The following is a 650,000-nucleotide window of genomic DNA, read 5'->3' as shown; positions in this document are numbered from 1 at the left end:
TAAGAACCAGTTTGGTTTTTAGCCGTCCAATCGGACGTCTTTTACATCGTTTAGAGAGAATACAATAAACAACACTGTTGGTGCCACAAGTGGGTGGTTGCCTCAGCGGTTCCTTCTTCGGAAGGCGGTTGATTTAGGTCCCTTTCCTCGGACCTTCTTCGATATCGCTGCTGAAACGACGGTGTTGTCCAAGTCAAGTACACTAACCAAGATCTGAGAGATCAGATCTTAATGTGCTTCAAGTAGAGCGGTGACCGACATCACTGCTCGGATTGCTTGAAGCGCGGGAAAGTATGCTTTTGGTCCAGTTTGCCCTTCGGGGTAAGACGGCAGATGAACAAAAGGTCTGTCTTCTTCTGGATCAAATCAAGCGCGAGAAGGGCGTTTGGTGAATGCCTTGGCAGTAAGAGGCGATGAAGGACGTGATACTCTGCGATAAGCTTTGGGAAGGTGAGAATAGCCGTTATACCCAGAGATCTCCGAATGGGGGAACCCACCTGACAGTTCATTATAATTACTTCGGTAATTTATAGTGTTCTGAAACAGGTACTTTTAACCTGAATACATAGGGTTTTAAGAGCAAACCCGGGGAACTGAAACATCTAAGTACCCGGAGGAAAGGAAATCAATTGATACTCCCCTAGTAGCGGCGAGCGAACGGGGACCAGCCGAGCCATGAGTGTGGATAGAATGCGTTGGGAAGCGCAACCATAGTGGGTGACAGTCCCGTATATGAAGCATGATTGGACGTATTAAGTAGGGCGGAACACGTGAAATTCTGTCTGAAGATCGGAGGACCACCTTCGAAGGCTAAGTACTCCTTACTGACCGATAGCGAACCAGTACCGTGAGGGAAAGGTGAAAAGCACCCCGACGAGGGGAGTGAAACAGTACCTGAAACCGAACGCCTACAATCAGTCGGAGGCCCCTTGAGGGCTGACGGCGTACCTTTTGTATAATGGGTCATCGACTTGGTCTATCTAGCAAGCTTAAGCCGTTAGGTGTAGGCGCAGCGAAAGCGAGTCTTAATAGGGCGAATGAGTTAGGTGGATCAGACCCGAAACCGAGTGATCTAGGCATGGCCAGGTTGAAGGTGCGGTAACACGCACTGGAGGACCGAACCCACATCTGTTGAAAAAGATCGGGATGAGCTGTGCCTAGGGGTGAAAGGCCAATCAAACTCGGAGATAGCTGGTTCTCTGCGAAATCTATTTAGGTAGAGCGTCATACGAATACTCCCGGGGGTAGAGCACTGAATGGGTAATGGGGGCCCACAGCCTTACTGATCCTAATCAAACTCCGAATACCGGGAAGTACTATATGGCAGACACACAGCGGATGCTAACGTCCGTTGTGGAGAGGGAAACAACCCTGACCTACAGCTAAGGCCCCTAATTCATGGCTAAGTGGGAAAGCAGGTGAGACGACCAAAACAACCAGGAGGTTGGCTTAGAAGCAGCCATCCTTTAAAGATAGCGTAACAGCTCACTGGTCTAAATAAGTTGTCTTGCGGCGAAGATGTACCGGGGCTCAAGCCATGAGCCGAAGCTTAGGGTGTGCATTTATGCACGCGGTAGCAGAGCGTAGTGTGACATAGTTCCATTCCTCATTAGCATCTTCGGATGCATTTGAGGATCGGAGCTTTCGATGAAGCGGGCCTGTGAGGGATCCCGTGGAGAGATCACTAGTGAGAATGATGACATGAGTAGCGACAAAGGGGGTGAGAGACCCCCTCGCCGAAAATCCAAGGGTTCCTGCTTAAAGCTAATCTGAGCAGGGTAAGCCGGCCCCTAAGCCGAGGCCGAAAGGCGTAGGCGATGGGAACCAGGTTAATATTCCTGGGCCGTGGAGTGGTGACGGATCTCGAAGGTAGTTCATCCTTATCGGATTGAATGGGCTGCTTAGAGGTTCCTGGAAATAGCCCTCCTATAAGACCGTACCCTAAACCGACACAGGTGGATAGGTAGAGTATACCAAGGCGCTTGAGAGAACGATGTTGAAGGAACTCGGCAAAATACCTCCGTAAGTTCGCGAGAAGGAGGCCCAGTTTCTACGCAAGTATTGACTGGGGGCACAAACTAGGGGGTGGCGACTGTTTACTAAAAACACAGGGCTCTGCGAAGTCGCAAGACGACGTATAGGGTCTGACGCCTGCCCGGTGCCTGAAGGTTAAAAGGAGGAGTGCAAGCTCCGAATTGAAGCCCAGGTAAACGGCGGCCGTAACTATAACGGTCCTAAGGTAGCGAAATTCCTTGTCGGGTAAGTTCCGACCTGCACGAATGGCGTAACGACTTCCCCGCTGTCTCCAACATCGACTCAGCGAAATTGAATTGCCTGTCAAGATGCAGGCTTCCCGCGGTTAGACGGAAAGACCCCGTGCACCTTTACTACAGCTTCACACTGGCATCAGACACAACATGTGCAGAATAGGTGGTAGGCTTTGAACCAGAGACGCCAGTTTCTGGGGAGCCTCCTTTGAGATACCACCCTTGTTCTGTTTGATGTCTAACCGCGGTCCGTTATCCGGATCCGGGACCCTGTGTGGCGGGTAGTTTGACTGGGGCGGTCGCCTCCTAAAGAGTAACGGAGGCGCGCGAAGGTTGGCTCAGAGCGGTCGGAAATCGCTCGTTGAGTGCAATGGCAGAAGCCAGCCTGACTGCGAGACTGACAAGTCGAGCAGAGTCGAAAGACGGCCATAGTGATCCGGTGGTCCCGAGTGGAAGGGCCATCGCTCAACGGATAAAAGGTACGCCGGGGATAACAGGCTGATACTGCCCAAGAGTCCATATCGACGGCAGTGTTTGGCACCTCGATGTCGGCTCATCTCATCCTGGGGCTGGAGCAGGTCCCAAGGGTACGGCTGTTCGCCGTTTAAAGAGGTACGTGAGCTGGGTTTAGAACGTCGTGAGACAGTTCGGTCCCTATCTGCCGTGGGTGTAGGATACTTGAGAGGAGTTGCCCCTAGTACGAGAGGACCGGGGTGAACGTTCCACTGGTGGACCAGTTATCGTGCCAACGGTAGTGCTGGGTAGCTATGAACGGACAGGATAACCGCTGAAGGCATCTAAGCGGGAAGCCCCCCTCAAAACAAGGTATCCCTGAGGACCGAGGAAGACTACCTCGTCGATAGGCCAGAGGTGTAAGCGTGGTAACACGTTCAGCTGACTGGTACTAATGGTCCGATAGGCTTGATTTGATCCAGTAGAAGACAGTTCTACGGATAATCAAAAGCATACATCACAGTATAACTTGACTTGGAATTGCTCTTTATTCGGTTTGGTGGTCACAGCGCCAGTGAAACACCCGATCCCTTCCCGAACTCGGCCGTTAAGCACGGTTGCGCCAATGGTACTGCATCTTAAGGTGTGGGAGAGTAGGTCACCGCCAAACCTAATAAAGAGCAATCAGTAAACTCTCATAAACGATAACTAATACAAAAACGCCGCTAACGGATCCCCGTTGGCGGCGTTTTTGCGTGCGGGGGGGGGAAGTGATGACAAAAGGCAAAAGAAGCTATGTTGGATTAGTCATATTTGGAGTGCCGATTGTTGGTATTCTTCTAGTCATTCTTATGTTCGTTTTTGCAGTTCACAATGGCGGCGCAAAGGCGAGTACGATTATCCTGTTGCCGGGAATACTATCCGAGGATCAGTCTTCCGAGTTCGACAATTACATGAGGTCACGATTGAGCGCGAAGTGCCGTAAAGAACCAACTGACGAGCCATGTACGCACTGGTTTTTTACTGATCCTGTTAATGCCCGCACAGATACATATGACGGTACAACTTGGATCATAATTAATTCGACTCCGCGCTATAAGTTCTTGTTTGGTTCCGCGACGTTCAGGGCTAGTCATGTTGAAGTCGAAGCAGGCATTATGTCCTACTTTGATGACGTAGCTTTCTCTGTAGAAAGACAAATGAGATAGCGCCTCATTGTGGAGGCCCATTAGCCGTCCCGCTCTTCTTCGCGACGACTTGATTACTGATCGGGGGACAAAGAGCAACGGTCAGGGTACTCTGAGCGGCATGTCACTTTTGATGCTGGGAACAACATGCGCCTCATTCTCTTTACCCTCCTCACCATGACCGCCTTCGCGGCGAACTCTCTGCTTAACCGGGCGGGGTTGGCCGAGGGCGCGATCGGGCCTGCTGGCTTCGCCGCAATCCGGGTGATCTCGGGCGCGGTGATGTTGTGGGTGTTGATGGTGTTAGGGCGGAAGGTTGCTCCTAAGCGACCAGTGCCCGATTGGATCTCAGCCGGGGCGTTGGCCACATACCTGTTGGGCTTCTCGTTCGCCTATGTCGCGCTAGATGCAGGACTGGGCGCGTTGGTGCTGTTTGCCATCGTGCAGGTCACGATGTTTGCGGGCGCGGTACGGGCGGGGGATCGGATCCCGGCGTTAAGGTGGGGAGGCATGGCCGTGTCGATGCTTGGCCTCGCTTATTTGGTCTGGCCGTCTGAAGGCGTGCAGCTACCCGCGCTCCCTTTAATCCTGATGACGGCAGCAGCGATTGGCTGGGGGATTTATTCCTTGATTGGGCGGCGCGCGGTTGAACCGCTTCAAGCGACCGGGTGGAATTTCATCTATGCCACGCCCATCGTGCTGATCGTCACGCTGCCGTTCTTCTGGGGCGAAGCGCTGTCGGCCCACGGCATCCTTCTGGCCGTCACCTCGGGCGCCATTACATCCGGTCTTGGCTATGCGCTGTGGTATCGCGTGCTTCCGCAACTGGGTGCTAGCACCGGCGCGCTGGTGCAACTCTCGGTCCCGGTGATCGCCATGGGGGCGGGGGTCATCCTGCTGGGCGAAACCATCGGACTGCGCGAGGTCACGGCCTCGGTCCTTGTGTTGGGCGGTATCGCCGTTGGGCTGATCGCGCGCAAATAGCGCCAAAGGCTTGCACCGCGCGGAAGGCTCGTCTATACGCCCCCGGTGGCCTTCGGTCACAGAATCAAAACCAAGAAAAGCCGTGTTTGGCCCCGTATCGCTTCTGGGGTCAGTTCCGGCAAAGGAGAAGCGATATGAAATTGCATGAACTGCGCGACAATCCTGGCGCAACCAAACCCCGCAAACGCGTTGGTCGTGGCCCCGGTTCGGGCACCGGTAAGACTGGTGGCCGTGGTATCAAAGGTCAAAAGTCGCGTTCGGGTGTAGCCATCAACGGCTACGAAGGCGGCCAAATGCCCCTCTACCAGCGTCTTCCCAAGCGTGGCTTCAACAAGCCGAACCGCAAGAAGTTCGCTGTGATTAACCTGGGCCTGATCCAGAAGTTCATCGACGAGAAGAAACTGGAAGCCGGTGACATCACCGAGGACACTCTGGTTGCTTCGGGTCTGGTCCGTCGCAAGCTGGATGGTATCCGCGTTCTGGCCAAAGGCGAACTGACTTCCAAAGCCAACATCACCGTGACCGGTGCGTCGAAGTCGGCTGTTGAAGCTGTCGAAAAAGCTGGCGGTAAGTTGACCGTCGCTGCTCCGGCTGCGGCTGAATAAGACCTTGTGAGGCGCGCCCCAGCGTCTTACATGTCTAATCACGTTTTCAAGCGCCGCCGGAGCCGGGAACGGTCCGGCGGCGTTTTACTTGATCCAAGGGGGCCTTATGGCATCTGCAGCAGAACAAATGGCGTCGAACATGAGCTGGAGCGCCTTCGGCAAGGCGACCGAGCTTCGCCAGCGCATCTTCTTCACGATCGGGCTTCTGATCATCTATCGTCTTGGCACGTATATTCCCGTTCCGGGGATTGATGCGAACGCCCTGCGCGAGTTCATGGACCAGGCACAATCCGGCATCGCCGGCGTGCTGGGTATGTTCACCGGTGGCGCGCTGAGCCGTATGGGTGTCTTTGCCCTTGGCATCATGCCGTATATCTCGGCCTCGATCATCGTGCAGCTTCTGTCTTCCATGTGGGAGCCGCTGAAACAGCTGAAGAAAGAGGGCGAGCAAGGCCGCAAGAAGATCAACCAGTACACCCGCTATGGCACCGTTCTGCTGGCCACGGGGCAGGCGTTCGCGCTGGCGAACTCGCTGCAAGCTGGTGATTTGGTCACCAACCCTGGTTCTTTCTTTATTGCAGCCTGTGTGATTACGCTGGTTGGCGGCACCATGTTCCTGATGTGGCTGGGCGAGCAGATCACTGCACGCGGCATCGGCAACGGAATCTCGCTGATCATCTTCGTGGGCATTGTCGCTGAAATCCCCGCCGCTCTGGCACAGTTCCTAGCCTCGGGCCGTTCGGGTGCGATCAGCCCCGCTGTGATCATCGGTGTGATTGTGATGATGGTCGCCGTGATTGCCTTTGTCGTGTTCATGGAACGCGCGCTGCGTAAGGTGCACATCCAGTACCCGCGCCGTCAGGTTGGCATGAAGATGTATGACGGTGGGTCATCGCACCTGCCGATCAAAGTGAACCCCGCGGGCGTTATCCCGGCGATCTTCGCCTCGGCACTGCTGCTGCTGCCGACCACGATCTCGACCTTCTCGTCTGGTCAGTCCGGCCCGATCATGTCGACGATCTTGGCCTACTTCGGCCCCGGTCAGCCCCTGTACCTGCTGTTCTTCACCGCGATGATCATGTTCTTCACCTTCTTCTACACCAAAGAAGTTGCGTTCAAGACGGACGAGGTTGCGGACAACCTGAAGAACCAGAACGGTTTCGTGCCCGGAATTCGCCCCGGCAAGAAAACCGCTGAATATCTGGACTATGTCGTCACCCGCCTGCTGACGCTCGGCTCGATCTATCTGGCCGCCGTGTGCTTGATGCCGGAAATCCTGCGCAGCCAGCTGGCCATTCCGTTCTACTTCGGCGGTACCTCGGTTCTGATCGTTGTGTCGGTGACCATGGACACGATCCAGCAGGTTCAATCCCACCTCCTTGCTCACCAGTATGAGGGTCTCATCGAGAAGTCTCAGCTGCGCGGCAAGAAACGCAAGAAGGCACCGTCGCGCCGATGAACATTATTCTACTTGGACCGCCGGGCGCCGGCAAAGGCACTCAAGCCGCCAAGCTGGTGGAAGAGCGTGGCATGATCCAGCTGTCGACTGGTGACATGCTGCGGGAAGCCAAAGCTTCGGGCACTGAGATGGGCAAGAAAGTTGCCGCCATCATGGACGCGGGCGAGCTGGTCACCGACGAGATCGTCATCGGCCTGATCGAGGAAAAGCTGGAAGGCGACACTGGCGGAGGCTTTATCTTCGACGGCTTCCCCCGCACGCTGCCGCAGGCGGATGCTCTGGGTGCGCTTCTTAAGAAGCACAATCAGACGCTCGACGCCGTTGTTGAAATGCGCGTGGATGACGAGGTGCTGGTTGGCCGTATCGTCGGCCGCGCCGAAGAAGCCCGCAAAGCAGGCCAGCCTGTGCGTGCCGACGACAACGAGGAAAGCCTGAAGATCCGTCTGATGGAATACTACAAGAAGACCTCGCCGCTGATTGGCTATTACTGGGCCAAAGGTGATCTGAAGTCGGTCAACGGTCTGGGCAGCATCGACGAAGTGCAAGGCGAGATCGCCGAGGTTTTGGGCGCCTGATCCAGACGCCATTGATGAATTGCCAAGCGCCGCGGCTCTGTCGCGGCGCTTTGGTTTTTCGGGGCCAAGCCGGGGTGTTCAAAAGGCTTGGTGCCAAGATGGGTTGACGAACTGTTCAAACCCGAGTAACTCACCCCATCCCTAACGGGAATCGGTGTGTCTGCAGGGTCGCTCCCGAACGCATACCAGACTAGAGAATTCAGCGCGGCCCGCTAGGAATGATCCGGCGGGCTTACGTTGTGAAAAAAGGTTCCGGAGCTACGGAACCGCAACGAAAAGGAAAGACTACGTGGCACGTATTGCTGGCGTAAACATCCCGACCCATAAACGGGTCCCGATCGCCCTGACTTATATTACCGGTATCGGCCATACTTCGGCTGCTGCTATCTGCGAAGCTGTGAACATCGACGTAACCCGTCGCGTGAACGAACTGTCGGACGCTGAAGTTCTGGCCATTCGTGAACACATTGACGCAACCTACACCGTTGAAGGTGACCTGCGCCGTGAAGTTCAGATGAACATCAAACGTCTGATGGATCTGGGCTGCTACCGTGGTCTGCGCCACCGTCGTAACCTCCCTGTTCGTGGTCAGCGTACCTCGACCAACGCACGTACTCGCAAAGGCCCTGCAAAGGCCATTGCCGGTAAGAAGAAATAAGGGAGGGTTTGACCAATGGCTCGTGATAAGACCCGCATGAAGCGTAAAGAACGTAAGAACATCGCATCCGGTGTTGCTCACGTTAACTCGTCGTTCAACAACACCAAGATCCTGATCTCGGACGTGCAAGGCAACGCCATCTCGTGGTCGTCGGCTGGCACCATGGGTTTCAAAGGCTCGCGCAAGTCGACCCCGTATGCTGCTCAGATGGCTGCGGAAGATGCTGGCAAGAAAGCTCAGGAACACGGCGTTAAGACGCTGGAAGTTGAAGTTCAGGGCCCCGGTTCGGGTCGTGAATCGGCTCTGCGTGCTCTGGCTGCTATCGGTTTCAACATCACCTCGATCCGTGATGTAACCCCGATCGCACACAACGGCTGCCGTCCGCCGAAGCGCCGCCGCGTATAAGAACATTTTACGGCCGGGCCCCGCACGAAGCGAGGCCCGGTTTCCGTCATTTTAACCTCGGGCGTCCTGCCCTTTGGACATGGGGACAGGACTAGTATGGAGGGACGCATGATCCACAAGAACTGGGCAGAATTGATCAAGCCGACACAGCTGGACGTAAAGCCGGGCAACGACCCCGCACGTCAGGCAACTGTTGTTGCTGAACCGCTGGAGCGTGGCTTTGGTCTGACCCTGGGCAACGCCCTGCGCCGCGTGCTGATGAGCTCGCTGCAAGGTGCCGCCATCACGTCGGTTCAAATCGACAACGTTCTGCACGAGTTCAGCTCGGTTGCCGGTGTGCGCGAAGACGTCACCGACATCGTTCTGAACCTCAAAGGTGTTGCGATCAACATGGAAGTCGAAGGCCCCAAGCGCCTGTCGATTTCGGCCAAAGGCCCGATGGTTGTGACCGCTGGTGCGATCTCGGAATCCGCTGGCATTGAAATCCTGAACAAAGATCACGTAATCTGTCACCTGGATGACGGCGCGGATCTGTTCATGGAACTGACCGTCAACACTGGCAAAGGCTATGTTGCTTCGGACAAGAACAAGCCGGAAGATGCGCCGATCGGCCTGATCCCGGTTGATGCGATCTATTCGCCGGTCAAGAAAGTTTCGTATGACGTTCAGCCGACCCGTGAAGGTCAGGTTCTGGACTATGACAAGCTGACCCTGAAGCTGGAAACCGACGGTTCGGTTACGCCGGATGATGCTGTTGCTTTCGCTGCCCGCATCCTGCAGGACCAGCTGTCGATCTTCGTAAACTTCGACGAGCCGGAAGCTGCTGGCCGTCAAGACGAAGACGATGGTCTCGAGTTCAACCCGCTTCTGCTGAAGAAAGTGGACGAGCTGGAACTGTCGGTTCGTTCGGCAAACTGCCTGAAGAACGACAACATCGTTTACATTGGCGATCTGATCCAGAAAACCGAAGCCGAGATGCTGCGCACCCCGAACTTCGGCCGCAAGTCGCTGAACGAGATCAAAGAAGTGCTTTCGGGCATGGGTCTGCACCTTGGCATGGACGTCGAGGAATGGCCGCCTGAGAACATCGAAGAGCTGGCGAAGAAATTCGAAGACCAGTTCTGATTTGACAAGTTTACGGGGGCGGCGTAGAGCGGCCCCCGAAATGCCCACATTGGTGGGGAACATCTGGGCAATCCTGCCCCAAGGAGAGGGACCGACACGCATCGGTTCTCAGACAAAGCACCGCTCGTTCAAGAGCACCAAAGAAGGATTAAGAAAATGCGTCACGCTCGTGGTTACCGCCGCCTGAACCGCACCCATGAACACCGTAAAGCCATGTTCGCAAACATGGCTGGCTCGCTGATCGAACACGAACAGATCAAAACCACCCTGCCCAAGGCCAAAGAACTGCGCCCGATCATCGAGAAAATGATCACGCTGGCCAAACGTGGTGACCTGCACGCACGTCGTCAGGCTTCGGCACGTCTGAAGCAGGAAGCTCTGGTTGCAAAACTGTTCGACGTTCTGGGCCCGCGCTATGCTGAACGTCAGGGTGGTTACGTCCGCGTTCTGAAAGCTGGCTTCCGCTATGGTGACATGGCTCCGATGGCGATCATCGAATTCGTGGACCGCGACACCGACGCCAAAGGCGCTGCTGACCGCGCCCGTCTGGAAGCTGAAGAAGCTGTTGCAGACGCCGAAGAATAAGATCGGCCTAAGCTGATTAGAAAAGCCCCGCCTTGTGCGGGGTTTTTTGTTTTTGTCTTTCTTTTTTATGTAGATAACGGTGCGTATTACCCAGCCGTCAAATTGCAAGTTCTGGTTGTTTGACTCTCTTCGACTATGTCTAAATAGATAGTTTTGATCATGATGATGATCTCCAAGAAGTACGCAGGGTACCAAGCCAAACATGCAACCGAAGACCGACCTAAGCGAAAGTTTGTCACGTTTGGATAAGCTCGCACCGTCCGGGTATGGGATTGGGCTGCATATTCGGAACGGCACGCCATATATGATGCTGCGCACCTACGCTCCAGAATGGTCTGTAAAATACGTCGATGAAGGCTATGTGATGGTCGATCCGCTGGTGTTTTGGGGCGTTCAAAACGAAGGTGCTATCCGTTGGAGCGAGATGGATTTCCCGGATCCGCACCATGTCCTTGATCAGGCGGCAACCTACGGAGCCAAATTCGGCGTCGCAATTTCGATAGGGCCTCTCACGTCGCGGAGCATCGGAGGTTTTTCGCGGTCTGACCGGGAATATACAGATGCTGAAGTTCAGCATCTACTGAACGTGGCGACCGAGCTTCATTACAACACGCAGCCACCGGAGAGTCTGACCCCTGCGCAGCGTGCTGCTTTGCAATTGGTGGCCAAAGGGTTTCGCCACGCAGAAGCGGCGGCGCAATTGGGGATCTCAGAAAGTGCGCTCAAAGCGCGGTTGCGAAGTGTCCGTGAACGCCTGTCGGCGCGTACCACGTCCGAGGCGCTTCAACGCGCGCAAGAAAACCGACTTATCTAGCGCAGGTCGTTTTCTTCTTTTCCCCGCACACACAGGCGCATAGTTTCAGCCCATGGCTGACCTATTCGACAGTTCCACCGACCGCCCGGATCGCGGTCATGATGCACCGCGCCCCTTGGCGGATCGGTTGCGCCCGCAGTCTTTGTCCGAAGTGATCGGGCAAGAGCAGGTGCTTGGCACCGAGGCGCCCTTGGGCACGATGCTAGCGGCGGGTAGTCTTGGGTCGCTGATCCTGTGGGGGCCGCCCGGTGTGGGCAAAACCACCATCGCGCGCCTTTTGGCGGATGAAACGGATCTGCATTTCGTGCAGATCAGCGCGATCTTCTCTGGCGTGCCCGAGCTGCGCAAAGTGTTCGAAGCCGCCAAGCATCGCCGTGCCAACGGGCAGGGGACTCTTCTGTTCGTGGACGAAATCCACCGCTTCAACAAAGCCCAGCAGGACGGGTTTCTGCCTTACATGGAAGACGGTACCATTCTGCTGGTTGGTGCCACGACCGAGAACCCCTCGTTCGAGCTGAACGCCGCTGTGCTGTCGCGGTCTCAGGTTTTGGTGCTGACGCGATTGTCGCTGTCCGATCTGGAGCGGCTTGTGCAGCGCGCCGAGCAAGAGCTGGGCAAGGCGTTGCCTTTGACTGGCGAAGCGCGCGAGGCACTTTTGGAAATGGCCGATGGCGACGGGCGGGCGCTGTTGAACTTGGTGGAGCAGGTCACGGCGTGGAAAATCGAAGGCAAGCTGGACGTTGAAGGCCTATCCTCGCGTCTGATGAAACGCGCAGCCGTCTACGACAAGTCCGGCGATGAGCATTACAACCTGATTTCCGCCTTGCACAAATCTATCCGGGGCTCGGACCCAGATGCCGCACTTTACTGGTTCGCCCGGATGCTGAACGGCGGCGAGGATCCCCGCTTTCTGGCCCGCCGCCTGACCCGCATGGCCGTGGAAGACATCGGGTTGGGCGATCCGCAGGCGCAGCGAGTCTGCTTGGACGCATGGGAGACCTATGAACGTCTGGGCAGCCCTGAAGGCGAACTGGCCCTGTCGCAGGCGGTGATCTATCTGGCGCTCGCGCCCAAATCCAATGCCAACTATGTAGCCTTCAAGGCAGCGATGCAGGCGGCGAAAAAGACCGGATCCGCGCCTCCGCCCAAACACATCCTGAACGCGCCGACGCAATTGATGGAGGACCAGGGGTATGGCGAAGGCTATGCCTATGACCACAATGCGCCTGACGGGTTCTCGGGGCAGAATTATTTCCCCGACGATATGAAGCGTGGCGTCTACTACGTGCCAGTCGAACGTGGCTTCGAGCGAGAGCTGAAAAAACGCACGGACTATTTCGCAAAACTGCGCGCGAAACGCCGAACCTGAACCGTTATTTCTTGCCCCAAATATCCTGGGGGAAGGCGTCTTGGAACAAGACGCATGGGGGCAAAGCCCCTCTCTCGCCAGAACGGATCAAACATGGCAATCTGGTTCTAACAAAAAGGAATGCAATGCCGATACAGGATCAACCGCCAATCGAAACGCGCCGCGTATGGGATCTGCCGCTGCGTCTGTTCCACTGGGCGCTAGTTGTTTGTGTTGTGACCGGCTGGATGCTGGGCAAGTTCGGGCCCAACATCATGACCCTGCATTTCTATGCAGGCTATGCGGTCATTGGCCTTCTGGCCTTCCGTATTCTCTGGGGTTTTATTGGCTCACGCGCCGCGCGGTTCAGCCATTTCCTGTTCGGCCCGAAGAAAACGCTGGCTTATGTGGTCACGTTGCCCAAACGCCGCCCGAGCTATTGGCCCGGTCATAATCCCGTTGGGGCTATTTCGGTCTTCGTGCTTCTGGGCGTTTTGATCCTGCAAGCCGGGACTGGGCTGTTCATTGACGCAGATGACTTCATCAACACCGGTCCGCTGGTGGACTGGGTCAGTTATGACACTGCGCGCGCGGCAGCGGGTCTACACTACCGCCTGTCGCTTCTGCTTCTGGCGCTGGTGGTGCTGCATCTGGGTGCAATCCTATTTTACCGCTTCTGGAAGCGCGAAAACCTTGTGAAACCGATGGTCACGGGATGGAAAGACGTGCGTAAAGACCACCCGGACGCTTGACAATAAAGGCGCTTGGCCTCAGTCAGACGCAATGATGACACCCCTTTTGCAAGTTGCCTTGGGCGGCGCGCTTGGCGCTTCGGCCCGCTATCTGACCGGTACCACGGTGACCCGCCTGCTGGGCCACGGCTTTCCCGCCGGGACCATGGTGGTGAATGTGGTTGGCTCGTTCCTGATGGGCGCATTGGTTGTCATTCTGGCCAAGAAAGGCGGGCAAGCGGCAGCGCCTTTCTTGATGACCGGAGTGCTGGGCGGGTTCACGACCTTCTCGGCCTTTTCCTTGGATGCAGTGACCCTGTTCGAGCGCGGCCAGAGCGCCGCGGCGATTGGCTATATCCTTGGATCCGTTCTGATTTCCATTGCCGCATTGGTGGCGGGTCTCTGGTTGACCCGAATGGTGCTGGCATGAGCGTTCAACGAATTACCCTTGGTCCCGACGAGGCCGAGCAGCGGCTGGACCGCTGGGTCAAGCGCACCTTCCCGCATGTCGGGCAGGGCCGGATCGAAAAGGGCTGCCGCAAGGGCGAGTTCCGCGTGAATGGAGCCAAGGCCAAGACCTCGACCCGCGTAGGGCCGGGGGATGAAGTGCGCATTCCCCCCCTACCCGTACCGGAAGGGGGGCGCCCCGCGCCCAAGCCCAAGTTGCGCGTGTCTGCCGCCGATGCCAAGATGATCCAGTCCTGCGTCATCTATCAAGATGATCACGTGATCGCCCTGAATAAGCCGGCGGGCCTGCCGACGCAGGGTGGCTCGAAACAGCTCAAGCATGTGGATGGTCTGGCCGAGGCGCTGAAATATGACCGCGAGGAAAAACCCCGACTTGTGCACCGGCTGGACAAAGACACGTCCGGCGTATTGCTGCTGGCGCGCACACAGGCTGTGGCCTCGGCCCTGACCGCCGCGATCCGTCACAAGGAAACCCGCAAGATATACTGGGCCGTGGTGGCCGGTGTGCCGACACCCTATCTGGGCGAGATCCGCTATGGGTTGTTTAAAGCCCCCGGTGGCGGGCGCGGTGCGGGTGAAAAGATGATTTGCGTGCATCCCCGCGCGATGCATGAGTTTCCCGACGCCAAACGTGCACACACGCTGTATGCCACGCTTTATCGCGTGGCGAGCCGCGCATCTTGGGTTGCGATGGAGCCGATCACCGGCCGCACCCACCAGCTGCGCGCTCACATGTCCGAGATCGGGCATCCGATCATAGGCGACGGCAAATATGGTGGCTCGTCTCAAGACAATATGGGCGACGGCTGGGGCGCGATGATCGGCGGAGAGATTTCGCGCAAACTGCACCTACACGCCCGCTCGATGACTTTCGAACATCCCGTGACGAAGAAGCCGATCACCGTCACCGCAGACCTGCCGCCCCACATGGCGGACACGTTCGAAACCTTCGGCTGGACGCCTGATCTGGCCGCCGATGACCCGTTCGAGGCGCTCTGAATGACCACCCTGAAGCTTGCCGTGTTTGATGTCGACGGGACTCTGATCGACAGTCAGGATTTCATCGTCGAGGCGATGAACCGTGCTTTCGGTGAAATGGGTGTGGCGCTGCCGACTCGCGCAGAAGTTCTGTCCATCGTTGGTCTATCCCTGCACGACGCCATCGCGCGTTTGGTACCCGATATGTCCGAGCGTGACGTCGATATCGCGGCCCAGCAGTACAAGGACATGTTCATCAAGCTGCGTGCCGAAAAAGGTGGCGAGGCCGCCGCACCGTTGTATCCCGGCGCCCGCGAAGCGTTGGAAGCCCTGCACCCGCGCGACGAGGTGTTGCTGGGCGTAGCCACCGGCAAGGCGCGGCGCGGGTTGGATCACGCCTATGACGCGCATGATCTACGTAAGTTTTTCGTAACGCACCAGACGGCGGACGATCATCCGTCCAAGCCGCATCCGTCGATGTTGCAACGCGCGCTGTCCGAAACCGGAGCCGAGGCGACCAACGCGGTGATGATCGGCGACACGAGCTTTGACATGGACATGGGCAAGGCCGCAGGATTTCGCACCATCGGCGTGACATGGGGTTATCACCCGCGCGAACGTCTGATCGCGGCCGGTGCAGACATTTTGATTGATGCGTTTGCGGATCTGCCCGCAGCGCTGGACGAACTTTGGGGGACAGTATGAGCGGTTGGGCAGCAAAACGGTTCTGGAAAGAAACCTCGGTCGGCGAGGCTGAAGGCGGCTTTCAGGTGCTTCTCGACGGGCGCGCCGTGAAGACGCCCGCCAAGTCGCCTCTGGTCGTTCCGTCGCGCGCCTTGGCAGATGCCATGGCTGCCGAATGGGACGCGCAAGAAGAGGCGGTGAATCCCAACACCATGCCAGTGACGCGCATGTCGAACTCGGCCATTGATAAGGTATCGGTGCAACATGCCGCAGTTGCGGATATGCTAGCCGCCTACGGGGACAGTGATCTTCTGTGCTACCGCGCCACCGAACCGCGCGAGCTTGTCGCCCGTCAGGCCGAGAAATGGGATCCGATTCTTGACTGGGCGGTCGATTCTCTGAATGTGCGCCTGAAACCGGTCGCTGGGGTGATGCACGAGGCGCAGGATGCGCATTCTGTTCAGATATTGACGGATTTGGTGCACGGTCTTTCTCCTTTCCGGTTGACCGCCTTTCACGATCTTGTGTCGATCTCTGGTTCGCTGGTCTTGGCTTTTGCCGTCATTCACGGGCGTTTGGATGCAGATGCAGCATGGCAATTGTCGCGTCTGGACGAGCTTTGGCAGGAGGAATTGTGGGGTAAGGACGACGAAGCGCAGGAAATGGTTGAAAAGAAGGGCAAGGATTTTGCCCTTGCAGCATGGTTCTTCGCTGCAATCGGTGGCGAAACTTAATGCAACCAAAGCGTTAGGTGTGCCTAATATTCTTACTTTCCCCTAGGTTAAGTATCGCGATTCGCGATGTTGCCCTTGACGAAATATGATCAATCCTTTCAAAATCTGACGCAGTTGAAGGGGAAACAACCTTCTGCATCACTCACTGCGGGCGCTAACGCTCGCAAATAAAGCCCTAAAAAATGGGCAAAATCAGGAAGAGGTAAATATGAAGAAATCCGCTTTTCTTGGCGCACTGACTGTTGCCAGCATCGCTGCAAGCGCTGCTGTTGCTCAGGACGCTTCGACAGTTGATCAGATCAAAGAGCGCGGCAAGCTGAACTGTGGCGTGACCACTGGTCTGGTTGGCTTTGCTGCTCCGGATGCAAACGGTCAGTGGAATGGCTTTGACGTGGGCGTATGCCGCGCTGTCGCAGCCGCCGTACTGGGCGATGCAAATGCTGTTGAATTCGTACCGACCACCGGCAAGACCCGCTTCACCGCGCTTGCTTCGGGTGAGATCGATATGCTGGCCCGTAACACCACTTGGACTTTCTCGCGCGATGTCGACCTGAAGTTCGAATTCGTTGGCGTGAACTACTATGACGGCCAAGGCTTCATGGTTGCCAAAGATCTTGGTGCAACCTCGGCGAAGGAACTGGACGGCGCGACCGTTTGTATCCAGACCGGCACCACCACCGAACTGAACTTGGCCGACTTCTTCCGTGCCAACGACATGAGCTATGAGCCGGTTCCGATCGAAACCAACGCAGAAGCTCAGCAGCAGTATCTTGCAGGTGCCTGTGACGTGTACACCACTGACGCTTCGGGTCTGGCCGCCACGCGCGCAACCTTCGAAGATCCGTCGGCGCACGTTCTGCTGCCCGAGATCATCTCGAAAGAGCCGCTGGGCCCGCTGGTCCGTCATGGCGACAACAACTGGGGTGACGTGGTTCGCTGGACTCTGAACGCTCTGGTCTCGGCTGAAGAGCTGGGCGTAACCTCGGCCAACATCGGCGAACTGTCGGCTTCGGCTGGCGACAACCCGGAAATCAACCGCCTGCTGGGTACCGAAGGTAGCCTGGGCGAGATGCTGGGTCTGGACGCCGGATGGGCTAAGCGCGCCATCATGGCGGGGGGCAACTATGGTGAACTGTTTGCCAAGAACATCGGTGAAGACACTCCGATCGCTCTGGCACGTGGCCTGAACGCACAATGGACCGACGGCGGCCTGCTGTACTCGCCGCCCTTCCGTTAAGACACTCATGAAAAGGGCGTGGTTTAACCACGCCCTTTTTCTTTCCATCTGAACGCACCTTGGCACCGCGGCCCAAGCCGCCTTATTCAATAACAAGCCAAGGGCAACGGGGATGTATCACATGACATCTATGACCGACCCTCATCAGGGCCAGTTCCGGCTATCCATGCTGTTGTATGACAGCCGGTATCGCTCGATGACCATTCAGATCATTGCCTTGATTGGCTTTTTGATCCTGGTCTTCTGGCTTATTTCGAACACTGCTCAGAACCTTGCTGACTTGGGCAAACAGCCCAGCTTTGGCTTCATGAGCGAACCCGCAGGCTATGACATCAACCAGCGCCTGTTGGACTATAACTCTCAGGATACGCACCTACGTGCGTCGCTGATGGGGCTTCTTAACACGTTGCTTGTGGCCGCTTTGGGCTGTATCGCGGCGACGATTATTGGGGTTGTCATGGGCGTTCTGCGCCTGTCGCCCAACTGGATCGTATCGCGCCTTGCGGCTGTCTATGTCGAGATGTTCCGCAACGTGCCGGTTCTTCTGTGGATCGTGTTCACAATGGCGATCTTGATCGAGACCCTGCCCGCCCCGAGTGCCTTTAGGAAAGGCGAGGCGGCCATGAAGCTTTGGGACACGGTTGCGGTCACCAATCGTGGGGTCTATATCCCCGAGCCGCTGTTCTCGAACAGCTTGGGAAATATCCACCTGTTTGGCCAATCCAGCCTGCGCTTTGATGTCAGTCTGGACCTTCTGGCCATTGCCTTTGTCTTCTTCGGCGGGCTTTTCATCTCGCGCATCATCAAGCGTCGCGCTGATGCCACGCAGGAAGCCACCGGTGATCGCCCGACCACATGGTACTGGCGTCTTGGCGTCGTGGTCATTCCGACTGCGGTCGTGCTGACCCTTCTGGGCCTGCACTGGGGCTATCCCGAGCTGAAGGGCTTCAACTTTAAGGGCGGGACGCATATGCGGAACTCGCTGATTGCCCTGTGGCTGGCGCTGTCTTTGTACACGGGCGCCTTCATTGCCGAGATCGTCCGCGCGGGCATCATGGCCGTGTCGAAAGGGCAAAGCGAAGCCGCTGGCGCGCTTGGCCTGCGCTCGAACCGGATCATGAGCCTTGTGATCCTGCCGCAAGCGCTGCGGGTCATCATTCCGCCGCTGATCTCGAACTATCTGAACCTGACCAAGAACAGCTCTCTGGCGATTGCCGTGGGCTATATGGACATCACAGGGACGTTGGGGGGCATCACCATGAACCAGACCGGGCGCGAGCTTGAGACGGTTCTGTTGCTGATGGCCGTCTATCTGGTGATCTCGCTGACCATTTCGGGCGTGATGAACTGGTACAACGAATCTGTGAAGCTGAAGGAGCGCTGATATGTCTGATATGTCTTATGTCCGCTCTGAAATGTTGCCCGAGCGCGCGCCACCCGCATCGTCGGTGGGTGTCGTCGGGTGGATGCGGCAAAACCTGTTTAGCGGGATCGTAAACTCGATCTTGACCATCGTGTCGCTGATCCTGATTTACATGGTCCTCGCTGCCATCCTGCCTTGGGTTTTCTCACCCACATGGAACGGCACCTCGCAAAACGATTGTCGTGAAATCGTTGGTAACGGGCATCATGCCGCCTGTTGGGGTGTGATCAACGACCGCTGGCAACAGCTTCTGTTTGGGTTCTACCCGAATGGTAGCGAAGGCGGTGCAGACCAGCGCTGGCGCCCGATTGTGGCCTTTGCGCTGCTGTTCGTGGCCGTGACGCCCGTTCTGTTCAACATGATCTCGCGCCGCATGAACTGGGTACTGCTGCTGGCCGTTCTGGGCCTGACTGGTCTGTACCTTGGTGGTGCCGTAGGCATGATCGTAGGTCTGGTCCTTCTGGGTGCTGCCGGTTTCGTCGGCTTCAAGGCTTTGTCCACTGACAAGGAAGCTCGCGCTGCGGAAATCGAGGCTGGCGCCAAGCGTCTGCCGAATCCGCTGATCTTCTCGGCCATCTATCCGTTCATCGCGCCTTGGCTTTTGTGGGGGGGAACCATCTGGTTGCCCATTGCAGCCGCCCTTGGCTTTGTGATCGGCTATTTCGCATTCGTCTTCGCTTCGAGGGCGTTGGGAAGTCTGATCGGAATCATTGTAGCTGTCGTTGCTGCGATCATCTGGTGGATGGTCCTGACATCGGTCTTTGCCAATGCGGTAGACAGCATCCTGCCGATCGGTCTTGAAGCCGTGGAAAGCCGTAAGTTCGGGGGCTTCATGCTGTCGATCACCATCGGTGTGGTTGCCATTGCCTGTTCGCTGCCCATCGGCATCGTTCTGGCGCTGGGCCGTCAGTCTGACCTGATGATCGTCAAGGCACTCTGCGTGGGCTTTATCGAGTTCATCCGCGGTGTGCCGCTGATCACGCTTCTGTTCGTGGCCTCGACGCTTCTGAACATCTTCATGCCGCCGGGCACGAACTTTGACATCATCCTTCGGGTGCTGATCATGGTGACGCTCTTCGCTTCTGCCTATATGGCCGAAGTGATCCGGGGTGGTCTGGCCGCACTTCCGCGTGGTCAGTATGAAGCCGCAGATGCGCTGGGTCTGGACTATTGGAAAGCGCAGCGTCTGATCATCATGCCGCAGGCTCTGAAGATCTCGATTCCGGGCATCGTGTCGACCTTCATCGGCGTGTTCAAGGACACGACGCTGGTGTCGATCATCGGCCTTCTTGACCCGCTGGGTCTGTCAAATGCCATCCGTGCTGACCAGGCATGGAACGGTCTGGTGTGGGAGCTTTACGGCTTCATCGCCCTTCTGTTCTTTGTCTTCTGTTTCTCGATGTCGCGCTATTCGATGTACTTGGAACGCCGTCTTCACACGGGTCACCGCTAAAGGAGAGACTAAATGTCTTCGATTACTCTCGATCACCAAATTGATCGCAGCAAGATGGCCGTCTCGGACGAGGTGGCTATTGAAATCCGCAACATGAACAAGTGGTACGGCTCGTTCCACGTGCTGCGCGACATTGATCTGACCGTCTATCAAGGCGAGCGGATCGTTATCGCGGGGCCGTCGGGCTCGGGTAAATCCACGCTCATCCGTTGTATCAACCGTCTGGAAGAGCACCAGGAAGGTCAGATCATCGTTGACGGGACCGAGCTGACCTCGGACCTGAAAAACGTCGACAAGGTGCGCTCGGAAGTGGGGATGGTGTTCCAGCACTTCAACCTCTTCCCGCATCTGACCATTCTGGAAAACTGCACGCTGGCGCCCATCTGGGTGCGTAAAGAGCCCCGCAAAGAGGCCGAAGAGCGCGCGATGCATTTCCTTGAGAAGGTGAAGATCCCTGAACAGGCCCACAAGTATCCGGGCATGTTGTCGGGTGGTCAGCAGCAGCGTGTGGCGATTGCCCGTTCGCTGTGCATGATGCCGCGCATCATGCTGTTCGACGAACCGACCTCGGCGCTTGACCCTGAGATGATCAAGGAAGTGCTGGAGACCATGGTGGAACTGGCCGAAGAAGGCATGACCATGCTGTGCGTAACCCACGAGATGGGCTTCGCGAAAGAGGTCGCCAACCGCGTGATCTTCATGGATGCAGGCCAGATTGTGGAACAGAACGAACCGGAAGAGTTCTTCAACAACCCGCAATCGGAACGCACCAAGCTGTTCCTCAGCCAGATCCTCTGATCTTTCTGACACGAAGTTCAAAAGCCCCGCCATCTGGTGGGGCTTTTTTGTTGCCAGTCTGCTAGAACTGGGCCAGAACCCGGCCAAACTGCGACAGATAGGGAACGCACCCATGACTGCCAACAAACGCATCGTCCTTTCCAGCGACCACGCCGCCATCGAGCTGCGCAAGATCATCGCCGACCACATTGCCGCCAAAGGCTATGAACCCGTCGACATCGGGCCGATGACCCCGGAAAGCACCCACTATCCCAAACATGGCGAGGCCGCGGCCCGCAAAGTGGCTTCGGGCGACTGCGCGCTGGGCATCATCCTGTGCGGCACTGGTCAGGGTATCATGATGTCCGCCAACCGCGTGGACGGCATTCGCTGCGGCGTCTGCTCGGAAGCGTTCTCGGCCCGCATGATCCGCGAGCATAACAACGCCAACATGCTGTCCATCGGTGCACGCGTCGCCGGTCAGGATCTGGCCTTGCACATTGTCGACGCCTTCCTTGACGCCGAATTCGAGGGTGGACGTCACGCGACCCGCGTGGACATGATGGAAGCCATCGAAGGCTAATCAGCAGAGGGCAGGGCGCCCATGACCGCAAAACCGATATTCGACATCCGCAAATCTGTTTCCAGACGTAATCTGGAACGGATCATTGTCGTGCCGGTTATCGCGGCCCTATTCCTTGCATTGGGGCTGTGGCTTGTCCCCGATGATGCGGTCTGGGCCCTGTCCTTCGACGCGCTTGATACGTGGGACCTGTGGGGGGTCCTCGGCCTCTTTCTGATCCTCACAGCGCTGTACCATCTGGCGAAACTGATCTTCTTTGCGCGCCGCGCTGCGGGCACGTCGGGGGAATGGCGGTTTCGGCTGACGCAGGAGGATCTGCTTTGGCAGGTGCCCGATCATGCCCATGGCTCTGAGCAGGGGTTTCATGTGCCGCTTACCGCCATCAAGCAGCTAGAACACATCACATACTACCGCTCAGAAGGCCCGAACGACGAGCAGTTTTGGGTGCATTTCCACGATCACCCGTCGATCCAACTGCGCGAGTATACGGGGTATTCGATCCGAGCCATGATGGACAAAATCCATCAGGCGGGCGTCCCGTTCGAGCGGACGTTGCATGGGGATTAACCCCCGGGTCAGGCTGTTCAGATCAGCTCGCGCGGGACGACGAAGTCAACCACACGGCCCGTGCCCCAAGTCACATCCGCCCAGCTTTCCGCATCAAACTCGATCACGGACGTAGCTGCAGTGGGATAGTGGTGGAACTTCTCGTGCGGGTGGGGCTCGGCTGCCAGACGCCGCGCCATATAGGCCGATCCCGGATTGTGGGCGACCATCATCACGGTGTCTGCCGACGTGCCACGCAGTTCAGCCAGCATGGTCTCGGGGTCCGCCAGATAAAGCGCAGATTGATAGCTTGCCTGTGGTACGCCCACCAACCTGTCCGCAATCAACGCCCAAGTCTCGCGCGTGCGCGCGGCGTCCGAACACAGAACTTCGTCCGGTGTACGCCCATGATCCGCCAGCCAACGCCCGATTGCCTTGGCCGAGGCACGCCCGCGCTTGTTTAGCGGGCGGGAATGGTCATCAAGGTTCGCGTCGCTCCAACTGGATTTTGCGTGACGGGTCAGGATCAGAGTCAGGGTCATGTGGGGTTAAACGCTTTCATGTGAAATGCTGATTGCTCGGGCAATCTACCATAGGTTTGACTGAGTGGACATACACGTCGCATCGCGCATCCCTGCGTCATGCAATCCGCCCGATCCACGGCATTCAGGTGGGATTTGCAGGCGGGAACGTCGTAGCCGTCGGCCCCAAGTGCATTCACCGGGCAGGCGGTCAGGCAAGGGGCATCACAGGTCAGGCAGGGTTTGTCGCCCGTATCCGGCAAGTCCAGCAAATACGGAAGACGAACCGCCCCGCGATAGCTGACCCACAGCCCTGCCGTGTCGTGCACCAGCATCCCGACAGGGCTGTCCCACGCCCGGCCAGACGCCCGCGCCCAAGCTTGAAACGGGGGATAGGGTGGCCCGTCAGATGGAAACACCGCCATGCCGCCCCAGCGCTGGGCAAGCGTTCCGATCACGCGCTTGGACCAGCGATCAATCGGATTCGCTGCGCCGTCGCGTGCCTCGGTTGTATCTGAGAAAGCGGGCCAAAATCCTGGCTCATGCGGCCCAAGAAGCAGGATGGTCTCGCCATCCTCGTGCAACATACCAAAGACGTCCAGATGGGCGGCGCGGGCTTCGGCCGTGTGGTTTATTTCCGCCGGAACGGCAGCATCAGGCTCCAACCCAGCTTCATCGGTTTTTCGTCCTGCCATTCCAGTCCTATCACCATGTCGTCATGCCCGTCCTGCGGTTGGGCGGTGTAGGTGCCGAACCACCGATCCCAGATCGACAGGCAAAACCCATAATTGCTGTCCGTCTCGTGGCGATGCACCGAATGATGCACACGATGCATGTCAGGTGTAACAAGAACAAGTCTAATGAAGCGATCCACGGCCAACGGGAGCCGCCAATTGGCGTGGTTGAACATAGCGGATCCGTTCAGCACGACCTCGAACAGGATCACGGCAATTGCTGGCGCACCGATCAGGTAGACCAGCCCGATTTTGATCAGCATAGAGGCGGCGATTTCGACCGGGTGAAACCGTAGCGCAGTCGAGACATCAAAGTCCCGGTCTGCATGGTGGACGCGATGCAGGCGCCACAACGCCGGGACTTTGTGAAACACCAGATGCTGCGTCCAGACTGCGAAGTCGAGGATCAGGAAGGCGGCCAGCACTTCCACCCATGTGGGCAGGGTGATGGCGTTGAACAGTCCCCAACCCTCTCGAGCTGCGTCAATTGCGGCGCCAACGGCCAGCAGCGGCAGAAGAAGGCTTATCAGCCGCAAGGTGACGCTGTCGATGACCACCAGAGACAGATTGGTAAACCAGCGGCCCGAGCGCGGTTGTACGCGTTTACGGCGCGGCGCAAACGTTTCGGCCATCGCAAAGAGAGCAAAGAGCACCAGAAAGCTGCCCAGACGGATCAGTAATTCATATTCCATGCTGGGAATGTAATTGATCTGGCTGAAACTTCAACTCTCGAACGGGTGCGCATTACGCGCGGATCAGCGACCCGGCACCGTGATCGGTGTAAAGCTCCAACAGGCAGGCGTTCGGCGCGCGACCGTCAAGAATAACCACAGCGCGCACACCACCTTCGATGGCGTTCAGCGCGGTTTCAGTCTTGGGGATCATCCCGCCCGCAATCACGCCTGATGCTGTCATGTCGCGAATCTGGTCCGGCGTCAGCTCGGTCAGAACCTCTCCGTCCGCGCCTTTTACGCCTTCCACATCAGTCAGCAGAAGTAGGCGGTCCGCCTTCAGGGCTGCTGCAATCGCGCCCGCCATCGTGTCGCCGTTGATGTTGAAGGTCTCGCCCTTGCGGCCCGCGCCGAGGGGCGCGATGACCGGAATGGCTTCGGCGGCAGCCAAATCGTGCAGCACGGAGACATCCACGTCCGACGGCGTACCAACAAAGCCCAGATCCGGGTTCGTCTGATCGCAGGTCACAAGTTTGGCATCCTTGCCCGACAGGCCCACGGCCTTGCCGCCCTCGGCATTGATGGCCTGCACGATCCGTTTGTTTACGCGGCCCGACAGTACCATCTCGACCACTTCCACGGTGGCCGCATCGGTGACGCGTTTGCCATTCACGAACTCGCTTTTGATCTCGAGCTTATCCAGCATTGCGTTGATCATCGGTCCGCCGCCATGCACGACCACAGGTTTCACGCCCACCTGACGCATCAAAACGATGTCACGTGCAAAGCTGGCCATCTCTTCGTCGTCTCCCATGGCGTTGCCGCCAAACTTGATGACGACAGTCGCGCCGGTATAGCGCTGAAGATAAGGCAGGGCTTGGGACAGGGTGCGGGCGGTGGCGATCCAATCGCGGTTCATGTTCTGGGTCTTCATCTCTGATCCTTCGTTCCAACCCTGTTACGCGCTCGGGCGCGGCCTGCCAAGGGGCATTGCAGCCGCAGCCCCGCCTGCTACTGTGCCGGTGACAAGAGGTGCCCCATGAGTGATGACCGCAAAACCCTGCTTCTGACCGGCGCAAGCCGCGGTATCGGACACGCCACCGTGCGCAAGTTTAACCGTGAAGGCTGGCGCGTGATCACCTGTTCCCGCCAACCGTTCCCCGACGAATGCCCGTGGGGTGGGGGCGCTGAGAACCACGTGCAGCTGGACTTGTCCGATCCCGCCGATACCATCAATGCGGTCGGCATCATTCAGGAACGTCTGAACGGGCGGTTGGATGCGTTGGTGAACAACGCTGGCATTTCACCCAAAGGACCAGAGGGCGAGCGTCTGAACACGCTCAACACCGATTTGATGGATTGGGGCAAGGTGTTCCATGTGAATTTCTTTGCGTCCGTGGTGTTGGCCCGTGGCCTGCGCGAGGAACTGGCTGCGGCGCAGGGCGCTGTGGTAAACGTGACCTCTATTGCAGGCTCTCGTGTCCACCCGTTCGCGGGCGCTGCTTATGCAACCTCGAAGGCAGCGCTTGCTGCACTCACCCGTGAAATGGCGCATGATTTCGGACCAATGGGCGTCCGCGTCAACGCTATCGCCCCGGGCGAGGTCGAGACCGCAATCCTGTCCCCCGGCACTGAGAAGATTGTCGAAAAGCTGCCCATGCAACGTCTTGGTCAGCCCGAGGAAGTCGCCTCGGCGATCTATTTCCTGTGTTCGGATGAAAGCTCGTATATCTCGGGTGCCGAGATCGAGGTGAACGGCGCGCAGCACGTGTGATTTTGGCGCGGCAGCTTCCCCCCGCGGGGCGTGCGACTACGGTCAGTCCAGCCCGGCGATGATTGCCCGCAGGGTCTCGATCCCGTCGCCTTTTTCAGACGAGGTCAGCACCAGTTCCGGATAGGCCGCCGGATGTTTGGACAGCGCTTTGCGCACCTGTGCCAGCACCTTCTCGCGGTCCTTTTCCTTGACCTTGTCAGCCTTGGTCATCACCACTTGGAAGGTCACGGCGGACTTGTCCAGAAGGGTCATGATCTCTTCATCGACCTTCTTCACGCCATGGCGCGAGTCGACCAGAACGAAGGCCCTGCGCAGGTTCTGACGACCCGACAGGTAGTTCTTCAGAAGGCGCTGCCATTTCTCAACGATCTTCAACGGAGCATTCGCATAACCATAGCCCGGCAGGTCGACCAGATACGGACCGCCGGTGGTTGTGAAGAAGTTGATTTCTTGTGTGCGGCCGGGTGTGTTCGACGCGCGGGCCAGCTTGACGCGCCCAGTTAGGGCGTTGATCAGGCTGGATTTCCCGACGTTCGAGCGCCCGGCGAAGCACACCTCAATCCGGTCCGGTGCAGGCAGGCCGTCCATCGCGACGACACCTTTCAGAAAGTCGGTCGCGCCCGCAAACAGCAAGCGGCCTTTTTCCTTCGACGCCTGATCCGGCTCTTCGGCCATTGGAAATGGAAGCATGGTCATTCGATCACCTCGACCTGTTCTTCGCGTACGATCACACCGGGCTTGGTCACCACGGCATAGACGCCGCAATCCTGGTGCCCCCAGTTCTGGTTCAGAACGCCCAACGTATCTGCGTCGCGTTCGCCTGTGCGTGTACTGGCGGTCGTTGCCATGCAGCGCGTGACGTGTTCGCGGACCTCAAATTCTGCCTCGCCGATGCGCAGGCGTTTGCCGATCCATGTGCGTTCCTCCCACGGGTCGAAGCCTTCCAGCAGGACATTTCCACGCCAGCGCGTTGGCGAGATTTCGCGACCTAACTTTTCTTCAACAGCACGGTGAGAGGCGAGGTTGATGAAGGACACGCTTTCATAATCCGTGTCAGTCATCCCGCGTCCTACAGTCACCAGTCGCTCTGGTAGGGCGCGGTTGGTCGGCGACAGCGGTTTGACCCAGTTTAGGAACCTCTCGTGGTCTTCCGCGCGATCTGGATTGATCGTGATGCCGGGCTGTGCGGGATGGGTCAGCGTGATGGTGTTCGTTAGCTCATCGGTGGCAGCCGAAATTGCCATCAGATTAGGAGCCTTGGACCCGCGCGAAAAATTCGTGCAGGGCACCCAGTTTTTCCCATCTTCTAGCTTGGCAGCCTCATGTGCGACGGCCCATTTGCGATCGAAGGGCAAGCAGCGCCCTTCGGTCACGGGAACACGCAGAAGCTCCTCGCGCCCATGTGACTTGATCGGGTGTCGCCAGATACCAGCGACAACCCCCGTCATTTCGCGTCTTTCGGACGTTTCTTGAAGCTTTTCAACACGTTACCCAGAACGTCAGGCTTGTGCCCGTGGCTGCGCATGATTGTGTATTGCTGAATGAACGTGATGGTGTTGTTCGCGATCCAGTAGATCACCAGACCCGAGGCAAACGTACCCAGCATGAACATGAATACCCATGGCATCCAGGCAAAGATCATCGCCTGCGTCGGATCGGTGGGTGCCGGGTTCAGCTTCTGCTGCAGCCACATCGAGATACCCAACAAGATCGGCAGTACACCCAACGAGATGATCGCCAGGAAGCTTTCTGGGCTGGGGGTTGCGTAGGGCAGCAGGCCGAACAGGTTCAGGATCGAGCTGGGATCCGGGGCTGAAAGGTCTTTGATCCAGCCAATCCACTGGGCGTGGCGCAGTTCCAGCGTGACGAAGATCACCTTGTAGAGCGAGAAGAAGATCGGGATTTGCAGAAGGATCGGCAAGCAGCCCGAGGCAGGGTTAACCTTTTCCTTCTTGTAAAGCTCCATCATCTCTTGCTGAACTTTCTGGCGGTCGTCGCCAGCGCGTTCCTTGATTTTCTCCATCTCGGGCTGAAGCTCTTTCATCTTCGCCATCGAGACGTAGGATTTATAGGCCAGCGGGAACAGGACTGCCTTGATGATGATGGTCAGGCCGATGATCGCCCAGCCCATGTTGCCGATCAGCGCATTCAGCCAGTGTAGGACGGCGAAAATCGGCTTGGTCAGGAAGAAGAACCAGCCCCAGTCGATCGAGTCGATGAACTTGTCGATGCCCATGTTCTTTTCGTAGGCGCGGATGGTTTCCCATTCCTTGGCGCCCGCAAAGAAATGCGTCGTTGCGCTGGCGGTTGCGCCAGGGGCTACGTCTTGTGCACGCAGTCGGAACTGAGCCTGATAAATGTCAGCTTTGTCGGCATAGCGTACGACCGAGGTGAAGGGCTGCCCGGGTTCCGGGATCAGCGTTGTCATCCAATAGTGGTCGGTGAAGCCAAGCCAGCCGTTTTCTTCAACCTGCTGAACGTCTGCCAAAGAGGCTTCGCGCTCGTCATAGCTCAGGTCTGCAATGTCTGAATAGTCGCTCTCTTCCAACTCGCCATCTACTTCGCGGATCAGGCCTTCGTGAAGAATGAAAAAGCCTTTCTGATCCTGCGGTTCGCCGTGGCGGGCGATCACCCCATATGGGGCCATTCGCTGTATGGCATCGCTCGTGTTTTCAACAGCCTGTTCGATCGAGAACATGAAGTTTTTATCAACCGAAAGGGTGCGGCGGAAAATCAGACCAGTCGGGCTGTCCCAACGAAGCGTGACGGGGGTCGACGGGGTCAGCTTGCTGCCATTTTCAACAGACCAGATGGTCGTCGGGCCAGGAACATCTTCCAACGCAGTGGTGCCGCCAGGTGTCCAGCCATAGAGGGTGTAGTAGGCCTCTTGTTCACCGGCGGGGCGCAGCAGGGTTACAGTGTCGCTCTCTTTCGACAGCTCGACATGGTATTCTTTCAGCTTCAGATCGTCGATGCGACCGCCCAGAAGCGAGATCGACCCGGCCAGTTCGGGGGTGTCGATGTCAACGCGACCAGCCTCGGCCTGCTGTGTTGCAATATCAGCAGGAGCAGCATCAGCGGGCGCCGTCGCTGCGGGCGCTGTAGCGGCAGCGGTGTCTTGTGCCGTTTGCGCGGCCGGCTCGGCAGGCAGTGGGGGCTCGGCGGGTGGAAACATGATCAACCAGCCGGTGATGACAATAAAGCTGAGAACCGTTGCGAAGATCAGGTTCTTATTCTGGTCGTCCATCGTGCCTACCACTCATAGTTTTCGGTCAGAGTGGTTCAACAGGGCAAGGGCCGAAAGGTCAAGCAGTTTATCCCGATGTGCCATGAATTGCGGGTTTGTAAACGCGTTAGGCGTGCTTTGGGATGTGGTGGATGCGCTCCGAGGTGGATCTTTGGTTCTTGATCCAAAGACAGCTCGCGTCCATCGGCATCGGTTTTGCCACCGCATAGCCCTGAACGTCAGTACAGCCTAGTTCACCCAGTTTGGCGTATTCACCGTGGGTTTCAACCCCTTCAGCCAGCACGCCGATTCCAAGCTGTCGTGCCATCGTCAGAATAGCTGCAACCATATTCTGTTGGTTTGTATCGGTGTCGACATGGGTGACGAAAGAGCGATCAATCTTGATACGGTTCAGGTTGAAACGCCGGATATGCGCGATCGAGGCATGGCCGGTGCCGAAATCATCCAGGTCAATGTTGCACCCCATGCGGGCCAAAGCGTTAATGTTGCGCGCGATCACGTCGTCTTCGCCCTGTGCAATCACGCTTTCCAGGATTTCCAGCGTCAAACGTTCTGGCGAGACGTCAAACCGGTCGAGGTCCCAGCGGATATTCTCGAAAAGTTTGGGGTTGGCCAGTTCTTCTGCAGTCATATTGAGTGACACGGTCGGAACCTCAAGCCCCAACTGATCCCACTTGCAGATACTTGTGAGGCATTCGAACAGCATGACCTCGCTGAGGCGTTCCAGAAGTCCCGCCTGGGTCAGGGCGGGCAGGAAGGCGGCTGGAGCAATCAGGCCCAACTCAGGATGGTTCCAGCGTACAAGAGCTTCCATCCCGGTCAGGCGCCCGGAGCGCAAACAGACCTGCGGTTGGAACCAGGGGATCATCTGACCGGCTTCCAGCGCCTCGGACAACTCGGCTTCGGAATGTTCGGAAGGTGCCGCCCTGGGTGCCATGCCGTTGGAGAAGGCACGGATCGATCCTGGGCCAGCGACCTGCGCGTTCTGCAGGGCGCTCTCGGCTGCTTGCAAGAGTGATTCCCCTGTTGCTTCAGGTGCACGCCGGGGGAGGGCGAAGCCCACGCTGGCTGTCAGGTGCAGACGCGTTTCATCCAGCTCGATCGGGGTCGTTATGGCCGACTGCAATCGCGCGGCGATCTGGAGCACAACCTCGAGATCTGCGCGGGCTGTTCGGTCAATCGCAATCCCGAGCCGTCCACGCCCCAGCGAGCAGATCAGGTCGGTCGCGCGGAGCATCGATCGCAGCGTTTCACCGATCTGAGCCTCGATCTTGTCCTGTGCATCCAATCCATAATGCTCGGCCAGACTCGAGAAGGCGTCAATCTCGATCACCAGGCAGCATTTTTCTTTCATGTCCGGGTCGTGAAAGCCGGCATCCAGCATTTTGGTAAGCCGCCCGCGCAGAGGTAATCCCGTTACCGGATCAGAGGGCCATCTGTCTTTCTGAGACGAACGGGTCAGCGTGCCGCCGAATGCAAAAAGTCCCGGAAATATGATCGCAGAGATCAACAGAGTGCTCTCGCCACCCAGCCAGTAGGCTAAAAGCAACGCCGCAGGTAAAATTGCCGTGAACTGAGGGCTGGTCAGAAAGTTCCGAAGAGCGCTTTTCACATGGGGTGGGCCAGATCTGACAGCCATGACGAATTCCTAGACTAATAACTCCGAACACGGACCGGATTTCCGGGGTGTTAGGGACAAAGTAGGAACATGTGGTCAATCAGGCGTTAACGCCCACAAAAAAACTACCATAAATTGACGGCGTGCTTTCATCCGCTCACGAAGGGTCGCGCAAGAGTCCCACAAAATCAAATAGTTGCGGGTCCAGAAGGTGGCTGGGACGCGTGTTCATCAGCGCCTTAAACATGATCTGACGACGCCCCGGAAAGTTCTTTTCCCACCCGTCGATGATCTTTTTCACCTGCTGACGCTGTAATCCATCCTGCGATCCGCACAGGTCGCAAGGGATGATCGGATAGTTCATCTGAGTCGCAAATTTCTCGCAATCGTCTTCGGCCACATGGGCCAGCGGGCGATAGACGAAAAGGTCGCCTTCCTCGTTCACCAGCTTGGGCGGCATTGTCGCCAGACGCCCGCCGTGGAAGAGGTTCATGAAGAAGGTCTCTAGGATATCGTCGCGATGGTGGCCCAGAACCACGGCCGAGCAGCCCTCTTCGCGGGCAATGCGATAGAGGTTGCCACGACGTAGGCGCGAGCAGAGCGAGCAGAAAGTGCGACCCTGCGGGATTTTATCCATCACGATCGAGTAAGTGTCTTCGTATTCGATGCGGTGCGGAACCTGCATCTCTTCAAGGAATTTCGGCAGGACGGTGGCCGGGAAGCCCGGCTGGCCTTGGTCCAGATTGCAGGCCAGGATCTCGACCGGCAACACGCCGCGCCATTGCAGCTCATAGAGCGCGGCCAGCATGGTGTAGCTATCCTTGCCGCCCGACAGGCAGACCAGCCACTTGGCGCCACGTTCAACCATGCCATACTGGTCCAAGGCTTCGCGTACATTGCGCATGATGCGCTTGCGTAGCTTCTTAAACTCGGTGGTCGAGGGTGCGCCGTGAAACAGCGGGTGAATGTCGTCGAGCTGATCTTTCATGGGCGCGGCATAGGCGAAAACGCCCTTGTGGGCAAGGGTGGGTCTGCGCTGCTCCCTCCGCTGATTACAGCAGGTGTTGGCGCTGCGAAGGGAGGATCACGTCCCGCGACGGCAGATCCAGATCCCGCAAAAGGGACGGGGGCAAATCGTCTAGACGCTCAGGCCTGCGCCGCTTGGCAAACAGGCTGGCGCGGATCACGTGCCAGCGGCCGTAAGCTTCGATCAGATTCAGCAGTTTTGCCTCGAAACGGCGGTTTCGGGCGCGGCGCGGCGGAAGGGTCAATGTGTAGGTCATAGTTGGTCTCCTCAATCGGGTGTGACTGTGTTGTCGGACCTCAAGCCGACTTTAGGTCAAGCACTTTCTGGCCCGCCCCAAAATGCGGGGGCGGACCGTGTGAAGGCGCCGATTACAGTCGCGGTTCGCGGAATGTTGGCGGAGGGTGGCCGGGTGGAAGCCCGGTATCCGGGCGGGTGGGGGCAGTTAGGCGCGCGACACGTCGGTCACGAGGCGTGGGTACCCCAATAGGCCGCAACACAGGTTTGGCGGAGAGCGTAGGTATTCGTCATGTAACGCCTCCTTCTGCTTGAGCTTTGCGGGTGGCGCTTGTTTGGCGCAAACAGATCATAACTCAAGTTTCAAGCGAAGGTTGTGGTGGTCAGTGGCCGCTTGGGCACGATTGTATCAATCGTGGGTGTTGCAATCGTGATCCTTGCCCGGCACCGGGTCATAGCCGCAGGATCCCCACGGATTGCACCGGGCGATCCGTTTGGCCGCAATCCAGCCACCCTTGACGGCACCGTGCTCTTGCAGGGCCTCCAACGCATAGGCGCTGCAGGTGGGCTGATAGCGGCAGTTGAACCCAACCCATGGGCTGAAGATCAGGCGATAGGCTCGGATCGGCAGAGACAGGATGAAGGCAGCGGGGCTCATGATTTCTTTCGCGGGGCGTGGATCTGTTCAATGGCGCGGACAAGGTCCGCTTTTAAATCCATATAGTCACGCGACACGGTTTTTTCAGCGCGACCGATGAGCACATAGTCCCAGCCGGGTTTGCCCAAACCGGGCAGAACCTCGCGCGCGATGGCGCGAAGGCGGCGTTTGGCGCGGTTGCGGACCACGGCATTGCCGACTTTCTTCGAGCAAGTGAACCCGATGCGGGTTTGGTGGGGCAAGGCATTCTCGCCCTCACGCCGTTTGCGGGCCTGTAACAAAAACGCAGGCGCTGGCGCACGGCGGGCGCGGGCGGCGGCCAGAAAATCGCGCCGCTCGGTCAATGTGATCAGCTTGGGATCATCCGCGCAAACGGAAACCGCCGCAGACCCATCGGCCTCGGCGGTCTTCGTTTTGTCAGCTTTGGGCGCAGACATGCCTGCGACCCGAGCGCTTATGCGCTCAGCGACTTCCGGCCACGTACGCGGCGGGCGTTCAGGATCTTGCGACCGGCTTTGGTAGCCATGCGCGAGCGAAAGCCGTGGCGGCGTTTGCGAACCAGGTTCGAAGGTTGGTAAGTGCGTTTCATCGCCCGTCTCCGTTTTTGCCCCCAATCCCGGTGGATTCGGAGCGTGTGTCATTCGAAGCCCGGTCTATAGGGGGCATTCCGTGCCAAGTCAAATGCCTGATGAAATATTTTCGCCCCTTTTGTTACATCCGTACGCGATTTCTTCACCCCTGTTCAAGCAAGCGTGAGGAGGGTGGGCAATCCAGACGATTGCGCTCATGTTGCTGACAACCACCGCGGCATCGTCGCGAACATGCTGCATTGACCGGAAAGATCCATGATGATGACCGAACCCGACTCGAATATGTCGAAGCCCGCGCCAAACGCGCTGCTGCGCCGTTTGCCCTTGATTGCGATCCTCGCCGTAGCCGTGATCGGCGCGGTTACCCTGCGCGACTACCTCAGCTTCGAGACATTGGCGCAGAATCGCGAGGCACTGTTGGCGTTTCGGGATGCCAATTACCTGTTGACCGTGGGCGTGTTCATCGCCGCCTATGTGGTGATTGTCGGCTTCTCGCTGCCCGGCGCGACCATTGCTACCCTGACGGGCGGCTTCCTGTTCGCGACCTTCCCCGGTGTGTTGTTCAACGTCACGGCGGCCACGATCGGCGCGACAGTGATCTTTCTGGCGGCCCGCTGGGGGCTGGGCGAGAAACTGGCCGCCAAGATGGAAGGCAGCGAGGGTGCTGTGAAGAACATCAAGGACGGGATCGACGAAAACCAGTGGTCTGTCCTGTTCCTGATCCGCTTGGTGCCTGCCGTGCCCTTCTTTGTGGCCAACCTGATTCCCGCGCTTGTCGGCGTACCTCTGCACCGCTTTGTCATCTCGACCTTCTTTGGCATTATCCCCGGCGGGCTGGTCTATACATCCGTCGGCGCTGGTTTGGGCGAAGTCTTTGCCCGTGGTGAGACCCCGGATCTGGGCGTCATATTCGAACCCCACATCCTTTTGCCCATGCTGGGTCTGGCCGCACTGGCCGCCCTTCCGATGGTGCTGAAACTTTTCAAGAAGGGCGCCTGACATGGCAGAGCGTATCAAGACGGATGTCTGCATCATCGGTGCAGGCTCGGGCGGGCTGTCGGTGGCGGCTGGGGCTGTGCAGATGGGCGCATCAGTTGTGCTTCTGGAAGGCCATAAGATGGGCGGAGACTGCCTGAACTATGGCTGTGTCCCCTCGAAAGCACTCTTGCACGCAGGCAAGAACGCGATGGGCTGGGATGAGGCGCATGACCACGTGCGCCAGACCATCGCGACCATCGAACCCCACGATTCGGTCGAGCGGTTCGAAGGCTTGGGCGCGCGGGTGATCACCGAATATGGGCAGTTCATTTCGCCGAAAGAGGTGCAGGCGGGCGATTACATCATCGAGGCGCGGCGCTTCGTGATTTCGACCGGCTCGTCGCCCTTCGTGCCGCCGATCCCTGGCATCGAAAACGTACCTTACGAGACGAACGAGACGATCTTTGAGCTGAAGGAGCGTCCAGATCATCTGCTGATCATCGGCGGAGGCCCTATTGGCATGGAAATGGCGCAGGCGCATCGCCGTTTGGGCTGTGAAGTCACGGTGATCGAAGGCATGAAAGCGCTGGGCCGGGACGATCCCGAAATGGCGGCGCATGTGTTGGACGCCTTGCGGACCGAGGGTATCGCCATTGAAGAAGATGCGATGGCCGCTGAGATCCGAGGAAAAGCGGGCGCAATTGAGGTCGAGGCCAAGGATGGCCGCGTCTTCAAAGGCACCCACCTGCTGATGGCCGTAGGGCGCAAACCCAATACCGACAAGCTGAACCTGTCTGCCGCCGGGATCGAACCCACCCGAACGGGCATTAAGGTCGACGCCAGCCTGCGCACCACCAACAAGAAGGTCTATGCCATCGGAGACGTCGCTGGCGGGCTGCAATTCACCCATGTGGCGGGCTACCACGCGGGCGTCATCATCCGCTCGATGCTGTTCGGCCTGCCGTCGAAACAACGCACCGATCACATTCCGTGGGCGACCTATACCGCGCCGGAACTCGCTCAGATCGGCCTGACGGAAGATGAGGCACGCAAGACCCATGGCGCCAAGCTGGAAGTCGCGCGGTTCGACTTTGCCGGAAATGATCGCGCCATCGCGACCCAGCAGGCCAAGGGACTGATCAAGCTGATGATCGTCAAAGGGCGCCCGGTGGGGGTGTCCATCGTCGGCCACGGCGCAGGTGAAATGATCACCCTCTGGGCGCTTGCTATCGCCAACCGTTTGAAAATGGGACAGATCGCAGCGATGGTCGCACCCTATCCCACCATGGCGGAAATCAGCAAGCGGGCGGCGGGGGCCTATTTCTCGCCTCGACTTTTTGATAACCCTACGGTCAAACGGGTGGTAGGTTTCGTGCAGAAATTCATCCCGTAACCCGAACTGACGAGGGCGCGCAGGTGTTCAATACTCTTTCCGGCCGTTTTCTGATCCTGACGACGCTGTTCGTCATGCTGGCCGAGATTTTGATCTTTGTGCCCTCGGTCGCGCGCTTTCGGGCGGACTATCTTCAGGACCGGCTAGAGCGGGCGCAGATCGCGTCCTTGGCGCTGCTCGCCGACGACATGATCGCGCCGGAACTGGAAGCCGAACTTCTGGAAAACGCCGAGGTCTATAACGTCGTTCTGCGCCGCGATGAAATGCGCGAGCTGATGCTGTCTTCAACCCCACCCGGCGCGGTTACCCACGACTATGACCTGCGCGACGCATCCGCGATGACCCTGATCGGGGACGCGATGACGCGTCTGTTCAATCCCGAACCTGAAGTGATCCGCGTCATCGGTGACCCCGTGCGAGAGGGTGGTCTGGTAATCGAGGTTACGATGTGGACGGCCAAATTGCGCGCTGCGATGATCGAATATGGTCTGAATATCCTTCTGCTGTCCGCCGTCATCTCGGTCATTACCGCGCTTTTGCTATTCCTTGCGGTGCAACGCCTGATCGTGCGTCCGATCAAAGGGGTCGTGGGCAACATGAAAGCCTATGCTGCTGACCCCGAGGACGCGCGTCGTATCATCTCGCCCGACACAAACGTGACCGAGTTGCGCGAAGCAGAGGTTACTCTTCGCAGTCTTCAAACCGACCTGACTGGCGCTTTGAAACAGAAAGAGCGCTTGGCGCAGCTGGGTGGTGCTGTCGCCCGGATTAGCCATGATTTGCGCAATGTTCTGACCACGGCACAGCTGTTTGCAGACCGGATGGAAAGCAGTGAAGATCCGATGGTGAAACGGGTGGTGCCGAAGCTTGTGAACTCGATCACCCGCGCAGTCAGTCTGTGTGAAAACACGCTGGCCTTCGGCAAGGCGGAAGAGCCTGCGCCGACCATGAACCGCTTCAATCTGGCCGAGCTGACCGCCGACATTATCGAAAGCGAACGTCTTTCGGCGGGCGAACATGATCTGTCCTTCGCCGAGGATATCCCTGCCGGTCTGACCCTACGCGCCGATCCCGAGCAGCTGTATCGCGTGCTCTCGAACCTCGTGCGCAACGCGCGTCAGGCCATCGTGGCCTCGGGCAAGCCGGGCGAAATTGCGTTGCAGGCAAGTGAGACGGACACGGATTGGCAGATCCGTGTGGTGGATACTGGGCCGGGCTTGCCCAAATCCTCGCGCGACCATCTATTCCAACCCTTTGCGGGCACAAACCGTAAGGGTGGGTCCGGGCTGGGCATGGCGATCTCGGCCGAGTTGGTGCGCGGGCATGGCGGCACGTTGGAACTTGAGCGCACCGATGATACCGGCACGGCCTTCCTGATCACGCTGCCGCGCGATATTGCGGGCTGATCCAGTCTGAGCCAGCGGGGTTAGAGGTCTAGAGCGATCTCTCCATCCGGGTCTTTCGCGCGGCTTTGGCACAGGATCATCGCGCCCTCGCGCTGGGCGTTGGACAGGACGAAATCGCGGTGTTCGACGTCGCCTGACAGCACCCCGCATTTGCACACGCCACAGATCCCGTCCGAGCATTTCACATCCACATGGAACCCAGCCTCGTTCAGCGCATCTGCTGCCGTTTGATCTTCCGAGACCGCGATCCTGCGGCCGTCTTTCAGGCGCAGCGTGAAGGGGTGGTTTTCGTAATCGGGCTGCTCGGGCACGCTGAAATATTCCAGATGCCGCGCGTCCTCGGGGATGCCTTGACGCTCGGCTGCCTGCATCACCGCATCCATGTAGCGATCCGCGCCGCAGGCATAGACATGGGTGCCATCTGGGGCGTCTGAGAACACGACATCGAAATCCGCGCGGGTGCCTTCGTCCGAGAAATGCAGGTGCACGCGGTCCGCCCATGGCATCGCGGCCAAGTCATCCAGATACCCTGCATCTTTCCGACTGCTGGCCGAGTAATGCAGCGCGAAATCCGCGCCGATGGCGTGCAGACGATGTGCGAAGGCGATCATCGGGGTAATGCCGATGCCGCCACCCATCAGGAAGGTCTTGGAGGCATCCTCGACCAGTTCAAAATGGTTGATGGGCTTTGACACAAACACCTTGCGCCCCTCGGTGAAGATCCGGTGCAACAAGGCCGATCCGCCACGCCCCTCGTCTTCGCGCAACACGCCGATCTGATAGGTGCTGCGGTCGGCGGGGTTGCCGGACATCGAATACTGACGCAGGAAATCGGGCGAGACGAGCACATCCAGATGCGCCCCAGCGGTCCATGCAGGCAGCTCGGACCCATCCAACGTGGACAGTTCGTATTTCGTGACGCCGGCGGTCATCTTTTCGACCTTCGACAGGGTCAGCTGAAGCACGGGACTGTCTTGTGGCACGAAATACGTGTGGATCATCGATAGATCCCCACGTGCTTTCCGGTCTCGATATTCCTTGGCCGAGATCATCGCGTCATAGGCCGCAATCCCGGCCTCGCGATCCATCGGGAACGGATAGGGATAGGGCGGCGGGGCCAGCGGCGCGGGATAGGTGGCGAGGGTCTGATCCTCGGGCTTCAGGTCAATCTCGCGCTGGAGGTCGCGGCGGTTCGTGGGCTGCTTGGGTGCGTGGTATCCGCCATCCGGCCCAAGCTCCAAATCCCACCACCATTTCTTGACTTCGTTCAGGCCACCATTGCCGACGGCATCATCGAGCTTCGCCAAGACCGGCGCCGCGCCGGGAAGGTTCGAGGCCGCCCAGCGGAATGGCGTCTGCGCGAACAGCCCCTCAAGGTTCCATGGGCAGGTTTTCATGCAGCGTCCACACATCGCGCCGCCCGGCTGGGTCACGCGATAGGTGGTGCATTTCTGGCTGTCTGATTTCCAGATCTCGTAGCCGTTGAACATCTTCTTCGGCCCGGCCGTAATCGCGCCCGATGGGCACTCCCGCGCGCATTTGTTGCAGCTTTCGCAAAAACGCTGCAAACCGAAATCAATCGGTTTGTCATGGGCCAGAGGCATATCCGTCGTCACCGCGCCAGACTTCAGGCGCGGGCCCAGAAGCGGGTGCAGGATGACTTCGCCAATCCGGCTGATTTCGCCCAATCCGGCGAGAAGCAGCAGCGGTGGCTGCAGCACCGTACCATCCATCACCGTATGGGCCTTGGCCGAGTAACCAAGGTTGCGAATCTGCTGCGCGATGACGCCGCCGATCAGGGAAAACCGCAGATAGGCGCGCATGGATTGGCTGACCGCGATCCAGTCGTCGCCGGACGCGCCCTCCATCGTTTCAAAGCCCTGATCCACGATCATAGAAATGGCGTTGTCGTGGGTCGGCACGATTTCGGCACCGGTGGCGTCGTGGCTATACCAGACCCAGTCCGGGCAGCGGCTGGTGCCAGCGGCGTCGATCCCAAGGAAATAGCTGGCGGCGCGCAGCGCAGCGGCGTTGTTTTCCGCGTCTGTCGGTCGCGCACCCTTCGCCACCGGGCCATCTTGCAACGGGGTGAATACCCCAAGCGCGCGGCGCTGGGCATAGCTGGGGGCGGCCTTGCGCACATACATCCCGCCCGAGGAACTCTCGTGCAGGTGTTTACCCATGTCGCCGAACTGCGCACGGGCGAACATGTCGGACCGTTTCGGCACACGAGCGACGTTTTCTTCGTCGATATAGGATGTGGGCTGGTCGACCCGTTTCAATCGCTCGAAGGGCAGCGGGCCTTGGGCATAGTCGCGACGTGCATAAGGGTCGAGGTTCAGGCCGGATTTGGCGCTGCCCATGCCCAGCTTCCACCGTAGCCCGGTCAGGTTCGGTTGCTCAGTCTCAGGGGCAAGAGGGCGGTCGGGTGTGATGTCGAGATCTGTGGTGACGACGGCGATGCCGAACTGGTTCCCAATCCAAGGCGCGCGCAGTCCATCCGGGGTTGCCCATGCCAGCCCAGCTTGCGTGGCAAGCCGCGACATCCAGACATCGCTGGCAGCCCCCGTATGGGCCTTTGCGTCATACCCCAAAAGTCGCAGATAGTTCGCGATCACGATGGCCGTTTCCGAGGACAACAGACAGGCGCGGTGGTCCTGCGCGTCCGTGATCCAGTCGGCGCCAGGCTCGTCCGCACGGGGCGTACGGTGGTGTTCATAGAGGAAAACAATCGCGTGGGTGTGGCCCGACACGGGGCGAATGCCAGAAGACAGGCTCTCTTTCAACTCGGCCATCAGCGTGTCGATCCCAGCAGCCAGTGTTCGCACCTCGCGCGTGCTAAGGGCGCTGACCAGATCTTGAATGCCCGGGTTTTCGGTTGGGGTGTCTCGCAGAGCGTCAGCGTCCAATCGGGTGATACCAACCATCGACGCATCCGAGAAATAGCCAAAGGCCTTCAGGTGCCGGGCGCGTTCGTCCGGATCATCCGGAATGGACGAGCGAGTTGGATTGACCTCTCCGTCCCGGATCGCGTCCAGCGCGGCCTGATAGGGGGCCATCGCGTTCACAAGGCTTTCCGGCCGATCTGGCCGGTCAAATGACAGATGCGGGTCCGGGGCAACCAGATCCAATCCTGCGGCCGTGTCGCAACGGCTCAGGCGTTCAAGCGGGTAGGGGCCCAGATCCACAGGCCGATTGCGGGTCGAAAACAAGCGCATGTCGGTCGTCCATTCTGCCGGGGAAACCAGAAGTTGCCTTCGGTCCGGTCAGGTCTTTCAGGTGTTAGACTACCCAAAGCATGTCTGGAAAACAGACGCTAGAGAAAAATTGGATTCAATATCCGTTCCGGGCGCGAAAACGCCGGATCTCGCTTTCTGACGGTGTTTGACCGGTGAAAAGCTCGACATAACGCGGCACGCGGTCGATCCGGCCCGTGGGCTCTTCTTTGATCTCCATCGCGATATACCCGACCTGCGTATAAAGGATGGCCATGGTTCGCACTTCGGCGTCGTCAGCGACATAGCCGTAGCGTTCGAACATGGATTTGATGGCCGTTTTACGCTGTGCGTCGGCGTCATCGACCCGGCGTTTCAGGTCGGCATCATGGTCGGCCCAGTTCCGGATCGCGCGGTCAAGCTGCGCGTCGAACAGGTCTTTCTGAAACCAGCAGTCTTGAAGGTTGAACATCGCCTCGCAGATGGTCTCGGCGTAAAGCGCACATTGGGCGACCAGATTACCCGTGTTCTTGTCCTCCCACCGTTTGATCATGGCATCCAGCAGCGCCTCGCGGTCGCGGAAGTGGTGATAGAACCCGGTGCGCGTCAGGCCAAGCTGGGTGGCCAGCGGCATGATCTTCACTCCGTCCACACCAGCCGTGATCAGCAGTTCAAGCGCAGCGTCAAGCCACATGGTTTCCGAGGCGCGCGGGCGCTGTATGTCGTTTTTGGTCATAGTCGTGCATCATAGGTGACTTGACACATGTGTCAAATCAGTCGTCACCTGTGTCAACTATGCGACTCATGACGGAGGAGGATGTGATGGGCGAGCTAAGCACAGGACGGCGGCGTAGCCGTGGAAAGCGGCAGGCACGAGACGGATCGCCCGGCCAGAACCCGCATCTAGAGCGCCCCTATATCAAGCGGGGCATTCCCACCTATGACATTCTTGGGGAAGAGGCGCTAAGCCAGATCGAGGCGACCGCCGACCGCATCATGGCCGAGATCGGCATCGAGTTTCGCGATGACCCCGAAACGGTCGAGATGTTCCGCAAGGCCGGTGGCGAGGTCACGCAGTTGGATGACACGCGCTGGAACATCAAGTTCGCGCCGGGCATGATCCGCGAGATCCTGCAGACAGCTCCGGCCGTATTCACTCAGCACGCCCGAAACCCGGCCAACACGGTTCAGATCGGCGGCGACAACGTGGTTTTCGCGCCGTCCTATGGCAGCCCGTTCGTGATGGATCTGGATAAGGGGCGCCGCTATGGCACGCTTGAGGACTTCGAGAACTTCGTGAAGCTGGGGCAGTCCAGCCCGTGGCTGCACCATTCCGGCGGGACAGTGTGCGAACCGACAGATATCCCCGTGAACAAGCGGCATCTGGATATGGTCTATGCCCATATGCGCTATTCTGATCGACCGTTCCTTGGCTCGGTCACTGCGCCCGAACGCGCGGCCGACAGCGTCGAGATGTGCCGCATTCTATTTGGTGCCGATTTTGTCGATCAGAACTGTGTGATCATGGGCAATTTCAACACCACCAGCCCGCTGGTGATTGACGGCATCACATCGCAGGGAATTCGCGAATATGCGAAGGCCGGGCAGGGATCCATTCACCTTCCTTTCTTGCTGGGTGGGGCCGTGTCGCCCCTGACCCTTGCTGGATCGGCGGCGCAATGTCTGGCCGAAAGCATGGTGTCTTGCGCGATTACGCAGTTGGAACGTCCGGGATCCCCGGCTATTTTGGCGAGCTTCCTCAGTTCGATGTCGCTACGATCAGGATCGCCCACCTTCGGGACGGCGGAGCCAGCGCTGGGCAGCCTTGTTTTTGGGCAGTTGGCGCGTCGCCTGAATATGCCGTTGCGTTGTGCTGGCAATTTCTCGACTTCGAAACTGCCGGACGCGCAAGCGATGCAGCAGGCGATGATGTCGATGATGTCGGCAGTGCAGTGCGGCGCAAACTATCTGCTGCACTCGGCGGGCTTTCTGGATGGGCTTCTGTCCATGTCCTATGAGAAGTTCATGCTTGATCTGGATCTCTGCGGAGCGCTGCATTCCTACTACGATGGCGTGCAAGTGAATGAGGACACGCTGGGCTTTGATGCCTTGGCCGAGCAAGGGCCGGGCGAGCACCTGTTTTCGACCGCGCATACGATGCGGCACTACAAGACGGCGTATTATGACAGTGCGCTGGACGATAACCAGCCGTGGGAAACATGGGACGAGCAGGGAGAGATCGACATGGCGACCCGTGCAAACCAGCGCTGGAAGGCGCAGCTTGCGGCCTATGAGGCACCCGCTCTGGATGTTGCCAAAGACGAGGCTTTGCAGGACTTTATCGCGCGCAAGAAAGCCTCGATGGAAGACGCTTGGTATTAAAGGGAAGGGGGCTTTGCCCCCGCGTCTACGACGCTCCCCCAGGATACTTGAGACAAGAAAATGCGGGCGAAATGCCCCAAGTCGAGAAGGATGGATGATGTCGAACGATCCACTTTTACAGCCCTATCAACTGGGGCATCTGACCCTGAGAAACCGGATCATGACGACGAGCCATGAACCGGCCTATCCCGAAGACGGGATGCCGAAAGCGCGCTATGCGGCCTATCACGCCGAGCGCGCCAAGGCGGGTGTGGCGATGACCATGACGGCGGGGTCTGCGGCCGTGTCGAAAGACAGCCCGCCGGTTTTTAACAACATCCTTGCCTACAAAGATGAAGTGGTGCCGTGGATCCGGCAGCTGACGGAAGCGGTGCACGAACATGGTGCGGCGTGCATGATCCAGCTGACCCATCTGGGGCGGCGCACCGGTTGGAACAAAGGCGACTGGTTGCCGCCTGTCTGTTCGACGCCACACCGTGAACCCGCCCACCGCGCCTTCCCCAAAATGGCCGAAGATTGGGACATCTCGCGGATTATCTCGGACTTCGCAGATGCGGTTGAGCGGATGAAAGAGGGCGGCATGGACGGGGTCGAGGTGATGACCCACGGGCATTTGCTGGACCAGTTCATTTCGCCCCTGACCAACCGGCTGGACGGTCCCTATGGTGGCGATCTGGCCGGGCGGATGAAGCTGACGCTGGACATTATCGAGGCCGTGCGCGCCCGTGTGGGCAGTGAGTTCATCGTGGGGGTGCGTTTTGCGCCGGACGAGGTCGAAACCGGCGGCATTGATCCCGAAATGGGATTGGAGATCGCCCGGATGCTGCGCGATTGCGGACATGTGGATTACCTGAACATCAACCGGGGTCGCATTCATACGGATCCGGCGATGACCGACATGATCCCCATTCAGGGTGCGCCGGCGTCTCCGCACTTGGATTTTGCGGGCCGGGTCCGCAAAGAGGTCGGGATGCCCACCTTCCATGCGGCCCGCATTCCAGATGTCGCGACCGCGCGCCATGCGGTGGCTTCGGGTCAGCTGGATATGGTTGGTATGACGCGCGCGCATATGGCCGATCCGCATATCGTGAAGAAAATCATCGAAGGGCGGGAAGAAGATATTCGTCCCTGTGTCGGTGCGACCTATTGTTTGGACCGGATCTATCAGGCCGGTGATGCGCTGTGTGTTCACAACGCGGCCACTGGGCGCGAGCTGACCATGCCGCACGAGATCGCCGCTGCCGACACCCCCCGCAAGGTGGTGATCGTGGGCGCTGGGCCTGCGGGGCTTGAGGCCGCACGGGTGGCTGCTGAGCGCGGCCATGACGTGACTGTCTTTGAAGCGCAGCCCGATCCCGGTGGGCAGGTGCGCCTGACCGCGCAAACTCCGCGTCGGCGCGAGATGATCGGCATCATCGACTGGCGCATGGCGCAATGCGCGGCGCGCGACGTGACCTTCAATTTCAACACATGGGCCGAGGCCTCAGACCTCACCGCATTGAACCCTGACGTGGTGATTGTCGCCACCGGCGGTCTGCCGAACCTCGAGCTGTTCGAGACCAAGGGCGAGCAGGATCTGGCCGTCAGTGCGTGGGACGTGATCGCAGGCGACGTGAAATGTGCGGGCGATGTGCTGATCTATGACGAAAGCGGCGACCATCCGGCGCTTCAAGCCGCCGAGATCGCAGCCGAAGCGGGTGCGAATGTCGAGGTGATGACCCCTGACCGTGTCTTTGCCCCTGACATCATGGCGATGAACCTTGTGCCCTATATGCGCTCGCTGCAGCCTAAGGGCGTGCGCTTTACGGTGACCGAGCGCCTGAAGGACATTCAGCGCGAGGGCAATCGCCTGATGGTCACGCTGGGCACGGACTATTCCGAGTTTACGCGTCAGGCGACCTATGATCAGGTGGTGGTGAACTACGGCACCATGCCGATGGATGATCTGTATTTCGATCTGAAAGAGCAATCATCGAACCGGGGCGAAGTGGATCACAACGCCCTGATCGAAGGCCGGCCGCAGACCATCAACACCAATCCCGATGGGCAGTTCCAACTGTTCCGTATTGGCGATGCGGTGACAGCACGCAATACGCATGCCGCCATTTATGACGCGCTTCGGTTGGTGAAAGACCTGTAAATTAGGCCTGCTGCGTGCGTTCGATATACGCGCGCAGCTCTTCCGCTTCGTGGCGGGCGTCGCGTAGACCATCCATCGCGGCGCGCAGCTCGGCCTCGGTTTGATAGAGCTGGTTGGCCATCTCGGCCTCGCGCGATTGCAGATAGGTGATCGCTTCGTCGCGGGTTTCTTCCGCGTCGTGCAAAGCCTGTGCCATCTTGTCCAGCTCGCTCATCTCGCTGCCCGGCACTTGCACGAAGCGATGGATCAGCCAATGGGCAAACCAGCCCAGCACGAAGGCCACGAAAAGAATAATGGCGGTGACGATGATAAACTCGGTTCTGTTCATCGGGGCTGTCCTTCCGTGTCAATCAGCGTTCCGGGCGCGGGGCCGGACGAGGGTCGTCTGCATCGGGGGCGAAGACTTCGGGGCCACTATAGGGTGGCGTGGTGGTGTCTTCACTTGATTCTGTGGTGGTCGCGTCCGGTGCGTCACCTTCTGCGGCGTCGGTCGCAGGGGCGGCGGTCTCGTCCACGGGCGCGCCGTCGGTCGGCACCTCTGCGGTTTCCGCTGTGGCCTCGGTGTCGGCGAGCGCGCCGTCAGCTTCCGCTTCTGCGTCAGCCTCGGCTGCACCTTCTTCCGACACACCTTCCAGCAGGCGGAATTCGATCCGGCGGTTCGCCTCGCGGCCTTCCTCGGTTCCATTGTCGGCGATCGGATTTTCCTCGCCATAGCCGACAGCAGACAGGTTCGAGGTCAGGATGCGGCGTGACAGAAGCGCTGACAGGACCGCCTGCGCACGGTTTTGCGACAGGGCAAGGTTCATTTCCTCGCGGCCCTGGCTGTCAGTGTAGCCCGCGATCTCCATCCGCACATCCGCACATTCGCGCATGATCTCGGCAATCTTATCGACGGTCTCGGCGGCTGATGCTTCGATATTGGCCGAACTGGGCGCGAAGGTAATTTTCGTTTCAGCCAGAACTGCGTTGATATCCGCTGCGCATTCTTCCGGGCTGGGCAAAAGCAGCGTCGGGTTCAGGCTTTCCTCGTAGGCGACATTGACCTGAAAGTTTTCCGAGGCCCCCAGCTTTTCCCCCAACAGGCGTGAAATCTCGGACGCGACTTCCGGATCTCCGGTGCGCCCACGAATGTCCACGATGTCAGGCTGTACGACGATCACACCGCTGTGGACCAGCGACAGTGCTTCAAGACCAGCCAGTACACGAGTGGGCCAATTGCTTGGCAGATCGGGGTCAAGGCGGGTGGCCGGATAGACCGCGTTAGAGCCGAACTTGGCGCGGGCAAAGCTTTCAGCAGCGCTGCGCAGGGCGTCGTCCGACAGACGGCCGCGGAGTTGTACCAGACCTTCCGGGCTAAGGGTCGCGACGAATTCGGGCGTCGCCTCGCCCTCGCCAGTGCCGTCGATCTTGACGGGTTCAGGCAGGACCGAGTGCAGCGAATACAGATCCGACAGGTTGCTTTCCAGTTCACCCACCACGCGGTCAAAATCGGCCTGGGGCGTGGTGTCCAATGCGATCAGAGTGACATCAGCGTCCGAGAAAGTGACCGATCCACCACCAAGGGCAGCCACCGCGTCGATTCCCATTTCGGCCGCATCGGCCCAATCGGGCGACGGCACGCCCAAGCCGATGATGCAGTTCGCCACGTCTTCGAGCCCCGCTTCGGTCGCGGCCGAGATGATCTTGGCGCGCCCGATGGCGTCATGAGCGGAACAGGCGTCGAACCGTGCACCCTCGTCGTCGATCAGGAAGCGCAGCGTGAAGGGCGTGATCACCGGGCGCGGGGCAGAAATGTCGAGCGATAGAAGGATCGACCGCGGGGCCTTGCGTTTCAGGCGGCTGGCCCAGTCCTGCTGTTCTTCCGTGCTGTCAGCCACGGCGGTGATCGACACCTTGTCGGCATCCATCGAGATCTTCGAACGTGGCAGCAGTTTCAGGGCATAGAGCGCGAACTCTAGCGTGGTGTCCCAGTTGACGGGGACGGGATAATCGGCGACTTCCAAAAGATCGGTGACCTCGGCTTTGCCAGCAATGCTGCCCACTTCGTCAACCAGATCTTCGCGGTCCGACTGCTTGGGGATCAGACCGATCATCGAGATGCCCGAGTTGTTGCGCAAAACCTCAATCGAGAAACGCGGCGGCGCCACGATCTCGGCCTCGGGAATGGTCATGTTGTCGATCACGCGTGTCGCGTCGACCTCGCCCCCGGCGATGGACAGAGCACGAAACCGCATCGCTTCACTGGGGGCATTGCCCGACAGAACGACCTGCAACCCATCAGATTGAACCTGCGCCCATTCGTGGCCGCGCAGGGTCAGCGCATCACGCACGGCTTCTTCTGAAAAGCTTTCGATGGCATTGACGGAAAGAATAGCCGCACACAGGGCCAGAAATGCACCGACTACAAGCGAGGCCGAGGCCATGAGAAGTTGCGAGGGGCGCATACGTATTCAGGTCCGTGATTTCTTTGGTTTTAAGTTTATTATGGGGTGTTGGGGCAGGGTGCAATCATACGATTTGGCTTACGGCAAGAAATAGCACAAGAATAAGGCCCGCATCGCGGTTGGATCTAAATAATTTCAGGCAATTTTCCGGGCTGTCTGTGTCGAGCGAGCGCAGCTGCCAGGCCAGATGCCACCCCATGAACCACGCGCCTCCAAGGGCGATGACCAACGATAGGACGTTTGTGTTGGGGGCCAGTGCCAGAATGATCGCAAGCGCCGTCAGCGCAACGGTGGCGAACAGGAATATCCGTAGCCATGTGCGGCTGTTGTCGCCAAACAGGCGCGCGGTGGATTTCACGCCGATCAGAGCGTCATCCTCGGTGTCCTGATAGGCATAGATCGTGTCGTAAAACAAAGTCCACACGATCCCGGCGACATAAAGCGCCGTCGGCGCTAGGCTGAGCGATCCGGTATGTGCAACCCAGCCCACCAGTGCGCCCCAGTTGAAGGCGATACCAAGGAAGACCTGCGGCCACCACGTAAAGCGTTTGGCAAAAGGATAGACCGCCACGGGCAGCAGGGCCGCGACGCCCAGAAAGATCGTGGTCCAGTTGAAGGTCAACAGAATGCCGAAGGAAATCAGCGCCTGCAGCCCCATCCAGATCAGCGCTTGTTTGACCGTGACCTGACCCGAGGGGATTGGGCGGCTTTTGGTGCGCTCGACCTTGCCGTCGAAATCGCGGTCGGTGATGTCATTCCACGTACAACCCGCCCCGCGCATCAGGAACGACCCGATGGCGCAGCCCAGCATGATCCACGCGTCATACCAACCAAAGCGGCCGGTGCTTGCGGTGGCCAAAAGCAGGCTCCACCAGCAAGGGATCAACAGCAGCCACGTGCCAATCGGGCGATCCGCGCGGCTGAGGCGCAGATAGGGCCGCGACCACGCTGGCGCACGGTGATCCACCCAATTGCCCGTATAGGCATCAGAAACCTGTCCATTCTGGTCTGGCAAATCGGTGTTCGGGGTCATAGATTTCCCTCATGAAACAGGCAAAAACTCGGCTCTATGTAGATCACCCCTTGGGTCAGGGGCAAACCGTTTCGCTGGATCGCGACCAAGCGCATTATCTTTTTGGGGTGATGCGGCTGGGCGAAGGCGATCATGTGGCGCTTTTCAACGGGCGTGACGGGGAATATCCGGCCCGTGTGATTGAGGCCGGCAAGCGCAAGGGCGTGTTGGAATGCCTTGAGCAATCCCGCCCACTGCACATGCCGCCCGATCTGTGGCTTTGCTTTGCTCCGATCAAGAAGGCGCGCACCGACTTTATTGTCGAGAAAGCCGCCGAGATGGGCGCTGCCCTGATCCAGCCTATGTCGACCGAGTTCACCAACTCCGAACGCATCCGCCGCGACCGCCTGCAGGCCCACGCTGTCGAGGCGGCCGAGCAATGCGGTGGAACCTATGTGCCCGAGGTCGTGGACCTGATGCGCATGGACAAGCTTTTGGACGCATGGCCCGACGACCGCCAAATCATGTTCTGTGACGAGGCACTGGTCGGCGCGGCCGAGACGCTCTCGGCGGCCAGCGGTCACCGCTGGGCGATCTTTATCGGCCCCGAAGGCGGCTTCTCCGACCGCGAACGCGCCCGTCTGCACGCGATGGAGAACGCCCACCCCGTCAGCCTCGGCCCCCGCATCCTGCGCGCCGACACTGCCGCAGTCGCTGCCATGACCATGTGGCAGCAAGTGCTGGGGGATTGGGGGTGATCCGTCCCGAGCTTCAGGCACAGCTTCTGCGGTATCGCGAGGCGCTTTTTGGCGCTGCCGTCGCGCTTCTCGGCCTCTGGTGGGCATGGGGGTCGCTGGGGCTGATCACGTGGATGGGGCTGGCTTTGGCCGTGTTTGGTGCGGTGATCCTTTGGTCTGGCTTGCGCCGTGCGCGGATCCGGTCGGCGCATGGAGGTGTCGGCGTGGTGCAGATCGACGAGCGGCAAGTGACCTATTTGGCACCTATTGGCGGCGGCTTTGCCTCGCTTGATGACGTGGTGCGGATCGAGATTGGGCGCGACTTGGCGGGCCTTTCTGTCTGGCGCTTCCAGCAGCTGGGTGCCGTCCTGACCATCCCCGCCCGCGCCGAGGGGGCCGAGGCGATCTTTGATGCGCTGACTGCCCTCTCAGGCGCCAATATTGACGCCGCGATCCGGGCGGTGAACACGCCCCCCAATGACACTGTCGTGATATGGACGCGCGGCGTCGCGAAGCTGCATTGACACTGGCAGCCGCTTGCCTCACGACTGGAGCCCCCAAAAGGGCGTTTTCAACAGGAGCCGAATATGTCCATTCCTCAGTCCGGTGGTGGTCCGATCACCCATCACGATCAGCTGGCGCAGTTTCTGGAAAGTGGCTGCAAACCGCGTGACACATGGAAAATCGGCACCGAGCACGAGAAGTTCGGCTATTGCAAGGACACGCTGAAGCCGCTGCCTTATGACGGCGACCGCTCGATCCTGAAAATGCTGGAAGGGTTGCGCGACCGCTATAACTGGACCGAGGTGCGCGAAGCAGGCAACCTGATCGGGTTGCAGCGCGATGGCGCGAATATCTCGCTGGAGCCGGGCGGGCAGTTCGAACTGTCGGGCGCGCCCTTGGACAACATCCACCAGACCTGTGACGAGGTGAACGAACACCTGCGCGAAGTGCACGAGATCGCGGACGAGATCGGCGCACGTTTCATCGGTCTGGGTGCAGCCCCCGAATGGACGCACGAGCAGATGCCTGTGATGCCCAAAGGGCGTTACAAGCTGATGACCGACTATATGGACAAGGTCGGCACCCACGGGAAACAGATGATGTACCGGACCTGCACCGTGCAGGTGAACCTCGACTTCGCTGACGAGGCCGATATGGTCCAGAAGTTCCGCGTGGCGCTGGCGCTGCAGCCGGTGGCGACCGCGCTGTTTGCGAACTCGCCCTTCTTCGAGGGCAAGCCAAACGGCCACAAGTCGTGGCGTTCGCGCATCTGGCGCGATCTGGACGGTGCGCGTACCGGCATGCTGCCTTTCGTTTTTGAGGACGGCATGGGGTTTGAACGTTACGTGGACTATGCGCTCGATGTGCCGATGTATTTCGTCTATCGCGATGGGCAGTATATCGACGCGCTGGGCCAGTCCTTCCGCGACTTCATGCAGGGCAAGCTGCCCGCGCTGCCGGGTGAAACCCCGACCCTGAGCGACTGGGCCGATCACCTGACCACGATCTTCCCCGAGGCGCGGATCAAACAATATATGGAGATGCGCGGCGCTGATGGCGGCCCGTGGCGTCGCCTCTGCGCACTGCCCGCCCTATGGGTCGGCCTGATGTATGACCAAGCCAGCCTCGATGCAGCGTGGGATCTGGCGAAAGGCTGGGACGAAGAAACCCGCGAAGCGCTGCGGGTGGCGGCATCCGTCGAGGGTTTGCAGGCCGAAGTAAACGGCATCCGCATGCTGGATCTGGCCCGTGACGTGGTGAAGATTGCCGAAGGTGGCCTGAAAGCCCGCGCCCGTGTCGGCAGCGGGGGCATGGTGCCCGACGAGACCCACTTCCTGAACGCGCTGCAAGAAAGCGTCGAAGAAGGCCGCTCGCCCGCCTGTGAACTGCTGGGCAAGTATCACGGCGAATGGGATGGGGATCTCAGCCGGATTTATGCGGAGTATAGTTACTGACAGCGGGATTGGGGCAGCATTGTGAACCTACGCTGCGCCTGTTGCAAACCAACTTCAAACCGCACATCAAAATGAGATCTGGCCGAGTACCTGCCGCAGATAGGACACCTCAAGTTCATCGTTGTCACATTGTTCCTGAAGGCAATAGCGCATCAGGAAGATCTGATAAAACACATGCGACTTGGCGAAATCCGGTGGGAAGACGAGATGGAGTTCCTGTCGCACGCGCGTAATGCCATTTCCCAAAGGCGGGTCGTACAGGTGAAAATGCGTCAGGAAATGAAAGGTGTGTTCACCGATCACCGTATCACCCATCTGGACATTACCAAGTGAGTAATCGACGCCTTCCACTTGCATATTGTGGATTTCCCACTCCCGGTATCGTGTTGCTAACTCTTCTATGACCCAATCGCCGAAGATTGGATTCATCATTGTGTCCTTTGCAACAATGATCGCGTCGGCTGTAAGCAACGCTCCAGCGCCATCAAATCGGCGCCCTCCAACAGCGCTCAAAGCATTTTCGCTAAGTTCATTGGACCACCCATCGCCCGTCGGCAGTCGCAGTTTCAGGTTCTCAAGTTGATAGTCTTGCCAGCCCACCAGATCGTCGGCTTTGTTTGGGAATGTGTAACTTGATAAGTAAGGAACCGCGGGTGGGTTCCCCGTCGTACGTCCCTTAGTCAGAGTATTTTGGATGTCAGCTGAAATCACATCTGCCAATACGCCAATTGGATCGCCAACATGGAACTTCTGCTCATAGGCGTGTTCGCCTAGTCGCCTCGTTTGCAGCTCACCCTCCACGATTGGAATGTCATGGGAAACACCATCGATAATGTGCTCGCCACGATCCAAGCCGCCGTCGAAATTTTCGTCGAAAAGCCATAGAACGTCAGACTTTGATCCTCTGCCGTCGCCATCAAAGTCCACATTGTTGACTGCGTAGGTGTCAAACCTGCCGTCGCGATTCCGGTCAACGAATTGGTAGTTGACCCAGTAGACAGTCAAATTTCCGGGATCTGAATTATCGAAAGCGGGCCCACTGTTGAAAACTAGCCAGTAGGGTGCGTTGCTTTCGGGGTCTGTAAAGAAGACCCCGAATTCCAGCGTGGTTTTCTGGCGCTGCTCATCATAATACGCGTAGAAATCAGCCTGTTCGTTGCCATCCTGATCGGTCAGGACCAACAATGGAAACCCCTCGAAGCTGTCTGTCATCAGGGTGGCAACCTCATTGCCAAAAGCAGTGCTATGTCGAAGCTTGTTTGACATGTCGGTGACGATTTCGAAAGCATCGAACCGAGCACTTTCTCGCCAGGGCCAGACTTTTTCCATGTGTCGACTTATATACATCGAAAGACCTGTCCGGCTTTCGGCGTGTGCCGGTGTTGTCATGGACAGTATTAGGCAGGCGGCGGCAATTGCTTTCAGAAATGACCTGATTGACATGATAATTCCCCCCATGCCGAGCGTAGTATGATGGCAGTGAATGAGGGAATGATCTGTATCAATCGAGGTGGAGCCGCCGCCCCTACCTCGGAAGCACCTTCCCCGGGTTCATGATCCCCTTCGGGTCCAGCGCCAGTTTGATCTGGCGCATGACCTCCAGCGCCACCGGATCCTTGCGGCGCTGCATCGAGGGCAGTTTGGACAGCCCGATGCCGTGTTCAGCCGAGAAGCTGCCGCCCATCTCGTGCACCACGTCTTCGACCTGTTCCATGATCGGGTCACACAGCGCAGGATCGCTCGGGAAAACCGCATAGTGAATATTGCCATCACCCAGATGCGCGACCTCCAGCACATCCGCGTTGGAGTCCAGTAGGGCGAGTTCATCCCCCATCTGGTCCAAGAACCCCTCTATCTTATCCAGAGGCAGGGCGATGTCGTTATTCACCAACGGGCTGCGGCCAAGACAGACTTCGGCGGCGGCTTCGCGGCGGGCCCAAAGCTGGCTGCGCTGGGTGTCGTTCTGGGCGATGATCGCATCTTGGATCTGCCCAGCTTCGATCGCGCCGGCCAGCAGCGCCTCGAACGTGCTGACCAGCGGCAAGCTGCCATCCGGGTCGGGCTGGGCATCTTTTGGCGCGGTCGAGGCAATCTCGGCCAGCACGGTTACCGGGTGGTCGGTGTCGAAAACCGGGGTCAGGTCTGGGACGTGGGAATGCACTGCGTTCAAGTAATGCGCGGGCATGTATTCAAACGCCTCGACCGCGCCGCCCGTGGCCTCTTGCAGGCGGTTCAGAACGGATAGTGCGTCGGTCAAATTGTCCAGCGCCAGCATTGCCGTGGCGCGGGCTGCGGGGGCCGGGGCCAGTTTCAGCACCGCGCCGGTGATCACGGCCAGCGTGCCTTCGGACCCAATCAGCAGATCGCGCAGGTCATAGCCGGAATTGTCCTTGTGCAGTTCGCTCATCAGATCGAGAACGCGGCCATCGGGCAAGACGGCCTCGATCCCGATGCACAGCGCGCGGGTGTTGCCGAATTTCAGCACATTGGACCCGCCCGCATTGGTCGCCAGCATTCCGGCAATCTGGCACGACCCCTGTGCGCCGAAGGTCATGGGAAAGCGCAGCCCGTGCTGGGCGACCGCGTTGTGTAGGTTTTCCAGCACCACGCCCCCGTCGACGAGGGCAAGGCGGGCATCAGGCTTGATCTCGCGGATATTGTTCAGCCGCGCCAGTGACAGCATCAGACTGCCTTCGGGCGCATGGGCGCCACCAGAAAGCCCGGTATGGCCAGAGACTGGCACGACAGGCGTTCGTGTCTCATTGGCCAGTTTCATCACCTGCGAGATTTCCTCGACCGATCCGGGGCGCACGACTGCCAAGGGTGTGTTTTGGTACTTTCCAACCCAGTCCGTTGCAAAGCCCGCCGTATCGGGCCCGGTCAAAACATGCTCAGGTCCGGTGATGCTGCGCAGGGCGTCAAGAATGTCCATTTCGGGTCCTTTGGGATATGCGTGACTTGGATTTGGCAAGGTGCTAGCGATAACTTCTAGAAAGATCTGCGCGCGATGCCAAGAAGGAGAGCCCCATGACCCATATCCTTGCCATTGATCAGGGCACAACCTCGTCCCGGGCCATCCTGTTTGATGGGGATATGCGGCCAAGTGCCGTTGCGCAAAAGGAATTCACGCAACATTTTCCTGCCTCGGGCTGGGTCGAACATGACCCGGAAGAGATTTGGAGCACCGTCTGCGCCACCTGTCTAGAAGCCGCTGAAGGGCAGGATGTCACGGCCATCGGTATCACCAACCAGCGCGAAACCACGCTTGTCTGGGACCGCGCAACGGGGGCGCCGATCTACAACGCGATTGTCTGGCAGGATCGCCGGACCGCCGAAACCTGCGCCGATCTGAAAGCCGCCGGGCACGAGGCAATGGTGACGGACCGGACAGGTCTGCTGTTGGATCCGTATTTCTCGGCCACGAAACTGGCGTGGATCTTGGACAACGTGGACGGCGCGCGGGCCAAGGCCGACGCCGGAGAGCTGGCCTTTGGCACTGTGGACTGCTTCCTGATCTGGCGGTTGACCGATGGGGCCGCACATGTGACCGATGCCACCAACGCCGCGCGCACGATGCTTTATGACATCAAGCGCGGGGCATGGGATGCGGATATCTGCGCGCTTTTGAACATCCCAATGTCCCTGCTGCCCGAAGTGCGCGATTGCGCGTCCCAGTTCGGCGTGACGGACCTTTTGGGCGCGCCGGTGCCCATTCTGGGCGTGGCGGGGGATCAGCAGGCGGCGACCATCGGGCAGGCTTGCTTCCAACCAGGGATGCTGAAATCCACCTATGGCACCGGATGTTTTGCGCTGCTGAACACGGGCGACGCGCCGGTTACGTCAGCTAACCGTCTGCTGACCACGATTGCCTATCAGCTAGACGGCAAACCGACCTATGCGCTGGAAGGCTCGATCTTCATCGCAGGTGCGGCCGTGCAATGGTTGCGCGATGGGTTAGGGATCATCGACAATGCCGCTGAAACCACGGCGCTGGCTGATGCGGCCGATACCGCACAAGAGGTGATCTTGGTGCCTGCTTTCACCGGAATGGGCGCGCCCTATTGGGATGCGGAGTGTCGGGGCGCGGTGTTCGGTCTGACCCGCGGGTCCGGCCCGAAGGAACTCGCGCGCGCCGCGCTCGAGGCCGTGGGCTTTCAAACCCGCGATCTGCTTGAGGCGATGCAGGCTGATATGGGCAATGCAGGCGAAACGGTGCTGCGCGTGGATGGCGGCATGGCGGCGTCCGACTGGGCGATGCAGTTCTTGGCAGACATCAACGGGGCCGCCGTGGATCGTCCGACGGTTCTGGAGACCACTGCGCTGGGAGCTGCGTGGCTTGCTGGTATGAAGGCTGGCATTTATCCCGATCAGGCCGGGTTTGCGGACACATGGGCGCTTGAGCGCAGCTTTGCGCCGCAGATGGATAGCAACACCCGCACGCGCCGCTATGCGGGGTGGAAAGACGCGGTGGCGCGAACGCTCAGCCGTGCTTAAGGGCGCGGGGACGGAGTTTTTTGAAAACTCCGTCTCGTTTTCTTTTAAAGAAAACGGATATCAGCCGCCTTTCGGGTGCGAGCGATAAATCCCCTCGGGCAGGTTCAGCGCGGCAGTCAGATCGCGCAGTTGCGCAGGCGACAGGGTGATTTTATGCACCTGATCGGTCCGCGGATCCCATTGTTCCAGCGTCACACACCCAGCAAAGGCGTTGATGATCACATCTTCGTTCAAGTGGGGGGTGTCGGTATCCTCGCCCTCGTCCACAAGCGTGACGACGGTCGAGTCAAATTCGTGTTCGATGGTAAACATGGTCCAAGTCTAGTCGCTTGGGCGGCAAAGGCCAGAGCGATCTGGCGAAGCAGCGGCTCGGCGGCTATACAAATGACATGGGCAAGACAGATATGCAGCAATTTAGCGGGTTTCTGACTGACCGGGGATCGAAATACGCGGTCTCGGGGGGGGCGGTTGAAAGCCGTGCAGATGTGAAAGCATTTCTGAAGACCCTCACCCGCGACAAACGTTACGCCAAGGCCACGCACAATACGTGGGCAGCCATCCTACCCAACGAGGGTGGTGTGAAGGGCGATGATGGCGAAGCGGGCGCGGGAATGGTCATTCTGCGGATGCTGGAACGCGAGGGCGTCAAAGGCCACATCATCGTGGTGACGCGCTGGTTTGGCGGCACCAAGCTGGGCGGAGACCGCTTCCGTCGGGTGCAGGACGCGGTGCAGCACTATCTTGAAAACGCAACGCTGAAGGGTGACGCATGTTGAGGGCTTTCCTGCGGCGGTTCTGGCAAAGATGCATCTGGTCCTGGGCCGGGTGGCGCGCCGCGTGGCGCACCGAGGCATCCTTGTGGCAATGGACCATCGTCTGCGTGATCTCGTGCGCTGCGGCGCTGTGGATGGATCTGACCCGCGGAGAGACTGCGTTGCTTCTGGCGCTGAGCGTGCTGGTTGTCGCGTCCGAACTGATCAACACTGCGATTGAACGCACCGTGGATCTGGTCACCCGCGAACAACACGACCTTGCCCGCGAGGCCAAAGACACGGCCAGCGCTTTTGTCGCGCTGACTGCGATTTCCGGAGGTGTCGCGTGGGTGGTGATCCTGTTCGGGTGATCAGGACGACGTAATCAGGCTTGGCCGTTCCCGGCCTCTTCTTCCAGATGCAGCTTCATGTCGATCAGCACATGCTGAAGCGCCAGCGTTTCACGCAGAAGGCGCTTGGCTTCGTTAATCGTGATGATCCCGTCTTCGATGGACTGCTGGTATTCCGCCATCAGCATTGCAAAGCGCTGCGACAGGGCAATCACGTCGCTGTTTATCCCGCCTTCGGGGGAGTTTTTGCGTTCAGCATCGTAAGAAATCGTGATCCCCTGAAGCTCGGCCAAGGCGCTGGTCACATGCGGATAGCGCGATGCCTCTTCCAGTGCGGCAACTGCGTCGATGGGCATGAAACGGTCGGCATGTTCTTCGCTATCGGAATAGTAACGTCCCAGAGTGGCCTTGGATTTGCCCGTAAGTGAACAGGCAGCTTCCAGCCCGACATCCTTTACCAGCGCCTCTGTATGTTTCTTCAGATAGCTTCCAACACCAGCCATACTCATATTCCCTTGTCGTCCCCTCAAATGTGTGGGGAATTCCATATCTCTTTTCCCATTATTTTAACGGTAATGGAATGGCTTATTTCTGAGGTGTACCGAGTTGTCTTTTGCTGTTTGCGAGTGAGAGAGTTTCGTGACAAGTGCCCGGCGCTACGTGCGTCGGCAAGAAAGGCCCTGCGGTCAGCGTGCTGTGGGGGTGCAGGCCAAACGCCTGTATGAGAAAGCCGGATGTGATTGTTTTCCCAGCGCAGCGGTCACTTCCATCCCCGGGCAATGCCCATCGACCGTATTTGCGTGCGCATCCGCTTTCTCCTTTTCGGCACGCCCTGTGATGGGTTGAACCGTTTGCACAGGCCGCGTAATTCAGGGGTATGGCAAAGCTCTATTTTCACTATTCGACCATGAATGCAGGGAAATCGACCCTGCTACTTCAGGCCAGCTATAACTACCATGAACGTGGGATGCAGACCTATCTGATCACCGCGCAGTTTGACAATCGCGCGGGCAAAGCGCGGATCGGCAGTCGGATCGGGATTGGTGCGGATGCGGATACATTTGCCAAGGGTGAGGACCTGTTCCAGAAGATTGAGGCGCGGCTGGCGGAAGGCCCATGCACCTGTGTGTTCATTGACGAGGCTCAGTTTCTAAGCCGCGAGCAGGTCTGGCAACTGGCGCGCGCCGTCGATGATCTACGTGTGCCGGTAATGTGCTACGGGTTGCGCGTGGACTTTCAGGGCAACCTGTTTCCGGGCTCGGCCGCGCTGTTGGCGCTGGCGGATGAGATGCGCGAAGTACGCACGATCTGTCACTGCGGAAAGAAGGCCACGATGGTGGTGCGGCAGGACGATCAGGGGCGCGTGTTGACCGACGGCGATCAAGTGCAGATCGGCGGAAACGAGACCTATGTGTCGCTCTGCCGCCGCCACTGGCGCGAGGCGACTGGGGGCTGAGATTCCCAAAGGAGCGCCTGCGGCGCGCTTGATGGCCTGTCGCTGTGCGACAGGCGGTGCCTCCGACGGGGGCTTGAGGCGGAAAAGGAAAGGTCCAGTGGACCTTTCCAGCCGAAAACGGGCGGAGCCCCGAGCAAGAAAATACGATCAGACGGGTGTCGGTAGGGGCGTTCCGTTGGCGAATGCCTCGATATTGTCCATCGCCAGCATGCCCATATCCGTCCGCACCTCGAGAGTGGCGGTGCCCAGATGGGGAAGCAGCGTCACATCCTCACGGTCGGTCAGTGCTTTGGGCACGTTGGGTTCGAATTCGTAGACGTCCAGACCGGCGCCAGCGATCTGGCCTTGTTCCAAAGCATCGATCAGGGCGGCTTCGCGGACGACCTCTCCGCGGGCGATGTTGATCAGGAAGGCATGGGGTTGCATGGCGTCGAAGGTATCTTTGTTGATCAAGTGCTGTGTCTCGGCCCCGCCCGGGACTGCGATGACTAAGATGTCCGCCGCGCGGGCGACGTCTTGGATGCTGGGCAATTGTTGCGCGGGCAGATCCGGGGTTTTGGGCGAGCGGTTGTAAAACACCACGTTCATGCCAAACCCGAAATGACAGCGCTTGGCGATCGCCTCGCCAATGCGGCCCATGCCGATGATGCCGACGGTTTTGCCTGATACGTGCATGCCCAGAAGCTGTGTTGGGTGCCAGCCTTCCCATGCGCCTTGGCGCAGCATTCGTTCGCCTTCTCCGGCCCGGCGGGCGGTCATCAGGATCAGGATCATGGCTGTATCGGCAGTGGCATCGGTGACGGCACCGGGGGTATTCGTCACAAGAAGCCCGTGCGCCTTGGCAGCGCTCACGTCGATGTGGTTGTAGCCTACACCGAAATTCGCCAGCAGGCGGGCGCGGATTTCTCCCGCTTCCGCAAAGATGTCAGCCGTATAGAGGTCGCCCAGCGTGGGCAGGACGATGTCGTAATCACGCAGGCTCGCGATCATCTCGTCCCGCGTCATCGGGGTTGTGATGTCGCGCACGGTGGTGTCGAAGGCGTCGCGGGCGCGGGTCAGGACAGCGTCGGGCAGGGGGCGTGAAATGAAGAGTTTCATCAGTACATCCGCGCACCGTTGGGGACGGATTTGTCGGGGGTCAGCAGCACGACCTCGCCCTCTGTATCGGGCAAGCCGAGGACCAGAACCTCGCTGCGCATCGGGCCGATCTGGCGGGCCGGGAAGTTCACCACGGCCATGACCTCTTTCCCGATCAGCACGTCTGGATTGTAGTGTGCTGTGATCTGGGCCGAGCTTTTCTTCTCGCCAATCTCGTCCCCAAAATCGACCCACAGCTTGATGGCGGGTTTGCGGGCTTCGGGGAAAGGTTCGGCGCGGACAATGGTGCCCTTGCGGATGTCGACTTTCAGGAAATCGTCGAAACTGATCTCAGCCATTGGCAAGCTCCTTGGAACGGTCGGCGGCGGCTTTCACCGCGCGGGTCAGAAGGTCGGGGAAGCCGGTATCCTCGTCCATCAGGACGGACAGCGCGGCTGCCGTGGTGCCACCGGGACTGGTGACATTCACCCGCAGCTGGGCAGGGTCATCAGCGGCTTCTTCCGCCAAGGCGCCTGCGCCGCCCACGGTGGCTTTGGCCAGTTGCATGGCAAGCTCGTCCGACAGGCCCTGTTTGACGCCAGCAGCCGCCAGCGTTTCGATCAAGTGGAACACATAGGCGGGGCCAGAGCCGGACACGGCGGTGACGGCGTCCATCTGGTGCTCTCCGTCCAGCCGGACGACCTGCCCGACAGCAGACAAGAGCGCTTGGGCCAGATCCATGTCGGCAACGCTGGCATGATCATTGCCACAAATCGCCGTGATCCCGCGCCCGATGGCGGCGGGGGTGTTGGGCATGGCGCGGATGATGGGGGTCTGGTCGCCCAGCATGGTTTCATAGGCCGAAATGGGCGTGCCCGCGGCGACCGATAGGAACAGGGTGGTGCCGTTACCGAGGGCTTTCAGCGACGGCAGCGCCTCGGCCATCATCTGGGGTTTCACCGCGATCAGCACGATGGCGGGATTTTCGGGAAGCTGCGTGTTCAGGTTCAGCCCATCCAGCGATTGCAGCCAGTCCGACGGGTAGGGGTCGTTCACCCAGACCGAGCCGGTCGGCAACCCATCCGATAGCCAGCCCTCCAGCATGGCCGATCCCATCTTGCCGCAGCCCAGCAGCACCAGACCGCGCGATTTTACCTGATCCATCATGATGACGCCCCATCCCGTTTCCAACTTGGGTGCGAGATTAGAGCGCGATGCGGGCGGCGCAAGCCGAAACCGCGCCCGAAGGCGCGGCTGACTTTCGTGAGTGGTGGGGTTAGGCGCGCCCGTAAGCCTCGGCGATGGCAACCTGCAGGGCGTCGCTAATGCTGCGGTCGGTCCATGCGACCAGCTGGAACGCGGGGTAGAAACGTTCCGATGCGGATACAGCCGAGGCAATCAGGCGGTCGATCTGCTCAGGGGCAGCAAACTGTCCGCCTGTCAGGGGCAGGCCATAGCGCCAGACCATCAGGCGCTGCTCTTCCCAATAGGTGAAGGCGCCGGTCCAGCACTGGTCGTTGATGCGGTTCAGGGCATCATAGATGCGCGGTAGGCTGTCTTCGGGCGGCTCCATTTCAAAGGTGCAGATCAGGCGCAGGGTTTCATCGTATGGCGACCAGGCCAAGGTGATCGAATAGGTGCGCCACTGGCCTTCAACCGCCATGGCAATCTGATCCTCGGCGACGCGGTCGAACTCCCACGCGTGGTGTTCCGCGATGGTTTCGACGATGTCTATTGGGTGAAGATCTTCGCTTTCGATGTACTGCTCGGTTGCGGCCATGATATGCCCCCCATTGGTTTCAACATTTGTGACGGGGTCGTGGCAGCGACCGTTAATGGCCACAAATGCTTGATGCCTGTACAAGGTTCGGCGTTCTTTGCGCCTTGCCTTACTAGATATGGTGTCACCCAGATTTCTCTCTGTAAAGTGAAACTTTGCGCGTTAAGCGAGTTGTCCACAGAAAACTTTTGTTTCTCCACAGGTTAACGGAATATGGGTGGGGTGGCGGTTTCAGGCCGCATTGGGGGCTGGTGCTTGACCTTGCCGCCCAGAACCCCCAGTTTGGCGCAAATCTTATCCCTTAGGAGCCCCAGTTGCCCAAGCGAACAGCCCCGTTTTCCCGTTTCGAATGGCAGATCGCGTGGCGGTATCTGCGCGCGCGACGTGCCGAAGGCGGCGTCAGCACCATGACGTGGATCAGCCTGATCGGCATCACCTTGGCGGTGGCCGCCCTGATCATCACGCTGGCGGTGCGCACCGGATTCAGGGACGAATTTGTCGACACCATTCTGGGCGCCAATGCCCATGTTGAGGTCTACGCCCACAGCCGAGTCACCGCGAATGGTGGGCTGGACCGCACGATCTCGAATTATGAGGACTGGGCCGACCGGATCATGACGGTTCCGGGTGTCGTTCGCGCGGCGCCCTTGGTCAAAGGGCAGGTCATGGCGAACCGGGGTCAATATAATGCCGGGGTCGAGGTCTTCGGGATCGCCTATGAAGACATCCTGACCATCCCGCGCATTGCCAAGCCTGAAAGCTCGGCTGGCGCGCTGTCGGATTTCGAAAGCGGTGTGGCCATCGGATCGGGCGTGGCGGCGGAGCTGAATGTCGGGATCGGGGACAAGATCAAGATCATCTCGCCCAACGGCGTGAAGACCGCATTCGGCACCAGCCCGCGGGTGAATGCCTACGAGGTCACCTATATTTTCACCGCAGGTCGTTGGGACATCGACCGCACTCGCGTCTATCTGCCCATTGCCGAAGCGCAGAGCTTCTTCAATCGCGAGGGGCTGGCGGATGAGATCGAGGTGATGGTCATGGACCCGGAAGGCATCGACAAGCTGCTGATGCCGATCATGGACGCCGTTGAAGACCCCAGTGGCGTCTGGACATGGCGGGACCGCTCCGGCGCGTTCCTGCGCGCATTGGATATGGAGGACAATGTGATGTTCATCATCTTGTCCGTGCTTGTGCTGATCGCCTCGATGAACATCACGTCCGGCCTGATCATGCTGGTGAAGAACAAAGGGCGCGACATCGGCATCCTGCGCACGATGGGCCTGACAGAAGGGTCTATTTTGCGCGTGTTCTTCCTGTGTGGATCGCTGACGGGGATTGTCGGCACGATCGCAGGCGTGATCCTTGGTTGTCTTTTTGCGCTGAACATCGACACCGTCTTTGCGGTGGTAAACTATATCTCAGGCGGCGGGGTCTGGGATCCGTCGATCCGCGGCATCTATCACCTGCCCGCAAAGCTGGAGTTCTGGGACGTGGCGTCCGCCGTCGGCCTGTCGCTAACCCTGTCTTTCGTTGTGACCCTATTTCCGGCGCGCAAGGCCGCGCGGATGAACCCGGTGGAGGCACTGCGCTATGAGTGACACGGTTCTGAGCCTCTCGGGCATCACCAAGACCTATAACGAAGGCACGCCGGGTGAAATCCGCGTGCTGCGCGGTGCAAACCTGTCGATTGGGAAGGGCGAAGTCGTGGCACTGGTCGCGCCATCCGGTTCTGGTAAGTCGACGCTGCTGCATATTGCCGGACTGTTGGATGCAGCCGATGCGGGCGAGGTGTCGATCAACGGTCAGAAGATGGACGCCCAGTCCGACCGACGCCGCACTGCGACCCGCCGGAACGAAGTGGGCTTTGTTTACCAATTCCACCATCTGCTGCCGGAATTCACCGCGCTGGAAAACATCGTGCTGCCGCAGCTGGCGAACGGGATCGGGGAGCGCGCTGCCCGCGATCATGCAATGGAGCTGATGGCCCGCGTGGGTGTTGATAGTCGCGCAACTCACCGCCCGGCCGAACTGTCTGGTGGCGAACAGCAACGTGTCGCATTCTGCCGGGCGCTGGCCAATCGGCCCGCACTGTTGCTGGCGGACGAACCCACGGGGAACCTGGACCCGGATACCTCGGACACGGTGTTTGCCGCCCTGATGGAACTGGTGCGCGACACCGGCCTGTCGGCACTGATCGCCACGCATAACCTAGAACTGGCCGCCCGCATGGATCGCACCCTGCGTCTTGAAGGTGGCGAGATCTTGTGAGGTGTCTGTCGCAGATTTCATGCCTTCGGCGAGGATATTTGTGACAAGAAAATGCGTAAGCGCTCCTCGCAATCTCTGACATTCGCGTGAGCCCTGATTGCGCGCCTGCTTAGGATCGGCAATCTGGCAGGCGTCAATCCTAGCGGAGCTTCCGATGCGTATCCTGACCGCGATCCTTGCCCTGACTCTGTCGGCCTCGATGGCCCTGGCGGGCCCGGTGAACTTCAATTCATGGCGCACGCATTGGTTCGCCTTCTTCTCGAAAGTCACCTTCGCCGCGACCGAGGGTGCGATCGGTGTGACGGCGGATGGTTCAGTGTCGATCACCTATGACCGACTGGCCCCCAATGACTGGGACGCGCGCAAGGCCAGTTGGCGCTGGGTGGTGGATAGCTCGGTTCCTGCAACGGATCTGCGTCAGAAGGGCGGGGATGACCGCAACCTCGCGCTCTATTTCGCCTTCCTGCCGAAGGCCGAGGCCGAACGTTTTCAAAACACCCGCAGCCTGCGCAAGCTGCTGAAGCATCCTGACGGTCGCGTGCTGGTCTATGTCTGGGGCGGAGATCACGCGCGGGGGGCGGTGCTGGGATCGCCCTATCTGGGGCCGCGCGGCAAGACCATTGTGCTGCGCCCCTCTGGAACTGGGTCGCATGCTGAAAGCGTTGATCTGGCAGCTGACTACCGCCGCGCGTTTGGGGTAGATCCCGAGGCTCTGGTCGCGCTGGCTCTGTCCGCGGACAGCGACGACACGGATGTGGTTATGCAGGGGCAGGTCAGCAACTTGCGTTTGCAGTGACCTAGGGTTGCACGCGGGCGCAGGCGTGATAGAATCGCGCCAAAGCAAGCCTTTGAAAGGCAACAGGGTTCCCATATGCGCCGCGCAGCACCTTTACTTCTGATCCTTCTCGCTGCCTGTCAGCCCGAAGACATCTTCCGCACCAATGCCAAGCCTAAGGTTCAGGACGTGTCCGACCTGACCGGGGCCGAGATCTATGCCGAGAACTGCGCCGCCTGCCACGGTGACGACGCCAAGGGCGGCGTCTATCCCAGCGCGCCGGGCCTAACCACGCTAACCGCCACACATGGCGGCACCTTCCCCACCCGTCACGTCATGTCGACCATCGACGGCTATGCCAAAGGCACCCAACGCGGCCCCATGCCCGAGTTCGGCGCGCTTCTGGACAGCGAAATGGAGGTCTGGGTGGACGAAAAAGGCGTGATGACCCCGACGCCTGCCGCGCTTGTTAGGCTGGCGGAGTATTTGGAGTCTGTGCAGGACTGATCTGTGCGTAGCCTCGCCCCAAACGCAGCCTTCCGCAGGTCATGCGCAACAGAGGGCCACGCCCGACCCTGGGTGGGCGTCTTGGTGCCCTAGTTACTTAGGCAGGCCGAGTAAGATTGCAGGAAACAATGTACTCGCTTCCATTCTCATCGTTTGGAGATATCGTATAGTGCTTTTCGAACGTTTCTTGATCGGCGTCAGTGTATTTGACAATTGCGGAGAGCGTTCCTTCAATGGTTCTTTGGAGTTTTTGATGAGCTACGATGCAGCTATCACCTTTCCTAAAATATCGTCGCTCTGTGTTTAGAAACAGCCCCCCATCAACATAGACATCTATCGAGAAGTGAGTTGCATCAGCGCCAGTGTTGAAGGCTGAGATTTTGTACCTTCTTAGTTCGTCCCCGGTTATCACATCTACGCCAAAAACTATTTGAAAGACAGGCTGGATGCTTATTTTGCGTGACTGCGCTTGAAGTTCGAGTACTTCCCGTTCATGCATCAAAGTCTCTCGAGTAACGTTGACCATCTCCTTTTGTTGTTCTGCCGAGTGAGCAAGCTCTCTTGCTTGGAGTTTCAAAGCGTCGACGCTGTTCTGAAGCTCCTTGCTTTGAAGGAAGAAGCCCAAGACTACCCAACCGAGAGCGAGAGGGCCGAAGGTTCCAGCTAGGAAGTCGCCCCACGCGTTTGGTTCAAGAGAAGAAAATTTGCTCCAATTGTGCCAGACAATCACTAGCAAAACAGCAATGTATAATATGGTGCCAATTAAGCCCCATTTACCAATTGCCCCTCTATTTCCCCTCAAACATCCAACTCCTCTACGAACTTCGCGTTTTCCTGAATATATTGGAAACGAAGTTCGGGTTTTTTACCCATCAGCTGCTCGACCAGAGACGCGGTTTCGCCGGGTTCGTCCTCGTCGATGGTCACGCGGATGAGCGTCCGGGAGGCCGGGTCCATCGTGGTTTCTTTCAGGTCTTTTGCGTCCATCTCGCCCAGACCTTTAAAGCGGCTGACGTCGATCTTGCCTTTGCCGCCCAGTCCTTTTTCCAGATGCACGTCGCGCTCGGCCTCGTCCACGCAATAGACGCGGCGGGCGCCTTGGGTCAGGCGAAACAGCGGCGGGCAGGCGAGGTACAGGTGGCCCGCGTCGATCATCGGGCGCATTTGGGTGAAGAAGAACGTCATCAGAAGTGACGCGATATGCGCCCCGTCCACGTCCGCATCGGTCATGATGATGATCTTGTCATAGCGCAGATCGTCGACGTTGAACTTGGTGCCCAGCCCGACGCCAAGGGCTTGGGTCAGGTCATTGATCTCGGCATTGGTGCCGATCTTTGAACTGGCCGCGCCCAGCACGTTCAGGATCTTGCCGCGCAGGGGCAGCAGGGCTTGTGTCTTGCGGTTGCGGGCCATCTTGGCGGATCCACCGGCCGAGTCGCCCTCGACGATGAACAGCTCGGTGCCTTCGCGGTTGGTGGCGGAACAATCCACCAGCTTGCCGGGCAGGCGCAGTTTCTTGGTGGCGGTCTTGCGGGCGGTCTCTTTTTCCTGACGACGGCGCAGGCGTTCCTCGGCCCGCAGGACAAGGAAGTCGAGGATCGCACCGGCGGATTTCGTATCCGCTGCCAGCCAGTTGTCGAAGTGATCGCGCACGGATTGCTCGACCATCTTATTGGCGGCTTCGGTCGACAGGCGGTCCTTGGTTTGGCCCACGAACGCCGGATCCGAGATGAAGCAAGACACCAGCGCGCAGCCGCCGGTCAGCAGGTCGTCGCGGGTGATGTTCGCGGCCTTCTTGTTGCCCACAAGCTCGCCATAGGCCTTGATGCCTTTCAGGATCGCGGCCCAGAACCCGGTAACATGGGTGCCGCCCTCGGGGGTGGGCACGGTGTTACAATAGGACTGAATGTAGCCGTCGCGGGACGGGGTCCAGTTGATCGCCCATTCCACGTATCCCGGTTCGCCAAAGCGTTCTTGGAAGGTGACTTTTCCGGCAAAGGGCTGTTCGGCATAGATCGATGCACTGCCTAGCGTTTCCTTTAGGTAGTCGGACAGACCGCCGGGGAAATGAAACGTGGCCTCGGTCGGGGTTTCGCCGTCTTCGATGGCGGATTTCCAGCGGATTTCAACGCCCGAGAACAGGTACGCCTTTGAGCGCACCATGGTGAACAGCCGCTTGGGCTTGAAGCGGTGCTTGCCGAAAATTTCTTCATCTACGTGGAAAGTGACTTCGGTTCCGCGTCGGTTCGGGGCCGCGCCAATTTTCTCGAGCTTTCCAAGTGGCCGCCCGCGCGAGAACTCAAGCGCAAACAGCTCTTTGTTTTTCGCAACTTTCACCAGCAACCGATCGGAAAGGGCGTTCACGACTGTCGAGCCAACCCCGTGCAAACCGCCCGATGTTTGATAGGCCTTGCCCGAGAACTTCCCACCCGCATGCAGTTCGGTGAAGATCACCTCAAGCGCGGATTTGTCTGGAAACTTTGGGTGTTTATCAATGGGAATGCCGCGACCATTGTCGACAACGGTCAGTGAATAATCTGCGTTCAGCGTAACCTCGATCCGGTTGGCAAAACCGGCAACCGCTTCGTCCATCGAGTTGTCGATAATCTCGGCAGCCATGTGATGTAGTGCACGCTCGTCGGTGCCGCCGATATACATACCGGGGCGTTTGCGCACGGCTTCCATCCCGTCGAGATGCTCAATGGAAGAGGCGTCATAATCGTCGTGGCCTTGGTCGGCCAGAAGGTCGTTGCTCATGTATTCGGTCGCCTTGAACGCTGCTCGTTTGTTTTGTTGGGGCATTATGTCAGAGCCGTCGGGAAGGGGAAAGAGCACGCTTTCCATTCGGATGGATTTGGATAGGGTGAAAGGCGACCAACCAAGGACCGCGCCATGACGACACCCCCACTAGGCCCCAACGATTGGGAAGGTTTGCGAAGCGATCTGCATCGGTTATTGGATCGCTGCGTGGACCAGATGCGCGATGCAAAGGATCATCCGTGGCAAGCTCCGCCTGCTGATTTGGCAGATCGTTATGCGATTGGGACAGGTGGGGATGTTGTCGGACGCGTGATGGACCAAGTGCTGCCCTATCACGGTGGCAACACGCATCCCAAGTTCTGGGGCTGGGTACAGGGGAGCGGGCTGGCGTCTGACTTCGTGGCGGGGATTGCGGCAGCTGCGATGAACACCAATGGCGGTGGTCGGAACCACGGCATCAATGAAGTGGAGCGCGCGGTCATCGATTGGACCCGCCGTAAGATGGGCTTTGGCACTGGGGCCAGTGGCGTACTGGTGGCGGGCACGTCTCAGGCGACGGTGATTGCGCTTCAGGCGGCAAGGGTGCGGGCGTGTCCGGATGTGCGGGCCGCTGGGGGTGATGCGAAGCTGACGGTTTATGCGGCCGAAGGTGTCCACAATGCAACCCGTAAGGCTGTCGAACTGCTGGGGTTGGGGCATGATCAGCTGCGCTTGGTTCAGACGAAAGATGGCGCAATGGATCTGGAGACTTTGCAGCAAGCAATTGATATGGACAGGGCGCATGGGCGTACACCTCTGACCATCGTCGGAACCTCCGGATCGGTCGATCTGGGTGGCTACGACGACTTGCACGCGCTGTCAGATCTGGCCAACCGCGAAGGGATCTGGCTGCATGTCGACGGAGCCTTCGGCGCATGGACCCGGTTGGCGGACGCCCCGTGGCGCGGGCTGACGGATGGGATCGACCGCGCCGACAGCATCGCCCTGGATTTCCACAAGTGGATGTATGTGGGTTACGATTGTGGCCTCGCCTTGATTGCAGATGAAGCAGCCCACCGCGCGGCCTTTGCCGCACGCCCGGCCTATCTGAAGGGTGCCGCCGAGGGGCTGGCGGGTGGGGACCCTTGGTTCTGCGACTATGGCATCGACCTGTCTCGCGGCAACCGCGCATTGAAGGTCTGGTGCGCGCTGGAAATGTTCGGAGAAGAGGCGTTTGCCGCCGCGATCACTCGCAACTGCGCGCAGGCTTCTTTCATGGCTGATCAGGTGCAGACCCACGGTATGACATTGGCCGCGCCAGTGGTGTCAAACATTTGCGTCTTCACCGCCGCGCCAGAGCTGCCCGCGGATCAGCAATCCGCCCTGAACGCAAAAATCGCGACCCATCTTCAGCTGAAAAATGCCACCGTGTTTTCGACCACAGATGTGAATGGCATCACTTGCCTACGCGCGGCGATCACCAACCACCGCACCCGCAACCACCACATTGCCGAGGCCATCGCAGATGTCGCCAAAACGGCTCAGCTGCTGAAGGGATCCGTGGGGTAGGAAACGCCCGCCAGATACAACCCCTCGGGCGGACAAACCGGACCGCAGGCGGCGCGGTCACGGGCCTCCAGCGCGTGGGTCACGTCGTCAGGTGTCATCGACCCCGCTCCGACACGTTCCAGCGTACCCACAAAGCTGCGCACTTGATTGTGCAGGAAAGACCGGGCGCGGACGTGGAAACGGTATTCTACTTCGTACTCGCGGCGATGCTCTTCGACCTGAAGCGCGTCCAGCGTCCGTACCGGGCTATCTGCCTGACAGATGGAAGACCGGAAGGTCGTGAAGTCATGCCGCCCGATCAGACGGTCCGCGCCTGCCTGCATCGCGTCTACATCCAGTTTTCGTTTCACATGCCATGCCAGCCCTCGATCATGTGTCATAGGCGCACGGCGCGCGATCAGGCGAAACAGATAGCGCCGTTCCAGCGCTGAAAAACGGGCATGAAAATCGTCATCCACCGCCGCGCAGTCCACGATCGCCACGCGCATCCCCTTCAGATGAAAATTCAACGCCTCAGACAGACGGAACGGGTCCCAATCCTTCACCAGATCGCAATGCGCCACCTGCGCCAGCCCATGCACACCTGCATCAGTACGCCCAGCGGCGGCAATCGTATGTTCACCCGGCTCAAGCTTCGCCAAGGCAGCCTCAATCGCGCCCTGAACGGACGGGTGTTCTTTCTGACGCTGCCATCCGGCAAAGCCAGCTCCGTGATAATCGACTTTCAAAGCATATCTGGGCATGCCCCCGCATAGCTTGCCGCGCGCGCACAAACAAGTTCCCATGCCCCGCATTTTCTTGTTCGAAATATCCTGGGGTGAGGCCGTAGGCCGAGGGGCAACGCCCCTTTCCACGGGGATAATCTGCACAAACCTCCCCTCTGGCGAAACCCGCCCTCCATACATATCTTTAAGTCGAGCAGTGAAGGAGACAGCCGTGGGGCTTGGCGATATTGCAGACAGTGTCACCCGCCAGATCGAAGCGATTGGCGACGCCACAAGCGAGGCACTATTCGAACCGGTGATCCGGCTGGGCGTGACGGGCCTGTCGCGGGCGGGCAAGACAGTGTTTATCACATCTTTGGTGGCCAACCTGATGGATCGCGCGCGGATGCCGGGTGTGGTCGCGGCCTCGGAAGGGCGTATCCAAAGCGCGTTTTTGCAGCCGCAGCCCGATGACACCGTGCCGCGGTTTGACTATGAAACGCACCTCTCCGCCATGACCGGCCCCGCTCCGCACTGGCCCGACAGCACCCGTGCCATTTCGGAACTGCGTCTGTCCTTCCGCGTCCAGCCCTCGGGCCTGCTGGGCGGGTTGCGATCCGCCCGGACGGTGCATTTGGATATCGTGGACTATCCCGGCGAGTGGCTTCTGGATTTGGGGCTTATGGATCTCAGCTATTCCGACTGGGCCGCGCAGGTGCTCGACCGCATCGATACCCGCGATCAAGCGCAGAATTTCCTGACAAAAGCCCGCGCCGTGGACCCGACCGAGAAACTGGACGAGGTGCAGGCCAAGGACCTTGCCGCGTCCTTCGCCGACTATCTGAAAGCCGCGCGCGAGGATGGGTATAGCGATTGCACCCCCGGCCGCTTCCTGCTGCCCGGCGACCTCGAAGGCAGTCCGGCCCTGACCTTCGCGCCCCTGCCCAAACCCGACACGATCCCCCGCCGCAGCCTGTGGCGCGAGATGGAGCGCCGGTTCGAAGCCTATAAATCCCGCGTGGTGAGACCCTTCTTCCGCGACCACTTTTCGCGCATCGACCGGCAGGTGGTGCTGGTGGATGTGCTGGGCGCGATTCACTCCGGCCCCGCCGCGCTGGAAGATCTGCGCCGCGCCATGGCTGAAATCCTGACCGCGTTCCGCCCCGGCACAAACGGGTTCCTCAGCACCCTTTTTCTGGGGCGTCGGATCGAACGTATTCTGTTTGCCGCGACCAAGGCTGACCACCTGCATCACAGCCAGCATCCTCGCCTGACGGCAATCACCGAGGCGCTTCTGCGCGACGCGCGTGACCGCGCTGATTTTGCCGGGGCGAAGACGGCGGCTATGTCTTTGGCGGCCCTGCGCACCACGACCGAAGAGCGGTTGGATCATGATGGCCAAAGCCTCGATTGTGTACGCGGGCAACTTCTGGACAGCGGCAAGACGGCCGCGTTCTATCCCGGCGATCTGCCCGAGGATCCCGCGCAGCTTTTGAAGCCCGCGCGGAATGGGGACGAGAAATGGCTAGATGCGGATTATCAGATCATGCGCTTCGCCCCGGCGGCGATTTCGCTGAAACCCGGCGAAGGCCCGCCGCATATCCGGTTGGACAAGGCCGCCGAATTCCTGATGGGGGACAAGCTGTGACCGATATCCTCAAGCCACCTGCACCGAATGGAGACGCGCGTGACACGTGACCACAAGCAAGGCCCCGTCTTGATCGAGCTTGATGACAGCCCTGCGACCTCTCCGGCTGATGCTCCGCCCGTGCCGGATGTAACCGGGCCCGAGACCTCTGGCGCCGCCATGCAAGGGGTGATTTCCATCGCCGCCCGTAGACCCTCGCGGTTGGCGCGCTGGTTCTGGTCGCTGCTTCTGTCGATCCTTGGTTTTGTGTTGTCCGTCGCGGCCTATGATTTCGTGACCGGGCTGATCACCCGCAATACCTATCTGGGGTACGCGGCGCTGGGCCTGACGGGCGCCTTCCTGTTCGTGCTTCTGATCATCGCCCTGCGTGAATGGATCGCCTTTGCACGGATGCGCCGGGTGGATGCGCTGCATCATGCTGCCGATCAGGCCCTCGCCCATGATGATCTGACCGAGGCGCGGGACGTCATGGCGCGCCTTAAACGTCTGTACCAAGGACGCGACGACATGCGCTGGGCGTTGGAGCGGTTCCGCGAACGCGAGGGAGAGGTCTTTGACACTGACACGCTGTTCACCTTGGCCGAGGCCGAGTTAATGGCGCCCTTGGACCAAGCCGCGTTGAAAGAGGTCGAGGCCGCCGCCCGTCAAGTTGCCACCGTCACCGCCATCGTGCCTTTGGCATTGGCCGATGTCGCGACCGCCCTGACCGCCAACATCCGCATGATCCGCCGCGTGGCCGAGATCTATGGCGGACGCTCTGGCGCTTTGGGCAGCTGGCGTTTGACCCGTGCCGTGATGACCCACCTTGTTGCCACCGGCGCGGTGGCTGTGGGGGATGACATGTTGGGGTCTCTGGCCGGGGGCGGGATGCTGTCCAAACTCTCGCGTCGCTTTGGCGAGGGCGTGGTCAACGGTGCACTTACCGCCCGTGTCGGCGTCGCCGCGCTGGAAGTCTGCCGCCCGCTTCCCTTTGGCGAGGGTAAACGGCCCGGTGTCACGGGCATTGTCAAACGCGCGCTGGCGGGACTGTTTGGGAAGTAGGCGCTAGCCCAAGCTGGGCACGGCGTTTTCGGGGCGTTGAATATCCTCGACCCCCATACGCAGACCGCGCCCGATCCGGTGGACAAGTGCGTTCCAAGCGCGGGCGGTGTCGGCGGGCAGGGCGTCTGTTGCGATCTCTTCAAACAGCGCAATCCACGGGTCGAAATGCTCGGGGCGCACGTTGCCCGCCTGCATGTGGGCGCGCATTGGATTGCCCTCATAACCCGGTTCGCGCAGGATCGCGCCGCGCCAGAAGCGGGTGATTAGGGCGATATGTCTGTCCCATTCCGCGTCCGTCGTTCCCACATGCCCGTTGAAGATCGGCCCAAGCTGCGGGTGGACCCGAATGCGGGCATAAAACCGCGCCAGAACCGTGTCGATCTGGTCGGGCGAGATGTCGAAAAGCTGCAGCGGATTGGGTGTATGGGACATGAGAACCTCTTTCCCGACTGAAATAGTCGGTACCGCCAGTGCCGCCAAGCCCCAACGCATGGACAATTCAGCGCAGCCCGCCCAGCCTTCATGGCTTTACGCCACGCCCCCGCAGGCCTATAACGCGCCCATGATGCACGCCAAAGCGATCATTATTCGAATTATATGCCCGGCGCTCTGATCCAGACGAGCCGCCGGGACAAGGCGCATGGACATACGCGCCGCCCTTTCTTCGACATTGACGACTTATCCTGAAAAGGACCGGACACATGTGTGCCGACACACCCGAATATAAAGACACGCTGACCCTTCCCGTAACCGATTTCCCGATGCGCGCTGGCCTGCCCAAGCGCGAGCCTGAATGGCTGGCCCGGTGGGAAAAGATCGGCGTCTATGACCGCCTGCGCGAGACCGCTGGCGACCGCGAACCCTTCATCCTGCACGATGGCCCCCCCTATGCGAACGGCCACCTGCATATCGGCCACGCGCTGAACAAGACCATCAAGGACATGATCGTGCGCTCGCACCAGATGATGGGCCATGATGCACGCTATGTTCCCGGCTGGGACTGCCACGGTCTGCCCATCGAATGGAAGATCGAAGAGCAGTATCGCAAGAAGGGCAAGAACAAAGACGACGTGGACGTTGTCGACTTCCGTCAGGAATGCCGCAAGTTCGCCGAGGGCTGGATCGACATTCAGCGTGACGAGTTCAAGCGTCTGGGCATCACCGGCAAGTGGGGCAACCCCTATCTGACGATGGATTTCCACGCCGAACGCGTGATCGCCGAGGAATTCATGAAATTCCTGATGAACGGCACGCTGTATCAGGGCTCGAAGCCCGTGATGTGGTCGCCGGTTGAAAAGACCGCGCTGGCCGAGGCCGAGATCGAGTATCACGACCACAAGTCACACACCATCTGGGTGCCGTTCAGCTTCGCGAATGCCGAGGGCGATCTGGCCGAGGCTCGCGTCGTGATCTGGACCACCACCCCGTGGACGATCCCGTCGAACAAGGCGGTCGCCTATAACAACAAGATTGCCTATGGCCTGTATCGCGTTGACGCGACCGAGGAAGAAAGCTGGACCGCAGCGGGGCAGACCTACATTTTCGCCGATGCTCTGGCCGAGGACGCGCTGGGCAAATCCCGCGTGACCGAATTCACCCGCGTACGCGACGTTGCTGCCGACGAGATGGCCGGGCTGATCTGTAAGCACCCGTTCAACGGCCTTGATGGCGCTGACGGCTTCTGGGACTACGACGTGCCGATGATCGACGGCGATCACGTGACGGATGACGCGGGTACGGGTTTCGTACACACCGCGCCCAGCCACGGTGCCGACGACTATGAAGCCTTTGTCGCCCGCAACTGGATCGACCGCATGACCCACAATGTGGGCGAGGAATCGGAATTCCTGCCGCACGTGCCGTTCTTTGCGGGCCTTCAGGTCTTTGACCGCAAGGGCAAGGAAGGCAAAGCCAACAACGCCGTGATCGCCAAACTGGTCGAGGCCGGCGGCATCATCGCGCGTGGCCGCGTGACGCACTCCTACCCGCATTCGTGGCGCTCGAAGGCGCCGATCGTGTTCCGCAACACGCCGCAGTGGTTTGCCTCGGTGGACCGTGAGGTTGGCGACGGGCAGGACGAGATGGGCAAGACCATCCGCGAACGGGCCCTGAACTCGATCGACCAACTGGTGCAGTGGTGGCCGCAAACCGGTCGTAACCGCCTCTATTCGATGATCGAGGCGCGCCCGGACTGGGTTCTGTCGCGTCAACGTGCATGGGGAGTGCCGTTGACCTGCTTCACCAAGAAAGGTCTTCTGCCGACGGACGAGGGCTTCCTGCTGCGTGACCCCGCCGTCAACGCTCGCATCGCCGAGGCATTCGAAGCTGAAGGCGCAGACGTGTGGTACGCCGAGGGCGCGAAAGAGCGCTTCCTTGGCAACGACCACAACGCCGACGAATGGGAGCAGGTATTCGACGTGCTTGACGTGTGGTTTGACTCGGGTTCGACACACTCCTTCGTGCTGCGCGACCGTGAAGACGGCACGCCGGACGGCATTGCGGATGTCTATATGGAAGGCACTGACCAACACCGCGGGTGGTTCCACTCGTCGCTGCTGCAGGCCTGTGGCACCAAGGGTCGTGCGCCCTATAAGAACGTCGTGACCCACGGCTTCACGCTGGATGAAAAGGGCATGAAAATGTCCAAGTCGCTGGGCAACACCATCGTGCCCGAGCAGGTCGTGAAACAATATGGCGCGGACATCCTGCGTCTGTGGGTCGCCCAGACGGATTACACGGTCGATCAGCGGATCGGGCCGGAAATCCTGAAAGGTGTGGCCGACAGCTATCGCCGTCTGCGCAACACGATGCGCTTCATGCTGGGCAACCTGCATGAGTTTGACGAGGCCGAGCGCGTCGACGTGGCAGACATGCCCGAGCTGGAGCGCTGGGTGCTGCACCGTCTGGCCGAACTGGATCACGTCGTCCGCGACGGCTATCGCAAGTTCGACTTCCAGGGCGTGTTCTCGGCCGTGTTCAACTTTGCGACCGTCGACCTGTCGAGCTTCTATTTCGACATCCGCAAGGACGCGCTTTACTGCGACGGGGCCGACAGCCTGAACCGCCGCGCGGCGCGCACCGTGCTGGACATCCTATTCCACCGCCTGACCACCTGGCTGGCCCCGGTACTGGTCTTCACGATGGAAGATGTCTGGCTTGAGCGCTTCCCGGGCGACGAAAGCTCGGTCCACTTGGTGGACTTCCCGGACACCCCCGCCGATTGGCTGGACGAGCCGCTGGCTGCGAAATGGGCGGGCATCCGTCAGGTGCGCCGTGTGGTTACCGCCGCGCTGGAAATCCAGCGTCGCGACAAGGTGATTGGGGCGTCTTTGGAAGCGGCTCCTGTCGTGCATGTGCGTGATGAAGACGTGCTGGGATCGCTGAAATCGGTGAACTTTGCGGATGTGTCGATCACCTCGCAGATCGTGCTGACGAACGACCCACTGCCTGCCGAAGCTTTCCGCGTGCCGGAAGTCGAAGGCGTGGGCGTGGTGTTCGAAAAAGCCTCGGGCGAGAAGTGCCAGCGTTGCTGGAAGATCCTGCCAGATGTGGGCAGCCACGATCACGCAGGCACCTGTGGCCGCTGTGATGACGCCCTGAACTGAGGGAGGGTGAGGGGCTTTGCCCCTCTGCGCTGCGCGCATTCACCCCAGGATATTTATGACAAGAAAAAGAGGGGCGCCGCGGTGCCCCTTTTCGCATGATGCGGATTGAGTGTGTGCGGGCTTCGGTGCAGGGTGGGGGATGCCAGTTGCAGTTATCGATAGCCCCATCGGGCGTTTGGGTGTTGTGGAAGAGGGCGGCCAGATCACGCGCCTTCGCTGGGATGCCGAGCCGTCTGGCGAGCTGACCCCCGTGCTGGCCGAGGCGCAAGGCCAGCTACGTGCCTATTTCGATGGCGCATTGACCAAGTTCGATCTTCCCACCTACGTCGCGGGCAGCGACTTTCAACGCGCTGTCTGTGACGCCATGTCTGCGATCCCGTTTGGCGAGACGATGACCTATGGCGAGATTGCCAAGCTGACAGGCAACTCGGCGCAGGCGGTGGGGAATGCGTGTGGCGCGAACCCTATCCCGATCATCATCCCGTGCCATCGCGTGATGGGCGCGGGAAACAAGCTCGTCGGGTTTTCTGGTGCGGGCGGAGTTGAGACGAAAGTTCAGTTGTTGCGTCTTGAAGGGGCCGCCGGGTTGCTTATCTGAAAAGTTCGGCCCAAAAGGGACGCCCGGACGATGGGCGCGGGGGCCAGACAAGGGGACAGCAATGGCGACAGTTTTGAACGTCAAAGGCGTGACCAAGACCTATGAGGGCGGTCACCAAGCGCTGAAAGGCGTGGATCTGGAGATCGAAGAGGGCGAGATTCTGGCCCTGCTTGGCCCGAATGGTGCGGGTAAGACGACTTTGATTTCAATCATTTGCGGGATCGCGACGGCAACCTCCGGGACCATCACCGTGGGCGGTTTCGACCATGCGCATGACTATCGTGAGGCCCGCAATCTGATCGGTCTGGTGCCTCAGGAAATCAATCTGGAACCGTTCGAGACGGTGATGAACTCGGTCCGGTTTTCGCGCGGGTTGTTCGGTAAGCCGCGCGATGATGCGCGGATCGATGAGATCCTGAAGCTGCTCAGCCTGCATGACAAGAAAGACAACCGGATCATGACCCTGTCGGGCGGGATGAAGCGACGGGTGCTGATCGCCAAGGCGCTGTGCCACGACCCACAGATCCTGTTCCTGGATGAACCTACGGCGGGCGTCGATGTCGAGCTGCGCAAAGATATGTGGGAGATTGTCGCGCGTCTGAAAGAGACCGGCGTGACCGTGATTCTGACCACCCATTATATCGAGGAAGCCGAGGCGATGGCGGATCGGATCGGGGTGATCTCGAAAGGAGAAATCCTGCTGGTCGAGGAAAAAGACGCGCTGATCAAGCGGCTTGGGCAGAAGGAATTGCTGATCGAGCTGGATGCGCCGATTGACGCGGTGCCTGAGGCGCTTTCGAATTACCCGCTAACCATCTCGGACGAGGGCGGCTTGATCTATTCCTATGACGCGCAGGCCGGACATACCGGGATCACCGGGCTTCTGTCGGACTTGCGTGAAGCGGGACTGCATCTGGTGGATCTGTCGACGCGCCAAAGCTCTTTGGAAGACATCTTCGTCGATCTGGTGAAAGAGGACGCGGCATGAACTGGAACGCCATTGCGGCCATCTATCGTTTTGAAATGGCGCGCACTTTCCGCACGTTGGTACAGTCGGTTATCTCACCCGTTCTGTCGACGTCGCTCTATTTCATCGTCTTCGGCGCGGCGATTGGATCGCGCATCGATCAGGTCGAAGGCGTCAGCTATGGCGCGTTCATCGTGCCCGGCCTGATCATGCTGACGGTACTGACGCAGAGCACGTCCAATGCGTCATTCGGGATCTATTTCCCGAAATTTATCGGTACGGTCTATGAGCTTCTTTCGGCCCCGATTTCGTTCTTCGAGATTGTCATCGGCTATGTCGGCGCGGCGGCGACGAAGGCGTTCATGATCGGGTTGATCATCTTGATCACGGCGCATTTCTTCGTCGATCTGACCATCGCGCACCCGGTCTGGATGCTGCTATTCCTTGTTCTCACCTGTATCAGCTTCGCCCTTCTGGGCTTCATCATCGGGATCTGGGCTGGCAATTTCGAGCAATTGCAACTGGTGCCCATGCTGGTGATCACGCCGCTCGTGTTCCTTGGTGGCTCGTTCTACTCGATCTCGATGCTGCCGCCCGTGTGGCAGACGATCACGCTGTTTAACCCGGTGGTTTATCTGATTTCGGGCTTCCGCTGGGCGTTTTTCGGGCAGGCGGATGTGGCATTGGGCTGGTCGGTCGCGGCAATTGTTGTCTTCATGGCGGCGTGTCTGTTCACCATTGGGTGGATCTTCCGCACCGGGTACAAGCTGCGCTCTTGACGTGCGGGTATGCCACATATGGGAAAAAGCGTGATCGGCTTACCCTTGTTAGACGCGGGTGGGCCATCTAAATGTCTGCCATGATCGAACGTCTTCCTTTTGTGAAAAAGTCCCCCACGGTTGCGGTGATCCGCCTGACAGGGATGATTGCCACGGGCACCCGTGGGCAACTGAATGATGCAGCGATGGCGCCTGCCATCGAGCGCGCCTTTCGCAAAGGCAAGCCGTCGGCGGTGGCTTTGGTGATCAACTCACCCGGCGGAAGCCCAGTGCAATCCAGCTTGATTGCTGCGCGCATTTGCCGGTTGGCGGCCGAAAAAGAGATCCCCGTTTATGCCTTTGTCGAGGACGTCGCGGCCTCGGGTGGCTACTGGCTGGCGACCGCTGCCGACGAAATCTATGCGGACGAAAGTTCGATCCTTGGGTCGATCGGCGTGATTTCTGCCGGATTTGGCCTGACTGGGTTGATGGAGAAAATCGGGGTCGAACGCCGTGTGCATACGGCAGGTAAGTCGAAATCCATGATGGACCCGTTCCAACCTGAAAAGCCCGATGATGTGAGGCGGTTGAAGGCCTTGCAAGAAGACATTCACACAGCATTCAAGACGCAGGTGGAATCGCGGCGCGCAGGCAAGCTGCCGGAAGGTGAGGATCTGTTTACCGGTGATATCTGGCTGGGTCGTACCGCTATCGAAAAAGGCTTGGCCGACGGGATCGGGCATCTGGTGCCTACCATGAAAGAGAAATACGGCGACAAGGTGCGCTTCCGCGTGTATGGCCCGCGTCGTGGGCTGCTGGGCCGGTTTGGGATGCGCATGATCTCGGACACATTGCTGACCATCGAGGAGCGCGCGGAATACGCCCGTTTTGGTCTTTAAATGGTTATCAAGATTGTCGTTCTTTTTCTGGTCGCGATGGCTGTACTGGCCATGTTTGGCAAGTTGCGCTATCCCGGCCAACAGCGTATCGAAGCGATGAAATGCCCCCGTTGCGGGCGCTATAAGCTGGGGAAATCCCCGTGTGACTGCAAGGGAAAGGGCTGAGCCTTGGATCTGATTTTTGCCTCGCTTGGCCTGGTGATCCTTTTGCTTGCGGGCGACAGCCTAGTCCGCGGTGCCGTAAACATGTCGCTGCGCCTTGGCGTGCCTGCGATGATCGTCTCATTGACCATTGTGGCCTTCGGCACTTCCGCGCCCGAGCTGCTGATCTCGATCCAGTCGATTGCGGAAGGTGTGCCTGGGCTGGCGATGGGTAACGTGGTGGGGTCGAACACCGCCAATATCCTATTGGTGCTAGGTGTGCCTGCGCTGATGGCAGGGCTATCAACCAAAACCTGTGACAGCCGCAAAAGTTACCTTCAGATGATGGGCGCGACCCTTCTGTTCATGGTGCTTGCTTTCGGGGGCGAAATTTCTTGGCCGCAGGGTGTGGCGTTGCTGGCGGCTTTGGCCCTAATCCTTGGATCCGCCTTCAAAGAGGCTATGCGCCACCGTTGCGCGGTTAAGGCCGGGCTGGAAGAGGAATGCGAAGATGACGAGGATGTCGAGGGTGCCGACCCAGACATGCCGTGGTGGAAAGTCATCATGTTCCTTTTGCTGGGGCTGATTGGCCTGCCGCTGGGCGCGGACCTTCTTGTGGATTCCTCGACCAACATTGCCCGCCACTATGGCATCTCTGAGACCGTGATTGGCTTGACACTGGTCGCGCTGGGCACCTCGCTGCCTGAACTGGCAACCACCGTCATGGCCGCGCTGCGCCGACAGGCGGATGTGGCCTTGGGCAACGTGATCGGCTCGAACATGTTCAACCTCTTGGCCATTATCGGCATCGCATCGTTGGTCGGCCCGATCCCGGTCGAGCCGGGCATCTTGCAGTTCGACCTGTGGGTCATGCTGGGTGCGTCGCTGATGCTGGCGCCCTTCGTCTTCTTGAAATGGCATATGGGCCGCGTCTGGGGCATCTTGTTGTCGGCGCTGTATATCGCCTACGTGTTGATGGTCCTGGGGAGCGCATGATGCAAGTGAAGCGCGCATTGGTGACCGGGGCAGGGGCGCGACTTGGACGTGCGATGGCCGTCGAACTTGCGCGTCATGGCTTTGACGTCGCTGTGCATTATAGCAGCTCGGCTGACGGTGCCGCACAGACCGTGGACGCGGTCGAGGCCCTGGGTCAGCGTGCTGTTGCCCTTCAAGCGGACTTTCTGAATTTGGACGAGGTTCAGGCGCTGGTGTCGCGTGCAGCGGACGCCTTGGGTGGTCCGCTGTCGGTGCTGGTGAACAACGCTTCTATTTTTGAGTATGACCGCATCGGCACGGTGTCGGCGGACAGTTGGGATCGCCATATGGCGTCGAACCTGCGCGCGCCCTTGTTCCTGATGCAGGAGTTCGCCGCGCAAGCGCCGCAAGCCACGAAGGATGAGAATGGCGAGCAACTGGCCCAAGCCCTTGTTATTAATATGTTGGATCAGCGGGTGCAGAAGCTGACGCCCGAGTTCATGACCTACTCTCTCGCCAAACACGGGCTGTGGACACTGACACAAACCGCGGCGCAGGCGCTGGCCCCGCAGGTGCGGGTCAACGGGATAGCGCCGGGATCCACGATGATCGGCGCGCGCCAGTCGCAAGACCACTTTGACGCGCAACGGGCGGGATCGATCCTGAAGCGTGGTCCGAACCCAGAAGACATCACGGCGGCCCTGTCGTATCTGCTTATGGCCCCCGCCGTGACCGGCCAGATGATCGCCGTGGATGGCGGTCAGCACCTTGGTTGGCAGACCCCGGATGTCATCGGAAAACCCAGCTAATACTGACCTTTCGGCGAGGCACACCGACCTGCCCTAGCGGAAGTTGTGCACCTGTGAAGTAGTTCCACGTCTAATACCTTGTTTTTCACAATGATTTCACGAGTTTACAGAATGGTCATATTTCTTTCCTTTAAAATCAACGGATTATATATGTGCTTAAAAAATAGGCACATCAACGAAAGCGGCTAAAAACAACGGAAAATCCAGCAAGCAGACAACATGTCCTCAGACTTATCCACAGAAACTGTGGGAATGTTTTCTCTTGTGTCCGAAACGATAAGATTGCAGCGGGAAATAGAATCAAGAAAGATGCCCCATGACGCGCGACAAGCAGGACACATCTGAGGTTGAGGTACCGGTTCCAACCGGTCATGAGGTGATCCAGTCTTACCTGAAAACCCTGGACAACTCGCCCGGCGTGTATCGCATGCTCGATGCCAAGGGGCGGGTTTTGTATGTGGGCAAGGCGCGCAGTCTGAAGAAGCGCGTGTCGAACTATGCCAAGCCAACGGGGCATAGCGCACGGATTGCGCGGATGATCAGCCAGACGGCCTCGATGATGTTTCTGACCACGCGCACGGAAACCGAGGCGCTGCTGCTTGAGCAAAACCTGATCAAGCAATTGAAGCCGCATTTCAACGTGTTGCTGCGGGACGATAAGAGCTTTCCTTATATCTGCGTGACGGATCACGAATTTCCTCGCATTAAAAAGCACCGCGGATCACGGAAGGGGAAAGGGCGATTTTATGGGCCGTTTGCCTCGTCTGCTGCGGTGAATCGGACGTTGCAACATCTGCAACGCGTCTTTTTGCTTCGCAATTGCTCGGACAGTGATTTTTCGGCCCGAACACGGCCTTGTTTGCAGTACCAGATCAAACGCTGTGCCGGGCCTTGCGTTGGCCGCATATCGCAAGAGGCCTATCAGGATCTGATCAAGGATGCAGATGCGTTTTTGGCCGGACGCAGCACCAATATTCAGGCCGGTTTGGCGAAAGAGATGCAACAGGCGTCGGACGCGATGGAGTTTGAACGCGCCGCTGCGTTGCGCGACCGGATTGCGGCTTTGACACAAGTGCAGCAGTCACAGGGCATCAATCCTCAGGGTGTGTCCGAGGCCGACGTGATCGCGCTGCATATGGAGGGCGGTCAGGCTTGTGTTCAGGTCTTCTTCATTCGTGCCAACCAGAACTGGGGCAACAGTGATTTCTACCCGCGCACCGGGGCAGGGGCCGGACCGGGCGAGGTACTGCAGGCCTTTGTCGGGCAGTTCTATGACCAGAAAGAGCCTCCGCGCCTGATCCTGCTGTCAGATCCGCTGGACGAACAAGACCTGATGGCCGAGGCGCTGACTGAAAAGCTGGGTCGCAAGGTCGAGTTGTCGGTCCCGCAACGCGGAGAAAAATCCGAGCTTGTCGCCAACGCTCAGAGAAACGCACGCGAAAGTCTGGGCCGCAAGATGGCCGAGACCGCAACGCAAGCGAAACTGCTGGACGGCATGGCCGAGGCGTTTGGTCTGGACGGCCCGCCCCACCGGATCGAGGTCTATGACAACTCGCATATTCAAGGGGCACATGCCGTCGGCGCGATGATCGTGGCGGGGCCGGAAGGCTATATGAAAAGCCAGTACCGCAAGTTCAACATCAAAGGCGATGATCTGACGCCGGGCGATGATTTTGGCATGATGAAGGAGGTCCTGACCCGCCGCTTCAAACGTCTGTTGAAGGAAGACCCCGACCGCGAGGGCGAAGGGTGGCCGGGTCTTTTGCTGATCGACGGCGGGGCCGGGCAGGTCAGCGCGGTGCACGAGATCATGGAGGAATTGGGCGTGACTGACATCCCGATGATCGGTGTGGCCAAGGGCGTGGACCGCGATCACGGCAAGGAAGAGTTCCACCGTCGCGGTGAGCGTCCCTTCGCGCTGAAGCGCAATGACCCCGTGCTCTATTTCATCCAGCGGCTACGCGACGAAGCGCACCGCTTTGCCATCGGCACACACCGCGCGAAACGCGCCAAAGCGATGGGTGCGACGCCGCTGGACGAGGTGCCGGGCGTCGGCGCCACCCGTAAACGCGCGCTTTTGCAGCATTTCGGGTCGGCAAAGGCGGTCAGCCGCGCGGGGCTTGAGGATTTAAAGGCGGTGGATGGTATTTCAGAAACACTTGCAGAAACCATCTATGGCTTCTTCCATGACCGGGCCTGACACGGTATTGAAAACCTTATGAAATGGACCTTGCCTAATATCCTGACATTGTCGCGGCTGATTGCAGCCCCGGCTGTGGCGATCATGTTCCTGTATTTCGCACGCCCTCTGGCGGATTGGCTGGCGCTGATCTTGTTCCTGTCGGCTGCGGCGACCGATTGGCTGGATGGCTATTTGGCGCGCAAGTGGAAGCAGGAAAGCAAATTGGGCGCGATGCTGGATCCCATTGCCGACAAGGCGATGGTTGTGATCGCGCTGATGGTGATCGTGGGCTATTCGGATGTCTATTGGACCCCGTGGCTGGTGCTGCCCGCCACGGTGATCCTGTTCCGCGAAGTCTTCGTTTCGGGCCTGCGCGAGTTTTTGGGCGACACGGCGGGTACGCTGAAGGTGACCAAGCTGGCCAAGTGGAAAACCACCGCGCAGATGGTTGCGATCGCGATTCTGTTCTCTCGTGGTATCTTCGAGCATCATCTGGTGATGGGCTCGTTTGGCATGGATCAGGCGATGTTCGATCAGATCATGCTGGGCGAGGTCGAGGACGTTAACGGTCTGCGCGGCTATTATCACGGGATGATCTGGTCGGGGCGTGTTGGGTTGTTCCTGCTGTGGCTGGCCGGTCTTCTGACCGTAATTACCGGCTGGGATTATTTCCGCAAAGCGCTACCCCATTTGAAAGAGGATGACGCATGATCGACGTGATGTATTTCGCTTGGGTCCGCGAACGGATCGGAGAGCCGCGCGAGCGGGTCGAGACCTCGGCCGCGACGGTGTCTGAACTGGTCGACGAGCTCCGCGCCCGCGAACCGCGCTATGCAGCGGCGTTTGAAGACCTTTCGGCGTTGCGTGTTGCGTTGGATCAGGAGCTCACAGACTTCGACGCGTCGTTAGAGGGCGTGCGCGAGGTCGCGTTCTTCCCACCCATGACAGGGGGTTGATATGACGGTTCGCGTTCAAACCGACAGTTTCGATCAAGGGGCAGAGCTTTCGGGATTTGCCCAAGGGCGCAGTGATCTGGGTGCGGTTGTCAGCTTCACCGGCATCGTTCGGGACGAGGCTGGCGCGCTCGACCGGATGGAGATCGAGCACTATCCCGGCATGACCGAGAAGGCGATTACATCCATCGTGGAGGAAGCCACGCGTCGTTGGTCCTTGGCTGATTGTCTGGTGATCCACCGCCACGGCCCGCTGCGGCCCGGGGATCAGATCATGATGGTGGTCACGGCCTCGGCCCACCGTGTGGCGGCGTTTGAAGCGGCAGAGTTCCTGATGGACTATCTGAAGTCCCGGGCGCCGTTCTGGAAGAAAGAGTTCACCAAGGATGGCAGCACCGACTGGGTGGATGCCAAGGTGAATGACGAGGAAGCGTTGAAACGCTGGGCAGAGTGAAGTCTGTTTCGCGCCCGGCAGGGTATTGATCGGACCTTAGCTTTTCTGAGGAATGATCTGCTGCGCGATCCCGGCGCCCAGCAGGTAGATCGACGTAACGACCAGCCCCCAATGCGCCCAGCTTTCCGGGTGGAAATCGACCCACGCGGCCCAGCCTGCAAATCCCGTCCACGCCAGGGCCATCGGTAGGCTGACCGGGCGCCAGCGCTCGGTGCGCACGGGGTGGATGAACTTCAGGGGCAGGAACATGGCGATCGCAATTGCGGTCACCAGCGCGGTCATGACCCAGAAATTCGGTTCGGTCGCGAACAGCACCAAGATGACCATGTTCCAGCAGCCGGGGAAGCCCGAGAAGCTGTTGTCCTTGGTCTTCATCCGCGTGTCCGCGAAGTAAACAACGCTGGCGAAAGTGATCACGATGATCGCGAACCAACCGGTCCAGCCGGGCATCAGACCCGATTTGAACAGTGCATAGGCCGGGATGAACACATAGGTCAGATAGTCGATGATCAGGTCCATCAGCACGCCGTCATATTGCGGCGCATTGACCTTGACCTCATAGCGGCGCGCCAGCGGTCCGTCGATGCCGTCGACGATGAAGGCGACCACCAGCCACAGGAACATCAGCCCCCATTGCTCGTCTACGGCAGCGAGCATCGCCAGCATGGCGAAAACGGCTCCGGTTGCGGTCAACAGATGGACGAGCAGGGCTTTGGTCTGAATGTTCATCCGCGCTTTGTGCCGGAAAACCGCTTTGGTGGAAAGCGAAAAGCTGTGAGGGGTCTGTGTGGTGTCAGGCGCGGGGATGGGCGGCGTTATAGACCTCCACCAGCTTCGAGGTATCCAGCGCCGTATAGCCTTGCGTGGTCGACAGGCTGGCGTGGCCCAGAAGCTCTTGAATGGCCCGCAGATCTCCGCCCGAGGCCAGAAGATGCGTGGCGAAGCTGTGGCGAAGCGCGTGGGGGGTGGCGGTGGCGGGCAGGCCCAATTGAAGCCGTACCTGTTGCATCATTTTTTGCACTTGTCGTGCCCCCAGCGCCCCGCCGCGCACGCCGCGAAACAGCGGCAGGTCCGGGGCTTCGGGATGGGGGCAAAGGGTGCGATAGGCTTCGACCGCGTCGCGGGCGGCGGGTAGGACGGGCACCAGACGTTCCTTGTTGCCTTTGCCGCGAATGCGCAGCACCTCGCCCAGCGGAGCATCTGCGGCGGTCAGGCCAAGCGCTTCAGAAATACGCAGACCGCAGCCGTATAGAAGGGTTACTACTGCTAGATCCCGCGCGCCGACCCAGTCATGGCGTGATTGAAGCGGAGCGATGTCCCGCACGGCCTGCGCTGCGTCTGGGGACAGCGGGCGGGGAAGTTTCTTTGCGAATTTCGGGCTGCGGGTGGACAGGACGGCGGTGGCGTCAAATCCGTCTTGTTGGCTGAGCCAGCTGTAGAAGCTTTTTACCGCCGACAGAGCCCGCGCTAAGCTGCGCGTGCCAATGCCGCGCGCACGCTCGGACGCCATCCATGCCCGCATATCGCTGATGGTTACACGGGCCAGCGCGCCGCGCCCGGCTTCGCCGCCCAGATGCGTGGCCATGAAGTCCAGAAATCCGCTGATGTCGGCCTGATAGGCTTTGATCGTGTTCTCGGACGCCGCATCCAGCGCGCGTTTGTGATCTAGGAATAGGGTCAGCGCGTCCCGCGTTCCGGGTGGGATATTCAGAGATCCCTCGCGGCTCATGACAGCCAGCGGCGCATTACGCGTTCAAAGACGCCCCCGAAGAATTCCAGCAGGTCCGTGCCCTGTCCGGGACGGAATTGGGACAGGTCCTCGGCACCCAGAACCAGCATGCCGGGCAGACGCCCTTCGCCAAGGTCCAGAACGATGCAGGCCTCGGACCGGATCCAGAAGCCGCAGTCGCCATAGATGTCGGGGTCTTTTTCGTGCATCTGTCGAAGGAAAACGGTGCGCCGGTCCGGGCCAGCGGCTTGCCCAAGGTACTCGTCGATGAACCCGGCGGGGAGTGTCGAGATCACAGACCCGAGGCGATCAAGCGATGCCTCCTTGGTGTCCTGTTCGGTTTCCAGCACAAGGCGGATGCAGTCGATCTTCAGGGTCTCGGTGACTTCGCCGTCCAGATCCTTCATGAAAGCCGCAAAATCGGTGGGGTCCAGCATGCGCAGCACGGCGCGGTGGATCAGCGCCACGCCCGAGACGTTTTCATACGCTGCGGCCACGACCGAGCGATGCGTGTCTTCCAACTTGTCCAGCCGGTTGCTCAGCCGGTCCATCGCCGCGCCGCGCAGATCGACGATATTCGTCCCCATCTGACGTTCATGCGCGGTGACCAAAGCATTCATGATGTCTTGGTCGTTCAAAATAATCTCGGGCTGCGCAATCAGATGCGCGCGTAGATCGTCATCCAGTGCCGGGGAACTGCTCATGGCCGCCTCGATGTTTTTTGTCGTTTTCGAGATGCTACACCAAGCAGGCGGGTAATGTCCAAAAAACGGACATGGGCCTGAAAATAGAAAAGGGGGCCGTGGCCCCCTCGTCACATGCTTCTAAGCAAGACCTGCTTACAGGATCTTGATGTCAGCAGCTTTGATGTCAGCCAAGAATGCGTCCAGACCATTGTCGGTCAGAACGTGCTTCGCCATTGCCTGAATGACCGAAGGCGGAGCCGTGGCAACGTCCGCGCCAACCAAAGCGGCGTCTTTCATGTGGTTCACGTTGCGGATCGAGGCGGCCAGGATCTGCGTGTCGAACATGTAGTTGTCATAGATGGTGCGGATATCTTCGATCAACTCCATGCCATCTAGGTTGATGTCGTCCAGACGACCGATGAAGGGCGAGATGAAGGTCGCGCCGGCTTTGGCAGCAAGCAGCGCCTGGTTGGCCGAGAAGCATAGGGTCACGTTGACCATGGTGCCTTCGTCAGTCAGGGTCTTACAGGCTTTCAGCCCGTCCCAGGTCAGCGGAACTTTTACGGCGATGTTGTCGGCGATCTTGGCCAGCTTGCGGCCTTCAGCGATCATCGTGTCGGCGTCGACGGCGGTGACTTCAGCCGAGACGGGGCCGTCTACGATGTCACAGATCTCTTTCGTGACTTCGATGATGTCGCGGCCCGATTTTTTGATGATCGAGGGGTTGGTGGTCACACCGTCCACCATGCCAAGGTCGTTCAGTTCCTTGATGGCGTCGATGTCGGCGGTGTCTGCAAAGAATTTCATGTGCGCGTATCCTGCGGAAGTTTGCGTTTGCGCTCTCTTACCCCATGGGCGCGCGGGCAGAAAGCCCCTATGGTGTGCCTGATGACGGGGAATCTGGCCTTATGAGTGACATCGAGCAGTTTCCGGCAGGCGCAAGGGTCGGCGTTTTGACGGCTCAGCCGTTGGACCGAATCCTGACATACCGCGCGCCTGAAGGCGGCTGCGTGCAGGGCGACTATGTCGAGGTCCCGCTTGGGCCGCGCAAGGTGCTTGGGGTTGTTTGGGGGCCGGGCGAGGGGGGCTTTGATGCGTCCAAACTGCGCGCGGTGATCCGGGTGCTGGACGTGGCGCCGATGCGATCCGAAATGGCCGAGTTCCTGACCCGCGTAGGTGACTACACCCTGACCCCGATGGCGCAAATGCTGCGTCTGGCGACCCGTGCGCCGGGGCTGTCTGACCCGCCCTCGATGCGCAAGGTTCTGAAGGCGTCTGGGTATCGCCCCAACCGTCTGACGGACGCGCGTGCCAAGGTGATGGATGTGTTGATGGACCAGCCCGGCGTGGGGTTCACCCAGAAAGAGCTGGCCGATCTGGCGGGGGTCAGCGGGTCCGTTGTGAAAGGTCTGGTAAAGCTCGGAGCCATCCGCGAGGAAGATACGCCGCGTGACCTGCCTTATCCGCGGCTTGATCCAAGCTTGCCCAGCAAGGAACTGACCGAAGACCAAGCCGCCGCCGCCAAGCAGTTGACCGACGGCGTGCGCTCTGGCCGCTATGGCACCACGCTTCTGCGTGGCGTCACTGGCGCGGGCAAGACCGAGGTCTATCTGGAAGCCGTCGCCGCCTGTCTACGCAAGGGACGGCAGGCGTTGGTGCTGCTGCCCGAAATTGCCTTGACCGCTGAATTCCTGAAACGGGTCGAAGAGCGCTTTGGCGCGCGCCCCGCCGAATGGCATTCCGGCGTCACCATGACCGAGCGCCGCCGTTGCTGGCGCATGGTCGGGCAGGGCGAGGCGCAGTTGGTTGTCGGAGCCCGATCAGCGCTTTACCTGCCGTTCCGCGATCTGGGCCTGATCATCGTGGATGAGGAGCACGACAGTTCCTACAAACAGGAAGATGGAGTGCTCTATTCCGCCCGCGACATGGCGGTGATGCGGGCATCCATTTGCGACGCGCAGGTTGTGCTGGCCTCGGCCACGCCGTCCTTGGAAACATGGGCCAATTGCGAGGCGGGGAAGTACAAGCGGATTGAACTCACCAGCCGCTATGGTCCCGCTGTCATGCCCGAAATGCGCGCCATCGACATGCGGCAAGAAGACCTGCCCGCGCAAAGCTGGATCTCGCCCACGTTGAAGGCCGCCGTGCGGTTGCGCATCGCGCGGGGCGAGCAATCGCTTCTGTTCATCAACCGCCGCGGCTATGCGCCCGTCACCATCTGCCGCGCCTGCGGGCACCAGATCGGCTGTGACCATTGCGACGCGCGGATGGTCGAGCACCGCTTCCAACGACGCCTTGTCTGCCATCAATGCGGCGAGACGAAACCGATGCCGGATGCCTGCCCGGAATGCGAGGTCGAGGGCAAATTGGCCCCGGTTGGTCCGGGCGTTGAACGACTGGCCGAGGAGGTGACCGCCGCCTTCCCCGACGCGCGGATCGCGGTTTTGTCATCCGACCTGTTCGGGTCGGCGCGTGCCTTGAAAGAACAGATCGAATTGATCGCCGAGGGCGGGGCGGACATCATCATCGGCACGCAGCTGGTCGCCAAGGGGCATAACTTCCCAAAGCTGACCTTGGTGGGTGTGATCGACGCGGATCTGGGCCTGCAAGGCTCGGACCTGCGCGCGGCGGAACGTACCTTCCAGCTGATCCGGCAAGTGGCTGGCCGGGCAGGGCGGGCGGAAACGCCGGGCGTGGCTCTGTTGCAAACCTTCCAGCCCGAACACCCGGTGATCCGCGCGATCTTGGCGGGCAAGGAAGAGCAATTCTGGAAAGCCGAAGCGGGCGAGCGCCAAGCTGCGGGCGTGCCGCCCTATGGGCGTCTGGCGGGGATCGTCCTGTCCTCTCCCGACATCCAAGCGGTGTTTGATCTGGGCGCGGAAATGGCCCGACGGCCCGAGCCGCTCACCCAAATCGGCGCACAACTTTTCGGCCCCGCCCCCGCCCCGATTGCTCGTGTGAGGGGCCGCCACCGCGTGCGCCTGCTGGTGAAGGCCGAGAAAACCGCCCCCATCCAAGCCGCCTTGAAACGCTGGCTTGCGCAGTTCCCTATCAAGGGGGATATGCGGGTGTCGGTGGATATCGATCCGCAGAGTTTTTATTGAGGGGTGGCGGGTATGTGGGACAAATCCGTCCACCCTGAAATATAATAAATGATCTCAAACGAGTGAGTTTGACCTTGTGGAGATATGCCCCCACTATTCGAATGGATCGACAGTAAACGAGCTGGAGCCATGAGAATTTCAACCAGACTTGCATCAGATGAAAGCGATTATGAACAAGCGCGCGACCTATGTCGTCAGTGGCTCGATTGGCATTGGAAGAACTATCCGACCGACTGGCCAACCGAAGGAAACCCGATGGACCCGGGGCGGTTCGCAGCAATACTTGATGATCTCCCTTCGCTTCACGCAAGGCCCAGTGGCGGTATTCTGCTCGCGTCGCTCGGGGATCAGCCCGTTGGATGCGTTATGTATAATGAAGCACGTGCTGGCGTCGCCAAATTCAACCGGATGTTTGTGTCCGAGAATGGCCGCGGGTACGGAGTTGGGCGCCGTCTCTTAGAGCATATGTTCGAGCAAATGATCCAAGATGGTTATCAAAAAGTGATCTTCTCATCCGCAAACTTCCTGACACATGCCAAAGCGATGTACGAGGCCACTGGATTCACTGACATCCCCCATCCTGAGCATTTCCCCGACCAATGGCGGCCCTATGTTTACTTCATGGAACGTACGCTCGTGGAATGAAAACAGCTCTTCGTTTAGCCTGTAGCCTTGATCAGATTGGGCTCTCAGCCGACCTGTGCTTTGATTGTTACTCCGCCGCCACCCCAACGGCCCCGCGCTGATCTACCAATGCATCTGTCACCATCGCGCCAATCCACATGCACAGAAGAGCGAGCCATGCGGTGCCGACGAAGATGGAGCCTCCGGTGACGCCCGCGCCAATGGCGCAGCCGCCAGCCAGCATGGCACCGAAGCCCATCAGGACGGCACCGGTCATGGAGCGGCGCATGTTGGCCTCGCCCTCGAACCCTTGGAACTTGAACTCGCCGGTTAGCCAGCTGGCCGCAAAGGCCCCGATGACAACGCCGGGGACAAGGCCCACGTCGAACTCCAGCACCGGGTTAGAGACAAGGAAGAACATTAGTGTGTTGGCGGACGGGCCCGAGAAGGTGGCCGAGGTCACGGACACAGGCTCGAACGCGGCGAGGGACAGTTGGTAGGTCAGCACCCAGCCAAGGGCCACGGCGAAGCCAACACCCGAGCCGAAGATCAGGCGACGCGGGCCAAGGCCTGCTTTGCGGGCGATCACGATGGCCAGAACTGCGGTCATCAGGCCTAGTGCAAGCCCCGACCAGTCGGGCAATCCCAGTACGTTCAGAAGGTTTACGTTCACGCCGCCTTCAGTCATCCACAGGCGGGCGAGGGTGTCGCGGGTGGGGGCAAGCCAGCCGTGCAGGCTCATCTGCGCAACAACAGCGAAGATCAGGCCCGAGACGACGGATCGCAAGTTGCCCGTCGCGGCCAAGACCAGAAGACGCCCGGAACAGCCACGCGCCAGCACCATGCCGACGCCAAACAGAAGCCCGCCGATGATCGCGCCGGACCAACTGCCGGTGACGGCCATCATTCGTGCGTCCTCGGTCCGCATCAGGCCCATAAGGTTCGCGCCCTGCACCCAGACCAGCGCGGTCGAGAAGGTCAGAAGCCACACGGCGACCGAGCTGTCCATCATGCGGCGGGCGAACTCGACTGCAGCGGCACGCAAGCAAAAACGCGAGCGCTGGGCTGACACGCCAAAGACGATGCCAGTGATCAGGCCGAACAGGGCGGCGGTCGGGTTCTCTCCGATACGGTCGATCAGGGGGACGATGTCCATTGGGGGCTCCTTCAAGTTGGCGCAGTTTTAGCGACATCACCGCGCGCCACCTTGACCTATGTCAGAAACGTATTTGCATTTGTGAATGCGATTAGCGCTCGCAAAACGCGGATTTCAGGCGTAAGGCAGGCGGATGAGACACCAGACCCTGACCCTTGATGATGCCCGCGCGCTGCCGTTCTGGCGGCGCCCCATCTTCCTGTTGATGCTGATGGCTGCGGGGATGCCGATTGCGTTCTTCACCTGGTCGGCACTTCTGAACAACTTCGTGATCGAGGCTGCGGACTTCACCGGGGTCGAGATCGGCTGGCTGCACACCGTGCGCGAGATCCCGGGCTTTTTGGCAATTGGCGTAATTGCTTTGCTGATGCTGTTTCGTGAACAGGTGCTGGGGATCGTGTCGTTGGGCCTGTTGGGTGCGGCCACCGCGATCACTGCGTGGTTTCCCAGCTTTGGCGGGATCTTGACGGTCACCATGCTCAGCTCGATCGGGTTTCACTATTTCGAAACGGTAAACCAATCGCTTCAGCTGCAGTGGATCGACAAGAAGAAGGCGCCGCAAATGCTGGGCTGGATCATGTCCATCGGGTCGGCGGCGGCGCTGGTCAGCTATGGCCTTCTGGTGCTGACATGGAAGACCTTCGACCTAAGCTATAACCTTGTTTACATGATCGCGGGCTGTACCACGCTGGCGATCGCAATCTTCGCCTATTTCGCCTATCCGCAGTTCGAAAGCCCCGAGCCGCAGCTAAAGCAGTTCGTGCTGCGTCGTCGATACTGGCTGTATTATGCGCTGCAATTCATGGCGGGCGCACGGCGTCAGATCTTCGTGGTGTTCGCAGCCTTCATGATGGTCGAACGCTTCGGCTTCGAGGTGCACGAGGTCACGGCGCTGTTCCTGATCAACTATGTCGCCAACATCTTTTTCGCTCCCTTGATGGGCAAAGCCGTGTCCGTCTGGGGCGAACGGCGCGCGCTGGCGTTTGAATATGTCGGCCTGATTGGCGTGTTCCTGGCCTATGGCGGGATCTACTATTTCGGCTGGGGCGTGGTTCTGGCTGCTGCGCTTTACGTGCTGGATCACCTGTTTTTCGCGCTGGCGTTTGCCCTGAAGACCTATTTTCAGAAGATCGCGGACCCACAAGACATTGCCCCTACGGCGGCGGTCGCCTTCACCATCAACCACATCGCGGCGGTCTTCCTGCCTGCGCTGCTTGGGTACCTCTGGGTGGTCTCGCCGGGGGGCGTGTTCGGTCTGGCCGCTGCTATGGCGTGCGTCTCGCTGGGCTTGGCCTTACTGATCCCACGCCACCCCGAAAAGGGCAATGAGACGATCCTGACCCATATGCGGGCGCGCGCCCACGGATAAGCGGGAAATCGCGTGTTCCTTAGAGGGTCGGAGTTTCCTTACTCGCTGGATCATATGCAATCTGACACACTGAGCGCGTTCGCTCTATTGTGGACGCGTGTTTTGTATTGTCTTATTCAAGAGATCCGATTTGAGTACCAATCTGGAGTTCTACTCGCGCTTTGACGCGATCGACATCGACTATGCCCTGCGTGCTCTTTCCGCCGAACGGCGGCGGCGCGCAGACGGGTGGGGCAGGCAGGTCAGAACTTCGATCTTGATCGCCGCTTTCGTGAGTATTTCAGCCATTGTCGCGTTCGCCAGTGATGCCAGCATGTGGACTTTTCTGTCCTTCATGTTGCTGATGGGGGCCGGGCTGTTGGTTATCTGGCAAAGCCGGAACTCCTATATCAAGACACTCAGCAGATCGCGGATGCGCGAAGGGGTGGCACGGATCGTGCTGTCTCCGCTGGGGATGCGAATCACGCATCCAGGGTACGAGGTGCTGATCTCATGGAGCCATATGGAAGGCGTGCTTGTGACCGACCAGGGATTGCTGTTGCTGATTGGTGCTTATGACTATTGCCCGATCGAGAGATCGGCTTTTAACAGCGACGCCCACATGAAAGAGGTCTCGGCCCAGATCGCAGCATGGCGTAGCGCGACAAGCGACGACGCGCCCCCGCCAGACGCTTGACCCGCCCAGAGCAGGGCGCTAGGGCACAGGGGCTTGTTTGAAAGGACACAACATGCCCACCTGGACCGCTTTGACCACCGTAAACGGACAAGATGACGCCGAAGCCCTTGGGGCGGCGATGGAAAACCTTGTGCCGGAACCCACGGGCGTCGGCGTGTTCGAGATCGAAGACGATAGCGGCATCTGGGAGGTCGGCGGCTATTTCGTCGAAGAACCTGATGCAGCAGGGCTTGCGTTGCTTGCGGCTATGCATGGCGCGAATGATTTCAGCGTGTCCGAACTGCCCGAGGTCGACTGGGTTGCCCATGTCAAACGCGAGCTGGCCCCCGTCGAGGCTGGTCGTTTCTTCGTCTACGGCAGTCATGATGCGGCAGCGCTTCCGGACGATAAGATCGGGCTGCTGATCGACGCTGCGATGGCATTCGGCACAGGGCATCACGGAACCACACTGGGGTGCCTGCGGGCGCTGGATCATCTGGCGCAAGACGGCTTTGTGGGTGAAAATGTGGCTGACATTGGCTGCGGTACGGCGGTTCTTGCCATGGCTGCCGCCAAGATCTGGCCCAATCCCGTGATCGCCAGCGACATTGACGAAGTTGCCGTGGACGTTGCCCGCGCCAACGTGGCGGCCAATGCACTTGAGGATCGTGTGGCATGTGTTGAAGCTGCCGGGTTCGGTGCCGACGAGATTGCGGCGAAGTCGCCGTTCGACCTTGTATTCGCCAATATCCTCAAAGGACCGCTGATCGGCTTAGCACCTGAAATGGGGCAAAATATTGGCAAAAATGGCTATGCGATCCTGTCGGGGATTCTCAATCCTCAGGCCGACGATGTGATTGAAAGCTATAAGCAAAATGGGTTCGATTTGCTCAAGCGCGATGAGATTGGGGATTGGACCACATTGATTTTACAGAGAAAATGATGAAATTGTGACGGGAAGTAAAAGGTTTTCTAGCTATTGCCACAAATTTGCTTTATTCTAGCAGAGGTTGCCACATTTTGACTGGCTTTTCAGCTAAGGGAAGTTGACCATGGCCGATGCACAAATAAGAGATTTTGAAAAACGCGTACGGCAGATTGATCGCCGTCATAACAAATTGGCTCGGGGCTATGTCCACTTGGTGGAACGTGACGGGCTTTTGGTTCCAGAGGAAGCAAGCTTCAAAAGCCGCGGTTTTCCGCTGCGTGCGATATTGTTCGTCCTGATTGGATTTATCCTGTTCAAGGGGATTATCGTCAGTCAGGTTGGCCTTTCCAGCTATTCGGCACGGCTTGAAAGCCTCGCTGAAGGCGGGGTGATCGAACAAGCTGGCGCGTGGCTGATGCAGATTGATCCGTTCACGCGTGTCGTGGCCGAATTCATCGCGAGCCTTTTCTGAACAGCACCTGTTGTTCCGTCTATTTTGACAGCAAACCCATCCGGATATCTTCGGGTGGGTTCGCTTTATGTGCGCCTCAACGTGCTTCGTGAAGTCCTTGCGACATTTTCGCCGCTTTTGGGCTCGAAATAGCGCCTTATCGTTGCTATCTGGTCTGTCGAACGAAATGACCGTCGTCCGTGTGGCCAAGGGGATGCCCCGCCAAGCTGCACGCGATACGCCAGATAACGGAGAGGCCACATGGCGAAGATTACCTATATCGAGCACAACGGAACCGAGCATGTCGTGGACGTTGCCCCCGGCCTGACCGTCATGGAAGGCGCGCGCGACAACAACGTCCCCGGGATCGAAGCAGATTGCGGCGGCGCCTGTGCCTGTTCGACCTGCCATGTCTATGTGGACAACGCTTGGATCGAAAAGATCCCCGCGAAGGATGCGATGGAAGAAGACATGCTGGACTTCGCATTCGAGCCCGACGCGGCCCGTTCGCGCCTGACCTGCCAGATCAAGGTCACAGATGATCTGGATGGCCTCGTCGTCCATATGCCCGAAAAACAGATCTGATGCGCGGCGTCAAAGCCGCAATCTTATCTCTCTGTCTGGCCGCCCCCGCGGCGGCCGACATCGCCTCGGCACACTACGCTGAACCGACGGATCGCTATGGGCACGGCGCTGTACCCGGCGGAGAATACGGCGCGCTTGAGGTCACGCTGAACGATGGCACCCGCCATCTGGTGCGCGTGACTGGGGGCGTCTTCGAAGACACCGCCCCACGCCTCCATGATTTCGACGGGGACGGCACGCCCGAGGTCGTCACGGTCTTCAGCGGCGATACGACCGGTGCAATGATCCGTATCTTCGGGCTGCAGGACGGCACGCTGACCGCGCTTGGCAACAACGCCCCCATTGGCAACCGCCACCGCTGGCTGGCCGTGGCCGGGATTGCCGATTTCAACGGCGACGGGCTGGACGAGATCGCCTATGTCGACCGCCCACACCTTGCCCGCCGTTTGCGGCTGGTGACGGTGGATGGATCAAAATCGCCATTCTCTTTCAAAGAAGTCGCATCGGTCGGCGGACTGACCAATCACAAATATGGCAGCCCCGACATCGAAGGCGGCGTGCGCATCTGTCCCGACCAACCGCCCGTGGTTGTGACGGCCAGCGCCAACTGGTCCCGCGTGATGGAAGCACGCTTGATCGACGGCGAATTCGAGATTGGCCCGATCGGCAAATACACCGACCCAAACAGCCTGACCGCAGCGCTACGCTGCGACTGACCTCATTTTCTTGCCATAAATATCCTGGGGGAATGCGTCCCCCATAGGGGGCGCATGGGGGCAAAGCCCCCTATAGGCTCACGCAGTGAGCTCCAGATGCTGAAAAGTTAGAGCGCGCGCCAGCCAATATCCGAGCGGTTGAAGCCCTCGGACCAGTCAATCCCCTCGATCATCGCATAAGCCCGGTCGCGGGCTTCTTGCAGGCTATCGCCGCGTGCGGTGACATTCAGAACCCGCCCGCCGGCCGCAGTGATCTTGCCGTCCACTTCGGTGGTGCCCGCGTGGAACACCATGTTCTTCGAATCTTCCGGCAGCGCGTCCAGTCCGTTGATGACCGAGCCCTTCTCGTACGATCCCGGATAGCCATTTGCCGCCATCACGACAGTAATCGCGTGGTCATCCGCCCAGTTAACTTGGGCTTCGTGCAGGCGTTCCTCGGCGCAGGCCAGCATCAGATCCAGTGCTTGAGCGCCAAGGCGCATCATCAGAACCTGACATTCCGGATCGCCAAAGCGCACGTTGTATTCCACCAGTCGCGCTTGTCCGTCCTTGATCATGAAGCCTGCATAAAGAACCCCCTGATAGGGCGTGCCGCGCTTGGCCATCTCGTCTACGGTGGGCTGCACAATCTCGCGCATGGCGCGGGCGGCGATCTCGTCCGTCAGGACCGGGGCGGGTGAATAGGCACCCATGCCGCCGGTGTTCAACCCAGTGTCGCCATCGCCCACGCGCTTGTGGTCCTGCGCGGTCCCGATGGGTAGCGCGGTCTTGCCGTCGCAAAGGATGAAATAGGACGCTTCTTCGCCTTCCATGAACTCTTCAATGACGACCTCGGCACCCGCGCCCCCAAAGGCACCCCCGAACATGTCGTCGATGGCGTCCAGAGCCGTCTCAACATCCATCGCAACGATCACACCCTTGCCTGCGGCCAAGCCGTCGGCCTTGACCACGATTGGCGCGCCTTGCTCGCGGATATAGGCTTTGGCGGCCTCGGCATCGGTGAAGTGGCCGTAAGCTGCGGTCGGCGCATTCGCCGCGTCGCAGATTTCCTTGGTGAAACTTTTCGAGGCTTCCAGCTTTGCCGCCTCGGCCGAAGGGCCAAACACCTTGATGCCAGCTTCGCGCAGGCGATCCGCTACGCCTTTTGCCAAAGGCGCCTCGGGGCCGATGATCACAAAGTCGATGGTGTTGTCTTGGGCGAAGGTTGCGACAGCGCCGCCGTCCTCGATATCTAGCTTTGCACATTCCGCAATCTGCGCCATACCCGCGTTGCCCGGCGCGACGATCAGCCGATCACATTTCGGGTTTTGCATCACCGCCCATGCCAGCGCATGCTCACGCCCGCCGCTGCCCAGAATAAGGATGTTCATGGATGCTCTCCCGCTTGGCCTTCCGTTACGGGCGTTCTAAGGTCGCAACACGCAATGCACAAGAACCGAGACCACATGTCCGACCTGATTGACGACCCATCCCCCGGCCAAAATGCCCCTGAATTTACAGTTTCGGAAATTTCCGGCGCGGTTAAGAAAACCATCGAGGGCGCTTTTGGCCGTGTGCGCGTGCGCGGCGAAGTCGGGCGCGTGATGTTGGCGCGCTCCGGGCATTTGTATTTCGACGTGAAAGATGACCGGTCGGTGATCGCGGCGGTCAGCTGGAAAGGGCAGGTCAGCCGCCTGTCGATTATGCCGGAAGAGGGGATGGAGGTCATTGTCTCGGGCAAGATCACCACCTTTGGCAGCCAGTCGAAATACCAGATCAACGTGGATGACGTTGTGGTCGCGGGCGAAGGCGCGCTGATGGCGATGTTGGAAAAGCGCAAGAAACAACTGGCGGCGGAAGGTCTTTTCGCGCCCGAACGCAAGAAAAAGATCCCTTTCCTGCCCGAGGTGATCGGGGTCGTGACCTCGCCTTCGGGCGCGGTGATCCGCGATATCCTGCACCGTCTCCGCGACCGCTTCCCGCGTAAGGTTCTGATCTGGCCCGTCGCAGTGCAGGGGGACGCCTGTGCACCGCAGGTGGCTGCGGCCATCGAAGGCTTCAACCGTTTGACGCCGGGCGGCGCACTGCCACGCCCTGATCTGCTGATCGTCGCCCGGGGTGGCGGCTCGATCGAGGATCTGTGGGGATTCAACGAAGAGATTGTCGCACGGGCTGCGGCGGGTTCGGAGATTCCACTGATTTCGGCGGTGGGACACGAGACCGATACAACGCTGATAGACTTCGTCTCGGACCTGCGCGCGCCCACTCCGACGGCAGCTGCCGAGCATGCCGTGCCGGTGCGGTTGGAACTGCTGGCGTGGACCGAGGAACAAGGCACCCGCCTGACCCGCGCGCTGGAGCAGGGCGTCAATCAACGCAGCCAACGCCTGCGCGACCTCTCGCGCGCATTGCCCCGTGCCGATGCGCTGCTGGACGGGCCACGCCAACGGCTGGATACGGCGTCCTTGAAACTGCCTGTCGCGCTGACCCAGATGACGCAAGCCCGGCGGGTGAAGTTGAGCGAGGCCTCGGCTGGCCTGCGCCCGCGCGCCCTGACCACGCGTCTCGCGCCGCTCCGGGATCGGCTGACCATGGCGAGCATGCGTCTTGGTCCGGGGCTGTCGCGTGGTACAGCTCAGCATCGACGCGACCTTGACCGTTTGGCCGCGCGGTTGGATGCAGGGCGTATTGCGCAGGCCAATCAGCAGCGAAATCAAGCGCTTCAGGATGCATCAGCCCGACTGGACAACGCTTATCTGTCTGCCGTGTCGCGTCAGAAAGACCGGCTGGCAGCACTTGAGCGAATGCGCCAGACGCTTGGCTATACTGAGACTCTGAAACGCGGCTATGCGGTGGTGCGTGGCGACGGTGATGTGGTGACGACACAGGAAGCTGCCAGCAAGGCCGAGGCATTGGAGATCGAGTTCGCAGATGGGCGTTTGACGCTGGATGGAACCGCGTCGGGCCCCGTCACAACGGCGCCGACACCCAAACCTGCCCGCAAAGCAAAGCCTAAGAAAGATGCCCCGGATCAGGGATCACTTTTCTAAGCTCCAAGCCTTATTTCTTACGTGATCCCGGTCGGCCTTGTGGTTTTCCGCCCGCGTTCCGGTCGCGTGATCCACTGCCACCAAAGCTTTTGCCTGTTGGACGCTGCCCGGGTTTCCCACCGGGCTTTCCACCAGAACGCCCCGTGCCTTTGAATGCGGGCTTGGCACCCGGCTTGCTACCATGTTTACCGCGTGGGATTTCAGCGCGCTTGCGAACTGGGGTTTTCTGCGGTGCTTCCATGCCCAACTGCTCGCGCACAACGCGCTGGCGGATCTCTTCGACTTCACCAGCTTTCAATTCGCCCAGTTGGAATGGGCCATAGCTGACGCGCAGTAGACGGTTCACGGACAGGCCGATCGCCTCCATCGCGCGGCGGATTTCGCGGTTCTTGCCTTCGCGAATGCTGATGGTCAGCCACGCATTCGCGCCCTGCTGCCGATCCAGCGAGATCGACATGGGCTGGAACCGCTCGCCATCGACGGTGATTCCCTTGCGCACGGGGGCCAGCATGTCGTCGGTCGGTTTGCCCTTTACCCGTACGCGATACTTGCGGGTCCACCCGGTCGAGGGCAGCTCTAGCTTGCGCTTTACGCCGCCGTCATTGGTCAGCAGCAGCAACCCTTCCGAGTTCAAATCCAAGCGCCCAACGCTCATCACGCGCGGCATGTCTTCGGGCAGTTTGTCGAAAACGGTCTCGCGACCCTTTTCGTCCTTGGCCGTGGTCACCAACCCGGTGGGCTTGTGGTAGAGCCAGATGCGCGGCGGCTCGGGCTCGGCCACCGGTTTGTCATCCACAAGGATCTTGTCCTGTGGGGTCACATTCAAAGCCGGGCTGTCGATCACCTTGCCGTTGATGCTGACGCGTCCGGCTTCGATCATGCGTTCGGCTTCGCGGCGGCTGGCAATGCCTGCGCGCGAGAGAACCTTGGCGATCCGGTCGCCAGCTGGGGTGGGTTTATCCGTCATACCCCCGCATACCCTGCGCTGCCGGAAAGGGGAAGCCTTGGCAATCGCGGGCAGGGCAGGCATGAAGGGGCATGACCCGTTTCAAAAGCCATATGGACGCCGCCATGGCCGAAGCCCGCGCTGCCGCAGATCGCGGCGAGGTGCCAGTGGGCGCCGTGTTGGTCGCGCCGGATGGCACGGTGGTCGCGCAAGCCGGAAACCGCACGCGAGAGCTGAATGACCCGACTGCCCATGCCGAGATCCTTGTGATCCGCGAGGGCTGTGCGCAAGCGGGGTCTGAACGGCTGCCGGGCTATGACCTGTATGTCACGCTCGAGCCTTGTCCAATGTGTGCCACGGCGCTGTCGGCGGCACGGATCCGGCGCATCTACTATGGCGCAGCGGATCCCAAATCGGGCGGTGTCGCCCAAGGCCCACGTATCTTTACCCATCCGCAATGCCACCATGTCCCCGAGGTCTATGATGGCATCGGTGCAGATGACGCGGAAGCGGTCTTGAAAGCGTTCTTTGCCGCGCGGCGGTGAGCTTTAGATTGCGATGGGCGAAAGCACCTCGGGCTCGATCACATTCACCTCGGGCAAGGCATCAATCAGCTCCTGTGCCGACTGTGCCAAGATCGGGAAGGTCTTGTAGTGGCAGGGGATCACGGTCTTGAAATTGAAATACCGCTGCGCCGCATAGGCCGCCCGCGCCATGTCCATCGTATAATGGCCCCCGGCGCACAGAATGCCGATATCGGGTTTGTGCAGATCGCCCATCCACTCCATATCCGCCATGATATCGGTGTCGCCGGACAGATAGATCACGTGGCCCTCGCCCGCGATCATGAAGCCGACCTCGGCCCCGGCACAAAGCGGACGATCCCCGCCGAGATAGTCGAAGCTGGCGGAATGCGAGGCGTTCACCATGGTGACTTTCGCGCCGCCAAGATCGACCGTGCCGCCCTTGCCGAAGCCCAGCGTTTCAACGCCGTCTTCCCCGCCCCAAAACGAGGCAAGCTCGTGGATGGCGGCAATCGGAATGCCGCGCTCTTTGGCAATCGCAAGGGTCGAGGATGCGTGATCCCCGTGTCCGTGCGTGATCAGGATGTGTGTTGCCCCCTCTAACGCCTCTGCACGCCGGTCTTCAGGGAACAACGGGTTTCCGTCCAGCCACGGGTCGATCAGCAGTACGGCGTCTTCGATCTCGATTCGGAAACCGGCATGTCCAAGCCAGATGATTTGCATGGGAGCCTCCTTTTTGGTCATTCAGGGCCAGAGTAGCAGTGATTTCGCCCAAGTCATCCGTGGGACAGCGTCGCACAACGTTCAGACGCCTTGCGGGTCGCGGTCCCGCGCGATAAATGACGATGCAACGCGCCCATGCGCCCACACATCCGGAGACACCTTCATGTCGATTGATATCGAAACCGCGCGCAAGGTTGCGCATCTGGCCCGCATCAAGGTCGAAGACGACCGCCTGCCGGAGCTGGCCGAGAATTTCAATGCGATCCTTGGGTTCATCGAACAGCTGAACGAAGTGGATGTGGAAGGTGTCGAGCCGATGACCTCGGTCACGCCGATGCGTCTGAAGCGCCGTGAAGATGTCGTGACGGATGGCGATATGCCTGAAAAAATCCTGTCCAACGCACCGGATGCGCGCGAAGGCTTCTTCGCCGTTCCGAAAGTTGTCGAATAAGGGGGCAGGGAAATGACCGAGCTGAACAAACTGACGATTGCCGATGCCCGTGACGCGCTGCGTAAGGGTGATGTGACCTCGACCGAAATCACCGAGGCCTGCCTGACCGAAATCGAAGGCGCGGGTGCGCTTGGCGCTTTCGTGCACAACACGCCCGATCTGGCCCGCGAACAGGCGAAAGCTGCTGACGCGCGTATTCAGGCCGGTGACGCCCCGGACATGTGCGGCATCCCGCTGGGCATCAAGGATCTGTTCTGCACCAAGGGCGTGCCCTCGCAGGCAGCGTCAAAAATCCTCGATGGGTTCAAGCCAGAATACGAATCGACCGTCAGCCAGAACCTTCTGGATGCGGGCACCGTTATGCTGGGCAAGCTGAACATGGACGAGTTCGCCATGGGCTCGTCGAACGAGACCTCGGTCTACGGCAACGCTGTGAACCCGTGGAAAGTGGACGACCGCGATCTGACGCCAGGTGGTTCGTCGGGTGGCTCGGCGTCGGCTGTGGCGGCTGACTTGTGTCTGGCGGCAACCGGCACCGACACCGGTGGCTCGATCCGCCAGCCTGCTGCATTCACCGGCATCACCGGCATCAAGCCGACCTACGGGCGCTGCTCGCGCTGGGGTGTCGTGGCCTTCGCGTCCTCGCTGGATCAGGCCGGTCCGATGACCAAGTCTGTGCGCGACGCGGCGATCATGCTGGAAGCCATGTGCGGCCATGACATGAAAGATTCGACCTCCGCCGACATTCCGGTGCCGAATTTCGAAGCCATGCTGACGGGCGATATTAAAGGCAAGAAAATCGGGATCCCGAAAGAATACCACATGGAAGGTATTCCGGCTGAGATCGAGAAGCTCTGGGCCGATGGTGCTGACATGCTGCGTGATGCGGGCGCCGAGATTGTGGACATCTCGCTGCCGCACACCAAATACGCGCTGCCCGCGTACTATGTGATTGCACCGGCGGAGGCCTCGTCGAACCTTGCCCGCTATGACGGCGTAAAATATGGCCACCGCGCCAAACTGGAAGCCGGTGACGGCATCGACGACATGTACGCGAAAACCCGCGCCGAAGGCTTCGGCGACGAGGTTCAGCGCCGTGTGATGGTCGGTACCTATGTGCTGTCGGCGGGTTTCTACGACGCCTATTATAACCGCGCCCGTCGCGTGCGTGCGCTGATCAAGAAAGACTTCGACGATGTCTTTGCTGCGGGTGTGGACGCGATCCTGACTCCGGCCACGCCGTCTTCGGCCTTTGGTCTGGGTGAAATGAAGGACGCCGATCCCGTTAAGATGTACCTGAACGACGTCTTCACCGTGACAGTGAACCTTGCCGGTCTGCCGGGTGTCTCGATTCCCGCCGGTCTGGATGCACAGGGTCTACCGCTGGGTCTGCAGTTGATTGGTCGCCCGTGGGAAGAAGGCGACCTGCTGAATATCGCCCACGAGGTTGAGGCTCGCGCAGGTTTTGTAGCTAAGCCCGCGAAATGGTGGTAAAACGCGCCTCATTGGCGTGACTGTACTGTAAGGAGCCCGCGATGCGCATCACCCTCGGACTTGCCTTTCTGGGCCTTATGGCCGGATGCGTGGCACCGCTGCCTGACAGCCGGGCTCCTGAAAACCTGTCGGGACAGCCCTTGTCCGCACTGGGCGAGGACAGCTCGGTCGATGCAGCCCCCACTGCCGCATCCGAAGCCGCGACGATTTCCGACGAACAGGATTTCGCCGCTGTCTCGTCGCGCGAAAGCATCGAAAGCGATGCGGCGCGTCTGGAAGGGTATCGCGCCAATTACCAACAGGTGCAGCCCGAGGCCGTGCCCAATCGGCCCTCGGGTTCGTCGGCCTCGATTGTGCAGTATGCGCTGTCGACCACCAATTCGGTCGGGCAAGCTTTGTATCAGCGCTCGTCCCTGTCGGGCGAGGCCCGCGCACGCCGCAATTGCGCCCGCTATACCTCGGCCGACTTTGCCCAGATCGCGTTTCTTGAAAGCGGTGGCCCGAAGCGGGATCTCTACGGCATTGACCCAGACGGCGACGGCTTTGCCTGCGCGTGGGATCCGGCCCCCTTCCGCGCCGCACGTGGTGTAGACGTGCCAGCCGCGACAACCGAAGCGGTAAGCTCGGAAGAGCTTGAGGGGATTGGCATCACAACCGAACCGACCACACCGGCCCCTGCGCAGCCGGTTCCCCTGCCTGGCGAGACGCTGAATATCTCGACCGAGTGATGCAGCCGATATCGCACCCCTCTCCGAATTTCGGCCCGCGCCGGGAGGGTTTGGTGCCGTCGCTGATCGTCCTACACTACACGGCCATGCCGGATCCGGACGAAGCGCTAGAGCGTCTGTGTAGCCCCAAATACGAGGTCTCCGCACACTATCTGATTCACCGCGACGGCCGCCTGTTCCAGTTGGTCGACGAAGAGATGCGCGCGTGGCATGCCGGTGCTGGGTCTTGGGCTGGGATGGACGACATCAATTCCTGGTCGATTGGGATCGAGATGGACAACGATGGCGCCTCGCCTTTTTCCGAACCGCAGATGGCAACGCTAGAGACCCTTCTGCCCGAGATCATGCAGCGTTGGAATATCGACCCCGCAGGCGTGATCGGCCATAGCGACATGGCCCCCGGACGCAAAACCGATCCCGGCCCGCGCTTTGATTGGGCGCGATTGGCACGGCAGGGGCTTGCCGTCCGCTCGGGCGCGTCTGATCCAACAGACAACTTTTCAGCCGAAACCTTCCGCGACTGTGCTACCAAGCTCGGCTACCCAACTGACATCGACCACACCACATTGCTTGCTTCGGTGCGCCTTCGTCACCGTCCTTGGGGCGAAGGTCCTTTGGCCGAAGACGATTTCGCCGCCCTTCCCGAATCTTTGTATTTTCTTGCCAAAAATATCCCGGGGTGAGCCTCGAAGAGGCGAGGGGCAGCGCCCCTTTCGCCCTCGCGCCTTGACGCCACGGCCCAGCATATCTAAGTCCAGTTTTGCGCGGATGGCTGGATGACCGCGGGTGACTGTCGAGGCTTGCTTCGGCGTGACGCGAGGAAAGTCCGGACTCCACAAGGCAACGGTGCCGGGTAACGCCCGGCCGGGGAAACCCGAGGGAAAGCGCCACAGAGAACAGACAGCCTGCGCATGCGCGGGTTATGGTGAAACGGTGGGGTAAGAGCCCACCGCGCTTCTGGCAACAGCGGCGGCACGGCAAGCCCCACCGGGAGCAATGCCTAATAGGGATCGCGCGGGAGTAACCCCAGGGGTGTCTTGCCCCGAGCAGATCCGGGTTGGCAGCTTGAACCTGTTGGTAACAGCAGGTCTAGAAGAATGGTCATCCATGGTGGCAACACCGGGACAGAATCCGGCTTACAGGCCGTCCGCGCGTATGATTCTCTAAGGTCTTGAAGATTTTAGGCCTCCGGCGGGGATATTTGTGACAAGAAAAAGCGGCGGGGCGGCCAAATCCCATGCTTTGCGGTTGACTCGGGGCGGAATGGCGCTAAAAGGCGGGTTCCAGAGATTTACGCCGGGCGGCTTGCGCCCGCCCGATAGGAGCTGTTGTTATGGCGAAGCCGACCACAATCAAAATCCGCCTGAACTCGACCGCGGATACCGGCCACTTCTATGTGACCAAGAAAAATGCACGCACCATGACCGAGAAAATGGTTATCAAAAAGTATGACCCGGTTGTGCGCAAGCACGTTGAATACAAAGAAGGTAAGATCAAGTAAGATCGCCATTCTTTGGGTAAAGAGCCGTCCCTTTGGGGCGGCTTTTTTCGTTTCCGGTTAGCGGTGCAGGATCTGCGACGCCACTTTGCGCCCCAGTAGGTAATAGGCGTTCGGGCCGGGGTGGAAGCCATCTTCGGCCATCATCTCGGGCGTCAGGGGCACGTCGAAGGGCATGTAGTCTACGCCCATCGAGGCAGCTTGTTCGGCAAGCGCGTGGTCAAATCGGCGCGCCTGTAATCCAAGAACCCAGCGCAGGGGATTGGGCAGCAGCGGGAAGCGATCGATTGGCGGGATGCCGGTGGCGATCACACGCTTCGCACCCCATTTATCGAACAGGAGGGAATACAGTTCCTCCCTGCAGGCCAGCAGGCGATAGAGCGGCATTTGGCTGGTCACGTCGTTCACCCCAAGCACCACCAGCACGATATCGGTTTGCTCGGGCGTTTGGGATTTCAGCAGGGGCAGGGTGGTTCGAGTTGTCGATCCGGTCCGGGCCAACAAGCGCCAGTTCACATGATACGAGGTGCCAAGCGCGCTGACGAGCTGCCCTGATAGTGCCTCGGTCTGATGGGGAGCCCCCACCCCCGAGGCAGAGCTGTCGCCCACGATCATCAGTGACAGGTTGGGGCCGGTGCCTTGTGCGCCGAAGCGATGCCCGGGCGGTTCGGGCAGTGTGGTTGCGATTTTCCGTACCTTCAGCGCCTGCGCCGTCAGCAACGGGCTGAGGATGAGCTTCGCGATGTTTTCGAACAACCGATTCATAGGTTTACTCTAGCGCAACAAAAAAGGGCCGGTCACTAGGACCGGCCCTGAAAGTACGTCAACGTGTCCAGATTACTCGCGGTTACCCAGGAACTGCAGCAGGAACATGAACAGGTTGATGAAGTCCAGATACAGGCTTAGCGCGCCCATGATCGCGGATTTCGCCAGCCATTCGCTGTCCATTGCGTGGGCGTGTGCGATGTAGTCGGTCTTGATCTTCTGGGTGTCATAGGCGGTCAGGCCGGCAAAGATCAGAACACCGATCACCGAGATGGCGAAGTGGATCATCGACGAGCCGATGAAGATGTTCACGATCGATGCGACGATGATGCCGATCAGACCCATGATCAGGAATGCACCCATCGGTCCAAGGTCGCGTTTGGTCGTGTAGCCATAGAGGCTAAGACCCGCGAAGGCGATCGCGGTGACCAGGAAGGTCTGTGCGATGGATACGCCGGTGAAGATCACGAAGATATAGGCCAGCGAGATGCCCATCACGGCCGAGAAGGTGTAGAAGAACAGCTGTGCGCCAGCGGCGGACAGGCGGCTGATCATTGCGCCAAAGGCAAAGACCATGATCAGCGGGGCAAACATCACGATGTAACGGGTAAAGCCGGTGAACAGCGTTTCCATCATCGCGGCGTTGTTGCCCACAGCCCAAGCGGCGGCGAAGGTCAAAAGCAGACCTACCGACATGGTGCCGTATACTTTGTTCATGTGGGCGCGTAGCCCTTCGTCGATCGCGGCGCGCGTGCCGGCACCTGCGCGAATCGTGTCAAACTCAGCCATTGAGACCTCCAAGCAAACTTATTGATGCGGTATCCCAAAAGAAAACCGCCCTTGGCCGTTATATTGGCAAGGGCGGCGCATTTTTCAAGAGCTTAACAGCGTGAACTGGTCAGTATTGCCAATGCGAAGGCACGTCCCAGATCGGGCGGTCGACTTCGCGCTGAGCTTGTTCCGGGGTCAGACCCAGATCGTTCAGGTGATGGGCGTCCAGTTGGGACAGGGCCACGCGCTCGCGGCGGGTTTCAACAGCGGTTGCAATCCAGGTCAGCAGCGAGAAGCTGCGTTTTGCGGCGGGGGCATTGGTGCAGGTTACGGCGGTCATCTCGTCTCTCCTTCGTGTTCTCGATGAATGATGCGTGTTGCATCAAATTTCGTGATCGTTATGCTTGAGCAAGTAAGATAAGTAAAATGAATGATTTTGTAATGAATCATCACGGAGTTTGATATGCCGCGTAACCTTGATCTGACCGCCCTGCGCAGTTTTGCCACCGTTGCCGATGCGGGCGGGGTCACGCGGGCTGCCGGACTTTTGCATCTGACGCAATCGGCTGTGTCCATGCAGTTGAAACGTCTTGAGGAAAGTCTAGGGCGGCCATTGCTGGACCGTACTGGGCGCGGGGTGTCTCTGACCGCAGATGGCGAGCAATTGCTGGGTTATGCCCGCCGCATTCTGCGCCTGAATGACGAGGTGTATTCGCGCCTAACTGACCAGGCTTTTGAGGGCGAGGTGGTGTTGGGCGTGCCTGCTGACGTCGTCTATCCGGCGATTCCCAAGGTGCTGCGCCAGTTCCATGCGGCCTATCCGCGGATGCGCGTTCAGCTGATCTCGTCCTATACCAGCCGGCTGAAGGCGATGTTCGCGCGCGGAGAGTGCGACGCTATTCTGACCACGGAGGAGGAGATGGACGCGGGCGGCGAAACACTGACCGCGTTGCCTTTGGTCTGGGTCGGTGCACCGGGCGGGCAAGCGTGGCGGCAACGCCCCTTGCGTTTGGCATTCGAGCACAACTGCATTTTCCGAAAAGAGGTGCAGCAGGCGTTGGACGAGGCAGGCATCCCGTGGGAAATGGGCGTCGAAAGCGATTCGACCCGCACGATTGAGGCATCCCTATCGGCAGACCTCGCCGTTCATGCGGTCATCGAAGGCACGGTACGCAGTGATCTGGATGTGGTGGATCATGGCGGTGCACTGCCGGACCTGGCCGTGACGCAAGTGAACATGTACGCCGCCAAAAGCGGCAATCAGGCGATGGACGACCTTCTGGACATGATCCGGCGCGCATTTGACGAGCTGTAAGGCCTGGGATGGGGCCTAGTCGTTCGGCCCCATCGTGACGACGACCTTGCCGGTGGACTTGCGGCTGCGCAGAAGCTCCAGCGCGTCCTCGGCTTGGTCCAATGGCAAGGTGTGGCTGACATGCGGTTGGATCTTGCCGTCGGCGTACCAGTCAAGAAGCTGGCGCAGGCTGTCGGTCAGAACCTCAGGCTTGAACTTCAGATAGCCCCCCCAGTACAGCCCAATGGCGGTAATGTTCTTCACCAGCATATGGTTGGGTTTCAGCTTGGGCATATCGCCCGAGGCAAAGCCGATATACAGGAACCGCCCGTCCGGGTTCGTGGCGCGGAACGCGGCCTCGCCCTGTTCGCCACCGACTGCGTCATAGACCACATCCGCCCCGCCAAGCGCTTTCACGGCATCACGGATGTCCTCAGAGGTGCTGTCGATCACATGATCCGCGCCAGCGCGTTTGCAGATCTCAAGCTTGTCGGCGCCGCGCGCACAGGCGATGACCCGCGCGCCCATCACCTTGCCAATCTCGACAGCCGTCAGGCCCACGCCGCCCGCTGCGCCAAGCACCAAAAGGGTCTCGCCGGGTTGAAGCTGGGCCTTGTAGTCCAGCGCGACGTGGCTGGTGCCGTAGGCAATCTGGAAGGCGGCCGCGTCTTCAAAGCTCATGTTGTCGGGCAGGGGAAGGCAGCGGTCAGCAGGAAACACGCCTTCGTCGGCCAACCCGTCTTTGCCAGAAAACACGACAACGCGCGTGCCCATGGCAGGGCCATCTGTATCTGGACCAAGCTCGGTCACGATGCCGGCGGGTTCCATCCCGAGGGAAAACGGGACGTCAGGCGTGTCCTGATAGCTTCCCTTAGTCATCAGAAGGTCGGCAAAATTCAAGCCACAAGCGCGGATGTCCACGCGTGCCTGATCTGGTTCGATGGGCAAGGGTTTTAGGTCCGTCAATGCAGGACGTTTGCCAAGCTCTGTAACGCGAAATGTTTTCATGGGGCCTCCTGCGGATGATGTAGCGCGGTGATAGGAAGAAATCGAGAGCTACTCAGCCTCAATTGCCGCTGTAGGTTGATTAACGGGTTAAATTGCAATGCTTTCTTGACTATGTTAGATAACCATTGCGTGCTGGCTGTGCGGGGCTTATCCCGCAATGGTAGTGAATGATTTCGTGCATTCGTTGATCCTTTAGGCCACATGAGTTTGATTGTGACTTTTCATGCGCTGGTAGAGCGCTTGATGCGTAAGAAGTAGGTAAGGCTGCCTGGCAGCTTGTTAACGAGGAGTTATTGGATGAAGCATCCTGTGGATATCCATGTAGGTAAACGTGTACGCCATCGGCGCTGGATGGTGGGCATGACCCAGCATCAATTGGCCGAGAAAGTCGGAATCAAGTTCCAGCAAATTCAGAAATACGAGACCGGCATGAACCGCGTCTCGGCGTCTCGGCTTTGGGACATGGCCTCAGCGTTGTCGGTGCCTGTCAGCTTCTTCTTCGAGGGCTTGGAAAGCCACGCGCATGAAATGAACTGTGACGCGGTGCCAAGCGATATCCTTGCAGACAAGGAAGCGCTGGAGCTGGTGCGTAGCTACTATTCGATCCCGGAAAATCAACGCCGCCGCTTATTCGAATTGGCGCGTGTGCTGTCGGACGTTGCCTGACGCTTGACGTGACTTGGGCATCGCTGATACCGCGCTAGTAATAGCATAGGGGATTGGCGATGCAGACCTTGAGCACAGATACACAAACTGACCTTATTCGCGTGGCCAATGCTTTGGCCGATGCTGCGCGCGACGCAGTTCTTCCCTTTTTTCGATCTTCGGATCTGACGGCCGACAACAAACTCTCTGAGGGGTTTGATCCGGTAACCGAAGGGGATCGGGCGGCGGAAAAGGCGATGCGTAGTCTGCTTGCCGAACTTCGGCCCGAGGATGGGATCTTCGGTGAAGAGTTCGGCGCGAAAGAGGGGAGCAGCGGCCTGACATGGGTGTTGGACCCGATTGACGGCACACGCGGCTTCATGTCCGGTACGCCCACGTGGGGCGTGTTGATTGCCGTTGGGCCCGAGACCGGTCCGGCCTTGGGCATTATCGACCAGCCCTACATCAAAGAGCGTTTCCTTGGCGGGTTTGGCGAGGCGTGGGTCGAAGGCCCGATGGGGCGGCGCGATCTGAAAACCCGTGCGACTTCGGATCTGTCGGACGCGATCCTGTTCACCACGTTTCCCGAAGTCGGAACCGCGGAAGAGGCCGCGGCGTTTCATGCCGTGGCACGACAGGCCAAGCTGACACGGTATGGCATGGATTGTTATGCCTATGGTCTGGTCGCTGCCGGGCAGGTCGACATGGTGATCGAAGCAGGTCTGCAATCTTATGATGTTCAGGCCCCGATCGCTGTGATCGAGGCCGCGGGCGGGATCATGACCGACTGGCAAGGTGGTCCCGTACATCAAGGCGGACGTGTTGTGGCCGCCGCCAACGCCGAGCTTCACGCTCAGGCGCTTGAAGTGCTGTCAAAGGTCTGATGGTTATTTGATCTTCCGGCCTCCGGCCCAGACGGCCGAGATTGCCCGATCATCCCCCATCATGATGGTGGGAAAGACCGCTTCCCAGATGGTCTCGGCCCGCGCCGCGCGCTGGGCGATGGCGGGGGTGGATGCCAGATCAACTGCGATGATGTCAGCCTCGTACCCCGGGGCCAGACGCCCGATCTTGTCGCCTAAGTGGATGGACGCAGCGGATCCTGCGGTCGCCAGCCACCACAGTTGTGCTGGATGCAGTGCTGTGCCGGACAATTGGCCAACCTCATAGGCGGCTGCCATCGTGCGCAGCATCGAAAAGCTGGATCCGCCTCCCGTGTCGGATGCCAAGCCGATCCGGTGGCCCTGTGTCATCAAGCCTTTCATGTCGAACAGGCCGGAGCCGATGAACATGTTAGACGTCGGGCAGTGAATGACGCTGGCGTCCAACTCGGCGATGCGGTCGCGCTCGCGTTCCGTCAGGTGGATCGCGTGGCCCAGAAGGGCACCTTTGCCCACCAGCCCGAAGTGTTCATACACATCCAAATAGTCGCGGGCATCGGGAAAGAGGTCCGCGACCCATGCGATCTCTTCGTGCTGTTCGCTGATATGAGTCTGCATCAGTAGGTCAGGGTGATCGGCCCAGAGCGCGCCCAAGGCTTCCAACTGTTCAGGGGTCGAAGTGGGCGCGAAGCGTGGTGTAATCACATAGGACAGCCGGTCCTGCCCGTGCCAGCGCTCAAGCAGGGCTTTGCTGTCGTCATAAGCGGATTGCGGGGTGTCGCGCAGAGTGTCGGGGGCATTGCGATCCATGCAGGTCTTGCCGCCAAGCGCCCGCAGCCCGCGCGTTTGCGCCGCCGTAAAATAGGCATCCGCGCTTTCCGGGTGAATGGTGCAATAGCTGACCGTCGTCGTGGTGCCCGCCGCCGTGACAAGGTCGAAATAGGTCTCGGCAATCTGGGTGGCGTGGCTTGCATCGCCAAACCGGCTTTCTTCAGGGAAAGTATAGCTATTTAGCCAGTCGATCAGCCGTTTGCCCCACGACGCGATGATCGCGGTCTGAGGGTAATGCACATGCGTGTCGACAAAGCCGGGCGACAACAGCGCATCGCCCATATCGGTCACACGGGCCTGGGGATGCTGGGCGCGCAGGGTGTCTGCTGCGCCCACATCTGCAATCAAACCGTCGTCTACCAAGACGGCTCCACGCCGGTTATGCGTGGCCGCGTCCTCGGGCCGCTCGTCAAACGGTGTGTCGTTGAATTGAATAACCTGTCCTAGAAGCAGTTCCATCGGTCGCTCCTTGTTTGCCGTTGTTCACGGTAGGCTGCGAAATTCACCTGTTCAATGTCTTTCTGCCGGTTCACTTGCGGGATGGCTTGGCCTATGGTCGGGCCAAACAGTGGACGGAGGGCGCGCGATGCTGGATGACCAACAAATCGACGACACGCCCGAAGAAGGTGACTACGAGCTAGATCGCGAAACCTTTGGTCCAGTCCGACAAGCGCTGGCCGCTGAAGATGGGCCCGCACTTCAGGCCCTTCTGGATCCGCTGCACGCCGCTGACATCGCCGACCTTGTCGAACAGCTGCCCGACGATGATCGCGACACGTTCGTTCGCCTGTATGGCACGGAGTTTGACGGCGAGGTTCTGTCTGAACTGGACGAAGGTCTGCGTGAAGACGTGGTTGGTGCGATGGAGCCCGCCGTCCTGGCCGAGGCCGTGCGCGATCTGGAAACGGACGACGTTGTTGACCTAATCGAAGACCTCGACGATCCGCAGACCGAGGCTGTTCTGGACGCGCTAGACGAAGACGATCGGGTCGTGGTCGAGCAGTCGCTGTCATACCCCGAGGAATCCGCCGGTCGTCTGATGCAGCGCGAGCTGGTCGTGGCGCCGGATCACTGGAACGTCGGGCAGACGATTGATTTCCTGCGGTCTCAGGATGATCTGCCCGAACAGTTCTATCACGTGATCTTGGTTGATCCGCGGATGCGCCCGACGGGCTATGTCACGTTGGGTCGTTTGATGGGCAGTGCACGCGAGGTGCCCATGACCTCGCTGACTGAAGACAGCTTTCGCACCATCCCCGTGATGCAGGACGAGGGCGAGGTCGCCTATGCGTTCAACCAGTATCACCTGATTTCGGCCCCCGTCGTGGACGCGGACGACCGTTTGGTCGGTGTGATCACCATCGACGACGCGATGGTCATTCTGGATGAAGAACACGAAGAAGACATCCTGCGTCTGGCCGGTGTGGGCGAGGAAAGCTCGCTCTCGGACAAGATCGTTGAAACCACCAAACGCCGCTTCCCGTGGCTGGCAGTGAACCTTGTGACCTCGATCCTGGCGTCGCTTGTGATTGCGCAGTTTGATGCGGTGATTGCCCAATTCGTGGCGCTGGCCGTGCTGATGCCGATTGTGGCGTCCATGGGGGGCAACGCAGGCACGCAATCGCTGACCGTGGCTGTGCGTGCGATTGCCACGAAAGACCTGACATCCGCCAACTTGTGGCGCGTGATCTGGCGTGAAGCGGCCGTGGGGTTGGTCAACGGGATTATCTTTGCAGTGGTTATGGGGATCGTTGGCGTGCTCTGGTTCGGCACACCGCTTCTTGGTGTCGTGATCGGTGTTGCGATGGTCGTGAACCTTGTGATCGCAGGGCTTGCAGGCGTTATTGTCCCGGTGGTGCTGGATCAGATGGATATCGACCCGGCACTGGCCTCGGGCGCGTTCGTGACCACGGTGACAGATGTCGTGGGCTTCTTCGCTTTCCTTGGCCTTGCCGCTGTAATGCTGATCTGACGACCCTGACTGGATTTCGACATGACCGACCTGACCGCCGTGAAAGCGGCCGCCCGTAAAGCTGCCTTTGCCCGCCGCAAAGAGGCGCATTCCGAAGCACGCTCGGCGCTGGGTGTGGCGCATCTGATTTCGGTTCTGAATGACCACAAGGGCAAAGCGATGGCGGGCTATATGCCCATCCGGACCGAGATCAATCCGCTGCCCGCGATGGCCGCGCTGGCGGCTTGGTCTACGATTGGCGTGCCGTATATCACGGGCGAAGGGCAACCCCTGAAGTTCGCCAGCTGGCGTCCCGACAGCGACATGGTGGACGGTCCCTTTGGTGCGCAGGTGCCGGCCAAGCTTGAGTTCATCACGCCCGAAGTTGTGGTCGTTCCGCTGGTGGCCTTTGACCGCAAGGGCGGACGTCTGGGTTATGGTGGCGGTTTCTATGACCGCACGCTGGAAGGGTTGCGGGCCGGACGTCCAACTTTGGCCATCGGCTATGCCTACAGCGCGCAAGAGGCTGATGGCCTGCCGTTGGAACCCACGGACCAGCCACTGGATGCGATTGTAACCGATGAGGGTGTCACCTGGTTCTGATACATCCCCCTGCGGGGTATTGTTCGCCAAACACTTGCCCTTGGGGTGAAAGCCGCCTAGGGCTAGTCCCATGAAAATACTCTTTCTTGGTGACATCATGGGGCGTGCCGGACGGCGCGCGGTAACCGAGCGGCTGAAGACGCTGCGCAATGACTGGAAGCTCGACTTCGTCGTGGCGAATGGCGAAAACGCCACCAGCGGGCATGGGCTGAATGCGGGGCACGCGAAGACACTGCTGGACGCGGGTGTGGACGTGATCACGCTTGGGGACCATGCCTTCGATCAGCGCGATATGCTAAGCTTCTGCGATCAGGAAAAACGCATCATCCGTCCGCTGAACTACGCCAAGGAATGCCCCGGCGTGGGCGCCCGCGTTTTTGCGGATGCCCGGGGCCGCAAGATTTTGGTCACGCAGGTGCTGGGTCAGGTGTTTATGAAGCGCGCCTATGACGACCCGTTCTCGGCCGTTGATCTGGTTCTGAAGCGGCATACGTTGGGCGGGGCTGTGCAGGCATCGCTGGTTGACATCCACTGTGAAGCCACATCCGAAAAGATGGCAATTGGACATTGGTGCGATGGACGCGCAAGCGTGGTCGTGGGGACGCATACCCATGTCCCGACAGGTGATGCGCAAATCCTGTCCAAAGGCACCGCGTTCATGGCAGATGCCGGGATGTGCGGTGATTACAACAGTGTAATCGGCATGCAGAAGGAAGAGCCCATGCGCCGCTTCGTGACTGGCATGGCAAAGGGGCGTTTCACCCCGGCCGAGGGCGAAGCCACGCTGTCGGGCCTGTATATCGAAACCGACGATCGCTCGGGTAAGGCCACGAAGGTTCAGATGGTACGGAACGGGGGGCGGCTGACGCAATCCTCGCCCTTGGATGCCGTCTGACGCGCTGCCTAATTCCACCCGACCGCAAAACCGTGCTTGCCCATGACCCATGTGCAGGGCAAAACTGGTCCAAGCGATTAAACGGGGACATTGCATGGGTTTATTCGAGTTCAGCGCCACCACGCAGGCGGTGATTGCCCTGATGACAGTGGGCGGGATGTTCGTCCTGTTCCTGCGCGAAAGCTTCCCGACTGAAGTCGTCGCCATTGGCGGTGTGTCGATCATGCTGGTCATGGGTATTCTGGACTATGACAGCGCGCTCGAGGTGCTGTCGAACCCGGCGCCTTGGACCATTGCTGCCATGTTTATCGTGATGGGGGCGCTGGTACGCACGGGCGCGTTGCAATGGTTTACCCAGATTGCTGAGAAGAAGGCAGAGCATAACCCGATGATGGCCTTGGCCGCGTTGATGGGGTTCGTCGTGATTTCGTCTGCGGTTGTGTCGAACACACCGGTGGTTGTTGTGATGATCCCGGTCTTTATCCAGCTGGCCAAGAAGATCGGTCGGTCAGCCTCGAAATTGCTGATCCCACTGAGCTATGGCGCCATTTTGGGCGGAACGCTGACGCTAATCGGCACCTCGACCAACTTGCTAGTCGACGGCGTTGCACGCGATGGTGGGCTTGAGCCGTTCACGATTTTCGAAGTCACCCCCTTGGGCATCGTTCTGGTCGCGTGGGGCATGCTTTACCTGCGCTTCATCGCGCCAAGGATCCTTCCTGACCGTGACAGCATGGCGACGCTTCTGTCCGACAGATCCCGCAAGAAATTCTTTACCGAGGCCGTGATCCCGCCGGAATCGAACCTGATCGGGCGCGAGGTGAACGGGGTGCAGTTGTTCAAGCGCGAAGGCGTGCGGCTGGTGGACGTTGTACGCGGCGATACCTCGCTGCGCCGTAACCTTGAAGGGGTAACGCTTCAGGTCGGCGATCGCGTGGTGCTACGGACTGCGATGACCGAGCTTTTAAGCCTTCAGCGTGACAAAAGCCTGAAACGCGTGGACCAGGTGTCGGCGGTGGAAACGACCACGGTCGAGGTGCTGATTTCGCCTGATTGTAAAATGGTGGGCAAGCAACTCGGGCGGATGCGCCTGCGCCGTCGCTATGGTGTCTATCCGCTGGCGGTGCACCGCAAGAACCAGAATATCGGTCGTCAGTTAGATGATCTTGTGGTCCGCGTGGGCGATACGCTTCTGCTGGAGGGCGCGCCTGAAGACATTCAGCGTCTGGCGCAGGATATGGACCTTGTCGATGTGTCCGCACCGTCGGATCGTGAGTACCGCCGCGGCCATGCGCCGATCGCCGTGGCCGCCCTGTTCGGTCTTGTGGCTTTGGCGGGCTTTGGCGTTGCACCGATTTTCATGTTGGCCGTCTTGGCCGTGGCCGTGGTGCTGCTGACCCGCTGCATTGACGCGGACGAGGCGTTCGGGGCCGTGGATGGCCGCCTTTTGGTGCTGATCTTTTCGATGCTTGGCATCGGCGCGGCGCTGGAAAGCTCGGGCGCGGTGGCGCTGATCGCGGAAGGCATCGCACCACTTCTGGGCAAGCTGCCACCTTTCCTGATCGTCTGGGCGATTTATCTGCTGACCTCAGTTTTGACCGAGCTTGTATCGAACAACGCCGTGGCCGTGGTGGTCACCCCGATCGCCATCGGGCTGGCGACTGCTCTGGGCTTGGACCCGCGCCCGCTGGTGGTGGCGGTCATGGTGGCAGCTTCTGCCAGTTTTGCGACGCCGATTGGCTATCAGACCAACACGCTGGTGTATGGTCCGGGGGGCTACAAGTTCTCGGACTTCCTGAAGGTGGGGATTCCGCTGAACCTGTCGGTTGGCATTCTGGCCTCGGCCCTGATCCCGTTCATTTGGCCGCTGTAAGTGGCGCTGCCCGTCTTTCCCGAACGCGCGACCTTGCTGTTGCTGGGGCGTTGGGCGTTGAACTTCGATGTGGATGGTCCGGCGCAGGCTTGGGCGGACGACGTCTTGTCATGGGCGGCGGGTATTGAGGCAGATGATCAGCATCAGGATGTCGCCACGCGCGCCATCGAAAGCGGTGCGCTTTACACACTCGCAGATCTGCCCAGCCCGGCCCATTGGGGCGAAATCTCGGACCTGATCCGGGACGCTGTGCGGGATGTGCACCTGTCCACACCTGATAGCCCAGACAGCGCAACGCGTTGGCTTGCGCGGGTGCATTTGATGGACATCCTTGCGGCCGAGGGTGATGGTTTCGACGCGCTGAAGAAGGTTTCGCGCCTGTGGTTTGATCACGGGACGCCTGATCTGCACCAGTTCTACCTGTTCAAACACGCGATCCGTGATGTGATGCGGGACGGGAAACAAACGCATATTCCGGGTCTGACCCGCGACAGTTGGCAGGGTGATCTGATCGCCGCCATCAATGAGTGGATGGAGCAGACCCAGGCGCCCCAACTGCTATAGCGGCCAGAACACCAGAATGGCCGGGATTGACACAGCAACGACCAAGATCTCAAGCGGTAGACCCATACGCCAGTAATCTCCGAACTTATAGCCGCCGGGGCCAAGGATCAGCGTGTTGTTCTTGTGCCCGATGGGGGTCAGGAACGCGCAAGAGGCCGCAATGGCTACGGCCATCAGGAAGGGGTCGGGGTTCTTGTCCAATGCATGTGCCATCTGGATCCCGACAGGGGCCGCGACGATGGTGGTGGCGGTATTGTTCAGCACATCCGACAGCGTCATGGTCACGATCATTAACACGGTCAGCACCGCCCAAGCGGGCAGGCCTTCGGTTATCCCGACCAGTGCGCCTGCGATCAGCTCGGTCCCGCCCGAGCTTTCCAGCGCCGCCCCCAAGGGGATCATGGAGCCGAGCAGTACCACAACCGGCCATTCAATATGGGTGTAGAGCTCGGGCAGGGGGATGATCTTGGCCAACACATAGCCCACGACGACAAGCCCAAGCGCGACGGGCAGGTAGATCAAACCAAAGCTGGCCGCGGCCACGGCGGCGGCAAACAAGCCAATGGCCAGCCAGACTTTTTCGTCCCGCGTAACAGTCAACCCGCGCTCGGCCAAAGGCAGGCAGCCCAGCCATTCGGTCACAATCGCTTCCCGCCCTTGCGGCACCAGAAGAAGCAGGATGTCACCCGGATGGACCTCGGTCTTGCGCATCTGCTTGGTGATCTTCTTGCCAGCGCGGGAAATTCCCATCAGGACCGAGCTTTGACGCCAGTTCAAGCCAATCGATTGCGCGGTCCGGCCGGCGATCCGGGCGTTCTCGGGCACAACGACTTCGATCTTCGACAGGCCCTCGCCCTCGGCTTTCAGCTTTTCTTCGCGGTGATCCTCGGCAAAGGCGAGCCCAAGGGCCGCGCGGAATTCATCCAGGGCCTCGGGGGTGGCTTCCAGAACCAGTGCGTCATGAGCTTTAAGCTGCGTGCCGCGCTGGGTGCCGTAGCGCCGGGTGCCCTCGCGCACCAGACCAAGGATCGCGACATCGTTTTTCTCGGCGTCTTCCAGTAGCTCTTTCAGGCGCTTGCCGATGTGTTTGGAGCCTTCGGGTACGGTCAGTTCGGCCACGTATTGGCTGAATTCATCCATCGGGTTGGACCCGTTTTTGCCAGCGTCCGGTTGCGGGATCAGGCGCCAGCCGATCAGCGCCACGAAGATCAGGCCTGCGATGGCCGTGACGCCACCCACAGGGGCGAAATCGAACATCTTGAAGGGTTCGCCCAACGCGTCCTCGCGAATCGAGGCGATGATGATGTTGGGGGGCGTGCCGATCAGCGTGACCATGCCGCCAAGGATGGTGGCGAAGGACAGGGGCATCAGGCTCAGGCCAACAGGGCGTGCGGCTTTGCGGGCAGTCTGGATGTCCACGGGCATGAGAAGGGCCAATGCGGCGACGTTGTTCATGAAGGCCGACAAGACACCGCCGATTGCGCCCATTAGCGCGATATGCGCCCCTAAGGAACGGGACGCGTCGACCAGCGTGCGGGTGATCAGAAAGACTGCCCCTGATCGCACCAGACCGGCAGAGACAACCAGTACCAGCGCCACCACCAGCGTAGCGGGGTGGCCGAAGCCCGAGAAGGCCTCTTTCGTGGGGATAACGCCAAGGACAACGCCTGCCATCAGGGCAGAAAAGGCTACGATATCATAGCGAAAGCGGCCCCAGAGCAGCAGAGCGAATACGGCACCGAAAAGCGAAAAAAGAATGATCTGATCTGTATTCATGCCCAAGGAGTACCGCGTGGGCGGTGCCGCGTCACCCGTAGATTACGGGGAAAAGCGTGGCAACAAGCAGCAGGGCCATGGTGATGTTGAAGGCGCGCAGGCGGGCGGGGTTGGTCAGGATCACGCGGATTTTCTGTCCCAGAACAGTCCATGTGGATACGGAAGGCAAGTTCACTGCACCAAAGATCACCGCCACCAGAAGGACCGCCCCCATGTCGCGCGTTGGCGCATAGGCGCTGATCGCGGTCAGTGCCATTGCCCAAGCCTTCGGGTTCACCCATTGAAAGGCCGAGGCCTGCAGGAACGTCATCGGCGTACCACCTGCCGTGCCGGTTCCGGGTTCCGAGGCGCGGGCGATTTTCCATGCGAGCCACAGCAGGTAAACTACGCTGCCCGCCTTCAGGATCGTGTAACTGACCGGGTAAAGGTCGAATAGCTGCATCAGCCCCGCGCCCACAAGTACCACCATCAGCGTGAAACCAAGCGCCACGCCCAGCATATGCGGGATCGTGCGGGCAAAACCAAAATTTGCACCTGATGCCATCAGCATCAGGTTGTTCGGCCCCGGCGTGATGGACGAGACGAAAGCAAAGGCGACAAGCGCAAAGAGGAGGTCGTAGGTCATACGGCGATTATTGTGCACAAGCAGCACTGAGAGATTGCAAAGTTGTACAATGATCCGATAAAACTGCAATTAATGGTGAAACTAGATCAAATAAACCAACGAATATTGCGTGAGTTGTCGAAAGACGGTCGCCTGCCCAACACCGAGCTTGCGGATCGTGTGGGGTTGTCGCCCTCGGCCTGCCTGCGGCGTGTGCAGGAGTTGGAGCGCAGCGGCGTGATCACCGGCTATCGGGCGGTGCTAGATCCGGTCGCGATGGGCGTGGGCTTTGTGGCCTATGTCACGGTTGGCCTGAACGATCACACCAAGGAAGCGCAGGAAGGGTTCGAACGGGCCGTCGCGCTGTATGATGAGGTGCGCGAGTGCCACAACATTACGGGCGCCGTCGAATATCTGCTGCGGGTCGAGGCCGAAGACCTGATCGCGTATAAACGCTTTCACACCGACAAGCTGGGCACGCTGCCACAGGTGCATCAATTGGTGACCCATGTGGTGATGGGCTCGCCCAAGGACGAACGGGCGTAAACGGGGTTGCTTGCTGGGGCCATCCCGTGCAAGAGGGTATATATTCCGAAACGCGAATACCTGACGGAGCCGCCATGACTCGCATTCTTGCCTTGATCCTGACCGCCGTGCTTGCCCTGACCACATCGCCCGCGCGCGCCAATGACGCGGCCATCGAAGGCATGCAGGAATACATGATGTTCTCTGAGTATGAATCCGGGATCATCCTGCCCGAGCAGATCGACGAGGACGTGTTTAACGCGGTCCTGTTCGTTGATGCCCGAGATGCCGAGCAGTTCGAGGCAGGCACCATTCCGGGTGCGGTGAATATCGAATGGCGCGAAGTTCTGGATCGGATCGACGAGATTCCAACCGATAAGAAGGTTGTGGTCTTCTGCAACACAGGCACGCTGTCGTCGCAGGCAAGCTTTGCCCTGCGCGTGGCCGGGCGCGACAATGTCGTGGTTTTGCAGACCGGGCGCAATGGTTGGATGGAAAACGCGGCCTACAAGCCCTAGGCCCCCCTTGCCCCTTGTCCGCCCCATGGGCTATTGAACCTCGAACGAAGAATTTAGTCGGAGGTCGCCATGGCTGGCCACTCAAAATGGGCAAACATCCAGCACCGTAAAGGTCGCCAGGACAAGCTGCGCTCGAAACTGTTTTCGAAACTCGCCAAAGAGATCACCGTGGCCGCCAAAATGGGCGACCCGGACCCGGACAAGAACCCGCGTCTGCGTCTGGCCGTGAAAGAGGCAAAGTCGCAATCCGTACCGAAAGACGTGATCGAACGCGCGATCAAGAAGTCGCAGGGCGGGGACGCCGAAAATTATGACGAGATCCGTTACGAGGGTTATGGCCCGAACGGTGTGGCCGTCATCGTCGAGACCATGACCGACAACAAAAACCGCACCGCCTCGACCGTGCGGTCGACCTTCACCAAGAACGGCGGCAATCTGGGCGAAACCGGTTCCGTGGGCTTCATGTTCGACCGTAAGGGCGAAGTGATCTATGGCGCCGAGGCGGGCGACGCGGACACCGTGATGGAAGCCGCGATCGAAGCGGGTGCCGAGGATTGCGAAAGCGACGAGAACGGCCACCGTATCGTCTGTGCCGACACCGACCTGAACGAGGTGTCGACCGCACTGGAAGCCGCGCTGGGCGAGTCGGAATCAACCAAGCTGATCTGGCAGCCGAACATCACGACCGAGCTGGACCTCGAGAACATGCAAAAGCTGATGAAGCTGGTGGATGCGCTTGAGGATGATGACGACGTGCAGCGCGTCACCACAAACTTCGAAGCCTCAGACGAGGTGATGGCGCAGCTGTAAGCGCGACCTCGGAAAGATTTCAGGCCCCGGCGCAGGTTCTCTGCGTCGGGGTCTCTTGTTTTTGGATCCAATCCGGTGTCTTGTCGCCCAATGAGCAGCGTACAGACATCACATCACCGTCCCGCACATGGGATCGCTTGGATGCTGTCCGCAGGCCTGTTCTTCGTGATGATGAACGCGCTGGTGAAATATGTGGGACAAGAACTGCCGTCCTCGCAGGCTGCGTTTTTGCGTTATGTTTTCGGGCTGATCTTTGTTCTGCCTGCGCTTGGGCAACTTGCCAAGGCGCGGTTCTCGGCACGGATTTGGCAGCTTTTTGTGGCGCGGGGCGTTGTGCATACGGGCGCGGTACTGTGCTGGTTCTACGCCATGACTCAGATCACAGTGGCCGAGGTTGTGGCGATGAACTACCTCACCCCGATCTATGTGATGCTGGGGGCCGCGGTTTTTCTGGGCGAAAGTTTCTCGACCCGTCGGATGCTGGCAGTTGCTGCGGCCTTTCTTGGGGTGCTGATCATTCTGCGTCCGGGGCTTCGCGAACTGGGCGCTGGGCATATCTCGATGGTGTTCACAGCAATCTTTCTGGGGATTTCGTATTTGATCGCCAAACGGTTGGCGCAAGACGCGTCAGCGGGTGTGGTGGTGGCAATGATGTCGATCACGGCAACCATCGGTTTGGTGCCCGCCGCGATCATGGTCTGGGTGCCGCCCAGCTTTGTGCAGATGGCATGGCTGGCCGTGGTCGCGTTCTTTGCGACAGCCGGCCACTATTCCATGTCCCGTGCCTTCGCGGAAGCACCCGTATCGGTCACCCAGCCGGTGACCTTCCTGCAAATCATCTGGGCCGCCGCAACCGGCGCAATCTTCTTTGCCGAACCGGTCGATTTTTGGGTGGTCGTTGGCGCAGGCGTGATCATGGCGGCGGTCACATACATCACGTGGCGCGAGACCGTTTTGAAACGCCGCGTGACCCCCAACCCGAACGAGCCGAAAACGTAAAAGGGCGCCCTCTGGGGACGCCCTTCGAAGTCGTTTTGGCGATGATCAGTCCGACCAGCTGACCCCTGTCAGATCATTCGCCTGCGTGGGTGCGTTTTCCCACAGCCCGTTGACTTTGGCATTGGCCACGCCGGTTTTCGCCAGCTGGAACAGATACCCATTCACATAGTCATCCGCGATGACTTGCTGAGCTTCTTTGTTCAGCTCGGCGCGCATGGCCGGGTCCGATGTGACCGAGAGTTTCTCGATCAGCGCTTGGAAACCCGCATTGTCATACTGGAAATAGTATTCCGGGCGGGCATAGATGTTGATGTCTGCTGGCTCGGTATGGCTGACGATGGTCAGGTCATAATCCTTGCCTTTGAACACCTGTTCGATCCACTGCGCCCATTCGAGGTTCGAGATCTCGGTGTTGATGCCGACGTTACGCAACTGGGCGGCGATGATCTCGCCCCCGCGGCGGGCATAGGCGGGGGGCGGTAGCATTAGGCGTAGGGTCAGGCCCTCGGCGCCAGCTTCCGCTAGAAGCGATTTCGACATCTCTGGATCAAATGCTGATTGACCGGTCAGATCCACATAATCCGGATTGTGCGGGGCGAAATGGGTGCCGATCGGCGTGCCATAGCCATGCATCGCGCCGTCGATAATGTCCTGACGGTTGATCGCATGGGCAATTGCCTTGCGCACACGGACATCGGCCAGCGGGCCGGACTTGTTGTTGGTGGACAGGATGGTCTCACCCTCGGTCGAGCCGACGATGACGGTGAAGCGCGGATCGGCCTCGAACTGGGCCAACGTTTCGGGCGCGGGGAAGTTCGGGAAGGCGTCAACATCACCGGCCATCATGGCCGCAAAGGCCGCATTCGGGTCCGAGATGAACTTGAACGTCGCTGTGGCCAGTGCAGGTGCGTCGCCCCAATAGGCGTCATTGCGCGCGATGGTCACGTGGTCACCCTTCGCCCATTCGACAAAGGTGAACGGGCCGGTGCCCACGGGGGCGGTCGCCGCATCACCGATGCTTTCAGGAGCGACGATCACCGCGTCGCCCCACGCCATGTTGAAGGCGAAATTTCCGTTGGGGGCTGACAGCTTCACCGCGACCGAGGTCGGGCTGACGGCTGTCACGCTTTCGATGTCTTTGAACAACGCTTTTTGCGCGTTGGTCGAATCTTCGGCACGCGCGCGATCCAGCGAGAAGACGACGTCATCGGCGTCCATCGTGGTGCCGTCATGGAAACTCACGCCCTCGCGCAGGGTGAACGTATAGGTCAGGCCGTCTTCGCTGACCTCCCACGCGCTGGCCAGTCCCGGCTGCACCGCGCCATCGGGGCCGAAACGGGTCAGGCCCTCGAAAATGTTGGCATAGACGACCTCGTCAATCGCGGCGGCGGCACCTGCGGTGGGGTCTAGATTTGGCGGCTCAAGCACCATGCCCAATGTGATCGCGTCAGTGCCCGCCAATGCGGTTGTCGCCATAAGCGCCCATGCGCCTGCTGTCAGTTTCAGGTTGGTCATCTTGATCCTCCTTACCCGTTCTGCGGGATATGCCCTATGAAACGCGGGATTTTGGGTCAAGGCAAGGGAAAGACGTCCCGTCATTCCCCTTTGAAATTCTGCGATGCAGCATTATAGTCCCTTCCACTGAAGACGATCAGGGAGGAGAAACCATGAGCGCCTCGGCCAAGATTAAAACACCGACTCCGTCGGATATTCGTGCCCGCAAAGGGGACACGCCTCTGGTTGTGCTGACCGCCTATGCGACCCCAACGGCCCAGATGATGGATACGCATTGCGACATCGTTCTGGTGGGGGACAGCGTGGGCATGGTGGTGCATGGGCTGCCCGACACGCTGGGCGTCACGATGGAGATGATGTGCCTGCATGGCGCCGCCGTGAAGCGTGGGCTTGAGCAGGCGATGATGGTCGTCGACATGCCGTTTGGGTCCTATGAAGAAAGCCCGGAACAAGCATTTCGCAACGCCGCACGCTTGATGCGCGAAACCGGCGCTGCAGCGGTGAAACTGGAAGGCGGCGTGTCGATGGAAGAAACCATCCGCTTCCTGACCAGCCGCTCGATCCCGGTCATGGCCCATGTGGGCCTGACCCCGCAGGCGATCAACACGCTGGGGGGCTATTCCGTTCAAGGCCGTGGCGAGGACCGCGATCGTGTCATGGCCGATGCCAAGGCGGTGGAAGATGCTGGCGCGTTTTCGGTCGTGCTGGAAAAAGTGCCGGAAAGTCTGGCCAACGAAATCACCGAAGCCGTGTCGATCCCGACCATCGGCATCGGCGCCTCGGCGCAATGTGACGGGCAGGTATTGGTTGTGGATGACATGCTGGGCCTGTTCACAGCGTTCAAGCCGAAATTTGCCAAACGCTATGCGGCTTTGGGCGTGGACGGCGAGAAAGCCATTGCCAAATATGCTCGAGAGGTGCGAGACCGCAGTTTCCCGGCGCCCGAGCACGTCTTTGCAGATGAGGTCAAAAAGAAATGAAGATCATTCGTTCCAAGGACGATCTGCGCACCTTGCGGCGCAGCTGGATTTTCAAAGGCGAGCGCGTGGCCGTGGTGCCCACGATGGGTGCACTGCATGCTGGACATCTGTCCTTGGTGGACGAGGCGAAGAAACACGCAGACCGCGTGATCGTCACGATCTTTGTGAACCCCAAGCAGTTCAACAATCCGGACGATCTGGACAAGTATCCCCGCACGGAAGAGGACGACGCCGCGAAGCTGGCGCCTTACGGGATTGATGCGCTTTACGTGCCAACCCCGGATCAGATCTATCCCGATGGCTTTGCCACCAATGTAAGCGTGTCGGGCCTGACCGAAGAGCTTGAGGGGGCACATCGCCCCGGCCATTTTGACGGCGTGGCGACGGTCGTGTCCAAATTGTTCCTGCAATCGCGCGCCGATGTGGCATGCTTCGGCCAGAAAGACTATCAGCAGATGCTTTTGGTCCGTCGCCTGTCGCGGGATCTGGACATCGAGACTGAAGTGATCGGTTGCCCCACAGTGCGCGAAGAGGATGGGTTGGCAATGTCGTCACGCAATGTGCGACTGACGGCTGAAGAACGCGCCATCGCGCCCGCCCTGAAAGCCGAGATGGACCGCGCCGCCGAAGCGATCCGCCGTGGCGCCGAGGTGCGCGTGGTGTTGGATAGCGCCAAGACGCAGATCGAACGCGCGGGTTATCAAAAGGTTGAGTATCTGGAACTGCGCGATGCCGAAAACTTGCAGCCTGTCAAAGACCTCTCTCGTCCGACGCGCCTGTTGGCGGCGGCGATGCTTGGGGATGTGCGGCTGATCGACAATATCGCGGTCTAAGACACGTCGACCTTCTTCAGGTTCCGAAAAGCAAAAAGGGCGGCCTGCGGGCCGCCCTTTTGTAATTTGTCTATGCCGCTTACAGCTGGCGCTCGACCATCATCTTCTTGATCGAGGCAATTGCCTTGGCCGGGTTCAGGCCTTTCGGGCAAGTCTTCGAGCAGTTCATGATTGTGTGGCAGCGGTACAGCTTGAAGGGGTCTTCCAGCTGGTCCAGACGCTCGCCAGTGGCTTCATCGCGCGAGTCGATGATCCAGCGGTAGGCATGCAGCAGCGCGGCTGGTCCGAGATAGCGGTCACCGTTCCACCAGTAGCTCGGGCACGAGGTCGAGCAGCTGGCGCACATAACGCATTCATACAGACCATCAAGCTTCTTGCGGTCCTCAATGGACTGCTTCCACTCTTTTGCTGGGCGGTTGGTCTTGGTTTCGAGCCACGGCATGATCGAGGCATGCTGGGCGTAGAAGTGCGTCAGGTCCGGGATCAGGTCTTTCACCACCGGCATGTGCGGTAGCGGATAGATCTTCACGTCGCCCTTGATCTCATCCATCCCGTAAATACAGGCCAGCGTGTTGATCCCGTCGATGTTCATCGCACAGGATCCACAGATGCCCTCACGGCACGAGCGGCGGAAGGTCAGGGTCGGATCAATCTCGTTCTTGATCTTGATCAGCGCGTCCAGAACCATCGGACCACATTTGTCCATGTCCAGGAAATAGGTGTCCACACGGGGGTTTTCGCCATCATCCGGGTTCCAGCGATAGATCTGGAACTTGCGGACATTGCTGGCACCCTCGGGCTTGGGCCATGTCTTACCGACGCGAACGGTCGAGTTCTTGGGGAGCTTGAATTGTACCATCTGGCGTCCTCCTTAGAACGTACGCGCTTTGGGCGCGATTTTCTTCAAAGCGATGCCGCCTTCGGCTTCGGTGGTCAGCGGATCAACGACGACCGGACGATAGGACAGGTCAACCTTGTTGCCATCCACGCGGCTGACTGTGTGAACACGCCACTTGTCGTCATTGCGTTCCGGGAAGTCCTCGTGCGCGTGGGCGCCGCGGCTTTCTTCGCGGGCTTCTGCGCCGTGGATCGTTGCCAGAGCGTTCGGCATCAGGTTGGCCAGTTCCAGCGTCTCCATCAGGTCCGAGTTCCAGATCAGCGAGCGATCGGTCACTGCCAGGTCGTCCATCTTGGCGGCCACAGCGGTCATCTTCTCGACGCCTTCCTTCATGGTTTTTGCGGTACGGAATACGGCAGCGTCAGCCTGCATCGTCTTTTGCATTTCCAGACGCAAGTCCGCGGTCGGAACCGCACCACTTGCGTTGCGCAGACCGTCGAAGCGATCAAATGCCGCGTCAACCGATGCCTGGTTCAGAACCGGGTTGGCGCTGTCTGCGTCTACAACCTTGCCTGCGCGGATCGCGGCGGCGCGGCCGAAGACCACAAGGTCGATCAGCGAGTTCGAGCCCAGACGGTTTGCACCGTGCACCGATGCGCAACCGGCTTCACCCACGGCCATCAGGCCGGGAACAACGCCAGTCGGATCATCCTTGGTCGGGTTCAGAACTTCCCCCCAATAATTGGTTGGGATGCCGCCCATGTTGTAGTGAACTGTCGGCAGAACCGGGATCGGCTCTTTGTTCACATCAACACCGGCGAAGATCTTGGCGCTTTCCGAAATGCCGGGCAGGCGTTCGGCCAGAGCCTCAGCAGGCAGGTGGTCAAGGTGCAGGAAGATGTGGTCACCTTCGGCGCCAACACCGCGGCCTTCGCGGATCTCCATCGTCATCGAGCGGGATACATAGTCGCGGGGCGCAAGGTCTTTATACTGGGGCGCATAACGCTCCATGAAACGCTCGCCTTCCGAGTTGACCAGATAGCCACCCTCGCCACGTGCACCTTCGGTGATCAGGCAGCCCGAACCGTAGATGCCGGTCGGGTGGAACTGAACGAATTCCATGTCCTGCAAGGCCAGACCCGCACGGGCCACCATGCCGCCACCGTCGCCGGTGCAGGTGTGGGCCGAAGTGGCCGAGAAATACGCACGGCCATAGCCGCCCGTGGCCAGCACAACCATCTTCGCGTTGAAGACGTGCATGGTGCCATCGTCCAGCTTCCAGCAAACGACGCCCTGACACTGACCGTCTTCCGACATGATCAGGTCGATGGCGAAGTATTCAACGTAGAATTCCGCGTTGTTCTTCAGCGACTGGCCGTAAAGCGTGTGCAGGATCGCGTGACCAGTACGGTCAGCGGCGGCACAGGTCCGCTGCACAGCGGGGCCTTCACCGAATTCGGTGGTGTGGCCACCGAATGGGCGCTGATAGATCTTGCCTTCTTCGGTCCGCGAAAACGGAACGCCATAGTGCTCCAGCTCGTACACCGCTTTGGGTGCCTCGCGGGCCAGGTATTCCATCGCATCCGTGTCGCCCAGCCAGTCCGAGCCTTTCACGGTGTCGTACATGTGCCACTGCCAGTTGTCCGGGCCCATGTTGGACAGGGACGCGGCGATGCCGCCCTGTGCTGCAACAGTATGCGAGCGGGTCGGGAAAACTTTGGTCACACAAGCGGTGCGCAGACCCTGTTCGGCCATGCCAAGCGTGGCCCGCAGACCAGCGCCACCGGCGCCGACCACGACCACGTCATATTCGTGTGTTTCGTATTCGTAAGCTGCCATTTTGGTTGCTCTCCGGTCTTAAAAGGCGATGCGGCCGAGGCCATAAAGGCCAATTGCCAGAACGGTGTAGGCCAGTGCGGTGCAAGCGACTACCAAGACCTTCTTGGTGACGCCGCGCGAGTAATCCTCGATCACGACCTGAATGCCGTGACGGAAGTGGACCATCGAGACGACGAAGGTCATGGCTGCGATGATCGCGGGGAAGGGGCGCTGGTAATAGGCAATGGCTTCTTCATAGGGCAGGCCAAGGGCGCAGCCGAATGTCAAAGCAAAGAGCGGCATCAGGATCAGAAGACCAACGGCCGAGATGGCCTGTCCCCAGAAGTGTTCTGTGCCAGAACCAGAAGAGCCCTTGCCCACGGCGCGTTTGCGGTCAGTCATATATTGCATAGCGGGCTCCTTACACGATCAGGGCGACGATGATCGCCAGAACGACGGACCCGACGATGACGCCAATGCCCATTTTCTCGGCAGTTTCGACGTTCAGGCCGATGCCGATGTCCCAGATCAGGTGACGCAGGCCGGACAATGCGTGATAGCAAAGTGCCCAAAGTGCCAGGAACATGACAACGTCCCCAACGAACGAGGTCATCAGACCGTTCACAACGTCATAATATCCTGCACCCAGAGATGCCGCGAAGAACCACCAAGCGACCAAGATCGCAGCACCCAGCAGGGCGACCCCAGTGATCCGGGCGAAGATCGAGGTGATGGAGGTCAGCTGCGGGCGGTATACTTGCAGATGCGGAGAAAGAGGACGGTTGCCTCTGTTCACGTCGGCCATGGCGGCCTCCTTCTGTCTGTTTCGACTTTGCGACAGGAATAACGCTTTTTGCGGCACTGAGTCACGCAAGAAGCGACCGGAAAGTCGGGAAATTTGCGCTAACGGGGGTGTTTTTGGGGGCTTGTGATCACAGTTTTCGGATATGTGATCACAGAATGGTATGCCATTGTATCCCGACATTAATGGTCGGGAAAGGCGCCCCGTCAGCAAGATTCCAACGGGAAATTGACGCGAGGGCACATACCGAGAGGCGGCGGAACGTCCGTGAAACGCCCCGCCACCGGATGTCTTACTTCGGCATCAGCGCCCAATAATCGAGGTCCAGCATAACCTCGGGCAGGTATTTGCCGTCGTCGCCTTTCAGCGCAAATTCCGGCGCGCCGTGTTTGACGGCGACCAGACGAAGGCGAACAGCACCGACACCGGGGGCATCCGTGTCGGCCTTGTCCAGAACCTCGGACCAAGCGCGGATCGTATCGCCCGAGAAGCAGGGGTTTGCGTGCGCCCCACCGTTCAGGCCTACGATCATCTGGGCGTTGGCCAGACCATTGAACGACAGCGCGCGCGCCATCGAGATCACGTGGCCGCCATAGATCAGGCGCTGACCATCGGGGCGGAACGTCGCGTCGAAATGCACCTTCGCGGTGTTCTGCCACAGGCGGGTCGCCATCATGTGTTCGGCTTCTTCGACGGTCACGCCGTCAACGTGGTCGATCTTTTCGCCGACCTCGTAATCGCCCCAGCGATGCGGTTCACCGGCGAGTGTGAAGTCGTAGTCCGCGAAGGACAGACCTTCGGGGATCGACAGGTCGCCCACCTCCAGCACACCTTTCAATTCAGGGATCACGGTTTCAGGGGCAGGGGCGTCCAGATCGCCTTTGCGCACCATGACCCAGCGGACATACTCCATCACCGGCTCGTCCATCTGGTTGAACCCGCGGGTCCGGACCCAAACAACGCCCGACTTCCCGTTCGAGTTCTGCTTCAGCCCGATCACCTCGGATTGCGAGCGCAGGGTATCGCCGGGATAGACGGGCTTCAGCCAGCGGCCTTCGGCATAACCAAGGTTGGCGACGGCGTTCAGCGAGATGTCGGGGACGGTTTTGCCGAACACCACGTGGAAGGCGATCAGGTCGTCGATAGGCGAGCCTTCCAGCCCGCACGCCCCCGCAAACTCGTCCGAGGAATAGAGCGCATGGCGGGCGGGATACAGCGCGTGATACAGCGCGCGTTCGCCTTCGGCCACGGTGCGCGGCACGGCGTGGTCGATCACGTCGCCCAGCTTGTAGTCTTCAAAGAAGCGTCCGGGATTGGTTTTGGCCATCAAAGCTCTCCAAGTGTCGAGGCGGGCGCAGGGGCGGCCCGCCGAATTTGTTTTAAGCGCGTAAGCCGGGCTACGCGCCGAACGGGGTCGGGCCGATCAGCCCGTGAATATAACCGATGATCGCCAGCAGGATGATCGAGGCCACGAAGAACATGGCGTCCTTGGCGATGGTGCCTTTCGGGTTTGGTTGCCAGTCGGGTTCCGCGCGGTTGATCACGAGGATCTCCAGCATGGCCCAAACTGTCAGCGCCCCGAACAGAATCATCGAGGCCAGATCAGGATTCACGATGATATGCGCCACGGCCCACAGGATGAAACCGGTCAGCATCGGGTGGCGCATTTTGTAAAACAGCGCGCCTTTCGACGGGCCGGGGCTGGTGAAATAGAGCGCGAACAGCACCATCAGGTTGTTCACGTGGCGCAGTGCGGGCGGATAGCTGTGCACGTCGAAACTTTCCGTCGCGCGATACCCGATTACCATGAGGACCACGCCGATCAGGATCACAAGAGCAGACACCCCCTTGGCCCGCGGCCCCATGTTGTCATGGGCACCGGGCAGGGCGCGTTTCCAGAAATGTCCGACATACCACAGGGCAAGTCCGGCGATCAGCAATGTCATGGCGAGGTTCCTTTAGAGGGGCCTTAGCTCTCCATCGCGGCGATGGCGTCGGCTTTGGCCAGAATGGATTTTGCCGTCACAACATGCAGGTTCTCGACGATTTTACCATCCACAACCGCAACACCTTGGCCGGATGCTTCGGCTTCCTCGAAGGCTGCGATTTGGCGCTGGGCCAGATCAATCTCGGCTTCGGACGGGGCGAAGGCGGCGTTGGCAATCTCAAGCTGCGCGGGGTGGATCAGCGTCTTGCCGTCCATACCCATGTCGCGGCCCTGGTCGCATTCAGCCTTCAAGCCTTCTTCGTCTTTGAACGCGTTATAGACGCCATCGACGATCACAACGTCATGGGCCTTGGCGGCGATCAGGCACATATGCAGGCCGCCCATCATCGGCAGACGGTCGGCACGGAAGCGGGTGTTGAGTTCCTTCGCCAGATCGTTGGTGCCCATGACAAAGCCCTTCAGGCGAGGGTGGGCGGCGATCTCGGCGGCGTTCAGCATGCCGATCGGGGTCTCCATCATCGCCCAGAGGTCAACATCGGGGATCAGCGCGGCCAGTTCGTCCAGCTGTGCGGCCGAGCCGACCTTGGGCATCAGGATCGCGTCGATGTCTGCACCCACAAAGGCCTCCACATCGTCTTTACCCCATTCCGTGTCGAACCCGTTGATGCGGACGATCTTGGCGCGGTTGCCATAGCCGCCCTTGTCCAGCTCGGCTTTCAGGATGGCGCGGGCCTCGACCTTGGCGTCGGGGGCGACGGCATCCTCGAGGTCGAAAATGATCGCGTCAGCGGCAAGGCCGCGGGCTTTCTCCAGCGCACGCTCTTTCGAGCCGGGGATGTAGAGGACGGAACGATAGGGGCGTGTGGTCATGATTCTGTGTCTCCGCAATATTGTTGCGCAAGGGACCACATTTGCGCACCAATTCGCAAGGTAAACTTTGCCGCAATGCAGAAATTTTACGTAGGGTTCATGGTTGCGCCGACCTATGCGCGGCGCGTTAACCAGTTCTTTGGCCCATGGGCGCAGGCTTTTCACAGAGATGCCGAATGACGGGAGGGCCCACGGTTGGCCACTGATGCAATGGGATGCAGATCGGCACCAGAGTGAACACGGCCCTGATGCCGCCGGTGCGCCGGTTGGCCCGGCAGAGCGGCCCAACTGAAAGGACAGATCCATGAAACAGGACATTCTGGCCCTTGGACTTGGTGTCGGCGCAATCCTTCTGTCAGCCGGACAATTGCAGGCACAGGGTGCCGCCAAATGCGCCGAGCGTGCCCAAGTGATGCAACGCCTGACCGAGAGCTATGGCGAAACCCGGCAATCCATCGGACTTGCTGGCGACCGGCAGGTGGTCGAGGTCTTCGCCTCGGACGAGACCGGCACGTGGACGATCACTGTGACGATGCCCAATGGTATGACCTGCCTGGTCGCCGCAGGGCAGGGATACGAGCAACTCGATGACGAGCTGACCCCGGCGCGGCTGGGCGATCCGGTTTAGGTCAGACCTTCCCAGATCAGTTTCGTTCCGGTCAGGATCAGAAACAGATAGGTGAAGCCGAAAAACAGGCGCTCGGACATTTTGTGGTGCAAATGCACCCCGATCCAGACGCCCAGCACGGCAAAGGGGATCAGCAGAAGATCAGCCTTTGCCGTTTGCCATGTGAAGATCCCCAAGGCGAAATAGGGGACGAACTTCAGAAGGTTGATCGCCCAGAAGACGATGACGGTCGTGGCTTGGAAGGTGGTTTTGTCCAGCTTGCGTGACAAAAGATAGACCGCAGCGGGCGGGCCACCCGCATGACTGATGAAGCTGGTGAAGCCCGCGATGACGCCCCAAAAGGCGCCCAACCTGCCGGACATCGGGCGCGGGGCTGGTGGGATCAACCCGTTCGCGCGTGCCAGTTGGAACGCCACGAACCCCACGGCGATCAGTCCGATCAGCAGGCGAAACACATCCGGGTTGGCAATCGAATAGAGCGCCGCACCCAGCGCCACGCCCGGTACCGCCCCCAACACCAAAGCCCAGGCCGAGGGCGTATCCCACTTGCGCCAATAGGGTTTCAGTGCGGTCACATCCATCAACATCAGAAGCGGCAACATCAAGCCAATTGCGGCCCCCGGTTCCAGAATCAGCGCCAAGAGCGGGGTCGCCGCAAATGCGGCCCCCGACCCGAAGCCACCCTTGGAAATCCCTGCAAAAATTACTGCTGGGATGGCAAAGGCAAAGAAAGTGAGGTCCAGAACCTCGGGCATGTGACATCCTTCAAAAGTCTGGAAAATTGGCGCTTTAGCGCTATCGCGTGTCGCATTCTGTTGCAAGTCATCCGTGACGCCGCAGCGCAGCGCTCTTGCGCGAAAGGCACTTTCCGACTACGCATGCGCCCGAAAACAACTGATCGGAGATCACACTCATGGCCAGACCCAAGATTGCGCTTATCGGTAGCGGCATGATCGGTGGCACCCTTGCTCACCTCGCTGCACTGAAAGAAATGGGCGACGTTGTCCTCTTTGATATCGCGGACGGCATCCCCCAGGGTAAAGCACTCGACATCGCAGAAAGCGGCCCCGTTGAAGGGTTCGACGCAGCGCTGTCGGGCACCACGTCCTACGAAGATATTGCTGGCGCAGACGTCTGCATCGTTACCGCCGGTGTTCCGCGCAAGCCGGGCATGAGCCGCGATGACCTGCTGGGCATCAACCTGAAAGTCATGAAATCGGTTGGCGAAGGCATCAAAGAGCACGCCCCGAACGCATTCGTGATCTGCATCACCAACCCGCTGGACGCCATGGTTTGGGCTCTGCGCGAGTTCTCGGGCCTGCCGCACGAGAAAGTGGTCGGCATGGCTGGCGTTCTGGACTCGGCACGCTTCCGTCACTTCCTGTCGGTCGAATTCGACGTGTCCATGCGCGACGTCACCGCCTTCGTACTGGGCGGCCACGGCGACACCATGGTTCCGCTGACCCGTTACTCGACCGTTGGCGGCATCCCGCTGCCGGATCTGGTGAAAATGGGCTGGACCAGCCAAGAGAAACTGGACGCCATCGTTCAGCGCACCCGTGACGGTGGCGCCGAGATCGTTGGCCTGCTGAAAACCGGTTCGGCTTACTATGCCCCGGCTGCTTCGGCGATCGAAATGGCTCAGGCTTACCTGAACGACCAGAAGCGTCTGCTGCCTTGCGCCGCTTACGTTGATGGTGCCTATGGCCTGGACGGCTTCTATGTTGGTGTTCCGACCATCATCGGCGCCAACGGCATCGAGAAAGTCATCGACATCGAACTGAACAAAGACGAGCAAGCGATGTTCGACAAGTCGGTTGATGCGGTGAAGGGTCTGGTTGAAGCCTGTAAGGGCATCGACAGCTCGCTGGCATAAGCCCAGTATCAATACTGCTGACTAAGACGTTGCGCCGCTCACCTTGAGCGGCGCAATTTTTTTGCGTCTATTTGCGGATCTTCTTGATGATCTCGTCCAGCGCGGGCGCAAGGGGGGCGTCAAACTGTTCTGCCGAGAAATCGACCGCCACTTCGGGTGCAAGGGACGCCACGGTTTGTTCAAGGTGAAGCGGGCAGGTCAGAAGCGCGTCATGCGCCCGAAGCAGCTCCTGCTGCGTATCAGACAGCTGAAAGATTTCGGCATGAAGCGCGCGCCCCGTTGTCAAAGGATCGTTCGCGTTTATGACCCGCTCGATGCCGATCCGACGCCGGGTGTGAAGCGAGTGAAGCAGCGCCTTGCCTTGCGCCGCATAGCGCAGGGATTTGAGCAGCCAGTGGCGGGCCGTCATCCCGTCAAAGTGCAATATCCGTGTCTGTGCGGTGGTTTTGCCCGGTGAAGCCTTGCCGTGGAACTTCTCTTTGACGGCATGGATGCCGATGAACTTTTGCTGAGACAACCGCGCCATCGTCTTGCCTGACGCATGCCCCGAAAGCCCGCTTTGTAGATAGGCCTCGGAGGCGCCATAGGCTTGTTCACGCACCCAACGCGGTAGACCCGGTGCGCGGAACACACCGTCGAAAATTGCGCTTTCTGGTGCAGTCCAGACACGTTCCAGATTGGGGATATGCAGCCAGGTGTCGGCGCGGGAAAGGTCGGCCTCGATGCCGTCGGGCGCCCACAGAAACTCGTCCGCATCGGCATGCAAAAGCCAGTCTGTCTGCTGCCTTTGAGCCACCAGATTGGCGTTCAACGTTTGGCGCCGTGTCTGCCATGCTGGGCGTTTGCCAAGCTCGAAAGCGTTCCAATGGGCTGCGTCGCACAAGGTGACCTCCACACCGGGGATCGCCGCCAAGATAGGGGCGGCCGGATCATCGGGGTCGTCGAAGAATAGATGCACGGTCTGTGCACCAAGGCTCAGGTGATGGCACGCAAAGGCCAGAACAAGCGGCAGTGGTTCGCGCACGGTTGAGACTACGGACCAGCTATGTTCGGGCATTCAAGATCACTCGGGCAAAGGGCTATTCCATTTGCCACTGAGGCAGAGTTGCCAGCAATTGTAAAGCGATCGGTTCCCCGTTTACGTCGCTATCCGAAAGTCGAAAAGCGCGCGCGGTCGATCTGGCGTCGCTTGCGGTGAAAGAAGATTCGCAATCAAGCTGATTTGCTGAAATTTAATGATTTGTGATCACACATTTTAAGGTGTGATCACAAAAAACACAACTTCACCGGAAATTCGCCCAAAATTGCAAAAAACGTTTCGGCCTGCTGCTTCACCTGTGCATCTTGTCCAAGACCCAATGGACCAACTGGATAGGATGATTTCATGAACATTCATGAATACCAGGCGAAGGCCCTTCTGAAATCCTACGGCGCCCCCGTTTCGGACGGCCGCGTAGTATTGAAAGCAGAAGATGCTAAAACCGCCGCAGGTGAACTCGACGGACCGCTTTGGGTGGTCAAAGCCCAAATTCACGCAGGTGGCCGCGGCAAAGGTTCCTTCAAGGAAGCTGACGCTGGCGAAAAAGGCGGTGTGCGTCTGACCAAATCGGTCGAGGAAGCCGCTGAAGAAGCCAAGAAAATGCTGGGCCGCACCCTTGTGACCCACCAGACCGGCCCGGCCGGCAAGCAGGTGAACCGTATCTACATCGAAGCCGGTTCCGGCATCGAGCGTGAGCTGTATCTGGCTCTGCTGGTGGATCGCCAGACCTCGCGCATTTCGTTCGTTTGCTCGACCGAAGGCGGCATGGACATCGAGGAAGTGGCAGCCGCCACCCCCGAAAAGATCCTGAGCTTCTCGGTTGATCCGGCCACCGGATACCAAGCCTACCACGGCCGCCGCATCGCATTCTCGCTGGGCCTGGAAGGCGCTCAGGTGAAACAGTGTGTGGCACTGATGAGCCAGCTCTATAAAGCTTTCGTTGAGAAAGACATGGAGATGCTGGAGATCAACCCGCTGATCGTGACCGACAAAGGCGACCTGAAAGTTCTGGACGCCAAAGTTGGCTTCGACGGCAACGCCGTTTACCGCCACCCGGACATCGCCGAGCTGCGCGACGTCACCGAAGAAGACCCGAAAGAGCTGGAAGCGTCGAAATACGACCTGAACTACATTGCTCTGGACGGCGAAATCGGCTGCATGGTGAACGGTGCTGGTCTGGCAATGGCCACCATGGACATCATCAAGCTGTACGGTGCGGAACCGGCCAACTTCCTGGACGTAGGTGGCGGCGCCACCAAAGAGAAAGTGACCGAAGCCTTCAAGATCATCACCTCGGACCCGAACGTAAAGGGCATCCTTGTGAACATCTTCGGCGGCATCATGCGCTGTGACGTTATCGCCGAGGGCGTGGTTGCGGCCGTGAAAGAAGTGGGCCTGCAGGTTCCGCTGGTCGTGCGTCTGGAAGGTACCAACGTGGAAGCCGGTAAAGACATCATCAACAACTCGGACGTTGATGTGATCGCAGCCGACAACCTGTCGGACGGTGCAGAGAAAATCGTGAAAGCGGTGAAAGGCTAAGACAATGGCAGTTCTTATTGACGAAAATACCAAGGTCATCTGTCAGGGTCTGACCGGCTCGCAGGGTACCTTTCACTCGGAACAGGCCATTGCATATGGCACCAAAATGGTCGGCGGTGTAACGCCGGGCAAAGGTGGCCAGACGCATCTGGACCTGCCGATCTTCAATTCGGTTCACGAAGCCAAGCACGTCACCGAAGCCAACGCTTCCGTGATCTACGTGCCGCCGCCCTTCGCGGCAGACTCGATCCTGGAAGCGATCGACGCAGAGATGGAACTGATCGTCTGCATCACCGAAGGCATTCCGGTGCTGGACATGATGAAGGTACAGCGTGCTCTGGAAGGTTCGGCTTCGCGTCTTGTGGGCCCGAACTGCCCCGGCGTGATCACCCCCGGCGCCTGTAAAATCGGCATCATGCCCGGCCACATCCACCAGCGCGGCAGCGTTGGCGTTGTGTCGCGCTCGGGTACGCTGACCTATGAGGCTGTGAAACAGACCACCGATATCGGTCTGGGCCAGTCGACGGCTGTTGGCATCGGTGGCGACCCCATCAAAGGCACCGAGCATATCGACGTGCTGGACATGTTCCTGGACGACGACGAGACCCAGTCGATCATCATGATCGGTGAGATCGGTGGTTCGGCAGAAGAAGAAGCTGCTGAATTCCTGGCCGAACAGAAGAAGAAAGGTCGCTGGAAGCCAGTCGCTGGCTTCATTGCTGGCCGTACGGCACCTCCGGGCCGCCGCATGGGCCACGCTGGCGCGATTGTTGCCGGTGGTAAAGGCGGTGCCGAAGACAAGATCGAAGCCATGCGTTCTGCTGGTATCGTTGTTGCAGACAGCCCCGCCACGCTGGGCGAGGCCGTTCTGAAGGCAATCGGCTAATACTCTCATCGCGCGCCCCGATCCCTTGGGGCGCGCGTTTTCAAATTCTCAGGTGACCCAATGAACGACCAGAGCCCCAACGACATCTTCCACGCATCAAGCTTCATGCAAGGCCACAATGCCGAGTATCTAGAGCAGCTTTACGCCCAGTATGTGAAAGACCCCAGCGCGGTAGACGCCGCATGGCACGCGTTTTTCGCAGAGCTTGGGGATGACGCCCGCGACGTGACCGCCGAGGCCGCTGGCCCCAGCTGGGCGCGCGGTGACTGGCCTCCGATGCCGGATGGCGATCGGGTACATGCGCTGGACGGTCAATGGCCGGAAGCCCCGGAAGTGGAAGGCAAGGCAGCCGCCAAGAAGATCGAAGCGAAAGCCGCCGAGAAGGGCGTGTCGCTGTCCGATGATCAGGTGAAGCGCGCCGTGCTTGACAGTATCCGCGCGCTGATGCTGATCCGTGCCTATCGTATTCGTGGTCACCTTGTTGCGGATCTGGACCCGCTGGGCATGCAGAAAGTCACCCCGCATCCCGAGCTGGACCCCGCCTCCTATGGCTTCACTGATGCCGATATGGATCGCCCGATCTTCATCGACAATGTTCTGGGGCTGGAAGTCGCCTCGATCCGCCAGATTCTCGATATCGTGAAGCGCACCTATTGCGGGACCTTTGCGCTGCAATACATGCACATCTCGAACCCGGAAGAGGCCGGTTGGCTGAAAGAACGGATCGAAGGGTTCGACAAGGAAATCCGCTTTACGCAGGAAGGCCGTAAGGCGATCCTGAACAAGCTGGTCGAGGCCGAGGGCTTTGAGAAATTCCTGCACGTGAAATACATGGGCACCAAGCGTTTCGGCCTTGATGGCGGCGAAGCGCTGATCCCGGCGATGGAACAGATCATCAAGCGCGGTGGTCAGCTGGGCCTGAAAGACATCGTCATCGGCATGCCCCACCGTGGTCGCCTGTCGGTTCTGGCCAACGTGATGCAGAAGCCGTACCGCGCGATCTTCAACGAATTTCAGGGCGGCAGCTTTAAGCCGGATGAAGTCGACGGTTCTGGCGACGTGAAATACCACCTTGGCGCCTCGTCGGACCGCGAGTTTGACGACAACAAGGTCCACCTGTCGCTGACCGCGAACCCCTCGCACCTAGAGGCGGTGAACCCGGTTGTTCTGGGCAAGGTTCGCGCCAAGCAAGAACAGATGCATGACGAGGATCGTGATCAGGTTCTGCCGATCCTGCTGCACGGTGACGCGGCTTTTGCAGGTCAGGGTGTCGTGGCCGAAGGCTTCGGCCTGTCGGGTCTGGTCGGTCACAAGACCGGCGGTACAATGCATATCGTGGTGAACAACCAGATCGGCTTCACCACCGCGCCGCATTTCAGCCGTTCGTCGCCCTATCCGACGGACATCGCCCTGATGGTTGAGGCTCCGATCTTCCACGTGAATGGTGACGATCCGGAAGCCGTGGTGCACGCTGCCCGCGTCGCGACCGAGTTCCGTCAGAAGTTCCACAAAGACGTGGTTCTGGACATCTTCTGCTATCGCCGGTTTGGTCACAACGAAGGCGACGAGCCGATGTTCACCAACCCGATGATGTACAAGAACATCAAGAAGCATAAGACCACGCTGCAGCTGTATACCGAACGTCTGGTCAAGGATGGCCTGATCCCGGAAGGCGAGATCGAAGACATGAAAGCGGCCTTCCAGGCCCACATGAACAACGAGTTCGAAGCCGGAAAAGAGTATAAGCCCAACAAGGCTGACTGGCTGGATGGACGCTGGTCGCACCTTGATCGCAACAGCGACGAATATCAGCGCGGCAAGACCGAGATATCGACCGAGACCTTCAACGAGGTTGGTAAAGCCCTGTCGACCGCACCGGACAACTTCCCGATGCACAAGACCGTTGGCCGTCTTCTGGACACCAAGGCGAAGATGTTTGAAAGCGGCACCGGCTTTGACTGGGCGACGGCCGAGGCTCTGGCCTTTGGCTCGCTGCTGACTGAAGGTTTCCCGGTCCGTCTGGCCGGCCAGGACTGTACGCGCGGCACGTTCTCGCAGCGCCACTCGGGTCTGATCAACCAGGAAAACGAAGAGCGTTACTATCCGCTGAACAACATCCGCGAGGGTCAGGCCCACTACGAGGTCATCGACTCGATGCTGTCGGAATACGCGGTTCTGGGCTTTGAATATGGCTATTCGCTGGCCGAACCCAACGCGCTGGTGATGTGGGAAGCCCAGTTTGGCGACTTCGCTAACGGCGCACAGATTATGTTCGACCAGTTCATCTCGTCCGGTGAATCGAAATGGCTGCGGATGTCCGGTCTGACCGTCCTTCTGCCGCACGGTTTCGAAGGGCAGGGACCGGAACACAGCTCGGCCCGTCTGGAGCGTTTCCTGCAGATGTGTGGTGGCGACAACTGGATCGTTGCGAACTGCTCGACCCCGGCGAACTATTTCCACATCCTGCGCCGTCAGCTGCACCGTGGCTATCGTAAACCGCTGATCCTGATGACGCCGAAATCGCTTCTGCGCCACAAGCTTTGCGTGTCGGATGCCAAGGACTTCACCGAAGGTTCCAGCTTCCACCGCGTGCTGTGGGATGATGGCGATCGTGACAACGGCACCGGTCGTTCCGAGGCCAAGCTGGTCAAGGACGACAAGATCAAGCGCGTCGTCATGTGTTCGGGCAAGGTCTACTATGACCTGCTGGAAGAGCGTGACAAACGTGGCATCAACGACGTTTACATCCTGCGTCTTGAGCAGTTCTATCCGTTCCCGGCCATGTCCTGCGTCAAGGAACTGGAGCGCTTCAAGCAGGCGGAAATCGTCTGGTGTCAGGAAGAGCCGAAGAACCAGGGGTCCTGGTCCTTTGTTGAACCGAATATTGAATGGGTGCTGACCCGCATCGGCGCGGAACACACGCGTCCGGTCTATGCCGGTCGTCCGGCGGCAGCCTCGCCCGCAACGGGTCTGGCATCGACCCACAAAGCACAACAAGAAGCGCTGGTTGATGCTGCGCTGACTATTGAAGGGAAATAAACCATGAGCATTGAAGTACGTGTCCCCACGCTGGGCGAAAGCGTGACCGAAGCCACGGTCGCAACATGGTTCAAGAAACCCGGCGACGCCGTTGCCGTAGACGAGATGCTGTGCGAGCTGGAAACCGACAAGGTAACCGTCGAAGTGCCGTCGCCTGCCGCTGGTACGCTGGGCGAGATCGTCGCTGCCGAAGGTGAAACCGTTGGCGTTGACGCGCTGCTGGCCATGATCGGTGAAGGCGAAGGGGCTGCTCCGGCTCCTGCCGCTGCTGAGGCGGCTCCGGCTGCTGCGCCTGCGGGTGACGCTGGCCAAGCTGTGGACGTGATGGTGCCCAGCTTGGGCGAAAGCGTGTCGGAAGCCACCGTTTCGACCTGGTTCAAGCAAGTTGGCGACGCTGTTCAGCAAGACGAGATGCTGTGCGAGCTGGAAACCGACAAGGTATCGGTTGAAGTCCCGGCCCCCGCCGCTGGCGTTCTGGCCGAGATCCTGGCCCCCGAAGGCACCACCGTTGACGCGTCGGCCAAACTGGCCGTCTTGTCTTCCGGCGGTGCGGTAGCCGCCGCTCCGGCTGCTGCTCCTGCTGCAGCTGCTGCACCTGCGGCGGCTGGCAAGGACGTCGAAGACGCGCCCTCGGCCAAGAAAGCTATGGCAGAAGCTGGGCTGAACCCGGCTGACGTACAGGGTACCGGTCGCGATGGCCGCGTGATGAAGCACGACGTTGCTGCCGCTCTGGCCGCACCGAAAGCTGCTCCGGCCCCTGCTGCCGCTGCACCGCGTGCTGCCTCGAATGACCCGCGCGAAGAACGCGTGAAGATGACGCGTCTGCGTCAGACCATCGCGCGCCGTCTGAAAGACAGCCAGAACACCGCCGCCATGCTGACCACCTATAACGAGGTGGACATGACGGAAACGATGGCCCTGCGTAAGGAATACAAGGACCTGTTCGAGAAGAAACACGGCGTCCGTCTGGGCTTCATGTCCTTCTTCACCAAGGCCTGCTGCCACGCACTGAAAGAAGTGCCGGAAGTGAATGCCGAAATCGACGGCACCGACATCGTTTACAAGAACTTCGTGAACATGGGTATCGCCGCAGGTACGCCCACCGGTCTGGTTGTTCCGGTCATCAACGATGCCGACAGCATGTCCTTCGCTGAAATCGAGAAAGCCATCGCCGAAAAAGGCCACCGCGCCCGTGACGGTAAGCTCAGCATGGAAGAAATGCAGGGCGGCACCTTCACCATCTCGAACGGTGGTGTTTATGGCTCGCTGATGTCGTCGCCGATCCTGAACCCGCCGCAGTCGGGCATCCTTGGCATGCACAAGATTCAAGACCGCCCGATGGCGATCAACGGTCAGGTGGTGATCCGCCCGATGATGTATCTGGCGCTGAGCTATGACCACCGCATCGTTGACGGCAAAGGCGCCGTAACCTTCCTGGTGCGTGTGAAAGAAGCCCTGGAAGATCCGCGCCGCCTGCTGATGGACCTGTAAGCCAGGACCAAGTGAATGTCTGAAGGCACGCAACATGACCAAGAGCTCGACAATCAAGAGGTTGTCGAGCGCATCAAAGAGGAAGCGGATGGCGAGATCGACTTGATCTCGCAGACGCTGCCCTCGTTGAAAGGGCAGCTGATCAAATGGGCGGTTCGCTCGATCTTTGCCTATGGTCTTGCGCGGTCCGTCACGACATGGAAAGGCGGGCCTGATTGGCTCATGCCGGTCACATATCTGTATATCGTGATCTCGTTGCTTCTTGCCTTGGTTATCTGGTGGGTTTCCCGGTCCATGATCGAAAAGTCACGCCGCACGATTGCGCAGAAAACGGAAGATCTGCGTGTCGCGCTTGATGCTGAAGAAGGTGACGTTCGCTAAAGGGTGATTGATGTTTCGCCCCTGAACTAAAGGAACGAGAAACATGGTATACCATGAAGTAATCGTAATCGGCGGTGGGCAGCACAGAGATGCATACGCCTGTTACCGCGCTCAGCGAGGATTGTAAAAATGGCAACCCATGTACTCTGGCAAGCCGACGTGGCGGATTTCGACGCGTGGTATACCGTCTTCAAACAAGACCGTTTCAACCGCAAGGCCGTTGGGATCAAGGCGCTGCACGTCTGGCGTGACCCCGATCAGGACAATCACGCGGTCGCGCTTTTTCAGGTTCTGGACCTGGACCGGGCACGTGCCTTCTTCGACTCCGAAGAACTGGCCATGCATATGGAGCGTGACGGCGTCATCAATGTGAGTGTGAAGCTGCTGACCCCCGTCTAACGGGCGAACCGCAGCAACTTTCAACATCGAACGAATAGGCAAGTGCGCAGAAACTGCATTCGGCAAGCGCATGACGAACAAAGAAGGATAGTGAGATATGGCAGACTATGACGTAATCGTGATCGGCGGTGGCCCGGGCGGCTATGTATGCGCCATCCGTTGTGCCCAGCTGGGCCTGAAAACCGCATGTGTCGAAGGTCGCGAGACCCTGGGCGGTACATGTCTGAACGTGGGCTGTATCCCGTCGAAAGCGCTGCTGCACGCGTCGCACAGCCTGCACGAAGCCGAGCATAACTTCGCCAAGATGGGCCTGAAGGGCAAAAGCCCCTCGGTCGATTGGAAAGAGATGCTGGCCTACAAGGACGACGTCATTGGTCAGAACACCAAGGGCATCGAGTTTCTGTTCAAGAAGAACAAGGTTGACTGGCTGAAAGGCTGGGGCTCGATCCCGGCTGCTGGTCAGGTCAAGGTTGGTGACGAGGTTCACAACGCCAAGCACATCGTGATCGCGTCCGGTTCCGAGCCGTCGAGCCTGCCGGGGGTTGAAGTAGACGAGAAAGTCGTCGTGACCTCGACCGGTGCGCTTGAGCTGCCGAAGATCCCCAAGAAGATGGTTGTCATCGGCGCGGGCGTTATCGGTCTGGAAATGGGCTCGGTTTATGCGCGTCTGGGGTCGGAAGTGACTGTTGTTGAATTCCTCGACGACATCACGCCGGGTATGGACAAAGATATCCAGAAGACCTTCCAGCGCACGCTGAAAAAGCAGGGTCTGAACTTCATCATGGGTGCCGCCGTTCAGAACGTGGACGCCAAGAAGACCAAGGCGACCGTGAACTACAAACTGCGCAAAGATGACAGCGAGCATGCGATCGACGCCGATGTGGTGCTGGTTGCCACCGGCCGCCGTCCGTTCGTGGATGGTCTGGGGCTGGAAGCCGCTGGCGTGAAGATGACCGAACGCGGTCAGATTGCCACCGACCACTGGAAGACCTCGGTTCCCGGTATCTGGGCGATTGGCGACGTGACCGAAGGTCCGATGCTGGCACACAAAGCTGAAGACGAAGGCATGGCGGCGGCTGAAAGCATTGCCGGTCAGGCTGGGCACGTGAACTATGACGTGATCCCGGGTGTGATCTACACCTCGCCTGAGGTCGCCTCGGTCGGTAAGACCGAACAAGAGCTGAAAGAAGCGGGCGTTGACTACAAGGTTGGCAAGTTCAGCTTCATGGGCAATGGGCGTGCGAAGGCCGTCTTCCAAGGGGACGGGTTCGTGAAGATCCTAGCCGACAAAGCCACCGACCGCGTTCTGGGCGTCCACATTATGGGCCCGACCGCAGGCGAGCTGATCCACGAGGCCTGCGTGCTGATGGAATACGGTGGATCGGCTGAAGATCTGGCCCGCACCTGCCACGCCCACCCGACTTTCTCGGAAGCGGTGCGTGAGGCGGCTTTGGCTTGCGGAGATGGCGCGATCCACGCGTGATTGTAGATCATGGGAAATTCAAAAGCACGCCTTCGGGCGTGCTTTTTTGTATTTGGGGGTGATCAGCCCACCAGCATCTTAAGGCCCTGTGTCACGTCTGTGCGGACGGCCAGTCGAAGGGCTGGTTCGTCCCCGGCGGCGAGGGCGGACAGGATCATCCGGTGGTGGCGTTGCAGGTCGGTGCGCTGACCACTTGCATAGAGCGCGCGCATGGTGGGGCCAAGCTGCAGCCAGACGGTCTCGGCCATCGCAAGGATCGCCGGGGCCTGCGCGCGCAGATAGATCGTGCGGTGAAACTCCAGATTAGTACGCAGATAGCCGATGGCGTCCTGATTGGCGACGCATTCCGAGACGCGGGCGTTGATGGCCCGCAGGCGGTCGATCAGGGTCATGTGGGCGCGGGGCAGAGCGCGGGCCGCCAGTTCGGGCTCTAGAAGGGCGCGCAGGGCGGTCAGCTCTTCGATCCGTTCAGCGGTCAGGTCCGGCGCCGTCACGCGGCCTGAGCTTGAAAGGGTCAGCGCGCCTTCAGCGGCCAGCCTGCGCACGGCCTCGCGCGCTGGGGTCATCGAAACGTCGTAGTCGGCTCCGATGCCACGGATGGTCAGGCTTTCGCCGGGATCCAGCTCGCCATGCATAATACGGGTGCGTAGGTGGCGATAGACGCGTTCATGTGCGCTGGTGTTGTCGGATGTTGGGCGGATCTGGCTTTGCATACGCGTAATTGTGATCACAAAAGCCGGGTGGGTCAATCGCGAAAGCGATATCGATGCAGATCTGTCCCGTTGTCCTTCAACCATTTCCGAGGGGCTTGGTAGTTTGGAAAGATGGCTTCGACTTGTGCCCAGAACGCCCGTGAGTGGTCCATATGCACCAAATGTGCAACCTCGTGGGCGGCGACATAGTCCAGCACTTCGGGTGGGGCCATGATCAGCCGCCAAGAATAGCTCAGGTTCCCGCGAGAGCTGCATGATCCCCAGCGCGAACGTGTGTCGCGTAGCGTGATGCGCCCGTAGTTCCGCCCAACCTTCGCCGCATAGGTGTCGCTGGCGGTCACGAGCGCCGCACGGGCGGCTTCCTTCAGGAAGGCCTCGGCCCGGATCGCGTCGCGGTCGGGGGATTGTGGCGGCAGAAACATGCGATCGCCCACAATCTCGACCACCCGCGTCTGACCGCGCGCCAGCGTCACGCTCTGCCCACGAAAGGGCAGGGAGGAGCCAACACCCGGAATCTCGCTGGGTGCAGTCTGCGCCAGATGACCCCGGATCCACTCCAGACGCTCGGTGGCGAACCCGATGGCTTCATCCCTGTTAGCACCGTAAGGCGCAGTCAGCGTCACGCGTCCATCCAGCCGGGACACACGCAAAGACAGCCTGCGCGCGCGTTTCGAAGCCCGCAGTTCGACCTCGACTGGATCTGATGCCCCCAAGGTCACAGTGGAGCTTTCCGTTAGCCGATTGCGTGAATTTCGAAACAACATGCCCCTCAATGCGGCTTGAATCCGTCCAACGTCAACCCTTCGCTGCAAAAGGCTTTGACACCCTTGCAGCATTGTGGCAGTTGCCTGAAATCTCAGATGAGTCAGTATGAACGGAAAGGGTTTCAAATGCCCAAAGCTGAATGGGGCGTCAAACGTGTATGCCCGACAACCGGAAAACGCTTTTACGACCTGAACGCCGATCCGGTAGTCAGCCCCTATACGGGTGAGGTCGTGAACGTGGAGACCGGCAAAGGGTCGCGCACGATGGTTGCCGACAAAGAAGACAAAGCAGTCATGAAGGACGATCTGGTCGAAGACGCAGATGCCGTTCTGGAAGATGACGACGCATCCGATGTTGATCTGGGCGATGATGTTCTGGACGACGACGATGATGAAGAAGTGTCGCTGGACGAAATCGCGGACATGCCAGCGGACGACGACGAATAAGCGTCAAAGATTTTTTGCAAAGGCGCGCTTTTTGGGTTGAACCCCCTCGCGCCTTTGCATAAATACCGCGCACAGGCAGCAACATGGCTGTCACGGATGGGGCCTTAGCTCAGTTGGTAGAGCGCTTGCATGGCATGCAAGAGGTCAGCGGTTCGACCCCGCTAGGCTCCACCAAATCTCATTCCCAGATTTGGCAATGGTTAGAACCGGTTAGATGGTATCCGTCTACCGTTCGCGCATTGTGTCACCAGTTTGCATGCAGTCCTGTGTCACCTCTGTGTCACTCGGTTTGGGTGGCTAATGTGAAGAGAAACTCAAAACAGGAGTTTGTTGCGTCAGAGCCGCCCTATACGGCGCTGAAGTGTGCGAGCAACAGGTATGCACCGAAGCAAAACAAGGCGACACCCGCGACGCGTGCAAGACGTTGCCCCTGCGCTGTCAGTTTTTCAAGGGCGACATAGATTGCCAAGCCGGTGATCCAATACAGGTTCATGACCCCGCCCACGAATAACAGCGCCATAAGCGCCCAACAGCATCCTAGGCAGTAGGAGCCATGGTGTACCCCCATCAACAATGCGCCGGTTTTGCCTGTCCGGCGGTGTTTGGTTAGAAACTGCGCCGGGGACTGGCAGCGGCGTAGACATGCTTGCTTGAGAGATGTGAATTGATAGAGCCCTGCGCCGATCAGAACTATCCCAGCGATCAGCTGCGAGTTCAGCGTCATCATCTGCGGCGATATCAATCCCAGTGACTGCAACTTTGATTGTAGGGCCACCGCAAACGCACTGAATGCCGCCCAGGAAAGCAGGTACCCGAACAGAAAGAAAAGCGTGTATTGCGGGGTCGATTCGGGCTCGGCGCTGACACGTTTCATTGCTGAATATAGAAGAAGTGTTGGCGTGGCGCTGGGGGTCATCATGGCGATCATCATGACCCACCACATCAGGAAGGTCAGGGCGATATAGCCGATCGTCCATGTCGGTCCGGTCCCCATGGCCATCGGATTTCCTATTGGGCGGGCCATGCGTGTCATATCGATGGCCGACATCTGCATTCCGATCCCTAAGACAGTGTAGACTGCTGAAAACAGGACGATCAGGGCAACGGCGCTTAGCACAATTGCCCTGTCTGCACCCAGCAAGCGCTCTATTGCCCCGGGCCCATTTGGGTGGTTAAGATTATCCATGTTCGTCGACCTAGTGCCCGATCACTCCGGATCCGGTCAGGTTTAGCTTGGCGAAATGCGCATGGCTGTCACTTGTGCGCTCCAAAGCGATGGCGCCGCCGGAAATCGTTGTGCTGCCACTTGCGGCTTCCGCCACATCATATTCGAACCCCATGGGCAGATTGATCCGCGCCCGATGCGGTGTGCCTAGCACGATGTGAGGAATGGGTTTGGCGTTGAGTTCAAAAACACCATCGACTTTTGCACTTCCCGTCCGCTCATCCATATCCATGTCGACATTGATTGGTGCGGTTAACGTCTCGTGTTTTGTCGGCGCCATTTTCGAGTAAACGAACCACATGGTCGCCATTTCCTCGGTGTCTTCACCCTTGATGATCGCTTCCATGGCGGCCCGCTGGTCCTCCGATGCGTTCTCATCAACGATGATTTGCATCTGGCCGTTACCTTCGTGAATGGCCCCAGGCCATTTATAGACCGCAGCCGCACGTACACCATCCAGACTTGTGTCGCCGTAATGGCCTTTCTTGATGTCATAAACGATTGCGGCTTCACAGTAACCATCGGTCGGTAAGACGCTGAACTGACACGGACAACCGAAGTTACAATTGCAGTTTACTAGTTCTCTTCCCTCTATGCTCCACTGAGTCACGACTTAGTCCTCCCTAGCATTTGCTATAAGTGCTCGACGTCGTACCTCGGACGGTCGGAAGGGCTATGAACTCGTGAAATGGATTAATGGAAAGACCTTCCACCTTCGATCAGTGTATCACATCCTCTTCACTGAACCAAACTTCGGTGCTGGCATCCGTGCGGCTGTTTGCGATGCGACATGTGCCTGACATCGATTGCCGGGTAAGAGGGGAAGGAAGAAACCTATAGCAGCCGGCGAGACATTGATGGTGTCTGATCAGACCATCTTAGTCAGTCTTGGAAGGCGCCTGCGTTGCTGAAACCCGTCAGAATGGTGTCTAGATCCTGCTCCCGCGCGTAGGGATAGGTTTCGCGGACATAGTTTGTATCGAAGTCAGGTTGTAATTGCTTTAGTCGGGCAAGCGCGTCTTGTGCTGGCTCTTGTTCTCCGAAAAATCCGAAGGTGGATACGCATCTTTGCAGGCCTCTCGCATAGTCTGCTGAAATTGCAAAAAGCTGCCGGGCTGCATCAAGGGAAGCTTCGCGGTTTCCAAGAAACATTTCGCAGGTCGTGATGTCGCCGAGCACCGCCGCTCGACCGACATATGATGGGTCAAGTCGGAAGATGAAATACAGATGCTCGAGAGCTTCCTCAGGCTTGCCAATCCATTCAAGACTGCAACCACAGGCTTGACGTGCGATCGTTGCTGATGGGTTCAACCTGATCGCTTCCGAGCCATGGTAGGCACCGAGTTCATAGTTGTGATAGCCGAAGATGTTGACCAGACCCGAGAACGCGTGCGCTTCCCAGTTTTCCGGATCAATTTCGAGCGCGCGTTTGCAGAGTTCAAGCGCATTGGCATAGGAAACGGCTCGGTCCTCGACCCAACTTAGCAATCCCTCACGAAAGTGAACGCGCGCCTTCCGAGCAAGGGCCGGTGCGAAATCGGGTTGAATTTCCAAGGCCTTGTCCATCAATTCGACCTGCTCTTGGTTGCTTTCAATGGTTCCGTAGGCCTCGCCGCGTTTCCTGTCGATGTCATCTGCTTGGGCGAGCAGTTGCCATGGTCCAATCGACTTCGGGCGGGTTCTTTCAATACGCGTTGCCTCTGCGTGCGACAGCTGAGGTTCGATCTGCGCGACGATGGCTCGGCTGACTTCTTCTTGAAAGTTGAAGATGTCTTCCAGCGTGCCTTCAAACTGCTGGGACCAGAGAAGCCGCCCATTTTCAGTCTCACTCAGATCAACCGTAATTTTCAGTTTTCCACCCAGGCACCGGGTCGTTCCGGTAATGGCATAAACCGCTTTGACGAGTTCGGCTGCGGAGCGCAGATCCAACTCCTTTGCTGTCTTCCAGCCGATTGCCTCTGGCCCTATCACTGGGAAACGGCGCCAATAGCTAAGGGTTGTCTTAAGATCGGCGGCAAGACCGGCCGCGATCATCTCGTCATCAGGCGCATTGGATAGCGCCTCGAACGAGTACAGCAACACAGCGGGGCGTGACGCGAAAACAGGGGTTCCGTGCTCGTCAGGGTCTGCGCTTGGATCAGGCGCATTGGCGGACCGCGCCTCTCGAAGCCAATCCTCAAACCCTTCCGACTTTAGATCGAAGCCTTCAAGCAGTTCACCTTTTCTATCATTCTGCACAGCAACCAGATCCTGATCGAGCCAGACTGATTGCCTGTCGGTCGACAGCACCCCCTCGGGCAGATTTTTCCGAAGTTGCGACAGCTCTTGCCGTAATGACGCACGAGCTTGCTCTTCCAAACGATCGCTCCAAAGTAAGTCAGCAAGGCGTGTTCGCTCCGCTCGCATTCCGGGCTGCAGGCATAGATATGCCAACATTCCCTGTCCGCGCCGCGATAACCCCGCAACGGTCTTGGCAAAGCCGTCCGAAACGGCGAGGGCTCCGTGTAATCTTATTGTCAGGGGCTTGGTGCGGCTTAAATGCTCCATACACAATCATTGCATTTTGGCAGAGTTCGTCAACATGTGCGTTTTGTGTGGGGAAGGGCGCGCGGCATGATCAGCCGATGAAACGCACATTCAGAGCGTCGTGCAAAAACTGACGCCAGTTAGATTCGGCTAACTGGCGTCTTCAATTGGTCTTGCGCGGTTGCGACCTTTTTGATGAGGCCGTCTCGGCGGTTGGTGTCCCGTACTTATCCGAATTTGTGGGCAACAAGTTTGTGCGAGGTGTTGCTGCGGGCTTTGCGAGGCTTGCGTTGATCAAGCTTCATTTCTGTCTGTTCGCGGGTAATCCCCATGTCCTCTAGCCGCTCGTCAGGCATGGACCGAAGCTTCTGTGCAGAACGATAAGCGGCGTCACGATCGGCCACCCAGTTCAGGGCGCGAAGCCAGAATGAGGTTTTGCTGCTCATGGAAGTGCGGGCTGTGTCGGTCTTGGTGGTCATTTTCTCGTCCCCGTTTGATGTTTTGTTCGATGAACCCAGATTGCCACTCCGTCGCAAAGCGTACGTAAAATCATAGAAGACAGGAGCCCGCCAAAGCGCAAAATGATCGTAAAATCGCCCGCGAAGATCGTAAAATGTGGTGGCAGCCACATCTTGCAGGTTGAGACGTTCTGTTCCTCAGAGAATTGCCCCACATGATGGCTTCTAGGTGACGCCGCACGGGCACTAGTGACCCTATGTCACCGCTTCGGCGCTATCCGTTTAGGGTGTCATCCACAGCGGTCTGCGCCAGAAGTTCTCCAAGGCATCAAGGATCGCGCCATCGCCAAATCCTGTTGCGCCCTCAGCAGCGACAAGCCAGTGCGCGGCGTCAGCCATCCGAACGGACGTAGGTGGCTCAACCTCGGCAAGGTGAGCAAGACCGTGAACGACACAGTCCAGAAGGAACCCAAGGAACTTCGGCTTAATCTGATCCAGCTCACGGGCAAGTTCGCGCTCAGTCCGTCGCCTGCCCGGGGGGATTACCGTCGAGTAAGCTGGTGCCGAAATCGCTGATCTTAACTATGATCGCGTCTGTTTTACGATTGGAGAGGACGAGGTCTACGGCAGCGTTTCAATAGCCTCAACGACATACGATTAGGGGGAGTGGTACAAGCCTGGTGGAAATGGTGCATCCTACACACCGCCAACAGCTCGAATGTGCTTCCATACATCTTCGACCCCACTGCGGTTCTTCAAGTTGGTGAACAGGTTTGGCAGGTTTGGACGCATCCTTGCCGCGTCGCGCTTCATCACTTCAAGACTTGCGCCGACGTGAGGGGCTAGGTCGGTCTTGTTGATCACCAGAATATCCGATCGGGTGATGGCTGGCCCGCCTTTCCGGGGGATTTCCTCGCCAGCGGCCACGTCGATCACATAGATGGTAAGATCGGCAAGTTCAGGACTGAAGGTGGCGGACAGGTTGTCGCCGCCACTTTCAATCAACACGATTTCCACATCTGGATGTCGATCGACCATTTCTGCCACGGCCGCAATGTTGATCGAGGCATCCTCGCGGATGGCCGTGTGTGGACAGCCACCGGTTTCGACCCCGATGATCCTGTCCGAGGGCAGGACCTGCATTCGCACCAGGGCCTCGGCGTCTTCCTGCGTGTAGATGTCATTGGTGACGACACCAATCGAATGGGTGTCGCGCAACAATTCGGACAGTGCAGCGGTCAGGGTGGTCTTCCCGGCGCCCACCGGGCCGCCGATACCGATGCGAAGGGGGCCGTTTGGGCTGGTCATGAGCGAAAGATCCTTGAGTATTGGGTTTCGTGTTTCATCGACGCGATGTCGGACAGGAAGGCGGTGGCGCCGAGGTGATCCAAGTCGCCATGCGCGGTCTCTTTGGCGAGGTCGGGCAAGGATTGGGACAAGCGCTGCAGCATAGCTTGGCCTGCGGTTTGACCGACCGGTAACAGCCGCTGACCCGCAGCGACCAGATTGGACAGAAAGGCCTGCAGATACATCGTTTGGGTCAGTCCTAACGGCAAGCCGTGGCAGGACGCAGCCACGCCAAGCGCAACCGGATAGGTCAATCCAGACAGATCACCTCCCCAGATGTCGCTTGTGACCAAGGCAAAGCTTGCACCTTGCTGGGTCGTCTCCAAAAGACGTTCCTTGGAGGCTGCAAAGGCGCGGGCGGTTGTATCGATCTGGGCGATCTCATGGGCGCATTCTGCCCGCCACGCAGCTGCCAGAAGAAGGGCGTCGGACCGTCCAGCACCGTGCCAGATCACGTCTTCCAACCACGCCTCAAGGCTGGGCGCGTCCGTAACCCAGCCTTGATTGGCGGCGGCTTCCAACCCGTGCGAATAGGCAAACGCCCCCACGGGATAAGCAGGTGACAGCCATTGGGTCAGGGTCAGGATCTGGGCGTCAGTGGGCGTGGCCATGGGTCCGTCCGTGGCCATAGGCGCCGCCTTCGGGCGTGAAAGGCTCGACGACATCGCGCAGGGTCGCGCCGAGCTGCTCCAGCATGTCGCGCAGGACGTGATCATGTTGGATCAGAAGCCGACCGTCTTCGATCTGGCAAGGGGTATGGCGATTGCCGATATGCCACGCCAACCGGGTCAGATCGCCCGTGACTTCCATCAGTGCTTCGCTGGCCGGGACAATCTCGATCAGGCGACCGTCATCCAGTTGGAACGCATCACCACGGTTCAAAGAGGCCGTCTGGTCCAGATCGACAAGAAACTGGATACCGCCATTGCTGGTCAGCACTTTGCGGCGCAGGAACCGGGCGTCATAGTCCAGTGTCACATGGTCGTCGCCATGATGGCTTTGGGTCACTTTGTGTGTGGTGGGAAGGTGCATCATTCGCTCCTCAGAACATGAAATAGCGCTGGGCCATGGGCAGTACGTCGGCGGGCTGGCAGGTTAGCAATTCACCATCTGCGCGCACCTCGTAGGTTTCGGGGTTCACCTCCATCACCGGGGTGGCGTCGTTCAGAAGCAAGTCCTGCTTGCCGATGTCGCGTGTGTTGGTGACGGCGACGGTCTGCTTGGCCAAACCCAGTTTGGATCGAATATCCGCGCTTTGTGCGGCTTCGCTGACGAAGGTTACAGCCGAATGCTCGACCGCGCGGCCAAAGGCGCCGAACATCGGGCGCGAATACACTGGTTGCGGCGTCGGGATCGAGGCATTCGGGTCACCCATCTGCGCCATCACAATCGTCCCTGCCATCAGAACCATTTCCGGTTTCACGCCAAAGAACGCGGGATCCCACAGCACCAGATCGGCGCGTTTGCCTTCGGTGATCGACCCGATTTCGTGGCTGATCCCGTGCGCGATGGCCGGGTTGATGGTGTATTTGGCGATATAGCGGCGGACACGGAAGTTATCATTCTCGCCGGTTTCCTCGGCCAGCCGCCCGCGTTGCTTTTTCATCTTGTCGGCGGTCTGCCAAGTGCGGATCAGAACCTCTCCCACACGGCCCATCGCTTGGCTGTCGCTCGCAATGATCGAAAAGGCGCCCATATCGTGCAGAATGTCCTCGGCGGCGATGGTCTCGCGCCGAATGCGGCTTTCGGCGAAGGCGACGTCCTCGGGGATAGATTTGTCCAGATGGTGACAGACCATCAGCATGTCCAAATGCTCTTCCAGCGTGTTCACCGTGAAGGGGCGGGTGGGGTTGGTCGAGCTGGGAAGCACGTGGTCTTCGCCGCAAATCTTGATGATGTCCGGCGCATGGCCACCGCCCGCGCCTTCGGTGTGGAACGCATGGATGGTGCGGCCTTTCATGGCCTTTACGGTGTGTTCGACAAACCCGCTTTCATTCAGCGTGTCGGTGTGGATCATCACCTGTACATCCATCGCATCGGCCACAGACAGGCAACAATCGATGGCGGCCGGCGTGGTGCCCCAGTCTTCGTGCAGCTTCAACGCGCAGGCGCCACCCAGCACCTGTTCTTCAAGTGCTGCGGGCAGGGAGGCATTGCCCTTGCCCGCGAAGGCCAAGTTCATGGGGAACGCATCGGCGGCCTGCAACATCCGCCCGATATGCCACGGGCCGGGCGTGCATGTGGTGGCCAGCGTGCCGTGGGCCGGGCCTGTCCCTCCGCCCAGCATCGTGGTCAGGCCCGAGTGCAGCGCGTCTTCGATCTGTTGCGGGCAGATATAGTGGATATGGCTGTCGAACCCACCGGCGGTCAGGATACGGCCTTCACCTGCGATGGCCTCGGTGCCCGGGCCGATGATGATGTCGACGCCGGGCTGCGTGTCCGGGTTGCCCGCCTTGCCAATCTTGTGGATGCGCCCGTCCTTCAATCCTACATCCGCCTTGTAGATGCCCGAATGGTCCACGATCAGTGCATTGGTGATGACGGTGTCCACGGCACCATCCGTCCGGGTGGTCTGAGACTGTCCCATCCCGTCGCGGATCACCTTGCCGCCACCGAATTTCACCTCTTCGCCATAGCTGGTCAGGTCGCGTTCGACCTCGATCACAAGGTCGGTGTCAGCCAGCCGAATCCGGTCACCCGTGGTGGGACCGAACATCGCGGCATAGTCTTGGCGGGAAATGGTGGCGGGCATGGTGGGTTAGTCCTTGGATTTGGCTTTCGAGGCGAATTCGGGCACCTTGGGTTTGGACGGCGCGCGCGAACGGCGGGACGCGGTTGGTTTGCCGTCGCCGGTGGCAGCTTTCGCGGCCGGTTTCCGTTTGGCAGGTGCCGCGCTGGACTTTGCCTTTGGCGGTACAGGTTTGGCTTGAGGAAAGGTTCCATTTGCTTCGGGCGCCAATAAACGGATCATCGGGTTGGCATTCAGCATTGTGTAGTAAGCGGCCTTCAACGCCTTTTCTTGGCGGGCCAGAACCGACTGCGTGAAATAGAGGGCCTCAAACGTGGCACCTACTGAAATTGCTGCGATATTCATTGTGGTCTCCGTTGATCAATTGGTGGTTACAGATCTCCCATGATCTGTTGGTTGAAGCCAAAGACGCGGCGGTCTCCGGCCATTGGAACAAGCTGGACTTCGCGCCGTTGACCCGGCTCGAAGCGAACTGCGGTGCCGGCCGCGATATCCAAGCGATGGCCGCGCGCCGCCTTTCGATCAAAGTCCAGCGCGGGGTTCGCCTCGGCGAAATGATAATGTGAGCCGACCTGCACCGGGCGGTCGCCTGTGTTGGCCACCATCAGGGTGATCGCCGATCGATTGGCATTCAGGGTCAATGCGCCCTCGGCGGGGAAAAGCTCGCCGGGGATCATGACAGTTTCCAGACGACTGTGATCAGCAGGACCGACAACGCCAGACCCAGCATGTCCGAGGCGTGGAAGTGAAGAAACTCATCGCCGTGGGCGAGGGCCGGCGTCGCAACGAGACTTAGAGGAAGACCATATTTCATCATGTGTTCCTTTCAGCGAATGGGGTTGTGGACGGTCACCAGCTTGGTGCCGTCGGGAAAGGTCGCCTCGACCTGAACGTCGTGGATCATCTCAGGGATGCCTTCCATGCATTGATCGCGGGTGACCACTTGGGCGCCTGCTTCCATCATGTCAGCGACCGAGCGGCCATCGCGGGCCCCTTCGACCACGGCGTCGGTAATCAGGGCGATTGCCTCGGGGTGGTTCAGCTTGACGCCGCGGGCCAATCGTTTGCGGGCGATCTCGGCCGCCAATGCGACCAAAAGCTTGTCTTTTTCTCGGGGGGTCAGGTTCATCTTAGATCATCCAGCATCTGGGCAGTTGGTGTTGTGTCAGGCGGTTCAAGATCGGGATCAGGCTTTGCCGCAGCGTGTGACTGTCGGCGGCAAGGATGCGCAAAACCAGAAGGTCGTCTCCGATCACGGTTGCGCCGGCTGTTTCAGGTAGGAGCGCGCGCAGATGGTCGATCTGCCCCTGAGCGTCGGGCGCGATATAAGCCAGGAAGGCCATCGCGCGTGCGCCATCTGCGATATGGGGGCGGTCCAGATGCGCGGCCATGTGACCATCAAATCGGGTGGCATCCAGAAACAGGGACTGGCCCTCGCGCCGGATCTTGATGCGATCGCGCAGGCGCAGGTCCACCAGTTCTTCGCCCATGGCTTGGCGACCGAATACAATAGGCTCGACGACCAGTGCCTTCGCGCTGTGGGCCAGATTTACGGTTAACCTGCGGTCCAGAGCGCTGCGGTCAAATAGGATGGTTTCCTGCGGCACCCAATTCAGACAGGCGCCGGGCGCGACCTGCAGATCCGTCCGCATTTGCCCAAATTCTGACGGCTGGGCGCGATAGGCCCGTTCCGAGGCTTGAGTGGTTAGCGTCAGGCTGCATCCCCGTGCCACGTTGGCCGAGACCTGGAAGCGGTCACCGCCGGTAATCCCGCCCGCCGTATTTACGAGGACCGCCTCTAGCCCATCGGATTTCGGGCGCGGGAATAGGCAGCGCAGCGACCCCGACTGGCGCAGGCTGTCCAGCACAGAGCCGCGCGGCCCCGGCTTGACCGACAGGGACACACGGCCAATTGCGCGCGGTTGAACCGGCTTGGCCGTCGGGGCGGATATTGGTGTGGACAGGGTTATAGCGGGCCTCATGTGGCTGGCGCCGGTATTGGCGCTTCCCCACTTTCTTCCGAAGGGTGCGCGCGCGATTCCACAAAAATCCGCTGACGCTGCACTGCAAAACTACAATTGCCCGGTTTTTAATGTTCTCTGCCGTGCTCAGCCAAAAAATTAAGCAGTCGCATGCAGGGCGGGCAAAAATCATGGCCTAGGGATTGCGTTTTGCGCCGCGCCGCAGAATCGCTGTTCATGCCCACCGGGAGAGATCTTGGGAAACGGGTGTGTGACGACCAGACGAATTGCAGCTCGGAAAGGTCGCCACACGGGTGCAACAGAAGTTGCGGGGACTGGGTACGGAAAGATGCGTTTCAACGCAAGCACCCCCGACCCCCTCCGCCTGGAGAAACACATGACTATTTTGAAAACTACACTGACGACCACTGCCGCAGTTGCCGCGATGACCGTTGCGGCCCAAGCCGCCGATTGCCCGGTCAAGGTCGGTGTTTTGCATTCGCTGTCGGGCACGATGGCGATTTCGGAAACGACGCTGAAAGACACAATGCTGATGCTGATCGAGCAGCAGAACGCCAAGGGTGGCGTGCTGGGCTGCGAGATCGAGCCGGTCGTCGTCGACCCTGCCTCGGACTGGCCTCTGTTCGCTGAAAAAGCGCGCGAGCTACTGACCGTGCATGATGTCGACGTGATCTTTGGCAACTGGACCTCGGTGTCGCGCAAATCCGTGCTGCCAGTGATCGAAGAACTGAACGGCCTGCTGTTTTATCCGGTTCAATACGAGGGCGAGGAAAGCTCGAAGAACGTTTTCTACACCGGTGCAGCCCCGAACCAGCAGGCTATTCCTGCCACCGACTATTTCCTGGAGGAACTGGGGGTCGAGAAATTCGCTCTGCTTGGCACAGACTATGTCTACCCCAGGACCACCAACAACATCCTGGAAAGCTATCTGCAGGATAAGGGCATTGCCGCTGACGATATCTTCGTCAACTACACCCCGTTTGGCCATTCGGACTGGTCCAAGATCGTGGCCGACGTGGTTGCATTGGGCGCGGACGGGAAGAAAGTCGGCGTAATCAGCACCATCAATGGCGACGCCAACATTGGCTTCTATAAAGAGCTGGCCGCCGCAGGCATTTCGGCGGATGACATCCCGGTCGTCGCGTTCTCGGTTGGCGAGGAAGAGCTGTCGGGTCTGGATACCTCGAACCTGATTGGCCATCTGGCTGCGTGGAACTATTTCCAATCCGCTGAAAGTGACGCCAACACCGAATGGGTCGCCGCATGGAAGGCCCGCATGGGGGAAGAGCGCGTGACCAACGACCCGATGGAAGCGCATTACATTGGCTTCAACATGTGGGTTAATGCTGCCGAAGCAGCGGGTTCCACCGATGTCGATGCGGTTCGCACCGCTATGTACGGGCAAGAGTTCCCGAACCTGACCGGTGGTACGGCTGTCATGCTGCCCAACCACCACTTGGCGAAACCGGTTCTGATTGGCGAAATTCTGGAAGATGGTCAGTTTGACATCATCAGCCAGACCGAAGAAGTGCCGGGCGATGCCTGGACCGACTTCCTGCCTGAATCGGCCGTGCTGAAGTCCGATTGGAAAGATCTGGGCTGCGGTATGTACAACACCGAGACCGCAAGCTGCGTTCAGATGAATTCGAACTATTGATCGCAACTGTCCCGGAGGGGTTCTCTCCTCCGGGGCCTTGAGGCATGAGCATTATGAAACGTCCCCTCCTCGCCGCGCTTTTGGTCCTGCTGACCACTCTGAGCGCCTGGGCACAGAGCACACCGATGCAGGATATCCTGCAAGAGCACAGCGATCTGATCGTGCAAAGCTCGCGCAAGACGATTGAACCCGCGATCCGTGGCGTTGCCGCCAGTGGCCTTCCGCAAGCACAAGAAGTGATGCGGGCCTGGCAGACAAAGAAGATGTGGATACGCACCTCTGACGGGCTGTTCTTTCGCGCAGATAAGCTGGATGCAAAGACATATCGTCTGTTCGATTTCGACACCGGAGCCGTGGTCGGAGACAGTCCAAAGTCGGATCTAAAGCAGATCAAACCCAATAGTGGGATCCGCGCCATGATCGCGACCGCGTTGGTTCAGTTTCAGCTGATGGACCCGGATCCCGTTCTGCGCACCGAGGCGTTGTTGGCCATCGAACGCGCGCCAGACGGAAAGCTTCTGGAGCCCTTGCGTGCCTCGATCGACCGCGAGAGAGATATGGTCTTGCAAGCCCGAAAGATCAGGATCGAAAGACTTCTGACGATTGCCTATGACCAAGATGAACCGACCCGGATTGCCGCCATCAACGAAGTGTCAGGCGACCTTGGCCTTGATGTGCGCGCGACCCTGAACCCGCTGGTCACTACAAAGCTGACCGCCTTTGCCGGGGATATCCCGGATACTGTGAACGTCGCGCGCGTATTAGAGCCCGGTCAGGATACCTTGTCGTCCGAAGCCGCCTATGGGGTGCTGGTCGCACAAGGCATGGCACCTGCGCAGGTTACGCGGGATGACATGCGCCTTGCGCTATTGGAACATAGTGATGGCACCAGCGTCGCAGGCGTGCCGGTCGCGCAGCTGGACGCCGATGCCGCCCGTTCCCGTGCCTATGCGGCTCTGGTGGATGCGGGCCTTGCTCAGCCCTTGGTCAGTGATGCGGACGTCGCGACAAGCCTTGCGGCACATCGTTTTGCCGAGATTTACAACGAACCCTCGGCCGCCATCACCACCGCGGCTCAGGACGCTCTGGATCGCATCACCACACGGGTCGCCGCAGGACAGACCATCGATTTGACGCTTGATGCGCTGTCGCTTGCGTCGATCTATTTCCTTGCTGCCATCGGCCTTGCGATCACCTTTGGTGTGATGGGAGTCATCAACATGGCCCATGGCGAGTTCATCATGATGGGCGCCTACACCGGCTACGTGGTGCAGCAAATGGTTCCGAACCACACCGTGTCGATCTTGCTGGCCGTGCCCTTGGCATTTGCCGTGACCTTTGTCGCTGGCGTCGCGATGGAGCGTCTGGTCATTCGCTGGCTTTACAACCGCCCGTTGGAAACGCTGCTGGCCACGTTCGGCATCTCGATCGCTCTGCAACAGCTGGCCAAGAACATCTTTGGCACGCAGGCCCGGCCCCTGACCGCGCCGGGGTGGCTGGATGGGGCATGGGTGCTGAACGACGTGGTATCGATCAGCTATATCCGCATCGCGATCTTCGTGCTGGCCCTGATCTTCCTTGGCGTCTTCCTGTTCATCATGCGCCGCACGCGCTTGGGCCTGGAAACCCGCGCCGTGACGCAGAACCGATCGATGGCCGCCTCGATGGGGATCAACCCGGAACGCGTGAACATGCTGACCTTCGGCCTTGGATCGGGTATCGCGGGCATCGCCGGTGTGGCCATCGGCCTGTTTGCCAAGGTCACATCAGAACTGGGCAGCGATTACATCGTGCAAAGCTTCATGACCGTTGTTGTCGGCGGGGTCGGCAACATCTGGGGCACGCTGGCCGGGGCCACGATGATCGGCTTCTTCCAGAAAGGGGTCGAGTGGTTGAACCCCTCGAATACGCTGGCCGCTCAGACCTACATGATCGTCTTTATCATCATCTTCATCCAGTTCCGCCCACGGGGCATCATCGCCCTCAAGGGCCGCGCGGCGGGGGACTAAACCATGCCGAATACCTTTCTGACACGCACCCCCTCAAACGTCATCTTTCTGATCGTGCTTGCCGTGTTCGCGCTGGGCGTGACCGTTCTGGCCGAGGGCTCGGGTATCGGATTCATCTCGACCAGTTTCGTGAAAACACTCGGCAAGACACTGTGCCTTGCGCTTGTCGCCGTGGCGATGGATCTGGTCTGGGGCTATACCGGCATCCTGTCTCTGGGGCACTTCGCCTTCTTCGGGCTGGGGGGCTATATGATCGGCATGTGGCTGATGTATGCTCGCACGCATGGGATCGTTGTCACCTCGATGGCAGAGGCACCGATCCCCCCGACCGAGAGCGAGATCGTCGACGCGATTGGAAACCAGATCTTTGGTGTGGTCGGCTCCAGCGAGTTTCCGTTGGTCTGGGCTTTTTCTGACAGTTTCGCGATCCAGCTTATTCTGGTGGTTGCCGTGCCGGGGCTATTGGCGCTTGTATTCGGGTGGCTGGCCTTCCGGTCGCGTGTGACAGGTGTCTATCTGTCGATCCTGACGCAAGCGATGACACTGGCGCTGGCGCTGTATCTGTTCCAGAACGACAGCGGGCTGCGGGGTAATAACGGCTTGTCCGGGCTGCAGAACCTGCCGGGGCTGGACCACGTCCCGCAGGCACAGATCTCGATCTGGTTCTTCTGGGCGTCGGCTGTGGCACTTGCACTGGGCTATCTATTCGCGGCGTGGCTGGTGTCGGGCAAGTTTGGATCGGTCATGCGCGGCATCCGGGACAACGAAGCGCGGGTGCGTTTCTTGGGCTACTCGGTCGAGGGCTATAAACTGTTCGTTTTCACGGCGACCGCGATGATCGCGGGTGTCGCTGGCGCGCTGTACTATCCGCAGGCTGGCATCATCAATCCCGCCGAAATCGCCCCCATCGCTTCCATCTATCTGGCCGTTTGGGTCGCCATTGGCGGGCGCGGGCGGCTTTATGGAGCCGCCATCGGCGCGGTGTTTGTCAGCCTTGTGTCCTCGTGGTTTACGGGCGGGCAGGCCCCCGATCTGAACCTTGGATTCTATACGCTGAAATGGGTTGATTGGTGGCTGATCGTGCTTGGCTTCAGCTTCGTGCTTGTGACGCTCTTTGCGCCAAAGGGCATCGGTGGGCTGGTCGATCTGTGGACGTATCGCAAAAGCCCCGACCGCCACGGGGCCGATCTGGGCCCCGATGCAGGCGCCCTTCGTGAACAGGAGGCCAGCCAATGAGCCGTCTTCTGGAAGTCTCGGGCGTGTCGGTCAGCTTTGATGGGTTCAAAGCGATCAACAACCTTAGCTTTGCCATCGGCGACGCGGAAATGCGCGCCATCATCGGGCCGAACGGTGCGGGCAAGACCACCTTCATGGACATCGTCACCGGCAAGACACGACCGGACGAAGGGCGTGTGACCTGGGGCGAGCGCAATATCTCGCTTCTGGGGATGTCCGAAGCCCGGATTGCCCGCGAAGGGGTGGGGCGCAAGTTTCAGAAACCGACAGTGTTCGAGGATCAGACTGTGAAGGAAAACCTGCTGATGGCGCTTCAGGCCAATCGCAGCCCTTTCGCCGTGATGTTCTATCGTGCCAGCGCTCAGGATCTGACTCGTGTCGATGAATTGGCCGAGGAGATCGGCCTTTCGGATGCGTTGAGCCGAAAATCGGGAGAGCTGAGCCACGGGCAAAAGCAATGGCTGGAAATCGGGATGTTGCTTGCGCAGGAACCGCGCTTGTTGCTGGTTGATGAGCCGGCAGCGGGCATGACGCCTGCAGAACGCGAGCACACGACGGAAATTCTGGTTGAAGCGGCCAAGACCCGCGCTGTTGTCGTGGTGGAGCATGACATGGAGTTCGTGCGCCGCCTGAATTGCCGCGTCACCGTGTTGCATGAAGGGTCGGTGCTGGCCGAAGGCAGTTTGGATCACGTGACCGCGAACCAACAGGTCATCGACGTATATCTAGGGCGCTAAACTATGTTGAATATCGAAGATTTCACGCTGCATTATGGCCACTCGCAAATCCTGCACGGCGTGTCCTTGGACGCGCAGGCTGGGGCTGTCACCTGCGTCATGGGCACCAACGGTGTGGGTAAAACCAGCCTTATCCGCGCGATTTGCGGGATGCATGCCCGGTCTGGCGGCCGCATGGTTCTGGATGGGGAAAACCTGCCGCCGATGCCCGCCCATGCGTTGGCCAAGAAAGGCGTCGCCGTGGTGCCTCAGGGGCGCGAGATCTTTCCGCTTCTGACAGTTCGCGAAAACCTGGAAACTGGGTTTTCGTGCCTGCCCGCCGCTGATCATCGCATCCCGGACGAGGTGTTCGACTTGTTCCCGATCCTCAAGGATTTTTTGGACCGGCGCGGCGGCGATCTGTCCGGCGGGCAACAGCAGCAACTGGCCATCGCGCGGGCAATCATCACCCGTCCGAAGCTTCTGTTGCTGGATGAACCGACCGAAGGCATCCAGCCCAATATCATCCAGCAGATCGGCGAGGTCATTCGCCTGTTGCGGGGCAAAGGGGACATGGCGATCGTGCTTGTCGAACAGTATTTCGACTTTGCCTACGACCTTGCTGACAGCATCGTTGTCTTACGTCGCGGAGAGGTCGTGTTCTCGGGCCGTAAATCCGACACAACGCGCGAGGAACTGTTGCCGCAAGTGTCCGTCTAAGCTCTGCTCAATCAACAGGCAAACCCGTTGCAAATGCGTCGTTTACAATGTTTTTTTACCAATCGGTCCAAAAACAATGGGGCGCGTCTGGACCCTGATCTTGGATGTCCAACAATGGGCAAAACCCTTTGTGAAATCACAGGAGATCAATGTGTTTCTAAGAACTGTTGCTGCCATCGGCGCAAGCTTAGTCTTAAGCGCCACTGCTCAAGCCGAGACGCCCCTTCCGTTTGCGTTGGATTGGAAATTCGAAGGCCCTGCTGCCCCCTATTTCGTCGCGATCGACAAAGGCTATTTCGCCGAGGTTGACCTGTCGGTGGAAATCTCTGCCGGATCCGGATCGCTGGATGCGATCCCAAAGGTGGCTACCGGTGCTTTTCCGGTCGGCTTTGCAGACATCAATAGCTTGATCAAGTTTCTGGATCAGAACCCCGGCGCGCCGGTGACCGCTGTGATGATGATCTATGACAAGCCGCCCTTTGCCGTGATTGGCCGGAAATCTCTGGGGGTTGAGGCGCCCGCTGACCTTGCGGGCAAAGTGCTTGGCGCACCGCCCCCCGATGGCGCTTGGGCGCAATTCCCGATCTTTGCGGCTGAAAACGGTCTGGACATGGCCTCGATCACGGTCGAGCCCGTGGGCTTTCCGACCCGCGAACCCATGCTGGCAGAAGGCAACGTGGCCGCGATCACCGGATTCAGTTTCTCGTCTTTCCTGAACCTTGTCCGTCTGGACGTGCCCGAGGACGACATCTCGACCATCCTGATGGCGGATTACGGCGTGGATCTTTATGGCAATGCGGTCATCGTGAACACAGAATACGCCGCCGCACATTCCGAGGAAATCAAAGGATTTCTGGGCGCGATTGCCAAAGGGTGGACGGACGCCATCGCGGATCCAGCTGGGGCGATCACCAGCCTGATGGAACGCAACCCCGCCGCCGATCCGGCGTTGGAACAACGCCGCCTGCAGCTGACGATCGATGCGAATGTTGTGACCGACTATACGGTGGCCAATGGCATGGGCGGCGTGGATAGCGCGCGGTTTGCAAGCGCGTTGGATCAGATCGCCACGACCTATGAATTCCAGTCTGCCCCCGACGCGGCAATGTATTACACCGATGCATACCTGCCAGAGGGTGGTTTTCCGCTGCAATGACTGGAGCGGACCGCGCGGGGACACCTCGCGCGGTCCACCATTGAAAGCATATCCATGTATCCGATGATTAAGATCGAAGGCGTGCGCCACGCCTATCAGACCCCGACGGGGCCATTGCCGGTGCTCGACGGGTTAGAGATGTCGCTGGAAGAAGGCGGCTTTGTTGCTGTCGTCGGCCCGTCCGGTTGCGGAAAGTCGACGTTGAGAGGCCCGGATGGCCTGTCGCCGGGCATATGCATTTGGATCACGGGTTTCTATTATCGACGAAGAGATCTTGTAGGCTGGGTTTATCAGAAGCCCCGCAACAATTTCTGGAGGAAACCCTTGGCGTACAAGTTCAATTGAGACTTTGAACACAACCTCGCTTCGAGATGGATATGCCGCGCCTTTGGTACCAATTGACCTTTCAAGTTCATCGCCATTGATAATCAATGAATATAGAGGATCATCAACCTGCAGGCCAACATCCTCCACGGTCGTTGGAGTGATTGGCTTGGACGGGCCTCCAGTATCCATTGGTTCCAGTACCGTCGGAATTCGAAACTTGGCGAAGTCTGCGGGCGGATACTTGCGTGAAAAATCAGAGAACATGGGCCAAAACAGGTTTGCGGCCGGCCCTCCGTTTCTTTGTATTCGGCCAATTAATGGAGCCGGGAACGCGCATAATGCGGTCAACGTTGTGGCAGTTGTCTCCACCAAGTCGTTCCGCGAGACCCTTGTTGATTTCTTCAGCTTTCTTGAGATCACTCATTGGCTCATCCAAGAGCCAGAAAGCTTGGTACCCGCCACCTGAAAAGACGATTACCGAAGGCCTCGGCGTGAAGTCTTTCAGTCTTGCCAATGCAAAGTCACTGGGAGCATCCACGTCGACGTGGAACATGGCAACTTTTGCGACATCTGCCTTTTTGGCCTTCCGGTCGCGGCACTCTGGTTTGAGTGTATTGACGCTGAAATCTCTGTGAGTGTTTCTGGGCGGTCGCTGACTTCAGGGGAGCTATCCGGAGCTTCATAGACGCCAAGCAAGAGCTCAACCTTCGGAAGGAATTAATGCGTTATCGTTTTCAGATTTCCATTCGGCGGCTATCTGGAAATCCCTTTTGGCCATGTGACACGAAATCCGAAAGTCACCTCCTCGGTTGCGCCGGGTTTCAGTGTTCTTGTCCACGAATAAACACCTAACCGTTCGTCCAGTTCATCCCGGTCTGGGCGCGTGGTTCCGGAGAGAAACTCCACGCGGATGCGTTCGTCATCCGTGACTGGTGTCTGGTCTTCGATAGTGATTGGTATGGGAAAGGGATGGCCGATATAATTCAATCCAGATCAACTTTGTAGTAGCCGTGTCGGATAGCAAGGCGGATTGGGGCCCTTGGGTTTCTCAGGAAACGCATCATCGATCAACGCAACTAAAGCATCCAGAGTGAACACTCCTCTAGTTCGGAACACTTCACGTTACTTGCTTGGTTCTCAGCAGCCGGTATCATTGAGGTGAACTGCCTGCCTATTGGTCTTATTCAGCCAGCTATTGGAGATTCAGATTGCACTTTTTTCATGATGGTCTCAAACCAACGCCCGCCGAGGTGCAACTTCTGCGCAACAAACTTGTCCATGGGATCATAAACGCGGCAGAGGCCGCAGTATTCTTACGTTTCAGTTCTTCCGCGACTGCCCCGCCGGGTACACTTACGGATCAAATTGAGGCATGGGATGCCTTGTGTCGCAGCGTTAGCATTCCCTGTGAACCATTACATCTTGCTGTCCCTGACTTTGTGGATGGGTTTGAACGTTTGATCATCGTTCCGGAACAGATCACCCTGCATCAAGTAATCACGCTTCTGAAACGCAATATGGATGTTTGGGTGCATCCGGAAATACGAGATGAACTGGATGGAATGGATCTGCAAAATCGACGTTTTGACCACGGGTCATATACAATATGGGTGCGTGAAGGCTGCGAAGCGGAAAGGGAACTCGAGCACAATCAAGTACCGACCATCACGCTGATGGAGCGGCTGCTTTTGGGTCTGCTGCGCTTCAAACAATCCGGCGAACAGCTTGATGTGATCGGTGGGACATTATGCTCGGGAACCCGTACGTCTTCCGGCAGGATCCCTTATGTGGAATGGAGTGATGAAGATACTCAGCTTGCCATTTCAACAAGGTCGGATACGGCCCCGGCATCCTTGGTACGCCCGCGACAGGTCATTATTTGAAGTAGACCACCTTGCCAGTCACCTGAATATGGCTCAGGGCTTCAGCGGCAAAGTTCCCATTCAACAACATAGCCGTTTTGGATAACGTATATCCCATTGTCAGATGTCATCAGCATCAGCCGGTGGGTGTCAGTAAAGCCTTCCCCGGAACAATGTGCGTCATATAAGGTTGCCTCCATGTCGCGGATCTGCGTCGGATTGTCCAGGTCGCAAGTGTTTTCAAGCCCATATAGAACGCTGTCAACGACGCCCAAAGCCCCAATATCGCCGCCAAGTTCTGCAATGTTGCAGCTCCAATCTTGCGCTCCGGCAGGGTAGTAAATTCCATCATATGGCGCTTCAGCCGATGCAGTTGCCGCAATCATCAAAGCCCAGAGTAATATCAATTTTGAAATATGTTTCACGCCATTTCCTTTTGCTATTCTATTGAAAGGGTTCGCAAATATTATCGCAAAACACCTTATCGTACAGGGCAGATCTCAAATTACAGCCTCATCCTTGTTCTGCTCCGTGCAGTTTAGATAGGCCAAGGCAAACGCTCCCAAAGATTCAATCACCCAAAAGGCAACAAGCCACGCGCCGGACAGGCCGGGAAATTCGGCGACCACATAAAAGACCTTCGTCAAAACTGCGGTGGTAAAGGTTAGAAGAACCAACTGCATGCGCAGACCATCGGCACCAACATAGGCTCTTATCACCTCAAATGTCTCAATCGGGTTTTCCCATGGAAAATAGAAGTTTTCCGTACCGATCAGTTCTTCGACGGCGGGATGTATCTGCAACATGAGACCGAACCACATCCACATCGAGATCAGAAATACTACCCCGGTGCCGAAGCCAAGCACACGAAAAGCCACAGGCCGCGTCGCCCCCATCCGATCCAGTATTTGACCGGAGAAATACCCTGAGACCGATGCCAGCACCCAGACAGCCAAGAGGCTGATATCAATCATGTAGGAACCGATGACGGCCTTGATTGCTCCTGCGAACCCTCCGATACCAACAGTTGCACAACATGACAGGGCAGCCAGGGCCATTCCCTGAACTAACTTTGTCCCGTTTATTGGCATATGTGGACTTCCTTTCGGCACAGCATATTCCTCATTCTGCCCTCACGACTTGAGCAAAGCTGAATCCTTTGTTGCAGATTAGAAGCTTGTTCCGCAGTTTCATCCCAACGCCTCTACCGGCGGGATTGGAGCATAATTATAAGATGCAATGATGACGATGAGTGGGAACACAGCTCCGAAGGCAAATGCCAGCGCCACATACACTCTTTTGGGTCCGCGCAGATTCCACAACAGCAATCCTCCCATCAATAAGTTAAAGGCGACCGCCAAGCCCGCCAGTACCAGTAAAGAGGCCCAAAACCAGATGTCATTCCAATTTCTATGGGGAATGATCAAACTCAGTACATAGGGAAGAAATGGCAGCCCGCAGGAGAACAGATACCAAGGCAAGAATTTTTCAAGACAATGCCGCGACATTATCCCTTGTCTTTGTTCTGGTAGGTGCGTTTCCGTTACCTTCAATGTCCTATTTATTCCTCGAGTTAACTGGTTGCATGAATATCACCACTTTGTCAGCGCTTCTGGTTTTTCACGCGGATCGGGTCTAGCCACTTTGCCATTCGCCGGACATCGGAGCTTCGAACCATATATGCAGACACGGGTGGGCTGTCAGAAAAGTGCAACGTGATCACCCCCACCCCAAACCCACTGAAACTGGTCGACACATCACTCAGTTCATCCCGTTCAAATGAGTGTTGAGTGAACTTGGCACGCCAAAGAGATATGGTCATTGTAAGGCACTGACCATCCTGTCGCAGAGTTATGGTGGTCAGAGACCAAGCTGCAATCAAGATGAACCCGATGCTTGCCGCCAAGATCAAACCGTCTTCGGTTGCCGGACTCGCCTCTGTTGCGCCATTGGTTAGGCGCCAGTTCATTGACAGAACCAATCCGAAAAAATAAATCGGCAATGTCCCCCAGATCCCGATGCTGCGCCGTGCTTTGATCCATGGGAGGTTCTCACTTTCCGTTTTGATTGATTGTTCTGCTGCCGCGTTGGTCTTGTCTTCAGGGACAACTTCTTGCGCGGGATCGTCCCACGAAGAGACCTTGCTGCGCGTTCCACCCAAATCCAGCACATCTTTTAGTTGGTTCCAGGCTCGTAGATCTGCATCCAGATTGCGCGAAAGTCGTCCAGGTTCCAAAAGGCAAACAGAGCGGCTGCTTTGGGCGCCATGTTGAAGGTCAACCCGCCAATCGGTCATCCCTTCTCCAATGGGATCTCGCTCGCGCCATTCAATGCCTGAATAGGCAGCAAGAGGTTCAAACCAAATTTCTTGTCCCCGGGTGGCCGCCACGCCGTCGCGGGTTATCGTGTACTCGCCCACAACGGTGTGCCGATTGATGAAATACCCGAGCAATTCGCAAGTGCCCGAAAACGCAACCACCCCAGCCAAAACAACAATTGCGGACATGTCCCCCCAATAGAGGGACCAAACACCCAACAGGGCTACGGGTGTGCCGATCAACAAATGCAGAACTCGAAAGCATCCGACCCGGTCAGAGGATGAAATCGTAATTGGCAACTTGCTGAAATCTGAGTGTTTCACCATCCCCTCCTAGGGCAGCATTCTGCGCCTTAATGCGTGTTCCGCATATCTATGTTTGCTTGTCTGCAACTGCCTAATGTGATGTTGGCCAAGATAGATAGGCGTTTTGTTTATCGATCTCTCGAAGCCGTGTCTGGCACGGTTGCAACAGCGGCTATCAGAAAATCCGATAGCCAAATGGCATTTTCATCGGAAAGAGGTCCAAGCCGCAACATGGTGGTCTCACCTTCAATTATGACACTCGCCCACGACAACAGCCCCGTCCCAATCAGGACATCTTCGATTTTGGCTAGTTCGATGGAACGCCTCCATAGTGGCAGCGGCCCGATACCCCAACCGACAGTTAGCCTTTCGGGCGTGACTCGTACCCAGAATGAGATCAACAGCCATAGAGAAAGGACGCCCACCAGAATGGACAATGCCAACACTGTGTTGATTGGGTTAGCCGGGACCATGACCCCAACAATGACTGCAGACAACAGGATCGGCGCAGCGATCACAACAATGGGAGCGCCTGCTTGTCGCAGGTGTGTGTACAGAACGTCATCGTCAAGCGTCCAGTGAGTCCCTGGAGGAGGCGATGCATCGGGATTAAAGTTTGTTTTCACCACACCTTGAAGGACGAGATCCCGGAGTGGTTTTCCCAGATCTTCGGGTTCGCGGCGCACAGTTCTTCCATCTCCCAGATCCCGAATGGCCGGCAGATTGCACGTTTTCGCCGCCTCCTGCCAGCGTCCGCGCATGCCCGTAACCTCTTGCGATGTATAGAGGTTTACGTTGCGGTTGCTGTCAGTTTCATGAACCAGTTCCAGTATCTGAAATACATCTTGTCGACGGCGCCGATGCGCAGACAACGCGCCGCGTTGGACGGTCTTTTCACACCATCGCACCGCAGAGAAACTGGCAAGAGGTGCTGTTAGGACTTCACCCTCTCTCTCAACGGTGACCATATCACCTTCGATGCGATATTCGTCGGAGTAGTCAGTGCCAATCGCCGCAAGCGGCACCAGAGGTTGACCACGGATCAGCCGAAATAATGCGGCGACGGCGATGATTGCAAGGGCGGCGTAAAGGATAAAAAAGCTGTCCATAACGAAGGAAATCCCAACAAAGACTGCAAGGAACAGCCCATTGGAAATCAACGTACCACTTGACACCTTCGGACCTGCAAGCCGATGGCTGGATCCATCACCCTTTCTCGCGTTTAAATTCCTTCTCATATCACTAAATTGCCTTTAACTTTTCGATATAGCATTGGCACTAATTGAAAAAACTATGTTGAAACTATCAATTAGCTTGATGCTTTTTGCAATGACGTTGATCGGCGGCAATCGTGCTTAGGGCAGGAGAGCTCTGGGCGGGGTGGGATCTCTTAAATGGTTGTCTGAGGATGAATGCTAGAGTCTGTTGATAGTGGGGCGAAGTTTGTCACATGAAGGTGCGAAGGTCCCTGCAAGCGTGATTTCGAATATCCCAAAATCCCTAATCAACAAATGCTCGACAAACATGTCGCGAGCGCAAATTTGAGCATCATTCCTAATAGCAACCATAAGCCGTTTTCTAGCAATGATGTATGGGTGAATCCCGCACTTTGTCACTCCACGGTCACCATCACCAAACTCGACGAAATCCCACGTAATTGTGCGAAATTGCACCTTTCCCCCTGACCGCTACGTCTTCTGGGGATCTACAATTTGGTTCATTCCAATTCACTTTACTTGAATTGCATTAACTAACCTGACAACCCAATCTCGCCCATGGCATGCAAGAGGTCAGCGGTTCGACCCCGCTAGGCTCCACCAAATCCTCTTCCTAGATTTGATAATGGTTTGAACCGGTTACGCGGTATCCGTCTACCGTTCGTGCATTGTGTCACCAGTTTGCATGCAGTCCTGTGTCACCTCTGTGTCACTCGTTTGGGTTACAGGCGAGCTGGTTTGAATCCAAAACTTTTAGATCTTTATGCGGGAAGAGCTCGTGGGCTGGCTGCTTCCGGCTCATACCCTAGGGGTGCTCGATTTGGGTGGCTGAGGGGGGAAACTTCACGGCAGGCATTTGGAGTGATCGTAGCTTGGTCCGTTTGAAATCCTCATTTCTTAGGGTGCTGCAGACTCTCGGTCTCACCTCTGAGCGACTACCCGATGTTCACGAGTGCATGACAATCGCCTGCGAAGCTGGGTTTAACGCTCGTTGGTTTCTATTTGGGTGCACGCATTAGGCGTGGACTGACGTCATTGCAATCGCATCGCCAGAGCGTTGCATCCCGCCCTTCGGTTGGCGCCGTCACGTCTTCCATGCTGAGGAGTAGATTGTGTTTGGGCAGGTCATGCAAGTTGACATGAAATATGAATCATGTTTCATGTTGAGGAGAAAATCTAGGGAGGACTTTCAATGTTACGCATTTTTGCGTTGGCCGCTGCAGGGGTTTTGACGACATCCGCAGCCAATGCCGAAATCCGCATTGCCCACGTTTATGGCAAAACGGGCCCGTTCGAGGCTTATGCGGCGCAATCACACAATGGTCTGAAGCTGGGGCTGGAATATGCCACCGGTGGAACTATGGAGATCAATGGCGAAAAGATCGTCCTGATCGAGAAAGACACTCAGCTTAAGCCAGACATCGGTCGAGCCCAGTTGGAAGAAGCCTATGGTGATGACGATGCACATATTGCCGTCGGTCCCGTAAGTTCGGGGGTGGCGCTGGCAATGCTGCCGGTCGCCGAGGAATATGAGCGTGTGCTGATCGTCGAACCTGCTGTGGCGGATTCGATCACCGGCGCCAACTGGAACCCCTATATCTTCCGCACTGGTCGCAACTCTTCGCAGGATGCAATCGCGAACGCAGTGGCCTTGGGTGGTGAAGGCGTGACCATTGCGACCTTGGCGCAGGATTATGCCTTTGGTCGCGACGGTGTGGCCGCATTCAAAGAGGCATTGGGGGCCACCGGTGCTTCTATTGCGCATGAAGAATACGTGCCGACGGATACCACCGATTTCACCGCCGCCGCCGAACGGATCTTCAACGCAATGGGTGACATTGAAGGCGACAAGAAGCTGTTCATCATCTGGGCCGGTGGTGGCAACCCCATGAGCAAGATCAATGCGATGGAGCCCGAGCGCTTTGGTGTTGAGATTGCCACCGGCGGCAACATTCTTGCTGCTTTGAAAGCCTACAAAGAGCTGCCCGGTATGGAAGGCGCAACTTATTACTATTATGAGATCCCACAGAACCCCGTGAACGAGTGGCTGGTCAAAACTCACTTCGAGCGTTTTGACAGCCCGCCTGATTTCTTCACTGCGGGCGGCATGGCTTCGGGTCTTGCGATCGTTGAGGCGATCAAAAAGGCTGGTGGCGCTGAAGACACCGAGGCCTTGATCAAGGCAATGGAAGGCATGTCATGGGAGACCCCCAAAGGCACGATGATGTTCCGCGCTGAAGACCATCAGGCAATGCAGGCCATGTATCACTTCCGCACCGAAATTCAGGATGGCAAGGACTATGGTGTGCCGGTTCTCGTGCGTGAGATCGGTATGGATGAAATGAAAATCCCGGTGCGCAACTAAGCCCGGAATTTTCTGAACCTGTCCTCGGGGTGACCTTTCGGGTCACCCCAATCTGGCAGGGAAAGAGCTTTATGACCCAGACACTTCTAGAAACAGATGCGCTGACTGTGCGTTTTGGTGGCCATGTGGCAGTTGATGCGGTTTCCTGCAGCTTTCATGCGGGCGAATTGACGGCAATCGTTGGTCCTAACGGGGCAGGCAAGACGACCTACTTCAACCTGATTTCGGGGCAGGTCCCGGTCAGCTCTGGCAAGGTAAAGCTGATGGGCGAGGACATCACGCGCCTGGGTGTGGCGGACCGTTGCCGCCGCGGGTTGGGTCGTGCGTTTCAGCTGACCAATCTGTTTCCCAGCCTTACCGTTCTGGAAAATGTGCGACTGGTGATCCAGTCCCGCCAACACAAAGGTTTTGGCTTCCTCTCAATGGCCGATAGCCACTCGGAGTTGACCGTAGCGGCAATGGCCATTCTGGAACGCGTGCGTCTGGACAATCAGAAATATCAAACCGTGTCAGAGCTTTCGCATGGGGACCAGCGAAAGCTGGAAGTCGCGCTTCTGATCGGTCTTGATCCGATGGTCTATATGTTCGACGAACCGACCGCTGGGATGAGCGTCGATGAAGCTCCGGTGATCCTTGACCTGATTGCTGAAATCAAAGCTGACCGTGAACGGACCGTTTTGCTGGTCGAACACAAGCTGGATGTTATCCGCAGCCTCGCAGACCGAATTATTGTTTTGCATAATGGTGCATTGGCTGCCGACGGGTTACCCGCCGAGGTGATGGCCTCGGCTGTGGTGCAAGAAGCCTATATGGGCAAGGAGCTGGATCATGTCTGACCCGATCCTGTCACTGAACGCGGTGCATACGGATATCGCGCAATACCACATTCTTCAGGGCGTCGATCTGGCGGTGCCGCGTGGTCAGGTGACCATGCTGCTGGGGCGCAATGGTGTAGGCAAGACCACAACCCTGAAAACCATCATGGGGCAATGGACCGCAAAGTCCGGCGAAATCTTGTTTGACGGGCAGGATATAACCCGGATGCCGGTGTCAGCACGCGCCCGGGCCGGGATTGGGTTCGTCCCCGAGGATATGGGTATCTTTCACGACTTGACCGTGGAAGAAAACATGATGCTCGGGTGCGCGTCAGGTCCGCTTGATCCCAATCGCAAAGCGTGGCTTCTGGGCGCGTTTCCAGCGCTGGGCACCTTTTGGCACAGCGAGGCGGGCAACCTGTCTGGTGGGCAGAAGCAAATGCTGTCCATTGCCCGTGCTATGGCAGAGGACCGGGAATTATATCTGATTGATGAACCCACTAAGGGGCTTGCCCCTGCTATCGTCTCGACCATGGCGCAGGCGCTGAGAGAGCTGAAGGCTCAGGGTGCATCGATCCTGCTTGTGGAACAGAATTTCTCGGTTGCCAAAGCTTTGGGGGACACTGCCGCAGTCATGGATGACGGGCGCGTGATCTGGAGCGGCGCCATGGCCGAATTGGCCGAAAATAATGACCTGCAGGAACGCCTGATGGGTCTCAGCATGGAGGCGCATTGACATGACCGCAGCCCCCGATCACAAACCCACCTTCGCCCAGATCAGCCTGATCGAGCAGTTGGACAAAGCGCTGCCAATACTCTTGGTGCCCATTCTGGTGGTGCTTGGATTTCTTGCTATTGGCGCGCCATCGTCTTGGTTGACTCTGACCGTTTCGGGATTGGCCATGGGGATGATGATCTTCATCATGGCGTCGGGTCTAACGTTGGTGTTTGGGCTGATGGATGTGATCAACTTTGGACACGGCGCCTTTGTTTCGGTTGGCGCCTTTGTGGGGATTTCTGTTCTGATCGCGTTGGGGGAATGGACCGGCACGGCGTCCCTCCTGTTGAATATCTCGGCCGTGTTCCTGGCGGTTGTTGCGGCAATGGCTGTGACCGGTGTGATGGGATGGGGTTTTGAACGGGTCATCGTCAAGCCGGTATATGGCGCGCATTTGAAGCAGATCCTTGTCACGGTTGGTGGCCTAATTGTTGTCGAGCAGCTGATTCATGTGGTCTGGGGACCTGATGAGATCTTCATCAGCCGTCCTGAAACCTTGAAAGGTGCAATCACCTTCGCCGGGGCGGCTGTCGAGAAATACCGCCTGCTGGCGGTGGGTGTCGGTCTGGTTCTATTCCTTGCCATGCGTATGGTTTTGCGCCGTACCAAAATTGGCTTGATTGTCCGCGCCGGTGTCGAGAACGGCCCGATGGTCGAGGCGCTGGGCTATCGTCTGCGTATGGTTTTCATCGGTGTCTTCGTGGCTGGCTCGGCACTTGCCGGACTTGGGGGTGTCATGTGGGGGCTCTATCAAGAGGTGATCACTGCTGGCATGGGTGAAAAGATGATGGTTTTGGTGTTCATCGTCGCCATTATCGGAGGGTTGGGCTCGGTCGAGGGGGCCTTCATCGGCGCGCTCTTGGTGGGGCTGATGCAGAACTATGTCGCGTTTCTTGAGCCAAAACTGGCATTGGTGTCCAACATTGCACTGATGACCGCAATCCTGATGTGGCGGCCTCAGGGCATGCTGCCTGTTGTGAAGGCGAAATAAGATGATCGTAAAGCTTCTCTCTGGGGATCAACCACGCTCGAAAGTGCTGACAACCCTGTTGCTATTGATCCTGATTTGTCTTGCCGGGGCACCGTTCATCTTTGACGGGGTGCGACCGTTGGATACCGCGGCGCGGATCTGCATCTTTATCGTTCTGGTGGCGAGCTATGATCTTCTGCTTGGGTATGGCGGTATTGTCAGTTTTGCTCATACGATGTTCTTCGGTCTCGGCGCCTATGGCGTTGCACTGGCCTCAACTCATATGGGGCGGGGCTTCGATGCCCTTCTGGTCGGCACCATTTCCGGTGCGATTGCCGCGGTTGTACTGGCCCTACTGATTGGGCTGTTCAGCTTGCGGGTCAGAGCCATTTTCTTTGCAATGATCACATTGGCAGTGGCATCTGCAGTGGCGGTCTTGGTGTCGCAATTTTCCGGAATTACCGGTGGTGAAGACGGGCTGACCTATAAGATCCCACGCGTGCTCACGTCGGCCAATCGGATGGGCGAGTTTTTGGGCACGCGGATCAGTGGCAAGATCCTGAATTACTATCTGGTGTTCACTGCTTCGTTGATCCTGTTCTTGCTGCTGCTTCGTATCGTGAATTCACCCTTCGGTCGCGTGTTGCAGGCCATCCGTGAAAACGACTTCCGAGCCGAAGCGATTGGTTATCGCGTTGTTTGGTATCGCACCGTGGCCACCTGTCTGTCGGCTGCCACCGCGGCTGTTGCCGGTAGCCTATTTGCAATCTGGTTGCGTTACGTCGGACCCGATACCACACTTAGCTTCGAGATCATGTTGGACATTCTTTTGATGGTTGTGATTGGCGGCATGGGGACGATGTATGGCGCAGTGATTGGCGCAACTCTGTTTGTTCTGGCGCAGACTTATCTGCAGAATTTTATGGGCAGCGCATCCGAAGCGACGGCGGCCCTGCCGCTGATCCCCGATCTTCTTGACCCTGATCGTTGGCTGATGTGGTTGGGCATTCTGTTCATTCTTAGCGTCTATTTCTTCCCAACCGGCATTGTTGGCCGTCTGCGGCAGGGGCGTAGCTCGTGACTATTCCCGTTCTTCTCTTACACGGTTGGACAATGCGGGGGGCCGTGTTTGACGATGTCGCGCAAAGGCTGGGGGCGGACTTCACCTGCCTCGCGCCAGATCTTCCAGGACATGGTGAACAGCGAGAGGGCGACCTGAGCCTTGACGCGTGCGCTGCACTTGTCGGACGCTGTGTGGACCGCTTGGATCAGCCCATATTGGTGGGGTGGTCGATGGGGGCCGGGGCTGCCTGGCGGTATATCTCGACCCATGGCACATCGGGCCTTCGAGGGTTGGTCACCATCGATATGAGCCCGCGCATGTTGCCAGATACTGACTGGGATCTGGGATTGGCAGGACAGAATGCCGAGGCCATCTTGGCGGCCTCAGGCAAAATCGAACCGTATTGGCCGCGTGTGTCTGAAAGCATCTCGCGTAACATGTTTGCGCAGGGCAGCGATCCGACCTTAAGCCGATCGGCGGTCCGTGGGTTCCTTTCGGCGCAGGATCCGGCGATTCTCCGGCCGCTCTGGGATGATCTGGTTGCAATGGACGAACGCGAGACGATTGCCAAAATCGACATTCCATATCTGGTGTGTTTCGGGGCGCAAAGTCAGCTGTATACACATCGCGTGGCCGACTGGATCGCAGCTCAGGCAGGGAATGCGCAGCTGCAGTGCTTTGAGCACTCGGGGCATTCGCCGCATTTGGAAGAGCCAGATTCGTTTTGCGATGCCATTCGGAGCTTTGTTGCGGCACAAGGGCTGGAAACTTCACGCTTTGAGCCCGAAAGGACCTGACGCCCATGCCAACCAACGCGAAACCCAAAACCAAACGTGGAATGGAACGCCGGGCTAAGATCTTGGCTGCGGCCGAGCAGGTGATTGGCGAGAAAGGCTTTACCGCAGCGTCGATTGCCGACATCACCCGCGCCGCGGATACCGCGCTTGGAACATTCTACATCTATTTCTCTGGTAAAGACGAAGTGTTCCGCGAACTGGTGCAGGATATGGGCCATGCGACCCGGTCTCAGGCAACGGCACATATTGCGGGCGCAACCAATCGGCTTGAGGCCGAACGGGCAGGCCTTAAGGCATATTTGACAGTCGTGAGAGAACGGCCAATGCAATACCGGATTGTGGAAGAGGCCCGCTTTGTCGATCCCGAAGCCTATCGCGAATACTACTCTGAATTTGGCAAGGCCTATGCAGATCAGTTGGATCAGGCTGCTAATAAGGGCGAGATTTCTGACGGGGACGCTGAAATCCGTGCATGGGCTTTGATGGGGATTGCTAAGACTTTGGGTGAGCGTTTCGTGCTATGGGAAGACGATGTTGATATCGACCGTGTCGTCGACGAGGCCCATGATTTCATCTGCAATGGGTTGGCGCCATGAGTGACCGGGTTTCGACAGATCAGGTTGATCTGGCCAGTGGCGGCAGCTGCTTCCGGATCGCCATGCAGGCACCGCGTGCCAATGCGCTTGAACCGGGCTTTCTTGCGGACCTCCATCGTTGTCTTGATGAGCTGGAAGCGTCAGGCGCGCAGAAAGCGCTTTTCACCGGAGGGCGGAACTTTTCGTCTGGTGGTGACGTCGGGAAGTTCTTTGAAGCCGCGAAAAGAAATAATGCCGAGGCCTATGCCGACCAGGTGGTTCCGGTGTTGCAAGATCTTGTGATGCGGATGATCGAGTTGCCCGTGGTGTTTGCTTCGGAGATACGCGGCGCGGTAACCGGTGGGTCAGCTGGTATCGTTTTCGCTTCTGATCTGGTGGTGGCAGCACCAGACGCCTTTGTCCAACCTTATTATGGTGTGATGGGGTATGCGCCGGATGGTGGCTGGACCGCAACATTGCCCGAGCTGATTGGCGTGGGACCCGTGCAGGGGTGGCTTTTGGCCAACCATCGACATGCTACAGACGCGCTCGCGCAGTTGGGCTTGGTTCATGCTGTAGACGCCGATCCAGAAGCGCGGGCTTTGGCGTTGCTGGATGAGGTCGAAACGGGCTTTGCCTTGGCCACGAAATCCATGCTCTGGAATGACACTCGGCGGAGCGCAGTTCGCGCAGCGCTTGATGCAGAGACTTCTGCTTTCCGCACTTTGATCGGGCGGCAAGAAGTTCTGTCGCGCATGACACAGTTTTTACAATCAACCGGATGAATGAGATGTTTGACATGATCCCGGATATGGCAGCAAAGCGGGCGGAAATGACGCCTGATGCTTTGGCGTTTCACGATACGGTCTCGGGTCGTGACTGGAGCTTTGCTCAGGTCAATGATGCTGCCAATGCGGTCGCTGCTGGGCTGCTGAGGACGCAGAATTTGGGTGAAGGCGACCGAGTTGCAATTATATGCGAGAACCGGGCTGAGTTTTTCATCACATTGTTTGCTTGCCAGAAAATCGGTGTAATTCTTTGCCCGCTAAACTGGCGTCAGCCGGCTTTGGAACTTGCCGAAACCGTCACGCAAGTTGGGATCGACCTAATGCTGAGCGATGCGGTGTTCGAGGTGACAGCGCGCGAGGTGGCCCGTGAAGCGGGAGTGCAAGTCGCGACAATCGAACAGGATCTGGCCGCGTGGATAGATGCGGGTGGACCCGTTCTGAGCGCACCTGTTCCTGCGGAACGGCCTTGGTATTTGCTGTTTACTTCTGGAACGACAGGGCTGCCCAAAGCTGTGGTGCAAACTGCGCGTATGGCTTGGGCTAACGCGGTGAGTATTGGGCAGGCGATTGATCTTGTTTCGACCGACCGGGCGGTTTGCTTCCTGCCGCTGTTTCACACCGCTGGCATCAATCTTTACACCCTGCCGGTGTTCTTGGCCGGGGGCAGCTCGACGATCTTGCCAAAGTTTGATCCAGACGTGGTGCATGGACTGCTTGCATCGCAGCAGATCAGTCAGTTCTTTGGCGTGCCTGCTGTCTATCAGGCGTTGTCCCTGATGCGTGAGGTCGGACAGATCAACTGGTCCAACATCCGTTGCGGTTGCGGCGGGGCGCCGTTGCCTGAACCTTTGATCCGGTTTTTCGCCGACAAAGGGGTCAATGTGCTTAACGGTATGGGAATGACCGAGACGGGGCCGACGGTTTTTTTGATGGATCCTGGCCATGCGGGCGAAAAGATTGGGTCGGTTGGAAAACCACAAAGCCTTGCCGAGGTGCGCCTTGCGGGCGTTGCGGATGGAGCCGAAGGGACAGGAGAGCTTCAATTGCGTGGCCCGGGGGTCACGCCAGGATACTTCGAAAATCCCGAAGCCACGGCCAAAACATTTACTGATGACGGGTGGTTGGCGTCCGGTGACGTCGCACGTCGTGACGCCGACGGCTACTACTATATCGTCGATCGTATCAAGGACATGTTCATTTCGGGAGGTGAGAACGTCTATCCCGCCGAGGTCGAACGTATTTTGAATAACCACCCTGCGATTTTGGAAAGCGCAGTGGTGGGTGTCTCCGATGCAAAATGGGGCGAGGTCGGTGCAGCTTTCGTCATGTTGAGGCCCGACGAGGCGCTGGCACCTGAGGATCTGCGTCCTTGGTGCCGTGACCGACTGGCCGGGTACAAAGTACCAGCTCACATTCGTTTCATTGATGATTTTCCTCGCACGGCCGCCGGGAAAATCCGCAAACCTGACCTGCTAGAGATGTTTGTAAATGCTTGACTTGAAAGAATACTGGACACCCACGCAGGCTGAGTTCGATGCCTTCGCTAAGGTCTCGGGTGATGACAACGCGATCCACGTTGACCCATCCTTTTGTGCAACATCTGCCTTTGGCCGCACGGTCAGCCACGGCATGCTGATTTACTCCAAGTTGTGGGGAATGCTGAAGCGCCACAACGCGATGATTACGCAGACTAGCCAAAGTATGATGTTCCCAAATCCAGCTTATACTGGTGAAGAGCTAAGCTTGCAGATTCTTGAAGATACGCCCGGTCACGTTCAGATGCGTGTTGTCCGGGTCGTGGATGGGGCAGAATGTTTGGTAGGGGAGGCAGAGATCACATGCTGAGCGTTGGGCAAACGGCGCAAATCACGCGCATTTACACATCAGAAGACCTGACAGCCTATCAAGCCCTGAGTGGAGCAGTGGGCGACAACGTTCCGGAGCCTCTGATCGCGGCGCTCTTTTCCTATTTGTTAGGGGTCGAATTGCCGGGGTCGGGAACCAATTACCTCAAGCAGGATCTGGCGTTCAAAGCCCCGCCGCCGATGAATACCGCGTTGGAAGCCAAAGTCGAAATCACCCGCCTGCGCCCGGACAAACATCTGGTGGATCTTTGGGCCAGCTGCACTGCGCCTGATGGCACCGTGATCTGCGAAGGGCGCAGTCTGGTAAAAGCCAAAGACGTTGTCGGAGCGTTTTCGAGCTAAGGCACTAAAAAGGGCGTTTTCCTAGATCGAGGCCGACCCTACGACGTGCGCCGTTTCACTACGACAGGCGATCGAACGGCTTAAGGACCGTGGACTCCACTTTTCCGATTTGCGCACGCGGACGAAGAAGGTGGCACCCTTCTTTCCATGCTTGGCACAGACCTCGTTGCCGAATAATCCGTATAAGGGGCGAACCCAGATATCGTGGTCCGCATCAATGGCAGCAATTTGCTCTCCGTCGGCCACTTGGGTGCCAAGATTGATGCCGATCCCGCAGTCAGCATACTTGGTCAACCATTCCGCCCGACGATCCTCGCTGGGGAGATTGGCTTGATAGGACACCCAATTCGTAATTGCCGGTTTCTTTTCTTGAGGTTTTTCGGGCAAGGCTGACAAACCGACCGCCCAGAATTTTGGCGCTTCAGCTGCGAAAGCTCCTTTAGCCATCTTGTTGCCCTCCAGATTTCTGGGCTTCAATGACGGCAGTGATTTCGGAAAGGCGCACGCGGACACGCTGGCACAACGGGCGATAGCTTGGCACGAGGCCGGTTTTCACCGCACGGTGCTGGGTTGTCGCAGGGATACCCAACAGGCCGGCGGCTTTGGGGATGGTGAGGAAGCCCTCACAAACAATAGAATGATCTTTCGTCATCTCGTTCTTTCGTATTCTGGGAAACGAGATGCCAGCCAGCGAGGGGTGTGCCTCTGGGACGTAACCAGTTACCGGAAACTGGCCGGCCTTTAGGTTCGCCACTTACATGACCTGAATTCAGGTGGGCTCATCACCATTTGGGATGCTCCGGTCGGAACCCTTAGTGCTTCCTATGTCCGTGACTTCACTTTAGTGGTCAGAATGCCACATTACCTTGTGGGTGGTGAGTTGTCCGCCCCACTATCTAGTGGTGGCTCCGAGGGGTGACACCCAAATGACCAAGGATTTCATGTTCGTCGAGTGACAATGCCCTCAAGAGGTAGTCGTCTACCTCGAAAATGGCTTTCGAAATCCTTTTAGAATATTGGAAGGCGGTTGCTGATTTCATGAGAGCCAATCCGAGCTTCAGAGACGCCAAGCAAGAGGTTTGTATTTGGAAGGCTGTCAGACGCGGCGCCAGGACAGTCAATGCCAGCGGGAAGAAAGATGCCTCAGTTCTTGAGCCTGTGTTTGATTTGCACCAATGGCCAACAATTATGAAAATAAGTTTAGGCAATTGGCACGCGCCGTTTACCGTAGCCTGATTGGCCACCAACAGGCATGTTGGTCATGTTTCAGGGGGCTTTATTCAAAAATTATTGAGGGGATGATTGTGCGCCATACTTCAGTTAAACGAAATTCCACTAGTGCAGAGCCATATTTTATTGACGATCTACACTCATTTTTCACCCGTTTGTTTGGCCGAAGAATGGTGACGAATAAGCCGCTATCCGAGAGGAGGTCGGAAGAGATCTGTCAGCGAAATAATCTCTGCCATAAATCCAAACGAGGACAATCGGCCCGTCGCCCGAAATTTATTGTCGGAAGTTGGACCAAAGCATTCGCGATTGCGGCATGCACGTTGGGTTTTGTTGGTGCAGCACAGGCGCAAGAAGTAACCAGCGCCTCTGTCTCCCCGACAACTTATTCCGGCTCCGGAGAAACGCTGACGTTCACTATCAATGCGAATACCGGAAACGAAGTGCTCTCCTCACCTGCCGTCTCCTCGAGCATTGGTGTCTCGTACACGTGCTCTCCAACCTCGGGTGGAACGAACTCAAACTTCACCTGTTCGGGCACTTACACAACGCAGGCTGGCGATGCCACAACGGGTGCGGGCGTGTATGAAAATGCTACGGTCACCAATCGTGGCGGCCTAACCCAGATGCTGATAGGTGGCGGCAACCCGACGATGTCAGCAACCTATGTCGCGCCTTCCCCACCAAGCGACACGACCCCACCGACGATCACAAATATGCCCGCAAACATCACGCAGTCGACCGACCCTGGTGTTGCCGCTGCGGTGGTCAGCTGGACCGCGCCAACCTATAGCGACAATGTCGGAGTGACGTCCTCGGGTTGCTTTCCGTCGTCGGGTTCGACCTTTAGTCTTGGCACAACGACTGTGACCTGTAGTGCATCTGACGCGGCCGGAAACACTACGTCGGAGAGCTTTTCAGTAACGGTGAATGACAACGAAGCACCTGTCGTTACTGTGCCTGCCGATATCACGGTGAATACCGACCCCGGGCAGGCGACGGCTGTTGTCAACTTCACGCCAATAGCCACCGACAATGTCGGCGTGACAAGCCTTGTCTCGACGCCGGCCTCGGGTTCCGTGTTCCCGGTCGGCACCACGACGGTTTCGGTCACCGCTACGGATGCCGCTGGCAATACCGATACCAAAACCTTCACGGTGACGGTGAATGATGGCGAAGCACCTGTCTTCACATCCAGTCAGGCTGATATCAATGTCGAAATCAGCTTCAACCTTACCAGCGCCGTCGTTAATTTCCCGACGCCGACTGCTTCGGACAACTCGGGAACAGTGACGGTGACGCAGACGCAGGGGCCGACCTCGGGCAGCGCTTTCCCGGTAGGCACAACGCTGGTCGAGTTCACGGCGACGGATCCAGCCGGATTGACAACAACACTGCAATTCAACGTCACGGTTTCTTTGATCCCACCGGGCACGGTCACCTTCATTGTGAACTCACCTGATGACGGAACTATCACCTTCTCTTCCGCCACCCCTGCCTTCAACACCCCTGTTGTGGTCAGCGGCGGAACGGGCAGCTCTGGCCCCTTGCAGGTCGAGCCGGGAACTTACGCCGCCACCTATGCATTGCCGGCGGGCTTCGTAGTGACCTCGGCCAGTTGTAGTTCGGGCAGCGGAACGGTCAATGTCGGGGCGCAGTCCTTGGCCCTGAACTTTGCCCGAGGTGAGACCTATACCTGCACGTTGGAATCATTTGATATCGCGACGCCGACTGCCACACAGATCCAAAATTTCATGGACAATCGTGGCCGCCAGATCATGGGCAACCGTCCCGGGCAAGATCGCCGCATCGCGCGCGTCGATGGCAATGCAAGCCCCAACAGGGTGTCGTTGTTTGGTAATGACGTGACGCGCGGATCGTCGCTTGTTGGAGTGGATGTGACGCGAGATCGCGTCGATCTTTCCTTTGCGTCGACCAGCGCAAGTGAAGATCCGCTGTCGGCCAGATCAGACTGGGATGTCTGGGCAGAACTCAGCTTCACGCGGTATGAAACCAGCTTTAGCGAAGGTCGGTTCGGCGTTCTGCATGTTGGGGCGGACTACCGAATTGGGCAGAATGCCATCTTGGGCTTTGGCGCCCAGGTCGACTCTGTGAAGGAAGATGTTCTCGGCTCGACCGCAACAACCAAGGGCGTTGGTTGGATGGTCGGGCCCTACTACACGGCCCAGATCGACGAAGGCCTCTATTTTGATGCCAGCCTAAGTTACGGGCGCGCCAGCAACGAAGTGTCGCCACTTGGTACGTTCTCAGATGAGTTCGACTCCGAACGCTGGCTTGGATCTATCAGCCTCTTTGGCAGCATCAATCAGGGCAATCTGAACATTCAGCCCAACGTCTCGATCAACTACTTCGAAGAAACCTCCGAAGCCTATGTCGACTCGCTGGCCATACCGATCGCAGCAAGGACAACCAGGCTTGGAGATATCGAACTTGGGTCGCGCTTCACCTGGAGTGATCCAATGGGCGATTTCAGCAACTATCTAGAGTTTGAAGGTGTCTACACCTTCGAGGCCGGCGATCAGATCGCAAGCACCTCCACGGTACAAAGCGGCGTTCGTGGACGCATAGGCTTTGGCGGCATGGTGATGGTTTCTGATCAAGGGACCATTGAGTACGGGGTCAGATATGACGGGATTGGCGACAGCGACTATGAAGCGCTCTCGCTCAACATTGGATACTCGCGGCAGTTCTGATCTCGCTCCTATAGCTGCCAACTTAATACCTAGAGGTGGCCCGACTTATCTCGGGCCACCGTTAACAGGTCCAAGCTGCAGCGTTGGCCTAAACAACTTTAGGCCCACGCCTTCGATCACTATTTTCTCAATCATTACGCAGAGCCTTTGTTCTGGCTCACGCAGGCTTCGCGGAAAGCGTTGCTGCTCCGGCACGATGATAAATGAGTTGGGGAAGAGGCAAGCGCCGTCAGTTTCTTTAAAGCAGTCATTCAGTGAAAGTTCCTCGAACGGCTGCAAGGGGCCGGGGGCAGATCTTAGTTATCGAGTGAGGTCGCCCCTTTGTCACTTTCTTGTCACCACCACCAAATCTCTTTCCCAGACTTGATAATGGTTTGAACCGGTTACGCGATAACCGTCTACCATTCGCGCATTGTGTCACCAATTTGCATGCAGTCCTGTGTGAAGCCAAAGTTGTCAAACGCAGGGCGGCTTGGAGCCGCAAGTATTAATGCAAGCTGTCGATAACGTGAGTAGAGCGGGTATACGCTGGGATATGGTCGCGTTGTACAGTTTTGGAATCTAATCGGGTATTGTGCTGGAAGGGGCCGCGGTAGACGCTCTCGCAAGAACTTTCAGGCCACAGTTAGTCGCTGTTTGTTTGTCAGAATGCCCAGCTACGACTTCTGTGATCAGGTCTGCAGCCAATGCGCCAATTCGCTTGGCCGGAATTCGGATAGTCGAAAGCGAAGGCTCGATCTCACCTGACCCTTTGAAGTCACCAATTCCCACAATTGACAACTCTTCTGGCACCCGCACGCCAATGTGTCTGGCAGCGTAAATTACGCCTTGGGCGATGATATCATTGCCGCACAAAATAGCTGTTGGTCGCGGCATGTGGGCCAGCAGGTCCGTGCAAGCGCGCTTGGCTTCTGAAATGCTATACGGCGCTTCGAGGCGCCATTGTGCGGGAACTTCAATCTGCTCATGTCGCAATTCTTCAACAGCACCATGCAATCTGTCATGTGCGCGGTCGTTGCCCGCCGGGTCAGGGAAGATCAACCCGATGTCGCGGTGACCCAGATCCAGCAAATGGCGCGCCGCCAGACGGCCAGCCTCGGAGTTCTGAACGCCAACGCAAGGCAGCCGCGCATCATCGGCGTAGTTCCAGATGGCGACGGTCGGAACGCCCTGTTGCTCGACCAGTTGGTACGTGGCTTCAGAATGCTCCAACCCGATAAGCGCCAATCCGTCGACACGATGCTCCATCAGTTTGCGCAACATTTTGTATTCGCGCTCCAGATCGAATCCGTGAGACGCGATCAGCATCGTAAAGCCGTGTTGATCCAACCCGTCCGAGAATGACTGGATCAATTCGGCGAAGATCGCGTTGTCGATGGTTGGCACCACAAGCCCGATAGTGCCGCTACGCCGCCCATGCATGACCTGGGCCGCGCGATTGCGAATGTAGCCCAGCCTTTGCACCGCCCTGTCGATCTTTTTGCGAGTCGCCGGTTTCAGCAAATCCGGATGATTGAAGCTTCTGGAAACCGTTGAGATGGAAACGCCTGCAGCCTTTGCGACATCGACAATATCAGGCTTACCCTTTTGTTTATGAGACATAAATTTGGCCTGTGTTGGGTCAAAAATGAAAACATTTGCAAAACTATTTTCATCTCTTAGCCTACAATGTCAACACGCGATCAAACACAGGATTACACCGTGGAATTTCTGTACTACTTCGGAGATGTCTTTACCCCGGTCTCATTCGGCTTACTGCTTTTGGGAACAATCGGAGGGCTAATTCTGGGTGCAACGCCCGGCTTGTCGCCGACCATGGCCGTGGCCTTGCTGATCCCATTTACGTTCCATTTGGCTCCCGTTCAGGGGCTGATCCTACTGGGTGCGGCCTATACATCCACGGTGGCGGGTGGCGCGGTCAGTGCGATCCTTTTGAAGATCCCAGGCGCACCCGCAAACATCGCAACTACGTTGGACGGCCACACCATGGCCAAGCAAGGCAAGGGCGCGCAGGCGCTTCAGCTGAGTTTCCTTGCCTCGGCTGTTGGTGGCGTGATCGGCGTGCTTCTGTTGATCTTCCTGACACCCGTTTTGGCGCAATGGGCGCTGGCCTTTGGCCCCAGCCACCTGTTCTGGCTCGCGATCCTCGGCGTCACCGTCATTGGGTCTCTTGACAGCGCCTCGGTGGTGAAAGGTCTTCTGTCAGGTTGCATTGGCCTATGGCTGGCGACCATTGGGTTTGACGACATCATGGGCGCGCAGCGGTTCATCTTCCACCCGGCGCTGGGCGGCGGCATCAACATCATCGCCGCGTTGATCGGGCTCTTTGCAATTCCGCAGGTTCTGACCATGTTCGCCAAAGGGCGCAACGCGACGAATGCAGAGGTGATTGAGGTCGAGAAGCATTCGATCATGGATGCTGTGCGCGAGATTTTGCGCCGTCCGAAGGCGCTGAGCATCGGCACCATCACCGGGTCGGTCATTGGCCTTATTCCGGGTGTCGGTGGGCAAATTGCGGGTCTTGTCGCCTATGACCAGACCAAGAAATTCAGCTCGGAACGTGAGAAATTTGGGAAGGGGCACAGCGAAGGGGTGATCGCTGCGGAAAGCGCGAATAACGCTATGGTTGGGCCCAGCCTTGTGCCGCTTCTGACGCTATCGATCCCGGGCTCCCCCACGGCGGCGGTACTGTTGGGCGGCCTTCTGATCCACGGGATTTTCCCGGGCACCGACCTGTTTGACAACCACCCGGACGTGGCGTGGACCTTCATCAATTCGATGCTGATCGGGCAGATCCTGATGTGCATCTTTGGCCTTTACGTCGCGGGCCTTGCCGCCCGTGTGGCACAGGTGCCGCAAAGCGTGATGGCCGCCGTTGTTCTGGGGCTCGCTGTCTTCGGCAGTTACTCGGTTCAGTCCAGCATGGGTGACGTCTATGTCATGGCAACGCTCGGCGTCATGATGTATTTCCTCGAGCGTTTCGGCTTCTCGGCCGCGCCTCTGGTGCTTGGCCTGATCCTTGGCCCGATCGCCGAGGCGAACTTCATCCAAGGATCAATGATCGCAGGGGCCACCGATGGGATGGCCAGCTATTTCCTGACTGGTGCGCTGAACATCGTCCTGATCGCCATCGTGATCGCCTCGATCGCCTACTCGGTTTGGATGGAACTTCGCAGCCGCCGTTACACATCAAAAGAGGAGATCATGGCATGAACTACGTCAGTCTTCCGCGCGTTCAGCACATCGTGGCGTCCGGCTTTATCGCAGCCGTCGGGATGTGGGTGGCGTGGGTCAGCTATACTCAACAGCCCGCCGAGGCATTCTTGTTTCCCCGCCTTATCTCGACCGTCTTTGTCGTGCTGGCCGTGTGGACGTTTGTCAAAGCGATACTTGGCTGGACAAAGGTCGGGCACGGCGTTTCACGCAGGGATTTCGTCTGGCTGCTGCCAGGTCTGATCGTTGCGCTTATCTACATCTTCTGGGCAGCAAAGGCGCTGGGCTTTTACACAGCCGGCACAATCGCTTTCTTCTTGCTGCTCAGCTTCTACGACCCTGCACCACATGGCGAAGCCAAAACCTGGATCAAGCGCGTGATCATCACCGCCGGGTTTCTAGCCGTGATGTACGGGCTCTTCGCCATGTTGCTCAAGGTTTACACACCACGAGAGATCTTTTTCTGAATGAGACCGTGCAAAGCGGCAAATGCACATCCAAGGGAGGATATGAAATGAAACACCTATTGGCAGGCGCCGCGCTGGCGCTGATGTCCCTGACCGGAGGCGCAGCCACCGCCGAGGACTATCCTGAACGTCCCATCATGATGATGGTAAGCTATGGCGCGGGCGGTGCCACCGATTTCCAAGCGCGCATCGTCACAATGACAGCGGGCAACGAAGACGCGCTGGGGATGCCCATCGCAATCATCAACAAACCGGGTGCGGGTGGCCGCGTCGGTTGGAACTGGCTTGCAACCCAAGCCGAGGCCGATGGCTATACTCTGGGTGCCTATAACATTCCGCACTTCATCGCGCAGTCAATCAAGGGCGGCGTCGAGTATTCGGCAGACAGCTTTGAACCCATCGCCAACTGGGGCGCAGACCCCGCGGTCTTCGTTGTAGGCAAAGACAGCCCGATGAACTCGATGGAAGACGTTGTGAACTACGCCAAGGAAAATCCGGGCAAGCTGACCTTCTCGGGTGCTGGCCTGTTCGTGGGGCACCACATTGCAGCCCTTCAGCTTGAGAAAGCCGCAGGCGTGAAAATGGCCTACATCCCGACCAAAGGAGGCGGTGCGGCAGCCATGAAAGCTGTGATTGCGGGTGACGTTATGGGCGGTGTGAACAACTTGTCCGATGCTTTCCGCGCGCAGGAAGCTGGCAACGTCAAAATCCTTGGCGTGTTCGATCTGGAACGCAACGAGTTCCTGCCAGATGTCCCGACGTTGAAGGAACAGGGATATGACATTGACAACGCCAGCGTGAATTTCCGCGGTGTGATGGTTCCCAAAGGCACCCCGCAAGAGGTGATCGACAAACTGGCCGCATCCGTGCCCGAGATGTTCAAAAACTCACGCGTGGCCGGAAAAATGAAAGCCGGTGGATCACCCATGCACATCATGACCCGTGAAGAGGTTCAGGCGATGTGGGCAGCCCGTCAGGAAACTCTGCAAGAGCTTCTGGCAGGTCTTTGAGACCCGAGCAGCACCAACGGATAGGGCGGTTGGCGCCCTATCCGCTTCAATAGGATTACCGTGATGAATGCACATGATGACATTGCCCAAGTAAGCGGGATCGTGGCCCGTGCGCGTGCCGCTCAGAAAGATTACGAAACCGGCGCCGACCAGACGCGCTATGACCGCGCGGCCGAAGCTGCCGCTTGGGCGATCATGGAGCCGTCACGCAACAAGGCCTTGGCCGAGCTTGCGGTCGAAACGACCGGACTTGGCAATGTGCCTGACAAGATCATCAAGAACCACCGCAAGACTCTTGGCCTGATGCGCGATATCAAAGGCGTGAACACGCATGGGATCATCAGCGATGATCCAACCACCGGCATCACCGAGATCGCCCGCCCCATCGGGGTGATTGGTGCCGTGGTGCCCTCGACCAATCCGGCGGCGACGCCCGCCAACAACATCATCAACGCATTGAAGTGTGGCAACGCCGTGGTTGTTGCCCCGTCACCCAAAGGTGTGGCGAGCTGCGAGCTGCTTTTGTCCTATATTCACGCCGAGTTCGACAAGCTGGGACTGGATCACGATCTGGTTCAGATGATCCCTGCGCCAGGCTCCAAGGCCAAGACGCAGGCGATGATGGAACTGAGCGACCGCGTGATCTGCACCGGCAGCCAAAACAACGTCCATCGTGCGCAAACTTGCGGCACACCTGCCGTGGCCGTTGGCGCGGGCAATGTCACCGTGATCGTGGACGAGACTGCGGACCTGAAGGCTGCAGCCCAAAAAATTACCGCGTCCAAGACGTTCGACAACGCGACCTCTTGTTCGTCCGAAAACTCGATGATCGTTGTGGATGCGGTCTATGATGACTTCATTGCGGCACTCGCCGACGAAGGTGGGGCGTTGGTGAAAGACGAAGCGCAGATTGTCGCGAAGCTCTGGCCCGATGGTCATCTGAACCGTGAGGTCATCGCCCAAGATGCTGACAAGATGATCGAGGCGCTGGGCCTTTCGGGTCAGGTGCCGGATGACACCAAGTTCCTTGCCGTCGAGACGCGAGGGATCGGCCCGGATCATCCGCTTTCGGGCGAGAAACTCAGCCGTGTGGCGGCGCTGTATCGCGCGACGGACTATGAGGACGCGCAAGCCATCGCAACGCGTATTCTGGACTATCAAGGGGCAGGGCACTCTATCGGTATTCACACCGCAGATGATGCGCGCGCCGTGGCACTGGGCGCGTCGATGCCGACCTGCCGGGTCATCGTCAATCAGGCGCATACCTTTGCCACCGGCGGATCTTTCAACAACGGCATGCCGTTCTCGCTGTCGATGGGGTGCGGCAGTTGGGGCGGCAACGCGATTGATGAAAACCTGCACTGGAAGCACTTCATACAAAGCACCAAAATCGTCCGCGAAATTCCACCCGTCGAACCCGCCGTCGAGGAAATTTTCGCGGATTACTGGGCTGACACAGCAAAATGATGGCGGGCGATCATACCGCCCCTGATGGCACCGTTCGCGACTGGCTGGACGACCGGGCAGCCAGTGTTGGTGACCGCGACGCCTATCTGTTCTTCGATGGGGGGCCTGCTCTGACGTGGTTGGGCCTGCAGGGCAAGGCGCGACAGTTGGCCGGACAATTGACGGCGTTGGGGTTGGAAAAAGGGGCCAGCGTCGCGATCCTGCTGCCAAATGGGCGCGCGGCCGTTGAAAGCCTGTATGGCGTGCTTTACGGCGGGTTCCGCGCGACAGTGATCAACCTGGTCGCCGGGGACGAGGCGATCGGATATGCGCTGGATCACTGCGAGGCGCGCATCGCCCTTGTTGGCGACGCGCAAACCGCGCTGTTTGATCGAGTGCGCCCCAAAGGCATGTCGCGGTTCCAAGCCGCCTGCACTGACGAGGCCGTACCGCTGCATCCGCTTGGCCCCGAAGACGATGCGTTGCTCATGTACACCTCGGGGACAACCGGTCGGCCGAAGGGGGTTGTGCACAGTCACTCCAGCTTGCTTGCGGGCGGCTGGACGCCCACCGTGGCCCACAAGCTGACATCACATGACCGCGGCCTGTGCGTGCTGCCGATCTATCACATCAACGGGCTGTGCGTGACTGTTCTCAGCACGCTGGTCTCGGGCGGGTCGCTTGCAGTGGCCGAGAAGTTCTCGGCCCGAAAATTCTGGGACCAGTGTGAAGAGGCAAGGGTGACGTGGTTCTCGGTCGTGCCGACCATCATCTCGCATTTGCTGCATTCCGACATCACGCCGTCCCGCGACACCCGGACCCGGCTGCGGTTCGGCCGCTCGGCGTCATCCGCGCTTGCGCCGGATGTTCAGACCGCATTCGAGACTCGGTTTGACGTGCCGATCGTTGAAACGATGGGACTGACGGAAACCGCTGCCCAGATCCTGTCGAACCCTTTGCCTCCGGGCGTCCGCAAGATCGGGTCGCCGGGGAAGGCCTATGGGAACGAGGCCTGCATTCTGTCAGCCGACCTAAAGCCCCTGCCGCCCAACACCAAAGGCGAGATCGCAGTGCGCGGCCCCAATGTGATGCGCGAATACCTGAAGAACCCCGAGGCCACGCGCGACACGTTCACGCCCGACGGATGGCTGCGTACCGGTGACCTCGGACACGTGGATGAAGACGGCTATTTCTTCGTAACGGGCCGTCTGAAAGAGCTGATCATCAAGGGCGGCGAAAACATCGCCCCGCGCGAAATCGACGAAGCGCTTTATTCGCATCCCGACGTGATCGAAGCCGCAGCGTTTGCGCGCCCATGTCAGGTCTATGGCGAACGCGTCGAAGCTGCCGTGAAGCTGCGAAGCGGGTCAAGCGTTTCAGCTGAGCAACTGATCGAGGTTTGCATCAAGCGGCTGGGCGCCTTCAAGTCCCCTGATAAAGTGTATTTACTTGATGACCTGCCCAAAGGGCCTTCAGGTAAGATACAAAGGATCAAATTACCGGTTATGACAGGGTAAACAGTTGAGTGTTCGTGGGTTTGATGTTGAGTAAGGCGAGCGCAAGAAGTTTCACTTTGAAGGGTGGCTACAAGGTCGCTCTTTATGGTTGGTGAAATCACAAGAATAATTGTGCGCGTTTCGGGCTTGGCGAGCAATCTAAATGGCGGCGCTGGGCCGCTCGCTGACTTTAATTCACAGGTGTAATCGCCACCAATAAGCTCCTCCAATTTAAACCGAGCTCAGCCAAGCTGGTCCTTTCGCCCTGATCGACGAGCGTTTCGGAAACCTTCATAGAGGTTTGTTCTCCTACACTTCCCCTCGCTCGCTTCCACGACCCTGTGTCACCCGGGTTGGGTGGGGAATGTGAGGATAACCCCTTAAGGCACCAGATCTTAAATCAAGGATAGGCAGTTGAACTGGCAGTTCTCCACCCATCGCGCTCATTGCTGCGAGCATCGGTGAATGGCTTCTCTGGGCTCATGCCGTTTCCGAAAAATCAGGTCCGTCTACTAACGTTCTTGGCAAAAACCAGATCGAGGTAATCCAGAACCTGACGCTCGGCTTGGTTACGCGTGAACTTGGCTGGGTACATCAGCATGTTCAGCCAAGCTCCGTCAAACATCCCTTCCAGAGTCAGGGCGATCTGTTCGGCATCTATCTCGTCATGCCCATCTTCTGCGGCGATACCTTGGATCAGCTCTGCGCACAGCTCTTGTCGTTCCAAGTCGATCTGGGAAGAGATCGATCGATAAGTTTTTCGATGGCTGGCCTCGCCAAAGAAGGCGAACCATACGGCTAGTTTCTTACGACTGCAGATGCGGGAATGAAATTGTGCGGACACGATTGAGCGAAGTTTGTCGCTGTCCGAAAGATCCTCGCGCTTTGCATCACGCTGCCACAAGTCGCGATGCTCGGCTGCCAGGTGTTTCAGTGTTTCCGAGAGCAGAGCATCTTTGCTTTTGAAGTGGAAATTGGCCAGCCCCAAAGACAGCCCCGCCTCTTTCGCAATGGCGCTTAGGGTTGTCCCTGAAATGCCCTTGTTGGCAATGCAGGTGATGGTCGCATTGATTAGCTGATTGCGCCGGACCTCTGGCGGTGCTGTGCGCGGTTTCTTGGAACTCTTGGTCGGACTCATGAGTAGCCTATTGAATGGTTATTCAATCAATAAGTTGATTTGTGGAGGCGGTCAATTGTAGAATTTGATCAAAATCGCGATTCGCATTGGAAGGAGAACCCGATGGCCAAGACGCTTCCCACACACGCGCAGACTGTGATCATTGGGGGTGGGTCTATTGGCTGCAACACGGCCTACCATCTGACCAAACTTGGCATGACGGATGTTGTTGTGCTGGAGCGTGATCAGTTGACGTCGGGCACGACCTGGCATGCGGCGGGTCTTATCGTGGCAGGTCTTCTGCCATCGGAAGCCGAATGCGAGATTTATACCCATGGGCGTGATCTGTATGCCAATCTGGAGCAGGAAACGGGTGTGCCGACAGGATTTCGCGACGTAGGTTACCTGCAAATTGCCAACAACGAAGAACGTATGCACGAAATGCGCCGACTTGCGCCTTTCATGCGCAGACACGGCATTAACATCTATGAGATCTCCCCCAAGGAAACGGCGGACCTGTTCCCCATCGGGGACCTTAGCGATGTGTTGGCGGGCTTCTATATTCCCGAGGACGGGCGGGCCAATCCGGTTGATGTCACCATGTCGTTGGCCAAGGGAGCGAAAATGGGCGGCGCGAAGATTTTCGAAGGTGTCACGGTCTCGGAAATCTTGGCAAAGAATGGCACAGCAACCGGGGTGCGCACTGCTGACGGGCAGACCCTAACGGCCGAAAATGTAGTCATCTGCGGAGGCATGTGGTCACGCCAGCTGGGGGCTAAGGCGGGGATCAATCTGCCGCTTCAAGCCGCCGAGCATTACTATCTGATCACCGAAAACATTGAAGGTCTTAGCCGCGACCTGCCGGTGCTAGAGGATCCGTCGACCTATACCTATTACCGAGAAGAGGTCGGGGGGCTGATGCTTGGCTTGTTCGAGCCGGGGGCGGCACCGTGGAAACTGGACGGGATCCCTGACAACTTTGCATTTGGCGAGATCGAACCAGATTGGGATCGCGTGGGACCGCATCTGGAGAAGGCTTATTCACGTGTGCCCGATGCGCTGAACGTAGGCGTGCGAAAACTGTTCTGTGGTCCGGAAAGCTTCACCCCTGATCTTGCTCCACTGGTGGGTGAAACGCCCGAGTTGCGGAACTGTTTTGTGGCCTGCGGAATGAATTCTCTCGGCATTTTGAATGGTGCTGGTACTGGGAAAGTGCTGGCAGAATGGATTGTCAGCGGTCACCCGCAGATCGACGTGACCGGCATTAATGTCAATCGCTTTACCCGTCACGAAGCGACCCGTGCTTTCCGCCGCGATCGCGGGCCTGAATTGCTGGGCAAGATGTTCGGTCAGCATTTCCACAATGAAAGCTATCACACCGCCCGCGATCTCAAACGTTCTGTTCTTCATGATCGACTTGCCGCAAATGGTGCCTTTTTCACCGAAGGTCATGGTTGGGAAATGCCTGACTGGTTCGCGCCGACTCCTGAGCAGGCGAAGATTGAAGAATACAGCTGGTCTCGCCAGAACTGGTTCGATTGGCATGCTGAGGAACACCGCGCCGCCCGTGAGGATGTGATCATCATGGATATGTCGACCATGTCCAAGTTCCAAGTCGAAGGACCGGATGCGCTTGCACTGATGAGCCGTCTGTCGTGCAATGAAGTCGATGTCGCACCGGGACGGCTGGTCTACACCGCCTGGGTCAACGAGAAAGGTGGGTTCGAGGCCGATCTGACCGTCACCCGGCTGGCCGAAGACCGCTTCATGGTTGTCGTAGGTGAAAACAGTCACGGCCATACTCTGATGCGGATGAAGCGCCACATTCAGGAGGGTGAGGTTGTTGTGATAACCGATCTCACGCCTGCAATCACCCAGATCAACATTCACGGTCCGAAAGCGCGCATGCTGATGGAGAAGGTGACATCGGCAGATATGTCGAACGAAGCCTTTCCCTTCATGACGTGGCAGGACATCGATGTCGGGTACTGGGTCGTCAAAGCCTTCCGGGTTACATTCGTCGGAGAGCTTGGTTGGGAACTTCAGGTTCCTTCCTACGCCGCTGTGCAGATCTATGATCTGCTGAAGGAGGCAGGGCAAGAGTTCGGCCTTCGTGATGCGGGGATGCAGACCCTCAATTCGTTGCGACTGGAAAAGGCCTATCGTGATTTTGGGTTGGACGTGGACAATACCGACAATCCGATTGAGGCAGGGCTTGGATTTGCGGTCAAGCTGGACAAACCCGGTGGGTTCATAGGGCGTGATGCGCTTGCTGAAATTAAAGCGCGGGGCGTTCCGAAGACCCGAATGCTGCAGTTCCTTCTCAAAGAGCCAGAGCCACTTCTTTATGGAAATGAGTGCATCTATTTGAACGGTGTCGAAGTCGGACATTTGCAAGTCGGTGGGTATGGCCACAGCCTTGGTGGTGCAGTCGGTATCGGGTTTGTCGAGCTAGAAGAGCCGCTGACGGCTGCCATTGTGAACGATGGAAATTGGGACGTCGAAGTGGCGGGAGAACGCGTTAATGCCAAAGCATCTCTGAAGCCATTGTTCGATCCGGAAATGCTGAAAGTGAAATCATAAACGGGACTGCAAGTGTTTAAGATAGGAGCGCGGGATTCCTATGTTTCAGCATAGCTATCCAACTGATGAATATCTTGCGTCTCCTCAAGCTCAACCAGCTGAGAGCTAATGCAAACCGTGTACTTCGTCGTATTCAAGGGCAGGTGTGTGATAATTCCAATGTGGATAAATAGCTGACATTCGTACCTAGCGCAGCGAACGGCCGCTTCTCCCGCTCAGCGGTCATTGGTACGTCGCGCAGCTAAGGTCTGGATCAATCCAAAGTGCAAAATGCTGCGAGTTGCGCGAGAGCCTATGCGAATACGACGGCGGGCATTCGTTGGGTGCCGCAAAGACCTATCGCATGACTCTTCCGCCATCGAAGGGGATCGTCTGTCCGGTAACGAAGGCTGCTGCATCTGACGCTAGCATCAATACGAATTCTGATGTTTCTTCGTAAGTTGTCAGCCGCTTTAAAGGCACGCTGTCACTGGCCTGTGCGATCTCGGCTGGCGAGAACAACTCGCGGACCAAATCGCTGTCCACGAAACCTAAAGCGACAGTATTTACGTTGACGCTCGGGCCCAGCTCCAGTGCCATGGATTGCGTCAACATATTTAGCCCTGCCTTGGACGCGGCATAGTTGGCATTTCCCGCGCGCGCGACGACGGCTGATGTGGCTGAAATGTTGACGATCCGGCCACTTTGTGCGGCAACCATGCGGCGACCGACCGCTTGCGATACAAGGAACGGCCCCTTCAGATTAACGTCGATAACCCGATCCCAGTCTTGTTCGCGCATATCCAGGAAAGCAGCGTCGATGCTCAAGCCTGCGTTATTGACGAGAATATCTATGCGGCCAAACAGCTCGACAATGCGATGGACCATTGCATCAACTTCTTTGGATCGCGCGATGTTAGCTCGGCAGGTTATAGCTTCGCCGCCCGCTTCGACGATGCGCGCAGCAGTTTCTTCGGCCCTGTCTCTCGATGATGCGTAGTTGAGTGCGACTTTCGCACCTTCTTTCGCAAAGTCCTGAGCCAATTGCTGGCCGAGCCCGCCACTTGCGCCGGTGATCAGAACTGATTTCCCAGAAAACCGTTTCAAACCGAAAATCCTCAATTTGACCAATCATACGTTAACAGCGGTACCAAAATTTACCAAATGTCGAGGGCACCTACGAATATTGGTTATGCCGCACAGAAAGATATTTTCTTGCAAAGTGACGAAAGTCAGCTCCGTCCCGCTTGGCTGACCTTGTGACCGATTGCAGAGAAGGTCGGCTTCGAGCCCAAAACACCGAATACTGCGGTCGCCTTGGAAGGCAGCAATGATCGGCATTGCGGGCCCGGTGAAGATTGAAGGCGGGCCGAGTTAATCATCCCTGCCTAGGTTTCAGCTTCGTTGTGGTCTCTTAGCATAGTCACCAAACCATGCCCAAAGTTCCGCAGATTTGCACGTCCAGCGCTTGTGCACTTTACCTCTGTTCAAGAACCTTGCGCGCAATGCGGAAGCACTCCAGTGCCTGTGGCACGCCGCAATAAATCCCGATGACATGGATGATCGCGCGGATCTCTTCCTTGGTGACGCCGTTGTTGATGGCGCCGCGGCAGTGCAGCTCCCATTCGTGCATCTTGCCCAAAGCGCCGATCATCGACAGGTTCATCATCGACCGGGTCTTGGCGTCGATCACGTCGTCGCCCCAGCCAAAGCCCCAACACCATGCGGTCATGGCTTCCTGAAACGGGCGGGTGAAATCGTCTGCCGCAGCAAGGTTCTTTTCCACGTACTCGGCACCCAAAGTGCCCTTGCGCTGTTCAAGTCCCTTCAGGAACAGGTCTTCGTCAAACGTGCTCATCACTTAGTCCTTCAATTTGATTGCGACATTCTTTGTCTGCACATAGTTCCACAGCGCCTCGCGCCCTTTTTCGCGACCATAACCGGATTTGCCGTAGCCGCCGAAGGGTGTTTCGACGCCGCCAGCATACCATTCATTGACGAACACTTGCCCCGCGCGCAACTGGCGGGCGGCGGATGTCGCACGGTCAAGGTCGCTTGTGAAGACGCCGCCGACCAGCCCATAGGGCGTGCCGTTGGCAATGCGGATCGCCTCGTTATCGTCCCGGAATTTCAGGACGGACAGCACCGGGCCGAACACTTCGACATTGGCGATCGCCATGTCGGGCGTGACGCCCGTTAGGATGGAGGGTTCCAGAAACGCGCCGGGGATGTTCATCTTGCGGCCACCGGTCGCGACGGTGGCCCCTTCCGCTTCTGCGGCTTGGATCATGCCCGCGGCGCGATCGCGTTGGGTGTCGGACACCATCGCGCCCATCGTCGCCCCAAACTCTGGCTGTTCGATGCCGGGTTTGATGGTCAGCGACTGGGCGACACCGACCATGCGATCTACCAGTTCGTCATGGATGCTGTCATGCACGATTACGCGGCTCATGGCAGAGCACACCTGACCGGCGTTGAAAAAGATGCCCCAGCGGACGTCATTCTCGAACGCTTCAAGATCGGCGTCATTATGCACGATCGCGGCGGATTTCCCGCCAAGCTCCAGCACGCAGGGGACGACGTTTTTCGCGGCGGCGGTTGCAATGGTGATGCCGGTGGGCACCGAGCCGGTGAAAACGATCTGGTTCACCTCGGGGTGCGCCGATAGGGCGGCGCCGGCTTCGTGGCCCAGCCCGCAGAGGATATTTACCGCGCCCTTGGGCAGGCCGACAGTCTCGGCAGCGGTTGCGAACCATGCGTTGCTGAGCGGCGTCAGTTCCGGTGTCTTGATCACGCAGGCGTTGCCGGTGGCCAATGCGGCCGACAGAGACCGCGCGGTCATTTCCACTGGATAGTTCCACGGGATGATCTGCGCCGAGACACCGAAGGGCTCGTAGGTCGTGAAGTCGAAATAGTCTTTGCCCAGCGGAATCGAGCGGCCTTCGACGGTTTCGGCCTGATTGCCATAGTATTCGAAATAGCGTGCCGCGCCCTCGACCTCGATCCGGGCTTCCCACAGCGGCTTACCCTGTTCCAGCGTCAGAACCTCGGCGATCTCGTCAATGTACTCCAGTAGATAGCGGCCCATCGCCTGCACCATGCGGCCACGCTCGACCGGGCGCAGATCGGACAAGGCGCCCGACAGATGCACGCGTTTTGCGGCCATGACGGCGCGATCCACGTCGCCCGCATCGGCCAGCGCCTGCTCGGCCAGCTTTTCGCCGGTGCCCGGGTTGATCACGTCGATCCGCCCCGCGCCGCCGTCGACCCATGCGCCGTCAATGTAGTTTTGCCAATAGGTCTTCATCTTGGGTTTCGTCCTGTCTGGGCGCGTCGCGCGTTCCTATTCCGGGCCATCCACGGCCTCGCGCATCCACTGATGCAACGCGGCAATCGAGTGTTCCGAGCTGACACCGCAAGCCGGATCCAGCACCAGAGGGCCGGGGCGATAGCCGCGTGACTTCAGCCCGCGCTGCACACTTTCCACCAGCCGGATATCCTCTTCAACCGTGGTTTCGCGATCTTGAACGGCAAGCCCGCGGATCACGTCGCTTTCAACGCCGTCTGGCGTGAACCAGCCGCGCCAGACGGTGCAGTTCTCGGGCCCATCGGCGCGCCAGTGATAGGTGTTCAACACGTTGCCCGGATAGCATTGGAACGAGAACATGGGCCACAGGAACCAGCTTTGATAATCGCCCGCATGAGGCACCGAGAGATCGACGGGATAAGTCATCTTCTCCATCGACTGGCATTCGGTCGTGTGGCGCAGAACATAGCCACCGCCTGCATCCGGTTGGATGTCATAGGTTTCCGGCTTAATCACGCCCTCGGCGAAGGTCGCGTGGTTCATCGGGCAGTGGTAGCACTCGGAATAATTCTCGACCGAAACCTTCCAATTGCAGTTCTCGGGCACCTCGACCCATTCCAGCGGGGCAAGCGTGTCGACATTCGGCACGAAACCCGCGATTTCCTCGCGCACGCCGGGGAACCATTCGTCCATCGGGGCGGCGTCGTCATCCAGATTGACGAAGAGGAAGCCGTGGAAATCCTCGGTTCGGACTTCGGTCAGGCAGATCTCGGACCGATCAAAGCCCGGAACGGATTTGATGTTCGGACCCGCCCGCAGATGGCCGGTCAGCTCGTAGGTCCAGGCGTGATAGGGGCAGACCACCACGCGGGTGTTTCCGGTGCCCGTGACCATCTCATGCGCGCGGTGTTGGCAGACGTTATAGAAGGTGCGGATCACCTCGTCGCGACCACGGATCGAGAACAGGCTTTGGCCTGCGATCTCGAAGGTGAAATAGTCGCCGACATTGGGCAGTTGGCTGGCATGGCCCGCGAACTGCCACGTCCGCGCCAACAGGCCGGACATCTCCTGCGCATAGATCTGGGGGTCGGTGTAATAGCGCGCGGCCAAAGACCTGATGGGTTCGGTCATGTCTTCTCCTCGTGATACAGTCCCAACTGGTGGCGACGGTTGTGGAATTTCTCGACCCGCTCGACGATCTCGTCGCTGGCGACGGCGATGACGAAGGACAAGAGCGTCTCGAGCAGCGCGATGATGCTGACCGAGGACGGGAAGAATTGCGGCGTGTCGACCGAGACCACGAAGCCATGATCGGCCAGACGCAAGATCGGGCTGGCGGGGCTGTCGGATAGGGCCACGATGACCATGCCCTGCTCGCGCGCGATTTCGACGGCTTTGACCACTTCGGTCCGGTAGGGTTTGCAGGTGATCGCGATCAAAACGTCGCTTTCATCTGCCCATGCCAGATCGTCGACAGGGGTCGAGCCCGGACGCGGGATGGCGTGGAATTCCTTCATGCCGGTCGAGGCAAGATAGGTGAAGTTGCGCGCGATCGAATTGTTGACGCCCACGCCAAGGGTGAACACGTTGCGCGAGGCCCAGATTGCCTCGGCCGCTGCTTTCAGATCGTCGGTCGAGATGCCCGCAAAGGTCTCTTCCACATTACGCAGCACGTCCTGCACCATGTCGGCATACAGTCCACCCAGATCGTCAGACTTGCGAATGTCCTGAAGCCAGCGCGCGCGGTCGGGGAAATCGGCGGCGCCGCGCCGGATCGCGTCGCGGAAGGGCGCGCGGAAATCTTCGTAGCCCTCAAATCCCACTTGCCGCGCCATGCGCACAACAGTGTTGGGTTTCACATTCGCAGCCTCGGCGATTTCGCGCACGGTCGACACCCCCACATCGCGGGGGTTTTCCAAGACATACGTGGCCGCCTTGCGTGCCTCGGGCGTCAGCTCGGTCAGCTCATCGGCCAGACGCTCGAGAATCGTGCTTGATACATTTGTCCCATTCATGATTGACGATGGTATTTTTGTTTGCTTAGCCTGTCGAGAGGAAAAACGACTCGAAAAGGATGTTGTCGTGGCTGTTGAGTTTTCATCCCACGCACGCGTGGTCATCGTCGGCGGAGGCGTCATGGGCGTCGGGCTGGCCTATCATCTTGGGCATGAAGGCTGGGGTGAAGATACGGTGCTGCTCGAAAAGGCCGAGCTGACCTCGGGCAGCACATGGCATGCCGCCGGGCAAATCACGCATTCGACCTCGTCCTTCGGGCTTGGGAAATGCGTGGACTATAATATCGGTCTCTATTCCGGCGGGTTGGAGGCCGAAACAGGCCAGCCTGTAACCTGGCACGGCTGCGGGTCGTTCCGTCTGGCCTATACCGAAGACGAAATGGACTGGCTGCGCCATACGCTGTCAGTGGGCCGCTCGCTGGGGTTCAACATCGAACTGGTCGGCCCCGAGAAAGTGGCCGAACTGCATCCCTACTATAACCTCGACGGCGTTCTGGGCGCGCTGCACACGCCCGATGACGGGCACGTGGACCCCACCAACGTCACGATGGCAATGGCGGCGGGGGCTCGTCAAAGGGGCGTACGGATCATTCGCCAATGCCGCGCCACCAACATCACGCAGGCCGACAGCGGCGAATGGGTGGTCGAGACCGAGAAAGGCACGATCACCTGCGAGCATGTCGTCAACGCAGGCGGCACCTATGCGCGTCAGATGGGTGAATGGTCAGGGCTGCAACTGCCCATGACCTCAATGACGCACCATTATTTCGTGACAGACGAGGTGCCAGAGTTCCAAGACCTCAACACCGAGTTGCCGGTCATTCGCGACGACAAAAAGGTCTCGGGCTATATCCGCATGGAGCAGAAGAAGGGCCTGATCGGGATCTACGAGAAAGAGAACCCGAACTCGGTCTGGCACGATGAATGCCCGTGGGAATATGAAAACTGGCTGTTTGACGCGGACTACGATCGCGTCATGCCGTATCTGGAAGAAAGCCTGAACCGGATGCCAATCTTTGCTGAACTGGGCATCCAGCGCGATGTGCACGGGGCGATCAGCCACCCGCCAGATGGCAACCCGTTGATTGGTCCCGCGCCCGGCGTGCGCAACTACTGGTGCTGTTGCGGAACGCAGATCGGCATCGGCTGGGGCCCCGGTCTGACGCGCGAATTGGCGCGCTGGATGGTGCACGGGGCGGCCGATATTTCGATGCGCGAGTTTGATCCGCGTCGCTTCGGCAGCTATGCCACGAAGGACTGGCAGGTGGTGAAGGCAGAAGAGGATTACTGCCTGCGCCACGAAATCCCCTTCCCGCATTTCAACCGCTTGGCCGGGCGTCCGATCAAACCGTCGCCCTTGTATGACCTTCTGAAATCCAAGGGTGCCGTGCATGAAGAGGTCTATGGATTTGAACGCCCGCGCTTCTTCGCCAAGGGGATCGAGCAGCGCGACCACTATTCCTTTAACCGCTCCCCCGTCGACGACATGGTCGCGGCCGAGGTGAAAGCGGTGCGCGAAAGCGTCGGCATCATGGATGTGACCGCCTTCACCAAGGTGCTGGTCGAGGGGCCGGATGCCTATGCGTTTCTGGACCGACTGACCGCGAACCGGATGCCGCAGAAGGTCGGCTCGATTACGCTGACCCACGTGCTGAACCGCGCGGGACGGATCGAGCTGGAAACGACGATTGTGCGGATGGGCAAGGGCAGCTTCTATCTGGTCTGCGCCGCGTTCTTCGAACAACGTCTGCTGGACCATCTGAACCAACAGCGTGCGGATGAAGACGTGACGATCACCGCCTTGTCCTCTGATTGGAGCGCCCTGTCGCTGAACGGGCCAAAGTCGCGGGACGTGCTGGCCGCCTGCACCGAAGCGGATCTGTCGAACGCGGGCTTCCGCTGGCTGTCCGCGCAGGAAATCACCGTTGCGGGCCATAAGATCTGGGCCTTCCGCATGTCCTATGCGGGCGAGCTTGGATGGGAATTCCACATGCCGCACGCGGCCTGTCTGGACGTCTACACGGCGCTTTGGGCTGCGGGCGAGGCGTATGGCATTGCCGATTACGGTAGCTTCGCGATGAACGCGATGCGGATGGAGAAGGGCTTTAAGGGCGCGAGCGAATTGACCAACGAGGTCACGCTGGCCGAGGCCGACGCGCTGCGTTTTGCCCGGACGGATAAGGATTATCTGGGTCGGGACAAGACGCTGAACACGGACCTGCCGTGGGTCTGCGCCTATCTGGAAATCGAGCCGGACGGCAAGGCAGACGGCCACGGTGGCGAGGCGGTGATGCTGGACGGGCAGGTGGTTGGCTCAACGGCCTCGGTCGCTTTCGGGCCAACGGTCGGGAAGATCCTGGCCTTCGCCTATATCAAGCCCGACGCCGCCACCCCCGGCACGGCGCTTGAGGTCGTGATCCACGGCACCCCCCGCGCGGCGCGCGTGCTGGGCGAACCCGCCTATGACCCCAACTCCGAAAACCCCAGAGCAGATGTAAAGGAGATCGCGTGACACAAGCACAGGTCTGGGCGCACGCAGCATCCGAGCTTGAACGCTGCTTTGGTGCCCCCCCATCCCTTGCGGAATTCAGTCCCTTTCCGACTGATCTTGCGCCACAACATGTCACGGCACGGGCCTTGCCGCCGCGTGATTTGCTGGCAACCGACCAAGCGCTGCGGTCTGGGGCGGCCTCGTCCTTGCGCGACGCCGTGCTCGCGCTTGCCCCGGATGCACATTGGCTTGAGCATTACCGAGACAGCGCGATTGGCGATGACTTCATGGACCGGTTTGGTTGTTTCTGTCTGATCGGTGATCAGGGCGGTTTTGCCTCGGATCAGCTGCGGGTTTGGCTAGTCTATATGCCGCCACATCTGCACTATCCGTGGCATCACCATCCCGCGGAAGAACTCTATCTTGTACTTGCCGGACAGGCCGAGTTCCTGCGTGCCGGCGAAGCTACGCGCAGGCTGAGCGCGGGCGACACGATGTTTCACGCCTCAAATCAGCCTCACGCGATGACCACGGATGCAGACCCGGTTCTGTGTCTGGTCTTCTGGCGCGACCAGTTTGAAACCGGGCCGCAACTGACTGATAGAAAGGACATGTCATGAAGATCTCTCGCATTTCGTTGTGGTCCGTCGATCTGACCAGCCATGAAACCTATTACATGGCCGAGGGCAAAACCTGCGATACGGTCAAAAGCCATGTGCTGTGTCTGGAAACGGACACCGGCCTGCAAGGCTGGGGCGAAGTCTGCCCGATCCCGCATTACCTGCCCGCATTTGCAGATGGTGTCCCCAGCGCGGTCGAAGAAATGGCGCCCGAGATCCTTGGCATCTCGCCCTTTGGGGTCGACGCCCCGATGCGCAAGCTGGATGCGTTCCTGCAAGGGCACTTTCACGCGAAAAGCATCGTCGATATGGCGCTGTGGGATCTGTTCGGGAAGGCAACCGGGCAGCCGCTTTATGCACTGCTTGGCGGGCGCACCCGCGCAGACATGCCGCTTTATCACTCGATCACCTGTATCGCGCCGGACGACATGGCGCGGATCGCGCGCGAGGCGTATGCAACAGGCATCCGGCAGTTTCAGGTCAAGTTGGGTGCAGACGCCGACTGGCAGGCCGATGCCGAGCGTCTGATCAAAGTGCGCGAGGCGGTGGGGGACGGTCCCTTGGTCTATGGCGACTGGAACTGTGGGGCGACCAAGTTGCAGGCCACGCGGACGGGCCGCGCGGTGGCCCATCTGGACGTGATGCTAGAGCAGCCCTGCAAAACGCTCGAGGACTGCGCGGCTGTCCGGCAGGCAACCGGCCTGCCCATGAAAATCGACGAAGGCGCCTATGATCAGGCGTCGCTTATCCGCGCGCATGAGCTTGGTGTGCTGGACGCGGTGGCGTTGAAACTGTCGAAATTTGGCGGGCTGTCCGCCATGCGCCGCGCGCGCGATCTGACCGTGCATCTGGGTGCGGAAATCTGCGCCGAATGCACTTGGGGATCGGACATTGTCACCGCCGCGTCGCTGCATTTCGCGGCCTCGACCCCGCAAGGCGCGCTGCTGAATACCTGTGATCTGTCGTCCTATGTCGGCCCGCGCATTGCGCCTGATTGCCCAACCCGCAAGGATGGACGCATCGCACCGCCAGAAGGTCCAGGGCTTGGCATCACGCCTGACCCGGACATCCTTGGAACCCCCATTCTTGAACTGGAGTGACCCATGCAAAAACTGACCTCTCAAGCTGATTGGATCGCCCGCGCTCGTGCCGTCTTACCCGCTGGCGGCTTTGGTAATTTCGACCCCGGCATCGTCATCGCGCGTGGGGAAGGCAGCCATGTCTGGGACGAGGATGGCAACGAATATATCGACTATTTGATCGGCTCGGGCCCGATGCTTCTGGGCCATGGTCACCCCGAGGTAATGGAGGCGGTGCTGGAACAGCTCCCCAAGGGCATGACCTTCTTTGCGAACAACGCAAAAGGCATCGAACTGGCCGAGGCGATCGTCGATGCGGTGCCCTGCTGCGAACAGGTCCGGTTCGTCGCCTCGGGCGGCGAGGCCGATATGTACGCCATCCGCCTTGCGCGCGCCTATACCGGGCGTGACAAGATCCTGAAATTCGAAGGCGGCTATCATGGGATGAGCGCCGAGGCGCAGATGAGCCTTTCGCCCGAGGCGCGTGTGAACTTCCCCCAAGCCGTGCCGGACAGTGCGGGCATCCCGCAAGGGGTCGCCGACCAGATGCTGATCGCGCCCTTCAATGATCTGGCCGCGGTCGAAGCGCTGTTGACCGAACACAATGACGTCGCTGCCATTATCGTCGAGCCCCTGCAACGGATCATTCCCGCCGACCCGGGCTATCTGCAAGGGCTGCGTGATCTGTGTGACAAGCACAGCGTCCTTTTGATCTTTGACGAGATCGTCACGGGCTTCCGGCTGGCCTATGGCGGCGCGCAGGAGCGTTACGGCGTGACGCCCGACATCTGCACCTTGGGCAAAATCATCGGCGGCGGCTTCCCTCTGGCCGCGCTTGGCGCCAGTGCCGAGATCATGCAGCATTTCGACAAGTCCGTCGTGGGCGGTGACAAGTGGCTGATGCAACTGGGTACGCTGTCGGGGAATCCCGTCGCCTCGGTCGCGGGGCTGAAAACGATGGAGATCCTGCGGCGCGAGGGCAGTTATGACCGCCTGCGGGTCATCGGGAAAGCGCTGCAAAACATGCAAAGCAATGCGCTGAGCGCGGCGAATGTCCCACATCAGATCTGCGGGGATGAAACCCTGTTCGACATCTTCTTCACAAGCGGTGCCTGCCGGGATTACCGAACTGCCAAGCATGATGATCCCCAACGCAACGCGACCTACAACGCGACGCTGCGCCGCCATGGCATCTTCAAGTCGTCTGGCAAGCTCTATCCGTCACTGGCGATATCCGAGATGGACCTTGAGCTAACAAAAAATGCCGTTCAGGTGGCGGTACGATCCATTTCTGCCGAGTAGCTCTATCTCTGATAGGACCGTTTTGAACTGTGACCAGAAGTGGTATCCCGACAGGTGAATGGTTGTTTTTGTCCAGCACTGCGTGAGTTGACCACCCGAAAAATTGCTGCACGACGCACGAAGCAGGAAGCGCCGCTGCGTTGCGTCATGGACGCTCGTGCGTGCGCAGAATGTCTGGCGCTGCGAGCGCATGCAGCACGATTTTGACACTTCCGGGTTGGGCGCAAACCGGGCTGGCGTATTTGGTGGTGTCAGAAGAAACCTGCCTGAGGCGGGTAGGGCGCTGAACTAGCGTCCTGCCATGTCCAAACGCTCACCTTTTCGCTATTTCAAAACCAGCCCCAAGATCATCCGCCTTGCGGTGATGTTGTATGTCCGTTTTCCACTTTCGCTGCGCAACGTTGAAGACCTTCTGCATGAGCGCAGGATAGACGTCAGCCACGAAACTATCCGTTGCTGGTGGAACAGGTTTGGCTCTGTATTTGCATCAGAGATCCGAAGAAAACGAGTTCAACAGCTTCGCCGCTCTTGCCGAGTGGCAGGGGCTCTGTGCGGCATAAAGGGCAGTGTGACTGGCCTAGCTGAGACAGGTTCGAATTCGATCGCTTCCCAATTGATCACTCGGCGTTGAAAACAAACAAGGTTTTACCGTTGATTTTATAGTTGTTGATCAACACTTTCGCGGTGTCTGACACTAGCCACGCTTCCAGTTTTGCCGCAAGTTCGGTCTTTACATGCGCGTGCTTGTCCGGGTTCACGGGCAGATAGGCGTATTGGTTGAACAGGATCGGATCGCCCGCATAGAGCAGCGCCAGATTGCCTTTGTTACCAAAGTTCAGCCAGCTTGCGCGGTCCGCCATGATATAGGCGTCCATTCCGGCAGCTGTGTTCAGTGCCGCGCCCATACCTGCGCCAACCGCGCTATACCACGCCCCTTCTGGCACGATTTCGGCCGCTGCCCACAGGCTGAGTTCTTTCTTGTGTGTCCCGCTGTCATCCCCGCGGCTGACAAAGGGAGCTTGCGCGGTCATGATCCGCCCCAGCGCGTCAGCCGCATTTTCCGCGTCTGCGATCATCGCGGCATCGGCAGACGGGCCGATGAAAACGAAATCATTATACATAATCTCGCGGCGATGGGTGCCAAATCCACCCGTCAGAAACTTGTCTTCGGCCTTGCGAGAATGCACCAGAATGGCGTCCACGTCTCCGGCCTCGCCCAGTTTGATTGCCTGGCCTGTGCCGACGACCAAAAGCTGAACTTCGATCCCGGTGTCTTCTTTGATCCGGGGCAGCAGAATGTCGGACAGACCCGAGTTGTGGAATGATGTGGTGACCGCAAGCTTCATTTCGCCCGCGAAGGCGCCGGTGGCCAGAAGGGCTGAAGCGCACACGGCGATAATGGTCCGTTTCATTCTACGATATCTCCTTTAAGGAATGCTTGCGCTTGTGCGCTTGGTGTGCCGTCGAAAAACACTTTGGCAGGGCTGTGTTCGTGGATGTTGCCGTTCAAAAGGAACAAGACTTCGCTCGCCAACCGTCGGGCTTGACCCATATCGTGCGTAGACATGATAAGCCGGGTGCCTGCCGCTGCCGCACGGGTCAGAATCTCTTCGATTTCACGGGTGGCGCGACCGTCAAGAGAGGCGCAGGGTTCATCTAGGAACAGAAGTTCAGGTCGAGTAATAAGCGCGCGCGCAAGCGCCAGTTTTTGCCGTTCACCGCCAGACAGGTACGGTGCGGGACGGTCCAGCATATCGCCCAGCCCCACCTCTGTTGCTGCTTGGATGGCACGGTCGCGGGCGTCTGCCCGGCTTTGGCCGGCCAACCTCAGAGGATAGGTGAGATTGCCCAGTACGGACCGGCGCATCATGATCGGCTGTTGAAAAACGAATGCCTGATGGGCACGGGCCTCTTCCGGCGGGCAGGCCCAGCGAATGCTACCACCACCTAGTCGCGCAATGCCATGCATCATACGTAGAAGCGATGTCTTGCCTGCACCGTTTGGACCAATGACAATGGTGACGCCCTTGGCTTGCAGCTCAAGATCCACGGGGCCAACAAGAGTTTTGCCCGCGCGGCGCACTGAAGCGCCCTCTAGCGTAACGGGGAATAGATTGCTCACCAGCGTCCTCCCCGTTCGGTCTGCCCGATCACATGGATGGCAAGGTTCACGGCGATTGCCATGGCAATCAGCACGAAGCCGAGGCCAAGAGCCAGCGCGAACTCTCCCTTCCCGGTTTCAAGCGCAATCGCGGTGGTCAGCACGCGCGTGTGGTGGTCGATATTGCCACCCACCACCATGATTGCGCCGACCTCGCCGATGGCGCGGCCAAATCCTGCCAGTGACGCCGTCAAAAGTGCACGGCGTCCGTCCCAGAGAAGTGCCTGTACCCGCTGCGTCTGCGTCGTGTTCATCGAGATCAGAAGGTCGTGATAATCGGACCAAAGCTCGCGCAGGGCCTGATGGGCAATCGAGGCAATCAGAGGTACGATGATGATGACCTGCGCAATGATCATCGCGGTCGGCGTGAACAAAAGGCCCAGAACCCCAAAGGGACCTGATCGGCTGAGCATCACATAGACAATAAGACCAACGACGACCGGAGGCAGCCCCATAAGCGCGTTCAGAACGGCAATGGTCATCCGCCGCGCGCGGAATCTGCGTACCGCCAGAAGCGCACCAAGCGGAAGCGCGATGGCCGAGGCGATCACAAGCGCCGTCAGCGTGACATACAAAGACCTTAGCGTGATTTCGACTAAGTCCGCGTCAAGCGTGACAAGCAGCCAAAAAGCCTCGGTTATCCCGGACCATATTTCCAAGATGTCATCCCCAAACGCACATTGCACAAGCATGGTCAGAATGTCCGACCTGCTGTTGACCGATCAACCATAACCTTGGCTATTACAAAACTGAATTCTGTCAAATAACCGGCAACTTGGACAATTTGACCGTCTTGAAGTGGCCCTTAGTGCCGGTGCATGCCAATTCGACCAATCATCATACCGCGCCGCCGCAGTGGTGCTGGCGCGCGGGATGGAGTCTGCTAAGCTTGTGACAATTGTTCGACACACGCCGGGAGGGAAGCGATTTGAACTCAGTCCGACTGAAGCTCTTAGTGCTCGCTTTGGCGCCCTTGGGGGTGCTTTTGCCTTTGCTGATGTTGCTGGCGATGGCCCGCTGGACCACGGATTATGACGAGCTTCTGATCTCGAAAGTGGACAGCGACCTTCGTATCGCCGAGCAATACCTTGGGCGCATTCTGGCGGGCACCGGGGCAGGGGTCGAGGCCATTGCGGACTCGCGCGCGTTCGAGACGGTTTTGGCTCAAGGAGATGACAAGCGCGCTGCCTTTTTGGAAGAAATGCGTACCGATCAAGCGCTGGATTTTCTGTACTACCTGCCCGAAGGCGATGCCGAAGACGCCCGTCGCTGGCCAGTCATTCAAGCCGCTTTGCAAGGTCAGCGGTCTTCGCAAATCGACATCTTTTCGGCGGATGATCTTGCAAGTTTTCCCCCGCTTGAAAACCGCGCCCGAATTGATCTGATCGAGACCAAGGCTGCCGTCCCGACAGAGCGCACGGTCGAAGATCGTGGCATGGTCGTGCACACCGCAGCCCCGGTCAAGTTGCCGGATCACCGTGGCGTTCTTGTCGGGGGGATCTTGTTGAACCGCAACCTTGATTTCATCGATACGATCAACGCTCTGGTCTATCTGAACGCTGCGACCAACGGGGACCGGCAGGGCACGGCAACGCTGTTTCTTGAGGATGTTCGCGTGTCGACCAATGTGCGCCTGTTCGAAGATGTGCGCGCCCTTGGAACCCGTGTCTCGGCCGAAGTGCGCGCCGCTGTTCTGACCGAAGGGGCAACCTGGCTTGACCGTGCCTTTGTGGTGAATGATTGGTATATCTCCGGCTATCTGCCGTTGATCGACAGCTACGGCGAGCGTGTCGGCATGCTCTATGTCGGATTTCTGGAAGCGCCGTTCGCAAGCGCCAAACGCGCCGCCTATTTTGCAATGCTGGCGTCTATGGCAGCTGTTTTGATCCTGACGGCGCCGCTGTTTCTACGGATGGCGCGCGGCATCTTTTCGCCGCTCGAGAAAATGACCAGAACGATGAAACAGGTCGAACGCGGCGACCTTGCAGCGCGCATTGGAGATGTGGGGCGAAAGGACGAGATCGGGCAGGTCGCCACCCATTTGGACACGCTTTTGGATCAGGTACAGGAACGGGACCGTGCGCTGCGCAGTTGGGCCGAAGAGCTTAACGACCGAGTTGACCGGCGCACCGCTGAATTGCGCACGGCAAAGGAAAAATTGGAAGAGACCTTCCAGCAACTCGTGACCTCCGAGAAACTGGCCTCAATTGGCGAGATTACGGCGGGCGTGGCACATGAGATCAATAACCCCGTGGCGGTGATTCAAGGCAATGTGGACGTGATACGCCAGACCTTGGGGGCGGAGGCCGAAGACCTGAAGACCGAGCTGGACTTGATCGACCGACAAGTGCAGCGCATCGACGGCATTGTCGGCAAACTGCTGCAGTTTGCTCGTCCTACGGACTACTCCGCTACAGGCGAAGGGGTGGAACTGTCGCAACTGGTCGAGGATTGCCGTGGTCTGATCGCCCACGTTCAGCCTCAGGAAGACGTGCGCGTCACCACCGATTTTGCCGAAGTGCCGAACGTGGCGATCAGCGCGGGTGAAATGCAGCAAGTGGTGGTCAACCTGATGGTCAACGCGGTTCAGGCGATGAATGGCGTCGGAGAGATGGCGCTGTCCATCCGGCCTGCTCGGCATGGTACGCAGGACGGGGTCGAACTGACCGTTGCCGACAGTGGCCCGGGCATCGACGCGGACAATCTGAACCGCGTCTTTGATCCATTTCACACAACAAAGCTGGGCGAAGGAACTGGGCTGGGGTTGTCGATCAGTCAGACTCTGATCCGACAGGCAGGCGGGACAATTTCGGTCTCGAACCGTCCCGAAGGCGGGGCGGTCTTTACCGTATGGTTACCCGCGGCGGCACGCGAAGCGGCGCAATAACGCCGTCCGTTACATCCCCCACGAGGCGCATTTGCGGTCGACTGTTTTGCGCGACACGCCAAGGCGGCGCGAAGCCTCGGCCCGATTGCCGTCGCAGGCATCGAGAACGTTCAAAATGTGGCGCTTGGTAACCAGATCAAGCGTTTCGATGGCACGACTCCCGGTGACTTGACCACCGCCAGCGAACTCTTCGGGAAAGGCACCAAGGATCACTGAGCGTTCGATCATGTTGCGCAGCTCGCGCACGTTGCCCGGCCAGCTATAGCGACTGATCTTCAAGAGCGTATCATCATCCAAATCCAGACCCGGCAAAGCCAGCGTTTTGGTAAACTGATCCATGAACAACGCCGCCAGTTCGACGATGTCTTCTGATCGCTCCTTCAAGGGCGGCATGTCGATATTGACCACATTGATCCGGTGATACAGATCTGCCCGGAACGTGCCTTTGGCCACGGCCGCTGGCAGGTCAGCATTGGTTGCGAAGAAGAACCGCAGGTTCAAGGGAATGTCACGTTCCGCACCGACCGGGCGGATGCGTTGGTCTTCCAGCACGCGCAATAGAGCGGCCTGCATCTTTTCAGGCATTTGCGCAACTTCATCAAGGAACAGCACACCGCCGTCGGCCAGCAGAAACAACCCGTCCCGCCCCTGTCCGTCTTCGTTGATCTCGCCGAACAGATCCTCGGCGCATTTATCTTGTGAAATTGCGGCGCAGTTTACCGCGACAAAGGGTTTCTCGGCACGATCCGACATTGTGTGCAATGTACGGGCTGCGACCTCTTTCCCGGTACCAGATGCGCCGGTAAACAGAACTGGGGTTGGCATCGGGGCCAGCCGGGTCAACATCTCGCGCACGTTATTGATCGGGATAGAGTTCCCCAAAAGCCGACCGCGCGCTGTACTCCCTTCGACCGACAATTCATGCTTCAAAAGCGAGTTATCACGGCGCAGGATCTTGCGATCCAAAGCGCGAGCCACGGCATTCAGGATCTGGTTGGCACGGAACGGCTTCAGCACAAAATCAGCTACGCCCACCCGCAGCGCTTCGATTGCGGTTTCCAAATCTGCGTAAGCAGTGATTAAGATTGCATCCGAGAACAGTCCGACTTTGCCCTGTTCCCGTAACCAGTCCAGCCCGGTTTTTCCGGGCATGATATTGTCTAGGATCACAAGGTCAAAATGGTTTCGGTCCAGTGCTGCAGAGGCCTCGATGGCCGACCCTGCTTGTTCAACCCGCTTGCATCGCGGCGTCAGGATCTTGGTCAGAAAGTTCCGCATACCGGGTTCGTCGTCGATCACAAGGATCGAAGCGCCGGCAAGGCTTTCTCCGTATTCGTCACGCATAATCGGACCTTAGTTTCTGACTGCAGCACCAGAATAGCGGTCGGACGAGGAATAGCCCAGCGTTCCAAGAATATTACTGGCTCCAATGGCAATCACGATGATTGCCACAAAGCCCAACAGCATTGCTTTCATCTTTGTTTCTCCGTCTTGGCGACCAAGCTTTGGGTCGCCGAAAATCTCTGAAGCTCACCGCCGCACCCAAGGTTGTGGGCGCGGCGATGGTTAGATTACTCAGCAGGGGTTGGGGCACCACTGTCCTTCGGTTCCTGCTCGGCCGCCTTGTATTCCTCAAGCCAGATCGAGTGGTGCTGTTCAGCCCAAGCTTCGTCTACTTCGCCAGTCCCCATCGCGTCATAGGCACCTTCCATACCGACCGAGCCGATATAGATATGCGCCAACACGATGGCCATCAGGACGAAGGCAAGGATTGCGTGCCAAGCCTGCGCCAGCTGCATTTCCTCTTGCGGGGCTAGCTGCACAGGTAGTTCACCAAGCCCTACCATATGCGGCAGACCTGTGGCGTTCAGCAGGTGGAACGTCTTCGCAAAGAGCGGCAGATCGAACGGGAACAACAGCGCCACGCCAGTTAGCGCGATTGAGCCGCCGAACAGAACCACCGACCAGAAGATCATTTTCTGACCTGCGTTGAATTTCTTAGCAGGTGGGTGATCATGCCCGAAAAGAATGCCGCCACCCTTCTTCAGCCAATGAAGGTCAGTGCGGTTCGGGATGTTGTGAACAACCCACATCACAAAGATCATCACAAGGCCGAGGATGAAGGCCCATGAGACGTTGTTATGCACCCATTTGGACCACTCCAACAGGAAGGCATTGGCGTCCTTGCCGAAGAGAGGCACAAGGAACACGCGGCCAAACAGAACCAGCAGTCCGGTAACACCCAGAAGGATGAAAGACCCGGCCAAAAGCCAGTGGCCAAACCGCTCGATCGCTTTGAAGCGGGTGACGGTGCGCCCAGCGCGGCCATCGTCAATCATGATCCGGCCATGCAGAAGATAGAAGGCCAGAAGCGCAACCAACGTGCCGACCAGCAGCCAGCCGCCATAGGTCCTGAGTGTGGTATCGCGGAACTCAAGCCAGCGCATGCCACCATCCTGCACCAGAACAGTGGCGACGTCTCCACCGGCCGAGACCTTTACGTTCGCTGATCCATAGCGCAGAGCGCGCCACGTCTCGGCATCCGAGACCCCGCCCAGCGTGCCAAGCTGTGCAGCGATGTTTGCTGCGTTGCCCGGATCGCCCACGGCATCAGACCGGAAGCTGTCGTCAAGTTTCTGTCCGGCCTGGCGGGCCAAAATATCTTCCAGCGTCTGCGCGCCACCAGTGGCGGAACGGTCGACTGCCGGGGTGTCTTCCTGTGCGAACCCAGCTGGAGCCAGCGTCAGCATCAGGACAAGTGCGAGTGCCATGCGCAGCATGGTCGCTCCTCCTTGAAACAAGTGTTTGAAGTGGAGCGGCCCCATTGCAGGGCCGCCCCAAGGTGATCAAGACCGATCAGCCGCCCTTGCGTTGATAGGCTGTACCCCAGCCCCAAGCGCCAGAGCCGAAGCCACGGGCCACCACACGCTCGCGGTAGATGTTCGACACTTCGTCGCCATCCCCCGCCAGAAGCGCCTTGGTCGAACACATCTCGGCGCAGATGGGCAGCTTGCCCTCGGCCAGACGGTTGCGACCGTATTTGGCGAACTCTTCGGTCGAGTGGTTTTCCTCGGGGCCACCGGCACAGAAGGTACATTTGTCCATCTTGCCACGGCTTCCGAAGTTGCCAGCCTGCGGGTATTGCGGCGCGCCGAAGGGGCACGCGTAGAAGCAATAGCCGCAACCGATGCACAGGTCTTTCGAGTGCAGCACCACACCGTCTTCGGTCTGGTAGAAGCAGTCGACCGGGCAAACGGCCATACAGGGCGCATCCGAACAATGCATACAGGCGACCGAGATCGACCGTTCGCCGGGCTTACCATCTTCGATGGTCACAACACGACGGCGGTTGATACCCCAAGGCACCTCATGCTCGTTCTTACACGCGGTCACACAGGCGTTGCACTCGATGCAGCGCTCGGCATCACAGAGAAACTTTGCTCTTGCCATTCTCTTTCCTCCTTACGCTGCCCAGATTTTGCAAAGAGTCGTCTTCGTCTCTTGCATCTGAGTCACTGAGTCATAGCCATAGGTCTGCGCGGTGTTGGTGCTTTCGCCCAACACATATGGATCAGCCCCGTCGGGATATTTATGCCGCAGGTCTTCGCCTTGGAAGTGACCGCCGAAGTGGAACGGCATGAAGGCAACGCCTTCGCCGACCCGTTCGGTGACCATCGCCATGACCTTGACCTTGCCGCCTTCCGGACCTTCGACCCAGACCTGTTCGCCATCGCGCACACCAAGGTTGTTGGCATCACGCGTGTTCACTTCGACAAACATGTCTTGCTGAAGCTCGGCCAGCCACGGGTTCGACCGGGTCTCATCCCCGCCGCCCTCGTATTCAACCAAGCGCCCCGAGGTCAGAATCATCGGATACTCTTGCGAGAAATCGTTCTTCTGGATCGAGGCATACAGCGTCGGCAGGCGATAGTCGTGACGGTCTTCATAGGTTGGATAATCCGCCACAAGATCGCGACGCGGCGTGTAAAGCGGCTCGCGGTGCAACGGGATTGGATCCGGGAAGGTCCATACGACAGCACGTGCCTTGGCGTTACCGAACGGTGCACATTCGTGCTTGATCGCAACCCGCTGGATGCCGCCCGAAAGGTCGGTTTTCCAGTTGGTTTTCGGACCGGCCACTGCGTCGATTGCGGCACGTTCTTCGTCCGTTAGATCACCATCCCAACCCAAGTCCATCAGCATCTGCATCGTAAACTCGGGATAGCCATCCTGGATTTCCGAGTTTTTCGAGTAGACGCCTTCGGCCAGCAGGTTGTCACCATCACGTTCCACACCAAAACGGGCGCGGAAGGTCAGACCACCTTCGGACACGGCTTTCGACATGTCGTAAAGGTTCGGTGTTCCGGGGTGACCCATCTCCGCCGTTCCCCAGCACGGCCATGGCAGACCGTAATAGTCGCCATCCGCTGGACCACCCACTGCTTTCAGCGTGGTGCGGTCGAACGTGTGCTGGTTTTCCATGTGCAGCTTGATCCGCTCGGGGCTTTGGCCGGTATAACCAATGGTCCAGAGCCCCCTGTTGAATTCGCGTGTCACGCTTTCAACATTGGGGGTGACATCGTCATCCATCTCGATGTTACGGAAGAAGCGATCCGACCAACCGAACTTCTTGGCAAACATGCCCATGATCACATGGTCGGGCTTGCTTTCGAACAGGGGGTCGACGACTTTCTCGCGCCACTGGAGCGAGCGGTTCGAGGCCGTAACAGAGCCATGGGTTTCAAACTGCGTAGCGGCCGGAAGCAGATACACGCCATCGGTGCGGTCATGCAGAACAGCCGAGACAGTGGGATACGGGTCGATCACGACCAGCATGTCCAACATCTCCATCGCTGTTTTCATTTCCGTCTGACGGGTCTGCGAGTTCGGCGCGTGGCCCCACAGAACCATGGCACGCACCTTGTCGGGGTTGTCCATGTTCTCGGGATCTTCCAAGACGCCGTCGATCCAGCGGCTGACAGGGATGCCCTTCAGGTTCTGAAGGTTCTTTTCCTTGCCGTCTGCGCCGGTCACCTTGGCGAACTGCCCGCTGAGCCATTCACCATCTTCGCCCCATACACGTGCCCAGTGGGCCCATGCGCCACCCGACAGACCGTAATAGCCGGGCAGGGTGTGGCTAAGAACGCCAAGGTCAGTAGCGCCTTGCACGTTGTCGTGGCCACGGAAGATGTTGGTGCCGCCACCCTCGGTGCCCATGTTCCCCAGAGCAAGCTGAAGGATGCAATAAGCGCGGGTATTGTTGTTGCCGTTGGTGTGCTGCGTGCCACCCATGCACCAAATCACGGTGCCGGGGCGGTTGTTGGCCAGCGTATGGGCCACCCGGCGAAGCTGTTCACCGGGGGTGCCGGTGACGCGTTCGACTTCTTCAGGCGTCCACTTCTTCACTTCGTCACGGATCTGGTCCATGCCCCAGACACGGGTGCGGATGAACTCTTTGTCCTCCCAACCGTTCTCGAAGATATGCCACAGGATGCCCCAAACAAGGGCAACGTCCGTACCGGGACGGAAGCGGACATATTCGTCGGCGTGGGCGGCCGTACGCGTGAAGCGCGGGTCGCAGACGATCAGCGGTGCATTGTTTTCTTCTTTGGCTTTCAACACGTGCAGAAGCGACACGGGGTGTGCTTCGGCCGGGTTGCCGCCAATGATGAAGATCGCACGGCTGTTGTGGATGTCGTTGTAGCTGTTGGTCATGGCGCCGTAGCCCCATGTGTTCGCCACACCGGCAACGGTGGTCGAGTGACAGATACGCGCCTGGTGGTCCACGTTGTTCGTGCCCCAATAGGCGGCGAACTTGCGGAACAGATACGCCTGTTCATTCGAATGCTTGGCCGATCCCAGCCAGTAGACGCTATCCGGGCCACTTTCTTCCCGGATGTTCATCATACCGTCGCCGATCTCGTCGATCGCTTGCTCCCAGCTGATGCGCTTCCACTCGCCGCCCTCTTTCTTCATCGGATACTTCAGGCGACGTTCGCCATGTGCGTGTTCGCGCACCGACGCGCCTTTTGCACAATGAGATCCAAGGTTGAAGGGGCTGTCATAACCGGGTTCCTGACCGGTCCAGACACCATTTTGAACTTCGGCGACAACGGTACATCCGACCGAGCAGTGCGTGCAGACCGATTTCAAGGTCTCAACTGCGCCGTCAGCGGCTGTGGCTGCTGTTGCCTGCGTCACCGTACCTCCGGTGGCGCTGATTGCGGCAAGACCACCAATGGCCAGGCCGCTGCCACGCAAAAACGCGCGGCGATCTACCGATGTCGAAGCGACATCAGAAAGGATACTTGTCCGCTGGGGGCGTCTCGCAACCCCGTTGGTCTTTTTCCTCAGCATGTTAACCTCCCTTGCTACCCCACTGGGGCTGGCTGGGTTGATGAATACCTTTGGCAGTCGGGCCTATCGCAACCAGTCGCCGCAGGTGCGGGTCGTTCGGCCTGTCAGAAACGGGCCGACGCGAAATAGGCGCGGGTCTGCGCCGTGTCCTGCAACTTGGTCGATTGCAGATCGGGCTCGGCGGCTGCTTCAGCCGTCTGCCCTCCGGCCATTACGGTGACTGCAGCCGCAGGGGCTGCCGTTCCGGCCAGTTTCAGAAAGTCGCGGCGGCTTGTCGCTTCCTTGTCCTTCTGGGTCATGAGAGTTCCTCCTCTCTGTTGGTGGCGGTTGCCCGCCAATATGTGCGGATCACTCCGCGCTCATCCGGAAGCCTTCGGCCTCGATCTCCATAAACACGCGGCCAACTTGACCGACGGCGGCATAGAGAACCGAGTTCTTTGCGGCTTCCAAATCTGTGAAAAAGTGACCGGCCCAGGGGCCGATATGGGTGTTAAAGAACGCCTTCTGGTCGGCAACATCGCGCGCCTGCCCAAAACGGCCCACGATCATCGCGCCCATCATCTCCATCAGGGATGCGATGTTGTCTTCCGGCTCATAAACATTCTCGGCGCGGGTCAGCCCGCGTGCGGCCATGTCTTGTCGTAGCTTCGCCAACGGCTTTTCGTTCAGGAAACCGGTCAGGTAATAGCTGGCGTAGGGCAGCAGTTCGCCGCGGCCCAAACCGATGAACAGCTTGTTGAACTCGCTTTCGACAGCGGCAGGTTTCGACAGTTTGGCGATCTTCGCCAGCGCATTGATCGCTACACCCAAAGGCGTGTCGTCGCCGGTTAGCCCCGCGGTCATTGCTAAAGTGTCGGCATTGGGCGGGACGGCCAGCAGCAGACCAAGGAAATTGTACAGATCCGCGCGCAGGCGATCTTCTTCGGTAACGCGGATGTCTTCAGCTGCACTCATATCGGTTTCCTTGCTCATGCGCGCGCCGCGTCTTCGGGCGCGCCTGCGTGTGTCTCAAAGGCAAATCGCATCCGGCGCGAGGGCACGAATGCGTCTGGATCTTCAGGGGTGTCAAAGGTTGGGAGCGGGGCGGGGGCGACTTCAGTGGTCTCGGCTAACAGCACGGGCACTTCCACCTCGGTCTCTTGCATTTCGGGGGCAGGGTCTTCTTCAACGGTGTCAGTATTATCCGCCTTGGCCCCAGCTTCTTCAGCGCGCCGGGCCAGCTCGAGCACATGTTCGGTCATGCCCTTGCCAACTTGATAGGCGGTCTGAAGGTTCTCGACCACGCACGCGGCATCGGTGAAATCCTCGCCATAATCGACCAGCCCATCGACATTGGCCAAGACCGGATTCAGGCGCCACAAGCGCCGAAGCGCGCGGGTGCGAATGCGGGCAGGAACAGCGTCGCTCAGAAAGACCTTGAAATCGTCGCCTTCCACCAGCGTGTCGGGATCTGGCAGATCAAGCTCGGCCAGAATGTCTTCGTCGGTGCGCTCGGCCAGCTCGGCGTCCCGCACTTCTTGCGCCTCAGCCTCGACAAGACGCGCAGCTTCTTGTTCTTCAGCCAGTACAGCAGCTTTTCGGCGGGCCCAGAAGTCACTCATTGAAGACGCTCCTTCTTGGCTTGCACTGGCGAGCGATACACATCAGCCAGTTGCGAGATCCGGGCATCTCCGATCCCATCTTCCACAAGCCCTATGTCCTTCTTGTCGCGCTTGCGTTTCTTGAACACCTCTTCGCGGTGATGGGCGTCGACGAAGTCGCTGACCCATGCGTGCACGGCGGGTGGCATGGCGATTTTCTCGATGATATCCTCGCCGTTATCCGCATAATCCTGCGCCTCATAGGGCGAGGCCGTCAGCAGCACCACGTCCAACGGGCGGGCGGCATCGTCGGTTTCGCGCATCACGGCATAGAGGGACGGGATCACAGCATTTAGGCCGTGCAGATAGGCCTCGGTATCGGCGCCGTGCAGTTCAAGCGTTAGGGTGGCGGCGTGATAGAAGCTCACTTCGCCCTCTTGGCGCAAAACCCGCCAGTCCGCCTGACCAGCCCCGGGCAACACATCCACTGCTTTCCAGACCCACGCAGCCCAACGGGTCACACCCGGCGTACGACGCATGACGATACCTACTGGCATCGTGTCAAATCTGTTTGGATCGTGGATCACGCTCTGGATGTCCTCCCTTACGTCATCCTGCGACATGCTTGGGCACCCGAAAACGGCTAATTTAGGGTTCAGGACCATTCGGGACAAATTGTCTTCGCCATGAAGGGTGAGGCGGCGGAGCGGGTCGAATTGTCTAATCTGATAAATTTTGTCAGCTTACTGGTGCGTGTTCCGAACGGCGAATCGTTGCCGGAATTTCGACCCCCTCGGCCAAGGGAACGTCGAAGAAAACCAGTTTACGCCCGCCCGAAATCGTGGCTAGTTGATTGCCGTTCAGCACTTCAATACAGGGCTGGAATGCAGGATAAGCCGATGGGGGAAAGCTTGGCTAAAACATTGATTTTATGTGACTGTTCGGGGAGTCAGGTTGTTGATTCCGCCGCGCTGTCAGAGGCAGCCGGCACCCCGGTCTCGAAGCTGCATACCGACCTGTGCACCACGCAAATCGAACAGGCTGCAGCTGCTATTTCGGGGGGAGAGGCAATTATTTGTTGCGCCCAAGAACAGCGCCTGTTCGAGGCATTGGCGGACGAGATTGACGCCCCTAGCCCGCCCGTTCTGGACCTGCGCGATCGGGCCGGTTGGTCCGATGATCCGGCCTCGAAACTACCCAAAATGGCCGCGCTTGTGGCCGAGGCCGCGCTGCCTGCGCCAAATGAAAAGGTGGTTGATGTGCGTTCCGAAGGGCTGTGTCTGGTCATCGGGGCCGAGCCTGTCGCGATCCCCGCCGCCGAAGCCTTGCAGGATCATCTTGGGGTTACGGTACTGCTGACGGATGGCGCAGAATTGCCTGTCACACGGGCCTATGATGTGATCCGTGGGCAGCTGAAGTCGGCGCAAGGCGCGCTGGGGCAGTTTACGGTTCACATTGACGCGCTTGAGCAGTTGGAACCCGGGGGGCGCGGTGTCCCGCGCTTGACCGCGCCACGTGATGGTGGGCGATCAGAGTGCGACATCATTCTGGATCTGACCGGAGGTACCCCGCTGTTCCCAGCTCCGGAAAAGCGTGAGGGATATTTGCGCGCCGATCCCGCCCATGCGCCATCGGTTTCCGAGGTTGTCATGAAGGCATCCCACCTTGTCGGCACCTTCGAAAAACCGTTGTATATCAAAACTGAACCCATGCTGTGCGCCCATTCTCGCGCCAGCCAATCTGGCTGTTCGCGCTGCCTTGACGCCTGTCCGACCGGGGCCATTCAGCCCAACGGAGATCACGTGGTGATTGACCCGATGATTTGTGCTGGCTGCGGGGCTTGTTCGTCGCTTTGCCCGTCGGGGGCGATCAGCTATGATGCGCCGCCGGTGGACCTGACCATGCGACGCACCCAGACCTTGGCCCGTGCCTATCTTGAGGCGGGTGGCGAGGCACCGCGCCTGTTGGTGGTGAATGACCACGGGTCCGAGATGATCCGGCTGTCGGCGCGTTTCGGGCGTGGCCTTCCCGCCGACGTGATCCCCTTGGAAATTCCCGCGCTTGCGGCTTTTGGCCATGCCGAGATGCTGGCCGCCGCAGCCGCCGGGTTCGCCGATGTCACCCTTCTGATGGCCCCCGGCGTGGATGCGGACGTCATTGGGTACGAAGCCGATCTGGCCCGCGCTATGGGGGGCATGGTGACGCTGTTGGACACCAGCGACCCAGATGCCATGTCGGACGCGCTTTATGACGCCGAGATTCTATCGCCCATCGCATCGCCGGTGCGCCCAGTGGGCAGCCGTCGCCAAGTGGCCCGGCAGGCGGCAGTTGCCTTGAACCCGGATGCCGAAGTTCTGTCCTTGCCAGATGGCGCCCCTTACGGCGCAACGGTGATCGACACCGACGCCTGCACCCTTTGCCTGTCTTGCGTGTCGGTCTGCCCCTCGGGCGCGCTTGGGGACAATCCCGATCTGCCGCAGCTGCGCTTTCAAGAAGACGCCTGCCTGCAATGCGGGATCTGTGCCTCAACCTGCCCGGAAAAGGCCATCACGCTTGCCCCTCAGATGAACCTGACACCGGCCGCGCTGGATCAACAAGTGCTTCACGAGGAAGAACCCTTTGCCTGCGTCGAGTGCGGTGCACTGTTTGGCGTGAAATCGACCATTGAAAAGATTACCGAGAAACTGGCAGGCAACCATGCGATGTTTGCCAACCCTGAAGCCGCGCGGATGATCCAGATGTGTGACAATTGCCGCGTGAACGCGCAATATCATGCCAAGAACAACCCGTTTGAAGGGGGCGAACGGCCCCGCCCGCGCACCACGGCAGACTATCTGTCCAAGCGGCGCGATCACTGACAAGGAGACCCCATGAGCGACGATTTCAATATGTCGATGCGCAAGTTCCTGAAGCAAGTTGGCGTAACCTCGCAACAGGCCATTGAAGAGGCTTTGCGGAACGCCCCCGAGACCAAGGGCAAGATCTTCAAGGCCCGCGCGGTTATCACGATCGACGAGCTGGGCATGACCCATGAGGTCGAAGGCGACATCAAGGCACAGGAGTAAACCTTGACCCGAGAAAAGGTTCTGGACGCGCTGAAGGGCGTGAACGATCCCGCTGGTGGTGACATTGTGTCTTCGGGCACGATGCGCGCGCTGAATGTGGACGGTGACGCGGTGCGGTTCGTGTTAGAAATCGACCCCGCTCGCGCCGACGCCTATGAAGCGGTGAAAGCGCAAGCCGAGGCAGCATTGGCTGCCATTGGTGCCACCGCCAATATCGTCATGACGGCACATAGCAGCCCGGCAGCGCCGCCTGATCTGAAACCGCGCGGTGCGTCGGCCGCCCCCAAAGGGCCGGAAAAGATCCCCGGCGTGGATCGCATTCTGGCCGTTGCCTCGGGTAAGGGCGGGGTCGGCAAGTCCACCGTATCCGCCAATTTGGCCTGCGCGTTGGCCGCTGAAGGGCGCCGCGTAGGGCTGTTGGATGCGGATGTTTATGGCCCATCGCAACCGCGTATGCTGGGCGTGTCGGGTCGGCCCTCGAGCCCAGATGGGAAGACCATTCTGCCCCTTCGCAATCATGGTGTGACGATGATGTCGATTGGTTTGATGACCAACGATGATCAGGCCGTGGTCTGGCGCGGGCCGATGCTGATGGGCGCGCTGCAACAGATGATGACGCAGGTGCAATGGGGCGCTCTAGACGTTCTGATTGTCGACCTGCCACCGGGGACCGGCGATGTGCAGATGACGCTGGCGCAAAAGGCCCCGGTGGACGGGGCCATCATCGTCTCGACCCCGCAAGACATCGCCCTTTTGGACGCGCGCAAAGGGATCGACATGTTCAAGCAGATGAACGTGCCGATCCATGGCATGATCGAGAACATGTCGACGCATATCTGTTCAAATTGCGGACACGAAGAGCACACCTTCGGCCACGGCGGCGTCGCGGACGAAGCCGAGAAGCTGGGTGTACCTTTGCTGGCTGAAATCCCTCTGGATCTGCAGATCCGCTTGGCCGCGGACGGAGGCGCTCCGATCGTGACCAGCCAGCCCGACAGCGCACAGGCCGAGGCCTTCCGCAAAGTTGCCCGCGCCCTGATTGACGGAGGCAACGCATGACCGACCAGGTGGTCTTTCCTCCGATGATGTCGGGCCACGCGGTGACCGGCGCAAGCGATGCGTTCGCCACCGCGCAGGCCAAGGCCGCGATGGGCTGCGACGCCGGATTGATCGTCTATAATCTGGGGGCAAACAGCCTGTCTGCGGCTCTGGTATTTGCGCCTGAGGTGCCATTGTCACGCGCCATGTCCATGTTACCTACCTGCGCAGTTGGGTTTCAGAACGCTCTTGGTGCGCTGGCCCCGCCCGAGGTTGCGGTGCATTTGGAATGGAGCGGTGGCATCCGTGTGAATGGGGCGCGGTGTGGCACATTCCGTGTTGCCGCCTCGGACACGAATGTGGATGAGGTTCCAGATTGGCTGGTCGTGGGCTTCACCCTGCCTCTTTGGCCTGAAAGTGACCGCCCCGGCGACACCCCTGACGCCACCGCGCTTTACGCAGAAGGCTGCGCAGATGTCGAAGTCCCGCGCCTTTTGGAAGCCTGGGCGCGGCACACACTGAACTGGATTAGCCGCTGGGAACAAGATGGGCCACGCGCGTTGCACGAAGAATGGCGCGGGTTGGCGCATGCGATGGGGGAAGAAATTACCCAGAACGGCGAGGCTGGCACATTCATGGGCGTGGACGAAGATTTCGGCATGCTTTTGCGCGACAGCGACGGCATCACCCAACTTATCCCCCTGACTAGCCTGCTGGAGATCAGCTGATGAAACTTGCAATCGCGGCCCATTTGGATGACAGCGACACGCGTGTCTTTGCCAATCACGCGCGAACCGGAGAATGGTGTATTTCAGGTGGGTTCGAGTTCTCGAACTGGGCCGAGGCCGATCTGGTGGGAAAGGCGCGTCAGGCGTTCTCGAATGGGTGGCTTGGATTGGGTACGGGCGGGCGTGTAACCTTTGTAGCCGTCACCGCCATAGAGCCGGCCGAGGTTGAACGTCTGGCCGACCAGTTGGCACAGTATTTCGTGACCTACTACGGCGCGCCGGACATTGACTCGGCTCGCCCGGTCGCAGCTGACGAAATCGCTCATATGGCGGAGCTGTGTGACGAGCACGAAGACGGTACGCTTTTGACGGTCGCGCGCGAGTTGACCGATGCTGGTGTGCGCGAAAGTTATCGCGCAATTCAGCCGCAACAGGCCCAATTGGATCTATTCGCGGTGCACGGATCATTGGACGACTAACCCAGCGTCCTACCATGTCCAAACGCTCTCACTGTTGCTACTTTGAGGCCAGCCCAGAAATCATTCGCCTTGCGGTGATGATGTATGTCCGGTTTCCACTTCGCTTCGAAATGTGGAGGACCTTTTGCATGAGCATGGGATCGAGGTAAGTCACGAGACAGCGCGATATTGGTGGAACAAATTTGACCTCTGTTCGCGTCAGGGATCCGGACCAAACTGAACCTTTCACTCTGAGCTCCGCCAATTTTCTGAACGTCTGGTTGGGTTCGATTTCCTATCAGTTAGTTGATTTTCCGGAATTGGCCTCACAAACCTATTTCGCCCATAGCATGCAAGAGGTCAGCGGTTCGACCCCGCTAGGCTCCACCAAATCTCTTTCCCGGATTTGATAATGGTTTGAATTGGTTGGATGGTGTCCGTCTACCGTTCGCGCATTGTGTCACCAGTTTGCAAACAGTCCTGTGTCACTTGTTTTGGGTGGGATGGCCATTGAGCCGGCCACATGTGGCCCCTCTTGGACGTTCGTTGATCCAAGCTAAAAAGGCGACTTTGCCGCTCTTTGAATAGGCGTGGATTGGGAGGGGGTTACTGCATTCATATTCAACACCTGAAAGTGATGTAGATGTATGCATTTGGGCGTTGGAATTGATCAGCCTCGCCAATGTTGTCCAATTTGAATGTTAGTGCGGAATTGGCCTGAACACCAATCTCGGTCAGTATAGGCTACGCCACGGCTTCTTTTTAGCGTCAAGCCAAGCGGCTCTAAGTGCGTCTTGATCTGAATCATTGCCCGCCACCTGTTTGAGCCGCCAAGCTTTAAGCGGGAGGACACCACTATGTGCACTATCGGGAAAACACCCGAAGATTGCGCGGTGGCATGCTGGCGCCCGGCTGAGCTGGGCAAGGCGCGCTCGGCGCATGAGCTTGGCCGCGAACTTCTGACTGGGTTGCCGGGCGATGCCATCAACATCGGGTTCGAAGCCGTCGACCGCCACGTTGAACAGGGGCACGGCGATCAGGTTGCCTTGGTCTGGTTATCAAAGACAGACGAGCGCAAGGCGATCAGCTATCGCGAACTTGCCGAAATGTCATCGCGCTTTGCCAATCTGCTCCACACCCACGGGCTGACCAAAGGCGCGCGTGTTTTCGTCGCGATGGGACGGAGGCCCGAGCTTTATGCCGCCGCTTTGGGCACGCTGAAGGCCGGAATGGTGTTTACGCCGCTGTTTGCCGCCTTTGGCCCCGAGCCCATTCGAACTCGGATGGAGATCGGTGATGCGAATGTGCTGGTCACGACAAAATCGCTCTATAAACGCAAGATTGCCGCGTGGCGGGACGAGGTCCCGTCGTTGCAGTTGGTCTTGATTGTCGGCGACGACGCGCCCGAAGGATGCGTGGCGCTTGGTCCGGCGCTCGAAGATGCTTCACCCGACTTCCAAGCCGTGCGGACGCAGCCCGAAGACCCGGCTCTGATCCACTTTACGTCTGGCACAACCGGAAAACCGAAAGGCGCGGTCCATGTGCACGAGGCGGTTCTGTATCACGCGATGTCCGGGCGCGATGCGTTGGAGCTTCAACCCGGCGTGACCTATTGGTGCACCGCCGATCCGGGCTGGGTGACCGGCACCACTTATGGGATCATTTCCCCGCTGGTGAACCGGGTGACGATGATCATCGACGAAGCCGAGTTCAACCTCGACCGCTGGTACGGGATACTCCAACAGGAACGTGTCGCCATCTGGTACTCGGCCCCAACTGCCATTCGGATGATGATGCGGGCGGGTAAAGAGGCCACGGAAGGTTTCGACTTCAGCGCGCTCCAGTTTCTGGCCAGCGTCGGTGAACCGCTCAACCCCGAGGCGGTGATCTGGTCGCACGAGGTGTTCGGCCTGCCCTTCCACGACAATTGGTGGCAGACCGAAACCGGCGGCATCATGATCGCCAACACGCGCGCCCAAGACATTAAACCGGGGTCGATGGGCAAACCCATGCCCGGCATCCAAGCGGGCATCGTCGAAAAAGACAACGGTGGCCTGCGCGAACTGGGTGATGGCGAAATCGGGGAGCTTGCATTGCGCCCCGGCTGGCCCTCGATGATGCGGACCTATCTTCACGAACAGGCGCGCTACGACAAATGCTTTCAGGACGGCTGGTATCTGTCCGGCGACCTCGCCATGCGGGATGCGGATGGGTATTTCTGGTTCGTTGGGCGCGCCGATGACCTGATCAAGTCCTCGGGCCACCTGATCGGCCCGTTCGAGGTCGAAAGCGCATTGATCGAACATGACAGCGTGGCCGAAGCCGCCGCGATTGGCATCCCAGACGAAACAGCCGGCGAAGTCGTCAAAGCCTATGTGACCCTGAACCCCGGCCAGACCCCAAGCGACGCGCTTGAGCGCGATATTCGCGGACTCGCCCGCAAGCGCCTTGGCGCCGCCGTCGCCCCGCGTGAAATCGTTTTCCGTGAAACTCTGCCCAAAACCCGGTCAGGCAAGATCATGCGTCGCCTTTTGAAGGCGCGTGAACTGGGCCTGCCCGAGGGCGATATCTCGACATTGGAGGTGGATGAGAAATGACCGCCAGCAAACCAAAACTGGACCACGCCCATGTGCGTCGGCTGTTGCAGGACATGATCCGCATCCGCCGTTTCGAAGACAAATGTGCAGAGCTGTACACACAAGAGAAGATCCGCGGCTTTCTGCATCTCTATGACGGGGAAGAAGCGATTGCGGCGGGGATCATCCCGTGCCTGACCGCCGAGGACCGAGTCGTGGCCACCTATCGCGAACACGGCCATGCGCTGATGCGGGGCGTGTCCATGTCGTCGGTTCTGGCCGAAATGTATGGCAAGGCCGAGGGCTGCTCGGGCGGACGTGGCGGGTCCATGCACCTCTTTGATGCTGCGACGAATTTCTATGGTGGCAATGCCATCGTCGGCGGCGGGCTTCCCTTGGCGGCGGGCTTGGCACTGGCCGATCATATGCGGGGCGACCGCGCGGTCACGGCCTGCTTCTTCGGCGAAGGCGCGGTGGCCGAAGGCGAATTCCACGAATCCATGAACCTTGCCGCCCTGTGGCAGCTTCCGGTTCTGTTCGTCTGCGAAAACAACGGCTACGCGATGGGCACCGCGCTGGAGCGTTCGGAATCCGAGACCGACATCAGCACCAAAGCCGCCGCCTATGGCGTCGAGGCGCGCGTGGTTGATGGCATGGACGTCGTCGCGGTCGAGGCCGCAGCGATGCAGGCGCTGGACCACATTCGCACCACCGGGCAGCCGGTATTTCTGGAATGCCGCACCTATCGCTTCCGACCGCATTCCATGTTTGATGCCCAGCTGTACCGCGACAAGGACGAGGTCGAAATGTGGCGCGCAAAGGGGCCAATCGTCAGGTTCCAAAGCTGGCTTTTGGTCAACGGGCTGATCCACGAGGACGAGATTGCCGCGATCGAAGCAGAGGTGGCGGCGGAAATCGACGAAGCGGTCGCATTCGCCGAAGCTGGCACGTGGGAGCCTGTCGAGACGCTGACCAAGGATGTCATGGCGCCCTCGGCACCTCCGCCAGAAGTCACGATGCCCTCTGGCGCTCTGGTCGAAACAACCTACCGCGAAGCCGTCCGCATCGCGATTTCGGACGCCATGACACGCGACGACCGTGTCTTTCTGATGGGCGAGGATGTGGGCGCCTATGGCGGCTGCTACGCGGTGTCGAAGGGGTTGATGAAGGTGTTTGGCCCGGATCGCATCCGGGACACGCCCCTGTCCGAATCCGGCTTCACCGGGGCCGGGATTGGTGCGGCCTGCGCGGGAATGCGTCCGATTGTCGAACTTATGACGGTCAATTTTAGCCTGCTGGCGCTGGACCAGATTCTGAACACTGCGGCGACCCTGCGCCACATGTCTGGTGGCCAATTTGGTGTGCCGGTGGTCATTCGGATGGCGACGGGTGCAGGCAAGCAACTGGCCGCGCAGCATTCGCACAGCCTTGAAGGCTGGTACGCCCATATCCCGGGGCTGAAGGTGCTCGCCCCAGCCACGCTGGAAGATGCGCGCGGCATGTTGTGGACCGCCTTGCAGGACCCTGATCCTGTGCTGATCTTCGAGAACGTGATGCTGTACAACAGGTCCGGCAAGATCGACACGAACGCTGGCCCCGTTGATATTTCGAAGGCTGCGGTCCGTAGGCCGGGCAACGACGTGACGCTGATCACCTATGGCGGCTCGCTCTACAAAACACTTGAGGCGGCCGAGGCGCTTGCCAGCGAAGGGGTCGACACCGAGGTAATCGACCTACGGTCTCTGCGGCCTTTGGATGATGAGACCATCATGGCATCCGTTGCCCGCACCCACCGCGCGGTCATCGTGGATGAAGGCTGGCGCAGCGGCTCGCTGGCGGCGGAAATCTCGGCGCGGATCACAGAGCAGGTGTTCTGGACGCTGGATGCACCGGTTGGACGGGTCTGCGCCGCCGAAGTGCCGATCCCCTATCCGAAACACCTAGAGGATGCCTCGATCCCGCAGGTGCCCGCGATTGTCGCGGCGGTGAAGGCAACCATGGGGCGCACGTGATATGGCTGTTTTTCGGATGCCTTCACTGGGCGCGGACATGGAAGCGGGAACATTGGTCGAATGGCTAATAGAGCCAGGAGACGAGGTACACCGGGGCGATGTCGTGGCCGTTGTCGAAACACAGAAAGGGGCAATCGAGATCGAAAGCTTCGAGGCTGGGATCGTAACGGAATTGATTGCACGTGTCGGGCAAACCGTTCCGGTTGGCAAAGAACTGGCCCGGATTGGTGCAGAGGAGCCACCAACGGTCGAGGCCGTACCCGAACCGAGCTCCAAGCAACTAAGTGTAGCTGTTGCAAGCAAACCCACTGCGCCAAAGGGCAAGGTAACCCCTCCCAGATCGCTGACAAGTGCCGGTGCAAGCCCTGCAGCCCGCCGTGCAGCACAAAAGCTGGGAATAGACCTCTCTACCCTACAAGGTAGCGGCCCTGACGGAGCAATCGTTCTTGCAGATGTCGAAGCAAGCGAGAAACCGAAGAATATAGCCAAGCCAACTGACAGTGGTCTTTCGGAAATGCGCAAAGCCGTTGCCGCTGCAATGGTGCGTTCAAAACGTGAAATACCTCATTTTTCTGCATCGCACACGATCGAGACACAGGGCGTCTCGGACTGGCTTGCCGCCCGAAACGCTGACCGCCCCCCTTCCGAACGGGTGTTGTTGGGTGCTGTGCTCGTGAAAGCCGCCGCCCTTGCCGCGCGCTCGGTCAAAACGTTGAACGGCCATTTCACCGATGGCGCTTTTGTCCAGTCGGACGAGATCAACACGGGTGTGGCCATTTCATTGCGCGGTGGAGGACTGATCGCACCGGCGCTGCATCGGACCGACACCATGTCGCTTGATGATGTCATGGCCGGGATGAGGGATCTTGTCACCCGGGCCAGAAGCGGGCGGTTGCGCGGTTCAGAAATGACCCGTGGGACACTGACGGTGTCAAGCCTGGGCGAAAAAGGTGCCGAGCAAATGACCGGTGTAATTTTCCCTCCACAGGTCGCACTTCTGACGGTCGGCGCCCCCCAGGTCCGGCCATGGGTGGTGGGGGACGCGATCGAACCTCGCGAAGTGATGACATTTGTTCTCTCGGCCGACCACCGTGTCTGCGACGGGCTGCAAGCATCGAAATATCTGACTGTGTTGGCTGAGAAGCTTTCAAGACCGGAGGAATTATGAACGACAGTGAAATCAGAGATATCGTCCTGAGTGAAATCCACAAGGTTGCACCAGATATCGATCCCGCCGACGTATCCGATGATGACCATCTTCAGGATGATCTGGAGCTGGATTCGATGGATATCTTATCCCTCGTCACAGCTTTACACGAACGCCTCGGCATATCGATCCCCGAAGCTGAGTATCCAGAGATCGATACCCCGGCCAAGGCTGTTCGATACCTCGCTGGCAAGATCACCGGATAAGACGTAGTACCATATTTCCAGAGACGCGGACAAAGACGCGACTTGTGGCGAAGGGCTGCTTTCCGCCCTAATTGCTTGCGCATGCCGGGCATGGTGGCACCCCTGTACCATCTCTCGGCCCACGGGAGGGCGCACGGAGCACCCTGAGAACTCTAGCCACCCCTGCGCTCCCGGCCCCCTTATCAGGACACGCTTTCGATCTCGTTGCGGCTATCCGTTGCGCACCTCGCCCAAGGTCGCTCAGTGGGTGCAGTTCCAAACAAAAATTTACGCTTGCGGCAAAGTTGGTTTATCCGCCATCCGGTAAGGGGGGCAGCTGACGCAAATACAAAATGACCGCATCCAGATCGTTCTCTGTCATCGCAGCATAATGGTGATACCCCATCGGTGGGAGCATGCGGGTGCCGTCGGGGCGGACACCTTCGGTGATCATCTGTTTGATCTCGTCGTCCGAATAAGCCGCCAGTCCGTCGGAATGCGTGGTCAGGTTTGCAGAGACAGAGGTCCCCCATGGACCATGAAATTCAAACCCTCCCGATCCTAGATGAGTATCAAGCATGGGGCCTTTCTCGCCCATTGGTGTATGGCATTCGATGCAGTGCGCGATCGGTCCCGCGAGGTACGCTCCGTACTCAACGCTGACTGACTGTGGAGGTGCCGTAACGCTGTCGATGGGCGGTCCGTATGCAGGCGGAAGCGGAATGTTGTAGGTTGAAGACGGTGTTTCGATGTCGCTCGCTGGAACGGTTCGCAGGAACGCCACGATTGAATAGAGATCGTCGTCTGAAACACCTCGGTACAGTCCAATGGGCATGGGTGGTCCGATTACGGTGCCATCCGGCCGAATTCCCTCGCGTATCGCCCTGGCCAGCTCTTGGTCGCTCCAGTCAGAGACGCGACCTCCCGGAGTGATGTTGGCAGCCCAAGCTTCAAAAGCGGGGTTCTTTTCGACCAGGAAGCCGCCCAGCTCGTTGGACATGTCGGGGCCGTTGGGGGTCTGCGGTGTATGGCAGTTCCCACAACCTGCGGGCCCTCGAACAAGGTACTCACCTCGTTCAACAGATACTTCGGCGCTCGCAAATGTGGCCATGGATGAGAACGTAAAAATAACAATAAACTTGTGCATGAAAAGACCTCCTTCTGGAATTCTAGTCTGAGACAATATGTCGCACCACAAGGATAATAGCCGTGAATAGTCGAATAGCCTAGGGAAACCTATGGACGTTCGAAGTGGGCGATCCCTCGCATCATATTCTACCGTTGGTAAGACCGATATCTGCAGCGCGGGAGGCTGGTCTTGAGGATCAGTCTCCCAAGCCAAAGTATGTCTGGACTGCAAATGAGGCGGACGATTTTGCGTCGCCTTGACCGTGTCCTTTCCCCAGACCTACCATAGATGCATTTGGGATTGGGAGGACGTGATGGCGCTTTATCGTGACAAGCTACCGCAACTCGAAGGCGGAACATTCCTCGCCTATACCGGTATGGAAACGGATTTGCTGTTTACGCAAGGTATCGATTTGCCCGGTTTTGCCTCCTACCCGTTGCTCGAGACCGAGAAAGGCCGGAAGATCCTGCGGCGTTATTTTCAGGAGCTTATCGAGATTGGAAAATCGGCGGGCGTGGGCGTCATCCTTGAAAGCCCGACCTGGGTGGCGAACCGGGATCGTGGCGCCGCAATCGGGTACGCGCCTGACCGCCTTGTTGAACTGAGCAAACAGGCCGTCGCGCTTATGGCGGACGTGCGTTCGGCGTCGCACGATCTGCCGACACTCCTAAGTGCCAACATTGGCCCGCGTGATGACGCCTATGCGCCCGGGGATCAGATGAATGCGGACGAGGCAACAGCCTATCATTCCGAGCAGGTCTCTGCGCTGGCCGAGACGGATGTCGATCTGATCAGTGGATACACCGTGGCCTATCCTGCCGAAGCGGTGGGGATGGTGTTGGCCGCAAAGCAACACAACCTGCCTGTGATTATCGCGTTCACAGTCGAAACCGATGGCCGCCTGCCGACAGGGGCAACGTTGAAGGACGCCATCGAAGAAGTGGACGCCGCGACGGACAGCTATGCGTGCTATTTCATGATAAACTGCGCACATCCCGATCATTTCGACGATGTGCTGACGGATGACCCTTGGATGCAGCGTTTGAAAGGGATTGTTGCCAATGCGTCCCGGTGCAGCCACGCCGAATTGGATGAAGCCGAGGAACTTGATGATGGCGATCCGATGGAGTTGGGACAGCAACTTGCCATGATCTGCGCGAAGTTTCCCCAAATCAATATCGTCGGTGGTTGCTGCGGCACGGACTCGCGGCATTTGATCCAAATCGCAGATGCGGTTTCAAGAAAACACTGAACGGTCGAAGTTCGAGGCGTCAAACACCGAAATCAGGATGCCGCTCTGCGTCGGCAGGCCGTGGAATGCCGGCGGCCGTCGACAGCGGGAACCATTTACGGAACCGATTGCAGATGGCAGTTTCCCCGATCAGCACAATGCGTTCATCCGCAAGCGCCTCTGACAGGGGGACATCGCCCATCCAGACCTCCATCATGTCGCGCAATGACGCGGTCACGAACACATCGATGTCTTTCCCCGGATCCTGATAACACAGGTCCACCTCTTTCTGCGCGCAGACCAGCCACCACTTTCCGAATTCTTCAAGACCCGGGAACTGGAAACACAGGACGGTTTCACCCCCCGGCAGCTCGTCCAGCTTCAAGTTGCGCTGGATGTCGAACATCAGAAACGTCACATCCAGATCGTCGTCATCCATTTCATCCCGCGCCCAGCGCATCCCCCAAACAACCAGCGCCTCGACCACGGCAGACAGCTCTTTCCCGGCGGGGGTCAAACGGTATTCATGCCCGCGCTGGCCGCTCAGCCGGCGCTTCACGATTACACCGTTTTCCTCCAGCTCTTTAAGCCGTGTGTTCAGAACGGTCGGGGATATCCGGGGAAGACCCTTTTGCAGCGTGGAAAACCGGCTGCTGCCCAAAAGTAGCTCTCGGACAATCAACAATGTCCAAGGGTTTCCCAGAATCTCTGCCGACTTTGCAACGGGACAGAACTGGCCATAGCTGCGCATGGTGGAACCTCCTGATGTCAGGATAGTGTGGCGCAGGCTAACTACGCAATACGTAGTTGTTTACTACACTGGGCGCAGTATTTCCCGCTTGCCTGCTTGAGTATTCCTTCTTCATCGCCGGACCACACCGGCAACAGAAGGAGGAAATCATGTACAACTTCGTGAAAAACGTGCTGCAGATCTTCGGCGTCGTCTATCTGCGGTTTCGCATCGTCCCGCGGATCTGGAATGTCTGGCTGGTCGGCGTCAATCTGGGCTGTCTGTATTTCATCACGCATATCGAGGCACAGGTCTTGCTGGCCGTTACCGGTGTTGCTGTTGCCGGGCAGGCCCTGATCTACGACCGGATTGGCTTCACGCGCATCTTGGGCATTGTCCACCTGATGTGGATCCCGATGTTCGCCTGGATGGCCACCCGGCTTGAGGCAATTCAAGCCGATCCGCAGCTGGCAAGCTGGATTGCCGTGCTGTTCGTGACGAACCTAGTGTCGCTTGTCGTCGATACCACGGACATCCTTCGTTACCTGCGCGGCGAACGTGCCCCGCATTACAGCTGGGCTCGTCCTTTGGCCGCCTGATGATCCCCCGGGTTGCGCTGACCATGCGACCCGGCTTTTCAAGGAGTATTTCCATGACAAAGATTGACCACACCACCACCTTTGTGGCGCCAGTCTCGCCGATTGTTGAATTCTGGAAGGATGTACTGGCGCCGAAGTTCCTGACCTATCGCCACATTCTGGAAGGCGGCCTGTCGCGCCACAGCGCGCAGGTGTTTCCGCGCCTTGAAATCCAGAACGGCGCGCGGGTTCTCGATGTTGGATGCGGTTTTGGCGACACCACGTTGGCGCTGGCGCGGATGGTTGGTCCGAAAGGCCACGTATCCGGGATCGATTGCTGCCCGGATTTCGTAGATGTTGCGCAGACCGAATTGCAAAGCTCTGAAATCGGGAACGCTGAATTTCACGTCGCAGACGCCGAAAACAACCTGCCCGAACGGCAGTATGACAATGTCTTCGCCCGTTTCGGAACCATGTTCTTCGTGAACCCCGTGTCTGGCCTGCGCACCATGCGCAAAGCACTTCGCCCCGGTGGGCGGCTGACCCACATTGTCTGGCGACAGCGCGCGGAAAACCCGTGGCTGGCTGCTGCCCGCTCGGTTCTGCTAAAGCACCTGCCACAGCCGGATGCCGACGCGCCCAGCTGCGGCCCGGGTCCGTTTTCGATGGCGGACCCCGCGGTTGTACGCACCCAAATGGAGGCGGCAGGCTTCACCGACATCTCATTTGAAAAGATTGACGCAAAGGTCCTGGTCGGGCGAACAATTGACGAGGCGATCGCGTTTCAACTGGCGCTCGGCCCTGCGGGCGAGATTTTTCGCACGGCGGGCGACGTGGGCGAACGCAAGCGTTCCGCCATCGAAACGGATCTGCAAGCGTTGTTCTCCTCGGAGCATCACGATGCAGACGGTATCTGGATGAACAGCGCTTCGTGGATGATCTCCGCGACCTCGCCGCAGCAGTCAAAGGACATAGAATGGAGAATGTTTCCGACGAAACTGCAGATGCAGGGGCGGTCTTTGAACCCTATGCGGGCGGGTGCACCTGCGGTCATGTGCGCTATCACATGTACTCCAAACCTTTGATTGTGCATGGCTGCCATTGCACATTCTGCCAAACCCAGACCGGTGCGGCCTACGCGGTCAATGCATTGATCGAAGAGGATCGGGTAGAGCTTCTCTCTGGCGCGGTGCACGACCACCCCGTGAAAACACCCAGCGGGGCCGGACAGACAATCTCGCGCTGTCCGGAATGCGGTGTTGCCGTCTGGAGCAAGTATCACGCCCTGCAGAAGGTTGGAAATCACGTGCTTTTCATACGCGCCGGAACGCTGGATGACCCAAGCCTGATGCCACCCGATGTACACATCTATACATCGTCCAAGCAGGCCCATGTCCTTCTGTCCGACCAGTCGCCGCAGTTCGACAAGTACTATGATCCCGTGAAAACCTGGTCGAAGGAAAGCATCGCACGCTATGCGAAAATCCTCGCGTCCAAAACTGGTGATACCGCAGATTGATGGGCTTGTTGGGAAGGTTCCAGAAATCAGCCCTTCCGTCAAACACCAAGCAAGAGGTTAGCAATCGACACAAGTATGACGCCGCGCAGACTGGTCGGTTATTGCGGGCTACGTTTTCCGTACGGCCGTAGATCAAGGCCTATCTGTCTCAGTGATAGTTTGATTACTCGTAAAGGCGTTCGCCGTCCGGGCTAAAGAAATAGGCCTTATCGGCGTCGAAGCCGAGTGACAGGGACTGCCCCTCTGCAATGTCATGCTGACCGAACAGGCGCGCAGTAATTTGTTGGCCACCGAAATTGGCAATTACGTTTGTATCTCCGCCAAGCTTTTCAACGTGGCTGACATCAACCTTTAACGCGCCATCGTCCGCCAGATACAGATCCTCGGGCCGCACACCCATTGTCCGATCATCGCCTTCTGCTACCTGACCCGCCGGGAAGAAATTCATTGCCGGAGAGCCCAGGAATCCCGCGACAAACTGGTTCGCCGGGTTGTTATACAGCTCCATCGGGCTACCGATCTGTTCGACCCGTCCGTCGCGCAGAACGACGATTTTGTCGGCCAGTGTCATCGCTTCGGTCTGGTCATGGGTTACATAGATCATCGACGTCCCAAGCTGCGCATGCAGGCCGGCTATCTCGATCCGTGTGTTCATGCGCAGGGCTGCGTCGAGGTTTGACAGGGGTTCGTCGAACAGGAAGATTTTCGGCTGGCGCACGATGGCGCGTCCGATGGCGACACGCTGGCGCTGACCACCCGAGAGTTCAGATGGGAGGCGGTCCAGATACTCTTCCAGATTCAGCATCCGGCTGGCTTCGGCCACGCGGGCGTCGATCACATCCTTGGGCTGCTTTTCTTGTTTCAGCGCCAGCGACATGTTCTTGCGCACGTTCAGGTGCGGATAAAGCGCGTAGCTTTGGAACACCATCGCGATGCCGCGCTTGGACGGCGGGGTCATGTTGACCACATCGTCCCCGATGCGGATCTCGCCCGAGCTGGCGTCTTCCAGCCCCGCGATCACGCGCAGAAGGGTGGATTTACCGCAACCGGATGGGCCAACGAAGACAACGAATTCGCCTTCTTCGATTTCGATATTGATGTCTTTCAGTACATGAACTTTCCCGAAGGATTTGTTCACATTGGTCAGGGTCAGCGCCGTCATGACGTCACCTCCATCAGGTTTACGGGTTGTCCAGAACGGACGCTTTCGTCGGCTGCCAGGCAAATGGCTAGCGACTGAACGGCGTCCTGCATATGTCGGGTAAGGTCGATATCTTCACGGATCGCGCGCAGCATATAGGCTTGCTCGGCGTCGCAGAGCTCTTGATGGCCGGGCTCATCCGGCAGGTCGATCAAGGTGTCGCCATCGGGGCGATGGACCAGCAATCCACCAACCTTGGTATGGCCGTCCACATCGGAAGACCCGGCTTTGTCGGCTTCTGTGATTGACACCGACCCAGCGGGTGAGATCACGTCTTTCACGAAAAACGCTGTCTCGGACATCATGGGACCCCAGCCAGCTTCGTACCAGCCGACGGAATCGTCGTCGAAGGTGACCTGAAACTGGCCGTAATTGTACATGTCGGGCGCGATTTCGTCCGACAGGCGCAAGCCCATCGCGTTCACGCGCACGGGTTTGGCATCCGTGATCTGGCACCAGACATCCACATAATGCACGCCGCAATCAACGATCGGCGCCGTGGTTTGCATCAGTGCCTTGTGGGTCTCCCACTCGGCACCTTCGCTTTGCTGGTTCAGGTTCATACGGAACACGTAGGGTCCACCTAGGGCGCGGGCCTCAGAAATCAGGCGCACCCAGCTGGGGTGGTGGCGCAGGATATATCCTACGACCAGCTTCCGACCCAGCCGGGTCGCCGTATCCACCACCCGGCGCGCATCTTCGGCCGTCGTTGCCAAGGGCTTTTCGACGAAGACATGTGCACCGGCTTCCATCGCGGCCACAGCGAAGTTGGCGTGGCTGTCAGAATAGGTGGCGATGACCACGAGGTCGGGGTGAGTGGTGGCAAGGGCCTCGTGGAAATCGGTGAAGACGGGGTAGGGGGCCAGATCGGGGGCGTCCACCTTACCTGACCGATTGACCAGCCCAACAATCTCGGCGTCCGGATGATGGTGATGTGCCAACGCGTGGCTCATCCCCATATTGCCCAAACCTGCGATCAGAACACGGGTCATTTCACAGCTCCCGAGGTGATGCCGCGGATCAGCTGACGCGAGAAGATGACATAGAGCACCAGAACCGGCAGGATTGCCATCGACAGGGCGGACAGGACCGCATTCCAGTCGGTTACGAACTGACCGATAAAGACTTGGCTGCCCAAGGTAAGTGTCTTGGTTTCTTCGGCCGGGGCCAGGATCAGCGGGAACCACAGGTCGTTCCAGATCGGGATCATGTTGAATACAGCGACCGTTGCCATCGCTGGGCGCACCAGCGGCAGCACCAGTTTAAAGAAGATCGTGTATTCCGACAGCCCGTCGATCCGGCCTGCGTTTTTCAGGTCGTCCGACACCTGCCGCATGAACTCGGACAGGATGAAGACGGCTAGCGGCAGACCTTGTGCGGTATAAACAAGGATCAGTGCCCAGAGCGAGTTGACCAGTCCGGTTGCCACCATCATTTCAAGAATGGCCACGGTGCCGATGCGGATCGGGATCATGATGCCAAGGGCAAGGTACAGCCCCATCAGCGTGTTGCCCTTGAAGCGGTATTCACTCAGCGCGAAGGCCGCCATGGCGCCGAACAGCAGCACGAAGAACAAGGACGCCACGGTCACGATCATCGAGTTCTGGAAGTAGAGGAAGAAATCCCCCTGCTTCATCACCGTCTGATAGCCGATCATCGAAAAACTGTCTGCATCCGGCATCGCCAAAGGCTCGCGGAAGATGGCTTTGCGCGTCTTGAAGCTGTTGATCAGGATCACGAAGACCGGGAACAGAGCAATCAGCGTGTAAAGGATCAGCGCGCCATGCATTGCGGCTGTATTAAGCGGGTTTGTGCGGGCCTGATTCATGGTCCTAACTCCTTACAGCTGATACCGGCGCATCCGGGTTTGGATGCCGAATAGATAGATGCAGACACCCACCAGGATGATCGCGAACATGGCGCCAGCGATGGCAGATCCCATATGGGGGTCGCCCAGTTGCAGCTGGAAGCCAAAGAAAGTCCGGTACATGAAGGTACCCAGAATATCGGTCGAGAAATCTGGCCCCGCCAGCGCGCCTTGGGCGGCATAGATCAGGTCGAACGCGTTGAAGTTGCCGACAAAAGTCAGGATCGAGATAATGCCAATCGACGGCAGGATCAGGGGAAGTTTGATCTTCCAGAATGCGGACATACCGGTGATCCCGTCGATCTCGCCTGCTTCCAGAACCTCTTCGGGGATCGACAGAAGGGCGGCGTAGATCAGCATCATCGGGATGCCGACGAACTGCCAGACCGAGATCAGCGCAAGCGTGGTCAATGCGTATTCTTCTTTGCCCAACCAGGGCGCAAACAGGGATTTCAGACCCACTGCATCCAGCATGCCGGGTGCAATGCCCCAGATGGGCGACAGGATCAGTTTCCAGGCGAAGCCAACAATCACGAAGCTGAGGATTGTCGGGATGAAAATGGCCGACCGATACAGAGCGGCGAAGCGCAGCCGGGGATGGCTGAGGATCGCGGCCAGAGCGATGCCGATCGGGTTTTGAACCAGCATATGGATCAGGAAGAACCAGAAGTTGTTGCCCAGTGCATTCCAAAACTGTTCCGACCAGAAAGGATCTCCGAACAGAGTCTGGAAGTTCTGAAGCCCGACATAGACGCGCTCTTGATCAACCTTGCTGAACAAGGACAGACGCAGCGTGTTGAAAAGCGGGAAGATCATCACCGCCGTATAGACAAGCACCGCAGGTGCAAGGAACACGGCAATATGCCAACGGATACGAGGCTTTTGCATGGGAAACTCCGGGTGTGTGCCCGGACGCCATCAAAGCGTCCGGGTCGTTTGCAACAGAGGGAGGTTACTGCTGCGGTGCGTACCAGCTAGCCAGACCGTTCTGCAGCTTTTGGCCCAGCTCTTCAGGCGTCGAGGTGCCTTTGATAGCAGCGACCGACGCGCCCCAGGTATCGTTCTCAAGGTTCGGCGTGCCACGCGACAGGATCTGATAGGTCGAGCGGATGGTGCTTTCGCACTCGCCGCGCCAGCCTACGATCTCTTTTGCCAGCGGATCTTCCAGTTCAACAGGTGTGCTGGACAGCGGGAAGAAGCCGGGCAGAGCGTTGCCGAAGATCGACGCGAACTCGGGGCTGGCGACCCAAGACAGGAAGGTCTTGGCAGCTTCCGGGTTGGCAGTCTTGGCGTTCATGCCGATGCCGATATCGGTGTGGTCCGAGATATAGCAGGTGTCGCCCGCGTTCTGGACTGGCGGCTTGAAGGCGCCCATTTCGAAATCAACCAAGGCGTTGAAGCCCGAGATTTCCCACGAACCAGCCGGATAGACCGCAGCGCGGCCCAGCGTGAACAGGTTTTGGCTGTCCGGATAGGTCTGGGCTTCGTAGCCGTCGCCCAGATAGCCGCCCCATTTGGCCAGCGTCGCATAGGGGGCTACCCATTGCGGGTCGGTCAGCTTCTGTTCGCCTTTGATTAGCGCCAGACGACCCTCTTCACCCTTCCAATAGTTCGGACCGATGTTGTTATAGCCCATAGTCGCGGCTTCCCACTGGTCGTTGGTGCCCATCGCCATCGGGATATAGCTGCCGTCTTCCTTGATGGTGTCGAGCGCGGCAAAGAACTCGGCTTCGGTGGTCGGAACCTCGATGCCCAGCTCGGCAAACGCGTCCTTGTTGTAGATGAAGCCGTGGATCACCGATGCCATCGGCACACAGAAGCTGGCCGAGCCATCATCCGTCTGCCATGCGGATTTCGCCACGTCCGAGAAGTTGCCCATGGCTTCCATGTCGTCCAGATCAGCCAAGTGACCGGCATCGAAAAGTGCAAGCGAGGCGTCGAACGGGCGGCAGGTGATCAGGTCGCCAGCAGATCCGGCGTCCAGTTTCGAATTCAGCACCGCGTTGTATTCTGCAGGGGCCGAAGGGGTGAACTTCACCTTGATGCCGGGATGCTCGGCTTCAAAGGCCGGGATGATTTTGTCCTGCCACAGGGTCAGGTCGTCGTTGCGCCAGCTTTCGATGGTCAGCGTGACGTCCTCGGCATAGGCGCTTGTCGCGACCAATGCGGTGCCAGCCAGTGCCAGCGAGATAATTTTGCGTTTCATTTTTTCCTCCCAGAAGTTTGATTTATTCGTTCTTGAGTTTCTCCAACACGGGACGAAGGTGTCCCTTGCTGGCATTTAAAAGCGCGGTCGCCTTGGTCAGGCTCTCGACGCCGGATGCGATCAGAATGGCGGGTTTTACGGCGCCATCTGCTTGTGACAGGGCGTCTTCGGCCGCGGCGTCCTCCACACCTGCGATCTTCGCAACAATACCGCGGGCTCGGCTAAGTAATTTGGTGTTGTCAGCGGTCAGATTGACCATCATCCCGTCATGCACATGCCCCAACTGCACGGCCATCAATGTCGACAGCATGTTCAGGGCAATCTTCTGCGCAGTGCCCGCACCCATCCGGGTCGAGCCGGAAAGGAGTTCGGGCGGGGTGGCCAGAAGGACGGGGTGGTCGCTAAGGCGTAGAAGCTCGGCCCCGGCATTGTTGGCGATACCGATCACTGTGGCTCCGGCCGCACTTGCGATCCGAGCCGCTTCATTTGTGTAAGGGGTCGAGCCACTGGCCGAGACGGCAATCACGGTGTCCTGCGGTCCGATATTCGAAAGGCTCTCGCGAATTTGGTCGGTTTCGTCCTCGGTGCCTCCGGGCATTTCTGCCCCGGTTGGCAATCCGCCAGCCATATGAATGCGTATCTGAGCGGCCGGGATCGAGAACGTGCCGCCCAGCTCCATTGCGTCGGCGGCAGCCATCAGGCCCGAGGATCCGGCGGCAACATAATGCAATACCGCATTCTGGGTAATGCTTTGGGCCATGGCCTGACTGGCGCTTGCAATTTGACCGGAGGCCGCATCCACGCAGGAAGCCGCACGACCTTGCCCCTGTGACAAAAGCAGTGCGATCTCGGCCAGAGGGCGGCAATCAAGCCCCTCTGCCTTCTCGTGCAATTGTTCTGTGACACGTTGCGACACGCGATTCCCTCCCTGGATTGTCAAATAACATACCTTTTAAATACCATTTGTCTACCATTTTGTTTTTGGTCTTGGTTTTGGGGTGGATTTGCCCGGAAACTAGGTGCTTGGGCTGTTTTTGGTCTTTTAAAATAGAGATAGGTATTATAAAGGTATCACATGAATCATTCACTCACACACACATCCAAGTCCGTGGTTGCGGTTGATGGCGGCGGAACGCGCTGTCGTCTTGCCTTGCGCAAGGGGGGCGCTGACACGGTGGTCGAGCTGGGGTCTGCCAATGTCACCACAGATTTCGACGCCGCGATTTCCGAGATCTCGCGCGGGTTGGAGTTGTTGGGCGCGCGTGTGGGGATTGAAATGGATGAGTTGATCAGCCTGCCGGCCTATGTAGGTCTGGCAGGAGTTGCGGGGTCATCTGTCGCCAATAACGTCGCTGAAGCCCTGCCATTTACACATATACGCGTCGAAGATGATCGCCCGTCCGCTTTGGTTGGCGCATTAGGTGCGCGTGATGGCGTGGTGGCGCATTGCGGCACCGGATCGTTCTTGGCAGCCCAGATCAATGGAGATCGGAGATTTGCCGGGGGCTGGGGGCCAGTTCTGGGTGATCCGGCATCCGCACAATGGGTTGGGCGACGTGGTCTGACGCTGGCGCTGGACGCCGTGGATGGGATTTGTGCGCACACTGCCTATTCCCAACATGTTCTGGATAAGCTGTCCGGCGCAGCGGGTGTCGTGCAGTTCGCTTCGACGGCCCGCCCGGCGGATTTCGGCGCGTTGGCCCCGGCAATCACTGAATATGCCGCAAAGGGTGATGCCCTTGCGCGGCAGGTCGTGCAGGAAGCCGCCAACAGCATCGCGGAATTGCTCCCGATCTTGGGGTGGAGGCCCGGTATGGCCATCTGCCTGACCGGCGGGATCGCGCCCCAGTACGCGTCCTATCTGCCCGATGAGATGCAGCGCTGCGTAACCGCCCCGGCGGGGGAACCCCTGAGCGGGGCACTGTCCTTGGCCCAAACCTTCAGCGAGGAGATTGCACATGAACATCTCTGATTTTCTGGATCCTCAGGAATGGCTGGGGCGCCGCTCGGGTCCGCGTTACGTGCAGTTGCGTCGTCGGATTGAAGAAGCGATCGAGAAGGGCATTTTGCCGCCGGACAGCTCTCTGCCGCCCGAGCGCGAGGTCGCTGAGATTACCGAATTGTCCCGCGTCACGGTGCGCAAAGCCATTCAAGAGCTGGTAAAGCTCGGAGTGGTCGAGCAGCGTCAGGGATCGGGGACGTTCGTTCGTGCGCCTGTCGCGCGGGTCGAACAATCGCTGTCTCATCTGACGTCCTTCACCGAGGATATGAAGCGTCGGGGCCTCGAAACCACCTCGCGCTGGTTGGAACGCGGTGTCTTCATCCCGTCACCGGAAGAGGTTCTGACGCTGGGCCTTGCCACTGGCGATTCCGTTGCCCGCATCTATCGTCTGCGCGAGGCTGGCGGTCAGCCAATGGCGCTGGAACGTGCGTCGCTTCCGCTGGATATTCTGCCCAACCCCATCGAGGTTTCCCGCTCGCTTTATGAGGTGCTCGAACAATCCGGCAACCGCCCGGTGCGCGCGGTACAGAAAATCTCGGCGGTGAATCTAGAGCCCGATGATGCCGAACTTCTTGGCGTGGCTGAAGGCACCGCAGGACTGAGCATCCAACGTATTTCCTATCTGGACAGCGGCCGCGTGGCCGAGCTGACCAAATCCGTCTATCGTGGTGACGCCTATGACTTTGTGGCTGAACTGCGCCTTTCAACGTGACCTGACAAACATGAAGGCTGCCTGACATGTCCCAAGACACGACAACGCGCATGCGACGCGAAATCAATGAAATCCCTGACGCTGTTGAACGGCTTCTGACCGAAGGGCGTGCGGGTGTTTTGGCAACCGCTGCCGATATCCGGGAACGTGATCCGCGGTTCCTTCTGTCGGTAGCCCGCGGCTCGTCTGACCATGCTGCCACCTATCTGAAATATGCCAGCGAGTTGTTGCTTGGGCTGCCGATGGCATCCGTTGGGCCATCGATCAAGTCGATCTACGGCGTGGACGTTGCGGGTGAGGGATCACTTTGCATTTCCGTGTCGCAATCCGGTCAAAGCCCCGACATCGTGCGGCTGACCGAAGCGTTTGCCAAGACGGGCGCCTATACAGTGGCCATCACCAATGATGCGACGTCGCCCTTGTCGCAGGCGACCAGTGCCACCTTGCCGATCCATGCCGGCCCCGAGCTGAGCGTTGCGGCCACCAAGACCTTTGTGACCTCGCTTGTCGCGGGACTTTGGCTGCTGGCACAGCTGAAAGAGGATGCCGAGCTGATCGCAGCAATTCATGCACTGCCCAAACATTTGCAGAAGGCAACCGAATGCGACTGGTCCCCGGTCGCAGACGCCATCGTCGGTTCTGGCGACTGCCAGTCGCTGTTCACACTCGGGCGTGGGCCCAGCTGGGCGATCTCGAACGAGGCTGCTTTGAAATTCAAGGAAACCTGTCAGATCCACGCCGAAAGCTATTCCTCGGCCGAGGTGCTGCATGGTCCTGTGTCCATTGTCGAACCGGGCTTCCCTGTGATTGCCTTTGCGGCCCGTGATGCGGCCGAAGACAGCATTGCCAGCGTGGCCGATGCGCTGGCCGAGAAGGGCGCGCTGGCCTATACGACGTCCGACAAAGCCAAGGTGGCACACCATCTGCCCCATGTCTGCACCGATCACTGGATCACGGATCCCGTAGCCTCGATTGTGTCGTTCTATGGCATGGTGGAAACGGTCGCCGCCCGGCGTGGGGTCAATCCGGATACGCCGCGCCATCTGAAAAAAGTGACGGAAACGGTATGACCCAGGGCTCGGCAACATATCGCGGCGGACGGATTTTCGACGGGACGCGGCTGATTGACGGCCACGCGATCAGTTTCGAAGATGGTCAGCGCGTGGCGTTTGGGCTCGATGCGGATGTGCCTGACTTGGGCGCGGTTATTGACCTTGGCGGAGATATTCTGAGCCCCGGCTACGTGGATCTGCAGGTTAATGGCGGGGACGGGATCATGCTGGGGGATGATCCGTCGGTCGACACCCTTGCGCGGATCGCACGCGCCCATCGCGCCCTTGGCGTAACGCAGCTGTTGCCGACCCTAATCACCGACACACCCGAGATCACCCGCGCCACGATTGCCGCCACGATTGATGCCATCCGCGAAGGCGTGCCGGGTATTGCCGGGTTGCACCTTGAAGGCCCGCATCTGTCGGTTGCCCGTAAAGGGGCCCATGACGCGGCCCTGATCCGCCCCATGCAGGATGATGATCTGGACGAGTTGCTGGCCGCCGCTGCTGCTCTGCCTTGCCTGAAAGTCACCATTGCACCCGAGAATGTCACCGAGGCGCAGGTCACCGCGATGGCACAGGCTGGTATCCTTGTGTCGCTGGGCCACACGGATGCGGATTACGACACGTGCCGACGCTACATGTCCGCAGGCGCGCGCTGTGTCACCCACCTGTTCAACGCGATGAGCCAACTGGGCAATCGCGAACCGGGGCTTGTCGGTGCGGCCCTTGGGTGCGGTGAGGTGTCAACCGGGCTTATTGCAGATGCGGTGCATGTCCATCCGGAGGCAATCCGTACTGCGTGGGCTGCCAAGGCCGAACCGGGACGAGTTTTTCTGGTCAGCGATGCGATGGCAGTCGCAGGGTCAGACAAGACAGAGTTCACGCTAAAAGACCGCACCATCCACCGTCGAAATGGGCGACTGACGCTTGTGGATGGCACATTGGCCGGGGCGGATCTGGATTTGACCACTGCCATCAGGGTGATGGTTGAGCGTGCCGGGCTGCCACTCGAGGCCGTGCTTGGTGCGGCAACGACTGTGCCCTCGCAATTGCTCAACGCGGGCTTGGTCACGCCGACCGATCCAAACTGCCGCGCATCAGATTTGATCCGCATTGCGCGCGATTTGCGTGGCGTGTCTATCTTGAGATGAAGAAGGCTGCGGTCGGACTTCTGATAGATGCTAAATCAGAAGAGCTTATGGCTCTTTTAGGAGCGAAAATCGACCCTGCTTAAAGCTCCTACTCGCAAAATGGGATCAAGTGGTGAAACAGTAGCTATGTCCGTGGTCAAAGGGATGCAGGAGCTGTGTGGCTTTGTCAGTCTGTTCCGCAGAGAGGCTTCTGAGTGTCGCAGCTAGGCGCATTTCGGATGCGCCTAGCGACAGTTTTGGATCCGATGCCGGTGCTGCGAACATGTGAGTTTCTCGTCCGCACTGAAGGTGGTGGTGGTCCAGTATTTGCTTTGACTTTGCCACCTTTGGTAGTGCCTTTCTGAGGTGAGAAAAATTATTATTGTGCACGCTAACAATTTTTCCTAGTGTCCCAGCAGTGCAACGCCGGACGATGGCGGAGCGACATCTGCAAGTCTGCAAGAAATGCGGCAAACACTTAGACGGGGCGAACCTTGTTCAACAAACAAATATCCCTCGATATCAAAGAGTGCTTCTTTGCCGAATTTTGTGGTCAAAACAAACAAATACAACAGCTTGCAGACAACACTTACTGACAGCGAGGTCATTATGAAAAAATCTTCAGCAATCTTGGCGGTTGCGGCGCTTGTATCATCAACCGCCATGGTCAACGCCGAAACCCTGAAATGGGCACGGGCGGGCGACGCTCTGACGTTGGATCCGCATTCGCAGAACGAAGGCCCCAGCCACACCATGCGTCACCAGATGTATGAGCCGCTGATCATCCGTGACACCAGCGGCGCGTTCGTGCCGACTCTGGCAACGGACTGGGCCCCCAGCGCTGACAATCCCAACGTTTGGGTGTTCAACCTGCGCAAAGGCGTAAAGTTCCACGATGGCGCGGACTTCACCGCAGAAGACGTGGTGTTCAGCTTTGAGCGTGCGAAGCAGCCGAACTCGGATATGAAAGAACTGATTGGTTCGATCACCGCAGTGCGTGCAGTCGACGACCACACGGTCGAGATCGAGACCAGCGGTCCGAACCCGATCCTGCCGTCGAACCTGACCAACCTGTTCATGATGGACAAGGGCTGGACCGAAGCGAACAACACCGTCAACGTGCAAGACTTCGAGGGTGGCGAGATCACCTTTGCGACCACCAACGTGAACGGCACCGGCGCCTATCGCCTGGTCAGCCGCGAGCCCGACGTGAAAACCGTCATGGTGCGCAACGAAGAGTACTGGGGTCGCAATGACTTCCCGATGGAAGTCAGCGAAATCATCTATACTCCGATCCAGAATGCCGCGACCCGTGTTGCAGCCCTTCTGTCGGGCGAGGTGAACTTCCTTCAGGACATGCCGGTACAGGATTTGGCCCGTGTGGACAGCGCCGATGGTCTGATGGTCAAGCAGGCTCCGCAGAACCGCGTGATCTTCTTTGGTATGAACCAAGGCGCAGATGACATCGAAGCCGACAACGTCGAAGGCAAGAACCCGCTGGCAGACGTGCGCGTGCGTAAAGCGATGTCCATGGCGATCAACCGCGACGCCATCCGTCAGGTTGTTATGCGTGGCCAATCGCAGCCCGCAGGCATGATTGCACCGCCCTTCGTAAATGGCTGGACGGCAGCGATGGACGGCGAAAGCTCCACCGATCTGGAAGGCGCCAAGGCTCTGATGGCTGAAGCTGGCTATGGCGATGGGTTCTCGATCCGTCTGGACTGCCCGAACGACCGCTACATCAACGACGAAGCGATCTGTCAGGCTGCAGTTGGTATGCTGGGTCAAATTGGTATCACGGTGAACCTGGATGCCATTCCGAAGGCACAGCACTTCCCGAAGATCACCGACAGCAAGACCGACTTCTACATGCTGGGCTGGGGTGTTCCGACCTACGATTCCGAGTACATCTTCAACTTCCTGGTTCACGGTCGTGAAAGCGATATCGGCACCTGGAACGGTACCGGCTTCAACAACGCCGACCTGAACGCGACGATCAAGTCGCTGGCCTCGAACACCGATCTGGACGCTCGTAATGCGGACATCGCCAGCATCTGGCGCGTTGTTCAGGACGAACAGCTGTATATCCCGATCCACCACCAGGTGCTGAACTGGGGTATGGGCGAAAACGTTGGCATCGAGGTTGATCCCGAAGATCAGCCGCGCGTCAAGTTCTTCACCATGAAGTAAGAGATCTGGGCCGCCCTCTTGATGCGGGCGGCCCATTTCAGCCGGGCAGGGCCCCCCTTGCCCTGGCACCCTTTCGTGACCCGTCAATTCAACGCGCGATGCCCGCGCGTGCTGGCACAAGAAAGCCTCTGCGATGCTGCCATTCATCTTAAAACGCGTGTTCCAGTCTATTCTGGTTCTGGTCATCACCGGCGCAATTGCGTTTTCCATGTTCACCTTCGTGGGTGACCCGATTGACAACATGCTCGGTCAAGAGCGCACGATGGAAGACGTCGAGCGTCTTCGTGCGCAATTGGGCCTCGATAAGCCGATTCCCGTGCAGTACTTCAAATTCCTGAACGAAGCGGCCCAGGGCAATTTTGGCGTCAGTTACCGTCAAGGTCGCGAAGTGTCCGAGATTATCATGGAGCGCGCACCCGCCACGCTTGAGCTGGCCGCTCTGTCCGCGATTTTTGCCATTGTGATGGGGATTGCGCTAGGTGTGTTCACCGCCATTCGCCGCGACGGCTTCGCCGCCCATTTCATCATGTCCGCATCGCTGATCGGGGTGTCCCTGCCGACCTTCCTGATCGGGATCCTGCTGATCTATATGTTCTCGGTTGAACTGGGCTGGCTGCCGAGTTTTGGCCGCGGTGAAGTAGTCGAGATTGGCGGATGGACCACCGGCTTCCTGACGGAATCTGGCCGCAAGGCGCTGATCTTGCCTGCGATTACGCTGGGGCTGTATCAAATGACGCTCATCATGCGTCTGGTGCGTTCCGAAATGCTCGAGGTGCTGCGCCAAGACTATATCCGATTTGCCCGCGCTCGCGGTCTGAGCGAGCGCGTGATCAACTTCCGCCATGCGCTTAAGAACACCATGGTCCCGGTCATCACCGTGATCGGTCTGCAATTGGGCGCGATCATCGCCTTTGCGATCATCACCGAGACCGTCTTTCAGTGGCCCGGCCTTGGGCTCTTGTTCATCAATGCAATCCAGTTCGTCGATATTCCGGTCATGGCCGCATATCTGATGATGATTTCGGTGATGTTTGTCGTGATCAACCTGCTGGTTGATATCCTCTATGCCTTCATCGATCCACGTCTAAGGGTGAGTGCCAAGTGACCGATCAACCCATCTCTCCGCAAAAAGAGGCGCCCTCTGCGACGCCATCCCGGATGCGTCGCGCGCTAGATAGCGACTTCTATTATGCCTTCCGTCATTCGCCCGTTGCGATGGTGTCGGCAGTCGTATCGATCGTGCTGATCCTGTCAGCCGTGTTCGCACCGCTTATCGCACCCTACAACCCATTCGACCCCACGTCGTTGAACCTGATGAACGGGTTCACACCGCCGACAGAACCCAACGCCTTCACCGGCGAGACCTTCCTGATGGGCACCGATGACCAAGGGCGGGACGTGTTCTCGACCATCCTTTACGGCATGCGAATTTCGCTGTTCGTAGGTTTCGCCGCAGTGCTGTTCGCCGTGGTTCTGGGGATCCTTCTGGGACTCATCGCAGGATATTTCGGCGGCTGGGTCGACAGCTTCATCATGCGTGCTGCCGACGTTCAGCTGACCTTCCCGTCGATCCTTGTTGCGATGCTGATCTTCGGTATTGCCAAGGGGATCACCCCGGTTGAACACCGCGACCAGATGGCGATTTGGGTGCTGATCCTTGCCATTGGCCTAAGTGACTGGGTGCAGTTTGCGCGCGTCGTGCGCGGTGCCACGCTTGTGGAAAAGAACAAGGACTATGTGTCAGCAGCTCGCCTGATCGGACGCCGCCCGTCCGCCATCATGCTGCGGCATATCTTGCCCAACATCCTGTCGCCGGTTCTGGTGATTGCCACCATCTCGTTGGCGCTGGCGATCATCGCCGAGGCGACGCTGAGTTTCCTTGGCGTGGGCGCGCCGCCCACGCAACCCTCGCTGGGGACGCTGATCCGCATCGGCCAAGGTTACCTGTTCTCGGGCGAATGGTGGATCCTGTTCTTCCCGGCCTGCACCCTGCTGGCCCTTGCGCTGAGTGTAAACATGCTGGGCGACTGGCTGCGTGATGTATTGAACCCGAGGCTGAAATGACCGAACCCGTACTCTCCATCCGCAACCTAACGGTTGAAATCCCCACCCGCCGCGGGCTGTTCAAACCCGTTCAGAATGTCAGCTATGACATCTTCCCCGGCGAAATTCGTGGCGTGGTCGGCGAAAGTGGTGCTGGCAAGTCGATGACGGGCAATGCTGTCATCGGGCTGCTCGACGATCCCGCGCGCGTTGCGTCGGGTGAGATCTGGCTGAAGGGGCGTCGCATCGACAACCTGAGCCGCGAGGAAAAACGCGCCATTCGTGGGCGCGAGATTGGCATGATCTTTCAGGATCCCCTGACTTCGCTCAACCCGCTGTTTACCATCGGGGAACAGCTGGTCGAAACCATTCAACTGCACCTGAAGGTCTCTGCCGCCGAGGCGAAAGAGCGTGCGCTTGCACTGTTGGATCGCGTGTCGATCCCGGACCCAAAGACGCGCTTTGACCAGTATCCGCACCAGTTTTCGGGCGGGATGCGCCAGCGCGTCGTGATCGCGCTTGCGCTGTGCTCGGAACCTTCGGTCATCGTGGCAGACGAGCCAACGACAGCGCTGGATGTGTCCATTCAGGCGCAGGTGCTGGACCTGATCAAAGAGCTTGCTACGGAAACACAGGTGGGTGTGATCCTCGTGACGCACGACATGGGAGTCATTGCCGACACGACCGAGCAGGTCACCGTCATGTATTCTGGCGAAGTCGTGGAAAACGGTCCGACCGATAAAGTGCTAAGTGCGCCCGAACATGAATATACCAAATCGCTGATCTCGGCCGTACCGCGTCCGCAGGTCAAGCTGCACCGCTTCCCGCAGGTCAGCTATGGCGGCCGTGAAACCACCTTCAAGATCGAAGATCTTGCCCGTAACTGGCACAAGCCAGAGCCGTCCAAGTCCGGCAAACTGGTCGAGGTCAACGGCATCACCAAGAAGTTCCTTGAAAAGTCCGCCATTCTGCCATCGCAGCGCACCTATTTCACCGCCGTGGATAACGTGTCCTTCGACATCAAGGATGGCGAGGTGTTCGGCCTTGTCGGAGAAAGCGGATCGGGCAAGTCCACGGTCGCGCGCATGATCGGCACGCTGTTGTCGGTTGACGGTGGCCACGTCAAATTCGACGGCGATGATGTGACCGAAATGTCCGCACAAGGCATTGCGAACTATCGCAAGCAGATCCAAATGATTTTTCAGGATCCGTTTTCCAGCCTGAACCCACGCATGAAGGTGGAAAGCATCGTGGCCGAGCCGCTGTTGCATCACAAGATCTTGCCGCCGGATCAGATTAGCGCGCGGGTGCATGAACTTCTGGACCGCGTCGGCTTGACGCGTGCGGCAGCCTCGAAGTATCCGCACGAGTTTTCCGGCGGTCAGCGACAGCGAATTTCGATCGCGCGTGCTTTGGCAACGCAGCCGCGTTTCCTGATCTGCGACGAACCTACCAGTGCGTTGGACGTGTCTATTCAGGCGCAAATCCTGAACATCCTCAAGGATCTGCAAGAGCATCTGGGCCTGACCATGCTGTTCATCAGTCACGACCTTCCGGTGGTGCGCCAGATGTGTGACCGCGTGGGTGTGATGAAGCAGGGCCAGCTGATCGAGGTGCAGGACGCCGAAACGCTCTTCGCTAAACCCGAGCAGGAATATACCGCCCAATTGCTCGATCTTATGCCCCGATTGGCACAGTTGTCGGGCTGACGGGTGCGGCGCTCTTGCATACCCTCAGCCTCCTGCGTAGGCCTTGGCTTTACCAAGCGTAAAGGGGGGTAGCATTTTGGCGTCAGATCAACTCGAACGGGCCAAGCTGGGAAACTTGATCCGCAAGTGCCGTAAGAAGCGCATGCTGACCCTGAAAGAGCTGTGCGACAAGGCCGGTCTGTCGGTTGGCTATTTGTCACAGGTCGAACGGGGCAACGCCACACCCTCGCTTGGGACATTGGCACAGATTGCGCGGGCGCTGGATCTGGGGCTGGACTATTTTGTGACCCGACCCAAACCGGGGGACGCGGTGTCCTATGCCGACCAGAGGCGCAAGTTCTCACTCTCGGAAAGCAGCGTGACGTACGAGGCGCTGAGTGCAGAGTTTCCTGGCCATGAACTGTCGGCCTTTATCATGCATTGCCCTCCGGGATTTCAGTCCGAGACCTTCCAGCACGAAGGCGAGGAATTCATCTACATCCTAAGCGGTTCGATCGAGAAGAACTTGGATGGCGAGACCTTCACCCTGAACGAGGGTGACAGCCTGCATTACAACGGTATGACGCCGCATTCATGGAAGACATTGGGCGATACACCCGCGCGCATGCTGTGGACCGGAACGTTGGTTGTCTTGCAAGGGGCACAGAAAAGCCGGTTGCCCGGGCATCGCGGCTGACCCCACCCCGATAGAGCACCACCGAGGAGAAGTTCTATGTCTGATCTGGCAGTAAACAGGCTGGCGCGACTTCGCGACCGCATGGCCAACACCAACACGGATCTGGTCGCCCTCGGACCGGGCAGCCATATGCAATGGCTACTGGGATTGAACCCGCATGGAGACGAACGTCCCGTTATGGCGATTGTAACGGTGGACCATGTTGGCGTGCTGATGCCCCTTCTGAACGCCGAGGCCTCGCGCGCTCAATGTGCGGATGTGCCGTTTTACGAATGGAGCGACGCAGACGGCCCGCAGGGTGCCCTTACGCAGCTTTTGACCGACGCAAACGCCCTTCGTTCGGGTCTGAATGTTGTGCTGGACGAGATGATGCGCACGGATTTCTCGTTCTTGCTTCTGGACCAACTCGACGCGCCTACGCACCGTTTCACGCTGGACACGGTTGGTTTCCTGCGCGCCGAGAAAGACGCCGAAGAACGCGCGCTGTTGCGGGACAGCGCCTTGTTGAACGATGCCGCATTTGAGCGGGCGTTTAGTGCCCTGCGCACCGGCATGACCGAGCGTGATGTGCGCGATATCATTGTAAATCACTACAAGGAAAACGGGGCTCAGGCGGCCTTTTGCATTGTCGCCTTTGGCAAGAACAGCGCCTATCCACACCATCACACCAGCGCCGATACATTGCAGCCCGACATGGCGGTGCTGATTGATGCCGGGTGCCGCCTGCAGGGGTATCCGTCGGATATGACCCGCTGTGCTTGGTACGGTGACACGCCGAGTGTTCGTTTCAATGAGATTGCGGGCATCGTTGAACAAGCGGCGAAGTCCGCGGAAACTGCCGCCATGCCCGGCACCTTGTGTAGCGATGTCGACAAAGCCGCCCGCACGGTGATCGAAAACGCAGGCTACGGGCCGGAGTACCTGCACCGCACAGGTCATGGTCTGGGCGTAGACGTGCACGAACCGCCGTATATCGCCTCGAACTATCCAGAACCCTTGCGGGTTGGGAACGTGTTCTCGATCGAGCCGGGGATTTACCTGAATGACGAGTTTGGTATCCGGCTAGAAGACGTCGCATTCCTGCATCAAGACGGAGTCGAGATCCTGTCCGAGATGCCACGCACCGTGCGTCTGTTGCCGGTCAAAGACTGCAACGGGATCGCGTGAGAATTTGTGCGACGGCACGTATACCAGACGTCCGCAGATGCCTATAGCGCATGGCCCTAGTTCACCTTCACGCTCTTCTAAAAGACAAGCATCCCCAGAATGGCCGCGATAAGTACGGCCCAGATTTCACCCTTTTTCAGGTACATCAGCATGACGCAGGACAGTGCGAAAATCGCCGCTGGCGCAAGCAGGCTCGACGCTTCATTCGCGATCCCGATGAGAAGAGACAGCGCAGCCGAGATGATCATCCCGAAGACCGCTGTCCGAATGCCGGATTGTGCGTCTTTGAAACGTGCAAGGTGACTGATGCGTTCAAGTTGCCGTGCGGCCAAAATGATCAATGCTGCCGGAGGCATGAAGATCGCAACCGTCGCAACCACTGCCCCCGCCAAACCTGCAACTTTATACCCGATGAATGTCGCGCTGATCAGAATGGGGCCAGGCGTGATCTGACCCAACGCAATGCTGGCCGCGAAATCCTCGAGGGACAGCCAGCCATGGGCGTTTACCACGGCCTCTTGGATCATCGGAATAAAGATATACCCGCCCCCGAAAAGCAGCAGGCTCATGCCGGAAAACACCGAAAATAGCTGCACAAGGATTGATGTGACACTCGACTGTGGAAGGAACAGGAACAAGCCGATACACAGCGCCAAGAACAAAGATGCGACACGCGACCCGATGCCAAATGTTGGATGTTGGCGTGTTTTAGGGGCGGTAGCATCCGTGCGGGTCGACCGATGCCGCAGGATGCCTACGACAGCAGCGACCGCGAAAATGCAGACAACAATCCAGATGCCACCGACGGCCAAAAGCAGGACGGCGGCACCCACTGCCATTGCAATGTCGATTGGCCCTTGTAGGGCCTTCTCGCGCATCTTCCAGCCGGCGTTCAGAATAATCGCGGCGATCGCGGGCAGAACGCCTGCCAACGCCTTATCCGCGACAACCATTGTTCCCCAAGACAGGTAAAGGGCTGCGAAACCCACCATCAAGAAGAACGACGGAAGGATCACCGCGGCAGCGCACACCGCGCCCCCCAGCGGGCCGCGGATCTTGTCGCCGACATAGGCGACGACATTCACCGCGACAGGCCCCGGAAGCAGCATCGCCAAGGCGACACCATCCATGAGGTCGTCATCATCAATCAGGCGGTGCTTCCCGACGACCTCGGATCGAACAACCGAGATTAGCGCCATGTAGCCGCCCCACGAGATACACCCAATTTTGAAGAAAATTAGAAATAATTGGGTGAGTGAGATTTCCCCGGCGTAGGTGCTGATAGATTTATGCGACATGGCGGTTGATGTTGTTGCTGGCGAGACGTTCTTTGATCTCTTGCATCACTGACGCCTGAGCCTTTCGTTTCTGCAGGTCTTCAGGCTTTGCATTTTCCAATGCCTGCGCTTTTAGGCGCTGGTTCTCGTCGTCGAAACCGCTTACCAGTGGATACCCCATCTTGTACAGCATATCGCCTGCGACGGCTTCGAACACGGCGATGTCTGACGCGCTCATCTCGCGCATGAACTTGTTGGTATTCTGCGCCATGACCGGCTTCTGCACATTGGACCACATCTGCCCGGCCACCGACGTGCTTGCCGCTTCGCGGGATTTATGGAACTCAAGCATGTCAGGATAGAACTGGATGTTCATGAAATCGCACAGTCGACGCAGCTCGGATTCTGGTTGCGTAATCAAGTCGGAATACGCGACCGAAATGAACCGGTCGGCCGGAAGTTTCCGCCCAAGATCCAACGCCTTTTCCTGTTCATCACGCCATTGCTTCGCGATGTGATAGAATGATTTTTCGCCTACGATCGCCTTACGGAACGACAAAGCGGAATCCCGTCCATCGCGATGTAGGTGGATGAACTTGGCACGGTCACCGCCAAAGCGGTCGATCTCATCCGCGAAATGCACATTGGCAAGGGATTTGCACACCCAGTCCGTTGCCATGTTGTGTCGTGCCAGCTGATTGTGGATTTCGAAATACACGGCGACGAGCGAACTCTCTGAGCAAGCTTGCTCCAAGGCTGCGCGATCAACCTGGCCAAGTTTCCAACTGACCGGGTTGGTCTCGACCAGCAGGCAAACATCATCAACCAAGCGCGCAAACGCCTGTGGAACCTGCAAGTCGCCATATTCAGCCAGCAACGGCCAAAGTCTTTCCAATATGTGTGGCGGGTGGGGGGCAACAAGCTCGGGTGATTGATTCAACATAATACGCAGTAGGTTCGAACCAGACCTTTGGGTTCCAATCATAAAATATGGCATCTGCAGCGCTCCGTTTTAGACCACCTTCTCTGTTGCGTCACAGTGCGGTGGCAGCTTCGATGCTCAACTAAAGGGTGTAAATTGTTTACGTTTCGTTAATGCAGATGAAAGTTTCATTAACCATGGAGGCCTGCTCTCAGCGCGGTATGAAGTCGGAAAAAACATCTATGTAGTGAAAATATTAAGTAATCCGTCCCAAACTTGCTGCGCGACCACACAAATGCATCGGCAGAGTTGTGGGTCGAAGTCCGCGACGTTCAAAGAGGGGCAGACATGATCAGAATTAGGCTACGCACAACTATTGGTGGTGTTATTGGTGTGATTGCGGCGTTGTGGCTGAACGCTTCGTCACTTTCCGCGCAGACCTATACTTTTGGCATCGTTCCGCAATTCGAAGCCCGAAAGCTTGCTCGAATTTGGGATCCGATCATTGCCGAAATCGAAAAGCGCACGGGTTATGATTTCGAGATTGTGGGCTCGCCACGGATCCCAGAATTTGAAACCAGTTTCATGAATGGTGAGTTCGATTTCGCCTATATGAATCCCTATCACGCGATTATCGCCGCCCAAATGCAGGGGTATCAGCCGATCATTCGGGATGGGGGGCGTGAATTGTTCGGTGTTCTGGTGGTGCGCGATGATAGCTCCTATCAATCGGTTGAAGACCTTGAAGGGCAAACCATCGCGTTCCCTGCGCCCAATGCGCTTGGCGCATCACTGCTGATCCGTTCCGACTTGTCCAACCAACACAGTGTTGACTTTTCACCGATGTACGTATCGACGCATGGGTCTGCATATCTGAATGTTATACTGAATCAAGCTGCGGCAGCTGGTGGAGTGATGGCTACATTTCGGTCACAGCCGATTGAAATATCCGAACAACTGCGCGTTCTCTACAAAACCACCCGCGTTCCGCCGCACCCAATTGTCGCTCATCCACGTGTTCCGGAGCACGTTCAAAAACAGGTCATGCAGGCCTTTCTGGACCTCTGGAAAACTGGATATGGTCGTGAGTTGCTTGAACGCGTTCCGATCCGCGAGGTGATCGAGGCAAGTCTTGATGATTACACCGAGTTGCAAGGAATGGGGTTGGATGCATTCTTTGTTAAATGACTCACCACTTGTGGCGTCTGCCAAAGCCTCTATCGTCTCGGCTTTGGCGGGTGCGCGCTGCAAGCTGCGCAGCCGCTTCGTGGCCTTGTTGGCCTGCATGATGTGTGTGTGTGTGCTTGGGTTGTCATTTATCTGGGAGCCGCGCCTGACAAGAGAGATGACTGCTTCTCAGGTGCGGAACTTGGACCAGAACGTTGAGATTTTATCAGACGCACTTATCCCTTTTTTGCTACAAAATCAGATCGGCGCAGTTTTCGAGACTCTGAGCAGCATGCAGGGCCGTTACCAGAATTGGGAAACCGTTGTTCTTACAACGCCTGATGGCGCGCAGCTTTATCCCCTGTCTGCGGTGGTCCCGGTCGCCAAGCCCGACATAATTCAAACATCACGGGCCATCTTGTTTGAGGGAAAACAGCTTGCAGCGCTTTCTGTTCGGGTCGACATCTCGGATGATCTCGGACAAATCCGCCGACAGGTTCGATACCTTACAGTCTTGATTGCCGTCTTTTTCCTTGGTGCGCTCCTTGTCGTTGGTGTGCTTCTGGAACGGTGGGTTGTTAAACGCGCAGCCCTGCTGGCTTCGGCAGCACAACAATTGGCGCGTGGCAACTATGAGGCGAAGATGCCGCCCAGCTCAAACGATGAAATTGGTGATCTGACCAACAGCTTTTCGACGATGCGGGCGACCATCAAAGAGAACGAGCAAAATCTGATCGCATCTCGTGACGAAGCTCAGGCAGCGGCCGAGGCCAAATCACGTTTTCTGGCCACCATGAGCCACGAAATCCGCACACCTTTGAACGGGGTGATTCCGATTGCTGAATTACTGCTGGAACAAGATCTTCCGAAAGAGCAGGCTCAGCTTATTGAAACGATACAGGAATCTGGAAAAGCGCTTAAATCTATCATCGATGACATTCTGGACATCACGAAGATGGACGAAGGGAAATTCGTGCTCCACCGTGATGAGTTTTCGCTCAATAGCTTGGTTCAGAGCGTCATTGGAATTTTCCGGGTTTCCGCGCAAAATAAGGGGATTTCACTTGATTTTTCGGTGCCGGAAACTTGCCCTAAAATGGTCATGGGCGATGCAAACAGGCTGCGTCAAGTTCTGATAAACCTTGTCGGGAATGCTATCAAATTCACTTCAGAAGGTGGTGTTACTTTGCGTGTGACTGCGCTTGCTGTTGCCACGCCACGGACCTGTACCGTCTGTTTCGAGGTGTCCGATACCGGAATCGGGATCTCGGAGCAGGATCAGACGCATGTCTTCGAGCGGTTTGTTCAAGTGGATAATCGCAGTAACCGCGAATACCAAGGCACGGGTCTGGGGCTGTCTATCTGTAATATGCTGGTCGCAGAGATGGGGGGCAAACTGTCGGTAGACAGTCGTGAAGGCGAAGGCAGCCGATTCTATTTTTCATTGCCGTTCAACACTGTTGAAGTTGAAGGCGAAATCCAAGCAGACCTTGAGCTTGACCCTAAAGTTGCGTCTTCCCATCACCATACACCCGCAAAACCATCCAGTGTTTTGGTGGTAGATGACAGTAAAACAAATCTAAAGATCGCTAAAGTCATCCTCCGGTCTCTTAAGCACAGGGTAACAACTGCAGAAAGTGGTGAAATCGCTATCGATCTGATACAGGAAAAACAGTTTGATCTGGTGTTGATGGACGTCAACATGCCCGGCATTGATGGGCTGGAAACAACACGGCGTATCCGGAAGAGGGCACCGCACATGAGCCACCCCCCCATAATCGGTTTGAGCGCGAGCGCCTTTGCTGACGATATCGAAAACTGTCTAGAAGCCGGAATGAATGGCTTTCTGGCCAAGCCGCTGTCGAAAGCCGAGTTGGCCACGACTTTGTCAGAACATCTAGCTCACGCATGCAGCGTGTGACTGTCCATCAACCGGTTTTGTTTGGGTTCGGTTCCGGCCGTGCAAGCTCAATGCCGTCGCCACGCGATTACTCCTGTGCGGTATAGTGACCATGCGGGAAGCCCTGAAATTGCTTAGGGTGATACAGCGCCTTTCTTAAGTTCCAAAACAGAACCTTCCGATTGATGGTGCCATTAGGTCAATTTTACCTTGATCTGCCAGGGGGCGCATGACCCCTGCGAATTGGCCTTCGTCTACATCTTATGGACAGGAATAACCGAGTGGGATCTGCGCCATTTTTCGTTGCTAGCGCTGACAGAGAGCAAACGGGTTGTGGATAACGTGACGAGGCGTTAGGTCTTCCGCACAAAGACGCCTTGTGGAGGGTAACAGTTGTTGGACCTTGTAAATCTTCGCTCAGTGCTTTCTGATAACTATGACCTTACACCTTCCGTCGCGTTGGCAGAGTCCATGGAAGATGTCTATCGCAAGATGGATCGCGTGGTGACACCGCCCGACTGGGTTAATTTTGCACCCTATGTCAAAGCCATCAACGAGCTTAAGAAAGAACGTAACGCCGTCGTTCTGGGGCATAACTATATGACGCCTGAGATCTATCATGGTGTCTCGGACTTTGTCGGTGACAGCCTGCAGATCGCCATGAAGGCGCAGGAGGTGGACGCCGAGGTCATCGTTCAGGCTGGCGTTCACTTCATGGCCGAGACGTCGAAAATTCTGAGCCCGGAAAAGACAGTGCTGATGCCGGACATGCAGGCCGGGTGTTCCTTGGCTGAAAGCATCACCGCCGACGGCATTGAGGAAATGCGGGCCAAGTATCCGGGTGCCCCTGTTGTCACCTATGTGAATACCACGGCTGATGTAAAAGCGGCCTCGGATATCTGCTGCACCTCGTCGAATGCGGTGCAAATCGTGGACGCAATGGACAGCGACACTGTTATCATGACGCCAGACCAGTATCTGGCGCAAAACGTTGCGAACCAAAGCAAGAAGAACATCGTGTTCTGGCCTGGGTCGTGCATCGTGCACGAGCAATATACGGCCAAAGATCTGCAAGAGTTCCGCGAATGGAACCCCGGCACGCGCCTGATCGCGCACCCGGAATGCCCGCCCGATGTGGTCGCCGAAGCTGATTTCAGTGGCTCGACCGCCGGGATCATCAAGTACGTGACCGACGAGAAGCCCGAAAAGGCGATGCTGATCACCGAATGCTCGATGGCGTCGAACATCTCGGACGCATTGCCGGAAGTTGATTTTGTCGGCCCGTGCAACATGTGCCCGTACATGAAGAAGATCTCTCTGGAAAAGATCCTTTATGTGCTGCACACGATGGAAAATCAGGTCGAAGTTGACCCTGCGGTTGCGGGTGGCGCGCGCCAATCTGTTCAGAAGATGATCGACCTGTCGCGGCAGCTGGGCCTCTAGCCGCAATGAGAATCGTCACCACAGATCGCGTCATCATTATCGGCGCGGGTCTTGGGGCTCTTTATGCAGCCTTGAAACTTGCCCCGCACCCCGTCGTGCTGATCTCGCCCGAGACATTGGGTGAGGGTGCAAGTTCGGCTTGGGCGCAGGGTGGCGTGGCGGCGGCAATGGATGCGAATGACAGCCCGGATGATCATGCCGACGACACGATCAAGGCGGGCGCGGGCACGGTTAATCCCAAGGTCGCCAAGCTGGTAACGCAAGAGGCGCGGGATTACATTCTTGACCTGACCAAACTGGGCACGCCCTTTGATCGGACCAAGGACGGTGGCTATGTTCTGTCGCGCGAGGCGGCGCACAGCTATGCGCGTGTGGTGCGTGTAAAGGGCGATCAGGCCGGGGCCGAGATCATGGCCGCGCTAATCGAAACCGTACGCGAAACGCCGTCAGTTCAGGCGCTTGAAGGCGTCATGGCGGTCGATTTCGAAACCGAAGACAACCGGGTGACAGGGGTCGCCATCCAAGCTGCACACGATGCGCGGTCTGCGCCGATCATGCTGCGTGGCGCGGCAATTCTTGTGGCGGGCGGTGGGTCCGGCGGCCTCTACGCCTTGACCACCAACCCCCATCGGATCCGAGGTCAGGTCATCGGCATGGCCGCGCGTGCCGGCGCAACGATTGCCGATCCTGAGTTTGTCCAGTTCCATCCGACCGCCATAGATGTTGGTGAAGATCCTGCCCCCCTGGCGACCGAGGCGCTGCGGGGTGAGGGCGCGGTTCTGGTCAATAAGCACGGGACGCGCTTTATGCTGGATGTCCACAAGGATGCGGAACTGGCCCCGCGCGATGTGGTTGCCCGCGCTATTTTTGAACAGAGCCAAGCCGGGAATCGGCCGATGCTTGATACCACCGCCGCGATCGGTGCAGAGATCAACGCGCAATTCCCCTCGGTGACCGAGGCCTGCCTGCGCAACGGGATCGACCCATCCGTTGACCCCATCCCGGTTGCCGCTGCCGCACATTACCACATGGGCGGGGTCGCCACTGATACTCACGGCAAGGCCAGCCTTGATGGCCTTTGGGTCTGCGGCGAAGCGTCGTCGACCGGGCTGCACGGAGCGAACCGGCTGGCCTCGAATGGTCTGCTCGAGGCTTTGGTTTATGCCCGTATTTGTGCCGAAGGGATTGCCACCGAAATTGCGCCTGCTGAGAACGCGCCTGAAGTCGCACTCGATTTTGCGACCGGCGGCACCGCGCCCGATGCCGAGGCGGTTCAAGAGCTGCGCCAAACCATGACCAACCATGTCGGTGTGGTGCGCAATGCGGCGGGCCTGAAAGCTGCGCTTCGCACCATCGCCCGGCTGGAGCAGAACCACGGCGACAGCCCCTCGTTTCTGAACATGTGTGCCACGGCCACTTTGATTGCCGCAGCTGCGTTGCTGCGCGAGGAGAGTCGAGGCGCACACGAGCGTTCGGACTTCCCGCAAACAAAACCCGAATTGGCGCAATCGACCCTGTTGACCCTGTCCGACGCCCTGTCCCTACGTTCCAAAATTTGCGGAGAACCCGAATGAGCTTTGCAACTGTTCCTGACCTCATCCTCGAGCCGATGATCCGCAATGCCCTGCTGGAAGATCTGGGCAGCTATGGTGACATTACAACCCGCACGGTTGTCCCTGAAGACATCACCTACACCGCGCGGATCAACGCGCGCGAGGATGCTGTGGTGTCCGGGATGCAGGTCGCGCAGATCGCCTTTCGTCTTGTTGATCCCGATCTGGTGGTCACCACGCACAAGCCGGATGGCGCACACTGTACGGCGGGCGAGACACTGATGACCATCGAAGGACGCGCGCGGTCTATCCTGTCGGCCGAGCGGGTCGCGTTGAACTTTGCTGGCCGGTTAACGGGCATTGCCACGAAAACGGCGGGTTTCGTGGCCGAGACCGAAGGGACCAAAACCCGGGTCACCTGCACGCGCAAGACGACACCGGGATTGCGGATCGTTGAAAAGCTTGCCGTCCTGCACGGCGGGGGATCCAACCATCGCTATAGCCTGAGCGACGCCATTCTGATCAAGGACAACCACATCGCCGCTGCGGGTGGCGTTCGTGCTGTTCTGGACGAGGTAAAGGCAAAGGCAAGCCACATGATGGCGGTCGAGATCGAAGTGGATCGCCTTGATCAGCTGGAAGAGGTGCTTGAGGTGGGCGGCGCGCACACGGTGTTGCTGGACAACATGGACAATGACACCTTGCGCAAGGCTGTCGCGCTGGTCGATGGCCGGTTGAAGACAGAAGCAAGCGGCAACGTGACACGCGAGCGGATCGCCTCGATCGCGGCGACGGGTGTCGACTATGTGTCATCCGGGGCGCTGACCCATTCGGCGAAAACGGTTGATCTGGGGCTCGACTTTTAAGCTGCGACCGCTCCTGCTCTACGCTTTCTGCGTCCAATCCACGCAAGGGATGCTGCCGTTCAAACGAAAGGCGATCGCTTGCAAGATGACACCATTGGTGTTGACGTCGCTATAGGCCTGATCCGATTTACCCGTCACCGAGAACACTCCGGGGCTGAAGCCCAGCTTATCTGTCGTCGCTTTCTCGCGGACCCGCGCGACCAAGCGGTCGGTATAGTCGTTCGGCCTGTAGGCGCTCCAAAGGAAGGCGCCTTTGCTGTTCAGCATATCAACAGCCCTGAAAAATCCCTTGGTCTTGAAACGCGGGGACGGGTCAAGGGTTTCGGCAGTCCATTGGCCGCCATCTTCGGTGATCTGATAGCCTTGATACACGAACCACGGCGCGCGATTGACCGGGCCTTCTGAGACGCAGACCAGCTTTCCTGTGGCGTGGTATTCGCCGATTTGCGCGGCGAACAAAGCCTCGGCCGCGGTGTGTGCCAGCGGGGACGCGCCAAGTTCCACCGCTTCAAGAAGGTGGGGCTCGGTGCCAATCGGGCCGAAGCGCGCGACATCATGAAGGGTTTGCACTCCTTGATCGAAACGAGATCCGGGTTTGGGATCCGCGTAGGGCGACGTCACCGGATAGCCCCACAGGCTAAAACCACGCGCGATATAGTCTGCATAGTTGGACCGGTAGGCAGACACCAGTTTGCCGCCGTGCACTGTCAGTGGGGCGCCGTCTTGGATGGTCCTGTCCAAGTCCCACCCGGCAAGAATACCTGAGATCCCCAGATCCTGCTTAGTGTAGGATTGGACCAGATGAAGCGCTGTCAGCAAGCGCGAGGTGTCGCTTGCATTATAGTCATCGTCCCCCTTGGCCTTGCCATCGGTCGACGTAAGCCCCTTGGGTAAACCAAGCCCGTTGAACGTGCCGGTCGCCAGCCCGCCAAGGACCGCTTTCAACCGGGCGGTATATTCGTCGTCCTCCAAGATGCCGATGCTATGTGCACTCATGATGGCCAGCAGATGGGTCCCTGTGTCCCACATCGTGCTGAACCGATAGGTTTCAATCTGGTCGTTCTCGACCCACGCTGTTGCGGGCACCAGCCCGGTCTCGGGAGCCGTCAGGTTTTCGAAATAGGACCATGCGGTTTTGGCGTCCTGCACAAGCTGCTCGCGGTTGTTCGTGTCTACCACGCTGTCTGTACGGGCTGGCCAACGGCTGGCGGTGCGCAGAAGCCGCGCCGGTTCGCTTTTTATCGATACAGCTTGGAAGTGCTGCGCAAGGTTCAACACGCGAAACTGTTCCGAGCTTCCCAGTGTGACAAGGGTATTGACCAACGACTGTACGTCTTCGGGTCGCGTGAAGGCGCTTTCCTTGATCCGTAACGTGACATCTTCACCTAGCGGGACGGATCGCAGCAATTTCTCTTGAAACCTTGGCACCGAGATCGGCGCATCGAGCACCATTGACACCCCAAGGTGAAGCGAACCCTGAACGTCAAATCCGATATCGCCCTTGCGGGTTCCGGATGTATCAAGGACGATCTCGAACCCTGCGAGGGCAGGGGCGTCTGCGGGCCTGTCTTCGTCGTATTCAAGCGCGATGCAGTGTACGGACTGGCGGGTGCTTGTGTCGAACGCGGCCTTGCGTATGTCTTGCCACTCGTCCGCGTCAGGGTTTGAGGCAATGAAACAGTGATGGGGGTCATCACCAGCATGATCGTTTACGGTGTCGGTCGACGGCGCGGGGGGCAGAAGCGCGGTGAAGGGCACATGCGCTGCGGCAAGTTGCGCCCTGAGGCTGCCGTCTGACCACTCGGCCCCATCTGCATCGACGCAGAGAACCACGTGACGGGCGAAAGCTGCGCCCGAGCGGAACCGGAGTTCCGAGGGCAAAATGAAATAGTTGCGACTTGAGCTTAGGTTACGCCGAAAGGCGTCTCCGAGAACGGCGCCTTGATCGAAAAAGGCATCGTCCCCCTGTGTGTCATCATCGGGAAAAGACGCGACAAACACCAAGGGCCCGCCCTGCGACGACGCTTGGGTAAACGTGGCCGTGATCTTGTCGTCAGAGGGCGAAGGGGGGAAGTGCCAACCCCCGTTCACTTGTTGCGTGCCATCTGCATTGCGCCAAACCTCGGTCGTACTGTCGTCGCTCGAGATCAGAAATGATGTTAAAAAACCAGCAGATCGAAGTCCTTCAAGGGTCGGGATTTCGCCATTGGGCAGGTCTGCAATCACCGTTTGCGGTGTGTACGTCCCGCCAACATTGGCCATCGCCTGCGTGAACCGGTTACGCGCGTCGCTGGCGGCACGCATGCGTAAATATGGAAGTTCACTTGCAAGCCCCGGCAGCTCGATCGCCAATTCGATCAGACCGGGATAGTCGATGGTCAGTTTGTGCAGCGCTTCCATCAAATCTGTGTTCTGGTCTGCGTGTTCCCATTCCTGCGGGTCGAATTTAATTGCCACGCAGACGGGCACGTTGTGCGAGGTGATCGGATCCAGAAACGAAAAAAGCGCCGATGCCGAGCTGCGGGGTGTTACATTGCGAACAAACAGAAGGCTTGGGTGCGTGGCTGCGGCATGGGCCGTTTGCCAAGGCGAAGAAAGCGCTGCCGCACCTCCGGCCAAGGTGCGAGAGAGAAATGTCCTGCGATCCATCACCACTCCTCAGAATTACCGCTCAGCTTACCATTGCAGCTTTATGCCTTGCCGCCAATAACCAAGACGTCACACTCAGCTAACCTGCGACCATATATACGTTCCTTCAGCCTGCGGGCTGTGCCAGACTGATGACAACGCCAGCCTAGAATAGGACGCGAAACAGGTAGCTGACTTGCAAAGCTCGAACGACAACAAGGATACACCGAAGGCGAAGCCGGTATTCTTCGATCCGACGTCCCATCGGCTCGTTCTTTTCAGCGTATTGTCGGTTGTATTCCTGATGTTCGCATTGGTTTGGTTTGTCTCGTTCATGGTCCATCTCTATGGATCCGAATTGCCGCCTCAGGGTGGGGGCACTGCATCAAACGAAGCGATAGTTTCTGATGCCGCCGTGTCGCCAAGCGAGATAGCGATAAACGGCGAGGACGCGACAGCATTGTCGGTGCAGCTGTGGACCGATGCTATTGACGCCACCATACTGCCCGAGGAAACCTATGCCGTTCAAGACGCCAAGGTGCATGCTTTTGTGCCGTCATGGTCGCTGGCTGGCGCTGTCGAAGCGCGAACGCATATCGACGCGATAGATGTTCTGATGACCGACTGGGTCACGATTGATGGCGCAACCGGTGCGGTAACGGCCCCTCCTGCGCCCCAGAAGGACAAGCTTCGGGAGTTATGGGTGTCGCATAAAGCCCGGGTTGGTTTCTTCCCCGTTGCCCAGATTGCGGTTGCCCCCGGAAGTGCGCAACCGAATGTGTTTGCCTCGGTCGCGAAGCAATCTGATGTGATCGCCGCGCTGACGTCGGTGGCTGTTTCTGAAAACACCGAGGGACTGTGTGTGGACCTCTCTGGTGCCGCCAATGTCGCGGTGCAAGATCTGATGGGATTTGCGACAGCGTTGCGGGCCGGTCTTGATGTAGTGGGCAAAGACAGCTGTCTTATCGCGGGTATCGATCACGCGCTTTGGGCTCAGCCGAATGTAGCTGATCTGGCGGACAAGCTGGTCGTTCTTGCCTTCAACGAGCCGGGCCCCTTCAGCGGCCCCCAGCCACTGGCGCCACAGGCATGGTTTGACGCCAAGATATCTCAGTTGCTGGAAGACCTACCCGCCGAGAAATTGGTCATCGCCATTGGTGGGTTCGGCATGGATTGGATCAGCGCCAGGCCTGAACCGGAGTATCTGAATTATTTTGATGTCACCGAGGCGGCGCTGCAACACGGCGGCACCCTGCGCATGGATCAGCAGGCTTTGAACACCGAGGTGCGCTTTCTGGATGATAAAGGGCAGCGGCATCACATTTGGCTCTTGGACGCATTAAGTGCGCATAACCAGCTATCGCGGCTGCCCCTTGGTGATCTGGATGGGATCGCGATTTGGCCCGTTTCGGGCGGCGATCCCGGTGTTTGGAAGATCCTCTCGCCGGGTTTGCCAGAACCCGAGATCGCGCTGGGCTTGCTGCAAAGGGTCGGCGCTGCACCTTATGTGCGGTATGTCGGTACGGGTCCGTTTTTGACCGGACACAATCCGGCAACGCCCGGGCGGCGCATCTTGCAGCTGGATCAAGAAAGCGGCCTGATCGTCGAGGTAACCTATCTGGACCTTCCACGCGTCTTTACGGTGACGCAAAGTGGCACCATGCCGGAACGATCGGTTATCTTAACCTTCGACGACGGACCCAGCGCAAAATACACTCCCGCGATTTTGGACATTCTGAAGGAACACGATGCTCCTGCAGTCTTCTTTGTGATTGGTACGCGGGTTCAGCAGAACCCCGAGATCGCGCGCCGAATTGTGGACGAGGGGCATGAGCTGGGCGTGCACACGTTCTTCCACCCTAACATTGCCGAGGTTTCAAACCTTCGTCTCAGGCTCGAGCTGCATGCCTCGCAAGAGCTGATCGAAAGCGTTTCCGGGCAAGGCACAAACCTGTTTCGCGCGCCCTATGGGTTTGATGAGAACCCTGAGACGCCGAATGAAGCGCGGGTTCTGAGTCTGTTGTCGGATGAGAACTATGTGGTCGTCGGGATCGAGATCGACTCGACCGATTGGACGCGGCCGGGCGCCGAGAAGATTGCGGAGACCGTGACGGGGCGGGCCATGGCCGGTCAGGGCAATGTTGTCTTGTTGCATGATGCGGGCGGGGATCGTGAACAAACGGTCGAGGCGCTGCCGATGATCATTCAGTCGCTCGAAGATGCCGGGATTTCCATCGTGTCGATTGCAGACGTCGCCGGCCATAACAGCCGCCTTCAGCCGGCGCGACTGGTGGAAAAAAGCGATCAGATGAGCGGCCTGTCGTTCTTGCTGATCCGCAGTCTGAAATCTGCCGTCACAGCCGCGTTTTTCGTATTGATTGCCGCGGGTGTGTTCCGGTCGCTGACCGTCTTGGTGTTGGCGCTGATCAAGGAACGGCGGGTGCACAAGGGCGGCGACCCGGTCTTGCCGGTATCGGTTCTTATTCCCGCCTTTTGCGAAGAAACGGTGATTGTGAAGTCGGTGACATCGGTGCTCCAGTCAACCTACCCGATCGCTCAGGTGGTCGTGATTGACGACGGCTCGACCGACAATACTGCGCAGGTCGTCCGCGACCATTTCGGCTCTGACCCGCGTGTGCGCCTGATCCGTCAGGACAACCAAGGCAAGGCCGAGGCACTGAACAACGGCATTCGGTACATCGACACACCTGTCTTCGTCGCCATTGATGCAGATACGATCATCGCGCCCGAGGCAGTCGGAAAGTTGGTCAAGCATTTCAATGACGCCGAGGTTGGCGCGGTCGCGGGGAATGTCAAAGTCGGAAATCGGCGAAACCTTATTACGCGTTTGCAGGCCATCGAATATATATCTGCGCAGAATTTGGACCGTCGTGCCTACGAGGTGTTGAACGGGATCATGGTGGTGCCCGGATCCATCGGGGCGTGGCGCACCGAGGTCGTGATCTCGGCAGGCGGATACACGACCCAAACACTTGTCGAGGATGCGGATCTGACGGTCTCGGTCATTCGCCGCGATTTCAAGGTTATATTCGAACCAGCTGCGCACGCGTTTACAGAGGCACCGGAAACCATCCGCCAATGGATGCGCCAAAGGTTGCGTTGGCATTTCGGAATGCTGCAAATTGCGTGGAAACACAAAGGCGCGTTTTTCGAGCGGCGCGCCGTGGGATTGGTGTCGATCCCCGATCTGTTCCTGTTTGGTGCCGTATTTTCCCTGTTTGCGCCTATTGCGGACCTCGTGATGATCTTCAATCTGTTTGCGCTGGTCGATCTTCTGTCCGACAGCTCGCGGGCGGCCCTTCAAAGCTCGTCCATACTGGTTGCAATCGGGTATGTGGCCTATCTGCTTTCAGACCTTGTTCTGGCGACCATCGCGTTTGGACTTGAACCCAAAGAGGATAAGCGCCTGTTGCCATGGGTTCTGACCCAAAGGTTCTTCTATCGTCAAATTTATTGGATGGTGGCCCTGCGCTCGATCACGCGTGCGGTCACCGGGCGCTTTACCGGGTGGCGCAAGATCACGCGCACGTCGTCGATCGATCTGAAAAGCGCGCTCGAGCTTTCAAGGACGCAGGCGCGCGTTGTTCACGTAGATAAGGCTGCGAATGACCAAGGCGGGCAGGTTTAACTGCACACCTGAAAATCGACTGTGCCAGAGCCTGATCCAAAGCGCCCCATCGTGAATTTTTCGATGTCGATCAAAAATCCGTCGCCGCCCAGATTTTTCGTGCAGCAACCGTTGCAGTCAGAATCGGCGCACAGGTCGAGCACCTGAACAACGATCTCGCGGTTGCCTTGGCGCAGGCGTAGGTGTTTTCCACCAAGACGCCGCCAGTCCTTTTGGTGGACAGCGGCGATATTTTTGCTGGCCACCCAGCTTTCGGATTTCTTGCCGCGCACACCGTAAAATTGGCCTGCCCATTTGCAGCCGTTGTACTTGACGCATTCAACACTTCCCGGATCGGGGTAGCTTTCATAATTGGTTAAAGCCGCGCGTTGCCAGTCGCCCTTGCAGGTCACATCTGCCATTGCCATCGGCGCGATAAGCGAGAGCACCAAAAGCAAAAGGGGCTTCAGAGTTTTAGGCAAAGTCATACTGGTCTCCTTAAGGTGGCATTGGAATGTTGGGCTGGAACTTATGCTCGATTAGTGTTGTTTCAACGGATTAGATCGCATTGTCACTATTTCTAGGTGTGGATTTAGGCATTACTATGTTCACATCTCGAAATCTATATGTGTTGGTTGGGCGTGCGATTTTCCGCCCAATACCTGTCAAGGCAGGATTTTCCCGGTGCATGTTCAGGTCCGTCGTGGTGTGTGCAGCGCCTTTGTGTCCCAGCAAAGATTGTCCGTCTAGGTTGGGGGGGGTGGAAGTCTGGGAACGGTTAGGCTGGCTTGGTGTCAGACGGAACGTATGATGGAGAGATGGCGGGTTTCACATCGGATCCGCTGGCGTGAAGCTGGGGTTGGCGCCCACGTCCGACAGCAACTCCATGACTTCGGCACGCCAGCCGTCTTTCACCATATGGGCAAGCTGCGACATGGGCCGGAAGATCGGGGATACGATGGTATAGCTGTAGCGAAACCCCTCTCTCATTCTGCGAAACACCACGTGTCCATCGCTTAGATTGATCGATTTCTCAGTCACCGCCGTAAGGGGGTCGACCACAGACAGGCAATGACCGGCGCTGATGAAGGGCATGATTGGGAGGAAGAACTGGCAATCCATCACGACATTGGCATTGCAGCCCACGTCGTTCAGCGCTTTTACGGTTTTCTGATGCGAGTGATGGGTGGACTGCAAAAGCCCCAACGGAAGATTATCCAGATCCTGCCAGTCAATCTCGTCTTTCGCGGCAAGTTCGTGATCCTTGGGCATGGCACAAAAACAGTCAGCCGAGATCGTTTCCTGACGAAATGTCGTTGTCGACGCTTCGCGCCCGATCATGTCGGCAAAGCCGAAATCCAACCCCTGGGTCGCCGCCAGCTCGCGGATCTGCGGTGAGGTTCGGGATGAAAGCGAAATGCGGACCTCTGGGGTCTCGCCAATCACACGGCTGATGTAGCGCGGGAACAGATAGTTCGACGGCCCGGGCATCGAGGCTACGTTCAGGCTGCCGCTTTGCCCGTTGATCAGGCTTTTCATCGTGTCGGCCACATTCGCCAAATGGTTCAGGATATCATCCGATTCTGCATGCAGATAGTGCGCCTCGGGGACGGGCAACAGCTGCCGCCCGCGCCGTTCGAACAGTTTCAGCCCTAAGGTATCTTCCAAGGATCGAATGGCCAGACTTACCGCAGGTTGTGTTCTGCCCAACTTTTCCGCCGCTTCCGAGAGTGATGCGGACTCCATCACCGCCCGAAAGGCAGTCAGCTGCGATAAATTCATGAGCGTCTCCAACCCGTTGCAAGGATGATCCTGATGTTTTGTCAATGTATAAGCAAAACTTTGAAAAGCTCAAACTATTCAAATTTGTTTTTATTTAATCCGTGCAGCATGCTGATTGAATAATTTCAGCGAAGACCCGGCGGGCAGACTTTCAGCCCTTGGGAACGACCAACAGGAGCGAATAATGACACTCATGAAATGTCTCGGTGGTGCGGTGCTGGCCGCATCTGTGATGACCGGATCGGCCTATGCGCAGGATCCCAGCTTTTTCCGGATCGGCACCGGAAGCGCGGGTGGTACTTACTTCCCGATCGGCGGCACCATTGCCAACGGTATTTCCAGCCCTCCGGGCTCGCGTCCCTGCGACCAAGGTGGCCAGTGTGGCGTGCCGGGCCTGATCGCGATCGCACAGTCCACCACCGCGTCGGTGTTCAACAACACGGCCGTGCAGAATGGTGAACTCGAGGCCGGTATGGCTGCTGCCGACGTGACCCGCTCCATGTATCTGGGTGAAGGCAAGTTTGACGGCAAGCCGCACCCCAAGCTGCGCATCGTTGCCAACCTGTATCCCGAAGACCTGCACTTGGTGCTGCCCAAGGGCAAATCTTTGGCGGATCTAAGTGCCCTTGAGGGAAAGCGCGTTGGTATCGCGCAGGCAGGGTCCGGCACGCAGGTGGCGGTTCTGCAAATGTTGAACGCATGGGGTGTGACCCGTGACAACATGGATGAGGCCGAGCTGAACAACAGCCAATCGGCAGAACGTCTGGCAGATGGACAGCTGGATGGCTATTTCTACGCCGCAGGTTGGCCCGTTTCGGCCATGGTTCAGCTTTCCACCACCAAGGGCATGGAGTTGCACAGCTTCAGTGATGACGACCTTGCCAAGATCAACGATATCATTCCGGCATACATCCCCTCGCAAATCCCCGCTGGCGTTTATGAAGGCGTGGATTATGACGTGAAGACGCCTGCGGTTTCGGCCCTGTTGGTTGTGTCCTCGGATCTCTCGGAAGAGTTGGTCTATGGCATCACGCAGGCGCTGTGGAATGATAACACCCGCAAGCTGCTGGACAACGGCCATGCCAAGGGCAAGCAGATTACGCTGGACACCGCCCTTGATGGCGTCATGGCTTTGGGCGTGCCGCTGCATCCGGGCGCCGAGAAGTTCTATAAAGAAGCGGGCGCCTTGAACTAACGTTCTGACCTCTTCCCCAGAACACAACCGGCCGGGCGGCATTCGACAGATCGGTGCCGCCCGTGTCACCTTTTACAAGATTGACAGCAGGATCAGACGCCATGAGCGATGCTCTTCCCAAGGAAACGCCGGAACTTTCAGCCGAGGAACTGGCTGAAATTGAAAAGAAATACGACGAAGGTGCCGCAACGCGCGCCGTGTCTGACCGGTTTGCCCGTTTCCTGCGCTATGTGGCGCTTGCCTTTGCCTCGTACCACTATCTGACGGCGGGTTTCGCCCTGCCGCCCGATTTCTGGCACATGGGCTGGCACCTGTCGGGCCTCTTCATCCTGATCTATGCGCTTTTTCCCCTGATCAAAACCAAGTCCGCCTTTGATCTGAATAACGGAGCCTTCCGTTTGGGCGGTGTCCCGTATCTGGACATCCTCTTGATGGTCTTGGGCGTGGCGGCCTCGCTTTATCTCGGCATGGCTTGGCATGGCATCCCCGCCTTGGGGATCGAGGAACAGACCTTCCGAATGGGCAATCCCAACAGCTATGACATGGTGTTTGGCTGTATTCTGATCGTGCTGGTTCTGGACATCGCCCGGCGCACGCTGGGCTGGATCCTGCCCTTGATCATCTGCGTGTTCATCGCCTACGCGCTGTTTGGCCCGATCTTTCCGGGCATCCTGCAACATCCGGGCGTCAAGTTCCGCACCTTCGTGTCCTCGATGTACTTTCCACAGGAAGGCATCTTTGGGGTCACGCTTTGGGTGGTCTCGACCATCGTGTTCCACTTCGTGCTGTTCGGCGTGATCGCGCAGCGCACGGGCTTGGGACAGCTTTTCATCGACAACGCCACCATTCTGGCCGGACGCTATACAGGCGGGCCTGCCAAGGTTTCGGTCGTGTCGTCTGCCTTCTTCGGCACGATCTCAGGGTCGTCGGTGGCCAACACCGTGTCCACTGGCGCACTGACCATTCCCAACATGAAACGCCTTGGCTATCCCGGCCACTTTGCAGGTGGTGTCGAGGCTGCTGCGTCTGCAGGCGGCCAGATCACGCCGCCAATCATGGGCGCAGCCGCCTTCATCATGGCCGAGTTCCTCGAAGTGCCCTACACCACCATCGTGATCGCTGCGATCTTCCCGGCCCTTCTGCACTATACCGGCGTCTTTACCGTAGTGCATCTGATGGCCCGCCGCTTGGGCCTGAAGGGTATGGCCAAAGATATGCTGCCGAAATTCGCGCATGTTTGGCGTGAAGGCTGGGCCAATCTGGTGCCTCTGGTCGGCCTGTTGACGGTGCTTTTCTCGGGCTACACGCCCTATATGTCGGCCTTCTGCGGCATTTCTCTGGCGCTGATCACCGGGATGAGCCGCATCAAATCCCCGTTCACGCTGGCCTATCCCGCAGCCTTCATTGCCTTCGTTATCTGGAAGTACATGGGGGACGGGTTTGACCTGCCCATGTCCTTGCTCCTGATCGGGGGTGCCGTTTTGGGAAGCTTCAACCCCCAGCAGCGCACCACCCTCAGCGAGATGGCGGACACGTTGGAGACGGGCGTGAAATACGCGCTGGCCGTCGGGGCGGCCTCGGCTGCCGTGGGCATCGTGATTGGTGTGATCAACACCACCGGCGTCGGTTTCCGCATTGGGTTCATGGTCACACAGGCCGCTGCCAATCTTGGCGGAGATCTGCATGGCCTGTTCACGCTAGGCAGTTTCGAACTGTTCAGCGTCGAGGATCTGACGCTGTTCATCAGCCTCGTCTTCATCGCCATCGCTTGTATCCTGATGGGCGCAGGGGTGCCCACCACCGCGCTTTACATCATGCTGGTCTCGGTCGCGCAGCCCGCGCTTGCGCAGCTGGGTATTCCGCCAATCGCGAGCCACATGTTTGTGCTCTATTACGGCGTCGTGGCAGAGATCACGCCCCCGGTCTGTACCTCGGCCTATGCGGCGGCGGCGATCGCGAACTCCAACCCGTTCAAAACCGGCATGTCCGCGTTCTCGCTTGGGCTTGGAAAAGTGGTGGCGCCGATGGCCTTTGTCTATGCGCCGGTCCTGTTGTTCGTGTCCTCAACCGGGTTTGATTTCGTCGAGTTCACCTATACGGCCACAAGCTGTATCGCCGGTGTGATCGCCCTGTCTGCCGCTGTGGTCGGCTATTGGTTGGCGCCGATGGCGATGGGCTATCGCCTACTTTTGGCTGCGGCCGGTTTGGTCTTCATCGCTCCTTCGTTTCAGGCAGACCTTGTGGCACTTGCGATTGCCAGCCCGGCGATCATCAGCCAGCTGATGCACCGTCGCAAAGCCGCGGCAAGCATGGCCTGATGATCATGACGCAACCGATTACGATACTTGGCGCTGGCGCGGTGGGGTTGTGCACCGCGCTGTCGCTGGCAGAGCGCGGCCAACCCGTGCGGTTGATTGATCGCGGAGATCCCGGTCAGGAAACCTCGTTTGGCAATGCGGGTGTGATCTCGCCCTGGTCGATCATTCCGCAATCCATGCCGGGCATCTGGAAGAAGATCCCCAGCCTGATGTTTGGCCCCCAACGCCCCCTGAGTGTCCGCGCGGCCTATTGGCCCAAGATGATCCCGTGGGGGCTGAGCTTCCTGCGCAACGGAACCACGCAACGGGTACAGGACATCGCCGGTGCAATGGAGCCGCTATGCGCGCCGTCAATTGACCTCTACCGGCGTCATCTGCAGGGCACAGGGCAAGAGCATCTGGTGCAGGACAGCGCCTATGTACATGCCTTTCGCAGCGAAAATCCCGACGCCCTTCAGGGGCTCGATTACCGCATTCGTGCCGAAAAGGGCGCCGATCTGGAACTGGTCGGTGCGGATGAGTTGAGCCGGATCGAACCGGCCCTGTCACGTGAGTTTAAGGCTGCGGTTCTGGTCCATGGTCAGGCACGAGCCTTGTCGCCAGGCAAGATCATGACGGTTCTGGCCGAGAAGGCCAAAACGCTGGGGGTCGAGATCCTTCGGGACGATATCCAGTCGCTGCGCCGGGTGACCGAAGGCTGGGAGGTCCTGTGTTCGAACGCGAGTTATCGTTGTAACAAAGTGATCCTCGCCATGGGGGCGTGGTCGGCGGAACTGGTGAATCCGCTGGGGATCTCGGTGCCTTTGGCGGTTGAGCGCGGTTATCATGTCGAGTTTCCAGCCGCTGGAGTTGAGTTGCAGAACTCGGTGATGGATGTGGATGCGAAATTCGTCGCCAGTTCAATGGAAGACGGGCTACGCGTGGCTGGTCAGGCCGAGTTTGCCGCGATTGATGCTCGTGAAGATCCCAGCAAAAAAAGCCGCATGATGGCGCAGGCCAAAGCGGCGTTTCCGGATCTCAACACCATAGAAACAAGGTTCTGGATGGGCCGACGCCCGTCTTTTCCAGACAGCTTGCCAATGATCGGAGAATTCGATGCACTGCCCGGGCTTTTCGCAGGGTTTGGCCATTCTCACTACGGTCTGATGATGGCTCCGAAAACCGGTGAGTTGCTCGCCGAGATGCTGACAGACACGTCGCCCAACATCGATTGCCGCCCCTACCGGACCAACCGATTTACGCGCGCCAAATAACACTACGAGGAGAGCTGACATGACAGAGCCAACCATTGGCCTTTTGTGCCTGGACACCCATTTTGCCAAACCGCCGGGGCATATCCGTTGTGCCAGCAGCTTGCCCTTTCCGATCCGCAAATCCGTAGTTAGGGGCACCACCATCGCCGAGCTATTGGATCGTCCCAGTTTGGAGTTCTTCACCCCGTTTCTCGATGCGGCGAAAGAACTGGAGGCCGCAGGCTGTGCCGCGATTACCGGAAGCTGTGGCTTCATGGCACTTTATCAAAAGGAATTGGCTGCGCAGGTGTCGATCCCGGTGTTTTCGTCCAGCCTGATCCAGATCCCCTTGATGCATCAGATGGCTGGCGGACGCGGCAAGGTTGGCGTGATCACAGCCCGCGCATCGGCCTTGACCGAGGCCCATTTCCAAGCGGTTGGCGCGGGGGGCATTCCGGTCGCTGTGGCGGGAATGGAGGATCAGCCTGAATTCTCGGATGTCATCCTGCACAGCAAACGGACCGATTTGGATCAGGAAAAAGTCATGGCCGAACTGATTAGCGTCGGTCAGATGCTTCTGAAAAACTCACCAGATGTGACCTCAATCGTTCTGGAGTGTACCGACCTGCCGCCCTACGCGCACGCCCTGCAAAAGCAACTGGGCTTGCCGGTCGCAGATTTGACGACGCTTGCAACAATGGTCCATTCCATTGTCTCACGAACACGATATCCGGGTACGTTTGAATATGGCTGAGTGATCACGCTTTGGGGCAATTGTGCCGGCCGGGTTTGGTGCCAGCAAAGTGCAAGTGAACGGCAGAACCGGAAAACCCGGTCACTCTGCCGTTCAATTCATCCTCAGACTTGTCCCGGCAGCCACAGCACGATTGCGGGGAATGCCACCAGAAGCGCGATGGTGATCGCGTCTGCGATGAAGAAGGGCGTGACGCCTTTGAACACGTCCTGCACGCTCAGGTCATCGCGCACGCCAGCCACGACGAAGCAGTTCAATCCGATGGGCGGTGTGATCAGGCAGAACTCGGCCATTTTCACCACAAGGATCCCGAACCAGATCGCGCACATCGGCCCGGACATTCCGAAGGTGCTGTCAGCGGCAGAGACAAACTCGCCCCCATTCAGGGCCATGATGGCGGGATAAACCACAGGCAGGGTCAGCAGCAGCATTCCGATGGCGTCCATGAACATCCCCAAGACTGCGTAGGCCAGAAGGATGCAGATAAGGATCAGCATCGGCGACATGGTCAGCGATGTGATCCAGTCCGAGAACGCGGCCGGAAGTTCGGCAAAACCAAGGAAGCGGACATAGATCAGCACGCCCCAGATGATCGTGAAGATCATCACGCTGAGCTTGGCGGTTTCCAGAAGCGCGTCTTTCAACTGCGCCCAACGCATCCCACGATAGAGCGCCATCAGGAACACGACGAAGGCTCCTATTGCGCCACCTTCGGTGGGAGTGCCCCATGCTTCGCCGCCAAACGGGTTATAGACGAACAGGATGATGGTCAGGACCACGACAAGGATCGGCAGGGCAGGGGGAAGCGAGACAAAACGCTCTTTCCAAGTGAAGCCTTTTACCGGAGGGCCAAAGTCTTTGATCACCACCGCCATACCGATAATCAACGCACCGTAGATCACGGCCGAGAACGCGCCGGGAATGAATCCCGCCAGCAAGAGCTTGCCCACGTCCTGTTCCACGATGATGGCGTAGATCACCAGAATGGCCGAGGGCGGGATCAGCGAGGCGAGCGTGCCGCCGGCAGCCACGACGCCTGCCGCGAACTGTTTGTTGTAGCCGATCTTCAGCATCTCGGGGATGGCGATCCGGGCAAACACCGCCGAGGTCGCGACCGACGCGCCGGACACAGCCGCAAACCCTGCGGTCGCAAAGACGGTCGACACGGCCAACCCGCCGGGCACCCACGCGAGCCACCGCTTTGCGGCCTCGAATAGGGCTTTCGTCAGGCCTGCGTAGTACGCCAGATAGCCAATCAGGATGAAGGTAGGGATCAGGCTGAGCGCCTGACTTGAGATCTTGGAATGCGGCACCTGACCTGCCGTTTTGACCGCAATGGTCATCGCCTTGCCAAAACGGGCCGGGTCGTAGCCAAACTTGGCCCAGAAGATCCAGATCAACCCGATCATCCCGGCCGTGGCAGCCGCAAAGGCCACGCGCATTCCCAGAATGACAAGAACAAGAAGGCCGCCCGAGACGACGAGGCCAATTTCAATCGGTTCCATACCAGTATCCTTAAGCGTCGTTGCCTGAGACGTGCTCGGCTTCCATCGCGGCCTGCTTGGCAGCATCTGCGATTAGAGGAACAGCAATTGGGGAGGCCATTCCGGTGATCAGCGCGCGTGAATATGCCCAGACTTGCAGTAGAAGGCGCAGGCACAGGACGGAAAACGCAACAGGAGCCAGAAGCTTCGCCGGCCACAGCGGCAGTGAAATATCGACCGAGCTGTCGCGGCTCCACAGGGGTGCGGCGAAGTCGAAACTGCGGTCGAAATGCGCCCAACTGCCCCAGACCAGAAGCAACATCAGGGCAAGAATGATCAGCGTCGTGATCAGCTCGACCAGATAGAGGCTGCGGCCACGAAGCGCGCCCACCAGCATGTCCATGCGGATATGCCCGCCATCACGTTGTGTGAATGAAATGCCCATGAACGCAATCAGTGGCATGGCCTGCTCGATCCAGTCGATATAGCCCGGCAAAGGCTGGTTGGCGAAGTTGCGCCCGCTGACGGACACGACCGCCAAGATCATCAAAGAAAAGACTGCAAGCCCGCTGATCAGCGCCAGTGCGCCCTCGACGCGATAGAGCTTCTGGTCAATGCGGCTGAGTACACTGTCGTCGGTCAGAACAAGGGAAGACCCGGCCATGGCGCCACTCCGTTCGAAAAAAGGATGCCCTGCGCCGATGGGGCGCAGGGCGATGGGTTTAGCTGCCGTTGGCAATCATACCGGTGACAAGATCGTAAAGTTCTTGTGCGGGCAGCCCACGGGCGGTGTTGTCTGCGATCCACGCCTCGGCGGCCGGGGCGGCGGCGGCGTCGCGGAAGGCGGCAATCTCGTCATCCGAGAAGGTGACCTGCTGGATGCCCTTTTCGTCTAGGGCGGGTCCCCACGCGACCATGGTCTTGTTGTTGTAGTTGTCAACATAATGGGCCAGTGCCTCGTCAACCGACCCCAACAGAGCGTCACGGTGTTCGTCCGACAGGTTGGCCAGCGCGTCCGAGTTCACAACAACCGGGCAGTTCACGGTGCCGGGGTTCAGGTTTGTGGTCCACCAGGTGGCGTTTTCAATCGTGCCATAGGACATGTGGGCGTGGGGGGCAAAGCTGACAGCCTTGACCACGCCGCTATCCATTGCCTGACGCACTTCGGAGGCCGACATCGACGTCGGAACAGCGCCGATGGTTTCCATGGCTTTGCCGATGCCGCCGGTTGCGCGCACGGTCAGACCTTCGAAGTCTGCCAAGGTCGCAGGTGCGTCACCTGCACCAACGATGTTATATTGCGGCAGGGGCGAAGGCATCAGAAGCGTTGCGTTCCAGCGCGCCATGTCGGCTTGCGTGGCCGGGTGGTTGTAGACTGCCATGGACAGCGCAATCTCTTGTTCAAGCGAGCTTACACCCAGAAACGGAAGTTCCAGCACGGTGATCGAAGGGTTCTTGTCGCGGTGATAGCCCGCGCAGAACTGGGCCATCTCGAATGCTTCGATCGAGATGCCGTCCAGATTTTCCCGGTTCTTGGACAGGCCACCATAGCTGAGGTTCAGGGTGAACTCGCCGTTGGTTTTTTCGCTGACCAGCTCGGCCAGTTTCTCAACGTGCTCGGTGAATGCGCGACGCTTGCCCCACAGAGATACGTTCCAATCCGTAGCGAATGCTTCGCTGGCAATAGTCAGAGACAGCGCTGCAAGGGCAGCGCCTTTGAAAGTCGATCGCATGGTATTCCTCCCAGAAATCGCGAATTTGTGGGCACAGTATCCGCTCCGCGATCCTGTCTGGCTATGAGAGAAATTGCCTGCGCTGCCGGACCAGCCCTGCGGAAATCCGCAGGGCAAATGGACTAGAGCAATGCGTCCTTGTCGAGGCCCAGTTTTACGATCTTTTCGTTCAACGTCCGACGCCCGATCCCAAGCGCCTCGGCAGCGGCATCCATGCGGCCTTCATGGGCCTGAATGGCCTTCCCGATCAGCTCGCGTTCGAAGGCGGCCACGGCTTCGCGCAGGGTGCCGGGAATGTCATCCAGATGCTGATCGGCCTCGATGGCCTGAGTCATCGAGCCACCACCCCGCCGCGCGGCCAGTACCCGACGCTCGCACACATTGCGCAACTCGCGCACATTGCCGGGCCAGTCATGGGCCAGAAGTGCTGCCAAATCGTCCGGGGTCAGGGCAGGGACGGCCAGTTCGTAAATCTTGGCGTAGTCATCCAAAAAATGACGCGCCAGCAGGGCTATGTCGTCCCTGCGCTGCCGCAAGGATGGCACAGTCAGCACGACGGTGTTGATGCGGAACAAGAAGTCCTGTCGCAGACGCCCTTCTTTCACCGCCGCCGCCACATCTTCGCTGGTGGCCGAGATCACGCGGAATTCGGTCGTCACCGTTTGCGTCGCCCCCACGGGCAGCACCTGTTTGTCTTCCAGTACGCGCAGCAGCTTGGCCTGCACGGCAAGGGGGCAGGCGCAGACTTCGTCCAGAAACAGGGTGCCGCCTGTTGCGGCGGTCAATCGGCCTTCGCGTTCACCCGCGACCCCGAACATCTCGGCCTCGAACGTGTCCGGGGACAGCGCGGCGCAGTTCAGCGCCAGAAAGGGTGTCTGGCCGTCACCGCCCAGATCGTGCAGCGCCTGGGCCACCAGTTCTTTCCCGGTTCCGGTTTCCCCGGTGATCAGAACGCTAGCCCCAATGTCGGCCAATGCCATCACATCTTCGCGCAGCGTCGCAACCTCGTCCGTTTGCCCCAGCAGAACGCGATCCAACCCCGATAACCGCATCAGGCGATCCTTCAGCCGCGCATTGTCGCGCCGCATCCGGTTCTGTTCGGCCGCATGGGACAGGATGCGCAACAGGCGGCGCGGTTCATAGGGCTTTTCGACAAAGCTATAGGCCCCGTCCTGCATCGCCTGAACGGCCATGGGAATGTCCCCATGGGCCGAGATCAACACAAGCGGCGGGGCTGTTTCCAAATCCAAAGAGTTCAAGAGCTCCAGCCCGCTCATGCCGGGCATCTGAACATCCGACAAGATTACATCCGGGGGGGCATCCGCCAGTTTTGATGAGACCTGCGCCGCGCGAGACGTCGCCTCAGCCTGCCAGCCCGCTGCGGTCAGAAGGTCCACAAGGGATTGGCGCATGGCTTTGTCGTCATCGACAATCAAAACGCTAAAGGGGCGCGTGTCCGCCATCAGATTTGATCCTCTTCAAGGGGGGCATGGGGGAAGGTTACACGGAAAACCGCCCCTTCTGGGTCGACATTTCGCGCAGTCATCTGGCCCTCGTGATCTTTCACGATGCTGGCGGAAATCGCCAGACCCAACCCCATCCCGCGCCCGCTTTCGCGCGTGGTGACGAAGGGTTCTTTCAGGTCCTCCAAGGTGGCCGAGCCGATGCCGTGCCCGTTATCCTCGATCTCGACCCACGCGTCGGTGCCGGATATCCCCGCCCTAATCGTAAGTCTGGGGGCAGAGCGGTCTTCGCTGGCATCCAAGGCGTTACGCAGAAGGTTGGTCATGACCTGTTCAACCCGCAAGCGTATGCCGCGAATAAGCACCGGATCTGTCGGCAGATCCAACGCCACCTTGGCCCCGATCTGTTGAATGTTTGGCGCAACAAGATCGAGTGACATTTTGATCGCATCACGCAGGTCTAGTTCTTTGAAGGCCTCGGCGTCCGAGCTGGCGAAGAACTTCAGCTGCCGTGTGATGCCTTCCATCCGGTCCACCAAGCCGCCGATATCCGTGGTCAGCTTGTTTCCCCCACCGCTACCGATCTCGGCGGCCACAAGGTGGTTGCGCATGGCCGCAATGGGCTGCCCTAACTCATGCGTTACGGATGCCGCCAGCCGTCCAAGAGCAGCCAGCCGGCTTGCGCTTTCAAGCTCGTTCTGAGTCCGCTTCAAACGACGCTCGGCGGTCATGCGTTCGGTGATTTCCGTGGCCAGCCGTTCGTTCGCCTGCCGCAGATCGGCCTCTTCCCGCTCGGATCGGCGAAGCTCGGCGTCGACGCGGCGCGCGCGTTGGATCTGGAATAGGATAAAGGCAACGGCGGCCAGGATCATCGCGATGGCCGTGACCAGCCACGCCCGCGTAAGCGCCTGAACGTCGCTTGCAAAGAAATGCAACTGCCACCCGTGTGGCAGATCATCCGCCACCAAATGCAGGTGTTCCGAACCGCCGATCCGCGCGCGTTGATCGGCAAGCGCCGACCAGTCCAGCAGCGCCAAATCCTGCCCTGAAAACTGCCGCGCATCCACGATCTCCTGCCGCCGCTCGGGCGATAGCGGCGACAACACCCGATAGCGCCACGACGGATCCGACGCCAACAAGACAACCCCGTCCTTATTCGCCAAGAACACCCGTTCGCCAGACCCAATCCAGTTTTCTTCAAGCCCTGTCAGGTTGATCTTGATCGCCAGCACGCCCAAAATCTGGCCCGACACATCACGAACCGCATCCGCGATGAAATACCCCGGCAGACCCGTGGTCGCCCCGATGGCATAAAACCGCCCCTGCGCGCCTGAAAGTGCATCTTGGAAGTAAGGCCGGAACGCATAGTTCTGACCAATGAAACTGCTTGGTTCCTGATAGTTGGAGGCGGCAATCGTCAGCCCGTCCGGATCAATCAAGTAAATCGCATCCAGCCCGGCACGCGACGCGAAATCCATGATCCGAGGGTTCAGGCGATCGGTCGCGCCACCCTTCGCGGTTTCGATCACAAACGGATCACGCGCCAGCACGTATGTCAGATGGGAGAACCGTTCCAATTCACCTGAAACCGAGCTTTGGTAGAGCGAAAGACGCCCCTGCGCTTTCGTCAGTTCCTCGGACTGGAAATAGCCGTAGGACATCCTGAACAGGATGAACGCAACGACGGTGGTCGCGATGATTGGAATGATTAGCGATCGCAAACGCATGCCAATCGATTGGCCGGTTTCAAATGGGAAAGCAAGTAATTACTTCTCATGTCGGTTCCTTCGCGGCCCCAGTTTGCGCGGCCATCCAAGCCGAAAGATGCCTGCTACACACCACCCACGGATCGAATGTGGCCCCATATTTCTTCAACGCCCTCGCAGTGCTTTGGGTTGGTGAAGAGCAAGGGCAGATTGGGGCGCATCTGCGCCGCGTCGCGGTCCATCACGTCAAGACTTGCGCCGACATGGGGGCAAGGTCGGTCTTGTTGATTACCAGAGTGTCCGAGCGGGTGACCGCAGCTCCGCCTTTGCGCGGGACCTCCTCGCCCGCTGCGGGACTGTATTTCACCGATGCATACCTGCCCGAGGGCGGCTTTTCGCGCCTGATGCGCGACGTGCTTTTTCCATTGCTGATCGATCAGTCTAACGCCCTCAGTAGATCGAATATCTGCGCGCGCATCCACGCGGCCATCGGTGTTTTGTCAGCCCGGCTGTGCCAGATGCCAATGATCAAAGATGGCGCGATGGGCATCGGTGGCTGGAAAACGTCAAGCCCGTAGGCATCTTTCACCTCGGTCGCAAGTTGCGCGGGGATCAAGGCGATCAGATCGCTGTCACGAACAACCCGGCACACGCCCGAAAACACGGGAACCGTCATGGCGACATGCCGTTTCTGCCCAACCTTGGCCAATGCGGCATCTCCCATCGCCGCAAGCTTGCCTTCGGGTGAGAACAGCACATGCGGCATGGCGCAGAAACGTTCCATCGGCATCATGGCACCGTCCTGAAGTCCGGCAATGCCGGGGTTGGTCTTGCGCGCGATGACCACAAAGGGCGCGTGAAACAGCGGCGCGCGGCTGATCCAGTTTGGCAGTTTTGTGTCGGGGATCAGTGCCAGATCCGCGTCATACCGCTCCAAACTGTCCACGTAATCATAGGGGACAAGATCGACCAGTTGGGCGCGCAATCGCGGAGCTTTCTTCAGCAGCACGTCACCAAGCTTTGGCATCAACATTTCAGCCATGAAGTCAGACGCGGCAATTTTGAAGTTCCCCTCGGCGGTCGCCGGGTCAAGAGTATCCTGAGGAGAAAGAAGCACCTCAATCCGGTTCAGCTCTCCAGGCAGGTCTTGGCGTATCCTTTCAGCATATTCAGTGGGCACCAGCGTGTTTCCCTGCCGTACGAACAACGGATCGTTCAGCGCATGGCGCAAACGAGACAGGGCCGAGGAGACAGCGGATTGAGACAGGCCCAACCGTGTGCCCGCCTTGACGGTCGACCCCTCGCGGAACAGCGCGTCCAATACCCTGAGAAGATTCAAATCGAATGTCGCGAAATTCATTTGATTAATATCCTGCATTAAAAATGTCTGTTTGGTAGATATCTTGAGGCTGGATTAAGCTTCAGTCAACGAAGGCGCTTTCGTTTCAATCCACGGTATTAGGAGAGAAATGATGAAAGACAGTAAGACCACAAACGCCGAGCTCGAATGGCTGGGCGTGACCTATAAAACCATTCTGGCCGCTGATGAAACGGATGGCGCCATGTCGATTGTCGACAGCACCTCGCCCATCGGCAGCGGCCCCCCGCGCCATATCCATCACAATGAAGACGAGACCTTCGTGATCCTGACCGGTGCGTGTCGGGTCTGGTTGGAAGGCGAAGAACAGGTGCTGGAAGCCGGGGGAAGCACGTTCATCCCGCGCGGCAAAGAGCATACGTTCAAGGTGATCGGAGACGAACCATGCCGCCATCTGGTCATCCTGACCCCTGGCGGGTTTGAAGGGTTCTTCGCCGACATGGTCGCCGGTCAGTTCGCAATCCCTGATGACATGCCGGCCATTGTAGAATCCGGTGATCGCCATAACATGACCTTTACCGGTCCCCCCTTAGATTGAGAGCCATGACCAAACCCGTTGTCTACCACATCCCCGTCTGTCCCTTTTCTCAGCGGTTGGAGATCCTGCTGGCCCTGCGCGGCCAGCAGGATGCCGTCGAGTTCCGTGTCGTCGATATCACCAAGCCGCGCGATCCTGACCTTCTGGCCAAGACGCGCGGGACAACGGCGTTGCCGGTCCTTGAAACGTCTGAGGGCCAGATCCTCAAGGAAAGCTTGGTGATCCTGCGCTATCTCGATGAAGCGCTCGAAGGGGCGCCGCTGCGGCGTCGCGACCCATATGAACATGCGATTGAAAGCATGCTGATCGCCAAAGAAGGTTCGTTCACGATGGCGGGCTATATCTATGTGATGAATCAGGACAAGGCGCAGCGCACGGCGCTAAATGACAAGCTGCTTGGCCTCTACCGGGACCTCAATGACTTCCTGCTTGAATACAACCCGGACGGCACCTTCCTGTTCGATGAGTTCGGTTTGGCAGAAGCCGTGTTTACCCCGGTATTCAAACGGTTCTGGTTCCTTGACTATTATGAAGGTTTCGAGCTGCCCGCCGGTCCGGACTATGATCGTGTTGCGAAGTGGCGCACGGCGTGCTTGGCCCACGACGCGACGGATCAGGTGTCACAGGAAGAAATCGTGAAGCTCTATTACGATTACGCTCTGGGTGCGGGGAATGGGGCTCTGGTCGATGGCCGAAGCGTGTCGAGTTTCGCGTTCGAGCCAGGCTGGAAAACGCGCCCGATGCCACCGCGCGACAAATATGGGACGCGGGCATCTGATGAGGCGCTTGGGTTGGTTGCTGCGGATACGGGCTGAGACGTCGGCGGCTATTGCGCCATCAATCGACGTTTTTCGGCCATCGCCTCGCGCCTTTGCTGTTCCAGACCTTGCCGGAAGGACTGTTCCACAAAGTCGATGTGATCCAGCGCCGCTTTTTCCGCGCGCTCTTCGTCCCCGTCGATGACCGCTTGCCCCAAGCTTAAGTGTTGTTCGAGCAGTTTCTTACCCGTCCCATCAAGCGTCTTCAGGAAGTCGCGGTTATAAAACACGCTTTGCTGGGTCAGGTCGAAAATCGACGCCATCATATGGATCAGCGTTGCATTCTGGCTGGCATCCACAATGGCTGAATGCAGGGCGAAATCTGCTTCGCGCGATGCGTCCGCGTCGTTTGTCTTCCACGCCCGCTCGATCTCGGTCAGGATTTCGGAAATCCGCTCTTTGTCGGCGTGCGTGGCGCGGCGGGCTGCAAGGCGGGCGGCGAAGCCCTCTTGTTCGCGCCGGTATTCCAGGTAATCGAAAAACGCCGGTTCGTGACGGCCATACAGATCCAGAAGGGCGGGAAGCATCGCCTGACCGGTCAAGGGCGCAACAAAGCTGCCCTCCCCGTGCTTGATCATGACCAAGCCGCGCTCTTCTAGAATATGAAGCGCTTCACGCAGCTTTGGGCGCGAGACGCGAAGTGTCTCGGCCAGCTCGCGTTCTGACGGTAGTTTTCGCCCCTGTTTTAGGATGCCCGAGGCAATCAAATCCTCGATCTGTGCGACGACAGCATCGGCCAGTGATTCGTGTCCAACCGGATCAAAAAGAGCTTTGTTCGTCATTTTGAGCTTACCTCGGTTCCAAGTTGTTCCCGGAGTGGTGGTAAAACAAAGTAACCAACGCTGATCAAAAATCAACCCGGATCAAATCTTCGCGGTGTTCCTTGTTATGGTTTGAAAAATAACAGGAATGTCCGGGGTATGTGGGCCTCATTGGCTGACGATTGCCCAAAATCCGTGCCGTTTAACCTACGAAAACTCAGTGTTGAGAATTGCCAGTGGTAAATAAAGTTGTTGACCGGTCGCGGTGGTAATATTTATTTACCAATTTGTATCAATGCCGGATTTGCCGTGGAGGCGGCGCCGGTCATTACGGTCCAACCTCGGAGGAAACCCATGAAAAAGACCCTGACTTCGCTGGCGATTGCCGCGACTCTTCTGACCACCACCGCAGCGCAGGCTGCCGACAAACTGCTGCTGAAAACCCCGATTGCGTTCTCGACCGCACTGCCGGGTCTGGGTTCGCCGATCCCGCGCGTTGCCGAACAGCTGGACCTGATGTCTGGTGGTACGCTGAAGATGAAAGTCTACGAGCCCGGCAAGCTGGTGCCACCGTTCGAGATCTTGGACGCCGTAAGCTCGGGCAAGATCAACTCGGGCTACACCACGGCGGGCTACTGGGCCGGTAAGATCCCGGCCGCCCCGCTGTTCTCGGCGGTGCCGTTTGGCCCGGAAGCTGGTGAATACATGGCGTGGCTGTACTATGGCAACGGGATGAACCTGTACCAAGAGATGTATGATCAGGCGGGCTTCAATGTGAAGGTTCTGCCCTGTGCGATCATCGCCCCGGAAACCTCGGGCTGGTTTGCAAAGGAAATCAACAGCGCTGAAGATCTGGAAGGTCTGAAGATGCGTTTCTTCGGTCTGGGCGGCAAAGTGATGCAGCGCTTGGGTGTTGCCACCAGCCTGCTGCCGGGTGGCGAGATTTTCCCCGCACTGGAAAAAGGCGCGATCGACGCGACCGAATTCTCGATGCCGGCAATCGATGCGCGTCTGGGCTTCCATAAGCTGGTCAAGTTCAACTACTTCCCCGGCTGGCACCAACAGGCCACCGTATTTGAACTGCTGGTGAACAAGGACGTTTGGAACGAAGCATCGGATCAACACAAAGCCATCATCGAAAACGCCTGTAAGGCCTCGATGACCGACAGCTTTGCAGAAGGCGAAGCCATTCAGCATGACGCCCTGCTGGACAACGTCGAAAACAACGGCGTGACCATCAAAATCTGGTCGGACGAGATGCTGAACGTCTTCCGCGAGAACTGGAACGCCGTAGCCGATGAAGAAGCCGCCAATGACGAATTCTTCGCTAAGGTTCTGGGTGACATGACCGAGTTCCGCGAAGGCTATGCGATCTGGAAAGAGAACGCGTTCCTCCCCCGTAAGTAACTTTCCCAAGAACGTGGGGCGGCGTGATCCGCCGCCCTGCACCTATTTGTTTTTCCCTTTTTATCCCTGACCTCGCGCAATTTCGCCGCCATCGCCTGTGGAGGAGAACATGGCCCAGACCCCGCATCAACAAGACGTGGACTTGAATGATCCCGTCGACGTGTACGAACACATTCTCGAACACGAGGACCGCGACACGCAGGTCGCTGCCGTCGCCATCGACAAAACTGTAAAGGGCGTAGGCAACATCGTCATGTGGGCCAACCTTCTTTTGGTGGCCGCCATCGTGACACAGGTAAGCCTGCGCTATCTGTTCAACGTGAACTTCCCCAAGCTCGACGAAATCCAGTGGCATTTCTATGGGTTGGTGACGATGGTCGGCATTTCTTATGCCTTGGTCACCGACAGCCATGTGCGCGTTGATATCCTGCACATGCAACTAAGCCGCCGTGCGCAGCGGGTGATCGAGGTGATCGGGATCCTCGCGCTGCTGGTGCCCTTCATCTATTTGATGGTCGATCAGGGCTGGGACTATTTCTATGAAAGCTGGCGGGTGAACGAACGCTCTGACAGCCCGACAGGTCTGGCCGCGCGCTGGGCGTTCAAGGCCGTGATCCCGGCCAGCTTCGTGCTGTTGGCGCTGGCTGCCGTGGCCCGCTTGATCCACGACGCGCATGCGATTGTGGTGAATTACGATGACGAGCGGAAGGGCAAGGACCTACGCTTGATCCTGTGGGCGCTGGTGGCCTTCGCCGTCGTCGCAACCGCTCTGACCTTCGTGGTCGAAACCACCGAAGAGAAGCTGGTCATCGCGATGTTCCTGACCTTCATCGCGCTTCTGTTCACGGGCTTCCCCGTGGCGTGGACCCTTGCAGGTGTCGGGGTGGCCTATTGCGGGCTGGCTTACCTGTTCGACAATGACCTGATGCTCTGGACCGGGCTGGAAAGCACCTTCACCGGGCTTGATTATCTAACCCTTGGGGCCGTTGTGAATCGGGTCTATGCGACTATGTCGAACGCTGTTCTGGTGGCGTTGCCCATGTTTATCTTCATGGGGCTGATGCTGGATGAAAGCGGCGTGGCGGAACGTCTGATGACCTCGATGCAGCGCTTGTTTGGAACGGTGCGTGGCGGGCTGGCCATCACAGTGACCATGATCGGCATCATTCTTGCGGCCTCGACCGGCATTATCGGTGCGTCGGTGGTTCTGCTGGGCGTGCTGTCGCTGCCGTCGATGATGGAGCAGAAATACAACCCCTCGCTGGCGGCTGGTGTGGTGTCGGCGTCCGGTACGCTTGGCATCCTGATCCCGCCTTCGATCATGCTGGTGATCATGGCCGACCAGATGGCCTTGTCAGTAGGGGATCTGTTCATGGCCGCGGTGTTCCCGGGCGTGATCATCGGGTGCCTCTACCTGACCTATATTTTTGTTATTGCGCTGATCAAACGCGACGCGGCCCCGGTGCCCGAGGGCGCAACCCGCCCTGACTGGGCAGCGGTCAAGGATGTGCTGATTGCGATCCTGCCGACGCTGGGTCTGATCTTGGCGGTGCTTGGTTCGATCTTCGCGGGCCTCACCACGCCGACCGAGGCGTCGGGCGTGGGTGCCCTTGGCGCAACCCTGCTGGCGCTGGGCTATCGCAAGCTGACCTTCCGTAAGCTGGTCAACGTGCTGAAAGCCACCTTCAACACCACCGCCTATATCTTCGCGATCTTTCTGGGCGCGACGGTGTTCAGCTATGTGCTGCGGGAACTGGGTGGCGATGCGTTGATCGAGGACATGATCCACAGCGCTGGCCTTGGCGCCACTGGAACTGTGATTTTCATCCTGTTCATCGTGTTCCTGCTGGGCTTCGTGCTGGACTGGATCGAGATCACCTTGATCGTGCTGCCTCTGATGCGCCCGATTGTGAATGCGCTGGGTCTGGATATTCCCGGCTTTGGCGCCATCGATGAACCTGCGCTGGTGTGGTTCGTGATCCTTGTCGCGGTGACGTTGCAGACCAGTTTCTTAACGCCACCGGTTGGATTTGCGCTCTTCTATCTGAAGGGGGTTTGCCCGCCCGAGATCAAACTGACGGATATCTACAAGGGCATCATTCCCTTTGTGATCCTGCAGCTGATCGGTCTTGCCCTTGTCTTCTACTGGCCCGCACTTGCCACTTGGCTGCCGTCGGTCGCGTACTAGGAGTTTGAATATGCGTCTTAAAGATTGTCACAACTTCCACGATTTCCGCAAACTGGCGCAGCGTCGTCTGCCGGGGCCGATCTTCAACTACATTGACGGCGGTGCCGATGACGAGGTGACGCTGCGCAAGAACTCGAGCGCGTTCGACAATTGCGATCTGCTGCCGTCGGTCCTGCGTGGGGTGAAGGACGTGGATATGTCCGTCACCGTGATGGGGCAAAAGCTGGACATGCCGGTCTATTGCTCGCCCACCGCGCTGCAACGGTTGTTCCATCACAAAGGTGAACGTGCCGTTGCCGCCGCAGCCGACAAATACGGCACCATGTTTGGGGTTTCGTCTCTGGGCACCGTGTCGCTGGAAGAGCTGCGGCAAAAGCACAAGAATCCGCAGGTCTACCAGTTCTATTTCCACAAGGACCGCGGGTTGAACGCGGCCATGATGCAGCGCGCGAAAGAGGCCGGCGTCGAAGTGATGATGCTGACCGTGGACAGCATCACCGGCGGCAATCGTGAACGGGACCTGCGCACCGGGTTTTCGATCCCGTTCCGGCTGACCTTGGGCGGCATGATCCAGTTCGCGATCAAGCCGATGTGGGGCATCAACTATGTCACGCATGAGAAATTCCGCCTGCCGCAACTGGATGAACATGTCGATATGGGGGGTGGGGCCAGCTCGATCGGGGGTTATTTCACCGACATGCTCGACCCATCGATGACATGGGATGACGTGGCCCAGATGGTGCGTGACTGGGATGGTCAGTTCTGCCTGAAGGGCATCATGACCGTCGAAGACGCTAAACGCGCTGCCGAGATTGGTTGCACCGGTATCATTCTGTCGAACCACGGCGGGCGACAGCTGGATGGCTCGCGCACGCCGTTCGATCAGTTGGACGAGATCGTTCAGGCGGTTGGCGACAAGTTGGACGTCATGATGGACAGCGGGATCCAACGTGGTACTCATGTTCTGAAGGCATTGTCGCTTGGCGCCAAAGCAGTGGGGATCGGGCGCGGATACCTGTATGCGCTGGCTGCGGGCGGTCAACCAGCCGTCGAGCGCGCGCTGGGTCTGATGCACGCCGAGATCGAGCGCGACATGAAACTGATGGGCGTCACACGCGTCGACCAACTGAGCCGCGACAACCTGCGCTTTCTCGGGGACGGTGCGGTGAAGACACGCGCAGGAGCTGCTGCATGACCAACGACGCGCTTCTCTCCCGTTTCCGCGACATCGTTGGTCGCCGTCATGTCCTGACCGGACAGCGGGCGACCGAACGCTTTCGGCGCGGGTTCAGATCGGGGGAAGGGGAAGCGCTGTGCGTTGTTCGTCCGGGGACGCTGCTTGAGCAATGGCAGGTGCTTGAGGCCTGCGTCGCGGCTGACAAGATCGTCATCATGCAGGCTGCCAATACCGGGCTGACCGAAGGCTCGACCCCGTCGGGCAACTATGACCGCGACGTGGTTCTGATCAACACCCGACGCATGGGCAAGATCGTGCCGCTGGACGAGGGGCGTCAGGTCATCGGCTTTCCGGGCTCCACACTGTTTGCCTTGGAGAAGCTTCTCGACCCGCTGGGGCGCGAACCGCATTCCGTGATCGGGTCTTCTTGTATCGGTGCGTCGATCATCGGCGGGGTCTGCAACAATTCTGGCGGCTCGCTGGTGGAACGTGGCCCATCCTATACCGAGCTGTCGCTTTACGCGCAGGTTGATGAAAACGGCCAGCTGTCGTTGGTCAATCATCTGGGGGTCGATCTGGGCGACACGCCCGAGGAGATTCTGACGCGGCTTGAGGCAGGCGATCTGGGGTCGAGCGTCCCTGATACCAATCGCAAGGCGTCCGCCACCGACTATGCCAGTCAGGTACGCAAGGTGGACGCGGAAACGCCCGCGCGGTTCAATGCCGACAAGCGCCGCCTGCACGAGGCCTCGGGATGTGCGGGCAAGCTTGGCGTTTTCGCTGTGCGGCTGGATACCTACGCCAAACCCGCCACGCAAAAGACCTTTTATATCGGCACCAATGACACCGCAGACCTGACAGAGCTGCGCCGTCATATCCTGTCGGAGTTTGAGACGCTGCCGGTTTCGGGCGAATATATGGAACGCGAGGTGTTCGATCTGACCGAGTGCTATGGCAAGGACACGGTCATGATGATCGACTGGTTGGGCACGGATCGCCTGCCGTCCTTCTTTGCCCTGAAAGGCGCGATTGATGCGCGGCTGCGGTCTGTCCCCGGCCTTGCCAATTTCACGGACCGCGCCATGCAGCTGTTTGCCCGCCTGACCCCCAGCATCCTGCCGAAACGGTTGAAGGACTTCCGCAACCGCTATCGTCACCACCTGATCCTGAAGATGCGAGACGACGGGATTGCCGAGGCGTCGGACTATCTGTCCAAGCTCTTTGCGGATCGCGACGGGGATTTCTTCGAATGTTCCGACCGCGAGGCGAAGATTGCCGGGTTGCATCGGTTCGCCGCTGCAGGCGCCGCCGTGCGCTACATGGCGATCCATTCGAACGAGGTCGAGGATATCTTGGCGCTTGATATCGCGTTGCGCCGCAATGATCGTGATTGGTACGAAGTCCTGCCCGCCGAGGTCGATGATCAGCTTGTTCACAAGCTTTATTATGGCCACTTCTTCTGCCACGTGCTGCATCAGGATTACGTGGTCAAAAAAGATGCCGATCCCAAGCAGATCAAGGCACAGATGTTGAAGCTTTTGGATCAGCGCGGCGCAGAATATCCGGCCGAACACAATGTCGGGCATCTCTATCCGGCCAAGCCTGATCTGGCGGCGCATTATACCTGCTGTGATCCCTCCAATTCGTTCAATCCCGGCATCGGAAAGATGTCGAAGAAGAAGCACTATGCGTGACGCATAGCGTGGGTGGGTCAGACACATCCCATCGATCACGTATCCTCTAAGAAAGCGCCGCGAAGATCGGGGCGTCCGTCCGGCAAAACACCGCCACATTTGTCAACGGACGTTCGCAACCCGAACGTCGTGATGAAAAAAGGCTTAAGCGGTAGCCTTGGGATAGTCATTCACCCATAGATAGTTTTGATTGACGTATCAGAGACACTTCACCAAACCGAAGACGATAGAAACCTGTTTTTTCTTGAGAATTTGCGACGTCCCGTTAGTAACCCTCAAACGCAAACGAGGGAATGTTGGTGAAAAGATATCGCGGGCAGAGAGCGGGTGGATTTGGGGCGTGGATCGCCGCACTGCTGATTTTTTTGCTGCCAGCAGAAGCACCCGCAAGCGATCATGTATCACTGGGTGATACGCAACCCGGCGAAATCCTGTTGATCGAGCTTGACCAATTGCTTCCTCTGACGCGGTTGAAAGTCGAGATAGACGGCGAACAGGTCTGGACCACTCTGGACCTGTCCGGCACAACGCTTCGTCTGAAGGTGCCCACAGATCTGACCGGAAATACGCATGAGATTGTGCTGTATGAAGAGACACCGCGCGGGGATGTTTTCATCGGCCGGTGGGAATTCACGCTTGTCGCGGCCGGTACCACAGAAGCCTATGTCGCCCTTCAGGCCGAAAGTGGAGTGGTGGGCAATCGCGATGAACACAAGGTCTATACCGGGTTCGGGGGGCGGCTGGATTTCGACATCCGGAATGGCCTTCTGCGTGGCGGTCTAAGCTTCTCGCGGGCGGCGTTGTCGGATCCTGTCACCGGCGAATACTACGCGATTGATGATCACTATCTGGAAACCCGACACACGGTGCTTGGCGGGAACCTGTTCCTGCGGTTGGGCTCGCATTACTACAACATGAACGGAAACCTGATTGACCAGGCGTCGCGCCGCGGGGTGTCTTTACGCTTCGTGGATGAAGCCAACCGGGACGAGGTCGCGGCGTTCGTTTTGCAACCCAGCCTGTCCACCAGCACGGAAAACCTGATCGGCGTGGACGACTGGAATGATCGGGTGTACGGGGCGACAACTCAGATCGCGCCGTTTTTGAACAGCGGTTTGCGCCTTGGTTTCACCGCCTATGATGGGCGGGCAGGGGATCTGCCCAACGGGTCGGTTGGCAGTGTTCGGGGCAAAGGTGTGTCGCTGTCCGCGCCTGTGTTCGGCGACAGGATGGATATCTTGTTGTCTGCGGACGAGACCGCGTGGTTTGATGGTGGCACATGGCGTTCAGGACAAGCGCTTGAAGCGGAACTGACAGTCCGTCTGACGCCGCCTGAAATTCCCGACGCATTATCGCTTGGTCTGGGCTATTCGCAGATTGATCAGGATTTCCATTCGCCGCTCAACCCGAACCTGATCGTCGGAGAACGGGCCAAACGGGTTGAAGTGGATTATGCGGGCCATGAATGGAGCTGGGCCCTTGGGGCCGAACAGGCCCGGACAAATGAGGGTGGAAGCCCAGACCAAGCCGTGGATCGCCTGACCCGTCTGTCCTTTGAAACAACATACGCCCCGGATGTGTTCACCGGCGGATTTCTGAACGGGGCAAGGTTCTATTTCTCGTCCGAACTGTTTGTGCAGGAACGGCTCGAGACCCCACTGGGCGCCTTGCCAGAGCAGGATCACCAACTGGCCTCGTTTAACGTCGGAATGAACAAATTCACTGAACGCGGCAGCTATGCGGTGCTCTACAGCTATGAGGATCTGGACTATCTCTCGTCCCCGGATGGGGACGAAATCGCGCATGGGCTTGAGTTTCTGGCCTCGGTTGCGCCCAATGATCGGCTTGACGCAACGGTGCAGCTGAACCTTCGGCACCATACTTCGACACTCGGAAAATTCTGGGAGGCGCGCGCCGCCGCCAGCCTGAACTACACGCTTGTACCCGGCCTCTGGGACTATGCATTTGAAGCTGGGATCGTAGAGTATAGCGACGGCGCGGATGAGAACGCCCGCTATCTGCGTCAAGAGCTCGGTTTGACACTGATCGAGGATCATTCGCTTGTCTTCAGCGCAGAATATATGAGGGGTGATTGGTCAAGAAGGATGCTTGACGGGGATGGTTGGCTATTCGGTATTGCCCTGCGCAGCGATCTTCGACACATCGTATATCGGTAAGGTGCGGATATGAAAGAGGCAGATCTGAAATCTTTGATCCACCGGATCGGGGCGGGGGAAAAGAACGCCATTGAAGCGCTTTATCGCCATATGGAGCAACCCCTTTACAGATTTATCAACATTAAATTGAACGATCCGTTCCTCTCGGCCGACATACTACAAGACGTGTTTTTAGATGTATGGAAAGGGGCGGCCGCTTTTGAAGGGCGATCTGCTGTTAAGACGTGGATGTTTTCGATTGCGTACCGAAAGGTGATTGATGTGTTTCGCAAGAATGCACGTCTGACCATATCTGATGATCTTCCCGAACAGGTGGATGACGCGCCAAGCGCGGTGGCACATATCGCGGCTGCGGAAGATGCGGCGCATTTGCGGATCTGCTTGGACGGTTTGAAACCCGACCATCGTGACGCCATCGAATTGGCGTTCTACGAGGACATGGGCTATCGTGAAATCGCCGAGATTACCGCAGTTCCTGAAGGGACCATCAAGACCCGTATTTTCCATGCCAAAAAGTTGTTGTTGCACTGCCTACAGGGCAGAATGAATGCAAAGGTGGCGTTATGAGTGAGCAAGTAGACCGTCAGCATATCCTCGAGCTGTTGCCCTTTTGGGTCAACGGAACCCTGTCGCCAGAAGAGCGGGGCATGGTCGAGGCCGCAATGGAGCAAGACCCGACCCTTCGGCAGGAAGCCGAGATGCTTGCCCTCATCCGCGCAACGGTGAAAGAGCAGCCCGAGATGCAGAGCCCCGGAGAGTTGGGTCTAGCCCGGCTTCGGCGTGTCATCGAAGAAGATCCACAGCAAGTTCTGGACGGGCGATCCAGAGCGCGGCGCTATATTCTGTCGTTTTCAAGCGGTCTGGCGGCAGCGCTTGCTTTGCTTGCCGTGCTCGGCAACTTTCGCGCGTCGGAAGACGTCTATGAACTGGCCTCGTCCAGCGACGACGCGGCAAATATTGTTGTGATGTTTCGGCCAGATGTAACGCAGGCCTCGATGTCATCTCTTTTGCAGATGCATGATCTGGTGATCGTCGACGGCCCGTCTGCGATCGGCCTTTACCGGCTGTCTCCGCTTGATCCGGACACCGATCTGGCGCTGCTGGCCGGGGTGCTGCGGTCAGAAACCGAAATTTTCGAAACTGTGGATCTTCCGTGAAGCGCCTTGCCCTTGCTTTTGCCCTGATTGCCATCACACTCTTTGGTGTCGTTCCAAGCGCACAGGCGCAGCAGGGCAATTGCGTGCTGCCCGGCGACATACTTGATGTGCCCACCCCAGGTTTCCTACGGAATGCGACACCCAATTTGAGAACGCGGGTAAATGGCACATTGTTGCCCGCCACGTTGATTTCGCACACTACCAGCCGCATTCGTGTCAGGCTGCCGTTGTCCGGATTGCCTTACTCGGTTCAGTTTCACATCGTTCATGTCGAACCCAACGGGTCGACCAAGGTCGTCGCTTCGGCGCGAGTTTGTGATGATCCGAATGGAGGAGGCAGCGTGACCGGGCCGGGCGGCGGTGGAGGCTCGGGTCGGGGTGCCGGGTTAGGGCAGGGCCTTTTTCTGAGGACGCCCAATGGTCAGCCCCTTGTTCGGGCCACCCGGCATGAAGTGGCCGCACCAAGTGGCGGGCCAGAATATCTTCTGATCGGGTCCAGCGAAGAAATGGCCCGGGCCCAGACCATGATGTCTCGTGAAGGCGTGTCCATCCTGCGCAACACCTCTCTTGGGGCTCTGGGCGCGCGGATGTCTGCGGTGGATCTGAACGGACGCCTGTCACTTGCCGAGCTACGGTCTCGTTTGGCCCGGCAGCGCATTTCCGTGATCGTCGACAAACATTCAGTGTATGGGGCCGCCAAGGGGCGCACCGCTTACGCCAACCAGCTTTTGGGTTTGGCGCCAGATACAGGCTGCAAGCTAAAACGCCCTGTCCGTGTTGGGCTGATCGATGGCCCGGTGGATACCTCAAACCCGGCATTGCGGGGCGTGTCCGTCAAATCGACCTCTGTCCTGTTTCCGCGTGACCGCACCGGTTCGGTCGATCATGCCACGGGCATCGTTGCCCTGATCAGCGGATTGGGAACGGATAAGCTGCCGCAGGGTATCAGCCCCGGAGCGGAAATTTTCTCGGTCGTGGCGTTTGCGCGCAACGGGGGGCGTTCGGTTGCGCGGCTGGAAAGCATTGCGCAAGGCCTGAATTGGATGGTCGAAAACAATGTCGACATCGTGAACATGTCCTTGGCCGGGGCGAAGAATGACAGCTTGGAAGACATTGTCAAAACCGTCGCCCGCAAGGGGCTGATTATGGTGGCGGCCACGGGGAATGGGGGGCGCGATGCTGTTGCATACCCCGCATCGGATCCGAACGTCATCGCAGTCACCGCGATTGATGCTAGCGAGCGGCTGTATAAACATGCCAATGGCGGCCCCGAGGTGGACTTCTCTGCGCCTGGTGTCGATCTGCTTTTGCCACGCGGGCGGGGTACAACCTTTGCCTCGGGCACCTCATATGCTGCGGCTTTTGCCACTGCGATCATCGCCCAGGAAGTCGCACGATCCGGTGGGCAACAGACGCGTCTTCTGAACGTTCTGCGTGAACGGTCTCGGGATCTCGGCCGTCCTGGAAAGGACAATCGGTTTGGCTGGGGACTGATCCAGGCAGACCCGTGCAACTAATTTCAAATTTATTTTGAACCCTCTCCCATCCTCAGCCGACAAACATATAGCGACGTTGTTTGTGTCGCTGCTGTTGCTTAGTGCGGTGCTGGAGTTTTGGTTAAATAGTGCGCGGTTACGTGGTGCCCTCCAGCGCCTGAGTATCTTGGGTTTGGCCTGCAAAGTTTGAAGTGATTGAGTTACGATTTCTGCATGGTCAGAGGGAGCGGTTGGTATCTATGATACCAACCGTGTACCTGTTGCCAGTGGGTATCCTTACTTCTGCAAGATGGCGCTTTCCCATTCCGACAGAAATGCGCGTTTCTTGAGCTGGTCCAAGAAGACAAGAAGGCCCGGGCCGATCCGGATGCGGTTTAAGGCAGCTTCATTCTGGCTGAGGTCAAGCGCGGGGTTGGTCAGAACCTGAGCGTCCTGCCCATGCGACCGTGTCATGAGGTGGTTCAAAAACAGGGCCGCAAGTTCAGACGACGGGGCATTGCTGGGGATCAACGCGGTGCGCAGCATGACAGTGGTAAAATCTGACGGCAGGATGATGGCGAACTCGTCCCGGTCTTCGCGGTTGATCGCATAACTTCCAAGGACGTTATAGGCGACAAGCAGATCACCGGATTTTACCGCGTCGATCATGTTGGACGAACAGCAGAAAAGCTGCGCATCCAGTGCGCCCATGACCTCGGTCAGGCGCCAATAGATTTCCGAAGCGCGCGTGTCCTGTGTGGCGAACAGATAGCCAAGGCCGGACTCGCGCACGTCATAGGTGCCGACGCGGCCCCGGAAAAGATCGGGGTGCTGACGCAACAGGTTGATCAGGTCGTTTCTGCTGTTGGGCAGGGGAAGATCGCCGAAACCCGATTTCGACACAACGATTGCCGCAGGTTCCTGCGTGAATGCGAACAGCATGTCGTTCCACACAGCCCAGTCGGGAAGCGCGCCAGTGGCTTCAGAAGTAAAGCGCTGAGCCAAGCCGTCATTCGCCAGTTTGGTTTGCAGGTCCATCGCGCTGGACACGGCGACGTCGAACGCCTTGCCTTCGTCAACGATGGCCTTTTGTAGCTCGGAGGAGCTGACCACCGTGTATTCGATGGACGTATCGGGGGCCGAAGCCAGGAAAGACGAGATCATCGGCTTGAAAAACGCGATGTCGGCGGTCGAGATGATCCGCAGTTCGCGCGTGCTGTCTTCTGGGCCAAACCGCGCGACCTCCTCCGCCTCGAAAGCGCTAGCCCATCCGGCCGCGAAGATCAGGACGATGGAAAGAGCAAACTGACGCATGCGCCGCCTCCTGGGTTGTTCGTGATGTGCAGGGTGCCGCCGTGGGCCTCGATCACCTCTTTCGCGATGGTCAGCCCAAGGCCAGAGCCAACGATATCTTGCGTGTTCGCCCCGCGTGCAAAGCGTTGCGGAAGCTTGTCCAACTCATCGGTTTGGAAGCCGGGCCCGGTGTCGTTGACGCAGATTTTTGCGCCGTCATCGGTGATGGTCAGCGCCACGTGGATTTCCGCGCCGGACGGCGAATATTTCACCGCGTTGTCCAACAGGTTGTGCAGCGCATTCTGCACCAGAATGGGGTCGCCCTTGATAACGGCAGTCTCGACCTCGGTCGCTTCAAGGGTGACGTCTTTCAGTTCCGAAGTCGGGCGCATGCGTTCGACGGTGTCCTGCACAAGGCGATGCAGGCTGATCTCTTCCCGCTCCAGGTGGTCCAGCCGGAACGTCACCATCGCATGGTCCAGAAGCTGCCCCGCCGTGCGCGAGCTGTCGTCGATGGCGCGGATCATCTCCCGCAGGGCTTTGCGGGTTTCCGGGTCGTCGGATTTTCGCTGAGCGACCTCGGCTTTGGTTCGGACAACTGCCAGCGGCGTGCGCACCCGGTGCGCGGCTTCCGCGATGAAATCCTCGGACCGCATCAGGGATTGCTGCAAGCGGCGCATGAACGAATTCAGCGAGGTGACCAGCGGTACCATCTCGGACGGGACGGGGGCCGCCACCGGGCGCAGATCTTTTGGCCCCCTGCGGGAAACCGAGCTTGTCAGTCGATCCAGCGGGCGGATCGTGCTGCGCGAGATAAGCGCCGCAAGCAAAACCGAAACAAGGAAGAATCCCGCCCCGATCCCCATCGACGTTCGCGAGATCCTTGCAAGCGCCCGTTTCTGCCCGGAAAGGGTCTGCGCGACCGAGACCTTCAGAAAGCTGCGACCAGTATCCGTCGACATGCGTCGTCTGACCGTTGCCACGCGGACCTCTTCACCAAGGAATATAGCTGATAGGTACGCTGGCGTTGCAGTGCCGTCCTCTTTCGCTTCCGGCAGATCGGCGTAACCACTCAGAAACTCGTCTTCAAGACGGACAGCATAGAACACCCGCTCGTCCGAGATACTGTCGAGCATAGATAGGGCAGAGTAGGGAAGGTCGATGCTGATCTCGCCGCCGCTCAGGCGCGCGCTGTCCAGAATGGACAGGGCAGAGGCCGTCAGCACATTGTCCTGACTTTCCTGCGCCACCTGCCGGGCCACAGATTGCACGACGAAATAGACAACAATCGCAAGAACGGCCGCACTTGCCAGCAACGACAGCATCAGCCTACGGCGAATGGAGCCATGTGCGACGGGTGTGCTCATGCGACCTCGAGCTTATAGCCAAGTCCGCGGATGGTCGTGATCTTCACGGTCGAAGCCTCAAGGTGACGTCGCAGCCGCCCAATATAGACCTCGATCGCGTTTTCGGTGACGTCTTCGTCATATGAAAACAGCCGGTCCACCAGCGTGGATTTCGAGAACACCTGTCCGGGCGCGTTGGCCAAAACTTCGAACAGACGCAGCTCGCGGGTGCGCAATTGGATGTCCTGATCGGGAAGTTTCAGCGTACCGGACAGCGAATCGAAGCGGAGATTTCCGAGGGTCAGAAGGTTCTGCGCGGCGCCTCCACGACGGCGCATGACCGCACGGCAACGTGCTTCGAGCTCGGAAAAATCGATGGGTTTGACCATGTAGTCATCCGCGCCAAGATCCAAAAGACCGACGCGATCTGCGACTTCTGAACGCGCAGTCAGGACGATGACCGGCGTGCTTTCTTCTTGCTTGCGATGCTGTGCCAGGAAGGTTCGCCCGTCGCCGTCTGGAAGCATAATATCCAGCAAAATCAAATCATAAGCGGTTGTGGCGGTGAAATCATGCCCGGTCTGAATGTCCGGCGCATGATCGACGACATGCCCATCCAGCACCAACCTGTCCACGACAGCTTCGGCTAGTTGTTCGTTATCTTCGATCAGCAAGAATCGCATGCAAGGTTTTCTCTTTTTGCTCGTATTTTTGTCGTGTCAGCTTTGTGTCAGCTTAGATTGTCACCCTCTTCCGACATGAGCGGCAAGTGTCGCCAATGTCAAATGGGAGGACATAAACATGAAATTCACATTGGGCCGTCGCGCCTTTATCGCTGCTGCTGCATCGCTCAGCCTTGCTGCCCCGGTTTTTGCAGACGGCCACAAGGTCGCTGACAGCATTCACTTTCTGATCCCCGGTGGCGCAGGTGGCGGCTGGGATGGCACCGCACGTGGAACCGGCGAAGCGCTGACCGGCGCTGGCTTGGTCGGCACCGCATCCTACGAAAACATGTCGGGCGGCGGCGGCGGTAAGGCTATCGGTTATCTGATCGAAAACGCAGACAGCCAGCACGGCACGCTGATGGTCAACTCGACCCCGATCGTGATCCGCTCGCTGACTGGTGTGTTCCCGCATAACTTCCGTGACCTGACGCTGGTCTCAGGCACCATCGGCGATTATGCCGCTTTGGTTGTTGGCAAGGACAGCTCGATCAACTCGATGGCGGACCTGCTGGCAGCTTATGACGCTGACGCATCCGGCACCGCGATCGGCGGTGGTTCGGTTCCCGGTGGTATGGACCACCTGGTTGCAGCCATGGTTATGGAAGCAGCTGGTAAGGACGCACTGAACGTGAAGTACATTCCGTACGACGCTGGCGGCAAAGCCATGGCAGCCCTGCTGTCGGGCGAGATCAAAGCCCTGTCGACCGGCTTCTCGGAAGCGGTCGCTTTGGCACAGGCCGGCGAAGTTAAGATCATCGGCGTGACTTCGGACGAGCGTGTGGACGCATACGGCGACGCGCCCACCATGAAGGAACAGGGCATCGACACCACCTTCGTCAATTGGCGCGGTTTCTTCGGGGCTCCTGGTCTGCCGGCCGACAAGCTGGCCATGTACCAAGAGGCCATCACCAAGATGTATGACACCCCGGAATGGGAAGCCGTGCGCGCCCGCAATGGCTGGGTAAACATCCACAACTCGGGTGATGACTTCAGAACCTTTCTGGAAGCACAGGAAAAGGTCATCGGCGATCTGATGAAGAAGCTGGGCTTCCTCTAAACCACTCACACAACACTGCGATCGGCCAGCCATTGGCCGGTCGCGACGCGACTAAGGGAGGGGAAAATGGCACTGGACCGCTGGGTTTCATTCATCATTCTGTGCGCCGCACTGGCCTATGGCTATGCCGCGTTTTTCACAATGGACGCGTCTTTGCCGCCGTTCATGCAGCGCAATCCGATCTGGCCAAGCACCTTTCCCAAGGTTCTCGCTATCCTGACGATTGCCACGTCGCTGTTCATTCTTCTGGGGTTTGAAAAATCCCCTGAAAGCGACCAAGAGCCAGACATCGATTACCGGCGCCTTGGGGACTATCATCTGGGTCAAGCGCTGGCGCTTCTGGGGCTGATGGTAGCCTATGCTCTGTTGTTGCGTCCGGCTGGTTTCCTGTTCGCGACCTTTGCTTTCCTGTCCTGTGGCGCCTTCGCTTTGGGTGAACGCAAGTTTCACATCCTGCTGCCCATCGCCGCCTTTGCCAGCTTCGTTGTCTGGTATCTGGTGGACGAGGTGCTGGGCATTTTCCTGCGCCCCTGGCCGTTTTTCATCTGAGGAGCTGAGACATGATCGAAGGACTTCTGATCGGCCTTAGCGCCGCATTCTCAATCCAAAACCTTCTGATGGTAATCGCGGGCTGTTTGATCGGTACGTTCATTGGCATGCTGCCGGGTCTGGGCCCGATGTCGATCATCGCCATCATGATCCCTGTCGCGATCACGATTGGTGATCCATCTGCCGCCATCATCCTTTTGGCCGGTGTGTATTACGGTGCCATTTTCGGCGGCTCGACCTCGTCTATCCTGCTGAACGCGCCGGGCGTAGCGGGGACCGTAGCATCAAGTTTCGATGGCTACCCAATGGCCCGAAAAGGGCAGGCCGGTAAGGCGCTGACCATTGCGGCCATTGCTTCGTTCGCAGGCGGCAGCATCGGTGCTCTGCTTCTGATGATCTTCGCCCCCATGTTGTCGACCGTCGCGCTGTTGTTCCATTCAGCCGAGTATTTCGCGCTGATGGTTGTCGGCCTGTCAGCCATCGCGGCCTTCGCGGGCACCGGCAACGTGGGTAAGGCGATCTTGATGACCTTGCTGGGGCTAGTCATGGCCACGGTGGGCGAAGGCGCCCTTTTCAACATGCCGCGCTTCACCATGGGGCTGATGGACCTGCAATCGGGCTTCAGCTTCATCACGCTGGCCATGGCGATGTTCGCCCTGCCCGAGGCACTGTTTCTGGTCCTGAATCCGAAACGCTCTGCTCAAGGTGCCAGCGGCAAGATCGAAAACCTGCGCATCACCCGCGAAGAGGGGCGCAAGATCGCCCCGGTCATTGGTCGCCAGTCGATCCAAGGCTTCTTCATTGGCGTGTTGCCGGGGGCAGGCGCGACCATCGCGTCGTTCCTTGGCTATGCGGTGGAACGCAACATCGCGACTAAGGAAGAGCAGGAAGAGTTCGGCAAGGGCGCCATCAAGGGGCTGGCCGCGCCAGAAACCGCGAACAACGCGGCCTGTACCGGATCGTTCGTCCCGCTTCTGACGCTGGGCATTCCCGGTTCGGGCACAACGGCAATCCTGTTGGGTGCACTGATCGCGCTGAACGTTACGCCGGGCCCGCGCCTGATGATCGACGAGCCGCAGATCTTCTGGGCAGTCATCATCTCGATGTATATCGGCAACCTAGTGCTGTTGATCCTGAACCTGCCGCTAATCCCTTACATTGCCAAAGTTCTGGCCATCCCGCGCAACTACCTGATCCCGTTCATCCTCTTCTTCACGTTGATGGGCAGCTATATCGGGCAGAACAACGCGACCGAGCTGTTGATCCTAGTCGGCATGGGCATCTGTGCGACGGTTTTGAAGTTCGCGGACTACCCGCTTGCACCGCTTCTGATCGGTTTCATTCTGGGTGGGATGTTGGAAGACAACTTCTCGCGTTCGATGCAGCTTTATGATGGGATCGGGTTTATCTTCGATCGTCCGATGACCCTTGGTCTGCTGGTGATCGCGGTTCTGCTGGTGGTTATTCCTAGCTTCCGCGCGCGCCGTGCGAAGGCCCGTCAAGAAGGTGTGGCTGAAGGTGATTGATGCGTATGTCACGTAAGTCGAAAGGCTAACGGCATGTCGCGTGCTTTGACCTTTCTTATCGCCGGTGCGGGCAGTCTGGGGTTCTTCATCCTCGGGCTGCCTTTGCCGTTTTTGCTTGGACCGATGTTCGCCTGCCTGATTGCCGCTCTTGCGGGGATGCAGTTGAAAGGCGCGGGACAGTTTGGCATCTTCATGCGGACGTTTCTTGGGGTCGCGGTCGGCAGCTCGATCACGCCCGAGCTGCTGGGCCGCATGCCCGAAATCGCAAGCTCCTTGGCCTTCGTACCGCTGTTCATCGCAACCATTGCCGTGGTGGGCTACCCCTTGCTGCGTCATGTCTTTGGACTGGACCCCGTCACCTCATGGTACAGCGCCATGCCTGGCGGGCTTCAGGACATGCTGATTTTTGGCGAGGAAGCCGGAGGAGACCCGCGTGCGCTGTCCCTGATCCACGCGACCCGCGTTGTTGTTCTGGTAAGTTGCGCCCCAGTCCTGATGCAGTTTGTGTGGGGACTGGATCTCAGCGTCGCACCGGGGCAGCCAATATCGTCCATATCACCCTCGCAGATTGCAATCATGGTCGCGGCGGGTCTGTTCGGATGGAAGTTTTTCGAACGGATCGGCCTGTTTGGCGCGTCTATTCTGGGGCCGATGATTGTGGCTACCGCACTGTCCTTGGCTGGCGTGATCGAGGCCCGCCCTCCGGCCGAGATTATCCAAGCCGCGCAGTTCTTCATCGGCATCGCCGTGGGCGTGAAATATGTCGGTATCACTAGTCGCGAAATCCGCGTGAATGTCGTGGCCGGGGTTCTCTATTCCGTGCTGCTTGGCGTGATCTCGTTCGGGTTCTTTATCGTCATCACCCGCCTAGAGCTTGCCCCGTCGCTGGATGCCCTACTGGCCTTCCTTCCCGGTGGTCAGGCCGAGATGGTGGTCATTGCAATCATTGCAGGGTCGGATCTGGCCTATGTCGTGACGCACCATATCCTGAGGATTGTGATCGTCGTGCTGTTCGCACCTGTCATCGGGCGCCGATTTCCCCGGCGGCGAAGTAACTGACAAGACGCGAGTTCAGCAGTAAGATACGACAATCCCCGCCTTTTGCTGCACACTGACCTAAGGGTGATATAATTGGGAAGTTGTCGAGGGAGAGGGACCATGTCAGAGCGAACAAAAACCACCGACGCGATGCGTTGGATGCTTCTTGTGGCTGCGGTGCTGGTCACCGTGATTGGGGCGCCGTTGTTCCTGTTTCCCGACAAAACCGCCTTTCTGTTTTCTTGGACCGTGAACCCGCCTTTGACCGCGGCCTTTCTGGGCGGCGCGTATCTGGCCGCTGGCGTGATCGAGTTCCGCGCCTCTCAGGACACCTCATGGGACAGCGCACGGATCGCGGTGCCTGCGGTCTGGATCTTCACAACCATGACTCTGATCGCCACGCTGCTTCACATCGATAAGTTCCACCTCGGCGCAGATTTCGCCCCATTCACCCAGTTTGTCACATGGGTTTGGCTGGCCGTTTATGGGTCGGTGCCGATAGTGATGGGGGCTTTGTGGTTACTTCAGTTGCGCCAATCACACGCGGATGGCCCACGTGCGAACCCGATGGCTGGGTGGATGCGGGTCGCGCTTTGGGGGCAAGCCGCAGTGCTGCTGTCACTGGGGATTGGTTTGTTCCTCGCCCCAGGGGATACGAAAGCCTTGTGGCCATGGGCCTTAAGCGCGCTGACCGCGCGGGCGGTGGGCGCGTGGATGATCGGGATCGGGGCACTTTCCGCGCATATGGCCTTGGAAGGGGATAATCAGCGGGTCGGACATGCCAATGCGGCCGTGATCGTCTTCTGTGTGCTGGAGCTACTGGCCGTCGTGCGGCTCTCCACAGATAAGGCTTCAGATGGTGAGTTCATTATCGATTGGAGCAATGTGCGTATCTGGCTGTTCATCGCCGCTCTTGTCGTGATGCTCGCAATTGCCGTTGCGGGCTGGAGGGCGCGAACGCGCAGATGACATGCTAAACGCAGACGCGGCCCCAAAATTTTGGGGCCGCGTCGTGTTTGTGAGTGCGCGCCGGTCAGCTTAGGTCCGGAACACGCGGTAGATCGCGGGTATCACCAGAACCGTCAGCAAGGTCGAGCTGAGCAAACCAAAGAGCAGCGATAGGGCAAGCCCTTGGAAGATCGGGTCGGCCAAAATCACCGCCGCACCAATCATCGCCGCAACTGCGGTCAGAAGGATCGGCTTGAAGCGGATGGCGCCTGCCTCGATCAGGGTTTCCACCTTGTCCTTCGCGGGATCGGCATGCCGGATGAAGTCCACCAGCAGGATCGAATTGCGCACGATGATGCCCGCAAGCGCGATGAAGCCAATCATCGACGGGGCCGAGAACGGTGCGTTGAACAACCAGTGCCCACCCATGATCCCTACGAATGTCAGCGGGATGGGCGTCAGGATCACCAGCGGCAGTTTGAACGAGCCAAACTGCATAACCACAAGGATGTAGATCCCCAGCAGGGCCACGGCAAAGGCAGCCCCCATGTCGCGGAAGGTGACCCAAGTGACTTCCCATTCGCCGTCCCACAGCAGGGTGACGATGCTTTCATCTTCGGGTTGGCCGTTCATGCGGATTTCGGGCTTTGTGCCGTCTTCCCACTCCATCGCGTCCAACTGCTCGGCCACGGCGATCATGCCATAGACCGGAGCCTCGAACGCGCCGGCAACTTCGGCGGTGACCATTTCGGCCGTGCGTCCGTTGTGCCGGAAGATCGGGTACGAGGCCTTTTCTTCGGTGATCTCGATCACGTCGCCAAGTTCGACCACGCCACGGGCGCCGGGCAGGGCGTTCGCGGGAATAGGCGTGGACAGGAAGCGTTCGTCCAGCACCCGGTCCGCCTTGTCGCGTTCCACGATGATAGGAACCGGATAACGGCCCTCACCCCGATGCGAATACCCAACAGTCTGCCCGTGGTTCAAAAGCGCGAGTGTCGAGAAGACGTCCTGCTCCTGCACGCCAAAGAACTCCAGCTGGTCCTGCGAGATCGTGATGCGCAGACGGCGTGGTTGTTCGCCAAAGCTGTCATCGACATCGACGACGAAGGGTATGCTGTCAAACGCGGCACGGATCTTGCTGGCAGCCTCGCGCCGGGTCTCAGCGTCAGGTCCATAGACTTCGGCCAGCAGGGTCGCCATGACTGGCGGGCCGGGGGGCGGCTCGACCGTTTTGATGTTGGTGCCTGCGGGCAGATCCAACTGGTTCACCCGTTCACGCAGCTCCAGCGCAATCTCGTGGCTGGTGCGCTCGCGATGTTCCTTATGGTCCAGCAGGATTTGCACATCGCCAAGATGCGGCTGTGTGCGCAGGTAATAGTGCCGGACCAAGCCGTTGAAGTTGAAGGGAGCGGATGCCCCGGCATGAGTCTGCGCCGACACAACTTCGTGCATCTGCAGGGCTTCGCGCGCCACGGCTTGCACCACGGCGTCCGTCGCCTCGATCGACGAGCCTTCGGGCAGATCGACAACCACTGACAGCTCGGACTTGTTGTCGAAGGGCAGCAGTTTGACCGTCACGTCCTTGGTGTAGATCAACGCCAGCGACCCGAACGAGATCACAGCGGCGACCAGCAGGAAGGTCAGGCTGATGGCCTTGGTCTTCAGCAAAGGCCGCGCGACCGAGGCGTAGATCCGCCCCAGAACGCCACCGTGATGTCCTTCCTCATCGTGATCATGCGCAGGCGCCTTGCCTGCGATCTTGATCATCAGCCACGGCGTGATGATCACCGCCACGAAGAACGAAAAGATCATCGCGGCCGAGGCGTTGGCTGGGATTGGGCTCATGTACGGTCCCATCAGGCCCGAGACGAACAGCATCGGCAATAGCGCGGCCACAACGGTCAGGGTCGCGACAATGGTTGGGTTGCCCACTTCGGCAACGGCGCGAATGGCCTTGGTCACGCGGTCCGCTTTGTCTTGCATGCCCCAATGGCGGGCGATGTTTTCGATGACCACGATCGCGTCATCCACAAGGATCCCGATCGAGAAGATCAGCGCGAACAGCGACACCCGGTTCAGCGTGTAGCCCATGACCCACGCGGCAAAAAGCGTCAGCAGGATGGTGACCGGGATCACCACAGCAACCACGATGGATTCGCGCCAGCCGATGGTGAACAGCACCAGCGCCACGATCGAGACCGTCGCCAGCCCCAAGTGGAACAGAAGCTCGTTCGCTTTCTCGTCTGCCGTTTCCCCATAGTCGCGGGTGACGTCGATCTGAACCGTGTCGGGGATCAGGTCGTGTTCCAGCATGTGGACACGGTGCAGGATTTCCTCGGCCACGACCACGGCGTTGGCGCCCGCGCGTTTGGCAACGGCCAGCGTGACGGCAGGGGTGCGGATGATCTCTCCGTCTTCACCGCGCGTGACATTGGCAACGATCTTGTCCGATGTATCCGGCACGAAGCTGACATTGGCCACGTCACGGACGTAAACCGGGCGGTTGTCGCGCGTGGTCAGAAGCAGGTTTGCCACATCGGAAGACGCCTGCAGCGTCTGGCCCGTCGCCAGCATCACCTGCTGCCCGCCGTCGCGGATATACCCGGTGTTGAACGCGCGGTTTGCGCCTTGGACCTTGCCGACCAGCTGCTGCAAGGTCACGCCATACAGTGCCAGACGCTCGGGATCCGGGGCGATGCGGATCGCCTCGGGGCTTTCGCCAACCAGATAGGTCAGGCCCACGTCTTGGATCTTGGCAACCTCGACCTGCAGTTTGCGGGCAATCCGCGTCAGATCGTTCGCGGTGGTCAGGTCCGCTGCTGGCTTGGGTGTCAGCGTCAGAGATACAATGGCCACGTCGTCGATTCCGCGTCCGACGATCAGGGGCTCGTTGATCCCGACCGGGATGCGGTCCATATTCGCGCGCACCTTGTCATGCACCCGCAAGATCGCGGTATCTGCCGAGGTGCCGACCAAAAAACGCGCCATCACGAGCGCATAGTCGTCACTGGTCTGCGAATAGACATGTTCGACACCGTTGATGCCCTGCACGATGCTTTCCATCGGCTCGGTCACCAGCTTGGCGGCGTCTTCTGCCTTCAGACCCGGTGCCTGGATATGGATATCCACCATCGGGACCGAGATTTGCGGCTCTTCTTCCCGAGGCAAGCTGATCAGCGCCACAAGGCCGACGGCAAGGGCCGCCAAAATCATCAAGGGGGTTAGAGCCGAGCGGATGAACGCTTTGGTCAATCCGCCTGCAATGCCCAGTGGGGTCGTGTGTGGTTGATCACTCATGGCTGGGTACCACCTGCTCGCCTGCGGTCAAACCCGACAGGATTTCAATCATGTCGGCGCCATCCATCTGGCGCGCGCTGCCAGTGACAACGGTACGGTGCGTTTCAGCGCCATCCGTCGACAGGACGGTAACGAAATCCAACCCCATGCGGGTCGAGACCGAGCCAGCGGGCACCAGCAAAACGGTCGATTTGCCAACCGGCAGACGCACCAGAACGCGCGCATCTACGAAGTCAGTCTCCATTCCTGCGAATTCCACATCGACAATCACGCGGCCGTTTTCGATCTGAGGGTAGAGCTTGGCCAGAACGCCGGTGGTCTCGCCCTCGTCGCCGCCAACGCGGATTTCCGCGCCCTCTTCAAGGTAGGCGGCGTGACGTTCAGGCACGGCAAGGCGCAGAAAGAAACCACCACCACCGATCTCGGCGATGCTTTCACCGGGCATGACGACAGAACCTTCGGTCAGAGGGACCTGAAGCACAGAGCCGCCGATCGGCGCCAACACAGCCCCTTCCGCTTCGCGCTGTTCAAGAACACTGCGTTCGGCCTGCGCGGTCCCAATCTGTCCGGTGATCACATCCACCCGCGTGCGCAGCTGATCTAGCTGCTGAGCCGTGGCGACCCCGCGTTTCAGCAAGTCTTCACCGCGCTGGAGATCGGCCGTTGCCGTGTCTAGCTGAGATGCCAAAGACGTCAGCGTCGCATCAATCGCGTTTAGCTGCAGGGTCAGTTTTTCGTCCGTGATGCTGGCGATTTGCTGGCCTTTCTCGACCGTGGACCCCTCAGAGACGTTAATCGAAATGATCGTCCCCCCAAGGCGCGACCGCGCTTGTACACGGTCACGTGCTTCGATTCGGCCAAAGACGGCTTTCCATTCTGTGACGTCAACATTCTTTGCGACGAAGGGCCCTTCGGCCATGGTCACAAATGGGAACAAGGCGACCAATAGGGGCAAAACAATTTTACGCATCGCAATCTCCTTTGCGGTAGGTGGCCCAAACCATGTCCGTTGCTGACGGGGTCAACACGTCCAGTGTCAGAGCGTGTTATGACACTAGACGGATTGCCCTGACGTGAACTTGATCAGGATCATACATTCCAGTTAATGAATGTGTTTAGCAGATGCAAGGGGTGATGATGGGAAACGGGCAGGTCACCGCGACAGACGCCAATAGGCACGCGATCAAAGCTTTGTGCTTTGTATCCGGGTTTTGGAAAAGCTTGGGGCGACATCGCCCACGTACTGGCGGTGCTGCAATGCATGAAGCCCGCAACCGAGGCGCGGGCTTCAAACTATTTTCGGATCAGGCCGATGCGATAAGTGCAGCCTCGTGGCGCTTTGCAACGCGGGGGGCGACCGAATCTTGGCCGCACCGTTTCTCACTGTTGAAAGTCTGCGCTTTTGCAGGAGTTTTACGAAAATTCAGCTCGCCAGAGGCACATGCTGGGAACTTGCAGAAATTCGGTGTGTGTGTTGGAAACCCTTACGCAACGCCTCGGAAAGCACTGCGCCCTCATATGCCTTCAACACAGTCGCTGCGGTTTCGTCATTCCACATTTCGGCGTGGTCTTCCCGCGGGAACTTTGCTTCGATCTCGGCCAGAGCGTCATCCGATAGCATGGTCTGCGCTTGGTTCCCAAGGAACAGGCTTTCCGCTGGGGCGCCATTGGCGATCAGTACGTCATGCTTGTCCAGCAGGATGTGGAAATACTCGACTTCGGCTGGGCGTTTCTTGCCCTTGGCAAGATCGCCAAAGTCCAGATGCTTCGCGGCGACCAGTACTTCAGGTACGCCAAACAGTGTTTCGGCTAGGTAGCCCTGGATCAGAACACGGTGCTGAGGCGAGACCCAAAGGTCAGTGGTGGGTGTGCCGTTGCCAAGCGCACCAGCCGGGATGCACACCGGGCGTGCGCTAGGGGTCAACATTAAGTCTACCAACGAGAATGTACGCGACCCGATCCATTTAATTGTTGCGGTCTTCCCAGATTCGAGCGCGACGCGGTCCCCGTTCGCCAAACTTTCGACAGCAACGAATCCAGAACTGGTTCTGATCAATGTCCCATTGCAAAAGCAAACAGGAGTCGGATCGGTATCAAGAGCATCAAGCGAGATGTTCCCGTTTCCGAATTGAGCCCAAGTCGCCGCAGAAATGGAACCGTCGGGAGAAAAGACAAGCTTAAGCGGTGTCGGGAACCCTACGACCTCGATCTTCACAACAGTCGTGCCCTGAACGGAAGTCGGGACCTTGCCGTCGACCGGAAGTTCTCCTGCGCCCTCCAAAATAAATTCGTATGCAACACCATCAATGACAACCATGGTATCGGGATCAGAGAGGCCACCATTTGCGTCCAGAATAAGATCACCCGAGGCATCTTCTGTGCCATCCAGATCGCCGTCAGAGATGAAATAGAAAGTGTAGTCGACGCCGGTGTCTAGATTCAGAACATTGTTGCCCGCAGTAAATTTATTTTCGCGGCCTTCATAAATTTGACTTTGTGCCATTCGAAATCTCCAGCTGACCTGTCCATTGTTCCGAGACATGTCTCGGCAATCTATAGCAGGCCAAATTCATGAACCAAGTTCTAAGTTTTTCGCAAATGAATCGCGAAACTTGTCGGTAGGTAAGAATAAATTATGGCGCCTTTGAGGCGTTGCACCTGACATATGAGCCACAATCGTTGCCAGAGCACAAGTGGTAACAATCTGCATCGCATGAGGAGTTGTGCTACAGTCCCAGCGACACCCACAGCACCTTCGCATCTTCATCGCTGGTCGAAATCAACCCATGCCCCATCCGCGCGTCGTAATAGACGGAATCGCCGGGGCCCAGATGCAGTGGGCGGTAATGCTCTGTCACCAAAGTCAATTCACCTGACAGGACGAACATGAACTCTTCACCATTGTGGCGTACCCAGTCGTCATATTCCGAGACTTCGCGTGCGGTGACGGTCGAAATGTAAGGCACCATGCTTTTCGAGGTCAGCTCATTACACAGAAGTTCATGGGTGTAGGTCGGGGTCTTCTTGATCTCGCCTTGGCCTGCGCGGGTATAGTCGCGGCGGCCCGAGATGTCCGTTTTCGCGGATTGCAGGAACAGCTGTGGGGTCTCAAGCTCCAGCGTCTGCATCAGACGACGGATGATGTCGAAGCTTGGCCGGGTCTGGTTGTTTTCGATCTTAGACAGGGTCGAACGGCCGATCCCGGCGGCCCGTGCTGTGTCTTCCAGCGTCAGACCTTTTGCCTTCCGGGCCTCTCGAATCATAAGGCCCATGGCCTCGCCGTCCGGCGCGTCCGCAGGTTCGTTTCCCGCTTGCGATGCAGTATTCGGATCGGTCTCCAAGCTCACCTCCCGTCAATTTTCCTTTATTCCCTCACAGCTTAGTAATTGCTCGTGAAGCTGTCAAAGTATCCTACTGCACACAAATGTTGCAATTTCCCCAAAAGTTTCCTAAGAGAAACAAGAAATCCCGAATAGGAAACTATTCCACAAAATGCGCATTAATGAATGTGAACGGGAAGCGGAGGAACACATGTTTGACCTGATCGTGATCGGAGCAGGCCCCGGTGGCTATGTCGCTGCCATTCGTGCCGCACAGCTGGGCCTGAAGGTTGCATGTGTTGAAGGGCGTGGTTCGCTGGGCGGAACATGCTTGAACGTGGGCTGCATTCCGTCGAAGGCGCTTCTGACCTCCTCGGGAAAATATGCCGAACTGTCGCACCTGGCCGCACACGGGATCGCGGTTGAAGGCGCTTCTCTGGATTTGGGTGCCATGATGGCGCGTAAAGATAAGGTCGTCGGTGATCTGACCAAAGGCATCGCGTTCCTGTTCAAGAAGAACGGGGTTGAGCTGATCGAGGGTTGGGCGACCATTCCCGCCGCAGGTCAGGTCAAGGTGGGCGACATCGTTCACGAGACCAAGAACATCCTGATCGCAACCGGCTCCGAACCGACCCCGCTGCCGGGTGTCGAGATTGACGAGGCAGATGTGCTCAGCTCGACCGGCGCGCTGGCGCTGGATGCGGTGCCTGAACATCTGGTGGTGATTGGGGCCGGTGTCATCGGTCTGGAATTGGGTCAGGTCTGGGCGCGACTGGGCGCCAAAGTGACCGTGGTGGAATATCTCGACCGCATCCTGCCGGGCATTGATGGCGAGATCGCCAAGCTGGCGCAGCGCGCCCTGTCCAAGCGCGGGCTGAAGTTTCAGCTGGGCCGTGCCGTGAAAGCCGTTGAGGCGGGCGAGGGCGGTCTGTCCCTGACCGTCGAGCGTGTCGGCAAAGACACTGTGGACACGATCGAGGCCGACAAGGTTCTGGTGGCCATTGGTCGCCGCCCCGTCACCCGTGGACTGGGGCTTGAGGCGCTGGGCGTTGAGGTCAACGAACGCGGTTTTATCCCGGTGGATGGCAGCTTCCAAAGCTCGGCCCCCGGCATCTATGCCATTGGCGACTGTGTGCCCGGCCCGATGCTGGCGCATAAAGCGGAAGAGGACGGCGTGGCCTGTGTTGAAGGTCTGGCCGGTCTTCAGGGCCATGTGGACTACGACAAGGTTCCGGGCGTGGTTTACACCGATCCCGAGGTCGCCTCGGTCGGGGCAACCGAAGAAGCGCTGAAAGACGCGGGCACCGACTATATCAGCGGCAAGTTTACCTTCATGGCGAACTCGCGCGCGCGCTCGACCGGGGAAACCGACGGTGCGGTCAAGGTTTTGGCCTCGCCTGACGGCGTGCTGCTGGGGGCGCATATTTGCGGTGCCCATGGCGGCGATCTGATTGCTGAACTGGTCTTGGCGATGGCGAAGGCGGCGACGCTCACGGACGTGGCGGCCAGCTGCCACGCGCACCCCTCGATGGCTGAAGCCGTGAAAGAAGCCTGTCTGGACGCGCTTGGCCGCGCCATTCACGCGTAAGGGGGCGGCGATGAACCAGATCCCTCGCCTGCGTCACCCGGAAAAGGCCCACAAGCCCGACAGCGCGATCCCGCGCAAACCCAGCTGGATTCGCAAAAAGAAGATCGAAAGCGCCGAGTATTACGAGACACGTCGCCTGATGCGGGACCATGATCTGGTCACGGTTTGTGAAGAGGCCGCGTGCCCCAATGTAGGTGAATGCTGGTCCAAGCGTCACGCGACCATGATGATCATGGGCGAGATCTGTACCCGTGGGTGTAGCTTCTGCAACGTGTCGACCGGTCGCCCGGATGCGCTGGACGCGTTTGAACCGGGCCGCGTGGCGGCAGCGGTGAAGAAGCTGGGGCTGCGTCACGTGGTGATCACCTCGGTCGACCGGGACGATCTGGCTGATGGCGGGGCAGGGCATATCGCCCAGACGATCCGCGCCGTGCGTCATCAGAACCCCGGCACAACGGTCGAAGTTCTGACCCCGGATTTTCTGGGCAAGGGCGACGCGGCAGACGAAGTATTCGAGGCTGCACCCGACGTCTTCAATCACAATCTGGAAACTGTGCCGCGGCTGTATCCGACCGTGCGCCCCGGCGCGCGCTACTACCAGTCGCTGCGCCTTCTGGACGACGCCAAGCGCGCCAACCCCGGTATTTTCACCAAGTCCGGCCTGATGGTCGGTCTGGGCGAGACGATGGCCGAGGTGAAACAGGTCATGGATGACCTGCGCGCCGCCAGTGTCGATTTCCTGACCGTCGGGCAGTATCTGCAGCCCACTGCAAAACATCACAAGATCGACCGGTTCTGGACACCGGAAGAGTTCGAAAGCCTGGAGCAAGCCGCCCGCGCCAAGGGGTTCCTTGGGGTCTCGGCCACGCCGCTGACGCGGTCGTCGTTCCATGCTGACGAAGATTTCGTGGCCCTCAATCAAGCACGCGAAGCGGCGCTTGCAGCACGGGCCTGACTGAAGACGCTAAGGGGAGGAAAACCATGGAAGCGTTGTCAAATTTTGTAGGCTGGATCAACGGGATCGTCTGGGGGCCACTGATGTTGGTCCTGATCCTGGGGGTCGGCCTGTTCCTTCAGGTCGGCTTGAAGCTGATGCCGATCCTGAAGATCGGTAAAGGGTTTTCACTGCTGTGGAGCGGTCGCACCGCCCATGGTGACGGGCAGATTACGCCGTTTCAGGCGCTCATGACCTCGCTGTCGGCCACGATCGGCACCGGTAACATCGCCGGCGTTGCGACCGCCGTGTTCCTGGGTGGCCCCGGCGCGCTGTTCTGGATGTGGATGACCGCGCTTGTGGGTATGGCCACCAAATACGCCGAGGCCGTCTGCGCGGTGAAATACCGCGAGCAGGACGAGCTGGGCAACTACGTCGGTGGTCCGATGTATTACATCAAGAACGGGTTGGGCAAAGGCTGGTACTGGCTGGCTCCGGCGTTTGCAGGCTTTGGTGCCATCGCCGCCTTCGGCATCGGCAACACGGTGCAGGCGAATGGTGTGGCCGACGTGCTGAACACCAATTTCGGCATTCCGGAAATCGGCACGGGCGTTGTCCTGATGATCCTGACCGGTGGCGTTGTGCTGGGTGGTATTACCCGCATCGGTGCCGTGGCTGAAAAACTGGTGCCGCTGATGGCTGTGTCCTACATCCTGATCGGCCTTCTGGTTCTGCTTCTGAACGCTGGTGAGCTGGGCAACGCTCTGTCGCTGGTCTTCACCCACGCCTTCACCCCCTCGGCCGCCGAAGGTGGTTTTGCGGGCGCCGCCGTCTGGGCCGCGATCCGCTTCGGTGTGGCACGTGGCGTGTTCTCGAACGAAGCTGGTCTGGGCTCTGCGCCCATCGCCCACGCCGCAGCCGAAACTGCCGGTCCGGTGAACCAAGGCCTGATTGCCATGCTGGGAACCTTTATCGACACGATCATCGTCTGCTCGATCACCGGCCTGGCGATCATCGCTTCGGGTGCTTGGACCTCGGGTGAATCCGGTGCGGCTCTGACCTCGCTGGCATTCGAGACGACCCTGCCGGGCTTCGGCGGGTATCTGATCGCGATCTCGCTGTCGGTCTTCGCCTTTACCACCATCCTTGGCTGGTCCTATTATGGTGAAAAATGCGTCGAATTCTTTCTGGGGGTCAAATCTCTGGTACCGTTCCGCATCCTGTGGTGCATCGCGGTGCCGCTGGGCGCGACCGCCAACCTGGGCTTCATCTGGCTGCTGGCCGATACGCTGAACGCCATGATGGCGATCCCGAACCTGATCGCCTTGGCCCTGCTCAGCCCGGTTGTCTTCAAGGTGACGAAGGAATTCTTCGCCTCTGGTGGTGCGACCGAGCCGGATCAGACCCCGGCTGAATAAAGAAAAAGCCGGGGGGTGGATGCCTGCCCCCCGGCCCCGACAATACCAATCGCGCCATAGGAGGCCGACATGACCGACACCCCTAAACGCACGCCGCTTTATAACCTGCATGTCGAACTTGGCGGCAAGATGGTTGATTTCGCCGGCTGGGAAATGCCCGTTCAATACCCGATGGGGATCATGGGCGAGCACAAGCACTGCCGCGAGAAAGCCGCGCTTTTTGACGTCAGCCACATGGGTCAGGTGATCCTGAAAGGCGACAATATCGGCGAGAAGCTGGAAGTGATCTGCCCGCAGGCCTATGCCACGCTGAAAGCAGGCAAGGCACGCTATGGCTTCTTCACCAACGAAGACGGCGGCATAATGGATGACCTGATCGTTTCGAACGCCGGTGATCATTTCTTTGTCGTGGTGAACGCTTCGATGCGTCATCAGGACATCCCGCACATGGCCGCCAATCTGGACGGCGTCGAAGTGACCGAGATCTTTGATCGTGCGCTGGTTGCCGTCCAAGGTCCCAAGGCCGAGGACGTCGTAGGCGAGCTTTGCCCTGCCGCCCGTGATCTGACCTTCATGGAAACCACTGTCGCTGACATCAACGGTGTCGAATGCCGCATCTCGCGCCTGGGCTACACCGGCGAAGATGGCTACGAAATCTCGATCCCGGAAGCGGATGCCGAAGCCGTCGCCCGTGCCTTCCTGGCCCATGACGATTGCGAACCCGCTGGCCTTGGCGCCCGCGACAGCCTGCGCTTGGAAGCTGGCCTCTGCCTCTATGGCAACGACATCGACCAGTCGACCTCGCCGATCGAGGCGAGTCTGAACTGGGCGATCCAGAAGCGCCGCAAGGAAGAAGGCGGTTTCCCGGGTGCCGAGCGCATCCAGCGTGAACTGGCCGAAGGTGCCGCGAAAAAGCTGGTGGGCATCAAGCCCGAAGGCCGCGCCCCCGCCCGTCAGCACGTGGAAATCCAATGCGCTGAAGGCAACACCATCGGCGAGATCACCTCGGGCAGCTTTGGTCCGACCGTCGGTGGCCCCGTTGCTATGGGCTATGTGGCCAAGGGCCACGGCGAGGTTGGCGAGAAAGTGAACCTTATCATTCGCGGCAAGGCCCAGCCTGCCGAAATCGTATCGCTGCCCTTCGTGCAGCAAAACTACAAACGCTAAATTCGGAGCATCACACCATGGCTATTTACTATTCTGAAGAACACGAATGGGTGCTGGTCGAGGGCGATATCGCCACCATCGGCATCACCCAACACGCAGCCGACCAGCTGGGCGAAATCGTCTTCGTTGAGCAGCGCGAAGCGGGCGACGAGTTCGAAAAAGGCGACGAGATCGGCGTGATCGAAAGCGTCAAGGCTGCCTCGGAAATCTACGCACCGGTTGACGGTGAAGTGGTTGAGGCCAACGGCGCGCTGGAAGACACCCCCGGTGCCCTGAACGAAAGCCCGGAAGGCGACGCTTGGATCTATAAGGTCAAGCTGGCAGACGCCTCGCAGCTGGAAGATCTGATGGATCTGGACGGCTACAAAGCCCTGATCGGCTAAGAACAGACTGCCCGCCGGGCGACCGGCGGGTCATATCCCCCCATCACGAGGATCCAAGCATGGCCTTCAAACTGACCGACTACGAAGCCTATGACTTCGCCAACCGCCGCCATATCGGCCCATCCCCGCGCGAGATGGCCGACATGCTGAAAGTGATCGGCTTCAAGACGCTTGATGAACTGATCGACGCAACGGTTCCGCCCGCAATCCGTCAGGAAGAGGCGCTGGACTGGGGCCCTGCCATGTCCGAGCGTGACGCGCTTTTCCACATGAAACAGGTGGCCTCGAAGAACAAGGTTCTGACCTCGCTGATCGGGCAGGGGTATTACGGCACCACGACGCCTGCGCCCATCCTGCGCAACATTCTGGAAAACCCGGCTTGGTACACGGCCTACACGCCCTATCAGCCCGAGATTTCGCAAGGCCGTCTGGAAGCCCTTCTGAACTATCAGACCATGGTATCGGACATGACCGGTCTGGAAGTCGCTAACGCCTCGCTGCTGGACGAAGCCACCGCCGCTGCCGAAGCCATGACCATGGCGCATCGCGGCTCGCGCTCGAAAGCCAACAACGCCGCGTTCTTCGTGGACAAGAACTGTCACCCGCAGACCATCGCCGTGATCAAAACCCGCGCCGAGCCTCTGGGCATCGACGTACAGGTTGCTGATCCCGACGCGCTGGACGCTGGCGCCGTGTTTGGCGCGATCTTCCAGTATCCGGGCACTGAAGGTCACGTGCGTGATTTCACCAAAGAAATCGAAGCTCTGCACGAGCACAAAGCGATTGCCGTCGTTGCTGCCGACATTCTGGCGCTGGCGCTGCTGAAGTCGCCGGGCGAAATGGGTGCCGACATCGCCGTGGGCTCGACCCAGCGTTTCGGCGTGCCGATGGGCTATGGTGGCCCGCACGCTGCTTACATGGCGACGACCGACAAGCTGAAGCGTGCCATGCCCGGCCGTATCATCGGTGTCTCGATTGATGCGCGTGGCAACAAAGCTTACCGTCTGGCCCTGCAAACCCGCGAACAGCACATCCGTCGCGAGAAGGCGAACTCGAACGTCTGTACCGCGCAGGCTCTGCTGGCCGTCATCGCCTCGATGTACGCCGTGTACCACGGCCCCGATGGCATTAAAGCGATCGCCCAGTCGGTACACCGCAAAACCTCGCGTCTGGCCGCTGGTCTGGAAGAGCATGGCTTCCAAGTCGAGCCAGAGGTGTTTTTCGACACCATCACCGTCGAGGTTGGCCCGCTGCAGAAAACCGTCATGGAAGCTGCCGTTGCACGTGGGGTGAACCTGCGCAAAGTCGGGGAAACCAAGGTTGGCATCAGCCTTGACGAACAGACCCGCGCGGAAACCATCGAAGCCGTCTGGGGTGCCTTTGGCATCGACCGCAAGGATGACAGCGCGAACGTGGCGTACCGCCTGCCGGATTATGCGCTGCGTGAAAGCGCATACCTGACCCACCCGATCTTCCACCTGAACCGCGCCGAGGCCGAGATCACCCGCTATATGCGTCGTCTGGCTGACCGCGATCTGGCGCTTGATCGTGCGATGATCCCGCTGGGCTCGTGCACCATGAAGCTGAACGCCACGATCGAAATGATCCCGGTCACGTGGCCGGAATTCGGCAACCTGCACCCGTTCGTGCCGGTTGATCAGGCGCAGGGCTATCACGAGATGATCGCCGACCTGAACGACAAGCTGTGTCAGATCACTGGCTATGATGCGATCTCGCAGCAGCCGAACTCGGGTGCGCAGGGTGAATATGCGGGTCTTCTGACCATCCGCAACTATCACGCGGCACGGGGCGAAGCACATCGTAACATCTGTCTGATCCCGACTTCGGCGCACGGTACCAACCCGGCGTCCGCGCAGATGGTGGGCTATAAGGTTGTGCCGGTGAAATCGGATGACGATGGCAACATCGATCTGGAAGATTTCCGTTCGAAGGCGATCCAACACTCGGACGATCTTGCGGCCTGCATGATCACCTATCCCTCGACCCACGGTGTGTTCGAAGAAACCGTGCAGGAAGTCTGCCAGATCACCCATGATCACGGCGGTCAGGTCTATATCGACGGCGCCAACATGAACGCCATGGTCGGCCTTGCCCGTCCGGGCGATGTGGGCGGCGACGTTAGCCACCTGAACCTGCACAAAACCTTCTGCATTCCGCATGGCGGTGGCGGCCCCGGCATGGGTCCGATCGGTGTGAAAGCACATCTGACCGAGCACCTGCCGGGTCACCCGGAATACGGCACTGCCGTTGGTCCGGTTTCGGCGGCTCCGTTTGGTTCGCCCTCGATCCTGCCGGTCAGCTGGGCTTACGTCCTTCTGATGGGCGGTGCGGGTCTGACCCAAGCCACCAAGGTCGCCATCCTGAACGCCAACTACATCGCGGCGCGTCTGAAAGATGGGTACAACATTCTGTACACCTCGAAGACTGGCCGTGTGGCGCACGAATGTATCCTCGACACCCGCCCGCTGGCGGACGAGGGCAACGTGACCGTGGATGACGTGGCCAAGCGTCTGGTCGACAGCGGCTTCCACGCGCCGACCATGTCGTGGCCGGTTGCTGGCACCCTGATGGTTGAGCCGACGGAATCCGAACCCAAGGCCGAGCTGGATCGCTTCTGCGACGCCATGCTCTCCATCCGGGCCGAGGCGCAGGACATCATCGACGGCAAGATCGACCCCGAAAACAACCCGCTGAAACACGCCCCTCACACGGTGCGTGACCTGGTGGGCGATTGGGATCGTCCCTACACCCGCGAACAGGCTTGCTTCCCTCCGGGCAACCTTGGTGTGGACAAGTACTGGCCTGTCGTGAACCGCGTGGATAACGCGTATGGCGACCGCAACCTGATCTGTACCTGTCCGCCGATGGATGCCTACGAAGACGAGACATAAGCACTTCCCCCGCCCGGTCCAAAAGTGGCCGGGCGGGGTCTCATAATGTCGTACCAGATAACGGGATGCATCTATGAATATTCAGAACACACTTATGGCCCCCATGAATGACCTGTCGGCCATTGGCCCCATTCAGGGGATAACCATCATCGTGCCGGACCGCAGCCACGTCTCGCTGGCCAGCGTCTTTCGCGACTTCTTCATCTCGCTCGATCAGTTCACCAACGCGGAAACGCCGCGCGACGTCTCTGTCTATACGCTGGACAGCTGCCCGTCGCATGATCAGGCCTATTGGCGGGGTCGCACGGTCGTCTTTTGGGCTGACTTCCACGCCCGCTGGCAGCTGGACAACAAACAACTGAACCGTGCGCATCAGCTTCTGCGCCTCAGCCGACAATGCGTGCTGGTTGGTGGTGGCGTGTTCGTCCTGTGCAAGTCGGTCTTTGCCAGCCGCACCGCCTTGGCAGTGCATTCAAATCTGCGCTTCGTGGCCGAAGAAGAGGGGCTGTTCTGCATAGACGGCGGCGCGCCCTTCGCCATCGATGGCCGCATTTGCAGCGCCACAAGCATCTTTGCCGCCCTGCGTCTGTTCCTGAAACTGCTCGAGGCGGAAATGGGCGGGTTCTCTGCCGCCACCTTCGGCGACTATGTCGGGCTTGAGGTTTCGGGTGAGCCGTTTCACGGCAAGCAAGAGCATATTATCAAACGCTATTCCGGCGGCGACCGGATCATCGGTGACTGTGTGGCCGTGATGCTGGAGCATTTGGAAAACACCCTGTCGATCGTCCAGATCGCCCGGATCATGAACGTGTCCTCGCGCCAATTGCAGCGCCGCTTTGCCACCCAGTTGGGGGTTAGCCCGCTGACGATCTATCGCAGCCTACGGTTGGAGCGTGCCAGTCAACTGGTACAGCAGACCAGCTACTCCATGCACGAGATCGCGGCAGCCACTGGGTTCGGCACGCGCTCCAGCCTTGTGCGATCGTTCAAAAAGCAGTTCGGCATGTCGCCCACGGATGCCCGCGCGAAGATGTTTTAAGGCTTAGGCATGCTCGGCGCAGGCCTTCACCAACTCAGCCACGCGCGCGGCATTGTCCTTCGCATTAGACCCATCCGCGTGCTGGCGCGAGTTCTCGAACCCGATCCGGCATTTTCCGCCAGCACGAACTGCGCGCAGAAGGGCAGGGGTCTCGTTTTGGCCAAAGGCACAGACTGCCCAGTCGGGCGTCAGGCCGGCTGACGTCAGCCATGTCAGAAACGGATCCAGCTCTTTCGGGTCGGATTTCTGCCCGACAGCATAGCGACCCAGCACAAAGATCAGTTGCAAATCCGGAGAGGCCAGAAGCGCGTCGTCCAACACGCGGGTCAGAAGATCCGCGTCCTCCACATCGTAAAGGATATGTTGCACTGCAATGCCGCGCTGATGGCAGTCGTTGTAAAACGCCCGCGTCACGTCGTGATCATCTCGGCACAGCTCACGCACGGACGCCGAAACCATGTCTGCCCCCGAATTCAGCGCCACATGCCGTTGATGGGCGGGGCCATACATCCCGACTGCCTCGGTCGTGATTTGGACCGGAAAACCGGGCATGTCGGTGCGAAACAAGTTCAGCGCGTCGGCGTAAGCGTCCGCATCCAGAAGGTGTTTCCCATCCGCATCCCGCAGATGAAGATGCAGCCCATCGACGCCTTCCGCGCGACAGGCCTGCGTGGTCTCCAAAATCTCGGCTGGCGTCATCGGCAGGGCTGGGTGGTCGGCTTTGGTCAGGCGTGCCCCATTCGGAGCCAGCATGATCTTGGGAAGCGGTGTCACAGAACTTGCTCCAATGATTTGGACAACTTGCCCACCAGTTCGTCGATCTGTTCATCCGAGATGATAAAAGGCGGGGCCAGCAACACGTGATCCCCGTTCTGTCCGTCAATCGTACCGCTCATCGGATAGCAGATCAGGCCATTCTCGAACGCTTGTTTTTTTAAGCGGCCTGCGATGCCACGGGACGGATCAAACGGCGCTTTGCTGTCGCGGTCCGCCACGATCTCCAACCCACGAAACATGCCGCGGCCGCGGATATCACCGATATGCGGGTGCTGACCGAACTCGGCATGCAGCGCGTCGTTCAGACGGGTGCCCATCTTGGCAGAACGGGCGGTCATGCCGCCTTCGGTCAGCTTGCGGACAACTGCATCTGCCGCTGCGGCGGCGACGGGGTGGCCGATATAGGTATGACCGTGTTGAAAGAACCCGCTGCCTTGGGCGATCGCGTCGTAAATTTCGCCCGTGCACAGCATCGCGCCAATCGGCTGATAGCCTGCACCAAGCCCCTTTGCGATGGTGATGATGTCGGGCGAAATCTCGTCCTGCTCGCAGGCGAACAAGGTGCCGGTGCGCCCCATGCCGCACATGACCTCGTCCAGGATCAGAAGGATGCCGTACTGATCGCAAATCTCGCGGATGCGCTTGAAGTAGCCTTTGACGGCGGGCACGGCGCCTGCGGTGGCCCCGACCACGGGTTCCGCAAGGAAGCCAATCACGGTATCAGGGCCGACGCGCAAGATTTCCTCTTCCAAGGCATTCGCGGCGCGCAGACCGTATTCCTCTTCCGTCTCGCCCTCTTGGCGCAGGCGATATTCATAGCAGGGATCGATATGGCTGGCCGACATCATCAGCGGGTCAAACGGTTCGCGCCGCCACATGTTGCCGCCGGTGCCCAACGCGCCCAGCGTGTTGCCGTGATAGCTTTGCTTGCGGGCGATGAAGCGGGTGCGTTGGGTCTGCCCAATTTCGATCATGTATTGGCGCGAAAGCTTCAGCGCGGCTTCCACAGCTTCCGAGCCACCAGATACCAAATACACGCGCTCGATTCCCTCGGGCGCATGCGCAACCAGACGGTCAGCGAGTGATTCTGCCGGCTCTGACGTCAAGAATCCGGTGTGCGCGAAGCTGAGTCTGTCGATCTGATCATGCATGGCTTTGGCCACGTCTGGGTCCGAATGACCAAGGCAGGACACGGCCGCTCCGCCAGATCCGTCAAGGTATCTTTTCCCTTCTGAATCAATCAGGTATATGCCGTCTCCGCGTGTTGCGACAGGTGGGGCTGATTTGCAGTGACGCGGGAAAATATGTGACATGGGGATCCCTTGCATGTCCCGTTGAACCTGTTGACATTGAAACAAATAATGCGGGAATTGACAATACGTGAAACAAAAGGAACACTGAGCCTTGTCCAAACAGGGAGACACTGGACGTGAGCGCAAGTGAGGGCTTCGAAAAGAGGCTGGCTGTGGCCTATGGAGATCTAAGCGGTGCCTTGCGCGCAGCCGCCGATTACCTTGTGGCCAACCCGCTGGACGCTGTGTCGCGTCCGCTGCGCACCGTGTCCGCGCAGACCGGCGTGTCGCCCGCCACATTCTCGCGTCTTGCCCGGGCCTTGGATTATGCCAGCTTTGACGAGCTGCGCGACGAAATGCGCGATAAGATTGATCGAAAAGTGAACAACTTTTCCGATCGGGCTGGACAGCTTCAAAAGGCGCATGGCGACGGGAAGTCTGACTTCGCTCAAGCCCATTTCGCGGCATGCGAGAACAACCTGAAGCAGACGATGGCCGGTCTGGACCCGGATGCGATTCGCGACGTGGCCGACCGTTTGGCGGCATCCCGGAAAGTGCTGTTGTTGGGGGCGTTGGGGTCCACCGGGGTTGTCGAATACCTGTCTTATATGGCGAATTTCTGCGCAGATAACTGGATTCTCGCCAATCGGATGGGGGCTTCCCTAGGGGGAGCCTTGTCAGGGCTCGATGAACGTGATGCACTACTTATAGTTACCAAGCCGCCATTTGCTGTCTCAGTGATCAAGGCAGCCAGGCTTGCTCGTGAGTTAGGGGTTTACGTTGTGGTGATCACCGATACGCATACATGTCCTGCGTTGGAATACGCGTCGGCCGGGTTCACCGTGTCGACCGATAGCCCTCATTTCTTTTCGTCCTACGTGTCGACGATGTTCCTTCTGGAAACCATCGTCGGAATGGTGGTCGGGCGCGCAGGCGTCACGGCTCAGGAACGAATTGCTGAAGTCGAGCTTCACAACCGCCAGTTGGCGGAAGTGTGGAGCGAATAAATATACATCAACAAGGGAGAAATCTGATGTTTAAAGGGTTCAAGATTGCATTTGCAGGGGTTGCTGCCACCGCAGTGATGGCGCCGGCTGCCTTTGCCGAGGAATTCATCACCATCGGTACCGGCGGCGTAACCGGCGTGTACTATCCGACTGGTGGCGCCATCTGCCGTCTGGTGAACAAGGGTCGCAAAGAGCACGGCGTGCGCTGCTCGGTCGAGTCGACCGGCGGCTCGGTCTACAACATCAACACCATCCGCGAAGGCGAGCTGGAATTTGGTGTGGCTCAGTCGGATTGGCAGTACCACGCATATAACGGCACCTCGAAGTTCGAAGATGCTGGTGCCTTTGAAGGCCTGCGCGCTGTGTTCTCGGTCCACCCCGAGCCCTTTACGGTCGTTGCCCGTGCCGACAGCGGCATCAAGACCTTCGCCGACCTGAAAGGTAAGCGCGTCAACATCGGTAACCCCGGTTCCGGTCAGCGCGGCACCATGGAAGTTCTGCTGGAAGCTCTGGGCTGGACCACCGGCGACTTCGCTCTGGCAACCGAGCTGAAGGCTTCGGAACAGTCTGCAGCGCTCTGCGACAACCAGATCGACGCGATGGTTTACACCGTTGGTCACCCCTCGGGCTCGATCCAGGAAGCCACCACGGCCTGTGACTCGGTACTGGTTGAAGTCTCGGGCGAGGCTGTGGACAAGCTGGTTGCCGAGAACTCGTTCTACCGTACCGCAACCATTCCGGGCGGCATGTACCGTGGCAACGATGCTGACACCGCCACCTTCGGTGTGGGCGCAACCTTCGTCAGCTCGGACGCCGTGTCGGAAGACGCTGTTTACGCCGTTGTGTCGTCGGTCATGAACAACATCGAAGACTTCAAAGGTCTGCACCCGGCATTCGCCAATCTTGACCCCAAGGAAATGGCAACCGCTGGTCTGTCGGCTCCGCTGCACCCGGGTGCTGCGAAGTACTATAAAGAGGCTGGTATTATCGAGTAATCGGTTACCCGTAAGCCTTATGATCGGGGGGCGGCCCTGCGTCCCCCGATCGCTTTGACCCGGCAGAAGATCGGGCATGTTTCCTAAGTAATTAAGTGCGGTCGCAAGCAGACCGAGGGAGAGACACAATGTCCACGAAAGAGGAACGCGCGCTTAGCGAAGAAGAGCTTCAAGAGCTCGTCGCCGCCAGCGACACCGGTGCGCGAAACCCACAGGGCGCGGTTGGGCTAATGATTGCCGCCGTTGCGCTGATTTGGTCTATTTTTCAGGTGCTTCTGGCTTCGCCGGTCGCGCCTTATGTTCTGCCTGGAGATCTGATTAACAACTCGCGCCAGTTCCATTTGGCGTTTGCAGTTTTCCTGGCCGCGATGGCCTATCCTTTGTTTAAATCCAGCCCGCGCAACTATATTCCCTGGTATGACTGGGTGCTCGGCGTCGGCGGTGCATTCTTGGCGCTCTACGGCTATTTTTTCTACGATAAGATCGTGGCGAATGGTGGTCTAGCCGATCAATCGGACGCGTATTTTGCCGTAGCGGGCCTGACCTTCCTGTTCATCGCCGCCTATCGCACCCTTGGCCCCGTCATGGTGGCCTTGGCGATTGTGTTTCTTTTCTACGTATTCTTCGGCTCATCCGAAGTGGTGCCCGACCAGATCCGCTGGGCCGGTGCGTCGCTTCGTAAAGCGATGAGCCATATGTGGATCACCTCGGAAGGTGTCTTTGGCATCGCTCTGGGCGTGTCCACCAAGTTCGTCTTCCTATTCGTACTGTTCGGCGCCCTTCTGGACCGTGCAGGCGCGGGCAACTATTTCATCAAGATGGCGTTTGGCGCCCTTGGTCACCTGCGTGGCGGCCCGGCGAAGGCCGCTGTTGTTGGCTCGGCTGCAACCGGACTGATTTCCGGTTCGTCCATTGCGAACGTGGTCACCACCGGCACCTTCACCATCCCGCTGATGAAGCGCGTTGGCTTCTCGGCGGAAAAAGCTGGCTCGGTCGAGGTTGCCTCGTCCGTGAACGGTCAGATCATGCCGCCCGTCATGGGCGCGGCTGCGTTCTTGATGGTGGAATATGTGGGTATCTCGTATGTCGAGGTCATCACCCACGCCTTCCTGCCCGCGATCATTTCCTACATCGCGCTGGTGTACATCGTGCATCTGGAGGCGGTGAAAAACAAAATGCCGACCATCGGCAACAAGGTCGTGTCGATGGGCAAAACCATCGGCGGGATGTTTGCCTTCTTCGCGGGCTTTGCACTGCTGTGCTACGCCACACAATACCCGGTGGGCTGGATTGTATCGCTGTTCCCCGAGGGCTCGGGCTGGATCCTGTCGATCCTTCTGTTCGTGATCTATGTGGCCCTGATCTATCTGGCTGCACAGGTGCCGGATCTGGAACCCGATGATCCCAACGCCGAGGTGGTCGAGCTGCCGGACGTGGCCAAGATCTATAAGTCGGGTCTGTACTACCTGATGCCGATCATCGTGCTGGTTTACTTCCTGATGATCGAGCGCAAATCGCCCGGCCTGTCGGCCTTCTGGGCCACCTTCCTGCTATTTGGTATCCTGTTGACCCAGAAGGCGTTGAAAGCGTTCTTCCGGGGCGAGGACAATCCGATCTCGCGTCTGCGCGATGGTGTGATGGACCTGATTGAAGGCATGATTGATGGGGCCCGTAACATGATCGGGATCGGTCTGGCGACAGCCACAGCGGGTATCATCGTGGGCACCGTATCGCTGACCGGGATCGGTCAGGTGATGGCGGATTTTGTCGAGTTCCTGTCTGGCGGGAACCTGATCCTGATGCTGGTCTTTGTGGCGATCCTGTCGCTGATCCTTGGGATGGGCTTGCCGACGACCGCGAACTATATCGTTGTGTCCTCGCTGATGGTGGGCGTGGTTGTTGAACTGGGCGCGCAGTCCGGCCTTGTTGTGCCGCTGATCGCCGTTCACCTCTTCGTCTTCTATTTCGGGATTATGGCAGATGTGACGCCCCCGGTGGGGCTTGCAAGTTTCGCGGCGGCGGCTGTGTCGGGTGGCGATGCCATCCGCACCGGGTTCACCGCGTTCTTCTATAGCCTACGTACCGTGGCCTTGCCGTTCGTCTTCATCTTCAACACGGATCTTTTGTTGATTGATGTAACGCTCACGCAAGGGATTATTGTCTTTATCGTGGCGACCATCGGCATCCTTGTCTTCACAGCAGGCACCATGGGCTTCTTCCTGACCAAATCGCGTATCTGGGAAACCGTTGCCCTTCTGGTTGTGGCCTTCGCACTGTTCCGCCCGGGCTTCTTTATGAACCAGATCCAGCCGCCGTTTACGCAAATCGCGCCAACCAGTATCGAGCAAGCGATTGGCGATGCTGCGCCAGGTGATCCACTGCGGGTGGTGATCTCGGGGCCGGACTTTGACACGCTTGAGGTCAAGGACCTGACCGTGGTTCTGAACGTGCCCGAAGCTGATGGCGGCGCGGCCCGTCTGGACGCGGCTGGCATCATGCTGATGCCGGAAGGGGATGTGATGCGGATCGACGAACCCATGTTCGGCACGCCGTTGTCCGACAAGCTGTCGACCTTTGATTTCTACGGGGATGATCCCGTTCAAATCTCGGCGGTGCAGGCGCCCTCGAACCAGTTGCCGAAAGAACTGATCTTCATCCCGGCACTGCTGCTGCTTGGCCTTGTGGCCTTCCTGCAGTCGCGTCGCGCCAAGGAAGAAGAAATCATGGAAGGAGAAGCGGCATGACCCAGACCATCCTGTGTGCAGTCGATATCAACCGCGTTGATGCCGAAAACCCCGTTCTGAAAACCGCGGCCGAGCTGGCCGAGCTACGGGGCGCGCAGCTGGACGTGATTACCGTTGTGCCGGATTTCGGTATGTCGGTTGTGGGGGCCTATTTTCAGGACCATCATGTCAAATCGGCGCAAAACGACGCGGGCGACATTCTGAAAGCCATGACCTTGAAGACTTTGGGGCCAGAGGCTGACAGTAAGATACGTCACATTGTGGCCGTCGGCTCGGTCTATGAAGAGGTGCTGCGCGCCGCTGAGCTTGGCAACGCCGATCTGATCGTCCTTGGCGCGCATCGCCCGGACCTGAAGGATTACCTTCTGGGCCCGAACGCGGCGCGGGTGGTGCGCCACTCGACCTGTTCGGTCTATGTGGTGCGCGGGTAAGCACTCGTGACGAGGAGTATTGAAACGGGCGCGGCGCTGACCGCGCCCGTCTTCTGTTGGGCTTCCCCTTGGCGGGGCGTGCTTCTACAAAGGGCGCAGGTTTTCGCCAGAAGAAGGGCAATACATCGCCATGCGGTTTCGCCAAGACATGCACAGCACCATCCATCTTCCTGATGGACACGCGCCAGAACAGGCGCGGCGCGCGGCGCGAGCAGTGCTGCTTTTGATGAATGGATTGCGCGATGGGGCCAGCATCTGTGCCCGCCAAGTCGCAGGCGATCCGATTGACGTCTGGCAGGCCGAGGACGGGCAGCAGGTTTTGCAATGCCAAAGCTCGGGATCCAGCGGCGCGCCGAAAACCATCCAGCGCCGCCCGGACAGCTGGATCTCCAGTTTCGAGATCACTCGCCAACAGTTCGGCGCCGGCGAGGACACGCCCTATGCTGTGCTCGGTGATCCGGGGCATTCGCTGGTGCTGTTTGCTATCATGGAAGCGCTGCATCTTGGCGCGGACCTGTCGATCCTGACCGGCCTGTCGCCCCGCGCCCAGCTGCAGGGGATGGGGCACGACGGGGTGCAGGTGCTCTATGCTACGCCCGCGCAACTGCGGCTGCTTTTGAAAGTACATCCTGAACCGCTGCCCGAAATGCGGCTGGTGTTTTCGGGTGGCGGAAAGCTGGACGCTGACACGGCATCGGCGCTGTCCACGCTCTTCCCAAATGCAGAGCTGCACGAGTTCTTCGGCGCGTCCGAGACCAGCTTCATGTCCATCGCGCCCGTGGATGCGCCCATCGCCTCGGTCGGTCGGGCCTATCCGGGCGTCGAGATCGCATTGCGCGATGTAAACGGCCAGCCAGTCGGGCAGGGGCCGGGTGAGCTTTGGGTGAAAAGCCCCTATCTGTTCGAACACTATGTCGAGGGCGACAGCCCCGAGACCCGCTGGAATGGCGACTTCCTGACCGTGGGCGAGATGGCGCAGTTGGACGATGACGGCTTCCTGTACCTTCTGGGACGCAAGTCGCGGATGGTGACCGTGGCCGATCACAATGTCTTCCCCGAGGCGGTCGAGGTCGAGGTTTCGAAGGCCGTCAGCGCCGCGCGTTGTGCAGTGGTCCCCGTGCCGGATGACGCGCGTGGGCAGGTGCTGGTTGCGGTTGTTGAAGGCATGGCGAGTGACGACAAGGAGCGCATCATAAAGGACCGTTGCCGCAATACGCTGGGCGCGCCGTCGATGCCGCGGCAGGTGCTGTTCGTTGACGCTCTGCCGATGCTGCCAGCCGGAAAGCCGGATCTGAAAGCACTTGAGCAATTTGCGCGGGGGCAGGTATGAGCGCCGCTTGGATCATCGCAGCCCGTCGCACAGCCGTCGTCCCGCGCGGCGGGGCGTTTGCGGCGTTAGATATTCACGACCTCGCGGCCCCGGTGATCCAGGATATCTTGGCGCAAGCTGGGGTGGCCCCGGACGAGGTTGGCGAGGTGATCTTGGCCAACGCGCTGGGCGCGGGTGGCAATCCCGCGCGGGTCGCGGCGCTGGCGGCGGGGTTGCCAGAAACCGTCGGTGGGCTGACCATCGACCGCCAATGCTGCGGTGGGCTGGACGCGGTGATGTTGGCGCAGGCGATGATCTTGTCTGGCCAACATGACGTGGTGATCGCGGGCGGGGCGGAAAGCTACTCGCGCCGTCCCCTGCGGTCCCGCACCTTCGCGGATGGGCGCGACCCGGAGCCGTATGAGCAAGCCCAGTTCACCCCGTGGCCGGATCGTGATCCGGATATGGCCGAAGCGGCCGAGGCTTTGGCACAGAAGCTGGGGATTACCCGGCAGGCGCAGGATGACTGGGCCGTGGCCAGCCATCAAGACGCGTTGGACGGGACGCAGTCCGATCAGATCGTATCCATTGAAGGTCAGGACACTGACGCCTTCACCCGAAAGCTCACCCCGCGCCTTTGTGCGCGTGCGCCGGTAGTCGCAGGCAGCGTCACCGCAGCGAACATGGCTGTGGCGGCGGACGGAGCCGCCTTCGTGCTGGTGGTGTCGGACCGCGTGGCGCGCAGGCTTTCGGCCCCGAAAATCCGGATCGAGGCCGGATCGAGCCTTGGCGGCACGCCCGATCTGCCCGGCATTGCTCCCGTTGCCGCCATCAATGCTTCGCTGGAGCGCGCGGGGCGGAAGCCTGACAGTTTGACCATTGCCGAGATCATGGAGGCTTTCGCCGTTCAGGCCATTGCCTGTCAGGAAGGCGCGGGCCTGCCGCGCGAGATCGTCAATCCGAATGGCGGGGCGCTTGCGCGGGGCCATCCCATTGGAGCGTCCGGTGCGATCTTGGCGGTGGGGCTGTATTATGAGCTTTTGCCCAAGGGCGGGGCCGGTGTGGCCGGAATTGCCGCAGCAGGCGGGCTGGGTAGCGCGTTGGTCTTGTCGGCGCCCTAGTCGTCGAAGCCGCGGAAGCTGGTGAACACGTCCAACGCATCGCGTTCGGTGCGGAACTGGTTTACGGGCGCGGTTTCGTCCTTCTTTCCGACAGCAATTCCACAGACGACCAACTCGTCTTCGGGCAGGTTCAGATACTGATGTACGATGTTGCCATAGTTAGCCAGCGCGCCGATTCCTGTCGCACCTAAGCCCTGATCCTCGGCCGCCAACAGAAATGTCATCAGTGACATGCCCAGATCCATGAAGCAGCCCTTGCCCATGCGGCGATCAATGGTCGCGATCACACCCACTGGGGCATCAAAGAAGGCATAATTGCGCGCAAATTGTTTACGACGCCCCTCCACATCCCGTTTTGCAATCCCCAGTGCTTGATACAGCGCATATCCTGCGGCGCGTTGCCGGGCTTTCAGGTCGGCAGGCATCGGGATCGGGAAATAAGAATATTCGCTGACAGGCGGTTCGTTGCGATCCATCGCACCATGAAGGGCGCCGATCAGCCCCTCTAAAGCCTGACCTGTCAGAACGTGGAATTTTCCGGGTTGCAGATTGGCCCCGCTGGGGGCTTTCCGCGCGGCCTGGCAGATCCTTTCCAGATCAGATTTGGCCACAGGATCCTTGGTGAAAGCGCGCACGGAATGGCGCTGCGACAGGAGGTTTTGGAACGAGCGTTGCATGGGCTGGGATGTGCCTTGCGCCACTGTGGCCTGTCAAGCACAGGGTGAATCGCTTATCGGCTAAATCATGCCGGTCGGCACCGTATGGTTCGGTGCGTGCGTCCGTTGATGCCTAAAACGAAGGCAATCTGGATGGTTCGGAGTCAGTGAGAAGCGTGTCAAGTTTTTACATTTTTTGACAAAGCGTTTTACAGGAAAGAGCTTGTAAAACAATTACTAAAGGTGGCATGGTGAAGAGATATTACTATAATTTCCGGGTGAGTTAAATAAATTTACACAAAATCTGTTGTTTAGATGTGATTAATCCTCCAGTTTTCAAGGCAAGTTTGGGAATAAACCTGTTTGGTGATGTCCCGGCCCACGCGAACTGCTCGCGTTTGGAGGAAAATCTGGGAGGATCCTGAATGTCGTCGCAAGCTACGGCTGATAAGACCTATGCTCCGTCTGCGGAGTTTGTCTCGAATGCGCATATTGATGCTGCAAAATACCAAGAGATGTATGCCGCATCCGTAAATGATCCTGATGCATTCTGGGCCGAGCAGATGACGCGTCTGACCTGGTCGAAGACGCCGACCAAGATCAAGAACACCACTTTCGCGCACCCTGATGTGTCGATCAAATGGTTTGAAGATGGCGAACTGAACGTCTCGGCCAACTGTATCGACCGCCACCTGGAAACCCGCGGTGACCAGGTCGCAATCATCTGGGAATCAGACGATCCGAACCTCGACAAGAAAATCACGTATAACGAGCTGCACGAGAACGTCTCGAAGCTGGCAAACGTGATGAAGGGCATGGGCGTCAGCAAAGGCGACCGCGTCATTCTTTACCTCCCGATGATCCCGGAAGCATCCTATGCCATGCTGGCCTGTGCTCGCATTGGCGCAATCCACTCGATCGTATTCGCAGGCTTCTCGCCCGAGGCACTTGCTGCCCGTGTTGAAGGCTGTGGCGCCTCGCTGGTGATCACTGCTGACGAAGCCCCCCGTGGTGGCCGCAACACGCCGCTGAAAACCAACGTCGATGCCGCTCTGGCCCACGGCGATCTGGGCAACACCCCGGTGCTGGTGGTCGAGCGTACCGGTGGCGACGTGCCGATGGTAGACGGCCGCGATCACTCCTATTCGGCGCTGATGGCAGACGCTTCGGCTGACTGCCCGCCCGAAGCCATGAACGCAGAAGACCCGCTGTTCATCCTGTACACCTCGGGGTCGACAGGCCAGCCGAAGGGCGTTGAACATTGTACCGGCGGCTATCTGCTGTGGGCTGCGATGACCCATGAGTACGTGTTCGACTATCATGAAGGCGACATCTACTGGTGTACCGCTGACGTGGGCTGGGTCACTGGCCACAGCTACATCGTTTATGGCCCGCTGGCCAACGGTGCGACCACGCTGATGTTCGAAGGCGTTCCCACCTATCCGGATGCTGGCCGTTTCTGGGCTGTGTGCGAAAAGCACAAAGTGAACCAGTTCTACACCGCGCCGACCGCGATCCGTGCCCTGATGGCACGCGGCGAAGAGTTCGTGACCAAGTACGATCTGAGCGACCTGAAGGTGCTGGGCACCGTGGGCGAGCCGATCAACCCCGAAGCCTGGAACTGGTACAACGATGTTGTTGGCAAAGGTAACTGCCCGATCGTTGACACCTGGTGGCAGACGGAAACCGGTGGTCACCTGCTGACCCCGCTGCCCGGCGCAACTGCAACCAAACCCGGTTCGGCCACCACGCCCTTCTTTGGTGTGCAGCCCGTGATCCTGGAGCCGACCACCGGCGAAGAGATCCACGAGACCGAGGCCGAAGGCGTTCTGTGCATGAAAGACAGCTGGCCCGGCCAGATGCGCACCGTGTATGGCGATCACGAGCGTTTCGTGGCGACCTATTTCGCCGACTACAAAGGCTACTACTTCACCGGTGACGGCTGCCGCCGTGACGCGGATGGCTATTACTGGATCACTGGTCGTGTGGATGACGTGATCAACGTATCGGGTCACCGCATGGGTACCGCTGAAGTCGAAAGCGCTCTGGTTGCTCACGCCAAGGTATCCGAGGCCGCCGTTGTTGGCTTCCCGCACGACATCAAGGGTCAGGGCATCTATTGCTACGTCACCCTGATGGACGGCGAAGAATATACCGACGATCTGAAGGTCGAGCTGCGCAACTGGGTCCGTCAGGAAATCGGCCCGATCGCCAGCCCCGACCACATCCAGTGGGCCCCGGGTCTGCCGAAGACCCGTTCGGGCAAGATCATGCGCCGTATCCTGCGCAAGATCGCCGAGGACGATTTCGGTGCACTGGGTGATACCTCGACCCTGGCCGATCCGTCGGTTGTGGACGATCTGATCGACAACCGCATGCATAAGGCAGGCGCATAATGGACGTAGCGACAACGACCGCCGCCCCCGTTCTGATCCTTCTCGGCCCTCCGGGCGCCGGGAAGGGCACTCAGGCCCGGATGCTGGAAGACAAGTTCGGACTTGTCCAGCTTTCCACCGGAGATCTTTTGCGCGCAGCCGTAGCAGCAGGGACCGAAGCGGGCCTTGCTGCAAAAGCCGTTATGGAGGCCGGTGAACTGGTCTCGGATGAGATCGTGATCAACATCCTGCGTGACCGTCTGCAAGACGCCGATTGCGCCAAGGGCGTGATCCTTGACGGTTTCCCCCGCACCACCGTTCAAGCCGAGGCGCTGGACGCCCTGCTGGCGGAAAGCGGTCAGAAGATTAACGCAGCCATCAGCCTCGAGGTCGATGACGCTGCAATGGTGACCCGTATTTCGGGCCGTTACACCTGTGGCGGTTGCGGTGAAGGGTATCACGACGAGTTTAAGCAGCCCGCCAAGGATGGCGTCTGCGACAAATGCGGCGGCACGGACATGAAACGCCGGGCCGACGATAACGCCGAAACCGTGGGAAGCCGCCTTGTGGCCTACCACGCACAAACGGCACCGCTCATTGCCTACTACGGGGGCAAGGGCAGCCTGCAGAAGGTCGACGCCATGAAGGCGATCGATACCATTGCAGGTGACCTTAATGAGATCGTTCAGGAAGCGGTCGCATAAGAAAGGGAAGGGCGGGGCCGCATAAGCGACCCCGTTGGAGGAACTTCAGAGGGAGGAGGCTTCATGGCCGACAACTCATCAAACGACGCATATTGGTCCGCCAACTTGCGCATCATCATGATCAGCCTGGTTATCTGGGCGGTCGTATCATTCGGATTCGGCATCCTGCTGCGCCCGATGCTTTCCGGCATCGCAATCGGCGGAACCGATCTGGGCTTCTGGTTCGCACAGCAAGGTTCGATCATCGTCTTCTTGATTTTGATCTTCAACTACGCAATGCGCATGAACAAACTCGACCGTGAACACGGCGTAGACGAAGAATAAAGGGGCCAGAAACAGATGGATCAGTTTACGATCAACCTGCTGTTTGTGGGTGCGAGCTTCGCACTTTACATCGGCATCGCAATCTGGGCCCGTGCGGGCTCTACATCCGAATTCTACGCCGCTGGGCGTGGTGTTCACCCGGTCACCAACGGTATGGCGACGGCTGCTGACTGGATGTCGGCCGCATCGTTCATTTCGATGGCTGGCCTTATCGCCTTCACCGGCTACGACAACTCTTCGTTCCTGATGGGTTGGACCGGCGGCTACGTTCTGCTGGCTCTGCTGCTTGCGCCTTACCTGCGTAAGTTCGGCAAGTTCACCGTGTCGGAATTCATTGGTGATCGCTTCTACTCGCAGACTGCCCGTATCGTGGCTGTTGTCTGCTTGATCGTGGCCTCGACCACCTACGTTATCGGTCAGATGACCGGCGTTGGTGTTGCGTTTGGCCGCTTCCTGGAAGTGGACAACACAACCGGTCTGTTCATCGGTGCTGCTGTTGTATTCGCCTACGCCGTTTTCGGCGGCATGAAGGGTGTAACCTACACGCAGGTTGCTCAGTACTGCGTACTGATCACTGCTTACACCATTCCGGCGATCTTCATCTCGCTGCAGCTGACTGGCAACCCGATCCCGGCCCTGGGCCTGTTCGGCGAGCACGCAGCTTCGGGCGAGCCTCTGCTGGCAAAACTGGACGCAATCGTGACCGAACTTGGCTTCAACGAGTACACTGCTCACCACGCCGACACGTTCAACATGGTTCTGTTCACCCTGTCGCTGATGATCGGTACCGCTGGTCTGCCGCACGTAATCATGCGCTTCTTCACCGTGCCTAAAGTATCGGACGCCCGTTGGTCGGCCGGTTGGACCCTGGTGTTCATCGCTCTGCTGTACCTGACTGCTCCGGCTGTTGGTGCAATGGCTCGCCTGAACATCTCGGAAATGATGTGGCCGAATGGTGGCGTCAACGGTGAAGCTGTGACTGTTCAGCAGATCGAGACCGAAGATCGTTACGACTGGATGAAGACGTGGCAGAAAACTGGTCTTCTGAACTGGGAAGACAAGAACGGCGACGGCAAGATCCAGTACTACAACGACAAGTCTGAAGCTATGCAAGCAATGGCCGCCGAAAAAGGCTGGACCGGTAACGAGCTGACCAAGTTCAACCGCGACATCCTGGTTCTGGCCAACCCCGAAATCGCCAACCTGCCGGGTTGGGTAATCGGTCTGGTTGCTGCTGGTGGTCTGGCTGCTGCGCTTTCGACGGCTGCGGGTTTGCTTCTGGCGATCTCGTCGGCTGTATCGCACGACCTTATCAAAGGTGCGATCAACCCGAGCATTTCGGAAAAAGGCGAACTGATGTCGGCACGTGTGGCGATGGCAGTGGCAATTGTTGTAGCTACCTATCTGGGTCTCAACCCTCCGGGCTTCGCAGCGCAAACCGTGGCACTTGCCTTCGGTCTGGCCGCCGCGTCGATCTTCCCGGCTCTGATGATGGGTATCTTCTCGACCAAAGTGAACAACACCGGTGCTGTTGCAGGCATGATCGCGGGTATTTCGGTTACCCTGATCTACATCTTCCTGCACAAAGGCTGGCTGTTCATCCCGGGTACCAACAGCTTCACCGATGCTGATCCGCTTCTGGGCACCGTTAAGTCGACCTCGTTCGGCGCAATTGGTGCGGCGATCAACTTCGCTGTTGCTTACACCGTATCGGGTATGACCAAGCCGCTGCCGGCTGAGATCAAAGCTCTGGTTGAATCGGTTCGCGTTCCGCGCGGCGCCGGTGCAGCTCAGAACAAATAAAAAGCTTGGGCGGGTGGCCCTCTGCGGCGACCCGCCCCCTTTTAAATTTGTCCCGTCCGGTGTCATATCGGGCGGGACTAACTTTTGAAGAAGGCGCTTAATATGCCCCTGAGCCAAGATCAGATTTTCCGATTTCTGAAATCCGTTCACCCCTATGATGCCCTGACAGCCGATGTGGTCGAAAAGCTGGTACCGACGCTTCAAGCACGCGCCGTGCCTGCAGGCGAAAGCGTCTATGGGTTCGGAGATGACCTGCCCGGCGTTTTCATCATTTACGAGGGTGAGGTCGAGGTCAGTGACGAGAACGGCTCGGTCGTGTCGCATCTTGGGCTACGCAATTCCTTTGGTGAACGTGGGCTGCTGCGGGAAGGCAAGGCCGTAACCTCGGCGCAAGCCGTCACGGATACAACGCTTCTGATCCTGCCGGTCGCTCAGTTCCACGCCCTGATCGCCGCCGAAGACACGGTAAAACGGTTCTTTGACCGCTCGCGCGCGGATCGGAACAACAAGCAGGACCAGCAGGACCTCGCGACTACACAGGTGGACACGTTGATGGCTGCCAATCCTGTGACCTGTACCCCGGCGACCTCGGTGCAAGATGCCGCGATCCTGATGCGCGACCGCCGCGTGTCGTCGCTGTGTATCACCGAGGGTGATGCCCTGACCGGTATCCTGACCACCCGCGACATGTCGGGCAAAGTGCTGGCCGCTGCTCTGCCGGTCGAGACGCCTGTGTCACAGATCATGACCCCCAATCCCATCACGCTTGCCCCGTCCGCCATTGGTTCGGACGTGCTGCACGTGATGATGGAGCGTCGTATCGGCCATGTTCCGATCGTTGAGGGTGGCAAGCTGGTTGGCATTGTCAGCCAGACCGACCTGACCCGCTTTCAGGCCGTTAGCTCGGCCGAGTTGGTGCGCGAGATTGCGCAGGCCAACACGCCCGAAGAAATGCGCGAGGTGACAGAACGTATCCCGCAGCTTCTGGTCCAACTGGTCGCCGGAGGCCGCCCGCATCAGGTGGTCACCCGCCTGATTACCGACATTGCCGACACCTGCACCCGCCGCCTTTTGGCGTTGGGAGAGTCCAAGCTGGGCCCGGCCCCCGTGCCCTATCTGTGGGCCGCCTGTGGATCGCAGGGCCGACAGGAGCAAACCGGCGTATCCGACCAAGATAACTGCATGATTTTGCACGACGATGTGACGGATGCGGACCGAGACGGTTACTTCACCGAGTTGGCCAAATTCGTCTGTGACGGGCTTGATGTCTGCGGCTATTTCTATTGCCCCGGTGACATGATGGCGACCAACCCGCGCTGGTGTCAGCCGCTGTCGACCTGGAAGGACTATTTCGACGGCTGGATCGCGAAACCAAGCCCTGAGGCACAGATGCTGGCCTCGGTCATGTTTGACCTGCGGGCGATTGCCGGGGATGAGAGCCTGTTTGAAGGGCTTCAGAAAGACACGCTGGCGATGGCGGCGAAGAACTCGATTTTCGTCGCGCATATGGTGTCGAACTCTCTGAAGCACACACCGCCGCTGGGCCTTCTGCGCGGCTTCGCCACGATCCGCTCGGGCGAGCACAAGAACCAGCTGGATATGAAGCATAACGGCGTTGTGCCGATCGTTGATCTGGGCCGCGTCTATGCGCTGCAGGGTGAACTGACCGAGGCCAACACCCGCGCGCGTCTGGAAGCCGCCATTCACGCCGGTGGCCTCAGCCAATCGGGCGGGCAGGATCTGCTGGACGCCTATGACCTGATTGCCGACACGCGTCTGGAGCATCAGGTCGCTGAAGTTAAAGCCGGCGGAAAGCCGGATAATTATCTGTCGCCCTCGGACCTGTCCGAGTTTGAACGCAGCCATCTGCGCGATGCCTTTGTGGTGGTGAAATCCATGCAAAGCGCCATTGGGCACGGGCGCGGGATGCTGGGCTAAGGCAGGTCAAACAGGCCGAAATAGGCCAACACGGGTAGGGAGGAAACCGAATGTTCTTTGAGATGGTCGCCACACTGGTATCAGGCTTTGCAGGTGCAGGTGTGGTGCTGCTTCTGAACAAGATCAGCGGCGGGCGGTTGCCGAAATGGGCCATGCCTGTGGGTGCCGGTCTTGCCATGATCCTTACGACGATTGCCAACGAATATGCTTGGTATGACCGCACGCAAGAGACTCTTCCAGAGGGTATGGAAGTCATTCAAACGGTCGAAAACAAAGCGATTTATCGTCCGTGGACCTACGTGGCACCCTTTACCGAGCGGTTCATCGCCTTGGATGAACCGTCCCTGCGCACCCACGAGGCACACCCAGCAATGCGTCTTGTTGACGTTTATTTCTTTGGCCGCTGGTCCGCGCCGGAAAAGATGGTGATGCTCGCCGACTGCGATGCGGGAAAACGTGCCCCGCTGATCGATGGCGTGTCGTTTGATGCCAATGGTGAGATCAGCGGCATCGATTGGTTCGCGCCAGGTGAGGGGGATCCGCTGGTCACGGCAATCTGTAAACTCGAGGTGTCTTAATGCAAATTCTGACAAAGCTGTCGCTACGCTTTCGGATATTCCTGTTCTTTGCCTTCTTGGCGCTGGCCGCTGTGCTGCTGGTCATCGGCGCACTTCTGGTCGGTGCTGGTCGCGCTACGCCTGACGATGTGGCATCGGGGTTTGTCTTTGCGGGAGTTTTGTCCAGTTTTGGCATACTGGCATTGGTTGCCGGCGTGTGGTTCCTTTTTGACGAGAACGTTGCACGCCCCATCGAGCGTCTGGCATCTGGGCTAAGATCCAAGGCCCATGCAGGCGCTGGCGAAGTAGACATGCATAGCGCCCGTTTTCTGGGCGACTTGGCCCCTGCAGCGGAAGCCGTGTCCGAGCAGTTGATGAAATCGACAATGGATCAGGCCAGCATCGTCGCCGCGGAAACCCAACGCCTGTCTGACGACAAAGCCCGCCTGACGGCGCTGCTGTCTGAAATTCCGGTCGCCATGGTGTTGATCAACCCAGCCCACCAGATTGTGCTTTACGACAAACAGGCTGCCGCCGTTCTGTCGCAGGTCAGTCCCGCGCGCCTGAATGCCTCGATCTTTGACTACTTCCAAAAATCCCCGTTCATGGCAGCCTATAAGAAGATGATTTCGACTGGATTGGAGCAGAGCTTTACAGACCTGTCTGCCGCCAACGGGCTTGAGTTCGATGCGCGTCTGAAGCCGCTTGCGCCGGGCGAAGGTTATCTGCTGATGATTGACGATGCCCACGCCATCATTGCGCCGGACGAAGGCCGCCCGGTCGTGTTTGACTTCGACCTGATGGAAGGGCAGGCCACCGACGATCTGATGGAAATGCAGCTGCGCGACCTGACTTATGTGGTGTTCGACACGGAAACCACGGGACTTCTGCCGCACAAGGACGAGATCGTGCAAATCGGTGCCGTGCGGGTGGTGAACGAAAAGATCGTTCCCGGCGAGGTGGTCGATCAACTTGTCGATCCAGAAATGCCGATCCCGCTGGCCTCGACCAAGGTGCACCATGTGTCTGATTTGATGGTGGCCGGGAAACCGACCATTCGCGAGGCTGGGAAAAGCTTCCATGACTTCGCGCGCGGTGCAGTTCTGGTGGCCCACAATGCGCCGTTCGACATGGCGTTCCTACGCCGTCACGCGGATGATTGCGGGGTTGAATGGACCCATCCCATTCTGGATACCGTGCTGCTGTCAGCTGTCCTCTACGGCACGACCGAGGTGCACACGCTGGACGCGCTGTGCGACCGTCTGGGCGTGGTGATCCCGCCCGAGCTGCGCCACACCGCTTTGGGCGATGCCCAGGCCACCGCCGAAGTGCTGTGCAAGATGCTCGCCATGCTGCATTCCAAGGGAATCGAAACGCTGGGAGGCGCGATCGCCGAAGCTAAGAAGCACAAGCGGTTGCTGGAAGACTTGAATTAACGCAGGAGGTTAGCGGCTTTCGCCCGCCCCCATGCGCCGTTCCAGCCAGCGTACGCCAGCCGAGATGATCAGGACCAGCACCAGATACTCTAGGATCAACAACGTGTAGATCTCAAGCGGGCGGTATTCGGTCACCACCAGCTCGTTCGCGCGCCGGGTCAGTTCCTGCATCCCGATGACGGACGCAAAGGCCGACATTTTCACGATATAGATGAACTGGTTCGCCAGCGGCGGCAGGATGCGGCGCACCGCTTGCGGCAGGATGACGTATCGCATCGCCTTGGCACGGCTTAGCCCGATGGTCTGGGCGGCTTCAGCTTGCCCACGCGGAACAGCTTGGATGCCCGCGCGGAAGATTTCAGCCGTGAAGGCGCTGTCGGACAGGGCCAGTGTGATCACTGCACCCCAGAACGGATCGATCGAGATGCTGATCCCCATCCCGCGCATCACGACGGGCAGACCATAGAAGACCCAGAACAGCATCGGCAGAAGCGGGATCGCCCGGATGAACTCGACATAGATCCGATTGGGCAGACGCAGCCAGCGGTTTTGTGCGAAGGCGGGAAGCGCGACAAGAAGCCCGATGATGATCGAGGCCACTGCCGCCAGAACCGAGATCTGGATGGTCGAGGTGAAGCCCCGGATCAGGAAGCGGATGTTGGTCCAGCCATTGTCTGTTGTGGGGTCAATGACATACCAGCCCCATGTGCCGGATGTGGCCGAACAGGCGGTCAGCAGCAAAAGCGAAGACAGCAGGGCGATTGTTCGAAAAGTCATATCGGCCCCCTCAGTGTTTCAGGATCTTATCAAGGAAAAGTGCGAAACGTTCAGATTTCGGGGCCTTGAACGCCTGTTCAGGTGCGCCGATTTCAACGATTTCGCCGGCGTCCATAAACGCGATCCGATCCGCTACGCGCCGGGCAAAGCCCATTTCGTGCGTGACACAGATCATCGTCATCCCGTCGGCGGCCAAGTCCTCCATGACCTCTAGCACTTCGGCAATCATCTCGGGATCAAGCGCCGAGGTCGGCTCGTCAAACAGCATCAGCTTGGGTTCCATGCACAAGGCCCGCGCGATCGCGACCCGTTGCTGCTGTCCACCCGACAGTTGCGCAGGGCGTTTGTCGGCCTGTTCGGGGATGCGTACGCGGTCAAGATAGGCGCACGCGCGCTCCTCGGCCTCGGCCCGGGATAGGCCGAGCGCTTTCACCGGGCCAAGCGTTAGATTGTCCAGAACCGATAGGTGCGGGAATAGATTGAAGCTTTGAAAAACCATCCCAATGTCGCCAGGTCTCTGCGCATCCATCGTTCCGCCTTGTAGGTGGATATCGCCTTCCTGATGAGCCTCTAACCCGGCCAGCAACCGCACGACCGTCGACTTCCCCGACCCGGACGGGCCGCAAATGACCAGCTTCTCGCCAACCTCGACCGTCAGCGAAATATCCCGCAGCACCTGAAAGTCACCATACCACTTCGAAACGCCTGTCATCTGAACGGCGGTGTTGGGTTGTTTTTTGTTCTTCACTTGTTCCGCGCGCCGTTTTTTGTTCAACTGATCGTGACCGGTGATCCATTCCGTATACGATCACGTAATCTATATGGATGAAAACGAATATTTATAACCGCCAAAAGGACAACGTGTGATGAACTTTTTGAGAACTCTCGGAGCAGGGCTGCTGGCCTTGGCAACACTGACCGGAGCCGCCACGGCGCAATCCGCATTGAACGAGATCCTGTCAGGCGGCGTTCTAAAGGTGGGGACGACGGGCGATTGGAACCCCATGTCGGTGCGCGATCCGGCGACTGAAGGCTACAAGGGCTATGACATCGACGTCATGACCGAACTGGCGAACGACCTAGAGGTCAAGTTGGAGTTTGTGCCGACTGACTGGAAAACGCTGGTGAACGGCATCGTGGCCGGGAACTATCATATGACGGGGTCGGCCTCGATCTCGCCGTCGCGGATGAAGGTTGCTGGTTATTCGGATCCGTATATCTCGGTCCAGATTTTGCCGTTTACCACGTCTGATAAACTGGCGGGTTTTGGCGGCTGGGCGTCGATCAACAAGCCCGAGGTGAAAGTGGCGACCACGCTGGGCACCTCGTTTGAGGGCATGGTGAAAGAGTGGTTCCCGGACGCGGACATCAAGGTCGTTGAAGCGCCCGCGCGTGGCTATCAAGAGGTTCTATCGGGCCGTGCGGATGTGTTCATTACCTCGAACATTGAAGGGGCGACGCTGACGCAGAAATTCCCGCAAGTGACGGCCATTCCGGTCGAGGCTGCGCGCGCTCCGACTCCGATTGCGATGCTTTTACCGCAAGGCGATCAGGTCTGGATCAACTATGTGAACAGTTGGATCAAGCTGAAGCAGGAAAAGGGCTTCTTCGAGGCCACAGCTGCCAAGTGGGGCCTGAAGTAAACAGGCTTTCAGAAAACAGAAAAGGCCGGGTTTTTGCCCGGCTTTTTTTCATGGAAGTGGAGCCGTTTGATACAGCTTCACTTTGGTGCCCCCGTGATCGATCGGAGGTCCGGGGGGCAGGAACGGCAGGCCCGTCGCTTTTGCTAACCCACCATCCGAGGTGATGATGGCCACGCGCCACCCCTTGAACCGCTCCTGAAACACTTTGCCCATCGTGCCATAGAGCGCGAAGAGGAGTTTCTTGTTGCCGATCCGCCCGCCATAGGGCGGGTTCACGATGATCAGACCCGGCTTCGTGTCGGGGCGGGAAACGTCACTGATTGACACCTCGGTAAACTGACAGACTGCCGCGACGCCCGCGCTTTCGGCGTTTTTCCGGCTGTTGGCAATTGCACCGGCATTCCGGTCGGACCCGAAAAATCGAACATTCTGGGGCATGGCCGGGGCATCTGCGTCTTTCAAGCTTTGAAAGGCCTCAGCGTTAAAACTTGCAAGTTTTTCAAAGGCAAAACTGCGGTCACGGCCGGGAAGAAGCCCCGCAGCCATCTCGGCCGCTTCGATCAGAAAAGTACCCGATCCGCACATTGGGTCCAAAACGGGTTCTTCTCCGTCAAAGCCCGCGGCCCGCAAGAACAACGCGGCCAAGTTCTCGCGCATCGGAGCTTTGCCCGTCGCGGTTTTGTGGCCACGTTTGTGCAGGCTTTCGCCTGAGCTGTCCAAGCTGATGGTTACAAGATTGTCGTCGATCCGCACCTTGATGACCACTGCTGCGTCCTTGCTGATCGGTGCACCAAGTGTTTCCGAAATCGCACGTTCGACCCGTTGAGCGGCCCCTTTGTGGTGATAGATTTTCGAGCGCTTGCAGACGGCCTCGACCCGCACGGGGGTATCCGGGCGCAACACATCGGCCCACGGAAACTTGCGGGCGCGTTTATCAAGCTGCGCCATGTGGAAGGCCCGAAACTCGCCCAGCCGGACCAGTACACGGGTTGCACCACGCAAGGTCAGGTTTGCGCGCCAGATTTCGGACCAGTTGCCATGTGTGGTGACGCCGCCGGGGCTGACTTCGGGAGTGGGAAAGCCAGCGGCGCGGGCCTCGTCCGCCAAGACGGGCTCAAGACCCGGCGGGGCAACAAGGAAAATTTCGAGATCATCTGTATTCATGCGGCCTTCTACCCTATGCGCCTCAGGGCGGCGAGCGAAATGCGCAGACCGTCACCCAAGCTCGTCCGTCGGGATCAGTGGGAAGAATTGCCCGTCCGACCAGACACCAAACCAGCTTGCTCCCTCGTGCTCCTCGGCCACGCCCAGATCGATCAGGCGATAGAAGGTCTTGCGATCAATCAAGGCCTCAAGCCCGGCACGCACGTCAACATAGGGGCAGGGGGTTTCGAACGTGCAACCCAGCCTCAGGGGGTGATCGGGGCCTGCGGTCACACTGTCGCCCACATGGGTCGAGAAGGTCAGGCGCTGGTCGCGACCCTCGCCAGTCACGACCATATCAGTGGCTACAAAAGGCGCATCTTCGATCGTGATGCCCCATTTTTCGACCGGGGTGACAAGGAAATACTTCCCACCTTCACGCTTCAGGATCGAGGAGAACAACCGCACCAGACCTTCGCGCCGGATCTCGCCCCCTTCGTGAAACCACGTGCCGTCGCGGGCGATGCGGATGTCAATCTCGCCGCTATAGGCGGGGTTCCACAGGTGCACCGGAGGCAAGGTTTTCCCGGCCTCAGCCCCAATTGCTTTCGACACGGCATCGGCGTCAAACGCCCGCATTTCCGCCGATTTTCCAGAGCTTGGCGAATTTGTCATTTGGTCCCCATCTGAATCTGGCCTTTAATGTACTTAGTATTCACGCAAAGGAATTGCCATGCAGAACGAAGATCTTCTGAGCGATGTTGAAGCCCTTGGCGCAAAACTTACCAAAGCGCGCCATATGGTTGGCCGCCGGATCATGGGCCAGGATCAGGTGGTGGATCTGACGCTTGCAGCCATTCTGGCGGGTGGGCATGCGTTGCTGATCGGCTTGCCGGGGCTGGGCAAAACGCGGCTGGTCGAAACCCTTGGCACGGTCATGGGGCTGCATGACGGGCGCATTCAGTTCACACCGGACTTGATGCCGTCTGACATTTTGGGGGCCGAGGTTCTGGAAGAAAGCGACACGGGTGCGCGATCCTTCCGCTTCATCAAAGGCCCGGTATTCTGCGAGCTTTTGCTGGCAGACGAGATCAACCGCGCCAGCCCCCGCACCCAATCCGCGCTGCTTCAGGCGATGCAGGAGCACGAGGTCTCGGTCGCGGGGCATACCCATAACCTTGGTGAAGTGTTCCACGTGCTCGCGACGCAAAACCCGCTTGAGCAAGAGGGCACCTATCCGCTGCCCGAGGCGCAGTTGGACCGTTTTCTGGTGCAGATTGATGTGGACTATCCGGATCGCGATGCAGAGCGAGATATCCTGCTGGCCACCACGGGGACCGAGGATGCAACCGTTTCTTCCGTGTTCAGCCGGGCCGAGCTGATCGCCGCGCAAACGCTTCTGCGCCGGATGCCCGTGGGCGAAAGTGTGGTCGAGGCGATTTTGGATCTGGTCCGCGCCTGTCGTCCCGACGACCCCAGCGCGCCGCAGATCGTGCGCGACAATGTCAGCTGGGGGCCGGGGCCACGCGCCACGCAGGCCTTGATGTTGCTGGCGCGGGCGCGGGCGCTCTTGGATGGGCGCTTGGCACCCGGGATCGACGACATTCACGCGCTGGCGGCGCCGGTGCTTAGCCATCGGATGGCCTTGGGTTATGCCGCGCGGGCCGAGGGGCTGGTTCTGTCCGACGTGATTGGACAAACGGTGGCCTCTGTGCTGCAAGCCGAGGTCGCCGCGTGATGCCCGACAGCGCCCCTATCCAGCTTCGGTCCCGTGCCGAGGCTTTGGCGGCGCGCCTTCCGCCCCTTCTGGTGGCGGCGCAGCACTTAGCCCAGTCCGTCGAGTTAGGAGAGCATGGACGGAGACAATCCGGGCAGGGTGAGGCCTTCTGGCAATATCGCCGTGCGCAGCCGGGGGATCCGTCACACCGGATTGATTGGCGTCGTTCGGCGCGCTCCGACCGACACTATGTTCAGGAAAAGGAATGGCAAGCGGCGCATTCGGTTCAAATCTGGGTGGACCCGTCCGCGTCTCTGGCGTTTTCGTCCGACCCGAAGCTACCTGAAAAACGTGAACAGGCACAGATCATCGCTCTTGCTTTGGCGTCCTTGCTGCTGAGCGGCGGAGAACGTGTTGGTCTTCTGGGCAACGCGCTTGCACCGGGGCGTGGGCAACTGACCCTGTCGCGCATGGCGGATCAAATATTGCTGGCAGATGCGCCCTTGAAACATGCCTTTGCAGTACCCCGCGCGCGGCAGATGGTGTTTTCGGATTTCTTAGGGTCGCTTGATGCCACCCGCGACTTCCTACACGCCGCGCAGGGCCGGGGTCAGCGGGGCGTCCTGTTCCAAGTACTCGACCCGATGGAAGAGGCGTTCCCTTTTCACGGTCGCGTGCTGTTTCAGGATGTGGGTGGCGCGCTCAGCCATGACACGCGTGAAGCAGGAGATTTGCGAGACCGGTATCTGGACCGATTGGCGCAGCGCAAAGCCGAGCTTTCCGAGATCGCAAAACGTGCGGGCTGGCGGTTTCACAGTTATCACACGCAAGATCCGGCAAGCGCGGCGCTCTTGTGGTTGTGGAACGGGATCGGAGGGCCAAGGTGAGCTTATTCGGCATAGGCTTCACCGCGCCTCTGCTCTTGCTGGGGCTTATCGCGCTGCCGGTGATTTGGTGGCTTCTGCGTGCCGTGCCGCCTGCGCCGCGTAAACAGGTTTTCCCAGCGGTCACATTGCTTTTGGGGTTGGAAGACAAGACCGCTCAGGCGGATCGCACGCCATGGTGGCTTCTATTTTTGCGACTTTTGGCGGTGGCCGCGATGATCATCGGATTTGCGGGTCCGGTTCTGAATTCGGGGGACTCACTAAACAGAACTGGGCGACTTCTAATCTTTGTGGATGACTACTGGCAAGCCGCGTCGGACTGGTCCCAGCGAATGCAGGTGATCGACGCCCGGCTTGAGAAAGCACAGGCGGCTGCGCGCCCGGTTTCCGTTGTTATGGCGAGTTCTGTGGGGCAGGAGGATGTCGATCAGGTCACCGTGTGGCAGACGGCAGACGCGTGGATGACCGCGCTTCCGGGGCAGTCTCCGGTGGCGTGGGATGTCCCTTATGCGGTCACAAGGGACTGGGCACAGGCGCAGGGATCTGCGGATGTGTTGTGGATTTCGGATGGCGTCAAGCGAGCGGGACGAAGTGGTCTAATTTCATTTTTCGAACAAATGGGCGCGTTGGAGGTGTTAGAGCCTCCCGCGGCCCGGTTTGGCCTTCTCCCTGCCACATTGGATGGCGGTGATCTGGTGTTGTCGGTGCTGTCCACCGGCCCCGCCCCTGCAACTGAACTGACGGTTGAGGCCCTTGGACCGGACCCGGAGGGAATTGAACGCGTGTTGCTTTCAGCCCCGGTCGCGTTCGACAGCGGGGCCAATCGGACCGAGCTGCGGTTGACCGTCCCAAGCGAACTCCGTAATCGGATCGACCGCATGCAGATCGCGGATCATCGGGCCGCCGGGGCCGTCACCCTAGCTGATGACAGCCTGCGCCGCCGTCGGGTCGCTCTGCTGAACACAGTGGGCGAGCGTGAAGGGCTGGAACTGCTGTCGCCGCTGCACTACCTGCGCGAGGCGCTGGTGACGACCGCTGAAACCATCGAGCTGCCCGCGCTGTCCGAGCTGATCAAGGCGGGTCCTGATGTGATCATCCTACCCGATGTGGCCAGCTTTTCGGATGCGGATCGCGCGGCTTTGAACGATTGGGTCACGGACGGCGGGCTTTTGCTGCGGTTCGCGGGTCCACAACTGGCGTCTTCAGATCTAGGGCATGGAGAGGAGGACACGCTGCTGCCCGTGCGCCTGCGTGCTGGTGGCCGTGTGGTTGGTGGCGCGATGAGCTGGGGTGATCCGCGCGCCTTGGCGCCGTTCGCAGAAGACTCGCCGTTCTTTGGGCTTCCCGTGCCCGATGATGTGCAGATCGAGGCACAGATCCTCGCCCAGCCCGGGCCGGATCTGGCGGACCGCACCATCGCCACGCTGTCTGACGGCACCCCCATCGTTACCCGCCGGGCGCTGGGCGCGGGGCAGGTGGTGTTATTCCATGTCTCGGCCAATGCTGAATGGTCGTCGCTGCCGTTCTCGGGGCTGTTCGTGCAGATGCTGGAGCGGCTGGCGGTATCGTCTCAGGGCAGCGTGCGCGACGGCGCGGCGCTGAAGGGGACAACATGGGTTGCCATTCATGTGCTAGACGGGTTCGGCCAGCTGTCGCCGCAAGATGCGGTTGCGGGTGTGCCGGGGCCGAAACTGGCGGATCCCGCCGGGCCTGATCTTCCGCCGGGGCTTTATGCGGATGGGGACCGGGTGCAGGCGGTGAATGTGCTGCGCGCAGACAGCGTGCTTACGCGTGCTGACTGGCCCGCAAATCTGACGCCCAGTTGGCAGGTCGAAAAGACCCAGCAGGCGTTCGGTCCTTGGTTGCTGGCATTGGCGCTGGTGTTGGGCGCGCTGGACATCCTGCTGACGCTTTGGCTGGCGGGACGGCTGTTGCCGAGCGCGCGACGGGTAGCGACGGGTGTGGCTGCGGGTCTCGTCCTGCTCTCCACGTCGCAGTTTTCTGAAGCCCAGACAGACACGCCCCCCAGTGTCTTGGACGCCGCCAGCATCGTTACGCTTGCTCACGTGAAAAGCGGAGATCCCGCCGTCGATCAGATTGCCCGCGCAGGTCTTTTGGGCCTGTCGGATCAACTGTTCCTGCGCACCTCGGTCGAGCCCGCGCGACCCGTGGGCGTGGACGTCGAAGTCGATGACCTGTCCGTCTATCCGCTGCTCTATTGGCCCCTAACGGACACCACGCCCATCCCCAGCCCTGACGCGATCCTGCGCCTGAAACGCTATCTGGCGGCGGGCGGGCTGATCCTGTTTGACACGCGCGATGCGGCGACTGGGGGCAACTCGCCCGCCAGTCGTCGCCTGCGCGCGGTGGCCTTGCCGTTGAACCTGCCGCTTCTGGATCAGGTGCCGCATGACCACGTTCTGACCCGCAGCTTTTACCTGCTGCAAGAGTTTCCCGGCCGCAGCCGAGGCCCCGTCTGGGCCGAGGCGCCTCCCCTCAATGCCGAACGCGCCGAAGGGATGCCGTTTCGCAATTTGAACGACGGTGTGACGCCGGTGGTTGTCGGTGGAAATGACTGGGCAAGCGCCTGGGCTATTCGCGAGGATGGGCGCCCGATGTTTCCGGTGGGCCGTGGGCAGGCGGGGGAACGGCAGCGCGAAATGGCCGTGCGGTTTGGGGTCAATCTGGTGATGCATGTGCTGACCGGAAACTACAAATCAGACCAGGTCCACGTGCCTGCGCTTTTGCAAAGGTTGGGTGAATGAGTGTGCTGTCGCTTCAGTTCGCGCCCGGCCTGCCGTGGTTATTGATTGCCCTGTTGGCGGCGCTGGCGACCGTGTCGCTTGCCGTGGCCCTGTGGCGTGGGCTGTCCGGTTGGGCGTTGCGTGCGGTGGCTGCTCTGGTGCTTCTGGCGGCGCTCTGCGGCCCGTCGCTTCAGCAAGAGGAACGCGATCCGCTGACGGATATCTTGTTGGTGCTTGAGGATGACAGCCCCTCGCAATCCTTGTCAGACCGCCCCGCGCAGAACCGACTGGCACGTGAAGATGTGCTGGCACAGATCGCCGCCCGACCGTCGCTCGACGCGGTGTGGCGCCGTCTGTCCGAGTTTGGCCCCGAAGGCGAGGTCGAGGGGACGCGCATGATGACCGCCCTGAAAAAGGCGATGGCCGAGCTTCCCGCGAACCGGCTGGCAGGGGTGGTGCTGATCACGGATGGCGTCGTGCATGATCTGCAGAACGCGCCCGGACTGCCTGTGCCCGTGCATGCGATGATCTCGGGCCGTGTGTCGGATTGGGACCGGCGGGTCAGCGTCACCGAGGCGCCGGCCTTTGCCATTCTGGGCGAGCAGATCGAGCTGCGCCTGAAGATCGAGACACTTGGCAACACTCCCAGCGGACTGCCCCCTGCCTTCCTGTCCGTCTCTCATGATGGCACGCCCCTTGCGGATATCCCGGTGACAGACGGCGCAGACATGGTGATGTCGCTGACGCTGGAACATGCGGGGCGAAACCTGATCCATGTGACGCTTCCGGTGGAAGAGGGCGAGCTGACGGGGCGCAACAACGAGGTGGTGATCGAGCTGAACGGCGTGCGGGATCGCCTGCAGGTGCTGTTGATCTCGGGCACGCCGCATCCGGGGACGCGGACGTGGCGCAACCTGCTGAAGTCGGACAGCGCGGTGGATCTGGTGCATTTCACCATTCTGCGCCCGCCTGAGAAACAGGATGGCGTGCCGGTCAGTGAACTCAGCCTAATCGCGTTTCCGACGCAAGAGCTGTTCATCGATAAGATCGACGAATTCGATCTGATCATCTTCGATCGGTATCAATTGCGCGGCATTCTGCCCGGTGGGTACCTGGCGAGTGTGCGTGACTATGTGAAGCGGGGCGGCGCTGTGCTGATCGCGGCAGGGCCATCGCTTGCCAGCGCTGACAGCATTGCGCGTACCGGGCTTGCTGACATTCTGCCCGCCACCCCGACGGGCCGTTTGTTCGAGGAGCCATATAAGCCCGTCGTCACCGATGACGGTCAGCGTCACCCGGTGACCCGCGCGTTGTCGCAACATGCGCCGGATGGGGGCTGGGGGCCATGGATGCGCCATGTCGAGGTCGTTCCCATGCGGGGCCATGTCATCCTGTCCGCAGAAGATGACGCACCGCTGTTGATGGTTGATCGCAGTGACGAAGGGCGCGTGGCGCTTCTGGCGTCAGATCATGCGTGGCTTTGGGCGCGGGGGCATCAGGGCGGCGGACCTCAGTTGGAATTGTTGCGCCGCCTCGCCCATTGGCTGATGCGCGAACCCGAGCTGGAAGAAGAAGCGCTTTCGGCAGTAGCAACGGATGAAGGTCTTTTGATCCGGCGCAATACGATGCTGACCGAACTGCCCGAGGTGACTGTCACTGCCCCGGGCGGAGCGCGCATTCCGGTATTTCTGTCTCAAGGCGCCCCGGGCGTGTTTGAAGCGCAGTTTACAACGGAGGCAACGGGGCTTTTCCATGTGGAGCAGGGCGAGCTTTCAACGGTTGTGGTCCGTGGGGCAGCAACGTCGGTCGAGTTCAGCAATCCTTTGGCGCGCGGTGATTTGTTAAAGCCCGTGCTGGCGGCAAGCCGCGGGGCCGCGTTGCGGATTGAAGATGGCTTGCCCAGTTTGCGGTCCGTGCGTGCGGGACAACCTGCATCGGGGCGTGGATGGCTGGGATATACCCCGCGCGAGGCTTATGTCACCACGGCAATCCATTTGCGTCCGTTGGCGCCGCCGTGGGCCATGCTGTTTTTGGCCGCGTTTGCTTTGGTGTTTGCTTGGCTTTGGGAAGGTCGCCGAGGTGCTGCGCGATGGGGCGAGCCTGCAAACTAGACGTCAGGCTTCATCAGCACCGCGCGGGATTGCGATGAAAACTCGCGCCGCCACAGGACCGCGAATGTGAAAAGTGTCGCGACGATCAGGCTGACTGGTCCAATGAGCCATGCCAACGCCGCCATCGAGAAATAGACCGAACGTAGACCCCGGTTGAAACTACGCGCCGCAGTGATGTTGATCTCGCCAGCCTTTCGCGCGCGGGGCAGGGCGGTTGGGTCGGTTTCGTCGTTGGGCACCGACGCCATGACCACTGCGCAATACCCAAAAAGCCGGTGCGACCAGACAAATTTCAGAAACGCATTGGCTAGAAACAGGATGACCAGAAGGATTTTGACCTCCCATACCAATTCTGGTGCGCTGGTTTGGGTCAGGTCGTGGGCAACTCCGCGTAACCGCTCGGTATTGCCAAGCAGGGCCAGCCCGCCGCCTGTGGCGATCATTGTGGCCGAGGCGAAGAAGCTTGCCCCTTGTCGCAAGCTGGACAGGATTGCGCTGTCAAAAATGCGTGGTTGGCGCGTGACGAACTGTACCATCCAGTCGCGCCGATACTGGGCCACAATCTTTGACACGGATTGTTTTTCACCTGTGGCGCTTTCAATGCGCCACCCGATTGCGACCCAAGCCAATAGGATCAAAGCAACAGCGCCCAGATCAAGCATCGAAAATAATGAGAAACGCTCTGCAAGGGTCATGTCTCACGCATAAGCGTTTCCTTGCTGTTGCTAAAGTGAAAAAATTGGTTATATTTTCTTACCAATTTAGTCTCGGAGGGAATCCTATGCAGATGCCAGACCCGAATTCCCGCATTCTTGCGCGCAAAGATCACATCGTTGCACGGTTGCAATCTGTGTTGCCCGTCGGGGCTGTGGTGCATGATCCGATCCAGACCCGTGCCTATGAATGTGATGCGTTGACGGCTTACAAATGCCCGCCGCTCTGCGCTGTTCTGCCCGCCACGACCGACGAGGTGTCGGCGGTCATGCGCATTTGCTTTGAGGAAGGCGTGCCCGTTGTGCCGCGCGGGGCAGGAACGTCGCTTGCGGGTGGCGCGCTGCCCACGGCAGACAGTGTGATCCTTGGCGTCGCGCGTTTGAATGACGTGCTGGAAACCGACTATGATAACCGGTTCATCCGCGTGCAGTCGGGCCGCACCAACCTATCCGTCACGGGTGCCGTTGAAGAAGACGGGTTCTTCTACGCTCCAGATCCGTCTTCGCAGCTGGCCTGTGCGATTGCAGGGAATATCGGAATGAACTCGGGCGGGGCGCATTGTTTGAAATACGGCGTAACCACCAACAACTTGATGGGTGTGACCATGGTTATGTCCGATGGCGAGGTGGTCGAGATCGGCGGCGCACATCTGGATGCAGGCGGATTGGACTTGCTGGGACTGATCTGCGGCTCCGAAGGTCAGCTTGGCATCGTGACCGAAGCGACCTTGCGTATTCTGGCTAAGCCTGAAGGGGCGCGGCCAGTACTGGTCGGGTTCGACAGCAACGAAGTCGCGGGCCATTGCGTGTCTGACATCATCAAATCCGGCATTCTGCCCGTCGCGATCGAGTTCATGGATCGCCCCTGCATCCGCGCGACCGAGGCGTTCGCTGGCGCGGGCTATCCCGACTGCGAAGCGCTTCTGATTATCGAGGTCGAAGGGTCCGATGCCGAGATCGACGATCAGCTGAGCCGCATTGTCGAAATCGCCACACGTCACAACCCGGTCGAAGTGCGCGAAAGCACATCGGCCGAGGAAAGTGCGAAAATCTGGCTGGGCCGTAAATCCGCCTTTGGCGCGATGGGGCAGATCAATGACTACATGTGTCTGGACGGGACGATCCCCGTGTCCGAGCTGCCTTTGGTCCTGCGCCGCATCAGCGAGATGAGCAAAGACTATGGGCTGGACGTGGGCAACGTGTTCCACGCAGGCGACGGGAACATGCACCCGCTGATCCTGTTTGATGCCAACAAGCCCGGCGACCTTGAGAAATGCGAGGCCTTTGGCGCCGACATTCTGCGCCTCTGCGTCGAGGTTGGCGGCTGCCTGACCGGCGAGCACGGTGTCGGGGTCGAGAAACGCGACCTTATGGTGTCGCAGTATGACGCGGACGACTTAGAAATCCAGTTGCAGGTCAAAGACGTGTTCGATCCCGCTTGGCTTCTGAACCCGGCCAAGGTTTTCCCACTGGATGCCACCGAAACCCGACGCGCCGGATAGAAGCTCTGCGCCCACCCCCAGAGATTTGAGACAAGACCATGAGCAACACTCCAACAAGTGAACAAGACCTGTCCGATCTGATCCAGACGGCAGATGGGCCGATCCGGATCATAGGTGGCGGGACGCGCGACATTGGCGCGCCGGTTGAGGGGACGCGTGTCTCTACAGCTGGGCTGTCGGGCGTGACGCTCTATGAGCCGGGCGCGCTGACCCTTGTGGCACAGGCGGGCACGCCGTTGGCCGAGATCGACGCACTTCTGGCCAAGGATGGGCAACGGCTGGCGTTCGAGCCAACCGATCTGCGCGGGCTACTGGGCACCGAGGGCGCGTCGACCATCGGTGGTATTGTGGCGACCAACGCGTCAGGCCCGCGCCGCATTCAGGTCGGCGCCGCACGGGATTTCTGCCTTGGCGTACGGTTTGTAGACGGCGCTGGGCGTGTTTTGAAAAATGGCGGGCGCGTCATGAAGAACGTCACGGGCTATGATCTGGTCAAACTGATGGCGGGCAGTTGGGGCACGTTGGGCGTGATGACCGAGATCAGCCTGAAAGTCATGGCCATTCCTGAAACCGAAACCACGTTGGTGGGCGACGGCCAAACCGCTGCGCAGGCGGTTGAAAGCTTGTCTGCCGCGCTGGGCTCGCCCTTCGACGTAACGGGGGCTGCGTTCTCGGAAGGAAAGACCTTTGTGCGGATCGAGGGGCTTGAGGCCTCGGTCGCGTATCGCGCGGCAGAGCTGGCGAAGGGCGTGCTGGCGGGTTTCCAACCGGTGTCGGGTGCCGCTTCGTCCGACATCTGGGCACGGATCCGGGACGTTAGTGCGTTTGCGGGGCGTGATGGGGCCGTCTGGCGCCTCTCGATCAAACCCTCGGACGGGCCACGTCTGGTGGCGGCGTTGGACGACCTGTCGCCGGACGCAACCTATGACTGGGGCGGAGGTCTTGTTTGGCTGCACGTCGCGGATCAACCCGATGCAGGCGCCGCGCGCGTGCGGGCCGAGCTGGCAAAGCTGGGCGGTCACGCAACCTTGGTGCACGCGCCAGCAGATGTGCGTGCAACCGTTCCCGTGTTCCAGCCCGAACCCACCCCGATTGCCGCCCTGACCCGCGGTCTTCGCCAAAAATTCGACCCGCGCGGGATCCTCAATCCCGGCCTGATGGGAGCCTAAGCCATGCAGACCCATTTCACGCCCGAGCAGTTGAAAGACCCAGCCATCGAACGCGCGAACGAGATCTTGCGGTCTTGCGTCCATTGCGGGTTTTGTACCGCGACCTGTCCCAGCTATCAGGTGCTTGGGGACGAATTGGACAGCCCTCGTGGCCGGATCTATCTGATCAAGGATATGCTGGAGGCCGGGCGCCCTGCCGACAGGAAAACGGTCGAGCATGTGGACAAGTGCCTGTCCTGTCTGGCCTGCATGTCGACCTGCCCGTCGGGCGTGCATTACATGCATCTGATCGACCACGCCCGTGCGCATATCGAAAAGACCTATAAACGTCCGCTGTTTGATCGGCTGCTGCGTTGGACGCTGGCGCAGGTGATCCCTTATCCGGGCCGGTTCCGGCTGGCGATGCAAGGCGCGCGGCTGGCGCGGCCCTTGCGCAAGTTCATGCCTGATCCCCGTCTGGAAGCGATGCTGGAAATGGCGCCGCCGAAGCTGCCGCGCAAATCCGCCAATGACGCGCCGCAGGTGTTTCCCGCGAAAGGACAGCGCAAAAAGCGTGTGGCGCTGCTGACCGGCTGTGCACAGAAGGCGCTGGACACGGATATCAACGACGCCACCATTCGCCTACTGACCCGGCTTGGCTGCAAAGTGGTCGTGGCCAAGGGCATGGGTTGCTGTGGCGCGCTGACCCATCACATGGGCAAAGAAGATCAAAGCCACGCACAGGCGGCGGCGAATATCAACGCGTGGATGCGCGAAAAGCGCGGCGATGGTCTGGACGCAATTGTGATCAACACCTCGGGCTGTGGCACCACGGTGAAGGATTACGGCTTCATGTTCCGAAACGCCGCGCTGGCCGAAGATGCGGCAGCGGTGTCGGACATGGCGATGGATATCAGCGAGCTTTTGATGACGCTGGACCTGCCCGAGGCGCAGATGGAGCTGCGGGTGGCCTATCACTCGGCCTGTAGCCTTCAGCATGGACAGCAGGTGAAAACCCATCCGAAAACGCTGCTGAAAAAAGCCGGGTTCGAGGTGGTCGAGCCTGCCGACCCGCATCTCTGCTGTGGCTCGGCAGGGACCTATAACCTGATGCAGCCCGAGATCTCGAAAGAGCTGAAAAAGCGTAAGGTGGCCAATTTGGAAGCCAAGTCGCCGGAAATCATCGCGGCGGGGAACATTGGCTGCATGATGCAGATCGGATCAGGCACGGGCATTCCCGTGGTCCACACGGTCGAGCTGTTGGACTGGGCAACCGGCGGCCCGAAACCGCGCAAAATGCAACCAGCAGCGCATTAATCCTTTCGTAACCGTCTGTTTTCGCCTTACATATAGCCCAAAGGGCAGAATAACTGCCCAAACTAGGCAGTTGAACATGAAGTATCTTGTGGCATTCCTGATGGCCGCATTGTTGCTGGCCGGACCGTTAGGGGCATCCGATCCCTCGCCCCTGCGCACCTTGATGACAGGGGATGACAGCAAGGGCTGGGAAGGCGTTGGGCGCCTGAATATCGGTGGCGGTAGCTTTTGCACCGGGTCCTTGATCGACGAAAATCTGGTCCTGACGGCCGCGCATTGCCTGTTCGATCGTGACAGCGGTGAACGCTTCAAACTTTCGGAAATTGAGTTTCTGGCGGGGTGGCGTGGCGGACGGGCCTCGGCCTATCGTGGGGTGCGGCGCGCTGTCGTGCACCCGGATTTCGAGTTCTCGCCGGAAAAAGGCCCGACCCGCGTGGCAACTGATCTGGCGCTGCTTGAGCTGGATAAACCGATCCGCAACATGTCGGTCAAACCCTTCAAGACCTTCTCGCGCCCGCGCAAAGGGGCCGAGGTCGGCGTTGTCTCATATGCCCATGATCGCTTGGAAAGCCCGTCGCTGCAGGAAACCTGCAAGGTGCTGGCCCGACAAGGCGGGGCCTTGGTGCTTAGCTGCATTGTGGATTACGGCTCGTCCGGCGCGCCGGTCTTCATTATCGAGGGCGGCGAACCGCGCATCGTGTCCGTGATCTCGGCCAAGGCGATGGTGCGGGACATCCCTGTGTCGTTGGGCACCGATCTGGAATCTCCGCTAGCCGAAATGTACGAAATGCTGGCCACGGATAACGGCGTGATCGAGCGGATCGAGACGGTGAAGGCCCCCAAGGTTCGCCAAGTAGGCACCGGTGCGGCGGGGCCCGGAGGGGCCAAATTCGTGCGCCCGTAACCTCGTGTATTCTGGGGTCTTGAACCCGTCATTTCCTGACATATCTCTATTCTACGGATGCCGCCGGGCGGGTCCGTGAACTGCCTGTCCCAATCGGGAGGGCCCCATATATGTCGCTTTGTGAAAGGACACCAAATGCGTAATTTTGATATGTCGCCCCTTTACCGTGCCACCGTCGGCTTTGACCAGATTGCCGACCTGATGGACCGGGTATTGACCAATGACGTCAGCCGCGACAGCTATCCGCCTTACAATATCGAGAAGACCAACGAGGATGCTTGGCGCATCTCGATCGCCGTGGCTGGGTTCACTGAAGACGAGCTGTCGGTGGAACTCCGCGACAAGGCGCTGTTTGTCTCGGCCAAGAAAGCAGCCGAAGACGAACGCACCTATTTGCACCGTGGCATCGCCACTCGCGCATTCGAGCGCCGCTTCCATCTGGCCGATCACGTTCGCGTTTCGGGCGCGACCCATGAAAACGGCATGCTGCATATCGACCTGATCCGTGAAGTGCCGGAAGCGCTGAAGCCGCGCCGGATCGAAATTGCTGGTAAGAATGATGTCGAAGCCAAGGCCATCGAGGCCTGATCCGACACCTCAGTTGTAACGAAGGGCGCGGAGATATCCGCGCCCTTTTTGTATGTCGCCGGAGTTTTCTGAAAACTCCGTACAAACTCTTTTGAAGAGTTTGCGTGCTAGCTGCGGCGTTCCTGCTCTAACAGCCAGAAGCTGGCAGCCAGAATGATCGCCGTGCCGATCCACATGGATCCCGTGGGCAGAAAGCCGAAGACGACAAAGCCCAGCACCACGTTGAACACCAGTTTCAGGTGATCAAACGGCTGCAAAAACGCTGCATCCGCCATCGAATAGGCGCGGGCGAGCACGTGTTGGGCGAAGGCCGTCAGAAGACCCGCGCCCACCACCAGCCAGATCGCATTCGGCGGCAGAGTAAACCCGGTGCTCAGCGCCAGCCCCGCGTTAATCGGGCTGAGAAGCAGCAATAGATAGATGGTGATCGTTTCCGTGCTGTCGCGATGGGTCAGGAACTTCGTCACGACTGAACTTGAGGCCCACAAAGCCGCAGCGCCCACGGGCAGAAGGGCGGCCAGCTCGAAGCGATCGGACCATGGCTCGAGTATGATCGCGCCGCCAATGATGCCCAGCACAACCGCGCCCCAACGATGGACCGAGACCTCTTCCCGCAGCACAAGCCCTGCGCCGAGTGTCACAAAGAAGGGCGACAACAAGATCAGCGCAATCGCCTGCCAGATCGGCACATGCGCCAGCCCCAGCGTCCACAGCTGCACACCGCCCGCCGCCAAAGCGACGCGCAGCACGTGCAGCCAGACCTGCCCGGTTTTCATCACCGCCGCGCGGTGGCGAAACACCCAAGGCAGGTAAAAGCCAAGCGCAATCAGATATTGCCAGAAGGTGACGGCAGGGGCCGACGCGCCCTTGCCCATGGTTGCCGATTGCAACCCCGTATTGACCAGCGCAAACGTCGCGCCCGCCAAAACCATTAGCCCCGCCGCGCGGGCAGGTTGAGTAAGATAAGTTGACTGAGTCATGCGAGATGTCCTTTCTTCCTTACGCAATGACCCAAGGCAGAAGGACAGGGCACACAGGAACCCCGCGCACCCCAACCCATTCTCTTCCATCCGGACTGTAACCGTCGGCTCTGGAGTTGCACCAGATCTGCTGTCACCCCCAATGGGGGCCGCTCGCGGGCTTGAGGATCACGACAACGCGCGTCCCTTACCGCCGGTGGGGAATTCCACCCCGCCCTGAGAATGTCACCACCCCGGCTGGGGCAGCGATGGGAACGTAGGGTGGAGGGAAACGAGGGTCAAGTACGCTGCGGGCGGAACTAGACGACAAATCCACGCAACGAGAAAAAGTTGCCTAGAAACAATTATTGAGAGAAATTATGCGCATGAAAAAGCCGATTCTAGTAGTTCTGTTTTCTACCGTTTTAGCCCTGATCGTGATCGTTACGCAGTTTGTGATGGCAATTCATCGTGGCGGCGCGTCGGCGCGAACAACGGTCGATCTAAACTCTCCTGTTTCAGAAGCCAAGTTGGCGGCGTTTGATCATCACCTGCGAGAAAATGCTGACGCGAAATGCGTAAAATCTGAAGCAGGTGGGGTCTGTCTTCGATGGAATTTCGACGATCGGGTTGGGGTGAGAGTTTGGGAGAAAGACGAAGAGTATGCTGTGATCGTAAGCTCCATGCCACGTGATATTCTGATCTTCGGACCGCCGCGTTTTACAAGAATCCACAAACGTGTCGAAAAGAGCGTTCTCGATTTCTGGAATGGTGAAATCATAGATGTTGGGCACGTGCTTCGCTAGTCGGTGAGCGCTCAAACTGGAGCCCGAAAAGCAAAAAACGGAGGGTTGCCCCTCCGTTTTCTTGTCGCTCTTATGAACTTGATCAGTTCACCACGGCGTCGTCGATCTTGCCGATATTGAAGTACATGGTCTCGCCCGAGTGGTCGTCCACACCGTCATTGTCGCTCGACACCCACGCGGTGCCGTCAGCCGCGATGGCCAGGCCTTCGACCTTGTCCAGAACGTAGCCTCCAGTGGCGGTCAGGTCGGGCAGCAGGTCGCGCACTTCCTGTTTCGAAACAACCGGCAGGGTGCCGCCAAGCGGTGCAGGCACCATGTCGGCGGCTGGGATGCGGTAGATCTTCTTGGTCACGGCGCGGTGGTCGTGCTGGTTGTCGCGCTCGATCACGTAGAAATAGTCACCGTGTGCTACGATTTCCGACAGGCCAACCCAACCGGTGGCGGGCTCGGCTTTCGGGTAATGCACGGCGCCCCATTCCTTGGTCTCAAGGTTATAGGCGACCAGTTTCACATGGTTCTTCGGATCGTCTTTCCATTCGCGCTGCACGGCCATCCACAGAGTGTCGCCCACCTTGGTGATGCCCTCAAAGCCAAAGCGCTTCTCGACGGCGGCCAGTTCCGGCGGGATGCCGATCTCGCCCTTCAGGTTCTTGATCGAGCCGTCCGCGTTCACGTGATAGATCGCGTGCGGGATCAGGCGTTCGGTGCGGCCTTCCGAGGCGACGTAGAAGCCCCCCTTGCCGTCCAGTGTGATGCCTTCAAGGTCCAGTTTCTGCGCAGGCGCGCCGTTGCGGGTGATGCGGATCACGTCGGTGATGCGGGCGGGGGTGGCGTTCGTGTCGATCTTGAAGATCGAGGGCTGGAAGCCATAAAAGCTGTCCGACACGGCCCAGACGATGCCGCCTTTATCCGCCACCATGCCCGAGATTGCACCCCAGCCAATCAGCTCGTCGGTGCCTTCCGAGGTCAGCATGGGATAGCTGGCAGGCGCGTCCTGCAGTTCATAGATCATGACGTGGGCACGCGCACCTTTGTCTTCGATCAGGTCCTTTTCGTTGGCAGACACCAACAGATTGCGACTTGGGATGGTCACGTAACCCTCTGGCCCAACGCCCGAGGGCAGCAGCTGTTTCAGAACCGGGTTGGCCAGATCTGCAACGTCATAGACGCCCACGACCGAGCCGCGCTCGGATCCCACAAAGGCAAGTTCCACGTCGCCATAGGTGGCGGCCGTTACGCTTTCGGGTTCAACGCCTTTGGCATCAGACCGCTTGTCGGGATAGTGGCCGATCTGCACGATGGCGTGCTCGAACGACGCTCCGCTTTCGTAGACGACGGTGCCGTCCTGATGGAAGATCGTCCAACCGCGTGATCCGCCCTCATAGTCACCTTCGTTGGCGGTGGCGAAGTGGTCATTGTCCAGCCATTTCACTGCGTCGGGCTCGCGCTTGCGGCCCTGTTGGCTTTCGGTGAAGATCAGCGCGCCGCGTTCGTCCGTGGCGTCGATGCCCTCCAGATCAACTGCACCGGCCGAGAAGTGGCTCAGCAGTTTGCCGTCCTTCGACACAACCGCGATGTAGTTGTTTTCCTGCATCGTGACGACGATCTCGCCCTCAGCGTTGATGTCGACATACTCAGGTTCGGGATCGGAGGGGGCTACGTTCGCCAAACCAGTTAGATCGACGCGTGTGATGCCGCCGCACTCCAGCATGCCGTCTTTCAGGCGTGCGATGACCAGATCGCCCGCGGGACCTTGCGGTATGATGCCGTCATTCAGGTCTTCGTCACGCTCGTTTTCGATGGCGACGGCGATGAAGCTGCCATCCTGTGCCTTGGCCACGCTGTCGGGCTGTCCGCCCAGATCGCACGAGGCCAGTTCGTCACCGGTCGCCACGTCGATGGCGTTCAGCATGCCCGATGGCGCGGTGTAGCTTTCCGAGGTGTTCACGCCGACAAACGCGATTTTGCCGATCACAGCAACCGAGGTCGGTTCGCCCGGAAGGGCGATGTTGCCCAACGGCTTGGGGTCGTGGGGGGCGGTGATGTCGATGCGTCCCAGAACGCCCAGCGGGCTGTCCGTATAGACCAGCGTCATGCCGTCGGTGGTGACGTCGATGATCTCGGGGCTGGTCTCGCGATTGGTGTCCTCGCCCTCGGCCATGTTCTGGACCACAGGGAAAGAGGCGATGCGGTTGAAGTTCATCTCGGCCATCGCCGCACCGGCGGTCAGGGCGAGGGCGGAGGTCAGGCACATCAAGCGTGCGGTCATACCAAAATCCTAAGTTTGGGTAACAGGTGGATGTGGGATGAAGGCGTAAGTTGACGGCTGCACGACAGATTTGAGTCAGTTTTGTAAGAAGGGCGGATGGGGAAACCAAACTTTAATTGTTGCGCATGATACTGGGGCTCCGCCCATTTGAAGGCTAAGTATTATGGACAGCTCTGATATTTCTCTGGTTCAATCCAGCTTCGCCCATGTGTTTGCCCGTAAAGCCGAACTGACGGATCGGTTCTATAAGCACCTGTTTGCACGGATGCCCGAGGTCGAGCCGCTTTTTAGCGGTGATTTCGTCAGGCAGAAGCAGATGTTCGCATCCATGTTGGCCTCGACCGTACGCAGTCTGTCGAACTATGACACGTTTGCTCAGCACGCACAGAAATTGGCCGAGAGCCACGCGCGGTTTGACCTGAACGAGACACATATGGAATACGCGGCCCAATCGCTTGTGGCCGCGTTGCATGAGGTGATGGAGGGGAAATTGAGCCCCGAGGAAGAAGCGGCCTGGACCCGCGCCATCACCAAGCTGTCCTCGGTAATGGTCGCGCGCCCAGCTGCGGATGTCGATTAGACGGACATACAGATGTATTTCATCTCGAGGAAATCCTCGATCCCGTGACGTGAACCTTCACGGCCAAGGCCCGACTGTTTCACGCCACCAAACGGAGCAGTCTCGGTCGAGATGATGCCAGTGTTCACGCCGACGATGCCGTATTCCAGCGCCTCGGCCACTTTATAAACGCGGCTCAGGTTGTTGGCGTAGAAGTACGACGCCAGGCCGAAGATCGTGTCATTCGCCTGCGCGATTACGTCGTCTTCGTCCTTGAACTTGAACAGCGGTGCCATCGGGCCGAAGGTCTCGTCCGTGGCGACGTCCATGTCACGGGTGGCGTGTTTGATGATCGTGGGTTCGAAGAACAAACCGCCCATCTCGTGCTCTTTCCCGCCAAGGATCACTTCGCCCCCCTTAGAGGTCGCGTCGGCCACATGCTCTTGCACTTTCTTAACTGCGGCGGGCGAAATCAGCGGGCCAAGGGCGATGCCTTCGTTCAGACCGTCGCCAACCGGCAGGGCCGATACGGCTTTGGCAAAACGCTTGGCGAACTCGTCATAGACGCCTTCCTGCACGTAGATCCGGTTGGCGCAGACGCAGGTCTGGCCGTTGTTGCGGAACTTACAGGCAATCGCGCCTTCCACGGCGGCGTCCAGATCGGCGTCGTCAAACACGATGAAGGGCGCGTTTCCGCCCAGCTCCATCGAGCATTTCAGGACCTGATCGGCGGCCTGACGCAGCAGGATGCGGCCCACATTGGTCGAGCCGGTAAAGGTCAGTTTGCGCACCAGCGCGTTTTCGCAGAACTCTTTTCCGATCTCGGAGGCGTTCGCGCTGGGCACGATGTTGAAAACGCCGGCGGGGATGCCCGCGCGCTCGGCCAGCACTGCCAGTGCGGCGGCAGACAGCGGGGTCAACTCTGCGGGACGGCCGACGAAACCACAGCCCGCGGCAATCGCAGGGCCACATTTGCGGGTGATCATCGCGTTGGGGAAGTTCCATGGCGTGATCGAGGCGACAACGCCGATCGGCTGACGGATCACCATCAGACGTTTGTCAGGCTGGTGGCCAGGGATGGTCTCGCCGTAGATGCGTTTGGCTTCTTCGCCGAACCACTCGATGAAGCTGGCACCATAAGCGATTTCGCCCATGGCTTCTGGCAGGGGTTTGCCCATCTCGGCGGTCAGGATGGTCGCCAGATCGCCCTGGTTTTCCATCATCAGGTTGAACCACTTGCGCATGATGTTGGAACGCTCTTTCGCAGTGCGCTTGGCCCATTCGCGGCCTGCCTTATCGGCGGCTTCGATCGCCACGGCCACCTCTTCGCGCGACAGGTCTGCCACCTGGGCAATCACCTCGCCGCGGGCGGGGTTGGTCACGTCGAAGGTTGCGCCGTCTTTGGCATCGACCCATTCGCCGTTCACATAGGCGCGGGTTTCGACCAGCGACGGGTCTTTTAGAAGCTTTTTCAGCGCGGAGGCGTTTGCGGCCATGATCGTGTCTCCCAAGTCGTGTCTTGCCGGGTGATCCATTGCATGACCACCCATTAGTTAACAAGGCAATAAAATTCGGAGGGTGTAAACCCCAGTTTCGACTCGGACATAGCCCAAAGGCGCGTGAAATTCACCCTGTTTGGTGTCTGGATTTGATCATTTTTCAGAACTGGCCGTATAAGATCGTCATTCCGGCACAACTTTCTTCCAAAAAAGACGAATGCGGGCAGAGAATCCGCCCACATCCATAGTCTCCGGCGCAAGGTTCAGCGCCCGAAATCTTCCAGCCCGCGGTGATCGATCTCGGTCAGAATGGACTTCATCGTGTCTACGTCCGCGCCCGAGGCCTGGATCAGGATGCGGCCATCCACGATACCCGACAACTCGCCGTCTTGGTTGAGGTATTTCTGGCGCCCAACGCGCTCCAGCTTCATGCCCATCAAGCTGGCATTGGCCATCATGCCAGACAGAGCACCCACCATCGGGTTGTCGGCCATGATGGTGATCGTGAAGCTTTCGGTGTCGTTGCTATAGATGGCTTCAGCACCAGACCCACCGCCAAACATCGCCATACCTGTGGTGACATCGTCCGAGACGTCGCGGGTCCACCCGTCGGGCGCTTCCGGCAGGAAGGTCGCCAGATCGGCGGTTTTCATCGCCTGCATCAGCTGTTTGGCAAACTCCAGCTCCTCCAGCGCATAGGACAGGTCGCCCTCTTCATAGGCTTCCAACGCGGATTTCAAAGTGTCTGTGACGTCGTCCGCTTGGGCAAGTCCGGGTGTCAAAAGCGTGGCGGCAAGCGCCAGTGTGCGAAAATTGGACATGTGTCGCTCCTTCTTGAAATGGGCCAAGGCCCGTCATGAAAACTTGTCGGCCCATGTGGGCAATGTGTCGCCTGGATGGGCGCGGGCGGCAAAGACGCCGCGGGCCACGGCGCGGGCCAAACAGGTGGCGGCGGCGTGGCCAAGTCGCAGCGCATCAAATCCGGGATCGGCCAGCGCGATCTTCCCGGTGGCAGCGGCAAAGATCAGATCCCCATCAAAGGGTGTGTGGCTGGGATGAATGGCCCGTGCCATGCCGTCATGGGCGGCCGTGGCCAGACGTGTGGCTTGGGCCTGATCCAGATCTGCATCGGTGGCGATGATCGCGATGGTCGTGTTCTCGCCCAACTGCGACTCGGGGCGGGGTTCGAAACTGGGGTCATGTTGGCCCATACCTCGCGCGCCGAACTCTCCGTCCATCTCCCATGGGGCAGCCCAGAACTCGGGCCCGTCGCCCATCGTGACCGACCCCAGCGCGTTCACGGCGACCAAGGCGCCTACGGTTACGCCACTGTCGAGCACCAGCGAAGCGGACCCAAGCCCGCCCTTCAGGCCAGCTGTGGTCGCACCGAATCCCGCACCATGACTACCAATCAGAAACTCATCCGCCGCCGCCGCATAGGCTGCGCGTCCAAGTCCCTTATAGGGATTCTGAGCCCAGCCTTTGTCGCCGCCGTTCAGAAGGTCAAACAGGATGGCCCCAGAGACAATGGGAACATGCTGATCACCGACCTGAAACCCACGTCCTGCCTCGCGCAGGGCATCCGCTACGCCAGACGCAGCATCAAGGCCGAAGGCAGACCCGCCAGACAACACCAAGGCATCCACCTGTTGCACCAGTTTGTCGGGGGCCAGCAAATCCGTCTCGCGCGTGCCGGGTGCGCCGCCCATCACATGGACGCCGGCGGTAAAAGGCGCGTCGCCTACGAGTACAGTAGCGCCGGTCTTAATCACCGCGTCATCGGCATTGCCCACGCGCAATCCTGCGACATCGGTGATCAGGTTCTTCGGTCCCGGTTTCATCACAGCCTCTTTTTCTTGTCACAAATATCCCACGGGGGTCTGGGGGTGTGAAACCCCCAGCTGCCAAGTTCAGATACAGCGCCCGCCATCCACTTCCATCGCGACGCCGGTCACCATGCTGGCCTCGTCCGAGCACAGGAAACAGGCTGCGTTGCCCATATCCTCGGGCGTCGAGAACCGGCCTATGGGAATGGTCGAAATAAACTTCTCGCGCATTTCAGGTGTGTCTTCCCCCATGAAGCTGGACAGAAGCGGCGTCTCCCCTGCGACCGGGCAGATCGCGTTCACGCGGACCCCATGCGGGGCCAGCTCGACCGCCATCGCCTTGGTCGCGGTGATCATCCAGCCTTTCGAGGCATTGTACCAGTTCAGGTTCGGGCGCGGGCTGAGCCCCGCGGTCGAGGCGACGTTCAACACCGCCCCGGTGCCCGCGGCCTTCATCCCCGGCACGAAATAACGGGCGGTCAGATAGACGGATTTGGCATTCACTGCGAGCACGCGGTCAAATTCGCCCTCATCGACCTCTTCCATCGGTTTAGGCAGATGGGTGATGCCCGCGTTGTTCACCACGATGTCCACATGGCCCCACAGCTCGTGCGCAGCGCGCGCCATCTGGGCCACGCTGTCGCCCGAGGACACATCCACATGATGCGCCACCCCGTCGACCTCACCCGCGACCTCGCGGGCCAGTTCGTCATTTAGATCGGCCACCATAACCCGCGCACCCTCGGCCGCGAATTTCCGTACGATCCCAGCGCCAAAGCCCGATGCGCCCCCGGTTACGATGGCTGTTTTATTGTGAAGCCGCATATTCATCTCCTGATTGCAGGATCAGCTTGCGCCCAATTCGACCCGCGCGCAAGTCAGGCGCGCATGACCTGCCACTTGGTCGCAGACAGCCCCGCGAAGCGGGCGAAACGTGCGAGTTCCGCATTCAGTTTCGCGTGACGCGCAGTGCCCCAGCGTGTTCCGGGTTCCGGCCAGAAGCCGATGACGGACAGTTCGCCGGTCTTGCGGTCGGCCTTCAGCTCGATCCGGCCAACAAAGCGGTCACCTTCCAGAAGCGGATAGACATAATATCCCCACCGGCGTTTGGCTTTCGGAACAAACATCTCGTTGCGGTAATCAAAGCCGAAGAGCTTTTCCAGTCGTGCGCGGTCGCGGATCGCGGGATCGAACGGGTTGAGAATGCGCAGCCGCGATGAAGGGGGTGAAATAGTGTCTAATCGCGCCTCGATGTCGGAAGGCGCAAGGGCGGCGTAGCTGCCACCATCTGCGGTTTCGACCGCGACCGGAACCAGCGCGGCCGCTTCGCACCACGCCTTTGCCTCGCGTGCGGACATGGTGTCCCAGAAGCGTCCGATCTCGCCCGTCGTGCCGAAGGACAGGCGGTCCAAGGCACCGCGACACAGCCAGTCCACGGCCTCGTGATCCGGGGCGGGATCATGGGTCGGAAAGACCCGTTCGCCCAGATCGTAGAATTTGACGAAGTTCTTGCGGTGGCAGGTGGCAAGCTCGCCCGCATACCACATCTGATCCAGTGCCTTTTTGTGCGGAGGCCGCGCCCACATCTCGCGCTTTTCGACCTTGGTGTCGAAGGCATGGGTGGACAGCGCACCCTCGCGCGCGATGCGCTCGCGGATCTCGGCGATTTGCGCTTTTCCAAGCCCCGATTGGTACCATTCCGACCGACCCATATATTCGCCCAGCCGATTGAACTGACGCCGCCAATAGGGCAGCACGCGCATGTCGATCAGGCTAGCGTCATGGGTGAAATGCTCGAACAGTGCGCGGCCTGAGAGCTGCTTCCAGATCGCGCCTTCACGGATGTTCTGATTGCGGCTCCATAGTATATGATTATGCGCGCGGGTGACGTTGCGGATCGTGTCGATCTGCACAAAACCCAGCCGCCAGATCATGTCCTGCAGGTCAAACGCGCCGGTTGGAGTGGCCGACAGAAGATTTGTGTGCAGCCAAAGATGCCGCGCCTGCCGATTGGAAATCTTCAGCGCGGCCCCCATTTAGCTCTCGACCAGAAAGGCTTGCATCTGGGTTTTCAACTCGTCATCGATCACCTTGGCCTTGCGGGCCTCTAGATCCATCAAGACGCATTTCGCGGTCACGTCGAACAGCAGCTCGTCATCGGTGCCGCGATACATCCAGTGCTGGAAGGTCGCCGAACGGCGGCCAACTGCAGCAATGCCCGAGCGCATATAGATCCACTCTCCTGCCAGAACCTCGCGGTGATAGGTGGCGTCGGAATGCACCATGGCAAAGGCCTGACGGCGTCCGCCGGTCAATTGATCGTGACCCAGTCCGAAGGCGGTCATCAGTCCTAGACCCGCATCCGAGACGCAGCCGAAATAGCGGCTGATGTTCATATGCCCCAGCATGTCGCAGTCGGTTGGGTCGATCACCCGGCGGAAGGTTTCGATGATGGCCATGGGGCCTCCTGTCAGTCGTGTTTTGCGGCGACGGTTTTCAATTGTGAAAACCCATAGAGCGCTTCGAAGCCTTTTTCGCGCCCGTGGCCCGATTTGCCAACCCCGCCGAAGGGCAACTCGACGCCGCCCCCAGCGCCGTAATTGTTGATAAAGACCTGACCTGCGCGTAGGCGCTTGGCCAGCCGCATTTGGCGTGCGCCATTGGCGGTCCAGATGCTGGCGACCAGACCATAGTCGGTGGAATTTGCGATCTGGGCGGCTTCGTCTTCGGTGTCGAAGGGGATGATGACCTGCACCGGGCCGAAGACTTCGTCGCGGGCCAGTGGGTGGTTGGGCGGAACGTCGGCAAAGATGGTGGGGGCCACATAGTGCCCGCCCTTGGGAGTGTCGGTGATCTGGCCGCGCCCAGCGACTTTTAAATCAGAGCCTTGAGCTAGAAAACCGCTCACAATCTCTTTCTGCCGGGCCGAAATCAGTGGGCCAACATTCAGGTCTGCCTCAGCCGGCCCCACGCGCAGGGCGTCATAGGCCGCGCCCATGCGGGCCACGACCTGATCATAGACCCCGCGTTGCACCAGTATTCGGGAGCTGGCCGAACAGGTCTGGCCCGCGTTCTGAATACACGCGCCAACAAGGAAGGGCAGGGCGGTGTCCAGATCGGCGTCGTCAAAGACCAGTTGAGGCGACTTGCCGCCAAGCTCCAGCGTCACAGGTACCACATTCTGCGCCGCTGCGGCCTGCACCAACCCACCCACCGGGACCGAGCCTGTAAAGCTGATGTGGTCCACGTCGGGATGCGCGGAAAGGGCCGCACCCGCTTCCTCGCCCAGACCGGTCACCACGTTCAACGCGCCTTTGGGCAGGCCCGCCTCCTCGGCCAGTCGCGCGAAGGCAAGGGCGGTCAGGCAGGCCTCTTCAGCCGGTTTCAAGACGCAGGCATTGCCCATCGCCAGCGCCGCACCGACCGAGCGTCCGATGATCTGCATGGGATAGTTCCACGGCACGATGTGGCCTGTGACGCCATGCGGTTCGCGCAGGGTGTAGACGGTGTAGCCGTCCAGATAGGGAATGGTCTCGCCCATCACCTTATCTGCCGCGCCACCGTAGAACTCCATGTAACGTGCCAAAGCGACGGCGTCGTTGCGGGCTTGGGTCAGGGGTTTGCCGACATCGCGAGCTTCCAGAGCGGTCAGATCGTCAATGCGGGTCTGCACCAATTGCCCGATCCGGGTCAGGATGCGCCCGCGTTCCACTGCGGTCATGCGACCCCAGTCGCCATCCAGCGCGTCGCGGGCGGCAGCGACCGCAGCGTCCACATCTTGCGCGCTGCCGCGCCCGATGCGGGTGAACTCCAATCCTGTCGAGGGGTCTTCGACGGGCAACGTATCTGCCGGCTTCTGCCAATCTCCGCCGATCAGGAGTTCCGTGGGATCAAACCAAAGCGCGTCCATTAAGCCGTCCTCCACGCGGGCGGAATGCTCGGCGCCGCGTTTATCAGATTTCGTGTGTAGTTATGTTGCGGGTGGGCGAACACGGTGTCTGTGTCGCCCTCTTCAACGATTTGTCCTGCGCGCATGACCATCACACGGTCGGTGACATTGCGCACGACGCCAAGGTCGTGGCTGATGAACAGATAGGCCAGCCCGTGCTTGGCCTGAAGGTCCGCGAGCAGATCCAGAATATCCGCGCGGATCGAGACATCCAACGCCGACACGGCCTCGTCCAGCAGGATCAGTTCGGGGCGCAGGATCAAGGCGCGGGCAATGGCGATGCGTTGACGCTGACCGCCCGAGAACTCGTGCGGATAGCGGCTCATGGCCTCACCCGGCAAGCCGACCTCGGCCAGCGCGTGCCGCACCCGTTCGCGCCAATCTTCGGGCCGTTTGCCCAGCAGATGGAAGGGTTCGGCGACCAGTTTTTCAACCGTCCAGCGTGGGTTGAAGCTGCCATAGGGGTCTTGGAAGACGACCTGAAGCCCGGCGCGGCGGGTTTGGTCCATGTCGGGCGTGATAGGGGAACCGTTCAACAGGATTTCCCCGCCCTGCAGCGGTTCCAGTCCCAGAATGGCGCGGCTAAGAGTGGATTTCCCGCAGCCGCTTTCGCCCACCAGCCCAAGGCTTTCACCCTTGTTCAGTGTGAAGCTGACACCATCCACCGCACGAAATTGCGGGGCGGGACCGAAAAGTCGTGTACGGGGAAGGGGATAGTCGCGCACGGCGGCGCGGACTTGTAAAAGTGGGGCGGCGCTGGGCTGCGCGGAGCCGTCGGGCGCGTGGCTGGAGGCTTCCAGCAGCTGCCGCGTATAGGGATGCGACATGGTGCGGAAGAGTGTCTCGGTCGCGCCCTGCTCGACGATCTCGCCCTTGCGCATGACCGCGACGTGATCGGCCATCCCTGCGACCACGGCCAGATCGTGGGTGATCAGAAGCAGACCCATGCCTTCCTCGGCGACGAGTTCCTTCAACAGATCAAGGATCTGCGCCTGCGTGGTCACATCCAGGGCGGTCGTGGGTTCGTCCGCGATCAGAAGATCAGGGTGGAGCGCGATGGCCATGGCGATGCAGACGCGCTGACGTTGGCCGCCGGACAGTTCGTGCGGATAGCGATCCAGTGGGAAACGGTCCTGCGGCAGGCCCACGCGGGCCAGCTTTTCAGCGGCGATGCGCAGAGCGTCATCGCGGGGCGTGCTGGTGTGGATCAACAGCGTCTCTGCCACCTGATCGCCGATGGTTTGCACCGGGTTCAGGGCGGTCATCGGCTCCTGAAAGATCATCGAAATCCGCCGACCGCGAATGTCGCAAAGCGCGGGTTCATCCAGAGTCGCAAGGTCCGTTTCGTCCAGCATCACCTGCCCCGAGACCTCGGCCCCGCGTGGCAGCAGACCCATCAGGGCCAGCGCCGTCATCGACTTGCCCGACCCGCTTTCCCCCACCAGCCCGACCACCTGACCGGGCGCGATGGACAGGTCCACGTCCCGCAGGATCGGCGTGTCGTGGATCGACAATGAAAGGTTCTGGATCTCGATCATTCGCGCGCCCTTCTGATCCGTGGGTCCAGAAGATCACGCAGCCCGTCGCCCATCAGGTTCAACCCCAGCACCATGATGACAATCGCCAGCCCGGGCGCGATGGCAAGGCGCGGGGTGGAATAGATCATAGTCTGTGCGTCGGCGAGCATGCGGCCCCAGCTAGGCGTGGGCGGCTGCGCGCCAAGGCCCACGTAGGATAGGCCCGCTTCGGCCAGAATGCCCAGCGAGAACTGGATGGTGCCCTGCACAATCAACAGGTTGGCGATGTTGGGCAGGATGTGCTCGACACTGATCCGGGCTTTGCCCTTCCCGGCCACACGGGCAGCCATGATGAACTCGCGCGTCCATATGGTCAGCGCGCCACCACGGGCGACGCGGGCGAAAACCGGGATGTTGAAAATGCCGATGGCGATGATGGCGTTGGTGGCCGAGGGGCCAAAGGTCGCGGTGATCAGAATTGCGATGACCAGCGAGGGGAAGGCAAAGATCAGGTCATTGCCGCGCATGATGACCTCGTCCAGCCAGCCACCCCGGTTGGCCGCGGCCATCAGGCCCAGGGGCACGCCCAGCCCCATGCCAATCCCAACGGCCAGAACGGCGACAGCGATGGAAATCCGCCCGCCTTCCATCAGCATGGACAGGAGGTCTCGGCCAAAGTGATCGGTGCCAAGCAGGTAGTCGGCGGACGGGGCTTTCAGCTTGTCCGCAATGTTCAGCGCGGTGACATCATAGGGAGTCCACAGGAACGAAATCAGCGCGGCGGCGAGCAGCACGACGCTAAGCACGGCGCCGATCCAAAGCTGGGCGGGCAGGCGGGTCATGCGCGCCTCCGCAGTCTTGGATCCACGACCGCATAGGCGACGTCGACAAGGAAGGTCACAAGGATGACGGCGAAGACCAACAGCATCACGACGCTTTCAACCACCACCAGATCGCGCTGGGTGATTGCTTGGAAGATCAGCCTCCCAAGGCCCGGCAGGAAAAAGACGTTTTCAATGATGATCGCACCCGCCAGAAGGAAGCTAAACTGTAGCCCGATGATGGTCAGCACCGGAATCATGGCGTTTCGCAGGGCATGGCGGCGGGTTGCTTGCGCGACCGATAGCCCCTTGGCGCGGGCGGTGCGCATATAGTCCTGATGCAGCACGTCCAGCAGGGACGAGCGCATGACGCGGGCAAGAATTGATGCCTGTGGCAGAGCGAGCGCAATGGCTGGCAGGGTGAGGGCCTTCAGCGCCGGGCCAATGCCCGCGTCCCAACCCGGAAAGCCGCCCGCCGAAAACCAGCGCAACTGTACCGCGAAGACCAGTACCAGCAACATGGCGAACCAGAAATTCGGGACCGCGATGCCCATCTGGGTCGCGCCCATGATGGTGTAATCCGTCATTTGCCCGCGACGCGCGGCGGCAATTAGCCCGACAGGGAGGGCGATCAGTGTGGACAGGATCAGGGCGAACAGGGCCAGTGGTAAGGACACGTGCAGTCGTTCCAGAACCAGTTCCGACACCGGCACGCGATAAGTGTAGGAGGTGCCGAAATCTCCGACTAGAAGTCCGCCAATCCAGTTGACATAGCGCGTGGAGACCGACCCATTTAGGCCCAGATCATCGCGCAACGCAGCCACGGTATCAGGTGACGCATTCAGTCCCAACATGAACGAGGCCGGGTCGCCGGGGATGACCTCGATCATCGCGAAGATCACCAGCGAGGCCACGATTAGGCTGGCCCCAAGCGACAGGGCGCGGGTGATCAGATAACGTAACATGAGGCGAGCCTAGCCCCTGAAAATGCCTGCGAAAAGAGAATTCGGCCTGCGGGTGCGCTGCGTCAGATTTTGACCTCGACACCCGGCAGGTTCAGGGCCTTCATCAACTCGCGCAGTTCCTGACGGGCCGCCACGTTCGAGATGTTCATCTGCCCCATGACGCCGATGTCACGCAGGTCCAGCAGGGTTAGGCCGCGGGTGAAGAGTTCGCGGAAGATGACGCGCTCGTTAAAGCCGGGGGCCACGCGGAAGCCGATGCGGCGCGACAGCTCTTCAATCGCATCGCCCATTTTCTTCTTGTTGTGCATCATCTGGGCGCCCAGACGGTTGCGCACGACAATCCAGTCGACCGGCTTCAGCCCAGCCTTCGCGCGCAGTTGGCGGGCGTTCCAGACCATTTCCGAATACACCGATGGGCCGGTCACCTTGCCCGAGGTCGGGTCGATATGCGCCAGTAGGTCAAAATCCACGAAGCTGTCATTCAGGGGCGTGATCAGCGTGTCGGCCAGCGAATGCGCCACTTGGCTCAGGCGGGTATGCGAGCCGGGGCAGTCGATCAGGATGAAATCCTGACTGTGCTCAAGCGACGCGATGGCCATCGCCAAGCGGCGGTCATAGGGGTTCTCGCCGTCCTTCAGCTCGGACGGATCAATGTCGGGCAGATCGTGATATTCGGGTGTTGGCAGATCAGTGCCCTCACGTTCCATCGTGATTTTGCGGTTTTCGATGAACCGGCCGAAGGTTTGCTGACGCAAGTCCAGATCCAGCACGCCCACGCGATGCCCCAAGCGTGACAGCGACGTTGCCACATGCATCGACACGGTCGACTTGCCCGCACCGCCCTTTTCGTTCCCGACAACAATAATATGTGCCACGCCACTATCCCCGGTATCTTGAGTGTTTTTTTGTTGCAGCCACTATATGTCGCATATTTCGCAGGGGGAAGAGGTGCAAATCCAATTTGTACAACTCTTTCGCGAAGCTGGCCCTATGATCACAGCGCGGCTGCGGTAAGCATGGTCAAAAGCGAAGGGGATCCGATGGAAAAGAAACGCGTACTTGTTGAATTTGGCATGGGCACGTCGCTGCGCCGCGAAGACTATACCGAGGCCGCCGCCCGCGCGATCCGGGACGCGCTGTGGCACAATTCGGTCAACATGGCCGAGCTGTTCGGATTCGAGAAAACCGCCATGATTGTGGATGTGGAAATTGCCGTGCAACAACCTGATCAGGTCGACACCAGCCAGCTGGCCAAGGACTTTCCCTATGGCAACATCTCGTTTGCTGTAAAGCACGGCGGGCTGGATATTGAAAAGCCGCATGGCGGGAAAACATTGATCGCCAATGTGGCGATTGCCGTGTCGTTCATGATGGAGGCCGCGTGATGGGCGAGAAACGTATGATCCTTGAGATGGGGATGGGCAATGACCTTTATGGTCAGGATTACACCAAAGCGGCGTGTCGCGCCGTGCAGGACGCGCTGCATCATTCGTCGATCACCCTGTTTTCAACGCTGGGATTGGATCACCAAGACATGCGCGTGTCGGTCACCATCGGCGTGGCAGAGCCCGAGAAGCTGGACTTGGAAACCATCCGCGCCGAACTGCCCCGAGGCCGGGCTGAGGTGCGTGCGGTGAAGGGTGGCATGAACGCCGAAAGCGCTGGTCAAGTGCATGTGGTGGCCACCGCCGCGATTGAGGCATGGTTGCCGGATCAGGCGGGGAAGTGGCGGCTAGGATCATAGTTCAACCCCAACAAAAAAACGCCGCTTCGTTTGAAGCGGCGTTTTCCATTCGAAAGAGGCGTGGTTTAGAAACCAAAGCCTTCGTATTTCGATTTGAACTTCGACACGCGGCCGCCGGTGTCCAGAAGACGGGTGCTGCCGCCGTTCCATGCCGGGTGCGCCGAAGGGTCGATGTCCAGCGCCAGAGTGTCGCCTTCTTTGCCCCAGGTCGATTTCATCTGAACGATGGTGCCGTCGGTCATTTTGACGTCGATCAGGTGGTATTCGGGATGCAGATCTTTTTTCATATCGGCGCTCCTTAAGCTTTTTTGGCTTTGTATGTGGTGTCTTCAGCGATACGTGCCGACTTACCACGACGCGAACGCAGGTAGTACAGTTTGGCGCGACGGACGCGGCCACGACGAACTACGGTGATCTCTGCGATGTTGGTCGAGTGCAGCGGGAATACACGCTCCACGCCTTCACCGAAGGAAATCTTGCGAACGGTGAACGAACCAGCAATGCCAGCGCCGTTTTTACGGCTGATGCAAACGCCTTCGTAGTTCTGCACACGGGTGCGCGAACCCTCGGTCACCTTGAAGCCTACGCGAATGGTATCGCCGGCTTTGAAATCGGGGATGTCTTTCCCCAGGGCGGCAACTTGTTCCGCCTCGAGCTGTGCGATCAGGTCCATCTGATCATCTCCTATCTGCTTGCGGTTGGTCCGCAAAGTTGGTGCCGTCCAAGAGCTCCGCGTCTTCACCGGGTCCGTTTTTCACGCCCGCGGGAGGGTAGTCCGTCGTTTCTTTGTCTATTTCCCTCGTGCTGTATGGTTGCCGAAGAAAGGCAACAGCCCAAAGGAAAACGGTCCGTGCGACTCGGAAGAGTGCCGGACGGGCGGTGTATAGGGGCTTTAGCCCTGTGGATCAAGCGTTTTGGCGGGGTGGAGCCACAGTTCAAGATACGGGTGCAGCCGGTCACGGATGGGGCGGTGACTGTTCAGGGCGCAGAAGTTCAAAGCGAGCGCCTGAAACACGAAGGCCTGGACGCCTTCGGCCAGCGTGGCGGGGTCGGCATCCTGTCGGAAAGGCCCGTCGACGAACCAGTCCGCCAGCACGTGAACGAACCGCTCGAACGTTGCTGCGATCGGCCCGATCTCCTCCACAGAAGCGGCGCCAGAATAGCGCAGGATGACGTCGAATACCGCACGTTCGCTGCCCATGAATGTCATCAAGGGGGTCAGGATGTCCAAAATCTCGTCGATCGTTTTGGGCGTGTCCTGCGCGCTAATCTGATCGAGGTGCTGGTCGATGATCTCTCCGATCATCCGGTCCAGCAGCGCGTCCTTGTCCTTGAAATGGGCAAAGAAGGTGCCCTTGGCGACTCCGGCGCGGCGCACGACCTCTTCCACGCGCAATTCGGTGAAGCTGCTTTCAGCAACAATGGCCGTTGCGGCCTCGATCAGGCGGGCGCGGGTTTTCAATGTGCGGGGTTGGATCGTCGTCGTCATAGCGCTTTATCCCACACTTTTTGACCGTGGTCAAAATTCATTATTGACCGCGGTCAATTTTATGTGCAAAGAAAATGACCGTGGTCAATTTGGAGAGTCACATGACACAGAAACGGATATTGGTGTTGAACGGCCATCCGGCCGAGACATCGTTAAACAAGCGTTTGGCAACGCAATATGCCGAGGCGGCAACAGCAGCAGGGCACGACGTACGGGTGCTGCATATTCACGACATGGCGTTCGACGCGGATTATGGGTTTGGCGGATACAAGCATCACAAACCGCTCGAACCTGCGCTGGAGCAATTTCTGGACGATCTGAATTGGTCCAGTCATGTCGTGATCGTTAGTCCGATGTGGTGGGGAGGGTTGCCAGCCAAGCTGAAGGGGCTGATTGACCGGGCGTTTTTGCCGGGTGTTGCGTTTGATCCGCGTGGTGCTGGCCTGCCCAAACCTCTTTTGAACGGCCGCTCCGCCCGCGTCATCCTGACCTCGGACAGCCCGTGGTGGTACTTCCGCTTCTTCCTGCATCGCCCGCTGTTTTGGCAGCTCAAGAAGCAGATCCTCGAGTTTGTCGGTCTGCGGCCCGCCCGTGTGACCCATTTCGCGCAAGCAAGCCATCCAAGTGAAAAGCAGATTAATCGCTGGGCGCAGACGGTCGCCGCATTGGGGCAGCGTGGGGTTTGACCGCTCGCGAAGTAGATAAAAAAGAGGCCGCCCTTGAGTAGGGCGGCCCCTTCCATTTCAGCGCCGGGCGGCTTGGCCCGACGGCAGGCTTACGCCTCTTTCTTGATTTCCACCGAATGCGGATAGGGGATCGAAATTCCCTTGGCGTCGAAGGTTTCTTTCACTGCTTTGGTCAGCTCGAACTTCACGTTCCAGTATTCTGCGTTGTCACACCAGACGCGGGTCGTCAGATCGACACTGCTGTCGCCAAGGTTGGTCACACGGACCCATGGAGCGGGGTCGGCATGGACACGGGGGTCGGCCTCGGCCAGATCGGTGATGATCTGCATCGCCTTGTCGATGTCATCGGCATAATCGATGCCGAAAACCATATCGACGCGCCGGGTATCGTGATGCGAGAAGTTGCGGATGATCGAGCCCCAGGCCTGCCCGTTGGGCACAATCACCTGCACATTGTCGGGGGTCACCAGCTCGGTCACAAAAAGGTTCAGGTCTTTCACCGTGCCTGCTGTGCCGCCGATATCGACAAATTGCCCAAGTTTATAAGGGCGAAACAGGGTTAGCATGAAGCCTGCGGCAATGTCGCTGAGTGTACCTTGAAGCGCCAGACCAATGGCCAATGTGGCCGCGCTGAGCATTGCGACGAGGCTGGTCGCCTGAATGCCAAAGATGCTGAGCACGGCGGCCAGAACCATCAGCAAGATCACCCATTTCACCATCGAGGCAATGAAATTGCCAAGGGTCGGGTCGATATGCGGGGTAGTGTTTACCTTGCGGCGTGCCAGCGATCCGGCAGCGCCCGCAACGATCCAGCCAATAACCAGCGTCGCAAATGCTTTGGCAACGTTCAGCACCAACGGTCCATAGCTTTGGACCTGTTCAAGAAGGGTTTCCATTGTGGTGTAACCTTTAGAAATTCAGAGGGGTGAGTTCAGGTGTCGTCCTGATCTCGGGTCAACGCATCCCACAGGTCGGGCCGGCGTTCACGGGTAATTTTCTCGCTCATTTCCCTCCGCCATTCGGCGACCTTGCCGTGATGGCCTGAGGTCAGAACCTCGGGTATCGTACGGCCACGCCATTCGGCGGGGCGGGTGTATTGGGGGTGCTCAAGCATTCCGGCGGAAAAGCTCTCTTCCTCGGTCGAGGCTTCGTTGCCCAACACGCCGGGCAGCAGACGAACGGTGGCGTCCAGCATGGCCTGCGCAGCGATCTCGCCGCCGGTTAGGACGAAATCGCCAAGGCTGACCTCTTCGATGTTGTATTCTTCCAGCACGCGTTCATCGACGCCCTCGAAGCGGCCACACAGGATGGTCATACCGGCACAGTCGGCAAAGCGGCGCGCGGTGGCCTGATCCATCGGCTTGCCGCGCGGGGACATGTAGACAATGGGCCATTTTGCGCGATCCTTTGGTACGCCGCGCTGCGCCATGTCGATGGCACGACCCAGAATGTCAGCACGCAGCACCATCCCCGCGCCACCACCGGCAGGCGTGTCATCCACGTTGCGATGCTTGCCTTCACCAAAGACGCGTAGGTCGATGGATTCTAAGGCCCAGCCGCCGTCTTTCAGGGCTTTGCCGGTCAGGCTTTCGCCCAGCACACCGGGAAAGGCGCCCGGAAACAGTGTGATCACCTTGGCGGTCCACGTGCCCGCAATGCGCGGCGTGTCTGTCATCAACTCGCGCGGTTTCAAGCTGGCAGAAATCGCCAGACGGCCATGAGACCGGCCTTTGGTTTTCGGGGGCGTAGACGACGCGCTATTTTCATTGACCTTAGACATAGCGGCTGTCTACGACAGTCAGAGTGAAATGCAAACCGCCGAGGTGCTCTTTTGAGCGAGCGTGAAGATCGTCAGGCCACCGAGCACCGCGCGTTAGAGATCGCAGCACAGCATGCGTGGTTGCGCCCGCACCTGTCCAGCTTGATGCCGGTGGTGCTGGCCGATCGGTCCTCGGACAAGGGACGGCGTTTCGTTGTGCGCCTGACCAATCGCGGGTGGGTGAAGGATGCGGACGCCATTGATGTGGTGCTGAAGGCGTTTGCCGCTGGGGACGCGCTGGAAGAGTTCGAGCACCACCTTGGCGGACATCAGAACGCCCTTGAACATCTGGGTCCGGACGCAGTGCCCGAGATCCTGTCCGTCCATCCCGAAACGCGCAGTCTGATCATGCGCCATATCGGTGTCAGAACGGCTCAGGACATGTTGGGGCTGGCCGAGCTGGGATTGGCCAAATCTGACGAGATTCTGGAAGCCTGCGGGCGGTGGATCGGCCGTTTTCACCGGTCAACGATGCAAGATCCTCGTCCAATCGATCCAAAGTTCATGCTGCGCTGGGCCGCGACCATGCAGGCCGGTGTTGAGGATCGCAGTCACGATGTCCCCCGCCGCGACCTCTTTTTGGCCTATGTCGACCAGATCCCCGCACTGGCCGAGACCGTCACCGGGCAGTCCACACCCATCGCCGTGGCGCACGGTGACATGCATCTCCGCAACCTGCTGATCACGGAAAACGGTGCCGTCGGGCTGGATTTCGAGGGTGTCCGCACCGTGACCCCCGCGCATGATCTGGCGAAGTTTCTGGTGCGCTATCACGGCGGGTTTGACCCTGATCCGAACACGCCTGTGCTGAAGGCATTCTGGCGCGGGTATGGGGCGGATCTGCATGCGCAGTCGCAACCTGCGCTTAGCTATATCCTGCCCATTCGCGTGCTGGGGGATTGGCGTGACATTCCGAAACGGCGTGCGGATCGCCGGCCCGGTCAGCAGCAACGCTTTCAGAACCTTTTGAAATACGCCGAAAAGCTTTTTGCGCGTTAAGCGTCTTTGCCGTCCGGAAAGACGCCCTCGGGCGGGTCGGCGATGATCCGGCCTGACGTTAGATCCACGGTCGGCACCGCGTCCAGCGTGAAGGGCAAAAGCGCGGTGGCCGAGCTTCCGGGCAGCCTGATTTCAAGCACATCCGACGCGCCGTGATTGTGCACGGCATGGACTTTGCCCAGCTCTTGCCCGCCCGTGTCCAGCACTGTCAGACCAACCAAATCGGTGTGATAATATTCGTCATCCGGCAAAGTGGGCAGGGCGTCACGGCTGACATAAAGCTTCACGCCTTTCAGCGCGTCGGCTTCTTCCTTGGTGGCGACGCTGTCGATCCGCACCGAGAAGCCGTTCTTGATCGGCCGCAGCAGGGTCAGCGAAAAGACGTGCTTACCGTCTTCCGACGCCAGCGGGCCGTAATCCGCAATTGCAGTGGGCTCAGCACAGAAGCTTTTGATGCGCACATCGCCCTGAACGCCATACGCGCCGCCAATGCTTCCTACACAAATCCGGTCGTCACTCATTTTGCACCTATGCAGACAGCTTGTTCCATTTTGCCCCCGCGGGCCTCGCATTTGTCGCCCAAGACGCCGCGTTCGTAAACCACGCCGGCGGTGAATCCTGCGCTGATAAGTATGATCAGCTTCACTGGATGAAAAAGCAAACCCATTTGGCGTTACCTTACCTCGACGGGAAGCGAGCCGCGGCGGCTTTCCCATCCTGCTTTTTCCAGTTCAGGGCTGTCGGCGGTGTCCTCGGGCCAACCAAGGCAGAAATAGCCGACGAGGCTCCAGCTTTCGGGCACGTCCAGATCTCGGCACAGTTGCTCGGGGTCAACGATCGACACCCAGCCCAGACCAAGCCCGCGCGAGCGCACGGCGAGCCAGAACAGCATGATGGCGGACACGACCGAATAGCGGCGCATTTCCGGCATGGTTTTCGCGCCAAGACCAGCACCCTTTTCGGTCGCTTCGTCGCAGAAAATCGCCAGCTGAACGGGGGCTTTCTCCATGCCTGACAGTTTCAGGCCAGAGTATAGCTGCGCCTTGTCGCCGGAATATCCAGACAACGCCTCGGCATTGGCAGCTTTGAAATTCTCAAGCGCGGCGGCGCGGGCGCGGTCGCTTTCGACACGCACCACCCGCCACGGTTCGGACAGCCCCACCGAGGGGGCCATCAAAAACGCGTCGAGGCACTGCGTCAGCAATGCCTCGTCCACAGGATCCGTGCGGAAGCGGCGCACGTCGCGCCGCCAACGCATCAGATCTTCTAGATCCGACTGAAACTCGTCTGAAAAGGCGTGCATGTCAGATCCGTTCCGAAGGATTTATTCCTCGGCAGCAGCTTCTTCAGCCGGAGCAGCGGCAGCTTCAGCAGCGGCAGCAGCTTTTTCGGCTTTCTCTTCTGCGCGGTCCTTGGCTTTCTGGCCCGGCTCACCTTTTTTCAGGTTTGCACGCTCTTTCTTCTCCAGAACGCCAGCGGCTTCCAGGAAGCGCGATACGCGGTCCGACGGCTGAGCGCCTTGGTCCAGCCAGTACTGAACGCGTTCCATGTCCAGCTTTACGCGCTCTTCCGAATCTTTCGGCAGCAGCGGGTTGTAGGTGCCCAGCTTCTCGATGAAGCGGCCATCGCGCGGCATGCGGCTGTCAGCAGCTACAACGCGGTAGAAGGGACGTTTTTTCGAGCCACCACGGGCAAGACGAATTTTCATAGCCATGAGAGTTTTCCTTTTTACTAGCTATTTGAGGGGCTTTGGCCCCGTCATTCCTGATGTTGTTTGTGATGCCTGATGACCTCATCGATGATGAAGTTCAGGAATTTCTTGGCGAATTCCGGATCCAGATTGGCGCGGGTGGCCAGATCTTCCAGACGTTCGATCTGGCGGGCCTCCCGGTTCGGATCGGACGGCGGCAGGTCATGTTCAGCCTTAAGCTTGCCCACGGCTTGCGTGTGCTTGAAGCGCTCGCCCAACGTATAGACAAGGATTGCGTCCAGTCGGTCGATCGACTCGCGGTGTTCTTTCAGAAGATCCGCAGCGCGGGTGGATGCGTCGGTCATGCGTAAGCCTCCGGGTTGCCGTCTGTGTCGGGCGCAGGGTGACGCCAAACGTCATAGCTGTCGTCTTCGTCTGCAAAGCGCGGGGCGTCCGCGTCGATCGCGCAGCCCAGCCGTTTGGCTAAGGCGGCCGAGGGGGCGTTGTCGTGATCCACGTAGCTGACGAAGCTGTCGATGTTGGTGTTTGTATAGGCCCAGTCGATGGCGGCCACGGCGGCCTCGTGGGCGTAGCCTTTGCCTTCGTGCTTGTCGGACCAGATCGACCATGCGATTTCCGGTTCCGGCCAGCCTTCGGGATTCCAAGGCCCGATCCAGCCGATGGGTTGGCCGTCTGCTTTGTCGGTGGCGATGAACGGGCCGTAGTCTTTCAGAACCCAATGACCCACGGCGTGGCCAAAGGCGCGCCAAGCAAGGCGGCGGTTGGTGTCGCTCTTCGGTCCACCGCCCACAAATTGCGCGCGTGGATTGTCCACGAGGAAATCGCGGAACGCATCCCAATCGCCAGCTTCTGGCGGGCGCAGCACAAGGCGCGGGGTGGTGATATGATCGAAAGGCAGTTTCACGGGACGCTTACTTTTTCTTCCCGAAGCCGGACAGGCCGGGGGGCAGGCCACCGCCGCCCAAACCGGGCAGGCCACCGGGCAGCTTGCCGCCCATGGCTTTCGCGGCTTGTTCCAGCGCTTTGGGGTCCATCTGCGACGGATCCATACCGGCCATATCAGGCATGCCGCCGCCTTTGCCGAACATGCCGCCCATGGCCTGTTTCAGCATCTTGCCTTTGCCCATCTTGCCCATCTTCTTCATCATGTCGCCCATCTGGCGCTGCATCTTCAGAAGCTTGTTTAGGTCGGACACTTCCATGCCCGCACCGGCAGCGATGCGTTTCTTGCGGCTGGCTTGCAGGATCTGAGGGTTCGCACGCTCGCGTTTGGTCATCGACTGGATCAGCGCGATCTGCTGCTTCAGTACTTTGTCGTCCATACCGGCGTCTTCGGCCTGTTTGGCCATTTTCTTCATGCCCGGCATCATCCCCATGATGCCCTGCATGCCGCCCATCTTGATCATCTGCTCCAGCTGCATCTTCAGGTCGTTCATGTTGAACTGACCCTTCTGGAAGCGCTTCATCATGCGCTCGGCTTGCTGGGCCTCGATGGTCTCTTGGGCTTTCTCGACCAGAGCAACGATGTCGCCCATGCCAAGGATGCGGCCTGCGATCCGGTCGGGCTCGAAAGTTTCCAGCGCGTCCATCTTTTCGCCCAGGCCGACGAACTTGATCGGCTTGCCGGTAACGGCGCGCATCGACAGCGCTGCGCCACCGCGTCCGTCACCATCCATACGGGTCAGAACCACGCCCGAGATGCCGACCTTGTCGTCAAATTCTTGCGCGACCTCGACGGCGACCTGACCAGTCAGGCCGTCAACGACCAGCAGGGTCTCGCGTGGGTTGACCACGGCCGAGACTTCCTCGACCTCGCCCATCAGGACTTCGTCGATGTGCAAACGGCCAGCGGTATCGAGCATATAGACGTCATAGCCGCCCATCGTCGCCTGCTGCTTGGCACGCTTGGCGATGTCGACGGGTTTCTGGCCGGGAACGATCGGCAGGGTGTCCACACCGATCTGGGTGCCCAGAACGGCCAGCTGATCCATCGCGGCGGGGCGGTAGATGTCGAGCGAGGCCATCAGAACCCGCTTGCCCTCTTTTTCCGTCAGGCGTTTGGCCAGCTTCGCGGTGGTCGTGGTTTTACCGCCACCTTGCAGACCGACCATCAGGATCGGGGCAGGGGGGCTGTCGACCTTCAGCGCGCCGGGCTCGCCTTCGCCGGTCAGAACGTCAACCAGCGCGTCATGCACGATCTTGACGACCTGCTGGCCGGGGGTCACGGATTTCGTAACGGATTGACCGGTGGCCTGTTCCTGTACCTTTTTCACAAAGTCGCGGGCGACGGGCAGCGAGACGTCAGCCTCGAGCAGTGCCACGCGGACTTCGCGCAGGGCGGTTTTTACATCATCTTCGGACAGCGCACCCTGCTTCGTCAGACGGTCAAAGACACCAGACAGGCGATCTGACAGGCTCTCAAACATATCTCGGCTCCTTTGCCGTTTCGTTTCCCCCAAGATAGGGGCGGGGTTGCGCTTTTCCAAACGCCCAAACCACGATGGCCCCTGTGGGCGTAACACGCTGACAGGGGGCGATCCCGGCATTGGGCCATGGGACCGGAAGTTTCGCACTTCCGAGATTTGGAGTGGAGTTACGGGGTTCGTGGTTCAGAGTCAAGCTGCATTGGGCTTTGTCGCGCTTCCAGCCACATGTTTACCGCCTCGGTCGTGCGTCGGGGGGCGGACCCGTTGGTGTAATAAGACACCACTGGTAGGTTCGGCTGCCCGGTCATCACCAGAACCGGGCGATACATGCTGGATCCGTCGCGGCGCGTTTCCTCAAGCTCGGCCCCGCACAGTGCCTCCAGCGGATAGACATCCTGTGCGTATCCAAAGAACGACCGTTTGCGTTTCACGATCTGTCCAGCGTGCGCATCGAAGATCAGTTGGACCCGGTTGGCGAAGGCCAGAAAGCAGCCACCCCATGCAAGCGTGCCAATGGCTGAAAACATGAGGCCGAACAAAACTTCCCCCTGCAGCAGGGCCGTTGTGCCAACCCCCAGAAAGATCAGAAGCCCCGAAAGCATGCTCAGCGACAAGAGCCACGGTTTGTGGTCCAGAACCAAAAGATCAGGCGTGTTGGTCAGTGGTTTCATGGGGGCAGGGTAGAAAGGAAAGCCCGACAAGAAAAGAGGGGTATTTGACCTGTGTCATGTTCAGCAGATCGTTCGCGCGTTACGCATTAGTCAAGACGAATTGAAGCCCATGAAGGAGCTGACCCATGTATAAAAACATTCTGGTGCCGATCGCGCTTGATCACGACCGCAACACAACCGAAGCGCTTGAGATCGCCAATGCCATTTCCGAAGAGGGCGCAAAAGTCACCGCCCTTCACGTGATGGAGGAAGTGCCTGCCTATGTCGCCCAGTACCTGCCGGAAGGGCAGCTGGAAGACAATGTGAACGAGCTGGAACGCCGTTTGCAGGACGAGCTTAAGGATACGCCAAACGTGGCAATCGCGGTGATTTCTGGCCATGCAGGCCATGCCATCGTGGACTATGCCAAGGACAACAACGTGGACTGCATCGTTGTAGCCTCCCACCGTCCGGGCCTGACTGACTTCTTCCTGGGATCGACAGCCGCGCGTGTTGTACGCCATGCGCCCTGTGCGGTTCACGTGTCGCGCTGACCTTCCTCCCTTCTTGCGTGACTGACTGGCGGGCCCCTTGTGGCCCGCTTTTTCATGCCTACATGATTCACAGAACAGGAGGATCCATAATGAAATGTCCGGTAGACGGAACCGAGCTTTTGATGACCGAGCGCCAAGGGGTCGAGATCGACTATTGCCCCAAATGCCGTGGTGTCTGGCTGGATCGGGGCGAACTGGACAAGATCATCGAAAAGGCGACCCCCGCGGTCGAATTGGACGACCCGGATCCCTATGTCGCATCGCTTACTCCCCAGCCCGAGCCGGTCTATCGCGACGAACCCGTCCGCATGCGTTCGCGCGAAGAGATGGAGCGCGGTGCTGGCTTGAAGCCCGGTGGCTCGTACAAGCGGAAGTATGGCGATCGCTATGACGATGACGACGAGTATCGGCGCGCCAAACGCTATAAGAAAAAGCGCAAGAAATCGGTCCTATCCGAGCTTTTTGACATCTTTGACTAATACTGTGGCAAGATCACATATTCATATGTAATCCAAATCGGGCTAGGCTTCTTCTTACAAGGAGGAAGCCATGCCAAAAATCAGCAAAGCCCCCGACTATCAAACCGTTATCACTACGTTCGAGATGACGCCTGGCACTTGTCAGGATCTTCTGGACGCGTTGACGGATGCTTACGAAAATTTCATTTCGAAACAGCCGGGGTTCGTCGGCGCGGGGCTTCATGTGAATGATGCTCAGACGCGGATTGCCAATTACAGCCAATGGAATCGGCGCGAGGATTTTCAGGCGATGCTGCGCACCGAAGAAATGCGCGAGCGGAACCGCAAGATCGCCACACTGTGCAAAAGCTTTGAACCCGTCATGTATGACGTGTTCGAAACGTTCAACTGATCCCGACAGCAGGAGCCGACATGAAATCATTTCTGATCGCGGCGGCCTTTGGCCTTTGCGCCGCCCCCGTATTTGCTGACGTGAACATCACCCCGGATATGCCCTGGGTGACCGTCTCGACCGAAAATGGCGAGGTTGAAATCTCGCGCATTGATGATCCCGCGCACGAGCTGTCGGGTGAATGGGCGCGCACCTCGCGTAACTGCCCGAATTTCTGCGTGCAGCCGATGGTGCCCGCCCCCGGTGTCACCCCGATTGGCGAGCTTGAGCTTCTGAACATGTTGCAAGACCCTGACACGATCGTGGTCGACAGCCGCGTGGCAGCAGACCATGAAACCGGAACCATCCCGGGCGCGATCTCGATTCCCTACAACGAAGCCACGGACCGTCTGGATGAACTGGGGTGCGAGCTGGATTTCGACGGGTTCGATTGTGAAGCGGCCAAACCGGTGGCCCTGTTCTGTAATGGCAACTGGTGCGGCCAGTCGCCAACAGCCGCCCGCCGCATGATCGAAGCAGGCTATCCCGCCGACAAGATCCACTATTATCGCGGTGGAATGCATGCGTGGCGGATGCTGGGTCTGACAGTGACAGGGGGTAGCTAAACGACGGTCAGGCTTGCCTCCATTGACCTTCGGGCGTCAGGTCCCCATTCTTGGAGCAAGCCGCTGGTCGGTATGTGGGTAAGGAATGGGACATGCGTCATCGCATCCAACTGCTGAAAACTGCCGCTGTGGCGCTGGGCATGGCCTTGGCGTCGCAAGCTGCTGTGGCGCAAGAGCAAATCAGCGCGTTCACGGTCTTCATCGGCAAATCTGACCTGACGAATGATAAAGGCGCGACCTTGTCCGAGCCGTGGAAGGTTCTGCGTCAGGATCGGGCGAATTTCCACCGTTTTGGTGTCAGCCAGCCCGGCGATCAGTGGGATCCGTATTTCGGCAGCAGCCAAAGCCGCAAAAGCCTTCAAACATTGGTCGCACGCGGCAAGGTTGATCCCAAGGCTGCAAAACGCCTGAGAAGCGGAGGGATTATCCTCGTGCGTGTTTTCGGGCAGGGTGGCAAACCCACCGCAATTAGGATTTCAGTTCCCTAACAAGAAGGACAGACGCACGTTCGCTGAAACGGGCCGCATTCACTCGGGATATGTATGGATACATGCCGCGCGGGCGGCGACTGCAGCCGGAGCAAGCTTGGCATGCTGGGCCTTGAGACGCGCCAGTTTCTCGCGCACGTCGTCCATATCCACGGATACGGGCGTTTCGATAGTCTGAAACCGCGTTCTTGGGCAGGGAAACGGCTCTTTGCCCTCAATACGACAGATGCGTGTATCGGTATAAGGAACGGTTTGCCGATGCAGCGCGTATCCACGCTCCAACGTCTCTTCCAGCTCTTCGATCTGGGCAGTGATGGCGCGATACTCGGCTGTTTCGCGCGCTATGCACTGCTTTTGCGGTGTGGCGCAGGCGACAAGGAACGTCAGGGCAATCCCAATCGCGGGTAGGCGCAGGCTGGATGGGGTGAACATGATAGGCACTCCGATACTCGATATTCGCATCCATCCATTATAGCGCGAACGGGCTATGGGCAAAAGCAGGTCCAAGTGACGCCGTTTGACGCAAATATTCAATGTCGCTTGTGTGTATTGGGTGGTTTCGGTATCCGTGCACCAAAGGAGCAGATCACATGGCAAGACAGGCAGGTGCGTCCAGCGTCGAGATGGACGAACGCGAAAAATCCAAACGTATTGGTGCGCTGTCGGGCCTGTGGCCATTTATGCGCCCCCATCGGATGTGGATGCTGGCAGCTTTCGTTGCTCTGGTGTTTACGGCTGGGATCTCGCTGATCTTGCCGATTGCGGTGCGCCGCGTGGTGGACGGGTTTGGTGAAGCCACACCTGAACTGCTCGACAAGTATTTCATGGCCGCCCTTGGGGTCGCGTCGCTGCTCGCGCTGGGCACAGGGATGCGGTACTATTTGGTCACCCGATTGGGCGAACGGATCGTGTCGGACATCCGCAAAGCAGTGTTCGCGCGCGTCGTTGGGATGAGCCCGGCCTTCTACGAGAAAATCATGACTGGCGAAGTGCTGTCGCGGATTACCACCGACACCACACTGATCCTATCTGTGATCGGGTCGTCCGTGTCCGTCGCGCTGCGCAATGTGTTTATCTTTATTGGTGGCATCATCCTGATGCTGTTCACCTCGGCCAAGCTGACCGGGCTTGTTCTGCTGATTGTGCCGGTCGTCATCGTGCCGATCATCGTTCTGGGCCGTCGCCTGCGCGTGCTGGGACGTGAGAACCAGGAATGGATCGCCAAAAGCTCGGGCAACGCGTCCGAAGCCTTGTTGTCGGTGCAAACCGTGCAGGCCTTCACCCATGAAGACCTTAGCCGCACTGAGTTCTCGCGCTTGACCGAGGAAAGCTTCCTGTCGGCTAAACGCCGTATTTTGACCCGTGCGATCATGACCGTGATCGTGATCTCTCTGATCTTCTCGGGCGTCGTGGGCGTCTTGTGGATCGGGATGCGTGATGTGACGACCGGCGAGGTCTCCATTGGGGCACTGGTGCAATTCGTGATTTATGCCGTGATGGTTGCCGGTGCCGTCGGTGCCTTGTCGGAAATCTGGAGCGAACTTCAGCGTGCCGCAGGCGCCACCGAACGTCTGGTCGAGCTTCTGAACGCCGAGGATCAGGTTAAAGATCCCGCTCAGCCCGTTGCGATCACTGAACGCCCGACCGGGGCACTGACATTTGACGACGTCACCTTCCACTATCCCGCGCGCCCCAATCAGGCAGCGCTGGAAGGGATCACGCTGGACGTAACCGCGGGCGAAACCGTTGCGCTTGTCGGCCCCTCGGGCGCGGGCAAGACCACCATCGTTCAGCTGATCCAGCGCTTCTATGATCCCGAAAGCGGGGCAGTGACGCTGGATGGCGTCGATCTGCGCGACATGCGCCGTGATGATTTCCGCAAATATGTCGCCCTTGTCCCGCAGGATGCGGTGATCTTTGCGGCTTCCGCCCGCGACAACATTCGTTTCGGTCGTCCCGACGCGACAGACGCCGAGGTCGAGGCCGCCGCCAAAGCTGCCGCCGCCCATGACTTCCTGTCACGTCTGCCGGAAGGCTATGACACCTATGTAGGTGAACGCGGCGTGATGCTGTCGGGTGGTCAGAAACAACGCATCGCCATTGCCCGCGCCATCCTGCGCGACGCACCGATCCTACTATTGGACGAGGCGACTTCGGCTCTGGACGCCGAAAGCGAACGTCTGGTGCAAGGCGCGGTGGACGAGCTGGCCCAGGGCCGCACGACCTTGATCGTCGCGCATCGTTTGGCAACCGTGAAAAAAGCCGACCGGATCGTGGTCTTCGACGAAGGCCGGATCGTGGCGCAGGGCACCCATGACGAGCTTGTTGCGCAAGATGGACTGTATGCCCGTTTGGCGCGACTTCAGTTCACCGAAGGTCAGATTTAAGAACCCATGGTGGTAAGCAAAGCCTTCCCTGGCTTCGCTTACCTTCCGTAAACGTCAATTCCACGTCACGTCAGACTTGCGGGTACAGGCGTTTCGGATCATTCTCAGCTTCCAAACAGGCCCGGAAAATGGGCATAGGGAGGATGTAGGATGTTTGAATTTGGCTCGATGGTTGATCGGGATGCGGTTGAAGCGGAAATGCCGTGGGAGGCGCGGGATAAGCCCAGTACGCTTTACCAGATGATCGAGCGCACAGCGCGTGCATTTCCCGACCGTCCTGCGGCTTCGTTCCAGATCACGTCTGGCCCCACGGACCCCAAGGAAACCGTAACGTGGCAGCAGATGCTGGACCGCTCGGTTCAGGCGGCGAACCTGTTTCGCTCGCTGGGTGTCGGCGAAAACGACGTGGTGGCGTATCTGCTGCCCAACTCGAACGAGACGATCTATACCCTGATGGGTGGCGGCATTGCCGGGATCGTGAACCCGATCAACCCTCTGCTGGACGCTGAACAGGTGGCCGGGATCCTGAAGGAAACCGGAGCCAAGGTTCTGGTGACCCTGAAAGCCTTCCCGAAATCCGAAGTTGCCCAACTGGCGAACGATGCCGTCGCGATGGCTCCGAACGTCAAGACGGTGCTTGAGATCGACTTGAACAAATACCTGAAGCCGCCGAAAAGCTGGATCGTGCCTTTGGTGCGTCCCAAAAATCCGGTGAAGCACAATGCGAAGGTGCTGGACTTCGTGACCGAGATGAAACGCCAGAACACCACGCTGGACTTCGAAGACAAAACCGATGATCGCGTGGCGGCCTATTTCCACACCGGCGGCACCACCGGCACGCCGAAAGTGGCGCAGCACAAGCAATCCGGCATGGTCTATAATGGCTGGCTGGGGGCGAACCTGCTGTTCGACGAAAAAGATGTCATTATTTGCCCGCTACCTCTGTTCCACGTCTTTGCGGTTCACGTGATCTGGATGGCATGTCTGATGTCAGGCGCGCACTTCGTGCATCCGACCCCCGCGGGCTATCGTGGGGATGGTGTCTTTGACAATTTCTGGAAACTGATCGAGCGCTACAAGGTCACGTTCATGATTTCGGTCCCAACGGCGTTTGCTGCGCTGATGCAGCGCACGGTGGATGCGGATGTCTCGACCCTGAAAACCGCGTTCTCAGGCTCGGCCCCGCTGCCGATTGAACTCTATAACCGCTTTGTCGAAGCAACCGGCGTGAATATCGTTGAAGGCTATGGCCTGACCGAGGCGACCTGTCTTGTGTCCTGTAACCCTCCGACCGGTGCGAAAAAGGTTGGGTCGGTCGGTGTTCCGTTCCCTTACACAGACGTCAAAATCCTGACCTGTGACGACGCCGGAACCGTGTTGAAAGAACACGGGATCGACGAAGTAGGCGAGATCTGCCTGACCAACCCGGGGGTTGTCACAGGGGCGACCTACACCGAAGAGGCCAAGAATAACGGCCTGTTCGCAATGGAAACGCATCTGCGTACCGGTGACTTGGGGCGTCTGGATGAAGACGGCTATCTGTGGATCACAGGCCGTGCGAAGGACTTGATCATCCGTGGCGGTCACAACATCGACCCCGCCGAGATCGAAGAGGTTCTGGCCGGGCACGAGGCCGTCGCCATGGTCGGCGCAATCGGTCAGCCCGATAGCTATGCGGGCGAACTGCCCTGCGCCTATGTCGAGCTGGTCGGCGGCGCTCAGGTGACCTCGGAAGAGCTGATGGCCTTCGCCAAAGAGCACATCCACGAGAAAGCTGCCCTGCCCAAACATATTGAGATCTTGGACGAGCTGCCCAAGACCGCTGTCGGCAAGGTGTTCAAACCCGACCTGCGAAAATCTGCCATTGCGCGCATCTATGACAGGGCGCTGGAGGAAGCAGGCCATGCTGCCCATGTGGCCGAGGTTCTGGACGATAAGAAACGCGGTCTGGTGGCGCGTTTGCAGGCCACCGGAGAGGTTGACTACAACGCGGTCAAACAATGCCTGGGCGAGTTTACGCGTCCGTTCGAATGGATGGAGTGATCGGCGTAGATCAGAACAAAAAAGGGCGGCCAGATGGTCGCCCTTTTTTGTTGATAGACCACCGCGCCGCGGACCGATCACTCTTTGGAAGTTCACGGGATCACGACCAACGACCAGCCCTCTGCATTGATCTGGCGCATGGTGCGTGAAGGTATCGTGGTCAAACCTGTTAGGGTGAAACAAGCTGGCACAGGAAGGCGAATGAAAGCAGATCTGGAAGAGACACAAGCGACCGGCTTGACGGGCGCCGAGGCGCAGGAGCGTTTGCGCGTGCATGGTCCTAATGTGGTCGGGGAAGCCAAGGCGACGCCCGCCTGGGCGATCCTTGTGCGGCAATTCACCGGTCTTCTGGTGCTCCTTCTGATTGTCGCGGGTCTGGTGGCACTGGCTCTGGGCGAGCGTGTCGACGCCATCGCCATTGGGCTGGTCGTGATTCTGAACGGCGCCTTGGGGTTCGTGCAGGAATGGCGCGCTGAAACCTCGCTTGCTGCCTTGCGCGAGATGCTGTCGCCCAAGGCCCGTGTCGTGCGTGACGGCATTCCAGTCGAGATCCCCAGCCGTGACCTTGTACCGGGCGATCTTATATTGCTCGAGGCCGGTGATCAGGTGCCAGCGGATGCGCAGGTGATCTCGGCCGTGGCTTTGCGCGTGGATGAAAGCGTACTGACGGGGGAATCCGTGTCTGTGGCGAAGGCCTCGGGCACAGAAGGCGACCAGAACACGGTGATGATGGGGACCTATGTCGTCGCGGGTCGGGCCGAGGGGATTGTCAGCGCCACGGGAGCCAAGACGGCGTTTGGCAAGATTGCCGCACTGACCGTGTCTGTCGAGGACAAGGGCACCAACCTCTCGCGCCAACTTGGGCGGTTGGGTCGTCAGCTGGGTGTTGTGGCGCTTGGGCTGGGTGCGGCCATCGCGGCAACGGGGATTTTTCTTGGGCGTGACGTGCTGGAAATGGCGATGACGGGGATGTCCATGGCCGTTGCGATCATTCCCGAAGGTCTGCCCGCAGTTGTGACCATCAGTCTGGCCTTGGGGGCGGGCGCGATGGCGCGGCGCAACGCCTTGGTGCGCCGCTTACAAGCCATTGAAACGGTCGGGGCGGCCTCGGTCATTTGTACCGACAAGACCGGCACCCTGACCGAAAACATGATGACAGGCGCGCTGTTGTGGGTCGCGGAACAGGACTATACCGCCGTCGGCACCGGATACGATCCTGCTGGACGGATCCTGCATGGCGAGACCCCGATCCGATACGGCGCGAATGCCGATCTTGATGCGGCATTGGACGTCATGATCGGGTGCAGCCACGCCAGTCTACACCGGGAAGGCGACAACTGGCGCATGGTCGGCGATCCAACCGAAGGGGCGCTGGTGACCTTCGCGTATAAGGCATGGACCCCGATGCCAGCGGCTGCTCCGCTCGCGGAAATCCCGTTTTCATCCGAACGCAAACGTATGAGCATGGTACGCGAAAGCGAAGGCGGGTTGATGCTGCTTGCCAAGGGCGCGCCCGAGCAGATGTTGGAGGTCTGCGACACGTGGCGCGGACCAGATGGCAGCGCTCCGTTGGATCAGACCACCCGTGCACAGATCGAACAGAAATATGCGGATATGGCCGCCAAGGGGCTTCGGGTCATTGCCTTGGCGCATCGTCAGGTGGCTGACAAGCGGGTCGGAGATACGGGACTGGAGTTCATCGGGCTCGTCGGCATGATCGACCCGCCGCGCCCCGAGGTTAAGGACGCCATTCAGACCTGTCTGCGTGCGGGCATGCGGATCATTATGATCACCGGCGATGGCCCGCTGACGGCACGCGCTATCGCAGACGCCCTCGGCCTGCCGGTTGGTAAAGTGATGACCGGGCGCGAGCTGGAGAACATCGACGACGCGACACTGCGCGAGATCCTTGCCAAACCCACGCTGTTTGCCCGCACCTCGCCCGAACACAAGATGCGGTTGGTCGAGGCGTTGCAGGCGCAGGGCCATATCGTAGCTATGACGGGCGACGGGGTGAACGATGCGCCCGCGCTGAAGCAGGCCGATATCGGGGTTGCAATGGGGATACGGGGCACGGATGTGGCCAAAAGCGCAGCGGACCTTGTGCTGTTGGACGACAACTTCGCCACGCTGAAAGGCGCGGTCAGCGAGGGGCGGCGGCAATTTGCGAACATTCAGCGCTTCGTGCGCTATCTGTTGGCTTCGAACGCGGGCGAGGTCGTGGCCATCCTGACCAACTTGGCGCTGGGCGGGCCGCTGATCTATCTGCCGACGCAAATCCTGTGGATGAACCTTGTGACCGACGGGGTGACGGCTTTGGCCTTGGGGCTGGAGCCGGGCACCTCGGACCAGATGCGCGACCCGCCGCGCCGCCCCGAGGCCGGTATTCTGGACCGAAAAGCGCTGGGCATGATCTTGGCGTTCGGCACCTATACCGGGGCGGCCAGCCTGTATCTTTTCTATACGTTCATGCCCGACGGCGTCGTCGTAGCGCGGACGGCGGCCTTCAGCGGGATGGTGATATTCGAGAAAATGAGCGTCTTTGCCTTCCGGTCCTTCTCACAACCCTGTTGGCGGCTGGGGTGGTTCTCGAATCCCAAGCTGATCATCGCGCTAGTGGCGATGGTGTCTTTGCAGGTGGTCGCGATCTATTGGTATCCGCTGCAGCAATTGCTTCGGGTCGCACCCTTGGAATGGGCGCACTGGCAGGCGATCATTCTGTTGGCGCTACCTTTGGTCGTGGTGCCTGAGCTGATCAAGTCCCTGCGGATGAAGCGGGGCTAGCCCGCTCGTCAGATCATTCCGCCTCGGCACTTGCGACGTTGCTTTTCACGGCAAAGAAACTGTCCGGCGTGACCGAGATCGTGTCGATCCCCGCCTGCACCAGCAGCTTTGCGAACTCCGGGTCGTTGCTGGGGGCCTGTCCGCACAGCCCGACCTTTCGCCCGGTGGCGTGTGCTTTGGCGATGACGGTGTTGATCATCCATAGAACCGCCGGATCACGTTCGTTAAACAGATGCGCCAAGGCTTCTGAATCCCGGTCCACCCCAAGCGTCAATTGGGTCAGGTCGTTCGACCCGATCGAGAACCCGTCGAAGCGTTCGGCGAACGCTTCGGCTTCGATCACGTTCGACGGAACCTCACACATCACATAGACCTGCAGCCCGTTTTTGCCGCGCTCCAACCCGTGTTCCGCCATGGTGGCCAGCACGCGGTCGGCCTCGTCGACATTGCGGCAGAAGGGGATCATGACGATGACATTGTCGAACCCCATCCGCTCGCGCAGATGCCGGATCGCTTTGCATTCCAACGCGAACCCGTCCTGATAGGCGTCGTCATAGTAGCGCGACGCGCCCCGGAACCCGATCATCGGGTTTTCCTCGTTGGGCTCGAACTGGTGCCCGCCCAGCAGGTCGGCATATTCGTTGGTCTTGAAGTCGCTCATCCGAATGATGGTGGGATTGGGATACCACGTCGCCGCGATCCGAGAGAGGCCCATCGCCAGTTTCTCGACGAAGTAATCGGCCCGGTTGTCATAACCGCGCGTCAGACGGTCAATCTGTCCCCGTACGTCCGCGTCGGTCAGCTTGTCATAGCGAGTCAGGGCAAGCGGGTGCACCCGAACCTCGTTGTTGATCACGAACTCCATGCGGGCAAGGCCGACGCCATCCACGGGCAGGCGCCACCAGCGCAGGGCGGCGGCCGGGTTGGCAAGGTTCAGCATGACCTTGGTCTGGGTCAAGGGGATCTGATCCAGCTGCCGTTCCTCGACGGTCACCTTGGCCTCCCCGGCATAGATGACACCTGTCTCGCCCTCGGCGCAGGACACGGTGATGTGCTGGCCGCTATGCAGAATTTCGGTCGCATTCGACGTGCCGACAATCGCGGGAACACCCAATTCGCGGCTGACGATGGCGGCGTGGGACGTGCGGCCCCCGTGGTCGGTCACGATGGCGGCGGCGCGTTTCATGATCGGCACCCAGTCCGGGTCGGTGTTCGAGGTGACAAGGATCGCGCCGTCCACGAACTGGTCCAGATCCGACACGTCATGGATCAAGCAGACCTCACCCGTCGCGACCGAGCTTCCCACGCTAAGACCGGTCAACAGCTCCTCGCCAGTATCCTGCAGCGTATAGGTCTGAAAGGCGCTGGCGGCGAGATTGGATTGGACGGTTTCGGGGCGGGCCTGCACGACGTAGAGCTGCCCGGTTTCCCCGTCTTTGGCCCATTCGATGTCCATCGCCGTGCCGTAATGCGCTTCAATTTTGACCGCAGCGCGGGCCAGTTCAAGGATCTCGGCATCTGACAGCACAAAGCCCGCGCGCTCGACTTTCGAGGTCGGCACATTCCGCACCGGCGCACCTTGTTCGCGGCCATAGATCATTTTGATCTCTTTGGCGCCAAGCGCCTTGTGGACGATCGGGGTCAGGTCTTCGTTGTCCAGAAACGGCTTGTAGACTTGGTATTCATCCGGGTCGACATGACCCTGCACGACGTTTTCGCCCAGACCCCACGCCGCGTTGATCAGCACGACCTTGTCAAACCCGCTTTCGGTGTCGATCGAGAACATGACGCCCGACCCGGACAGGTCCGAGCGGACCATGTGCTGCACGCCGACCGACAAGGCGACTTCGAGGTGATCAAAGCCTTTCAGTTGGCGATAGGTGATCGCCCGGTCAGTGAAGAGTGACGCAAGACAGGCCTTGCAGGCGTCCAGCAGCGCGGCTTCGCCACGTATGTTCAGGAAGGTCTCTTGCTGCCCGGCGAAACTGGCGTCCGGCAGGTCTTCCGCCGTTGCCGACGACCGCACGGCGACGGCGGGATCAGACTTCCCGACGCGCGCGCCAAGTTCTTGATAAGCTGCGCGGATGTCCCGTTCGGCATCTTCGGGCCAGAGCCCTTCGGTGATGGCTTCCCGGATCGTCTTACCCGCTGTGGCCAGCGAAATCCGGTTGGCTTCGAGTTTAGGCAGCACGTCCCGAAGCACGCGGTCCAGGTCATTGGTCGCGATGAAGCTGCGATAGGCGTCGGACGTGGTCGCAAATCCGGGCGGCACGCGGATGCCGCGCTCGGATAGCGACTGCAACATCTCGCCCAGCGAGGCGTTCTTCCCCCCGACTTTGGCGATGTCCGTACGTGCAAGTTCGTCCAGCCAAATTAGCGTCGGCGACGTTGTCTTCAAGGCATCTGTCATGCAACCCTCCCAAAGTTCATCGCCTATATGGTAGCCTATCGGCGCATATATGCGTTGATCCCGGTCAATGCGGGGTGCGTGAGACCTATCCGCAGCAGTTCGACATCAGGCGATAGGTGATCTGGGCTGCGGTAAAGTCCCATGCCTCTTCGCCGTTCGGCGCAAGCTCGACCACGTCCAGCCCCACACAACGCCGCCCGTTCAGTGCGCTTTCCACGATGTGCAGCGCCTGATAATAGGACAGCCCGCCGGGAACAGGGGTGCCGGTCGCGGGCATCTGGCTGGGGTCCAGCCCATCGACGTCGAAGCTGACATAGACCAGTTCGGGGAAGTCGTCGGGCAGCTCGACCGAGAAGATGTTCTGCGTGACCAGCTCTTCCGCGTCGATGAAGACCACGTTGTTCTGCTGGCGGCTTTCGGCCTCTTGCGGGCACAGGGCGCGCACGCCGAACTGTGCAAGACGGACGCCGTCTTCGGCCAGCAGGTGCATGACCGAGGCGTGAGAGTGCTTTTCTCCCTGGTAGGCAACGCGCAGGTCCGCATGGGCGTCAATCTGGACGATCCCGACCGGCTGACCAAGGGCGCGCATGACACCGGTGACGGCGCCATAGCTGAGCGAGTGCTCGCCGCCCAGCGTCACCGGCACGTGGCCTGCTTTGACAACGGCCTCGGTGCGGGCGGCGATGCGTTCCATCACCTCGGGCAGGGGGCCGTCGCAATCCACAGCTGACTGGGTGAAAATACCGTCGGCGCAAGGCTCAATACCCTTGCACAGGCGCTCCAGCTCGTTCGAGGCGTCGATGATGGCAGCCGGGCCGTCCTTGGTGCCTGATCCATAAGACACGGTGCGTTCCAGCGGCACAGGAATGACGTGAAAGCGTGCGTTTTCGGTACGTTCGGCGTCGGTCAGTTCGCTGTCCAGAAAAATGCTCATGAGAGGCGCTCCTTGAAGTCGTCATAGCCGAACTGTTTGATGATCTGCAGCGCGTCCGTCTCGCTGTTCCACAGGGCGATGGTTGGCAGGGGGACGCCGTTGAACGTGTTGGTCTTGACCATCGAGTAATGCGCCTGATCGAGGAAGGCAAAGCGCTGGCCGATTTGCAGGGGCTGCTCCCACGTGTAGTCACCAATCACGTCGCCCGCGAGACACGAGGGCCCGCCAAGGCGATAGATATGCCCGGTGTCGGCCTCGTCCAACAGGGCGGGGCGATAGGGGGCTTCGATCACGTCGGGCATGTGACAGGTGGCTGAGATATCGGTGATCGCAAGGTTCATGCCGTTTACCGGCAGGTCCAAAACCTCGCCCACAAGGATGCCCGCGTCCAGCGCCACGGCCTCGCCGGGTTCAAGGTAGACGTCGATGCTGTAGGTGGTACGGATGTCTTGAATGAAGGCGATCAGCGCCTCGCGGTCATAGTCGGCGCGGGTAATGTGGTGGCCGCCGCCGAAGTTGATCCATTTGAGGGTGGGCAGGTAGGACGCAATCTTGGGTTCGACGGCGGCCCATGTGCGGGCGAGCGGTTCAAACCCTTGTTCGCACAGGGTGTGCATGTGCAGCCCGTCAACGCCCTGCATGATCTCATCCGTCAGCAAGGACACCGGCGTGCCAAGACGCGAGCAAGGCGCGCAGGGGTCGTATTTAGGGATTTCGCCTTCGGAGTGTTGGGGATTGATGCGCAGACCGACCTGCACGCCCGCCGCCTGCGCTTGCGCCAGAAAACGGTCTTTCTGGGCGGGGCTGTTGAAGATGATGTGGTCCGAGAGGTTCAGGATCTCGTCCATATCCTGTGCCTTGTAGCCCGCGCAGAAGGTGGCAACCTCGCCGCCATATTCCTCGCGTCCAAGTCGTGCCTCAAAGATGCCGCTGGCGCAGGTTCCGCCCAGATGCTGGCGGACAAGCGGGGCAAGGGCGAACATCGAGAAAGCTTTCAGTGCAGACAACACATGCGCGCCCGAGCGGTCGGCAACGTCGGACAGGATCTTCAGATTGGCCTCGACCGCTTTTTCATCCACCACGAAACAAGGCGTGGGGACGCGGGACAGGTCGAAGTCGCGGAATGCGCCTGCATCTCCGGCTTGAGTTTGCATCAGTTCGGTCATTGTCGCCATTCCAAATGAGGGGTTAGGGGGCGCCCGCTTGAAGACGGGCGCTCCCCTTAGGTCTTAGAACTCGACCGGGCCGTCCAGTTCGTGGACCTGCCACGGCAGGCCGTGGTCGTTCAGCATGTCCATGAAGTTGTCGGGATCCAGCTGCTCCATGTTCCAGACGCCAGGCTCGACCCAATTGCCCTTCAGAACCTGTGCCGCGCCGATCATGGCGGGCACGCCGGTGGTGTAGGACACCGCCTGCGAACCAACCTCGGCAAAGCACTCTTCGTGGTCGCAGATGTTGTAGATGTAGAAGGTCTTTTCGCCCGAGCCATCCTTGGCCTGACCGGTCGCAATGTCGCCAATGCAGGCTTTGCCCTTGGTCTCGGCACCCAGATCTCCGGGATCGGGCAGCAGGGTCTTCAGGAATTGGATCGGGATGATTTCCTGACCGTCATGCATCACCGGATCAATGCGGGTCATGCCGACATTTTCCAGCACTTTGGCGTGCATGATATAGGCGTCGCCGAAGGTCATCCAAAAGCGGGCGCGCTCGATCTCGGGGAAGTGGGTCGACAGGCTCTCCAGCTCCTCGTGATACATCAGGTACATGTTCTTGTTGCCGATCGCCGGGAAGTCGAACTCGACCTTGGTGGTCATCGCCGGGCTGGTTTTCCATTCGCCGCCTTCCCAGTGGCGCACCTCGGCCAGCACTTCGCGCAGGTTGATTTCCGGGTTGAAGTTGGTGGCAAACTCCTGATCGTTCGAGCCGCCATTGGCGTCCAGAATGTCGATCTGGCGGATGGTATCCAGCTTGTGCTTCTTCAGCCACGTCGCAAAGACCGAGGTCACACCCGGATCAAAGCCCGAGCCCAGAATGGCGGTCAGACCGGCTTCTTTAAAGCGCTCCTGATAGGCCCATTGCCAGTGATATTCGAACTTGGCCACGTCCTCGGGTTCATAGTTCGCGGTGTCCAGATAGTGGCAGCCCGCTTCCAGACAGGCGTCCATCAGAACCAGATCCTGATAGGGCAGGGCGAGGTTCACAAGGATCTCGGCGCCGGTTTCGCGGATCAGCTTAACGGTGTCTTCGACCTTATACGCGTCCAGTTCGGCGGTCTTGATGTCCACGCCCACGCGCTCTTTCACGCTGGCGGCAATGGCATCACATTTCGATTTGGTCCGGCTTGCCAGCGTGATCTCGGTGAAGATGTCCGCGTTCATTGCCATTTTGTGCACAGCGGCATGGCTGACGCCACCGGCACCTACGACGAGTGTCTTTCCCATGATGATCTCCTGTGGTTATTCAAAGTAAGTGTAACCGTTCATCGAGCCGCGATAGGCATCGATGAGGGTCTTGCGTTCATTGGCTTGGATCGATCCGGCGGAAATCGCTTCGTCCACCATCTTGCGGAAGGCGGCGATACAGTCTGCCGGGTCGTATTCAACGTAGGACAGAACCTCGGCAATGGTGTCGCCTTCTTGTTCGTGAAGCAAGTCAAAGCCGCCATCTTCGCGCAGGTCGATGGTCACGACATTCGTGTCCCCGAAGAGGTTGTGCAGGTCGCCCAAAGTCTCTTGGTACGCGCCGACAAAGAACACGCCCAGATAATAGGGCTGGTCTTCGGGCAGCGAATGCACGGGCAAAGACGGCGCGATGTCACCCGCCAGAATGAACTTGTCCATCTTGCCATCGCTGTCACAGGTGATGTCCGACAAAACCGCGCGGCGGTCCGGTTCCTGATCCAGCATTTGCAGCGGAATGATCGGGTGTAGCTGATCGATTGCCCAGACGTCCGGCAGCGACTGGAAGAGGGAAAAGTTGCAGTGGTAGACGTCGGCAATCTTCTGTAGCTCTTTGTCCAGATCGCCCGATTGTTCGATCCCGCGCGCGATCTCTTTGATCCGCGCCATCAAGTTCAGATAGATCCGTTCGGCCCGTGCCATCTGGCGCAGGTCCACATGGCTGCGACGGAAGAGGGCGCGCAGTTCGTCACGATAAAACCGGGCGTCGTTCCAGCATTCCTGAACGCGATCGGGCACCAGATAGCCGGAAATCTCGGCAAGGTCGGATACAAGGTGGTGGTCGCCCGGCTCGACCGCGGGTGCGTCAGGGGCGTCGTAGAGCGTGCTTTCCAGAACATCGAAAATCAGCATGGACGAGGTTGCCGAGACTGCGCGGCCGCTTTCAGTGACCAGAATGGGGTGCTCTAGGCCCTCTTCGTCCATCGCATATCCCACGGTCTCGACCACATTGGCGCAGTATTCGGCCATCGTGTAGTTGATCGAGTTTTCCGCCGCGCGCTTTTCGCCCGTATAGTCGACGCCCAGACCGCCGCCCAGATCCAGATGGGTCAGGGGTGCGCCCTCGCGGGTCAGCTCGGCGAAATAGCGGCAGGCCTCGGTCGCGGCGCGGCGCACGTCGTTTACGTCGGGCACCTGAGACCCCAGATGCGAGTGCTGCAGCTTCAGGCAATGCAGCAGGTTCTCGCCACGCAGACGATCGACCACGCGCAAAAGCTGGTCAGAATTCATGCCAAAGGCCGACCGATCGCCCGAGCTGCTTTGCCATTTGCCGCCGATCTGGTTGGTCAGCTTGACCCGCACGCCCAACAGTGGATCAATTCCCAGTTTCTTGGCGACCTCGATCACGATCTCGGCTTCTTTGGGGCTTTCCAGCACGATCACAGTGTTAAAGCCCATGCGGCGCGACAGGATGGCCAGCCGAATGAACTCGGCATCTTTGACGCCATTGCAGACGATCAGCGCGTCTTTCGACAGGCGGTGGGCCAGCGCAATCACGAGCTCGGGCTTGGACCCAGCCTCGAGCCCATAGTCGAATTGGCGGCCGAACTCGACAATGCGGTCGACGACCTGCGCCTGCTGGTTCACCTTGATTGGAAACACCCCGCGATAGGGCGCGCGGTAACCCGTCTTGGCGATGGCCGCAGCGAAGCTGTCATTCAGGTGCTGGATTTCCGCTTCCAGGAAACTTTTGACGCGCAGAACCAGCGGGCTGGCGATGCCACGCTGACGCAGATCGCGCAGGATATGCGGTAGGCTGAGCGGCGCCGTGCCCGGGTGTGCCGGATCACATAGCGCGACATCGCCGTTCGGCAGAACCGAGAGAAGGCCTTTGCTCCAACGGTCGATGCCGTAAATGGAGTCCGAAAGGGGCTGTTCATTGGGCATTCGAACAAACCTATTCTAGAGGTGAATTTTTGAAAGGGAGAGTGTTTGCGTGCGACGTCATTGCCGCGCAGGACTACGCGGGCTCGATCTGTCCAGCATTATTGAAATGAAGCCATTTCATCAGCACAATCTCCAATCCGGAACAGCCCGGATACAAAACCGCCGATATATTTGGTTGAAAACTGAGTCAATAAAAAAAGATCCGCACCAAACGGGCGGATCTTCAGTCGCTAGGAAGGAGTGGGGGTCTGCGAAGCGACGGATGTGCTCCGTGAGACCGTTGATTTAGCTTGCCAGCTTTAGGTTTTCTTGAGCTTTCAGCAGCTCTCCGATCCGGCGGCCGGTGTCGACCATCCTGTTCGAGAAGCCCCATTCGTTGTCGTACCAGCTGACCACGCGCACCAACCCGTCTTCGGTGACAGCGGTCTGGGCCGAGGCGAAGCAGGACGAATGCGGGTCGTGGTTGAAGTCGATCGAGACCATCGGATCTTCTTCATAGGACAGAACACCTTTCAGCGGACCTGCGGCGGCTTCGGCAATGGCGGCGTTAATCTCGTCACGGGTGACCGGGCGCTCGGGCATGAAGCTGAGATCGACCAGCGACACGTTCGGGGTGGGCACACGCACGGCAGAGCCTTCCAGCTTGCCCGCAAGTTCAGGCAGCACCAGAGAGATCGCCCGCGCCGCCCCGGTCGAGGTCGGTACCATCGACATCGACGCCGCACGCCCCCGGTAGAGGTCTTTGTGGTTGGTGTCGTGGCTGGGCTGGTCGCCGGTAAACGCGTGGATCGTGGTCATGTAGCCAGTCTTGATGCCAAAAGCGCGGTGCAGCACCATCGCCACAGGGGCCAAACAGTTGGTGGTGCAGGAGGCGTTCGAAACAATCACGTCCTCGGCGGTCAGATCGGTGTGGTTCACACCATAGACCACGGTCCGGTCAGCATCCTTGCCCGGCGCCGAGATCAGCACTCGCTTCGAACCATTTTCAAGCAACCGCGCAGCCTGATCGCGGGCGGTGAACAGCCCGGTGCACTCGTAAGCAACGTCGACGTCGCCCCAGGGAAGATCCTCAGGATTGCGAAGCGCGGTCAGGCGAATGCGGCGCGCACCGATCACAAGCGTGTCATCTTCGACGGCAACGGTTTCGCGCAGGCGACCATGCACACTGTCATACTTCAGCAGATGTGCGATGTTCTTGGGCGGGGCGAGATCGTTGATGGCAACAACCTCGATGTCCTGAGCATTCTGTTCGATCAGGGCGCGCAAGACACCGCGGCCAATACGTCCGAAACCGTTGATTGCGATTTTAAGTGTCATGGTCTTATCCTCTTCGCGGCGTGCTTGGTGATGTGATAGCGCTAACATCTTGGCGCGTCTTTAGCGCTAACGGAGTCGTTTGTCAAAGCTCTTCTGCCCACGGCGGATTGGCACCGGCGCGTGATACGGTGACTGCAGCGGCTTTGGCGCCGTGTGTCATGGCCTGTTGCAAGGTGTCGGGCGACAGGGCCGGCAGTTGTGTTTTGGTCAGGCATCCCAGCTCTGACAGCTTCGCCAGAAAGCCCGCGTTGAACGTGTCCCCGGCGCCTACGGTGTCTTTGGTTTCAACCCGTTGGGCCGGTACCTGTACCTCGGTTCCATCCGCCAGAAAGCCGCTTGCCCCCGCGCCGCCGCGCGTCAGGATCAGGACCGAAGGCCCGGTTTCCATCAGCATCGCTACTTTCTCGGTCAGGGACAGCGGGGCGGGCAGAAGCCAGTTCAGGTCCTCGTCGGACACTTTTACGATATCCGCCCGTGCGATCATGCGGTCCAGCCGTGTGCGATAGCGGTCGATACCCTTGATGAAGCGCGGGCGGATGTTGGGATCGATCATCACTACGCGCTGAGCGGCTTCCTGCGCCAGCAGAGCGGCATAGGCGTCGGCGGAGGGCTCGCAGGCAAGGCTGATCCCGCCAAAGAACAGCGCGGAGACTTCTGGGGACAACGCCGGGATGTCAGCCGGGCTTAACATGCGCCCGGCCGAGTTCTCGTCAAAGAAGCAATAGGTTGCGTGCCCATCGACAAGCCGCACAAAGGCCAGTGTCGTGGGGCGATCCGACGTGATCACATGCGTGGTATCCACATGGCTGGCCTTGAGCGACTCGCTCAGCTGACGCCCGAACATGTCGGTCGACAGCCCGGTCAGCATCCCGGTCTGCACCCCCAGACGCCCCAAGGCGATGGCGGTGTTGAACACCGCCCCGCCGGAATGCGGAACGAACCCGTCGGCGTCGGCCATCGTCGGGGTCGGGATCATGTCAATCAGGGCTTCGCCACAACATAGGATCACGTGTCTCTCCTGCTTGGGGGCGGACAGGCTTGAAGTTCGGTCTTATGGAGCTGATAGCGCTAACGGATTTGAAAGTCAAAGGACCGCGCTGACTGCCCCACGCATATCAGCCAAGCCACGTCCCGTAGTCGTTGACCAGCAGATGTGTGGGGGCTTCGTCTTCCTCGATCTCAGCAAACCTGCCGATGGGTGCGCGGAAGATGTTGTCGGTCTCGTCGTCATTCACGGTTGATACTTCGCCGATCAGAACGTCGCCGCCTTCGCCCCAGAATGCGTGCCAATCACCGGGCATCAGGGTCACGCTTTCACCGGGGGCGAGTTTCAGCTTCTCTCCGGCAGCAAAGTCGCGTTGGATCCCGTCGCAATAGACCGTACCGCCACGATCTTCGGCGAAATTGCCAGCATCGTCCGAGCCGTAAAGCTCGACCACCAGCGTCGCACCGCCGCGGTTGATGATGTCCTCGGCCTTGATGACATGGGTGTGCATCGGGCTAAGCTGGTCTTGGCGCGAGATCAGCAGCTTCTCGGCATAGCACATGCCCCCGCCGCGCTGGAGATCGGCAAGCCGGCCGTTGCGCAGGGTGAACAGGAACAGCCCCATCTCGTCAAATCGCCCATCGCCGTAGTCAGTGATGTCCCAGCCACACCGGGCGTTGATCACGTTCTGCGCAACGTCGCGCTTGCCTTTGAATTCGTCAGGTGTCCAATAGGCAAAGGGGGGTAAGACGAAACCATAATGGCGGATCATCTCGTCCGCTTCCGCCATGATCTGGTTAATTCGAGAACGTTTCATGCAAGGGTCCGTGTGGGGGGCGCCGCGCGGCGGCGACGAAGCTGTTAACTGACAAGCCCTGAATAGGGATTACTTCGCCAAACGAGTCAAATGCCTATTTCGCGTCATCTCCACGAGGGCATCGCACGCAAGGACCAGCACGCGGGCTGGCATACCTTACCCGATCCTGCGCCCTTCGGACCAAACCCCATGCAAGACCGGCGCATGTTCAAAGCGGGCAAACCGGATAAGGTCCGCACGCTTTCCGATGGCAATCACGCCCCGATCATCCAACCCGACGGCCCGTGCGGGTGCATGGGTGACAGTTCCCAGCCCGCGTGCCAGATCTCCCCACTTGTCGCCCAGTTGAAGTGCCGCGAGCATCAGGGACGAGGGCACGTAATCCGACGACAGGATGTCCAAGAGGTCGAGCTTCGCCAGCTCAAAGGCCGCCACGTTTCCGGAATGTGATCCGCCGCGCACCACGTTGGGCGCCCCCATGATGTTTGCAATGCCTGCCGCGTGGTTGGCGCGTGCGGCGTCCACTGTGGTGGGGAACTCGGCCAGATGGATGCCATAGCGCGCCGAGGTCGCAACCTGTTCTGCGGTGGTGTCATCATGGCTGGCCAAAGTCGCGCCCAGTCGCGCGGCATGGTCCACTGTGGCCCGCTCATGCGCCACGCCCAGCTTGTCCTGCAGCCCGGTCAGGAAGGCGATGTATTCCTCAAACTCGGCATCCTGCATGGCGTATTTGCCTTGGATATAAGCCTTGAATTTGGCCACATCGGTGAACTGCCGCTGCCCGGGTGTGTGGTCCATCATGCTGACGATGCCCACGCGGTCGTCGGGCGTAAACTCGGCCAGTTCTTCGGGCAGGGTTTCCGAACAGATCTCGGCGCGCAGATGCAGATGGTGCGAGATCTTCAGCCCGCCCTTGGCGCGTAGCGACAGGATTTCATCGGCCAAAGCGCGGGCATACTTCCCGTAGTTCTTACGCCCGTCGGAATGGATTGAGCCGACCCGCAGCGCATCGAAAACAGTGGTGATCCCGACGGAGGCGAGCTCGGCGTCATGGGCGACGATCGCGGCATCATGTGGCCAGTCCACCCGGGGACGCGGACGGATGTGGCGCTCCAGATTGTCGGTGTGCAGCTCGACCAACCCCGGCGCGATGTAGTCGCCGCAGCAATCCTCGGCGCTGTGCGGCACATGGGTGCCTTGGTCTATCTCGGTGATCCGGCCGTTGGTCACGGTCAAGGCTCCGGTGATAACCTCGGTTTCCAGAACAAGTTTGGCGTTGGCGAGGGTGAATGTCTGTGTCATCTGAGTGTCACGCTTTACTGTCAGAGAAGGGCCGATTTGGAATAGCACAATCGGGCCGGAAGAGGGTGAAATGCAGTTCAGTCGCTATGCGATCTATTACACGGCGCCACAGGGCGCGCTGGCGGAGTTCGGGGCCAGCTGGTTGGGATGGGATCTGGTGACGGGTCGCGCGGTGCCCCACCAAACCCTGCCGGATTTGTCGCGGCGCGAGATCGCCAAGATCACCCAGACCCCACGCAAATACGGATTTCATGGTACCATCAAACCGCCCTTCCGCTTGGCAGATGGCTGCGACGCTGAAGGGCTTGTGCAGGCGTTTCAACGCGCTGCAAGTCAGGTCGCCCCGGTCACGCTGGACGGGCTGAAGCTGGCCCAGATCGGCCGTTTCCTGGCGCTTGTGGTCGACGGGGATCAGAGCGCTCTGACGGGATTGGCTGGGCATATGGTGGCCAAGCTCGACCCGTTCCGCGCGCCTGCCAGCGACGCCGAGCTTGCTCGCCGCCGCGCAGCTAACCTGACGCCCGCGCAGGACGAGATGCTGGTGACATGGGGCTACCCTTACGTCTTTGACGAGTTCAAGTTTCACCTGACCCTGTCGGGCAAGCTGGACCCCAGCCGCGCCGCGCAGGTCCGCGACGTGCTTGCGCCTTTGGTGGCCCCAATCTTGCCGCGTCCGTTCGTGGTGGGCGATCTGACCCTTGTAGGGGAGGATGCAGAGGGCCGGTTTCATGAGATCTCTCGCGTCGCGCTGGGTGCATCTGCGACGTCCTGATCGGCGAGGCGCGCAAGGGTGGTCCGTACGGTTTCGTCCAGCGGGCCGTCATTCACCACGTTGATCACGGTCAGCCCGGCGGGCAAATCCACTTGCCGCGCGAGGCGCTTGGCGATGCTGTCCGCGCTTTCGCGCCCGCGTGCGGCCAGACGTTGCACCAGAACCTTGGGGCTTGCGCTCAGGTTCACCACGATGAACCCGGGGAAGGTTGTGTGGGCCTCCATCAGCACCTTGCGGGACAGGTTGACCAGCGCGTTACGGCCCTGATCCAGACAGGCAAGTTCTGTTTTTGGAATGCCATAGCGCAGGTCATGTGCGGGCCAATGCAGTGCGAAGCGGCCACGGGTAAGATCCGCGTCAAACGCGTCCTCGTCGCAACCGTCAAACTGCTCGCTACCTGCTGCACTGGGCCGTGTGATCACGCGCCGTACAAGGTGGAAATCGGTTGCAGTGGCCAGCGCCTCCATCACGCTGTCCTTACCGACGCCCGAGGGACCGACGACGGCAATCAGTCGTCCGGGTGCAGCGCCCATCACGCATCCCCTTTCGGCAGGAAACTCGTCACGTCCAAAACCCGGTCACAGACCCGATCGCGGGCGGACTCGTCGTGGAAAATCCCCACGATTGCCGCACCACGCGTCTTGGCCTCTTCAATCAGGCACATCACCGTCTCGCGGTTCTGCGCGTCAAGGCTGGCCGTGGGTTCATCCAGCAGCAGCGCGCGGTAGGGGTGTACGAAACCGCGTGCAATGTTCACCCGCTGCTGCTCGCCACCTGAAAAGGTGGTCGGGCTGAGCGACCAGAGCCGTTCGGGAATGTTCAATCGTGCCAGAAGGGCGGCGGCCTTGTCCCGCGCGGCACCTTCGTCTTCACCCAACACCATCAACGGCTCGGCCACCACGTCCAGCGTCGGCACGCGGGGGACCACGCGCAGGAACTGGCTGACATAGCCCAGCGTGGTGCGGCGCAGGTCCAGCACGTCGCGGGGGTTGGCGCCGACGACATCGACCCCATCCACGCGGATTGAGCCGGATTGCGTCAGGTAGTTGCCATAGATCATCCGCATCAGGGTAGATTTCCCCGCGCCCGACGCGCCCGCAAGGGCCACGCATTCGCCCGGTGTAACCTCGACATTGGCGTCGCTCATTACCGTGATCACCGCGGCGCCCTGATTGTGCAGGGTGAAGCTTTTCTCGACATTTTGGATGGAAATCATGGCGTTACACCTGCAGAACAGAAGAGACAAGAAGTTGCGTATAGGCGTGCTGCGGGTCGTCCAGCACTTGATCGGTCAGGCCGGTTTCGACTACGTGACCATCTTTCATCACCATCAGGCGGTCGGCAAGCAGACGCACCACGGCAAGGTCGTGGGTGACGATGATCGCCGATAGGCCCATTTGGCGGACGAGGCCACGCAGCAGGTCCAAAAGACGCGCCTGTACCGAGACGTCCAAGCCCCCGGTGGGTTCATCCATGAAAACCAGACGCGGCCCGGTGACCAGATTGCGCGCGATCTGCAGACGCTGCTGCATCCCGCCCGAAAACGCCGAGGGGCGGTCATCAATGCGGGTCTCATTGATTTCAACACGACCAAGCCAGTCAATCGCCTCGTCCCGGATCTGGCCGTAATGGCGTGCGCCCACGGCCATCAGACGTTCGCCGACATTGCCACCGGCCGAGACCGACATGCGCAGCCCGTCGCGGGCGTGTTGGTGGACAAAAGCCCAGTCGGTGCGCGACAGCATGCGCCGCTCGGGTTCGGCCATGGTCATGGTGTCGACCAGACCGGCACCGCGCGTGTCAAACAGTACCTCGCCCTGATCCGGCGCCAGATGTCCGGCAAGGCAGTTCAACAGCGTCGACTTGCCCGAGCCGCTTTCGCCCACAATCCCCATCACTTCGCCGGGGTAGAGGTCGAAATTGACGCTGCTACAGCCAATGCGCTGGCCATAGCGTTTCTCGATATTCGTCACACGCAGAAGCGGGCGCGGGGCGGAGTTTTTAGAAAACTCCGTGAAAAATTCTTCGGAAGAATTTTGCAGCGTCATGCGGAGATCTCCTCGTATTGGGCTGCGGCCGCATCTGATTGTGCGGCCTGACGCGCGGCGCAATAGGCCGTGTCCGAGCAGACAAAGATGCGCCCGCCTTGATCGTCGACGATTACCTCGTCCAGATAGCTGTCATCGGCCCCGCACAGCTCGCAGCTGTGGTCAGCTTTTGACGCTTCAAACGGGTAGTCTTCGAAATCCAGACTGACGACTTTTGTATAGGGGGGCAGGGCATAGATGCGCTGTTCCCGTCCTGCGCCGAACAGCTGGATCGCAGGCATGGTCATTTTCGGGTTATCGAATTTTGGGATCGGAGACGGGTCCATCACATAGCGCCCCTCGACCTTGACCGGATAGGCATAGGCGGTGGCAATCGCCCCGTGGCGCGCGATGTCCTCGTAGAGCTTCACATGCATGAGGCCGTATTCTTCAAGGCTGTGCATCTTGCGGGTTTCCGTCTCGCGCGGTTCCAGAAAACGCAGGGGTTCGGGGATCGGCACCTGATAGACAAGGATCTGGTCTTCGTTCAGCGGCGCCTCGGGGATCCGGTGGCGGGTCTGGATAACGGTTGCCTCTTCGGTTTCTTCCGTCGTATCTACGCCTGCCGTGGCCTGAAAGAACTTGCGGATCGAGACGGCGTTGGTGGTGTCATCGGCGCCTTGGTCGATCACCTTGAACACGTCCTCGGGCGTCAGCGTCGCGGCGGACACCTGTACGCCGCCCGTTCCCCAGCCATATGGCATTGGCATTTCGCGGCTGGCAAACGGCACCTGATAGCCGGGGATCGCGAGACCCTTCAGGATCGCGCGGCGGATCATCCGCTTGGTCTGTTCGTCAAGATAGGCGAAGTTATAGTCGGTCATTCCGCCGCCTCCTGTGTGTGTGTGCAGTCGGCCCCGGCCATCGTGTCGCGGCGCAGTTTGCGCACCAGTTCCAGTTCCGACTGGAAATCGACGTAGTGGGGCAGTTTGATGTGTTCCAAGAAGCCGGTCGCCTGAATGTTGTCGCAATGCGACAGCACGAATTCTTCGTCCTGCGCGGCGGCGCCCAGATTGTCTTCGCCCAGCTCTTCCCAGCGCAGGGCGCGGTCTACCAGCGCCATCGAGATCGACTTGCGTTCCGACATGCCGAAGACAAGACCATAGCCACGTGTGAACTGCGCGGGTTCGGTTTTCGACCCGGTGAACTGGTTCACGGTTTCGCATTCGGTGACGGTGATGTCGCCGATCTCGATTGCGAAACCCAGTTCGGGGATATCGACTTCGACCGGTATGTCACCGATGCGAAGCTCGCCCACGAAGGCGTGGTTGCGGGCATAGCCGCGCTGGGTCGAGTAAGCGAGGCTGAGAAGGAAGCCCTCGTCGCCGCGCGCCAGCGATTGTAGGCGCAAGGGGCGATCTGCCGGCAGTTCCATCGGTTCGCGGGTCAGATCCGGCGGCGTGCCCGCCCCCTGTTTTTCCTGCTGGATCAGACCCTCGCCATCAAGGAAGCTCAGCACATGCGGCACGTCCCCTTGCTGCGCGTCGCCTTCCGGGGCGTCTGCCAAGCCGCCTTCGGCTGCCAGTTTGAAATCCAGCAGGCGGTGCGTGTAGTCGAAGGTCGGCCCAAGGATCTGCCCGCCCGGCACATCTTTGAACGTGGCCGAGATGCGGCGGTCACAGGCCATCTTCTCGGTCGCAATCGGTTCGGAGCCTGCAAAGCGTGGCAGCGTGGTGCGATAAGCGCGGATCAGGAAGATCGCTTCGATCATGTCCCCGCGCGCTTGCTTGATTGCCAGCGCGGCCAGATCGGGATCATAAAGCGAGCCTTCAGCCATCACGCGGTTTACGGCCAGCGACAGCTGCTCGCGGATTTGGGCGACGGAGAGTTCGGAGACGTCTTGGTCTCCGCGACGTTCCTCGCCCAACCAGGCATGCGCATTGTCAATGGCGCGCTCGCCCCCTTTTACGGCGACATACATTAGATTGCCCCCCCTTCAGTCACTTTGGTTGTGCGCGGCAGGCTGGCCAGCCGGGTGTCCGCGCAGAAGAAGAAATCCAGTCCCAACGGGAAGAGCAGCGCGTTTGTTTTGAGGGCCTCGATCTCGGGTAGGGATAGGCTCGCGCTGTCCTCGATCCCCGGCCCGGTCAGGATGGCCCCGTCGGTCGACAGCGCGTCCATCTCGATGATCAGTGTGGCCGAGCGGTCGGGATATTCCGGCGTACCATGCGCATAGATGGTCAGAGGCGATAGCGCCTCCCAGCGGCCAATCGCGAAATTGGCGTTCTCGGCGGGTACGAACGGGGCGCCGGTGTGAAACTGCACCCACGCGCGGATGTCCGGCGTGTCGTGGTCTCCGGCAAGGTGCAGGCCCGTGTCCGGGTCGCACAGTGTCAGCACTATGACTCCCGCGGCCACCGACATGGGGGCAGGGGGTGTGGCGCCGCCCAGGGTTTCAATCCGACCGGGGCGGGCAATCGCGTTCATGATGGCACGGAACTGGCGCGCGGCCTCGGTGGGCACATTGTTAAACCCGCCCTGCATGGCGGAAGTGCTGGTGGCGGTGACAAGCATCAGTCTTCCCCTCTGACCATTGTGAAAAAATCAACCTTGGTGGCCGCGGCTTTGCGGGCACGTTTTGCTTTGGCGGCGGCGATCTGTTCTGACAGCGGGGTCAGGAACGAGGTCTGTAGCGCCTCGGCCGCATGCCCTTGCATCATCGCGTCTGCGAGTGCTGCAGCGCGGGCCTTATCGTGGCTACCGCCTTGCACATAGCCGTGACCCACGGTGCCGTTGTCCAGCTGGATGGTGCAGCGAGTCACCGTCATTTCGCCCAGATTAAAGGGCGCACCCGTGCCGCCCGCGCGCCCGCGTACCATCACGGTGCCGGTTTCTGGGCGGCGCAACCACGTGAAGTCAGGATTGCAGTCCTGTGCCTTCCACAGCGCAAGTATCGCGTCGTCCGGCGCCTTTGCCATCAGGCTTAGCCACGCTTTGCGTGCGGTCTGTGCGAGAGGCATTTCGTTTCTATTGTCCATTGTCATGCAGACACCTTGTCAAGTTGTCTATATATCTATACTTCTAGACAAATAATCACGGGTTCGCGCTTCGCAGACAAGGAAAGTGTTGTGAAACTTTCGTGACACTTGGCAGGGGGTCCCACGGGCATGAGCATCTGGAAAACCATCGAGACGACCCTGAAGGACGAGATCCGTCAGGGGCAATATGGGCCGGGCGACAAGCTTGCGACCGAAGCGGCCCTTGCGGCGCGGTTCGGTGTAAACCGCCACACGGTGCGCCGGGCGCTGGCGGAACTGGCCGCACAGGACCTTGTGATCTCGCGCCGTGGGGCGGGGGTGTTTGTGCAGCATGCGCCGACGGATTACCCCATTGGTGCGCGGGTGCGGTTTCACCAGAACCTCAAGGCGGCAGGTAAAATCCCCGGCAAGCAGATGCTGGCCTTTGAGACCCGCTGGTCAAATGCGCAAGAGGCGCAGGCCCTGAAGTTGGAGGAGGGCGCGGCGGTGCATGTTTATGACGGGTTGTCCCTGTCGGATGGCCACCCGATCGCGGTTTTTCGCAGTGTCTTCCCAGCAGACCGATTCCCCGAGATGCAAAAGGCGCTAAGCGATACGAACTCGGTCACTGCGGCACTCGCCCATCATGGGGTTGCAGATTACACCCGCGCCGAAACCCGCCTGTCGGCCCGAACTTGCCCCGCCGCACAAGCACGCCACCTTGGTATGCGTGAAGGGGACCCGGCGCTATTTTCCGAGGGCATAAATGTGGATGACGCAGGTGCGCCGGTTGAGCTGGGGCAGACATGGTTTGCAGGGGACCGCGTTACGCTAACCGTTGACGGCGGGCACACCGCTTAACGTCACGGAAGTGATACTTTAGCGTCATATCCACGATACAGCGCAGGACTACGAGTGGCCCGGTCAAAGAATGAGGCCTCGAATGTCGCGCGTAGCACCCCAAACCCAGCCCTTGCCGTCCTTTCGGATGACCCATGCGACTATCTTGCGAAACCGCGAGATGCAGCAGCGGTCCGTTGTCGTACAAGACGGACGGATCTCGAAAGGCGCTTTGCCCGAGGTGAACCTGTCCGGCTATTGGATCCTGCCCGGCGTCATCGACCTGCATGGCGACGCGTTTGAACGGCACATGGCGCCGCGTGTCGGGGTGCATTTCCCGGTGGAAACGGCCCTTCGCGCCACCGATGCGGACGCGGCAGCGGCTGGCGTGACCACCGCATGGCTTGCCCAGGGCTGGAGCTGGGAAGGCGGGCATCGTGGCCCGGATGCGGCGGAACGCTTTCTAGAGGCGATGAGCTGCTACCTATCCCGGACCCACACCGATCTGCGCGTACAGTTGCGTTGCGAGACGCATACGGTCGATACGGCTGAACGACTGCAAGCGGCGGTGAAGCGCCACAAGATCGACTATGTGGTGTTCAACGACCACCTTGATGAAGCGTTAAAATTGTCGGGAACCCGCTCGGGTGCATTGGATGTCTGGGCGCATAAGCTGGGCTTGCAGACGCATGAGCTGATGAATGCGGTTGAGGCGGCGCGTGCGCGCTCTGGCGAGGTTCCGCGCCATTTGTGCCGTCTTGCCGAGTATTTCGATCAGCATGGCGTGAGCTATGGCAGCCATGATGATCCCGACGGGGACACGCGCGAGCGGTTTTCGATGATTGGGGCGCGGATCTGCGAATTTCCGACCTCGACCTCGGCTGCCCACGCGGCGCATGCGGTGGGGGATCCGGTGATCATGGGGGCGCCCAACGTGGTGCGCGGCGGCTCGCAGTCGGGAAACATCGCAGCCGAGCAGCTAATTCGGCGCGGGCTGTGTGATGCGCTGGTCAGTGATTACTACTACCCTGCGCTGACCCAAGCGGCCTTCCGTTTGGTGGATGATGGTATCCGGACGCTGCCCGAGGCCTGGGCGATGATCTCGTCTAACCCGGCGGAGATTCTGGGCTTGTTTGACCGTGGGCGGATCGCATACGGAAAGCGTGCGGACCTGACGGTGATCAATCGGGATACGCGCCGGGTTGAGGCGACGATCTCGGGCGGGCGGATCACCTATCTGGCCGGCGAGGCGGCGCATCGCTTTACCCGGAAGGGCAGCGCGATGCCGCTGGCGGCTGAGTAGGCCGACTTAGGTATGGCCCTCGGCGTTGCCTTGGGCCGCGCGGCGGCGGTGGCTCATCTGCGATGAGCCTGAGAGGGGCGCTGCCCCTCGCGCGGCAAGCGCGCTCACCCCAGGATATTTGGGGCAAGGAAATGAGGAAGGGGCGTTTTGGTGCGCGCCTTCCTATTGGTGTTTTTCAAGGAAGGCCTCTGCTCTGAGGCTGCGGAAGTCTTCGAGCGAGGCGCGCAAGCGGGCGTGGTCCCAATCCCACCACGCCAGTTCAATGAGCCGCTCGGCAACCTGTTTGGGCTGACGTGCACGGATGGGTCTGGCTGGGACGCCGGCCACAATCGTGTAGGGCGGCACGTCTTTTGTCACGATGGCGCCCGAGGCTACGACGGCCCCGTGTCCGAGTGTGACCTCGGGTTTCACCATCGCGCCGTGGCCGATCCATGTGTCATGGCCGATATGGGCGACGCGGGCGGCGCGGCGGGTGAAGAAATCCTCGTCTGCCGTAACATCGTCCCAGTAGTATTCGGGCCGATAGAGGAAATGGTGGCAGGATGCCGTGTCCAGCGGGTGGTCCGTCGCGCCGATCCGGGTCATCGCGGCGATGTTGGCGAACTTGCCGATCTGCGCATTGGCGATGTCCGCATGGCGGTCGCAATAGGAATAGTCGTCGAACTGCGTATTCACTAGCCGCGTGCCCCGGCCGATCTCCACATAGCGGCCGAAGGTGCTGTTGTGGACCTCGCAGTCGGGATGCAGGAGCGGGGCATCGGGGGACAGCTTCGGCATCAGTGTGCCTCCTGTCCGCCGATCAGGCGCTTGCGCAGCCAGCCCGAGAACCAGTCCATCAGCATCACCATCAGGATGATCAGGGTGATGTAGTAGGCGACTTCTTCCCAGTCTTTCTGGGTGATCATTGCCTGCGTCAACAGAAGGCCAATACCGCCCCCGGTGATCGCGCCAATGATGGTGGCCGAGCGGGTGTTGGATTCCAAATAATAGAGCACTTGCGACAGGAAGATCGGGGTGATCTGCGGCAGGACGCCGAAGCGGTAGGTTTGCAGTGGTTTCGCACCGGTCGAACGGATGCCCTCGATCTGTTTGCCGTCCACGTTCTCGAGCGTTTCCGAGAACATTTTGCCGAAGCTGCCGGTGTCCGTGATCAGGATCGCCAATGCGCCGGTCAGCGGGCCGGGGCCAAAGGCGCGGGCCAGAACGATGGTCCAGATTAGCGCGTCTACACCGCGGAAGAAGTCGAAGACACGGCGCGTTACCATGCGGACCCAGACAAAGGGCGCGAAGTTGCGGGCGGCCAGAAGGGCCAGAGGCAGGGCCACGATCGCAGCGCCAAAGGTACCCAGGAAGGCCATCAGGATGGTTTCGAAAATCGCCCATGCCACTTGTTGGTGTTGCCACATGCGGTTGTTCCAGAAGTCGGACCAGATGGCGCCGGCTTCTCCGCTAGAAGCACGCTGGGCCAGTGCGACCGGGCCAAGACCGTGATAAGGGCTGTCGAGGGTGAAGAAGAAAAGCTCCCATCCCAGCGCGTAGCGGAATACTTCGGTCCGGTTGCGGGTGATGGTCAGGCGTCCGGCCGCGGTCTTGATCGCAAGGCGATTTTTGGAGGCGTTGATCCAGTCGGGTACGTCGCCTTCGGGCAGTACCGCGTTTACGCCACTGCGGCTGGGATTGGCGGAGACAAGGCCGTAGCCCGGAATGTCATAGCGCACCGCGCCATCGGCTAGGAACAGCACCTCGTGACCCTTGGGCAGGGTGATGATCGTGTCGTCCCCAAGGGTGACCCAGTCGGGCGACATCCCATCCGGATAGGTGCCTTTGCGTTCGCCTTCGATTGCGATCGACACCTCGCCCGAGAGATTGTCGCGGGCCACATGGGTCTTATAAGAATAGCTGTCGCTGACCAGCGTCATCGCATTGTCCAGACTGGCGCGGTCGCGCAGCCCTGCGATGTCGAAGGCGATGAAGATATATGCGAAGTAGGCAAGGATCAGCGCCGGGATCGCCAGCGCAACGATCCGTTTGCGGGCAAAGAGCGCGTCGGTATCGCGGATCAGGCCCGCGGTGGTCGGGGCGGGGGTGAGGGTTGCGGTGCTCATGCCTGTGCTCCGATCATGTTGGATTTTTTGCCGTGGGTCAGGCGGTCACGCAGGATCGAGGACAGTTGGTCCACCACCACGATGGTGACGAACAGCATCAGGAAGATCGCTGCGGCCTCGTCATATTGGCCTTTGCCCCACGTCATGGCGTTCTTCAGCTCGTAGCCGATGCCGCCTGCGCCGACGAAACCAAGGATGGCCGAGGCGCGGATATTGATTTCGAAGCGCAGCAGCGCATAGCTGAGGTAATTCGGCGCGACCTGCGGGATCACGCCCAGAACCATGCGCTGGGTCCAGCTGGCGCCGACCGAAGTCAGACCCTCGACCGGTTTGAGGGACGCGTTTTCGTTTACTTCCGAGAAGAGCTTGCCCAGCGCGCCCACGGTGTGGAACGCAATCGCGATCATCGCGGGAACCGGGCCGCCGCCAAGGACAAAGATCAGCACCAAGGCGATCACGATCTCGGGCATGGCGCGCATGATGTCCAGAACGCGACGGAAAACAGGGATTAGACGTGGCCAGCGCGCCATGCCGCGGGTGGCGAGCAGCGACAGGATCACCGCGCCCAGCGCACCCAGTAGGGTCGAGGCCGCCGCGATATTGATGGTTTCCAGAAGAGAGGGGGCGTATTGCGCGAAATGGGCCGGGAACTCGACCAGTTTGCCGGCTGCTTCGCCCAGCACCTCGCCGGGGAAGTCGAAGAAACGATGCCAGCCGTCGATAAAGCTGCCCGCGTTGCGCGCATCCGCCGTGCGGAATCCCGCCAGCATCAAGGCCACAAATACCGCCAGCATGATGCCGCCGTACAGGCGTTTGCGTCGGACCATGTCCATGTAGGTCTGGTTGATATGCTCGATATTGCTCATGGCCCCACCTCGTTTGAAAAGACGGGCCCCGACATCGCGGGACCCGCCAACAGCTTGTTGAAAATCGCTTATTTTGACTTCAGCTTGCGGGCTTCGATGATCACTTCGTAAGCGTCATGGGTGATCGGCTCGAAGGCGCGGGCTTCGCCAGCGGCCACGCCGTAGAAACACTCGCGGTCTTTCTCGGCCAGACCAGCCATCAGCGCAGTCATCTTTTCTTTGACGTCGGCGGGCAGGGCTTTGCGCAGTACAACCGGGCCTTCCGGGATCGGCGCCGAACGCCAGATCTCAACCAGATCGTTCATGTCGACCAGACCAGCATCCACAGCGCGGCGCAGAGCACCCGACTGATAACCATCTTCCCATTCACCAAGACCGTCAGCCCATGTTACACCGCCCTGAACGTCGCCATTGTTGACGGCAACGATGGTCTGTTCGTGACCGCCGGTGAATTTCACTTCACCGAAATAGTCACCCGACTCCATCGAGGCGTTGATTTGCTGCGGGATTTCGATCGACGGGATCAAGTAGCCCGAGGTCGAGTTGGGGTCGCCGAAGCCGAAAGCCTTGTCCTTCAGGTCTTCCAGCTTGGTGATGCCGCTGTCCTTGCGGGCAAACCCGATCGAGAAATAGCCATAGCCGCCATCGGTGTTCACTTTCACCAAGACCGGCTCAACGGCTTCCGGATCGGACAGATAGGTCTTTGCGTAACCCGACGCGCCCAGCCACGCCATGTCGATGGTGCCGCCCAGAAGGCCCTGGATCACGCCGTTATAATCGGCAGGCGCGAACAGCTTGGTTTCAACACCCAGCGCCTCTGCGGTGTATTCACGCAGGCATTTGTTGTTGTTCAGACGGTCCTGAGCGTTTTCACCACCCAAGATGCCGATGCGGAATTCAGTGATGTCCGCAGCCATGGCCGGAGCGGCCAGAGCGGTCGTAGTCAGTGCAAGAGCAAGAAGCTTTTTCATTTGGATTTCTCCTGATGGGCGCCCTGTCCCATCTGTTGTTCGGTTCAAGTTGATCAGGGCAGGTAAAGGGGAGTGCGTTCGTCCGACGCCGCCTGTGTGGCAGCGTCCAGAACGCCCAGTTCGGTAGATGTGGCCGCTTCGCTGAACGTATCGTCAGCGCCATAGATGTCGCGGGCCACACCGGCCGTCAGTTGTTCGGGGGTGCCATCAAAGACCACGCGACCTGCGCGCATGCCGATCACGCGGTCACAATACCGGCGCGCAGTATCCAGCGTGTGCAGGTTGGCAATGACCAGACGGCCATCCTCGTCATGGATGCGGCGCAGGGTCTGCATCACGATCTGCGCGTTCATCGGGTCGAGCGAGGCGATGGGTTCGTCGGCCAGAATGATCGACGGATCCTGCATCAGCGCACGGGCAATCGCCACGCGTTGCTGCTGACCACCGGACAGGGCCTCGGCCCGTTTGGCGGCGTGTTCGGCAATGCCCAAACGTTCGAGGATTTCGATGGCGCGGTGAATGTCGGCCTGTGGGAACAGGTTGAACAGAGTCGATAAGGTCGAGTGGCGGTTCAGCGTCCCATGCAGCACATTCGAGGCCACATCCATGCGCGGTACCAGATTGAACTGCTGGAAGATCATCGCGCATTGCGACTGCCATTCCCGCTTCGCCGCACCGCTCAGGCGTGTGACGTTTTTGTCCTGAAACAGGATCTGGCCTTCGGTGGGATCGGCCAGCCGATTGACCATCCGCAGCAGCGTCGATTTACCGGCGCCCGACGCCCCGATGATGCCGATCATACAGGGGCGCTCGGCCGAAATGGTCACATTGTCCACCGCGCGCTTGTCGCCAAAAGCTTTGGTCAGGTTTGTAATCTGCAGCATGTCGCCCCCTTCGTTTCGAGGGGGAGATATGGGCGTTTCCCAACAGCATTGTGTCGGCAATACAAAACTTCTGTAACGCCGCATCGCCGCGAAGGAAAATGTGTCCGCCCCTGATTGAAGAGACAACCTCTTTATTTTCCTAGGAAATATTGGTCGCAGATTGCGGCGTTTACAGTCTGGTGGGGCATGTCTCGCATCCAGCACACTTGATTGAAAACCCGTCAGATTGCTAACGTGAAGGGGAAACCCAGAAATAACAAAGCTGGGAGGGGATATGTCTACAGCTCCAGTCACACTCCATTCGGTCGCGCGCAGCTATGCCAGTGCCGATGACAAGCGCGCGTGGTGGGAGCTTGGGATCAGCCTTGGGCTTTATGTCACGGCCCTGGTTCTTGCCCTGTCGACGATCGGCACTTGGTGGCTGATGGCGATCTTCATGGTCCTTGCGGCTGCGATGGGGCTGAGGATCTACATGATCCAGCACGACTGCTTGCATCGCGCCTTTTTCACCAGCCGGCGCATGAATGATGTTGTTGGAACATTGCTGTCACCTATTGCAATGACGCCGTATCAGGCCACCCGCTATAAGCACAATTTACATCATCGCTATGTTGCCGATCTGAACCGGCGCGACGCGTTTGAAATCGACGTGATGACATTGGCGGAATGGAACAAGGCCAGCCGGGGACAGCGGCTCTACTACCGGATTTACCGCAGCCCGTTCATCCTTGTCGCGATCGGACCGTTCATCCTCTACGCCATCCTACGCCGGATGCCGCTTTATGGATTCAAAACCGGGGTCTGGGATTTGGTGCTGCACAATCTTTTGCTGGCGGGCTTGGGCTATTCCATTTGGGCCTATGCGGGCTGGCCCGGCATATGGGTTTGGATTGGATCTATCTACATTGCCTGCACATTTGGCGGGCTGATCCCCTACGTGCTGCACAATTTCGAACATGTGCATTGGGGGCGAAAACCTGAGCTCAACTTCGAGCAGGCCGCGCTAGAGGGATCGTCGGTTCTGGACTGGGGGTGGCTGTTTAATCTGGTGACAATGGACATCGCCTATCACGATCTGCACCACCTGAACGCCAAGATCCCGGGCTACAAGATCCGCAAGGCCCACGAGGATCTGGAGGCACGTGGGTTGATCCAGTCCGAGAAGATTAGCTTTATCGAAGGCGTGAAATGCCTGCGCTGGAAACTGTATGACGAGGATCTTGGCCGGATGATCCCCTTTCCCAGCACCGCGCGAGAGGTATCGGTGAGCGGCGTTTCGTGAGGCCCTGTTTGGCGCAGGTACATCCATCTGCCGTCACCCATTGGAGTTGAGCAGGGCAACCAACCGACGACAAGAGGCTCTCCCATGCGACATATTGTGATTTTCACCTTCCTACTTGCGGCGTGCCAGACCACCTCTGGCACCGACCCTGCCAACCAGACTACAGAGCCAGTTGTCGCGGAAACGACGAGCGACGCACCCCGTGGACATCTCCCGGATTGGCTGCCCCCGCATTTCCGCATCAACCCGCGCTCGGTCTCTGCCCCGGAAAGCAGGGACGGAGCGATCGCGTTCTCGATCCGGCAGGGGCAATGCACACGGCATTCAGACCGCACAGGGCCAGGGGACTGCGCGACAAGGACAACGCGGTCGACGATCCAGACTGGCAAAGTCTGGGACCAGCAGGTGGAGTGGCAACTGGGCCAGCGGTTCCTCTATAGCTTCGAGTTCAGGATCGACCCATCGTTGCGATATCGGGGCGGAACGCGCAGAGAAGACAGTCAATTGGTGCTGGCCCGCTGGGAAAATGCAGAGGGCGGACAGCCTTTGTTCGATCTGAAATTCGATGCCCGACATGGCGTGACCCTCATGGGCCGCACCTGCATCATGCCCGAACAATTCGGCGACTGGCATCGGTTCAATTTGCGCCTGCGCTGGGCTGACGACAACACCGGTTTTATCGAAGCGCGCTGTGATGGGTCCCTGCACGTCGGCGCCCCGATTTTCGCGGCAAGCGAGATGCCAACCAATCGCCCATTGGCTTGCAGTCTCAAAGAGAGTTGCCCTGCCAACACACCGCGTCCAAGCCGCTTCAACATGCAATTGGGATTAATTGCCGACCCAAACCTGCCCCCGCGCAAGGCGGGATTTGTCCCCCTTACCTCAAAAGGCGCCAAAGTCGAGATGCGCCGCATACTGGTACGCCGGCTCTACGTCATTTTCGGGCGCAAAGCCGAATTCTGAGCGGAGATCAGCCTGCCATTTAAGGCACGCGACGAGCATTGCCAACTTTGGAAAAATGGTGCCCGGGGCGGAATCGAACCACCGACACGAGGATTTTTAATCCATCCAGTTGGAGCGAGTCGATGCGGGATGCATTTACGTTGTTACTACACAAATTACACCATGGCCTAATTAGTCCAGTCTCAGCCCTTGGCGCACAGGAGCGCGAACAATTAACATGCACCCATTCTTTGAAATCGCGCGAAAGTTTCGCATCCGGGATTTGACTGAAGCCCATGTCCATGTGCTGTTGTGCAGGATTTTTACATCAACACCGATATCCGGGAAGAACACATCAAGGCTTATTTGGTTAGATAGTTGCCGGGAACCGGAGTTGTTTCACCATGCTCAGGCAAGTTGAATTGATCACTTAGGCAAAGTGCATCAATCTAGGCCTTAAAACCTCAACGACAAACAAGACATGCCACCATCTAGCTTGGCACATTCCGAATTGTTGACTTCCACAACATCAAAACCGCTCTCTCTGAGCATCGCAGCCGTGCGTGGGAAACCTGCAGGGCAAAGCACAAATTGGTTGAAGCGGATGGAGTTCGCGGCGGCTTCCTCACCTTCTGCGACGTGCAGCACGCGGTAGCCTTCGAAACAACCCGAGGCATCGAGACGTTTGGTGGACAGGATCGTATCTGGATCCAGTAAAGAGCAATCCGTCTTGAAATGCAGAACGCCCGGTGGGGTGAAGACTTCACGCAGCTTGAGACCCCACTCAGAAACAATGTCCACCAGTTCCGCGACGCCAGCCGCATCGGTACGATCAGAGCGCCCAACCAGAATTTCACGTCCTGTTACCAGGATATCTCCGCCCTCAATATGCCCGGGCCCCTCGATGCGGCGGACATCGTCATACACAGAGCGCAATGCGGGTTCCATCTCATCAACCTCACCCATTCGACTGGGTGCGCCTGGACGCATGAGCACCGCCCCCTGCGGCAGACACAGGGCTGTGTCTTCGACGAACACGGCGTCAGGGTAATCCTCAAGCGGGGGCAGTTCGATCACCTCGGCGCCCGTCCTTTTCAGGGTTGCGACATAGTGGCCATGGTCTTTCAACATCTGACCAAGATCCGGAGTGCCAATATCTTCAGCACGCAACCCTTCGGTGATGCTGGAAGCAGGGCGACGAGTGATCGCGCGGGTAAACTCAATTGTGGGATTGGACATCATGAACTCGCTCGATGAGTGGGGTGCGCCAGATTTGGCGCTTCAATTTCGATCAGTGTGGGACCTGTTTCGCCAGAAGCGGATTTGATCGCTGCCGCAATCAATTCAGGGTCAGGTGCGCATTTCCAGAACGGCATACTGCAGGATTTGGCAACAGCCTCAAACAGCGGGGGGCTTGGGTCGCAGCCCACAACTTCCACATTTACACTTTGCATGGATGTGGCAATTTCCTGATAGCCATGGTTGTTCCAAACAACGAAGGTAATCGGCAGCTTCTCGTCCACAGCACACATGAGTTCAGGCAGGCTGAACTGCGCCCCACCATCACCGGTTATGCAGATAATGCGAGCCGAAGCATCTCCGATTGCCGCTCCGATTGCAGCAGGAATGCCATAGCCAAGCGCACCAAATCCGGTTGCGGCATTGAACCACCCGCCCGGGCGATCATGGTCGTAATAGAGGTTGCCAGCATAAATTGGTTGGGCGGAATCACCGACCATGATCGCATTCGGGGCAGCATCGCGAATTGCATCAAGGATACCGCTCAACGACCGCATCTCCGGGCCAATTTCTTCAAAAGCGGCACCTCGTGTTCGTGTGGCGCGCGCCTCTCCATCATCTGCCGGTTCTGGGCGCGTCTGTGCCTTGACGAGCGCCGCCATAGCCAGCACCGCATCACCTTTGATTGCGAGATCCGCAGGGTGACGGGCCAACTGCTCGGCACATCGATCCACACGGATCAGACTTGCCATCGAGGGCTGTGTGCCGGTGGCATACATATCGTAGTCGGTTTGCCCAAATTCTGTACCGACCGCCAGCACCACATCCGCCGTTTCGATTAGTTCTCGTACTGCTTTTAGGCTTGGGCTGACCGGAACTCCGAGCGGGTGATCGAACGCGACGCCACGAGCGTTTGTGGTTTGCACCACAGGCGCCCCTATCCGTTCTGCAAGCTCGACGATGGCCTGTGAGGCGTGGCGCGCACCTCCACCTGTCAGAATAACCGGTGCCTTGGCTCGGGCGAGCATCTCGGACGCCTGCGTAATCAGATCCGGGTCAGGCACAGGTATTTTGACATCAGCTATGGCATGTGCGGATGCCCCCTCTTGTCCAACAACATCCAAAGGAATTTCAATGTGCGTAGGGCCGGGGCGACCGCTATGAAATGGACGAAAAGCGCTGTCCAAAACCGGACCGAGATCCTCGGCACGCTCCACCCGTTCAGATACAAGGGCCACGTTTCGCACCATGGCGCGTTGATCGGGCAGCTCATGCAGGTGGCCCAGTCCTTTGCCCAGACTGGGAACGGTGTTTACACCGGAGACCACCAGCATCGGAACACTGTCTGCGCGGGCCTGCGCCATTGCGGTCAGCGTATTTGTCACGCCCGGCCCGGTGATCACAAAGGCCGCACCGGGTTTTCCCGTTACGCGCGCATAACCGTCCGCCATGAAACCCGCACCCTGTTCGTGCCGTGGCGTAACATGCCGGATCTTCGAAGTCGCCAAACCACGATAGAGCTCGATTGTGTGCACGCCCGGAATGCCGAACACGCATTTCACCCCTCGTTCAGCCAGTTGGGCGACAAGGGCTTCTCCGATACTGGTCATGCTGTTTCCAACTGTAGCTTGTTTGCGTGTTTGATGATCCGGTCACAGGCGATGTCAAAGCTCGCGTCATCCACGGTCAGGGCCACTCGGACCCAACTGTCGAGCGAAGTTCCGAATGAGGATCCGGGCATGACCGCAACCCCACCATGCTCCAGAAGGTGAAGCGCATAATCGTCACCATTCAGCCCGGTTGAAGACACGTCAATCATGGCAAACATGCCAGCCTGGGGGCGATGCACGCGCAGCGCGCAGTCGGCAGACAGGCGATCTTCCAGCAGCCCGGCCCGTGCAGCATATCGCTGTCGCATGCCAGGCGCGACCTCGGACCCCAATCGGATCGCCTGCTCGGTCATGTCAGCAATGAACGGCTGGTTCCCAAAGAGCATGGTTTCTGACAAGGGCAAAAGTGCGTTGGTGAACGCCGCTGGCCCGACGCACCAACCGCTGCGAAACCCCGGGGCGGCATGGGACTTGGAAATCGAGGATACCGCGATCACGCGATCAGCGATCTCAGGCCGCGACAAAGGGGAAGTAAAGGAACTGCAGTCGAAGATAAGCTCTGCATAGACTTCATCCGAAATGATCCAGAAATCATGCTCAAGCGCCAACGCGCCAATCGCGTCGATATCGGCCTCAGTCAGAATGGCCCCGGTAGGATTGTGCGGCGTGGTCAACAAAATGGCAGCCGTTTTGGGCGTAACACGCGCCGCAATATCGTCAGCATCGATGCGAAACCCGTTTTCGGGGAGCAGGGGAACGGGCACCATATCTGCCCCACTTGCACGGATCACACCTTCGTAGGTTGCGTACATCGGATCCCCGACCAGCACTTCACCACCCTTTTGCGCGACCCCCTGTAGCACCGCAAAGAGAGCCGTCTGCGTGCCCGGAAAACACATGATCTGATCGGGCAAAATCGTGCGATCTACACTACGCGAATAGTGTTCGGCCAAAGCTTTTCTCAGCCCAGCCTCACCCCTGCCATCGGAATAGGTCGTGCGACCGGCATGCATGGCGGCGGTCGCGGCTTCGATCAGGCTGACCGGGGTTGGGACATCAGGTTCCCCAATGGTCATCTCAACAATGTCATGGCCCTGATCAACCAGTTCCTTTGCCTTCAGGTGCACTTCCCATTTTGCGCCGCCCAGCCCCGACAGGCGCTGCGTGATTTCCGTTGGTTTCATGGCTGCTCTCCTGCCTCATGCAAATCCAGGCCGATAATTGCACCAACCGACCTAAGTCCGATTTCGGGCAGCTCGCCCGGTTCAAAAGCTTCGGGCAACGCCCCGCCCTCCATCCACAAACCATCGATTGTGGCGTTGCAGGCGATTGCGTAATGGCGCAACTGCTGAGGCGATACGACAACACCAGCCTCAATGAGGGCCTCGGAGATCAAAGCCTCCAGGCGGTCTCTGAAGTCAAAGTAGGTCTGCTTGTGGATCTGCTGCATTTGCGGATCCTCGCGCACTTTGTTGAGAAAGCTCGCCCATAACGACACCGAGTTGGGGTCACACACCGGGGGTTTGAGCCCTGACGCCACAAATATCGCCAGCCGCGATTTGGCAGAGGCATTATCCTTAGCACTGGGTGCGGTTGTGAGATCGGTCATCGAACTCATGTGATGGGAATAGGCTGCTGATATCAGCTCCTCCTTCGAAGAGAAGTGATAGCGAATCAATCCCTGCGTCACATTCGCCCGCTTCGCAATTTCCCTGACTGTCGCACCTCTGACGCCCTGCTCAGCGATCAGGCTGAGGGTCGCCAAAACAAGCGCTTCTTTGCGTTGTTTTGCAGGCTCTCGCCTGAATTTCGGAGGGTTCTGGGTCACCGTATCTCTCAGTTTTTCTAACTATACACTTGAATAATTACTGAAGACACGCATTACTACAAGCCAGAAAATGGGAGAAATTGATGGCAATGTCAGAACCGGCGGCCAGCGACACTCAATCGGATGGCGACGATGCGGAAGCCATTCGAGTAGAGGATTTGCACAAGTCTTTCGGCTCGTTGGAAGTGCTGAAAGGCGTATCTCTGACAGCCCATAAAGGGGACGTTGTGGCCATCATTGGCGGCAGCGGCTCGGGCAAGTCGACATTTCTGAGATGTATCAACTTTCTGGAAACCCCAAGCTCCGGCCGCATTGTGGTCAATGGCGAAGAGATCCAGATGCGCGCCGACGGCTCCCCGGTCAACCGGCGCCAGATCGAACGGGTCAGAACCCGTCTTGGCATGGTGTTTCAGGCGTTCAATCTGTGGACCCACCGCACGTTGTTGGAAAACGTCATCGAAGTGCCGGTACATGTTCTGAAAGTGCCAAAAGACAGAGCAATCAAGCGTGCAAAAGAACTGCTCGAACGGGTCGGCCTTGGGGATCGCGGAGATACCTTCCCCTCATTCTTGTCTGGCGGGCAGCAACAACGGGCCGCTATCGCACGAGCCCTGGCCGTGGATCCCAGCGTAATGCTGTTTGATGAACCTACCAGCGCGCTGGACCCTGAGCTGGTGGGCGAGGTTCTGACCGTCATTCGAGATCTCGCTGCCGAAGGGCGCACCATGCTTCTGGTCACGCATGAAATGAAGTTTGCCCGAGAGGTCGCAACCCATGTTGTCTACCTGTTTGAAGGGCGCATCGAAGAACAGGGGCCACCGGCCGAACTGTTCGGCAATCCGAAATCCGCACGACTAAAACAATTCCTAAAAACAGTCGGCTGAACAAACATCAAATCAACCAAGGGAGAGATTGAATGAAAACGAAAGCACTGGTGGCCCTGGGCCTTGCGACCGCCATGATGACAACAGGCGCGGCTTCCGCTGAAGAAGTGAAGATCGGCATCGCAGCAGAACCTTATCCGCCGTTTGCATCTCTGGATGCCTCTGGAACTTGGGTTGGCTGGGAAGTCGAGGTCATTGACGCGATCTGTACCGCAGCCAATCTCGACTGCGTGATCACCCCTGTTGCTTGGGATGGTATCATCCCTTCGCTGACCGGGCAGCAGATTGATGCGATCATGGCCTCGATGTCGATCACGGAAGAGCGCCTGAAGACCATCGACTTCAGCGATCCCTATTACAACACGCCAGCTGTGATCGTCGCTGACAAGTCGATGGACATCGCACCGACACCGGAATCTCTGGCGGGTAAAATCATCGGCATTCAGGCATCAACCATCCACCAGGCCTACGCCAACGCCTATTTCGGCGACGCCGCTGAAATCCGCGTCTATCAGACTCAGGACGAAGCAAACCAGGACCTGTTTGCCGGGCGCATCGATGCCACGCAGGCCGACAGTATCGCGATGGCCGATTTTGTTGGCTCCGACACAGGTTCATGCTGTGAAATCAAAGGTCCGGTTGCGAATGACGAAAGCATTCTGGGCCGTGGCGTTGGTGCCGGTGTTCGTAAAGGCGACGACGCGCTGCGGGATAGCCTGAACGCGGGCATTGCCGCCGTTCTGGCTGATGGCACCCATGCCGAGATCACCTCGCGCTACTTCACCACCAGCATCTACAGCGAATAAAGCAAAGCTGTGGATTTGATCCTGGAAACTCTTGGTTTGGCCGCTAGTGCAGAGCTGTTGTCTCTCAACCCTCCGGGGTGGGGAGGCAACCTTTTGCGCGGCCTCGCCAATTCACTGCAAATCGCGTTCGGAGCTTTCGGTTTTGGGTTGCTGATTGGCCTCTTCGGCGCGTCCGGCAAGCTTTATGGCGGGGTGGTCATCCGTGACCTTCTTGCGATCTACACCACGGTGATCCGCGCCGTACCAGAACTCGTTTTGATCCTGATCCTCTATTATGTAGGCACTGACCTCATCAACAAAGCATCCCAAATGCTTGGATATGGTCGGGTGGAAATCAGCGGCGTGGTCGCGGGCATCTGGGTGCTTGGTATTGTTCAGGGCGCCTATGCGACCGAAGTATTGCGCGGCGCGATTAAAGCGGTCCCACAGGGGCAGATTGAAGCGGCACGCGCCTTCGGCATGCCCCCATTCATGTTGATGCGTAGGGTGACCATCCCGGCGATGATGTCCTATGCAACACCGGGACTTGCAAACCTGTGGCTGATCGCCACTAAGGACACCGCGCTTTTGGCCATTGTAGGATTTAGCGAGCTCACGCTGGAAACCCGTCAGGCTGCGGCCAGCACCCGTGCCTATTTCACGTTCTTTCTGGCAGCGGGCGCGCTTTACCTGATCGTTACTCTTTTCTCCGGAGCCGTATTCGCCCGGATCGAGAAATGGGCCCGTCGCGGGCAACCCTCTTTGCGGGGAGCACATAAATGACCCAGTGGCGCGCCCTATTGCAACCCCACCGCATTGTGCTGATGGCCATCTTTACCGGGCTGGTGATCTGGTGCGCCTTTGCACTGCGATGGGACTGGGTCCCCCAATATGCTCCCCTTGCGGTCGAGGGCTTGTGGCGCACGATCTGGATTTTGATCTTGACCTCTGTTCTGGGCTTCATGCTGGCGATCCCTCTGGGGCTCGCCCAGGCCGTTGGCCCCTGGTATCTGTCCGCTCCTGCAAAACTGTTTTGCACGATCATCCGAGGCACACCGCTGCTGCTGCAGATCTGGCTTCTGTATTACGGGCTTGGATCCCTGTTCCCACAAATTCCCTGGATCCGCGGAAGCGAGCTTTGGCCCTATTTGCGACAAGCCTGGCCCTACGCCGTTTTGGCTTTGACCCTGTCTTATGCCGGCTATGAGGGTGAAGTCATGCGCGGGGCATTCTCCAGTGTGAACAGAGGACAGCTCGAGGCCGCCAACGCTTTTGGAATGCCCCGTTTCACAATGTTTCGGCGCATCTGGTTGCCACAGGCGATCCGCAATGTGCTACCAACCTTGGGCGGAGAAACCATCCTCCAACTGAAGGCAACCCCTCTGGTGGCCACAATTACAGTTGTGGAAATCTACTCGGTCTCATCCCGCGTTCGCGCAGATACATTCATTGTCTATGAACCCCTGCTGTTGCTGGCGGTGTTCTACATGATGATTGCAGGACTGATCACGCTGCTATTCCGCCGTTTTGAAGAACAGGTGCCTAAAAGGTGATCTCCATTGCTTTCACGAGAAAGCAGAATGCAGGTCAAAGCCGATCGATTTTGGTTTGGTAAGATTGTGCTTCCTGATTGTCCACCACAGCAGGTGAATATCTGTCTTTTTTCGAAAAAGTTTTGGTTAAGCTCAGCGTGGAGAAGTCTGTCTTCAGCGCAAGCTAGTGAAATCGAATAGTGGATTAGGGGCGGGGCAGTGGGTCAGAGGCCTCTTATCCCCTTCACCCGACTAGTTACTTCCAAGCACCCAGACGACACCCAGACTAACGAAGGTGCGCGCTATACACATCCTGAACATAATTAAGTATATGTTTTTAATTGATTTAATGGTGCCCGGGGGCGGAATCACACAAATACTGATAGGTAGAAGAGCACTATCAAATCTTCACTATTTCAGTTATTTATTGGGAAACTGAGAAACGCCGACTTTTCAATGCAGTAAATATGGTCCATAGAATGGTCCATGGTAAAGTACCTTCTTACAGATGCGGAACTCCGCGGAAAGACTCCCGGCACCTATCATGATGGTGCCGGACTGTATTGTGAAATTCGTTCGACATCTTCGGCGAGCTGGCATCTTAGATATACCATCAAAGGGCGCAAAGATAAGAAACGCCCCAAGATGGGCCTAGGCCCATACCCAACAATTTCACTTGCTAGAGCTCGAGAGCTAGCTGACAGCGCGCGAAGCTTGGCTGCTGAAGGAATTGACCCACTACAGCATAGGCGTCAGGCAATCCGACGTGGGCGTACTATCGAGCAAGCTCTCAGCGAACTTTTCGAAAAGAAAAAACACACGCTCAAAGGTGGAGGATCCGCAGGGAGGTGGTGGTCACCTGTGGCAAATCACATCATTCCCGCAATCGGAAGCATAGGTGTTGCTGACCTCACGACACAGATGATCGTCGACAAACTTGGTCCAGTCTACATTGAAATGCCCCAAACTGGGGACAAGGTCTTCACCCGTTTAAAGATGGCATTGCAGTACGCATCCGCTGAGGACGAGCGTGTGAATACCAAAATAGTCGAAGACGCCAAAATACAGCTCCCCCGCAAAAAGGTTATCAAAAAGCGTCGCGACGAGGGGCATCATCCGGCTCTGGATTGGAAGGATCTTCCAAAATTGTGGGCGTCATTGGACAGCAGCATCGTTGATAGCGCTCTTGCTTTCTATCTCCTGACGCTCCCGAGGGTCGCAAATGTCATTCACATGACTTGGTCGGATGTCGATTTCAAAGAAAAGGTATGGAATATTCCACCAGAAGACATCAAGAACGGCAGCCCGTTTGCTGCCCCGCTCTCGCAGCCTGCGATTGACATCCTGAAACGCGCAAGAAATTTTGCGTTTAAAGGGAGCGGCGACCTCGTCTTTCCCAATCCAAAAGCACGGAACGATGAGCATTCCTTCCACATTAACTTCTTGACCAACCGTCTAAAGCGCGACCAGTGGCCCTCTACAACCCCCAACCGATTTGCTGTTGCACACGGACTGCGAGCGACGTTCTCGACGTTTATGGTCGGAGAGCGGGAGCACAATGATCGGCTAGTTGAGATGAGCATTCAGCATGACGTTCTGACAAAGCAAGAGCGTGCATACAATCGGGCAGGTCTCTTACGTCAACGACGTGCTATTCTTGACGAGTGGGCGGAATATGCGACGAGTCAAGTCCGTAGAAAGTCATTACACCGTGCCAGAATGGCCGCCATAGCGGAACCCGTTGGTGACCGCACATTGGAAGAAGTGGAGCGTTGGGCCCGTGGGCAAAAGGTAGACTGGCAAGCTGAATGAGCTGTGCGTGATAGCCATACTTACTCGATCAGTCAGGCTTTTTCGATCTTGCTGTAAAACCTTTTTAAGGGACCCAAAGGGGGGGTAGGGGGTGGCCCAAACTATCCTTAGGCGACCGTCGAGGATTACTACAGCAACTTTGCACTGAGAGTTGCAGTGAGGAATTCGTGAATGCCAGTAGAAATGGCTTGACCCGTTTTGACGGTGTTTCTCGACTTTTTTGCGCTTTTTAGCTAGGATGTATTTATCTGGTGGAATTCGGGGAATTCCACCGGCGCACCGGGGGTGCGAAGTTATCACATCACTAACGGACTATATTATGTTGACCACTGCAAATATCGCAGCGGCACTGGGTATTTCATACGGCCGTGCGAACCGCCTCCTGAACCGCCCTTATCCGCTACCCTATATTCTTTCTACTTCTTCTAAACAGGGAGGTGGGCGCACTCGGCTCTATACCATTGGGGCTGTCTTGCATCGCGCTAAGCTGATTGGTGCAAGCCGTGAGCAGCTCGGCAGGCTTTTCGAGGAAGGGGGATATCCTTGGGTAATTGCTTGAACCATGTTGAAGCTCTTGAGGCAGGACTGACTGCTACTCAAGCAATCAAGTTGGATGGATTGCGGCACTCCTTCGAAGTGGCGTTGGCCCGCTGTTATGGAACCAAGTTGGCACCCATCATCTGTCGTAAGCTTACTCAGGATCTGATCTTGCGCCCCGACGTCCTCGCCTTTCTTGAAGGCGCCATGGTCGAAGAAATTCCAGATAGCATCGATGGGTGGGATGAAATTGCACGCGAAATGGTTGGTAAGGACGATCTTGCCCAGCGCAACCTTCGGTTCAGCAACGAAGAACTGCGGTTGAAGATCCTGTCAGAAATCCAGACTTCAATGCGCCCCGCTCATCGCCTTGAGTTAGCGCGTTCCGGTGAGCTCGACACCTATTTGGAGGCGCGCGTCCTCGACGAGCTGGAAAAGTAACAAGCGTTACGATCAGCCAGTGGGTACACCACTGAAGGAAGCGCCATCTGGCTTTCACTCTACGGTGTATTCCACTGTGGTAGGCCGCCTTCAGTAGGTACCATCCACAGCTCAGAATTCTCACTTGAGACGACTTCAGGATTACTTTGAACCAAATAATTCGGCTAAAAACCCCAGTTTAGGACACTATAGCTAGGGGTCAGTGCGTCACCAGTCACAATATACATGCAAACTTAGCATATATTGCGCAAAAGCGCCGTGACCCCATTTTTCAGGCCCCCTCGAGAATTGCGTTTTTGGAGGTAGACCAAATGTGCGGGCGCTCCTTCACGCAACCCAACCAGCACCCGCCAACCCATAAATCGCGTTTCGGATCCCGTGCCTGCCAGCTCCGACGCCTATCCCCCAGCAGGCGAAATTGACAAGGAGTAATCGATGATGATCGAACTTACGCGCCGCGAACGGTCGCAGATCTACAACGCCCAGTGTGATGCACTGGGTCTCCCCAATGATGAAGATGCAATGAATGCCCGTCAGCGCGGTCTGGAGGCCCACTGCTGGATTATGACCCACTTGAACCCCATTGCAGCTCACGAGGTGATGCGCCTCGCTCAGGAGCTTAGTGACTATTTTAATGAGATCGGTAGGGATCTCTGGCGGGTGAGCATCAAGGACGTGAAGAAGGCTACCGGAGCGAATGAACAGAAGGCGATTCACGCCCTCGAACTGTTGGGCGCGGTCGAAACTGGTGCCGGAGTCTATGGCAATGCTGCGCCGGATATTGTGGTGATTCCTGTGCGTTTGGATGATGTCGATCTTACCGACTGGATGAATGCCGCCTAACATTCATCGCCGGACACTCTAACAAGCTAGAAGATTAACAAAAGCATGCTTGTCTTTGGAATGATTTATTGCCTTGGCAAGCATGCCCAAAACCGACCTGAAAAAGGTCAACTCTCAAAGGAAAATTACATGCTTGATTACTCGCCCGCGTCTAGCGGGCTCGCACCCACTCTGGGTCGCATTAAGCTTTCAGATGGCGCTAAGGCAGTGCGGGGCAACTTCTCCGGAGCGCAGCTTGAGCAGCTTCGCAAGGTTCATTCACAGATGTTCACCTCAGCACTCAGGTGGATTGAGAACAAGGAAGTAGCACCGACGAACTTTGAACTCGCCCAGATTTTGACCGGATTGGTCAAGGCAAATACGGATGAAGCTCAGTTTGCTCAGGTTCTCGATTGCATCGCCGAAAAGTGGACTTGCTTCAAGTCTCGCTGGCTTAACAATCTCCGTAAGGTTTGTGAGGCAGAACTGCAGGCGGAAACCGATGCCAAGCACCGGAATGAGCGCGCAAAGAACGTCACCAATCAGGATGGCTACGTTGATCTTGTAAAGTACGGGCTGACCCAGCTTAAGGCGGCCAACAGCATGTACTCACCGGACATCTTTCGGCACGGCACCGAACTGGTGCGCCTTATCTATGTGCCGGAAGAGGCAGAAACTCACCTCGAAATCCTCAATCAGAAGAGCTTCAATTACGTACTTAACAAGCAGGCCCCTTACCTGAAGGAAGCAGGAGAGAATAATATCATCTCCGACGCAGCACCTAAGGTCGTAGCCGAAACCATTTTTTCTGATCCTCTTCTGCCGGTGCCGTATCTCTCAGCTATGATCCACGTTCCGACCTTCGATAAGGAAGGCAACCTTGCCCAGAACGCAGGCTACAATCGGGGCTCAAACCTTTTCCTCGACATTCCGCCGGGTCTGAAGATTCCTAATGTGCCTAGTAAGCCGACCAAGAAACAGGCCATTGAGGCGTTGAACAAGCTTCTCTACCTGCTCAGTGATTTCCCCTTTGATGGCAATAACCGCACGGTCAACTTGACGACGCCCTCACCCTCGCTTGCAAACACGCTTGCACTGCTCCTTACCCCGTTTTGCAGGCCTCTCATTGACGGTCCGGTTCCGGCACATCTTCTTACCAAGCCGAAGCGTGGAACGGGCGCTACGCTGTTGGCGGAAGTCATCCAGATTATCCTCGATGGCACTACCGAAATCCGTCCACCGCTCACTACCAACGAAGATGAGCGCCGCAAGGCTCTTTTCAGCGCCTTGCAGACACAGAAGGCAACGCTTCTTTACGACAACATTACTGCGGACATCGACAGTCCTGTTGTGGCTAGCTTGCTTACGAGTACCAAGTGGACTGATCGTGTTTTGGGGCGCTCTGGCGAACGTACGATTGCCAACAATTCGATAGCCATTTTTACTGGCAACAATCCGAAGTTCTCAGACGAACTTCAGCGCCGCCTCTCCTTAATTCGTATCGACGCCAAGATGGCAAAGCCTGACCAGCGCGATGGTTTCGAGATCGACGACCTCAAGGGTTACGTCCTCGAACACAGGGGAGAGTTGATTGCCGCCTGCTTGACTATCATCGCATACTGGCGGTCAGTTGGCAGTCCGGAACTGGAAGGAAAGCCCCTCGCATCCTTCGAAAATTGGTACCGTACCATGGGCGGCATCCTGCACTCTGTTGGGGTCATCAACTTCCAGAAGAACCGTGACGAAATCTCACGTCTTGCCGCTTCCGATGACGACGATCCGCTGCACCAGTTTATTCAGGCTTGGTATTTGTCGGCCAATAGGGAAAACAGCAGCGCTCGGTTAATGAATATGTACACGACTGGTGACGGCAACGAAGAGTTTAGCTTGATTAGTATGGTTATGGCTGAGGGTGTTGTGCTGCCCGTTAAGCGCGACCGTGATGCTGATGGTGTGCTCGCTTACAATTCCGTTTCTTTCGGTAAATATCTCGGTGGAGGAGTAGACCAGTACTTTGCTATCAGGGATGCCGCAGATCGGGAAATTGAGATCAAGCTTGTAAACGGTGAGCGCGATCGGAACGGGGTGCCGTGGTCTTTGGTGCGTCGCAACTAGAATCACATAACTATAAGATCATGAAAGGGGGCCGCATTTGGCGGCCCTTTCCGCATCTGCGTGACGATTGCGACCAACCTAAAACATTGTTTTTACAAGTTCTTTCCCATAAATCGTCTCCACTCCTTCACGAAACTTCACGAAGTTCGTCAGAGATTTCCAATGGCTTAAACTAGTTAAGATAAATTTGTGAAGATGTGACGAATAAGGCGGAATCTAGTAGGAAGGGCTCCCTGTTTATCTATGGAATACAGAATGCTTAATAGTTCTTCCTCCGATCAATGCGCCCTACCACCTTCACACCTTCACAACGGCCCGAACATCTGAGTTGCAAGGAAGCCAAAAAAAAAATTACCAATGACAGAGCAAAGCCCTAACACATCCCAGACTTTCTCTAGGCCGGATCCCAATACTGTCTGGGCTGAAAATTTTTGTATCAATAGGGACGTCCTCAGATGAACAGCGAGATATGTTCGAGAATAGTATCATAATTACTATCGAATCATCCTATTGATACAGTATCATGACTCTTAGAAACGTATGATACGGAGGTGTGGAGAGATGGAGCAGTGGGGATACGTTAGGGTTTCTGTGGATCGCGAAACTCAAGCCGCTGGATGGGAGGAACAGATAGCAACGCTCAAAGCGTTAGGTGTTTCTCATGAGAACTTGAACATGGAAGAAGCGAGTACGCGTGGAACGCGTCCTGTTTTTGAAGATATGCTCGCCAAAGCAAATCGCGAGGCAACGCCTGAGCGGCGCATCTGTATATCTGCCGCAAAAATGGATCGTGCCTTTAGGGACCTTGCCGCAGCCGACGCCGCAATCTCCAACCCGACCAATCCGAATGTCATTTGGCTTCTGCCTGACCTCTCGAGCAATCCTCTAGACCCCAAAGACCCGACCCAGATGCTTTTGGTGCGTATGATGGGGGCAGTAGCGCAGTTCGAGCGGGACCGTCTTGCCGAACGCAGGGCTTATGGAATTGCGAAGGCCAAGAGAGAAGGCAAGTACAAGGGGCGAAAACCCACTGCGCGAGCGAAAACCCCCGAAGTTCTAAAGTTGAAAGAACGCGGTTTCCGGCCCGATGAGATAGCCAAGCAATTAGAGATCGGACGTGCATCAGTGTTTCGGATATTGAGGGATCACAAGAAGACACAAGGGACTGTTCGTAGCTAGGTGGAAGAACGGTCATGGGCCCCAGTGAGGGAGTATGATCCTCCAACAATTAGCTTCCGGCAGCGTCGCCTGTGTGTCTATGCAAGTCAGGATATAACTTGCACATGAATCTAGTTAGCCCGCACGAAAGCTCTTTCTACTAGCCGTTGTACTGGCTATCGTGCTCGAGACACATGAAAAATGGAGCCGCGATAACGGTTTCCCTCCGACCGAGCACATATATGACCAACGAAAAAGTAATTAACGAATTCATTGAAAGGTGGCGACCTTCTGGTGGAAGTGAGATGGCGAACTTTCAGATTTTCGCCAGCGAGCTGACCACCCTTCTTGGAGTCGAAGCTCCGAAGCCTGCGACCAGTGATGGACAAAACAACGATTACCGTTTCGAACGCCCCGTCACATTCACTCATACAGGCCGCAAAAAGCGCGGTCGGATCGATCTGTACCGAAAAGGAAGTTTCATTCTTGAAGCCAAGCAGGGCGCGGAACGGCAGAAGAAAGCCGATGAATACCAGCTCGCGTTGCTGACAGAGGAAGAAGCCCCGAAAACCCAGATCGGTCACGGTATGCGTGGATCGGCGAAGTGGGACGACACCATGTTGAAAGCGCGGAACCAAGCCGATGGTTATGCCCGTGCCGTCAGCAAGGAAGATGGCTGGCCCCCTTTCTTGATGATCGTTGATGTAGGGCACGTCATCGAACTCTACGCCGACTTCTCTCGTCAGGGGCAAGGCTACAGCCAGTTCCCGGACGGCAACCGGTATCGGATCAAGCTGGACGATTTGCGAGAAGAAGAAACACGGGACCTGTTGTGCGCCATATGGGATGATCCCATGTCGCTGGACCCGGCGTTGCAGTCTGCCAAGGTCACACGTGAGATCGCCAGCCATTTGGCTGAGTTGGGCAAGTCCTTCGAGGCTCAGGGCCATGCAAGCGAAGCTGTCGCACGTTTTTTGATGCGCTGCCTGTTCACCATGTTCGCTGAAGATGTGGAATTGATCCCTAAGGAGAGCTTCACCAAGACCCTTCACGAGCTACGCGGACATCCGCAGCACGCAGCACCTACGTTGGAAGCCCTTTGGCAGACGATGAATTTAGGTGGGTTTTCGACGGTCCTGAAAACTGACCTTCTTCGCTTCAATGGGGGATTGTTCAAGGACGCGGATGCGTTGCCGCTGGATAATGTCCAATTGTCCCTTCTGATCGAAGCAGCGGAGGCAGATTGGCGACAGGTCGAACCTGCCATTTTCGGCACCTTGCTAGAACGTGCGCTGGACAAGAAGCAACGGCATAAGCTGGGTGCGCACTACACACCCCGCGCATATGTAGAACGACTGGTTGTCCCTACCATCATGGAGCCGCTACGCGGCGACTGGAAGGACGTTCAGGCGGCAGCGCTGACGCTTGCAGACCAAGGAAGAATGGACGCCGCAATCGACACGGTGCGGGCGTTCCATGACAAACTCTGCCAGACGCGCGTACTCGATCCGGCTTGCGGTTCCGGCAATTTTCTCTATGTCGCCTTGGAGATGATGAAGCGTCTTGAAGGTGAAGTGACGGCGCTTCTGGACGAATTGGGTGACAAGCAAAACCTGTTGATCACCATTGACCCGCATCAGTTCTTAGGTCTTGAACTAAATCCATGGGCAGCAAATGTAGCAGAACTCGTTTTGTGGATCGGCTACCTGCAGTGGCACTTCCGTACCTACGGAAAAGCCGCGCCATCTGAACCGGTACTTCGAGATTTCAACAATATTGTTCACTGTGATGCGGTTTTGGAGTGGAACGAAAGAATTCCACGATTGGATGAACACGGAAACGCTATCACTCGCTGGGACGGTACTACTACGATGCGCCATCCTGCAACGGGTGAAGAAGTGCCAGATCCTTCTGCACGCGTGCAGGTGTATGACTACACCGACCCCGAAGCCACGCTTTGGCCTGCGGCTGAGTTTATCATTGGGAATCCACCATTCATTGGCGGAAGCAAACAGAAAAACGACCTAGGTAGCGGATATGTCGAAGCATTGCGCAAAGCGTATCCAAATATTCCTGATAGCGTAGATTTCGTGATGTACTGGTGGGCAAAAGCTGCCGACAGCACAAAGAAATGGAACCCAAAAACTTCAAAGGGTACGCGGCGGTTTGGTTTGATTACAACAAATAGCCTTAGACAACTTCGAAATCGCGCAATCGTGGAGCCTTATCTTCGTGACCCACAGAAAACGCTTTCGCTGGTCTACTCAGTTCCAGACCATCCTTGGGTTGATGCGCTTTATGGTGCAGCCGTGCGCATCTCAATGACAGTAGCTTCGGCTGGACGGAAGAACGGTACACTTGAGACCATTACCGAAGAGATACGAGACCGATCTGAATCTCTTGGTCGTAGAGTTTCATATGCTCAAGAAACTGGGCGAATCTTCAGCAACCTTCGGATCGGGGCGGATGTCCTTGAAGCGGGTTCCTTGACAGCAAACAAAAAATTGTCGGCCAGAGGGGCTTTCTTGATAGGGAAGGGCTTCTTGTTGTCAAAACCGAAAGCTGATCAACTCGCGGAAGGCACGGATGCAATTAGTGCGAGGGTTATTCGCCCATTTTTGGGTGGTTACGATCTAACCCAAAAACACCGCCATCGTTGGGTTATAGATTTTTGGGGATTGAGCGCCGATGAGGCCAGACTGGGCTATCCTGCGGCTTTCCAGCATGTGCTAGATACGGTCAAGCCTGTTCGGGACGAGAACGACGTCGAATGGCGTCGTGAGAACTGGTGGGTATTTGGAGATCCCAGCCGTAGCTATCGTGCCGCGACGCGTGGATTGAACAGTATGATCGTAACTTCTCGAACTGCGAAACATCGTATCTTTCAGCTTCAATCTTGCGAGAATCTGCCAGAAAGCGAAGTTGTAGTTGTCGGTGACACCGATTACGCACTGTTGGCGATTTTGTCCTCTCGCCAACACAAGGCGTTTTCTCTGGCGACGTGCGGGTGGATGGGAGTTGGAAATGATCCCCGCTACAACAATAGCCTATGTTTTGATCCATTTCCCTTTCCCGATGCTACAAATGATCAAACAAAGCGCCTACGCACGTTGGGCGAAAAGCTAGACACCCATCGTAAAGCGCGGCAAGCAGCATATCCCAAGCTAACCCTGACTAAGATTTACAACGTGTTGGATAAACTCCACGCGGGCGAGGCAGTCGAAGGTAAGGATAAAGAAATATACGAGCAAGGTTTGGTTGGCATTCTCAAGGATATGCATGATCAGATCGATGAGGCTGTCGCTGATGCATACGGCTGGCCCGCAGACTTATCTGACGACGACATCCTTTTCCGACTGGTGGCGCTCAACAAGGAGCGAGCGGAAGAAGAGGCGAAAGGGCACATCCGGTGGCTGCGTCCAGAGTACCAGAACCCAGAAGGCAAGCGGGCTGCAAAAGGGAAGAATTCTGAGATGGACCTAGAAGCCGCACCAGCGGCCAAGATCACGGTTCCGTGGCCCAAGGCCCTGCCTGACCAGATCGCCGCTGTCCGCGAAGCTCTGGGCGAGATGGGCGAAGCCACGCCCACCGAAATCAGCCGTCGCTTCAAGGGTGCTGGGCCGACCCGTATTCAGCCTCTTCTTGAAAGTCTCGTAGCGCTGGGACAGGCCGACATGATCGAAGAGGGACGCTTCGCGGCGTAGAGACGGACGAGAAAGAGGAAAGAGTATGGCAAAGGTTTGGGGAATTCACATGCCGCACGGTGTCGGCGCTGATGCTATCGACAACTTCCGGGTGTCCATCGGTTGGGCAGAACTGGGTGACATCAGCACGCTTCCAAAAGACCGTGGCAAGATCAAGAAAGCCATTAGCGCTGCCTATCCGGAGAAGAAACAGGGGGCGGTTCCTGTGGAGGCTGGAGTCGTCTTCCGCTTCGTGCACGAGATCAAAGCGGGGGATTACGTGGTCTATCCCTCAAAACATGATCGCATGATCAACATCGGACAGTTCACCGGGGAGACGGAGTACGCGCCCAACATTGATGGTGGGAACGATGAATACCCGAATTCAAGGAAAGTCCGATGGCTCGGTCACTTTCCTCGAAGCGACTTCAGCCAATCGGCATTATATGAAGTCGGTTCTTTTTTGACGTTGTTCTTGGTGAAGAACCATGCCGCCGATTTTCTTGCCAAAGCCGACCCTTCTCAGTTCGCAGAAGTCACTGATACTGAGGAGACGCCCCCAGACGACGAGAGCGTTTCCAGTACAGTAACGCGACAAGCGGAAGAAACGGCACAAGACTTTGTTATCAAGCGCATACACTCGCAATTGTCAGGCCACGAGTTTGAGCACTTCATAGCACATCTTCTGGGATGCATGGGTTATACCGTCCGCGTGACCCAGAAGTCGGCGGATGGTGGGGTGGACGTCATCGCCCATAACGACAAGCTAGGGTTCGAGCCTCCCATCATCAAGGTGCAGTGCAAACGCACCACAAATCAAATCAACGAGACGCAGGTCAGGGAGCTTCTCGGAACGCTTGTAGAAGGGGAATACGGCCTGTTTGTTACTTTAGGTGCTTACGACCGGAAAACCCGCCTGTCAGAACGGAACCTCTCCAAGCTGAGGTTGATCGATGGGGAGCAGTTGTTTGAACTCGTGGTGAAACACTATGGCGATCTGTCCCCACGATACAGAACGATGATTCCGCTCAGGCAGATTTACGTGCCAGACTTAATGAGCGTGTAGGATTGCAAACAACCAATTGGCGCCGCTTCGAGACCATCCAGTGGACTAAAAAGATCCGTGAAACTGCCGCCTTGATCGTTCTGTAATCGCAGTCCGCAACTGGCAGTGATAAATATCAATGTAGACTAAGGTATGACGCGTGTGCAGGACATTGCACGGTGATTGTTGTTAATATGGATAGGTTAGTTGCTCTACTGTTTTTCCGAGGTTTGCAATGTCACTTTCATGAATTGAGCATTCAATTGGTTTTCCACATTCAAAGCATCGACTTAAGACCCTAGCACGGTTGCAAAAATGCCTCTAGGGGGTGCGCGTTAAGGTTGTGTGAAGTTTCCAAAATGCTATCAGGGCTTAGCAAAAACTTAGAAGTTAGAGAACCGATGGCGATTTCAAACAAGTTGAGATGGATTTATGTAGCCGAGATGGCACTCCGCTGTGAGAAACGGCGCAAGGACGCCCCCAATAGTTTCCCGTTGGACCATCTTTTTTCCTTGCTCGAAAAAAGAGAGGAGGACGAAACACAAAAGAAGCTTTTGGGCGCTGAAGATGAAAAAATGCTCTGGTGCTCTGACGTCAAGCGCACGAACTCGACAATTCGGTTCCTACTTCATTTCGGCGACAAGGACGTCAGCAACCCTTCCTTTGTAGATTTCGATACAACGGATACCCGTGAAGTTGAAAAAGAAGAGAACGAGGGTATTCCGTATTCTAGCCATATCGTCATCAGGTCAGATCCGGAGGCGAATGGTCATCACATGATCCTAATTGAACGTGCTTCGGGCATTCACATCAAAGCGGTGGAGGCCTATTTGCGGTGGTTGCTGAAGGATGAGAATTTCAAGATCGAATATGAGAACGAGCATAAGCAAGCTCAGTCGGTCTTTGGCATCGTCGAAATTTTCGGCTACAAGTCTAAATTACTCAAAGACGTTTTGCGGACAGGCACAATTCAGGATGTCGAGTTTGTGAAGGAGGAAAAGGTATTCCTCAACGGCTCTGATGAGGATGGCGAGGAAGCAGAGAGCTTTCTCAGCGCAAAATTTAGACTTCAAAAGAAGGTGTCGGAAGAGCAGGGGCGAACATGGTTTGAGCACCTGACTGGTTGGTCTCGAAATCACGGATATGACGAAAATGCCAAGATGCTGGTCAGGATCAAGACTGCATTCGGGCAAATTAAGCAAACTGAGGTTGATCCAAACGGAGACATTCTAGGATCCTTTTTCGTAGCCAATGAGCAGGTTAGCGGTTTTGAAGAGCCGCTTCCGCAGTTTTATCAGAGCCCCCGGCCTGACATGTTCGAAAAGATCGAAGGCCTATTCGGTCAATATAAGTTGCCGCAATGAGCCTGATGCTAGGACATCAGAAGCTCTTCACGGTACTTCGCTTTCTGGCTCTCAAAGAGGAGCAGGGTGCACGGCGAACCCCGAAGGCATGGTTGAGTAGTAACTTGAGATGGTACCAGTGGTACTATCCAACAGTCACCGCCATCATTGGTACCGGCCTAGTATGGTGCCTTGATCTCAACTTCATTTTTGAAGGTGATAAAAACCTTCTCGTTCGGGTCAATTCTCTGCTCGCGATGCTTGTTGGTTTCTACATTGCTGCGCTGGCCGCTGTGGCAACATTTCAAAGCCCGCGCCTCGAGGAGGAAATTGTAGGAAGGAGAATTTTTGCAGGCGGCGTAAGCCTTAGAAGGCGCCAATTCCTTTGTGCGGTTTTCGGATACTGCACGGGGATGTCGATTGCTGTTTTTGGGATTGGATCAATCTACGAATTGGTGGCGTTTGAACTTCAGTTTTCAACGTTCCTTACCAGCAATCTGGATTGTCTGGCCCTCTTGGGCATCTTTATCTACTTTTGGCTATGTTCCAGCCTAATGTATGTCACGCTCTTGGGATTGAACTACCTCGTTGATCGAATGCATCGCTAATAAACGAACTACTTGGGCGCGGATACAAAATGTCGTTTCTGTTATCAGGTTGTAGAGTTATTTCCTTGCATTAGCTGTGTTGGTTCGGGTTCTCGAAGGGGAAAGCGTAGCCTTACAGTTGGAATGCGTATTCAATGGTAGAGAGATCCACCGGAATTTTCTTGCACTTTAACATCAGAACTACTCGTTCGATCCTTTGGTTGAGTGGGCCTTGTTTGGATTCGCCCGAATAATCGAGGACGCAATAAATGGTCCACAAAATGGCCTCGAAGGAAAAGTCGAACCTCCTAAGGCATTGTTATTCATCAATACTTTAAGAAGTAGTGGTGCCCGGGGGCGGAATCGAACCACCGACACGAGGATTTTCAATCCACTGCTCTACCCCTGAGCTACCCGGGCACGGGTGAACGTTTTATCGTTCGGGTGGGCGCGTTTTAGTCGTGGGGGTCGGCGGTGTCCAGAGGGAAAAGAACGTTTTTCGAAGGTTTTTCAGTGCGGCTTCAAAGTTTCGCGTGAAAGGGCCTGAGACATGGCTTCGGCGGCTTCATCCAGATCTTCGGGGTTGTCGGCGGGGACGGCATACGACCCGTTCAACCAGCGGCCCAGATCAACGTCTGCGCAGCGCCTCGAACAGAAGGGGCGATATTTGGGATCAGTGTCTTTTTCGCAGATCGGACAAGCCATTAGCGATCCTCCAGACAGCGCGACAAGGGCAGGCGTTCGCGTTTGCGCTGCAGTTCAAATAGGCCCAGCTGGGTCCAGCCGACCATCGCGGTCTCGATGCCCTCGGCCTTCAGTGCAGCGCGCAGGACCTGCTCCAACTGGCGGCGGTCTTTCTTCGGGCAAGGGGCGAAGTCGACAACGATCTGGCCGCCCAAGCCCCGGCATCTCAGCGCGGCGGGTAGGGCTCGGGCTGCAGCGATGTTGGCCTTCAGACCCGCCGCCGGGCTGGTGTCTCCGCCGGTGTTGACGTCTACGGCCACAAGCGCGCGGGTGGGCTCAACGAACATCGAGGCGCCACCCGACAGGCGCACGAACGCGCCACGGGCCGCGTCGATCATCTCGTGCACGTTGTGGCGGTCGAATGCGCCCTCAGCGGCGTCAAGCTGATCCGGCTCAGGCCATTCTCGCCAAGCAAGTTCGTGTGGATCGGGGCCGTCGACCAGAAGTTCGGCATCTCCTTCAGAATCAGCCAGTACCGCGCGGCTGAGGTCGAGCATCGCGGCAATATCGGCGGCGACATCATCGTCCGACCCTTTTTCAGCTACGGATCGAATGATCAGGCCTTCGTCCGCGTCACCCATGACTTCATGCGCGATTTCCAGCAGACGCACGCGCGCCTCGTCATCGCGAATCGCGCGGCTGACATTGATGCCGGGCGCGCCGGGGGTGACGATGGCATAGCGGCTTTTGAACAGAACCTTTTGCGTGACAGGAACGGCCTTGCCGTCTTCGCCAAAGCCTGTGACCTGCACCAGAATGCGCTCGCCCGGTTTCAGGCCCTTGCCTTGACGTAGAAACCCGGTCTGACCACCCGGCAAGCGCAGCATCATACCGCCTTGGCCCTTTAGGGGGCGATCACAGATGGCGCGGAAAATTGCACCGGGCAGCACCACGCCTTCGGGCGGTTCGATCAGCAGATCGGTTAGCGCCCCGTCGGTGATCTGCGCTGCGGCCATGCGGCCTTCATAGGTATCAAGCGCAATCACGCTGCCCTTCATGTCTCTGCTCCGTATAGAGGGTATCCGGCGGCTTGAAGCAGCCCGGCGGTTTCCGCAACGGGCAGGCCGACCACAGCGGTATAACTGCCCTGAATCCATGGGATGAACGCGCCCGCTGGGCCTTGGATGGCATAGCCACCCGCCTTGCCTTGCCAATCGCCAGTGGCCAGATAACCGTTCAGCTCTTCATTCGATAAGCGCTTCATTTTGACTTCAGTGACCACATCACGCGCCCATGTGCCGGTGGCATTGCGCACCACGACCGAGGTGATGACCCGGTGACGTCGGCCAGACAAAGACATCAGAAACTCGGCGGCCTGCGCAGCGTCCTCGGGCTTGCCCATGATGCGGCGCCCCAGCGCCACGGTGGTGTCGGCACACAGAACGACCTCGTCCGCTGCGACGGTCATCGCAGCGGCTTTCGAGGCGGCAATTCGGCGGCAATAGTTCAACGGAAGCTCGCCCTTTTGGGGCGTCTCATCCACATCCGGTGGGCGGATGTCGTCAGCAACAAGGCCGAGCTGCCCCAGCAACTCGGCCCGTCTTGGGCTACCAGAACCCAGAATCAGTTTGGGACGCGTCATGCGCGACAGCGCTTACTTGAAGCGATAGTTGATCCGACCTTTGGTCAGATCATAGGGGGTCATTTCGACCTGCACCTTGTCGCCAGCCAGAACGCGGATGCGGTTCTTGCGCATCTTACCTGCCGTGTGAGCGATGATCGTATGGCCGTTCTCCAGCTCGACCAGAAATGTCGCGTTCGGCAGGAGTTCCTTAACGACACCGGGAAATTCGAGCAGTTCTTCCTTGGCCATGTTCACTCCTGTATTTTCACCCACCCATCGTGGGCGCCTACTAAATGGGGGGAAACGTCCCGGTTTTCAAGGGAATTCGGCAGAGAAGCCAGATTTGCTGCCTACGTCATGCAGCGTCGGCGTCACGCCGAAGAGGCATCCTTTGTCGGAGTGCCGAACCGCTCGATGATCCGGTCACGGATTTGGTCACGCGCCTGACGGTAGTTCACCAGCTTTTCGTCGCGCCGTGTGCCCAAACCAGTGGGGTCCAGGATGGGCCAGTATTCCACGTCCAGATGAAATACGCGGGTCAGTTCCAGCGCACGGCGTTGGCTTGCAGGGGACAGCGCGATGATCAGGTCGAAACTGGACAGGTCGTCGCCCCATTCCTCCATCTGGTCAAAGCTGCGCACCCGGTGGCCGGACAGGTGAATGCCCAGTTCATCGCAGACGGCCACGGAAAATCCGTCAATCTCGAGCTCGCTGTGGACGCCAGCCGACTGCACATAGATGTCGTGGCCATAAAACGCCTTCATCATCCCTTCGGCCATCGGTGACCGCACAGAATTGTGGTCACAGCAAAACAGCACGGATTGGGGACGATCGGCGCTCAAGCTCACCCCCAGTGCAACACGCAGATCAGGGTAAACAGGCGACGGGAGGTGTCGATGTCGATGTCGGCCTTGCCCTCAAGACGTTCCTGCAGCACGCGCGCACCTTCGTTGTGAATGCCGCGACGGGCCATGTCGATGGCCTCAATCTGACTGGGGGGCAGCTTTTTCACGGCGTCGAAATAGCTTTCGCAGATGGCGAAGTAATCCTTCACCACCTGACGGAACGGGCCAAGTGACAGGTGGAACTCACCCGCCGGATCACCGGCTTCAGTTTTGGCTTCGACCACCAGACGCTTTTCGCGGATCGCCAAGGCCAGATGATAAGGTCCATCAGGCACAGGCTGGTCGCCGCGCGGGGCCAGATCAAAGCTGTTGTCTTCCAGAAGATCGAAAATTGCGACTTTACGCTCCTGCTCGATTTCGGGCGTCGGGGCGGCAAGGCCGGTGTCGTCTATGTCGATATGGGTGATGCGGTTCGTGGTCATTGGCACTATCTGAGGGTCAATCGTTAAGGGCGTCAAGTCTTGCGCGCACGGATAGGCCGTGGGCTTCAAGACTTTCGGAAATGGCAAGGGTCTCGGCGGCGGGGCCGATGGCAGCCAACGCGCCGGGCGTCATACGCGCCAGCGTGGTGCGTTTCAGGAAATCCATCACCGACAGACCCGAGCTGAAACGGGCCGAGCGGGCGGTGGGCAGCACGTGGTTGGGGCCACCGACATAGTCGCCGATGGCCTCGGGTGTGAACTGCCCCAGAAAGATGGCACCCGCGTGGACGCATTTGTCCGACAGCGCTTCGGGATCAGCGACGCACAGCTCTAGGTGCTCGGGCGCGATGCGGTTCGAAAGTTTTGCAGCCTCATCTAGATCGCGCACAGTGATCACGGCGCCAAAGTCGCGCCAGCTGGCACCTGCGATCTCGCGGCGTTCCAGCGTTTCCAGACGTGCGGTGACGGCATCGGCAACTTTCTGGCCAAAGCCTTCGTCGGTGGTGATCAGGATCGATTGGGCGCTTTCGTCATGCTCGGCCTGGCTCATCAGATCCAAGGCCAGCCAGTCGGGATCATTATCCGCGTCCGCGATGACCAGAATTTCAGACGGGCCCGCAATCATATCGATGCCCACCTTGCCGAACACGCGACGTTTGGCGGCGGCCACAAAGGCGTTGCCCGGTCCGGTGATCTTGTCGACCGGCGCGATGGTGTCGGTGCCGTAGGCCAAAGCGGCCACGGCCTGCGCGCCGCCGATGCGATAGATTTCGTCTACGTCGGCGATACGGGCAGCCAGCAACACCAAGGGGTTCGAGATGCCGTCAGGGGTCGGCACCGTGATCGCCAGACGTTCTACGCCCGCAACCTTCGCGGGGATCGCGTTCATCAGCACGGATGATGGATAGCTGGCCAGCCCGCCGGGCACGTACAGACCGGCAGCGGAGACAGCACTCCAACGCCAGCCCAGATCGGCACCACTTTCGTCGGTCCAGCGCTGATCTTCCGGCATCTGGCGGGTGTGATAGGCGCGGATACGCTCGGCGGCCAGTTCAAGGGCTGCTCGGTCTTCATCCGACACCTTGGCGCATTCCGCCTCGATCTCGGCTTCCGAGAAGCGCAGCGTGTCCGGCGTCAGGTCCAATCGGTCGAATTTCGAGGTCAGGTCGATCACCGCCTGATCGCCACGTTCGCGCACATCTGCGATGATCCCGGCCACGGCGGCATCCACATCCGGGCTGTCTTCACGCTTCATCGACAGAAGCTCGGTGAAGCGGGCCTCGAAATCGGCATCTAGGCTGTTCAGAAACTGGGGCATGGCGCTCTCCTTTGCGCCGTTCTAGCTGCGGCGCGGCATTGCTTCAAGCGGGCAGGGGATGGATCACTCGGACAGATCGTGCTTTGGCGTGTGTTTCGAAGGCGCGATATAGGGCCGGGTGACGTCTTGTAGGGTCACGTCCAGCGCTTCGACCTCAAGCGCAATGGCCCCGTCGCCGGCCAAAACCAGTTCGATCCGGCCCATCCCGTCATTGCCGGGTGTAAAGGACAAGGACAAAAGCGATAAAATCATGTCCTTGTCGCCCTTCTGAACGCCCTGACTCTGCACTTTCAGAACATCCGACACAGACAGCACCGATTGCACACGTTCGACGGGGCGGCCGCGAGCCTCGGCGGCTTTCTTGTCTTCCCAGCGGAAACGATTGATCAACAGGGCAAAGCGGCGTTGGGCGGGATTCCACGAAATCTCGGACGCGGGAAACACCGCGTCCTGTGCCAGGGCCGAGACAACCTCGAGATCCGCAGCATCCAGCGCCACCAGCTTCAGGGCGTTTTCACCGCCATCTTCGAACCGTGCATCTTGCATGTCGGTCACTCCTTCACGCGTTCGACCTTGGCCCCGATCGAGGACAGCTTACGCACAACTTTCTCATACCCGCGATCAAGGTGATAGACGCGGCTGACGACGGTTTCGCCTTCAGCAGCCAGACCGGCCAGAATCAGCGAGACCGACGCACGCAGATCGGTGGCCATCACAGGCGCACCTTTCAGTTTTTCGACACCATGCACGGTGGCCGTGCCGCCATGCACTTCGATGTTGGCACCCATGCGCATCAGTTCAGGGGCGTGCATGAAGCGGTTCTCGAAGATGGTTTCGTGCAGGGTCGAGGTGCCCTCGGCGGTACACAACATGGCCATCATCTGTGCCTGTAGGTCGGTCGGGAAGCCGGGGAAGGGCTCGGTTGTGACGTCCACGGCGGATACGCGGCCATTGCGGCGTGCGACTTTCAAGCCTTTCGCCGTTTCTTCCACATGGATGCCAGCCGCATCCAGCTTTTCACAGAAGCTTTCCACCAGCGAGATCTTCCCGCCCAGACATTCCACTTCGCCACCCGCAATGGCCGGGGCCAGCATATAGGTGCCAAGTTCAATACGGTCGGTGACAACGGGGTGAGTCGCGCCGTGCAGGCGGTCCACACCCTGAATGACGATTTCCGAGGTGCCATCGCCTTCGATCTGCGCGCCCATCTTGCGCAGGCAATCAGCCAGATCGACGATTTCCGGTTCGCGGGCGGCGTTGCGAATAACGGTGGTGCCTTTGGCCAGGGTCGAGGCCATCAGGATGTTCTCGGTCGCGCCGACGGACGCAAAGGCCAGTTCGATCTCGGCGCCCTTCAGGCCACGCGGGGCCTTGGCGTGCAGATAGCCGTCTTTCAGTTCGATCTCGGCGCCCAGTTTCTCAAGCCCATGAATGTGCAGGTCCATCGGGCGGGCGCCAATGGCGCAGCCGCCGGGCAGCGACACAACCGCATGGCCCAGACGCGCCAGCATCGGACCCAGAACCAGATTTGACGCGCGCATCTTCCGCACGATGTCATAATCCGCGACGTGGTTGTCCAGATCGTGGCTGGACATAGTCAAAACCTGCCCGTCCTGCATCGACGCGGCCTCGGCCCCAAGGCTTTCCAGAAGCTGGGTCATCGTCTTGATATCCGACAGACGCGGGGCGTTGGTCAGGGTCAGAGGCTCTTCCGACAGAATCGTCGCGGGCATCAGGGTCAGACAGGCGTTTTTCGCCCCCGCAATCGGAATTTCTCCATGCAGCTCGCTGCCGCCGGTGACTACAATCGAATCCATGTACCTGCCTTACCTTTAATCTTGTTCATTTTTTGCTGTGTCATCGTCCGACGCAGCCCGTGCCTTGGCCTGCGCCTTGCGCCGACCCATATTCGCTTTCAAAGCAGCTTTCAGCCGTGCTTCGCGATCTGACCCTTTTTTTGTGGGCTTTTGAGATGTGCTTTTCTGCTCCATAGGCCCTTCTGTAACGCGGAATGAAAAAAGGGTCCAGAATACCCTTGCACCTGTCAGCGAATACGTTTAGTCAGCCGCTCACGATAGGACGCTGTGGTAGCTCAGTGGTAGAGCGCACCCTTGGTAAGGGTGAGGTCGGGAGTTCAATCCTCCCTCACAGCACCATCGTAAACTTCCCGAAAAAGATGGTTTTGACACAGCGATGCGTACGCGTTTACGGGTTCCTTGTACGCAAATAAGAAACGCGCGGACCTCTGCCGCGCGTGACCTTGATTCGACCTGTAAGCGGTCCGTTATCCGACGATCAGCTGTTTAAGCTGCAGGGCTTCGTGCTCAACCTCGTTTAGACGATGCGTAATGACGTCCCCGATCGTGACCATACCAATCGGGCCGGCATCGCCCATCACGGGCATGTGGCGGAATTTCCCGTCGCTCATGCGTTTCAGGACCGAGACCAGAGGGTCGTCCGTGCCGCAGGTCTGCACCTCTTTGGTCATGACGTCCTCGACCAACTGGGGCAGAGTTTGGCCCGGCGTGTCGGCCAATTTCCGCACAATATCGCGTTCAGACAGGATGCCACACAGCGCGCCGGTGCTGTCCGTGACCATCAAGGCACCGATTCGTTTGTCGCGCAGAATTTCGACGGCACGGCCCAGGGTCTCTTGCGGACGGATGGCGATCACATCGCTGCCTTTGCTGTTCAGGATATCCCCGACCACGGCCGTTTTGGCCTTGAGATTGCTGGACGGATCCTGACTTTGGCTTTTCGATCCTTTTTTATCCTGACGCATGGGGGCCTGATACGACGTGGGCATGTTTTGCTGTCCTCCCTAGAACTGTTGCGGTTCGCACATATAGGAAGCATAACCCAGTCAATCGATTTCAGGAGATAAAAAATGTCGCAGCTTGCACTTTCATCCCCGGTCGCGACGGTGATCTTCGTGCTGGCCTGCTTTTGCGGCTATCAATATCGACGGGTTTGGAAGACCGAAGGCCCACGCTATTTGCTGTGGATATACGGTGTTCTGACAGCCACGGGACTGCTTGTTTTGGGATTCGTCCCCTTGGCCGGGGCAGGCTAGGGGCAGAATCCCTTTGTTGGGTACGTCACGCGCGGCTTAGCTTTCAGCCTGCATCTGCTCCAACATCTTCTTTTTGCGCGGGCACTGTGTCAGGCGATCGCGCAGGGGGCTGTTGGGATCAATGTCCTTGCTGCACACAACGCATTGATCCGCGTCGCTGATCGCATTCAGGCCACCACAGCTGCCTTTGATCGTCTTGCCTGCCATGATCACGCCAAGGGCCATGCCCAGCATGATGACAAGCAATGCGCCGAAGGTCAGAAGGAAGGTGGCCATGAAGCTCTCCGGTTTGTTACGCTGTCAGGCGCGTGAAGGCGTCGCTTGCGGACGATTTGAACTGCAGGCTCGATGCCTCGGTATCGCGCTCGACGAACAGAACGGCCACGTCGTGCTTGGCTGCGATTTCCAGACCACGCTCGCGGCCCAGGATCAGCATCGCGGTCGCCCATGCATCTGCCATCATTGAGTTTTCTGCCAAAACGGTGGCCGAGGCGGTGCGGTGTGTGATCGGCTGGCCAGTGGCCGGATCAATCACGTGCGAATAGCGCTGACCGTCTTGTTCGAAGTAGTTGCGATAGTCACCGGACGAGGCCAGACCCAGACCCGAGATGCCAACCACATCAAAGATGCCGTTGTTCAGCGATGCGGGGGTTTCAATCCCGATCTGCCAGGGCAGACCATCGGGATTGCGGCCCGAAGCGTACAGGTCGCCGCCGATCTCAACCAGATAGTCGGTGATGCCGAAGCTTTCCAGCGCCTGACCTACGCGGTCGGCACCATAGCCCTTGCCGATGGCAGCCAGATAAACCTGTGCGTCGGCTTGTTTCTTTTGCAGCGCATCGGCGCCAACGCTGATGGTGTTGTGGTGACCCACAGCGGCCAGCGCGTTGTCGATCTCGGCTTGCTGCGGCATCGGCGTTTTGCCCGGAGCACCAAAGCCCCACAGTTCGATCAGCGGGCCCATCGTTGTGTCGAAGCGGCCTTCGCTGGCGGTATATACAGTGTCAGCGGCGTTCATCACATGTGCCAGTTCGGGCGAGACCTGAACCGGTGCGGTGTTGGCGGCTGCGTTGAAGCGCGAGATCTCGGAGTCCGCGTCCCAGTTCGACATCTGCTGGTTCACTTCCGCCAGCGCGCCATTGATCGCGGCCTTCACGTCAGCTTCGTTCACGCTTTTCGAAGAATCGATCGCGACCACATTATATGTGGTGCCCATGGTCAGGCCCGACAAGTTGAAGACACGAGCGGCAGACCCTTTGCACGCGGCCAAGGCCAGCGGCATGAACAGGATGGAACGGCGTGAGAATTTGATCATGTCGGGCACAGGAGAACCTCTTTCAGTCGCGAACTGGTCGTATTTGAATGTTCAGTGAGGCTTGTCTTAGACAATAATGGTCTTTTCAACAAGAAAATGACCTAAACTTTGTAAAAAGACCCTTTCGACCGCGCCGTACATATTGCATATAGCTGCAAGTCAATCTGAAGAGGTGAACACTGTGCAGCGGTTTAGGCTACGCAAAGGATTGAATATTCCGATCTCTGGTGCGCCCAATGCGGGCGTGGAACAAGGGCCGTTACCGCAATCGGTTGCCATTCTTGGTGAAGATTACATCGGCTGGAAGCCGCGAATCTTAGTCGCGGAAGGTGATGTGGTTGGGGCGGGTGCCCCGATTCTTATCAGCAAGGACATGCCGGATGTGCAAGTTGTCTCGCCGGTGGCGGGCACGGTCAAAGCCATCAACCGCGGCGCACGTCGCAAGCTGATCAGCATTGAGATCGAGGTGAAGGACGGCGCAGCGCCTGCCGTTGACTTCTCGTCGGTCGGTGACGTGGCAACGCCCGAGGGGCTGACCCAGCGCCTCTGCGCTGCCGGTCTGTGGACTGCGTTCCGCACGCGTCCCTATTCTAAAGTCCCTGATCCCGCGACTCGCCCGGCTGCGATCTATGTGAACGCCATGGATACCGAGCCGCTGGCCGCCGATCCTGCCGTGATCATCGCAGAAGATGCTGAAGCGTTCACCAAGGGTTTGGAAGCGATTGCTTCGCTGAGCGACGGCAAGACCTATCTGTGTCAGGCCGATGGCGCGGCCCTGCCGGGTCACGACATCGCTGGCGTGGAAGCTGCCGCCTTCGAAGGCCCACACCCCGCAGGTCTGGCTGGCACACACATGCATTTCCTTGAGCCGCCGCGCGCGGACAAGACGGTTTGGACCATCAACTATCAAGACGTGATCGTCATTGGTCGTCTGCTGACCACCGGCTCTTATGATGCGTCCTGCATCATCTCGCTGGCGGGTCCGGCCTGCGCCAACCCGCGCCTGATCCGCACTATCGCGGGCGCCTCAATGGCCGATCTGTCGGCTGGCGACATCCCCGCCGATCTGCCGGTGCGCATGATCTCGGGCTCGGTCCTCAGCGGTCGTGCTGGTGAAGGCGCAGATGGCTATCTTGGCCGCTACGCCCGCCAGATCACGTTGATTGAAGAGGACAAAAAGCAGATCCCGATGGGTTGGATCCGCCCGATGTTCGCCAAATACGCGGTTCAGCCGGTTCTGGGCTCGGCCTTTGCCAAGCGCGAGTTCCCGCTGACCTCGAACATGAACGGCGGTCGCCGCGCGATGGTGCCCACCGGCACGTTTGAAGAGCTGATGCCGCAGGACTTCCTGCCCACGCAACTTCTGCGCGCACTTCTGGTGATGGACACCGATCAGGCACAGGCGCTGGGCGCGCTTGAGCTGGACGAAGAGGACCTGGGCCTCGTCGGCTTTGCTTGTCCTGCGAAATACGAATACGGGATGGCGCTGCGCGACAACCTGACGAAGATCGAGAAAGAGGGGTAGACCTTTGGGCTTGCGTAATTTTTTCGATCGGATCGAACCGAACTTCGAAAAGGGCGGTAAATGGGAAAAGTACTTCCCCATCTACGAGATGGTGGAAAGCTTCCTGTATACGCCGAAATCGGTAACGACTGCTGCACCTCATGCGCGGTCTTACGTCGATATGAAGCGTATCATGACCTATGTCGTGATCGCGACGATCCCCTGTATCCTGATGGCGCTGTATAACACGGGCTTCCAGACCAACATGGCGATTGCCGAGTTTGGTGCATCGGGCTGGCGTGCGGCGATCATCGAGGCTTTGGGCATCGGGTTCAACCCGGCCAACGCCTTTGCCAACATGGTGCACGGTCTTCTGTACTTCCTGCCGATCTACATCGTCACGCTGGTCGCTGGCGGTATCTTCGAGGTGATTTTCGCAACCGTGCGCAAGCATGAAGTTAACGAAGGTTTCCTTGTATCCTCAATGCTTTACGCGCTGATTGTGCCAGCAACGACGCCCCTGTGGCAGGTCGCGCTGGGCATCATCTTCGGTGTGGTCATCGGCAAAGAGGTCTTCGGCGGCACTGGTAAGAACTTCCTTAACCCGGCGTTGACCGGTCGTGCCTTCCTGTACTTCGCCTATCCCGCGCAGCTGTCGGGTGACAGCGTCTGGGTGCCGGTGGACGGCTTTACTGGCGCAACCGCGCTGGCCGTGTCCGCATCAGACGGCGTCCAAGCTCTGGCTGCACGTGGCATTACCTGGTGGGACAGCTTCTATGGCTTCATTCCGGGCTCGATGGGCGAGACCTCGACCCTGGCCGCCATCCTTGGTCTGATCTTCCTTTTGGTCACCAAGATCGCCAACTACCGCATGGTGGTGGGTTGTCTGGCCGGGATGATCGGCTTCTCGCTGCTGTTGAACTGGATCGGTTCCGACACCAACCCAATGTTTGCCATGCCGTGGTACTGGCACCTTGTGCTGGGCGGTTATGCCTTCGGATTGGTCTTCATGGTGACCGAGCCCGTTTCCGGCGCGCACACCAACACGGGCCGCTATATCTATGGCGCGCTGATCGGCTTCATGGTCGTGATGATCCGCGTCGTGAACCCGGCTTTCCCGGAAGGCATGATGCTGGCGATCCTGTTCGGCAATGTCTTCGCTCCGCTGATCGACTATTTCGTCGTTCAGGCCAACATCAAACGCAGGGCAAAACGCCATGTCTGATAACGATCTGAACACCAACAAAGGCCCCATCCGCCGCTTCCTTGATGCACCGGCTGACTCGGTTGGCAAAACGGTTTTCGTGGCAGTCACCCTGTGCCTTGTCGCCTCGATGATCGTGTCGGCCGCCGCCGTGGCGCTGCGCCCGCTGCAAGAAGTCAACGCGCTGAAAGACAAGCAGATCAATATTCTGCAGGTCGCGGGTATCTATGACCCCAGCGCAGATGTGGTCGAAAGCTTCCAAGCTTTTGAGCCCCGCGTTCTTGAACTGGAAACCGGCGCCTTTACCGACGCGTTTGACGTGGCCATCTTTGATGACCGTGCAGCTGCGGACGATCCCGCAACCTCGGTTGCGCTGGATGAAGATCCGGCTGGCATCGTGCGTCAGGGCAAGTTCGTCACCGTCTATCTGCTACGCGATGACGCAGGCGCGATCGACAAGGTGATCCTGCCGATCCACGGCTATGGCCTGTGGTCGACGCTTTATGGCTTCATTGCGCTGGAAGAGAACGGCAACGATATCTTCGCCCTGCAATTCTATGAGCACGCCGAGACCCCCGGTCTGGGCGCCGAGGTCGACAACCCGCGTTGGAAGTCGCTTTGGAACGGCAAGAAACTTGCCGATGAAAACGGTGATCTGCAGATCAGCGTGACCAAGTCGGTTCCGGCAGCGGGTGCGGATTACCACATCGACGCGCTGGCAGGGGCGACCCTGACCACGGTGGGTGTGCACAACCTTCTGAACTTCTGGATGGGTGAAAGCGGCTATGCTCCCTTCCTGGCAAATCTGAAAGCGGGGGATATCTAATGGCCCATAAACGCAGAGAGATGCTGATCGACCCATTGGTCGACAACAACCCGATCACCCTTCAGGTGCTGGGGATTTGTTCGGCGCTGGCAGTGACCTCGTCGCTTCAGGTGGCCTTCGTTATGGCCATCGCGGTGACCTTGGTGACGGCATTCGCGTCGCTGTTCATTTCGATGATCCGCAGCCAGATCCCCGGATCGATCCGCATCATCGTTCAGATGGTGATCATCGCCTCGCTCGTGATCCTTGTGGATCAGGTGCTGAAGGCGTTTGCCTATGAGATCTCGAAAACCCTGTCGGTCTTCGTGGGTCTGATCATCACCAACTGTATCGTGATGGGCCGTGCCGAGGCCTTCGCCATGAAAAACGGCCCCATCGACAGCTTCATCGACGGCGTTGGCAACGGCTTGGGCTATGGCCTGATCCTGATGCTGGTCGGCGTGATCCGCGAGCTGTTCGGTTCGGGCAGTCTGTTTGGCGTGACCATACTGGAAACCGTGAACAACGGTGGCTGGTATGTCCCCAACGGTATGCTGCTTTTGCCCCCATCGGCGTTCTTCATCATTGGTCTGATCATCTGGGCCTTCCGCACATGGAAACCCGGTCAGGTCGAAGAGCGTGAATACAAAATTCAAACGGTCGAGGCCCACTGATGGAAGCGCTTCTTTCCCTCGCCGTGAAGGCGATCTTCGTTGAAAACCTGGCCCTATCCTTCTTCCTTGGCATGTGTACCTTCATCGCCGTGTCGAAGAAGATCTCGACTGCAATTGGTCTGGGCATCTCGGTTATGGTCGTGCAGTCGATCACCGTACCGGCCAACAACTTGATCCTGACCTATCTGCTGGCCCCCGGTGCGCTCAGCTGGGCTGGTTTTGCCGATGTCGACCTGACCTTCCTTGGCCTGATCTCGTATATCGGCGTGATCGCAGCGCTGGTGCAGATCCTCGAGATGGTTTTGGATAAGTACTTCCCGCCGCTCTACAACGCGCTGGGTGTGTTCCTGCCGCTGATCACGGTGAACTGCGCCATCCTTGGTGGCTCGCTGTTCATGGTGGAACGCAGCTATGACTTCGCAGAATCGGTGACCTACGGCATCTCGTCGGGCTTCGGCTGGGCGCTGGCCATCACCGCGATGGCAGGTGTACGCGAGAAGCTGAAGTATTCGGACATCCCGGACGGCCTGCAAGGGCTGGGGATCACCTTCATCACTGCGGGACTGATGGCGCTGGCCTTCATGTCCTTCTCTGGCGTGAAACTGTAAGGGGCAAAAAGATATGGCAACCTTTAGCCTTGGCATCATCCTTTTCACCCTGATCGTTCTGGCGCTGGTCTCGATCATTCTGGCTGCGCGTTCAAAACTGGTGTCGACCGGCAACGTGAACATCGTTGTGAACGGTGAGAAGACGATCTCGGTTCCAGCAGGTGGTAAGCTTCTGCAAACGCTGGCCGAACAACAGCTGTTCGTGCCCTCGGCCTGTGGTGGCGGCGGTACCTGCGCGCAGTGCCGCGTGAAAATCCATTCCGGTGGCGGCTCGATCCTGCCGACCGAGGAAAGCCACATCACCAAGCGTGAAGCCGCCTGTGGCGACCGCCTGTCCTGTCAGGTGGCCGTGAAGCAGGACATGGAAATCGAAGTCCCGGAAGAGGTCTTCGGCGTCAAGAAGTGGGAATGCACCGTGCGTTCCAACGACAACGTCGCGACCTTCATCAAGAACCTGGTTCTTGAACTGCCGGAAGGCGAAGACGTGAACTTCCGCGCCGGTGGATACATCCAGATCGAGGCTCCGGCCCACAAGCTGAACTATAAAGAGTTCGACATTGGCGAAGAGTATCACGAGGACTGGGATAAGTTTAATCTGTGGCAGTACGAAAGCACTGTGTCCGAGCCGATCGAACGTGCGTATTCGATGGCGAACTATCCCGACGAAAAAGGCCTGATCATGCTGAACGTCCGCGTGGCCTCGCCGCCGCCGGGTTCGCAGGGCATTCCTCCGGGCCAGATGTCGTCCTACATCTTCAACCTGAAGCCGGGTGACAAGGTGACGATCTCGGGTCCGTTTGGCGAGTTCTTCGCCCGTGAGACCGGGAAAGAGATGGTGTTCATTGGCGGTGGTGCCGGTATGGCCCCCATGCGCTCGCACATCTTTGACCAGCTGAAGCGCCTGAAGAACAAGGATCGCAAGATCACCTTCTGGTACGGTGCGCGCTCGAAGAAAGAGATGTTCTTTGTCGAGGACTTCGACAGTCTTGCTGAAGAGTTCCCGAACTTCACATGGCACGTGGCTCTGTCGGATGCCCTGCCCGAGGACGATTGGGGCGGTTATACCGGCTTCATCCACAACGTCCTGCACGACGAGTATCTGAAGGAACACCCGAATCCTGAAGACTGCGAATACTACATGTGTGGTCCGCCCATCATGAACCAGTCTGTGATCAACATGCTGTTGGATCTGGGCGTGGATCGCGAAGACATCATGCTGGATGACTTCGGCGGATAAACAGTCCGAACGATCCAGACGGAAACAACAAAATGCCCCGAGCAATTATGGCTCGGGGCATTTTACGTTTACGGAACCGTCACTTAAAAGTTGAGCAGTTCTGCTGGCATTCTGTTGACCTTGGTGCGATGATCTCTAATCTGGATAGACCTTAAGTCGGGGATCTCATGGTTTTAAGCTCAATCGGCGCCGGGGCACTGGATCGTCTGCGTCGGCGTGGACATGCGCGCATCTACAAGAAAAAGGATGTGGTGTTTCGGTTCGGCGATCCCGGCTTGACGCTTTTGATCGTCTCATCCGGCAGGGCCGAGATCAGCGTGACGACGGCAGTTGGGCAGAAATCCATTCTTGGCGTGGCGAAGTCCGGTGATGTGATTGGCGACATTGCCTGCTTGGATGGCGGCCCGCGCAGTGCGGATGTCGTTGTCCTTGAGGCCATGGAAGCGATCGAGGTGCAGCGCCAGGATGTGCTGCAACTGTTCCGCGAGGATCCCGACAGCGCCATCTTGGTGATCGAAGCTTTGTGCCAGAAGGCGCGCAATGCCTCCGAGATGTTCGAAGTCCAGACCATGCAAAGCGGTCAAGCGCGTCTTGCAGCCTGTCTGCTGCGGTTGCTTCCCAATGCTGGTCATAACGAAAGCGGTCAGCTTGCTGTGAAGGCCAGCCAAAGTTGGCTTGGGGCCTATGCGGGCCTGACACGCGAAAATGTGAACCGGCAGTTGAAGGTCTGGGCTAAGGACGGTGTTGCCCGGTTCGAGAAGGGTTTTGTCGTGATAGAGGACCAGGAGCGTCTTGAGGAATTGGCACAGGGCGAAGGTCCGTAATCTTTCCCTTGCGTAACATAAATAAGTTGAAATTGACGAAAATTCTACGGATTTCCGTCAAGCTGTGATGTGCGTCACAGGTGCGAAATGTGGCGCGTGCTATTCAAGAGAAGAAGACGCTGAAAGCTTTTGGGGAAAGTTATTTTAGCACGCTTAGATAGATCAAGCTCGCTTTGGGTGGCGCTGGCAACGGCGTTTTGGAGTGAGAATTAGTCCCGACCTCCGGGGTGCCTAAGCGTCTTCCCCCGTCAGATGACGGGCGGGGTTTGGTTGTGCCATTATTGGCTGCCGTGAGTGGTGAGGCGCTACGTCAACTCTGGATTCTCAGGTCCAGAGGCGCCGACACACCCTACGCAGATTGCGTAAGCTCTGTCCGGATATCGCGGATGGAGCTGTCCCATTCGTGCTCACCTGTAGAATCAGACAAATGTTCGGCCTGTTCCAACAGCGTTTGCGCCGTCGCAAGATCACCGTTTGCCAGATGTGCTTTCGCCAGCGCCGCCTTGTAGAAGGGGGCGTTCAGGTCTGCACCGATCATGCTGGCTTGCTCGGTCAACATTTCCAGCATGGCGGGGGTTTCGGTGGTGTTGCCCTGATAGATTTGTAGAATCGTCATCCAGACGCGCCCGATCAGGGACCAGAACTGCGCTTGTTGTTCGTCAGCAACCTCGATCCCAGCTTGAACTTCCTGCACAGCCAGATCCAGATGCCCGCCAGCCAAAAGGGCCTGACCGCCAAATACGTGGATCCACGGGATCTGCGCGATAGCGCCGATGGCTTTCAGATGTTCTTGTGCCTGCGACATGGCCGCAAGCGCACCGTCCAGATCGCCCCGGCGGCTTGCCACGTGGGCATCTGCCGACAGAACCGATGCCAGTGGGTCAGCGCCCAGTTCCAGGAACAACCGGCCGTGATCATCGACGCGGTAGATGGACTTCAGCTGGGCGCTTTGCTCCGCCGCCAGATCAAATTGGCCTGAATAAAGCGCATGGGCGGTTTCATTCACCAGCCACATCACCTTCAGCTCGTCATCGCCGTCGCGTGCGAGCTTCTCCATCATCTCGACATACTCGCCGCTCTCGCGCACGCGCCCGTTGATGATGCGATGCGCAAACAAGCCATACAGCGCGGTCATACGCTGGCGGTCTGTGCCCTCGGCATAGGTGATGGCGTCTTCCAGCAGTTGATATCGCTCCAATACTACTGGGTGCGAGAATCCCATACGCTGTACCGTGGCACTGGCCAGAAGCGAGAGCACCGGAAGGTACTCGGGGCGCGTTACTTGGTCAGGACTGGCCTGTTCCTCCATGTCACTTCGGGCGTGATCCAGATAGGTCATGGACTGATCAAAGTTCACGGCCATCAGCATGTGAATGCCCGCAGCGATACATGCCGTCGGAAGGTTTTCGTGGTCGCGCGCGGCCATGCGGTGATCCGCCATCAGATGTGGGTAAGCCTCACAATAGGCCGGGTCATGCGTCTGCATGGCATCCGCAAAACTCTTGTGCAGGGACCGCCGACGCTTGCCTGGAATCATCTCGTAAGCCGCATCGCGTAGCAGGATGTGGTCGAAGAACAGGGCGCCCTCGCCATACGGATTGAAAATGCCGCGGATGGTCAGAACGCGGAGCTCGTCGTCAAGGTTCGGACGATCCGGCAGCAGATGCGCCACTCGTTCTGGCTGGAAATCACGACCCAGGATCGATGCGCATTGGATCACGTCCCGCAGCGCGCCAAAGCCGTTGATGATGGCCTGAAAGGTGGCCTCGATCGTTTGGGGCAGCTGTTGTGAACTATCTTCGTCACCGAATTGACGCGCATGGGTGGCCAGAGCCGATAGGAACAAGGGATTACCTTCGGCCGCTTCGATGATCCGGGCGCGCTTGGCGTCGTCCAGCTCGGGATATTCTGACAAGGCTTCTTGTGCGGCCTCTTGCGAGAGAGGTGCCAGGTGAATTGGCGTGACCGGAGCGTTTTCCAGCAGCGTATCGATTTTCTCGGAGGGGCGGCTGGTGACAACGATGCGGGGCGGCGTCCCGTCGGTTTGCATAAGAGCCTGAAGCACGGCAATCGTGCCTTCATCGAACCAGTGCAGATCGTCGAAGGTCAGGGCTGCCGTGCGGGCCTGCGCCAATCCGGCCAGTGCGCGGGTAGCAAGAGTGATCCTGCGTGATTGCAGCTGTTCGGGTGTCAAAAGAACGGGCAGGGCGGCCTGCAGGCCAAGCAGCCCGGCCACCACCATGATGTCTTGATCTTCGAGTGTGATCCCGATTGATTTAAACTGCGTCTCCAGATCCTCGAGCGAAGATTGCGTATGCAGATCCAGCTCGCGCCGCAGGGTTTCGACCACGGGGAAGAGCGCGGATTGCTGAAGGTTGGCGCGGGCGTCAATTCGGACGATGCCAGCGTTCTTCTGGGTGCGGCTGAAAGCGTCCAGAAGCACGGTCTTACCGATGCCCGCCGGGCCAATGATCGCATGGGCGCGGTTGGAATCGTTTTGCAAAAGAGCGAGCTCTTTGTCGCGCTCCAGCAGGTCCGAGCTTTGCGTGTGATCTTCTTGGAACTGAAAGCCGGTGACCTCGATCAACTCGACCGGTTGGTCGATCCCTTTCAGAAGGCGCGTGTCATGTGCGGCTTCGTCAAGACGTGCCAAACGCGACAGGAAAGACTTCGTCTGGCCCGAGATCACAACCCCGCTCACTGGCGCCTGCTCCTGCAGCCGCGCGGCGCGGTTCACGTGCAGCCCGGTCAGCTGCGGAAACAGCGCGCCCTGTTGACCGACGCGACACATAATCTGGCCGGTGTCGATCCCGACACGCACCTGTTGCCCATTCACCTTTTCGGGCATGGATTTGGCAATCGACAGACCCGCTGCAATGGCCGACAGGGCCGAATCCTCGCCGTCATGGTCCAATCCGAAGCAGGACAGAACCCCGTCGCCATAGCGCTGCAACACGCGGCCGCGATAGGTCTCGACCGTTTCGTTCACCTGCTGGTGAAAGGCGGCGATGGTGTCGTCATAGGTCTCAAGCTCGGTCGAGTTCGCAAAGGCGGTCGATCCAACAAGGTCAATGAATTGAATGGTCAGGATGCGCAGCTCGGGGTTGTCATCCAAGGCAACAACTTCGGCCCCGCAAAAACTACAAAACCGCGCGCCCTCATGCAGTGCTTCACCGCATGACATACAATTCATTGCCTGCATTCTTACCTCATCGATCTTTGACGTACCCACTCCCTTGCCATGGCCGCGTGGCGCACCCGTTTGCTGTCCAGCGGGTTGGTCATCGCCCATGAGCACCAGACCCGGAATGCACCGGGAAGGCGTTCACCAGTTTGCAACTGAAGCGGGGCCGCGTCAAACGAAGTTGTTGGAAAACCGTTAGGATCCGGGTCTTTAACTTCAATTTGAGCGGACACCGGGGCGACATAGGCGCGATCCAGTTGCAGGTCGAACGCGTTGTAGAATAGCCGTCCCGATGCATTGCGCGTGACAAAGGTCATATTTAGCAAGTTTGCGATTGCCCCCTGTGCCGGGTGGCCGGGCAGGGGGGCCGGGTCCATGTGCTGTTGGAAAGTGGCCTGCATCTTCATCCCACGCGGGCCTGTGGCCGTAAAGCGCGTGTTCTCAAGCCTGATATCGGACCAGACCTTGGGCATCGCATAGAACACCTTGCCGGCCATGATCGCGGACTTGCTATTCACATAAAGCCTGCGCGGATACAGAAGCGGCGCCTGCCGTGCTTCGGCGGTGCGGGTGTAGGGGATTGCGAAGGTCGCCTCGCCATAGGGCGACATCGCCAAGAAATCCGGAATGAATGAGCCGCGCACATTGTGATAGCTGCAGAAGGACATGCCGACGGGGTGGAAGCCCGGCCGGGTCAGGGGGCTTGGCCCCAGTTCGATCCCCGGGGGCAGCATGGCCTGCACCTCGGCGCGCGGCACTTCATAGAAGACAAATACGCCCGTCATCTCGCCCCGGGCAAAGAACGGGGTTAGCGGCCATTTCGTGCCCGAGATCGAGTTCGTCTGGAACATCGCCTTTTCCGACACGGTTTCTTCGCGGGCGATATCCTTGGCTCCGACGTTTAGAAGTTTTTCGCCCGTGACCGCTGACGCGCAGGCGATCCCTGACATGGTTGCGCCTTCAACGCAGCCTGCATTCAACCCGCAGCGCGTCCAGTCGCCTGCCAGATAGAGATTGGCAAAGCCGCTCTGAGAAGGAGCCAGTCGGTGATAAACGCTGTTCGTGACAGACAGCACATAGCGTTCTGACCCGAACATGTTCACACGGGAGTAAATCCCGGCTTCTTCACTTTCATGAAGCAGACTGCGGTCAAACTTGCCGTCTTTCTCAGCTTCTGGCCAAAACTTGACCAGATCCTTGTCCATCCACCGTCCGAAGCTCTCGCGGAATTCGGTGATGTCTTCACCGTCGGGCGCGGGCGAGCAGAAATAGGCGATGGATTTGGGTTTGTCGGTGCCCCAATCCTCGTGCGGGATCAGGTGGGACATGTCCGCCCAGGTGTCCAGCGGTTCGGCAAAGCCTGTGATGACCGTCCGCATCGGGGACGGGGGCAGGGACTTTTGCGAGTTATGCGCTTTCACGCGCTTCTCCCACCCCAGCTGCTTGGGCGTTTTGTCCAGCCACAGCTGCATCGCGTGGGTCGAGACGGTCTTGACCCGGTCCAGCATGTTGCGCCAGCGCTCGGACGCGATGGATAGCTCTTGCGACATGTAGGGCAGTGACCCGATCGAGGCGCCAAGGATCACAAGGTCGAAATCCTCGCCTCGCTTCAGGGTGAATGGCTCGCCCTTCGGCGGCGTGCGCTCGCTTTCGAAATTGATGCCGCTCTCTTTCAGATGCTGACCATCGACAAGCTGATCCCATAGGGGTTCCGACGGCCAGCAGGGCAGGCCGTCCACGTCGACCAACGGCTCATAGCTGCCAGATTTCACCTTGGCCTGCCGCACCATGCTGATCCGCTCGATATGGGTGCGGTTCTCGTCCAGATGCAGATTGCGGGCGGCGTTGAAGAACTCGAACTTCACGCCCAGCTCTTTCAGAACCATATAGTAGGGACCAAATATCGTGTCGCCCATCCCGGCCTGCATCTTGTGGAAGATCGCCCCGGAATAGGTGAAGATCAGCCGCGTCATCGCCCGCAAGGCCGTGCCCGCGCCGGTGTCGCCCTGACGCTCGGTGTTGCCCATGGGGAAGCCGAACACGAAGTCATAGCAGCCCCGGATCGACACCCATTTCAGCGCCTGATCGCTGACCCCGTTCATACGCAGCCAGTCCGAGAACTCCCACTGGTCCAATACGTCATAACCATTGGTGAACGTGTCCGAACTGACCACCCCGTGCATATAGCCCAGCCCGATATCCAGTAGGTTCAACCCCCGGCGCACGCTGTCGCGGGCCATGTTTTCTGGCGTCTGTTGGCTGTGCACCTCGGCCTGTACATCTTCGATGATCTCAAGCAACAGGTCCGAGTTGTGCGGTCCGACAGGAAGTCCGGCCCCAGGCAGCGCCTTCAGATGTGAAAGGATGCTTTCGTGTCCGTCCAACAGGCCATCTGGCACTTCGATCCCCAGCGGTCCGTCCGCGCCGCCTTCAAGTTCGCCCCGGCGTAGGAACTCGATCATGATCTGCAAAATCCGCATCATCATCTCGAAAGGCGAGGGGACCTCGGTCTCGTCCCCCGGCACCTCGTCGTTCTTGGGTAGGTCGATCACCCAAGGACGCCATGGGTTTTCATTCGGGTCGTCTGTGGGAACGTTCTCAGCCAGAAATAGGTGCGACAGCGGCTTGAATGCCTTGTCCATCGTGCCGAGAGGGTCGCTTTTCTTGCGCAATCCCAACTCGACCATCTGTTCATAACAGCGGCGCATGTTGCGAAAGGCGTTCTGATAGAACCCGGCCCAGACATGCAGCCCGTGTTCCTCGATCCGCTGCCCAAATTCAGCGTTGCGCCCGCTGGCGCCCTTTCCACCCGTGCGCCATCCAAGCTGATAGACGGTAATGTCGTATTTCTTGTCCCAATCCGGCGTTTGCGTAATGGCATAAATGGCCGTCATGGCCCCGACACCGCCACCAATTACGGCGATCTTTTGCTTCTCCATATTTTTGCCCCCAATAATCCGATGCTGTCTAAAGCGATCATTTCAAACTGTTGATTTTGGTTAACTGATATTAACCATTGCTGATGGGGACCAATCCGCCAACATCTTCGTGTCCAAATGCAGGCGGAAAGCGAATATTTTTAGGCAGTTAGCAACCATAGAGGGAAAAATGCAGCATTTCGCAAGTGTCGTACTTGAAATGTCGCTTATAGGTGGGTTTCATTCGCTGCTGTCGCCAAGCAAGGCTAGTCCCCTTTGTTCCGGGGGGGCGGGACCGTTCAGAGGATCATTGATCCACTATGCAGCCATTCAGAATGTCACGCATGAGGGTATCAAAACCGCCTTGGTCATTGGGGGCATCGGTGCGCCAGATGTCGATTCTGACGCAAATCTTGTCCGAAACCGAAGAAGCGTTCGACGCCAAAATGCCAGTTTATTAGAGCATACGAACAGGAGCCCACATGCGCTATTCTGCTTTGAGACTGATCAAGGAAAGCCTGACCGGACACAAAGGGTGGGGGCCGCAATGGCGCGATCCCGACCCGAAGGACGCCTATGACTATGTGATCATTGGCGGCGGTGGGCACGGGTTGGCCACGGCCTATTATCTGGCGAAAGAGTTTCAAGGCGCGCGGATCGCGGTGCTAGAGAAGGGCTGGATCGGTGGCGGCAATGTGGGCCGGAACACGACCATCATCCGCTCGAACTATTTGCTGGACGGGAATGAACCGTTCTACGAGTTTTCGCTGAAGTTGTGGGAGAACCTCGAGCAGGACCTGAACTATAACGCGATGGTCAGCCAGCGTGGTATTCTGAACCTTGTGCACACGGATGCGCAGCGGGATGCGGCAAGGCGGCGCGGGAATGCGATGATCCTAAACGGATCAGATGCCGAGCTTTTGGACACTGACGGCGTGCGCGCCATGTATCCGTTCCTGAATTTCGACAATGCCCGCTTCCCGATCAAGGGCGGGTTGTTGCATCGCCGCGGTGGGACGGTGCGCCACGATGCGGTGGCGTGGGGGTACGCGCGCGGTGCGGATCAGCGCGGCGTGGATATCATCCAGAACTGCGAAGTCACGGGTTTCAAAATCGAAGACGGGCGCGTGCTGGGCGTCGAGACCTCACGCGGGTTTATTGGCGCCAAGAAGGTTGGCGTCTCGGTCGCGGGCAGCTCTAGCCGGGTGATGGCGATGGCGGGAATGCGTCTGCCGATCGAAAGCCACGTGCTGCAAGCCTTCGTGTCCGAGGGGCTGAAACCCTTCATTCCGGGCGTGATCACCTATGGCGCGGGTCACTTCTATTGCAGCCAGTCCGACAAGGGCGGACTGGTCTTTGGCGGCGATATCGACGGCTACAATTCCTACGCCCAACGCGGCAACCTGCCGGTGGTCGAAGACGTGATCGAAAGTGGCATGTCACTGATCCCGGGCCTTGGACGCGCGCGGCTTCTGCGCAGCTGGGGCGGCATCATGGATATGTCGATGGATGGCTCGCCCTTCATCGACAAGACCCATATCGAGGGTCTCTATTTCAACGGCGGCTGGTGCTATGGCGGTTTCAAAGCCACGCCTGCCGCGGGCTTCTGCTTTGCCCATCTTCTGAAAACCGACCGTCCGCATGAGACCGCCAAAGCCTATCGGCTGGACCGGTTCATGACCGGGCACATGATCGACGAAAAGGGCCAGGGTGCCCAACCGAACCTGCACTGAGGAACAGAACCGATGATCATCAACCATCCGCTTCTTGGACCGCGCGACGCGCAAGAGTTCACCTATCTGGGCGACGCGGGCCTGATCAACCGTCCCTATTGGCTGTCGGAAAACGCTCTGCGCGAGTTTCACGACTATCTGCATCTGCGCGAAAACCCCGCCGGTTTGCACCGCGAGCTGTGGTTCCACGAGCAAGGCGACCGCTCTTGGCTGGTCGTGACCCGCGACACCACCACGCATGAGATCACCAAGGTTGAGTTGGCTCGCGATGTCGCACGCGCCAACCGCGCTGCCGAGGTAATGCAATGACACAGGCAAACCGCCTTTCTGGCGGGCTGATCGACCGATCAGCCACGCTCAATTTCAGCTTTGATGGCAAAAACTATCAGGGTCATGCGGGCGATACGCTCGCCTCAGCCCTGTTGGCCAATGGCGTGCGCCTGATGGGGCGTTCGTTCAAATACCACCGTCCGCGTGGCGTGCTGACTGCAGGCTCTGAGGAACCCAACGCGCTGGTCGAACTGCGATCCGGTGGTCGTCAGGAGCCCAACACCCGCGCCACCGTGGCCGAGATCTATGACGGATTTGTTGCCAACTCGCAAAACCGCTGGCCGTCTCTGGAACGCGATTTCATGGCGATCAATGATCGCTTCTCGAATTTCCTGAGCGCTGGGTTTTACTACAAAACCTTCATGTGGCCGCGGGCCTTCTGGGAAAAGCTTTACGAGCCGATTATCCGTAAAGCCGCCGGTCTTGGCAGCCTGACCGGCGAAGGCGACCCCGACGCCTATGACAAAGGCTTCCTGCATTGTGACCTGCTGGTGATTGGCGCTGGACCTGCTGGTCTCGCCGCTGCACTGACTGCGGGTCGTGTAGGCGCACAAGTGATCCTAGCGGACGAAGATTTCCGTCTGGGTGGACGTCTGCTGGCCGATACCGGGTCGCTGTCTGATCAGTCCGGCGCAGAATGGGTAGAACAGGCACAGGCCGAATTGGCGTCGCTGCCCAACGTCCGCGTGATGCCGCGCACCACCGTGTTTGGTGCCTATGACCACGGCGTCTATGGAGCGGTCGAGCGTAACGCTGATCACCTGATCGCCCCGGAATCGGACAAGCCGCGCCAGACGCTTTGGCGGATCTATTCCAAACGCGCCTTGGTCGCGACCGGGGCAATCGAACGCCCTATCGGGTTTGAAAACAATGACCGTCCCGGCGTGATGCTGGCCGGTGCCACCCGCGCCTATGCCAACCGCTTTGCCGCCACGCCCGCGCAGTCGGTTGTCGTCTTCGCCAACAACGATGACGCCCACAAGACCGCCCGCGACCTGATCGCCAAAGGGGTCGAGGTGCCCGCCGTGGTGGATATCCGCCCCGATGCGCCCGCAATTGACGGCACAGAGGTGCTGGCAGGCGCACAGATCGTCGACACCAAGGGCCGTTTGGGCCTGACCTCTGTCACAGTACGTCTGGCAAACGGCCAGACCCGCGTGATCCCTTGTGGCGCGCTGGCGATGTCCGGCGGCTGGAACCCCAACCTTGGCCTGACCTGCCATCAGCGCGGGCGTCCGGTTTGGAATGAAGATATCCACGCCTTTGTACCTGGGCAGGGCTTGCCCTCGGGCCAAAGCGTTGCCGGGGCTGCGATGGGCGAGATGTCGACCCACGCTGCGCTGACTGGTGGCGCGGCGAAAGCGGTTGAAGCGCTCTCTGATTTGGGCATAGAAGCCAAGGTGGGTGACCTCCCTAATGCCGAGGACGCCCCCGTCTCGCTCACCCCATTCTGGCATGTCGCGGGCGCAAAACGCGCGTGGCTGGATTTCCAGAACGATGTGACCGTCAAGGACGTGAAACTGGCGCATCAGGAGAACTTCACCTCGGTCGAGCACCTGAAACGCTATACCACGCTGGGCATGGCGACCGATCAGGGCAAAACCTCGAATGTTGGCGCGCTGGCAGTGATGGCCGAGCTGACAGGCAAGTCGATCCCCGACACCGGCACCACCATTTTCCGCCCGCCCTATACGCCCGTTTCGATGGGCGCACTGGCAGGCCGCGCGGTGGGGAAAGAGTTCCACCCGACCCGCCTGACCCCAAGCCACACATGGGCTGAGGAACAAGGCGCGGTGTTTGTTGAAGTTGGCAACTGGCTGCGCGCGCAGTGGTTCCCCAAGGCGGGTGAAACCCACTGGCGTCAATCTGTCGACCGCGAGGTTCTGGCCACCCGCAACTCTGTCGGCATTTGCGACGTGACCACGCTGGGCAAGATCGACGTTCAGGGCGCGGATGCTGCTGAATTTCTGAACAAGATCTATGCCAATGGCTTTGCCAAATTGCCCGTGGGCAAGGTGCGTTACGGTTTGATGCTGCGCGAAGATGGTGTGGCCTACGACGACGGCACCGCCGCACGTCTGGCCGAGGATCATTTCGTTGTCACCACCACCACCGCCAATGCGGTTGTGGTCTATCGCAACATGGAATTCGCCCGCCAATGCCTATGGCCGGATCTGGACGTGCAGTTGATTTCCACTACCGAGGCATGGGCGCAATACGCTGTCGCTGGCCCCAACGCGCGCAAGCTGCTGCGAAAGATTGTGGACCCGGAATTCGATATCACGAACGAGGCATTCCCCTTCATGGCGTGTGGTGAAATCACTGTCTGTGGCGGCTGCCGCGCGCGGCTCTTCCGGATCTCGTTCTCGGGCGAGTTGGCTTATGAGATCGCTGTGCCTACCCGCTATGGTGACGCGTTGATGCGCGAAATGATGGCGGCAGGCGCGGAATTCGACGTGACCCCCTACGGCACAGAAGCGCTGGGTGTCATGCGGATTGAAAAAGGCCACGCGGCAGGGAACGAGCTGAACGGTACCACCACCGCGCTGAACCTTGGGCTGGGCCGGATGGTTTCGACCAAAAAAGAGTGCATCGGCAATGTGCTGTCGCGGCGCGATGGGATGAACGCTGAGGGCGCGCTGAACCTTGTTGGTTTGCGCCCGGTGGACGCGTCGAAATCCGTGCCAGCAGGCGGGCATCTGATGGCCACTACGGGCCCGGTCAATGCCGCGCATGATCAGGGTTATGTCACCTCGGCCGCCTATTCTCCGATCCTTGAAAGTTCGATCGGGCTTGGCTTTGTGAAGTCGGGTTTTGAACGGATGGGCGAGCAACTGCGGTTGGTTAACCCACTGGAAGATAAAGAAATTCTGGTCGAAATCGTCAGTCCGCATTTCGTCGATCCGGAAGGAGAGAAGCTCCGTGCATAAGTTGAAACCCATCACCCCGCTGGGCGCGGACACCGCGCGCGTCGACCAGATCGGAACGCTGACCATCACCGAGGTTGTGGATCAGGCACTGGCATCTGTCTCCGCGCGTGAAGGGCAGTTGGATGCGGTGCAGAAGGCCCTGCCACTGGCCTTGCCGGGCATCGGAAAAACCGCAACGCAAGGCGATTTCACCGCCTTCTGGACCGGTCCGGATCAGTGGATGTTCTCTGCCGATCACAACCAGCACGAATTGCTGGCCGCTGAGCTGAAACAGATGCTTGGGGACACGGCATCAGTCGTGGAACAGACAGATGGCTGGTGCCGGTTTGACGTCTCGGGCACGGCGCTGTGCGACCAGTTTGAGCGTCTGTCCAACGTGCCGGTTCGCACCATGTCTAGTGGTGACGTCATCCGCGGCACGGTCGAGCATCTGGGCGCATTTCTGTGGCGTCTCGGGGATGACCGCATGGCGGTAGTCGGCCCACGGTCGTCGGCGGCGTCCCTGCATCACGCACTGGTGGCGGCGGCCCGGTCGGTCGCCTAAGCCTGACAAAACTACGAAGGCAGCGCGTCGCTGCCCTTGACCCGCATTGAATTCTTAGCCCGCCGATCTGCGATCGGCGTCAGCCCGAAGCTTTCGCGATAGTGCCGCAGAAATGCGCCGGGTGTGGCATAGCCCACCATGAACGCGACCTCGGTCACCGGCGTGTTGGAATACAGCACCAGTTGGCGCGCCTGATTCATCCGCATCTTCCGATAATACTTCAGCGGGCTTTGTCCCGTTGCTTCTTTGAAGCTGCGCTCAAGCGAGCGGGTCGAAACGCCCACCGCTTCGGCCACTCTGCTGATCTGGATCGGGCTTTCGATATGTTCGGCAAAATGCTCGATCGCGCGTTCGACCTGCTTGGGCAGCAGGTCCTGGCTTTTCGCCGTGTCGTGGGCCGGCGTTTTCTGCGCGGCGGCGGCGCTGCGGATATAGGGGTGTTGGAACCAACAGGCGACTTCGGCCATGATATCGCCGCCCAGACGGGTTTCGATCAGGGACAGCATGTGGTCGAAGGCCGCCGACGCGCCAGAAATGGTGGTATAGTCGCCGTCTTCGCAAATCACCGTGCTTTGCGCCGGGATGTCGGGGAACTCGGCCTGAAAGGCGGCCTCGTAACACCAGTGCACCGACAACGGGTTGTCGCGCGTTAGGCCGGTATGGGCCAGCGCGAACACCCCGCCGCTGATCGCCCCCAGCCGGGTTTTACTGCGCTGGTAGCGCTGCAGGGCCGCGTTGGCGCGCGACGGCGTGGCGAAGCGGGCATTCGGGCCAGCGGTGAACAACAAAAGATCCAGCTCTCCGGCTTCGGCCAATGTGCAATCCGGGGCGAAACTAACCCCCGCTGACGAGTCGACCGGCCCATCGTCTTCGGCGATCACCTTCCAGCGAAACGCTTGTTGCCCCGAGATTTCATTGGCCGCACGCAGCGGTTCGATACACGAGGTCAGGCAGGCCATCGGAAAGCCGGGGAAAACCAAGATCCCCAGCGTCAGGGGCGGTTTGGTGGTGCTTGCATCAGTCATGAGGGCATCCCCAACAATGTATCTTGCGAGATCTCGGCAGCGATTTCACGAATGTGGCGCTCCAGCAGGCGTGCTGCCGGGGATTGGGTCGAATCAGCCCGGCGCAGCAGGTGAATTTCGCGTTTTGCGTGCGGTTCGGCGAGCGGGCGGAAGATCAATCCAGCTGAATTTGAGGCCCTGACCGCCATCTCGGGTAGAATTGTGATTCCAATACTGGCCTGCACCATCGCCATGATCGAGGTCAGGTTGTGGGCCGACAGCAGCGCCTTTTCATGCAGCTGGATCGACGCCTCGGCTCTGATCCCAGCCGAGAGCGAGTTCGCGATGAGTCGCTCGTTGGTCAATGCATCCCAGGTGAGCGGACCGGTGTCCTGCGCCAAGGCATGGGATGGCGCGCAGATGACGCCAAACGTGTCGGACAAAAGGTGCTGGCTGTTCAGCCCCACGCTTTGCTGGCCCATTGTTGCGATGCCAATGTCGATCCGGTCGCGCGACAGCTCGTGCAGGATCGAGCTTGAATCCATGTCACGCAGTTCGATGTCTACATTGCCGTAGTCATTGATATGCCGCGAAAAAACCTGCGGGATGATGGTGCCTGCCACAGACGGAACGGTGGCAATGCGCACATGGCCGTGGGTGGCTTTGGCAAAGCCCTCGATTGCTTTCACCGTATTGTCGAACTGCTGCAGCTCGCGCTCGGCCTGCTCCAGAACGAATGTGCCCAGCGCGGTCAGTTTGCTTTTGCGGTCGGTTTCAAACAGCGGTTCCCCCAGATGGGTTTCCAACTGTTTCAGCATCATCGACACGGCCGAAGGCGTCCGCCCCAGCGTCTGGGCTGCATCGCTCAGATTACCTCTGCGGGCGACCGTAGCAAAGCCGCGTAGCATTTCAATTTTCAGCGCCATAGTGCTCACACTTCAATTTGACTGAAATAACCTTCAGCAATTTGAGTTTGATTGAAGTGGGTTAAAAAGTCCATACCCAAGGAAACTGACTTTGTGTGAGGCGACACTTCCATGACCGATATCCAAAAGAACCTGATTGCTGGCGAATGGCTGGCAGGCGTAAGCGAAATTGAAAACCGTAACCCGTCGGACCTGACCGATCTGGTTGGCGTCTTTGCGCAGGCCAGCAGCGACCAGCTGGAAGCGACGCTGGACCAAGCCAAAGTGGCACAGCGCGAATGGGAAGCCTATGGCATGGAGCGCAAGCAGGCGGTTCTGAACGCCATCGGCAACGAACTGATCGCCCGCTGCGAAGAGCTGGGCACGCTTCTGGCTCGTGAAGAAGGCAAGCCCTTCGCCGAAGGCAAAGGCGAAGTTTACCGCGCCGGTCAATTCTTCACCTACTACGCAGCTGAATGCCTGCGTCAGCTGGGCGAGAACGCAGACAGCGTGCGCCCGGGCGTCGAGATCGACGTGCGTCGTGAAGCCGTTGGCACTGTCGCCATCATCTCGCCTTGGAACTTCCCGACCGCAACCGCATCGTGGAAGATCGCACCGGCACTGTGCTACGGCAACGCCGTGGTGTGGAAACCTGCCAACGTAACGCCCGCCTCGGCTGTTGCGCTGGCTGAAATCATCAACCGTCAGGACATTCCGAAAGGTCTGTTCAGCTTGGTCATGGGCGCAGGTCGCGAGATCGGCCAGCGTCTGGTGGAAAGCCCGAAAGTGAATGCCATTTCCTTCACCGGTTCGGTTCCGGTGGGCAAGGGCATCGCTTCGGCGGCCATTCAGAACCTGACCAAAGTTCAGATGGAGATGGGCTCGAAAAACGCTCTGGCCGTGATGGACGATGCCGATCTGGATCTGGCCGTGACGCTGGCCCTTGGTGGCGCCTTCGGTGGCACCGGTCAGAAATGTACCGCTTCCTCCCGGCTCGTGGTCCACGAAGCCGTGCACGACGCCTTTGTTGAGAAACTGGTCGCCGGTGCACAGGCCATGAAAGTGGGCCACGCGCTGGAAGAGGGCACCCAGATGGGTCCCGTCGTCAGCGAACAGCAGCTTTCGGAAAACCTGGCCTATGTTGATCTGGGCAAAACCGAAGGTGCTGAACTGGCCTGTGGTGGTGCGCGTCTTGAGATGCCGCATCAAGGTTTCTACATGTCGCCTGGCGTGTTCCTGAACACCACCAACGACATGCGCATCAACCGCGAAGAAATGTTCGCGCCGCTGACCTCGGTCATCAAGGTTGGCAGCTATGACGAGGCACTGGCCACCGTCAACGACACCAACTTCGGCCTGACCTCGGGCATCGTGACGAAATCGCTGGCCCGCGCCACGCATTTCCGCCGCAACGCCCAGACCGGTGTTGTCACCGTGAACTTGCCGACCGCTGGTACCGACTATCACGTGCCGTTCGGTGGCCGTGGCGACAGCTCGTACGGTCCGCGTGAACAGGGCAAGGCAGCCGCCGAGTTCTACACCACCGTCAAGACCGCCTACATCAGCGCAGGCCCGGTCTGATGCGTATCGACGGTCTTCAATACGCCAACTGGTCCGAGAAGATCTTCCGCCAACTTCGTGAAGGGGGCGTGGATGCAATCCACGTCACCATCTCGTACCACGAGAACTTCCGCGAAACGGTTCTGAACTTTGAAAAGTGGAACCGTTGGTTTGAGCAATATCCGGATCTGATCATGAAGGGCCTGTGGGCCTCGGATATCGACGTGGCCCGCGAAACCGGGCGCACGGCCGTGTTCTTCGGCTTCCAGAACCCGTCGCCTATCGAAGATGACATCGGTCTGGTCGAGATTGTCCACACCCTTGGTGCACGCTTCATGCAGCTGACCTATAACAACCAGTCGCTTCTTGCGACCGGCTGTTACGAGGCCGAAGATATGGGCATCACCCGCATGGGCAAACAGGTCATCAAAGAGATGAACCGCGTTGGTCTCGTCGTGGACATGAGCCATTCGGCTGATCGTTCAACCATCGAGGCCGCCGAGCTGTCCGAGCGTCCCATCGCCATCACTCACGCAAATCCGTATGACTGGTCGCCCGCCCTGCGCAACAAGCGCGATGCGGTGATCCGTGCGGTGACCGAAAATGGTGGGATGCTCGGCTTTTCGGTGTATCCGCACCACCTGAAAGACAAGGGTGACTGCACGCTGGAAAGCTTCTGCGAGATGATTGCCCGCACGGCGGACAAATACGGCGCAGAGCATCTGGGGATTGGCACGGATCTTTGTCAGGACCAACCCGACAGCATCGTTGAATGGATGCGCGTGGGTCGTTGGACCAAGGAAATCGACTATGGCGAGGGATCCAAATCCGCGCCCGGTTTCCCGCCGATGCCCAGCTGGTTCGAAGACAACCGCCACTTTGGCAACATCGAAAACGGCCTGAAAGCCGTGGGAATGGATGACGGCGAGATTGCCGGCATCATGGGACGTAACTGGTACCGCTTTTTTGCAGAGAATTTTGGCCCTCAGACAGGACGTTAAGGGGCCGGGGAAGTGAAACTTGGCCTCGAGCGAACAGGAGGGGCCAAATCTAGGGAGAGATAGATGTCTGAAGCATCTGTGGGAGTGACAGATCAGAAAAGCAGCGGCGTGAACAAGCCGTTGTTCCTGATCTCGGGCGGGTTCATCGCCCTTTTCTGTCTGGCAGCATTGGTCAATCTTGACGCGCTGTCGGCAGCTGTGGACTGGGGCTTCAACGTCTCGGCCACGTATTTCGGCCTTTACTGGCAGGTTCTGCTTCTGGCGACCTTCCTGATCGGTCTGGTTCTGTGCGTGCTGCCCGGTGGCCGCGCGATCATGGGCGGGCTTGCCGCACCCGAGTTCACCACCTTCCAGTGGGGCTCGATGATCATGTGTACGCTTCTGGCCGGTGGCGGCGTGTTCTGGGCCGCAGGCGAGCCGATTGCACACTTCCTGTCCTCGCCGCCTCTGTTTGGCGCTGAAGGCGGAACTGCCGATGCCGTAAACGGTGCGATTGCACAAAGCTTCATGCACTGGGGCTTCTTGGCGTGGGCCATCCTTGGCTCGCTGTCGACCGTGATGCTGATGCACTACCACTATGAAAAAGGTCTGCCGCTTGCCCCGCGCACGCTGCTGTACCCGGTCTTTGGTGACAAGGCGATCCACGGCCCGATCGGCCTGATCGCGGACGCATCGTCGATCATCGCTGTTGTGGCTGGTACTGTTGGCCCGATCGGCTTCCTGGGTCTGCAGGTTGCTTACGGTCTGGATGACCTGTTTGGCATTCCGAACGGCTTTGCCACGCAGTTCCTGGTGATTGCTGGTCTTGTCGGCATCTACACGATCTCGGCCATGACGGGTCTGTCGCGCGGCATTCAGCTTCTGTCGAAGATCAACGTGATCCTTGCCGCTGTGCTTCTGGTTTTCGTCCTGATTGCAGGTCCGACCGGCTTCATCTTCGGCTCGTTCTTCTCGGGCTTCGGCACCTACATCGCCAACTTCTTCCAGATGGCGCTGTACCGCGGTGACGCAGGTCTGTTCGGCGCACCCGGCTGGCTGGGCTGGTGGACCGTGTTCTTCTGGGGCTGGTTCATGGGCTATGGCCCGCTGATGGCAATGTTCATCGCCCGTGTATCACGCGGTCGTTCGATCCGCTCGATCATCATCATGCTGTCGATCATTGCTCCGATCGTGACCAACTTCTGGTTCACCATCATCGGCGGCACCGGCATCTCGATGGAGCTGGCAGAAACCGGCACGATCTCGAAAGCCTTTGAAGGGTTCAACCTGCCGGCAGCCCTGCTGGCGATCACCGGGAACCTGCCCTTGGGCTTCTTGGTGTCGATCCTGTTCCTGATCCTGACCACGATTTTCGTGGCCACGACCGGCGACTCGATGAGCTACGTGATCTCGGCCACGATGAGCGACGGCGACAACCCGCCCGCACTGGTGCGTGTCTTCTGGGGCATCGCCATGGGCGTCATGGCCGTGATCCTGATCTCGGTTGGCTCGGGCGGCGTATCCAAGCTGCAAAGCTTCATCGTTGTGACCGCCGTACCGGTATCGCTGCTTCTGCTGCCCTCGCTGTGGGATGCCCTGCGCATCACGCTGGCAAAAGGCAAAGAAAACTAATCATGACGGGGCGCCTTCGGGCGCCCCTGATCCCCCGCGCATTATCGGGCCCTGTTCGACGAAAGCCCCGAAATGCTCTATTGTCCTGACTGCAAAGGCCAAGAGAATGAACACCATAACTCGCCGTGATCCCGAACTGGTCATGCGCCTTGCGCGCCTCGGTTCTATCCACCAATCACGCCTGTCTTTCATGCGCGTGCTGACCCGTCGTCTGGCCCGTGAAGGCTGGCGGTTCGAGAAGACCGCCTTCAACGTAAACGACGCTGGCGAAGGCCACGCGGTCTATACCGCCTACGGCCCCGATCGCGCCTATTCGCTGATCGCCTATGCCCATGACCTGCCGCCCGAGAAACGCTCGGACCGGGTTATCGCAGACGCATGGGATGCAACTTTCACCCTGTTTGATGGTGTGCCGACCGCCGACGATATCGAACGCCTGTCGCATAATATACCGGTGCAAGAAGCGGGTCGTGTGTCCGGTACCGAACTGTCCGTGTCGCGCGCCAACCGCTCGGTGCGCCTGTGGGAACACGTGGTTTCCAGCCTTGCTGAAGGCAACCAGCCGGAAATCGAGCAGATCGAAGCCGTTGGATACCTGATGCGCACCACTGCCGTCTATGGATCCGGCAAGCTGGGCGCTGCAGATCGCGAGATGATTGCAGAACGCCCCGAGTTCCGCGCGCCCTTCCAGGTCGAAATGCTGTCGGTCTATCTGACCCGCTGGTTCGTGCTGGATTTGGTTCAGCACATGGCCGACCGTCGCGCTGCCGCGAATGGCGGTACTGCGGCCCAGCTATCACCCGAGATCGGGCGCGCTATGGGGATCGGTAACTCGACCGGTCTGGGCATGGCGCCGTTCCTGCTGAACCACCCCGTGCTGTTCAACAATTGGGTCGCCGCCCGCGAAAACGCCATTCAGGCGGTGCGCAAGCTGGTGAAAGCCAGCGCGGACGAGATTGCCCTGTTCCAGTCGCTGATTGCACGCAGCAAGATCACCATTGATCAGTGGCATTCCGAGCATCCGATCCAGATCGAGAAGCTTAAGGACCTTAAAGCTGACGTCGTCAAAGTGGATGCCTATCTGGCCAGTGCCGACCTGACCACAGGCCAACCGTGGGACGCGCTGTATCGCTGGGCGGAAGAGAACCTGTCGCTGGAAGGGCAGGAATGGATCGCCTCGCTGATCCTCGAGCCCTATGGTTCGCTGGTCGACGGCTATGCCGAGGAAATGGCCGCCGACAACACCGCCACCTTCCGCATCGCCGGTGCGATGAGCGTGGGTGATCTGCGCGCGCTGCTGACTGATGTCTATTCGTGGGCGATCGACACCAACTGGCAGGCCCCGGAAAACCGCGCCCGTGCTTGGTATGTGTCGGAAGAAAAGCTTGAACCCCGTCTGGGTGAACGTTTCGAAGAGCCGATCGAGGAATATGAGCAGCCGCTGGCCCCCGGTCGGGACGCCGCGCAACTGTTCAATGCCTTGGCACACTGGCCGGATGAGGCACAGGTTGCCGACTTCCTTCTGCGCCATCCGGAGCACCGCCACGTGCTGCGCCGTGCCCAGATCGTTGGTCGTGCGCCTTATGCTGAAATCCGCGACAACACGATCTCGGATCATGTGCTGCCCATCGACATGCTGCGCTGCAAGCTGGCCTTCTTTGGCGCCACGCAGTTCGATCCGCGCTCGGATCGCTGGGTGAGGATTTGCATGTATGGCAACGCGCCGCTGCCCACCGAACTGACACAGGACAACGCCGATTTCTGGGTCTTCCCCGACGCTGAAATCAAGCTTGAGGAGGGCGTCGCATGAGCCACTCGCTGAATGAAATCGAAGCCATGAGCAAACGCGCCGCGCGCGGTGCTGGATTGTCTTGGGGGCTGTCAGAAGAGGCTGCAAAAGGCACGCGCTGGCTGTCCGCTTTCGGCTTTCCCGGTACGGAAATGCTGGCAGAACTGCTGGAGCTGAACGACCGGATCCCTCCGATTGACGTGTCACCCGTGTCGCTGAGTGCCGATATCTGGCACGCGCCAACCCGCCGGATGAGCCCTCTGATCGCAGGTGCCTCGCTGTCCGATTGCGCCGTGCGTCTGCTCGAGCGCGGCACGATCACCATGCAGAACGTCAGCCTGCCTTTGTTGGCCGTGCCCTTCATGGGCGGTGCGGCGCTGCGTCTTGGCGTGCCTGTGGCCGCCGAATGGGACGGTGCGCGGGTTGCCACCGACGGCAAACAGCTGTGCGTTCAGGGCGACGTCGATGCGCTGCGCGCCAAGCATGCCAGCCAGCTGGTTTTCTCGGCCCCCGCTGAAATGACCGGCAAGCGTGAACCCGTGATGCGCGCGGACGTTTGCGAAAGCAGCTGGGAACAACTGGGCAGCTTTGCCCACCGCACCTTCGCCCCCGCCACCGAAGAAAGCCGCCTGCGCGGTGCGGGTGCCGGGGTCAGCGACAACGACTGATATCTTGATGGGGGCGGAATGCTGCCCCCATCACGCGACCAATAGAAAAGAAAGAACAAAGATGACCGCCACTGAAACACTCTCGCTCTCGGAAATCGAAACCCTGGCTTTTGACGCGCTGGTCAAGGCTGGCACTTCGGAAGAAAACGCGCGCCCGCTGGCGGTCGCCACTGCGATGACCGAGGCTGATGGCGTGGCCTCGCACGGGCTGGCCTATATCCCGATCTACGCCCAGCATGTCGAATGCGGCAAAGTGGATGGTCAGGCCAAACCCGTCGTTGATCAACCGCGCCCGGCCGTGGTGACCGTGGATGCTGCCACCGGTTTTGCCCACACCGCCATTGATCTTGGCTTTGAAAAGCTGATCCCGCTGGCGAAAGAGATGGGCGTGGCGGTTCTTGCCGTAAACAACTCGTACAATTGCGGCGTTCTGGGTGTGCACACGCAGCGTCTGGCACAAGCTGGCCTGATGGGCATCGGCTTCACCAACGCACCTGCGTCGATTGCGCCGTCGGGTGGCGCGAAGCCGGTTGTCGGCACCAACCCGTTCTCGATCTCGGCCCCGGATGCAGACGGCAACGCCGCACTTTTGATCGACCAGTCGGCCAGTACGATTGCGAAAAGCGAAGTGATGAAGCACGCCCGCGAGGGCAAGTCGGTTCCCGAAGGCTGGGTGCTGGATGCAGACGGTCAGCCCACCACCGACCCCGAGGCCGGCCTGAAGGGCTCGATGGTGCCGTCGGGTGACTATAAGGGCGTCGGCGTTGCTTTGACCGTGGAACTGATGGCCGCCGCGATGGCTGGTGCCACGCTGGGATCGGTTGCCAGCCCGTTCTCGGGCACCGCAGGTGGTCCGCCCAAGACCGGCCAGTTCTTCATCGCGATTGATCCGGAAGCCACATCGGGCGGTCTATTCCAAGAGAAACTGGCAGACCTAATCGCCTCGTTCCGTGACCAAGACGGCGCGCGTCTGCCGGGTGACGGTCGTCAGGCTGCCCGTATCCGCGCCGCGAAAGAGGGCGTGGCCGTGAACGCAGCACTGCTTGAGAAAGTACGCGCGCTCGTCTGATATAGTTGGCCTTCCGCGGACTAAGTGAGTTCTCGGAAGGTTAGCTCGCTTTCTGGTTTTGCCGTGATTTGGCCAAAGGGGCCGGTCTATCCGTCTGGATTCTGACCGGCGCCGGCAGATTAGCAGCTGTCATTCAGTTTTCTTTCCTGCAGTGCTTAGGCACCGTGCGCAGATCCGAGCCCAACCAAGTCTCTGCCCACAGTGCGAACGATCGTTTCTGTCAACCAAGGCGGACAGTATCAGTCTCAATGGCCGAGATTAAGGATCAGGAACGCTTAAATTAAAGCGATCAACGCGATTTCCGTCGATGCAGGGTGGAATGCAGTTTAGTCAGTTGAAACTGAATTTCCGTTGAGGCCGCATGAGGCCAAGGCGCCACTTGAGCTTGGGACACCGGGTCTTCTACTAAGTCTCAAGCTGTTTTTGGAGGCGAGTACCGGAATCGAACCGGTGTACACGGATTTGCAATTGGCTCACAATACAAAAGGTGATTAGAAAACAGTTGGTTGTAATATTATAGAATATGTGTGTACCGATTTGCGTACAGACGGTTGAGTGTCGACGTCTTGAATGAGAATGTAATAGTCATGCCATAGCCGTTTGCGGTACATCTGATTTGAATTTCAAAAGTTTAGCTGGAGTATTGGAGATGTTGGCAAGATGCTGGGGATATACCGCACTCTGTATTTGGGCGCTTTTGAATCCGCTAGTAGCGGAGTCACAAGAATATCAGTCGCAGTACAGGTACTGCTACTTGGAAGTAGACGGTGAAGTTTTCCTTGATGGTGATTGCTATATTGGCTTCTACGACGTCAGCCCATCGAAAATAAATTTTGATGAGGCGGGGCGTAACATCTCTGAGCTATATGTTGATGGAAGTGGGGAATCGAAATGGAACGGCGGCTTAGGTTTTAAGTTGTCAAAGTCACTTGGAGTCCTGCGCCAAGACGGAGACAAGTGTTGGAGGAGCAATAGGGCAAGGGTTTGCATTCAAAGTTATGCAGACAAGTTTGAATCCATCGCACATTCTAATTCTGAAAGCCAAAAAATAGACAAGGACTCTGAGGAGTGGCAGAAATACCAAGAAAGTCTTCGTGCTGCTCAGCTTGAACGTGAGCAACGGGCAGCGGAAGAGGAGGAAAGAAGACAGCAACGGCTGGCAGCTGAAGAAACAGAACGAAAACGTTTGGCTGAGGAAGACGCTAAGCGTCAGGCGCGCGCTGTGCAGCAGAGGCGTGAGGTTGAAAAACAACAGCTAGCGGATGCAGAGGCTAAACGTCAAAGATTGGCAGACTACGCGGTAGTATTAGATGCTGACACGGACTTGTACTTATATTCCGCGCTACAACTGAAGGACTTGGCTAGCAAACGCGGCCAGACAATTTTCATTGAGGAAGTCTACGTATTTTTCGTGCAAGATGAGAGTTGGATCAATGGTGGAAATCTAACGATAGTTAATGATGATAGCTTAGGGTCAGTGGGTCGCGTGACTTGCGTTTTGTCGCCTGAGGACGGCGACAATTTCATGGAGAAGCCACACAAGGGAATCTATTCCATTAGTGGGGTATTGGATCAGTTCAGTAGGCGTTCAGGCATAAAAATTTTTCCCTGTAAGGCTGAGCTTCGAGCGGGGTAAACTCGAGGTGCTCGCGTTCCGAAAGACTACCATTGATCTGCAGTCGTCAATCTCCACCACGTCATGCCCCCATTTGCTTACGCCCCAATCGTTCTTTGCATTATGTACTGACCGCCTTCAGCTTAAAGCTTCGCATCGTCGCGCAATTTTCAATGTCTGTTTTGAACATTCGCAGTAGAATCAGAACTTCATCAGACAACTCTTTCCAGCTTTTGGCATCCAGATCCAAGAATTCTCCGTGCGCGATCTTGTTGCGCCTGTTCAAGAGACTCTCATCAATCAGTTTGGAGTAGGGGGTGTATGGTTTGGGATCAATCGCGACAGATGTCGCAATATCCTCAAATACAGTTGAGCTTAGATTGGAAGCCGTATCAATCGCGCTCTGGTAATCAAATGATGCTGTTTCACCCAAACCTTTGCGCATGAACTCAATGGCTTCAATGCCAGCTTTGGTTTTTGACGACACCGCAATTCTTGAAATCTGCTTTCGTAAACCAAGGAACACAAACGCGTCTTGTAGTTCAGAGTATTTCGTTCCACTGCGGCATATGTATTCAAGGTACTGTGTGGAAGCTTGCTTAACAAAACCTTCCCAGTGAGCATACAGTATTGTAACACCCGCTCGCACCTGAGCGACCTGAGCCTGCCCAGATGCTTTTTGCACAGCCGTCTTCAGAACTGCAACCTCTTTCAGTCGCCATGCTAGTTCTTTGTCAAGGCGGTCTTGGAGATCAGATAAGGTGCGAATCTTGGCCACTGAAATCGCTTTCCGTTTCGTCAGGGGGCTAAAAATTCGCGAGACATTGGTAGCAAGTTTTGCAAGCGTGTTGTGCCGCGTACGCCTCCACCAGAGTTTGCTTGAAAAACATCGTTTTCCCAAAGCGACTTTGCTTTTTCTTCAATGAATTGCGAGCGAGCGGCGTCATCCAGTGCATAGATTGCGTCTAGGTTGTTCGCTACGCCGCTTGTAAGCACCTCAAAAACAGACATTAGGAATTTTCCGCGAAAATGGGCGCCGTCCCAGCGTTTAAATGCGTTTGCACCTAAAGCATTGTGAAGCGCTTGAAACGTTCGCTCAAAATTGGCAGTCTCCTGCTCAAAATTGAATTGATTGTTGTTTGCCAAGTTAGCTAGAACGCTATCTAGGTAATCATGGACATCAAGGCCACCTTCATAAGGTTGGTGAACATAGGCAAGATAGCGCAATACTAGCTCAACATTCATTTGTGCGGTAACCGCCCGTTCCGTCTGCTGAGTGCAGTCTACAAAAGGTGCAAATTGAGCTCTGGCTTGAAGCCAATCGTGAAGATCGCGATTTAGCATGACAGCAATGCAGTTTCTAATCTCCTGTTCTGATAGAGAAGCGCCGCCAGTGTTTAGCCTTTGAAAGAGTTCAAACTTTGCCAGTGGATCGCTTTCTTGTTTCAAGATTTCCACACGTAGGCGTGCTCGTTTGATTTGAATTTGAAGCGCCTGTCCAATTTCTTCTTGTGCATTGTCTGCGCTCCACTTTTTTCCTGAAAGACTTGGCAAGAAGGTGGTTCCTTCTAAAGTCATCTCGTCAATTTCTTCCCCATCGCTACCTTTCAAAATCCCAGTAAATTGAAAGATCGTCGATAACCTTTGAAGCCCATCAATTAGCTCCCATACACCGCTCTCGTCTTGGAAAACAAAAATTGGTGGAACTGGAATTCCTAACAGCAAAGATTCAATGAATCTTGTTTTCCTCGTCTCATCCCAGCGGAACAACCTTTGGAAAGCTGGATCAATTACTAACTCACCGTCTCTGTACAAGTTCATGATTTCGCCAACTGACATCTCATATCCGTCAGGCGAAATCTCATTTCGTGCAGCCTTCACTTCTGCTTCGAGGCTCATTCTCTTCAGTTCCTTTGGTGTGTTCAGTCTTATGGTTACGCGACATTCGCAACTAAGGGCATTTCTTGACAAGCATGTTTGCGCGCAGTGCAAACGCTCTAATAAGCGCGACCCTCATTTATGAAGCTCTCTTTGAACCAACTCCGCAATCCACTTTGGTGTGTCTGCAGTATGTTTTCTAATCTCTTCAACAGTTTCCACTGGAAGGCGAAGCGAGACCGCAACTCCAAGGACTTCAGGAAACGCCCAAGTGCAACTCTTGCAGTTTTCTTCGCAGCCTTGGCATGAACGCCGCTTTGAGACGTTGCAGTCGTTGCAAATTGCCTGCCAGTTATCAAGCTGGTGCGAACCGCCACGTATTAGCGGTATCTTGTGGTCTGCCTGAAGTCCTCGCACACCAGCTTTTGCTCGCTTGCCGCATATCGCACAACAATAGTCCGCAGCAGCAAATAGCTTCTTCTTCTCAGTGTCAGTCAGATACGCGCGAGGGTTTGCCTGATTAAGTGTTTCAGACTTCAAGCGGTAGTGGTGTTCGCCGTTTATGTGGCGTGTCTCTATATCGCACCCCAGCTCGTCTCTTAGCTCGCGAGTTCGACGATCGAAATATTTTTGATTTGTCAGTTCAAGCAGACGGGAGCTTGATACCCACCCTTTGGGATAGCTGTCGCCCGCTTCCCATAACGTTTTTAGGATAAGCTGTTTAACTTTGCTCAAACTCTTGGTGTTTAGTGATAGAAGATACTGGTTGTAGCTCAAAACTGCTCTCCAGGTGTTGTTGCGCAGTTAGGGTATCCGTATGGGTCGCGCTTTACCAGAGGTTGAGGGCAAGTTTGACCTTCTTCTTGCGCCAGCTGTCGAAGGCGCTACAATATGTGGGGTGAAATGAGGGTTCAATCATACATGAGCAGCATCAGTGTTTTAGAGATTTGCGCGGGCGCTGGCGGACAAGCACTTGGCTTGGAGCAAGCGGGATTCGCTACGGCGGCGGCGGTCGAAATAGACGCTGACGCCTGCAATACTCTTCGCCTCAACAGACCTGGCTGGACAGTCGTTGAGGCGGACCTGAAGGAATTTAGTGCCCACGAGTACGATGGTGTCGACTTGCTCGCTGGCGGTGTTCCGTGTCCTCCCTTTTCCGTGGCGGGAAAGCAGCTTGGTGCTGACGACGAGCGGGACTTGTTTCCCGCTGCCCTTAGGCTTGCACGCGAATGCAAGCCTAAGGCTGTAATGTTAGAGAACGTAAGAGGGCTGTCATCATCCAGATTCGTTGACTATCGCCGCGCCATTATTCAAGAACTTGGAGATATGGGGTACGAAGCGCACTGGGAGCTATTGCGCTCTAGCGATTATGGGGTTCCACAATTGAGGCCGCGGTTTGTACTGGTTGCATTGAAACGCGAAATTTCAAGGGAATTCAACTTTCCTAAACCATTGGAAAGTCAAATGACTGTTGCTGCAGCGATTGGTGATCTGATGGCGGCTGAAGGCTGGGGTGGAGTTGAGGAGTGGCGCAAGAAGGCTGCCGCAGTGGCTCCAACAATTGTTGGGGGGTCAAAAAAGCACGGTGGTGCGGACCTAGGTCCAACTAGGGCAAAACGTCAGTGGGCTGAACTGGGAGTTGATGGTAAGGGCATAGCCAATGAACCGCCAAACTCAAGTCATGCTATTGATCACCTGCCTAGACTGACGCTGAGAATGGCGGCCAGAATTCAGGGTTTTCCTGACCACTGGGAATTCAGCGGTGGTAAGACCTCAAAGTACAGGCAGATAGGTAATGCATTCCCGCCGCCCGTCGCTCGTAGCGTTGGGCAAGCAATCGCAGCGGCGATACGGGGAGAGCGGGTTGAAAAGAGTGAAGAAGCCCAAATGCGCTTAGCGTTGGCTGCAGAATAAACAATCGCCGCTGCATTCAAAGAAGCTCAATCGCGTTGCGTAGCTTGCTCTCATTGTAATCAATGTATCTCTGGGTCGTGCTTATGTCCTTGTGTCGAGCCAACGCCTGTATCACGCGCACGTTCACACCTTTGTCTGCCAACTCCGTCAAAAACTGTCTGCGGCCGCTGTGACTGCTTGCGCCCTTGATGCCTGCCAGAGCATAGAACTTGGCGAACAAATTCACGATTGTTTGCGCACTAAAGCCGCCGCGCTTTGCGCTGAAGAACAACGGAGCATTTGGTTTGCTGACATGGCGCGGGTAGGTGGCGGCAAATGAAGCAAGCGCCTTGTTCAAACGCTTGCTTACCAGCACAGTACCTGCTTCACCACCCTTTGTCTGCGTTACTGCCAAATACACAGTGTCTCGTACGTTACCCTGCTCGTCAAAAACGTCGCCAACCTTTAGTGCCGCGATCTCACAAGCACGTAGCCCAGCAAAAAAACTGAAAGCAAAGATTGCGCGATTTCTTGTTTTGTAGCGGTGTGCGTCAATGACTGCGTAGACGCGTTTCTGTTCTGTAGTTGTCAGTAACTTTGCTTGTTTCATGTCTCACCCAAAATGTGTGTTTCTGTCACAAGTCATTGTAAAACCACACATTTTTCAAAACGACCGAAAAAGGCATTGAGGCTAAGCCTTTGTTGCCAATGGCTTTTTGGGGAAGATGTTAGACATTACTGAAAGTCTAACATTTTGATATTTGTCCGTCGTTGCAGACCACAGCAGCAATCCTGTGTTGCTCCAGCAAATGCTGTTCAAGCTGATCCCTGACTTCACTCAAAATTTGAATGTCGCTGTCAGCAATGCTGCCTAGCTTTTTCCGTTTCAGATGTGCCAACGCGATATTGATCTTGGTCTTGTTGAGGCAGTTGATTGCAACAGGGATCGAAAATTCCCCGTTCTTGTTCTTTTGGACGGCAAACCAGCTTTTGCTTCTCCAACACCAATCTGTGCTGAATTCTTCTGCCGTCTCCACAAATGCGTTTTGGTGTAAGTAATCGTAGATTTTTTCCATCAATGACATTGAGTATCTCCTTGTTGTCAATTCGAACTGGCATCAATCGTCAGTTCTTCTGTGCCGCTGCTTCGCATCAGCAGCTGTTGCGGCTCAATCGCTACGCTCTCGCCGCACAGCGTTTTGTTGGCCAAATTCAGATTATTGGCATGATGATTTTGGGAATGAATGAAGGTCTTTATCTAGAGCAATAGGATCACGCCTGTTCTTGGCGTGATCCTGTCGCGCGGCTTTATCCGTCGCTTTTGGGCTACACTCACCAAACCACATGGGTAGAGCAGGTTTTGCGATCATCTCTTTACTGGTCATCTTACGCACGCGCTGGGGCTGGTGTAGCAAAGCTTGTCCAGCGCGATGACGGGTACTGCTAGGCAGCGTGTCGTTCCGTCTCACTAAATTCGCACATCTCTGCGCTACAACCACTACGACAACAGTAAGCACGGTTCCGCAATGGCGGTGTGCTTTTAGGCATCCTGCGCACATTGGCAGGGTAGACTGTTGAAGCGGACAACTGACTAATCCGTTTGCTTACCGTCTCACATCAGAACGGATTTGCGGCACAATGATAACTGGCGTGCTAACCGTGTGGTCAGTTTATAGAGCAGGTGGCTTTCGCCTTAACCTGTTAAAGTTATTTATCGCTTTGGTGCAGATGGCGCGTGATTTCCCGAATATTTCGGCTTTCTTGGTTTGCTTGGTTCAGCAACGCGCACTGGTTTAACAGGTGGCTTTGGGTCTAGCTCTGTTTCACGCCGCTTTGCTTTTCGCCTACTTGCGGCTGCACCATCTTCCCGCAGTTCTGTCCGTAGCCGCTGAACATAGCTGCTTGCGGATTGCATGAGCAACTGTGCGATCTTCAATCGTTCCTGGGTGCTTTGGGTGCGGTGGTTTGCTTCAAGCCTGTTCAGGCAGTTTTGTAGTTCCAATACGTTCATTTCGTTCTCCTGCCTGTATTTAGCTTTAGCAGGCTAAGGAGTTTTGAAATGGGCTCATTTGCTACGCTTGGGAAACTGACCTCGCGCCACATTTTCAATGTAGTCTTCAGCGGCAGCCAGGTGGCGGTTGAAACTGGCCGTTTGTCTGCGCCTGACCTCTCGTTGAATGTCGTTGTATGGCAGATCTTCTCGTTTTGCCATTTCTACAGTCCAACCGTTCACAACCCTATTGACGTGTAGGCCAGCGAGTTCAGCCAGCTCGTACTTCTTCTTGCGCTTCTTGTGTTCTTGCCAAACGTCCCACACACATAGTGTTTGGTATAGCGATACAAGCCGCACTTTGGCCGCAACGGGATACAAAGCCCTGCTTACCTTCCGTGCCGCCGCTACGTCTGCTTTGTGGTCGTTTAGAATATCGCGGAAGTTGCGAACTAGTTGCTTGGTCCTCACTTCAAGGGGAATCGACAATGTGATGGTCCCGTCAGTTTGGTCGTTCAACGACCTGTTTCCCGCCCGAATCCGCCGTGCAGCGGGTTCTGCAAACAAGTGCTGCCCGCGCGTTAAGTCTTCTTCGACTTTCTCACTCCACCATTTCCAGAAGTCCTTTGTCTTGTATGCGTGCACATCACCAAAGTCAGCGTACAGCTTTTTGTAGCGCCCCTTGCCGCTCCGTTCACAGCAATCCTTGTACCCTTCGTGTCGCCTCAAAAACTCCCACCAGAAGTAAAACACGGAGCATTGCCATGGCTTTGCATCATGGAATGGCGGTTGGATTCGCGCCAGCCGTTTGGAGATGTACTCGCCAGTTTCACGTGAGCGTATGCCCTTGAATGGTGGGGCATGAATAAAGAGCTTTGGGCCCGCTCTATGTCTTCTATCATCCATAGTAAAAACAGATAGTTAAGAGAAAAAATGCACATTTACATAGAGCCTATTTCACTGAACGAAGAAAGTCAAAAATTCGCGATACATTGATTGTGTTGATGACGAACAGAGCTTCAACAAAACACTGAAACGCATGACAGAAAAGGAAATAGACATGCAAAACACATTTGAAACCCAAATCGAAACCAATGCTCAAAACCTCATCTTGAACACTAGTGAAAGCCCCAAAGCTGAGCGCAGCAACGAAAAAGACGTTATGAAATTTTTCCTCCGTCCCGCGCAAAACATCGACAATGAGGTTGATGCTGCTGTTGATCTGCTGAGCGAATTGCGCGGCGTATATGGCGAGTATGTCCAGCTGCAAGAAAAAGCGAACATCGCGCTGTACGAGTTTCTCCAAGGCGTCTTTGGCGTCGTCGCACGGATGAACATTCACCGCCACGATCGTAAAAAAGTCGAGCTTAGCCGTATGCGGAACACTTTTGAGGTAACGATCAAGCAGCTGAAAAAGGAAGAAAAAATCGACTTCACCGCAGCTACATCGTTTGAAGCTAAAGTGCTGCGGTTTGTATGTGGAAACATCACAAAGTCGCGTGAAAAGGCATGGGTTCGTGTTCTGAAAATCGCGCTCAAGTGCGATGACGTTACTAGTGGAAAAATCTCATTTGCAGCATGGCTTGCGCGGGAAGGTGGGATTTACGAGGTGGCAAACACGAACGAAAGCGGTGTTAAGCCAAGCGAACGCCATCAAGCGAATGTTGAAAACGGGCTAACGTTTGTCGACAGCTGGCTTGGGACTGAGGAACATCAAGAGCTGCGAAACAAGTTCGCCTGTGAACCCAACTTGCGCAACGACCAATATAAAGGACTTTCTGTTGCTCTAATTCGTTACAATGATGAAGGAGAGCCAGAATTGGTTGTTGAAGACGGCGACGTGAAAACGATTGAATACATGCTGGCGATTGTTGGCAAAGTATTGGATGAGCCTGTGCGCGACAGGAAAGAGGTGCTGGCTGAAGAAGCTGCCAAAGTGCAAACATTCACTGATATTACTGGCCGTGAGCCAGAAATGCACCGCGATCACGACTATGCCTAAGCCTAATCGTAAGAGCAAAAAAACTGGGGCCATCTTGGCCCCTTTTTCTTTTGTCATAACACTAATTTAGATCGTTTTTGTCGTTGAAGGGGCCAGACTAGCGACGGTTTCGAAAGGAGTGAAAACATGACACATCTAGCAAAATTGGCGGTCAAATCCGTTGTTCGTACTGCAAGGCAAGACCCAACAATGCAGCGCAGGCAGAAGCTTGTTGCTGGCATTGATGAGCAGCTGAATGTGGCTGCGGCTGCGCTAAAAGGCGAGGACCACCAAGTGAAGCGCAAGACTTGGGGCAAAGACGAGCATGGCGAGAAAGTGCTTGTTGATCGTATGCGCAAAGTGCGCCCTTGGTTTTTTGAGCAGGACGGCGGCTGGTACGTACAGTGCAAGTACGGCAACAAGGTGTTGGCGCTAGGCAAAGGCAACGCGGTGTTTGTCAAAACGCTGAAAGATGTGCAGGGGGCGCTTGGGTCGTTGAAGGGCGCTGTTGAAGCTGGCGAACTGGACGACGCGATCGCCGTGGCCGCAAAGCGCAAGTCAATTTGAAATGAAAGCGGCTAGGGCGACTTTTGCGCTAGCCCTTCAATATCCGCATCAACGCGTCATCCGTGATCAAATCGTTGCCCAGGGCTTCCAGTGCTTTTATCGTAATCTCGTCAGTCACAACATAGTTTGGCCGTTCAACGCCTAAAGCTGCCAACAAGCCCGCCTCGTCCAACTTACCATTTGCCAGCATGTCAAAAGCCATGCCGACAACGTCGCCAGTGTCAGATTTTTTCGTCTTCGCTGTGTTCTTCCGCATGTCGCGTCCGCTGTGCATCTCAGCATTCAAAATGGGGCTAAACTTGCTGTAGTGCTTATCAATCATCGTGGTGCCAGTGCCCATTTGCTTGCTTAGGGCATGAGTACTCATTCCGCGCTTCAAGTCTCGCGTCGCATAATAGTGTCGTAGACTGTACAGGGTGCGGGATTTGCCATCAGCGCCAACTTTCAAGCTCAAGTCATCCAGCAGCGCATTAAATGCGCGGTTCAGGCTGGCGATGTTGGTAACTTGACCTAAGCGCGTCGTAAACACGTGCTCGTCACTTTTTGCAGCGACGAGATCTGAGAAGCTGTCGTAGCTTAAAGACGAATTCAGCTTGCTTTGCCTGTCCAAGTAGCCTTCCACAGTGTCTCGCGCCACTGCGCTTCTCTTTCGCGTTTTTCCGTCAACATTTACAACCAGGTATTTCTCGCCGTCGTTTTCTTGCCATTCAATGTTGCGCCAGCGCAGCCCCAACGCTTCCTTGCCTTGTCTTATGCCTGTATTCGCTAGGAACAAAACGTAGTTACGCAGCACTTCGCGTGTCGCCGCCGCCTTCTTGTTGTCCGTCTTCTCATGCCAAGTGCGCAGCGCGGTGTAGATTTTCTTGTATTCAGCGTCTGTAAAGCTGCCTCTGCTTTCGCTTTTGACGCCTTTGTTTAGCAGAGTGGGGCGCATAGATTTTACGAGCCAGCCTTGCAGTTCTGCCTCATCCAAAACCCTGTTCAGTGCCGCGTTATGATTGTTGATGCCGCTTTGCGAAAATGGCTTCTTGTTCTGCTCTGTGCGCCAAGCGTCGAACTTCGTCAAAGCAGCCAAGTCAATCTTATCTACGTCTGTGCTGCCAAAGTACGGAATGAGCCAAATGCGCAGTGCTGAAATGTAGTCTTTGTACGCCAGTTTGCCCGTCCCATTTTCCAATGCATCTTGCATGCGTTTGATGGCGTGTTCAGCAACATGCTTGAACTTGCGGGTTTGGGCAGGGAGGTTGTTTTTGATGCGAGCTTCTGTTTCGTAGTACAGCTCAATCGCGCGCTCTTTCGCTTCCTCCAAATCGTCAGTTTTTGTACTCTTAACAATGCGTTTGCCGTTATCTAGCGTCAGCCGCGCGTACCAATTGTCACTGCCGCTTCGCTTATCCAGCTTCAGTTTCTTGTGCACATTTACCGTGCTTACACCGTAGCTCATCGTATGCCGCTTTTGTTAAATGCCTGTTGCTGAACACTATACGGCAAACGAGTCAAAGTCGCAGCAGAAACTGCACGCGGACTGTGCACGAATTGTGCACAAGATGCGCGACACAAGATCTTGTGCCGAAATCTGCAAATTATTGGAAATTCTACTAAATGTTGGAGGCGAGTACCGGAATCGAACCGGTGTACACGGATTTGCAATCCGCTGCGTCACCACTCCGCCAACTCGCCATCCGTGGTGTGGGGGTTCTCTAGCGCGGGTCTTGGGGGGATGTCCAGCCCGGTTTCGCGGTTGGATGTGTGATTTTCCGGCACAGGTTTCAGAAAAGGCCAGATCCGGTGCTCAATAAGGTCGCACCACCTTGCAGGATTGCAGCCATCGGCCTAACTGTGGCAGAAGATAACAAAGATCCCAGAAACATAGGCCCGCCATGACTGATTTCGCCGCACGCCGTACCATGATGGTCGACACGCAGGTGCGTCCTTCGGATGTTACCAAATTCCCGATCATTGATGCGATGTTGACCGTCGCGCGTGAGGAATATGTGCCGGATGGCAAACGCGAGGCCGCCTATGTCGGTGAAAACATCGATCTGGACGACGGGCGTGTGATGCTTGAGCCGCGCACATTGGCCAAGATGTTGGATGCGTTGAACGTACAGCCGAACGAGCTGGTGTTGGATCTAGGCTGCGGCCTTGGCTACAGCGCCGCAATTCTGGCCCGCATGGCGGATTTCGTGATCGCCGTAGAAGACACGGAAGATCGTGCCAACGAAGCACAGGGCATTCTGTCGGCACAGGGCGTGGACAACGTGGCTGTCGTCGCGGGATCGCTGGCCGAGGGCAACGTAAAACACGGCCCTTATGACGTGATCATGGTGGAGGGTGCAGTGGAAACCATCCCCGCAAGCTTGTTGGATCAGCTCAAGGATGGGGGGCGTATTGCCTGCATCTTTGCCGAGGGAATGTTGGGAACTGTAAAAATCGGGTATAAGATCGATGGGGAGATGGTCTGGCGGCCGAATTTTAACGCCGGAGCCCCCGTTGTGGCTGGATTTGAAGCACCACAGGAATTCGCGCTTTAAGATCGGCGATGCGCCCGCAGTGAATTTGAGATGCAGGAGAGCGATATGCGTATTGGGTTTAAATCGAAGCTGACAGGGCTGGCCGTTGCCTGCGCCCTTGTCGCCACGCCGGCGGCCTATGCGGAAAGCCTCTCGGACGCGATGGCGTCGGCCTATAAGAACAGCGGTTTGCTGGATCAGAATCAGGCTCTGCTGCGCGCCGCGGACGAGGATGTCGCGATTGCGCAAGCAAGATTGCGCCCGGTGCTCAGCTATGCGATTCAGCACACATGGATCGATCCGACAACGCTTGTTCCCAATGACGACTACTGGCGCACGTCGGCGACGCTGACGGCTTCGGTTCTACTGTTCAATTTTGGCCGTGGAAAGATGGCGGTCGAAGCCCAGAAAGAGGCCGTGCTTGCGACGCGTGACACCCTTGTCGCGGTCGAGCAGAGCGTGCTTCTGCGTGCGGTCAACGCCTTCCTGAATGTCCGCTCGGCAAGCGAGAACGTTCAGCTTCAGGCCAACTCGGTCCGTGTTCTGACGCAGGAACTGCGGGCTGCGAATGACCGCTTCGAAGTGGGCGAGGTCACGCAGACTGACGTCGCGCTGGCACAGGCGCGTCTTGCTGCCGCGCGCTCGGGTGAGGCTTCGGCGCAAGGCAACCTTGCGATTGCGCGTGAAGAGTATCGTGCCGCAACTGGGCATTACCCAGGCACTTTGTCGGCACCGCCGCGCTTCCCGATGACCGCAAAAACGGTGGATGCCGCGAAGGCCATTGCGCGCGAACGTCATCCTGATCTGCTTGCCGCACAACACAATGTGCGCGTGACCGAACTGGCGGCTGAGATTTCGAAAGCGTCGATGAAACCGTCCCTGGTGGGCTCGGCCAGCGCAACTTGGATGGACCGGACCTCGGCTTCGTCTAGCTTGGACAGCACCAACAGCACCGTTGGCATCGCCCTGCAGGGTGATATCTATTCCGGTGGCCTGAAATCCGCTGAATATCGCAAGGCGATTGCCCAAATTGATGCGTCAAAGGCTGGCCTGAGCCAGGCGCGTATTGCCGTTGATCAGGGCGTTGCGAACGCATGGGCGCAGTTGGCCATCGCGTCGGCTTCGCTTGAGGCAACCGATCGTCAGATCCGCGCCAGCCGGGTGGCTCTACGCGGCGCTCGGGAAGAGGCATCGCTGGGCTCGCGGACCACGCTGGACGTGCTGAACGCCGAGCAAGAGTTGCTGGATGCAGAAGCCGCTCGCATCACCGCACAGTCGAATCAATACCTTGCCGTTTACTCGCTGTTGGCGTCGATGGGCCTGCTGACCGCCGAGCACTTGAATCTTGGCGTCGTCGCCTTCGATCCCGAGGCCTATTACAACACCGTCAAATCTGCACCGCTCCACCGCGTCAGCCCGCAGGGCGAGCGTCTGGACCTTGTGCTCGAGGCGCTGGGCAAGAAATAAAGCACTTTCCGGGACTTGCGCAGCGTGTGTGATTTGCCTCGGTGTCGCAGGTTTCTACTTGTGGCTGTTGTCTGGCCGGGTTGAACTGGCTAGTCTGGCATCAAACGCACAGGGAATCTGTGTGCGTGACGCAGCTGAACAGGAAGTGCCTTATGTCGGATCCGGTCTCGAACGCAGAAATTGAAGATGTTCTGTCCTCGATCCGCCGTCTTATCGCTGCCGGTGATCCAGACCAGAACGACGATGGTCAAACGGCCGATCTGACGGATGACAAACTGATCCTGACGCCCGCCTTTCGTGTGTTCGGAGGCGGTCCGGATGAGGCCGTCAAGGACGACGCGCCCGCTCTTTCGGCGCTCCCCCCTACGGGACGTGATATTCCGGTTGAGCGGTTAGAGCAGAGCGCCCTGTCCGCCGCTGCATCGCCTGAAGACGAGGGTGATGCTGATAGCGCCGAAAACATGCCGCCGTTTGTTCTGTCTTTCGATGCCAACATGGCCGAACCGGGACTTCAAAGCACGTCAGATATGCCGATACCCCCTGCAGACACGCAGGTTGATTTCGAAGACAATTGGGACAGTGATGCGTTGGGCGAAACCGCACAGGTGGCCTTTTTGCACCAACGTGTAACCAGTGTTGCCACGCATACGCCTTTGGATGAGGTTGAATCGGAGGCGGTAGCCGAAGAGGTCGCCGAGCTCGAGGTTATGGTTGAGGACGAGGCCGTGGCGACTGACGCCGCAGCTGCGGCAATCGAGACGGAGGAAGCGCCGGTTGTCGACGCGGCCCCCGAGGCTGAAGTCGTGCCCGAGGTAGACGCTGCGCCAGAGGTTGAAGACGTGAATGCTCTGGCCGTGGACGTGGAACCCATTGCGGATGAAAACCCCGATGTTGTCGTTGTCGCGGACGAGCCGGTTGAAGCCGACGGTGACGACCTTCCGGAAGACGAGGTCGAAGACCAGCCTATTCTTGCCGAAGCCAAGATTGATGATCTGACGGATGATTCGGTGGAAGACACTCTGAGTACCGAGGTATTGGCCGCCGCCGTGGATGACGCCCCTGTAGCAGAGATCGTCGAAGACGACAGTGATTTCATCGACGAAGACCACCTGCAGGAAATCGTCTCGCGGATCGTACGCGAAGAGCTGAAGGGCGAAATAGGCGTGAAGATTACCCAAGCTGTCCGCCGGATGGTCCGCCGCGAAGTCACCCGTGCGCTGTCTTTGGAGAAGTTTGACTAACGCATTCAGCCCTTTCTGAGAAGCAGAGTGGCCCGAGAACGCCGGAGGCGTGGCAGGGTATTTGTGTCTCGAGCTAAGGGCGGAATGCTCTAAGACCTAGTGGGCCAAGTCCAACAAGGCACCAATATCCAAATGTGTTTCCAGATGATCGGCCAGCGCGTCCAGGCTGGACTCGATTCGTGCGTCAAAGCTGATGTCTGAGGTCTGCGCGCCCAGCCCGTTCAGGAAATGACGTCGGAACCCATCCGCAGCAAAGAGCCCATGCAGGTAACAGCCCTGAATGCGCCCATCTGCGCTGCTAGCGCCTTCGGGGCGATCACTGACCGACAGCCATGCGGTATCACAATCAGGACCTACTGTACGTCCCAGATGGATCTCGTACCCCTCGACCGCTTGGCCCGAGGGCAGGTGGGTTGCCTGCGTAAGCGCCAGCGTCTTGCGGGGTTCCAGGTGTGTGACCACATTCAGATGCCCCAGCCCGGCCACGCGACCTGCCGGGCCTTCAAGGCCATCCGCATCGATGATCTCGGTCCCCAGCATCTGAAAGCCGCCACAGATGCCCAGTACATGCCCACCGCGCCGGATATGGGCGGTTAGGTCGATGTCCCAGCCTTGTGCCCGGAAGTCCGCCAGATCGGCGATGGTGGACTTCGATCCCGGGATCAGCACCAGATCGGCATCGCCGGGCAGGGGGCGGCCGGGCTCGATGATCTCGACGGTCACGTCCGGTTCGTTCACCAAGGGGTCCAGATCGTCGAAATTGGCAATGCGGTTCAGGCGCGGCACCGCGATTTTGAACACGCCCCCTTTGCGCGTGGCAATGTCCATCACGTCCTCGGCGGGCAGGCGCCACGCATCCGCGAACCAGGGCAGGGTGCCTAGATCGTGCCAGCCGGTCAGGCGGGCGATCTCGTCGGCACCATCGGCGAACAGGGTGGGGTCTCCACGAAACTTGTTGACCAGAAAGGCTTTGATCCGCGCGCGGTCCTCGTCGGGCAGCACCGCATGAGTGCCCACCAGTTGCGCAATCACGCCACCCCGGTCAATGTCACCCGCCAGCACGACCGGCAGGTCGGCGGCCTCGGCAAAGCCCATATTGGCAATGTCACCCTTGCGTAGGTTGACCTCGGCAGGGCTGCCTGCGCCTTCGACCAGAACCAGATCGCGTCCTTCTCCTAGGCGGTGAAAGCTCTCCAACACGCGCGGCATCAGCTCTGATTTGGCCTTGCCATAGTCGCGCGCCTTCATGGTGGCAAAGCGCTTGCCTTGCACAATGACCTGCGCGCCGGTGTCGGTCTCGGGCTTCAATAGAACCGGGTTCATGTCGACAATCGGGTCCAGCCCACAGGCCCGCGCCTGCAACGCCTGCGCGCGCCCGATCTCACCACCATCCACAGTGACAGCCGCGTTGTTTGACATGTTCTGCGGCTTGAACGGGGCCACGTTCAGCCCGCGCTTCACGGCCGCCCGCGCAATCCCCGCCACTAACAGAGATTTCCCAACATTCGAGCCTGCGCCCTGGATCATAATCGCCTTGGTCATGGCCAAGACTTAGGCGCTTTTCAAAGCGCGCTCCAGCCCTGTTCCGACATGGCGAGGGGCTGAAACGAAAAACGCGCCCCAAACGGGACGCGTCTTCCATTGAGTATTCTTGTGCGCGCTTACGCGGCTTCTGCGGTGGCGGCGTTGCGACGCTCGCTCTCTTCGCGGCTCAGTGCGACCGAGGTGCGGATGCCTTTGGACACGAAGTCCATCAGACCGCTCACGACGCGCTCGTTCGGGTCGATGCCTGCACAGCTCAACACTTCGCGCCCATCGCGCGACCGGGCCCAGCGGGCGATCTGATCGGGGCCGTTGCCGTATTTCTTGTCATCAGCAATGGCGTCGTCCAACGCAGCCAGCACGACAGCAGCGAAAAGCTTGCGCGCGCGGTTGCCTTGTTCGTTATTGAAAGCGGTACCGTCTACGGAGTCCAGCATGGTCGTCCTTTATTATTGCTCTTGCGGTTTCTGGCGTAGCGGCCAATATGGCGTTTTCTGCGTGATTCGGTATCCCCTGGATCACATGGCAGCCATGCACCTGTCGCATAGCTGTTACATTTGGCCGTGACGCGCGTGCTTGCCAGAGACAAGCCTGCAAGATATAGGGTCGGGCCAAGAAATTTCAACCTTTTGTGAAGGTTTCAGGATATGCCCAAGATCAACGGAAACGAAATTCGCCCCGGCAACGTGTTGGAGCACAACGACGGCCTGTGGGCTGCAGTGAAGGTCGACCACGTAAAGCCCGGTAAAGGCGGCGCATTTGCGCAGGTCGAGCTGAAGAACCTGCGCAATGGTTCCAAACTGAACGAACGCTTCCGTTCCGCAGACAAAGTCGAGCGTGTACGTCTGGAGCAGAAAGATCAACAGTTCCTCTATGAAGATGACGGCATGCTGATCTTCATGGACACCGAGACCTATGAACAGAACCAGATCCCGGCCGACCTTCTGGGCGAACGCCGCCCCTTCCTGCAAGACGGCATGACCATCGTGGTCGAGTTCTACGACGACGAAGCCCTGAACGCGTCCCTGCCGCAGAAAGTGACCTGCGTCATCGAAGAGACCGAGCCAGTCGTCAAAGGTCAGACTGCCGCCAACAGCTTCAAGCCCGCCGTTCTGGACAACGGCGTACGCATCTCGGTGCCGCCCTTTGTGGCACAAGGCGAAGCTATTGTGGTGAACACCGAAACCATGGAATATTCCGAACGCGCCTAAGCGGCTCGGGAATACCCCAATAAGGGCAGGGCGCAGGCTCTGCCCTTTGTGTTTGAGGCCCAGATGACCACGATCCTCTTCAACAAACCCTTCAATGTGCTTTCACAGTTCACCGATCGTGGCAACGAAGGCAGCGACCGGCAGACCCTGTCGGACTATATCGACCTGCCGGGTGTCTACGCGGCGGGGCGGTTGGATCGGGACAGCGAAGGGCTTTTGGTGCTGACGGATGACGGCAAGCTGCAGGCGAAGCTTGCAAACCCAAAGCATAAGCTTTCAAAAACATACTGGGTGCAGGTGGAAGGTGTTCCTGACGAGGCCGCCCTTCAGGCGCTCCGTGATGGCGTCGTACTCAAAGACGGCCGTACCCGCCCCGCCAAGGCCCGACGGATCGACGAGCCCACCGGGCTCTGGCAACGTAATCCGCCCATCCGTGTGCGCAAATCCGTGCCCGATTGCTGGATTGAACTGAAGATCACCGAAGGTAAAAACCGTCAGGTCCGCCGCATGACCGCCGCAATTGGCCACCCAACCCTGCGCCTGATCCGCTACGGCGTGGGTGCCTATACGCTGGATGGGATCGGCCACGGCAAATGGCGCTACGCCTGACGCTGCTTTTTCTTGTTTTAAATATCCCGGGGGAGCGTGATTTTCCGCAGGGAAATCATGCGGGGGCAGCGCCCCTTAGCCCTTCCAGTTGACCACTGCGTCCCCGGCCTGCATGTCGGACCCTGCCCGATCAAAACGCAGATAGGCAATCGCCTGATCACCTGATTGGGTAAAGAGCGTCCCTACGGGCTTCCCGTCCCGTGTGATCGCCGTGCCAACAGGGGCCTCGCCTTCGATGGAAACCGTTGCCAGCCCCTTCTTCAACTCAGTCTTGTGCTTCATCCGTGCGGTCACTTCCTGACCCACATAGCAGCCCTTGCGGAATTCCACGCCGTTCAAATGCTCGAACCCAGCTTCCAGAAGATAGCTGTCCCCGGTCAGCTCGATCCCGGTTTCCGGAATGCAATGGGCCACGCGAAGGGCATCCCAATCTATGCCTGTCTGGCTATCGCGACCATCATAGGCACGCCACCCCAGTGCTGCGTGACGCGGATCAGCAAATGCCGCGACGGGCGCATCTCCCAGCCCACGAGCCGGCGTAATGTCCGTCGCCTCGATCGAGACATCTGCACGCAGCTTGTACATTGTCAGACGCTGCGCCAGCGACCGCGCCAGATCCGTGGCGACGTCGATTAGAATGGCGTCCTCGGCCGGGACCAGCAGGAAATCGGCCAGATACTTGCCCTGTGGGGTCAGAAGGGCCGCATAGACCAAGCCGTCCTTCAACCCTTTCACGTCATTCGACACCAGCCCCTGCAAAAAGCTTTCGCGATCCTTGCCTGAGACCCTCAACACTGTGCGGTCTGTCATGTTGCTCTCCTGTGTCTCCAAGGGTCAGTCCTTGCGTTTGCGCCATAAGCCGCCTGACAGAATGCCACGGAACGACCAGCGGGGCGGCTCCTTGGCTTCCTTGGGCAGATAAACCTTAGCCCTGCGCGTGGACGTGTCAGAAACGCCGCCGCCATCCTGAAACTGAAGGTTATAAAGCTGCGCATAGAGGCCACCGCGTTCCAGCAGCTCGTCATGCGTGCCCTGATCCACCACGCGCCCCTGATCCATCACGACGATCTTGTCGGCATCACGCACGGTGGACAGGCGGTGCGCGATGACCAGCGTCGTACGGCCCTTGGACAGCGTGTCCAGTGCCTCTTGCACCAGCTTCTCGGATTTCGTGTCCAGCGCCGAGGTCGCCTCGTCCAGCAACAGCACCGGGGCATCGCGCAGGACGGCGCGCGCGATGGCAACCCGCTGGCGCTGCCCACCGGACAGGTTCGAGCCACGCGGTCCGGCAGGGCTGTCCAGCCCGTGCTCAAGCCGCGGCAGGAAGTCCGCCACATGCGCCGTATCCAGCGCATGTTTCATTGTGGCTTCGTCTACGTCATTGCGCCCCATCAAGATGTTGTCGCGCAGGGTCTCGTCAAATAGCAGCGCCTCTTGGCTGACCACAGAGAACAGCCCGCGCAGTTGATCCAGTGGCAGGGCGGTGACGTCCGCGTTCCCGATTTTTACTTTGCCGGTTTTGGCGTCCGCCAGGCGTGTCAGAAGGTTGAACACGGTGCTTTTGCCGGCCCCGGATGCGCCTACAAGGGCGGTGGTTTTTCCGGCCTCGGCAGTGAAGCTGGCACCGCGCAGAATGGGCGTGTCGCCATAGGCAAAATTCACGTTGTCCAACACAATATCCGCCTGCGCGGCCTTCGCGGGTAGGGCGGCGGGCTTGGCCGGGGACAGGATCGACGGACGCTGGGCGAACACGTCGCGAATACGCATCATGCTGGCAATCGCCGCCTGCCACCCGCCTGAGACCTTGCCCAGATTGCGCAAGGGATCAAAAACCAGCGCCATCGCGGTGAAGAAGCTCATGAACTCGCCCACGGTCTTCACGCCCGCATTGATCTGTAACCCGCCGTAGACCAGCACGCCGAAAAAGCCGATGGCAGCGATGATGTCGATCAGGGCAACGATGGCACCCTGATTGGCCTGGCTTTGCAGATGGGTTTTGGCGAAGACGTCGATTTCGCGGTCCACGCGGGACTGCTCGTGACGTTCGGTGCCCGACAGTTTGATCGAATTGATGCCGTGGAAAATCTCGTCCAGCCGGGTCGAGATCTGGGCAGCAGCGCTCCGGCTGTCGGTGGTGGTTCTACGCACGCGCTTTTGCAGGATGCCCATCGGATAGGTCAGGACAGGTGCCGCGGCCACGGCCACCACAACCCAAAGCCAATCAATCCACATAGCCACACCGAGAAGAGCAAGCAAAGACACAACATCCCGAGCGACAGCGGCCAGCACGACCTCCCAGATCGTGGCAATGGCCTGCGCATCCCCACGGACCCGCTCCATAAGCGTGCCGGGGGAATTATCGCGGAAATAGCTGCTATCGAGCGTCAGCATGTGTGCGACCATGTCCGATTGCAGTTTCGCGGCCACGCGCTGTCCCACATGGACCATCAAAACGCGGTGACCAAAGGCGGCAAAGGCGCGGGTGATGAAGATCCCCGCGACGATAAGGGCAACGCCTAAGATGGCTTGTGTTGCTCCCGATGAAAATGCCACGTCGAACATCGGTTTGATCATGTAGCTCAAGCCGCCCAGTGCCAGACCTTCGACCAGCATCAACAGCATCGCCAAAGCTAAGGGAAGGCGATAGGCGCGCATATAGCCTTTCCACAGCCAGCGGATCATCTTTTTCTGGTCGGTGCGGGCGGTCTCAGAACTCATTACTTTTTCCGTTTCGCCTGAAAGGCTTGGGTGATTGTCTCGGGGTCATAATGCTGTGCCAGCCAGTCCCGGATCGAGATCGCGTCGTTCTTGTGGTGATCGGCATAGGCATTGATCATCGCAGTCAGGATACCCGCTTTCGTCCAGCGTTGGTGGGCGTATTTCAAGGACAACTGCGCGCGCGCCTCGTCCGGAGTCGCGCCACACTGGTCCAACAGGTAAAGCGCAGACGCGATGCCGGTGCGATCCGCGCCGGATTTACAATGAACCAGAAACGGCTTTTCGGCACGTTCCATGATGTCCAGCAGGTCAAGATAAACCTTGCGCTCTTTCGCAGCGTATGCGGTCATCTGGTGATCGATCAGCGTCATACCATAGTCGCGGCAGGCCTCGGCCTCGAACAGGTAGTGCGAGAGTTTGCTCTCGCCCCGCAGGTTGATCACCGTCTTGATCCCTGCTGCCTGAAGTGCCGGAAAATGCACCGGATCGGGCTGGTTCGACCGCCACGCATCCGGTGATAGCTGATGGCGATTGGGCAGGATCCGGCGGATGAAAGAGTGATCGATGATGTTGCTGCGCAGCCGTGCCGCGCGCCGTCCTTCAGGCGTCGAGATGTCCATCCCGAACTGGTGTTTCCACGCATGTTCGCGTTGTTTGATCTTGGCATACAAGCTTCTGAACATGCGGTTTCGGTCCAGTTTAGGGTTGCCGCCTAACGGCGTACCTACGGGATGTAACTTGTCCGCGCGCCACAAACAAGCAGGCGACCCTGACAACGACGTTGACGCAATCGGGGTGGCGCATTACCGCTTGAGGTCTGAAAAGTGAAAGAGCCCCCCATGCCTTTATCCCACGGTCGTACCTATCTGGCCATTCCGGGCCCCTCGGTCATGCCGGATCGCGTGCTGCAAGCCATGCATCGCGCCGCGCCCAACATCTATGCGGGCGAGGTGGTGGATATGATGCCCGGTTTGATCGACGGCCTGAAATCGGTTGCCCGTACCCGGCATGATGCGGTGATCTATATCGCCAATGGTCATGGTGCATGGGAGGCGGCCCTGTCGAACACGCTGTCCCCCGGTGACAAGGTGCTATCCCTGTGCACGGGTCGGTTCGGGCATGGCTGGCACGAGATGGCGACCGGGCTGGGCATCGAACCTGTCATCGAAGAGTTCGGTTTGAAGGCGCCTGTGGATCCAACCCGCGTTGAGGAGCTGCTGCGAGCCGACGCTGCACATAATCTGAAAGCGGTCCTATTGACCCATGTGGACACGTCGACGTCGATCCGGAATGACGTAGCGGTGGTGCGTGCGGCGATGGATGCGGCGGGGCACCCGGCGCTGTTGATGGTCGATTGCATCGCATCCATGGGCTGCGACCAGTTTGAAATGGACGCTTGGGGCGTGGATGTTGCCGTCGCGGCATCGCAGAAGGGGTTGATGGTGCCGCCGGGTATGGGGTTTGTGTTCTTTAATGACAAAGCCGCTGCCGCCCGGGCAGCCAATCCCCGCGTGTCGCGCTATTGGGATTGGGCGCCGCGCGCCAACCCCGAGCAGTTCTATCAGTATTTCGGAGGCACAGCCCCGACCCATCACCTTTATGGACTGCGCGAATCCCTGGCAATGATCGCCGAGGAAGGCGGGATGGACACCGTCTGGGCGCGTCACTCTCATTTGGCCCGCGCGGTCTGGGCGGCGTTTGATGCGTGGGGCGCAGATGGCCCGCTTCAAATGAATGTGGCCGATCCGACGCATCGCTCGACCGCCGTGACGTCGCTGCACATTGGTGCGCCACACGGCACCGCGCTGCGCAATTGGACCGAACAGAACATGGGCATTACGCTTGGCATTGGCCTTGGTATGTCCGCGCCCGAAGACCCCAATGGCGACGGGTTCTTTCGTCTGGGCCATATGGGGCATGTAAACGCGCCGATGGTGATGAGCGCGCTGTCTGCCATTCAATCAGGCCTGACCGCGCTGGGCATCCCGCATGGAGAGGGCGCTTTGCCCGCCGCGGCGAAGGTGATGGCCGAGGTTTAGGCGCGGGCGGCTGCCAGCGCCTTGGGCAGAGCAGCCGCAAACACGTCCAGTTCCTCGGGACGGCCCGCCGAAATGCGAATGCAGCGGTTTTGCGGGGCGGCAAAGGGCATGCGCACGAAGACATCCAGCGCGATGAGTTCGTCCAGAACCGCCTTGGCAAACGCGGCGTCCCGCCCGCAATCCACAGCAACGAAGTTGGTGGCCGAGGGCAGGGTGGTCAGCCCGTTGTCCCGCGCGATCTGGTCGATCCGGGAGCGGGCCTCGGCCACATTCGCGACCACCTGTGCCAGATACCCCTGATCCTTCAGCGCCGCCAATGCGCCTGCCTGACTGATACGGCACATACCGAAATGGTTGCGGATCTTGTTGAAGGCGGTGATCAGCTCGGCCTGCCCAATGGCATAGCCCACCCGTGCGCCTGCCATCCCGTATGCCTTCGAGAACGTGCGCATACGGATCACGCGTGGGTCATCCGTGTTCAGAGCGGGCGCACTGCCTTCCGGGGCAAATTCGATATAGGCTTCGTCCAGCACCAACAGGCAGCCATCGGGTACCGCGTCGATCATGCGCTGGATGGTTTCGGCGTCATGCCACGTGCCCATCGGGTTGTCCGGGTTGGCGATGTAAACAAGCTTGGCCCCGACCTCGGCCGCCTTGTCGATCAGCGCCACGGGATCTTCGTGATCATCTTTGTAGGGCACCGTCTCCAACACGCCGCCAAAGCCGGCCACGTGATAGTTGAAGGTCGGATACGCGCCCTGCGAGGTCACCACCATGTCGCCCGGCCCGACAAGAAGTCGCACCAGATAGCCGAGGATCCCGTCGATCCCTTCGCCCACCAGAATGTTCTCGGGCGCGATGCCGTGGTGATCGGCCAGCGCATGACGCAGGTCGTAGTTTTCTGGGTCGCCATACATCCAGATATCGCCTGCCGCTGCCTGCATCGCGGCGATTGCGTTGGGCGACGGGCCAAACGTGTTCTCGTTCGCGCCAAGGCGTGCCGCAAAATCACGCCCACGGGTGCGTTCCTGCGTTTCGGGGCCGACGAAAGGCACGGTTGCAGGAAGGCTATCGGCAAGCGGGGTCAGGCGGGCATGGGTCTTGGTCATGCCCTTGTTAGAGCAGGGCGTGCGCAGACGGGCAAGGTTGAAATGCGCGCCAAAAGAAAAGGCCGGGTCGCCCCGGCCTGTCCTTTAGATTTCTTTCAGACGATCGAGTGCGGCGTTCAGCGTCGCCTCTTCCTCTTCGCGGGCGGCGAGGTTTGCCTTGGTCTCGGCCAAAACCTCGGCCGGAGCGTTCTCCGCAAACTTCGGGTTCTTCAATCGCCCGCGCAGACCACCCAGTTCCTTGGCCAGCTTGCCCAGCGACTTCTCAAGCCGCGCGATTTCCTCGTCCACGTCGATGATCTCGGCCAGTGGAAGCGCAAAGATGCCACCAGCAACCGCAACGGTGATGCAGCCCTTGGGCAACTCGGCCATTTCCGTGATCGAGTCGACACGTGCCATGCGCATCACCAGCGCTTGGTTGTTCTCCAACGCGGTGCGGCCAGCGGCGTCCAGTTCTTGCTGGATCACCGGGATTTTCAGACCGGCGGGGACGTGCATCTGCGAGCGGGCCGAGCGGATGTTCTCGATCAGCGAGATCACCCAGTTCATTTCGCGCGCGGCGTCTTCGTCCAACAGCTCATCGCCATATTCCGGCCAATCCGCGTGGATCAGCATCTTCGGACGCTCAGCGATCTGGCCCCACAGTTCTTCCGTCACAAACGGCATGATCGGGTGCAGCATGATCAGACACTGGTCGATGACCCATGCCATAGTGGCGCGGGTCTCGGCCAAAACGGCCTCGTCATTCGAGTTCAGTAGCGGCTTCGAGAATTCGACATACCAGTCGCAAACTTTGCCCCAGACATAGGCATAAAGCCCGTGTGCGGCGTCGTTGAAGCGGTACGCGGTCAGCGCGGCATCCACATCTTCACGGATCTTCGCAGTTTCCGAGATGATCCAGCGGTTCACCGTCTGCGTCGGGCTTGTGGGGTCGAAATCCGCGACCGGTTTGCAGTCGTTCATTTCCGCAAATCTTGCAGCATTCCAAAGTTTGGTGCCGAAATTCCGGTATCCGGCTACGCGATCCTTGGACATTTTCAACACGCCCCCGATCGAGGCCATAGCCGTGTTGGTAAACCGCAAAGCGTCCGCGCCGTATTCGTCGATGATTTCCAGCGGGTCGATCACATTGCCCGTGGTCTTGGACATTTTCTTGCCCTTCTCGTCACGGACCAGCCCGTGCAGATAGACCGTGTGGAACGGGTTCTTTTGGCAGACCGCTTGGCTCATCATCATCATCCGGGCGACCCAGAAGAACAGGATGTCCTGACCGGTGATCAGCACGTCACCGGGGAAGAAACGCTCCAGCTCGTCCGTGTCCTGAGGCCAGCCCAGCGTGCCGAAGGGCCAGAGGCCCGACGAGAACCACGTGTCCAGCACGTCGGGGTCGCGCCAAACCGGGTAGACCAGTTTGGTGGGATCTTGCGAGGTCTCATAGGCAGCAAGGCTTTCGGCCAGCATGTGCATCGCTTCGGCGCGTGTGGCAACTTCGACCACACGGGCGTGGTTCAGCGGCGCGGGCAGCGTGACCAGAACCTCATCGAACTGTGGTGCGACAGCGTCGAAATCGTGGGCGCAGTGGCTGTGCTCGTGACCGGGCAGCAGGTCTTGGTCCAGAAGCAGGCGACCCATCTCGACCAGATCAAGCGCGTTGTCGTTCTCGTCGTCCTTGAAACCTTTGCCGGACAGATCCAGGCCGTACCATACCGGAACCTGGTGTCCCCACCAGAGCTGGCGAGAGATACACCACGGTTCGATGTTTTCCAGCCAGTGATAGAAGGTCTTCTCGCCGCTTTCCGGCATGATCTTCACGTCACCATTGCGGACTGCGTCCAATGCGGGCCCAGCGATCTTCTCGGCATCCACGAACCACTGATCGGTCAGCATCGGTTCGATCACAACGCCCGAGCGGTCACCGAAGGGCTGCATGATCGGTTTGTTTTCAACGTAGGGTACGGTGCCGGTGACCTCTTCGCCGTCGACTTCGACGGTCTTGGTGATCATCACGGCCAGACCTTCTGCGGTGATCTGATCGACCACCAGCTTACGAGCTTCAAAGCGATCCAGCCCGCGATATTCGTCTGGCACAAGGTTCATCGCGGCGATCTTCGCCTCGTCAAAGCCTTCCTCGCCATTGGCGATGCGCTGGGCGGTGGCGGCCTCGTCGGCATAGGGCAGGCCATCGGCCCGCATCGCGCCGCGGGTGTCCATCAGCGAATACATCGGAATGCCGCCGCGCTTGGCGACCTGATAGTCGTTGAAGTCATGCGCGCCGGTGATCTTCACGGCACCCGAACCGAAGGTCATGTCCGGGTATTCGTCGGTGATGATCGGGATCAGGCGGCGATGCTCTTTCGGACCCACTGGGATTTCGCAAAGCTTGCCGACGATGGGCGCATAGCGTTCGTCATCGGGGTGCACAGCTACTGCGCCGTCGCCCAGCATAGTTTCGGGGCGGGTCGTCGCGATCGAGATATAATCACGCTCTTCTTCCAGCGTAACGTTCCCGTCCTCGTCCTTCTCGACGTACGTGTAGGTCGCGCCACCAGCCAGCGGGTATTTGAAGTGCCACATGTGGCCGGGGGTCTCGATATTCTCGACCTCAAGGTCCGAAATGGCGGTTTCGAAATGCGGGTCCCAGTTGACCAGACGCTTACCGCGATAGATCAGGCCCTTGTTGTACATGTCCACGAAGACCTTCAGAACGGCATCGTGGAAATCGGCCGAGTTCTCGTGCCCCGTACGCGGATCACCCGGCGCACCGGCCATGGTGAAGGCGTTGCGCGACCAGTCACAGGTAGAGCCCAGACGTTTCAGTTGTTCAATAATGGTCGAGCCGTATTCGCCCTTCCATTCCCAGACCTTGTCCAGAAACGCTTCGCGGCCCAGCTCGCGGCGACCGGGTTGTCCCGTTTCGGCCAGCATCTTTTCGACCTGAAGCTGGGTGGCAATGCCTGCGTGGTCCTGACCGGGCTGCCACAGCGTGTCGAAGCCGCGCATGCGGTGCCAGCGGATCAGGATGTCCTGTAGTGTGTTGTTGAACGCGTGGCCAAGGTGCAGCGCGCCTGTCACGTTGGGCGGCGGGATCATGATGGTGAAGCTGTCAGCATCAGGTTTGGCATTTGCGCCCGCTTTGAAGGCGCCAGCCTCTTCCCACGTCTTATAGATGCGTGCTTCGGCGGATGCCGCGTCGAAGGTCTTGTCCATGGCCATGGTGGTCGTCCCAAATCTCATAAATCCAAGACCGTTTACCCAAGTGGGCGGCAAAGGGAAACCCCGCCCGCACCTGTAGCCCCAGGGAATGGCGAAAATGATCGAATAGGTGGTGAAATCGGGACAAACTCAAAATGGTTAACGCATGAAAGGGTTGGAAGGAGTTTTGACAAATTGCTGCCATATTCAACCCGTAGCAGTACTGCTCACGCGACGGATCACTTTAGGCTGTCTGGCGGAAACCCGGATCAACAGGCGAATACTTATGAAAAAAGCACTCCTTCTTTTGGCTTTCACCCCCACCATGGCTCTGGCACAGGAACAGACCTTTGATTGCGAGGTTCCTAACGGAAGTCTACCCGAAATGGCCGTGACATTGGTCACGATTGACGGCGGTAAGGACGGGTACTTGATGATGGGCGGCGAAAAGAAGACGGCCAGTGTGTATCCCGGTCTGGACTCGGTGACGTACCTGATGTTCAGCGACGACTACAGCTATACGCTGCACTACAACATGAACCTGAAAGACGGCCATTATGACTTCTCGGCCTCGGGCGCCAAATCCGGTTGGGGCCGCGGGACCTGCACCGAAGTGACAGGCTAATCCTTTCCCAGAATTGACAAGCGCCCGGCTAAGCACCGGGCGTTTCGTTTATGGGCGCGTCAGCTGTGCCTGTGTTTAGCTGACAACATCCGGCCCAGTGCGGCCCAGCATGTCTTCGATGTTGGCCAGTTTCGAAGTGGCCGCGATGACCTCTGACAGCGCCTCTTGCGTGTCGCGGCCCAGGTCGCCGTCTGGCGGGGCATATTGTTCCAGATAAACCCGCAGCGTTGCGCCCTCGGTGCCGGTGCCTGACAGCCGCAGCATGGCGCGCGCGCCACCTTCATAGGTTAGTATAATGCCTTGCCCCGTGGCGACGGAGGCGTCGATCGGGTCGGTATAGGCAAAGTCTTCGGCGGCACTTACGGTCAGGCTTGCTGCGGGGTGGCCGGGCAGGGCGGGCAGGCGTTCTTTCAGGTCGGCCATGACGGCATTCGCAGCGGCGGTGTCCAAACCTTCGTAGTCATGGCGCGAATAGTAGTCCCGGCCATAGGTCTGCCAGTGGTCCTTCAGGATGTCAGCCACGCTTTCACCTCGTACGGCGAGAATATTCAGCCACAACAACACGGCCCACAGCCCATCCTTCTCGCGTACGTGATCCGATCCGGTGCCAGCACTTTCTTCGCCGCAGAGCGTGGCGCGGCCAGCATCCAGTAAATTGCCGAAAAACTTCCAGCCGGTGGGGGTCTGGAAGGCCTTGATTCCCAGTTTTTCCGCCACGCGATCCGACGCAGCCGAGGTCGGCATCGAGCGTGCCACGCCAGCAACCCCGCGCGCGTAACCGGGGGCGAGATGCGCATTCGCCGCCAGCACCGCAAGGCTGTCGGACGGGGCGACATAGATCCCCTTGCCGACAATCATGTTCCGGTCGCCATCTCCGTCCGAGGCCGCCCCGAAATCGGGTGCATTTGGCTCGTGCATATGGTCGAACAGCTCTTTGGCCCATACAGGGTTGGGGTCCGGGTGCCCTCCGCCGAAATCCTCCAAAGGCACGGCGTTCACCACCGAGCCTTGTACAGCCCCAAGGCGGCGTTCCAGAATTTCTGTGGCATACGGCCCAGTGACCGCGTGCATCGCGTCAAAGCGCAGGGTGAAGCCCGCGTTGATCATCTTGCGAATGGCGTCGAAGTCGAACAGCTCTTCCATCAGCGCGGCATAGTCTGCGACGGGATCGACGATCTCGATCTCTATGCCGTTAAATGTGTGGGTGCCCAGATCGCTCAAGGTCTCGAGTGTTTCGGGCAGATCCTTAGTGATCCGGTAGTTAGAGATCGTTTCGGCACAGGCCACAATCTTGTCCGTGATGGCCTCGGGCGCTGGGCCGCCATTTTCAGTGTTGTATTTCAGGCCAAAGTCGCCGCCCGGACCGCCAGGATTGTGGCTGGCCGACAGGATGAACCCACCATCTGCACTACGCTTTCGGATCAGGTGGCTGACCGCCGGGGTCGACAGAATGCCGTTTTGACCAATGATGATCTTTGCCACACCATTGGCTGCGGCCATGCGCAAGATTGTAGCGATGGCCTCGCTGTTGAAAAAGCGCCCGTCTCCGCCAAGAACGAAGGTCTTCCCGGTGGGATCAATCGCGTTAAAGATCGCCTGAGTGTAGGTTTCCAGATAGCCCGGTTCTGAGAACACTTTAACTTTCTTACGAAGCCCTGATGTCCCGGGGATTTGCCCCGCGATCGGAGTCGTTTTGACGGTTTGAATATCTTTAAAGGTCAAGGTCTTGCCCCTGAAAGGTGTAAATGAAACTCTTGCCTATCCTAGCCCAGCCGGTCGATCCGCGTCGAGAGGTGGATCAGGCTTTCCGAACCTTTCACCCCGTCAATCTCGCCAATCGCATCCAGCACCTCGTCCAGTAACGCGGTCGAAGGTGCCGCCAGTTGCAGCACCATATCCCAGCGGCCCGAGGCTGTGTGGGCGGCCTCGACTTGCGTCAAAGTTTTCAGGCGCGCCAGAACTGCCGGGGTTGAGCGTGGTTCGATCGAAATCAGAACGGTGGCGCGAATGCGGTCCCCGCGCGCCGCATCCCCCAGTCGAAGCGCATAGCCGGCGATAATGCCCTTCTCTTCAAGGCGTTCGATCCGCGCTTGCACGGTCGATCGTGCCAATCCCAGACGTCGCGCCAAGGTTGCCACGGGCAGTCGCGCGTTTCCCTCAAGTTGGGCTAGAAGTTCGCGGTCAGTATCGTCCATTTGTTCGGTCTTTCCATCAATCTGACGACATTTAACCGGCATTTCGCCCGGACTGCCACTGGAAATCGACGGCGCGGCTTGTGAATCTAAGGTTAGCGTCAATAGGATCCCGGAAATAAGACCATGAGCAGACAACCTTCGATTTGGCTGACCCCTTTGTCTCACCTCAAGACCGAGCGCCCAATGCAACCCGTCATGTACTTCGCGCCCGCTGTGTTGCAGGCAACGGCGCGCCGCTTCATCGCGGGGTTTGATGGGCTGGTGACCTATGCGGTCAAAGCCAACGATGCGCCGATGGTTCTGGAAAACCTTGTGACCGCCGGGTTGCAGGCCTTCGATGTAGCCAGCCCTGCTGAAATGCTGGCGCTGCGTGCTGTGTCCCGTGATGTCGAAATGCACTATAACAACCCGGTGCGTTCGCGGGCCGAGATTGCGCAGGCCGTGGCCCTGAACGTGCAATCCTATTCGGTCGACAGCGCGCGCGAGCTGGACAAGCTGATTGCACAGGTGCCGCCGCAAGGCGTTGAAATCTCGGTCCGTTTGGCGCTTCCTGTCGACGGCGCAGCCTATCATTTTGGGGCGAAGTTTGGTGCCGACCCCGATCAAGCGGTTGCGCTGCTTCAGCACGCTCAATCGGCGGGGTTTATCCCATCCATGACCTTCCATCCGGGTACGCAATGCGCCGATCCGTCCGCGTGGGTCGCCTATGTCTCGCAATGTGCCGACGTCGCAAAACGCGCGGGCATTCGCCTGCATCGCCTGAACGTGGGCGGTGGTTTTGCCGCCAATCGTGGAATTGCGCCGGACCTCGAGGCGATTTTTCATGCCATTCACGCCGCAGTGGTGGTCGAGTTTGGCGAAGATGCGCCTGAGCTTGTCTGCGAGCCGGGCCGCGCCATGGTTGCTGAAGCCTTCAGTCTGGCCACTTGTGTCAAAGCGATCCGTGAAGATGGTGCCGTCTATCTGAATGACGGGATCTATGGCGCATTGTCAGAAGCTCCGTCCATTGGCGTGCCGGACCGGCTGAGAACCGTGCGCGCCGACGGAGACGCGCATAAGGGCAAGCTTGAAGAACGCGTTGTGTTCGGGCCGACCTGCGATTCCATCGATCAACTGCCCGATCCGCTGGCGCTTCCTGAGGACCTAGCAGAAGAAGATTATCTTCTGATCGCAGGTATGGGTGCCTACAGCTTTGCGACTGTTACGCGGTTCAACGGCTATGGCGCGATTGAAACCGTGACGGTGCAGTCGCTGGCGCTTTAAGTAACCTTCATGATGATACAGGTGGTCGAGCCGGTGGCGTAGAGCTTGCCATCCTCGACGCCTCGGATCTCGCCCTTAGATATCCCGGTCGAGCGTCCGGCGTGTTGGACCTGCGCCGTGGCCTCGATCAACATGCCGCGCGGGATGGGGCGCAGGATATTCACTTTATATTCCAGCGTGGTGTAGACTGAGCCCTTCGGCACGCGCGTCATTACCGCACAAGCCATCGCGCTGTCCAAAAGCGTGCCGTACCAGCCCCCGTGAACTGTGCCCATAGGGTTGCAATGCTCGAATTCAGGGGTGCCGTGAAACGTGACTTTTCCATCCTCGACCGCATGTAGATGATAGTTCAGCGTGGCTCCGATGGGGGGCGCTGGCATGGTGCCATTCAGAATACCTTGCATGAACTCAAGCCCAGACATCGAGGCGGTGACGTCAAGGGTTGGCAGTTGATCGAACGAGGTTGCATGCAGCATGAAAAAGGCCTTTCCGAAGTGGTGTTCGGAAAGGCTAGGTGGGGAGTGAGTTCATGCAAGACTTACGCTGGGTCACAAGGTTTGTGACGTCGTGGTGTGGCCTGGATCAGGCAACTTTAGCCAGGCTGACTTGTGGTGTGACGCCCAGTGCATGGGCCACATCGCGGGTAAGGCTGGGTTTGTTAAGCGTATAGAAATGCAGGTCTTCCACGCCGCCATCGATCAGGTCCGAGCACAGCTCGGTGCAGAGGGCGGTGGCCAGCAGGTCGGTGCGGTCGTCACGTTCTGCTTTGTGGAAGGCATCATCCAGCCAAGTTGGGATCGTTGCGCCGCAACGCTCAGCGAACTTGCGCACACCTTTCCAATTTTCGATAGGCAGGATGCCGGGGATGATCGGCACGTCGATCCCGGCTTTCTCGCATTTGTCGCGGAAGCGGAAGAAGGTGTCAGCCTCGAAGAAGAATTGCGTGATGGCTGATCCTGCACCCGCATCTACCTTGCGCTTCAGCCACGCAACGTCGGCATCCAAATCAGCGGCCTCGGGGTGGGGGTCGGGATAGGCGCCGACGCGGATGTGGAAATCACCGGTATTGGCCAGGGCTTCGATCAGCTCGACCGAGTTGGCGAACCCGTCTTCGCGTGCGGTGAAACGATCCGCGCCTTTCGGGGCGTCCCCACGCAGCGCCACGATTTCTTTTACGCCAACTTCCGCATAGCTCTTCGCAATCGCCAATGTTTCTTCGCGCGACGCTTCCACGCAGGTCAGATGCGCCGCGACGTTTAAGCCGTAATGCTTGTGGATCGTGCCCACCGCGTCATGGGTCAATTCACGCGTGGTGCCTCCAGCGCCATATGTGACCGAGACAAAATTGGGATCCAGCGGGGCCAGTTGGCGCACGGTTTCCCACAGCCGGAACGAAGCGTCCAGCGATTGCGGGGGAAAGAACTCGAACGAGATATTTGGCGTGGTCATGGCGTCCTCGGGGTCAGTTTGGCGAAGTTGCCCCCTTGTGCCTCACGTGGCGTTGTGAGACAAATTCATAATTCTCACAAAGAACATGAGGATCATACATGTACATCGAGTTCCGGCATCTGCGCACCGTGCGCGCCATTCACCATGCGGGGTCTCTGGCGCGGGCGGCGGACATTCTGCACATTACGCAATCGGCGCTAAGTCACCAGATCAAGGGGCTGGAGGAACAGGTCGGGATGGAGCTGTTTCATCGTCGGACCAAGCCCATGCGGTTAAGCCCGGCGGGGATGAAGCTCTTGCGTCTGGCTGAACAGGTGTTGCCCGAGATTGACCGCCTTGAAGAGGAATTTCGCGCGCTGAAGTCCGGCCGCTCTGGACGGCTGCACATCGCGATTGAATGCCACGCCTGTTTCGACTGGCTGTTTCCGGTTCTGGACAAGCTTCGGCATGCGTGGCCGGAGGTGGATCTGGACATCCGCCAGCGCCTTGCCTTTGACGCGATCGAAGCCCTACGGCGCGAGGAAGTGGACTTTGTCATTTCCTCGGACCCGGTCGATATGGCTGGCATTACCTTCTCGCCGCTTTTTGCATATGAGCCGCGCTTTGTGGCTGCGGCTGGGCATCGGCTGGCGGATGAGGAGTTCGTCGTTGCCGAGGATTTCGAGCAGGAACTGCTGCTGACCTATCCGGTGGAGCGCTCAAAAATCGATGTGTTCACAGGGCTTTTGACGCCCGAACGGGTCGAACCGCGCGGACTCAGGCAGGTCGAGATGACCGAGGTAATCCTGATGCTGGTCGCTGCCGGACGCGGCGTTGCAGTGCTGCCGGACTGGGTTCTGACCGATGCGAAACGCAATCCTGATTTCATCACGAAACGGCTGACGGAAGGCGGTCTACGCAAGCAGATGTATGCGGCAACGCGGGACGAGGACACCATGGTTCCCTTCATGGCGCATATGATCCGGTTGTGCCGCTCGGAACCGGTAAAACTTCAACGTGGCTGACGCCCTTTCAGGCTTGGCAAACAAGGCGTACGGGGCTATACGCGCCGTTTGAAACCTCAGGAGTCTTTTCGATGCAAGGCAGTGCAAATCTGAACGTGATGATCAAAGCGGCCCGCATGGCTGGTCGCAGCCTTGTGAAAGACTTTCGCGAGGTTGAGAACCTGCAGGTCTCGATGAAGGGTGCTGGCGACTTTGTGTCGAAGGCCGATATCTCTGCTGAAAAGATCATCCGTGACGAGCTGATGGAAGCGCGCCCCAACTATGGTTGGCTGGCTGAAGAGGGTGGCGCGGCCGAGGGTAAAGACCCGACCCGCCGCTGGATTGTTGATCCGCTGGATGGTACCACCAACTTCCTGCATGGTTTGCCCCATTGGGCGATTTCGATTGCGCTTGAGCACAAGGGCGAGATCGTCGCCGGCGTGGTCTATGACGCTGCCAAGGACGAGATGTTCTACGCCGAAAAAGGCGAAGGCGCTTGGTTGAACCAAAGCCGTCTGCGCGTGTCGGGCCGCTCGCGCCTGATCGAGTGCATCTTCGCCACGGGTCTGCCCTTTGGCGGTCGTTCTGATCTGCCGGAAACGCTTCAGGATCTGGCCCGCATTCTACCAGCAACCGCTGGCGTACGCCGCTTTGGCTCCGCCGCGCTTGATTTGGCCTATGTCGCCGCTGGGCGCTATGACGGCTACTGGGAACGCAGCCTGAATGCGTGGGACATCGCGGCGGGCCTGCTGATCGTAAAAGAAGCTGGCGGCATGGTTGCTCCGGTCGAGGGCGACGCGATTCTTGAAAGTGGCAGCATTGTTGCCGCCAACGAACCAATCTTCGAGAAATTCGACAATTTGGTAAAGAATCTATAAGGCAAGTCCCGTTCAGGCTGAAAAAGAGAGTAGCCCGACATATTTGTGCCGCAAATTTCGCCAATAGATTACAACATGACTATGTTGCCGCTCATATACTCCAAACTCGCGCGTTTTCTGCGTCGCGAAGATGGTGCCGTTACCGTTGATTGGGTCGTTCTGACGGCCGCTATTCTGCTGATGGGCATGTTCGCCGGGTTTGCGGTTACGTCAAGTGTTCCAAGCCTTGCGAACAAGATCAGCGAAGTTGTCTCGAAACAGTCGGTCGGTGGGAACTAAGTCACGCACGGGCGTTTCCACTTGGGTGGGCACGTTGTGTTGATTTATCCTACGTTCTCTTAGCGCTTACGCCGCCCGGCCCGTGGAATGCTGGACCGGGACAGTTTGTATGTGGCTTCGGGATGGTCGGGGTGGCCCTGTGTGCGTGACCAAAAGCGCTGTGCACCAAGCCGCAACCAAACGGGCGTGATCAAGGCAAAGCCAGCGATAAATCCCCCTGCATGTGCCCAATGGGCGACGCCTCCGCCTTCAGCTCCGAAGGATGCCAGGCCGTTAAACAGCTGCAGTCCGAACCAAACCAGCAGGGCGGCCCAGGCTGGAATCGGGATGATCCTGAAGATGATCACGATGATGAACAGCACATCGACCTTGGCTTTGGGAAACAGCAACAGATAGCCTCCCATCACTCCTGCGATTGCTCCGGACGCGCCGATCATTGGTACGGTACTGCCGGGATCCGTGGCGAACTGCAAAAGTGCTGCGGCAATTCCGGTGGCCAGATAAAACAGCAGGAACCGGACATGGCCCAGCATGTCCTCTAGATTGTCCCCGAAGATCCACAGAAACAGCATGTTGCCCGCGAAATGCATGAAGCCTGCATGCAGGAACATCGAGGTGATAAGCGTTTCCAGCCCCAATCCCAGCGATAACCGCTGCGGGATCATGCCGTAGTCTATGAATACCTGCGAGGCCGCTGCGGTTTCATAAAGCGGCCACATATACAGGAAAACCACCGTGTTCACCGCCAGCAGGGCGTAGGTGACGAAGGGCACACGTTCAGATGGGTTGTGATCGCGAATGGGAAACATGGGCCGACTTGACCCGATGCGTGTCACCGGGTCAAGTCGTTGGCAGGTCACGCCTTGGTTTGGGCCAGCATCAAGAGCTCGGCGTTCCCGCCCGAGGCGGTCGTGTCGACGCAAAGGTGGCGTTCATGGGTCACCGTTTCCGCCGTCGGAGCGCCGGTGATCAAGGGCAGGATCGCGCCGGGACGCGAAGCCAGAGCGGTGACAATCTGACGAGCGACCTCGTCTGCGCCCCAGAAGATCACGCCGCCGATCCCGTCGACCGCTTCAAGAGCGTCCGGTGCCAGATTGGGCGCCAAAACAGCGGTGCCACCAAGCGCTTCAATCGCGGTTTTCTGGGCCTGAGCCGCAGCATTTCCCGGCCCCATGCACAGGAACGGCGCGCGCGGGTGGACCGAAAGCTGGTTCAGCTCTCCGGTCGGGCCGGGCAGGCGTGAGGATGACAGCGTTGCATCGCTGTGCGCCTTGGCGATCGCGCCTGACAACGCATCTGCGCCGGGGGCTGCTGATCCGTCATCGTCGTGTTGATCTACCTGCGCAGGCTGACAGAACCGATCCATGTACATCGGGCCACCCGCTTTCGGGCCAGTGCCGGACATGCCTTCGCCCCCGAAGGGTTGCGAGCCGACGATGGCGCCGATCTGGTTGCGGTTCACATAGGCGTTGCCCACATGCATGCGGTCACAAACGTGCTGCACGCGGTCGTCGATGCGGGTGTGCAGCCCGAAGGTCAGACCGTATCCGGCGGCGTTGATCGTATCGATCACCTGATCCAGCTGGTCCGCTTTGAAGGTGGCGATGTGCAGCACCGGACCGAAGATTTCGCGCTTCATGTCTTCAATCCCGTTCACACGGATCAGGGTCGGGGCGATGAAATACCCGCCCTCCAGCGCGGTCAGTTCATGGGCGATGCGGCCATCGGCACGGGCTGCGTCCACATAGGTCTTGATGCCTTGGAAGGCCTCGTCATCAATCACCGGACCTAGGTCTGTGTGTAGATGCCACGGGTCATCCTGCTTCAGCTCGTTCATCGCGCCGACCAGCATTTCGGTCATGGCCTCGGCCACGTCCTCTTGCACGTACAAGCAGCGCAGGGCCGAGCAGCGCTGGCCTGCCGATTGGAAGCTCGAGGCGACGATGTCGCGTACGGCTTGTTCGGGCAGGGCGGTGCTGTCCACGATCATCGCGTTCAATCCGCCGGTTTCCGCGATCAGCGGGGCAGACGGGGCCATGCTCGCCGCCATTGCGCGGCGGATGATCTGGGCGGTTTCGGTGGAGCCGGTGAAGGCGACGCCGCTGATCCGCGCATCCGACGTCAGGGCTGCGCCAACGGTTACGCCGTCGCCCGGTAGAAGTTGCAGGACGTCGGTTGGGACGCCCGCCTGATGCAGAAGCTTTACCGCTTCATGTGCGATCAACCCGGTCTGTTCAGCGGGTTTGGCTAGGACGCCATTTCCCACGGCCAACGCGCCTGCGATCTGGCCGGTGAAGATGGCCAGAGGAAAGTTCCACGGCGAGATGCAGGTGAAAAGGCCCACCGGTGCGCGGGTGTGATCGTCCACGCGGCTCGCGTAATAGCGCAGGAAATCAACGGCTTCGCGCAGCTCTCCCATGCAATCCAGCCAGATTTTGCCCGCCTCGCGCGAAAGCAGCGCGAAGAAGAGGCCGAGGTTCTCTTCATAGAGGTCCGCGGCGCGGTTCAAGATCTTGGCGCGCTCCGCAGCACTGGCATCCCATGCTTTAGCAGCGGTCAGAGCGGTCTCGACATCTTCAGCGCTGGCCCATGTGATCTGGCCGATTGGCGTATGAGTCGAGGGATTTTTGACCGTGATAACCGGCCCACCCGCAGGCGTTCCTGAGATCAGCGGGGCACCGACGAAATCGGTGTTGGAGAACGCCCCACGCGCGGCCTCGATCTGATCGAGATGCGGGTCATAGGTTAGGTCCAGACCCATCGAGTTCTTGCGTGCTCCGAAAAGCTCGGGCCCCGTGGGCACGTGTGGGGCTTCGATTGCGAGCGCATCGAACGGACAGGCGGCGACCTCTTCTGGCGTGACGCTTTCGTCGACGATTTGGTTCACGAAGGAACTGTTGGCGCCGTTCTCTAGCAGTCGACGCACCAGATAGGCCAGCAGATCACGATGCGCGCCGACGGGGGCATAGATGCGACAGCGGGTTCGGTTCGCGTCCATGATGATCTGGTGCAGACGCTCGCCCATGCCATGAAGGCGCTGGAACTCGTAAGCCTGCGTGTCGATACCCGAGGTCTGCGCGATGTCCAGAATGGCCGCGGCGGTGTGGGCGTTGTGGGTGGCGAACTGTGGATAGATGCGGTCGGTCAGGCCCAGAAGCTTCTTGGCGTTGGCGATATAGCTGACATCGGTGGCGACCTTGCGGGTAAATACCGGGAAGCCTTCCAGCCCCTCGACCTGCGCGCGCTTGATCTCGCTGTCCCAATAGGCGCCTTTCACCAGACGGACCATGATCTTACGGTCTAGACGGGTGGCGGTTTCGTGCAGCCAGTCGATGACGGCACCCGCGCGGTGGCCATAGGCCTGCACCACGACGCCGAATCCGTCCCATCCTGCCAGCGCGGGGTCTTCCAGCACCTTTTCAATCACATCTAGCGAAATCTGCAGACGGTCGGCTTCCTCGGCGTCGATATTGAAACCCATGCCTGCCGATTTCGCCAGCTGTGCAAGGGCCGAGACACGGGGAACCAGCGTTTCGATGACGCGCTTGTGCTGGGCGCGTTCATAGCGTGCAAAGAGGGCAGACAGTTTGACCGAGATGCCAGGGTTCGAGCGGATGTCGTCCGAGGTACAGGCGCCCGCAATCTCGGAAATCGCCTTGGCATAGGCCATCTGATACCGACGCGCATCGCTGTCGGTCAGGGCCGCTTCGCCCAGCATGTCGTAGGAATAGGTGAACCCTTTCTCTTCCATCTTGGACCCGCGCTTCATCGCAGCCCCGATGGTCTCGCCCAGCACGAATTGGCTGCCCATTTCCTTCATGGCGCGGCCGACGGCGGTTCGGATGACAGGTTCTCCCAGGCGCTTCACGGCCCCGCGCAGTGCGCCCGCGATACCGGGCTCGCGGTCTTCCAGAACTTTACCGGTCAGCAGCAACGCCCAGGTCGAGGCGTTCACCAGTGATGAAGACGACCGCCCAAGGTGCTTGCCCCAATCGGACGGCGCGATCTTGTCTTCGATCAGCGCGTCGATGGTTTCCGCATCTGGCACGCGCAGCAGGGCTTCGGCCAGACACATCAGCGCGATGCCTTCGTCGGTGGACAGGCCGTATTCGGCTAGAAAGACCTCCATCAAGCCGGGATCCGAGCTTTCGCGGATACCACGCACCAGTTCCGCCCCGCTGGCCGCAATCCGCGCGCGATCGGTGTCAGATAGGTTGGCCGAAGTCACAAGGCCAGCGATATGGCGCTCTTCATCCGTATAGGCGAGGTCATCAATCAATGTGCGCAGATCAGTGGTCATGCGGATCTCCTTTCTTGTCGTTGTGACTATCATAACCCAAAGTGACTAGCCAAAATGACTGAATTAGTGCTACAGGATGATGATAGAGTCTGAATGGGGCGAAAAATGCAGGACGAATGGAAATCCGAGTTTGACCGCTTCGATCGCTTGATTCTGGATATTCTGTCGACGGATGGACGGATCTCGATCACCGAGCTAGCCGGGAAAATTGGCTTGTCGAAATCGCCGACTCAGGCGCGTTTGAAAAAGCTTGAAAAGACCGGCGTAATTACCGGATACCGTGCGCAAATCGACCCAATTCGGATGGGCCGCGACCACGTTGCCTTTGTCGAGGTAAAGCTGTCTGACACGCGCGAGGCGGCGTTGACAGCGTTCAACGAAGGGGTCGCAGCCATCCCCGAGGTCGAGGAATGCTATATGCTTGCAGCCCATTTTGATTATCTGCTGAAGGTGCGGACGCAGGACATGCGCGACTATCGCCGGGTCTTGGGGGAAAAGATCAGTTCCTTGCCGCATGTGGCACAAAGCTCGACCCACGTGGCGATGCAAGCCGTGAAGGAAGATGGCACGTCGGTGTGATCTGGCGTTGCCCCAGCCTGATATTAGGGATAGTGAAAGTGGTGCTAGGCCCGCGTGGTGGAATGGTAGACACAGGAGACTTAAAATCTCTAGGCCGGATAGGCCGTGCCGGTTCGAGTCCGGCCGCGGGTACCAAGCTTATAACGTGATGTTGAAATGCAAACGGCGCACCGAAATGGCGCGCCGTTTTCTGTTTTATGTCAACTGATTATTTCAGTGCTGCATCAGTGATGGCGCTGGTCCAGGCGCCTTCAGGTGCTTTGGTGATCACCGGATCCGAACCACCACCCAGCAGGGTGTCGACCGTGCGCTGGTAAGCAGCTTCGTTCAGCGACCCGTCCGACCCTGCCGTCAGCTTGCCGATCTCGCCGATCATGCGGATCTGGTGGGTCTCGGTCTGGGCTCCGGTTTCGTCATAGTCCAGGATGATCCCGGCTGCAGCTTCAGCATTCTCTTCGGCCCATTTCCAACCTTTCATCGAGGCGCGCACGAAACGCTCCATCTTGTCGGTGAAGGCGGCGTCCGAAAGCTTGTCTTCCAGCACATACAGACCGTCTTCCAGCGTTGCGACGCCTTGGTCTTCATACTTGAAGGTCACCAGTTCGTCCGGGCTGACACCTGAATCGATCACCTGCCAGTACTCGTTATAGGTCATGGTCGAAATACAGTCGGCTTGGCGCTGCAGCAGGGCGTCCACGTTGAAGGCCTGCTTCAGGACTTCAACCCCGGTTTCGCTTTTGCCATCGGTCGACAGACCCAGCTTCGACATCCAGTTCATGAACGGGAATTCGTTGCCGAAGAACCAGACGCCAAGGGTGCGATTGGCCAGATCAGCGGGCGAGGAGATGCCCACGTCGCCCCAGCAGGTCAGCATCATGCCCGAAGACGCAAAGGGTTGGGCGATATTGACCAGCGGAAGGCCTTTTTCGCGCGCTGCAAGGGCTGCAGGCATCCATTCGACAACAACGTCTGCGCTGCCGCCTGCGATCACCTGCGTCGGTGCAATATCCGGGCCGCCGGGCAGAATTGTGACGTTCAGGTCTTCCTCAGCGTAATAGCCGTTCTCAAGCGCCACATAGTAGCCCGCAAATTGGCCTTGCGTGACCCACTTCAGCTGAAGCGTAACGTCATCTGCCGCAGTTGCCGCGCTTGCGCTAACGGCAAGGGCAGCTGCGCCGATCATTGATTTAAGGTTCATGGTTCTCTCCTTGTTGAATTATTTTTGGTTTGGTTTTTGGGTTGATTTACTCAGCCTCTTTGTGACGGGTGCCAGAAGGTCACCTTTTTCTCGATAAATGCGACGATGCCGTAAAAGGCAGTGCCCGCAAGGGCGGCGACGACGATCTCGGCCCAGACCAGATCGATCGACAGGCTGCCGACACCTGTTGAAATTCGGAATCCCATACCGCGGGTGGGGGATCCAAAGTATTCAGCCACAATTGCCCCGATCAGGGCAAGTGTTGCAGCCACTTTCAGCCCGTTGAAGATAAAGGGCATTGCGGCGGGGATGCGCAGCTTGAGCAGCGTTTTGAAGTATCCCGCAGCATAGGTTTTCATCAGGTCGCGCAGCATCGCATCTGTTTCGCGCAAACCTTGGACGGTGTTCACCAGTACGGGGAAGAACACCATGACGACGACCACGGCTGCTTTGGAGTGCCAGTCAAAGCCAAACCAGCTGACCAGAATGGGGGCAACGCCGACGATGGGCAGAGCCGCCACGAAGTTCCCGATGGGCAAAAGGCCGCGCGTCAGGAAGGGTGAGCGGTCGATCAGGATCGCGACGACAAAGGCTGCCAGTACGCCGATGATATAGCCGCGCAGCGCGCCTTTTAGGACGGTTTGGACGAAATCCTCCCACAGCATGCCGGTCGAGTTGATGAAACGATCCGCCACCGCTGACGGGGCGGGTAGGATGGCGGGTGAGATGGCGAAGCTGTGGACCACGGCCTCCCACAGCACAACGATGGTGAGGCCAAACAGGATCGGCACCGTGTATTTCACCGCTGTCGTGTCAGACAGCCGTGACCGGACAAGGGCGATATTGGTGCCCCAGGCGCATATCCAGAAAACAAAGGCGAAGATCATCCAGCTCATGTGCGCATCCCCATCTTGCGCAGCAGGACATGCTGCGTTCGGTCAAGAAGTGTGACCAGTACGCCCGCCAGAATGGCCGCGGCGAACAAGGCTGACCAGATCGCCAAAGGCGTTCCGAACTGATCGCCGATCAGGATCCGTGCGCCCAACCCGCTGATCGCACCCGTTGGCAGCTCGCCCACGATGGCCCCCACAAGGGCGGCAGCAACGCCAATCTTAAGCGATGTGAACAGATAAGGCAGGGATGCCGGCACCCGCAGTTTCAGGAACTGCTGCTGGCCTGATGCCGAGTAGGTTTTCAGAAGGTCCAACTGTTCGGCATTGGGGGCGCGTAGCCCCTTGATCATGCCGACCATGACCGGAAAGAAACATAGATAGGACGAGATCAGCGCCTTCGGAAACCCACGCCCGTCAATCCCCGCCTGAGAAGACAGAACGATGATCATCGGGGCAAGCGCCACAATGGGCACTGCTTGCGAGATGATGGCCCAAGGGACCAGCGACATTTCAAGCACGCGGGATTTCACCACCAGAACGGCGCCAAGGATGCCGACCGATGTGCCCAAAAGGAAGCCCCAGAAGGTTGATTGCAGGGTGATCCAGCCGTGATAAATCAGCGACCGTTTCGACCATGTGCGGCCTTTCAGGATCATTGCGCCCGTCGTCTTCCACAGCTCTTGGCCGACCTGCGTCGGTGTGGGTAGGCGTGGACGGTCAAGGTCATAGCCGCCCGCGATATAGCTTTTATTGTTCAGCAGAAGCGACAGGGTCGAGGCATTGCGCCGTTCCACGGCCTCTGTCGGGACGACATCTCCCCCAGCGCGCGCCGCCTGATCCAATGTGACACGGATGTTCATCGGTGCCACGGCCAGGAACCAGATCACCAGAATACCGAAGAGCACAGTCAGGACAGGAAACAGCGTTCTAGTCATAGGAATGCCCCGCGCGCAGCCCTTCGCGGACCCGGTGGGCGACGTCCAGAAACTCTTGCGTGTCGCGAATGTCCAGCGGACGTTCGGCGGGCAGGGGGCATTCGATCACGTCGGAAATTCGGCCGGGACGCGGGGACATGACGACGATCTTGGTCGACAGGTACACGGCCTCGGGGATCGAGTGGGTGACGAAGCAGATCGTTTTCTGCGTCTTGGCCCAAAGCTTCAAAAGCTGCTCGTTCAGGTGATCGCGCACGATCTCGTCCAGCGCCCCGAAGGGCTCGTCCATGAGCAGGATATCCGCATCAAAGGCTAGTGCACGGGCGATCGAGGCCCGTTGCTGCATGCCGCCTGATAGCTGCCACGGGAACTTCTTCTCAAACCCTGCCAGATCGACCAGCTCAAGCACACGCTTGATCCGCTCGTCTTGCTCGGCCGTGGGATAGCCCATGATTTCCAGCGGCAGGCGTACATTGCGCCCGATGGTGCGCCATGGGTACAGCCCAGCGTGCTGGAACACATAGCCATAGGCGCGCGAGCGGCGGGCCTCGTGCGGGGACACGCCGTTTACCGTGATGTCGCCCGCCGTTGGCGTTTCCAAATCCGCCATGCAGCGCAGGAAGGTGGTTTTGCCACAGCCCGACGGGCCGATGAAACTGACAAAATCACCCTTCTTGATGTCTAGCGACACGTCTTTCAACGCATGCACTGGCCCGTCATTGGTCTGAAAGGTCAGAGAGAGGTTCTCGGCCTTGATTACCGTTTCTGCTGTCACGTTAGACCCCCGTCGCCGGAATGCCCGAGCGTTTGACCGGCTGCGGCGCTGTCAGCTCTTTCCACTTCGATAGCGCGGTGTTCACCGTTGCATTCGGTTCACGGGCGACGAACTTACCATGACCTTCCTGCGTGCGGATTTCTCCGTCATGTACAGCCACTTGACCACGTGTCAGGGTGAAGCGCGGCAGGCCTTTGACCTGATGCCCTTCGAAGACGTTGTAGTCGATCGAGGATTGCTGCGTGCCCGCGGCAATGGTCTTGGACTTCTCTGGGTCCCAGACCACAAGGTCAGCATCGGCGCCAACCAGCACGGCACCCTTGCGCGGGTAACAGTTCAGGATCTTCGCGATATTGGTCGAAGTGACGGCGACAAATTCGTTCATCGTCAGGCGACCCGTGGCAACGCCTTGGGTCCAGAGCATCGGCATCCGATCCTCAAGCCCGCCGGTACCGTTCGGGATCTGGGTAAAGTCGCCCACGCCATAACGTTTCTGCTCGGTCGTGAAGGCGCAGTGGTCGGTGGCCACGACGGACAGAGAGCCCGATTGCAGACCCGCCCACAGGCTGTCTTGGTGTTTTTGATTGCGGAAGGGGGGCGACATGACGCGGCGCGCAGCGTGGTCCCAATCCTTGTTGAAATACTCGCTTTCATCCAGCGTCAGGTGCTGGATCAGCGGCTCGCCCCAAACGCGCTTACCCTGCATACGGGCGCGGCGGATGGCTTCGTGGGCTTCCTCGCAAGACACATGCACCACATAAAGCGGCGCGCCGGCCATATCGGCGATCATGATGGCGCGGTTGGTGGCTTCGCCTTCGACCTGAGAAGGGCGGGAATAGGCGTGTGCCTCGGGGCCGGTATTGCCTTCAGCCAGCAGCTTGGCCGACAGCTCGGCAATCACATCGCCGTTTTCGGCATGGACCATCGGGGTCGCGCCCAGTTCGGCCAGACGCGTAAACGACGAGTAAAGCTCGTCATCATTCACCATCAACGCGCCCTTATAGGCGAGGAAGTGCTTGAACGTGTTGATGCCGCGCTCCTGCACGACGGTCTGCATGTCGTTAAACACCTGCTCGCCCCACCAGGTCACCGCCATATGGAACGAATAGTCACAATTCGCGCGGGTCGATTTGTTGTCCCACCGCTTCAGCGCGTCCAGCAGGCTTTCACCTTGGTTGGGCAGGCAGAAATCGACCACCATCGTGGTGCCGCCCGCCAGACCGGCGCGCGTCCCGCTTTCGAAATCGTCCGAGGAATAGGTGCCCATAAAAGGCATCTCAAGGTGCACATGCGGGTCAATCCCGCCCGGCATGACATAGCAGCCGGTGGCGTCCAGCACCTCGTCGCCCTTCAGGTCAGGGCCAATTTCGATGATGACGCCGCCGTCGATCAGGACGTCGGATTTATAGGTCAGGTCGGCGGTAACGATTGTGCCGTTTTTAATGACGGTGCTCATGCGTTTTCTCCCCGTGTGGGTGTTGTCAGAAATTCGTAGACCTCTTCTGGGTCACGAATGATTTTGGCCTCGACGCCGGCCCCGAATGCCGCCAGCGTATTCTTTTCCCAGTCATCCAGCCAACTGGTGTCTTGGCCTGTTTCGGGCAAAGGAGGCACCAGAACGAAGCGCGTCAGGCCAGAACTTTTGATTGCATTGTGGAACTCTTCACCATTGACCCAATCAAGATCCGATGGGCTGAGAGCGGATCGGGAACGTGATATGTCAGCCAGCCAGCCCTTAACGTCATGCGCCTTTGCATAGGCTGCGGCTGCAAGAACTGCGTCACGAACTCCGGTGCCTTCATCATACTCCGCGTGCCAGACTAGGTTCACTGCATTCAGGTCAGGCCGATAAGTGACATCGACCAGACCCACCTGCCGGTGAACCGTCACCTGTGTCATTCCACAATCTCCGCCGTTTCCAACACTGCGTGCAGCAAGACATCCGTGCCAGCTGCGGCCCATTCCTTGGAGATGTCCTCGGCCTCATTATGGCTCAGGCCGTCCACGCAGGGACACATGATCATTGCGGTGGGTGCGACGTCGTTGATCCAGCAGGCGTCGTGGCCCGCGCCGGACACGATATCCATGTGGCTATAGCCCAGCTCTTCCGCCGCATCGCGCACCGCTTTCACGCAGCCCTCGTCAAAGGCGGGCGGGTCGAAGGTGCCGACCATTTCCCAGCTCATCTCGACGCCAATGTCGGCGCAGAGCTTCGGCGCACGCTCGTCGAACTCGGCGATCATGGCGTCGATCACCTCTTGCAGGTGCGAGCGGAAATCGACGGTGCAGACGACCTTGCCGGGGATGATGTTGCGCGAGTTCGGATAGACATCGACATGGCCAATCGCACCCACCGCGTTTGGCTGGTGCTTCATCGCAATTTCGTGCACCAACTCGGTGATCAGCGCCAGGCCGCGGCCTGCGTTGATGCGCATATGCATGGGGGTCGAGCCGGTGTGGCTTTCCTTGCCCACGATGGTCACTTCCAGCCAGTTCAGGCCCTGACCGTGGGTGACGACGCCGATGTCTTTGCCCTCGGCCTCCAGAATGGGGCCTTGTTCGATGTGCAGCTCGAACATCGCGTGCATTTTGCGTGCGCCGACCTCTTCATCGCCAACCCAGCCAATGCGCTTCAGCTCGTCTCCGAACTTCTTGCCCTCGGCATCTTCGCGATCATAAGCCCAGTCTTGCGTGTGCTTGCCGGCGAACACGCCCGAGGCCAGCATGGCCGGCGCAAAGCGCGTGCCTTCTTCGTTGGTCCAATTGGCAACGACGATCGGGTGTTTGGTTTTGACGTTTAGGTCGTTCATCGTGCGGACCGCTTCCAGCCCGCCCAGCACGCCCAAAACGCCGTCATACTTGCCGCCGGTGGGCTGCGTATCCAGATGCGAGCCCATATAGATGGGCAGGGCGTTCGGGTCTTCGCCGGGACGGGTGGCAAACATGTTGCCCATCGTATCGACGCCCATCGTCATGCCAGCGGCTTCACACCATTTTTGGAACAGCGCGCGGCCCTCGGCGTCTTCATCTGTCAGTGTCTGGCGATTGTTGCCGCCTGCGATGCCGGGGCCGATCTTGGCCATCTCCATCAGACTGTCCCACAGCCGATCAGGATCAATACGCAAGTTTTTGCGGTTGTTCATATTCATCTCCCTTTGGGTACACATGAATGTGCATGCGGAATTTAGATTCCGTCTTGTCTTCAGGCTGGATGATTTCTGCACGATCGGTCAACATTTTTCTGACCGATCGTGCGAATTGTTCTGTTTTCTGAGGAAATCTCGTGCGAAAAGGGAAAGCACTGCGCGAAAGTTACGCAGAATTAAGGTGTGAAGTGTTGACGTAAGTATGGCGACAAAAGGCATTCAAAGCCGTAATCGGCAGGAAGTGACTGCGCGGATTCTAGCCGCCGCGGAACGCGTGTTCGCCGAGTTCGGATACGCGGGTGCGTCGATCAGCCGAATCGCGGCGCAGGCGGGTATTCCGAAATCGAACGTGGTTTATTACTTCGAGACCAAGGAGCTTCTGTATCGTCGCGTGGTGGGCGAGATCTTTGATATCTGGCGCGCGGCGGCGGACAGCATCACCGTTGACAATGACCCGATCCAGGCGCTGGGCGATTATATCGACACGAAGCTCGATCTGGCGCGGACGCGGCCTTATGGCTCTAAAGTCTGGGCGAATGAGATCATCCAGCGCGCGCCGATTGTGCAGGACTATTTGGAAGATGAATTGCGGTCCTGGACGGAAGACCGGATCGTGGTGATCGAGGCGTGGATTGCGCGCGGGCAGATCCGCCCGATTAGCGCACGTCATCTGCTTTACGCCATCTGGGCAACGACGCAGCACTATGCGGATTTTACCCATCAGATCACCACCCTGAACGAAGGGGTCGAGTTGACCAATCGCCAGTGGGACGAGACCAAGTCGGCGGTGAAGGACCTGCTTCTGCGTGGCGTTGAAAAGCACGGTGGCGTGTAATGGCGCGGGCAGGGACAACAGCGCGCAAGACGCGCAATCAGATGGAAAAACGGCAGGCGATTTTCGAGGCTGCGCTGGACGTCTTCTCGGAAAAAGGGTTGCGGGGCACGACGTTAGAGCAAGTCGCCAAAGCCGCTGGGCTGTCCAAGCAGAACGTCGTCTACTACTTCAATGGCAAGGATCAGATCTATGCAGAGCTTCTGGAGAGCCTGCTGGAAAAGTGGGTGCAGCCGCTGCATGATCTGAATGCGGATGGCGATCCGATGGATGAGATCTTAACGTATGTCTCGCGCAAGGTTCAAATGTCGCGGAACATGCCACGCGAAAGTCGCTTGTTCGCGACCGAGATCTTGCACGGCGCGCCTCGTCTGGGTGAGGTGCTTCCGACGGACCTGAAGGCGCTGGTCGATGAAAAGGCCGCCATCATTCAGGACTGGATGGATGCTGGAAAACTGGCGCCGCTGGATCCGCATCACCTGATCTTTTCGATCTGGGCGATGACGCAGCACTATGCGGATTTCGATGTGCAGGTGCGGTCCGTGTTGGGGCCGGAGCGGTCCGCCACGCGGTTTGAGGATGCCGAGCGATTCATCAAGGATATGCTGATCAGGACGCTTCGGCCCTAAGCAGCATAAGCAGCGCCAGAAGGGTAGCAAAGACCCCCAGAAGCAGCATCAGCGGCTGGGTTTTGCCATGCAGCAACAGATCCCACAGGACCACCCAACTGGGCACCAGATAGGTGTAGGCCATAACCTTGCCCGCAGGCAGGCGCTGGGCTGCGTATTGCAGCAGGAAGAAGGAACCGGCGGTGGCTGCAACGGCCAGATAGATGATCACCAACCAGACCGCTGGGCGCAGGGCAGCATAGTCCGTCGCGATCAGGTCTGGCGCGCCGTAGATGGCCGTGACGACTAACGCCCCCAGAATGGTCCCGATCGAGGTCTGGACCGGTTTCACGTCATGGGCCAGCTTGCGGGCGAGCGCGGGGACCATGGCATGAGCGAAAGCGCCGACAGTGAACAAGGCCTCGCCAAATCCGATCTCGAACCTGAGCAGCGCATTTAGATCAGCGCGGAAGATCACCCAGATTGCGCCTAGGGCTCCGATGGTCAGGGCGATCAGAGTCCAGCGGCTGGCGTATTGACGGGCGATGGCATAGCCGAACCCGGCAGCCATCAACGGCGTCAGGGTGAAGACAGCCGCAGTGGATACCGCCGACGTGACGCGCAGCGCCTCGAACATGGTGATGAAATAGACAGCCATCAGCCCGCCCATCAGGCCAAAGCGCCAGAAGCGGTGGAATACAGGGGCAATCGGCACCCGCATTGCCTTCGCGACGACCATCAGCAGCAACGCAGCCAGCGCAAAGCGCACGGTGCTCAGCGCCGCCGGGGCCATGTCGCGGGCCACGATATGTCCAAAGGTGAAGGACAGCGACACCAGCATCGAAAAGCTGAGCATCGCCAAATGGCCCTGCCACGCAGGCAGCAGGGCCGAAGGTTTTTTACTCCGCAGCGGTTGCGCCGGGGTTGTTGGGGTGGGTCGTCCAGTTTGCATACTCATCCGCAACAGGCTTTCCGGTCCGTTCATCCATGGCGCCGGGCGCGATGGTTTCCATCGTGATACAGCCTTCGACGGGGCAGACATTGACGCACAGGTTGCAAGCAACGCATTCGTCGTCTTTCACGTCAAAGACACGGTCTTCGGACATGGTGATTGCCTGATGCGAGGTATCTTCGCAAGCGGCAAAGCAACGGCCACATTTGATGCAGTCCTCTTGGCTGATCCGCGCCTTAGTGACGTGGTTCAGGTTCAGATACTGCCAGTCGGTGACGTTCGGAACAGCGCGACCTACAATTTCATCAATCGAATTGTAACCCTGTTCGTCCATCCATTGCGACAGGCCCGAGATCATCTCTTGCACCACTTTGAAGCCATAGGTCATCGCGGCGGTACAGACCTGAACGTTACCCGCGCCAAGCGCCATGAACTCAGCAGCGTCGCGCCACGTGGTCACACCGCCAATGCCCGAGATGGGAAGGCCGTGCGTGCCGGGGTTGCGGGCGATCTCGGCCACCATGTTCAGGGCGATCGGTTTCACCGCCGGACCGCAATAGCCGCCATGGGTGCCTTTGCCGTCGATCATCGGTTCGGGCGACATGGCGTCCAGATTGACGGATGTGATCGAGTTGATCGTGTTGATCAGGCTGACTGCATCCGCGCCGCCATCCTTGGCGGCTTGCGCCGGGTGCAGGATGTTGGTGATGTTGGGCGTTAGCTTCACGATCACCGGCAGGTCGGTGGCTTCTTTGCACCAGCGGGTGACCATCTCGATATACTCGGGGACCTGACCAACCGCAGACCCCATGCCACGTTCGGCCATGCCATGCGGACAGCCAAAGTTCAGCTCGAATCCATCGCAGCCGGTTTCCGCGATGCGAGGAATGATTTCTTTCCACGCGTCTTCTTCGCAGGGCACCATGACGGATGCGATCAGCGCGTGATCGGGATAATCCTTCTTAACGCGGGTCATTTCGGCAAGGTTCACCTCAAGCGGTCGGTCGGTGATCAGCTCGATATTGTTCAGGCCCAGAAGGCGACGATCCGCGCCGTGAATGGCGCCGTAGCGCGGACCATTCACGTTGACGACGGGCGGACCTTCCATGCCGAGCGTTTTCCAGACCACACCGCCCCAACCGGCCTCGAACGCGCGGCGGACATTGTATTCCTTATCCGTGGGCGGGGCCGAGGCCAGCCAGAACGGGTTGGGAGACGAAATTCCAAGAAAGTTTGATGTCAGATCAGCCATTAGCTTGCTCCCATCAATGTAGCGTGAATATCCATGGCCGCATCGCGACCTTCGGCAACGGCGGTGACGGTCAGATCGTCCCCGCCCGAGGCACAGTCGCCCCCGGCCCAGACACCTGAAACGCTGCTGCGCTGTGCGTCATCGACCTTGATCTTGCCACCCTCAAGGGTCAGCGCGTCGGGCGTGTCGCCCAGCTTCTGACCGATGGCTTTGAACAGCTGATCGGCGGGCAGGGTGAAGGTCTCGTCCAGCGTAACCAACTTGCCGTTTTGGGTTTCGGTATAAGCAAAGGTGACGCCGGTCAGCGATCCGTTGCCTTCGACACCCACGGGGGTTGCGTTGCAGATCAGGGTGACACCCTTTTGCTGTGCAAGCTCTTGTTCGAAACTTGAGGCGGCCATCGCTTCTTGTCCGCGGCGATAGACGATGGTGACGTCTTCCGCGCCCAGCAGCTTTGCTTGCACGCCTGCGTCAATCGCGGTCATGCCGCCGCCGATGACGACGACCCGGCGTCCAACGGGCAGGGCGGTCAGATCGGAGGCCTGACGCAGATCGGCAATGAAATCAACGGCGTCCGAGACGTTGTCTTTGTCTTCGCCATCCATTCCCAGCGCATTGACTGCGGTCAGCCCCATGCCAAGGAAGACTGCGTCAAAGTCGCTTTGCAGCGCGTTCAGCGTGATCCCGTCTCCAAGCGATTGACCATAGCGGATCTCAATCCCGCCAATGGACAGCAGCCAGTCCAGCTCGCGCTGGGCGAAGTCGTTGGTGGATTTATAGGCGGCGATGCCGAACTCGTTCAGACCGCCCCCTTTGGCGCGCGCTTCGAACACCGCAACGTCGTGGCCCAGCATGGCCAGACGGTGTGCGCAGGACAGGCCTGCGGGACCGGCGCCAATAACGGCGACCGATTTACCGGTCTTGTCCGCGCGGGTGAACGGGTGGCTATTCGATGCCATCAGCGTGTCGGTGGCATAGCGCTGCAAGCGACCGATTTCGACCGGTTTGCCTTCTGCGGTTTCACGCACGCAAACCTCTTCGCACAAGGTCTCGGTCGGGCAGACACGGGCGCACATGCCGCCCAAAATGTTCTGGTTCAGAATGGTCTTCGCGGCGGCCTCGGGTGTGCCGGTGGCGATTTGCCGGATGAAAAGCGGAATATCGATCGAGGTGGGGCAGGCGGTCATGCACGGTGCGTCGTGACAGAAATAGCAGCGATCTGCTGCGACCAGTGCCTCGTGCCCGTCATATTCCGGGTGAAGGTCGGTAAAGTTGTCGGCTACTTGCGTCGGGTCTAACCGCCCGGCTGCAACGCCATTTTCCCTGTTGATATGTGCCATAGCTGGTTCCTTGGATTGGCTTTGGTGCATTCAGTAGGGCATAGAATTAAAAGTTTTACCAGATGGTAAAATTAATTTCTGTTGGTGAGGGGTGTCATGTCCGCGTGGAAACAAGAGGCACGGATGCCCGCGCCACCCCAGAAAACGAAAAAGCCGCGACGGGCTGTCGCGGCTTTAGCTGTTTGATATTTAAGTTAGATCAGGCGTTGAACAAGAAGTGCAGAACGTCGCCGTCTTTGACCATATAGCCTTTGCCTTCTGCCCGCATCTTGCCGGCTTCTTTTGCAGGGCCTTCACCGCCCAATTCGACATAATCGTCATAGGCAATGGTCTCGGCCCGGATGAAACCACGCTCGAAATCGCCGTGAATCACGCCTGCGGCCTGCGGGGCCATGGTGCCTTCGCGGATGGTCCAGGCGCGGGCCTCTTTCGGGCCGACGGTGAAATAGGTTTCCAAATGCAGAAGCTCGTAGCCCGCGCGGATCAGACGATCCAGACCAGCTTCGGCCAGACCAAGCTCTTCCAGAAACATCTCCATGTCCTCGTCTTCAAGCTGGCTGATTTCTTCTTCGATCTTGGCGGAAATCACGACGGAAGCGGCACCCTGCGCTGCGGCCATTTCTTCCACGGCTTTCGAGTACGCATTGCCGGTGGCTGCATCGCTTTCATCCACGTTGCAGACATAAAGGATCTTCTTGGTGGTCAGAAGCTGCAGCAACTTCCACGCTTTCTTGTCTTCCTCGTCCACTTCAACGGTTCGCGCGGGCTGGCCGTTTTCCAAGACCTCTTGTGCAGCGGCCAGAAGGCGATCCTGCTGCTGGGCGTCTTTGTCATTGCCCTTCAGCTTGCGCACCAGACCGGCGCGGCGTTTCTCGATGCTTTCCAGATCGGCCAGCATCAGTTCAGTCTCGATCACTTCGGCGTCTTCAACCGGGTTCACGCGACCGTCAACGTGGGTTACGTCGCCATCGTCAAAGCAGCGCAGAACGTGAGCAATCGCGTCGGTTTCGCGAATGTTGGCCAGGAACTGGTTGCCCAGACCTTCACCCTTGGACGCGCCCTTTACCAGACCAGCGATGTCTACAAAAGTCATGCGGGCGGGGATGATCTCTTTCGACGACGCAATCGCAGCCAGCTTGTCCAGACGTGCGTCCGGCACGTTCACTTCACCCGTATTGGGTTCAATGGTACAGAAGGGGAAGTTGGCAGCCTGCGCGGCAGCCGTTTTGGTCAGTGCGTTGAACAGGGTCGATTTGCCCACATTCGGCAGACCCACAATACCCATCTTGAAACCCATCACGGCCTCCGTCGTTGAAATACTCGCGCGTTCTAGGGCTTTGACAGGCTGGGCGCAAGCGTGGTGGAGTGGGAAGGCATGAATTGGAGGAGGATGACGTATGCAACCTATTCCCTATGTGTTTTTCAAAGACCAAGCGCGCGCCGCCATGACCCGCTATGGCGAGGTGTTCGGGACCGCGCCCGAGATCATGTCGTTCAAGGATATGCCCGAAGAAGATCGCGCCCAAATGCCGGGTGTGCCGGATGACGCGGTGATGCATGCCGGGGTGGCTATCGGGGACGGTTGGCTCTTCGCCAGTGACGATCCCTCGGGCGAGACGCCCGCGATGGCAGGCTGCAATGTGTGTGTCTCACTGGCTGGCGACGACGAAACCCGCCGCGTGTTCGATGCCTTGGCCGAGGGCGGTGATGTACGCATGCCCCTGTCTCCGATGTTCTGGACCTCGCTTTTCGGCACATTGACCGACAAATTCGGGGTGCGGTGGATGATTATGGCGGACAGTGATTATCAGTGAGCCATTGATTTTCCTGTCCCGCTTGGGCAAACCGGGCTGGACCAAGAAGGGGATCACGCATGACTCGCATCGACGCCAAATTTGCCGCGCTTAAGGAAAAGGGCCAGAAAGCCTTTGTTGCTTATATTATGGGCGGTGATCCCGATATGGAAACTTCGCTTGAGGTGATGAAGGGTTTGCCCGCAGCGGGCGTCGACGTGATCGAACTGGGCGTGCCCTTCACCGATCCGATGGCAGATGGCCCGACCATTCAGCTGGCCGGGCAGCGCGCGCTGGAAGGTGGTATGACCCTTCAAAAGACACTGGATATGGCCGCAGAGTTCCGCAAAGAAGACGACACCACGCCGATCGTGCTGATGGGTTACTACAACCCGATCTACAATCGTGGCGTGGATCAGTTTCTGGTGGATGCGAAAGCAGCTGGCGTTGATGGGCTGATCGTGGTGGACCTGCCGCCGGAAGAGGATGACGAACTGTGCATCCCCGCGCAAAAAGCGGGTCTGAACTTCATCCGTCTTGCGACCCCCACAACCGATGACAAGCGCTTGCCGAAGGTGCTGCAGAACACCTCGGGCTTTGTGTATTACGTGTCGGTGACTGGTGTGACTGGGTCTGCCGAGGCGCAATCAGGCGATGTTGGTCCGGAAGTGGCTCGCATCAAATCGGCAACCAATATTCCGGTGATCGTCGGCTTCGGCGTGAACACCCCCGAAAAGGCCGAGGCGATCGCCAGTGTGGCGGACGGCACCGTGGTCGGATCGGCCATCGTATCGAAAATCGGCGCGGGAGAGCCTGTGGCCGATATTCTGGACTTCGTGAAGTCTTTGGCTGACGGCGCACACCGCGGCTAATCGTGATCAGATCACGGCGCTCTCGCCAAAGGGGGTGCCGGTGATGATCCGTTCATACCCAAAGGGTGACAGGTCCATGCTGCGATAGCTGCCATGGACGATCAGTTCGGCCAATCCGCGCCCCATGGCAGGGGCTTGCTGCAACCCGTGTCCCGAGAACCCATTGATAAAGTGGAAGTTTTCCAGCTCAGGGTGCGGCCCGAGGATGGCGTTCTGATCCAGCGTATTATAGGCATAGTGCCCGGCCCATTCGGTGACGATCTTCAGCGCCTCGAACTGCGGAATACGGGTGGCGATGTGGGGCCAGACATGAGTTTCCCAGATGCTGTGATCCATGTGGAAATCATCGGGTGCGACGGCGATGTCGTCATGAGGAGCGGCGCCGACCATATAGGTCTCGGGCCCGTCCTGGCGGAAATGGATGCCACTGGGGTCGACGGTCAGGGGTAGGGGGCGGTCCAGCGGATTGGCTGCGCTGAAGACCCAGGTGAAGCGCTTGCGCGGCTCGATTGGAACATCCAGCCCGGCCATTTTCGACAAGAACGCCGCACGAGGCCCGGCGGCGTTGACCAGATGGCTGCATCCGATCTGCGTGCCGTCCGAGAGCGTGACCGAGGTGGTGCGTGCGCCGTCGGTCTGAATGCCCGTGACCTCGCCCGACATGTATTCCACACCCGCCTCGATGGCCTTGCGGCGGAACCAATCGAACAGAGCACCTCCGTCCCAATAGCCTTCATCGACCGCGCCGTGGCTGCCCAGAATGATGTCTTCCAGATCATAGAATGGAAAGGCCAGGGCCAGTTCTTCGCGGGTCAGAATACATGTGCCCGCCCCAAGGGCTGCTTGCATGGCCTGTGCGGCCTTCAGTTCCTCGGCGCGAGTTTCGTTATCCGCTAGGTAGAGATAGCCAAAATCCTGCACCGTGATGTTTTCGATGCGTTCGTCCCCGCCCATGTTGGCGCGCAGGTCTTTGATGAATTGAAGTGTGAATTGTGAAATTTTCACGTTCAAGGCTTCGGAGAACTGCTGCCGAATGCAGGAATTTGTATGGGCGGTCGAGCATTGCGCGAAGCTGGGATCGCGCTCGATCACCAAGACGCGCCCGTCGAAATCAGCGTTTTGCGACAACCACCATGCGACCGAGGAGCCCATGATGGCTCCCCCAACAATTACGACGTCATAGGTGCTGTGGTCGGGCTGGGTGCGGAAGGACCGTTGGCTCACGGAAGGCTCCTATCGTAGGGAATAGGTGTCAGGTCAGGCGCGACCGGTTGCTGATAGCGCCCATTCCATCACCGCGTCATGTTCGGGCGCGATCTCTTCGGCTTCACCTACGAATGCCATGAACGCGTCGCGCGAGCCTTCGCTGAGCCCGATGATGGCCGGGATATCCTGCGCCAAGGCTTGGCCTACGGCCTCGCGGAAGCCGCGCCCTTCGGCCTCTTGTTTGCCGAATTTGTTGACGATCAAGAGGTCCGCGCCGTTGCGCAGGCGTTCCTCGGTCTGACCTACAGCGGTTTCCAGCGCCTCGGGGTTCAGCTTGCAGCCACGGGCGTTGGCGCCAAGATACTGACTGATGCGGATTTTTGGTCCGTCAGGCAGCACCAATACATCCATATCGCAATGGTGCTCCTCAGCCCGTTCGGTGTCCAACTGCACGGTGCCGCACAGCGATACGCCTTTCTCGGCCAAGGCCTTCGCAATGCCTGCCAGCAAAAGGTTCGTCGTGCCCCGACCGGGCGCAATTACATATGCAAGTTTCATCGGCTGCTCCCTTTGGTTCTGACTTGGCAATCCTGCGGGGGCTTGTCAATTGCACAGGTCGCGTGTCTTGATGCGTTCAGACAACCGGAGTGCCTTATGAAACCCCAAAACCCCGCGCACGTCGCCCCCGCAGATGCCGAAGCTCGCAAAGCGGTGAAACCGGTTATTTGTTACCCGGTCGACAGTTTGCAGGCTCCAAATCTTGAGCTGTATCGCACCGCACGCGAGACGGCGCAGAAGGTGGATGAGGTTCTTGTTCCGGCCCGCGATGCAAGCACTTTCAGCGTGCCCGCCGGACAGTTCTTCCGTATATCGTCGGTCGAGGGGCCGCAGGTTGGGGATTTGAACCTGTGGAATGCGGATGATCTGAACGAACGGTTCTATTCCGGCAAAACCCGCGCCCTGCACGGCACACATTTGTCAGTCTCGGACCGCATGTGGACCAGCTTTCCCGCCATGCGCTCAATGGCCACCATCATTGACGACACGCTGGATTGGTACGGGTTTGACGAATTTGGAGGCTCGGTCCACGATGTGATCGGCACGCGATGTGATCCCTACACCAATAACTTGTTGTCTGGCGGGCAGTACCACCATTGCTGCCATTCGAACCTGACCCGTGCCTTGGCAGATCACCTTGGCTGTTCGCTGGATGAAGCACAGCCCCATGTGCATGACGTGCTGAACGTCTTCATGTGCACCGGCTTTACCCGCGATACGGGCCAGTATTTCATGAAGGCCAGCCCCGTCCGCCCCGGAGATTACCTTGAATTCTTTGCGGAAATTAACCTTTTGGGGGCGCTCAGTGCGTGCCCCGGCGGCGATTGCTCGGACGAGCATAGCTCGGACAGTGCGGCCTGTTATCCGCTGTTGGTCGAGGTGTTCGCCCCGCAAGAGGGTGCTCTAGGCGATTGGCAGTCTCCGCCTGTAAATGGTTATGACCAAAGCCACGGACGCTAAGGAAATCCCCAGCTTGTATGTCACGCCTCAACCCATAGTGTAGAAGCGTGCAGTAAAAGGAGTGTGCCATGCGATCCCTCGGCTGGCGTTTCATTATCGTAGGCGTTTTGTGCCTTGTGATGTTCATCCCCCTTATGATGGTGTCGGACATCGTGAATTCCCGTCGACACTATTCCGAAGACACGATCCGGTCGGTCGGGCAGGAATGGGGTGGAGAGCAGACGATCTCGGGCCCGAAAGTCGTGATTCCCGTGAAGGCCCGCGTCACTGTGACCGAGCTTCACAATGTGATCGACGAGGCCACGGGCCTTGTCATGCGCGACAAGGAAACAGGCGAAAACCTGCAAAAATTGGTCGAAGTCGAGCGGATCGAGAACCGCGAGCCCCTTCATGTCTATCCGGATGTGTTTGACGTCCAGATCACGACGGAAACCCAGATGCGCCATCGTGGCATTTTTCAGGTGCCGGTCTACAAAGCGCAGGCCAACATCGCGACCGAGTTCCCGTTTGATCGGGTCGAAGCGCAGCTGGACGAGGATGAGTTCGCCGTGTGGGAGGAGGCGAGCCTGCGTCTTTCAGTCAGTTCGAACCGTGCCCTGCGTGGCGAAGCCCGCCTGACTGCGGATGGAGAAGAAATCTTGATGGAGCCGCTGGGCGAGGCTGCAGGTCTGATCGCGTTCCTGCCGGGTGGCAAGGGCCAAACCAAATTTGACTTGGTGCTTGGGCTGAATGGCGCGGCCCAGCTGCGCGTGGCCCCTGTTGGCCGGATATCGACAGTAGAAATGAACAGCGACTGGCCTGACCCCAGCTTTGGCGGGGCCTTCCTGCCCGACGGGTCCGAGATTTCTGACGACGGGTTCCAAGCCAAGTGGACCATTCCGCATCTAGCGCGCAGCCTGCCGCAGATTTCACGACAAGACTACGAGCAGATCGCGCGCAGAAGCACCGCGTTCGGCGTCAGCTTCTATCAACCTAATGATTTCTATCAAAAAGCCTGGCGTGCCGCGCGCTATGGCATCCTATTCGTGTCCCTGACCTTCCTGACGGTGCTGCTGATGGATATGCAAAGCAAAAAGCCGGTGCACCCGGTGCAATACCTGCTGATCGGTCTGTCGCAGGCGGTGTTCACCCTACTAATGCTGGCCTACGCCGAGCAGGTGGGCTTCACCGCTGCTTACGTTGGATCGGCGACAGCTTTGATCCTGCTGCTTCTGATGTTCGGTCGGTTCGCCTTGAAGCTTGGATCCCGCACATGGGTCTTGGGCGGGATGTTGGTACTGCTCTACGCGGTGCTCTATCTGATCCTCTATTCGACCGACTACGCGCTTCTGGCGGGTGCCACGCTGGCCTTTGTGGCGATCGGCGCCACCATGTATGCTACTCGAGACGAAGAGTGGTACGGCGAGGGCGGACCGGGCCCGGGGCTGTTTGCCCGGCGTGCGACCAAAAAGGCAGTGGCACGGTCCAGCCCTGTAGCGACACCAAATTCTGAAGGACCGTGGCGTGCATCACCTTCGGATGACACGCCGAATGAGGACAAATAACGAAAAAAGAGGCGCCGCATGGCGCCTCTTTTCATTCGGGATTGGGTGGGATCAGGCGAAAGCCGCTTCCAGCGCGATTTCAACCATGTCGCCAAAGGTCTTCTCACGCTGGTCCGAGGGCAGCGCCTCGCCGGTTTGCAGGTGGTCGGATACCGTCATGATCCCCAATGCCCGTACGCCATGGCGGGCGGCGAGGGTGTACAGCTCGGCAGCCTCCATCTCGACCCCAAGAATACCGTGGCGGGTCATCTCTTTGTTCAGGTCCGGGCGTTCGTCATAGAACGTGTCCGAGGAATAGATCCCGCCAACATGCACGCCCACATCGCGGCCACGTGCTGCCGCAACAGCCGCTTCCAGAAGGCCGTAGTCAGCGCATGGCGAGTAATTCAGTTCGCGGAAAATGGTGTTCGAGGGCGTTCCGACCGTAGTGCAGGTCATTGCGATCACTACGTCACGCACCTTCACCTGCGGCTGCATTCCGCCGCAAGACCCGATGCGGATCAGTGTTTTAGCACCATAATCCCGGATCAGCTCGTTCGCGTAGATCGAAATCGACGGCATACCCATGCCCGATCCCTGAATGCTTACACGGTTGCCTTTGTAAGTGCCGGTAAAACCTAGCATCCCACGCACTTCATTGACCAGCTCAGCCCCTTCAAGGAAATTCTCAGCCGCCCAACGCGCGCGATAGGGATCGCCCGGCATCAGGACGGTTTCTGCGATTTGGCCTTCTTCGGCTCCGATATGGACAGTCATGTCGCACTCCAATTCTTGTTTGAAGTGACGGTAGCGCGAACACCGGGAAAGGAAAAGGCACCTGCCGTGACGACAGGTGCCTTCAGATTTTGTTCAGGCCGGTTGGCTTACTCGGCTGCAACCGGGGCGGGGGCCACCAGCGTCACGATGTCTTCCATGATCGTGTTCAGCTCGAAATCCTTCGGGGTGTAGACCTTGGCAACACCCATGGCACGCAGGCGCTCGGCGTCTTCGTCGGGGATGATGCCACCGGCAACCACGGGCACGTCGCCAAGACCGGCCTCTTTCATCCGTTCCATCAGCTCTTCCAGCAGCGGGATGTGGCTGCCTGACAGGATCGACAGACCGACCACATGGGCCTTGGTCTCGATGGCCGAGGCCACAAGTTCCTCGGGTGTCAGGCGGATGCCTTCGTAGGTGATGTCCATGCCACAATCGCGGGCGCGGGCAGCGATTTGCTCGGCACCGTTCGAGTGTCCGTCCAGACCCGGCTTACCGACCAAGAAGGTCAGGCGGCGGCCCAGAGCGTCCGACACGGCGTCGACACGCGAGCGGATGTCCTCCAACCCTTCGGTGCGGTTCGACGGGTTCTTCGACACGCCAGTCGGTGCGCGATACTGGCCAAATGTCTGGCGCATCACTTCGCCCCATTCGCCAGTGGTCACGCCAGCTTTGGCTGCGGCGATAGACGAGGGCATGATGTTTTCGCCCGACTTGGCGGCAGCGCGCAAGGCGTTCAGGGCGTCCTGAACGGCGGCGTCGTCACGATCCGCGCGCCACTGTTCCAGACGCGCAATCTGGTCGGCTTCGGCTTCCTTATCAGCTACCATGATGGCCCCGTCGCCTGCAGTCAGCGGGCTTTCGGCGGCTTCGGTCCATTTGTTCACGCCGACTACCGTCGTGTCACCGACCTCGATCTTGCCGATGCGGGCAGCGTTCGATTCCACCAGACGCGACTTCATGTATTCGATGGCCGCAACCGCGCCACCCATGCCGTCGATCTGGGCAAGCTCGGCACGTGCGCCGTCTTTCAATTCAGCCACTTTGCGTTCGACGGCGGGGTTTTCGTCAAACAGGTCGTCGAACTCCAACAAGTCAGTTTCATAGGCCAGGATCTGCTGCATGCGCAGCGACCACTGCTGGTCCCACGGACGCGGCAGGCCAAGTGCTTCGTTCCATGCGGGCAGCTGCACCGCACGGGCACGGGCGTTTTTCGAAAGCGTCACGGCCAGCATCTCGATTAGGATGCGGTAGACGTTGTTTTCCGGCTGCTGCTCGGTCAGACCAAGCGAGTTCACCTGAACGCCATAACGGAAACGGCGGAATTTCGGGTCTTCCACGCCATACCGCTCGCGGGTGATTTCGTCCCATAGCTCGACAAAGGCGCGCATTTTACACATCTCGGTCACAAAGCGGATGCCGGCGTTTACGAAGAACGAGATGCGGCCGACCATGGCCGGGAAGGCCTCGGCAGGTACTTTCTCCTTCAGGTCGTCCAGAACTGCGATGGCGGTGGCCAGTGCGAATGCCAGCTCCTCCTCTGGCGTCGCACCGGCTTCCTGCAGGTGATAGGAACACACGTTCATCGGGTTCCATTTCGGCAGGTGCTCGCGCGTATAGGCTGCAACGTCGGTGATCATGCGCAGCGATGGCTTCGGCGGACATACATATGTACCGCGCGACAGGTATTCTTTGATGATGTCGTTCTGAACGGTGCCCTGCAGCTTCGAGATATCGGCGCCCTGTTCCTCGGCGGCCGCAATATAAAGCGACAGCAGCCACGGCGCAGTGGCGTTGATCGTCATCGAGGTGTTCATCTGTTCAAGCGGGATGTTGTCAAACAGCGCGCGCATGTCGCCCAGATGGCTGAGCGGTACGCCAACCTTGCCCACTTCACCGCGCGACAGTTTGTGATCGCTGTCATAGCCCGTCTGGGTCGGCAAATCGAAGGCGACCGACAACCCGGTCTGACCTTTTGCCAGATTGGTGCGGTACAGTTCGTTCGAGGCCTTTGCGGTCGAGTGACCCGCATAGGTGCGGAAAAGCCAGGGGCGGATGGTATTCGAAGACATGGCAGAGACTCACCTTATGTTGCGCTGCAGCATTTTTAGTCGCGCAAGAAAATTACGCAAGGGGTAAAATCACGGGAAGAAAGTTACGTGAAGTGCCTGTGTCGTCCGTAAGGGGGCGGCGTCTATATATGAAAGTGAATACCGAGGGCTCTTGGCACGGCGCATGCATCGGGCCACTTTACCTTTGTTGCATTTGGTGAGACAGGTTTGACATGACGCGCGTTGTGGAACTTCCTCTTTGGTTGCTTGTGCTGATCCTGGCTTTTGCCACGGTGACCTTTGCCTCGCATTTTCTGTTCCCGTCTGTGCGTTGGTTCTTTCGTAAGCGGCTGGAGCGTGCTGTCGCCAAGTTGAATGAACGGCTGGAGCGTCCGATCGAGCCGTTCAAGCTGGCCCGGCGCTATGACATGGTGCAGCGCCTGTCCTATGATCCGGAAGTGGCCAAGGCGATTGTCGAACACGCGCGCAAGGCAGGCATCCCGGAGCAGGTGGCCTTCGAAAAGGCCCAACGTTACGCGCGCGAGATCGTGCCGCGGTTTTCCGCCACCGCCTATTTCGGGTTCGGGATTCGCTTGGCCAAACTCTTGTCGCGCGCGTTCTATCGGGTGCGCCTTGGCGTCTTTGACGAGGCGCGGCTGGGTGAGATTGATCCCGACGCCACTGTGGTCTTTGTAATGAACCACCGATCCAACATGGACTATGTGCTGGTCACATGGCTGGCCGCCGAACGATCGCACCTTTCTTATGCGGTTGGGGAATGGGCGCGGGTCTGGCCCTTGCGCACGTTGATCCGATCGATGGGCGCGTATTTCATCCGGCGTAAAAGCCGCAACAACCTCTATCGCAAAGTTTTGTCGCGCTATGTGCGCATGGCGACGGATGGCGGCGTGACGCAAGCCATGTTCCCGGAAGGGGGGCTGAGCCTGAACGGCGAGGTCGGTGCGCCCAAGCTGGGGCTGCTCAGCTATATCGTGCAAGACTTCGTGCCGGGCGAAAGCCGCAATGTGGTCTTTATCCCTGTTGCGATGAACTATGACCGGGTGCTGGAAGACCGCGTGCTGGTGTCTGCGGATATCAAGGGAACGCGCCGTTTTGGGCTTCGGTTCAAATATGTGGCGCGTCATGTCGGGCGGCATGTGTGGCAGCGGGTCACTGGGCGCTTCTATCGCTTTGGCTATGCCTCGGTGTCTTTTGGCGACCCGGTGTCGCTGGTGGATTTCTTGGATGGGAACCCGCCTGAAGACATGTTGGAGCCTCTGGGGAATACGCTGATGGCGCGTATTCGTGATGTGGTGCCGGTGCTGCCTGTGCCGGTGGTCTCGGCTATTTTACTTGAGGGTGATGGGCAGACCCGCGCCGAGATCGTCGCGCGCTTTGATGCTTTGGTCTCGGCGATGGAGGCCGACGGCGCACATGTACATATCCCGCGGGGGGACATGGCTTACGCGGCCGAAGTCGGACTGCGCGAGCTTTTGCTGCGCAAGATCATTGTGGAAGACGGCGAGGGCGATGATGCTCAGTTCCACGTACATCGCCCTGACAGGCTGATCCTGGCCTATTACGCGAACTCTATCGCGCATCTCAGCCCGGAACTGGAGCCCATACATATCTCGGACCTGACCCCTGCCGAGGTCGCGGACGCGTCTGTGCTATAATGCGTATTGGGCGCGTCTACTTGACGTCGAGGTCAAAATCGGGCGCGACATAAAATTACAAAAAGTTGCCAATTGGTGTTGCAATCTTACTTTTAGAAAAGTAATGCTGCAGTAGCAGCCGCAATTCTGCACTGCGGCGATAGAATCAAATAACACGCGAAAACAGGAGGCCGCCATGGCTTTGGACACGCAAACTGGCATCGCCGAATATGATGCTCCGAAGAAAGATCTGTACGAGATCGGTGAAATGCCCCCGCTGGGCCACGTTCCCGCACAGATGTACGCATGGGCGATCCGCCGCGATCGTCAGGGCGAACCCAACAAGGCCATGCAGGTTGAAGTCGTAGAGACCCCCAAACTGGATAGCCACGAAGTTCTGGTCATGGTGATGGCCGCTGGCGTGAACTACAACGGCATCTGGGCCGGTCTGGGTGTACCTGTCAGCATGTTCGACGTGCACAAGCAGGACTATCACATTGCCGGATCGGATGCTTCAGGCATCGTTTGGGCCGTAGGTGACAAAGTCAAAGGCTGGAAAGTGGGCGACGAAGTTGTCATTCACTGTAACCAGGATGATGGCGACGACGAAGAATGCAACGGTGGCGATCCGATGTTCTCGCCCAGCCAGCGGATCTGGGGCTATGAAACCCCCGATGGCTCGTTCGCACAGTTCACCCGCGTTCAGGCGCAGCAGCTGCTGCACCGTCCCAAGCACCTGACCTGGGAAGAAAGCGCCTGCTACACGCTGACGCTGGCCACTGCATACCGTATGCTGTTCGGCCACCACCCGCATGAACTGAAGCCCGGTCAGAACGTTCTGGTTTGGGGTGCATCGGGCGGTCTGGGTTCCTACGCGATCCAGCTGATCAACGCAGCAGGCGGCAATGCCATCGGTGTGATCTCGGACGAAAGCAAGCGTGACTTCGTGATGGGGCTGGGCGCCAAGGGCGTGATCAACCGCAAGGACTTCACCTGCTGGGGCCAACTGCCCACCGTGAACACGCCGGAATACGACGTATGGTTCAAAGAGGCACGCCGCTTCGGCAAGGCCATCTGGGACATCACCGGCAAAGGCAACAACGTAGACATCGTATTCGAACACCCCGGTGAATCGACCTTCCCGGTCTCGAATCTGGTCTGCAAGAAGGGCGGCATGGTCGTGATTTGCGCCGGCACCACCGGTTTCAACTGTACCTTCGACGTTCGCTACACTTGGATGCACCAGAAGCGCTTGCAGGGCTCGCACTTCGCACACCTCAAGCAAGCGGCTTCGGCAAACAAGCTGATGATCGAGCGTCGCATCGACCCTTACATGTCGGAAGTGTTCCCGTGGGCGGAAATCCCGGATGCGCACATGAAGATGTATAAAAACGAACACAAGCCGGGCAACATGTCGGTACTGGTTCAGTCGCCGAAGACCGGCCTGCGGACCTTCGAAGACGCACTGGAAGCCGGCCCCAAATAAGCCGCACTTACTACCCAATTAAACCTGCCCGCTGCCTTACCAAAGGTGGCGGGCAATTGATTCTTGTATGCGAATCACCCCCATCAGTCCGCGGAATTTGTGAGATTTCCGTTACGGAAGGTAATTTTTCCACCTTTCGCTGCCTCGCTATTTATGGGGAGTTTCAATCCGCGAGTTAGAAGTGGCAAATACACCTGCTAAAGTTGCCAAAAGCGCTACTGTTCGAGGGTTTTGCCGTGTCTGACAAATGGATTGTTGATGTACTTGCCGACCTCATGGCCTATGCTGAGAGAAATGGTCTGAGTGTGACGGCAGAACAGCTTGAAGATGCGCGTCTCATTGCTTTGACCGAGATTTCAAACACGTCTCGCGAGCAGAAGGAGATCGCGCGTACCTATGACGAACCGGCTCGAAGACCTTCTCTTTACCTTGCAAGCGGCGGTCACGCTTGAAGACCTGCAAGCGGTACTGGAATCGCTGCGGGATCACTACAATGTCGAGCATACCGTTTATCATTGGGTAAACTCGGTCGGGGAACGTTACGGGGCGGGCACCTATTCGGCAGAATGGGTCGACCGATATCTTGAAAAAGACTACCTGCGGATGGACCCTGTTATTTTTGGCTGTTTTCAAAGGTTTACGCCGGTGTCCTGGAAAGAGCTCGACTGGTCGTCAAAACCAGCGCGCGAAATGTGGCAGGACGCATTGGATCACGGGCTGGGAAATCAGGGCTATACGATCCCCATTCGCGGACCAAGTGGACAGTTCGCGCTGTTTACGCTGAATGCGTCTCTCAGCGACGAGGAATGGGCGCAATTCATCGACGACAACGCCCGAGATCTGATGATCCTGGGACACGAGTTCAACAAAAAGGCGCTGGAATTCGAGCAGTGGGGTGAAGATGGAAGCGTGCCCGCGCTGTCCCCGCGCGAGCTGGAATCCATGAGCTGCCTTGCCCGGGGAATGAGCCGCGCACAGGCTGCGGCTGAGCTAAATATCTCGGAACATACGCTGCGCGTTTACATCGAAAGCTCGCGTCACAAACTGGGCGCGATGAATACAACTCACGCGGTCGCGCGGGCGCTTTCGGCTGGCATCATCATAATTTAAACACAGTTCTACCTCACGATGTATTTGCCATACGTTAACTAAGAGGCGAGCATTGTCCTATTAATCACTCGGACAAAGGAGCTCCACTCATGCTGCGTTACCTCTATGGCAATGATCTTTCGAAATTCCCTCTGCTGGCTGAAACCATGTTTCAGGATCGGGCTAAACAATTCTCGCATCGTCTTGGCTGGGACGTTTCGGTCGACGAGAAGGGATTTGAGCGCGACGAATATGACGACATGAACCCGCTTTACGTGATCTGGGAACAGGCCGATGGCCGTCACGGTGGGTCCATGCGCTTTCTACCTACGGTCGGGCAAACGATGGTGAATGACCACTTCAGCCACCTGACCGATGGCGTTCATATCGAAAGCCCGCTGATTTGGGAATGCACCCGATTTTGCCTGTCCCCAAGTGCAGATCGTCGTGCATCGGCGGCCCTTGCACTTGGCGCTGGTGAAATCATGGACACGTTCAAGCTGGAACATTATGTTGGCGTGTTCGATCCTCGGATGGAACGCATCTATCGTCTGATGGGCCTCGAGCCTGACGTGATCGGTATGGCCGGTGAAGGTCGCGACCGCATCGGAGTTGGTCTGTGGTCGATGGATGAAAGCGCGTTTGAACCTACCTTGAAAAGGGTTGGCGTAACGCGCGAGGTCAGCCAAGGCTGGCTGCGTTATTCGCTGTCGACAGTCAACCGCGCCCCAACACCGCAAATCATGCCGCGCAGCGCCTGATCAATTCCTGAGAAAAATCGGCGACCAGCGTCTTCGGGCGCTGGTGCTGCCCATGCCCGCGCGATAGGGTCGCGGCATGACCCAACGATCTCCTGTTACATTCTCGGACGACCAGGCCGAAGCGCATGACCGCGTCTCGGAGATGCTGCGCCTGTCGGGCGTCAATTTGGATGATGCGCTGCTGACACCCGTTGCTGACGACAAGTCGCAGGTGATGGCTGTGATCGGCAAGGCTGGATCCGGCAAGACGCTGCTGTTGGCCGAGCTATATCGTGCGCTTGAAGACGCGGGTGTCGAGGTGATCTCGGGCGATTGGGAGGGCAAACGCCGTAAGGAACGCCGTACCCTTGCCATTCTGGCGCCGACCAACAAGGCGGCAAGCGTGTTGCGCAACCGGGGTGTCCCCGCGACAACCATTCACCGGATCCTCTACACCCCCGTCTATGACCCTGAGTACGAGAAGATCGCGGAATGGCTGGCGGGTAACGGCGACCGGCCCGAGATCGAAGGCCTGACGGATGAGGCGCTGGACCGCGCTTTTGCTTTCTATCAGACGCAAAAATCCATCCCCGGCGCGTTGGCGGCTGCGGGTCTGCGTGGCTCGGATTTCATCACCGGTTGGAAGCGGCGCGACGACCCGCTTGATATCGGCTTTGTCGACGAAAGCTCGATGCTGGATGAGAAGCAGTTCGACGATCTGCGCGAGATTTTCCCGACCTTGGTGCTGTTTGGAGACCCCGCACAGCTGGCCCCGGTGGGGCAATCGGGCAAGATGATCTTTGAAGACATCAAGGGGCCGCGCAAACAGGTTCTGCACCGTATTCACCGTCAGAAAGACGACAACCCCATCCTGGATCTGGCGCACGCGCTGGCGGACGAGACACTGGATTTCGACGGGTTTGAGCGGATGATCCATCAGGCCGCCGCAAGGGATGATCGTGTGGTGGTTGCGCAACGCGCTAACGCCGACCTTATGGCGCGCTCGCCCGTGTTGGTGTGGCGCAACAAGACGCGGATACGGTTGATTCAAGCCTTCAGATCCGCCTTTCACGCCCCTGAAATCGAGCTTCTGCCCGGCGAACCTCTGATCTGCGACGGGATTGAACTGCCGTTGAAGCACCGAAAGAAACGCATTGATCTTGAGGCTCGCGGTCTGATTAAGGGCGCCCAATGTGTCTATCTTGGGCCGGGAAAACGGCCCGGGTTTTCGCGCCTACATGTGCTGGGGGCGGAAGATCCTCAGGTCTCGGCAGCGTCTATCGTGAAGATCGAGAAACCGGACGAGGAAGAGCCGTTCATCCCCTTCGCCGCCCGTATGGGCGCTGCGTTCCTGCATGGGGCGGCAGTGACCATCCACAAGGCGCAGGGCTCGCAATGGCCCGAGGTTCAGGTGTTCGCCCCGGACATTGCCGCAGCGGCTTGGGCAGGGCGGACCGAGGCCGGATTGCCCCTTTGGAAACGACTGGCCTATGTGGCGATCACGCGGGCCGAGACGCGGCTGCATTGGGTGACGCGCTATGCAATGGCGCGTCCGCAGGCCGAACTGTCGACGGCTGATTTGCCCGCAAAACCCACAGCCCTGACACTGGAAGCATAAGGAGCACCCGATGCCTAGCATACTGATCACCGGAGCCAGCGCTGGCATTGGTCGCGCCGTGGCCGAGCTGTTTCTAGCCGAAGGCTGGACAGTTGGCCTGCTCGCGCGCCGCAAAGAAGTGCTGGAGGAGATCGCGGAAGGGCAGGGCAGGGCACATGTGCTGATCGCTGATGTCTCGGATCCTGACGCGGTAGGCGCTGCGTTTGAGAAGTTTTCGGCGGCGGCCGGTCGTCTGGATGTGCTTTTCAACAACGCGGGTTTGTTCACACCCGCCGCCCCGATTGACGAGGTCGGAGTCGGGGATTGGAGCCGGGCTGTGTCCGTGAACCTGACCGGCATGTTCTTGTGCGCCCGCGCGGCGTTCGCGCAGATGCGCGTGCAATCCCCGCAGGGCGGGCGGATCATCAACAATGGCTCGATCAGCGCCCATGTCCCGCGCGAGGGCGCCGTGACTTATACGGTCACGAAACACGGGATCACCGGGCTGACCCGGCAGCTGAGTCTTGATGGGCGGCCCTTCGACATAGCCTGTGGTCAGATCGACATCGGTAACGCGCGGACGGACCTTCTGCAGGGCATCATCGACGCGGCAGTCGCTGAGGGTGAGGTACCCCCCCCGTCCATGGATGTGGGCGAGGTGGCAAAATCAGTCCTGCACATGGCGCAACTACCGCCTGAGGCCAATGTACAATTCATGACCGTGATGGCGACCAAGATGCCCTATATCGGACGCGGGTAGCACGCGCGTGGGCTTCGGTGGCTCACTTCGTGAGCCTGAAGGGGCTTTGCCCCTCTGCGCTGCGCACATTCACCCCAGGATACTTAAGGCAAGGAAAGGCATGTGAAAGGTCTTTTTCTTGTGGAAATATCCCCGCCGGAGGCCTTGAATCTGCCGCGCATCGCGCGGCTGTGCCCAAGCTTGTCGGCCGAAGGACGTAAAGGCGCGGGAGCGATCCTTAGTTGCGCAGGATCATGCGGAAGGCAGCCGATGCGCCCCAGCCCGCTGCTATGGCGATAACCAGCGACAGAAGCCCGTAGATCAACGGTTTTTCATGGGCCAGATTGAAGATCCAGCGCTCTAGCCCGACTTTTTGGACGTTGATGATGGTCTCGTATTCCGAGGTCACCTGACCGCCACGCGTAAGCAGAATGCGGGTGCGATAGTCGCCTTCCGTCAGGTTGGCAGGCAAGGCAATACGCGTTTCAAAAAGTGTGTCCTGCGCCAGTTTGACCGAGTTCTCCAAACGTTTGTACAGGCCCGATTTCTCGCGGATGCGGATCAGGGCGTCTGTGAATTCGCGCGGGTCGTTGATGTTGAACGGGTTGTCCGAGATGTGAATCGAGCGCTCGACCGAAATCAGGTGCCGGAAGTCATCCAGCTTCGAGATCGTGTTGTCCAACGTGTCCGAGGTGGCGATGGCATAGAAGCTTGGGGCTGCAGCCAGTTCCATCGCGTCGGTGTTGACCCAGATGCCAAAGCGTTTGTCTTTCTTGCGAACCGTGATTGGGGCGCTTGGGCCTTCGACCACGACAACTACTTCAAGCGGCACGTCTTGTGGGGGCGGGCTTTCACGTTTCACCGCACCAAAGATCAGGATTTCCGAGCCGACAAAGGTGGCCGTGATCGACACACGGTTCTGGCTTAGACCCGCGACGATTTCTTCTGCTCGGACGGGCAGGGCCGACAGCAGGAACAATGCGACAATGGACAGAATACGCAGCATCAGTGACCCCCTGCTGCGCCAAGTTCGAAGAGTTCGGCGGGTTGGATCAGCAGATCGAGGCCAAGTTTGCCGCAGACCGCCAGCACCATGAAGGCCAACAGCACGCGCAATTGCTCGGCCTTAAGGCGCACCCCGATCCGGGCGCCTATCTGGGCTCCGATTACGCCGCCGACCAACAGCAAAACTGCAAGGCCCATATCCACCGTGAAGTTGGTCGTCGCGTGTAGAAGCGTGGTAAAGGCCGTCACAAAGATAATCTGGAACAGCGACGTCCCGACGACAACTTTCGTCGGCATTCCAAGCAGATAGATCATGGCAGGCACCATGATGAAACCGCCGCCGACCCCCATGATGGCCGCAAGGATACCCACCAAGACGCCGACCATGATCGGCGGAATGACCGAGATATACAGCCCCGAGGTGCGGAACTTCATCTTGAAGGGCAGGTTGTGGACCCATGTGTGTTTACGCCGCTTGGGAACGCCCCCGCCTTTGCGTGACTTCATAATCGCGCGCAGGCTTTCGACGAACATCAGCGAGCCGATGATGCCCAAGAAGAGCACATAAGATAGCTTGACCAGAAGGTCGACCTGACCGATGGCTTTCAAAGCATTGAAAATCTGAACACCAAGCGCCGCGCCGATCAGGCCTCCGACCAAGAGCACACAGCCCATTCGGAGGTCCACCGTCTTTCGCTTCAAATGCGCCAAAACGCCCGAGAACGAGCTGGCGACGATCTGGTTTGCCTCGGTCGCAACGGCCACGGCGGGTGGAATTCCGATGAAGAACAGAAGCGGCGTCATCAAGAAACCGCCACCCACGCCGAACATTCCTGAGAGCACGCCCACAATTCCGCCAAGGCCCAGCAGAAGGAACGCATTTACGGACACTTCGGCGATTGGCAGGTAAATCTGCATAAGGCGGGGTACTCTGGATGATCAGTCTTGGGGTTGGTCCATTAATGGCGCAAATCAGGCGGGCTCGTCACCTGTTAAGTAGCGTCGAACCAGTTTTTCCAGCTTTTCAGCACCAAGTGGAGCCATTTTCTTGGTGTGTTCGTGGCTGATCGCCTCGTCCGACAGGCCTTGGGCCATGTTGGTGATGGTCGAAAAGCCTGCAACACGCAGACCAAGGAAGCGTGCCAGAATCACTTCGGGCACAGTCGACATCCCCACGGCATCCGCCCCGAGGGTGTGAATGGCGCGAATTTCGGCGGGTGTCTCGAAGGACGGGCCCGAGTACCAGGCATAGGTACCTTGTTGCAGGGTGATGCCTTCCTCTGCTGCAATACGTTGGAAATCCCCCACCATTTCCGGGTCATACGCGCCGCCCATCGGGACAAACCGTGCATCGGTCTTTTCCCCGATCAATGGGTTCAGACCCGAGAAATTGATATGATCCGTGATCTGCATCAGATCGCCTGGCGGGATGTCGGGGCGCATCGACCCTGCGGCATTGGTCAGGATCAGGCGATCCGCGCCCAGCTCTTGCAGGACTTCAAGCGGCAGGCGCATCGCGTCAGAACGCCCGTTCTCATAGTAATGCTCGCGACCACCAAACACTGCCACGCGGGTGGTGCCCAGCGTGCCAATGGCAAGGTTTGGGTTGTGGCCCGAGACACCAGCATGAGGGAAGCCCTCAAGTCGGCCATAAGGGATCGCAACACCGTCGACAGCCTCGGCCAGGTGGCCAAGGCCGGACCCAAGCACCAGACCGACCTCGACAGGGGCGTCGCCTGCGATGGCGCGGATCTGATCCGCGAGCGCCTTAGCGTTCTTTGACATAGGGCTGGCCCCCAGCTTTGGGTGCGACGGATTTGCCGACGAAGCCTGCAAGGATTACAACGGTCAGGATGTAGGGCAATGCCTGCATGAACTGGACCGGGATAACGATGCCGCCAAGGTCAATGTTTTGATAGCGGTTAGCGATGGCTTCGAGCAGGCCAAAAAGGAACGTGGCGCCCAATGCGGGCACAGGTTTCCACTTGGCAAAGATCAGGGCCGCTAGTGCGATATAGCCGCGTCCGGCCGACATTTCTTTGATAAAGCCCGCTCCCAAACCCGTCGCCAAATAGACGCCGGACAGTCCGCACAGCGTACCTGCGATGGCCATCGAGGCGTAGCGTAGCTTGATGACCGACACGCCTGCGGTATCCACGGCGGCCGGGTTTTCACCAACGGCGCGCAAGCGTAGGCCAAAACGGGTGCGGAACAGGACAAACCACGACAAGGGCACCATCAACAGGGCGACATAGACCAGAATCGTGTGACCCGAGATAAACTCGGAATAGACCTGCTGGATCGGATTGGCTTGGTCGATCAAGACGCGCAAGGGAACACCTGCGGCCTCGGCATCGGATTTGCCAAGCGCAAAGGGCAACTCGATTGGCATGAAGCGGCCTTCACCCATCAAGGGCGGTGTGCGTCCGCCTTGGTTGAACCAGGCTTGTGCGGCAAGCACAGTGATACCAGAGGCCAGAAAGTTCAGGGCGACACCGGAAATCAGCTGATTGCCCCGGAACGTGATCGAGGCCACGCCATGCACCGCCGAAAAACTGATCGAGGCAAAGACACCGCAGAGAAGGCCCAGCCAGACGGACCCGGTGACCGAGGCGACGGCTGCAGCCATGAAAGCTGACACAAGGATCTTGCCCTCTAGTCCGATGTCAAAAATGCCTGCTCTCTCAGAGAATAGGCCTGCCAGACAGGCGAAAAGCAGAGGCGTTGCAAGGCGCAGCGCCGAGTCGGCAATCTGGACGATCGTTAGGAAATCCATCTTACGCGTCCTTTCGCTTGGCGGCGGCAATGAACATGCGTTCGACCGGCATACGCACCATGTTGTCCAGTGCTCCGGTGAACAGGATCACCAGACCCTGAATAACGATGATCAGCTCGCGCGGGATCTTCGACCACAGCGACAGTTCGCTGCCACCTTGATAGAGGAAGCCAAAGAGAAGCGCGGCCAGAAGCACGCCGAACGGATGGTTGCGTCCCATCAGGGCCACTGCGATGCCGATAAAGCCCGCACCTTCGACGGCGTTCAGGATTAGGCGTTCATGCTGACCCATCGTGGCGTTGACCGCCATCAGACCCGAAATGGCGCCCGACAGCATCATCGCTACGATGATGATCTTCGTGGGTGAAATCCCGGCATAGACCGAGGCCGTCGGGCTTTCCCCAAAGGCGCGGATCTCGTACCCCAAGCGCGAGCGGTTCATCAGCAGGTAGACAACGACACACATCGCAAGAGCCACGAACAGCGATACGTTTGCAGGTGCGGATTTTGAGAAGCTGATGCCAAGTGGGGCCAGAAGCTCGTGCAGGGTGGGCAGGTTCGTCACATCCGGGAAGCTGGCCGAGGCACTTTCCTGCGCACCTTTCAGCTTCAAGGGTTTGATCAACAGATAGCCCATCAGCGCCGTGGCGATGAAGTTGAACATGATCGTGGTGATCACGACGTGACTGCCGCGTTTGGCCTGCAAATAGGCCGGGATCAGCGCCCAACCCGCACCAAACAGACCGCCTGCGATCATCGCAAAGACCAGTGCGATGGACCAGTGGGGCATCAGAGCGGTTGGGATGAACAGACAGGCCAGCCCGACGCCCAAGCCTCCGATCATTGCTTGACCCTCACCGCCAATGTTGAACATAGCGGCTTTGAACGCGATGGACACGGCCAGCCCGGTGAAGATGAAGTTGGTGGTATAGTAAAGCGTATAGCCCCAGCCATAGGTGGACCCGAACGCACCGTCGATCATCGTCATCAAAGCCTTGAACGGATTCTCACCGATGGCAAAAATAACCAGCCCCGACAGAACGAAGGCGATCAGCAGGTTCAGAAAAGGAATAAGGGCGACGTCAGCCCATTTCGGCATCTTGTCCATCAGCTGTCTCCTTCTCCGGTGACACCGGCCATCAACAGGCCAAGTTCGCGTTCATCGGTCTGATCGGGCATGCGTTCACCCATGATATGGCCGTCAAACATCACAGCGATGCGGTCGGACAGCGACAGGATTTCTTCCAACTCGACCGAGACCAGAAGTACGGCTTTTCCCTGATCCCGCAGGCCGATGATCTGCTTGTGAATGAACTCGATCGCACCAATATCCACGCCGCGAGTGGGCTGGCCGACCAGAAGCAGGTCAGGGTTGCGCTCAATCTCGCGCGCCACAACGATTTTCTGCTGGTTCCCGCCCGAAAAGCTTTTGGCTTCGAGGCTTGGGATGGGCGGGCGGACGTCGAAACGATCCATCTTGTCCTGCGCGATCTCGACCATTTTGGCGTTATCCATCAGAAGCGCGTTCTTCTGGAATTCTTCCTCATGGTGATAACCAAACGCGATGTTCTGCCAAGCGGGGAAGTTCATGATCAACCCGTGTTCCTGACGATCCTCCGGTACATGCGCAATCCCGCGTTCGCGCCGCGAGCGACCGTCCGAATATTTGCCCGTCAGGTCAATCGGGTCATTGTTGATACGAATTTCGCCCGTGGCGGTCGCATAGCCGCCCAACACTTCCAGCAGTTCCGACTGGCCATTGCCGGACACACCCGCAATGCCAAGGATTTCGCCCGCGCGGACGTTCAAGTTGATGCCTTTCAGACGCTCGACCCCGTGATCGTCAACCATGTGCAGGTCTTTGACTTCCAACACGTTTTCACCCGGCTGTGCAGGTACTTTATCGACGCGCAGAAGCACTTTGCGCCCGACCATCAACTCGGCCAGCTCTTCGGGGTTCGTGTCTTTGGTTTTGACCGTCGCCGTCATCTGACCTCGGCGCATCACGGACACCGTGTCAGTGATCTCCATGATCTCTCGCAGCTTGTGGGTGATCAGAATGATGGTTTTGCCTTGATCACGCAGCCCGTTCAGAATGCGGAACAGGTGGTCGGCCTCGGCCGGTGTCAGAACACCGGTCGGTTCGTCCAAGATCAGGATATCGGCTTCGCGATAAAGCGCTTTGAGGATCTCGACACGTTGTTGCGTCCCGACGCCCAGATTTTCGATCAGGGCCTCGGGGTCAACGTGGAGCTCATACTCGTCTGCCAGTGATTTCAGTGACTTGCGTGCCTTGGCCAGCGACGGACGCAGCATCGGACCATCTTCGACCCCAAGGATCACGTTCTCAAGCACCGAGAAGTTTTCGACCAGTTTGAAGTGCTGGAACACCATCCCGATGCCGGCGCGAATGGCGGCCTGACTGTCGGGGATCTGGGTTTCCTGACCGTGGATGAAGATCTGGCCTTCATCGGCTTTGTAGAACCCATAGAGAATGGACATCAGCGTAGATTTGCCCGCACCATTTTCGCCGATGATCCCGTGGATCGTCCCCGGCTGTACGGAAATCGAGATGTCCTTGTTCGCCTGCACCGGCCCAAAGGCCTTCGAAATGCCGCGAAGCTCGATTGCGGGGGCAACAGTCGCCTGTTGCCCCTCGGTTTTTACATCCACCATGGTCGGATCAGAAGTCCAGAACCGGGCAGCTGTCGTCGGACATATAGTCATGTACGACCAGTTCACCCGAGATGATCTTGGCCGCAGCAGCGTCCACAGCGGCCTTCATGTCGTCCGAGACCAGCGCTGCGTTGTGTTCGTCCAGCGCATAGCCAACACCTTCGGCGGCCAGGTTCATGACTTGAACGCCCGGTTTGATATCGGCGCCGGCTTTCATGGACTCATATACTGCCACGTCTACACGCTTCAGCATCGAGGTCAGAACTTTACCCGGCTGCAGGTGGTTCTGGTTCGAATCTACGCCGATCGACAGGATGCCTTCGTCGGCTGCGGTTTGCAGAACACCCAGACCGGTGCCGCCAGCAGCTGCGTATACGATGTCAGCGCCTTGGCTGATCTGTGCTTTGGTCAGCTCGCCGCCTTTCACCGGGTCGTTCCAAGCCGACGGGGTGGTGCCGGTCATGTTGGCAATCACGGTGGCGTCCGGGTTCACAGCCAGAACGCCCTCGGCATAGCCACAGGCGAACTTACGGATCAGCGGGATGTCCATGCCGCCGATGAAGCCGACGGTGCCCGATTTCGACGCGGTCGCGGCCATCATGCCCACCAGATACGAGCCTTCATGTTCCGAGAAGGCCACGTTCAGAACGTTCGGCGCATCCGACCAGCCGTCGATGGTGACGAAGGTGGTGTCCGGATAATCGGGGGCCACTTCCGAGATCGGGGTCGACATGGCGAAACCCATGGTGATTACCGGGTTTGCACCGGTTTCCGCAAAGCGGCGCAGGGCCTGTTCACGTTGGGCTTCCGACTGCAGTTCGACCTCAAGATACGAACCACCGGTTTCCTTGGCCCATTTCTCGGCGCCATTGAAGCCAGCTTCGTTGAAGGATTTGTCAAATTTACCGCCCAAGTCGAAAATAATTGCGGGCTCGGCCAGCGCGGCACCTGCGGTCAGGGCCAGCGACGCGGCTGCGCCTAGAAAGCTTTTCATCAGGGTCATTTCAATACTCCCGGTTGTTGTTGTTGTGGGGTCGCACAGACTGCATGTCTGCCGATTCCCCAAAAGTCTGCGAGCAGATCGCTGCACAGGATCATCCGGGATTTTCATGCGAGGGCAAGAGGCGAGACCGAAAATTGTTCGCCGCATTGCCGCGAAACTTGGGGAAAATCAGAAGGTTCACCTTAGGTAAGGTGCTTCTCCATCAAGATAGCGTCGCAGGTCGAGCCGTCGGATTTTGTATAATAAGCGGGCCTCTGGCCACAGGTTGACCAGCCAGCAGCTTGGTAAAGTGACAGCGCTGCAGTGTTGTCGGTCGCGACCTCAAGAAAGGCGCGTGTGGCGCCTCGTTTGGCTGCGGTGTGTTCGAAATCCTGCAGCAATTTGGCACCAATTCCTTGACCCTGGGCGGCCGGCGTAACGGCAACTGTCAGAAGTTCGGCTTCGTCGACCACAACGCGCCCCATGGTAAAGCCTTCTGGGCAGGACACGGTAAAGACATGTGGAGAGGTCTGAAGCTGGGCGATCTCATCTGCGCTCCAACCGCGCGCCGCGAGGAACGCTGCGACATGGATGGCCGAAAGGGTGTTTGCCGAGGTGTCAGACATAACCGTTCAGGGAAGGATCATGGGTGCCGGATCGCGCGGGGGAGCGGCGTCGGCAGACCGGATGTAAAGCGGTGCAGGGCGGACGATGGTTTCGCCTGAGCGCAAACGTTCGGATGCGATCCGGGCGATGGTCGGTGCAGGGTGTGTGGCGACCTCGGGGCCGATACGATCACCGGGCAGGGAGTCAATCTCGGCACCAGCGATCAAACTCGGCGGATTGGTGCCACTCTCGGCGAATTGCTGCACATAGAAATGGTCCCGCCGCGCATCGATCAAGGACCAGACGGGGCGCGGCGCACCAAAAGCCCGTGCCTCAAGCGACGACACGCCAATCGCAGGGATGCCCAAAGACAGGGCCAATCCGCGAGCAGCCGAGACCGAGATGCGGATGCCCGTAAAATTCCCTGGGCCAATGCCCACGCCGATGGCAATTAGGTCAGACCATACCATGTTGGCGTTGGCCAGAACCTCTTCCAGCAATGGAAACAGTCGTTCGGCTTGGCCTTTGGCCATATCTTCGTGCTTTTCAGCGACGATTTCGTCACCGCACAGCAAAGCGGCCGCGCAATGCGCGGCCGATGTGTCAAATGCCAAGATCACCGGATCAGGCCGCAACGGGGCGAACCTCGACCACTTCGGGGATATAGTGCTTCAGCAGGTTCTCGATCCCCATCTTCAACGTCAGGGTCGAGGACGGGCAGCCCGCGCAAGCACCCTGCATGTGCAGGTAAACAATACCGCGATCAAAGCCGTGGAAGGTGATGTCACCACCATCCTGGGCCACAGCCGGGCGGACGCGGGTGTCCAGAAGCTCTTTGATCTGTTCGACGATCTCGCCGTCTTCGCCGGTGTGCTCAGCATGGCCCGAGGCCGCAGCTTCACCCGCCATAACCGCTTGACCCGACTGGAAATGCTCCATAATCGCGCCAAGGATGGCAGGCTTGATGTGATCCCAATCGACCGCGTCGTCTTTGGTGACGGTGACGAAATCCGCGCCAAAGAACACGCCGGTCACGCCGCTTACCTTGAAGATGCGCGTCGCCAGCGCCGAGGCTTCGGCGGCTTCAGCAGTTGGGAAGTCAGCGGTTCCAGCCCCCAATACGTCCTGACCGGGCAGGAACTTCAGGGTTGCGGGGTTCGGAGTGGATTCAGTCTGAATGAACATGGGCGCACCTTTTTTGTCAGGTTTGATATGGGCCTCGACCCGCGTTCTGTCAAGCCGATCAGGCCTAAGTCAGGTGATCGCTTCCAGCCGGTCCTTGGTCATTGTACCGGGCACAATGGTGATCGGAATAGGTAGATCTGCAGCGGCCCGGGTCATTTGCGTGACCAGCGGCCCGGGGCCGGCTTTTCCTTCGCCCGCGCCCAGAACCAACACGCCAACATCGGGATTTTCGCGCACATGGGCCAAGATTTCCGGCACGGCTTCGCCTTCGCGGATGACCAGTTCCGGATCAACGTCCTGACGATCGCGCATCCACTTCGCGAAGACTTCGTAATGCACGGTGATCCGTTCGCGCTCTTCCTCACGCATCAGCTCGCCCACGCCAATCCAGTGATTGAACTCGTCTGGTGGGATGATCGACAAAACCGTGACGCCCCCGCCCGTATGGGCCGCACGCATGGCGGCGAACCGCATCGCGTTCAGGCATTCGCGGCTGTCATCCAGAATTACGAGAAACTTGCGCATAGATGTCCTCCGAAACGGGATTACTCTGCCCGAGCATCCCGGGAGTGTCTATCGTTTTTCTGCACGCTCTGGGCTTAGTCCTTGCCGGAAAGCGCCCAGTCCCAATACAGCTCGCGCACGCGCTGGGTCACCGGACCGACGTTATACTGCGTGTCTTCAAAGGCACTGACAGGTGTCACTTTGGACATGTTGCCCGAGGCGAAAACCTCGTCCGCATTGTGGAAATCATCCGTGCCCAGAACGGTTTCATGCACGGTATAGCCGTCGGCGCGCAGGTTGTTGATGTGGCGCGCGCGGGTGATTCCGGCTAGGAAACAGCCATTGGCGATCGGGGTGAAAATCTCGCCATCTTTGACCATGAAGATATTCGCCGTCGCGGTCTCGGCCACGTTGCCAAGCGCGTCGAGCGACAACGCGTTGTCGAATCCCTTGGCGCGCGCCTCCATCAGCATCCGGGCGTTGTTGGGATAGAGGCACCCGGCCTTTGCGTTCACGACTGCACTGTCCAAAGTGGGGCGGCGGAATCGGGTGGTGGTCAGTCTGGACGACGCCTGCGCAGGTGCCATTGCAATCTGCTCAAGCGAGATGGCAAATCCGGTGCTGTTTTCCTGCGGGGCCACGCCCATATGTCCGCCATCAATGGCCCAATACATCGGGCGGATATAGACGGCAGCATCTTTCGGAAACAGTGCCAACCCTTCTTTCACGATCTCGATCATCTGCTCGGTTGTCACGGTCGGCGTGATCATCAGCGCCTCGGCCGAGCGGTTGGTGCGGGCGCAGTGTGCCTCCAAATCGGGGTGAACACCTTCGAAGAAACGCGCGCCGTCAAATACGGTAGTGCCCAGCCACGATCCATGGTCAGCCGCTTTCATCACGGCTAGATCTTCGTTGTGCCACGTCCCGTTGAAATAGGTGCGGATGTTGGTGCCGATTGCCATGGTGTCCTCCTGAAATCGCCCGGAGGCTAACAGCGATTGCGGATCGTTCCAAGAGCAACAAAAGCGAAAACGCTCTGACGGCGTAGGGGGCTGCCGTCAGAGCGTAAACTGCGTGCGATTGGACCAGACGGGCACGCGATGTGCCATCGATTTTGCCGGGCGGGCATCCGGTGAAATCGGAATCGGGCACGGGCCTAATCTGCCGTGTGGATGCAAATCTTTTGCGACAGTTTTAACGGATGCCGATTTCCGCCAAAGCCGAGGCCAGTTCAGCAGGCAGGGGCTCTTTGTCCGAGGGGGCATTTGCTTTTAAGTCACGCGGCGCATCTTCCGCCGACAGATAGCGCCAGCCCTGAAACGCCCGGCGCGGTGTGCTTTCGGTCAGGACAACCTGATGGTCCAGCACCAATCCACAGCGGCGGATGCCGTCTTGCCCAATGACCTCGTCCAGCCGCAAAATGCGCTGACGGGCCAGTATCAGCCCCTTGAACACCCAATAAAGCGAACCTCCTGCAACAAGCTCGGTTTCGCGTTTGGGCCACATACGGGTGACGTGTTGGGGGTTGGGCAATCCGGTCTGTCCCATGCGCATATTCTGCCACGCGGTCAGATCTTCGACCTTCTCAGCGCCAACGCATAGTTTTACCAGATTTACGTGCTTTGCCATCTTCCACATCTACATGTAGTGTTCTAGAAGTCCGATCTTACGCGCCCTGTTCGGGATTCGCAATCGCTGCACGTGCCGGTTGCAACGCTCGGAAAAGGTCGCGCGACCATTGACCAAAATGGGCCTCTCACGTATTGTGGAAAGCCCTCCAAGCCGAACAGGAACCAATCGTATGAGCCGCTTTGCCGCCCCCATCGCCGAACAGATCTGGGATATGAAATATCGCCTCAAAAAGGCCGATGGGACGCCTCAGGATCAGACGGTTGAAGACACGTGGCGCCGGATCGCACGCGCCCTGTCCGCCTCGGAACCCAAGCAGGAAGAGCGATTCTATAACGCGCTGGACGATTTCAAATACCTGCCCGCAGGCCGCATCACCGCCGGTGCAGGCACCGGTCGCTCGGTCACCCTGTTTAACTGCTTCGTCATGGGCACTATCCCGGACAGCATGTCGGGTATTTTCGACATGCTGAAAGAAGCCGCGCTGACCATGCAGCAGGGTGGTGGCATCGGCTATGACTTCTCGACCATCCGCCCGCGTGGCGCTGATGTAATGGGCGTGGCCGCAGATGCCTCGGGCCCGCTCAGCTTCATGGACGTGTGGGATGCGATGTGCCGGACGATCATGTCCGCAGGCTCGCGTCGCGGGGCGATGATGGCAACGATGCGCTGTGACCACCCCGATATTCAGGATTTTATCACCGCGAAATCCGACGCTGCCCGTCTGCGTATGTTCAACATGTCGGTTCTGGTTACCGATGATTTCATGGAAGCCGTGAAGTCGGATGGCAGCTGGGATCTGAAGTTCAACGGCACCGTCTATCACACGGTTGAGGCGCGTGATCTTTGGAATAAGATCATGAAAGCCACCTATGATTACGCCGAGCCGGGCGTGATTTTCATCGACCGCATCAACCAGATGAACAATCTGAACTATTGCGAGACGATCGCCGCCACCAACCCCTGTGGCGAACAACCCCTGCCGCCCTATGGCGCCTGTCTGCTGGGCTCGATCAACCTTGCGAAAATGGTCAAGGACCCGTTCGAAGAGACCGCGGAATTGGATGGCGATGCCTTGACCGAGCTGGTCTCGACCGCTGTGCGCATGATGGACAACGTGGTGGATGAAAGCCGCTTCCCGCTGGAAGCTCAGGCACAGGAAGCCCAAGCCAAGCGCCGCATCGGCCTTGGCGTGACCGGTCTGGCAGATGCGCTTTTGATGCTGGGGCTGCGTTACGGCTCGGACGAGGCCGCGGCCCAGACCGAAGCGTGGATGAAGCAGATCGCTCGCGAGTCCTATCTGGCGTCGGTCGAGCTGGCCAAGGAAAAAGGTCCGTTCCCGCTGTTTGATGCAGACAAGTATCTTGCCTCGGGCTCGCTCCAACACATGGATGACGATGTGCGTGACGCGATCCGTAAGCACGGCATCCGCAACGCGCTGCTGACCTCGATCGCGCCGACGGGGACGATCAGCCTTTACGCGGGCAACGTGTCCTCGGGGATCGAGCCGGTCTTCGCCTATGCCTATACCCGTAAGGTGCTGCAGCCGGACGGCACACGCACCGAAGAAGAGGTCGTAGACTATGCCGTTCAGCTGTGGCGCGACAAGTTTGGCGACAAGGAACTGCCGGACTATTTCGTCAACGCCCAGACGCTGGCGCCGATGGATCACGTGAAGATGCAGGCAGCGGCACAGAAATGGATAGACAGCTCGATTTCCAAGACTATTAACTGCCCGGAAGACATTAGCTTTGATGACTTCAAGGACGTCTACATGGAAGCGTGGGAAACCGGTTGTAAGGGCTGCACCACCTATCGCCCGAACGACGTGACCGGATCGGTTCTGTCGGTGTCCGAAGAAAGCGAAAAGGCGCCCGAGGCCGATAGCGGCGCAGACGTGGTTTACATCTCGGAACCGCTTGACCGCCCGCAATCGTTGGAAGGCCATACCTACAAGGTGAAATGGCCCGATAGTGAGCATGCGATCTATATCACCGTGAACGACCTGATCATCAACGGCCACCGCCGCCCGTTCGAGGTGTTCATCAACTCGAAGAACATGGAGCACTTCGCCTGGACCGTCGCGTTGACCCGCATGATCTCGGCCGTGTTCCGCCGTGGGGGCGACGTCAGCTTCGTCGTGGAAGAACTGAAAGCCGTGTTCGACCCGCGTGGTGGGGCGTGGATGGACGGGAAATATATCCCGTCGATCCTTGCAGCCATCGGCTCGGTGATCGAGCGTCACATGATCGCGACCGGGTTCTTGGAAGGTGAAGGCATGGGCCTGAAGTCCGACCCGCAGGCCGAGGTCGTGAACCTTGGCGAGCCTCCGCGCGGCAAAGCCTGCCCCAGCTGTGGTCAGTTTGACATGCGCATGATCGAAGGCTGCATGACGTGTGGCTCCTGTGGTCATTCCAAGTGCGGCTAAGACCGGATGGCTGTTTCGTCGTTATGTGAAGTGAGAACCAACAACAGTTTGCAATTTCACCAGCCTAAATTGCAGTTCTAACCACCAAAACCTTGCCACCGCTCCTATTGAGCGGTGGCTCTTTCTTTTTTATGCGCGGCGCCGAGATCAGAGGATTCAAATTACACCATCTCAGCCTCTCGAAGCCCGCAAAACCTCTTGAATCTGAATTGGTTCTTCAGAGTTTATCAAACACCGATCCCAAGCGAGGAGCAAACAGGCGTTCGTAGGTCTTCAACAAGTAGGTGTCGGTCATGCCCGCAACGAAATCGCATATCACCCTCAAACCGGCGCTTTCCGCTTCATACTTTTGGAACGTATCTGACGGTAACAACCGCTTGGGGTCTGATTGCAGGGCTTCAAAAACGGAAACGACCATACTTTGCCCCTTGAATTCCAGATGCTGGGCGCTTGGGCTTTTGATAGCCTCAGCAAAGACCAGCTTTTTCTAAGACTTCAAAAATCGAGCTTGGGGTGAGGCCAGTTTTGCACGGAACCTTAAAAGAGGTTCATCAAATTGGTTGTGTTCGTCATATTCAACAGCCGTGATGAAGTGATGAACCAAGCGGCTAATATAGCGTTTTCTGGTGTTGGTGTCTCCGAAAAGGCCTTCTATCATCCGGCCATAGACATCATTTCGCTTTCTCCAGGATACTTCTCTTTCAGGGCGTCAAGTGTCCGTCGTCAGAGTTTTTGGGACCAATGTTGGCCTGAAGTAAGAGAGCGTTTGGCTCATCTTGTAGGTTTGATTATGCGGCGTGCTGGCGGTGATGCAAGCGTCGCGCTTCGAGCGTCTTTCGTTTGATCCTTTCCCTTTGCTTTAGAATGGTTTTGTCGCGTCCGAAGTAAACGTCGGCTGGTGTGACATTGTTGATGCTCTCGTGATAACGCTGATGGTTGTAGTGATCGACGAAGGCTTCGATCTGGGCCTCAAGATCACCGGGCAAGAAGTAGTTTTCCAATAGGATGCGGTTCTTCAGAGTTTGATGCCACCGCTCAATCTTACCCTGGGTTTGCGGATGATACGGCGCACCGCGTGAGTGCTTCATGCCTTTGCCTTTCAGCCCTTCGGCCAAGTTGCCGGAGACATAACTGGAGCCGTTGTCGCTGAGCAGACGTGGCTTATGGATGACGTGGACCTGATCGCAGCCAGACGCCTGCAACGCGAGTTCTAACGTATCCGTCACGTCCTCAGCCCTCCTGTTGGTGCAGAGCTTCCATGAGACGATATAGCGGCTGTAATTGTCGAGGACCGTACTGAGGTAGAACCAGTCCCAGCCGAGGACCTTGATGTAAGTGAAGTCCGTCTGCCATAGCTGGTTGATTGCAGTCGTCTTGTGCTGGAACTCATCGGCAGCCTTCAGGACGATGAATGCGGGACTGGTGATCAGATCAAGCGCCTTGAGTGTACGATACACTGTGGATTCCGATACAAAATAGCGTTCTTGATCGGTGAACGTCACGGCCAGTTCGCGTGGCGACAGCTCTGTTTCCTTCAGTGCAAGATCCACAACCTTACGCTTCACATCGGTGGGAACGCGGTTCCAAACGTGATTGGGCTTCGGAGATTGATCCTTTAATCCGGCCTCGCCGCGCTGCAGATATCGGTCATACCAGCGATAGAACGTGGTGCGGGGAATACCCAGTTTGGCCAGTGTCCGACGCGCTGACAGATGGCTTTCCTCCACGAGCCGAATGATCTCCAGTTTTTCTGATGCAGGATATCTCATTCGTGGTCGTCCCCATCCCCGAGCATGCTTTTTTTGAGCAGACACAGTTCGAGCGTCTGTTCCGCGATGACCTCCTTGAGATCTTTTGCTTCGCGACGCAGTTCCTTCACTTCGTCAGTGTTCGCTGCACGCGCTGTATCGCCAGCCAGCCGCTTCTTCCCAGCTTCCCTGAAGTCCTTCGATCACTTGTAGTAGATGCCCTGCGATATGCCTTCGCGACGGCAAAGCTCAGCGATACTGTCTTCGCCACGCAGGCCATCCAACACGACCCTAATCTTCTCTTCGCTGGAATATTGCTTGCGCGTGGCGCGCTTGATGTCTTTGACGATTTTCTCGCCAGGGCTCTTCGTTGTCTTTCTCATCGTCCACTCCTCAGTGGTTACGATGAGCAACAGACACTCTCTTAGCAAATGAACCTATTTGGACCCATTAGCGCTGACATCAGACAGTCTTCGCACAGATCGTCCAGCATGTTTCGGTCCCGGATTGTGTCCATTGACTGCCAGAAGCCGTTATGTTTGAAGGCCATCAGCTCGCAATCCTGCGCCATTTGACGCAAGGGGGATTGCTCGAGTGGCTCCATGTCATCGACGAAATAGTCCATGACTTCGGTCTCAAAGATAAAATAAACCGCCATTAATCCTAGTGTCGCTCCGACTAACCCTTTCGGTAAAGGCTTCAACTCGATCAGCGCATTGATGTTGATGTTCCCCAGCCCATCGGAATAGGTGACCATGAAGGGGCCGGGCTTTAGCCATTCCTTCAAGCGTCGAATGCGTCCACTGCTCATGGCTCTGGGGGCGGTGTCCACAACGGAAACATTCCAACCACCGGGCAAGGCGGGCACAAGGTCCATCTTGCTGCTGTCCAAAGACACCGTGATGTTGTTGTATGTCAGATGGTAGTTCGAGAGGTATCACTTAATAAACAGTGGTTTATACCCCGCCGCGACAATGAAATCATTATGCCCAAATTGGCTGTAGATATCCATGACGCGGGTGATGATCGGGCGGCCGCCGACCTCGACCATTGGTTTTGGGATGGTGACGGTTTCCTCGGCCAGACGCGAGCCCAAGCCACCGGCTAGCAAGATTGTCTGCATAGTTCGTTCCCCCCTTTGAATGATGTTTGAACGAGAGTGAATGGCGTTCCGATCAGTGCCACCCTAGGGACGCGGTTTAGAAAATTGATTGGTTGAAATGGTTGATGGATGGGGATCATTCGGAAATCTCCCCGGGTTGAAGAAAAACACGGCCCTCGCCATAGCGATTGTTCAGGCCGCCTACGGAAACCTCGCGATAGCCATGGGCCTTTGCATAATTCAAAAGCGGTGCTTCCAGCGCTGGTTCATAGCCCAGAAGGAAAGCGGCTGGTGGCTCTCGGTCAAATACGGATGTGATCTGGTCTGCTCCGGCCATGACGTAGTGTTTGGCTAGGTCAGGTTCCGTATGTGCCGCGATGCGATAGGCGAATTGCCCGGTGGCCAGTTCCGGATAGACATCCAGCCCGGCCTCAAGCGGATAGATGGGCAGGAAGGTCGCCACTTTGCCGTTGACGATGCCTTGATCTGTCATCGTGGCCGCAAGGGCCCGCCCACCCGCGTTTATGCGCTGCGGCGTCGACGTGCCGGCCCCCAGCGTGGTACGCAGCTCGGGCGCAAGCCAAGGCAGTGCGGTTAGCACACACAGAAGCGATGCCGCCGCCAGAACCGGGCGCGTATAGTCGTGTTTTGTCCACGGCACGCGCGCGAACATTAAGGCGGCCAGAATGGGCAGTACCACAAGCGGCACGATGTAGTATTGTGAGAAACCGGGCGTCGGCAGGAGGCTTATCACAGCGGTGGTCAGAAGCGTTCCGAACGTGATCAGAACCGGGCCAATTGCATGCTGGTCTGTGCCGTGATGTGCGTTCCGTCCCGTAAGGGCCATCCAGACAAAGCACAGAATGACGAAGCCAATGATCAACGGAACGCCTTCCAGCCAAATCCCGTAAGCAAGTTGCGCCTTCGCATCCAGTCCCAGCGCAAGGCTGGGTTCGGTCAGGCGGTTGACCTCCCAATAGGTAACGTGGGGGCCGGTGTGGAATTTAACGATATGCGCCAGGAAGAGCTGCGGATCGGACAGCAGCTGGATGAAGAGCGGCAGCGCTCCGACCAGCCCCCCGACCAGGATCGGCAGAGCCACGCGACGCAGGCGAAGCTTGAAGGGCAGGACCGCTGGCAGCAGGAGCGCCGCGATAGCGACCGGTGGGATAAACGCAACTGCGCTGACCTTCATGCCCGCCGCGATGGACAGGCACAGGCCCGAGGCAAACAGGCGTGTGGTCCGCAGGCGGCGCTCGTTCAACTCGATCAGGAAGAAGCCAAGCCCGGCAAGGGCAAAGGGCAGCTGCAACAGATTATTCGAGGCGGCCATGCCCGGTTCGTTCATCAGAGGATGACAGGTCAGGATTGCAACGGCCGAGAACAGCGACAAGCGCGTCGACCCGGACAGACGCAGGGTTAGCCAGCTGGTCACGCCTGCCAGCATCAGCCATGCGGCAAAGATCCCCACCCGGGCCGAGAACAAAAGCCCTCCGGCGCCGAAGATCAGGTCGAATCCGCGGAAATACCATGCCGAATAGGGGACGTGATTATAGAAGATGTCTTGGTAGAGCTCTAGCTCGCCCATCAGACGTGCGGGCGGGACGAACATCATCTCGTCCCGGCGCAAACCGTATCCCATCAGGCGGCCATAGACGGCGGCCAGAAGAATGGTAAGTCCGATGATCAGTGCAATCTGCCCCATGCGGCGGGCAACGGGATCGTCCAGCGAATTTACAGTTGTAGGGCCTGAAAAGTCTATCTTGAACCACTCGGTGACGCTCATAATGCAAAGTCTCCGCAGTTGCCCGGGCCAGCCACCAGACACCCTGTGGCGCAGTTACCGGAGGGGCTGTGTATTACCGGAGAGGAAGTAGCGACCGCCCACATCATGACGCCAACTCGGCATAGTCGAGACCCTTGGGAAGCCTCGCATCACGATCAAGTGCTTCAACGCCCATATGCTGCATCAGGATAGAGTTCACATGATGTACGTCATAGAAACGGCACGCATGCTTACGTGCTGCCTGTCCCATGGCGGTCGCAAGGGAGGGATCGTCGATGAACCGTTTCATCGTCTGCGCAAGGGCGTTCGCGTCCCCTTGAGGATAAACCATACCAGACACGCCGTCTTGGGTGGCTTCGCCACAACCGGGGGCGTTTGTGGTGATCACAGCGCGTCCACTGGACATGGCCTCAAGGATCGACCGCGGAACGCCCTCACGCAGCTCGGTCGGCAAGACAAACACGCTGCACTTGGCAAGATACGGACGTACGTCACGTGTTTCGCCCAACCAGTTTACCAGCCCGCGTTTCTGCCAATCGGCAAAAAGGTCGGGGTCAATGGCGTCGGGGTTTCTGTCTGCCGGTCCCAAAATGTCGATGTCACATTCGTGCCCTTGGGCACGAAGAATTTCAGCAGCCTTGCTGAGGGTCAAAAGACCCTTGCTGCGCAAAAGCCGCCCGATGAACAGAAACTTCATACGCCCTTCGGGGACAGGAGTTTCAGCATAGCGCCGTGTGTCTACGCCTGACCCGGGCACATCATGCAGCGGCACACGGTCCGGGATCAGGTGAAAGCGGCGGATGTCGCGCCGGTCGGCTGCGTTGTAGCAAAACGCGCCATGAATGCGGCGCAGCGCCATCCGGTGCAACAGGATCGACAGATCGCGGACGCGCTTGCGCCGACCCGTCGGGTTCTCTTCCATGAAGCTAAAGCCCAGCCCCGTGAACAACGCATAGCGATGCGGGACGCCCGCGATCTGCGCGGCGAGGCTGCCATAGATGTTGGGCTTCATGGTGTAGGAGATCACAAGCTCGGGCTTCTCTTTCTGAAAGAAGCGCACCAGCGCCCAGAGCGTCCCCAAATCGCGCAGGGGGTTGGTCCCCGTGCGGTCCATTGGAATGGGGCAGGGACGCACGCCATTGTCGCGCAATGTCTGAGCGGTCTCGTCATCAATATCTGCCGCGGCCGCCAACACCTCGTAGCCGTTCGCGGCCAGCCTGCGGATCAGGTCGAGGCGAAAATTCACCAAAGACCAGCCAAGACTTCCCAGAACCACGGCCTTCTTTGGCGCGTCATTCGCGGTCGAGATATGTGTTTGAAATACCCCCGCCATTGTCGTCACTCACCGGCCCACAGGCTTGTGCGGGACGCGATGCCGACCTCGGCCAGACGCCGCGGGCCAGCGACAGGTGCGGGATAGGACGGACGATGGCTGCGGATACAGTGCACGTTCTCGCGCGGGGTATCATCGGCATGGTCGCCGTATCCCGGAACGAGGTCGATCAGTTGACGGCGAACAGCAGGTTCATCCCCGGTGCGCGCGGCTGTTTCCAGCGCAACGATCGCAGAGCGAAGATGCGCCATCGGGATGCCATCCGGCAGAGCGCTTTCGACGGATTCGATGCCACTGTCGCGACGTTCCTCGGCCTTGTCGAACAGCTCTTCAAACAGCTTCTCGCCCGGGCGGATGCCAACAAAGTCGATGTCGATATCGCGGTAAGGTTCAAGCCCGGCCATGCGGATCATACGCTCGGCCAGATCGATGATTTTCACTGGCTCGCCCATGTCCAGAACGAAGATCTCGCCCAGACCCGAGTTGCGCGCCAACCCCTTGGCTGCCGCCACCACGGTCAGTTGCACGGCCTCGCGGATCGTCATGAAGAACCGTTCCATTCGGCAGTCGGTGACGGTCAGTGGGCCACCTTCGGTGATCTGCTTCTGGAACAGCGGGATCAGAGACCCGGACGATCCCAGAACATTGCCGATGCGCACCGAGAAGAAGCGCGTTTGCGTCGTCGATCTCTGGCTTTGCGTTTGATAGGTGATGCGGTCCTGCGCCTGCGCATAGAATTCAGCCACGCGCTTGGTTGCGCCCAAGACGTTGGTGGTGTTCACCGCCTTGTAGGTCGAGATCTGGACCATCGCAATGGCGCCCGCATCGCGCGCGGCATCCGCCACGTTGCGCGTGCCGATGACGTTGGTCAGCACACCCTCGCAGGGGTTCAGCTCGACCATAGGTACGTGCTTCAGCGCAGCGGCATTGAAGACCAGCTCGGGCTTGTAGCGTCGGAACACGGTTTGAACGCGCTGGGCGTCGCGAATGCAGCCCACATGGACCTGACGGTTCACGTCGGGATAGTTTTTCTCGAGGTCCATGTCGATCGAGTAGGCGTTGAGCTCGCAATTGTCCAAAAGCACCAGAAGGGACGGGTCGAACGAGGCGATCTGGCGCGACAGCTCGCTGCCGATGGAGCCTCCGGCCCCGGTGATCAACACCCGGCGCCCTTCTATCATCTGCCGCAGCAGCGACCGCTCCACAGCTTTCTGCGGACGGTTCAGGATGTCTTCAGGTTCAATGGTACGCAGGGTGATTTCGTTGTCACCCGCCTGATCCAGCGCGGGATCCGCAAGGCCCGGCAGCCGCGAGATCTTGATGCCGTTCGAGGTAGCCCAGGACAGAAGTTCAAAGATGCCCTTGTTGTCGAAATAGGACACGTCTTCGGTCAGCAGAATTTGCTGTGCTTTCAGATCGCAATCTTCCAGCGCCTTGATCGCCCGCTTGGGTTCGCGGATCGACCCAAGAATGCGCGCACTGTGGAAATGCAATCCGGTCGAGCCGGTCGCGTCGTCAATGATCCCGACTGGAACATAGGTCGAGCTGCTGCGGTCGAGCGAACGCAGGAACAGATCGCAATTCGTGCCGGTGCCAATAAGAACTACGGGAACCTGCTTTTCCGCGATGCGATCGGCACGCTTGGTGCGGCGGACCAGCTCGCGGTGACGTGCGATAATGCGCAGCGCACCGGTGAACGGGATCGTTGCCAGGAATTGGATGATAAAGATCGAAAACGTGATCGGTGCCAAGGCCGCGATTTGCGCCGCGATCAGGATCTGAACGCAGATCGCCACAATCGCCCCGCGCGAAATCACCATGACATCGTTCAACGAGGTCGACCGCGAATGGCGCGTGTAAAAGCCCATCACCGTGAACGCAACAAGATTGACGACGCTTGCCAACAGCATCATGGGCGCCATCACCGCAAACAATTCCGAAGTGACCGCCCCCCCCTGCGACAGGCTGATCGCAGCAAATACCGCCGCCGCCGAGGCTACCATATCTCCAATGACAAGTCTGCAGTTCGCGCATAGCTCGATCTTCTTCTGAACAAGCCAGTGCTTCAGTGTTTCTTGTACTCCGGTGCGAGCAGACGCAATACCTTCACGAGAAGGCCCGAACCCCATTCCATCAAGCATTTAGAACCTTTCTCGGCCCTGAGATAAAATCATTGTTCAAATTTCGTGACGCTCCAGGGGCGCACGACAGAAATCCCTACATTCAGTGATGTTGAACCGGCTGACATTTTTCGACACGGTTGGCCAGAGAATGTCAGCCGTAGAGTCTAACAAATAAATTGTTCAACATCTCATCACACTCGTTACTACGTGCCCTCACCAAAACCATTTACTGCGCCAAAATCTGGCAAACACAAAACCGCACTTAAAAATGCGCGCGGACATACAACTGGGGCGGAGAGCACAGACACAAAATTCTTTTGCTATTTGGAAACAGACCCACCCCTGGAAGTTTCGATCAAAATCAAAACGTAACCCGTTTCCACAAAGTTGACATTAGCGCAGTGTGCGCCTTATTTCTAACAAATTTTAGACACGAACTGTTTCGTTTTTTGAAACATGAAGTGATAACAATGGCTTATTTGGCGTCCGAAGTGGGTTGCGGGAACGGTTTATGTCGTTTCCAGCTTTCGCCTTGAGTGAGAAATTTCAGAAGAAACTCGAAAATACTACAACAAGCCAGCGGAGAATCAACCATAGGTGTTCTTCGGGGGAATCGGTTTTCGGCGTGCGCTTGGGGGCAATGTCTGCTGGATGATGGCTTGGCGGCAGCAGCGTCCTTTGCAAAGACATCTTCGCCAGTACCAGCAACTAGAGAACCAATGGGGTGCTGGGCACGTTTGCGCTGGGTTAATTGAAGTCGCTTGAACGCACGCAATGTGCAGGAGTGTTTGATTGTTCAGGACGCTGAAACAGGTCGGTTAAAACCTGATTTTGTGCGTGTTTGACATAAGCGTGAAGGTATGAAGCCACTATTTCCGAATAGGCCCTGTGAAACTACTGAGAGTTAGCGCTCAAGGAGCTGGCGCGCGAGACTTCAACTTCAATTGTGTCACCAGGCATAAGCGGATCAGTGGAGCCGATGGTCAATGAAACAGGCGTACCATCGACAACCCGCGTGACGTGATATTCGGTCAGCTCTTCGACCAACGGGTCGGGCACGGCCAGGCCACTTGCGACCGCCTGGGCGCGGAGAGCCTCGGATGTGGCAAGGCGGATGCCCAGACGGGCAAGGTCGCGGTCAACGCGGTTTAGTTGCTCCAGCGTGCGCGCACGCGCGTCATCTGTCAGGGCCAGCGTGTCGCGCTCGGCGCGGTTTAGCTGCTGGCGGGCGCTTTCCAGCTGAAGCTTCTTGCTTTCCAGATCGTTCAGCGCGGTGGTCAGCGCATTTACGCGCGTATTGACCGTCAATCCGCGTTGTTTCAGAGATGTCACATCCGCCAGTTCGGCCGTGGTGCGTTCGATCTGTTCGGACCGCAGGGTAATCTGGGCGGTCATCCGGTCGATCTGTTCGCGCAGGACGTCTTGCAGGTCGCGCAACCGTTCGCCCTGTGCGGCGCGGGCCTTTTGGGTGGCGTCCAGAATGTCGCCTTCAATTCCACGCGGGCAGGGTCGAATCTCGGTCGACACCGGGGCATTTCAAACGGGCGCTTTGCCGGCTGTGGCGGTGTCTGCAGACGGCGTGCGTGTCGTGGGGCAGGGGGGCAGTCAGCAGATCTGGCCCGACAGGGACGCGTACGAAGCCAGTTGACAGAATCCACTTTGATGGTCACAAACACCCCATCCGCAGCGATGGCGTCGCTGCCCTGTGTGCCAGATGCACACCGGTCCGGAGATCAACTGCCCTGCACGCCGGGGGGTTTGGTTGGCCGGGCATATCCCAAGACATATCCCGGCCTCGGAAGATGGAGAGATGTGATATGTCACGCCCTCAGTATTTTGTATGTGAAAACGGTGAAAAAGCCCCGCTGCCCTTCTCGGACGCGGAATATGAGCGCCGCTTGGCGGCTCTGCGCAAGATCATGGCCGCACGTGGTGTCGAAGCTGTTGTCTTCAGCTCGATGCACAATATCGCCTATTACTCTGGCTTTCTGTATTGCGCCTTCGGCCGCCCCTATGCGTTGGTCGTAACAGCGGATCGGTCGACCACCGTGTCCGCCAATATCGACGGCGGACAGCCGTGGCGTCGGTGTTACGGCGACAACGTCATCTACACCGATTGGGAGCGCAACAACTATTGGCGCGCGGTGAAGAACCTTGTCGGCAATGCCAAGTCGATCGGGATTGAAGGCGACCACATGACCTTGGCGCAGCGTGGACTGGCCGAAGAGTTCCTGTCGGACAGCACCTTCTCCGACATCGCTGGCGACACGATGCAGGCTCGCATGATTAAGTCGGCCGAAGAAATCGCGCTGATCCGCGAAGGCGCCCGCATTGCCGACGTCGGCGGGGCTGCCATCCATGACGCAATTCGCGTGGGCGCACGTGAAATCGACATCGCGATGGCCGGTCGGGACGCAATGGAGCTTGAGATCTCTCGCGCCCATCCCGACAGCGAAATCCGTGACTCTTGGGTTTGGTTCCAGTCGGGCATCAACACCGATGGCGCCCACAATCCGGTCACCACACGCAAGCTGGAAGGCGGCGATATCCTGTCGCTGAACACCTTCCCCATGATCTCGGGCTACTATACCGCGCTGGAACGCACCCTGTTCGTGGGCGAGCCGGATGCGGAAAGCCTGAGCATCTGGGAGGCAAACGTCGCCGCACACGAGCTGGGGCTTAGCCTGATCAAGCCGGGTGCGACCTGCTCGGGCATCACGGCTGAGATCAACAAGTTCTTCGAAAGCGAAGGGCTGCTTCAGTACCGCTCGTTTGGTTATGGCCACTCATTCGGCGTCCTGTCGCACTACTATGGCCGCGAGGCCGGGCTGGAGCTGCGTGAAGACATCGACACCGTGCTGGAACCCGGTATGGTTGTATCGATGGAGCCGATGCTGTTCCTGCCGGAAGGTACGGCTGGCGCTGGCGGCTATCGTGAACATGACATTCTGGTGGTCGGAGAAGACGGCGCAGAGAACATCACCGGCTTCCCTTATGGCCCGGGTCATAACATTATTTCTCGATAGGAACTGATTCTGGCGTAAAATTGCCCTGAAGGGTCGCGAGAGTGTCATCCTGAGGATGTGATTTACCCAGAGTAAAGAGAGAAATCCGGGCGGCAGGACAGTTGCATGCGCAATATTCCCCCTGTCGCCCGGTCACTGATCAACAGCTTTACCCAAGGTCAGAAAACGGCAGGGCGAAGCGTTTATAAAAAGAGGTTTTGATCGATCTGACAGTTATTCGTTTTGCCGTGGCCGATGCCGAGAAAAGTACGATTAATTGTCAGACAATATGAAAACAGTCGAATTGACTGTTGAATTCGTTCATTTCTTCGTGTTGGCTGGTGCGTGAAAAAAAAGAACATAGACCAGGGGGGTCACTTGGCTGAAGCTGTAACCGACGACGGATTTGTCGTTTTCGATCGTGTCCAAAAAAGCTACGACGGCGAAACATTGGTCGTAAAAGACCTGAACCTGTCGATTGCGAAGGGCGAGTTTCTTACCATGCTCGGGCCGTCTGGATCCGGGAAAACCACCTGCTTGATGATGCTGGCCGGTTTCGAGACCGCAACCCACGGTGATATCCGTCTGGGTGGTCAACCGATCAACAACATTCCACCGCATAAGCGTGGTATTGGCATGGTGTTCCAGAACTATGCGCTGTTCCCGCACATGACGATTGCCGAAAACTTGGCCTTCCCACTGGAAGTGCGCAAGATGGGCAAATCCGAACGTGAAGAGAAGATCAAGCGTGCGTTGGACATGGTGGAAATGGGCTCGTTCGGCGGTCGCCGTCCTTCGCAGCTTTCGGGTGGCCAACAGCAGCGTGTGGCACTGGCACGCGCGCTGGTGTTCGAACCCGAGCTGGTTTTGATGGATGAACCGCTGGGCGCGCTGGACAAGCAACTGCGCGAAAAGATGCAGTTCGAGATCACCGATCTGGCACATAATCTGGGCATTACCACGGTCTACGTGACACACGACCAAACTGAAGCTCTGACGATGTCTGACAACGTTGCCGTCTTTGACGATGGCCGCATTCAACAGCTGGCGCCGCCGGATCTTCTGTATGAAAAGCCGGAAAACAGCTTCGTCGCGCAGTTCATCGGTGAAAACAACACCTTGGAAGGCGTTGTGACCGAAATCTCAGGCGATACCTGTGTGGTCCGTCTGGATGACGGGGAAGAGCTGGACGCGACCCCGATTAACGTCTCGAAAGTGGGCGAGCGCACCAAGGTGTCGATCCGTCCCGAGCGCGTCGAATACAATAAAGAACGCCTGCAGGAAGGTGCCCACACGCTTAGAGCCGAAGTGCTTGAGTTCATCTATATGGGCGACATTTTCCGTACCCGTCTGCGCGTGGCTGGCAATGATGAGTTCATCATCAAGACCCGTAACGCGCCGGATGTAGAGCGTCTGACGCCGGGCCAGCAGATCGAGATCGGCTGGTTGCCGCAGGATTGCCGCGCGCTGGACGCATAAATAGAATTGCTACGGGGGCGTGGCGACACGGCCCCGGGGCATCTAGCCAGAGAATTGCCATGCAGCCCGTCATGCAATTCCGACAAATCAAACGGGATAACTAGGGAGAATTAGAGTATGAAACTTGCGAAGATGTTTATGGCCACCTCGGCCCTGACGCTTGCCGGTAACGTGGCAACCGCCGAGGATATGGCCAACGAACTGACGCTGGTGTCCTGGGGTGGTGCTTATCAGGCCAGCCAGGTTAAGGCCTATGTCGAACCGTATCTGGAAATGCACCCCGAGGTTAAAGTGACCTGGGACGAAAGCTCGGCAGAAGCTGTGGCCAAGCTGCGCGCCATGAACGAAGCTGGCAACGTCACCTGGGATCTGGTTGACGCTGTTGCGTCGGACTCGATGCGTCTGTGCGACGAAGGTCTGGCCGAAGAACTGAACCACGACGAAGATCTGGCCGCTGCCCCCGATGGCACCTCGGCTTCGGACGACTTCGGCGACCTGCTGGTATCGGACTGCTTTGTACCGCAGATCGTTTACTCGACCACTTTCGGCTACCGCAAAGATCTGGTCGGCGAAACCAAGCCTGACAGCGTCTGCGCAATCTTCGATCTGGACACTTGGCCGGGCAAGCGCTCGCTGCAGAAGCGTCCGATCGACAACGTAGAATGGGCTCTGTACTGTGACGGCGTTGCCAAGGACGAAATCTATGACGTTCTGGGTGCAGACGGTGGCATGGAGCGTGCTCTGGCCAAGCTGGACACCATCAAGGACCAGGTTGTCTGGTGGACTGCTGGTGCAGAAACCCCGCAGCTGTTGGCTGACGGCGAAGTTGTCTTCGGTTCGACCTTCAACGGTCGCCTGTTCTCGGCCATCGCCGAACAGAACCAGCCGATCGAAATGCTGTGGGACATGCAGTCGTTTGACCTTGACGGTTGGGTTGTTCCTGCTGGTCTGCCCGCAGATCGCAAAGCACGCGTCATGGACTTCCTGAAGTTCGCAACCGACACCCAGCGTCTGGCTGACCAGGCTGCCTACATCTCGTACGGCCCGGCCCGTGCATCGTCGGCTCCGCTGGTTGGTAAGCACGCCGAACTGGGCATCGACATGGCTCCGCACATGCCGACCGACCCGGCAAACTCGGGCAACGTTCACGTGTATGACTACGAATGGTGGGCAGACAACCGTGACGATCTGAACGCTAAGTTCGAAGCTTGGCTGGCCAAGTAATATGAATGCGAAGGGGGCCTTCGGGCCTCCTTCACCACCCTATTTTTCTATCTGATTTGTTTGTCAATTTACCTGACTGAAACCAAGAAACGGCAACAGCCGACAGGGAAGATATGAGCGATACAACTGATACCGGCGGCCCGGTTCTGGCCGCAGATGGAACGCCGCTGAAGCGCAGTCTTGCGCGGGCGCTCCGCCGACAGAAAATGCGAGCGCTGCTGCTGATTGCACCACTTTTGCTGTTCATTCTGATCAGTTTCATCCTGCCGGTTGCCGATATGCTGTATCGCTCGGTCAAGAACGGGATCGTCACCGATACGCTACCGCGCACGGTGGTGGCGCTGGCGGATTGGGATGCCGATTCAGGAGATCTGCCAAGCGAAGCCGTATATGCGGCGATGGCAGCCGACCTGAAAGAAGCTGCTGCTGCGAAGACACATACCAAAGTCGGCACACGTCTGAACTATGAGAACCCGGGGATTTCCTCGCTGTTTCGTAAAACCGGACGTAAGGCGAAGAAGTTCGACCTCGAGGGCGTGAGCTCGTGGAAGGAAGAGCTGATCGACATCAATAAAGGCTGGGGAGACGTCGGCAATTGGCGCACGATCCAGACCTATTCGCCGCCTGTCACTTCGGGTTACTTCCTGAATGCTGTGGATATGCGCGTTGGTCCTGACGGGGCTGAGATGCGTCCGGAAGCCGAGCGGATCTATATGAACCTGTTGGGACGGACACTGTGGATGTCGTTGGCGATTACGGTCTGCTGTATCCTGCTGGCCTATCCGGTGGCATGGATCCTGGCGAACCTTCCAATGCGCCAGGCTAATATTCTGATGATCCTTGTGTTGCTGCCCTTCTGGACATCCCTTCTGGTGCGGACTTCGGCTTGGAAAATCCTGCTGCAACAACAGGGGGTGATTAACGACATCCTTGTCTGGGTCGGCCTTGTGGATGACAGCGCACGACTTGTGATCATCAACAACCAGTTCGGTACCATCGTGGCAATGACACACATTCTGCTGCCGTTCATGATCCTGCCGATGTATTCGGTGATGCAGACCATTCCCCCCAGCTATCTGCGCGCAGCGAAAAGCCTTGGCGCAACTGACTGGACCGCGTTCTGGAGGGTTTACTTCCCGCTGACAATTCCGGGTATTGGCGCAGGCTCGATCCTCGTCTTCATTCTGGCGATCGGGTACTACATCACACCGGCCTTGGTCGGGGGTACGAAAGGCACGTTCATTTCGAACCAGATTGCCTTCCACATCTCAAGCTCGCTGAACTGGGGTCTGGCCTCGGCACTGGGCGCAATCCTTCTGGCGGTCGTTTTGGGTCTTTACTGGGCCTATGACAAGATCGTCGGCATTGACAACGTGAAGCTGGGGTAACGGACATGGCACTTCCTCCATATGCAAGCACCGGCCAGCGGGTCTGGCACTATACCTTCCGCGTGATCTGTGGGTTGATCTTCTTCTTCCTGATTGCTCCCATCGTTGTGGTGATCCCGCTCAGCTTCAACTCGCAGGACTTCTTCACCTTTACGAAAGAGATGCTGAGCCTCGATCCGGCAGGTTATTCGCTGAAGCACTATCGTGACTTCTTTTCGAACCCCGACTGGCAAGACGCCCTGTGGAACTCGGTCAAGATTGCACCGGCTGCAACGCTTCTGTCGGTATCGCTGGGCACCTTGGCCGCGATCGGTCTGAGCCAACCGCACGTACCGGCACGCCGCGCCATCATGGCAACGCTGATCTCGCCGATGATTGTTCCGCTGATTATCTCGGCGGCGGGGATGTACTTCTTCTATTCCCGCATCGGTCTGGCTGGCACTTACTGGGGCGTAGTTCTGGCGCACGCCGCGCTGGGTATCCCCTTCGTGATCATCACTGTGACCGCAACGCTGGTGGGCTTTGACCGCTCGCTGACCCGTGCGGCTGCGAATATGGGCGCGGACCCTGTGACCACTTTCTTCCGTGTGCAGATGCCGCTGATCCTGCCGGGCGTGATCTCGGGTGCGCTGTTTGCCTTCATCACGTCGTTCGACGAAGTTGTTGTGGTGATCTTCGTGGGTTCGGCCAAGCAGCAGACGCTGCCATGGCAGATGTTCACCGGCCTGCGTGAGCAGATCAGCCCGACCATTCTGGCGGTTGCAACCATCCTGGTGGTCATCTCGATCGCCCTTCTGACCACGGTCGAACTGCTGCGCCGCCGCTCCGAGCGCCTGCGCGGGATGTCCCCGGGCTGATAAGAACGGAAAAACTGCAAAAGATCAGGCGCCTTTGTGGCGCCTTTTCTTTTGCAAATTGTTGTCGGGACGGCGCGCGGAAGAGGAATTTATTAACCGTTTTTCGGCAACTCTGTCGGAAATGTGTGGCGGAGTTCGCAGCCGGGTCGTTTCGGCCCCTTGCAGCCCCCCAAACACAGGACTAGGTTGGCATCAGGTGCCCAGAACGGGCTTTGGCGCGAAGAGAAAGCAGGCGACATGCACGATCCGATTGATACCTATATGAACACCCTTGTCCCGATGGTGGTCGAGCAGACCTCGCGCGGGGAACGGGCCTATGACATTTTCTCGCGCCTGTTGAAGGAACGGATCATTTTCCTGTCCGGCCCGGTGCATGATGGGATGTCCAGCCTGATCGTGGCGCAGCTGCTGCACCTCGAGGCTGAGAACCCGAACAAAGAGATTTCGATGTATATCAACTCGCCCGGCGGCGTGGTGACCTCGGGTCTGTCGATCTATGATACGATGCAATACATCAAGCCCAAAGTATCGACCCTGGTGATCGGACAAGCCGCGTCGATGGGATCGCTGCTGCTGGCCGCAGGTGAAAGCGGCATGCGTTTCTCGCTTCCGAACTCGCGCATCATGGTGCACCAGCCGTCCGGTGGCTATCAGGGTCAGGCGACGGACATCATGATCCACGCGCAGGAAACCCAGAAGCTGAAGGATCGCCTGAACGGGATCTATGTAAAGCATACCGGTCAGAAGATGGAAGCTGTGGTAGACGCGCTTGAGCGTGACAACTTCATGGATCCGCAAGCCGCCAAAGACTGGGGCCTGATCGACGAGATCGTCGAGAACCGTGCCAAAGGCGACGACGCCGAGGCCTGATCTTGAAGGGCCCGTCATGGGCCTTTCAAAAAGCTGATTGTACCTGTTCCATCCCTAGCCTAAGCTGGGGATAGGGGCAAAAGACCGCCCGGAAGGGCTTAACGGGGTCGGTATCCGGCCGAATGGGACTGGACTATGGCGAATAATTCCTCTGGTGACAGCAAGAACACGCTTTACTGCTCGTTCTGCGGCAAAAGCCAGCACGAGGTGCGCAAGCTGATTGCGGGGCCGACGGTGTTTATCTGTGATGAATGTGTCGAGCTATGCATGGATATCATCCGTGAAGAAACCAAGTCGTCGGGGCTGAAGTCATCCGAGGGTGTGCCGACACCTTCCGAGATTTGCCAGGTTCTGGACGACTATGTGATCGGGCAGGGGCATGCAAAACGCGTGCTGTCTGTGGCGGTGCACAACCACTATAAACGTCTGAATCATGCCGCCGCGAATGGCGACGAGATCGAGCTGGCGAAGTCCAACATCATGCTGATCGGCCCGACGGGCTGCGGTAAGACGTTGCTGGCCCAAACGCTGGCGCGCATTCTGGACGTGCCCTTCACCATGGCCGACGCCACAACGCTGACCGAAGCCGGTTACGTGGGCGAGGACGTGGAAAACATCATTCTGAAGCTGTTGCAGGCGTCCGAATACAATGTGGAACGTGCGCAGCGCGGCATCGTCTATATCGACGAGGTCGACAAGATCACCCGCAAGTCGGACAACCCCTCGATCACCCGCGACGTGTCGGGCGAGGGCGTACAGCAAGCGCTGCTGAAAATCATGGAAGGCACCGTGGCTTCGGTTCCGCCGCAAGGTGGCCGGAAGCACCCGCAGCAGGAATTCCTGCAAGTGGACACCACGAACATCTTGTTCATTTGTGGTGGTGCGTTCGCTGGTCTGGACAAGATCATCGCGCAGCGCGGCAAGGGCTCGGCTATGGGCTTTGGTGCTGACGTGCGTGAAAATGATGACCGCGGTGTTGGCGAGCTGTTCAAAGAGCTTGAGCCGGAAGATCTGCTGAAATTCGGTCTGATCCCGGAATTCGTTGGTCGTCTGCCGGTGATTGCAACGTTGGAAGATCTGGATGCGGAAGCTCTGGTCACCATCCTGACCGCGCCGAAGAATGCTCTGGTCAAACAATACCAGCGCCTGTTTGAACTGGAAGATGCGCAGCTAACCTTCACCGAAGACGCGCTGAAGGCCATCGCGAAACGCGCCATCGAACGCAAGACCGGTGCACGCGGGCTGCGCTCGATCATGGAAGACATCCTGCTGGACACGATGTTCGACCTGCCGGGCCTGGAGAATGTGGACGAGGTTGTCGTGAATGACGAGGCGGTGACCTCGGACGCGAAGCCGCTGATCATTTACGCGGACGCCGCGAAGGAAGAAGTGACCGCCAGCTAAGCGCGCAAACTGATTCCCAAAAGCATTACAAAGCCATCGCCTCGTGCGGTGGCTTTTCCTTTTGGGGTGTCGCTTTGTGTGAAACTGGCTTCAAATCGCGCAAGGATCGTGGATTGGAAGGCAAAGCTCTGGACCTTCGCACCAGCTTGGGCCATATCAAGTGTAAGAAATTTCGGAGATCGACATGCGGCTTCTTTCGCTTCTGACATGGTACCACAGTGAGACGATCGGAACCTGGCTGTTCACCCGCCGCAAGGGCGTGAAAGTCGGGCAGGATGATCAAGGTAACGTCTTCTATCGCAATCAGGACGACAGCCGCCGCTGGGTGATCTATAACGGCGAGCCCGAGGCAAGCCGCGTCAGCCCCGAATGGCATGGTTGGCTGCACCACACCTTCGACAACTGCCCGGAAGACAAGCCTCTGGCCCATAAGGGCTGGGAAAAGCCGCATCAGGACAACCTGACCGGCACCGCGATGGCCTATGCGCCTGTTGGGTCCTTGCGTCAGGCCACCCCGGCCGAGCGGAACGACTATGAAGCGTGGCAGCCGGAATAAGCGCACCAATTCGTCGATCAGCCCCCGGAACGAGGGAAGTTTCGTATGAGTAACACCCACACAACCGAAGTCGTCACCGGTAGCATCGTGCTGGCGGTTGCCATCGGGTTCCTGATGTATGCGGGCCAGATTGTGGGCCTGTCTGGGTCGGGGACGACCAACAGCTACACCGCCTCTTTCCGCACGGCGGATGGCATTTCGATCGGGACGGATGTGCGACTGGGCGGCGTGAAGGTAGGCACCGTGACCGACATCACACTGAACCCTGACACGTTCCGAGCCGACGCCGATTTCACCGTTCAGTCTGACGTGGCTTTGCCGGAGGACACTGCGATCATCATCTCGTCCGAGGGGCTTCTGGGTGGCAATTTCGTCGAGCTTCTGCCCGGCGGGTCGCCCTTCAATCTGGAGCCGGGCGCCGAGATCGAAGACACCCAAGGCTCGGTCAGCCTTGTGCAACTTCTGCTGAAATACGTCGCCGGTGGCGAGGGTAGCGCCGAGTGATCCGCGCAGCAGTGATCCTGTTCACCGCTCTGTTTGCGGCCAGCACGGCTTGGGCTGAAACCGCCAAGGCGTCCGGAGCCCTTCTGCGTGGGCTGGACAAGGTGTCTGGCACCCCCGTGGATTTCAAGATGAATGTGGGCGACACGGTCGAGCTGGGGCGCCTGCGTGTCACCTTGGGCGAATGCCGCTATCCCACCGACAACCCCTCGGGCGACGCTTTTGCGTGGCTGGTGGTGCGCAACGGCAATGCAGAAGAGACCACGTTCGAAGGCTGGATGATCGCATCCTCACCCGCGTTGAACGCCTTGGATCACCCGCGCTATGACGTCTGGGTGCTACGCTGCACCACGGAATAGGCGTCCGGAAGCGGGCGGCCTGTCAGGTCGGCCTGGACCTCCAACGCGTGTCTCAATAGTTGATGGTACTCCGCGCGCGGAATTTCGACCGCGCCTAAACTGGCCAAGTGCGGGGTCAGGAACTGGGTGTCGAATAGCGTGAAGCCACAGGCACGCAGATGGGCCACCAGATAGGCCAGCGCGATCTTTGACGCGTCCCGACGGCGCGAGAACATGCTTTCCCCAAAGAAGGCGCCGCCAAGTGTAACCCCGTAGACGCCCCCGATCAGCGCGTCGCCCTCCCACAGTTCAAGCGAATGGGCATGGCCCATCTTGTGCAACTGTTCATACAGCGCGAAGATCGTGTCGTTGATCCAAGTCTCGTCCCGATCGGCACAGCCTGCAACCGTCCCCGCAAAGTCGCGGTTCAGCGTGACCTGGAAGGGTGAGCGTTGGATGGTGCGGGCAAGGCTGCGCGAGATGTGAAAGCCGTCCAGCGGGAAGATCCCGCGAAGCTTTGGATCGACCCAGAAGACCTCGGGGTCGTCGCGCCCCTCGGCCATGGGAAAGACCCCCATGGCATAGGCTTTCAACAGCAACTCAGCAGTTAGAGGAGGAGGGGTGGGGTGGGCCAATGGCCCTTACCCCATGTTTTCATCCAGCCAGCGTTCCAGCCAGTGGATATTGTAGTTCCCCGATTGCACATCAGGTTCGGCCAGCAGCATATCAAACAGTGGAACCGTGGTTTCGATCCCGTCGATGATCAGCTCGCCCAAGGCGCGGCTTAGACGTGCCAAGGCTTCGGGCCGGTCGCGGCCATGGACGATCAGCTTGCCGATCAGGCTGTCATAATAGGGCGGGATCGAATAACCGTCATAGAGCGCGCTATCCATCCGTACACCCAGACCGCCGGGGGCGTGATACTGGGTGATCTTGCCTGGGCTGGGGGTGAAGTTCGGCAGACGCTCGGCGTTCAGACGCACCTCGATCGCGTGACCTTTCACTTCCAGATCCGACTGCGCGAAGGACAGTTTGTTGCCCTCTGCCACAAGGATCTGTTCACGGACCAGATCGACATCAAAGATGTATTCGGTGACCGGGTGTTCCACCTGCAGACGGGTGTTCATTTCGATGAAATAGAACTCGCCATCTTCATAGAGGAATTCGATCGTACCGGCACCGGAATAGCCCATCTCGGCCACAGCGTTGGCGCAGATCGAGCCGATCTTCTCGCGGTTTTCCGGGCTGATCGAGGGGCCGGGGGCCTCTTCGAACACCTTCTGGTGACGACGTTGCAGCGAACAGTCGCGTTCTGCCAGATGCACACCACCACCTTGGCCGTCGCCAAAGACCTGCACTTCGATGTGACGCGGCTTCTGGAGGTATTTCTCCATATACACTTCGTCATTGCCGAAGGCGGCTTTTGCTTCCGAACGGGCGGTCGAGAAGGCAGTGTCGATGTCGGCCTCGGTCTCGGCAACTTTCATGCCGCGCCCACCGCCACCTGCGGTGGCTTTGATGATGACCGGATAGCCCATCTCGGCTGCGGACTTGCGCGCGCTTTCGATGTCGGGAACACCACCGTCCGAGCCCGGAACAACCGGAATGCCCAGTTTGATTGCGGTGTCTTTCGCGGTGATTTTGTCGCCCATCATGCGGATGTGCTCGGCCGAGGGGCCGATGAAGGTGATCTCGTGATCTTCCAGTGCTTGCACGAAGGTCGCGTTTTCCGACAGGAAGCCGTAACCTGGGTGCACGGCCTGCGCGCCAGTGATTTCACAGGCAGCAATGATCGCGGGGATCGACAGATAGCTGTCGGTGCCGGCGTTGGGGCCGATACAGACGCTTTCATCTGCCATACGCACATGCATCGCGTCCACGTCTGCGGTCGAATGCACGGCAACGGTTTTGATGCCCATCTCGCGGGCGGCACGGATCACGCGCAGCGCAATCTCGCCCCGGTTGGCAATCAGGATTTTATCGAATTGGGCCATGATCCGCCCCTTATTCGATGATCATCAGCGGCGCGCCAAATTCGACCGGCGAGCCATCTTCGACCAGAATGCGTGCAACTTTACCTGCGCGCGGGGCCGGGATCTGGTTCATGGTTTTCATCGCTTCGATGATCAGAACAGTCTGGCCTTCGGACACGGTATCGCCCACGTTAACAAAGGACGGGCTGCCAGGCTCGGCTTGCAGATAGGCAGTGCCGACCATCGGAGACGGTACGGCGCCGGGGTGGCTTGCCGGATCGTCCGAAGCAGCTGCAGGAGCTTCTGCAGCGGGTGCGGCCGCAGGGGCAACTGCTGCGGGTGCAGGGGCAGCAGCGACTGGGGCGGAGATCTGCTGAACGACCTCTTTGGCACGGCTGACGCGTACGTTCAGGCTGTCGTTTTCGCCATAATCGCGCATGACCTCCAGCTCGGTCAGGTCGTTTTCCTGAAGCAGTTTCGCCAGCGCTTCGATGAATGCCACATCGGTATCGTGATTTTTCTTGGCCATGGGTCCTCGCCCTTGAGTGTCTGCCTGTCTATCTATGCAGGCTTTGTGTCTTTGCAACGCTTATAAGACGCTACGTAAGGGGAGAAAAGCAAGAAGGATGGCGAAAATGGATATTCGCCCGAATTCGGTCAGGAATTCTGAGGAGTCTCCGTCGAAACCGGGTCATCGGATTGGGTTGGAGGCTCGACCGAAGGGATCTCGGGCGCGCCGGGTGCCTTGTCCTCCTCTGCCACCTGTACAGAAGTGGATGCTCGGTCTTCTGATAATGATCTTTCCAGTTCGATCTGCGCTAGACGCTGATGCAGTTCTCGCTCCATCTCAAGCACATTCATCTGAAAGGTTGGAGGCGGCCCGACTGGCTGATCCGGATCCGGGGGCGGGGCTAGCATATCGCGCGTCTCGGTTCTGATCAGGCTTTGCGTGTTGCCATGTTCCTGCGTGTTGTGCGGATCCGCGCGGGTTTCGCCCGCAGTGGGTGATTTCTCCACGCGGGTTGGATCAGGGGCCGGTCGCGTTGGCCTCTGCGCCATCAATGTTGCGTGCGCCCCCAATGGGGACGGTACTGTAAATTCCATTTTTTAGCTCCGTAACTTGCGGAGCCCCCACCACTTGGAAGTTTATCCAGCCAAAGGTTGCCAGAGACTTAAGATTTGGTGGGAAATGTTCACGAAGGTTAACGCGACCTGAACAGAAGCTTACAGCGGCATGCCTGAGAATTTCGCCACAAGCTCGGGCAATTTGCGTGCGCCAAACTTTTGCAACAGCCGCGCGCGATGTGCTTCGACGGTGCGATAGCTAAGCCCCAGCGACAGGCCGATCTCTTTCGAGGTTTTACCCTGACAGGTCAGGATGGCCACGTCGCGTTCGCGTGGCGTCAGCTCGACCACAGGACGTTCGGCGGACAGGTCTGCAAAGCTCCAGACGCCCTGTCGGAACGGGTCGTCGGGCGTCAGGCTGGTGCCACGCACGCGACACCAGAACATGTCACCGTCCAAGCGCCGCATGATGCGTTCGTCTTCATATCGGCCTGTCTCGCGCAGAATGTCACCGCCGACATGCGCCACTTTTTCATAGTCTTTCAGCGACGGGTACAGCCGTTCCAGAGGCATGTCTTTGAAGCTGTCGACTTCGGCGCCGAACATCTCGGCAAAGCGCAAGTTGCACTGGCGCACGATCCTGTTTTCGGTCAGCGCAAGCCCCGTGGGCGCGTACATGAAGGCAAGATCCATCTGCGTCATGGCCCCACTCTGCCAAAGCTTCGACGACAATTCAAACAGTTGCGTAGTTTTACGAGGCTTGCGAGGATGCAAACTGTCGTCCGATAGTCGTTTGGTCGATCATGGTGAAAGGGAGGTCTCATGAATTTGGCTCATTGGCTAGAGCGTACGGCGCAGATCAAAGGCGATCGGCCGGCGGTGTTTCGCGGGGCCGAACAGGTCTTCACCTATGATGGATTTTTCCGTGCTGCACAGGGATTGGCGGCAGGATTGGCCGCACGGGGTGTGGGCCCGGGTGATCGCGTTGCCTTGTTCATGAAGAACTGCCCTCAGTATCTGCTGGGGTTCTATGGCGTATGGGGGCTGGGGGCGGCAGTCGTGCCGATCAATGCCAAACTACACCCGAAAGAGGCCGCCTTTATCATCGAAAACTCGGGCGCCAAGCTGGTCTTGGTGACAGATGATTTGGCCGCGGGTTTAGCTGATGTGACCGACGTGCCTCTGATTTACGTTGAGCGCCCTGAATTCGTTGAGCTGTTCACGCGCGAGCCGCTGCCGGTTGCTGCGCGCGCTGGGTCTGACTTGGCATGGCTGTTCTATACATCCGGTACAACCGGGCAGCCCAAGGGGGTCTATATCAACCATGACATGATCCGCGCGGCGTCTTTGTCTTATCTGCTGGATTGCGACGAGGTTTCGCCCGATGACGGGGTCTTTTACATGGCCCCGATGAGCCACGGAGCGGGGATCTATTCACCGATCCACGTCGCGCGTGGGGCGCGCCACATCACCCCGGCCTCGGGCGGGTTTGACGAGATCGAGTTGCTGGACACGGCTGAGGCGCAAGGTCCGCTGCAGATGTTCATGGCGCCCACGATGGTGCGGCGGTTCACGGATATTGCAAAGGCGGCGGGACGACGCGGCGAAGGGATCAAGACCATCGTCTATGGCGGCGGCCCCATGTATCTGGCGGATATTGAAGATGCGGTCGATTGGTTCGGCCCGCGCTTCGTGCAGATCTATGGGCAAGGCGAATGCCCGATGGCGATTACCGCGCTGTCGCACGCCGAAGTGGCGGATCGCTCGAACCCGCGGTGGCGCGAAAGACTGGCCTCGGTCGGACGGGCGCAGAGCGTGGTCGAGGTGCGGATCGGGGATGAAACCGGGCAGCCCTTGCCCCCCGGCGAGGTGGGCGAGATCATGGTGCGCGGCACCCCCGTCATGCCCGGCTATTGGAATAATCCCGAGGCCACCGCGAAAACGCTGGTGGATGGCTGGCTGATGACCGGAGATATGGGGTTTCTGGACGAGGAGGGTTATCTGACCATGCGGGACCGGTCGAAGGATGTGATCATCTCGGGTGGGACGAACATCTATCCGCGCGAGGTGGAAGAGGCGCTGTTGACCCACCCAGATGTGCATGAGGTCAGCGTGGTGGGTCGCCCTAGCGCAGAGTGGGGCGAAGACGTTGTGGCGTTTGTTGTGCTGGCAGATGGGGTCGCGTTGGACGAGGCCGCGCTGGACGCACATTGCTTGGAAAACATTGCGCGTTTCAAGCGACCCAAAGCCTATACGGCGCTGCCAGAGCTGCCAAAGAACAACTATGGTAAAGTGCTGAAAACCGAGCTGCGCAAGCTGTGTGACTAAAAAAGGCGCGCCGTTTCGGGCGCGCCTTGGAAATATTCAAGCTGTCCAGATCAGACCGGGCAGGGCTCTTCGCGATAGGTGCCGTCGCCGTTCGAATAGGCGCACATGTTGGTGTGATAGTTGCGGGCCACCATGATGCCCGCAGCAGCACCGGCCAGCGTGGTCAGAACTGTCCAGTTCTTGTTTGCGCCAATGGCGTTTGCCGTGATCAGACCTGCGCTGATCCCGGCGACGCCGCCGATGATGGTTTTCTCTTGATCGGTCAGCGGGTGGCTCATGCAGGTGGTCAGGGCCAGCGAGGCCACGCATGCAAGGGTCAGTACGGATTTCTTCATGTCAGCCTTCAGAATGACAGGCTGTGTTCGTACTCTTTCTAGGGGATATGTCGGTAAAGGACACAACTCGGCGCATCGCAGCTAGAACCCGGCGGGATATTGCCGCCCAATCTGGACGGTGTTCTCAGTGGGCTTGTTAATGTGTCCATGCAATCATGTTCTGCTTTGAAAAAGGTGTGTTAAGGCGCTACAAAGGCGTAATCTTTTTGTAAACAGGGTTGGGGCATTGTGCTGTAAATTGAGAACGCCGCCAATCCCCACCAACGCAACATAAAGTGACGACGTATGCCGCATTCCAGACTGACCGGAAGCCGAATTCGCGAACGCAGGCTTGTGCTGGGCCTGAAGCAGGCTGCACTTGCTAAGGACGTCGGGATTTCCGCGGCTTATTTGAACCTGATCGAACATAACCGCCGTCGGGTTGGGGACAGTCTGCTGGAGGTGCTTGCAAAGGCGTTGAAGACCGATCCGGCGGTGTTGGCAGAAGGTGCTGAAGCAGCACTTTTGGGGGCGCTGAGCGAGGCGGATAAGCGGCTGCCTCAGGCACAGGCTGAACTGGATCGGTCGGAAGATTTCGCAGGCCGGTTTCCTGGCTGGGCGTCTTTAGTCATGGCGCAGAACCAGCGCATCCAAGAGCTTGAGCAGATGGTCGAGGCGCTGTCGGATCGTCTGACCCATGACCCCGAACTGGCGGCATCTTTGCACGAGGTGATCTCGGCGGTGACGGCCATCCGCTCGACGGCCGCCATTCTTTCGGGTGGTGGCGAGGTCGATCAGGAATGGCAGGACCGCTTCCTGCGCAACATGCGGGACGAGGGGATGCGCCTGTCCAGCGCGGCGCAGGGATTGGTCGAGTTTTTGGATGCCGGAAGCAGCGAAGAGGTCGTCCCCATCGGCCCGTCGGAAGAGCTGGCGACCTTCCTGGATGCCAATAATTATTTCTTTCCGGATATTGAGGCCCCGTCCGCGTGGAAAGGTGGTGCGCGGGATCAGGCCATTGCTGCGGTGATCGCGGAAAGCGCCGCTCTGACCTCGCGCGAAGCTCAGGACATGGCGCGGCAGTTTTTGCTGCAATATCTTGAGGATGCGGAAGCGATGCCCATGCAGGCTTTCCAAACAGCGCGCACGGCGCTGGGATGGGATCCGACGGCTCTGGCGCGCGAGTTTCGGCAATCGCTGCCGTCTGTGATGCGACGCATCGCCTTTTTGCCACCGACCTCGGACGGGACCGTGGCTGGTCTGATCAGTTGCGATGGGGCGGGCGCGTTGGTGGTGCGCAAGGCCGTGCCGGGGTTTGCTCTGCCGCGTTTTGGCGCTGCCTGTCCTTATTGGCCGCTTTTCCAGGCTTTGGCACAGCCTGAACGGCCGGTGCGTGCCGTTGTGCGTCAACCGGGCGGGGCGCGTCGCCGTCACGTGTGTCAGGCGATCTGTGTGCAGCAGGAGGCGGTGTCCTTTGACCGTCCGCCGGTCTACGAAGCCTACATGCTGATCCGTGAGCTGGACGATGCGCTGGATGGCGATGCCCTGTCCCATGCCATCCCGACCGAGGTCGGATCCACCTGTCGGGTCTGCCCACGAACAGATTGCGCCGCCCGCCGAGAAGCGACAATCCTGTCGGCCGGGTAATGCTGCCGTTATTGCGCCCCTGCATCTGTGTCGCGCTGGCGTGTTTTACTTGATTGCGGCCATGAACTTAGCGATAGTCGCTGGACGGTGCGGACACGCCGCATCCCGGGGGAGGGGCTTATGACAAGACAGGTGCTGGTCATCGAAGATGAACCGAACATCGCCGAGGCCATCAGCTTTATCCTAAGTCGCGATGGCTGGAGCGTCTCAACCCATGCCAGTGGCACCACCGCGGTTCAGGCCGTGCGCGACGCTAAACCCGATGTACTGATCCTTGACGTGATGCTGCCCGGCAAGTCGGGCTATGACATTTTGCAGGATTTGCGCAGCGCCGATGACACCCGCGCGCTTCCGGTTCTAATGCTGACCGCACGCGGGCAAAAGACTGACCGAGAGCTGGCAGAACGGCTGGGCGTGAACCGGTTCATGACCAAACCTTTCTCAAACTCTGAAATGTTGACGAACCTGCGCGAGCTGGTCGGAGGCTGACCGCGTATGAGGTCCCCGCGTGAACCCCTGTTCCTAGCGCGCCAAAGCTATCGCCGGCGCCGGATCGAGGATGCCGCGCGGCTGTTGCCTCTGTTGGGTGTCGTGCTATTTCTTCTGCCTTTGATGGTCGGCGGGGCAATCGGATCAGTGCGCGTTGCGTTTGTTTTCTCGTCTTGGTTCTTTTTGATCTTGTCTGCGTTCGTCCTTGCGCGCCACCTTGGACGTGACGCAGGGCAGCGACCTACCGGATCGCAATCTGCGCCGGATGGACCTTCTGACGATCCTGCGGGACCCCGCTGATGCTGACATTCAACACGCTTGTCGGGGTTTGCCTCCTCTATGTCATTATGCTGTTTGTGGTGGCGTTTGTTGCTGACAAACGCGCGCGGCGCAGCAAGGTGCGGTTTCTGACCTCGCCGATGATCTATACGCTGTCGTTGTCGGTCTATTGTACCGCGTGGACCTTTTATGGCGCTGTCGGAAACGCCGCGCGGTCGGGGCTGGAGTACGTTACCATCTATCTGGGCCCGACCTTGGTGATGATCGGCTGGTGGTGGTTTCTGCGCAAACTTGTGCGGGTGGGGCGCAGCCAGCGTGTCACCTCGATCGCCGACTTGGTGTCGTCCCGTTATGGCAAGTCGAACCTGCTGGGCGTTCTGGTGACCCTGATCGCGGTGATCGGCACCACGCCCTATATCGCGCTTCAGCTGCAATCCGTGACCCTGTCTTTCGCGGTTTTTGCACGCGACAGATCCGCCGGTTGGGTCATTCCGGATCTTGAGCAGACCGCCATCTGGGTGGCCGGAGGGCTGGCCCTGTTTACGATCCTCTTTGGGACACGGAACCTTGATGTGAACGAACGTCATCACGGCGTTGTCACCGCGATCGCGGTCGAGGCCGTGGTGAAACTGGTGGCGCTGATGGCGGTCGGGATCTTCGTGGTCTGGGGCATTGGCGGCGGGGCGCAAGGCATCTCTGCCGCGATGGAGCAAGCCATTCAGGCTGCCCCCGAGGGCGCTTGGTCCCTGCAGGGCGGGCGCTGGGTTGGCCTGACCTTCCTGTCTGCGGCAGCCTTCTTGACCCTGCCGCGCATGTTTCAGGTTCTGGTGGTCGAGAATGTCGACGAACGCCAGCTGGCCACGGCCTCGTGGGCGTTCCCGCTCTATCTGTTTCTGATGAGCCTTTTTGTCATCCCCATCGCCGTCGTGGGGCTGGCGATCTTGCCAAAGGGTGAAAATCCGGACCTGTTCGTGCTGACCTTGCCGCTTTACTTCGAGCAAGACGGGCTGGCGATGCTGGCCTTCCTCGGAGGCTTCAGTTCGGCCACCTCGATGGTGATCGTGGCCTCGATCGCGCTGGCAACGATGGTGTCGAACCACATCATCATGCCCATCTGGCTGTCGACCCGGCTTGGGGTGGGCGCATCTGAATATCGCGATGCGCGCCAGATCCTGCTGTCCGCACGCCGGTTGTCCATCGTGGGCATCCTTGCGCTGGGCTATTTCTATTATCGTATCTCGGGCGGCGGGGCCGCGCTGGCGGCAATCGGGTTGATCTCGTTTGCGGGCGTCGCGCAGGTGCTGCCCGCGATGGCCGGTGGCCTGTTCTGGCGCGGTGCGTCGCGCAGTGGGGCCGTTGCGGGGCTGATCACGGGGTTCGCGATCTGGGCCTATACGCTTTTCCTGCCCAGCTTCGGCGAGGCGGGCGTGATGAGCGCTGCGATGTTGGCAGACGGCCCGTGGGGGATCGCAGCACTGCGCCCACAAGCCTTGTTCGGCGTGGATGGTCTGGATCCGGTCGTGCACGCGCTGTTCTGGTCATTGATTCTGAATTGCGCGGTGTTCGTCCTGATCTCGCTTTTGTCTTTCCCCAGCCCGCTGGAGCGTCTGCAGGCGGCCCAGTTTGTCAATGTGCTGGACCACTCGGGCCCGACGCGTGGGCGCAGTTTCAACGCCGCGACGTCAGAAGACCTTCTGGTGATGGCACAGCAGATTATGGGGTCGGATCAGGCGCAAGCATGGTTCCAGGCGCAAGCCGAACAGCAAGGTAAGCAAGGCTATCTGCCTGATACGACGCCGGATTTCATTGGGCGATTAGAGCGCGAGTTGTCGGGGCTTGTCGGAACCGCAACTGCGCACGCCATGATCGCGCAGATCTTAGGTGGCGCGACGGTCTCGGTTGACGACCTTCTGGCCGTGGCCGACGAAACCCAGCAGATGTTGGAACAGACATCGCAGATGGAAGCGAAGCAGCTTGAACTGACCACCACCGCACGCCAGTTGTCCGAGGTGAACGAGAAGCTGACCCAGCTGTCCATCCAGAAAGATGCGTTTCTGAGTCAGATTAGCCACGAATTGCGCACGCCCATGACGTCGATCCGGGCGTTCTCGGAGATTCTGCGGGATGGCGGGGCTGATGACCCCGAGGCCGCCGCGCGCCATGCCTCGATCATCCACGATGAAAGCGTACGTCTGACCCGGCTGCTGGATGACCTTTTGGACCTCAGCGTGCTGGAAAACGGACAAGTACAGCTTTATCCGCGCCGCGAAGTCGTGCGCGATGTGCTGGACCGTGCCATTGCCGCCACAAGCTCGGTCATTGACCAAGAAAAGATGCATATTCACCGCAATCGCTCGGACGAGGGGATTGCGCTGTATACCGATACCGACCGGCTGGCGCAGGTGTTTATCAATCTGATTTCGAACGCCGCAAAATACTGCGATGCCAAGGACAAGCGGTTGGCGATCCGCGTGCGTCAACGCGGCGGGCGGCTGCAAGTGGATTTCGTCGACAATGGCAGCGGTGTGCCCTTGGAAAGCCAGTCCATGATTTTCGAAAAATTCTCGCGCCTGTCGGATCAGGCTGCTGCAGGTGGCGCTGGCCTTGGTCTGGCCATCTGTCGCGAGATTATGGACAAGTTGGATGGCTCCATTACTTATCTGCCCGGACAAAGCGGCGCTGCGTTTCGCGTGACCCTACCCATTGGCACGCATTCGCCGTTTGGCCGGACATCGAGCTTAGGTATCAATCATTTATAAACCTTGTATTGGCTAGTGTCGAAGCGATCTATCGCTTGGAACTGACATGGCCGATCCAGACACACTCAGCGTGCTGCAACGCAAAACCGGGGCAGGGCAGCCTGCACCCGATATCCCCCGGCTTTCGGCGACGGGCGCTTTGGGCAACGCGCTGCGGCGTGCCGGGCAGGACGTGGCGAATGTTTTGATTGCGGCGCAGCCGATCGACCAAGGCAAAGCGGTGTTGGATGAGGTGCTGGGCGATCTACCAGATCGCGCGCTTCTGTGTCTGGTGGAAGGGCCGGACAGCAGTTTCGGTCTGGCCGTTCTGGACCAAAACCTGATGGCCGGATTAGTCGAGGCACAGACCATTGGAAAAGTATCCGCGACCGCAGCCGCAGACCGCGCGCCTACACGCACTGACGCGGCGATTTGCGCCGATTTCGTGGACCGCATGCTGGAATGTTTCGAGGTCGAGGCGCATGGCGCGCAGCTGGATATCGCCCCTCAGGTCTCGGGGTATCGCTATGCGCTGCCGATCATGGATCCGGACGTGATCTCGCTGACGTTGGCAAATGTCCACTATCATATGTTTCGGGCAGAGCTGGATCTTGCAGGTGGCGCGAAACAGGGCGTGTTGACCGTGATTTTGCCCTGCGAAGCCCCAGCACGCGCAAAGCATGGGCATGCGACGGATCGGGACACGCCAGAGCTGACGGTCGCAGATGTGGCGATGACTTGCCGGGCAGAACTGCGGGCGATCTTGCATCAGGTCCATCTGCCTGTAACGGACGTGGCAAATCTTGACGTCGGGATGACGATCCCCGTGCCGCTTCAGGCTTTGGGGCAGGTGGCGCTTCTGGATGCTGACGACAGGGTTGTGACCACATGCCGCTTGGGGCGGATGCAGGGGCAGCGCGCTGTGCGGATTGGTCCGGCTGCCCCCCCCCATGCTGCGCCCGAGATGTCAGAGCCGGCGATTTTGGGTTCTGTTGCTTCGGCTGAAGATGCGATGCCAACGCCCGCTGAGCAGACAGATATACCCGCTTCTTAAAGCCTGAAATTGCTTGACCTGTATCAATGCGGCGACCGGTGTCTCGCTTCAAAGTTAGAGCAAAGGAGAACACTATGGTAGATGTGAACAGGTACCGTGAAATTCTGAATGCGCGGATGAAAGAATTGGATAAGCGTCTTCATGAGATCGAAGACGAGCTGGACAGCCATCAGTCGAAAGACTGGGAAGAACTGGCGGTTGAGCGCGAAGAGGACGAGGTTTTGGAGGGGCTGGGGAACTCCGGCCAGACCGAGATCGCCCAGATTCAGGCCGCTTTTGCCCGGATGGATGAGGGTGAGTTCGGCTATTGTGTCGAGTGTGGGAACGAAATCTCGCCCGAACGGCTGAATGTGCTGCCACACACGCCTTTCTGTCGCGATTGCGCAGCGAAGCACGTTTAAGGACTGTCGCCGCCAGTGGAAGGGCGGCGACAGTTTCCCGGATGGTTTTGTCCATCTGATTGTACAAAGGAGAGGATGTAATGGCATTTGAAGAGCTTAAAGCCTCGATCAGTTTGATCCTGGACGAAATCGCAAAACGACCCGAGGACCGTCACGTTCTGCAAGAGCAGCTGCGCGAGAAGATCGCGGAGTTGGACAAGCTGGGCTTGCCAGTGCCCGAAGATATCCGCCGCTTCGAGGGCGAACTTGAACAGGATGATGCGGACGACCTGTTCGACAATATGCCCATTTGACCTGTGCTGCGGTCACTTTGTGACAAATCCGACCGGGTGGTCGGGAAAAGTGGCTTGATGGCGCCATCAGCCATTGACAAGGTAGCCCCTGTTCTGCCCCTTGAGGGCAACTGATTACGGAGGAACCATGTCCGAGCCTGTCACCCTGCGCGTCGAAAACACTGTTGCGGTCATCACCATCGAGAACCCGCCAGTCAATGCCCTAAGCCACGCGGTGCGTTTGGGCCTGTCCGAAAACATTCAGGCCGCCATCGCGGATGATGCGGTAAAGGCCATCGTGCTGGCCGCCGCAGGGCGAACTTTTCCGGCGGGGGCAGATGTGCGTGAATTCGGGCGCCCGCGGGAAACACCGATCCTGTCGACGGTCTGTGACTTGCTGGAAACCAGTCCTAAACCCACAATCGCTGCCGTGCATGGCAATGCGCTTGGCGGCGGCTTCGAGCTGGCGCTGGCGTGCCACTATCGCGTCGTGTTGCGCAGCGCCCGGCTGGGTTTGCCCGAAGTAAAGCTGGGCGTCCTTCCGGGCGGGGGCGGAACGCAGCGCGTGCCGCGCATTGCCGGCGCGGAGGCAGCGCTGGATCTGATGCTGACGGGCAAACCGATCCCGGCCCGGAAAGCGCTTACTCTTGGTCTGGCGGACCAGATTGCGGACGCGGATGTTTCTGGTGCTGCGATAGCAATGGCGCACCAGGTGATCGCAGACGGTTCCAAGACCCGGCCGACCCGCGCGCGTGATGAAGGGCTGCAAGATCCAGTGAGATATGCAAACACCATCGCCGCCCGCCGCGAGAAGATGAAAAACAGCCCGCAGCCGTCGGTCGCCGAGATCATCAACTGCGTCGAAGCCGCGCAAATCCTGCCGTTCGAGGCTGGCATCGCCAAAGAGCGCGCCGCTTTTGACGAATGCGAAACCGGCCCCGAGGCGACCGCCATGCGCCACGCCTTCTTCGCTGAACGCCGCGCCGCAAAAGTGCCCGAGCTAAATGGGGCAACACTGCGCCCGGTCAACACGATCGGTGTGGTCGGGGCAGGCACGATGGGGGCTGGTATCGCGATCGCTTGTCTGGATGCGGGCTTCCCGGTTGTTCTGGTCGAACGCGATCAAGAGGGGCTGGAGCGCGGTGTCCAGCGCATCGTTGCGAACTACGACAAATCGGTTGCCAAAGGCCGCATCGACGCGGCCACTGGCGAAGAACGCCTGTCGCGTCTGACCGGCACGACAAACATGCAGGATCTGACTCCGGTCGATCTGATCATCGAGGCTGTGTTTGAAGACGAAGACGTGAAACGCAATGTGTTCGCTCAGTTGGATGCGGTGATGAAACCGGGCGGGATCCTTGCGACTAATACGTCGTATCTGGATATCGACGCGCTGGCGGCGACAATCTCGCGTCCGCAGGACGTGGTGGGCTACCACTTCTTCTCGCCCGCGCACATCATGAAGCTGCTGGAAATTGTGGTCGGCGAGAAGACGGATCCCAATGTGGTGGCTACCGGGTTCGAACTGGCCCGCAAGCTGCGCAAAGTACCGGTTCGTGCCGGTGTGGCCGACGGCTTTATTGGCAACCGCGTGCTGGCGGCTTATCGTCTGGCGGCGGATTTTATGCTGGAAGATGGCGCGACGCCTGCCCAGATCGACGCGGCGATGCGCGCCTATGGCTTCCCTATTGGTCCCTATCAGGTTCTGGATATGGCGGGGCTGGACATCTCATGGGCGCGGCGCAAACGTTTGGCCGCCACCCGTGCACCGGAAGATCGTTATGTCTCGATTGGGGACAAGATCTGCGAGCAAGGTTGGTTCGGCCAGAAAGCGGGCCGCGGCTATTACATTCACGATCAAGAGGGCGGCCCGGTCGAGAACCCCAACGTGCTGGCGATCATCGAAGAAGAGCGCCGCGCCCAAGGGATCACGCCGCGCAGCTTCACAGAACAGGAAGTTCAAGAGCGCTGCTTGTTTGCCATGGCGAACGAAGGTGCGCGTCTTGTGGCGGAAGGCGTCGCGCTGCGTCCATCCGATGTGGATGTGGTGCTGCTTTATGGTTATGGCTTCCCGCGCCATCGCGGTGGTCCGATGATGGCTGCCGATCAGGCCGGTCTATTGGCCGTTAAGAACGCTCTGGCTGGCTGGCAGGTGGAAGAGCCGCGCTTCTGGGCGCCGTCGCCGCTGTTTGACGAGCTGATCAAGAACGGCAAGAAGTTCGGGGATCTGTAACCCTGATTGCCAAAATTGGCTGATGGGGCCGCGTCTGGCCCCATCATCTTGTCAGCCCAGCGACACGCCGAGGATGACGCACATCAGACCAAGCACGGACATGCCAAGCGCGCCCATGTTCAGGGCCATAGCCTTCTGAATGCGCGCGCGCAGTTCGGCATCTTCCAGCCCTTCACGTTTGGCCTTCATGACCTTCAACGCGCTGGCCACCAGCCCGACAAGGCCGATAACAGACATGATTGCTCCAACGATGATCAGCCAATCCATGGCGGTCTCCTTTTTGGTTTCTCAGCGCCTACCGCGCGAGATGCCGCTGCGCAAGACCTGTGAGGCCTTGAAGGCGGCTAACTGTCGGGCTAAATCGGGTTTCAACATCGCCTGTCACGTTTTGCGGGCAACCACCACAGGTAAGAGGGCCCCATGGACGATCATCAGACCCAAAGCAGCTATCGTGTCACCGCAGACGAGCTTCGCCAGTTCATTGAACGCATCGAGCGTTTGGACATGGAGAAAAAAGACATTGCGGATCAGCAAAAGGAAGTGATGGCAGAAGCCAAGGGCCGCGGTTACGACACCAAGGTCATTCGCAAAGTCATCGCTCTTCGCAAACGCGATGCCAACGACATTGCCGAGGAAGAGGCGGTTCTGGATATGTATAAGGAAGCGCTGGGCATGTAAGCCTGCCACGTATTGGAATGGAAGGGGCCTTTTGGCCCCTTTTTTTTATGGATTTAAAACTGTGACGTTGGGGATCTTGGCAATTTCCTTGATATCGCTTTCGTAGTTTTCCGTCAGCTCATCGACCAACTCCTGTGTCCAGCCCGACAGCCCGATCTCATGCTCGACCGCGCCGTCCTTTGCAAACTTGTCCAGAAATGCGGCGAGGATCCTGCGGCGGTGCACTTCGTTCTGGAAGGGGTTATCGCGCAAATACGTGCGCAGCCGGGTCATCCCTTCGGGCTTGGTGATCCGCTCCAGAATATCCAGGCTGCCACGTTCAAGCTTATTTGCGCTGTCCATCCCCGAGATCGCCTGCATGACATCCGGCCAGATCAGCGGTGTATCCTCGTTGCACCAGACGGTGATCGGCGTATCGGGGGTGGCCTCGCGAATATTTTCGATCACGTCGGCCCAGAACAGGTCGCGCGGATCTGCCGATCCCAACATCAGTTCGCGCTTTTCGTCGTCCAGGCGAGCGGCAAGATCGGGCATGAAATTGGCAATGCTGCTGATCCCGATGAACAAGCTAACGTCATGGTCAGGGAATAGGTTACGCAGCCAAGACGTGTTGCGTGTGGCCAGAGGGTACAGACGCCCACCTTCTATCGCGCGGTGATGCGCGCCAAGTAAGTTCTCATGGCCAAGGATAATCCGCTCAGCCTCTTTTGAATCGATCAGTTCGTCGATCAACATGTCCTGTGTGTCAGCACTGGCCACGCTGCCCTTCAGCTTGACCATGATCTGCCCCAGAAGCCCTCGATACCGCGTGGGGCCGGGGACGGCGACGCCCTCTTGGAACAACTGACCCGCGTTCTTCAGAAGAGATTTCGTCAGAAGGTCGTCATCTGTGCAATGTGCGCCGATATGGATTGCGATTTTCATCTGTCGCCTGTGTTCTTTTGCCCTGCCGGTGTGAAACATACTGGGGATTTCTGGACAGTTAAACAGATTTCAGGTTAAAGCCGATACATGGTTGAGCAAAAGACTCGGATAGAGGCGCCAAGACGCGCCGGGTATCGGCTAAATATTTGGTCTGTCGGGGCAATTGTCATTGCCTCGCTGGTCGTGTTGCCGATCCTGTCGATCCTGTGGTTGGCGCTGACCCCGGAAGAAAATGCATGGCCGCATTTGATGGCGACGACTTTGCCGCGCTATGTGACCAACACGATGATCATTTCACTGTCTGTCGGCTTTTTGTCCGCTGCTGTGGGGACTGGGGCGGCCTGGTTGATCACCATGTATCGCTTCCCTGGGGCACGGTGGTTGGAGTGGCTATTGCTGACACCCTTGGCGATCCCGGCCTATGTCGGCGCCTATGCGCTGGTCGATTTTCTGGAATATGCCGGGCCGCTTCAAACTGCTTTAAGATCAGTGTTCGGTTGGGAAAGCGCGCGCGACTATTGGTTCCCCGAGATCCGCTCGCGTTGGGCCGCCATCGTCGTTCTGGCGGCTGCGTTGAATCCTTACGTCTTCCTTCTGGCCCGCGCCGCGTTTCGCGAGCAATCCTCTGATGCCTACGAGGTCGCCCGTGCTTTGGGGGCGGGGCCAATTGCCCGTTTCTGGCGTGTCGGTCTTCCCTTGGCGCGCCCCGCCATCGCGGCAGGGGTAGCCATCGTGATGATGGAGACTGTGTCGGATTTCGGCGTCGTCGACTACTTCGCCGTGCAAACTCTGACCACAGGCATTTTTACCGTTTGGCTAGAGAGCCACAACGCCGGAGGCGCGGCCCAAATCGCCTTGGTCATCCTTGGCTTCGTCTTTCTGCTGGCCGCGCTCGAGAAACTCGGACGCTCGCGCAGTCGGTTCTATCGCATGTCACGCCAAAGCCGTCCGGTCGAGCCGCGCCAGCTGGGGCGGATTGGCGGTTTGGCAGCGTTGATGCTGTGTGCAGTCCCGTTCGTGATCGGCTTTGTGCTGCCTGTTGCGGTGCTGTTTTCGCATGCGCTGGCCAAACCGGAATACTGGTTGTCGAACGGGTTGTTTTCGGCCTTGCTACATACGCTGACCGTCGGGGCGGTCGCGGCACTTGTCACCGTGCTGGGCGCACTGTTTCTCGTTTACGGAGTGCGTTTGTCAGGCAGCACTTTGGCGCGCAAACTGATGCCGCTTACGACCATCGGCTACGCGGCGCCGGGGGCTGTGCTGGGCATCGGCATCCTGATCCCGATGGCAGCCGCGGATAATGCAATGGCGGACGGCGTTCTCGCGGTGACCGGCTGGGACCCCGGGCTGGTCATGACAGGCACCGCCTTTGCCGTGATCTACGCCTATTGCGTACGGTTCTTTGCCATCGCACAAGGCGCTACCGATGCCGCGATCGAGCGTGTCTCGCCCAACATCCCAATGGCAGCCCGCTCGCTTGGACGCTCGGCCCGTGGTGCCCTGACCGAGGTCTATTTCCCGTTAATTCGCGGCTCGGTCGGGACGGCGCTTTTGCTAGTCTTCGTGGACAGCGTGAAAGAGCTGCCTGCCACCTTGCTATTGCGCCCCTTCAACTATGGCACGCTGGCCACGCGCGTCTATGAACAGGCATCTCTGGAGCAGCTGGGACAAGCCGCGCCGCCTGCCTTGATGGTGATCGCCGTCGGCCTCTGCGCCGTCGCCCTGATGGCCCGCGCCAGCCGTCGCTGAATTTTGCTTGCACCTTCCGAAAGAAGCACGTAGATCGTGCCCGAGTGCCCCTATAGCTCAGCTGGTAGAGCAACTGATTTGTAATCAGTAGGTCCGCGGTTCGAGTCCGTGTGGGGGCACCATTTATCCTTGAAATGTCTATATAAAAATGGTGTTGGTGGGCTAACCACTACACAAACGCTACACATTTCGTGGTGGTGGCTATGAGGATCGTCTTGGAACGCAAGTATTTGAAGCCACCAACTGAAACGGCAAATGCCAAATACCGCAGACGAGTTCCGGCTGAGTTGCGGGAAGTTTTTGGGAATGCTGCGATTGAGTGGTCTTTGAAGTCAAAAGACCCAGAGATTTACTTGAAAGAGTATGACATCGCCCACCTAAGGTTTGAAAGTCAGGCTGCACGAAAGCAGAAAGTGCCACGTGAACATATAGGGGCAACCTAATTAGTTTCAGGCTGCACTTTTCGCCAAGTTACCCCCAGGGTTCCAGCAACTTGACCAGGGAGGCCTCTCACACAGAGCAAAAGACCCCGGAGGGTGTACGTCTCCAACGCATTACACGCCGCCTTGAGGAAGCCTTGAGGCCGCTCGATAAGGTCGACGTCGAAGGCCTGCGACGAGATCACGGCAGACGCTATTTGGACCTGATGCTGAAGACGACCAAGTCAGATGGCCAGCCTCTTTCCGTCGCTACATGCATCAAAGAGAGCAAGATCATTGCCGCTACCTTCCCAAAGATTGGGTTCTTTGGGTAATGCCCCGGAACTCTGCATTGGGCCAGAGTAGCACCGCGTCGTCAGAACGAACATACGGGGAGCAAAATCGCCCGCGGCACGGGGTGCAGCGGGCGGTAAATCTGTCAGCGGTGGTTGGTGTGGATCAGTCCAGGAACGCCTTCTCGACCACGTATTGCGCAGGCTTAGAGTTCGCGCCTTCCTCAAGCCCGTATTCCTCGAACATCTCTTTCAGTTCCAAGTTAAAGGCCAAGTTGCCGCAGATCATCGCACGGTCATGTTCAGGGTTCATCGGCTCAACGCCCAGATCCGCAAACGCCTCGCCCGAGCGCATCAGGTCGGTGATACGGCCCATCTTGGGGCTCTCTTCGCGGGTGGTGGTCGGGTAATACTTGATCTTCTTCCAGAAGCCTTCGCCGATCACTTCGTTCAGCAGCTCGTCTTCCTTCAGGCTTTCGATCAGGTTTGCGCCATAAGTCAGCTCGCCCACTTCACGGCAGGTGTGGGTGATGATGATCTCGTCATAATCCTCATAGGTCTGCGGTTCACGCAGCAGCGAGGCAAACGGCGCAAAGCCAGTACCGGTGGCGAAGAACCAGATGCGTTTGCCGGGGATCAGGGCGTCGTGCACCAAGGTTCCAACGGGTTTCGGACGCAGGATGATCTCGTCGCCCACTTCAAGGTGCTGTAATTTCGAGGTCAGCGGCCCGTCCGGCACTTTGATCGAATAGAACTCCAGCTCTTCATCCCAGCTGGGCGAGGCGATCGAATAGGCGCGCAGAAGCGGCTTCTGCTTGCCGGTTTCCGGGTGCGGGTCGCCCATCAACCCGATCATCACGAACTCGCCCGAACGGAAGCGCAGGCTGGCAGGGCGCGTGCAGCGGAAGCGGAACAGGCGGTCGGTGTAATGTTCAACTTCGGTCACCGTCTGCGCGTCGGGCAGGGTCGGGACCGGTTTTACTTTGGTTTCAGCATCCATAACGGGCGTCACTTCATTCATCAGCGTAAAGCGAGGCACGGTGCCTCGCCCTTTCTTGTCAGAGTATATAGGAGGGTTGCGAAGGGCGGTCTAGCCGGTCATCCGCGACCTATAGTCATAGGCTTTCCAGTCCGCCCGGTACTGCCATTCTGCTTCCGGCTGGCGCTGGGCAAGCTCGTCCGAGATCTCGACCTCGTCAAAGCCCGACCGACGTGCCATCGCGTATTGGTCCGAGATCACATGGCCATGGGCACGCAGACGACCCTCGTAGCCCAGAAGGCGCAGTTGACGGCCCAACGTGAAGCCGCGACCATCCGCAAAAGATGGGAAGTCGATGCGGATGGCAGGCACGCCCACCATAAGATCAGCCAGCGCCGCCGGATCCGTGTCCGAGGCAATGTGCAGACCGCGCGTGTCATTGGCGGCGCGCTCGTCCGAGGTTGCGAACCCTGCGGTCCAGTCGTCACGGGCAAAGCCGTTATCGGTTACAATCACGCTCATGCTTCTGCTCCTACACGTACCATTTTGCCATCCACGAAATGGATGCCACATTCCGTCTTCTCGGCCCCGCGCCAGCGTCCGGCGCGCGGGTCTTCACCGGGTTTCACAGCCGATGTACAAGGCGCACAGCCGATCGACGGGAAGCCGCGTGCGACCAGCGGGTGTTTGGGCAGGCGGTTGTTGATCAGGTAATCCTGCACGTCCGAGGCTGCCCAGTGCGCCAGCGGATTGACCTTCAGCAGACCGTCTTCGGCCTCGAAGAACTCCAGTTCGACGCGCTTGCCACCCTGAAAGCGTTTGCGCCCCGTGATCCAGCCGTCAAACCCATTCAAGGCACGGTCCAGCGGCTCGACCTTGCGCAGCTCGCAGCAGGCATCGGTGTCAGCCAGATGCAGAATGTTGTCCGGGTCGCGGGCGAACAGGGCCTCGGGGTCCGGATGCACTACGCGTACATCTGTCAGACCCAGCTTCTCGGCCACCTCAACCTGATAATCGAGCGTTTCCTGGAACAGCATCTGCGTGTCCAGAAAAATCACCGGAACGGTGCGGTCGACCTTGGCCACCAGATGCAGCAGCACAACGCTTTCCGCGCCGAAGCTCGACACCAGAGCAAGCGACCCAATGGTGCTGTCCGACAGCGCCCGCTCCACGACCGAGGTCGCGGAATGGTGCTTGTAGCGGTCATTCAGGTCAGCCGCGCGCTCTTCCGCGGGGGGAAGGGGGATTTCAAGCGGCATTGGTCTTGTCCTCCTCCGGATACAGAGCGGCCTTGAACGGCGCTTCGCCCAGACGGCGATAGGCGTCGATGAAGGTTTCGCCCTCGTCCTCGCGCAGCTCAAGATAAGCGTGCACAAGGCGTTCGATGGCCGGGACGATCTGGTCATAGGCAAAGCCGGGACCAGCCCGTTTACCGATCACAGTGTCCGGGCCGGCGTCACCACCCAAGGTGATCTGATAGTTTTCGACGCCCGCACGATCCAGACCCAGAATGCCGATATGGCCCAGGTGGTGGTGCCCACAGGCGTTGATGCAGCCCGAGATCTTGATCTGCAGATGACCAATGTCGTGCTCGATCTTCAGCTCGTCGAAACGTTCTGCAATTTCTTGCGCGACGGGGATCGAACGGGCTGTGGCCAGCGCGCAGTAGTCCATACCCGGGCAAGCGATGATGTCCGAGATCAGACCAGCATTCGCCGTGGCCATGCCATGCGCACGCAGGGCAGCAAAGATCGCAGGCAGGTCCGAGCGGTGGACATGCGGGAAGATCACGTTCTGCTCGTGGCTGATGCGAATGTCGCCGTGGCCGAATTCTTCAGCCAGATCTGCCAGCACGCGCATTTGATCGGCGCTCGCGTCACCCGGCGTGGCGCCATGCGCCTTCATCGAGATCGTGACGATCCCGTAGCCATCCGCGCGGTGGTCATCCACGTTGGTGTCGCTCCACGAGCGGAAGATCGGGTCGGCGTCGCGGGCAGCATGGTAGCCGTCCAGCGTAGCCGTTTTGAACTCCGGCGCTGTGAAGTCAGCGGCGATGCTGGCGAAATGCTCTTGATCCACGCCCGAGAAGAGCGGGCGCAGCTGTGCAAAACGTGCCTCGACCAGATCGTGGATCGTGTCGATCCCGTTCTCCATCGTGGTGATCTTGATGCGCGCCTTATATTTGTTATCGCGACGGCCCAGCGTGTTGTAGACGCTGACGACGGCCTCGACATAAGGCAGCAGATCTTCACGGGGCAGGAAGTCTTTCAGCACCTGACCCACAACCGGCGTACGGCCAAGACCGCCACCGACGAGGATCTGATAACCAACATCTCCGGCTTCGTTCTTCACGATACGGATGCCGATGTCATGCGCCTTGGTGACAGCACGGTCGGCTTTCGATCCGGTTACAGCCAGCTTGAACTTGCGCGGCAGGAACTGGAATTCCGGGTGGTCGGTGGACCACTGGCGCAAAAGCTCAGCCGTAGGGCGCGGGTCTTCAACCTCGTCCGCGGCGGCGCCGGCGAAGTGATCGGCGGTCACGTTACGGATCGTGTTGCCCGAAGTCTGGATGGCGTGCATGCCTACATCGGCCAGCGCATCCAGCATGTCCGGAATGTCCGACAGGCGCGGCCAGTTGTATTGGATGTTCTGGCGCGTGGTCCAGTGGCCATAGCCCTTGTCCCAGCGTTCGCCGATCATCGCCAGCTGGCGCATCTGGTTGGGGTTGAGCGAGCCATAGGGGATCGCAACCCGCAGCATGTAAGCGTGCAGTTGAAGATAGACGCCATTCATTAGGCGCAGCGGCTTGAACTCGTCTTCGGTCAGCGCGCCCGAGATACGGCGGCCGACTTGCTCGCGGAACTGCGCGACGCGGTTGCGCACGAAGCTTTCGTCGAAATTGTTGTAATCATACATTGGCCACGGCCTCCGATGCCGATTGCTCTGTCTGTTTGCCGTGGAAGCGGTTCGACGGGCCGGTGGCACGGAACGCTTCGCGGAAATGAGTGGGGATCGGGCCGGTCGGACCTGCGGCGGCGTCCGCCAGATAGGGGCCAACGGCGATGCCGGCCTCGGCTGTGGCGCGTGCCAGTTGGGTGTTTGCCTCGGCCTCGTCCTCGATCAGCCATGCCATACACATGTCACGTACCCAGGACCCGTTATGGGCCAAATAGATCACGTCGCCTTCGATCAGGTCGTTGGCAGTTACCACTTTAGGGCTAAAAGGGCGGGGCATGGCATGTCCTTTCCGGTTGCGTTCGGGCTTTATATAGGACATTTTCCCATTATTGCGCGAGGTGTCGCGGCAAATAAGGAATGTTGTTTCGGTTTGCGCGTCAGTTGGAACGCTTGGACCAGAAGAGGAGAAAAAGCGGAATGTCTGTTCGGCTGGACGAGATCGACCGGAAAATCCTGCGTGAGCTTCAAAGCGATGCGGGGCAGTCTTTGGACGTAATTGCCAAAAAGGTGGGGTCATCCAAGACGCCCGTGTGGAACCGGATTCGCAAAATGCGCGAAAACGGGGTGATCGGGCAGAACACGATGGTGATGGACGCCGAAAGCCTTGGGTTTGAAGCGTGTTTCTTCGTTTTGATCCGCACGTCCGAGCATGAGGCTGACTGGCAAGAAAAGTTTCTGGCCGCCCTGCGCGCACGTCCCGAGGTCATGGAAGCGCACCGACTGGCGGGCGAGATTGACTACATTCTGAAAGTTCGTGTCGAAAACGCCCGTGCCTATGACGAGTTCTATCAGGCGCTGATTTCGGAGGTGAAGATTTTCAATGTCACCGCGCTGTTGTCGATGGAAGAGATCAAGTTCTCGACAGAACTACCGATCTAAAGCGCTTTCGGTGGCTCCTGAGGGGCTTTGCCCCTCTGTGCTACGCACATTCACCCCAGGATACTTGTGGCAAGAAAATGAGAGGGTTAGGCTTGAATCTTGAGGGCTTCTAACCCGTGGAAGTGATAGACATTTCCGTAATTCGGCGGCGCGGTGATGGTCAGGTTCGGGCAGCGCTCGAACAGGATTGGCAGTGCGTATTTCAGCTCGAGCCGGGCCAGAGGTGCACCGATGCAGAAATGCACCCCGGCGCCGAAGGCGGTGTTTTGTTGGATGCGACGGGCCGGATCGAAGGTGTTTGGGTCGTCCCACATATCCGGGTCGCGGTTGGCTGCGCCTAGCAGCAATCCAATCTCATCCCCGCGCTTGAAATCGTGCCCATACAGCGTCGTGTCTTCATAGACGTGACGGGTGAACATGTGCAGCGGCGGGTCGAAACGCAGGGTTTCCTCGATCGTTGCGTCAATGGCGTCTGGGGACAGTGCGGTGGCGGAAGTGCCCTGTTCCAGCAGGGTTTTTACGGCGATGGCCATGGCGTGCACGGTGGCTTCGTGGCCTGCGTTCAATAGCAGAATACAGGTCGTGATCAGTTCGTCTGTAGACAGCTTTTCACCTTCTTCCTCGGCTTGGATCAGCTCGGTGATCAGGTCGTCGCGCGGGTTGCCGCGCCTCTGGTCCACGTAGTCCCGCATGAAGGCCACGAAGGCCTCTGTTGCGGCAATCGCCTCGTCCTCGATCGCGCGGGTGCGGCGGGCTTGGTACATCGAGACCATGGCGTTGGACCAATGCAGCAGGTCATCGGCGCGTTCTTCGGGCACGCCCAGAAGGCGGCAGATGATGATGACTGGGATACGGGTGGCGAAGGCGGGGAGAAGGTCGAATTCGCCCTCGGGGAAGGCGTCGATCAAGTCGTGTGTCAGCGCCTCGATCTCGGGGCCCAACGCGGCAATCCGGCGCGAGGTGAAGGCGCGGAGGACCAGCTTGCGCAGACGCGTGTGGCGCGGGGCTTCCAGTTCCAGCATGGAATGGGCTTCTACGGCATAGAAGGGGGCCAGATGGTCGGGGAACTGCCGCGGCTCAACCGGCTCGCGCCCGAACCGACGGTCGCGCAAAAGCGCGTTGACCGCGCGAAAACTGCTGGCCATGGGCAGGTCGTAATCCTCCCAGAAAAACAGGTCGCCTTCCGCGCGGGCGCGGTCATAGAAGGCATAGGGATTCTGGATGAATTCGGGATCCGTGGGGGATTGGGTCAATCGCTTCATGGGCGCATGTTCCTTAAACCGGCTGGTCAATGCAAGACCTGCTTCCTATGCTGCCTTCATGTTGCGATTTCTGCATACGAAGTGGATTTTTCCCTTTCTTCTTGGGACGCTGGTGATCAGTGCCGGGGTCTGGGCCTTGGCATGGCGGGCGGCGTTGACACCGCTGGCCGAGCAAGCCTCGTCCGAGTTAGAGCTGGCGTCGGACCAATTGACCCGTCATCTGTTTCGGTATCGTGAGCTGGCTGTGGTGCTGGCCCGTCACCCGGATCTGCGGGCCCGGCTGGGCGGAGAGGCCGAGGACCCCCAAGCCGCAGATGATCTGCTTCGGGCCATGGCGGATATGACCGGCGCGCATCAGCTTTTGCTGGTCGACACCACTGGGCGCGTGTTGGCTGCGTCTCATCAGACCCGGCAGCAACTGGACCCGACAGGCGCGATGATTCACCGCGCGCTGACAGGCGCCTTGGGGTCAGAGGCCGAGTTTCAGCCCGTGGGCAACGGAAGTGTGCGCCGGGTGTTTTCCTTTGCGGCCCCCGTTCTGGGCGAGGGCGGACAGGGGCAGGGCGCCGTGATCGCCCGCACGAACCTGCTGGATTTTGAAGAGAACTGGCCTTCAACTGCCTCAGCGCTGTTCTTCACATTGAATGGCGAGCGGGTGTTCGTGTCGAACCGATTGGATTTGGTCAGCGTTGCCCGTCCGGCAGAACGCTTTCTGAACAGCAACGAAAGCCATTGGACGGGGCATGAGGTCTGGATGATTGAGGCCGGACCATACCTTCCCGACCGCGCGCTGCATCTGACCCGTGATCTGTCCACCGTTGGGCTAAGCGGTGAAATACTGTTGGACACGGCGCCCGCCGAACGAAGCGCTGCCCTGCTGGCGGCCATTGCTGCCGCGATTTGTCTGGGGATCGGGGGGCTTCTTCTGGCGGTTGGCGAACGCAGGCGGGCGCTTGATGAACGGCTGCGCATTGAAGCCGCCGCGAATGCGCGGCTGGAGGCCCGCGTGGCAGAGCGGACGCAGGCACTGTCTGAGGCTAACCTAGACCTGCTGCGCGAAAACCGCGAGCGGCGCGAGGCCGAGGCCGCATTGAAGAAAGCGCAGGATGATCTGGTGCAGGCGGGCAAACTGTCGGCGCTGGGGCAAATGTCTGCAGGCATCAGTCACGAATTGAACCAGCCCTTGATGGCGATCCGCAGCTTTTCGGAAAACGCCTCGTTGTTTTTGCAGCGCGGGCAAGGTGAACAGGCCGGACAAAACCTGACCCGGATTTCCGAGCTGTCACACCGCATGGCGCGGATCATCAAAAACCTGCGCGCATTTGCGCGAAATGAAAACGAACCAACCGGCAAGGTTGATCTGGGGCAGGTGGTGTCGACGGCGGTCGAGCTGACCGAACCGCGGCTTAAAGCGGATCGGGTCACGTTGGACTGGGTGCCTCCGACCACGCCGGTTTATGCCAAGGCGGGCGAGGTGCGCCTGTCGCAGGTCTTTGTAAACCTGATCAACAACGCAGCAGATGCCATGACTGGGCAAGAGGACCGGCACATTCGGATTGCCGTCAACACTGGCAAGACCCTATCCGTGACGGTGCAAGATAGCGGCCCGGGCATTGAGGATCCCGACCGAATATTTGAACCCTTCTTCTCGACCAAGCAGGTAGGAGAAGATGGCATGGGGCTTGGGCTATCGATCTCTTATGGTCTTGTGCAAAGCTTCGGGGGCGATATTCGTGGGCGCAACTGTGAAAACGGGGCGATGTTCACGGTCGAGCTGCCCTATTGGAAGGACGCGGAATGACACAGACGGTGTTGTTGGTCGATGATGACATGATGGTGCGCGAAGCGCTGGGCCAGACGCTCGAGCTGAGCGGCCTGACGGTGATTGCCGCTGGCAGCTATGTCGAGGCCAAGGATCACATCCAGACCGATTTCCCGGGTGTTGTTCTGTCGGACATTCGCATGCCCGGTAAGGATGGCTTCGTGCTGTTGCAGCGGGCACAAGAGGTTGATGCGGATTTGCCTGTCATCCTGCTGACGGGTGAGGGCGATATTCCGACCGCCGTGCGCGGGATGACCGAGGGCGCTTTTGATTTTCTGGAAAAGCCCTGTGACCCGAAAACACTTCTGTCGGTGATCGGGCGGGCGCTGCAAACCCGAATGCTTGTGCTGGAAAACCGCGCCCTTCGTACCAAGGCCCAAACCGGTGATGCCGCAGCACGCCTTCTGATCGGGGAAAGCGCTCTGGCCGAGGAGCTGCGGGCACAGATCCGCGCGGCAGCTGCCACCAATGCCGAGGTGCTGATTTGCGGCGAGCCGGGCTCGGGCACGTCCAAGGTGGCCGAGGTTCTGCACCTTCTGTCCGGCGATGCCACGCGCCCCTTCGTCAAGCTGGCGGCGGTTGGCCTTACTGCAGATGATCTTCTGGCCGGAGTAGACCGCGCCGAGGCTGGGACCTTGTTTCTGGACGAAGTCGGCGCGCTGGATGCCGGGGTGCAATATCGGCTGTTGGACCTGCTGGACCAGCCCGGAAACTGGCGCATGGTCGCCGGAAGCTATCGCGATCTGGAAGCCGAACATCAGGCCGGCCGCTTCAATGCGGACCTCTATTATAAGCTCGATCTCTTCCGTATCCGTATTCCTGCGCTGCGCGAGCGGAAAGAGGATATCCCGCTTCTGTTCCGCCACTATGTCTCGATCTCGTCCGAGCAAGCAGCTTTGACCCCGCCCGAAATCGGTCAGGACGAGATTGCGCAGCTGATGGCGCAGGACTGGCCGGGCAATGCGCGGGCCCTGATGAATGCGGCGATGCGTTTTTCCATGGGGCTTGGTCTGGGGCAGGTGGATAGCCAACAAGATGACGTGGGGCTGGGGTTGGCCGAGCAACTGGCGCAAGTCGAACGATCGCTTCTGATGGACGCCCTGAAGCGCCACAGCGGCGGGGCCAGTGCAGCCGCGAAAGAGCTGAAATTGCCGCGAAAGACATTCTACGACAAGCTGGCGCGGCACGGGATTCGGCCCGAGGCGTTTCGCGGCTAACTGTGCGGTTTTTCGCACAAACCGATATTCTGCTGTGTGAAATTCCGCCCATGCTGCAGCTGCAAGGCTGCTATGCTTTGTGCGGTGATGGATGCAACTTTTTGTAAGCAAACAATAAAACCAGCAGTCCTCGTGATTTTCCTGGTTCCCCTTGGCGTCGTCACAAACCCGTGACCCAATAAGGCAGTTGCCCGTTTGTGGGCGCTTTTTCTATCTGTCTGGGAGGACACCACATGAAATTCCTGACCATTGCCGCTTCGGCCCTGGCCATTGCTGCCTCTGTCACCACCGCGCAAGCGGCCTGTGACGACGGTGAGATCGTCATCAAGTTCAGCCACGTGACCAACACCGACAAGCACCCCAAAGGGATTGCCGCGTCGCTGCTTGAGCAGCGTGTGAACGACGAGATGAACGGCAAAGCCTGTATGGAGGTTTTCCCGAACTCGACGCTCTACAACGACAACAAAGTTCTGGAAGCGATGCTGCAGGGCGACGTACAGTTGGCCGCCCCTTCGCTGTCGAAGTTCGAGAAGTTCACCAAGAAATTCCGTATCTTTGACCTGCCCTTCATGTTCAACGACATTAACGCGGTTGACGCGTTCCAAGCTTCGGACAGCGGCCAGGCCCTTCTGGACAGCATGCAGCGCCGTGGTCTTCAGGGGCTGGCGTACTGGCACAACGGCATGAAGCAGATGTCGGCCAACAAGCCGCTGGTTCTGCCGACTGATGCCGCAGGCCTGAAGTTCCGTGTTCAATCGTCTGACGTGCTGGTCGCTCAGATGGAAGCCATTGGCGGTAGCCCGCAGAAAATGGCCTTCTCGGAAGTGTATGGCGGCCTGCAGCAGGGCGTTGTGGACGGTCAGGAAAACACCTGGTCGAACATCTACGGCAAGAAGTTCTTCGAAGTTCAGGACGGCATCACCGAAACCAACCACGGTGTGATCGACTATCTGGTTGTGACCAACATCGATTGGCTGGAAAGCCTTGATGCAGACGTACGCGATCAGTTCCTGACCATTCTGTCGGAAGTGACCACTGCACGTAACGCGGAATCGACCGCCGTGAACGATGCTGCCAAACAGTCGATCATCGACGCCGGTGGCGAAGTTCGCCAGCTGGACGCAGCGCAGCGTCAGGCTTGGGTCGATGCGATGAAGCCGGTTTGGGACCAGTTCTCGGACGATGTTGGCCAGGAAAACATCGACGCGGCACAAGCCATCAACGCAGGCTCGTAAACCAAACAAAACTCTCCGGGACGCGCGAAAGCGTCCCGGAACACCACCGGTGTCGCGGTGCCCCATCGGGCCCGCATCTTTAGCAAAAAATCTGCGGGGACGAGGACATGCAACACAAGCACACCTTCGTGGACCGAATCGAGGAGACGCTCATCGCGACGCTCCTTGGGTTGATGACTGCGATTACATTCGCAAACGTCATCGCCCGTTTCGGGTTCAATTCAAATATTCTCTGGGCGCTGGAACTGACCGTGTTCCTGTTCGGGTGGCTGGTGCTGCTGGGCGCTTCATATGCGGTAAAGAAACACAGCCACTTGGGCGTTGATGCGATCGTAAACATGGTCCCGCCCGCTGTCGCGCGTGTTCTGGGACTGATTGCGGCGGCCGCCTGTGTCCTGTTCTCCATTTTCATGGTGAAGGGCGCGTATGACTACTGGGCCGTTTTCGCGGACCTGCCGCCTACGTCTGGCCGCTGGTTCCCGACGGGCTTTGTAGATAAGTTCCGCTCGCAATCCTTCTACGAGGTACAGGACGTGCCGATGGTTGGGATCTTTGCGTTCCTAGAGGACCTGATCAACTACGGCGAAAGCTACGAGAAGCTTCCGAAAGTCGTGCCTTACGTGGTTCTGCCGATATCCATGATGCTGTTGCTCTTCAGGTTCTTGCAGGCCTCGCTTGCGATCTGGAATGGAAAAACTGACCGGTTGGTCGCAAGCCACGAAGTCGAGGACGAGATCCAGGAAGTTCGTGAGCAATTGGGGGAGCATGACTGATGGACGTCGTAATTCTATTTGCAATGGTGATCGGCCTTCTGCTGATCGGTGTACCGATCGCAGTCAGCTTGGGCCTCAGCTCGATCCTGTTCCTGCTGTTTTACTCGGATGCCACGCTGGCGTCGGTCGCAGGCACTCTGTTCGAAGCCTTTGAAGGGCACTTCACGCTGCTGGCCATCCCGTTCTTCATCCTGGCCTCAAGCTTCATGTCGACGGGTGGTGTGGCGCGCCGGATCATCCGCTTCTCGATCGCATGTGTTGGCCACCTTCCGGGCGGTCTGGCGATTGCAGGTGTGTTCGCCTGTATGATGTTCGCAGCACTGTCGGGCTCTTCGCCAGCAACCGTTGTGGCCATTGGTTCCATCGTGATCGCTGGGATGCGCCAAGTAGGTTATTCCAAGGAATTCGCCGCAGGTGTGATCTGTAACGCAGGTACGCTGGGCATTCTGATCCCGCCGTCGATCGTGATGGTTGTTTATGCCGCTTCGGTCGAGGTTTCGGTCGGTCGGATGTTCCTTGCTGGTGTGATCCCCGGCCTTCTGGCTGGTTTCATGCTGATGGTGACGATCTATGTCATCGCGAAGGTCAAAAACCTGCCCAAAGGCGAATGGAAAGGCTGGGGCGAGATCATCGAGTCAGGTCGCGACGCCGGTTGGGGCTTGTTCCTGATTGTCATCATTCTGGGCGGTATCTATGGCGGTATCTTTACCCCAACCGAAGCCGCAGCCGTTGCCGCGGTCTATGCCTTCCTCATCGCGACCTTCGTTTACAAGGATATGGGACCGCTGGCAGGGGCCGCCGCCGGAGTATCGGCTGGAAATCTCGAGGCTTCGACCGGTGAAAAGATCAGCCTGTTCAAGAAGCCGCATGCGCTGATCACATCAATGTTCCACCCCGACACCAAACACACGCTGTTTGAAGCGGGTAAGCTGACCGTCACGCTGCTGTTCGTGATCGCCAACGCGCTGATCCTGAAGCACGTGCTGACTGAACAACAGGTGCCACAGCAGATTGCGGGCGCCATGCTGGATGCAGGCTTTGGACCAGTTATGTTCCTGATCGTCGTCAACGTCATCTTGCTGATCGGTGGTCAGTTCATGGAGCCGTCGGGTTTGCTGGTCATCGTGGCACCCTTGGTGTTCCCGATCGCTATCGAGCTGGGCATCGATCCGATCCATCTGGGCATCATCATGGTTGTGAACATGGAGATCGGGATGATTACGCCACCGGTGGGTCTGAACCTCTTCGTGACAAGTGGTGTCGCGGGTATGCCGATGATGTCAGTGGTGCGCGCAGCGCTGCCCTTCCTGGCCGTGCTCTTCGTCTTCCTGATCATGATCACTTACATACCGTGGTTGTCGACCTTCCTGCCCAACACCTTCATGGGGCCGGAAATCATAACCAAATAAAAAACAGCGCCGGGCCCCAAAAGGTCCGGCGCAAACTTTTCCACTCGCTACTTCGACCTGTCTAGCGGACGAGCATTGCGATTTCCTGAAGAAAACCTGACTTAAGTCTTAAGTTTGCAGGTGTTGATCCCGAAGATCGAATAGAGCGGGCAAGATCCCAGCGCACCGGTGGCCAGCGGAACAATACCGATCAGGGCCCAGACCGGGCCGCCTGCGAAAAAGTACCACCCCAACAGGGCAAGACCTGCAACAACGCGCAGAATTCGATCCAGATTACCTTCGTTACGTTTGAGCATGATGAACTCCTTTCCTTGACTGACACCTTGCTAACAAGGCTTGTTTGGAAAGGCATGTGACGTGGTCACACAACGTGCTTAAAAAGCGGTCCCACTGACGATTTTGTTCAGCGCTTTGTGATCAAGAACCGTTACGACACCGCGTTCATGCGCAACTGACCCAGCATGCGCCATCTTGTCCAACCGGCGCGAGATTACTTCGCGGGCTGTGCCAATCGCCGTCGCCATTTCGGCCTGCGTCATGTGCAGACATCCATCGGGGCCGGAGCGGTCCAGAATGAGTGCGGCCAGCCGCGCCTCGACGCTCATGAAGGACACGTTCTCGATCAGTTGCATCATCGACTGCATGCGTTCGGCAAAGGCGCCAAAAACCAGCCGTCGAAATCCGGGCGAACTGTCCAGAAGTGCAAAGAACACGTCGCGTGGGATCAGGACCAGACGGGCAGGGGTCTCGGCCGTGGCTTCTGCGGTATAGGCGTCGCCGCCCAGCAGGCCCAACGTCGACTGGATGCAGCTTTGCCCCGGCGCCACGCGATAGAGCAAAATATCGCGCCCATTAGGGCCGATCAGGTTCACGTCGACCTGCCCGGACAGCATGACGACATAGCCTTTCACGGCCTCACCGGGGCAAAATAGAACGGCCCCCTCGGTCACGTCCAACGGGGCAAGCGTATCCAGAAGCGCGCGGGCTGGGGCGTCCAGCCCGGCGATCTGGTCAGTGTGTTCGGTCCAACTCATAGGAACAGGCTAGACCGAACGCGTCTTAGCTGCGACCGCGTTTTTCAAAGCGCGGCAACATGGCCGAGAAATCCATGCCCAAACCATCTTCGTTCTCGACGAACTGCGTATAAAGCTCGGTCGCGGCCTGACCCATCGGGGTGTCGGCATCGGCGGCCTCGGCAGCTTGCTGGCTCAGACGCAGGTCTTTCAACATCAGTTCGGCAGCAAAGCCGGGCTGATAGTCGTTGTCGGCGGGCGACTGCGGACCCACGCCCGGGGCCGGGCAATAGGCGTTCATCGTCCAGCTGTAACCTGACGAGGTCGACACAACGTCGAACATCTTCTGGCGATCCAGACCCAGCTTGTCAGCAAGCGCGAAAGCTTCACAGGTGCCGATCATGGTGATGCCAAGGATCATGTTGTTGCAGATCTTGGCCGCCTGACCCGCGCCACTGTCGCCGCAATGCACGGCTTTCTGGCCCATGATGTCAAACAGGGGCTCGGCTTTTGCAAAGGCTTCTTCCGAGCCACCCGCCATGAAGGTCAGCGTGCCACCGGCCGCGCCACCGACACCACCCGATACAGGGGCGTCTACGGGCAGAAGACCTGCTGCTGCGGCCTGTTCTGCCACCGCACGCGCGCTTTCCACATCGACGGTCGAGCAGTCTACAAACGCCGCGCCCTTGTCCATCGCAGGCACGATCTCATTGGCCACCGCGCGCAGGATCTGGCCGTTGGGCAGCATGGTCACAACCACGTCTTTGCCCGCCGCAGCTTCAGCACCCGATGCAGCCAGCGCCACGCCCTCGATCTCGACCGGGGCCATGTCAAAGCCAGTGACCTCGTGACCGGCCTTGGCCAAGTTTGCCGCCATCGGGCCACCCATGTTGCCCAGTCCGATAAATCCGATTTTCATGAGGTTCTCCCTAGAATGTCAGTTTCTTGTCGCCCAAGGGGGCGAGCATATGTTCGACTGCCTCTTGCGGCAGGTTTTCCATGTCGTATTCCCAGTTCGGGTTACGATCCTTGTCGATCACCGCGGCGCGGATGCCTTCCACCAGATCGGAATGTTCCAGCGATCGATAGACGAAGCGGTATTCCAGTTCGAGCGACGCGCGCACGTCACGGGTGCCCGCCATACGGTGCAGCATCTCGACCGTGCAGGCCATCGACAGGGGCGAGTTTCGACCGAGAAGCTCCAACGTGTTCTCGGCAAACTGGCTGTCTTCGGCGCGCAGGGACGCGACGATCTCACCCAAGCTGCCACCACCGAAATGGGCGTCGATCATCGGCTGCATGGCAGACAGGTTGCCCGGGATCGGCGGAATTGCGGCCTCGTCAATATGGCTGGGATCGCCGGTGCGGATCAGGTCCGCCTTCAGCGCGTCCCATTCGGCCTGACGGATCACATAGTCGGCAAAGCCCGCATGGATCGCATCGCCCGGTGCCAAACGCGCGCCGGTCATGCCGATATACTCACCCAAGCGGCCCGGCGCATGGGCCAGGATCATCGACCCACCCACATCCGGCACCAACCCGATCCCGCATTCCGGCATCGCCATGCGCGACGAGCGCGCCATGATCCGATGCGAGCCGTGACAGCCGACCCCAACGCCGCCGCCCATGGTGAAGCCCTGCATGAAGCTGACCACCGGTTTGGGGAACTCAAACAGACGCGCGTTCATGCGGTATTCATCGCGCCAGAATTCCTGCGCGCGGGTGTGATCGCCTGACAGGCCGATCTCGTAAATCTCGCGAATGTCACCGCCTGCGCAGAAGGCGCGGTCGCCCTCGGCATCAATCAGGATCAGGGCGACCTCGTCATCCTCGGCCCATTTGATCAGGGCTGCGTCGATCTGAAGGCACATGTCATAGCTCAGTGCATTCAGCGCCTCGGGACGGGTCAATGTGATCCGCCCAGCCTTGCCTTCTTTTCGGATGTGGATGTCTGCCATTAGCCGCGGTCACGCTCTGCCAACAGTTGACGGCCCACGATCAGGCGCATGATCTCGTTCGTACCTTCCAGAATCTGGTGCACGCGCAGGTCACGGACGATCTTTTCGATGCCATAATCAGACAGATAGCCATAACCGCCATGCAGTTGCAGACAGCCGTTCGCAACCTCGAAGGACACGTCCGTCACCATCAGCTTGGCCATCGCACAGAACTTGGACGCATCATGCGCGCCGTTGTCCAACTTCCACGCCGCCTGACGCAGGAAGGTACGTGCGGCTTGCAGCTTAGTCTCGTATTCCGCCAGACGGAATTGCAGCGCCTGAAACTGGTCGATGGTTTTTCCAAACGCCTTGCGCTCGCCCATATATTGCAGGGTAAGATCCAGAGCCTTCTGTGCGCCACCCAGCGCACCGGCCGAGATGTTCAGACGTCCACCGTCCAGACCGGCCATCGCATAGGTGAAGCCTTTGCCCTCTTCCCCCAGCAGGTTTTCCTGCGGGACAAGGCAGTCGTCGAATTGCACCTGAGAGGTCGGCTGCGCCTTCCAGCCCATCTTGCGTTCGTTGGCGCCAAAGCTCAGGCCCGGCGTGCCGTTCTCCACCACCACGGTCGAAATGCCCTTGGGGCCATCGTCGCCGGTGCGGCACATGGTGACATAGACGTCCGAATAGTTGCCGCCCGAGATGAAGGCTTTGTTCCCGTTCATCACATAGCCATCAGCGGTTTTCTCTGCGCGGGTTTTCAGAGCTGCGGCATCCGATCCCGAACCGGGTTCGGTCAGGCAGTACGAGAAGACCTTTTCCATCGAGCACAGCGCCGGAAGCCACTTTTGCTTGTCTTCTTCCTTGCCGAATTTGTCGATCATGCCGCCACACATGTTGTGGATCGACAGGAAGGAACCAACCGACGGATCGGCCATCGCCAAAGCTTCGAAAATCAGTGTGGCATCAAGGCGCGACAGGCCAGAGCCGCCGTATTCCTCGGACACATAAACACCGCCAAATCCCAGCTCGGCCAGTTGCGGCCACAGTTCGCGCGGGATGGTGCCGTCGGCCTCCCACTTCTCGGAATTTGGTGCAATGTTTTCTTCGCCAAAGCTTTTGGCCATGTCGAAGATAAGGGTCTGCTCTTCGGTCAGCGCGAAATCCATCTGGTCCTCCCGTCCACGTGTCTGCACACAGATTATGGAGCAATCCTTACAGGAGTTTTTCAAGCCCTGTCACGGTTCCCCTGCGTGACAGGAAGTCCTTGGCGCCTGCTAACTGGAAAACTATTTGGAAATCCGTGGCTTATAACCCATCGTGGAAAGAATCGATAAGGTGTCGGACCACATCGTGCAGCGCTTCTTCCTTTGTTTTTTCAGCCTGAATGCTGTCTTGATACACGGCGCGTTGACGATCCGCTGCGGTGCCGCCTGCCAGAATGGTACGGGCGTGTTCGACTTCGGCCTGACAGCCCAATACTTTGGCATCTTCAGCGGTCAATTCGATCATCTCGTCCAGAAGGGCATCAAAGCCCACGATCTCGCCCCGGCCGAAGTCGATCAGCCCTCCGGAAACGCCATAGCGCTGGGCACGCCAGCGGTTTTCGCCAACAAGGAAGTTGTCATAAAGCCGCCAGCGCTGGTTCTTGGCCTTCAGACGCCACAGCATCCGGGTCAGACACTGGATCAGAGCCGCCAGCGATAGCGTGTCTTCCAGCCGCGGTTGCACATCGCAAATGCGGGCCTCGATCGTCGGGAAGCGGGCTGAAGGGCGCAGATCCCACCAGATTTTCGAGCTATCCTCGATCACACCGATATCCACCAGCGCCTGAACCGAGCGTTCATATTCCGACCAACTGCCCAGTTGCGGCGGAAGCCCAGTGCGGGGCAGGTTGTCAAAGACGGTCAGACGATAGGATGCCAGACCCGTATCCTCGCCCTGCCAAAACGGAGAGCTCGCGGACATCGCCAGAAGGTGTGGCAGGAAATAGGACAGTTGATTCACCAGATCGATCCGCGTGTCGGGATCGGGAATGCCAACATGCACGTGCATCCCGCAGATCAGCATTCGGCGCACGACGCCCGCCAAATCGCGGCGCAGATCATTGTAGCGGTCCTTATTGACGTGATGCTGGTCTTTCCAGCTGGCAAACGGGTGGCACGAGGCCGCAATCGGGGCCAGCCCGTAATCCTTGGCGTGTTTGGCGACACTGGCGCGCAGACGTTTCAAGTCATCGCGGGCCTCGGACACATTGGCGCAAACGCGGGTGCCGATCTCGATCTGGCATTGCAGATATTCGGGGCTGACCTGACCTTCCAACTCTGCACGGCAGGCCTCCATCATTTCGTCCGGGGCTTCGCGCAGGGCAAGGCTGTCGCGGTCCACCAGAAGGTATTCTTCCTCGATCCCGATCGAGAATGTGGGGGCTGTTCGGGCCATGGCCTGTCCTCCTGTCAGCGTCGCGCGGGACCACTTTGGCAAGAGAATGTCAGATGGACAAGCAGGCAAAACCCCAAACGCAAAACGCCCCGGCGGCTGGCCGGGGCGTTTCGTGTAAACCGCGTGTGGGTTTAGTCCATGGCTTTGAAGTTGAACTCGCCACCTTCTTTGATGCCCGACGGCCAGCGCTGGGTCACGGTCTTGGTGCGCGTGTAGAACTTGAACGCGTCCGGGCCGTGCTGGTTCAGGTCACCAAAGCCCGACTTCTTCCAGCCGCCAAAGGTGTGGTAGGCCAGCGGAACCGGGATCGGAACGTTGATGCCGACCATGCCGATATTGATGCGGTTGGCGAAGTCACGGGCGGTGTCACCGTCACGGGTGAAGATCGCGGTGCCGTTGCCGTATTCATGGTCCATGGCGTGGCCGATGGCCTCTTCATAGCTTTCAGCGCGAACCATCGACAGAACGGGACCAAAGATTTCCTGCTTGTAGATGTCCATATCGGTGGTGACGTTGTCAAAGAGGTGCGGGCCAACAAAGAAGCCGTCCTCATAGCCTTGCAGGCTGAAGTCGCGGTTGTCGACAACCAGGTCAGCACCCTGCTCCACGCCCGAGTTGATCAGACGCAGGATGTTTTCCTTGGCGGCCGAGGTCACGACGGGGCCATAGTCCACATCATCACCAGCAGTGTAGGGGGCTACTTTCAGCTTCTCGATGCGCGGGACCAGAGCGTCACGCAGTTTGTCTGCGGTTTCATTGCCAACCGGAACAGCAACCGAGATCGCCATGCAGCGTTCGCCAGCTGCGCCGAAGCCAGCACCGATCAGCGCGTCAGCGGCTTGTTCGATGTCCGCGTCGGGCATGATGATCATGTGGTTTTTCGCACCGCCGAAGCACTGTGCGCGTTTGCCGTTGGCAGTTGCACGCGAGTAGATGTAGTGCGCGATTGGGGTCGAGCCAACGAAGGCCACGCCCTGCACGGTTTCGTTGTCCAGAATGGCGTCAACCGAGTCTTTGTCGCCGTTCACAACCTGCAGCACGCCGTCGGGCAGGCCAGCTTCTTTGCACAGCTCAGCCAGCATCAGCGGAACCGAGGGGTCACGCTCGGACGGCTTCAGGATCATCGCGTTACCCGCGGCCAGAGCCGGACCCATACCCCACAGCGGGATCATGGCGGGGAAGTTGAACGGGGTGATCGAGGCCACAACGCCCAGCGGCTGACGCATCGAGTACATGTCGATGCCGGGGCCAGCGCTGTCAGTGAACTCGCCCTTCATCATCTGGGCAGCACCGATGCAGTATTCGATCACTTCTAGGCCACGCTGAACGTCACCCTTTGCGTCGGGGATGGTTTTACCATGCTCGCGCGACAGGGCTTCGGCCAGCTTGTCCATGTCACGGTTCAGAAGGCCAACCAGAGCCATCATCACGCGGCCGCGCTTCTGCGGGTTGGTGGCGCCCCAAGCTTTCTGAGCTTCTGCGGCTTTGGCAACAGCGTCGTCCAGCTCGGCTTTGGTGGCCAGAGCAACCTGTGCCTGCACTTCGCCGGTGGCGGGGTTGTAGACGTCGGCAGTGCGGCCCGACGTGCCTTCGACCATCTGGCCGTTGATCCAGTGTCCAAGTTTCTGCATGGTAAGTCTCCCAAATTTCAGGGGCAGGATAGTCTTGCAGAATTGCCGGGAAAAGGGGTAGTTTTCCAAAAGGGTTTTGCGTTTTTGCAATAGGTGAGTGTGCGAGTGACGTGGGTTAGGGGCTTTGCCCCTCGGCCTGACGGCCTCACCCCAGGATATTTCGGGCATGAAAATGAGGGTCGGGTTTGGATTGGGATGATCTGAAAGTGTTTTTGGCGGTGGCGCGGGGGGAAAGCCTGTCGCGCGCTGGGCGTGTGTTGAAGCGCGATGCGGCGACGGTGGGGCGGCGGGTGTCCAAGTTGGAGGCGGATCTGGGATTGCCGCTGTTCACGAAATCTCCGCAAGGGTACGCGCTGACAGATGCGGGGCTGCGCTTGATGGCCCATGCGGAACGGGCCGAGCAGGCGGTGATGTCTGGGGTGGACGAGCTGGCTGGGCAGTCGGGGCAATTGTCCGGGCAGGTGCGGATCGGGGCAACGGACGGGGTGGCCAGTTTCATTCTGCCGCAGGTCTGTGCGGCCATTCAGCGTGATCATCCCGAGTTGGAGTTGCAGATCGTGGCCCTGCCGCGCGTGATCAACCTGTCCAAGCGCGAGGCAGATATGGCGATTACGGTCTCGCCACCACAGACCGGGCGGATCACCGTCCAGAAGATCACGGATTATCATCTGCATCTTGCAGCGTCGCACAGTTACTTGGCGCAGGCCGCAGCCTTGGACAGTTTGGCCGATCTGCGCAATCATCCGGTGGTCGGGTACATACAGGACATGATCTCGTATCCCGAGTTGGATTTCCTTGAGGATCTCGGGGTCGAGAAGACCGCGCTCGCCTCGAATCTGGTGTCGGTGCAGCTGGGACTGGTGAAGCAGGGCGGCGGAATTGGGGTCACGCATGACTTCATCTTGCCCTCGACCCCGGAACTGAAACGCGTCCTGACAGACGAGTTGTCGATCAAACGGTCCTTCTATCTGGTGCGCCACGAGGGGGACGCCCGCATGGAGCGGTTCGCCCGTGTAGGCGAGGAGCTGTTACGCGGTATTCGCGACGAAGTGGCCCGTCTTGAAGGAATGGTTCAGGAATAGTGCTGCAGCTGCAAAGAGCTCTTGACATTTTGTTGCGCAAAGGGTGACGCTGGGGACAGAAAAATACAATACATACAGACAGGAGGGCGCCCATGCTCATTCACCAGATCCTCAAAGATAAAGACCTCGAGGGCGTTGCAACGGTCAAGCCGGGCAGCAAGGTGGCAGATGCGGCACAGCTTTTGTCTGACAAGAAGATCGGCGCAGTCATTGTGTCGTCCGATGGGGTGCATCCGGCAGGTATCTTGTCCGAGCGCGACATTGTGTCCGAGCTTGGGAAGGTCGGCACGGGGTGTCTGGACCAGCCGGTCGATGACCTGATGACCGAGAAGTTGATCACCTGCGCACCGGGCGATCGGGCGATCCAAGTGCTGCAGACCATGACCGAGGGCCGTTTTCGCCACATGCCGGTGATGGAAGGCGATGAAATGATCGGGCTGGTTTCGATCGGGGATGTGGTCAAGGCGCGTTTGGAGGAGCTTTCGCAGCAGGCGGATGCGCTGAAGAACATGATCATGGGCTACTAAGCCTACCCCCGTAAGAATACGCTGCACTGCGGAAAAAGCTTGCATTTGGGCGCGCCATAATGTTGCGTGCGCCCACTGCAAGGAGACCAGATCATGCGCATCGGATTGTATCCCGGAACTTTCGACCCGATCACCTTGGGGCACACAGACATCATTCGTCGTGCCTGTGCATTGGTGGATCGGCTGGTGATTGGTGTTGCCATCAACACGGGCAAGGGGCCTTTGTTCTCGTTGGAAGAACGTGTTGCCATGGTTGAAAGCGAATGCGCGAAACTGGCCGCCGAAACCGGGACCGAGATCGTTGCCCACCCCTTCCAGAACCTTCTGATCGACTGCGCCCATGATGTTGGTGCGCAGATCATCATCCGTGGCCTGCGTGCTGTGACCGATTTCGAGTATGAATATCAGATGGTTGGCATGAATCGCGCGATGGATGATAGCGTGGAAACCGTGTTTCTGATGGCCGAAGCGCGTTATCAGGCAATTGCGTCGAAACTGGTGAAAGAGATCGCTAAACTGGGCGGCGATGTCAGCAAGTTCGTCCCCGAAGATGTGCGCGGACAGCTTCTGGACAAGATCAACTAAAGCGCGCTCGCGCTGATTTGCAGTGGAAAGTGGCGGCCCCACCGCGACCGTCGGGGTCTGAATTCCCGAGGACCTGTATATACAGGTGGGCGCCGGGTAAGTGGACCACGGCCCAAACAGAGCCAGCTCCCTCGGAATTGCTTAAGGCCACCGGAATTTTACCCGCATGTGACGCGAAGGGCAGAAGCCGCCTTCGTCTAGATAGGCGCACGGCGTGCCGGGCGCAAGGGTGCGCGCGATTCTGTACGGTCCATTGACAATTTGTTCATGAAATGTTCGATTGGCTTTATGGCGCTATCTGACCAAACCTTGATGCCTGGACAATTACTGGCGCGCGGCGTGTGTCGCCACATGCTGAGCCACGGCTTCGTCACGGTCGAAGAGCTGGTACCCACACGCGGGCTGCGGGTCGATGTGATGGCCTTGGGCCCGAAGGGCGAGATTTGGGTGATCGAATGCAAATCCTCGCGCGTGGATTTCACGTCCGATAGTAAATGGCAGGGCTATCTGGAATGGTGCGACCGCTATTTCTGGGCCGTTGATTCCGATTTTCCAACTGAGCTGTTGCCGGACGACACCGGGCTGATCATTGCAGACAGCTATGATGCCGAGATTTTGCGCATGGGGCCGGAAGACAGATTGGCACCGGCCCGGCGCAAGGTAATGGCGCAGAAATTTGCCACCCATGCCGCGCGCCGGTTGCAAGGGTTTCGCGACCCCGGCGTGGCGGCATTGGTCAACGTCTAGAAAGCGTTACTTTTTCGACTTGGCACTGTCGGCCAATGCGCGGGCTTGTTTGGCCGCGGTCAACAGCTCTTCCGCGATTTCTTCGGCCTCTTCCGGTTCGAAATCCATTGGCAGTTCCACACCGCCACCTTCAACATAAAGGCGCACCATCCCAATCGAGGTCGGCCCGATCTGCAGGTTTGCGTCGATGTCACTTTCGTCGTTGATGCCCATGTGTGGCCTCCTGAATTTCTTCTGATCGGGTTAGTGCGCTTTCGTGCATTTTTCAACCCGCGACCTCTTGCAAAGCCCCGCGGGTGGGGGTAAACGCATCCAGCGTGCCGACATAGCTCAGTAGGTTAGAGCGCTTGATTGTGGATCAAGAGGTCCCCCGTTCGAGCCGGGGTGTCGGTACCATCCCCCCTTAAGAGAATGCGAATAGGTTAGCGCAGGTTGATGCGTTTTCGTAGCTGTCCGTCTGTCTCGTAGATCAGTATTTCATCACCCGATACGACACCGATCCAGTCGCGCCCCAATGTGACGGTCTCGGCCGTCACACCCTCGGGCAAGGTGATTTGATCTGGTAAGGGCAGAGTGTTCGCAGTGGGCGAGGTCTGAGAGAATCGCATCACCACAACCGTGATCAGCACGATCATTCCCAGAATCGTTGCCACCGTCATTGCCGTGACAATCGTTTTCAGATAGCGCACGGTGCCAAGGCCCACGCTGTCCTCTAGGGCTGCGTCCAGTTCCTGTTCAGGAGTTTTGTCCATGTCTACCTCGCACCGGATTGTCCGGGTCATCATAGCCGAGAACCCGCCCAAGCGCCTTGATAAGGCGATTGCGCGCGATGTGCCAGAGGAAGCAAACCTGTCACGGTCCCGTTTGGCCAAACTGATCGCTGAAGGCGCGGTCACGATGGGTGGGCAGGTGATGGATGATCCGCGTGGAAAACTGGCAGAAGGGGATGAGCTGGAGATCCGCGTGCCCGAGGCTAATGAAAGCCATATCGGCCCCGAAGATATTCCGCTGGATATCGTTTACGAAGACGATGATCTGATCGTGGTGAACAAGCCTGCGGGCATGGTGGTGCATCCTGCGCCGGGTACGCCAACGGGTACGCTGGTCAACGCGCTGCTGCATCACTTTGGCGGCAACCTGTCCGGTGTGGGCGGCGAAAAGCGCCCCGGCATCGTGCATCGGATCGACAAGGATACTTCAGGCCTGCTGGTGGTCGCCAAATCCGATGCGGCGCATCACGGGTTGGCCAAGCAGTTCGAAGCACACTCGGCCGAGCGGCACTACTTGGCTGTCACCCACGGCGCGCCGGATCAGGCGGATCCGCGTTTGGGCGGCATCAAAGGGACGAGCTTTGAGAAGGGCAATATCCTGAAAATCACCACCCAACTGGCGCGCCACAAGACAGATCGTCAAAGACAGGCGGTGCTGTTTTCGGGGGGGCGTCATGCGGTAACGCGGGCGCGGATTTTGGAAAGCTTCGGCACCCCCGCACAGGCGGCTTTGATCGAATGCTGGCTGGAAACCGGGCGGACCCACCAGATTCGTGTACACATGTCCCATGCCGGACATGGGTTGATCGGAGACCCCACCTATGGCGGGCGGCGTAAGCTGAACGTGAAAGTGGTAGGCCCCGAGGCGGTCGAGGCCGCACGCGCCTTCCCGCGCCAGGCGCTCCACGCCGCGACGTTGGGCTTCGTGCATCCGGTCTCGGGCGAAAAACTCAGCTTTGAAGCGCCAATCCCAGACGATATGCTGGCCTTAATCGAAACCCTGCGCGCGGGCTAATCCTCGCGCGCTGCGTAAGAGGTAAGGCGAGCATGTTCGAGATTTCCTGGGCGGCGACCTGGGGCAGCACGTGGGCTGTCCTGCTGGTGCTTCTGGACATCGCAACCATCGCCCGTGCGGTCACGCGCGAGCATCGCTCGGCAGCGTCAAGGCTGGCTTGGGTCGTCGTGATCATGTCGCTTCCGCTTGTTGGTATCATCGCCTATTTCTTTCTTGGGGATACAAGTTCAGATCGTAGATCAGATAAGAAACTCAAGGACTTGCGGCGCGAACTGCCAAAGCGACCACAAGGGGAACTGCTCCCGCCCGAGCTGCTGTTACTGTATCGCCAATCTTTCGCGCGGGCGGCGTCGGTCAATGGGTTTCAGCCGGTGGCGGGCAATGACGCAAAGGTAACTGCAGACAGCAACGAAAGTATTGATTGGTTGGTTGCAGACATTGATGCCGCCCGCGATCACGTACATTTACTGTTCTATATCTGGTTAACCGATCAAAATGGCACCCGCGTGGCAGAGGCCTTGATGCGGGCCGCTGCGCGCGGTGTGACCTGTCGAGTCATTGTTGATGGGCTTGGGTCGCGTGGACTGTTAGCGGATCCGCTGTGGAGGAAAATGAAAGAGGCTGGTGTCGAGACTGTCGTGGCCTTTGCCTTCCGGTTCGCCTTGTTCGCCGCCTTTTTCCGTCGTCTTGATATCCGTAACCACCGCAAGATCATCGTGATTGACCACGATACGACGTATGTGGGCAGTCAGAACTGTGCCGACGCGGCGTTTCTGGTGAAGAAGAAATTTGCGCCGTGGGTCGATATCATGATGCGCATCACGGGGCCGGTGGCATGGCAGTCGCAGCGGCTGTTCGTTTCGGATTGGATGGTGAATGGCGGGGCGGACATTTCGTCGATACTGCAGCGCGAGACCCCGGTGCCAGAAGGCGGGTTCCCAGCCGTTGTTGCCGGAACGGGCCCGAATATCAGCGTGCAGGGTGTGCCGGATATGGCGCAGATGCTACTGGCCTCGGCGCAGGAGGAGGTGGTGATCACCACGCCTTACTATGTGCCGTCAGAAGCCCTGCAGCAGCAGATCTGCGCCACCGCCGTGCGGGGCGTGCGGGTGCGGCTGAACGTGCCGGCCAATAATGACAGCCATTTCGTCGGTTTTGCCTCACGCAGCTTCTACCGCGCGCTTTTGAAGGCCGGGGTCGAAATCCACGAGTTTCAGCCGGGCCTTTTGCATGCGAAAATCCTGACCGTGGACAGGCAGGCGGCGCTTGTCGGCTCGCCCAATCTGGATCGGCGCAGTTTCGATTTGAACTATGAAAACAGCATGATGCTGGCGGATCCGGTCACTGTCGGCGCAATCGTCGACAAACAAGAGCTGTTTCTGAACGCCTCTCTGCCGGTGTCGCGCAAGAAGGTGGAAAGCTGGTCCATTAGCAGACGGGTTCTGATCAACACTGTCGGAATGATGGCGCCGCTACTGTAATTTGCATTTGCAACTTTCTGCACGAAGCCGTGAGGCAATGTGTCATCCTCTTACAATTGGGTGCAGAGGTTCATACTCTGATAACGAAAGATGACGACACCCTCTTGAAAACCGTGTTGTAAGGCTTATCTCGATGTTAAGCCCTTAAACATGAGGGAAGCGGACAGGAGAAGTTTGCAACGATGAGCAACTACAAAAATTTGCCGGCCCCGACGCCAGAAGGCGGTTTGAATCGCTATCTTCAGGAAATTCGGAAGTTCCCGATGCTGGAGCCGGAACAGGAATATATGCTGGCCAAACGCTGGGCGGATCATGAAGACCGTGATGCGGCGCACCAGATGGTGAACTCGCACCTGCGTCTGGCTGCCAAGATCGCCATGGGTTATCGCGGCTATGGTCTGCCGCAGGCCGAGGTGATTTCCGAGGCCAATGTGGGCCTGATGCAAGCCGTGAAACGCTTTGATCCCGAAAAGGGCTTCCGTTTGGCGACCTATGCTATGTGGTGGATCCGTGCTTCGATTCAGGAATACATCCTGCGTTCGTGGTCGCTGGTGAAGCTGGGCACGACCTCGGCTCAGAAGAAGCTGTTCTTCAACCTGCGTAAAGCGAAGGCGCGCATTGGTGCGCTGGAAGAAGGTGACTTGCGTCCCGAGAACGTTCAGAGAATTGCCAATGACCTTAACGTGACCGAGGACGAAGTGATTTCCATGAACCGTCGCCTGTCGGGCGGGGATGCGTCGCTGAATGCGACCGTCTCGAACGATGGTGAAGGCGCGATGCAGTGGCAGGACTGGCTGGAAGATGAAGATGCCGACCAAGCGGGCGACTACGCTGAATCGGATGAGTTGAATGTCCGTCGCGAGCTTATGGCGCAAGCCATGGAAGTTTTGAACGACCGGGAGAAGGATATCCTGACTCAGCGCCGCTTGAAGGACAAACCCGTTACGCTGGAAGATTTGTCGGGTGTCTATGATGTCAGCCGCGAACGGATCCGCCAGATCGAGGTTCGTGCGTTCGAGAAGCTGCAAAAGCGTATGCAAGAGCTTGCTTCTGAGAAGGGCCTGCTAGAACACGCCTGATCCAGACTGCAAATGAAAGAACGGCCCTGTGCAAACTGCGCGGGGCCGTTTCTGTTTACGGGGCCAGCTGTTCAATGGGGAGAGGTCCAAGTGCGGTCAGTGCTTGTTGTACTAGGGCACGAACTTGAAGATTAGGGCAGATTGCTTCGACCGGAAGTTCGGGCAAACGCAATGCGATGCGTCGCCATTCATGCAGCAAAACCAGTCGGAGCGCAGCACGATCCAACGCAGGTAGGGTGTGCAACGTGCCAATTGGCAGTTGCGAGATTGTTTTTCGCAACTGATCCGAATCCATTTGCAACTTGGATGGTGCCAGTGTTGCGATGACCCAGTTGGGCAGCTCTGTTTTCGGGTCAGAAAGATGCAGTGCGTCGGGCGTGGCCTGCGGAGCAGAGGTGCCAAGGAACACACCGGGCACAAGTTCACTGAACCCCTCAGCAATCAGAGCGTCAAAGCTGCCATCATCCTCGGCCTGCGGGGGGAGGACCAACAGATGCCACTGCTCGGGCGTGGCGCGTGCGGGGCCATAGATGCGATCGGCTACGGCCTTGGTCTGCGCCAGACCGTCCGATGTCAGGTGGTAGACCGACCGGCGCCCGTGGCGCGTGCTTTCGATCCAGCCATCTTTGCGCAGACGGTGCAGCGCTACACGGGTGGCTTCGGGGCGGATGCCAAGGGCAGCCATGACCTTGCCCAAGGCCTGACCGGAAACGCCAGACGCATCTGCATCTGGCGTACCCATAACAGTCAGATCCCCCATCAAGGTAATGATCACCGACCAAACGCGCAGATCACTGCTGTCGCGCAGATGCGCCAGAGTGTCCTGAAGCGTGTCGGTCGGGGTCATTGCGTCCTCAATAGGCGTTCATCGTCAGAAGTTCGTATTCTGCCACCAGTTCGTCATCCTGATTGGCGAGGGTGACGTGCCAGCGCACTTCGCCGTATTCGTCTGTCCTGCGGGTTTTGGCTTTGACGGTCAAGCGCACTTTCATGCTGTCGCCGGCCTCGACGGGTTTCATGAAACGTAGGTTGTCTAGGCCGGTGTTGGCCAGTACGGGGCCTTCGTTGGGTTCAACGAACAGGCCAGCGGCGAAGGACAGCAGCAGATAGCCATGCGCCACGCGATCCGGGAAGAACGGGTTCCGCTTGGCGGCCTCGCTATCCATGTGGGCATAGAACGTGTCGCCGGTGAAATGCGCGAACTTCTCGATATCCGCCAACGTGACTTCACGCGATTTGGTGTGCAGTGTTTCGCCAATCGACAGCTCACCATATTTGCGGGTGAACGGGTGGGCGGGACCTTCGATTTCTGTCGCACCGGGCACCCAACGCCCGCCGATCGAGGTCAGGATGTCGGGGCTGCCTTGAATGGCGGTCCGCTGCATGTAATGCAGAACGCCACGCACGCCGCCCATTTCCTCGCCGCCGCCAGCACGACCCGGACCGCCATGCACCATGTGCGGCAGCGGAGAACCGTGACCTGTCGATTCCTTCATAGAGGTCGCGTTGTTGAAGTAGAGGCGCCCGTGGAAGGCGCCTGCGCCCATGGCAACCTCGCGGGCCACGTCGCCCGACCCCGTGATGACCGAGGCGACCAGCGAGCCTTCACCCTTGTTGGCCAGCTCAATAGCGTGAGCAATGTCGCGGTAACCCATGATGGTCGAGACGGGGCCAAAGGCCTCGCATTCATGCACGATGGTCGCGGTGTCGGGGTTTTCGCAGTGGAACAGCATCGGCTTTACGAAGGCGCCCGGGTCAACATCGCCTTCGAAATCGATGTCATTGGGGTTGCCATAGACCATCTTGCTTTCCGATCCGATCGCGGCGGCCTTCTGCAACACATCCGTTTTCTGTCCAGCCGAGACCAAAGCACCCATGCGCACACCTTCGGCACGCGGGTCGCCGATCACGGTTTTATCCAGACGAGCAGACAGGGCCTCGATCACATTCTGAACCTGTGCTTCCGGCGCGATGATACGGCGGATGGCGGTACATTTCTGACCAGCTTTCGTCGTCATCTCGCGATGTACCTCTTTGATAAAGAGGTCAAATTCCGCCGTGCCGGGGGTCACGTCTGGGCCCAGAATGGAGGCATTCAGGCTGTCCTGTTCAGCCACGAACCGTACCGAGTTCTTCAGGATGTTCGGGTTCGAGCGCAGCATCGACGCGGTTTGGGCCGAGCCAGTGAAGCTGACGATATCCTGCGGGCCAAGGCGGTCCAGCAGGTCGCCGGTGCCGCCCGAGATCAGCTGCAACGCGCCCTCGGGCAAGATACCGCTGTCCAGCATGATGCGCACGGCGGCTTCGGTCACATAGGACGTGGCCGTCGCGGGTTTTACGATGGCGGGTACACCGGCTAGCAGGGTCGGGGCCAGTTTCTCCAGCATCCCCCAAACCGGGAAGTTGAACGCATTGATGTGGACAGCCACACCTTGCAGAGGGGTCGCGATGTGCATGCCAAGGAAGGTGCCGTTGCGCGAAAGCTGCTCGATTTCGCCGTCGATATAGACTTTACCATCGGGCATCTCGCGACGGCCCTTTGAGGCGAAGACGAACACAGTGCCGACGCCGCCGTCGATGTCGATCATGTGATCGGACTGCGTGGCGCCAGTGTCAAAGCTGAGGTCGTAGAGTTCCTGCTTATGCTGACCCAGATGCATCGCCAACGCCTTCAGCATCTTGGCGCGGTCATGAAAGCCCATCTCGCGCAGGGCGGGGCCGCCCACATTGCGCGCATAGTCGATCATCTTCTGCATATCCAGATCCGCGCCGCCCGCTTCTGCAAGCGGCAGCCCGGTGATGGCCGAGGCGATGGGGCGGGCATTGGCGCCCGGTGCAATCCATTGACCAGCCGCGAAGCTGGAGACTTTCATCAGGGTCATTCTCTGTCCTCTGTTCGTATGCGGTGGGGCGGCGCTTACGGCGCGCTCAGCCCCAGTTTTTCAAGTTGAGCAGCCGCAGCGGCTTCCCATTCCTCGCGCAGTTCCGCGTTCGACGAATGGCGCAGCCCAAAGGCTTGCAGCTGGCTGGCGCGGGTCGATACGTCCTTGCCGAAGCTTGCCGCCACACGGGGCCACCAATAATCGACGCTGGCTTGCAGGTCGGCCATGCTGGTGCCGGTTTCTACCAGACGCTCGATGCCCTCGGCGGCCAGTTCGGCGTGACGGGCCTCGACCGGGCCGACCGCACGGAAGGCTTCGGCCAAAGGCGCATAGGACACGCGTTTGAACTCGCTCATCTGCACGCCCACGGCCAGACCCATCAGAAGGTTCATGACCACGGCATCCGACCAGCCTTGCATTGGGTAGTTGAAGACCGAAAGACGCATATCCGTGTCGGTGCGCGAGGTGCCGATATCGGCGTCGCGCGCCACACGATCGGTCCACGGATGGTGGTTGGCATAGCGCGCAGTGTTGGCGCCGAAATCGCCCATGATCGACAGAACCTTGTCGGCGTTGTCGGTCTTTTCCAGAACGATCTTAGCAGCGGCAATACGCTCTTTGATGCCCGGGCCTTCGTTGATGATGTCGGCAAAGCCGGCAGCACCCGCCAGCGCAGAGTCCACAAAGGTGGCCATCAGGCGCATAAGCTCGGCGCGATAGCGCGCGGGGACGTTTTCGGGGTTGGTCAGGACACCGCCCTGAGCCAGATAATCGGTGATGCTCATATCAGACATTGGGGTCTCCTTACTGGTCGAAATCGACGACAATTTTGCCCGAGCGGGCGAAGGTCTGGCACGAGAGGACATAGCCTTTTTCGACCTCGTAATCTTCCAGCGCGTGGTTGGTGATCATGTCCACGTCGCCTTCCAGAACCTTACAGCGGCAGGTCGAGCAGACACCGGCCTTACAGGCATAGGGTGCGTCCATGTCGTTAGCGAGGGCGGCGTCCAGGATCGAGGTTTCGCCGTCCATTGTGATGGTGCGGCTGGCGCCGTCCATGGCGATTACCGCCTCGATGCCGTCACCGGTTGCTGCCGACGAACTGGCGGCTTTCTTGGCTGCGCGGCCCGGTTGGCTCGACGCAAACAGCTCGAACTTGATCTGCGCGTCATCCAGCCCGTGATCGCGCAGTGCCTTGGCGATGCCCAGCATCATCGGCTCGGGGCCGCAGATGAACGCGGTGTCGACGGATTTGATATCGATCCAGGTCTTGAAGAGAGCCGCGCATTTCGCCTCGTCCACCAGTCCGGTGAACAGGTCGATTTCCTGCGCGTCGCTTTCCAGAATATGGATCACGTTGAAGCGGCCCATATAGCGGTTTTTCAGATCTTCCAGTTCCTCGCGGAACATGATCGTGGTTACAGCCTTGTTGGCGTAGACCAGCGTGAACTCCGACTGCGGCTCGCGGGCCAGCGTGGTCTTGATGATCGACAGAACCGGCGTGATGCCCGAGCCACCGGCAAAGCCCAGATAGTGGCGGTTGGTGGTCGCATCCAGCGGGATGTGGAAGTTGCCCATGGGGGGCATGGCTTCGATGGTCGCGCCTTGGGTCAGCTCTTCATTGGCCCAGGTCGAGAACGCGCCGCCATCGACACGTTTGATGCCCACCTGCAGCTTGCCATCGTCCAGACCCGAACAGATCGAGTAAGAGCGGCGCAGTTCCTGCCCGTCAAAGTCGCGACGGAAGGTGATGTATTGGCCTTGAGTGAAGTCAAAGGCTTCGGGGTCGTCAGGGGTGAGCGTCACCACCACCGCGTCGCGGATGGTTTTCTGGATATCGGTCACAGTAAGATTGTGGAAGCGCGCCATGGGTGTCTCCTAGATGCACTTGAAGTAATCAAAGGGTTCAAGGCAGTCGCGGCATCGCCAGAGCGCCTTGCATGGGGTCGAGCCGAATTGGCTGGTGCGTTCCAGATTGTGGCCGCCGCAATTGGGGCAGCGTTCTGGTTCGCCTTTGGGCGAGGGCGGGGCGATGCCGTATTTCTCAAGCTTCGCCTTGCCCTTGTCCGACAGCCAGTCGGTGGTCCACGGAGGGGACAGTTGCTGTGTCAGGGTCAGCTTCTCGATCCCGCGGTCGCGCAACGCGGTTTCGATATCGAAATTGATCACAGACGTGGCCGGACAGCCGGAATAGGTGGGGGTGACGGCAACCTTCAAGGTGTCGCCTTCCCATTTCACATCCCGGATGATGCCCAGATCGACCAACGAAATCACGGGGATCTCGGGGTCGGGCACCTGGTCCAGCCAGTCCCAAATCGTATCTACTGACGGCTGACCCATTTTACCAGGTCGCGCCCGGATAAGCGCGCTGCAGCCATTGCATCGAGCAGAGCAGATGGCCCAGATGCTCGGTATGCATATAGCCCGTGCGCCCGCCCTTGTGGTGGAACGTGTCGGTCGGGATGGTCAGGGTTGCTTGCCCCAGAACCTTGCCCACCAGCGCGTCATATTCTTCACGCAAGCCAGCGGGGTCGGGGGCAATGCCTGCCTTGACCATGGCCGCGTCGACCTCGTCGCTGTCGAACATTTCGCCCACATAGGGCCAGAGGTAATCGAGTGCGGCCTGCATACGCGCATGGCTTTCCTCGGTCCCGTCGCCAAGACCAACCACCGTGTCGCCCGAACGCTCTACGTGATAGGCCACTTCCTTGGACGCCTTGGCTGCAATCGCAGCCACACGTTCGTCGGACGAGGTCATCAGACGCCCCATCATCACCGACGCCCATGCGTCATAGAGGAACTGGCGCATCAGGGTCTGACCGAAGTCACCGTTGGGCAGCTCGCACAGCAGGACGTTGCGGTAATCCCAGGCGTCGCGCAGGAAAGCCAGATCGTCAGCCGAACGGCCTTTGCCTTCGACTTCACCCGCAAGGCCCAGCCAGAACTGTGTCTGACCGATCAGGTCCAGCGCGGTGTTGGCCAGTGCGATATCTTCTTCCAGCACCGGCGAATGGCCACACCATTCGCTGACGCGGTGGCCGAGGATCAGGCTGTTGTCGCCCATCCGCAGCAGAAATTGAAAGAGTGCGTTGTCAGCCATTACATGTGCCCCACTTCTTCGGGGATGTCGAAGAAGGTCGGGTGACGATAGACCTTCGAATTCGAGGGCTCGTACAGCGGACCTTTTTCTTCCGGGCTGGAGGCTGCGATGTGCTGTGCTTCCACAACCCAGATCGACACGCCTTCGTTGCGACGGGTGTACACGTCACGGGCGTTCTTGATTGCCATTTCAGCGTCCGGCGCGTGCAGGCTGCCCACGTGACGGTGGCTCAGGCCATGCTGACCGCGGATAAATACTTCCCAGAGGGGCCATTCTTTCGACATGTGATCTCTCCTTATTCGGCGGCTGTGCGTGCAGCGGCTTTTTTGCGGCCATGGGCCAGAAGACCGTCGCGCACCCATGCGCCGTCTTCCCAAGCGTTGGTCCGGTCGTTCAGACGGTCCACGTTGCAGGGGCCTTTGCCTTTGATAACGTTGAAGAACTCGGACCAATCGGGGTCCGAATAGTCATAGTGGCCGCGTTCCTCGTTCCATTTGATGCCGGGATCGGGCAGATCCAGACCCAGATATTCGATCTGCGGGACGGTCTGGTCGACAAACTGCTGGCGCAGGTCGTCGTTCGAGCGGACCTTGATCTTCCAGGTCATCGACTGCTCCGAATGGACGCTTTCGCTGTCCGACGGGCCAAACATCATGATCGCGGGGAACCACAGGCGGTTCACGGCGTCTTGTGCCATGGCTTTCTGCGCAGGCGTGCCAAAGGCCATCTGCATGATCGCGTGATAGCCTTGACGTGCGTGGAAGCTTTCTTCCTTACAGATGCGGATCATCGCACGGCTATAGGGACCATAGGATGTCCGCTGCAGCGCCACTTGGTTCACGATGGCGGCGCCATCTACCAGCCAACCCACGGCACCGATATCGGCCCAGTTCAGGGTGGGGTAGTTGAAGATCGACGAATACTTCATCTTACCTTCGTGCAGCAGCTCGACCAGTTCGTCGCGGCTGACGCCCAGCGTTTCCGCGGCCGAGTACAGATACAGACCGTGGCCGGCCTCGTCCTGCACCTTTGCCAGCAGGATCGCCTTACGCTCCAGCGTCGGTGCGCGGGTGATCCAGTTGCCTTCCGGCAGCTGACCCACAACTTCCGAGTGCGCGTGCTGGCCGATCTGGCGGATCAGCGTCTTGCGATACGCCATCGGCATCCAGTCTTTCGGCTCGATCTTTTCGTCGCGGTCAATCCGCGCCTGAAACTCTTCAAGCAGCTTGGGATCCTCGTCCGAGGCCTCGGCTGTGATCATCTGTGCATACATCGTCAGATCCTTTCCAGAATAAGGGCAACGCCCTGTCCCACACCCACACACATGGTGCACAGCGCATAGCGCCCACCGGTGCGTTGCAGTTGATACGCGGCAGTCAGTACAAGGCGCGCGCCGGACATGCCCAGCGGGTGGCCCAGTGCAATCGCACCGCCGTTCGGGTTCACGCGCGGATCATCATCCGCGACACCCAGTTCGCGCAGCGTGGCAAGGCCTTGGCTTGCGAACGCTTCGTTCAATTCTATCACATCGATCTGGTCGATGGTCAGACCAGCTTTGTCCAGCGCCTTGCGGCTGGCCGGAACCGGGCCAATGCCCATAACGCGGGGCGCAACGCCTGCCGCCTGCATGGCAACCACGCGGGCCATCGGTTTCAGGTTGTTGGCCTTGGCTGCGGCTTCCGAGGCGATCAGCATCGCCGCCGCCCCATCGTTCACGCCCGAGGCATTGCCAGCCGTAACCGTCAGGTCCGGGCCGTTCACGCCGCGCAGGCCTGACAGCTTTTCAGCCGAGGTGCCCGGGCGGGGGTGTTCGTCGGTGTCGACAACAATGGGATCACCCTTGCGCTGCGGAATGGTCACCGGAATGATCTCGTCCGCGAACATGCCAGCCTCGTTCGCAGCGGCCCAGCGGGCTTGGCTGCGAGCAGCAAAAGCGTCCTGATCTTCGCGGCTGACGTTATAGTCCTCGGCCACATTGTCAGCCGTTTGCGGCATCGAATGGGTGCCGTGCATCTTGTCCATCTTCGGGTTCACGAAGCGCCAGCCGATGGTGGTGTCATAAACCGCATTGGCGCGAGTGAAAGCGCTGGTGGCTTTCGGCATCACGAAGGGTGCGCGGCTCATGCTTTCGACGCCGCCTGCGATGCACAGGTCATAGTCGCCTGCTTTCACACCACGGGCGGCCATGCCCACCGCATCCATTCCGGATGCACACAGGCGGTTGATCGTAGTGCCCGGAACTTCGACCGGCAGACCAGCCAGAAGGGCAGCCATGCGTGCCACGTTGCGGTTGTCTTCGCCCGCCTGGTTGGCCGAGCCATAGATCACGTCATCAATCGACGCCCAGTCCACATCTGGGTTGCGCTCTTTCAAAGCGGCGATTGGCAGTGCGGCTAGGTCGTCGGCTCGAACGCTGGACAGCGCCCCGCCATATCGACCGATCGGAGTGCGCACCGCGTCGCAGATGAAAGCTTCCATATATCCCTCCCGGAATGTCCAAGCGCGGCGCGGGATAAGCTTGCGGCGGCTTGGAGTATTGCTGACCGTTTGGTCGAATATAGTGCGAATGATGATTCGCCACAATAGATATGTTACGAGAAATTTTTCTCGCACCGCTATTGGTAACAATACCTAGGAAAGAAGCTGTGGGGTGGGTCAGGCAGCACCCAGAAGAGCCAGCCATCCCCACACAGTGAAAATGGAAAGTGCCGTTCCAACCAGAACCGTCGTGGCCGCCACACGTTTGCCAACGCCATAGAGGTTCGCAAAGACATAGGCATTGATGCCCGGGGCGCTGGCGGCGGTCAGGATGGCGGATCGGAAGGCGTCCGTTTCCAGTGAGAATGTGCTGCCCAAGGTCCAAGTAATGGCCGGGTGCACAATCAGCGAGACGACGCACAGGAACGCCACGATCTTCAGATCGCCCTCGGGCCGGTACAGGTACAACACGCCCCCCAAGGCGAACAGGGCGGTCGGCAGCGCGGCGCGGCCCACTAGGGCCAAAGCCTCAAGCAATACGCCGGGCAGGGGCAAGCCGGTCAGGTTTACGACAAATCCTGCCGCAATGGCCAAAACCAGAATGTTGCGCGACATCGAGCGCCCGATCTGGCGCAGCGTTTGCAATGCGCCATTTCCTTGCGCCCGCGCAATCTCCATCGCGGTAATCCCGATCCCATAGCAAAATGGCGCATGCAGTGCGATGATCGCATAGTTCCCGGCCAATGCGTCCGGGCCGAAGGCGCGCTCGGTGATGGGAAGTCCCAACAAAAGCGAGTTGGAGAAAAGAGAGACGAAACCGATCGCAACCGCGTCAGGCCAGGGGCGACCGAACAGGTAGCGCGCTCCGCACAGGCCCGCGAAAAAACCGGCCAAGGCACCAGCGTAGAAACTAAGGAGCAAGGGCGCGTTGAACTCGGATTTCAGATCCAAACCGGCAATGGCTAAAAACAGAAGGCAGGGGATGGCGACGCTTTGGGCGAATTTCATCAGCCCATCAATCGCGCCGTCCGACAAGACATTGCGCCAGCGCACGACATAACCGAAACCGACCACCAGAAAGACCGGCAGGACGATATCGATCAGCGTGTTCATGAATGCCGAATGGGCAGAACCATCCCGTCAAAGGCCACGGTCACATTGTCAGGCGTCTCTGCGAGGACGGTATCATAGTCTAGGTCGATATGCATGTTGGTCAGCACGCCCTGCTTGGTCCCCGAGCGTTTGATCCACTCCAGCGCATCATCCAGATTGAAGTGGGTCGGGTGGGGCGAACGGCGGAGCGCGTCGATGACGAAGATATTCAGGCCCTGCAGCACATGGGTCACGTCCTCGGGGATTTCGCTGACATCGGGCAGATAAGCCAGATCGCCAATGCGGAAGCCCAGCGAGTCCATGTTGCCGTGGCGGACCTCGAACGGGGTCATACGGATCGGGCCACCGTCGCCGTCGATCACCACGTCTTCGTCATCGCGGATGGCATGCAAGTCCAGAATGGGCGGATAGCTCGAGCCCTCGGGCTGCACGAACGCATAGCCAAAGCGCGACATCAGCGCGGTCTGCGTGGGGCTGTCAGCCCAGACAGGCACACGTTTGCGCATATTATAGACGATCATCCGCAGGTCATCGATGCCATGCATGTGGTCGGCGTGGCTGTGGGTATAGACCACCGCGTCCAATGCGCCGACGCCTGCGTCTAGAAGCTGGCTGCGCATGTCCGGTGAGGTGTCGATCAGAACACGGGTGACGCCGCCATCGTCACCGACACGTGTTACAAGTGCCGAACATCGTGTGCGGCGGTTCTTAGGATTGCTAGGATTGCAATCGCCCCAATTCCCGCCCAAACGCGGTACGCCGCCCGAGGATCCACAGCCAAGGATGGTGAAGTAGGTGCCGGGCGACAGGTCCGTCATGCGGGCACCTCATACGCGGCCGCCTTGGCGAAGAGGCGCTCGAAGTTTGCCTCGGTCTGGGCGGCGAAATCTTCATAGCTGAGGCCATACAGTTCGGCGCCGACCTTGGCCGTATGTACGGTGAAAGCAGGCTCGTTGCGTTTGCCGCGATAGGGTGGGGGGGCCAGATAGGGCGCGTCGGTTTCGACCAGAATGCGATCGACCGGGGCGGCGGCGAAAATCTCGCGCACCTCTTTGCTGCGCGGGAAGGCGGCGATGCCGGACATGGACAGGTAGAAGCCCAGATCCAGCGCGGCCTTGGCCAATTCGGGACCAGAGCTGAAGCAATGCATCACGCAGTCAAACGCACCCTTGCTGTGTTCTTCGGTCAGAATGCGGGCCATGTCGTCATCCGCGTCGCGCGAATGGATGATCAGCGGCAGACCCGTCTGGCGCGCCGCCTCGATATGGAGCAAGAGGCTTTCGATCTGCACATCGCGGCTGTCGGCGGTGTAGTGATAATCCAGCCCGGTTTCCCCGATGCCGACGAACTTGGGATGGGCGGCCAGCGCCACCAACTCCTCGACCGAGACCATTGGCTCCGACGCCACGCTCATCGGATGGGTGGCGGCGGCGAAGAAGACCGGCGCGTGATTTTCGGCAATGGGCTGCACTTGTGGCAGGTTGGCCATTTTCGTGCAGATCGTCACCATGCGCGCGACGCCCGCGTCGGCGGCATTGGCAATCACCTCACCCAGACGCCCCTCGAAATCGGGGAAGTCCAGATGGCAGTGGCTGTCGGTGATTTTTGGCGTGCTCATAGGGGGCGTCCTTGCCTCAGGCCGCCAATTTCACGGCCGTGTCGTTGATCTTGAAAACCATATCAAGGATGAGCGCAGCCGGGTCAAGGTTCACCGCCCGTCCATGGCTTGCGCGGGCCGACAATTCCTGTTGCAGGCTCGCCCAAGAGCGCGCCGCAGTGGGGTGGGGCGATAGGCGCGCAAGGCAGGCCGCTTCGCCCGGCGCGGCCTCGGCCGCTGGGCGGAAACCGGCCCCGTGGCGGGCCAGTCGCGCCAGAAACAGGTCAAACAGATGCAAGATCAGCGCATAGCGCTCGGCATTGGCTTTGCCGGCCGCGCTTTCCGCCAGTTTCAACGCACGGGGGCGGTCGAAATCGCGGTTCTGGAAGATCTGAACCAAATCGCCGTAGGTGCCCAAGCCGTTCAGGTGCAGAAGACGCAGCGCGTCGCCCGCCGACCCTGCGGCCAGTTCATTCAGGCGCAAAACCTCGTCCGCCGAGGGCGTTTCATCCAGCCCCGCCATGACCTGTGACAGCGCGTCCGGCGCCAAAGGCGGCAGGCGCAACTCGCGACAACGCGAACGGATCGTGGGCAGAAGGCGTGTTGGTTGGTGGCTGATCAACAGCAGCACCGCACCCTCGGGCGGTTCTTCCAAAAGCTTCAGCAGCGCGTTGGCGGCGTTGGAGTTCATTTCGTCCGCCACGTCGACGATCACGACGCGACGCCCGCCACCGGCCGAGGACAGCGCGAAGAAGCTTTTCAGCTTACGCACCTCGTCCACGGTGATCTCGTTTTTCAGACGCTTTGCCTTCTCGTCCCAAGGGCGGCGCAGAAGGAACAGGCCCGGCTCGGACAGGGCCGCGATCCGGTGCGACACAGGATGGTCGGGTGAAATGTCCAGCGTCTCGGGGGCAGGGGCGTCGAACATGCCGCCATCATCCGGCGAGGTGGCCAGAAGGAAGCGCGCGATGCGCCACGCCAGCGTTGCCTTGCCCACGCCGCGCGGGCCGGTGATCAGCCAGCCGTGATGCATCCGGTCCGAGTTATAAGCCGAGAGAAACGCCTGTTCCGCCGCGTCCTGCCCGATCAGCCGGGTAGCTTCGCGCGGATGCGGGGCGCCTTCGATCTGGTCGGGCTGCGGGATGTCGTCGGGATCGGTGCTCATGCGATGCGGGCCTTGATTTCGGCCAGTGCAGTGGCCAGCACATCTGCGGCGACCACGTCGATGTCGCGGGTGCCGTCGATCACGCGGAACCGGTCGGGATGATCTTGCGCAAGTTCAAGAAACCCGGCGCGCATCTTGTGTTGAAGCTCGGCGCCGAAATCCTCGAACCGTTCTTCGGTGCCACCACGCCCCTTGGCACGGGCGTGACCCAGGTCGGGGTCCATGTCGATCAGGAAGGTCACATCAGGTTCACAGCCGATCATCAGATCATGCAGCGCATCGACCTGCGCGCGTTTGTCGCCGGACCGGGTGCCCTGATACATGCGTGTGCTGTCAGCGAAACGGTCGGTGATGACGATCTTGCCCTCGGCCAAGGCTGGGTTGATCAGACGTTCCAGATGGTCGCGGCGGGCGGCGGTGAACAAGAGCAATTCGGTCTCTGCCGACCAGCGGTCGGGGTCACCTTCCAGCACCAGCGCACGGATTTCCTCGGCCCCGGCCGAGCCTCCGGGTTCGCGGGTCAGGACCACGTCATGGCCTTGTTGCTGCAAAGCCTCGGCCAGCAGACGCGCTTGCGTCGACTTGCCCGAGCCGTCGATGCCCTCGAAACTGATGAATAATCCGCCCATGATCAGGTCAGTTTGTGCTTGAGGTCGCGCCGGGCAGCGCAACAGGGGGCGGGGTGTCGCCGCCCAAGACCATCGCCAGAACCTTACCTGCCGCGGTGGCCAGGCGCTTGGTATAACCAGCATTGCCCACGCCAAATTCAGCATAAAGGGGCACAACCGTGTCGCTGAGCCCATCGCGACTGATCACCATCTGGGCCAGCTCTTGTCCTTGCGCGATGGGGGCCGGGATCGGGCCGGTCCAGTTGACCGTCGCGGTGATCCCGCCACGCTGCCCTGCTGGGATCAGCAGGTTCACATCCTCGGCCGGAACCAGTCCGACCGTTGCGCTCGATCCCAGCCAGACGGGGGCCTCGGCCACGCGCTGGCCGGCTTTGACGGTGGTTTTCATGGTGAACTGACGGAAGGCCCAGTTGACGATGGCTTCGGCCTCTTCGGCACGTTCTTTTTCCGACATCATACCCGAAATGACGAACACGATACGGCGATCTCCCTGACGGGCAGACCCGACCAGACCATAGCCTGCTTCCTGCGTGTGGCCCGTCTTCAGGCCATCTGCGCCAATGCCAAGCCGCAAAAGCGGATTGCGGTTGAAGCGGTTGTCCGGGGCACGGTCCTTATAGTGATACTCGGTCTGCGAGAAATAGCGGTAGTAGTCCGGGAACTCGACAATCAGGTGACGCGCCAGAAGCGCCAGATCTTTCATCGACATGCGTTGCATCGGGTGTGGCCAGCCCGAGGCGTTGCCGAAGCTGGTGTTTGCCAATCCCATATTGCGGGCGCGGTCGGTCATCATGCGCGCAAAGGCGTCTTCCGTGCCTGCCAGTCCTTCGGCAACAGCCACGCAGGCGTCATTGCCTGACTGAACGATGATACCCTGCAACAGATCCTCGACCGTGGGGCGATCGCCTTGAGTCAGGAACATGGTCGATCCGCCCATATTGGCGGCCCGGTCCGACACGCCAAACGGGGTCGAGAGCGTCACACGGCCATCCGCCAAGGCCTCGAACAGCATGTTGACCGTCATCAGCTTGGACATCGACGCAGGCGGCAGGGGAACTTCCGCGTTCTTCTCAAGCAGCACGGTGCCCGTGGTCACATCCAGCACATAGGCCGAGGTAGCGCGCGTATCGAAAGCGCGCGCGGGCAGCGCTGCGATGAAAACCAACGCCACAAGGGCTGAAATGCGCAATGTCAGGCGACGAAACATGGTCAGGTAGTGTCCTTTGGTTGTCAGTGGGGCCGTTTGGCCCAAGATCTGCTATCCGGTCTTAGTTGGTGACGGCATAGGCGTCGACGAAGCCAAGCCCCTTAATCTTGTTCAGCACGGCCTCAAGCTCGGCTTTGTTTGTTGCGGGTCCCGCAACCACGCGCCAGAACTTCTTACCGTTCGAGTTGCCCGGCTTGATCGTCGGAATAATCCCGATACCGCGTAGAGACTCCGCCGCGTTCTTCGCGTTCTGTTCAACCGAGAAGATGCCGATCTGGATGAAGGGTTTAGACGGGGTGCCTGCGGGGGCAGGGGCCGCAGGTTTGGCTGCAGCGACAGGTTTGGTGGCTGCAGGTTTAGCAGTGGGTTTTGGTGCGGGGCGTGTGCCAACGCGAGGCGTCGTTTTCTCGGTGCGATCCAGCGCCGCTTCGGCGGCGGCAATCGGATCATCCAATGTCGATTGCGAGATCTCGGCCGGATCTTCCAAAACCGGGTCTTCCACAGGCGGAGGCGCCACAGGCACCTTCTGTTTGCGCAAGGCCGTGACAGAGAGTTCAGTCGGCGCACCCGCTAGAATTCCAAGCTCGGCCGCCGCTTCGGACGACACTTGCAGGCGAGGGCCCGGAATCTCACGTTCACGACGGAAAAGTGCCGCCACAGCGGATTTCCCGTTCGCCGGATTTCGGATGATCACGCGTTCCGGATCTTTCGCGCTGGGGTGTGCAACCCAGACGCCGCCAAGGCTGGGGCGTCCATCCCACAGGCCTTTCTCAGTGACCTGAAAGACCTCGGGTGCCTCCACATCACGTTCGATGACTTCCCCCTGGCGGGCGGTTGTTTGCGCATTTCGCTCGCCAGAGTTGGCGTTTTTCATGAAACCGGGAAGATTGGTGTCGTCGCACGCTGCAACAAGAAGGGCACCTCCAAGTGCCATGGCCACTTTCACGGTGGTCTTTATCGACATATCGCGCCCCTAGGTTCTCTGATGTGGGATCTTCGGATCCAGACTGCTCGTTCAGGGTGACCCCCGGATTTGCAGGCAGTCTAAACACAACATTGGCGCGAGAAAAGAGTGCCATTTACATCGATCCCCCATGAGCACCTTCCCGCGTGAATTCTTCACTTTCAGAATCGCTCGATGGAAGTTAAGCCTCACATCGTCGGAGGAGTGGCAGAGTGGTTGAATGCACCGGTCTTGAAAACCGACGTAGGTGAAAGTCTACCGTGGGTTCGAATCCCACCTCCTCCGCCATATCATTTATTTCAACAAAAACAATGATTTGTATGGGGAACCACTTTCCTTATTGACCACGTAATTAACCACGTAATTGCCCCTTATCCGCTGTTTTCTTCTTTTTCTTCGTCAGCGGCAGACTGTCGCTTTACTGGGAAGCCGCGCTCATCCAGCCCGCGCTGCTGGCGCAATCGCCCCATGGCTGTGTGAAATTGGCGTGTTGGAGAAGGTATGGGGGAGTAGATTCAAATGCCGCTTGTATCACTCAAATCCATTTGCGTGATGCGTATGCTGTGCTGCTAACAACTTTTCTTTTGTTGGTCTTGTCAGAGGGATGACCTTGAGGAGGGCAGGGCGGTTTCGTAGCGTTGCCTCATGACCAAACGCGGCCCACTTCCCCACTTCCGAGCCTCACCCGAAATCATCCGTTTGACGGTGATGGTGTATATTCGGTTTCCTCTTTCACCCAGGAATGTAGAAGACTTGCTACATGAGCGCGGCATCGATGTGAGCTATGAATCTGTTCGTTTCTGGTGGCAGCGGTTCGGGCCGAAGTTTGCTTCGGAAATCCGCAAGAGGCGGGTCCAGCATCTGCGGCACCACTCGAATTGGCGTTGGCACTTGGATGAGATGTTCGTGAAGATCAACGGTGAACGGCACTATCTGTGGCGGGCCGTTGACCACGAAGGCGAGGTGCTGGAAAGTTACGTGACGAAGACACGCAACAAGAAGGCAGCATTGAAATCCCTAAGAAAAGCAATGCGTAAGCACGGCCAACCAGAAGTAATCGTGACTGACAAACTTCGTTCCTATGGAGCTGCGATGAAGGAAACCGGCAATGCCGATCGACAGGAAACTGGCTGCTGGCTAAACAATCGCGCCGAGAATTTCCATCTACCATTTCGACGAAGGGAGAGGGCAATGCAGCGCTTTCGGCGATTGCAAAGTTTGCAGAAGTTCGCCTCCGTCCACGCCGCTGTCCTTAACCTCTTCAATTCGGAACGCAGCTTTTACTCCAGATCAAATTCCAAGCTGAACCGTACCGCCGCTCTGGCCGAGTGGCGCCAACTTTGTGCCGACTAAAGGGCAGCATCACTGTCCTTGCTGAGGCTAGCTCGAATTAGTCTGACAGCACCGGCGCGTACTCTGTTTTCTCGAACGAGTGTAAGGCTCACTGGTAACTGGTATCGCGGATCACGAAGTGCTTCGTGGTGGTTTCCAGAACCTCCCAAAAGCCCTTGAAACCGTCCGGGATGAAAAACGAACCGCCTGCAGTGAACTCTTGCCGTGTTCCGTCTTCATGGATCAACGCGCATCGGCCGGACACGATATAGCAATACTCGTCCTTGCCCGCGAAGGCGTGCCATTTGCCAGGTGTCGACGTCCAAACCCCGACGGTCAGCTTTCCGTCCGGGCTTGTCGAATGGACCCAGATATCCTGATGCGGATCGCCTTCGACGACGCAGTTCGGGATATCCGCAAGACGACGCGAGGTTTTGGCGTCGGACGTTTGGCTTAGATCGACAACGTGGGGGAGCATGTGTCTTCTCCTTATTCTTCAGTATTCGGGGTGTCTGCGGCCTCGGCCTGGGCGGCGGTGACGGCGATCATGTGCAGGATGTCTTCAGCCGAGCATCCGCGCGACAGGTCGTTGGCAGGGCGCGCAAGGCCCTGAAGGATCGGGCCGATGGCTGCAGCTCCGCCCACGCGCTGGGCGATTTTGTAGGCGATGTTACCCGCTTCGAGATTGGGGAAGACAAAGATGTTCGCGTCGCCCCCCAATGGCGATCCGCTGGCCTTGGACGCTGCGACGTCCGGAACGAAAGCCGCGTCGAACTGAAGCTCGCCATCAATCAGCAGATCAGGGTTGGCCGCGCGTGCCAGTTCCGTGGCTGTGACCACTTTCGACACCTTGTCATGCGAGGCACTTCCACGCGTCGAGAACGACAGCATCGCAACCCGAGGCGTGTCGCCGGTCAGGGCCACGAAGGACTCGGCCGATGCTTGCGCGATCTGGGCCATTTCCTCGGCCGAGGGGTCCACCACAAGGCCGCTGTCGGTGAAGATATGCGCGCCTTTCTTCGCGTGGTGATCCTTGCAGAACAGCATCAGGAAGAAGCTCGAAATCAGCTTGGAGCCCGGTTTGGGTCCGATCACCTGAATGGCGGTGCGCACGATCTCGGCGGTGGTGGCGACAGCGCCGCCAACGGTGCCATCGGCGTGGCCCGATTTAACCAGAAGGGCCGCGAAGACATGCGGTGATTTTGCGGCGTCTCGGGCCATCTCGGGTGTGACGCCCTTGTGCAGGCGCAGCTTGTGAAACAGCACCGCCAGTTCATCCAGCAAAGGCGAGGTTGTCGGGTCCTGGATCTCGATCCCATTGCCGGGTGCGGCGCCAGCGCGGGCAAGCTCGGCCTGCACATCGGCCTCAGGTCCCACCAGCACAATCCGGGCGATCCCTTGCGCGCGGGCATCAATCGCTGCGGCCACAGCGCGGGGATCGGCACCTTCGCTCAGCACAATCTTTTTCTGCGAGCGCGCCGCGTTTTTCAAAAGCATTTCAAGCGGTTTCATCGTCTGATCCTTTTCGACGGATTTGCTTAGTGGCCCAACATCAGGACGCCAGCGAGGACAAAGAGCGCGATAAAGATCGTCTCGACCACGATCATCGCGATCGCCTGTCCACCCACTTCCAGAATGCGCTTGAGCGAGGTCTTCATGCCCACGGCCGCGATCGACACCAGCAGCGCCCAACGGCTAAGCGACGACATCGCGTCGACCATCACAGCCGGGATCAATCCGATCGAATTCAACGTGGCGAAGATCAGGAAGCCGACCACGAAGGACGGAAGAATTGGTGGGCGTTTGCCCTCGGTCGCATTATCCTCGGCAAAACGGCGCACCATGATCGAGATGATCAGGACCACCGGGGCCAACATCGCCACGCGGATCAGCTTGACCATCGTGGCCACTTCGCCCGCCTGATCCGAGACCGAGAAGCCCGCACCAACAACCTGTGCCACGTCATGGATCGTACCACCAAGGAAGACACCCGAGACTTCGTCGTTGAAGTCGAACGCCTCGGTCAGGATCGGATAGGCAATCATTGCAATGGTCGACAACACCGTAACCGACAGAACGGTGAAGATCAGGTTGCGTTCAGAATGCTCGTTTTTCGGCAGGACCGCAGCGATTGCCATCGCGGCCGAGGCCCCGCAGATCGCCACTGATCCGCCGGTCAAAAGACCAAAGCGCCAGCCGCGTCCAAGGACACGTGCCATCAGAAGGCCAAACAGGATGGTCAGGATCACGCCCAGCACAACGACCGAGATCAGTTTCGGCCCAAGACCCACCATCAGCTCGACACTGATGCGCGCACCCAGTAGCGCCACACCAAAGCGCAGCACGGTGCGGGCAGTGAACTCGATCCCGGCTTTACATACACCGCCGCTGTCTTCGGCCAGAAAGTGAAAGGCGATGCCCAGAAGCAGCGCCATCAGCATTGCGGGTGCGCCGTAATGTTCCGACAAGAACTGCGCTGCCGCAGCCACGACGACAGACACCAGAAATCCGCGCCAGTTATCCTGCAGAAACCCGATCAAACGCGGTGCAAATGCGGGGGCCGTGCTGTCCTGCATCATCACTTTCATCCTTTAAAAAGAAAAATGCGCCCCCTCTTCTTCAAGGGTGGATGAAGAGAGGGCGCAGGGACTGCCGGGGCGTAGGCCTGCCCCGGCAAGGGAGAGGTCATCAAACCTGTTGAGGTTTCATGTCGTCTTTGCTGATGCCAGCGACCTCGACGGGTTTCTTCATCGCGTCGCGGCGGAAGGGTTCGCCCAGTTCCTGGTTGATCATGGCTTCGATCAGGGTGGTGATGCCGTTCTTCTGGTCTTCCACGGCCTGGTTCAG

Annotated in this window: 617 protein-coding genes, 8 tRNA genes, 2 rRNA genes, 1 other RNA gene, 6 pseudogenes and 1 riboswitch; of the genes and pseudogenes, 330 read left to right on the top strand and 304 right to left on the bottom strand. The window is 58.7% G+C overall.

Features of this window, described 5'->3' with window-relative positions:
* Positions 1–364: 364 nt before the first annotated feature.
* From G0Q00_RS11670 to G0Q00_RS11555, 24 genes are all read left to right on the top strand, one after another.
* Positions 365–3,196 (top strand): 23S ribosomal RNA (locus G0Q00_RS11670).
* Positions 3,197–3,275: 79 nt separating this feature from the next.
* Positions 3,276–3,390: ribosomal RNA gene (rrf, locus tag G0Q00_RS11665) — 5S ribosomal RNA — on the top strand.
* 103 nt (positions 3,391–3,493) lie between these two features.
* Positions 3,494–3,928 carry a hypothetical protein gene (locus G0Q00_RS11660; RefSeq protein WP_163039511.1) on the top strand — a complete coding sequence of 145 codons (435 nt, stop codon included), beginning with the start codon at positions 3,494–3,496 and terminating at the stop codon, positions 3,926–3,928.
* Between the two features lie 156 nt (positions 3,929–4,084).
* Positions 4,085–4,891, top strand: coding sequence for a DMT family transporter (locus tag G0Q00_RS11655; protein ID WP_239058423.1), 807 nt, complete (start codon positions 4,085–4,087; stop codon positions 4,889–4,891).
* A gap of 134 nt (positions 4,892–5,025) precedes the next feature.
* Entirely contained in the window at positions 5,026–5,496 is a 471-nt protein-coding gene (gene rplO / locus G0Q00_RS11650; RefSeq protein ID WP_163039507.1) for a 50S ribosomal protein L15, read from the top strand.
* 106 nt (positions 5,497–5,602) lie between these two features.
* Positions 5,603–6,955, top strand: a complete 1,353-nt coding sequence (secY, locus tag G0Q00_RS11645; RefSeq protein ID WP_163039505.1) for a preprotein translocase subunit SecY — start codon at positions 5,603–5,605, stop codon at positions 6,953–6,955.
* On the top strand, positions 6,952–7,530 hold the full coding sequence (locus G0Q00_RS11640; RefSeq protein ID WP_163039503.1) for an adenylate kinase: 579 nt from the start codon (positions 6,952–6,954) through the stop codon (positions 7,528–7,530). Before secY ends, G0Q00_RS11640 begins: the two co-directional genes overlap by 4 nt.
* Before the next feature lie 289 nt (positions 7,531–7,819).
* A complete protein-coding gene (gene rpsM / locus G0Q00_RS11635) occupies positions 7,820–8,188 on the top strand; it encodes a 30S ribosomal protein S13 (RefSeq protein WP_108857343.1) in 369 nt (122 codons plus the stop codon).
* A 15-nt stretch (positions 8,189–8,203) separates the two neighbouring features.
* Positions 8,204–8,593: a 30S ribosomal protein S11 gene (gene rpsK, locus G0Q00_RS11630; RefSeq protein ID WP_133484925.1), complete on the top strand. Its 390-nt coding sequence runs from the start codon at positions 8,204–8,206 to the stop codon at positions 8,591–8,593.
* Between the two features lie 108 nt (positions 8,594–8,701).
* Complete coding sequence (locus tag G0Q00_RS11625) at positions 8,702–9,718, top strand: DNA-directed RNA polymerase subunit alpha (RefSeq protein WP_163039501.1); 1,017 nt, start codon at positions 8,702–8,704, stop codon at positions 9,716–9,718.
* Positions 9,719–9,874: 156 nt separating this feature from the next.
* On the top strand, positions 9,875–10,303 hold the full coding sequence (gene rplQ, locus G0Q00_RS11620) for a 50S ribosomal protein L17 (protein WP_163039500.1): 429 nt from the start codon (positions 9,875–9,877) through the stop codon (positions 10,301–10,303).
* A 202-nt stretch (positions 10,304–10,505) separates the two neighbouring features.
* The gene (locus G0Q00_RS11615; protein WP_163039498.1) at positions 10,506–11,117 is read left to right on the top strand and encodes a LuxR family transcriptional regulator; all 612 of its coding nucleotides are present in this window, start codon (positions 10,506–10,508) and stop codon (positions 11,115–11,117) included.
* A gap of 52 nt (positions 11,118–11,169) precedes the next feature.
* Positions 11,170–12,486, top strand: coding sequence for a replication-associated recombination protein A (locus G0Q00_RS11610; RefSeq protein ID WP_163039496.1), 1,317 nt, complete (start codon positions 11,170–11,172; stop codon positions 12,484–12,486).
* A gap of 125 nt (positions 12,487–12,611) precedes the next feature.
* Entirely contained in the window at positions 12,612–13,217 is a 606-nt protein-coding gene (locus G0Q00_RS11605; protein ID WP_163039494.1) for a cytochrome b/b6 domain-containing protein, read from the top strand.
* 31 nt (positions 13,218–13,248) lie between these two features.
* Positions 13,249–13,626: a fluoride efflux transporter CrcB gene (crcB, locus tag G0Q00_RS11600; protein ID WP_133484920.1), complete on the top strand. Its 378-nt coding sequence runs from the start codon at positions 13,249–13,251 to the stop codon at positions 13,624–13,626.
* Positions 13,623–14,663, top strand: a complete 1,041-nt coding sequence (locus G0Q00_RS11595) for an RluA family pseudouridine synthase (protein WP_163039492.1) — start codon at positions 13,623–13,625, stop codon at positions 14,661–14,663. The genes crcB and G0Q00_RS11595 overlap by 4 nt, the downstream gene beginning before the upstream one ends.
* A complete protein-coding gene (locus tag G0Q00_RS11590) occupies positions 14,664–15,347 on the top strand; it encodes an HAD-IA family hydrolase (protein ID WP_163039490.1) in 684 nt (227 codons plus the stop codon).
* Positions 15,344–16,060, top strand: a complete 717-nt coding sequence (locus G0Q00_RS11585) for an ATP12 family chaperone protein (protein WP_163039488.1) — start codon at positions 15,344–15,346, stop codon at positions 16,058–16,060. The genes G0Q00_RS11590 and G0Q00_RS11585 overlap by 4 nt, the downstream gene beginning before the upstream one ends.
* 208 nt (positions 16,061–16,268) lie before the next feature.
* Positions 16,269–17,297 (top strand): amino acid ABC transporter substrate-binding protein, encoded by a 1,029-nt coding sequence (locus tag G0Q00_RS11580; RefSeq protein ID WP_163039486.1) that lies wholly within the window; start codon positions 16,269–16,271, stop codon positions 17,295–17,297.
* 121 nt (positions 17,298–17,418) lie between these two features.
* The gene (locus tag G0Q00_RS11575; RefSeq protein WP_163039484.1) at positions 17,419–18,681 is read left to right on the top strand and encodes an amino acid ABC transporter permease; all 1,263 of its coding nucleotides are present in this window, start codon (positions 17,419–17,421) and stop codon (positions 18,679–18,681) included.
* Between the two features lies 1 nt (position 18,682).
* Positions 18,683–20,173: an amino acid ABC transporter permease gene (locus G0Q00_RS11570; protein WP_163039482.1), complete on the top strand. Its 1,491-nt coding sequence runs from the start codon at positions 18,683–18,685 to the stop codon at positions 20,171–20,173.
* A 12-nt stretch (positions 20,174–20,185) separates the two neighbouring features.
* Entirely contained in the window at positions 20,186–20,971 is a 786-nt protein-coding gene (locus G0Q00_RS11565; RefSeq protein ID WP_163039480.1) for an amino acid ABC transporter ATP-binding protein, read from the top strand.
* Between the two features lie 112 nt (positions 20,972–21,083).
* A complete protein-coding gene (gene rpiB, locus G0Q00_RS11560) occupies positions 21,084–21,533 on the top strand; it encodes a ribose 5-phosphate isomerase B (RefSeq protein ID WP_163039478.1) in 450 nt (149 codons plus the stop codon).
* Between the two features lie 21 nt (positions 21,534–21,554).
* Positions 21,555–22,100 (top strand): hypothetical protein, encoded by a 546-nt coding sequence (locus tag G0Q00_RS11555; RefSeq protein WP_163039476.1) that lies wholly within the window; start codon positions 21,555–21,557, stop codon positions 22,098–22,100.
* 17 nt (positions 22,101–22,117) lie between these two features.
* Here G0Q00_RS11555 and G0Q00_RS11550 read toward each other — a convergent pair whose 3' ends face one another.
* From G0Q00_RS11550 to argB, 4 genes are read right to left on the bottom strand one after another with little or no spacing between them, the layout of a single operon-like run.
* Positions 22,118–22,621 carry a histidine phosphatase family protein gene (locus tag G0Q00_RS11550; RefSeq protein WP_163039474.1) on the bottom strand — a complete coding sequence of 168 codons (504 nt, stop codon included), beginning with the start codon at positions 22,619–22,621 and terminating at the stop codon, positions 22,118–22,120.
* On the bottom strand, positions 22,618–23,295 hold the full coding sequence (locus G0Q00_RS11545; protein ID WP_239058422.1) for a ferredoxin: 678 nt from the start codon (positions 23,293–23,295) through the stop codon (positions 22,618–22,620). The genes G0Q00_RS11550 and G0Q00_RS11545 overlap by 4 nt, the downstream gene beginning before the upstream one ends.
* On the bottom strand, positions 23,232–24,026 hold the full coding sequence (locus G0Q00_RS11540) for a sterol desaturase family protein (RefSeq protein ID WP_163039472.1): 795 nt from the start codon (positions 24,024–24,026) through the stop codon (positions 23,232–23,234). Before G0Q00_RS11540 ends, G0Q00_RS11545 begins: the two co-directional genes overlap by 64 nt.
* 52 nt (positions 24,027–24,078) lie before the next feature.
* Complete coding sequence (gene argB, locus G0Q00_RS11535; protein WP_163039469.1) at positions 24,079–24,939, bottom strand: acetylglutamate kinase; 861 nt, start codon at positions 24,937–24,939, stop codon at positions 24,079–24,081.
* Between the two features lie 105 nt (positions 24,940–25,044).
* On the opposite strand from argB, the gene G0Q00_RS11530 reads away from it, so the two are divergent.
* Positions 25,045–25,779 (top strand): SDR family NAD(P)-dependent oxidoreductase, encoded by a 735-nt coding sequence (locus tag G0Q00_RS11530; protein WP_163039467.1) that lies wholly within the window; start codon positions 25,045–25,047, stop codon positions 25,777–25,779.
* A gap of 42 nt (positions 25,780–25,821) precedes the next feature.
* On the opposite strand, the gene yihA is transcribed toward G0Q00_RS11530, so the two are convergent.
* The 9 genes from yihA to rpmH all read right to left on the bottom strand — a co-directional run bounded on the left by yihA (position 25,822) and on the right by rpmH (position 33,152).
* On the bottom strand, positions 25,822–26,475 hold the full coding sequence (yihA, locus tag G0Q00_RS11525; RefSeq protein WP_163039465.1) for a ribosome biogenesis GTP-binding protein YihA/YsxC: 654 nt from the start codon (positions 26,473–26,475) through the stop codon (positions 25,822–25,824).
* On the bottom strand, positions 26,472–27,227 hold the full coding sequence (locus G0Q00_RS11520; RefSeq protein WP_163039463.1) for an MOSC domain-containing protein: 756 nt from the start codon (positions 27,225–27,227) through the stop codon (positions 26,472–26,474). Before G0Q00_RS11520 ends, yihA begins: the two co-directional genes overlap by 4 nt.
* Positions 27,224–29,026 carry a membrane protein insertase YidC gene (yidC, locus tag G0Q00_RS11515; protein WP_163039461.1) on the bottom strand — a complete coding sequence of 601 codons (1,803 nt, stop codon included), beginning with the start codon at positions 29,024–29,026 and terminating at the stop codon, positions 27,224–27,226. Before yidC ends, G0Q00_RS11520 begins: the two co-directional genes overlap by 4 nt.
* Before the next feature lie 106 nt (positions 29,027–29,132).
* Positions 29,133–30,665 carry a bifunctional diguanylate cyclase/phosphodiesterase gene (locus tag G0Q00_RS11510; RefSeq protein ID WP_163039459.1) on the bottom strand — a complete coding sequence of 511 codons (1,533 nt, stop codon included), beginning with the start codon at positions 30,663–30,665 and terminating at the stop codon, positions 29,133–29,135.
* A 136-nt stretch (positions 30,666–30,801) separates the two neighbouring features.
* Positions 30,802–31,632: a tRNA 2-thiocytidine(32) synthetase TtcA gene (gene ttcA, locus G0Q00_RS11505; RefSeq protein ID WP_163039457.1), complete on the bottom strand. Its 831-nt coding sequence runs from the start codon at positions 31,630–31,632 to the stop codon at positions 30,802–30,804.
* Between the two features lie 64 nt (positions 31,633–31,696).
* The gene (locus G0Q00_RS11500; protein ID WP_163039455.1) at positions 31,697–31,927 is read right to left on the bottom strand and encodes a hypothetical protein; all 231 of its coding nucleotides are present in this window, start codon (positions 31,925–31,927) and stop codon (positions 31,697–31,699) included.
* A gap of 387 nt (positions 31,928–32,314) precedes the next feature.
* Positions 32,315–32,563: a membrane protein insertion efficiency factor YidD gene (gene yidD, locus G0Q00_RS11495; RefSeq protein ID WP_163039453.1), complete on the bottom strand. Its 249-nt coding sequence runs from the start codon at positions 32,561–32,563 to the stop codon at positions 32,315–32,317.
* A complete protein-coding gene (rnpA, locus tag G0Q00_RS11490; RefSeq protein ID WP_163039451.1) occupies positions 32,560–33,000 on the bottom strand; it encodes a ribonuclease P protein component in 441 nt (146 codons plus the stop codon). Before rnpA ends, yidD begins: the two co-directional genes overlap by 4 nt.
* Before the next feature lie 17 nt (positions 33,001–33,017).
* Positions 33,018–33,152, bottom strand: a complete 135-nt coding sequence (gene rpmH, locus G0Q00_RS11485) for a 50S ribosomal protein L34 (protein WP_133484898.1) — start codon at positions 33,150–33,152, stop codon at positions 33,018–33,020.
* Positions 33,153–33,414: 262 nt separating this feature from the next.
* Between rpmH and G0Q00_RS11480 the strand changes: the two genes are divergently transcribed.
* The 3 genes from G0Q00_RS11480 to G0Q00_RS11470 are packed head-to-tail and all read left to right on the top strand — an operon-like array spanning position 33,415 to position 36,930.
* A complete protein-coding gene (locus tag G0Q00_RS11480; protein ID WP_239058421.1) occupies positions 33,415–34,152 on the top strand; it encodes a TVP38/TMEM64 family protein in 738 nt (245 codons plus the stop codon).
* A 1-nt stretch (position 34,153) separates the two neighbouring features.
* Complete coding sequence (locus tag G0Q00_RS11475) at positions 34,154–35,524, top strand: NAD(P)/FAD-dependent oxidoreductase (protein WP_163039449.1); 1,371 nt, start codon at positions 34,154–34,156, stop codon at positions 35,522–35,524.
* Positions 35,525–35,547: 23 nt separating this feature from the next.
* Positions 35,548–36,930 carry a HAMP domain-containing sensor histidine kinase gene (locus G0Q00_RS11470; protein ID WP_163039447.1) on the top strand — a complete coding sequence of 461 codons (1,383 nt, stop codon included), beginning with the start codon at positions 35,548–35,550 and terminating at the stop codon, positions 36,928–36,930.
* Between the two features lie 20 nt (positions 36,931–36,950).
* Here the strand turns inward: G0Q00_RS11470 and G0Q00_RS11465 are convergent, their stop codons facing one another.
* The gene (locus tag G0Q00_RS11465) at positions 36,951–40,148 is read right to left on the bottom strand and encodes a reductive dehalogenase (protein WP_163039444.1); all 3,198 of its coding nucleotides are present in this window, start codon (positions 40,146–40,148) and stop codon (positions 36,951–36,953) included.
* Between the two features lie 115 nt (positions 40,149–40,263).
* Positions 40,264–40,881: a TetR/AcrR family transcriptional regulator gene (locus G0Q00_RS11460; RefSeq protein WP_163039441.1), complete on the bottom strand. Its 618-nt coding sequence runs from the start codon at positions 40,879–40,881 to the stop codon at positions 40,264–40,266.
* A 68-nt stretch (positions 40,882–40,949) separates the two neighbouring features.
* On the opposite strand from G0Q00_RS11460, the gene G0Q00_RS11455 reads away from it, so the two are divergent.
* Together G0Q00_RS11455 and G0Q00_RS11450 are read left to right on the top strand one after the other, a co-directional pair.
* Positions 40,950–42,527, top strand: a complete 1,578-nt coding sequence (locus tag G0Q00_RS11455; protein WP_163039438.1) for a trimethylamine methyltransferase family protein — start codon at positions 40,950–40,952, stop codon at positions 42,525–42,527.
* Positions 42,528–42,624: 97 nt separating this feature from the next.
* Positions 42,625–44,667: an NADH:flavin oxidoreductase gene (locus G0Q00_RS11450; protein ID WP_163039434.1), complete on the top strand. Its 2,043-nt coding sequence runs from the start codon at positions 42,625–42,627 to the stop codon at positions 44,665–44,667.
* A 1-nt stretch (position 44,668) separates the two neighbouring features.
* Here the strand turns inward: G0Q00_RS11450 and G0Q00_RS11445 are convergent, their stop codons facing one another.
* The 3 genes from G0Q00_RS11445 to ubiA all read right to left on the bottom strand — a co-directional run bounded on the left by G0Q00_RS11445 (position 44,669) and on the right by ubiA (position 48,144).
* Entirely contained in the window at positions 44,669–44,995 is a 327-nt protein-coding gene (locus G0Q00_RS11445; protein WP_133484891.1) for a hypothetical protein, read from the bottom strand.
* 22 nt (positions 44,996–45,017) lie between these two features.
* Positions 45,018–47,111 carry an OmpA family protein gene (locus tag G0Q00_RS11440; RefSeq protein WP_163039432.1) on the bottom strand — a complete coding sequence of 698 codons (2,094 nt, stop codon included), beginning with the start codon at positions 47,109–47,111 and terminating at the stop codon, positions 45,018–45,020.
* 64 nt (positions 47,112–47,175) lie between these two features.
* Positions 47,176–48,144, bottom strand: a complete 969-nt coding sequence (gene ubiA, locus G0Q00_RS11435; RefSeq protein WP_163039430.1) for a 4-hydroxybenzoate octaprenyltransferase — start codon at positions 48,142–48,144, stop codon at positions 47,176–47,178.
* An 11-nt stretch (positions 48,145–48,155) separates the two neighbouring features.
* On the opposite strand from ubiA, the gene G0Q00_RS11430 reads away from it, so the two are divergent.
* From G0Q00_RS11430 to G0Q00_RS11420, 3 genes are all read left to right on the top strand, one after another.
* The gene (locus G0Q00_RS11430; protein ID WP_163039428.1) at positions 48,156–48,881 is read left to right on the top strand and encodes a 16S rRNA (uracil(1498)-N(3))-methyltransferase; all 726 of its coding nucleotides are present in this window, start codon (positions 48,156–48,158) and stop codon (positions 48,879–48,881) included.
* Positions 48,878–49,384, top strand: coding sequence for a hypothetical protein (locus tag G0Q00_RS11425; RefSeq protein WP_163039426.1), 507 nt, complete (start codon positions 48,878–48,880; stop codon positions 49,382–49,384). Before G0Q00_RS11430 ends, G0Q00_RS11425 begins: the two co-directional genes overlap by 4 nt.
* Before the next feature lie 63 nt (positions 49,385–49,447).
* Entirely contained in the window at positions 49,448–50,818 is a 1,371-nt protein-coding gene (locus tag G0Q00_RS11420; RefSeq protein WP_163039424.1) for a glutamate--cysteine ligase, read from the top strand.
* A gap of 66 nt (positions 50,819–50,884) precedes the next feature.
* Here the strand turns inward: G0Q00_RS11420 and G0Q00_RS11415 are convergent, their stop codons facing one another.
* Together G0Q00_RS11415 and G0Q00_RS11410 are read right to left on the bottom strand one after the other, a co-directional pair.
* Positions 50,885–52,147: a hypothetical protein gene (locus G0Q00_RS11415; RefSeq protein ID WP_163039422.1), complete on the bottom strand. Its 1,263-nt coding sequence runs from the start codon at positions 52,145–52,147 to the stop codon at positions 50,885–50,887.
* Positions 52,148–52,343: 196 nt separating this feature from the next.
* The gene (locus G0Q00_RS11410; protein WP_163039419.1) at positions 52,344–53,750 is read right to left on the bottom strand and encodes an FAD-binding oxidoreductase; all 1,407 of its coding nucleotides are present in this window, start codon (positions 53,748–53,750) and stop codon (positions 52,344–52,346) included.
* A 95-nt stretch (positions 53,751–53,845) separates the two neighbouring features.
* Here G0Q00_RS11410 and glpK point away from each other — a divergent pair, with 95 nt between their 5' ends.
* Complete coding sequence (gene glpK / locus G0Q00_RS11405; protein WP_163039417.1) at positions 53,846–55,312, top strand: glycerol kinase GlpK; 1,467 nt, start codon at positions 53,846–53,848, stop codon at positions 55,310–55,312.
* A gap of 60 nt (positions 55,313–55,372) precedes the next feature.
* Here glpK and G0Q00_RS11400 read toward each other — a convergent pair whose 3' ends face one another.
* The gene (locus G0Q00_RS11400; RefSeq protein ID WP_163039415.1) at positions 55,373–55,624 is read right to left on the bottom strand and encodes a hypothetical protein; all 252 of its coding nucleotides are present in this window, start codon (positions 55,622–55,624) and stop codon (positions 55,373–55,375) included.
* A gap of 92 nt (positions 55,625–55,716) precedes the next feature.
* On the opposite strand from G0Q00_RS11400, the gene G0Q00_RS11395 reads away from it, so the two are divergent.
* Both G0Q00_RS11395 and G0Q00_RS11390 read left to right on the top strand, forming a co-directional pair.
* The gene (locus G0Q00_RS11395) at positions 55,717–56,088 is read left to right on the top strand and encodes a YigZ family protein (RefSeq protein ID WP_163039412.1); all 372 of its coding nucleotides are present in this window, start codon (positions 55,717–55,719) and stop codon (positions 56,086–56,088) included.
* Entirely contained in the window at positions 56,082–56,435 is a 354-nt protein-coding gene (locus G0Q00_RS11390) for a diacylglycerol kinase (protein ID WP_163039410.1), read from the top strand. The genes G0Q00_RS11395 and G0Q00_RS11390 overlap by 7 nt, the downstream gene beginning before the upstream one ends.
* Positions 56,436–56,449: 14 nt before the next feature.
* Here G0Q00_RS11390 and G0Q00_RS11385 read toward each other — a convergent pair whose 3' ends face one another.
* Entirely contained in the window at positions 56,450–56,917 is a 468-nt protein-coding gene (locus G0Q00_RS11385) for a hypothetical protein (protein WP_163039408.1), read from the bottom strand.
* Between the two features lie 374 nt (positions 56,918–57,291).
* On the opposite strand from G0Q00_RS11385, the gene G0Q00_RS11380 reads away from it, so the two are divergent.
* A complete protein-coding gene (locus tag G0Q00_RS11380) occupies positions 57,292–57,870 on the top strand; it encodes a thymidine kinase (protein ID WP_163039406.1) in 579 nt (192 codons plus the stop codon).
* 147 nt (positions 57,871–58,017) lie between these two features.
* Here the strand turns inward: G0Q00_RS11380 and G0Q00_RS11375 are convergent, their stop codons facing one another.
* The 4 genes from G0Q00_RS11375 to G0Q00_RS11360 all read right to left on the bottom strand — a co-directional run bounded on the left by G0Q00_RS11375 (position 58,018) and on the right by G0Q00_RS11360 (position 60,727).
* A complete protein-coding gene (locus G0Q00_RS11375) occupies positions 58,018–58,968 on the bottom strand; it encodes a D-glycerate dehydrogenase (RefSeq protein WP_163039404.1) in 951 nt (316 codons plus the stop codon).
* Positions 58,968–59,306, bottom strand: a complete 339-nt coding sequence (locus G0Q00_RS11370) for a tRNA-binding protein (RefSeq protein ID WP_163039402.1) — start codon at positions 59,304–59,306, stop codon at positions 58,968–58,970. The genes G0Q00_RS11375 and G0Q00_RS11370 overlap by 1 nt, the downstream gene beginning before the upstream one ends.
* Entirely contained in the window at positions 59,299–60,114 is an 816-nt protein-coding gene (gene proC, locus G0Q00_RS11365; protein ID WP_203564980.1) for a pyrroline-5-carboxylate reductase, read from the bottom strand. The genes G0Q00_RS11370 and proC overlap by 8 nt, the downstream gene beginning before the upstream one ends.
* Before the next feature lie 109 nt (positions 60,115–60,223).
* Positions 60,224–60,727 (bottom strand): YbjN domain-containing protein, encoded by a 504-nt coding sequence (locus G0Q00_RS11360; protein WP_163040370.1) that lies wholly within the window; start codon positions 60,725–60,727, stop codon positions 60,224–60,226.
* A 314-nt stretch (positions 60,728–61,041) separates the two neighbouring features.
* On the opposite strand from G0Q00_RS11360, the gene G0Q00_RS11355 reads away from it, so the two are divergent.
* From G0Q00_RS11355 to G0Q00_RS11340, 4 genes are all read left to right on the top strand, one after another.
* Positions 61,042–62,328 carry a lipoprotein-releasing ABC transporter permease subunit gene (locus G0Q00_RS11355; RefSeq protein WP_163039400.1) on the top strand — a complete coding sequence of 429 codons (1,287 nt, stop codon included), beginning with the start codon at positions 61,042–61,044 and terminating at the stop codon, positions 62,326–62,328.
* Positions 62,321–62,998, top strand: coding sequence for an ABC transporter ATP-binding protein (locus tag G0Q00_RS11350; protein WP_163039398.1), 678 nt, complete (start codon positions 62,321–62,323; stop codon positions 62,996–62,998). Before G0Q00_RS11355 ends, G0Q00_RS11350 begins: the two co-directional genes overlap by 8 nt.
* A gap of 154 nt (positions 62,999–63,152) precedes the next feature.
* Positions 63,153–63,794, top strand: a complete 642-nt coding sequence (locus G0Q00_RS11345) for a DUF3047 domain-containing protein (RefSeq protein WP_163039396.1) — start codon at positions 63,153–63,155, stop codon at positions 63,792–63,794.
* 75 nt (positions 63,795–63,869) lie between these two features.
* On the top strand, positions 63,870–64,280 hold the full coding sequence (locus G0Q00_RS11340) for a cytochrome c (protein ID WP_163039394.1): 411 nt from the start codon (positions 63,870–63,872) through the stop codon (positions 64,278–64,280).
* 97 nt (positions 64,281–64,377) lie between these two features.
* On the opposite strand, the gene G0Q00_RS11335 is transcribed toward G0Q00_RS11340, so the two are convergent.
* Both G0Q00_RS11335 and parE read right to left on the bottom strand, forming a co-directional pair.
* Complete coding sequence (locus tag G0Q00_RS11335) at positions 64,378–65,082, bottom strand: hypothetical protein (protein WP_163039392.1); 705 nt, start codon at positions 65,080–65,082, stop codon at positions 64,378–64,380.
* Positions 65,079–67,037 carry a DNA topoisomerase IV subunit B gene (gene parE, locus G0Q00_RS11330; RefSeq protein WP_163039390.1) on the bottom strand — a complete coding sequence of 653 codons (1,959 nt, stop codon included), beginning with the start codon at positions 67,035–67,037 and terminating at the stop codon, positions 65,079–65,081. The genes G0Q00_RS11335 and parE overlap by 4 nt, the downstream gene beginning before the upstream one ends.
* Before the next feature lie 135 nt (positions 67,038–67,172).
* On the opposite strand from parE, the gene G0Q00_RS11325 reads away from it, so the two are divergent.
* Positions 67,173–68,588 carry a pyridoxal-dependent decarboxylase gene (locus tag G0Q00_RS11325; protein WP_163039388.1) on the top strand — a complete coding sequence of 472 codons (1,416 nt, stop codon included), beginning with the start codon at positions 67,173–67,175 and terminating at the stop codon, positions 68,586–68,588.
* Here the strand turns inward: G0Q00_RS11325 and truA are convergent.
* Complete coding sequence (truA, locus tag G0Q00_RS11320) at positions 68,561–69,331, bottom strand: tRNA pseudouridine(38-40) synthase TruA (RefSeq protein ID WP_163039386.1); 771 nt, start codon at positions 69,329–69,331, stop codon at positions 68,561–68,563. The genes G0Q00_RS11325 and truA overlap by 28 nt on opposite strands.
* Before the next feature lie 193 nt (positions 69,332–69,524).
* Between truA and G0Q00_RS11315 the strand changes: the two genes are divergently transcribed.
* Together G0Q00_RS11315 and G0Q00_RS11310 are read left to right on the top strand one after the other, a co-directional pair.
* Positions 69,525–70,940 (top strand): YcjX family protein, encoded by a 1,416-nt coding sequence (locus G0Q00_RS11315; protein ID WP_163039384.1) that lies wholly within the window; start codon positions 69,525–69,527, stop codon positions 70,938–70,940.
* Positions 70,941–70,979: 39 nt separating this feature from the next.
* Positions 70,980–71,981 (top strand): YcjF family protein, encoded by a 1,002-nt coding sequence (locus G0Q00_RS11310; RefSeq protein ID WP_370458564.1) that lies wholly within the window; start codon positions 70,980–70,982, stop codon positions 71,979–71,981.
* Between the two features lie 3 nt (positions 71,982–71,984).
* Here the strand turns inward: G0Q00_RS11310 and G0Q00_RS11305 are convergent, their stop codons facing one another.
* Positions 71,985–72,413: a group III truncated hemoglobin gene (locus G0Q00_RS11305; protein ID WP_163039380.1), complete on the bottom strand. Its 429-nt coding sequence runs from the start codon at positions 72,411–72,413 to the stop codon at positions 71,985–71,987.
* Positions 72,414–72,682: 269 nt separating this feature from the next.
* Between G0Q00_RS11305 and ileS the strand changes: the two genes are divergently transcribed.
* From ileS to G0Q00_RS11250, 12 genes are all read left to right on the top strand, one after another.
* Positions 72,683–75,586 carry an isoleucine--tRNA ligase gene (gene ileS / locus G0Q00_RS11300; protein ID WP_163039378.1) on the top strand — a complete coding sequence of 968 codons (2,904 nt, stop codon included), beginning with the start codon at positions 72,683–72,685 and terminating at the stop codon, positions 75,584–75,586.
* 139 nt (positions 75,587–75,725) lie between these two features.
* Positions 75,726–76,184 (top strand): methylated-DNA--[protein]-cysteine S-methyltransferase, encoded by a 459-nt coding sequence (locus G0Q00_RS11295; protein ID WP_163039376.1) that lies wholly within the window; start codon positions 75,726–75,728, stop codon positions 76,182–76,184.
* 61 nt (positions 76,185–76,245) lie between these two features.
* Positions 76,246–77,172, top strand: a complete 927-nt coding sequence (locus G0Q00_RS11290) for an ABC transporter ATP-binding protein (protein WP_163039374.1) — start codon at positions 76,246–76,248, stop codon at positions 77,170–77,172.
* Positions 77,169–77,930, top strand: coding sequence for an ABC transporter permease (locus G0Q00_RS11285; RefSeq protein ID WP_163039372.1), 762 nt, complete (start codon positions 77,169–77,171; stop codon positions 77,928–77,930). Before G0Q00_RS11290 ends, G0Q00_RS11285 begins: the two co-directional genes overlap by 4 nt.
* An 80-nt stretch (positions 77,931–78,010) precedes the next feature.
* Positions 78,011–78,808, top strand: coding sequence for a S49 family peptidase (locus tag G0Q00_RS11280; protein ID WP_163040368.1), 798 nt, complete (start codon positions 78,011–78,013; stop codon positions 78,806–78,808).
* Positions 78,809–78,973 carry a hypothetical protein gene (locus G0Q00_RS15810; protein ID WP_203564978.1) on the top strand — a complete coding sequence of 55 codons (165 nt, stop codon included), beginning with the start codon at positions 78,809–78,811 and terminating at the stop codon, positions 78,971–78,973. It begins immediately after the preceding gene.
* A gap of 3 nt (positions 78,974–78,976) precedes the next feature.
* Entirely contained in the window at positions 78,977–79,945 is a 969-nt protein-coding gene (locus G0Q00_RS11275; RefSeq protein ID WP_163039370.1) for a calcium/sodium antiporter, read from the top strand.
* On the top strand, positions 79,942–80,733 hold the full coding sequence (locus G0Q00_RS11270) for an SDR family oxidoreductase (RefSeq protein WP_163039368.1): 792 nt from the start codon (positions 79,942–79,944) through the stop codon (positions 80,731–80,733). Before G0Q00_RS11275 ends, G0Q00_RS11270 begins: the two co-directional genes overlap by 4 nt.
* A gap of 316 nt (positions 80,734–81,049) precedes the next feature.
* Positions 81,050–82,933: an excinuclease ABC subunit UvrC gene (gene uvrC, locus G0Q00_RS11265; RefSeq protein WP_163039366.1), complete on the top strand. Its 1,884-nt coding sequence runs from the start codon at positions 81,050–81,052 to the stop codon at positions 82,931–82,933.
* An 18-nt stretch (positions 82,934–82,951) separates the two neighbouring features.
* On the top strand, positions 82,952–83,626 hold the full coding sequence (gene pgsA, locus G0Q00_RS11260; RefSeq protein WP_163039364.1) for a CDP-diacylglycerol--glycerol-3-phosphate 3-phosphatidyltransferase: 675 nt from the start codon (positions 82,952–82,954) through the stop codon (positions 83,624–83,626).
* Positions 83,623–83,871: a molybdopterin converting factor subunit 1 gene (gene moaD / locus G0Q00_RS11255; RefSeq protein ID WP_203564977.1), complete on the top strand. Its 249-nt coding sequence runs from the start codon at positions 83,623–83,625 to the stop codon at positions 83,869–83,871. Before pgsA ends, moaD begins: the two co-directional genes overlap by 4 nt.
* A 1-nt stretch (position 83,872) precedes the next feature.
* Complete coding sequence (locus G0Q00_RS11250) at positions 83,873–84,322, top strand: molybdenum cofactor biosynthesis protein MoaE (RefSeq protein ID WP_163039362.1); 450 nt, start codon at positions 83,873–83,875, stop codon at positions 84,320–84,322.
* Between the two features lie 36 nt (positions 84,323–84,358).
* On the opposite strand, the gene G0Q00_RS11245 is transcribed toward G0Q00_RS11250, so the two are convergent.
* The 4 genes from G0Q00_RS11245 to fsa all read right to left on the bottom strand — a co-directional run bounded on the left by G0Q00_RS11245 (position 84,359) and on the right by fsa (position 87,544).
* Entirely contained in the window at positions 84,359–85,051 is a 693-nt protein-coding gene (locus G0Q00_RS11245) for a phosphatidylcholine/phosphatidylserine synthase (protein WP_163039360.1), read from the bottom strand.
* Between the two features lie 64 nt (positions 85,052–85,115).
* Positions 85,116–86,051 (bottom strand): tyrosine recombinase XerC, encoded by a 936-nt coding sequence (locus tag G0Q00_RS11240; protein ID WP_163039358.1) that lies wholly within the window; start codon positions 86,049–86,051, stop codon positions 85,116–85,118.
* The gene (locus tag G0Q00_RS11235) at positions 86,048–86,755 is read right to left on the bottom strand and encodes a DUF484 family protein (RefSeq protein WP_163039356.1); all 708 of its coding nucleotides are present in this window, start codon (positions 86,753–86,755) and stop codon (positions 86,048–86,050) included. Before G0Q00_RS11235 ends, G0Q00_RS11240 begins: the two co-directional genes overlap by 4 nt.
* 135 nt (positions 86,756–86,890) lie before the next feature.
* The gene (gene fsa / locus G0Q00_RS11230) at positions 86,891–87,544 is read right to left on the bottom strand and encodes a fructose-6-phosphate aldolase (protein WP_163039354.1); all 654 of its coding nucleotides are present in this window, start codon (positions 87,542–87,544) and stop codon (positions 86,891–86,893) included.
* Between the two features lie 101 nt (positions 87,545–87,645).
* Here fsa and G0Q00_RS11225 point away from each other — a divergent pair, with 101 nt between their 5' ends.
* Together G0Q00_RS11225 and G0Q00_RS11220 are read left to right on the top strand one after the other, a co-directional pair.
* Complete coding sequence (locus G0Q00_RS11225; RefSeq protein WP_163039352.1) at positions 87,646–89,841, top strand: primosomal protein N'; 2,196 nt, start codon at positions 87,646–87,648, stop codon at positions 89,839–89,841.
* Between the two features lie 129 nt (positions 89,842–89,970).
* Positions 89,971–90,486, top strand: a complete 516-nt coding sequence (locus G0Q00_RS11220; RefSeq protein ID WP_163039350.1) for a GNAT family N-acetyltransferase — start codon at positions 89,971–89,973, stop codon at positions 90,484–90,486.
* 67 nt (positions 90,487–90,553) lie between these two features.
* Here the strand turns inward: G0Q00_RS11220 and G0Q00_RS11215 are convergent, their stop codons facing one another.
* A complete protein-coding gene (locus tag G0Q00_RS11215) occupies positions 90,554–91,621 on the bottom strand; it encodes a YeeE/YedE family protein (RefSeq protein WP_163039348.1) in 1,068 nt (355 codons plus the stop codon).
* A 133-nt stretch (positions 91,622–91,754) separates the two neighbouring features.
* Here G0Q00_RS11215 and G0Q00_RS11210 point away from each other — a divergent pair, with 133 nt between their 5' ends.
* From G0Q00_RS11210 to G0Q00_RS11185, 6 genes are all read left to right on the top strand, one after another.
* Entirely contained in the window at positions 91,755–92,990 is a 1,236-nt protein-coding gene (locus G0Q00_RS11210) for an MFS transporter (RefSeq protein WP_163039346.1), read from the top strand.
* 130 nt (positions 92,991–93,120) lie between these two features.
* Positions 93,121–93,666 carry a YcxB family protein gene (locus G0Q00_RS11205; protein ID WP_163039344.1) on the top strand — a complete coding sequence of 182 codons (546 nt, stop codon included), beginning with the start codon at positions 93,121–93,123 and terminating at the stop codon, positions 93,664–93,666.
* Between the two features lie 52 nt (positions 93,667–93,718).
* Positions 93,719–94,588 (top strand): 50S ribosomal protein L11 methyltransferase, encoded by an 870-nt coding sequence (locus G0Q00_RS11200; protein ID WP_163039342.1) that lies wholly within the window; start codon positions 93,719–93,721, stop codon positions 94,586–94,588.
* A gap of 109 nt (positions 94,589–94,697) precedes the next feature.
* Positions 94,698–95,045 (top strand): hypothetical protein, encoded by a 348-nt coding sequence (locus G0Q00_RS11195; protein WP_163039340.1) that lies wholly within the window; start codon positions 94,698–94,700, stop codon positions 95,043–95,045.
* A gap of 240 nt (positions 95,046–95,285) precedes the next feature.
* Positions 95,286–95,609 carry a 2Fe-2S iron-sulfur cluster-binding protein gene (locus tag G0Q00_RS11190; RefSeq protein WP_163039338.1) on the top strand — a complete coding sequence of 108 codons (324 nt, stop codon included), beginning with the start codon at positions 95,286–95,288 and terminating at the stop codon, positions 95,607–95,609.
* Positions 95,609–96,325 carry a VCBS repeat-containing protein gene (locus tag G0Q00_RS11185; RefSeq protein ID WP_163039336.1) on the top strand — a complete coding sequence of 239 codons (717 nt, stop codon included), beginning with the start codon at positions 95,609–95,611 and terminating at the stop codon, positions 96,323–96,325. Before G0Q00_RS11190 ends, G0Q00_RS11185 begins: the two co-directional genes overlap by 1 nt.
* 107 nt (positions 96,326–96,432) lie before the next feature.
* Here G0Q00_RS11185 and purD read toward each other — a convergent pair whose 3' ends face one another.
* Positions 96,433–97,695, bottom strand: a complete 1,263-nt coding sequence (gene purD, locus G0Q00_RS11180; protein WP_163039334.1) for a phosphoribosylamine--glycine ligase — start codon at positions 97,693–97,695, stop codon at positions 96,433–96,435.
* Positions 97,696–97,770: 75 nt separating this feature from the next.
* Between purD and xseA the strand changes: the two genes are divergently transcribed.
* Positions 97,771–99,354, top strand: coding sequence for an exodeoxyribonuclease VII large subunit (gene xseA, locus G0Q00_RS11175; protein ID WP_163039332.1), 1,584 nt, complete (start codon positions 97,771–97,773; stop codon positions 99,352–99,354).
* A 10-nt stretch (positions 99,355–99,364) separates the two neighbouring features.
* On the opposite strand, the gene G0Q00_RS11170 is transcribed toward xseA, so the two are convergent.
* On the bottom strand, positions 99,365–100,321 hold the full coding sequence (locus G0Q00_RS11170) for a pseudouridine synthase (RefSeq protein WP_163039330.1): 957 nt from the start codon (positions 100,319–100,321) through the stop codon (positions 99,365–99,367).
* 71 nt (positions 100,322–100,392) lie between these two features.
* Here G0Q00_RS11170 and G0Q00_RS11165 point away from each other — a divergent pair, with 71 nt between their 5' ends.
* The gene (locus G0Q00_RS11165) at positions 100,393–100,845 is read left to right on the top strand and encodes a nucleoside deaminase (protein ID WP_163039328.1); all 453 of its coding nucleotides are present in this window, start codon (positions 100,393–100,395) and stop codon (positions 100,843–100,845) included.
* A gap of 3 nt (positions 100,846–100,848) precedes the next feature.
* On the opposite strand, the gene G0Q00_RS11160 is transcribed toward G0Q00_RS11165, so the two are convergent.
* Positions 100,849–101,547 carry a metal-dependent hydrolase gene (locus G0Q00_RS11160; RefSeq protein WP_163039326.1) on the bottom strand — a complete coding sequence of 233 codons (699 nt, stop codon included), beginning with the start codon at positions 101,545–101,547 and terminating at the stop codon, positions 100,849–100,851.
* Positions 101,548–101,710: 163 nt separating this feature from the next.
* On the opposite strand from G0Q00_RS11160, the gene gatC reads away from it, so the two are divergent.
* The 6 genes from gatC (at position 101,711) to rpmG (ending at position 105,721) form a co-directional block, all read left to right on the top strand.
* Entirely contained in the window at positions 101,711–101,998 is a 288-nt protein-coding gene (gene gatC / locus G0Q00_RS11155; protein ID WP_163039324.1) for an Asp-tRNA(Asn)/Glu-tRNA(Gln) amidotransferase subunit GatC, read from the top strand.
* A 12-nt stretch (positions 101,999–102,010) separates the two neighbouring features.
* A complete protein-coding gene (gene gatA, locus G0Q00_RS11150) occupies positions 102,011–103,492 on the top strand; it encodes an Asp-tRNA(Asn)/Glu-tRNA(Gln) amidotransferase subunit GatA (RefSeq protein WP_163039322.1) in 1,482 nt (493 codons plus the stop codon).
* Between the two features lie 41 nt (positions 103,493–103,533).
* On the top strand, positions 103,534–104,220 hold the full coding sequence (locus G0Q00_RS11145; RefSeq protein ID WP_203564976.1) for a hypothetical protein: 687 nt from the start codon (positions 103,534–103,536) through the stop codon (positions 104,218–104,220).
* Complete coding sequence (locus G0Q00_RS11140) at positions 104,220–104,903, top strand: N-acetylmuramoyl-L-alanine amidase (protein ID WP_163039320.1); 684 nt, start codon at positions 104,220–104,222, stop codon at positions 104,901–104,903. Before G0Q00_RS11145 ends, G0Q00_RS11140 begins: the two co-directional genes overlap by 1 nt.
* A gap of 81 nt (positions 104,904–104,984) precedes the next feature.
* An RNA gene (gene rnpB, locus G0Q00_RS11135) (RNase P RNA component class A) lies at positions 104,985–105,375 on the top strand.
* A 178-nt stretch (positions 105,376–105,553) separates the two neighbouring features.
* Positions 105,554–105,721 carry a 50S ribosomal protein L33 gene (rpmG, locus tag G0Q00_RS11130; RefSeq protein WP_132694922.1) on the top strand — a complete coding sequence of 56 codons (168 nt, stop codon included), beginning with the start codon at positions 105,554–105,556 and terminating at the stop codon, positions 105,719–105,721.
* A gap of 57 nt (positions 105,722–105,778) precedes the next feature.
* Here the strand turns inward: rpmG and G0Q00_RS11125 are convergent, their stop codons facing one another.
* From G0Q00_RS11125 to G0Q00_RS11115, 3 genes are all read right to left on the bottom strand, one after another.
* Positions 105,779–106,483, bottom strand: a complete 705-nt coding sequence (locus tag G0Q00_RS11125; protein WP_163039318.1) for an SGNH/GDSL hydrolase family protein — start codon at positions 106,481–106,483, stop codon at positions 105,779–105,781.
* 72 nt (positions 106,484–106,555) lie between these two features.
* Positions 106,556–107,272 carry a Bax inhibitor-1/YccA family protein gene (locus G0Q00_RS11120; protein WP_163039316.1) on the bottom strand — a complete coding sequence of 239 codons (717 nt, stop codon included), beginning with the start codon at positions 107,270–107,272 and terminating at the stop codon, positions 106,556–106,558.
* Between the two features lie 109 nt (positions 107,273–107,381).
* Entirely contained in the window at positions 107,382–107,594 is a 213-nt protein-coding gene (locus G0Q00_RS11115) for a DUF1127 domain-containing protein (protein ID WP_163039314.1), read from the bottom strand.
* A gap of 123 nt (positions 107,595–107,717) precedes the next feature.
* On the opposite strand from G0Q00_RS11115, the gene G0Q00_RS11110 reads away from it, so the two are divergent.
* Complete coding sequence (locus G0Q00_RS11110) at positions 107,718–108,569, top strand: LysR family transcriptional regulator (protein WP_163039312.1); 852 nt, start codon at positions 107,718–107,720, stop codon at positions 108,567–108,569.
* Between the two features lie 15 nt (positions 108,570–108,584).
* Here G0Q00_RS11110 and G0Q00_RS11105 read toward each other — a convergent pair whose 3' ends face one another.
* Positions 108,585–109,556: an NADPH:quinone oxidoreductase family protein gene (locus G0Q00_RS11105; RefSeq protein WP_163039310.1), complete on the bottom strand. Its 972-nt coding sequence runs from the start codon at positions 109,554–109,556 to the stop codon at positions 108,585–108,587.
* Between the two features lie 297 nt (positions 109,557–109,853).
* On the opposite strand from G0Q00_RS11105, the gene G0Q00_RS11100 reads away from it, so the two are divergent.
* Positions 109,854–110,222, top strand: coding sequence for a helix-turn-helix domain-containing protein (locus G0Q00_RS11100; RefSeq protein ID WP_163039308.1), 369 nt, complete (start codon positions 109,854–109,856; stop codon positions 110,220–110,222).
* Positions 110,223–110,281: 59 nt separating this feature from the next.
* The gene (gene hisN / locus G0Q00_RS11095; RefSeq protein ID WP_163039306.1) at positions 110,282–111,085 is read left to right on the top strand and encodes a histidinol-phosphatase; all 804 of its coding nucleotides are present in this window, start codon (positions 110,282–110,284) and stop codon (positions 111,083–111,085) included.
* A gap of 3 nt (positions 111,086–111,088) precedes the next feature.
* Here the strand turns inward: hisN and guaD are convergent, their stop codons facing one another.
* Positions 111,089–112,372, bottom strand: coding sequence for a guanine deaminase (gene guaD, locus G0Q00_RS11090; RefSeq protein WP_163039304.1), 1,284 nt, complete (start codon positions 112,370–112,372; stop codon positions 111,089–111,091).
* Positions 112,373–112,499: 127 nt separating this feature from the next.
* On the opposite strand from guaD, the gene mgtE reads away from it, so the two are divergent.
* The 5 genes from mgtE (at position 112,500) to G0Q00_RS11065 (ending at position 117,799) form a co-directional block, all read left to right on the top strand.
* Positions 112,500–113,885 carry a magnesium transporter gene (mgtE, locus tag G0Q00_RS11085; RefSeq protein ID WP_163039302.1) on the top strand — a complete coding sequence of 462 codons (1,386 nt, stop codon included), beginning with the start codon at positions 112,500–112,502 and terminating at the stop codon, positions 113,883–113,885.
* 21 nt (positions 113,886–113,906) lie between these two features.
* Positions 113,907–114,467, top strand: a complete 561-nt coding sequence (locus G0Q00_RS11080) for a 5-formyltetrahydrofolate cyclo-ligase (RefSeq protein ID WP_163039300.1) — start codon at positions 113,907–113,909, stop codon at positions 114,465–114,467.
* Positions 114,468–114,537: 70 nt separating this feature from the next.
* Complete coding sequence (locus G0Q00_RS11075; RefSeq protein ID WP_163039299.1) at positions 114,538–115,362, top strand: TIGR00282 family metallophosphoesterase; 825 nt, start codon at positions 114,538–114,540, stop codon at positions 115,360–115,362.
* 94 nt (positions 115,363–115,456) lie between these two features.
* Positions 115,457–117,235 carry an SLC13 family permease gene (locus G0Q00_RS11070; protein WP_163039296.1) on the top strand — a complete coding sequence of 593 codons (1,779 nt, stop codon included), beginning with the start codon at positions 115,457–115,459 and terminating at the stop codon, positions 117,233–117,235.
* A complete protein-coding gene (locus tag G0Q00_RS11065) occupies positions 117,236–117,799 on the top strand; it encodes a hypothetical protein (RefSeq protein ID WP_163039294.1) in 564 nt (187 codons plus the stop codon).
* Here G0Q00_RS11065 and G0Q00_RS11060 read toward each other — a convergent pair.
* Both G0Q00_RS11060 and G0Q00_RS11055 read right to left on the bottom strand, forming a co-directional pair.
* The gene (locus G0Q00_RS11060; RefSeq protein ID WP_163039292.1) at positions 117,794–119,575 is read right to left on the bottom strand and encodes an SLC13 family permease; all 1,782 of its coding nucleotides are present in this window, start codon (positions 119,573–119,575) and stop codon (positions 117,794–117,796) included. The genes G0Q00_RS11065 and G0Q00_RS11060 overlap by 6 nt on opposite strands.
* A 31-nt stretch (positions 119,576–119,606) precedes the next feature.
* A complete protein-coding gene (locus tag G0Q00_RS11055) occupies positions 119,607–120,200 on the bottom strand; it encodes a LysE family translocator (protein WP_163039290.1) in 594 nt (197 codons plus the stop codon).
* Positions 120,201–120,272: 72 nt separating this feature from the next.
* On the opposite strand from G0Q00_RS11055, the gene G0Q00_RS11050 reads away from it, so the two are divergent.
* From G0Q00_RS11050 to G0Q00_RS11035, 4 genes are all read left to right on the top strand, one after another.
* Positions 120,273–120,725: an Lrp/AsnC family transcriptional regulator gene (locus G0Q00_RS11050; RefSeq protein ID WP_163039288.1), complete on the top strand. Its 453-nt coding sequence runs from the start codon at positions 120,273–120,275 to the stop codon at positions 120,723–120,725.
* A gap of 74 nt (positions 120,726–120,799) precedes the next feature.
* The gene (locus G0Q00_RS11045; protein ID WP_163039286.1) at positions 120,800–121,222 is read left to right on the top strand and encodes a rhodanese-like domain-containing protein; all 423 of its coding nucleotides are present in this window, start codon (positions 120,800–120,802) and stop codon (positions 121,220–121,222) included.
* A gap of 69 nt (positions 121,223–121,291) precedes the next feature.
* Positions 121,292–122,032: a YebC/PmpR family DNA-binding transcriptional regulator gene (locus G0Q00_RS11040; RefSeq protein ID WP_163039284.1), complete on the top strand. Its 741-nt coding sequence runs from the start codon at positions 121,292–121,294 to the stop codon at positions 122,030–122,032.
* A 90-nt stretch (positions 122,033–122,122) separates the two neighbouring features.
* The gene (locus G0Q00_RS11035; RefSeq protein ID WP_163039282.1) at positions 122,123–123,031 is read left to right on the top strand and encodes a DMT family transporter; all 909 of its coding nucleotides are present in this window, start codon (positions 122,123–122,125) and stop codon (positions 123,029–123,031) included.
* A 45-nt stretch (positions 123,032–123,076) separates the two neighbouring features.
* Here the strand turns inward: G0Q00_RS11035 and G0Q00_RS11030 are convergent, their stop codons facing one another.
* Positions 123,077–124,546, bottom strand: a complete 1,470-nt coding sequence (locus G0Q00_RS11030; RefSeq protein ID WP_163039280.1) for an ABC transporter substrate-binding protein — start codon at positions 124,544–124,546, stop codon at positions 123,077–123,079.
* Positions 124,547–124,698: 152 nt separating this feature from the next.
* Here G0Q00_RS11030 and panB point away from each other — a divergent pair, with 152 nt between their 5' ends.
* Together panB and panC are read left to right on the top strand one after the other, a co-directional pair.
* Positions 124,699–125,526, top strand: a complete 828-nt coding sequence (gene panB / locus G0Q00_RS11025) for a 3-methyl-2-oxobutanoate hydroxymethyltransferase (RefSeq protein WP_163039278.1) — start codon at positions 124,699–124,701, stop codon at positions 125,524–125,526.
* The gene (panC, locus tag G0Q00_RS11020) at positions 125,523–126,359 is read left to right on the top strand and encodes a pantoate--beta-alanine ligase (RefSeq protein WP_163039276.1); all 837 of its coding nucleotides are present in this window, start codon (positions 125,523–125,525) and stop codon (positions 126,357–126,359) included. Before panB ends, panC begins: the two co-directional genes overlap by 4 nt.
* Before the next feature lie 79 nt (positions 126,360–126,438).
* Here the strand turns inward: panC and G0Q00_RS11015 are convergent, their stop codons facing one another.
* From G0Q00_RS11015 to G0Q00_RS10985, 7 genes are all read right to left on the bottom strand, one after another.
* On the bottom strand, positions 126,439–127,218 hold the full coding sequence (locus tag G0Q00_RS11015; protein WP_108857227.1) for a succinate dehydrogenase iron-sulfur subunit: 780 nt from the start codon (positions 127,216–127,218) through the stop codon (positions 126,439–126,441).
* Between the two features lie 12 nt (positions 127,219–127,230).
* A complete protein-coding gene (gene sdhA, locus G0Q00_RS11010) occupies positions 127,231–129,036 on the bottom strand; it encodes a succinate dehydrogenase flavoprotein subunit (RefSeq protein WP_163039274.1) in 1,806 nt (601 codons plus the stop codon).
* Positions 129,037–129,054: 18 nt separating this feature from the next.
* On the bottom strand, positions 129,055–129,426 hold the full coding sequence (gene sdhD / locus G0Q00_RS11005; protein ID WP_163039272.1) for a succinate dehydrogenase, hydrophobic membrane anchor protein: 372 nt from the start codon (positions 129,424–129,426) through the stop codon (positions 129,055–129,057).
* A 10-nt stretch (positions 129,427–129,436) separates the two neighbouring features.
* The gene (gene sdhC, locus G0Q00_RS11000; RefSeq protein ID WP_163039270.1) at positions 129,437–129,820 is read right to left on the bottom strand and encodes a succinate dehydrogenase, cytochrome b556 subunit; all 384 of its coding nucleotides are present in this window, start codon (positions 129,818–129,820) and stop codon (positions 129,437–129,439) included.
* Between the two features lie 289 nt (positions 129,821–130,109).
* Positions 130,110–131,144 carry a MaoC family dehydratase gene (locus G0Q00_RS10995; RefSeq protein ID WP_163039268.1) on the bottom strand — a complete coding sequence of 345 codons (1,035 nt, stop codon included), beginning with the start codon at positions 131,142–131,144 and terminating at the stop codon, positions 130,110–130,112.
* 70 nt (positions 131,145–131,214) lie between these two features.
* Positions 131,215–131,763, bottom strand: a complete 549-nt coding sequence (locus G0Q00_RS10990; protein WP_163039266.1) for an NnrU family protein — start codon at positions 131,761–131,763, stop codon at positions 131,215–131,217.
* A gap of 23 nt (positions 131,764–131,786) precedes the next feature.
* Complete coding sequence (locus tag G0Q00_RS10985) at positions 131,787–132,635, bottom strand: CoA ester lyase (protein WP_163039264.1); 849 nt, start codon at positions 132,633–132,635, stop codon at positions 131,787–131,789.
* Positions 132,636–132,939: 304 nt separating this feature from the next.
* On the opposite strand from G0Q00_RS10985, the gene G0Q00_RS10980 reads away from it, so the two are divergent.
* Entirely contained in the window at positions 132,940–133,263 is a 324-nt protein-coding gene (locus tag G0Q00_RS10980) for a hypothetical protein (protein ID WP_163039262.1), read from the top strand.
* Here G0Q00_RS10980 and G0Q00_RS10975 read toward each other — a convergent pair.
* Positions 133,260–134,018, bottom strand: a complete 759-nt coding sequence (locus tag G0Q00_RS10975; RefSeq protein ID WP_163039260.1) for a sulfite exporter TauE/SafE family protein — start codon at positions 134,016–134,018, stop codon at positions 133,260–133,262. The two genes, G0Q00_RS10980 and G0Q00_RS10975, sit on opposite strands and share 4 nt — an antisense overlap.
* Positions 134,019–134,176: 158 nt before the next feature.
* Here G0Q00_RS10975 and mdh point away from each other — a divergent pair, with 158 nt between their 5' ends.
* Complete coding sequence (gene mdh / locus G0Q00_RS10970) at positions 134,177–135,139, top strand: malate dehydrogenase (protein WP_163039258.1); 963 nt, start codon at positions 134,177–134,179, stop codon at positions 135,137–135,139.
* A 67-nt stretch (positions 135,140–135,206) separates the two neighbouring features.
* On the opposite strand, the gene G0Q00_RS10965 is transcribed toward mdh, so the two are convergent.
* On the bottom strand, positions 135,207–136,196 hold the full coding sequence (locus tag G0Q00_RS10965; RefSeq protein WP_163039256.1) for a glycosyltransferase family 2 protein: 990 nt from the start codon (positions 136,194–136,196) through the stop codon (positions 135,207–135,209).
* A 327-nt stretch (positions 136,197–136,523) separates the two neighbouring features.
* Here G0Q00_RS10965 and sucC point away from each other — a divergent pair, with 327 nt between their 5' ends.
* From sucC to lpdA (G0Q00_RS10930), 7 genes are all read left to right on the top strand, one after another.
* The gene (sucC, locus tag G0Q00_RS10960; protein WP_163039254.1) at positions 136,524–137,717 is read left to right on the top strand and encodes an ADP-forming succinate--CoA ligase subunit beta; all 1,194 of its coding nucleotides are present in this window, start codon (positions 136,524–136,526) and stop codon (positions 137,715–137,717) included.
* 4 nt (positions 137,718–137,721) lie between these two features.
* A complete protein-coding gene (gene sucD / locus G0Q00_RS10955; RefSeq protein ID WP_163039252.1) occupies positions 137,722–138,603 on the top strand; it encodes a succinate--CoA ligase subunit alpha in 882 nt (293 codons plus the stop codon).
* A gap of 60 nt (positions 138,604–138,663) precedes the next feature.
* Positions 138,664–141,642 (top strand): 2-oxoglutarate dehydrogenase E1 component, encoded by a 2,979-nt coding sequence (locus G0Q00_RS10950; protein WP_163039250.1) that lies wholly within the window; start codon positions 138,664–138,666, stop codon positions 141,640–141,642.
* A 3-nt stretch (positions 141,643–141,645) separates the two neighbouring features.
* Positions 141,646–143,133: a 2-oxoglutarate dehydrogenase complex dihydrolipoyllysine-residue succinyltransferase gene (gene odhB, locus G0Q00_RS10945; RefSeq protein ID WP_163039248.1), complete on the top strand. Its 1,488-nt coding sequence runs from the start codon at positions 141,646–141,648 to the stop codon at positions 143,131–143,133.
* Positions 143,134–143,148: 15 nt separating this feature from the next.
* On the top strand, positions 143,149–143,514 hold the full coding sequence (locus G0Q00_RS10940; protein ID WP_163039246.1) for a hypothetical protein: 366 nt from the start codon (positions 143,149–143,151) through the stop codon (positions 143,512–143,514).
* 129 nt (positions 143,515–143,643) lie between these two features.
* Complete coding sequence (locus tag G0Q00_RS10935) at positions 143,644–143,913, top strand: hypothetical protein (protein ID WP_163039244.1); 270 nt, start codon at positions 143,644–143,646, stop codon at positions 143,911–143,913.
* Positions 143,914–144,010: 97 nt separating this feature from the next.
* Positions 144,011–145,396, top strand: a complete 1,386-nt coding sequence (gene lpdA, locus G0Q00_RS10930) for a dihydrolipoyl dehydrogenase (RefSeq protein WP_163039242.1) — start codon at positions 144,011–144,013, stop codon at positions 145,394–145,396.
* A gap of 62 nt (positions 145,397–145,458) precedes the next feature.
* Here the strand turns inward: lpdA (G0Q00_RS10930) and G0Q00_RS10925 are convergent, their stop codons facing one another.
* Positions 145,459–146,109: a GntR family transcriptional regulator gene (locus tag G0Q00_RS10925; RefSeq protein WP_163039240.1), complete on the bottom strand. Its 651-nt coding sequence runs from the start codon at positions 146,107–146,109 to the stop codon at positions 145,459–145,461.
* Positions 146,110–146,141: 32 nt separating this feature from the next.
* Positions 146,142–146,873, bottom strand: coding sequence for a M48 family metallopeptidase (locus G0Q00_RS10920; RefSeq protein WP_163039238.1), 732 nt, complete (start codon positions 146,871–146,873; stop codon positions 146,142–146,144).
* Between the two features lie 126 nt (positions 146,874–146,999).
* On the opposite strand from G0Q00_RS10920, the gene G0Q00_RS10915 reads away from it, so the two are divergent.
* Entirely contained in the window at positions 147,000–147,320 is a 321-nt protein-coding gene (locus G0Q00_RS10915) for a TIGR02300 family protein (protein WP_163039236.1), read from the top strand.
* A gap of 98 nt (positions 147,321–147,418) precedes the next feature.
* Positions 147,419–147,494, top strand: a tRNA-Ala gene (locus tag G0Q00_RS10910).
* Between the two features lie 172 nt (positions 147,495–147,666).
* Here the strand turns inward: G0Q00_RS10910 and G0Q00_RS10905 are convergent.
* The 13 genes from G0Q00_RS10905 to G0Q00_RS10845 form a co-directional block, all read right to left on the bottom strand.
* Positions 147,667–148,506 (bottom strand): DUF2182 domain-containing protein, encoded by an 840-nt coding sequence (locus G0Q00_RS10905; protein WP_163039234.1) that lies wholly within the window; start codon positions 148,504–148,506, stop codon positions 147,667–147,669.
* A 10-nt stretch (positions 148,507–148,516) separates the two neighbouring features.
* Positions 148,517–149,155: a DUF1326 domain-containing protein gene (locus tag G0Q00_RS10900; RefSeq protein ID WP_163039232.1), complete on the bottom strand. Its 639-nt coding sequence runs from the start codon at positions 149,153–149,155 to the stop codon at positions 148,517–148,519.
* Between the two features lie 272 nt (positions 149,156–149,427).
* On the bottom strand, positions 149,428–150,903 hold the full coding sequence (locus G0Q00_RS10895; RefSeq protein WP_163039230.1) for a hypothetical protein: 1,476 nt from the start codon (positions 150,901–150,903) through the stop codon (positions 149,428–149,430).
* Positions 150,904–151,298: 395 nt separating this feature from the next.
* Positions 151,299–151,550, bottom strand: coding sequence for a hypothetical protein (locus G0Q00_RS10890; protein WP_163039228.1), 252 nt, complete (start codon positions 151,548–151,550; stop codon positions 151,299–151,301).
* A gap of 675 nt (positions 151,551–152,225) precedes the next feature.
* Positions 152,226–152,837, bottom strand: coding sequence for an urease accessory protein UreG (ureG, locus tag G0Q00_RS10885; RefSeq protein WP_163039226.1), 612 nt, complete (start codon positions 152,835–152,837; stop codon positions 152,226–152,228).
* The gene (locus tag G0Q00_RS10880; protein ID WP_239058420.1) at positions 152,834–153,487 is read right to left on the bottom strand and encodes an urease accessory protein UreF; all 654 of its coding nucleotides are present in this window, start codon (positions 153,485–153,487) and stop codon (positions 152,834–152,836) included. Before G0Q00_RS10880 ends, ureG begins: the two co-directional genes overlap by 4 nt.
* The gene (locus tag G0Q00_RS10875) at positions 153,471–153,911 is read right to left on the bottom strand and encodes an urease accessory protein UreE (RefSeq protein WP_203564975.1); all 441 of its coding nucleotides are present in this window, start codon (positions 153,909–153,911) and stop codon (positions 153,471–153,473) included. Before G0Q00_RS10875 ends, G0Q00_RS10880 begins: the two co-directional genes overlap by 17 nt.
* A gap of 7 nt (positions 153,912–153,918) precedes the next feature.
* Positions 153,919–155,628, bottom strand: coding sequence for an urease subunit alpha (gene ureC / locus G0Q00_RS10870; RefSeq protein ID WP_163039220.1), 1,710 nt, complete (start codon positions 155,626–155,628; stop codon positions 153,919–153,921).
* Positions 155,629–155,634: 6 nt separating this feature from the next.
* Positions 155,635–155,970, bottom strand: a complete 336-nt coding sequence (locus G0Q00_RS10865) for a hypothetical protein (RefSeq protein ID WP_163039218.1) — start codon at positions 155,968–155,970, stop codon at positions 155,635–155,637.
* 26 nt (positions 155,971–155,996) lie between these two features.
* A complete protein-coding gene (locus G0Q00_RS10860) occupies positions 155,997–156,302 on the bottom strand; it encodes an urease subunit beta (protein ID WP_163039216.1) in 306 nt (101 codons plus the stop codon).
* Entirely contained in the window at positions 156,299–156,439 is a 141-nt protein-coding gene (locus tag G0Q00_RS10855) for a hypothetical protein (RefSeq protein ID WP_163039214.1), read from the bottom strand. Before G0Q00_RS10855 ends, G0Q00_RS10860 begins: the two co-directional genes overlap by 4 nt.
* Before the next feature lie 12 nt (positions 156,440–156,451).
* Positions 156,452–156,754: an urease subunit gamma gene (locus G0Q00_RS10850; protein WP_163039212.1), complete on the bottom strand. Its 303-nt coding sequence runs from the start codon at positions 156,752–156,754 to the stop codon at positions 156,452–156,454.
* Position 156,755: 1 nt separating this feature from the next.
* Positions 156,756–157,607, bottom strand: a complete 852-nt coding sequence (locus G0Q00_RS10845) for an urease accessory protein UreD (RefSeq protein ID WP_163039210.1) — start codon at positions 157,605–157,607, stop codon at positions 156,756–156,758.
* 376 nt (positions 157,608–157,983) lie between these two features.
* Between G0Q00_RS10845 and urtA the strand changes: the two genes are divergently transcribed.
* The 7 genes from urtA (at position 157,984) to G0Q00_RS16010 (ending at position 165,446) form a co-directional block, all read left to right on the top strand.
* Entirely contained in the window at positions 157,984–159,264 is a 1,281-nt protein-coding gene (urtA, locus tag G0Q00_RS10840; RefSeq protein ID WP_163039208.1) for an urea ABC transporter substrate-binding protein, read from the top strand.
* A 53-nt stretch (positions 159,265–159,317) separates the two neighbouring features.
* Entirely contained in the window at positions 159,318–161,273 is a 1,956-nt protein-coding gene (urtB, locus tag G0Q00_RS10835) for an urea ABC transporter permease subunit UrtB (RefSeq protein ID WP_163039206.1), read from the top strand.
* Positions 161,274–161,276: 3 nt separating this feature from the next.
* Positions 161,277–162,509, top strand: coding sequence for an urea ABC transporter permease subunit UrtC (urtC, locus tag G0Q00_RS10830; protein ID WP_163039204.1), 1,233 nt, complete (start codon positions 161,277–161,279; stop codon positions 162,507–162,509).
* Positions 162,506–163,246 (top strand): urea ABC transporter ATP-binding protein UrtD, encoded by a 741-nt coding sequence (gene urtD, locus G0Q00_RS10825; protein WP_163039202.1) that lies wholly within the window; start codon positions 162,506–162,508, stop codon positions 163,244–163,246. Before urtC ends, urtD begins: the two co-directional genes overlap by 4 nt.
* Positions 163,247–163,249: 3 nt before the next feature.
* A complete protein-coding gene (urtE, locus tag G0Q00_RS10820; protein WP_163039200.1) occupies positions 163,250–163,945 on the top strand; it encodes an urea ABC transporter ATP-binding subunit UrtE in 696 nt (231 codons plus the stop codon).
* 151 nt (positions 163,946–164,096) lie between these two features.
* Positions 164,097–165,101, top strand: a complete 1,005-nt coding sequence (locus tag G0Q00_RS10815) for an ABC transporter substrate-binding protein (protein WP_163039198.1) — start codon at positions 164,097–164,099, stop codon at positions 165,099–165,101.
* A gap of 54 nt (positions 165,102–165,155) precedes the next feature.
* The gene (locus G0Q00_RS16010; protein WP_370458563.1) at positions 165,156–165,446 is read left to right on the top strand and encodes an ATP-binding cassette domain-containing protein; all 291 of its coding nucleotides are present in this window, start codon (positions 165,156–165,158) and stop codon (positions 165,444–165,446) included.
* Between the two features lie 235 nt (positions 165,447–165,681).
* Here the strand turns inward: G0Q00_RS16010 and G0Q00_RS10805 are convergent, their stop codons facing one another.
* Entirely contained in the window at positions 165,682–165,981 is a 300-nt protein-coding gene (locus tag G0Q00_RS10805) for a DNA-primase RepB domain-containing protein (protein ID WP_163039197.1), read from the bottom strand.
* Positions 165,982–166,181: 200 nt separating this feature from the next.
* The gene (locus G0Q00_RS16005) at positions 166,182–166,415 is read right to left on the bottom strand and encodes a DUF4139 domain-containing protein (RefSeq protein WP_163039195.1); all 234 of its coding nucleotides are present in this window, start codon (positions 166,413–166,415) and stop codon (positions 166,182–166,184) included.
* A gap of 221 nt (positions 166,416–166,636) precedes the next feature.
* Between G0Q00_RS16005 and G0Q00_RS10795 the strand changes: the two genes are divergently transcribed.
* Entirely contained in the window at positions 166,637–167,311 is a 675-nt protein-coding gene (locus G0Q00_RS10795) for a hypothetical protein (RefSeq protein WP_163039193.1), read from the top strand.
* A 41-nt stretch (positions 167,312–167,352) separates the two neighbouring features.
* Here the strand turns inward: G0Q00_RS10795 and G0Q00_RS10790 are convergent, their stop codons facing one another.
* From G0Q00_RS10790 to G0Q00_RS10770, 5 genes are all read right to left on the bottom strand, one after another.
* Positions 167,353–167,715: a hypothetical protein gene (locus G0Q00_RS10790; protein ID WP_163039191.1), complete on the bottom strand. Its 363-nt coding sequence runs from the start codon at positions 167,713–167,715 to the stop codon at positions 167,353–167,355.
* Between the two features lie 75 nt (positions 167,716–167,790).
* Positions 167,791–168,348, bottom strand: coding sequence for a hypothetical protein (locus G0Q00_RS10785; RefSeq protein ID WP_163039189.1), 558 nt, complete (start codon positions 168,346–168,348; stop codon positions 167,791–167,793).
* Between the two features lie 132 nt (positions 168,349–168,480).
* Positions 168,481–168,843, bottom strand: coding sequence for a hypothetical protein (locus tag G0Q00_RS10780; protein ID WP_163039187.1), 363 nt, complete (start codon positions 168,841–168,843; stop codon positions 168,481–168,483).
* Positions 168,844–168,893: 50 nt separating this feature from the next.
* Positions 168,894–169,931: a hypothetical protein gene (locus G0Q00_RS10775; RefSeq protein ID WP_163039185.1), complete on the bottom strand. Its 1,038-nt coding sequence runs from the start codon at positions 169,929–169,931 to the stop codon at positions 168,894–168,896.
* Between the two features lie 110 nt (positions 169,932–170,041).
* On the bottom strand, positions 170,042–171,088 hold the full coding sequence (locus G0Q00_RS10770) for a hypothetical protein (RefSeq protein WP_163039183.1): 1,047 nt from the start codon (positions 171,086–171,088) through the stop codon (positions 170,042–170,044).
* Positions 171,089–172,322: 1,234 nt separating this feature from the next.
* Here G0Q00_RS10770 and G0Q00_RS10765 point away from each other — a divergent pair.
* The 11 genes from G0Q00_RS10765 (at position 172,323) to G0Q00_RS10715 (ending at position 181,488) form a co-directional block, all read left to right on the top strand.
* Positions 172,323–173,495 (top strand): substrate-binding domain-containing protein, encoded by a 1,173-nt coding sequence (locus tag G0Q00_RS10765; protein ID WP_163039182.1) that lies wholly within the window; start codon positions 172,323–172,325, stop codon positions 173,493–173,495.
* Between the two features lie 71 nt (positions 173,496–173,566).
* Complete coding sequence (locus G0Q00_RS10760; RefSeq protein WP_163039180.1) at positions 173,567–174,331, top strand: ABC transporter ATP-binding protein; 765 nt, start codon at positions 173,567–173,569, stop codon at positions 174,329–174,331.
* On the top strand, positions 174,324–175,046 hold the full coding sequence (locus G0Q00_RS10755) for an ABC transporter ATP-binding protein (RefSeq protein WP_163039178.1): 723 nt from the start codon (positions 174,324–174,326) through the stop codon (positions 175,044–175,046). Before G0Q00_RS10760 ends, G0Q00_RS10755 begins: the two co-directional genes overlap by 8 nt.
* 1 nt (position 175,047) lies before the next feature.
* Positions 175,048–176,079: a branched-chain amino acid ABC transporter permease gene (locus G0Q00_RS10750; protein WP_163039176.1), complete on the top strand. Its 1,032-nt coding sequence runs from the start codon at positions 175,048–175,050 to the stop codon at positions 176,077–176,079.
* 1 nt (position 176,080) lies between these two features.
* On the top strand, positions 176,081–177,139 hold the full coding sequence (locus G0Q00_RS10745; protein WP_163039174.1) for a branched-chain amino acid ABC transporter permease: 1,059 nt from the start codon (positions 176,081–176,083) through the stop codon (positions 177,137–177,139).
* A complete protein-coding gene (locus G0Q00_RS10740; protein WP_370458562.1) occupies positions 177,136–177,918 on the top strand; it encodes an alpha/beta fold hydrolase in 783 nt (260 codons plus the stop codon). Before G0Q00_RS10745 ends, G0Q00_RS10740 begins: the two co-directional genes overlap by 4 nt.
* A gap of 5 nt (positions 177,919–177,923) precedes the next feature.
* On the top strand, positions 177,924–178,514 hold the full coding sequence (locus tag G0Q00_RS10735; protein WP_163039172.1) for a TetR/AcrR family transcriptional regulator: 591 nt from the start codon (positions 177,924–177,926) through the stop codon (positions 178,512–178,514).
* Positions 178,511–179,278, top strand: a complete 768-nt coding sequence (locus G0Q00_RS10730; RefSeq protein WP_163039170.1) for an enoyl-CoA hydratase/isomerase family protein — start codon at positions 178,511–178,513, stop codon at positions 179,276–179,278. Before G0Q00_RS10735 ends, G0Q00_RS10730 begins: the two co-directional genes overlap by 4 nt.
* 5 nt (positions 179,279–179,283) lie before the next feature.
* Positions 179,284–180,777 (top strand): class I adenylate-forming enzyme family protein, encoded by a 1,494-nt coding sequence (locus G0Q00_RS10725; RefSeq protein ID WP_163039168.1) that lies wholly within the window; start codon positions 179,284–179,286, stop codon positions 180,775–180,777.
* The gene (locus G0Q00_RS10720) at positions 180,770–181,126 is read left to right on the top strand and encodes a MaoC family dehydratase (RefSeq protein ID WP_163039166.1); all 357 of its coding nucleotides are present in this window, start codon (positions 180,770–180,772) and stop codon (positions 181,124–181,126) included. The genes G0Q00_RS10725 and G0Q00_RS10720 overlap by 8 nt, the downstream gene beginning before the upstream one ends.
* Complete coding sequence (locus G0Q00_RS10715; RefSeq protein WP_163039164.1) at positions 181,120–181,488, top strand: phosphate acetyltransferase; 369 nt, start codon at positions 181,120–181,122, stop codon at positions 181,486–181,488. Before G0Q00_RS10720 ends, G0Q00_RS10715 begins: the two co-directional genes overlap by 7 nt.
* Before the next feature lie 21 nt (positions 181,489–181,509).
* On the opposite strand, the gene G0Q00_RS10710 is transcribed toward G0Q00_RS10715, so the two are convergent.
* Together G0Q00_RS10710 and G0Q00_RS10705 are read right to left on the bottom strand one after the other, a co-directional pair.
* Complete coding sequence (locus tag G0Q00_RS10710; RefSeq protein WP_163039162.1) at positions 181,510–181,935, bottom strand: bifunctional DNA primase/polymerase; 426 nt, start codon at positions 181,933–181,935, stop codon at positions 181,510–181,512.
* Positions 181,928–182,140 (bottom strand): AlpA family transcriptional regulator, encoded by a 213-nt coding sequence (locus tag G0Q00_RS10705; RefSeq protein WP_163039160.1) that lies wholly within the window; start codon positions 182,138–182,140, stop codon positions 181,928–181,930. Before G0Q00_RS10705 ends, G0Q00_RS10710 begins: the two co-directional genes overlap by 8 nt.
* Positions 182,141–182,663: 523 nt before the next feature.
* On the opposite strand from G0Q00_RS10705, the gene G0Q00_RS10700 reads away from it, so the two are divergent.
* A complete protein-coding gene (locus G0Q00_RS10700) occupies positions 182,664–185,432 on the top strand; it encodes an HYR domain-containing protein (protein ID WP_163039159.1) in 2,769 nt (922 codons plus the stop codon).
* A 561-nt stretch (positions 185,433–185,993) separates the two neighbouring features.
* Here G0Q00_RS10700 and G0Q00_RS10695 read toward each other — a convergent pair.
* A complete protein-coding gene (locus G0Q00_RS10695; protein ID WP_163039157.1) occupies positions 185,994–187,034 on the bottom strand; it encodes a LacI family DNA-binding transcriptional regulator in 1,041 nt (346 codons plus the stop codon).
* Positions 187,035–187,133: 99 nt separating this feature from the next.
* Here G0Q00_RS10695 and G0Q00_RS10690 point away from each other — a divergent pair, with 99 nt between their 5' ends.
* The 5 genes from G0Q00_RS10690 (at position 187,134) to G0Q00_RS10670 (ending at position 193,085) form a co-directional block, all read left to right on the top strand.
* Positions 187,134–188,645, top strand: coding sequence for a tripartite tricarboxylate transporter permease (locus G0Q00_RS10690; RefSeq protein ID WP_163040362.1), 1,512 nt, complete (start codon positions 187,134–187,136; stop codon positions 188,643–188,645).
* Positions 188,642–189,112, top strand: a complete 471-nt coding sequence (locus G0Q00_RS10685; RefSeq protein ID WP_163039155.1) for a tripartite tricarboxylate transporter TctB family protein — start codon at positions 188,642–188,644, stop codon at positions 189,110–189,112. The genes G0Q00_RS10690 and G0Q00_RS10685 overlap by 4 nt, the downstream gene beginning before the upstream one ends.
* A gap of 47 nt (positions 189,113–189,159) precedes the next feature.
* Entirely contained in the window at positions 189,160–190,122 is a 963-nt protein-coding gene (locus tag G0Q00_RS10680) for a tripartite tricarboxylate transporter substrate binding protein (protein ID WP_163039153.1), read from the top strand.
* A gap of 63 nt (positions 190,123–190,185) precedes the next feature.
* Positions 190,186–191,589 carry an aldehyde dehydrogenase family protein gene (locus G0Q00_RS10675; protein ID WP_163039152.1) on the top strand — a complete coding sequence of 468 codons (1,404 nt, stop codon included), beginning with the start codon at positions 190,186–190,188 and terminating at the stop codon, positions 191,587–191,589.
* A complete protein-coding gene (locus G0Q00_RS10670; protein WP_163039150.1) occupies positions 191,586–193,085 on the top strand; it encodes an AMP-binding protein in 1,500 nt (499 codons plus the stop codon). Before G0Q00_RS10675 ends, G0Q00_RS10670 begins: the two co-directional genes overlap by 4 nt.
* 478 nt (positions 193,086–193,563) lie before the next feature.
* Here the strand turns inward: G0Q00_RS10670 and betI are convergent, their stop codons facing one another.
* Entirely contained in the window at positions 193,564–194,202 is a 639-nt protein-coding gene (betI, locus tag G0Q00_RS10665; RefSeq protein WP_163039148.1) for a transcriptional regulator BetI, read from the bottom strand.
* Positions 194,203–194,304: 102 nt separating this feature from the next.
* On the opposite strand from betI, the gene G0Q00_RS10660 reads away from it, so the two are divergent.
* Complete coding sequence (locus tag G0Q00_RS10660; RefSeq protein WP_163039146.1) at positions 194,305–196,764, top strand: FAD-dependent oxidoreductase; 2,460 nt, start codon at positions 194,305–194,307, stop codon at positions 196,762–196,764.
* 336 nt (positions 196,765–197,100) lie between these two features.
* Here G0Q00_RS10660 and G0Q00_RS10655 read toward each other — a convergent pair whose 3' ends face one another.
* The 5 genes from G0Q00_RS10655 to G0Q00_RS10635 form a co-directional block, all read right to left on the bottom strand.
* Positions 197,101–197,850 carry an SDR family NAD(P)-dependent oxidoreductase gene (locus tag G0Q00_RS10655; RefSeq protein WP_163039144.1) on the bottom strand — a complete coding sequence of 250 codons (750 nt, stop codon included), beginning with the start codon at positions 197,848–197,850 and terminating at the stop codon, positions 197,101–197,103.
* 370 nt (positions 197,851–198,220) lie between these two features.
* The gene (locus G0Q00_RS10650; RefSeq protein ID WP_163039142.1) at positions 198,221–198,601 is read right to left on the bottom strand and encodes a carboxymuconolactone decarboxylase family protein; all 381 of its coding nucleotides are present in this window, start codon (positions 198,599–198,601) and stop codon (positions 198,221–198,223) included.
* Positions 198,602–198,604: 3 nt separating this feature from the next.
* Positions 198,605–200,050 (bottom strand): aldehyde dehydrogenase family protein, encoded by a 1,446-nt coding sequence (locus tag G0Q00_RS10645; RefSeq protein WP_163039140.1) that lies wholly within the window; start codon positions 200,048–200,050, stop codon positions 198,605–198,607.
* A gap of 36 nt (positions 200,051–200,086) precedes the next feature.
* Positions 200,087–201,181 (bottom strand): aromatic ring-hydroxylating dioxygenase subunit alpha, encoded by a 1,095-nt coding sequence (locus G0Q00_RS10640; RefSeq protein WP_163039138.1) that lies wholly within the window; start codon positions 201,179–201,181, stop codon positions 200,087–200,089.
* Positions 201,178–202,065, bottom strand: a complete 888-nt coding sequence (locus G0Q00_RS10635) for a MurR/RpiR family transcriptional regulator (RefSeq protein ID WP_163039136.1) — start codon at positions 202,063–202,065, stop codon at positions 201,178–201,180. Before G0Q00_RS10635 ends, G0Q00_RS10640 begins: the two co-directional genes overlap by 4 nt.
* A gap of 67 nt (positions 202,066–202,132) precedes the next feature.
* On the opposite strand from G0Q00_RS10635, the gene G0Q00_RS10630 reads away from it, so the two are divergent.
* The 5 genes and pseudogenes from G0Q00_RS10630 to G0Q00_RS15905 form a co-directional block, all read left to right on the top strand.
* On the top strand, positions 202,133–204,577 hold the full coding sequence (locus G0Q00_RS10630; RefSeq protein ID WP_163039134.1) for an FAD-dependent oxidoreductase: 2,445 nt from the start codon (positions 202,133–202,135) through the stop codon (positions 204,575–204,577).
* Positions 204,574–205,176 carry a dimethylsulfonioproprionate lyase family protein gene (locus G0Q00_RS10625; RefSeq protein WP_163039132.1) on the top strand — a complete coding sequence of 201 codons (603 nt, stop codon included), beginning with the start codon at positions 204,574–204,576 and terminating at the stop codon, positions 205,174–205,176. The genes G0Q00_RS10630 and G0Q00_RS10625 overlap by 4 nt, the downstream gene beginning before the upstream one ends.
* Positions 205,173–206,276, top strand: a complete 1,104-nt coding sequence (locus G0Q00_RS10620) for a mandelate racemase/muconate lactonizing enzyme family protein (protein ID WP_163039129.1) — start codon at positions 205,173–205,175, stop codon at positions 206,274–206,276. The genes G0Q00_RS10625 and G0Q00_RS10620 overlap by 4 nt, the downstream gene beginning before the upstream one ends.
* A gap of 3 nt (positions 206,277–206,279) precedes the next feature.
* Complete coding sequence (locus G0Q00_RS10615; protein WP_163039127.1) at positions 206,280–207,557, top strand: aspartate aminotransferase family protein; 1,278 nt, start codon at positions 206,280–206,282, stop codon at positions 207,555–207,557.
* 301 nt (positions 207,558–207,858) lie between these two features.
* Positions 207,859–208,080 (top strand): annotated as a pseudogene (locus G0Q00_RS15905) (IS6 family transposase); the annotation flags it as partial.
* A gap of 94 nt (positions 208,081–208,174) precedes the next feature.
* Here G0Q00_RS15905 and G0Q00_RS10605 read toward each other — a convergent pair.
* From G0Q00_RS10605 to G0Q00_RS10595, 3 genes are read right to left on the bottom strand one after another with little or no spacing between them, the layout of a single operon-like run.
* Entirely contained in the window at positions 208,175–208,969 is a 795-nt protein-coding gene (locus G0Q00_RS10605; protein ID WP_163039125.1) for a substrate-binding domain-containing protein, read from the bottom strand.
* Entirely contained in the window at positions 208,966–209,679 is a 714-nt protein-coding gene (locus G0Q00_RS10600; protein WP_163039123.1) for an ATP-binding cassette domain-containing protein, read from the bottom strand. Before G0Q00_RS10600 ends, G0Q00_RS10605 begins: the two co-directional genes overlap by 4 nt.
* On the bottom strand, positions 209,676–210,410 hold the full coding sequence (locus G0Q00_RS10595; protein WP_203564972.1) for an ABC transporter permease: 735 nt from the start codon (positions 210,408–210,410) through the stop codon (positions 209,676–209,678). The genes G0Q00_RS10600 and G0Q00_RS10595 overlap by 4 nt, the downstream gene beginning before the upstream one ends.
* A gap of 236 nt (positions 210,411–210,646) precedes the next feature.
* Here G0Q00_RS10595 and G0Q00_RS10590 point away from each other — a divergent pair, with 236 nt between their 5' ends.
* Positions 210,647–212,605 (top strand): HAMP domain-containing sensor histidine kinase, encoded by a 1,959-nt coding sequence (locus G0Q00_RS10590; RefSeq protein WP_163039121.1) that lies wholly within the window; start codon positions 210,647–210,649, stop codon positions 212,603–212,605.
* Positions 212,606–212,614: 9 nt separating this feature from the next.
* Here G0Q00_RS10590 and G0Q00_RS10585 read toward each other — a convergent pair whose 3' ends face one another.
* The 9 genes from G0Q00_RS10585 to G0Q00_RS10550 form a co-directional block, all read right to left on the bottom strand.
* Positions 212,615–213,949: a sigma-54 dependent transcriptional regulator gene (locus G0Q00_RS10585; protein WP_163039119.1), complete on the bottom strand. Its 1,335-nt coding sequence runs from the start codon at positions 213,947–213,949 to the stop codon at positions 212,615–212,617.
* Positions 213,950–213,958: 9 nt separating this feature from the next.
* Positions 213,959–214,081, bottom strand: a complete 123-nt coding sequence (locus G0Q00_RS15955; protein ID WP_255464818.1) for a hypothetical protein — start codon at positions 214,079–214,081, stop codon at positions 213,959–213,961.
* A gap of 95 nt (positions 214,082–214,176) precedes the next feature.
* Positions 214,177–215,385 carry a formate dehydrogenase subunit gamma gene (locus G0Q00_RS10580; RefSeq protein WP_163039117.1) on the bottom strand — a complete coding sequence of 403 codons (1,209 nt, stop codon included), beginning with the start codon at positions 215,383–215,385 and terminating at the stop codon, positions 214,177–214,179.
* A 76-nt stretch (positions 215,386–215,461) separates the two neighbouring features.
* A complete protein-coding gene (gene fdh3B, locus G0Q00_RS10575; protein ID WP_163039115.1) occupies positions 215,462–216,055 on the bottom strand; it encodes a formate dehydrogenase FDH3 subunit beta in 594 nt (197 codons plus the stop codon).
* A gap of 12 nt (positions 216,056–216,067) precedes the next feature.
* Entirely contained in the window at positions 216,068–218,962 is a 2,895-nt protein-coding gene (locus tag G0Q00_RS10570) for a formate dehydrogenase subunit alpha (protein ID WP_163039113.1), read from the bottom strand.
* A gap of 104 nt (positions 218,963–219,066) precedes the next feature.
* Complete coding sequence (locus G0Q00_RS10565; RefSeq protein ID WP_163039111.1) at positions 219,067–219,261, bottom strand: twin-arginine translocation signal domain-containing protein; 195 nt, start codon at positions 219,259–219,261, stop codon at positions 219,067–219,069.
* A gap of 49 nt (positions 219,262–219,310) precedes the next feature.
* On the bottom strand, positions 219,311–219,916 hold the full coding sequence (locus G0Q00_RS10560) for a molecular chaperone (RefSeq protein WP_239058419.1): 606 nt from the start codon (positions 219,914–219,916) through the stop codon (positions 219,311–219,313).
* 14 nt (positions 219,917–219,930) lie between these two features.
* Complete coding sequence (locus tag G0Q00_RS10555) at positions 219,931–220,563, bottom strand: DUF3306 domain-containing protein (protein WP_163039108.1); 633 nt, start codon at positions 220,561–220,563, stop codon at positions 219,931–219,933.
* Positions 220,560–221,099, bottom strand: coding sequence for a DUF3305 domain-containing protein (locus G0Q00_RS10550; RefSeq protein WP_163039106.1), 540 nt, complete (start codon positions 221,097–221,099; stop codon positions 220,560–220,562). The genes G0Q00_RS10555 and G0Q00_RS10550 overlap by 4 nt, the downstream gene beginning before the upstream one ends.
* Positions 221,100–221,453: 354 nt before the next feature.
* On the opposite strand from G0Q00_RS10550, the gene G0Q00_RS10545 reads away from it, so the two are divergent.
* The 10 genes and pseudogenes from G0Q00_RS10545 to G0Q00_RS10505 all read left to right on the top strand — a co-directional run bounded on the left by G0Q00_RS10545 (position 221,454) and on the right by G0Q00_RS10505 (position 231,832).
* Positions 221,454–223,400, top strand: a complete 1,947-nt coding sequence (locus tag G0Q00_RS10545) for a 4Fe-4S binding protein (RefSeq protein ID WP_163039104.1) — start codon at positions 221,454–221,456, stop codon at positions 223,398–223,400.
* Positions 223,401–223,412: 12 nt separating this feature from the next.
* On the top strand, positions 223,413–223,607 hold the full coding sequence (locus G0Q00_RS10540; protein ID WP_163039103.1) for a DUF6494 family protein: 195 nt from the start codon (positions 223,413–223,415) through the stop codon (positions 223,605–223,607).
* Between the two features lie 3 nt (positions 223,608–223,610).
* Positions 223,611–224,666 (top strand): Mrp/NBP35 family ATP-binding protein, encoded by a 1,056-nt coding sequence (locus tag G0Q00_RS10535; RefSeq protein WP_163039101.1) that lies wholly within the window; start codon positions 223,611–223,613, stop codon positions 224,664–224,666.
* Positions 224,663–225,373 (top strand): biotin/lipoate--protein ligase family protein, encoded by a 711-nt coding sequence (locus tag G0Q00_RS10530; protein ID WP_163039099.1) that lies wholly within the window; start codon positions 224,663–224,665, stop codon positions 225,371–225,373. Before G0Q00_RS10535 ends, G0Q00_RS10530 begins: the two co-directional genes overlap by 4 nt.
* Complete coding sequence (locus G0Q00_RS10525) at positions 225,373–225,852, top strand: DUF6505 family protein (RefSeq protein WP_163039097.1); 480 nt, start codon at positions 225,373–225,375, stop codon at positions 225,850–225,852. Before G0Q00_RS10530 ends, G0Q00_RS10525 begins: the two co-directional genes overlap by 1 nt.
* Positions 225,853–225,866: 14 nt before the next feature.
* Positions 225,867–226,068: pseudogene (locus G0Q00_RS15900) on the top strand (IS6 family transposase); the annotation flags it as partial.
* A 620-nt stretch (positions 226,069–226,688) separates the two neighbouring features.
* The gene (gene acsA / locus G0Q00_RS10520) at positions 226,689–228,428 is read left to right on the top strand and encodes an acetate--CoA ligase (RefSeq protein WP_163039095.1); all 1,740 of its coding nucleotides are present in this window, start codon (positions 226,689–226,691) and stop codon (positions 228,426–228,428) included.
* Complete coding sequence (gene pdhA / locus G0Q00_RS10515; protein WP_163039094.1) at positions 228,425–230,419, top strand: pyruvate dehydrogenase (acetyl-transferring) E1 component subunit alpha; 1,995 nt, start codon at positions 228,425–228,427, stop codon at positions 230,417–230,419. Before acsA ends, pdhA begins: the two co-directional genes overlap by 4 nt.
* A gap of 1 nt (position 230,420) precedes the next feature.
* On the top strand, positions 230,421–231,587 hold the full coding sequence (locus tag G0Q00_RS10510; RefSeq protein WP_163039092.1) for a dihydrolipoamide acetyltransferase family protein: 1,167 nt from the start codon (positions 230,421–230,423) through the stop codon (positions 231,585–231,587).
* On the top strand, positions 231,584–231,832 hold the full coding sequence (locus G0Q00_RS10505) for an acyl carrier protein (RefSeq protein ID WP_163039090.1): 249 nt from the start codon (positions 231,584–231,586) through the stop codon (positions 231,830–231,832). The genes G0Q00_RS10510 and G0Q00_RS10505 overlap by 4 nt, the downstream gene beginning before the upstream one ends.
* 289 nt (positions 231,833–232,121) lie before the next feature.
* Here the strand turns inward: G0Q00_RS10505 and G0Q00_RS10500 are convergent, their stop codons facing one another.
* Positions 232,122–232,958: a c-type cytochrome gene (locus G0Q00_RS10500; RefSeq protein WP_163039088.1), complete on the bottom strand. Its 837-nt coding sequence runs from the start codon at positions 232,956–232,958 to the stop codon at positions 232,122–232,124.
* A 295-nt stretch (positions 232,959–233,253) separates the two neighbouring features.
* On the opposite strand from G0Q00_RS10500, the gene G0Q00_RS10495 reads away from it, so the two are divergent.
* On the top strand, positions 233,254–234,192 hold the full coding sequence (locus G0Q00_RS10495; RefSeq protein ID WP_163039086.1) for a homocysteine S-methyltransferase family protein: 939 nt from the start codon (positions 233,254–233,256) through the stop codon (positions 234,190–234,192).
* Between the two features lie 19 nt (positions 234,193–234,211).
* Here the strand turns inward: G0Q00_RS10495 and G0Q00_RS10490 are convergent, their stop codons facing one another.
* Complete coding sequence (locus G0Q00_RS10490; RefSeq protein ID WP_163039084.1) at positions 234,212–234,922, bottom strand: helix-turn-helix domain-containing protein; 711 nt, start codon at positions 234,920–234,922, stop codon at positions 234,212–234,214.
* 149 nt (positions 234,923–235,071) lie between these two features.
* On the opposite strand from G0Q00_RS10490, the gene G0Q00_RS10485 reads away from it, so the two are divergent.
* Genes G0Q00_RS10485 through G0Q00_RS10475 form a run of 3 tightly spaced genes read left to right on the top strand, consistent with a single transcriptional unit; the run spans position 235,072 to position 236,998 of the window.
* Positions 235,072–235,500 (top strand): hypothetical protein, encoded by a 429-nt coding sequence (locus tag G0Q00_RS10485; RefSeq protein WP_163039082.1) that lies wholly within the window; start codon positions 235,072–235,074, stop codon positions 235,498–235,500.
* A gap of 53 nt (positions 235,501–235,553) precedes the next feature.
* Positions 235,554–236,564 (top strand): class I SAM-dependent methyltransferase, encoded by a 1,011-nt coding sequence (locus tag G0Q00_RS10480; RefSeq protein WP_163039081.1) that lies wholly within the window; start codon positions 235,554–235,556, stop codon positions 236,562–236,564.
* Positions 236,546–236,998 carry a GFA family protein gene (locus tag G0Q00_RS10475; RefSeq protein WP_239058418.1) on the top strand — a complete coding sequence of 151 codons (453 nt, stop codon included), beginning with the start codon at positions 236,546–236,548 and terminating at the stop codon, positions 236,996–236,998. Before G0Q00_RS10480 ends, G0Q00_RS10475 begins: the two co-directional genes overlap by 19 nt.
* Before the next feature lie 163 nt (positions 236,999–237,161).
* On the opposite strand, the gene G0Q00_RS10470 is transcribed toward G0Q00_RS10475, so the two are convergent.
* From G0Q00_RS10470 to G0Q00_RS10445, 6 genes are all read right to left on the bottom strand, one after another.
* The gene (locus tag G0Q00_RS10470) at positions 237,162–238,160 is read right to left on the bottom strand and encodes an ABC transporter ATP-binding protein (RefSeq protein ID WP_163039077.1); all 999 of its coding nucleotides are present in this window, start codon (positions 238,158–238,160) and stop codon (positions 237,162–237,164) included.
* Positions 238,157–239,191, bottom strand: coding sequence for a Gfo/Idh/MocA family protein (locus G0Q00_RS10465; protein ID WP_163039075.1), 1,035 nt, complete (start codon positions 239,189–239,191; stop codon positions 238,157–238,159). The genes G0Q00_RS10470 and G0Q00_RS10465 overlap by 4 nt, the downstream gene beginning before the upstream one ends.
* Positions 239,188–240,027 carry a carbohydrate ABC transporter permease gene (locus G0Q00_RS10460; protein ID WP_163039073.1) on the bottom strand — a complete coding sequence of 280 codons (840 nt, stop codon included), beginning with the start codon at positions 240,025–240,027 and terminating at the stop codon, positions 239,188–239,190. The genes G0Q00_RS10465 and G0Q00_RS10460 overlap by 4 nt, the downstream gene beginning before the upstream one ends.
* 12 nt (positions 240,028–240,039) lie before the next feature.
* On the bottom strand, positions 240,040–240,954 hold the full coding sequence (locus G0Q00_RS10455; protein WP_163039072.1) for a carbohydrate ABC transporter permease: 915 nt from the start codon (positions 240,952–240,954) through the stop codon (positions 240,040–240,042).
* Positions 240,955–241,018: 64 nt separating this feature from the next.
* Positions 241,019–242,272 (bottom strand): ABC transporter substrate-binding protein, encoded by a 1,254-nt coding sequence (locus G0Q00_RS10450; RefSeq protein ID WP_163039070.1) that lies wholly within the window; start codon positions 242,270–242,272, stop codon positions 241,019–241,021.
* A 22-nt stretch (positions 242,273–242,294) separates the two neighbouring features.
* Positions 242,295–243,188, bottom strand: coding sequence for an N-acetylmuramic acid 6-phosphate etherase (locus G0Q00_RS10445; RefSeq protein ID WP_163039068.1), 894 nt, complete (start codon positions 243,186–243,188; stop codon positions 242,295–242,297).
* Between the two features lie 159 nt (positions 243,189–243,347).
* Between G0Q00_RS10445 and G0Q00_RS10440 the strand changes: the two genes are divergently transcribed.
* Genes G0Q00_RS10440 through nagA form a run of 4 tightly spaced genes read left to right on the top strand, consistent with a single transcriptional unit; the run spans position 243,348 to position 247,192 of the window.
* Positions 243,348–244,244 (top strand): BadF/BadG/BcrA/BcrD ATPase family protein, encoded by an 897-nt coding sequence (locus G0Q00_RS10440; RefSeq protein WP_163039065.1) that lies wholly within the window; start codon positions 243,348–243,350, stop codon positions 244,242–244,244.
* Complete coding sequence (locus G0Q00_RS10435; RefSeq protein WP_163039062.1) at positions 244,231–244,986, top strand: GntR family transcriptional regulator; 756 nt, start codon at positions 244,231–244,233, stop codon at positions 244,984–244,986. The genes G0Q00_RS10440 and G0Q00_RS10435 overlap by 14 nt, the downstream gene beginning before the upstream one ends.
* A gap of 50 nt (positions 244,987–245,036) precedes the next feature.
* Positions 245,037–246,056, top strand: a complete 1,020-nt coding sequence (locus G0Q00_RS10430) for an SIS domain-containing protein (RefSeq protein ID WP_239058417.1) — start codon at positions 245,037–245,039, stop codon at positions 246,054–246,056.
* On the top strand, positions 246,053–247,192 hold the full coding sequence (nagA, locus tag G0Q00_RS10425) for an N-acetylglucosamine-6-phosphate deacetylase (RefSeq protein WP_163039058.1): 1,140 nt from the start codon (positions 246,053–246,055) through the stop codon (positions 247,190–247,192). Before G0Q00_RS10430 ends, nagA begins: the two co-directional genes overlap by 4 nt.
* A gap of 383 nt (positions 247,193–247,575) precedes the next feature.
* Here the strand turns inward: nagA and G0Q00_RS10420 are convergent, their stop codons facing one another.
* Positions 247,576–247,836, bottom strand: a complete 261-nt coding sequence (locus tag G0Q00_RS10420) for a hypothetical protein (protein WP_163038404.1) — start codon at positions 247,834–247,836, stop codon at positions 247,576–247,578.
* On the opposite strand from G0Q00_RS10420, the gene G0Q00_RS10415 reads away from it, so the two are divergent.
* From G0Q00_RS10415 to G0Q00_RS10390, 6 genes are all read left to right on the top strand, one after another.
* On the top strand, positions 247,781–249,361 hold the full coding sequence (locus G0Q00_RS10415) for an ABC transporter substrate-binding protein (protein ID WP_163039056.1): 1,581 nt from the start codon (positions 247,781–247,783) through the stop codon (positions 249,359–249,361). The genes G0Q00_RS10420 and G0Q00_RS10415 overlap by 56 nt on opposite strands.
* 133 nt (positions 249,362–249,494) lie before the next feature.
* Entirely contained in the window at positions 249,495–250,466 is a 972-nt protein-coding gene (locus G0Q00_RS10410; protein WP_163039054.1) for an ABC transporter permease, read from the top strand.
* Between the two features lie 53 nt (positions 250,467–250,519).
* A complete protein-coding gene (locus G0Q00_RS10405; RefSeq protein WP_163040358.1) occupies positions 250,520–251,425 on the top strand; it encodes an ABC transporter permease in 906 nt (301 codons plus the stop codon).
* A complete protein-coding gene (locus G0Q00_RS10400) occupies positions 251,422–253,113 on the top strand; it encodes an ABC transporter ATP-binding protein (RefSeq protein ID WP_163039052.1) in 1,692 nt (563 codons plus the stop codon). The genes G0Q00_RS10405 and G0Q00_RS10400 overlap by 4 nt, the downstream gene beginning before the upstream one ends.
* A gap of 76 nt (positions 253,114–253,189) precedes the next feature.
* Positions 253,190–253,789 (top strand): helix-turn-helix domain-containing protein, encoded by a 600-nt coding sequence (locus G0Q00_RS10395; protein ID WP_239058416.1) that lies wholly within the window; start codon positions 253,190–253,192, stop codon positions 253,787–253,789.
* 36 nt (positions 253,790–253,825) lie between these two features.
* Positions 253,826–254,956, top strand: a complete 1,131-nt coding sequence (locus G0Q00_RS10390) for a Xaa-Pro peptidase family protein (RefSeq protein WP_163039050.1) — start codon at positions 253,826–253,828, stop codon at positions 254,954–254,956.
* 77 nt (positions 254,957–255,033) lie between these two features.
* Here the strand turns inward: G0Q00_RS10390 and chrA are convergent, their stop codons facing one another.
* Both chrA and G0Q00_RS10380 read right to left on the bottom strand, forming a co-directional pair.
* On the bottom strand, positions 255,034–256,254 hold the full coding sequence (gene chrA, locus G0Q00_RS10385) for a chromate efflux transporter (RefSeq protein ID WP_255464816.1): 1,221 nt from the start codon (positions 256,252–256,254) through the stop codon (positions 255,034–255,036).
* Positions 256,244–257,218 carry a sulfotransferase gene (locus tag G0Q00_RS10380; protein WP_255464841.1) on the bottom strand — a complete coding sequence of 325 codons (975 nt, stop codon included), beginning with the start codon at positions 257,216–257,218 and terminating at the stop codon, positions 256,244–256,246. The genes chrA and G0Q00_RS10380 overlap by 11 nt, the downstream gene beginning before the upstream one ends.
* Positions 257,219–257,503: 285 nt before the next feature.
* On the opposite strand from G0Q00_RS10380, the gene G0Q00_RS10375 reads away from it, so the two are divergent.
* The 5 genes from G0Q00_RS10375 (at position 257,504) to nadC (ending at position 264,084) form a co-directional block, all read left to right on the top strand.
* A complete protein-coding gene (locus G0Q00_RS10375; protein WP_163039044.1) occupies positions 257,504–258,343 on the top strand; it encodes a phosphate/phosphite/phosphonate ABC transporter substrate-binding protein in 840 nt (279 codons plus the stop codon).
* Positions 258,324–260,243: an ATP-binding protein gene (locus tag G0Q00_RS10370; RefSeq protein ID WP_163039042.1), complete on the top strand. Its 1,920-nt coding sequence runs from the start codon at positions 258,324–258,326 to the stop codon at positions 260,241–260,243. The genes G0Q00_RS10375 and G0Q00_RS10370 overlap by 20 nt, the downstream gene beginning before the upstream one ends.
* Before the next feature lie 372 nt (positions 260,244–260,615).
* A complete protein-coding gene (nadA, locus tag G0Q00_RS10365; RefSeq protein ID WP_163039040.1) occupies positions 260,616–261,665 on the top strand; it encodes a quinolinate synthase NadA in 1,050 nt (349 codons plus the stop codon).
* 5 nt (positions 261,666–261,670) lie between these two features.
* Positions 261,671–263,239, top strand: a complete 1,569-nt coding sequence (locus G0Q00_RS10360) for an L-aspartate oxidase (RefSeq protein WP_163039038.1) — start codon at positions 261,671–261,673, stop codon at positions 263,237–263,239.
* Entirely contained in the window at positions 263,236–264,084 is an 849-nt protein-coding gene (gene nadC / locus G0Q00_RS10355) for a carboxylating nicotinate-nucleotide diphosphorylase (RefSeq protein ID WP_163039036.1), read from the top strand. The genes G0Q00_RS10360 and nadC overlap by 4 nt, the downstream gene beginning before the upstream one ends.
* An 18-nt stretch (positions 264,085–264,102) precedes the next feature.
* Here nadC and G0Q00_RS10350 read toward each other — a convergent pair whose 3' ends face one another.
* Positions 264,103–266,733: a DUF3131 domain-containing protein gene (locus G0Q00_RS10350; RefSeq protein ID WP_163039034.1), complete on the bottom strand. Its 2,631-nt coding sequence runs from the start codon at positions 266,731–266,733 to the stop codon at positions 264,103–264,105.
* 394 nt (positions 266,734–267,127) lie between these two features.
* Between G0Q00_RS10350 and G0Q00_RS16000 the strand changes: the two genes are divergently transcribed.
* Positions 267,128–270,361 (top strand): polysaccharide deacetylase family protein, encoded by a 3,234-nt coding sequence (locus tag G0Q00_RS16000; RefSeq protein ID WP_163039032.1) that lies wholly within the window; start codon positions 267,128–267,130, stop codon positions 270,359–270,361.
* Here G0Q00_RS16000 and G0Q00_RS10340 read toward each other — a convergent pair.
* A complete protein-coding gene (locus G0Q00_RS10340; RefSeq protein WP_163039030.1) occupies positions 270,358–270,762 on the bottom strand; it encodes a hypothetical protein in 405 nt (134 codons plus the stop codon). The genes G0Q00_RS16000 and G0Q00_RS10340 overlap by 4 nt on opposite strands.
* Before the next feature lie 406 nt (positions 270,763–271,168).
* The gene (locus G0Q00_RS10335; RefSeq protein ID WP_163039028.1) at positions 271,169–272,122 is read right to left on the bottom strand and encodes a LysR family transcriptional regulator; all 954 of its coding nucleotides are present in this window, start codon (positions 272,120–272,122) and stop codon (positions 271,169–271,171) included.
* 184 nt (positions 272,123–272,306) lie between these two features.
* On the opposite strand from G0Q00_RS10335, the gene G0Q00_RS10330 reads away from it, so the two are divergent.
* From G0Q00_RS10330 to G0Q00_RS10315, 4 genes are all read left to right on the top strand, one after another.
* Positions 272,307–273,317, top strand: coding sequence for a TAXI family TRAP transporter solute-binding subunit (locus G0Q00_RS10330; protein WP_163039026.1), 1,011 nt, complete (start codon positions 272,307–272,309; stop codon positions 273,315–273,317).
* A 101-nt stretch (positions 273,318–273,418) separates the two neighbouring features.
* Positions 273,419–275,635, top strand: coding sequence for a TRAP transporter permease (locus G0Q00_RS10325; RefSeq protein WP_163039024.1), 2,217 nt, complete (start codon positions 273,419–273,421; stop codon positions 275,633–275,635).
* Between the two features lie 5 nt (positions 275,636–275,640).
* Positions 275,641–276,888, top strand: coding sequence for an FAD-binding oxidoreductase (locus G0Q00_RS10320; protein WP_163039022.1), 1,248 nt, complete (start codon positions 275,641–275,643; stop codon positions 276,886–276,888).
* Positions 276,845–277,621: an aspartate/glutamate racemase family protein gene (locus tag G0Q00_RS10315; RefSeq protein WP_370458577.1), complete on the top strand. Its 777-nt coding sequence runs from the start codon at positions 276,845–276,847 to the stop codon at positions 277,619–277,621. The genes G0Q00_RS10320 and G0Q00_RS10315 overlap by 44 nt, the downstream gene beginning before the upstream one ends.
* A gap of 104 nt (positions 277,622–277,725) precedes the next feature.
* On the opposite strand, the gene G0Q00_RS10310 is transcribed toward G0Q00_RS10315, so the two are convergent.
* The 7 genes and pseudogenes from G0Q00_RS10310 to G0Q00_RS10280 all read right to left on the bottom strand — a co-directional run bounded on the left by G0Q00_RS10310 (position 277,726) and on the right by G0Q00_RS10280 (position 285,367).
* Positions 277,726–279,126, bottom strand: a complete 1,401-nt coding sequence (locus G0Q00_RS10310) for a TRAP transporter large permease (protein WP_163039018.1) — start codon at positions 279,124–279,126, stop codon at positions 277,726–277,728.
* A 10-nt stretch (positions 279,127–279,136) separates the two neighbouring features.
* On the bottom strand, positions 279,137–279,769 hold the full coding sequence (locus G0Q00_RS10305) for a TRAP transporter small permease subunit (RefSeq protein WP_163039016.1): 633 nt from the start codon (positions 279,767–279,769) through the stop codon (positions 279,137–279,139).
* Positions 279,770–279,827: 58 nt separating this feature from the next.
* Positions 279,828–280,838, bottom strand: coding sequence for a TRAP transporter substrate-binding protein DctP (gene dctP / locus G0Q00_RS10300; RefSeq protein ID WP_163039014.1), 1,011 nt, complete (start codon positions 280,836–280,838; stop codon positions 279,828–279,830).
* A gap of 122 nt (positions 280,839–280,960) precedes the next feature.
* Positions 280,961–282,301, bottom strand: a complete 1,341-nt coding sequence (locus tag G0Q00_RS10295) for a sigma-54 dependent transcriptional regulator (protein ID WP_163039012.1) — start codon at positions 282,299–282,301, stop codon at positions 280,961–280,963.
* Positions 282,301–284,028, bottom strand: coding sequence for a cache domain-containing protein (locus tag G0Q00_RS10290; RefSeq protein ID WP_163039011.1), 1,728 nt, complete (start codon positions 284,026–284,028; stop codon positions 282,301–282,303). Before G0Q00_RS10290 ends, G0Q00_RS10295 begins: the two co-directional genes overlap by 1 nt.
* A 104-nt stretch (positions 284,029–284,132) precedes the next feature.
* Positions 284,133–284,359: pseudogene (locus G0Q00_RS15890) on the bottom strand (GTP-binding protein); the annotation flags it as partial.
* Positions 284,360–284,443: 84 nt separating this feature from the next.
* Positions 284,444–285,367, bottom strand: coding sequence for a LysR family transcriptional regulator (locus G0Q00_RS10280; RefSeq protein ID WP_163039009.1), 924 nt, complete (start codon positions 285,365–285,367; stop codon positions 284,444–284,446).
* Between the two features lie 112 nt (positions 285,368–285,479).
* Here G0Q00_RS10280 and G0Q00_RS10275 point away from each other — a divergent pair, with 112 nt between their 5' ends.
* Both G0Q00_RS10275 and G0Q00_RS10270 read left to right on the top strand, forming a co-directional pair.
* Positions 285,480–285,923, top strand: a complete 444-nt coding sequence (locus G0Q00_RS10275) for a cupin domain-containing protein (RefSeq protein WP_163039007.1) — start codon at positions 285,480–285,482, stop codon at positions 285,921–285,923.
* Between the two features lie 5 nt (positions 285,924–285,928).
* Entirely contained in the window at positions 285,929–286,738 is an 810-nt protein-coding gene (locus G0Q00_RS10270) for a glutathione S-transferase family protein (RefSeq protein ID WP_163039005.1), read from the top strand.
* 11 nt (positions 286,739–286,749) lie between these two features.
* Here the strand turns inward: G0Q00_RS10270 and G0Q00_RS10265 are convergent, their stop codons facing one another.
* The gene (locus tag G0Q00_RS10265; protein ID WP_163039003.1) at positions 286,750–287,523 is read right to left on the bottom strand and encodes a FadR/GntR family transcriptional regulator; all 774 of its coding nucleotides are present in this window, start codon (positions 287,521–287,523) and stop codon (positions 286,750–286,752) included.
* Between the two features lie 333 nt (positions 287,524–287,856).
* Between G0Q00_RS10265 and G0Q00_RS10260 the strand changes: the two genes are divergently transcribed.
* From G0Q00_RS10260 to G0Q00_RS15995, 8 genes are all read left to right on the top strand, one after another.
* Complete coding sequence (locus G0Q00_RS10260; protein ID WP_163039001.1) at positions 287,857–288,909, top strand: TRAP transporter substrate-binding protein; 1,053 nt, start codon at positions 287,857–287,859, stop codon at positions 288,907–288,909.
* A 109-nt stretch (positions 288,910–289,018) separates the two neighbouring features.
* Positions 289,019–291,097, top strand: a complete 2,079-nt coding sequence (locus tag G0Q00_RS10255) for a TRAP transporter large permease subunit (RefSeq protein ID WP_163039000.1) — start codon at positions 289,019–289,021, stop codon at positions 291,095–291,097.
* Between the two features lie 10 nt (positions 291,098–291,107).
* Positions 291,108–292,292, top strand: coding sequence for an alpha-hydroxy acid oxidase (locus G0Q00_RS10250; protein WP_163038998.1), 1,185 nt, complete (start codon positions 291,108–291,110; stop codon positions 292,290–292,292).
* Entirely contained in the window at positions 292,289–293,968 is a 1,680-nt protein-coding gene (gene dld / locus G0Q00_RS10245) for a D-lactate dehydrogenase (protein ID WP_163038996.1), read from the top strand. Before G0Q00_RS10250 ends, dld begins: the two co-directional genes overlap by 4 nt.
* 293 nt (positions 293,969–294,261) lie before the next feature.
* On the top strand, positions 294,262–296,145 hold the full coding sequence (locus tag G0Q00_RS10240) for a hypothetical protein (RefSeq protein ID WP_163038994.1): 1,884 nt from the start codon (positions 294,262–294,264) through the stop codon (positions 296,143–296,145).
* 9 nt (positions 296,146–296,154) lie between these two features.
* Entirely contained in the window at positions 296,155–296,712 is a 558-nt protein-coding gene (locus G0Q00_RS10235; protein ID WP_163038992.1) for an RNA polymerase sigma factor, read from the top strand.
* The gene (locus tag G0Q00_RS10230) at positions 296,709–297,302 is read left to right on the top strand and encodes an anti-sigma factor (protein WP_163038990.1); all 594 of its coding nucleotides are present in this window, start codon (positions 296,709–296,711) and stop codon (positions 297,300–297,302) included. The genes G0Q00_RS10235 and G0Q00_RS10230 overlap by 4 nt, the downstream gene beginning before the upstream one ends.
* A complete protein-coding gene (locus G0Q00_RS15995) occupies positions 297,299–298,819 on the top strand; it encodes a S8 family serine peptidase (RefSeq protein WP_163038988.1) in 1,521 nt (506 codons plus the stop codon). The genes G0Q00_RS10230 and G0Q00_RS15995 overlap by 4 nt, the downstream gene beginning before the upstream one ends.
* Positions 298,820–299,074: 255 nt before the next feature.
* Here G0Q00_RS15995 and G0Q00_RS10220 read toward each other — a convergent pair whose 3' ends face one another.
* The 3 genes from G0Q00_RS10220 to G0Q00_RS10210 are packed head-to-tail and all read right to left on the bottom strand — an operon-like array spanning position 299,075 to position 302,099.
* Positions 299,075–300,091 carry an ABC transporter substrate-binding protein gene (locus tag G0Q00_RS10220; protein WP_163038986.1) on the bottom strand — a complete coding sequence of 339 codons (1,017 nt, stop codon included), beginning with the start codon at positions 300,089–300,091 and terminating at the stop codon, positions 299,075–299,077.
* Positions 300,061–301,437, bottom strand: a complete 1,377-nt coding sequence (locus G0Q00_RS10215) for a sensor histidine kinase (RefSeq protein ID WP_163038984.1) — start codon at positions 301,435–301,437, stop codon at positions 300,061–300,063. Before G0Q00_RS10215 ends, G0Q00_RS10220 begins: the two co-directional genes overlap by 31 nt.
* Entirely contained in the window at positions 301,434–302,099 is a 666-nt protein-coding gene (locus G0Q00_RS10210) for a response regulator transcription factor (RefSeq protein ID WP_163038982.1), read from the bottom strand. The genes G0Q00_RS10215 and G0Q00_RS10210 overlap by 4 nt, the downstream gene beginning before the upstream one ends.
* Positions 302,100–302,217: 118 nt before the next feature.
* Here G0Q00_RS10210 and G0Q00_RS10205 point away from each other — a divergent pair, with 118 nt between their 5' ends.
* From G0Q00_RS10205 to G0Q00_RS10185, 5 genes are all read left to right on the top strand, one after another.
* Entirely contained in the window at positions 302,218–303,198 is a 981-nt protein-coding gene (locus G0Q00_RS10205; RefSeq protein WP_163038980.1) for a tripartite tricarboxylate transporter substrate binding protein, read from the top strand.
* A 66-nt stretch (positions 303,199–303,264) separates the two neighbouring features.
* Positions 303,265–303,747, top strand: a complete 483-nt coding sequence (locus G0Q00_RS10200; protein ID WP_163038978.1) for a tripartite tricarboxylate transporter TctB family protein — start codon at positions 303,265–303,267, stop codon at positions 303,745–303,747.
* A gap of 11 nt (positions 303,748–303,758) precedes the next feature.
* Positions 303,759–305,273: a tripartite tricarboxylate transporter permease gene (locus G0Q00_RS10195; RefSeq protein ID WP_163038976.1), complete on the top strand. Its 1,515-nt coding sequence runs from the start codon at positions 303,759–303,761 to the stop codon at positions 305,271–305,273.
* Positions 305,274–305,306: 33 nt separating this feature from the next.
* Positions 305,307–306,332: an AbrB family transcriptional regulator gene (locus G0Q00_RS10190; RefSeq protein ID WP_163038974.1), complete on the top strand. Its 1,026-nt coding sequence runs from the start codon at positions 305,307–305,309 to the stop codon at positions 306,330–306,332.
* Between the two features lie 99 nt (positions 306,333–306,431).
* A complete protein-coding gene (locus G0Q00_RS10185; protein WP_163038972.1) occupies positions 306,432–307,280 on the top strand; it encodes a hypothetical protein in 849 nt (282 codons plus the stop codon).
* Between the two features lie 69 nt (positions 307,281–307,349).
* Here the strand turns inward: G0Q00_RS10185 and G0Q00_RS10180 are convergent, their stop codons facing one another.
* The 4 genes from G0Q00_RS10180 to G0Q00_RS10165 all read right to left on the bottom strand — a co-directional run bounded on the left by G0Q00_RS10180 (position 307,350) and on the right by G0Q00_RS10165 (position 313,819).
* Complete coding sequence (locus G0Q00_RS10180; protein ID WP_163038970.1) at positions 307,350–310,556, bottom strand: efflux RND transporter permease subunit; 3,207 nt, start codon at positions 310,554–310,556, stop codon at positions 307,350–307,352.
* A complete protein-coding gene (locus tag G0Q00_RS10175; protein WP_163038968.1) occupies positions 310,549–311,526 on the bottom strand; it encodes an efflux RND transporter periplasmic adaptor subunit in 978 nt (325 codons plus the stop codon). Before G0Q00_RS10175 ends, G0Q00_RS10180 begins: the two co-directional genes overlap by 8 nt.
* Positions 311,527–311,979: 453 nt before the next feature.
* Entirely contained in the window at positions 311,980–313,059 is a 1,080-nt protein-coding gene (locus G0Q00_RS10170) for a Hint domain-containing protein (protein WP_163038966.1), read from the bottom strand.
* A 223-nt stretch (positions 313,060–313,282) separates the two neighbouring features.
* A complete protein-coding gene (locus G0Q00_RS10165; protein ID WP_163040354.1) occupies positions 313,283–313,819 on the bottom strand; it encodes a helix-turn-helix domain-containing protein in 537 nt (178 codons plus the stop codon).
* Between the two features lie 268 nt (positions 313,820–314,087).
* Here G0Q00_RS10165 and lpdA (G0Q00_RS10160) point away from each other — a divergent pair, with 268 nt between their 5' ends.
* The 7 genes from lpdA (G0Q00_RS10160) to G0Q00_RS10130 all read left to right on the top strand — a co-directional run bounded on the left by lpdA (G0Q00_RS10160) (position 314,088) and on the right by G0Q00_RS10130 (position 323,317).
* The gene (gene lpdA / locus G0Q00_RS10160) at positions 314,088–315,464 is read left to right on the top strand and encodes a dihydrolipoyl dehydrogenase (protein WP_163038964.1); all 1,377 of its coding nucleotides are present in this window, start codon (positions 314,088–314,090) and stop codon (positions 315,462–315,464) included.
* A 10-nt stretch (positions 315,465–315,474) separates the two neighbouring features.
* Positions 315,475–316,419, top strand: coding sequence for a lipoyl synthase (gene lipA, locus G0Q00_RS10155; protein WP_163038962.1), 945 nt, complete (start codon positions 315,475–315,477; stop codon positions 316,417–316,419).
* Positions 316,420–316,445: 26 nt separating this feature from the next.
* The gene (locus G0Q00_RS10150) at positions 316,446–317,816 is read left to right on the top strand and encodes a sodium:alanine symporter family protein (protein WP_163038960.1); all 1,371 of its coding nucleotides are present in this window, start codon (positions 316,446–316,448) and stop codon (positions 317,814–317,816) included.
* A gap of 69 nt (positions 317,817–317,885) precedes the next feature.
* Positions 317,886–318,983: a glycine cleavage system aminomethyltransferase GcvT gene (gene gcvT / locus G0Q00_RS10145; protein WP_163038958.1), complete on the top strand. Its 1,098-nt coding sequence runs from the start codon at positions 317,886–317,888 to the stop codon at positions 318,981–318,983.
* A 17-nt stretch (positions 318,984–319,000) separates the two neighbouring features.
* Positions 319,001–319,366 (top strand): glycine cleavage system protein GcvH, encoded by a 366-nt coding sequence (gene gcvH, locus G0Q00_RS10140; RefSeq protein WP_163038956.1) that lies wholly within the window; start codon positions 319,001–319,003, stop codon positions 319,364–319,366.
* A gap of 59 nt (positions 319,367–319,425) precedes the next feature.
* A complete protein-coding gene (gcvP, locus tag G0Q00_RS10135) occupies positions 319,426–322,278 on the top strand; it encodes an aminomethyl-transferring glycine dehydrogenase (protein ID WP_163038954.1) in 2,853 nt (950 codons plus the stop codon).
* A 73-nt stretch (positions 322,279–322,351) separates the two neighbouring features.
* On the top strand, positions 322,352–323,317 hold the full coding sequence (locus G0Q00_RS10130; protein WP_163038953.1) for a helix-turn-helix domain-containing protein: 966 nt from the start codon (positions 322,352–322,354) through the stop codon (positions 323,315–323,317).
* A 3-nt stretch (positions 323,318–323,320) separates the two neighbouring features.
* On the opposite strand, the gene G0Q00_RS10125 is transcribed toward G0Q00_RS10130, so the two are convergent.
* Both G0Q00_RS10125 and G0Q00_RS10120 read right to left on the bottom strand, forming a co-directional pair.
* A complete protein-coding gene (locus G0Q00_RS10125) occupies positions 323,321–324,091 on the bottom strand; it encodes a 3-keto-5-aminohexanoate cleavage protein (RefSeq protein ID WP_163038951.1) in 771 nt (256 codons plus the stop codon).
* Positions 324,088–325,407, bottom strand: a complete 1,320-nt coding sequence (locus tag G0Q00_RS10120) for an aspartate aminotransferase family protein (protein WP_163038949.1) — start codon at positions 325,405–325,407, stop codon at positions 324,088–324,090. Before G0Q00_RS10120 ends, G0Q00_RS10125 begins: the two co-directional genes overlap by 4 nt.
* 116 nt (positions 325,408–325,523) lie before the next feature.
* On the opposite strand from G0Q00_RS10120, the gene G0Q00_RS10115 reads away from it, so the two are divergent.
* The 6 genes from G0Q00_RS10115 (at position 325,524) to G0Q00_RS10090 (ending at position 332,993) form a co-directional block, all read left to right on the top strand.
* Complete coding sequence (locus G0Q00_RS10115; RefSeq protein ID WP_370458561.1) at positions 325,524–326,393, top strand: MurR/RpiR family transcriptional regulator; 870 nt, start codon at positions 325,524–325,526, stop codon at positions 326,391–326,393.
* Positions 326,394–326,419: 26 nt separating this feature from the next.
* On the top strand, positions 326,420–327,388 hold the full coding sequence (locus G0Q00_RS10110; RefSeq protein WP_163038948.1) for a TAXI family TRAP transporter solute-binding subunit: 969 nt from the start codon (positions 326,420–326,422) through the stop codon (positions 327,386–327,388).
* A 128-nt stretch (positions 327,389–327,516) separates the two neighbouring features.
* Entirely contained in the window at positions 327,517–330,132 is a 2,616-nt protein-coding gene (locus G0Q00_RS10105) for a TRAP transporter permease (protein ID WP_163038946.1), read from the top strand.
* On the top strand, positions 330,129–330,563 hold the full coding sequence (locus tag G0Q00_RS10100) for a universal stress protein (protein ID WP_163038944.1): 435 nt from the start codon (positions 330,129–330,131) through the stop codon (positions 330,561–330,563). The genes G0Q00_RS10105 and G0Q00_RS10100 overlap by 4 nt, the downstream gene beginning before the upstream one ends.
* Before the next feature lie 148 nt (positions 330,564–330,711).
* Positions 330,712–331,893: an AMP-binding protein gene (locus tag G0Q00_RS10095; protein ID WP_163038942.1), complete on the top strand. Its 1,182-nt coding sequence runs from the start codon at positions 330,712–330,714 to the stop codon at positions 331,891–331,893.
* The gene (locus tag G0Q00_RS10090; protein ID WP_163038940.1) at positions 331,890–332,993 is read left to right on the top strand and encodes a thiolase family protein; all 1,104 of its coding nucleotides are present in this window, start codon (positions 331,890–331,892) and stop codon (positions 332,991–332,993) included. Before G0Q00_RS10095 ends, G0Q00_RS10090 begins: the two co-directional genes overlap by 4 nt.
* Here G0Q00_RS10090 and G0Q00_RS10085 read toward each other — a convergent pair.
* Positions 332,990–333,670: a nitroreductase gene (locus G0Q00_RS10085; protein WP_203564970.1), complete on the bottom strand. Its 681-nt coding sequence runs from the start codon at positions 333,668–333,670 to the stop codon at positions 332,990–332,992. The genes G0Q00_RS10090 and G0Q00_RS10085 overlap by 4 nt on opposite strands.
* Before the next feature lie 404 nt (positions 333,671–334,074).
* Here G0Q00_RS10085 and acs point away from each other — a divergent pair, with 404 nt between their 5' ends.
* The 7 genes from acs to G0Q00_RS10050 all read left to right on the top strand — a co-directional run bounded on the left by acs (position 334,075) and on the right by G0Q00_RS10050 (position 342,786).
* Positions 334,075–336,045: an acetate--CoA ligase gene (gene acs, locus G0Q00_RS10080; protein WP_163038936.1), complete on the top strand. Its 1,971-nt coding sequence runs from the start codon at positions 334,075–334,077 to the stop codon at positions 336,043–336,045.
* Positions 336,045–336,728 (top strand): adenylate kinase, encoded by a 684-nt coding sequence (locus tag G0Q00_RS10075; RefSeq protein ID WP_163038934.1) that lies wholly within the window; start codon positions 336,045–336,047, stop codon positions 336,726–336,728. Before acs ends, G0Q00_RS10075 begins: the two co-directional genes overlap by 1 nt.
* Before the next feature lie 63 nt (positions 336,729–336,791).
* A complete protein-coding gene (locus G0Q00_RS10070; RefSeq protein WP_163038932.1) occupies positions 336,792–337,052 on the top strand; it encodes a DUF4212 domain-containing protein in 261 nt (86 codons plus the stop codon).
* A gap of 15 nt (positions 337,053–337,067) precedes the next feature.
* On the top strand, positions 337,068–338,855 hold the full coding sequence (locus G0Q00_RS10065; RefSeq protein WP_163038930.1) for a sodium:solute symporter family protein: 1,788 nt from the start codon (positions 337,068–337,070) through the stop codon (positions 338,853–338,855).
* 102 nt (positions 338,856–338,957) lie between these two features.
* Positions 338,958–340,793, top strand: a complete 1,836-nt coding sequence (locus tag G0Q00_RS10060; protein ID WP_163038928.1) for a DUF294 nucleotidyltransferase-like domain-containing protein — start codon at positions 338,958–338,960, stop codon at positions 340,791–340,793.
* A gap of 50 nt (positions 340,794–340,843) precedes the next feature.
* Positions 340,844–341,371, top strand: coding sequence for a hypothetical protein (locus G0Q00_RS10055; RefSeq protein WP_163038926.1), 528 nt, complete (start codon positions 340,844–340,846; stop codon positions 341,369–341,371).
* The gene (locus tag G0Q00_RS10050) at positions 341,371–342,786 is read left to right on the top strand and encodes an exonuclease domain-containing protein (protein WP_203564969.1); all 1,416 of its coding nucleotides are present in this window, start codon (positions 341,371–341,373) and stop codon (positions 342,784–342,786) included. Before G0Q00_RS10055 ends, G0Q00_RS10050 begins: the two co-directional genes overlap by 1 nt.
* Positions 342,787–342,795: 9 nt before the next feature.
* On the opposite strand, the gene G0Q00_RS10045 is transcribed toward G0Q00_RS10050, so the two are convergent.
* Positions 342,796–343,563, bottom strand: coding sequence for an amino acid ABC transporter permease (locus G0Q00_RS10045; protein WP_163038924.1), 768 nt, complete (start codon positions 343,561–343,563; stop codon positions 342,796–342,798).
* A gap of 10 nt (positions 343,564–343,573) precedes the next feature.
* A complete protein-coding gene (locus G0Q00_RS10040; RefSeq protein WP_163040348.1) occupies positions 343,574–344,275 on the bottom strand; it encodes an amino acid ABC transporter ATP-binding protein in 702 nt (233 codons plus the stop codon).
* A 154-nt stretch (positions 344,276–344,429) separates the two neighbouring features.
* Between G0Q00_RS10040 and G0Q00_RS10035 the strand changes: the two genes are divergently transcribed.
* A complete protein-coding gene (locus G0Q00_RS10035) occupies positions 344,430–345,206 on the top strand; it encodes a transporter substrate-binding domain-containing protein (protein ID WP_163038922.1) in 777 nt (258 codons plus the stop codon).
* 48 nt (positions 345,207–345,254) lie between these two features.
* Here the strand turns inward: G0Q00_RS10035 and G0Q00_RS10030 are convergent, their stop codons facing one another.
* Complete coding sequence (locus G0Q00_RS10030; RefSeq protein WP_163038920.1) at positions 345,255–346,370, bottom strand: class I SAM-dependent RNA methyltransferase; 1,116 nt, start codon at positions 346,368–346,370, stop codon at positions 345,255–345,257.
* Positions 346,371–346,421: 51 nt separating this feature from the next.
* Positions 346,422–347,024: a DUF1285 domain-containing protein gene (locus G0Q00_RS10025; protein ID WP_239058414.1), complete on the bottom strand. Its 603-nt coding sequence runs from the start codon at positions 347,022–347,024 to the stop codon at positions 346,422–346,424.
* A gap of 58 nt (positions 347,025–347,082) precedes the next feature.
* Here G0Q00_RS10025 and G0Q00_RS10020 point away from each other — a divergent pair, with 58 nt between their 5' ends.
* The 4 genes from G0Q00_RS10020 to G0Q00_RS10005 are packed head-to-tail and all read left to right on the top strand — an operon-like array spanning position 347,083 to position 353,805.
* A complete protein-coding gene (locus tag G0Q00_RS10020; RefSeq protein ID WP_163038918.1) occupies positions 347,083–348,087 on the top strand; it encodes a MoxR family ATPase in 1,005 nt (334 codons plus the stop codon).
* A complete protein-coding gene (locus G0Q00_RS10015) occupies positions 348,087–348,953 on the top strand; it encodes a DUF58 domain-containing protein (protein WP_163038916.1) in 867 nt (288 codons plus the stop codon). Before G0Q00_RS10020 ends, G0Q00_RS10015 begins: the two co-directional genes overlap by 1 nt.
* On the top strand, positions 348,950–351,715 hold the full coding sequence (locus tag G0Q00_RS10010) for a DUF4159 domain-containing protein (protein WP_163038914.1): 2,766 nt from the start codon (positions 348,950–348,952) through the stop codon (positions 351,713–351,715). Before G0Q00_RS10015 ends, G0Q00_RS10010 begins: the two co-directional genes overlap by 4 nt.
* Positions 351,712–353,805: a hypothetical protein gene (locus tag G0Q00_RS10005; protein ID WP_163038912.1), complete on the top strand. Its 2,094-nt coding sequence runs from the start codon at positions 351,712–351,714 to the stop codon at positions 353,803–353,805. The genes G0Q00_RS10010 and G0Q00_RS10005 overlap by 4 nt, the downstream gene beginning before the upstream one ends.
* On the opposite strand, the gene G0Q00_RS10000 is transcribed toward G0Q00_RS10005, so the two are convergent.
* A complete protein-coding gene (locus tag G0Q00_RS10000) occupies positions 353,802–354,500 on the bottom strand; it encodes a DUF599 domain-containing protein (protein ID WP_163038910.1) in 699 nt (232 codons plus the stop codon). The two genes, G0Q00_RS10005 and G0Q00_RS10000, sit on opposite strands and share 4 nt — an antisense overlap.
* Before the next feature lie 86 nt (positions 354,501–354,586).
* Here G0Q00_RS10000 and G0Q00_RS09995 point away from each other — a divergent pair, with 86 nt between their 5' ends.
* The 5 genes from G0Q00_RS09995 to G0Q00_RS09975 all read left to right on the top strand — a co-directional run bounded on the left by G0Q00_RS09995 (position 354,587) and on the right by G0Q00_RS09975 (position 359,977).
* Positions 354,587–356,020, top strand: a complete 1,434-nt coding sequence (locus G0Q00_RS09995) for an FAD-linked oxidase C-terminal domain-containing protein (protein WP_163038908.1) — start codon at positions 354,587–354,589, stop codon at positions 356,018–356,020.
* A gap of 38 nt (positions 356,021–356,058) precedes the next feature.
* Positions 356,059–357,189, top strand: coding sequence for a glycolate oxidase subunit GlcE (gene glcE / locus G0Q00_RS09990; RefSeq protein ID WP_163038906.1), 1,131 nt, complete (start codon positions 356,059–356,061; stop codon positions 357,187–357,189).
* A gap of 3 nt (positions 357,190–357,192) precedes the next feature.
* Positions 357,193–358,485: a glycolate oxidase subunit GlcF gene (glcF, locus tag G0Q00_RS09985; RefSeq protein WP_163038904.1), complete on the top strand. Its 1,293-nt coding sequence runs from the start codon at positions 357,193–357,195 to the stop codon at positions 358,483–358,485.
* Between the two features lie 76 nt (positions 358,486–358,561).
* Positions 358,562–359,389, top strand: coding sequence for a serine protease (locus G0Q00_RS09980; protein WP_239058413.1), 828 nt, complete (start codon positions 358,562–358,564; stop codon positions 359,387–359,389).
* A 135-nt stretch (positions 359,390–359,524) separates the two neighbouring features.
* The gene (locus G0Q00_RS09975) at positions 359,525–359,977 is read left to right on the top strand and encodes an Hsp20 family protein (RefSeq protein WP_163038902.1); all 453 of its coding nucleotides are present in this window, start codon (positions 359,525–359,527) and stop codon (positions 359,975–359,977) included.
* A gap of 107 nt (positions 359,978–360,084) precedes the next feature.
* Here G0Q00_RS09975 and G0Q00_RS09970 read toward each other — a convergent pair whose 3' ends face one another.
* On the bottom strand, positions 360,085–360,957 hold the full coding sequence (locus G0Q00_RS09970) for a DMT family transporter (RefSeq protein ID WP_163038900.1): 873 nt from the start codon (positions 360,955–360,957) through the stop codon (positions 360,085–360,087).
* Positions 360,958–361,031: 74 nt separating this feature from the next.
* Positions 361,032–361,185, bottom strand: a riboswitch (FMN riboswitch).
* A 137-nt stretch (positions 361,186–361,322) separates the two neighbouring features.
* Here G0Q00_RS09970 and G0Q00_RS09965 point away from each other — a divergent pair.
* Entirely contained in the window at positions 361,323–361,742 is a 420-nt protein-coding gene (locus G0Q00_RS09965) for a hypothetical protein (RefSeq protein ID WP_163038898.1), read from the top strand.
* A gap of 82 nt (positions 361,743–361,824) precedes the next feature.
* Here the strand turns inward: G0Q00_RS09965 and G0Q00_RS09960 are convergent, their stop codons facing one another.
* Positions 361,825–364,011: an esterase-like activity of phytase family protein gene (locus tag G0Q00_RS09960; protein ID WP_163038896.1), complete on the bottom strand. Its 2,187-nt coding sequence runs from the start codon at positions 364,009–364,011 to the stop codon at positions 361,825–361,827.
* A gap of 163 nt (positions 364,012–364,174) precedes the next feature.
* Here G0Q00_RS09960 and G0Q00_RS09955 point away from each other — a divergent pair, with 163 nt between their 5' ends.
* Positions 364,175–364,591, top strand: a complete 417-nt coding sequence (locus G0Q00_RS09955; protein WP_163038894.1) for a globin domain-containing protein — start codon at positions 364,175–364,177, stop codon at positions 364,589–364,591.
* Here the strand turns inward: G0Q00_RS09955 and G0Q00_RS09950 are convergent.
* The 11 genes from G0Q00_RS09950 to G0Q00_RS09900 form a co-directional block, all read right to left on the bottom strand.
* The gene (locus G0Q00_RS09950) at positions 364,588–366,066 is read right to left on the bottom strand and encodes an NAD-dependent succinate-semialdehyde dehydrogenase (RefSeq protein ID WP_163038892.1); all 1,479 of its coding nucleotides are present in this window, start codon (positions 366,064–366,066) and stop codon (positions 364,588–364,590) included. The two genes, G0Q00_RS09955 and G0Q00_RS09950, sit on opposite strands and share 4 nt — an antisense overlap.
* Before the next feature lie 266 nt (positions 366,067–366,332).
* Positions 366,333–366,890: a hypothetical protein gene (locus G0Q00_RS09945; RefSeq protein ID WP_163038890.1), complete on the bottom strand. Its 558-nt coding sequence runs from the start codon at positions 366,888–366,890 to the stop codon at positions 366,333–366,335.
* Positions 366,891–366,923: 33 nt separating this feature from the next.
* The gene (locus G0Q00_RS09940; RefSeq protein WP_163038888.1) at positions 366,924–367,910 is read right to left on the bottom strand and encodes a P1 family peptidase; all 987 of its coding nucleotides are present in this window, start codon (positions 367,908–367,910) and stop codon (positions 366,924–366,926) included.
* A gap of 69 nt (positions 367,911–367,979) precedes the next feature.
* Positions 367,980–368,720 carry an SDR family oxidoreductase gene (locus tag G0Q00_RS09935; RefSeq protein WP_163038886.1) on the bottom strand — a complete coding sequence of 247 codons (741 nt, stop codon included), beginning with the start codon at positions 368,718–368,720 and terminating at the stop codon, positions 367,980–367,982.
* Between the two features lie 53 nt (positions 368,721–368,773).
* Positions 368,774–369,931, bottom strand: a complete 1,158-nt coding sequence (locus G0Q00_RS09930) for a winged helix-turn-helix domain-containing protein (protein ID WP_163038885.1) — start codon at positions 369,929–369,931, stop codon at positions 368,774–368,776.
* Positions 369,932–370,354, bottom strand: coding sequence for a thioesterase family protein (locus tag G0Q00_RS09925; RefSeq protein WP_163038883.1), 423 nt, complete (start codon positions 370,352–370,354; stop codon positions 369,932–369,934).
* Between the two features lie 11 nt (positions 370,355–370,365).
* On the bottom strand, positions 370,366–371,805 hold the full coding sequence (locus tag G0Q00_RS09920; RefSeq protein ID WP_163038881.1) for an aldehyde dehydrogenase family protein: 1,440 nt from the start codon (positions 371,803–371,805) through the stop codon (positions 370,366–370,368).
* Entirely contained in the window at positions 371,805–373,382 is a 1,578-nt protein-coding gene (locus G0Q00_RS09915) for an ABC transporter ATP-binding protein (protein ID WP_163038879.1), read from the bottom strand. Before G0Q00_RS09915 ends, G0Q00_RS09920 begins: the two co-directional genes overlap by 1 nt.
* Positions 373,379–374,203, bottom strand: a complete 825-nt coding sequence (locus G0Q00_RS09910) for an ABC transporter permease (RefSeq protein WP_163038877.1) — start codon at positions 374,201–374,203, stop codon at positions 373,379–373,381. Before G0Q00_RS09910 ends, G0Q00_RS09915 begins: the two co-directional genes overlap by 4 nt.
* Complete coding sequence (locus G0Q00_RS09905; RefSeq protein WP_163038874.1) at positions 374,200–375,147, bottom strand: ABC transporter permease; 948 nt, start codon at positions 375,145–375,147, stop codon at positions 374,200–374,202. Before G0Q00_RS09905 ends, G0Q00_RS09910 begins: the two co-directional genes overlap by 4 nt.
* A 62-nt stretch (positions 375,148–375,209) precedes the next feature.
* Positions 375,210–376,022: a division plane positioning ATPase MipZ gene (locus G0Q00_RS09900; protein WP_163038872.1), complete on the bottom strand. Its 813-nt coding sequence runs from the start codon at positions 376,020–376,022 to the stop codon at positions 375,210–375,212.
* A 165-nt stretch (positions 376,023–376,187) separates the two neighbouring features.
* Here G0Q00_RS09900 and G0Q00_RS09895 point away from each other — a divergent pair, with 165 nt between their 5' ends.
* Positions 376,188–376,532 (top strand): Lin0512 family protein, encoded by a 345-nt coding sequence (locus G0Q00_RS09895; protein ID WP_163038870.1) that lies wholly within the window; start codon positions 376,188–376,190, stop codon positions 376,530–376,532.
* Positions 376,532–376,891: a Lin0512 family protein gene (locus G0Q00_RS09890; protein ID WP_163038868.1), complete on the top strand. Its 360-nt coding sequence runs from the start codon at positions 376,532–376,534 to the stop codon at positions 376,889–376,891. Before G0Q00_RS09895 ends, G0Q00_RS09890 begins: the two co-directional genes overlap by 1 nt.
* A gap of 65 nt (positions 376,892–376,956) precedes the next feature.
* Here G0Q00_RS09890 and rpmE read toward each other — a convergent pair whose 3' ends face one another.
* The 3 genes from rpmE to G0Q00_RS09875 form a co-directional block, all read right to left on the bottom strand.
* Positions 376,957–377,178: a 50S ribosomal protein L31 gene (gene rpmE, locus G0Q00_RS09885; RefSeq protein ID WP_163038866.1), complete on the bottom strand. Its 222-nt coding sequence runs from the start codon at positions 377,176–377,178 to the stop codon at positions 376,957–376,959.
* A gap of 11 nt (positions 377,179–377,189) precedes the next feature.
* A complete protein-coding gene (gene rplS, locus G0Q00_RS09880) occupies positions 377,190–377,564 on the bottom strand; it encodes a 50S ribosomal protein L19 (protein WP_163038864.1) in 375 nt (124 codons plus the stop codon).
* A gap of 219 nt (positions 377,565–377,783) precedes the next feature.
* Complete coding sequence (locus G0Q00_RS09875; RefSeq protein ID WP_163038862.1) at positions 377,784–378,380, bottom strand: TetR/AcrR family transcriptional regulator; 597 nt, start codon at positions 378,378–378,380, stop codon at positions 377,784–377,786.
* A gap of 101 nt (positions 378,381–378,481) precedes the next feature.
* Between G0Q00_RS09875 and G0Q00_RS09870 the strand changes: the two genes are divergently transcribed.
* Positions 378,482–379,066 carry an NAD(P)H-dependent oxidoreductase gene (locus tag G0Q00_RS09870; RefSeq protein WP_163038860.1) on the top strand — a complete coding sequence of 195 codons (585 nt, stop codon included), beginning with the start codon at positions 378,482–378,484 and terminating at the stop codon, positions 379,064–379,066.
* Positions 379,067–379,155: 89 nt separating this feature from the next.
* Here the strand turns inward: G0Q00_RS09870 and G0Q00_RS09865 are convergent, their stop codons facing one another.
* Both G0Q00_RS09865 and trmD read right to left on the bottom strand, forming a co-directional pair.
* On the bottom strand, positions 379,156–379,962 hold the full coding sequence (locus G0Q00_RS09865) for a mechanosensitive ion channel family protein (RefSeq protein WP_163038858.1): 807 nt from the start codon (positions 379,960–379,962) through the stop codon (positions 379,156–379,158).
* A 35-nt stretch (positions 379,963–379,997) separates the two neighbouring features.
* Positions 379,998–380,846 (bottom strand): tRNA (guanosine(37)-N1)-methyltransferase TrmD, encoded by an 849-nt coding sequence (gene trmD, locus G0Q00_RS09860; RefSeq protein ID WP_163038856.1) that lies wholly within the window; start codon positions 380,844–380,846, stop codon positions 379,998–380,000.
* Positions 380,847–380,897: 51 nt separating this feature from the next.
* Between trmD and G0Q00_RS09855 the strand changes: the two genes are divergently transcribed.
* A complete protein-coding gene (locus G0Q00_RS09855; protein WP_163038854.1) occupies positions 380,898–381,884 on the top strand; it encodes an aminoglycoside phosphotransferase family protein in 987 nt (328 codons plus the stop codon).
* On the opposite strand, the gene rimM is transcribed toward G0Q00_RS09855, so the two are convergent.
* The 7 genes from rimM to G0Q00_RS09820 all read right to left on the bottom strand — a co-directional run bounded on the left by rimM (position 381,881) and on the right by G0Q00_RS09820 (position 386,692).
* Entirely contained in the window at positions 381,881–382,405 is a 525-nt protein-coding gene (gene rimM / locus G0Q00_RS09850; protein WP_163038852.1) for a ribosome maturation factor RimM, read from the bottom strand. The genes G0Q00_RS09855 and rimM overlap by 4 nt on opposite strands.
* A 152-nt stretch (positions 382,406–382,557) precedes the next feature.
* Complete coding sequence (gene bluB / locus G0Q00_RS09845; RefSeq protein WP_163038850.1) at positions 382,558–383,187, bottom strand: 5,6-dimethylbenzimidazole synthase; 630 nt, start codon at positions 383,185–383,187, stop codon at positions 382,558–382,560.
* A gap of 21 nt (positions 383,188–383,208) precedes the next feature.
* Positions 383,209–383,598, bottom strand: coding sequence for a 30S ribosomal protein S16 (gene rpsP, locus G0Q00_RS09840; RefSeq protein WP_133487564.1), 390 nt, complete (start codon positions 383,596–383,598; stop codon positions 383,209–383,211).
* A 44-nt stretch (positions 383,599–383,642) separates the two neighbouring features.
* Positions 383,643–383,939, bottom strand: a complete 297-nt coding sequence (locus G0Q00_RS09835) for a chorismate mutase (RefSeq protein WP_163038848.1) — start codon at positions 383,937–383,939, stop codon at positions 383,643–383,645.
* Positions 383,936–384,499, bottom strand: coding sequence for a GNAT family N-acetyltransferase (locus tag G0Q00_RS09830; RefSeq protein ID WP_163038846.1), 564 nt, complete (start codon positions 384,497–384,499; stop codon positions 383,936–383,938). Before G0Q00_RS09830 ends, G0Q00_RS09835 begins: the two co-directional genes overlap by 4 nt.
* Positions 384,500–384,506: 7 nt before the next feature.
* Complete coding sequence (ffh, locus tag G0Q00_RS09825; RefSeq protein WP_163038844.1) at positions 384,507–386,021, bottom strand: signal recognition particle protein; 1,515 nt, start codon at positions 386,019–386,021, stop codon at positions 384,507–384,509.
* Between the two features lie 167 nt (positions 386,022–386,188).
* Entirely contained in the window at positions 386,189–386,692 is a 504-nt protein-coding gene (locus G0Q00_RS09820) for a hypothetical protein (RefSeq protein ID WP_163038842.1), read from the bottom strand.
* Between the two features lie 125 nt (positions 386,693–386,817).
* Between G0Q00_RS09820 and G0Q00_RS09815 the strand changes: the two genes are divergently transcribed.
* From G0Q00_RS09815 to G0Q00_RS09795, 5 genes are all read left to right on the top strand, one after another.
* The gene (locus G0Q00_RS09815; protein WP_163038840.1) at positions 386,818–387,225 is read left to right on the top strand and encodes a universal stress protein; all 408 of its coding nucleotides are present in this window, start codon (positions 386,818–386,820) and stop codon (positions 387,223–387,225) included.
* 89 nt (positions 387,226–387,314) lie between these two features.
* On the top strand, positions 387,315–387,704 hold the full coding sequence (locus G0Q00_RS09810; RefSeq protein WP_163038838.1) for a zf-TFIIB domain-containing protein: 390 nt from the start codon (positions 387,315–387,317) through the stop codon (positions 387,702–387,704).
* A gap of 70 nt (positions 387,705–387,774) precedes the next feature.
* Positions 387,775–388,095, top strand: a complete 321-nt coding sequence (locus tag G0Q00_RS09805) for an antibiotic biosynthesis monooxygenase (RefSeq protein ID WP_163038836.1) — start codon at positions 387,775–387,777, stop codon at positions 388,093–388,095.
* A 20-nt stretch (positions 388,096–388,115) separates the two neighbouring features.
* Entirely contained in the window at positions 388,116–388,700 is a 585-nt protein-coding gene (locus G0Q00_RS09800; protein ID WP_163038834.1) for a rhodanese-like domain-containing protein, read from the top strand.
* A 92-nt stretch (positions 388,701–388,792) separates the two neighbouring features.
* Positions 388,793–389,188, top strand: coding sequence for a hypothetical protein (locus G0Q00_RS09795; protein ID WP_163038832.1), 396 nt, complete (start codon positions 388,793–388,795; stop codon positions 389,186–389,188).
* A gap of 39 nt (positions 389,189–389,227) precedes the next feature.
* Here the strand turns inward: G0Q00_RS09795 and G0Q00_RS09790 are convergent, their stop codons facing one another.
* Entirely contained in the window at positions 389,228–389,620 is a 393-nt protein-coding gene (locus G0Q00_RS09790; RefSeq protein ID WP_163038830.1) for a hypothetical protein, read from the bottom strand.
* Positions 389,621–389,778: 158 nt separating this feature from the next.
* Here G0Q00_RS09790 and G0Q00_RS09785 point away from each other — a divergent pair, with 158 nt between their 5' ends.
* The 3 genes from G0Q00_RS09785 to G0Q00_RS09775 all read left to right on the top strand — a co-directional run bounded on the left by G0Q00_RS09785 (position 389,779) and on the right by G0Q00_RS09775 (position 396,402).
* A complete protein-coding gene (locus G0Q00_RS09785; protein WP_163038828.1) occupies positions 389,779–391,575 on the top strand; it encodes an ABC transporter transmembrane domain-containing protein in 1,797 nt (598 codons plus the stop codon).
* 150 nt (positions 391,576–391,725) lie between these two features.
* Positions 391,726–393,618, top strand: coding sequence for an acyl-CoA synthetase (locus tag G0Q00_RS09780; protein WP_163038826.1), 1,893 nt, complete (start codon positions 391,726–391,728; stop codon positions 393,616–393,618).
* Between the two features lie 201 nt (positions 393,619–393,819).
* A complete protein-coding gene (locus G0Q00_RS09775; RefSeq protein ID WP_239058412.1) occupies positions 393,820–396,402 on the top strand; it encodes a cation-transporting P-type ATPase in 2,583 nt (860 codons plus the stop codon).
* Positions 396,403–396,415: 13 nt separating this feature from the next.
* Here G0Q00_RS09775 and ppsA read toward each other — a convergent pair whose 3' ends face one another.
* From ppsA to G0Q00_RS09730, 9 genes are all read right to left on the bottom strand, one after another.
* Positions 396,416–398,812 (bottom strand): phosphoenolpyruvate synthase, encoded by a 2,397-nt coding sequence (ppsA, locus tag G0Q00_RS09770; protein WP_163038824.1) that lies wholly within the window; start codon positions 398,810–398,812, stop codon positions 396,416–396,418.
* A gap of 85 nt (positions 398,813–398,897) precedes the next feature.
* The gene (gene speB, locus G0Q00_RS09765; RefSeq protein WP_163038822.1) at positions 398,898–399,746 is read right to left on the bottom strand and encodes an agmatinase; all 849 of its coding nucleotides are present in this window, start codon (positions 399,744–399,746) and stop codon (positions 398,898–398,900) included.
* A complete protein-coding gene (gene nspC, locus G0Q00_RS09760) occupies positions 399,743–400,912 on the bottom strand; it encodes a carboxynorspermidine decarboxylase (protein ID WP_163038820.1) in 1,170 nt (389 codons plus the stop codon). The genes speB and nspC overlap by 4 nt, the downstream gene beginning before the upstream one ends.
* Positions 400,913–400,975: 63 nt before the next feature.
* Positions 400,976–402,187, bottom strand: a complete 1,212-nt coding sequence (locus G0Q00_RS09755; RefSeq protein ID WP_163038818.1) for a saccharopine dehydrogenase family protein — start codon at positions 402,185–402,187, stop codon at positions 400,976–400,978.
* Positions 402,188–402,202: 15 nt separating this feature from the next.
* Positions 402,203–404,092 carry a biosynthetic arginine decarboxylase gene (speA, locus tag G0Q00_RS09750; protein ID WP_163038816.1) on the bottom strand — a complete coding sequence of 630 codons (1,890 nt, stop codon included), beginning with the start codon at positions 404,090–404,092 and terminating at the stop codon, positions 402,203–402,205.
* 285 nt (positions 404,093–404,377) lie between these two features.
* On the bottom strand, positions 404,378–405,409 hold the full coding sequence (gene gap, locus G0Q00_RS09745) for a type I glyceraldehyde-3-phosphate dehydrogenase (RefSeq protein WP_163038814.1): 1,032 nt from the start codon (positions 405,407–405,409) through the stop codon (positions 404,378–404,380).
* Between the two features lie 82 nt (positions 405,410–405,491).
* A complete protein-coding gene (locus G0Q00_RS09740; protein WP_163038812.1) occupies positions 405,492–406,418 on the bottom strand; it encodes a carbohydrate kinase in 927 nt (308 codons plus the stop codon).
* Positions 406,419–406,524: 106 nt separating this feature from the next.
* On the bottom strand, positions 406,525–407,211 hold the full coding sequence (locus G0Q00_RS09735; RefSeq protein WP_163038810.1) for a D-lyxose/D-mannose family sugar isomerase: 687 nt from the start codon (positions 407,209–407,211) through the stop codon (positions 406,525–406,527).
* A gap of 156 nt (positions 407,212–407,367) precedes the next feature.
* The gene (locus tag G0Q00_RS09730; RefSeq protein WP_163038808.1) at positions 407,368–408,513 is read right to left on the bottom strand and encodes an alpha-D-ribose 1-methylphosphonate 5-triphosphate diphosphatase; all 1,146 of its coding nucleotides are present in this window, start codon (positions 408,511–408,513) and stop codon (positions 407,368–407,370) included.
* A 70-nt stretch (positions 408,514–408,583) separates the two neighbouring features.
* On the opposite strand from G0Q00_RS09730, the gene G0Q00_RS09725 reads away from it, so the two are divergent.
* Positions 408,584–409,285, top strand: coding sequence for a DUF1045 domain-containing protein (locus tag G0Q00_RS09725; RefSeq protein WP_163038806.1), 702 nt, complete (start codon positions 408,584–408,586; stop codon positions 409,283–409,285).
* Here G0Q00_RS09725 and phnN read toward each other — a convergent pair.
* The 7 genes from phnN to phnG are packed head-to-tail and all read right to left on the bottom strand — an operon-like array spanning position 409,240 to position 414,332.
* Positions 409,240–409,818 (bottom strand): phosphonate metabolism protein/1,5-bisphosphokinase (PRPP-forming) PhnN, encoded by a 579-nt coding sequence (phnN, locus tag G0Q00_RS09720; protein ID WP_163038804.1) that lies wholly within the window; start codon positions 409,816–409,818, stop codon positions 409,240–409,242. The two genes, G0Q00_RS09725 and phnN, sit on opposite strands and share 46 nt — an antisense overlap.
* Positions 409,818–410,501: a phosphonate C-P lyase system protein PhnL gene (phnL, locus tag G0Q00_RS09715; protein WP_163038802.1), complete on the bottom strand. Its 684-nt coding sequence runs from the start codon at positions 410,499–410,501 to the stop codon at positions 409,818–409,820. The genes phnN and phnL overlap by 1 nt, the downstream gene beginning before the upstream one ends.
* A 4-nt stretch (positions 410,502–410,505) precedes the next feature.
* The gene (phnK, locus tag G0Q00_RS09710; protein WP_163038801.1) at positions 410,506–411,333 is read right to left on the bottom strand and encodes a phosphonate C-P lyase system protein PhnK; all 828 of its coding nucleotides are present in this window, start codon (positions 411,331–411,333) and stop codon (positions 410,506–410,508) included.
* On the bottom strand, positions 411,330–412,196 hold the full coding sequence (locus G0Q00_RS09705) for an alpha-D-ribose 1-methylphosphonate 5-phosphate C-P-lyase PhnJ (protein ID WP_163038799.1): 867 nt from the start codon (positions 412,194–412,196) through the stop codon (positions 411,330–411,332). The genes phnK and G0Q00_RS09705 overlap by 4 nt, the downstream gene beginning before the upstream one ends.
* Entirely contained in the window at positions 412,193–413,293 is a 1,101-nt protein-coding gene (locus tag G0Q00_RS09700; protein WP_163038797.1) for a carbon-phosphorus lyase complex subunit PhnI, read from the bottom strand. Before G0Q00_RS09700 ends, G0Q00_RS09705 begins: the two co-directional genes overlap by 4 nt.
* Positions 413,293–413,886, bottom strand: coding sequence for a phosphonate C-P lyase system protein PhnH (gene phnH / locus G0Q00_RS09695; RefSeq protein ID WP_163038795.1), 594 nt, complete (start codon positions 413,884–413,886; stop codon positions 413,293–413,295). Before phnH ends, G0Q00_RS09700 begins: the two co-directional genes overlap by 1 nt.
* Positions 413,886–414,332, bottom strand: a complete 447-nt coding sequence (gene phnG, locus G0Q00_RS09690) for a phosphonate C-P lyase system protein PhnG (protein ID WP_239058411.1) — start codon at positions 414,330–414,332, stop codon at positions 413,886–413,888. Before phnG ends, phnH begins: the two co-directional genes overlap by 1 nt.
* A 147-nt stretch (positions 414,333–414,479) precedes the next feature.
* On the opposite strand from phnG, the gene phnF reads away from it, so the two are divergent.
* Positions 414,480–415,190 (top strand): phosphonate metabolism transcriptional regulator PhnF, encoded by a 711-nt coding sequence (gene phnF, locus G0Q00_RS09685; RefSeq protein WP_163038791.1) that lies wholly within the window; start codon positions 414,480–414,482, stop codon positions 415,188–415,190.
* Between the two features lie 127 nt (positions 415,191–415,317).
* Positions 415,318–416,472 carry an alpha-D-ribose 1-methylphosphonate 5-triphosphate diphosphatase gene (locus G0Q00_RS09680; protein ID WP_239058410.1) on the top strand — a complete coding sequence of 385 codons (1,155 nt, stop codon included), beginning with the start codon at positions 415,318–415,320 and terminating at the stop codon, positions 416,470–416,472.
* Positions 416,473–416,634: 162 nt separating this feature from the next.
* Here the strand turns inward: G0Q00_RS09680 and G0Q00_RS09675 are convergent, their stop codons facing one another.
* The 5 genes from G0Q00_RS09675 to phnC all read right to left on the bottom strand — a co-directional run bounded on the left by G0Q00_RS09675 (position 416,635) and on the right by phnC (position 421,298).
* Positions 416,635–417,249, bottom strand: a complete 615-nt coding sequence (locus G0Q00_RS09675; RefSeq protein WP_163038788.1) for a chloramphenicol acetyltransferase — start codon at positions 417,247–417,249, stop codon at positions 416,635–416,637.
* Positions 417,249–418,577 (bottom strand): phosphonate ABC transporter, permease protein PhnE, encoded by a 1,329-nt coding sequence (gene phnE / locus G0Q00_RS09670; RefSeq protein WP_163038786.1) that lies wholly within the window; start codon positions 418,575–418,577, stop codon positions 417,249–417,251. Before phnE (G0Q00_RS09670) ends, G0Q00_RS09675 begins: the two co-directional genes overlap by 1 nt.
* Positions 418,574–419,443, bottom strand: a complete 870-nt coding sequence (phnE, locus tag G0Q00_RS09665) for a phosphonate ABC transporter, permease protein PhnE (RefSeq protein WP_163038784.1) — start codon at positions 419,441–419,443, stop codon at positions 418,574–418,576. The genes phnE (G0Q00_RS09670) and phnE (G0Q00_RS09665) overlap by 4 nt, the downstream gene beginning before the upstream one ends.
* Before the next feature lie 68 nt (positions 419,444–419,511).
* The gene (gene phnD, locus G0Q00_RS09660) at positions 419,512–420,414 is read right to left on the bottom strand and encodes a phosphonate ABC transporter substrate-binding protein (RefSeq protein ID WP_163038782.1); all 903 of its coding nucleotides are present in this window, start codon (positions 420,412–420,414) and stop codon (positions 419,512–419,514) included.
* 53 nt (positions 420,415–420,467) lie between these two features.
* Positions 420,468–421,298 (bottom strand): phosphonate ABC transporter ATP-binding protein, encoded by an 831-nt coding sequence (phnC, locus tag G0Q00_RS09655; protein WP_163038780.1) that lies wholly within the window; start codon positions 421,296–421,298, stop codon positions 420,468–420,470.
* Between the two features lie 274 nt (positions 421,299–421,572).
* On the opposite strand from phnC, the gene G0Q00_RS09650 reads away from it, so the two are divergent.
* Both G0Q00_RS09650 and G0Q00_RS09645 read left to right on the top strand, forming a co-directional pair.
* Positions 421,573–422,580: a fatty acid desaturase gene (locus G0Q00_RS09650; protein WP_163038778.1), complete on the top strand. Its 1,008-nt coding sequence runs from the start codon at positions 421,573–421,575 to the stop codon at positions 422,578–422,580.
* A 405-nt stretch (positions 422,581–422,985) separates the two neighbouring features.
* Positions 422,986–423,543, top strand: a complete 558-nt coding sequence (locus tag G0Q00_RS09645; RefSeq protein ID WP_163038776.1) for a hypothetical protein — start codon at positions 422,986–422,988, stop codon at positions 423,541–423,543.
* Between the two features lie 435 nt (positions 423,544–423,978).
* Here G0Q00_RS09645 and G0Q00_RS09640 read toward each other — a convergent pair whose 3' ends face one another.
* From G0Q00_RS09640 to G0Q00_RS09625, 4 genes are read right to left on the bottom strand one after another with little or no spacing between them, the layout of a single operon-like run.
* Positions 423,979–424,761: a dimethylarginine dimethylaminohydrolase family protein gene (locus G0Q00_RS09640; RefSeq protein ID WP_163038774.1), complete on the bottom strand. Its 783-nt coding sequence runs from the start codon at positions 424,759–424,761 to the stop codon at positions 423,979–423,981.
* Positions 424,761–426,371, bottom strand: coding sequence for a 5-guanidino-2-oxopentanoate decarboxylase (locus G0Q00_RS09635; RefSeq protein ID WP_163038772.1), 1,611 nt, complete (start codon positions 426,369–426,371; stop codon positions 424,761–424,763). The genes G0Q00_RS09640 and G0Q00_RS09635 overlap by 1 nt, the downstream gene beginning before the upstream one ends.
* Positions 426,368–427,555 (bottom strand): pyridoxal phosphate-dependent aminotransferase, encoded by a 1,188-nt coding sequence (locus tag G0Q00_RS09630; protein ID WP_163038770.1) that lies wholly within the window; start codon positions 427,553–427,555, stop codon positions 426,368–426,370. Before G0Q00_RS09630 ends, G0Q00_RS09635 begins: the two co-directional genes overlap by 4 nt.
* The gene (locus G0Q00_RS09625; protein ID WP_163038768.1) at positions 427,552–428,199 is read right to left on the bottom strand and encodes a TetR/AcrR family transcriptional regulator; all 648 of its coding nucleotides are present in this window, start codon (positions 428,197–428,199) and stop codon (positions 427,552–427,554) included. Before G0Q00_RS09625 ends, G0Q00_RS09630 begins: the two co-directional genes overlap by 4 nt.
* A gap of 89 nt (positions 428,200–428,288) precedes the next feature.
* Between G0Q00_RS09625 and G0Q00_RS09620 the strand changes: the two genes are divergently transcribed.
* The 14 genes and pseudogenes from G0Q00_RS09620 (at position 428,289) to G0Q00_RS09560 (ending at position 444,964) form a co-directional block, all read left to right on the top strand.
* Positions 428,289–429,083, top strand: a complete 795-nt coding sequence (locus G0Q00_RS09620) for an ABC transporter ATP-binding protein (protein WP_163040340.1) — start codon at positions 428,289–428,291, stop codon at positions 429,081–429,083.
* 32 nt (positions 429,084–429,115) lie between these two features.
* The gene (locus G0Q00_RS09615; RefSeq protein ID WP_163038766.1) at positions 429,116–429,889 is read left to right on the top strand and encodes a transporter substrate-binding domain-containing protein; all 774 of its coding nucleotides are present in this window, start codon (positions 429,116–429,118) and stop codon (positions 429,887–429,889) included.
* Positions 429,890–429,904: 15 nt separating this feature from the next.
* On the top strand, positions 429,905–430,651 hold the full coding sequence (locus tag G0Q00_RS09610) for an ABC transporter permease (RefSeq protein WP_203564991.1): 747 nt from the start codon (positions 429,905–429,907) through the stop codon (positions 430,649–430,651).
* Positions 430,648–431,421: an ABC transporter permease gene (locus G0Q00_RS09605; RefSeq protein WP_163038762.1), complete on the top strand. Its 774-nt coding sequence runs from the start codon at positions 430,648–430,650 to the stop codon at positions 431,419–431,421. The genes G0Q00_RS09610 and G0Q00_RS09605 overlap by 4 nt, the downstream gene beginning before the upstream one ends.
* 465 nt (positions 431,422–431,886) lie before the next feature.
* Positions 431,887–432,147, top strand: a pseudogene (locus tag G0Q00_RS15990) (Arm DNA-binding domain-containing protein); the annotation flags it as partial.
* Between the two features lie 174 nt (positions 432,148–432,321).
* Positions 432,322–433,212, top strand: a complete 891-nt coding sequence (locus tag G0Q00_RS09600) for a site-specific integrase (RefSeq protein WP_239058409.1) — start codon at positions 432,322–432,324, stop codon at positions 433,210–433,212.
* 555 nt (positions 433,213–433,767) lie between these two features.
* Complete coding sequence (locus G0Q00_RS09595; protein ID WP_163038758.1) at positions 433,768–434,190, top strand: hypothetical protein; 423 nt, start codon at positions 433,768–433,770, stop codon at positions 434,188–434,190.
* Positions 434,191–434,625: 435 nt separating this feature from the next.
* Positions 434,626–435,033 carry a hypothetical protein gene (locus G0Q00_RS09590; RefSeq protein ID WP_163038757.1) on the top strand — a complete coding sequence of 136 codons (408 nt, stop codon included), beginning with the start codon at positions 434,626–434,628 and terminating at the stop codon, positions 435,031–435,033.
* Positions 435,034–435,162: 129 nt separating this feature from the next.
* Positions 435,163–437,127 (top strand): hypothetical protein, encoded by a 1,965-nt coding sequence (locus G0Q00_RS09585; protein ID WP_163038755.1) that lies wholly within the window; start codon positions 435,163–435,165, stop codon positions 437,125–437,127.
* 561 nt (positions 437,128–437,688) lie between these two features.
* Positions 437,689–438,306, top strand: a complete 618-nt coding sequence (locus G0Q00_RS09580) for a recombinase family protein (protein ID WP_163038753.1) — start codon at positions 437,689–437,691, stop codon at positions 438,304–438,306.
* Positions 438,307–438,527: 221 nt separating this feature from the next.
* A complete protein-coding gene (locus G0Q00_RS09575; RefSeq protein ID WP_163038751.1) occupies positions 438,528–441,989 on the top strand; it encodes a class I SAM-dependent DNA methyltransferase in 3,462 nt (1,153 codons plus the stop codon).
* Between the two features lie 25 nt (positions 441,990–442,014).
* Positions 442,015–443,034 carry a restriction endonuclease gene (locus G0Q00_RS09570; RefSeq protein WP_203564968.1) on the top strand — a complete coding sequence of 340 codons (1,020 nt, stop codon included), beginning with the start codon at positions 442,015–442,017 and terminating at the stop codon, positions 443,032–443,034.
* A gap of 422 nt (positions 443,035–443,456) precedes the next feature.
* On the top strand, positions 443,457–444,377 hold the full coding sequence (locus G0Q00_RS09565; RefSeq protein WP_163038749.1) for a hypothetical protein: 921 nt from the start codon (positions 443,457–443,459) through the stop codon (positions 444,375–444,377).
* A complete protein-coding gene (locus G0Q00_RS09560) occupies positions 444,374–444,964 on the top strand; it encodes a hypothetical protein (RefSeq protein WP_163038747.1) in 591 nt (196 codons plus the stop codon). Before G0Q00_RS09565 ends, G0Q00_RS09560 begins: the two co-directional genes overlap by 4 nt.
* 324 nt (positions 444,965–445,288) lie before the next feature.
* On the opposite strand, the gene G0Q00_RS09555 is transcribed toward G0Q00_RS09560, so the two are convergent.
* The 11 genes from G0Q00_RS09555 to G0Q00_RS15805 form a co-directional block, all read right to left on the bottom strand.
* Positions 445,289–445,363 (bottom strand) — tRNA-Phe (locus tag G0Q00_RS09555).
* 90 nt (positions 445,364–445,453) lie between these two features.
* On the bottom strand, positions 445,454–445,648 hold the full coding sequence (locus G0Q00_RS09550) for a DNA gyrase inhibitor YacG (protein WP_163038746.1): 195 nt from the start codon (positions 445,646–445,648) through the stop codon (positions 445,454–445,456).
* A complete protein-coding gene (locus tag G0Q00_RS09545; RefSeq protein WP_163038744.1) occupies positions 445,648–446,685 on the bottom strand; it encodes a ribonuclease E/G in 1,038 nt (345 codons plus the stop codon). Before G0Q00_RS09545 ends, G0Q00_RS09550 begins: the two co-directional genes overlap by 1 nt.
* Positions 446,682–447,269, bottom strand: a complete 588-nt coding sequence (locus G0Q00_RS09540; protein WP_163038742.1) for a nucleoside triphosphate pyrophosphatase — start codon at positions 447,267–447,269, stop codon at positions 446,682–446,684. The genes G0Q00_RS09545 and G0Q00_RS09540 overlap by 4 nt, the downstream gene beginning before the upstream one ends.
* Positions 447,270–447,281: 12 nt before the next feature.
* The gene (gene infA, locus G0Q00_RS09535; protein ID WP_008186030.1) at positions 447,282–447,500 is read right to left on the bottom strand and encodes a translation initiation factor IF-1; all 219 of its coding nucleotides are present in this window, start codon (positions 447,498–447,500) and stop codon (positions 447,282–447,284) included.
* Between the two features lie 122 nt (positions 447,501–447,622).
* Complete coding sequence (locus G0Q00_RS09530) at positions 447,623–448,030, bottom strand: low molecular weight phosphatase family protein (protein ID WP_370458576.1); 408 nt, start codon at positions 448,028–448,030, stop codon at positions 447,623–447,625.
* Positions 448,031–448,095: 65 nt separating this feature from the next.
* Positions 448,096–448,578 carry a UPF0262 family protein gene (locus tag G0Q00_RS09525; RefSeq protein WP_163038738.1) on the bottom strand — a complete coding sequence of 161 codons (483 nt, stop codon included), beginning with the start codon at positions 448,576–448,578 and terminating at the stop codon, positions 448,096–448,098.
* Between the two features lie 16 nt (positions 448,579–448,594).
* On the bottom strand, positions 448,595–449,896 hold the full coding sequence (hisD, locus tag G0Q00_RS09520; protein ID WP_163038736.1) for a histidinol dehydrogenase: 1,302 nt from the start codon (positions 449,894–449,896) through the stop codon (positions 448,595–448,597).
* Between the two features lie 63 nt (positions 449,897–449,959).
* Complete coding sequence (locus G0Q00_RS09515) at positions 449,960–450,442, bottom strand: DUF2948 family protein (protein ID WP_163038734.1); 483 nt, start codon at positions 450,440–450,442, stop codon at positions 449,960–449,962.
* Positions 450,443–450,447: 5 nt separating this feature from the next.
* Positions 450,448–451,713, bottom strand: coding sequence for a UDP-N-acetylglucosamine 1-carboxyvinyltransferase (gene murA, locus G0Q00_RS09510; RefSeq protein ID WP_163038732.1), 1,266 nt, complete (start codon positions 451,711–451,713; stop codon positions 450,448–450,450).
* A gap of 15 nt (positions 451,714–451,728) precedes the next feature.
* Positions 451,729–451,887 carry a hypothetical protein gene (locus tag G0Q00_RS15805; RefSeq protein WP_203564967.1) on the bottom strand — a complete coding sequence of 53 codons (159 nt, stop codon included), beginning with the start codon at positions 451,885–451,887 and terminating at the stop codon, positions 451,729–451,731.
* A 90-nt stretch (positions 451,888–451,977) separates the two neighbouring features.
* Between G0Q00_RS15805 and G0Q00_RS09505 the strand changes: the two genes are divergently transcribed.
* Positions 451,978–452,052 (top strand) — tRNA-Thr (locus G0Q00_RS09505).
* 128 nt (positions 452,053–452,180) lie between these two features.
* On the opposite strand, the gene G0Q00_RS09500 is transcribed toward G0Q00_RS09505, so the two are convergent.
* Positions 452,181–452,702, bottom strand: a complete 522-nt coding sequence (locus G0Q00_RS09500; RefSeq protein ID WP_163038730.1) for a CBS domain-containing protein — start codon at positions 452,700–452,702, stop codon at positions 452,181–452,183.
* A gap of 81 nt (positions 452,703–452,783) precedes the next feature.
* Between G0Q00_RS09500 and G0Q00_RS09495 the strand changes: the two genes are divergently transcribed.
* Positions 452,784–452,969: a hypothetical protein gene (locus tag G0Q00_RS09495; protein ID WP_163038728.1), complete on the top strand. Its 186-nt coding sequence runs from the start codon at positions 452,784–452,786 to the stop codon at positions 452,967–452,969.
* 36 nt (positions 452,970–453,005) lie between these two features.
* Here the strand turns inward: G0Q00_RS09495 and nqrM are convergent, their stop codons facing one another.
* Positions 453,006–453,245: a (Na+)-NQR maturation NqrM gene (gene nqrM, locus G0Q00_RS09490; RefSeq protein ID WP_163038726.1), complete on the bottom strand. Its 240-nt coding sequence runs from the start codon at positions 453,243–453,245 to the stop codon at positions 453,006–453,008.
* A gap of 16 nt (positions 453,246–453,261) precedes the next feature.
* Positions 453,262–454,284: an FAD:protein FMN transferase gene (locus G0Q00_RS09485; protein WP_239058408.1), complete on the bottom strand. Its 1,023-nt coding sequence runs from the start codon at positions 454,282–454,284 to the stop codon at positions 453,262–453,264.
* A 181-nt stretch (positions 454,285–454,465) separates the two neighbouring features.
* Here G0Q00_RS09485 and G0Q00_RS09480 point away from each other — a divergent pair, with 181 nt between their 5' ends.
* The 7 genes from G0Q00_RS09480 (at position 454,466) to G0Q00_RS09450 (ending at position 461,140) form a co-directional block, all read left to right on the top strand.
* Positions 454,466–455,809 (top strand): Na(+)-translocating NADH-quinone reductase subunit A, encoded by a 1,344-nt coding sequence (locus G0Q00_RS09480; protein ID WP_163038724.1) that lies wholly within the window; start codon positions 454,466–454,468, stop codon positions 455,807–455,809.
* A gap of 4 nt (positions 455,810–455,813) precedes the next feature.
* On the top strand, positions 455,814–457,013 hold the full coding sequence (locus G0Q00_RS09475; protein WP_163038722.1) for an NADH:ubiquinone reductase (Na(+)-transporting) subunit B: 1,200 nt from the start codon (positions 455,814–455,816) through the stop codon (positions 457,011–457,013).
* Positions 457,006–457,818 carry a Na(+)-translocating NADH-quinone reductase subunit C gene (locus G0Q00_RS09470; protein ID WP_163038720.1) on the top strand — a complete coding sequence of 271 codons (813 nt, stop codon included), beginning with the start codon at positions 457,006–457,008 and terminating at the stop codon, positions 457,816–457,818. Before G0Q00_RS09475 ends, G0Q00_RS09470 begins: the two co-directional genes overlap by 8 nt.
* Complete coding sequence (locus tag G0Q00_RS09465) at positions 457,818–458,471, top strand: NADH:ubiquinone reductase (Na(+)-transporting) subunit D (protein ID WP_133489397.1); 654 nt, start codon at positions 457,818–457,820, stop codon at positions 458,469–458,471. The genes G0Q00_RS09470 and G0Q00_RS09465 overlap by 1 nt, the downstream gene beginning before the upstream one ends.
* Positions 458,471–459,079, top strand: a complete 609-nt coding sequence (gene nqrE, locus G0Q00_RS09460; protein WP_163038718.1) for an NADH:ubiquinone reductase (Na(+)-transporting) subunit E — start codon at positions 458,471–458,473, stop codon at positions 459,077–459,079. The genes G0Q00_RS09465 and nqrE overlap by 1 nt, the downstream gene beginning before the upstream one ends.
* A gap of 13 nt (positions 459,080–459,092) precedes the next feature.
* Positions 459,093–460,316 (top strand): NADH:ubiquinone reductase (Na(+)-transporting) subunit F, encoded by a 1,224-nt coding sequence (gene nqrF / locus G0Q00_RS09455; protein ID WP_163038716.1) that lies wholly within the window; start codon positions 459,093–459,095, stop codon positions 460,314–460,316.
* 167 nt (positions 460,317–460,483) lie between these two features.
* Positions 460,484–461,140, top strand: a complete 657-nt coding sequence (locus G0Q00_RS09450) for a Crp/Fnr family transcriptional regulator (RefSeq protein WP_163038714.1) — start codon at positions 460,484–460,486, stop codon at positions 461,138–461,140.
* 349 nt (positions 461,141–461,489) lie between these two features.
* On the opposite strand, the gene G0Q00_RS09445 is transcribed toward G0Q00_RS09450, so the two are convergent.
* Both G0Q00_RS09445 and G0Q00_RS09440 read right to left on the bottom strand, forming a co-directional pair.
* Positions 461,490–464,333, bottom strand: coding sequence for an AAA family ATPase (locus G0Q00_RS09445; RefSeq protein ID WP_163038712.1), 2,844 nt, complete (start codon positions 464,331–464,333; stop codon positions 461,490–461,492).
* Between the two features lie 11 nt (positions 464,334–464,344).
* Positions 464,345–467,263 carry an acetoacetate decarboxylase family protein gene (locus G0Q00_RS09440; RefSeq protein WP_163038710.1) on the bottom strand — a complete coding sequence of 973 codons (2,919 nt, stop codon included), beginning with the start codon at positions 467,261–467,263 and terminating at the stop codon, positions 464,345–464,347.
* Positions 467,264–467,724: 461 nt separating this feature from the next.
* Here G0Q00_RS09440 and G0Q00_RS09435 point away from each other — a divergent pair, with 461 nt between their 5' ends.
* Genes G0Q00_RS09435 through G0Q00_RS09420 form a run of 4 tightly spaced genes read left to right on the top strand, consistent with a single transcriptional unit; the run spans position 467,725 to position 472,779 of the window.
* The gene (locus tag G0Q00_RS09435; RefSeq protein ID WP_163038708.1) at positions 467,725–468,975 is read left to right on the top strand and encodes a sarcosine oxidase subunit beta family protein; all 1,251 of its coding nucleotides are present in this window, start codon (positions 467,725–467,727) and stop codon (positions 468,973–468,975) included.
* 12 nt (positions 468,976–468,987) lie between these two features.
* The gene (locus tag G0Q00_RS09430) at positions 468,988–469,284 is read left to right on the top strand and encodes a sarcosine oxidase subunit delta (RefSeq protein ID WP_108857908.1); all 297 of its coding nucleotides are present in this window, start codon (positions 468,988–468,990) and stop codon (positions 469,282–469,284) included.
* Positions 469,281–472,235, top strand: a complete 2,955-nt coding sequence (locus G0Q00_RS09425; RefSeq protein ID WP_163038706.1) for a sarcosine oxidase subunit alpha family protein — start codon at positions 469,281–469,283, stop codon at positions 472,233–472,235. Before G0Q00_RS09430 ends, G0Q00_RS09425 begins: the two co-directional genes overlap by 4 nt.
* Positions 472,228–472,779, top strand: coding sequence for a sarcosine oxidase subunit gamma (locus tag G0Q00_RS09420; RefSeq protein WP_163038704.1), 552 nt, complete (start codon positions 472,228–472,230; stop codon positions 472,777–472,779). Before G0Q00_RS09425 ends, G0Q00_RS09420 begins: the two co-directional genes overlap by 8 nt.
* 11 nt (positions 472,780–472,790) lie before the next feature.
* On the opposite strand, the gene G0Q00_RS09415 is transcribed toward G0Q00_RS09420, so the two are convergent.
* The gene (locus G0Q00_RS09415) at positions 472,791–473,804 is read right to left on the bottom strand and encodes a GlxA family transcriptional regulator (RefSeq protein ID WP_163038702.1); all 1,014 of its coding nucleotides are present in this window, start codon (positions 473,802–473,804) and stop codon (positions 472,791–472,793) included.
* On the bottom strand, positions 473,801–474,709 hold the full coding sequence (locus tag G0Q00_RS09410; RefSeq protein ID WP_163038700.1) for a LysR family transcriptional regulator: 909 nt from the start codon (positions 474,707–474,709) through the stop codon (positions 473,801–473,803). The genes G0Q00_RS09415 and G0Q00_RS09410 overlap by 4 nt, the downstream gene beginning before the upstream one ends.
* 111 nt (positions 474,710–474,820) lie before the next feature.
* Between G0Q00_RS09410 and G0Q00_RS09405 the strand changes: the two genes are divergently transcribed.
* The 7 genes from G0Q00_RS09405 to G0Q00_RS09375 all read left to right on the top strand — a co-directional run bounded on the left by G0Q00_RS09405 (position 474,821) and on the right by G0Q00_RS09375 (position 484,022).
* Positions 474,821–476,269, top strand: a complete 1,449-nt coding sequence (locus tag G0Q00_RS09405) for an aldehyde dehydrogenase family protein (protein ID WP_163038698.1) — start codon at positions 474,821–474,823, stop codon at positions 476,267–476,269.
* Positions 476,269–477,249 carry a membrane dipeptidase gene (locus G0Q00_RS09400; RefSeq protein WP_163038696.1) on the top strand — a complete coding sequence of 327 codons (981 nt, stop codon included), beginning with the start codon at positions 476,269–476,271 and terminating at the stop codon, positions 477,247–477,249. Before G0Q00_RS09405 ends, G0Q00_RS09400 begins: the two co-directional genes overlap by 1 nt.
* Before the next feature lie 63 nt (positions 477,250–477,312).
* Positions 477,313–478,860 (top strand): BCCT family transporter, encoded by a 1,548-nt coding sequence (locus G0Q00_RS09395; protein WP_163038694.1) that lies wholly within the window; start codon positions 477,313–477,315, stop codon positions 478,858–478,860.
* Positions 478,861–478,966: 106 nt separating this feature from the next.
* Positions 478,967–480,670, top strand: a complete 1,704-nt coding sequence (locus G0Q00_RS09390) for a hypothetical protein (RefSeq protein ID WP_163038692.1) — start codon at positions 478,967–478,969, stop codon at positions 480,668–480,670.
* Positions 480,667–481,317, top strand: coding sequence for a DUF3726 domain-containing protein (locus tag G0Q00_RS09385; RefSeq protein WP_163038690.1), 651 nt, complete (start codon positions 480,667–480,669; stop codon positions 481,315–481,317). Before G0Q00_RS09390 ends, G0Q00_RS09385 begins: the two co-directional genes overlap by 4 nt.
* Positions 481,318–481,378: 61 nt before the next feature.
* Complete coding sequence (locus G0Q00_RS09380; protein WP_163038688.1) at positions 481,379–482,386, top strand: Ldh family oxidoreductase; 1,008 nt, start codon at positions 481,379–481,381, stop codon at positions 482,384–482,386.
* Positions 482,387–483,140: 754 nt separating this feature from the next.
* Positions 483,141–484,022: a hypothetical protein gene (locus tag G0Q00_RS09375; RefSeq protein ID WP_163038686.1), complete on the top strand. Its 882-nt coding sequence runs from the start codon at positions 483,141–483,143 to the stop codon at positions 484,020–484,022.
* 100 nt (positions 484,023–484,122) lie between these two features.
* On the opposite strand, the gene G0Q00_RS09370 is transcribed toward G0Q00_RS09375, so the two are convergent.
* The 3 genes from G0Q00_RS09370 to G0Q00_RS09360 form a co-directional block, all read right to left on the bottom strand.
* Positions 484,123–484,779 carry an MAE_28990/MAE_18760 family HEPN-like nuclease gene (locus tag G0Q00_RS09370; protein ID WP_163038684.1) on the bottom strand — a complete coding sequence of 219 codons (657 nt, stop codon included), beginning with the start codon at positions 484,777–484,779 and terminating at the stop codon, positions 484,123–484,125.
* 20 nt (positions 484,780–484,799) lie between these two features.
* Positions 484,800–485,900, bottom strand: a complete 1,101-nt coding sequence (locus tag G0Q00_RS09365) for a DUF262 domain-containing protein (RefSeq protein WP_163038682.1) — start codon at positions 485,898–485,900, stop codon at positions 484,800–484,802.
* Positions 485,901–486,014: 114 nt separating this feature from the next.
* Complete coding sequence (locus G0Q00_RS09360; protein ID WP_163038680.1) at positions 486,015–486,656, bottom strand: HNH endonuclease; 642 nt, start codon at positions 486,654–486,656, stop codon at positions 486,015–486,017.
* Between the two features lie 144 nt (positions 486,657–486,800).
* Here G0Q00_RS09360 and G0Q00_RS09355 point away from each other — a divergent pair, with 144 nt between their 5' ends.
* The gene (locus tag G0Q00_RS09355; RefSeq protein WP_163038678.1) at positions 486,801–487,793 is read left to right on the top strand and encodes a DNA cytosine methyltransferase; all 993 of its coding nucleotides are present in this window, start codon (positions 486,801–486,803) and stop codon (positions 487,791–487,793) included.
* Positions 487,794–487,809: 16 nt separating this feature from the next.
* Here the strand turns inward: G0Q00_RS09355 and G0Q00_RS09350 are convergent, their stop codons facing one another.
* Both G0Q00_RS09350 and G0Q00_RS09345 read right to left on the bottom strand, forming a co-directional pair.
* The gene (locus tag G0Q00_RS09350; RefSeq protein WP_163038676.1) at positions 487,810–488,382 is read right to left on the bottom strand and encodes a site-specific integrase; all 573 of its coding nucleotides are present in this window, start codon (positions 488,380–488,382) and stop codon (positions 487,810–487,812) included.
* A gap of 136 nt (positions 488,383–488,518) precedes the next feature.
* The gene (locus G0Q00_RS09345; RefSeq protein ID WP_163038674.1) at positions 488,519–488,857 is read right to left on the bottom strand and encodes a DUF6626 family protein; all 339 of its coding nucleotides are present in this window, start codon (positions 488,855–488,857) and stop codon (positions 488,519–488,521) included.
* Here G0Q00_RS09345 and G0Q00_RS09340 point away from each other — a divergent pair.
* Entirely contained in the window at positions 488,851–489,042 is a 192-nt protein-coding gene (locus G0Q00_RS09340; protein WP_163038672.1) for a hypothetical protein, read from the top strand. The genes G0Q00_RS09345 and G0Q00_RS09340 overlap by 7 nt on opposite strands.
* 441 nt (positions 489,043–489,483) lie before the next feature.
* On the opposite strand, the gene G0Q00_RS09335 is transcribed toward G0Q00_RS09340, so the two are convergent.
* Complete coding sequence (locus G0Q00_RS09335) at positions 489,484–489,783, bottom strand: hypothetical protein (RefSeq protein ID WP_163038670.1); 300 nt, start codon at positions 489,781–489,783, stop codon at positions 489,484–489,486.
* Between the two features lie 54 nt (positions 489,784–489,837).
* Entirely contained in the window at positions 489,838–490,515 is a 678-nt protein-coding gene (locus tag G0Q00_RS09330) for a hypothetical protein (RefSeq protein ID WP_163038668.1), read from the bottom strand.
* 307 nt (positions 490,516–490,822) lie between these two features.
* Here G0Q00_RS09330 and G0Q00_RS09325 point away from each other — a divergent pair, with 307 nt between their 5' ends.
* Entirely contained in the window at positions 490,823–491,764 is a 942-nt protein-coding gene (locus tag G0Q00_RS09325) for a hypothetical protein (RefSeq protein ID WP_163038666.1), read from the top strand.
* A gap of 126 nt (positions 491,765–491,890) precedes the next feature.
* The gene (locus tag G0Q00_RS09320; protein ID WP_163038664.1) at positions 491,891–492,310 is read left to right on the top strand and encodes a hypothetical protein; all 420 of its coding nucleotides are present in this window, start codon (positions 491,891–491,893) and stop codon (positions 492,308–492,310) included.
* A 28-nt stretch (positions 492,311–492,338) separates the two neighbouring features.
* Here the strand turns inward: G0Q00_RS09320 and G0Q00_RS09315 are convergent, their stop codons facing one another.
* Together G0Q00_RS09315 and G0Q00_RS09310 are read right to left on the bottom strand one after the other, a co-directional pair.
* The gene (locus tag G0Q00_RS09315; RefSeq protein ID WP_163038662.1) at positions 492,339–493,754 is read right to left on the bottom strand and encodes a tyrosine-type recombinase/integrase; all 1,416 of its coding nucleotides are present in this window, start codon (positions 493,752–493,754) and stop codon (positions 492,339–492,341) included.
* Positions 493,755–493,916: 162 nt separating this feature from the next.
* Positions 493,917–493,990: transfer RNA gene (locus G0Q00_RS09310), tRNA-Cys, on the bottom strand.
* 200 nt (positions 493,991–494,190) lie between these two features.
* On the opposite strand from G0Q00_RS09310, the gene G0Q00_RS09305 reads away from it, so the two are divergent.
* The 3 genes from G0Q00_RS09305 to G0Q00_RS09295 all read left to right on the top strand — a co-directional run bounded on the left by G0Q00_RS09305 (position 494,191) and on the right by G0Q00_RS09295 (position 497,531).
* Positions 494,191–494,844 carry a protein-L-isoaspartate O-methyltransferase gene (locus G0Q00_RS09305; RefSeq protein ID WP_163038661.1) on the top strand — a complete coding sequence of 218 codons (654 nt, stop codon included), beginning with the start codon at positions 494,191–494,193 and terminating at the stop codon, positions 494,842–494,844.
* Positions 494,845–494,889: 45 nt separating this feature from the next.
* Positions 494,890–496,290 (top strand): TolC family outer membrane protein, encoded by a 1,401-nt coding sequence (locus tag G0Q00_RS09300; RefSeq protein WP_163038659.1) that lies wholly within the window; start codon positions 494,890–494,892, stop codon positions 496,288–496,290.
* Between the two features lie 152 nt (positions 496,291–496,442).
* On the top strand, positions 496,443–497,531 hold the full coding sequence (locus G0Q00_RS09295) for a hypothetical protein (protein WP_163038657.1): 1,089 nt from the start codon (positions 496,443–496,445) through the stop codon (positions 497,529–497,531).
* 96 nt (positions 497,532–497,627) lie between these two features.
* On the opposite strand, the gene G0Q00_RS09290 is transcribed toward G0Q00_RS09295, so the two are convergent.
* Together G0Q00_RS09290 and G0Q00_RS09285 are read right to left on the bottom strand one after the other, a co-directional pair.
* Positions 497,628–499,073 (bottom strand): cobyric acid synthase, encoded by a 1,446-nt coding sequence (locus G0Q00_RS09290; RefSeq protein WP_163038655.1) that lies wholly within the window; start codon positions 499,071–499,073, stop codon positions 497,628–497,630.
* Between the two features lie 119 nt (positions 499,074–499,192).
* Positions 499,193–499,510 (bottom strand): DUF6280 family protein, encoded by a 318-nt coding sequence (locus G0Q00_RS09285; protein WP_108856960.1) that lies wholly within the window; start codon positions 499,508–499,510, stop codon positions 499,193–499,195.
* A gap of 210 nt (positions 499,511–499,720) precedes the next feature.
* Between G0Q00_RS09285 and efp the strand changes: the two genes are divergently transcribed.
* Both efp and G0Q00_RS09275 read left to right on the top strand, forming a co-directional pair.
* Positions 499,721–500,284, top strand: coding sequence for an elongation factor P (efp, locus tag G0Q00_RS09280; protein ID WP_163038653.1), 564 nt, complete (start codon positions 499,721–499,723; stop codon positions 500,282–500,284).
* A gap of 63 nt (positions 500,285–500,347) precedes the next feature.
* Positions 500,348–500,893, top strand: coding sequence for a pseudouridine synthase (locus G0Q00_RS09275; protein WP_163038651.1), 546 nt, complete (start codon positions 500,348–500,350; stop codon positions 500,891–500,893).
* Between the two features lie 75 nt (positions 500,894–500,968).
* On the opposite strand, the gene G0Q00_RS09270 is transcribed toward G0Q00_RS09275, so the two are convergent.
* Genes G0Q00_RS09270 through G0Q00_RS09260 form a run of 3 tightly spaced genes read right to left on the bottom strand, consistent with a single transcriptional unit; the run spans position 500,969 to position 504,294 of the window.
* Positions 500,969–501,703, bottom strand: a complete 735-nt coding sequence (locus G0Q00_RS09270) for a folate-binding protein YgfZ (RefSeq protein ID WP_163038649.1) — start codon at positions 501,701–501,703, stop codon at positions 500,969–500,971.
* A gap of 24 nt (positions 501,704–501,727) precedes the next feature.
* The gene (locus tag G0Q00_RS09265) at positions 501,728–503,611 is read right to left on the bottom strand and encodes an ABC transporter ATP-binding protein (protein ID WP_239058406.1); all 1,884 of its coding nucleotides are present in this window, start codon (positions 503,609–503,611) and stop codon (positions 501,728–501,730) included.
* On the bottom strand, positions 503,611–504,294 hold the full coding sequence (locus G0Q00_RS09260) for a tyrosine-protein phosphatase (protein ID WP_163038647.1): 684 nt from the start codon (positions 504,292–504,294) through the stop codon (positions 503,611–503,613). The genes G0Q00_RS09265 and G0Q00_RS09260 overlap by 1 nt, the downstream gene beginning before the upstream one ends.
* A 156-nt stretch (positions 504,295–504,450) precedes the next feature.
* Between G0Q00_RS09260 and G0Q00_RS09255 the strand changes: the two genes are divergently transcribed.
* Positions 504,451–505,650 carry an alanine--glyoxylate aminotransferase family protein gene (locus tag G0Q00_RS09255; RefSeq protein WP_163038645.1) on the top strand — a complete coding sequence of 400 codons (1,200 nt, stop codon included), beginning with the start codon at positions 504,451–504,453 and terminating at the stop codon, positions 505,648–505,650.
* Here G0Q00_RS09255 and G0Q00_RS09250 read toward each other — a convergent pair.
* Both G0Q00_RS09250 and G0Q00_RS09245 read right to left on the bottom strand, forming a co-directional pair.
* Entirely contained in the window at positions 505,647–506,759 is a 1,113-nt protein-coding gene (locus G0Q00_RS09250) for a pyridoxal phosphate-dependent aminotransferase (RefSeq protein ID WP_163038643.1), read from the bottom strand. The two genes, G0Q00_RS09255 and G0Q00_RS09250, sit on opposite strands and share 4 nt — an antisense overlap.
* Positions 506,760–506,843: 84 nt before the next feature.
* Entirely contained in the window at positions 506,844–509,969 is a 3,126-nt protein-coding gene (locus G0Q00_RS09245) for a valine--tRNA ligase (RefSeq protein ID WP_163040332.1), read from the bottom strand.
* 265 nt (positions 509,970–510,234) lie between these two features.
* Here G0Q00_RS09245 and G0Q00_RS09240 point away from each other — a divergent pair, with 265 nt between their 5' ends.
* Complete coding sequence (locus tag G0Q00_RS09240) at positions 510,235–510,573, top strand: hypothetical protein (RefSeq protein ID WP_163038641.1); 339 nt, start codon at positions 510,235–510,237, stop codon at positions 510,571–510,573.
* A 75-nt stretch (positions 510,574–510,648) separates the two neighbouring features.
* On the opposite strand, the gene G0Q00_RS09235 is transcribed toward G0Q00_RS09240, so the two are convergent.
* Positions 510,649–512,295: an alpha-D-glucose phosphate-specific phosphoglucomutase gene (locus tag G0Q00_RS09235; RefSeq protein ID WP_203564965.1), complete on the bottom strand. Its 1,647-nt coding sequence runs from the start codon at positions 512,293–512,295 to the stop codon at positions 510,649–510,651.
* A 41-nt stretch (positions 512,296–512,336) separates the two neighbouring features.
* Complete coding sequence (locus G0Q00_RS09230; RefSeq protein ID WP_108856949.1) at positions 512,337–512,768, bottom strand: Lrp/AsnC family transcriptional regulator; 432 nt, start codon at positions 512,766–512,768, stop codon at positions 512,337–512,339.
* A 123-nt stretch (positions 512,769–512,891) separates the two neighbouring features.
* Here G0Q00_RS09230 and G0Q00_RS09225 point away from each other — a divergent pair, with 123 nt between their 5' ends.
* Entirely contained in the window at positions 512,892–514,031 is a 1,140-nt protein-coding gene (locus tag G0Q00_RS09225) for a type III PLP-dependent enzyme (RefSeq protein WP_163038639.1), read from the top strand.
* Here G0Q00_RS09225 and G0Q00_RS09220 read toward each other — a convergent pair.
* Entirely contained in the window at positions 514,028–514,507 is a 480-nt protein-coding gene (locus G0Q00_RS09220; protein ID WP_163038637.1) for a PaaI family thioesterase, read from the bottom strand. The two genes, G0Q00_RS09225 and G0Q00_RS09220, sit on opposite strands and share 4 nt — an antisense overlap.
* A gap of 106 nt (positions 514,508–514,613) precedes the next feature.
* Positions 514,614–515,480 (bottom strand): methylenetetrahydrofolate reductase [NAD(P)H], encoded by an 867-nt coding sequence (gene metF / locus G0Q00_RS09215; RefSeq protein WP_163038635.1) that lies wholly within the window; start codon positions 515,478–515,480, stop codon positions 514,614–514,616.
* A 98-nt stretch (positions 515,481–515,578) separates the two neighbouring features.
* On the opposite strand from metF, the gene G0Q00_RS09210 reads away from it, so the two are divergent.
* The 3 genes from G0Q00_RS09210 to G0Q00_RS09200 all read left to right on the top strand — a co-directional run bounded on the left by G0Q00_RS09210 (position 515,579) and on the right by G0Q00_RS09200 (position 517,620).
* The gene (locus G0Q00_RS09210; protein WP_163038633.1) at positions 515,579–516,484 is read left to right on the top strand and encodes a LysR family transcriptional regulator; all 906 of its coding nucleotides are present in this window, start codon (positions 515,579–515,581) and stop codon (positions 516,482–516,484) included.
* Between the two features lie 71 nt (positions 516,485–516,555).
* Positions 516,556–517,341 carry an inositol monophosphatase family protein gene (locus G0Q00_RS09205; protein ID WP_163038632.1) on the top strand — a complete coding sequence of 262 codons (786 nt, stop codon included), beginning with the start codon at positions 516,556–516,558 and terminating at the stop codon, positions 517,339–517,341.
* A gap of 81 nt (positions 517,342–517,422) precedes the next feature.
* Entirely contained in the window at positions 517,423–517,620 is a 198-nt protein-coding gene (locus tag G0Q00_RS09200; RefSeq protein WP_163038630.1) for a hypothetical protein, read from the top strand.
* Positions 517,621–517,679: 59 nt separating this feature from the next.
* On the opposite strand, the gene G0Q00_RS09195 is transcribed toward G0Q00_RS09200, so the two are convergent.
* Together G0Q00_RS09195 and putA are read right to left on the bottom strand one after the other, a co-directional pair.
* The gene (locus G0Q00_RS09195; protein WP_163038628.1) at positions 517,680–518,429 is read right to left on the bottom strand and encodes a rhomboid family intramembrane serine protease; all 750 of its coding nucleotides are present in this window, start codon (positions 518,427–518,429) and stop codon (positions 517,680–517,682) included.
* Between the two features lie 47 nt (positions 518,430–518,476).
* The gene (putA, locus tag G0Q00_RS09190; RefSeq protein WP_163038626.1) at positions 518,477–521,920 is read right to left on the bottom strand and encodes a bifunctional proline dehydrogenase/L-glutamate gamma-semialdehyde dehydrogenase PutA; all 3,444 of its coding nucleotides are present in this window, start codon (positions 521,918–521,920) and stop codon (positions 518,477–518,479) included.
* A 105-nt stretch (positions 521,921–522,025) separates the two neighbouring features.
* Here putA and G0Q00_RS09185 point away from each other — a divergent pair, with 105 nt between their 5' ends.
* Complete coding sequence (locus G0Q00_RS09185) at positions 522,026–522,499, top strand: Lrp/AsnC family transcriptional regulator (RefSeq protein ID WP_163038624.1); 474 nt, start codon at positions 522,026–522,028, stop codon at positions 522,497–522,499.
* Positions 522,500–522,547: 48 nt separating this feature from the next.
* Positions 522,548–522,634: transfer RNA gene (locus G0Q00_RS09180), tRNA-Leu, on the top strand.
* 73 nt (positions 522,635–522,707) lie between these two features.
* Here the strand turns inward: G0Q00_RS09180 and G0Q00_RS09175 are convergent.
* The 7 genes from G0Q00_RS09175 to G0Q00_RS09145 are packed head-to-tail and all read right to left on the bottom strand — an operon-like array spanning position 522,708 to position 529,443.
* Entirely contained in the window at positions 522,708–523,697 is a 990-nt protein-coding gene (locus tag G0Q00_RS09175) for an ABC transporter substrate-binding protein (RefSeq protein ID WP_163038622.1), read from the bottom strand.
* 50 nt (positions 523,698–523,747) lie between these two features.
* Positions 523,748–524,593, bottom strand: coding sequence for an ABC transporter permease (locus G0Q00_RS09170; protein WP_163038620.1), 846 nt, complete (start codon positions 524,591–524,593; stop codon positions 523,748–523,750).
* Positions 524,590–525,525, bottom strand: coding sequence for an ABC transporter permease (locus tag G0Q00_RS09165; protein WP_163038618.1), 936 nt, complete (start codon positions 525,523–525,525; stop codon positions 524,590–524,592). The genes G0Q00_RS09170 and G0Q00_RS09165 overlap by 4 nt, the downstream gene beginning before the upstream one ends.
* Positions 525,518–526,300 carry an ABC transporter ATP-binding protein gene (locus tag G0Q00_RS09160; RefSeq protein ID WP_163038616.1) on the bottom strand — a complete coding sequence of 261 codons (783 nt, stop codon included), beginning with the start codon at positions 526,298–526,300 and terminating at the stop codon, positions 525,518–525,520. The genes G0Q00_RS09165 and G0Q00_RS09160 overlap by 8 nt, the downstream gene beginning before the upstream one ends.
* Before the next feature lies 1 nt (position 526,301).
* Positions 526,302–527,756, bottom strand: coding sequence for a dihydropyrimidinase (gene hydA / locus G0Q00_RS09155; protein WP_163038614.1), 1,455 nt, complete (start codon positions 527,754–527,756; stop codon positions 526,302–526,304).
* On the bottom strand, positions 527,753–528,199 hold the full coding sequence (locus G0Q00_RS09150) for a hypothetical protein (protein WP_163038612.1): 447 nt from the start codon (positions 528,197–528,199) through the stop codon (positions 527,753–527,755). The genes hydA and G0Q00_RS09150 overlap by 4 nt, the downstream gene beginning before the upstream one ends.
* Entirely contained in the window at positions 528,196–529,443 is a 1,248-nt protein-coding gene (locus G0Q00_RS09145; protein ID WP_163038610.1) for a Zn-dependent hydrolase, read from the bottom strand. Before G0Q00_RS09145 ends, G0Q00_RS09150 begins: the two co-directional genes overlap by 4 nt.
* Before the next feature lie 205 nt (positions 529,444–529,648).
* On the opposite strand from G0Q00_RS09145, the gene G0Q00_RS09140 reads away from it, so the two are divergent.
* Together G0Q00_RS09140 and G0Q00_RS09135 are read left to right on the top strand one after the other, a co-directional pair.
* Positions 529,649–530,281 (top strand): TetR family transcriptional regulator C-terminal domain-containing protein, encoded by a 633-nt coding sequence (locus G0Q00_RS09140; RefSeq protein ID WP_163038608.1) that lies wholly within the window; start codon positions 529,649–529,651, stop codon positions 530,279–530,281.
* 41 nt (positions 530,282–530,322) lie between these two features.
* Complete coding sequence (locus G0Q00_RS09135) at positions 530,323–530,907, top strand: TetR family transcriptional regulator C-terminal domain-containing protein (protein WP_239058405.1); 585 nt, start codon at positions 530,323–530,325, stop codon at positions 530,905–530,907.
* On the opposite strand, the gene G0Q00_RS09130 is transcribed toward G0Q00_RS09135, so the two are convergent.
* The 4 genes from G0Q00_RS09130 to ychF form a co-directional block, all read right to left on the bottom strand.
* Positions 530,888–531,838: a DMT family transporter gene (locus G0Q00_RS09130; protein ID WP_163038604.1), complete on the bottom strand. Its 951-nt coding sequence runs from the start codon at positions 531,836–531,838 to the stop codon at positions 530,888–530,890. The genes G0Q00_RS09135 and G0Q00_RS09130 overlap by 20 nt on opposite strands.
* On the bottom strand, positions 531,786–533,090 hold the full coding sequence (preA, locus tag G0Q00_RS09125; protein WP_163038602.1) for an NAD-dependent dihydropyrimidine dehydrogenase subunit PreA: 1,305 nt from the start codon (positions 533,088–533,090) through the stop codon (positions 531,786–531,788). The genes G0Q00_RS09130 and preA overlap by 53 nt, the downstream gene beginning before the upstream one ends.
* On the bottom strand, positions 533,090–534,430 hold the full coding sequence (locus G0Q00_RS09120; protein WP_163038600.1) for an NAD(P)-dependent oxidoreductase: 1,341 nt from the start codon (positions 534,428–534,430) through the stop codon (positions 533,090–533,092). The genes preA and G0Q00_RS09120 overlap by 1 nt, the downstream gene beginning before the upstream one ends.
* Positions 534,431–534,629: 199 nt before the next feature.
* Positions 534,630–535,727 (bottom strand): redox-regulated ATPase YchF, encoded by a 1,098-nt coding sequence (gene ychF, locus G0Q00_RS09115; RefSeq protein ID WP_163038598.1) that lies wholly within the window; start codon positions 535,725–535,727, stop codon positions 534,630–534,632.
* 100 nt (positions 535,728–535,827) lie between these two features.
* Between ychF and G0Q00_RS09110 the strand changes: the two genes are divergently transcribed.
* Both G0Q00_RS09110 and trpA read left to right on the top strand, forming a co-directional pair.
* Positions 535,828–536,244 carry a VOC family protein gene (locus G0Q00_RS09110; RefSeq protein WP_163038596.1) on the top strand — a complete coding sequence of 139 codons (417 nt, stop codon included), beginning with the start codon at positions 535,828–535,830 and terminating at the stop codon, positions 536,242–536,244.
* Between the two features lie 59 nt (positions 536,245–536,303).
* The gene (trpA, locus tag G0Q00_RS09105) at positions 536,304–537,095 is read left to right on the top strand and encodes a tryptophan synthase subunit alpha (protein ID WP_163038595.1); all 792 of its coding nucleotides are present in this window, start codon (positions 536,304–536,306) and stop codon (positions 537,093–537,095) included.
* Positions 537,096–537,101: 6 nt separating this feature from the next.
* Here trpA and G0Q00_RS09100 read toward each other — a convergent pair whose 3' ends face one another.
* Both G0Q00_RS09100 and G0Q00_RS09095 read right to left on the bottom strand, forming a co-directional pair.
* The gene (locus G0Q00_RS09100; protein ID WP_163038593.1) at positions 537,102–538,319 is read right to left on the bottom strand and encodes an FAD-binding oxidoreductase; all 1,218 of its coding nucleotides are present in this window, start codon (positions 538,317–538,319) and stop codon (positions 537,102–537,104) included.
* Between the two features lie 33 nt (positions 538,320–538,352).
* Positions 538,353–538,859: a DUF2478 domain-containing protein gene (locus G0Q00_RS09095; protein WP_163038591.1), complete on the bottom strand. Its 507-nt coding sequence runs from the start codon at positions 538,857–538,859 to the stop codon at positions 538,353–538,355.
* Positions 538,860–538,955: 96 nt separating this feature from the next.
* Here G0Q00_RS09095 and G0Q00_RS09090 point away from each other — a divergent pair, with 96 nt between their 5' ends.
* Both G0Q00_RS09090 and creD read left to right on the top strand, forming a co-directional pair.
* Positions 538,956–539,819: a DUF1989 domain-containing protein gene (locus G0Q00_RS09090; protein ID WP_163038589.1), complete on the top strand. Its 864-nt coding sequence runs from the start codon at positions 538,956–538,958 to the stop codon at positions 539,817–539,819.
* Between the two features lie 68 nt (positions 539,820–539,887).
* Positions 539,888–541,363, top strand: a complete 1,476-nt coding sequence (creD, locus tag G0Q00_RS09085) for a cell envelope integrity protein CreD (protein ID WP_163038587.1) — start codon at positions 539,888–539,890, stop codon at positions 541,361–541,363.
* A gap of 51 nt (positions 541,364–541,414) precedes the next feature.
* Here the strand turns inward: creD and deoD are convergent, their stop codons facing one another.
* Complete coding sequence (deoD, locus tag G0Q00_RS09080; protein ID WP_163038586.1) at positions 541,415–542,119, bottom strand: purine-nucleoside phosphorylase; 705 nt, start codon at positions 542,117–542,119, stop codon at positions 541,415–541,417.
* Positions 542,120–542,226: 107 nt separating this feature from the next.
* A complete protein-coding gene (locus G0Q00_RS09075; RefSeq protein ID WP_163038584.1) occupies positions 542,227–544,191 on the bottom strand; it encodes a protein meaA in 1,965 nt (654 codons plus the stop codon).
* Positions 544,192–544,403: 212 nt separating this feature from the next.
* On the opposite strand from G0Q00_RS09075, the gene G0Q00_RS09070 reads away from it, so the two are divergent.
* From G0Q00_RS09070 to G0Q00_RS09040, 7 genes are all read left to right on the top strand, one after another.
* The gene (locus tag G0Q00_RS09070) at positions 544,404–545,846 is read left to right on the top strand and encodes a 1-acyl-sn-glycerol-3-phosphate acyltransferase (protein WP_163038582.1); all 1,443 of its coding nucleotides are present in this window, start codon (positions 544,404–544,406) and stop codon (positions 545,844–545,846) included.
* A gap of 175 nt (positions 545,847–546,021) precedes the next feature.
* The gene (gene ccrA / locus G0Q00_RS09065; protein WP_163038580.1) at positions 546,022–547,311 is read left to right on the top strand and encodes a crotonyl-CoA carboxylase/reductase; all 1,290 of its coding nucleotides are present in this window, start codon (positions 546,022–546,024) and stop codon (positions 547,309–547,311) included.
* Between the two features lie 236 nt (positions 547,312–547,547).
* On the top strand, positions 547,548–547,763 hold the full coding sequence (locus G0Q00_RS09060) for a hypothetical protein (RefSeq protein WP_163038578.1): 216 nt from the start codon (positions 547,548–547,550) through the stop codon (positions 547,761–547,763).
* Positions 547,708–548,421 (top strand): LuxR family transcriptional regulator, encoded by a 714-nt coding sequence (locus tag G0Q00_RS09055; protein WP_163038576.1) that lies wholly within the window; start codon positions 547,708–547,710, stop codon positions 548,419–548,421. The genes G0Q00_RS09060 and G0Q00_RS09055 overlap by 56 nt, the downstream gene beginning before the upstream one ends.
* 89 nt (positions 548,422–548,510) lie before the next feature.
* Positions 548,511–549,161 (top strand): acyl-homoserine-lactone synthase, encoded by a 651-nt coding sequence (locus G0Q00_RS09050; protein ID WP_163038574.1) that lies wholly within the window; start codon positions 548,511–548,513, stop codon positions 549,159–549,161.
* A 76-nt stretch (positions 549,162–549,237) separates the two neighbouring features.
* A complete protein-coding gene (locus G0Q00_RS09045) occupies positions 549,238–550,758 on the top strand; it encodes an ATP-dependent RecD-like DNA helicase (RefSeq protein WP_163038572.1) in 1,521 nt (506 codons plus the stop codon).
* A 10-nt stretch (positions 550,759–550,768) separates the two neighbouring features.
* Positions 550,769–551,497, top strand: coding sequence for an SDR family oxidoreductase (locus tag G0Q00_RS09040; RefSeq protein ID WP_163038570.1), 729 nt, complete (start codon positions 550,769–550,771; stop codon positions 551,495–551,497).
* 217 nt (positions 551,498–551,714) lie between these two features.
* On the opposite strand, the gene G0Q00_RS09035 is transcribed toward G0Q00_RS09040, so the two are convergent.
* The 13 genes from G0Q00_RS09035 to G0Q00_RS08975 all read right to left on the bottom strand — a co-directional run bounded on the left by G0Q00_RS09035 (position 551,715) and on the right by G0Q00_RS08975 (position 562,839).
* Entirely contained in the window at positions 551,715–552,482 is a 768-nt protein-coding gene (locus tag G0Q00_RS09035; RefSeq protein WP_163038568.1) for a TIGR02186 family protein, read from the bottom strand.
* Positions 552,482–553,399: a sulfite exporter TauE/SafE family protein gene (locus G0Q00_RS09030; RefSeq protein WP_163038566.1), complete on the bottom strand. Its 918-nt coding sequence runs from the start codon at positions 553,397–553,399 to the stop codon at positions 552,482–552,484. Before G0Q00_RS09030 ends, G0Q00_RS09035 begins: the two co-directional genes overlap by 1 nt.
* A 54-nt stretch (positions 553,400–553,453) precedes the next feature.
* Positions 553,454–554,266, bottom strand: coding sequence for a purine-nucleoside phosphorylase (locus G0Q00_RS09025; RefSeq protein WP_163038564.1), 813 nt, complete (start codon positions 554,264–554,266; stop codon positions 553,454–553,456).
* Positions 554,250–555,257: an ABC transporter permease gene (locus G0Q00_RS09020; RefSeq protein WP_163038562.1), complete on the bottom strand. Its 1,008-nt coding sequence runs from the start codon at positions 555,255–555,257 to the stop codon at positions 554,250–554,252. Before G0Q00_RS09020 ends, G0Q00_RS09025 begins: the two co-directional genes overlap by 17 nt.
* A 1-nt stretch (position 555,258) precedes the next feature.
* On the bottom strand, positions 555,259–556,365 hold the full coding sequence (locus G0Q00_RS09015) for an ABC transporter permease (RefSeq protein ID WP_163038560.1): 1,107 nt from the start codon (positions 556,363–556,365) through the stop codon (positions 555,259–555,261).
* On the bottom strand, positions 556,365–557,933 hold the full coding sequence (locus tag G0Q00_RS09010) for an ABC transporter ATP-binding protein (protein ID WP_163038558.1): 1,569 nt from the start codon (positions 557,931–557,933) through the stop codon (positions 556,365–556,367). Before G0Q00_RS09010 ends, G0Q00_RS09015 begins: the two co-directional genes overlap by 1 nt.
* Before the next feature lie 7 nt (positions 557,934–557,940).
* Positions 557,941–558,936, bottom strand: a complete 996-nt coding sequence (locus G0Q00_RS09005) for a BMP family protein (protein ID WP_163038556.1) — start codon at positions 558,934–558,936, stop codon at positions 557,941–557,943.
* A 182-nt stretch (positions 558,937–559,118) separates the two neighbouring features.
* Positions 559,119–559,541, bottom strand: a complete 423-nt coding sequence (locus G0Q00_RS09000) for an N-acetyltransferase (RefSeq protein WP_163038554.1) — start codon at positions 559,539–559,541, stop codon at positions 559,119–559,121.
* Positions 559,542–559,547: 6 nt separating this feature from the next.
* The gene (gene tsaB, locus G0Q00_RS08995; RefSeq protein WP_239058404.1) at positions 559,548–560,135 is read right to left on the bottom strand and encodes a tRNA (adenosine(37)-N6)-threonylcarbamoyltransferase complex dimerization subunit type 1 TsaB; all 588 of its coding nucleotides are present in this window, start codon (positions 560,133–560,135) and stop codon (positions 559,548–559,550) included.
* Between the two features lie 10 nt (positions 560,136–560,145).
* Positions 560,146–560,706: a NifU family protein gene (locus G0Q00_RS08990; protein WP_163038550.1), complete on the bottom strand. Its 561-nt coding sequence runs from the start codon at positions 560,704–560,706 to the stop codon at positions 560,146–560,148.
* Positions 560,707–560,775: 69 nt separating this feature from the next.
* On the bottom strand, positions 560,776–561,231 hold the full coding sequence (locus G0Q00_RS08985; protein WP_163038548.1) for a universal stress protein: 456 nt from the start codon (positions 561,229–561,231) through the stop codon (positions 560,776–560,778).
* A gap of 74 nt (positions 561,232–561,305) precedes the next feature.
* Positions 561,306–562,172, bottom strand: a complete 867-nt coding sequence (locus G0Q00_RS08980; RefSeq protein ID WP_163038546.1) for a branched-chain amino acid aminotransferase — start codon at positions 562,170–562,172, stop codon at positions 561,306–561,308.
* Between the two features lie 232 nt (positions 562,173–562,404).
* Positions 562,405–562,839 (bottom strand): DUF1489 family protein, encoded by a 435-nt coding sequence (locus tag G0Q00_RS08975; protein WP_163038544.1) that lies wholly within the window; start codon positions 562,837–562,839, stop codon positions 562,405–562,407.
* A 172-nt stretch (positions 562,840–563,011) separates the two neighbouring features.
* Here G0Q00_RS08975 and G0Q00_RS08970 point away from each other — a divergent pair, with 172 nt between their 5' ends.
* The gene (locus G0Q00_RS08970) at positions 563,012–565,267 is read left to right on the top strand and encodes an adenosylcobalamin-dependent ribonucleoside-diphosphate reductase (protein WP_163038542.1); all 2,256 of its coding nucleotides are present in this window, start codon (positions 563,012–563,014) and stop codon (positions 565,265–565,267) included.
* A 217-nt stretch (positions 565,268–565,484) separates the two neighbouring features.
* Here G0Q00_RS08970 and G0Q00_RS15875 read toward each other — a convergent pair whose 3' ends face one another.
* From G0Q00_RS15875 to G0Q00_RS08930, 8 genes and pseudogenes are all read right to left on the bottom strand, one after another.
* Positions 565,485–565,748 (bottom strand): hypothetical protein, encoded by a 264-nt coding sequence (locus G0Q00_RS15875; RefSeq protein WP_255464838.1) that lies wholly within the window; start codon positions 565,746–565,748, stop codon positions 565,485–565,487.
* 307 nt (positions 565,749–566,055) lie between these two features.
* Positions 566,056–567,398: pseudogene (locus tag G0Q00_RS08960) on the bottom strand (IS3 family transposase).
* A 41-nt stretch (positions 567,399–567,439) separates the two neighbouring features.
* Entirely contained in the window at positions 567,440–567,892 is a 453-nt protein-coding gene (locus G0Q00_RS08955) for a hypothetical protein (RefSeq protein ID WP_163038540.1), read from the bottom strand.
* Positions 567,893–567,952: 60 nt separating this feature from the next.
* Positions 567,953–568,138: an NTP transferase domain-containing protein gene (locus G0Q00_RS08950; protein WP_163038539.1), complete on the bottom strand. Its 186-nt coding sequence runs from the start codon at positions 568,136–568,138 to the stop codon at positions 567,953–567,955.
* Between the two features lie 115 nt (positions 568,139–568,253).
* Positions 568,254–569,903 (bottom strand): glycosyltransferase family 39 protein, encoded by a 1,650-nt coding sequence (locus G0Q00_RS08945; protein WP_163038537.1) that lies wholly within the window; start codon positions 569,901–569,903, stop codon positions 568,254–568,256.
* A 103-nt stretch (positions 569,904–570,006) separates the two neighbouring features.
* Positions 570,007–571,236 (bottom strand): glycosyltransferase family 4 protein, encoded by a 1,230-nt coding sequence (locus tag G0Q00_RS08940; protein ID WP_163038535.1) that lies wholly within the window; start codon positions 571,234–571,236, stop codon positions 570,007–570,009.
* A gap of 5 nt (positions 571,237–571,241) precedes the next feature.
* Positions 571,242–573,377: a nucleoside-diphosphate sugar epimerase/dehydratase gene (locus G0Q00_RS08935; protein ID WP_163038533.1), complete on the bottom strand. Its 2,136-nt coding sequence runs from the start codon at positions 573,375–573,377 to the stop codon at positions 571,242–571,244.
* 876 nt (positions 573,378–574,253) lie between these two features.
* On the bottom strand, positions 574,254–574,886 hold the full coding sequence (locus G0Q00_RS08930; RefSeq protein WP_163038531.1) for a hypothetical protein: 633 nt from the start codon (positions 574,884–574,886) through the stop codon (positions 574,254–574,256).
* 290 nt (positions 574,887–575,176) lie between these two features.
* Here G0Q00_RS08930 and G0Q00_RS08925 point away from each other — a divergent pair, with 290 nt between their 5' ends.
* The 10 genes and pseudogenes from G0Q00_RS08925 to G0Q00_RS08880 all read left to right on the top strand — a co-directional run bounded on the left by G0Q00_RS08925 (position 575,177) and on the right by G0Q00_RS08880 (position 585,002).
* Positions 575,177–576,385: an aminopeptidase P family protein gene (locus tag G0Q00_RS08925; RefSeq protein WP_163038529.1), complete on the top strand. Its 1,209-nt coding sequence runs from the start codon at positions 575,177–575,179 to the stop codon at positions 576,383–576,385.
* 357 nt (positions 576,386–576,742) lie between these two features.
* The gene (locus tag G0Q00_RS08920) at positions 576,743–577,843 is read left to right on the top strand and encodes an ABC transporter ATP-binding protein (protein WP_163038527.1); all 1,101 of its coding nucleotides are present in this window, start codon (positions 576,743–576,745) and stop codon (positions 577,841–577,843) included.
* Between the two features lie 117 nt (positions 577,844–577,960).
* Positions 577,961–579,067 (top strand): extracellular solute-binding protein, encoded by a 1,107-nt coding sequence (locus G0Q00_RS08915; protein ID WP_163038525.1) that lies wholly within the window; start codon positions 577,961–577,963, stop codon positions 579,065–579,067.
* 113 nt (positions 579,068–579,180) lie between these two features.
* A complete protein-coding gene (locus tag G0Q00_RS08910; protein WP_163038523.1) occupies positions 579,181–580,455 on the top strand; it encodes an ABC transporter permease in 1,275 nt (424 codons plus the stop codon).
* Between the two features lie 5 nt (positions 580,456–580,460).
* Positions 580,461–581,312 (top strand): annotated as a pseudogene (locus tag G0Q00_RS08905) (ABC transporter permease); the annotation flags it as partial.
* 237 nt (positions 581,313–581,549) lie between these two features.
* Positions 581,550–582,182 carry an ATP-dependent Clp protease proteolytic subunit gene (locus tag G0Q00_RS08900; protein ID WP_163040322.1) on the top strand — a complete coding sequence of 211 codons (633 nt, stop codon included), beginning with the start codon at positions 581,550–581,552 and terminating at the stop codon, positions 582,180–582,182.
* A gap of 135 nt (positions 582,183–582,317) precedes the next feature.
* On the top strand, positions 582,318–583,586 hold the full coding sequence (clpX, locus tag G0Q00_RS08895) for an ATP-dependent Clp protease ATP-binding subunit ClpX (protein ID WP_163038519.1): 1,269 nt from the start codon (positions 582,318–582,320) through the stop codon (positions 583,584–583,586).
* Between the two features lie 184 nt (positions 583,587–583,770).
* Positions 583,771–584,142, top strand: coding sequence for an NADH:ubiquinone oxidoreductase subunit NDUFA12 (locus tag G0Q00_RS08890; protein WP_163038517.1), 372 nt, complete (start codon positions 583,771–583,773; stop codon positions 584,140–584,142).
* A 45-nt stretch (positions 584,143–584,187) separates the two neighbouring features.
* On the top strand, positions 584,188–584,646 hold the full coding sequence (mlaD, locus tag G0Q00_RS08885) for an outer membrane lipid asymmetry maintenance protein MlaD (protein WP_163038515.1): 459 nt from the start codon (positions 584,188–584,190) through the stop codon (positions 584,644–584,646).
* The gene (locus G0Q00_RS08880) at positions 584,643–585,002 is read left to right on the top strand and encodes a DUF2155 domain-containing protein (protein WP_370458560.1); all 360 of its coding nucleotides are present in this window, start codon (positions 584,643–584,645) and stop codon (positions 585,000–585,002) included. Before mlaD ends, G0Q00_RS08880 begins: the two co-directional genes overlap by 4 nt.
* Here G0Q00_RS08880 and aat read toward each other — a convergent pair.
* The 5 genes from aat to G0Q00_RS08855 all read right to left on the bottom strand — a co-directional run bounded on the left by aat (position 584,966) and on the right by G0Q00_RS08855 (position 588,721).
* Positions 584,966–585,616 carry a leucyl/phenylalanyl-tRNA--protein transferase gene (aat, locus tag G0Q00_RS08875; protein ID WP_255464782.1) on the bottom strand — a complete coding sequence of 217 codons (651 nt, stop codon included), beginning with the start codon at positions 585,614–585,616 and terminating at the stop codon, positions 584,966–584,968. The genes G0Q00_RS08880 and aat overlap by 37 nt on opposite strands.
* Before the next feature lie 6 nt (positions 585,617–585,622).
* Complete coding sequence (gene accC / locus G0Q00_RS08870) at positions 585,623–586,975, bottom strand: acetyl-CoA carboxylase biotin carboxylase subunit (protein WP_163038513.1); 1,353 nt, start codon at positions 586,973–586,975, stop codon at positions 585,623–585,625.
* Between the two features lie 10 nt (positions 586,976–586,985).
* The gene (gene accB / locus G0Q00_RS08865) at positions 586,986–587,483 is read right to left on the bottom strand and encodes an acetyl-CoA carboxylase biotin carboxyl carrier protein (protein WP_163038512.1); all 498 of its coding nucleotides are present in this window, start codon (positions 587,481–587,483) and stop codon (positions 586,986–586,988) included.
* 128 nt (positions 587,484–587,611) lie between these two features.
* Complete coding sequence (locus G0Q00_RS08860; RefSeq protein WP_163038511.1) at positions 587,612–588,058, bottom strand: hypothetical protein; 447 nt, start codon at positions 588,056–588,058, stop codon at positions 587,612–587,614.
* A gap of 120 nt (positions 588,059–588,178) precedes the next feature.
* On the bottom strand, positions 588,179–588,721 hold the full coding sequence (locus tag G0Q00_RS08855; protein ID WP_163038510.1) for a LuxR C-terminal-related transcriptional regulator: 543 nt from the start codon (positions 588,719–588,721) through the stop codon (positions 588,179–588,181).
* A 120-nt stretch (positions 588,722–588,841) separates the two neighbouring features.
* On the opposite strand from G0Q00_RS08855, the gene G0Q00_RS08850 reads away from it, so the two are divergent.
* Positions 588,842–590,347 carry a class I adenylate-forming enzyme family protein gene (locus G0Q00_RS08850; RefSeq protein ID WP_163038509.1) on the top strand — a complete coding sequence of 502 codons (1,506 nt, stop codon included), beginning with the start codon at positions 588,842–588,844 and terminating at the stop codon, positions 590,345–590,347.
* Between the two features lie 50 nt (positions 590,348–590,397).
* Here the strand turns inward: G0Q00_RS08850 and G0Q00_RS08845 are convergent, their stop codons facing one another.
* Positions 590,398–590,682 (bottom strand): glucose-6-phosphate isomerase, encoded by a 285-nt coding sequence (locus G0Q00_RS08845; protein ID WP_163038507.1) that lies wholly within the window; start codon positions 590,680–590,682, stop codon positions 590,398–590,400.
* 285 nt (positions 590,683–590,967) lie between these two features.
* Here G0Q00_RS08845 and G0Q00_RS08840 point away from each other — a divergent pair, with 285 nt between their 5' ends.
* The 7 genes from G0Q00_RS08840 (at position 590,968) to G0Q00_RS08810 (ending at position 599,774) form a co-directional block, all read left to right on the top strand.
* Positions 590,968–592,308: a helix-turn-helix transcriptional regulator gene (locus tag G0Q00_RS08840; protein ID WP_163038505.1), complete on the top strand. Its 1,341-nt coding sequence runs from the start codon at positions 590,968–590,970 to the stop codon at positions 592,306–592,308.
* 120 nt (positions 592,309–592,428) lie between these two features.
* Positions 592,429–592,797: a response regulator transcription factor gene (locus tag G0Q00_RS08835; RefSeq protein WP_163038503.1), complete on the top strand. Its 369-nt coding sequence runs from the start codon at positions 592,429–592,431 to the stop codon at positions 592,795–592,797.
* Between the two features lie 299 nt (positions 592,798–593,096).
* The gene (locus G0Q00_RS08830) at positions 593,097–595,835 is read left to right on the top strand and encodes an ATP-binding protein (protein WP_203564964.1); all 2,739 of its coding nucleotides are present in this window, start codon (positions 593,097–593,099) and stop codon (positions 595,833–595,835) included.
* 46 nt (positions 595,836–595,881) lie between these two features.
* Positions 595,882–596,868, top strand: coding sequence for a FliM/FliN family flagellar motor switch protein (locus tag G0Q00_RS08825; protein WP_163038502.1), 987 nt, complete (start codon positions 595,882–595,884; stop codon positions 596,866–596,868).
* Between the two features lie 74 nt (positions 596,869–596,942).
* Positions 596,943–597,269, top strand: a complete 327-nt coding sequence (locus G0Q00_RS08820) for a TraR/DksA family transcriptional regulator (protein ID WP_163038500.1) — start codon at positions 596,943–596,945, stop codon at positions 597,267–597,269.
* A gap of 80 nt (positions 597,270–597,349) precedes the next feature.
* Positions 597,350–597,562 (top strand): hypothetical protein, encoded by a 213-nt coding sequence (locus tag G0Q00_RS08815; RefSeq protein WP_163038498.1) that lies wholly within the window; start codon positions 597,350–597,352, stop codon positions 597,560–597,562.
* Positions 597,563–597,689: 127 nt separating this feature from the next.
* A complete protein-coding gene (locus G0Q00_RS08810) occupies positions 597,690–599,774 on the top strand; it encodes a 3-hydroxyacyl-CoA dehydrogenase NAD-binding domain-containing protein (RefSeq protein ID WP_163038496.1) in 2,085 nt (694 codons plus the stop codon).
* A 51-nt stretch (positions 599,775–599,825) separates the two neighbouring features.
* Here the strand turns inward: G0Q00_RS08810 and G0Q00_RS08805 are convergent, their stop codons facing one another.
* Positions 599,826–600,041 (bottom strand): hypothetical protein, encoded by a 216-nt coding sequence (locus G0Q00_RS08805; RefSeq protein WP_163038494.1) that lies wholly within the window; start codon positions 600,039–600,041, stop codon positions 599,826–599,828.
* Positions 600,042–600,194: 153 nt separating this feature from the next.
* On the opposite strand from G0Q00_RS08805, the gene G0Q00_RS08800 reads away from it, so the two are divergent.
* Positions 600,195–600,452, top strand: a complete 258-nt coding sequence (locus G0Q00_RS08800) for a DUF2312 domain-containing protein (RefSeq protein WP_163038492.1) — start codon at positions 600,195–600,197, stop codon at positions 600,450–600,452.
* A 45-nt stretch (positions 600,453–600,497) separates the two neighbouring features.
* On the opposite strand, the gene G0Q00_RS08795 is transcribed toward G0Q00_RS08800, so the two are convergent.
* Entirely contained in the window at positions 600,498–601,376 is an 879-nt protein-coding gene (locus G0Q00_RS08795) for a hypothetical protein (RefSeq protein ID WP_163038490.1), read from the bottom strand.
* Positions 601,377–601,463: 87 nt separating this feature from the next.
* Here G0Q00_RS08795 and G0Q00_RS08790 point away from each other — a divergent pair, with 87 nt between their 5' ends.
* From G0Q00_RS08790 to G0Q00_RS15985, 3 genes are all read left to right on the top strand, one after another.
* The gene (locus tag G0Q00_RS08790) at positions 601,464–603,125 is read left to right on the top strand and encodes an iron ABC transporter permease (protein WP_163038488.1); all 1,662 of its coding nucleotides are present in this window, start codon (positions 601,464–601,466) and stop codon (positions 603,123–603,125) included.
* Positions 603,126–603,171: 46 nt separating this feature from the next.
* Positions 603,172–603,247, top strand: a tRNA-Thr gene (locus G0Q00_RS08785).
* Between the two features lie 81 nt (positions 603,248–603,328).
* On the top strand, positions 603,329–603,568 hold the full coding sequence (locus G0Q00_RS15985) for a DUF6538 domain-containing protein (protein ID WP_370458559.1): 240 nt from the start codon (positions 603,329–603,331) through the stop codon (positions 603,566–603,568).
* Positions 603,569–604,003: 435 nt separating this feature from the next.
* Here the strand turns inward: G0Q00_RS15985 and G0Q00_RS08780 are convergent, their stop codons facing one another.
* The 5 genes from G0Q00_RS08780 to G0Q00_RS08760 form a co-directional block, all read right to left on the bottom strand.
* Entirely contained in the window at positions 604,004–604,858 is an 855-nt protein-coding gene (locus G0Q00_RS08780) for a ferredoxin--NADP reductase (RefSeq protein WP_163040316.1), read from the bottom strand.
* 69 nt (positions 604,859–604,927) lie between these two features.
* Complete coding sequence (locus tag G0Q00_RS08775) at positions 604,928–605,338, bottom strand: DUF934 domain-containing protein (RefSeq protein WP_163038486.1); 411 nt, start codon at positions 605,336–605,338, stop codon at positions 604,928–604,930.
* A complete protein-coding gene (locus tag G0Q00_RS08770; RefSeq protein WP_163038485.1) occupies positions 605,335–606,075 on the bottom strand; it encodes a phosphoadenylyl-sulfate reductase in 741 nt (246 codons plus the stop codon). The genes G0Q00_RS08775 and G0Q00_RS08770 overlap by 4 nt, the downstream gene beginning before the upstream one ends.
* Positions 606,065–607,735, bottom strand: coding sequence for a nitrite/sulfite reductase (locus G0Q00_RS08765; RefSeq protein ID WP_163038483.1), 1,671 nt, complete (start codon positions 607,733–607,735; stop codon positions 606,065–606,067). The genes G0Q00_RS08770 and G0Q00_RS08765 overlap by 11 nt, the downstream gene beginning before the upstream one ends.
* Complete coding sequence (locus G0Q00_RS08760) at positions 607,728–608,054, bottom strand: DUF2849 domain-containing protein (protein ID WP_163038481.1); 327 nt, start codon at positions 608,052–608,054, stop codon at positions 607,728–607,730. The genes G0Q00_RS08765 and G0Q00_RS08760 overlap by 8 nt, the downstream gene beginning before the upstream one ends.
* 140 nt (positions 608,055–608,194) lie before the next feature.
* Here G0Q00_RS08760 and G0Q00_RS08755 point away from each other — a divergent pair, with 140 nt between their 5' ends.
* Positions 608,195–608,656, top strand: a complete 462-nt coding sequence (locus tag G0Q00_RS08755; protein WP_163038479.1) for an Lrp/AsnC family transcriptional regulator — start codon at positions 608,195–608,197, stop codon at positions 608,654–608,656.
* A gap of 86 nt (positions 608,657–608,742) precedes the next feature.
* On the opposite strand, the gene G0Q00_RS08750 is transcribed toward G0Q00_RS08755, so the two are convergent.
* A complete protein-coding gene (locus tag G0Q00_RS08750) occupies positions 608,743–609,918 on the bottom strand; it encodes a cytochrome P450 (protein ID WP_163038477.1) in 1,176 nt (391 codons plus the stop codon).
* A 58-nt stretch (positions 609,919–609,976) separates the two neighbouring features.
* On the opposite strand from G0Q00_RS08750, the gene G0Q00_RS08745 reads away from it, so the two are divergent.
* The 5 genes from G0Q00_RS08745 (at position 609,977) to G0Q00_RS08725 (ending at position 616,374) form a co-directional block, all read left to right on the top strand.
* Positions 609,977–611,719, top strand: coding sequence for an ATP-binding protein (locus G0Q00_RS08745; RefSeq protein ID WP_163038475.1), 1,743 nt, complete (start codon positions 609,977–609,979; stop codon positions 611,717–611,719).
* Positions 611,716–612,957 (top strand): sigma-54 dependent transcriptional regulator, encoded by a 1,242-nt coding sequence (locus tag G0Q00_RS08740; protein ID WP_163038473.1) that lies wholly within the window; start codon positions 611,716–611,718, stop codon positions 612,955–612,957. Before G0Q00_RS08745 ends, G0Q00_RS08740 begins: the two co-directional genes overlap by 4 nt.
* Before the next feature lie 233 nt (positions 612,958–613,190).
* A complete protein-coding gene (locus tag G0Q00_RS08735) occupies positions 613,191–614,192 on the top strand; it encodes a DctP family TRAP transporter solute-binding subunit (RefSeq protein WP_163038471.1) in 1,002 nt (333 codons plus the stop codon).
* Positions 614,193–614,299: 107 nt separating this feature from the next.
* On the top strand, positions 614,300–614,965 hold the full coding sequence (locus G0Q00_RS08730; RefSeq protein WP_163038469.1) for a TRAP transporter small permease: 666 nt from the start codon (positions 614,300–614,302) through the stop codon (positions 614,963–614,965).
* Complete coding sequence (locus G0Q00_RS08725; RefSeq protein WP_163038467.1) at positions 614,965–616,374, top strand: TRAP transporter large permease; 1,410 nt, start codon at positions 614,965–614,967, stop codon at positions 616,372–616,374. Before G0Q00_RS08730 ends, G0Q00_RS08725 begins: the two co-directional genes overlap by 1 nt.
* 101 nt (positions 616,375–616,475) lie before the next feature.
* On the opposite strand, the gene G0Q00_RS08720 is transcribed toward G0Q00_RS08725, so the two are convergent.
* From G0Q00_RS08720 to G0Q00_RS08690, 7 genes are all read right to left on the bottom strand, one after another.
* Positions 616,476–616,670, bottom strand: coding sequence for a DUF2892 domain-containing protein (locus G0Q00_RS08720; RefSeq protein ID WP_163038465.1), 195 nt, complete (start codon positions 616,668–616,670; stop codon positions 616,476–616,478).
* A gap of 78 nt (positions 616,671–616,748) precedes the next feature.
* Positions 616,749–617,408, bottom strand: coding sequence for a Crp/Fnr family transcriptional regulator (locus G0Q00_RS08715; protein WP_163038463.1), 660 nt, complete (start codon positions 617,406–617,408; stop codon positions 616,749–616,751).
* Positions 617,409–617,433: 25 nt separating this feature from the next.
* Positions 617,434–618,306, bottom strand: coding sequence for a 3-hydroxyisobutyrate dehydrogenase (gene mmsB, locus G0Q00_RS08710; protein WP_163038461.1), 873 nt, complete (start codon positions 618,304–618,306; stop codon positions 617,434–617,436).
* A 10-nt stretch (positions 618,307–618,316) separates the two neighbouring features.
* Positions 618,317–619,345: an enoyl-CoA hydratase/isomerase family protein gene (locus tag G0Q00_RS08705; protein WP_163038459.1), complete on the bottom strand. Its 1,029-nt coding sequence runs from the start codon at positions 619,343–619,345 to the stop codon at positions 618,317–618,319.
* Complete coding sequence (locus tag G0Q00_RS08700; protein WP_163038457.1) at positions 619,345–620,496, bottom strand: acyl-CoA dehydrogenase family protein; 1,152 nt, start codon at positions 620,494–620,496, stop codon at positions 619,345–619,347. The genes G0Q00_RS08705 and G0Q00_RS08700 overlap by 1 nt, the downstream gene beginning before the upstream one ends.
* A gap of 139 nt (positions 620,497–620,635) precedes the next feature.
* Positions 620,636–621,769 carry a carboxylate-amine ligase gene (locus tag G0Q00_RS08695; protein ID WP_163038455.1) on the bottom strand — a complete coding sequence of 378 codons (1,134 nt, stop codon included), beginning with the start codon at positions 621,767–621,769 and terminating at the stop codon, positions 620,636–620,638.
* Between the two features lie 131 nt (positions 621,770–621,900).
* Positions 621,901–623,400: a CoA-acylating methylmalonate-semialdehyde dehydrogenase gene (locus tag G0Q00_RS08690; RefSeq protein WP_163038454.1), complete on the bottom strand. Its 1,500-nt coding sequence runs from the start codon at positions 623,398–623,400 to the stop codon at positions 621,901–621,903.
* A 185-nt stretch (positions 623,401–623,585) separates the two neighbouring features.
* On the opposite strand from G0Q00_RS08690, the gene G0Q00_RS08685 reads away from it, so the two are divergent.
* The 4 genes from G0Q00_RS08685 to G0Q00_RS08670 all read left to right on the top strand — a co-directional run bounded on the left by G0Q00_RS08685 (position 623,586) and on the right by G0Q00_RS08670 (position 626,341).
* Positions 623,586–624,482: a LysR family transcriptional regulator gene (locus G0Q00_RS08685; protein WP_163038452.1), complete on the top strand. Its 897-nt coding sequence runs from the start codon at positions 623,586–623,588 to the stop codon at positions 624,480–624,482.
* A 92-nt stretch (positions 624,483–624,574) separates the two neighbouring features.
* Entirely contained in the window at positions 624,575–625,009 is a 435-nt protein-coding gene (locus G0Q00_RS08680) for a CBS domain-containing protein (protein ID WP_163038451.1), read from the top strand.
* Positions 625,010–625,102: 93 nt separating this feature from the next.
* A complete protein-coding gene (coaD, locus tag G0Q00_RS08675) occupies positions 625,103–625,594 on the top strand; it encodes a pantetheine-phosphate adenylyltransferase (protein WP_163038450.1) in 492 nt (163 codons plus the stop codon).
* Between the two features lie 312 nt (positions 625,595–625,906).
* Positions 625,907–626,341, top strand: coding sequence for an MmcB family DNA repair protein (locus G0Q00_RS08670; protein ID WP_239058403.1), 435 nt, complete (start codon positions 625,907–625,909; stop codon positions 626,339–626,341).
* A 6-nt stretch (positions 626,342–626,347) separates the two neighbouring features.
* Here the strand turns inward: G0Q00_RS08670 and G0Q00_RS08665 are convergent, their stop codons facing one another.
* The gene (locus G0Q00_RS08665; RefSeq protein ID WP_163038448.1) at positions 626,348–626,554 is read right to left on the bottom strand and encodes a DUF6324 family protein; all 207 of its coding nucleotides are present in this window, start codon (positions 626,552–626,554) and stop codon (positions 626,348–626,350) included.
* Between the two features lie 106 nt (positions 626,555–626,660).
* On the opposite strand from G0Q00_RS08665, the gene G0Q00_RS08660 reads away from it, so the two are divergent.
* Positions 626,661–626,737 (top strand) — tRNA-His (locus G0Q00_RS08660).
* A 26-nt stretch (positions 626,738–626,763) separates the two neighbouring features.
* Here the strand turns inward: G0Q00_RS08660 and G0Q00_RS08655 are convergent.
* The gene (locus G0Q00_RS08655) at positions 626,764–627,093 is read right to left on the bottom strand and encodes a DUF6476 family protein (protein WP_163038447.1); all 330 of its coding nucleotides are present in this window, start codon (positions 627,091–627,093) and stop codon (positions 626,764–626,766) included.
* Between G0Q00_RS08655 and G0Q00_RS08650 the strand changes: the two genes are divergently transcribed.
* The 3 genes from G0Q00_RS08650 (at position 627,092) to rpoH (ending at position 630,686) form a co-directional block, all read left to right on the top strand.
* Positions 627,092–628,126 carry an RluA family pseudouridine synthase gene (locus G0Q00_RS08650; protein ID WP_163038446.1) on the top strand — a complete coding sequence of 345 codons (1,035 nt, stop codon included), beginning with the start codon at positions 627,092–627,094 and terminating at the stop codon, positions 628,124–628,126. The genes G0Q00_RS08655 and G0Q00_RS08650 overlap by 2 nt on opposite strands.
* Before the next feature lie 32 nt (positions 628,127–628,158).
* The gene (cls, locus tag G0Q00_RS08645) at positions 628,159–629,607 is read left to right on the top strand and encodes a cardiolipin synthase (RefSeq protein ID WP_163038445.1); all 1,449 of its coding nucleotides are present in this window, start codon (positions 628,159–628,161) and stop codon (positions 629,605–629,607) included.
* Between the two features lie 182 nt (positions 629,608–629,789).
* Positions 629,790–630,686, top strand: a complete 897-nt coding sequence (gene rpoH, locus G0Q00_RS08640) for an RNA polymerase sigma factor RpoH (protein WP_163038443.1) — start codon at positions 629,790–629,792, stop codon at positions 630,684–630,686.
* A gap of 55 nt (positions 630,687–630,741) precedes the next feature.
* Here rpoH and G0Q00_RS08635 read toward each other — a convergent pair whose 3' ends face one another.
* The 16 genes from G0Q00_RS08635 to G0Q00_RS08560 all read right to left on the bottom strand — a co-directional run bounded on the left by G0Q00_RS08635 (position 630,742) and on the right by G0Q00_RS08560 (position 645,821).
* The gene (locus G0Q00_RS08635) at positions 630,742–631,533 is read right to left on the bottom strand and encodes a hypothetical protein (protein WP_163038441.1); all 792 of its coding nucleotides are present in this window, start codon (positions 631,531–631,533) and stop codon (positions 630,742–630,744) included.
* Between the two features lie 7 nt (positions 631,534–631,540).
* Positions 631,541–633,568: a phenylacetic acid degradation bifunctional protein PaaZ gene (gene paaZ / locus G0Q00_RS08630; protein ID WP_163038439.1), complete on the bottom strand. Its 2,028-nt coding sequence runs from the start codon at positions 633,566–633,568 to the stop codon at positions 631,541–631,543.
* Between the two features lie 35 nt (positions 633,569–633,603).
* The gene (locus G0Q00_RS08625; RefSeq protein ID WP_163038437.1) at positions 633,604–634,362 is read right to left on the bottom strand and encodes a Phenylacetic acid catabolic protein; all 759 of its coding nucleotides are present in this window, start codon (positions 634,360–634,362) and stop codon (positions 633,604–633,606) included.
* A gap of 10 nt (positions 634,363–634,372) precedes the next feature.
* A complete protein-coding gene (locus tag G0Q00_RS08620; RefSeq protein ID WP_163038435.1) occupies positions 634,373–635,437 on the bottom strand; it encodes a 2Fe-2S iron-sulfur cluster-binding protein in 1,065 nt (354 codons plus the stop codon).
* Positions 635,438–635,446: 9 nt separating this feature from the next.
* Positions 635,447–635,908 carry a 1,2-phenylacetyl-CoA epoxidase subunit PaaD gene (gene paaD, locus G0Q00_RS08615; RefSeq protein ID WP_163038433.1) on the bottom strand — a complete coding sequence of 154 codons (462 nt, stop codon included), beginning with the start codon at positions 635,906–635,908 and terminating at the stop codon, positions 635,447–635,449.
* Position 635,909: 1 nt separating this feature from the next.
* On the bottom strand, positions 635,910–636,668 hold the full coding sequence (paaC, locus tag G0Q00_RS08610; RefSeq protein WP_163038431.1) for a 1,2-phenylacetyl-CoA epoxidase subunit PaaC: 759 nt from the start codon (positions 636,666–636,668) through the stop codon (positions 635,910–635,912).
* Entirely contained in the window at positions 636,668–636,952 is a 285-nt protein-coding gene (paaB, locus tag G0Q00_RS08605; RefSeq protein WP_108856777.1) for a 1,2-phenylacetyl-CoA epoxidase subunit PaaB, read from the bottom strand. Before paaB ends, paaC begins: the two co-directional genes overlap by 1 nt.
* Before the next feature lie 11 nt (positions 636,953–636,963).
* A complete protein-coding gene (gene paaA / locus G0Q00_RS08600; protein ID WP_163038429.1) occupies positions 636,964–637,941 on the bottom strand; it encodes a 1,2-phenylacetyl-CoA epoxidase subunit PaaA in 978 nt (325 codons plus the stop codon).
* Positions 637,942–637,943: 2 nt separating this feature from the next.
* Positions 637,944–639,146 (bottom strand): 3-oxoadipyl-CoA thiolase, encoded by a 1,203-nt coding sequence (gene pcaF, locus G0Q00_RS08595; protein ID WP_163038427.1) that lies wholly within the window; start codon positions 639,144–639,146, stop codon positions 637,944–637,946.
* 177 nt (positions 639,147–639,323) lie between these two features.
* Positions 639,324–640,259 (bottom strand): AEC family transporter, encoded by a 936-nt coding sequence (locus G0Q00_RS08590; protein WP_163038425.1) that lies wholly within the window; start codon positions 640,257–640,259, stop codon positions 639,324–639,326.
* Positions 640,256–641,077 (bottom strand): MBL fold metallo-hydrolase, encoded by an 822-nt coding sequence (locus G0Q00_RS08585; protein WP_163038423.1) that lies wholly within the window; start codon positions 641,075–641,077, stop codon positions 640,256–640,258. Before G0Q00_RS08585 ends, G0Q00_RS08590 begins: the two co-directional genes overlap by 4 nt.
* Entirely contained in the window at positions 641,074–641,877 is an 804-nt protein-coding gene (locus G0Q00_RS08580; RefSeq protein ID WP_163038421.1) for a TatD family hydrolase, read from the bottom strand. Before G0Q00_RS08580 ends, G0Q00_RS08585 begins: the two co-directional genes overlap by 4 nt.
* A 16-nt stretch (positions 641,878–641,893) precedes the next feature.
* Complete coding sequence (locus G0Q00_RS08575) at positions 641,894–643,021, bottom strand: DNA polymerase III subunit delta' (RefSeq protein WP_163038419.1); 1,128 nt, start codon at positions 643,019–643,021, stop codon at positions 641,894–641,896.
* Positions 643,018–643,650, bottom strand: coding sequence for a dTMP kinase (gene tmk / locus G0Q00_RS08570; protein WP_163038417.1), 633 nt, complete (start codon positions 643,648–643,650; stop codon positions 643,018–643,020). The genes G0Q00_RS08575 and tmk overlap by 4 nt, the downstream gene beginning before the upstream one ends.
* 7 nt (positions 643,651–643,657) lie before the next feature.
* A complete protein-coding gene (locus G0Q00_RS08565; protein ID WP_163038415.1) occupies positions 643,658–644,857 on the bottom strand; it encodes a D-alanyl-D-alanine carboxypeptidase family protein in 1,200 nt (399 codons plus the stop codon).
* A gap of 61 nt (positions 644,858–644,918) precedes the next feature.
* Complete coding sequence (locus G0Q00_RS08560; protein WP_163038413.1) at positions 644,919–645,821, bottom strand: SPOR domain-containing protein; 903 nt, start codon at positions 645,819–645,821, stop codon at positions 644,919–644,921.
* A gap of 198 nt (positions 645,822–646,019) precedes the next feature.
* Here G0Q00_RS08560 and G0Q00_RS08555 point away from each other — a divergent pair.
* Positions 646,020–646,109, top strand: a tRNA-Ser gene (locus tag G0Q00_RS08555).
* A 357-nt stretch (positions 646,110–646,466) separates the two neighbouring features.
* Positions 646,467–647,174, top strand: coding sequence for an IS6 family transposase (locus G0Q00_RS08550; RefSeq protein WP_163038412.1), 708 nt, complete (start codon positions 646,467–646,469; stop codon positions 647,172–647,174).
* 88 nt (positions 647,175–647,262) lie between these two features.
* On the opposite strand, the gene G0Q00_RS08545 is transcribed toward G0Q00_RS08550, so the two are convergent.
* Genes G0Q00_RS08545 through G0Q00_RS08535 form a run of 3 tightly spaced genes read right to left on the bottom strand, consistent with a single transcriptional unit; the run spans position 647,263 to position 649,741 of the window.
* Positions 647,263–647,631 carry a cupin domain-containing protein gene (locus tag G0Q00_RS08545; protein ID WP_163038410.1) on the bottom strand — a complete coding sequence of 123 codons (369 nt, stop codon included), beginning with the start codon at positions 647,629–647,631 and terminating at the stop codon, positions 647,263–647,265.
* Positions 647,632–647,642: 11 nt separating this feature from the next.
* Positions 647,643–648,665, bottom strand: coding sequence for a phosphate acetyltransferase (gene pta / locus G0Q00_RS08540; RefSeq protein ID WP_163038408.1), 1,023 nt, complete (start codon positions 648,663–648,665; stop codon positions 647,643–647,645).
* 26 nt (positions 648,666–648,691) lie between these two features.
* The gene (locus tag G0Q00_RS08535) at positions 648,692–649,741 is read right to left on the bottom strand and encodes a YeiH family protein (protein WP_239058402.1); all 1,050 of its coding nucleotides are present in this window, start codon (positions 649,739–649,741) and stop codon (positions 648,692–648,694) included.
* Positions 649,742–650,000: the final 259 nt, after the last annotated feature.

It is taken from the genome of Aliiroseovarius sp. PrR006, assembly GCF_010500215.1.
Classification (GTDB): Bacteria; Pseudomonadota; Alphaproteobacteria; order Rhodobacterales; family Rhodobacteraceae; genus Aliiroseovarius.
This window is presented reverse-complemented; position numbering and strand designations above follow the sequence as displayed.

Excerpts from the sequence above, each read along its gene's own strand:
- G0Q00_RS10415 (WP_163039056.1), top strand. The coding sequence starts at position 247,781 with ATGAAAAAATCTTCAGCAATCTTGGCGGTTGCGGCGCTTGTATCATCA.
- creD (WP_163038587.1), top strand. The coding sequence starts at position 539,888 with ATGCGATCCCTCGGCTGGCGTTTCATTATCGTAGGCGTTTTGTGCCTT.
- G0Q00_RS11655 (WP_239058423.1), top strand. The coding sequence starts at position 4,085 with ATGACCGCCTTCGCGGCGAACTCTCTGCTTAACCGGGCGGGGTTGGCC.
- G0Q00_RS09495 (WP_163038728.1), top strand. The coding sequence starts at position 452,784 with ATGTCGCAGCTTGCACTTTCATCCCCGGTCGCGACGGTGATCTTCGTG.
- G0Q00_RS10020 (WP_163038918.1), top strand. The coding sequence starts at position 347,083 with ATGCAGAACGAAGATCTTCTGAGCGATGTTGAAGCCCTTGGCGCAAAA.
- G0Q00_RS11075 (WP_163039299.1), top strand. The coding sequence starts at position 114,538 with ATGAAAATACTCTTTCTTGGTGACATCATGGGGCGTGCCGGACGGCGC.
- G0Q00_RS10595 (WP_203564972.1), bottom strand. The coding sequence starts at position 210,410 with ATGCTTGTGCAATGTGCGTTTGGGGATGACATCTTGGAAATATGGTCC.
- G0Q00_RS10675 (WP_163039152.1), top strand. The coding sequence starts at position 190,186 with ATGAATGCACATGATGACATTGCCCAAGTAAGCGGGATCGTGGCCCGT.
- G0Q00_RS08925 (WP_163038529.1), top strand. The coding sequence starts at position 575,177 with ATGTCACGCCCTCAGTATTTTGTATGTGAAAACGGTGAAAAAGCCCCG.
- G0Q00_RS09390 (WP_163038692.1), top strand. The coding sequence starts at position 478,967 with ATGAACACCATAACTCGCCGTGATCCCGAACTGGTCATGCGCCTTGCG.
- G0Q00_RS08775 (WP_163038486.1), bottom strand. The coding sequence starts at position 605,338 with ATGAGCGTGATTGTAACCGATAACGGCTTTGCCCGTGACGACTGGACC.
- G0Q00_RS10935 (WP_163039244.1), top strand. The coding sequence starts at position 143,644 with ATGGCAACCCATGTACTCTGGCAAGCCGACGTGGCGGATTTCGACGCG.
- G0Q00_RS10510 (WP_163039092.1), top strand. The coding sequence starts at position 230,421 with ATGGCTGTTTTTCGGATGCCTTCACTGGGCGCGGACATGGAAGCGGGA.
- phnG (WP_239058411.1), bottom strand. The coding sequence starts at position 414,332 with ATGCCTCTCGCACAGACCGCACGCAAAGCGTGGCTAAGCCTGATGGCA.
- G0Q00_RS11115 (WP_163039314.1), bottom strand. The coding sequence starts at position 107,594 with ATGACCGCCGTAACCTGCACCAATGCCCCCGCCGCAAAACGCAGCTTC.
- G0Q00_RS09045 (WP_163038572.1), top strand. The coding sequence starts at position 549,238 with ATGACCCAACGATCTCCTGTTACATTCTCGGACGACCAGGCCGAAGCG.
- nqrF (WP_163038716.1), top strand. The coding sequence starts at position 459,093 with ATGGCAACCTTTAGCCTTGGCATCATCCTTTTCACCCTGATCGTTCTG.
- G0Q00_RS10130 (WP_163038953.1), top strand. The coding sequence starts at position 322,352 with ATGAATATTCAGAACACACTTATGGCCCCCATGAATGACCTGTCGGCC.
- G0Q00_RS11035 (WP_163039282.1), top strand. The coding sequence starts at position 122,123 with ATGAGCAGCGTACAGACATCACATCACCGTCCCGCACATGGGATCGCT.
- G0Q00_RS08765 (WP_163038483.1), bottom strand. The coding sequence starts at position 607,735 with ATGTATGATTACAACAATTTCGACGAAAGCTTCGTGCGCAACCGCGTC.
- G0Q00_RS11055 (WP_163039290.1), bottom strand. The coding sequence starts at position 120,200 with ATGACCTACGACCTCCTCTTTGCGCTTGTCGCCTTTGCTTTCGTCTCG.
- G0Q00_RS09415 (WP_163038702.1), bottom strand. The coding sequence starts at position 473,804 with ATGACTGATGCAAGCACCACCAAACCGCCCCTGACGCTGGGGATCTTG.
- G0Q00_RS10095 (WP_163038942.1), top strand. The coding sequence starts at position 330,712 with ATGCACAGCACCATCCATCTTCCTGATGGACACGCGCCAGAACAGGCG.
- G0Q00_RS09605 (WP_163038762.1), top strand. The coding sequence starts at position 430,648 with ATGACCCAGTGGCGCGCCCTATTGCAACCCCACCGCATTGTGCTGATG.
- G0Q00_RS11200 (WP_163039342.1), top strand. The coding sequence starts at position 93,719 with ATGCCCACCTGGACCGCTTTGACCACCGTAAACGGACAAGATGACGCC.
- G0Q00_RS11545 (WP_239058422.1), bottom strand. The coding sequence starts at position 23,295 with ATGGCAGGACGAAAAACCGATGAAGCTGGGTTGGAGCCTGATGCTGCC.
- G0Q00_RS11530 (WP_163039467.1), top strand. The coding sequence starts at position 25,045 with ATGAGTGATGACCGCAAAACCCTGCTTCTGACCGGCGCAAGCCGCGGT.
- G0Q00_RS10370 (WP_163039042.1), top strand. The coding sequence starts at position 258,324 with ATGCATTCTTTGTTAAATGACTCACCACTTGTGGCGTCTGCCAAAGCC.
- lipA (WP_163038962.1), top strand. The coding sequence starts at position 315,475 with ATGAACCAGATCCCTCGCCTGCGTCACCCGGAAAAGGCCCACAAGCCC.
- G0Q00_RS08990 (WP_163038550.1), bottom strand. The coding sequence starts at position 560,706 with ATGTTCATTCAGACTGAATCCACTCCGAACCCCGCAACCCTGAAGTTC.
- G0Q00_RS11395 (WP_163039412.1), top strand. The coding sequence starts at position 55,717 with ATGCAGCAATTTAGCGGGTTTCTGACTGACCGGGGATCGAAATACGCG.
- G0Q00_RS09405 (WP_163038698.1), top strand. The coding sequence starts at position 474,821 with ATGACCGATATCCAAAAGAACCTGATTGCTGGCGAATGGCTGGCAGGC.
- G0Q00_RS09355 (WP_163038678.1), top strand. The coding sequence starts at position 486,801 with ATGAGCAGCATCAGTGTTTTAGAGATTTGCGCGGGCGCTGGCGGACAA.
- G0Q00_RS09000 (WP_163038554.1), bottom strand. The coding sequence starts at position 559,541 with ATGTCTGACACCTCGGCAAACACCCTTTCGGCCATCCATGTCGCAGCG.
- G0Q00_RS11215 (WP_163039348.1), bottom strand. The coding sequence starts at position 91,621 with ATGGACATCGTCCCCCTGATCGACCGTATCGGAGAGAACCCGACCGCC.
- G0Q00_RS10060 (WP_163038928.1), top strand. The coding sequence starts at position 338,958 with ATGCCCCTGAGCCAAGATCAGATTTTCCGATTTCTGAAATCCGTTCAC.
- G0Q00_RS11045 (WP_163039286.1), top strand. The coding sequence starts at position 120,800 with ATGACTCGCATTCTTGCCTTGATCCTGACCGCCGTGCTTGCCCTGACC.
- G0Q00_RS09730 (WP_163038808.1), bottom strand. The coding sequence starts at position 408,513 with ATGACACAGACATTCACCCTCGCCAACGCCAAACTTGTTCTGGAAACC.
- G0Q00_RS11120 (WP_163039316.1), bottom strand. The coding sequence starts at position 107,272 with ATGGCTGAGTTTGACACGATTCGCGCAGGTGCCGGCACGCGCGCCGCG.
- G0Q00_RS11190 (WP_163039338.1), top strand. The coding sequence starts at position 95,286 with ATGGCGAAGATTACCTATATCGAGCACAACGGAACCGAGCATGTCGTG.
- G0Q00_RS10725 (WP_163039168.1), top strand. The coding sequence starts at position 179,284 with ATGTTTGACATGATCCCGGATATGGCAGCAAAGCGGGCGGAAATGACG.
- G0Q00_RS08625 (WP_163038437.1), bottom strand. The coding sequence starts at position 634,362 with ATGTCTGATATGAGCATCACCGATTATCTGGCTCAGGGCGGTGTCCTG.
- G0Q00_RS08690 (WP_163038454.1), bottom strand. The coding sequence starts at position 623,400 with ATGCAGAAACTTGGACACTGGATCAACGGCCAGATGGTCGAAGGCACG.
- G0Q00_RS09515 (WP_163038734.1), bottom strand. The coding sequence starts at position 450,442 with ATGCAAGATGCACGGTTCGAAGATGGCGGTGAAAACGCCCTGAAGCTG.
- G0Q00_RS11145 (WP_203564976.1), top strand. The coding sequence starts at position 103,534 with ATGCGCATCACCCTCGGACTTGCCTTTCTGGGCCTTATGGCCGGATGC.
- paaA (WP_163038429.1), bottom strand. The coding sequence starts at position 637,941 with ATGTATGCACAGATGATCACAGCCGAGGCCTCGGACGAGGATCCCAAG.
- G0Q00_RS08900 (WP_163040322.1), top strand. The coding sequence starts at position 581,550 with ATGCACGATCCGATTGATACCTATATGAACACCCTTGTCCCGATGGTG.
- xseA (WP_163039332.1), top strand. The coding sequence starts at position 97,771 with ATGTCCGACCTGATTGACGACCCATCCCCCGGCCAAAATGCCCCTGAA.
- G0Q00_RS09965 (WP_163038898.1), top strand. The coding sequence starts at position 361,323 with ATGAAAAAGCCGATTCTAGTAGTTCTGTTTTCTACCGTTTTAGCCCTG.
- gcvH (WP_163038956.1), top strand. The coding sequence starts at position 319,001 with ATGGCTATTTACTATTCTGAAGAACACGAATGGGTGCTGGTCGAGGGC.
- G0Q00_RS11385 (WP_163039408.1), bottom strand. The coding sequence starts at position 56,917 with ATGGCTGGTGTTGGAAGCTATCTGAAGAAACATACAGAGGCGCTGGTA.
- parE (WP_163039390.1), bottom strand. The coding sequence starts at position 67,037 with ATGAGCAACGACCTTCTGGCCGACCAAGGCCACGACGATTATGACGCC.
- G0Q00_RS10940 (WP_163039246.1), top strand. The coding sequence starts at position 143,149 with ATGTCTGAAGGCACGCAACATGACCAAGAGCTCGACAATCAAGAGGTT.
- G0Q00_RS11455 (WP_163039438.1), top strand. The coding sequence starts at position 40,950 with ATGACGGAGGAGGATGTGATGGGCGAGCTAAGCACAGGACGGCGGCGT.
- G0Q00_RS10465 (WP_163039075.1), bottom strand. The coding sequence starts at position 239,191 with ATGACCCGTGTTCTGATCGCAGGTTTGGGCAATATGGGGATGAGCCAC.
- G0Q00_RS10925 (WP_163039240.1), bottom strand. The coding sequence starts at position 146,109 with ATGCAAAGCCAGATCCGCCCAACATCCGACAACACCAGCGCACATGAA.
- rpmE (WP_163038866.1), bottom strand. The coding sequence starts at position 377,178 with ATGAAAAAAGATCTGCATCCCGAATACCACCTGATCGACGTCAAAATG.
- G0Q00_RS09735 (WP_163038810.1), bottom strand. The coding sequence starts at position 407,211 with ATGAAACGTTCTCGAATTAACCAGATCATGGCGGAAGCGGACGAGATG.
- G0Q00_RS08585 (WP_163038423.1), bottom strand. The coding sequence starts at position 641,077 with ATGACGGACCTGTCGCCCGGCACCTACTTCACCATCCTTGGCTGTGGA.
- G0Q00_RS10920 (WP_163039238.1), bottom strand. The coding sequence starts at position 146,873 with ATGTTGTTTCGAAATTCACGCAATCGGCTAACGGAAAGCTCCACTGTG.
- G0Q00_RS09025 (WP_163038564.1), bottom strand. The coding sequence starts at position 554,266 with ATGTCAAAGAACGCTAAGGCGCTCGCGGATCAGATCCGCGCCATCGCA.
- fsa (WP_163039354.1), bottom strand. The coding sequence starts at position 87,544 with ATGAAATTCTTTGCAGACACCGCCGACATCGACGCCATCAAGGAACTG.
- G0Q00_RS09110 (WP_163038596.1), top strand. The coding sequence starts at position 535,828 with ATGCAACCTATTCCCTATGTGTTTTTCAAAGACCAAGCGCGCGCCGCC.
- G0Q00_RS11195 (WP_163039340.1), top strand. The coding sequence starts at position 94,698 with ATGGCCGATGCACAAATAAGAGATTTTGAAAAACGCGTACGGCAGATT.
- G0Q00_RS08760 (WP_163038481.1), bottom strand. The coding sequence starts at position 608,054 with ATGCCCCGCCCTTTTAGCCCTAAAGTGGTAACTGCCAACGACCTGATC.
- G0Q00_RS08720 (WP_163038465.1), bottom strand. The coding sequence starts at position 616,670 with ATGCTCAAACGTAACGAAGGTAATCTGGATCGAATTCTGCGCGTTGTT.
- G0Q00_RS11285 (WP_163039372.1), top strand. The coding sequence starts at position 77,169 with ATGAACTGGAACGCCATTGCGGCCATCTATCGTTTTGAAATGGCGCGC.
- G0Q00_RS09055 (WP_163038576.1), top strand. The coding sequence starts at position 547,708 with ATGACGAACCGGCTCGAAGACCTTCTCTTTACCTTGCAAGCGGCGGTC.
- G0Q00_RS11340 (WP_163039394.1), top strand. The coding sequence starts at position 63,870 with ATGCGCCGCGCAGCACCTTTACTTCTGATCCTTCTCGCTGCCTGTCAG.
- G0Q00_RS08845 (WP_163038507.1), bottom strand. The coding sequence starts at position 590,682 with ATGAAGAAATCCGTACTGACCCTTGCATGCGTGGCCTCGCTGGCCCTG.
- G0Q00_RS08730 (WP_163038469.1), top strand. The coding sequence starts at position 614,300 with ATGCAACACAAGCACACCTTCGTGGACCGAATCGAGGAGACGCTCATC.
- G0Q00_RS10860 (WP_163039216.1), bottom strand. The coding sequence starts at position 156,302 with ATGATCCCCGGCGAGCTTTTCCCCGCCGAGGGCGCATTGACCCTGAAT.
- G0Q00_RS10650 (WP_163039142.1), bottom strand. The coding sequence starts at position 198,601 with ATGAGCACGTTTGACGAAGACCTGTTCCTGAAGGGACTTGAACAGCGC.
- G0Q00_RS08860 (WP_163038511.1), bottom strand. The coding sequence starts at position 588,058 with ATGGAATTTACAGTACCGTCCCCATTGGGGGCGCACGCAACATTGATG.
- nqrM (WP_163038726.1), bottom strand. The coding sequence starts at position 453,245 with ATGGCCACCTTCCTTCTGACCTTCGGCGCATTGCTTGTCATCATGCTG.
- G0Q00_RS10185 (WP_163038972.1), top strand. The coding sequence starts at position 306,432 with ATGTCAGAGCGAACAAAAACCACCGACGCGATGCGTTGGATGCTTCTT.
- G0Q00_RS08565 (WP_163038415.1), bottom strand. The coding sequence starts at position 644,857 with ATGTTTCGTCGCCTGACATTGCGCATTTCAGCCCTTGTGGCGTTGGTT.
- G0Q00_RS10475 (WP_239058418.1), top strand. The coding sequence starts at position 236,546 with ATGTACTCCAAACCTTTGATTGTGCATGGCTGCCATTGCACATTCTGC.
- sdhC (WP_163039270.1), bottom strand. The coding sequence starts at position 129,820 with ATGGCCGACGTGAACAGAGGCAACCGTCCTCTTTCTCCGCATCTGCAA.
- G0Q00_RS10310 (WP_163039018.1), bottom strand. The coding sequence starts at position 279,126 with ATGGAACCGATTGAAATTGGCCTCGTCGTCTCGGGCGGCCTTCTTGTT.
- G0Q00_RS09430 (WP_108857908.1), top strand. The coding sequence starts at position 468,988 with ATGATCATCAACCATCCGCTTCTTGGACCGCGCGACGCGCAAGAGTTC.
- G0Q00_RS08695 (WP_163038455.1), bottom strand. The coding sequence starts at position 621,769 with ATGGCCCGAACAGCCCCCACATTCTCGATCGGGATCGAGGAAGAATAC.
- urtE (WP_163039200.1), top strand. The coding sequence starts at position 163,250 with ATGTTGAATATCGAAGATTTCACGCTGCATTATGGCCACTCGCAAATC.
- G0Q00_RS08945 (WP_163038537.1), bottom strand. The coding sequence starts at position 569,903 with ATGAGCGTCACCGAGTGGTTCAAGATAGACTTTTCAGGCCCTACAACT.
- G0Q00_RS10260 (WP_163039001.1), top strand. The coding sequence starts at position 287,857 with ATGAAAAAGACCCTGACTTCGCTGGCGATTGCCGCGACTCTTCTGACC.
- uvrC (WP_163039366.1), top strand. The coding sequence starts at position 81,050 with ATGACGCGCGACAAGCAGGACACATCTGAGGTTGAGGTACCGGTTCCA.
- G0Q00_RS10615 (WP_163039127.1), top strand. The coding sequence starts at position 206,280 with ATGCAAAAACTGACCTCTCAAGCTGATTGGATCGCCCGCGCTCGTGCC.
- preA (WP_163038602.1), bottom strand. The coding sequence starts at position 533,090 with ATGGCTGATCTGACATCAAACTTTCTTGGAATTTCGTCTCCCAACCCG.
- G0Q00_RS10715 (WP_163039164.1), top strand. The coding sequence starts at position 181,120 with ATGCTGAGCGTTGGGCAAACGGCGCAAATCACGCGCATTTACACATCA.
- G0Q00_RS10340 (WP_163039030.1), bottom strand. The coding sequence starts at position 270,762 with ATGGCAGATGTGACCTGCAAGGGCGACTGGCAACGCGCGGCTTTAACC.
- sucD (WP_163039252.1), top strand. The coding sequence starts at position 137,722 with ATGGCAGTTCTTATTGACGAAAATACCAAGGTCATCTGTCAGGGTCTG.
- G0Q00_RS09930 (WP_163038885.1), bottom strand. The coding sequence starts at position 369,931 with ATGGGGGCCGCGCTGAAGATTTCCAATCGGCAGGCGCGGCATCTTTGG.
- G0Q00_RS10230 (WP_163038990.1), top strand. The coding sequence starts at position 296,709 with ATGAGTGAGCAAGTAGACCGTCAGCATATCCTCGAGCTGTTGCCCTTT.
- G0Q00_RS10755 (WP_163039178.1), top strand. The coding sequence starts at position 174,324 with ATGTCTGACCCGATCCTGTCACTGAACGCGGTGCATACGGATATCGCG.
- G0Q00_RS08910 (WP_163038523.1), top strand. The coding sequence starts at position 579,181 with ATGAGCGATACAACTGATACCGGCGGCCCGGTTCTGGCCGCAGATGGA.
- G0Q00_RS10085 (WP_203564970.1), bottom strand. The coding sequence starts at position 333,670 with ATGCAACGCTCGTTCCAAAACCTCCTGTCGCAGCGCCATTCCGTGCGC.
- G0Q00_RS09970 (WP_163038900.1), bottom strand. The coding sequence starts at position 360,957 with ATGACTCAGTCAACTTATCTTACTCAACCTGCCCGCGCGGCGGGGCTA.
- G0Q00_RS09575 (WP_163038751.1), top strand. The coding sequence starts at position 438,528 with ATGACCAACGAAAAAGTAATTAACGAATTCATTGAAAGGTGGCGACCT.
- G0Q00_RS09010 (WP_163038558.1), bottom strand. The coding sequence starts at position 557,933 with ATGGTGGATGTAAAAACCGAGGGGCAACAGGCGACTGTTGCCCCCGCA.
- G0Q00_RS11295 (WP_163039376.1), top strand. The coding sequence starts at position 75,726 with ATGCCAGTTGCAGTTATCGATAGCCCCATCGGGCGTTTGGGTGTTGTG.
- dctP (WP_163039014.1), bottom strand. The coding sequence starts at position 280,838 with ATGCGATCGACTTTCAAAGGCGCTGCCCTTGCAGCGCTGTCTCTGACT.
- G0Q00_RS09945 (WP_163038890.1), bottom strand. The coding sequence starts at position 366,890 with ATGTCCAATTTTCGCACACTGGCGCTTGCCGCCACGCTTTTGACACCC.
- odhB (WP_163039248.1), top strand. The coding sequence starts at position 141,646 with ATGAGCATTGAAGTACGTGTCCCCACGCTGGGCGAAAGCGTGACCGAA.
- G0Q00_RS09075 (WP_163038584.1), bottom strand. The coding sequence starts at position 544,191 with ATGTCTTCGAATACCATCCGCCCCTGGCTTTTCCGCACCTATGCGGGT.
- G0Q00_RS09640 (WP_163038774.1), bottom strand. The coding sequence starts at position 424,761 with ATGTCCAATCCCACAATTGAGTTTACCCGCGCGATCACTCGTCGCCCT.
- G0Q00_RS09395 (WP_163038694.1), top strand. The coding sequence starts at position 477,313 with ATGTCTGAAGCATCTGTGGGAGTGACAGATCAGAAAAGCAGCGGCGTG.
- rplO (WP_163039507.1), top strand. The coding sequence starts at position 5,026 with ATGAAATTGCATGAACTGCGCGACAATCCTGGCGCAACCAAACCCCGC.
- sucC (WP_163039254.1), top strand. The coding sequence starts at position 136,524 with ATGAACATTCATGAATACCAGGCGAAGGCCCTTCTGAAATCCTACGGC.
- G0Q00_RS08755 (WP_163038479.1), top strand. The coding sequence starts at position 608,195 with ATGTCTGTTCGGCTGGACGAGATCGACCGGAAAATCCTGCGTGAGCTT.
- G0Q00_RS08780 (WP_163040316.1), bottom strand. The coding sequence starts at position 604,858 with ATGAATGAAGTGACGCCCGTTATGGATGCTGAAACCAAAGTAAAACCG.
- nqrE (WP_163038718.1), top strand. The coding sequence starts at position 458,471 with ATGGAAGCGCTTCTTTCCCTCGCCGTGAAGGCGATCTTCGTTGAAAAC.
- G0Q00_RS09820 (WP_163038842.1), bottom strand. The coding sequence starts at position 386,692 with ATGAAACCACTGACCAACACGCCTGATCTTTTGGTTCTGGACCACAAA.
- G0Q00_RS10980 (WP_163039262.1), top strand. The coding sequence starts at position 132,940 with ATGAAACAGGACATTCTGGCCCTTGGACTTGGTGTCGGCGCAATCCTT.
- G0Q00_RS10375 (WP_163039044.1), top strand. The coding sequence starts at position 257,504 with ATGATCAGAATTAGGCTACGCACAACTATTGGTGGTGTTATTGGTGTG.
- G0Q00_RS10620 (WP_163039129.1), top strand. The coding sequence starts at position 205,173 with ATGAAGATCTCTCGCATTTCGTTGTGGTCCGTCGATCTGACCAGCCAT.
- G0Q00_RS09335 (WP_163038670.1), bottom strand. The coding sequence starts at position 489,783 with ATGAACGTATTGGAACTACAAAACTGCCTGAACAGGCTTGAAGCAAAC.
- G0Q00_RS09270 (WP_163038649.1), bottom strand. The coding sequence starts at position 501,703 with ATGACAGACCGCACAGTGTTGAGGGTCTCAGGCAAGGATCGCGAAAGC.
- G0Q00_RS08545 (WP_163038410.1), bottom strand. The coding sequence starts at position 647,631 with ATGCTCCCCCACGTTGTCGATCTAAGCCAAACGTCCGACGCCAAAACC.
- murA (WP_163038732.1), bottom strand. The coding sequence starts at position 451,713 with ATGGATTCGATTGTAGTCACCGGCGGCAGCGAGCTGCATGGAGAAATT.
- G0Q00_RS11170 (WP_163039330.1), bottom strand. The coding sequence starts at position 100,321 with ATGACGGATAAACCCACCCCAGCTGGCGACCGGATCGCCAAGGTTCTC.
- G0Q00_RS10090 (WP_163038940.1), top strand. The coding sequence starts at position 331,890 with ATGAGCGCCGCTTGGATCATCGCAGCCCGTCGCACAGCCGTCGTCCCG.
- G0Q00_RS09140 (WP_163038608.1), top strand. The coding sequence starts at position 529,649 with ATGGCGACAAAAGGCATTCAAAGCCGTAATCGGCAGGAAGTGACTGCG.
- G0Q00_RS10635 (WP_163039136.1), bottom strand. The coding sequence starts at position 202,065 with ATGAATGGGACAAATGTATCAAGCACGATTCTCGAGCGTCTGGCCGAT.
- G0Q00_RS10975 (WP_163039260.1), bottom strand. The coding sequence starts at position 134,018 with ATGCCCGAGGTTCTGGACCTCACTTTCTTTGCCTTTGCCATCCCAGCA.
- G0Q00_RS09680 (WP_239058410.1), top strand. The coding sequence starts at position 415,318 with ATGACCCATGCGACTATCTTGCGAAACCGCGAGATGCAGCAGCGGTCC.
- G0Q00_RS10880 (WP_239058420.1), bottom strand. The coding sequence starts at position 153,487 with ATGGCCACGCCCACTGACGCCCAGATCCTGACCCTGACCCAATGGCTG.
- nspC (WP_163038820.1), bottom strand. The coding sequence starts at position 400,912 with ATGACCGAACTGATGCAAACTCAAGCCGGAGATGCAGGCGCATTCCGC.
- G0Q00_RS11480 (WP_239058421.1), top strand. The coding sequence starts at position 33,415 with ATGACCGAACCCGACTCGAATATGTCGAAGCCCGCGCCAAACGCGCTG.
- G0Q00_RS09905 (WP_163038874.1), bottom strand. The coding sequence starts at position 375,147 with ATGTTACGTTATCTGATCACCCGCGCCCTGTCGCTTGGGGCCAGCCTA.
- G0Q00_RS10580 (WP_163039117.1), bottom strand. The coding sequence starts at position 215,385 with ATGCTGCGCATGGCACTCGCACTTGTCCTGATGCTGACGCTGGCTCCA.
- G0Q00_RS11565 (WP_163039480.1), top strand. The coding sequence starts at position 20,186 with ATGTCTTCGATTACTCTCGATCACCAAATTGATCGCAGCAAGATGGCC.
- trpA (WP_163038595.1), top strand. The coding sequence starts at position 536,304 with ATGACTCGCATCGACGCCAAATTTGCCGCGCTTAAGGAAAAGGGCCAG.
- G0Q00_RS08975 (WP_163038544.1), bottom strand. The coding sequence starts at position 562,839 with ATGGCAAAGCACGTAAATCTGGTAAAACTATGCGTTGGCGCTGAGAAG.
- G0Q00_RS08815 (WP_163038498.1), top strand. The coding sequence starts at position 597,350 with ATGGCATTTGAAGAGCTTAAAGCCTCGATCAGTTTGATCCTGGACGAA.
- G0Q00_RS08955 (WP_163038540.1), bottom strand. The coding sequence starts at position 567,892 with ATGGACCTTGTGCCCGCCTTGCCCGGTGGTTGGAATGTTTCCGTTGTG.
- G0Q00_RS10005 (WP_163038912.1), top strand. The coding sequence starts at position 351,712 with ATGAGTGTGCTGTCGCTTCAGTTCGCGCCCGGCCTGCCGTGGTTATTG.
- phnL (WP_163038802.1), bottom strand. The coding sequence starts at position 410,501 with ATGATTTCCATCCAAAATGTCGAGAAAAGCTTCACCCTGCACAATCAG.
- metF (WP_163038635.1), bottom strand. The coding sequence starts at position 515,480 with ATGACCACGCCAAATATCTCGTTCGAGTTCTTTCCCCCGCAATCGCTG.
- G0Q00_RS11080 (WP_163039300.1), top strand. The coding sequence starts at position 113,907 with ATGACCGACCTGACCGCCGTGAAAGCGGCCGCCCGTAAAGCTGCCTTT.
- G0Q00_RS09245 (WP_163040332.1), bottom strand. The coding sequence starts at position 509,969 with ATGGCCATGGACAAGACCTTCGACGCGGCATCCGCCGAAGCACGCATC.
- G0Q00_RS09265 (WP_239058406.1), bottom strand. The coding sequence starts at position 503,611 with ATGAGTTCTGAGACCGCCCGCACCGACCAGAAAAAGATGATCCGCTGG.
- G0Q00_RS09005 (WP_163038556.1), bottom strand. The coding sequence starts at position 558,936 with ATGACCCTGATGAAAAGCTTTCTAGGCGCAGCCGCGTCGCTGGCCCTG.
- phnE (WP_163038786.1), bottom strand. The coding sequence starts at position 418,577 with ATGAGCACCGCAACCCTCACCCCCGCCCCGACCACCGCGGGCCTGATC.
- G0Q00_RS11110 (WP_163039312.1), top strand. The coding sequence starts at position 107,718 with ATGCCGCGTAACCTTGATCTGACCGCCCTGCGCAGTTTTGCCACCGTT.
- G0Q00_RS11375 (WP_163039404.1), bottom strand. The coding sequence starts at position 58,968 with ATGAAACTCTTCATTTCACGCCCCCTGCCCGACGCTGTCCTGACCCGC.
- G0Q00_RS08665 (WP_163038448.1), bottom strand. The coding sequence starts at position 626,554 with ATGGGCATCAACGACGAAAGTGACATCGACGCAAACCTGCAGATCGGG.
- G0Q00_RS09565 (WP_163038749.1), top strand. The coding sequence starts at position 443,457 with ATGGCACTCCGCTGTGAGAAACGGCGCAAGGACGCCCCCAATAGTTTC.
- G0Q00_RS09925 (WP_163038883.1), bottom strand. The coding sequence starts at position 370,354 with ATGGCCATCATCGAAACCTTCCGCCGGGTGATCGACCCAACCGACTGC.
- G0Q00_RS10325 (WP_163039024.1), top strand. The coding sequence starts at position 273,419 with ATGAGCGATGCTCTTCCCAAGGAAACGCCGGAACTTTCAGCCGAGGAA.
- G0Q00_RS09440 (WP_163038710.1), bottom strand. The coding sequence starts at position 467,263 with ATGGAGAAGCAAAAGATCGCCGTAATTGGTGGCGGTGTCGGGGCCATG.
- G0Q00_RS09175 (WP_163038622.1), bottom strand. The coding sequence starts at position 523,697 with ATGAACCTTAAATCAATGATCGGCGCAGCTGCCCTTGCCGTTAGCGCA.
- G0Q00_RS08950 (WP_163038539.1), bottom strand. The coding sequence starts at position 568,138 with ATGCAGACAATCTTGCTAGCCGGTGGCTTGGGCTCGCGTCTGGCCGAG.
- G0Q00_RS09445 (WP_163038712.1), bottom strand. The coding sequence starts at position 464,333 with ATGAATTGTATGTCATGCGGTGAAGCACTGCATGAGGGCGCGCGGTTT.
- yihA (WP_163039465.1), bottom strand. The coding sequence starts at position 26,475 with ATGACCATGCTTCCATTTCCAATGGCCGAAGAGCCGGATCAGGCGTCG.
- phnD (WP_163038782.1), bottom strand. The coding sequence starts at position 420,414 with ATGAAAAAGCTTCTTGCTCTTGCACTGACTACGACCGCTCTGGCCGCT.
- paaB (WP_108856777.1), bottom strand. The coding sequence starts at position 636,952 with ATGTCGAAAGAATGGCCCCTCTGGGAAGTATTTATCCGCGGTCAGCAT.
- G0Q00_RS10845 (WP_163039210.1), bottom strand. The coding sequence starts at position 157,607 with ATGAGGCCCGCTATAACCCTGTCCACACCAATATCCGCCCCGACGGCC.
- infA (WP_008186030.1), bottom strand. The coding sequence starts at position 447,500 with ATGGCCAAGGAAGAACTGCTCGAATTTCCCGGTGTCGTTAAGGAACTC.
- G0Q00_RS09530 (WP_370458576.1), bottom strand. The coding sequence starts at position 448,030 with ATGGCCGAAGGGATGATGAAGGCGTTTTATGGCCACGACATCTATGTG.
- G0Q00_RS11270 (WP_163039368.1), top strand. The coding sequence starts at position 79,942 with ATGATGCAAGTGAAGCGCGCATTGGTGACCGGGGCAGGGGCGCGACTT.
- G0Q00_RS11625 (WP_163039501.1), top strand. The coding sequence starts at position 8,702 with ATGATCCACAAGAACTGGGCAGAATTGATCAAGCCGACACAGCTGGAC.
- G0Q00_RS10965 (WP_163039256.1), bottom strand. The coding sequence starts at position 136,196 with ATGCCCGAACATAGCTGGTCCGTAGTCTCAACCGTGCGCGAACCACTG.
- G0Q00_RS10330 (WP_163039026.1), top strand. The coding sequence starts at position 272,307 with ATGACACTCATGAAATGTCTCGGTGGTGCGGTGCTGGCCGCATCTGTG.
- mdh (WP_163039258.1), top strand. The coding sequence starts at position 134,177 with ATGGCCAGACCCAAGATTGCGCTTATCGGTAGCGGCATGATCGGTGGC.
- rpmH (WP_133484898.1), bottom strand. The coding sequence starts at position 33,152 with ATGAAACGCACTTACCAACCTTCGAACCTGGTTCGCAAACGCCGCCAC.
- G0Q00_RS09255 (WP_163038645.1), top strand. The coding sequence starts at position 504,451 with ATGCCTTTATCCCACGGTCGTACCTATCTGGCCATTCCGGGCCCCTCG.
- G0Q00_RS10320 (WP_163039022.1), top strand. The coding sequence starts at position 275,641 with ATGACGCAACCGATTACGATACTTGGCGCTGGCGCGGTGGGGTTGTGC.
- G0Q00_RS10480 (WP_163039081.1), top strand. The coding sequence starts at position 235,554 with ATGACAAAGATTGACCACACCACCACCTTTGTGGCGCCAGTCTCGCCG.
- G0Q00_RS10210 (WP_163038982.1), bottom strand. The coding sequence starts at position 302,099 with ATGCGATTCTTGCTGATCGAAGATAACGAACAACTAGCCGAAGCTGTC.
- G0Q00_RS09170 (WP_163038620.1), bottom strand. The coding sequence starts at position 524,593 with ATGAGCTGGATGATCTTCGCCTTTGTTTTCTGGATATGCGCCTGGGGC.
- urtD (WP_163039202.1), top strand. The coding sequence starts at position 162,506 with ATGAGCCGTCTTCTGGAAGTCTCGGGCGTGTCGGTCAGCTTTGATGGG.
- G0Q00_RS11360 (WP_163040370.1), bottom strand. The coding sequence starts at position 60,727 with ATGGCCGCAACCGAGCAGTACATCGAAAGCGAAGATCTTCACCCAATA.
- G0Q00_RS10240 (WP_163038994.1), top strand. The coding sequence starts at position 294,262 with ATGTTGGTGAAAAGATATCGCGGGCAGAGAGCGGGTGGATTTGGGGCG.
- G0Q00_RS11040 (WP_163039284.1), top strand. The coding sequence starts at position 121,292 with ATGGCTGGCCACTCAAAATGGGCAAACATCCAGCACCGTAAAGGTCGC.
- G0Q00_RS08820 (WP_163038500.1), top strand. The coding sequence starts at position 596,943 with ATGGTAGATGTGAACAGGTACCGTGAAATTCTGAATGCGCGGATGAAA.
- G0Q00_RS10055 (WP_163038926.1), top strand. The coding sequence starts at position 340,844 with ATGTTCTTTGAGATGGTCGCCACACTGGTATCAGGCTTTGCAGGTGCA.
- G0Q00_RS09145 (WP_163038610.1), bottom strand. The coding sequence starts at position 529,443 with ATGAACAACCGCAAAAACTTGCGTATTGATCCTGATCGGCTGTGGGAC.
- G0Q00_RS09070 (WP_163038582.1), top strand. The coding sequence starts at position 544,404 with ATGACGCGCGTTGTGGAACTTCCTCTTTGGTTGCTTGTGCTGATCCTG.
- G0Q00_RS10560 (WP_239058419.1), bottom strand. The coding sequence starts at position 219,916 with ATGAGTGCAGCTGAAGACATCCGCGTTACCGAAGAAGATCGCCTGCGC.
- moaD (WP_203564977.1), top strand. The coding sequence starts at position 83,623 with ATGATCGACGTGATGTATTTCGCTTGGGTCCGCGAACGGATCGGAGAG.
- ureG (WP_163039226.1), bottom strand. The coding sequence starts at position 152,837 with ATGACCAGCCCAAACGGCCCCCTTCGCATCGGTATCGGCGGCCCGGTG.
- phnH (WP_163038795.1), bottom strand. The coding sequence starts at position 413,886 with ATGCTTGTCACCGCCACCAGCACTTCCGCCATGCAGGGCGGGTTTAAC.
- G0Q00_RS11015 (WP_108857227.1), bottom strand. The coding sequence starts at position 127,218 with ATGGTACAATTCAAGCTCCCCAAGAACTCGACCGTTCGCGTCGGTAAG.
- gcvT (WP_163038958.1), top strand. The coding sequence starts at position 317,886 with ATGACCGACACCCCTAAACGCACGCCGCTTTATAACCTGCATGTCGAA.
- G0Q00_RS10075 (WP_163038934.1), top strand. The coding sequence starts at position 336,045 with ATGGACGTAGCGACAACGACCGCCGCCCCCGTTCTGATCCTTCTCGGC.
- G0Q00_RS10195 (WP_163038976.1), top strand. The coding sequence starts at position 303,759 with ATGATCGAAGGACTTCTGATCGGCCTTAGCGCCGCATTCTCAATCCAA.
- G0Q00_RS10745 (WP_163039174.1), top strand. The coding sequence starts at position 176,081 with ATGATCGTAAAGCTTCTCTCTGGGGATCAACCACGCTCGAAAGTGCTG.
- G0Q00_RS08705 (WP_163038459.1), bottom strand. The coding sequence starts at position 619,345 with ATGGCAGACATCCACATCCGAAAAGAAGGCAAGGCTGGGCGGATCACA.
- G0Q00_RS10175 (WP_163038968.1), bottom strand. The coding sequence starts at position 311,526 with ATGCGTAAAATTGTTTTGCCCCTATTGGTCGCCTTGTTCCCATTTGTG.
- G0Q00_RS11540 (WP_163039472.1), bottom strand. The coding sequence starts at position 24,026 with ATGGAATATGAATTACTGATCCGTCTGGGCAGCTTTCTGGTGCTCTTT.
- G0Q00_RS09870 (WP_163038860.1), top strand. The coding sequence starts at position 378,482 with ATGACACAGAAACGGATATTGGTGTTGAACGGCCATCCGGCCGAGACA.
- proC (WP_203564980.1), bottom strand. The coding sequence starts at position 60,114 with ATGATGGATCAGGTAAAATCGCGCGGTCTGGTGCTGCTGGGCTGCGGC.
- G0Q00_RS09755 (WP_163038818.1), bottom strand. The coding sequence starts at position 402,187 with ATGGGAAAGACACTCGTCGTAGGTGCCGGTGGCGTCAGCCATGCCGCT.
- G0Q00_RS10100 (WP_163038944.1), top strand. The coding sequence starts at position 330,129 with ATGACCCAGACCATCCTGTGTGCAGTCGATATCAACCGCGTTGATGCC.
- purD (WP_163039334.1), bottom strand. The coding sequence starts at position 97,695 with ATGAACATCCTTATTCTGGGCAGCGGCGGGCGTGAGCATGCGCTGGCA.
- G0Q00_RS08985 (WP_163038548.1), bottom strand. The coding sequence starts at position 561,231 with ATGCGCAAGTTTCTCGTAATTCTGGATGACAGCCGCGAATGCCTGAAC.
- G0Q00_RS10205 (WP_163038980.1), top strand. The coding sequence starts at position 302,218 with ATGAAATTCACATTGGGCCGTCGCGCCTTTATCGCTGCTGCTGCATCG.
- G0Q00_RS11235 (WP_163039356.1), bottom strand. The coding sequence starts at position 86,755 with ATGAGCAGTTCCCCGGCACTGGATGACGATCTACGCGCGCATCTGATT.
- G0Q00_RS09020 (WP_163038562.1), bottom strand. The coding sequence starts at position 555,257 with ATGGATTTCCTAACGATCGTCCAGATTGCCGACTCGGCGCTGCGCCTT.
- G0Q00_RS09570 (WP_203564968.1), top strand. The coding sequence starts at position 442,015 with ATGGCAAAGGTTTGGGGAATTCACATGCCGCACGGTGTCGGCGCTGAT.
- G0Q00_RS10270 (WP_163039005.1), top strand. The coding sequence starts at position 285,929 with ATGACCAAACCCGTTGTCTACCACATCCCCGTCTGTCCCTTTTCTCAG.
- G0Q00_RS09090 (WP_163038589.1), top strand. The coding sequence starts at position 538,956 with ATGAAACCCCAAAACCCCGCGCACGTCGCCCCCGCAGATGCCGAAGCT.
- G0Q00_RS08790 (WP_163038488.1), top strand. The coding sequence starts at position 601,464 with ATGGTTGAGCAAAAGACTCGGATAGAGGCGCCAAGACGCGCCGGGTAT.
- G0Q00_RS10605 (WP_163039125.1), bottom strand. The coding sequence starts at position 208,969 with ATGAAACGGACCATTATCGCCGTGTGCGCTTCAGCCCTTCTGGCCACC.
- G0Q00_RS10450 (WP_163039070.1), bottom strand. The coding sequence starts at position 242,272 with ATGAAACGCAAAATTATCTCGCTGGCACTGGCTGGCACCGCATTGGTC.
- G0Q00_RS15810 (WP_203564978.1), top strand. The coding sequence starts at position 78,809 with ATGGTTATCAAGATTGTCGTTCTTTTTCTGGTCGCGATGGCTGTACTG.
- G0Q00_RS09630 (WP_163038770.1), bottom strand. The coding sequence starts at position 427,555 with ATGAAACCAACGGAAATCACGCAGCGCCTGTCGGGGCTGGGCGGCGCA.
- G0Q00_RS08940 (WP_163038535.1), bottom strand. The coding sequence starts at position 571,236 with ATGGCGGGGGTATTTCAAACACATATCTCGACCGCGAATGACGCGCCA.
- G0Q00_RS10705 (WP_163039160.1), bottom strand. The coding sequence starts at position 182,140 with ATGACGAAAGATCATTCTATTGTTTGTGAGGGCTTCCTCACCATCCCC.
- G0Q00_RS09580 (WP_163038753.1), top strand. The coding sequence starts at position 437,689 with ATGGAGCAGTGGGGATACGTTAGGGTTTCTGTGGATCGCGAAACTCAA.
- paaC (WP_163038431.1), bottom strand. The coding sequence starts at position 636,668 with ATGGCTGACAACGCACTCTTTCAATTTCTGCTGCGGATGGGCGACAAC.
- urtC (WP_163039204.1), top strand. The coding sequence starts at position 161,277 with ATGCCGAATACCTTTCTGACACGCACCCCCTCAAACGTCATCTTTCTG.
- phnF (WP_163038791.1), top strand. The coding sequence starts at position 414,480 with ATGAGCATCTGGAAAACCATCGAGACGACCCTGAAGGACGAGATCCGT.
- G0Q00_RS10070 (WP_163038932.1), top strand. The coding sequence starts at position 336,792 with ATGGCCGACAACTCATCAAACGACGCATATTGGTCCGCCAACTTGCGC.
- G0Q00_RS09615 (WP_163038766.1), top strand. The coding sequence starts at position 429,116 with ATGAAAACGAAAGCACTGGTGGCCCTGGGCCTTGCGACCGCCATGATG.
- G0Q00_RS11165 (WP_163039328.1), top strand. The coding sequence starts at position 100,393 with ATGACCCGTTTCAAAAGCCATATGGACGCCGCCATGGCCGAAGCCCGC.
- ubiA (WP_163039430.1), bottom strand. The coding sequence starts at position 48,144 with ATGACCCCGAACACCGATTTGCCAGACCAGAATGGACAGGTTTCTGAT.
- G0Q00_RS09465 (WP_133489397.1), top strand. The coding sequence starts at position 457,818 with ATGGCCCATAAACGCAGAGAGATGCTGATCGACCCATTGGTCGACAAC.
- G0Q00_RS10915 (WP_163039236.1), top strand. The coding sequence starts at position 147,000 with ATGCCCAAAGCTGAATGGGGCGTCAAACGTGTATGCCCGACAACCGGA.
- G0Q00_RS08670 (WP_239058403.1), top strand. The coding sequence starts at position 625,907 with ATGCCTGGACAATTACTGGCGCGCGGCGTGTGTCGCCACATGCTGAGC.
- betI (WP_163039148.1), bottom strand. The coding sequence starts at position 194,202 with ATGAGTCCGACCAAGAGTTCCAAGAAACCGCGCACAGCACCGCCAGAG.
- G0Q00_RS09935 (WP_163038886.1), bottom strand. The coding sequence starts at position 368,720 with ATGCGGCTTCACAATAAAACAGCCATCGTAACCGGGGGCGCATCGGGC.
- G0Q00_RS10220 (WP_163038986.1), bottom strand. The coding sequence starts at position 300,091 with ATGCGTCAGTTTGCTCTTTCCATCGTCCTGATCTTCGCGGCCGGATGG.
- G0Q00_RS11585 (WP_163039488.1), top strand. The coding sequence starts at position 15,344 with ATGAGCGGTTGGGCAGCAAAACGGTTCTGGAAAGAAACCTCGGTCGGC.
- G0Q00_RS11325 (WP_163039388.1), top strand. The coding sequence starts at position 67,173 with ATGACGACACCCCCACTAGGCCCCAACGATTGGGAAGGTTTGCGAAGC.
- G0Q00_RS09120 (WP_163038600.1), bottom strand. The coding sequence starts at position 534,430 with ATGGCACATATCAACAGGGAAAATGGCGTTGCAGCCGGGCGGTTAGAC.
- G0Q00_RS11185 (WP_163039336.1), top strand. The coding sequence starts at position 95,609 with ATGCGCGGCGTCAAAGCCGCAATCTTATCTCTCTGTCTGGCCGCCCCC.
- G0Q00_RS10865 (WP_163039218.1), bottom strand. The coding sequence starts at position 155,970 with ATGAATATCGCAGCAATTTCAGTAGGTGCCACGTTTGAGGCCCTCTAT.
- G0Q00_RS11220 (WP_163039350.1), top strand. The coding sequence starts at position 89,971 with ATGAGAATTTCAACCAGACTTGCATCAGATGAAAGCGATTATGAACAA.
- G0Q00_RS08840 (WP_163038505.1), top strand. The coding sequence starts at position 590,968 with ATGCCGCATTCCAGACTGACCGGAAGCCGAATTCGCGAACGCAGGCTT.
- G0Q00_RS08535 (WP_239058402.1), bottom strand. The coding sequence starts at position 649,741 with ATGAAAGTGATGATGCAGGACAGCACGGCCCCCGCATTTGCACCGCGT.
- G0Q00_RS10235 (WP_163038992.1), top strand. The coding sequence starts at position 296,155 with ATGAAAGAGGCAGATCTGAAATCTTTGATCCACCGGATCGGGGCGGGG.
- G0Q00_RS09955 (WP_163038894.1), top strand. The coding sequence starts at position 364,175 with ATGGACAGCTCTGATATTTCTCTGGTTCAATCCAGCTTCGCCCATGTG.
- nadC (WP_163039036.1), top strand. The coding sequence starts at position 263,236 with ATGAGCTTTGCAACTGTTCCTGACCTCATCCTCGAGCCGATGATCCGC.
- G0Q00_RS09785 (WP_163038828.1), top strand. The coding sequence starts at position 389,779 with ATGGCAAGACAGGCAGGTGCGTCCAGCGTCGAGATGGACGAACGCGAA.
- G0Q00_RS08980 (WP_163038546.1), bottom strand. The coding sequence starts at position 562,172 with ATGGCAATCGGCACCAACATCCGCACCTATTTCAACGGGACGTGGCAC.
- speA (WP_163038816.1), bottom strand. The coding sequence starts at position 404,092 with ATGCCCAATGAACAGCCCCTTTCGGACTCCATTTACGGCATCGACCGT.
- G0Q00_RS11590 (WP_163039490.1), top strand. The coding sequence starts at position 14,664 with ATGACCACCCTGAAGCTTGCCGTGTTTGATGTCGACGGGACTCTGATC.
- G0Q00_RS11280 (WP_163040368.1), top strand. The coding sequence starts at position 78,011 with ATGATCGAACGTCTTCCTTTTGTGAAAAAGTCCCCCACGGTTGCGGTG.
- G0Q00_RS10035 (WP_163038922.1), top strand. The coding sequence starts at position 344,430 with ATGAACTTTTTGAGAACTCTCGGAGCAGGGCTGCTGGCCTTGGCAACA.
- G0Q00_RS11125 (WP_163039318.1), bottom strand. The coding sequence starts at position 106,483 with ATGAATCGGTTGTTCGAAAACATCGCGAAGCTCATCCTCAGCCCGTTG.
- G0Q00_RS11440 (WP_163039432.1), bottom strand. The coding sequence starts at position 47,111 with ATGCGCCCCTCGCAACTTCTCATGGCCTCGGCCTCGCTTGTAGTCGGT.
- G0Q00_RS11445 (WP_133484891.1), bottom strand. The coding sequence starts at position 44,995 with ATGAACAGAACCGAGTTTATCATCGTCACCGCCATTATTCTTTTCGTG.
- G0Q00_RS11520 (WP_163039463.1), bottom strand. The coding sequence starts at position 27,227 with ATGACGGGGGTTGTCGCTGGTATCTGGCGACACCCGATCAAGTCACAT.
- phnE (WP_163038784.1), bottom strand. The coding sequence starts at position 419,443 with ATGAGCAATATCGAGCATATCAACCAGACCTACATGGACATGGTCCGA.
- G0Q00_RS10540 (WP_163039103.1), top strand. The coding sequence starts at position 223,413 with ATGAGCGACGATTTCAATATGTCGATGCGCAAGTTCCTGAAGCAAGTT.
- ileS (WP_163039378.1), top strand. The coding sequence starts at position 72,683 with ATGTGTGCCGACACACCCGAATATAAAGACACGCTGACCCTTCCCGTA.
- G0Q00_RS10710 (WP_163039162.1), bottom strand. The coding sequence starts at position 181,935 with ATGGCTAAAGGAGCTTTCGCAGCTGAAGCGCCAAAATTCTGGGCGGTC.
- G0Q00_RS10735 (WP_163039172.1), top strand. The coding sequence starts at position 177,924 with ATGCCAACCAACGCGAAACCCAAAACCAAACGTGGAATGGAACGCCGG.
- G0Q00_RS08825 (WP_163038502.1), top strand. The coding sequence starts at position 595,882 with ATGGCCGATCCAGACACACTCAGCGTGCTGCAACGCAAAACCGGGGCA.
- G0Q00_RS09650 (WP_163038778.1), top strand. The coding sequence starts at position 421,573 with ATGTCTACAGCTCCAGTCACACTCCATTCGGTCGCGCGCAGCTATGCC.
- phnC (WP_163038780.1), bottom strand. The coding sequence starts at position 421,298 with ATGCTGCAGATTACAAACCTGACCAAAGCTTTTGGCGACAAGCGCGCG.
- G0Q00_RS11345 (WP_163039396.1), top strand. The coding sequence starts at position 63,153 with ATGCGTATCCTGACCGCGATCCTTGCCCTGACTCTGTCGGCCTCGATG.
- G0Q00_RS09790 (WP_163038830.1), bottom strand. The coding sequence starts at position 389,620 with ATGTTCACCCCATCCAGCCTGCGCCTACCCGCGATTGGGATTGCCCTG.
- G0Q00_RS11250 (WP_163039362.1), top strand. The coding sequence starts at position 83,873 with ATGACGGTTCGCGTTCAAACCGACAGTTTCGATCAAGGGGCAGAGCTT.
- G0Q00_RS10015 (WP_163038916.1), top strand. The coding sequence starts at position 348,087 with ATGCCCGACAGCGCCCCTATCCAGCTTCGGTCCCGTGCCGAGGCTTTG.
- G0Q00_RS09620 (WP_163040340.1), top strand. The coding sequence starts at position 428,289 with ATGTCAGAACCGGCGGCCAGCGACACTCAATCGGATGGCGACGATGCG.
- G0Q00_RS10680 (WP_163039153.1), top strand. The coding sequence starts at position 189,160 with ATGAAACACCTATTGGCAGGCGCCGCGCTGGCGCTGATGTCCCTGACC.
- G0Q00_RS08830 (WP_203564964.1), top strand. The coding sequence starts at position 593,097 with ATGCTGACATTCAACACGCTTGTCGGGGTTTGCCTCCTCTATGTCATT.
- G0Q00_RS09835 (WP_163038848.1), bottom strand. The coding sequence starts at position 383,939 with ATGACCGACGCATCCACCCGCGCTGCGGATCTTCTGAAAGAACACCGC.
- G0Q00_RS10420 (WP_163038404.1), bottom strand. The coding sequence starts at position 247,836 with ATGGCGGTTGATGATACAAGCGCCGCAACCGCCAAGATTGCTGAAGAT.
- G0Q00_RS09980 (WP_239058413.1), top strand. The coding sequence starts at position 358,562 with ATGAAGTATCTTGTGGCATTCCTGATGGCCGCATTGTTGCTGGCCGGA.
- G0Q00_RS10490 (WP_163039084.1), bottom strand. The coding sequence starts at position 234,922 with ATGCGCAGCTATGGCCAGTTCTGTCCCGTTGCAAAGTCGGCAGAGATT.
- G0Q00_RS09975 (WP_163038902.1), top strand. The coding sequence starts at position 359,525 with ATGCGTAATTTTGATATGTCGCCCCTTTACCGTGCCACCGTCGGCTTT.
- G0Q00_RS09210 (WP_163038633.1), top strand. The coding sequence starts at position 515,579 with ATGTACATCGAGTTCCGGCATCTGCGCACCGTGCGCGCCATTCACCAT.
- G0Q00_RS10570 (WP_163039113.1), bottom strand. The coding sequence starts at position 218,962 with ATGCTGAGGAAAAAGACCAACGGGGTTGCGAGACGCCCCCAGCGGACA.
- G0Q00_RS09795 (WP_163038832.1), top strand. The coding sequence starts at position 388,793 with ATGCGTCATCGCATCCAACTGCTGAAAACTGCCGCTGTGGCGCTGGGC.
- G0Q00_RS11420 (WP_163039424.1), top strand. The coding sequence starts at position 49,448 with ATGTCCATTCCTCAGTCCGGTGGTGGTCCGATCACCCATCACGATCAG.
- fdh3B (WP_163039115.1), bottom strand. The coding sequence starts at position 216,055 with ATGGCAAGAGCAAAGTTTCTCTGTGATGCCGAGCGCTGCATCGAGTGC.
- G0Q00_RS11050 (WP_163039288.1), top strand. The coding sequence starts at position 120,273 with ATGGTGAAACTAGATCAAATAAACCAACGAATATTGCGTGAGTTGTCG.
- G0Q00_RS09240 (WP_163038641.1), top strand. The coding sequence starts at position 510,235 with ATGAAAAAAGCACTCCTTCTTTTGGCTTTCACCCCCACCATGGCTCTG.
- G0Q00_RS09450 (WP_163038714.1), top strand. The coding sequence starts at position 460,484 with ATGGTTTTAAGCTCAATCGGCGCCGGGGCACTGGATCGTCTGCGTCGG.
- G0Q00_RS09250 (WP_163038643.1), bottom strand. The coding sequence starts at position 506,759 with ATGACCAAGACCCATGCCCGCCTGACCCCGCTTGCCGATAGCCTTCCT.
- G0Q00_RS10190 (WP_163038974.1), top strand. The coding sequence starts at position 305,307 with ATGTCGCGTGCTTTGACCTTTCTTATCGCCGGTGCGGGCAGTCTGGGG.
- rpsK (WP_133484925.1), top strand. The coding sequence starts at position 8,204 with ATGGCTCGTGATAAGACCCGCATGAAGCGTAAAGAACGTAAGAACATC.
- G0Q00_RS09600 (WP_239058409.1), top strand. The coding sequence starts at position 432,322 with ATGATCGTCGACAAACTTGGTCCAGTCTACATTGAAATGCCCCAAACT.
- G0Q00_RS11140 (WP_163039320.1), top strand. The coding sequence starts at position 104,220 with ATGCAGCCGATATCGCACCCCTCTCCGAATTTCGGCCCGCGCCGGGAG.
- yidC (WP_163039461.1), bottom strand. The coding sequence starts at position 29,026 with ATGGACGACCAGAATAAGAACCTGATCTTCGCAACGGTTCTCAGCTTT.
- G0Q00_RS10335 (WP_163039028.1), bottom strand. The coding sequence starts at position 272,122 with ATGAATTTATCGCAGCTGACTGCCTTTCGGGCGGTGATGGAGTCCGCA.
- G0Q00_RS09380 (WP_163038688.1), top strand. The coding sequence starts at position 481,379 with ATGACCGCCACTGAAACACTCTCGCTCTCGGAAATCGAAACCCTGGCT.
- G0Q00_RS10495 (WP_163039086.1), top strand. The coding sequence starts at position 233,254 with ATGGCGCTTTATCGTGACAAGCTACCGCAACTCGAAGGCGGAACATTC.
- rnpA (WP_163039451.1), bottom strand. The coding sequence starts at position 33,000 with ATGTCTGCGCCCAAAGCTGACAAAACGAAGACCGCCGAGGCCGATGGG.
- G0Q00_RS15955 (WP_255464818.1), bottom strand. The coding sequence starts at position 214,081 with ATGAAAGCAATGCTGTTGGGCTTTGTGGCAATCATCGTGATTGCCATT.
- putA (WP_163038626.1), bottom strand. The coding sequence starts at position 521,920 with ATGACCACTGATCTGCGCACATTGATTGATGACCTCGCCTATACGGAT.
- G0Q00_RS11450 (WP_163039434.1), top strand. The coding sequence starts at position 42,625 with ATGTCGAACGATCCACTTTTACAGCCCTATCAACTGGGGCATCTGACC.
- G0Q00_RS09295 (WP_163038657.1), top strand. The coding sequence starts at position 496,443 with ATGTCGGATCCGGTCTCGAACGCAGAAATTGAAGATGTTCTGTCCTCG.
- G0Q00_RS08550 (WP_163038412.1), top strand. The coding sequence starts at position 646,467 with ATGACCAAACGCGGCCCACTTCCCCACTTCCGAGCCTCACCCGAAATC.
- G0Q00_RS15985 (WP_370458559.1), top strand. The coding sequence starts at position 603,329 with ATGAGGATCGTCTTGGAACGCAAGTATTTGAAGCCACCAACTGAAACG.
- G0Q00_RS08580 (WP_163038421.1), bottom strand. The coding sequence starts at position 641,877 with ATGAGCACGCCAAAAATCACCGACAGCCACTGCCATCTGGACTTCCCC.
- G0Q00_RS09130 (WP_163038604.1), bottom strand. The coding sequence starts at position 531,838 with ATGCAAACTGGACGACCCACCCCAACAACCCCGGCGCAACCGCTGCGG.
- gap (WP_163038814.1), bottom strand. The coding sequence starts at position 405,409 with ATGACACTTAAAATCGCAATCAACGGTTTCGGACGTATTGGCCGCGGT.
- G0Q00_RS10850 (WP_163039212.1), bottom strand. The coding sequence starts at position 156,754 with ATGAACCTGACCCCCCGAGAAAAAGACAAGCTTTTGGTCGCATTGGCG.
- ureC (WP_163039220.1), bottom strand. The coding sequence starts at position 155,628 with ATGCCCGCCACCATTTCCCGCCAAGACTATGCCGCGATGTTCGGTCCC.
- G0Q00_RS09470 (WP_163038720.1), top strand. The coding sequence starts at position 457,006 with ATGTCTGATAACGATCTGAACACCAACAAAGGCCCCATCCGCCGCTTC.
- G0Q00_RS09950 (WP_163038892.1), bottom strand. The coding sequence starts at position 366,066 with ATGGCCGCAAACGCCTCCGCGCTGAAAAAGCTTCTAAAAGACCCGTCG.
- G0Q00_RS11500 (WP_163039455.1), bottom strand. The coding sequence starts at position 31,927 with ATGACCTACACATTGACCCTTCCGCCGCGCCGCGCCCGAAACCGCCGT.
- G0Q00_RS09220 (WP_163038637.1), bottom strand. The coding sequence starts at position 514,507 with ATGCTGCATGCAACCTCGTTCGATCAACTGCCAACCCTTGACGTCACC.
- G0Q00_RS10255 (WP_163039000.1), top strand. The coding sequence starts at position 289,019 with ATGGCCCAGACCCCGCATCAACAAGACGTGGACTTGAATGATCCCGTC.
- G0Q00_RS09805 (WP_163038836.1), top strand. The coding sequence starts at position 387,775 with ATGCCAAAAATCAGCAAAGCCCCCGACTATCAAACCGTTATCACTACG.
- G0Q00_RS11410 (WP_163039419.1), bottom strand. The coding sequence starts at position 53,750 with ATGGACATTCTTGACGCCCTGCGCAGCATCACCGGACCTGAGCATGTT.
- G0Q00_RS09200 (WP_163038630.1), top strand. The coding sequence starts at position 517,423 with ATGTTGCCGCTCATATACTCCAAACTCGCGCGTTTTCTGCGTCGCGAA.
- G0Q00_RS10700 (WP_163039159.1), top strand. The coding sequence starts at position 182,664 with ATGGCCAACAATTATGAAAATAAGTTTAGGCAATTGGCACGCGCCGTT.
- G0Q00_RS10045 (WP_163038924.1), bottom strand. The coding sequence starts at position 343,563 with ATGACTTTTCGAACAATCGCCCTGCTGTCTTCGCTTTTGCTGCTGACC.
- G0Q00_RS10750 (WP_163039176.1), top strand. The coding sequence starts at position 175,048 with ATGACCGCAGCCCCCGATCACAAACCCACCTTCGCCCAGATCAGCCTG.
- G0Q00_RS09960 (WP_163038896.1), bottom strand. The coding sequence starts at position 364,011 with ATGACCGCACGCTTGATGTGCCTGACCTCCGCCCTCGCCCTGACCGCC.
- G0Q00_RS10855 (WP_163039214.1), bottom strand. The coding sequence starts at position 156,439 with ATGAAATATGGTCTTCCTCTAAGTCTCGTTGCGACGCCGGCCCTCGCC.
- mlaD (WP_163038515.1), top strand. The coding sequence starts at position 584,188 with ATGAGTAACACCCACACAACCGAAGTCGTCACCGGTAGCATCGTGCTG.
- G0Q00_RS10150 (WP_163038960.1), top strand. The coding sequence starts at position 316,446 with ATGGAAGCGTTGTCAAATTTTGTAGGCTGGATCAACGGGATCGTCTGG.
- G0Q00_RS09590 (WP_163038757.1), top strand. The coding sequence starts at position 434,626 with ATGATGATCGAACTTACGCGCCGCGAACGGTCGCAGATCTACAACGCC.
- G0Q00_RS09545 (WP_163038744.1), bottom strand. The coding sequence starts at position 446,685 with ATGAAGGGCAGCGTGATTGCGCTTGATACCTATGAAGGCCGCATGGCC.
- G0Q00_RS08590 (WP_163038425.1), bottom strand. The coding sequence starts at position 640,259 with ATGAACACGCTGATCGATATCGTCCTGCCGGTCTTTCTGGTGGTCGGT.
- G0Q00_RS08800 (WP_163038492.1), top strand. The coding sequence starts at position 600,195 with ATGGACGATCATCAGACCCAAAGCAGCTATCGTGTCACCGCAGACGAG.
- G0Q00_RS08725 (WP_163038467.1), top strand. The coding sequence starts at position 614,965 with ATGGACGTCGTAATTCTATTTGCAATGGTGATCGGCCTTCTGCTGATC.
- G0Q00_RS10165 (WP_163040354.1), bottom strand. The coding sequence starts at position 313,819 with ATGATTCGAGAGGCCCGGAAGGCAAAAGGTCTGACGCTGGAAGACACA.
- G0Q00_RS09865 (WP_163038858.1), bottom strand. The coding sequence starts at position 379,962 with ATGGAAACCCTTCTTGAACAGGTCCAAAGCTATGGACCGTTGGTGCTG.
- G0Q00_RS09230 (WP_108856949.1), bottom strand. The coding sequence starts at position 512,768 with ATGGACGATACTGACCGCGAACTTCTAGCCCAACTTGAGGGAAACGCG.
- crcB (WP_133484920.1), top strand. The coding sequence starts at position 13,249 with ATGATGACACCCCTTTTGCAAGTTGCCTTGGGCGGCGCGCTTGGCGCT.
- G0Q00_RS10275 (WP_163039007.1), top strand. The coding sequence starts at position 285,480 with ATGAAAGACAGTAAGACCACAAACGCCGAGCTCGAATGGCTGGGCGTG.
- G0Q00_RS11245 (WP_163039360.1), bottom strand. The coding sequence starts at position 85,051 with ATGAACATTCAGACCAAAGCCCTGCTCGTCCATCTGTTGACCGCAACC.
- G0Q00_RS09920 (WP_163038881.1), bottom strand. The coding sequence starts at position 371,805 with ATGGACGCGCTTTGGTTTGATCCCACGGAACTCCTGATCGGCGGAGAT.
- guaD (WP_163039304.1), bottom strand. The coding sequence starts at position 112,372 with ATGGAACTGCTTCTAGGACAGGTTATTCAATTCAACGACACACCGTTT.
- G0Q00_RS10295 (WP_163039012.1), bottom strand. The coding sequence starts at position 282,301 with ATGGCGGACACGCGCCCCTTTAGCGTTTTGATTGTCGATGACGACAAA.
- G0Q00_RS10785 (WP_163039189.1), bottom strand. The coding sequence starts at position 168,348 with ATGGCCCTGGCTGCCCTGTCATGTTGTGCAACTGTTGGTATCGGAGGG.
- G0Q00_RS10765 (WP_163039182.1), top strand. The coding sequence starts at position 172,323 with ATGTTACGCATTTTTGCGTTGGCCGCTGCAGGGGTTTTGACGACATCC.
- G0Q00_RS09185 (WP_163038624.1), top strand. The coding sequence starts at position 522,026 with ATGCAGGACGAATGGAAATCCGAGTTTGACCGCTTCGATCGCTTGATT.
- G0Q00_RS10000 (WP_163038910.1), bottom strand. The coding sequence starts at position 354,500 with ATGACCCTTGCAGAGCGTTTCTCATTATTTTCGATGCTTGATCTGGGC.
- G0Q00_RS09550 (WP_163038746.1), bottom strand. The coding sequence starts at position 445,648 with ATGGCTTGTCCGATCTGCGAAAAAGACACTGATCCCAAATATCGCCCC.
- hydA (WP_163038614.1), bottom strand. The coding sequence starts at position 527,756 with ATGAGCACCGTCATTAAAAACGGCACAATCGTTACCGCCGACCTGACC.
- G0Q00_RS11555 (WP_163039476.1), top strand. The coding sequence starts at position 21,555 with ATGACCGCAAAACCGATATTCGACATCCGCAAATCTGTTTCCAGACGT.
- G0Q00_RS10720 (WP_163039166.1), top strand. The coding sequence starts at position 180,770 with ATGCTTGACTTGAAAGAATACTGGACACCCACGCAGGCTGAGTTCGAT.
- G0Q00_RS08700 (WP_163038457.1), bottom strand. The coding sequence starts at position 620,496 with ATGGATTTCGCGCTGACCGAAGAGCAGACCCTTATCTTCGACATGGCC.
- G0Q00_RS10030 (WP_163038920.1), bottom strand. The coding sequence starts at position 346,370 with ATGAATACAGATGATCTCGAAATTTTCCTTGTTGCCCCGCCGGGTCTT.
- gatC (WP_163039324.1), top strand. The coding sequence starts at position 101,711 with ATGTCGATTGATATCGAAACCGCGCGCAAGGTTGCGCATCTGGCCCGC.
- G0Q00_RS11100 (WP_163039308.1), top strand. The coding sequence starts at position 109,854 with ATGAAGCATCCTGTGGATATCCATGTAGGTAAACGTGTACGCCATCGG.
- clpX (WP_163038519.1), top strand. The coding sequence starts at position 582,318 with ATGGCGAATAATTCCTCTGGTGACAGCAAGAACACGCTTTACTGCTCG.
- rpiB (WP_163039478.1), top strand. The coding sequence starts at position 21,084 with ATGACTGCCAACAAACGCATCGTCCTTTCCAGCGACCACGCCGCCATC.
- paaZ (WP_163038439.1), bottom strand. The coding sequence starts at position 633,568 with ATGACCCTGATGAAAGTCTCCAGCTTCGCGGCTGGTCAATGGATTGCA.
- G0Q00_RS09035 (WP_163038568.1), bottom strand. The coding sequence starts at position 552,482 with ATGCTGCGTATTCTGTCCATTGTCGCATTGTTCCTGCTGTCGGCCCTG.
- G0Q00_RS16010 (WP_370458563.1), top strand. The coding sequence starts at position 165,156 with ATGTATCCGATGATTAAGATCGAAGGCGTGCGCCACGCCTATCAGACC.
- G0Q00_RS10660 (WP_163039146.1), top strand. The coding sequence starts at position 194,305 with ATGGCCAAGACGCTTCCCACACACGCGCAGACTGTGATCATTGGGGGT.
- G0Q00_RS10120 (WP_163038949.1), bottom strand. The coding sequence starts at position 325,407 with ATGTCACATATTTTCCCGCGTCACTGCAAATCAGCCCCACCTGTCGCA.
- G0Q00_RS11400 (WP_163039415.1), bottom strand. The coding sequence starts at position 55,624 with ATGTTTACCATCGAACACGAATTTGACTCGACCGTCGTCACGCTTGTG.
- G0Q00_RS08650 (WP_163038446.1), top strand. The coding sequence starts at position 627,092 with ATGTCTACCTCGCACCGGATTGTCCGGGTCATCATAGCCGAGAACCCG.
- G0Q00_RS10525 (WP_163039097.1), top strand. The coding sequence starts at position 225,373 with ATGAAACTTGCAATCGCGGCCCATTTGGATGACAGCGACACGCGTGTC.
- G0Q00_RS11595 (WP_163039492.1), top strand. The coding sequence starts at position 13,623 with ATGAGCGTTCAACGAATTACCCTTGGTCCCGACGAGGCCGAGCAGCGG.
- efp (WP_163038653.1), top strand. The coding sequence starts at position 499,721 with ATGCCCAAGATCAACGGAAACGAAATTCGCCCCGGCAACGTGTTGGAG.
- acsA (WP_163039095.1), top strand. The coding sequence starts at position 226,689 with ATGTGCACTATCGGGAAAACACCCGAAGATTGCGCGGTGGCATGCTGG.
- G0Q00_RS09410 (WP_163038700.1), bottom strand. The coding sequence starts at position 474,709 with ATGGCGCTGAAAATTGAAATGCTACGCGGCTTTGCTACGGTCGCCCGC.
- G0Q00_RS11390 (WP_163039410.1), top strand. The coding sequence starts at position 56,082 with ATGTTGAGGGCTTTCCTGCGGCGGTTCTGGCAAAGATGCATCTGGTCC.
- G0Q00_RS09400 (WP_163038696.1), top strand. The coding sequence starts at position 476,269 with ATGCGTATCGACGGTCTTCAATACGCCAACTGGTCCGAGAAGATCTTC.
- gatA (WP_163039322.1), top strand. The coding sequence starts at position 102,011 with ATGACCGAGCTGAACAAACTGACGATTGCCGATGCCCGTGACGCGCTG.
- hisD (WP_163038736.1), bottom strand. The coding sequence starts at position 449,896 with ATGCCCCAGTTTCTGAACAGCCTAGATGCCGATTTCGAGGCCCGCTTC.
- G0Q00_RS09675 (WP_163038788.1), bottom strand. The coding sequence starts at position 417,249 with ATGCCGAAGCTGTCCCCCGATGCCCCGCTCCTGCATCCCGACTGCGAG.
- G0Q00_RS09890 (WP_163038868.1), top strand. The coding sequence starts at position 376,532 with ATGGGCGAGAAACGTATGATCCTTGAGATGGGGATGGGCAATGACCTT.
- G0Q00_RS10485 (WP_163039082.1), top strand. The coding sequence starts at position 235,072 with ATGTACAACTTCGTGAAAAACGTGCTGCAGATCTTCGGCGTCGTCTAT.
- panB (WP_163039278.1), top strand. The coding sequence starts at position 124,699 with ATGAGCGCCTCGGCCAAGATTAAAACACCGACTCCGTCGGATATTCGT.
- G0Q00_RS11510 (WP_163039459.1), bottom strand. The coding sequence starts at position 30,665 with ATGGCTGTCAGATCTGGCCCACCCCATGTGAAAAGCGCTCTTCGGAAC.
- urtA (WP_163039208.1), top strand. The coding sequence starts at position 157,984 with ATGACTATTTTGAAAACTACACTGACGACCACTGCCGCAGTTGCCGCG.
- G0Q00_RS08620 (WP_163038435.1), bottom strand. The coding sequence starts at position 635,437 with ATGGCGCGCTTCCACAATCTTACTGTGACCGATATCCAGAAAACCATC.
- G0Q00_RS09095 (WP_163038591.1), bottom strand. The coding sequence starts at position 538,859 with ATGAAACTTGCATATGTAATTGCGCCCGGTCGGGGCACGACGAACCTT.
- G0Q00_RS08740 (WP_163038473.1), top strand. The coding sequence starts at position 611,716 with ATGACACAGACGGTGTTGTTGGTCGATGATGACATGATGGTGCGCGAA.
- G0Q00_RS10265 (WP_163039003.1), bottom strand. The coding sequence starts at position 287,523 with ATGACGAACAAAGCTCTTTTTGATCCGGTTGGACACGAATCACTGGCC.
- G0Q00_RS09895 (WP_163038870.1), top strand. The coding sequence starts at position 376,188 with ATGGAAAAGAAACGCGTACTTGTTGAATTTGGCATGGGCACGTCGCTG.
- G0Q00_RS08750 (WP_163038477.1), bottom strand. The coding sequence starts at position 609,918 with ATGAAGCGATTGACCCAATCCCCCACGGATCCCGAATTCATCCAGAAT.
- bluB (WP_163038850.1), bottom strand. The coding sequence starts at position 383,187 with ATGCACGCCTTTTCAGACGAGTTTCAGTCGGATCTAGAAGATCTGATG.
- G0Q00_RS09275 (WP_163038651.1), top strand. The coding sequence starts at position 500,348 with ATGACCACGATCCTCTTCAACAAACCCTTCAATGTGCTTTCACAGTTC.
- sdhD (WP_163039272.1), bottom strand. The coding sequence starts at position 129,426 with ATGCAATATATGACTGACCGCAAACGCGCCGTGGGCAAGGGCTCTTCT.
- G0Q00_RS10460 (WP_163039073.1), bottom strand. The coding sequence starts at position 240,027 with ATGAATCAGGCCCGCACAAACCCGCTTAATACAGCCGCAATGCATGGC.
- chrA (WP_255464816.1), bottom strand. The coding sequence starts at position 256,254 with ATGTCGCATAAATCTATCAGCACCTACGCCGGGGAAATCTCACTCACC.
- G0Q00_RS10640 (WP_163039138.1), bottom strand. The coding sequence starts at position 201,181 with ATGACCGAACCCATCAGGTCTTTGGCCGCGCGCTATTACACCGACCCC.
- G0Q00_RS10950 (WP_163039250.1), top strand. The coding sequence starts at position 138,664 with ATGAACGACCAGAGCCCCAACGACATCTTCCACGCATCAAGCTTCATG.
- G0Q00_RS10105 (WP_163038946.1), top strand. The coding sequence starts at position 327,517 with ATGTCCACGAAAGAGGAACGCGCGCTTAGCGAAGAAGAGCTTCAAGAG.
- gcvP (WP_163038954.1), top strand. The coding sequence starts at position 319,426 with ATGGCCTTCAAACTGACCGACTACGAAGCCTATGACTTCGCCAACCGC.
- G0Q00_RS09030 (WP_163038566.1), bottom strand. The coding sequence starts at position 553,399 with ATGCAGATTTACCTGCCAATCGCCGAAGTGTCCGTAAATGCGTTCCTT.
- G0Q00_RS10440 (WP_163039065.1), top strand. The coding sequence starts at position 243,348 with ATGAATCATTCACTCACACACACATCCAAGTCCGTGGTTGCGGTTGAT.
- G0Q00_RS10050 (WP_203564969.1), top strand. The coding sequence starts at position 341,371 with ATGCAAATTCTGACAAAGCTGTCGCTACGCTTTCGGATATTCCTGTTC.
- G0Q00_RS11370 (WP_163039402.1), bottom strand. The coding sequence starts at position 59,306 with ATGGCTGAGATCAGTTTCGACGATTTCCTGAAAGTCGACATCCGCAAG.
- G0Q00_RS09635 (WP_163038772.1), bottom strand. The coding sequence starts at position 426,371 with ATGACCAGTATCGGAGAAGCCCTTGTCGCCCAACTGGCTGAACGAGGG.
- G0Q00_RS09305 (WP_163038661.1), top strand. The coding sequence starts at position 494,191 with ATGACTGATTTCGCCGCACGCCGTACCATGATGGTCGACACGCAGGTG.
- G0Q00_RS09050 (WP_163038574.1), top strand. The coding sequence starts at position 548,511 with ATGCTGCGTTACCTCTATGGCAATGATCTTTCGAAATTCCCTCTGCTG.
- G0Q00_RS09300 (WP_163038659.1), top strand. The coding sequence starts at position 494,890 with ATGCGTATTGGGTTTAAATCGAAGCTGACAGGGCTGGCCGTTGCCTGC.
- nagA (WP_163039058.1), top strand. The coding sequence starts at position 246,053 with ATGACCCAGGGCTCGGCAACATATCGCGGCGGACGGATTTTCGACGGG.
- cls (WP_163038445.1), top strand. The coding sequence starts at position 628,159 with ATGTTCGAGATTTCCTGGGCGGCGACCTGGGGCAGCACGTGGGCTGTC.
- G0Q00_RS08680 (WP_163038451.1), top strand. The coding sequence starts at position 624,575 with ATGCTCATTCACCAGATCCTCAAAGATAAAGACCTCGAGGGCGTTGCA.
- deoD (WP_163038586.1), bottom strand. The coding sequence starts at position 542,119 with ATGACTGTCCATATCGGAGCCGAAGAAGGCCAAATCGCAGAAACCGTC.
- G0Q00_RS09425 (WP_163038706.1), top strand. The coding sequence starts at position 469,281 with ATGACACAGGCAAACCGCCTTTCTGGCGGGCTGATCGACCGATCAGCC.
- G0Q00_RS08560 (WP_163038413.1), bottom strand. The coding sequence starts at position 645,821 with ATGTCGATAAAGACCACCGTGAAAGTGGCCATGGCACTTGGAGGTGCC.
- G0Q00_RS10805 (WP_163039197.1), bottom strand. The coding sequence starts at position 165,981 with ATGTTCCACGTCGACGTGGATGCTCCCAGTGACTTTGCATTGGCAAGA.
- G0Q00_RS09345 (WP_163038674.1), bottom strand. The coding sequence starts at position 488,857 with ATGTCATTGATGGAAAAAATCTACGATTACTTACACCAAAACGCATTT.
- G0Q00_RS10500 (WP_163039088.1), bottom strand. The coding sequence starts at position 232,958 with ATGCACAAGTTTATTGTTATTTTTACGTTCTCATCCATGGCCACATTT.
- phnN (WP_163038804.1), bottom strand. The coding sequence starts at position 409,818 with ATGGGCGCTGCACCCGGACGACTGATTGCCGTCGTCGGTCCCTCGGGC.
- G0Q00_RS10550 (WP_163039106.1), bottom strand. The coding sequence starts at position 221,099 with ATGCCAGTAGGTATCGTCATGCGTCGTACGCCGGGTGTGACCCGTTGG.
- G0Q00_RS10390 (WP_163039050.1), top strand. The coding sequence starts at position 253,826 with ATGTCTGATCTGGCAGTAAACAGGCTGGCGCGACTTCGCGACCGCATG.
- G0Q00_RS09135 (WP_239058405.1), top strand. The coding sequence starts at position 530,323 with ATGGAAAAACGGCAGGCGATTTTCGAGGCTGCGCTGGACGTCTTCTCG.
- G0Q00_RS10645 (WP_163039140.1), bottom strand. The coding sequence starts at position 200,050 with ATGAAGACCTATTGGCAAAACTACATTGACGGCGCATGGGTCGACGGC.
- G0Q00_RS11240 (WP_163039358.1), bottom strand. The coding sequence starts at position 86,051 with ATGAGCCGCGAGGGATCTCTGAATATCCCACCCGGAACGCGGGACGCG.
- G0Q00_RS10400 (WP_163039052.1), top strand. The coding sequence starts at position 251,422 with ATGACCGAACCCGTACTCTCCATCCGCAACCTAACGGTTGAAATCCCC.
- ychF (WP_163038598.1), bottom strand. The coding sequence starts at position 535,727 with ATGGGTTTCAAGATGGGTATTGTGGGTCTGCCGAATGTGGGCAAATCG.
- G0Q00_RS09260 (WP_163038647.1), bottom strand. The coding sequence starts at position 504,294 with ATGTTCAGAAGCTTGTATGCCAAGATCAAACAACGCGAACATGCGTGG.
- G0Q00_RS10215 (WP_163038984.1), bottom strand. The coding sequence starts at position 301,437 with ATGAGCACACCCGTCGCACATGGCTCCATTCGCCGTAGGCTGATGCTG.
- G0Q00_RS08935 (WP_163038533.1), bottom strand. The coding sequence starts at position 573,377 with ATGCTTGATGGAATGGGGTTCGGGCCTTCTCGTGAAGGTATTGCGTCT.
- tmk (WP_163038417.1), bottom strand. The coding sequence starts at position 643,650 with ATGGGCGGATTATTCATCAGTTTCGAGGGCATCGACGGCTCGGGCAAG.
- G0Q00_RS08890 (WP_163038517.1), top strand. The coding sequence starts at position 583,771 with ATGCGGCTTCTTTCGCTTCTGACATGGTACCACAGTGAGACGATCGGA.
- G0Q00_RS09705 (WP_163038799.1), bottom strand. The coding sequence starts at position 412,196 with ATGACCGACTATAACTTCGCCTATCTTGACGAACAGACCAAGCGGATG.
- G0Q00_RS08850 (WP_163038509.1), top strand. The coding sequence starts at position 588,842 with ATGAATTTGGCTCATTGGCTAGAGCGTACGGCGCAGATCAAAGGCGAT.
- G0Q00_RS11380 (WP_163039406.1), top strand. The coding sequence starts at position 57,292 with ATGGCAAAGCTCTATTTTCACTATTCGACCATGAATGCAGGGAAATCG.
- G0Q00_RS10430 (WP_239058417.1), top strand. The coding sequence starts at position 245,037 with ATGCGACGCGAAATCAATGAAATCCCTGACGCTGTTGAACGGCTTCTG.
- glcF (WP_163038904.1), top strand. The coding sequence starts at position 357,193 with ATGCAGACCCATTTCACGCCCGAGCAGTTGAAAGACCCAGCCATCGAA.
- G0Q00_RS10250 (WP_163038998.1), top strand. The coding sequence starts at position 291,108 with ATGCGTCTTAAAGATTGTCACAACTTCCACGATTTCCGCAAACTGGCG.
- G0Q00_RS10470 (WP_163039077.1), bottom strand. The coding sequence starts at position 238,160 with ATGACGGCGCTGACCCTGACCAATGTGAACAAATCCTTCGGGAAAGTT.
- pta (WP_163038408.1), bottom strand. The coding sequence starts at position 648,665 with ATGAAACCGCTTGAAATGCTTTTGAAAAACGCGGCGCGCTCGCAGAAA.
- G0Q00_RS11225 (WP_163039352.1), top strand. The coding sequence starts at position 87,646 with ATGAGTGACATCGAGCAGTTTCCGGCAGGCGCAAGGGTCGGCGTTTTG.
- G0Q00_RS08810 (WP_163038496.1), top strand. The coding sequence starts at position 597,690 with ATGTCCGAGCCTGTCACCCTGCGCGTCGAAAACACTGTTGCGGTCATC.
- G0Q00_RS10360 (WP_163039038.1), top strand. The coding sequence starts at position 261,671 with ATGAGAATCGTCACCACAGATCGCGTCATCATTATCGGCGCGGGTCTT.
- G0Q00_RS11475 (WP_163039449.1), top strand. The coding sequence starts at position 34,154 with ATGGCAGAGCGTATCAAGACGGATGTCTGCATCATCGGTGCAGGCTCG.
- G0Q00_RS11615 (WP_163039498.1), top strand. The coding sequence starts at position 10,506 with ATGCAACCGAAGACCGACCTAAGCGAAAGTTTGTCACGTTTGGATAAG.
- sdhA (WP_163039274.1), bottom strand. The coding sequence starts at position 129,036 with ATGGCAGCTTACGAATACGAAACACACGAATATGACGTGGTCGTGGTC.
- G0Q00_RS08575 (WP_163038419.1), bottom strand. The coding sequence starts at position 643,021 with ATGAGCACCGATCCCGACGACATCCCGCAGCCCGACCAGATCGAAGGC.
- G0Q00_RS11465 (WP_163039444.1), bottom strand. The coding sequence starts at position 40,148 with ATGCGCTTGTTTTCGACCCGCAATCGGCCTGTGGATCTGGGCCCCTAC.
- G0Q00_RS10890 (WP_163039228.1), bottom strand. The coding sequence starts at position 151,550 with ATGACCACCAAGACCGACACAGCCCGCACTTCCATGAGCAGCAAAACC.
- G0Q00_RS08745 (WP_163038475.1), top strand. The coding sequence starts at position 609,977 with ATGTTGCGATTTCTGCATACGAAGTGGATTTTTCCCTTTCTTCTTGGG.
- G0Q00_RS10280 (WP_163039009.1), bottom strand. The coding sequence starts at position 285,367 with ATGAATTTCGCGACATTCGATTTGAATCTTCTCAGGGTATTGGACGCG.
- G0Q00_RS10305 (WP_163039016.1), bottom strand. The coding sequence starts at position 279,769 with ATGGCCGGGTCTTCCCTTGTTCTGACCGACGACAGTGTACTCAGCCGC.
- truA (WP_163039386.1), bottom strand. The coding sequence starts at position 69,331 with ATGCCCAGATATGCTTTGAAAGTCGATTATCACGGAGCTGGCTTTGCC.
- G0Q00_RS11550 (WP_163039474.1), bottom strand. The coding sequence starts at position 22,621 with ATGACCCTGACTCTGATCCTGACCCGTCACGCAAAATCCAGTTGGAGC.
- secY (WP_163039505.1), top strand. The coding sequence starts at position 5,603 with ATGGCATCTGCAGCAGAACAAATGGCGTCGAACATGAGCTGGAGCGCC.
- coaD (WP_163038450.1), top strand. The coding sequence starts at position 625,103 with ATGCGCATCGGATTGTATCCCGGAACTTTCGACCCGATCACCTTGGGG.
- G0Q00_RS09540 (WP_163038742.1), bottom strand. The coding sequence starts at position 447,269 with ATGACGCGTCCCAAACTGATTCTGGGTTCTGGTAGCCCAAGACGGGCC.
- G0Q00_RS08855 (WP_163038510.1), bottom strand. The coding sequence starts at position 588,721 with ATGACGCAGATGGATCTTGCCTTCATGTACGCGCCCACGGGGCTTGCG.
- G0Q00_RS09995 (WP_163038908.1), top strand. The coding sequence starts at position 354,587 with ATGCAGATGCCAGACCCGAATTCCCGCATTCTTGCGCGCAAAGATCAC.
- G0Q00_RS10670 (WP_163039150.1), top strand. The coding sequence starts at position 191,586 with ATGATGGCGGGCGATCATACCGCCCCTGATGGCACCGTTCGCGACTGG.
- glcE (WP_163038906.1), top strand. The coding sequence starts at position 356,059 with ATGAGCAACACTCCAACAAGTGAACAAGACCTGTCCGATCTGATCCAG.
- G0Q00_RS09290 (WP_163038655.1), bottom strand. The coding sequence starts at position 499,073 with ATGACCAAGGCGATTATGATCCAGGGCGCAGGCTCGAATGTTGGGAAA.
- yidD (WP_163039453.1), bottom strand. The coding sequence starts at position 32,563 with ATGAGCCCCGCTGCCTTCATCCTGTCTCTGCCGATCCGAGCCTATCGC.
- G0Q00_RS09775 (WP_239058412.1), top strand. The coding sequence starts at position 393,820 with ATGAAAGCAGATCTGGAAGAGACACAAGCGACCGGCTTGACGGGCGCC.
- speB (WP_163038822.1), bottom strand. The coding sequence starts at position 399,746 with ATGAGCATTTTTCTGGACAGCGAACTGACCGACGCCGAACGTACCGAA.
- ffh (WP_163038844.1), bottom strand. The coding sequence starts at position 386,021 with ATGTTTGAGAGCCTGTCAGATCGCCTGTCTGGTGTCTTTGACCGTCTG.
- G0Q00_RS10025 (WP_239058414.1), bottom strand. The coding sequence starts at position 347,024 with ATGACAAATTCGCCAAGCTCTGGAAAATCGGCGGAAATGCGGGCGTTT.
- G0Q00_RS09800 (WP_163038834.1), top strand. The coding sequence starts at position 388,116 with ATGAAATCATTTCTGATCGCGGCGGCCTTTGGCCTTTGCGCCGCCCCC.
- G0Q00_RS08715 (WP_163038463.1), bottom strand. The coding sequence starts at position 617,408 with ATGAGTTGGACCGAACACACTGACCAGATCGCCGGGCTGGACGCCCCA.
- G0Q00_RS11430 (WP_163039428.1), top strand. The coding sequence starts at position 48,156 with ATGAAACAGGCAAAAACTCGGCTCTATGTAGATCACCCCTTGGGTCAG.
- G0Q00_RS10065 (WP_163038930.1), top strand. The coding sequence starts at position 337,068 with ATGGATCAGTTTACGATCAACCTGCTGTTTGTGGGTGCGAGCTTCGCA.
- G0Q00_RS10505 (WP_163039090.1), top strand. The coding sequence starts at position 231,584 with ATGAACGACAGTGAAATCAGAGATATCGTCCTGAGTGAAATCCACAAG.
- accB (WP_163038512.1), bottom strand. The coding sequence starts at position 587,483 with ATGGCCAAGAAAAATCACGATACCGATGTGGCATTCATCGAAGCGCTG.
- argB (WP_163039469.1), bottom strand. The coding sequence starts at position 24,939 with ATGAAGACCCAGAACATGAACCGCGATTGGATCGCCACCGCCCGCACC.
- G0Q00_RS09875 (WP_163038862.1), bottom strand. The coding sequence starts at position 378,380 with ATGACGACGACGATCCAACCCCGCACATTGAAAACCCGCGCCCGCCTG.
- G0Q00_RS10530 (WP_163039099.1), top strand. The coding sequence starts at position 224,663 with ATGACCGACCAGGTGGTCTTTCCTCCGATGATGTCGGGCCACGCGGTG.
- G0Q00_RS09320 (WP_163038664.1), top strand. The coding sequence starts at position 491,891 with ATGACACATCTAGCAAAATTGGCGGTCAAATCCGTTGTTCGTACTGCA.
- G0Q00_RS10455 (WP_163039072.1), bottom strand. The coding sequence starts at position 240,954 with ATGCAAAAGCCTCGTATCCGTTGGCATATTGCCGTGTTCCTTGCACCT.
- lpdA (WP_163038964.1), top strand. The coding sequence starts at position 314,088 with ATGTTTGACCTGATCGTGATCGGAGCAGGCCCCGGTGGCTATGTCGCT.
- G0Q00_RS10350 (WP_163039034.1), bottom strand. The coding sequence starts at position 266,733 with ATGGATCGCAGGACATTTCTCTCTCGCACCTTGGCCGGAGGTGCGGCA.
- G0Q00_RS11060 (WP_163039292.1), bottom strand. The coding sequence starts at position 119,575 with ATGAATACAGATCAGATCATTCTTTTTTCGCTTTTCGGTGCCGTATTC.
- rpmG (WP_132694922.1), top strand. The coding sequence starts at position 105,554 with ATGGCGAAGCCGACCACAATCAAAATCCGCCTGAACTCGACCGCGGAT.
- mmsB (WP_163038461.1), bottom strand. The coding sequence starts at position 618,306 with ATGAAAATCGGATTTATCGGACTGGGCAACATGGGTGGCCCGATGGCG.
- glpK (WP_163039417.1), top strand. The coding sequence starts at position 53,846 with ATGACCCATATCCTTGCCATTGATCAGGGCACAACCTCGTCCCGGGCC.
- rplS (WP_163038864.1), bottom strand. The coding sequence starts at position 377,564 with ATGGACCTGATCGCACAGCTCGAGGCGGAACAAGTTGCCGCCCTGGGG.
- G0Q00_RS09780 (WP_163038826.1), top strand. The coding sequence starts at position 391,726 with ATGTTTGAATTTGGCTCGATGGTTGATCGGGATGCGGTTGAAGCGGAA.
- G0Q00_RS10405 (WP_163040358.1), top strand. The coding sequence starts at position 250,520 with ATGCGTCGCGCGCTAGATAGCGACTTCTATTATGCCTTCCGTCATTCG.
- G0Q00_RS09525 (WP_163038738.1), bottom strand. The coding sequence starts at position 448,578 with ATGACCACGAACCGCATCACCCATATCGACATAGACGACACCGGCCTT.
- pdhA (WP_163039094.1), top strand. The coding sequence starts at position 228,425 with ATGACCGCCAGCAAACCAAAACTGGACCACGCCCATGTGCGTCGGCTG.
- rplQ (WP_163039500.1), top strand. The coding sequence starts at position 9,875 with ATGCGTCACGCTCGTGGTTACCGCCGCCTGAACCGCACCCATGAACAC.
- G0Q00_RS11660 (WP_163039511.1), top strand. The coding sequence starts at position 3,494 with ATGACAAAAGGCAAAAGAAGCTATGTTGGATTAGTCATATTTGGAGTG.
- rimM (WP_163038852.1), bottom strand. The coding sequence starts at position 382,405 with ATGAGTGACGACCGGATTTGTGTAGGAAGCATTGGCGGCGCGTATGGC.
- G0Q00_RS11460 (WP_163039441.1), bottom strand. The coding sequence starts at position 40,881 with ATGACCAAAAACGACATACAGCGCCCGCGCGCCTCGGAAACCATGTGG.
- G0Q00_RS15805 (WP_203564967.1), bottom strand. The coding sequence starts at position 451,887 with ATGGAGCAGAAAAGCACATCTCAAAAGCCCACAAAAAAAGGGTCAGAT.
- G0Q00_RS09165 (WP_163038618.1), bottom strand. The coding sequence starts at position 525,525 with ATGACTAGAACGCTGTTTCCTGTCCTGACTGTGCTCTTCGGTATTCTG.
- G0Q00_RS09040 (WP_163038570.1), top strand. The coding sequence starts at position 550,769 with ATGCCTAGCATACTGATCACCGGAGCCAGCGCTGGCATTGGTCGCGCC.
- G0Q00_RS10760 (WP_163039180.1), top strand. The coding sequence starts at position 173,567 with ATGACCCAGACACTTCTAGAAACAGATGCGCTGACTGTGCGTTTTGGT.
- urtB (WP_163039206.1), top strand. The coding sequence starts at position 159,318 with ATGAAACGTCCCCTCCTCGCCGCGCTTTTGGTCCTGCTGACCACTCTG.
- G0Q00_RS10685 (WP_163039155.1), top strand. The coding sequence starts at position 188,642 with ATGAACTACGTCAGTCTTCCGCGCGTTCAGCACATCGTGGCGTCCGGC.
- G0Q00_RS11290 (WP_163039374.1), top strand. The coding sequence starts at position 76,246 with ATGGCGACAGTTTTGAACGTCAAAGGCGTGACCAAGACCTATGAGGGC.
- pcaF (WP_163038427.1), bottom strand. The coding sequence starts at position 639,146 with ATGGAAGCTTTCATCTGCGACGCGGTGCGCACTCCGATCGGTCGATAT.
- G0Q00_RS08805 (WP_163038494.1), bottom strand. The coding sequence starts at position 600,041 with ATGGATTGGCTGATCATCGTTGGAGCAATCATGTCTGTTATCGGCCTT.
- G0Q00_RS10380 (WP_255464841.1), bottom strand. The coding sequence starts at position 257,218 with ATGATTGGAACCCAAAGGTCTGGTTCGAACCTACTGCGTATTATGTTG.
- G0Q00_RS10905 (WP_163039234.1), bottom strand. The coding sequence starts at position 148,506 with ATGGATAATCTTAACCACCCAAATGGGCCCGGGGCAATAGAGCGCTTG.
- G0Q00_RS11605 (WP_163039494.1), top strand. The coding sequence starts at position 12,612 with ATGCCGATACAGGATCAACCGCCAATCGAAACGCGCCGCGTATGGGAT.
- G0Q00_RS10040 (WP_163040348.1), bottom strand. The coding sequence starts at position 344,275 with ATGACAGGCGTTTCGAAGTGGTATGGTGACTTTCAGGTGCTGCGGGAT.
- G0Q00_RS10110 (WP_163038948.1), top strand. The coding sequence starts at position 326,420 with ATGTTTAAAGGGTTCAAGATTGCATTTGCAGGGGTTGCTGCCACCGCA.
- G0Q00_RS10290 (WP_163039011.1), bottom strand. The coding sequence starts at position 284,028 with ATGCGTTTGCGATCGCTAATCATTCCAATCATCGCGACCACCGTCGTT.
- G0Q00_RS09560 (WP_163038747.1), top strand. The coding sequence starts at position 444,374 with ATGAGCCTGATGCTAGGACATCAGAAGCTCTTCACGGTACTTCGCTTT.
- G0Q00_RS08915 (WP_163038525.1), top strand. The coding sequence starts at position 577,961 with ATGAAACTTGCGAAGATGTTTATGGCCACCTCGGCCCTGACGCTTGCC.
- G0Q00_RS09815 (WP_163038840.1), top strand. The coding sequence starts at position 386,818 with ATGTATAAAAACATTCTGGTGCCGATCGCGCTTGATCACGACCGCAAC.
- G0Q00_RS11640 (WP_163039503.1), top strand. The coding sequence starts at position 6,952 with ATGAACATTATTCTACTTGGACCGCCGGGCGCCGGCAAAGGCACTCAA.
- G0Q00_RS11305 (WP_163039380.1), bottom strand. The coding sequence starts at position 72,413 with ATGTCCCATACACCCAATCCGCTGCAGCTTTTCGACATCTCGCCCGAC.
- G0Q00_RS09285 (WP_108856960.1), bottom strand. The coding sequence starts at position 499,510 with ATGCTGGACTCCGTAGACGGTACCGCTTTCAATAACGAACAAGGCAAC.
- G0Q00_RS08770 (WP_163038485.1), bottom strand. The coding sequence starts at position 606,075 with ATGCCGCTTGAAATCCCCCTTCCCCCCGCGGAAGAGCGCGCGGCTGAC.
- G0Q00_RS09385 (WP_163038690.1), top strand. The coding sequence starts at position 480,667 with ATGAGCCACTCGCTGAATGAAATCGAAGCCATGAGCAAACGCGCCGCG.
- G0Q00_RS09585 (WP_163038755.1), top strand. The coding sequence starts at position 435,163 with ATGCTTGATTACTCGCCCGCGTCTAGCGGGCTCGCACCCACTCTGGGT.
- phnK (WP_163038801.1), bottom strand. The coding sequence starts at position 411,333 with ATGACGCTGCAAAATTCTTCCGAAGAATTTTTCACGGAGTTTTCTAAA.
- G0Q00_RS09910 (WP_163038877.1), bottom strand. The coding sequence starts at position 374,203 with ATGACCCGCCTGCCCGCCCAGCTTTGGATCGGCGCCGTGCTTAGCGTC.
- G0Q00_RS09940 (WP_163038888.1), bottom strand. The coding sequence starts at position 367,910 with ATGAAACCGGGACCGAAGAACCTGATCACCGATGTCGCAGGATTGCGC.
- G0Q00_RS10200 (WP_163038978.1), top strand. The coding sequence starts at position 303,265 with ATGGCACTGGACCGCTGGGTTTCATTCATCATTCTGTGCGCCGCACTG.
- G0Q00_RS10730 (WP_163039170.1), top strand. The coding sequence starts at position 178,511 with ATGAGTGACCGGGTTTCGACAGATCAGGTTGATCTGGCCAGTGGCGGC.
- G0Q00_RS11415 (WP_163039422.1), bottom strand. The coding sequence starts at position 52,147 with ATGGAAAAAGTCTGGCCCTGGCGAGAAAGTGCTCGGTTCGATGCTTTC.
- G0Q00_RS11580 (WP_163039486.1), top strand. The coding sequence starts at position 16,269 with ATGAAGAAATCCGCTTTTCTTGGCGCACTGACTGTTGCCAGCATCGCT.
- G0Q00_RS11160 (WP_163039326.1), bottom strand. The coding sequence starts at position 101,547 with ATGCAAATCATCTGGCTTGGACATGCCGGTTTCCGAATCGAGATCGAA.
- G0Q00_RS10990 (WP_163039266.1), bottom strand. The coding sequence starts at position 131,763 with ATGACATTGCTGATCGCCGGACTTGCCCTGTGGTATGTCGGACATTTC.
- G0Q00_RS08655 (WP_163038447.1), bottom strand. The coding sequence starts at position 627,093 with ATGGACAAAACTCCTGAACAGGAACTGGACGCAGCCCTAGAGGACAGC.
- lpdA (WP_163039242.1), top strand. The coding sequence starts at position 144,011 with ATGGCAGACTATGACGTAATCGTGATCGGCGGTGGCCCGGGCGGCTAT.
- G0Q00_RS10565 (WP_163039111.1), bottom strand. The coding sequence starts at position 219,261 with ATGACCCAGAAGGACAAGGAAGCGACAAGCCGCCGCGACTTTCTGAAA.
- G0Q00_RS10555 (WP_163039108.1), bottom strand. The coding sequence starts at position 220,563 with ATGAGTGACTTCTGGGCCCGCCGAAAAGCTGCTGTACTGGCTGAAGAA.
- G0Q00_RS08970 (WP_163038542.1), top strand. The coding sequence starts at position 563,012 with ATGAGCCGCTTTGCCGCCCCCATCGCCGAACAGATCTGGGATATGAAA.
- G0Q00_RS08835 (WP_163038503.1), top strand. The coding sequence starts at position 592,429 with ATGACAAGACAGGTGCTGGTCATCGAAGATGAACCGAACATCGCCGAG.
- G0Q00_RS09500 (WP_163038730.1), bottom strand. The coding sequence starts at position 452,702 with ATGCCCACGTCGTATCAGGCCCCCATGCGTCAGGATAAAAAAGGATCG.
- G0Q00_RS09150 (WP_163038612.1), bottom strand. The coding sequence starts at position 528,199 with ATGACACAGGTGACGGTTCACCGGCAGGTGGGTCTGGTCGATGTCACT.
- G0Q00_RS09325 (WP_163038666.1), top strand. The coding sequence starts at position 490,823 with ATGCAAAACACATTTGAAACCCAAATCGAAACCAATGCTCAAAACCTC.
- G0Q00_RS09435 (WP_163038708.1), top strand. The coding sequence starts at position 467,725 with ATGCGCTATTCTGCTTTGAGACTGATCAAGGAAAGCCTGACCGGACAC.
- G0Q00_RS08735 (WP_163038471.1), top strand. The coding sequence starts at position 613,191 with ATGAAATTCCTGACCATTGCCGCTTCGGCCCTGGCCATTGCTGCCTCT.
- G0Q00_RS09340 (WP_163038672.1), top strand. The coding sequence starts at position 488,851 with ATGACATTGAGTATCTCCTTGTTGTCAATTCGAACTGGCATCAATCGT.
- G0Q00_RS09485 (WP_239058408.1), bottom strand. The coding sequence starts at position 454,284 with ATGATCAAATTCTCACGCCGTTCCATCCTGTTCATGCCGCTGGCCTTG.
- G0Q00_RS09365 (WP_163038682.1), bottom strand. The coding sequence starts at position 485,900 with ATGAGCCTCGAAGCAGAAGTGAAGGCTGCACGAAATGAGATTTCGCCT.
- G0Q00_RS09015 (WP_163038560.1), bottom strand. The coding sequence starts at position 556,365 with ATGGACAAGATGCCGAAATGGGCTGACGTCGCCCTTATTCCTTTTCTG.
- G0Q00_RS09915 (WP_163038879.1), bottom strand. The coding sequence starts at position 373,382 with ATGATCGAGATCCAGAACCTTTCATTGTCGATCCACGACACGCCGATC.
- G0Q00_RS08635 (WP_163038441.1), bottom strand. The coding sequence starts at position 631,533 with ATGACCCCGACCGACACGCTTCAGGACACTCTGGCGCATCTGCGCGAC.
- G0Q00_RS09225 (WP_163038639.1), top strand. The coding sequence starts at position 512,892 with ATGAGCAGACAACCTTCGATTTGGCTGACCCCTTTGTCTCACCTCAAG.
- G0Q00_RS10695 (WP_163039157.1), bottom strand. The coding sequence starts at position 187,034 with ATGTCTCATAAACAAAAGGGTAAGCCTGATATTGTCGATGTCGCAAAG.
- G0Q00_RS10410 (WP_163039054.1), top strand. The coding sequence starts at position 249,495 with ATGCTGCCATTCATCTTAAAACGCGTGTTCCAGTCTATTCTGGTTCTG.
- rpsP (WP_133487564.1), bottom strand. The coding sequence starts at position 383,598 with ATGGCTATGAAAATTCGTCTTGCCCGTGGTGGCTCGAAAAAACGTCCC.
- panC (WP_163039276.1), top strand. The coding sequence starts at position 125,523 with ATGAAGATCATTCGTTCCAAGGACGATCTGCGCACCTTGCGGCGCAGC.
- G0Q00_RS11105 (WP_163039310.1), bottom strand. The coding sequence starts at position 109,556 with ATGAAAACATTTCGCGTTACAGAGCTTGGCAAACGTCCTGCATTGACG.
- G0Q00_RS11350 (WP_163039398.1), top strand. The coding sequence starts at position 62,321 with ATGAGTGACACGGTTCTGAGCCTCTCGGGCATCACCAAGACCTATAAC.
- G0Q00_RS09700 (WP_163038797.1), bottom strand. The coding sequence starts at position 413,293 with ATGTATGTCGCCGTAAAAGGGGGCGAGCGCGCCATTGACAATGCGCAT.
- G0Q00_RS10170 (WP_163038966.1), bottom strand. The coding sequence starts at position 313,059 with ATGGCACAAAGTCAAATTTATGAAGGCCGCGAAAATAAATTTACTGCG.
- G0Q00_RS09195 (WP_163038628.1), bottom strand. The coding sequence starts at position 518,429 with ATGTTTCCCATTCGCGATCACAACCCATCTGAACGTGTGCCCTTCGTC.
- G0Q00_RS11575 (WP_163039484.1), top strand. The coding sequence starts at position 17,419 with ATGACATCTATGACCGACCCTCATCAGGGCCAGTTCCGGCTATCCATG.
- mgtE (WP_163039302.1), top strand. The coding sequence starts at position 112,500 with ATGCTGGATGACCAACAAATCGACGACACGCCCGAAGAAGGTGACTAC.
- G0Q00_RS09810 (WP_163038838.1), top strand. The coding sequence starts at position 387,315 with ATGAAATGTCCGGTAGACGGAACCGAGCTTTTGATGACCGAGCGCCAA.
- G0Q00_RS11210 (WP_163039346.1), top strand. The coding sequence starts at position 91,755 with ATGAGACACCAGACCCTGACCCTTGATGATGCCCGCGCGCTGCCGTTC.
- paaD (WP_163038433.1), bottom strand. The coding sequence starts at position 635,908 with ATGGGTCAGCCGTCAGTAGATACGATTTGGGACTGGCTGGACCAGGTG.
- trmD (WP_163038856.1), bottom strand. The coding sequence starts at position 380,846 with ATGTCTAAGGTCAATGAAAATAGCGCGTCGTCTACGCCCCCGAAAACC.
- G0Q00_RS10435 (WP_163039062.1), top strand. The coding sequence starts at position 244,231 with ATGAACATCTCTGATTTTCTGGATCCTCAGGAATGGCTGGGGCGCCGC.
- G0Q00_RS10585 (WP_163039119.1), bottom strand. The coding sequence starts at position 213,949 with ATGCGTGACGAATACGGAGAAAGCCTTGCCGGCGCTTCGATCCTTGTG.
- accC (WP_163038513.1), bottom strand. The coding sequence starts at position 586,975 with ATGGCCCAATTCGATAAAATCCTGATTGCCAACCGGGGCGAGATTGCG.
- G0Q00_RS10875 (WP_203564975.1), bottom strand. The coding sequence starts at position 153,911 with ATGATGCACCTTCCCACCACACACAAAGTGACCCAAAGCCATCATGGC.
- ppsA (WP_163038824.1), bottom strand. The coding sequence starts at position 398,812 with ATGACAGATGCCTTGAAGACAACGTCGCCGACGCTAATTTGGCTGGAC.
- G0Q00_RS08795 (WP_163038490.1), bottom strand. The coding sequence starts at position 601,376 with ATGAAAATCGCAATCCATATCGGCGCACATTGCACAGATGACGACCTT.
- pgsA (WP_163039364.1), top strand. The coding sequence starts at position 82,952 with ATGAAATGGACCTTGCCTAATATCCTGACATTGTCGCGGCTGATTGCA.
- G0Q00_RS11030 (WP_163039280.1), bottom strand. The coding sequence starts at position 124,546 with ATGACCAACCTGAAACTGACAGCAGGCGCATGGGCGCTTATGGCGACA.
- G0Q00_RS11070 (WP_163039296.1), top strand. The coding sequence starts at position 115,457 with ATGGGTTTATTCGAGTTCAGCGCCACCACGCAGGCGGTGATTGCCCTG.
- dld (WP_163038996.1), top strand. The coding sequence starts at position 292,289 with ATGACCAACGACGCGCTTCTCTCCCGTTTCCGCGACATCGTTGGTCGC.
- G0Q00_RS10995 (WP_163039268.1), bottom strand. The coding sequence starts at position 131,144 with ATGGCCAAAACCAATCCCGGACGCTTCTTTGAAGACTACAAGCTGGGC.
- ccrA (WP_163038580.1), top strand. The coding sequence starts at position 546,022 with ATGGCTTTGGACACGCAAACTGGCATCGCCGAATATGATGCTCCGAAG.
- rpoH (WP_163038443.1), top strand. The coding sequence starts at position 629,790 with ATGAGCAACTACAAAAATTTGCCGGCCCCGACGCCAGAAGGCGGTTTG.
- G0Q00_RS10180 (WP_163038970.1), bottom strand. The coding sequence starts at position 310,556 with ATGAGTGATCAACCACACACGACCCCACTGGGCATTGCAGGCGGATTG.
- ttcA (WP_163039457.1), bottom strand. The coding sequence starts at position 31,632 with ATGAAAGATCAGCTCGACGACATTCACCCGCTGTTTCACGGCGCACCC.
- G0Q00_RS11610 (WP_163039496.1), top strand. The coding sequence starts at position 11,170 with ATGGCTGACCTATTCGACAGTTCCACCGACCGCCCGGATCGCGGTCAT.
- G0Q00_RS09725 (WP_163038806.1), top strand. The coding sequence starts at position 408,584 with ATGCAGTTCAGTCGCTATGCGATCTATTACACGGCGCCACAGGGCGCG.
- G0Q00_RS10985 (WP_163039264.1), bottom strand. The coding sequence starts at position 132,635 with ATGACCACACGCCCCTATCGTTCCGTCCTCTACATCCCCGGCTCGAAA.
- G0Q00_RS09315 (WP_163038662.1), bottom strand. The coding sequence starts at position 493,754 with ATGAGCTACGGTGTAAGCACGGTAAATGTGCACAAGAAACTGAAGCTG.
- G0Q00_RS09350 (WP_163038676.1), bottom strand. The coding sequence starts at position 488,382 with ATGAAACAAGCAAAGTTACTGACAACTACAGAACAGAAACGCGTCTAC.
- hisN (WP_163039306.1), top strand. The coding sequence starts at position 110,282 with ATGCAGACCTTGAGCACAGATACACAAACTGACCTTATTCGCGTGGCC.
- G0Q00_RS09205 (WP_163038632.1), top strand. The coding sequence starts at position 516,556 with ATGCAAGGCAGTGCAAATCTGAACGTGATGATCAAAGCGGCCCGCATG.
- G0Q00_RS11570 (WP_163039482.1), top strand. The coding sequence starts at position 18,683 with ATGTCTGATATGTCTTATGTCCGCTCTGAAATGTTGCCCGAGCGCGCG.
- acs (WP_163038936.1), top strand. The coding sequence starts at position 334,075 with ATGTCGTCGCAAGCTACGGCTGATAAGACCTATGCTCCGTCTGCGGAG.